Annotated in this window: 653 protein-coding genes, 3 tRNA genes, 13 pseudogenes and 1 riboswitch (1 of these 670 cut by a window edge); of the genes and pseudogenes, 349 read left to right on the plus strand and 320 right to left on the minus strand. The window is 72.7% G+C overall.

The genetic code is table 11. The features are described from left to right. From ACWCV9_RS01095 to ACWCV9_RS01105, 3 genes are all read right to left on the minus strand, one after another. On the minus strand, nucleotides 1–1428 hold the 5' portion of the coding sequence (locus tag ACWCV9_RS01095; RefSeq protein ID WP_385842667.1) for a WGR domain-containing protein. 24 nt of this gene lie to the left of the window's left edge; 1428 of the gene's 1452 nt are visible here — the first part of the coding sequence; it begins with the start codon at nucleotides 1426–1428; its stop codon lies beyond the left edge, outside the window. Nucleotides 1429–1582: 154 nt separating this feature from the next. Beyond that, a complete protein-coding gene (locus ACWCV9_RS01100) occupies nucleotides 1583–2551 on the minus strand; it encodes a threo-3-hydroxy-L-aspartate ammonia-lyase (protein WP_450783505.1) in 969 nt (322 codons plus the stop codon). Nucleotides 2552–2610: 59 nt separating this feature from the next. Further along, complete coding sequence (locus tag ACWCV9_RS01105; RefSeq protein WP_450783507.1) at nucleotides 2611–3234, minus strand: helix-turn-helix transcriptional regulator; 624 nt, start codon at nucleotides 3232–3234, stop codon at nucleotides 2611–2613. Nucleotides 3235–3413: 179 nt separating this feature from the next. Here ACWCV9_RS01105 and ACWCV9_RS01110 point away from each other — a divergent pair, with 179 nt between their 5' ends. From ACWCV9_RS01110 to ACWCV9_RS01130, 5 genes are all read left to right on the plus strand, one after another. Further along, complete coding sequence (locus tag ACWCV9_RS01110; RefSeq protein WP_450783508.1) at nucleotides 3414–4523, plus strand: epoxyqueuosine reductase; 1110 nt, start codon at nucleotides 3414–3416, stop codon at nucleotides 4521–4523. A 487-nt stretch (nucleotides 4524–5010) separates the two neighbouring features. Next, entirely contained in the window at nucleotides 5011–5808 is a 798-nt protein-coding gene (locus ACWCV9_RS01115; protein WP_450783510.1) for an SAM-dependent methyltransferase, read from the plus strand. Between the two features lie 227 nt (nucleotides 5809–6035). Next, nucleotides 6036–7466: a uracil-xanthine permease family protein gene (locus tag ACWCV9_RS01120; RefSeq protein ID WP_450783511.1), complete on the plus strand. Its 1431-nt coding sequence runs from the start codon at nucleotides 6036–6038 to the stop codon at nucleotides 7464–7466. A gap of 46 nt (nucleotides 7467–7512) precedes the next feature. Further along, nucleotides 7513–8961 (plus strand): amidohydrolase family protein, encoded by a 1449-nt coding sequence (locus ACWCV9_RS01125; protein ID WP_450783512.1) that lies wholly within the window; start codon nucleotides 7513–7515, stop codon nucleotides 8959–8961. Next, nucleotides 8958–9668, plus strand: a complete 711-nt coding sequence (locus tag ACWCV9_RS01130; protein WP_450783513.1) for a sulfite exporter TauE/SafE family protein — start codon at nucleotides 8958–8960, stop codon at nucleotides 9666–9668. Before ACWCV9_RS01125 ends, ACWCV9_RS01130 begins: the two co-directional genes overlap by 4 nt. Nucleotides 9669–9770: 102 nt before the next feature. Here ACWCV9_RS01130 and ACWCV9_RS01135 read toward each other — a convergent pair whose 3' ends face one another. Continuing rightward, nucleotides 9771–10805, minus strand: a complete 1035-nt coding sequence (locus tag ACWCV9_RS01135; protein ID WP_450783514.1) for a substrate-binding domain-containing protein — start codon at nucleotides 10803–10805, stop codon at nucleotides 9771–9773. Nucleotides 10806–10930: 125 nt separating this feature from the next. On the opposite strand from ACWCV9_RS01135, the gene ACWCV9_RS01140 reads away from it, so the two are divergent. The 7 genes from ACWCV9_RS01140 (at nucleotide 10931) to ACWCV9_RS01170 (ending at nucleotide 19010) form a co-directional block, all read left to right on the plus strand. Next, entirely contained in the window at nucleotides 10931–12409 is a 1479-nt protein-coding gene (locus ACWCV9_RS01140; protein ID WP_450783515.1) for a glutamate--cysteine ligase, read from the plus strand. 109 nt (nucleotides 12410–12518) lie between these two features. Next, the gene (locus ACWCV9_RS01145; RefSeq protein WP_450784218.1) at nucleotides 12519–13355 is read left to right on the plus strand and encodes a class I SAM-dependent methyltransferase; all 837 of its coding nucleotides are present in this window, start codon (nucleotides 12519–12521) and stop codon (nucleotides 13353–13355) included. Between the two features lie 201 nt (nucleotides 13356–13556). Continuing rightward, nucleotides 13557–14585, plus strand: a complete 1029-nt coding sequence (locus ACWCV9_RS01150; protein WP_450783516.1) for a hypothetical protein — start codon at nucleotides 13557–13559, stop codon at nucleotides 14583–14585. Nucleotides 14586–14622: 37 nt separating this feature from the next. Further along, the gene (locus tag ACWCV9_RS01155; protein WP_450783517.1) at nucleotides 14623–15336 is read left to right on the plus strand and encodes a maleylpyruvate isomerase N-terminal domain-containing protein; all 714 of its coding nucleotides are present in this window, start codon (nucleotides 14623–14625) and stop codon (nucleotides 15334–15336) included. 109 nt (nucleotides 15337–15445) lie between these two features. Then, nucleotides 15446–15727, plus strand: coding sequence for a hypothetical protein (locus tag ACWCV9_RS01160; RefSeq protein ID WP_450783518.1), 282 nt, complete (start codon nucleotides 15446–15448; stop codon nucleotides 15725–15727). 190 nt (nucleotides 15728–15917) lie between these two features. Next, complete coding sequence (locus tag ACWCV9_RS01165; RefSeq protein WP_450783519.1) at nucleotides 15918–17666, plus strand: carbohydrate binding domain-containing protein; 1749 nt, start codon at nucleotides 15918–15920, stop codon at nucleotides 17664–17666. Between the two features lie 90 nt (nucleotides 17667–17756). Then, entirely contained in the window at nucleotides 17757–19010 is a 1254-nt protein-coding gene (locus ACWCV9_RS01170; protein ID WP_450783520.1) for a hypothetical protein, read from the plus strand. Between the two features lie 5 nt (nucleotides 19011–19015). Here ACWCV9_RS01170 and ACWCV9_RS01175 read toward each other — a convergent pair whose 3' ends face one another. The 3 genes from ACWCV9_RS01175 to ACWCV9_RS01185 are packed head-to-tail and all read right to left on the minus strand — an operon-like array spanning nucleotide 19016 to nucleotide 23467. Beyond that, nucleotides 19016–19405, minus strand: coding sequence for a RidA family protein (locus ACWCV9_RS01175; RefSeq protein WP_450783521.1), 390 nt, complete (start codon nucleotides 19403–19405; stop codon nucleotides 19016–19018). Between the two features lie 57 nt (nucleotides 19406–19462). Next, entirely contained in the window at nucleotides 19463–23131 is a 3669-nt protein-coding gene (locus tag ACWCV9_RS01180; protein ID WP_450783522.1) for a hypothetical protein, read from the minus strand. Between the two features lie 3 nt (nucleotides 23132–23134). After that, nucleotides 23135–23467: a hypothetical protein gene (locus ACWCV9_RS01185; protein ID WP_385842648.1), complete on the minus strand. Its 333-nt coding sequence runs from the start codon at nucleotides 23465–23467 to the stop codon at nucleotides 23135–23137. Nucleotides 23468–23595: 128 nt separating this feature from the next. Here ACWCV9_RS01185 and ACWCV9_RS01190 point away from each other — a divergent pair, with 128 nt between their 5' ends. Continuing rightward, nucleotides 23596–24474 (plus strand): hypothetical protein, encoded by an 879-nt coding sequence (locus ACWCV9_RS01190; protein WP_450783523.1) that lies wholly within the window; start codon nucleotides 23596–23598, stop codon nucleotides 24472–24474. A 297-nt stretch (nucleotides 24475–24771) separates the two neighbouring features. Further along, entirely contained in the window at nucleotides 24772–25539 is a 768-nt protein-coding gene (locus ACWCV9_RS01195) for a GNAT family N-acetyltransferase (RefSeq protein WP_450783524.1), read from the plus strand. A gap of 16 nt (nucleotides 25540–25555) precedes the next feature. Here ACWCV9_RS01195 and ACWCV9_RS01200 read toward each other — a convergent pair whose 3' ends face one another. Next, a complete protein-coding gene (locus tag ACWCV9_RS01200) occupies nucleotides 25556–26179 on the minus strand; it encodes a DinB family protein (protein WP_450783526.1) in 624 nt (207 codons plus the stop codon). Nucleotides 26180–26462: 283 nt separating this feature from the next. Further along, nucleotides 26463–27173 (minus strand): GPR1/FUN34/YaaH family transporter, encoded by a 711-nt coding sequence (locus ACWCV9_RS01205; protein WP_450783527.1) that lies wholly within the window; start codon nucleotides 27171–27173, stop codon nucleotides 26463–26465. Between the two features lie 181 nt (nucleotides 27174–27354). Between ACWCV9_RS01205 and ACWCV9_RS01210 the strand changes: the two genes are divergently transcribed. The 6 genes from ACWCV9_RS01210 to ACWCV9_RS01235 all read left to right on the plus strand — a co-directional run bounded on the left by ACWCV9_RS01210 (nucleotide 27355) and on the right by ACWCV9_RS01235 (nucleotide 35604). Continuing rightward, nucleotides 27355–28143, plus strand: coding sequence for a polysaccharide deacetylase family protein (locus ACWCV9_RS01210; protein WP_450783528.1), 789 nt, complete (start codon nucleotides 27355–27357; stop codon nucleotides 28141–28143). A 131-nt stretch (nucleotides 28144–28274) separates the two neighbouring features. Next, nucleotides 28275–29483 carry an EfeM/EfeO family lipoprotein gene (locus ACWCV9_RS01215; RefSeq protein WP_450783529.1) on the plus strand — a complete coding sequence of 403 codons (1209 nt, stop codon included), beginning with the start codon at nucleotides 28275–28277 and terminating at the stop codon, nucleotides 29481–29483. Continuing rightward, entirely contained in the window at nucleotides 29480–30718 is a 1239-nt protein-coding gene (gene efeB, locus ACWCV9_RS01220) for an iron uptake transporter deferrochelatase/peroxidase subunit (protein WP_450783530.1), read from the plus strand. Before ACWCV9_RS01215 ends, efeB (ACWCV9_RS01220) begins: the two co-directional genes overlap by 4 nt. Before the next feature lie 176 nt (nucleotides 30719–30894). Next, nucleotides 30895–32736 carry a phospholipase C gene (locus ACWCV9_RS01225; protein ID WP_450783531.1) on the plus strand — a complete coding sequence of 614 codons (1842 nt, stop codon included), beginning with the start codon at nucleotides 30895–30897 and terminating at the stop codon, nucleotides 32734–32736. Nucleotides 32737–32856: 120 nt separating this feature from the next. After that, nucleotides 32857–33858: an aminoglycoside phosphotransferase family protein gene (locus tag ACWCV9_RS01230; protein WP_450783532.1), complete on the plus strand. Its 1002-nt coding sequence runs from the start codon at nucleotides 32857–32859 to the stop codon at nucleotides 33856–33858. 195 nt (nucleotides 33859–34053) lie between these two features. Beyond that, entirely contained in the window at nucleotides 34054–35604 is a 1551-nt protein-coding gene (locus tag ACWCV9_RS01235; RefSeq protein WP_450783534.1) for a N,N-dimethylformamidase beta subunit family domain-containing protein, read from the plus strand. 33 nt (nucleotides 35605–35637) lie between these two features. Here the strand turns inward: ACWCV9_RS01235 and ACWCV9_RS01240 are convergent, their stop codons facing one another. The 3 genes from ACWCV9_RS01240 to ACWCV9_RS01250 all read right to left on the minus strand — a co-directional run bounded on the left by ACWCV9_RS01240 (nucleotide 35638) and on the right by ACWCV9_RS01250 (nucleotide 37271). Then, nucleotides 35638–35820, minus strand: coding sequence for a hypothetical protein (locus ACWCV9_RS01240; RefSeq protein ID WP_450783535.1), 183 nt, complete (start codon nucleotides 35818–35820; stop codon nucleotides 35638–35640). Between the two features lie 114 nt (nucleotides 35821–35934). Then, a complete protein-coding gene (locus ACWCV9_RS01245; protein ID WP_450783536.1) occupies nucleotides 35935–36690 on the minus strand; it encodes an amino acid kinase family protein in 756 nt (251 codons plus the stop codon). A 35-nt stretch (nucleotides 36691–36725) separates the two neighbouring features. Beyond that, entirely contained in the window at nucleotides 36726–37271 is a 546-nt protein-coding gene (locus tag ACWCV9_RS01250; RefSeq protein ID WP_450783537.1) for a hypothetical protein, read from the minus strand. A 279-nt stretch (nucleotides 37272–37550) separates the two neighbouring features. Here ACWCV9_RS01250 and ACWCV9_RS01255 point away from each other — a divergent pair, with 279 nt between their 5' ends. Continuing rightward, a complete protein-coding gene (locus ACWCV9_RS01255; RefSeq protein ID WP_450783539.1) occupies nucleotides 37551–38141 on the plus strand; it encodes a CBS domain-containing protein in 591 nt (196 codons plus the stop codon). 51 nt (nucleotides 38142–38192) lie between these two features. Here ACWCV9_RS01255 and ACWCV9_RS01260 read toward each other — a convergent pair whose 3' ends face one another. Further along, complete coding sequence (locus ACWCV9_RS01260; RefSeq protein ID WP_450783540.1) at nucleotides 38193–38936, minus strand: helix-turn-helix domain-containing protein; 744 nt, start codon at nucleotides 38934–38936, stop codon at nucleotides 38193–38195. Nucleotides 38937–39186: 250 nt separating this feature from the next. After that, nucleotides 39187–40794, minus strand: coding sequence for a CocE/NonD family hydrolase (locus ACWCV9_RS01265; protein ID WP_450784219.1), 1608 nt, complete (start codon nucleotides 40792–40794; stop codon nucleotides 39187–39189). A 178-nt stretch (nucleotides 40795–40972) separates the two neighbouring features. On the opposite strand from ACWCV9_RS01265, the gene ACWCV9_RS01270 reads away from it, so the two are divergent. Next, entirely contained in the window at nucleotides 40973–41689 is a 717-nt protein-coding gene (locus tag ACWCV9_RS01270) for a TetR/AcrR family transcriptional regulator (RefSeq protein ID WP_450783542.1), read from the plus strand. Between the two features lie 119 nt (nucleotides 41690–41808). Here ACWCV9_RS01270 and ACWCV9_RS01275 read toward each other — a convergent pair whose 3' ends face one another. Beyond that, on the minus strand, nucleotides 41809–43545 hold the full coding sequence (locus tag ACWCV9_RS01275; RefSeq protein WP_450783543.1) for a GAF domain-containing protein: 1737 nt from the start codon (nucleotides 43543–43545) through the stop codon (nucleotides 41809–41811). 361 nt (nucleotides 43546–43906) lie between these two features. After that, a complete protein-coding gene (locus ACWCV9_RS01280) occupies nucleotides 43907–44599 on the minus strand; it encodes a response regulator (protein WP_450783544.1) in 693 nt (230 codons plus the stop codon). Between the two features lie 27 nt (nucleotides 44600–44626). Between ACWCV9_RS01280 and ACWCV9_RS01285 the strand changes: the two genes are divergently transcribed. Beyond that, nucleotides 44627–44830 (plus strand): aromatic-ring hydroxylase C-terminal domain-containing protein, encoded by a 204-nt coding sequence (locus ACWCV9_RS01285; RefSeq protein ID WP_450783545.1) that lies wholly within the window; start codon nucleotides 44627–44629, stop codon nucleotides 44828–44830. Between the two features lie 49 nt (nucleotides 44831–44879). Here the strand turns inward: ACWCV9_RS01285 and katG are convergent, their stop codons facing one another. Together katG and ACWCV9_RS01295 are read right to left on the minus strand one after the other, a co-directional pair. Then, nucleotides 44880–47105 (minus strand): catalase/peroxidase HPI, encoded by a 2226-nt coding sequence (gene katG, locus ACWCV9_RS01290; protein WP_450783546.1) that lies wholly within the window; start codon nucleotides 47103–47105, stop codon nucleotides 44880–44882. 33 nt (nucleotides 47106–47138) lie between these two features. Beyond that, nucleotides 47139–47576, minus strand: a complete 438-nt coding sequence (locus tag ACWCV9_RS01295; RefSeq protein ID WP_450783548.1) for a Fur family transcriptional regulator — start codon at nucleotides 47574–47576, stop codon at nucleotides 47139–47141. A 253-nt stretch (nucleotides 47577–47829) separates the two neighbouring features. Between ACWCV9_RS01295 and ACWCV9_RS01300 the strand changes: the two genes are divergently transcribed. Beyond that, nucleotides 47830–48690, plus strand: coding sequence for a hypothetical protein (locus ACWCV9_RS01300; RefSeq protein ID WP_450783549.1), 861 nt, complete (start codon nucleotides 47830–47832; stop codon nucleotides 48688–48690). Nucleotides 48691–48806: 116 nt separating this feature from the next. On the opposite strand, the gene ACWCV9_RS01305 is transcribed toward ACWCV9_RS01300, so the two are convergent. After that, on the minus strand, nucleotides 48807–49022 hold the full coding sequence (locus tag ACWCV9_RS01305; protein ID WP_450783551.1) for a hypothetical protein: 216 nt from the start codon (nucleotides 49020–49022) through the stop codon (nucleotides 48807–48809). Between the two features lie 420 nt (nucleotides 49023–49442). On the opposite strand from ACWCV9_RS01305, the gene ACWCV9_RS01310 reads away from it, so the two are divergent. After that, nucleotides 49443–50627: an acyltransferase family protein gene (locus tag ACWCV9_RS01310; protein ID WP_450783552.1), complete on the plus strand. Its 1185-nt coding sequence runs from the start codon at nucleotides 49443–49445 to the stop codon at nucleotides 50625–50627. Between the two features lie 121 nt (nucleotides 50628–50748). On the opposite strand, the gene ACWCV9_RS01315 is transcribed toward ACWCV9_RS01310, so the two are convergent. The 5 genes and pseudogenes from ACWCV9_RS01315 to ACWCV9_RS01335 form a co-directional block, all read right to left on the minus strand. Further along, nucleotides 50749–50991 carry a chaplin gene (locus tag ACWCV9_RS01315; RefSeq protein ID WP_450783553.1) on the minus strand — a complete coding sequence of 81 codons (243 nt, stop codon included), beginning with the start codon at nucleotides 50989–50991 and terminating at the stop codon, nucleotides 50749–50751. Nucleotides 50992–51138: 147 nt separating this feature from the next. Further along, nucleotides 51139–53418 (minus strand): catalase, encoded by a 2280-nt coding sequence (locus tag ACWCV9_RS01320; protein ID WP_450783554.1) that lies wholly within the window; start codon nucleotides 53416–53418, stop codon nucleotides 51139–51141. 409 nt (nucleotides 53419–53827) lie between these two features. Further along, nucleotides 53828–55290: pseudogene (locus tag ACWCV9_RS01325) on the minus strand (aminotransferase class I/II-fold pyridoxal phosphate-dependent enzyme). Nucleotides 55291–55421: 131 nt separating this feature from the next. Further along, nucleotides 55422–56237, minus strand: a complete 816-nt coding sequence (locus tag ACWCV9_RS01330) for an inositol monophosphatase family protein (RefSeq protein WP_450783555.1) — start codon at nucleotides 56235–56237, stop codon at nucleotides 55422–55424. Between the two features lie 40 nt (nucleotides 56238–56277). After that, nucleotides 56278–58065: an RICIN domain-containing protein gene (locus ACWCV9_RS01335; RefSeq protein ID WP_450783557.1), complete on the minus strand. Its 1788-nt coding sequence runs from the start codon at nucleotides 58063–58065 to the stop codon at nucleotides 56278–56280. Between the two features lie 312 nt (nucleotides 58066–58377). On the opposite strand from ACWCV9_RS01335, the gene ACWCV9_RS01340 reads away from it, so the two are divergent. The 7 genes from ACWCV9_RS01340 (at nucleotide 58378) to ACWCV9_RS01370 (ending at nucleotide 65117) form a co-directional block, all read left to right on the plus strand. Further along, nucleotides 58378–59385 carry a Ppx/GppA phosphatase family protein gene (locus ACWCV9_RS01340; RefSeq protein ID WP_450783558.1) on the plus strand — a complete coding sequence of 336 codons (1008 nt, stop codon included), beginning with the start codon at nucleotides 58378–58380 and terminating at the stop codon, nucleotides 59383–59385. A 94-nt stretch (nucleotides 59386–59479) separates the two neighbouring features. Further along, complete coding sequence (locus tag ACWCV9_RS01345) at nucleotides 59480–60466, plus strand: ABC transporter substrate-binding protein (protein WP_450783559.1); 987 nt, start codon at nucleotides 59480–59482, stop codon at nucleotides 60464–60466. Further along, the gene (locus ACWCV9_RS01350) at nucleotides 60463–61254 is read left to right on the plus strand and encodes an ABC transporter permease (RefSeq protein WP_450783560.1); all 792 of its coding nucleotides are present in this window, start codon (nucleotides 60463–60465) and stop codon (nucleotides 61252–61254) included. Before ACWCV9_RS01345 ends, ACWCV9_RS01350 begins: the two co-directional genes overlap by 4 nt. Nucleotides 61255–61268: 14 nt before the next feature. Beyond that, nucleotides 61269–62159 (plus strand): ABC transporter permease, encoded by an 891-nt coding sequence (locus tag ACWCV9_RS01355; protein WP_450783562.1) that lies wholly within the window; start codon nucleotides 61269–61271, stop codon nucleotides 62157–62159. Continuing rightward, nucleotides 62156–63769, plus strand: coding sequence for a benzoylformate decarboxylase (gene mdlC / locus ACWCV9_RS01360; RefSeq protein ID WP_450783564.1), 1614 nt, complete (start codon nucleotides 62156–62158; stop codon nucleotides 63767–63769). The genes ACWCV9_RS01355 and mdlC overlap by 4 nt, the downstream gene beginning before the upstream one ends. Nucleotides 63770–63773: 4 nt before the next feature. After that, nucleotides 63774–64523 carry an ABC transporter ATP-binding protein gene (locus ACWCV9_RS01365; RefSeq protein WP_450783565.1) on the plus strand — a complete coding sequence of 250 codons (750 nt, stop codon included), beginning with the start codon at nucleotides 63774–63776 and terminating at the stop codon, nucleotides 64521–64523. Between the two features lie 45 nt (nucleotides 64524–64568). Then, nucleotides 64569–65117: a hypothetical protein gene (locus ACWCV9_RS01370; protein WP_450783566.1), complete on the plus strand. Its 549-nt coding sequence runs from the start codon at nucleotides 64569–64571 to the stop codon at nucleotides 65115–65117. Between the two features lie 33 nt (nucleotides 65118–65150). Here ACWCV9_RS01370 and ACWCV9_RS01375 read toward each other — a convergent pair whose 3' ends face one another. Next, nucleotides 65151–66269 carry a GNAT family N-acetyltransferase gene (locus tag ACWCV9_RS01375; RefSeq protein ID WP_450783567.1) on the minus strand — a complete coding sequence of 373 codons (1119 nt, stop codon included), beginning with the start codon at nucleotides 66267–66269 and terminating at the stop codon, nucleotides 65151–65153. 796 nt (nucleotides 66270–67065) lie between these two features. On the opposite strand from ACWCV9_RS01375, the pseudogene ACWCV9_RS01380 reads away from it, so the two are divergent. From ACWCV9_RS01380 to ACWCV9_RS01395, 4 genes and pseudogenes are all read left to right on the plus strand, one after another. Next, a pseudogene (locus ACWCV9_RS01380) lies at nucleotides 67066–69222 on the plus strand (TIM-barrel domain-containing protein); the annotation flags it as partial. Between the two features lie 131 nt (nucleotides 69223–69353). Continuing rightward, nucleotides 69354–70574 (plus strand): carbohydrate-binding protein, encoded by a 1221-nt coding sequence (locus ACWCV9_RS01385; RefSeq protein WP_450783568.1) that lies wholly within the window; start codon nucleotides 69354–69356, stop codon nucleotides 70572–70574. A gap of 113 nt (nucleotides 70575–70687) precedes the next feature. After that, a pseudogene (locus ACWCV9_RS01390) lies at nucleotides 70688–71464 on the plus strand (polysaccharide lyase family 7 protein). A gap of 92 nt (nucleotides 71465–71556) precedes the next feature. Further along, the gene (locus tag ACWCV9_RS01395; RefSeq protein ID WP_450783570.1) at nucleotides 71557–72015 is read left to right on the plus strand and encodes a hypothetical protein; all 459 of its coding nucleotides are present in this window, start codon (nucleotides 71557–71559) and stop codon (nucleotides 72013–72015) included. Between the two features lie 78 nt (nucleotides 72016–72093). Here ACWCV9_RS01395 and ACWCV9_RS01400 read toward each other — a convergent pair whose 3' ends face one another. Then, nucleotides 72094–75468 carry a pyruvate carboxylase gene (locus ACWCV9_RS01400; protein ID WP_450783572.1) on the minus strand — a complete coding sequence of 1125 codons (3375 nt, stop codon included), beginning with the start codon at nucleotides 75466–75468 and terminating at the stop codon, nucleotides 72094–72096. 532 nt (nucleotides 75469–76000) lie between these two features. On the opposite strand from ACWCV9_RS01400, the gene ACWCV9_RS01405 reads away from it, so the two are divergent. The 8 genes from ACWCV9_RS01405 (at nucleotide 76001) to ACWCV9_RS01440 (ending at nucleotide 84731) form a co-directional block, all read left to right on the plus strand. After that, nucleotides 76001–78136, plus strand: coding sequence for an ATP-binding protein (locus ACWCV9_RS01405; protein ID WP_450783574.1), 2136 nt, complete (start codon nucleotides 76001–76003; stop codon nucleotides 78134–78136). Then, nucleotides 78133–78540 (plus strand): roadblock/LC7 domain-containing protein, encoded by a 408-nt coding sequence (locus ACWCV9_RS01410; RefSeq protein WP_385842600.1) that lies wholly within the window; start codon nucleotides 78133–78135, stop codon nucleotides 78538–78540. The genes ACWCV9_RS01405 and ACWCV9_RS01410 overlap by 4 nt, the downstream gene beginning before the upstream one ends. Further along, nucleotides 78537–78884 carry a DUF742 domain-containing protein gene (locus ACWCV9_RS01415; protein ID WP_385842599.1) on the plus strand — a complete coding sequence of 116 codons (348 nt, stop codon included), beginning with the start codon at nucleotides 78537–78539 and terminating at the stop codon, nucleotides 78882–78884. Before ACWCV9_RS01410 ends, ACWCV9_RS01415 begins: the two co-directional genes overlap by 4 nt. Further along, nucleotides 78865–79500, plus strand: a complete 636-nt coding sequence (locus tag ACWCV9_RS01420) for a GTP-binding protein (RefSeq protein WP_385842598.1) — start codon at nucleotides 78865–78867, stop codon at nucleotides 79498–79500. The genes ACWCV9_RS01415 and ACWCV9_RS01420 overlap by 20 nt, the downstream gene beginning before the upstream one ends. Further along, complete coding sequence (locus ACWCV9_RS01425) at nucleotides 79497–80708, plus strand: cytochrome P450 (RefSeq protein WP_450783577.1); 1212 nt, start codon at nucleotides 79497–79499, stop codon at nucleotides 80706–80708. The genes ACWCV9_RS01420 and ACWCV9_RS01425 overlap by 4 nt, the downstream gene beginning before the upstream one ends. Nucleotides 80709–80796: 88 nt before the next feature. Further along, a complete protein-coding gene (locus ACWCV9_RS01430) occupies nucleotides 80797–82023 on the plus strand; it encodes a cytochrome P450 family protein (RefSeq protein ID WP_450783578.1) in 1227 nt (408 codons plus the stop codon). Nucleotides 82024–82156: 133 nt separating this feature from the next. Further along, entirely contained in the window at nucleotides 82157–83146 is a 990-nt protein-coding gene (locus ACWCV9_RS01435) for an aldo/keto reductase (protein ID WP_450783579.1), read from the plus strand. A 334-nt stretch (nucleotides 83147–83480) separates the two neighbouring features. Further along, nucleotides 83481–84731 (plus strand): MFS transporter, encoded by a 1251-nt coding sequence (locus ACWCV9_RS01440; protein ID WP_450783581.1) that lies wholly within the window; start codon nucleotides 83481–83483, stop codon nucleotides 84729–84731. A gap of 383 nt (nucleotides 84732–85114) precedes the next feature. Here the strand turns inward: ACWCV9_RS01440 and ACWCV9_RS01445 are convergent, their stop codons facing one another. From ACWCV9_RS01445 to ACWCV9_RS01455, 3 genes are read right to left on the minus strand one after another with little or no spacing between them, the layout of a single operon-like run. Next, entirely contained in the window at nucleotides 85115–85846 is a 732-nt protein-coding gene (locus ACWCV9_RS01445) for a metallophosphoesterase family protein (RefSeq protein ID WP_450783583.1), read from the minus strand. Beyond that, nucleotides 85843–86121 carry a BON domain-containing protein gene (locus tag ACWCV9_RS01450; RefSeq protein ID WP_385842591.1) on the minus strand — a complete coding sequence of 93 codons (279 nt, stop codon included), beginning with the start codon at nucleotides 86119–86121 and terminating at the stop codon, nucleotides 85843–85845. The genes ACWCV9_RS01445 and ACWCV9_RS01450 overlap by 4 nt, the downstream gene beginning before the upstream one ends. Continuing rightward, nucleotides 86118–86804, minus strand: coding sequence for a hypothetical protein (locus tag ACWCV9_RS01455; RefSeq protein ID WP_450783585.1), 687 nt, complete (start codon nucleotides 86802–86804; stop codon nucleotides 86118–86120). The genes ACWCV9_RS01450 and ACWCV9_RS01455 overlap by 4 nt, the downstream gene beginning before the upstream one ends. Before the next feature lie 165 nt (nucleotides 86805–86969). Between ACWCV9_RS01455 and ACWCV9_RS01460 the strand changes: the two genes are divergently transcribed. Further along, the gene (locus ACWCV9_RS01460; protein ID WP_450783587.1) at nucleotides 86970–88082 is read left to right on the plus strand and encodes a PP2C family protein-serine/threonine phosphatase; all 1113 of its coding nucleotides are present in this window, start codon (nucleotides 86970–86972) and stop codon (nucleotides 88080–88082) included. A 334-nt stretch (nucleotides 88083–88416) separates the two neighbouring features. Beyond that, complete coding sequence (locus ACWCV9_RS01465) at nucleotides 88417–89268, plus strand: isocitrate lyase/PEP mutase family protein (RefSeq protein WP_450783589.1); 852 nt, start codon at nucleotides 88417–88419, stop codon at nucleotides 89266–89268. A 174-nt stretch (nucleotides 89269–89442) separates the two neighbouring features. Here ACWCV9_RS01465 and ACWCV9_RS01470 read toward each other — a convergent pair whose 3' ends face one another. Beyond that, entirely contained in the window at nucleotides 89443–89943 is a 501-nt protein-coding gene (locus ACWCV9_RS01470; protein WP_450783590.1) for a hypothetical protein, read from the minus strand. 100 nt (nucleotides 89944–90043) lie between these two features. After that, nucleotides 90044–90919 (minus strand): helix-turn-helix domain-containing protein, encoded by an 876-nt coding sequence (locus ACWCV9_RS01475; protein ID WP_450783592.1) that lies wholly within the window; start codon nucleotides 90917–90919, stop codon nucleotides 90044–90046. A gap of 275 nt (nucleotides 90920–91194) precedes the next feature. Here ACWCV9_RS01475 and ACWCV9_RS01480 point away from each other — a divergent pair, with 275 nt between their 5' ends. From ACWCV9_RS01480 to ACWCV9_RS01490, 3 genes are all read left to right on the plus strand, one after another. Continuing rightward, nucleotides 91195–91464, plus strand: coding sequence for a hypothetical protein (locus ACWCV9_RS01480; protein WP_450783593.1), 270 nt, complete (start codon nucleotides 91195–91197; stop codon nucleotides 91462–91464). A gap of 409 nt (nucleotides 91465–91873) precedes the next feature. Then, on the plus strand, nucleotides 91874–92530 hold the full coding sequence (locus ACWCV9_RS01485) for a GNAT family N-acetyltransferase (protein WP_450783594.1): 657 nt from the start codon (nucleotides 91874–91876) through the stop codon (nucleotides 92528–92530). Between the two features lie 120 nt (nucleotides 92531–92650). After that, the gene (locus ACWCV9_RS01490; protein WP_385842582.1) at nucleotides 92651–93451 is read left to right on the plus strand and encodes an SAM-dependent methyltransferase; all 801 of its coding nucleotides are present in this window, start codon (nucleotides 92651–92653) and stop codon (nucleotides 93449–93451) included. A 19-nt stretch (nucleotides 93452–93470) separates the two neighbouring features. Here the strand turns inward: ACWCV9_RS01490 and ACWCV9_RS01495 are convergent, their stop codons facing one another. The 5 genes from ACWCV9_RS01495 to ACWCV9_RS01515 all read right to left on the minus strand — a co-directional run bounded on the left by ACWCV9_RS01495 (nucleotide 93471) and on the right by ACWCV9_RS01515 (nucleotide 99938). Next, nucleotides 93471–94427 carry an acyl-CoA desaturase gene (locus ACWCV9_RS01495; RefSeq protein ID WP_450783596.1) on the minus strand — a complete coding sequence of 319 codons (957 nt, stop codon included), beginning with the start codon at nucleotides 94425–94427 and terminating at the stop codon, nucleotides 93471–93473. Nucleotides 94428–94451: 24 nt separating this feature from the next. Beyond that, on the minus strand, nucleotides 94452–95708 hold the full coding sequence (locus ACWCV9_RS01500; RefSeq protein WP_450783598.1) for a beta-ketoacyl-[acyl-carrier-protein] synthase family protein: 1257 nt from the start codon (nucleotides 95706–95708) through the stop codon (nucleotides 94452–94454). A 237-nt stretch (nucleotides 95709–95945) separates the two neighbouring features. Next, nucleotides 95946–96662 carry a GH12 family glycosyl hydrolase domain-containing protein gene (locus ACWCV9_RS01505; RefSeq protein WP_450783600.1) on the minus strand — a complete coding sequence of 239 codons (717 nt, stop codon included), beginning with the start codon at nucleotides 96660–96662 and terminating at the stop codon, nucleotides 95946–95948. A 135-nt stretch (nucleotides 96663–96797) separates the two neighbouring features. Further along, entirely contained in the window at nucleotides 96798–99149 is a 2352-nt protein-coding gene (locus tag ACWCV9_RS01510; RefSeq protein WP_450783602.1) for a xyloglucanase, read from the minus strand. A 330-nt stretch (nucleotides 99150–99479) separates the two neighbouring features. Next, on the minus strand, nucleotides 99480–99938 hold the full coding sequence (locus tag ACWCV9_RS01515; RefSeq protein ID WP_450783604.1) for a flavodoxin family protein: 459 nt from the start codon (nucleotides 99936–99938) through the stop codon (nucleotides 99480–99482). Nucleotides 99939–100051: 113 nt separating this feature from the next. Between ACWCV9_RS01515 and ACWCV9_RS01520 the strand changes: the two genes are divergently transcribed. Continuing rightward, nucleotides 100052–100762, plus strand: coding sequence for a lipoprotein (locus ACWCV9_RS01520; protein ID WP_450783606.1), 711 nt, complete (start codon nucleotides 100052–100054; stop codon nucleotides 100760–100762). Between the two features lie 45 nt (nucleotides 100763–100807). Here the strand turns inward: ACWCV9_RS01520 and ACWCV9_RS01525 are convergent, their stop codons facing one another. After that, the gene (locus tag ACWCV9_RS01525; RefSeq protein WP_450783608.1) at nucleotides 100808–102091 is read right to left on the minus strand and encodes a DUF1996 domain-containing protein; all 1284 of its coding nucleotides are present in this window, start codon (nucleotides 102089–102091) and stop codon (nucleotides 100808–100810) included. Between the two features lie 299 nt (nucleotides 102092–102390). Here ACWCV9_RS01525 and ACWCV9_RS01530 point away from each other — a divergent pair, with 299 nt between their 5' ends. Then, entirely contained in the window at nucleotides 102391–103899 is a 1509-nt protein-coding gene (locus ACWCV9_RS01530; protein WP_450783610.1) for an NlpC/P60 family protein, read from the plus strand. A gap of 343 nt (nucleotides 103900–104242) precedes the next feature. Then, nucleotides 104243–105607 (plus strand): FAD-dependent oxidoreductase, encoded by a 1365-nt coding sequence (locus ACWCV9_RS01535; RefSeq protein ID WP_450783612.1) that lies wholly within the window; start codon nucleotides 104243–104245, stop codon nucleotides 105605–105607. A 147-nt stretch (nucleotides 105608–105754) separates the two neighbouring features. Here the strand turns inward: ACWCV9_RS01535 and ACWCV9_RS01540 are convergent, their stop codons facing one another. From ACWCV9_RS01540 to ACWCV9_RS01550, 3 genes are all read right to left on the minus strand, one after another. After that, nucleotides 105755–110350: a hypothetical protein gene (locus tag ACWCV9_RS01540; protein ID WP_450783614.1), complete on the minus strand. Its 4596-nt coding sequence runs from the start codon at nucleotides 110348–110350 to the stop codon at nucleotides 105755–105757. Nucleotides 110351–110505: 155 nt separating this feature from the next. Then, nucleotides 110506–111510 (minus strand): hypothetical protein, encoded by a 1005-nt coding sequence (locus tag ACWCV9_RS01545; RefSeq protein WP_450783616.1) that lies wholly within the window; start codon nucleotides 111508–111510, stop codon nucleotides 110506–110508. Next, a complete protein-coding gene (locus ACWCV9_RS01550; RefSeq protein WP_385842793.1) occupies nucleotides 111507–111902 on the minus strand; it encodes a PadR family transcriptional regulator in 396 nt (131 codons plus the stop codon). The genes ACWCV9_RS01545 and ACWCV9_RS01550 overlap by 4 nt, the downstream gene beginning before the upstream one ends. Before the next feature lie 326 nt (nucleotides 111903–112228). Here ACWCV9_RS01550 and ACWCV9_RS01555 point away from each other — a divergent pair, with 326 nt between their 5' ends. Then, the gene (locus ACWCV9_RS01555) at nucleotides 112229–113392 is read left to right on the plus strand and encodes a hypothetical protein (protein ID WP_450783618.1); all 1164 of its coding nucleotides are present in this window, start codon (nucleotides 112229–112231) and stop codon (nucleotides 113390–113392) included. Between the two features lie 60 nt (nucleotides 113393–113452). Further along, nucleotides 113453–114163, plus strand: coding sequence for a 2-phosphosulfolactate phosphatase (locus ACWCV9_RS01560; protein ID WP_450783620.1), 711 nt, complete (start codon nucleotides 113453–113455; stop codon nucleotides 114161–114163). Nucleotides 114164–114204: 41 nt separating this feature from the next. Here the strand turns inward: ACWCV9_RS01560 and ACWCV9_RS01565 are convergent, their stop codons facing one another. After that, entirely contained in the window at nucleotides 114205–115338 is a 1134-nt protein-coding gene (locus ACWCV9_RS01565) for a hypothetical protein (RefSeq protein WP_450783622.1), read from the minus strand. A 248-nt stretch (nucleotides 115339–115586) separates the two neighbouring features. Between ACWCV9_RS01565 and ACWCV9_RS01570 the strand changes: the two genes are divergently transcribed. Together ACWCV9_RS01570 and ACWCV9_RS01575 are read left to right on the plus strand one after the other, a co-directional pair. Then, a complete protein-coding gene (locus ACWCV9_RS01570; RefSeq protein ID WP_450783623.1) occupies nucleotides 115587–118073 on the plus strand; it encodes a SpoIIE family protein phosphatase in 2487 nt (828 codons plus the stop codon). A gap of 83 nt (nucleotides 118074–118156) precedes the next feature. Beyond that, nucleotides 118157–120895 carry a SpoIIE family protein phosphatase gene (locus ACWCV9_RS01575; protein WP_450783624.1) on the plus strand — a complete coding sequence of 913 codons (2739 nt, stop codon included), beginning with the start codon at nucleotides 118157–118159 and terminating at the stop codon, nucleotides 120893–120895. A gap of 99 nt (nucleotides 120896–120994) precedes the next feature. On the opposite strand, the gene ACWCV9_RS01580 is transcribed toward ACWCV9_RS01575, so the two are convergent. Then, a complete protein-coding gene (locus ACWCV9_RS01580) occupies nucleotides 120995–121234 on the minus strand; it encodes a hypothetical protein (protein WP_450783625.1) in 240 nt (79 codons plus the stop codon). A 91-nt stretch (nucleotides 121235–121325) separates the two neighbouring features. After that, entirely contained in the window at nucleotides 121326–123173 is a 1848-nt protein-coding gene (locus ACWCV9_RS01585) for a glycoside hydrolase family 15 protein (RefSeq protein WP_450783626.1), read from the minus strand. Between the two features lie 195 nt (nucleotides 123174–123368). Between ACWCV9_RS01585 and ACWCV9_RS01590 the strand changes: the two genes are divergently transcribed. Beyond that, complete coding sequence (locus tag ACWCV9_RS01590; protein WP_385842563.1) at nucleotides 123369–123575, plus strand: hypothetical protein; 207 nt, start codon at nucleotides 123369–123371, stop codon at nucleotides 123573–123575. A 238-nt stretch (nucleotides 123576–123813) separates the two neighbouring features. On the opposite strand, the gene ACWCV9_RS01595 is transcribed toward ACWCV9_RS01590, so the two are convergent. The 4 genes from ACWCV9_RS01595 to efeU form a co-directional block, all read right to left on the minus strand. Beyond that, nucleotides 123814–124302 (minus strand): DUF5709 domain-containing protein, encoded by a 489-nt coding sequence (locus ACWCV9_RS01595; protein ID WP_450783627.1) that lies wholly within the window; start codon nucleotides 124300–124302, stop codon nucleotides 123814–123816. Nucleotides 124303–124379: 77 nt separating this feature from the next. Beyond that, nucleotides 124380–125498, minus strand: a complete 1119-nt coding sequence (locus tag ACWCV9_RS01600; RefSeq protein ID WP_450783628.1) for a HoxN/HupN/NixA family nickel/cobalt transporter — start codon at nucleotides 125496–125498, stop codon at nucleotides 124380–124382. Nucleotides 125499–125574: 76 nt separating this feature from the next. Continuing rightward, nucleotides 125575–126846, minus strand: a complete 1272-nt coding sequence (gene efeB, locus ACWCV9_RS01605; RefSeq protein ID WP_450783630.1) for an iron uptake transporter deferrochelatase/peroxidase subunit — start codon at nucleotides 126844–126846, stop codon at nucleotides 125575–125577. Nucleotides 126847–126905: 59 nt separating this feature from the next. Then, nucleotides 126906–128924, minus strand: a complete 2019-nt coding sequence (gene efeU / locus ACWCV9_RS01610; protein WP_450783631.1) for an iron uptake transporter permease EfeU — start codon at nucleotides 128922–128924, stop codon at nucleotides 126906–126908. Nucleotides 128925–129137: 213 nt separating this feature from the next. On the opposite strand from efeU, the gene ACWCV9_RS01615 reads away from it, so the two are divergent. Genes ACWCV9_RS01615 through ACWCV9_RS01625 form a run of 3 tightly spaced genes read left to right on the plus strand, consistent with a single transcriptional unit; the run spans nucleotide 129138 to nucleotide 131124 of the window. Beyond that, complete coding sequence (locus ACWCV9_RS01615; protein WP_450783632.1) at nucleotides 129138–129800, plus strand: DedA family protein; 663 nt, start codon at nucleotides 129138–129140, stop codon at nucleotides 129798–129800. Then, a complete protein-coding gene (locus ACWCV9_RS01620; RefSeq protein ID WP_450783633.1) occupies nucleotides 129797–130399 on the plus strand; it encodes a phosphatase PAP2 family protein in 603 nt (200 codons plus the stop codon). Before ACWCV9_RS01615 ends, ACWCV9_RS01620 begins: the two co-directional genes overlap by 4 nt. Next, nucleotides 130396–131124, plus strand: a complete 729-nt coding sequence (locus tag ACWCV9_RS01625; RefSeq protein ID WP_450783634.1) for a phosphatase PAP2 family protein — start codon at nucleotides 130396–130398, stop codon at nucleotides 131122–131124. The genes ACWCV9_RS01620 and ACWCV9_RS01625 overlap by 4 nt, the downstream gene beginning before the upstream one ends. Before the next feature lie 58 nt (nucleotides 131125–131182). On the opposite strand, the gene ACWCV9_RS01630 is transcribed toward ACWCV9_RS01625, so the two are convergent. Next, complete coding sequence (locus ACWCV9_RS01630) at nucleotides 131183–132421, minus strand: MFS transporter (protein ID WP_450783635.1); 1239 nt, start codon at nucleotides 132419–132421, stop codon at nucleotides 131183–131185. A gap of 138 nt (nucleotides 132422–132559) precedes the next feature. Here ACWCV9_RS01630 and ACWCV9_RS01635 point away from each other — a divergent pair, with 138 nt between their 5' ends. After that, complete coding sequence (locus ACWCV9_RS01635; RefSeq protein ID WP_450783637.1) at nucleotides 132560–133495, plus strand: LysR family transcriptional regulator; 936 nt, start codon at nucleotides 132560–132562, stop codon at nucleotides 133493–133495. Between the two features lie 26 nt (nucleotides 133496–133521). Here ACWCV9_RS01635 and ACWCV9_RS01640 read toward each other — a convergent pair whose 3' ends face one another. The 4 genes from ACWCV9_RS01640 to ACWCV9_RS01655 form a co-directional block, all read right to left on the minus strand. Further along, complete coding sequence (locus ACWCV9_RS01640) at nucleotides 133522–134526, minus strand: lysylphosphatidylglycerol synthase domain-containing protein (RefSeq protein WP_450783638.1); 1005 nt, start codon at nucleotides 134524–134526, stop codon at nucleotides 133522–133524. After that, complete coding sequence (locus ACWCV9_RS01645) at nucleotides 134523–134807, minus strand: hypothetical protein (RefSeq protein ID WP_450783639.1); 285 nt, start codon at nucleotides 134805–134807, stop codon at nucleotides 134523–134525. The genes ACWCV9_RS01640 and ACWCV9_RS01645 overlap by 4 nt, the downstream gene beginning before the upstream one ends. A gap of 159 nt (nucleotides 134808–134966) precedes the next feature. Then, entirely contained in the window at nucleotides 134967–137321 is a 2355-nt protein-coding gene (locus tag ACWCV9_RS01650) for a glycoside hydrolase family 65 protein (protein ID WP_450783640.1), read from the minus strand. Then, on the minus strand, nucleotides 137318–138058 hold the full coding sequence (locus ACWCV9_RS01655) for an HAD family hydrolase (protein ID WP_450783642.1): 741 nt from the start codon (nucleotides 138056–138058) through the stop codon (nucleotides 137318–137320). Before ACWCV9_RS01655 ends, ACWCV9_RS01650 begins: the two co-directional genes overlap by 4 nt. A gap of 85 nt (nucleotides 138059–138143) precedes the next feature. On the opposite strand from ACWCV9_RS01655, the gene ACWCV9_RS01660 reads away from it, so the two are divergent. Next, nucleotides 138144–138788, plus strand: a complete 645-nt coding sequence (locus ACWCV9_RS01660) for a nucleoside/nucleotide kinase family protein (protein WP_450783643.1) — start codon at nucleotides 138144–138146, stop codon at nucleotides 138786–138788. Nucleotides 138789–138800: 12 nt separating this feature from the next. Here the strand turns inward: ACWCV9_RS01660 and ACWCV9_RS01665 are convergent, their stop codons facing one another. The 5 genes from ACWCV9_RS01665 to ACWCV9_RS01685 all read right to left on the minus strand — a co-directional run bounded on the left by ACWCV9_RS01665 (nucleotide 138801) and on the right by ACWCV9_RS01685 (nucleotide 145314). Further along, nucleotides 138801–140630 carry a hypothetical protein gene (locus ACWCV9_RS01665; protein ID WP_450783644.1) on the minus strand — a complete coding sequence of 610 codons (1830 nt, stop codon included), beginning with the start codon at nucleotides 140628–140630 and terminating at the stop codon, nucleotides 138801–138803. A 6-nt stretch (nucleotides 140631–140636) separates the two neighbouring features. Further along, on the minus strand, nucleotides 140637–141512 hold the full coding sequence (locus ACWCV9_RS01670) for a carbohydrate ABC transporter permease (protein WP_450783645.1): 876 nt from the start codon (nucleotides 141510–141512) through the stop codon (nucleotides 140637–140639). Between the two features lie 19 nt (nucleotides 141513–141531). Continuing rightward, nucleotides 141532–142512: a carbohydrate ABC transporter permease gene (locus tag ACWCV9_RS01675; protein WP_450784220.1), complete on the minus strand. Its 981-nt coding sequence runs from the start codon at nucleotides 142510–142512 to the stop codon at nucleotides 141532–141534. A gap of 52 nt (nucleotides 142513–142564) precedes the next feature. Next, entirely contained in the window at nucleotides 142565–143896 is a 1332-nt protein-coding gene (locus ACWCV9_RS01680; protein ID WP_450783646.1) for an ABC transporter substrate-binding protein, read from the minus strand. A 272-nt stretch (nucleotides 143897–144168) separates the two neighbouring features. After that, nucleotides 144169–145314 carry an ROK family transcriptional regulator gene (locus ACWCV9_RS01685; RefSeq protein WP_450783647.1) on the minus strand — a complete coding sequence of 382 codons (1146 nt, stop codon included), beginning with the start codon at nucleotides 145312–145314 and terminating at the stop codon, nucleotides 144169–144171. 288 nt (nucleotides 145315–145602) lie between these two features. Here ACWCV9_RS01685 and ACWCV9_RS01690 point away from each other — a divergent pair, with 288 nt between their 5' ends. From ACWCV9_RS01690 to ACWCV9_RS01715, 6 genes are all read left to right on the plus strand, one after another. Continuing rightward, complete coding sequence (locus ACWCV9_RS01690) at nucleotides 145603–146502, plus strand: BadF/BadG/BcrA/BcrD ATPase family protein (RefSeq protein WP_450783648.1); 900 nt, start codon at nucleotides 145603–145605, stop codon at nucleotides 146500–146502. A 750-nt stretch (nucleotides 146503–147252) separates the two neighbouring features. Then, nucleotides 147253–149160, plus strand: a complete 1908-nt coding sequence (locus tag ACWCV9_RS01695; protein ID WP_450783649.1) for a phosphatase PAP2 family protein — start codon at nucleotides 147253–147255, stop codon at nucleotides 149158–149160. A gap of 95 nt (nucleotides 149161–149255) precedes the next feature. Continuing rightward, nucleotides 149256–150938: a phospholipid carrier-dependent glycosyltransferase gene (locus ACWCV9_RS01700; RefSeq protein WP_450783650.1), complete on the plus strand. Its 1683-nt coding sequence runs from the start codon at nucleotides 149256–149258 to the stop codon at nucleotides 150936–150938. A 78-nt stretch (nucleotides 150939–151016) separates the two neighbouring features. Next, on the plus strand, nucleotides 151017–151934 hold the full coding sequence (locus ACWCV9_RS01705) for a MurR/RpiR family transcriptional regulator (RefSeq protein ID WP_385842790.1): 918 nt from the start codon (nucleotides 151017–151019) through the stop codon (nucleotides 151932–151934). 444 nt (nucleotides 151935–152378) lie between these two features. Continuing rightward, nucleotides 152379–152759: a hypothetical protein gene (locus ACWCV9_RS01710; protein WP_385842535.1), complete on the plus strand. Its 381-nt coding sequence runs from the start codon at nucleotides 152379–152381 to the stop codon at nucleotides 152757–152759. Nucleotides 152760–152905: 146 nt separating this feature from the next. Continuing rightward, nucleotides 152906–155326, plus strand: a complete 2421-nt coding sequence (locus tag ACWCV9_RS01715; protein ID WP_450783651.1) for a SpoIIE family protein phosphatase — start codon at nucleotides 152906–152908, stop codon at nucleotides 155324–155326. Nucleotides 155327–155413: 87 nt separating this feature from the next. Here ACWCV9_RS01715 and ACWCV9_RS01720 read toward each other — a convergent pair whose 3' ends face one another. Together ACWCV9_RS01720 and ACWCV9_RS01725 are read right to left on the minus strand one after the other, a co-directional pair. Continuing rightward, nucleotides 155414–155887: a flavin reductase family protein gene (locus ACWCV9_RS01720; protein ID WP_450783653.1), complete on the minus strand. Its 474-nt coding sequence runs from the start codon at nucleotides 155885–155887 to the stop codon at nucleotides 155414–155416. A gap of 95 nt (nucleotides 155888–155982) precedes the next feature. Then, on the minus strand, nucleotides 155983–156807 hold the full coding sequence (locus ACWCV9_RS01725) for a hypothetical protein (RefSeq protein WP_450783654.1): 825 nt from the start codon (nucleotides 156805–156807) through the stop codon (nucleotides 155983–155985). A gap of 204 nt (nucleotides 156808–157011) precedes the next feature. Between ACWCV9_RS01725 and ACWCV9_RS01730 the strand changes: the two genes are divergently transcribed. Continuing rightward, complete coding sequence (locus ACWCV9_RS01730) at nucleotides 157012–157782, plus strand: TetR family transcriptional regulator (protein ID WP_450783655.1); 771 nt, start codon at nucleotides 157012–157014, stop codon at nucleotides 157780–157782. 192 nt (nucleotides 157783–157974) lie between these two features. Continuing rightward, the gene (locus ACWCV9_RS01735; protein ID WP_450783656.1) at nucleotides 157975–158391 is read left to right on the plus strand and encodes a Zn-ribbon domain-containing OB-fold protein; all 417 of its coding nucleotides are present in this window, start codon (nucleotides 157975–157977) and stop codon (nucleotides 158389–158391) included. 29 nt (nucleotides 158392–158420) lie between these two features. Here the strand turns inward: ACWCV9_RS01735 and ACWCV9_RS01740 are convergent, their stop codons facing one another. After that, entirely contained in the window at nucleotides 158421–158822 is a 402-nt protein-coding gene (locus ACWCV9_RS01740) for a MarR family winged helix-turn-helix transcriptional regulator (RefSeq protein WP_450783657.1), read from the minus strand. 193 nt (nucleotides 158823–159015) lie between these two features. Between ACWCV9_RS01740 and ACWCV9_RS01745 the strand changes: the two genes are divergently transcribed. Further along, nucleotides 159016–159468 (plus strand): SgcJ/EcaC family oxidoreductase, encoded by a 453-nt coding sequence (locus tag ACWCV9_RS01745; RefSeq protein WP_450783658.1) that lies wholly within the window; start codon nucleotides 159016–159018, stop codon nucleotides 159466–159468. 150 nt (nucleotides 159469–159618) lie between these two features. Next, nucleotides 159619–160890: a hypothetical protein gene (locus tag ACWCV9_RS01750; RefSeq protein WP_450783659.1), complete on the plus strand. Its 1272-nt coding sequence runs from the start codon at nucleotides 159619–159621 to the stop codon at nucleotides 160888–160890. Nucleotides 160891–161426: 536 nt separating this feature from the next. On the opposite strand, the gene ACWCV9_RS01755 is transcribed toward ACWCV9_RS01750, so the two are convergent. The 3 genes from ACWCV9_RS01755 to ACWCV9_RS01765 all read right to left on the minus strand — a co-directional run bounded on the left by ACWCV9_RS01755 (nucleotide 161427) and on the right by ACWCV9_RS01765 (nucleotide 164254). After that, complete coding sequence (locus ACWCV9_RS01755) at nucleotides 161427–162620, minus strand: PP2C family protein-serine/threonine phosphatase (RefSeq protein WP_450783660.1); 1194 nt, start codon at nucleotides 162618–162620, stop codon at nucleotides 161427–161429. Nucleotides 162621–162686: 66 nt separating this feature from the next. Further along, nucleotides 162687–163193 carry a DUF5994 family protein gene (locus ACWCV9_RS01760; protein WP_450783661.1) on the minus strand — a complete coding sequence of 169 codons (507 nt, stop codon included), beginning with the start codon at nucleotides 163191–163193 and terminating at the stop codon, nucleotides 162687–162689. A gap of 104 nt (nucleotides 163194–163297) precedes the next feature. Further along, entirely contained in the window at nucleotides 163298–164254 is a 957-nt protein-coding gene (locus tag ACWCV9_RS01765) for an STAS domain-containing protein (RefSeq protein ID WP_450783662.1), read from the minus strand. A gap of 541 nt (nucleotides 164255–164795) precedes the next feature. On the opposite strand from ACWCV9_RS01765, the gene ACWCV9_RS01770 reads away from it, so the two are divergent. After that, nucleotides 164796–167558 (plus strand): hypothetical protein, encoded by a 2763-nt coding sequence (locus tag ACWCV9_RS01770; protein ID WP_450783663.1) that lies wholly within the window; start codon nucleotides 164796–164798, stop codon nucleotides 167556–167558. A 21-nt stretch (nucleotides 167559–167579) separates the two neighbouring features. Here ACWCV9_RS01770 and ACWCV9_RS01775 read toward each other — a convergent pair whose 3' ends face one another. Next, the gene (locus tag ACWCV9_RS01775; protein ID WP_385842517.1) at nucleotides 167580–167966 is read right to left on the minus strand and encodes a PPOX class F420-dependent oxidoreductase; all 387 of its coding nucleotides are present in this window, start codon (nucleotides 167964–167966) and stop codon (nucleotides 167580–167582) included. 208 nt (nucleotides 167967–168174) lie between these two features. Here ACWCV9_RS01775 and ACWCV9_RS01780 point away from each other — a divergent pair, with 208 nt between their 5' ends. After that, entirely contained in the window at nucleotides 168175–169548 is a 1374-nt protein-coding gene (locus tag ACWCV9_RS01780; RefSeq protein WP_450783664.1) for an alpha-lytic protease prodomain-containing protein, read from the plus strand. A gap of 85 nt (nucleotides 169549–169633) precedes the next feature. On the opposite strand, the gene ACWCV9_RS01785 is transcribed toward ACWCV9_RS01780, so the two are convergent. The 3 genes from ACWCV9_RS01785 to ACWCV9_RS01795 all read right to left on the minus strand — a co-directional run bounded on the left by ACWCV9_RS01785 (nucleotide 169634) and on the right by ACWCV9_RS01795 (nucleotide 172178). After that, a complete protein-coding gene (locus ACWCV9_RS01785) occupies nucleotides 169634–169819 on the minus strand; it encodes a hypothetical protein (protein ID WP_450783665.1) in 186 nt (61 codons plus the stop codon). Between the two features lie 126 nt (nucleotides 169820–169945). Further along, nucleotides 169946–170641 carry a L,D-transpeptidase family protein gene (locus tag ACWCV9_RS01790; RefSeq protein ID WP_450783666.1) on the minus strand — a complete coding sequence of 232 codons (696 nt, stop codon included), beginning with the start codon at nucleotides 170639–170641 and terminating at the stop codon, nucleotides 169946–169948. A gap of 142 nt (nucleotides 170642–170783) precedes the next feature. Next, nucleotides 170784–172178 carry an aminotransferase-like domain-containing protein gene (locus ACWCV9_RS01795; protein ID WP_450783667.1) on the minus strand — a complete coding sequence of 465 codons (1395 nt, stop codon included), beginning with the start codon at nucleotides 172176–172178 and terminating at the stop codon, nucleotides 170784–170786. A gap of 85 nt (nucleotides 172179–172263) precedes the next feature. Here ACWCV9_RS01795 and ACWCV9_RS01800 point away from each other — a divergent pair, with 85 nt between their 5' ends. Then, the gene (locus tag ACWCV9_RS01800) at nucleotides 172264–173652 is read left to right on the plus strand and encodes a pyridoxal phosphate-dependent decarboxylase family protein (RefSeq protein WP_450783668.1); all 1389 of its coding nucleotides are present in this window, start codon (nucleotides 172264–172266) and stop codon (nucleotides 173650–173652) included. Between the two features lie 83 nt (nucleotides 173653–173735). Here the strand turns inward: ACWCV9_RS01800 and ACWCV9_RS01805 are convergent, their stop codons facing one another. Further along, nucleotides 173736–174365: an MBL fold metallo-hydrolase gene (locus tag ACWCV9_RS01805; protein ID WP_450783669.1), complete on the minus strand. Its 630-nt coding sequence runs from the start codon at nucleotides 174363–174365 to the stop codon at nucleotides 173736–173738. Continuing rightward, entirely contained in the window at nucleotides 174365–175453 is a 1089-nt protein-coding gene (locus ACWCV9_RS01810) for an S-(hydroxymethyl)mycothiol dehydrogenase (protein ID WP_450783670.1), read from the minus strand. The genes ACWCV9_RS01805 and ACWCV9_RS01810 overlap by 1 nt, the downstream gene beginning before the upstream one ends. A gap of 236 nt (nucleotides 175454–175689) precedes the next feature. Between ACWCV9_RS01810 and ACWCV9_RS01815 the strand changes: the two genes are divergently transcribed. Next, on the plus strand, nucleotides 175690–176466 hold the full coding sequence (locus ACWCV9_RS01815; protein ID WP_450783671.1) for an acyltransferase domain-containing protein: 777 nt from the start codon (nucleotides 175690–175692) through the stop codon (nucleotides 176464–176466). A gap of 43 nt (nucleotides 176467–176509) precedes the next feature. Here ACWCV9_RS01815 and ACWCV9_RS01820 read toward each other — a convergent pair whose 3' ends face one another. Further along, nucleotides 176510–176809 (minus strand): hypothetical protein, encoded by a 300-nt coding sequence (locus ACWCV9_RS01820; RefSeq protein ID WP_450783672.1) that lies wholly within the window; start codon nucleotides 176807–176809, stop codon nucleotides 176510–176512. Between the two features lie 172 nt (nucleotides 176810–176981). Here ACWCV9_RS01820 and ACWCV9_RS01825 point away from each other — a divergent pair, with 172 nt between their 5' ends. Next, a complete protein-coding gene (locus tag ACWCV9_RS01825) occupies nucleotides 176982–177353 on the plus strand; it encodes a nuclear transport factor 2 family protein (RefSeq protein ID WP_385842502.1) in 372 nt (123 codons plus the stop codon). 199 nt (nucleotides 177354–177552) lie between these two features. Continuing rightward, a riboswitch (ZMP/ZTP riboswitch) is annotated at nucleotides 177553–177636 on the plus strand. A 24-nt stretch (nucleotides 177637–177660) separates the two neighbouring features. Continuing rightward, complete coding sequence (locus tag ACWCV9_RS01830) at nucleotides 177661–178509, plus strand: bifunctional 5,10-methylenetetrahydrofolate dehydrogenase/5,10-methenyltetrahydrofolate cyclohydrolase (protein ID WP_450783673.1); 849 nt, start codon at nucleotides 177661–177663, stop codon at nucleotides 178507–178509. 16 nt (nucleotides 178510–178525) lie between these two features. On the opposite strand, the gene ACWCV9_RS01835 is transcribed toward ACWCV9_RS01830, so the two are convergent. Continuing rightward, nucleotides 178526–180463, minus strand: coding sequence for a ricin-type beta-trefoil lectin domain protein (locus ACWCV9_RS01835; protein ID WP_450783674.1), 1938 nt, complete (start codon nucleotides 180461–180463; stop codon nucleotides 178526–178528). A gap of 205 nt (nucleotides 180464–180668) precedes the next feature. Here ACWCV9_RS01835 and ACWCV9_RS01840 point away from each other — a divergent pair, with 205 nt between their 5' ends. Continuing rightward, nucleotides 180669–181901, plus strand: a complete 1233-nt coding sequence (locus ACWCV9_RS01840) for a glycosyltransferase (RefSeq protein WP_450784221.1) — start codon at nucleotides 180669–180671, stop codon at nucleotides 181899–181901. 167 nt (nucleotides 181902–182068) lie between these two features. On the opposite strand, the gene ACWCV9_RS01845 is transcribed toward ACWCV9_RS01840, so the two are convergent. Next, nucleotides 182069–183094 carry an alcohol dehydrogenase gene (locus ACWCV9_RS01845; RefSeq protein ID WP_450783675.1) on the minus strand — a complete coding sequence of 342 codons (1026 nt, stop codon included), beginning with the start codon at nucleotides 183092–183094 and terminating at the stop codon, nucleotides 182069–182071. Between the two features lie 210 nt (nucleotides 183095–183304). Here ACWCV9_RS01845 and ACWCV9_RS01850 point away from each other — a divergent pair, with 210 nt between their 5' ends. Beyond that, nucleotides 183305–184561, plus strand: a complete 1257-nt coding sequence (locus ACWCV9_RS01850) for a YncE family protein (RefSeq protein ID WP_450783676.1) — start codon at nucleotides 183305–183307, stop codon at nucleotides 184559–184561. Nucleotides 184562–184705: 144 nt separating this feature from the next. Here ACWCV9_RS01850 and ACWCV9_RS01855 read toward each other — a convergent pair whose 3' ends face one another. Then, nucleotides 184706–186559 (minus strand): cellulase family glycosylhydrolase, encoded by a 1854-nt coding sequence (locus tag ACWCV9_RS01855; RefSeq protein ID WP_450783677.1) that lies wholly within the window; start codon nucleotides 186557–186559, stop codon nucleotides 184706–184708. 153 nt (nucleotides 186560–186712) lie between these two features. Between ACWCV9_RS01855 and ACWCV9_RS01860 the strand changes: the two genes are divergently transcribed. After that, entirely contained in the window at nucleotides 186713–187819 is a 1107-nt protein-coding gene (locus tag ACWCV9_RS01860) for an XdhC family protein (protein WP_450783678.1), read from the plus strand. A gap of 32 nt (nucleotides 187820–187851) precedes the next feature. Here the strand turns inward: ACWCV9_RS01860 and ACWCV9_RS01865 are convergent, their stop codons facing one another. From ACWCV9_RS01865 to ACWCV9_RS01895, 7 genes are all read right to left on the minus strand, one after another. Further along, complete coding sequence (locus ACWCV9_RS01865; RefSeq protein ID WP_450783679.1) at nucleotides 187852–189267, minus strand: MFS transporter; 1416 nt, start codon at nucleotides 189265–189267, stop codon at nucleotides 187852–187854. A 41-nt stretch (nucleotides 189268–189308) separates the two neighbouring features. Continuing rightward, the gene (locus ACWCV9_RS01870) at nucleotides 189309–189899 is read right to left on the minus strand and encodes a GNAT family N-acetyltransferase (protein ID WP_450784222.1); all 591 of its coding nucleotides are present in this window, start codon (nucleotides 189897–189899) and stop codon (nucleotides 189309–189311) included. Nucleotides 189900–189930: 31 nt separating this feature from the next. After that, nucleotides 189931–190431 carry a metallophosphoesterase family protein gene (locus ACWCV9_RS01875; protein WP_450783680.1) on the minus strand — a complete coding sequence of 167 codons (501 nt, stop codon included), beginning with the start codon at nucleotides 190429–190431 and terminating at the stop codon, nucleotides 189931–189933. Between the two features lie 9 nt (nucleotides 190432–190440). Then, a complete protein-coding gene (locus tag ACWCV9_RS01880; RefSeq protein ID WP_450783682.1) occupies nucleotides 190441–191451 on the minus strand; it encodes an SDR family oxidoreductase in 1011 nt (336 codons plus the stop codon). Nucleotides 191452–191520: 69 nt separating this feature from the next. Beyond that, nucleotides 191521–194574 (minus strand): FAD-binding and (Fe-S)-binding domain-containing protein, encoded by a 3054-nt coding sequence (locus tag ACWCV9_RS01885; protein ID WP_450783683.1) that lies wholly within the window; start codon nucleotides 194572–194574, stop codon nucleotides 191521–191523. 148 nt (nucleotides 194575–194722) lie between these two features. Then, nucleotides 194723–194905 (minus strand): hypothetical protein, encoded by a 183-nt coding sequence (locus ACWCV9_RS01890; RefSeq protein WP_450783684.1) that lies wholly within the window; start codon nucleotides 194903–194905, stop codon nucleotides 194723–194725. Between the two features lie 142 nt (nucleotides 194906–195047). Continuing rightward, nucleotides 195048–195434, minus strand: a complete 387-nt coding sequence (locus tag ACWCV9_RS01895) for a DUF6479 family protein (protein ID WP_450783686.1) — start codon at nucleotides 195432–195434, stop codon at nucleotides 195048–195050. Nucleotides 195435–195531: 97 nt separating this feature from the next. Here ACWCV9_RS01895 and ctaD point away from each other — a divergent pair, with 97 nt between their 5' ends. Beyond that, nucleotides 195532–197214, plus strand: a complete 1683-nt coding sequence (gene ctaD / locus ACWCV9_RS01900; protein ID WP_450783687.1) for an aa3-type cytochrome oxidase subunit I — start codon at nucleotides 195532–195534, stop codon at nucleotides 197212–197214. Next, nucleotides 197211–197594, plus strand: coding sequence for an aa3-type cytochrome oxidase subunit IV (gene ctaF / locus ACWCV9_RS01905; RefSeq protein WP_450783688.1), 384 nt, complete (start codon nucleotides 197211–197213; stop codon nucleotides 197592–197594). Before ctaD ends, ctaF begins: the two co-directional genes overlap by 4 nt. Here the strand turns inward: ctaF and qcrB are convergent. The 3 genes from qcrB to ACWCV9_RS01920 all read right to left on the minus strand — a co-directional run bounded on the left by qcrB (nucleotide 197530) and on the right by ACWCV9_RS01920 (nucleotide 201925). Then, the gene (gene qcrB / locus ACWCV9_RS01910) at nucleotides 197530–199023 is read right to left on the minus strand and encodes a cytochrome bc1 complex cytochrome b subunit (RefSeq protein ID WP_450783689.1); all 1494 of its coding nucleotides are present in this window, start codon (nucleotides 199021–199023) and stop codon (nucleotides 197530–197532) included. The genes ctaF and qcrB overlap by 65 nt on opposite strands. After that, nucleotides 199020–199295, minus strand: a complete 276-nt coding sequence (locus ACWCV9_RS01915) for a hypothetical protein (protein WP_450783690.1) — start codon at nucleotides 199293–199295, stop codon at nucleotides 199020–199022. The genes qcrB and ACWCV9_RS01915 overlap by 4 nt, the downstream gene beginning before the upstream one ends. Before the next feature lie 185 nt (nucleotides 199296–199480). After that, entirely contained in the window at nucleotides 199481–201925 is a 2445-nt protein-coding gene (locus ACWCV9_RS01920) for a SpoIIE family protein phosphatase (RefSeq protein ID WP_450783692.1), read from the minus strand. Between the two features lie 321 nt (nucleotides 201926–202246). Between ACWCV9_RS01920 and ACWCV9_RS01925 the strand changes: the two genes are divergently transcribed. Then, the gene (locus tag ACWCV9_RS01925) at nucleotides 202247–204397 is read left to right on the plus strand and encodes a SpoIIE family protein phosphatase (protein ID WP_450783693.1); all 2151 of its coding nucleotides are present in this window, start codon (nucleotides 202247–202249) and stop codon (nucleotides 204395–204397) included. 116 nt (nucleotides 204398–204513) lie between these two features. Here the strand turns inward: ACWCV9_RS01925 and ACWCV9_RS01930 are convergent, their stop codons facing one another. Continuing rightward, nucleotides 204514–205893, minus strand: a complete 1380-nt coding sequence (locus tag ACWCV9_RS01930) for a S1 family peptidase (protein ID WP_450784223.1) — start codon at nucleotides 205891–205893, stop codon at nucleotides 204514–204516. Nucleotides 205894–206559: 666 nt separating this feature from the next. Here ACWCV9_RS01930 and ACWCV9_RS01935 point away from each other — a divergent pair. From ACWCV9_RS01935 to ACWCV9_RS01950, 4 genes are all read left to right on the plus strand, one after another. Beyond that, nucleotides 206560–206778: a type A2 lantipeptide gene (locus ACWCV9_RS01935; RefSeq protein WP_361695101.1), complete on the plus strand. Its 219-nt coding sequence runs from the start codon at nucleotides 206560–206562 to the stop codon at nucleotides 206776–206778. Nucleotides 206779–206880: 102 nt separating this feature from the next. Continuing rightward, nucleotides 206881–207687 carry an HlyD family efflux transporter periplasmic adaptor subunit gene (locus ACWCV9_RS01940; RefSeq protein ID WP_450783694.1) on the plus strand — a complete coding sequence of 269 codons (807 nt, stop codon included), beginning with the start codon at nucleotides 206881–206883 and terminating at the stop codon, nucleotides 207685–207687. Beyond that, the gene (locus tag ACWCV9_RS01945; RefSeq protein WP_450783696.1) at nucleotides 207684–209909 is read left to right on the plus strand and encodes an NHLP family bacteriocin export ABC transporter peptidase/permease/ATPase subunit; all 2226 of its coding nucleotides are present in this window, start codon (nucleotides 207684–207686) and stop codon (nucleotides 209907–209909) included. Before ACWCV9_RS01940 ends, ACWCV9_RS01945 begins: the two co-directional genes overlap by 4 nt. Nucleotide 209910: 1 nt before the next feature. After that, nucleotides 209911–212730, plus strand: a complete 2820-nt coding sequence (locus ACWCV9_RS01950; RefSeq protein WP_450783697.1) for an NHLP bacteriocin export ABC transporter permease/ATPase subunit — start codon at nucleotides 209911–209913, stop codon at nucleotides 212728–212730. Between the two features lie 8 nt (nucleotides 212731–212738). On the opposite strand, the gene ACWCV9_RS01955 is transcribed toward ACWCV9_RS01950, so the two are convergent. The 3 genes from ACWCV9_RS01955 to ACWCV9_RS01965 form a co-directional block, all read right to left on the minus strand. After that, the gene (locus ACWCV9_RS01955; protein ID WP_450783698.1) at nucleotides 212739–213353 is read right to left on the minus strand and encodes an FMN-binding protein; all 615 of its coding nucleotides are present in this window, start codon (nucleotides 213351–213353) and stop codon (nucleotides 212739–212741) included. A 44-nt stretch (nucleotides 213354–213397) separates the two neighbouring features. After that, entirely contained in the window at nucleotides 213398–214729 is a 1332-nt protein-coding gene (locus tag ACWCV9_RS01960) for a ferredoxin reductase family protein (protein WP_450784224.1), read from the minus strand. Nucleotides 214730–214852: 123 nt separating this feature from the next. Then, nucleotides 214853–215695, minus strand: a complete 843-nt coding sequence (locus ACWCV9_RS01965; RefSeq protein WP_450783699.1) for a ribonuclease BN — start codon at nucleotides 215693–215695, stop codon at nucleotides 214853–214855. A 200-nt stretch (nucleotides 215696–215895) separates the two neighbouring features. On the opposite strand from ACWCV9_RS01965, the gene ACWCV9_RS01970 reads away from it, so the two are divergent. Next, a complete protein-coding gene (locus tag ACWCV9_RS01970) occupies nucleotides 215896–216951 on the plus strand; it encodes an MGDG synthase family glycosyltransferase (RefSeq protein WP_450784225.1) in 1056 nt (351 codons plus the stop codon). 29 nt (nucleotides 216952–216980) lie between these two features. On the opposite strand, the gene ACWCV9_RS01975 is transcribed toward ACWCV9_RS01970, so the two are convergent. Genes ACWCV9_RS01975 through ACWCV9_RS01985 form a run of 3 tightly spaced genes read right to left on the minus strand, consistent with a single transcriptional unit; the run spans nucleotide 216981 to nucleotide 219540 of the window. After that, on the minus strand, nucleotides 216981–217715 hold the full coding sequence (locus ACWCV9_RS01975) for a polysaccharide deacetylase family protein (protein WP_450783700.1): 735 nt from the start codon (nucleotides 217713–217715) through the stop codon (nucleotides 216981–216983). Between the two features lie 22 nt (nucleotides 217716–217737). Next, the gene (locus ACWCV9_RS01980) at nucleotides 217738–218679 is read right to left on the minus strand and encodes a DMT family transporter (protein ID WP_450783701.1); all 942 of its coding nucleotides are present in this window, start codon (nucleotides 218677–218679) and stop codon (nucleotides 217738–217740) included. 6 nt (nucleotides 218680–218685) lie between these two features. Beyond that, on the minus strand, nucleotides 218686–219540 hold the full coding sequence (locus tag ACWCV9_RS01985) for an SDR family NAD(P)-dependent oxidoreductase (protein WP_450783702.1): 855 nt from the start codon (nucleotides 219538–219540) through the stop codon (nucleotides 218686–218688). A gap of 207 nt (nucleotides 219541–219747) precedes the next feature. On the opposite strand from ACWCV9_RS01985, the gene ACWCV9_RS01990 reads away from it, so the two are divergent. The 4 genes from ACWCV9_RS01990 (at nucleotide 219748) to ACWCV9_RS02005 (ending at nucleotide 221933) form a co-directional block, all read left to right on the plus strand. Then, entirely contained in the window at nucleotides 219748–219915 is a 168-nt protein-coding gene (locus ACWCV9_RS01990; protein WP_450783703.1) for a hypothetical protein, read from the plus strand. Between the two features lie 142 nt (nucleotides 219916–220057). Then, a complete protein-coding gene (locus ACWCV9_RS01995) occupies nucleotides 220058–221080 on the plus strand; it encodes an iron-containing redox enzyme family protein (RefSeq protein WP_450783705.1) in 1023 nt (340 codons plus the stop codon). A gap of 21 nt (nucleotides 221081–221101) precedes the next feature. Beyond that, a complete protein-coding gene (locus tag ACWCV9_RS02000; protein WP_450783706.1) occupies nucleotides 221102–221755 on the plus strand; it encodes a HemK2/MTQ2 family protein methyltransferase in 654 nt (217 codons plus the stop codon). Then, on the plus strand, nucleotides 221736–221933 hold the full coding sequence (locus ACWCV9_RS02005; RefSeq protein ID WP_450783707.1) for a CDGSH iron-sulfur domain-containing protein: 198 nt from the start codon (nucleotides 221736–221738) through the stop codon (nucleotides 221931–221933). The genes ACWCV9_RS02000 and ACWCV9_RS02005 overlap by 20 nt, the downstream gene beginning before the upstream one ends. A gap of 235 nt (nucleotides 221934–222168) precedes the next feature. Here the strand turns inward: ACWCV9_RS02005 and ACWCV9_RS02010 are convergent, their stop codons facing one another. Beyond that, on the minus strand, nucleotides 222169–222603 hold the full coding sequence (locus ACWCV9_RS02010; RefSeq protein WP_385847084.1) for a subtilase-type protease inhibitor: 435 nt from the start codon (nucleotides 222601–222603) through the stop codon (nucleotides 222169–222171). 387 nt (nucleotides 222604–222990) lie between these two features. Here ACWCV9_RS02010 and ACWCV9_RS02015 point away from each other — a divergent pair, with 387 nt between their 5' ends. Beyond that, nucleotides 222991–224160 (plus strand): lactate 2-monooxygenase, encoded by a 1170-nt coding sequence (locus tag ACWCV9_RS02015; RefSeq protein WP_450783708.1) that lies wholly within the window; start codon nucleotides 222991–222993, stop codon nucleotides 224158–224160. A gap of 3 nt (nucleotides 224161–224163) precedes the next feature. Here the strand turns inward: ACWCV9_RS02015 and ACWCV9_RS02020 are convergent, their stop codons facing one another. The 4 genes from ACWCV9_RS02020 to ACWCV9_RS02035 all read right to left on the minus strand — a co-directional run bounded on the left by ACWCV9_RS02020 (nucleotide 224164) and on the right by ACWCV9_RS02035 (nucleotide 230349). After that, a complete protein-coding gene (locus ACWCV9_RS02020; RefSeq protein WP_450783710.1) occupies nucleotides 224164–226119 on the minus strand; it encodes an RICIN domain-containing protein in 1956 nt (651 codons plus the stop codon). Between the two features lie 426 nt (nucleotides 226120–226545). After that, the gene (locus ACWCV9_RS02025; RefSeq protein WP_385847081.1) at nucleotides 226546–226926 is read right to left on the minus strand and encodes a toxin Doc; all 381 of its coding nucleotides are present in this window, start codon (nucleotides 226924–226926) and stop codon (nucleotides 226546–226548) included. 3 nt (nucleotides 226927–226929) lie between these two features. Beyond that, nucleotides 226930–227169 (minus strand): hypothetical protein, encoded by a 240-nt coding sequence (locus ACWCV9_RS02030; protein ID WP_450783711.1) that lies wholly within the window; start codon nucleotides 227167–227169, stop codon nucleotides 226930–226932. A gap of 84 nt (nucleotides 227170–227253) precedes the next feature. Then, nucleotides 227254–230349 (minus strand): glycoside hydrolase family 2 TIM barrel-domain containing protein, encoded by a 3096-nt coding sequence (locus ACWCV9_RS02035; protein ID WP_450783712.1) that lies wholly within the window; start codon nucleotides 230347–230349, stop codon nucleotides 227254–227256. A gap of 265 nt (nucleotides 230350–230614) precedes the next feature. On the opposite strand from ACWCV9_RS02035, the gene ACWCV9_RS02040 reads away from it, so the two are divergent. Next, nucleotides 230615–232993, plus strand: a complete 2379-nt coding sequence (locus ACWCV9_RS02040; RefSeq protein ID WP_450783713.1) for a SpoIIE family protein phosphatase — start codon at nucleotides 230615–230617, stop codon at nucleotides 232991–232993. 1 nt (nucleotide 232994) lies between these two features. Here the strand turns inward: ACWCV9_RS02040 and ACWCV9_RS02045 are convergent, their stop codons facing one another. Next, the gene (locus ACWCV9_RS02045; protein WP_450783714.1) at nucleotides 232995–233543 is read right to left on the minus strand and encodes an RNA polymerase sigma factor; all 549 of its coding nucleotides are present in this window, start codon (nucleotides 233541–233543) and stop codon (nucleotides 232995–232997) included. 47 nt (nucleotides 233544–233590) lie between these two features. Here ACWCV9_RS02045 and ACWCV9_RS02050 point away from each other — a divergent pair, with 47 nt between their 5' ends. From ACWCV9_RS02050 to ACWCV9_RS02070, 5 genes are all read left to right on the plus strand, one after another. After that, nucleotides 233591–234982 (plus strand): serine/threonine-protein kinase, encoded by a 1392-nt coding sequence (locus tag ACWCV9_RS02050; protein ID WP_450783715.1) that lies wholly within the window; start codon nucleotides 233591–233593, stop codon nucleotides 234980–234982. Nucleotides 234983–235132: 150 nt separating this feature from the next. Next, on the plus strand, nucleotides 235133–235837 hold the full coding sequence (locus ACWCV9_RS02055; protein ID WP_450783716.1) for a DUF4232 domain-containing protein: 705 nt from the start codon (nucleotides 235133–235135) through the stop codon (nucleotides 235835–235837). Between the two features lie 189 nt (nucleotides 235838–236026). Further along, nucleotides 236027–237268: a hypothetical protein gene (locus tag ACWCV9_RS02060; RefSeq protein ID WP_450783717.1), complete on the plus strand. Its 1242-nt coding sequence runs from the start codon at nucleotides 236027–236029 to the stop codon at nucleotides 237266–237268. 48 nt (nucleotides 237269–237316) lie between these two features. Further along, the gene (locus ACWCV9_RS02065; protein WP_450783718.1) at nucleotides 237317–238585 is read left to right on the plus strand and encodes an arsenic transporter; all 1269 of its coding nucleotides are present in this window, start codon (nucleotides 237317–237319) and stop codon (nucleotides 238583–238585) included. Nucleotides 238586–238616: 31 nt separating this feature from the next. After that, complete coding sequence (locus tag ACWCV9_RS02070; protein WP_450783719.1) at nucleotides 238617–239105, plus strand: universal stress protein; 489 nt, start codon at nucleotides 238617–238619, stop codon at nucleotides 239103–239105. A 152-nt stretch (nucleotides 239106–239257) separates the two neighbouring features. Here the strand turns inward: ACWCV9_RS02070 and ACWCV9_RS02075 are convergent, their stop codons facing one another. Both ACWCV9_RS02075 and ACWCV9_RS02080 read right to left on the minus strand, forming a co-directional pair. Beyond that, nucleotides 239258–240973, minus strand: coding sequence for an RICIN domain-containing protein (locus tag ACWCV9_RS02075; protein ID WP_450784226.1), 1716 nt, complete (start codon nucleotides 240971–240973; stop codon nucleotides 239258–239260). Nucleotides 240974–241385: 412 nt separating this feature from the next. Beyond that, complete coding sequence (locus ACWCV9_RS02080) at nucleotides 241386–242354, minus strand: aldo/keto reductase (RefSeq protein WP_450783720.1); 969 nt, start codon at nucleotides 242352–242354, stop codon at nucleotides 241386–241388. Between the two features lie 196 nt (nucleotides 242355–242550). Here ACWCV9_RS02080 and ACWCV9_RS02085 point away from each other — a divergent pair, with 196 nt between their 5' ends. Beyond that, entirely contained in the window at nucleotides 242551–243357 is an 807-nt protein-coding gene (locus ACWCV9_RS02085) for an endo alpha-1,4 polygalactosaminidase (RefSeq protein ID WP_450783721.1), read from the plus strand. Between the two features lie 133 nt (nucleotides 243358–243490). Further along, nucleotides 243491–244390, plus strand: a complete 900-nt coding sequence (locus tag ACWCV9_RS02090; protein WP_450783723.1) for a hypothetical protein — start codon at nucleotides 243491–243493, stop codon at nucleotides 244388–244390. Here the strand turns inward: ACWCV9_RS02090 and ACWCV9_RS02095 are convergent. The 4 genes from ACWCV9_RS02095 to ACWCV9_RS02110 form a co-directional block, all read right to left on the minus strand. Then, nucleotides 244387–244923, minus strand: coding sequence for a flavoprotein (locus ACWCV9_RS02095; protein WP_450783725.1), 537 nt, complete (start codon nucleotides 244921–244923; stop codon nucleotides 244387–244389). The genes ACWCV9_RS02090 and ACWCV9_RS02095 overlap by 4 nt on opposite strands. A gap of 30 nt (nucleotides 244924–244953) precedes the next feature. Continuing rightward, a complete protein-coding gene (locus ACWCV9_RS02100) occupies nucleotides 244954–245154 on the minus strand; it encodes a ferredoxin (protein WP_450783727.1) in 201 nt (66 codons plus the stop codon). Between the two features lie 12 nt (nucleotides 245155–245166). Further along, nucleotides 245167–246396: a cytochrome P450 gene (locus tag ACWCV9_RS02105; protein ID WP_450783729.1), complete on the minus strand. Its 1230-nt coding sequence runs from the start codon at nucleotides 246394–246396 to the stop codon at nucleotides 245167–245169. Nucleotides 246397–246675: 279 nt separating this feature from the next. Further along, the gene (locus ACWCV9_RS02110) at nucleotides 246676–247728 is read right to left on the minus strand and encodes a cation diffusion facilitator family transporter (RefSeq protein WP_450783730.1); all 1053 of its coding nucleotides are present in this window, start codon (nucleotides 247726–247728) and stop codon (nucleotides 246676–246678) included. 102 nt (nucleotides 247729–247830) lie between these two features. Here ACWCV9_RS02110 and ACWCV9_RS02115 point away from each other — a divergent pair, with 102 nt between their 5' ends. Together ACWCV9_RS02115 and ACWCV9_RS02120 are read left to right on the plus strand one after the other, a co-directional pair. Further along, entirely contained in the window at nucleotides 247831–248847 is a 1017-nt protein-coding gene (locus ACWCV9_RS02115) for a glutathione S-transferase family protein (protein ID WP_450783731.1), read from the plus strand. Nucleotides 248848–248875: 28 nt separating this feature from the next. Further along, nucleotides 248876–249178 carry a DUF4235 domain-containing protein gene (locus ACWCV9_RS02120; RefSeq protein WP_450783733.1) on the plus strand — a complete coding sequence of 101 codons (303 nt, stop codon included), beginning with the start codon at nucleotides 248876–248878 and terminating at the stop codon, nucleotides 249176–249178. 113 nt (nucleotides 249179–249291) lie between these two features. Here the strand turns inward: ACWCV9_RS02120 and ACWCV9_RS02125 are convergent, their stop codons facing one another. Next, the gene (locus ACWCV9_RS02125) at nucleotides 249292–249750 is read right to left on the minus strand and encodes a pyridoxamine 5'-phosphate oxidase family protein (RefSeq protein ID WP_450783734.1); all 459 of its coding nucleotides are present in this window, start codon (nucleotides 249748–249750) and stop codon (nucleotides 249292–249294) included. Between the two features lie 216 nt (nucleotides 249751–249966). Here ACWCV9_RS02125 and ACWCV9_RS02130 point away from each other — a divergent pair, with 216 nt between their 5' ends. After that, on the plus strand, nucleotides 249967–250347 hold the full coding sequence (locus tag ACWCV9_RS02130) for an anti-sigma factor antagonist (protein ID WP_450783735.1): 381 nt from the start codon (nucleotides 249967–249969) through the stop codon (nucleotides 250345–250347). Between the two features lie 39 nt (nucleotides 250348–250386). Here the strand turns inward: ACWCV9_RS02130 and ACWCV9_RS02135 are convergent, their stop codons facing one another. The 10 genes from ACWCV9_RS02135 to ACWCV9_RS02180 form a co-directional block, all read right to left on the minus strand. Then, nucleotides 250387–251331, minus strand: coding sequence for a ribose-phosphate diphosphokinase (locus tag ACWCV9_RS02135; protein ID WP_450783736.1), 945 nt, complete (start codon nucleotides 251329–251331; stop codon nucleotides 250387–250389). 55 nt (nucleotides 251332–251386) lie between these two features. Then, nucleotides 251387–253153, minus strand: coding sequence for a complex I subunit 5 family protein (locus tag ACWCV9_RS02140; protein ID WP_450783737.1), 1767 nt, complete (start codon nucleotides 253151–253153; stop codon nucleotides 251387–251389). Beyond that, a complete protein-coding gene (locus ACWCV9_RS02145) occupies nucleotides 253153–253500 on the minus strand; it encodes a sodium:proton antiporter (protein WP_450784227.1) in 348 nt (115 codons plus the stop codon). Before ACWCV9_RS02145 ends, ACWCV9_RS02140 begins: the two co-directional genes overlap by 1 nt. 10 nt (nucleotides 253501–253510) lie before the next feature. Beyond that, entirely contained in the window at nucleotides 253511–254248 is a 738-nt protein-coding gene (locus ACWCV9_RS02150; protein ID WP_450783739.1) for an MnhB domain-containing protein, read from the minus strand. After that, complete coding sequence (locus tag ACWCV9_RS02155) at nucleotides 254245–254505, minus strand: Na(+)/H(+) antiporter subunit B (protein WP_450783740.1); 261 nt, start codon at nucleotides 254503–254505, stop codon at nucleotides 254245–254247. The genes ACWCV9_RS02150 and ACWCV9_RS02155 overlap by 4 nt, the downstream gene beginning before the upstream one ends. 33 nt (nucleotides 254506–254538) lie before the next feature. Continuing rightward, entirely contained in the window at nucleotides 254539–254991 is a 453-nt protein-coding gene (locus tag ACWCV9_RS02160) for a monovalent cation/H+ antiporter complex subunit F (protein ID WP_450783741.1), read from the minus strand. Continuing rightward, on the minus strand, nucleotides 254988–255170 hold the full coding sequence (locus ACWCV9_RS02165) for a hypothetical protein (protein WP_450783742.1): 183 nt from the start codon (nucleotides 255168–255170) through the stop codon (nucleotides 254988–254990). Before ACWCV9_RS02165 ends, ACWCV9_RS02160 begins: the two co-directional genes overlap by 4 nt. Before the next feature lie 240 nt (nucleotides 255171–255410). Further along, nucleotides 255411–255656, minus strand: a complete 246-nt coding sequence (locus tag ACWCV9_RS02170) for a hypothetical protein (RefSeq protein WP_450783743.1) — start codon at nucleotides 255654–255656, stop codon at nucleotides 255411–255413. A 5-nt stretch (nucleotides 255657–255661) separates the two neighbouring features. Further along, on the minus strand, nucleotides 255662–256717 hold the full coding sequence (locus ACWCV9_RS02175; RefSeq protein ID WP_450783744.1) for a DNA topoisomerase IB: 1056 nt from the start codon (nucleotides 256715–256717) through the stop codon (nucleotides 255662–255664). 4 nt (nucleotides 256718–256721) lie between these two features. After that, entirely contained in the window at nucleotides 256722–257525 is an 804-nt protein-coding gene (locus tag ACWCV9_RS02180; protein ID WP_450783745.1) for an SDR family oxidoreductase, read from the minus strand. Between the two features lie 126 nt (nucleotides 257526–257651). Here ACWCV9_RS02180 and ACWCV9_RS02185 point away from each other — a divergent pair, with 126 nt between their 5' ends. Next, a complete protein-coding gene (locus ACWCV9_RS02185; protein ID WP_450783746.1) occupies nucleotides 257652–258692 on the plus strand; it encodes a PHP domain-containing protein in 1041 nt (346 codons plus the stop codon). Between the two features lie 30 nt (nucleotides 258693–258722). Next, nucleotides 258723–259379: an HAD family hydrolase gene (locus tag ACWCV9_RS02190; RefSeq protein WP_450783748.1), complete on the plus strand. Its 657-nt coding sequence runs from the start codon at nucleotides 258723–258725 to the stop codon at nucleotides 259377–259379. Nucleotides 259380–259635: 256 nt separating this feature from the next. On the opposite strand, the gene ACWCV9_RS02195 is transcribed toward ACWCV9_RS02190, so the two are convergent. After that, complete coding sequence (locus ACWCV9_RS02195; RefSeq protein ID WP_450783749.1) at nucleotides 259636–260514, minus strand: alpha/beta fold hydrolase; 879 nt, start codon at nucleotides 260512–260514, stop codon at nucleotides 259636–259638. A gap of 177 nt (nucleotides 260515–260691) precedes the next feature. Between ACWCV9_RS02195 and ACWCV9_RS02200 the strand changes: the two genes are divergently transcribed. Further along, entirely contained in the window at nucleotides 260692–261723 is a 1032-nt protein-coding gene (locus ACWCV9_RS02200; protein ID WP_450783750.1) for an SDR family oxidoreductase, read from the plus strand. 19 nt (nucleotides 261724–261742) lie between these two features. Then, nucleotides 261743–261985 carry a hypothetical protein gene (locus ACWCV9_RS02205; protein WP_450783751.1) on the plus strand — a complete coding sequence of 81 codons (243 nt, stop codon included), beginning with the start codon at nucleotides 261743–261745 and terminating at the stop codon, nucleotides 261983–261985. Between the two features lie 131 nt (nucleotides 261986–262116). Here the strand turns inward: ACWCV9_RS02205 and ACWCV9_RS02210 are convergent, their stop codons facing one another. Next, complete coding sequence (locus ACWCV9_RS02210) at nucleotides 262117–265293, minus strand: bifunctional cytochrome P450/NADPH--P450 reductase (RefSeq protein WP_450783753.1); 3177 nt, start codon at nucleotides 265291–265293, stop codon at nucleotides 262117–262119. Between the two features lie 218 nt (nucleotides 265294–265511). On the opposite strand from ACWCV9_RS02210, the gene ACWCV9_RS02215 reads away from it, so the two are divergent. From ACWCV9_RS02215 to ACWCV9_RS02225, 3 genes are all read left to right on the plus strand, one after another. Beyond that, complete coding sequence (locus tag ACWCV9_RS02215; protein WP_450783755.1) at nucleotides 265512–266156, plus strand: PAS domain-containing protein; 645 nt, start codon at nucleotides 265512–265514, stop codon at nucleotides 266154–266156. 132 nt (nucleotides 266157–266288) lie between these two features. Then, nucleotides 266289–266783, plus strand: coding sequence for an FBP domain-containing protein (locus ACWCV9_RS02220; RefSeq protein WP_385847030.1), 495 nt, complete (start codon nucleotides 266289–266291; stop codon nucleotides 266781–266783). Nucleotides 266784–266874: 91 nt separating this feature from the next. Then, nucleotides 266875–268116 (plus strand): FUSC family protein, encoded by a 1242-nt coding sequence (locus ACWCV9_RS02225; RefSeq protein ID WP_385847029.1) that lies wholly within the window; start codon nucleotides 266875–266877, stop codon nucleotides 268114–268116. Nucleotides 268117–268139: 23 nt separating this feature from the next. Here ACWCV9_RS02225 and ACWCV9_RS02230 read toward each other — a convergent pair whose 3' ends face one another. Next, nucleotides 268140–268865 carry a DUF2470 domain-containing protein gene (locus tag ACWCV9_RS02230; RefSeq protein ID WP_385847027.1) on the minus strand — a complete coding sequence of 242 codons (726 nt, stop codon included), beginning with the start codon at nucleotides 268863–268865 and terminating at the stop codon, nucleotides 268140–268142. 92 nt (nucleotides 268866–268957) lie between these two features. Further along, entirely contained in the window at nucleotides 268958–269563 is a 606-nt protein-coding gene (locus tag ACWCV9_RS02235; protein ID WP_450783756.1) for a TetR/AcrR family transcriptional regulator, read from the minus strand. 122 nt (nucleotides 269564–269685) lie between these two features. Here ACWCV9_RS02235 and ACWCV9_RS02240 point away from each other — a divergent pair, with 122 nt between their 5' ends. Continuing rightward, complete coding sequence (locus tag ACWCV9_RS02240) at nucleotides 269686–271269, plus strand: cytochrome P450 (protein ID WP_450783757.1); 1584 nt, start codon at nucleotides 269686–269688, stop codon at nucleotides 271267–271269. On the opposite strand, the gene ACWCV9_RS02245 is transcribed toward ACWCV9_RS02240, so the two are convergent. The 5 genes from ACWCV9_RS02245 to ACWCV9_RS02265 form a co-directional block, all read right to left on the minus strand. Further along, nucleotides 271231–272091, minus strand: a complete 861-nt coding sequence (locus tag ACWCV9_RS02245) for a pentapeptide repeat-containing protein (protein WP_450783759.1) — start codon at nucleotides 272089–272091, stop codon at nucleotides 271231–271233. The genes ACWCV9_RS02240 and ACWCV9_RS02245 overlap by 39 nt on opposite strands. Before the next feature lie 9 nt (nucleotides 272092–272100). Beyond that, nucleotides 272101–274677, minus strand: coding sequence for a patatin-like protein (locus ACWCV9_RS02250; RefSeq protein WP_450783760.1), 2577 nt, complete (start codon nucleotides 274675–274677; stop codon nucleotides 272101–272103). Nucleotides 274678–274834: 157 nt separating this feature from the next. Beyond that, on the minus strand, nucleotides 274835–275578 hold the full coding sequence (locus ACWCV9_RS02255; RefSeq protein WP_450783761.1) for a PIG-L deacetylase family protein: 744 nt from the start codon (nucleotides 275576–275578) through the stop codon (nucleotides 274835–274837). Nucleotides 275579–275636: 58 nt separating this feature from the next. After that, on the minus strand, nucleotides 275637–276938 hold the full coding sequence (locus tag ACWCV9_RS02260) for an alpha/beta fold hydrolase (RefSeq protein ID WP_450783762.1): 1302 nt from the start codon (nucleotides 276936–276938) through the stop codon (nucleotides 275637–275639). A gap of 205 nt (nucleotides 276939–277143) precedes the next feature. After that, nucleotides 277144–278502, minus strand: coding sequence for a BNR repeat-containing protein (locus ACWCV9_RS02265; protein WP_450783764.1), 1359 nt, complete (start codon nucleotides 278500–278502; stop codon nucleotides 277144–277146). Between the two features lie 90 nt (nucleotides 278503–278592). On the opposite strand from ACWCV9_RS02265, the pseudogene ACWCV9_RS02270 reads away from it, so the two are divergent. From ACWCV9_RS02270 to ACWCV9_RS02300, 7 genes and pseudogenes are all read left to right on the plus strand, one after another. After that, nucleotides 278593–278798: pseudogene (locus ACWCV9_RS02270) on the plus strand (rhamnulokinase); the annotation flags it as partial. 73 nt (nucleotides 278799–278871) lie between these two features. Next, the gene (locus ACWCV9_RS02275; protein WP_450783765.1) at nucleotides 278872–279627 is read left to right on the plus strand and encodes a (Fe-S)-binding protein; all 756 of its coding nucleotides are present in this window, start codon (nucleotides 278872–278874) and stop codon (nucleotides 279625–279627) included. Then, on the plus strand, nucleotides 279624–281102 hold the full coding sequence (locus ACWCV9_RS02280) for a lactate utilization protein B (RefSeq protein WP_450783766.1): 1479 nt from the start codon (nucleotides 279624–279626) through the stop codon (nucleotides 281100–281102). The genes ACWCV9_RS02275 and ACWCV9_RS02280 overlap by 4 nt, the downstream gene beginning before the upstream one ends. Then, complete coding sequence (locus ACWCV9_RS02285) at nucleotides 281099–281740, plus strand: LutC/YkgG family protein (protein WP_450783768.1); 642 nt, start codon at nucleotides 281099–281101, stop codon at nucleotides 281738–281740. Before ACWCV9_RS02280 ends, ACWCV9_RS02285 begins: the two co-directional genes overlap by 4 nt. A 127-nt stretch (nucleotides 281741–281867) precedes the next feature. Then, on the plus strand, nucleotides 281868–282725 hold the full coding sequence (locus tag ACWCV9_RS02290; RefSeq protein WP_450783769.1) for an AAA family ATPase: 858 nt from the start codon (nucleotides 281868–281870) through the stop codon (nucleotides 282723–282725). Nucleotides 282726–282778: 53 nt separating this feature from the next. Continuing rightward, nucleotides 282779–284074 carry a VWA domain-containing protein gene (locus ACWCV9_RS02295; RefSeq protein ID WP_450784228.1) on the plus strand — a complete coding sequence of 432 codons (1296 nt, stop codon included), beginning with the start codon at nucleotides 282779–282781 and terminating at the stop codon, nucleotides 284072–284074. A gap of 47 nt (nucleotides 284075–284121) precedes the next feature. Further along, nucleotides 284122–285096: a D-cysteine desulfhydrase family protein gene (locus tag ACWCV9_RS02300; protein WP_450783770.1), complete on the plus strand. Its 975-nt coding sequence runs from the start codon at nucleotides 284122–284124 to the stop codon at nucleotides 285094–285096. 31 nt (nucleotides 285097–285127) lie between these two features. On the opposite strand, the gene ACWCV9_RS02305 is transcribed toward ACWCV9_RS02300, so the two are convergent. The 3 genes from ACWCV9_RS02305 to ACWCV9_RS02315 all read right to left on the minus strand — a co-directional run bounded on the left by ACWCV9_RS02305 (nucleotide 285128) and on the right by ACWCV9_RS02315 (nucleotide 287212). Then, complete coding sequence (locus ACWCV9_RS02305; protein ID WP_450783771.1) at nucleotides 285128–285487, minus strand: cupin domain-containing protein; 360 nt, start codon at nucleotides 285485–285487, stop codon at nucleotides 285128–285130. Nucleotides 285488–285581: 94 nt separating this feature from the next. Further along, on the minus strand, nucleotides 285582–286247 hold the full coding sequence (locus ACWCV9_RS02310) for a transmembrane-type terpene cyclase (RefSeq protein WP_450783773.1): 666 nt from the start codon (nucleotides 286245–286247) through the stop codon (nucleotides 285582–285584). Between the two features lie 59 nt (nucleotides 286248–286306). Then, nucleotides 286307–287212: a LysR family transcriptional regulator gene (locus ACWCV9_RS02315; RefSeq protein WP_450783774.1), complete on the minus strand. Its 906-nt coding sequence runs from the start codon at nucleotides 287210–287212 to the stop codon at nucleotides 286307–286309. Between the two features lie 212 nt (nucleotides 287213–287424). Between ACWCV9_RS02315 and ACWCV9_RS02320 the strand changes: the two genes are divergently transcribed. The 5 genes and pseudogenes from ACWCV9_RS02320 to ACWCV9_RS02340 all read left to right on the plus strand — a co-directional run bounded on the left by ACWCV9_RS02320 (nucleotide 287425) and on the right by ACWCV9_RS02340 (nucleotide 291127). Beyond that, a complete protein-coding gene (locus ACWCV9_RS02320; RefSeq protein WP_450783775.1) occupies nucleotides 287425–288132 on the plus strand; it encodes a DUF5995 family protein in 708 nt (235 codons plus the stop codon). 127 nt (nucleotides 288133–288259) lie between these two features. Beyond that, nucleotides 288260–288751, plus strand: a pseudogene (locus ACWCV9_RS02325) (hypothetical protein); the annotation flags it as partial. A 460-nt stretch (nucleotides 288752–289211) separates the two neighbouring features. Next, a complete protein-coding gene (locus tag ACWCV9_RS02330; RefSeq protein WP_450783776.1) occupies nucleotides 289212–289337 on the plus strand; it encodes a hypothetical protein in 126 nt (41 codons plus the stop codon). A 96-nt stretch (nucleotides 289338–289433) separates the two neighbouring features. Beyond that, nucleotides 289434–290129 carry a type 1 glutamine amidotransferase domain-containing protein gene (locus tag ACWCV9_RS02335; protein WP_450783778.1) on the plus strand — a complete coding sequence of 232 codons (696 nt, stop codon included), beginning with the start codon at nucleotides 289434–289436 and terminating at the stop codon, nucleotides 290127–290129. A gap of 32 nt (nucleotides 290130–290161) precedes the next feature. After that, on the plus strand, nucleotides 290162–291127 hold the full coding sequence (locus ACWCV9_RS02340; RefSeq protein ID WP_450784229.1) for a pirin family protein: 966 nt from the start codon (nucleotides 290162–290164) through the stop codon (nucleotides 291125–291127). Nucleotides 291128–291616: 489 nt separating this feature from the next. On the opposite strand, the gene ACWCV9_RS02345 is transcribed toward ACWCV9_RS02340, so the two are convergent. Further along, entirely contained in the window at nucleotides 291617–292651 is a 1035-nt protein-coding gene (locus tag ACWCV9_RS02345) for a LuxR C-terminal-related transcriptional regulator (protein WP_450783779.1), read from the minus strand. Nucleotides 292652–293321: 670 nt separating this feature from the next. On the opposite strand from ACWCV9_RS02345, the gene ACWCV9_RS02350 reads away from it, so the two are divergent. From ACWCV9_RS02350 to ACWCV9_RS02385, 8 genes are all read left to right on the plus strand, one after another. After that, on the plus strand, nucleotides 293322–294362 hold the full coding sequence (locus tag ACWCV9_RS02350; RefSeq protein WP_450783781.1) for an NAD-dependent epimerase/dehydratase family protein: 1041 nt from the start codon (nucleotides 293322–293324) through the stop codon (nucleotides 294360–294362). Between the two features lie 101 nt (nucleotides 294363–294463). Next, nucleotides 294464–295471, plus strand: a complete 1008-nt coding sequence (locus ACWCV9_RS02355; protein ID WP_450783782.1) for a UbiA prenyltransferase family protein — start codon at nucleotides 294464–294466, stop codon at nucleotides 295469–295471. Between the two features lie 54 nt (nucleotides 295472–295525). Beyond that, on the plus strand, nucleotides 295526–296617 hold the full coding sequence (locus ACWCV9_RS02360) for a glycosyltransferase (protein ID WP_450783783.1): 1092 nt from the start codon (nucleotides 295526–295528) through the stop codon (nucleotides 296615–296617). Next, a complete protein-coding gene (locus ACWCV9_RS02365) occupies nucleotides 296614–297783 on the plus strand; it encodes an endonuclease/exonuclease/phosphatase family protein (protein ID WP_450783784.1) in 1170 nt (389 codons plus the stop codon). The genes ACWCV9_RS02360 and ACWCV9_RS02365 overlap by 4 nt, the downstream gene beginning before the upstream one ends. A 77-nt stretch (nucleotides 297784–297860) precedes the next feature. Continuing rightward, on the plus strand, nucleotides 297861–298883 hold the full coding sequence (locus tag ACWCV9_RS02370; protein ID WP_450783785.1) for a glycosyltransferase family 2 protein: 1023 nt from the start codon (nucleotides 297861–297863) through the stop codon (nucleotides 298881–298883). Continuing rightward, nucleotides 298880–299872: a hypothetical protein gene (locus ACWCV9_RS02375; protein WP_450783786.1), complete on the plus strand. Its 993-nt coding sequence runs from the start codon at nucleotides 298880–298882 to the stop codon at nucleotides 299870–299872. Before ACWCV9_RS02370 ends, ACWCV9_RS02375 begins: the two co-directional genes overlap by 4 nt. Before the next feature lie 53 nt (nucleotides 299873–299925). Beyond that, nucleotides 299926–300915 carry a UTP--glucose-1-phosphate uridylyltransferase gene (locus tag ACWCV9_RS02380; protein ID WP_450783787.1) on the plus strand — a complete coding sequence of 330 codons (990 nt, stop codon included), beginning with the start codon at nucleotides 299926–299928 and terminating at the stop codon, nucleotides 300913–300915. 146 nt (nucleotides 300916–301061) lie between these two features. Next, nucleotides 301062–302039: an aldo/keto reductase gene (locus ACWCV9_RS02385; protein WP_450783789.1), complete on the plus strand. Its 978-nt coding sequence runs from the start codon at nucleotides 301062–301064 to the stop codon at nucleotides 302037–302039. 104 nt (nucleotides 302040–302143) lie between these two features. On the opposite strand, the gene ACWCV9_RS02390 is transcribed toward ACWCV9_RS02385, so the two are convergent. Further along, nucleotides 302144–302680 (minus strand): hypothetical protein, encoded by a 537-nt coding sequence (locus ACWCV9_RS02390; protein ID WP_385848429.1) that lies wholly within the window; start codon nucleotides 302678–302680, stop codon nucleotides 302144–302146. Between the two features lie 28 nt (nucleotides 302681–302708). Beyond that, nucleotides 302709–303269 carry a hypothetical protein gene (locus ACWCV9_RS02395; RefSeq protein WP_450783791.1) on the minus strand — a complete coding sequence of 187 codons (561 nt, stop codon included), beginning with the start codon at nucleotides 303267–303269 and terminating at the stop codon, nucleotides 302709–302711. Nucleotides 303270–303524: 255 nt separating this feature from the next. On the opposite strand from ACWCV9_RS02395, the gene ACWCV9_RS02400 reads away from it, so the two are divergent. After that, nucleotides 303525–304034, plus strand: coding sequence for a MarR family winged helix-turn-helix transcriptional regulator (locus ACWCV9_RS02400; RefSeq protein ID WP_450783793.1), 510 nt, complete (start codon nucleotides 303525–303527; stop codon nucleotides 304032–304034). A 10-nt stretch (nucleotides 304035–304044) separates the two neighbouring features. Here ACWCV9_RS02400 and ACWCV9_RS02405 read toward each other — a convergent pair whose 3' ends face one another. The 7 genes from ACWCV9_RS02405 to ACWCV9_RS02435 form a co-directional block, all read right to left on the minus strand. Further along, entirely contained in the window at nucleotides 304045–305262 is a 1218-nt protein-coding gene (locus ACWCV9_RS02405; protein WP_450783794.1) for a PP2C family protein-serine/threonine phosphatase, read from the minus strand. Continuing rightward, on the minus strand, nucleotides 305240–307039 hold the full coding sequence (locus tag ACWCV9_RS02410) for a PP2C family protein-serine/threonine phosphatase (protein WP_450783795.1): 1800 nt from the start codon (nucleotides 307037–307039) through the stop codon (nucleotides 305240–305242). Before ACWCV9_RS02410 ends, ACWCV9_RS02405 begins: the two co-directional genes overlap by 23 nt. Next, a complete protein-coding gene (locus tag ACWCV9_RS02415; RefSeq protein WP_450783796.1) occupies nucleotides 307036–308082 on the minus strand; it encodes an ATP-binding SpoIIE family protein phosphatase in 1047 nt (348 codons plus the stop codon). Before ACWCV9_RS02415 ends, ACWCV9_RS02410 begins: the two co-directional genes overlap by 4 nt. Next, entirely contained in the window at nucleotides 308079–308525 is a 447-nt protein-coding gene (locus ACWCV9_RS02420) for an ATP-binding protein (RefSeq protein ID WP_385848418.1), read from the minus strand. Before ACWCV9_RS02420 ends, ACWCV9_RS02415 begins: the two co-directional genes overlap by 4 nt. Beyond that, nucleotides 308525–308932 (minus strand): STAS domain-containing protein, encoded by a 408-nt coding sequence (locus ACWCV9_RS02425; protein ID WP_450783797.1) that lies wholly within the window; start codon nucleotides 308930–308932, stop codon nucleotides 308525–308527. Before ACWCV9_RS02425 ends, ACWCV9_RS02420 begins: the two co-directional genes overlap by 1 nt. Continuing rightward, nucleotides 308929–309813, minus strand: coding sequence for an STAS domain-containing protein (locus ACWCV9_RS02430; protein WP_450783798.1), 885 nt, complete (start codon nucleotides 309811–309813; stop codon nucleotides 308929–308931). The genes ACWCV9_RS02425 and ACWCV9_RS02430 overlap by 4 nt, the downstream gene beginning before the upstream one ends. A gap of 145 nt (nucleotides 309814–309958) precedes the next feature. Beyond that, nucleotides 309959–311119, minus strand: coding sequence for a PP2C family protein-serine/threonine phosphatase (locus ACWCV9_RS02435; protein ID WP_450783800.1), 1161 nt, complete (start codon nucleotides 311117–311119; stop codon nucleotides 309959–309961). A 168-nt stretch (nucleotides 311120–311287) separates the two neighbouring features. On the opposite strand from ACWCV9_RS02435, the gene ACWCV9_RS02440 reads away from it, so the two are divergent. Next, nucleotides 311288–311773, plus strand: a complete 486-nt coding sequence (locus tag ACWCV9_RS02440) for a MarR family winged helix-turn-helix transcriptional regulator (protein WP_450783802.1) — start codon at nucleotides 311288–311290, stop codon at nucleotides 311771–311773. A 213-nt stretch (nucleotides 311774–311986) separates the two neighbouring features. Here the strand turns inward: ACWCV9_RS02440 and ACWCV9_RS02445 are convergent, their stop codons facing one another. Continuing rightward, nucleotides 311987–312400, minus strand: coding sequence for an ATP-binding protein (locus ACWCV9_RS02445; protein WP_385848410.1), 414 nt, complete (start codon nucleotides 312398–312400; stop codon nucleotides 311987–311989). Between the two features lie 199 nt (nucleotides 312401–312599). On the opposite strand from ACWCV9_RS02445, the gene ACWCV9_RS02450 reads away from it, so the two are divergent. Continuing rightward, the gene (locus ACWCV9_RS02450) at nucleotides 312600–314129 is read left to right on the plus strand and encodes a diacylglycerol kinase family protein (RefSeq protein WP_450783803.1); all 1530 of its coding nucleotides are present in this window, start codon (nucleotides 312600–312602) and stop codon (nucleotides 314127–314129) included. Nucleotides 314130–314180: 51 nt separating this feature from the next. Here ACWCV9_RS02450 and ACWCV9_RS02455 read toward each other — a convergent pair whose 3' ends face one another. The 3 genes from ACWCV9_RS02455 to ACWCV9_RS02465 all read right to left on the minus strand — a co-directional run bounded on the left by ACWCV9_RS02455 (nucleotide 314181) and on the right by ACWCV9_RS02465 (nucleotide 318309). Beyond that, nucleotides 314181–314678, minus strand: a complete 498-nt coding sequence (locus ACWCV9_RS02455) for a VanZ family protein (protein ID WP_450784230.1) — start codon at nucleotides 314676–314678, stop codon at nucleotides 314181–314183. A 247-nt stretch (nucleotides 314679–314925) separates the two neighbouring features. Then, nucleotides 314926–316698, minus strand: a complete 1773-nt coding sequence (locus ACWCV9_RS02460; RefSeq protein WP_450783805.1) for a thiamine pyrophosphate-dependent enzyme — start codon at nucleotides 316696–316698, stop codon at nucleotides 314926–314928. A gap of 27 nt (nucleotides 316699–316725) precedes the next feature. Continuing rightward, the gene (locus ACWCV9_RS02465; protein ID WP_450783807.1) at nucleotides 316726–318309 is read right to left on the minus strand and encodes an FMN-binding glutamate synthase family protein; all 1584 of its coding nucleotides are present in this window, start codon (nucleotides 318307–318309) and stop codon (nucleotides 316726–316728) included. Nucleotides 318310–318457: 148 nt separating this feature from the next. On the opposite strand from ACWCV9_RS02465, the gene ACWCV9_RS02470 reads away from it, so the two are divergent. The 4 genes from ACWCV9_RS02470 (at nucleotide 318458) to ACWCV9_RS02485 (ending at nucleotide 320336) form a co-directional block, all read left to right on the plus strand. Further along, nucleotides 318458–319021, plus strand: coding sequence for a Dps family protein (locus ACWCV9_RS02470; protein ID WP_450783809.1), 564 nt, complete (start codon nucleotides 318458–318460; stop codon nucleotides 319019–319021). Nucleotides 319022–319153: 132 nt separating this feature from the next. Then, nucleotides 319154–319300: a hypothetical protein gene (locus ACWCV9_RS02475; protein ID WP_450783810.1), complete on the plus strand. Its 147-nt coding sequence runs from the start codon at nucleotides 319154–319156 to the stop codon at nucleotides 319298–319300. Then, nucleotides 319297–319908: a PRC-barrel domain-containing protein gene (locus tag ACWCV9_RS02480; RefSeq protein WP_450783811.1), complete on the plus strand. Its 612-nt coding sequence runs from the start codon at nucleotides 319297–319299 to the stop codon at nucleotides 319906–319908. Before ACWCV9_RS02475 ends, ACWCV9_RS02480 begins: the two co-directional genes overlap by 4 nt. Beyond that, a complete protein-coding gene (locus ACWCV9_RS02485) occupies nucleotides 319905–320336 on the plus strand; it encodes a PRC-barrel domain-containing protein (protein WP_450783812.1) in 432 nt (143 codons plus the stop codon). The genes ACWCV9_RS02480 and ACWCV9_RS02485 overlap by 4 nt, the downstream gene beginning before the upstream one ends. Nucleotides 320337–320355: 19 nt before the next feature. Here the strand turns inward: ACWCV9_RS02485 and ACWCV9_RS02490 are convergent, their stop codons facing one another. The 6 genes from ACWCV9_RS02490 to ACWCV9_RS02515 form a co-directional block, all read right to left on the minus strand. After that, nucleotides 320356–321039: a response regulator gene (locus tag ACWCV9_RS02490; RefSeq protein ID WP_450783813.1), complete on the minus strand. Its 684-nt coding sequence runs from the start codon at nucleotides 321037–321039 to the stop codon at nucleotides 320356–320358. Nucleotides 321040–321118: 79 nt separating this feature from the next. Further along, nucleotides 321119–321751 (minus strand): potassium-transporting ATPase subunit C, encoded by a 633-nt coding sequence (locus ACWCV9_RS02495; RefSeq protein WP_450783814.1) that lies wholly within the window; start codon nucleotides 321749–321751, stop codon nucleotides 321119–321121. 5 nt (nucleotides 321752–321756) lie between these two features. Next, complete coding sequence (gene kdpB, locus ACWCV9_RS02500) at nucleotides 321757–323859, minus strand: potassium-transporting ATPase subunit KdpB (protein WP_450783815.1); 2103 nt, start codon at nucleotides 323857–323859, stop codon at nucleotides 321757–321759. A gap of 41 nt (nucleotides 323860–323900) precedes the next feature. Beyond that, complete coding sequence (gene kdpA / locus ACWCV9_RS02505; RefSeq protein WP_450783816.1) at nucleotides 323901–325562, minus strand: potassium-transporting ATPase subunit KdpA; 1662 nt, start codon at nucleotides 325560–325562, stop codon at nucleotides 323901–323903. A gap of 8 nt (nucleotides 325563–325570) precedes the next feature. Beyond that, nucleotides 325571–325660, minus strand: a complete 90-nt coding sequence (gene kdpF, locus ACWCV9_RS02510; RefSeq protein WP_033264828.1) for a K(+)-transporting ATPase subunit F — start codon at nucleotides 325658–325660, stop codon at nucleotides 325571–325573. 246 nt (nucleotides 325661–325906) lie between these two features. Continuing rightward, nucleotides 325907–327748 carry an APC family permease gene (locus ACWCV9_RS02515; protein WP_450783817.1) on the minus strand — a complete coding sequence of 614 codons (1842 nt, stop codon included), beginning with the start codon at nucleotides 327746–327748 and terminating at the stop codon, nucleotides 325907–325909. 304 nt (nucleotides 327749–328052) lie between these two features. On the opposite strand from ACWCV9_RS02515, the gene ACWCV9_RS02520 reads away from it, so the two are divergent. The 3 genes from ACWCV9_RS02520 to ACWCV9_RS02530 all read left to right on the plus strand — a co-directional run bounded on the left by ACWCV9_RS02520 (nucleotide 328053) and on the right by ACWCV9_RS02530 (nucleotide 331269). Continuing rightward, nucleotides 328053–328517, plus strand: a complete 465-nt coding sequence (locus ACWCV9_RS02520) for a hypothetical protein (protein WP_450783819.1) — start codon at nucleotides 328053–328055, stop codon at nucleotides 328515–328517. Between the two features lie 160 nt (nucleotides 328518–328677). Next, nucleotides 328678–330636: an amino acid transporter gene (locus ACWCV9_RS02525; RefSeq protein ID WP_450783820.1), complete on the plus strand. Its 1959-nt coding sequence runs from the start codon at nucleotides 328678–328680 to the stop codon at nucleotides 330634–330636. Between the two features lie 111 nt (nucleotides 330637–330747). Next, the gene (locus tag ACWCV9_RS02530; RefSeq protein WP_450783821.1) at nucleotides 330748–331269 is read left to right on the plus strand and encodes a hypothetical protein; all 522 of its coding nucleotides are present in this window, start codon (nucleotides 330748–330750) and stop codon (nucleotides 331267–331269) included. A 116-nt stretch (nucleotides 331270–331385) separates the two neighbouring features. Here the strand turns inward: ACWCV9_RS02530 and ACWCV9_RS02535 are convergent, their stop codons facing one another. Further along, complete coding sequence (locus ACWCV9_RS02535; protein ID WP_450783822.1) at nucleotides 331386–332282, minus strand: NAD-dependent epimerase/dehydratase family protein; 897 nt, start codon at nucleotides 332280–332282, stop codon at nucleotides 331386–331388. A gap of 154 nt (nucleotides 332283–332436) precedes the next feature. Between ACWCV9_RS02535 and ACWCV9_RS02540 the strand changes: the two genes are divergently transcribed. Further along, the gene (locus ACWCV9_RS02540) at nucleotides 332437–333399 is read left to right on the plus strand and encodes a GlxA family transcriptional regulator (RefSeq protein WP_450783823.1); all 963 of its coding nucleotides are present in this window, start codon (nucleotides 332437–332439) and stop codon (nucleotides 333397–333399) included. A 14-nt stretch (nucleotides 333400–333413) separates the two neighbouring features. On the opposite strand, the gene ACWCV9_RS02545 is transcribed toward ACWCV9_RS02540, so the two are convergent. Next, on the minus strand, nucleotides 333414–335333 hold the full coding sequence (locus ACWCV9_RS02545) for an alpha-L-fucosidase (RefSeq protein ID WP_450783824.1): 1920 nt from the start codon (nucleotides 335331–335333) through the stop codon (nucleotides 333414–333416). Between the two features lie 558 nt (nucleotides 335334–335891). Between ACWCV9_RS02545 and ACWCV9_RS02550 the strand changes: the two genes are divergently transcribed. The 4 genes from ACWCV9_RS02550 to ACWCV9_RS02565 all read left to right on the plus strand — a co-directional run bounded on the left by ACWCV9_RS02550 (nucleotide 335892) and on the right by ACWCV9_RS02565 (nucleotide 344172). Further along, on the plus strand, nucleotides 335892–336134 hold the full coding sequence (locus tag ACWCV9_RS02550; protein WP_450783825.1) for a hypothetical protein: 243 nt from the start codon (nucleotides 335892–335894) through the stop codon (nucleotides 336132–336134). Further along, complete coding sequence (locus ACWCV9_RS02555) at nucleotides 336131–337066, plus strand: anti-sigma factor RsbA family regulatory protein (RefSeq protein ID WP_450783826.1); 936 nt, start codon at nucleotides 336131–336133, stop codon at nucleotides 337064–337066. The genes ACWCV9_RS02550 and ACWCV9_RS02555 overlap by 4 nt, the downstream gene beginning before the upstream one ends. A 373-nt stretch (nucleotides 337067–337439) precedes the next feature. Further along, on the plus strand, nucleotides 337440–341726 hold the full coding sequence (locus tag ACWCV9_RS02560; protein ID WP_450783827.1) for a HAMP domain-containing protein: 4287 nt from the start codon (nucleotides 337440–337442) through the stop codon (nucleotides 341724–341726). Between the two features lie 43 nt (nucleotides 341727–341769). Continuing rightward, nucleotides 341770–344172, plus strand: a complete 2403-nt coding sequence (locus ACWCV9_RS02565; protein ID WP_450783829.1) for a SpoIIE family protein phosphatase — start codon at nucleotides 341770–341772, stop codon at nucleotides 344170–344172. Between the two features lie 84 nt (nucleotides 344173–344256). Here the strand turns inward: ACWCV9_RS02565 and ACWCV9_RS02570 are convergent, their stop codons facing one another. The 4 genes from ACWCV9_RS02570 to ACWCV9_RS02585 all read right to left on the minus strand — a co-directional run bounded on the left by ACWCV9_RS02570 (nucleotide 344257) and on the right by ACWCV9_RS02585 (nucleotide 347365). After that, nucleotides 344257–344427 (minus strand): hydrophobic protein, encoded by a 171-nt coding sequence (locus ACWCV9_RS02570; protein WP_369393172.1) that lies wholly within the window; start codon nucleotides 344425–344427, stop codon nucleotides 344257–344259. Between the two features lie 181 nt (nucleotides 344428–344608). Next, entirely contained in the window at nucleotides 344609–345445 is an 837-nt protein-coding gene (locus ACWCV9_RS02575) for an RNA polymerase sigma factor SigF (protein ID WP_450783830.1), read from the minus strand. Between the two features lie 123 nt (nucleotides 345446–345568). Then, on the minus strand, nucleotides 345569–346654 hold the full coding sequence (locus ACWCV9_RS02580; RefSeq protein WP_450783832.1) for an NAD(P)-dependent alcohol dehydrogenase: 1086 nt from the start codon (nucleotides 346652–346654) through the stop codon (nucleotides 345569–345571). Nucleotides 346655–346858: 204 nt separating this feature from the next. Beyond that, nucleotides 346859–347365, minus strand: coding sequence for a DUF6624 domain-containing protein (locus tag ACWCV9_RS02585; protein ID WP_450783833.1), 507 nt, complete (start codon nucleotides 347363–347365; stop codon nucleotides 346859–346861). Between the two features lie 427 nt (nucleotides 347366–347792). Here ACWCV9_RS02585 and ACWCV9_RS02590 point away from each other — a divergent pair, with 427 nt between their 5' ends. From ACWCV9_RS02590 to ACWCV9_RS02645, 12 genes are read left to right on the plus strand one after another with little or no spacing between them, the layout of a single operon-like run. Beyond that, nucleotides 347793–350918: an amino acid adenylation domain-containing protein gene (locus ACWCV9_RS02590; protein WP_450783834.1), complete on the plus strand. Its 3126-nt coding sequence runs from the start codon at nucleotides 347793–347795 to the stop codon at nucleotides 350916–350918. 60 nt (nucleotides 350919–350978) lie between these two features. Beyond that, on the plus strand, nucleotides 350979–351926 hold the full coding sequence (locus ACWCV9_RS02595) for a fatty acid desaturase family protein (RefSeq protein WP_450783835.1): 948 nt from the start codon (nucleotides 350979–350981) through the stop codon (nucleotides 351924–351926). Continuing rightward, the gene (locus tag ACWCV9_RS02600) at nucleotides 351923–352591 is read left to right on the plus strand and encodes a GNAT family N-acetyltransferase (RefSeq protein WP_450783836.1); all 669 of its coding nucleotides are present in this window, start codon (nucleotides 351923–351925) and stop codon (nucleotides 352589–352591) included. The genes ACWCV9_RS02595 and ACWCV9_RS02600 overlap by 4 nt, the downstream gene beginning before the upstream one ends. A gap of 16 nt (nucleotides 352592–352607) precedes the next feature. Further along, nucleotides 352608–354296: an aspartate aminotransferase family protein gene (locus ACWCV9_RS02605; RefSeq protein ID WP_450783837.1), complete on the plus strand. Its 1689-nt coding sequence runs from the start codon at nucleotides 352608–352610 to the stop codon at nucleotides 354294–354296. 23 nt (nucleotides 354297–354319) lie between these two features. Further along, entirely contained in the window at nucleotides 354320–355837 is a 1518-nt protein-coding gene (locus ACWCV9_RS02610; RefSeq protein WP_450783839.1) for an AMP-binding protein, read from the plus strand. Further along, nucleotides 355834–356811: an amidohydrolase family protein gene (locus ACWCV9_RS02615; RefSeq protein WP_385846174.1), complete on the plus strand. Its 978-nt coding sequence runs from the start codon at nucleotides 355834–355836 to the stop codon at nucleotides 356809–356811. Before ACWCV9_RS02610 ends, ACWCV9_RS02615 begins: the two co-directional genes overlap by 4 nt. Further along, nucleotides 356811–357080, plus strand: coding sequence for an acyl carrier protein (locus ACWCV9_RS02620; protein ID WP_450783840.1), 270 nt, complete (start codon nucleotides 356811–356813; stop codon nucleotides 357078–357080). The genes ACWCV9_RS02615 and ACWCV9_RS02620 overlap by 1 nt, the downstream gene beginning before the upstream one ends. A 26-nt stretch (nucleotides 357081–357106) precedes the next feature. Next, nucleotides 357107–358087 (plus strand): amidohydrolase family protein, encoded by a 981-nt coding sequence (locus tag ACWCV9_RS02625; protein WP_450783841.1) that lies wholly within the window; start codon nucleotides 357107–357109, stop codon nucleotides 358085–358087. Further along, complete coding sequence (locus ACWCV9_RS02630; RefSeq protein ID WP_450783843.1) at nucleotides 358087–358911, plus strand: shikimate dehydrogenase family protein; 825 nt, start codon at nucleotides 358087–358089, stop codon at nucleotides 358909–358911. The genes ACWCV9_RS02625 and ACWCV9_RS02630 overlap by 1 nt, the downstream gene beginning before the upstream one ends. 52 nt (nucleotides 358912–358963) lie before the next feature. Next, complete coding sequence (locus ACWCV9_RS02635; RefSeq protein ID WP_450783844.1) at nucleotides 358964–362140, plus strand: non-ribosomal peptide synthetase; 3177 nt, start codon at nucleotides 358964–358966, stop codon at nucleotides 362138–362140. Continuing rightward, nucleotides 362133–362942, plus strand: a complete 810-nt coding sequence (locus ACWCV9_RS02640) for a thioesterase domain-containing protein (protein ID WP_450783846.1) — start codon at nucleotides 362133–362135, stop codon at nucleotides 362940–362942. The genes ACWCV9_RS02635 and ACWCV9_RS02640 overlap by 8 nt, the downstream gene beginning before the upstream one ends. After that, nucleotides 362939–364390 carry an MFS transporter gene (locus ACWCV9_RS02645; protein ID WP_450783847.1) on the plus strand — a complete coding sequence of 484 codons (1452 nt, stop codon included), beginning with the start codon at nucleotides 362939–362941 and terminating at the stop codon, nucleotides 364388–364390. Before ACWCV9_RS02640 ends, ACWCV9_RS02645 begins: the two co-directional genes overlap by 4 nt. A gap of 27 nt (nucleotides 364391–364417) precedes the next feature. Here the strand turns inward: ACWCV9_RS02645 and ACWCV9_RS02650 are convergent, their stop codons facing one another. The 17 genes and pseudogenes from ACWCV9_RS02650 to ACWCV9_RS02730 all read right to left on the minus strand — a co-directional run bounded on the left by ACWCV9_RS02650 (nucleotide 364418) and on the right by ACWCV9_RS02730 (nucleotide 391686). Beyond that, on the minus strand, nucleotides 364418–365566 hold the full coding sequence (locus ACWCV9_RS02650) for an MFS transporter (RefSeq protein ID WP_450783848.1): 1149 nt from the start codon (nucleotides 365564–365566) through the stop codon (nucleotides 364418–364420). Between the two features lie 41 nt (nucleotides 365567–365607). Then, the gene (locus tag ACWCV9_RS02655) at nucleotides 365608–366624 is read right to left on the minus strand and encodes a LuxR C-terminal-related transcriptional regulator (RefSeq protein WP_450783849.1); all 1017 of its coding nucleotides are present in this window, start codon (nucleotides 366622–366624) and stop codon (nucleotides 365608–365610) included. A gap of 534 nt (nucleotides 366625–367158) precedes the next feature. Then, nucleotides 367159–369009 carry an RICIN domain-containing protein gene (locus tag ACWCV9_RS02660; protein ID WP_450783850.1) on the minus strand — a complete coding sequence of 617 codons (1851 nt, stop codon included), beginning with the start codon at nucleotides 369007–369009 and terminating at the stop codon, nucleotides 367159–367161. A gap of 72 nt (nucleotides 369010–369081) precedes the next feature. After that, nucleotides 369082–370818, minus strand: a complete 1737-nt coding sequence (locus ACWCV9_RS02665; RefSeq protein ID WP_450783852.1) for an amylo-alpha-1,6-glucosidase — start codon at nucleotides 370816–370818, stop codon at nucleotides 369082–369084. Between the two features lie 77 nt (nucleotides 370819–370895). Next, nucleotides 370896–371705 carry a carbohydrate ABC transporter permease gene (locus tag ACWCV9_RS02670; protein ID WP_450784231.1) on the minus strand — a complete coding sequence of 270 codons (810 nt, stop codon included), beginning with the start codon at nucleotides 371703–371705 and terminating at the stop codon, nucleotides 370896–370898. 11 nt (nucleotides 371706–371716) lie between these two features. Continuing rightward, nucleotides 371717–372637, minus strand: a complete 921-nt coding sequence (locus ACWCV9_RS02675; protein WP_450783854.1) for a carbohydrate ABC transporter permease — start codon at nucleotides 372635–372637, stop codon at nucleotides 371717–371719. A gap of 10 nt (nucleotides 372638–372647) precedes the next feature. Continuing rightward, nucleotides 372648–373898 carry a sugar ABC transporter substrate-binding protein gene (locus tag ACWCV9_RS02680; RefSeq protein WP_450783855.1) on the minus strand — a complete coding sequence of 417 codons (1251 nt, stop codon included), beginning with the start codon at nucleotides 373896–373898 and terminating at the stop codon, nucleotides 372648–372650. 140 nt (nucleotides 373899–374038) lie between these two features. Beyond that, nucleotides 374039–375364 (minus strand): ricin-type beta-trefoil lectin domain protein, encoded by a 1326-nt coding sequence (locus ACWCV9_RS02685; protein ID WP_450783856.1) that lies wholly within the window; start codon nucleotides 375362–375364, stop codon nucleotides 374039–374041. A 53-nt stretch (nucleotides 375365–375417) separates the two neighbouring features. Beyond that, the gene (locus tag ACWCV9_RS02690) at nucleotides 375418–377400 is read right to left on the minus strand and encodes an alpha-L-fucosidase (RefSeq protein WP_450783858.1); all 1983 of its coding nucleotides are present in this window, start codon (nucleotides 377398–377400) and stop codon (nucleotides 375418–375420) included. Between the two features lie 56 nt (nucleotides 377401–377456). After that, nucleotides 377457–379865 (minus strand): ricin-type beta-trefoil lectin domain protein, encoded by a 2409-nt coding sequence (locus ACWCV9_RS02695; protein ID WP_450783860.1) that lies wholly within the window; start codon nucleotides 379863–379865, stop codon nucleotides 377457–377459. Between the two features lie 22 nt (nucleotides 379866–379887). Then, nucleotides 379888–381357: an arabinofuranosidase catalytic domain-containing protein gene (locus tag ACWCV9_RS02700; RefSeq protein ID WP_450784232.1), complete on the minus strand. Its 1470-nt coding sequence runs from the start codon at nucleotides 381355–381357 to the stop codon at nucleotides 379888–379890. 136 nt (nucleotides 381358–381493) lie between these two features. Next, complete coding sequence (locus ACWCV9_RS02705) at nucleotides 381494–383131, minus strand: glycoside hydrolase family 27 protein (RefSeq protein WP_450783861.1); 1638 nt, start codon at nucleotides 383129–383131, stop codon at nucleotides 381494–381496. Between the two features lie 43 nt (nucleotides 383132–383174). Continuing rightward, nucleotides 383175–384596: an arabinofuranosidase catalytic domain-containing protein gene (locus ACWCV9_RS02710; protein WP_450783862.1), complete on the minus strand. Its 1422-nt coding sequence runs from the start codon at nucleotides 384594–384596 to the stop codon at nucleotides 383175–383177. A gap of 401 nt (nucleotides 384597–384997) precedes the next feature. Continuing rightward, nucleotides 384998–386464, minus strand: a pseudogene (locus ACWCV9_RS02715) (endo-1,4-beta-xylanase); the annotation flags it as partial. Nucleotides 386465–386503: 39 nt separating this feature from the next. Continuing rightward, nucleotides 386504–387643: a ricin-type beta-trefoil lectin domain protein gene (locus ACWCV9_RS02720; protein ID WP_450783864.1), complete on the minus strand. Its 1140-nt coding sequence runs from the start codon at nucleotides 387641–387643 to the stop codon at nucleotides 386504–386506. A 56-nt stretch (nucleotides 387644–387699) separates the two neighbouring features. Then, complete coding sequence (locus ACWCV9_RS02725) at nucleotides 387700–390150, minus strand: RICIN domain-containing protein (RefSeq protein ID WP_450783866.1); 2451 nt, start codon at nucleotides 390148–390150, stop codon at nucleotides 387700–387702. A gap of 93 nt (nucleotides 390151–390243) precedes the next feature. Continuing rightward, complete coding sequence (locus ACWCV9_RS02730; protein ID WP_450784233.1) at nucleotides 390244–391686, minus strand: arabinofuranosidase catalytic domain-containing protein; 1443 nt, start codon at nucleotides 391684–391686, stop codon at nucleotides 390244–390246. A gap of 504 nt (nucleotides 391687–392190) precedes the next feature. Here ACWCV9_RS02730 and ACWCV9_RS02735 point away from each other — a divergent pair. The 3 genes from ACWCV9_RS02735 to ACWCV9_RS02745 all read left to right on the plus strand — a co-directional run bounded on the left by ACWCV9_RS02735 (nucleotide 392191) and on the right by ACWCV9_RS02745 (nucleotide 396323). Beyond that, the gene (locus ACWCV9_RS02735; protein ID WP_450783868.1) at nucleotides 392191–393234 is read left to right on the plus strand and encodes a LacI family DNA-binding transcriptional regulator; all 1044 of its coding nucleotides are present in this window, start codon (nucleotides 392191–392193) and stop codon (nucleotides 393232–393234) included. A 92-nt stretch (nucleotides 393235–393326) separates the two neighbouring features. Beyond that, complete coding sequence (locus tag ACWCV9_RS02740) at nucleotides 393327–394307, plus strand: expansin EXLX1 family cellulose-binding protein (RefSeq protein WP_450783869.1); 981 nt, start codon at nucleotides 393327–393329, stop codon at nucleotides 394305–394307. 33 nt (nucleotides 394308–394340) lie between these two features. Further along, nucleotides 394341–396323, plus strand: coding sequence for a glycoside hydrolase family 31 protein (locus tag ACWCV9_RS02745; protein WP_450783870.1), 1983 nt, complete (start codon nucleotides 394341–394343; stop codon nucleotides 396321–396323). A gap of 4 nt (nucleotides 396324–396327) precedes the next feature. Here ACWCV9_RS02745 and ACWCV9_RS02750 read toward each other — a convergent pair whose 3' ends face one another. From ACWCV9_RS02750 to ACWCV9_RS02795, 10 genes are all read right to left on the minus strand, one after another. Further along, nucleotides 396328–397044: a FadR/GntR family transcriptional regulator gene (locus ACWCV9_RS02750; protein ID WP_450783871.1), complete on the minus strand. Its 717-nt coding sequence runs from the start codon at nucleotides 397042–397044 to the stop codon at nucleotides 396328–396330. Beyond that, nucleotides 397035–398045, minus strand: a complete 1011-nt coding sequence (locus ACWCV9_RS02755) for an aldo/keto reductase (protein WP_450783872.1) — start codon at nucleotides 398043–398045, stop codon at nucleotides 397035–397037. The genes ACWCV9_RS02750 and ACWCV9_RS02755 overlap by 10 nt, the downstream gene beginning before the upstream one ends. Before the next feature lie 39 nt (nucleotides 398046–398084). After that, nucleotides 398085–398846, minus strand: a complete 762-nt coding sequence (locus tag ACWCV9_RS02760; RefSeq protein ID WP_450783873.1) for an SDR family oxidoreductase — start codon at nucleotides 398844–398846, stop codon at nucleotides 398085–398087. Further along, nucleotides 398843–399886: a zinc-dependent alcohol dehydrogenase gene (locus ACWCV9_RS02765; protein WP_450783875.1), complete on the minus strand. Its 1044-nt coding sequence runs from the start codon at nucleotides 399884–399886 to the stop codon at nucleotides 398843–398845. The genes ACWCV9_RS02760 and ACWCV9_RS02765 overlap by 4 nt, the downstream gene beginning before the upstream one ends. After that, nucleotides 399883–400320, minus strand: coding sequence for an RbsD/FucU family protein (locus tag ACWCV9_RS02770; protein WP_385846210.1), 438 nt, complete (start codon nucleotides 400318–400320; stop codon nucleotides 399883–399885). Before ACWCV9_RS02770 ends, ACWCV9_RS02765 begins: the two co-directional genes overlap by 4 nt. A 21-nt stretch (nucleotides 400321–400341) precedes the next feature. After that, a complete protein-coding gene (locus ACWCV9_RS02775) occupies nucleotides 400342–401667 on the minus strand; it encodes an L-fuconate dehydratase (protein WP_450783877.1) in 1326 nt (441 codons plus the stop codon). A 93-nt stretch (nucleotides 401668–401760) separates the two neighbouring features. Further along, a complete protein-coding gene (locus tag ACWCV9_RS02780; protein WP_385846213.1) occupies nucleotides 401761–402801 on the minus strand; it encodes an ABC transporter permease in 1041 nt (346 codons plus the stop codon). Then, on the minus strand, nucleotides 402794–404323 hold the full coding sequence (locus tag ACWCV9_RS02785) for a sugar ABC transporter ATP-binding protein (RefSeq protein WP_450783878.1): 1530 nt from the start codon (nucleotides 404321–404323) through the stop codon (nucleotides 402794–402796). The genes ACWCV9_RS02780 and ACWCV9_RS02785 overlap by 8 nt, the downstream gene beginning before the upstream one ends. 49 nt (nucleotides 404324–404372) lie before the next feature. Then, nucleotides 404373–405434: a sugar ABC transporter substrate-binding protein gene (locus ACWCV9_RS02790; protein WP_450783880.1), complete on the minus strand. Its 1062-nt coding sequence runs from the start codon at nucleotides 405432–405434 to the stop codon at nucleotides 404373–404375. Nucleotides 405435–405667: 233 nt separating this feature from the next. After that, on the minus strand, nucleotides 405668–406810 hold the full coding sequence (locus ACWCV9_RS02795) for an SGNH/GDSL hydrolase family protein (RefSeq protein WP_450783882.1): 1143 nt from the start codon (nucleotides 406808–406810) through the stop codon (nucleotides 405668–405670). Nucleotides 406811–407349: 539 nt separating this feature from the next. Here ACWCV9_RS02795 and ACWCV9_RS02800 point away from each other — a divergent pair. Continuing rightward, a pseudogene (locus ACWCV9_RS02800) lies at nucleotides 407350–407595 on the plus strand (integrase core domain-containing protein); the annotation flags it as partial. On the opposite strand, the gene putP reads toward ACWCV9_RS02800, so the two are convergent. The 3 genes from putP to ACWCV9_RS02815 all read right to left on the minus strand — a co-directional run bounded on the left by putP (nucleotide 407592) and on the right by ACWCV9_RS02815 (nucleotide 413770). Beyond that, a complete protein-coding gene (gene putP, locus ACWCV9_RS02805; RefSeq protein WP_450783884.1) occupies nucleotides 407592–411173 on the minus strand; it encodes a sodium/proline symporter PutP in 3582 nt (1193 codons plus the stop codon). The pseudogene ACWCV9_RS02800 and the gene putP sit on opposite strands and share 4 nt — an antisense overlap. Nucleotides 411174–411348: 175 nt before the next feature. After that, the gene (locus ACWCV9_RS02810; protein ID WP_450783885.1) at nucleotides 411349–411993 is read right to left on the minus strand and encodes a dihydrofolate reductase family protein; all 645 of its coding nucleotides are present in this window, start codon (nucleotides 411991–411993) and stop codon (nucleotides 411349–411351) included. Nucleotides 411994–412141: 148 nt separating this feature from the next. Next, nucleotides 412142–413770 (minus strand): IclR family transcriptional regulator domain-containing protein, encoded by a 1629-nt coding sequence (locus ACWCV9_RS02815; RefSeq protein WP_450783887.1) that lies wholly within the window; start codon nucleotides 413768–413770, stop codon nucleotides 412142–412144. Between the two features lie 139 nt (nucleotides 413771–413909). Between ACWCV9_RS02815 and ACWCV9_RS02820 the strand changes: the two genes are divergently transcribed. The 7 genes from ACWCV9_RS02820 to ACWCV9_RS02850 are packed head-to-tail and all read left to right on the plus strand — an operon-like array spanning nucleotide 413910 to nucleotide 420400. Continuing rightward, the gene (locus ACWCV9_RS02820; protein WP_450783889.1) at nucleotides 413910–414665 is read left to right on the plus strand and encodes a CoA transferase subunit A; all 756 of its coding nucleotides are present in this window, start codon (nucleotides 413910–413912) and stop codon (nucleotides 414663–414665) included. Beyond that, nucleotides 414665–415369, plus strand: coding sequence for a CoA transferase subunit B (locus ACWCV9_RS02825; RefSeq protein WP_450783891.1), 705 nt, complete (start codon nucleotides 414665–414667; stop codon nucleotides 415367–415369). The genes ACWCV9_RS02820 and ACWCV9_RS02825 overlap by 1 nt, the downstream gene beginning before the upstream one ends. After that, complete coding sequence (pcaH, locus tag ACWCV9_RS02830; RefSeq protein WP_450783892.1) at nucleotides 415366–416139, plus strand: protocatechuate 3,4-dioxygenase subunit beta; 774 nt, start codon at nucleotides 415366–415368, stop codon at nucleotides 416137–416139. Before ACWCV9_RS02825 ends, pcaH begins: the two co-directional genes overlap by 4 nt. Continuing rightward, nucleotides 416136–416705, plus strand: coding sequence for a protocatechuate 3,4-dioxygenase subunit alpha (pcaG, locus tag ACWCV9_RS02835; RefSeq protein ID WP_450783894.1), 570 nt, complete (start codon nucleotides 416136–416138; stop codon nucleotides 416703–416705). The genes pcaH and pcaG overlap by 4 nt, the downstream gene beginning before the upstream one ends. After that, a complete protein-coding gene (pcaB, locus tag ACWCV9_RS02840; protein ID WP_450783895.1) occupies nucleotides 416692–418053 on the plus strand; it encodes a 3-carboxy-cis,cis-muconate cycloisomerase in 1362 nt (453 codons plus the stop codon). Before pcaG ends, pcaB begins: the two co-directional genes overlap by 14 nt. Then, nucleotides 418053–419216 (plus strand): bifunctional 3-oxoadipate enol-lactonase/4-carboxymuconolactone decarboxylase PcaDC, encoded by a 1164-nt coding sequence (gene pcaDC, locus ACWCV9_RS02845; RefSeq protein WP_450783897.1) that lies wholly within the window; start codon nucleotides 418053–418055, stop codon nucleotides 419214–419216. Before pcaB ends, pcaDC begins: the two co-directional genes overlap by 1 nt. Beyond that, nucleotides 419213–420400, plus strand: a complete 1188-nt coding sequence (locus tag ACWCV9_RS02850; RefSeq protein WP_450783899.1) for a 4-hydroxybenzoate 3-monooxygenase — start codon at nucleotides 419213–419215, stop codon at nucleotides 420398–420400. The genes pcaDC and ACWCV9_RS02850 overlap by 4 nt, the downstream gene beginning before the upstream one ends. A 33-nt stretch (nucleotides 420401–420433) precedes the next feature. On the opposite strand, the gene ACWCV9_RS02855 is transcribed toward ACWCV9_RS02850, so the two are convergent. Beyond that, complete coding sequence (locus tag ACWCV9_RS02855; RefSeq protein WP_450783900.1) at nucleotides 420434–423799, minus strand: NACHT domain-containing protein; 3366 nt, start codon at nucleotides 423797–423799, stop codon at nucleotides 420434–420436. Between the two features lie 206 nt (nucleotides 423800–424005). Here ACWCV9_RS02855 and ACWCV9_RS02860 point away from each other — a divergent pair, with 206 nt between their 5' ends. Then, nucleotides 424006–425457, plus strand: coding sequence for an amidase (locus ACWCV9_RS02860; RefSeq protein WP_450783902.1), 1452 nt, complete (start codon nucleotides 424006–424008; stop codon nucleotides 425455–425457). Between the two features lie 15 nt (nucleotides 425458–425472). On the opposite strand, the gene ACWCV9_RS02865 is transcribed toward ACWCV9_RS02860, so the two are convergent. The 3 genes from ACWCV9_RS02865 to ACWCV9_RS02875 form a co-directional block, all read right to left on the minus strand. Then, nucleotides 425473–426873 (minus strand): NAD(P)/FAD-dependent oxidoreductase, encoded by a 1401-nt coding sequence (locus ACWCV9_RS02865; RefSeq protein WP_450783904.1) that lies wholly within the window; start codon nucleotides 426871–426873, stop codon nucleotides 425473–425475. A gap of 207 nt (nucleotides 426874–427080) precedes the next feature. Beyond that, entirely contained in the window at nucleotides 427081–428019 is a 939-nt protein-coding gene (locus ACWCV9_RS02870; protein WP_450783905.1) for a sigma-70 family RNA polymerase sigma factor, read from the minus strand. A gap of 10 nt (nucleotides 428020–428029) precedes the next feature. Then, nucleotides 428030–429220 carry an NAD(P)/FAD-dependent oxidoreductase gene (locus ACWCV9_RS02875; protein ID WP_450783906.1) on the minus strand — a complete coding sequence of 397 codons (1191 nt, stop codon included), beginning with the start codon at nucleotides 429218–429220 and terminating at the stop codon, nucleotides 428030–428032. Nucleotides 429221–429447: 227 nt separating this feature from the next. Between ACWCV9_RS02875 and ACWCV9_RS02880 the strand changes: the two genes are divergently transcribed. The 5 genes from ACWCV9_RS02880 (at nucleotide 429448) to ACWCV9_RS02900 (ending at nucleotide 434590) form a co-directional block, all read left to right on the plus strand. Further along, nucleotides 429448–431460, plus strand: coding sequence for an ATP-binding cassette domain-containing protein (locus tag ACWCV9_RS02880; protein WP_450783907.1), 2013 nt, complete (start codon nucleotides 429448–429450; stop codon nucleotides 431458–431460). 169 nt (nucleotides 431461–431629) lie between these two features. Further along, a complete protein-coding gene (locus ACWCV9_RS02885; RefSeq protein WP_450783908.1) occupies nucleotides 431630–432442 on the plus strand; it encodes a hypothetical protein in 813 nt (270 codons plus the stop codon). 117 nt (nucleotides 432443–432559) lie between these two features. Further along, the gene (locus ACWCV9_RS02890) at nucleotides 432560–432736 is read left to right on the plus strand and encodes a hypothetical protein (RefSeq protein ID WP_450783909.1); all 177 of its coding nucleotides are present in this window, start codon (nucleotides 432560–432562) and stop codon (nucleotides 432734–432736) included. A gap of 240 nt (nucleotides 432737–432976) precedes the next feature. Continuing rightward, nucleotides 432977–433336, plus strand: coding sequence for a DUF488 domain-containing protein (locus tag ACWCV9_RS02895; RefSeq protein ID WP_450783910.1), 360 nt, complete (start codon nucleotides 432977–432979; stop codon nucleotides 433334–433336). A 246-nt stretch (nucleotides 433337–433582) separates the two neighbouring features. Beyond that, nucleotides 433583–434590, plus strand: coding sequence for a hypothetical protein (locus ACWCV9_RS02900; RefSeq protein WP_450783911.1), 1008 nt, complete (start codon nucleotides 433583–433585; stop codon nucleotides 434588–434590). Nucleotides 434591–434610: 20 nt separating this feature from the next. Here the strand turns inward: ACWCV9_RS02900 and ACWCV9_RS02905 are convergent, their stop codons facing one another. Both ACWCV9_RS02905 and ACWCV9_RS02910 read right to left on the minus strand, forming a co-directional pair. Beyond that, nucleotides 434611–435489 carry a GNAT family N-acetyltransferase gene (locus tag ACWCV9_RS02905; protein WP_450783912.1) on the minus strand — a complete coding sequence of 293 codons (879 nt, stop codon included), beginning with the start codon at nucleotides 435487–435489 and terminating at the stop codon, nucleotides 434611–434613. 42 nt (nucleotides 435490–435531) lie between these two features. After that, nucleotides 435532–436395, minus strand: a complete 864-nt coding sequence (locus ACWCV9_RS02910) for an esterase/lipase family protein (protein WP_450783914.1) — start codon at nucleotides 436393–436395, stop codon at nucleotides 435532–435534. A 258-nt stretch (nucleotides 436396–436653) separates the two neighbouring features. Between ACWCV9_RS02910 and ACWCV9_RS02915 the strand changes: the two genes are divergently transcribed. The 5 genes from ACWCV9_RS02915 (at nucleotide 436654) to ACWCV9_RS02935 (ending at nucleotide 440105) form a co-directional block, all read left to right on the plus strand. Further along, nucleotides 436654–436995 (plus strand): ArsR/SmtB family transcription factor, encoded by a 342-nt coding sequence (locus ACWCV9_RS02915; RefSeq protein ID WP_450783915.1) that lies wholly within the window; start codon nucleotides 436654–436656, stop codon nucleotides 436993–436995. 2 nt (nucleotides 436996–436997) lie between these two features. Further along, nucleotides 436998–438725 carry a SulP family inorganic anion transporter gene (locus tag ACWCV9_RS02920; protein ID WP_450784234.1) on the plus strand — a complete coding sequence of 576 codons (1728 nt, stop codon included), beginning with the start codon at nucleotides 436998–437000 and terminating at the stop codon, nucleotides 438723–438725. Between the two features lie 64 nt (nucleotides 438726–438789). Further along, on the plus strand, nucleotides 438790–439215 hold the full coding sequence (locus tag ACWCV9_RS02925) for an ATP-binding protein (RefSeq protein ID WP_450783917.1): 426 nt from the start codon (nucleotides 438790–438792) through the stop codon (nucleotides 439213–439215). A 58-nt stretch (nucleotides 439216–439273) separates the two neighbouring features. Further along, nucleotides 439274–439675: an anti-sigma factor antagonist gene (locus ACWCV9_RS02930; protein WP_450783918.1), complete on the plus strand. Its 402-nt coding sequence runs from the start codon at nucleotides 439274–439276 to the stop codon at nucleotides 439673–439675. A 76-nt stretch (nucleotides 439676–439751) separates the two neighbouring features. Further along, nucleotides 439752–440105, plus strand: coding sequence for a zinc ribbon domain-containing protein YjdM (locus tag ACWCV9_RS02935; RefSeq protein WP_450783919.1), 354 nt, complete (start codon nucleotides 439752–439754; stop codon nucleotides 440103–440105). Between the two features lie 19 nt (nucleotides 440106–440124). Here ACWCV9_RS02935 and ACWCV9_RS02940 read toward each other — a convergent pair whose 3' ends face one another. Together ACWCV9_RS02940 and ACWCV9_RS02945 are read right to left on the minus strand one after the other, a co-directional pair. Continuing rightward, on the minus strand, nucleotides 440125–441333 hold the full coding sequence (locus ACWCV9_RS02940; protein WP_450783921.1) for an MFS transporter: 1209 nt from the start codon (nucleotides 441331–441333) through the stop codon (nucleotides 440125–440127). Between the two features lie 31 nt (nucleotides 441334–441364). Continuing rightward, nucleotides 441365–441751 (minus strand): DUF190 domain-containing protein, encoded by a 387-nt coding sequence (locus ACWCV9_RS02945; RefSeq protein ID WP_385846023.1) that lies wholly within the window; start codon nucleotides 441749–441751, stop codon nucleotides 441365–441367. A 242-nt stretch (nucleotides 441752–441993) separates the two neighbouring features. Between ACWCV9_RS02945 and ACWCV9_RS02950 the strand changes: the two genes are divergently transcribed. Beyond that, entirely contained in the window at nucleotides 441994–442413 is a 420-nt protein-coding gene (locus ACWCV9_RS02950) for a CBS domain-containing protein (protein ID WP_450783922.1), read from the plus strand. Between the two features lie 34 nt (nucleotides 442414–442447). Here the strand turns inward: ACWCV9_RS02950 and ACWCV9_RS02955 are convergent, their stop codons facing one another. Beyond that, a complete protein-coding gene (locus tag ACWCV9_RS02955) occupies nucleotides 442448–443554 on the minus strand; it encodes a baeRF2 domain-containing protein (RefSeq protein ID WP_450783923.1) in 1107 nt (368 codons plus the stop codon). A gap of 219 nt (nucleotides 443555–443773) precedes the next feature. Here ACWCV9_RS02955 and ACWCV9_RS02960 point away from each other — a divergent pair, with 219 nt between their 5' ends. The 4 genes from ACWCV9_RS02960 to ACWCV9_RS02975 all read left to right on the plus strand — a co-directional run bounded on the left by ACWCV9_RS02960 (nucleotide 443774) and on the right by ACWCV9_RS02975 (nucleotide 447799). Further along, nucleotides 443774–445105, plus strand: a complete 1332-nt coding sequence (locus tag ACWCV9_RS02960; RefSeq protein ID WP_450783924.1) for a phosphoribosyltransferase family protein — start codon at nucleotides 443774–443776, stop codon at nucleotides 445103–445105. A gap of 181 nt (nucleotides 445106–445286) precedes the next feature. Further along, the gene (locus ACWCV9_RS02965) at nucleotides 445287–446624 is read left to right on the plus strand and encodes a jacalin-like lectin (protein ID WP_450783925.1); all 1338 of its coding nucleotides are present in this window, start codon (nucleotides 445287–445289) and stop codon (nucleotides 446622–446624) included. 95 nt (nucleotides 446625–446719) lie between these two features. Then, the gene (locus ACWCV9_RS02970; protein WP_450784235.1) at nucleotides 446720–447067 is read left to right on the plus strand and encodes a tetratricopeptide repeat protein; all 348 of its coding nucleotides are present in this window, start codon (nucleotides 446720–446722) and stop codon (nucleotides 447065–447067) included. A gap of 87 nt (nucleotides 447068–447154) precedes the next feature. Beyond that, nucleotides 447155–447799 (plus strand): peptide deformylase, encoded by a 645-nt coding sequence (locus ACWCV9_RS02975; RefSeq protein WP_450783927.1) that lies wholly within the window; start codon nucleotides 447155–447157, stop codon nucleotides 447797–447799. Nucleotides 447800–447808: 9 nt separating this feature from the next. On the opposite strand, the gene ACWCV9_RS02980 is transcribed toward ACWCV9_RS02975, so the two are convergent. Then, nucleotides 447809–449239 (minus strand): dihydrolipoyl dehydrogenase family protein, encoded by a 1431-nt coding sequence (locus ACWCV9_RS02980; RefSeq protein WP_450783928.1) that lies wholly within the window; start codon nucleotides 449237–449239, stop codon nucleotides 447809–447811. A 131-nt stretch (nucleotides 449240–449370) separates the two neighbouring features. Between ACWCV9_RS02980 and trxA the strand changes: the two genes are divergently transcribed. Continuing rightward, on the plus strand, nucleotides 449371–449745 hold the full coding sequence (trxA, locus tag ACWCV9_RS02985) for a thioredoxin (protein ID WP_450783930.1): 375 nt from the start codon (nucleotides 449371–449373) through the stop codon (nucleotides 449743–449745). A gap of 73 nt (nucleotides 449746–449818) precedes the next feature. Here trxA and ACWCV9_RS02990 read toward each other — a convergent pair whose 3' ends face one another. After that, nucleotides 449819–450820 carry a LacI family DNA-binding transcriptional regulator gene (locus tag ACWCV9_RS02990; RefSeq protein ID WP_450783932.1) on the minus strand — a complete coding sequence of 334 codons (1002 nt, stop codon included), beginning with the start codon at nucleotides 450818–450820 and terminating at the stop codon, nucleotides 449819–449821. Nucleotides 450821–450929: 109 nt separating this feature from the next. Then, nucleotides 450930–451619: a TetR/AcrR family transcriptional regulator gene (locus ACWCV9_RS02995; RefSeq protein WP_450783934.1), complete on the minus strand. Its 690-nt coding sequence runs from the start codon at nucleotides 451617–451619 to the stop codon at nucleotides 450930–450932. A 100-nt stretch (nucleotides 451620–451719) separates the two neighbouring features. Between ACWCV9_RS02995 and ACWCV9_RS03000 the strand changes: the two genes are divergently transcribed. Next, nucleotides 451720–452283 carry an NAD(P)H-dependent oxidoreductase gene (locus ACWCV9_RS03000; RefSeq protein WP_450783935.1) on the plus strand — a complete coding sequence of 188 codons (564 nt, stop codon included), beginning with the start codon at nucleotides 451720–451722 and terminating at the stop codon, nucleotides 452281–452283. A 51-nt stretch (nucleotides 452284–452334) separates the two neighbouring features. Here the strand turns inward: ACWCV9_RS03000 and ACWCV9_RS03005 are convergent, their stop codons facing one another. Further along, on the minus strand, nucleotides 452335–453312 hold the full coding sequence (locus ACWCV9_RS03005; protein WP_450783936.1) for a helix-turn-helix domain-containing protein: 978 nt from the start codon (nucleotides 453310–453312) through the stop codon (nucleotides 452335–452337). Nucleotides 453313–453368: 56 nt separating this feature from the next. Here ACWCV9_RS03005 and ACWCV9_RS03010 point away from each other — a divergent pair, with 56 nt between their 5' ends. From ACWCV9_RS03010 to ACWCV9_RS03030, 5 genes are all read left to right on the plus strand, one after another. Continuing rightward, nucleotides 453369–454604, plus strand: coding sequence for an MFS transporter (locus ACWCV9_RS03010; RefSeq protein ID WP_450783938.1), 1236 nt, complete (start codon nucleotides 453369–453371; stop codon nucleotides 454602–454604). Nucleotides 454605–454639: 35 nt separating this feature from the next. Continuing rightward, entirely contained in the window at nucleotides 454640–455635 is a 996-nt protein-coding gene (locus ACWCV9_RS03015) for an alpha/beta hydrolase (RefSeq protein WP_450783940.1), read from the plus strand. 50 nt (nucleotides 455636–455685) lie between these two features. After that, the gene (locus ACWCV9_RS03020) at nucleotides 455686–457107 is read left to right on the plus strand and encodes an amidase (RefSeq protein WP_450783942.1); all 1422 of its coding nucleotides are present in this window, start codon (nucleotides 455686–455688) and stop codon (nucleotides 457105–457107) included. 29 nt (nucleotides 457108–457136) lie between these two features. Continuing rightward, complete coding sequence (locus ACWCV9_RS03025; RefSeq protein ID WP_385846043.1) at nucleotides 457137–457355, plus strand: hypothetical protein; 219 nt, start codon at nucleotides 457137–457139, stop codon at nucleotides 457353–457355. Nucleotides 457356–457489: 134 nt separating this feature from the next. Next, the gene (locus ACWCV9_RS03030) at nucleotides 457490–458950 is read left to right on the plus strand and encodes an SPFH domain-containing protein (protein ID WP_450783943.1); all 1461 of its coding nucleotides are present in this window, start codon (nucleotides 457490–457492) and stop codon (nucleotides 458948–458950) included. 23 nt (nucleotides 458951–458973) lie between these two features. Here ACWCV9_RS03030 and ACWCV9_RS03035 read toward each other — a convergent pair whose 3' ends face one another. After that, complete coding sequence (locus ACWCV9_RS03035) at nucleotides 458974–459402, minus strand: hypothetical protein (RefSeq protein WP_450783944.1); 429 nt, start codon at nucleotides 459400–459402, stop codon at nucleotides 458974–458976. A 53-nt stretch (nucleotides 459403–459455) separates the two neighbouring features. Further along, complete coding sequence (locus ACWCV9_RS03040) at nucleotides 459456–460130, minus strand: helix-turn-helix transcriptional regulator (protein ID WP_450783945.1); 675 nt, start codon at nucleotides 460128–460130, stop codon at nucleotides 459456–459458. Nucleotides 460131–460250: 120 nt separating this feature from the next. Here ACWCV9_RS03040 and ACWCV9_RS03045 point away from each other — a divergent pair, with 120 nt between their 5' ends. The 6 genes from ACWCV9_RS03045 (at nucleotide 460251) to egtD (ending at nucleotide 465957) form a co-directional block, all read left to right on the plus strand. Beyond that, entirely contained in the window at nucleotides 460251–460679 is a 429-nt protein-coding gene (locus ACWCV9_RS03045) for a cupin domain-containing protein (protein WP_450783946.1), read from the plus strand. 54 nt (nucleotides 460680–460733) lie between these two features. Beyond that, nucleotides 460734–461180: a type II toxin-antitoxin system PemK/MazF family toxin gene (locus ACWCV9_RS03050; protein WP_450783947.1), complete on the plus strand. Its 447-nt coding sequence runs from the start codon at nucleotides 460734–460736 to the stop codon at nucleotides 461178–461180. A 343-nt stretch (nucleotides 461181–461523) separates the two neighbouring features. Next, on the plus strand, nucleotides 461524–462885 hold the full coding sequence (gene egtA / locus ACWCV9_RS03055; RefSeq protein ID WP_450783949.1) for an ergothioneine biosynthesis glutamate--cysteine ligase EgtA: 1362 nt from the start codon (nucleotides 461524–461526) through the stop codon (nucleotides 462883–462885). Beyond that, the gene (gene egtB / locus ACWCV9_RS03060; protein ID WP_450783950.1) at nucleotides 462882–464219 is read left to right on the plus strand and encodes an ergothioneine biosynthesis protein EgtB; all 1338 of its coding nucleotides are present in this window, start codon (nucleotides 462882–462884) and stop codon (nucleotides 464217–464219) included. Before egtA ends, egtB begins: the two co-directional genes overlap by 4 nt. After that, nucleotides 464219–464998 carry an ergothioneine biosynthesis protein EgtC gene (egtC, locus tag ACWCV9_RS03065; RefSeq protein ID WP_450783951.1) on the plus strand — a complete coding sequence of 260 codons (780 nt, stop codon included), beginning with the start codon at nucleotides 464219–464221 and terminating at the stop codon, nucleotides 464996–464998. Before egtB ends, egtC begins: the two co-directional genes overlap by 1 nt. After that, on the plus strand, nucleotides 464995–465957 hold the full coding sequence (gene egtD / locus ACWCV9_RS03070) for an L-histidine N(alpha)-methyltransferase (protein ID WP_450783952.1): 963 nt from the start codon (nucleotides 464995–464997) through the stop codon (nucleotides 465955–465957). Before egtC ends, egtD begins: the two co-directional genes overlap by 4 nt. Before the next feature lies 1 nt (nucleotide 465958). Here egtD and ACWCV9_RS03075 read toward each other — a convergent pair whose 3' ends face one another. Beyond that, a complete protein-coding gene (locus tag ACWCV9_RS03075) occupies nucleotides 465959–467218 on the minus strand; it encodes an extracellular solute-binding protein (protein ID WP_450783954.1) in 1260 nt (419 codons plus the stop codon). Between the two features lie 193 nt (nucleotides 467219–467411). Between ACWCV9_RS03075 and ACWCV9_RS03080 the strand changes: the two genes are divergently transcribed. Then, a complete protein-coding gene (locus ACWCV9_RS03080; RefSeq protein ID WP_450783955.1) occupies nucleotides 467412–467627 on the plus strand; it encodes a dodecin in 216 nt (71 codons plus the stop codon). A gap of 24 nt (nucleotides 467628–467651) precedes the next feature. Here the strand turns inward: ACWCV9_RS03080 and ACWCV9_RS03085 are convergent, their stop codons facing one another. After that, the gene (locus ACWCV9_RS03085; RefSeq protein ID WP_450783956.1) at nucleotides 467652–468143 is read right to left on the minus strand and encodes a phosphatase domain-containing protein; all 492 of its coding nucleotides are present in this window, start codon (nucleotides 468141–468143) and stop codon (nucleotides 467652–467654) included. A gap of 174 nt (nucleotides 468144–468317) precedes the next feature. Between ACWCV9_RS03085 and ACWCV9_RS03090 the strand changes: the two genes are divergently transcribed. From ACWCV9_RS03090 to ACWCV9_RS03120, 7 genes are all read left to right on the plus strand, one after another. After that, complete coding sequence (locus ACWCV9_RS03090) at nucleotides 468318–469325, plus strand: LLM class flavin-dependent oxidoreductase (RefSeq protein WP_450783957.1); 1008 nt, start codon at nucleotides 468318–468320, stop codon at nucleotides 469323–469325. A 70-nt stretch (nucleotides 469326–469395) separates the two neighbouring features. Next, nucleotides 469396–469587: an antitoxin gene (locus tag ACWCV9_RS03095; RefSeq protein ID WP_385846063.1), complete on the plus strand. Its 192-nt coding sequence runs from the start codon at nucleotides 469396–469398 to the stop codon at nucleotides 469585–469587. A gap of 30 nt (nucleotides 469588–469617) precedes the next feature. Beyond that, a complete protein-coding gene (locus ACWCV9_RS03100) occupies nucleotides 469618–471954 on the plus strand; it encodes an ATP-binding cassette domain-containing protein (RefSeq protein WP_450783958.1) in 2337 nt (778 codons plus the stop codon). A gap of 93 nt (nucleotides 471955–472047) precedes the next feature. Beyond that, complete coding sequence (locus ACWCV9_RS03105) at nucleotides 472048–472464, plus strand: CU044_2847 family protein (RefSeq protein WP_450783959.1); 417 nt, start codon at nucleotides 472048–472050, stop codon at nucleotides 472462–472464. A 3-nt stretch (nucleotides 472465–472467) separates the two neighbouring features. Next, nucleotides 472468–474612, plus strand: a complete 2145-nt coding sequence (locus ACWCV9_RS03110) for a VMAP-C domain-containing protein (RefSeq protein ID WP_450783961.1) — start codon at nucleotides 472468–472470, stop codon at nucleotides 474610–474612. Beyond that, nucleotides 474609–475559 (plus strand): AAA family ATPase, encoded by a 951-nt coding sequence (locus ACWCV9_RS03115; RefSeq protein ID WP_385846070.1) that lies wholly within the window; start codon nucleotides 474609–474611, stop codon nucleotides 475557–475559. Before ACWCV9_RS03110 ends, ACWCV9_RS03115 begins: the two co-directional genes overlap by 4 nt. Continuing rightward, nucleotides 475556–478879 carry an SAV_2336 N-terminal domain-related protein gene (locus ACWCV9_RS03120; protein WP_450783962.1) on the plus strand — a complete coding sequence of 1108 codons (3324 nt, stop codon included), beginning with the start codon at nucleotides 475556–475558 and terminating at the stop codon, nucleotides 478877–478879. The genes ACWCV9_RS03115 and ACWCV9_RS03120 overlap by 4 nt, the downstream gene beginning before the upstream one ends. A 15-nt stretch (nucleotides 478880–478894) precedes the next feature. Here the strand turns inward: ACWCV9_RS03120 and ACWCV9_RS03125 are convergent, their stop codons facing one another. The 5 genes from ACWCV9_RS03125 to ACWCV9_RS03145 form a co-directional block, all read right to left on the minus strand. Beyond that, a complete protein-coding gene (locus tag ACWCV9_RS03125; protein WP_450783964.1) occupies nucleotides 478895–479743 on the minus strand; it encodes a lysophospholipid acyltransferase family protein in 849 nt (282 codons plus the stop codon). Further along, on the minus strand, nucleotides 479743–480513 hold the full coding sequence (locus ACWCV9_RS03130) for a GNAT family N-acetyltransferase (RefSeq protein ID WP_450783966.1): 771 nt from the start codon (nucleotides 480511–480513) through the stop codon (nucleotides 479743–479745). Before ACWCV9_RS03130 ends, ACWCV9_RS03125 begins: the two co-directional genes overlap by 1 nt. 243 nt (nucleotides 480514–480756) lie before the next feature. After that, entirely contained in the window at nucleotides 480757–481506 is a 750-nt protein-coding gene (locus ACWCV9_RS03135; RefSeq protein WP_450783967.1) for a succinate dehydrogenase/fumarate reductase iron-sulfur subunit, read from the minus strand. Next, nucleotides 481503–483452, minus strand: coding sequence for a fumarate reductase/succinate dehydrogenase flavoprotein subunit (locus ACWCV9_RS03140; RefSeq protein WP_450783968.1), 1950 nt, complete (start codon nucleotides 483450–483452; stop codon nucleotides 481503–481505). The genes ACWCV9_RS03135 and ACWCV9_RS03140 overlap by 4 nt, the downstream gene beginning before the upstream one ends. 1 nt (nucleotide 483453) lies before the next feature. Then, the gene (locus tag ACWCV9_RS03145) at nucleotides 483454–484125 is read right to left on the minus strand and encodes a succinate dehydrogenase (RefSeq protein WP_450784236.1); all 672 of its coding nucleotides are present in this window, start codon (nucleotides 484123–484125) and stop codon (nucleotides 483454–483456) included. 120 nt (nucleotides 484126–484245) lie between these two features. Here ACWCV9_RS03145 and ACWCV9_RS03150 point away from each other — a divergent pair, with 120 nt between their 5' ends. Further along, nucleotides 484246–485130 (plus strand): LysR family transcriptional regulator, encoded by an 885-nt coding sequence (locus ACWCV9_RS03150; protein WP_385846079.1) that lies wholly within the window; start codon nucleotides 484246–484248, stop codon nucleotides 485128–485130. Between the two features lie 15 nt (nucleotides 485131–485145). Here ACWCV9_RS03150 and ACWCV9_RS03155 read toward each other — a convergent pair whose 3' ends face one another. The 4 genes from ACWCV9_RS03155 to ACWCV9_RS03170 form a co-directional block, all read right to left on the minus strand. Then, nucleotides 485146–486435: a protein kinase domain-containing protein gene (locus tag ACWCV9_RS03155; protein WP_450783969.1), complete on the minus strand. Its 1290-nt coding sequence runs from the start codon at nucleotides 486433–486435 to the stop codon at nucleotides 485146–485148. Between the two features lie 24 nt (nucleotides 486436–486459). Then, nucleotides 486460–488604 (minus strand): putative bifunctional diguanylate cyclase/phosphodiesterase, encoded by a 2145-nt coding sequence (locus ACWCV9_RS03160; protein ID WP_450783970.1) that lies wholly within the window; start codon nucleotides 488602–488604, stop codon nucleotides 486460–486462. Continuing rightward, nucleotides 488601–489413 (minus strand): SAM-dependent methyltransferase, encoded by an 813-nt coding sequence (locus ACWCV9_RS03165; protein WP_385846082.1) that lies wholly within the window; start codon nucleotides 489411–489413, stop codon nucleotides 488601–488603. The genes ACWCV9_RS03160 and ACWCV9_RS03165 overlap by 4 nt, the downstream gene beginning before the upstream one ends. 253 nt (nucleotides 489414–489666) lie before the next feature. Further along, on the minus strand, nucleotides 489667–490620 hold the full coding sequence (locus ACWCV9_RS03170; RefSeq protein ID WP_450784237.1) for an SCO0930 family lipoprotein: 954 nt from the start codon (nucleotides 490618–490620) through the stop codon (nucleotides 489667–489669). A 681-nt stretch (nucleotides 490621–491301) separates the two neighbouring features. Here ACWCV9_RS03170 and ACWCV9_RS03175 point away from each other — a divergent pair. The 3 genes from ACWCV9_RS03175 to ACWCV9_RS03185 all read left to right on the plus strand — a co-directional run bounded on the left by ACWCV9_RS03175 (nucleotide 491302) and on the right by ACWCV9_RS03185 (nucleotide 492958). Continuing rightward, nucleotides 491302–491430 (plus strand): hypothetical protein, encoded by a 129-nt coding sequence (locus tag ACWCV9_RS03175; RefSeq protein WP_450783971.1) that lies wholly within the window; start codon nucleotides 491302–491304, stop codon nucleotides 491428–491430. A 33-nt stretch (nucleotides 491431–491463) separates the two neighbouring features. Further along, nucleotides 491464–492228, plus strand: a complete 765-nt coding sequence (locus ACWCV9_RS03180; RefSeq protein ID WP_450783972.1) for a bestrophin-like domain — start codon at nucleotides 491464–491466, stop codon at nucleotides 492226–492228. A 172-nt stretch (nucleotides 492229–492400) separates the two neighbouring features. Continuing rightward, nucleotides 492401–492958: a hypothetical protein gene (locus ACWCV9_RS03185; protein ID WP_450783973.1), complete on the plus strand. Its 558-nt coding sequence runs from the start codon at nucleotides 492401–492403 to the stop codon at nucleotides 492956–492958. Nucleotides 492959–493011: 53 nt separating this feature from the next. Here ACWCV9_RS03185 and ACWCV9_RS03190 read toward each other — a convergent pair whose 3' ends face one another. After that, nucleotides 493012–493857 (minus strand): hypothetical protein, encoded by an 846-nt coding sequence (locus ACWCV9_RS03190; RefSeq protein ID WP_450783974.1) that lies wholly within the window; start codon nucleotides 493855–493857, stop codon nucleotides 493012–493014. Between the two features lie 332 nt (nucleotides 493858–494189). On the opposite strand from ACWCV9_RS03190, the gene ACWCV9_RS03195 reads away from it, so the two are divergent. Continuing rightward, nucleotides 494190–494861 carry a class F sortase gene (locus tag ACWCV9_RS03195; RefSeq protein ID WP_387055431.1) on the plus strand — a complete coding sequence of 224 codons (672 nt, stop codon included), beginning with the start codon at nucleotides 494190–494192 and terminating at the stop codon, nucleotides 494859–494861. Nucleotides 494862–494894: 33 nt separating this feature from the next. Here the strand turns inward: ACWCV9_RS03195 and ACWCV9_RS03200 are convergent, their stop codons facing one another. Beyond that, nucleotides 494895–495734, minus strand: a complete 840-nt coding sequence (locus ACWCV9_RS03200) for a polysaccharide deacetylase family protein (protein ID WP_450783976.1) — start codon at nucleotides 495732–495734, stop codon at nucleotides 494895–494897. A gap of 189 nt (nucleotides 495735–495923) precedes the next feature. Between ACWCV9_RS03200 and ACWCV9_RS03205 the strand changes: the two genes are divergently transcribed. After that, nucleotides 495924–497408 (plus strand): MFS transporter, encoded by a 1485-nt coding sequence (locus ACWCV9_RS03205; protein WP_450783977.1) that lies wholly within the window; start codon nucleotides 495924–495926, stop codon nucleotides 497406–497408. On the opposite strand, the gene lysX is transcribed toward ACWCV9_RS03205, so the two are convergent. Continuing rightward, nucleotides 497344–500625 carry a bifunctional lysylphosphatidylglycerol synthetase/lysine--tRNA ligase LysX gene (gene lysX, locus ACWCV9_RS03210; protein ID WP_450783978.1) on the minus strand — a complete coding sequence of 1094 codons (3282 nt, stop codon included), beginning with the start codon at nucleotides 500623–500625 and terminating at the stop codon, nucleotides 497344–497346. The two genes, ACWCV9_RS03205 and lysX, sit on opposite strands and share 65 nt — an antisense overlap. 89 nt (nucleotides 500626–500714) lie before the next feature. On the opposite strand from lysX, the gene ACWCV9_RS03215 reads away from it, so the two are divergent. Both ACWCV9_RS03215 and ACWCV9_RS03220 read left to right on the plus strand, forming a co-directional pair. Further along, nucleotides 500715–501170: a universal stress protein gene (locus ACWCV9_RS03215; protein WP_450783979.1), complete on the plus strand. Its 456-nt coding sequence runs from the start codon at nucleotides 500715–500717 to the stop codon at nucleotides 501168–501170. Nucleotides 501171–501858: 688 nt separating this feature from the next. After that, nucleotides 501859–503283: an amino acid permease gene (locus ACWCV9_RS03220; protein WP_450783980.1), complete on the plus strand. Its 1425-nt coding sequence runs from the start codon at nucleotides 501859–501861 to the stop codon at nucleotides 503281–503283. A gap of 22 nt (nucleotides 503284–503305) precedes the next feature. On the opposite strand, the gene ACWCV9_RS03225 is transcribed toward ACWCV9_RS03220, so the two are convergent. Beyond that, nucleotides 503306–504457 (minus strand): CapA family protein, encoded by a 1152-nt coding sequence (locus ACWCV9_RS03225; protein ID WP_450783981.1) that lies wholly within the window; start codon nucleotides 504455–504457, stop codon nucleotides 503306–503308. A 266-nt stretch (nucleotides 504458–504723) separates the two neighbouring features. Between ACWCV9_RS03225 and ACWCV9_RS03230 the strand changes: the two genes are divergently transcribed. From ACWCV9_RS03230 to ACWCV9_RS03240, 3 genes are all read left to right on the plus strand, one after another. Next, nucleotides 504724–505272 (plus strand): sigma-70 family RNA polymerase sigma factor, encoded by a 549-nt coding sequence (locus ACWCV9_RS03230; RefSeq protein ID WP_450783983.1) that lies wholly within the window; start codon nucleotides 504724–504726, stop codon nucleotides 505270–505272. A 144-nt stretch (nucleotides 505273–505416) separates the two neighbouring features. Then, on the plus strand, nucleotides 505417–505932 hold the full coding sequence (locus tag ACWCV9_RS03235; RefSeq protein ID WP_385846097.1) for a hypothetical protein: 516 nt from the start codon (nucleotides 505417–505419) through the stop codon (nucleotides 505930–505932). A 325-nt stretch (nucleotides 505933–506257) separates the two neighbouring features. Then, nucleotides 506258–506911: a zf-HC2 domain-containing protein gene (locus ACWCV9_RS03240; protein ID WP_450783984.1), complete on the plus strand. Its 654-nt coding sequence runs from the start codon at nucleotides 506258–506260 to the stop codon at nucleotides 506909–506911. A gap of 21 nt (nucleotides 506912–506932) precedes the next feature. Here ACWCV9_RS03240 and ACWCV9_RS03245 read toward each other — a convergent pair whose 3' ends face one another. Both ACWCV9_RS03245 and ACWCV9_RS03250 read right to left on the minus strand, forming a co-directional pair. Next, on the minus strand, nucleotides 506933–507796 hold the full coding sequence (locus ACWCV9_RS03245; protein ID WP_450783985.1) for an Fpg/Nei family DNA glycosylase: 864 nt from the start codon (nucleotides 507794–507796) through the stop codon (nucleotides 506933–506935). A 42-nt stretch (nucleotides 507797–507838) separates the two neighbouring features. Continuing rightward, complete coding sequence (locus tag ACWCV9_RS03250; RefSeq protein WP_450783987.1) at nucleotides 507839–509923, minus strand: SpoIIE family protein phosphatase; 2085 nt, start codon at nucleotides 509921–509923, stop codon at nucleotides 507839–507841. Between the two features lie 187 nt (nucleotides 509924–510110). Here ACWCV9_RS03250 and ACWCV9_RS03255 point away from each other — a divergent pair, with 187 nt between their 5' ends. Beyond that, nucleotides 510111–511532 (plus strand): lipase maturation factor family protein, encoded by a 1422-nt coding sequence (locus tag ACWCV9_RS03255; protein WP_450783988.1) that lies wholly within the window; start codon nucleotides 510111–510113, stop codon nucleotides 511530–511532. A gap of 11 nt (nucleotides 511533–511543) precedes the next feature. Here the strand turns inward: ACWCV9_RS03255 and ACWCV9_RS03260 are convergent, their stop codons facing one another. After that, nucleotides 511544–513376, minus strand: a complete 1833-nt coding sequence (locus ACWCV9_RS03260; protein WP_450783989.1) for a glycoside hydrolase family 15 protein — start codon at nucleotides 513374–513376, stop codon at nucleotides 511544–511546. A 352-nt stretch (nucleotides 513377–513728) separates the two neighbouring features. Between ACWCV9_RS03260 and ACWCV9_RS03265 the strand changes: the two genes are divergently transcribed. The 9 genes from ACWCV9_RS03265 (at nucleotide 513729) to ACWCV9_RS03305 (ending at nucleotide 524736) form a co-directional block, all read left to right on the plus strand. Then, entirely contained in the window at nucleotides 513729–515180 is a 1452-nt protein-coding gene (locus ACWCV9_RS03265; RefSeq protein ID WP_450783990.1) for a glycoside hydrolase family 15 protein, read from the plus strand. 76 nt (nucleotides 515181–515256) lie between these two features. After that, on the plus strand, nucleotides 515257–517158 hold the full coding sequence (locus tag ACWCV9_RS03270) for a GMC family oxidoreductase (protein WP_450783992.1): 1902 nt from the start codon (nucleotides 515257–515259) through the stop codon (nucleotides 517156–517158). Beyond that, nucleotides 517155–518267, plus strand: coding sequence for a ferritin-like domain-containing protein (locus ACWCV9_RS03275; RefSeq protein ID WP_450783993.1), 1113 nt, complete (start codon nucleotides 517155–517157; stop codon nucleotides 518265–518267). The genes ACWCV9_RS03270 and ACWCV9_RS03275 overlap by 4 nt, the downstream gene beginning before the upstream one ends. After that, nucleotides 518264–518788, plus strand: a complete 525-nt coding sequence (locus tag ACWCV9_RS03280; protein ID WP_450783995.1) for a hypothetical protein — start codon at nucleotides 518264–518266, stop codon at nucleotides 518786–518788. The genes ACWCV9_RS03275 and ACWCV9_RS03280 overlap by 4 nt, the downstream gene beginning before the upstream one ends. Next, a complete protein-coding gene (gene iolE, locus ACWCV9_RS03285) occupies nucleotides 518785–519699 on the plus strand; it encodes a myo-inosose-2 dehydratase (RefSeq protein ID WP_450783996.1) in 915 nt (304 codons plus the stop codon). The genes ACWCV9_RS03280 and iolE overlap by 4 nt, the downstream gene beginning before the upstream one ends. A 2-nt stretch (nucleotides 519700–519701) precedes the next feature. Then, complete coding sequence (locus tag ACWCV9_RS03290) at nucleotides 519702–520694, plus strand: sugar phosphate isomerase/epimerase family protein (RefSeq protein WP_450783997.1); 993 nt, start codon at nucleotides 519702–519704, stop codon at nucleotides 520692–520694. Between the two features lie 53 nt (nucleotides 520695–520747). Beyond that, nucleotides 520748–521539: an MBL fold metallo-hydrolase gene (locus tag ACWCV9_RS03295; protein ID WP_450783998.1), complete on the plus strand. Its 792-nt coding sequence runs from the start codon at nucleotides 520748–520750 to the stop codon at nucleotides 521537–521539. An 18-nt stretch (nucleotides 521540–521557) separates the two neighbouring features. Next, entirely contained in the window at nucleotides 521558–523213 is a 1656-nt protein-coding gene (locus ACWCV9_RS03300) for an alpha-keto acid decarboxylase family protein (RefSeq protein WP_450783999.1), read from the plus strand. 86 nt (nucleotides 523214–523299) lie between these two features. Next, entirely contained in the window at nucleotides 523300–524736 is a 1437-nt protein-coding gene (locus ACWCV9_RS03305; protein WP_450784000.1) for an SMI1/KNR4 family protein, read from the plus strand. 59 nt (nucleotides 524737–524795) lie between these two features. On the opposite strand, the gene ACWCV9_RS03310 is transcribed toward ACWCV9_RS03305, so the two are convergent. From ACWCV9_RS03310 to ACWCV9_RS03335, 6 genes are read right to left on the minus strand one after another with little or no spacing between them, the layout of a single operon-like run. Continuing rightward, nucleotides 524796–527816, minus strand: a complete 3021-nt coding sequence (locus ACWCV9_RS03310; protein ID WP_450784002.1) for an alpha-mannosidase — start codon at nucleotides 527814–527816, stop codon at nucleotides 524796–524798. 39 nt (nucleotides 527817–527855) lie between these two features. Then, entirely contained in the window at nucleotides 527856–529901 is a 2046-nt protein-coding gene (locus ACWCV9_RS03315; RefSeq protein ID WP_450784003.1) for an endo-beta-N-acetylglucosaminidase, read from the minus strand. Then, nucleotides 529898–531154 (minus strand): glycoside hydrolase 5 family protein, encoded by a 1257-nt coding sequence (locus tag ACWCV9_RS03320; RefSeq protein ID WP_450784005.1) that lies wholly within the window; start codon nucleotides 531152–531154, stop codon nucleotides 529898–529900. Before ACWCV9_RS03320 ends, ACWCV9_RS03315 begins: the two co-directional genes overlap by 4 nt. A 26-nt stretch (nucleotides 531155–531180) precedes the next feature. Next, nucleotides 531181–532089 (minus strand): carbohydrate ABC transporter permease, encoded by a 909-nt coding sequence (locus ACWCV9_RS03325; RefSeq protein ID WP_450784006.1) that lies wholly within the window; start codon nucleotides 532087–532089, stop codon nucleotides 531181–531183. Then, the gene (locus ACWCV9_RS03330; protein ID WP_450784007.1) at nucleotides 532086–532973 is read right to left on the minus strand and encodes a carbohydrate ABC transporter permease; all 888 of its coding nucleotides are present in this window, start codon (nucleotides 532971–532973) and stop codon (nucleotides 532086–532088) included. Before ACWCV9_RS03330 ends, ACWCV9_RS03325 begins: the two co-directional genes overlap by 4 nt. A 7-nt stretch (nucleotides 532974–532980) precedes the next feature. After that, complete coding sequence (locus ACWCV9_RS03335; protein WP_450784009.1) at nucleotides 532981–534267, minus strand: ABC transporter substrate-binding protein; 1287 nt, start codon at nucleotides 534265–534267, stop codon at nucleotides 532981–532983. Nucleotides 534268–534493: 226 nt separating this feature from the next. Here ACWCV9_RS03335 and ACWCV9_RS03340 point away from each other — a divergent pair, with 226 nt between their 5' ends. Both ACWCV9_RS03340 and ACWCV9_RS03345 read left to right on the plus strand, forming a co-directional pair. Further along, nucleotides 534494–535558 carry a LacI family DNA-binding transcriptional regulator gene (locus ACWCV9_RS03340; protein ID WP_450784238.1) on the plus strand — a complete coding sequence of 355 codons (1065 nt, stop codon included), beginning with the start codon at nucleotides 534494–534496 and terminating at the stop codon, nucleotides 535556–535558. An 87-nt stretch (nucleotides 535559–535645) separates the two neighbouring features. Next, nucleotides 535646–536992 carry an amidase gene (locus ACWCV9_RS03345; protein WP_450784010.1) on the plus strand — a complete coding sequence of 449 codons (1347 nt, stop codon included), beginning with the start codon at nucleotides 535646–535648 and terminating at the stop codon, nucleotides 536990–536992. Nucleotides 536993–537025: 33 nt separating this feature from the next. Here the strand turns inward: ACWCV9_RS03345 and ACWCV9_RS03350 are convergent, their stop codons facing one another. Next, nucleotides 537026–538120: a serine hydrolase domain-containing protein gene (locus tag ACWCV9_RS03350; RefSeq protein WP_450784011.1), complete on the minus strand. Its 1095-nt coding sequence runs from the start codon at nucleotides 538118–538120 to the stop codon at nucleotides 537026–537028. A gap of 95 nt (nucleotides 538121–538215) precedes the next feature. Here ACWCV9_RS03350 and ACWCV9_RS03355 point away from each other — a divergent pair, with 95 nt between their 5' ends. Further along, nucleotides 538216–538992: a MerR family DNA-binding transcriptional regulator gene (locus tag ACWCV9_RS03355; RefSeq protein ID WP_450784012.1), complete on the plus strand. Its 777-nt coding sequence runs from the start codon at nucleotides 538216–538218 to the stop codon at nucleotides 538990–538992. 6 nt (nucleotides 538993–538998) lie between these two features. On the opposite strand, the gene ACWCV9_RS03360 is transcribed toward ACWCV9_RS03355, so the two are convergent. The 8 genes from ACWCV9_RS03360 to ACWCV9_RS03395 form a co-directional block, all read right to left on the minus strand. Then, nucleotides 538999–539484 carry an N-acetyltransferase family protein gene (locus tag ACWCV9_RS03360; protein ID WP_450784013.1) on the minus strand — a complete coding sequence of 162 codons (486 nt, stop codon included), beginning with the start codon at nucleotides 539482–539484 and terminating at the stop codon, nucleotides 538999–539001. Between the two features lie 60 nt (nucleotides 539485–539544). Next, complete coding sequence (locus tag ACWCV9_RS03365) at nucleotides 539545–539718, minus strand: hypothetical protein (RefSeq protein ID WP_385846121.1); 174 nt, start codon at nucleotides 539716–539718, stop codon at nucleotides 539545–539547. A gap of 375 nt (nucleotides 539719–540093) precedes the next feature. Further along, nucleotides 540094–541587, minus strand: coding sequence for an SDR family NAD(P)-dependent oxidoreductase (locus ACWCV9_RS03370; RefSeq protein WP_450784014.1), 1494 nt, complete (start codon nucleotides 541585–541587; stop codon nucleotides 540094–540096). A 193-nt stretch (nucleotides 541588–541780) separates the two neighbouring features. Next, nucleotides 541781–543112 (minus strand): wax ester/triacylglycerol synthase family O-acyltransferase, encoded by a 1332-nt coding sequence (locus ACWCV9_RS03375; protein ID WP_450784015.1) that lies wholly within the window; start codon nucleotides 543110–543112, stop codon nucleotides 541781–541783. Between the two features lie 142 nt (nucleotides 543113–543254). After that, complete coding sequence (locus ACWCV9_RS03380; protein ID WP_450784017.1) at nucleotides 543255–545576, minus strand: GH92 family glycosyl hydrolase; 2322 nt, start codon at nucleotides 545574–545576, stop codon at nucleotides 543255–543257. 319 nt (nucleotides 545577–545895) lie between these two features. Further along, nucleotides 545896–547116 carry a glucose-1-phosphate adenylyltransferase gene (gene glgC, locus ACWCV9_RS03385; RefSeq protein WP_450784019.1) on the minus strand — a complete coding sequence of 407 codons (1221 nt, stop codon included), beginning with the start codon at nucleotides 547114–547116 and terminating at the stop codon, nucleotides 545896–545898. Nucleotides 547117–547166: 50 nt separating this feature from the next. Continuing rightward, a complete protein-coding gene (gene glgA, locus ACWCV9_RS03390; RefSeq protein ID WP_450784021.1) occupies nucleotides 547167–548318 on the minus strand; it encodes a glycogen synthase in 1152 nt (383 codons plus the stop codon). A gap of 40 nt (nucleotides 548319–548358) precedes the next feature. Next, on the minus strand, nucleotides 548359–549111 hold the full coding sequence (locus ACWCV9_RS03395; RefSeq protein ID WP_450784022.1) for a (2Fe-2S)-binding protein: 753 nt from the start codon (nucleotides 549109–549111) through the stop codon (nucleotides 548359–548361). A gap of 269 nt (nucleotides 549112–549380) precedes the next feature. On the opposite strand from ACWCV9_RS03395, the gene ACWCV9_RS03400 reads away from it, so the two are divergent. Further along, the gene (locus ACWCV9_RS03400) at nucleotides 549381–550517 is read left to right on the plus strand and encodes a DMT family transporter (RefSeq protein ID WP_450784024.1); all 1137 of its coding nucleotides are present in this window, start codon (nucleotides 549381–549383) and stop codon (nucleotides 550515–550517) included. Here ACWCV9_RS03400 and ACWCV9_RS03405 read toward each other — a convergent pair. Then, nucleotides 550507–551634 (minus strand): transglycosylase family protein, encoded by a 1128-nt coding sequence (locus tag ACWCV9_RS03405; RefSeq protein ID WP_450784026.1) that lies wholly within the window; start codon nucleotides 551632–551634, stop codon nucleotides 550507–550509. The genes ACWCV9_RS03400 and ACWCV9_RS03405 overlap by 11 nt on opposite strands. A gap of 272 nt (nucleotides 551635–551906) precedes the next feature. Here ACWCV9_RS03405 and gndA point away from each other — a divergent pair, with 272 nt between their 5' ends. Further along, on the plus strand, nucleotides 551907–553346 hold the full coding sequence (gene gndA / locus ACWCV9_RS03410; protein ID WP_450784028.1) for an NADP-dependent phosphogluconate dehydrogenase: 1440 nt from the start codon (nucleotides 551907–551909) through the stop codon (nucleotides 553344–553346). 1394 nt (nucleotides 553347–554740) lie between these two features. Here gndA and ACWCV9_RS03415 read toward each other — a convergent pair. Continuing rightward, the gene (locus ACWCV9_RS03415) at nucleotides 554741–555085 is read right to left on the minus strand and encodes a GNAT family N-acetyltransferase (RefSeq protein ID WP_450784030.1); all 345 of its coding nucleotides are present in this window, start codon (nucleotides 555083–555085) and stop codon (nucleotides 554741–554743) included. A gap of 34 nt (nucleotides 555086–555119) precedes the next feature. Further along, entirely contained in the window at nucleotides 555120–555539 is a 420-nt protein-coding gene (gene panD, locus ACWCV9_RS03420) for an aspartate 1-decarboxylase (protein WP_450784032.1), read from the minus strand. Between the two features lie 320 nt (nucleotides 555540–555859). Between panD and ACWCV9_RS03425 the strand changes: the two genes are divergently transcribed. From ACWCV9_RS03425 to ACWCV9_RS03440, 4 genes and pseudogenes are all read left to right on the plus strand, one after another. After that, nucleotides 555860–556903 (plus strand): PP2C family protein-serine/threonine phosphatase, encoded by a 1044-nt coding sequence (locus tag ACWCV9_RS03425; RefSeq protein ID WP_450784033.1) that lies wholly within the window; start codon nucleotides 555860–555862, stop codon nucleotides 556901–556903. Between the two features lie 182 nt (nucleotides 556904–557085). Further along, nucleotides 557086–559898 (plus strand): annotated as a pseudogene (locus tag ACWCV9_RS03430) (SpoIIE family protein phosphatase). Between the two features lie 431 nt (nucleotides 559899–560329). Then, entirely contained in the window at nucleotides 560330–561322 is a 993-nt protein-coding gene (locus ACWCV9_RS03435; protein WP_450784034.1) for a diacylglycerol/lipid kinase family protein, read from the plus strand. Between the two features lie 70 nt (nucleotides 561323–561392). After that, nucleotides 561393–561632 (plus strand): annotated as a pseudogene (locus ACWCV9_RS03440) (cation-transporting P-type ATPase); the annotation flags it as partial. A 102-nt stretch (nucleotides 561633–561734) separates the two neighbouring features. Here the strand turns inward: ACWCV9_RS03440 and ACWCV9_RS03445 are convergent. After that, the gene (locus ACWCV9_RS03445) at nucleotides 561735–562412 is read right to left on the minus strand and encodes an HdeD family acid-resistance protein (RefSeq protein ID WP_450784035.1); all 678 of its coding nucleotides are present in this window, start codon (nucleotides 562410–562412) and stop codon (nucleotides 561735–561737) included. Between the two features lie 238 nt (nucleotides 562413–562650). Between ACWCV9_RS03445 and ACWCV9_RS03450 the strand changes: the two genes are divergently transcribed. Then, entirely contained in the window at nucleotides 562651–564336 is a 1686-nt protein-coding gene (locus ACWCV9_RS03450) for a ribonuclease J (protein WP_450784036.1), read from the plus strand. A gap of 497 nt (nucleotides 564337–564833) precedes the next feature. Then, nucleotides 564834–566054 carry a metallophosphoesterase gene (locus ACWCV9_RS03455; protein ID WP_450784037.1) on the plus strand — a complete coding sequence of 407 codons (1221 nt, stop codon included), beginning with the start codon at nucleotides 564834–564836 and terminating at the stop codon, nucleotides 566052–566054. Between the two features lie 63 nt (nucleotides 566055–566117). Here the strand turns inward: ACWCV9_RS03455 and ACWCV9_RS03460 are convergent, their stop codons facing one another. From ACWCV9_RS03460 to ACWCV9_RS03475, 4 genes are read right to left on the minus strand one after another with little or no spacing between them, the layout of a single operon-like run. Further along, nucleotides 566118–567797, minus strand: coding sequence for an ABC transporter family substrate-binding protein (locus ACWCV9_RS03460; protein ID WP_450784038.1), 1680 nt, complete (start codon nucleotides 567795–567797; stop codon nucleotides 566118–566120). Between the two features lie 50 nt (nucleotides 567798–567847). Next, a complete protein-coding gene (locus ACWCV9_RS03465) occupies nucleotides 567848–569932 on the minus strand; it encodes a dipeptide ABC transporter ATP-binding protein (protein ID WP_450784039.1) in 2085 nt (694 codons plus the stop codon). Beyond that, nucleotides 569929–570819 carry an ABC transporter permease gene (locus ACWCV9_RS03470; RefSeq protein ID WP_450784239.1) on the minus strand — a complete coding sequence of 297 codons (891 nt, stop codon included), beginning with the start codon at nucleotides 570817–570819 and terminating at the stop codon, nucleotides 569929–569931. The genes ACWCV9_RS03465 and ACWCV9_RS03470 overlap by 4 nt, the downstream gene beginning before the upstream one ends. Nucleotides 570820–570859: 40 nt before the next feature. Then, nucleotides 570860–571843 (minus strand): ABC transporter permease, encoded by a 984-nt coding sequence (locus tag ACWCV9_RS03475; RefSeq protein ID WP_450784040.1) that lies wholly within the window; start codon nucleotides 571841–571843, stop codon nucleotides 570860–570862. Nucleotides 571844–572257: 414 nt separating this feature from the next. On the opposite strand from ACWCV9_RS03475, the gene ACWCV9_RS03480 reads away from it, so the two are divergent. The 6 genes from ACWCV9_RS03480 to ACWCV9_RS03505 are packed head-to-tail and all read left to right on the plus strand — an operon-like array spanning nucleotide 572258 to nucleotide 579087. Then, on the plus strand, nucleotides 572258–573049 hold the full coding sequence (locus ACWCV9_RS03480; RefSeq protein WP_450784041.1) for a GntR family transcriptional regulator: 792 nt from the start codon (nucleotides 572258–572260) through the stop codon (nucleotides 573047–573049). A gap of 36 nt (nucleotides 573050–573085) precedes the next feature. Beyond that, complete coding sequence (locus tag ACWCV9_RS03485) at nucleotides 573086–573313, plus strand: 4Fe-4S dicluster domain-containing protein (protein WP_055491243.1); 228 nt, start codon at nucleotides 573086–573088, stop codon at nucleotides 573311–573313. 15 nt (nucleotides 573314–573328) lie between these two features. Then, nucleotides 573329–574672, plus strand: coding sequence for an ABC transporter substrate-binding protein (locus ACWCV9_RS03490; protein ID WP_450784042.1), 1344 nt, complete (start codon nucleotides 573329–573331; stop codon nucleotides 574670–574672). Continuing rightward, complete coding sequence (locus ACWCV9_RS03495) at nucleotides 574669–575556, plus strand: ABC transporter permease (RefSeq protein WP_450784043.1); 888 nt, start codon at nucleotides 574669–574671, stop codon at nucleotides 575554–575556. The genes ACWCV9_RS03490 and ACWCV9_RS03495 overlap by 4 nt, the downstream gene beginning before the upstream one ends. Further along, complete coding sequence (locus ACWCV9_RS03500; protein ID WP_450784044.1) at nucleotides 575540–576328, plus strand: ABC transporter ATP-binding protein; 789 nt, start codon at nucleotides 575540–575542, stop codon at nucleotides 576326–576328. Before ACWCV9_RS03495 ends, ACWCV9_RS03500 begins: the two co-directional genes overlap by 17 nt. 11 nt (nucleotides 576329–576339) lie before the next feature. Continuing rightward, nucleotides 576340–579087, plus strand: a complete 2748-nt coding sequence (locus tag ACWCV9_RS03505; RefSeq protein ID WP_450784045.1) for a fumarate reductase/succinate dehydrogenase flavoprotein subunit — start codon at nucleotides 576340–576342, stop codon at nucleotides 579085–579087. Nucleotides 579088–579142: 55 nt separating this feature from the next. Here the strand turns inward: ACWCV9_RS03505 and ACWCV9_RS03510 are convergent, their stop codons facing one another. Continuing rightward, nucleotides 579143–579907, minus strand: coding sequence for an amino acid ABC transporter ATP-binding protein (locus ACWCV9_RS03510; protein ID WP_385846306.1), 765 nt, complete (start codon nucleotides 579905–579907; stop codon nucleotides 579143–579145). A gap of 421 nt (nucleotides 579908–580328) precedes the next feature. Here ACWCV9_RS03510 and ACWCV9_RS03515 point away from each other — a divergent pair, with 421 nt between their 5' ends. The 9 genes from ACWCV9_RS03515 to ACWCV9_RS03555 all read left to right on the plus strand — a co-directional run bounded on the left by ACWCV9_RS03515 (nucleotide 580329) and on the right by ACWCV9_RS03555 (nucleotide 590422). Continuing rightward, on the plus strand, nucleotides 580329–581366 hold the full coding sequence (locus ACWCV9_RS03515) for an ABC transporter substrate-binding protein (protein WP_450784046.1): 1038 nt from the start codon (nucleotides 580329–580331) through the stop codon (nucleotides 581364–581366). Between the two features lie 3 nt (nucleotides 581367–581369). Then, nucleotides 581370–582212 carry an ABC transporter ATP-binding protein gene (locus ACWCV9_RS03520; RefSeq protein ID WP_450784047.1) on the plus strand — a complete coding sequence of 281 codons (843 nt, stop codon included), beginning with the start codon at nucleotides 581370–581372 and terminating at the stop codon, nucleotides 582210–582212. Then, the gene (locus ACWCV9_RS03525) at nucleotides 582209–583156 is read left to right on the plus strand and encodes an ABC transporter permease (RefSeq protein WP_450784048.1); all 948 of its coding nucleotides are present in this window, start codon (nucleotides 582209–582211) and stop codon (nucleotides 583154–583156) included. The genes ACWCV9_RS03520 and ACWCV9_RS03525 overlap by 4 nt, the downstream gene beginning before the upstream one ends. 147 nt (nucleotides 583157–583303) lie before the next feature. Continuing rightward, on the plus strand, nucleotides 583304–584659 hold the full coding sequence (locus ACWCV9_RS03530; protein WP_450784049.1) for an LLM class flavin-dependent oxidoreductase: 1356 nt from the start codon (nucleotides 583304–583306) through the stop codon (nucleotides 584657–584659). Beyond that, a complete protein-coding gene (locus ACWCV9_RS03535) occupies nucleotides 584656–586278 on the plus strand; it encodes an FAD-dependent oxidoreductase (protein ID WP_450784050.1) in 1623 nt (540 codons plus the stop codon). The genes ACWCV9_RS03530 and ACWCV9_RS03535 overlap by 4 nt, the downstream gene beginning before the upstream one ends. Continuing rightward, complete coding sequence (locus tag ACWCV9_RS03540; RefSeq protein WP_450784051.1) at nucleotides 586275–586643, plus strand: 4Fe-4S dicluster domain-containing protein; 369 nt, start codon at nucleotides 586275–586277, stop codon at nucleotides 586641–586643. Before ACWCV9_RS03535 ends, ACWCV9_RS03540 begins: the two co-directional genes overlap by 4 nt. Nucleotides 586644–586695: 52 nt before the next feature. Continuing rightward, nucleotides 586696–587595: a TauD/TfdA dioxygenase family protein gene (locus tag ACWCV9_RS03545; protein ID WP_450784052.1), complete on the plus strand. Its 900-nt coding sequence runs from the start codon at nucleotides 586696–586698 to the stop codon at nucleotides 587593–587595. Between the two features lie 915 nt (nucleotides 587596–588510). Next, entirely contained in the window at nucleotides 588511–589557 is a 1047-nt protein-coding gene (locus ACWCV9_RS03550) for a hypothetical protein (RefSeq protein ID WP_450784053.1), read from the plus strand. Then, on the plus strand, nucleotides 589550–590422 hold the full coding sequence (locus ACWCV9_RS03555) for a hypothetical protein (protein ID WP_450784054.1): 873 nt from the start codon (nucleotides 589550–589552) through the stop codon (nucleotides 590420–590422). Before ACWCV9_RS03550 ends, ACWCV9_RS03555 begins: the two co-directional genes overlap by 8 nt. 47 nt (nucleotides 590423–590469) lie before the next feature. Here ACWCV9_RS03555 and ACWCV9_RS03560 read toward each other — a convergent pair whose 3' ends face one another. Further along, entirely contained in the window at nucleotides 590470–591105 is a 636-nt protein-coding gene (locus tag ACWCV9_RS03560) for a TetR/AcrR family transcriptional regulator (protein ID WP_450784055.1), read from the minus strand. A 260-nt stretch (nucleotides 591106–591365) separates the two neighbouring features. Here ACWCV9_RS03560 and ACWCV9_RS03565 point away from each other — a divergent pair, with 260 nt between their 5' ends. After that, entirely contained in the window at nucleotides 591366–593354 is a 1989-nt protein-coding gene (locus ACWCV9_RS03565; protein ID WP_450784056.1) for an acetoacetate--CoA ligase, read from the plus strand. A gap of 100 nt (nucleotides 593355–593454) precedes the next feature. Here ACWCV9_RS03565 and ACWCV9_RS03570 read toward each other — a convergent pair whose 3' ends face one another. Continuing rightward, nucleotides 593455–594807, minus strand: a complete 1353-nt coding sequence (locus ACWCV9_RS03570) for a COG1470 family protein (RefSeq protein WP_450784057.1) — start codon at nucleotides 594805–594807, stop codon at nucleotides 593455–593457. 231 nt (nucleotides 594808–595038) lie between these two features. Here ACWCV9_RS03570 and ACWCV9_RS03575 point away from each other — a divergent pair, with 231 nt between their 5' ends. From ACWCV9_RS03575 to ACWCV9_RS03675, 21 genes and pseudogenes are all read left to right on the plus strand, one after another. After that, nucleotides 595039–595731: a response regulator transcription factor gene (locus ACWCV9_RS03575; protein WP_450784058.1), complete on the plus strand. Its 693-nt coding sequence runs from the start codon at nucleotides 595039–595041 to the stop codon at nucleotides 595729–595731. 139 nt (nucleotides 595732–595870) lie between these two features. Next, a complete protein-coding gene (locus ACWCV9_RS03580; RefSeq protein WP_450784059.1) occupies nucleotides 595871–599038 on the plus strand; it encodes a hypothetical protein in 3168 nt (1055 codons plus the stop codon). Continuing rightward, complete coding sequence (locus tag ACWCV9_RS03585) at nucleotides 599035–599778, plus strand: DUF4255 domain-containing protein (protein ID WP_450784060.1); 744 nt, start codon at nucleotides 599035–599037, stop codon at nucleotides 599776–599778. The genes ACWCV9_RS03580 and ACWCV9_RS03585 overlap by 4 nt, the downstream gene beginning before the upstream one ends. After that, nucleotides 599775–601889 carry an ATP-binding protein gene (locus ACWCV9_RS03590; protein WP_450784061.1) on the plus strand — a complete coding sequence of 705 codons (2115 nt, stop codon included), beginning with the start codon at nucleotides 599775–599777 and terminating at the stop codon, nucleotides 601887–601889. Before ACWCV9_RS03585 ends, ACWCV9_RS03590 begins: the two co-directional genes overlap by 4 nt. Nucleotides 601890–602137: 248 nt before the next feature. Next, complete coding sequence (locus ACWCV9_RS03595) at nucleotides 602138–603697, plus strand: phage tail sheath family protein (protein ID WP_450784062.1); 1560 nt, start codon at nucleotides 602138–602140, stop codon at nucleotides 603695–603697. A 35-nt stretch (nucleotides 603698–603732) separates the two neighbouring features. Continuing rightward, a complete protein-coding gene (locus ACWCV9_RS03600; protein ID WP_385846288.1) occupies nucleotides 603733–604173 on the plus strand; it encodes a phage tail protein in 441 nt (146 codons plus the stop codon). Then, nucleotides 604170–604667 (plus strand): hypothetical protein, encoded by a 498-nt coding sequence (locus ACWCV9_RS03605; protein ID WP_450784063.1) that lies wholly within the window; start codon nucleotides 604170–604172, stop codon nucleotides 604665–604667. Before ACWCV9_RS03600 ends, ACWCV9_RS03605 begins: the two co-directional genes overlap by 4 nt. After that, nucleotides 604664–604822 carry a DUF6760 family protein gene (locus ACWCV9_RS03610; protein ID WP_385846286.1) on the plus strand — a complete coding sequence of 53 codons (159 nt, stop codon included), beginning with the start codon at nucleotides 604664–604666 and terminating at the stop codon, nucleotides 604820–604822. The genes ACWCV9_RS03605 and ACWCV9_RS03610 overlap by 4 nt, the downstream gene beginning before the upstream one ends. A 4-nt stretch (nucleotides 604823–604826) precedes the next feature. Then, the gene (locus tag ACWCV9_RS03615; protein ID WP_450784064.1) at nucleotides 604827–607898 is read left to right on the plus strand and encodes a hypothetical protein; all 3072 of its coding nucleotides are present in this window, start codon (nucleotides 604827–604829) and stop codon (nucleotides 607896–607898) included. A 25-nt stretch (nucleotides 607899–607923) separates the two neighbouring features. Continuing rightward, the gene (locus ACWCV9_RS03620) at nucleotides 607924–608349 is read left to right on the plus strand and encodes a phage tail protein (protein WP_385846284.1); all 426 of its coding nucleotides are present in this window, start codon (nucleotides 607924–607926) and stop codon (nucleotides 608347–608349) included. Next, the gene (locus tag ACWCV9_RS03625; protein ID WP_385846346.1) at nucleotides 608346–609068 is read left to right on the plus strand and encodes a CIS tube protein; all 723 of its coding nucleotides are present in this window, start codon (nucleotides 608346–608348) and stop codon (nucleotides 609066–609068) included. The genes ACWCV9_RS03620 and ACWCV9_RS03625 overlap by 4 nt, the downstream gene beginning before the upstream one ends. Continuing rightward, nucleotides 609065–610891, plus strand: a complete 1827-nt coding sequence (locus ACWCV9_RS03630; RefSeq protein ID WP_450784065.1) for a VgrG-related protein — start codon at nucleotides 609065–609067, stop codon at nucleotides 610889–610891. The genes ACWCV9_RS03625 and ACWCV9_RS03630 overlap by 4 nt, the downstream gene beginning before the upstream one ends. Nucleotides 610892–610958: 67 nt before the next feature. After that, nucleotides 610959–611276 carry a PAAR domain-containing protein gene (locus ACWCV9_RS03635; protein WP_450784066.1) on the plus strand — a complete coding sequence of 106 codons (318 nt, stop codon included), beginning with the start codon at nucleotides 610959–610961 and terminating at the stop codon, nucleotides 611274–611276. Further along, nucleotides 611276–611698, plus strand: a complete 423-nt coding sequence (locus tag ACWCV9_RS03640; protein ID WP_385846281.1) for a GPW/gp25 family protein — start codon at nucleotides 611276–611278, stop codon at nucleotides 611696–611698. Before ACWCV9_RS03635 ends, ACWCV9_RS03640 begins: the two co-directional genes overlap by 1 nt. Next, nucleotides 611698–613656, plus strand: a complete 1959-nt coding sequence (locus tag ACWCV9_RS03645; protein ID WP_450784067.1) for a putative baseplate assembly protein — start codon at nucleotides 611698–611700, stop codon at nucleotides 613654–613656. Before ACWCV9_RS03640 ends, ACWCV9_RS03645 begins: the two co-directional genes overlap by 1 nt. Further along, nucleotides 613653–614219, plus strand: coding sequence for a phage tail protein (locus ACWCV9_RS03650; protein ID WP_450784068.1), 567 nt, complete (start codon nucleotides 613653–613655; stop codon nucleotides 614217–614219). The genes ACWCV9_RS03645 and ACWCV9_RS03650 overlap by 4 nt, the downstream gene beginning before the upstream one ends. Beyond that, nucleotides 614161–614289, plus strand: a pseudogene (locus ACWCV9_RS03655) (DUF7577 domain-containing protein); the annotation flags it as partial. The gene ACWCV9_RS03650 and the pseudogene ACWCV9_RS03655, both read left to right, overlap by 59 nt. Before the next feature lie 708 nt (nucleotides 614290–614997). Further along, complete coding sequence (locus tag ACWCV9_RS03660; protein WP_450784240.1) at nucleotides 614998–615765, plus strand: NADase-type glycan-binding domain-containing protein; 768 nt, start codon at nucleotides 614998–615000, stop codon at nucleotides 615763–615765. Between the two features lie 56 nt (nucleotides 615766–615821). Beyond that, nucleotides 615822–616214: a hypothetical protein gene (locus ACWCV9_RS03665; protein ID WP_450784069.1), complete on the plus strand. Its 393-nt coding sequence runs from the start codon at nucleotides 615822–615824 to the stop codon at nucleotides 616212–616214. Between the two features lie 126 nt (nucleotides 616215–616340). Further along, complete coding sequence (locus tag ACWCV9_RS03670; protein WP_450784070.1) at nucleotides 616341–617432, plus strand: PLP-dependent cysteine synthase family protein; 1092 nt, start codon at nucleotides 616341–616343, stop codon at nucleotides 617430–617432. Next, on the plus strand, nucleotides 617429–618679 hold the full coding sequence (locus tag ACWCV9_RS03675; RefSeq protein ID WP_450784071.1) for an MFS transporter: 1251 nt from the start codon (nucleotides 617429–617431) through the stop codon (nucleotides 618677–618679). Before ACWCV9_RS03670 ends, ACWCV9_RS03675 begins: the two co-directional genes overlap by 4 nt. A 67-nt stretch (nucleotides 618680–618746) precedes the next feature. Here ACWCV9_RS03675 and ACWCV9_RS03680 read toward each other — a convergent pair whose 3' ends face one another. The 7 genes from ACWCV9_RS03680 to ACWCV9_RS03710 form a co-directional block, all read right to left on the minus strand. After that, nucleotides 618747–619172, minus strand: a complete 426-nt coding sequence (locus ACWCV9_RS03680) for a cold shock domain-containing protein (RefSeq protein ID WP_450784072.1) — start codon at nucleotides 619170–619172, stop codon at nucleotides 618747–618749. 124 nt (nucleotides 619173–619296) lie between these two features. Continuing rightward, the gene (locus ACWCV9_RS03685) at nucleotides 619297–620484 is read right to left on the minus strand and encodes a sensor histidine kinase (RefSeq protein ID WP_450784073.1); all 1188 of its coding nucleotides are present in this window, start codon (nucleotides 620482–620484) and stop codon (nucleotides 619297–619299) included. A 133-nt stretch (nucleotides 620485–620617) separates the two neighbouring features. Continuing rightward, nucleotides 620618–622336 carry a sodium/solute symporter gene (locus ACWCV9_RS03690; RefSeq protein ID WP_450784074.1) on the minus strand — a complete coding sequence of 573 codons (1719 nt, stop codon included), beginning with the start codon at nucleotides 622334–622336 and terminating at the stop codon, nucleotides 620618–620620. A gap of 31 nt (nucleotides 622337–622367) precedes the next feature. Further along, nucleotides 622368–622610 carry a hypothetical protein gene (locus tag ACWCV9_RS03695; protein WP_450784075.1) on the minus strand — a complete coding sequence of 81 codons (243 nt, stop codon included), beginning with the start codon at nucleotides 622608–622610 and terminating at the stop codon, nucleotides 622368–622370. 238 nt (nucleotides 622611–622848) lie between these two features. Then, complete coding sequence (locus tag ACWCV9_RS03700; protein ID WP_450784076.1) at nucleotides 622849–623682, minus strand: LytR/AlgR family response regulator transcription factor; 834 nt, start codon at nucleotides 623680–623682, stop codon at nucleotides 622849–622851. A 100-nt stretch (nucleotides 623683–623782) separates the two neighbouring features. After that, entirely contained in the window at nucleotides 623783–624490 is a 708-nt protein-coding gene (locus tag ACWCV9_RS03705) for a B3/B4 domain-containing protein (RefSeq protein ID WP_450784077.1), read from the minus strand. Continuing rightward, complete coding sequence (locus tag ACWCV9_RS03710; RefSeq protein WP_450784246.1) at nucleotides 624487–624666, minus strand: hypothetical protein; 180 nt, start codon at nucleotides 624664–624666, stop codon at nucleotides 624487–624489. Before ACWCV9_RS03710 ends, ACWCV9_RS03705 begins: the two co-directional genes overlap by 4 nt. Before the next feature lie 27 nt (nucleotides 624667–624693). On the opposite strand from ACWCV9_RS03710, the pseudogene ACWCV9_RS03715 reads away from it, so the two are divergent. Beyond that, nucleotides 624694–624801, plus strand: a pseudogene (locus tag ACWCV9_RS03715) (XRE family transcriptional regulator); the annotation flags it as partial. A gap of 61 nt (nucleotides 624802–624862) precedes the next feature. Here ACWCV9_RS03715 and ACWCV9_RS03720 read toward each other — a convergent pair. The 4 genes from ACWCV9_RS03720 to ACWCV9_RS03735 form a co-directional block, all read right to left on the minus strand. Then, nucleotides 624863–626953, minus strand: a complete 2091-nt coding sequence (locus tag ACWCV9_RS03720; protein WP_450784078.1) for a xanthine dehydrogenase family protein molybdopterin-binding subunit — start codon at nucleotides 626951–626953, stop codon at nucleotides 624863–624865. A gap of 28 nt (nucleotides 626954–626981) precedes the next feature. Beyond that, the gene (locus ACWCV9_RS03725; protein WP_450784079.1) at nucleotides 626982–627977 is read right to left on the minus strand and encodes an FAD binding domain-containing protein; all 996 of its coding nucleotides are present in this window, start codon (nucleotides 627975–627977) and stop codon (nucleotides 626982–626984) included. Then, nucleotides 627974–628522, minus strand: coding sequence for a (2Fe-2S)-binding protein (locus tag ACWCV9_RS03730; protein WP_450784080.1), 549 nt, complete (start codon nucleotides 628520–628522; stop codon nucleotides 627974–627976). The genes ACWCV9_RS03725 and ACWCV9_RS03730 overlap by 4 nt, the downstream gene beginning before the upstream one ends. A 99-nt stretch (nucleotides 628523–628621) precedes the next feature. Then, a complete protein-coding gene (locus ACWCV9_RS03735) occupies nucleotides 628622–630514 on the minus strand; it encodes an ABC transporter ATP-binding protein (RefSeq protein ID WP_450784241.1) in 1893 nt (630 codons plus the stop codon). Between the two features lie 186 nt (nucleotides 630515–630700). On the opposite strand from ACWCV9_RS03735, the gene ACWCV9_RS03740 reads away from it, so the two are divergent. Next, a complete protein-coding gene (locus ACWCV9_RS03740) occupies nucleotides 630701–631684 on the plus strand; it encodes a lysylphosphatidylglycerol synthase transmembrane domain-containing protein (RefSeq protein WP_450784081.1) in 984 nt (327 codons plus the stop codon). 491 nt (nucleotides 631685–632175) lie between these two features. Here the strand turns inward: ACWCV9_RS03740 and ACWCV9_RS03745 are convergent, their stop codons facing one another. Beyond that, a complete protein-coding gene (locus ACWCV9_RS03745) occupies nucleotides 632176–633609 on the minus strand; it encodes an FGGY family carbohydrate kinase (protein WP_450784082.1) in 1434 nt (477 codons plus the stop codon). 257 nt (nucleotides 633610–633866) lie between these two features. Between ACWCV9_RS03745 and ACWCV9_RS03750 the strand changes: the two genes are divergently transcribed. The 3 genes from ACWCV9_RS03750 to ACWCV9_RS03760 all read left to right on the plus strand — a co-directional run bounded on the left by ACWCV9_RS03750 (nucleotide 633867) and on the right by ACWCV9_RS03760 (nucleotide 637697). After that, on the plus strand, nucleotides 633867–634853 hold the full coding sequence (locus ACWCV9_RS03750; RefSeq protein ID WP_450784083.1) for a hypothetical protein: 987 nt from the start codon (nucleotides 633867–633869) through the stop codon (nucleotides 634851–634853). Between the two features lie 42 nt (nucleotides 634854–634895). Beyond that, nucleotides 634896–636428 (plus strand): amino acid permease, encoded by a 1533-nt coding sequence (locus ACWCV9_RS03755; RefSeq protein ID WP_450784084.1) that lies wholly within the window; start codon nucleotides 634896–634898, stop codon nucleotides 636426–636428. Between the two features lie 186 nt (nucleotides 636429–636614). Then, nucleotides 636615–637697, plus strand: coding sequence for a mechanosensitive ion channel family protein (locus ACWCV9_RS03760; RefSeq protein ID WP_450784085.1), 1083 nt, complete (start codon nucleotides 636615–636617; stop codon nucleotides 637695–637697). A 79-nt stretch (nucleotides 637698–637776) separates the two neighbouring features. Here ACWCV9_RS03760 and ACWCV9_RS03765 read toward each other — a convergent pair whose 3' ends face one another. The 7 genes from ACWCV9_RS03765 to ACWCV9_RS03795 form a co-directional block, all read right to left on the minus strand. Then, nucleotides 637777–638208: a DUF7144 family membrane protein gene (locus ACWCV9_RS03765; RefSeq protein WP_450784086.1), complete on the minus strand. Its 432-nt coding sequence runs from the start codon at nucleotides 638206–638208 to the stop codon at nucleotides 637777–637779. 58 nt (nucleotides 638209–638266) lie between these two features. Continuing rightward, the gene (locus ACWCV9_RS03770) at nucleotides 638267–638698 is read right to left on the minus strand and encodes an SHOCT domain-containing protein (RefSeq protein WP_450784087.1); all 432 of its coding nucleotides are present in this window, start codon (nucleotides 638696–638698) and stop codon (nucleotides 638267–638269) included. A gap of 123 nt (nucleotides 638699–638821) precedes the next feature. Then, nucleotides 638822–639466, minus strand: a complete 645-nt coding sequence (locus ACWCV9_RS03775; protein WP_450784088.1) for an HdeD family acid-resistance protein — start codon at nucleotides 639464–639466, stop codon at nucleotides 638822–638824. 136 nt (nucleotides 639467–639602) lie between these two features. Beyond that, a complete protein-coding gene (locus ACWCV9_RS03780) occupies nucleotides 639603–639800 on the minus strand; it encodes a hypothetical protein (protein ID WP_385846256.1) in 198 nt (65 codons plus the stop codon). Nucleotides 639801–639815: 15 nt separating this feature from the next. After that, nucleotides 639816–641444 (minus strand): MFS transporter, encoded by a 1629-nt coding sequence (locus ACWCV9_RS03785; protein WP_450784089.1) that lies wholly within the window; start codon nucleotides 641442–641444, stop codon nucleotides 639816–639818. A 104-nt stretch (nucleotides 641445–641548) separates the two neighbouring features. Next, nucleotides 641549–644230 carry a LuxR C-terminal-related transcriptional regulator gene (locus tag ACWCV9_RS03790; protein ID WP_450784090.1) on the minus strand — a complete coding sequence of 894 codons (2682 nt, stop codon included), beginning with the start codon at nucleotides 644228–644230 and terminating at the stop codon, nucleotides 641549–641551. A 175-nt stretch (nucleotides 644231–644405) separates the two neighbouring features. Further along, nucleotides 644406–645641: a hypothetical protein gene (locus tag ACWCV9_RS03795; RefSeq protein WP_450784091.1), complete on the minus strand. Its 1236-nt coding sequence runs from the start codon at nucleotides 645639–645641 to the stop codon at nucleotides 644406–644408. Nucleotides 645642–646105: 464 nt separating this feature from the next. Here ACWCV9_RS03795 and ACWCV9_RS03800 point away from each other — a divergent pair, with 464 nt between their 5' ends. From ACWCV9_RS03800 to ACWCV9_RS03825, 6 genes are all read left to right on the plus strand, one after another. Next, complete coding sequence (locus ACWCV9_RS03800) at nucleotides 646106–646564, plus strand: DUF6325 family protein (RefSeq protein ID WP_450784092.1); 459 nt, start codon at nucleotides 646106–646108, stop codon at nucleotides 646562–646564. 34 nt (nucleotides 646565–646598) lie between these two features. Beyond that, entirely contained in the window at nucleotides 646599–646898 is a 300-nt protein-coding gene (locus ACWCV9_RS03805) for an SHOCT domain-containing protein (protein ID WP_450784093.1), read from the plus strand. A gap of 44 nt (nucleotides 646899–646942) precedes the next feature. Beyond that, entirely contained in the window at nucleotides 646943–647302 is a 360-nt protein-coding gene (locus ACWCV9_RS03810; protein ID WP_450784094.1) for a DUF4186 domain-containing protein, read from the plus strand. A 99-nt stretch (nucleotides 647303–647401) separates the two neighbouring features. Then, on the plus strand, nucleotides 647402–649624 hold the full coding sequence (locus ACWCV9_RS03815; protein WP_450784095.1) for an NADP-dependent isocitrate dehydrogenase: 2223 nt from the start codon (nucleotides 647402–647404) through the stop codon (nucleotides 649622–649624). Between the two features lie 75 nt (nucleotides 649625–649699). Beyond that, nucleotides 649700–650545 (plus strand): N-formylglutamate amidohydrolase, encoded by an 846-nt coding sequence (locus ACWCV9_RS03820; RefSeq protein ID WP_450784096.1) that lies wholly within the window; start codon nucleotides 649700–649702, stop codon nucleotides 650543–650545. 56 nt (nucleotides 650546–650601) lie between these two features. Further along, the gene (locus tag ACWCV9_RS03825) at nucleotides 650602–651819 is read left to right on the plus strand and encodes a cytochrome P450 (RefSeq protein WP_450784097.1); all 1218 of its coding nucleotides are present in this window, start codon (nucleotides 650602–650604) and stop codon (nucleotides 651817–651819) included. A 6-nt stretch (nucleotides 651820–651825) separates the two neighbouring features. Here the strand turns inward: ACWCV9_RS03825 and ACWCV9_RS03830 are convergent, their stop codons facing one another. From ACWCV9_RS03830 to ACWCV9_RS03840, 3 genes are read right to left on the minus strand one after another with little or no spacing between them, the layout of a single operon-like run. After that, nucleotides 651826–652311 carry a hypothetical protein gene (locus ACWCV9_RS03830; protein WP_450784098.1) on the minus strand — a complete coding sequence of 162 codons (486 nt, stop codon included), beginning with the start codon at nucleotides 652309–652311 and terminating at the stop codon, nucleotides 651826–651828. Then, nucleotides 652308–652946 carry an RNA polymerase sigma factor gene (locus ACWCV9_RS03835; RefSeq protein ID WP_450784099.1) on the minus strand — a complete coding sequence of 213 codons (639 nt, stop codon included), beginning with the start codon at nucleotides 652944–652946 and terminating at the stop codon, nucleotides 652308–652310. The genes ACWCV9_RS03830 and ACWCV9_RS03835 overlap by 4 nt, the downstream gene beginning before the upstream one ends. Then, nucleotides 652943–654364 (minus strand): S8/S53 family peptidase, encoded by a 1422-nt coding sequence (locus tag ACWCV9_RS03840; protein ID WP_450784100.1) that lies wholly within the window; start codon nucleotides 654362–654364, stop codon nucleotides 652943–652945. Before ACWCV9_RS03840 ends, ACWCV9_RS03835 begins: the two co-directional genes overlap by 4 nt. Before the next feature lie 76 nt (nucleotides 654365–654440). Here ACWCV9_RS03840 and ACWCV9_RS03845 point away from each other — a divergent pair, with 76 nt between their 5' ends. Further along, a complete protein-coding gene (locus tag ACWCV9_RS03845) occupies nucleotides 654441–657053 on the plus strand; it encodes a CHAT domain-containing protein (protein WP_450784101.1) in 2613 nt (870 codons plus the stop codon). Nucleotides 657054–657161: 108 nt separating this feature from the next. On the opposite strand, the gene ACWCV9_RS03850 is transcribed toward ACWCV9_RS03845, so the two are convergent. Continuing rightward, entirely contained in the window at nucleotides 657162–658883 is a 1722-nt protein-coding gene (locus ACWCV9_RS03850) for a LuxR family transcriptional regulator AbsR2 (protein WP_450784102.1), read from the minus strand. A gap of 94 nt (nucleotides 658884–658977) precedes the next feature. Between ACWCV9_RS03850 and absR1 the strand changes: the two genes are divergently transcribed. The 8 genes from absR1 to ACWCV9_RS03890 all read left to right on the plus strand — a co-directional run bounded on the left by absR1 (nucleotide 658978) and on the right by ACWCV9_RS03890 (nucleotide 667439). Next, nucleotides 658978–660063: a beta-glucuronidase AbsR1 gene (absR1, locus tag ACWCV9_RS03855; RefSeq protein WP_450784103.1), complete on the plus strand. Its 1086-nt coding sequence runs from the start codon at nucleotides 658978–658980 to the stop codon at nucleotides 660061–660063. 219 nt (nucleotides 660064–660282) lie between these two features. Then, a complete protein-coding gene (locus tag ACWCV9_RS03860) occupies nucleotides 660283–661473 on the plus strand; it encodes an NAD(P)/FAD-dependent oxidoreductase (RefSeq protein ID WP_450784104.1) in 1191 nt (396 codons plus the stop codon). Further along, nucleotides 661470–661772: a (2Fe-2S)-binding protein gene (locus ACWCV9_RS03865; RefSeq protein ID WP_450784105.1), complete on the plus strand. Its 303-nt coding sequence runs from the start codon at nucleotides 661470–661472 to the stop codon at nucleotides 661770–661772. Before ACWCV9_RS03860 ends, ACWCV9_RS03865 begins: the two co-directional genes overlap by 4 nt. After that, nucleotides 661765–663168 carry an FAD-dependent oxidoreductase gene (locus ACWCV9_RS03870; RefSeq protein WP_450784106.1) on the plus strand — a complete coding sequence of 468 codons (1404 nt, stop codon included), beginning with the start codon at nucleotides 661765–661767 and terminating at the stop codon, nucleotides 663166–663168. The genes ACWCV9_RS03865 and ACWCV9_RS03870 overlap by 8 nt, the downstream gene beginning before the upstream one ends. 30 nt (nucleotides 663169–663198) lie before the next feature. After that, nucleotides 663199–664110 (plus strand): dihydrodipicolinate synthase family protein, encoded by a 912-nt coding sequence (locus tag ACWCV9_RS03875; RefSeq protein ID WP_450784107.1) that lies wholly within the window; start codon nucleotides 663199–663201, stop codon nucleotides 664108–664110. Between the two features lie 15 nt (nucleotides 664111–664125). Then, complete coding sequence (locus ACWCV9_RS03880) at nucleotides 664126–665127, plus strand: proline racemase family protein (protein ID WP_450784108.1); 1002 nt, start codon at nucleotides 664126–664128, stop codon at nucleotides 665125–665127. Nucleotides 665128–665139: 12 nt separating this feature from the next. Further along, nucleotides 665140–665835, plus strand: a complete 696-nt coding sequence (locus tag ACWCV9_RS03885; RefSeq protein WP_450784109.1) for a GntR family transcriptional regulator — start codon at nucleotides 665140–665142, stop codon at nucleotides 665833–665835. Between the two features lie 188 nt (nucleotides 665836–666023). Next, a complete protein-coding gene (locus ACWCV9_RS03890; RefSeq protein ID WP_450784110.1) occupies nucleotides 666024–667439 on the plus strand; it encodes an amino acid permease in 1416 nt (471 codons plus the stop codon). A 22-nt stretch (nucleotides 667440–667461) separates the two neighbouring features. On the opposite strand, the gene ACWCV9_RS03895 is transcribed toward ACWCV9_RS03890, so the two are convergent. Continuing rightward, the gene (locus ACWCV9_RS03895; RefSeq protein WP_450784111.1) at nucleotides 667462–668106 is read right to left on the minus strand and encodes a methyltransferase family protein; all 645 of its coding nucleotides are present in this window, start codon (nucleotides 668104–668106) and stop codon (nucleotides 667462–667464) included. A 479-nt stretch (nucleotides 668107–668585) separates the two neighbouring features. Here ACWCV9_RS03895 and ACWCV9_RS03900 point away from each other — a divergent pair, with 479 nt between their 5' ends. Genes ACWCV9_RS03900 through ACWCV9_RS03920 form a run of 5 tightly spaced genes read left to right on the plus strand, consistent with a single transcriptional unit; the run spans nucleotide 668586 to nucleotide 673103 of the window. Continuing rightward, nucleotides 668586–668696 carry a keywimysin-related RiPP gene (locus ACWCV9_RS03900; RefSeq protein WP_184966700.1) on the plus strand — a complete coding sequence of 37 codons (111 nt, stop codon included), beginning with the start codon at nucleotides 668586–668588 and terminating at the stop codon, nucleotides 668694–668696. Between the two features lie 34 nt (nucleotides 668697–668730). After that, nucleotides 668731–670578, plus strand: coding sequence for a lasso peptide isopeptide bond-forming cyclase (locus ACWCV9_RS03905; RefSeq protein WP_450784112.1), 1848 nt, complete (start codon nucleotides 668731–668733; stop codon nucleotides 670576–670578). Between the two features lie 37 nt (nucleotides 670579–670615). After that, a complete protein-coding gene (locus ACWCV9_RS03910; protein WP_450784113.1) occupies nucleotides 670616–670870 on the plus strand; it encodes a lasso peptide biosynthesis PqqD family chaperone in 255 nt (84 codons plus the stop codon). Further along, the gene (locus tag ACWCV9_RS03915; RefSeq protein ID WP_450784114.1) at nucleotides 670867–671292 is read left to right on the plus strand and encodes a lasso peptide biosynthesis B2 protein; all 426 of its coding nucleotides are present in this window, start codon (nucleotides 670867–670869) and stop codon (nucleotides 671290–671292) included. The genes ACWCV9_RS03910 and ACWCV9_RS03915 overlap by 4 nt, the downstream gene beginning before the upstream one ends. Beyond that, nucleotides 671289–673103: an ABC transporter ATP-binding protein gene (locus ACWCV9_RS03920; RefSeq protein WP_450784115.1), complete on the plus strand. Its 1815-nt coding sequence runs from the start codon at nucleotides 671289–671291 to the stop codon at nucleotides 673101–673103. Before ACWCV9_RS03915 ends, ACWCV9_RS03920 begins: the two co-directional genes overlap by 4 nt. 41 nt (nucleotides 673104–673144) lie before the next feature. Here ACWCV9_RS03920 and ACWCV9_RS03925 read toward each other — a convergent pair whose 3' ends face one another. Continuing rightward, complete coding sequence (locus ACWCV9_RS03925) at nucleotides 673145–674425, minus strand: DUF1266 domain-containing protein (protein WP_450784116.1); 1281 nt, start codon at nucleotides 674423–674425, stop codon at nucleotides 673145–673147. A 247-nt stretch (nucleotides 674426–674672) separates the two neighbouring features. On the opposite strand from ACWCV9_RS03925, the gene ACWCV9_RS03930 reads away from it, so the two are divergent. Continuing rightward, nucleotides 674673–675344, plus strand: a complete 672-nt coding sequence (locus ACWCV9_RS03930; RefSeq protein ID WP_450784117.1) for a hypothetical protein — start codon at nucleotides 674673–674675, stop codon at nucleotides 675342–675344. A 20-nt stretch (nucleotides 675345–675364) separates the two neighbouring features. On the opposite strand, the gene ACWCV9_RS03935 is transcribed toward ACWCV9_RS03930, so the two are convergent. The 3 genes from ACWCV9_RS03935 to ACWCV9_RS03945 form a co-directional block, all read right to left on the minus strand. Then, the gene (locus ACWCV9_RS03935; RefSeq protein ID WP_450784118.1) at nucleotides 675365–676801 is read right to left on the minus strand and encodes an MFS transporter; all 1437 of its coding nucleotides are present in this window, start codon (nucleotides 676799–676801) and stop codon (nucleotides 675365–675367) included. 256 nt (nucleotides 676802–677057) lie between these two features. Continuing rightward, nucleotides 677058–678059 (minus strand): aromatic ring-hydroxylating oxygenase subunit alpha, encoded by a 1002-nt coding sequence (locus ACWCV9_RS03940; RefSeq protein ID WP_450784119.1) that lies wholly within the window; start codon nucleotides 678057–678059, stop codon nucleotides 677058–677060. Between the two features lie 146 nt (nucleotides 678060–678205). Further along, entirely contained in the window at nucleotides 678206–680065 is a 1860-nt protein-coding gene (locus tag ACWCV9_RS03945; protein WP_450784120.1) for a BTAD domain-containing putative transcriptional regulator, read from the minus strand. 450 nt (nucleotides 680066–680515) lie between these two features. On the opposite strand from ACWCV9_RS03945, the gene ACWCV9_RS03950 reads away from it, so the two are divergent. From ACWCV9_RS03950 to ACWCV9_RS03960, 3 genes are all read left to right on the plus strand, one after another. Next, entirely contained in the window at nucleotides 680516–681922 is a 1407-nt protein-coding gene (locus tag ACWCV9_RS03950; protein ID WP_450784121.1) for a cytochrome P450, read from the plus strand. A 402-nt stretch (nucleotides 681923–682324) separates the two neighbouring features. Next, nucleotides 682325–689845: an SDR family NAD(P)-dependent oxidoreductase gene (locus tag ACWCV9_RS03955; protein WP_450784122.1), complete on the plus strand. Its 7521-nt coding sequence runs from the start codon at nucleotides 682325–682327 to the stop codon at nucleotides 689843–689845. Nucleotides 689846–690018: 173 nt separating this feature from the next. Then, the gene (locus ACWCV9_RS03960; RefSeq protein WP_450784123.1) at nucleotides 690019–690888 is read left to right on the plus strand and encodes a hypothetical protein; all 870 of its coding nucleotides are present in this window, start codon (nucleotides 690019–690021) and stop codon (nucleotides 690886–690888) included. A gap of 137 nt (nucleotides 690889–691025) precedes the next feature. Here ACWCV9_RS03960 and ACWCV9_RS03965 read toward each other — a convergent pair. Beyond that, nucleotides 691026–691099, minus strand: a tRNA-Pro gene (locus tag ACWCV9_RS03965). A gap of 103 nt (nucleotides 691100–691202) precedes the next feature. Then, on the minus strand, nucleotides 691203–691718 hold the full coding sequence (locus ACWCV9_RS03970) for a hypothetical protein (protein ID WP_450784124.1): 516 nt from the start codon (nucleotides 691716–691718) through the stop codon (nucleotides 691203–691205). Nucleotides 691719–691864: 146 nt separating this feature from the next. Between ACWCV9_RS03970 and ACWCV9_RS03975 the strand changes: the two genes are divergently transcribed. Next, nucleotides 691865–692209 carry a cupin domain-containing protein gene (locus ACWCV9_RS03975; RefSeq protein WP_450784242.1) on the plus strand — a complete coding sequence of 115 codons (345 nt, stop codon included), beginning with the start codon at nucleotides 691865–691867 and terminating at the stop codon, nucleotides 692207–692209. Here ACWCV9_RS03975 and ACWCV9_RS03980 read toward each other — a convergent pair. Continuing rightward, nucleotides 692199–693203 carry a LacI family DNA-binding transcriptional regulator gene (locus tag ACWCV9_RS03980; protein WP_450784125.1) on the minus strand — a complete coding sequence of 335 codons (1005 nt, stop codon included), beginning with the start codon at nucleotides 693201–693203 and terminating at the stop codon, nucleotides 692199–692201. The two genes, ACWCV9_RS03975 and ACWCV9_RS03980, sit on opposite strands and share 11 nt — an antisense overlap. A gap of 114 nt (nucleotides 693204–693317) precedes the next feature. Here ACWCV9_RS03980 and ACWCV9_RS03985 point away from each other — a divergent pair, with 114 nt between their 5' ends. After that, the gene (locus ACWCV9_RS03985) at nucleotides 693318–694487 is read left to right on the plus strand and encodes a Gfo/Idh/MocA family protein (protein ID WP_450784126.1); all 1170 of its coding nucleotides are present in this window, start codon (nucleotides 693318–693320) and stop codon (nucleotides 694485–694487) included. On the opposite strand, the gene ACWCV9_RS03990 is transcribed toward ACWCV9_RS03985, so the two are convergent. Then, the gene (locus tag ACWCV9_RS03990) at nucleotides 694459–695481 is read right to left on the minus strand and encodes a LacI family DNA-binding transcriptional regulator (RefSeq protein ID WP_450784127.1); all 1023 of its coding nucleotides are present in this window, start codon (nucleotides 695479–695481) and stop codon (nucleotides 694459–694461) included. The two genes, ACWCV9_RS03985 and ACWCV9_RS03990, sit on opposite strands and share 29 nt — an antisense overlap. A 161-nt stretch (nucleotides 695482–695642) precedes the next feature. Here ACWCV9_RS03990 and ACWCV9_RS03995 point away from each other — a divergent pair, with 161 nt between their 5' ends. Further along, nucleotides 695643–696647, plus strand: coding sequence for a Gfo/Idh/MocA family protein (locus ACWCV9_RS03995; protein ID WP_450784128.1), 1005 nt, complete (start codon nucleotides 695643–695645; stop codon nucleotides 696645–696647). Between the two features lie 48 nt (nucleotides 696648–696695). On the opposite strand, the gene ACWCV9_RS04000 is transcribed toward ACWCV9_RS03995, so the two are convergent. The 5 genes from ACWCV9_RS04000 to ACWCV9_RS04020 form a co-directional block, all read right to left on the minus strand. Then, the gene (locus tag ACWCV9_RS04000) at nucleotides 696696–696890 is read right to left on the minus strand and encodes a hypothetical protein (protein WP_450784129.1); all 195 of its coding nucleotides are present in this window, start codon (nucleotides 696888–696890) and stop codon (nucleotides 696696–696698) included. A gap of 148 nt (nucleotides 696891–697038) precedes the next feature. Next, the gene (locus tag ACWCV9_RS04005) at nucleotides 697039–697941 is read right to left on the minus strand and encodes a sugar phosphate isomerase/epimerase family protein (protein ID WP_450784130.1); all 903 of its coding nucleotides are present in this window, start codon (nucleotides 697939–697941) and stop codon (nucleotides 697039–697041) included. A gap of 2 nt (nucleotides 697942–697943) precedes the next feature. Beyond that, nucleotides 697944–698855 (minus strand): ATP-binding cassette domain-containing protein, encoded by a 912-nt coding sequence (locus ACWCV9_RS04010; RefSeq protein WP_450784131.1) that lies wholly within the window; start codon nucleotides 698853–698855, stop codon nucleotides 697944–697946. 3 nt (nucleotides 698856–698858) lie between these two features. Beyond that, nucleotides 698859–699935 (minus strand): ABC transporter permease, encoded by a 1077-nt coding sequence (locus ACWCV9_RS04015; protein WP_450784132.1) that lies wholly within the window; start codon nucleotides 699933–699935, stop codon nucleotides 698859–698861. Next, nucleotides 699935–700954 (minus strand): sugar ABC transporter substrate-binding protein, encoded by a 1020-nt coding sequence (locus ACWCV9_RS04020; protein ID WP_450784133.1) that lies wholly within the window; start codon nucleotides 700952–700954, stop codon nucleotides 699935–699937. Before ACWCV9_RS04020 ends, ACWCV9_RS04015 begins: the two co-directional genes overlap by 1 nt. Before the next feature lie 407 nt (nucleotides 700955–701361). On the opposite strand from ACWCV9_RS04020, the gene ACWCV9_RS04025 reads away from it, so the two are divergent. Genes ACWCV9_RS04025 through ACWCV9_RS04040 form a run of 4 tightly spaced genes read left to right on the plus strand, consistent with a single transcriptional unit; the run spans nucleotide 701362 to nucleotide 705937 of the window. After that, nucleotides 701362–702675, plus strand: a complete 1314-nt coding sequence (locus ACWCV9_RS04025; protein ID WP_450784134.1) for an ABC transporter substrate-binding protein — start codon at nucleotides 701362–701364, stop codon at nucleotides 702673–702675. An 8-nt stretch (nucleotides 702676–702683) separates the two neighbouring features. Then, nucleotides 702684–703664: a carbohydrate ABC transporter permease gene (locus ACWCV9_RS04030; RefSeq protein WP_450784135.1), complete on the plus strand. Its 981-nt coding sequence runs from the start codon at nucleotides 702684–702686 to the stop codon at nucleotides 703662–703664. After that, the gene (locus ACWCV9_RS04035) at nucleotides 703661–704545 is read left to right on the plus strand and encodes a carbohydrate ABC transporter permease (RefSeq protein WP_450784136.1); all 885 of its coding nucleotides are present in this window, start codon (nucleotides 703661–703663) and stop codon (nucleotides 704543–704545) included. The genes ACWCV9_RS04030 and ACWCV9_RS04035 overlap by 4 nt, the downstream gene beginning before the upstream one ends. A 51-nt stretch (nucleotides 704546–704596) precedes the next feature. Next, on the plus strand, nucleotides 704597–705937 hold the full coding sequence (locus ACWCV9_RS04040) for a penicillin-binding transpeptidase domain-containing protein (protein ID WP_450784137.1): 1341 nt from the start codon (nucleotides 704597–704599) through the stop codon (nucleotides 705935–705937). A 20-nt stretch (nucleotides 705938–705957) separates the two neighbouring features. On the opposite strand, the gene ACWCV9_RS04045 is transcribed toward ACWCV9_RS04040, so the two are convergent. Further along, complete coding sequence (locus ACWCV9_RS04045) at nucleotides 705958–707124, minus strand: acyl-CoA dehydrogenase family protein (RefSeq protein ID WP_450784138.1); 1167 nt, start codon at nucleotides 707122–707124, stop codon at nucleotides 705958–705960. Nucleotides 707125–707280: 156 nt separating this feature from the next. Here ACWCV9_RS04045 and ACWCV9_RS04050 point away from each other — a divergent pair, with 156 nt between their 5' ends. From ACWCV9_RS04050 to ACWCV9_RS04065, 4 genes are all read left to right on the plus strand, one after another. Beyond that, nucleotides 707281–708087 carry an alpha/beta fold hydrolase gene (locus ACWCV9_RS04050; RefSeq protein WP_450784139.1) on the plus strand — a complete coding sequence of 269 codons (807 nt, stop codon included), beginning with the start codon at nucleotides 707281–707283 and terminating at the stop codon, nucleotides 708085–708087. Nucleotides 708088–708203: 116 nt separating this feature from the next. Next, the gene (locus ACWCV9_RS04055) at nucleotides 708204–708692 is read left to right on the plus strand and encodes an FxLYD domain-containing protein (RefSeq protein WP_450784140.1); all 489 of its coding nucleotides are present in this window, start codon (nucleotides 708204–708206) and stop codon (nucleotides 708690–708692) included. After that, on the plus strand, nucleotides 708689–710041 hold the full coding sequence (locus ACWCV9_RS04060; protein WP_450784243.1) for a chloride channel protein: 1353 nt from the start codon (nucleotides 708689–708691) through the stop codon (nucleotides 710039–710041). Before ACWCV9_RS04055 ends, ACWCV9_RS04060 begins: the two co-directional genes overlap by 4 nt. Then, nucleotides 710038–710580, plus strand: coding sequence for a potassium channel family protein (locus ACWCV9_RS04065; RefSeq protein WP_450784141.1), 543 nt, complete (start codon nucleotides 710038–710040; stop codon nucleotides 710578–710580). Before ACWCV9_RS04060 ends, ACWCV9_RS04065 begins: the two co-directional genes overlap by 4 nt. A 140-nt stretch (nucleotides 710581–710720) precedes the next feature. Here the strand turns inward: ACWCV9_RS04065 and ACWCV9_RS04070 are convergent. Further along, a tRNA-Pro gene (locus ACWCV9_RS04070) sits at nucleotides 710721–710794 on the minus strand. A 116-nt stretch (nucleotides 710795–710910) separates the two neighbouring features. Between ACWCV9_RS04070 and ACWCV9_RS04075 the strand changes: the two genes are divergently transcribed. The 3 genes from ACWCV9_RS04075 to ACWCV9_RS04085 all read left to right on the plus strand — a co-directional run bounded on the left by ACWCV9_RS04075 (nucleotide 710911) and on the right by ACWCV9_RS04085 (nucleotide 714454). Continuing rightward, entirely contained in the window at nucleotides 710911–711417 is a 507-nt protein-coding gene (locus ACWCV9_RS04075) for a DUF309 domain-containing protein (RefSeq protein ID WP_450784142.1), read from the plus strand. A 98-nt stretch (nucleotides 711418–711515) separates the two neighbouring features. Next, nucleotides 711516–712289 carry a precorrin-6A synthase (deacetylating) gene (gene cobF / locus ACWCV9_RS04080; RefSeq protein ID WP_450784143.1) on the plus strand — a complete coding sequence of 258 codons (774 nt, stop codon included), beginning with the start codon at nucleotides 711516–711518 and terminating at the stop codon, nucleotides 712287–712289. A gap of 59 nt (nucleotides 712290–712348) precedes the next feature. Next, nucleotides 712349–714454, plus strand: a complete 2106-nt coding sequence (locus ACWCV9_RS04085; protein WP_450784144.1) for an MDR family MFS transporter — start codon at nucleotides 712349–712351, stop codon at nucleotides 714452–714454. Nucleotides 714455–714500: 46 nt separating this feature from the next. Here ACWCV9_RS04085 and ACWCV9_RS04090 read toward each other — a convergent pair whose 3' ends face one another. Beyond that, nucleotides 714501–715247 (minus strand): cobalt-precorrin-6A reductase, encoded by a 747-nt coding sequence (locus tag ACWCV9_RS04090; RefSeq protein WP_450784145.1) that lies wholly within the window; start codon nucleotides 715245–715247, stop codon nucleotides 714501–714503. A gap of 60 nt (nucleotides 715248–715307) precedes the next feature. Between ACWCV9_RS04090 and ACWCV9_RS04095 the strand changes: the two genes are divergently transcribed. Beyond that, nucleotides 715308–716096, plus strand: a complete 789-nt coding sequence (locus ACWCV9_RS04095; RefSeq protein ID WP_450784146.1) for an HAD-IIA family hydrolase — start codon at nucleotides 715308–715310, stop codon at nucleotides 716094–716096. On the opposite strand, the gene ACWCV9_RS04100 is transcribed toward ACWCV9_RS04095, so the two are convergent. The 3 genes from ACWCV9_RS04100 to ACWCV9_RS04110 all read right to left on the minus strand — a co-directional run bounded on the left by ACWCV9_RS04100 (nucleotide 716085) and on the right by ACWCV9_RS04110 (nucleotide 719700). Then, nucleotides 716085–716861, minus strand: coding sequence for a sulfite exporter TauE/SafE family protein (locus tag ACWCV9_RS04100; RefSeq protein WP_450784147.1), 777 nt, complete (start codon nucleotides 716859–716861; stop codon nucleotides 716085–716087). The genes ACWCV9_RS04095 and ACWCV9_RS04100 overlap by 12 nt on opposite strands. Nucleotides 716862–716918: 57 nt before the next feature. Continuing rightward, on the minus strand, nucleotides 716919–718427 hold the full coding sequence (locus tag ACWCV9_RS04105) for a long-chain-fatty-acid--CoA ligase (RefSeq protein WP_450784148.1): 1509 nt from the start codon (nucleotides 718425–718427) through the stop codon (nucleotides 716919–716921). Nucleotides 718428–718512: 85 nt separating this feature from the next. Next, nucleotides 718513–719700: a thiolase family protein gene (locus ACWCV9_RS04110; protein WP_450784149.1), complete on the minus strand. Its 1188-nt coding sequence runs from the start codon at nucleotides 719698–719700 to the stop codon at nucleotides 718513–718515. A gap of 152 nt (nucleotides 719701–719852) precedes the next feature. Here ACWCV9_RS04110 and ACWCV9_RS04115 point away from each other — a divergent pair, with 152 nt between their 5' ends. The 4 genes from ACWCV9_RS04115 (at nucleotide 719853) to ACWCV9_RS04130 (ending at nucleotide 722599) form a co-directional block, all read left to right on the plus strand. Continuing rightward, nucleotides 719853–720650 (plus strand): alpha/beta hydrolase, encoded by a 798-nt coding sequence (locus tag ACWCV9_RS04115; RefSeq protein ID WP_450784150.1) that lies wholly within the window; start codon nucleotides 719853–719855, stop codon nucleotides 720648–720650. Nucleotides 720651–720743: 93 nt separating this feature from the next. After that, nucleotides 720744–721076, plus strand: a complete 333-nt coding sequence (locus tag ACWCV9_RS04120; protein WP_385845772.1) for a DUF3140 domain-containing protein — start codon at nucleotides 720744–720746, stop codon at nucleotides 721074–721076. Nucleotides 721077–721095: 19 nt separating this feature from the next. Next, nucleotides 721096–721740 (plus strand): endonuclease, encoded by a 645-nt coding sequence (locus ACWCV9_RS04125; protein ID WP_450784151.1) that lies wholly within the window; start codon nucleotides 721096–721098, stop codon nucleotides 721738–721740. A 55-nt stretch (nucleotides 721741–721795) separates the two neighbouring features. Next, complete coding sequence (locus ACWCV9_RS04130; protein WP_450784152.1) at nucleotides 721796–722599, plus strand: SAM-dependent methyltransferase; 804 nt, start codon at nucleotides 721796–721798, stop codon at nucleotides 722597–722599. 49 nt (nucleotides 722600–722648) lie between these two features. Here ACWCV9_RS04130 and ACWCV9_RS04135 read toward each other — a convergent pair whose 3' ends face one another. Next, a complete protein-coding gene (locus ACWCV9_RS04135) occupies nucleotides 722649–723506 on the minus strand; it encodes a Cof-type HAD-IIB family hydrolase (RefSeq protein WP_450784153.1) in 858 nt (285 codons plus the stop codon). A gap of 163 nt (nucleotides 723507–723669) precedes the next feature. Between ACWCV9_RS04135 and ACWCV9_RS04140 the strand changes: the two genes are divergently transcribed. The 10 genes from ACWCV9_RS04140 to ACWCV9_RS04185 all read left to right on the plus strand — a co-directional run bounded on the left by ACWCV9_RS04140 (nucleotide 723670) and on the right by ACWCV9_RS04185 (nucleotide 733987). Beyond that, nucleotides 723670–724479 (plus strand): SAM-dependent methyltransferase, encoded by an 810-nt coding sequence (locus ACWCV9_RS04140; RefSeq protein ID WP_450784154.1) that lies wholly within the window; start codon nucleotides 723670–723672, stop codon nucleotides 724477–724479. A 39-nt stretch (nucleotides 724480–724518) separates the two neighbouring features. After that, a complete protein-coding gene (locus tag ACWCV9_RS04145; RefSeq protein WP_450784155.1) occupies nucleotides 724519–725922 on the plus strand; it encodes a glutamine synthetase in 1404 nt (467 codons plus the stop codon). A 527-nt stretch (nucleotides 725923–726449) separates the two neighbouring features. Further along, a complete protein-coding gene (locus ACWCV9_RS04150; RefSeq protein WP_450784156.1) occupies nucleotides 726450–727577 on the plus strand; it encodes an amidohydrolase family protein in 1128 nt (375 codons plus the stop codon). Between the two features lie 84 nt (nucleotides 727578–727661). Beyond that, nucleotides 727662–728189, plus strand: a complete 528-nt coding sequence (locus tag ACWCV9_RS04155; protein ID WP_385845869.1) for an NUDIX hydrolase family protein — start codon at nucleotides 727662–727664, stop codon at nucleotides 728187–728189. Between the two features lie 99 nt (nucleotides 728190–728288). Continuing rightward, the gene (locus ACWCV9_RS04160) at nucleotides 728289–729086 is read left to right on the plus strand and encodes a COG4705 family protein (RefSeq protein ID WP_450784157.1); all 798 of its coding nucleotides are present in this window, start codon (nucleotides 728289–728291) and stop codon (nucleotides 729084–729086) included. Between the two features lie 563 nt (nucleotides 729087–729649). Continuing rightward, nucleotides 729650–730081, plus strand: coding sequence for a GntR family transcriptional regulator (locus ACWCV9_RS04165; RefSeq protein ID WP_450784158.1), 432 nt, complete (start codon nucleotides 729650–729652; stop codon nucleotides 730079–730081). Between the two features lie 94 nt (nucleotides 730082–730175). Then, nucleotides 730176–730988, plus strand: coding sequence for an ATP-binding cassette domain-containing protein (locus ACWCV9_RS04170; RefSeq protein WP_450784159.1), 813 nt, complete (start codon nucleotides 730176–730178; stop codon nucleotides 730986–730988). Then, nucleotides 730985–731941 carry a transporter gene (locus tag ACWCV9_RS04175; protein ID WP_450784160.1) on the plus strand — a complete coding sequence of 319 codons (957 nt, stop codon included), beginning with the start codon at nucleotides 730985–730987 and terminating at the stop codon, nucleotides 731939–731941. The genes ACWCV9_RS04170 and ACWCV9_RS04175 overlap by 4 nt, the downstream gene beginning before the upstream one ends. Before the next feature lie 93 nt (nucleotides 731942–732034). Next, the gene (locus ACWCV9_RS04180; protein ID WP_450784161.1) at nucleotides 732035–732838 is read left to right on the plus strand and encodes a class I SAM-dependent methyltransferase; all 804 of its coding nucleotides are present in this window, start codon (nucleotides 732035–732037) and stop codon (nucleotides 732836–732838) included. Between the two features lie 18 nt (nucleotides 732839–732856). Beyond that, nucleotides 732857–733987, plus strand: a complete 1131-nt coding sequence (locus ACWCV9_RS04185) for an acyltransferase family protein (protein WP_450784162.1) — start codon at nucleotides 732857–732859, stop codon at nucleotides 733985–733987. A 59-nt stretch (nucleotides 733988–734046) separates the two neighbouring features. Here ACWCV9_RS04185 and ACWCV9_RS04190 read toward each other — a convergent pair. Beyond that, nucleotides 734047–734293 (minus strand): annotated as a pseudogene (locus ACWCV9_RS04190) (IS5/IS1182 family transposase); the annotation flags it as partial. A gap of 45 nt (nucleotides 734294–734338) precedes the next feature. Further along, a complete protein-coding gene (locus ACWCV9_RS04195) occupies nucleotides 734339–735379 on the minus strand; it encodes a LacI family DNA-binding transcriptional regulator (RefSeq protein WP_450784163.1) in 1041 nt (346 codons plus the stop codon). A gap of 214 nt (nucleotides 735380–735593) precedes the next feature. On the opposite strand from ACWCV9_RS04195, the gene ACWCV9_RS04200 reads away from it, so the two are divergent. Genes ACWCV9_RS04200 through ACWCV9_RS04220 form a run of 5 tightly spaced genes read left to right on the plus strand, consistent with a single transcriptional unit; the run spans nucleotide 735594 to nucleotide 742434 of the window. After that, nucleotides 735594–737579 carry a glycoside hydrolase family 127 protein gene (locus tag ACWCV9_RS04200; protein ID WP_450784164.1) on the plus strand — a complete coding sequence of 662 codons (1986 nt, stop codon included), beginning with the start codon at nucleotides 735594–735596 and terminating at the stop codon, nucleotides 737577–737579. A gap of 40 nt (nucleotides 737580–737619) precedes the next feature. After that, entirely contained in the window at nucleotides 737620–738867 is a 1248-nt protein-coding gene (locus ACWCV9_RS04205; protein WP_450784165.1) for a sugar ABC transporter substrate-binding protein, read from the plus strand. Between the two features lie 13 nt (nucleotides 738868–738880). Next, nucleotides 738881–739846: a carbohydrate ABC transporter permease gene (locus ACWCV9_RS04210; protein WP_450784166.1), complete on the plus strand. Its 966-nt coding sequence runs from the start codon at nucleotides 738881–738883 to the stop codon at nucleotides 739844–739846. Nucleotides 739847–739890: 44 nt separating this feature from the next. Then, complete coding sequence (locus ACWCV9_RS04215) at nucleotides 739891–740652, plus strand: carbohydrate ABC transporter permease (RefSeq protein ID WP_385845870.1); 762 nt, start codon at nucleotides 739891–739893, stop codon at nucleotides 740650–740652. A gap of 42 nt (nucleotides 740653–740694) precedes the next feature. After that, nucleotides 740695–742434, plus strand: coding sequence for an RICIN domain-containing protein (locus tag ACWCV9_RS04220; protein ID WP_450784167.1), 1740 nt, complete (start codon nucleotides 740695–740697; stop codon nucleotides 742432–742434). 120 nt (nucleotides 742435–742554) lie between these two features. Here the strand turns inward: ACWCV9_RS04220 and ACWCV9_RS04225 are convergent. Continuing rightward, nucleotides 742555–742628, minus strand: a tRNA-Pro gene (locus tag ACWCV9_RS04225). A 127-nt stretch (nucleotides 742629–742755) separates the two neighbouring features. Between ACWCV9_RS04225 and ACWCV9_RS04230 the strand changes: the two genes are divergently transcribed. Both ACWCV9_RS04230 and ACWCV9_RS04235 read left to right on the plus strand, forming a co-directional pair. Then, nucleotides 742756–743484, plus strand: coding sequence for a transketolase (locus ACWCV9_RS04230; RefSeq protein WP_450784168.1), 729 nt, complete (start codon nucleotides 742756–742758; stop codon nucleotides 743482–743484). A 51-nt stretch (nucleotides 743485–743535) separates the two neighbouring features. After that, nucleotides 743536–744456: a transketolase family protein gene (locus ACWCV9_RS04235; protein ID WP_450784169.1), complete on the plus strand. Its 921-nt coding sequence runs from the start codon at nucleotides 743536–743538 to the stop codon at nucleotides 744454–744456. A gap of 19 nt (nucleotides 744457–744475) precedes the next feature. Here ACWCV9_RS04235 and ACWCV9_RS04240 read toward each other — a convergent pair whose 3' ends face one another. The 9 genes from ACWCV9_RS04240 to ACWCV9_RS04280 form a co-directional block, all read right to left on the minus strand. Next, a complete protein-coding gene (locus ACWCV9_RS04240; protein WP_450784170.1) occupies nucleotides 744476–744835 on the minus strand; it encodes an MmcQ/YjbR family DNA-binding protein in 360 nt (119 codons plus the stop codon). A 118-nt stretch (nucleotides 744836–744953) separates the two neighbouring features. Continuing rightward, entirely contained in the window at nucleotides 744954–745856 is a 903-nt protein-coding gene (locus ACWCV9_RS04245) for a LysR family transcriptional regulator (RefSeq protein WP_450784171.1), read from the minus strand. Nucleotides 745857–745887: 31 nt separating this feature from the next. Beyond that, a complete protein-coding gene (locus tag ACWCV9_RS04250; protein WP_450784172.1) occupies nucleotides 745888–747087 on the minus strand; it encodes a glycine C-acetyltransferase in 1200 nt (399 codons plus the stop codon). Nucleotides 747088–747136: 49 nt separating this feature from the next. Beyond that, entirely contained in the window at nucleotides 747137–748165 is a 1029-nt protein-coding gene (tdh, locus tag ACWCV9_RS04255) for an L-threonine 3-dehydrogenase (RefSeq protein ID WP_450784173.1), read from the minus strand. Between the two features lie 171 nt (nucleotides 748166–748336). Further along, nucleotides 748337–748912: a GAF domain-containing protein gene (locus ACWCV9_RS04260; RefSeq protein WP_450784174.1), complete on the minus strand. Its 576-nt coding sequence runs from the start codon at nucleotides 748910–748912 to the stop codon at nucleotides 748337–748339. A gap of 76 nt (nucleotides 748913–748988) precedes the next feature. Beyond that, entirely contained in the window at nucleotides 748989–749582 is a 594-nt protein-coding gene (locus ACWCV9_RS04265) for a GTP-binding protein (protein ID WP_450784175.1), read from the minus strand. Next, nucleotides 749560–749931, minus strand: coding sequence for a DUF742 domain-containing protein (locus ACWCV9_RS04270; RefSeq protein WP_450784244.1), 372 nt, complete (start codon nucleotides 749929–749931; stop codon nucleotides 749560–749562). Before ACWCV9_RS04270 ends, ACWCV9_RS04265 begins: the two co-directional genes overlap by 23 nt. Before the next feature lie 2 nt (nucleotides 749932–749933). Further along, complete coding sequence (locus ACWCV9_RS04275; protein WP_385845801.1) at nucleotides 749934–750371, minus strand: roadblock/LC7 domain-containing protein; 438 nt, start codon at nucleotides 750369–750371, stop codon at nucleotides 749934–749936. A gap of 87 nt (nucleotides 750372–750458) precedes the next feature. Continuing rightward, on the minus strand, nucleotides 750459–752675 hold the full coding sequence (locus tag ACWCV9_RS04280; RefSeq protein WP_450784176.1) for an ATP-binding protein: 2217 nt from the start codon (nucleotides 752673–752675) through the stop codon (nucleotides 750459–750461). 401 nt (nucleotides 752676–753076) lie between these two features. Between ACWCV9_RS04280 and ACWCV9_RS04285 the strand changes: the two genes are divergently transcribed. The 3 genes from ACWCV9_RS04285 to ACWCV9_RS04295 are packed head-to-tail and all read left to right on the plus strand — an operon-like array spanning nucleotide 753077 to nucleotide 755512. Continuing rightward, a complete protein-coding gene (locus ACWCV9_RS04285) occupies nucleotides 753077–753322 on the plus strand; it encodes an ABC transporter permease (protein ID WP_450784177.1) in 246 nt (81 codons plus the stop codon). Between the two features lie 24 nt (nucleotides 753323–753346). Further along, nucleotides 753347–754105 carry a hypothetical protein gene (locus tag ACWCV9_RS04290; protein ID WP_450784178.1) on the plus strand — a complete coding sequence of 253 codons (759 nt, stop codon included), beginning with the start codon at nucleotides 753347–753349 and terminating at the stop codon, nucleotides 754103–754105. A 6-nt stretch (nucleotides 754106–754111) separates the two neighbouring features. Beyond that, nucleotides 754112–755512, plus strand: coding sequence for a hypothetical protein (locus ACWCV9_RS04295; RefSeq protein ID WP_450784179.1), 1401 nt, complete (start codon nucleotides 754112–754114; stop codon nucleotides 755510–755512). 69 nt (nucleotides 755513–755581) lie between these two features. Here ACWCV9_RS04295 and ACWCV9_RS04300 read toward each other — a convergent pair whose 3' ends face one another. Next, nucleotides 755582–756325, minus strand: a complete 744-nt coding sequence (locus tag ACWCV9_RS04300) for a TetR/AcrR family transcriptional regulator (RefSeq protein ID WP_450784180.1) — start codon at nucleotides 756323–756325, stop codon at nucleotides 755582–755584. Between the two features lie 360 nt (nucleotides 756326–756685). Here ACWCV9_RS04300 and ACWCV9_RS04305 point away from each other — a divergent pair, with 360 nt between their 5' ends. Continuing rightward, a complete protein-coding gene (locus ACWCV9_RS04305; protein WP_450784245.1) occupies nucleotides 756686–757738 on the plus strand; it encodes an enolase C-terminal domain-like protein in 1053 nt (350 codons plus the stop codon). A 40-nt stretch (nucleotides 757739–757778) separates the two neighbouring features. On the opposite strand, the gene ACWCV9_RS04310 is transcribed toward ACWCV9_RS04305, so the two are convergent. After that, entirely contained in the window at nucleotides 757779–758963 is a 1185-nt protein-coding gene (locus ACWCV9_RS04310) for an MBL fold metallo-hydrolase (protein ID WP_450784181.1), read from the minus strand. Between the two features lie 244 nt (nucleotides 758964–759207). Between ACWCV9_RS04310 and ACWCV9_RS04315 the strand changes: the two genes are divergently transcribed. Both ACWCV9_RS04315 and ACWCV9_RS04320 read left to right on the plus strand, forming a co-directional pair. Next, nucleotides 759208–760386: a Glu/Leu/Phe/Val dehydrogenase dimerization domain-containing protein gene (locus ACWCV9_RS04315; protein ID WP_450784182.1), complete on the plus strand. Its 1179-nt coding sequence runs from the start codon at nucleotides 759208–759210 to the stop codon at nucleotides 760384–760386. A 91-nt stretch (nucleotides 760387–760477) separates the two neighbouring features. Next, nucleotides 760478–761098: a TetR/AcrR family transcriptional regulator gene (locus ACWCV9_RS04320; protein WP_450784183.1), complete on the plus strand. Its 621-nt coding sequence runs from the start codon at nucleotides 760478–760480 to the stop codon at nucleotides 761096–761098. Nucleotides 761099–761233: 135 nt separating this feature from the next. Here ACWCV9_RS04320 and ACWCV9_RS04325 read toward each other — a convergent pair whose 3' ends face one another. Both ACWCV9_RS04325 and ACWCV9_RS04330 read right to left on the minus strand, forming a co-directional pair. Continuing rightward, nucleotides 761234–762019: an SGNH/GDSL hydrolase family protein gene (locus ACWCV9_RS04325; RefSeq protein WP_450784184.1), complete on the minus strand. Its 786-nt coding sequence runs from the start codon at nucleotides 762017–762019 to the stop codon at nucleotides 761234–761236. Nucleotides 762020–762180: 161 nt separating this feature from the next. Beyond that, on the minus strand, nucleotides 762181–764265 hold the full coding sequence (locus ACWCV9_RS04330; RefSeq protein WP_450784185.1) for an alpha-galactosidase: 2085 nt from the start codon (nucleotides 764263–764265) through the stop codon (nucleotides 762181–762183). 169 nt (nucleotides 764266–764434) lie between these two features. Between ACWCV9_RS04330 and ACWCV9_RS04335 the strand changes: the two genes are divergently transcribed. After that, entirely contained in the window at nucleotides 764435–765232 is a 798-nt protein-coding gene (locus ACWCV9_RS04335) for a tyrosine-protein phosphatase (protein ID WP_450784186.1), read from the plus strand. Between the two features lie 9 nt (nucleotides 765233–765241). Here the strand turns inward: ACWCV9_RS04335 and ACWCV9_RS04340 are convergent, their stop codons facing one another. The 20 genes and pseudogenes from ACWCV9_RS04340 to ACWCV9_RS04435 all read right to left on the minus strand — a co-directional run. Further along, nucleotides 765242–765364 carry a DUF6126 family protein gene (locus ACWCV9_RS04340; RefSeq protein WP_450784187.1) on the minus strand — a complete coding sequence of 41 codons (123 nt, stop codon included), beginning with the start codon at nucleotides 765362–765364 and terminating at the stop codon, nucleotides 765242–765244. Continuing rightward, the gene (locus tag ACWCV9_RS04345; RefSeq protein WP_450784188.1) at nucleotides 765361–765972 is read right to left on the minus strand and encodes a helix-turn-helix domain-containing protein; all 612 of its coding nucleotides are present in this window, start codon (nucleotides 765970–765972) and stop codon (nucleotides 765361–765363) included. The genes ACWCV9_RS04340 and ACWCV9_RS04345 overlap by 4 nt, the downstream gene beginning before the upstream one ends. A 101-nt stretch (nucleotides 765973–766073) precedes the next feature. Then, nucleotides 766074–769460: a hypothetical protein gene (locus tag ACWCV9_RS04350; RefSeq protein ID WP_450784189.1), complete on the minus strand. Its 3387-nt coding sequence runs from the start codon at nucleotides 769458–769460 to the stop codon at nucleotides 766074–766076. A gap of 139 nt (nucleotides 769461–769599) precedes the next feature. Next, nucleotides 769600–770985, minus strand: coding sequence for an aspartate aminotransferase family protein (locus ACWCV9_RS04355; RefSeq protein WP_450784190.1), 1386 nt, complete (start codon nucleotides 770983–770985; stop codon nucleotides 769600–769602). Next, nucleotides 770982–772880, minus strand: a complete 1899-nt coding sequence (dxs, locus tag ACWCV9_RS04360) for a 1-deoxy-D-xylulose-5-phosphate synthase (protein ID WP_450784191.1) — start codon at nucleotides 772878–772880, stop codon at nucleotides 770982–770984. Before dxs ends, ACWCV9_RS04355 begins: the two co-directional genes overlap by 4 nt. A 35-nt stretch (nucleotides 772881–772915) precedes the next feature. Beyond that, entirely contained in the window at nucleotides 772916–773410 is a 495-nt protein-coding gene (locus ACWCV9_RS04365; protein WP_450784192.1) for a flavodoxin-dependent (E)-4-hydroxy-3-methylbut-2-enyl-diphosphate synthase, read from the minus strand. A gap of 4 nt (nucleotides 773411–773414) precedes the next feature. Continuing rightward, entirely contained in the window at nucleotides 773415–774440 is a 1026-nt protein-coding gene (gene hpnH, locus ACWCV9_RS04370) for an adenosyl-hopene transferase HpnH (RefSeq protein ID WP_450784193.1), read from the minus strand. A gap of 5 nt (nucleotides 774441–774445) precedes the next feature. Next, nucleotides 774446–775087 (minus strand): phosphorylase family protein, encoded by a 642-nt coding sequence (locus ACWCV9_RS04375; protein WP_450784194.1) that lies wholly within the window; start codon nucleotides 775085–775087, stop codon nucleotides 774446–774448. Nucleotide 775088: 1 nt separating this feature from the next. After that, nucleotides 775089–777110: a squalene--hopene cyclase gene (shc, locus tag ACWCV9_RS04380; RefSeq protein WP_450784195.1), complete on the minus strand. Its 2022-nt coding sequence runs from the start codon at nucleotides 777108–777110 to the stop codon at nucleotides 775089–775091. Between the two features lie 120 nt (nucleotides 777111–777230). Continuing rightward, nucleotides 777231–778370, minus strand: coding sequence for a polyprenyl synthetase family protein (locus ACWCV9_RS04385; protein WP_450784196.1), 1140 nt, complete (start codon nucleotides 778368–778370; stop codon nucleotides 777231–777233). Beyond that, entirely contained in the window at nucleotides 778370–779797 is a 1428-nt protein-coding gene (hpnE, locus tag ACWCV9_RS04390; RefSeq protein WP_450784197.1) for a hydroxysqualene dehydroxylase HpnE, read from the minus strand. The genes ACWCV9_RS04385 and hpnE overlap by 1 nt, the downstream gene beginning before the upstream one ends. Beyond that, nucleotides 779794–779922, minus strand: coding sequence for a DUF6380 family protein (locus tag ACWCV9_RS04395; protein ID WP_450784198.1), 129 nt, complete (start codon nucleotides 779920–779922; stop codon nucleotides 779794–779796). Before ACWCV9_RS04395 ends, hpnE begins: the two co-directional genes overlap by 4 nt. Beyond that, nucleotides 779922–780884: a presqualene diphosphate synthase HpnD gene (gene hpnD / locus ACWCV9_RS04400; protein ID WP_450784199.1), complete on the minus strand. Its 963-nt coding sequence runs from the start codon at nucleotides 780882–780884 to the stop codon at nucleotides 779922–779924. Before hpnD ends, ACWCV9_RS04395 begins: the two co-directional genes overlap by 1 nt. Continuing rightward, nucleotides 780881–781777 (minus strand): squalene synthase HpnC, encoded by an 897-nt coding sequence (hpnC, locus tag ACWCV9_RS04405; RefSeq protein WP_450784200.1) that lies wholly within the window; start codon nucleotides 781775–781777, stop codon nucleotides 780881–780883. Before hpnC ends, hpnD begins: the two co-directional genes overlap by 4 nt. Before the next feature lie 359 nt (nucleotides 781778–782136). Further along, nucleotides 782137–782916, minus strand: coding sequence for an ABC transporter ATP-binding protein (locus ACWCV9_RS04410; protein ID WP_385845834.1), 780 nt, complete (start codon nucleotides 782914–782916; stop codon nucleotides 782137–782139). Beyond that, nucleotides 782909–783838 (minus strand): ABC transporter permease, encoded by a 930-nt coding sequence (locus ACWCV9_RS04415; protein ID WP_385845835.1) that lies wholly within the window; start codon nucleotides 783836–783838, stop codon nucleotides 782909–782911. The genes ACWCV9_RS04410 and ACWCV9_RS04415 overlap by 8 nt, the downstream gene beginning before the upstream one ends. 55 nt (nucleotides 783839–783893) lie before the next feature. Further along, on the minus strand, nucleotides 783894–784766 hold the full coding sequence (locus ACWCV9_RS04420) for a glycosyltransferase family 2 protein (RefSeq protein ID WP_450784201.1): 873 nt from the start codon (nucleotides 784764–784766) through the stop codon (nucleotides 783894–783896). A 5-nt stretch (nucleotides 784767–784771) separates the two neighbouring features. Next, nucleotides 784772–785515, minus strand: a complete 744-nt coding sequence (locus ACWCV9_RS04425) for a CDP-alcohol phosphatidyltransferase family protein (RefSeq protein ID WP_450784202.1) — start codon at nucleotides 785513–785515, stop codon at nucleotides 784772–784774. A gap of 13 nt (nucleotides 785516–785528) precedes the next feature. Further along, on the minus strand, nucleotides 785529–786590 hold the full coding sequence (locus tag ACWCV9_RS04430) for an iron-containing alcohol dehydrogenase family protein (RefSeq protein WP_450784203.1): 1062 nt from the start codon (nucleotides 786588–786590) through the stop codon (nucleotides 785529–785531). Then, nucleotides 786578–786951, minus strand: a pseudogene (locus ACWCV9_RS04435) (phosphocholine cytidylyltransferase family protein); the annotation flags it as partial. The gene ACWCV9_RS04430 and the pseudogene ACWCV9_RS04435, both read right to left, overlap by 13 nt.

A 786951-nucleotide genomic window follows, 5' to 3' on the forward strand; every position in this document is an offset into this window, starting at 1 on the left:
GCGGACGCGGTAGAAGCCGCCCGCCGCCGGGTGCAGGGCGTCCACGACGTAGCGGGCGCCAGGCTCGCGTATCGCGCGGGGGAACTGCACATGCCACGCGGTGTCGTACCCTTCGGAGACCACCCGGACCCGCACCCGTCCGGACTCCTGGACGCATTCGACGACGACCGAGCCGGCCGGGGCCCGGTCCACGGTGGCCACCGCCGCGACGGCGGTGGCCGGTGCGCGGGCCGGCAGGGCGGCGGCGAGCTTCACGTCCCGCACCACGGGCACGCTGCCCTGCTGGGCCGCGGAGACGGCCTGCTCGCTGGCGTCCACGCAGACCAGCGAGCCGTCCGTGGTCACCAGGTAGAGCCGCTCGTCGCGGTACTGCATCGACAGGGCCGAGCCGCTGCCCGTGCCGAGCTTCCACAGCCGGGTGCCGTCCCGGTCGAAGCAGTAGACGGAGGAGGCCGCGTCCCCGGCGAAGACGAACCGGCCGCCGGGCGAGGTGGCGCACGAGTACACCGGGCCGTCGCAGGCGTACGTCGCCTCGATCGCGCCGGTCGTCTTCGACAGCCGCTGGACCACGCGGGCCGCGGTGCCCGCGTACACGGCGTCGTCCTCCTGCCAGCCGAACAGCACGCCACCGCGGGTGGTCGTGTGCCACAACTCGCCGCTGCCGTCCGGCGCGTAGGCGGTGACCCCCTGGTGGTGGCCGTGGTAGACGGCCCGGTCGTCGGCGCGGACCATCCAGGCGTGCTCGCCCCGGCTGCGGCGGGCCCACTGGTGCTCGTCCTCGTGGTCGATGACGGTGAGCCGGCCCTGGCGGTCCGAGACGTCCAGCACGCCCTCGTGGATGTCCAGCCAGAAGATGTCGACGTCGGCCGTGATGTCGTAGGCGGCGAAGGGGAGTTTGGCGGAGAGGTCGTACACCTTGCCGTCGTCGCAGCCCGCGTAGATCCAGAAGTCGTCGGCGACCAGGCACTTCACACCGTCGGGCAGGCTGAAGCGGGCCAGCACGGCGCCTTCGTGGTCCAGGGTGTAGACGTCACCGGCCTGGTTGCCGACCCAGGCGCGGTCCTCGTCGACATGGATGCCGAACGCGGCGGAGCCGGTGCGGAAGCGCCACAGCACCGGCGCCACGGCACGCGCGGTCGACGGGGCCGAGCTGACCTGACGCCGGGTCACCGCGCGCGGAGCGCGGCCGCCGGGCACCGCCGGCGCGTAGCCCTTGCGGACCTTCTCCCCCACCTTCTTCGCGGCGGCGGCCCGTGCCTTCTCCGCGGTCGGGAACGTCGTGGTCTGGGTCTGTCCGGCGGCGCCGATCCTGCCGTACCGCACGGTCACCACCTGGCCGTCGACGGTGACCTCGTAGAACTTGTGGGCACCGCCGCCCTCCTGCGACAGCTCCAGATATGTCGTCGACACCGCGGACGCCGTGGACATGGCACACCCCTCCCCGAGCCGGACCGCGGCCCTCCCGCAGGTCCTCACTGCTCACACCGTAGGCGGGGCCACTGACAATCGGCCGGGCGGCGACCGGGCCGCCGGAGCATCCGCGCCGACGCCCCGTCAACACCCCCGGGACGCACCGGTTTCCTCAGTCGGCGAGCAGCTCGGCGAACCTGCCGGCGTCGATGTTGCCGCCGGAGGCGATGACGCCGACGCGGGGCGGGAGCGGGGCCAGGTGTCCGGCCAGCAGGGCGGCGAGGCCGGTGGCGCCGCTCGGTTCCAGGACGATCTTCAGGCGTTCGAAGGCGAACCGCATGGCCTCGACGATCTCCGCGTCGCTGACCAGGGTGATCGCGTCGACCAGCCGCTGGTTGAGCGGGAAGGTGAGCTCGCCGGGCGTGGGCAGGGCCTGACCGTCGGCGATGGTGCGCGGCACCGGCACGGTGACGCGTGTGCCGCTCTCCAGGGACCGCTTGGTGTCGTCGCCCGCTTCCGGCTCGACCCCGACGATCCGGATGCCCGGGTGCAGCGCCTTGGCGGTGACGGCGCTGCCCGCGATGAGTCCGCCGCCCCCTACGGGTACGACGAGCGCGCCGAGCGGGCCGGTCTCCTCGAGGAGTTCGAGGGCGGCGGTGCCCTGGCCGGCGATGACATGCGGGTGGTCGTAGGGCGGGATGAGGGTCAGCCCCCGGTCCGCGGCCAGGGCCTCGCCGAGCTGGGTGCGGTCCTGGGTGTACCGGTCGTAGGTGACGATCTCGGCGCCGTACCCCGCCGTGGCCTCCCGCTTGGCGCGCGGGGCGTCCTCGGGCATCAGGACGACGGCCGTGGTGCCGACCTCGCGGGCGGCCAGGGCGACGGCCTGGGCGTGGTTGCCGGAGGAGTAGGCGGCGATGCCCCGAGCCAGCTGCTCGGGGGTGAGCCGGGCTGCGGCGTTGTAGGCGCCGCGGAACTTGAAGGCGCCGACGCGCTGGAAGTTCTCGCACTTGACGAACACCTCCGCGCCGACGCGGGAGTTGAGGGTGCGGGAGGTGAGGACAGGGGTGCGGTGCGCGACGCCCTTGAGGCGTACGGCGGCCTCGCGGACGTCGTCGAAGGTCACGGTCGGGGTGGCGGCCATGGCGGACTCCTTGCGGTCGGCGCGTCGGGGCGGGCCGTACGGGTACGGCGGCCCGCCCGTCACTTGGCGTAGTTGTAGACGGTCGCGCGGGAGACACCGAGCAGGTCGGCGATGGTCTGTGCGGCGTCGCGCGAGTCGAACCAGCCGTCCTGGTACAGCTGCCGGACCAGCGCCTTCTTGTCCGGCCGGCTCAGTGACCGGGGGGTGGCGGCGCGCTGGGCGGACAGCTCCTCCACCGTCCGGCGCAGTTCGCGCGCGGTGCGGTTCCGCAGGGTCTCCAGGGGCCGGCCACCGGAGTCGGGGTCGGTGGCGACGAGGTTCGCCAGGGCGAGGGCCACGGGGGACAGCACGGAGACGTCGAGGTTCAGGCAGAGCGCCGCGACATAGGTGCCGTCGGCGTTCTTGATGCCGATGGAGGTGCTCTTCACGGGCCGGCCGTCGGGGAACCGGTTGGGGTAGTTCTGGACGACGCTCGGATACTCCGGGTCGGCGATCCGTGCCAGTCCCAACTCGGTTGCGGGATCGCCGACCTGACGGCCCGACAGGTTGTTCTCGATGACACGGATCGCATGCCGGGGGTCCCGCAGGTCGTGCAGCACCACCTCGCACAGCCCGGGGAACATCCGTCCCACGGCGACGGCGATCTTCTCGGCCTCCTGGATGAGGTGCTCGTCGTTGTCCACCCGCACTCCTTGGACCGAATTTCTATTTCTGGACAGGAAGACTAAGTCGGTGCACGGCCCGGCGTCCAGACCGTCCCGCCGGATTCCGCTCTTGCTCTGGCGACCACCCTCCCGGCATAGTGGGTTTGAATTTCCAACTCACCAGCTCAACTCACTGCGCCGTACGGGGAAGGGACACCATGAGCGAGCAGGACACCGAGGGCCGCGCCGGGCGGCGGAAGCTTCCCGCCGGGCTCGCCGGCCACCGTTCCGTGCAGGCCGTGCTGGCGAGCCGCGCGGACGGCGGCCGGAGCGCCCCGCCACCGGTGATCGACGCGGACTGGCTGCGCGCGCTGTGCCTGGAGGCCGGTGCCGACGACGCGGCCGCGGTGAGCCTGGACCACCCCGACCTGGCCGGGGAGCGGGAGCACGTACGCGCCGCACTGCCCGGCACCCGCTCGCTCATCTCGCTCATGGTCCGCATGAACCGCGACAACACCCGCTCGCCCGCCCGCAGCGTGGCCAACCAGGAGTTCCACCAGACCGACGAACAGGTCAACGCCGCGGCCCGCGCGGTCTCCCGGGCCCTGGAGGACGCCGGCTACCACGCGCTCAACCCCTCGGCCGGCTTCCCGCAGGAGATGGAGAACTTTCCGGGGCGCATCTGGGTGGTGGCCCACAAGACCGTGGCCGTGGCGGCGGGACTGGGCGTGATGGGCCTGCACCGCAACGTCATCCATCCCCGGTTCGGCAACTTCGTGCTGCTGGCGACGGTCCTGGTGGACGCGGAGGTGAGCGCGTACGGGCAGCCGCTGGACTACAGCCCGTGCGTGGACTGCAAGTTGTGCGTCGCCGCATGCCCGGTGGGCGCCATCGGCAAGGACGGTTCCTTCGACGCGCTCGCCTGTACGACCCACAACTACCGTGAGTTCATGAGCGGGTTCACGGACTGGGCGCAGACCGTGGCCGACAGCGAGGACGCCGCCGAGTTCCGCTCCCGCGTCACCGACCCGGAGAACGCCTCGATGTGGCAGAGCCTCGCCTTCAAGCCCAGCTACAAGTCCGGGTACTGCCTGGCGGTCTGCCCGGCCGGCGAGGACGTCCTCGGACCCTACCTGGACGACCGCAAGGCGTACCTGGACACGGTGCTGCGACCGTTGCAGGAGAAGACCGAGACCCTCTACGTCCTGCCCGGCTCGGACGCCCAGGCGTATGCGCGGCGCCGCTTCCCGCACAAGCCGGCCAAGGAGGTCAGCGGCGGCTGGCGGCCCCCGGCGAAGCGCCGGCCCGGCCCTTCCGGCCCGGAGTGACCGGGGACGGCCGGTCGACCGGGAGTGACCAGGTACCGGCCGGTCGACCGGGAGTGACCGGGTGCCGGCCGGTGGAGGGGGCGGGGAACGACCCGAGCGCGTGGATTAGCGTTCCCCGCCCCTTCCGGGTCGGCCCGCCGCCGTCTCGCCGGCGGTGCGGCGGCGGACCGGTCTGGGGGGCGGTCCTGGCGGCCGCCCTTCGTACGCCCGGTCGTACGGTCGTGCGTGTCGTGCAGAGGGAGAGAGAGGATCTTGTTCAGACCTTCCGTCGCCGCGGGCCCGCAGGCCATCCGGGACGGGCCGGACGGGTGAGCCGGCGGCGTCCGCGCCCTCGCCCGCGCACCGCCCGCGGCCGTCCGACCGGCTGCGCGTGCGGGTCCAGGTGCCGACGGGACGCGGGAACTCGGCACACCCGCGAAGAAGTTGATGTGCGAAGCTTTGGCCGACCGTTCACCGAGGCCGTGGCGGCCGCCGAGAGGAGCACAGCGTGACACAGGACGGCTTCCAGGCCGTGCACATCGACACCAGCAAGCCGCACCCGGCCCGGATCTACGACTACCTCCTGGGCGGCAAGGACAACTACCCGGTGGACCAGGCGGCGGGCGACGAGCTCGCGGCCGCCGCACCGGAGGCGCGGATCGGCGTCCGGGCGAACCGCGCGTTCCTGCACCGGGCCGTCCGGTACGTCGTCGGCAGCGGGGTCCGGCAGATCCTGGACATCGGCACCGGGCTGCCCACCTCCCCGAACGTGCACGAGGTCGCCCAGCAGACGGCGCCGGACGTCCGGGTCGCGTACGTCGACAACGACCCGATCGTGGCCGCCCACGGCAACGCGCTGCTCAGCCGGACGGGTGCGACCAGCATCGTCCTCGGCGACCTGCGCGACCCGCGGTCCGTCCTGGACCACCCCGACGTCCGCAAGGTCATCGACTTCGACCGGCCGGTCGCCCTGCTGCTGGTCGCCGTACTGCACTTCCTCACCGACGCGGACGACCCGGCCGGCGTCGTCGCCACCCTGCGGGAGGCGCTTCCCGCCGGCAGCTTCCTGGTGCTCTCGCACGCCACGGGCGACTTCGCCGACCGCACCGCGGCCCAGGCCGTCTACACCAAGGCCACCGCCTCCCTGAACCTCCGCCCCCGCGCCGGGGTCGAGCGGTTCTTCGAGGGGTTCGAGCTGGTCGAGCCGGGGCTCGCACAGGTTGCGTTCTGGCGCCCGGACGGCACCCCGCCGCCCGGTTCCGCCGAGATCGGTTTCTACGCGGGCGTGGGCCGCAAGACGTCCTGATCCGGGTCCTCGCGGGGACATCGACGGCGCCGGGTCCATGCCGACGGACCCGGCGCCTTCTGCATGCGCCCCCACGATTCCTGCACCGGAGACTCGGGCCGCACCCTTGACCAGCCCCCTGTGGGCCCCTCCATACTGACGGCCGAATCGATCGGCCAAATCGATTTGGCCGCCGTCCCGGCCGGATCGTCGAGGCCTGAGCCGAGCGAGCCGAACGGAGCCCGCGCGTGTCCAGTCCCGCACATCCTGTCGACCCCCGACCCGACGAGCCGGCAGCCCTTCCGCCCCAGCCGTCCGACGCCGGTCCCCCTGCCGTCCACCCCGTCGACGAGTCCCGGCCGCTCGGCCGGATCCTCCTCTTCGGGCTTCAGCACGTCCTCGTGATGGCGGCGACCCCGATCTCCGCCATCTTCCTGATGAGCGCCACCCTGCGGCTGGGCCCGGGGCTCACCGTCGACCTGCTCTCGGCGTCCCTGCTGCTGTCCGGGGCCGGAACGCTGATCCAGTCCCTCGGCCCGTGGAGGTTCGGGCCGCGGCTGCCCTTCGTGATGCTGCCCGGCGGTGCGCCGTTGATCCTCTTCCTGTCGATCGCGCAGCAGCACGGGCTGCGCACCGCCACCGGCGCGGTGCTGCTCACCGCCGCCTTCACCTTCCTGGTCCTGCCGCTGTTCGCACGGCTGCTGAAGTACTTTCCCCCGCTGGTCATCGGCACGATGATCGTGATCGTCGGGGTCAACCTGGTGAAGGTCGGCGGACTGCTGGTCACCGGTCCGCCCGGCAGCCCCGGCTTCGGCGATCCCGCCCGCCTCGGGCTGGCCTTCACCACCATCGCCCTGATCATCGCCTTCACCCGGCTGCTGCGCGGCACACTGCGCCAACTCGCCGTCATGCTGGGCCTGTTCGCGGGAACAGCGGTCGCCTTCGCGCTCGGCCAGGCACACCCGGACGCACCGCTCGCCGGACAGCTCGTCGGCGTCCCGCGGCCATTGCCCTTCGGCGCGCCGGTCTTCGACCTCCTCGCCGCCCTGCCGCTGATGCTGTACAGCATCGCGTCCATGGCGGAGGCGACCGGGCAGACCGTCATCAACGCCGAAGCCGTGGGCAAGGACATCGACATACGCAGGGACGTGCCGCGCACCGTGCGCGGTGACGCGCTGACCTCGCTGCTCGGCGGCTGCTTCGGGCTGCCGCTGATGGTCACCAGCGGCGAGAACATCGGCATCGTCCGGGTGACCGGCGTCCGCAGCCGGTACGTCACGGCAGCCGCCGGCCTCGTCCTCGTCCTCCTCGGCTTCCTCACCCCGGTCGCGCGGGCGATCAGCGCGATGCCGCCCGCGGTGGTCGGCGGCGCGGCGATGGTGGTCTTCGCGGTCGTCACCGTGCTGGGCGTGCAGATGCTGGGCCGGGCCCGGCTGGAGGACCACACGGCCACCGTGACCTGCGCGGTCGCCCTCGCGCTGGGCCTCCTGCCGATCCTGGTGCCCGGCGTGTACGCCGGTTTCCCGTCCGGCGTGCGGATCCTGCTGGAGAGCGGGGTCGCCGTGGGCGCGCTCGTCGCCGCCGTCCTCAACGTCGTCTTCCACCACCTCGGACGCAGGGCCGCGAAGACCCCCACTCCCCGGCCGGCCGAGACACCCGGACCGGCCCTCCATGGGTGACCCGCTCCCCCGCCCCGCCTCGACCGCACCCGACCGACGGAGAACCATGCCCGACCTGTCCCCCGGCCCGCTCCGCGACGACGCGCTGCTGCTGGTCCCCGACCTCACCCTGACCCCCGAGGGCCCCCAGGAGCGGCACGCGGTGGTGGTGCGCGACGGGGTGTTCCAGGACGTCGGCCCGGTCGAGCGGATCCTTTCCGCTCACCCCTCGCTGATGCCCGTACCGCTGCCCGGACAGCTGCTGATGCCCGGCTTCACCGACAGCCACCACCATCTGACCCAGAGCTTCGGCGGCTCGCTGGCCTTCGGTGAGCCGTCGGAGATCTTCCGCCGGGTGTGGGTGCCGCTGGAGACCGCGCTGGACGAGGAGTCGGCGTACGTCGCCGCGAAGCTCGCCGCGCTGGAGTCGCTGCGGGGCGGCTTCACGACGGTCGCCGAGGCCGGCACCCGGGCGGCGGTGGACGTCGACGTGGTGGCCTCGGCCACCCGGGACGCGGGGATCCGCTGTGTGCTGGGGCTGGTCTGCAACGACGCCTCGGACGGCACCGGCGCGGACGCCGACCCGCGGGCCGTGCTCGCCGCCGCCGAACGGCATCTGGCACGGTACGGCGGCGGACTCGTCCATCCCTCGCTCGCCGTGAGCGTGCCCGAGGCCGCGACCGCGCCCGTGCTGGCCGCCACCGCGCGGCTCGCCGCCGAGGCGGGGACGGTCGTACAGATCCATGTCAACGAACATCTCGTGGCGGTGGAGCGCTCGCTGGTCCGGCACGGACTGCGGCCGCTGGAACATCTGCACCATGTGGGCGCGCTGGGACCGCAGTTGCTGGCCGCGCACGCGACGCTGCTCACTCCCGCCGAGGTCACACTGCTCGCCGACAGCGGTACGGCGGTGAGCTACAACCCGGTCGCCAGCGCCTGGAAGGGCAACGCGGTCGCTCCCGCCACCCTGTTCGCCGAGCGGGGCATCCGGTTCGGGCTGGGCACCGACGGCACCCGCGGGGACGGCTTCCGGCTCACCGAGGCAGCCGAGTTCGCACAGCGGCTGACGTACGGCCTGACCAGCGGCGACTCGTCCTGCGGCGCGGGCTGGACCTGGCTGGAGCGGGCCACCGCGGGCGGCGCGGACGCCGTCGGCCTCGGCCGGCTCACGGGACGTGTCACGGCCGGGGCCGCCGCCGACTTCCTGCTGGTGGATGTCACCGGGCCGGAGATGCAGCCGTCCTGGGACCTGCCCTGGGAACTGGTCCGGCGCGGCAACCGGGACCAGCTGACCGCCGTGTTCGTCGCCGGGCGGCTGCGGCTGTGGCACGGCCGGCCACTGGACTGGGACGCGGCGGCACTGGTCCGACGGGCGGCGGAACTGGCCCCGCGGGTGCTGCGGCGCGCCCGGGTGACGCGGGCGCACCCCACCTCGGTGGTGGCCCGCAGCCGTACGACAGCCTCCGCGACCCCGCCGGACACCGCGCCCGAGCCGGTCGCGGGCGGTGGACGGTGACCGGGACCACGCTGGCCGTACTGGCGCCGACCGTGGCCGCGGCAGCGTTCGTCCAGGGCACGAGCGGCCTCGGATTCGCGCTGATCGTGGCGCCGGTCGCGGGACTGCTCGCGCCGGGGCTGCTGCCGGTGTTCGTCCTGACGGCGATGATCCCGCTCAACCTGTACGTCGCCTGGCGCGAGCGGCACAGCCTCGACATGCGCGGTGCCGGATGGATCACCGCGGCCCGGCTGGCGGCGACACCGGCGGGGCTGGCGCTGCTGTGGGTGATCCCGGCCGGCGCGCTCGGCCCGGCCGTCGGGGCCGCCACGGTGCTGGCGGCGCTGGTGAGCCTGGCGGCGCCCGCGTTCCAGCCGGGGCGCGGCGCGTACGCGGTCGCGGGCGTCGTCACCGGGCTGACCGAGACGGCGACCGGCGTCGGCGGCCCACCGCTCGCCCTCGTCTACCAGCACCGCCCGCCCGGCGAGCTGCGCGCCACGGTCGCCGTCTGCTTCCTGGTCGGCGAAGTGGCCTCGCTGACCCTGCTGTTGGGCACCGGGCGGGGGCACCCGGCGGACATGGGCTGGGCCGTGCTGCTCCTGCCGGCACTGGCGGCCGGCGCCTGGCTCAGCCGACTGGTGCACCGACGCGTCGACGCCCGCCGGATGCGCGCCTTCGTCCTCCTCTTCGCGCTGGTGTCCGGGGCGGCGCTGATGGCGGGAGGCTGACCCCCCTCACGGCTGCCGGGTGGCTCCGCCGGGCGACTGCTGCTCCGACGCAGAGCGTCAGCCGGCTCCAGGTTGCCTGCCGGGCACCACCCGCGCCCCCGCTCACCGTTGGGAGGAGGCCCGGGGGACGAGGCGGGGGGACGGGGCGGGGAGCGGCGGCGTTTCCACGGGCTCGGCCGGGGGGCCGGACAGCCGGGTGAGCAGCAGTTCCACCGCGTCCGCGGCGGCCCGGTCCAGCCGCAGGTCCACCGCGGTGAGCGGCGGCTCGCAGGTCCGGGCGCGCAGCCCGTCGTAGCGGGTGACGACCATGACGTCCCCGGGGATACTGCGGCCGGCCTCGCGCAGCGCCCGTACCGCCCCGACGGCGAAGGCGTCGACCAGGACGCACAGCGCGTCGATGCCGGGATGCTCGGCGAGCAGCGCGGCGCAGCGGTCGTACCCGGCCTGCTCGCCGCCGTCCTCCGGTGCCGTGGCGACGATCGGCGGCCAGCCGTGCGCGGCCGCCGCCCGTTCGAAGGCCGCGCGGGCGTCGACGGTGGAGTGCCGGGTGCTCGCGCCGACGATCAGCGCCGGGCGGCGGGCGCCCTGGGCGCGCAGGTGGTCGAGGAGCAGGTCGACCACGCGGCCGCCGTGCAGGTCGACGTGCGGGGCGTCGTCGTCGGGATCGGTGGGCCGGCCGAGGGTGACGTACGGCAGTCCGCGCTCGCGCAGCTGGGCCACGGCCGGGTCGTCCGCCTCGGGCTCGACGACGATCGCCCCGTCGATGTCCACGGTGTACAGCGCGGACCCGGACTGCACGGGCGGTATCAGCACCAGCGCGTACTCGTGCATCAGGGCCCGCTCGGCCGCCGCGGCCGCCACCTCCATGTAGAAGCCGAGCCGGGAGGGTCCGCCGGCCACCGCGAACGGCATCGAGGAGGCCAGCGCGATCGCCCGGGCCTCGCCGCGGCGCAGCCGCTGCGCGCGGAGGTTGGGCCGGTAGCCCAGCTCGGCGGCGATCCGGCGGACCCGCTCGCGGGTGCGCGGATCGACCTTGCCGATGCCGTTCAGCGCGTGGGACACCGTGGTCCGGGACACCGCGGCCGCCGCTGCGACATCGGCGATGGTGGGCCGGCGGGCGCCGCGGGAGGTGGTCATGCGGCCATCTTGCCCCATACACCGATCAACGGTCCCGGCGGCGAGGACATCCGCATGGTGCGCCTGCGGCGATGGTGCGACGCTGGGGACAGAGGTGCCCGACGAGGGAGATGCCTGGAGGGCCGATGGGACGTGACGTCCCGGCGCTCGTCTTCACCCGCGACGACCGCCGCCGGTACCGGATCAAGATGCAGGAGTGCCTCGAGGCGTTCGCGCAGATGCTGCGCGAGGCACGGTTCGAGGCGGAGCGTCCGCAGGTCGGGCTGGAGATCGAACTGAACCTGGTCGACGAGGCGGCGGAGCCCGCGATGCGCAACAGCGATGTGCTGGAGGCGATCTCCGACCCCGCCTGGTCCACCGAACTGGGCCGGTTCAACCTGGAGATCAATGTGCCGCCGCGGCGGCTGACGGCGGGCGGTCCGGACGCCTGGGAGTCCGAGATCCGTGCCGCGCTGAACCACGCCGACCTGCGCGCCGGGTCGGCCGGTGCCCGGCTCATCATGATCGGGATCCTGCCCACGCTGCGCCAGCAGCACATCGGCGAGGACACGCTGTCCGAGAACCCGCGCTACCGGCTCCTCAACGACCAGATCTTCGCGGCCCGCGGCGAGGATCTGCGCATCGAGGTGGACGGGGTGGACCGGCTGCGGACCTATGCGGACACCATCACCCCGGAGGCCGCGTGCACCAGCACCCAGTTCCATCTCCAGGTGTCCCCGGAGGAGTTCGCCGGATACTGGAACGCGGCGCAGGCCATCGCCGGGGTGCAGGTGGCGCTGGCGGCGAACGCGCCGTTCCTGTTCGGCAAGGAGCTGTGGCACGAGACCCGGATCCCGCTGTTCGAGCAGGCCACCGACACCCGCCCGGAGGAGATCAAGGTGCAGGGGGTACGGCCCCGGGTGTGGTTCGGGGAACGCTGGATCACCAGCGTCTTCGACCTGTTCGAGGAGAACCTGCGCTACTTCCCGGCCCTGCTGCCACTGTGCGACGAGCAGGATCCGGTGGAGACGCTGGACCGGGGCGACACACCGGAGCTGAGCGAACTCACCCTGCACAACGGGACCATCTACCGCTGGAACCGGCCCGTCTACGCGGTCGCCGAGGGCCGCCCGCACATCCGGGTGGAGAACCGGGTGCTGCCCGCCGGACCGACGGTCGCCGACACGCTGGCCAACGGCGCGTTCTACTACGGGCTCACCCGGGCGCTGGTGGAGGAGGACCGGCCGGTGTGGTCGCGGATGTCCTTCGCGGCCGCCGAGGACAATCTGCACGCCGCCGCCCGGCACGGCATCGACGCGCTGCTGTACTGGCCGGGGACGGGCGAGGTGCCGGTGCCCGAACTGGTCCTGCGCCGGCTGCTGCCGCTCGCGCACCGCGGTCTCGAGCACTCCGGCATGGACGCGGCGTGGCGGGAGCCGCTGCTGGGAATCATCGAGCAGCGCTGTGTGACGGCCCGCAACGGTTCCGTGTGGCAGAAGGAGATGCTGCACCGGATCGAGGACACGACCCACACCGGCCGCCATGAGGCGCTGCGGCGGATGACCCAGGTGTACATCGACTACATGCATCTCAACGCCCCGGTCCACACCTGGCCGGTGGACTGAGACGCCCGATGCGCCGGCCGGCAGGGGACCGGACCGACGGCGCCCCTCGGAGCCGGTCAACTACGCTGGCGCGGTGACTGATGAGCAGGAGCGGGTGCGGCCGTCGGGAGTGTGGGCCACGGCGGTGGGGGTGGCCCGGGTGCGGGCGCTGGAGACCGAGCGGGAGGACGCCCTGTTCCGCGACCCACTGGCAATGGCCTTCGCCACCGCCGGCGGGCTGTGGCCCTCCTCGGCGCCGCTGTCCGAGGACGAGGGCGCGCGACGCCGCCGGCTGGCCGTGTCGTTCTCCATCGTCATCAGGACGAAGTTCCTCGACGACCTGTTGCGGGAGGCCAGTGCGGCCGGGGTCCGGCAGGTCGTGCTGCTCGGTGCCGGCATGGACAGCCGGGCCTTCCGGATGGACTGGCCCGAGGGCACCCGGCTGTTCGAGGTCGACACGGCCGCGCCACTGGACTTCAAGGCTTCGGTGCTGCGCCAGGAGCGGGCCGTCGCGCGCTGCGAGCGGATCACCGTCGCGGTGGATCTGCGTGAGGACTGGCCCGCCGCGCTGGCCGCGGCAGGGCACGACCCGACGGTGCCGACCGTGTGGATCGCCGAAGGACTGCTGATCTATCTGTCCGAGGACGCGGTGGACCTGCTGCTGGCCCGGATCGGCGCGCAGTCGGCGCCGGGCAGCCGGATGGGGCTGACGTTGGGCTCGCGCGGCGTGATCGAGCGCTTCGGCGCGGACGCCGTGCCGGGATCGGCGGCGTCCCTGTGGGTCTCGGAGATGCCCGACGACCCGGTGGGCTGGCTGGCCGGCCACGGCTGGGAGGCCGACTGCCACACCCTGCGCGAGCGCGCTGCCGCCTACGGCCGCCCGGTCAGCACCCCGCCGCAGCACGAGGAGGGGCCCGGCGGACTGATCTCGGCGGTCCGCCGCCGGAGCGCCTCCCGGCTTCCCTGAACGTCGTCCCGAGGCAGGTACGGCGTCGTGCGGACGCGCAATCGGGGGCGGTCGACGTCAATCACTGCGCCCCGCGTTCACCTGGTCGGCCGGGGGCGGCCGGCTTCGCATGCGGCCGACCGTACGGCCGTGTGATCATCCGACCCGAACCGTGACTGGTGGAGCATCGTTGCCGACCGCCCTGTGGCGGAAGGACACCGTGTGAGTCTGACCGAGCGCCGGACGATCCGGCATCCTCGTCCGCCGGGCATCGACACCCTGCGGTGCACGCCCCGGCACGGGCTGGGTGCGATCCCCGACCCGCGACACCGCGCCATGATGGCGGGCCTGCTGGATTCCGGTCTCCTCGACCCTCTGGTCGCGTTCGCAGTCGAGCACGAGCCGGCGGTGGACGGGGCCGCGGCCCGCTTCCGGGCCGGTCTGCTGGCCGCCGAGTTCGAGGCCTTCGGCGTCGCTGTCCCGGCCGCGACGATCCGCACCATCACCCTGATGCGCAGCCTGATGGTGCCGGTCACCGACGAGGATCTCGCGTTCGCGCTCGACCGTGTCTGGGTGTTCGGCACCTACCTCGACGACCTGTGCAGCCGCCGGCCGGCCGAGGCCGAGGCGGTCCTCCAGGAGGCCTTGCTGCCCGAGCGGGCCCCGACCCGTCCCATCACCCGCTATCTGCGGCACCTGTTCGCGCAGATCGCACCGTTCTGCGGGCCGACGTTCCTGGCGGTCTACCGGGCCTTCCTGCACAACGCGCTCGTCGGCGTGCTGATGGAGGCGGAGTTCACACCCGAGGTGTCCGACGGCGTGGACAGTGACTTCGTCCGGGCCTACAACGGCTTCTCCCAGTTCTGGTTCGTCTCCTTGCAGTTCACTCACCCGTGCCTCGACGCCGGCACGAACCGGGCGTTCTGGTCGGCGGCACTGTGCTCCGGCGTGACGTTCCTGAACGACGTCAACGACGTGCTGTCGTGCTACAAGGAGGCGGTCGACGGAGCCGACTTCGTCACCGGCAGGCTCTACCGCACCAGTACCCGGGAGGGCATCGCGTACCAGGGCGTCGCCCGCCGCACCCTCGACAGCGGCCTGGGGGCCCGCGACCGCTTCCTCGCTCTCGCCACCGACGACCAGCGTCCGCACCTGGAGCGCTACGCGGCCGGCTACGTCTACTTCCACCTCCGCTGCCGCCGCTATCGCTGGAACGACATCTATCCGGGCCTCACACCGATCGACACCTGAGACGCCTCGGGCGTCGGCCGCGTCGTACGCTGTCCGGGTGAGCCGATCCCGGACGACGGACAGGAGCAGCATGGCCGGTGCCGACGCTTCCGCCCAGGCGCGCACGGTGCGTGCGGCGTACGAGGCGCTCTCGGCGGTGGTCGCGGAGCTGGGTGACGAGGAGTCATGGCTGCCGACGGACTGCACGGGGTGGGCGGTCCGCGATCTCGTCTTCCACTGTCTGGGCGATGCCCAGCGCGCTCTGGTGGCCCTGCACACCCCGGCGTTCGGGCCGGCGGACCGGGATGCCGTCAGCTACTGGCAGGAGTGGCGGCCGGACGGCGTCGGTGCGGCGAACGGCCGGCGCTGGGCGCGGGTGAGCGCGAGCATGTTCCTGGACTGGGGCCAGTTGCGGGGTCTGTTCCTGGAGACGCTGGCGGCGGCCGCGCGGGCCGCGGACGGCGTCGGTCCCGGCCGGCATGTCGCTACCCAGGGGCATGTGCTGACGGCCGGCGATCTGCTGATCACCCTCGCGGTGGAGGCGACCGTGCACCATCTCGACCTGACCGCCGCTCTGCCGCTGGCGCCGGGGCCGTCGCCCGAGGGGCTGGCCGCGGTGCGCGCCACCCTGGACGGGCTGCTGGGCCGGCCCGGGCTGCCGGAGTGGAGCGACCGGCACTATGCGCGGGTGGGCACCGGCCGGGCCGCGCTCACCGAGGCCGAACGCACCGCCCTCGGTGCGGCGGCGGACCGCTTTCCGCTGTTCGGCTGAGTCCTCTGCCGCCGGGTGCGCCCGGCGGCACGTCCGACCCGGGGACATGTGCGGGCGGCGTCTGCGCGGTGCGGTGCTTCCCGGCCGCCCGGATGGAAGCCTGCGCTCCATGAACAGCCCTCCGAGCATCAACTGCTATGTCGACCGGGTGACCGCGGGACCGGGCGGCGCGCTGACCGACGAGGTCGGTATCGTCACCGGCGATCTGATGGTCGCGACCGTGCTGCGGGCCGACGGCCGCAGCGCGCGTGTGGCCGTGCAGCATTCCGGCAGCGACGTCTGGTACACCCTCAGCGGCAGCCCGGCCCCGGTGCCCGCCGGGCAGCTCGCGGCCTATCACCGCGATCTGCTGGGCCGTATCCGCCGCGGCGGTGGCACCCGGGCCAGCTGAACTCCTGTAGGTCAACTCTCAAGACATGTCAGCCAGTTGACTCCCATGAACGGGCAAAAACGGGGGTCGCGCACCTTGACCCGGGTTTGGTCCAGACCAATCATGGCCTAGACCAATAGCCCCGGCCGGGCTCCGCACCGTGCGCCACCCCCGCTCGACCGCCTTGTCGTCCGCTCTCCGGGAGTACCCGATGACACGTCCGAGATCCGTTCGCGCCCTGCTCACCGGCGTGGCCACACTGGCCGCGTCCGCGGGGATCGCCCTGGGCATCGGGGGCACCGCGCACGCGGCGACCCCGCTGCCCGCGCATGTCTTCGCGCCCTACTTCGAGTCCTACAACGGCGACAGCCCCGCCGCGCTGGCCCAGTCCTCCGGGGCCAAGTACCTCACCATGGCCTTTCTCCAGGCCGACAAGAAGGGCTCGTGCACCCCGTACTGGAACGGCGACAGCGGCAAGCCCGTGGACCGCTCCGTCTTCGGCGCCGACGTCGACACCATCCGCTCGCGGGGCGGTGACATCATCCCCTCCCTCGGCGGATACGCCGCCGACAACGGGGGTACCGAGATAGCCGACAGCTGCACCAGCGTGGACTCCATCGCCGCCGCCTACGAGAAGATCATCACCACCTACGACGTCTCCCGGCTCGACATGGACGTCGAGGACAACTCGCTCACCAACACCGCCGGCATCGACCGCCGCAACCAGGCCATCAAGAAGGTTCAGGACTGGGCCGCCGCCAACGGGCGCTCGGTGCAGTTCTCGTACACCCTGCCGACCACGACGACCGGTCTCGCCGACAGCGGGCTCGCCGTGCTGCGCAGCGCGAAGAGCGCCGGCGCGAAGGTGGACGTCGTCAACATCATGACGTTCGACTACTACGACGGCGCCACGCACCACATGGCCACGGACACCCAGACGGCCGCGAGCGGGCTGCACGGCCAGCTCGCTTCCCTGTACCCGAATCTGAGCGACAGCCAGCTGTGGGGCATGATCGGGGTCACCGAGATGCCGGGCGTGGACGACTACGGTCCGGCGGAGACCTTCACCACGGCCGACGCGACGACCGTGTACGACTGGGCCGTCGCCCGGGGCATCAACACCCTGTCCTTCTGGGCGCTCCAGCGCGACAACGGCAGCTGTCCCGGCTCCCCCGCCTCCGACACCTGCTCCGGCATCGCCCAGGACACCTGGTACTTCACCCACACCTTCGCACCGTTCACGGGCGGTACGACGACCCCGCCGGCCAATGACTTCGCGGTCTCCCTCTCTCCCGCCACCGCCTCCCTCGACCCGGGCGGCTCGGCGAAGGCGACCGTGCAGACCTCGGTGACCTCGGGCAGCGCACAGAGCGTCGACCTCGCGGTGAGCGGCGCGCCGAGCGGGGTGACCGCCTCGCTCAGCCCGTCCTCGGTCACCGCCGGCGGCACCTCGACCCTGACCGTGCAGGCGGGCACCTCGGCGGCGCCGGGCACCTACACCCTGACGGTGACCGGCACGGCCGGCTCGACCCGGCACAGCGCCACCCTCTCCCTGACCGTGAACGGGTCCGGCGGCACGGCGGTCCTCGGCAACGGCGGCTTCGAGACGGGCTCGCTCGCCCCGTGGACCTGCGGAAGCGGCGCCACCGTGGTCTCCTCCCCGGTGCACGGCGGAAGCCACGCGCTGAAGACCACGCCCTCCGACAGCACGACCGGCCAGTGCGCCCAGACCCTCACCCTGAAGCCGAACACCTCCTACACGCTCAGCGGCTGGGTGCAGGGGCCGTACGCCTATCTCGGGGTCAGCGGCGGCGCGACGGCCAGCACCTGGGCGTCCTCCTCCGCCTGGACGAAGCTGACGGTGCCCTTCACGACGGGCTCCTCCGGCACGGTCACCGTGTACGTCCACGGCTGGTACGGCCAGGGCGCGGTCTACGCGGACGACCTCGCCCTGTCCTGACCGGCAGCCGGGCGGCCCCGGCGGCCCGGTCGCGCGCCACACCGGAGCCAATCCCCCGCATTCATGCGCTTATCCCATCTAATGGGGGCGATGAGTGGAATCAGCCGCCGGGGCCTGGCGCGTCTCGGCCTCGGAGCCGGTCTCGGTGTGGCCACCGCTCCGCTCGCCGGCTGCGGCGGGCGGGAGGGCGGCGAACCCGGCGCGCCGGGGCAGGGGGCGCCCCGGCTGATCGGGGACGGCTCCACGTCGTACACCGGAGGCCAGCCCCGCCAGCCGGACGCGCCCACCCCGCTCGAACCGGGCGAGACCCCGCCCCAGTTCGTGGTGTTCTCCTGGGACGGCGCCGGCGAGCTGGGCACCGGCCTGTTCCCACGGTTCCTGGAGCTGGCCCGCACCCACGGCGCACACATGACGTTCTTCCTGTCCGCTCTCTATCTGCTGCCGGAGGAACACCGGCACAGGTACCGTCCGCCGAACAACCCGCCCGGCGCCTCCGACATCGGATACCTCAGCCACGCCCACATCAAGGAGACGCTGCGGTACGTCCGCCAGGCCTGGCTCGACGGCCATGAGATCGGCACCCACTTCAACGGGCACTTCTGCGCCGGCCCGGGGTCGGTGGCCCACTGGACGCCGGCGGAGTGGCGCTCGGAGATCGAGCAGGCCCGGACCTTCGTCACCGCCTGGCGCACCCACACCGGCTGGCACTCCGAGCCGCCGCTCCCCTTCGACTACGACCGGGAGCTGGTGGGCGGCCGTACCCCCTGTCTGCTCGGGCAGGAGAACCTGCTGCCGGCCGTCCGCGCGCTGGGCTGGCGGTACGACGCCTCGTCACCGGGCGGACTGCAACGCTGGCCGCGCAAGCGGCAGGGCGTCTGGGACCTGCCGTTGCAGAGCATCCCGTTCCCCGGGCACACCTTCGAGGTGCTGTCCATGGACTACAACATGCTGGCGAACCAGTCGGGGAACTCGACCCGGGCACCGTCGTACCACTACCCGTACTGGCGGGCCCAGGCGGCGCAGTCGTATCTGGCCGGGTTCGACCGGGCCTACGAGACGAACCGGGCGCCGCTGTTCATCGGCAACCACTTCGAGCAGTGGAACGGCGGAATCTACATGGACGCGGCCGAGGAGGCGCTCCGGCAGATCGCCGGCCGTACGGACGTCCGCCTGGTGTCCTTCCGCCAGTTCGTCGACTGGCTGGACGTCCAGGACCCGCGGCTCCTCGCCCGGCTGCGCACACTCCAGGTGGGCGAGCGGCCGGACGGCGGCTGGGCCGCGTTCCTGCGCCCGGCGCGGCGCGCCCGTGGCTCCGACGGTCCCGCCGCCGCCCGGCGGAGCTGAGCCGGTCACCGCCCGGGGCGGCGGGCGTACACCTCTATCTCGATCTTCATGCGCGGGTCGGCGAGTCCGCACACCATCATGGTGGCGGCCGGGCGGACCTCGCCGAAGCAGCGGCGCAGCACCGGCCAGCAGGGCTCGAAGTCCGCGCGGTCGGGCAGCAGATAGCGCACCCGGACCACATCGGCGAAGGTGCACCCCGCCTCGGTGAGCGCCGCCCCGATGTTGGCCAGGCACTGCTCGGCCTGCTCGACCACGTCGTCGGAGATGGTCATGGTGGTGTAGTCGAAGCCGGTGGTGCCGGACACGTGCACCCAGTCGCCGTCGACCACGGCCCGGGCGTAGCCGATCTGCTCCTCGAAGGCCGAACCACTCAGGATCGCGCGTCGCTCTGTCATGCGCGGAACGCTAGGTGACCGGCCGCGATACGTCTAACCGGGGTCTGCGCGGCTCCCTCACACGGGCTCGTACGGCTCCTCGCGGAGGCCGTGAGCGGCGCGCCGGAGGTAGGGCACCGACACGAACTCCGCCAGTCCCAGCGCGACGCCGTCGACCTGCCCGTCCAGGTGCCGGGCGAACTCGGTGACCTCGGCGGGGTTCTGGCCCACCAGCCAGGTCAGCAGCAGGGTGAACACATCGCCCAGGAACTGCATGTGCTCCGGGACGCCCTCGCGGCCGCCGGCGGTGAGGACCGCCGACAGTTCGGCCATCCGCCGTTCGGTCAGCGCGAAGGGGCCCAGCTCCAGGGCCCTGGTGACCGCGTCGATCACCAGCGGCAGCACCGAGGACCACTGCTGGGGGTCCGCGGCGGAGCACAGGATCGCGCCCCACACCGCCGCCGACCACAGGGCGTCCGCGTCCTGCTGCTGCTCGGCGAGCGCGGCGAGGCCGGCGAGGATGGGCGCGGCCAGTTCCCAGGCGCCGATCCGGACGAGTCCGTCCACCGCGGCCCGGTAGTGGACCAGCGCCTCGGCGGGCCTGCCGCGCAGCCGCAGCACCTCGGCGACGTCCCAGTGGAAGCTCGCGGCCTCCCTCGGCACACCGAGCCGCTCCGCCTGCGCCAGACCCACGGTGGCGTACTCCTCGGCGGTGGCCAGGTCGCCCTTCTCCCGGTGGCAGACGCACAGCCTGCCCACGGCGGCCAGTTCGGCCTGGTCGTGATGGATGATGCGGGCCAGTTCCAGGGCGGTGGTGGCGGCGGCGATCGCCGCGTCGTGATCGCCGGCCAGCTGGTGCAGCGTCGCCTCGTCCAGCTTGAAGGCGCCCTGCTGCTCCCGGTCGGCCAGCTCCACCGCGCGGGCATAGCCCTCGCGGGCGTGGCGCATCGCCTCGTCGTAGCGGCGCAGCCGCTTGCTCAACTGGCCGAGGAGACCCGAGACCTGGAGCAGTCCGGTCTGGTCGTCCTCGCGCTGGAAGAGGTCGTACGCCTCCTGCGCGAGCCCGCGCGCCTCCTCCCAGTGGCCGCGCCGCATCTGGAGCTGCGCCATCCGCAGCAGCAGGTGCGAGCGGCTCGGGCAGGCCTCGCCGTAGTCCACGCTGCGCCGGAAGGCGGCCAGCGCCGCGGCCAGCTCGTCGCGCCGCTCGTGCCGCAGGCCGGTCAGCGTGAACCGGACGGCCCACCGCCGGTCCGCCTCCGCTGCCGGCAGGTCCAGCCGGGGCAGCAGCGCGTCGACGGACGCGACGAGCCGCTGTACGGCGTCCTCGCCGGCGCTGTCGTCGCCGACGGTCAGCGCGAGGTCGTCCAGCAGCACGTCCAGGTAGGCCGGTGTGCGGCCGTGCGGAGTGTGCTCCACGGTGCGGCGCAGAGCGGTCATCTCGCGGTGCAGCAGCGGGGTGAGCGAGCCACGGCGGCCGAGCGCGGCGCGCGCCAGGATCGCGCATTCGGCGAGCGCCGCCTCGCCCGCGGTGGCGGTACGGTCCCGCCACTGGTCCAGCCGGCCGCTCGCGGTGCCCACGTAGAGGTAGGAGCGTTCGATTCCGGCGGGCAGCCCGGTGTTCACGATGGCCTCGCTCACCGGGCTCTCCTCGGCGGTGATGCGGTGCACGACCGTGCGCCCGAAGTCTGCCGCCTGCCGGGAGGGGATGCTCCACAGCGAGCCGATGTAGCCGCGGGCGCCGACGCGGACGAACTCCCGGCCGACGCCCGTCCAGGACTGGCAGGAGTTGTTGAACACCAGGGGCCGGTGTTCCAGGGTCAGCCACTGCGGGATGCGCCAGTTCTCCAGGGCGAGCGCCTCGCCGAGCACGATCCCGTCGTCCAGGCCGTGCGTGTTGAAGAAGAGCAGCTCCACCGGCAGATCCCGGGGCAGGGTGGTCAGGGCGTCCAGCATCAGCTCGTCGGGGCCGGGCAGCAGGATGGGATGGGTGAAGTGGCCGCCCATCGAGCCCATCACGTCCTCGGTCTCCGAGGCCTGGAAGAACCCGGGGTCGAAGACGAGGCTGAAGGTTCCGGCCGAGCGCGCGATGCCCGCGCTGTAGATCTCGTTGAGGATGATCAGCGCCGGGTCGGCGGCGACGTGCCCGATGGGCTTGCGCGACCAGTCGGCCTCCTGGGTGCGGACGAACGAGTACGGCATTCCGGTGGTGAACGCGGTGAGCCGGCGGTCGCCCACCGCGCTGATCAGGCTCGGGGCCACCTGGGCGGTCACCGCCGCCTCCAGCGCCCGGTAGGGGTTGCGCAGCCCGGTGGACAGCCACCGTCGCAGCTTTCCGCCCCGATCGGCCTCTTCCGTCCCTGCGTCGAGGGCCCGCGGGGACCCGGTGATGCGGCGCTGCTGTGCGTCGACGGCCGCGCGCACCGGCGCCAGGTCCGGCGGCGGCGTGATCACCAGGCGGGCGCCGCGGTGATGGGCGTACACGGCGCCGAGCAGCGCGTTCACGTCCGCGGTGTTCTCGACGAGCGTCGCCTCGTCGGCGTCGTCCGGTACGGCCGCGGCGAACAGCGGGTCGAGCGGCGTGCCCGGCGTCGCGACCGGGCGCAGCGCTGTGCCCGTGCGCAGGGCGGTGTACAGCGCGGCGACATAGCTCGCGGGGTCGTCCTCGGGCACCTCCAGCACCTGCTCGGGCTCGCCGCCGGGTGCGCGCAGCCGCTGCCAGGCGACGGTGGTGAGGTCGGTCAGTCCGTCCCAGTGCAGGCGTACGTGCTCGGGCAGGCCAGCGAACATCCGGCCGGACGGGTCGTCGCGGTCCTTGGCGTCCTTGCCGGTGTGCGCGCTCCACACCCGGTCGGCCTCCTCCCGCAGGGCGGGATCGAGGGTGTTGAGTTCCTCGGGGGCGAAGTCGGCCAGGAACACGGCCCGTCGGACGCGCATCTCGGTCACCAGCCGGGATGCCATCTCGTTGTGCTTGAGCCAGGACCGGTACCCGCTCAGGGCCTTGGCGAGCTGCTGGTGCTCGGCGATCTCGAGGAGTGTCCGCCGTTGGAGCTCCGGGCCGCCGGCCAGCACCTCGGCCATGCCGAGTTTGCCGCCGATGCGCTGCATCGAGACGTTCTGGCTGTGGGCGAACCGCTCGTAGAGGGCGATGTAGTCGGCCTCGGACAGGGGCGGCGGCTCGACGGCGACGACGGGGGTCAGCCGGTCCCCGGGGAGGCAGGACACCACGACGGCCGCCTCCCGGATCTGGTCGGGGCGGCACACCACGACGGTGTCGCCGACGTCGAACACCGGCAGGCTGGTCAGCGTCAGCACGAGCCGGGAGCCGCCCGCCGGCAACGCCACCCGCACCTCGCCGCCGTCGACCGTGCAGGCGGCCGTGGTCTCGACGGTCAGGGTGACCCGGCCGGGCAGGGCGCAGCGCGCGCCCTGCGCGGTCGGCTCCGTGGTGGCGTCCGTCGTCAGACGCCACTCCAGCGGCGCGCTCAGCTCGAACCGCAGTTCCAGGGCGACGGCCGGGTCCGGGCCCGCCGGCTCGGTCAGTTCCAGGTGTCGGGTGCCGATGCCGAGCCGCTGTTCCCTGCGGGTGGCCGGTACCTCGGGCGTGGGCAGCGGCTCCGGCCGGACGCCCGTACCGAGCAGGCGTTCGCGCAGCGGGAGCGCGGGCTTGCGGTGCATGTCGAGCAGGGCGGCGCCGAGCAGACCGTCGTCGAAGCGGAACCTGATGCCGTGGGAGGGGCCGAGTTCCATGGTCTACAGCCCGTACACGTAGGAGTCGAGGAGCGAGTAGCGCTCGGGGGTGCGCGGCCAGGACCGCAGCTGTGCCCGGGCGCGGTCCCGGCCCTTGCGCACCATGGAGTTCACCAGCACCGGCGTCGACACCCCCACGTACAGGGCGCCCCAGTAGGTGGTCGCGGGGAGCACCAGCGCGAGCACTCCGCCGAGGCCCGCGAAGGCGAGCGACACGACCAGGTAGAACCATGACCACTGGAAGCGCGCCGGATCATTGCGGATCTCGTAGAGGCGGACGATCTCAGGCGCCAACGCGCCCACCATACCCAGCAGGAAGACGGCCACAGGACTCATCCTGCTCACCGTACCCGACGGTGACCGGCGGCACCGGCGAGCACAAGTAAGCTGATTTTCCTGTGACTTGGCGGCCGGCCCGGCGGGTTCGGGGACCCTCTGTCGTGCGATCCCCCATGATGGGCGACATGAACGAGCCCATGTCCTCCCCGCTCGCCTCCCATGTGGCGTCCTGGCACCCCGGGCCGGTCCGCGACGAGGACGCCCTGCCGCCCGGACCGGCGGCGGCCCTGTCGGCGCTGCTCGACCTGCCCGGCGGTGTGGCAGGGGCCGGCGACCCGCTGCCGCCGCTGTGGCAGTGGCTGTACTTCCTGCACTGGGTTCCGCAGCACGCCCTCGGCCCCGACGGCCATCCGCGCGAGGCCCGTTTCCTGCCGCCCCTGCCGGACCGGCGCCGCATGTTCGCCGGGGGACGCTGCGAGATCCGCGAGCCGCTGCGCCTCGGTGAGCCCACCGAGCGGATCAGCAGCCTGGCCGCGGTCACCCCCAAGCAGGGCCGCAGCGGCGAGCTGCTGTTCGTCACCGAGCGCCAGGAGTTCCGCCAGGGCGGGCGGGTCCGTCTGGTGGAGGAGCAGGACATCGTCTACCGGTCGGGGGCGGGTGCCGCGCCGCCCAGCCCTCCGGCCGCGCTCGACGGTTCGGCCGTACCGGAGGCGGAGGGGCCGTGGCGGCTGCGGCTGCGGCCGGACGAGACGCTGCTGTTCCGGTTCAGCGCGCTCACCGCCAACGCCCACCGCATCCACTACGACACGCCCTACTGCCGGGCGGTGGAGGGCTATCCCGGGCTGGTCGTGCACGGGCCGCTGCTGGCCCTGCTCATGCTGGAGCTGGTGCGCAGGCACGCGCCGGAACGCCGGGTGCGGTCGCTGTCCTACCGGCTGCACCGGCCGGCCTTCGCCGGCGAGCATCTCCTCGCCGACGGCGCCCCCTTCGAGGGGGGCGCGCGCCTGCGGGTCGCCGGCTGCCGCGAGTCCCGGCACGCCTCCGCCGAGGTGGTCTTCGCCTGAGCCCCGGGCCGGCGGGCCCCTTGCCCCGCGCGCCAACAGGTGGCAAGATCACCAGTGTTCGACTTTTTCGGAAACTCTTCTCTCGAAGGACTGAAGTCCATGGTTCCGGCGTCCCGCAGCGGCCGCCGTCAGCACTGAGGCTCCTGCTCTCCCGCAGCGTTCCTCCGTGCTCGTCACGCCCTCTCACGGCGGCCCGACGATGCGGTGCCCCTCCCGGCACCTCCACCTCGTCGTCATCTCGTCACGCATCGCGTGGGACGAGGTCGATCCATGTATCTCTCACCGTGAGGTTTCAGCGTGCGCACCGATGTGCAGAGTTTTACCGTCGCCCACCTTCTGCGCCGCCCGGCGGCCTGTGAAGTCGGCGGCTTCGTTGTGGGGTTCGACCCCTCGACGACCAGTCAGTACGTCAACTACGCTTCCCCGCTGCCCGGCGCCGAGCCGTCCGAGCGGGACGTCGCCGACCTGATCGCCGCGTTCCGTGCGCGCGGGCTCATGCCCCGGCTGGAGTTCGCCCCGGACGCCGCCCCCGCGGTGGCGCCCGCGCTCAGCCGGGCCGGTTTCGGCACGGAGGCCGTCCACGAGTACCTGGTGTGTACGCCGGAGACGCTCGTCGCGCCGGAGTCCGGCCCGGAGCCGGCGCCGCCGGTCCAGGTGGTGGCTCCGGCCACGGACGCGGACTACGCCGCGCTCGACGCGGCCCTGGCCGAGGCGTTCGGCGGCGAGTGGGCGCCCTCGCCCGAGGGCGCGGCCCGGCTGCGGCGCACCGCGGAGGGCGGCGGGGCCGTCCGGTTCGTGCGGGCTGCGGGCGGCGGCTGCGCGGGCGGTGCCCTGTGCTCGGCCATCGCCGAGGGCACCGCCGAACTCGCGGGCGTGGGCACCCTGCCCGCGTACCGGGGGCGGGGCATCGCGGGCGCGGTCACCGCGACGCTGGCCGCGACCCAGTTCTCCCGTGGCGCCCGGTCGGTGTGGCTGGAGTACTCGGGCGAGGGCTCCCGGCGGGTGTACGAACGCGTGGGCTTCCGGCCCGGCGGGACGCGGCTGTACATGTCGCTTCCGGGGTGACCGCGGGACCGGCGGCTCAGGCGGGGTGACTCGCCCGGTAGAGGTCGCGCAGCAGCGCGATCTCGGCTCCGTGGTGGAGCAGCTCCTGGTTGACCCACCACACGATGTCCAGGAACGGCTCCTCCGGGTCGCTGCCGTAGGGGTACGCGCAGTAGCCGACCGTGTCCAGCGCGGGGTCGTCCGCGCCCAGCAGTGCCCGGCGCCAGGCGGCGGCACCGGCGCGGAGGGCGGCGACGGCGTCCGCGGCGGCCCCGCTGACCGGCAGGGTGTCCCGGGTCGCCGAGCGGCTGCCGGCGGTGTGGTCCGCGCGCAGGGTCAGCATCTCGGTGAGGTGGCTCAGCCGCCAGGCGATGGTGGTGACCGGCGGTGGCCAGGGGTGCGGGTAGGCGGCGGCGTCCCGGCCCCAGGCACCGGCGCCGGCCAGCAGGGTCGCGCGGGGCCCGGGGCCGTCCGCGCGGCGTCTGACCGACCAGCACCCGGGCACCGGCTCCCAGAAGTACTCGTCGTCGGTCATCGGCCCGACCTCGGTCCCGGTACCGTCGCCGCTGTCCGAGACGGGCCCGGCCAGCCGGCTCACCAGCCGGTCGTGCGCGAAGTCGAACTGGTCCAGCAGGGGGCCGAGGCGGGGCGGTGGCGTCATGTGACCGTCTTTCGCGTGGAGGGCCGTACGGATTCCGGGCGGGCGAGCGGCACCGGCCGGCCGCGGGCCGCGTACCGGTCGGTGGCCGCGATCAGGGCGTCCGCCAGGCCGGGGGGCCGCGTTGTGGCCGGTGCCGTCGACCGGCACCGGCTCGCTGTCCGGCCAGGCGTGGTGCAGCCGCCGGACGATGGCGAGGAGGGTGCCGACGTCGGGGCTGCCCTGGACCAGGGGCACGGTAGCGGCTGCGCGCAGGGGGCGGCAGCCCGTTTTTCCCGCGCTCGGGTCACAGTTGCCGTCGGACGCCGGCCTCCCGCTCGGTGCGCTCCAGCTGGTGGCCGAGGTCCCCCTGGAGGGAGGTCCGCGCCCGGCCCCGGCGGCCCAGGGGCAGGACCGTGCGCTGCGCGGAGTCCTCCAGGAGCAGGGCGAAGCCGCCGTACAGGGCGAACGCGGCCAGGACGGTGCCGATCCAGCCGGCGGCGGACCGCAGCACTTCCGGGCCGCCGGCCTGGTACGCGCCGGTCAGGACGAAGCGGCAGGCCCCGGTCAGCAGCAGGAGACCGAACAGGGGTTTGCCGGGGAGCGACGCGGCACACAGGAGCAGCATCAGCGGGGCCACGGTGAGCAGGAACACCGCCATGGCGGGGCTGCGCTGTCCGACCGGTCCGGACAGGCTGACCAGCGCGCTGCCCGCCCAGGCGCAGGCCAGCACGGACAGCCCGCAGGCCGCGCCGCCGTCGCGGGCCAGGAACGCGAAGATCCCGGCGAGCAGTTCCAGGGGCACCACGAAGGCCAGCACCAGAAGCATCAGCGGTGTGGTCTGGTCCTGGGGCACCCACTGCAACTGGGCCGCGCTCAGCAGCACACTGCCGGTGCCGAAGGCGAAGAAGCCCAGGGGGAGGCTGCTGGCGAGCGGTCTGAGCATGATCCTCGTCAGGGCCTCGGGCCGCGGCGGCCCCGGGGTCGCGTCGTATGTGCCCGCCGGTGCTGGCGCCATCAGGATCACCTCGTGCTCATGCCCGGGGCCGTCGTTACCCCTGACGGGGTACCCCGTCGGCGGCGCTGTCCCGGAACCGCCGCGATATTGTCCGCGATCGGTAACAGAGTGAGCCGGCGCCGGGACGCCGCTCGTCCTGCCAGACGGACCAGGACTCATCGACACAGGGGGCGGAGCGGACATGGCGCGACACGGCGGGCGGGGATGGTACGGCCGGATGGTCGCGGCAGCGATCGGAGTCACGGCGGTGGCGGCCGCGACCTCGGTGTGGACCGCGCAGGCGGGGCAGCCGGGCGGTTCCGCTCCCGGGCGTGCGGCCGCCGCGCCCGACGCGTCGGTCCGGCAGAGCGCGCCGAAGCAGGCGGCCGTGTCCGAGACGATCGTGCACGCCTCCGACGGGGGCGCGCACGCGGTCAACATCACCATCGACGACGGCCCGGACCCGCTGTGGACGCCGCAGGTGCTGCGGGTGCTGCGGGACAACGGGGTGAAGGCGACGTTCTGCATGGTCGGCACCCAGGCGCAGGCGCACCCGGACCTGGTGAAGCAGGTGGTGGCGGCCGGGCACCGGCTGTGCGACCACACGGTGTCGCACGACGTGACGATGGACAAGAAGTCCGAGGCCTACCAGTCGCAGCAGATCCTGGACGCCGAGCGGCAGATCACCACGGCGTCCGGTGGCGTGGCGCCGATGTACTACCGGGCCCCGGGCGGCGCCTTCACCCCGTACAGCCGGCACCTGGCGGCCTCGCACGGGATGCGCCCGCTGGGCTGGAACGTCGACTCCAAGGACTTCGCGCGACCGGGCACGGCCGCGATCATCAACACCGTCAAGAGCGAGCTGGCCAACGGGCCGACGCTGCTCTTCCACGACGCGGGCGGCGACCGCTCCCAGACCGTCGCGGCGCTGCGCACCCTGCTGCCCTGGCTGAAGCAGCAGGGGTACGCGTTCGGTTACCCGGTGCGCTGAGCGAGGGCCGCGGCCAACGGGCCGGTGAACCCCGGGGAAATTCTCGGCCACCCGAGCCCCTGTACGGCTGTTCGGTTCTGTGCGGGCGCCTACGATGAGGCCGCTGCGTACGTCGTCCGGAAAGGCTCGCCATGCCGTCGCCCCGCCTCGGCACGCGGTCGGCCCGTCTCCGGACGGCCCCCGCTGTGTTCGTCGCCCTCGCCGTGGTGCTCGCGGTCGTGTCGCCGGCCCTCTCGCCCGGCGGGCCGCGGCACGGCCGGGCCGCCACCGGTCCGTCGGGGCACATCGTGGTGGAGGTGTCGCCGAGCCACTGCGGCCGCGGCTGGACCCGGCCCGAGTCGGGGGTGCGGACCTTCGATCTGCACAACACCTCCGACGGCGCCGCCGAGGTGTATCTGGAGAACCCGGCCGACCACACGGTGTACGGCGAGGTGGAGGGCATCGGCCCGGGTACCACCCGGCAGTTGACCGTCCGGCTCGGCAAGGGCGCGTACGCCTTCGAGTGCGTGCCGGACGACGCCGACGCCGTCACGGGCCCCACCGTGCGCATCGCCTCGGGACGGCCCGGCCCGGGCGCGGCCCCGGTCAGCCAGCACGATCTGATCCCGCCGGCGCTCGCCTACCAGAAGTGGGTCGGCGGCGGGCTCACCGAGGTGGTCCGGCTGACGACGAGGCTCCGGCAGGCCGTCGACCGGGGCGATCTCGCGGCGGCGCGGTCGGCGTGGCTGCCGGCGCATCTGGAGTACGAGCGGCTGGGAGCGGCGTACGACGCCTTCGGCGACGCGGACGGGCGGATCAACGGCACCGACGCGGGCCTGCCCGGCGGGGTGCGCGACAAGGACTTCACCGGCTTCCACCGCGTCGAGTACGGGCTGTGGCACGGCGCGTCGGCCGCGAGCCTGCGCGGCCCGGCGGCGGCGCTGGTGCAGGCGGTGACCGCCCTGCGCGACAGCTGGGCGCAGACCCGTATGGACCCGGCCCAACTGGGGCTGCGCGCACACGAGATCCTGGAGAACACCGTGCAGTTCGAGCTGACCGGCCGCACCGACTACGGCAGCGGCAGCAATCTGGCCACCGCCCGGGCCAATCTGGACGGCACCCGTGAGGTGCTGTCCCGGCTGGAGCCGGTCCTGGCCACCCGGTACGCCGGCCTGCCCGCGCTCCACAAGGAACTGGACCGGGCCCGGCACACCCTCGACGGGTTCCACGGCCCGGCGGGGTGGACCCCGCTGGACCGGCTCGGCCGCGCCCGCCGGGAGGACGTGAACGCGGTCCTCGGCGGCCTGGTGGAGCGACTGGCGTCGGTGGCGACCCTGTGCGACCCGCGGAGGACCGTGTGAACCGCGTACCCCATGACGGCCCCGCCGACGGCCTGGGCAGGCGCCGCTTCCTGCGCGGTGCCGCCCTCGCCGGCGCCGGGCTCGCGACCGGTGCCGCCGCCCCCGCCGCGCCGGAGGCCTCCGCGCCGGCCGCCACCCTGGCCCCCTTCCACGGCCCGCACCAGGCCTCCGCCCTCGCCGCCCCGCGCCGCACCTGCGTGTTCGCCGCCCTGGACGTGACCGCCGAGAGCCGCGCGGACCTCGCCGAGCTGCTGCGCACCCTCACCGAGCGGGCCCGCTTCCTGACCTCCGGCGGTACGCCGTCCCCGGTCGGCATCACCGGCCCGCCCGCCGACTCCGGCGTCCTCGGTGGGCAGGTGCCCGGCGGCCGGCTGGCCGTGACCGTGGGGGCCGGCGCTTCGCTCTTCGACGACCGGTTCGGGCTCGCGGCCCGCAGACCCCGGCGGCTGACCGCCATGCCCGCCTTCCCCGACGACGATCTGAAGGCCGAGTGGTGCCACGGCGACCTCAGCCTCCAGCTGCACGCCGACGACCCGGACACCACCCTGCACGCGCTGCGCGACATCGCCCGGCACACCCGCGGCGGCCTCCAGGTCCGCTGGCGGCTGGACGGCTTCAGCAGCCCGCCCCGGCCCTCGGGCACCCCGCGCAATCTGCTCGGGTTCAAGGACGGCACCGCCAACCCGGACCCGACCAGCGCCCGGGAGATGGACCGGCTGGTGTGGGTGGGCCGGGGCATGGGCGAGCCGGAGTGGGCGGTCGGCGGCAGTTACCAGGTGGTCCGGCTGATCCGGATGCTGGTGGAGTTCTGGGACCGGGTCTCGCTCAGTGAGCAGGAGCGCATGTTCGGCCGGGCGAAGGAGTCGGGCGCGCCGCTGGACGGCGACCACGAGCACGACACACCGAAGTACGCCGACGACCCCAAGGGTGACGTCATCCCGCTGGACGCCCATATGCGGCTGGCCAACCCGCGCACCCCGGCCACCGCGGACCAGCGGCTGCTGCGCCGCGCCTACAACTACGACCGGGGCATGGACGCCAACGGCAACCTGGACATGGGCCTGCTGTTCCTCTGTTACCAGCAGGACCTGGTCCGGCAGTTCGAGACCGTGCAGCACCGACTGGCCGGTGAGCCGCTGACGGACTACATCTCCCCGTTCGGCGGCGGCTACTTCTACGCGCTGCCCGGTGTGCGGGACGCCTCGGACTGGTACGGGCGCGCGCTGCTCGCCTGAACCTGTCCGGACAACTCCACGGCCGAACGGGTCAACACAGAGTCAAGTTTTGCCCCAGGATCCCTGACTCGGTGTTCACCCACGGGCCATCATGGCTCCGCCGGCGCGTCCTGCGGCGGGCGCAGCATCCCTGCTCGTACGACGCACAGACGTTCTGTCCGAAGGGGTAGACCACCATGGCCAGCAGAGGAAGACGAGCCGCGCTGCGGACTCTCGGCGCGCTCGCGGGAGCCGCCGCGCTCACCGCGCTCGGCGGCAACGCGCCCGGCTGGGCGGCGGTGCCCGCCGGCACGCCGGGCGGACACTCCTCGACCGCCACTCCCATCAAGCACGTTGTCGTGCTGTACGACGAGAACGTCTCCTTCGACCACTACTTCGCCACCTACCCGAAGGCCGCCAACACGGACGGCACGACGTTCAAGGCGGCGAAGAACACCCCGAAGAACATCGACACCCTCGCGCACGCCGGGCTGCTGACGAAGAACCCGAACCAGTACACGCCGAAGCGGCTGTCCCCGGCGCAGGCGATGACCTGCGACCAGAACCACTCCTACGGCCCGGAGCAGTACGCCTACAACGGCGGCAAGGCCGACCAGTTCGTGCAGAACACCGAGGTCGACAAGTGCAGCGGCGGCCTGTTCGGCGAGCCCGGCCTGGTCATGGACTACTACGACGGCAACACCGTCACCGCCCTGTGGAACTACGCCCAGCACTACGCGATGAGCGACCGTTCCTACAGCTCGGTGTACGGCCCGTCCACCCCCGGCGCGCTGAACCTGATCTCCGGCCAGACGCACGGTGTCGTCTCCATGGACCCGAAGACGGGCACCGAGAACCCGAAGCAGACCCCGACCCCGGACCCCTACACGGTCCTGTCCCCGGACGCCCACGGCGTGGGCACGCTCGTCAACGACCCCGACCCGGCCTACGACGACTGCTCCGGCAAGGACCACACCAGCAGCAACGCGCTCGCGTCCTTGCAGGGCAGGAACATCGGTGACCTGCTCAACGCCAGGAAGGTGAGCTGGGGCTGGTTCCAGGGCGGCTTCCGCCCGACCACCGCGTGGGACGGCAAGCAGGGCGACTACGCCAAGTGCGACGCCACGCACGCCAATCTGGGCGGCGCGTCCGTCACGGACTACAGCCCGCACCACAACCCGTTCGCGTACTACAAGTCGACGGCCAATCCGCACCACCTGCCGCCGAAGAGCGTCTCGGAGATCGGCCACAACGGCCAGGCCAACCACAACTACGACCTGACGGACTTCTCCGCCGCCCTGAAGGCAGGCAAGCTCCCGGCGGTCAGCTTCGTCAAGGCCGGCGCCTACCAGGACGGTCACGCGGCCTACTCCGACCCGACCGACGAGCAGCACTTCCTGATCGGGCAGATCAACGCGATCCAGAGCTCGCCGCAGTGGAAGTCGACGGCGATCGTGATCGCGTACGACGACTCCGACGGCTGGTACGACCACGCCTACGTCGCCCCGCGCAACGGTTCCACGGACACCTCGACCGGCTCCAACGGCAAGGCCATCGACAGCCCGGCCTGCCAGCACGGCCCGAAGGCGGCCGGCGGCTACGCCGACCGCTGCGGCCCCGGCACCCGGCAGCCGCTGCTGGTCATCTCGCCGTACAGCAAGGTCAACAAGGTCGACCACGCCCTGACGAACCAGGCGTCCATCACCCGGTTCATCGAGGACAACTGGCGCACCGGCCGGATCGGCGACCACTCCTTCGACGCGACCGCCGGCTCCCTGGCGGGCCTGTTCGACTTCCGGCACCCGAACAACAAGCAGGTGCTGCTGAAGGCGGACGGCTCGGTGCGCTCCGTCGGCCCGATCCACCACGTCGCCCCGGTCGCCACCGACATCACCCCCGGCCCGGCGATGCAGAACACGGCCGTCGCGACCGACTCCTCCGGCTTCCCGGTGCTGCCGGTGGGCCTCGGTGCGGGCGCCCTGCTGGCCGCGGGCGCGACGGGTACGTACCTGACGCTGCGCCGCAGGCAGCAGGCCTGAGGCTGAACCGCCCGTGCGCCCCCGGAGCCTCTCCGGGGGCGCACGTGTGTGCGGCACAGGTGCGGGGCCGGCGCCGAAATCTGCTGGCCGGGCCGGGGGCCGGGCTGCTGGGATGGCCCGATGGAACACGCGGATACGACGGCGGTGGACCGGGGCGGTTATCCGGACGCCGTGACTCCCTGGGAGCGGGAGGAGTGGCGGGCCTCGGCCCTCGGCTGGGTCCGGGACCGTCTCGCCGAGCACGGCCTGCGGGCGGACAGCGCCCGGCAGGTGCGGTTGCGGCCGTGGTCGGTGCTGGTGCGGACACCGGTCGCGGGGCGGGACGCCGTCTGGTTCAAGGCGAATCCGCCGGCCAGTGCCTTCGAGGGCCCGCTGACCGCGGCGCTGGCCCGCTGGGTGCCCGGCCAGGTGCTGGAGCCGCTGGCCGTCGACGCCGGGCGCGGCTGGTCGCTGCTGCCGGACGGGGGCGAACCGTTCCGGGCCGTGCTGGCCCGGGAGCCGGTCGGCACGGACGCGTGGGAGGAGTTGCTGCGCCAGTACGCGAGCCTCCAGCGCGCCGTCGTCCCGTACGGCCGGGCGATGGAACGGCTGGGCGTCCCCGCCGCCCGGACCACCGGTCTGCCCGGTGTCTTCGACGCGCTGCTCGCCCGGGCCACGGCCCTCTCCCCGGAACAGCGCGCCCGGCTCACGGGACTGCGGCCCCGGCTCGCCGACTGGTGTGCCGAACTCGCCTCCCTCGGCGTCGAGGACACCCTCGACCACGCCGACCTGCACGACGGCCAGCTATTCCGCCCGGCGCCGGGGCGGTTCACCTTCTTCGACTGGGGGGACGCCGCCGTCTCCCACCCGTTCCTCAGCCTGCGGGTCACCGCCGAGCGGGCCCGCGACCGCTACGGGCCGCAGGTGCTGCCCCGGCTGCGCGACGCCTACCTGGAGCCCTGGACCGGCGACGGCCGCACGCTGACCGACCTCCGGCGTGCCGCGAGCCTCGCCTGGCGACTGAGCGCCCTCGGCCGGGCCGCGTCCTGGGGCCGGATGTTCCCCACCGCGTCCGGCGCCGAGCCGGGCGCCGAACAGACCGCCCAGTGGCTCCTCCAACTCCTCGACGGGCCGCCCTTCTAGCGAGCCGGCTCGGGCAGCCGCCCGACGGGGCCCGGCGCCGGGCAGCCAGCGTGTCACCCGTACGGCGGCAGGGCCGGGAGCCCGGTGCACGGGCCTGTCCGCCGGTCCCCCGCCCCGATCCGGCCCCCCGCGCGGGTTGCGGGGAGCGCGGGCCCGTCGGGAGGCTGGAGCAGGCATCCACCCCTGGGAGGTGACGTGGCTCCGGCACCTGGAACTCCCCCGTCGGACGGTCTCGGCCGCCGCCGCTTCCTCGGCGTGTGCGCCGGGGCCGGGCTCACCACGGCCGCCTGCACGTTCACACGCACCCGCACGTACACGGCCCACGCCCAGCCGGGGCGGCTCAGGCCGGAGGCGGAGCGGGAGGCCCCGGGCAGCGCCGACTGGCGGCTCGCCGGCACCGGTCCGCCGGACGCGGTGGCCGGCTACACGGACCGGGTCAGCGTGACCCCGGGCGAGGAGTTCGCCCTGCATGTGTCGACGACCGCGGGCGCCTTCCGGGTCTCCGCGTTCCGCGTCGGCTGGTACGGCGGCCGGCAGGCGCGCCGGATCTGGACCTCGGGGCGCATACCCGGCCGCGCACAGAGCGCCCCCCTGGTGCTGCCGGCCACCCGCACCGTGCGCGCCGACTGGCCGGCCACCCTGTCGGTGGACACCGACGGCTGGCCCGAGGGCGCCTATCTGCTACGGCTGGAGACGGACACCGGACACCAGCGGTACGTGCCGCTGATCGTCCGCTCCACCGACGGCACGGGCCGTACGGTCCTGCTGCACGCCCCGGCCACCTGGCAGGCGTACAACCGCTGGGGCGGCAGCAGCCTGTACGCCGGCGCGTCGGGCGCGTACGCCACGCGGTCCCTCGCGGTCAGCTTCGACCGTCCGTACGACGGAAACGGGGCGGAGAAGTTCCTGGTGTACGAGCGGCCGCTGGTGGTGCTGGCCGAGCGGCTCGGAGTTCCGCTGGCCTACAGCACGGGCGTCGACGTGCACCGGGACCCCGCCGTGCTGCGGGGCGCGCACGCCGTCGTCTGCCTGGGGCACGACGAGTACTGGACGCCGGAACAGCGTGCCCACGTCACGGCCGCCCGGGACGCGGGCACGAACGTCGCCTTCCTCGGTGCCAACACCTGCTTCCGCCGCGTCCGGCTCGAGCCCGGCGAGCAGGCGGACGGCCGAACGGTGGTGTGCTACAAGACCTCCTACCGCGCCGACCCCTGCTACGCCTCCCGGCCCGAGCTGGTCACCACCGACTACCGGCTGCCGCCGGCGGCCGACCCCGAGTCCTCGCTCACCGGCGTGCTGTACGAGGGGTATCCGGTCGACGCGCCCTATGTGGTGCACGCGGCCGGCCACTGGCTGTACGAGGGCACCGGGGTGCGCGCCGGGGAGGGCTTCGCGCATCTCGTCGGGGTGGAGTACGACCGGGTCGTGCCGGGCATGCCGGCGCCGGGTCCGCTGGAGATCACCGCGCACTCCCCGCTGGTGTGCGCCGGCCGGGCGAGCCACAGCGACTCGGCGTACTACACCACCGCCGGCGGGGCCGGGGTCTTCGCGACCGGCACCATGCGCTGGGTGGAGGCGCTGGTGGCGGGGACCGGCGAACTCGGCCGGGACCACGGCATGGACGCCCGCACCCGCGCCTTCGTCACCCGCACCACGGAGAACCTGCTCGGCGTGTTCGCACGGGGCCCGGCGGCCCGGCACGCCCCGCCGCCGCACCCCAACACCGGGGAGCTGTACGGAAGCTGAGTCCGACAGGCGGAGTCCGTCAGGCGGAGTCCGTCAGGCCTGTGCGGCGCCCGGTCCGGTGCCGCGCATCCGGTCCCGGCGGGCCAGGTTGTACAGCCGCAGCAGGTGCTTCGCCACGGCACAGGGCACGGCGTGGGCGTGGCACTGACGGCACGTGTGCAGGTGCTGCTCGTAGGTGAGGCGCGCGTTCTCCAGCGCGTCGTCGACAGAAGACATGGATTTCTCCGGGCAGGGCGCGTCCAGGGACGGCGCGGATTTCATTGACAGGTACACCCAGAGACAAGGTGATCATGTTACTGGCGGTACTGGGAAACTCGTACAGCCCGGCACTCAGCCGACGGACAGCTCGGGGCGGACCAGGGTGCCGGACCGGCCGTGGACGATCTGGTAGGCCGCGTCGAGGCAGCCGATGGCCGCCAGTCCCGTCGTACGCTCCACGAACCGTGCCGCCGCCTCCGCCTTCGGTCCCATGGAGTCCGCCGGGTACCGGCCGTCGCGCAGCTCGGCGGGTGTGGCCTCGAGGACGGGCCGCTGGTCGCGGGTGCCGTAGCGGGTGTAGACGTGCGGGACGTCGGTGAGGATCAGCAGGAAGTCGGCCCCGATGTCCTCGGCGAGCAGGGCCGCTGCCAGGTCCTTGTCGGCCTCCGGCGCGGTCCCCTCCAGCAGGCCGCCACCGGCGGTCACCGGTATGCCGCCACCGCCCGAGCAGATCACCAGGGTGCCGCTCGCGAGGAGTTCCCGGACCGTGGCCGTCTCCAGGATGCGCTCCGGCGCGCAGGCGGGGCCGGCGGCCCGGACCAGGGTGTGGGTGACCAGCGCGGCGATCCGGCGGCCGGGCAGCGCGTCCCGCAGCGCACGGGCCAGCAGCGAGCCGATCACCCCCTGCGCCTGCGCGACGGAGAGGTCCAGTGGGAGCGGGCCGCCCGCGTCGGGGAGTTCGGGGTGGGTGAGCACGAGATCGTGCTCGTGGGCCAGCGGGGCGAGCGCGGTGGCCACCCGCAGGGCGTTGGCCCGCAGCACGTCCGGACCCGGGCACTCGGCCCTGCGGAGCAGGGCGTTGCCGCCGAGGGCGATGACGATACGCATGGGACCGTGTCCTTCGGGTGGGTGCGGCGGGGGGCTCAGGCGTGCGGGCAACGGGCGGGGTGGATGACGGGGGGAGCCACCGGCCGTAGGCGCGGGCCGGTCCGGCTGACGGACACCTCCGGGTACCTCGCGTACCAGGGCCGCAACACCGCGCCGTCAAACGCCTCCGTGGCGGGCACGGCCGGTGCGACGCCGCCGGTGCGTCGCCGGGCAGAGTCGAGGGCGCGGTACGGGATCCGCGGAATCGCCTCCGGCGCCACGCCGTCGACCGCCGCCAGACGCTCATCGGCGGCGGTCCGGCCGGCCCGTCCCAGGACGAGCGGACAGGGGGCGCGGCCCACTCCGGGCAGCGTGACCGAGCCGGTGACGCGCCCGGCCGTCCGGCCGAGCCCGAGCCAGCCCAGTATCAGCGTGTCGGCGTCGGCGGCCGCCGCGAGCAGCGCGGTGACGGGCGCGCCGGTCGGCGCGGGGCGCGCGGCGCGCACATGGCCGACCGTTTCCTGGAGCAGCTGCTCGGCCCGGTGTGCGGCCGCGAGGGCCTGCGGGGATCCGTCGACTCCCGCCGCGATGTACCGCCCCATGACTGTCCCTCCCTCGTCCGGGCCTCCACGTCGAGCCTCCTCCCGGCGCGGTGGCGCGCCCAGGGGCCGGGCGGTCCCGGTGCGGGTCTCTTCGGCCCAGCGGGAGGCACGGGAACGGCGGTGCGGGCGCAGGACCAACGGCCCCGCGGGCGGGGGCGCCCGGCCCTCGGGCGCGGGGCGGCGGGCACGGCAGGCTGGAGACGTGGGACGGAACCGTTCGAAGGAGCGACCGGATGACTGCCCGTCCGCCGGCCCCGCACCACGGAAGGAGGAGGAGCCGTGGCGTACAGCACCGTCGGCGAGGTCATGACCGACGAGGTCGTCACGGCCTTGGGCGGCACACCCGCCACACGGGTGGTCCGGTTGCTCGAACGGCACGGGATCAGCGGGGTGCCGGTCGTCGATCGCGACGACAAGGTGCTCGGAGTGGTCTCCGGCTCCGATCTGGCGCGCGACTGGGCCGTCCGGGGCGAGGCGTCCGGGCGGCGTGCCCTCGCGGCACGGGACCTGATGTCGTCGCCCGCCGTCACCGTCCATCCCGAGCAGGCCGTCCCGGACGCGGCCCGGCTGATGGAGCGGCGGGGCGTCGAGCGGCTGCCGGTGGTGGACGAGGAGGACCGGCTCATCGGTATCGTCACCCGGCGCGATCTGCTGCGGGTGTTCCTGCGCAGCGACGACGACATCCTGCGCCAGGTGACGGAAGGCATCCTCGTCAGCGAGCTGGGCCTGCCGCCGGACGCCGTCACGGTCTCCGTGCGGGACGGGGTGGTGACCCTGAGGGGCGGGAAAGGCGACGCCGAGCTGCGCGGCGCGCTGGCCCGGGCGGTGTGGCGGCTGGAGGGGGTCGTCGGCGTCGTGAACCCCGTGTAATGCCGTAGGACCGCGCGGGTGACGAGAGGCGGAGGGGCGGGGTCCGGGGGGTCACCACACGTCGATACGGCGGCCGGTGAGCGCGCTCGGCTCGATGCGCACCCAGAGATCGCGCTCGCCGCCGGCCCACGGGGTGCTGTAGGCGTGCTCGGCGAGGCGACGGGTCTCGGCCGGGTCGGTCACGGCTCGGGCGGTGCCGCGTACCAGCACGCTCCAGCCCTGACTGAGCGCGTCGTCGACCCGGTCGACCTCGAAGGCGACCTCGTGGCCCAGTCCCCGGGTGGTGACCGAGCCGGGGCTGGTGCGGAAGACGATCGCGCCGTCCACGACGCTGTAGTTGACGGGTACGACGACCGGCGCGCCCTCGGTGCTCACGGAGACGCGGCCCACGCCATGGGTCGCCAGCAGTTCCCTGCACTCCTGCTCGTCCAGTTCGCCGAGGCGGGCGTAGCGGGCGGCCTGTCCGATGCCGGCGGGCAGGCTGGTGTGTCCGCCGGCGAGGTCGGCGGGGCTGGTGCGCAGGGCGCCGGCGAGCCGCAGCAGGGTGCCGGCGTCCGGCGCTGCGGTGCTGTGTTCCTCCAGGTGGGCGACGTAGGCCTCGGCCATGCCGGCGCGGAACGCGAGCTCGTCCCGGCTGAGGCCCAGCTCGGTGCGGCGGCGCCGGATCCGGCGGCCGAGGTCGCCCGGCGGCTGCGGGGCCGCGGGGTCCAGCGGGTCCTGGTGGAGTGCGTCTTCGTGCGCCGGCTGATCTTGCGGTGGGCTCTGCTGGTGCGGGGGCGGGGTGCGTTCGGCCATGGTCGTTCACTCCTCGCCGGGTGGCCGGTGCCGCCCGGCGGCTGCGGTGGAGCGCCGCCGCCCGGGCCCGCGGGCGGGGCCGTCGGCGGGTCGCGGGCAGGGTGCGGCGCGGAACACGGTCCCACCCTCGCATGTGCGCGGGCTCGTTCTCATGGGCCGGTCCGGCCCCTCCGCGAGCCGTTCGGACCGTACGGCCGCGAGCCGGGCCGGACGGCCCGGCTCGTCGGCTGTTCCCCGGAGAGCCGGTGAATTATGTGAGACCAGAGCTGCTGGGAAGCACCAGTGTCGAGTGCGTGTGGAGCGTGATGCGCACGGGTGTGAAGGTGGTGGCGTCCACCTGCGACTCACCGGTGCCGGGATTGCGGGCGTAGCGTGGGTGGGCGCCTCCGCTGATCTGCCAGCGTATGCGGTGGCCGACGGGGAAGCGGTGGGCGGTGGAGCTCATCGGCACGACGACCTCCGACGGCGTCTGTCCGGCCGTCCGCAGCCGGCCGAACCCGTCACAGACGTTGACGGAGCGGCCTTGTGGGTCCACGTCGCACAGGCGGGTGAAGACATCGGCGTGTCCCGTGTCCGTGGAGATGCTCAGCCGTGCCGAGACGGGCCCCAGGATGTCCATGGGCTCGGTCAGTGGTGGGCCGGTGAAGGTCAGGACGTCGTCCCGGGCCTCCAGGGTGGCGTTGTCCCGGGGACCGGCGGTGCGGGAGAGCAGCGGGCCGCCCAGGGAGGGGGTGGGGTCGGCCGGGTCGTAGCGGAACGCTGCCACGGGTGCGGAGTCCGTGGGGGCCTGCTGGGTGAGATGCCCGCCGGGGACGGGGTACCACGAGGTGGCAGCCGCGGCCGGCGGCCAGTCGTCGAGGTCCCGCCAGGCGTTTTCGCCGCCGAGGTGCACACGCACCGCGGTGGGACGCAGGCCGGAGGGATCGGCGTACAGGTGGGCGCGCAGCCACGCGAGGCTCTCGGCGAACACCTCGGGCCATCCTTGCTGGAGGGCGGAAGTGTGGGTCCAGGGACCGACGAGCAGGGCGGTCTCACATCCGGCCTGGCGGAGCCGGTCGTACTGCTCGAAGGTCTGGTCGACCAGTGCGTCGTACCACCCGGTGATCAGAGCCGTGGGCACCCGCAGCCGCCGCGCCGACTCCGCCAAGGACGCGCCGTGCCAGTAGGCGTCCTTGGCGTCCGGGTGTGTCATCACGTCGTCCAGCCAGGGAAGTTCGCTGCCGAGGGCTGACACGTACGCCCCCCGCAGGGGCTGGGCGGTGATGGCGTCGCGCAGGCGGCGCTGGAGGCGCAGCGTCGCCTTGAGGAACGGTGCCATGCCCTGGTGCTGGTAGTTCAAGCCCACGCCCACGGCGAGGGCGTTCTCCAGGCGCAGCACACCGTCTGCGTGGAACAGGGCGTAGGGATCGTGCAGCCCTACCTGCACCACCATCGCCTTCAGTTCCGGCGGCGGGTCGGAAGCCAGGGCCCATTGCACATAGCCCAGGTAACTGGGGCCGACGGTCCCCAGTGTTCCGTTGAACCAGGGTTGCTCGCGCAGCCAGGACACCGTGGCCTGGCCGTCGGCGGCCTCGTTGCGCCACAGATCGAACATGCCGCCCGAACCTCCGGTGCCGCGGCAGCTCTGAAGGATCACATGGAAGCCCTGTTCGGCGAAGAGCAGGCCGTACTGGGGTGACCACGGCAGACCTCGGCCGTAGGGCGAGCGGACCAGGAGGGTGGGGAAGTCGCCCTGGGCGCGCGGGAAGTAGTGGTCAGTGATCAACGGGCTGCCGTCGGCGGCCGGCACCACCAGCCCCGGCTCCCAACCGACCTCGTGCCGTTTCTCCGGCAGACCTCGCCAGGTCGCCCTCATCATGCGGGAGGACAGCGGCGGTTTTCCGGCGGGTGGCACCCAGGCCGGCCTGGCTACGGCGTCGGGCATGCGTGATGGCATCGTTCCACTCCTCTATTTCCGTACGCTGTACGAGAATAGAGGATGCTTGGATGACCTTGGCAAGAGCCACCTCGACAACCTGGGGAAGGAGTGCGACGTCGTGTCCAGTGACGGAAAGTCCGGTGCCGGGAGCTTCGATCCCGAACAGCTCTGGCTTCGTCCCGCCGAGCCCCGCAGGGGCCGCAGGCCCTCCTTCAGCCGGGAGACGATCACCGCCGCGGCCGTCACTCTGGCGGACTCGGAAGGACTCGACGCGGTCACCATGCGCCGGGTGGCCGCCGAGGTGGGGGCGGGCGTCATGTCGCTCTACAGCTACGCCCCTGACAAGGAGACGCTGCTGGAACTGATGGTCGACCACGTCAGCGGCGAACTCACGGTCACGGACCCACCCAGCGGTGACTGGCGTGCCGATCTGAAGACCGTGGCCCGGCTACAGCGCGCCCACATGCTGCGCCACCCTTGGCTGCCCGTCGCCCTGTCCACCCGTCGCGTCCCGGGCCCCAACACGCTGGCCTTCCTGGAACACGTACTCGCCATCCTGCGGCCCACCGGGCTGGACGGTGCGGCGAAGCTGGAGGTGTTCGCCCAGATCACCGCATTCGTGGCCGGTCACGTTGCCCATGAGATCGCGCAGGCCGCAGTTTCACGATCACCGGACCGAGCCGCAGCCGAGGCCCGCTACCTGGCCGCTGTCGCCGCCGACGGCCGCCACCCGGAACTCGCCGAAGCCCTTTCCGCTCCCGGACGCCCCCTCACCCCCGACGCCACCTTCACCCGGTTCCTCAACCGTCTGATCGACGGCCTCGATACCGACTGATTCCTGCCTGCGGCACCTCATGGCGCTCCGCGGGCTGCGACGCACGCGCCTCTCGCTGTCCGGAGGGCCACCCCGGCAGCGGACCTTGTCGTAGGGCGTCGACGCGCCGCGGGCCGGTGTCAGTCCGCCGGGGAGCCCGTCACCGGCTGGAGCGGTGCATGCCACAGCAGCCGGGTCCCGCCGCCCTCGGGGGTGCTCCACTCCAGGTCGCCGCCGAGCTTGCGCGCCCGCTCGGCCATGTTGGCGAGGCCGCTGCGCCGGCCCTCGGCGGGGATGCCGACGCCGTCGTCGGTGACGGTGAGGCGGACCTCCCGGCCGTCGGTCTCCAGCACCACGTCGGCGCGGCCGGCCCGGGCGTGCCGGGCGACGTTGGTGAGGGACTCGGACAGCACCGCCAGCACATGGTCGGCGACCTCCTGGGGCACATGGGTGTCGAGCAGGCCCTCCATCCGCACGCTGGGGGTGAAGCCCAGCACGGGGGCGGTCCCCCGGGCCGTCCGGACCACGCGGGCGCGCAGCCCGGGGGCCCGGTCTCCGTCCCGGGCACGCAGGCCGAAGATCGTCGACCGGATGATCTTGATGGTCTCGTCCAGGTCGTCCACGGCCCGCAGCACCCGGTCGGACGCCTCCTGGTGCTCGATGAACCGGCCCGCGCTCTGCAAGGTCATACCGGTCGCGAACAGCCGTTGGATGGCGAGGTCGTGCAGATCGCGGGCGATGCGGTCGCGGTCCTCCAGCAGCGCGATCTGCTCGGCGTCGCGCCGGCGTTCGGCCAGTTCCATGGCGACGGCGGCCTGCGCGGCGAACGCCTGGAGCCGCCCGGTCTCCTGGTCGGAGAAGTCGAAGGTGTTGGGCTCGCGGGCCAGCAGCACCACCCCCCGGACGCTGTCGCCGAGGCCGATGGGGACGGCCACGGCGGGCCCGAGGCCGGTGAAGCGCGGACCCGCCGCGAACCGCTCGTCGTGGCCGATGTCGAGGCTGCGCACCGGCTCGCCCCGGGCGAAGGCCTCGCCGCTGAGCGAGCCTTCCCGGGGCAGTACGAGACCCCGGTGCACCTCGGCACCCTGGCCGATGGACAGCTCGACGGCGAGGGTGTCGGTGCCCTCCATGGGGATGGCGAGCGTGGCGAGGGCGGCGCCGGTGATGTCCCGGGCGCGCTCGGCGATGAGCCCGAGGACCTCGTGCTGCGCGGCGCCGGACATCAGGCTGCCGGCGATCTCGGCGTTCGCCGCCAGCCAGCGCTCGCGGACCCGGGACTCCTCGTACAGGCGGGCGTTGTCGATGGCCACGCCGGCGGCGACGGCCAGGGTGGACAGCACCGACTCGTCGTCCTCGTCGAACTGCCGGCCGCCGCGCTTCTCGGTGAGGTACAGGTTGCCGAACACCTGGTCACGGACGCGGATGGGCACCCCGAGGAAGGTGTTCATGGGCGGGTGGCCGGGCGGGAAGCCGTAGGAGGAGGCGTGATCGGACAGTTTGGCCAGGCGCAGCGGCTGGGGGTGGCGGATCAGCTCGCCGAGGATGCCATGGCCCTCCGGGTACGGGCCGATCCGGGCGATCTCCTCCTCACCGACGCCGACGGTGTGGAAGGCGGCCAGCCGTCTGCCGTCGGAGCCGATCACCCCGAGCGCCGCGTACTCGGCGTCGACCAGGGTGGCCGCGGCCTCCACGATGGAGTGCAGGGCCTGTTCCAGGTCCAGTTCGCGGCCGACGGAGAGCACCGCCTCCAGCAGGCTGTGCACCCGGTCCTGGGTGTCCCGGGCCGCGTCGAGCCGGGCTTGCAGCTCCTCCAGCAGCTCGTCCAGCCTCAGCTGCGGCAGCCGCAGCCTGGCCCCGCCCGCGTCGGAGCGTTCCACTCCCGATCCTCCAAGCCCCCCGAACCGTGTCCTCCAGCCGTCCCGCGGATCCGCCGTGGCGCCGGCCGACAGCGGGACGGGACGAGCCGACACAGGGACGATACGGGAACACGGCAGCCCACGAGGGCCGACCGGAAGACGTCTGGACACTCCGGGGGTACGGCCACTTCTCCGCCGGGGACGGCGACTTCACCTGGCTGCGAACGGCCGAGGCCGCCGGTCGGGTGGCGGTGGAGACGATGGCCGCTGCCGGCGGTGCTGCCGGTGAACTTCTGCTTGGCTGTGGACTCGGCCGTGCTGTGCGCACCTCGGCCGGCTCGGAGTTGGTGCGGGCCGTCGACGGCGCCGTGGTCGCGGAGCCTCAGCGGCGCGCGGCCCGTACACGGTCCTGGGCCTGGGTGGCGATGACCGCGGCCTGGACGCGCCGTTCCACCCCCAGCTTCGCCAGCAGCCGCGAGATGTGGTTCTTGACCGTCTTCTCGGCGAGGTAGAGACGCAGGCCGATCTGCCGGTTGGTGAGCCCCTCGCCGATCAGCGCCAGGATCTCCCGCTCCCGCTCGGTCAGGCCCGGCAGGGCGTCCGATTCCTCGTCCTCCTGCCGATCCCCGCGCAGCCGAGCCATCAGCCGGGTGGTGGCGCTCGGGTCCAGCAGCGACTGGCCACCGGCCACCGTGCGGACCGCGGAGACCAGGTCGGAGCCCCGGATCTGCTTGAGGACGTATCCGGACGCACCGGCCATCACCGAGTCCAGCAGTGCCTCCTCGTCGTCGAACGAGGTCAGCATCAGGCACGCCAGGTCCGGCATGCGCGAGCGCAGTTCCCGGCAGACGGTCACCCCGTCGCCGTCCGGCAGCCGTACGTCGAGGACAGCGACGTCGGGGCGGAGGGCGGGCACCCGGACCAGGGCCTGTTCGACGTTGGCCGCCTCGCCGACCACGGTGATGTCCGGTTCGTCGTTCAGCAGGTCGTGCACCCCGCGCCGTACCACTTCGTGGTCGTCCAGGAGGAAGACCCGGATCGGGGTGTCGGGGCCGGCCTGCTCACGGTCCGCCATCGGTCGCTCCCATGTCGTCGCGTTCGGATGTCCCAGGGATCCTCCCCGGTCGCCGGGCCCAAGGGCCAGGGCCGGATGGCCCCTCCAGCCTCCGGGGACTTCGAACTCTCGCGGCTCTCCGAACGCCCCTTCGTGCTGGTCCGCCCGGACGGGCATGTGGCCTGGCGCGGTGACGGACTCCCCCGGGACCCGGCGGAGTCCGTCGACACGGTGCGCCGCGGGCGGGTATGACGGGCCGGGGCCGCCCGGTGGGCGGCCCCGGATCTGCTGAGCGCGGGGGTCAGCGCAGGTCGAACCGGTCGAGTTCCATGACCTTGGTCCAGGCGGCGACGAAGTCGTGCACGAACTTCTCCTTCGCGTCGTCACTGGCGTAGACCTCGGCGAGCGCGCGCAGCTCGGAGTTCGAGCCGAAGACCAGGTCGGCGCGGCTGCCGGCCCACTTCAGCTCGCCGGTGACGGCGTCGCGGCCCTCGAAGGTGGTCTGGTCCTCGGAGGTCGACATCCACGTCGTACCCATGTCGAGCAGGTTGACGAAGAAGTCGTTGGTGAGGACGCCCGGGGTCGTGGTGAGGACACCGAGCTGCGAGCCCTGGTGGTTGGCGCCGAGGACGCGCAGACCGCCGACGAGCACGGTCATCTCGGGGGCGCTCAGCGTCAGCAGGTTCGCCTTGTCGACCAGCAGGTACTCGGCCGGCAGGCGGTTGCCCTTGCCGAGGTAGTTGCGGAAGCCGTCCGCGGTCGGCTCCAGGGCATCGAAGGACTCGACGTCGGTGTGCTCCTCAGCAGCGTCGACGCGGCCCGGGGTGAAGGGCACCCGCACCTCGAAGCCGCCCTCCTTCGCGGCCTTCTCGACCGCGGCCACACCGCCGAGGACGATCAGGTCGGCCAGGGAGACCTTCTTGGCGCCAATGTTGAACTGCTGCTGGATGCCCTCCAGGACACGCAGCACCTGGGCCAGCTGGTCGGGGTCGTTCGCCTCCCAGCCGCGCTGCGGGGCGAGGCGGATGCGGGCGCCGTTGGCGCCGCCGCGCTTGTCGCTGCCGCGGAAGGTGGAGGCGGACGCCCAGGCGGTGAAGACCAGCTGGGACACGGTGAGACCCGAGTCGAGCAGCTTGGTCTTCAGGGCCGCGATGTCGGCCTCGTCGATCAGCTCGCCCTCGCGCTCCGGCAGCGGGTCCTGCCACAGCAGGGTCTCCTCCGGGACCTCCGGGCCGAGGTACAGCGCCTTCGGGCCCATGTCGCGGTGGGTGAGCTTGTACCAGGCGCGGGCGAAGGCGTCCGCGAACTCCTGCGGGTTCTCCAGGAAGCGGCGGGAGATCGGCTCGTAGATCGGGTCGAAGCGGAGCGCCAGGTCGGTGGTGAGCATGCCCGGGGCGATCTTCTTCGAGGGGTCGTGGGCGTCGGGCACGGTGCCCTCGCCCGCGCCGCCCTTCGGCCGCCACTGCTTGGCACCGGCCGGGGACTCGGTCAGCTCCCACTCGTAGCCGAAGAGGATCTCGAAGAAGTTGTTGCTCCACTGGGTCGGCGTGGTGGTCCAGGTGACCTCCAGGCCGGAGCCGATGGCGTCCTTGCCCTTGCCGGTGCCGAAGGTGCTGTTCCAGCCGAGGCCCTGCTCCTCCATCCCGGCGGCCTCGGGGTCGAGACCGACGTGGTCGGCGGGGCCGGCGCCGTGGGTCTTGCCGAAGGTGTGGCCGCCGGCGATCAGGGCGACGGTCTCCTCGTCGTCCATCGCCATCCGGCGGAACGTCTCACGGATGTCGCGGGCCGCGGCCAGCGGGTCCGGGTTGCCGTTGGGGCCCTCGGGGTTGACGTAGATCAGACCCATCTGGACGGCGCCGAGCGGGTTCTCCAGCTCGCGGTCGCCGGTGTAGCGCTTGTCGTCGAGCCAGGCGGTCTCGGGACCCCAGTAGACGTCCTCCTCGGCCTCCCAGACGTCCTCGCGGCCGCCGCCGAAGCCGAAGGTGGTGAAGCCCATGGATTCCAGGGCGACGTTACCGGCGAGGATCATGAGGTCGGCCCAGGAGATCTTCTGGCCGTACTTCTTCTTCACCGGCCACAGCAGACGGCGGGCCTTGTCCAGGTTGACGTTGTCCGGCCAGCTGTTGAGGGGGGCGAAGCGCTGCTGGCCGGAACCGGCGCCGCCGCGGCCGTCGCTGATGCGGTAGGTGCCCGCGCTGTGCCAGGCCATCCGGATCATCAGCGGGCCGTAGTTGCCGAAGTCGGCCGGCCACCAGTCCTGCGACGTCGTGAGCACCTCGGCGATGTCCTGCTTCAGCGCCGCGAGGTCGAGGCTCTGGAAGGCCTCGGCGTAGTCGAATTCCTCGCCCAGCGGGTTGGTCGCCGGCGGGTTCGGGCTGAGAATCTTCAGGTTGAGCCGCTCCGGCCACCACTGGCGGTTGCCGCCGCCCTGGGTCGGGTGCAGCGCCCGCTCATGGGCGACGGGGCAACCGCCGCTCGCCCCTTCCGACTTGGCGTCTGTGACGATCGCGTCGTGGTTCTCAGTCATGGCAATCCTTCCGAACTGTGCGGAACTCGGTGCTCAGGAACTGCGGCCAGTGGAACAGTCGGGGCACAGGCCCCAGTAGACGACCTCGGCCTCGTCGATGGAGAAGCCGCGGTCGTCGGAGGCGTTCAGGCAGGGCGCGTCACCGACCGCGCAGTCGACGTCGGCGACAGCACCGCAGGACCGGCAGACGACGTGGTGGTGGTTGTCGCCCACACGCCCCTCGAACCGGGCCGGGTGCCCGGCCGGCTCGATCCGGCGGACCAGACCCGCCGCGGTGAGGGCGTGCAGCGCTTCGTAGACGGCTTGCAGGGAGATGTGGCCTACGCGGTCGCGGACCCCGGAAGCGATCGCCTCGACGCCGAGGTGGTCGCCGTCCCGGACGGTCTCCAGCAGCGCGACGCGGGCTGCCGTCACGCGCAGGCCGGCACCGCGGAGTTCCTCGGCGGTGGTCGGGGTCGGGGAGGCGGTCATGGGGCCGAACCTACCCTCATAAACACGAGTGGTTCAAGAAAACGAGAGATGCAATTCTGGCCGTGTCCCGGCGTCCGCTGTTCGCCTCGGCGTCGCCGGGCCCCGGCCCGGTGCCGCGGCATGCACGGCATCATCCGGCCGGTCCCTGGCGAGAAGGGCACGGCAAGCCGAACCGCCCCCCGAACGGGTGAACCTCGCCCGGCGCGGAACCCGGGAGCGGTCACCGCATCCCCGAAAGGCGAGAGGAGCGCCGGTGGAGCTGGACGCCGTCGCCGACGAGCTGTACGGACTGCGGCCGGAGGAGTTCGTCGCCGCCCGGGACCGCCGCGCCCGGGACGCCCGCGGCTCCGGGGACCCGGACCTCGCCCGGCGGATCGGGGCGCTGCGGCGGCCGAATCTCGCCGCCTGGGTCAGCAACCTCCTGGTCCGCGGGCAGCCGGAGGAAGTGGGAGCGCTGCTCGGCCTGGGCGAGGAGCTGCGCCGCGCCCACCGCGAACTGGACGGGCCCCGGCTGCGTACCCTCGCCCGCCGGCAGCACGAGGTGATCGCCGCCCTCGCCCGGCAGGCCGGCCGACTGGCCGCGGAGGCCGGGCATCCGGTGGGCGAGGAGGTACGGCGCGAGGTCGAGGAGACCCTGCACGCGGTGCTGGCCGACCCCGAGGCCGCCCGGGAGTGGTCCGCGGGCCGGCTGGTACGGCCGCTGCACGCCGCCCTCGGCTTCCCGGCGGCCGACGAGGCCACGCTCAGCCGCCGCCGCACCACCCCCGCGCAAGGCCCGGAGAAACGCCCCCGCGAGCAGGACCGCACGGCGTCCGCCGCACCCCGCCGCTCCGAGACCCGCGAGAAGGCCCGTGCCGCCGAGCGGGAACTGCGGGAGCGGGACAGAGAGGCCCAAGCCGCTGCCCGGGAGGCGGAGGAAGCGGCCGGCCGGCTGGCCGGGGCGACGGACCGTGTGCGGGCCCTGCGCTCCGAGCTGCGCCAGGCCGAGGAGGAACAGCAGCGAGCCCGCACGGCCGAGCAGTCCGCCCGGGACCGGACCAGGCAGGCGGACCGAGCGGCGCGGGAGGCGCGCCGCCGCGCCGAGAGGGCACGCGCGGCCGCGGGCCGTGGCTAGCCACCACCATGAGCCTCCCGTCGTCCGCCCGGAGGGGGCCCGACGGCGTCCGGCGCCCGGCCCAGGATCCCCACGGCGCGATGGCCGCCCCGTAGACCGGCCATGCTTCCGCGTCCTCACAGCGGGTAGCCAAACGGGAGGGCGAGCAGGTCGTCGGTGAGCCGGAGCCGCCGGAGGCCACCGATGTCGTCGACCTCATGGAGGCGCTCGGCCGGAGCGGCGAGCAGCAGCGCTCCGCGGGCCGCGGCCGAGCGAGGCGCGGCCGGAAGGGCCGAGGACCTGGCGTCCCTGTCGAGAGTGGAGCCGTACGAGCGGACTGAGGCGGCGGCCATACCGGGCCGGCCGGATACGGCCCCGGACCAGCCCGTCAAGGCCCTTGCGGAGCAGGCTGCCTGACGGGCATGCCGGTCACGTCGCCTGCCCCGATGCCGGACTGCTGCGTGCCGTCGCGGGCATCACGCCGTTCGACTTCATGCCGCGGACCTCGAATGCCCGCTGATAGGGTCGGAGTTCGACGGCCGGCCCGGGCGGACGGCAGAGTGCCAGGTGGCGGAGCGGGCCGGTGTCCGCCAAGGGGCAACCGTGAGTGACGGTCTCACTCGTACGGGTGCACAGGCGCGGCCGTCCGTGGCATAGGGGAGGTTTCGTCGTTCGCCAGCAGTGTGATGTTGGCCATGCAATGTGATGGACGGCGCTGAACGGGCAACGCTCCCCTTCATGCCCCACGCCAAACCCCTGCGGCAGGTGATTCGATGATCACGGCGACGACCCGGGCGCTCCGGACGCCGCCCGACCGAACCGGCGACACGACCGGGAGATCCTCCCCGTCCGCCGCCAACCCCTCCCTGCCGTCCCTGACCGGGCTGCGGTGGATGGCGGCGCTGCTGGTGTTCGGACTGCACGTGAACAACTTCGGCTACTTCGGCGGGACCGGTGGCCGCGTCATGTCCTGGGGGTTCGGCGCCGGGGCCACCGGTGTGTCGTTCTTCTTCGTGCTGTCCGGCTTCGTCCTGACCTGGTCCGCCAGACCACACGACCGGGTGCTCGCGTTCTGGCGGCGGCGCATCGCCCGCGTCTACCCGGTGCACCTGGTCACCCTGGCCGTGGCCCTGCTGATGACCTACGTCCTCGCTCACCAGCCCCGGCCGACGCCGAAGCAGGCCCTGGCCAACGCGCTGCTGCTGCACTCCTGGTGGCGGCCGTGGTGGCAGACGCTGAACCCGGTCAGCTGGTCGCTGGCCTGCGAGGCGTTCTTCTACGCCTCGTTCCCGCTGCTGATCCTGGTGCTGCGCCGGCTCGGCGCGCGTGGGGCGGTCGTGCTGGGCGGACTGTCGGTGGTGGCGGTGGTGGTGCTGGGCCGGGCGGACGCCCACCACTGGTGGAGCTACGCGCTCTACTCCTTCCCCGCGGTCCGGCTGCCCGAGTTCGTGCTCGGCGCGGTCACCGCGCGGCTGGTGCTGCTGGGCCGGTGGCGCGGGCCCGGTCTGGAGGCCTCGCTGGCGCTCGCGGTCATCGGTTACTTCTTCGTCCCGCAGGTGCCGCTCGGCTACTCCGCCACCATGTGCACCCTCGCCGGCTTCGTCCTGCTGATCCCGGCGGCCGCCCAGGCGGACCTGCACGGGCTGCCGTCCTTGTGGCGGCGCCGGTGGCTGGTGCGGCTCGGTGAGCTGTCGTTCGCCTTCTACATGATCCACCTGCTGGTGCTGCGGTGCGCCACCTCCCTGCTGGGCACCAAGCCGCACTTCGGACTGCTGGCGGGTACGACCGTCACCGCCGTCGTGTTCGCCGTGTCGCTGGGCCTGTCCTGGGTCCTGTACGAGGCGGTGGAGGTCCCGGCCCGCCGCCTTCTGCTCCGCCACCGCCGCCCGACCACGGTCCGGGACCCGCTCCCCTCCCGCCACGAAGCCCCGGCCCCAGCGCCGGCACAGGCGGACTGAGCGGGAGCTGATCGCTCCGGGGCGGGCGCTGGACCGGGGCTGCGGGCCCGGGCGGAAGCCGAGTGACGGCGTCCCGCGCAGCCGTGCGCCGGCCCCTGCTGGCGGGGCCGGCGCGCGTGCGTCAGCTGTTGGCGCAGGTGTTGGCGCTGGCCGGGTTCAACAGGCCGATCAGGTCGATGGTGTCGCCGCAGACGTTGGCGTCGACGCCGACCGGTACCTGGACGACGTCGCCGGAGACGACGCCCGGGCTGTTGTTGGCGGTGCCGGTGGTCGGGCCCGGGTCGGCCGCGAAGGCGGTCGCCGAGCCTCCCATCGCAAGGACCCCGGCAAGAGCGGCGGTTGTGAAGAAGCTGCGTATACGCATGATGTGCCTCACTGGTCGGCGATTGGACTCTTCCATCAGAACCGCGCCGTACGTCGCTCGCCTCTTCGGGTACGCCGTTCAGGGGCCGTCGGTCACCGGGTGCGCGCCGAAGTGCCGTCTGCCGTCGCGTGTTTGCGCGGGCGGCCGTCAGGCGGGGGTGGGGAAGCGTTCCCAGACCCGGTGGGCGCCGAGGAGTTGGGTGAGCTGCTGGAACACCGTGGTGGCACCGTCGCCCGCGATCACTCCGGGGGCGTCGAGCGGGATGCCGGCCGCCTCCAGTGCACTCTCGCCGCCCTTGGAGGCGCCGATCGCCTTGCCGTGCCGGTAGGCCTCCGCCAGCAGCAGTCCCACCCGGGGGTCAGGGGTGGCCCCGGAGGCCGCGGGCAGGCCGGCCTTGGCGTCGCGGGCGCCGTAGGCGTCGGTGCCGACGCCGGGTGTGCCGGCGACCAGGATGGCGTCGAACTCCACAGACCGGGCGGTGGCATAGCTGCGCTGGACGGTCACGGCGTCCGGGCCCGCGCCGAGCGTGCCGCCGGCGGGGGCGACGACGAGCGGGACCATTCCGCCGTCGAGCACCTCCTGGCGGACGGCGCGTACGCCGTCGAGGTCGCCGTCGGGGCCGGTGACGATGCCGATGATCCGGCCGTCGGTGGGCCAGCTGCGGCCGACCTGGGAGAGGGCGGGGCTGGGTGCGACGTCGGCGAGCGGCACGGTGGGCTCGGGTGCGGGCAGCCCGAGGCCGGCGGCGACGCCCGCGCACAGCTCGGGGTCGACATTGGCCAGGACCTGCAACGCCCGTTCGCGGATGGCCTGTTCGTAGCACTTGCCGAGTTCGAAGGTGTAGGCGCCGATGATGTGTTCCCGCTCCACCGGGCTCATGCTGAGCCAGAACCGGCGGGGCTGGCTGAAGTGGTCGGCGAAGGTCTCCGGTGCTTCCCGGACCTTGGCCGCCTCCGGCACCCGTACCGGCGTCTCGACATAGCCGCCGAGGTCGGCTCCGGCCGTGAACGGGCAGCCGCCGTCGAGGGAGTTGGGGCGGTAGGGGGCCACGCCCCGGTGCACGGCCGTCTGGTGCATGCCGTCGCGGAGCATGTCGTTGACGGGCGCCTGCGGCCGGTTGACCGGGAGCTGCGCGAAGTTGGGGCCGCCCAGGCGGGTGATCTGGGTGTCCAGGTACGAGAAGAGCCGCCCGGACAGCAGCGGGTCGTCGGTGATGTCGATGCCGGGGACGAGATGGCCCGGGTGGAAGGCGACCTGCTCCGTCTCGGCGAAGAAGTTGGCGGGGTTGCGGTCGAGGGTGAGCAGGCCGATCGGCTGCACGGGGGCGAGTTCCTCGGGGACGATGTTCGTCGGGTCCAGCAGGTCGATGCCCTCGAAGGTCTGGTCGGGGGTGTCGGGGAAGGTCTGGATGCCGAACTCCCACTGGGGGTACGCGCCCGCCTCGATGGCGTCGGCGAGGTCGCGGCGGTGGAAGTCGGGGTCCATGCCGTTGATCAGCTGCGCCTCCTCCCACACCAGGGAGTGCACGCCGAGCTTCGGCTTCCAGTGGAACTTCACCAGGGTCGTCCCGCCGTCGGCGGCGACCAGGCGGAAGGTGTGGATGCCGAACCCCTCCATCGTGCGGTACGAGCGCGGGATGCCCCGGTCGGACATGTTCCACAGGGTGTGGTGGGTGGCCTCGGTGTGCAGGGTGACGAAGTCCCAGAAGGTGTCGTGGGCGCTCTGCGCCTGGGGGATCTCCCGGTCGGGGTGCGGCTTGGCGGCGTGCACCACGTCCGGGAACTTGATCGCGTCCTGGATGAAGAACACCGGGATGTTGTTGCCGACCAGGTCGAAGACGCCCTCGCTGGTGTAGAACTTCGTCGCGAAGCCGCGGGTGTCGCGCACGGTGTCGGCGGAGCCGCGGGAGCCCAGCACGGTGGAGAAGCGGACGAACACCGGTGTCTCGACGTCCTCGGCGAGGAAGGCGGCCCGGGTGACGCCGGCGGCCGTTCCGTAGCTGCGGAAGACGCCGTGCGCGGCGGCGCCGCGGGCGTGCACGACACGTTCGGGGATGCGTTCATGGTCGAAGTGCGTGATCTTCTCGCGCAGGTGGTGGTCCTGCAAGAGCACCGGTCCGCGCGGGCCCGCCTTCAGCGAGTGGTCGGTGTCGTACAACCGGGTGCCCTGCGCATTGGTCAGGTACCGGCCGCTCTGGGCGGCGCGGGCCTGCTCGGCGCCGGTGGGCTGTCCGGTCGGGGAGACCGTGTCGGGGCCGCTCTGGTCGGGCTTCGGGGGCAGCGGTTCACGGGCCTCGGTGGGTTCGGCGACCGGCGGGGACTCGGTGCCGGGCTTGCCGGGGATGCCGTCGCCGGGGCCGGTGCCGTCGCCGTGCAGCGCGCCTGTCACCTTGTCCGCCGCGCGCTTCAGCGGGTTCGTCTCGCTCATCACTACCCATTCCTTCGCTGGTCATGGAGGCGGGCCCGGCATGGGCGAGAGGCTGTCCGATGCGCCGCGGCCACACCCGGGGCATACGGCCGGCACCGGGGACGGAGCAGGTCACAGGGGTGCGGCCGTCGTACCGAGGTCCCCGGGCCGGGGCGTCCGAAACCGGGAAGCGCGGACGTTTTCCCGGTCGGGGTGAAGTCGGGCCGTCTCCCATCGAATTGCCGGGAACAGCGGGCCCGCCGGACGCGCTCGTCCGGGCCCGGAGACCAGCGGCAGGGCCAAGTGCCCCCTGCGACGCGCGTGTTCGTCAGGAGGGCCGGCTTCTTGACCCGGGGCAGCCCGGTAGTCGGCCGCCCGCATACGCCACCCTAGGTGCTGCCCGGGGTGCGCGCAGTTCGGGACCGGCCGGTCAGGGGCGGGCCACCACCCGCAGGGTGTCCAGCGAGGGGTCGGCGGCCTCCGCGATCAGGAAGCCGTGCGCCACTCCGCTGCGCAGGAAGTCCAGCACCTCCTCGGTGATCACCTCGCCGGGCGCCACGACCGGCACTCCGGGCGGATAGGGGCTGATCATCTCGGCGGTGATCCGGCCCACGGCCCGGTCGGCGGGGATCTGCTCGGCGGCCCCGAAGAAGGCGTCCCGGGGCAGCAGGGCCTGTTCCAGCTCCAGTGCGCGGGGCTCCGGCAGCCGGACCTCCGGGCGGCGCTCGATGCTGTCCGCGTGCGCCACCAGGGCGCGTACGGCGTCCATGAGGACCTTCTCGGTCTCGTCGTCGTCCGAGTGGGTGATGGAGGCGTTGACCCGGCAGGTGTCGGAGCCGCCCATGTCGACGTGGCAGTGCTCGCGCAGCCACTCGGTGGCCTGCATGCCGCTGATGCCGAGGCCGCGCACATCGATGACGATCTTCAGCGGGTCGAACTCGGCGGCCAGCCCTTCCTCGATCACCTCGCCGCCCATCACCCGCAGCCCCGGCAGCTCGCGCAGCCCGGCCCTGATCCGCTCGGCGCGGTGCAGCGCGGCGTCCAGCAGTTCGTGGCCGTGTTCCGCCATCTGCCGCCGCCAGCCGTCGAGGGCGGCGTAGACCAGGCAGGAGGCGCTGGTGGTGCCGAGCAGGTCCTCGCGCTGTTTGAGCACGTCGGGCGCGATCCGGTCGCCCTGGAGATGGAAGACCGAGCTCTGCTCGATGGCGCCGCCCATCTTGTGCACGCTGGTGACCACGAGGTCGGCGCCGGCGTTCATGCCCCAGACAGGCAGATCCGGGTGGAAGGGCAGATGGGCGCCCCAGGCCTCGTCGAGGATGAGCGGCACGTCGAAGGAGTGGCAGACGTCCGCGACGCCCCGGACGTCGGCGCAGGTGCCCCAGTCGGTGGGCGTGATCAGCAGCATGCCCTTGGCGTCCGGGTGCTCGCGCAGCCGGTCGCGGACGTCGTCCGGTTCGAGCGGGTGGGCCATATGGCGCTCGGCGTCGAACTTGGGGTGCACCCAGATGGGCTCAACGCCGTTGATGATCACGCCGGCGATGACCGACTTGTGCGCGTTCCGGGAGAGCAGGAGCTTCTCCCCCGGGCCGGCGACCGAGAGCATCGCGGTCTTGACCGACAGGGAGCTGCCGCAGGTGGAGAAGAAGGCGTGCGTGGCGCCGACGGCGTCGGCCATCAGCTCCTGCGCCTGGGCCACGACGCCCTGGGACTCGCGGCGGTCGTCCAGCGCGTTGAGGGTGATACGTCCGAGCGGAACACGTCCAGGCCGAGGACGTCGGCGACCCGTGGATCGGTACCGCGCCCCTGTTTGTGGCCCGGTGGACCGAACACCACGTCTCCGCGTCGCCGGAATGCCTCCAGAGCTTCCAGTACGGGGGCGCGCGAGTGATCCATGACTGTCCTCCTGAGCCGGTCGGGACCGCACCGACCGTGTTGCACCGCTCGCGCACCCCAAACCCCGGCCCGGCCCGAAGCACCCGGCCGGAGGGCTCGTGTCCGAGCGCTGCGACGGCCCCCGCGCGGGGTCAGTCACCCAGCTCGCTCTGGTTCTTCACGAGGTCCAGCAGCGCCGCGTGGGTCTCCGCGTCGGCCGCCGCGATCAGGCCGCCGGAGCCGCTGTGCAGGGGTTCGCCGCGCAGGTCGGTCACCGTGCATCCGGCCGCCCGGCACAGCGCGACGCCGGCCTCGAAGTGCACGCTGTCGCGCAGGTCGCCGTCGGTGACATAGGCGGCCCGGCGGCCGGCGGCGACCCAGGCGACCGCGAGGGTGCTGGAGATCACCCGGGGCCGGAACCGGTCGGTGAAGCCGGGGTCGGCCAGCAGGCGGACGGCGCGGAAGCCGGGGGCGTTGGGGAACGGCGGGTCCAGGTTGACGTCGACCAGTGCGGAGGCGGCCGAGGGCGTCAGGTCGGTGTCGGTGCCGTCGTGGCGCAGCCGGGCCCGCTCGCCGTCGGTCCAGTAGACCTCGCCGCTGAACGGGTCGGCCGTGGCCGCGGCCGTGATCCGGGTGCCCTCCCGCAGGGCGACGTTCACCCCGACGAGCATGGTCCGCACGGCGTAGTTGAGGGTTCCGCACAGCGGGTCCACCAGCCAGCGCCGGGGAGCGCCGTCGGCGCCGGTGCGGCCGCTCTCCTCGCCCGTCACGGCATCACCGGGCCGGGCGGCGCGCAGCACGTCCAGGATGGCCCGCTCGGCGGCGACATCGGCCTCCGTCGCGAAGTCGCCGGCGGACTTCTCGTAGCGTGCGAGCCTGCCGCCGTACAGGTCCCGGACGACGGCGGCGGCCGCCTGGGCCGCGCGTACGGCCAGGTGGGCGTCGGTTTCCCCGTTGATGATCGACATGGCGGCAGGATAGCCGTAACCGGTGTGGGGCCTGCGGGAGTTACGGCCGGCCGGGGACGAGGGAGAGGGTCTGTTCGGCGGCGCTGCGCCCGCCGCCCACGGAGCTGCCGCCGGTGTCGGTCCAGGTGCGCAGGGGGGTGGTCTCGGCGCGCCGGGCGGAGGTGGCGGAGAGGCCGAGCACCAGGCCGCTCCAGCGGTTGACGAGACGGTAGGTGCCGGGGCCGGAGGCGATCAGGAACCACTGCTGTCCGACGGCCGGTCCGCCGGCCGGGGCCGGGGTGACCGTGGGTCTGGTGCCCCAGGCGCGGCCCGCGGTGGTGGAGTCGACGCCGAGCAGCCGGCCGGTGGCGGTGTTGGTGAGGGTGTAGGCACCGTCGCCGGTCGGGGTGAACCGCCAGGTCTCGCGGGCGGTGCCGGCGGGCCGGGCGAGCGAGGTGGTGGCGGAGCCGAGGGTGGACTGGGCGAGGACGCGGCCCGTGCCGCTCGCGATGCGGTAGCCGCGGGTGGTGTCCACGGGCGGGGCGGCGGGCGCGGAGGAGTCGACGGTGAGGTCGACGTACTCGCCGGAGGCGTCGTGGGAGCAGCCGAAGGCGCAGTAGGAGCGGAAGGTGCGGCCGACGATGGTGGCGCTGGTGCGGTTGGCGCGGTCCAGGAACCAGCGGTACCAGGAGGCGGTGGTGTAGCCGCCGGTGTCGCCGACGAGGTGCCACTTCTGGGTGGTGAGGTCGTCGGTGGCGTAGAGGTACTGCGGTGAGCCGCCGCTCTGGTCGACGGCCTGGGGAGTGCCGAGGTACAGGCCGAGATAGGCGTCGTAGGTGATGTTCATGACGAACAGCGGCGAGGTCGGGGGCATGGTGCCGGCCGCGATCTGCTCGGCGGCGGTGCCGGTGTTGGCCGGGTCGTACTCGGCGGTGACCGGGGTGTAGCCGGTGGGGTGGCCGGCGTCGACGGGGACGATATTGCTCTCCCGGCCGCCGGTGCCGGGCTGGGACCAGGCGCCGTCGTACCACTTGCGCCAGGAGCCGGGCGCCATCTTCGCGGAGATCGGGGCGCGGGCCACGTGCTCGTAGAAGGCCTTCCAGCCGCCGCTCTTGTCGATGATCCGCGAGCCGTAATAGACGTAGAAGTAGCCGGAGGCGGTGTCCACGAACAGGCGCTGGTCGCCGTCGCCGTAGGAGTACGTCTGGTTCGGGAAGGCCGTCGTGTCGCCCCGCCGGGTGCTGTACGGCGAGGTGATCACGTGGTCCTCGATGGTCCAGGTGCGGCCCCGGTCGGTGGAGACGGCGTAGTCGATGGCGTCGTAGTGCAGCCGGTCGCCGAAGGGCTGGGGGGTGAACTCGTTGTGCACCAGGCCGTACCAGTCGCCGGTGTCCGGGTCGACCCACACGCCCGACAGGTCGCAGTAGTTCTTCTGCGCGTAGCCCGATCCGCCGGGGGCGTACGTCGCCTCGCGTCCCGTCGGGCTGTTGTTGCACCGCCAGGTGGTGTCGTCGTTGCGGTCGGCGGGGTGGGCGGGGTTCACCGCCTTGCTGAGCGAGGCGTCGAAGCCGGCGGTGTCGAAGTCGGTGCCGGTGTAGAAGTCCCAGGTGCGCGGGTCCTGGGCGCCGTAGAGGGCGGCGGACTGCTGGTAGTGGAAGGTGCCGTCCCGGTCGATGTAGGGGCTCGCGGGGGTGTCCGTGGGGTGGGGGAACGGCACCGGGGTGCCCACGGTCACGCGGTAGGCGGCGTCCCCGGGGGGCGCGGCCGTCGCCGGGGACGCGGCTGTGCCGCCCAGGGCCAGGGCGACCGCCGCGGCGACGGCGCCGCCCGCTCTGCTCAAGAGTCGCACGGGTGCTCCTTGGTGCCGAGGTGTGCCTTGGTGTTGTCCGGACAGGTTGCTGAGACGATCCGGCCGGGACGGCTTCCCCGGCAATGGACTCCCGTGCTCCGCCTCTTGCACTTTCGCTCGGGCGCGGGGCCGGCAGCAGCCCCTGACGCCCGGTCATGGCGCGCGCGGTGGGGAGCCTCCGGCGCCCGGTTCAGGTCCCGCGCGCCAGTGGTCCGCCCCGCACTGCCCCAAAGCCGCCCGGAAGGGCCCGCCGTGCATCCCGGAGGCGCACGGCTGACGGGTGGGCGGCGGCGAAGTGGGTACGTCCCGGCCATGCGGGTGAGCGTGGTGGATGCGGGTTCGAACACGGTTCGTTTGGTGATCGCTGATGTGGAGGGCGGTGTTCCGCTGCCGGTGCACACCGTCAAGTGGAAGCTGCGGCTGTCCGAACACGCCGGTGCGGACGGCGCGATCGCCGACGGGGCGGTGGAGCGGCTGGTGGCGGCGGTCGCCGCGGCGGCCGCCACCGCGCGTCGGTGGGGTGCGACGGGCCCGCTCGCCTTCGCGACCGCGGTGGTCCGGGGCGCCCCGAACCGGGAGGACGTGCTGGGGCGCGTGGCGGCGGGAACCGGGGTCCGGATGTGCACCCTGCCGGGCGAGACGGAGGCCGAGCTGACGTTCCTGGCGGCGCGCCGCTGGCTGGGCTGGCACGCGGGCCCGCTGGCGCTGCTGGACATCGGCGGCGGCTCGCTGGAGGTGGCCTTCGGCCGGGGGCGGCTGCCGGACTTCGCGGCCTCGCTGCCGCTCGGCGCCGCCCGGCTGACCCGGGAGTACCTGGGCGCGCAGGATCCGCCGGGGCCGACGGAGCTGAAGGAGCTGCGCCGGCGGGTCCGGCACGATCTGCGCGACGTGGCCGCGCGGATCCGCTGGGAGGGGCCGCGCACCGTCGCGGTGAGTTCCCGTACCTTCCAGCAGCTGGCCCGGCTGTGCGGGGCCGCGCCCGGGCGGTACGGCCCGTTCGTACGGCGTGAGCTGCACCGCGGGGATCTGCGCGGGGCGGTGGGACGGCTCGCCGCGCTGCCCGCCGCGGAGCGCGCCGGGCTGCCCGGCATCTCCGCGCCGCGCGCCGCGCAGAGCCTGGCCGGGGCCGTCGTCGGGCACACCGCGTTGCAGCTCATGGGGGTGCGCCGGGCCATGGTCAGTCCGTGGGCGATCCGCGAGGGGGTGCTGCTGCGCTATATCGAGGACGGCGCCGACTGGTGGACGGACATCGCCGCATCGCCCGAGACGGCGGCACCGGCGCCCGCGGCGGCGCTGCGCATCGCCGGTCCCCGGCCGTGAACGGCGGCCCGCGGACGCGGACTCCGGCACGGAGCGATGGCGGAAACCCGCCGACATGTAGCGATCATGACAAAAGGAGGGTAGGCATGCCCGTATGGCATCCCGTAGGGCGTTCACGGCATTACGTCGATCACGATCGGGAACGAAACGGCTCGCCGTCCTCGCCGCCGCCGCGGCCCTGCTCCTCGCGGGCTGCGACAGCGGCGGGACGTCCGCGCACGACGGACGGCAGCGGCTGACGGTCGCCGCCCTGCCGCTCACCGACTCGGCGGCCCTCTATCTCGCCCGGGACCGGGGGCTGTTCGCCAAGGAGGGCCTGGACGTGCGCATCCAGCCCGTGCAGCAGAGCATCCAGGCGCTGCCCGCGCTGCTCAAGGGCCAGGTGGACGTGATCGCGAGCGCGAACTACGTCACCTACTTCCAGGCGTACGAGAAGGGCACCCTGGACCTGCGCATCCTCGCCGAGGGCGTACGGATCGCCCCGCACATGATGGACGTTCTCGTGCCCAGGGACTCGGCGCTCGGGAAACCGTCCGACCTCGCGGGCAAGAAGGTCGCCGTCGCCGTGCTGAACAACATCCAGTCCCTCACCCTGAACGCCGTCCTGGACGCCCAGGGCGCCGGCCGGCCCGTCTACCGGCAGGTCCTCTTCCCGCAGATGGGACCCGCGCTGGAGCGGGGCCAGGTGGACGCCGTGCACGCGGTCGAGCCCTTCGACACCGCGATCCAGGGCACCTCGGGCGCCCGGGTGCTGCTGGACGGCGGCTCGGGACCGGCGCGGGGCCTGCCCGCCAGCGGGTACGTCACCACCGCCACCTTCGTGACGAAGCATCCGAAGACCGCCGCCGCCTTCCGGCGGGCGATCGAAGCCGCCTCGAAGCTGGCCGCTGACGACCCGGGGGCCGTACGGGCCGAGCTGCCGAAGTACACCAAGGTCACCGCGGAGCAGGCCGGGTCGCTCCATCTGCCCGCCTACCCGGCGACCGCCGACGCCGGCCGGCTGCGCCGCCTGATCCGGCTCATGCGCGACCAGGGCATGCTGACGAAGGACATCGATCCGGCCCCGCTGCTGGTCATATGACGCGCCGCCGGGAACTGCTGCTCGGCCTGCTCGGCGCGGTGCTGGCCTTCGGCGTCTGCGAGGCGGTGTCCCGGGCCGGGCTGGTACGGCGGACCTATCTGCCGCCCGCCTCCGAAGTCCTGGTCCGGGCCGTGCAGTTGGCTGGCGACCGGTCCTTCCTCGACGGGGTCGGCGTGACCCTGCGGGCGTGGGCGCTGGGCCTGGGCCTGGCCTGCGCGGTCGCGGTACCGCTCGGGCTGCTGCTGGGCGCGGTGCCGGTCGTCGAGGCCGCCGTGCGCGCCGTCGTCGAGTTCCTGCGGCCGCTGCCGTCCGTGGCGTTGATCCCGCTGGTGTCGCTGCTGCTCGGCTCGGGCACCGGGACGGAGGTGACGCTGATCGCGTACGCCTCCGTGTGGCCGGTGCTGTTCAACACCGTCTACGGTCTCGGCGAGACCGACCCGCTCGCCAAGGACACGGTGCGCGCCTTCGGTTTCGGGCGGCTCGCGGTGCTGCTGCGGGTCGAGCTGCCCGGCACCGCACCGTTCATCGCCGCGGGGGTGCGGATCTCCGCCGCCATCGCCCTGATCCTCGCCGTCGCCACCGAGCTGCTCTCCGGCTTCGGGCAGGGTCTCGGCATCTTCATCGCACAGGCCGGGACGGACCCGGACGGCACCCGGGACGTGCTGGCCGGGGTGGTGTGGGCGGGTGCGCTGGGCCTGGTGATCGACGGCGTGCTGGTGGGCGCGGAACGGCGGCTGTTCGGATGGGCGCGGGAGTCCGGGCGGCCTGCGGAGAGGGCGGAGGCGTGAGAGACGGGGGCGGCGTGAGAGACGGGGGCGCGAAAGAGGGCCGCTTCGGGGCCGGCGTCACGGTGCCCGGCGCCCGCGCCACGCGGCGCGCCCGTGCCGGTGCCCGCCGCTCCGGCGTCCCCTTCCTGCTGCGCTGGACGGTCCTGCTGCTCGCCCTGTGCGGCTGGGAGGCCACCGCCCGGGTGCGGAGAAGCGTCTACTTCCCGCCGCCGCTGCGCATCGCCCGGCACGCCCGCGACCTCTGGTTCTCCGGGCCCGCCGGGCGGCTGTTCCTGACCCCGGCCGCCGTCGACACGATCCTGCCCAGCCTCGGCCGGATGGCGGCCGGGTTCGGGCTCGCCGCGCTCGCCGGGATCGCCCTCGGCATCGCGGTGGGCCGCTCGCGCCGGGCGTACGCGCTGTGCAACCCGGTGCTCCAGTTCGCCCGTGCGGTGCCGCCGCCCGCTCTGGTGCCGGTGTTCGTCGTCGTGTTCGACTTCGGTACGCCGATGCAGGTGGCGTCGATCGCGTTCAGCGCCGTATGGCCGGTGCTGGTCAACTCGGCGGAGGGCGCCCGGGCCACGGACCCGCTGCGGCTGGACGTGGCCCGGGTGCTGCGGCTGACCGGGCCCGAGCGGCTGTGGTTCCTGCTGCTGCCGTCCGCGCTGCCCAGGATCTTCGCCGGGCTACGGCTGAGCCTGTCGCTGAGCCTCGTCCTGATGGTGTTCTCCGAGCTGCTGCCGGGCAGCGACGACGGCATCGGGTTCACGCTCACCGACGCCCAGACCCGCTCCGACCTGCTGACCGTGCGGTCCGCGCTGCTGCTGCTCGGCGCGCTCGGGTATCTCCTCAACACCGGCCTGCTGGCGGTCGAGAGACGGCTCGTCGGCACCCGGCCGGCCGGGTCCGGAAGGGAGACGGCGTGACCACCACCACGGTGCGCGAGGCGGTCGTACAGTTCCTGCGGGACACCGGCATGACCACGGTGTTCGGCAATCCCGGCTCCACCGAGCTGCGGATGTTCCGCGACTGGCCGGAGGACTTCCGCTATGTGCTGGCCCTCCAGGAGTCCGTGGCCGTCGGCATGGCGGCCGGGTACGCGCTCGGCACCCGGCGCGCGGCCTTCGTCAGCCTGCACTCGGCGGGCGGGGTCGGGCATGCGCTCGGCGCGGTGTTCAACGCCTTCCGGGACCGGGTTCCGCTGGTGATCGTGGCCGGCCAGCAGGCGCGTTCGCTGCTCCGGCTGCGGCCGTTCCTGGGTGCCGACGAACCGGCCCTGTTCCCGCGCCCGTACGTGAAGTACGCCTGCCAGCCGGAGCGGGCCGAGGATGTGCCGGCCGTGCTCGCGGAGGCGTACCGGAGCGCGCTGGCGCACCCTCGGGGGCCGGTGTTCGTGTCCGTGCCCGAGGACGACTGGGACCGGCCCGCCGAGCCGGTCGCGCCGCGCGCGGTGCACGGCGGGTTCACGGCGGACCCGGACGCGCTCGCCGCGCTCGCCGCGCGGCTGGCCGGCTGTGCGCGCCCGGCCCTGGTGGTGGGCCCGGGCGTGGACGACGAGGACGCGCTGGAGCAGGTGCGGGCGCTGGCCGAGCGGATCCGGGCCGGGGTGTGGATCAGCCCGCTGTCCGGCCGGTCCGGGTTTCCGGAGACGCACCCGCTGTTCCAGGGCTTCCTGCCCCCGGTGGCCGGGCAGCTGGCCGCGCGCCTGGCGCCGTACGACGTCGTGGTGGCGCTCGGCGCCCCGCTCTTCACCTACCACGTGCCGGACGACGGGCCCCGGCTGGCGCCCGGCACCGAGCTGTTCCACCTGGACTGCGACCCGGAGCAGGCGGCCTGGCTGCCCGTCGGCACCAGCCTCGTCACCACCCTGCGGCCCGCCCTGGCCCGGCTGGCCGAGCTGGTGCCGAAGCGGCCGGACCGGGACCCGCCGCCGCCCCGCCCGGCGGCGCCGCCCGCGCAAGCCCCCGACGGGCACATCACGCCGGAGCTGTTCTTCGACCTGCTGCGGGCCCGCCTGCCGCGAGACCGCGTCCTCGTCGAGGAGGCCCCCAGCCACCGCGACACGCTCCATGCGCGGGTGCCGGTCGAGCGCGGCGGCGGCTTCCTCACCACCGGCAGCGGGGCGCTCGGCTGGGGCCTGCCCCTCGCTGCCGGCCGGGCGCTCGCCGACCGGCGCCGGCTGGTGTGCGTGGTGGGTGACGGCTCGGCGATGTACTCGGTGCAGGCTCTGTGGAGCGCGGCCCGGCACGCGGCCCCGGTCAGCTATGCCCTGCTGGACAACGGCGGTTACGGCGCGGTGCGGGCCCTCGGCCGGCGGATCGGCGTGGCGCCGGTCCCGGGCACGGACATCACCGGCATCGACTTCGCCGCCCTCGCCGAGTCGCTCGGCTGCCCGGCGGCCCGTGTCGCCCACCCGGGGGAGCTGCCGGCCGCGCTGGACCGCGCACTGGGCCGGGGCGACACCGCGGGCCCCTTCCTGCTGCACGTGCGGGTCACCGGCAGCACGGGCACCCTGTACGCGCCCTGGGCCGGGTGAGGGGATGCTGCGCCTGGACTCGGTGGGCAGGCACTTCGGGGACCAGCACGTCCTGGACGGGATCAGCCTGACGGTGCCCGACGGGCAGCTCCTCTGTGTCGTCGGGCCCTCGGGCTGCGGCAAGTCCACGCTGCTGCGCACCATCGCCGGGCTGCTGCCCGCCCAGGAGGGCACGGTCACGCTGGACGGGACGCCGGTGACGGGCGTCCCGGACCGGCTCGCGGTGGTCTTCCAGGAGTACGGCCGCTCGCTGCTGCCCTGGCTGACGGTCCGCGACAACGTGGCCCTGCCGCTGCGCCGCCGGGGCCTCGGCCGGGCCGCGCGCCGGGCCGAGGCGGAGGCCATGCTGGAGCGGGTCGGCCTGCCCGGCGCCGCCCGTCGACACCCGCGGGAGCTGTCCGGCGGGATGCAGCAGCGGGTGGCCATCGCCCGTGCCCTGGTCTGCCGGCCGGCGCTGCTGCTGATGGACGAGCCGTTCGGCTCCCTGGACGCGCGCACCCGGGAGGACCTGGAGGACCTGCTCCTGGAGGTGCACCGCGCCGACGGGCCGACCATCGTGTTCGTCACCCACGACATCGACGAGAGCGTCTACGTCGGCGACCGTGTCGTGGTCCTCTCCCCCGGCCCGGGCTCCCGCGTCGCACGGGACCTGCCGGTCGGCCTGCCGGCCGGGCGCGACCAGCTCACCACCCGCGGGCTGCCGGACTTCGTGCGGCTGCGCACGGAGGTGGGACGGGCGGTGCGCGGCGGCTGAGGCATCCTGGTGGCCGTACCCGAACTGATGGAGAGGTGGCCGGGCATGCGGTGGTGGGCCGGTGGGTGCGCGCTGGCGGCGGTGGTCGTGCTGGCGGGGTGCGGGACGTCGGCGGGGCCGGGCTCCGGCGCGGACTCGGGTGCGGGGGCGCCCGGGAGCCGCTCGCCGCGATCGCCGTCCGCCACCGGTTCCCCCGCCTCCCCGCGGCCCTCCGGGTCCTCGCTGCCGCCCGGCACGACCGGCACGCCGGGCCTGCGCTGTGCGACCGGGCGGGCCGTCGTCGAGGTCTCCCCCGGTGACGCGGTGCGGCGGCGGCTGTGTGTACGGCCCGGGACGGTGGTGACGCTCGAACTGCGCCCGCGGGCGGACGACGAGCGCTGGACGGGGGTGCGGAGTTCGGCGCCCGCGCTGGTCCTGGTGTCCGGCTGGGAGGTGGCCGCCGACGGCACGGCCCGGGCCTCCCTGCGCTGCGCCGGCAGCCGCGGGGGTGCCGCCCGGGTCACCGCGGCGGCCAAGGCGCCGGACCTGGCCGGCGCGGCCCGGACCGCGTTCACGCTGGACGTGGACGTGGTGCCGTACCCGCGCGAGGGCTGACGCCATTCCGGTGTCCCGCAGCGCCGAGTGCCGTCAACTCTGCTCCAGAAGGGCGGACTTGCCGCCCGGGGTCTGGTTCCGGGTGCGCAGTGCGCCCACGCTCCTCAGCAGCCGGTCGGCCGGCTCGCGCAGCCGGGGATGGGCCAGCACGGTGTTGCGCAGGCCGCGGACCGGGCGGCGCCACAGCCTCCGGGTGAGGGCCACCGGGTGCGGACGGGCCGCGAAGCCCTCGCCGACCCGCAGCTCACGCGTCTTCAGCCAGTCCTTGTACTCCTTGTCGCCGCGCCCGAGGTCCACCAGGGTCACTCCGTGCCGGGCGGCGGCCTCGGCGGTGCGCAGATGCATCATCAACCCCGGCGAATACGCGGGCAGTTCGGGGTCGTACGCGGTGAACCAGGCCGCCAGCACGGTGCCGGAGCGGGGGCCGAAGTGGGCGGCGACCGGGCGGTCGCCCGCGTAGAGCACGGACAGCACCCCGGTGAAGTGCTCCTCGCGGACGTGGAAGAGATGGTCGACCAGGCCGACGATCCAGGGGCGGGAGAACCGGTCCATGCGGCCGGTCCTGCGGTACTGGGCGGACTTCCAGCGCATGAGGGTGCGCAGCGCCCGCGGGTCGCGCTCGTCGAAGACGAACCGCACCTCGCCGACGTCCCGGCCGAGCCTGCGCTCCTTCTTCAGGGTCGTCTTGGCGAGCCCGGGATAGGCGCCGCGCAGCCACTCCGGATAGCCGCCGTCGCCGGGTTTGACGTCGATCACGGGTGAGGCGAAGGTGCCGGTGACATACGGGTCGAACGGCCGCTGCTCCTGCACGAGATGGTCGAACTCGAAGATGCTGAGCCCACAGGCCCGCAGCAGCTCCCCGGTGTCCCAGGTGACCCCGGGCCGGTGCACCAGGGCCTGGCAGTCGGACAGGCCGAGGCCGACGGCCCGTCCGGTGCCCAGCGGGCTCCGCTCGTAGGGCAGGAAGCCGACCGGTTCGCCGCCCTCGCGGAGCACGGCCACCCGCACCCCGGCCCGGTGCCGGCCGACCCCGATGGCGAACTCCGGTGCGAGGAAGGGGTTGGCGTACTCGGGCGACTCGTCCATCGCCCGGTGCCAGGCCCCGCGCAGCCCGGCCGTCAGCTCGCCGGGTCTGTGGATGGTGATCTCCACCTCAGCTCGCCCGCCCTTCCCCGGGCGCCCTGCGCGACGCGCCGTGGGCGGCGCCGGCCGGTGAGGCGTGTGGACCGTGACTGGTGGATCGCATGGCGACCCCTCCCCCCAAGACGCGCTGATGCTCAAACGTCGCGAAACAGACGCACCCTGTCAAGAGCGCCCCGGCCCGATCCGCCCGCGGTATTGACATGAACCTGCTTCAACTCCGAGTCTTCGTGCGTGAAGTTGCTTGATTGAAGCGTGTTTCGAGCGCTTCCAAGCACACCGAGCAAGAACAGTCAGTCCGCAATGACGCGAGGGGAGCTGTTCCGCCGTGCAGAGACCACGAAGACTGCGCCGGGGTGCGCCGTGGCCGGCCTGGGTGCCGCTGGGGCTGGCGACCGCCCTGGCCGGGGCGCTGCTGGCCACGCCGGCACCCGCCCGGGCCGCCGCCACCGCATCCGGCGCCGTTCTGGACCCGACCCACAGCAGCGTCGGCTGGCAGAGCCCGGTCTACGCCAAGGGCACCGGCGGCGGCCCGGAGAACTGCCCCGACGCCGCGACCGACCCCGACAACAAGGTCTGCGACCGCTTCGACCTGACCGTCTCGGTGCCGGACGGCTACTGGGACGACAACCCCGAGGGCGGCGTCCCCCTGTCGATCAGCTGGGCGCATCCCTCCGACGACTTCGACCTGTACGTGTACGACGCCCAGGGCAAGCAGGTGGCCTCCAGCGCGGGCACGGCGGACCCCGAGGCCACGGTGATCCCGCGCGCCTCGGGCACCTACCACGTGGTGGTGGTGCCGTACGACGTGCACGACGACTCCTTCACGGGCAGCGCCTATCTGCCCGCCACCACGGACGCCGGCGACCTCACGGCCTTCTCCGGCGGCGACGGCAGCTACACCGTGCGGGCCGGACAGCTGCTGGCCCGCGCCGACTTCCTGACCGGAGGCCGGCTGCGGCTCCAGGCCGACCCGTCCGGCTCGCTGAGCGACCCGGCGGGCACCGCCATCGTGCGCGACCGGCCCGCCCTCCAGCGGCACACCTCGTCCTTCGACGCGGGCGACTACTACGGCATCCGCTCACCGGGGGCCGTACTGCGCGTGTACAAGAAGCCGCTGCGGTTCGGTCTGTACAAGCCCGACAACCGCACCCGGATCTGGCAGGAGGACAAGCCGCTGCGCTGGTCCACCGGGGGGATGCGGCAGAGCCTCCAGCGGGGCGCGGACGAGCAGTTCTTCGGCGGCGGCGAGCAGAACGGCAGCTTCTCCCACCGCGGGCGGACGATGTACGTGGCCAACAGCTTCGACTGGAACGAGGGCGGCTACAACAACTCCCAGCCGTTCTACCTCTCCAGCGCGGGCTACGGCGTCTTCCGCAACACCTTCGCGCCGGGCGTATACACCTTCGGCGACCCGGTCACCACCGGCCAGCAGGAACGGCGGCTGGACGCCTACTACTTTCTCGGCGACGCCAAGCAGGTGATCGGGAAGTACACGGCACTGGTCGGCAGGCCCTTCATGCCGCCGGTCTACGGCCTGGAGCCGGGCGACTCCGACTGCTATCTGCACAACGCCAACCGGGGCGAACGGCACACCCTGGACGCGCTGAAGATCGCCGACCAGTACACCGAGAACCGGATGCCGCTGGGCTGGATGCTGGTCAACGACGGCTACGGCTGCGGGTACGAGAACCTGGAGCAGACCGCGAAGGGCCTCCAGGACCACCACACCCAGCTCGGCCTGTGGACCCAGGACGGCATCGACAAGCTCGCCGACCAGGTCAAGGCCGGCCAGCGGGTGGCCAAGCTGGACGTGGCCTGGGTGGGCAACGGCTACAAGTTCGCGCTGGATGCCTGCGACGCCGCCAAGAAGGGCATCGAGGGCAACAGCGACGCCCGCGGATTCGTCTGGCTGCCGGTGTCCTGGGCGGGGGCGCAGCGCTGCGGGGTGCTGTGGAGCGGCGACCAGAAGCTGTCCTGGGACTACATCCGCTGGCAGATCCCGACCTACGCCGGGGCGACCCTGTCGGGCATCGCCTACGACACCGGTGACGTGGGCAGCATCTACCGCCACGACGCGAAGATGTACACCCGCGACCTCCAGTGGAAGGCGTTCCTGCCGGCGATCATGACCATGGACGGCTGGGCCACCGACCTCACCACCAAGCAGCCCGCCGACCAGCAGCCCTGGCGCGACGGCGAGCCGTACACCTCCATCAACCGCAGCTACCTCCAGTTGAAGGAGCGCCTGCTGCCGTACATGTACACCCTGTCCGCCGAGGCGGCGAAGACGGGCGTGGGCGCGGTGCGTCCGCTCTGGCTGGAGTACCCGGACGACCCGGCGACGCTGGGCGCCCAGGCGCAGTACGAGTTCCTGTCCGGGCCGGACTTCCTGGTCGCCCCGGTCTACCAGGACTCCGACACCCGCGACGGCATCTACCTCCCGAAGGGCACCTGGACCGACTACTGGACCGGGCGCACCTACCGGGGCCCGGCCACCCTGAACGGCTATCACGCCCCGCTGGACACCCTGCCGTTGTTCGTGCGCGAGGGGGCGGTGGTCCCCATGTGGCCGAAGGGCACCACGAGCTGGCAGACCCGGGACCGGCACGAGCTGGACTGGGACCTGTATCCGGCGGCCCACGGCAGCAGCCACTACACCCTGTACGAGGACGACGGCGTGACCCGTGACTTCGCCGGCGGGGCTGCGGCCACGCAGCAGGTCTCGGTGCAGCGGGACACCGACGGCACGGCCGTCTCCGTCGGTGCGAGCCGGGGCGCGTACGCGGGCGAGGTGGACGCGCGCACGTACCGGTTCACGGTCCACGGCAGCGGGGCGCCCGCACGGGTGCTGCTCGACGGACGCCGGCTGCCGGACAGCACCTGGTCCTACGACCCCGCCACCCACGTCACCACCGTCAGCACACCGATGCTGCCGCTCGACCGGGGCTTCGCCCTGCGGTTGGTCGACGGGAGGTAAAGCAATCGTATGGTCTAGTCCAAAGTGAGTGTTGGTCTAGTCCAACTTATTGACGTGACCGCTTCACTCCCAGAGCCTGGGGCGACTCCCCACCCCACCCCTCTGGGAGGCACGCAATGAGACCTCTTCGGGCCTGTCTGGGCGCGGCGGCGGCCGTGACGCTCGCCGCCGCCGGCACCACCGCGTTCGTCGCGGGCAGCGCCTCGGGCGCCACCACCGCGCTGAGCAACCGCTGGTACGCCGCCGCGCCCTATCTGATGCCACTGGACAACAACCCGCCGGACCCGGCCGCCATCATGGACGCGACCGGCCTGAAGGCGTTCCAGCTGGCGTTCGTCCTGGCGCCCAACGGCGGCGGCTGCTCGCCGACCTGGGGCGGCACCGCGGCCGTCTCCTCGGACACCGCCGTGCAGTCGATGATCGGCACCATCCGGAGCAAGGGCGGTGACGTCTCGGTCTCCATCGGCGGCTACGGCGGCACGAAGCTCGGCCAGGCCTGCGCGGACGCGGCGTCGACGGCGGCGGCCTACCAGCAGGTCATCACCAAGTACGGGCTGCACGCCATCGACTTCGACCTGGAGGAGCCGGAGTACGAGAACAGCGCGGCCATCAAGAACGAGATCGGCGCCGCGAAGATCCTCCAGCAGAACAACCCCGGGCTCTACGTCTCGGTGACGACGGCGGGTACGGCGGACGGCACCGGCTGGTTCGGCAAGCAGATGCTGCTTGAGGCCAAGTCCCAGGGATTCACGCCGAACAACTTCTCCATCATGCCGTTCGACGGCGGCTTCAACGGAGGGGCGAGCCAGACCAGCGCGCTCACCAACTTCAACTCCATCCTGCGGTCCACCTTCGGCTGGGACGAGGCGACCGCCTACGCCCACGAGGGCTTCTCCGGCATGAACGGCCGCAGTGACACGGGCGAGTACTTCACCCAGGCGGACTTCCAGACCGTGCTGGACTACGCGACGAGCCACACCATGGACCGGTTCACCTTCTGGTCGCTCAACCGCGACCGCCAGTGCGACCCGGTCGACAACGGGGGCCGTACGTCCGGGACATGCTCGAGCGTCGCACAGAAGCCCTGGGAGTTCGCCACGTACTCGGTGAGGTTCGCCGGCGCCACCCCACCGAGCCCGACGCCGACACCGACCCCGACCCCCACGCCGACGCCCACCCCCACTTCCTGCAAGACGGCCTGGAGCTCCTCCGCCGTGTACACCGCCGGGAACGAGGTCTCGTACAACAAGCACAACTGGAAGGCCAAGTGGTGGACCCAGAACGAGGTGCCCGGCGCCTCCGAGTGGGGGCCCTGGCAGGACGAGGGCAGCTGCTGACCCTCTTGACGTGTCTGGTTCAGACCTTTAGGTTCACGGGTCACCGATGACCAAGGATGCGTTCGGTGTTCATATGGCTGAACGCGTCCTTGGTCCGATGAAGGGACCCCCACATGACCCGATCCCGGCTCCGCGCGGCGACGGCCACCGCGGTCCTCGCCCTCGCCCTCACCCTTCTCGGCTCCGGCGGCGCGGGCGCCGCCGGTACGCGGACCGCTCCCGGCGGCACCTTCGACCTGTCCGTCTGGGAGCTCCAGGAGCCGGTCGGCTCCCCCGGCAGCCCCACCACCATCCCGTCCTCCCGGCTCCAGGGGCCGAACGGCTACCAGGACGCCTACTTCTCCACGGACCCCCGCGACGGCGCGATGACGTTCTGGGCACCCGAGAAGGGCGTCACCACCCCGAACTCGCACTACGCCCGTTCCGAGCTGCGCGAGACGAACCGTGACGGCAGCCCCGCCGACTGGGCGCTCGGCGGTACGCACCGGATGAGCGCGACCCTGCGGGTGGTGTCGGTGACCAAGAACGTCTGCGTGGGCCAGATCCACCTCGGCACCGGCGGCTCCTCCACCAAGCCGCTGCTGGAGCTGTACTACCACGCGAACGGAGACATCGTCCTCGGCACCGAGGACTCGCCCTCCGGCGGCCAGACCACGCACCCGGTCGGCCATGTGCCGGTCGGCAGAACCTGGAGCTAGACCATCGCCGTCTCCGGCGGCACCACCATCGACCTGACCGTGAACGGCACGACGACGCACTACCCCATCGCCTCGTCCTTCCGGCAGTACAAGCAGTACTTCAAGGCCGGCGCCTACAACCAGTCCTCCTCCGACAGCACCGTCGACGGCGCCCGCGTCGCCTTCTACGGACTGACCGTCCGGCACGGCTGACACGCGGCCCGACCTGCGCGACTGGTGCAAACGGCCGTACGGTCGTAGCGTCGGGGGCACGGTCGGACACAGCACGACGGGTGGGAGCGGCCATGCGCGGATCAGTGGTGGGAACGGCGGTCACCCTCGCGGCGGGAGCCATGCTGACAGCGGCCATGACGACGGCCTCGGCCAGCGCGCCCCCGGCCACCGCGACCGCCCAGGCCGGCCCGGCACGGCCCGTCCTGGTCGACTGCCTGTGGCACCGCAATGTCCGGCCGACGGACTTCATCCTGGCCTGCGGCGACGGCAACAGCCGCCTCGTCGGACTGCACTGGACCTCGTGGAGCCGGGGTTCGGCCACCGCGACGGGCGTCAACATGGTCAACGACTGCAAGCCGTACTGCGCGGCCGGCCGCTTCCACTCCTATCCGGTGACCGTCCGGCTCGACGGCCCCAAGCCCTGGAAGAAGCATCCGAGCCTGGAGCACTACACCCGGATGAGCCTGACCTACACCGCCGACCGGCCGGAGGGCTTCCAGCCGGTCATGGTGTACCCGCTCTGGGACTGACGCCCCGGGACCATCTCGACCGCAGCTGAGCCCCGCCGTGTGCCGCGGCCGGAGTCTCCGGCCGCGGCGCACGGCGTCTCAGGCGATCTCGACCAGCAGGTCGCCGCCCTCCACCTGCTGGATGCGGTTGATGGCCAGCCGCGCCACCCGGCCCGCCTTCGGCGCGGTGATCGTGGCCTCCATCTTCATCGCCTCGATGGTGGCGATCGTGCCACCGGCCGCCACCTCGTCGCCCTCGGCGACCGCGAGGGTCACCACACCGGCGAACGGGGCCGCGACATGGCCCGGGTTGGCGCGGTCAGCCTTCTCCGTCACCGGCAGGTCGGAGGCCGCGGCGCGGTCCCGGACCTGGATGGGCCGCAGCTGTCCGTTGAGCGTGGACATCACCGTGCGCATACCGCGCTCGTCGGCCTCGCCGATCGCCTGGAGCTCGATCAGCAGCCGCACCCCGGGCTCCAGATCGACGGCGTACTCCTTGCCCGGGCGCAGACCGTAGAAGAAGTCCTTGCTGTCCAGGATGCTGGTGTCGCCGAAGGTCTGGCGGTGCGTCTCGAACTCGCGTGTCGGCGCGGGGAACAGCAGCCGGTTGAGGGCCGACCGGCGCTCCTTCGCCAGCCCCTCGCGGTCCTCGGTGGACAGCTCGGGCGCGGGCCTGGCGGCGGCCCGGCCCTGGAGGGCCTTGGTGCGGAACGGCTCGGGCCAGCCGCCGGGCGGGGTGCCCAGCTCGCCGCGGAGGAAGCCGATCACCGAGTCGGGGATGTCGAACCGGTCGGGGGTCTGCTCGAAGGCGTCCGGGGAGACCCCGGCGCCGACCAGGTGCAGGGCCAGGTCGCCGACCACCTTGGAGGAGGGGGTGACCTTGACCAGGCGGCCGAGGATGCGGTCGGCGGCCGCGTACATCGCCTCGATGTCCTCGAAGCGGTCGCCGAGGCCGAGGGCGACGGCCTGGGTGCGCAGGTTGGACAGCTGGCCGCCGGGGATCTCGTGGTGGTAGACGCGGCCGGTCGGAGAGGCCAGACCCGCCTCGAAGGGGGCGTAGATCTTCCGTACGCCCTCCCAGTACGGCTCCAGGTCGCCGACGGCCTGGAGGTCCAGCCCGGTGGGCCGCTCGGAGTGGTCGGTGGCGGCGACGAGCGCCGACAGGGACGGCTGTGAGGTGGTCCCGGCCATGGAGGCCACTGCTCCGTCGACGGCGTCGACGCCCGCCTGGATCGCGGCGAGATAGGTGGCCAGCTGACCGCCCGCCGTGTCGTGGGTGTGCAGATGCACGGGCAGGTCGAACTCGCGGCGCAGCGCCGAGACCAGCTTGGCCGCGGCCGGGGCGCGCAGCAGGCCGGCCATGTCCTTGATGGCGAGGACATGGGCGCCCGCCTCGACGATCTGCTCGGCGAGGCGCAGATAGTAGTCGAGGGTGTAGAGCCGCTCGCTGGGGTCGTTGAGGTCGGCCGTGTAGCAGAGGGCGACCTCGGCGATCGCGGTGTCCGTCTCCCGTACGGCGTCGATGGCCGGCCGCATCTGGCCGACGTCGTTGAGGGCGTCGAAGATGCGGAAGATGTCGATGCCGGTGGCGGCCGCCTCCTGCACGAAGGCGTCCGTCACCTCCGTGGGGTACGGGGTGTAGCCCACGGTGTTGCGGCCACGCAGCAGCATCTGAAGGCAGAGGTTGGGGACGGCCTCGCGCAGGGCGGCCAGCCGCTCCCACGGGTCCTCGGCGAGGAAGCGCAGCGCCACGTCGTAGGTGGCGCCGCCCCAGCACTCCAGGGACAGCAGCTGCGGCAGGGTGCGGGCGACGACCGGGGCGACGGCGAGGAGGTCCTTGGTGCGCACCCGGGTGGCGAGCAGCGACTGGTGGGCGTCGCGGAAGGTGGTGTCGGTGACGCCGAGCGTCGGCGACTCGCGCAGGTCGCGGGCGAAGCCCTCGGGGCCCAGCGCCACGAGCCGTTGCCGGGAGCCGGCCGGCGGCTCGCCCACGGGCAGCGGGGGCAGCTTGGTCAACGGGTCGGGCAGGTCGGGCCGTTCGCCGTGCGGCTTGTTGACGGTGACGTCGGCGAGATAGGTGAGCAGCTTGGTGCCGCGGTCCGCGGAGGAGCGGGCGGTGAGCAGATGGGGGCGCTGCTCGATGAAGGAGGTGGTGACCCGCCCGGCCTGGAAGTCCGGGTCGTCCAGGACGGCCTGGAGGAAGGGGATGTTGGTGGCCACACCGCGGATGCGGAACTCGGCGACCGCGCGCCGGGCCCGGCCGATGGCAGCGCGGAAGTCCCGGCCCCGGCAGGTCAGCTTGACCAGCATCGAGTCGAAGTGGGCGCTGATCTCCGTACCGGCGTGGGTGGTGCCGCCGTCCAGGCGGATGCCGGAGCCGCCGGGCGAGCGGTAGGCGCTGATCCGGCCGGTGTCCGGGCGGAAGCCGTTGGCGGGGTCCTCGGTGGTGATACGGCACTGCAGGGCGGCGCCGCGCAGGGTGATGGTCTCCTGGGCCAGGCCGAGGTCGGCGAGGGTCTCGCCGGAGGCGATCCGGAGCTGGGCCTGGACCAGGTCGACGTCCGTGACCTCCTCGGTGACGGTGTGCTCCACCTGGATGCGCGGGTTCATCTCGATGAAGACGTGGTTGCCGTCGGGGTCGAGGAGGAACTCGACGGTGCCCGCGTTGCGGTAACCGATCTCCCGGGCGAAGCGCACCGCGTCGTCGCAAATCCGCTGCCGTACCTCGGGGTCGAGGTTGGGGGCGGGGGCCAGCTCGATGACCTTCTGGTGGCGGCGCTGGAGCGAGCAGTCCCGCTCGTACAGGTGGATGACATTGCCCTCGCCGTCGGCGAGGATCTGCACCTCGATGTGGCGCGGGTCGACCACGGCCTTCTCCAGGAAGACGGTCGGGTCGCCGAAGGCGGACGCGGCCTCCCGGGAGGCGGCCTCGATGGACTCGCGCAGCTGGGCGGGGTCCTCGACGCGGCGCATGCCGCGCCCGCCGCCGCCCGCGACGGCCTTGACGAAGACCGGGAAGCCGATCTCCTCGGCGGCGCTCACCAGCTCGTCGACGTCCGTGGAGGGCGCGGAGGAGCCGAGCACCGGGACGCCGGCGGCCCGGGCGGCGGCGACCGCACGGGCCTTGTTTCCGGTCAGCTCCAGCGTGGCCGCGCTCGGACCGACGAAGGTGATGCCCGCCTCCTCGCAGGCGCGGGCGAGTTCGGGGTTCTCCGACAGAAAGCCGTAGCCGGGGTAGACGGCGTCCGCGCCGGCCCGGCGGGCGGCGGCCACGATCTCCTCGACGGAGAGGTAGGCGCGCACCGGATGTCCCGGCTCGCCGATCTCGTACGCCTCGTCGGCCTTGAGCCGGTGCAGTGAGTTGCGGTCCTCGTGCGGGAACACGGCGACGGTACGTGCGCCGAGTTCGTAGCCCGCCCGGAACGCGCGGATCGCGATCTCGCCACGGTTGGCGACCAGCACCTTGCGGAACATCCTGGATTCCCTTCAGCTGCCTGTCGGCGACGTACACGATCGTGTCTGCCACGCCCTGCCGTACCTCGCGGTCACCCTAGGGGGTACCCGCAGGGGTCGAGGTGCGACAACGGTCACATCATCAGGGTGTGCGGCGCCACAGTCGCGCGGACGGCGGAACGGTCCCCCGCCGCGACGGCCCGCCCGGCCCCGCCGGGAGCGCGGGCTGTCGCTCGGAGCAGGTCATCGCGGGGCTGCCCGGCCGGCCGGCAGCCGTCAAGATCTTTTACGGGTGGTAGAACCCGCAGGTGTACAGAGCGGAAATCCCGGACCGCGGAGGAACCGTCCCTCCCGGGGAGCCACCCCTCCCGCACCGAGGTGTTCAAGACGCCCCGTTCACGACCAACGCACGGATATGACCGTCCACTTCCTGGAACGAGCGGCGAACCTTTCTGATCCGATCGCGAACTCTCGTATAGTGACCGCCAGTTCACGCTCCCCACCTGCCCGCCCGTCAGCCACCCGCTCCTGCCGCGAGGACCACACCGGACCGATGACCGCGCCCACGCACCCCGGCGACCGCCCCTTCCTCCGTTCGTTCGTCCCCGCCTTCGCCGTGACCGGTGCACTCTCCGCGGTGGTGGTCTGCGTGGCCGTGGCGATGGCGCCGGGCCAGGTGCGCGCCCCGCTCGCCGGCGGAGCGGGCGCGGCCGCGGTGGTGCTGAGCGTGGCCGTGGCGGTGGCCGCACACGCCCTGCGGACCGCGCGCGCCACCCGGCAGCGGCTGGACGCCGCCACCCAGGACATCGGGCGCCTGCTCCAGCAGCAGGCCCGCACCGGCGAGGAGGCCCGCCAGGAGCGGCAGCGGCTCGTCGACGAACTCGCCGCCCAGCGCGCCGAGTTCACCGAGTCGTTCGCGGCCGAGCGGGCCCGGCTGGAGCAGGAGGCCACCCGGGAGCTGGACCGGCTGCGGCAGGAGAACGCCCGGCTGACGGGCGAGCTGACCCGGGCCCGGCGGGACCGGGCCGCGGCGGTCTCGGCGACCTCCAACGCGGCCGCCCGGATGCAGGCCCTGGCCACCGCCACGCTCGCCGACCTGCGGGCGATGGAGGACCGGCACACCGACGAGGACGTCCTCGCCGATCTGCTCCACCTGGACCACCGCACCGCCCAGGCCGGTCGGCTCGCCGACTCCATCGCCGTACTGACCGGAGCCCGTTCGGGCAGGCGGTGGGCGCGGCCCATCGGCATGGAGTCGATCCTGCGCGGTGCGATGGGGCGGATCGCCGGATACCGGCGGGTGCGGGTGCACTCGGCCAGCGAGACCGCCGTGGCCGGGCATGCCGCCGAGGGAGTGATGCACGCGCTCGCGGAGATCCTCGACAACGCCGCGAACTTCTCGCCGCCGACCGCCGAGGTCCATGTGTACGTGGAGGAAGTGCCGGCCGGGGTCATCGTGTCCGTGGAGGACAGCGGCCTGGTGATGGGCGAGGTGCAACTGCGCCGCGCGGAGCGGGCGGTGGCCGGTGACGTCTCCGAGCTGGGCGGTCTGACCGGCACCCGGCTCGGGCTGGCCGTGGTCGGGCGGCTGGCCCGCAAGCACGGGCTCAAGGTGTCCTTCCGGCCGTCGGCCCGCGGCGGCACCGGTGTGCTCGTGCTGATCCCGCAGGACATCCTGGCGGGCCCCGTCACGGCCGAGCAGGCGCCCACCCCGGCGCGGCCCGCGCCCGCCGAGCCCCGCCGGACTCCGGCGGCCGCCCGCACCGCCCCGGTCCACGAACCGGCCGCACCGGCCGAGGAGGGCCCGGCGGGGCTGCCCAAGCGGCGCCGGGGCCGTACCCTCGCGCAGGCCGAGAGCGCCCGGCCGGCGGCCCGCGCCGGCGAGACCCGGCCCGCGCCCGGCGCCGACGAGGGCAAGATCCGCGCCGCCCGCTTCAGCAGCTTCCGCCAGGCCGTCCGTCCCACCGCCAAGGACCGGGGCGCCGACACCACCGACACGGTCCCGCCCTCGGACCCTGACGGCCCCGACGCCGACGCACCCGCGCAACCGTCTGGCCTCCGGTCGGCCAGCGGCACCGCCGGACCCACCCCGGACGCCGCGCCGGGCGGCCCGGAGCACCGGCCGTCCGGCGACTCTGCCCGCTCCACCGCGGACGCGGCACACACCGGCCGACACGCCGAGCGCGGACCCTCCACCGGAGCCACCCGCTCAGACACACTCCCGGTGGCGAACGGCGAGGGCGCCGAACCCGGCCCGGCTTCCGGCACCGCCGACTCGGCCGCGCACCTCGGCCGGACCAGCGACACGCCCGGCTCCACCACGCACACGGGCCCGGACGACCAGCCCCTTGGCCCCCGCCCGGCCTCCGGCACCGCCGCATCCACCCCAACCACCGCACCGGACGGCCGGGACTCCCACCAGCGGCCCTCGGTCGGCTCGACCGCTCCGACCGGGGACGCGGGGCCGGCCCACCGCGGTACCGAGCGCCCGTCGGACACCGGTGTCCCCCACGGCTCCGGCGTACGCCAAGACTCCCCCGGAGACGCGGAGACCGCGGTGCCGGGCGGCGCCATCGCACCGGGCGGCATTCCGTCCGGTCCCCCCGGAACCGCGGCGGCGGACGACTCCTCCTCCCCCGCCGTCCCCTCCCACCCGCACGCGTACCCGGAAGGCGACACCACTTCATGACCGGCCCGACCACCGCCGACGACAAGCTCACCTGGCTCCTGGAGGGCCTGCTGGAGAGGACCCCGGGCGCCCGGCACGCGCTGGTGCTGTCCCGGGACGGGCTGAAGCTGTGCCGCAGCCCGGAGCTGAGCGTCGACCAGGCCGACCAGCTCGCCGCGATAGCCGCCGGCATCCAGTCGCTGTCGCACGGGGCGTCCGTCGAGTTCGGCGACGGCAGCGGCGGCGTACGCTCGGCGATGACCGAGTTCTACGGCGGCGTGCTGTTCATCGTGGAGGCCGGCGCCGGCGCCCATCTGGCCGTCGTCACCACGGAGGACGCGGACCCGGGCGTCGTCGGGCACACCATGAGCGAACTGGTGGAGCAGCTCGGCGAGCACCTGACCGCGCTGCCGCGTACGTCATGAGCCGTCCGGGCAGGGACGACGCGCCCGACCGTCTCTACACGATCACCCAGGGACGCAGCCGGACCGCCCCGGACAACCCGTTCGACCTGGTCACCCTTGTCGTCGCCGAGTCGGAGCCGGTGGCCGGGCTGCAATCGGAGCACGTGGCGATCCTGAAGCTGACCCGCTCCCCCACCTCGGTGGTGGAGATCGCCGCGGAGCTGAAGCTGCCCGTGAGCATCACCAAGGTGCTGCTGTGCGACCTGCTGGCGGCGGGCCGTGTCAGCGCCCGGCACCCGCGCAGACCGGCCATAACCGACCCCGACATCCTGGAGCAGGTGCTCGTTGGACTCCGCAATCTCTGAACTCTCCGGCGCGCGCACGCCGTTGGGTGCCTCGGCCGACAACGGTCTCAAGATCGTGGTCGTGGGCGGCTTCGGCGTCGGCAAGACCACCCTGGTCCGCTCCGTCAGCGAGATCCGCCCCCTCAACACCGAGGAGACGATGACCCAGGCGGGCGCGACGGTGGACGACATCCGGCAGGTGCGCGGCAAGTCCGCCACCACGGTCGCCTTCGACTTCGGCCGGATCAGCCTGGACGCACACAATGTGCTGTACCTGTTCGGCGCGCCCGGCCAGGAGCGGTTCTGGTTCCTGTGGGACCGGCTCTTCTCCGGCACCCTCGGCGCGGTCGTGCTGGTCGACACCCGGCGGATCGACGACTCCTGGTACGCCATCGACCGGCTGGAGCACCACGGGACCCCGTTCATCGTGGCCTGCAACGACTTCGGCGGGCCGGTGCACGCGGGCGCGGACGTCCGCGAGGCGCTCGACCTGGACCCGCAGGTACCGCTGGTCGACTGCGACGCCCGCTCCCGGGAGTCGAGCAAACAGGTCCTGATCACACTCGTCCAGCATGTGAAGCACCGGTACGCCGACCCGTCCGCGCGGGCGGGCCTGCCCCGACAGGAGTTCGTGTGACCACCCCCGACGCCGTCCCGCTCAGCGGACCCCGGTTCCAGACCGAACCCGCCCGGCTGTACCGGGAGATGCGGCGCGAGCACGGCAACGTCGTACCGGTGCTGCTCGACGCCGGCATCCCGGCCTGGCTGGTGCTGGGCTACCGGGAACTGCACCAGGTCACCGGCGACCCGGTGCTGTTCAGCCGGGACTCGGAGCTGTGGAACCAGTGGGAGAACATCCCGGCCGACTGGCCGCTGCTGCCGATGATCGGCCGCAGGCAGCCCTCGATCCTCTACACGGTCGGCGAACGGCACCGGCAGCGCGCCGCGATGATCAGCAACGCGCTGGAGGCGGTGGACCCGTTCGAACTGCGGCGGCAGGCCGAGCGGTTCGCCGACGAGCTGATCGACGCGCTGTGCACCGCGGGCGAGGCCGATCTGGTCGGGCAGTACGCGATGCTGCTGCCGGTACGGGTGCTCGCGCGGTTGTACGGCTTCCCGGACGAGGACGGCCCCGGCCTGGTGACCGCCCTCAACGACATGATCGACGGCCGGGAGCGGGCACTCGCCGGGCAGGCCCATCTCGCCGCGTCCATGGGGCAGTTGATCGCCGACCGGACGAAGGAGCCCGCCGACGACGTGGTCTCCCGGATGCTCGCCGACGACAGCGGTTTCACCGCCGAGGAGATCACCCAGGACCTGATGGTGATGATGGCGGCCGGGCACCAGCCGACCGCCGACTGGATCGGCAACTCGCTGCGGCTGATGCTCACCGACGACCGGTTCGCCGCCTCGCTGTTCGGTGGCCGGCACAGCGTCGCCGAGGCGATGAACGAGGTGCTGTGGGAGGACACGCCCACCCAGAACGTGGCCGGCCGCTGGGCCGCCCGGGACACCCACCTCGGCGGCCGCCGCATCCAGGCGGGCGACCTGCTGCTGCTCGGGCTCCAGGGCGCCAACTCCGACCCCCAGGTGCGCACCGACGCCTCCGCGCTGACCGGCGGCAACAACGCGCACTTCGCGTTCGGTCACGGCGAGCACCGCTGTCCGTTCCCCGCGCAGGAGATCGCCGAGGTGATCGCGCGGACCGGGATCGAGGTGGTCCTGGACCGGCTGCCGGACATCGACCTGGCGGGGCCCGCCGACTCCCTCACCCGCCGGCCCTCGCCGTGGCTGCGGGGGCTGACCGAGCTGCCCGTGCGGTTCACCCCCGTACCCGCCCTCTGAGCGAGCGTCACCCGCTCCTGCGATGGGTCCGGGGCCAGTCCCCGGACCGGCGCAGCACCCCGACCCCTGCCCTGGGAGGCATGGCACGATGACGACCGGTACCGAAACCCCCCGGATCGCGCTCGACCCCTTCGTCACCGACCTGGACGGCGAGAGCGCGGCGCTGCGCGCGGCCGGTCCGCTCGCCGCCGTCGAGCTGCCGGGCGGTGTCCCGGTGTGGGCCGTCACCCACCACGCGGAGGCCAAGGCGCTGCTCACCGACCCGCGTCTGGTGAAGGACATCGAGGTGTGGGGCGCCTGGCGGCGTGGCGAGATCCCCGCGGACTGGCCGCTGATCGGCCTCGTCAACCCGGGCCGCTCCATGCTCACCGTGGACGGCGCCGACCACCGCCGGCTGCGCGGCCTGGTCGCGCAGGCGCTCACCCCGCGCCGGGTGGAGCGGATGCGCGAGCGCATCGAGAAGCTCACCCAGGACCTGCTGGACGCGCTGCCCACGAGCGGCGAGACCGTCGATCTGAAGGCGGCCTTCGCCTACCCGCTGCCCATGTACGTCATCGCCGACCTGATGGGCCTGGACCCGGCCCGCCTGCCGCGGCTGAGGGTCCTGTTCGACCGGTTCTTCTCCACGCTGACCCCGGGCGACGAGGTCATGGCCACGCTCACCGAGCTGGCGCAGATCATGGCCGAGACGGTCGCGGCCAAGCGGGCCGAGCCGGGCGACGACCTGACCAGCGCGCTGGTCCTCGCCTCGGAGGACGGCGACCGCCTCACCGACGAGGAGATCGTCTCCACGCTCCAGCTGATCGTGGCGGCCGGCCACGAGACGACGATCTCGCTGATCGTCAACGCAGTCGTCAACCTCTCCACCCACCCCGAGCAGCGCGCCCTGGTGCTGTCCGGCGCGGCCGACTGGTCGGCGGTGATCGAGGAGACCCTGCGCTGGTCCACCCCGTCCTCGCATGTGCTGATCCGGTTCGCGACCGAGGACGTACCGGTCGGCGACAAGGTGCTCCCGGCCGGGGACGCGCTGATCGTGTCGTACGCCGCGATCGGCCGCGACGAGCACGCCCACGGCCCGACCGCCGGGGAGTTCGACATCACCCGGGAGAGCCGGAACCGGCACATCTCCTTCGGCCACGGCCCCCACGTCTGCCCCGGCGCCGCGCTGTCCCGCCTGGAGGCCGCGGTCGCCCTTCCCGCGCTGTACGCCCGCTTCCCCGGCCTGGACCTGGCGGTGCCGGCGAGCGAGCTGCGCCACAAGCCGGTCGTCACCCAGAACGACCTGTACGAACTCCCGGTACGGCTGGGTTCCTGACCGGCCCCGGAGCGTTGCTTGACTTCGAGAGCGCTCCAACTCGTAGCGTCGCAGACGTACGGCGCACGAGGGCATGCCCCTCGTGTGCCGTACACGACGACCGTCGAGTGTGCAGGAAAGGCTGGGACATCGCATGCAAAAGCGCAGTCTGCGGGATCTACAGGTGTCGGCCATCGGCCTCGGGTGCATGGGCATGTCCGCCTTCTACGGCGCCGCCGACCGCGAGGAAGGCATCGCGACCATCCGGCGGGCCCTCGAGCTGGGGGTCACCTTTCTCGACACCGCGCAGATGTACGGCCCGCTGACCAACGAGTCGCTGGTCGGCGAGGCGATCCGGGGGCATCGCGACGAGTATGTGATCGCCACGAAGTTCAACTACCGGATGGACGACGCGGTGCCGGGCGACATGAGCACCGTCGGCCCGCAGGACGGCTCGGCCGAGCATGTCCGCGCGTCCGTGCACGGCTCGCTGGAGCGGCTCGGCACGGACCACATCGACCTCTACTACCAGCACCGGGTCGACCCGAACGTGCCGATCGAGGAGACGGTCGGCGCGCTGGGCGAGCTGGTCGCCGAGGGCAAGGTGCGGCACATCGGGCTGAGCGAGGCGAGCGCGGAGACCATCCGGCGGGCCCACGCGGTGCATCCGGTCACCGCGGTGCAGAGCGAGTACTCGCTGTGGACGCGGGACGTGGAGGCCGAGGTGCTGCCCGCCTGCCGGGAGCTGGGCATCGGCTTCGTGCCGTACTCGCCGCTCGGCCGCGGCTTCCTCGCCGGCCGCTTCGACTCGCCGGAGCAGCTGGACAAGGACGACTGGCGGCGCGAGAACCCCCGCTTCGCCGACGCCAACCTGGCGGCGAACCTGCGGCTCGCGGCGAAGGTGAAGGAGATCGCCGCGGAGAAGGACGTCACCCCGGCCCAGCTGGCGATCGCCTGGGTGCTGGCACAGGGGGAGGATCTGGTGCCCATCCCGGGGACCAAGCGGCGGGAGTACCTGGAGCAGAACGCCGCCGCCGCGACGGTGCGGCTCAGCGAGGAAGAGCTGGCACGGATCGATGCCGAGCTGCCGGCCCCGGCGGGCGAGCGGTACGACGAGGCCGGGATGCGCACCGTGAACCGCTGAGGCCTCGCGGGCGGGGCCGGATCCTGTGAGCAAGCACACGCCCGGCCCAAATCGCCTACGGGCGGCGGCGTTTGGCGCTTGCGCAGACCCGGCGCAGGGCAGGGTGGCGACCACTGCGGGGCTTCGTCTGCCACCATGGTCGGCGCCCTGACCAAGGCGGCCCGGACGTGCAGTGCAGCCGGTTCAACGCGGCTCGCCGGTCCCTTCCCCGAGTGTCTCTGGCGAGTGCCCCGCTGTGTCCGCTGCCCCTGCCCTGCCCACGTCCGCGCCCACACCCGCGCCCCGCTCCGCATCCGCCTCGCGTTCGCCCTGGCGGTCCCTGCGCCATCGCGGCATGCGCTGGTGGTCGGCGGCGAACTTCGTCTCCAACGCCGGTACGTGGATGCAGCTCACGGTGCAGAACCTGCTGGTGCTGCACATCACCGGCTCGGCCGCGGCGACCGGGCTGTCGATGTCCGTGCAGGCGGCGCCCGCGCTGTTCGTGAGCCTGCTGGGCGGCGCGGCCGTGGACCGCTGGCCCCGGAAGCTGACGGTCACCGTCAGCCAGGCCCTGCTCGGCGCGGTGGCCTTCGTCACGGCGCTGCTGGTGGCGCTGGACCGGATCGACATGCCGGCGCTGCTGGTGCTGGCCGCCGTGACCGGTGTCATCGCCACCGTCGACGGACCGGCGTGCGCCCTGCTCGGCAACGATCTCGTGCCGGTGGAGGACGTGCCGTCCGCGATCGGCGTGGGCGCCCTCGTGCACAGCGCGGGCCGGCTCGCCGGTACGGCGCTCGCGGGCGTGACCGTCGGTTTCCTCGGCACGGGCGCCGCGTACGCCGCCAACGGGCTGTCGTTCCTGTTCGTGGCGTCGGTGGTGCCCTTCCTGCGGCCCGTCCGCGGGGGTGCCGAGCAGCCGGCGGCCGAGGCGTCGGCCGTGCCGGCACCCGCGGAGATGACGGTACGGGAGGGGCTGCGCTTCTTCGTGCGCCGGCCGCGGCTGGTGGCCCTCGCCGGGATCACGGGGCTCAGCTCGGTCTTCGGCCGCAACTACGGCCTGACCCTGGCCGTTCTCGTCACCGGGCCGCTCGCGGGTGGCGCCGGGGCGTTCGGCACGGTCTCCACGGTGCTGGCCGTCGGCGGGATCCTCGGCGCGGTCCTCGGCGCCCGGCTGCGCCGGCCGTCCGTGCGGACCGTGGGCCTGCTCGCCGCCGCGGGGGCGCTGCTCCAGGTGGTGGCGGGGCTCTCGCCGTCGCTGGCGGTGCTGCTGGTCCTGGTGCTGCCGATGGCCGTCGTGGAGTCGGTCTCGGACACCGCCGGTACGGCCGTGCTCCAGACCGATCCGCCCGCGCATCTGCGGGGCCGGGTGCTCGGGGTGTGGAGCAGCGTCGGCACGGTGTGGAGCCTCGGCGGGCCGCCGGCGCTGGGTCTGCTCATGGAGTGGGCGGGGGCCCGTGGCGCGCTGGTCGCGGGCGGTCTGGTGATCGCCGGGTCGATCGGCGCGGGGTTGCTGGTCCGGCGCCGCCGGGAGGCACTGCCGGTGGCCCCGCTGACCGCGCGGGACGGCGACCTGACCGGCCGGGAAGCGCTGGGCACGGCCGCCTGACCGGCCTCCTCGTCCTTGCCCGGCCGACCTGACCGACCTCTTCGTCCTTGCGCGGCCGACCTCACCGACCTCTCCGCCCTTGCGCGGCCGACCTCACCGATCTCTCGGCCGCGCCGCCAATCGTCAGCCCCGCCTCTCGGGCCCCGTCCACCCGGTCCGATCGGCCCCTCCACCTTGCCGGGTCGGTCTGGCCGGCCCCTCAGCCCGGCCGGGTTGGCCTGACCGGCGTGTCGGTCCTGCCCGGGCGCCCTGACCGGCGCTTCCGGCCCTCTCTGACCGGCCTCACCCACCTCTCGGCCCCGCCCCGCCGGTCCGCCCGACCTCTCGACCTCCGGTCGGCCTCATCACCCTGCCAGCCCTCCCCCGCCGACCCAACAGGCCCCTCAGCCCTCCCCCGTCGGCAGGTGGTACACGTGGAAGGCCTGGCCGATCACCGGTTGGGCGACGTTGCGGACCCGGACGCCGCCGCTCGTCATGCCGTGTTCGGTGCCGGCGTGGGCATGGCCGTGCACGGCGAGGTCGGCGCCGGCGGTGTCGATCGCCTCGGCGAGCAGATAGCTACCGAGGAAGGGGTAGATCTCCGGGGGCTCGCCGGCCAGGGTGTCCGGCACCGGGGAGAAGTGGGTCAGGGCGATCCGGACGTCGCAGCCCCACTCGTCCAGCTCCTTCAGCGCGCCGTACAGACTGTCGGCGCACCGCCGGGTGTGACGGACGAACTCCTTCATCAGCGGCTCGCCGAACTCCCCGGCGCAGCGTCCGACGAAGCCTCCGCCGAACCCCTTGGTCCCGGCGACGCCGATCGTGGCCCCGTCGGCGGCGACGGTGACGGCCTGGCCTTCCAGGACATGGGCGCCGGCGTCCCGGAGGATCGCGCTGACCTCCTCGGGCCGCTCGTCGTGGTGGTCGTGGTTGCCCAGGACGGCGACGACCGGGACACCGAGGTCCTTGATCTCCCGGGCGACGACCCGGGCCTCCTCCGTGGTGCCGTGCCGGGTCAGGTCGCCGGCGAGCAGCAGGATGTCCGCGCACTCGGGCAGCCTCTCGAAGGAGGGGCGCAGCGCGCCCTGGCTCTCGGGGCCCATGTGGATGTCGCCGACGGCCGCGACGCGGATCATGTCAGGTCCTCCCCGTGGTCGGGCGAGGAGGTGCCGGCGACCATGAGGTCGCAGTGCACCGGATGCCCCGCCAGCTCCTCGCGGGCCATGTGCAGAATCTCGTCCCGGCACTGGGTGGAGGGCACCGTGCCGGTGAGCAGTACGGCGTCGCCGCGCAGTTCCAGCCGTACGCCGAGTTCGCCGAGCGGTCCGGCGGCCAGGTGGTCGGCGAGGTGGGCGACGCGGTAGTCCAGGTTCCCGGCCTCCGGCGGGGGCGACGGGCTTGCCTCGGTCATGGCTGCCCCTCCTGGGGGTCGATGACGTTCAGCTGTTCGAGCAGGAAGAGGAAGGCGGCCGGCATGGGCTGCCCGCCACAGGCGGCCCGTACCTCGTCCCAGTCGACCTTCTCGCGGACGGCGCGGGCCACGGGCAGCACCGCCCCGAAGTCGCAGTAGTGCTCCGAGAAGGCGCTGAGCAGGCTGTGGATCAGATCGGTCGGGGACAGCACGGGCATCAGCACGGAGTCGACCGGCAGGACGTGGGCGCGGGCGAGCAGGTCCTTGCTGACCGGCTGGTGGGCCAGCGCGAAGATGATGTCGACGTTCGCACCCCGGCAGGTGGTCTTGATCAGCCAGTCCTCCGGCGGGGTGCGGATGGGCAGGCCGGCCTCGCGCAGGGTGGCGGCCACCGCCTCGGCGTCCTCGGGCAGGACGCAGAAGTCCGCGTCGTGCTGGAGGTAGCGGCTGCCGCCGTGGGCGTACACGGCCACGCTGCCGGCCAGGGCGAAGGGGTGGCCGGCCCGTTTGAGCAGCGCGCCGATCTGCTTGGCGGCCTCCAGGATGGCCTGGCTGCGGTCCTGCGGCAGCTCCGGGGTGTCCGGCGGGGGTGCGGCCGACCGGTCGGGCCCGTCCGCGGCGAGGCGGAGTTCGGTGACCTCCGGACGCCGGACCGGCGCGGACTCCTCCCCGTTGTGTGTCATGGGTTCTCCATTCACGGCACTCTGCGGCCCCGCACGGCCGGGGCCGCTCCGGGGAGGTACGGGTACCCGGCGGGCCCGCACCGACACGGCGCGCACGGGTGGCAGAGGGAGCGGCACGCGCGGGGCGAGTGGCCGGGCGCCGGGGCCGGGAGCACGCTGGAAGGCATGAGGCCCCGCGCGCTGCTGCTGTTCCCGGTGGTGCTCATCGTGGTGATCACCGCGGTGGATGTGCAGGCGCCGGTCAATGTCCATCTCGGCCCGGCTCTGGTGATCGCCCCCGCGCTGACGCTGTCGTTCGCCGGGCCGCGGACCACCGCGGCCATCGGGGGGCTCGCGCTGGCCGCGCAGATCCTGATCGGGGTCACCCATGGCGGGGTGAGCACCGAGAACCACGTGGTGCAGATCATCACGCTCGCGGTGCTGACGATCCTGCTGGTGGTCTACGGCGCGCTGCGTGAGCGCCGGCAGGCGCAGCTGGCGCAGGTCCGTACGGTCGCGGAGGCCGCTCAGCACGTGCTGATGTGGCCGCTGCCCGAGCAGATCGGCCCGCTGCGGATCGCCTCGATCTATCTGGCCGCCGAGGACGAGGCGCAGATCGGCGGTGACCTGTACGCGGCGACCCGGAGCGACAACGCCGTCCGGGTCATGATCGGCGACGTGCGGGGCAAGGGCCTGCCGGCGATCGGGGAGGCGGCGCTGCTGCTCGGCGCGTTCCGGGAGAGTGCGCACCGGCGGATCACCCTGGCGGAGCTGGCCGCCGTACTGGAGCAGAGCATCACCCGGTACGCGGCCGATCTGGACACCCCGGAGGAGATGGGCGAGCGGTTCGCCACCACGCTGCTGGTGGAGATCCCGGACCGGGATCCGGTGACCCGGATGACCAGCTGCGGTCACCCGCCGCCGCTGCTGCTGAGCCCGGGCCATGTGGTGACCGTGCCGAGTCTGCATCCGTCGCCGCCGCTCGGGGTGGAGGCGAGCGACGAGCACACGCTGGACGTGTTCTCCTTCGAGCCGGGTGACACGCTGCTGCTGTACACCGACGGGGTGGTGGAGGCGCGGGACGCCCAGGGGCGGTTCTATCCGCTCGCGGACCGGGTGGCCCGGTGGACCGAGGAGAGTCCCGAGGCGCTGATGCACCATGTGCGGCGGGATCTGCTGCTGCATGTCGGCGGCCGGCTGGACGACGACGCCGCGCTGATCGCGCTGCACCGCACCCGGGTGGAGCGGCGCCGTCATCACGGCCGCGCGAGTAATCACGGCGCCGAACCCCAGGCGTGAAAACGGGTCGACCGGCAGGGGCGGACGCGCCTTTCCGGTCATCCTGTTCCGTCCGTGTCACCGAACCCGGCGGTCACTGCCGTGCATGGAGACACTTCGGGGCGCGGAGGCGGGGCGGAGTCCGGCCATTTCCGTATCGGAAGACCCAAGAGATGGTTGTGATTCGGTAAAGCCGTTCCTTAGTCTGCCGCCGCACCGGACGACACAGGCCGGACGCTCCTTCTGCTGAAGGGCACCCGGCCTGTCCGGTGCGAAGTACACCGCGCGGCCACGGCTTTGGCGGGCAGGGCCGCAGCGGCAGACGACTCACGCAACCGATCCCACGGAGGATACCGTGACCCACCCCAACCGGCTACGCACCGCCATCGGCTCCCCCGGCACCACGCCCCTGATCGGCGTGTTCGACATGTTCTCCGCGTCGGTCGCGGCGCAGCACTACGACGGGATGTTCGTCTCCGGGTTCGGCTTCGCCGCCTCCCACTACGGCCTGCCGGACATCGGCTTCATCGCCTGGCCGGACATCGTCGGCTTCGTGCAGCGCCTGCGGCTGGCGTTCCCGCGCCAGCACCTGCTCGTGGACATCGACGACGGCTACGTCGACCCGGAGACCGCGTGTCACGTCGTACAGAGCCTGGAGGCGGCCGGCGCCTCCGGGGTCATCCTGGAGGACCAGAAGCGGCCGCGGCGGTGCGGGCACGTGGACGGCAAGCAGGTGCTGCCGCTGGAGGAGTACCTGGAGAAGCTCGACATGGTGCTGTCGGCGCGCCGGGAGCTGGTCGTGGTCGCCCGCACCGACGCGACCGAGGAGGACGAGATCCTGCGCCGGGCCAAGGCGCTGGCCGCGACCGACGCCGATGTCGTCCTCGTGGACGGGGTGCGCAGCGTCGACTGGATCCACAAGGTGCGGCGCGTCATCGGTGACAAGCCGCTGCTGTTCAACCAGATCGCCGGCGGCAAGTCGCCCCGGCTGTCGCTGGGCGAGCTGTCCGAACTCGGCGTCGACGTCGCCATCTACAGCACCCCGTGCCTGTTCGCGGCGCAGACCGCCATCGACCGGGCCCTGGTGGAGCTGAAGGAGGCGGACGGCCGGCTGCCGCGGACCGGACCGGACAGTGTCGGTGTCGCGGAGTGCCTGGCGCTGCTGGAGCGGAACATCAGCCGCCACCACGAGCACGTCCCGGCCTGACGCCCGCAGGCGGCCCCGGCTGCCGGGGCCGCCTGTGCATCCCGGCTGCCGGTGTGCCGGGGCCCGGCCGGTGAGCCCCTGCCGCGCCCCCGCTTCCCCTGGGGGCGCGGCCGAGCGGCACGGCGGGCGTGGGCCCCGCCTCGAGTGGGGCGGGGCGGGACCGCACGCCCGCGGTCAGCGGACCGGCTTGAGGTCGGTGATCTTCAGGGTCTTCAGGTCGGACTGGACGTCGATCCGGCTGACCTCGGCGTGCGGCCCGTCGCTCCAGGTCAGGGTGACCCGACTGGTGGCGTGCCCGGCTCCGGAACCGGTGTAGGCGACCTGCCACTTCACCGGCACGTTCTGGGCGAACAGCACGCCGTCGGCGTGCTCCTTGCGTTCGAAGGCGGCCACCTTGTGCTGCGCGGCGGCGGACAGGTAGAAGGCGCGCAGCGCCTTGGCGGCCGGGCCGGCGGACGTGTCATCGGTGGCCCAGACGGCGTCGATGTAGGCGCCGTAGAAGTCGGCGACGTGCTGGGTGACGTTGCGCGCGTCGCCCTGGGCGGAGTGGGCGACTGCGGCGTGGGCGGGCCGGCTCTCGGTGGTCCTCGCGAGCGCCGGTGTCACGGCGGTCAGGGCCAGGCCGGCGGTGAGGGCGGTGGCGGTGAGCAGGGTCTTGCGGCTGGGCATGGACATGCTTCTGTTCCCCCGTGATACGTCGCGACCGGGTCGCTCCCGGCCGTCGGCGGAACCTAAGACCGTATTTCCACGAGCCCGGTTGCGTCGCTTTTCGGCCTCACACCTCCTTGCGCAGCGCCTCGAGGAGGGGCTCGGTGCGGCGGGCGGGCTCGGCCTGGGCGCCCAGCCGGTCCAGCGCCTCGCGGTACACCACGACCTCGTCGGCCTTGTCCAGATAGACCGCGCCGACCAGCCCGCTGAGGTAGACGACGTCGGGCAGTTCGCGGGCGCGGAACCGGAAGAGGTGGTACGCGCCGGCGGTCAGCGCGGGATGCGGTCCGTTGGCGAACGGCATGAGCTGCAGGGTGACATGGGGCAGCCGGCCGACGTCGATGAGATGGCCGATCTGCGCCCGCATCACCTCGGGGCCGCCCACCGGCCGGCGCAGCGCGGTCTCGTCCATCACCACCCACAGCCGCGGCGGCCCTTCCCGGGCCAGCAGCCGCTGTCGGCGCAGCCGCAGTGCCAGCCGCCGTTCCGTCTCCTCCGCCGACGCGTGCGGATGACCGGCGGTCAGCAGGGCGCGGGCGTAGTCCTCGGTCTGCAACAGGCCGTGCACGAACTGGTTCTCGTACGCGCGGATCTGCAACGCCGCCTGTTCCAGGCTGAGATAGGCGGCGAACCAGTCGGCCATCACATCGCGGTACGTGTGCCACCAGCCGCGTTTGTTGGCCTCGCGCACGGACTCGAGGAAGGTGTCGATCTCCCCCTGGTCGGTGACGCCGTAGACCCGGAGCAGTTTCTCGGCGTCCGCGAGCCGTAGCCGGGCCACCTTCGCGGCCTCCATGCGGCGGATGGTGGAGTGGCTGACGCCGATGGCCGTACCCGCCTCGGCGTAGCTGAGGCCGGCTCGGTTGCGCAGTTCCTCCAGCCGGCGGCCGAGGATCATGCGCAGGACGGACGGGGCACCGCCCCAGTCGGTCTCCGCGGTCATGCCCCAACCCCCTCACCGGTGTCAGGCTCAGCCTGCCACGCGACCGCGCCCGTCGGTGATGCGATCGCGTCCTGGCTGAAGCATGCATGTGGCTATTTGCAAATTTCAACTTGCTGGTTGCGGTCTGTTGTTGGCTGGTGTCACAGTGGATGCACTGCTCCGGCCGGCCAGGAGCAGGCGAGCGGCCGGCAGAACCGACACCCCGAGTTCACCCCCACCCCGCACGGCCCGGACTGCAACCCCCGCACGCGAGGCCGGACGAAAGGCGCACAGCGATGGCTCTGCCCTCCCTCCACCGACCGTACGGACCACCCGGAGGCGAGCGCCTCGGTCGACTCCCTGGGCCCAACGGCCTCGACCGGCTCGCCTCCGGGACCCCGTGCCCCGGCCCGGCCGCCGCCCGAGTGGTGCCGGCGAAGCTGCGCGCGGATGCGGTGTTCGCCGCCTCCGAGCCGGTCACCGACGCGGTGGCGGACACGGTCGGCAGCGGCCGGGGCATGCCGTCGATACCCGGCCGGGCGGTGGCGCCGGCCGTGCGCAGCTGACCACGCCGCCCGGCGCGCCGGGCCCGCACGGCACGACCACGACCCCGTCGGAACCCCCGCCGTACCGCGGGCGGTTCCGCGGCATCACCGGCGTCTCCACCCCCCTACCGGCACAGCGCGGCATCCGCCCCGCGCCGGACCGGGACCATCCCCCCACTCCTGCGAAGGATCTCCATGCACCGCATCACCCCCGTCTCCGGATCGGCCGCCGACCCGTCCTGGACCAGCCGGCCCAAGCCCGGCTCGCAGGAGCGGGCCGGCTGACCCGCGCGCGCCGGGCTCCCCGCACGCCCCCGCAGTCCCGATCCCCGGTAGATTCACCGCCGGTGCGGGAAGTCCGTGCCCGACGGCGGTCCGTCATCCGTACGGATTCCGGGTCGCCGCGTTCACCGTTCGGCCGGGGGCATTCGTGGTGTGGTCGCTCATCCGCCGGGTGCGGTCGAGGTCCGCGCTGCCGGTCCCGGGGCGGTGCGGGCCGGGCCGGCATGTCCTGGCCACGGAACGGCTGTTGCTGTTCACGCCGCGCCACCGGCTCGACGTGGCGGCGGTGCTCGCCGCGGGCGCGGACGCCGCGGCGCAGCGCTGGCTCGGCACCCGCGCGGACCAGGTACTGCCCGACCCGGCCGGCCGGCGCTCGCTGCTCGCGTGGCGTCCCGCCGGGGACGACGGCCGCAGGCTGCCGCGGCAGCTGGCCGTGCCGTATGTCCCGGACCGCAGCGGGGCGTTGCTGCTGGTCTGCGTCCGCAGCTCCGACCTGAGCTATGCCGGAGGGCTCGAACTCGACCCGGACCGGGGCGAGATGGGCGGCTGGCTGGCGCCGGGCTGCCGTGGCCAGGGGCTGGGCGCCGAGCTGTTCGGCGCCGGCGCGGTCCTCGCCCACACCCACGCCGGACTGGCCCGGATCCGGGCCGGCGCCGAACCGGGGAACGCCGCGAGCCTGGGCGCCCTGGCCCGGGCCGGCTTCGTGCCGGACACCGGGCCGCCCCGGCACACCCTGCCCGACGGCCGGGTGGTGGACGCGGTCTGGGTACGGCACGACAGCACGGCGGTCCGCCACTGCCGCTGACCGGCAACTGCCGCCGAACACCCGGAGAAGACCGCCCCGCCGGCAAGAGCAGCCGCCTCCTCGACGACAACCAACCGCCCTCTCAGCGAGAACACCCATCCTCGACCACGGAGACCCGACGTGACAGACACCGGATTCAGCCCGGACCGGATCGACACCAGCAAGCCGCACTCCGCCCGCATGTACGACTGGTTCCTGGACGGCAAGGACCACTACCCGGTGGACACCGAGGCGGCGGAGCAGGTGCTGGCGTTCTACCCGGGCGCGAAGGACACGGCCTGGGCCAACCGCGAGTTCATGCACCGGGCCGCCCGCTTCGTCGCCCGCCAGGGCGTCGACCAGTTCCTGGACGTGGGCACCGGCATCCCCACCGAGCCGAACCTGCACCAGGTCGTCCAGTCCGTCGTGCCGGCCGCCCGGGTGGTGTACGCGGACAACGACCCGATCGTGCTGCGGCACGCCGAGGCCCTGCTCCAGGGCACCCCGGAGGGCCGTACCGCCTATGTGCACGCCGATGTCCGCGAGCCGGAGCAGATCGTGGCGTTCGCCCGGGAGCATCTGGACCTGACCCGGCCCGTGGGCCTGTCGCTGGTCGCGCTGCTGCCGTTCGTGACGGACGAGCACGACCCGTGGGGTGTCGTACGGACACTGCTGGACCCGCTGCCGTCGGGCAGCTACCTGATGCTGTCCCACGGCGGCTCGGACCTGTTCGACCCGGAGGTGTGGGAGCGGATCGACGCCGTGTACCGCTCCGGGGGCACCCCGGTGCGGTTGCGGTCGCACGCCGAGGTACTGCGGTTCTTCGACGGTCTGGAGCTGTGCGAGCCCGGTGTCGTCCCGGCCACCGACTGGCACCCGGAGCCGGACATGCGGATCCGCGTGCAGCAGCCGCTGTACGGGGGCGTGGCCCGCAAGCCCTGACCGCCGGTCCGGCGGCACTTCACCCGGGCGGCGCGGTGGGTGCGTCGGGGGCCTGGCGCCGCCCGGCCACCCGCTGCCGGTCCGGCCAGCGCACGTCGTAGGCCCAGCCGAGGCGTTCGAACCAGCGGATCAGCCGGGCGCTCGCGTCCAGCTGGCCGGTGAGCACACCGTGCCGGGCGCTGGTGGGGTCGGCGTGGTGGAGGTTGTGCCAGGACTCGCCGAAGGACATCGGCGCCAGCCACCAGACGTTGCCCGAGCGGTCCCGGCTGCGGAAGGGCCGGCCGCCGGTGACATGGCAGATGGAGTTGACCGACCAGGTCACATGGTGCACCAGGCAGATGCGGACCAGTCCGGCCCAGAAGAACGCGGTGAGCGCGCCCTGCCAGGACCGGGTCAGTACGGCCCCGAGCAGGGCCGGCAGGGCGATCGAGGCGAGGACCAGCAGCCCGAACCGCCGGGAGATCAGCATCAGCGCGCGGTCCCGGACGAGGTCGGGCGCGTACTGCCGGGGTGAGGCGTGCTCGGTCTCGAAGAGCCAGCCGACATGGGCGTAGAGCATGCCCTTGGCGAGGGCGAGGGCGTTGCGGCCGTAGCGCCAGGGCGAGTGCGGGTCGCCGTCCCGGTCGGAGAACTTGTGGTGCTTGCGGTGGTCGGCCACCCAGGTGATCAGCGGGCCCTGCACGGCGAGGCTGCCGGCGAGGGCGAGCGCGATCCTGAGCGGCCTGCGTGCCTTGAACGAGCCGTGGGTGAAGTGCCGGTGGAAGCCGACCGTGATGCCGAGCCCGCTGACCAGGTAGCAGACGACGGCGAGCACGAGGTCGACGGGGCCGAGCCCGTGCCGCCAGGCCAGCGGCACGGCGGCGAGCAGGGCGAGGAAGGGTACGGCGACGAAGACGCCGACCATCAGCTGCTCACCGGTGGGCCAGGAGCGTGTGCCGCCTGCCAGGGAGGTGGATTCCGAGGACTCCGAGGACATGGATACCTTTTTCCGGGGACGGGTCTACTGGTCGGCGGCGGTGAAGGCGAGGACGGCGTTCTGGCCGCCGAAGCCGAAGGAGTTGCTGAGGGCGGCTCGTATCCGGTGCGGGCGCGGGGCCTTGGCGACGACGTCGAGGTCCATCGCCGGGTCGGGTGTGTCCAGGTTGGCCGTGGGCGGGATCAGCTGATGGCGCAGGGTGAGCACGGTGCAGGCCGCCTCGATGGCGCCGGCACCGCCGATGGCGTGCCCGATGGCGCCCTTGACCGCGGTGACCGGTGGCGGCCGGCGGAAGACCTGGTGCAGCGCGTTGTGCTCGGCCGCGTCTCCCTGCGGGGTGGCGGTGCCGTGCGCGTTGACGTGGTCGATGTCCTCGGCGGCGAGTCCGGCGTCGGCGAGGGCGCCGCGGATGGCGTGGGCGGCGCCGTCGCCGCCGGGGTGCGGGGCGGTGAAGTGGTGGGCGTCGCAGGAGGCGCCGAACCCGGCGAGCAGGGCGGCGGGGCGTGCGCCGCGGGCGCGGGCGTCCTCGGTGCGCTCCAGGACGAGCACGGCCGCGCCCTCGCCGAGGACGAAACCGTCGCGGTCGCGGTCGAACGGCCGGGAGGCGTTCTCCGGGCTGTCCGAGCGGCGGGACAGGGCGCGCATCTGGGCGAAGCAGGCGGCGGTCATCCGCAGCCGGGCCGACTCGCTGCCGCCGGCCAGGACCAGGTCGCAGTGACCGGACAGCAGCCAGTCGCGGGCGACGCCGATCGCGCTGGTGCCGGAGGCGCAGGCGGTGCTGACGACCATGTTGGGGCCGCGGGCGCCGAGGTCGAGGGCGATCTCGGCGGCGGCCATGTTGGGGACGCTGCGCGGCAGGGCCAGCGGTGAGACGCGTTCGGGTGTGTGCTCGGCGAGCCGGTCGAACTCGGCCTGCCAGCTCTGCATGGACCCGGTGCCCACGCCTATCACCACGCCGACGCGCGTGTCGTCCCAGGTGTCCGGGGTGAGCCCGGCGTCGGCGGCGGCCTCCCGGGCGGCGAGCAGGGCGAAGGTGGTGAACCGGTCCAGCCGGCGGGCCAGCCGGTGGCCGAGTGCTCCGGTCGCGTCCAGCTCGGGCACCTGGCAGGAGAACGCCACGGGCAGCCCGGTGAGGGCGGGGTCGGCGGTGGCGGTGGAGAGCCCGGCGCACAGCCCGGCCCAGGCCGCCTCGCGGCCGACGCCCGCCGGGGTGACCAGTCCCAGTCCGGTGACGGCGACGGGGGCGCGCCGCGCGCGGCGTTGTGCTGTCACGAGCTGCATGGACCGTGATTATTCGGGCTTCCGGTGCCGGTGCCGGGCCGCGACAACTCGATCGGTCCAGACGGAGGGTGCGCTGCCACCCGGATGCGCGAATCGCGTTGACGAACGGTCAGTGCCGGTCGGCGCTGTCCGGGTGGATTCTGTGTGCAGTCCGAGCGTGTTGCGGTCGGCGATGCCGCGTGTGGTCCCCGGGCCGCCCGACTCTCCGCACGGAGAGTCGGGCGGCTGGTGGGGGCGTCAGAAGCCCACGGCTCCCCAGGAGTGAGCGGTGTAGTCACCCGGCCCGAATTCCCAGCCGGCCATGACGCTGTTGAGGTAGTGGTCGCCGGTGTAGAAACCCCTGTTCAGACCGTAGTTGAAGAACGGGGTGAGGCTGCCGGACCACCAGCCGGACCTGCTCCTGTCCAGGAAGCTGAGGGTGTGGCCGCCGTTGCTCCAGGTGTACTCGTAGATGTCCCAGCTGCGGCCGCCCAGGCTGACGTTGGTCGCGGCCGGGACCGCGTTGCCGTTCGCGTCGTAGTGGTCGGCCAGCGGCTTGGCGTTGTACCAGTTGAGCCAGATCATCAGCTCGGTCTTGGAGTTGCGGTCGGTCGGCGCGGGGTAGGGGTCGATGAAGATGTCGTACGTGGCGTCGTAGTACGAGCCGGACTTCGGGTAGGCGGACTGGCTGAACCAGGTGGTGTTGTTGGGGCTGACGTCGCGGATCTTCTTGGGGAGTGTGGTCACCGGGGACGTCCAGCCCCAGTCCTTGCCGTCGACCATGGCGACGAAGCCGGTGCCGGTGGAGGAGTTCACGCCCCAGTTGTTGTCGTCGCTGTACCACGTCGAGGCGTTGCCGCCGGTCGCGTAGTACTTGAACCAGTACGTCGAAGACGCTGCCGCTGCCGAGTTCGGCAGGTCGAAGACGAGGGCGAGAGCCGCAAGAAGCGCGGCCCAGCCGATGCGGAATTTCATCAGCCCTCCGGAATGTGTGCTGAGTGGGGGGTCACACAGGAGGGGAGAAATCGGTCGGCCTGCCGTGGGGGCAGGGCTACGTCGGTCTCCCCCTCGGGACGGCGGGTGCGGAGCGAGGCGGCCGGGCGCCGAACCTCACCGGGGATCGCCGTAGACGACTCCGCGGCCGTTGGTCCCGAAGTAGACGCGGCCGAAGACCCGGGGGTCTCCGGTCATGGTGTTGCCGGTCCAGGCGTACTGGTGGCGGTCGTCGTTGATGCGGGTCCAGGTCCGGCCCGCGTCGTCGGACCGGAAGATGCCGCGCACTCCGCGGATCTCGGAGCTGGTGTACACGGCGGGGTACGTGGCGCCGGGTGCGGCCTTGCCGAATCCGACGACGTCGCCCTCGTCCACGGCGTCGAACCTGGTGAAGGACGTTCCGGAGTCGGTCGAGCGCCACAGCCCGTACGGTGTGGGGGTGGTGGGCTTGTCGGTGCCGCCGGCCAGCCAGATGTCGCCTTCGTGGCCCGGTACCGGCTTGAACCGGACGTTCCCCGCGGTGGGCAGACCGGTCGCCGCCGTGGCCGTGAAGCTCTTGCCGCCGTCCGTGCTGACATAGAAGACGCCGGAGTCGTAGGCGTAGAACTTCGCCGGGTTCACCCGGTCGGAGCGTACGGGAGCCCCGGCCGGCAGCCCCTTCGAAGCCGTCCAGGTCGCTCCGTGGTCGTCGGACCAGCTGACCGGCGCTCCGGCCGGGGACCAGACGATCCGCCTGCCGTCGGCGCTGATGGCGACGGCCTGGTCGTCGACTCCGGGCCCGGTGACGCCGGACGGCTCACTGCGCGACGGTGTCCAGGTGCCGCCGCTGTCGGTGGAGATGGCGAAGTGCTGGGTCCAGCCGCTGGTGGGGTTGCCGACCCGCACGATGGTGTGCGGCGCCAGCTCCGCGAAGTCCAGAGCCGGGGTGCCGCCGAAGGTCGGGCTGTCGTACATCTTCGGCGGCCTGCGGAGATCCGTGTGCCGGAAGCCGCCGACATCGCCCACGCCGGAGAAGAGGTGCGCGGGGCCCACGGGCGGGCTGATCACACACGTGACGGCGGTTTCCTCCAGCCCCTGGGCCCGCACGGAGAGGTGCACCGTGCCGCCGCGGTCCCAGTCCGTCAGGTTGTCCGCGCCGTAGATCGTTGCGCCGGTTCCGTACATGAAGCGGTCGGAGTCGAAGGGGTCGATCTGGACCGACTCCATCATCCAGCCCAGCTTGGGAGCCATCTCCGGCAGCGACGGCGAGGCGTTCCAGGTCAGCCAGGGGGCGTCGGAGATGTCGATGTCGTAGCGCAGGGTGCGCTCGGAGTTCGCGCCCAGGTCCCATATGCGGGTCCAGTTCGCGCCGCCGTCGGTGGAGCGGAACAGGAGGCAGTCGGGGTACCACTTGACCTGGGTGGACACCATCAGGGTGGCCGGGTTCTGCCGGTCGATGGTCAGGCCGCTGTAACCGTACTGGTTGTCGTCGCTGGTGGAGGGGACCGGGCTGATGCGGGTCCAGGTGTCGGTGGCGGTGTCCAGCTTCCACACGTCGCCCTTGGACCCGTCGTACGGGCCGGCGGTGTTGCTGGTCGCCAGGTACAGATAGCCGCCGACGTGGTCGAAGACCGCGTGGTGCGGGATGAACCCGGTGGGCTGCCCGGGGACGCGTTCCCAGGTCGCTCCCGCGTCGGTCGACCGGTACAGGATGTTGTCCTTGTCGGCGACGGTGACGTAGAGGGTCCGGGTGGCCCTGCCCGCTCTGCCGGTGCGCCGGTCGAAGACGACCTGGAGCACGCCCAGGTTGTCGCCGTTGTAGCCGTCGGGGTCGGTGGGGTCGATGACGAAGTTGCCCGCGTTGGGGAAGCTCGTCACCTTCGCGAAGGACTTGCCGTAGTCGGTGCTGCGCCACAGCCCGTGGCCCCCGCGCACTCCCAGGTAGAGGATCCTGTTGCGGTTCGGGTCGATGACCAGCCGCTCGCCGATGCCCCGGCCGGGCATGTTGCCACCCAGCCGGAAGGGCAGGGGGGTTGTCTTCCAGGTGCGGCCGCGGTCGGTCGAGCGCAGGATCGCCGCCATGCTCGGGTCCCATTCGGGCATGGTGTAGGTGCCCGCCGCCAGGTAGACGCGGTCGGGGTCGACCTCGTCGGTGGCGATACTGATGATGCCGGTGTGTCCGTACTCGTCCCAGCCGATCCAGTCGGTGAGCGGGATCCACCGCCGGGACGCCGTGTCGAGCCGGTAGGCGCCGCCGATGTCGGTACGGGCGTACACCAGTCCGGGTTCGCGCTGGTTGAAGACGATGCCGGGGACGAAGCCGCCGCCGACTATCTCCGCGTTGCGGAAGGTGTAGGGCGTGTGTCCGACCTTCCCAGACGTACGGGTGGGCGCGGCGGAGGCAGCGGAGGGGGCGAGCACAGGGAGGGCGGCCGCGGCCGTGCCGACGGCCAGCAGTCCTCGCCGGGAGAGGCGCGGGGCAGGGTGCATGGCGGGTCCTGGCCTTTCGGGTGCGGGTCCGTAGGTGCGGCCCTTCGTTCGAATCGATGCGCTTCGACGTCCGGTGACAGTAGGACCGCGTAACCGGACACGACAACGGGCCGTTAGGTAACGTTCCGGTAACTGACGCGCTCGAATCGACTGAAGGCACGGCCTCCCATGTGGCCTTTCCGCACCTGAGCTGCACCTTTCGGGCGACGCCCCTGCCGAACAAGGGGGTTTTGAAAACTCAACGACATTGGGAGTGACCCCCGGCTCAGCACCATGCCGTGTCGAAGCGCTTCGACTGGGGAGAGCACCCGAACCCCTCCCTCAAAGTCCTCAGTCGTCGGTCATCAGACCCGCCGCCAGCGTGGCACCCAGCTCCCAGCAGGCCTCCGTGTCGGCCTTGCCGGGCTCGCCGGTGACGGTCACCGGTTCGGCCGCGCGCCGCCAGCCGAGGCCGGTGGTGACGGACTCGATGGCGCGGACGGCACCCGTGACGTCGTTGCCGCCGTGGACGTAGTAGCCGAAGGGGCGGCCCCGGGTCGCGTCCAGGCAGGGGTAGTAGATCTGGTCGAAGAAATGCTTCAGCGCGCCGGACATGTAGCCGAGGTTCGCCGGCGTGCCGAGCAGGTAGCCGTCGGCCTCGAGCACATCGGAGGCGGTGGCGGCGAGGGCTGCCCGCCGCAGCACGCGCACCCCCTCGATCTCCGGGGCCGTCGCACCGGAGACGACGGACTCGAACAGGGTCTGGCAGTTGGGCGACGGGGTGTGATGGACGATCAGCAAGGTAGGCACGTCCAGCACCCTGCCGTGCGCCCGCCGCTCGCCGCAAACCCCGCCCGTTATTGCCTCCTCGGTCGTCCGCACCCTCGGCTACAGTGTCCGGCCGGACCAAGGGGAGGAAAAAGGTGCAGGTCAAGGTGGGGATCGTACGGAGGACCGCGGTGTGCGCGGCGGCGGGGACGGCGTTGCTCGCGACGGTGTTGAGCGGCTGCGCCGACGCGGACGGCGCGGGCCACCCGGGGGCCTCGACCTCGGCGGGCGCCGCGAAGGCGACGGCGAAGGCGGCGGCGAGCGGAGGCACGATCGGCGCCGCCGGAAGCGCCTGCGAACTCCCCGTCCGCTTCGAGATCGCCCGGCACTGGAAGGCCAAGTCGGTCGACTCCAAGGCGGAGTTGTCGAAGGCGTCGAAGGGCTCGGACGGATCCGGCGGCGACCCGGGCGGGGCGCTCGCCGAAGCCCTGCTGCGGCAGGGGCCGGTCACCGCCGCCTGCGAGGTCGACGCCAAGCCGGCCGGCAACATCGGCTTCCTGCGGGTGTGGACCGGCAAGCCCGGCTCCTCCGACGCGGGCCGGGTGCTGCGGGAGTTCGTCGCCGCGGAGGAGAACGTCAGCAAGGAGAAGTACCACTCCTTCACGACCGGCGGCGGTGTCTCCGGGGTGGAGGTCGAGTACCTCTACACCAGCAAGCTCCTGGACGAGACGAAGAAGGAGAGCGCGTTCGCGGTGAGCACGCCGGACGGCCCGGTCGTCGTGCACCTCGGCGGCATGGACACCGAGGAGCACGAGGCGATGCGGCCGGCGTACGACCTGGCCAAGCAGACCCTCAAGGTCGGCTGAGGGCCGCAAACCGGCGTACCGGCGGCTCGGGCGCGTAGCCCTGCGTCAGTAGCGCAGGCGCCTGGCCCGCAGGAACATGAACAGCCCTGACAGGCCGAGCAGTGTGCCGACGGCCGCGGGCCAGAGATGGGCTGTGCTCCGGCCGGGCGCGGCCTGGCGCGGTGCGGCGGAGACGGGGGTCACGGCGTCGGTCACGGGCGCGGCACCGGCGCCGGAACCCGCCACGGGGGTGGCCGCGGCCGCGAGGGCGGCGGGGTCCGGGCGGCCGCAGACACGGCCCGTGTTGATGCAGTCGACCATCTTCCGCATCAGATCCGGGGCGAAGACGGCGATGAAGTCGCTGTGGTCGGTGACGGGCTTGTGCAGCTGGTCGGGGAAGGAATCCAGCGCGAACAGCGGCACCGTACGGCCGCCGTCCCGCAGGCTCGGCGCGCGCACGTCGTAGACGAGGCGCTGCACCAGTTGCGGGATGGCGCGGAATCCGGCCGGGCAGGAGCCGTCGGCGTCGGTGAAGGCCACATGGGTGCGGTGGTCGGCGCTGTCGGTGTTGCGGCCGTCCCAGCAGCTCTGAAAGCGGAACGTGCGGACGACGTCGCTGCCGGGCGGGCACAGCGGGTACTTGTCCGTCAGCTGCCGGTCCTCGTAACCGGTGCAGCTCCACGAGGCGTTGGCGTTGCCGGGGCCGTTGACCAGGGCCTTGGCGTCGCCGGTGATGATACGGAGGAAGCGCGGCATGGCGGTGACTCTGCCGCGCGGGCTGCCCACGAACGTGAGCGTCACCTGCTTGGGCGTGAGGATCCTGCCCGCGTTGCCCTCCGTGCCCCCGCCCGGGGCCTCGGCGTCCCGCTCCCGTGTGCCGTCCTGGAGGCGCAGCACCGGCCAGTAGTACGAGGACCTGTCCCCCTGGTCGGCACAGCTCGTGCGGGCCTTGGCCAGGTCGGCGTCGCTCGCGAAGGCGTTGTTGCCCTGGTTGCCGATGTAGTCGTGGACGTGGTGGGCCCCATCGGAGACGCCGGGGGCGACGATGAGGTTGTCGGAGTTGAACAGGCCCTCCGCGTCGACCCCGCAGTCGGAGCTGAAGCTGCCGCGCGAGGCCCCGGGCCGACGGGCCGGGTCCGGCGCGGCGGGTGGTACGGCGGTGATGTCGGCGTAGTCGGAGACGACGGGGCCGTTGCCGGCCTGGCCCGCGCCGCTGCGGCCCTCGGCGGCCACGGCGGCGACTGTGGGGACGTTCACCGCGGCGAGCGCTGTTCCGCCGAGCAGCAGGGCGAGCGCCGCGAGGGTCGTACGCCGGGGACCGGTCGGGCGTCTGCGCCGGTTGCGTGCCAAGGTGGTCCTCTGTGTCTGATCACTGCTCGTTGGCATGGAGCGCCCCCGTGTCATACGCGGCGCGGGGCCGACGTGTTCAACGGAATCGCGGATTCAGCGGATTCTCACAGGAAAACACGGGCATCGCTTCTTCCCTGTCGAACATCGCGGCGAACATCACAAATACGTATCGGACATTCCACGCCTCAACCTTCACAGGGGGTACACACGTTGGCTAGGTTGACGCGGAGGCCGCCCGGCTGACCACCGGGTGCCCGCCGTCCAACTGCCTTGCGGGGCAAGGAAGGAGCACGTCTTCCATGGCGCCGGAGAGTCCCGACGAGGTGCGGCGGCGGGTCGCTTCGCTGTACGACCAGGCCGAGAACGCGACCGGTAACTACAACGCCACCCGTGCCCTGTCGGCCCGGACGCGCTCACGGGCGGTTCCGCCGGCCGGGCGGGCGGGGCGGACCGCCGACCCCGTGCTCGACCAGGTGGCCCGGCAGTGGTTCGAGGCGGCACGTGCCCAACTCGGCCCGACCGTCCCCGCGGTGCTGCCGGCCGACCGGCTCCCGTCCCGCCCGGCCGCACCCCCGCGCGCCCTCGGCCAGTCCGGCGGGGCTCCCGGAATCGGGGAGGAGCCCCTGCGGGCCGCGCTCCCGGCGCCCGCCCTGGAGCGAGCCGCGGGCCGCCCGGTGGCCGAGCTGCCACCCGCACCGACACCGGACACGCCCGGCGTCCTGCCGGCCACCCCCCTGGCCGCCGCGCCCAGCCTCCCCCCGGCCGCCCTCGCACCGGACACGACCAGCCTCCCCCCGGCCGCCCTCGCACCGGACACGACCAGCCGTATGCCGGCCGTCAGCGCGGCCCCCGGATACCCGGCGCCGACCGGCCCGTCCGGCCCACCCCCGACGCTGCTCCAGCCCCCGCTGCCCACTGCTGCCGAGACATCGCCGTACCTCCCCGACCTCACGGCACCGCTGCCGGCCACTTCCGGCCCGGCCCCGCTGCCGGAGCCGTCCGGACTCGACTGGTCGGCCGGTCCGGGCACCGACACAGCGGAACCAACGGCAGGCTGGCCCGCCCCCGTTCTCGACACTGCCGCGCCCATGGACTGGCCCGCCACGGACTTCGGCAGCACGGCTCCGCCGGAGCGGCCGGTTCCCGGCACCGGAGCGGCCGAACCCGTCGGCCTCGGCGCGCTGGAAGGGACCTCTGCGGGGACCAGCCCGGCGACGGGCTGGGACGGCGCCATGGAGACGGCCGTCCTTCCCGTTACCGGTGCGGCCGGAGCAGCGGCGCCGGGGCCCTGGACCCTGCCCGGGGTCGCCGCGCCGCGGCGCGCCGCGCCCGCCGTGACCAAGGCGGAGAACCTGCGCAGGTTCACCGCAGCCCGCGATCTGCTCGCCCGGGCTGCCGAGCAGCCGGCTCGGACCGCAGGCGCCGGTACGCCGGCCGTGCCGGTCGTCGGCCCACGGGCCGCCAAGGCCATCGCGTTCGCCCGGGCGCAGCTCGGCAAGCCCTGTGTCTGGGGTGCGACGGGGCCGGACTCCTACGACTGCTCCAGCCTGACCCAGGCCGCATGGAAGGCCGCCGGTGTCACCTTGCCGCGCGCCGCGCACCAACAGGCGCTCGCGGGTGCCCCGATCACGCTCGACGCGATCGAACCCGGTGATCTCGTGCTGTTCTTCGACGACGACCGGCACGTGGGCCTGTACACCGGCGACGGCATGATGGTGCACGCACCGGGCCCGGGGTCGTCGATCCGTGAGGAGTCGGTCCTCGGCGCCGGGGAGACGGCGATCCACCGGATCGTCAGGCCCGCCTAGGGCCTTTCTTTCGGATCAGGTCGGCTGCGGTGGCGGTGCCTTCTCGGCCGACCCGAGCGGGGTCTGGTGCGTGCAGATGCAAGGCGGAGGAGGGAGTCGACGCGGAGCGTCGGCGAGGGACGACAACGCAGCAGATGTGCGTGCCAGGGCCCGCGACGCCGGCAAGATCCGAAAGAGAGGCCCTAGGCCCACCGGGGCCCCGGACACTCACCATAAGGCCGCACTGGACAAGTCATAAGATGCCCTTATGAGGTCATAGACCGGACCCGCGTACCAACTTAGGTCTGCCTTAGTTTAGGCTTCCCGATCGAGTCGCCTGTTCACGCTCGAAGGGAACCTGATCATGCCGCGCCCCCTGCGGGTAGCCATCGTCGGAGCCGGCCCCGCCGGGATCTACGCCGCCGACGCCCTGCTCAAGTCCGAGGTGGCCGCCGACCCCGGTGTGTCCATCGACCTCTTCGAGCGGATGCCCGCCCCGTTCGGCCTGATCCGCTACGGCGTCGCGCCCGACCACCCCCGCATCAAGGGCATCATCACCGCCCTGCACCAGGTCCTGGACAAGCCGCAGATCCGGCTGTTCGGCAACGTCGGCTACCCGACGGACATCAACCTGGACGACCTCCGCGCCTTCTACGACGCGGTGATCTTCTCCACCGGCGCCATGGCCGACCGGGCGCTGCCGATACCCGGCGTCGACCTGGAGGGCTCCTACGGCGCCGCCGACTTCGTCTCCTGGTACGACGGCCACCCGGACGTGCCGCGCACCTGGCCGCTGGAGGCCGAGAAGGTCGCCGTGCTCGGTGTCGGCAACGTCGCCCTGGACGTGGCCCGCATCCTCGCCAAGACGGCGGACGAGCTGCTGCCGACGGAGATCCCGCCGAACGTCTACGAGGGTCTGAAGGCCAACAAGGCGCGGGAGATCCATGTCTTCGGCCGCCGTGGCCCGGCGCAGGCCAAGTTCAGCCCGATGGAGCTGCGCGAGCTGGACCACTCGCCGAACATCGAGGTCATCGTCGACCCCGAGGACATCGACTACGACAAGGGCTCGATCGAGACCCGGCGCGGCAACAAGCAGGCCGACATGGTCGCCAAGACCCTGGAGAACTGGGCGATCCGCGACGCCGGCGACCGCCCGCACAAGCTGTTCCTGCACTTCTTCGAGTCCCCCGCGGAGATCCTCGGCGAGGACGGCAAGGTGGTCGGTCTGCGCACCGAGCGCACCGCCCTCGACGGCACCGGCAACGTCAAGGGCACCGGCGTCTTCAAGGACTGGGACGTCACCGCCGTCTACCGCGCGGTCGGCTACCTCTCCGAGAAGCTGCCCAAGCTCCCCTGGGACATCGAGTCCGGCACCGTCCCGGACGAGGGCGGCCGGGTGATCGAGGAGAGCGGCAGCCACCTCCAGTCCACCTATGTCACCGGCTGGATCCGGCGCGGACCGATCGGCCTGATCGGGCACACCAAGGGCGACGCCAACGAGACGGTGGCCAATCTGCTGGACGACCACGCGAACGGCCGGCTGCACACCCCCTCGGCACCCGAGCCGGAGGCCGTGGACGCCTTCCTCGCCGAGCGGAACGTCCGCTTCACCACCTGGGAGGGCTGGTACAAGCTGGACGCCGCCGAGCGCGCGCTGGGCGAGCCGCAGGGCCGCGAGCGCGTGAAGATCGTCGAGCGCGAGGACATGCTGCGGGAGAGCGGGGCGTAAGTCCTCGGCCGACGGATCGGCAGACCGCCGGATCAGCGGATCGCCGGATCCGTGCGGCTCGGGTGGGGGTCGGCGCATCAGCGCCGGCCCCCACCGGCCGTTCAGGGCCCACCAGCCTTCAGACCCCGGCAGTCAGGCCCCAGCCGTTCACGCCTCGGCAGCCCGGGCGAACAGTTCGTGCAGCGGGACCGGGGGCAGCAGGCGGGGGAAGGGGCCCCACAGCCGCTTGCCCACCGCCACCGCCAGATGGCTGGTCAGCTTCCCCCTCTCCACCGGGAGATGGGGGGCGTCCAGGACGTCCCAGGTGTCGCGGGCGAACGCCGTGCGGCCGGCTCGGGGCCGCCGGCCGGTCTCCACCGCCCCCACGGCGACCAGCTCGGCCTGTGCCGCCTTGTGCCGGGCGGCCGTCCAGCCGTTCCAGAGGCGGACGTTGCGGTCCGTGGGGCGGGCGAGCGCGTGCAGCTGGAGGTGGAGCGCGGCCGCGTCCGGGCTCACCCCGAGTCTGCCGGCCGTGCTCGCCACGAGGTCGGGGACGCTGAGCGCCGGGTTGGCCTCGTACCCGCCGACCGGGACGGGGGTCGCCATGGCGCGGGCCGCCATCCGGGCCGTCCCGTCGAGCACGGCGCGGGTCTGCTCCAGGGAGCGCCGCACCGAGCCCAGGCCGGCCCGGTCGCACAGGTCCAGGGCCCGGGCCACGCGCTCCGGGTCGGTGAGCGCGGCCGGGCGGAGGAAGACGTCGCCGGTCGGTACGGCGACGACGAACAGCCCGTCGTCCACCGCCGTGGCCACCTCGGTGACCCCGTCGTGCAACGGCCTCGGGCAGGGCAGCACCGTGCCCTCGTAGGGCCGGAACGCCGGGTCGTCCACGGCCGCCCGGGCCGCTGCGCGGTCCCCGGTCAGCCCGATCAGCGTGCCCGGGTCGGCGAGCCGCTCCCGCAGTGCCTCGTGGAGCCGCAGCGCGCCCTGGGCGACGGGGTCGCCGACCGGTCGCTCGGTCAGCGCCCAGGCGATCACGGAGAGCGCCTGGACGTGGGTGGCGGATGTGCCCCAGGACCACTCCCCCACCGCCCCGTCCGCGAGCACCGGGTGCAGGGCGAGGGCGCCGGTGCGGGTGCCGACCAGCGCGCAGCCCCGCTCCGCCACGGGCGGCCGTCCTTCCGGCAGGCTGCGCGCCCAGTCGGCGGACAGCCCGAGGTCGGTCTCCAGCGCGGCGGCCAGCCCCTCGTCCGCGTACAGCCGGGTGCCGACCAGCTCGGCCCAGACCGAGGCCATGCGCTCGGCGGCCCGGTTCATGCCCTGCGGTGTCCACAGCTCGGCCGGGTCGTCCGGTATGCCGGCGGCCAGCACCGCGCGCCGGCCGTCGACGCCCAGCTTGTACCGGAAGTCGCCGTACTCGGCGGCCACGGCCTTGTTCGCCTTGTAGGGGGCGGAGCGCAGCATCTTCTGGTGGTCGTCGTGCCGGTCGCGCTGCGGGAAGCCGCCGAGGGCGAGGGCGGCGATGGAGCGGCGTACCCCGGTGCGCCAGCAGAAGACCGCCAGGGCCTCCTCCGTCAGCGGGACCGGTCCGTTGCGCTCGGCCAGTTCCACGAAGCGGGCGAGGCGCGCGGCGTCGTCCCGGCCGATCGTGACGGTGCGCTCCTCCTCGGTCCGTGCGGGGGCGGGTTCGTCGGCCGGCTGCACGAAGCGGGAGAGTCCGCCCCGGGCGGGGCCGGCCGCCGCACGCGGCACCGCGGCCACCTCTTCCTGGGGTGCCCGGCCGGTGCGCCAGACGGTTCCCGGCGCGGCGAACGGCTGCTCGCTCCAGGTGCGCAGCAGCGCGGTCAGGGCTGCCCGCTGCTCGTCGGGGGTGGTCTCGACGGCGGCCCGCCAGGCGACCGCGTCGATGCCGTCGAGCAGTGTCTGCCACTCCGCCGGCCGGGAGGGCGGGGCCAGGCTGCGGGTCTCGTCGTCGATGTCGCCGCGCAGGAAGCGGCCGTCGGCGGCGACGGCGGTGAGGGTGCCGGGGTGCCGCTCGGGCCGGTAGGCCTCGTAGGCGCGCAGCTCGGGCAGGAGCCCGGACAGGGCGGGGACGAGGACGGTGTCGGGGATGTCGGCGGGCAGGTGCACCACCGGGCCGGCCCGCATGATGCCGACGCGCCGGGACAGGTCCTGGCGGCGCCGCAGGACGTCCGCCGCGAGCCGGGCGGCGCGCGCCACACCGTCGCGGATCCGGGGGTCGCCGACCCCGGGCAGCAGCCGGGTGACGCGGCTGCGCAGCCGGTCCTCGTCCGGGGAGTCCAGGGCGGCGTCCAGCAGGGCGCGCACGGTGGTCTCGTCGACCGTGCGCAGGGTCTTGGAGGATGCCTCGTCGCGTGGGGTGAGGAAGTGCCAGTAGGCGGGCGGGGGCATCGGCCCGGCGTGCTCGCCGAGGGTGGGCGGGTGGTCGCGGTCCCGCTCGGCCGGCGGCGCAAAGCCCTGCACCTGCCAGAGCGGTGAGTTGTCCGAGGCCGCGTGGCAGCGGACGGTCGTGTAGCCGACGGTCACGGTCTGCTCGCCGCCCGCCGGGAGGGCGAGGATCCCCCAGGGGCGCCGGCCGAGGCGGCGGCTGCGGTAGCGGGCGGTGCGGCCGTCGACGGACTCCAGCAGGAAGTCGGTGGGGGACGGGCCTCGGTAGGGGGTGCGGTTGAGGACGCGGCAGCCGACCAGCCGTCCGGACTGGCCCAGCGGGGAGTCGGGGGCGCCCTCGGGGAGCGCCGCGAGGTACTGGCCGTCCTCGAACTCCTCCATCCCGGGCGGGACTTCGCGGTCACGGTGGAACGCGGGCAGGTCGGGGCCGCCCAGCGGGGCACCGGTCACGGGGTCGTACGGCGTCCAGCGGCCGCGGGAGTGGAAGACCTCGGCGCTGTAGAAGCGGTGGCCGTCGCTCATCTGGAGTTCGTGGTCGCCGATGCCCTCGCGTCCGCCGGGACGCAGCACCCGCTCCCCGTCGAACCGGCCGGTCCCGTCCAGGGTTTCGAACTGGTAGCCGAACGCGCCGTCGGTCAGTCCGGCGTACGGCTGGAGGCCGAGGACGTGCTCCGGGATGAAGACCTCGTCCGGGCGGTCGGCCCAGAACGCCCTCTGGGAGCTGACCGAGTACCGGCCTCCGGTCCGCCAGCTGACGAGGAACGCCCCGCCGACGTAGTGGACGGCGTGCGAGGTCGCCTCGTCCGGCACCTGGTAGGTGCAGCTCGCGCGCGTGCCCGCGGGCCCGACCGCCACCGCGCGCCCGCCGTCGAAGACGGTGAGGACGGGCCAGGTGCAGGTGACGCGGAGGGTGTCGGCCCGGTCGAAGCCGGCGACGGCCGCCTCCAGGGCGGGCCAGACGAGTTCCTCGGGCAGTCCGGCGCGCAGGGCGCGGGCCAGCGGGCCGGTGAGGTCCAGGGCGGCCAGCGCCTCCTCGATGCCCTCCAGCGCGGTGGCCGTGGGCCGGTCGAGGAGCCCGGCCAGTTCCGTCACCGCCTCGTCGGCGGCGGCCAGGCCACCGCCGCGGAGCGTACCGAGCAGGCTTTCGACACGGGTGTGCACCTCGGCCGCGATGCCGGCGTTCTGCGGGAGGCGGGTGATCGCCGTACCGGTGCCGCGCAGTTCCGCGTGGACGGTGCCTTCCAGGCGGCGGCCGAAGACCGGGTCGGCGGCCAGTGCCCTGAGGTCGCGGCGGGAGCGGTCGCCCCAGAAGGTCAGCCGTACGGCGTCGCCCGGGTCGTGGACAACGATGCCTTCGGCGAGGCAGGCGTCCAGCAGGTCGGCGTCCAGGCCCGGGTAGCGGTACCGGTCCTCGTGGATCCGCACCGGGGTGCCGGCGGCTCGCAGCCGGGGCGCGAAGCGGGTGACGATCTCGAAGAGTTCGGCCGGCATGGGCTGGCGGGCCACACCGCCGTAGGGCACCTTCCGGTGGGCGTAGCTGCGCGTGTACCGGGCGAGCCAGCCCGCGAGGCCGCCCTCGGGCACCAGGTGGCCGGCCGCGGCGGCGTCCACGACGCCCCCGCGCAGCAGCAGCCGTAGCCAGCCGGCCGCGTCGGTACGGGAGTCCGGGAACAGGTCGAGCAACGCTGCCTGGACGTCCGGGCCTTGGGGGTGGTCGGCCAGCGGCGCGGTCGCGGCCTCCAGCAGCGCGTCCGGGACGGCCTTGCCCCGGGCGCCGGCGAGGACGCTCCCGAGGACGCGGGCGTCCTCGTCCGTGCCGAGCCCGGCGGCCCGCGCGGACGCCCTGATCCGGCGGGCGAGGTCGGCGGGCAGCTCTCCCGAGGAGTCCGCCCAGGCGGTGAGCACGCGCACATACTCCGCGTGTGCCTCGGCGGGCGGCAGCTGCCCGGCCAGCCAGCGCTGATGCTCGCTCAGTTCCTTGACCGGCAGGCCGCCTCGGGAGGCGCACAGCAGTGCGTTGGCCCGCCGCCAGTCCGGGTCGACGGGCAGCGCGTGTTCCTGTTCCGCCTTACGGGCCAGGCTGTAGGCCTTGGCGGCGGCGCGGCCGGGGTAGCCCAGCAGACGGTGTGCCACCGTGTCCCAGAACCAGGGCAGATGGGCGGCCGGCAGCCGGCCCGCCCGCCGCCGCAGCGTCTCCAGGCAGCGGCCCATCTTCGGATACGCCGAGCCCACGGCCGCGGCCACCTCGTCGAGCAGAGCGCCGGCGGCGGACGCGGCGCCGGGGTCGTGGGAGGTGACCCACAGGACGTAGGTCGCCGACCGGTGGGACTCCGTGGGCAGCAGGGCGTGAGTGAGCATGCGACCGATCTTGGCACGTGGGTACGACAGCCGGTCACGGGCCTGTGGACAACCGGGGAAGCCCCCGACGCGAACCCACGCACACCCCGGGAAAGGCCGGGGTCGTCCCCACCAGGGCCCGCACCATGCCCCGGCCGCCCATCCGTCACATCCGGTCAGCGGCGGGCGAGTTCGCGGCCTCCCACCACAGCCAGGACCGCCGTAAGCAGCGTGAGCGCGGCCGTCTGGCCGAGGCCGCCGCCGACGTACACGGCGGGCAGGTCGAGCCCGAGCCACGGGTACAGGGCGGTGACGCGCACGGCCAGGAGCAGCAGGCCGAGCGCGGCGAGCGCGAGGGCCACGCCCGGTCCGCCCGGTTCGGTCCGGCGGGCGCGCCACAGCAGCCAGCCGAGCGCCCCGACGACGAAGCAGTTGACGGGCGCCCAGGCCAGGTCGGCGGCAGCGGCCGGCAGCACCACCTGGGAGGCGCCCATCACCACGCACGTCGCCATGAGAACGAGCCCGGGCGAGCCCACCGGCAGCCGGGCCGGGGGCGCGTCCCGGTGGTAGGCGGCGCACAGCGCCAGGACCGGCAGCCAGGTGAAGAGCAGATAGGTGAAGGTGAACACCGGCATCGAGAGGAAGGCGACACCCAGCACCGAGCCGAGCAGCGGCCACAGCGTCGGCAGCGCGGCCACGGCGGCGCAGATCCGGGCGAGACGGCGGCGGTCGTACAGCAGGGCGAAGTAGGCGGCAGCCCAGCCCAGCGGCAGGATCCACTGCGCGGCGGCGACGGCCGCGGCGAGCGGGCCGTGGTCGGTGAACTCCGCCAGGAACATCTGCCGCTGCGCGCTGCCGTGGGTGAACGACCAGGTCAGCTGGAGGACCGGCACGACGACCGCGGAGGCCGCCTGGAGCAGCACGGCCCACAGCACGAAGACGCGGACGGACGAGCCGAGGAGGGCGTAGCCGCGCGGCGCGCCGGGGGCGCCCAGCCGGCACCGTACGGCGAGGGCCGCGATGCTCGCCATCTCGCCGAGCGTGGGCCGGCTCTGGTCCTGGGTGTCCCGGTCGAGGTCGCCCAGGTAGGTCTCGACCATCTCCTCCTCGCGCTCCCTGCGGTAGTAGGCGGGGAGCAGGCGCAGGACGGTGCGGTAGCGGGATTCCAGCAGGGTGGTCATGCGTAGCCTCCCGCGAGTCCGGGTGCCGTGGGGGGTTCGTGGCCCGCCGGGGTGCCGGGGGCGGGGCGGGCCGCGGTGCCGGTGCGGCGGCCCTCGGCGATGCGCCGCTTGGCGGCCCCGGCACCGGCCGCCATCCGTTCGGCCTCGGCGTCGAGTGCGGTGACGCCGTCGTCGGTGAGCCGGTAGTAGCGGCGCAGCCGGCCCTGCTGGACCTCTTCCCGGTCCAGCACGATCAGGCCGTCGGCGGTGAGCCGGTCCAGCACGCCGTACAGGGTGCCGACGCGCAACTGCACTTCGCCGTCGGACAGTTCCTCGACCTCGCGCAGGATGCCGTAGCCGTGCCGCGGCTGGTCGGCGAGCGCGGTGAGGACGAAGAACGCCGCCCGGGTCATGCTCTTCGCTGTCATACAGCCATGATATATCGGCCGCCGATATATATCGAGCGATGCACTCGTGCGGGTCGCGGAACGGCGTCCGCCCCTGAGCGGATGGACGGGCGGACCCCGTTCGCCGGACCATTGTGGGCGGCGTGCCGGGGCGGGACCACGGGCGTGCGGCGGTCGCCCGGGGCGTTCACCGCGCACTCCGGACGCGCGCCGCACACCCCGTGCGCGGGTCCGCCCGCGCGTGCCGCGCGGCGCGCCGCCCCCCGCCTTCGGTCCGGGCGGCCGAGCGGTGATACTGGGAGGTACACCCGCCCCCATCAGCAGATTGGCTCATGTCGAACTCCGCCACCGACCACGCCACCCTTCCGCAGACCCTCTGGGCGGCCCGGGGCCGCCACACCGGTCCCGACCCCGACGACGTCGTACGCCGCACCCTGCACCGGCACAAGGAGAGCGGGGACATCGACGACTTCGCCGAGCCGCCGGCGCCCGAGGAGGCGACCGGCCGGATCTTCGAGGCCCGATGGCGGGCCGGCGGCACGGTGACGGTCCGGGCCCGGCTCACCCTGGAACCCCGCCGGGCCAGGCCGCAGGGGCACGAGTGGCGGCTCGTCGCGGAGGCGGAGCGCCCCTGGGACGACGCTTGGCCCTCGCCCGCGACGCTGTTCTGGCCCGAGGGCGGCCCCGCCGAGGGGGCCGACGGCTCCTGGGACCATCACGCCACAGCCGTCGGCGTGCGCTTCCGCCAGGTCAACCCGCTGCCCGCGGACGACAAGGAGATGAAGCGGCGGCTGCGGGACGCGGCCCGCGAGGCCTGGTGCGTCAACCTGGTCGTGCACGAGGCGATGACCCCGGACGAGCAGGGCAGGCTGCCGCTGGCCCGGCTGCTGCCGCCCGGCCTGCGCCACCGGGTGATCGAGCACCGCGCGGCCCCGCACCAGTTCCGGGCCGTCAACTGGGCGCTGAAGGACCTCGGCGTCGAGGTGCCGCGCGGCGGCGCCGTACTGCTGCCACCGGACCCGGCACCGGACGGCTACGACGGCCGGGACCACCGCGTACGCACCGTCTTCCTGGACGGCTCCGTGCCGGAGGAACTCCTGGCGGCGCTGCGGCACTTCGTGGCCCTGCCCCGCCCCCTGCCCCAGGACGCCGCGGCCGCGCTGACGGATCTGCGCGACAACTGGACCCTGATGACCCTCCAGGAGGAGCTGGAGCGCGAACGGCGGCGGGTCGCGATGTACGCCGAGGCGCTGGAGGCGATGACGAAGTCCCGGGACCTGTACAAGGAGGCCGCCGAGCAGGCCCTGGAAGCGCTGGCCGCCTACCGGGACGTCCCGCCCGCCGCGCTGCCGCAGCAGCGGCCCGCCGTCAAGGCACCCGCCGCGCTCCAGCAGCTGACGCGCACGTTCGAGCGGCTGCGGTTCGGCGGCCGGGGGAAGGCCGAAGCCGAGGACACCGGCATCGAGGGCGGCGCTGGGCAAGACCGGCCGTCGTAGGACTTCCGCACGCCGGGAAATCGCGTGCCGGGCTGACGGTGCGGGCGGCACCATGGTGCGATGGAAACCGTGTTCACCGGCATCACCGGCGCTCCGAAGGCCCCGGCCGTGGCCGTCGTCGTCGATGTGATGCGCGCGTTCACCGTGGCGGCCTGGGCGTTCCGGCGCGGCGCCGAGCGGATCGTGTTCGCGGGCAGCCAACAGGAGGCGCTGGAGTTGAAGGCCCGTCACCCGGGGTGGCTCGCCTTCCAGGACGGGGAGCCGGTGCCGGGGTTCGACCTCGCCAACTCGCCCGCCCGGCTGCGCTCACTGGATGTACGAGGCCGCACGGTGGTGCAGAAGACCACCGCCGGGACCGCCGGTGCACTCGCGGTGGCGGACGCCGGGCTGCTGCTGTGCGCGAGTTTCGTGGTGGCCGGAGCGACCGCCGACCTGCTGCGGCGCGCCCGGCCGGAGTCGGTGACCTTCGTCGTCACCGGGGACGGCGGGCACGCGGCGGAGGATCTGGCCTGCGCCCAGTACATCGCCGAGCGCGTCCGCACGGCCGGCGCCACCGACCCGGCCCCCTATCTCGACCGGGCCCGGCGCTCCGACGCCGCCGCCCGGCTGGCCGCCTGGGTGCGACGCGGCTCGGCAGGTGTCCATCCCGAGGACGTAAGGCTGTGCCTGGAGGCGGACACCTTTCCGTTCGCCATGGCGGCCGGCCGGACCGAGGGCCACCTGGTGCTGCGGCCCGTGGCCGTCGGCGGGCCGGGTCACCCTCGGGAGTGAGTCATTCGCCGTCGGCGGGCCGGGTCACCCTGCGGGATGAGTCAGCCGCCTTCGTCGCGGCGGGAGTTGTCCCTGGCCAGCGCGGTCAGCAGGATCGCCAGCGCGGCGAGCGCGGCCGTCGCCGCCGCAGTGATGGCGAGCCAGGGCGGGGCCAGGGCCGTGGCCCACAGCCGGCTCGGGTCGGGCAGTCCGAACCGCCCCGCCAGCCCCTGGCCCGCGGCGAGCGCCGCCGTGACCCCGAACGCGCCGGTCGCGGCGACGAGCCGGGTCTGCGCCCCGCGGGCGGCCAGGGCGAGGGCCAGTAGCAGGCAGAGCGCCGAGCCGAGGGCCCCGGCGCCGAGAACGCCGTACGACGGTCCGGCCCACTGGCGCGGGACGTGCGCCACCCCGCACAGCAGGACCAGCAGCGCGGCGCCGCGGGCCCACAGGACGGTCCGGGCCGGTCGCCGGTTGCGCGCCGTCCGGCGCGTGACGGACCGCTCCTTCCTCGGCCGGGACTTCCCCGGGTGTTCCGGCTTCGGTCGCTCCGCGCGGTCGGCCGCAGCCACCGCCGGAGTGTCGGTCTCCGCCGCCGCGAGCGCGGCTTCGGGAGCCGCCGGCTCGGGCCTCGGGTGGACGCGCCCCGGCCGTTCCGCGGCCAGCCGGCCGATCAGCTCGGCGAGTTCCTCGACGGGCCGGTTGGCGGCCGCCGCCTGCACGGCGGCCTGTCCGCAGTGCGGCTCCACGGGGGCGCGGTGCAGCAACTGCATCAGCCGGGTGACGTCCTCCACCGGACGGCGTTCGGCGGCGGCGCGGATCGCCTCGTCCGCGCTGTCGGTCCCCCGGGGCGGCTTGGTCAGCAGGGTCACCAGCCGGGTGACGTCCTCCACGGGCCGGTCGACCCCGGCCGCGCGCAGCGCGTCGGCGGTGGCCCGGGTGTACTCGGGCGAGCTTTCCAGCAGCGTGATGAGCCGGACGACGTCCTCCAGCGGGCGGTCGGCGACGGCCGCGCGGACGAGAGCGTCCACGGGATCGCCGTAGGGGAGATCGTCCTCGTGGCCGGTCCCGGGGAGTATCTCCGGCAAGGGCACGGGTCGGGTCAGCAGGTGGGCGGAGGGGATGGGGACGCCTGGGGCGGCCGGTGCGGAGGCTATCAGGGAGTCGTCGGGACGGGGGGACGAAGAGCGGGTGGTCATCTCGGCTCCAGGAGAAGGGTGCGGCCGCACCTGCGCCCGCGCGTGCGATCGCGGCATGTCGCAGTCCATTACTAGGAGCGGTCCGAGACCCCCGCCACTCGGGCGCGGCACTGGTGTGAGCCGTACGGTGCCGGGCCGGGCGGCCCCGGGCGGGGGGTCCGTATGTTCGCCCAGGTGCGTTGGGCGGGGGTTCGGGCGCATTCTTGCTGTGTCGTCCACCCGGCGGCGCATGGAGCGAGGTAGAGCCGATGGCCGTGGAGCAGACGGTCCGTACGCGGGCCCGGCTGGCCGCGTTGCTGGCCGACGCCTCCACCGGTGCGCTCCGCGCCGCCGGTGGCCAGGTGGCGGGTGTGTACCTGCGCTCGCGCACGCCCGGCCTGCTGCGGCTCGCGGTGCTCGTCGGACTGCCCGGCCCGCTGTTCAAGCCGTGGTGGCGGCTCCAGGTGGACCGGCCCTTCCCGGTCGCCGACGCCTACCGGCTCGGTGTGCAGGTGGTACTGCCGAACGCCGCGGAGACGGTCCGCCGCTATCCGCAGTTCGCGGCCGGGCTGCCGTTCCCGGTCGGCTCGGTGCACATACCGGTGCCGGGCGGGCGCGAGCCGCTCGGTGTGCTCACGCTGCTGCACCCGGCGGTGGCCGAGTCCGTGGACGAGCTGCTGGACCGGGAACTGCTCGGGCGGCTGGCCGAGGGGCTCGGCGCCGAACTGCTGGCGCTCGCCGACGGGACGCCGGAGGCGGTCGTCTGGGACGGCGAACCGCTGTGCGTACGGCCCCCGGCGAGCCGCCCCCCGCAGGCCGCCGTGGCCCGGTTCACCTGGGACCCGGCGACCTCGGCGGTGCACGCGGACGACCGGCTGTGCGCCATGCTCGGACTGCCCCCCGGCACGCTCCCCGAGACGGCCACGGCACTCGCGGCGGCCCTGGCCCCGGACGACGCCCACCGCATCCTGGCGGCCCTGCGCGAGACCGCCGCCGGGCGGCCGCCGGGCACGCCGCTCAGCCTGCGCGCGCGGGACGGAGCGCCGCGGCTGCTGGACCTGTGGCGGACGGGGACGGACGGCGCCGGGCCGCAGGTCGGCGGGATCGTCCTCGACCCCGGCCGGGCCGCCGCCGCGGACGGCGCCGCCGATCCGCTGCCGCAGGGCGTGTTCAGCCTGGACCGGCTGGGCCTGATCGTGTACGCCAACCCGGCCGCCGCCCGGCTCACCGGCCGGCCGCGGGAGGAGCTGCTCGGCCGTCCGCTGTGGGAGGCGCTGCCCTGGCTGACCAGGCCGCCGTACGACGACCATCTGCGCAGTGCCCTGCTGGCTCCCGACCCGGTGCACTTCCATGCGCGACGGCCGGAGGGGGACCGGGCGGAGTCCGGGGACGGCGACTGGCTCGCCGTGTCGGTCCACCCCGGCGAGTCCACGCTGACCTGCACACTCGTCCCGGCCAGCCGGGTGGACGCGCCCGCCCCGCCGGCCCCCGATGCGGGGTTGCCGGAGGAGGGCCACTCGATGGCGCCGCTGTACCGGCCTGTCGCGCTGGCCATCGCACTGACGGACGCGGTGACGGCGCGCCAGGTGTCGACGGTGGTCACGCAGGAGCTGCTGCCCGCGTTCGGCGGCCGCCGGCTGGCCATCTACCTGCTCCAGGACCGGCATCTGTACCTGGCCTGGGAGACCGGCTTCCCCAAGGGCTTCCTCGTCCCGTTCGACGGGGTCGGCCTGGACGCGCATCTGCCCGGTGTGGAGACCCTGACCACCGGCCGGCCGCTGTTCTTCGAGTCGATGCAGCAGCTCGCGGCGGCCTATCCGGGCATCCCCCTGGACGCCGACGAGGGCGCCCGCGCCTTCCTGCCGCTGATCGCCTCGGGCCGCCCGGTCGGCTCGTGCATCCTCGGCTTCGATGGCTCTCGCCGCTTCAGCACGGAGGAGAAGACGGTCCTCACCGCGCTCGCCGGGCTGATCGCGCACGCCATGGAACGGGCCCGGCGCTACGACAGCGAGGCGGCCCTCGCCCGGGGACTTCAGCAGGCGCTGCTGCCGCGCCGGCTGTCGGCGCACCCGCTGGTGGAGACCGCGGGCCGGTATCTGCCGGGCACCCAGGGCATGGACGTGGGCGGCGACTGGTACGACGTGGTGGAGGCCGGTGACGGGCTCGCGCTGGTCATCGGCGACGTCCAGGGACACGGGGTGCAGGCGGCGGCCACCATGGGCCAGCTGCGCAGTGCGGTGCGGGCGTTCGCGCTGGGCGACCGGCCGCCGGACGAGGTGCTCAGCGGGACCAACCACCTGCTGATCGACCTGGACCCGGGCCAGTTCGCCAGCTGCTGCTATCTGCGCCTGGACCCGGCCACCGGCCGCGCCCGGGTCGCCCGGGCGGGCCATCCGCCGCCGCTGCTGCGCTCCCCCGCCGGGCCGACCCGGCTGCTGGAGGTCCCGGGCGGGGTCGTCCTCGGCGTGGACCCGCGGGCCCGCTACCCGGTGACCGAGCTGCTGCTGGAGCCGGACGCCATCCTCGCCCTGTACACGGACGGGCTGGTGGAGCGGCCGGGCGCGGACATCGACGACGGCATCACGGCGCTGCGGCTGGCGCTGAGCCGGGCCGGGGCAGCCCCCGGACGGCGGGGCCGGCGGTCCCTGACCGGGGTCGCCGACCGGCTCACCACCACCGCCCGGCACGCCCCCGACCGGCCCGACGACGTGGCGCTGTTGCTGGCCGCCCGCCGTTCGGCACCGGTGTACCGGTGACCGGGCCGGGCCGCCCCGCGGGGCGGCCGTCGCTTCCGGGGACGGTCTCGCCTGACGAGGCCGGGCAGTGTAGACATGGGCACATGGTGCGACTGCCCGGCGGGCCCGCGACCCCGCCGCCCCGACCTTCCGGGCATCCGCGCGCACCGCAGGGTCCCCGCCCCGGCCGGCAGGGCGATGACGACGGGCGGCTCGGGGTGCTGCGGGCGGCGGTGTCCGGGCGCAGCGTGGCCGGGCAGGTGTTCGTGCTCCAGGTGGTCATCGTGCTGCTGCTGGTCGTCGCGGCCGTGGTGGCGCAGGTGCTCCAGGTGCGGCGGGACACCGATATGGAGGCGGAGCACCGTTCCCTGGCCGTGGCCGAGACGTTCGCCAACGCGCCGGGCACGGCGGCCGCGCTGCGCTCGGCGCACCCGACGGCCCTGCTCCAGCCGCACGCGGAGGCGGCCCGCAAGGCGACCGGTGTGGACTTCATCGTGGTGATGAACACCGATGGCATCCGCTACACGCATCCCAAACCGGACCGCATCGGCAAGAAATTCGTCGGCACGATCGGCCCGGCGCTGGCCGGTGGCACGGTCACCGAGCACGTCAACGGCACGATAGGGCCGCTGGTGCAGGTGGTGGTGCCGGTGAAGGATCCGGCGGGCAGGGTGGTGGGCCTGGTGTCGGCGGGCATCACCACCGCCCATGTGGGCGGGGCCGCCGCCCAGCAGCTGCCGCTGCTGCTCGCGGCGGCCGCGGCGGCGCTCGCGCTGGCGACCGCGGGCACGGCGCTGGTCAGCCGACGGCTGCTGCGGCAGACCCGCGGCCTCGGCCCGTACGAGATGACCCGGATGTACGAACACCATGACGCGGTGCTGCACGCCGTCCGGGAAGGGGTGCTGATCGTCGGCGGTGACGGCCGGCTGCTGCTCGCCAACGACGAGGCGCACCGGCTGCTGGACCTGCCCGCGGACGCCGAGCGGCGGCATGTGCTGGAGCTGGGCCTGGACGATGTGACGGCCGGGCTGCTGGCCTCGGGCCGGGTCGCCACGGACGAGGTGCACCTGGTGAAGGACCGGCTGCTGGCGATCAACCAGCGGCCCACGGACCTGCGCGGCGGCCCGGCCGGGAGCGTCACCACGCTGCGCGACTCCACCGAGCTGCGGGCGCTGTCCGGCCGTGCGGAGGTGGCCCGCGAGCGGCTGAACATGCTGTACGACGCCGGGGTGGGCATCGGCACCAGCCTGGACGTGACGCGTACCGCCGAGGAGCTGGCCGAGCTGGCGGTGCCCCGGTTCGCGGACTTCGCGACGGTGGACCTGTTCGACGCCGTGCTGAACGGCGAGGAGCCCCGGCCCGGGACCGCGCTGCGCCGCGCCGCCTGCACCGGCATCCGCAAGGACGCCCCGCTGTACCCGGCCGGGGAGCGCATCCGGTTCGTCGCCACCTCGCCGCAGGCGCGCAGCCTGACCACCGGCCAGTCGGTGGTGGAGCCCCGGCTGCGCGAGGCGCCCGGCTGGCGTGCGCAGGACCTGGAACGCACCGACCTGGTCCTCGCCTACGGCATCCACTCGCTGCTGACCGTGCCGCTGCGGGCGGGCAGCCTGGTGCTGGGGGTGGCGAACTTCTGGCGCTCGGAGAAGCCGCAGCCGTTCGACGCCGAAGAGCTGGCGCTGGCCGAGGAGCTGGTGGCCCGGGCGGCGGTCTCCATCGACAACGCGCGCCGGTACACCCGCGAGCACAGCATGGCGGTGACCCTCCAGCGCAGTCTGCTGCCGCGGACGCTGCCCGACCAGGGGGCGCTGGAGATCGCCTACCGGTATCTTCCGGCGCAGTCCGGGGTGGGCGGCGACTGGTTCGACGTGCTGCCGCTGTCCGGTGCCCGGGTGGCGCTGGTCGTGGGGGACGTGGTGGGGCACGGGCTGCACGCGGCGGCGACCATGGGCCGGCTGCGCACCGCCGTGCACAACTTCTCCGCACTCGATCTGCCGCCGGACGAACTCCTCGGCCTGCTGGACGAGCTGGTCGGCCGGATCGACCAGGACGAGAACCCCGCGGGCGAGGGCGCGCTGGTCACCGGAGCGACCTGTCTGTACGCGGTCTACGACCCGGTCACCGGGCGGTGCAGCGTGGCCCGGGCCGGCCATCCGCCGCCGGCGCTGGTGCACCCCGACGGCCGGGTGGAGTACCCGGAGGTGCCCGCGGGGCCGCCGCTGGGGCTCGGCGGGCTGCCGTTCGAGACGGCGGACCTGGAGCTGGCGGAGGGCAGCCGGCTGGTGCTGTACACCGACGGGCTGGTGGAGGACCGGGACCGGGACATCGACATCGGTCTCGAGCTGTTGCGCGACGCCCTGCTGCGCACGCCGGGTGCCTCCGCGGAGGAGACCTGCCGGACGGTGCTGGACCGGCTCCCGGCCCGCCCGAGCGACGATGTCGCGCTGATCGTGGCCCGCACCCGTGTGCTGGGTGCCGACCGGGTCGCGGAGTGGCAGGTGCCGTCCGACCCGGCGGCCGTGTCCGAGGTACGCGCCTCGGTGACCCGGCAGCTGGCCGAGTGGGACCTGGACGAGCTGGCGTTCACCACGGAGCTGGTGTTGAGCGAGCTGGTCACCAACGCGATCCGCTACGGGCGCGGCCCGATCGGCGTACGGCTGCTGCGCGACCGGACGCTGATCTGCGAGGTGTCCGACGGCAGCACGACCTCGCCGCATCTGCGGTACGCGGCGAGCACGGACGAGGGCGGCCGGGGCCTGTTCCTGGTCGCCCAGCTCGCCGACCGCTGGGGCACCCGCTACACCCCGCACGGCAAGATCATCTGGGCGGAGCAGCCGCTGCCGTGACGGCGCGCGGCAGGCAGAGGGCCCGGCGGAGGTCTGCGCCCCGAGGGGCGGGCCGCCGGGCCCGTTGCGTGGTGCTCTCCGTCCGAGGCCGGGCGGAGGTCAGCCGCCGTCGAGGCGCGAGCGCAGCAGCTGCTTGCCCATCTCGGCGCCCTTGCGGCTGTCCGCCTGGGCCTTGCGGAACAGCTCCATCACCTCGTCGTCGTGGTCACGCTCGGCGTCCTGGATGTACGTCTCCAGGCGCAGGGCGTTGTCGAGGCACGCCTCGACGTACCAGATCAGGTCGTAGCTCTTGTCGCGGGTGCCGGTGACCCCGCCCGTCTCGCTGGTGCTGCTGGTCATGCGGGGGCTCCCTCCTTGTCGACTTTGTCGGCATCTGTCCTGTGCGCCCACCGGGTACCCGCCCGACCTGGGGACACACCGCCGAACCGGGTCAGCCGAGGGCGCGGTCGAGGTTGTAGGCGGCGCTGATCAGGGACAGGTGGGTGAAGGCCTGCGGGAAGTTGCCCTGCTGCTCGCCGGTACGGCCGATCTCCTCGGCGTAGAGGCCCAGGTGGTTGGCGTAGGTGAGCATCTTCTCGAAGGCCAGCCGGGCCTCGTCCAGCCGGCCGGCCCGGACCAGGGCCTCGACGTACCAGAAGGAGCAGATGGAGAAGGTGCCCTCGTCGCCGCGGAGGCCGTCGGGGCTGGCCTGCGGGTCGTAGCGGTAGACCAGGGAGTCGGAGACCAGGTCCTCGGTGAGGGCGTCCAGGGTGGCGAGCCACTTGGGGTCGGTGGGGGCGATGAACTTGGCCAGCGGCATCATCAGCAGGGAGGCGTCCAGGACGTCGCTGTCCTCGGCCTGCACGAAGGCACCCCGGCGCGCGGACCAGCCGCGGTCCATGATCCGCCGGTAGACGGTGTCGCGGGCCTGGCCCCAGCGGGGCAGGTCGGCGGGCAGTCCGCGCCGGTTGGCCAGGCGGATGGCCCGCTCGATGGCGACCCAGCACATCAGCCGCGAGTACAGGAAGTTCTTGCGTCCCCCGCGGGTCTCCCACACGCCCTCGTCGGGCTGGTCCCAGTGGTCACAGACCCAGTCGACCAGGTGGCACACGTCGTCCCACTGGTCGCTGGAGATCGGCTCGGCCCACTTGTCGTAGAGGTACACGGAGTCGATCAGGGCGCCGTAGATGTCGAGCTGGAGCTGGTCGGCGGCCGCGTTGCCGACCCGGACCGGGGCGGAGCCGAGGTGGCCCTCCAGATGCGGCAGTTCGCGTTCGGGCAGGTCGGTACGGCCGTCGATGCCGTACATGATCTGCAACGGGCCGGAGCCCTCGCCGCAGCCGGGGCTGATGTGCGTGGTCACGAACCGCATGAACGCCGCGGCCTCGCCGCTGAAGCCCAGCCGCAGCAGCGCATAGACGGCAAAGGCGGCGTCGCGTACCCACACATAGCGGTAGTCCCAGTTGCGCTCGCCGCCGAGCTGTTCGGGCAGGCTGGTGGTGGGGGCGGCGACGATGGCGCCGGTGGGGGCGTAGGTGAGCAGTTTCAGGGTGAGCGCGGAGCGGTGCACCATCTCGCGCCAGCGGCCCCGGTAGCGGGACTGGTGCAGCCAGCGCCGCCAGTAGGCGACGGTGGTGTTGAACTCGTGCTCGGCCTCGGCGCAGGCGCAGCCCCGGGTGGCGGTCTCGGCGCCGGCCTGGTCCAGGGTGAACACCGCGGACTCGCCCTCGGCGAGCTTGAAGTCGGCTCTGGCGTCCCCGGCGTCGTGCTCCAGGGCCACGGTCGAGGTGAGCGCGAGGGACAGCGCGCGGGACTCGAAGAGGACGGTGCCTGCCGTGCCGTCCAGGAGGCGCAGGGTGTGCGGGGCGGCGCCGTACTCGAAGCGGGGGGCGACCACGGCCCGGAAGGGGACGGTCCCGCGGACGCACACCACGCGCCGGATCAGCCGGTGCCGGCCCGTCCCGCCGGGGGCCTCCCCGTTGACGGGCATGAAGTCCTGCACCTCGCCGACGCCGTCCTCGGTGAAGAACCGGGTGATCAGCACATTGGTGTCGGGGAAGTAGAACTGTTTGGTGCGTGCCGGTACGGCGGCGGCCAGCTCGAAGCGGCCGCCGCGGTCGGCGTCGAGGATCGCCGCGAAGACGCTGGGCGCGTCGAAGGACGGGCAGCAGTACCAGTCGATCGTGCCGTCGGTGCCGACCAGTGCGACACTGCGCAGATCGCCGATGAGTCCGTGCTCGGCGATCGGCAGATAGCGGGGGCTGCGGGCGGTCTCTCCGGGGAACGGCATCTCGGCCATCGACGGCCTCCCGGTGCGGGTACGGGGTGATTTCCAGCTTAGGAGCGAGTGCGCCGCCGCGCCGTGGGCAGGCGCTTCGGAGCGCGCCGCGACGCTCTCCGGATGCGGGGGGCGCCGAGGCGGGCAATGGTAGAGGGTGCCCCGTTCGGAGGCACCGGCACGGATGCGGTCATCCGATCCGCTGGAGGAGGCATCATGTCGACATCCACACCCGAAGAGTCCCGTTCGATCGACGACCACTGCACCCCGGACGCCCATCTCCACTCCGCTCCCAAGGGGGGAGTCACCCCGGAGGACCTGGTGATGGCGGCCGGCAGGGACGTCACCCCGCGGAACCTCGACTGGGCGCGCCGCAAGATGGAGGCCGAGGGCCCGGCGGCCATCGAGAGGCTGCTGCCCTGAGAGCGGTCCGCGTCCCGCGGTAGGGCGGGCCGCGACAGTGCAGGTCGGGGGCCGGGTGCGGGGTGGTGGGGGCTGCTCGCGCAGTTCCCCGCGCCCCTGAGGTGGTCTGCGCCCGGCCCCGCCGGCACGGCCCCCGCGACCCGGCCACGGAAACGCAGGCCCGGGGGCCGGGTGCGGGGCGGTGGGGGCTGCTCGCGCAGTTCCCCGCGCCCCTCGGTCGGCCCGGTGCTGGGGTGGGTCAGTCGGGGAGGGAGCTGTCGTCCGGGATGATGTGGACCGCTGCTTCCTCCGCGCCTGCCGCGCCCGCGTCGATGCCGACGTCCTCGGCGATCTCCTCCTTGGTCGTGGCGGTGTGGGCGCCCTCGTCCGGGGCGACCAGGCGGCCGGCGCGGGTGTCGCCGGCTTCGGGGTCGATCGGCTCGCCCTCGCCGCCGGGCAGGTCGCCGATGTCGTCGCCGACCGGGGCGCCGGTGTCCGGGACCTCCTGGGCGAGCCGCTCGTCCAGGGTCTCTCCCGCCTGCTGCTCGGCGGCGGTGGTGCCCTGCTTGGTGACGCCGAGGGGGCGTTCGGGCGGGGAGTAGCCCTCGTCGAGGACGTCGTCGTAGGTGCGCTCGTCGAGCGCGTCCTGGAGGTCCAGGGGCCCGGCGTCCTCCTGCTCCTCGTTGGTTCCGGTGGGCTGGTAGGCGTCGTCCGCCATCGGGGTCCGCTCCTCGTGCTGGTCGCTCATGGTCGCCTCCTGCCTGTTGTTCGGCTCGTGGGCGGTCCCGGTCCGCGTACCCGCAGAGGGCGGCTTGATCCCGCCGGTCAGTCGGCGGGCTGCTCGACCAGCTCCGCCGTCCACCGCTCCTCGATACGGGCGGCCTTCCACACCAGCAGGGCCACGGCCCAGGTGGCGAAGAACAGTCCGACGATGACGAAGCCGACCGTGTTGAGGTCGAGGCCCGAGACCCAGTCCCAGAAGGGACCGTGCAGATCGAGCCGGTCGGCGAGCAGGCCGAGGAGTTCGACGGTGCCGATGAGCAGGGCGACGGCCACCGACAGGCCGGTGATGGTGAGGTTGTAGTAGACCTTGCGGACCGGCTTGGAGAACGCCCAGCCGTAGGCGAAGTTCATGAACGTGCCGTCGATGGTGTCCAGCAGCGACATGCCCGCCGCGAACAGCACGGGCAGCGTGAGGATGGCGTACCAGGGCAGTCCGGAGGCCGCGCCGGAGCCCGCGAGGACCAGCAGCGCGATCTCCGTCGCGGTGTCGAAGCCGAGGCCGAACAGCAGGCCCAGCGGGTACATCTGCCAGGGCTTGGTGATGGCGCCGGTGACCCGTCCGAGCAGGCGGTTCATGAAACCGCGGTTGTTCAGCTGGGTCTCCAGGGCGGCCTCGTCGTACGCGCCGGAGCGCATGCGCCGGAAGACCTTCCAGATGCCGGCGAGGACGACCAGGTTGATGCCGGCGATCAGGTAGAGGAAGGTGCCGGAGACGGTCGTACCGATCAGGCCGGTGACCTCGTGCAGCCGGGAGTTGTCGGCGCGGACCGGGCCGACGAGGGCTTTCATGCCGAGAGAGAGCAGCAGGGACAGGCCGAAGACGACGCTGGAGTGGCCGAGGGAGAACCAGAAGCCGACGGAGAGCGGCCGCTGTCCCCCGCCCATCAGCTTCCGGGTGGTGTTGTCGATCGCCGCGATGTGGTCGGCGTCGAAGGCGTGCCGCATGCCCAGCGTGTACGCGGTCACGCCGATGCCGACACCGAAGGTCTCGGTGCCGGCGCGCAGGTGCTGGGGCGCGACGATGCCGACCAGGGTGCCCCAGCCGATGATGTGCAGCGCCAGTACGAAGGCGGCCATGGAGCCGACCCTGATCCACTCCTGCCGGGTCATGGAGCTCTTTCGTGTCGTGCGGTACGGCCGCACCGCACGGCCATGTGCCATCCTCTCGTAACTGCAATTGATGTGCAGCAAAGGGCGCGACAGGCCTTTCCCATGAGAGGGAAAAGCCCGGCGCCGATCAGGCGGAGAACATGCCGCTGCCCAGCCAGTCCTTGGCGTCGCGCACGCCGGGCAGGGCGAAGAAGTAGCCGCCGCCCGTCGGCGAGATGTAGTCGACCAGCGGTTCGTCGATCAGCCGGGTCTGGGTGGCCTCGAACTGGCGCTTGACGTCCTGCTGGTAGCAGCAGAAGACCAGGCCCATGTCGAGGTTGCCGACGTTGTCCACGCCCCGGTCGTAGTTGTAGCCCCGGCGCAGGATGCGGCTGCTGTCGGTGTCGGCGGTGCGCGGGTTGGCGAGGCGGATGTGGGAGTCCAGCGGGATCGCGGTGCCGTGCGGGTCCTTGGCGTAGTTCGGGATGTCGGTCTCGACGGCGCCGTCGAGCGGGGCGCCGGTGTCCTTGCGGCGGCCGAACATCTTCTCCTGCTCGCTGAGCGAGACCCGGTCCCAGAACTCGACCAGCATCCGGATGATCCGGATCACCTGGTAGCTGCCGCCCTTGGTCCAGGCCGGCTCGCCCTGGCCCTCGCCGACCCAGATGAGCCGGTCGGTCTCGCGGGCGGAGTGCACGTCCGGGTTGGCGATGCCGTCCTTGAAGCCCAGCAGGTTCCGGCCGGCGCCGGTGGGGCGCGGGCCGGTCTGGAAGCCGTCGATGCGCCACTTGATCTGCATGGCGCCGCGGGTGTGGCGGGCGATGTCGCGCAGTGCGTGCAGCACGGTGTCCTGGCTCTGCGCGCAGATCTGGAGCGACAGGTCGCCATGGCACTCGGCCGGGTTCAGGTTGTCGTTGGGGAAAGTCCGCATCGGGGTGAGCCGGGCGGGCCTGGCCTTGGCGAGGCCGTAGCGGTCGTCGAAGAGGGAGGCGCCGGCACCGAGGGTGACGGTGAGGCCGTCGGAGGGGACCTCCGGGCCGAGGATGCCGTTGTCCGAGGGCGGCGCGCCGACGCCCAGGTCGGTGGGGGTGCCTCCGGAGGTGAGGAACCGGGCCCGCTCGGTGATGGTCTTGAGCAGCTCGACGAGGCCCTTGCGGTCGTCCGCGATGACGTCGAGGGAGACGAAGGTGGCGGCCGCCGGGGCGGGGGTGATGATGCCGGCCTGGTGGGCGCCGTGGAAGGGCACCCGCACGGAGCCGTCCGGACCGGTGGTCTGCGCCTGGGCGGTGCCACCGCTCTCGCCGAGCGCGAAGCCGCCGCCGGCCAGGACCGCTCCGGCGGCGCCGGCACCCAGCGCGGTCCGCACGAAGGAGCGGCGGGCGGAGCCGGCCGGGCAGGCCGGCGTCTCGGCAGTGGACATCGCGGGGTTCCCTTCGGTGTGCGGGTGGTGCTCAGTGGTCGTCGGTCGAGCGTCGGCCATCAGGCGGACTTCCGGATCTCGAGCAGGGCCGGGACCGGGGCGAGGTCTTCCAGCAGCTGGCCGGTGGCGCCGTCGATCCGCTGCCGGTCGGCGGCGGTGAGCCTGTCGACGGGGGTCCAGGAGGCTCCGTCGTGGGCGGCGTCCAGGAACTTCTGGAGCCGGGCGAGGTCCGCGTCGACCGCGGGCAGCAGCTTCGGCGCGCGGGTGGTGATCAGCGGCTTGAGCACGGTGAGCAGCTCACGGGTGCCGGCGAGGTTGGCGTCGGCGGTGGCGAGGTTGGTTCCGCTACCCTCGTCGGTGTCGCCGGTCAGCTCGAACTGGAGGGTGTTCTCCAGGATCTCGTGGGCCCGCAGCGGAAGGTCGCCCGGGTCGAAGGCCTGGCGGGGGAAGGCCTTGCGCAGCCCGTCGGCGTCGGTGGCGAGCTGCCGGGCCGGAGCGCTCAGGTCCTTGGCGGACTGGCCGTGCCACAGGCCGTACTCGATGCGCAGGAACCCGGTGAAGTCCTTGTCGTGCTCGCCGTCCGGGAGGCCGTCGGCGCGCCCGTCGATCTTCTGGTCGAAGTCCTCGAAGGTGCCGTAGGCGGCGCCGAGAGAGGCGTAGGTGCGGTGGGCGGTGAGCCAGTCGGTGCGGGCCTTGCCGAGGTGGTTGTGGTCGATGTCGTCGGCGAGGGTGCGGGTCTGGCCGACGAGGGTGTCCAGGCCCTTTTGGACGTACGCCTTGTACGCCTTCAGGGGGGCGGCGAGGTCCTGCTCGGAGACGGGGACGACGGGCTTGGCCGCGCCGCCGCCGGTGACGCTGACGGACCGGGAGGTGACGGCCTTGCCGCCGGTGGGGACGCAGCGCCAGGCGTAGGTGCCGCCGGAGACGGTGGCGACGAGGGCGCGGGTGGTGCCGGGGGCGAGGCCCTCGATCTCGCCGTAGACGGCGTTGGTCGACGGGTCGACCAGGTACACCTCGGAGGTCTTGCCTCCGGTGTTGTGCATCTGGAAGGTCTGCCGGCCGGGCTTGGGGGCGGTGAAGCCCTTGCCGCACTCGGTCTCGGAGACGGCGACCGTCTGGTCGCCGGCGGGCTTGGGCCGGGAGAGGGCGACGACGAGTCCGGCGATCACGGCGGGTACGGCGACCACGGCGACCGGGACCACCCAGACCGGCCGTCGGCGCTCGCCGGCCTGCGGCGCGGGCCGCTCGGCGGCGGGCTTCGGGGCCGTGGCCCGCACACCGCGGACGAACAGCGTCATCACGACGGCCAGGTAGCCGACGTAGCCCGCCACCTGGAGCCAGGTCATGGTGGGGGTCAGGTTGAAGACGCCCTGGACGAGGGTGCTGTACCAGGAGCCGGCGTCGACGCTGCCGGCGAGGTCGACCGCGTAGGCGGTCTTGCCGGGCAGCACCCCGCCCTCCTGGAGGTCGCGCAGGCCGTAGCCGAGGACGCCGGCGGCGATGACGATCAGGACGGCGCCGGTGGCGGTGAAGAACCTCGTCAGGTTGATCTTGAGTACGCGCCGGTACAGGCCCCAGCACAGGCCGGCGGCGAGGACCAGGCCGATGGCGGCGCCGGTCAGCGGACCGCCCGACTCACCGGCCGCCTGGGCGGTGGTCCACAGGAACAGGGCCGTCTCCAGGCCCTCACGCCCGACGGCGAGGAAGGAGGTGAGGATCAGCATCCCGGAGCCCATGGCGAGGGCGCCGGTGACCTTCTCCTTCAACTCGCCGGAGAGGCTGCGGGCCGAGCGGCGCATCCAGAACACCATCGCGGTGACGAAGGCGACGGCGATGACGCTCAGGGTGCCGCCGAAGGCCTCCTGCGCGGTCTGCGGCATGGACGCGGCGGTGAAGGTGAGGACGGCGCCGAAGCTCATCGCGACGGCGATCGCGGCCAGCACTCCGGTCCACACCTGGGGCAGCCGGGACCGCGCCTCGGCCCGCACCAGGGTTGCGACCAGGATGGAGACGATGAGTCCCGCTTCGAGCCCTTCCCTCAGTCCGATCAGGAAACTCGGAAACGCGTCGTCCCACATGCCCTGGAGCCCTCCCGCTTACTTAGTGAAGGCATGCCTTACCTTCGCGGACCATCATGACGATGACCATGTAGTCAACCGGTCATGAAGAAGCAATCGAAAGGCAAAGTCCGGGAACCATCGACCCTCCGCGTTCGTCTGGGGTTCGACAGACCGTCTACAAATGTGTAGTCACATTGGGTTGAAGCAAGTCGAAGGAAAGGGCGTGCGGCGATGGCCCCTCCCCCTCATTCGGTGTCGCAGCTCGCGGTCAACGTGCTCGACGCCCATTCGCTGCTGTCCGCCTTCGGCGTGCTCGGCGTCGGCGTGGTGCTGTTCGCCGAGACGGGACTGCTGATCGGGTTCTTCCTGCCCGGGGACTCGCTGCTGTTCACGGCGGGGCTGCTGTGCACGGGCTCCGCGGACCGCGGGGTGCATCTCTCGCTCGGGCCGCTGCTCGGCGCGGCGGCCGTCGGCGCCCTGGCCGGCTCGCAGTGCGGGTTCGTGCTCGGCCGTAAAGCGGGCGGCACCCTGCTGGCGCGCAGCCGGTCGGCCAAGCTCCAGGAAGGCGCCCGGCGCGCCGAGGAACTGCTGGGGCGGTACGGTCACGCCAAGGCGATCGTGCTGGCCCGCTTCGTGCCGGTGGTGCGGACGGTGCTGAACCCGATGGCGGGCGCGCTGGGCGTGCCGGTCCGCACGTTCACCGTCTGGCAGATCGCCGGCGGTCTGCTGTGGAGCGTCGGCCTCACCCTCGCCGGGTACGCGCTGGGCTCCTCCGTGCCGAGCGTCGACACCTACCTGCTGCCGGTGATCGCGCTGATCGTCGCGGTGTCGCTGATCCCGGTGGCCGCCGAGGTGCTGCGCTCCCGCCGGGCCGCCAAGGAGGCCCGGGGATGAATCTGGCTCTCTCGGGCGGCTCCGTCGACGGAGCCCTCTACCGGGACGTGGTGGATCTCGCCCACCGCTCCCCCGGCTGGCTGGACCACGCCATATCCGTGTGGTCGGCGTACGGTCTCGCGGCGTTCGCGGTGCTCATGGTGGTGGGCTGGTGGCGGGCCCGCCGCGAGGGCGCGGCCGCGGGTCTCACGGCCCTGACCGTGCCGGTGGCGGTCGTGGCGGCGTACGCCCTGAACAGCGGCCTGAAGCTGCTGGTGCGCGAGGACCGGCCCTGCCGCCATCTGGCATTCCGCACGCTGGAGGCGTGCCCGGCGCGGGGTGACTGGTCCTTCCCGAGCAACCACGCGACGATCGCCGTCGCCGCCGCGGCCGCCCTCTTCTTCGTCTCCCGCCGCCTCGGGATCCTGGCCTCGGTGTGCGCGCTCGCCATGGCCGCCTCCCGGGTGTGGGTGGGGGTGCACTACCCGCACGACGTCGCCGTCGGGGCGGTGGTCGGCGCGGTGCTCGGCACGCTGGTGATGCGGGTGCTGCGGCGATGGCCCGCGGACCTGGCAGGACGTCTGGCGGCGGGTCGGCTCAGGCCCCTGCTGGTGTCGTGAACCGCCGGGCGGCCCCGCGCCTCGCGCTCATCGTGGGCCTCGGCGCCTGGGCGGCGTTCGCGCTGCTCGCCGGGCTGGTGGCCGCCGGGCACGGCGCCCCGTCGGCCCTGGACCGGGCGCTGCTGTCCTGGTCCGTCGGCCACCGCCCGCCGGCGGCGGTGGCCGTGGCCCGCGTCCTGACCGCGACCGGCACGGGCGCCGTCCCCTACGCCCTGGCGGCCCTGGCCGGGCTGGTCGCCGCCCGCACCCCGCGGCAGCGGCTGCCGGCGGCCCTGCTCGGCATGGTCTGCCTCGGCGCGGGCCAGGCCGTGCGGTACGGCGTGATGGACCTCGTCGCCCGGGCCCGCCCACCGCACGCCGGCTGGCGCACCCCTGCCTCGGGGTGGTCCTTCCCGTCGGGCCACACCACCACGGCCGCGCTGGCCGCGGGGCTGCTGGTGCTCGCCCTCTGCCTGCGCGCCCCGCGGGGCCGGACCGTGCTGTGCGGGGCGGCCGTCTGCTGGGCGGCGGCGGTAGGGCTCACCCGCGTCTTCCTCGGTGTGCACTGGTTCACCGACGTGCTCGGCGGCTGGCTGTTCGCCACCGGCTGGCTGGCGGTCCTGCTCGCCGCGGTGACGCGACGGCCCCCCGGCCGTCTCCTGCCGGCACCCGGTGGAGCAACCCCGCCGACCCCACCCGACGCCGACGGCGTCGCCGGTACGGATGGGCCGGGTCGGGGTCGGTGACCCCGTCGGTCCTCGTGGTGCCGGAGCGGACGCGCGCTGCGGACCGGCTCCGGCCCGGCTACGGAACCGGCTCCGGCTGCTGCTGTTGCGCGATGCGGTCCCGCCGGGGCAGCAGCAGCGGGGTGGCGAGGATGAGCAGTCCCGCGACGGTGAGAGCGGTGCGCGGACCGGTGGCGTCGGCGAGCAGCCCGCCGAGCGCGGTGCAGACGGCGATGGACACCTGCTGGCCGATCGACCAGGCCGACAGGGTGCGGGCGACGAGCTGCTGGGGTGTGCGTTCGAGCCGGTAGGTGGCGAGCACCGGGGTGTACAGGCTCATGTGGATGATGATCGCCAGCTCGACCGCGATCACCGTGACGAGGCCGACGACGCCGGGACGGACGAAGGCCAGGCCGATCAGCCAGACCGCGCGAAGCGTGCCGACGGTCCGGAAGACCCGTTCGCGGCCGTGGCGGGCCACGACACGGCGGGCCAGCCGGGAGCCGACGAGTCCGCCGAGACAGGGGGCGGCGAAGGCGAGGCCGTACTGCCAGGGCGGGAAGTGGAGCCGGCTCAGGAGAAGCACGGCGAGCAGCGGCTCGGTGGCCATGATCAGACCGGAGACGAGCATGTTGTTCAGGTACAGCGCCCGCAGAGCGGGATCGCCCATGATGTGCCGCCAGCCGTGCAGCAACGCGCCCGCCCCGACCGGGCTCCCGCCCGTCCGCCGCGGCGCTTCCTCCCGGTCGCGGATCGCGGTGATGGCCAGCGCGGAGAGCAGGTAGCTGAGCGCGTCGGCCACCACGGTGGTGACCGGCCCGAACCGGGCGATCGCCGCCCCGCCCAGCGGTGGTCCGACCGCGATGGAGCTCCAGTTCGTGGACTCGAACCGCGCGTTGGCCACGAGCAGGTCCTCCTGCCGGACGAGGGCCTTGAGGCAGGCGCCGCTCGCCGCGTTGAACGCGATCTTGGCCGCGGCGACCACGGCCGAGATCACGAGCAGCTGGACGAAGCCGAGCCGGCCGAAGGCGTAGGCGACCGGGATGGTCGCCATGGCCGCGAACCGGGTCAGGTCCATCGCGATCATGACCGGGCGCTTGCGCCGGATCTCCACCCATGGCGCGAGCGGCACCGCGATCAGCGCGCCCATCGCCGGTCCCACCGCGGACAGCGCGGACACCTCGGCGGGGCGGGCGTGCAACACCAGTACGGCGATCAGCGGCAGCGCCCCGAACCCCAACCCGGACCCGTAGGCGCTCACCGCGTACGCCGTCCACAGCCAGCCGAACTGCCGGCCCAGCGGTCTCCTGCCCACCATCCTCGACGCGCTCCCCTTCACATCCCGCCCGAACAAACCGGCGTTGACCGTGAGAGCTAAGCGGGCGGCACAACCGCAGGTCAAACAACTGATCCGCGGAGTGTTCACAACCATCCGTTGTTGCCTAAGGTGGCCGGCGTGGACCTCGAAGCAGTGCGTACGTTCGTCGCCGTCGCGGAGTCGGGCCAGTTCCAGCGAGCCGCCGCCGATCTGTCGATCACCCAGCAGGCCGTCTCCAAGCGCATCGCCGCGCTGGAACGCAGCCTGGGCGTGCGGCTGTTCACCCGCACCGCGCGCGGCGCCGAGCTCACCATCGACGGGCAGGCCTTCCTCACCCACGCGCACGAGCTGCTGCGCGTCGCCGAACGCGCGGTCGCGTCCGTGCGCACGGGCCACCGTCCCCTGCGCGTCGACATCATCGCCTCACGCGGCGCGGCCTCGGGCCTGATGCGGGCCTTCCACCGCGCCCACCCCGAGATCGACCTCGACGTGGTGATGCTGCTCGACATCGAGACGGCCGTCTCCGCCGTCCGGACCGGCGCGATCGACGCCTCCTTCCGCGCCGTCGCCGCGCCCGGCCGCCCCTTCCCGGACGACATCGACTCCGTGCGGGTGCTCGACGAGCCGCTCGAACTCCTCACCGGCCCCGCCCACGCGCTGGCCGGCGCCCGGTCGGTGCCCCTCGCCCGGCTCGCCGGGCACCGGATCTGGATGCCGGGCATCGTCCCCGGCAGCGAGTGGGCCGCCTACTACGACGACCTCGTCGCCGAGTTCTCCCTCACCATCGAGGCGACCGGGCCCAACTTCGGCTCCGACGCGCTCCTCGACACCGTCGCCGACACCCCGGCCCTGGCCACCTTCATGGGCGGGCACACCCGCCTCGTCTGGCCCGCCGGCCATGGTCTGCGCCGCATCCCGGTGACCGACCCGATGCCCGTCTACCCGCACTCGCTCCTCTGGCACCGCGACAATCCCCACCCGGCACTGGCCACCCTCCGCGCCCACCTCGCCACCACAGCGGGGGGCCACGACGCCGCCGGAACCTGGCGGCCGGACTGGGTACGTCCGCACTGACCTGCGCCGGGTCGCCTCGGCGTCACTCACAGCGCCCCGCGCCGCACCAGCACGCCCAGCACCAGCAGGCCGGGCAGCAGGGGCAGCCACACGGTCAGCAGCCGGTAGCCCAGCACTGCGGAGGCGGCGGCCGCGGCGGGGGTTCCCGAGGCGGTCAGGGCGAAGGCGAGGGCCGCGTCCAGGGAGCCGAGGCCGCCCGGGGTGGGCAGCAGGGCGGCGGCGCTGCTGGCGGCGAGGTACAGCAGCGCCACCGCGAGCGGCGGCAGGGGCAGGGCGACGGCCCGGGTGACGGCGATGAGGACCAGCGCGTGCAGCAGCGCGAAGGCGAGGGAACCGCCCCAGAGGGCCGCCGCACGGGCCGGGTGGAGATGCAGTGCGCGCAGGTCGCCGAGGACGGCGGCGAGCGCCCTCCGGCAGCGCGACCCCACGGGCGTCACCGCCAGCACCGCCAGGACCGGGACGGCGCCCAGCGCGCCCGCGAGCACCGCCGGGGGTACGGGCGGCAGGCGCAGCAGGCCGGGGCAGGCCGGGGCCAGCAGTGCGATGAGCGCGAGGCGGACGACGGCGCCGGCGGTGGCCTTCACGGCGAGCGCACCGGCCGAGCGCCCCGCCGGCAGCCCGCAGCGCATCAGGAAGCGGAGGTTGACGGCCCCGGCGCCGAGCCCCGCGGGCAGCAGGTGGTTGGCGGCGGAGGCGGCGAACTGGGCGGCGAGCAGCCGGGGGCCGGGCAGGCGTCGTAGGACCGCTCCCTGCTGGGCGAGCGCGGCGGCCGCCCAGGTGCCCAGGGCCGCGGTCGCCCCCACCAGCAGCCAGCCGGTGTCGGCCCCGGCCAGCCGCCCGGCACCGCTCGCCAGGACGGACCAGTGCCGGTGGGTCAGGTACAGGGCGCCGAGCAGCCCGGCGAGGCAGACTCCGGCGTGCCAGCAAGCCCGGCGCCGGCCGGTACGGGCGCCGGGGGGCGTGCTGCCGTGCGGAAGCAGAGGTGTCTGCGCCTCTGCGGTCGCCTGTGTCGCGCCCGCCGGTGATGTCATGAGCCATCCTCCGGCACGACGTGGGAGAGCCGCCGGCCTGCGGACCGTACGGATGCCGGGGCACGGACGACGGCCGGGGTGGTGTCGGCGGCGTGGCCGTACGTCGCGGCGCGGAACGCCGTGGGAACGGCCCCCGCCCGGGTGAGCGTGACCGTCTCGTCCCGGCCGAGGACCGGGCCGGGACGTACGGCGGCACCGCGCAACCGCCCCCGCCCCTGGGAGACGCCCGCCGGGTATGCGCGGCGCGGACCGATGCGTGCGGCGTGCTCGCTGCCGGCCATCCTTCACCCCCCCCCGCCCGCGTAGTCGGCGAAACACCGCCAAACTACCCCGGCTCCGGGCCGTTTGCCGGGAAGCGGTCGGCCGACCGGCCGAGGGATCCGGCGGCCCCGGTCCGGTCGCCGCCCTGCGCACACGGCCGCGCGTGACGCCGGCGGTGCTCAGCCGCCGTTCGGCGCCCGGTGCGGGGGCTGCTCCGGGGCCGGACGGCGGACCGCCGGGGGTACCGCCCGCACCGCCGGTTCCCCGCAGCTCACCGTCACCGGCTCGTCATGGTGGCGAAGGGTGAGCGGCGGGCCGTCCAGCAGGGTGTACACCGTCTTGTCGGCGCCGATGTCGACCCGCAGCCGGCGGCCCCGGAACTGCACGGTGAAGGCGAGCCGGTGCAGCCGTTCGGGCAGCCGGGGCGCGAACCGGAGCCGTTCGCCGGCCCTGCGCAGCCCGCCGAACCCGGCCACCAGCGCCATCCAGGTACCGGCCAGGGACGCGATGTGCAGCCCGTCGCGGGTGTTGTGCTCCAGGTCCTGAAGGTCCATCAGCGCGGCCTCGGCCGTGTAGTCGTAGGCGAGGTCGAGATGGCCCGTCCGCGCGGCGACGACGGCCTGGCAGCAGGCGGACAGCGAGGAGTCGCGGACCGTCAGCGGCTCGTAGTAGGCGAAGTTCCGGGCGATCTGCTCCTCGTCGTACCGCTCGGCGAACCAGGCGTCGCACGTGTACATGGCCAGCACCAGGTCGGCCTGTTTCACGACCTGCTTGCGGTACAGGTCGAAGTAGGGGAAGTGGAGCAGCAGCGGGTACTGCTCGGGGCGGGTGCCGGCGAAGTCCCAGCGCTGGTAGCGGGTGAACCCGGCGTGCTGCTCGTGGACGCCGAGTTCGGTGTTGTACGGCACGTGCATGGCGCCGGCCGCGTCCCGCCAGGCGGCGCTCTCCTCCTCGTCCACGCCGAGCCGCCGTGCCTCGCGCGGGTGGCGTTCGACGGCGTCGGCGGCGGCGAGCAGGTTCTGCCGGGCCATCAGGTTGGTGTAGGTGTTGTCGTCGGCGACGGCGCTGTACTCGTCGGGGCCGGTGACGCCGTCGATGTGGAAGACGCCGTGCGCGTCGTGGTGGCCCAGCGAGCGCCACAGCCGGGCCGTCTCCACCAGCAGTTCCACGCCCGCCTCCCGCTCGAAGTCGGTGTCGCCGGTGGCCTCGACGTACCGGACGACGGCGTCGGCGATGCCGGCGTTGACGTGGAAGGCGGCGGTGCCGGCCGGCCAGTAGGCCGAGCCCTCAGCGCCGGCGATGGTCCGCCAGGGGAACGCGGCCCCGGCGAGCCCGAGTTGGGTCGCGCGCTCGCGCGCCTCGTCGAGGGTGGCGTGCCGCCAGCGCAGCGCCTCGGCCACGGCGGCCGGCGCGGTGTGGGTGAGCACCGGCAGCACGAACATCTCGGTGTCCCAGAAGGCGTGCCCGTCGTAGCCGGAGCCGGTCAGCCCCTTCGCGGGTATCGCGCGTTGTTCGGCGCGGGCCCCGGCCTGGAACACATGGAAGAGCGCGAACCGGACGGCCTGCTGGATCTCCTCGTCGCCCGCCACCTCGACGTCGGCGCGGTCCCAGAAGTCGTCCAGGCAGGCCCGCTGTTCGGCGAGCAGGCCCGGCCAGCCGTCGTGCGCGGCGGCGGCAAGCGCGGCGTCGACCTGGTCGGCCATCGCGGGCAGTGAGCGGGTGCCGGACCAACCGTGGGCGACCAGCTTCTCCAGCCGGAGCGTCTGTCCGGGCTCCAGCACGGAGGTCACGGTCAGCCGGGCCACATCGGTGCCGCTCTCGCTGCTGGTGGTGGTGCGCTCCGGGCCGCTGACAACGTGGTCGGCGGCGACGGCGACCCGCAGGCCGCTGCGCCGGGTGCGGTGCACGAGGCGCAGCCGGTGGCCGGCGGCGAAGTGGTCCTCCGGTTCCAGCGGTGACTGGAGTGCCATCGCGGCGCGCGGATCATCGGCGGTCTCGGGCAGGCTCTCGTTGGCGACCAGCTCCGACTGGATCACCACCCGGGTGCGGCGGTCGACGGCCCGCACCTCGTAGGCGATGGCGGCGACGGCCCGCTGGGTGAGCGACACCAGCCGGGTGGAGCGCACCTGGACCGTGGAGCCGGCCGGGGAGGTCCACTCGCAGGTGCGTTCCAGCACCCCGCGACGCAGGTCCAGCACCCGCTCGTGGCCGACGAGCCGGCCGTAGCGCAGGTCGAACGGCTCGTCGTCCACCAGCAGCCGAAGGATCTTGCCGTTGGTGACGTTGATGACCGTCTGGCCGGACTCGGGGTAGCCGTAGCCGGCCTCCGCGTACGGCAGCGGGTGCAGCTCGTGCACGCCGTTGAGGTAGCTGCCGGGCAGGCCGTGCGGCTCGCCCTCGTCGAGGTTGCCGCGCCAGCCGACATGGCCGTTGGAGAGCGCGAACACGGACTCGCTCTGGGCGAGGACGTCGAGGTTCAGGGTGGTCTCGCGGACGGCCCAGGGTTCGACGGCGTACGACCGGTCGGTGATCACCGTTCGCCTCCCAGCTCGGCGAGGTCCTTGACGACGACGGACGCGCCGTGCGCGGAGAGCGCCTCTGCCTGGCCGACCCGGTCGACGCCGACGACGTACCCGAAGCCGCCCGCGCGCCCGGCGTCCATCCCGGCCAGAGCGTCCTCGAAGACGGCCGCGTGTTCCGGGGCGACGCCCAGCTCCTGCGCGGCGGCGAGGAAGGTGTCGGGGTGCGGCTTGCCCGGCAGGTTCCGTTCCGCGGCGACCACCCCGTCGATCCGTACGTCGAAGTAGTGCTCGGCGTCGACCGCCCGCAGCACGTCCCGGCAGTTGGCGCTGGAGGAGACGATCGCGGTGCCCAGCCCGGCGGCACGCACGGCCGTCAGATAGCGGATGGTGCCCGGATAGGCCTGGACGCCGCCGGTGCGGATCTTCGCCAGCAGCAGCTCGTTCTTGCGGTTGCCGAGCCCGTGCACGGTGAGGGCGTCCGGCGGGTCGGCGGGGGTGCCCTCGGGCAGGTGGATGCCGCGGGAGGCGAGGAAGGCGCGCACTCCGTCGGCGCGGGGACGTCCGTCGACGTACTCGTCGTAGTCGGCGACCGGGTCGAACGGCCGCGCCCGCGGGCCCTCGTGGTCCCGCAGGAACGCGTCGAACGTCTCCTTCCAGGCGGCCGCGTGCACGACCGCCGTCTTGGTGACGACCCCGTCCAGGTCGAAGAGGCAGGCTTGAATGGTGTCGGGCAGACCGAGCTGACTCATACCGGGCACTGTTCCCCGCAGGGCGCCGTCCAGTGAGTGGCGCACGCCACATGTTCCGTGGGCAGCTGCTGGCACACTCTGCTGTGTGCCGCTGACCTTCGACGACCTCCTCGACCGCGCCCGCTCCCTCGCCGGGGGCGGTGGCCGTGCCCTGCTCGGGATCGCGGGCAGTCCGGGCGCGGGCAAGACGACGCTCGCGGAGCACCTGGTGCACGCCCTGAACGCCGACGGGCGGTGCCCTGCGGCGCATGTCCCGATGGACGGCTTCCATCTGGCGGACGCCGAACTGGACCGGCTCGGCCGCCGGGACCGCAAGGGCGCCCCGGACACCTTCGACGCGGCCGGGTACGCGGCGCTGCTGCGGCGGCTGCGCGAGGAGACCGGCGAGGTGGTGTACGCGCCGGGCTTCGAGCGGGTGCTGGAGCAGCCGCTCGCGGGTGCGATCCCGGTGCCGGCCGCCGCCCGGCTGGTGGTGACCGAGGGCAACTACCTGCTGCTGGCGGAGGGTTCGTGGGCGCGGGTGCGGCCGTGCCTGGACGAGGTGTGGTTCTGTGAGATGCCCGAGGAGGAGCGGATCCGGCGGCTGATCGCCCGGCACGAGGAGTTCGGCAAGGACCGTGCGGCGGCGGTGGCCTGGGTGCTGGGCACCGACCAGCGCAACGCCGAGCTGATCGCCACGACCCGGGAGCGGGCGGATCTGGTGGTGCCGGCCGGGGACCTCGCGTACTGAGCGGCCCGGCGGTCAGCGGCCGAGGACCAGTTCCGGTTCCCCCCGTTCGTCGCCGGCCGGGTGTCCGATCAGCGCCGTGAACGCCTCGGTGCGTACGGTCAGTCCCCGGGCTCCGGCCCTGAGGACGGGCGTGTACGGTCCGCGCTCGCCGTACCGGACGGCGAAGACGTGCAGCCCCTGGGGGGCGCCCGGTGCCGGATCGGCCTCCAGGGCGGTGGAGGAGACCAGATGGCTCCAGCCCTGGTCCGGGTCGCCGTAGCCGCGCGGGTCGGCGGCGAGCGCGAACGCCGCCTGTTCCTGGGTGAGTCCGGCGCGGGCGTCGAAGTGGTCGGGGCCGGGGCGCTCCGGGTGGGTGAGGCGCAGCCCGGCCGCGGCGGCGACCTCGCCCTCGGAGGTACGGCGTACACGGTCGCCGTCGTCGGCGGCGTACGGCATGCCGGACAGCAGGTACGGCGTCCCGTCGAGCCGTTCCACGGCGACCGTCAGCCACAGCCGGACGCCGTCGGTGACGTACAGCGAGCGGATGTGGCGCAGCACATGGTCGCGGCCGACGACCGGCTTGGTGACCAGTTTCGCGGCGAGTTCGGCGGTGCGGACGTCCCGGACCCGGACCTCGCCCATCGGGCGGCACAGCAGGAAGCCGTCCGTGACCGGGCCGAAGCCGTGCTGGCGGTGGACGGCGGCGGGCAGGTAGTAGGTGCCGCCCGCTTCGAGCAGCGCGGGGGTCATCCGGCTGTCGAAGGCGACGGAGACCGTGCCGGAGCGCAGCTGGTGGCGGGCGGGTGCGGCGGAGGGGGTGCGGTGCCAGCGGGTGGTGTCCTGGATCTGCCAGACCAGCATGAAGGCGAAGTGGCCGTCGACCGCGCCGTCGGGCCCGACCGCGTGCCGGCCCCACCGGCTGTCGCCGCGGTAGCGGCCGAGGTCGGCGCCGATGCGGGCGCCGAAGTAGCGCAGTCCGAGGACGGCTTCGAAGCCGGAGTGCTGTTCGCTGTAGCGGGGGCCGCCGACGTCGTAGCCGCCGGAGGTCAGGCGGGCGTCCAGGTAGCGGGCGAGGGTGTCGCCGTCCTCGGCGAACATCTCCGCGCCGCTGACCCGGTGGGCCTGGGCGAGGAACGACAGGGAGATGGGGCCGTAGTTGTTGTCGTAGGCGCCGCCGTGCTCGGGCGGCAGCAGGGCGCCGCGGTCGCGGACCCGGTGGGCGCGGATCTCGTCGGTGTACAGGCCGAGGGCCCGGGCCCGGACCGGTTCGGCGGCGCCGGGCGGGAGATGGCGGGCCAGCATCAGGCCGCCGACCACACAGCCGATGGCCTGGTTGCCCGCCGCCTGCGGGTTGAAGAAGGTGGCCTCGGTGAGCCAGCGCCAGTACCCGTGCGCCAGCTCCAGCAGCTCGGCGCGCTGTCCGTCGTCGAGCAGGCCGTCCGCGGCGTCCAGGACGTTCACGGCCTGGAGGAGCGCCCACACCGTGCTGGGCCAGTCGCCGATGGGATGCGCGCCCGCGTCGAGCACATAGCGCGCGTACGGCAGTCCTGTGCCGCGCCGGCGCAGATTGGGGTAGCCGGGGTTGTCCTCGGTGTACACGCGGGCGCGCAGGTGGAAGGCGAGGCTGCGGCGGACCGCGGCGGGCAGCCGGGGGTCCCTGCCGCGCTGCCAGGCGAGGGCGAGCAGGGAGGTGACGCCGAGGGAGGTGTCGCCGATGTCGTCGGTGGCGTCGGGGTGTTCCAGGCTGCCTTCGGGGGAGATCCGGGCGAGAGCCTGCTCGGTGACGTCGGCGAGGACGGCGTCGTACGCCTGCGAGGTGTCCGGCAGGTCGTGCAGCGGGCCGCGCTGGTGGGGCAGGTGCACGCGGGATCAGCCCTTCATTCCGGTGGTGGCCAGGCCTTCCACCAGCCTCTTCTGGAAGACGAGAAAGCAGATGAGCGTGGGAGCGAGGGCGAGTGCCGACATGGCGAACATCGCGCCGTAGGAGGAGCCGCTGGTCTTGTCCAGGAAGAGGGTGAGGCCGAGCGGGACGGTGAAGCGGGCGTTCTGCTGGAGGTAGACGAGCTGGCTGAGGAAGTCGTCGTAGGTCCAGATGAAGGTGAAGATGGTCGTGGTGACGAGCGCCGGCTTCATCAGCGGCAGGATGATCCTGACGTAGATCTGGAGCGGGTTGGCGCCGTCCATCATCGCCGCCTGGTCCAGCTCGCGCGGGATGGAGCGGATGAACTGCACCATCAGGAAGATGAAGAAGGCGTCCGTGGCGAGGAACTTGGGGACGATCAGCGGCAGGAAGGTGTTGATCCAGGTCAGGTTGTAGAAGATCGTGTACTGCGGGATCAGCGTGGCCTGCATGGGCAGCATGAGCGTGCCGAGCATCAGCCCGAACCAGATCCTCTTGCCGCGGAACTCGAAGCGGGCGAAGGCGTAGGCGGCCAGCGAGCAGGAGAGGACGTTGCCGATCACCGCGCCGATCGTGACGATCAGCGAGTTGGTGATGTAGAGGGAGAAGGAGTTGCCGGAGCCGCTCCAGCCCTCGGCGTAGTTCCCGGGATGCAGGTGGTGCGGGACCAGCCCGGGGTGGGTGAAGATCTCGGTGTCGGGCTTGAGGGAGCTGCTGAGCATCCACAGCAGCGGGTAGAGCATGACCAGGGCCACGCCGATGAGCAGGGTGTGCAGCAGGATGCGGCGGGGGCCGGTGAACGGGCGGAGCTTGTGCGGCGGCGCGCTCGGGGTGAGGGCGGACATGATCGGACGGACTCCTCGCTCAGTCGTCGTAGTGGACCCAGTAACGGCCGGCGACGAAGTTGACCGCCGTGAAGCCCGCGATGACCAGGAACAGCACCCAGGCCAGCGCCGAGGCGTAGCCCATCTGGAGGTCGGTGAAGCCCTTCTTGTACAGGTACAGGGAGTAGAGCATGGTCGAGTTGAGCGGTCCGCCGGTGCCGTTGCTCACCACGTAGGCGGGGGTGAAGGTCTTGAACCCGTCGATGATCTGGAGGACCACGTTGAAGAACACGATCGGGGTGAGCAGCGGCAGGGTGATCCGGAAGAAGCGGGTGAACGTTCCGGCGCCGTCGATCGCCGCGGCCTCGTAGACGTCCTTGGGCAGTTGCTTGAGTCCGGCGAGGAAGATGACCATCGGGGTGCCGAACTGCCAGACGGCGAGCAGCACGAGGGTGTAGACCGAGGTGTCGGGGCTGGAGATCCAGTCCTGGCCCTTGATGCCGAACCAGCCGAGGACGTCGTTGAACAGGCCGTCCCCGCCGAACACCTGCCGCCATACGATCGCCATGGCCACCGCGCCGCCGAGCAGCGAGGGCAGGTAGAAGGCGGCCCGGTAGACGCCGATGCCCTTCAGCGGGCGGTTGAGCAGGATCGCCACGCCGAGCGCGAGGGCGAGTTTCAGCGGCACGGAGACCAGGACGTACAGCAGGGTGGCGTGCACCGAGTCCCAGAAGACCGGGTCGTCGGTGAACATGTGGGTGTAGTTCCGGGCGCCGATCCAGCGGGCGGGTGTGAGCAGGTCGAAGTCGGTGAAGGACAGATAGAGGGAGTCCAGCATCGGGTAGACCGTCAGCCCGAACAGGCCGGCGAACCAGGGGGCCAGGAACAGGTACGGCCACCAGCCTCCGCCGCGCCGTCGTGCGGCCCGGCGGCGCATCCGTTCGCGCTCGTGCCGGTCGGCGGCGGTCGCCGCGGACGTCGGCGCCTCCTTCGCGGCCTCGTCGGTGCGGGCGGTGGTCATGCTCATCTTCTCCCTGGCCTCTCCCGGTGCCTGATGTGTGCGCGGCGGGCGGTCAGCCCGCGAGGATCGACTGCGCCTGGTCGAAGAACTCGCTCAGCTGCGCCTTGATCGTCTTCTTGCCGAAGGCGACGGCCAGGTTGGACTGGAACAGCAGGTCCCAGATCTGGTCGGCGCCCTTGGGCGGCGGGACGGGCGCGGGCAGCGCGTCGGTGGCCTTGGCCACCCGGCGGGAGAGGTAGTCGGCCATCGCCATGTTCCGCTTGTCGGTCTCGTCCAGCCCGGCGGAGATCAGCGAACGCGCCTTCTCGGTCGGCGGGATGCCGCGGTACAGCTGCATGTCCTTGATGGCGGTGGGGTCCTGGGCGAAGAAGCTCATGATCTTCACCGAGTCGGCGACCTTCTTGCTCGCCTTGGTGGCGCTCAGCAGCACGCCGCCGTTGACGAAGTTGCCCTCGCGGGCGCCGCTCCAGTCGCCCTGCGGGGTGGGCAGGAAGTCCAGCTGGGCGTCGGTGATGGCGCCGCCGGCGCCGTAGACACCGGAGTCGAAGGTGAACAGGGCCTTGCCGATGACGACCGCGTTCTTGGTGAGGTCGTTGTGCGCGGCGGAGGTGACCGCGGGCGGCGGCGAGGCGTGGTCCTTGCGCATCCCGGCCCAGAACTCCCACCACTCCTGGAGGGTGTCGGGGGTGAAGCCGATCTTCCTGCCGTCGTCGGAGAAGAAGGGCTGGCCCTTCTCCCGGGCGAAGATCTCGAAGCACTGGAGGGTGGAGCCGCCGCCGTCGTCGACGCCGTAGGTCCGGCCGCCGCTCTTCTTGTAGACCTGGACGGCGATCTTCTTGAGGTCGTTCCAGGTCCACTCGGGGTCGGGCAGCTTCAGGCCGAGCTTCTCCAGGCCGCTGCGGTTGACGGTGAGCTGGTTGACGCCGATGCCGGACGGCACGCCGTACAGCTTGCCGTCGACGGTGCCGGCGGCGAGCAGCGTCTTGGAGAATCCGGTCAGGTCCAGGGCCTTGCCGACGTAGGAGTCGAGCGGGGCGAGGATGCCCTTGCGGGCGTACTGGGCGACCAGCGCGGTGTCCATCTGGAGCAGGTCGGGGGCGCTGCCGCCGGCGACCTGGGTGTTGAACTTGTCGAAGTAGCCGTCGTAGCCCGAGTAGCGGGTCTCGATCGGGATCTTCGGGTGGTTCTTCTCGAAGGCGGCGAGGGCCTTCTTGTAGGCGGCGTGCCGCTCGTCGCTGCCCCACCAGGTCATGGTCAGCTTGCCGCTGTCGCTGCCCGCTCCGGTGCCGCCGGCGCAGGCGGTGAGCGCCGGGCCGAGGGCGCCTGCGACGGCGAGGCCGCCCGCGGTGCGGAAGAGGGTTCTGCGCGAGATCTGGTGACCCACCGGGTCCTCCCTGATGGTGCGTGACGGATCCCCGGCCGATCGGCGCGGCCCGGGTGCAGGTGCGGGGAAGGAGCGCCTCGGCGGACGCGGCCTCGCCCGGCCGCGCCGCCTGTGCGGGGTGGCGTCCCCGGCCCTCGGCCGGTACCGCGCGAGCACGCCCTCGCGTGGTGGCCGTACGCTCGCGTGCGGCCGGGACGCGCACCCGGGAGCCGGTATCCCGACCGGCCCTAGAAAGCGCTTGTCCGGACATTGGCAGAACGAGCCGGAGGCCGTCAATCCTTCCTTCGCGCCGCCTGGGTCACGGTTTGGACTCCACGGGCGACCGCGAGCCGGGCGGCGCCCACGACGGTGCCCAGTTCCCCGACCGTGCTGCTGACCACGTCGGTCGGCCAGCTCAGCCGTGCAAGTTCGGCCCGCACCCCGGGCAGCAGCAGGGGGTCCGCGCCGGTGCTGCCGCCGAGCACGATCAGTCCCGGGTCGAGTACGGCGGCCACGGCGGCGGCCAGCCGGCCCACGTCGGCGGCGTGCCGGGCGACGACGGCGCCGGCCGCTGCACTCCCCCGGCCGGCCAGCGCGAAGAGGTGCTCGGTGGTGGCCGGGCACGGGCCGTCCACGTCCCGCCATGCCTCGGCGGCCCGGCGCAGCAGCGCATCCGCCCCGATGTACTCCTCCAGCGCCTCCAGGCGCGGTGCGCGGTCCGTGTCCCAGGGGTAGGGCAGCCGGGCCAGCTCGCCGGCGGCGCCGTTGGCCCCGCGCAGCACCTGGCCGCCGATGACGATGCCCAGGCCGACGCCCACGCCGACCCGCAGATAGCCGAAGGTGTCCCGGTCCCGGGCGGCGCCCTCGTGCAGTTCGGCGAGGGCGGCGCAGTTGACGTTGTTCTCCAGGTGGACCGGCACGCCGGGGGGCAGGGCGACGGCCATGGCGTCGAAGGCGGGGCCCGCCTTGGCCGTGGCGGGGCGCATGCCGGTGCCGTCCTTCCCCGGCGTGATGACATCGCCCACGGCGACGACGACGCTGCGCAGCGGGGTGCCCGCGGGCAGCGCGGCGAGACCCTCGCGTACGGCGTCGGCGGCGTCCTCGCGGGCGCGGGTGGCCTCGGCGAGCAGCGTGCCGTCCAGGGCGCAGCCGCGCACCCGGGTGCGGGCGGGGCCGAGGTCGACGGCGAGGACGGCGCCGGCGTCCGGTCCCAGGCGGTAGACGGCCGCGGTGCGGCCGGTGCCGCTGGAGGCGGTGCCGGAGCGTCCGGCGAGCCGGGCGCTCTCCAGTTCCGCGACGGCCTGGGACACCGTCGGCTTGGACAGACCGGCCAGCGCGGCGAGTTGCGGCCGGGTCGCGGTGCCCGCCCGGGCCAGTACGGCGAAGACCGCGCCCGCGCTCTCGGTCAGGCGGGGGGCCGCCACCACGTCGTGTTCCAACGGTTCTCCCACAGATCACGGCCCGCCGCCGAGGAGTGGGGCGCCTCGGGGGCGCGGCACGGGGATGCCCGGCGTGGCGCCCGCCGGCCCTGGGCGTGCCGGTGGCGGACGCGAACGCCTCTTGACGCACTGTACTTCGTTAGTTAACTTCCTAACGAACTTTACGGTACTCGCCTGCCGTGCTCCGCCCGAGGCCCGTCCCGGGGCTTCCCGACCGCTCGTTCCCTGTTCCGCCAGGCACGGTTCGCCCGCCGTCACACGCCTTCCCGCACCGACGAAAGAGGTCCCGTGCAGGATGTGACGCCGCTCCGGGTCGGTATCGACGTGGGCGGCACCAAGACACAGCTCCGCGCCGTCGCGGGGGCCACCCTGGTCGCCGACCATGTCCGCCCGAGCAGTGGCTGGCGGCCGCACGACCCCGTGGCCGCCGCCGGCTGGCTGGCCCGGCTGGTCGCCGAGGCACTGCCCCCGGGCACCCGGCCGGCGGCCCTGGCCGTGGGCGGCCACGCCTGTGAGACGGCAGGCCAGTGCGCGCGGATCCGCGACGCGCTGCACCGCCACTTCGACGCCCCCGCACGGGTCGTGGGCGACGCCGAACTCCTCGTCCCTGCCGCCGGGTTGGACGAGGGTGTCGGTCTGGTCGCCGGCACCGGCTCGGTGGCGGTGGGCCGACGCCCCGACGGCACGGCCGTCCAGGTCGGCGGGTGGGGCGCGGTCCTGGGCGACGAGGGCGGCGCGGCCGGGCTCGTCCGGGAGGCCGCCCGCGCCTGCTGGGCGGCCCATGACCGCGGCGAGCCGCCCGACGCGCTGGCGGCGGCCCTGACCGACGCCTTCCATGTGCCCGAAGTGCCTGCGCTGGGAGCCGCGTTGGAGCACGCCACCGACCAGTCCGCCGAGTGGGGACGGCACGCCCCGGCCGTCTTCGCCGCCGCGGAGGCCGGCTCGCTCCTCGCCGCCGAGGTGATCGCCGCAGCGGCCCGCTCCCTCGCCGGACTCGTCGTCCGGCTCGCGGAGCGCGGCGCGGCGGTCGACGACGTGGTGGTCGCCGGCGGCACGATCCTGTCCCAGCCGCGGCTGTACGACGCGTTCACCGCCGCGCTCGACCAGGCGTTGCCGGGCACGCGGCCGCAGCGGCTGCGGGTGCCACCGGTCGAGGGCGCGGTGGCGCTGGCGCGTTCGCTGCCGTGAACGGGCTGCGTTCGCGGACGGCTTCGGCACGGTGGCGCCGGTGCGTTCAGCACACCTCCGAGCGGTGGCCGGTGTCATGTGTCGCACCGGCGCGTCCGGCACATCTTTTGCGCGGGAGCACCGGCACATACGCCGCCGTACGGCGGGCCGCCGCCCGCGGATGCGCCGCACAGCGAACCACCGCGCTTCCACGCGCCACACCGGCGCGTCCGGCGCATCTCCGCGCGAGGGCACCGGCACGGCCACCGCACGGAGGCGCCGCACACCGGCCGGCCCTCCGCCATGCCTCGCGGCCGAGTCCAGCACACCTCCGCAGGAGGACACCGGCACATGCGCCGCCACGGGCGAGCCGCGCCCGCGGAGGCGCCGCACAGCGAACCACCGCGCTTCCACGCGCCACACCGGCGCATACGCCGCAAAGAGGCGCCGCACACCGCTCAGCCCCGCTGTCGTGTGTCGCACCGACACGCCCAGCACATCTCCTCGCGAGGTCACCCGCACATACGCCGCCGTACAGCCGGCCGCCGCCCTCGTGGGCGTTGGCACTGTGCGGGTCAGCGCGTTCGTGTGCGTTCCGCGCCGCGCGTTCACCTGCCGCACCGCCGCCGGTCACCGCGGCCTCCCCGCGGTGACACACCCCGGTCCTACTCATGTATCCGTTCCCGCTCTTCCGCCCCCTTCTCCACGGGATCGCACAACCCGGCACATCCAGCCGGGCGTTGCCGTGGACCGCTTCCGAGAGGCACAGGCATGCCGTCTTCCACCGGTCACCGATCCTCCGTACCGAACCGGCGCCGGTTCCTCGCGACCTCGCTGGCCGCTTCGGCGGGCGTGCTCGCCGCACCGGCCGTCGCCGTGTGGCTACCGGCGGCCGACGCGAAGGCCGCGACCGCCCCGGCGGCCTTCGTGGACGACTACCGGACCAATGTCCCCGCGAACCGGACCGCCGAGACCAACGCGGTGGTCCGTGTCCTCGACGGCTTCGCCGAGGTGTGGAAGACCGGCTCCACCTGGGACTCCGGCGCCCCGCTGCGCCCGGAGGTGCTGCGCGCCAACATGCGCTACTGCGCCCGGATCACCCGCGAACGCACCGGCGAACAGGCCAAGGAGGCGTTCGTCTACGACCGCCAGCACCAGAGCTACGCGCTGATCGCGGGGCTCGGCCCGCTCGCCGGCCTGTACCGGGCGGGCGCCCGGGCGGTCACGTCGATCACGAGCGCGCCCGACGGCACCCCGGCGACCACCGTCAACGACGCCGTCCCCGCGGACGCCCCGGCGGGCTCGGCGCTCGGCGCGGGCGCGCACGACTCGGACCTCGGCAAGGTCGCCGAGCTGGTCGACACGGTCCGCGGCCCGTACGCCTCCGGCAACCCCTCCAAGTACGCCTACGCGTACCCGCGGCCGTGGCGGATGACGGAGGACAGCGAGGTCGTCGACACCGGTGCGACGGACGCGTTCGGCTTCCCGGTGTACGACTCCGAGGTGGTCGTGGCCCCGCAGCTGCTGCGTCAGCGCGGTGCCTCCCCCGCCGACGACGGCGGCTTCCCGAGCGGGCACACCAACGCCTTCCACCTGGCCGCGCTGGCGTACGCCTACGCCGTACCGGAGCGGTTCCAGGAACTGGTGACCCGCGCGTTGGAGCTGGGCCACACCCGGATCGTGGCGGGCATGCACAGCCCCGTCGACGTGATCGGCGGCCGGATCATGGCGACCGCCCTCGCCGCGGCCACGCTCGCCGACCCGGCCAACGCGGAGCTGAAGGCGGCGGCCCGCGCCCAGGCGCTCGCCTATTTCACCGCGCGGACCGGCACCACCGCCGACACCCTGTACGCCTACGCGCACCCCGCCGACGACCCGTACGCCGACCGGGACGCCAACCGGTGTGCGGTGCGGCCGAGGCTGACCTACGTCCTGGAGCGGGAGGGGCACGATGTGCCGCTGACCGTGCCGAAGGGCGCGGAGGTGCTGCTGGAGACCCGGCTGCCGTATCTCACCGCGGACCAGCGCCGCGAGGTGCTGCGGACCACGGGGCTGCCGTCCGGGTATGTGCTGCTGGACGGGTTCGAACAGTGGGGCCGGCTGGACCTGTTCGCCGCGGCGGACGGCTACGGCGCCTTCGACACGGACGTCACCGTGACGCTGGACGCGGCGGCCGGCGGCTTCTCGGCGGCCGACAGCTGGCGCAACGACATCGGCGGCCGCGGCGGCCTGACCAAGCAGGGCACCGGCACGCTCACGCTGACCGGCCGCAACCGCTACACGGGCGGCACCGTGCTGGCAGCGGGCACCCTGGTCGCCGGCTCCGCGGACGCCCTCGGCCACGGGGACGTGCGGGTCGCGGACGGCACGCTGGAGGTGCCGGGACGGCTGCGGGTGCGCGGCGCCTACGCGCAGGCGGCGGGCACGCTCGAGGTCACCCTGAGCGCCGGCGGCAAGGCCCCGCTGACGGTCCGGCACCTGGCCGTGCTGGGCGGTGCGGCCGTACTGTCGCTGCGGCTGGACACCGTACGGCCGCCGGCCGAGGGCCGCACCCTGCCGGTGCTCGCCGCGCCCCGGCTGCGCGGGCGGTTCGACCGCATCGAGGTGAACTCCGGCAGCCTGCGGGCCGTACCGGTGTACACGGCAGAGGGTCTGTCGGTACGACTCGTGAAGCGGTGACGCCCCGGACGGCGGGAGCGGTGCGACAGTAGGGCGATGGCCCGGTCCCCCGCTCGCTCCCGCCGCCGTACGCCGGTGCCACCGCGGGGCGGACGATGACGCACGCACAGCACACGCTCCTGGCCGACCGGGCTCCGGCGCAGGATCCGGTACGGCCGCTCCCCCGGGCACCCAGACGCTGGGCGGTGCCGGTGCTCGTGGCCCTGCTGCTGGCCCAGATGGCGGCCGTGATGGTGACGGCCGCGGTCCGGCAGACGCCCACCATCGACGAGCCGGTGTACGTCGCGACGGCCACCGACTACCTCCACGAACACCGGCTGCGCTACAACCCCGAGCATCCGCCGCTCGGCAAGCTGCTGATCGCGGCCGGTGTGGCGGTGGCCGACCCGCACTACGACCCGTCGTACCCCGGCACCCAGGGGGACGTGGGCCGGCACCTGCTGTACGAGTCCGGCAACGACCCCTGGCGGCTGATGCTCTGGGCACGGCTGCCGGTGATCGTGCTGACGCTGCTGTTCGGGCTGGTCGCGTTCGCATTCGCACGCGACCTGGCGGGCCCGGTGGGCGGTCTGACCGCGCTCGCGCTGTACACCTTCTCACCGGATCTGGTCGCCCACGGCTCCCTGGCCACCCTGGACGTCCCGGCGGCCGGCTTCGTGCTGACCTCCGCCTGGCTGGCCCTGCGGGCCCGGCACCGTCCGGGCCGCTGGCTGCCGCTCAGCGGGGCGGCTCTCGGGGCGGCGGTGGCCACCAAGATGAACGCCCTGCCGGCGGTGCCGGTCCTCATGCTGCTGGCGGCGGTGTCGGCCGTGGCGGCGGACCGGGAGCTTTCTCCGGCGGGCGGCCGACGGCGCCGGCTGCGGGCCGCGGCCGCCGGTGCGGGGGTCGTACTGGTGGTCGCCCTGGCCGTCGTCTGGGTGTCGTATCTCGCGGTCGATCCCCGCTTGCGGTTCTCCCCCGCCGAACCGGTCCCCGTCCTGCACGGGCTGCACGCGCTGCTGGTGGACCTGATGCCGGTGCCGCCCGCCTACCGGGCCGGGATGCGGGTGCAGTTCGGGCTGGAGAACCAGCCGTGGCAGGGCTATCTGTTCGGGCATCTGTACACCGGCCCGCTCTGGTACTACCTGCCGGCCGCGCTGCTGGTGAAGACCCCGCTCGGGCTGCTGGCGGTGGGCCTGGCCGGCGCGGTGGCGCTCGTCGCGGTACGGCGGCTGCGGCCCTCGGCGCCCTATCTGCTGCTGCCGCCGCTGGTGCTGCTCGCGGCGGCGATGACGAGCACCCGGGACTTCGGGACCCGGTACGCGCTGTTCGTGCCGATGTCCCTCGCGGTGGCGGCGGCCTGTCTGCGGGTGCCGCGCCGGCGCTGGGCCACCGGGGCGACGGCCGTCCTGGTGCTGTGCACGGCGGTGAGCTCGCTGCGGACGTTCCCGTACTACCTGCCGTACTCCAACGAGGCGTTCGGCGGCCCGGCGGCCACCCACCGGGTGCTGCACGACTCCAACGTGGACTGGGGCCAGGACCTGGGCCGGCTCGCCGACCGGCTGCGCACCCGGTACCCGGGCGAGCGGGTGTGGCTGGTCTACAAGGGCAGCGGGGTGCCGTCGTACTACGGCATCCGCGCCGAGGACCCGCGCGGGGTGCCGCCGGAGCGGGTGCACGGGCTGCTGGTGGTGTCGGACTCGGCGGTCGCCAAGGCGCGGGGCACCCTCGCCCGGCTGCTCGCGAGCAGCCGGCCGGTGGGTGACGTGGGTCATTCGATCAGCCTCTACCGCAGGTGAGCCGGGTCGCTCACCCCCCTGGTCACGACGCTCGGTGAGCTATGTTGAGTGTTCGTGGCAGACAAAGGAGACGGACCGGTGCCCTCGCCGCAGCAGGCCCGCGCACAGGCATCAGCGATCACCTCGGGCAAGACGGCGCCCGAGGCCGAGCCCGCCCCGACCTCCCGGCTGCGGGAACTCTTCGACGGCCCGCGTCTGTCGCCGGGGCAGCGGCGCATCGCCCAGTACCTGATCGAGCACATCACCGAGGCCGCGTTCCTGTCCATCACCGAGCTGGCGGACCGGGTCGGGGTCAGCCAGCCGTCCGTCACCCGCTTCGCCGCCGCCGTCGGCTTCAGCGGCTATCCGGCGCTGCGCGAGAAGCTCCAGTCGATCGCGCTGAGCAGTCTGGCCGGCGGGCCCGGCGAGGTGGACCGCGCCAACGAGCTCCAGGCGGCCGTGGACCACGAGATCCAGAACCTGGAGAACCTGCGCCGCGACTTCGCCGACCCCGACCGGGTCATCCGGGTCGGCCGGGAGCTGTCCCGGTCGACCCCGCTGACCGTCCTGGGCCTGCGGATCTCGGAGTCGCTGGCCGAGTACTTCGGGTACGCGGCCCGCCGTATCCACCCCGACGTACGGCTGGTGACCCGCGGCGGGAGCGTCGCCTACGACGCCCTGCTCCAGGCCCGTGAGGCCGGCGGCAGCTGGGTGCTGGCCTTCGCCATGCCCCGGCACTCGCAGGAGACCCTGCAAGCGGTCCGGGTCGCGCGCGACGCCGGCCTGAAGGTGGCCCTGGTGACCGATCTGGCGCTCGGCCCGCTGGCCGACGAAGCCGACATCACCTTCGCCACCGGCACCGGGGCGCGTCTGGTCTTCGACTCCTACGCCGCGCCCAACGTGCTGGCCGCCGCGCTGCTCCAGGCCATGACCGACGCCGACCCGGAGCGCACCCAGGCCCGCCTGGAGAAGTACGAACAGCTCAACGAGCAGCACCAGTTCTTCCTGCGCGACTGATCCGCCCCGATGCTTCCGGCGGCCGCCCGGCAAGCGTGAAGATCTTGCGGTCCTCCCCCTCCTGGACCGGGATCTTTCACCACAGATCGAGCATGAATGTTTTCATACGTCTTGCAAACCAGACGGTATATATAAATACTGCTCAGCGGATCGGGCCCGGCTCACCCCCGGCCGCTCCGCACCCCGCGGACCCACCGCTCGCACACCGCCCCGAGAAAGCCGACGGACCGCTCATGCGCATGCAAGCCCTCACGCAGCGCCGGTCCGCCGTGTCCGGGGTCCCCGCACGGACACCCCCAGCCGCCGTCCCCTACCCACGTCGGCGCCCGGGGTGTGCCGGGGCGCATCGCGATGCGCCCGTGGCGGCCCCGGCCATCCCCTAGGCCGGGGCCGCCCCACCCGTCGGACCACCCTCACGACGCCGCACACCGGAAGCGATTCACCATGACCCTGACCAGCACGCGCACGCGCATCAGCCCCGACTGGCCCTGCCAGGTCAAGACGCCGGGCAGCTACGACTGGGAGCGCTCGGCGGCCAAATGGCTGCGGGAGCTGATCCCCGCGCGCTACGCCAGCTACCCGGCCCTGATCCGGCACCCGGTCCTGCTCGCCCGGCATGCCCAGCTCCAGGTCCAGCAGGAGATCCGGGTGGCACGGACCGCGCTCCAGACGGCACGCGCCGAACTGCCCATGCTCGGGCTGCCCGAGTCGGTCATCGAGCACACGATCAAGCTGTACGCCGCCGAGGTTCTTCAGCTCCAGCACATCGCGCGCAGTGTCCGCGCGGTCACCGACGCCCTGGTCGGCCGGGGACATAGCCGCTGACCTGGTCTTTTGCGAGAAGGACCGGGAATCCGTCGGGCGCTGTGCGGCCGGTTTCGACGCCCTGTGATTCGATCTTCGGCGGGTGGGCACCATACGGAACCAGCGGACCGGTGATCGGAGGGCCCGAGGTGTGCGATGCTCGTCGCGTGACGAGCGAGTCCGTGCCCCCGATCGACCCAGGCACCGGCGCCGATCCGGTGGCGTTGGCCAAGGTCGTGGCCCGGCAGCGCGCGGAGCTGGAACGGCTACGGGACCGCGCTGCCGCCTCCGCGATCCTGGAGCGGGCCAAGGGTGTCCTGATGGCCCTCAACGGGTGCACACCGGACGCGGCGCACGAGGAACTCCTCCGGCGCGCCAGGAACGGCCACCGCACACTCCTCGAACAGTGCTGGCTCACCCTCGGCGCCCTGCTGCCTCCCACGGCACCCGCATCGCCACCCGCGCCCACGGCCACGGTCGGGGCCCAGCCGGTGCCGCCCACCGGCCCCTGGGATCCGCCGCCCGCCGCCAGCGCCGATCTGGTCGACGTCCTGGGCCGCCTCGGCCGGGACCTGGTCAAGGTCGACTCGCCGGACGAACTCGCCGCGTGCCTGCTGGACCACCTGGCACCGCGGGCGGGCGCCGACGCCGTACTCCTCTACGAACAGGTGGCCGGAGGCGGGCTCGAGCTGATCGGGCATGCCGGCATCGAAACGACCCTGGCGATCCAGTGGCAGCACGCGCCCGCGGGGAGCGAGATGGCCCCCTTCGACGCCCTGCGGGCCCGTGAGCCGCGCTGGCTGGAGGACCTCGCCGAGTACCGCGAGCGGTACCGGCTCATCGGGGACCCGCCCGAGCGCTGGCTCAGCCGGGCCTGGCTGCCGGTGCCCGCCGGGAACACCGCGCAGGTCGCCCTCGGGGTGCTGCGCCGGCACGGCGGGCCGTTCCAGCCGCGCGAGCGGGAGCTGCTGCGGGCCGTGGCCCGGCTGTGCGCGGGCCGGCTCCAGGCCTTCGACCCGCCGCGGGAGCGGGCCGTCACGAGCGCCTTCCCGGCCGTGCAGGCGGTGCTCGACGCGACTCCCGGCGCGGCCGTGCTGCTCACCCCGGTGCGCAGCGCCTCCGGCGAGGTGGAGGACTACCGCATCGAGGCAGCCACCCCGGAGGCGGTCGACGTGTTCGGCCGGACCGGGCGGGACCTGGTCGGCAAGCACATCCTGGAGAGCTACCCGTCGGTGGCGGGCGAGCCGCTGTGGCGCGGGTATCTCGGGGTGCTCGACACCGGAGTGCCGTTCGAGAGCGAGCCGTTCGCCTACCACGACGTGTTCGAGGGCGTGCCGGTGACCGCCACCTACTCGGTGCGCGCCGCCCGGCTCGGCGACGGTCTGCTGGTGTCCTGGGTACGGCACGACCCGGCGGTCCGGCAGGCGCAGCGCCTCGCCGACGTGCAGCGGCTCGGCAATCTGGGCTGGGCGAACTGGAACCTGGTCACCCAGGAGATCTCCTGGTCCGCGCAGGCATACACGGTGCTCGGCCGGAGCACCGCCGAGGGGCCCCTCCCCCTCGAACGGCTGCCGGATCTCGCGCTGCCGGAGGACTCCGGCCCGCTGACCCACGCGATCGCCGAACTGGCCGGCCACGGCCACCCGTTCGATGTGCCGTTCCGCATCCAGGGCGCGGCGGGCGTCCGGCATCTGCGGCTGGTCGCCGAGGCCGTCACCGAGCCGGACGGCACCCCGGTCGAGGTGCATGGCTTCGTCCAGGACCTCACCGCGCAGCGCAGCGCCGAACTCGCGCTGGTGGAGAGCGAACGGGCGATGCTGCTCCAGCGCGGTGTGCTCCAGGCCGAGCGCGCCCTGGCGGCCCGGTTGCAGCACGCGCTGCTGCCGCTGCCCAGCAAGCCGGTGCGGCGGGCCGGGCTCCGGGTCGAGGTGTCCTATCTGCCCGCGCAGTCCGGGATCCATGTCGGCGGCGACTGGTTCAGCGCCGTCGAACTGCCCGACGACTGCGCGCTGTTCGTGGTCGGCGACGTGGCGGGGCACGGCATCGGCGCCGTGGCCACCATGGCCCAGCTCAGGTTCACCGCCAAGGGAATGATCAGCACCGGCTCCTCGCTGACCGGCGCGCTGGCCCGGCTCAACCAGCTGCTGCTGCACTCCCGGGACAGCCAGACCACCGCCACCCTGGTGCTGGCCCGCTACGACCCCGAGCGGCAGGTCATGGCCTGGGCGCAGGCCGGGCATCCGCCGCCGCTGCTCGTGCGCGGCGGCGAGGTGCGCTATCTCGCCCGCCCCGCCGGCGTGCTGCTCGGCGCGACCGGGGCGCCCGTCTACGAGTCGGCGGAGCTGCGCCTGGAGCCCGGGGACCGGCTGCTGCTCTACACCGACGGTCTGGTGGAGCGCCCCGGCGAGGACCTGGACGCGGGCTTCGCCCGGCTGGCCGAGGCGGTCCGCACCCATGACCACGGCGCCGGCGGCTCCCTCGACACCGTGCTCACCTCGATGCTCGCGGACGAGCGCCGGGACGATGTGTGCGTGGTGGACATCAGGATGCCGCTGCCCGGTGCGACGGACGCGGAGGCGGACGCCTAGCCTCTGCCTGCGAGGGTGTCTTGGATATGTGCCGTGGGCCGGTCCTTCGGTATGTGCCGTGGGCCGGTCGGGGGTGTCCGTGTCCGGTCAGTCCGCCGGGTGGCCCGCGTCGATGCTGATCGCGTCGGACAGCCGCAGCAGCGGCCCGCTCCGTCCGCCGCCCCACTCCACGGGGTCGAGGACATGGCCCACATGGTCGCCGCCGTCGATGCGGTGCAGGACGGTGCCGACGAACCAGGCCGCCACATCGCCGAGGACGAGCGCCCCGCCGGGTCCTTCCCGCAGGTCCAGCCCGGCGAACTTGTCGACCTCGTCACCCGTCTCGCCGCCGAACAGCTCCGCGAGGTCCCGCTGGTCACGGGTGAGCAGATGCACGGCGAGGCAGTGGGCGGCGCGCGCGACCCGGTAGGTGCGGTTGGCCTTGGACAGCCACACGGTGAACCGGGGCGGCTGGATGGAGCACTGGGAGGCGAAGCCGACCAGGCAGCCCGCGCGCTCGCCGCCGGCCACGGCCGTCACCACGCACATGTCCGGGTCCAGCCGGCCGAAGAAGCCGTCCATGCCCGCCTCCCCTCCGCGTCCCTGTGTGTCCGTCCCAGCTCATCACATCGGACGCCGGTACGCCCGGCACTCGCCGCAATGTGAGGGGGCCGAGGTCACCGCACGAACCGGCTCACGGACGCCGTGAACGCCGCGACGAACGCCTCGCGGTCCTCCTCCGGCAGGGCGTCCAGGGACAGATACGGGTTGAGGTCCTCCAGCTCGACCAGGAGCAGACCGCCGTCGGCGGTGCGGCAGGCGTCGACACGCTGGATGCCGTGACCGAGGTCGTTCCAGTCGATGAAACGCCGGGCGAACTCCAGGTCGGCGGCGGTCGCCCGGTACGGCCTCAGCTCCCAGCGGCGCTGCGGGTCGGGGGCGTACAGGGCGTACTGGAAGTCGTCGTCCACGAAGTAGAACGACACCTCGTACGTGAAGTCGATCCAGGGCTGGATCAGCACCTCACCGGTGACGGCCGCGGCGATCCCGTCGGCGGGGACGATCCGCAGGCCGAGGGAGTCCGCGCCGAGCCGGGGCTTGACCACATAGCGCTCGACGGACGGCAGCCGGTGCAGTTCCTCGGTCCGGTCGACGGTCGGGATGACGGGGAAGCCCGCGGCGCAGAGGTCGAGCAGGTACTGCTTTCCGGCCATGTCCGCCTTGCCGGTGAGCGAGTTGTAGACGCGGGTGCCGCTGTCCAGCGCCTGGGCGCGGAAGGCGTCGTACTCCTTCTGGTAGCCGAGCACGGGACCGCTGTTGCGGACCACGACGGCGTCGTAGCCGTCCATCAGCGCGGCGGCGTCGAGCGGGTGGCACAGGGCCAGGTCGGCGTGGGTGCGGAGCCGGGAGGTGAGGAGGATGTCCTCGTCGCAGTAGCGGCGCCCGCGGGCCTGGTACGCCAGGTCGGTGACGTAGAGCAGTCGGGGGCGGGCGGCGGGCATGCGGGATCTCCTCGGGCACGGCCGGAGTCGGCGGGGCGGATGCCGCGGGGCCGGTGCCGGCGCGGTGCGGAAAGGTTACGTCGCACAACGGCGACGGCATCCGGCGGGGCCCGGACCGGCACGCAGAGTGCACTCAGTTCCCTGTCACCTCGGTCTGAGCTGCACTGAGTGTCACATTTCCGGCCCGGGTGCTACGTTCCCGCCATGAGCACCAGCAGCGCGGCGCCGGCCGCGAAGCCGCCGATGCGGGACGCCCTGGTCTCGGCGGCCTTCCGGCTTTTCATGGAACGCGGATACGAGCAGACCACGGTGGACGACATCGTGGCGCTGGCCGGGGTCGGCCGGCGGTCGTTCTTCCGCTACTTCCCCTCCAAGGAGGACGTGGTCTTCCCCGACCACGAGCGCTGTCTGGCCGACATGACCGCGTTTCTCGCCGGGAGCACGGCGGACCAGGAGCCGGTGCGGCGGGTGTGCGACGCGGCCCGGATGGTGCTGCGGATGTACGCCGAGAACCCCACCTTCTCGGTGCAGCGCTACCGCCTCACCAAGAAGGTGCCGGGCCTGCGCGCGTACGAGCTGTCGGTGGTGTGGCGGTACGAGCGCGCCCTGGCCGAGTATCTGCGCGGGCGGTTCGCCGGCACGCCCGAAGGGACGCTGCGCGCGGACGTCATCGCGGCCGCCGTCGTCGCCGCGCACAACAACGCGCTGCGGTCCTGGCTGCGCTCGGACGGCAAGGGCGATGCGGCCGCGGCGGTGGACCATGCGCTCGGCTATGTGCAGCGGACGTTCGGCCGCGCTCCGCAGGCAGCGGAGTCGTCGGAGGCCCCGAGCGGTCCGGCGCCGCTGCGGATCCTCCCGGTGCCTGAGGAGGGACCGGCAGGGCACCCCGACGACGTCGTGGTGCTGGTCGCCCGCCGGGACGCGCCGCTGTGGCGGGCGGTGCAGGAGCTGGAGACGGCGCTCGGCCGCGGCTGAGCGGGCCTCCGCCCGGCCGCCGGGCGGCGGGGTGCGATGCTTTCCGGCCAATTAGGGGTACGCAGTGCCTTTACGAGTGACACTGAGTGCCATACGCTGTCGGCGTGCACGGTGGCACAGCAACCGCGCACACGCGTGCGCGGGGCGCGCCGGGCACGCGGGATTCCGGCCGAGCGCAGGGAGTTGACCAGCGTGTACCACCACTCAGCAGACATCTCACAGTCGGCGGCCGGCTCCGCGGCGGGGGTGCTCGAACCCGCTTCCGTGGACTCCAGGGACGCCATCCTCTTCCAGCGCTGCACCTGGTGCGGCACCGCGATGTACCACCGGCTGCTGTGTCCGGTGTGCCAGGGCAGCGAACTGCGCACCGAACGCAGCGAGGGCATCGGCACGGTGCGGCACTCGACCGTGGTGCACCGCAACACCCCCGCGGCACGCAATGTGTCGCTGATCGAGATGGCCGAGGGGTTCGTCGTCCGGGGCCGGGTGATGGGCCCGCCGGTCGGGATCCACAGCGGCGACCGGGTGCGGCTGTCCACCGCGAAGGACCCGGTCCGCGGTGAGCCGGTCTTCCAGTTGCTGGACGAGCCGTACCGGGCCTGGACCTGACGGGCCCGCCCACACACACATCCTCGCTGTCAGTGGCCGCCCCTGCCCGGGGCGGCCTTTCTGCGCTTCGGGGCCATGGCCTTGCGGATCTCCTCGGTGGCCGCCCGGAACGCGGGGGCGGCGTGCTCGAAGTAGTCGAAGAGCAGCCTGCGCTGTTCCGGGGTGTAGCGGGCCAGGACCTCGGCGATATGACGGCGGGCGGGGCCGACGACCTCCTCGATGCGGGTGAGCGCATCCGGGACCGGCTCCACGATGACGCGCCTGCGGTCCCCGGGGTCCGCGGCGCGGCGCGCGTAGCCGGCCCGTTCAAGGCGGTCGATCAGGCGGGTGGTGGCACCGGTGGTGAGCCCGGTCCGCGTGGCGAGTTCGCCCGAGGTGAGACCACCTTCCAGAGCGATCAGGCTGAGCGCGTACCACTCCGACGTGTGCATTCCAGCGGCTTCCGCGCTGGCCAGGCCCTGGAGGCCTACCGCGTCCAAGTACTGACGGAAGATCAGTTGCTCGTCCCCGCCATCCACAGGGGTTGCCGTCACGGGAGTCCTCTCGTAAATTTATCTGCACGCATGCAGATACTGCACAGATTCAGAATCTGCTCTCAGTGTAGCCAAAGGGGGATCTTCCACCATGCCCGCCATCACCGATGACACCGCCGCAGTCACCTCCGTGCTGGACGAACTCGTCGCCGCCTGGGCGCGGCACGACGCCGACGCATACGGCGAGCTGTTCACCGAAGACGCCACCTACGTCACCTACGTCGGCACCTTCTACCAGGGCCGCCAGGACATCGTGGACAGTCACCGCACCCTGTTCACGACCTTCCTCAAGGGCACCGAGCTCGCGGACGAGGTGCTCTCCGTCCGGTTCCCCGGGCCGGACGTGGCCGTGGTGAACGGGCGCGGCGACACCTACAAGGGCGACCGGCCACACAAGCTCAGCAAGATCCAGACGTACACCTTGGTCCGGCAGCAGGACGGCAGGTGGCGCATCGCGGCCTTCCACAACACCAAGCGCAAGCCGCTGATGGAGGCGGTCTCCTACCGCTTCGCCCCCGGCCTGGTCCCGGCCGCCGGACGATGAAACCGGGCGTTGCGGCATCGCGCACTGCGGGCCTCCCGGAAGTTCGCCTACTCGTCACCTCCGGGCCGCCCTTGATGCCATGCCGCGCTTCCTGAGGATCCAGTTCACTGGGGCGCCGCCCCCCCTCAACCGGATCTGAAAGAGGGACGCATGTTGAGACGCACGCTGAAGCGCGGGCTCGTCACGCTCGTCGCCGTCGGTCTTGCCTCCTCCGTGGGGTCGGTGGCCACGGCGTCGGCGGCCTCCACCCCCCTGACGCTCGCCGTCTTCGGCGACTCGCCGTACGGCAGGTCGGCGTACGCCCCTGCGGGCCAGACGGCCGACACCGCCCAGTTCCAGAAGACCCCGGCGTTCATCGGCACCATCAACAGTGACCCGAGCGTCAGCGATGTCATTCACGTCGGCGACATCCACTCGGGCAAGGAGTTCTGCACCGAGGACTACGACGCCTCGATCGCGTCCGCATGGCAGACCTTCACCAAGCCGCTCGTCTACACGCCGGGCGACAACGAGTGGGCCGACTGCCACAAGGCATCGAGCCTCACCTCGCCCGGCCAGGGCGGCGGCTTCTACGACTCGGCGTCCGGTGGCATCACGTACATCGGCGCGAGCGGCCTGTCGACCGACCCGGCGGACTGCGTCAGCTACCACTGCGGCAGTCCGCTCGACAACCTCGCCAGAGTCCGGCAGGACTTCTTCGCGCAGCCTGGCCGCACCCTGGGCAGCGGGACACTGAACGTGGTGTCCCAGGCCACCGCCTACGACCCGGGCCACCCGGGCGACGCACAGTACGTCGAGAACGTGAGGTGGGCGCAGAACGACATCGTCTTCGTGACCATCAACGTGCCGGGCGGCTCGAACAACGACACCGACCCCTGGTACAAGGTCCCGACCGCACCGCAGGCGCAGACCGACGAGCGGACCGACCGGACCGCGGCCGACGTCCGCTGGCTCGACGCCGCCTTCGCCGATGCGCAGGCCGAGCACGCCAAAGCGGTGGTGATCTCGGCACAGGCCGACATGTGGGACCTCGACGGCAAGACCAAGGACCACCTGACGAACTACGAGCCGATCATCAGCGAGGTCGCGGCGAAGACGACCGCGTTCGGCCGGCCGGTGCTGATGCTCAACGGCGACTCGCACCTCTACCGCTCGGACAACCCGCTGTCGCCGACGGCGACGTGCACCGGCGAGACGGACCCGGCCACCGGCGCCGGGGTGTGCGCCCACGACCCGGGGGACAACGCGTGGAACGAGCACCCGTACTACAACGTCCCGAACTTCCACCGGATCGTCGTGCACGGCAGCACCACACCCCTGGAATGGCTGAAACTCACCGCGGACCCCAACGCCAACCACCCCGTCACCGGCACCACCTTCGGTCCCTTCAGCTGGCAACGGATGCCGCAGCCGCAGCTGTGACGCGACCTCGGACTCCTTGCTCGCGTCGAGGATGTCTCGGGGTGTGACAGCTGTCGGTCGGTGCAGCGGTGAAGGTCATTCGGCCGTACGGAGTGATGGGCGGCGTGGTACGGAGCGGGCGCCGGGCTCGGCGATGACCATGTCGGCGGTGCCGGGGGTGCCGGTGCCGAGGTCGTCGGGAACCCGGCCGTGACGCCAGTTCGGACGCTCCAGATCGACGTGGGCGGACGGGGCGGTGACGCGTAGGACGTTCTCAGGGGGCTGCGACGACGGCCCTGCTCCCGATCGCACTCGGCACTGCGGGTGGTCCCGACAGCATCGTGCTCTGGTCCGTGCTGACCGGTGCTCAGAGGGCCGGGGTCCGCCGGTGGGCCACCACTCTCGACGGCTACAACCAGGGAACCTTCGGGCCGGGACACTGCAACGGCCAGGGGGACCGGGTGGCCCTTATGACCGACTCCGACATATCACCCCCTGAGTCGGGTCGGGCTGGACGCCGCGGCCCGGGAGGGGCTCGGACAGACCCTGCGGTCCGGTCAGCCGCGCCACTCCACCAGGAGGAGCGTCGCATCGTCCGTGGTCCGGCCGCCCCGGGCCCGCTTGAGTGTGTGCGACAGGGCACGCGCCACCGCCCGGACCCCGCCGCCGGTTCTCTCCAGCCCGTTCACCCAGTCGATCAACTGCTCCTCCCCGAACTGTTCCTCGCCCGCCGCGTGCTCCTCGATCAGCCCGTCGGTGAAGCACAGGACGCGGTCTCCCCGTTCCAGCCCCAGCGCACTCACCTCCGGCTCCGCACCGCCGAGGCCCACGGGGAGAGTCGTCGGGCCGAGCAGTCGGCGCGTGACACGGTGGTCGCGGACGAGCATCGGTGCGGGGTGCCCGGCGTTGACCCATTGCAGGTGGCCCGTCGTCGTGTCCAGCCGCATCATCTGCGCGGTGACGAAGTGGTCGGCGCCGAACTGCTTCGCCACGGCGTCGTCCATGAAGGCGTAGATCTCCGTCAGGCCGGTGCTCAGGCGGCGGGCGTAGCGGTACGCGCCGATGGCCACGGTGGCCATGGTGGCCGCGCCGAGGCCGTGCCCCATCGCGTCGATCATGGCCAGATGGAGGACGTCGCCGTTGAGCGCGTAGTCGAAGCTGTCCCCCGCCACGTCGTACGCGGGCTCCAGGACGCCGGCCAGGGCGACGCGCGGCATGATCATGGCCAGGGGCGGCAGCAGCGCCCACTGGATCTCGGCGGCCACGCTCATCGGTTCACGGCGTCGGGTACGGAAGAACAGGTCGGAATATCCGTGCTTGGTCACCAGCAGGTCGGCCACCAGAGCGGAGAGCCGGCGCAGCATGCGGCGGTCGTCGTCGTCGAGCCGGTCCAGCGTCACGGCCATGACGCCCACCTGGTCGCCGCCGTCGAGCAGCGGCAGGTGGACACGTACGCCGTCGCCCTCGGGCAGCTCGACGGGCAGCGCACCGAGAAAGCAGCGGCCCGCGGCGGAATCGTCGATCACGTGTGGGTCCCCGCCCGCGAGGCCCTCACCGGGCAGGGGTACGAGCCACAACTGGCCGTAGTCCTGCAACAGGATCTGCGGACGGCGGCCCCCCAGCCGCTCCATCATGTCGGCGACCAGTGGGCCGACGAGGTGGGGCGGAAGCTCGTGCGCGCGATCGAGAACCGCCCCGAGGAGCGCTTCCCCGAAGCTCTCGGAGCGGTCCGCGCGCGGTTCGGCCGTCATCCGCTCACCCGGCGTGGTCCACGCGGACACGGGCGGAGGCGGCCGACGAAACAGGTGCTTGCCCCATCAGTCCATCATGGGCCGTTCCGCTGCTCGCCGCTCCTGGCCGAGACCTTCCTCGACACGGGCGAGGATGCGCTGAGCCGACTGCGTGTTCCAGGGATCGGCGGCGGCCGTCAGCAGCCGACCGGCCGTTCCCGTCGGCTCGTCGGGCGGGATGACCAGCAGCTCCCAGCGCCCCACGGTGCCGCACTCCAGGGTGATGGCATGCGCTTCGTCGGCGGCGTCGCTCAGGAGGACCTCGATCACGTGGTCGGGCGCCGACACCGTTCCCGGGGCCTCGGGCCACGCGGCAGTCCCCACCGTGACCCGGGTGACCGTACCGTGGCCGGGGTCCAACGAGCCCACGAGGGCGGGCAACTCCAGCTCCAGGACGTCACAGCGCGGCCACCATGCTCCGTCGAGCGGGCCGTGGCTGGACTCCGCGGTGAGGCTCAACCGCGCCAGCGGCATCCGGTACGTGTGGTCGTCATCCGGAGGCATACCTTCGGCGGCCGGTGTGAGGGAGTCCATCGTGCGATCCCGTCCCGGGCAGTGAAGGCGCTGCCCTCGTTCGTCACTCGCCGGGAACGGCGCCGCGAGATCGTGCGCCCGACATGCTCTCGGTGCCTCCCAGGCTACCCCCCGCCCGGGCCCGAGGCCGGAGGCGCCGGTACGGGCGCGTTCTCCGTCAGGAGGACCAGCACGCAGGGTGCGCCCGGACCGGGCAGCCCCACCACCTCTCCGCAGTTTCGCCAGCCCCAGGAGTCGAAGGCGGCCTGGCCGGCCCGGTCTGCCGGACCGATCAGAGCGACTCCGAGCGCGGTGTGCCGGTCGGCCAGCAGGCGCTGTTGCAGACGTCGGCCGATGTCTCGGCACTGGGCGTGATGATGCGCAACGGCCTGGGTGAGGAGCAGGAACCGGGCACAGCCGGTGAGCCGCTGGACGCTCTCCTGCAACCCCCGCTCCGAGCGGGCGCCGGGACCCACGGGATATCCGAAGGCACACCCCACCAGTACCGTCGTTTCGGCGACCAGCAACGCGAATCCGGGCCGTCGGGCGCTGATGGCAAGCCGCCCCAGGAAGTCGCCCCGCTCCCGGTCCGCGCTCGCTGACGAGCCCGCGACGGGGTCCACGACCAGGTCGGCGATGTCCTCGCTCATGTCCTCCGCCTGCCAGCGGGTCAGGCGGCGGAGGCGGATCCCGTCCTTCACGGCCGGTGCACTGACGTGGCGGCCGCCGCCCTGCTGCTCGTCGGCCTGCGGAGACGCACCCGGCAACTCACTGAGCAGGGAGGCGGAGCCGGTCACGGCGAGAAGTCGGGTGATCTGCGCGCACGGATGGTGCAGCCGCAGGAAAGCATGCACGCGATCCGCGCGCTGCGAAGCCGTCAGGAAGACGTCCAGGCCCTTGGAGTCGCACGAGCCGACGGTGGTGAGATCGACGTCGATGCCTGTCACGCCGTCGCGCAGACACTGCTCCAGCGCGGTCCGCAGCAAGGGAGCCGTGGCCGGTCCGATCACGCCGACGAGCGTGACGAGGGCCCGCTCTCCTTGGTCACGCCGATGGATGTCCAACCGCTGCACGACTGTCACGCCGCCCCTCGGCAGGGAAGGGCCACAACCGGGGAGAGTCGCGGAGTTGCTGTGATCGCGGTGGCCATGATGCCGACCCGTCTCCGCACCGTCCGCTCGGGCGGTCCGGGTTTTCGTCTCTCGCCGAGAACGGCCCGACAGGACAGTCGGAGTGCGTGACGCCCTCGATACCTTCATCGTACGTCGTCGGCAACCGGACATGCGGCGCCGGACGACTCGGACGCTGCGTAGCAGCTCAGAGGGGTTCCGGTGACGGCGTTTCCGGCCGGCGGCCCTGGTCGGTGCGCTCACCCGGGACGGTTCCGCCTTCGCGGCCGTCACGCACTCGGGCCTGACGCCGGCGCCGACGGTCGGCCCGCTGGGGGCCAGGAGTTCACCCGCGGCGGGCCGTGCCGGAGTCGCGCCGCCGGCGCCCGTCCTCCGATGTGATCGATCACCTCCCGTTCACAGGCAACCCACAGTCTCCGCACTCCGTCCTCCGGGGGCGAGGGGCTCCCGGGTCGGCCGGGACGCCCGAGACCGGGGTCATCCAGGAGGAACTGTGATCCGTGCCCGGCGTATATGGGTGGCCGCCGCCGCGTTGCTCGCGGTGGCGGGCGCATCCCCAGGGCTGGCGGCAGCAGACAGTCAGGCACCAGGAGGCAGCGGGGAGTTGACGTCGTCGGACGGCGCGGCGCTGCGGCCGGGCTGGGGGATCACCGGCGGGCGTACCGCGCCGCAGCTGGTGTGGCGGTCGGACCGGCCGGTGCCCATGGGGGACGCCCGGGTCGAATTCCGCGCGGGCGACCGCCTGTTGGGCGTGCCGCGGCCGGGCGAGGACGGGCGCACCTTCCGGCTGCCGCTCGGCGCGCGGGTGCCGGGCGGGCTGCGGGACCTGCATGTGTGGGCCGGCGGGCGGCGGTTGGACGCGCCCGTGGCGGCCGCCGGGGCCGGGCCGGCGGTGCGGCCGCCCGCGCCGCTGCCCGCGGGCGGCGTGGACCCGGGCAAGCCCGGCGCCTACCGCACCACGACCGGTGAGTACAGCCTGAAGTCGGTGCACATACCCGGCTTCGCCGCTCCGGTGGAGATGCGCGCGGTGGTGGTGGCACCGGTCGGCGCGTCCGGCAAGCGGCCGCTGGCGCTGTTCCTGCACGGCCGGCACTACACCTGCTACAAGGGCGGGCACATCACCGGCGACTGGCCCTGCGCGGCCGGCACCAAGCCGGTGCCGAGCCACCGCGGCTATCTGCGTGACCAGCGGCTGCTCGCCTCGCAGGGCTATGTGACCGTGTCGATCTCCGCCAACGGCATCAACGGCCAGGACGACGCGGCCGAGGACGGCGGCGCGGAGGCGCGCTCCGCGCTGGTGCGGATGCACCTGGCCCGCTGGGCCGACTGGTCCGACCACCCGGCGTCCGCTCCGGCGGTCGTCCGAAAGGCGCCGCGCGCCGACCTGTCCCGGGTGCTGCTCGTCGGGCACTCGCGGGGCGGCGAGGGCGTCAACCGCGCCGCGCTGGACAGCCTCTACCCGCCGCCCGCCGACCAGGACGGCTACCGCGGCCGGGTCCGCTGGACCATCCGCGGCACGGTCCTCATCGGCCCGACCGTCTTCGGCCAGAACCCGGTGGCCGACGTGCCGTCGATGACGATCCTGCCGGGCTGCGACGGTGACGTCTCCGACCTCCAGGGCGAGGTGTACGTCGACGGGACGCGCGGGGTCAGCACCGGCGGCGCGCTGCACAGCGCCGTGTACGTCATCGGCGCCGACCACAACTTCTTCAACTCGGAGTGGACGCCGGGCCGGGCCGCGGCGCCCGCCGAGGACGACTTCTCCGACGACCCGCAGCACCCCGACCCGGTGTGCGGGAAGAAGGCGGCGACCCGGCTGACCGCCGACCAGCAGCACCGGGCCGGTTCCACCTACATCGCAGCCGCCGCGCGGCTGTTCGTCGCCGGGGACGACCGGGTGCGGCCGCTGCTGGACGGCTCCGGGAAGCGGGCGCCGTCGGCGGACCCGGCGCGGGTCCTCAGCCATGCCGTGGGCGCGGGCCGGGGTGCCGGGTTCCTGCCGGACGGCGGGGTCTCGGTGCGCGGTGCCCGGCTGTGTGACGCGGTGGACCCGAGCCCGTCCAAGGCCTGTCTCGGCCAGGGCACGAAGGGTGCCTCGCCGCACTTCGCGATGTGGGAGACCGGCCGGGAGACGGGGCGGCACGCGATCGCGCTGCACTGGACGCGCGCCGGCGGCGCGGCCCGGGTGACCGCGCCGCGGCCGCTGTCGCTGTCCGGTTCCACGGCGCTGGCGCTGCGGCTGTTCGTGCCGCCGAACTCGCACGGCACCCGGCTGGACGTGTCCGTCACCGACGCCCGGGGCCGCAAGGCGACACTCGGCGAGGTCCGGGCCGACGGGCTGCCCGGCAGTGAGCGGACGGCCTCCTACTGGGCGCGCGAGTTCCGGGTGCCGCTGACCGCGGCCCGGCGCGCCGGGCTCGATCTGCGCTCCGTCACCTCCCTGGAGCTGACGCCGCGTTCGGCGTCCGGGCGGGCCTGGCTCATGGACGCGTGGGGCTGGCGGGCCGGCACCCCGGCGGTGCGCGCCGCCGAACTGCCACGCGTGGACATCGGCCGCACGACCGTGGCCGAGGGCGACTCGGGGGCCCGCACCTATCATGTGCCGGTCGAGGTGACGGGCCGGGGCAGCGGCCAGGTACGGGTGTACGTGCTGGACCCGGTCACCGGACAGGCCAAGGACCGGCTGGTCACGGTGCGTCCGGGCGGCCATGACATCGATGTGCCGATCACGGTGAAGGGCAACACGCGCTACGGCACCGATGTGTCGTACGACGTCCTGGTGAAGGCGGTGCACCATGCGGTGGTCGGTTCCTACCGGGGCGGCATCACGGTGCACGACGACGATCCCGCGCCGCGGATGACCGTGACCCCGGTGGCCGGCCGGGTGGCCGAGGGCAAGCCGCTGACGTGGCGGTTGTCCCTGTCCGAGGCGGTCGACGTGGACATGAGCGCGTTCTTCGCCGTGGCCCCCGCCTCCGCTCCGGAGCTGTCCACCAAGGACGTTCCGGCGCGCTGGCTGCGGGACAACTCCGGGGAGTCGCCCGATCCCGAGCGCCCGCTGTCCAAGGTGACCGGCCTCTATCTGTGGGTGGACATCCCGGCGGGTAAGCGCAGCGCCGACATCACCGTGCCCACCGTCACCGACCGGGTGAAGGAGCCGGCCGAGTCGGTGCGGTTCCGGCAGGTCGATCCGCAGACCGGCAAGCCGCAGCCGGGCGGCCTGGAGCTGACCGGTTCGGTGCTGGACGCGTCGTAGGACGCGCGGTCCGGGTGGCCCTCAGCCGGTGAGGGTCACCCGGATCCCGACGGTGCCGTCCAGGCCCCGCCGCAGCCGGCTGCCCAGCAGGGTGAGGCGGCCGAGGACGCCGTACTTGCGGGCGATCAGGGTCCGGTAGCGGGCGGTGGTGGCCCGGTCGGCGAGCACGGCGGTGGCCGGCGTCTGGTCACCGGTGGGGTTGCCGCGTACGTCGCAGGGGCCGACCAGGACGTCGGGGCGGCGCCGGATCCGCTTGACCTTCCAGCTGTCGGCGGCCGTCCACACTCCGAGGGTGTCCCCGTCCCGCACCACCCAGACCGGGGTGGCGACCGGGGTGCCGTTCTTGCGATAGCTGGTGACCAGCAGGTACTTGCCGGAACCGAGCCGGTCGAGCCGCGTGTCGTCCATGCCGGCAGTCTACGGAAAGCCCCCGCTGCCGCCCGTCCCGGACAGGGCGCCGCGCGGGGTGCGGGAACACGGCGGCGCGGGACGTGCGGGCCGGCCGCTGAACGCCCGGGCCTGCGGCCGCGTATGGAGGGGCGGGCCCGCGGGGAGCCGGGGCCTGGCGCCCCGGGATTCGGCGGAGCGCGTTCGGGTTCGGTTTGGGGAGCCTTGCATGCGGCACGCACGACGACGCCTCGTCCGGCGAGTGACACGGCTGGCGGCGGTCGGCGGACTTCTCCTGGGCAGCGCGATGGTCGCCCAGTCGGCCTTGGCCGGTGAGACACCGTCCGCCGCCAGACCCCTCAGTTCCGCCACGGGCGGCGCGGGTGCCGGGACCACCGGTACGGCGCTGGTGGCGCGGCTCGGTACGGCCCGTACGGCAGGCAACTGGATCGGCGCCGACGGGCGGCCGGTGGTGGCGGTCACCGACGCGGCGGCCGCCCGGACGGTACGGCAGGCCGGGGCCGAGGCGAAGCTGGTGCCGCACAGCATGGACGAGCTGAAGTCGGCGACGGCGGCGCTGCGTTCGGCGCCCCGGGTGGCGGGGACGGCGTGGGCGGTGGACTACCGGACCAACCGGGTGGTGGTGCAGGCGGACAGCACGGTGTCGGCGGCGAACTGGGCCCGGATGTCCCATGTCGCCGCGGGGATCGGTGGTTTCGTGCACATGGAGCGGACGCAGGGCAGGTTCACCACGCGGCTGAACGGCGCCCAGCCGATCCTGTCGACCGGCGGGCGCTGCTCGGCCGGGTTCAATGTCACCGACGGGCAGAGCGACTTCATCCTGACCGCCGGGCACTGCGGCCCCGCGGGCACCACCTGGTTCGCGGGCGGCCAGGGGGACCAGCAGCTGGGCAGGACGGTGAACAGCACCTTCCCCGGCAATGACTTCTCCCTGGTGCGGTACGCCTCGGGGACGGCCGGCGCGGGCGCGGACGTGGTCGCGATCGGCGGGGGCAACGGGGTGCGGATCACCGGGGCGGCCGATGCGACGGTCGGACAGCGGGTGTTCCGCAGCGGCAGCACCAGCGGCCTGCACGACGGCCAGGTGACCGCGCTGAACGCGACCGTCAACTACCCGGAGGGGACGGTCACCGGGCTCGTCCAGACGACGGTGTGCGCCGAACCGGGCGACAGCGGCGGCCCGCTGTTCTCGGACGGCGTGGCGCTCGGGGTCACCTCGGGCGGCAGCGGCGACTGCACGACGGGCGGGACGACCTTCTTCCAGCCGGTGGTTCCGGCGCTGACGGCACTCAAGGTCGAGCTGTTCGTGTCGCCGCCGGGTGCGACGCCCTCCCCCTCGCCGTCGGCCTCGAAGGGGCAGGGTGCGGTGGCGCCGAGCGCGGCCGCTCCGGGCTCCCCGGCGCCGGTCACCGGTGCGGCGGAGGGGCGGACGCTGCTGGCCCGGCTGGCCGACACCCGCACCATCGGCCCCGGTCTGCTGGTGATCGCGGGCAGTCTGGTCGCGCTGGTCGCGACCCGGTACATCCGGGCCGAGCAGGACCGCAGGGCCTATCAGCAGCAGTATTCGGCGATGTGGGGCTGAGTACGGCCCACAGAGGGTGCACGAGAAGGGCACCCGTGTGGTCACGGGTGCCCGGGAGGGTGAGCGCGGATGCTCGCCGAATCGATCAGGCGGCCCGCTGCGGTCGGGGGGCCGCGGCGGCCCACTCCATCACGAGGCGCTGGTACTCCGCGCGCTGCTCGCTCGTCAGTGTCCCGCCCGCCCGGCGCCACAGGGCCCGGATCTCCTCGTTGACCTCCGCGGCCGATCGCTCGGAGACGGCTTCAACAGTGGTGGACATGCTGTGAAGCATATGCCGATCAACGTGAAGGCGCTGTGAGTAACTGCACTCGATACGGACATTTCAGACCGTGTTGCTCATCACGTCGATGTGTCAAGCCACGAACGGGAGTTCACACCGGACCCTCACTCGTCGTCCTCAGGTGCCCGGCTTGCGGCCGTAGACGAAGACGTCGTCCCCCTTCCTCAGCAGCGACCAGTACTTCTTGGCGTCCGACCTGGTCATGTTGACGCAGCCGTGCGAACCCGGCGGGTTCCACATGCTGAGACCGACCGAGTGGAAGGCCTGGCCCCCGTCGAAGAACTGGCTGTACGGCATGGGCACGTTGTAGACGGTCGAGACGTGGTCGATGTCACGCCAGTAGATCTTCTTCAGGCCGGTGCGAGTGGTGAAGCCCTTGCGGCCGGTGCGCACGGGCACCGGGCCGTAGACGAGCTTCTTGCCGTCCTGGATCCAGCTCAGCTGGAGGGTGAGGTTCACACAGGCGATCCGGCCCTTGTTCACCGGGCACGCGCCGCCCTTGTTCGGATTCTTCCCCACGGCCTTCTGCTTGGTCATGAGGTCCATCACGCCCCAGGTCACCGGCCCGGCGTAGCCGATGGCGGGGCTGATGCCGTGCCGGTTCTGGAAGGCCCGGATCGCCGTGCAGTCGGCGGCGGACTGCTTGCCGTCGACCGGCCTCCCGAGGAACTTCTCCACCTGCTTCTGGTACGGCCCGCTCTGCGTCGTACAGCTCGCCGCCTGGGCCGGCGCGGCCGTCAGCGCGAGAGTGAGCGGCGCCACCAGCCCGGTGACGCCCAGCGCGACGACGCCTCGTCTGCGTATGTCCCCCATCACGGTCCCCTCGTCTCCCCTTTGCCCAGAGGTCTCCCCCGGGTGCTCCTTTGCGCACTTCCCACGGTCTCGCCCTACTAGACCTGCTTCGCCCCGCCGGGGTTGTGGTTCCGGCCCGCCTTTGACGAAACGGTGAACTTCATCACTGGCCGGCCGGTCCCTCCCAGCACTCCCGCAACACCCGCACCGCCCGTTCCAGGGCCTCCGGTGTCGCCGTGAACGGAAGGCGGACATGGCGGGCCAGGGTGGTGCGGTCGGCGGCGAAGTGCGGGCCCGGGGGCAGCGCGACGCCCCGGGCGGCGGCCCGGGCCACCAGCTCGGTGGCGCGCGGCCCCTCGCCCAGGTGCAGCCAGAGGGTGAGACCGCCGTCCGGCACGGTGTAGGTCCATCCGGTGCCGGCGAGCAGCCCGGCGAGATGGTCGCGCTGGGCGCGCAGCCGGGCCCGCCGGTCGGCGAGCAGCCCGGCGAGGGGGTCGCCGAGGAGTTCCACGGCGATGAGCTGTTCCAGGGGCGGTGGCGCGAGCTGGGCCTGGAGCGGGTGCTGCCGCAGTTGCCGTACGAGGTCGGCGGTGGCCCGGATCCAGCCGACGCGCAGTCCGCTCCACAGGGTCTTGCTGGCCGAGCCGAGCTGGATCACCCGCGCCCCGGCGAGATGGGGTTCGGTGCCGGGCGGTGTCCTCAGGTCCAGGTCGCGCAGGGTCTCGTCGGCGAGGACGGTCAGCCCCTCCCGCTCGGCGAGCGCGGCGATCGCCCGGCGGTGCGGCGCGGACATATGGGCGCCGGTCGGATTGTGGAAGTCGGGGACCAGATAGGCGAGCCGGGGGCGGTGCCGGCGTACGGCGGCGGTGAGGTGCCCCGTGTCCCAGCCGGCCGCGGAGACCGGCACGGGCAGCAGGCGGGCGCGGCGGGCGCGCAGCAGGGCGAGGGCGCCGGGGTAGGCGGGGTTCTCCACCACGACGGGCGCCCTGCGGTCGGTGTGCAGCTGGTCCAGGAGGAGGGTGAGGGCGGCCTGCGCGCCGGAGGTCACGAGGATCTGCTCGGGGCGGGTGGCGAGGCCGGCGCGGGTGTAGCGGTCGGCGAGCAGTTCGCGCAGCCGGGGCAGGCCCGCGGTGGCGACGCCGGAGTCGACCAGCAGGGGCGCGCTGCGGGCCGCGGCGCGGGCGAGCGCGGCGAGGTAGGCCTCGTGGGGTGCGGCGGTGACGGCGAGGGTGAGGTCGAGTCCGGCGTCGGGGGCGCCGCCCCGGTCCAGGGACCAGGGTGTGGTGCGTTCGGTGAGGCGGGCGGGCAGCCGTACGGCGCTGCCGCTGCCGTGCCGGGTGTGCAGCCAGCCGTCGTCGCGCAGCAGGGTGAGCGCGGTGACCACGGTGCCGCGGCTGACGCACAGGGTGCGGGCCAGCTCCCGCTCGGAGGGCAGCCGGGTGCCGGCCGGGAGCCGGCCGTCGATCACGGCCTCGCGTACGGCGGCGGCCAGGGCGCGGGCGAGCGGGGCGGGGCGGGCGCGCCAGTCGCCGAGCGCGGCGACGAATCCAGTGTCCACCGCGTCATTCTGGCCCAGCGCTCTGGTCCAGTTTCCCCGAAGTGGACCGGTCGCCGGGCCTGTCCCGCGGTCTACGCTGCGCCGCATGCACCGCAACCTCGCCGGCGATCTCTCCCGGCTTCCCGAACTCCTCCAGTCCGCCCGTGACTTCGCCGCCCAGGAGGCGGCGGGGCTGGCCGCCCGGCCGGTCGTGGCGGCCGGCCCGCCGCCCGCGCGCGCATCCCTCCCGGACGAGGGGGCGGGAGGCCAGGCCGCACTGGCCCGGTTCGCCGAGCGGTGGGCGCCGGGCTTCTCCGGTTCGGCGGGGCCGCGCTATCTGGGCTTCGTCACCGGGGGCGCGACCCCCGCCTCGGTCGCGGGCGACTGGCTGACCTCCGCGTTCGACCAGAACCTGTCGGGGGCCGGGGGTTCCTGGGCGGGTGAGCTGGAGCGGGAGACCGTGGCATGGCTGCGCGAGCTGTTCGGGCTGAGCGAGGCGCACAGCGGGGCGTTCGTGACGGGCGCGACCGCGTCCAACACGGTCGGGCTGGCGATCGGCCGGGAGTGGCTCGGCGAGCAGCTGGGCGTGGACGTCTCCCGGGCCGGTGCCGCCGCGCTGGGCCCGGTCGACGTCCTCTCCGGCAGCCCGCACTCCAGCGTCACCAAGGCGATGTCGGTGCTGGGCATCGGCCGGGACCGGCTGCGCCCGGTGCCGCTGCTGTCGGGCAACAGGGAGGCGGTCGACGTGGCCGCGCTGGAGGCGGCGCTCGCCGGCCTGGACGGCCGGCCGGCGATCGTGGTCGCGAACGCCGGCACGGTGAACACCGTCGACTTCGACGATCTGCGGGCGATCGCGGCGCTGAAGGAGCGGCACCGCTTCTGGCTGCACGTGGACGCGGCGTTCGGCGCCTTCGCCGCCCTGTCCCCCGAGTACGCCGCGCTGGTCGACGGGCTCGACGCGGCCGACTCGGTCTGTGTGGACCTGCACAAGTGGCTCAACGTGCCCTATGACGCGGCCGTGCAGTTCACCCGGCGCCGGGATCTCCAGGTGGCGGTGTTCCACAACGCCTCGCCGTATCTCGGCCTGCCTGTCGGCGAGCCGGACTTCCTGCATCTCACCCCGGAGAACTCCCGCCGGCTGCGGGCCCTGCCCGCCTGGTTCTCGCTGGTGGCCTACGGGCGCGCCGGACACCGGGAGATCGTGGAGCGGAACGTGTCCCTCGCCCGCCGGCTGGGCGCGGGCGTCGACGCCCTGCCGGGGCTGCGGCTGCTGGCGCCGGTGCGGCTCAACGTCGTCTGCTTCACCCTGGCCGAGGACCCGACGGAGAAGCGGGTGGCGGAGCTGGCGCGGGCGGTCGCCGCGACCGGGGAGGCGTTTCTGACACCGACGGTGTACGGCGGGGTGCCGGGGCTGCGTGCCGCGTTCAGCAACTGGCGGACCACCGAGGCCGACACCCAGCGGGTGCTGGACGCGCTGGCGGCGGCCTCGGGGTGACGGTTCAGGGATGGTGTCGGGCCTGTCCGGGGCGCGCCCCGGGCAGGCCCCGCGTCTTCGGCCGACGGCCCGACTGCGGGCCGTCAGTGGCCGCGTGCGATCCATTCCTCCAGATGGGGGGCTTCGGCGCCGATGGTGGTGGAATCGCCGTGGCCGGTGAGGACCTTGGTCTCGGGCGGCAGGGTGAGGAGCCGGCCGCGGATCGAGTCGATGATGGTCGGGAAGTGGGAGTAGGAGCGTCCGGTGGCGCCGGGGCCGCCCTGGAAGAGGGTGTCGCCGGTGAAGACGACGCCGAGTCCGGGGTCGTGCAGGCAGACCGCGCCGGGGGCGTGTCCGGGGGTGTGCAGCACCGTCAGGTCGGCGCCGGCGGCCTCGAAGACCTGGCCGTCGAGGAGATGCCGGTCGGGTTCGCGGTCGGGGTGGGTCATCCGCCACAGCGGCAGGTCGTCGGGGTGCAGCCAGATGAGCGCGCCGGTGCGGTCGGCGAGTTCCGGGGCGGCGTTGACGTGGTCGTTGTGGGCGTGGGTGCACAGGATCGCGGTGAGCCGGCGGTCGCCGACGGCGCGGGCGATGGCCTCGGCGTCATGGGCGGCGTCGATGACGACGACCTCGTGGTCGTCGCCGACGAGCCAGACGTTGTTCTCGACGTCCCAGATGCCGCCGTCGAGGGTGAACTGGCCCTTGGTGACGAGGCGTTCGACGCGGGCGGCCATCACAGCACCACCACCGAGCGCAGGACGTCGCCGTGGTGCATCCGCTCGAAGGCCTGCTCCACCTCGTCCAGCCGGATGGTCTCGGTGACGAACGCGTCGAGCGGGAGCCGGCCCTGGAGGTGCAGGTCGATCAGCATGGGGAAGTCGCGGGAGGGCAGGCAGTCGCCGTACCAGGAGGACTTCAGCGCGCCGCCGCGGCCGAAGACGTCGAGGAGGGGCAGTTCGAGCTTCATCTCGGGGGTGGGGACGCCGACCAGGACGACGGTGCCGGCCAGGTCGCGGGCGTAGAAGGCCTGCTGGTAGGTCTCGGGCCGGCCGACCGCCTCGATGACGACGTCGGCGCCGAGGCCGCCGGTCAGCTCGCGGATCGCCGCGACCGGGTCGGTCTCCTTGGAGTTGACGGTGTGGGTGGCGCCGAGGCTGCGGGCCTTGTCCAGCTTGCGGTCGTCGATGTCCACGGCGATGATCTTCGCCGCTCCGGCGAGGTGCGACCCGGCGACGGCCGCGGAGCCGACGCCCCCGCAGCCGATGACGGCGACCGAGTCGCCGCGGCCGACGTTGCCGGTGTTGATCGCGGCGCCGATGCCGGCCATCACCCCGCAGCCGAGGAGTCCGGCGACGGCCGGGGAGACGGCCGGGTCGACCTTGGTGCACTGTCCGGCGGCCACCAGGGTCTTCTCGGCGAACGCGCCGATGCCGAGGGCCGGGGAGAGTTCGCGGCCGCTGTCGGCGAGGGTCATCTTCTGCCGGGCGTTGTGGGTGTTGAAGCAGTACCAGGGGCGGCCGCGCAGACAGGCCCGGCACTGACCGCACACGGCACGCCAGTTGAGGACGACGAAGTCGCCCGGGGCGACGTCGGTGACGCCCTCGCCGACCGACTCCACGACGCCGGCGGCCTCATGGCCGAGGAGGAAGGGGAAGTCGTCCGAGATGCCGCCCTGCTTGTAGTGCAGGTCGGTGTGGCAGACACCGCAGGCCTGCACGCGTACGACGGCCTCACCGGGCCCGGGGTCCGGCACCACGATCGTCTCGATGCGCACCGGCTCGCCCTTCCCCGGTGCGATCACGCCGCGTACTTGCTGCGCCATGGGCCTGGTCCCTTCCTTCGGTGTGGCTTCGCGCTGCCGACCCTACGCGGGACCGGGGGGCGGCGGCACGGGCCACGGCGGTGATCGTGGATCTTTCCGGCCGCCGAAACACCGGGCAACGGCCACACCCTGAAAGAATTTGACCGAATAAGGCCATTCTATGATGACAATCTTTTTGCAGGGTGTGGGAATCTGCCTGGTGTGTCCCCATGGCCCGGCCGTGCCTCAATGGGGGCATGCTCCCTGACGGCCGCCCTGGACGTACCGCCTTCCTGTTCTCGGCCGGCGCCTCCCCCCGGCCCGGGGCGGGACGTGAACTGCACGCCGCCTTCCCGGAGTTCGCCACGGCCCTGGACGACATCTGCGCGCGCCTGGATCCGTATCTGGAACTCCCCCTGAAATGCGTGATGTTCGCGGCCGACGGCACCCGGACGGCGGCCCTGCTGGGCCGGGTCTCGTACAGCGGTCCGGCGGTCTTCGCGCTCCAGACGGCGCAGTACCGGCTGCTGCGCGGCTGGGGGGTCCGGCCGGACGTGGTGTTCGGCCACGCGGCCGGGCGGATGGCCGCCGCGTACGCCGCCGGGGTGTTCTCGCTGGCGGACGCCTGTCACGCGGTCGGCACCCTGGCCCGGCTGCTGGACGGCCGCCCCGGTCCGGCGCCGCACTCCGGCCGTACCGCCGGGGTCCTCGGCGCCTACAGCCGTACGCTCGCCACTCTCCGGCCCCGTCCGCCGCGGGTCCCGCTGATCTCCGACCGCACCGGCCGCCCGGTGGGCGCCGAGACGGCGGATCCGGAGTTCTGGCTGGCGGGGCCCCCGGCCCGGTGCGCGGAGGCGGCCGGCCTGCTGTACCGGGACGGGGTGCGGGTGTGGCTGGAACTGGGCGCGGAGGACGTCCTCGGCCGCGGGCTGCGCGGCTGCCTCCCCGAGGGCGGTGCGAGGTCGTCCGTTCTCGCCCTGTGCCGGGACTGGCCGGCGCTGAGCGGCGGCTGCGGGAGGGGACGACAGCACTGAGGGCCGCCCCGCTCGGGGCGGCCCTCGGGTGCGCTCCGGCGGATCAGGCCTGCACGGCCGGCAGCAGGCCGGTCACCGGGGCGACGAGGTCGGTGACCTGGTGCAGCTCGCTCAGCCGGTTCAGCTCGCTGAGCTGGTTCAGCGGCCGCACCTGCTCGGAGACCCGGGGTACCTCGGCCTTGTGCTGCGCGGGGATGTCGCTGACGGTCAGCGAGTCGAGCACGGCCATGGGGTTGATCTGCCCGGAGTCCGGAGCGGACGCCGCCTGGGCGAGCGGTGCGGCGAGGCCGGTGACCCCGGCGGCGAGACCGAGGGCGGCGACGATACGTCGTGTTGACATCATGCCCTCAGCAACGGCGGCGGGCCGCGCCCGGACACGGTCCGCGGGCCGCGCTCACCCGTGAGGCGGAGCACCGCGGCTGCGCTTGCCGGGGCCGCCGGGCCGGAGGAGTCTCATAGGTGGGGCCAGCGCGACCGGCTCCTCGCCGGGCCGCGGACGCCTGACGGAGGTCACCATGGGCACCACAACAGGATCCGCTTTCAACGCCGACACACTGCGCAAGGGCATCGAGGGCAACACCGGGAACACGCTGCTGGCGCTCTATGCGGACGATGCGAAGATCCGCATCGTCGACCGCGACCACCAGCCCAGCAACCCCACCGTCCTGCAAGGCCGGAACCAGATCGCCGAGCTGCTGAACGACGTCTACAGCCGCGACATGACGCACAAGCTGGAGCAGTGTGTCGTCCAGGGCGACCACGCCGCCTTCAGCGAGTCCTGCGAGTACGCCGACGGCACCCGTGTCATCGCCGAGTCGATGATCACGCTGCGCGACGGCAAGATCGCCGATCAGCTCCTGATCCAGGCCTGGGATGCGGAGGGCTAGGCACGCCCCCGGCCGGACGGGCTGCGGAAGGAGGACCGCGAGGGTCCAGGTCACCTCCCGGCTGACCTGGACCTTCTCGGCACGGGCGGCGGTGGGCCAGACCCGCTGGACCGCTCTGCTCCGGTCGGTGCTGCGGGCGGTGGACCGTTGCGCACGGGACCGCGAGGCCAAGGGCCGGGCGCGCCGTCGGTTACGCTGTTGCCCGGGCCGTGACTGGCGCTGAGGTGGAGCACCACCGGGGAGCGGCCCGTGACCGTGGATGCCGTGCGCCTGGGCGAGCAGATGCCGAACAGCTCAGGAGTGCCGCATGACCCAGGCCCGTCTCATGGACGGAACCGCCCTCGCCCGCCGCATCGTGGAGGACACCGCGAAGCGGGCCGCCGATCTCACCGCCCGCACCGGTACCGCGCCCTGTCTGGCGACCGTGCTGGTCGGCGCGGACCCGGCGTCCGTGACCTACGTGCGGATGAAGCAGAACCGCTGCCGCACGGCCGGTATAGAGTCCCGGCACGTGGAGCTGCCCGCCACCACGACGACCGCCGAACTCGTCGGGGCCCTGCGGGAGTTGTCGGCCGATCCGCTCGTGCACGGCATCCTTCTCCAGCACCCGGTGGGCGAACACATCGACGAGCGGGCCGCCTTCGAGGCGATCGCGCCGGAGAAGGACGTCGACGGAGTCACCTTCGCCTCCTTCGCCACGATGAGCTTCGGTCTGCCGGGCTTCGTCTCCTGCACCCCGGGCGGCATCCTGCGGCTGCTGGACGAGTACGGCGTCGACCCGGCCGGCAAGCGGGCCGTGGTGGTGGGCCGCAGCGCGATCCTCGGCAAGCCGGTGGGCATGCTGCTGCTGGCCCGGGACGCGACCGTGACGTACTGCCACTCGCGGACGGCGGATCTGTCGGCGGCGGTCCGGGAGGCGGACATCGTCGTCGCCGCGGTGGGACGGCCGCGGCTGATCCGCGGCCAGGACATCAAGCCCGGGGCGGTGGTGATCGACGCCGGATACAACCCCGGGAACGTCGGTGACGTCGACTTCGACTCGGCCGTGGAGCGGGCCTCGCTGATCACTCCGGTGCCGGGCGGCGTGGGTCCGACGACGATCGCCACGCTGCTGGAGCAGACCGTGACGGCCGCCGCCCGGCAGCTCGGAGTCTGAGGGAGCGGTCCCCGGGTCAGGTCAGGGACCACTTCTGGTTGTCCCCGCCGTTGCAGCTCCACAGCACGAGCGAGGTGCCGTCGGCAGTGCCCGCGCCATAGGCGTCCAGGCACAGTCCCGCGTGGACGTTGGTGAAGGTGCCGTCGGAGCCCCGGGTCCACTGCTGGTTGTCCTGGCCGTTGCAGTCCCAGATCACCACCTTGGTGCCGTTGGCGGTGCCGCGGTTGTAGGCGTCGAGGCACTTGTCGCCGTAGACGACGAGTTCCTTGCGGGCGGTGTACGTCCAGGCCTGGTTGGCGCCGCCGTTGCAGCCCCACAGTTCGGCCTGGGTGCCGTTGGTGAGGGTGTTGTCGTAGACGTCGGCGCAGCGGCCGGACTGCTTTCCGGTCAGCAGGGTGCCGTAGGTGCCGGGCAGCGGGCGGACGGTGAGGGTGCCGAGGGCGGGACCGCCGGTGAACACGAGGGAGTTGGCGCCGCCCTTGGTCAGGTGCACCTGCACGGAGACCGTGCCCGGCGTGGCGCCGGTGGGCGGGAAGGACACCGTCGTCGGGGTCTGGCCGTTCACCTGGAGGGTGCCGGTCACGGCCGTGGCGGCGGTGTTGGTGTAGGCGATGTCGACCACGTGCACGCCGGTGCTCGCGGCGCCCACGCCGGTGTACCGGCCTGCGGAAGCAGCGCTGTAGTCGGCGCTCGCCGCCTCCGTGCCGGTCACCTTGAGCAGCACCGAGCCGCCCGCCGGGACGCTGGTGGTGTAACTCGTGGCGTAGGAACCGGCGTTCTGCCGTGCCCACAGGTCGCGCACGGTCGCCGTGGCGCCGGTCAGGCCGAGGTCGGACCAGCGCACGGTGATGTCGTGCGCGGCGGAGGTGCGGTTGAGCAGGACGACGGCGCGGTTGCCGGTGCCGGCGAGGACCTTGCCGTAGACCTGGAGGCCGGTGGTGTCCTCGGCGACCTTGACGCCCTGGAGGCCGCGCGGGTCCTGGTCGACGGCGACGACCTCCGGGTTCTTCAGGATGTCCGCCGTCTCGCCGGACATGGTGGCGAGGTCGTTGCCGGCCAGCAGCGGGGCGCCGGAGATCGCCCACAGGGCCATGTGGGTGCGGTTCTGGGCGGCGGTGAGGCCGGGCATGCCGACCATCAGCATGTCCGGGTCGTTGTAGTACCCGGTGTGCTGGGCGGCCGGGTGCAGGGCCTGGTCGAAGTTGGACAGCATGTTCGTCTGCGACGGCGTGTTGCCGTAGTAGACGATGTCGGTGCTGGTGCGCCACATGGGGGCGAGGCCGGGGGCCCAGTTCCACGGGTTCTTCTTGCCCCAGTTGCAGACCGAGAGGGTGAGCGGGCGGCCGGTGGCGGCGGCCGCCTTGGCGACGGCGGAGCTGATCGCCTTGTACGTCGCCGCCGGGTCCAGCCCCTCGACGTCGCCGCCGCACCAGTCGACCTTGACGAAGTCGAAGCCCCACTTCGAGAACTGGAGCATGTCCTGGTCGTAGTGGCCCTCGCTGCCGGTGTTCGGGGCGGCGGGGCGGCCGGTCGGGTAGTAGTACCCGCAGCCGTTCTTGCCGGCGTCGGTGTAGATGCCGGCCTTCAGACCCTTGCTGTGGATGTAGTCGGCGATGGCGCTCATGCCGCCCGGCCACTCGGCGGTGTTGACCGTGATGGTTCCGTCGGCGGCCCGGGCGCCCTGCCACCAGCCCTCGTCGATGTTGACGTAGCGGTAGCCGGCGGCGGGGAGGCCGGACGCGACGAAGGCGTCGGTCTGCTGCTTGATGACGTTGTAGTCGATCTTGGAGGCGAAGCTGTTCCAGGAGGCCCAGCCCATGGGGGCGGTGGGCACCGGGATCTGACGGTCCGTCGCCGCCTGCGCCGGGCCCGGCTGGGCGAAGAGCAGGGCGGCCACCGCCGTCAGCGCGAGGACGAGTGCGCGCACGGCGACGGGTCGGGGTGGGCGGTACATCGGTGCCTCCGTGTGCGGGACGGACTCAACACTGACCGGGATTTCGAACGGATATCGACTCATCGAACGAACTCCGCGCCGACGGTAGGGCCGGCCGAGGGGGAAGTCAACGGCTGCGACAGGGGTGAAGTCGGCCTGTTTCGCGGGTTGTTCGGGCCGCTGCGGGAACACCGGCGCCATACTGGTGGCCGTGCGTGTTGCGATCATGACGGCGGGTTCCCGGGGTGACGTCGCCCCCTACACCGGGCTGGGGCACCGGCTCGCCCTGGCCGGCCACGAGGTCACGCTGGTCACCCACGGCCGTTTCGCGCCGCTCGTCGCGGGGTCCGGCGTGCGGTTCCACCCGCTGCCGGTGGATCCGCGAGCCGAGCTGGAGTCCCCCCAGGGGCGAGGATTGCACCGCAGCGCGAGCGGGGCCGGCAAGCTGGTCCGGATCGTGGAGATGGCGCGGCGGCTGGTCGGGCGGATGACGGACGATCTGCTGGCCGCGGCCCGGGAGAGCGACGCCCTGCTGCTGTCGGCGTCGCTCGCCCCGCTGGGGCACACCATCGCCGAGGGGCTGCGACTGCCCAGCATGGGCCTCTATCTCCAACCCCTCGCGGCCACCCGGGAGTTCGCTCCCCCGGTGCTCGGTCACGGCGACTGGGGGGCGGCGGTCAACCGGGTCGCCGGACACGGGGTGGGCCTCGCCGTGGAGCGCATCTTCGCGGCCGCCGTGCCCGAGGTGCGGGCCCGGCTGGGCCTGCCCCCGCTGCGCCCCGGTACCGCGCGCCGCACCCGGGAGCGGCGTCACTGGCCGGTGCAGCACGGTTTCAGCCCGTCGGTGGTCCCGCGGCCCCGCGACTGGCGGCCCGGACTCGAGGTCAGCGGCTACTGGTGGCCGTACGACACCCCGGACAGCCGACTACCGCAGCAGCTCGAGGAGTTCCTCGACGCCGGGCCGCCACCGGTGTTCGTCGGGCTGGGCAGTGCCACCGTGCCGGACGCCGGGCGGCTCAGCGCCCGGGTGGTCGCGGCGCTGCGGCGGGCCGGACTGCGCGGGGTGATCCAGCGCGGCTGGGCCGGGCTCGCCGCCGACGGCGACGACATGCTCTGCATCGGCGACGTACCGCACTGCCTGCTGTTCCCCCGGATGGCCGCCGTGGTCCATCACGCGGGGGCGGGCACGACGGCCGCGGGCCTGCGCGCCGGGGTGCCGGCCGTACCGGTGCCGGTGCAGTTCGACGCCGGTTTCTGGTCCGCGCGACTGGTCGCCCTCGGCGTCGCACCGCACGCCGTACCGCTGCGCGGCCTCACGGCGGACACCCTCGCCACAGCCCTGGCCCGGACCACCCGCGAACCGCGACACCGGGACCGCGCCCGAACGCTGGCCGCCCGCATCCGCGACGAGGACGGCGCCGCGGCGGTCCTGGCGGCGGTGAACCGCCTGACCGCCTGAGCCCGCCCACGACCGCCGATGCGCGCACCTCCGGCGCGGCCGACCAGGTCACCCGTCCGCGCTCGCCGGTGCCCGCACCGCCGGGGTCGCCGACCAGGTCGGCCAGGGTGGCCACCATGCTGCTGCCGGATGCTGACCCGCGCGGCGGCGGAAGGGCGGCGGGCCGGTCAGCCGGGGGTGAGGACCATGCGGAAGCGGGCGGCGCCGGAGAGCATCTTCTGGTAGGCCTCGGCCACCGCGTCCAGCGGCAGGGTCTCGGTCATCGGGCGGATCCCGTGCAGGGCGCTGAAGGCCATGGTGTCCTCGACGTCCTGCGCGGTGCCGGACGCGTGACCGCGCAGCGTCCGGCCCGCCATGATCAGCTGGACCGGGCTCACGCCCAGCGGTTCCGTGTCCGCGCCGATGACCACCAGCTGCCCGCGCGGGGCGAGCCCGTCCACGGTGGCGGAGATGGCCTCGGAGCTGCCGGCGGTGGCGAGCACGACCTCGGCGCCGCCCAGCGACTGAAGCGCCTCGGCGACCGGGGTCCCGGAGGTGCTGTCGACGTAGTGGTGGGCGCCGAGCTGCTTGGCGAAGTCGCCCTTCTCGGGGCCCCGGGCGATGGCGACGGTCTCGAAGCCCATCGCGGCCGCGTACTGCACCGCGAGATGGCCGAGGCCGCCGAGACCCAGTACGGCGACCAGGTCGCCGGGCCGGGCGGGGCTGAGCCGCAGCCCGTTGTACACGGTGACACCCGCGCAGGCCATGGGACCCGCGTCGACCGCGGACAGCGCGTCGGGGATCCGGGTCAGCGCGTCGAGGGGCGCGACCACCTGCTCGGCGAAGCCACCGTCGTAGGCCCAGCCGGGCACCTTCAGGTTCGTGCACATCACGAAGTCGCCGCGACGGCAGGACCGGCAGTGGCCGCACGCGCCGCCGAACCAGCCGACCGCCACCCGGTCGCCGGCCTGCCAGCCACGGCCCTCGGTGCCTTCGCCCAGCTCCTCGATCCGCCCGGCGATCTCGTGCCCGGGCACCACCGGAAAGGTGACGCCCGGTAGCCCGGCGTTCACGAAGAACGCGTCGCTGTGGCAGATCCCGCACGCCTCCACGCGGATCCGCGCCTCTCCCGGCCCCGGCCGGGGCATGTCCCGTTCCACCAGCTCGAACGGACCGCCCGCCGTCGCCACCTGCGCGACTCGATAGACGCTCATCTCGTGTCTCCCGGAGAAGCGGAAAAGTGGGCCCCCGGAACCAGCACACCAGCTCCGGGCCGCTCCCGCGCGCCGAACCGCACCGCAACCCCGGGAGCAGCGGTCGTGCACACGTCTTGTCGAGAGGCCCCCCTCTTCCTTACTTTTCAGTAAGTTCGCTGTGAAAGCACGTGCGTTCAGCTCCCCTCCCCGAGGAAAGAGAGAGCAGTCATGCCTGCCCCCAGAACCAGGCACCTGTGCTCCATGGCCGCCGCCCTCGTCCTGACCGTCGCCGCTCTGGCGACCGCCGCCTCCGCCGCCGCGTCGGACCCGTCCGGCGGCCTGCGCGAGGTCCTGTTCGTCGGCAACAACTGGGACGGCACCGCCGATGTCGTCGCCTCCTCCGGCGGCTTCGCGAAGATCGGCCGGATCAATGTCGTACCGGACAAGGACCAGCGGCTGGCGGAGATCAAGGCCGACCCCATCAAGTGGATCTACTACACCTCCATCCGCGACCAGGTCGGCGAGGGCCACGACCAGTACGTGGACGACATGTACTCCACGCCGGACGGCAGGTCGGTGGTCGTCTCCCGGCCCAGCTTCGCCGACGTGGTCTCCATCGACCTGGCCACCGACACCGTCAACTGGCGGTTCCCGGTGGCCGGTTACCGCGCCGACCACATGGCCGTCTCCCCCGACGGCACCCGGGTCGCGGTCTCCGCCTCCACCGCGAACAAGGTGCAGGTGCTGGACATCCGCACGGGGAAGGAACTCGGGGAGTTCGGCACCGGCGACAAGCCGCACGAGAACTTCTTCACCGACGGCGGCAGGTACATCTGGAACATGTCCATCGGCGAGGTCACCACCTCGCTGGACGCCCCCGGCTGGGACTGGACCAAGGGCGACCGCCATATCACGGTGGTGGACGCGACGACGTACAAGCAGGTCAGGACCATCGACATGCGGCAGCGCCTGGACGCGGCCGGGCTGAAGGACTTCTCCGACGCGGTACGGCCGGCCGCCTTCAGCCCCGACTGGTCGAAGCTGTACTTCCAGGTGTCGTTCTTCAACGGCTTCCTCGAGTACGACGTCGCCACCGACCGGATCACCCGGGTGAAGACGCTGCCGGAGAACCCGGCGACCAGCACGGACCGCACCACCTGGCTGCTGGACTCCCGCCACCACGGCATCTCCATGAACCCGGAGGGCACCAAGCTGTGTGTCGCCGGGACGATGGACAACTACGCCACCGTGGTGGACCGGGCCTCCTTCGACGTCGGCCCGCTGATCACCGCCTCCACACCGTACTGGGCGACGGTGAGCGGCGACGGCCGGGACTGCGTCATCTCCGAGGCCGGTGCCGACCGGATCACGGCCATCGACTTCGCCACCGGCCAGAAGGTCCTCTCCGTGCCGGTCGGCGACCATCCGCAGCGCGTCCGGCTCGGCCATGTGCCGGCCGACTGGACCGGTCCGCAGGGGAGTTGAGGACCCCTAGGGCCTTTCTTTCGACGCCGGCAAGATCCGAAAGAGAGGCCCTAGGGCCCGCTGAGCACCGTACGGCCTCCGGGACGCCCCACTCGCCCGGAGGCCGTACGGCCCGTCCACCGGCCACGGCGACCGCGCCCCGGGTCAGAAGCGCGCCGCCGCCCACGCGCCCAGTTCGGTGCGGGCCGCGGTCAGCAGCTCCGCCGAGGGCGCGGTCGCCCCGTCGGTCACCAGCGCGTAGTGCAGCGTGCCGGAGTCCCGGTCGGTGAGCAGCAGCCGGCGGCTGCCGGTGCCGCCCGGTTCCGGCGCCACGCCGACCGGGGTGCCGGCGGTGTACGCGGGCGGTGCGTACACCGTGCCCAGGTCGGAGACGACGGTGGTGGAGGCGGTCGGGAAGGACGCCGGGAGGTGCAGTTCGGTGGGCGCGGTGCCGCTGCCCGAGCGCCACACCAGCAGCCCGTACCGGCCGGAGCCCACGAGCCTCGCCACGTTCGGCAGGGTGGACGGCACCGGGTTCCAGGTGAGGGTGGTGGAGCCGTCGCGGGAACGGTCCTCGTAGGTGAAGGCCAGGGCGGTGCCGGCGGTGGCGCTCGGGTAGAGGCGGTCGAGGAACCGGGCGTCCTGGCGCAGGGTGGCGTTCCCGGAGTCGTCCAGTCGTACGGCGGAGAGGTCCTCGTCGTTCCAGGCGTCGCCGGAGGTGAGCACCTTGTCGGGGTTGCCGTTCATCGGCTCGTGGTGCCGGCCGCTGTAGAGGTCCCACTGCCACTGGGTGCCGGAGAGCACCGGCCCGGAGTGCGCCGGGTCCGACCACCAGCCCGCTCCGGAAAGGCGGGAGTCGAGCGCCTGGTACATGGCCTTGAGGACGGTGGGCGCCTTGTCGGAGACCGTGCCGGACAGCGGGTGCCCGAACTCGCTGACCAGGGCGGCGGTGCCGGCGGCCGTGGCGCGGTCGCGGATCGCGGCGAAGTCGGCGGCGTACTGGCCGTCGGCGGCCTTGCCCCACATCAGGACGCCGGAGATGGCCTTCTGGTCGTAGAAGTGGGTGTTGAGGACATAGCGCGGGCCGAGCGTGCCCGCGTCCAGCAGGCCGCCCTCCTGCTTCTGGGTGGAGATGTTGGCGTTCCAGAAGAGGTTCGGCTCGACGAACGCGGGCTTGTCCTGCCAGCCGGCGGCGTCCATCCGGGCGCGGAACCGCACGTAGAACGGCCAGAGCAGATCGCGTTCCCAGGTGCGCGAGGCCTGCCCGGAGTCGTAGGTGCCCGCGTAGGGCTCGTTGTACGGGTCGAACCCGACGACGCCCGCGAACTCGTCGTCGGTCAGATGCCCGCGCAGATACGCCATGGTGGTCTGGGCGGTGGCGAGGAAGGCGTCCTGGAGGCCGTGCGCGTTGTGCCAGAAGTCGTGCTGCGCCTGCTGCACGGCGGCGTTCTGGGTGATGTTCTGGCCCCAGAAGAGACAGATCCCGCAGGACTCCTTGGGGTAGTTCCCCGCGTCGACCGCCCACCCGGGGGCACCGTCGCCGGTGTACCAGCTGCCCGGGCCGAACAGGTGGCGGGCGTACAGGTCCTGGTGGAAGTCGGGGTAGACGCGGATGCCCGCGTCCAGGAAGGCGCGGATCTGCTCCGTGACGGCGGCCAGATAGGCGGTGTCGACCTGGCCGCGGGCGGGCTCGGCGTGCGCCCAGGAGAGCAGGAAGCGGACCGCGTTGCCGCCACCGAGGGCGCGCAGCGCGGTCGCGGACTTCCTGGCGTCGGCGACCGAGGCGAACGGCAGACCGCCGTTCTCCTCCAGTTTGGTCTCGCCGGAGACGTTGTAGCCGCGCAGGACGACCTCGCGGCCCTGGCCGTCGGTGAAGCGGCCGTTGCTCACGGTCAGTCGCGTGCCGTCGAACCAGAGGGAGTCGGCGGGGGCGGCGGTGGCGGACCCGCTGCCCGTCACCGTCAGGAATCCACAGAGGATGACCATAACAGCCAGTACACGCACCCGAATATTCGGCATGTCCACTACAGTCCGGTGCCCGCCCCGGGGCAGTCAATACGTTCTGACTCTCGAGTAAGTTGACCGGTCCCCCGCCCGCACCCGCCCGTCCGAGCGGCCGGAGGTGGTGCGCGGGACGATGGAGACCTGGCCCCCCGCGGGAAGGAGCCGAGCGTGCGTGAGATCCTGCCGACGCTGGAACGCTGGTACGCGGCCCGGCTCCCGTTCGGGCTCGCCACCGTCGTCGCGGTCAGCCGCAGCGCGCCGCGCGGACCCGGCGCCGCCATGGCGGTGGGCCCCGGCGACGAGGTCGTCGGCAGCGTGTCCGGGGGCTGTGTGGAAGGGGCGGTGTTCGAGCTGGCCCAGGAGGTCGTGGCGAGCGGCGCGGCGCGCCTGGCGACCTTCGGCTACAGCGACGAGGACGCCTTCGCGGTCGGGCTGACCTGCGGCGGCGAGATCACCGTGCTGGTACGGCCGGTGACCCCGGCCACGGACCGGGCGTTCGGCGCGGTCGCCGCGTCGGTGCGCACCGGCGAGCCGGTCACCCTGGCCACCGTGGTCGACGGTCCCGCCCCGCGCGGATCCACCCTCGCGGTGTGGCCGGACAGCGTGTACGGCACGCTCGGGACGCGCGGCCTCGATGTCGCCGTCACCGCCGACGCGCGCGGCGAGCTGGCCCTCGGCGCCTCGGTGCTGCGGCACTACGGGCCGCGCGGGGAGCGCCGCGAGGACGAGGTCACGCTCTTCCTCCAGTCCTTCGCGCCGCCGCCGCGCATGCTGGTGTTCGGTGCCATCGACTACGCGGCCGCGGTGGCGCGCATCGGCGACTTCCTCGGCTACCGGGTCACGGTGTGCGACGCCCGTGCGGTCTTCGCCACGCCGAAGCGCTTCCCGCCGGGCACGGAGGTCCTCGTGGACTGGCCGCACCGCTATCTGCGGGCCACGGTCACCGACGAGCACACGGTGATCTGTGTGCTCACCCACGATCCGAAGTTCGATGTGCCGCTGCTCCTGGAGGCGCTGCGCCGGCCGGCCGCCTATGTCGGGGCGATGGGCAGCCGCCGTACCCACGCGGAGCGCTGGGAGCGGCTGGTCGCCGCGGGACTCGGCGAGGACGAGCTGTCCCGGCTGCGCTCGCCGCTCGGACTGGACCTCGGCGCCCGTACGCCGGAGGAGGTGGCCGTGTCGGTCGCGGCGGAGATCGTCGCCCTGCGCTGGGGCGGCAGCGGGGCGCCGCTGACCGGGACCGCGGGGGCCATCCACCACCCCGCCCCGCCCTGAGCGCGAGGCGAGTGGCGCGACCGGCCCCCGGCTCAGTGCCGAACCGACCCGGGCAGCAGCCGAGCGGCCGGCACCGCGGCGACCGCGTACAGGCACGCCGACCCCAGCGCCACCGCGTGGAACCCCCACAGGAACCGCCCCTCGGCCGTCGGCGCGCCCGCCATCGCCCCGGCCACCGCGATCCCGATCGCGCCCCCGGTCTGCCGGGCGGTGTTGTTGACGGCCGACGCCAGCCCCGACCGTTCGCCGGGTACGGCGGCGATCGCGGCGGCGACCACCGCGGGCGTGAGCAGCCCGCAGCCGATCCCCCACAGCAGGAACGCGGCCAGCAGCAGCGGATAGCCGGTGCCGGCCGTGGCCCGGGTCAGCAGGGCGAGCCCGGCCGCGGCCACGAGCAGCCCGGCCACGGCCGGCAGGCGCGCGCCGATCCTGCTGGTGATCCGCCCGCCGAGCAGCGCGAACACGGCGAGCGGCAGGAACAGGGGGAGCACCGCGAGACCGGCCTGGAACGCCGACCGGTGCTGCACCGACTGAAGGAACAGGGTCAGCACGAACAACGTGCCCAGCGTGCACAGGTTCATGATCCCCGCGGTGATGTTGGCCGCGCCGAACGCCGGGCGGCGCACCAGGGCCGGGGGGATCATCGCCGTGTCGCCGCGGCGGCGCTCGGCCGCGACGAGGGCCGTCAGCGCGGCCAGGGCGACCGCCGCGGCCGCGAGCACCCGCGGTGCCGTGGCCCCCTGCCGGCCCCCCTCGATGAAGGCGTAGGTGGTGGACAGCAGGCCCAGGCCGCCGAGCACCAGGGCGGGCAGGTCGAGCGGCGGGGCCGCTTCGTCCCGGCTCTCCCGGACGACGGCGAGGGACCAGACCAGGGCGAGCAGCACGATCGGCACATTGACCAGGAAGATCGCCCGCCAGCTCAGGCCGTCGGTGAGGGCGCCCCCGAGCAGCGGGCCGGCAGGCAGGGCGAGGCTGCCGATGCCCGCCCAGACACCGATCGCGCGGGCCCGTGCGGCGGAGTCGGGGAAGGCGCGGCCGATGATCGCCAGGGAGCCGGGCAGCAGCAGGGCGGCGCCGAGGCCCTGCACCACCCGGGCGGCGACGAGGACGGGCACCCCCGCGGCGAGGCCGCAGCCCAGCGATCCGACGCCGAACACGGCGAAGCCGGCCAGCACCACCCGCCGGTGCCCGTACCGGTCCCCGGCCGTGCCGCTGGTCAGCATCAGCGAGGCCAGGGTCAGCGCGTAGCCGTCGACCACCCACTGGAGTCCGCCGACGCCGGTGCCGAGCCCGGAGCCGATGGCGGGGAGGGCGACGTTGACGATCGTCACGTCGAGCAGCACCAGGAAGTAACCGGCGCACATGACGACAAGGACCGTGTAGGGGGAGCCGGCGCGGGTCGGGGGACGCACCGCGCGCCTCAGCAGGGTTGCCGCTGTGTGAGCCATGCCCCACGGGTACCACCCGGGACGGGCCATGCCCCTGTGCGTTACCAGGGATCTCCGGCCACGCGCCCGTGCAGGTGCTGGTCGTGCCAGCCGTCGGCGTGCAGCAGGGCGCTGCGCTGGGTGCCCTCGTAGCCGAACCCGGCCTTCTCGGCCACCCGGCAGGAGGCGGGGTTGGCCGTGGAGTGGCACAGGGTGAGCCGGTGCAGGCCCAGGTCGGTGAGGGCCCAGTGGCTGAGCCGCCGGGCGGCCGCGACCGCGAGGCCGCCGCCGCGTGCCTCGGGCAGCACCCAGTAGAAGACCTCGGCGGTGCCGGCGGCCAGGTCGACGTCGTTCAGCCCGGCGAGTCCGACGGCCGCGCCGCCGGGCGGGGCGATGGCCCAGACCGCCCCGGTCTCGGCCTGCCGGCGCGCGTGGATCCGCTCGATGCGGGCCCGGGCCTCGGCGCGGCTGCTCACGGTGAAGAGGTTCCACCGGCTGATCTCCGGGTCCTGCCCGGCGGTGAGCAGGGCGTCCGCGTCGGCGTCGTCGAGGCGCCAGGGGCGCAGGCAGCGGCCGTCGGGCAACGGCAGCACGGGCTGGCTGCCGGCGGCGAGCCGGCCGGCGGGTACGACATCGGGTATGCCGGAGCTGATCGTCACCCGGTGATCATCGCACGGGGGCCGATCAGCGCGGGGGCAGCCGGTGCAGGGTGACGTCCGCGAGGGTGCCGTCGGCGACGGTGGCCGTCAGATACGTGCAGTGCGGCTGGCGGCGGCGGTCGGTCGGGGAGCCGGGGTTGAGCAGCCGCAGCCCGCCGGGGGCGGTGGAGTCCCAGGGGATGTGGCTGTGGCCGAAGACGAGGACGTCCAGGTCGGGGAAGCGGGCGGCGCAGCGGGCCTCCCGGCCCTGGGCGGCGCCGGTCTCGTGCACCACGCCGAAGCGCAGCCCGCCCAAGTCGGCTCGGGCCACCTCGGGCAGCCGGGCACGCAGTTCGGGGCCGTCGTTGTTGCCGTACACGCCGACCAGCCGACGGCTGCGGCTCTCCAGCAGGTCGAGCGTGGCGGTGTCGACCCAGTCACCGGCGTGGAACACGACGTCCGCCCGCTCAAGTTCGGCCAGCAGCTGCTCGGGGAGCCGCTTGGCGCGTTTCGGCAGGTGGGTGTCGGACATCAGCAGCAGACGCACAACGTCAGCCTAGGCGGACCGGGAGGTCAGGCGGCGGAATGTGGCGAGGGTGCCGAGGGCGGCGACGCCCGCGCCGAGGGCCGTGGCGGCGGGGTGCCGGCTCAGGGTCTGCTGCCAGGACCGGGCGTGGGCGCTGTCGTCGAAGGCGCCGTGGGCGCCCTGGTCGTCGGCGGGGTCGCGGTCGACCGGGGCGAAGAGGTTGTCCAGGCCGGAGGGCGGGATGCGGCCGGTCTGCTGGGAGTCGAAGCCGGTGCGGGCCAGATAGCGGTCGAGCAGGGCCGGGGCGAACCGGTTGGCCCAGATGGTGGCGACCGTGCTGGCGCCGACGTAGTACTGCTTGCGGCGCGGATGGTCGGCGGCGTACAGCACACCGCGCGCGGCGACCTCCGGCTGGTAGATCGGCGGCACCGGCATGGGGTGCCGGGACAGCCGGGAGCGCACCCAGTCGAACTGGGGGGTGTTGACGGCGGGCAGCTGGACCACGGTGATGTGCACCTTGCTGCCGCGGTGCAGGAGTTCGGTGCGCAGGGCGGAGGTGAAGCCGTTGATGGCGTGCTTGGCACCGCAGTAGGCCGACTGGAGCGGGATGGACCGCTCGCCGAGCGCGGAGCCGACCTGCACGATCGTGCCCCGGTCGCGGGGCAGCATACGGGCGAGGGCGGAGCGGGTGCCGTTGACGAAGCCGAGGTAGGTGACCTCGGTGACCCGCCGGAACTCCTCGGCGCTGATCTCCTCGAACGGCGCGAACACGGTGCAGAACGCGCAGTTGACCCAGACGTCGATGGGCCCGAACTCCTGCTCGGCGGCCCGGGCGACGGCCTCGGTCTGCTCGGGGTCGGCCACGTCGGCGGGGTGCACCAGGGGCCGGCCGCCGAGGGCCGCGACCTCGTCGGCCGCCGCCCGCAGCCCGCCCTCGCCGCGCGCGACCAGCACGACGTTCGCCCCGCGGCTGGCGTACAGCCGGGCGGTGGCCCGGCCGACCCCGGCGCTGGCGCCGGTGATGACGACGGTGGTGGGCATGATCGGCTGCTCCTTCCGGTTGCTGCTCACTGCTTCCTGCCTCCCGCTTCCGGCTCCCGTCGGCCGGTGTCAGCCGCGCCTGCCCAGCCGCCGGAGCGCGCGGACGGTGCCCGCTGTCAGAGCGGCGGCGGAGGCGGTCGTCGCGGCGGTGGTCGCCCAGCGGGCCGTACGGGACGGCTCGGGCGGGCGGTCGGCGAGGCGCTCGGGGTGGTCGCTGGGCAGGTTGCCGTCGAGTCCGAGGGCCAGCACCTCGGCGAGGTGCAGGGCGCGCCGGCCGGTACCGCCCTGCTCGATCTGGGTGCGGCAGCTGAAGCCGTCGGCGAGGACCAGGCTGTCCGGGGCGGCCGCCCGCACGGACGGCAGGACGCCCAGTTCCGCGACGGCCATGGACACCTCGTGGTGGCCGCGTTCGAAGCCGAAGTTGCCGGCCAGGCCGCAGCAGCCCTCGTCGAGGACGTCGGCGTCGAGGTGGGCGCGGCGCAGGAGTTCGCGGTCGGCGTCGAACTTCGTGACGGCGTGCTGGTGGCAGTGGGTCTGCACGGTGGCCTGCCGGGCGAGCTGCGGCGGCCGCCAGCCTTCGGGGGCGTGGTGGACGAGCTGTTCGGCGAAGGTGCGGACCTGTCCGGCCAGCCGCTGGACGTCCTGGTCGGCCGGGAGGAGTTCGGGGGCGTCGGCGCGGAACACCGCCGTACAGGACGGTTCCAGGCCGATGACCGGGGTGCCGGCCTCCAGGTAGGGGGCCAGGACGCCGAGGGTGCGGCGCAGCACCCGCTTGGCGGTGGGCAGTTGCCCGGTGGAGATCCAGGTCAGCCCGCAGCACACGGGCTCGGTGGGCACGGCGACCCGGAACCCGGCGTCCTCCAGCACGCGGACGGCGGACCGGGCGACGGCCGGGTGGAAGTAGGTGCTGAAGGTGTCGGGCCACAGCAGGACCGTGCGCGGGTCGGCCGGGTCGGGATCCTCGTCGCCGCGCTCCCGCCACCACTGCACGAAGGACCGCTCGGCGAAGACGGGTGCCGAGCGGGCGCCGTCCACACCGGCCAGCCGCTTGCCCACGGCGGCGAGGCCGGGCGCGTGCAGCGCGGAGTTGACCAGGGCCGGGGCGGCCCGGGACAGCCGGGCCCACACCGGGAGCCAGCCCATCGCGTAGTGCGCCATGGGCCGGACCCGGCCGGCGTAGTGCTGGGAGAGGAACTCGGCCTTCAGGGTCGCCATGTCGACCCCGGTCGGGCAGTCCGACTTGCAGCCCTTGCAGGCCAGGCACAGGTCGAGCGCGTCGCGTACGGCGGTGGAGCGCCAGCCGTCCTCGATCACGGAGTCGGCGTGGCCGCCGAGCATCTCGAACAGCAGCCGGGCCCGCCCGCGCGTGGAGTGCTCCTCCTCCCTGGTGGCCCGGTAGGAGGGGCACATCACGCCGCCGGAGTGGCCGCGGCAGTTGCCGATGCCGACGCAGCGCAGCACGGCCCGGCCGAAGGAGTGGTCGTCCTCGGGGAAGCCGAAGTGGGTCTCGGGGGTGGCGGGCCGCCAGGAGGGGCCGAGGCGCAGCTGTCCGTCGACGGGGTTGGGGTGCACGATCTTGCCGGGGTTCATCCGGTTCCCGGGGTCGAAGAGCGCCTTCAGCTCGCCGAACGCGGTGACGAGCCGTTCGCCGAACATACGGGTCAGCAGCTCGCCGCGGGACTGGCCGTCGCCGTGCTCGCCGGACAGCGAGCCGTCGTAGGAGACGACCAGGTCGGCGGCGCGTTCCAGGAAGCGGCGGAACCGGGCGACGCCGTCGGCGGTGCGCAGCCCGAAGGGGATGCGGGTGTGCACACAGCCCTGCCCGAAGTGGCCGTACAGGGACGGGTGGTCGTAGTCGAACTCGGCGAACAGGCCCTTGAGGTCGCGCAGGTAGTCGCCGAGCCGTTCGGGCGGTACGGCGGAGTCCTCCCAGCCCTCCCAGGTCTCCCGGTCGTCGGGCGGGCGGGCGGTGACGCCGAGTCCGGCCTCGCGGGCCCTGAGCATCCGCTGCTCGCGCTCGGGGTCGTCGGAGAAGGCGACGGTGCGGTCCTTCTCGTCCCGGCCGACGGCCCGCAGCAGGGCGTGCGCCTGCTCGTCCACGTCCTCCTGGCTGTCGCCGCTGTACTGCACCATCAGCCAGCTGTCGCCCTCGGGCAGCACGGCGAGGGAGGCGAGATAGGCACCCTCCTCGCGCATCAGCTGGGCCATCCGGCCGTCCAGCGCCTCCAGCTGGCTGGGCGAGCAGTGCTCCAGCAGCTGGGGTACGTCGTCGGCGGCGGCGCAGATGTCGTCGTAGCCGAGCACCAGCAGCGACTGGTACGGCGGCACGGGCACCAGGTCGAGTTCCGCGCGCAACACGGTGACCAGGGTGCCCTCGCTGCCGACGAGCGCCTTGGCCACGTCGAAGCCGTTCTCGGGCAGCAGCGAGTCGAGGTTGTAGCCGGAGACCCGGCGCGGAATCTTGGGGTAGCCGCGGCGGATGTCGGCGAGGTAGGCACCGGCGATGCGGTCGAGCCCGGCGTAGATCTCGCCGAGCCGGCCGCCGCCGGCGATGATCCGGGCCCGTTCGTCGGGCGGGGTGGGGCCGACCCAGGCGCGCTGCCCGTCGTAGGTGAGGATCTCCAGCCGCCGGACGTTGTCGACGGTCTTGCCGTACGCCTGGGCGGAGGCGCCGCAGGAGTTGTTGCCGATCATGCCGCCCAGCGCGCAGTGGCTGTGGGTGGACGGTTTGGGCCCGAACTGGAGCTTGTGCCGGGCGAGTCGCCGGTTGAGTTCGTCCAGGACGATCCCGGGCTCCACGACACAGGTGCGCCGGTCGGGGTCGACGGAGATCAGTCCGGTGCAGTACTTGCTCCAGTCGATCACCACGGCGGTGTTGGTCGTCTGTCCGGCCAGGCTGGTGCCGCCACCCCGGGACAGCACGGGGGCGTCGAAGCGGGCGCACACCGCCAGCGCCCGGGCGCCCGCCTCCACCGTGCGGGGGACGACGACGCCGAGCGGGGGCTGGCGGTAGTTGGAACCGTCCGTGGCATAGGCACCGCGGCTGCCCGCGTCGAACCGGATCTCGCCGTCCACCTCGGCCTGGAGGGCGGCCTCCAGGCCGGATGTGTCCGCAGCGGTCATCTGCGCTCCCTGTTCTCACCGTTCTCACCGATGTGCTGCCGGGCTGTGGGGTCCGGGGACCGGCGAGTACCCGGCAATTCCGCGGGCAAAGCCGAACCGACCGCCGCCAGCCGGTCACCGTGGGCGAGGACGGGCGGGTGCAGGAGGTTCAGTCCTCGCCGCGCACGATGTTGTCCTCGGCTGCCGGGCCCTGCCGTCCGGTGCCGGCGCCGGTCACGACGGCGGGCAGACAGGTGCGCACCGCCCCGTCCCGTCGGCGTCCGGTCTTCGTCCGGCCGGTCTCGGCGCGGGGGGCGGCTTTGTCACTGGTCTGCGCGGTCACGTCGGTCATCTTCCTTCTGCGTCCCCGCGCCCGGCGGAAGGCTCTCCTGTTTCCGCCGGGCCCTGTGGGGCGCGTGTGCGATGTGTTCGGCCGGGTCCCCGCGCCGGGGGGTTCCGAAACCTTGCCGGTCGGCGGTCAGGCGCGGTGCCGGTCAGGTGCGGCCGCCGCCCCCGCCGCCGAAGGACCCGCTGGACCCGGGCGACCAGCGCGCCCTGCGCTGGTCGTCGGCCCGGCGGCTGCGGATGTTGCCGAGCTGGTGGGGCGTCAGACGCTCACTCTCGTCCGCCGCCCGCGGCACCTCGTGCGGCTCCCGCATCTCGCTGACCTCGCGGACCGGCCCGGTCGGCGGCAGCACGGGCTGCTCCTCGGGCCGTGGCGGCGCCGGTTCGCGCTCGCGCACCTTGAAGCCGAGACGGAAGGCCCAGATGAGTCCGGCGGCACAGGCGACCCCGGCGGCCAGGATGAGGACGTATCCGAAGACCTGGGCACCGGCGGCTGCTTCGGACCTGACGTGGCTGGCGTACATGGCGATGTCCATGTGCCCCGGGTACCCACCCGGGCCGCGCGTACGACCGGGGGTGTGCAGGGCGTGGCGCTGCCGGGGCCGGGGCCGGCCGCGAGTAGCGTCACCAGGGATGACCGAAACGCCCGATGTGCCGGAAACCCATGAGATCGTCGTCCGCTACCTGGCCCCCGCCCCGCGGCCCGGCCGGACCCTGCTGCGCTGGCTCGCCACCACGGACCACAAGGTGATCGGCCGGCTGTACATGGTGACGTCGTTCTGCTTCTTCCTGTTCGCCGGGCTGCTGGCGCTCGGGATGCGTGCCGAACTGGCGCGGCCGGGGCTCCAGTTCCTGAGCCTGCACGGCTACGACCAGTTCTTCACGATCCACGGCACGATCATGATGCTGCTGTTCGCGACCCCGATGTTCGCCGGGTTCGCCAACGCCGTCATGCCGCTCCAGATCGGTGCGCCGGACCTGGCGCTGCCCCGGCTGAACGCGCTGTCGTACTGGATGTACCTGTTCGGGGCGCTGATGGTGGTGTCCGGTTTTCTGGTGCCGGGCGGGGCCGCCGCGTTCGGCTGGTTCGCCTACGCGCCGCTGAACAGCGCCTACTTCTCGCCCGGCGCGGGCGGCGACCTGTGGGCGATGGGCCTGGTGGTCACCGGTGTGTCGACGACCCTGACCGCGGTCAACTTCATCACCACGATCGTGGCCCTGCGCGCCCCTGGGCTGACCATGTTCCGGATGCCGATCTTCACCTGGAACGTGCTGTTCACCTCGATCCTGATCCTGCCCGCGTTCCCGGTGCTGACGGCCGCGCTGCTGGCGCTGGAGGCGGACCGGAAGTTCGGTGCGCATGTGTTCGACGCGGCGAACGGGGGCGCGCTGCTGTGGCAGCACCTGTTCTGGTTCTTCGGGCATCCGGAGGTCTACATCGTGGCGCTGCCGTTCTTCGGGATCATCTCGGAGATCGTCCCGGTGTTCTCCCGCAAGCCGCTGTTCGGCTATCTGCCGATGATCGGCGCGACCATCGCGATCACGATGCTGTCGGCGGTGGTGTGGGCGCACCACATGTTCGCCACGGGCGCGGTGCTGCTGCCGTTCTTCTCCGTGATGTCGTTCCTGATCGCGGTGCCCACCGGCATCAAGTTCTTCGCCTGGATCGGGACGATGGTGAACGGGTCGGTGTCGTTCGAGACACCGATGCTGTGGGCGATGGGCTTCCTGATGTCCTTCCTGCTCGGCGGGTTGAGCGGGGTGCTGATCGCCTCCCCGCCGCTGGACTTCCATCTCACCGACACCTACTTCATCGTGGCGCACCTGCACTATGTGCTGTTCGGCACCGTGGTGTTCGCGATGTTCGCGGGGTTTTACTTCTGGTGGCCGAAGTTCACCGGGAAAATGCTGGACGAGCGGCTCGGCAAGGTGCACTTCTGGCTGCTGTTCCCGGCGTTCCAGCTGACCTTCCTGGTGCAGCACTGGCTGGGCGAGGCGGGGATGCCGCGCCGGTACGCCGACTATCTCCCGTCGGACGGGTTCACGCTGCTCAACACCCTGTCGTCGGCGGGCGCGTTCCTGCTCGGCGTCTCCACCCTGCCGTTCCTGTACAACGTCTGGCGCACGGCGGCGAAGGGCGAGCGGGTCGGCGCCGACGACCCCTGGGGCTGGGGCCGGGGCCTGGAGTGGGCCACCTCCTGTCCGCCGCCCCGGCACAACTTCACGGCGCTGCCCCGGATCCGCTCCGAGTCGCCCGCGTTCGACCTGCACCATCCGGAGGTCGACAGTCCGGCCGGGGAGGAGCTGGCACGATGAAGGCCGAGTCGATGCTGTTCGGCGGGGTCGCGCTGTTCTTCGGCGGGTCGGCCGCGCTGTACGGGGTGTGGTCGGGCGACGAGACCGGCACCGTGGCCCTGGTCGTCGCGTGTGGGATGGCGGGGCTGGTGTCGTTCTTCTGCCTGATCCAGTTCCGGCGGCGGGGCGCCCGCGCGCAGGACCGGACGGAGGCGGAGGTCGCGGACGCCGCGGGGCCGGTGGCGTTCTTCCCGGACGAGAGTGTGTGGCCGGTCGTCACCGCGCTGGGATTCGCGGTGACGGCGACCGGCGTGGTCTACGGGCTGTGGCTGTTCCTCATCGGGCTGGGCGTTCTGGCTCGCGGGGTGTACGGGATGGTGTTCCAGTACGCGCGCCGGTGAGCGGCTTGCGCGGGGCGCCGGGCCGGAACGACTCGACGGGCTCGTGGTCGCTGTCGTAGCCGCCGGAGACGCTCTGCGTGACCTCCCCGGTGGGCACGCCCTCCTCGAGCCGCTCGCGCTCGGCCTCGGTGAGGGCCCGGCACAGCCAGCGGGTCACCGTGAAGGCCAGCAGGGGCGCCACGATCAGGGCGATGCGCAGCACCCAGGTGAGGGCGTTCACGGAGATGTGGAAGGTCTGGGCGATCACGTCGTTTCCGCCGGCCAGCAGCAGGACGACGTAGAACACCGTGCCGGCCACGCCGAGCCCGGTGCGCACGGGGCGTTCACGGGGCCGGTCGCACAGGTGCTGCTCGCGCTGCCGCTCCCCCGTCAGGCGCTGCTCCACGAACGGATAGGCGTACAGGACCGCGAAGAGCAGGCCGGGCAGCACGACGGCCGGGAGCAGCACGTTCCACATGAAGGTGTGCCCGGCGACCGTGGTCTCCCACGGCGGTACGAGGCGCAGCGCGCCCTCCAGGAAGCCGACGTACCAGTCGGGCTGGGAGCCGGTGGAGGCCTGGTCGGGGCGGTAGGGGCCGTAGACCCAGACGGGGTTGATCTGCGCCAGGCCGGCGAGCAGCACCAGGACGCCGGAGACGGTGAGGGCCAGGCCGGTGGAGGACGCCGCGAACTGCGGGACCAGGGGCTTGCCGACGGAGTTGCGGTTGGTGTGCCCGGGGCCGCGCCAGTGGGTGTGCTTGAGGTAAAACACCAGGATCAGGTGCACGGTGACCAGGCCGATCAGGATGCCGGGCAGCAGCAGGATGTGCACGGGGTAGAGCCGGGTGATGATGTCGTGGCCGGGGTACTGGCCGCCGAAGACGAAGAACGCGACGTACGTGCCGACCACCGGGAGCGAGGCCATGATCCCCTGGGCGATGCGCAGGCCGGTCCCGGAGAGCAGGTCGTCGGGGAGCGAGTAGCCGGCGAACCCCTCGGCGAGCGAGACGACGAACAGGGTGAGCCCGATGACCCAGTTCGCCTCGCGGGGCCTGCGGAAGGCGCCGGTGAAGAAGATCCGCAGCATGTGGGTGCCGATGGCGGCGACGAAGACCAGCGCGGCCCAGTGGTGGGTCTGCCGCATCAGCAGTCCGCCGCGGACGTCGAAGCTGATCCGGAGGGTGGAGTCGAAGGCCTCCGACATCCGGACCCCGCGCAGGGGCGGGTACGGGCCCGCGTAGACGACCTCGCGCATCTCCGGCTTGAAGAACAGCGTCAGCCAGACCCCGGTGACGATGAGCACCAGCAGGCTGTACAGGGCGATCTCGCCGAGCAGGAAGGACCAGTGCTCGGGAAACGCCTTGCGCAGCAGCGAGCCGCCCTCGGTGAGCGGCAGTCTGGCGTCGACGGCGTCGGCGAGCCGTTCGGCGCGGCGGGCAGCGCCCCTCACAGCTCCTCCGGGGCCGCCGCCGCCCGCTCCACCTCCTCCTCGATCTCGGCGCGCGGCCGGCCCGTCTGCTTGGCGTACTCACTCACCGCGGTCTGCACGTCCCGGGCCAGGTCCCGCCAGGCCCGCAGGGCGGTCTCGTAGGTGCCCGACTGGGCACCGGTCATCCCCCGCTCGGCGGGCGGGCCATAGGTGCTGCGCAGCTCCTCGACGGTGGCGTGTGCCGCCTCGGCCGCGCGCTGCTTCTGCACCAGTTCCTCGAAGGTGTGTGCCACACCACTCGACCCTAGGCACGCGGACCGGAATGCGCCTGTCCAACGACCCGGGAAGCACCCGTGTGGCGGCCGCAGGCCCGCGCCGACCGTCCAGAACGAGCCCGTCCGGGACGAGCCGGCAGCCCCCAAGCGGCCAGACGAAAGCACACGCCCATCCCGGACGAGCCGCCCGGCCGGAGGGCGTCTCAGGGGTCGGGGGTGAGTTCTGCCCAGACCTGTTTGCCGCCGCTGACCGGGACCGTTCCCCAGGCAGCCGAGACCGCTTCGACCAGGAGGATGCCTCGGCCACCGGTGGCTTCCCAGCCGATGTCGGTGGGCTTGACCGGGCTGCGGGGGGAGGTGTCGGCGACGGCGAGCCGCAGCCGGTGGTTGACCAGGCTGAGGTCGAGCCGGACCGGGCCGTCGGTGTGCACCAGCGCGTTGGTGACGAGTTCGGAGACGATCAGCAGGGCCGCGTCCATCGTGTCCGGCGAGACGTTCCAGGTGCGCAGGGTGCGCCGGGTGAAGCGGCGGGCGTGCCGGGCGGCCTCCGGCACCCGCCACACCGTCCAGCTCTCCCGCAGCGGGCAGACGGCCAGGCCGTCGTAGCGCATCAGCAGCAGGGCGACGTCGTCGCCGCGGTGCGCGCCCGCGAGCAGGGTGTCGGCGACCTGGCCGAGGTGGGCGGGGTCGGCGGCGGCGAGGTCGTGGGCGAGCCGGTCCATGCCGGTGTCGAGGTCGGTGTCGGGGGACTCCACCAGCCCGTCGGTGGTCAGCGCGAGCAGCGTGCCGGGGGTGAGCCGCAGCGGGGTCATCGGGAACTCGGCCCGGTCCAGCACGCCGAGCGGCGGTCCGCCCTCGGACCCCACGGTCTCGGTGCCGCCGTCCGGGTGGCGCAGCAGCGGCGGCAGGTGGCCGGCCCGCACGATCCAGGCGGTGCCCTGCTCCATGTCGACGTCGACGTAGGCGCAGGTGGCGAAGAGGTCGGTCTCCATCTCCAGCAGCAGCCGGTTGGCGTGGGCGACGACCACGTCGGGGGCGTGGCCCTCGGTGGCGTAGGCGCGCAGCGCGGTGCGCATCTGGCCCATCAGGGTGGCGGCGCCCGCGTTGTGGCCCTGGACGTCGCCGATGACGAGGGCCACGTGGTTGTCGGCGAGCGGGATCACGTCGTACCAGTCGCCGCCGACCTCCAGCCCCGCGGTGGTGGGCAGGTAGCGGGCCACGGCGACCGCGCCGGGCAGCCGGGGCAGCCGGCGCGGCAGCAGGGTGCGCTGGAGCATGCCGACGAGCTCGTGCTCGGCGTCGAAGGCGTGGGCGCGCAGCAGGGCCTGTCCGGTCAGACCGGCGCAGGCGGTGAGCAGGGCCCGTTCGTCGGCGCCGAACTCGTGCGGGTCGTCCCAGCCGATCAGGCAGGCGCCGGCCATCCGGCCGCCGGCGGGCAGCGGCAGCACGGCGAGGCCGCCGGGGCCCACCTCGGCGAGCGCGGGTTCGAGCGGGCTGCCGGCGGGCCAGATGCGGGCGCGGCCCTGGCGCAAGGCGGCGGCGAGGGTGGGCATGGCGCGCACGGGCGCGTCGGGCCACTCGGTGCGCCACTCGCTGCGCCACACCTCGGGCCAGGACTCGGGTTCGGGCGGGTCGAGGACGGTGACGACGAGCCGGTCGTTCTCGAGTTCGGCGAGCGCGATCCGGTCGGCCTGGAGCGGTCGGCGCAGGGCGGCGACGACGGCCTTGCCGACGTCCTTGACGGTGCCGGCGGTGGCGAGGGCGGCGGCCAGCCGCTGCACCCGGGCCACGTCGGTGACGTCCGACCGCAGGGTGGAGGCGTCGGCGACGGTGCCGACGAGCCGGGCGGGGCGGCCCTCCCCGGCGGGCAGCAGCCGGCCGCGCAGCCTGAGCCACCTGGGGGGCCCGGAGGCCTGGCGGACGCGGAACTCCAGTTCGCGGTCGCCGATGGTCATGTGGTCGGCCTCGACGACGGACATCAGGGCGGGCAGGTCCTCGGGCACGGTGAGGGCGAGCAGTGTCTCCACCCGGCCGTCGAAGGCGTCCCGGCCGATGCCGAACAGCCGCAGCAGAGCGTCGCCGACGTCGATCCGCCCGGTGTCCATGGACAGGCTGAAGGCGTCGGCGGTCAGCTCGCCGTTGTCGGTGACGGCCGCCGCGGCGGGTACGGCGACCGCCTGGGCGATCCGGCGCAGACAGGCCCGGTCGTCGGTGCCGAAGCCGCCGGGCTGCTCGCTCACCGCGAGCAGGCAGCCGCCGTCGCGGCCGCCGAGCGGCAGGGCGGCCACCGAGAAGTCCCGGGCGGGGGTGCGGCGCGCCTCGGGGCAGTCGGCCAGCTCCGCCGGGCCGAGCCACAGCGGCCGACCGGTGCGGTGCGCCTGGGCGGCCGGGGAGCCGCTGGTGACCGGATAGCCGTCCTTGAGCCCGTACAGGGTGCGGGGCAGCCCCGCCGACTCGGCCAGCCACAGCACCGCGGGATCGCCGCCCGGCGCGTACACCCCGGCGAACGCCGCCCCGGCGAACACCAGCGCCTGTTCCAGGACACGGCGCAGGCGGTCGGGTGCCCCGGGGTCCGCGGCGAGTGTCTCCAGGGCGATTTCGGCGCGCTCGGCTCTGGTTCCGTGTACCGCGGCGCCCTCACTGACCACGCCGCCATTACAGCGCTTATACGACCGCCGCGCAGCCCCTGTGCCGATCCCCCTGGGGCCCCGGCGGCGCTTTCGCGGCGGCGGCCCGTGGACCTCGATCGAAACCAAGGTGCGCGGGGGCGCACATGCGGTGTGCGTACGCCGCCCCGCGCTTCGCCTGCCCACGCATGGGCCGGGGCGGGCGGGGTATACGAATTGCCCCCCGAGGCCTTGTAAGCGCAGGTCGGGTGGCGTGGCGGGGCACGGACGGAGCGCTCGCCGTGCGCCGGGCGCGCCCGCGAGGGAGCCTGGAGCGCGGGGCGCCGCGCGCCGTACGAGGAGGTGGTCGGCGTGTCCGACGGGCCGGGGCCGAGACGGGCGCCCGCGGCCGGCCAACTGCCGACCGGCCGGCCGGTGCTGTCGCTCGCGCTGGTCTCCCTGCTGGAGGAGGTGCACGCGCACTCCGGCGCCGTCTATCTGCTCCGGCCGGACGAACCGGTGCTGGAGATGGCGGTGAAGGCGGGCATGCCCAGGGCCTTCACGGCACCCTGGGAGCGGGTGGGGCTGAGCGCGCCGATCCCGGTCGCGGAGGCGGTGCGCGAGCGGCGGCTGGTCTGGGTGAGCGGCGAGGAGGAGATGGCCCGCCGCTTTCCGCGGATCGCGGTGGTGCTGCCGTACCCGTTCGCGCTGGCCGCCGCGCCCGTGGCGACCGCGCGGAAGGTGTACGGCGCGCTGTTCGTGACCTGGCCCGGCGCGCATCCGCCGGAGCTGTCCGAGGGCGAGCGCAGGCATCTGACGGCGGCCTGCGAGCGGCTGGCGTTGCGGCTGGAGCGGGCCGCCGCGGAGAACCGGCCGATCACCCACGAGGCCGATGTGCTCGCGGCGCCCGTGCCGGGCATGGGGAACACGCTGGGCTCGGTGGAGGCGGCGCGGATGGTGGCCCGGCTGCCGTACGGGCTGGTGTCGCTGGATCTGCACGGCCGGATCGGCTTCGTCAACCAGGCCGCCGCCGAGCTGCTGGGCAAACCGCCGGACCACCTGCTCGGCACGCTGCCGTGGGTGTCGGTGCCCTGGCTGAACGACCCGATGTACGAGGACCGCTACCGGGCGGCGCTGATCAGTCAGCAGGTCACCTCGTTCGTGGCGCTGCGTCCGCCGGGCGAGTGGCTGTCGTTCCGGCTGTATCCGAACACGACCGGGCTGAGTGTGCGGATCAGCCGGGCCCGGGCGGTGGCCGAGATGGCGCGCGCCGCCCCGCCGACGGGGTCGGGGCCGTCCCGTCTGGTGACGATCTCGCAGGTGCTGAGTCTGGCGGGCGCGCTGACCGAGGCGGTGGGGGTGCACGACGTGATCCAGCTGGTCTGGGACGAGGTGGCCCCGGCGGTCGGCAGTCAGGCGCTGGTGATGCTCGGCACCGAGGGCGGCCGGCTGCATGTGCTGGGACACCGGGGGTACGGCGACCCGCACATCGTGGAGCGGTTCAACGGGCTGCCGCTGTCCGAGCGGACCCCGGGCACCCAGGCGCTGAACAGCGGCGTGCCCGGGTTCTTCGACTCGCGGGAGCAGCTGGAGCGGCTGTACCCGAACCGCGGCGAGACCCCGGACGGCTTCGCGGCCTGGGCCTATCTGCCGCTGATCGCGTCCGGGCGGCCGGTGGGCACCTGTGTGCTGGCCTACGCCGAACCGCATGTCTTCCCCGCCGACGAGCGTGCGGTGCTGACGTCGCTCGGCGGGCTGATCGCCCAGGCCCTGGAGCGGGCCCAGCTGTACGACGCCAAGCACCGGCTCGCCCATGGGCTGCAACAGGCGCTGCTGCCGCACACGCTGGTGCCGCCGCCGGGCATCGAGGCCGCCGCCCGCTATCTGCCGGCCATGCACGGCATGGACATCGGCGGGGACTTCTACGACCTGGTGCCGACCGGGCCGTTCTCGGCGGCGGCGATCGGGGACGTACAGGGCCACAATGTGCGGGCGGCGGCTCTGATGGGGCAGATCCGTACCGGGGTCCGCGCGTACACCACGGTCGGGCAGGCGCCGCACGAGGTGATGAGCAGCACCAACCGGCTGCTGATCGACCTCGGCGCGGAGCTGTTCGCCAGCTGTCTGTATCTGCGGCTGGACCCGGCGCGGGGCCGGGCCGTGATGGCGCGGGCGGGGCATCCGCCGCCGCTGCTGCGACGGCCCGACGGGCGGGTGCGGGTGCTGGACCTGGCCGGCGGTCCGCTGCTGGGCATCGACGCGGAAGCCGTCTATCCGACGACCGAGGTGTCCCTCGCGCCCGGTTCGGTCCTGGTCCTCTACACGGACGGGCTGGTGGAGTCTCCGGGTGCCGACATCGAGGACGCCCTGGTCGAGCTGGGCGGGCTGCTCGCGGAGGCCGGTGATCAGCCGTTGGAGAGCCTCGCGGACGAGGTGATCCGGCACAGCGCGGCGGCCCGGGAACGGGTGGACGACGTGGCGGTGCTGTTGCTGCGGGCCCACGCCGACGGCTGAGTCGCGCGGCGGTCGGCGGAGCCCGAGCCGGTGGCCCGGCCCTCCCGCCGGAGGGCCGGGCCGGGCCCTGCCGGCCGGAACCGCGCGGGGCCGGCAGGGCGTTCGGGGGACCGGGCTCAGCGGGTGCCGGTGAGGGACGAGGTCCCGTTGCCGTCCGCGGAGCCGGCGCCGGACCCGTCGCTCGCCGAGCCGCCGCCGGACTGGTCGCCGGCCGGGGCCGACGGGTCGGCGCTGCCGCCGCTCTGGGCGCCGCCGGCCGCGGAGCCGGACTGGTCGCCCGCACCCGACTGGTCGCCCGCGCCGTTGCCGTTGCCGTTGTTGCCCGCGTTGCCGTTGTTGCCGGCGTTGCCCGCGTTGCCGCCGTCCCCGAGGGTCGCGCCGGTGGCCTGGAGGGCGGCGGTGACCGGCTGGAAGAAGGTCTCGCCGCCGTTGGTGCAGTCGCCGCTGCCGCCGGAGGTGAGGCCGACCGCGCCGCCGTCCTGGGTGAACAGGGAGCCGCCGCTGTCCCCGGGCTCGGCGCAGACGTTGGTCTGGATCAGGCCGTTGACGGTGTCGACGCCGTTCGGGTCGGTCTCGCTCTGGAAGTTGACGGTGGCGTCGAGGCCGGTGACCTGGCCGTCGTGCAGCCCGGTCGTGGAGCCCATGCGGAACACGGTCTCGCCGACGGTGGCGTCGGCCGCCTGGGTGATCTGCACGGTCTGGCCGTTGCCGGTGTTGACCTCGCTCGACGTCTGGGTGTTCGGGTCGTCGTACTTGACGAGCGAGAAGTCGTTGCCGGGGAAGACCGCCTGGTCGACGGTGGCGATGGGCTGGCCGGTCTGGGAGTCGGACCACTGCTTGGCGGCGACGCCGCAGTGACCGGCCGTCAGGAAGGCGGGGCTGCCGTCGGAGGCGGTGACGTTGAAGCCGAGGGAGCAGCGGACGCCGCCCGCTTGCGTCTGGGCGAAGATGGCGTCGCCGCCGGAGACGAAGGTCTTGAAGGTGCCGCCGGACCGCTTCAGGGTCGCCATGCCGGAGCCGAGGCCCTGCACGGTGGACTGGAGCTGGTTCCACCGGGCGCCGGTGACCGTGGAGTCGGCGGTGACCAGGACCTTGTTGGTGCGCGGGTCGATGGCCCACGAGGTGCCGGGGATGGTCGCCTTGGTCTTCAGGGTCCGCGCGGCCGCCTTGAGCTGCCGGGTGCTGTGGTCCACCGTGCGGACGGCGGCGCCGGCCTGCTCGGCTCGGGCGGCGGCCTTGGCGTCGCCGCGCACGACGTTGACGACCAGCTGCTGCTTGGCGCTGTCGTAATAGGTGCCGGCGACCGCGTCGCCGAGGGTCTTCTGCAACCGGGCGGCGAGGCCCGAGGCCTGAGTCGCCTTCAGGGTCCGGGCGGTGCCGGTGGCGCCGGCGGACCCGCCCCGGTCCTGGGAGGCGTTGGCGTTGGGGAGCAGGAGGGCCGCCGCTCCGAGCGCCGCGACACCGCCCACCGCTATCGCGGCCTTGCGCTTGGGCATTCGCTTGTGACTCAAACTTCTCGACCTCCTGGGGACGGGGGTCTGCCGTTCATGGGCTCTCGCTCCATGGGCAGTTCGTGCCTGACAGTTCGTTCGTTGGCGGCGCCTGGATGGCCGTACGTACGCAGCCGACGGGCGGTGCGTTCAGTTCCGCTTCCCGGCGGCCGGACCGGCGGGGTGAATCGGCCACGTTCCGCGATCCGGGACTGACACGCACGGCTACCGATCGGTAACGGTCAGCTGTGGACACGGAGCGGAATCCCTGCTTCAGGGAATCTGCACATCGAATGCTCAACCAGGTCACCGGCCCCGCCGTATCTGCACATCCCCTTACCGCGGGTCACACCATTGGCGCGGAGTGCCGGATTCGCCGCGCGGCGGGCAAGGCCGCCGGTGCGACGATGCCGTGCGGCATGTGAAGGAGTCGCCGACAAGGTGTGGGCGGACCTGCACGGATCCGTGCGTCTCCGCGACAAACTGCCTGGTGGGCGCCCTGGTTGATTGGAAGCGGGCGCCGCCTGCGTGCTTTGATCCATCGCACCGCAGGGCTCGCCCCGGCGCCCGCTCCACGGGTGCCCGGCGCCCCCGGTTCCGCGGCCGTCCGTCTGTCCCCAGAGGGGGCCGCTCTCCCCCTTGTGAAATACCCATATGAAGGGAAGTTCCATCATGAACTCCACCCCCCAGGTCGAGACCGTCGAGATCTCGGACGCCGAGCTGGACAACGTCTCCGGCGGCCTGTCCTCCAACACCCTCAACAGCACCCTGGGCACCGTGAACGAGATCGCCCCGGGCGTGAACGGCCTGGTCAACACGGTCGTCGGCACCGTCGAGGGTGTGACCGGTCTGAACACCGCCCCGATCAACGGCCTGGTTGCCGGTCTCTGATCGCACCGCGTCGCCGATGAGTCCCGGAGCCGGTTCCCGGTTCCGGGACTCATCGATGCCCTGAAACACCAGCAACTCCCCCACAGGTGAGGGAAGTTCCCCGTGCAGTTCCGCCAACAGGCCCTCGCCAAGCTCCAGTCGCCCGAGGAGCTGGACCTTCCGGTGCGGCTCGCCCGCCCGCAGGGCTGGCTCGCGCTCGGTGTCACCGTCGCCGTCATGGCGGCCGCCTCGGTGTGGGCGGTGACCGGTTCCGTCGCCTCCACGGTGAGCGCGCAGGCCGTCCTCACCCACGCGCAGGGCAGTTACCTGTTGCAGAGTCCGGTGGCCGGCCAGGTCACGGCCGTCGAGGCCCGCCAGGGCGAACGGCTCCCGGCGAACGCGCCGGTCCTCAGGGTCCGTACCGCGCAGGGCGATTCCCTCGTCCGTACGGTCGCCGCGGGCCGGGTCACCGCGCTCGCCGCCACCATCGGGCAGATCATCCAGACCGGTACGAACGTCGCGGCGGTGGAGAAGGTCGCGCACACCTCCGATCCGCTGTACGCGACCGTGTACGTCCCCGCCGAGAACGCCGCCGCCATCCCCGCGCACGCCCCCGTCGACCTCACCGTCTCCTCGGTGCCCGCCCAGACGTACGGCGTGCTGCGCGGCCATGTGAAGTCGGTGGACCGCACCGCGCAGTCCGCCCAGTCGATCTCCTCCTTCCTCGGGGACAGCCAGCTCGGCGCGCAGTTCACCCGCACGGGCCGCCCGGTGGCCGTCCTGGTCGAGCTGGACCGGTCGGCCGGCACCAGGAGCGGCTACCGCTGGTCGACCAGCGACGGCCCGCCGTACCGGCTCGACTCCATGACCCTCGCCTCCGCCTCGATCCGGCTGGCCGACCAGCACCCCGTCGATTGGCTGCTCCCGTGAGCCCCACCGCACAGGACACCCGCGGCCGCAGACGCGCCGCCCCCGCCAAGCGGCCGGTCCCCAAGGCGCGTGCGGGCACGGTCCGTACGCCCAGCGTGCTCCAGATGGAGGCCGTCGAGTGCGGCGCCGCCTCCCTCGCGATGGTCCTCGGCCACTACGGCCGGCATGTGCCGCTGGAGGAGCTGCGCATCGCCTGCGGTGTCTCCCGCGACGGCTCGCGCGCCTCCAACCTGCTCAAGGCCGCCCGCAGTTACGGCCTGACGGCCAAGGGCATGCAGATGGACCTGGCCGCCCTCGCCGAGGTCAGGGCGCCGGCCATCCTCTTCTGGGAGTTCAACCACTACGTCGTCTACGACGGCATGGGCCGCCGACTGGGCCGCCGCGGGGTGTACATCAACGACCCCGCCAAGGGCCGCCGGTTCGTGCCCATGGAGGAGTTCGACGGCAGCTTCACCGGTGTGGTGCTGGTGCTGGAGCCCGGCGACGGCTTCACCCGGGGCGGGCGCAAGCCCGGTGTGCTCGGCGCGCTGCCCGCCCGGCTGCGCGGCACCGCGGGCACCCTGCCCGCCGCCGTGCTGGCCAGCCTGCTGCTGGTGGCGGTCGGTGCCGCCGTACCCGCGCTGAGCCGCACCTACATCGACATGTTCCTCATCGGCGGGCAGACCTCGCTGCTCGGTGTGCTGTTCACGTCGATGGCCGCCTGTGTGCTGCTCACCCTGGTGCTGACCTGGCTCCAGCAGGCCAACCTGCTGCACGGCCGGATCATCTCCTCCACCCTCTCCAGCGCCCGCTTCCTGCGCCATCTGCTGCGGCTGCCGGTGACGTTCTTCGCCCAGCGCTCCCCCGCCGACCTGGTGCAGCGCCTCCAGTCCAACGACCAGGTCGCGGAGACCCTGGCCCGCGACCTCGCCGCGGCCGGCGTGGACGCGATCGTCGTCGTGCTGTACGCGGTCCTGCTCTACACCTACGACCCGCAGCTGACGTTCGTCGGCATCGGCGTGGCCCTGCTCAACGTGGTGGCCATGCGGCTGGTCGTACGGCTGCGCGCGACCCGTACGGCGAAGCTGCGGGCGGACACGGCGCGGCTGACGAACACCTCGTACACCGGACTTCAGCTGATCGAGACGATGAAGGCGACCGGCGGCGAGGACGGCTACTTCCGCAAGTGGGCCGGGCAGCACGCCGCCACGCTGGAGGAGCAGCAGCGGCTCGGCGTGCCGAGCGCCTGGCTGGGGGTGGTGGCACCCACCTTGGCCACGTTCAACAGCGCGCTGATCCTGTGGATCGGCGGTCTGCGCGCGGTCGAGGGGCATATCTCGGTCGGTCTGCTGGTCGCCTTCCAGGCGCTGGTCACCCGGTTCACCGCACCCCTCACCCGGCTCAACGGGGTCGCGGGCCGCATCCAGGACTTCGCCGCGGACGTGGCCCGGCTGAAGGACGTGGAGAACTTCCAGGCCGACCCGCTCTACGCCCGCCCCGGCGGCGCCGACTCCACCCGCCGGCTGCACGGGCACGTCGAGCTGGAGAACGTCACCTTCGGCTACAGCCCCCTGGACAAGCCGCTGCTCAGCGGCTTCGACCTGACCGTCGGCCCCGGGCAGCAGGTGGCCCTGGTGGGCGGCTCGGGCAGCGGCAAGTCGACGGTCTCCCGCCTCATCTCCGGCCTGTACGCGCCGTGGGACGGGGTGATCCGCATCGACGGCCGCCGGCTGGAGGACATCCCGCGCGGCGCGCTCGCCGCGTCCGTCTCCTTCGTGGACCAGGACGTGTTCCTCTTCGAGGGCTCGGTCCGCGACAACGTGGCCCTGTGGGACCCGTCCGTGCCCGACGACGCCGTGGTGGAGGCGCTGAAGGACGCGGCCCTGTACGACGTGGTGATGCGCCGTCCCGGCGGCATCCGCAGCAGGGTCGAGCAGGACGGCCGCAACTTCTCCGGCGGTCAGCGCCAGCGCCTGGAGATCGCCCGGGCGCTGGTGCGCCGGCCGAGCATCCTGGTGCTGGACGAGGTGACCAGCGCGCTGGACGCGGAGACCGAGCAGGTGGTGATGGACAACCTGCGCCGCCGCGGCTGCGCCTGCGTGGTGATCGCGCACCGGCTGAGCACGGTCCGCGACAGCGACGAGATCGTGGTGCTCCAGCACGGCACGGTGGTCGAGCGCGGGCGGCACGAGGAGCTGGTGGCGCTCGGCGGCACCTACGCGGCACTGGTCAGGGAGCGGTGAGATGACGACCGTCGGCGAAGGCGACCTGGTGCTCGGTGCGCTGGGGTCCATGGGCGCACGGCTCGACTGCGCCGGCTACAACCGGCTGGACCTGGAGGGTCCGCAGGTGCTGTGGCTGGTCGCGGCCGGCGCCCTGGACCTGTACGCGGTGGACGCCGCCCAGCAGGGTCACTGGCACCACCTCGGCCGGCTGGAGGCGGGCACGCTGCTGCTCGGCCCGGTCGCCGGCCCGGAGCACACCCTGGTGGCCCGGCCGGTCCGGGACTGCGTGGTGCACCGGATCGGCCTGCGGGAGCTGTACCAGCCTGCCGACACGCACACCTGGTCGTACGACGAGTACGGCAACCCCCAGTACGTGCCGCCCACCACCAGCCCGCTGGAGTACGCCCTCGCGCTCGGCGTCGGCCGCGGTCTGTCGGTGCTCTTCCAGGCCCCGATGGCCGAGGAGCGCGGGCAGATGCCCGCGGACGACGAGGTGTTCTGGATGCAGGTGCCGCCAGGCAGCGTCCAGTACGGCTCCCTGTACGGCGCGGAGGCCGCCGCCGACCTGCTGATGGACCCGGCGCTGTGGCAGTCCCTGGTCGACCAGCAGTACCGGCTGCTGACCGCGCTGGACCGGTGGATCGAGCAGCTGGAGCGCACCCACGAGCACCGCACGGCCGCCGGCATCAAGGCCGGTGAGGCGGTCCGCGCCCAGGCCGACCAGACCCTGCTGGCCTCCATCGGCAAGCGCTCGGCGGCCCCCCGGACCACGACCGCCGACGCGGACGCCACCTATGCGGCGTGCCGGCTGGTCGCCGAGGCGGCCGGGATCACGCTCGCCGAGCCCGCGCAGAGCGGCGGCGAGAGCGAGCGGCTCGACCCGGTGGAGCGGGTGGCGCTCGCCTCCCGGGTGCGGACCCGGGCAGTACGGCTGGACGGGCGCTGGTGGCGGGAGAACGTGGGCCCGCTGGTCGGCCACCGGGCACTGTCCGGGGCGCCGGTCGCCCTGCTGTGGCGGCGCGGCGGCTATGTGGCCGTCCATCCGGGCACCGGCCGGGAGACGCCGGTCGAGAAGGCGAACGCGGAGGAGTTCGAGCCGCGCGCGGTGATGTTCTACCGGCCGCTGCCGGACCGCCGGCTCGGTCCGTTCGGCCTGCTCCGGTTCGCTCTGCGCGGCACCCGCGGCGATCTGCTGAACCTGCTGCTCGCCGGGCTGGTGACGGTGGCCATCGGCGCGCTGGTGCCGATCGCGACGGGCAAGGTGCTCGGCGAGTACGTACCGCGGGCGCAGACCGGCCTGATCGTCCAGGTGTGCCTCGCGGTGATGGTGAGCGGCGTGGTGGCGGCCGCCTTCACGCTGCTGGAGAACCTGTCCATCCTCCGGCTGGAGGGCCGTATCGAGGCGGCTTTGCAACCGGCCGTCTGGGACCGGCTGCTCAGGCTGCCCACCCGCTTCTTCACCCAGCGCTCCACCGGTGAGCTGGCCAGCGCCGCCATGGGCGTCAGCGCGATGCGCCGGCTGCTGGCGGGCGTCGGCCCGGTGGTCGCCCAGTCGGTGACGGTCGGCGCGATGAACCTCGGCCTGCTGCTCTGGTACGACGTGCCGATGGCGCTCGCCGCGCTCGGCATGCTCACCGTGATCGCGGCCGTGTTCCTGGGGCTCGGGCTGTGGCAGGTGCGCTGGCAGCGGCGGCTCGTGGTGCTCGGCAACAAGCTGAACAACCAGGCGTTCCAGACTCTGCGGGGCCTGCCCAAGCTGCGGGTCGCGGCGGCCGAGAACTACGCGTACGCGGCCTGGGCCCGGGAGTTCGCGCGCAGCCGGGAGCTCCAGCAGAAGGCCGGCCGGATCAAGAACCTCACCACGGTGCTCGGCGCGGTCTACCTCCCCGTCGTCACCCTGGTGATGTTCATGCTGCTGGCGGGCCCGGCCAAGGGCGCCATGTCCGCGGCGGACTTCCTCACCTTCAACACCTCGGTGACGATGGTGCTGACCTCGGTCACCCAGCTGACCGGTGCCTTCGTCTCCGCGGTGGCGGCGCTGCCGCTGTTCGAGGAGATCCGCCCGGTGCTGGACGCGTCCCCGGAGGTGCGCACGGCGAGCACCCGCCCGGGCCCGCTGTCCGGCGCCCTGGAGGCCCGGCGGCTGTCCTTCCGGTACGCCGACGACGGCCCGCTCGTGCTGGACGACGTGTCCTTCGCCGTCCGGCCGGGCGAGTTCGTGGCGATCGTGGGGCCGAGCGGCTGCGGCAAGTCGACGCTGCTGCGCCTGCTGATCGGCTTCGACAAGCCGGTCTCCGGCAGCGTCCTGTACGACGGCCAGGACCTGGCGGCGCTCGACCAGTCGGCGGTGCGCCGCCAGTGCGGGGTGGTCCTCCAGCACGCGCAGCCCTTCACCGGCTCGATCCTGGACGTCATCTGCGGCACCGAGCCGTACACGCCGGAGGAGGCGATGGCGGCGGCCGAGCTGGCGGGGCTCGCGGAGGACATCAAGCGGATGCCGATGGGCCTGCACACCATCGTGGCCGGGAGCGGCGCGATCTCCGGCGGCCAGCGGCAGCGCCTGATGATCGCTCAGGCGCTGATCCGGCGGCCGCGGATCCTGTTCTTCGACGAGGCGACCAGCGCCCTGGACAACGACACCCAGCGCATCGTCATCGACAGCACCCGCAAGCTGAACGCCACCCGGGTCGTCATCGCCCACCGGCTGTCGACGGTGCTGGACGCCGACCGGGTGATCGTGATGGAGGACGGCAAGGTGGTCCAGCAGGGCACCCCGGCCGAACTCCTCGCCGACACCACAGGCCGACTGCACGAGCTGGTCCGCCGCCAGCTGGCCTGAACCGCGGCTCAGATCCCGGCCTGGTCCAGGGCGCTCTGGAGGGACTGCTTGTATCCGGCGCTGGTGTAGGTGGCGCCGGAGACGCTGTCGATGTCCGCGCTCTGCGCCGTGAGCGTCTCCTGGTTCAGCCGCGGGACGGCGGTGGCGGAGATCTGCTGGCTGCGTGCCGCGTCGTCCGGGGACCGGAGGGCGGTCGCACCGGTGATCCGGCCGCCGGTGAGGGTGATCCGCACCTGCACCGGTCCGTACCGGGTCTGGGCCGTGGCGCCGGTGACGGAGCGGCTGGCGGGGGCGGCCGGGGTGGTCCTCGGGGCGGCGGGGGCGCTGCTCGTCCGGGCCGGGGCGGGCGACGGCGGCCTGCTGCGCGCGGCGGCGGACGCGGTGTGCTTCCTGCCGGGCGTCTTCGACGGCTTGGCCGACGCCGACGCCGGTACCGACGGGGAGGGCGTGACCGGCGGCCCGGAGGGGGAGGCCGAGGCCACCGCGATACCGCCGGAGGCGGGCAGGCCGGCCTGCGCCAGGGACGGGTCGGTCGTCGGTTTGAGCGCCAGCAGCAGCACGACGCCGGAGACGGTACCGACGGTGGCTAGCAGGGCGTGCCGGAATGGGTGCCTCTTTCTCACGCCGGCTCCAGCGCGTCCGGGAGATCGGATGTCACAGTGCCGCCTCAGAACTCGAAGGACTCGTGGTGGATACGGCGGTGCGGCACACCGGCCTCGCGGAGGGCGGCGTACGCCTCCTCGGCCAGCCCGGGCGGTCCGCACAGGTACACGTCGTGCCGGTCGACATCGGGCACGACATGGCGCAGCAGCCGCGCGGTGATCGGGGTGCGGCGGCCGTCCGGCCCGTTCACCACGTACCGCAGCCGCGCCCCGCGCTCGTCCGCGATCGCCTCCAGCTCGGCGCTGAGGGCCAGCTCATCGGGGGTGCGGGCCCGGTAGAGCAACGTCAGGTCCCCGGGTGCGCCGGGCAGGGTCTCGAACAGGGCGCGCAGCGGGGTGATGCCCGCGCCGCCCGCGAGGAGCAGCACCTTGCCGCGACTGCGGCGGGCGGCGGTCATCGCCCCGTACGGGCCTTCCGCCCAGACCCGGGTGCCCGGCCGCAGGCCGGCCAGCGCCGCGCTGTGCCCGCCGGCCGCCTTGACGGTGATCCGCAGCAGGTCCGGGCGGGGCGGGGCGGACAGCGAGTACGGGTTGGCGCTCCCGCGCAGCCCCCGGGCGAGGAACCGCCAGCGGAAGAACTGGCCCGCCTCGGCCCCGAGCCGGTGCAGCCGACGGCCCCGGATGAGCACCGAGACCACGCCCGGCGCCTCCGGCACGACCGACTCGACGCGCATGCGGTGCCGCAGGTTGAGCCGCACGGGGGTGAGGACGCGGTACCACAGCAGCAGGACGCCGACCGTGCCGTAGAGGGCGTACCAGGCCGCGCGGGCGGTGGCGTGGCCGGCGAACTCGTCGCCGGTGGCGAGCTGGTGCCAGAAGGCGAGGTAGACCGCGGCGTAGGTGAGCAGGTGCAGGTGGTACCAGAGCTCGTAGCGCATACGACGGCGCAGCGCACCGGCGGAGACCAGGCCGACCAGGAGCAGCAGGAGGGTGCCGACGGCCGCCTGGATCATGTCCGGGTAGCCGGTGACCACGTCGGCCGTCTGCGCCAGGACGCCGGTGTGTGCCTGGAGGGCGTAGCCGTAGAGGGTCAGTGCGACATGGGCGACGGTCAGGGTCAGCGCGTATCGGCCGGTTCTCGCGTGCCAGCGCGCCACCCGGTCGGAGCCGACCCGGCGCTCGAGGGCCGGGACGCGCGCCATCTGGCCGATCACCAGGGCGATCGTGTACCCGGCGAGCAGTCCGGTGATCCGGCCCGCGTTGACCAGCCGGTCGGCGGCGGTCGGGGCGACGGCCGGGGTGGTGCGCCACCACAGCCAGAGCACGGCGGCCGCGCCCGCCCAGGCGAGGAGCAGCAGAGGCGCGGCCGGGGAGCGCCGTGGCCGGATGCGGCGCATGGCCTGCCGCCGTCCCGCCCGGCTGTGCTGGATCGTCGTCAAGGGTGATCTTTCGGTCGCCTGCGCGTGAGTCCGGGGACCATAACCCGGCCGAATGGCCGAAAACCACCCTTGTTGCCTTCCTCACTGCCCCTGGCCCTGCCCCTGGTCCTGCTCGTCGTCCCCCTCCCCGTGCTGCTCCTCGTGGACGGGCATCCAGTGGTGCTCGGTGAACCAGCGGCCGAACAGGGCACCGCCGTAGAGGACGAAGCCGACGCCGATCAGCCAGGACTCGACCACGAGGACGGTGCCGACCGCGCCGTAGCTCAGGGCGTTGGTGACGATGAGCGGGGTGAAGACGAGATAGGAGAAGGCGCGCAGCCCGGCCAGGCCGATGATCGTGGCCACGGCGCCGGGCAGCAGCGAGCGCCAGCGGATCTGGCCGCCCAGCAGGAAGCGCTGCCCCCACCAGAAGAACAGCAGGCCGCTCGCCGTGGACAGCACGATCCGCTGCGCTCCGTGCAGCGCGTTCTTGGTCGCCACCTCCTGGTAGAGGTACGCCATCAGCACCGCCAGCCAGGTCGCCTGCCGCCAGACCCGGTGCCAGGGGCCGGGCACAACGCCCCAGATCCGCTCGTAGCCGTTCTGCACACTGCCCCCGAAGGACACCCCGAAGACGGCGAGCAGGACGCCGCCCCAGACGCTGGTGGTGCCGATGACGTTGCGCGGCGGGCTGATGACGTCGGTGAGGGCCTGTGCGGAGCGGCCCGACAGGCCCATGCCGTCGGTCAGCCAGGAGGCGAAACCGCCCTGGACCAGCGGATCGGCCGCGGCGACCACGATCAGCAGCGGGGCCAGCGTGACCAGGGCGAGGGTGGCGAAGCCCATGGCCCGGTGCATCAGCTCCAGTTCGCGGCCGTGGCGCAGCAGGGCCTCGGCCCTCAGCCACTCCCAAGCGCGGTGCAGGCCGCGCCGCCAGCGCCTCACGGCTCCTCCCGTGCTCCCGCCGCACACCCCTGGGACTCACTGTGGCACGGACCGGGCGGCCCGCCACCGAGGAGAGGGCCACATGGCCGAGTACGACACGGACCGGGCCTCGGCCGTTTCGCCCGGCCTCCGCCGGAGAATCGGATCCCGTGCGTACGTCCGCGGACAGCCCGCGCCGAATCCTGATCGTCAGCGCGAGCATGGGGGCCGGTCATGACACCGTGGCGGCGGAGCTGGCCCGCCGCGCCACGGCGTACGGCCACGAGGCGTTCGTGGTCGATGTGCTGCGGCTGCTGCCGTACGGCCTGGGAACCGCCCTGCGCCGCGGCTACCAGGCGTCGGTGCGGCATGCCCCGTGGGCGTACGCCGGCGTCTACCAGGCGTTCCTGCGCGACGGCGGGCCCAGTCCGCGCCCCGGCGGGGTCCCGTTGGCCCGGCTCGCGGGGGCGCGGCTGACGGAGCTGGTGGACCGGCGGGGCGTCGACGTGGTGGTGCCCGTCTTCCATCTGGCCGCCCAGCTGACCGGCCATCTGCGGGCGCGGGGCGGGCTGCGGGTGCCGAGCGCCGTCTTCCTGCTCGACTTCGCCGTGCACCGGCAGTGGCTGCATCCGGGCAACGACCGCTATCTGTGCCTCACGGACATGGCGGCGGCCCGGGTGCGCCGGTCCCTCGGGACACCGGCGGTGACGACGGGACCGGTCGTCGCGCCGGGCTTCCTGGCGCCGGCCCCCGGAGCGGCCCGGTGGCGCGAGCGCTTCGCCCGCCGGGCGCCGGGCCGGCCGCCGGTGCTGCTGTCGGCGGGCGCCTGGGGAGCGGCCTCCCGTCCGGCCGCGACCGCGCGGCTGCTCGCCGGGGCCGGGTATCTGCCGGTGGTGCTGTGCGGCCGCAACGAACGGCTCCTCGCCCGGCTGCGCCGGGTGCCCGGCCTGCTCGCCCTCGGCTGGGTCGACGACATGCCCGGTCTGCTGGCGGCCTCGGCCGCCCTGCTGGACAACGCCGCCGGCCAGACCGCCGTCCAGGCCCTGGCCACCGGCCTGCCGGTGATCGCCTACCGCCCGCTGCCCGGCCACGGCCTGGAGGGGGTCCGCCAGATGTCCGCCCTCGGCCTGTGCCGCTTCGCCCCGGACGCCCGCACCCTCCTGGACACCCTGCCCGCCCTCACGGCCCCACCCCGCCACCCGGTCGCCCCGCCGGCCCTCTTCCGCAGCGACCCGATGGCGACGGTGGCGGCCCTGGCGGACGGGGACGGGGGATAGCAGCCCGCCGGTGGCCGGCGGTCTCCCGGTCACGCGGTCGTGTGCTCGGCCAGCGGGCCCACCGTCAGGCCCGCCCGCCGGCAGTCGGTGACGAGGGCGGGCAGGGCGTGCAGGGCCGCCCGCCAGCAGCCGGGGGCGGAGTGCCGGTCGGAGTCGTGCAGCAGGAGCGTGCCGCCGCCGCGCAGCTGGGCCGCCGCCAGGGCGTGGACCGAGTCCGGTGTGGCGTCGGCCCGCCAGTCCTCGCCCCACGCGGACCACAGCACCGTCCGCAGTCCCGCCCGGCGGGCGGCCAGCAGTCGGCCGGTGGTGAGGATGCCGTACGGCGGGCGGTACCACTCGGGGCGCCGGCCGGTGATGTCCCGTACCGCCCGGGTGGCGCGGGCGACGGCCGCGGTCTCACGGGCGACGGCGGGGCGCCAGGGGCGGTCGTGGCTCCAGCCGTGCACCGCGATCTCGTGGCCGCGCCGTGCGGTGTCCCGGAGCAGCTCGGGGTGGCGCACCGCCTGCTCGCCCAGGACGAAGAAGGTGGCGCGCGTCCCGAGCCGGTCCAGTGCGTCGAGGAAGTACGGCGTGCTGGCGGGGTCGGGGCCGTCGTCGAAGGTCAGGGCCACATGGTGCCGGTCCCCGGCGCCGGCCAGCGCGGGGCACAGCAGCCGTCGTACGGCCGGGAGCCAGGTGGCCGCCGGGCCGATGTGAGCGCCCGCGACACCGAGCGGCAGCAGCACGGCGGCGGTACGCCGGGCCCGTCCGGAGGGACGCGACATAAGGGGGCTCCTTGAGGACCGGTCAGGATCCGGGGTGCAGGGGCAGGCGTGTCCCCGCGCGGGTCGGGGGCGGCCGGTCGGGCGGGGTGTCCCAGTCCTCGCCGACGGTGACGGCGTGCGCCAGTCCGATGCTGCCGGCGCCGATCAGCGCGACGCCGGCCACTTCCGGGACGATCCGCACCCCCAGCTGGATCGACTCGGCGAACAGCGCCCAGCCGAGCGCCACGCTGGTCAGCGCGTCGCCGAGGGTGAGGGCGGGCTGGGACGCCGCCAGCGAACCGGCCCGGAAGGCGCCCTGCAACAGCAAGAAGGCGATGAGACCGGCGCCGGCGGTCGCATACGTCGACCAGGAGGTGAACAGGGCGCCGGGCCCCTGCGCGAGCCGGCCGACGGCCTGTTTGAGCAGTGCGGCGGTGGTGGCGAAGGACACGGCTGCGGCGAGGCCGAGCAGCGCGGCCCGGGCCGGCCCCCGCGCCGGGCGAGCGAGCAGCACCAGCAGGACGACGGCGCAGGCTGCGGCGCCGCCGCCCAGCAGCCAGGAGCCCGGCCGGGCGGCGGAGCGGCCCTGGGACGGCGCGGCCGACACGAGGAAGAGGGCCAGTCCGGCGGCGAGGGCGGCGAAGGCGAGCCAGGTGCGCCGGTCGGGGCGGCGCCGGAAGACGGCACTGCCCACGAGCAGGGTGAACAGCAGCTCGGCGGCGAGCAGGGGCTGGACCAGGGACAGCCCGCCCACCGCCAGGGCCCAGCCCTGGAGCACCGAGGACAGCATGAGCAGCCCGAGACCGCCCAGCCAGTCCGGGCGTCGCAGCATCCGGCCGAGCCCGTGCGCGGCCCGCCGCGCCGCACCGGCGTGCTGCTCCGGCCCGTCGCCCTCCGTCCGGGCGGCGGCTCTGCGCTGGAGCACCGAGGCGGACGCGTTGGACAGGGCCGCGAGCAGCGCCAGCCCGACCGCGAGGGCGATCACGGCGGCTCACCCGAAGCGGGCGGCGAGCCGCCGGTAGGGCCCCGGCGCGGCGCCCCGGAGCCGGGCGGGTAGCCACAGCCAGCGGGGCACGTACACCTCGTCCCGGCCGTGGCGGACGGCGGTCCAGACCGCGTCCGCCACGCGTTCGGGCGGCACGGGCCTGGGCCACGCCCTGCGGTACGGGGCGCCCCGGCGCTGGAAGAAGGGCGTGTCGACGACTCCAGGGACGACGAGGGTGACGCCGACCCCGGTGCCGCGCAGTTCGTAGCGCAGGGCGTCGGCGAAGCCGGCCAGGGCGGCCTTGGTGGCGGAGTAGACGGCCTCTCCGCGTACGGCGACGCTGCCCGCGACGGAACCGAGCAGCACGACCCGGCCCGTGCCGGCGGCGACCATGTGCGGCAGCAGGCCGCGCACCAGGTGCACGGTGGCGAGCAGGTCGATGCCGACGAGTTCCTCGATGCGCGGGCGCGGCATGCCGGTGAAGTCCCCGGCCCAGCCGATGCCGGCGGCCGCCACCAGCAGGTCGACACGGCCGAGCAGGTCCAGGGCGGTCTCGGTCAGCCGGCGGCCGGCGTCGGCCCCGAGCAGGTCCAGCGGGGCCGCCACCCCCGAGACCTGGTCGGCCAGCTGCTCCAGGCGGGGGATGTCGCGCCCGTTCAGCACCAGCCGCCAGCCGCCCTCCGCCGCCAGCCGGCGGGCCACGGCCGCGCCGATCCCGGACGAGGCGCCGGTCACCAGGGCCGTGCCCCCGCCGCCGGCCCGCTTCCCGGCCGGTTCGGGCGCGGGGCCCGCCCACGGGACGGACGCCACGCCGGGCCGGGCACCGTGCGGCGGTCCTGCGGGTGATGCGGCGTGGGACATGGTGACGACCTCACAGCGACGGTGAGCCGGATCGGCTCGGGGGCCGAACCCTCGCGGTGTATCCAGGGCGCCACATCCTGAAACACCGCGCACGCGGAAGTCCCGGCCAGGCCGGGAACCCGGAACCCGGGCACGCTTGGGGCGGCTCCTGCGGGTGACTCGCAGAACACCAGGCGGCGCAAGCCGACGACTACGGAAGGAGACGCCATGTCCGGCGGGGAGGACCGCGAGGAGCGGCCCGAGACGGCTCTGGAGCAGGTGCTGCGTGAGGTGGAGGAGGCGGAGAAGCGCGACGATGAGGGGCGCGGCGGCGGCGAGGCCGCGGACGCGATCACCCCGAACGTCCGGGCGCAGGAGGAGTCCGAGGGCGAGTGAACGGCCGGGCGTGCCGCCGTACCGGTGCGGCGCGCCGTCCGCCTGCCCGGGCGCGCCGCCGCGCCGGGCCGGGATCCCGGAGCCGCGCGGTTTCCCGCGCGCCCCGGGGCAGGCATCGCCCCGCCGCGGGTACCCGTGCCGCGTGAACGACTACGACCACCCTCGCGGAGCCCCGCTGCCGACGCCCCGGGGACCGCTGTCCGCAGCGGTCACCGCGTATCTGCGCGGTACCGGCCCGCTCCCCCATCCGTCCGACGCCGGGGCCGCGGACCCCTACGGCGACGATCTCCAGCTCGCCCTGTACCTCTGCTACGAGCTGCACTACCGCGGCTTCGCCGGTGTCGGGCCCGCGTTCGAGTGGGACCCGGCGCTGCTGGCCGTCCGCGGTGCCCTGGAGCGCCGCTTCCTGTCCGCTCTGCGCGCCGACACCCCGGTCCACGCGAGCCCCGAGGACGCGCTCGGAGCGCTGCTGGTCGAACCGGCCGAGGGCACCGGCGTCACCCATTTCCTCTGCGGCGAGGGCGAGTTGTGGCAGATTCGCGAGTACGCGGCGCAGCGCTCCCTGTACCACCTGAAGGAGGCCGACCCGCACGCCTGGGTGCTGCCCCGGCTGTGGGGCCGGGCGAAGGCGGCGATGGCGGCGGTGGAGTACGACGAGTTCGGCGGCGGCCGGGCCGAGCGGGTCCACGCCCGGCTGTTCGCCGAGCTGATGACGGACCTGGGGCTGGACCCCTCCTACGGCCGCTATGTGGACGCGGCCGGTGCCGAACTGCTGGCCGTGGTCAATCTGATGTCCCTGTGCGGACTGCACCGCGCGCTGCGCGGCGCGCTCGTGGGGCACTTCGCCCAGGTGGAGATCACCTCCTCGCCGGGCTCCCGCCGGCTCGCCGAGGCGATGCGCCGTACCGGTGCCGGCCCGGCCGCGGAGTTCTTCTACGACGAGCACGTGGTGGCGGACGCGGTGCACGAGCAGGTCGTACGGCACGAGGTGATCGGCGGACTGCTGGAGGAGGAACCGGAGTTGGCACCGGACGTGGTCTTCGGTATCGACGCGACCGAGTACCTGGAGGACCGACTGGCCCGGCGGCTGCTGCCGGCGTGGCGGGCGGGACGGTCCTCGCTCCGGGTGCCGCTCGGGACGGCGGAGGTGTCCCATGGTTCCTGAGGACACGGGTACCCGGGCGGGGTGACAGCTGTGGTACTGCCGGGTGTGTACGCCCCGCAAGACGATACGGAGCTGCTGGCCGAGGCCCTGCACGCGGAGCACCCGGCGCCCGGCGCCCGGGTGCTCGACGTGGGGACCGGCAGCGGTGTGCTGGCCATCGAAGCCGCCCGGCGCGGTGCCGAGGTGACCGCCGTGGATGTGTCACGGCGGGCGGTGTGGACGGCGCGGCTGAACGCCCGGCTGAGCCGGCTGCCGGTGCGGATCCGGCGCGGCAATCTGTTCGGGCCGGTTCAGGGCCGTACCTACGACCTCATCCTGACGAATCCGCCGTACGTGCCGGCGCCCGGACCGGGGCGACGGCCACGCGGCCGGGCGCAGGCCTGGGACGCGGGCCCGGACGGGCGGCAGCTGCTGGACCGGATCTGCCGGGACGCGCCGGTGCTGCTGCGCCCGGGTGGCGTCCTGCTGATCGTGCACTCGGCCCTCAGCGGCCCCGAGCGCACTCTGGAACTGCTGCGGGCGCAGCAGCTGAAGGCGGCGGTGATCCGGCGGCGCTGGATCCCGCTCGGTCCGGTGCTGCGGTCCCGGGAGGACTGGCTGCGCCGGCGCGGTCTGCTCGCCCCGTCCGACGAGTTGGAAGAGCTGGTGGTCATCCGTGCCGAACGAGTCTGCTGACGCACCCCGTCGGATCACTGTGCGGCGGCGCGGGCCGCTGCTGGTCGAGGGGCCGGTGGAGGTGGAACTGGAGGACGGCACCACGGTCCGCTCGGACCGCTTCCGTGTCGCTCTGTGCACCTGCCGCCGCAGTCGCCGCTACCCATGGTGTGACACGAGCCACCGGCGCTCGACCTGAGCACCGGTTGAAACCTGTTGTTTTTCAGCCGCTCCCCGGGAGGCCCCCCACGGGCCTGCCCGGGGAGCGGCTCTGTGCCCGGAATCCGGCGGGAGGCCCCACTCCTCCCGTCGGTTCCGGTGCGAGATCGCAGGTTCCCCGTTCCAGGGGGCCGCACTCCCCAGTTGCGGTCCTGATCCGGCGTATACGGCGAAGCCGTGCGATCCCGGTCTCTAGGCGTGCGCTACCGCTCCGCTCAGAAGGCGAAGAGGCTGCCGCCGGCGACGTCCCGCATGCACGTGTTGCCGAAGGTGTGCTCGTAGGAGACGCGCTTGCCCTGCCAGATGCCCTGCACCGTGACGACGACGGGGTCGTACAACTTGGTGCACCAGATGTCGCCGCGGGCCTTCAGGGCGCTCGGGTCGCCCCCGGCGTCGCGCAGCTCGGCGCAGGCGGCGGCCGGGTCCGGGTGGGTACCGGTGGCCCCGGGGGCGCAGGAGAGCGTGACGGCGCGCTCGGGTGTGGCCGTGACCGCGTCGCTGCCGTGGCCGGTGGTGAGTACCAGGGCCGAGGGCGCGTAGAGCGACGACGGGGCGGCGCCCGGTGCAGCGACGGCGGCCCCGGTCAGGGGTCCGCAGACGGCGGCGGCCGTGAGGCCGAGGGCCGCTGCCCAGCGCGCGGTGGTTCGCATTGTGTGCATCCTTCCGCTCGAACGACAGTTGCCGGCTCCCACCCGGTCGGGCTCCGGAGCGGCGAGCGCCACTCTGCCGAGTCCGGCGTCGAAACTCACATCGACCGCATAGGTTTCAGTAACCTTTCGTGTTGTATCAGTGGCGTGAAGTCACGGAAATCGAACGCCGTGACCCTGGAACTGAGCGGCTCCCGCTCCTCCGGCATGGTCGAATGGCTGAAAAGCAGCGCTTAGTTAATCGTCCTGAAACATTCCGGCGGCGGGGCCGCCAACCCCCGTGATGACTCCTCGTGTTCACTAAGTGATCACCCGCAGCGGAGGCGTCTGCTACTCGCCGGTATCGTCTGCGCCGCACGCGTAGGCGGGGACGAGCGGCGGGAGGCACGGATGGCCAAGCACTGGGCGGACTTCCAGTACGAGATCTATCTGAACGGGATGACGGGCGCCGTGCCCCGGCTCCCCACCAACCTGACGCGGCTGGAGGAGCTGGCGGAACACCGGCTGGGGCCGGGCCCGGTGGGGTATGTGGCGGGCAGCGCGGGTGACGGCAGCACGGCCCGCGCCAACCGCGCGGCCCTGGCCCGGCGCCGGATCGTGCCGCGCATGCTGCGCGATGTGGGCGAGCGGGACCTGTCGATCGAGGTGCTGGGGCGGTCCCTGCCGGCGCCGCTCGCGCTGGCCCCCGTCGGAGTGCTGTCGATCATGCACCCGGACGCCGAGTGCGCGGCCGCGCGGGCGGCCGCCGCGCAGGGTGTGCCGTACGTCCTGTCGTCGGCGTCGAGCACACCGATGGAGCAGGTCGCGGAGGCGATGGGGGACGCCGAGCGGTGGTTCCAGCTGTACTGGGGCAAGGACCGCGAGGTGACCCGGAGCTTCCTCGCCCGGGCGGCGGCGGCCGGGTTCTCGGTGCTGGTGGTCACGCTGGACACCCCGCTGCTGTCCTGGCGGCCGCGCGATCTGGACCAGGCGTATCTGCCGTTCCTGCACGGGGTCGGCACCGCCAACTACTTCACCGACCCGGCCTTCCGTGCGGGGCTCGCCAAGCCGGTGCAGGAGGACCCCGACGCGGCGGTACGGCACTTCCTCGGCCTGTTCGGGGACCCCGGACACACCTGGCCGGACCTGGCGTTCCTGCGGGAGCACTGGGACGGCCCGATCGTCCTCAAGGGGGTGCTGCACCCGGACGACGCCCGGCTCGCGGCGGACGCCGGGATGGACGGCGTGGTCGTCTCCAACCACGGCGGCCGGCAGGTGGCCGGCTCCGTCGCGGCCGCCGACGCGCTGCCCGGGGTCGCGGACGCGGTCGGCGACCGGCTGACGGTGCTGTTCGACAGCGGGGTGCGCACCGGCGACGACGTCTTCAAGGCGCTCGCCCTCGGCGCGCGGGCGGTGCTGCTGGGCCGGCCGTACGTCTACGGGCTGGGGCTGGAGGGGCAGGCGGGTGTGGAGCATGTGATCCGGTGTCTGCTGGCGGAGCTGGACCTGACCCTCGCCCTGTCCGGCCACACCCGCCCGGGGACGGTCTCGGCGGCGGACCTCGTCACGGACCCCGCCTGACCCTCACCCCTGCCAGCGCTGCCCGGCCGACCGGTCCCGGACCTTCACCACGAGGTCGGCGCCCACCTGCCCGCCGGCGGTGGCGAGCGCGAGGGTCCGGTCCCAGCGGGGCACCAACTCGCCCTGGGCGGTGAGGTCGTAGCGTACGTCGTCGGCGCGCCGGGAGTCCGGCCCGGCGCAGGCGCCGAGGATGACCACACCGGCGTCGGCGTGCGAGTCCAGACACAGGTCCGGGCCGGCCGCGCTGCGCAGCAGCCCGTCGGTCTCGTACGTCCACTGCTGGGTGGCCGCCGCCGAGCAGCCGGCCAGCACCGCGCCCGCCCCGGCCTTCGGCGTGCCTTTGACGTCCAGGCACAGCCCTGCGGCGGCGTTGCGCAGCCGGGTGGGCCGGCCGGCGACGGGCAGGGCCGTGGAGGTGACCGGGGACCGCATGCCGGTGCCCGGGACGGCGCTGGTGGAGGCGACGGGATCGGTGCCGTCGCCGCCGTCCGGCCACACACCGACCGCCAGAACGGTCGCGAGCAGCCCGGCCGAGACGACGCCGACTCCGGTGAGCAGCGTCCGCACGGACAAGGCCGCCCCGGCCGGCGGAAGGGCCGCCCGGTCCCGCGCGGCCCACGGCCCGCCCCGTGGCCTTACGACCCCACCGAGACCCAGGCCGACCGCCCGCCGCGAGCCACCGGCCCGGCTCGCCGAACCCCGACGCCGCCGGCCACCCGCCCGACCTGGCACCCCGGCCCCGAAAGCGGCCATCGGATCCCCCGGACCACGACCACCCGGAACCCCCGACCCGGAAACCGGCAACAAGCCCCCCACACCACCCAGGACCCCGGCCCCGGAAGCCTCCGACGGCCAGCCGGGAACACCGGGCCCCGGCGCGGAATTCGGCAGCGTGCCCGGAAGCGGATCGCAGGGATCGCGGGCGTCCACCCCGCCCAGGGCACTGGATCCCGGGAGTGGGTCACCGGGATCGCGGATGTCCGCGCGCCGCCGGGTGAAGGGCGACGCGCCCGGCAGCCGGCCGCCGAGAGCGCGGGTGCGGCGCCGGACCGGGGGCAGGGTGGCGCGGGCCAGCAGGCCCGGCTTTCCGCGCCGCCCGCCGGTGGAGCGGCGGCCGGGGGCCGGACTGCGGCCGGGGCGGGAGTCCAGGTAGCGGCGGGCGCCCCAGCCGAGGACGGCCTCGGCGAGCAGCAGCCCCAAGGCGGCGTCGGCGTGGCCGAGTTGCTCGGCGGCGTGCCGGCAGTGGGCGCAGCCGGCCAGGTGTTCCTGGACGTCGGGCAGCAGGGCGCCGCCGCGCCGGATCGGGATGTCGAGCAGCCGGTTGTAGTACCGGCACTCCTGGCCGGGCGCGAGTTCCCGGTGGGCGCGCACCAGCCCGTCGCGGAATGCGTCGCGGGCCTGTGCCTGCGCGGCCGCCGCACTCTCGGGACCGATACCGAGCAACAGGGCCGGCACTGCGATCTCCTCGGCCTCGACCTCGGTGTGCCACAGCAGCGTCTGTTCCAGCCGTGGAAGGCCGTGGAAGGCGCGCCCGGAAAGCGCCCGGTTCTCAGGGGTCAGCGTCTTCGCGGCGCGCATGCCACGGCCTCCGGCGGGCTTTCCGAGTCCGGGCAGTACGGCGGTGATCCGGTCCGCGCCGGACCAGTTCACGACCGTGTCCCGGACGGCGACGAGCAGCCGGGGGCGCAGCGCCTCGGCGGGTTCGCCGAGGGCGAGCCGGTCGAGCACCTGATGGAAGGCGGTGGCGGTGACCATGTGGGCGAGGGTGCCGTAACCGGCCAGGCAGACGACCGCGTAGTCCTGGGCCGGCTGCCAGTGCCGGGCCATCAGGAGGGCGGTGCACCGGGCGGCCTCCGCGTCGGAGCCGGCGCGCAGCGGGCCGGCGAGGAACTCGTCGGATTCCCCGGGGACTTCGCCGGGTGGCGGATAGGGCGGGCGAGGGGGGTGGGGGGTGTGCACTGAACGGATTCCTTTGTGGCGTGCGGGTGCGCTGGCGCGTTTCTCCGTGTCGCGCGGGGAGGGAGGGAAATACACCGGCACCCGGCCGGTCCGACTACTCCGGCTACCTCAACTGCCTTGCGAATTAAGGCACTTGACCCGCGCACGGTCCGTGCAACCTTTGCACAACCTACTCACGGGCAACAAGGCACTCGAACAACATCGACAGCTTTGAAGGAAAGTCAGAAGAAGGTGGACGCAATCGGTCCCCTCCCGCCCTTTTCCCATTCCGCACGCCCCGTGTGAAACCCGCGCACCCACCGGCCGTTCGCGCACGGTCCCCGCACGCATCCCACGGTGGTCCACTGGATGCCGCGGCCCCGTCCGCCGCCCGGCCGGCGGCCCAGGCGGCTTCCCCCGCCGGCCGGGCGGACCGGTTCCGTGGGCTCAGATCTGCCAGGAGCGGAGCCGGTCGGCCGCGCCGTACACATCGGCCTTGCCGGACATCAGGTCCCGGGCGAGGTCGACGAGCGCGCCGTAGGGAGGGTCGATGCCGACGCCGCTCACGAACATGTACGACACGGCGGTCGCGCAGGCGAAGCGCGCGTTGGCCGCGGGCAGCGGCTTGAGCACGGCGAGGGTGTGCAGCAGGGCGGCGGCGCGCCAGGCGGGGTCGGAGTCGACGCCGAGCCGGGGCGGGTCCACCCGGTGACGGGCGACGGCGGCGACCAGGGCGGAGAAGTCGTCCACCGCCGGCTGGTCGGGCAGGACCTCCTCATGGCGCTGGAGCAGCCACGGTACGTCGATGTGGATGACTGAGGGCGGCATCACTCAGGCGGCCTCGCCCTTGGCGGGGGGCTCGTCGTCGGGGAAGGCCGCCGCGAACTCCTCGGCGTGGGCGATGAAGAAGCTGCGGAACGCCTCCGCGCCCTCTTGCAGGGCGCGGTGCCGGGCGATGTCGGCGGCGGCTGCCTCCCGCACGAGGGCCTTCATCGACGTACCCCGCTCCTTGGCGATCTGCCGCAGGTCCTCAAGTTCCCGCTCACTGAACTCCACATTGAGAGCTGGCATGCCCCTCACGGTACCGCGCGGGTACTCGACCGTAAATATGCCCAGGTCAGAGCATTCCCTACGCGGTACCTCAGGAGCGGGCTCTCAGACGTCCAGGCGGCTGATGCGCACCGCTCCGCGGGCCTCGCCGGGGTGGGCGCTGGTCAGTGTCAGCCGCACGCGCGAGCCGCGCACCGCGTCGAAGGTGATCACCGTCGGCTCGTCCGAGGCCGTGGCCCAGTCCGTCCTCGCGCCGGTCACCGGCGCATAGGCCTGGCCGTCCCACACCGCGACCGCGACCTCGGCGGGCAGGGTGTGGCCGGTGTCGACGGTGAAGGAGACGGCCACCCGGTCGACCGTGCGGGCGCGCCCGAAGTCGACCGCCACCCAGTCCCGCGCGCGGGCCCCGGTGAAGGCGGGCAGCAGGGCGGTGGCCGACTTGACGAAGGCGTTGGACCAGCCGGTGGCCGGGTCGCCGTCCAGCATGGCGGCGGGCAGGGTGTCCGGCCGGCCCGAGTAACTGGCGTCCGCGCAGGGGTAGTCCGGCGGCTTCGGGGGGTCGGGCAGGAAGACCGGCGCGGCGGTGCGGGCGGTCGCGCGGGCCGGGGTGGCGTGCACCCGGACGGTGCCGGTGTGCAGGCCGTCCACCCGCGCGGTGACCTTCAGCAGGCCCGGCGCGGTGCCGGCGCGGACGATGGCGAGGGCCTTGCCGTGGAAGGCGGTGCGGGTGCTGGCCTGGTAGCGCTCGGCGCTCTCCTCGCGGCCGTTGTCGACGCCGGCCAGTGCTCCGCCGCTCACGTCGAAGGTGATCAGGTGCTCGGCGTCGGGCACGACCACGCCGTGCGCGTCGACGATGTCGGCGGTGACGAAGACCAGCGAACGGCCGTCGGCGGGGAGGGAGGGGCGGTCGGCGGTCAGCCGTACGGCGTGCGGGGCGCCGGCCGTGCGCAGCACATCGGTGGCGACGACGGCGCCGTCCCTGCGCGCCACCGCCTTCAGCTCCCCCGGCTGGTAGGGCACCTTCCAGGTGAGATGCAGCTTGCCCGCGCTGCCGTTGGGGCTGGTGTAGCTGCCCGGGTAGGGGCCGTCGGTGAAGGTCTTGTCGTCGCCGGTGGCCTCGGTGGTCTCCAGGTACGCCCGCCCGTCGGTGGTCTGCTTGACGTCGAACTCCCGGACGCCCAGGGACCGCCCGTTGAGGAACAGCTCGACGGACGGCACATTGGCGTACGCCCAGACCTCGACGGTGTCGCCGTCCTCGTGGTTCCAGGTCATCGGCAGCAGATGGACCATGGGCTCGCTCGTCCACTGGCTCCGGAACAGGTGGTACATGTCCTTGGGGAAGCCGGCCGTGTCCACCGCGCCGAAGAAGGACGCCTTGACGGGGAAGACGTCGTACGGGGTCGGCTCGCCGATGTAGTCGATGCCGGACCACAGGAACTGGCCCGCGAACCACCTGCGGTCCCGGTCCTTCTTGTGGCCGTACTCGCCGCTCATCGTCCAGGAGGCGAGGTTGTTGTCGTAGGACGAGGTGGCGCGCCGGCCCGGGGTGTGGTTCTCGCCGGTGTTGAGGTGTTCCGGCTCCTGGTAGGCGCCCCGGGTCGAGGTCTCCGAGGAGGACTCGGACTCGAAGAGGAACAGGTGGGGGTATGCGGCGTGCAGGGCGTCGACCGACTTGGCCGTGTTGTAGTTCAGGCCGAGGCCGTCGAGCTTGGCGAGCATGCGGTCGGCGGCGGAACCGGGGGCGGGCACGCCGTGGTACTTGTTCGAGCCGATGACCACCGGCCGGGTGTCGTCGGCGGCCTTGATGGCGCCGATGATCCGGTCGGCCATGGCGAGTCCGGCGGTGGAGGTGGAGTCGGGGATCTCGTTGCCGATGGACCACAGGACGACGGCGGGCGAGTTGCGGGCGGCGAGGACCATCTCGGTGGCGTCCTTCTCGCACCACTCGTCGAAGAACCGGCCGTAGTCGTACCGGGTCTTGCCGGTGCGCCAGCAGTCGAAGGCCTCCACCATCATCACGATGCCCAGTTCCTCGCAGACCTGGATCATCTGCGGCGAGGGCGGGTTGTGCGAGGTGCGGAGGGCGTTGACCCCCATCGATTTCATGATCGTCATCTGTCGGCGCACCGCGTCGTGGCTGATCGCCGCGCCGAGGGCCCCCTGGTCGTGGTGGAGGTCGACGCCCTTGATCTTGGTGTGGTTTCCGTTGAGGGAGAAGCCTTCGTCGGGGTCGAAGCGGTAGCTGCGGATGCCGAAGGGGGTGCGGAAGGTGTCGGTGATGCGGCCCGCGACGCGCAGTTCGGTGTGCAGGGTGTAGCGGTGCCCGGGGGTGGCGAAGTCCCAGAGCCGGGGCTGTTCGACGGTCAGTTCGTGGGACTCGACGGCCTGGCCGGAGACGGTGACCGTGGTGGCGGCGTGGGCGACCGGGTGACCGTCGGGGTCGGTGATCCGGGAGACGACCTCGACGTCGGCGCCGGTGCCGGACTCGTTGCGCACCTCGGTGCGCACCCGTACCAGCGCCCGCTCGGCGGAGATCTCCGGGGTGGTGACCCAGGTGCCCCACCGGGCGACGTGCACCGGTTCGGTGATCACCAGCCGGGCCTCGCGGTAGATGCCGCTGCCGGAGTACCAGCGGCTGCTCGGCAGCTGGTTCTGGACCTTGACCGCGAGCACGTCGGGGGTGGCGCCGTCGGTGTGCACCAGGTCGGTGATGTCGAAGGCGAAGCCGGTGTAGCCGTAGGGGTGGCGCCCCAGCTCGGTGCCGTTGCAGTAGACGTACGAGTCCATGTAGACGCCGTCGAACTCCACCGAGATCCGCTTGCCGGCGCAGCCGGGCGGCAGGGTGAAGGCCAGCCGGTACCAGCCGAGGCCGCCCGGGAGGAAGCCGGTGCCACTGGTGGTGCCGTGGTCGGTGGTGGGGGTCTGCTCGATGCTCCAGTCATGGGGGACGGCGACCTCCCGCCAGCCGGAGTCGTCGTATCCGGGGTCGGCGGCGTGCGCGTAGGCGCCGGTCGGGTCGGTGACGCCGTCCGGGCTGACCAGTGCGAAGCGCCAGCCGTCGCGCAGGGGCACGGTGTGGCGCGCGGCCGCGGCGGCCGCATGCGTCTCGGGGGCGGCCGCGGCCGCCGGACTGCTCAGGAGTGCTCCGGCCGCCGGTGCCGCCGTGGCGGCGACCAGAACCGATCTGCGCGTGACCGTCATGGCGGCTCTCCCTCATAGGGCCCAGAAGTACTCACAACTGATCGAGAACAAACAGATTCTGACGGTCGCCCACACACGATCGTCAAGAGTCCGGAGCCCTGTGTTCGGTCCCCGCGCCCGGATCGGCCGGATTTCCCGCGTGACCGTGTTCGACCCACGGGCCGGCCGACCGGGGGTTGCGGTTCACGGACGTGCGCGAAGCACTACGCTGGAACTCAAGTGGTGCCACCTGTTCACTGTGAGTGTGCGCTTGGGAGCGGCGACGATGAGCCGGGTCTATCCGTTCGACGACGCGGCGACGGCCCGGGCTGTCATCGATGACGACGGAACGCTGGTGGAGTGGAACGAAGGCGCGCGACGCCTGCTCGGCCACCCCCCGGAAGCCGTCCTGGGCCGGCCCGCCGTCGGGCTGCTGGCCGGGGACGGCCGCCCGGCCCCGCCCAGCGGGCCCCGCTGGCACGGCGAGGTCGGTCTGCGCCACCGCGACGGCCGTATCGTCTCCGTCTGGCTGCTCGCCCACCGCCGGCCGCCGAGCGACGGCCGCCCGGGCGACTGGCTGGTGGTCACCCCGCTGACCGGCCGGCGCCCGCCCGCCGCCGACGACCCGCTCGCCGAGGCCGGCCTGGTCCAGTCGCCGTGCGCCATCGCGGTCTACGACGAGCGCTTGCGACTGTGCCGGATGAACGACGCGATGGCCGAGGTCATCGGCCTGCCCGAAGAGCGGGTGCGCGGGCTGCGGCTCGCGGAGATCGGCGGCAGACCGCAGAGCGACGAGCTGGAGGCGGGCCTGCTCCAGGTGCTGACCACGGGCCTGCCGCTCGATCTCCAGAGCTTCATGCGCACCGGCGGCGAGGACCGGGCGCACGCCTGGCTCGCCCGGATGGCACCGGTGCGCGACACCGGGGGGCGGGTGCGCGGGGTGTGCCTGGCCGCCCACGACGTCACCGACAACTACCGGGCGCGGCAGCGGCTCCAGCTGGTGAACGAGGCGAGCGTACGCATCGGCACCACCCTGGACGTGGGGCGCACGGCCCAGGAACTGGCCGAGGTCTGCGTGCCGGCGCTCGCCGACTTCGTCACCATCGACCTGCTGGACCCCGAGGAGTACGGCGGTGAGCCGCCGGCCCGTGTGACGGCGCCGGTGACGCTGCGCCGCGCCGCCCACCGATCGGTCCTGGAGGGGGCGCCGGAGGCGGTGCTGAAGCCCGGGCAGACCGAGGAGTACCCGGCCGGCTCCCCGCAGGCCGACTCGCTGACCGCGGGCCACACGATCATCGCCTCGGTGGCCGCGGGCGAGATGGCCTCGTGGCTGACCTGGAACAGCGCGCGCGGTGAGCGGGTGCGCACCTTCGGCATCCACTCCTCGATGTCGGTGCCCGTCCAGGCCCGCGGGCTCACCCTCGGCGTGGCGGTCTTCACCCGCCACCGTCGGCCGGACGGCTTCACCGCGGACGACATGCTGCTGGCCGAGGAGATCACCACCCGCGCCGCCGTCTGCATCGACAACGCCCGCCGCTACTCGCGCGAGCGGGAGACCGCACTCGCGCTCCAGCGCAGTCTGCTGCCCCGCTCGCTGCCGCACACGGCCGCCTTGCAGGCCGCCTCCCGGTATCTGCCGGCCGCCCGGGCCGGGGTCGGCGGCGACTGGTTCGACGTGATCCCGCTGTCCGGCATGCGGGTCGCCATGGTCGTCGGAGACGTCGTCGGGCACGGCGTCCAGGCCTCCGCCACGATGGGCCGGCTGCGCACCGCCGTACGCACCCTCGCCGACATCGACCTGGCCCCGGACGAGCTGCTCACCCACCTGGACGACCTGGTGCTGCGGCTGTCGGACGAGGCCGGCGGCGACGGCAGCCCCGGCGAGGTGGGCGCCACCTGCCTGTACGCGGTGTACGACCCGGTGTCCCGGCGCTGCACGCTGGCCCGCGCCGGGCATCCGCCGCCCCTGCTGCTGCGGCCCGGCGGCCGCCCCGAGCCGCTGGACCTGCCCGCCGGTCCCCCGCTGGGCCTGGGCGGTCTGCCGTTCGAGTCGGCCGAGCTGGAACTGCCCGAGGGCACGGTGCTCGCCCTGTACACGGACGGTCTGGTGCTGTCCCGGGAGCGGGACGGCGACACCAGCCGGGAGCTGCTGACCGCGGCCCTCGCCGGCTACGCGGACTCGCTGGACGAGATCTGCGACCGGATCCTGCACGCCCTGCTGCCGTCCGGCAGTGCCGCCGACGACGTGGCGCTGCTGCTCGCCCGCACCCAGGGGCTGCCGGCCTCCCGGGTGGCGACCTGGGACATCCCCGCGGATCCGGCGCTGGTCGCGCCGATCCGCAAACAGGTCGCGGAACAGCTGGACAGCTGGCAGCTGACCGAGGCCTCGTTCACCACGGAGCTGGTGGTCAGCGAGCTGGTGACCAACGCGATCCGGTACGGCTCCCATCCGATCCGGCTGCGGCTGATCCATGACGTGGCCACCCTGATCTGCGAGGTGTCCGACACCAGCCACACCGCGCCGCATCTGCGGCGGGCCAAGACCTTCGACGAGGGCGGCCGGGGTCTGCTGCTGGTCGCCCAGCTGACCCAGCGGTGGGGCAGCCGGCACACCGCGGAGGGCAAGACGATCTGGGCGGAGCTGGCGCTGTTCGAGGAGGAGTGACTCAGCCGGCCGCGAGCCAGGCCCGTACCTGCTTGCGGGCCTCGTGCAGCCGGGACTTCAGGGTGCCGAGCGGGATGCCGACGCGCTCGGCGACCTCGGCGTACTCCAGCTGGCAGATGTCCCGGTAGACCAGCGGCGCCACCAGGTGCGGATGCTCCCGCTCCAGCCGGTCCAGCGCTTCCAGCAGGTCCACCCGGGACCCGGCGATGACGCTGGTGGTGCGCGGGTCGACGGCGTACGACGGCTCGATGGCGGCGGGCTGCTCGGCGGCCCGCCGCTTCAGCTCGCGGTACTTCTGCCGGCAGCAGTTGGCGACCACCGTGTACAGCCAGGTGCCGAACCGGCTGCGCCCCTCGAAGGCGGCGATGTGCCGGGCCACCTGGACCAGCACGTCCTGCGCGGCCTCCTCGGCGTCCTCCCGGCAGGGCAGGAAGCGCCCGCAGCGGCGCACGACCTCGGGCCGGATCTCGCCCAGCAGCCGGTCCAGGGCCGTGCTGTCGCCCGCGGCGGCACGCCGGGCGAGGTCCTCGATCGGCGCCTGGTCCTGCACGGAAGGGTCCACCTCTCAGTCGATCTCAGGGCAGGCATGATAGTCGTATGCACCCCCTGGAGCGGATCGGCCGCCACCGCCTCGAACGGCCGCTGGGCAGCGGCGCCTTCGCCACGGTCTGGCTCGCCCACGACGAGGAGCTGCAAGCCCCGGTCGCGGTGAAGGTCCTCGCCGAGAACTGGGCGCACCGGCTCGACATCCGGGACCGCTTCCTGTCCGAGGCCCGGCTGCTGCGCCGGGCCGGCTCCAGCCGGGTGGTGCAGGTCTACGACATCGGTGAACTGCCCGACGGACGGCCGTACTTCGTGATGGAGTACGCCGCCGGCGGCACCCTCGCCGATCTGCTCACGGCCGGCCCGCTGCCGGTGCCCGACGCGCTGGTGCTGACCGCGGAGGCCGCGCGGGCGGCGGCCGCGCTGCACGAGGCCGGGATCGTGCACCGGGACATCAAGCCGACCAACGTGCTGCTGCACACCGCCCCGGACGGCTCCCGGCGGGTGCTGCTGGCCGACCTGGGGCTGGCCAAGAGTCTCGCGCAGGCCTCCGTGCTCACCCTGGCCGCGGGCTCGGCCGGTTACCGGCCGCCGGAGCAGGCGGAGCCCGGCGAGGGCATCGACGAGCGGGCCGACGTCTACAGCCTGGGCGCGGTCGGCTATGAGCTGGTGACCGGGACGGTGCCGGGTCCGCCGGGCAGGGTCGTACCGCCCCGGCGGCTGCGGCCGGACCTCGGCGAGGGCGTGGAGCGGGCGCTGCTGCGGGCGCTGGAGCCGGACCGGGCGCGGCGCTGGCCGGGCGCGCAGGCGTTCGCAAACGAGCTGGACCGGCTGGCGGCGGGCGACGGCCGGCCCGTCGGCGGGCGACGGCTGGACCGGGTGCGCGGCCGGCTCAACACGGTGACGCTGGCCCTCGCCGCGGTGCTCACCGCGGTCGCGGCCGCGGTCACCGTGACGGTGCTGAACGGCCGCGGTGGCACGGCGGAGGCGGCGCGGGTCACGGACTCCACGGGGCGGATCGTCGTCCAGGTCCCGGCCGGCTGGAGCCGCCAGCTGCGCGACGCCGGCTGGGACCCGCGGGTCCTCGGGCTGACGCCGGGGCACGAGCCGGCGCTGGTGATCGCCGACGACCTGACCCGCTGGACGGATCTGCGGGCCGCCGTGGACGGCGCGTTCGTCGGCGTCAGCGAGCACGGTGATGTCACCGCCCGGGTGAAGGCGCTCGCCCACGGCGGCTGCCGCTACACCGGCAGCCACGACTTCACCAGCGCCCAGTGGCACGGACTGGTGCGGGCCTGGAGCGGCTGCCCGGACGGCGGCTCGGTCACCGAGTCCGCACTGACCCCGGCGGACGGCTCCGCGCAGCCGCAGGTGTACGTGCAGATACGCCAGCGGGGCGACGCGAACGCCACCGACGGCGTACTTCGCTCGCTGCGGGTGGGCTGAGACGTCGACCGAAGGTCAAAGCGGGGAAAAGAACCTGGTGTGTCCCGAACTTTTCCGGCGGCGCGTGCATCGGAGTGTGGTGACGGCGCACCCGGCGCCGCAGGCACGCGGTGCATCGCGTGCCCCGACCCTCCAGGAGTGTTGAGCGACATGGTCTACACACCCCGGACCGCGCGGCACGGGGCCCTGCTCGTCGGCACGGCCCTCGCGCTGGGCCTGCTGACCGCCTGCGGCAACGGCCACCAGGTCCAGCCCAGCAAGGCGGTCACCGCCTCCGGTACGGCCGCGCCCGCGACCGGCACCCCGCAGGAACAGGAACCCGCTTCCGCGGCCGCCTCCGCATCCGCCGGACACCCGGCGACGAAGCCCGCCCCGGCCACCACCGCCCCCCGGGCGAGCACGGCCCCGGTCGGCGGGACGACCACGGCCGCGACGAGCAGCCGCTGCCACACCTCCGAACTGCGCGCCTCCGTCGGCCGCAACGACCCGGGGGCCGGCCAGGAGAACTTCCCCGTGGTGCTCACCAACGGCTCCACGCGGACCTGCACCGTGCGCGGCTACCCGGGTGCCGCGTTCGTGACCTCCGGCGGCACGCAGCTGGGCCCGGACCCCAAGCGCGAGTCGGGCTCGCCGGTCACGGTCACGCTCAAGCCGGGGCAGAGTGCCTGGGCGGGCCTGACCTTCTCCAACCCCGGGGTGAGCGGCGCGAAGACGGCCACCCCGGCCGCGCTGCTGATCACCCCGCCGGACGAGCGGGACCACCTGCGGGTGACCTGGACGGGCGGCGCGGTGCCGGTGTCCGGGAACGCCTCGTCGGTCTTCCTGTCCGTCCTCAGCCCCGGCACCGGCCCCTGACCGACCCCGCTCCACCGGCCCCGCTGTCACCCCGTGGCAGCGGGGTTCGTCATGAGCGCGCCACAACTGTCACAGAACGGCAACAGGGCCGATCGGCCGCGATCTTTCCGCCGGACCCCGTCATCGAACCCGTCGACCGCACGGCGAAGAGGCCCCACGGGGGCCTTGACGAGGAAATTCGGGGAGAACATGAGCGGGATCTCACGCAGGCGGATGCTGACGGCAGGCGCGGCGGCGGGCGCCCTGGGCGCCCTGGCCGCCTGCTCGTCCGGCACCGGTCTGTCGGTCGACGGACCGGACTCGGGCAGCGGCAAGGGCACGGCACAGGCCCGCCCGGCGAAGCCGATCGGCGACGGCTCCACCGCCGACACCGGACCCCAGCCGCACCAGCCGAAGCCCGAGCGGCTGAAGCCGGGCCAGAAGCCGCCGCAGTTCGTGGTGTTCTCCTGGGACGGCGCGGGCGAGCTGAGCAACAAGCTCTTCTCCAGGTTCCGGAAGGTGGCCGCCGACCACGGCGCCACCATGACCTTCTTCCTCAGCGGCATCTACACGCTGCCCGAGGCCAAGAAGGACCTGTACCGCCCGCCGCAGCACCCGGTCGGCGCCTCCGCGATCGGCTATCTCGCCGACCGGCACATCCACGCCACGCTCCAGCAGGTGCGGGCCGCCTGGCTGGAGGGCCACGAGATCGGCACCCACTTCAACGGGCACTTCTGCGGCGCGAACGGCGTGCGCAACTGGTCCCCGGCGGAGTGGCGCAGCGAGATCGACCAGGCGGTGGACTTCGTGACGAAGTGGAAGACCAACACCGGCTTCACCGACCTCGAACCGCTCCCCTTCGACTACCGCAAGGAGCTGATCGGCGGCCGCACCCCGTGCCTGGAGGGCCAGGCCAGTCTGCTGCCCACGGCCGCGGCGCTCGGCTGGAAGTACGACGCCAGTTCTCCCGGCGGACTCCAGATCTGGCCCCAGAAGGTGCAGGGCGGCCGGATCTGGGACTTCCCGCTGCAATCCATACCCTTCCCCGGGCACTCCTTCCAGGTGCTGTCGATGGACTACAACATGATGTTCAACCAGTCCGGCGGCAATCCGAACGGCGACCGCGGCCAGTACGACGCCTGGCGCACCCAGGCCCGCGACGCCTATGTCGCCGGCTTCCAGCGCGCCTACGACACCAACCGCGCCCCCTTCTTCATCGGCAACCACTTCGAGCGCTGGAACGGCGGCATCTACATGGACGCCGTCGAGGAGGCGATCGGGAAGATGGCCGCCCACGACGACGTGCGGTTCGTGTCCTTCAAGCAGTTGGTGGCGTGGCTGGAGGCGCAGGACCCGGCGGTGCTGCGCAAGCTGCGCACCCTGGCGCCGGGGCAGGTCCCGGTGGGTGGCTGGGCGGAGTTCCTGGGCGCGGCGGGCAGCCGCAGTTCGTAGTTCTTTCACCTTCATCTGTTTTCATGGGCGGGCACCGACTGATCGTTTGTGGAAGGACCCGCCCTGAACACCCCCCTCGCCGAGGCCCTGTCCGCGGTCCTGCTCGTGGCCGTACTCGTCTGGGCCGTGGTACGGCCCTTCGGGTGGCCGGAGGCGGTCATGGCCGTCCCCGCCGCCGGGATCGCGGTCGCCACCGGCGCGATCTCGCTGGACCACGCCCGGGCCGAGGCAGAACGGCTCGGGCCGGTGGTCGGCTTTCTCGCGGCGGTGCTGGTGCTCGCCCATTTCTGCGATGTCGAAGGGCTGTTCCAGGCCTGCGGCGCGTGGATGGCGCGGTGGGCGGCCGGGCGTCCGGTGCGGCTGCTGACGGCGGTCTTCGTGCTGGCCTCGGTCATCACCGCCGTACTCAGCCTGGACGCGACGGTCGTGCTGCTCACCCCGGTGGTCTTCGCGACGGCCGCGCGGACCGGCGTACGGCCCAAGCCGCATGTCTACGCCTGCACCCATCTGTCGAACACGGCGTCGCTGCTGCTGCCGGTGTCGAATCTGACCAACCTGCTCGCGTTCGCGGCCAGCGGGCTGAGCTTCACCCGGTTCGCGGCGCTGATGGCGCTGCCCTGGCTGGTGGCGATCGGCGCCGAGTACGTGGTGTTCCGGGGGTTCTTCGGCCGTGACCTCGCGGCGGCGGCCCCGGCGGGCCGGGACACCGGCGAGGCGCCGTCCCTGCCGCTGTTCGCGCTGGTGACCGTCGGCTGCACGCTGGCCGGTTTCGTGGTGGCGTCGGCGTTCGGGGTGGAACCGGCCTGGGTCGCGGCGGCGGGCGCGCTGGTGCTGGCCGGGCGCTCGCTGGTCCGGCGGAAGGCGACCCCGATGACCGTCGTACGGGCGGCGGCGCCGTCCTTCCTGGCGTTCGTCCTGGCGCTGGGCATCGTGGTGCGCGCGGTCGTGGACAACGGGCTCGCGGACGTGCTCGGGAATGTGCTGCCGGGCGGTACCGGGCTGCCGGCGCTGCTGGGCATCGCCGCGCTGGCCGCCGTCCTCGCGAACGTGATCAACAACCTGCCCGCGGTGCTGGTGCTGCTGCCGCTGGCCGCGCCGGCCGGGCCGGGGGCGGTGCTGGCGGTGCTGCTCGGGGTCAACATCGGCCCGAACCTGACCTACGCGGGCTCGCTGGCCACGCTGCTGTGGCGGCGGATCGTGCAGCAGCACGAGCACGATGTGGATCTCGGGGAGTTCACCCGGCTGGGGCTGCTCGCCGTGCCGTCCTCGCTGGCCGTGGCGGTGGTGGCACTGTGGGGTTCGTTGCAGGTTTTCTGAGAGACGGTCCGGAATCTGGGAGGCCGATCCGATGCGTGTGATCGCCTGGCTGGTCGAGGGCACCTGGCCCGCCTGCGTCGACGCCGTGCGCCGGCACACGCCGGACGACGCCGAGGTGGTGCTGCTGCATGTCAGCGGGCCCGATGTGCCCGGGGTGGCGCACGGCGCGTTCGCCGGGCTGCTCGGCCGGGGACGCCCGGAACGCGATCCGGGCAACCGGCTGGAGGCGCTGAGCGACACCTCGGCGGGCGAACTGCTCCGAGCGGCGGCCGAGCGGCTGGGCCGGCCCTGTGTCCGCGAGGAACACTCGGGCCGGGTGGAGCGGGAGGTGGTGGCCGCCGCCGAGGGCGCCGATCTGCTGGTGCTGGCCCGGGACGGCGACCGCTCCCGGCTCGGCCCGCACAGCCTCGGCCCGGCAGCCCGCTTCACCGTCGACCACGCGCCCTGCCCGGTCCTCCTGGTCTGGCCGGAACCCGCCCCCGACCTGTCCACGATGCCCCCGCCACCCCCACACCCCTGAGATCACCACGAGCGCCGACCCCGCTGCCGGGGCCTCGGACGCCCGTACCCGGGGCTACACCTGACGTGCGCCGTCACCCAAGCGGCCTGCCCAGGACCAGCTCACTACGCCAGTCCCGCCGCCCAGCTGACCGGAAGCCGCCTCAGACCGCGTCAGCGGCGGTGCCGCCTGCCGCCCCAGTGGCCGATGACGACCGACCGCGACGGTGACGGGGACGGGGGTGCCGTGCTCGGCGTCGGGGAGGGAACGGGGGTGGCGGACGGTGTGCCGGTCTGCGGGGCGGTGCTCGGCGCGGGGGCGGGCGTGGTGTCGCTGGCCCAGTCGACGTTCCGCATCTCCAGCCGGGGCTTGGCGGTGTCGACGGACCAGCGCTGGGCGGCGCCCGGGGCGCGGGTCTTCACGACGAGGGCGCCGGAGCCGTCGGTGGCGGCCGGGGTGAGGGCGAGTTCCTCGTTCCAGCGGGGCAGCAGGGCGCCCTGGGCGGTGAAGTCGTAGCGGATGTTCCGGGCGGCCCGGCCGGTGGCCGTACAGGGGGCCAGGCGGACCGACCAGCTGAGGTGGGAGTCCAGACACAGGTCGGGGTCGGCGGCGTTGCGCAGGAGCCCGTCCGCCTCGTACGTCCACTGCTGGCTCGGTGCCGCGGAGCAGGTGGCGAGTTCGGTCTCGGCGCCGTCGACGGCCTTCGGGCCGGACACGGCGATGCAGAGGCCGGAGGCGAGACTGCGCAGGCGGCCGTGGAAGGTGCCCCGCCCGGCGCCGTTCGTACCCGCCCAGGAGGCTCCCGGTGGGCGAGAGCCCCCGCCGGGTGGGGGCGTGGCCGTGCCGGCGGGGCCCGGTGCGGTGCCGTCCCCGGAGCCGAGCGCCGACCACAGCACCAGCGGCAGCACCACCAGGCCGCTGACGGTGACGGCGGCCAGGGCGAGAGTGCGGCGTCGGGCCCGCCGGGCGGCGCGGAGCGCGGAGCGTCCGGAGGCGGCCACCGCGCCGGGGGCCGCGACAGCGGCGGAACCGGCCGGCTCCCCGAGGTCGAGCGGGTCCGCCGGGTGGTCTGTGCGGGCGAAGGGCAGGAACGCCTCGCCGGGCGGGGGCGGGACGGCGGCCGGCGCCGGGGAAGGGGCGGTCGGCTGCTGGGCCCGGTGTGCACGGGACTCGTGGTAGGCGCGGGCGCCCCAGCCGAGCACCGCCTCGGCCAGCGCGAGTCCCAAGCCCTGCTGGAAGACGGCGAGTTGGTCGGCGGTACGGGTGCAGTGGTCGCAGCCGGCCAGATGCTCGCGCAGGTCCGGGTCGAGGTCGGCCCCGCCGCGCCGGAAGGTGACGTCGAGCAGGCGCTGGTAGCGCAGGCACTCGGCCTGCGGGGCGAGTTCGCGGTGTGCCTGGAGGCACTCGTCCCGCAACCGCTCGCGCGCTCGCCGGAGTTCGACATCGATGTCCGCCTCGTCCAGGCCCAGCAGGACGGCGGGCACGGCCGGCGGATCGCCCTCGGCCTCGATGTGCCACAGCACGGTCCGCGCGGTCTGGGGCACCCGCTGGAACGCGCGGGCCAGCAGGCGCCGGCCGGGCGGCGGCAGCAGCCGGACGGCGGGCCGCTCCCCGGCACCGGCGCCGGAGCGCAGTCCGGGGTGAAGGAGGTCCTGGCGGCCGTCCGCGTCCCATTCGGCGGCGATGCGCCGGACGGCGACGAGCACCCGGGGCCGCCAGGCCGCGGCCGGGCCGACCTGGCGCAGCGCCTCGCCGAAGAGCCGGGTGAAGGCGGCGGTGGTGAGCATGCCGGCGGCCCGCGGGCCCTCGGTGCACAGCCGGGCATAGGCGAAGGCCGCTTCCCAGTGCCGGTCGAGGAGTTCACCGACCGGATGGAGCGCGGGTGTCATACCCGACCACTTCTTCAGCTCCGCGCTGAGTTCGCCGTCCGACAGGTCTGCCTCGGGCACAGCCGCATTCCTCCAGACGTGATTCCGGAACAAGTCCATACCAATCGGTATGGGGAGGTGGTGGGGCAGCTCGAACGTCCACCTGAGGCGGCTCTTTTGAAGCGTGGGGGGTGTACGCGGAGCGGCCTGGCGCATACAGCGGGAATGTATGGTGCCTGCGCGCCGACAGCCGACACTTTCGCACAACCGCGCACCGGGGAACAAGAGATCTTCCGTTCCTCGGCATTCCCCTCAGCCTCTTTCTTATAACGGCCTCTCATTGACATATTGTCAACGAATCACATTCCTCCGATCAGGAGCCCGTGCGGTACGGATTTCGCACCGCACGGACCCCCCTGAACCGGCGGGCCGCTCAGTGGCCGCTGACGGCGCGCGGGGTGTAGGGCAGCTCCAGCTCCTCGATCTCCTTGTCCGAAAGCCGTAGTTCGACGGCGGCCACCGCGTCCTCGATGTGCTGCGGCTTGGCCGCGCCGACGATCGGCGCGGCCACCGTCTCCTGGTGCAGCAGCCAGGCGAGAGCCACCTGGGCGCGGGGCACGCCCCGGTCCTGGGCGATCCGGGTGACGGCCTCGACGATGTCGCGGTCGCTCTCCAGGTACAGGCGGCTGCCGAAGGCGTCGTTCGCGCTGCGCTCGGTGACGGTGCCCCAGTCACGGGTGAGCCGGCCGCGGGCGAGCGGGCTCCACGGCAGCACGCCGACGCCCTGGTCCGCGCAGAGCGGCAGCATCTCGCGCTCCTCCTCGCGGTAGAGGAGGTTGTAGTGGTTCTGCATGGACACGAACTTCGTCCAGCCGTGCAGCTCGGCGGTGTACTGGGCCTTGGAGAACTCCCACGCGTACATCGAACTCGCCCCGATGTAGCGGACCTTGCCCGCCTTGACCAGGTCGTGCAGCGCCTCCATGGTCTCCTCGACCGGGGTCGCGTGGTCGTAGCGGTGGATCTGGTAGAGATCGACGTAGTCCGTGCCGAGGCGGCGCAGGCTGTGGTCGATCTCGGTCATGATGGCCTTGCGGGACAGCCCGCCGCCGTTGGGGCCCGGCCGCGTGCGGCCGTGCACCTTGGTGGCCAGCACGATCTCGTCGCGCTGGGCGAAGTCCCGCAGGGCCTTTCCGACGATCTCCTCGCTGGTGCCGGCCGAGTAGACGTTGGCGGTGTCGAAGAAGTTGATGCCGGCCTCCAGCGCCTGCCGGATGAGCGGGCGGGACGCTGCCTCGTCGAGGGTCCACTCGTGGACACCGCGGTCCGGCAGTCCGTAGGTCATGCAGCCCAGACAGATCCGGGAGACGTCCAGGCCCGTCGAACCGAGCTTCACGTACTGCATCGCTGCTGCTCCTGCCTTCGCCGACGATGGTCGGGGCCGAGCCTACGACGGGGCGGGGGCGGATTTGACGGCGTGTGCGAGCGGACGCTTTCATCCTGGAACGCGTCGCGCCGCCCGGCGTGCGCAGAAGGGAGCGGTTGTGCCCCCCAGGGGTGTTTCCCGCGCCGGTGCTGCGCGCAGGGCAGCCGGTGCCGCGGTGCTGGCTCTCGCCGTCGCCGTGCCGGCGCTGGCCGGCTGCGGGTCCGGCGGCGAAGGAGGCGGTTCTCCGCGGCCCGCCGCGGTCCGGCTGCCGCCCCGGCACGCCGGGTTCGACTACCAGATCGGCGGCGCCTATCCCCCGCCGGCCGGCGTCCGGATCGTCAGCCGGGACCGGTCCGACTCCCCGGCGCCCGGCCTGTACAACATCTGCTACGTCAACGCCTTCCAGGCCCAGCCCGAGGAGCGTGCCTCCTGGCCGGCCGATCTGCTGCTGCGCGACGCGCACGGCGAGGTCGTCATCGACGAGGACTGGAACGAGCCGCTGCTCGATCTGCGCACCCCGGCCAAGCGGCAGCGGGTGGCGGCACGGGTGAACCGGTGGATCGACGGGTGCGCGCACCGGGGCTTCGACGCCGTGGAGCCGGACAACTACGACAGCTACACCCGCTCCCACCGGCTGCTCACCGCCGCGGACGCGGTGGCGTACATGACCCTGCTGTCCCGGCACGCGCACGCCGTGCACCTGGCTGTCGGGCAGAAGAACACCGCCGAGCTGGCCGGGCAACGGCGGCGGGCCGGGCTGGACTTCGCGGTGACGGAGGAGTGCGGGCAGTACGACGAGTGCGGGGTCTACGCCAAGGCCTTCGACGACCGGGTGGTGGACATCGAGTACACCGACAGCGGACTGCGGTCGGCCGTCGCCGGCTGGGGCGGCCGGCTGAGCATCGTCCGCCGCGACCGGGGAGTGTCCGTGCCGGGCAGTGCGGAATATGTCCGGAAGGCTCCGCGGGGCGGGACGGAATAGGCCACCGTCCGAGGGCGCGGTCGTGGCTGATCGCCTCCCTGCTGCATTCGGGGCGCGACGGTTGCTGCTCCCAGGTGACCGCACGGCGTGGGATGTGGCCGATCGTCGTACCGTCGGACCATCCTCTGTGCAGGTGACCGGCGGCCGGCCGGTCCCGGTCGACCGGGAGGACACGGTGTCGATCCGTTCCCTCAGCTACAGAGCCCTGGCCGGGGCGGCGCTGCTGCCGCTGGCCCTCGTCACCCCCGCCTTCGGACGGTCCGCTTCGGCGCCGGCACCGGCGCCCGAGGCACCCGGCACGCTGTGCGCGATCGCCGGTACCCTGCGCGGCGAGCACGGCCAGCAGGCCCTGGTCAGCCTGTGCGCCGGCAGTGGCACCCCGCAGCTGGCGGTGTCCGCCCCGGCGAGCTGCCGGCGCGCCGGGGTCCGGGTCCGGTACGCCTGCCTCACCGAGGGCACCTGGACGGCTTCGCGCGCCGGGAAGACCCTGGCCGGCGGGACGCTGTCCGGCGCGGGCGAGTACCCGGGGCCGGGCACGTACGACATCACCGCCACCGTGCATGTGCGCTCGGCGCCCACCGGCGTCGACCTGACCGGCACGGTCGAGGCCACCCTGTCGCTGACCGCGCCGAAGCCGAAGGCCACGCACGCCGTCACCGTCGACCGGACGGTGCTGCGCCGGAACGCCACCACCACCCTGACCTACACGGTCCGCCGGGACAGCGACGAGGGCGACGGCAGCGCCCGGTTCGGGCTCATCGGCGAGGAGGGCACCGGCGTGCGGATCGCCACGGCGGACGCGCGCTGTGTGAACCCGCTGGTCGGCCGGTATCCGGCGACGACGCGGCTGGCACACTCCCTGGACTGTGCGCTGACCGCGTTGCAGCCCGGCCATCCGGAGAAGGTGAAGGTCCGGATCACCGTGGGGGCGACCTGCTCCACGGTGGTGTCGAAGCTCGGCTACTGGATGCCTCGGGGCCAGGAGCTGTACACCGGCGCCATGCTGGCGGGCCCGAAACTGACCTGTCGTTAGGGCTGCTGCTCCAGCAGGTCCAGGGCCCGTTCCCAGCCGAAGTCGGGGCGGCTGCCGTCCGCCAGTGGTTCGCCCCGGTACGGCTCGCCGAAGCGCACGCCCATCCCCCGCAGCCGTATCAGGCTGTCCTGGTAGGCCGGGTGGGCGGCCAGCGCGTCGGCCACACACGGCAGTACGGCGATCGGGACGCCGAGGCCCGCGGCCTCGCACAGGGTGCCGAGGACGAGGGTGTCGGCGATGCCGGCGGCCCACTTGTTGACGGTGTTGAAGGTGGCGGGGGCCACCACGACGGCGTCCGGCGGCGGGAACGGGCGCGGATCGGCCGGGGACCGCCACGCCGACCGGACCGGACGGCCCGTCAGGGCCGTTACGGCCTCGGTGTCGAAGAAACCGCCCAGCGCGACCGGGGTGGCGATGACCCCGACCTCCCAGCCCCGCTCCTGCGCGGCCGTGATCAGCTTGCTCACGCCCGCGGCGATACCGGCCGCGCAGACGACGACGTACAGGAAGGGTTTCCCGGTGTGTTCGGTCATCCGGGAACCCTACCGACCGGGCCCCCGGGGTCAGTCCGCGGACTCCGTCAGCGTGATGGCGCCCACCGGGCAGGCCCGGACGGCCTCCCTGAGCAGCGGGTCGCCCGCGCCGTCCTCGCGGCCGGGGATCAGCGTGCTGTAGCCGTCGTCGTCCTGGGTGAAGACGCGGGGTGCGGTCAGCGCGCACTGGCCGGCGCCGATACAGGCGTCCTTGTTGATGTCGATATGCATGAGCAGAGCCTCTTACCAGGTCACGGGGAGTTCCAGCATCCCTTGGATCGTGTCGCCGGGTTTGAAGGGGATCTCTTCGGCGGGGGCGGCCAGGCGGAGGCCGGGCAGCCGGGTCAGCAGGGTGCCGAAGGCGATCTCCAGTTCCGCGCGGGCCAGGTTCTGGCCCAGGCACTGGTGGATGCCGAAGCCGAACCCGACGTGGTGCCGGGCGGGGCGGTGGAAGTCCAGGGTGTCGGGGTCGTCGTACTGGGCCGGGTCGCGGTTGATCACCGAGGTGGAGAAGAGCACGCCCTCGCCGGCCCGGATCGTGGTGCCGGCGATCTCGATGTCCTCCGCCGCCACGCGCAACAGCCCCTCCGTGATGGACAGCATGCGCATCAGTTCCTCGACGGCGGCGGGCAGCAGCGCCGGGTCGGCGCGCAGCTCGGCGAGCCGCTCGGGGTGTTGGAGCAGGGTGAAGGTACCGAGGGAGATCATGTTGGCGGTCGTCTCGTGGCCGGCCACCAGCAGGATGATGGCGAGGGCGACGACCTCGGCCCGGTCCAGGGTGCCGTCGCGGTACTGCTGGTGGACGAGTTCGTCGAGGATGCCGTCGCCGGGCGCGGCCTCCTTCGCCTTGGCGTCGACGAGGCCGCCGAGGTACTCCTCCAGCCGGTCGCGGGCGGCCCGGGCCTCGGCCGCGGTGGGGCCGCGCAGCAGCGTGCGGGACTGCGCCTCGAAGAACTCGTGGTCGGCGTACGGCACACCGAGCAGCCCGCAGATCACCATCGACGGGACGGGCAGCGCGAAGGCGGAGACCAGCTCGGCGGGCGGGCCCTGCGCGATCATGGTGTCCAGCAGGCCGTCCACGATCCGCTGGATCCAGGGGCGCAGGGCGTTGGCCCGTTTGACGGTGAACGACGGGATCATCATGCGGCGCTGCCGGTGGTGCTGGGGATCGTCCACGCCGAGCAGGGCCACCGCGCGCCCGCGGTTGGCGGCGAAGCGCTCCGTGGGCGCAGGGAAGCCGGGGTCGGTGCGGTCGCTGGACAGGCGGGGGTCGGCGAGCAGGGCGCGGGCGGCGGCGTGCCCGGTCACCAGCCACACCTCGCGGCCGTCGTAGAGGGTGCCGCGGGACAGGGCTCGGCCGTCGCGCAGCGGGGCGTAGCCGGTGGGCGGGTGATAGGGACATGTGCGGTCCTGGGGAAACGCGACGGGATCGGTCTCGATCGCCGGTCCGGTGATGTCCGTGAGTTCCGTCATGGAAAGACCTCGCAGAGCGAAAGTAGTGCGTCGTACCGATCTTCATTAGATGCCCCAGGCATCTATTCGGCACACGGGAAGTTCGGCCACTTCGGTGACGTCGGCGATCTGGCCGAAGAGTTGGGGGTGCGGAGGCAGGAACCGGCCAGGTCCCGCCGCCCGCCGCGGGGGCGGCGCATGTCCCGGTGCGCGGCGACCGGTTCGAGTCGGCAAGCGGGTACTTTCAGAAAAATCTGTTCCGGGCAGGTGTGAAGGCCTCCGCGGGCGGGCACCCGTGGATCAGGCCCCGCCGCGTTCCCCCGTCGCGGCGGGGCTCTCCCGTGTCCTGTCCGCCGGCCGGTCGGTCACGTCCAGGAAGATCTGGTCGGCGTCCGGGAAGGTCCGGGCCAGGGACCGCTTGATACGGTCGGCGACCTCCTCCACCCGCTCGCTGTCCAGGCCGGGCACCAGGTCGATGCGGGCCGCCACCAGCGTGGAGTCGAGCCCCAGTTTCATGGTGAACAGCGCCTCGACGCTGTCGATCTCCGGCTGCGCCCGCAGCAGCGACTCGATGCGGCCGCTCAGTTCCGGGTCGGCGGCCTCCCCGATGAGCTGGTCGCGCGCGTCCCGGCCGAGCCGGTAGGCGACGTAGACCAGCAGCACGCCGATGGCCAGCGAGGCGGACGCCTCCCAGGCGACCTGACCGGTCACCATATGCAGGGCCATCCCGACGAGGGCGAGGACGACGCCGAGCACCGCCGTGCCGTCCTCGGCGACCACCGTGCGCAGCGCCGGGTCGCGCAGGGCGCCGAGCCCGCCGTCCTGCCGGCGCGCCTGGTGCAGCGCCCGCAGCAGCGAGACGCCCTCGGCCACGAACGCCACGCCGAGCACGGTCAGGCCCGCCACATACCCGCTGAATCCCTCCTGGGTGTCCTGGCTCAGGGCCTCGAAGCCCTGGAAGAAGGAGAAGCAGCCGCCCATGACGAAGATCCCCACGGCGGCGAGCAGCGACCAGAAGAAGCGCTCCTTGCCGTAGCCGAAGGGGTGCCGCGCGTCGGCGGGGCGGCGGCTGCGGCGCAGGGCGGCCAGCAGGAAGACCTCGTTCAGGCTGTCCGCGACGGAGTGGGCGGCCTCCGACAGCAGCGCGGGCGAGCCGGAGAGGACTCCGCCGACGGCCTTGGCCACGGCGATCAGCAGATTGGCGGCGAGCGCCACGAGCACGGTGACCTTGGTGTGCCGGTCCCCCGGCACACCGGCCGGCCGGTGGTCCGTGGACGCGGTGCCGGTGCCCGGCGCGCCCGCGCCCCCGGTCGAGTGTGCGGCCCTGTCCCGGGCCGAGGGTGTCCCGCTCATCTTTCGCCGACTGCCCCCGAAGGAGCGGATCACACCGTGCGGGCGCGGGAAAACGGGGAACGCGGTGTTCCGTGGGCACAGCCCCGGCGAGGAGGAGCAGACATGGGCGGCAAGGGCAACAGCGCCTACGGCCACACGGCCTTCACCCGGTCACCGAGCCACTTCACCGACCGGATCACCGCCGACGGCCGGGACGGCTGGCCGGTGGCGGCCGGGCGGTACCGGCTGGTGGTCTCGCGGGCCTGTCCGTGGGCGAGCCGCGCGGTGATCTCCCGCAGGCTGCTGGGGCTGGAGGAGGCGCTGCCGATGGCGATCGCCGACCCGCTCCAGGACGACCGCAGCTGGCGGTTCACCCTGGACCCCGGCGGGCGGGACCCGGTACTCGGCATCCGGTATCTGAGCGAGGCCTACGACCGGCGCGAGACCGGCTACCCGGGCGGGGTGAGCGTGCCCGCGGTGGTGGACGTGCCGAGCGGGCAGCTGGTCACCAACGACTACCAGCAGCTCACCCTGGACCTGGCCACCGAGTGGACCGCCCTGCATCGCCCGGGCGCGCCCGACCTGTATCCGGCCGCGCTGCGCGAGGAGATCGACGCCGTCATGGCGGCGGTCTACCAGGACGTGAACAACGGGGTGTACCGGGCGGGGTTCGCCACGCACCAGCAGGAGTACGAGGAGGCGTGCACGGCACTGTTCCGGCGGCTGGAACTGATCGCCGAACGGCTGCGGGAGCGACGGTATCTGGTCGGTGACACCCTGACGGAAGCGGACATCCGGCTGTTCACCACGCTGGTGCGGTTCGACGCCGTCTACCACGGCCACTTCAAGTGCAACCGCTGGAAGCTGACCGAGAACGCGGTCCTGTGGGCGTACGCGCGGGACCTTTTCCAGACACCGGGCTTCGGTGACACGGTCGACTTCGACCACATCAAGCGGCACTACTACCAGGTGCACAGCGGGATCAACCCCACCGGCATCGTGCCGCTCGGTCCCGATCTGTCCGGCTGGCTGGCTCCGCACGGCCGGGAGGAGCTGGGCGGCCGGCCGTTCGGCGACGGCACCCCGCCCGGACCGGTGCCTCCGGGCGAACGGGTGGCCCCGCGCGGGCGGCCCGCATGAGCACCCCGCTCCGAGGAAGTAGTCACACATGGCCAAGAACAAGAAGAAGAAGCTGCCGGTTGTCTACCAGCCGATCGGATTCGTGCTCAGCTGGGCGAGCGGGGCGCTGGCCGGTGCCGCCTTCCGGAAGGCATGGAAGGCGATCCGGCACGAGGAGGACGCGCCGGACGCGCTGGACCCGGACCGCGGCTGGGCCGAGATCCTGCTGGCGGCCGCGGTCCAGGGCGCGATCTTCGCGGTGGTGCGCAGCGCCGTGGACCGCACGGGCGCGAAGGCCATCGCCCGCTCCACCGGCCAGTGGCCGGTGGCCGACAAGGGCGGCCGGGACTAGGGCCTTTCTTTCGGATCAGGTCGGCTGCGACGCCGGCGCCTTCTCGGACGCCGGCAAGATCCGAAAGAGAGGCCCTAGGGTCCGCGGCGCCGGCAAGATCCGAAAGAGAAGCCCTAGGCGAGCCAGCGGCCGTCGCGCATCAGCTCGCGGCCGCGTAGCTCGTTCTCCTCGCGCCAGGCCCGGACGCGCTGCGGGAGAACTCTGAAGTACAGATAGGGGACGGACAGTTGGCGCGGGTCGAAGCCGGTCTTGCCGGCGAAGACCTCGGCGTCCTCCTCGGGCAGCTCCTTTGGGGTCACCGCCCGGACGGTGCCCTCGATCAGGACCACGTCCCGCGTCGGACCGAGCCCGAGCCGGGCCCTGCCGGTGGCCACGAGGTTGCGGCCGGTGGGGCTGTCGGCGGCGGTGGCGATCAGCAGGGTGGCGCCGTCCCAGACGAACGACAGCGGTACGAGATGGGGGACGCCACCGTCGGGTCCGGCGGTGGCGACCCAGACGTCGACGTCCTGCTCCAGCCGGTGCAGGGCGTCCTTCTTGCGCTGTGCGGTGCTGCGGGCGGGCGGCGGGGTCATGGCGTACGGGCCTCCTCGTGGTGCGGATGCGCACCAGTGTGACGGCCCGTCAGGGCTGTGCACGGATACCGCCGGGGCGTGTCCGGAGCGGCGCAGCCGACGACACGCCCGAAACTCGAAGACATATGTCAAACGAACATGCTCAAATTCCTTCCACTGAGGGTAACTTGACGGTCGGGAATCGACATCCAGGGGCGGGTGGGAGGTGGTGCCGTCGTGGGCGAGCAACCCGCACCGCTCACCCGGTATCTGCGGGTGCGCGAGGAGCGCGGGCACACGGTGCTGGAGTTCCGCGGCGAGATCGACATCCTGGCGGCGACCGAGATCCTGCCCGCGCTGGACCGGGTCACCGGTCGGTCCGGCGCCCGGGTCCTGATCGATCTGCGCGGTGTCGAGTTCTTCGACTGCTCCGGGCTGCGTCTGCTGTACCGGGCGCGGAGCCGGGTGCTGGAGCAGGGCGGGCGGCTGCACCTGGTGTGCGCGCACCCGCTGACCCTGCGCGTGCTGCGGGTGACCGGCCTCGCCCGGCTGCTGCCGCCGCACCCGACGCCGGAGGCTGCCCTCGCCCAGTCCGGGGCCGCCTCCGGATCGTCCTGAGCCGCCGGTCGCGGGCGGCTCAGGACCTCGTGGTCAGGCCTACGACTCGTCGAACAGGGCGCTGACGGACTCCCCGTTGTGGATCCGCCGTACCGCCTCGGCGAGCGCCGGGGCGATGGACAGGATCCGCAGCTTGTCGGTGTGTTCGTCCGCGGGCACCGGCACGGTGTTGGTGCAGACGATCTCCAGCACGTCCGGCTGCTCGCTCAGCCGCTTGAGCGCGCCGGCCGCGAACAGCCCGTGCGTACAGGCCACCCGGATCGACCGTGGGCCCAACTCCCGCAGTTTTCCGAGCAGTTCTATGACGGTGCTGCCCTTGGCGATCTCGTCGTCCAGGACGATGACGTCCCGGCCGGCGATGTCGCCGATGACCGAGCTGATGGTGACCCGGTCGTCCGCGAACCGCTGTTTGGCTCCGGCCGCCACCTGGGCGCCGATCAGCCGGGCGAAGGCGGCCGCCTCCTTGGCGTTGCCGAGGTCCGGGGAGACGACCGTGGTGCGCGTGAGGTCGTACTGCCGGAAGTGTGCGGCGAGTTCCCGGAGCGCGTGCAGATGGTCCACCGGCACCGAGAAGAAGCCGTGCACCTGCGGGGAGTGCAGGGTCATCGCGAGGACCCTGCTCGCCCCGGCCGCCACCAGCAGGTCGGCGACCAGCCGGCCGCCGATGGAGATGCGCGGCGCGTCCTTCTTGTCGGAGCGGGCGTAGGAGTAGTGCGGCATGACGACGGTGATCCGGCCCGCGGAGGCTCCCCGGGCCGCGTCGCACATCAGCAGCAGCTCCACCAGGTGCTCCTGGACCGGCCGGACCAGTGGCTGGACCAGGAAGACGTCCCGCTCCCGGCAGTTGGCCTGAAGCTGCACCTCCAGGCAGTCGTTGGCGAACCGGCTGATCCGGGCCGGGCTGAGCGGCACCCCGAGGTGCGCGCAGACCTCCTCGGCCAGTCCGGGATGGGCGCTGCCGCTGAAGACGGCGATGTCTCGCACGATCCGCTCCTCGCATGATCGACACGGGGCTGGACCGTCATGCTACTGGGGCCGATCAGCCGCTCAGCACCCCCGGCAGGGCCAGCGCCCCCAGTGCCACGGCGCCCACCAGCAGCCACGCCACGTAGTCGCCGACATGCCCCGACTGGAGGCGCCGTACGGGTGCCGCCCAGCCGGGGGCGGCCACCCAGCCGGGGCGGGTCACGGCGAGCGTGGCGAGGCCCGCGGCCAGCGCGGCGGAGACCAGGCCCAGCAGCACCCCGTACGCCGTCCAGTGCGCCTCGGCATGGGCGCCGCCCGACCCCGCCTCGTTGACCGAGCGGGCCACCAGGGCGCCGAAGCCGGGGACCGTGCCGACGGCGAAGCAGCCGGCGAGCAGTACGGCGGGCACCGTGGTCATGGTGTCCGGGATCCGCCTCAGCAGGCCGGCGGTCTCCGGCTCCTCCTCGCACCCGCTGGTCTCGTCGTCGGAGTCCTCGGGGCGTGGTCCGAGGCCCAGGAACACCCGCGCGGCGACCCGCAGCACGGCGCCAGCGGTGATCGCGGAGGCGGCCACGTACAGCACGGTGAGCGGGTCGCCGACCGCCTCCTCGCTGACCGCCTTGCCGAGCCCGGTGCCGAACGGCGGCAGGCCGGCGAGCGCGAGGCCGCCGACGGCGAACATCACCCCGGTCGCGCGCAGCGAGCGCCCCTGGCCGTGCAGGGTGTGCTCGTCCACGGAGCCGAACCGGTCGAGCAGCACGCCCGTGCAGGCGAACAGCGCGGCCTTCGCCCCGGCGTGCCCGAGGAGGTACAGGGCGGCCCCGTCGTCGCCCTCGGGGGCGAGCACACCGAGGGCGACGAGGAACAGCCCGGTGTGGGCGATGGTGGAGTAGGCGAGCAGCCGTTTGATGTGCCGCTGGTACCAGCACATGACGGCGCCGGTGACGGCCGTGAGGGCGCCGAGCGTGACCAGGGCCCGGCTCAGGTCGGCGGGCGGGATGCCACCGGGTCCGGCGAAGACGGTGCCGTACACCCGCCAGACGCCGTAGGCGCCCAGCTCGACCATGACTCCGGAGAGCAGCATGCACACCGGGGTGGGGGCGACGGCGTGCGCGTCCGGGAGCCAGAAGTGGAAGGGCACGGCGGCCGCCTTCACCAGCAGCCCGGTCAGGACCAGCACGAAGGAGGCGAGGACCAGCGCGTCCGGGCCGCCGAGCGCCGCGGCCGCGTCGAGGCCCCGCCCGATCTTCGTCATGCCCAGTTCGCCGGTACGGGCGTACAGCAGGCCGATGCCCATCAGCATGGCGTACGCGCCGAGGGAGTTGACGACACCGAAGGTCAGGGCGCCCTGGACGGCCTTGGCCTCGTCGATGCGGAAGCCGGTGAGCGCGTAGGCCACGACGCTCATCAGCTCGAAGAAGACGAAGGCGTTGAACAGGTCGCCCGCGAGGGCGAACCCGCACATGGCGCCCTGGAAGATCAGCATCAGCGCGGGGTAGGAGCCGCTGTGGCCGGGCGGGGGTTCGTCGAAGTAGCGCCACGAGTAGGCGAGGGCCGCCAGGGTGAGCAGCGACACCAGCGCGGCCATGCCGAGCGCGGGGCCGTCCCCGAGCACCACGATGCCGACACTCTCGCCGCCGACGGGCAGCCAGCCGCCGACCCATTCGACCATCGGAGGGCTCGAGTCGAGCAGCAGGACGAGCGCCAGGGCGGCCGTGCCGCCGGACACCACCAGGGCGGTGATCTCCGCGGCGGGCCGGGGCAGCCTGCGGCCGGTGGCGACCAGCAGGGCGGCCCCCATCACCGGGAGGGCGACGAGCAGCGGGAGCAGGTGGTGCATCAGCCGCGCAGCTCCCGCAGTTCGTCGGGGTCGACCGTGCCGTGCCGCTTGGCGATCTGGAGCACCAGCGCGAGCAGCAGGGCGGTGACGGTGGCGCCGACGACGACGTCGGTGAGGCTGAGGGCCTGCACCACCGGGTCGACCACCGGCCGGGAGCCGGGCCGGATGTCGGAGAAGACGGGCGCGGTGCCGCCGTCGCGGTAGCCGACCGCCAGCAGCAGCACATAGGTGGCGGCCTGGCACACCGAGAGACAGCCGACGGCGTGGATCAGATTGCGGCTGGTGGCCAGGCCGTAACAACCGGTCAGGAAGATGTAGACGGCGGTCAGATAGGGCAGGACGTGCATCACGTCTCTCTCAACTCCCCTGCTCCTGCTCGATCTCCACGGCCTGGTCGAGGAAGTTGGCGAGCAGGACCACGACGGCGCTCGCCACCTCCATGCCGATGGCCGCGTTCAGCAGCGGGACGGTGCCGCCGGAGGCCAGTGTGTTGAAGGTGCCGTACGGCAGCAGTGTGTTGGCCAGGAACGCGGTGCCGGCCAGGACCCCGGCGAGCCCCAGCACGAGGTAGGCGGAGACGGCGAGCGCGTCGGTGGTCTCGAAGACACCGATCGGGCGGACGCGTTCCAGCGCCCGGTAGTCGGCGCCGAGGTAGAGCAGATGCAGGGCGGTCGCGGCGACGACCCCGCCCTGGAAGCCGCCGCCCGGGCTGAGCTGGCCGTGGGCGATCACGTACAGGCCGGTGACCAGGGCGATGGGCAGGACGAGGAGGGCGTAGCGGCGCACCGGGCGGGCCACTTCGGCGGGCTCGGGCGCCGCGCGGTGCTCGTCGCGGGCCTGGCGCAGCAGCACCACACAGCCGAGCACGGCGGCGAACAGGATGCTCATCTCGCCGAGGGTGTCGTAGGCGCGCTGGTCGAAGTTGACGGAGGCGATGGTGTTGGCGGTGTGCCGGGCGAGGGAGGCGTGCACCGCCCGGGTGCCGTACGGGTGCCGGCGGCCGCCGAAGCCCGGCAGGTCCAGGCAGGCGGCGGTGAGCAGGGCGGCCAGGCCCGCGCCGCCCGTGGCGAGCAGCCACAGCCGCAGCCGGTTCACCGCTCACCGTCCTCGTTCCGGCCCCGCCGCCGCACCTTGCGGACGGACAGCATGATCAGCAGCGGGGTCAGCGCGGAGCCGACGGCCAGCTGGGACAGGCCGACGTCCGGGGCCTGCTCCACGGTGAACAGCACGGCGAGGAAGACCCCGAGCAGGGACAGCACGAGCGCCTGGCGGGCGGGGTCGCGCTGGACCACGGCGGCGGTCGCGGCGACGGCCACCAGCAGCAGCGCGACGACGATCACGGCGTCGGCCATACGGCACCTCCGCCACCGGCCGGGTACGGCACGTCAGCCACCGCGCACCCCCTGGAACCCGCCCGACAGCGCGCGCGAGGCGATCACATTGCCCGCGATCAGCAGGGCGCCGATCACCAGGAGTTTCACCATCGCGCGGCCGGGCCCGGTCGGCACGCACACCGCGGCCACCGCGACCGCGCTCAGCCCGGCCGCCGTCCAGGTCAGCCCCCAGGCGCTCGGCCGCTGCCCGGCCAGGTCGTCGGAGAGCAGCCGGGCGAAGACGAGGGTGCCGACCGGGCCGAGCAGGGCCAGCAGCAGCGCGAGGTCGACGTAGGACGGGCGGGAGTACCCCTGGGAGAGGAGCAGCAGGGCCGGGCAGACGACCGAGGTGGTGAGGTTCTGGGCGACCATCCGGCGGGCCACAGGGCCGGTGGCGACGCCCCACAGGACCGCCGCTCCTCCCCCGCCCAGGACGAGGGCAGCCGCGAGGATCCAGCCGTTCACCGCCAGGTCACCGCCCGCCGGCCGGCCCGGGCCAGGGGTGCGCCCGCCGCCGCGGCGCTCGCTCCGACGATCAGCTCCAGGGAGTCGACCGTGGTGATCAGCATCAGCCACAGCAGCGCCAGCGCCGCCCACCAGGCCAGCACTTCGCCGACGGCGAGGAGGGCCGTACGCCGGGTCATCCGCCACCTCCTCGTGCCGCTGCCCTGCTGTGCGGCGATGGCGCCCGATATGCCACCGCCTGGGGCATCCAAGCACCGCGGGCCCCGGCCAGGGGCGGCGGCGCGCTGGTCGGCACCAGGAGTGCCCCGGGAGCGTGAACGCAAACCGGGCGGCGGCCCCACCGGGGAATCAGCCGTCAAAGGCGCTGCGCCGCAGCGGTGTTGGCAGGAGGTCGCCCCGGCCGGGGCCGGGGCGGTGGCTCAGTGCACGGTCCAGGTGTACTTGTCGCCTCCGACCCAGCGGACCACGTCCGGGTCGTCCAGGTCGTGGACGATGATCCCGTAGGAGGCCGCGGCCTCCAGCACATCGGTGACGGTCCTCGCCTCACCGATCACCTGACCGTCGATCTCCATGATCCGGAAGGGCGGTTCGCCGGGCTTTCCGGGACAGACCCCGTGCACCAGGATCCGCGGATGGGAGATGTGGGGGACTGCTTGTTCGGTCATGCAATTCAGCGTAGGACGGAACCCGCGCCGACGGGTCGTCCACCGGCGCCGTCCAGCAGGCCGAGCACCGCGGCCTCGACCGGCCCCTGGGTGGCCGGCCGGCCGAAGGCGCCGTGTTCGCCCAGCCGGGTGAGTGCGGGGGCGATGGTCACACCCTCCTCGAACAGCTCGAAGACGCGCGGATCGATGGAGGAGGCCCGGCACACCGCGGGCGTGTTGCCGAGGTAGTGGCTGACCTCGCGGACCGCCCGGGCGATCTGCCGGCGGCGGGCGGTCTCGGTCGCGCGGGCGCTGTCGTCGGCCACGGCCACCGCCACGGCGGCGAGGACGGTGGCGTGCCAGGTGCGGAATTCCTTGGCGGTGACATCGGTGCCGGAGAGCCGGCGCAGCGCCTCGTTGAGGTCGTCGCTGTGCAGGTCGTGCCAGGAACCGCCGTCGCGGAAGGCGAGGAAGCGGTCGCCGCCGCGCGGGCGCCGCAGCAGGGCGCGGGCGACGGTGCGCACATCGTCGTCGACGAGGGCTCGCACCGTCTGGATCCCGCCCTTGGCGGGGAAGCTGAACGTGATCTCGTCGCGGCGGCAGCTGACGTGCTCGCGGAGCATCGTCGTCAGGCCGTAGGTCTCGCTGGTGCGGGTGTGCCGGTCGCTGCCGATGCGGAAGAAGCCGAGGTCGAGCAGGCGGACCGCGCACGCGGTGACCCGGGTCCGGCTCAGCCCGCGCCCGGCCAGGCCGGCGGCCACCTCGGCGCGCAGCTCGGGCAGGGTCAGCGCGATCTGCCGTACGTGCTCGTGCTTGGCCTTCTCCTGCTCCGCCCGGAACTGCTCGTGGTACAGGTACTGACGGCGTCCCGCGGCGTCCGTGCCGACGGCCTGGAGGTGGCCGTTGGGCCACGGGCAGATCCACACCTCGCGCCAGGCGGGCGGGATGGTCAGGGCGCGGATGCGGGCCAGCTGCGCGGGGTCGGTGAGGGGGCGGCCGGCGGTGTCGAGGTAGCGGAAGCCCCGGCCGCAGCGCAGCCGGCGGTAGCCGGGGCCGTCGCAGGAGCTGGTGCGCAGCCGCACGGTCTCAGGGCCGCCGCCAGTCGTCGCCGGTCAGGTGGGAGCCGGCCTGCGGGCCCATGCGGAGCATGCCGCCGTCGACGCTCCAGGAGGCGCCGGTGACGTAGGAGGCGTCCGGGCCGGCCAGGAAGGCGATCACCGCGGCCACCTCGCGTGCGTCCCCGGGCCTGCCGAGCGGCACGCCGGGGCGGCGCTCGGTGTGGACGTCGGTGTCCTCCTGCCCGGTCATCGGGGTGGCGATCTCGCCGGGCGCGACCGCGTTCACGGTGATGCCGTGCTCGGCCAGTTCCAGCGCCATCACCTGGGTGAGCAGGCCGAGGCCGCCCTTGGCGGCGCAGTAGGGGGCGGCGCCGACCCGGGGCTGGTGCTCGTGCACGGAGGTGACGTTGACGATCCGGCCGCCGTCGCCCTGCCGGATCATCTGCCGGGCGGCCTTCTGGCCGAGCAGGAACGGGCCGGCGAGGTCGACGTCGAGGACCCGGCGCAGGTCCTCGAGGGTCAGATCGAGATAGGGGGTCATGGTGCCGGTGCCGGCGTTGTTCACCAGGACGTCGATCCGGCCCAGTTGGGCGCAGAGTTCGTCGACCGCGTCGGCGGCTTCGGGCAGCCGGGTGAGGTCCATCCGGGCGACGGCGGCACGGCGGCCGTGGCTGCGGACCTCCTCGGCGGTCCGCTCGGCGCCGTCCTTGTCCGTGTGCCAGGTGATGCCGATGTCCAGGCCCGCTTCGGCCAGACGTACGGCGGTGGCCCGGCCGATGCCGGAGTCCGAGCCGGTGATGATCGCTGCGCGGGGCTTGGGCGTGGAGGACATGGCTCATGCAGTACCCGGGGGGTGCGTGGGGAAACGGGCTCCGGCTGCGTGATCACCCAGGGTCGTGCGTGGTTGCTCGCGCGGTTCCCCGCGCCCCTGTGGGGCGCTTGGGTGACCCTGGGGGGTATGGATCCCGTTGCCGCGCTGGACCGGATCGCGTTCCTGCTGGAGCGGAAGCTCGCGCCCACCTATCGGGTACGGGCCTTCAGGACCGCTGCCCGTACGCTGGCCGCGCTGCCCGAGGGTGAGGTCGCCGAGCGGGCCGGGGAGGGGACGCTGGAGTCGTTGAAGGGGGTCGGTCCCAAGACCGCTCAGGTGGTGCGGGAAGCCCTGGCCGGGGAGGTGCCCGGCTATCTGCGCAAGCTCGAGGAGGAAGCCGGCGCCACGGTCGCGACGGGCCCCGGGTCCGGGCTGCGGGCGCTGTTGCGCGGGGACTGCCACACCCACTCGGACTGGTCCGACGGGGGCAGTCCGATCGAGGAGATGGGCCGGACGGCGGCCGCTCTCGGGCACGAGTGGACCGTGCTGACCGACCACTCGCCGCGGCTGACGGTGGCCCGCGGGCTGTCCGCGGAGCGGCTGCGGGAGCAGCTGGAGGTGGTGGCGGAGCTGAACCGGCAGTGGGCGCCGTTCCGGCTGCTCACCGGGATCGAGTGCGACATCCTGGAGGACGGCTCGCTGGACCAGGAACCGGAGCTGCTGGAGCGGCTGGACGTGGTCGTGGTGTCCGTCCACTCCAAGCTGCGGATGGACGCCCGGTCGATGACCCGCCGGATGGTGGCCGCGGTCCGCGATCCGCACGCCGATGTGCTCGGGCACTGCACCGGGCGGCTGGTCACGGGGCGCGGCCGGCCCGAGTCGGAGTTCGACGCGGAGGCGGTGTTCGCGGCCTGCGCCGAGTCCGGTACGGCCGTGGAGATCAACAGCCGTCCCGAGCGGCTGGACCCGCCCCGGCGGCTGCTGCGCGAGGCGGTCTCGGCGGGGGTGCTGTTCGCGATCGACACCGATGCGCACGCGCCCGGCCAGCTGGACTGGCAGATCCTCGGCTGCGCCCGCGCGGAGGAGTGCGGGGTGCCCGCCGAGCGGGTGGTGACGACCTGGCCGGCCCAGGAGCTGCTGGCCTGGACGCGCGAGGGGCGGCTCCCGGAGGGCGTGGCGGCGCCCTGACGTGGTACCCGGCCGCGGAAAGGAGTGCCTATGAACCGTGCCGCCGTGTTCGATGTCGACGGAACCCTGGTCGACACCAATCATCTGCATGTCGTGACCTGGTGGGAGGCGTTCCGCCAGGCGGGACACGACGTGCCCATGCACGCCGTGCACCGGGCCGTCGGGCTGGGCTCCTCCGACCTGATCGCCCATCTGCTGGGCGACGACCGCGACAAGGACGCGGACGCCGAGCTGAGCGCGGCGCACACGGCGCTGTACGGCCAGTACTTCGACCGGCTCCCGGCGCTGCCGAAGGCCGGGCAGCTGCTGCGGCGGCTGCACGGGGACGGCTGGACGGTCGTCCTCGCCACCTCGGCGAGCGGTGCCGAGCTGGGTGCACTGCGCCGGGCGATCGGGGCGGACGACGCCATCGCGGCCACCGCGAGCGCCGATGACGTGACGGAGGGCAAGCCGGCGCCCGAGCCCGTGGAGCACGCCCTGGAGCTGGCCGGGGTACCGGCCGGGCGGGCGGTGTTCGTCGGGGACACCGTGTGGGACATGCGGGCGGGCAGCCGGGCCGGGGTGCGCTGTGTGGGGCTGCTGTGCGGCGGCATCCCCCGGGCGGACCTGGAGGAGGCCGGGGCGGAGGCGGTGTACGGCGATCCCGCCGAGCTGCTGGAGCGGTTGGACGGGAGCCCGCTGGCCTGAGGGCCGGGGGCGTGGTGGAGGTCACAGGAGAGGGTGGAACACCCAGAGGTGGTTGCCCGTTGAACGAACCGTGGGTGCGGACGGGACAGTGTCCCCGGGCCTCACCTTTTGCCCACAGGGACGATCGTTCGGCTGAAGCCCTGTGGAGCGTTTCGCCGCGAGGCGACCGCCGTCCGCGCCCACGCCTGGACCGCCCCGGCCGTGATTCCCCCGTCACGGCCGGGGCTCTTTTGCTTCCGTCGCCGGTTTTCTTCCGTCACCGGCCCGCCACTGCGGCGACGGCCGGCTCGGCGGTCCGTGCGGTGCCGCTGTCGAGGAACGCCCGCAGGTCGGCCGTGAGCCGTGCGGCGTGCGTGGCGAACAGGCCGTGGCCGCCGTTCTCGTACGCCTTCAGGGTGGCGTTCGGCAGCAGCCGGGCCATGCGCTCCCCGGTGTGGGCGAGCGGGGCGTAGATGTCGTGGGTGCCGTGCACGACCAGCGCCGGAAGGTCCAGCGCGGGCAGCTCGGCGGCGATGCCCAGGGTGGCGACGACGGCCCGGATGCCGGTCGAGGCTCGCGGCGAGGCGGCCAGACAGCGGTCGACCATGTGGCGGACGTAGGCGGGCGAGACGTCGTTGCCGGGCCTGTCGACCATGAAGAAGCCGTCCGCCATGGCGGTGAACCAGGCGGCCCGGTCACGCCGGAAGATCTCCTCGTCGGCCGCCACGGCTTCCGGCGCCACGCCGTCGGGCAGGTCCGGCGCCCGGACGACGCCCGGGCTGACCCCGGCGACCAGGGCGATCCGGCCGATCCGGGCGGTGCCGTGCCGGGTCAGACAGCGGATCACCTCGCCGGTGCCGACGGAGTGACCGACGAGCGTGGCCTCGCGCAGGTCGAGGTGGTCGAGCAGGCCGTACAGGTCGTCGGCGAGGGTGTCGAGGTCGTAGCCCGACCAGACGTCGTCGGAGCGGCCGTGGCCGCGGCGGTCCAGGCCGACGCAGCGGTAGCCGGCCTCCGCGAGCGGCAGCATCTGGTACTCCCACATCTCGTGGCCCATGTAGGCGCTGGCGACGAAGACGGCCACCGGGCCGGCCGCCGGGCCGTGGTCGACGTAGTGCAGCCGGGTGCCGTCGACGGGGCTCTGGTAGTACGGCACGGGTGCCTCCTGGAGGGTCGGGACCGGGTGCGACGTCCGGCGTCGCGCTGACGTCACCGATCCTGCCGGGGTCCGCCGCCCGGGTCGATTACCTGCCAGGTCATGGCCGCGTGTGCGCGCGCCCGGCCCCGGGTACCCGGCCGTCCGCCGAAGCGTCCCCGCCGGAAGGAGCCGAAGGTGAGCAGCGCAGCGGGCAGCAGGGTCGTGGTGACGGGTGCCACCGGCAACGTGGGTACCAGCGTGGTACGGCTGCTCTCCGAGGATCCGGGGGTCAGGTCGGTGCGCGGGCTGGCCCGCAGAACACCCGAGTGGTCGCCGCCGAAGACCGAGTGGTCCGCCGTGGACGTGGCCGCCCAGCAGGCGAACCTGGCGGAGCGCTTCGAGGGCGCCGACGCCGTGGTGCACCTCGCGTGGGCCTTCCAGCCGACGCACGATCCGGCGACCACCTGGCGGACCAATGTGCTCGGCGGCATCCGGGTGTTCGAGGCGGTCGCCGCGGCCCGGGTACCGGTGCTGGTGCACGCGTCCTCGGTGGGCGCGTACTCGCCGGGTCCGAAGGACGACCCGGTGGACGAGTCCTGGCCGACGCACGGCTGGCCGGACGCCGCGTACTGCCGGGAGAAGGCCTATCTGGAGCGCACCCTGGACGTGTTCGAGCGCGACCATCCCGAGGTGCGGGTGGTGCGAATGAGGCCGGCCTTCCTGTTCAAGTGGGAGTCGGCGAGCGAGCAGCGGCGGATCTTCGGCGGGCGCTTCCTGCCGGGGCCGCTGGCCCGCCCGGAGCTGCTGCCGGTCCTGCCGGACGTCCCGGGCCTGCGGGTGCAGGCGCTGCACACCGACGACGCGGCCGAGGCCTACCGGCTCGCGCTGCACTCGGACGGCGCCCGGGGCGCCTTCAACCTGGCCGCCGACCCGCCGCTCGACGCCGCGGTCCTCGGCGAGCTGCTCGGCTCCCGCCCGGTCCGGCTGCCGCGTACGGCGGCCCGGTCGGCGATCGCCGCCGCGTGGGGGCTGCGCCTGCTGCCCGCCTCCCCGCATCTGTTCGACGCGGTGCTGCGGCTGCCACTGATGGACTGCACCCGGGCCCGCACCGAGCTGGGCTGGCAGCCGCGGTACTCCGCGACCGATGTGCTGCGGGAGTTCCTGGACGGCCTCCAGCAGGGCGGCGGGATGGAGACCGAGCCGATGCGGGGCCGGAAGGTCGGCTGAAAGACGAGGGGAGAAGGCCATGAACGCACAGCAGGAGCCGGAGCCCGGTCGCCAGGAGCCGCCGGTCCCGCGGGACATGCCGGACCAGCAGGCGGGCGGCGGGGACGACCCGTGGGACGTCGGGTCCGGGCGCCCGGCCGACGACGAGCCGGACGAGGACGAGGTGCCGGACACCGACGAGGCCGGCAGCGGCCCCCGCGGATCGGCCCGCCCGGGGACGGTCCAGCCCGGACACCCGGGACCGGACGAGCCGCCGGCCTGACGGCCATCTGCGGGACGGGACCAGCCGATCGCGTCGCCCGGCCGGGGCCCCTTCGGGGGCCCCGGCCGCATGCCGAGGGGCCTTCTCGACGGTGTCGCAGATGCCGCCTCGGTGCGCCCCTCCCCCGCGGTTCAGCCCGCCGCGTACACGTCCTCGACGTAACGCCCCTGTGCCACCAGGGTGTCGAGCCACTGTGCGGCCGCCGTCTCGTCACTGCCGGGGGTGCGCTCCCGGTACAGGGCGCGGAAAGCCTCGCGGACGCCGGGAGCCATCCGGGCGCCGTCGCCGCAGACGTACACCCGGGCGCCCTCGTTCAGCAGCTCCCAGACCTCGTCCGCCTCGGCGGCGATGCGGTGCTGGACGAAGCGGGCGCCGTGCTCCGGGGCCTCGCTGAAGGCCGGGCGCAGCCGGAGCGCGCCGGCCGTCTCGGCGCCGCGCAGCTCCTCGGCGTGCAGGAAGTCGGCGTCCGGGGCGTCGCACCCGAAGTAGAGCAGTGCGGGCGGGAGTTCGCTGCCCGTGGCGGCCGCCGCGACCCGGTCGGCGACGGCGCCGCGGAAGGGGGCGAGTCCGGTGCCGGCGGCGACCATCACGACCGGTGCCGAGCCGTCGATGCGGAAGGCCTCCCGGCAGGGCTGCACCCGGGCGTACACGGTGTCGCCGGGGCGCAGGGCGGCGAGGTGGCCGGAGCCGGTGCCCCGGTAGCGGCCCCGGCCCGAGCGGGCGGGGGCGTCGAGCACGGAGACCATGAGGTCCGCGTGGCGCGGGTCGACGGCGGGTGAGGACGAGATGGAGTAGTGGCGCGGCTTGAGCGGGGTCAGCAGGTCCAGCAGGGCCGGCCAGTCGAGGGCGCCGCGCAGCGCGGGGTGGTCCTCGGCCAGCTCCACCAGGGTGCGCGGGTCGTCGTCGGTCAGGGCGGCGAGGGCGGCGCGCTCGGGCGGGCAGGGGTTGGCCGCGGCGAGCAGCTCCCGCTGCCGTGCGGTGGGACGCTGCTGCAACTCGACGTGGTGGGTGAGGAGTTGCCGTACCGTCAGCGGGCGGTCGACCGCCAGCCCGTCGCCGCGCGGGCGGCTGGGACGGATGTCCAGGACGGCGTCGGGGTCGAGACCGAACGCGGCCAGGGCGCGGGCGACCAGCTCGGGAGCGTTGGCCGGGAGCACGGTCAGATGGTCGGCGGTGCGGTAGGTGACGCCGTCGGGCAGGGCGATGCGCAGGAACCGCTTGGTGCGCGGGTGGCCGGGCGCGGTGAGGTGGTGGGCCTCGGTGACCGTCATGGGGACGAGTCCGTGCCGCTCGGCGAGCGCGTCCAGGGGGCCGCCGGTGAGGGTGCGGACCTGGTAGGCCGCCGCGGGCTCGTCCGCCGGGGCGGTGGCGTCGGGGTCGCCGTACTCCTTGAGCAGTGCGGTGCGCAGCCGGGCCGTGAACTCCCGTACGGCGCCGGTGAGGTCGCCGGAGGCGTCGGCGGCGGCGCGCTCGGTCAGCCGGGTGGCGCCGAGTTCGGCGAGGCGGGCGTCGACGCGGGTGGGGACCTGCTGGTAGGTGGCGGCCCAGTTGCGGTCGCCGACGCCGAGGACGGCGTAGCTGACGCCGGTCAGGTCCGGGGTGCCGTCGAGCCAGGCGGCGAAGGCGGTGGCGTCGTCGGTGGGGCGGCCGTTGTAGGAGGCGGCGGTGATGACGACGGGCCGGTCGGTGGGCAGCCCGTCCGCGTAGGCGTCCAGCGCGGCGACCTCGGTGGTGCAGCCGACGGCGGCGGCCTCGTCGGCGAGCTGGGCGGCGAAGTCGCGGCAGGTGCCGTAGTTGCTGCCGTGCAGGAAGAGGGCGCTGGTGCCGGGGCGGACCCGGGCCGGGAGGGTGTCCGGGGCGGTGGTGCCCTCGGCCGGTGCCGCGGTGGTGCCGGGCAGCGGGGCGTGGGCGCGGTCGGCGGAGCTGCGCGGGGTGAGCGTGAGGGTGAAGCCCTCGGGCTTGAGGGTGAGGGTCTCCTTGACGGTGAGCCGGTAGTCGGCGTGGTCGTGCAGCCGGTAGCGGTGCACCAGCATGGCGAGCAGCATGGTGGCCTCGTGCAGCGCGAACTGCCGTCCGATGCAGGCGCGTTCGCCGGTGCCGAAGGGCTTGAAGGCGTGCACCGGGCGGGCCGCCTCGGCCTGCGGGGTGAACCGCTCGGGGTCGAACAGCTCGGGGTTGTCGCCCCAGACCGGCTGCCGGTGCAGCATCGGGGCGAGCACGGTGACGGCCTGTCCGGCGCGCATCGGGATCCGGCCGCCGAGCAGGGTGTCCTCGCGGGCGTGCCGGCTGAAGGCGGCGGCCGTCGGCCACAGCCGGAGCGCCTCGTTGAGGACCTGGCGGGTGTAGGTGAGCCGGCCGATGTCCTCGTACGTCGGCTCGGGGTCGGCGGTGTCGCCCCACAGCGCGTCGGCCTCGCGCTGCACCAGCCGGAGCGCGGCGGGGTGCTTGGCGAGGTAGTACAGGGCGAAGGACATCGCGCCGGAGGTCGTCTCGTGGCCGGCGATCAGGAAGGTGATGACCTGGTTGCGGATGTTGGCCCGGTCCAGGGGGGTGCCGTCGGCGGGGTGCGGGGCGCTGAGCATCAGCCCGAGCAGGTCCTCGGCGCCGCTCTGGTCGGTGCCGGTGCGGGCGGCGATGACATCGTCCACGACGCCTGCGAGGTAGTCGGCGTCGGCGCGGAAGGCCGCGTCGGCGGCGGAGTGGTCCTCGCCCGGGTTGCGGGCGAGCCGGGTCATGCTCCACTCCAGGCAGCGGACCATCGCCTCCACGAAGGGGTGCGGCTCGGGGCGTTCGAAGGAGCCGAAGTCGTAGTCGAACCCGGCCAGTCCGATGGTGTCGAGGGTCATCCGGGTCATGTCGTCCGGCACCTCGACGGGCCGTCCCTCGCGAGCCGCCCGGTCCCAGGACTCGATGAGCCGGCGGGCCACCGTGAGCATCACCGGGTGGTAGGTGCGCATCGAGCCGAGCGCGAAGGCGGGCATCAGGATGTCGTGCGCCTTGGCCCAGTTGGGCTCGTCGTTGTACGCGGTGAACAGGCCGTCGGCGGTGAAGGCGCGGACGTTCTCCAGCGCGGGGCCGACGTGCTTGGCGAACCGCTCCTCGTCGGCCAGGTCGGCGACCAGGTCGGTGTCGGCGACGAACATCACGTCCCGGCCGTGCAACCGGCGCACCAGGACCGGCCCGTGCTCACGCATCAGCTGCATGACCTGCTGGATCGGGGTGTGTCCCGGGCCGGTGGCGGAGATGTCGACGACGGGGATGCCGGGCAGGGTTCCGGCCGGTTCTGGATGCAGTGCTGTGGCGGACATGACGCGACAACTGCCTTTCGCGGTAACGGTGTACTCGGGGTAACGGAGTACTGCGTTCCAGGGTGGTCGACCGGATGCCCCGGCCCGGACCCGGGCACTACACGATCATGCAGTCGAAAGTCCGCGGGACGGCTTGCGCCGACGCCGCCGGGTTTGCCTCGCGCCCGCGTCCTGATCTTTGATGGGGGTGACGGCCCCGGTGCGGCGGGAGGTGCGGGGTGGAAGCGGGCCGGATCGACGCGGTGGTGTGGCGCAACCGGGCCATGGTGCTGTTCGACCGGGTGACGGTGCCGGTCGCGGTGTGCGACGTGTACGGCGTGGTGGTGCTGGCCAATCCCGCGATGGCCGCGGAGGCCGGTACGTCCCCGGGGCGGCTGCGCGGCCGGGACGTGCTGGAGCTGTTCCGCCCGCAGGAGGCCACCCAGGTGGAGCGGATCGCCGAGGCGCTGCGGATGCGGCGCCGCTCGCGCTACCAGGTGTCGGTGCGCTGGCCGGCGCCCGGCGGCGGTGAGCGGTACGGCGAGCTGACCGCGGATCCGGTGAGCGACAGCGTGCAGGAGACCCCGGCGCTGCTGGTGATGCTGCGGGTGCGCGGGGAGTCCGCGGCCCGGCCGCTGCCCCGTCCGGAACCGGTGCCGGTCACCGCCGTGGAGGGCCGGGTGCTGGCGCTGCTGGCCGGGGGCGCCACGACGGCGCGCGCCGCCCGCGACCTGGGGCTCACGGTGGACGGCGTCAACTACCACCTGCGCCGGCTGTCGGCCCGCTGGGGAGCGGCGAACCGCACCGAGCTGGTCGCCCGCGCCTACGCCCTGGGCGTCCTCATCCCGGGGGTCTGGCCCCCGGAGCCGCGGACACCGCACTAGCCGCCGGCCAAGGCTCCCCGGAAATCCATTGGCCCACCCGCGCTGTGGCTACATAGGCTAGCCATTAACCTAGGCCCCCTAGGTTCTGTTACGGCACCGCAACCACACCGCGTCCCGGAAGGACCCACCCCCATGAGACCGCTCACCGAGCAGGACATCCGCACCTCCTTCGTCAACTGCTCGAAGGGCGAGGCCAAGCGGCTCGCGGTGCCGCGGGACCTCGGGGAGCGGCCCTGGCAGGATCTGGACTTCCTCGGCTGGCGGGATCCCGGGGCGCCCGACCGGAGCTATCTGGTCACGGAACGGGACGGCCGGCCGACCGGGATCGCCCTGCGCTTCCCGGCCTCGCAGCGCAGCTTTCTGCACCGCAGCATGTGCTCCCTCTGCCTGACCACGCATCCGGGCGGCGGGGTGTCGCTGATGACCGCGCGGAAGGCGGGTGCGGCGGGCCGGGAGGGGAACTCGGTCGGCCTGTACATGTGCACCGACCTGGCCTGCTCGCTGTATGTGCGGGGCAGGAAGGTGCCGGAGTCCGGCGCCCGGTTCGAGGAGAGCCTGACCCTGGAGGAGCAGATCGCCCGGACGACGGCCAACCTCTCCGCCTTCCTCGACAAACTGTACGAGTGACACCCCGCGCCCTGTGCGCCCTGTTCCCGGACGGCCGCGCTTCGCGCACCGGCACGTTCGACCCGCCCGATGATGGGGAACAGGCCAAAGGATGCACGAGGTACGCAAGTGGACCACGGGACTGCGGCGCCTGGTGGAACGGCGCCGGGAACCGGTGGTCGTCCAGACGCTGCGGTCGGCCACGGCCGCGACGATCGCCTATGTCATCGCCCTGCGGCTGAGCCCCGAGCCGGCCCCGCTCACCGCACCCCTGACCGCCCTGCTGGTGGTCCAGGTGACGTTCTACGCCACGCTCACCAACGGCATCCGCCGGGTGAACTCGGTGGTCGCGGGCGTCCTGGTGGCCATCGCCTTCAGCGTGCTGGTGGGGCTGACCTGGTGGAGCCTCGCGCTGCTGATCGTGGCCTCACTGGCCGTCGGGCATCTGGTGCGGGTGGACGAGTACGTGGCCGAGGTGGCGATCAGCGCCATGCTCGTGCTCGGGGTGACCACCGTCGGGTTCACCGCCTGGGCACGGATCGTGGAGACGCTGATCGGCGCGGTCGTCGGCACCGCCTGCAATCTGCTGCTTCCACCCCCGGTGTGGGTGGACGAGGCGGGCCGGTCGATCGAGGACATGGCGCGCCGGGTACGGCAGCTGATGCTCCGGATGGGCGAGGAGGCGGCCGGGCAGACCCCCTGGGAGCGGGCGGCCGAGCGGCTGCACGAGGCACGCCGGCTGGACCATGACATCGTGCAGGTGGACGCGGCGCTGCGGCAGGCGGAGGACAGCCTGCGGCTCAATCCCCGGGTCAAGGAGGGGCTGCTGCACCGGGTGGTGCTGCGCACCGGGCTGGACACGCTGGAGATCTGCACGGTGGTGCTGCGGGTGCTGGCCCGCTCGTTCACCGACCTGGCCAAGGCCCGCGGCTCCGAGGAGCTGTTCCCGCAGCCGGTCGGGGCCACCGTGGCACAGCTGCTGTCCGAGATCGGCGACGCGGTGGTCAGCTTCGCCGTGCTGGTCACCAGCCATGTCAGCGAGAACGCGGAGTCGGCGGAGGCGCGCCTGACGGCCGAGCTGCACACCGCCACCGGCACCCGGGACCGGCTGGCCGAGCTGCTGCGGCAGGAGGTCGGCCGGGACTGGGCGCACTGGCAGCTGCTGGGCGCCGTACTGACGGAGACGACCCGGATGCTCGACGAGCTGGACACCGAGCACCGCACCCGCCGGCTGCTGGAGGAGCTGGACCGGGTGTCCCGGGGGCAGCGGGTGAAGCTGCCGAGGATGACCCGGATGCGCGAGCGGCTCGGGGTCCAGCAGGAGCTGTGGCGGAACCGCACCGGGTTCCAGTGAGCGGGGAGGGTCCGCCGTACGTCTCACATGTCGCCGTCCGCGTGCTGCCGCTGGAGCGCATGCGGGCAGGCGGCGGCGCCGGCCTGCGCCAGCAGGACGTGCAGCCGCTCGGTGAGCTGGGCGACGTCGTCGGCGGGGGCGTGGAAGGGCAGTCGTACGTCGCCGTGGGCGCGGGTGCGTTCGATGCGCAGGGTCAGCCCGTGCCGGTCGACGGCGAGCGGCGCCACCCGTACCGCGGCGTGCAGCGACTCCGGCCGCACCAGCCGGGTGAGCCGCTCCACGGCGTCCGGGTGGGCGTCGGCGAGGTGGGTGAGCAGCCGGGCCTCGGCCTCGGCCAGCGGGTCGGGCCGGGCGGCGGCGAACTCGTCGAGGCCGACGACCACGGCGCCGGCGGCCTGCCGCAGCACCACGCGTGTGGGCCGGAACAGCAGGGCACCCGCCTCCGCGGCGAACCAGCCGGCGAGATGGAGCCGGGCCCGGATCCGGTGGCGCACCGGCACGGGGGCCGCGTCGGCGAACTCCAGCACGGCGGCCGGCTCCTGGCGCGGGGCGCAGATCGCCGCCGTGAGCAGCGCGCTGTCGTCGGGCACCGACAGCCGCACCGCGCCGTCGTCGGTGACGGTGTGCGCGCCGACGTACTCCTCGCGCACGCCGTCCGCGGTCACCGCACACGACCATGCGGCGGCGAGCACCGACCGGGCCCGTTCCGCCGCGCCGGGTGCGGCCGTCCAGTCCTGTGTGTCACCCATCCCCAGACCTCCTTAGGTAAGCCTTGCCTAACTTATCGAAGATCGGCGCGCACGCCAACCACACCCCCGACCGGGGCGGAGAGCGTGCGGAATCAGGTGAGGACGCCCAGCAGCGCCCGGGCGCACAGGTCCCGCACCTGCTCCCGGCTCAGCTCGCCGTCGCGCAGCCACTCCAGGCAGACGGCCGTGGTGAAGGCGAGCCAGCCGCGCACGGCCAGGCGGACCTCGGGGGCGCTCTCGAAGACGGGGCCGAACTCGGGGTCGGCCGCGAGTGCGGCCAGGATCTGCTGCTCCTGGGCCGCGAGGGCCCGCTGGTAGACCCGGCGCACCGCCTGGTCGCCGGCGGCATCCGCCCGGTGGAAGGCACGGAAGCCATGGGCGTGGGCCTGGACATAGCCGAGGTAGGTGTCGAGACCGGCGGCCAGCTGCTCGCGCACGGGCACGCCGGGCACGGCGGCGGTCATGCGCAGCATGCGTTCGCTCTCGCGCTCCACCACCGCCGCGAAGAAGTCCCGCTTGTTCGGGAAGTAGTGGTACAGCAGCCCGCGCGACACCCCGGCGATCTCGGCGACCTGCTCGATCCACACCTCGTCGTACGGACTCTCCGAGAAGAGCTTCGCGCCGACCGACAGCAGCTGCGCACGGCGCTCCTCGGTGCTGAGCCGGCGCCGGGCACGCTCCCCCTGGTTCGCGGACATGGCAGCACCTTACTTGACGCCGGTTCAACAAGCGGACCACACTGGAACCGCTATTGAACCCACGTACAACACGCGGCGTGCCACCGGTTCAACGGCCCGCTGGATCAAGGGAGATCGGCGTCATGGCGGAGACGACGAACAGGACGCAGACCGCGCACACCGACCGGCCGGCGGCACTGCCGAAAGGGTTTCGCAGTGCCGAGCAGGGCTGGCCCGAGCTGCACCGCATACCGCACCCGCCGCACCGGCTGCCGCTGCTCGGCGATGTGCTCGGCGCCGACCGGCGCAGGCCGGTACAGGACTCCATGCGGTACGCGCGTGAGCTGGGCCCGATCTTCCGGCGCCGCGCCTTCGGCAAGGAGGTCGTGCTGGTGTGGGGGTCCCGGCTGGTCGCGGACCTCGCCGACGAGTCCCGGTTCGCCAAGCACGTCGGGCTCGGCGTGGCCAATCTGCGGCCGCTCGCCGGGGACGGCCTGTTCACCGCCTACAACCACGAGCCCAACTGGCAGCTGGCCCACGACGTCCTGGCGCCCGGCTTCAGCCGGGAGGCCATGGCGGGCTACCACGGGATGATGCTGGACGTCGCCGCCCGGCTGACCGACCACTGGGACCGCGAGACGGCGGCCGGGCGCACCGTGGACGTGCCCGGGGACATGACCAAGCTGACCCTGGAGACGATCGCCCGCACCGGCTTCGGGCACGACTTCGGCTCCTTCGAACGGGACCGGCCGCACCCCTTCGTGACCGCGATGGTCGGCACGCTCGGCCACGCGCAGCGGCTGAACAGCGTGCCCGCCCCGCTCGCCCCGCTGCTGCTGCGCGGCGCCGCCCGGCGCAACGCGGTGGACACGGCCCTGCTCAACCGCACGGTCGACGACCTGGTCGCCGAGCGGCGCCGGTCGGGCGGCGGCGAGGGGGACCTGCTGGACCGCATGCTGGCCACCGCCCACCCGGAGACCGGCGAGCGGCTGTCCGCGGAGAACGTCCGCAAGCAGGTCATCACGTTCCTGGTGGCGGGGCACGAGACCACCTCGGGCGCCCTCTCCTTCGCCCTGTACTACCTCGCCCGGCACCCGGAGATCGCCGCCCGGGCGCGCGCCGAGGTGGACCGCGTCTGGGGCGGCACCGCGGCGCCCGGCTACGACCAGGTCGCCAAGCTGCGCTATGTCCGGCGGGTGCTGGACGAGTCGCTGCGGCTGTGGCCGACCGCGCCCGGCTTCGCCCGCGAGGCCCGGCAGGACACGGTGCTCGCCGGGGAGCATCCGCTGCGCCGCGGCGCCTGGACGCTGGTGCTCGCCCCGATGCTGCACCGCGACCCCGAGGTGTGGGGCGAGGACGCCGAACAGTTCGACCCGGACCGCTTCGCGCCCGAGGCCGTACGGGGGCGCCCGCCGCACACCTTCAAGCCCTTCGGGACCGGCGCCCGGGCCTGCATCGGCCGCCAGTTCGCGCTGCACGAGGCGACCCTGGTCCTCGGCCTGCTGCTGCGCCGCTACGAACTGCGCGCCGACCCCGGCTACCGGCTGACGGTCACCGAGCGCCTGACCCTGATGCCGGAGGGACTGCGGCTGGGTCTGGAGCGGCGTCCGTTGCCGTCCGGCACGGCCGAGCGTCCGGTGCCGTCCGGCGCGGCGCCGCGGGAGGCGGCCGACGCCGGGTCCGGATCGTCAGCCGCCGGCTGTCCAGTGCACCGGGCGGCGCAGTGACCCCGGCAACCGGGTGCCGGCGCTGCCCCGCGCGGCGTCCAGCTGCGGCTGGGTGAGGAAGAAGGCGCCGGTGAGGTCCGCGTCGGTCAGGTCGGCGTCGCGCAGATCGGCGCCGATCATGTCCGCGTCGCGCAGATCGGCGCCGGTGAGGTCGGCGGCGATCAGATAGGCGCCGCGCAGGCTCGCCCCGCGCAGATCGGCGCCGCGCAGCCGGGCCCCGACGAGGTCCGCGCCCCGCCGGTCCTTGCCCTTGCCCTTGCCCTTGCCCTTCTTGCCGCCGGTCCCGCCGGCCCCGGCCCGGGCCAGCTCGCTGGTGCGCAGCAGCAGCACATTGACCTTCTGCCGGTGCGCGGCCACGTCCAGCGCGGCCAGTTCCTCGGGCCGCTGCCGGGTGAGCCGCTCGGTCTCCTCCAGAGCACTGCGCAGCTCGGGGTGGACGGACCGGGCGGCGGGCAGCCCCAGTGCCTCCGTCAGATACCAGAGCAGCTCGTGCAGCTGTCGAACGACGGGGAACACCTCGAACATCCGGCGGGTGTGTTCCTTGGTCCCGGTACGCCAGTCCTGCCCGCCGAAGGTGACCTGCGAGATCTTCTGCCCGGCGCCGAAGCAGTCGTAGACCGTGCAGCCGGTGAAGCCCTTCGCACGCAGGTCGGTGTGGATGCCGCAGCGGTGGTCGCCCCCGAGGTTCGGACAGGGCCGGCCCGCGGGCTTGTCGAGCGCGAAGTCGGCGGAGCGGGCGAAGGGCAGGGCGACACAGCACAGCCCGAAGCACTGCGCGCAGTCCCCGCGCAGCTCGGACGGTCCGGCTATCTGTTCTGGCATGAGCACACCCTACTGACCTGCGGCGCCGCCCCTTGGCCCGGCATGGCGCCGGAGCCGGTCCCCGAGCAGGCGGGCGCCCAGCACGGCCCCCGCCGGCCGCAGCACGGCGCGGACGCCGTCCAGCACGAGGCGCAGGCCCCGCCAGCGGCCGGCGGCCGCCCACGCCGCGTTGAGGGCCACCGTCAGGCTCTGCACCACGGTGTGGGTGAGCAGCGGGGTGCCGGCCTCCCCGGCGAAGGTCTCCTCGGAGATCCGGCACAGGCCGAGCAGCCTCGCCGCGTCGTCGGGCGTCACGGTCCGTCCGGCGCAGGCCCGCTCGAACGCCCCGGCCTCGTCGGCCGCGCCCGCCTCCCGGTCGAGTCTCGCCTGTTCGGCGACGCACGGCAGTTCCTCGGCCGCGATGAAGCGTTGCAGGGCGGACGCGACCCACAGGGAGGTGAGCGGCAAGCTGCTGTGGTGGTGGGCCCGGGCGGGGTCGTCGAGAAAGGCCAGCTCGCGGTCGACTCCGGGGCGTATGTGCTCCGGTGGTGGTCCGCCGGCGATGCGGGACAGCTCCTCGCGGACCGCGTCGCGGGCGTTCCGGCCGGCGCCCGCGGTCTCGGCCAGCCGGGACAGGCGGTCCGGGGACAGCAGGATGTGCACCAGCCATCCGGCGCCGTCCAGCCGTCCCCACATCCAGTCGTTGGCCCGCCAGGACCGCTTGTAGAAGGCGCCGAAGTGGTGCAGCTGGAGGCCGGTGAGCTTGTCGTCGGCCAGGCAGCGCGCGTCGAGCAGGGTGCGGGTGTCCGCGCTCACCTGGACGAGTTCCACCGTCTGCGGGGCGGGCAGCTCCGCGGCGGAGAAGATCCGCTGGGCCATCTCCAGCAGGAACAGACGGCGGGCGACACGCTCCGCCGACGGGGGCGCCGTCCCTTGAGGGGCCACCAGGAACGCCAGGCGGGGACCGGCGGGCCCCCGGGGGTCCAGGGTCTCCTGCGCGTCGAGCAGGACCCCGGCCAGCCCCCGCCAGGATCGCGCCCACTGTTCGGGGAGATCACCGAGATCTCTCTCCGCCTCGTCCAGCGCGCCGTCGGCCGAGCGGGGGTCCGGCCGGCCCCGCTCGTCGCGGGGCAGCTCCAGCAGGTCGGCGACGGTGGTGACGGGACGTGCGGGGGCGTGCTCGGCGGCGGCCCCGGGAACGCGCGCGATCAGGCCGTCGAGCGTGCGCCGTAGGTCGGGACCGGCCGCGGCGGAACCGTCGCGCAGGAGGGTGAGCACGGAGGACCGGGCTCCGTCGAGGGGTGCCTGGCCGAAGCGGGCCAGTACACCGAAGAGGTCCGGCGCGTCCGGCTCCGGCAGGGTTTCGGGGACCCTCGCCGCCAGCGCGGCCGCGATGCCATGGGTCAGGTCGTCCAGATCGCTGCCGTACCCCGGGGGCCGTCGGCCCGGCGGCGGCCGTCCCGGTGTGCGCCGGGCCAGGTTCCGCCCGGCGGCCGAGCGGGCGTGGTCGTCGATCCAGCCCTCGCGGTACTGGGCGTACATCGCGCTCGTGGTCGTCTCGTCGTCGGGCGGCAGCAGCCGTACGAGCCACTCCTCGCGGCGGCGCCGGGCCGTCACCCGGTCGTTGTGGTCGGTGAGCGCCTTCAGATCGCCGGAGATGGTCTGTGACAGGGCCGCGTCGAGGTCCCTGACCAGGGCCGGGCCCATCGAGGGTGGGTCATCCGGTCGTGCCGCGGGCTGCCGGAGGGGCGGGGTCCGCACGGTGGGCACCACATAGGTGAGCACCCGGCGCACCTCACCGCGTGCGGGACGGTCGAAGACGGCGTTCAGGGCGGGGCCGAGGGGCCGGTTCGCCAGGAGTCCGCCGTCCGCGCAGAACTGCGTGTGCGGGCCGGCGCCGAGATAGCGGCTCATGTCGGGGTGGCCGGCCGGTCCCGCCGTGCCGACCGGGACGAACGCGGGCTCGAAGGCCACCGGGAAGGAGGCGCTGGCGCGGGCGGCGAGGGCCAGCGCCTGCGGGATGTCCGGGCCGGCGAGGTCGGCGGGCCCGAAGGCGAACAGGCCGCGGTGATCGGTGTCCTGCACCGCGGTGCCGTAGTCGTCCCGGAAGGTGCTGCGCACCCCGTCGAGCAGTGTGGTCGTGATGAACACATGGGTGTCGCGGGGCTCGGCATGCGGCGGTGGCAGCTGCTCCAGCGCCGTGCGCAGCCCGGCCAGCAGGACCTCGTCGCCCCTGAGCAGGGACGGCGGGTGCCGCTCGGCCGGGGAGCGCAGCAGCCCGGACAGCGCCCCCTCGTCCAGCCACAGGTCACGCAGCCCGCCCATGTCGCAGCCGCGTGCGTTGGCGAGTCCCAAGCAGGCCGCGTTGATGCCGCCCGCGCTGGTTCCCGAGAGCACGTCGAGTCGGACGTCCAGGTGCAACAGGTCGAGCAGTTCCCGGTACTTCGCGCGGACGTGCCCGTCCTCGGCGGAATCGGCCCGGGCCTGGGTCAGGAGGTTGATCTCACGCGCCACGCCGCCCATCCAGACGGCGAGGCTCACACCGCCGGTGAAGATCGCCGCGAGTCTGAGTTCCGCCGGCGCGAGCTGCGTCGATGTGTCGTCCATGGCCGATGTGTCCCTGCGGATATGTCCCTGCCTCGGAGTCCTGCGGCAGAACGAATCCCGACCATCGGGTATGAACCTCAATAATAACGCTTCTCGCGCTGCGCCCCTTCTGTCACTGAAGCTTCGGCCCGTGAAGCTTCTGTCCCTGAAGCGGTCCTCAGCGGTTGAACACCTCGAAGGCCACCGCCGGCACACCGCCGAAGCGCTCGCCGGCCCTCTTGGCGTTGGCGGTCACGAATTCGCGGACGTACGTCTCGGGGTCCTGGTCGGTCAACGCCTCGATGTAGGTGCGGTGTTCGAGGAGGGAGTGCACGGCGCGCTCCAGGCCGGTGGTGGCGTCCACCGCGTGGGTGGGTGCGGCCGAGCCGGCCACGGCGACCCAGCGGACGCCGGTCCAGGGCTCGAGGCCCTCTTCGACGAGTTCGGGGAAGATCCAGCGGTTGCCGGCGTCCGCGGCGGCGTCCAGGGTGGCCCGGCCGACGGCGACATGGTCGGGGGTGTTCCAGGCGATCGTGCCCCAGGTGTCCCGGTGGTTGAGGGTGATGACCAGTTCGGGGCGGTGGCGGCGGATCGCGGCGGCGATGTCCCGGCGCAGCGCCGGCCCGTACTCGATCACGCCGTCCCGGTGGTCGAGGAACTCCACCGACTCGACGCCGACGGCGGCCGCGCTCGCCCGCTGCTCGCGTTCGCGCAGCGGTCCGCAGACGGCCGGGTCGAGGGAGTCGATGCCCGCCTCGCCACGGGTCGCGAGCAGATAGGAGACCTCGCGGCCGGCGTCGGTCCAGGCGGCGACGGCGGCCGCGCACCCGTACTCCAGGTCGTCGGGGTGCGCGACCACGGCGAGGGCGCGCTGCCAGTCGTCGGGCATGGGCTGGAGCTGGGCGTTCTGCGACTCGGTCATGGCCGCATCCTATGCCGCAACTCCGCTGCGGGTCCGTGGGGTTATCGGGGAACCGGGGTCACACCTCGTCGTGGGCCAGGACCAGCAGGCGGTCCAGCACCCGGGGCGCGCCGGTGCGCAGCCCGTCGTGCTCGTACTCGTTGGTGACCCAGGGGCGCAGACCGCGGATGGCGCGGGCGGTGCGCAGGGAGTGCTCGGTGTCGACGTACATGTCGTCGTGGTACACGGCGGCGGCGACCGGCACCTCGTTCGCAGCGAGGCGGGCCGGGTCGTACAGGGGACGCCAGTCGGAGTGTGCGGCGAGGTGTTCGGCGGTCTCGCGCAGCGGGCGCAGCGCCGGGTCGGCCTCGAACATCCAGGGGTGGACGGTCTCACCGGTGAACAGGACCGGGGCGTTCCCGGCCAGAGCCTTCGCGGCGTCGAACTGCGGGAACTCGGCGCGGACCCGCTCGGCGGACCATGCGGTGGGGCGGGCGTCCTGGCCGTAGATCGTCTCGTGGACGAGGGCGTAGAGGGGGTGGCAGGCGTACGACAGCAGGGTCTGGGCCTGCTCCTGGAAGGCGTCGGAGAGGGCGAGGCCGCCGGGCGTGCGGACGAAGGCGTCCTCCAGGAGGTAGTGCAGGCGGTGGCTGCCGTCGCTCATGCCGAGCATCAGGCCGAGGGACTGGAAGGCCTCGACCGTGAACCGGTAGCCGTTCGGGAGGGTGACCTCGTGGGCGAGCAGGTGCTCGGCGATCCGGCGGGCCCGCTCGACGTCCTGCGGGTAGCGGGCGTAGTGCGCGGCGACCTTGCGTTCCACGCGCGGGTAGGCGGCGCGGTAGACGTCGTCGGCGTGGGCGTCGAGGGAGGGCAGGCCGCCGGTGATGACGGCGGTGTCCAGGCCGTGCGGGGCGAGGGAGAGGTACGACACGGTGCAGAAGCCGCCGAAGCTCTGCCCGAGCACGGTCCACGGGGCGCCGCCGGTGACCTCGGAGCGGATGGCCTCGCAGTCGTGGACGATGGAGTCGGCGCGGAAGTGGGTGAGATAGCGGGCCTGTTCGGCGGGTCCGCCGCGCAGCGGGAGCGTCTGCCGGGTGGCGGGCGTGGAGCGGCCGGTGCCGCGCTGGTCGAGCAGCAGGACCCGGTAGTCCTTCAGGGCGCGGTCGAGCCAGGCCTGACGTCCGACGAAACGGTTCGCTCCGAAGCCGGGGCCGCCCTGGAGGTACACCAGCCAGGGCAGCTGCTGGCCGGCCTTGTCGCGCGCGACGGCCTCACGGGCGTACAGCTCGATGGTCTCGCCGCCCGGGTCGGCGTGGTCGAGGGGCACGGTGAAGTGACGGTCGGTGAGAACGACACCGGGCTGGTGGTAGCTGAGGCTCAACGGGGCTCCCGGGACGGATGAAGCGGACGCGTCCCAGTGGAGCACATGTCCGGGGGCGGGCCGGGAGCAGGCCGCTTACGCGGCTGGCGAGACCTTGTACGAGCAGGCCCGTGATCCGGCTGCGGCCGGCGGGGCGACGGGCGGCGGCGGGGCTTCACAGCACCCGCGCGCCGCCGCAATTCCGGGCACGGGCGGACAGCGGGGATCAGTCGGGCAGCGCGAAGTCGATCACATGGAGCGCCGAGGGTGTCGTACCGGAGGACTTCTCCTGGTACATGAACGACAGCACGTGGTCGTACCGCACCCGCCACTCGTCGATGACGACCTCGCCGAAGGCGTTCAGGTCGCTGCCGTCGTACAGCAGGGTCCAGTCGGTGTACCCGGAGGACCTGGACGCGGCGGCGATCCGGCCGAAGGGGAGGACCGCGTAGGCGTTGTCGTACTTGTCCAGGACCAGCTTGGTGCGCTGGCTGGAGTTCAGCGGGACCGGGATCTCCGTCTTGGTCCAGCCGCCGGAGGCGTTTTTGCGGAGGTGGAAGGCGCGTCCGTTGGCGGTGCGATCGGCCACGTAGTCGGTGGTGAACCGGCCGAAGCGGCCGGGGACGTAGCTGATGAGCGCGTGCGGGAGGCCGGTGGAGTCGGTCCACTGGCTCTCCTGGTTCATCAGCGAGTGGTCCGGGCCGAGGGGGTCCACGACGAGACCGCCGTCCGTCACCGCCACCGTGTCGGAGGTGCCGGTGGTGGCGACCGGCGCTCCGGCGTCGTTGCGCCAGGTGCGGCCCCGGTCGGTGGAGTACACATAGCCGGTGTCGTGGTTGGTGATGCCGCCGCTGCCGCACATCACGGCGGCGTTCTGCTCGCGCCAGGTGAAGAAGGCGTGCAGCCGGCCGTCGACGTCGTAGTCGATGCCGTGAAGGTACATGTTGCGGGCGGTCGAGGAGCCGTGCGCGCTGGTGTACGTGCCGGTGGAGCTGGTCCACTCCCCCAGTGCCGTCCACGTCGAACCGTCGTACTCGGCGAGGGCGTTGCGGCCGTTGCCGGAGATGCCGGCCCGGTAGCTGAGCTGGAGCCCGCCCTCGGGGGTGGAGAGGAACTGCGGGTAGGTGAACTGCGGGGTGAGGGCGAGGCCGTCCAGGGAGGTCTGGACCGCGCCGAAGGCCGACGAGGTCCAGCTGGTGGCGGAAGGGTTGTCCATCAGCCCGGCCGTCGACTTCACATAGAAGTAGCCGTCGCTGTGGGAGTCCATGGCGAGGTGCAGGCGGCCGTCGGAGCTGGAGACGCCCAGGGAGATGACGTTGTGGGAGTCGCTGGCCTTCAGGACGTGGGAGAGGGTCACGGTCGACCAACTGCTCGCGCTCAGCGCGCGGCGGCCGACCACGGCGTTGCCCGTCGAGGTGTACCAGGCGGCGTACTGGTAGCCCTTGTAGGTCAGCAGGCCGTTCTTCTGGAAGGAGTTGTTGTTGACCAGGCCGTCGTAGGAGACGAAGAAGACGGCCTGGGAGTCGAGTCGGGTGGTGCTCTTCCTGCTGACGGACGGGCCGGGGGCGGTGATGCGTCTTTTCATGAGCGGCTCCTTCGATAGCCGGAGTTCACGGCGCGACCCCAGCCATCACGGCGGGTCGGAGTGCTGGACACCCCTAGGGGTGGGCCCCAGCTTCCTGGACTCGCCGGCCCTCGCACACCGCCGGGCCGTCGAGGAGCCCTGGGCAATGTCCTGGTGCGGGCCCGGGCGCACGGGCCGGCCGGGGACCTGTCCGCCATGCGCCGCTGCTCACCCGTACCCAGCCGCTGACCCGGTACGCGCCCCGCGGTGACACCGCCGTCTGGCGGGCGGCCGAGGCACGGCTCGCCGCCCGGTGAGCGGCCGTCTGCCGCCGGGCCGGGCCCGGCGACTACCCTGCACTCGTCCGAGGACCGACTTCGAGGAGCCGCGATGCGTGTCGCTCTGTTCCTGACCTGTGTCAACGACACGCTCTATCCGGACACCGGCCGTGCCGTGGTGAAACTGCTGGACAGGCTGGGCGTCGAAGTCGACTTCCCGCTCGGCCAGACCTGCTGCGGGCAAGCGCACTACAACACCGGCTACCGGCATGAGGCGGAGCCGCTGGCCCGGCGGTTCGCCGAGGTGTTCCGGGGCTACGACGCGATCGTGACACCCTCCGGGTCGTGCGGGGCGATGGTGCGGGAGCTGTATCCGCGGCTCGGCGAGCGGGCGCGGGAGGAGGGCCGCGGGGACTCGCTGGCGCGGACCCTGGCGCCGGTGGTGCCGAAGACGTACGAGCTGACGGAGTTCCTGGTGGACGTGGTGGGGGTGACGGATGTCGGCGCGTACTACCCGCACACCGTGACCTATCACCCGACCTGCCACGGGCTGCGCAGCCTGGGCCTGGGCGACCGGCCGCGCCGGCTGCTCCAGGCGGTCAAGGGGCTTCAGCTGGTGGAACTGCCCGGCGCCGAGGAGTGCTGCGGGTTCGGCGGCACCTTCGCGGTGAAGAACGCGGAGGTGTCGGCGGCGATGGGCACGGACAAGGTGCGCAACGCCGAGTCGACGGGCGCGGAGGTGCTGTGCGCGGCCGACAACTCGTGTCTGATGCACCTGGGCGGCACCATGAGCCGGCTGCGCTCGGGACTGCGGCCGGTGCACATCGCGGAGATCCTGGCGAGCACTGAGGAGGACCCTGCCGTATGAGCGGCACGTTCGTCGGCATGCCGGCCTTCCCCGAGGCCGCGCACAGCGCCGTCCACAATTCCACCCTGCGCGGCAACCTGCGCCATGCCACGCACACCATCCGCGCCAAACGGGCCCGTGCGGTTGCCGAGTTGCCGGACTGGGACCGGCTGCGCGAGGCGGGCCGCCGGATCAAGGACCACACGCTGCGCCATCTCGACCGGTATCTGGTCCAGCTGGAGGAGGCGGTCACGGCGGCCGGCGGCGTCGTGCACTGGGCCGCCGACGCCGCCGAGGCCAACCGGATCGTCGCCGAACTGGTCAAGGAGACCGGGGAGTCGGAGGTCGTCAAGGTCAAGTCGATGGCGACGCAGGAGATCGGGCTGAACGAGGCGCTGCTCGCCGAGGGCATCCGGGCCTACGAGACCGATCTCGCCGAGCTGATCGTGCAGTTGGGCAGGGACCGACCCTCGCACATCCTGGTTCCGGCCATCCACCGCAACCGGGGTGAGATCCGTGACATCTTCACCAGCGAGATGGCCGCGTGGGGCCGCCCCGCCCCGGACGGGCTGAGCGACTCCCCCGCCGAGCTGGCCGAGGCGGCCCGGCTGCACCTGCGGGAGAAGTTCCTGCGCGCCAAGGTCGGCATCTCGGGCGCCAACTTCATGGTCGCCGAGACCGGCACGCTGGTCGTCGTCGAGTCCGAGGGCAACGGGCGGATGTGTCTGACCCTGCCGGAGACACTGATCTCGGTCGTCGGCATCGAGAAGGTGGTGCCCACCTGGCGGGATCTGGAGGTCTTCCTCCAGACGCTGCCCCGCTCCTCCACCGCCGAGCGGATGAACCCGTACACGAGCATGTGGACGGGGACCACCGACGGGGACGGGCCGCGCACCTTCCATCTCGTCCTGCTCGACAACGGCCGCACCGACACCCTCGCCGACCGGGTGGGCCGCCAGGCGCTGCGCTGCATCCGCTGCTCGGCCTGCCTCAACGTGTGCCCGGTGTACGAGCGGGCGGGCGGGCACGCCTATGGCTCGGTGTATCCCGGCCCGATCGGCGCCATCCTCAGTCCGCAGCTCAGGGGCACCGCGAGCGAGATCGACGCCTCGCTGCCGTATGCGTCCAGTCTGTGCGGCGCCTGCTACGAGGTGTGTCCGGTCGCCATCGACATCCCCGAGGTGCTGGTCCATCTGCGGGAGCGGGTGGTGGAGGGCGGCCCGGCGGTGCAGCAGGGCAACAAGGTGCTGCTCCGGCCGGCCAAGGGCCATGCGGCGGAGCGGGCGGCCATGCGGGCTGCGCGCTGGGCCCTGGCCCGCCCCGGCGCGCTGCGCACCGGTCAGCGGCTCGCCTCGCGCACCCGTCGGCTGCATCCGCGCACCCTGCCGGGGCCGGGCAGCGCGTGGACCGCCACCCGGGACCTGCCGGCCGTACCGGCGGAGCCCTTCCGGGACTGGTGGCAGCGCACCCGTGGGGGAAAGGACGGCGCCAAGTGAGCAGCAGGGAACGGATCCTGGGCCGGGTGCGGCGCGCCCTCGCCGATGTGACGCCGGACGAGCGGCCGTACGAGGAGGCCGTGCCGCGGGACTATCTGCGCGCACACGGGGAGCGTACGGCCGAGCAGACGGTGGAGCTGCTGGCGGAGAACCTGGTGGACTACCGGGCGCTCGTGCACCGCTGCACCGAGGAGGAAGTCCCGGCGCTGATTTCCCGGTTGCTGGCCGCCCGGAAGGCGCGCTCGGTGCTGGTGCCGCCGGGGTTGGCGGCGGACTGGACGGCGCGGGCGGACGTCACCCTGGTCCCGGACCGGGCCGAGAGCACGCCGCTCGACCTGGACCGGGCCGACAGTGTGGTCACGGCCTGCGCGGTGGCGATCGCCGAGACCGGCACGATCGTGCTGGACGGCGGCCCGGGGCAGGGCCGCCGCCGGATCAGCCTGGTCCCCGATCACCACATCTGCGTGGTGCGGGTGCCCGGCCAGGTGGTCTCCTCCGTTCCGCAGGCCCTCGAACGCCTCGATCCGGCGCGCCCGTTGACCTGGATCTCCGGCCCGTCCGCCACCAGCGACATCGAGCTGGACCGGGTGGAGGGCGTACACGGCCCCCGGACTCTGGAGGTGATCCTGCTCGGCTGACCAGCGCGCCCCGGGGGAGCCGGGCGTGCGCGTGCCGGTCCGGGTGGCGAATCCCCCGTGACAGCGGTGCTGAACAAGCGCTTAGATAGGGGCGGAAGCCGTGTTCCCCGCCCCCTCGGAGGCCCCGTTGTTCACATCCGTCGACGATGTCTCGGCCCGCCTCGCCGCAACGGGCTACCTCCCCTCGCCCGCCGTCGCCACCACCGTCTTCCTCGCCGCCCGGCTCGGCAAGCCGCTGCTGGTGGAGGGCCCCGCCGGAGTGGGCAAGACCGAGCTGGCCAAGGCCGTCGCCCAGGCGGCCGAGGCCCGGCTGGTGCGGCTCCAGTGCTACGAGGGCGTGGACGAGTCCCGCGCCCTGTACGAGTGGAACCACGCCAAGCAGCTGCTGCGCATCAGCGCGGGCCGCGACGAGAGCTGGGACGAGACCCGCACCGACATCTTCAGCGAGGAGTTCCTGCTCCCCCGCCCGCTGCTCACCGCCATCCGCGGCGACGAGCCGACGGTGCTGCTCATCGACGAGACCGACAAGGCCGACGTGGAGATGGAGGGCCTGCTCCTGGAGGTGCTCAGCGACTTCCAGATCACGGTCCCGGAGCTGGGCACGGTCACCGCGACCCGCCGGCCGTTCGTCGTCCTCACCTCCAACGCCGGCCGGGAGCTGTCCGAGGCGCTGCGCCGGCGCTGTCTCTTCCTGCACATCGGCTTCCCCGAGCCGGAGCTGGAGCGGCGGATCGTCCGGCTGAAGGTGCCCGGCCTCGGCGACGCGCTGACCGAGTCGGTGGTACGGGTGGCCGGGGCGCTGCGCGCGATGGACCTGCGCAAGGTGCCGTCGGTCGCCGAGACCGTCGACTGGGCGCACACCCTGCTGGCACTCGGCGCCGGCACCCTGGACGAGACCGTCGTACGGGACACCCTCGGCGTGCTCCTCAAGCACCAGGACGACATCCAGAAGGCGGCCGCCACACTCGCCCTGGACGCGCTGTGACCGCGGTCGCCGACCGGATCACCGATCTGGTCGGGGCCCTGCGCGCCCACGGGATGCGGATCGGCACCGGCGAGACCGTGGACGCGGCCCTCGCGGCCGAGGCGCTGGGGCTCGCGGACCGGGAGCGCCTGCGCGAGGGACTGGCGGCGACCCTGCTGCACGGCCCGGGACAGCGGCCCGTCTTCGACCAGGTCTTCGACCTGTACTTCCCGCGCCGGGTCGGCGGCCCGGACAGCGGGCCCGCGGACCGCGAGAAGCTGCGCGACCGGCTGGCCGAGGCCCTCGCTGACGGCGACCGGGCCCTGCTGGCCCGGTTGGCGGCGGAGGCGGTCGACGGCTTCGGCGGATACGGCAACTCACCGGGTTCGGACGGCTGGTCGGCGTACCAGACGCTGGAACGGCTGCGCCCGCAGACCCTGCTCGCCCGGGTGCGGGCGGACGCGCGGGCCCGGGACGGGGGCAGCGCCGGGTTCGCGGACCGGCTGCTGGACGACGAGCTCCGGCGCCGGATCGAGGAGTTCCGGCGGATGGTCGGGGCCGAGGCGCGGCGGCGGGTGGCCGAGCGGCGCGGCCGGGACGAGATCGCCCGGCGGGCGGTCCGGCCGACGGCCGACCGGGTGGACTTCCTCTTCGCGAGCCGTGAGCAACTGGCCGAGCTGCGCCGGACGGTGCAGCCGCTGGCCCGCAAGCTGGCCACCCGGCTCGCCGCGCGCCGCCGCCGGGCCGCCCGCGGCACCGTCGATCTGCGCCGCACCCTGCGCTCCTCGCTGTCCACGGGCGGGGTGCCGATGCGTCCGGTGCTGCGCCGACGCCGCCCGGTGCGCCCCGAACTCGTCCTGCTCTGCGATGTCTCGGGCTCGGTGTCCGGATTCTCGGACTTCACGATGCTGCTGGTGCAGGCGCTGCACGACCAGTTCAGCAAGGTCCGGGTGTTCGCCTTCGTCAACCGGCTGGACGAGGTCACCGGCCTGCTCGACCACGGCCGCGCCGACCCCGACGGGCTGAGCGCCCGGATCCTGGCCGAGGCCACCCTCACCGGCTGGCACGGCAGCAGCGACTACGGCATGGCGCTGGGCGAGTTCACCGAGCGGTACGGCGCGACGGTCTCCCCGCGCACCACGGTGTTCGTGCTCGGCGACGCCCGGACGAACATGAGCGACCCCAATCTGCCGACCGTCCGCGACCTCGCCCGGCGCGCCCGCCGCGTCTACTGGCTGAACCCCGAGCCGCAGAGCCGGTGGGGCACCGGCGACTCGGCCGCCCCCGCCTACGCCGAGCTGGTCGAGATGCACGAGTGCCGTACGGCCCGGCAGCTCGGCGCGCTGATCGCCCGGCTGCTCCCGGTGTGACCCGGGGTGGCGGCCCCGGCGCGGCCGCGGCTGCGAGGATGTCCGCCATGAGTCATGTCCCGGTGCCGCTCGGCACGTTCCCCACCCCGCTCGAACCCGCGCCCCGGCTGGCCGCCGCGCTCGGCCTCGGCCCCGACGACCTGTGGATCAAACGGGACGACCTGACCGGCCTGGGCGGCGGCGGGAACAAGATCCGCAAGCTGGAGTGGACGGCCGGCGCCGCGCTCGCCGAGGGCGCGGACACCCTGGTGACGACGGGCGCGCCGCAGAGCAACCACGCCCGGCTGACCGCCGCCGCGGGCGCCCGTCTGGGCCTGGACGTCGTCCTCGTGCTGCGGGGCTCGCCGGGCGCCTCCCGGTCCGGGAACCTCGCACTGGACGGGCTGTTCGGGGCGCGGCTGGCCTGGGCCGGCACGGTGGACCAGGCGGGGCTGGACGCGGCGGCGGCCGAGGTGTGCGCCCGGCTGCGGGCGGACGGCGCCCGGCCGGCGCTGATCCCGTTCGGCGGATCCGACACACTGGGCGCCCGCGGCTATGTGCGCTGCGGGGAGGAGCTGCGCGAGCAGCTGCCGGAGCTGCGCACCGCGGTGGTCGCGCTGGGCTCGGGCGGCACCATGGCCGGCCTGGTCGCCGCGCTGGGCGCCGGGTCGGTGCTCGGTGTGGACGTGGGCGCGCTGCCCGACCCGGCCTCGGCGGTGGCCCGGTTCGCGACGCCGCTGACCGCGAGCGAGGTCACGGCGGAGGAGCTGCGGGTACGCCGCGACCAGGTGGGCGAGGGGTACGCGACCCTGACCGGGCCGGCCGCCGAGGCGCTCCGGCTGGCCGCGCGCACCGAGGGCCTGGTGCTCGACCCGGTCTACACCGGCCGGGCCCTTGCCGGGCTGCGCGCGGCCGTCCGGGACGGCGGGATCCGGCCGGGCGAGCGCACGGTCTTCGTCCACACCGGCGGCCTGCCCGGCCTGTTCGGACACGCGGACGCCGTGGCGTTCGCGGAGCAGGGTGCGGCGGCCTTCGACGGGTGACCGCCTCTTCGGAGCCTTCCGGCTCCCGGCCTCACCGGCCCTTGGCGTACTCGTTCGCCATGGTCCCGGCGAAGTCGTACACCACGACCTGTTCGTCACCCACCACCCAGGCGTCATGGCCGGGCGGCAGCACGAACACATCGCCGGGGCCGACCTCGCCCTCGTTGCCCTCGTCCGTGCGGATGCGCATCCTTCCCTGCACCACGTAGCCGTTGTGATGGACCTGGCAGCTCTCGGTGCCCGCGATCGGGCCGACGGACTCCGACCAGCGCCAGCCGGGCTCGAAGGTGCCCACCGCGAAGTCGAGCCCGGTCAGGTGGACGGCTTCGAGGTGGCCCCGGGGGAAGTCGCGCCGTTCGTCCGGCTTGTCGACCGTCTTCACTTCCAGCATGACGGCCTCCTCCCTTTGGTTGTCCCGCCTCCATCGTCGGCCCGCCCACGGGAGGCCGCCATAGGAACCGAACGGTAGAAAACGGACAACGATGTCAGGCCGCGCGGCTGTGCTCCACGGGCACCGGCGCCACCCGTTCGGCACGGCGTACGGCGCACAGCGCGGCGAGATAGGCGACGTCGAGAAGGAAGCAGCCGACGTAGAGGTAGTACATGAGTGCGCTGTCGTAGCGGGGGTCCCCCGCGGGGTCGGTGAGCAGCGCCAGCGAGGCGCAGGCCGTGCCCAGCAGCTTGGCCAGCGCGATGCCGGCCGACTGACCGCGGGTGCCGCGGCGCGCGGCGAGCATCGCGAGGAACATGCCGGACATCGCCAGGTTGCTGCCGAACGCCGTGATGGTGCCGGCCCCTTGGTCGAACTCCTGCGAGGCGTAGTCCATGCCCACGTAGGCCAGCGCCAGCAGCACGGCGAGCGCCGGCGGGAACAGCCGGGCGGGCAGATAGGGGAATTCGGACCGTCCGAAGCGTACGACCGTGTAGCCGACGGCGAGGTCGAAGCAGAACCACACGATGTTCACGACGTGCAGCATCCCGGCCTGGGGCCGCACGAACGCGAACATGAACTCCCAGCTGATGTTGGTGGCGAAGGCCACCACCGGCATCCCGAAGGTGCGCTCCCGCACCCCGGTGCGGACCAGCAGCACATAGGCCGCCGTCCAGAAGGCTCCCGTGCCGAGCAATAACGCCGTGTGCAACGACTGCATCGCGTCCCCGTCCCTGTAGGCACCGCTCGGCCCAGCCTAGGGTCCGGACCGGGCGCGGGTCACCAGGACCGGGCCGCCCGCAGCAGGTGTGCGCGGACCCGGGCCACGTCCGGGCGGTCGGTGGCGCCGGGCCGCTGGACGAGGTAGGCGGTGTTGATCGGCGGGTCCTCCGGTTCCCGCAGGGCCACCAGCGCACCGGACGCCAGCAGGTCCTGGCAGAGATAGCGGGGCAGCACGCCGAAGCCGGCGCCCGCGGTCACCGCCGCGAGCACCCCGCGCAGGTCGGGGACGGTCACGGCGGCGGTCAGGGACAGGCGCCGGCCGAACACATGACGCCAGTAGCGGCGGGCGATCGGCAGATCCTCGGCGTAGCTGACCAGCGGGACGTCGTGCAGCGCCGACGGCCCCTCGGTGGCCGGCCGGTCCGCCAGCCGCTCGGCCCACAGGGGCGCGGCGACCAGCACGAACTCCTCGTCCACCAGCGGAACCGCGTGCAGAGTCCGGCCGCGCGGCCGGGTGGTGGCGATCACCAGGTCGTGGCGGCCGGCGCGCAGCTCCTCCAGCAGCGGATCCGTCAGTCCGGTCGCCACCCGCAGCCGTACGCCCTCGCCGACGAGCGGCGCGAGCGCGGGCAGCACGGTGGTGCACAGGAACTCGGCGGGGCCGGCCAGATGGACCGGTTCGGCCCGGACCCCGGCGGGCGGGGTGGGCCCGGCGACGGCGGCCAGTTCGTCCAGCGGAGCCGCGATCCGGGCCGCGAGTGCGTCGGCCACCGGGGTCGGCGCCGCTCCGCGCGGCCGGCGTTCGAACAGCTCCCGGCCGGTCTGCCGTTCCAGTGCGCGGATCTGCGTCGTCACCGTCGGCTGGGACAGCCCCAGCAGCCGCGCGGCGCCGGTGAAGGAGCCGGAGCGGTACACGGCGAGGAAGGTGCGCAGCAGGTTCAGATCGAGGGAGGCGGTGTCCACGCGTCCGAGTATCACCGCTGCGCAGACGCCCCGGGCGGGCGGACGGACGCATGGCCGGGCACTGCAATGGGTGGACCGGGTGATGCCGGATCGATACGGCATGGGCCGCCCGGGGGACCGTACCGAGGCGGACATGGCCCGCGGAGCGTCCCCCGGGCACTCTCGACCCGCAAGCGATCTCCCCGTCCCCCTCCCTGCCTCGAAGGAGCCAGATGACCACCCAGGCCCTGCCCACGACCATCGACGAGGTCATCGACCGCATGCAGCAGATCGACGACCGGCTCGATCCGCGCGACGGCGTGGCGTGCTTCAACCGCATGTACCTGAAGGTCACCCGCCTGGTGAAGGAGAACGTCGGCGCGGGCACGTTCAAGGACAACGCCTTCCTGGAACGCATGGACGTCATCTTCGCCGGGCTCTATCTGCGCAACGTCGACGCCGCGGCCGCCGGACGGCCGGTCAACCCCTCCTGGGCGCCGCTGTTCGAGATGCGGGCCAACCCCGTGATCTGGCCGGTCCAGTTCGCCTTCGCCGGCATGAACGCCCACATCAACCACGACCTGGCCGTGGCGGTGGTGCAGACCTGCGCCGAGCGCGGCACCACCCCGCAGACCGCGCCCGTCCACGAGGACTACGAGAAGGTCAACGACCTCCTCTCCGGCGTCGAGGCCGAGGTCCGCGCCGAGTTCGAGACCATGCTCGTCCATGTGGCGACCCAGCCCGCCGAGGCGCTCAAGCACGCGGTGGGCAGCTTCGGCATCTTCACGGCCCGGGAGACGGCCTGGACCAACGCCCAGACTCTGTGGCACGACAGGAACGTCTCCCTGATCTACGACAGCCACCTCGAGGCCGTCGCGCGCATGGTCGGCACCACGAGCCGCGCCATCCTGGTCCCGGTCGTGCCTCCGCCGGCCCTCTGACCCCGCACCACACTCCCGGACACCGGCTGAGCCGCCTCCCGTCGCCGCCCCCTGGAGGCACCGCCCCCCACGGCCCCCCCTACTGTGATCATCCGCCGCAAGAGGCCGGGCAGGAACAGGGGGACGGATGGAGACGACCGAGCCGGCACCGGGCCGGGTGCAGCAGACCGTCGCAGCGGTCAACGCGCTGACCGCGCGGTGGGCCGCGGAGACGGTGGCCGGGACGGGCCCGGAAGGGGCGCCGGAGAACAGCGGCGGCACGGTGTGCTCGGCCGCCGGAGTGTGGCCCCTGCTCGCGCTCCTCGCCGACGCCGCGGCCGGGGCCGCCCGCGCCGAGTTGGCCGCGGCGGTGGGGCTGCCCGCCGAGCACGCGGCGGACCGGGCACGGTCGTTCATCGCCGCGCTGGACGGCCTGCGTGGCGTCGACGCGGCGTTGGGCCTGTGGACCGGCCGGCGTGCGAGGGTGCGCAAGGAGTGGATCGCGACGCTTCCGCCGCACACCCACCGGAAGCTGACCGGCTGGCCCGCCGTCGACCGCAGGGCGCTCGACGCCTGGGCCGCCGAGCACACCGGCGGGCGGATCGCCCGTATGCCGGTCAGCCCGGACCGGGACACACTGCTGCTCCTGGCGAGCGCGCTCGCCCTGGAGACCCGATGGATCCGCCCCTTCCGCATCGAGGAGGCAGGCCCCGGCGAGGGCCCCTGGCGGTCCCGGCGGCTCGCCGGGCTGTCGCGCACCACCTCGCTGCTCGACCGCGTCGGCGTCGCGGACACACCCGCGGGCCATGTCACCGTCCTGCGGGTGGTCGGCGATCGCGGCATCGACGTACATCTGCTCCTCGGCGAGGAGGGCACGGCCGCGGGCCGGGTGCTCGCGGCGGGCGTGGACATCCTCGCCGGACGGCAGCCGCTCGAGCCCGGTGACCGGCTGGCGCCGGGCGCGGCCGGACCCGGTGTCACCGTGCGCAGGGAACGCGGTCTTCTCCCGCGCCCGCCGAGGCTGTCCGTCAGCACCGCCGCGTTCGACATCACCGGAGCGCGGAGCGCAGCCCGAACAGCTCCGGGCGGGCCGTCAGGTCGTGGCGCGGTATGTGAACATCCATGTGTACGCGCGCTTCCGTCGCCCCTTCGGCTTTCTCGCCGTCCACCGCGCCTCCCGGCTGGTCCTGGCGTCCGGCTGGGTCACCGACCCGCAGCAGGCATAGGGAACCCGATACCAGGCATTCGGCGTTTCATTGGTTGCCTATGGGTCACCTCGCCTACGTTCTTCTCCTGGACACCCAAGCTCCGGGAGAAGAACCATGTCGAAGATCCTTTTCGTGCTGACGGGCGCCGACCACTGGACGCTCGCCGACGGCACCTCGCACCCCACCGGCTTCTGGGCCGACGAGGCCGCGGCCCCGTACCGGGCGCTGAAGGCCGCGGGACACGAGATCGTCGTGGCCACACCGGGCGGCGTGCTGCCGCCGGTGGACCGGGCCAGCCTGGCCCCGGAGGCCAACGGCGGCCAGGAGCGGGCCGACGAGATCGCCCGCACGCTGGAGGAGATGACCGAGCTGCGCGAACCGGTGAAGCTCGCGGAGGTCGACCTGGACGACTTCGCCGCCGTGTTCTACCCCGGTGGCCACGGCCCCATGGAGGACCTCGCCGTGGACACCGACTCGGGTCGGCTGCTGGTCGCGGCGCTCGACTCGGGCAAGCCGCTGGCCGTGGTCTGCCATGGGCCGGCCGCGCTGCTCGCCGCCGTACGCGCCGACGGCACCAACGCCTTCGCCGGCTACCGGGCGACGGCCTTCACCAACGCCGAGGAGACCCAGGCCGGCTTCGCCGAGCGGGCCACCTGGCTGCTCCAGGACCGGCTGACCGAGGCCGGTGTGGACATCCGGGCCGGCCAGCCGTGGGCCCCGCACGTGGTGGCCGACCGCAACCTGATCACCGGACAGAACCCGGCCTCGGCGGGCCCGGTCGCGGAGGAACTGCTGAAGCGGCTCGGCTGAGCGGACGGGGATTTCCGGCTAAGTTGGGCGGCATGAGCAACCTTGACCGCGCGCCCGAGCCCAGTGTCTGCGGTGGCCGCGGATTCGTCGTCGCCGAACCGGTCCGCGAGCTGCTGAGCCCCCGCCGTGTGAAGCTCGGGGAGGCGACGGAGGTGCGCCGGCTGCTGCCCAACCTCGGCCGCCGCATGATCGGCGCATGGGCCTTCGTGGACCACTACGGCCCCGACGACATCGCCGACGAGCCCGGAATGCAGGTGCCGCCGCACCCGCACATCGGGCTCCAGACGGTCAGCTGGCTGCACGAGGGCGAGGTGCTGCACCGCGACTCGACGGGCAGCCTGCAAACGATCCGGCCGCGGCAGCTGGGCCTGATGACCTCGGGCCGCGCGATCAGCCACTCCGAGGAGAGCCCGCGCCCGCACGCCCGCTTTCTGCACGGAGCCCAGCTGTGGGTGGCACTGCCCGACGAACACCGGCACACCGACCCGAAGTTCGAGTACCACCCCGAGCTGCCCACGGTCACCGCGCCCGGCCTGACCGCGACGGTGATCCTGGGCGACCTCGACGGCTCGGTCTCCCCCGGTACGGCCTACACCCCGATCGTCGGCGGCGACCTCGCCCTCACCCGCGGCGCCGACGTCCGGCTCCCCCTGGAACCGGACTTCGAGTACGGCGTACTGGCCATGTCCGGCGAGGTCCACGTGGACGGCGTGCCGGTACTGCCCGGCTCCCTCCTCTACCTCGGCTGCGGACGCACCGAACTCCCGCTGCGCGCCGAGTCGAACGCCGGGATCATGCTGCTGGGCGGTGAACCGTTCGCCGAGGAGCTGATCATGTGGTGGAACTTCGTCGCCCGCTCCCAGGAGGAGATCGTCCGGGCGCGGGAGGACTGGATGAACGGCGCCCGCTTCGGCGAGGTGAAGGGTTACGACGGGGCTCCGCTGCGCGCACCGCAGCTGCCGGAAGTACCACTGAAGCCGCGCGGAAGGGTGCGTTGACCTGGGAAACTCTGATTTGCTGGTGATACGAGGGCAGCTTTGGCCGGACGAATACCGACCCAATGCTGAGTTTACTGACGAGTCATCAGCACCTGGTGAAGCGGTGTGATCGCTCCTTGGAGCGCGGCTGGGGAGAGATCATCTGCATCGCATGGTCGGCTGATGCTGCCCCCGGAGCCGATAGCCCTCGGAGCCAGTCGCCCGTCGGCGGCTACGTCCCGTGGGGCCGCCGGCCTCCGGCGCATGCCCGAGTCAGCGTTCGGCGGCGTCCCCCCACAAGTCCTTCAGCATCTCGCTGGGACACGCGGGCTGGGTGAGGGTGCCGTCGTCAGCGTGAGCTACTCCTCCCGTCTCCGACCGGCGCGCGCGCCCCGGCGCCAAGTCCCACGGTGGCCAACGACCATGCCGTTGCGCTATCGTGTCATCGGAGCGCGTCAGCATTCGTGTCGCCGTGGGAGCGCTCCCATGGTTCGGAATGCCGACCGTACCCTATTCGGGCGGCGCTTCAAGGGCTTCCGCGTCCACGAATTCACGGATCGCGAACCCTGCCTGGAAGCGCGTCTCGGAATCAAAGCGCTGCATGATCTCGGATATGTGCTTGCGGCAGGTGCGCACTGATATCGCGAGGCGCCGCGCGATCATGTCGTCACGCATACCGTCAGCCAGCATCCTGATAATCGACCGCTGCACACCCTCGACCAGAGCGCTGTTTTCCGCGTTCGACCGAAAAGGCGTTCCGTGGGTCCACATCATGTCGAACACACGGCAGAGGAAACGCACCGTCAAAGGCTGGGTGACAACGGTCGCGCCCTCCGCCGCCTCCTCGTCCGCCAGGAAGGCGACGGAGCGGTCGAAGGCGATGAAACGGGGCGGCAGGTCCGCCAGGGTGCGCACCTGCGCGCCGTGGCTCACCGCCTTCTCCACATACGCCTGGGTGGGCCGGTCCCGCCGGGCCGCGTGCTGGTAGAGCACCTTCATGCGTACGCCCCGGCCCAGCATCGCCAGGTCGCGGTCGATCGCCTCCTCCAGCAGGTGCGCCGGCCGCCCGCCGCCGGGCTGGCAGGTCAGCACCTCCTCCACGCAGGCTGAAGCGGCCTCCTCGATCAGCTCGTTGACCGTGCCGATGTCCGGGATGCGCAGCGGTCCGTCGCCGTTCCCGCCCTCCAGGGTGAGCGTCTGGAACACCGCCCGCAGACCGGCCACACCCCGACGCGCCGACCCGAGGCAGTCCAGGGCGTCCCGCAGCGAGTGCTCCACGTCGCCGGTGAGCAGCCCGAAGGCCAGCTCGACGGGCACCGCCTCCATCCGCTCGTCCGGCGGCTCGGCGGGATCGTCCGCACCGCCGACGGCACGCAGCAGATGAAGAGAACGTAAATTTTTCAGCGCTTCCTCCGCCTCCTTCACCGGAATTCCGAGTTCCTGAGCCGCGTCCCGCCCGTCAAGGCCGCCTCTCCGCCGGGCCCGCTCGTATACCTGCGCCTGGATGCGCTCCAGTTTCCCGTCCTGAGAATCAAGTGTCGACACTTTTCGCCTTCCGTGAGGGCATTTGCTGCATGCATCAAGATGCAGCCAGGATCACTGTACATTCCCTTGCATCGGAAACGATGATCTGTAGGACATCAGCCGATCAAAGGGTCTCCACAATGTGCGTTCCCTGTCGTCCGCAGAGCGAATTCTCTGCCTCACACGACACCGCCTGGGGTGGCCGACCGGGAGGTGGCTCCCGGCCCGGTGCCGGACCGGCCACCGGCCGGTAGTCCGCGCCGCCCGCGCCCGGAGCGCCCGTGCCGCGCTCCGTTCCGGCGCCGTCAGCGCCACCGGCGACTGACCAGTACACCGACCAGTGAACAGCGCGACACGGACGCGACCCGCGGACCCTCCGCCCCGGGCCCCTCGCAACGATGCGGGCGCCGCCGCCCCGGGCAGGACCCAGCCGGTCGGCGCGGGCAGACCCCCGCTGCGACGTCCTCCCTTTCCTGCGCGGCAGGCGCCAGGAGCCCCCTCCCCACGGCAACGAGGCCGTGCCTGCGCGAGGCTCCCCCGGACTGCCGCTCCCCGCCATACGACACACTCCCGCGAAGAGGTGTTGCATGTCCCGCTTGTATGGTTCCCCCATCCCGGTTCGAAGCCGACGGCGAACGCCTCGGACCGTCAGGCACCTGTCCACCGCCCGCACCGGCCGGGCCGGCGCGCGATGAGCCGCGTCGTCGTGACCGGGGCGGCCGGGATGCTCGGCACCGCCCTGGTCGACCGCTTCGTCCGGGACGGCCGTCAGGTCGTCGGCCTGGACCTGGTCCCGCCCGCCGCCGCCCACCCGGACGTGGAGTGGATCGAGGGCGACATCCGCGACCCCGCCGCCGTCGGCAAGGCGGTACGGGGAGCCGGTCTGGTCGTGCACAGCGCGACCGCGTTGCCCACGTACACCGAGCACGAGATCCGCTCCATCAACGTGGACGGCGCCCGCACCCTGCTCACCGGGTGCCGGGACGCGGACGTGCCCCGCGTCATCCACCTGTCCTCCGCCGCCGTGTACGGCGTGCCCAGGACCGTGCCGACGCCGGAGGTGCACCCGCCGAGACCCTGTGACCCGTACAGCCGCTCCAAGGCCGCGGCGGAGGAGGTCGTGGCCGAGTTCCGCGCGGCCGGCATGGTGATACCGGTGTTGCGCGCCAAGACCTTCGTCGGCCCGGGCAGGCTCGGCCTGTTCGCCATGCTCTTCGAATGGGCGCACGAGGGCCACAACTTCCCCATGCTGGGCGGTGGTGACGTGCGCTCCCAGATGCTCGACGTCGACGACCTGGTCGACGCGGTCGCCGCCGCGGCGACCCATCCGGACGACAACGCTGTCAACACGGCGTTCAACATCGCCGCCACCGAGTTCCGCACGCTGCGCCAGGACTTCCAGTCCGTGCTCGACGCGGCGGGCCACGGCAAGCGCGTGGTCGCCCTCCCCACCGCACCCGCCGTGGCCGTGCTCAAGGTGCTCAGCCGGACGGGGCTGTCCCCCGTTTACGGCAGGCTGCTGGAGAAGCTCCAGGTGGACAGTTACGTCTCGACCGAGCGCGCGGCCGAGGTGCTCGGCTTCCGTCCCCGGTACTCCAACCGCCAGGCGCTGCTGCGTACCTTCGACTGGTGGCGGCGCGAGCACGCCCGCAGCCACGGCGCCCCGACCGGGCGGACCAGCCGTGCGCCCTGGAAGCAGGGCGCCCTCTCCCTCGGCAAGGCGCTGTTCTGATGGCACCCATCCGCCGCGGGTTCCCTCCGCCGCCGCGCCCGGTGACGCCTCCTCCCTCCCGGACCACCGTTCACGACGCGCCTCCCACTGCTAGGAGAGCCATGTCCGCTGCGGATTCCGCCCCCCGCCCCTCCCCCACCGAGGGTGCCGCGCCCTCGCAGCTCGCCATCGGCCCGCCCCCGGGCGCCGTGTCCGCGCCGCCCGCGCCGCATCTACTGCCCCCCGATCCGCTGCCGTACCGGCGGGGACGGGTACGCGCTTTCGTCGCGCTCGCCCGGCCCAAGCACTGGGTGAAGAACATCTTCGTCATCGCCCTGCCGGTGCTGCTCACCGGACCGGTGACCCCGTCGGCGCTGCGTGCCGTGGGCGTCGCCGTCGCCCTGTTCATCACCGCCTCGGTGAGCGTGTACGTACTCAATGACCTGGTGGACCGCGAACGCGACCGGCTGCACCCCGTCAAGCGCCACCGGCCACTCGCTGCCGGCGAGTTGAGCGCCGGGTCCGCCTGGGTAACGCTCGGTGTGCTGGCCGCCGTGCAGGCCGCCGGGGTGTTGCTCGGCGGCGTGGACCGGTTCTGGCCAGTGCCTGTCTACGTCGCCCTCAACGTCGCCTACAGCTTCCGCCTCAAGCACCTGCCGATCGTCGACGTGTTCGCGCTCGCCGGCGGGTTCGTGCTGCGCGGCGTCGAGGGTTACCTCGCACCGGGCCTGACGCCGTCCGCCTGGCTGCTGATGTGCGTCTTCACGCTCTGCCTGGTGCTCGCCCTGGGCAAGCGCCGACGCGAACTGAGCGAGAGCGGCAGCGCGCACCGCCCGGCGCTGACCGGCTACACGACCCAACTGCTCGACTACATGGTGGTGGTCAGCGCCAGCCTGTCGGTGATGATCTACGTCGTCCATCTGTTCGTCCCGCCGTCCCACCCGGCCGCGATCGCCCTGATCCTGGTGACGGTGCCCTGCGCGGTGTTCGCGCTGTTCCGCTACCTCCAGGTCGTCCTCGTCCACGGCGGTGGCGGCGACCCGGTCCGGCTGCTGCTCGGCGACCGGGTGCTGATGGCCGTGGGACTGCTGTGGGCCGTACTGATCGTGCTCCTGCCCGGCCCGGCCTGACGTCTGCAGGCCGTCCGCCCCGCACCGACCACCGCTTCCGAGGAAGGCACCGCCATGTCCGGCACCCCGCTGGTGTCAGTGATCATCCCGAACTACAACTACAGCCGCACCCTGGGCCTGTCCATCCGCTCCGCGCTCGAGCAGGACTATCCGAACAAGGAGATCATCGTCGTCGACGACTGCAGCACCGACGACTCCCTGGCCACCGCCCGGGCGATGCCCGGCATCACCGTGCTGAGCACGCCGGCCAACGGCGGCTCCGCCGTCGCCCGCAACCTCGGCGTCGAGCACGCCTCCGGCGAGATCCTGATGTTCCTCGACTCCGACGTCGCACTCGCCCAGGGCGCGATCACCGAGGCCGTGGAGCAGCTGCTGGCCGACCCGGAGCTGGGCGCCGTCTGCGGCATGTACGAACCCGAACCGCTCATCCGCGACAGCCTGGTGGAGGAGGCCCGCTGCCTCCAGGCCTACTACTGGCGCTACGACTCCGAGGGTTCGGTCAGCTTCCTCATCTCCGCCATCTGCGCGATGCGCGCCGAGATCTTTCACGAGATCGGCGGCTTCAACCCGCAGCTGCGGCAGACCGAGGAGGTCGACTTCGGCGAGCGGCTGTCCCAACGCTACGAGATACGGCTGACCAACCGCATGCGCGGCGCGCACGACGACGACCACGAACTGTTCGCCCTGATCCGCAAGATGTTCGTGCGGGGCCGGTTGCGCGTGCCGCTGTACGCCCAGCGCAAGCGGCACGCCGAGGGGTTCGAGACCATGGCACGGTCCTGGGCCGCACTGTTCGGCCTGGCCGCCATCCTGCTGCTGTGCGCACCGCTCCTGCTGGGGCCGCTCGGCTGGCTGCTGCCTGCCGCGGCGTTCACCGGGGTCGTCCTCTGCGACCTGGGCATGTACGCCTTCGTCGCGCGGCGCAAGGGCCTGCTGTTCCTGCCCGCGTTCTTCGGCGTGCTGCTGGTCTTCAACGTCACCGTGGCCACCGCCGTCCTCTTCGGCGCGGTGCACTGGCTGATCTCCCCGGGGTTCCGCCGACTCTACGAGCGTGAGCCACGCGCCGACGCCGCCGGCCCTGCACCGGGCGTGCCGGCGCCGCGGCGCGAGGCGAAGGACGAGACCGGTGGGGTGCTCCTGCCGTGACCGAGTACCTCACCACCGGCAGCGGCCCGACCGCCACCGACCGCCTCTCAGCCGGCCCGCAGCGGCCGTCCGACACCGACTGCCCCGGGCCGTTCCGGCGTGCCGCCCGGCGGCTCGGCCGAGTGCGGTGGCTGTGGGCGGCGACCTGGCTCTGGCTGGCCGTGGCCCTGATCCACCTGGTGCTCTCGGGTCGCTGGTGGCCGATGCTCCTACCGGATCTGGCGCCGCCGCCGGTGTACGCGGCCGTACCGCTGCTGCTGGTGGCGGCCGCCCTCGCCGGCCGGCTGCGGCGGGCCGCGCCCCCGCACCGGGTCACCTGGACGATCGTGGCCGGCGCCGTCGCCGCGCTCGTCCTCAGCTGGAACTCCTGCGGGGTGCAGTGGGGCGTGCTCTTCCACGACTCCGCGTCCGGCGCCCCCGATCTGCGGGTCGTCTCCTGGAACACCCGGCTCTGGGGCAGCGGCACCGGCCGGGCGGTGTTCTACCGCACCATCCGGGAGCGGAAGGCGGACGTCTACCTCCTCCAGGAGTACATCACCTCGCACGACAACGGGGCGACGTCCGATCCCATCGACGAACTCGCCCAACTGCGGAAGTACTTCCCCGGCTACCACATCATCGTCCGCGGCGAGCTGGTCACCCTCTCCCGGCTACCCGTGGTGTCCGCGCACAGCATCGGGCCCGGCGCCGGCGTGGAGCACGGGCACTGGCCGTGGCAAACCAGGTTCGCCGAAGAGAAGGTGCTGCGCACCGACGTCCGGGTCGGCGGACACACGGTGTCCCTGTACAACGTGCACGTCCCGGTCCAGATCAACATCGGCGTCAGCCCGCTGGGCAGCCGACTGTACCGGATGATGCACGCCAACGAACGTGCGCGGAAAGCGCAGTTCGAGGGCCTGGCGGACGACCTGCGCGCCAACTCCCTGCCCACGGTGGTGGCCGGTGACTTCAACACCAGTCCGGCCATGGGGGACCTGCACACCCTGCGCGGCAGGATGCGGGACGCCGCCGACGCCGGGGGCAGCCTCTATCCGGCCTCTTGGGGCCACCTGTGGCGGCTCGACTGGGCCTTCCTCAGCGGCTCCATCGCAGCCGACCACTACCGCATCGACCCGATGGACGGGATCTCCGACCACCGGGCGCAGATCATGTCGTTCACCGTCTGACGGCCCGGCCGGACGGCTGCCCCTGTCCGGCCGCCGTCCCGCGACTCGTGGACCGCTGAACCGAAAGGCCCGGCCTCGTGCAACCCACCGTCTCGGTCGTCATCCCCAACTACAACTACGCCAAGACACTGCGGCTCTGTCTGAAGTCCGTCTTCGATCAGGAATACCCTCTGCACGAGGTGATCGTGGCCGACGACAACAGCACCGACGCCTCGCGGGAAATCGCCGCCGAGTTCCCCTGCACCGTGCTGCACCTCAACCCCAACGGCGGGGTGTCCGCCGCCCGCAACGCCGCCGTGGCGGCCAGCAGCGGCGACATCCTGTTCTTCCTCGACTCCGACGAGACCATCGCGCCGAACGCCGTCAAGGAGGCCGTGCGCCTCCTCACCGAGGACCCCGGACTCGGCTGTGTGCACGGCGTTTTCGCCCCCGAACCGCTCATCGACGACGGCCCCGTCGAGTGGTATCGCACCCTGCACGCCCACCACTGGCGCACCAAGGCACTGGGCGAGACATCCACCGTCATCTTCGTCGCCACCGCGATGCCACGACGGGTCTTCGACGAGGTCGGCGGCTTCGACACCACCCTGCGCGACGCGGAGGACGTGGAGTACAGCGACCGGCTCTCCGCCAAGTACCGCATCCTGCTGACCGACCGGATCGTCGCCCGGCACGACGAGGAGTCGAGGATGGGCCGCATGCTGCGCGAGTCCTTCCGACGCTCGCAGTTCCTGGTGCCGTTCGGCGCCGCGCACCGCCGCAAGAAGGGCGCGCTCCGGGTCAACACCACCGGCGGTGTCGCAACGGCGATGCTCACCCTGGTCACGCTGCCGCTGGTCGCCGCGGGCTCCTGGTGGACGCTGGCGCCGCTCGCCGCACTGACCGGCTTCGTCTTCTCCGATCCCGGACTGCTCGGCGTGGTGCGCCGCCACCGCGGGTCAGGTTTCCTGCCGTTCTTCCTGCTGTGCCATCTGCTCGTCAACATGACCATCGGCCTGGGGGCGCTCTGGGGCGTGGTGCGGATGGTCTTCACCGACTTCGGAACCCCGACGGCACGCCGCCGGCCGGAACCGGCCATCGTGGGCGGTGAGACCGGATGACCTCACTGTCCCGCCGCCGGGCCCTGCCGGCCGTCGTCACGACCGCGTTCGTGGTCGCCGCGGGCTACGGCATGTACCGGGCGCTGGGCGACTCCACCGACGGGGTCGCCGACTTCCTGGCCCGCGGCGACGCTCCCGCCGTGCTCGCCGGCGCCGCCGTGCTCGACCTGGCCGGGCTGACCCTCGGCATGACGGCCTGGCGCAGTCTGCTCAGCGGTCTGGGTCATCCGCTCGGCGCCGGGCCCACGATGCGGATCTACGGCGCCGCGATGCTGGGCAAGTACCTCCCCGGCCCGTTCTGGAGCGGTCTGGCCAGCGTCCACACCGGGCGGGCCAGCGGTGTGCCCGCGGCCCGCATGATCGCCGCGTACGCGCTGAACTCGGCGCTGGTGCTGCTGACCGCGGGCGTGGTGGGCATCGCCGCGGCACCGGCCGTCATGGACCACTCCGCCGTCGTGCTCGTCCTCGGGCTCGCGCTGTTCGGCGTGCTGCTGCACCGGCCCCGGCTGGTGCTGATGCTGGCCGGGGCGATCGCCCGGGTGCTGCGCAGGCCACCGCCACAGGCCCCGTTCGCGGAGCGGCTGCTGCGCCGGTCGATCCTCGTGCAGGTGGTGTCCTGGGCGGTCGGCGGGCTGCATCTGGCGCTGATCGTGGCCGTCTTGAGCGGCCCGCTGGACGCCCACACCGTACTGCTGTGCGTGGGCGGCTTCGCCCTGGCCTCCGCAGCCGGGATGCTCGTGCTGGTGGTCCCGGACGGCGCCGGGGTCCGCGAGGTCGTGCTGACCCTGGCACTCGCTCCCGTCCTGACCACCCAGCAGACCGTGACGGCCGTCGTCGTCAGCCGGCTGGCGTGCACCCTCGCCGAGGTCTCCGGTTCGCTCGCCGGACTCGCCGCCGCGGCACTGCTGGCGCGCAGCGGACCGCGTCCGGCCCCGGACGGCCCTGGGCGCACCGCGGACCTGGCGCCCTCGGCCCCCTCCGAAGTCTGAGCCGGGCACGTCTCCCCCTCCTCGCCGCCCCCTCCCCCATGAGAGAGGTACGCATGTTCGCGCATCCCCCCGTCACCAAGGCCGTCGTCCCCGCCGCCGGCCTCGGAACCCGGTTCCTGCCGATGACCAAGTCCACTCCGAAGGAGATGCTGCCGGTCGTCGACAAGCCGGCCATCCAGTACGTCGTCGAGGAGGCCGCCGCCGCGGGCCTCTCCGACGTGCTGATGATCACCGGCCGCAACAAGCACTCCCTGGAAGACCACTTCGACCACAACTTCGAACTCGAATCCGTCCTCGCGCAGCGCGGTGACCGTGACAAACTCGCCAAGGTCCGCGCCAGCAGCGAACTCGGCACCCTGCACTACGTCCGGCAGAAAGTGCCCCGCGGCCTGGGCCACGCCGTGCTCTGCGCCCGCTCCCACATCGGTGACGAGCCCTTCGCGGTCCTCCTCGGAGACGACCTCATCGACCCCCGCGATGCCCTGCTGCGCCGGATGCTCGACGTACGGCAGGCCATGGGCGGCAGCGTCATCGCCCTCATGGAGGTCGATCCCGCCCAGACGCACCTGTACGGCTGCGCCCGGATCACCGGGGCCGACGGCGGCGACGTCGTGCGCGTCACCGGCCTGGTGGAGAAGCCGCCGCCCGGCGCCCAGCCCAGCAACTACGCGGTCATCGGCCGCTATGTGCTCCAGCCGGAGGTCTTCGGTGTACTGGAGAGGCTGGGCCCCGGGCACGGTGGCGAGATCCAGCTGACGGACGCCCTGGAGACGCTGGCGGCCGGCGGCTCCGTGCACGGCGTGGTCTTCTCCGGCCGCCGCTACGACACCGGCGACCGCCATGACTACCTGCGCTCGGTGGTGCAACTGGCGTGCCATCATTCAGAGTTGGGGACGGAGTTCAGTGAGTGGCTGACCGCTTACGTCACGTCCCGGATGGTCGAGCCGGGGGCCGAGGCGCTACAGGGGGCCCTCGGGCGGCCTCGGGCGCCGCACCCGGAGCTGCCGGCCGGCCCCCTCTCCGCAACCGGCCGTGGCCAGTAACAGTCCCCGCGCGGCGTACTTCCCCGTACTGTGTTGTGCCCGTCCCACCGGCCATACCTCTCTGCCCACTGATCCGTCCGGCAGCCCATCCAAGGTTCTTCTGCGCTGCCCCGGTACCAGGGCCCTTCCACATGTCTGGAGCCAAGATGACGCAAGCGCACCGCCTCATCGGTGACACCGCCATTCCCCCCCTGGGCATGGGGTGCTGGGCCATCGGCGGTCCTTTCCGGGCCGGTGACACCCCGGCCGGCTGGGGCAAGGTCGACGACGCGGAGTCCACCCGGGCGGTGCGCCGGGCCGTGGACCTGGGGATCCGCTTCTTCGACACCTCCGACGTCTACGGCACCGGGCACAGCGAGCGCATCCTGGGCGCGGCCCTGTCCGGTCACCGCGACGATGTGCTGATCGCCACCAAGTGGGGCAACGTCTTCGACGAGGGCAGCCGCCGGATCACGGGCGAAGACCCGAGCCCGGCTCATGTCCGGCGCGCTGTCGAGGCGTCGTTGACCCGGCTCGGCACCGACCGCATCGACCTCTACCAGTGGCATCTGGGCGGCGCCTCCGCCGAGCAAGCGCAGGAGATGCAGGGCGCTCTGGAGGCGCTGGTCGCGGCGGGCAAGATCCGCCACTACGGGTGGAGCACCGACGATCCGACCCTGCCCACCGCGCTGGCCGGTCCCCATTTCGCCGCCGTCCAGCACGAGTTGAACGTGCTGAACGACGCGCCGGACATGCTGCGCCTGGTCGCCGAGCACAACTGGGCCAGCATCAACCGCAGTCCGCTGGCCATGGGGCTGCTCAGCGAGAAGTACACCAGTGGCACCCGACTCGGCCAGGACGACGTACGGGGCGACGAGGCACCGCCGTGGATGCGGTACTTCACCGACGGCGCCCCGGCCGGCGAATGGCTCAAGCGGCGTGACGCCGTGCGCGAGATCCTGACCTCGGGCGGACGCTCCTTGGTTCAGGGCGCCCTGGCATGGATCTGGGCGCGCAGTCCGCACACGGTGCCCATCCCCGGCTTCCGCACCGTCGCACAGGTCGAGGAGAACGCCGCTGCCCTCGGCCGGCCCCCGCTGACCGCCGGCGAACTGAGCGAGATCGACGCCCTGCTGGGCCGCTGAGCCGGGGCACCGGGCCAGGTCGGGGTCGGGTGCGCTGAACCGGGTCGCGGCCCGGGCCGAAGGGGGCGCCGTGGCCTGTTCTCCGGCCCGGGGGTGTCTTGGGTTCAGGTGCTGAGCAGGCGGTTGAAGAAGGAGCGGTAGCGCCGCAGCGCTCCCCGGAGCTCCTCCGTGTCCACCTGCTCGCCCTGGCTCCACTGTCCTTCCAGGTCCTTCTTGTGCTGGGCGAAGGTGGAGGCCAGGGTCTGCATGACGTCCGCGACGAGGGTGTCGGCGTCGTGCACGGCCTCGCGGGGGTCGTCCACGAACCTGTTCTGGATCGTCTGCCAGCGGTCGCGGAAGGCTCGCTCGTCGCCGTCCGTCAGAAGTTGCGGAGTCTCGTCGTCCGACGCGCCCGTGGCCTGCGGGGCCTCGTCGTCCGACGCGCCCGCCTGCGGCGCCTCGGACTCCGCGCCCTCGGCATCGGCTCCGCCGGTGACGGACGTGCCGCCCTCGCTCGGCGTGCCGGTGCTCTCACCCGGATAGACAGGGGCGCGCCCGGAGGTCTCCTCCGGCTCGGCGCCCAGGCCGGTGTCGGTCGTCTGGGCGAGGTCCTCGGTGGACAGACCGCCGGTGATGCGGTCCGCATCCTCGTTTCTCTGCATGGCGTTCCTCTGCGGGTTGTGATCGCGGTCAGGCCCGGGCGGATCCCGCCCGGCCGCCGCCGTCGGAGAGCAACTCGTCGAACAGGGCGCGGTAGTGCACCATGGCACCCCGCAACTGCTCGGTCGTCGCCTGCCTGCGGGTGGAGAGGTCCTCCACCTCGTGCGCGGCCCGGTAGTGCTCCAGCGTGGCGCCGTGCTCCACCGACAGGTCCTTCATCTGCTGCTCGAACCCCTCGGTGGGGTATCCGCGCTCGTGCATGAGGGAGGTCACCAGCCGGTCGGCGTCGTGCACCGCATCCTCCGGCCGGTCGACGAACTCCTCCTGGACGCTGGTCCACTCCCGCGTGTAGCGGTCCCGTGAGACGGGGGGCAGCGGTTTGATCTCCAGCGAGTCGTGTCGCCTCTCGCGCTCCCGGAGCTCACGCTCGGCGGCGAGCCGACTGTCGGATCCCTCGACCGTCCGTTCGTACTCCGGGCCGAAGCGCTCACGGAGGTGACGGCGTCGCATCAGCAGTGAGACCGCCACAGCGGCCAGAGCGATCACCACCACGATGGGAATGATGATCGCCAGAAGCGTTCCCGTCGACATGGGCACACGCTCCTCAGGGAGTAGTGATATGCACCCTCCATGTCCCCATTTCCACCGACTTCACCCGAGGTTTGGTTGCAAATACTTCACCACAGGAACATGTACGTCCCAGATCGCCTCGGAACATTCGCATCAGCCGGCGTCCGGACGACGTCCAGCGCCGCAGCAGGCTGCTTGCGCCTCACTTCTTCGGGTACAGCGATTGAATGAGAATTGTCCTCACAGTATGCGGATCTCACTGAAAGCGATGTGTTCGTGACCCGTCTCGACGACCCCGGCGGCGACCGTGTGGAGGGAGCGGGCGCTGGCCCGGACGCTGTCGCGCTGGAGATCGCCGATGCCGTGGAGAGTCTCACGAACCTGTGGTCGCTGACCGCGCAGGAGGCGGCCCTTCGTCTGTCCTTGCACCAGCTGCGGGCGCTGCGGACCCTTCAGACGGCACCGGGGCTGAACCTCACGACCCTGGCCGAACGGCTTGATATAGGTCTTCCCACGGCCAGTCGGCTCTGTGACCGGCTGGAGGCGGCGGGGATGCTGGAACGCGCGCTGCATCCGGAGAAGCGCCGCGAGGTGCGGCTGAGCCTCACCGCGCAGGGACGCCGGGTCCTGGAGGACGTGGCGGAACGGCGGGCCCAGGCGCTGACGGTCGCACTGACGGCCATGGAGCCGGCGGAGCGGTCGGCGCTGAGCCGCGGTATGAGGGCCTTTCTCGCCGCTCAGAGGCGAGCGCGGCCCCAGCCGGAAGAGCCGCCGGACGACCAGTGACGGAAAGGGGTCAGGTGGCTTCGGGGGTGAGCCGCGCCGCGTCGGTGTTCCTGCCCGTCCAGTCGAGGCAGACGACCGACGCGTCGGAGGTGAGGTCCTTGCTGCCGAAGTGCTCTATCAGCCCGGCGACCACCGCGCGCGCCGTCTCGTGCGGCGTGGTCTGACGTGTCGCGCTCAGGATCTGGCGCAGGGCGCGTTCCCCGAAGACGTCTCCGGTGGCCGAGCGGGTGCTGTGGACGCCGGTGCTGATGACGACCAGGCGGTCCCCTGGCTGCACCTGAAAGGTCTGCTCCTCGTACGGGGTCTCCTCGAACATCCCCAGCGGGAGCTGTGCTTCCAGCTCTATCAGATCGATGCCCGTGGCGCCCAGGCGGTACAGCTGCGGTGAGCCGGCGTCGACCGCGCGCACGGTCCCGGAGTCCAGGTCGAAGCGCAGCAGAAGCGTCGAGGCATACGCCTTGCCGCCGTACTGGGCGAATACGGCTTGGTCCGCGAGGGCGGCTTGGTCGGCGAGGCCGATGCCGGCGCGGCGGGCGTTGCGCAGGGCGCTGACGGCGAGGCCGGTGAGCAGCGAGGCCTCGATGCCCTGGCCCATGCCGTCGGTGACGGTGAGGGTGAGGTGATCGGCGCTGGTGCTCCAGTCGAAGTTGTCACCGCCGACGGCATAGGCCGGCTCCAGATGGGCGCCGATGGTGTACTCCCGGCGGGCGCAGCCGCGCCCCGGCAGAAGCTGCCACTGCATCTCGGCGGCGAGGGTGAGCCGGCGGGTTCGGCGGGCCTGAAGGTACAGGTCGGTGTCCCGGCCCGCCGTGACGACCTCGTGGCCGAGGGCCGTGGCGAACTCACCGAGTCTGAGCACCGTGGCCGGGTCCGCGGCGGTGGCGGGTACCCGGACGGTCAGGACGCCGAGCCGGTCACCGCGAACGGTGATGGGCAGGTGAACCCGCTCCGTCGTCGTGTCGGCAATGACCTCGACCACCGGCTTCTGACTGGTGAACGCGGTGCCGGCCGGACCCTCGTACGCGGAGGCCGGTTCGCCCGTGTGCGGCAGGTGCGTGACCGGTTGCAGGACCGCCAGGCCGTAGTCGGCCAGGAGCAGGGTGACGTCCCGGGCACCGAAGCGCTCGGCCAGCAACGAGGCGGCGGTGGCGACGAGCGCGTGGGGCGGGACGGCCCGCAGCAGGCTCTCCGCGGACGGGAACGGTTCAGAGGCATTCACGGCGTCCACCCTCTCCCCTTGTGGCCTCCACGCTATCGCGGCGAGGGCCCGTTCCCGAGCGCTCGGGCAGGACCTCCGGCGTGGTGGTGCGGCACAGCAGGAGACAGACGTCGTCGTCGCGTTCGGAGTCGTGGAGCAGCGGCTTGAGCAGCGACTCGGCGCAGGTTTCGAGATCTTCCAGTTCGGGCTCGTCCAAGGCGGCCAGGGTCTGGCTGAGCAACTCGATCCCAGGGTCGATTCCGTGGGCACGCCGCTCCACCAGGCCGTCGGTGTACAGGACGAGCGTCGAGCCGGGTGGCAGTTCGGCGGTGTGGTCCTCGTACTCGAAGGGCAGGGGGACCCCCAGCATGACGCCCGGTTTGGTGTCCAGGACGCGCACGCCGCCGTCGGGCACGCGGACCACGGCCGGCGGATGTCCGGCGGCGGACCACACGACGTGCGGATCACCCGGGCGGAAACGGGCGATCATGGCGGTCGCGTACAGGTTCGGCTGCTGGTGGTGGAGCATGCGGTGCAGGCGGCTGAGGATCTGAGCGGGGCTGTCGTTCTCGACGGCGTAGGCGCGCAGCGCGGTGCGCAGCTCGCCCATCATGACGGCGGCGCGCAGCCCATGTCCGGTGACGTCTCCTATGACCGTCAGCAGGCTGCCGTCGGGCTGGGGAAAGGCGTCGTACCAGTCTCCGCCGATGTTGAGTCCGCGGGTGGCGGGCAGGTAGCGAGCAGCCAGGCGCAGGCTGTCGGTGGCGGGCAGCTCGGTGAGCTGGGCGCGTTGGAGTGCCTCGGCGGTGTCCCGGTGCTGTTCGTAGCGCAGCGCGTGGTCCAGGGCGATGGCGGTACGGCGGGCCAGTTCCAGCAGCATGACGCTGGTGTCCGGGTCGAAGCGGTCGCCGTGGGGGGTGAGGGTCAGCACACCCAGCGTCCGGCGCACGGTGAGGGGGATGCTCAGCACCGACCCGGTGGGGTTCACCGCCGAGGGCGGAAGGTCGTCGATACCCGAGAGTCCTCCCGGATAGGGTGCCGCGTGCTGCGGGCGATCGGTACGGGCAGCGGCCACCGCGGCGGCCGAGTGAGTACGGTTCCTGTCCGCCTGTTCGTCGTCGAAGATCCACAGGTCGACGTGGCTCGCGTACTCGGGAACCAGCAGCTCGGGAAGACGCCGCAGGATGTCCTTGTGGTCCAGGGACGCGGTCACCGCCGCGCTCGCGTCGCCCAGGAAGGTCAGCAGGCGCCGTGCCTTCTCCGCCTCGGCCCGCGCGGCGCGTTCGGCGTCGAGGAGCTTGCGCTGGGTGAGCGCGGCGGCGTCCAGTTCGGCGTGCAGGGCCAGCACGCCCTGGTTGGTCTGATGCAGTTCCTCCCGGTGCAGGACGAGCAGCTTCTCGGTCTCGTCGAGCCGGTTCAGGACCGCGGCGGTCTCCTCGTCCGCCGCGAGGACGACCTCGGCGGGGTCGGCGTCGTCCAGGGCCGCCGGGACGGGCAACTCGTGTGAGGGGGGACCTGGGCAGGCGAGCGTGAGCCGCCATGGCGGCATCTGCTCGCGCGTCGGCGGGGTGGGTCGTACGACGGCCTGGACCTGCCCGGCGCGGCCGGGGCCGGCCTCCCGGACGGTGAGGGTGAGTTCCGCACCGCCCTGACCGAGACACTGGCGCAGCCGCGCCGTGAGCTCGGTGAGGAAGCGGGCCCGCTCGACCTCGGGCGCGCCCAGGGCGGTGGTGAGGAGCGCCGCGAAGGTCCGGGCACGGGCGGCTTCCGTGGCGGAGGTGATCTTCCGAACGTCTGGCGTGATCATGGGTGCCGGTCCGCAGGGTCGAAGGCCAGGACGGCCACACTGGTGTCGTCGCGTACGGGACTGGCGGGGCTGTTGGCATCCCGCAGGATGGTCGCAGCGACCACCGCCGGGTCGTGGGTGAGGAGACCGGGGTCGTCGGGCGGCACCCACCTGCTGGGCAGTCCGTCGCTGTGCAGGACGAGCAGACTGCCCGGCTGCCAGGACCGGCGCTGCACGGGCACGGTCGCCGGGAAGTGGGCGCCTACGATGCCGGGGTGGGAGACAAGGTGCTCCCATGAGCCGCTGGTGTACAGCCGGGCGCCGATGTTGCCGACTCCGGCGAAGGCGAGTTCCGCACTGTCCGTGTTCAGCTGGGCGACGGCGACGGCCGCGCCGCGGGTGCGCCGCAGGGCAGGGTGCAGTTGGCGCAGGACCTCGGCGGGGGGCAGGTGTGCGGCGCGGTGCAGCTCGTCGACCGCCGCGCTGGAGGCTTCCGCCGCCTTGGCGCCGTGGCCGAGGCCGTCGGCGAGCATCAGGGTCAGCCGGGGACCCGATCGGCTCCAGCACCAGGCGTCTCCCGAGTGCTCGGCCTGGGCGAGCGGGACGTTGATTCCTCCCGTCCGGAGGACCGGCCGGTTCTTCTCCCGTCCGGTGCTCTGGTCGATGCGGGCCACGGCGACGGTGCCCCGGTGGGTGCTGTACAGGTCGAAGGTGCTGGATATGCGCATGCATGTGCCCAGACCGGCACCGAGCGACGCCTTGCTGGTGGTGTAGCCGTCGCGCATGGCCGCGTCGACATCGGGGATGCCGGGGCCGTGGTCGAGGGCGGTGAGCTGCACCGCCGGGGTACGGGCGTCCCCTCGGGGGCAGTCGACCAGGTCGATCACGATCCGCCCGCCGCCGGCGTGTTTGAGCAGGTTGGTCGCCAGCTCGGTGGCGACCAGGGCGGCGACCGCGATGCGGTGCGGGTCGAGGCGGGCATGCGTGCTGGCCGCCTCGGCCGCCACCCGGACGTCCCGTACGCGGGTGGAATCGTGCACCGGGATGTCCCAGACGCGCGTCATCGCAACCCCGAGCGAGCCGCGGGCACGCCCGCTGTCCAGGCGATGACGGTGACGGTGGTGCCCCGGCCGGGACCGGTGTCGATCTCGAACTCGTCCATGAGGCGTTTGGCGCCGCTGAGGCCGAGCCCCAGGCCGCCGCCCGTGGTGTATCCGTCCGTCATGGCCAGCTCGACATCACGGATCCCGGGACCGTTGTCGACGAAGGACAGCCGCAGCCCGCGCGTCGTGCCCCGGGTGAGCGGAATGATCTGCACCTGCCCGCCACCGCCGTGGATCAGGGTGTTACGGGCCAGTTCGCTGGCCGCGGTGACCAGTTTCGTCTGCATCACCAGGCCGAAGCCGAGTTCGGCCGCGGACTGGCGTACCTGCTGACGTACCCAGGCGAGGTCCGCGTCCGAGCCGATCGGCAGGGTCGTCACCGTGTCAGGGTCGGACGTCGGCATCACGTCCCCCTCTCGCGTCCGCCCAGTGTGCTCGGCGGCTGCCTGAGCGCTTCCAGGGCTCGTTCGACATCGAGGGCGGTGGCCAGGCCGGGCAGGGTGAGGCCCAGCTCGACCAGGGTGATCGCCACGGCCGGTCGCATACCGGCCAGGACGGTCCGGACCGCCAGCAGACGGGCACTGGCCGCGATCTCGGCGAGGACACGTCCCAGGAAGGAATCGACGATCTCCACGCCGGAGATGTCGATGACCACACCGGTCGCGCCGCTGTCGGCGATGCGTTGGGTGATGTCGTGCTGGAGCTGCTCGGCCAGGCTGTCGTGCAGCTCGCCCTGGAGGGTGACCAGCAGGGTCTCCCCCAGGGCCAGGACCGGCACCGCGGCGGCGTACTCCGGGCGACGACCGGTCACGTCAGGCTCGCACGCGGGGACACTTCGATGCCCTGCTGGCCCAGGGCGTAGGCGAGGGCGTCGGCGAGCGAGGCACGGGTGAGAACGGAACCCAGATCGATGCCGAGCTGCACGATGGTCTGCGCAATGGCCGGACGGATGCCGGAGACGATGCATTCGGCGCCCATCAGCCGGGCGGCGGCGACCGTCTTCATCAGGTGCTGGGCGACGAGCGAGTCGACCGTGGGCACACCGGTGATGTCGAGGATGGCGTAGCGGGCGCGCTGACTGACGATGCCCTCCAGGAGGGCCTCCATGACCACCTGGCTGCGGGCGCTGTCCAGGGTGCCGATCAGCGGCACGGCGACGACGCCCTCCCAGAGATTGATCACCGGGGTGGCGACTTCGAGCAGTTGCTGCCGCTGCCGCGCGATCAGCTCCTCCCCCGCGCTGAGCGCCGTCTGCATCACCACCAGACGAAGGGTGCCCATCAGGGCGGTCAGCGCCAGCAGGCTCTCCGCCGCCTCCGGAGCGGACGGGTCGGCGAACTCGGCCCGCAGCAGATCGACGACCGGCGCCCGCAGCGCGGCGACCTCGTCCGCGATCTGCGCGGGGCTCGATCCCGTGCGCGTCCGGGAGCCGGACATACGCCCGAGCTGCTCGCGCACGGTCTCGAATCCCGGTGCCTCGATGTCCTCCAGCCTCCCGGCCGACGCCACTTCGGAGAGCGCGTCCACGACGGCCTTGCACGCGTCCACGGCTTCGTCGCGCGAGACGGTGAAGACCGTCCGGAAGAGCGCGGCATCGGCCCAGCGCTGAGCGATCTGCTCCCGGCGGCGCTCCAGGAAGGTCCCCAGCCGGCGCGCCGTCGACGCGACCGCCTCTTGCTCCGACACCTGCATCGTCTCCTCTGTAACACAGCGGCCGCCGGGCGGCCGTCCACAAGAGGCGATTATTGCCTCATGACAAACGTTAGCGCCGAGGGCGTGGTGCAAACTACACACGATCGACACATATCGAGAAGGAGCTTGCGCGCCCCCGGTACGGTCAGCGTCCACGCCAGTCGAGGCATACCACGAGGGCGTCGTCGTCGGGCGCGGGCCGGCCGCGGTGGCCGGTCAGCTCCCGCAGGATGGCGCGCGGCACCTCGGCGGCCGGCAGCAGTCGGGTGGCCTGGATCGCCCGGGCGAGCGCGACGTCGCCGTACGCCTCGCCCCGGGAGTCGGCCACCGCGTGCACCCCGTCGCTGACGAAGACCAGCCGGTCCCCGGGCTCGACCCGGAACTCCTGCGCGACGTAGTCGGTCTCCTCGAACATGCCCAGCGGAAGCTGGGCGTCGAAGGTGACGCGCTCGACCGCGCCGTCACGCAGCCGCAGCATCTGCGGGGAGCCGGCGTCGACCACCTTGGCGTGCCCTGTCGCGAGGTCGAAGTCGAACATCAGCATCGACAGGTAGCAGCGGCCCTGGTAGTGGGCATAGACCGCCTGGTCGGCCAGTGCGGCCTGGTCGTCGATGGCGATCCCGGCGCGCCGGGCGTTGCGCAGGGCGTTGATGGCCAGGTTGGTCAGCAGGGAGGCCTCTATGCCCTCCCCCATGCCATTGGTGACGTAGAGCATCAGGTGGTCGGCCGTGGCGGACCAGTCGAAGTTGTCACCGAAGATCGCGTACGCCGGCTCCAGCTGCGCACCCAGCTCGTACTCGGAGCGCGAGCAGGAACGGCCGGGCAGCAGCTGCCACTGCATCTCTGCGGCCAGGGTGAGCCGGTCCTTGCGCCGCGCCTGTAGATAGACGTCGGTGTCCCGCTCGGCCACGACCACCTCGTGGCCGAGCACCTCGGCGATGTCCGCGAGTTCGCCCAGGAGGCCGTGCACCCCGCCGTCGTCCGGCAGCGTCACGGACAGCACACCCAGCCGGTCCCCGCGCACGCTGACCGGGAGGTGCACGCGCACACGGCCGCCGAGGGCGGACTCGACGACCGGTTCCTGAGCCCCGAAAGCCCGTCCCACCACGCTGGTGTGCACGGACACCGCCTCCGTGGTGTGCGGCAGCGCCGACACCGGCTGGAGCACGGTCAGGCTGTAGTCGGCCATGAAGAGCTCCACGGACGCAGCCGCGTAATGCTCGATCAGCACCCGACGGACAGCGTCGAACAACTCATGGGGCGCCGCCGTGCGCAGGGCGCGCTCGGCGGTCACAAATCTGTTCACGATGGTAAACACACCAATCATTCGGCGGACACTTACCGACCCCGTTCACACGACGAGGCCGCACAATTCAGCCGCGCCAAGCCGTCCAAGCCGTCCAGGACGTCCGAAACATCTCTGGCCGCTGCGAGCGCCTAGTAGGCTGGCGGCCGTCCCAGTGCCTGCGAGAGTGTGACAGTGGCTGCTTTCCGCCCCCGCCCGGAACCCGTCGAGGTCGCCCGTGTGACCGCGACGGCCGGAGAGTTGCTGGAAGTCCTGTGGGGCCGGGCCTCGACCGCCCCGGCGTCCGCGTCCCAGATGCGGGTGCTGCTCACCCTGGAGCACCAGGACGGTATCAACCTGCGCACGCTCTGTGACACCCTCTCCTCCACGCCGCCGTCCACGAGCCGGCTGTGCGACCGACTGGTCGCGGCCGGCTTCGTCGAGCGCGTGGTCAGCCCGGCCGACCGGCGCGAAGTGCGACTGCACCTCAGCAGCCGGGGCCGCGCCTTCCTCGAAGACCTGCGCGCACGCCGGGAACAGGAGTTGCAGGCCGTGCTGGCACTCATGCCCGCGAGCAAGCGCATGGCACTGCTGGAGGGGCTGGAGGCGTTCTGCGGCGCGGCGGCGTTGCAGATACAGGACAAGGCCCAGCGCGCGGACGACCAGACTGCCTGACCACCAGGCCGCGCCACCGGAGTGTCCGCCCACCGGAACATTCCACACCCTTCCCCGTGCAGCACGACACGGCTACTTTCTTGCCCTAGGGTCATTATTGTCAAATGACAAGTGACGCCCGGGGCCCTTCTGGGATCCGGATACCCCGAGACCGCCTCAAGTCGACTGTGGGCCATGCCTCGAAATGGCGGAGTGCCTGGTCGACGGCGCGTGTCACCGGGGAACCAGGGCACAGATCGCCTTTCCGTTGGGGACCAGCACCACGGTGACCTTTCCGGCCAGACGGCGGATCATGGGCCAGCCGAAGCCGCCCCGCCGTCCGCTGAAGTCCGGAGCACGCGGACGAGGCGGCTCGGGATCCGAGTCGAGGACGGTCACCTCGACGGCGTCCGGCCGTGCGTCGAGGCTGAGCACGCAGGTCGCGCCGCGCGCGTGCCGCACCGCGTTCGTCACGAGTTCCGTCACGACGAGATCCACGTCCTGGGCGGCCCGGTCGTCGACCGGAGGAGCGAGCCGGCGCACGAACCGCCGGGCAGCCTGCCGCGCTTTCGCCGCAGCGTCGGAACGGTTGCGGAGTACCAGGCGCCGTGGAGCGCGCGTGACGTCTCCGTCATCGGGGTCGATCACTGTTCCTCCTTCGGTCAGCGCCACGGTTGTTCTCGTCCCTCATCGGCTTCCCGGGACAGGGCGAGAGATGTTCGCCCGATGAGCGGACAGTGAGGGGAGCCAGGTTTCCGCCGCCCGGAAGAGTGATCGGTGCGGGGCTGGATCCGGTCGGCATGCGGTCGGTACGGGTGTGCGGCGCTCGGCGGGGTAAAGGGGGGCCATGAGTGATCGAACCCGGCACCGCATCAGGAGCCTCCTGCGCGCCGCCGACCAGTCGCTGTTCCAGAAGGTGGCGGCGCGTGAGTGGCCCGCGGCCGAAGCGGTGCTACCGAGGATGAGCCGGAGCGCCAACCACGGTCTGCTGTGGGGCGGAGCCGCCCTCGGGATGTGGGTCTTCGGCGGGGCGCCGGGCCGCCGGGCCGCTGTCCGCGGAATGACATCACTGGCGCTGGCGTCCGCCACGGTGAACACCATCGGCAAACGCTCCGTCGGCCGGCCCAGGCCGATACTGGACGTCGTACCGGTCGTGCGGCATCTGCCTCGTCAGCCCTTCACCAGTTCCTTTCCCTCCGGACACGCCGCCTCGGCCGCAGCGTTCGTGGCGGGGGTTGCCCTTGAATCGCCCCGGTGGGGCGCCGCACTGGCTCCGCTGGCCGCATCAGTGGCCTTCTCCCGTGTCTACACCGGAGTCCACTATCCAGGCGATGTCCTGGCCGGTGCTGCCCTCGGGGTGGGCGCGGCCTATGCGGTGCGCGGCCTGGTGCCGTCCCGCTCGCAGATGCCGCCGCCGGCCAGGCCGCGGGTGGACGTGCCCGCGCTCCCCGACGGGGAGGGGCTGGTCGTCGTCGTCAACCCGTCTTCCGGGAGTCAGCCGCAACTGGCTGCCCCGGTGAGGCAGTTGAAAGCACTGCTGCCGCGCGCCGAAGTCGTGTTCTACGACGAGGAGGCCGGGCCCTTGCCCAAGGTGCTGGCGAAGGCGGCCAGGGAGGCTGCGAACCGGGGCGGTGCGCTGGGAGTGTGCGGCGGCGACGGCACCGTGAACGCGGCCGCGACGGCCGCGCTCGGGGCGGACGTGCCTCTGATGGTGCTCCCCGGCGGCACGTTCAACCACTTCGCCGCCGATCTGGGGATCGACACGGTGGCCGACGCCTGCACCGCGGTGATGCAGGGCCGTGCCGTCCGTACCGACGTCGGCCGGATCAGGCCTCTGCGCGCGGCGGACGGAGATGCCGAGCCGGTCTACTTCCTCAACACCTTCAGTATCGGCGCCTACCCGGAACTGGTACGGCTGCGCGAGCGATGGGCCCCGAGGATCGGTGGGCCGTCGGCTGCCCTCCTCGGCGTCGCCCGGATTCTGCGCCAGGTGGACCCCCTCCAGGTCGAGGTGAACGGACACCGCCGATCCCTGTGGCTGCTCTTCGCAGGAAACGGCGTGTACCGCAGCGTCGGCATCGCGCCGGTCCGGCGCCACGACCTGGCCGACGGCATGCTCGACGTACGGGTCGCCCATGCCGGCCGCTTCGCCCGCACCCGCCTTCTGGCGGCAGCATGCGTCGGCCGCCTGACGAGGACACCCTTCTACGCGGCGGCGACACCGAAGCGTCTGGTGATCTCCGGCCTGCCCGAGGAGGCCTGCATGGCCTACGACGGCGAGGTGACCGACGCCCCTCCCGCTCTCCTCATCGACAAGCTCGACGAGGCCCTGACCGTGTACCGCCCGGCAGGGGAGGATCCCCCGGCCACCCTCTAGTCGCGCCCATGGAGACGGGCCGGTGACGACCATGCCGCCGAGAGGGCTGACTCACGCCCTCTCACCGGGACGTTCCGAGACTTCGGCCGTCACTGGCCGGTGGCTTCCGGGGACGATTCGGTGCCACCAGTGGTGTCGCCGTGGGTGGACGGCTCGGCCGAGGCGGCGGCCGAGCAGCAGGTAGGCCAGCAGGGCGCCCGAGGTGTTGAGGAGTACATCGTCGATGTCGAAGGCGCGCCCGGTGATCAAGGTGCCCTGTATCAGTTCCACCAGGAGCATCACCAGCGCGGTGACGGCCGCGACGCGAAGGAGACCGCGGGCACGAGGAACCAGAACGGGCAGGAGCAGGCCGAACGGCATACCGAGCACAATGTTGCCGCCGAGTTGCTTGACGGCGTCCTGAACCCCCGGCCGGTCCAGGTACGCGCGGATCGAGCCACCCGGGCGCAGGTTGTTGTGCGTCAAGGACGCCGATGCCGCTTTCGGCTCCAGGGTCAACCTGGCCAGCACCACCGCGAAGAGAATCATCCCCACCAGGGCGACAAGCATGAGCAGGGCCCGCGCCCACGGACTGAGCAGCCTGCGTGAAGGTGGATTACTGACGGATTTCGCTTTGGCATCCGACTCGCGCGTCATTGTCCGCCGCATGACTTGTCCCAACCACTGGTCCGGCACATTCTCCGGGGAGCAAGGTGTCGTCAGCCATGTCGGCCAACGTCCGGGACGCCTCTCAGCCCGGCACGCGAATCCGTATACCCGCGTTCATGAGCCGCACTCAATGCATGCTGACGAACGCTCAGTTCCCCGTCGGCTCTCCGTGGCTGCGTATGGCTTCCTTCACCTTGGCCACCGCGAACCCCCAGCCCTGCTCGACGGTCGGCTTGGCCGGGACGGCGATCTCGTCGGGGTTGGTGAGGACGTCGAGCAGCACCGGGCCGGGGTCACGGAAGGCGCGTCGCACGGCGCTCGCGACGTCGGCCGGGTCCGTCACGCGGATGCCGGTGATGCCCATGGCCTCGGCCACGGCGGCGAAGTCGGGGTTGTCGAGCACCGTGCCGAACTCGGGCAGGCCGGCCTGCTCCTGTTCGAGTTTGACCATGCCCAGCCGGCGGTTGTCGAAGACGATCAGCTTGACGGGAAGGCGGTACGTCTTCAGCGTCATGAGGTCGCCGAGGAGCATGCTCAGACCGCCGTCGCCGCAGAAGGCCACGACCTGGCGCTCACGGTCCAGGCACTGGGCACCCAGCGCCTGGGGCATGGCGTTGGCCATCGAGCCGAGGTTGTACGAGCCGATGAGGCGTCGCTCGCCGCGCATCTCGACGAAGCGCGAGAGCCACACCGTGGCCATACCCGTGTCGGAGGTGAAGACCGCGTCATCGGCCGCGATCCGGTCGACGGCCGCGGCCAGCACCTCGGGGCGGATGTCGTGGGAGCGGTTGTCCAGCGCGGAGCGGACGCGGCCGACGAGGCCCCTGTCGTGCGAGGGGTCGGCGAGCCGGGCCTGACCGGTGCGCCATTGGTCGAAGCGTTCTCGCGCCTTTTCCAGATGCGAGCGGTCGCGTGCGCCTGCGGAGCCGGCCGACCCGGCGGGCTCGGCGGCGAGGTGGTCCAGGAGGTCACGTACGGTGGCGCCGGTGTCCCCCACCAGCCCGACGTCGACCGGCACCCGGCGTCCGATGTGGGCGGCCTCGGTGTCCACCTGGATCACGGTCCGGCCCTCGGGATACCAGTCCCGGTAGGGGAAGTCCGTTCCCAGCAGCAGGAGGGTGTCCGCATCCTGGAGGGCAGCCGCGGCGGCGGGATTGCCGATCAGCCCGGTCTGGCCGACCTGGAAGGGGTTGGTGTCGCCCTCGAATCCGGCCTTGGCCTTCAGCGTGAGCACCATCGGTGCGGCCAGGCGGTCGGCGAGGGTGAGGACGTTCTCGCGGGCGGCGCGGGCGCCCTCCCCGACGAGCAGGGTGACGCGTTCGGAGCGGTCGAGGAGTTCCGCGGCGCGGCGGACCGCGGTGTCGTCCGGCCGGCTCACCGCACGGGTCAGTGAGAACCTGGCGGGCCGGTCGGCGGTCAGTTCCCGCTCGCCCAGGTCGCCAGGCACGGTGAGAACAGCGACGCCCTTGCGCCCCAGCGCGTTGCGCACCGCCGTCTCCAGCAACTGCGGCAGTTGGTCGGGCGAGGTGACGGTCGCGCGGAAGACGGCCACGTCGCTGAAGACGGCGTCGTTGTCGACCTCCTGGAAGTAGTCGGTGCCGAGTTCGGCGAGCGGAACCTGGCCGGCGATGGCGAGGACCGGGGCATGGCTCTTGGCCGCGTCGTACAGTCCGTTGAGAAGGTGGACGGAACCGGGTCCGACGGTGCCCATGCACACGCCGAGCGTTCCGGTGAGCTGCGACTGGGCGCTCGCGGCGAAGGCCGCGGCCTCCTCGTGCCGGCAGCCCACCCATTCCAGGCCCTCGGTGGTGCGGATGGCGTCGGTCAGGGGATTGAGTGCGTCTCCCACGACGCCGAACACCTGGCGCACGCCGAGCTCGCTCAGCGCGTCCACGATGACGCGGGCAACAGTACGGGGCACGTGAGTCCTCCAGGTCGAACGGTCGGGTCATACGGTGAAGCGGTCGGGGTCGGCGGCCTTCCAGTCGGCCGCCCAGGAGGCCGGCGGCTCGGCGAGCAGCTGGCCCGGCGCGAGCCACTCGTACAGCTCCTCGTAGGAGCGCTCGGTGAAGGGGTCGACGCGCCGGCGCAGCATGTGCGGGCGCAGGTCCGCGGGGTCGGTGACGCCCATGGACGCCATGATCTGCAACGCGCCGGCCACGGTCGCTTCCTGGAAGCGCTGGACGCGCGCCGTCTTGTCTGCGACGTCGAGGGCGCGGGCGCGGCGGGGGTCCTGGGTCGTGACGCCGGTGGGGCAGGTGTTCGTATGGCACCTCTGCGCCTGGATGCACCCGACGGCGAACATCATCGCCCGCGCGGCGTTTCCGTAGTCGGCGCCCTGCACCATGCGCTTGACCAGGTCGGCGCCAGTGGCGATCTTGCCGCTCGCACCGACCTTGATCCGGTCGCGCAGGCCCGTACCCACCAGGGCGTTGTGCACGGTGAGCAGGCCCTCGGTGAGCGGGGTGCCCACATGGTCCGCGAACTCCAGCGGCGCGGCACCCGTCCCGCCCTCGGCGCCGTCCACGACGATGAAGTCGGGCGAGGTGCCTTCCTCCAGCATGGCCTTGCACACGGCCAGGAACTGGCGCCGCGAGCCCACGCACAGCTTGAATCCGGCGGGCTTGCCACCGGACAACTCGCGCATGCGGGCGATGAACCGCACGAGTTCGCGCGGGGTGGAGAACACCCGGTGATACGGCGGGGAGACGACCGTCCGCCCTTCGGGCACGTCCCGGACCCGGGCGATCTCGGCGTTCACCTTGGCTCCCGGCAGGACACCTCCGATGCCGGGCTTGGCTCCCTGCGACAGCTTCAGGGACACACACTTGACGTGATCGTGTGCGGCCTTGTCGGCGAACTCGGCCGCGTCGAAATCGCCTTTCTCGGTACGGCAGCCGAAGTACCCGGTGCCGATCTCCCATACGAGGTCGCCTCCCGGACGGAGGTGATACTCGGACAGCCCGCCCTCCCCCGTGTCCTGGGCGAATCCTCCGGCGGCGGCACCCCCGTTGAGCGCGAGAACCGCGTTGGCGGACAGTGAGCCGAAACTCATCGCCGAGACGTTCAGCAGCGCCATGTCGTACGGCCTGTCGCAGTCCGGGCCGCCGATCCGCACACGGGGCGGGTTCTCCGGCACCGGACACGGCGCCATCGACGGGACGAAGAACTCATGACCGGGCTGGTACACGTCCCGTTCGGTGCCGTACGGCTCCTCCGCGTCGGTGCCCTTGGCGCGCTCGTAGACGATGCTGCGCACGTCCCGGTCGAAGGGGCGTCCGTCGTAGTTCCGCTCGATGAAGTACTGCTGGAGCTCTGGACGGATGCGCTCCATAAGGAAGCGGACATGACCGAGGACGGGATAGTTGCGCAGCACCGAGTGCCGCCGCTGTACGAGGTCCCAGGCACCCAGAGCACCCGAGAACGTGAGCGGAAGGGCCGCGAACAACCACCAGGGCGAGATGGCGACCGCTGCGGCCACAGCCCCGAGGCCGGTCACCAGAGTCAGGAGCACGATTCCCACACGAGTCACACATCCCCGCATTGCCGGGTTGTCCCTCACCATGCGCGGCAACCGCGCACGGCACCCGTCCAGGTCGATACGGCCCATGTCTGACCTGGGCGAACCGGGGCACGCGTGGAGATGCAACCACGCACTCCGTCGAAAACCGAGGTGAGTCATGACGCAGGATCCGACCCCGAAGTACACGGTCCCCGGCATCGAGCGCGAGGCCGCCGGCCGGCTGATCGGTCTGCTCCGGCTGCGCCTGCACGCCCTCAACGATCTGCACCTGACCCTCAAGCACGTCCACTGGAACGTCGTCGGGCCGCACTTCATCGCCGTGCACGAAATGGTCGACCCGCAGGTTGACCGCGTCCGGGACATGGCCGACGACGTGGCGGAACGCATCGCCGCGCTCGGTGGCGTCGCACAGGGAACGCCGGGAGCCCTCGTCGCCGAGCGGACCTGGGACGACTACTCCATCGGAAGGGCCGACGCGATCGCCCATCTGGGTGCGCTCGACCTCGTCTACACGGGAGTGATCGAAGGGGTCCGCGCCGCGATCAAGGAAGCGGGTGACATCGATCCCGCCACGGAGGACCTGCTCATCGAGCAGCTGCGTGACCTGGAGCAGTTCCAGTGGTTCGTGCGGGCCCACCTGGAGAGCGCGGGCGGCAACCTCGCCACCGGACAGGCCCGGACGGAGGAGGAGGCCGCGGCCAAGGGAGCCGAACTGGGCTGACCGGCCCCAGCTCCCCACCCCACCGCGGGCAGGTCCCCAGGCGTGCACATCCGTACTGCGGGCAAGTGGATAGCCCAGGGACCGCCGGACAGAACGACGGCCATGGTGAAGACGGTACGAGGAGGTCGGCAAATGGTGTGGTGGAGCTGGGTTGTTCTCCTCGTCGCGGTGGTGGGCTTGCTCACCGCCGCGACGCTGGTGGTGCAGGCCAGGCGCCGAAGCGGCACGGTGATCGCGGTACGCACGGCCCACCGGCCCGGCCGGGAGGGTCCGCGGTGAACACCCTCATGCTCGCCTCGGAACTGACCGGACGGGTGGTCGTGACGCTGGGCGGCGAGGCGGTCGCCCAGATCAGGGACACCGTCTTCGACGCTCGGGCGGGCCGGATCACCGGCTTCACCCTGAGCGGGCGCGGCCTGCTGGCCGGCCCGCTCAAGAAGATCCTGCCCTTCCCGGGAGTGCACGCCGTCGGGCCGTCCGCCGTGATGATTCCGAGTGAGGCGGTCCTGGAGAAGGGCGGCATGGCCGTGGGCTCCGGCGAGGCCGGACAGGGCCGGGTCATCGGCGCGCCCGTCCTCACCGACCAGGGCACCGAGGTCGGTACCGTCCTGGATGTCGTGATCGAGGCCGGCGCCGGCGGGCGCGTGGTCGGCTTCGAGATCGGCTCCAACGAGAACCTGGACCAACGGAAGCGGAAGGCCTTCATCCCCCGCGGAGACACGCTTGCCGTCTCCGGGCGAGCGCTGGTCGTCCCCGCACACGCCCCGCACTTCGTCGCCGACGACCTGCCCAGCTTCAGCGCCCAGGTCGAAGCCTTCCATGCGCACACGGCACGGTCGTACGCGAGTGCCCCCGGCACTGGAGAAGGAGAAGGAGGCCCTTCATGATGCTGTTCACCCAGGCCCAGGGCCTTCCGGTGATCACCGCCGACGAGGCCGAACTGCTGGGGAGAGTGGAGGGCCTGACCATCGACGCGCACACCCGGAGCGTCGCCTGCCTGCGTCTGTCCGGAGCTCCGAAACACGCCACGACCATCGCCTGGAACACGATCGAGGCGGTGGGACGGGACGCCGTCATCGTGCGCTCCCGCACCGCCGCCGATCCCGGGCAGAGCAGTCTCCCCGTCCATCACGAGGCTCTCGGACGCCGGATACTGACCGAGGACGGTGTCGCGCACGGCACGGTCAAGGACATCGCCTTCGACCATGCGACCGGACGCCTGCACACCCTCTACACAGCCCTCGGTGACATCTCCGGAGACCGTCTCCTCGGCCTCGGGTCCTACGCGTTCGTCGTACGTGCCGAGCCCGCCTGAGGAATTCACTGCCTCCACGTCATCCTTCGAAGCGGTAGCCCATGCCGGGCTCGGTGATCAGATAGCGGGGGTGGGAGGGGTCCGCCTCCAGCTTCCTGCGCAGTTGCGCCATGTAGACCCGCAGATAGTTGGACTTGTTGCTCTGTGCGACCCCCCACACCTCCTGGAGCAGCTGCCGCTGTGTGATCAGCCGGCCGGGATGGGTCACCAGGATCTCCAGCAGATGCCACTCGGTCGGGGTCAGCCGTACGTCCCGCCCGTCCCGTACGGCCTTCTTGGCCAGCAGGTCCAGGGTGAAGTGCTCCGTCTCGACCAGTGGCGCCGAGCGGACCAACGGTGTGTCCTCGGTACGGCGGACCGCGGCCCGCAGCCGGGCCAGCAGTTCGTCCATGCTGAACGGCTTGGTGACGTAGTCGTCCGCGCCCGCGTCGAGGGCCGCGACCTTCTCGTCGGACGCCTGCCGGGCGGAGAGGACCAGGATCGGGACACGGGTCCAGCCGCGCAAGGCCTTGATGACGTCGACCCCGTCCATGTCGGGCAGACCGAGGTCCAGCAGCACCACATCGGGCTGGCGGGCGACGGCGAGCCGGAGCGCCGTGGCGCCGTCGGGAGCGGCGTCCACGCCGTAGTGACGTGCCTGTAGGTTGATCACGAGGGCCCGTACGAGCTGCGGGTCGTCCTCCACCACGAGCACCCGGGTCATGGGTGTGTGCCTCTCCTGTCATGCCTGCGGGAGTCGGCACCCCGGGGTGCCGACTCCCGTCGCGGATCGCGTAAGGCGGTCACTTCTTCGCCACAAGGTCCTTGAGCGCGATGTTCAGCTCCAGGACGTTCACCCGGGGCTCGCCCATGAAGCCCAGGGTCCGGCCCTCGGTGTGGTCCTCGACCAGCTTCTCCACCTGCGCGAGCGGCAGGTTGTTCCTCGCGGCGACACGGTGGACCTGGAGTTCGGCGTAGGCCGGGGAGATGTCCGGGTCAAGGCCGGAGCCGGAGGAGGTCACCGCGTCCGCGGGTACCTCCGACGGCTTGACCGTGTAGCCGGGGACGGAGTTGTCCTTGACCACCTTGGCCTTGGCGTCGTCGACCTGCTTGAGGAGCACCTTGCTGTCCGCGGACAGGTTGGTGGCACCGGAGAGGATCAGCTTGTACTGCGTGTTGACACTGTTCGTGCCGAGGCCGTTCGCCGGGCGGGGCTGGAAGTACCCGAGGCCGTAGCCCTGTTGCCCGATCAGGGACGAGCCGACGACCTTGCCGTCCGCCCTGATCTCGGAGCCGTTCGCCTTGCCGTGGAACGCCGCCTGGGCGATGCCGGTGACGACCAGCGGGTAGACGACGCCGGTCACGAGGGTCAGCACCAGCAGCGCACGCAGACCCGCGGCCAGCAACCGTGCTGTGTTCACAAAGGAGTTGTTCATGTCCTTCACCCGATCCCGGGGATCAGAGAGATGAGCAGGTCGATGAGCTTGATGCCGATGAAGGGGGCGACCAGGCCGCCGATGCCGTAGATCCCCAGATTGCGGCGGAGCATCCTGTCCGCGCTCATCGGCCGGTAGCGCACGCCCTTCAGGGACAGCGGCACCAGGGCGATGATGATCAGCGCGTTGAAGATGACGGCGGACAGGATCGCGGAGTTCGGGCTGGACAGCTGCATGATGTTCAGCTTGTCCAGGCCCGGGTAGACCGCCGCGAACAGCGCCGGGATGATCGCGAAGTACTTCGCGACGTCGTTGGCGATGGAGAACGTCGTCAACGCGCCCCGGGTGATGAGGAGTTGCTTGCCGATCTCGACGATCTCGATCAGCTTGGTGGGGTCGGAGTCGAGGTCGACCATGTTGCCGGCCTCCTTGGCGGCCGACGTGCCGGTGTTCATGGCCACGCCGACGTCCGCCTGCGCGAGTGCCGGGGCGTCGTTGGTGCCGTCACCGGTCATCGCGACCAGTTTGCCGCCGGCCTGCTCCCGCCTGATCAGGGCCATCTTGTCCTCGGGGGTGGCCTCCGCGAGGAAGTCGTCGACGCCCGCCTCCTCGGCGATCGCCTTCGCGGTCAGCGGGTTGTCGCCCGTGATCATGACCGTCCTGATGCCCATGCGGCGCAGCTCCTCGAACCGCTCCCGCATGCCCTCCTTGACGACGTCCTTCAGGTGGATGACACCCAGCACCCGGGCACCCTTGCCGTCCTGGACGGCGACCAGCAGCGGGGTGCCGCCGGCCTCGGAGATCCGGTCGGTCAGCGCCTGGGCGTCCTCGGCGACCGTGCCGCCCTGCTCCTCGACCCAGGCAATGACCGAGGCCGTGGCGCCCTTGCGGATCCTGCGGCCCTCGACGTCCACACCGGACATACGGGTCTGGGCGGTGAACTCGATCCATTCGGCGCCGGCCAGTTCGCCCTGGTGGCGCTCGCGCAGCCCGTACTTCTCCTTGGCCAGGACGACGACGGAACGGCCCTCGGGGGTCTCGTCCGAGAGGGAGGACAGCTGGGCGGCGTCGGCCACCTCCGCCTCCGTCGTCCCGCGCACCGGCACGAACTGGGCCGCCTGCCGGTTGCCGAGGGTGATCGTGCCGGTCTTGTCCAGCAGCAGGGTCGAGACATCACCGGCGGCCTCGACCGCGCGCCCGGACATGGCCAGCACATTGCGCTGCACCAGCCGGTCCATGCCCGCGATGCCGATCGCGGAGAGCAGGGCGCCGATCGTGGTCGGGATCAGACAGACCAGCAGGGCCACCAGCACGACCATGCTCAGCTCGGCGTGCGCGAAGCCGGCGAACGGCGGCAGGGTGGCCACCGCCAGCAGGAACACGATGGTCAGCGAGGCCAGCAGGATGTTGAGCGCGATCTCGTTCGGCGTCTTCTGCCGGGCCGCGCCCTCGACCAGGTTGATCATCCGGTCGATGAACGTCTCACCGGGCTTTGTCGTGATCTTGATGACGATCCGGTCGGACAGGACCCTCGTACCGCCCGTGACCGCGGACCGGTCGCCGCCGGACTCGCGGATCACCGGGGCGGACTCGCCGGTGATGGCCGACTCGTCCACCGAGGCGACGCCCTCGACGACGTCACCGTCGCCGGGGATGATGTCGCCGGCCTCGCAGACCACCAGGTCACCGATGGTCAGCGCGGTACCGGGAACCCGCTCCTCGGAGCCGTCCCGCAGCAGCCGGCGGGCCACGGTGTCCGTCTTGGCCTTGCGCAGCGTGTCCGCCTGCGCCTTGCCGCGGCCCTCGGCGACCGCCTCCGCCAGGTTGGCGAAGACCACCGTCAGCCACAGCCAGGCGCTGATCGTCCAGCCGAACCAGTCGGCCGGGTGCTGGAAGGAGAAGACGGTGGTCAGGACCGACCCGATCCACACCACGAACATCACGGGGGACTTGGCCATCACCCGCGGGTCGAGCTTGCGCAACGCGTCGGGCAGCGACGTGATCAGCGCCTTGGGATCGAACAGGCCGGAACCGACACGGCCCTCGGCCGGCTTGTGCCCGGTGGGGACGTCGCTGTGCGGCGCCCTGGTGGGAGTGGCTGTGGACATGGAGTCCTCTGGGTTCTCTGTCTTCTCTGTACGAGTGGTCATCACGCCAGCCCTTCCGCGAGCGGGCCCAGCGCGAGGGCCGGGAAGTACGTGAGACCGGTGATGATCAGGATCGCGCCCACCAACAGACCGGTGAACAGGGGCTTCTCGGTGCGCAGGGTGCCCGCGGTGACCGGGACGGGCTGCTGCCCGGCGAGCGAGCCGGCCAGCGCCAGCACGAACACCATCGGCAGGAAGCGGCCCAGCAGCATCGCGAGCCCGGTCGTGGTGTTGAACCAGTCGGTGTTGGCGTTCAGCCCGGCGAAGGCCGAACCGTTGTTGTTCGACGCCGAGGTGAAGGCGTACAGCACCTCGGAGAAGCCGTGCGCACCGGAGTTGAGCATCGAGTGCGGCGGCGTCGGCAGCGCCATCGAGGCCGCCGTGAAGACCAGCACCAGCGCCGGGGTGACCAGGATGTAGGCGGCGGCCAGCTTCATCTCACGGGCGCCGATCTTCTTGCCCAGGTACTCCGGTGTACGACCCACCATCAGACCGGCGATGAACACCGCGATGATCGCCATGATCAGCATGCCGTACAGGCCGGAGCCGGTGCCGCCGGGCGCGATCTCGCCCAGCATCATGCCGAGCATCGCGATCCCGCCGCCCAGGCCGGTGAAGGACGAGTGGAAGGAGTCCACCGCACCGGTCGAGGTGAGCGTGGTCGAGGTCGCGAAGATCGACGACGAGCCGACACCGAAGCGTGTCTCCTTGCCCTCCATCGCACCGCCGGCCGCCTGGAGCGCGGCGCCGTGGTGGGCGAACTCGGTCCACATCATCAAGGCGGTGAAGCCCAGCCAGATGGTGACCATGGTGGCGAGGATCGCGTACCCCTGCTTCACGTCGCCGACCAGCACGCCGAAGGTGCGGGTCAGCGAGAACGGGATCACCAGGATCAGGAAGATCTCGAACAGGTTGGTGAAGGGGGTCGGGTTCTCGAAGGGGTGGGCCGAGTTGGCGTTGAAGTAGCCACCGCCGTTCGTGCCCAGCTCCTTGATGGCCTCCTGCGAGGCGACCGCGCCGCCGTTCCACTGCTGGGAGCCGCCCATGAACCGGCCGACCTCGTGGATGCCGGAGAAGTTCTGGATGGCACCGCACGCCACCAGCACGACGGCCGCGATCGCGGCACCCGGCAGCAGGATGCGCAACGTGCCACGGACCAGGTCGGTCCAGAAGTTGCCCAGTTCACCGGTGCGCGAGCGCGCAAAACCGCGCACGAGCGCCACGGCGACGGCGATGCCGACGGCCGCCGAGACGAAGTTCTGCACGGCCAGACCGGCGGTCTGCACGACGTGCCCCATCGTCTGCTCGCCGTAGTACGACTGCCAGTTGGTGTTGGTCACGAACGAGACAGCCGTGTTGAACGACTGAGCTGGGTCGACCGAGGAGAAGCCCATCGAGCCGGGCAGCACGCCCTGGAGCCGCTGGAGCAGGTACAGGAAGAGAACGCTGACGGCGGAGAAGGCCAGGACCCCGCGCAGGTAGGCGGGCCAGGCCATCTCGGCGTCGGGGTCGGCACCGATGGCCCGGTAGATCCCCTTCTCCACCCGCAGGTGCTTCTTCGAGGAGTAGACCTTGGCCATGTAGGTGCCAAGGGGGATGTAGGCGAGCGCCAGCGCGCCGATGAGGGCGAGCAGCTGGAGGAAGCCTGCGACTTCTGGACTCATGTCTGGCTTCAGAACCTCTCCGGGAAGACCAGGGCGAGGACGAGGTAGCCCAGCAGGGCGACGGCCACGACCAGGCCGACGATGTTTTCGGCGGTCACAGCTTCGTCACCCCCCGGGCGACGAGAGCCACCAGCGCGAAGCCCGCGAGCACGGTGACGACGAAGGCCAGATCGGCCATCGTGAACTCCTGAAGAGGTTCGAGGGGGAACAAGGACGGTTAGAGAAAACCGCCTCCCTGACCGGATCCGGTCGCTCGTTGACGACCCTCTTACGGCCTCGCCCCTGGCCTTGACGGGACTCTTACGGCCGCCGATCGGAACCAGCCGGTGGCGGAGCGTTTCTCCTCAGAGCAGCCGGAAGCGCAGCCGGCAGATCACCGCGTCCGTCTCCCGCCGCACCGCGTGCGCGACGACCGCGCCACGCTGGTTCTGGAGCAGCCGCTGCCACAGTCGCCGCGGCTCGGTCTCCGGGATCAGCACGGTGACCCGGGTGCCGGGCTCGGCAGCGGCCACCTCACGGACGTACGCGGCGATGGGACGGCCCACGCTGTGCCGCTCGGAGGACAGCCGTACCAGGGGAACACCCGGGCCCCACGCCGCCCAGGCGCGCTCCAGCGCGTGCAGCCGGGCGCGGTCCTCGGGGTCGGGGTGGCCGACCGTGACGGCACGGACCTCGTCGCCGAGGGAGGTGGCAGCGGTCAGCGCCTCGGAGGTGAGTCGGGACAGCGAGGACACCGGCACGATCACCAGCGAACGCTCGCGGTGCGGGGGCTCGGGGACGCGGCCCAGGCCGAGTCGCTCGCCGATGCGGTCGTAGGCCCGGTGGACGGCCACGAAGACGGCGATCAGCAGCGGCAGCGCCACCACGACCAGCCAGGAGCCGTCGGTGAACTTGCTCGCCGCGACGACGACCGCCGAGACCGCGGTGAGCAGCGCGCCCAACCCGTTGAGCAGGGCCTTACCTCGCCGGCCGGGGCCCTTTTCGAGCCGCCAGTGCCGGACCATGCCCGTCTGGGCGATGGTGAAGCCGACGAAGACGCCGATGGCGAACATCGGCACCAGGGTGTTGGTGTCCCCGCCGGAGAAGACCAGCAGCACGGCGGAGACGACGGCGAGGGCCAGCACACCGTGCCGGTGCACCTGGCGGTCGGCTTTCAGGGCGAAGACGTGCGGCACGTAGTTGTCCCGGGCCAGCAGCTTCAGCAGCACCGGCAGCCCGCCGAAGGAGGTGTTGGCGGACAGGGCCAGCAGGGTCATCGTCGCGAACTGGATGACGTAGAAGGCCCAGTTGTGGCCGAGCGCGGCGTCCGCCAGCTGGGCGAGGACGGTCACGCCCTCGACCGGCTGGAGGTGGAAGCGGCCGATCAGCACCGCCAGACCGATCAGCATCAGACCGAGTGCGGCACCGAGCGCGATCTCCGCCCGCTGGGCCCGCCGGACGCGCGGGCGGCGGAAGGTGGGGACGGCGTTGGCGATCGCCTCGACTCCGGTGAGGGCGGAACACCCGGAGGCAAACGCTTTCAGCAGGAGCAGGACGCCGACACCGGTCGCGTGGTCGGCGACGGCCGGGGCGTGCCCGGCCGCCGCCGCCGTACTGACCGGCTCGGAGCGGAACAGACCGACGCCGATCAGCACGAAGACCGCACCCACGAAGACGACCGTCGGCACGATGAACGCCTTCGCCGACTCCGCGACACCCCGCAGGTTCACCACCGTGATCAGCCCGAGCACGGCCAGGCACAGCCACAGCCGGTCGCCGTACAGCCCCGGGAACGCGGACGTCAGCGCGGCCACCCCCGCCGTGACCGCCACGGCGACGTTGAGGACGTAGTCCAGGATCAGCGAGGCCGCCGCCACCAGGCCGGTCCGCGGCCCCAGATGCGTCTTCGCGACCGCGTAGGACCCACCGCCGTCCGGGAAGGCCGCGATCACCTGCCGGTACGACGCCACCAGCACCGCCAGCAGGGCGGCGACGGCCAGCGTCACCGGCAGCGTGAAGCCGAGGCCGTGCCCGCCCGCGGCGGCGAGCACCAGCACGATGGCCTCCGGCCCGTAGGCCACGGACGCCAGCGCGTCCAGTGACAGCGCGGCAAGCCCGGTGACGGCGGTGAGCCGGTGGCGCTCCCCGGTATCCGGGGGCTCCTCGCCGGCGGGAACGGCATCCGGCTCGGTGGTCAGGACGGTCATGGGTGCGGTACTCCTTCGGTGAAAACCGCGCAGCTACGTCGAGATGTGCGCGGTGCCCTCAGGTTCTGACCGTTTCCGACAGGCTTCGACGCTTCATTGCGGCTTCTTCGCGCCAATCAGCGCGATCTTGACGGGACTTTGACGGGCATGTGCCATCAGGGCCGCATAAAGACGCGTTGTCTCCGTCCGGCGCGCCTCTACCGTCACCGGTATGGGACGCCGTGAGAAGACACGCAGGTCACCGGTGCGCGTCGGCGCAGAATCGTCCGGGGCCGCAGTGCACGACCGCCGCTGGACGCGCGATGTGAGGGATGCCGTCCGGTGCGCCGGGATGCTGCTCACCCTGCTGCTGCTCATCGACTGGGGGGCAGGCCGGTTCACGCCCTGGCGGGGCCTGTTGTGGCTCGCGCTCGCTCTGCTGCTGTTCGCCGTGCTGTTTCCCGCCCGTGTCTCGGCCGGTGAGGACTGGCTGGCCGCACGGTGGCTGCTGCACGAGCGCCGGGTGCGGACCGACCTGCTGGTGTCCGTCCGCTGTCTGGAGGGAGTCGCCCAACGGCTCGTGCTGCGGGACGCGTTCGGCGTGCGCGTCGCGATCGATCCCGACGTTCTGGTGAACAACCCCGCCCTGTGGCAGCGCGTGGAGGCGGGAGCCCGGCAGGCGGCGGCCGACGGTCTGCTGCTGTGCGGGCAGACCGCGCTCGGCCACCTCTCGGCCCGCGTGGACCGTGAGACCGCGCTGGCCGTGTTCAGAGCGTCAGGGCTGGAGTGACGATCCGGGCCGGTAAGCGGCTGCGGTGGCCTTAACGCGGTCTTGATGCGTCAAGCGCACATACAGGTGGGCCCCCACGTCACTCCTTGCTTAGGCTGGTGCCGCCGTCCGCGTGATGGCCGGAACCCCACGCTGAGCCGCACATCAGGAGAGCACGTCCATGGCCACCACCGAACACCCTCCCAGTACGACCCGCCTGCGGACCTGGATGCTGGAGGGGCTGTCCGACATGGGCAAGGCGGGGGGCCACACCGGCCCGCACGCCGAGCCCGAGCCCCCGCACAAGGGCCAGCGCTGGTACCGGGTGATGTGCCTGACCGGTGTCGACTACTTCTCCACCCTCGGCTACCAGCCCGGTATCGCCGCCCTGGCGGCCGGGCTGCTCTCCCCCATAGCCACCCTCGTCCTCGTCGTCGTCACCCTGGCGGGCGCTCTCCCCGTGTACCGCAGGGTGGCCGAGGAGAGTCCCCACGGCGAGGGCTCCATCGCCATGCTGGAGCGGCTGCTGTCCTTCTGGCAGGGCAAGCTCTTCGTCCTGGCGCTGCTGGGCTTCGCCGCCACCGACTTCCTGATCACCATCACTCTTTCGGCGGCGGACGCCTCCACCCACCTCATCGAGAACCCGCACCTGACCCATGTGCTGCACGGCCAGCAGATGGTGATCACGCTGCTGCTGGTGGCTCTGCTGGGGGCGGTGTTCCTCAAGGGCTTCCTGGAGGCGATCGGCGTCGCCGTCGCCCTGGTGGTGGTCTACCTCGGTCTGAACGCCGTCGTCGTGGTCGTCGGCTTCTGGCACGTCCTGACCGCCGGGCACCTGGTCACCGACTGGACCAGCGCCCTCACCGCCCAGCACGGCAACGTCTTCGCCATGATCGGCGTCTCCCTGCTGGTCTTCCCCAAGCTCGCCCTGGGCCTGTCCGGCTTCGAGACCGGCGTCGCCGTCATGCCTCACGTCCAGGGCGACCCGGACGACACCGAGGACAAGCCGACCGGACGCATCCGTGACACCAAGAAGCTGCTCACGGCCGCCGCGCTGATCATGAGCGTCTTCCTGATCGCCACCAGCTTCATCACCACGGTGCTGATCCCGGCGAACGAGTTCAAGACGGGTGGGCAGGCCAACGGCCGCGCCCTCGCCTACCTCGCCCACGAGTACCTGGGCAACGCCTTCGGCACGGTCTACGACCTCTCCACGATCGCCATCCTGTGGTTCGCGGGCGCCTCGGCGATGGCCGGCCTGCTCAACCTCATGCCGCGCTACCTGCCCCGCTACGGCATGGCCCCGCACTGGGCCCGCGCCGTGCGCCCGATGGTGATCGTCTTCACCCTGGTCGCCTTCCTGGTGACCTGGATCTTCGACGCCGACGTCGACGCGCAGGGCGGCGCCTACGCCACCGGCGTGCTGGTCCTGATGTCCTCCGCCGCGATCGCGGTGACCATCGCCGCCCGCAGGGCCGGCCAGCGCGGCTGGACCATCGGCTTCGCCGTCGTCTCGGCCGTCCTGCTCTACGTCACCGTGGCGAACGTCGTCGAGCGCCCGGACGGTGTGAAGATCGGTGCCTGCTTCATCGTCGGCATCATCCTCATCTCCCTGGCGTCCCGGCTGGCCCGCGCCTTCGAGCTGCGCGTCACGCACGTCGAGTTGGACGACATGGCGGAACGATTCATCCGCGACATGTCCAGTCGCAAGATCCGGTTCATCGCCAACGAGCCCGGTGCGCGGGACAAGGCCGAGTACCGCGACAAGGTCGAGCAGATCCGCGCCGACAACGACATGCCCGAGCAGGAGGACTTCGTCTTCGTCGAGGTCACGGTCACCGACCCGTCCGAGTTCGAGGCCGGCCTGACGGTCCGCGGCGAGGTCCTGCACGGCCGCTACCGCGTGCTGACCGTGGAGTCCTCCTCCATCCCCAACGCCCTCGCCGCGCTCCTTCTGCACGTCCGGGACATGACGGGCTGCACCCCGCACATGTACTTCGAGTGGACCGAGGGCAACCCCTTCACCAACTTCCTGCGCTTCTTCCTCTTCGGCCAGGGCGAGGTCGCCCCGGTCACCCGCGAGGTCCTGCGCGAGGCCGAACCGGACCGGGACAGGCGCCCTCGCGTCCACACCGGCTGAGGACCGGCGCCGCCCGGGGGCGTCAGGACGGCGTCAGGATTCGCGCGTGCGGCGCCAGGATCGCGTCAGCAGCGGTCGCCGAACCCCGTACGGCCGCCTAGCGTCGGCCTCATGCGACAGAGCGGACCGCCATCAGGCACGGCCGGCGACCGCCACTGGCGTGGCAGCGCCCGGCTCGCGGTGGCCTGCGCCCTGCTGTTCTGCGCCCTGAGCCTCCTGGTCGACTGGGACGCGGGAAGCCTGACGCCGCCGCGCGCCCTGCTCTGGGTCACGCTGTCGGCCGCGGTGGGCGCCGTCCTGCTCCCCCAGCGGGTGAGCGCGGGACCCGGCTGGCTCGCGGTCCGCACCCCCTGGGGCCGGCACCTGGTCCGCACGGACGCGCTGACGACGGTACGGCAGTACGACGGCGTCTCCTCGCACCTGGTCCTGCGAGACGTCCGGGGCAACCGCCTGGAACTCGACCCCCGCATCCTCACCGCCAACCCCCTGCTCTGGCACGAACTCGACACCGGCGTCCGTCGCTCCCTGGAACGCGGCACGCTGCGCCACGGAGCCGACGTCCTGGAACGCCTGGGTCACCGCATCGACGACGAAACGGTGCAGGCGGTGCTCCGGGCCTCGGGTCTCTCCTGACCGCCCGGGCCTCGGCAGCATGACGGACGCCGTACGCCGTGAATCGACACCGGCGCCCGTAGCCGAGGGACAGAGGGCGGGACAGGGCCGGGAGCCCCGGTCCGCCCACCATGGCATCAGGCCGCCAGTGCTTCGCGGAGGCTGGAGGGCTTGAGCCCGAACGTATCGCGGACATCGCTGTCGTCGACGATGAACGGACGCTCGGACATGTAGCTCATCTCGGCGAACTCCCGCCACAGCGGGTCGGTGAAGGACAGCAGCGCCACGTCCCGTTCGGTGAGCGGCTCCAACCGCGGCTCGGGTGCTCCGTGGAGTTCGGCGAGGTGGGTCGCAGCCCGACGCAGGGTCGTGGTGATGACCGGGGCGTGCCAGGGCCGTCCCCAGGAGCGGTCGTCGCCGCTGACCGCCACCAGCGCCGCGGCGACGTCCTCGGTGTACGAAAACGAATGCGCCGCATCGGGGTTGCCATGGACGAGAGCCAGTTCACCTTCACGGACCCGGGGCGCCACCAGCAGCGTGAACGCCGAGACCGCGCCCGGGCCCAGGTACTGGCCGGCTCGCACTTCAGTGACCCGCAGCCGCCCTGCGTCGTGGGCGTCCTTGGCCTGCCGCCACAGCTCGGCCCTCACCCGGCCCTTCCGGGTGTTCGGGACCATCGGGGTGCGCTCGGTGACCGGCCCGGTGGTCCGCTGATAGCCGTAGTGGTTGCCGAGCATCACGTAGTCGGCCCCGGCCCGCTCGGTCGCGGCGAGAATCGAGGCGAACAACGGCGGCATGGTCTCCGGCCAGGTCTGGTAGGCGGTCATGGCGGCGTTGAAGACCGTGGTCGCTCCGGCCATGGCCTCGGCCAGCTCGTCCGTGCGACCCGCGTCCAGGGCGATCCGTTCGATGCCGGGGTGGTCGGGACCACTGCCGCTGCGGGTGATGAGGCGGACCCGCCTGCCGCTGTCGGCCAGTTGCCTGGCGGTCGCGACGCCGGTCGCGCCTGCCCCGATGACGACTGATCCACCCATGATCTTGTCTCCGTTCACCTTCAAAAGCGGAACGTTCCCCGAAGGGGGACCGTGGTTCGTGGTTCGCGGAGGGCCCGTCCGCACGCCCCACTCTGTCGTGCGACCGCGGGGTAGGGTGAGTGGCCTGATAGCCACGAGGTCCAAGGATCCAGCCATGCATCGTGTCGCCGTCCTGGCCGTCCCGGCGGTCAAGCCCTTCGACCTGTCCATGCCGTCGACGCTGCTGGGCGCCGCCACGCTGGGCGGACACCCCTGCTATGAGGTGACGGTGTGCACCGCTGTGCCGGGTACGGTCACCGCTTCCGGTGGTATCGATGTGGTGATCCGGCACGGGCTCGAGGCGGTAGCGGCGGCGGACACGGTGATCGTTCCCTCGACCGCCAGCCGGCACGACGCCGAGCCGGCCGCGCTGGACGCCCTGCGGCAGGCGGCCGCCGCGGGCAAGCGCGTTGCCTCGATCTGCAGCGGCGCCTTCGTCCTCGCCCAGGCCGGGCTCCTCGACGGCCGCGTCGCCACCACGCACTGGGCTCTCGCCCAGGAACTGCAACGCGCCTTCCCTGCCGTGCGCGTGGACGCCGACCGGCTGTTCGCCGAGGACGGGCAGGTCGTCACCGGAGCGGGCTCGGCCGCCGGGATCGACCTGTGTCTGCATCTGATCAACCGCGACTACGGCGCGGCCACGGCCAACGCGGCGGCTCGTGCCGCCGTCGTCACCCCGGTCCGCCACGGCGGGCAGGCGCAGTTCGTACAGACTCCGCTGCCGGCCGAGACCGACTCCTCCTTGGACGCGGCTCGCACCTGGGCGCTCCAGCACCTCGACCGGCCGATCTCTCTGCACGAGCTGGCCGGTCAGGCCAAGGTCAGTGTGCGAACCCTGACCCGCCGGTTCACCGCCGAGACCGGTGTGACCCCGTTCCAATGGCTGCTCCAGCAGCGGCTGCTGCGGGCTCGCGAGCTGCTGGAGACCACCGATCTCACCGTCGACCATGTCGCCCGCCGCAGCGGCCTCGGCTCCGGCGAGTCACTCCGCCAGCATCTGAGCCGCCAGATCGGCATGACCCCGGCCGCCTACCGGAGCGCCTTCACCCACCGCCCGCGTGTGAAGACTGGTCGGTGACCATGCCCGCGCCGTCACCCCCCGGGGTTCCCCGGGTCCGCGGAGAAGGGCCGGTCGTAGACCTCCAGTGTGCGGATGGACGCCCAGGCCCCGGCGGGCAGCCCGGTGACCGTGACGCGCACGTACCGCGCCTGGGCCCGGAACATGGCCACATGGACCTGGGCTGTGCTGGTCCCGGCCGTGTTGTCGACCAGCGTCGTCCACGTCCGGCCGTCGACGGAGCCCTCGATCCGGTAGCGGTAGTCGGTCCCGTCGCGTTCCCAGGCGATGCGGCTGCCGGTGAGCGGGCGGGACGAGCCGAGGTCCACCGTGAGCCAGTGGCCGGTGCGGCCGTCGTTCGCGCACCAGCGGGTCGAGGTGGACCCGTCGACCGCCCGTGCCGCGGTGTTGCCCTTCGAGGACTCCTCGCTGTCGGCCGTCGCGGTCCGGCCGAGGGCGATGTCGGCCGGCTGCACGGACCGGTCCAGGGTGACCCCGACGACGCTGTCCTCGGGGTGGCCGGTGCGGTCGATGCCGGTGATCGTGACCCGGGCGCCGTCGACCGAGTGGGCGAGGTCGGCACCGGAGCGCACATCGAAGACCCGCACGACCCTGGCATCGCCCACCGCAGGTGTGGTGAAGGACGTGCCGTCGTAGCCGGGCAGCAGGTGCACGTAGAAGGTGTCGTCCCGGTAGGTGAAGCCGTACTGGCCGTCGACCGGGTTCCACGGGCCGCCGCGGGTCCCGTAGACCGCCTGGCCGCAGGACGCCATGAAGGCGCCGATCCGCCGCAGCAGGCCGGCCTGCGCCTCGGACACCGTGCCGTGCCGGTCCGGGCCGACGTTGACCATCGCGGTCATGTTCCGCACCCAGCAGTTGACCAGGATGTCCATGGCGGTGTCGTACCGCATGACGGTGGCGTCGACGTTGTATCCCCAGGTGCCGTCGACGGTGAACACCTTCTCGACGAGCCGGCCGGTGCGGATCGCCCCGCTGGGGACCGAAGGGCCCTCGTCGCTGGCGTAGTCGCCCACCCAGCCGGACCGCGAGGTGGCCACAATATGGGGCTGGTGCCTGCGCACCATGCCCATCAGCCCCAGCGGCCTGCCGTCGCCGTCGGTCTCGCCGTAGGCGGCGTCCACCGGCCACTCGTTGGCGGGGTCGCGGTAGCGGCCGGGCTCCCAGAAGAAGGCGGCGTCCGCGTCACTGCCCTGCTCCGCCAGCCAGCCGCCGTCCCACCACAGGTCGTCGATGGGGCCGTAGCGGGTGACCAGCTCCTTGACCGACTGGTACACCTCGGTCTTCAGGACCCGCGCGTTCTCCTTGTGCGCCGGATCGGTGGTGTAGTGCCAGGGATTGGGCGCGCAGTTCGTGCCGTGGACGTCGAAGTAGCCGGGATAGCGCCAGTTGATCGGCGAGTAGTAGAGGCCCACCTTCAGTCCGGCCGCCCGTACGGCCGCGACGTAGTCCTTGACGAAGTCGCGGTGGAGCGGCGCCTGACCGGAGTTCCAGCTGTTGGGATGGTTCAGCGGCCACAGCGCGAAGCCGTCGTGGTGGCGGGTGGTCAGGGTCACGTACCGCGCCCCGAAGTCCTTGGCCAGTTGCGCCCAGGCCGCCGGGTCGTAGGCGTCCGCGGTGAACTGCTCGTCGGTGGCGTCCGTGAGGTACTTCCGGTAGTCCGCCGGTGTGACCGGGGCGGCGTGCATCCACCACTCGCCCTTGGCCGGTCCCGCGTACACGCCCCAGTGGACGAACATGCCCAGCTTGGCGTCCTGGAGCCACTGCATCGCGGCGTCCGGCTGCTGCTCGATGCCCAGGTCGGTCTGCGGGATCCGCAGCGGTGGCAGGGGCAGCGGCGCGTCCGTCGCGGCGTACGCGGGTGCCGCGGGGACGGAACCGGCCGCGGCGGCCGCCGTCGTGACCGCCAGGGCGGCGAGGACCGATCTGCGTGACATGGAGTGCGGCAACGGGGGTTCCTCCTGCTCCGTCGTTCCCTGCCGAGACATTGGATGAATTAAGGGGCGTGCGTGCCGTGATTGTCGAGACGTGCGGCACAGATTCCGGCCGTGGACCGGTATTTGGCCGAGGGACGCCGCTCCTTCGGAGCCGTTACATGGGATGTATACCGAGCGGTGGCCCAGCGCCACTGGGGCCAGCGGGTACCGATGGAACTCGCCCGCTCGGGGTATTCGCATCCGTGGACGGGAGGTGGCCGCGGTGTCGAGCACGCAGGCGTACCATGCCGGGTCCGGCCGTCAGCGGTACGGCCGCTGCCCATCGGCGCAACAGGGCGCCGGATTGCCGGTTCGCGTCGCACCCTGATAGATGGACAGCGGTTGTACTGAGCCGGGTACACGACCGTCGAGGGGCGATTCCGGCAGAGTGAGGGGAAGAGCGTGGATGTCCCACTCGATACGGAGGGACACTGGGCCACGCCGTCGAACGACGGTGCCTGGCTGGAAGTGCGTCCGCTGTTGGAACGCCCAGGCGTGTGTGCGAAAGGCGAGGTCGGCGTGAGTACCCGGGCGGTGTGGCAGGAGGCCCTCGGCCGGCTGTCACGACGGAGCGAGAGCTGCCTGTACGTCGAGATGTCCCAGCTGACGTTCATCGACGTGGCCGGGGTGACGGATCTGGCGTTGGCCGCGCGGTCGCTGAGCGGGGACCGTCTGTTCGTCCTCGAGCAACCACCGCCCCAGGTACCGCGGATTCTGGACCTGTTCTGGTCCGGTCTGAGCGGGATCGAGGTGGCCGCATGACCGGCACCGCCCACGGCCCCAAGGACTTCGTGCATCCGGCGCTGTTCTACAGCGGGGAGCAGCAGTATGTGGCAGGTACGGTCCCCTTCGTTCTCGACGGGCTGGGCAGGGAGGAGCCGGTGGCGGTCGCCGCACCGCCGGACCGGCTCAAGCTGATCAGGGACCAGCTCGGTGACCAGGCCCAACGGGTTCATTTCGTGGACATGACGCAGGCGGGCCGGAACCCGGGGCGGATCATCCCCGGAGTGCTGCGCCGGTTCGCCGATGCCCATACCGGTGGACGGGTCCGCATCATCGGTGAGCCGATCTGGCCCGGTCGCAGCGCGGTGGAGTATCCCGCGTGTGTGCAGCACGAGGCGCTGATCAACGAGGCGTTCACCGGGCGCGCCGTCACGATCCTGTGTCCGTACGACGTCGACGGGCTCGACCAGGAGGTGCTGGAGGACGCGTGGGCCACCCACCCGGTGGTGGTCGCTGAGGGGAGTGAGACGGCCTCGGCCGCGTACAGTCCCGAGGCGGTCGTCGCCCGGTACAACCAGGCTCTGCCCGTGCCCCCCACCGCCCGGGCGACGCTCTTCGAGGGCAGTGGCCACCTGCCGATGGCGCGTGAGTTCGCCGTGCGGCAGGGCGAGCGGCTGGGGCTGGGCGGGGCACGGTTGCAGGACCTCCAGCTGGCGGTGGCGGAGCTGACCACCAACAGCGTCGTGCACGGCGCGGGCGGCGGCACGCTGCGGATCTGGGCGGAGGACGAGCAGGTCGTCTGCGAGGTTCAGGACGCGGGCCGGCTCACCGACCCACTGGCCGGCCGGCGGCCCGCGGCGCCCGAACGGCCCGGCGGCCGGGGCCTGCTCCTCGTCAACCACGTCGCCGACCTCGTGCGTATCCACACCGGCGAGGCGGGCACCACGATCCGCTTCTACATGGGCCGCTGACCGTTGCCGCTCCGTCGGCATCGGGACAGCGGCGCTTGTATTCGAACAGCCGGCTCCGCCGTACCTCGCGGGCTTGATCCGACGCCCTCACCCCAGCCCCGCGATCCTGGCGGACATCGAGAGGGGAAACCAGATCACGTACCCCGTGATTCCGATGTCATGCATGGCTCTTCGTGGCGGATCCCTTCCCAGGTGGGCGGCGAGGGGACGCTTTGTTCGGCGGGTGCCGAGTGGGTTAGCCTGCGACGTCTTTTCTCCTCGCCCCAGGCCGTTGAGGTGAGGAAATGCAGAGCGTTTTCGGACCCACCGCGGACCGCCGCGGTGTTCGAGTCTTCAGCGCTGAGGGCTCCAGGGGAGTGGGACGAGGGTGCGCATGACCAGCGACAGGACCGAGCTCATCGGCGCCGGGCCGGGTGACGAGGAGCTCAGACAGCTCCTGGCGGGGCTGACTGCCGTACGGGACGGTGACTTCGGCACACGTCTGCCGGAGGACGCCGACGGCCTCATGGGCGATATCGCGACCGTGTTCAACGGCATGGTCGACCAGCTGTCCGTGTTCACCTCCGAGGTGACGCGCGTAGCCCGGGAAGTCGGCACCGAGGGGACCCTCGGCGGACAGGCCGAGGTGCCCGGGGTCTCCGGGACCTGGGCCGACCTGACCGACTCGGTCAACGCCATGGCCGGGAACCTGACCACCCAGGTCCGGGACATCGCCCAGGTCGCCACGGCCGTGGCCAAGGGCGACCTGTCGCAGAAGATCGACGTGCCCGCGCGCGGCGAGATCCTCCAGCTGAAGGAAACCGTCAACACGATGGTGGACCAGCTGTCCGCCTTCGCCGACGAGGTCACCCGCGTCGCCCGCGAGGTCGGCACCGAAGGACGCCTCGGCGGCCAGGCCAAGGTGCCCGGGGTCGCGGGGGTGTGGCGGGACCTCACCGACTCGGTCAACTTCATGGCGGGCAACCTGACCAATCAGGTCCGCAATGTCGCCCAGGTGACCACCGCGGTGGCGAAGGGCGACCTGTCGCAGAAGATCACCGTGGACGCCCGCGGCGAGATCCTCGAACTCAAGAACACCATCAACACGATGGTCGACCAGCTCTCCGCCTTCGCCGACGAGGTCACCCGCGTCGCCCGCGAGGTCGGCACCGAAGGACGCCTCGGCGGCCAGGCCGACGTCAAGGGCGTGAAGGGCACCTGGCGGGACCTGACCGACTCGGTCAACTTCATGGCGGGCAACCTCACCGCCCAGGTCCGCAATGTCGCCCAGGTGGCGACGGCGGTGGCCGAGGGCGACCTGTCGCAGAAGATCACCGTGGACGCCCGCGGCGAGATCCTCGAACTCAAGAACACCATCAACACGATGGTCGACCAGCTCTCCGCCTTCGCCGACGAGGTCACCCGCGTCGCACGTGAAGTCGGCACCGAAGGACGCCTCGGCGGCCAGGCCGACGTCAAGGGCGTGTCGGGCACCTGGAAGGCCCTCACCGACAACGTGAACGTGATGGCGTCGAACCTGACCGGCCAGGTGCGCTCCATCGCCCAGGTCGCCACGGCCGTCGCGCGGGGCGACCTGTCCCGCAAGATCACGGTCGCGGCCGAGGGCGAGGTCGCCGCACTGGCCGATGTGATCAACACGATGGTCGACACCCTGTCCGCGTTCGCCGACGAGGTCACCCGCGTCGCCCGCGAGGTCGGCACCGAAGGACGCCTCGGCGGCCAGGCCCATGTGCCGAACGTGGCCGGCACCTGGAAGGACCTCACCGACAACGTCAACTCCATGGCGAACAACCTGACCGGTCAGGTGCGCAACATCGCTCTGGTGACGACCGCCGTGGCCCGGGGCGACCTGTCGAAGAAGATCGACGTGGACGCCCGTGGCGAGATCCTGGAGCTGAAGACGACCATCAACACGATGGTGGACCAGCTCTCCGCGTTCGCCGACGAGGTCACCCGCGTCGCCCGCGAGGTCGGCACCGAAGGACGCCTCGGCGGCCAGGCCGAGGTGGAGGGCGTCTCGGGCACCTGGAAGCGGCTCACGGAGAACGTCAACGAGCTGGCCGGCAACCTGACCCGCCAGGTCCGGGCGATCGGCGCCGTGGCCAGCGCCGTGGCCGAGGGCGACCTGACCCGCTCGATCACGGTGGAGGCCTCCGGCGAGGTCGCCGAGCTCAAGGACAACATCAACTCCATGGTGGAGTCGCTGCGCGAGACCACCCAGGCCAACCAGGAGCAGGACTGGCTCAAGACCAACCTGGCGCGCATCTCCGGCCTCATGCAGGGCCACCGGGACCTGCCCGTGGTCGCCGAGCTGATCATGGACGAGCTGACGCCGCTGGTGTCGGCCCAGTACGGAGCCTTCTACCTCGCCGAGGACGGTGAGCACGGCCCGCAGCTGCGCCTCGTCGGCTCCTACGGCAGGCCCGACGACGACGAGCGGCCCACCCGGTTCTCCTTCGGCCACTCGCTGGTCGGCCAGGCCGCGCGCAGCCGCCGTACCATCACCGTCGACGAGCTGCCGCGCGGCTACGTGACCATCTCCTCCGGGCTCGGCCAGGCGGTGCCGACCGCGCTGATCCTGCTGCCGATCCTCTTCGAGGACCAGGTCCTCGGCGTCATCGAGCTGGCGTCGGTCACCGCCTTCACCCCCATCCACCGGGACTTCCTGGAACAGCTCCGCGAGACGCTCGGCGTCAACGTCAACACGATCGTGGCCAACGCCCGCACCGACGAGCTGCTGGAGGAGTCGCAGCGGCTGACCGCCGAGCTCCAGGCCCGTTCGGCCGAGTTGCAGTCCCAGCAGGAGGAGTTGCAGCGCTCCAACGCCGAACTGGAGGACAAGGCCTCCCTGCTGGCGGCGCAGAACCGCGACATCGAGGCGAAGAACCTCCAGATCGAGCAGGCCCGGCAGGAACTCGAGGCCCGTGCCCAGCAGTTGTCGCTGGCCTCGAAGTACAAGTCGGAGTTCCTGGCCAACATGAGCCACGAGCTGCGCACCCCGCTCAACAGCCTGCTCATCCTCGCCCAGCTGCTCGCCCAGAACCCCTCACGCAACCTCACCCCGAAGCAGGTCGAGTACGCGGGGATCATCCACTCCGCGGGCAGCGACCTGCTCCAGCTGATCAACGACATCCTGGACCTGTCGAAGGTCGAGGCGGGCAAGATGGACGTCACCCCGGAGCGGGTGCCGCTGCGCCGGCTCATCGAGTACGTCGAGGCCACCTTCCGTCCCATGACGGCCCAGAAGGGGCTGGAGTTCGCGGTCACCACCGCGGCGGGCGCCCCCGTCGACCTGCTCACCGACGACTCCCGGCTGCGGCAGGTGCTGCGCAACCTGCTGTCCAACGCGGTGAAGTTCACCGAGCAGGGCGGCGTCGAGCTGGCCATCGAGCCCGCCACGGACGACGAGGTGCCGCAGGGCGTCGTGCGCGGTGGTGCCGTCGTGGCGTTCCGGGTGCGGGACACCGGCATCGGCATCCCGGAGCAGCACCTTGAGTCGATCTTCGGGGCGTTCCAGCAGGCGGACGGCACCACGAGCCGCAAGTACGGCGGAACCGGCCTCGGACTGTCCATCACCCGGGAGATCGCGCATCTGCTCGGCGGTGCCGTGGCGGTGGACAGCGCGCCCGGCCGGGGCAGCACGTTCACGCTGTATCTGCCGGTGGCCCGGCCGGACTTCGAAGAGCTGCTCGGCGCCGGCCGGCTCGCCCCGAAGGGCCCGAGGGAACCGGCCGAGCTCCCGTCGGCCACCACCGCGGACCGCACCACCGCCGGGCCGCGGCCTGCCGTGTCCCAGCAGCCGCCGCGCCGGCTCCTGGTGGTGGAGGAGCGGTCGCGCGGGCTGCTGACCCTGGTCGCCGAGAGCGTGGTCGCGGACGTGGCCCGGCACGCCCCGGACGACGGCTCCCCGCTGCCGGCGGTGGACGTCATCACCGCCGTCGGAGCGCAGGAGGCGGCGGGCGCGCTGGCCACCGACTCCTGCCACTGCGTCGTACTGGACCTGGACATGCCCGACGGCGAGGCGAGCCGGTTCCTCCAGGCCCTCGAAGGCGACTCGGGGCTGGCGAACGTGCCGGTGCTCGTGCACAGCAGCCACCGGCCGGAGGCGGCACGGGCCGAAGCGCTGCGCTCCCACCGCGACGACGGGTCCCTGGAGTTCCTGGCCAGCCTGGACGAGCTGCGCGAACGCATCGCCCTGCACCTGGCCGCCGAGGCACCCGGGGAGGTGCTCTCCCTGGTCCGGATCGAGGACCCGCAGGACCTCGCACCCCCGGTGGACGACAGCTTCCAGGGCAGTACGGTCCTGGTCGTCGACGACGACGCACGCAACCTGTTCGCACTCAGCGGGATCCTGGAGATGTACGGCTTCCGTGTGCTGCACGCGGAGAACGGCCGCAAGGGCATCGACACGCTGCTCGCCCACCCCGAGATCGCACTCGTGCTGATGGACGTGATGATGCCGGAGATGGACGGCTACACAGCCACTGCCGAGATCCGCAAGCTGCCGCAGTACGCCGAGCTGCCGATCATCGCCGTCACCGCCAAGGCGATGCCCGGCGACCGGGAGAAGTCCCTGTCCTCCGGCGCCAGCGACTACGTCACCAAGCCCGTCGACACCCGCGACCTCATCGCCTGCGTCCGACGCTGGCTGTCCGCGTGAGCGCGCCGGTGCCACCCGCGTTCGGCCGAGGAGCATGCACATCGTGAACACGTCCGAGCAGCAAGGGGAGTCGGACGGCGTCGAGCTGCGCGCCGATCCGCCGGATCTCACGGGCGTCTCCCCCACCTCCCCCGTCGGCAGGCTGGCCGCCACGGTGGAACGGCTGCGCCACGAGGTCCGTACCGCGCATGCGGAGGCCGAGGGCCGGGCGCTGATCGAGCTGGCCAAGGGCATCCTGGTCGAGCGGCTGGGCTGCGGTCCGGCGCAGGCCGCCCGGCAGCTCGCGGAGCTGACCGAGCAGGCCAAGGTGACGCCGCTGGAGTTCGCGGTGGACGTCATCAACCAGGCCGCCCGCGACCGGGTGTCGGAGATCGCGGACGCCTTTCTGAGCACGGCCGCCGAGACGCCCGCGCGCCAGGACACCGCCCTGCGGCTGCGGGCGGCGGAGAGCGGCGCGCTGGCCGCGGACGACACTCAGGACGTCGCAGGCGCTCTGCTGGAGCATGCCCTGCGCCCGCTCGGCGCGGTCGCCGTCGCCGTGTGGAGCGCGGGCGCGGACGGCTCGCTCACCCTCGGCGGAAGCGCCGGCTTCTCCCCCGCCGAGGCCCTCCGGTGGCGTTACGTTCCTCCGGAGGTGGCGACCGTGGCGCGCCGGGGACTGACCGAGCGCACCGGTCAGTGGTTCGAGTCGCTCGCCGGCATCGGGCTGCCCACCATCGGCCGGCACATGCATCCGGCCGGCGGCCGGGTCGCGGTACCCGCCGGCACGGGGGGCCGCATCCACGGTGTCCTGGAGATCGCCTGGCCGGGGCCGCTGGAGCCGCAGCCGCCACAGATCGTCCGGCAGGTGGAAGCCCTGGCCGAGCTGTGCGCGCACACGTTGGAGACATCCATACTGCGCGAGGGCGTCGGCCAGGAACCACGGATCCTGCCGGACGCCGTCGAGCTGATGGACCTGGCCGATGGGCTCCACGACCCCGCTCTGGTGCTGGTGCCGCACCTCGACGACTCCGGGCAGCTGGTGGACTTCCGCATCCAGCACGTCAACAGCCGTTTCCTGGACCCGGCCGGCCGGCCGCGCGCGGTAGTCAGCGGAGCGCTGTTGCTGGAGGCGTTCCCCATGGCCGCCGGGAAGAGCGAGCTGTTCCAGCGGGTCGAGCGGGTCTACGCCACCGGGGAGCCGTTCCGCGGCCGCCGGATGCATCTGACCGCGCTCGTCGACCAGGTGCCGCTGTCGGTGGTCGCGGACCTCAGCATCAGCCGCCACGGCAGCAGCGTGCTGCTGATCTGGCGTATCGAGGACGAGACGGCGCGGCTGGCGAGCCTGCTCCAGCACGCCCAACGCCTGGGCCGTATCGGTGGCTTCGAGGAGAACCTGCTCACCGGTGAGATCACCTGGAACGACCAGCTGTTCCACCTCTACGGCCGGTCCCCGTCGAGCAAGCCCGTACCGCTGGAGGAGCTGCCCGCGCACGCGCACCCGGACGACGCGGTGGCCCTCGGCCGGTTCCTGCGCACGCTGCTCCACCGGCGCCGGCCGGCCTCCGCGGCCTTCCGGCTCCAGCGCCCCGACGGCGTGACCCGGCACATCCGGGTGGTCGCCGAGCCGGCCCTGGACACCGACGGCCGGCTGTCCGTCGTGCGGGGCGCCTACCAGGACATCTCCGCCCAGCACTGGACGGAGGTGGCGCTCGCCGCCACCCGGGACCAGCTCGCCCACACCGAGCAGCAGGCGACGGAACGCAACCGCCTGACCCTTCAGTTGCAGCACGCCATCATGCCTCCCGCGCAGGCGCCCCTGATGGTGCCCGGTCTGGAGATCGCGGTGCGCTACCGGCCGGCGGAGACCGAGCATCTGGTGGGCGGCGACTGGTACGACGCGGTGGTGCTGCCGTCCGGGCTGGTGCTGCTGTGCGTGGGTGACGTCGCGGGCCATGGCATCGAGGCCGCCACCAGCATGGTCGTGCTGCGCAACGCGTTGCGTGGGCTCGCCGTGACGGGTGCCGGGCCGGGTCAGCTGCTGTCCTGGCTGAACATCGTGGCGCACCACTTGACCGGAGGGGTCACCGCCACCGCAGTGTGTGCCCTGTACGACCCGGACCGGCGCGTGCTGCGCTGGGCGCGGGCGGGCCACCTCCCGCCCGTGCTGGTCCGCGGCCGGGAGGCGGCCCCGCTGCCGTTGGTCCAGGGCCTGCTGCTCGGCGCGGTGCCCGAGGCCGACTACGAGGAGGCCGAGCTGCCCGTCGCGCCGGAGGACATGCTGCTGATGTACACCGACGGGCTCATCGAGCGCCGGGACCGGTCCGTGGAGGAGTCCCTGACCCACCTGCTGACCACGGCCCGTACCGCGCCGAAGTCCCTCGACCAGCAGCTCGACCGGCTGCTGACCTACAGCAGGTCGGACACGGACGACGACACCTGCGTCGTCGGCATCCGCGTGACGTAGCCGCGACGCAGGTCACCGGCATGCCGCAGGGCCCGGCCGTCATAGCGGCCGGGCCCTGCGAACGCGCTGTCCGGGGCGGTCGGATCACCATCGGTACCAGCGGCCGCGGCCGCCGCCGGCGCTGGTGGAGCGCATGACGAAGCCGAGAAGCCACAGCACGAGGACGGCGACGGCGACCCACCAGAGAACCTTGATGGCGAATCCGGCACCGAAAAGGATCAGCGCGAGCAGAAGAACCAGCAACAGGGGAACCATATTTATCAACCTCCTGTCCCCCGTGTGCCCTGCAATGTGGCCCTCATTCCCCGAGACTGCCTTGTTTATGAAGACCCGCAAGGACGCATTCACACACTGAATTCTCCTGGCGCACCGTGCATACGGAAGGGCCCTTCCGGGTGCCGCCCGGAAGGGCCCTTCTCTCGGTGCGATGTCTCTCTCAGGTGCTCAGCAGGCCTCCGCGCAGGCGCTTCAGGAGACGCGTGATCAGGCGCGAGACGTGCATCTGTGAGACGCCGAGGCGCTCGCCGATCTGTGCCTGGGTGAGTTCCTCGACGAAGCGCCAGTGGATGATCTGGCGGTCGCGTTCGTCGAGTTCGGCGATCATCGGGGCGAGGGCGTGGAAGTCCTCGATGAGTTCGAAGGCGGCGTCCTCGTCGCCGATGAAGTCGGCGAGCACGGCCTCACCGTCCTCGCTGCCGCTGATCGCCGCCTCGAGAGAGGACGAGTTGTATCCGTTGGCCGCCAGTTGGGCCTCGACGACCTCCTCCTCGGGGAGGCTCATCAGCTCGGACAGCTCTTTGGTGGTCGGTGTCCGGCCCAGTCGGCTGCGCAGCTCCTCGTTGGCGCGCGCCAGTTGCACGCGGGCCTCCTGCAAGCGCCTGGGGACGTGGACAGCCCACGACGTGTCCCGGAAGAACCGCTTGATCTCCCCGACGATGTAGGGGACCGCGAAGGAGGTGAACTCCACCTCGCGGGACAGCTCGAACCGGTCGATGGCCTTGATCAGCCCGATCATGCCGACCTGGACGATGTCCTCCATCTCGTCCTGCCCCCGGCTGCGGAACCGTGCGGCGGCGTAGCGGACGAGAGACATGTTCATCTCGATCAGCGTGTTCCGCGCGTACTGGAACTCGGGCGTCCCCTCCTCCAGTACTGCCAGTTGGTCGAAGAACAGCTTCGACAGTTGCCGTGCGTCCTTCGGTGCGACCTTGGACGGGTCCGCCACTTCCGGAACGTCCACCGTACGATTCGCGGTCTGCACGGTGCTCGCCATCACGCGCCCCTCCCTGTCGGTCTGCCTGGCCGGTGCCGGTACGTTGTCCGGCAAGCGCGCGCCTACCCCGGTTGTCGGCCGGTATTCTCCGAACGTCCTGCGTTCCGCTCGCACTCGGTTCGCTCAGAACGTGAGGACGGGCTTGACGACGTCCGTCCGCATGCGGGCGACCGCCTCGTCGATGTCCTGGAAGGCGAACGTCGAGATGACGCGGTCGGCGGGGAAACGGCCCTGCGCGTGCCAGTCGAGCAGGAGGGGCACCAGCTCATGCGGGTTCGCGTCGCCCTCGATGCTGCCCCGTACCGTCTTGCCTCCTCTGATGAGGTCCATCACGTCGAGGCCGATGTCCCCCGCGCCGAGGCCGACGACGACCAGGGATCCCAGCGGGGCCAGGGCCAGAGCCGCGTTGCGGATCACACCCGGGACGGCGGTGGTGTCGAGGGCGTGGGCCGCACCTCCCGCGGTGATCTCCATGATCTGCTCGACGAGGTCCTCGCTCGCGCCGTCCAGGGCATGGGTGGCACCGACTTCCGTCGCCAGGGTCCGCCGCTCCTTGGAGAGGTCTACGGCGATGACGGTGCCGGCGCCCAGGGCCGCGGCGGCCATGACCGCCGCGAGTCCCACCCCGCCGACGCCGTACACCACCAGGCTGGAGCCGGGAGTGGGCCGCAGCAGGTTCACCACCGAGCCCGCGCCGGTCAGGAAGCCGCACCCCAGGGGCGCCGCGGTCACGAGGTCGGTGTCCCGCGGAACGACGACGACGTTCTCGCGCGTGGCGAGCGCGTGCCGGGCGAAGCTCGACTGGCCGAAGAACGAGGACCAGACGTCGCCGCCCCGACGGCTGAGGACCGAGCTGCCGTCCTCGCGGCGCCCGGCGTTGTTCAGGGCGGTGAACCGCTCGCAGTACGCGCGCAGTCCGGCCGCGCACCGGGCGCAGGCGCCGCAGCTGCTGTAGCTCAGGACGACGTGGTCTCCGGCGCTCACCCCGGTGACATCGGCGCCGGTCGCCTCGACCACGCCGGCGCCTTCATGGCCGTACACCGCGGGAAGGCCTGCGGGCATCCGGGCCTTTATGGCCAGGTCGGTGTGGCAGATGCCCACCGCGGTGAGGCGGACGAGGATCTCGTCGGGGCGGGGGTCGGAGATCTCGACGTCCTCGATGGTGAAACCGGTGTCGGGTCCGTGCGAGACAGCCGCTTGGGTGCGCATGTGATTCTCCGGGTGGGACGGTCAGGGCTACCGGGGGCATGAGGTTCCGGGCCGAGCCCGTCGGAGCCGATGAAGTAGGCGGCCACGTCGGGGTGTTGGGGTGGGTCGGGAAGGCCCGCACGGGCTGATCGTACATGGCCACGTACGACCCGGGGCGGCCGCGCGGCGCACGTCGGTCGGCCTGGCCCCGGCCCGCGGCCGGTGTCAGGCCAGGGGGAACGTGGCGACGTACTCGTCGAAGGGCTCGATACCGACTTCGGCGCGGAGTTCGTCCATGCGCTCCGGCTCTTCACAGGGCCACGGCACCGGCCGCCCGTCCTTCACGCCGGCGATCTGTGTGCCGTAGATCTGTTCGCGGCCCTCGTTGACCCGCGTGCGGTCGAGCAGAAAGGCCAGCTCCCGCGGGCCGGCCGAGCCTTCCGACACCGCTCGCCGGAGCAGGCGGAGAGCGCGTCGCTGAACGTCGAGCTGCCGGTCGGCGTGCTGGGCGATCAGCCACGCTGCGCGAGCGGCCTCCTCGCCGACCCTGTCCGCCGTCGGCCAGCCGTACTCGTCCATGATCTCGCCGAGTCGGTCACCGTGCCACGCGGTGAGCCGGCGCCACGCCAACTGCTCGGCGGGATCGGCACTGTTGGCATGGACCGAGGACCGGTGATCCGCCTCGGCCATGGAGATGAGTTCCTTCGCCAGCGCGGCAAGGTCGTGCGCCACTCTCTACTCCCCATCAGGTCGGTACGTCGTGCTCCGTCCCCGTCACCCTATGCGCGCATAACGGGCGTAAAGATCATTCCGCAGGACGGTGACAAGCACCTTCACGGACCGCGATAATTGATCTATCCCCGAAGCCGCAGCCGGATCGTCGCGACGATCACGGCGCCCTGCCATGGGCAGGCCGAAATGCAGGGCTGTCCGGTTCCAGTCATGTCGTGTTCAGGTCACCCAAGATCGTTGCGACACGGGGAGCCCTGCGGTGAAGATGAAGCCAGGGGGTCGGACTCACCGGACCAGAGTCGCAACGCCGCTCGCTGAGAGATTTCTGGCCGTCTCAGCCATTTGACCTGCACACCGCCCACAGGCCTCATTGCCGCGGCCCTAGGGCTCCGTCGGAATGCCCGGAATTCCTTGGAGGCCCACTGTGATGCGCCAGTCCGGCGAAAAACCGAGCCGACCCCTCACCGCAGCCCAGCTCGGGGTCTGGTTCGCCGGAGAAGCAGCAGACCCGGACGGATCCACCTTCAATGTCGGTGACTACCTCGAGATCAAGGGCCCGGTGAGCGCCGAGACGCTGACGCTCGCGCACCACCGGCTCAGCGCGGAGGTCGAGGCCTGCCGGGTGACCTTCGCCGAGGGCGAGGACGGCCCCGTGCAGATCGTCGGCGACGCACCATGCTGGCCGTTGACACGAGTCGACCTGCGGGACCGCTCCGACTCCCGCGCCGCCGCGCTCGCCTGGATGGAAGCCGACATGGGTCGGCGGACGGACCTGGTGGCCGGCCCGCTGTTCTCCGCCGCCCTGTTCCTGCTCGCCGACGACCACCTGCTCTACTACCGCCGCGGCCACCACATCGTGCTGGACGGCTGGAGCCTGGACCTCGTGGGACGCCGGCTTGCCGAGATCTACACCGAACTCGCCGGCGGCGTCCCGCAGTCCCGGTCCGCGCCGCTCGCGCCGATGGAGATCCTCCAGCAGGAGGACAGCGCCTACCGCTCCTCCACGCGCCGTGACCGCGACCGCGACTTCTGGCTCGCCCGGCTCGCCGGGGCGCCGGAGCCGCCGACGCTCTCCCCGCGGCCGTCACCCGGCCCGCGCGGGACCCAGCGCGTCAAGACCGACCTCGGCCCGGCGCGCGTGGCAGGGCTCCTCGCCACCGCCCAACGCCTCGGCGTCGCCTGGTCCGAGCTGGCCATCACCGCCACGACGGTGTACGTCGCCCGGCTCACCGACCGCACCGACGTGACCCTCGGCATGCCGATCTCGGGCCGCACCAGCAAGGCAGGCCGCACCGTGCCCGGCATGACCGCCAACATCCTTCCGCTGCGGGTGACCTGCGAGCCCACGGACAGCTGGTCGGAGCTGGCCCGGCGGGTGCGCTCCGAGATCCGGCAGATCACGCTGCACGGGCGGTACCGCGCGGAGGAGCTGCTGCGCGACCTCGGCCTGGTCGGGCGGGGCCGGCAGATCTCCGGGCCGGTGGTGAACGTGCTGGGCTTCGAGTCGGACCTCTCGTTCGGGCCCTGCACGGCCCTGCGGCGCAGCGTGCAGGGCGTGGGCGTGGACGACATCAGTGTCACCTTCCGGCAGTCGTCCGCCGACGAGGTGGAGCTGATCGTCGACGCCAATCCGCGGCTCTACACCGAGCAGGAGGCCCAGGACCACCTCAGGCGCCTGCTCGACTTCCTGGACCAGATCCTGGAGATCGGACCGGACACCCCGGTGTCCCAACCGGACCTGGTCGGCGCCAAGGAACGGGCCCTGCTGCTCGACTGGGGCACCGCGGCGGATCCCGGCGGCCCGCACCACCTGGTCCCCGACCTCTTCCACGTGCAGGCCGCCGCGACCCCCCACGCCGTCGCGATCGAGGACGGCACCACGTCCGTGACGTATGCCGAACTCGACGCGCAGACCAACCGGATCGCCCGGCTGCTGACCGCCCGCGGGGTCGGTCCCGGCGATGTGGTGGCCCTCGGACTGCCCCGCTCGATCCGGCTGGTGGCCGCCATGGCGGCGGTCCTCAAGGCGGGCGCCGCCTACCTGCCGCTCGACCCGGGCTATCCGGCACCCCGGCTGGCCTACATGGCCGCCGACGCCCGCCCGGCACTGCTGCTGGTCGACGCGAGCACCCACCAGGCGATGGAGGCGCTGGACGCGATACGGGTGAACCTGGACGACCCGAGCGTGCAGGGCCGGCTCGCCCGGCTGTCCGACGCTCCCCTCGGCCAGGCGGACCGCACCCGACCGCTCGACCCGGAGGACCCCGCGTACGTCATCTACACCTCCGGCTCGACGGGTTCGCCCAAGGGCGTGGTCGTCCCGCAGCGCGGCGCCGCGAACCTGCGCAACCTGGCCACCGAGTGCTTCGGCCTGGGAGCGGACACCCGGCTGCTCCAGTTCGTGTCACCGAGCTTCGACATGTCGGTCGCCGACGTGTGGATGACCCTGCTGACGGGCGGGACGCTGGTGGTGGCCGACAAGCCGCGCCTGCAACCCGGCCCCGAACTGGAGCGGCTGCTCACCGAGTCCGCCGTGACCCATGTGATGCTGCCGCCCTCGGTGCTCCAGGTGCTCGACCCCGCACAGGTCCCCGCATCGGTGACGTTCGTGGTGGCCGGCGAGGCCTGTACACCCCAGGTGGTGCAGGACTGGACCGGCGAGCGCATACTCATCGACGCCTACGGCCCGACCGAGGCGAGCGTCTACGCGACCGTCAGCGACGAACTCACCCTGGCGGACGCGCCGGCACCACCGATCGGCAGGCCGGTACCGGGCTTCCGGGTCTATGTGCTGGACGCGGGACGGCGCCTGGTCCCGGCCGGCGTGCCCGGTGAGCTGTACATCGCGGGCGTCGGACTGGCCCTCGGCTATCTCGGCCGCCCGGAGCTGACCGCCGACCGGTTCGTACCGGACCCCTTCGGTCCGCCCGGCAGCCGTATGTACCGTACCGGGGACCTGGTCCGCTGGACCCCGGACGGCAACCTGGTGTTCCTCAACCGCAACGACGACCAGGTCAAGGTGCGCGGCTTCCGGATCGAGCTGGGCGAGGTGGAAACGCTTCTGCTCCGGCTGCCGGGCGTCGCCCGGGCGGCCGCCATGGTCCGGGAGGACCGGCCGGGCGAGCGCCGGCTGGCCGGATACGTGGTGCCGGCGGACGGCGTCACCCTCGACCCCGCCGAGCTGCGCGCCCGCCTCGCCGAGCAGGTGCCGGGTCATCTGGTGCCGCTCGTCACCGTGGTCGACACGCTGCCGCTCACCCCGAGCGGAAAGATCGACCGCGCCGCCCTGCCCGCACCGGCGGTGGCCCGTGCCACCACCTCGGGTGCCCCGCTGACCGCCGCCGAACAGCGCGTCGCCGACCTGTTCGCCGACGTCCTGGGCGTGCCCGCGCCGGACGCCGACGCCGACTTCTTCGAGCTCGGCGGCGACTCGCTGTCCGCCGCACGCCTGCTCGGCAGGGTACGCGCCGCGTTCGGCGTCCGGCCCACCATGCGTGAACTGTTCGACGCCCCGACCGTGGCCGGCCTCGCCCGCCGGGTCTCCACCCCCTGACCTGCGCCCGCAATCGCTGACACAGGGGCCGGCAACCACGCCGTCCCCTTGGGAGAAGGCATGCTCGAAAGCACGGAACAGTACCGGGAAACACCGGAGTTACTCGCCAAGTACAAACACCTGCGCCGGGAGATAGACGGCCGGATCTTCGCGGCCAAGCTCGCCCTGGTCGCCGTCCTGCTGGCCGGCGGCATCTGGCTCACCCTGACCCCGGCCCTGTGGGCCCGGGCGCTCGGCACGGTCGTCGTCGGGCTCATGTTCGCGCACATGCTGGAACTCCAGCACGAGACCCTGCACAGCATCGCCTTCCGCGGCCGGCGCCTCAACGTCGTCGCCGGCGTGATCCTGGGCCTGCCGACGCTGGTGTCCTTCGCCGCCTACCAGGTCTCGCATCTGCGGCACCACCGCGACCTCGGCACCCCGGAGAACCAGGAGTTCTTCGACTACGGGGACCAGTACGGCAGCGAGGAGAACTCCCTCGTGCGCACGACCGGGCTGTGGCTGTACCGCCTGTCGATGATCGCCCACTACAAGCAGTTCCTGCTGACCAGCGGACGGGTCCTGACCGGCCGCGACATCGGCGAGGAGAGCCCGCTGACCCAGCGCCGCATCCGGCGCGACCACCTGATCATCCTCGGCACGCTGGCGGCGTCGGTCGCGGTGTGCGCGCTCACCCACTCCTGGGCCGTGGTCTGGGCCTGGCTGCTGCCGATGGCGCTGGTCGGGCTGCCGGCGCACGCGCTGATCGAACTGCCCGAGCACTTCCGCTGCGACACCGACACCCCGGATGTGTTCCAGAACACCCGCACCATCACCTCCAACCGCTTCATGGCGTGGCTGACCAACACCAACAACTTCCACGTCGAGCACCACCTGCTGCCCACCCTGCCCTTCCACAAGCTGTCCGAGATGCACCGGGACGTAATCCCCCAGGCCCGCTACCACCACCGCAGCTACCGGGACTTCTTCCGCTGGCTGGTCCGCGGCGAAGGGAAGGCCGAGCGATGACCGACGAGACCTCCTACGCGCTCGCGACGAGCACCGCGGACAAGGAAGCCGTGATGCGGCTGCGCGACCAGGTGTACGTCCAGGACCAGGGCCGGCTCGACGACGCGGGCGACATGGCCGGGACCTTCGACCGGTTCGACGCGTACGCCGACTACATCCTCGCCCGGGTGGACGGCGAAGCGGTCGGCTGCATCAAGGTCGTACGCGACTCGGAGCTGGGGCTGCCCTGCGAGGACGTGGCGGACCTGACCGAGTTCAAGGACGGGCACACGGTGGTGGAGCTGGGCCATCTGATGACCCGGCCCGACGTCCGGCACCGGATGCTCGGCATGGGCCTGATGCGGGCGGGTCTGCTGCACGGCATCCGGTGCGGCGCCACCCGGCTGGTCGGCGACTTCTTCGTGGACGACACCGGCGCGCTGCGCGGCTTCTACCAGTCCCTCGGCTTCGTCGCGCTGTGCGAGCCCTACCCCGACGAGCGGTTCGCCGGCGCACCGCTCAGCCTGGTCGGCGGCCTCGACTTCGCCGGCGCCGCGGAGCGGATCGCCCACAGCGACGGCAAGGAACGCCAGCTGCTGGAGTACTTCTTCGGCGACTACGCCGAGCAGCGCCGAGCCCATGCGGCACAGACGGAGGACCCGGTCCTGGCCTCCGGCTCCCACTGACGAGAAGGCAGCGGACGTGCGTACACAACGCCAGACCCTGGCCGAGACGAAAGCGGCGTACAACCACCCCACCTACGCCAAGATGGCCTTCACCATGGGCTGCGGCGTGCAGGGCCGTGGGGAGGGATGCCATGTCTACGACGAGACCGGCCGGCCCTTCCTGGCCCTGTTCGACCAGTACGGCAACCAGTCCTTCGGCTACTCGCACGAACGGCTGGTGCAGGCCCTGCGGGACCGTCTGGACACCGCCAACCTCAACAGCACGAAGATCCTCTTCGAGGAGGTGCAGATCCGTCTCTCGGAGCGCCTCGCGCGGCTCTCCGACGGGCATCTGCGCTACTCCTACCTGGCCAACGGCGGCGGCGAGAGCATCGACAACGCCCTGAAGCTGGCCCGCGCGGCCACCGGCAGGCCGTACTTCGTCACCGCCGTCGACTGCTTCCACGGCAAGACGATCGCCACCCTGAGCGCCTCCCGCCGGCCCGAGCACGAGGCGGTCTACCGGCCGCTGATGAGCGAGTTCCGTCAGGTCCCGTTCGGCGACATCGCCGCGATGGAGGCGGCCGTGGACGAGAACACCGCCGCGGTGCTGCTGGAGCCGGTGCAGGCGGAGGGCGGTGTCATCGTGCCCTCCGAGGACTATCTGCGCGAGGTGCGCCGCATCTGCACCGAGCGCGGCGCGCTGCTGATCCTGGACGAGATGCAGACGGCCTTCGGGCGCTGCGGCACCTTCTTCGCCCACCAGCAGTTCGGCGTCCTCCCCGACCTGGTGTGCATCGGCAAGGCCTTCGGCGGCGGCCTGCTGCCGATCTCGGCCGTGCTGGGCACCGCGGAGGTCTGGACCTCGCTGAAGCGCACCCCGTCCACCTTCGGCTCCAGCCTGGGCGGCAACCCGCTGTCCTGCTCGGTCGGTCTCGCGGCCGTCGAGCTCGCCTCGGAACCGGAGTTCCTGGCCCGGGTGAACGCCCGTGCGGAGCAGATCCGGCGGCGGCTGACCGAGCTTCCCGCCCGATTCCCCAAGCTGGTGCGCGCCCACCGGGGCCTCGGCATGATGCACGGCCTGGAGTTCCACGACGAGGCGCTCGGCGGCCTGGTGCTCCGGCTGCTGATCAGGCACCAGGTGACCTCGACGTACTCGCTGTACAACAACAGCGTGCTGCGGGTGCAGCCGCCGATGGTGATCGGCGAGGCCGAACTCGACCGGGGCCTGGACGTGCTGGAGGAGGTGCTCGCGGAGGTCGAGGCGTACCAGGCCGGCGGCGGCGCCACGGGCGTGGACGCCATGTCGCCGCAACGGCTCAGCGTGGAGCTGCCCTTCCCCGCACCGGCCGTGCGCGAGCTGCTCGGCCGGCGGCCCAGGTCGCTGGACCCGTTCAGCCTCCACCCCGAGCAGGAGGACTGCCCGCGGGTGGAACCGGAGTTCGCCGGCACCCTCGGCGAGGACCCCGTGATCTGGGAGGACCACTACGAGGCGGGCCCCGACGGGCCGGTCCTGAGCGCGGGCGACTGCTGGATGTGGGCCTCCCTGCGCCGCGGCTTCACCGTCGTGCCGTCGGGCGGGAACGCCTGCCGCGTCGACATCGACGTCGAGTGGGACGCCGGCACCGGGGGCTACGAGGCCCTGCTCGCCGGAGGCATCAGCTGGTTCGTCGCGACCAGGGTCGAACAGCTCGCCGACGAGATCCGAAAGCACCTGGCCGAGTGAGGCCCACCGAGAGGAAGGCACCAGTGAGCGAAGAGATGCGGTTGCAGGGTCTGCTCGACCACTACGCGGGCAACGACACGGCGACGGTGGTGGACATATCCATCAGCGGCACCCGCCGGGAGATCAGCCACGCACGGCTGGCCGAGCTGGTGCGGGAGCGGATCGACGACCTGCGGACGGCCGGGGTCAGGTCCGGCCAGCTGATCGGCATCAATGCCCGCAACAGCCTCGAATGGCTGGTCTGGGACCTGGCGACGCTGGAAGTCGGCGCGCATCTGTACGCGCTGCCCGACGGCACCCCGCCGCCCGACGACGTCGAGGCCTTCCTGGCCGAGGCCGGGCTGGTCGCGCTGGTCGCCGAGCACGACGGGCACGAGCCGCCGGCGGACGGCCCCGTGCTCGCCCCCGGCGACCGCCTCGCCGGGCGCCGGCTGCGGCTGGACGCCCCCGCCCAGGACCTGCCGAACCTGCACAGCCTGGTGTTCTCCTCGGGTACCTCCGGATCCCTGAAGGGCCTCAGGATCTCCCGCAGCGGCACCGAGTATGTGATCAACCGCTTCCTGGAGGCCTTCGGCGTCAGCGCCGAGGACCGGCATCTGATCTTCCTGCCGCTCTCCAACTACCAGCAGCGCCTGTCCGTCTACTGCTGCCTGTGGTCCGGCGCCGACGTGGCCCTGGCGCCGTTCCAACGGGTCTTCGCCGCCTTGCAGAGCGAACGGCCGACCTTCCTGATCGCACCCCCGGTGTTCTACGACTCCACGCTCCAGCTGCACCGCAAGGCGGGCAAGGGCCAGTCCCTGGACGCCTTCCTCGGCGGCCGGATCCGCTTCATGATCACCGGGATGGCGCCGATCCGCACCTCGACCCTGGACGCCTACGCGGCCGCCGGGCTGAGCCTGCTGGAGGCGTACGGCATGACCGAGTGCGGCATGATCGCCTGGAACACCGAGGAGGCCCGCCGCGCCGGCACCGTCGGCAAACTGATCGACCCGAGCGCCGTCACCTTCACCGAGGACGGGGAGCTGGTCATCACCCGGCCGGCCCCGCTCAGCCTCGGCTACTTCCAGGTGGACCCCGCGGCCGAACCGACCTTCCTGCCCGACGGATCCATCCTCACCGGTGACTTCGGCACGCTGGACGAGGACGGCTTCCTCACGCTGCGCGGCCGCCGCAAGGACGTCATCACGCTCGGCAGCGGACGCAAGGTCAACCCGGCCGAGATCGAGGCCCTGTTCGCCGGTGCCGAGGGGGTCGCGGAACTCGTCGTGGTCTCCTCCGGCACCTCCGGCCGGCTGGGCGCGGTGGTGAGCCTGGCCGGCCCGGTCACGGCCGAGACCGAGGCCGCGGCCCGCGCCGCGATCGAGAAGGTCAACGGCACCATCGAGCAGCACCGCCGGCTGGGCAGCCTGGTCTTCGTCGACCATCCGCTGCACTCCGACCCGCGGTTCCAGACCAAGAACATGAAGCTGCGCCGGGCAGCGGTCGAGGAGTACTTCGCCGAGTTGTCGGCCCGTCGCGAGAACAAGGGGGAACGCGCGTGACCAGCGCAGCCGGCCCGGAGCGGATCCGTATCATCGACGCCCACGTCAACCTGGGCAGCGACCTCGCGATCCCGCCCGAGTACATCAAGGAGCAGGCGGAGAACGCCTACCACCGGCTCTCCACGATGGGCCAGCCGGTCAAGCGCGACCGGATCTACGAGCGGGTCCACGCCCAGTACCAGGACCATGACGCCGACCGGCTGGTGAAGGAGATGGACGCCGCCGGAGTCGACGAGTCGGTGCTGATCGTCCCGGACTTCACCCATGTCGCCGACGCCAAGCTGACCCCGGTCGAGCTGGCCGAGCTGCACGCCGGCATCCTGCGCCGGCACCCCGGCCGGTTCCGGGTCCTGTGGGGTGTCGACCCGCGCGCGGGCGACGAGGGGGTGGCCCTCTTCGAGCGCTGCGTGGACGAACTGGGCTTCCAGGGGATGAAGCTGTATCCGCTGGCCGGCTACTCGCCCAGCGACCGGCGGCTGTACCCGTACTACGAGATCTGTGCGGCGCGCGGGCTGCCGGTGCTCAGCCACACCGGGCCCGGCTGGCAGGCCCTGGACTTCACCTACGGGCAGCCCCTGCTGCTGGACCAGGCCTCCCGGGACTTCCCGGGCGTCAACTTCATCATGGGGCACGGAGCGGTGACGCACGTCGAGGAGGCCATGTACCTGTGCGGCTACCGGCCGAACATGTACGTGGACGTCAGCGGCTTCGTGTCGGTACTCGACCCGGACGGCTGGCAGCACCACCTCAACCGGGTGTTCAAGCTGGGCCTGAACCACAAGATCGTGTTCGGTTCCAGCTGGCCGGCCTTCCGGCTCTCCGCGACGCTGGCCCAGGTGGTCGGCGAGTTCCGGGAAGGCTCCACGGTGTTCGCGGGCATCAAGCGTTCACAGCGAAAGATGATCATGGGGGGCACCATCGAGCGCCTCCTGACAGGAGACCGGCTGCCAGCCGGGCGGATGGGAGCACAGTGATGGCGGTCGACCTTGCGGCCCTGGAGCAGAAACTGCTCGACTGGGTCGTCGAGTGGAACGAGGGCGAGTACGAGGGCGAACTCGACCCGGACACCGACCTGTTCGCCGCGGGCGTCCTGGACTCGATGGGCTTCACCGGGCTGATCGCCTACCTGGAGGACGAGACGGACATCGAGTTCGACTACGAGCACGCGGAGGAGGCCGGCGCGTTCTCGCTCCGGGGCCTGCTGGCCTACTGCTTCCCCACGGCGGCCGCCACCGACGCCTGAGTCCGAACGAACGGAAGTGGAGAACCGTGACCAGTTCGACCGACCTGCCCGTCATCTTCGACGCGCACTGCCATGTGGCGTCCGCGGACTTCATCCCGGAACGCTTCGTGGCCGACGTCGCGGCCAACATCGAGCGACGGCACACCGCCGAGGGCATTCCGGCCCGCGCCGGACGGGCGCTGTCGGCCCTCCAGGCCCAGCACCGGGACGACATGGCGGACGAGCTGGTCCAGGAGATGGACCGTGCGGGTGTCGCCCGCACGGTCCTGCTGGTGCCGGACTTCGGACTGCTGCACCCGATGCGGCTGTCCCTCGACGAGATGGCCGCCCGCCACCACGAGATCCGGCAGCGGCACCCGGGACGCTTCTGGGTGTTCATCGGCGTCGACCCCCGGCGCGGTGAGGAGGGGCTGCGGGACTTCGAACGGCATGTGAGCGAGTACGGGTTCGAGGGCGTCAAGCTCTATCCGCCGTGCGGCTACTCGCCGTCCGACGAACGGCTCTTCCCGTACTACGAGATCTGTGCCGAGCGCGGCCTGCCGGTCTTCGTGCACACCGGCCCCACCGCGGGCAGCTTCGCCTACGAGCCGGCGCACCCGCTCCAGATCGACCGCGCGGCCCGCTCCTTCCCGGGCGTCAACTTCATCCTCGGCCACGGCGGGCTGGTGCACCTGGACGTCACCGGGTACCTCGCGTCGTACCGCCGCAACGTCTACCTGGACATCGGCGGCTTCGCGGGCACGGCCTTCCCGCACGGCTGGGAGGCACATCTGAACCATCTGTTCCGGCTGGGCATCAACCACAAGATCGTCTTCGGTACGGACTGGCCGCTGAACCGCATGACCAACGGCCTGACCCGGCTGGTGGAGAAGATCGTGCACGGGCCCACCGTCTTCGCGGGCGTCAAACGGCGTGAACAGCAGCTGATCCTCTCCGGCAACCTCACCCGGCTGCTCCCGGCCGGTGCGGTCGACACCCTGCCGGCCACGGCCCTGGCGGGTGCGTGATGCCGGCCGGCTTCCCACCGATCACCGGGCGCACCGCGCTGACCCTGCTGCTGGGCGACCCGGTCGTCCAGGCCCGCTCCCCGGAGCTGGTCAACGCGGAGCTGGAACGGCGGGGACTGGACGCCCGTCTGATGCCCCTGCGGGTGGCCGCCGACGATCTCGCCACGGTCGTCGCCGCGCTGCGCGCCACCGACACGTTCCGCGGCGCCGTGGTCACCATGCCGCACAAGCACGCCGTCGTCCCCCTGCTGACGACGGTCGGCGAGCGGGTGGCCCGCACCGCCGCCTGCAATGTGATCCGGCGCGAGGCGGACGGCTCCCTCACCGGCGACATGCTCGACGGCGAGGCCATGGTGCGAGCGATCCAGGAGGCGGGCGGCACCGTCAAGGACGCCCGCGTGCTCCTCGTGGGGGCCGGCGGGGCGGCCTCCGGGATCGCCCTCGCACTGGCCGACCACGGCGTGGCGGAGCTGGACATCACCAACCGGACCGCGGCCCGGGCCGGCGCCCTCGCCGACCGGGTCGCGGCCGCCGTGCCGGGCGTTGCCGTCACCGCGGTGACGGCACCGGGCGACGGCTACGCCCTCGTCGTCAACGCCAGCGCCGTCGGCATGCATCCCGAGGACGGCCCGCCGGTGACGCCCGGCGTGCTCACCGGGGCCGAGGTCGTCGCCGACGCGGTCATCGCGCCCCGGCCGACGGCGCTGCTCGCGGCGGCCGCCGCGGCGGGCTGCGCGACCGTCGACGGCGGCCGGATGCTGGCCGCCCAGGTCGGCCTGATGGTGGATTTCATGTTCGCGGGCGACATGACACCGTCGACCTGAGCCGGAGCGGCACCGAGACCGTGAACGAGAGCGAGAGCGAGAACAGGGGACGATGAAGACGCCGAACGACGTCGGTAATGCCCAGGTGCAGCGGCTTCCGCTCACCCACGGTCAGGAACAGCTCTGGTTCCTCGACCGGCTCCACCCCCACCAGCCCGTCTACAACGTCCCGTTGGCCCTGCGGGTGCGCGGCCCGCTGGACCCCGCCCGGCTGCGGGCCGCGGCCGACCGGGTCGTCGCACGGCACGAGGCGCTGCGGGTCTCCTTCCCGGAGAGCGACGGCGGCCCCGTCCAGCTCCTCGCCCCGCCCGCGCCCGCGCACTGGGAGGAGAAGGACGCCGGCGCCGGCGAGCTGGATCACCTGCTCGCGGCGGAGGCCGCCCGGCCCTTCTCGCTGCGTGCGGGCCCCCTGCACCGCTTCCTGCTGCTGCGGCTCGGCCCGCACGACCATGTGCTGTCCCTGGTCTTCCACCACATCGTCGTGGACGGCACCTCCCTGGGCCTCGTCGTCTCCGATCTGCTGGCCTTCTACCGTGACGGCTCCGCCGCCGAGGAGCCGGCTCCGTCCTGGAGCGCCTGGGTGCGCCGGCGCCGCGAGGAGGTCGACGAGGCCGGCGAACTCGCCGCCGGGCTCGACTTCTGGGAGAACCGGCTCGCCGCGCTGCCCGTACCCGAACTCCCCGCCGACCGGCTGCGCGGCTCCGCCCCCTCCACCAGCGGCGACCACGTCCGCCAGGTGTTGCCGCCCGCACTCGTCTCCCGGCTGCGGCAGCTCGCCCGCAGCCGCCGCGTCTCGCTGTTCGTCGTCCTCGCCGCCGCCGTCAACGTGCTGGTCAGCCGCTACACCGGCGAGGACGACATCCCGCTGGGCGTGCCGCTCGGCGAGCGGGGCGACCCGGAGGCCGAGGGCGTCGTCGGACACTTCGTCAACATGGTCGTGTTCCGGACCGACCTGTCCGACGACCCCACCTTCGGGGAACTGCTGGACCGGGTGCTCGACCAGACCATCGACCTGCACGACTTCGGCTGGGTCCCCTTCGAGCGGGTGGTGGAGCGGCTGCGCCCGGTGCGCGAGCCCGGCCGCAACCCGCTGTTCCAGGTCTCCGTCCAGCTGGTGGCCGACCCCGCCGCCCAGGCCGGACCGGGGCTGCCGGACGCGGACATCGAGATCGTCACCCCGAGGATCCCGCAGTCCAGGTTCGACCTCGCCGTCAACTTCTTCGAGGCCGGCGACCGGATCACCCTGGATCTGGAGTACTCGACCGAGCTCTTCGACGGCTGGCGGATCGAGGCGCTGGCCCGCCATCTGACGGCCGTGCTGGAGGTGGTGGCCGAGGACCCCGGGCTGCGGCGGTCCGCCGTACCGCTGCTGACCGGCGCCGAGCGGGAGGAGCTGCTGCGGGCCGGCACGGGCGACGAACTCCCGCTGCCCGCGGAGCCGTTGCATGTGCGGATCGCCAGGACGGCGGCCCTGCGCGGCGATGCCGTCGCCGCCGTGTGCGGGGACGAGCAGATCGGCTATGCCGAGCTGGACCGCCGGGCGGACCGGCTGGCGCGCCGGCTGCGCGGGGCGGGCCTGCGGGCCGGCGACGTGGTGGCCGTACTGCTGGAGAAGGACCTGGACGCCCTGGTGGCCGAGCTGGCGGTACTGAAGGCCGGGGGCGCCTTCGCGGTGCTGGACCCCGCCCAGCCGCGGGCCCGGTTGGGCCTGCTGCTGGCCGACGCCGGGGCCCGGGTGCTGATCACCCGTGACCGGCTGCGCGACGCCGCACCGCCCGACCCGGACCGCGTCACCCTGCTCGTCGACGATCCCGGCCCGGCCACTGGATCCGGCGACGGCGAGCCCGACGCCGCCGGACCGCTCCCGGAGTGGGCCACCGAGCACTCCGCCGCCTATGTGCTCTACACCTCCGGCTCGACCGGCAAGCCCAAGGGCGTGGTCGTCGAACACGCGGCGCTGACCTGCTTCGTGGAGGGCTACCGCAAGGTCTTCCCGTTCGGCCCCGAGGACCGGCTGCTGCAATTCTCCGCGCTCACCTTCGACATGGCACAGGGTGAGATCTTCACCGCCCTCACGGTCGGCGCCACGCTGGTCCTCGTCCCCGCCGACACCGCCCGCTCCCCCGGCGAGCTGGCGGCGCTGATGCGGGAGAGCGAGGTCACCTACGCCGGCCTCATGCCCGCCCTGCTCGCCCTGCTCGAACCGGAGCCGTATCCCCGGCTGCGCCATCTCATGGCCGGCGGGGACGTGCTGGCCGCCGAACTGGTCAACAAGTGGAACCTGCCGGGCCGGACCATGGTCAATATGTACGGCCCGACCGAGGCCGCCGTCGCCTGCGCCCACCACGTCTGCGCCGGGCGCACCTGGACGACCGTGCCGCCCATCGGCAGACCCCAGCACAACCGCCTGCTCTACGTCGTCGACCGCTGGGGCAACCTCGTGCCCCGCGGCGTCCCGGGCGAGCTGCTGGTCGGCGGACCCGCCGGGCTGGCCCGCGGCTACCTCGGCGCACCGGAGCTGACCGACGAGAGGTTCGTGCCGGACGTGTGGGGACCGGGCGAGCGGGTGTACCGCACCGGCGACCTGGTGAGCTGGAACGCCGAACACGCCCTGGAGTTCCACGGGCGGCGCGACCACCAGGTCAAGCTCAACGGGCTGCGGATCGAGCCCGGCGAGATCGAGTCGGCCCTGCTGCGCCATCCCGCCGTGACCACCGCGGCCGTCGTCCTGCACACCTCCGCCGACGGTGCGAAACGGCTGGTCGGCTATGTGGGCACCCCGGAGCCCGCGGCCCTGGACACAGCCCAGCTGCGCCGTCTCCTCGCCGAGGCGGTGCCCGCCTACATGATCCCCTCGGCGTGGGTGCTGCTCGGCGAACTGCCGCTCACCTCCTCGGGCAAGGTCGACCGGCGCCGGCTGCCCGAGCCAGGCCCGGAGCCGGACACCGCCCGGGCCGAGGGCGGGCAGTGGGGCAGCGAGCTGGAGAGCCGGGTGGCCGGGATCTTCTCGGAGGTGCTCGACGGCGCAGAGATACGCCCCGGCCAGGGCTTCTTCGATCTGGGCGGCACCTCCTTCCAGGCCATGCGGGTGGTCGGCCGGATCCACAAGCAGCTGGGCGCCGAGCTGAGCACCAGGACCCTGTACGCCCACCCCACGGTCGAGGACGTCACCGCGGAGGTGGCCCGGCTCCTCGGCGCCCCACGGAAGGAAGGCGCCAGTGATGTCTGACGACGCCCTGCTGCTGCCCCTCGCCGAGACCGGCGCGCTGCCGCCGCTGTACTGCGTGCACGCCGTCTCCGGTTCACCGTTCCCGTACGTCCCGCTGGGGCGGGCCCTCGGCGCCGGCCGACCCGTCTTCGCCCTCGAGGCCCCCGGCTTCGACAACGACAGCGCGCCCGTCACCGAGGTCCCGGAACTGGCGGAGCGGTACGCGGCCCTGCTGCACGCACGCCACCCGGAGGGCCAACTGGCCCTGCTCGGCTGGTCGTTCGGCGGAGTGGTGGCCCACGAGACGGCGCTCCGGCTCGGGCGGGCCGGGACGGACGTGGCCCTGCTGGTCCTCGTCGACTCCACCTGCCCGGTGCCCGCACCGGTGCCCGCCGAGCCGGAACTGCTGCGCCGGTTCGTGCACGACCTGCTGAGCGAGGCCGGGGTGCCCGCCGACACGGTCCGCGCCACGGTCGCGGCCCTGCCCGAGGAGTCCTCCCCGGAACGCTTCCTCGCCGCGGCGACCGCGGGCGACTCGCTGCTCGCCGACCTCTCCCCGGCCCTGCTGCGCCGCCGCTACGACGTCTTCCGCGCCCACGTCCACGCGCTGTACACGCACCGCGCCCGCCCCGGCCACCGGGGCCGGACCCTGTGCGTGCAGGCCGCCGAGTCACCCCCGGTGGGCCGCACCTGGGACGGCGTGCTCGACGGTGCCGAGGTCGTCACCGTGCCCGGCGACCACCACTCGATCTGGTCCGGAGCGGGCCTGGCCCGCATCGCCGCCGAGGTCACCGGCAGGCTCGCCGGGGCGGAGGTCCGATGAGTGACGTCCGCGGAACGACGAGCACCCGCACCACGCCGGACCACACCCAGCAGGGGCGGCACCGCACGGTGGCGCTGCTGGTGCTGCTGGTGGCGCCGTTCATGGCGATGCTCGACACGTTCATCGTGAACATCGCCGCGCCCTCGATCGAGAAGCAGCTGCACGCCACCTTCGCCGAGGTGCAGCTCGTCATCAGCGGTTACATCGTGGCCTTCGCGGTCGGCCTGATCACCGGCGGACGCCTGGGCGACCTGTGGGGCCGCGGCCGGATGTTCCTGTACGGCATGGCCGGCTTCGGCGCCACCTCCGTGCTGTGCGCGGTGGCGGGCTCGGCCGGCCAGCTGATCGCCGCACGGCTGCTCCAGGGTCTGAGCGCCGCGCTGATGCTCCCTCAGGTGCTGTCGCTGATCCAGGTGCTCTTCCCGCCCGCCGAGCACTCCCGGGTGCTCGGGCTCTACGGGGCGACGCTGAGCTGCGGCTCCGTCACCGGTCAGGTGCTGGGCGGGGTGCTGATCACATCGGATGTGGCCGGCCTCGGCTGGCGGTTGATCTTCCTCGTCAACATCCCGTTCTGCCTTGCCGCGGTGCTGGTCGGCGCCCGCGCCCTGCCGGGCCGGCAGGAATCCGACAAGCGCCCAGGATTCGATCCGGTGGGGGTGCTGCTGATCTCGCTGGCGGTGCCGCTGCTGCTCTGCCCGCTGGTCTTCGGCGCCCAGTACGGCTGGCCGCTGTGGGTGGGGCCGGTGCTCGCCGCCGCGCTCGCCGTGTTCGCGCTGTTCCTGCGGTGGGAGGCGCGGTTCCCCGCCGACAGCGGCTCGGCCCTGCTGCCGCTGCGGCTGTTCAGACTGCCCGGCTTCGCCAACGGCGTCCCCACCGCGCTCGCCTTCTACACCGGTAACTCCGGCTTCTACCTCGTGCTCGCCTTCCACCTCCAGAACGGCCTGCGGCTGTCCCCGCCGGCCGCGGGACTGGCGTTCGTACCGCTCGGCACGGCCTTCGCCCTGGCCTCACTGGCCGCCCGCAGGCTCGTGCCCCGGTTCGGCCGCAGGGCCCTGCTGGGCGGCACCGTGGTCATCCTGCTGGGACTGGTCTATCTGCCGCTCGGCGCCGCCATGGGCGGCGGCACGCTCGGCCGGGCGCTCTGGCTGGAGCCCGGCCTCGTCCTGTGCGGCATGGGGCAGGGTCTCGTCCTGCCGTCCCTGCTCTCTCTGGCCCTGCGGGGTGTGGACACCGCGGACGTGGGGGCGGCCTCCGGCGGCATCCTGATGACCTCCCAGTTCGCGGGCGCCCTCGGCGTGGCCGCGGTCGGCGCCGCCTACAGCTCGGCCCTCGGCGACCACTCCTACGTGCCCGCCTTCCGCGCGGGTGTCCTCGCCCTCGTCCTCATCGGTCTGCTGAGTCTGGTGCTGCTCGCCAGGCTGGAGTCCCGGACGAGAGAGCGCGTATAGGGCCTGCCCGCGTCCGTGGGGCGTCCCTCATTCGGCCGGGACCGCGGCGGCCCGGTCGCCGGCCGGACGCGGTGGCCGGCCGGGGCCTGCCAGGACCGCCAGTGCCAGGGCCGTGAGCAGCCCGCCCACGAGGAACGCACCTCGCACGCCGACGGCGGGCAGCAGCATCCCGCCCGTCGAGGCCCCCACCGCCACGCCCACGTTGAACGCGGCGGAGTTACCGGCCAGGCCCAGCTCGGTGCGGCCGGGCGCCGCGCGGAAGACCAGGTTCTGGGTCGCCATGAAGAACGGCCCCATGGACACCCCGAGCAGGACCAGCGCGCCCACGGTCACGCCCCGCCCGTGCCCTGCGGCCGCGTACAGCCCGCACAGCCCCGCCGTCTGACCGGCCACCAGCAGCACCGGCAGGGCGCGCGGGAAGCGGTCGAGGAGGGGCCCGGCCAGGACGACGGCGGCGAACCCGGCGCCGCCGTACACGGTCAGCAGCATGCTCACCGCACCGCCGGGAAACCGTGCGACGTCACTCAGGAAGGCCGTCAGATAGGTGAATCCGGTGAACACCCCGGCGGCCGACAGGGCGGTGGTGAGCAGGACGGCCGTGAAGCGCCGGGCGTCCGGCTCGCTGCCGCGCACGGCGTGCCCCCGGTCCGGAGGTGTGGTCGGCAGCAGTAGCGCGATCACGGCGAGGGAGACACAGCCTGCCCCGCCGAGCACCACGAAGGGTGTGGTCCAGCCGTATCTGCCGCCCAGCCAGGTGCCGGCCGGCACCCCGAGCACCTGGGCGAGTGAACCGCCCACGGACACCAGGCCGATGATCCGGCCCCGCCGTGCGGGCGGGAACAGACCCACGGCCACGGGTCCCGAGACCGCCCAGAACAGCGCCTGGGCGAGCGCGGTCGCCAGCCGGGCCGCCAGCAGCGCCGGGTACGAGCGACCGCACGCCACGGGTGCCCAGCTCGACAAGGCGAACACCGCCAGCAGACCGGTGAGCAGATGGCGGCGGGGCAGTGCACGGGTCATCTGGGCGACGGGCAGGGACATCACCGCCACCGTCACCCCGTACCCCGTGACGAGCAGGCCCACGGCCGGGAGGGACACCCGCAGGTCCACGGAGATGAGCCGCAGCAGGCCGATCGGCAGGTTCTCGGTGGTGTTGAAGGCGAACGCGGCCAGCATGAGGGCGGCGACGACGGCGCAGCGCCGCCAGGCGGGGAGTCCTATGCCTCGGCGTCCCGTGCCGTGCCGGTGATCCAGCCCATCCGGGCCGCGCGCACGCCCAGTTGATACCGGGTCTGGACGTTCAGCTGGGCCATGAGGGAATTGACCGTGCGGCCCACCGTGCGGACCGAGATTCCCAGTTTTCGGGAGACGCTTTCATCCTTCATCCCCTCCGACATCATTTGCAGGACGACCCGCTGCTGGGCCGTCGGCTGCTGTCCGCCGTCGGCCTCGGTTTCCGGCCCCTGGACGACGGGTTCGTTCACGGAAGCGAATGAGCCGGCATTGAGCCAGCAGAATTCGAATACCTCTCCCAGCATCCGGGTGATCTCCCGGCCGCGCAGTACGGTGACCGCAGAATTCCCCGGTTGCTGAAACCTCGGCGTAACAGCGAATAAATCATCGACTATGAGAAAGCAAAAAGGTACGTGATGAAGCAGCCGCACCTCGACCCCGGCCCTGTCGAGTGCCTTGAGGTGGGCGTACCCGTGCGGACTGCGCGCGGTGGACGCCAGATGGACGGCGCGCATCCGCACCCCCCGCTCCAGCGCCCTGCGGTCGCGCTCCCGGGCCGCCGCCAGCGCCTCCACCGAGGAGGAGACACCGGCGTGCATGCTGACGATCTCCTCCGTCGCCGACTCGGCGGCGTCCCGCAGCATCTGGTCGATCCGGCCGCGGTCGGTGACCACGTCCGCGTGGATGACCTGCATCTTCGCCGCCTGGGTGCGGGTGAACTCGGAGGCGACCACGGACATCGCCGCGTACGTCGTCTGCATCTCGCGCTGGAGACGGGTCCAGATGTCCTCGCTGCGCTGCATCAGCCGGGCGAGGGACACCTCCGGCGTGGACGTCACATGCCATGCCGGGCGGGCCTCCCCCACCGCGCCGGACGTGGCCGGCACGGGCTCCAGCAGACCCAGTTCGATCAGCCGCTGCTGTGTCTCACCGAGCCGCGCGGTCGGTATCCGGGCCAGATCGGCGGCCTCGGTCACTCCCAGGCCGGAGTTCCTCGACATGGCCCGATAGAGTTCCTGTACCCATGAGTCGAGGTCTTGTGCCGCCACCGGAGCGTCTCCCTTCCCCTGCGCATACTGTCCACCGTCCCTGCCGCTGTCTCAATAGGCCGTGCGGCCCATACGGGAGACGGCGCGTCGATCTCTACCCATGAGAACGCGGAGTCACGGCAGCTGAACATGCGTCATACAAGTATGGCTGATTCCGAACGGCTGCTCGAACCAGGGGAATTCAAGGAGGGGGACGGCTCGATTTCGGTGGCGCGCATGGCGAAAACGCGGTGCGGTGGCCGTGTTCTCCAGGGTCCTTCGGCTCATGCCGGACCGGGGACTTACGGCCAACCGCGCGCGGCCATCGGTGTCAGCTCGTGCCGGACAGGCGCCAGATCTGGTTCTTCTTCGTGGAGGTTGGCGTCGCCCGTCTGGGAGCCTAGTAGCGGTACATGAACCACTCGCGGGCCGAAGGCCGTCCGCCGTGTCACCGGTCGGACCGGGCGGGTCTCCCTTTCACGCGGGGAGCCCCCGCCCGGGGACGGGTCAGCGCATGCCCTGGAGGCGCCAGATCTGGTTCCTCTTGTTGTTCAGCGCGCTCGCCGGGTCACAGGTCCACTGGTGGATCACCGCGCCGGGGGTGGTCGAGACCCCGCTGACGTCGACGCACTTGCCGCTGTGCACCGCGACCAGCTGGTAGTCCTTGCTGTTGCCCAGCGCGGTCACCGGGTTCAGGGTGAACATCTGGTTCGTGGTGCCGCTACAGGTCCACTGGATGACGGCGGCACCGTCGGCCGTGGAGGCGCCCGAGACGTCCAGGCACTTGCCGCTGTGCTCGTCCACGATCGTGTAGGTGTTCGCCCGTCCGGCGACCGGCTTGAAGTCCAGCATCTGCTGGTAGCCGCCCTCGCAGTGGTACTGCTGGTACTGCGTGCCGTCGGCGGTGGAGAGGTTGGTGTCGTCCAGGCACTGACCACTGTGCTCGGCCACCGCGACGGTGGAGACGGTCGTGTTCGACGGCGGCAGCAGCGTGACCGTGTAGCCGTCGGCGGCGTCCGTCCACGGCACGGTCACCGAAGCGGAGTTCCCGCTCACGGTCAGGGTCTGGTCCGAGACCGTCACCGGACCCGTCACCGCGGCGCCGCCATTGTTCGGTATGCGCTGGACTATCGCGCGGACCTGGCCGTTCTCCACGACCGAGGTGGTGTCGAGACGGTTGAGGCCGACGGTGACGTTGCCCGTGTTGCCGTTGCTCCCGAGCAGGATCTTCGCGTTCCGCGCGGAGTTGTCCTTCGTCGCCACCCCGTCGGTGTTCGTACCGGGCGTGACGTTCACGATGTTTCCGGTCTGGGAGCCGTAGTACCGGTACAGGAACCACTCGCCCAGCGGCAGATACTGGCTGCCGGTCTTGGTGAGCAGGTTCGCCTCGAAGTCGTGCAGGTTGGCACCCCACGCCCAGTTGGCGCGCAGTCCGTCCGCTCCGGCGCGCTCCAGACGGGAGATGTACCAGCCGCCGCGGCCGGGGTTCTGCTCGCTGCCGGCGCCGTACTCGTTGACCTGGAAGGGCCGGCTGGTCGTCATCGACCGCGCCGCCAGCAGGGACCGGAGGGAGTTGCTGTGGGCGACCGGGTCGCCGGGGAGGTCGTGCCAGCTGTAGATGTCCGGCTCGACCTTGTTCGCCTTCACATAGTCGAGGTACGTGGTCCACCAGCCGTTGTCCACCGTGGGGTGGCCGCAGGTGCTCGCGCCGACGATGACCGCGCCCGGTATGGCGGTCCGGATCTTCTGGTAGGCGCGCTTCCACATCTCCAGGTACTGGGGCATGCCGGGATCCCAGAACCCGGGGCAGTCGGGCTCGTTCCAGATGTCCCATTCGATGTCGGTCATGCCCGCGGCCTTCACGTCGCCGAGAAGACGGTTGTAGAAGGCGTCGAAGCTGGACCAGTCGCCGTTGTCGCCGGGGAAGGTGGGTTTGGTGGTGCCGTCGGCACCCCAGAGGTCGTGCGGCAGGATGACGAAGGTGCCGCCGAGCGCCTTGGTGCGCCTGTACTGGGCGAGGGTCGAGTTCCACCGGCGGTCGTACTTGCCGGCGACCCAGCCTCCGGGGCTGTCCAGCTGGGCGCCGCCGGCCCGCTCCAGCTTCCACTTGATGTCCTTGTAGAAGTGGTCCTGGGGCAGCGAACCGTCCTCGGTCATCCCGTAGAGGGTGCCCGAGGCATGGTAGGTGGGGGCGCCCCCGGCTACGGAGAAGTCGACGGCGACGGTGGTGTCTGCGGCCTGTGACGAAGCGGTGGGCACCAGGGTCGCGGCCAGGGTGGCCAGGAGGACGGCCGCGGACGAGAGGACTCGGCGTCTGGTGCGCGCTGCGCGTCCGGTCGGTTGGGAGAGCGACTTCATTGTGCGGCTCCTAACGGGGTGGGGGGCGGACCGGGGACTGAACGGCCCCCGGGGCGCACGGAGGACGGCCGGTCAGCGGCTGTCCCGATGTGCGTGGGCTTCGGCCAGCAGGAGGTAGCTGCTGGCGGTCCAGGTGTAGGCGCGGTCGCGCAGGCCCGTTCCGGTGAGGGCGTCGAAGTTCTCGGCGAAGCCGTGGGTCTCGCACAGGGCGCGGAAGCGGGCGCTGATGTCGTCGGCCAGCCGGTGGTGGCCGGTGCGGCGCAGGCCGTCCTCGATCAGGACGGTGGCCGGGGCCCAGATCGGGCCGCGCCAGTAGCCGTCGGCGAGGTAGTGCGGTGAGGTGGTGAGCTCGGTGGCCAGGCCGTACGGCGTCAGGTGGGCCTTGATGCGGTCGGCCAGCGCGCTGCTGATCTCGTCGGGCAGGTGTTCGCCCAGCACGATGGGCATCAGGTCGAGGAGGCCGGCGCTGCTCCAGGTGTCCCCCGTGTCGACCCCGCGGGCGACGAATCGGTCGCCGGTCCAGAGCTGGTCGAGCAGTGCCCTCTGCATCTCCTCGGCCGTGCGTGTCCACCGGGCCGCCTCGTCCGGCCTGCTCAACTCTGTTGCCAAGTCGGCGAGTTCACGGAGCTGGAGGGCGAGGAAGGCGGCCAGGTCGGCGGTGACGACCACCCGCTCTGCGTCGAAGACGGTGGCGTTGTCCCAACCGCTGTCGTTGCCGTGCTGGTAGTGGGCGAGGCCGGCGCCGGGCGCGCGCCGGGCGGTGAGCCAGAAGTCGGTCCAGCGCGTCAACCGGTCGTATACGGCGGTCAGTTCCGCCTGACTGAGCGCCGTCGGAAGCCGGCGGCGCAGACGGCCGAAGGCCCAGCCGTGGATGGGCGGCTTGACGAAGTTGTGGAGTACCTCGGAGTGAGTGACCGAGTCCGGCAGGGCCCCGGCGGCGTCCTGGTGGTCGAAGGGCAGGTGGAACTGGTCCAGGGCCAGTTCCGGCGAACCGGGGGCGAGGGCGAGGGCGTTGAAGCAGTGGTCCCAGCTCCAGACCTTGTCCATCCAGTGCTTGGACATCAGCACGGCGGGCCGGGTGACCAGACCCGTCGGCGCCACGGTCGCCGACCAGAGAACGTACGCGGCCAGTTCCGCGGCCGGCGTGGCGGACGAGCGCCAGGGGGCCACCGCGTCGGCGAAGCCGGCGAAGGCCCGCCGCGCGGCGGCCACGACCTCGTCGAAGGCCGCCGAGGAGGTGTACGGCGGGCGGGCGGTGTCGAGTTCCTCGATCGCGATCTCCCAGCCCCCGTCCGCCGCGGCGGCCAGGGCGAGACCGCGGTCGGCGCTGCCCAGGGCCTGTGCTCCGACCGTCTCGGCGAGGGTGCCGGACAGCACGGTGACGCGGTAGCGGCGTCCGGTCTCGTACGACGTGAACACATGTGCGCCCGTGGCCCGGTCGTGGAAGAAGTACGTTCCGCTGAACGGGGTCAGGGTCCGGGCGGCGGCGAAGACGCCGAGGCCGAGGCCGCTCCCCCGCAGCCGTACGGTGTCCGGCGACTCGTACGCGAGGTCGACGCGCCCGCTCCCGCCGGTCCAGCCGAGCAGGCCCGGGGTCGCCTCGACACGGGTCTCGGCGCGGTCGCCCGTGCCCGGGTCCAGCGGGACCAGGCGCAGTACGGCGTGCATGCCGTTCTGGTGCGAGACGAGGTGCAGGTCCTCGGCGTACGTCTTCTCCGCCACCACCGGGGAGATGTCGAACCAGGATCCGTACATGCTGAACGGGATGTCGTGGACGGAGAAGGCCGGGCCGGGTCGGAGGGCGGTCATGTGGTGTGACTCGTTTCTGGGCAGGGGGTGTCGGCCGGCGCACGGTCCGGCCGGCACGCGGGAGTCGGGCGTGGCGGTCAGTCCTTGACGGCGCCGGCGGTCACGCCGGCGGCGACGTAGCGCTGGGCGAGGACGAGGATGACCGCGGCCGGCAGCGAAGCGACCACTGCGGTGGCCATGATGGCGTTCCACTGCTGGTTGTTGTTGCCGATGTAGTGGTAGATGCCGAGGGTGATCGGCTCGTGGGCACCGCCGTTCACGAGGGTGCTGGCGAAGACGAAGTCGGACCAGGACCACAGGAACGCGAACAGGGACACGGTGACCACGGCGTTGCGGCTGACCGGCAGGACGATGGACCAGAAGGTGCGCAGCGGCCCGGCGCCGTCGGTCGTGGCGGCCTGGAGCAGTTCGCGGGGGATGCCGGACATGAACGCGGTGAAGATGAGGACGCCGAAGGGGACGGCGAGGGTGGAGTCGGCGACGATCAGGCCCGGGACGGACTGGAGCAGGCCGAGCTGGAGGTAGATGGCGTAGAAGCCCATCGCCATGATGATGCCGGGGATCATCTGGGCGGCTAGCAGCACGAAGTTCAGGATGCCGGCTCCGCGCGGGCGCAGCTTGGCCAGGGCGTAGCCGGCCGGTGCGGACACGACGACGGTCAGTACGACGGTGCCCAGGCCGATGACGAGGCTGGTGCCCAGGTAGGGCAGTTGCTCGTCCAGGACGGTGCGGTAGCCGGCCAGGGTGCCGTGCAGCGGCAGCAGGTCCGGCGGGCTCTTGCGCATGTCCTGGTCCCGGGTGAGGGAGACGTTGAGCATCCAGTAGACCGGGAAGAGCATGGCCCCGGTCAGCAGGACGCCGATCGTGGTCCTCCCCCATGAGCGCATGCGGATTCGGCTCACGACAGCGCCTGCTTTCTCTGTACCCGGAGGTAGGCCAGCCCGAAGGCCAGGGCGACGACCACGAGCAGGTTGCCGACGGCCGCGCCGGGGCCGAAGGCGGGCAGCAGGTTGCCGTAGCCGAGCCGGTAGGACCAGGTGGCGAAGGTGGTGGACGAGTCCGCCGGGCCGCCCTTGGACATGATCCAGATGATGTCGAAGACCTTGAGCGTGTAGATCAGCCCCAGCAGCAGGGTGATCGCCGACACCGGCCGCAGCAGCGGGAAGGTGACGCGCCAGAAACGCTGCCAGGCGTTCGCCCCGTCGAGGGCGGCGGCCTCGTACAGGCTCGCCGGTATGGACTGCAAGCCGCTGTGGAGGACGACCAGGTTGAACGGGACGCCGATCCAGATGTTCGCGATGATCACCGAGGTCAGTGACCAGGACGGCGAGGTCAGCCAGTTCACCGGGGTGATGCCGAGGGCGTGCAGGGCGGCGTTGACGACGCCCGACTCGCTGTTCAGCATCCACGACCAGGTGGACGCCGAGACGATCAGCGGCAGCAGCCAGGGCACCAGGAACAGGGCGCGCAGGGTGGCGGAGAGCCGGAAGTTCTGGTTGAAGAAGACCGCGAGCGCGAGCCCGATGGCGTACTGGAAGACCAGACATACGGCGGTGAAGACCGCGGTGTGCAGCAGGGCCGGGGTGAAGGTCGGGTCAGCGAAGACCTTGCGGTAGTTCGCCAGGCCGGTGAACGGCGCGTCGCCCTGGACGAAGGAGCGGACGGTGTAGTCGCGCAGGCTGAGATCGAGGTTGCGGTAGAGCGGATAGGCGTAGAAGACGGCGAGATAGACGGCCACCGGGGCGAGGAAGCCCCACGCGGCCCACCCGTTCGGGAGATGGCGGGGCCGGTGGTCGGGCGGGTGTGTCGGCTGCTTCATCGGGCTCACGTCACCTGGCCGCGGCCTGCTGCGCACGGGTGAGCGCGTCCTGGGGCGACTCGGAGCCGCTGAGGGCGGCCTGGACGGCCTTCCACAGCTGTTCGGAGATGGTGGGGTACTTGGTGCCCAGGTCGTCGCTGGTGCGCCCCTTGGCCGTCCTGACCGCGTCGACCCACGGCTTCAGAGCGGCGTTCGCGGCCACCTGCTTGTCCTGGACCGCCTTGGTGGGTGCCACGTAGGACAGGGTGGTGTCGGTGGCATAGAGGTTGTCGGCGCTGGTCAGGCAGGACACCAGGGTGCGCGTGGTGGCGTAGCGGGCGGTGTCCTGCTGGACCGGGACGGTCACGAACTCGCCGCCGGTCGGCGCGGCGGCGCTGCCTCCGTGGGCTCCGGGGATGGGCAGGACTCCGTAGTCGAGGCCGGCCTTCTTGGCGCCCGCGAGCTGCCAGGTGCCGTTCTCGGCGAACGCGTAGTCGCCGGTGGCGAACTCCTGCCAGCTGGTGGTCTGGGTGTTGTTGAGCACCGAGTTGGGCGCGTATCCGTTCTTCAGCCAGCCCTTCCACAGGGACAGCGCCTGCACGCCCTGGGCGGAGTCGAGCGCGGTCAGCTTGGCACCCGAGCCCCAGAACCAGGGCAGGAACTGGAAGCTGCCCTCCTCGGTGCCGATCGCGGAGAAGGTGATGCCCTTCTTCCCCGCCTTCTTGACCTTCTCCAGTGCCGCCGTCAGCGACGTCCAGTCCTTCACCGAGGCGATGTCGACCCCGGCCTGGTGGAGCACTTTCTTGTTGTAGTAGAGGGCGAGGGTGTTGGCGCCGATGGGTGTGCCGTAGGTCTTGCCGCCGGACCGGCCGGCCCCGAGCAGGTTGGGGTCGGCCTTCGAGGTGTCCAGCCCGGTGTCGGCGGCCGTGGTGAGCACGCCCGCCTCGGCGAGCGTCGACACCACCGGGTTGTCGACGATCAGGACGTCCGGGGAGTTGCCCTGCTGCGCCGCCAAAAGGGTCTTGTTGCCCAGGTCGCCGGTGTCGAAGGCGGTCCGCTTGACCGTGACTCCGGCCTTGCCGCCGCACCGGTCGAGCAGCTTCGCCCAGTCCGAGGCCTTGTCGAACTGCGGGTACGGGTCCCAGACGGTGTACGTCCCGCTGTCGGCGCTCCGGGTGGCGTTGCCGCCGGAACCGGAGGAGCAGGCGGCAGCGCTCACGGCCACGGCCAGGGCGGTGACGACGGCGCCGGCCCGACGGCGCTGTGTCGAATCGGTTCGCATGAGCCGAAGGTAGGAACTCCGCGAACTCCTTGTCAACACCCCGTAATTGACCTCCTAACAAAGCGTCCGGCGCGGGGAATCCCGCGCCGGACGGGTGGCAGGTCAGCCTCCCAGGGTGTTAGTTTGTCGAATCGATTCGATCACGCCATGCGCCAGTGCTGGTTGGCACCGCCCGTGCAACTCCACAGCTGGACCTTCGTCCCGTTCGCGGTCCCCTGGCCGTTGGCGTCCAGGCAGAGCCCCGACTGCGCTGCCGTGATCGTGCCGTCGGGGTTGACGTTCCACTGCTGGTCCGGCTGACCGGTGCAGTCCCAGATCGCCGCCGGGGTCCCGCTGCCGGCGGACTGGCCGACGCCCAGGCACTTGTTGCCGTAGACGACCAGCTGCTTTCCGGCGGAGTAGGTCCACCGTTGGTTGGAGCCGCCGTTGCAGTCCCACAGCTGTGCCTGCGTGCCGTTGGCCGTCGTGGAGTTGTTGATGTCCAGGCAGCGCCCCGACTGCTGACCGACGATCTCCTGGTTGCCGGTGGGCGGCGGCGGTGTGGGGTTCGAGCCGAACTGGGTGAAGAACTGCCACACCGCTGCCGACGTCCAGGTGTGCCAGCCGTCCCCGGTGGAGCCGTCTATCGGACCGGGGTCGTGGCCCGCTCCGTCGAACGCGGCCCAGACGACGGGATATCCGGACTTGCACCCGGAGTAGGCGGTGATGATGTGGGTCAGGCTTCCGTAGGCCGGCTCGGGCGGGTTCTGCGGGGTGCAGCCGTTCGCCCGGACGAAGGTGTCGCGCAGCTCCCGTCCCGACGAGATCGGCAGCACGTTGTCCCTGATGCCGTGCAGACCCATGTAGGCGACGGGCTGAGTGCCGCCGTTGCACCCGCTGAGGTTCGCGCCGGAGTAGACCGCGACCGCGCGGAAGACCGTCGCCCGGGAGCAGGCGAGGGCGTAGGACATCGCACCGCCGTAGCTGAAGCCGGCGGCGAACACCTGGGTGGTGTCGACGCACAGACCTGCTTCGAGCTGGCTGACCATGGCGTCGACGAAGGCCACGTCCTGGCCGCCGGGGTTGGCCCAGCCGTTGCCGTTTCCCTGGGGGGCGACGAAGATCGTGCCGTTGTTCGCGTTGTCCGCCAGGCGCCGCAGGCCGTAGTAGGACCAGTTGTATCCGTCCGTGCCGCCCGAGTCGACGTCGTTGGCGGTGCCGCCCCGCCAGTGGAAGCCGAAGATCAGCCGGTAGGGGTGGTTGTTGTCGTAGCCGGCGGGGACCCGCAGGATGTAGGTGCGGGCCTGGCCGCCGCTCTGGATCGTGTGGGTGCCGCTGGTCAGCGTCGGTGCCTTGCCGCAGCCGGCGGTCGCCCCGGCGGCACTGGTGGTGGCCGTGCCGCGGGCGCTGCCGAAGGAGGTGCCCGCGGCCGACAGGACGAGGAGGAGCGCGGCCGCGACGGCCAGTAAGAGCGGATTGCGTTTCATGCGGACCTGCTTCCTTGGTCGTGGGGTGGACGGGGAGCGTCGGTCGCCGGGGGTCAGACAGCGGTGATGGTCCACTCGTTGTTGGTGCTGGAGTTCGGCGTCCACAGCACCGCCGTGGAGCCCACCGTGGTGCTGCCGCTGCCGTCGAGCGCGGTGCCCGTGCCGCGGTTGACGATCTGGTAGCGGTTGTCGCCGAGACTGCGCAGGGACCACTGCTGGTTGTTGCCGCCGTTCCACGCCGTCTGCCGGACGGGAGCGCCGTTGGCGGTGTTGCCCCAGCTGTCGGCGGCCATGCCGTTGGTGCGGTTCATGATGCGGTGGTAGCCGTTGCCGAGGTCGATCAGCTGCCATTGCAGGTTGGTGCTGCCGTCGTAGTTCCACTGCTTGAGGTTGGAGCCGGAGTCGACGTTGCCCCCGCTGTCCAGCACGAGACCGCTGGTGGCGTTGGCGATCTTCACCCAGGTCGTGGGGCCGCTCGGTGCGTTCAGGACGGGGATCTCTCCCGAGAAGGTCAGCTTGACCGTGTATGCCAGGGCGCTGAACGGCGGGTTCGACGAGGGCATGGTCAGGTGCAGGCCGGAGGCGTCCTGGGTCGGTGCGGGCAGGTCGATGTAGGTGCCGGCGGTGTTGCCGAGCAGTCGGGCGCTGGTCAGGCTGCTGAGGTTGATCTGGTTCGAGTTCAGCGTGGTGACGGTCATGGTGCCGCCCTGCCAGCCCAGCGCGGTGACATAGAGGACCTTGTTGTCCTGGCTGCGGGTGAACCGGATGTCCTGCGGTTTGCCGGCCACCGGTCCGCTGAAGGAGCCTCCGCCCATCTTGGTGGGGCCCTCGCCGTAGCTGGTCCAGGAGCGGGTGCCGTAGACCGCCTCTCCGAAGCGGCGGAGCCAGTCGCCCATGTCGAGCAGGATGGTCTGCTGCCCGGAGGGGATGGTGCCGTCGGCCATGGGGGCGATGTTCAGCAGCATGGTGCCGCCCTTGCTGACCCGGTCGATCAGCGAGTGCAGCAGCGCCTGGGTGGAGTAGTAGCCGATGCCCACCGTGTAGCACCAGCTGGAGGAGGAGATGCTGTCGTCGGTGAGCCAGTAGGGGGTGAGCAGTCCCGCCGGGCCGCCGCGCTCGAAGTCGAAGACCTCGCCCTTGTTGTCGAGGCCGTCCTTGTAGGTCGCGACGACGTCCTTGTTCCACGCGACGGCCTTGTTGTAGTAGTACGCGAGGAACTGGAGCCGGTCCGACTCCTGCACCAGGTTGAGGTCGAAGTCCTGCCAGAGCAGGTCCGGCTGGTAGCCGTCGATGACCTCGACCAGCTTGTCGTACCAGAGCTGGTTCTCGGCGGCCGTACCCTGCTGGCCGAACAGGATGCGCAGGTTCGGGTCCGACTGGTTCGGCACATGGTCGTAGAAGCCGTTGAAGTGGTAGGCGTGGTGGAGCGAGGCCATGAACTTCAGGCCCTGCCCGCGGATGGCCTGGGCGTGGAGCCCCACGAGATCGAGTTTGGGTCCGCGTCTGACCGAGTTCCACGGGTTGGCCCGGCTGTTCCACATGGAGAAGCCGTCGTGGTGCTCGGCGACCGGGCCGGCGAACCGCGCGCCCGCGGCCTTGAACAGCCGCGCCCAGGCGTCCGGGTCCCAATTGCCGCCCTGTGAGGCCAGTTTCGGGGCGAACTGCACGAAGTTGCCCGCCTTGTCGCGGGCTCCGTCGATGAAGTTGTTGTACGGCCAGACCGAGGGGTCGCCGTAGGTGGCGATGTGGTGCTGGTTCTCGGCCGAGCCGCTGATGTACATGTTGCGCGGATACCACTCGTTGCCGAACGCGGGGACGCTGAAGACGCCCCAGTGGTAGTAGATGCCGAACTTGGCGTCCTGGAACCAGGCCGGGGCGGGCGGGTGCTGGTCCACGGAGGACCAGCTCGCGGTGTAGCTCGCGGGGCCGTCGGTCGCGGCGGCCTCGGGGGCGAACCGCAGCAGGCCGAGGGCCGTGACCGCGCCGGTCGCGGCCAGCAGCCGGCGCCGGCTGATCGGGAGGGGTGAGGAGGTCATGCGGGGCCTTTCGACGTCATCGACGGGGGGCTGGGCGGTCCCGGGCGTCGCCCGGATCAGGTGTGCGTCCACTTCTGGTTGCTGCCGCCGGTGCAGGTCCACAGCTCCAGCAGGGTGCCGTTGGCCGTTCCGGCTCCGGTGGCGTCCAGGCACAGGCCGGACTGGACACCGGTGATGGTGCCGTCGGCGTTGAGCGTCCACTTCTGGTTGTCGCCGCCGGTGCAGTTCCAGATGTCGACCTTGGTGCCGGGGCTGGTGCCGCCGCCCGAGGCGTCGAGGCAGGCGCTGCCGTAGACCCGCAGCTCACCGGTGGAGGTGTTCGTCCACTGCTGGTTGCTGCCGCCGTTGCAGTCCCACAGCTCCACCTGGGTGCCGGGCGTCTGGGACTGGTTCGGCACGTCCACGCACCGGCCGGAGCCGACCCCGGTGATCGGGGCGGTCGTACCGCCGCCGGTTCCGCCGCTGCCGGGAGTGAGGGACAGGTTGTCGAACTGTGCCGTCTCGCCCTGACTGGTCGCGTAGCCGACCTGTCCGCCGGCCCAGGTGCGGTCGTTCACCGAACCGACCCGGGAGCCGTCGATCGCGGCGGTGACGGTGGTGCCGGAGAAGGTCAGGGCCAGGGTGTGCCACCGGTTGGTGCCCAGCGCCGTGGTGGTGCCGTGGGCGAGGGTGGAGACGGTGCCGTTGGTGCTGGAGTTCAGGATCGACCAGGCTCCGGTGTCGCTCACCCGGAGGTGGTAGGCGTTCAGTCCTCCGGTGGTGGTGTAGTCCTGCCCGTTGGCGCGGCCGATCAGCTCGGCGTATCCCGGCTGTTCGAGCAGCACGTCGGACGAGAAGGTGTAGTTGCTCCAGCTCACGTCGCCGAGCAGGGCGTGCGGATCGGACAGCGCGTCCCAGGTGATCGGCTTCTGCGGGCTCATCTGGCGCACGCACCTGCCGCTGCGGCCGCCGCCGCAGCCCGTCACCTCGAAGGCGCCCTGCCAGTCCATGAGGTACTTCGCCTCGGTGCCGGTGGCGTAGCCGTCGAAGGAGTCGCTGTACGGCAGGCTCATCGCGCCCGCGGCGGGCCCGGTGGCGGTGCCCTTGCCCTGACCGGTGGTGGTGGTCAGGGTGTACACGCGATGGGGCTGTACGGTCAGGCTGAAGCCGCCGCCGGACGGGGTGATGTCCGTGGTGTGCACGAGGTAGTCGGCCGGGTTGCCCGAGTCGACGTCGGTCGACCAGACGTGGACGGTGCCGGTGGACAGCCCTCCGGTGACACGGAAGTTCAGTGTCTGGGCACTGCCGGCGTCCATCGTCTCGACGACCGTGGAGTAGTCCGAGTCGTTCGTGGACTTCAGCGTGACGTAGCTGCCGTTGTTCCGGTTGCCGCCGATGTAGCCGCTGGAGGAGTCCAGGTACCGCCAGCCCGGCGCGGTGAACTGGGTGGTCTGCGCCGTCACCCAGGCGTTCTTGCCGATCGCGTAGTGCCCGGACCACGGCTGCGAGGCCAGGGCGAGCCCCATGGTGGGGTAGGGCAGGTTCGGCGTGATCGCCGCGACCACCGGCCAGTTGAGGTAGGCGGTCATCCGGCCGTCGATGTAGCCGCGGTTGATGCCGCGGGCCACGGCCGGCGCTCCCGCGTTGTAGTCGTCCGAGCCGTTCTCGCTCGCCCACAGCTGCTTGCCGGACGACGTGGCGGCCGACGGCACCGTGCAGGTGGACTGGGACGACCGGTAGCCGCAGGGGTAGTGCGTGCCGATGACGCTCACCGCCGCGGCGAACTTCGGGTCGGCGTCGACGTCGTTCGCCACGGACCAGTCCGAGTCGGCCGCGACGATCTTGACGTTGCCGTAGCCGTGGCTGTCGAGCGCGCTGCGCAGCTGCTCGTACCAGCTGACGTTGTAGCCTCTCTCGTTCCATCCGCCGAGGTAGTCGATGCTCAGCTGGTGCTGCTTGGCGCAGCCCAGCCAGGAGAGCAGGTAGTCGATCATGTCGGTGGACCAGAAGTTCCCGCCGCCGATCCATCCGGGCGCGCCCCAGGCGAGGCCGTACAGCTTGATGTTCGGATTGCGCGCCTTGGCCTGCTCCATCAGCCACCATTCGTAGCCCCGGCCACAGTTCAGGTCGGAGCGGGTGTGCTGGTGACTCGGCTCGGCGCCCGAGGTGGAGTTGGTGTCCCCGCCGATCTCGGCCTTGAGGATCTGCAAGGAGGCGCCGTAGCCGGGGCGGAAGAGGTAGTCCAGGATCTGGCCGCGCTCCGGTTCGGGATAGTCGATCAGGAGCCTGCTGTTGCCGCCCCCGCCGCTGATCGCGCCGACGCCATCGAAGATCCGGCCGCCGGACGCGCCGTCGACGGTGATGGAGGTGGCGGCCTGGGCCGGCGCGGCGGCCGTGCCCACGATGCCGCCGGCGGCGAGAACAAGGCCCGTGAGCACGGCCGTCGAGACGCGCAGGCGCCGGAACAGCCGTCTGAGTGGTGACACGGTGGAGCCTCCTTTCACAGGGTCAGTTCAGCGTCCATCGCTGGTTGGACTGGCCGTTGCAGGTCCACAGCTCCACCGGGGTGCCGTTGGCGCTGGCGGCGCCCGTCACGTCCAGGCACAGTCCGGACTGGGCGCTGGTGACGGTGCCGTCGGCGTTGAGCGTCCACTGCTGGTTGGGCTGGCCGTTGCAGGTCCAGGTGATGACCTTGGTGCCGGGGGTGGTGCCCTGCCCCGAGGCGTCCAGGCACAGGCGGCTGCCGCCGGAGGTGACGGTCAGCTCGTGGGAGGCGCTCTGGGACCAGGTCTGGTTCGCCGCGCCCGTGCAGTCGGCGATCTGTGTCTGGGTACCTGGCGTGGTAGTCCCGCCCGGCGCCTCCAGACACTTCCCCGCGCCCACCGCGTGCAGCGCGCCCGTGGTGGTGCCGCCGCCTCCGGTGCCGTAGCCGGCGGCGGTGATGCTCGCCTGGACGGCGTTCTCGGTGGCGTCGGAGGGGTAGCCCGCGGTCATCGCGCCTTCGAAGAACTCGCCGACTCCGTTGGGGCTGTTGTCGCCGCCGGTGCCGAGCAGGACGGAGCTGTCCAGCTTCATCGGCGAATAACCGTTCGGCAGGGGGCCGGAGAAGGTGGTGGTCAGGCCGCCGCTGGTGCCGTTGCCGTATTTGAGGGTGAAGTTGCTGGTGCCGTTGTTCTTCAGCCATGCGCTGACGAAGGGGTAGTGCACACCGGGGTTCTTCGGGTCCTTGTTGGAGCCCGTGTTGGTGTGGTACATCCCGTTCTCCAGGTCGGCCTCGACCCACGGGCCGCTGCCGGTGCATCCGCCGAACCAGCAGGCCGTGCCCCAGTAGATGGCGTTCATGGTGGCGTTGCCGGTGTCGGTGTGGGAGTTCTCGCCGCTGCCGTAGTCGAAGCAGCACCACTGGCTGGTGTAGTTCGACGACGTCACCATGTAGATGCCCTCGGGCTGGGCGCCGGTGGCGACGCCGCTGGCGTGGTCGAGCCGGTAGCCGACGCCGGGGGTGACCTTGACGCCGAAGACCTGGTGGCCGGCCGCGGTCACCGGCAGGGCCATGGCGTCCGCTCCGACGTCGGACCCGTTCGGGCCGGGGCCCTTCCAGTAGCCGCCCCAGGAGATCGGCAGGTCGTTGTGGTGGGCGGTCTGGTCGTAGATCTTCGTGATCGTGCACGATGTGCCGGCGCAGAAGGACACCTGGGACGCGGCGTCGGCGTAGCCGCCCGCGCCGAGCACCCCGATGTCGCGGTAGCCGTGGTCGGACGCGCGCTGGATCTGGTAGAGCGGCCCGTTGTACGACGCGAAGAGCGCCCTGGTCGTGGAGTGTGCCGTCACGCACGGCGTACCGCCCGCGGCATAGATGTCACAGGGCAGCGACGCGTCGGCCGCCAAGGCGTGCGCCGGCGCCGTTCGGACCGCGGCGGGTGTGCCGGTCCGCGGGGGTGTGGCGGATGCCGGGGTGCCCAGCGCGGCCAGGGCCATCGCCAGGGCGATCAGGAGCAGTGCGGGGAACCGCCGTCGCCGGCGGTCGCTTGCTGATCCGGGCAAGGAAGACCTCCTCCGTGGCGGTACCGCCGTTCGGCGGTACCGCGTGTGCCGGTGGCCGAGGGGGGCGGGGTCAGCCCAGCGTCCACCGCTGGCCGCTGCCGCCGTTGCAGTTCCACAGCTCGACCTGGGTTCCGTCGGCCGTGGCACCGCCCGTGACGTCCAGGCACAGACCGGACTGGACGCCGGTGACCGTGCCGTCGGAGTTGAGCGTCCACTGCTGGTTGGACTGGCCGTTGCAGGGCCAGATCTCCACCTTCGTTCCCGGGGTGGTCTGGTTGTCGTAGGCGTCCAGGCACATCTGGCCGCTGCCGGAGTAGACGGTGAGCTGGCCGCCGGCGGTGCGTGTCCAGGTTTGGTTGGCGCCGCCGTTGCAGCTCCAGATCTGCACCTGGGTACCGGCGGTCGTGGTGGAGTTCGGTACGTCCAGGCACTTGCCGGCGCCCACCGCGTGCAGCGGGCCCGTCGCGCTGGTGCCGCCGCCGCTGGTGCCGCCCGCGACCCGGTACATCACCGTGCCGTGCGCGGGGACCGAGGCGCTGATGGTGCCGGAGGTGGTCGAGGTCGCGCCCGACCACAGGTCGGTCAGGGTGTAGGAGGACGCCCCGGTCTTCCCGATCGCGGCCGCGTTGGTGCTGATGGTCGCCGTGGAGCCCGTCTCGTTGAACAGGGCCACCGACACGTCACCGTTGGCCAGCGGCTTGGCCAGTACGTCCAGACCGCCCGAGGAGGACACCATGGTCCCCTGCTTGCCGAGGGGGTCCTGGTCGACCGCGATCACCCGGGAGTTGGTCAGCGTGGACAGGGTGTCCTGGCTGGCCGAGGCGATGTTGGTGCCCGCGATGAGCGGCGCGGCCATCTCGGCCCACAGACTGAACTCGCTGCGGCTCTCGGTGGACGTCATCGACCCGTTGCCGACCTCCAGCATGTCCGGGTCGTTCCAGTGGCCGGGTCCCGCGTAGGACGCCAGTCCCACGTTGCTGTGGAAGATCGACAGCATGCTGGAGTACGTGGGGGTGATGTCCCCCGTGGTGCGCCAGCTGTTGCCCACGCCGGCGCCCCAGGTCCACACGTTCTCCTGGCCCCAGTTGCACAGGCTGAACAGGATCGGCCGGCCGGTCGCCGCCAGCGCGTCGCGCATCGCGGTGTACCGGGTCCGCGCCGACACACCGGTGTTGTTGCAGTTGTCGTACTTCAGGTAGTCCACGCCCCACGACGCGAACGACTGCGCGTCCGTGGTCTCGTGCCCCAGGCTGCCCGGGTATCCGGCGCAGGTCTCGGTGCCCCCGTCCTCGTAGATCCCGAGCTTGAGGCCCAGCGAGTGGACGTAGTCCGCGGTGCCCTTGATGCCGTCGGGGAACTTGGCCGGGTCCGGGACCAGGCGGCCGCCGGAGTCGCGGTTGTGGGTCATCCAGCAGTCGTCGATGTTGACGTACTGGTAGCCCGCCGCCTGCATGCCGTTGGTGTGCATCGCCTGGGCGGTGGACTTGATCAGTGACTCGGAGACGTTGCAGCCGTACGCGTTCCAGTCGTTGAAGCCCATCTGCGGGGTGAGCGCGAGCCCGTTGCCGAGCGCGGCGGCGGGCTGCGCCGTGCCGAGGGTGAGAAGGGGGACGCCCACCGTGAGCAGCAGGGCCGAGAAGGCGAACGCCAGGGTTCTGCGCAGGGACAACAGTGAAGGCTGCAACTGAAAGCGAGTGTGTATGGGCATGCCTCATCCACTTCTGGGGCGGGTTGGGGGGACCGACGGGGGCTCAGCGGTAGCCGGCGGCGGTGATGTCGGCCTGGACCGCGTTGTCGGTCGCGTCGGAGGGGTAGCCGGCGACGATGGCTCCCTCGTAGAAGGTGCCGGCGCTCAGGTTGGCGCCGCCGCCGGGCTTGCAGCAGTCGCCGCCGCTGCCCAGGACGATGGCCCCTTGTTTCTTCATGGGGCTGTATCCGCCCGGGAGCCTGCCGTCCCACAGGGTGGTCAGGCCGCCGGACTGCGCGTTGCCGCCCTTGAGGGCGAACCGCGACGTGCCGTCGTTCTTCAGCATCGCGGTGACGAACTTGTCGGGGAACGCACGCTGGTTGGTGTTCCAGGACTGGCTGCCGCCGGAGTACAGGCCCCATTCGAGGTCCGCCTGCACCCAGGGACCGCTGCCGGAGCAGCCGCCGAACCAGCACTCGGTGCCGAAGTTGATCGCGTCCATCGCCCCGGCGGCGTCGGCCTTCCGGTCGGTCTCGCTGTTGCCGTAGTCGAAGCAGCAGCCGCCGTTGACATGGGTGCCGCTGGTCACCATGTACGCGCCTTCGGGTGCGGCACCGGTCGGCACACCCGTCAGATGACCGTCCCGCCAGTAGCTGTTGCCGGGGTTGATGTAGAGCGAGTACGCCTTGCCGCCCCCGGCGGTCAGCGACTCGGAGGTCGCCTTCGCGGGGCTGCTCTGACTCGATCCCGGCACCTGGGCGGAGCCCTGGTACCACAGGTCGTTGCCGTGTCCCGACTGGTCGCGGACGACCGTGATCACGCAGGAGGTGCCCGCGCAGAACGCGTCCTGCGCCGCCGCGTCGGCGAATCCGCCGGGCGCCCGCACGCCGATGTCCCGTGTCGCGTTGTCCGAGGCGCGCCTGACCTGGTAGAGCGGGCCGTCGTACGACCCGTAGAGCGCACGGACCGTGCTGTGCGCGGCCACGCAGGGGGTGCCGCCCGCGGCGTAGATGTCGCATGGGCGCGACCCGCCGGCCGGGGACGTCGAGGTGGTCCACTTCTGGTTGCTGCTGCCGGTGCAGGTCCACAGGATGACCGCGGTGCCGTCGGCCGTCCCCGCCCCGCTGACGTCCAGGCAGAATCCGGACGCCACACCGGTGACGGACCCGTCGGAGTTCTGTCGCCACACCTGGGTCGGCCGCCCGTCGCACGGCCGGATGACCACCGGTGCCCCGGGGGCCGTCCGGTTGTCGTAGGCGTCCACGCACCGGGTGCCGTTCATCGTCCTCAGCTCACCGGCCGCGGTCCACTCGAACGCCTGGTTGGGCTGGTTGTTGCAGGTCCAGATCTCCAGCACGGTGCCCGGTGCGTCGGTGTTGCCCTTGACATCCAGGCACCGCCCCGACGCCGGGCTGACCAGGGGTGCCGCCGAAGCCGGCGCCGACCAGGTCGGGGCGGTCGCCAGCAGCATGGCCAGCAGGGCCATCACGCCTACGGCTGCCGCCGCGGCCAGGCGTGGGGCACGAGCCGTGGGACGGCAGGGCGGAGCGGAGGAAGGCTGCATTCTGTGTCCTCGGATCTGCGGGGGAAGGGGACGGAGAGTGCCGTGCCTGTCGGAAGGGGCTCCGAAGGGGGTGTCGAGCCCTCCCGTCAGCGGGCCCGAGGGCACGCACAAGGAACGCTCAGACATCCCATGTCACACAGTGATCCCACAGGGCACTGACGCTGTCAATAGAAGTAGCAGAGCGACCGAGAGCCCTATACATCCCATGTCTAGGGGCTTCGGGGGAGCGGTGAGGGCATGCCGACACCCGCGTCCGGACACGGTCGCCGTGCGGGACGCGGGTGTTCGTGAGCGGGACCGCGTGCTGGGCGCCGGCTACCTCACTTGAGGGTCCAGTGCTGGTTGGCGCCGCCGTTGGGGTCCCAGATCTGCACGGGGCTCCCGTTGGCGCCCTGCCCGCCCGGGACTTCCAGAGCGCGGCCGGAGGCGACGTTGGTCAGCGTGTACGAGCCGTCGCTGTTCCGGCTCGCCCGCCAGTGCTGGTTCGCGCCGCCGTTGGCGTCCCAGATCTCCAGCCGCGTGCCGTTGCCCGTCTGCCCACCCGGCTCGTCCAGTACCCGCCCGCTGCCGACATTCGTCAGGGTGTAGGAGCCGTCGCTGTTCTGGCTCGCCCGCCACTGCTGGTTCGTCGCGCCATTGGCGTCCCAGACCTGCACGGGCGTGCCGTTCGCGGTCTGCCCGGCCGGCACGTCCAGCGCGCGGCCCGCGGCGACGTCGGTCAGCGAGTACACCGCCCCCGGGACGATGCCACCGGAGTTCCCCGTACCGCCGCCGAGCGCCGACAGGACCGCGTCGTAGGCGGGCTTCTTGTTGCCGCCCGCGTCGAACAGCAGCGGGTTCTCACCGGTGCGCCAGGAGTCGCTGTCCCGGATGCCCCACACCGTGATGCCGGTGCAGCGGGCGACGTTCATGCACGCCTTGACGGTGTTCGCGTACGCCGTCGGCGACGCCTGGGCGATGTCCAGCTCGGTGATCTGGACGTCGACGCCGAGCGCGGCGAAGTTCGACAGGGTGGTCTGGAAGCTCGCGGGCGGTCCGCCGGCGCCGAAGTGGGACTGGAAGCCGACGCAGTCGATGGGTACGCCGCGCGACTTGAAGTCCTTGACCATCGCGTAGACGCCTTGCGTCTTGGCGTCGGTCCAGTTCTCGATGTTGTAGTCGTTGTAGCAGAGCTTGGCCGAGGGGTCGGCGGTCCGGGCGGTGCGGAACGCCTCCTCGATGAAGCCGTTGCCGAGGACGTTCTGGAAGACCGAGCTGCGGTGCTGGCCGCTGCCGCCGTCGGCGAACGCCTCGTTGACCACGTCCCAGGCGTAGATCTTGCCCTTGTAGTGGGTCATCTCGGTGGTGATGTGGTTGTCCATCACGCTGCGCAGGGTGTTCGGGTCAGTGATGGAGCTGACCCAGCCGGGCAGTTGGGAGTGCCAGACGAGGGTGTGGCCGCGCATCCGCTGGCCGTGCGCGGTGGCGTGGGCGACGATCTGGTCGGCCGGGCCGAAGTTGAAGGTGCCGCGGGACGGCTCGGTGGTGTCCCACTTCATCTCGTTCTCCGGGGTGATCATGTTGAATTCCCGGTCGAGAAGGGTGGAGTACGTCGAGTCGCCGAGCTTTCCGGCGGCCACGGCCGTGCCGAAGTAGCGGCCGCTGCCGGCCGCGGCCGCGCCCAGGGTGCCGGAAGCCGCATGGGCGGCGGGGGCCGTCGTCGCGGCCAGGGCCAGTACGGTGGCGGCTGTCACGCCGGTGGCCGAGGCCAGGGTGGTGCGCAGACGGAGCCCGTCCTTGAACCAGGACATGAAGGATCATTCTCCTCGTGTGTGGGGGGAAGACGCCGATCAGGAGACCGGCAGGGTGGTCCACTGCTGGTTGGCACCGCCGTTGCAGTCCCAGAGGATCAGTTGCGTACCGTCGGTGGCAGAGGCACCGGGGTCGTCGAGGCAGCGGCCGGAGGCCGGGTTGCGGTAACCGCCGTTGTAGGCCTGCCACTGCTGGTTGGTGCCGCCGTTGCAGTCCCAGATCTCGATCTTGGTGCCGTTGGCGGTGCCGCCGCCCGTGGCGTCGAGGCACTTCCCGAGCGCCCGCAGGGTTCCGTCCGAGCGCGCGGACCACGACTGCGCGTCGGCGCCGTTGCAGGACCAGATCTGCACGGCGGTCCCGTTGGCGCTGTTGCCGCCGTTGACGTCCATGCACTTCCCCGCGACCCCGGACTTCACCGGCCCGCCCACGGCGACCGGCGGCTTGAGCCAGCCCGCCGCGTCCGCGGCCTGGACTCCGGCGTTGAAGGCGTCCGCCATCTTGCCGAAGCCGTTGTCGTTGGGGTGCAAGGGGTCGGACAGGTCCGCGGTGGTCAGAGCGCTCATGTCCACCAGGCGTACATGCTTGCCGGCGGCCTGCTCGGCCTGGACGATGCCGGGCAGCGCGGCGTTGAACGCGGGGCGGGTGGCCTCCTCGGTGCTGCTGGTGGAGACGATCACGGTGCCGACGAGGACGGTCGCGTCGGGGGCGTCGGCCGTGATCCGGTCGATGAGCGCATGGAGCCGATCGGCGGCGGGCTGGGCCGCGGAGCCGCCGTTCAGATCGTTGGTACCGATCTCCAGGGTGATCACGTTGGGCCGGTACCGGGCCAGCACGGAGTCCGCGATGCCGGCTATCTCGTCGATGTGCCAGCCGGAGTGGCCTTCGTTGTCCGGGTCGGACATCGTGCCGTTGCGGCCCGACCCCACGAAGTCCAGGGCATGCCCCTCCCCCGCCAGCCGGTTCCACAGGAAGCTGCGGTAGCCGTTCCCGGAGGGGCTGCCGACGCCCCAGGTGATCGAGTCGCCCAACGGCATCAGCCGCAAGGGGGTGGGCGCGGCGGCGGCCCGTGCGGCGGAGGCCGGTGATCCGGTGCCGGTGGCGGCCGCCGCGGGCACCGCGGTGGCGGTGCCGATCGCTGCCGTCAGCGCGGCGGCCAGGAGTACCCCGTACTTCTTCATCTGTGTTCCTCACTGGGTGGGGGCAGTGGGTGGGAGCGGACGAGCGGGTGAGTCGGTCAGCGCGGCGTGAAGTCCTGGTTGCTGCCGGCCGTGTTCTTGCAGGGCCACTGGTCGAGCTGCTGGCCGGCGTTGCTGCCGCCGCCGTAGACGTCCAGGCACAGGCCGCTGTTCTGGTTCTGGAAGGAGTACGAGCCGTCGGACTGCCGTACCGGTAGCCACAGCGCGCCGGTCGCTCCGCTCGGTGCCTGCTGCACGATGTCGGGTGTCCCGGCGGCGGTGAGGCTGCCCGAAACCCCCACCACCAGCCCGGAGTTCTGCGCCTTCAGCTGCCCGTATCCGCCGGCGCCCGGCACGAACTGGAACTGCTGGTTGGCCTGCCCGTTGCAGGTCCACTGGTCGATCGCGGCGCCCGCGCTGCCGGAGTTGCCGTACACGTCCAGGCACAGACCGCCGCTGCCGATCACCAACTGGCGGGAGCCGGTGGGGAAGCCGCCACCGTCGCCCGAGGACTGGACACCCGCCTGCTGGATGACCTGCTGCGCGCCCGCCGGCCAATTGGTACCGCTGACCTGGACGTTGCCGGTCAGGACGTTGTTGTGCGGCGGGCCGGTGGCCACGTACGTGTTGCCGCCGTTGTACCAGTTGCCGGAGAACGTGCTGTCGTCGGTGTGGTTGTTCGCGTTGGCGTTGGTGAGCGCCCAGTTGCCCGCGTCCTGAACCACGTTGTCGGACACCTTCAGATAGCGGGAGCCCTCGTCCAGGTACAGCGCGGTGGTGCGGTTGTTGTCGTACATGTAGTTCTCGGAGATCACCGAGCCGGGGTTCGCGGACAGGTTGTAGATGCTGCCGCCGTCGAACATCGAGTTCTTGGTGTCGAAGATCAGGTTGTGGGAGACGGTGTTGTTCTTCAGCGTCGTGGGGGTGCTGTACACGGGCTGGTAGTTGTACGTGCCCCGGTTGACGTAGTCCTGGCTGCCGCCCGGGTCGTTGGCGCCCCATCCCCAGCCGATGTCGATGCCGTCGTAGGGCAGGTGGTCGCACTGGTTGTGGGTGATGGTGGCGTTGGTGACGTACGTGGACAGGATGGCGGCGGTCTCCTTGTAGTCGGTGCCCACCCCGCTGACCTTGTTGTTGCTGATGGTGATGTTCTGGTTGGTCATCTGCGCGTTGCCGGGGTGGTGCGCGTCCGGCTGGATCCCGCCGACCTGGATGCCGCTGCCCGCGGTGTCGGTGAACGTGTTGCCGGTGATGGTGACGCCGTTCGCGCCGAGGCCGGTGCCGGAGGCGTTGGCGACGCCGTCGTTGCCCACGCCGAGCCCGGCCTGTCCGAGCTCGGAGAACGTGTCGCCGGAGAACGTGATGCCGGTGGCGGCCGAGACCTGGACGGCCGCGGGCATCTGCGCCCAGCGGTTGCGGGTGGCCTCGAACTGTGTGCAGCCCGACGCGCAGGTGCTCAGCCAGTTGGCGGGCATCGGGTAGGCGCCGGTGATGTGCGCGCCGCTCTGCTGGTCCGCGTAGCCGTCGGGTCCGCTGGGGCCGAGCCAGGAGGTTCCGGTGAACCGGATGCCGCTGAAGGCGAGCCCGGTGGCCGGTGAGCCGTAGCTGCCGCTGATGCCGAGCAGGCTCTGCAACCGGGGCAGTTCGATGTCGAGGCTGCCGGGGTTCTGCCCCGACTGGGCCCGGTAGTACAGGTCGCCGGTGGACGAGTCGAGGTACCACTGTCCGGCCTGCTGGAGGAACGCGTAGTTGTTCTCCAGGTGCATCGTCCCGCCGGCGAACGGTGCGTTGACGGTGTCGTAGCCCCAGGAGTTGTTGTTCCACGCGGGCTGCTGCATGGTGATGGTCCTGCCGCTGATCGACTGGACCGGCGCATAGCGGTCGGTGAAGGAGTTGAGGCTCTCGACCTCCATGTGGTTCTGGTCCGAGAGGCCGGCCAGGTAGTCGAGGGAGGAGTCGGTGACGGTCAGGCCGGTCTGGGTGAAGGTGAAGGCGGAGCGGGGCACCTGGATCGCCGCTCGTGGTGCTTCCTTACCGTTCACGTACAGCTGGCGGGTGTTCACGCCGGTGCCGACGTGGGCCGACCAGATGTTCTTCGCCTGATCATGCACCTGCCAACCGGTGATCTGCTGGGCGCCGGTCACGACCGGCTGCTGCCCGGAGGCGGCCTGGTAGGTGATGGTGTGGCCGTTCTGGCCGCCGTCTCCGGAACCGAAGACAAGCGGCTTGGTCAGCCGGTAGGTGCCACCGGCCAGGTGGACGACGACGTCCGAGTCGGCCGAGAGCCGGTGCGCGGGCTGCTCCGCCTGCTCGATGGTGGCGAACGGCTGCGCGGCGGTGCCGTTGCCGCCGGGAGCCGCATCCGGCGCCACGTACAGGTCGGCGGCCGCGGCCAGGCGCTGCGCCGGTACCGCGTACGCGACCCCGGCGGTGGCCGGACTGCCGGCGAGTAGGGCGAGCAGAGCCGTGGGGGCGGCCCACAGGCCGCGGAGCGCTCTGGCTCTGGGCATGGTCATCCTCCGGTGGTGGCGCGACGGGTGGCGGGTGGCCCGTGGTCGGCGGTGTGCCCGGCCACGGGCCGGAGCCGGTCAGGTCAGCTCAGGTCAGCTGACGCTCCACTGCTGGTTGGAGCCGCCGTTGCACGGCCAGAGTTCGGCCAGGGCTCCGTCGGCCGTGGAGGCGCCGGTGACGTCGAGGCAGAGTCCGGACTGGGTGCCGGTGACGGTGCCGTCGGAGTTGAACTGCCACTGCTGGTTGGCGCCGCCGTTGCACGGCCAGGTCTCCACCTTGGTGCCGGCGGACGTCTGGTTGTCGTACGCGTCCAGGCACATCTGGCTGCTGCCGCTGTAGACCGTCAGCTGGTTGGAGGACGTGCGGGTCCAGGTCTGGTTGGCGGCGCCGCTACAGCTCCAGATCTGCACCTGCGTACCGGCCGTGGTGGACGAGTTCGGCACGTCCAGGCACTTCCCCGCGCCCACCGCGTGCAGCGCGCCGGTGCTCGTGCCGCCCGTGGCGTTGCTGTATCCGGCCGCGGTGATGTTGGCCTGGACGGCGTTCTCGGTGGCGTCCGACGGATAGCCGGAGGTCATCACGCCTTCGTAGAACGTGCCTTGTGCGCCCTTGCTGTTGTCGCCGCCGGTGCCGAGGATGATGGCGCCCTGCTTGCGCATCGGGTTGTAGCCCGCGACATTGGGGCGCACCCCGTCGTAGAACGTGGACAGGTTGCCCGACTGGGCGTTGCCGCCGCGGATCGCCCAGTGGTTGGGGCCGCCCTTGATGATGGCGGTCGTGTAGCGGTAGTTGATGGTCGGATCATTGGCGTTGTAGCGCTGGTTCACGCCGGAGAAGAGGCCGTTCTCCAGATCGGCCATGATCCACGGGCCGTTGCCCGAACCGTAGCCCCAGACCTTGATGTTGCCGAAGTAGATGGCCTCCATCGTGCCGTTGCCGTCGTCGTTGCTGTCCGTCTCGGCATTGCCGTAGTCGAAGCAGCAGCCGCCGTTGTAGTGCGTGCCGTCGAGGACCGCGTACATGCCTTCCGGGTTGTCCCCGGTCGCGATGCCGTTGGTGTGGTTGTTCCGGTAGCCCGTGCCGGGCGCCACGAAGACGCCGTAGGCCTTGTGGCCGCCGACCATGGTGGGCGCGGCGGTCGCGTTGGCGAGGTTGTCGGGGCCGCCCGCGGCCCCGCCCCCGGGCGCCTGGGTGAGGTTGTTCCCGCGGCCCGACTGGTCGTAGATGATCGTGATCAGACAGGTCGTCCCGGAGCAGAACGCGTCCTGGGCCGCGGCGTCGGCGTATCCGCCCGCGCTCAGCACACCGATGTTCCGGGTCGTGTTGTCCGAGGCACGCCGCACCTGGTACAGCGGCCCGTTGTACGCGGCGTACAGCGCTCGCGTCGTGCTGTGCGCGGCCACACAGGGCGTACCGCCCGCCGCGTAGATGTCGCACGGCCCCGAGGTGGCGGCCCCCGCCGGGCCGGCCGTGGCCGTGGCGCCGATCAGCGTCGCGGCGACGAGCGCGACCGCGGCCCCGACGCGGGCGGCCATGGTCCGCCGGGAGCGGGGCGGGTGCGACGGCTGAGGGATGTGTGCCGGATCCGGCGCGCTTTCCGGCCTGCGACGGCGTCGTACCGCCTCGAGCAACAGCTGGACGCCACCGCGGCCGGACAGCGGGTGACGTCTTCCACGTACGGTGCTCATCTGATCTCCCCACCGTGCCGACGCCACCCGGCCGGGTTGGTGCGGGTGGCGCCGACAGCTCCGGAAGCGCTTGAACGCGCGTTTCTTTACAGCGTGATTGCAGAGAGGTTTCGGGGGGAGACGGTGCTCCCGGTGTCGCAGTGCTGTCAAGGGTGTGGGAGGTCCGGGACCAAGGTTGTCGCGGAATCGATTCGACGGCTGGATTGCACCGGTCAGGGCCGGACCTTGACCCTGACTTCGTCCGGTCGTAGCCTCCTTTGTCGAAGCGCTTCCGTGGAATCGGTTCGCAGCCCCCTCGCCCACGGCGTCCAGGTACCCTGGCTCCCTGCGGGTGAGTGCGTGAGGAGCTGTATGAACATCGGGGAGATCGCTCGGCGCGCCGGCGTGTCACGCAGCACGGTGTCGTACGCACTCAGCGGCAAGCGACCGGTCTCGACCAGCACCCGCAAACGCATCCAGGACGTGATCAACGAACTGGGGTATCGCCCCAACGCGACCGCGAGGGCACTCAAGGAGGGCCGGACCCGGACGATCGGTCTGGTCATACCACCGGCCGGCAACCGGCTCACCCATATGCAACTGGACTTCGTCGCCAGCGTGGTCGACGCCGCCGCCCGGGTCGATCTCGATGTGCTGCTGTCCCCGTCCGGCGGGGGGCACGACCGTTCCTTCGAGCGGCTGGTCTCCGAGGGCCGGGTGGACGGTGTCATTCTGATGGAGATCCGCCTGGAGGACCCACGGGTGGGCCGGCTCCAGGCGGCGGGACTGCCCTTCGTCGGCATCGGGCGCACGGCCGACGACCACCGGATGTCCTGGATCGACGTCGACTACGCCGGCCTGGTCGGGCACTGTGTGCGGCATCTCGCCGATCTGGGGCACCAACGGGTGGCTCTGGTCACGCGGTCCAGGGAACTCGTCTCGGCCGGTTACGGCCCCGCGCGCAGGGCCAGTGAGGGTTTCCGGGTGGCCGTGGCGGAACGCGGTCTCGACGGCATCGAAGTGCCCTGCGAGGACGACGCCCGCTCCGGCCAGGAATGCGTCGAGGCGCTGCTGCGCGACCATCCCGGACTCACCGCGGTCACCACCATCAACGAGGCCGCGCTGCCCGGCATCGAGCGCGCGCTGGCGGACAGCGGCCTCAGTGTGCCGTACGACTTCTCCGTCACCGGTGTCGCGGCCAGGACCTGGGCCGAGGACTTCCGCCCGCCGCTCACGGCCGCCGATGTTCCGGCCCAGGAGATGGGCGAGAAGGCCGTTGCCCTGCTGGTGGAACGCATCGCCGCACCGGACACCCCGGCCCGGCACATCCTGTTGACCCCGCCCATCTCGCTGCGCTCCAGTACGGGCGCCGCACCCACCGGCCGCACGGCGCGGGTCAAGCGCGCGGCGCGCTGAACCGGGGACGTGTCAGAACTCGTCGGCAACCTTTCCGCGTCCTGCGGTCACTGAGCAGTGCACCATCGACGCGATGCTCCGAACGGACTGACATGAAGACAGAGACCATGACCGCGCGGCGGGCCGCGCGACAGCGCCGGCGCAGACGCAGGCTGATGCTGGGCACCGCCGTCGCGCTGGCCTCGGCGGGGGTGGTGGCCGCTCTGGTCCTGGCGCTGCTCCCCGACCACAGGGCCGATGCCGGGACCGCCGTCACCGCCCGGGCGATCCCGACGTCCTCGCCCGAGGCGGGCGGCCCGGCCGCGCCGGGCGCCCCGGCCCGGGCGGGAACCCCGACGGCGACGCGCACGGCTGCTCCGGTTCACCCCCCGGCGTCCCCGGCGGCATCCGCGGCGGCGAAACCCTCGGCCACGGGTACGTCGCGGCCTCCGCGCCCGACGCCCACAGCAGCACCCGCGGCCGGACGGATCCGGCCCGGCACCGCCTACCGGGGTGTCGCCACCGCCTACGAGGCCGGCGACGGAAACGGCGCCTGCCTGTTCGGCCCGAGCCCCGACCTCATGGTCGCCGCGATGAACACCACCGACTACGAGTCGTCCCGGGCGTGCGGGGCGTACGTCCTCGTCCGCGCGGCGAACGGCGCCTCCGTCACGGTGCGGATCACCAACGAGTGCCCGGCTCCCTGCGCGCCCGGCCAGATCGACCTCAGCCGGCAGGCGTTCGCCCGACTCGCCGACCTCTCCGTCGGCCGGATCCCGATCACCTGGAGGCTGGTGAGCCCCGGTGCGGTCGGCACCCTCTCGATCCGGTACAAGACGGGCTCCAGCCGCTACTGGTGCGGCATCCAGGCGATCGGCCACCGCAATCCGGTGGCCGCGCTCGAGGTCCGCACCGCGCGCGGCTGGCGGCGCCTGCCGCGTACCGGCTACGACTACTTCCTCTCGGCCGACGGCAGCGGTTGCGGCGGCGCGATCAGACTCACGGACATCTACGGTGAACGGCTCACCCTCAGCGGCATCGCGCTGCGGCCGGACGTCGTACAGCCGACCGGGGTCCAGTTCTCGCGCCACTGACCGCACCGCCGTCACGCAGCAAAGGAATCCACCTTGCCCTACAGCATCCGCGCGGGCGGTCTGGAACGGCACACCGCCGCAGAGATCCTCCGCATCGAGCCCTGGGGACCGGACGCCGTCCGGGTGCGGGCCTCGTCCGGGACCCTCGACCCCGGCGCCCCCGGCGCGCTGGAGAGCCCCCCGCCCGGCCCGCCCGCCGAGCTGTCCGTGTCGGACGACGGCCGTGCCCGCATGGTCAACGGCCGCCTGGCGGTCGAGGCGTCCGCGGAGGGCCGGCTGACGTTCCTGCATGCCGTCTCGGGCCGCGAACTCCTCGCCGAGCGGCTCCCGTACACGCCTCACACCGGCGCTCGAGTCCACGCGGCGGGCGGCCGGACGGAACAGTCCTTCCAGGCCTACGACGGCGAACGGCTGCACGGTCTGGGGCAGCATCCGCACGGGCGCCTGGACCAGAAGGGCTGTGTGATCGACCTCGTCCAGAGCAACACCGTGGCGGCCATCCCCTTCCTGCACTCCTCGCGCGGCTACGGCCTGCTGTGGAACAACCCTGCCACCGGCCGGGCCGAGCTGGGCGCGGACGCCACCCGGTGGACCGCCGACGCCGGCGGGCGCATCGACTACTGGATCACCGCCGGTGACACCCCGGCCGGGATCCTGGACTCCTACACCCGGGCCACCGGACGCCCGCCCCTGCTGCCCGAGTGGGCGTCCGGTTTCTGGCAGTCGAAGCTGCGCTACCGCACCCAGGACGAACTCCTGGCGGTGGCACGGCAGTACCGGGAGCGCGGGCTGCCGCTGTCCGTCATCGTCTGCGACTTCTTCCACTGGCCGAGGATGGGCGACTGGCGTTTCGAGGAGAGCGAGTGGCCCTCCCCCGCCGCCATGGTCGAGGAGCTGACCGGCCTCGGGGTGAGACTCGCCGTCTCGGTGTGGCCCACCGTGGAGCCCGGCAGCGACACACACGAGGAGCTGCGCGCGGCCGGACACCTCGTCCGGGACACCGACGGCGGCCTGCTCACCTTCCCGTGGCCGTCCCGGTACGGCGGGGACGCGCTGACCCGCCCGATGGCGTACTACGACGCCACCCACCCCGGGGCACGCGCCGCGCTGTGGCAGCGGCTGAACGACAACTACCGTTCGCTGGGCGTGCAGTGCTTCTGGCTGGACGCCTGCGAACCCGACCTGCCCCGGGACCTCGCCGAGCGCGCCGTCTACGCGGCCGGGCCGGCCGCCGAGGCCGCGCACCTCTACCCGCTGGAGCACACCCGTGCGGTGGCCGACGGCCTGCGCGCGGCGGGCGAGGACCGGCCGCTGTCGCTGGTCCGCTCCGCGTGGGCGGGCAGCCAGCGGCACGGCGCCCTGCTGTGGTCCGGCGACATCCCGCCCACGTTCGACTCCCTCGCGCGCCAGATCAGGGCGGGGCTCAATGTCGCGATGAGCGGGATCCCCTGGTGGAACACCGACATCGGCGGCTTCGCCGGCGGCGACCCGGACGACCCCGCCTACCGCGAGCTGCTGATCCGGTGGTTCCAGTACGGCACCTTCAGCCCCGTGATGCGGCTGCACGGGGACCGCGAGCCCCACCATCCCACCTTCTCCGCGGACATGACCGGCGGGCCGAACGAGGTCTGGTCGTACGGCCAGCGGGCGTACGGCATCCTCCGCGACCACCTGCTGATGCGGGAACGCCTGCGCCCGTACCTGAAGAGGCTGTCCGAGGACGCCCACCGCACCGGTGCCCCGCCGATGCGCCCGCTGTTCTTCGACTTCCCCGGGGACGAGCACGCCTGGGACGTGGACGACCAGTTCCTGCTCGGCCCCGATGTGCTGGTGGCGCCCGTGTACGAGGCGGGTGCCCGGGCCCGCCGGGCCTATCTGCCGTCCGGCACCCGCTGGCTCGACCCGGTCAGCGGGCGGGTGCTGGAGGGCGGTACGACGCTCGACGCCGCGGCCCCGCTGGAGCGCATCCCGGTCTTCGTGCGGGAAGGGGCCGACGTCGCGGCCTGCTTCGCGTGAACCGTCAGGGCGAGGGCGGGGCGCCGTACTGTTCGACCGAGCGCAGGTGTTCCCTCAGCCACTGCTCGGTGTTGCTCACGTGCAGCAGTGCGGCGGCCTGGCTGAGGGCGGCGTCGCGGGTGGACAGCGCGTTGAAGATCGCCTCGTGCTCGGCAAGGGTGCGGGCCGCCGCCTTGTCGTCGACCAGGCCGCGCCAGATCCGGGCGCGCAGGGTGCGGCCGGAGATTCCTTCCAGGAGGGTGAGGAGGGTCTCGTTGCCCGTGGCCGCCACGACGGCGCGGTGGAAGGCGGCGTCGTGGGCGTTGAGGCGTTCGACGTCGTCGCGGGCCGCGCGCATGGCGTCCAGGTGCTGCTTCACCTCGGCCAGCTGCTCGTCGGAGATCCGCGTGGCCGCCAGGGCCGTGGCCAGCGGTTCGAGGAGCCGCCGTACCTCCATGAGGTCCCGCAGGGCGACCGAGTCGCCCTGGAGCAGCTCCACCGCTCCCCCGAGCCCTTCCAGCAGCAGGCTCGGCTGCAGGCTGGTCACATAGGTGCCGTCGCCGCGCCGCACCTCCAGGACCCGCGCGACGGCCAGCGCCTTGACCGCTTCCCTGGCGAGGTTGCGGGACAGCCCCAGCTGGGCGGCCAGGTCCGGCTCGGGCGGGAGCTTCGAGCCCGGGGGCAGCGCGCCGGTCCGGATCAGCTCACGGATCCGCTCGATGGCCTTGTCCGTCAGCGACACCGCGCATCCCTCCCACCATGGCCCGCGAGCACGTCCGACCTGATCAGCCCCTGAGTGCGGAGGTCGGCCCAGAGGCCGTCCGGAACACGCCGGTCATGGAGTTCCACGTTGTGTCCGACCTGTTCCGCAGTGCGCATGCCGAGGGTGACGTTGATGATACTGGGGTGCGTGTACGGGAAGGCAATCGCGGCCGCGGGCAGGCTGGTGCCGTGCGCCTCGCAGACCTCGGCGATCGCCTGGGCCCGGGCGATGAGGGCCGGCGGAGCGTCCTGGTAGTCGTACTTCACGCCCTCGGCGGGCCGGTCCTGGGCGAGGATGCCGGAGTTGAACACGCCCGCCGCCACCACGCTCTTGCCGTGTTCCCGCGCGGCGGGCAGGACGTCGTCCAGCGCCGACTGGTCCAGCAGGGTGTAGCGGCCTGCCAGCATCACCACGTCGGCGGCGGTCTCGCGCAGGAAGCGGGCGAGCATGGCCGACTGGTTCATGCCGGCGCCGATCGCGCCGATCACCCCCTGGTCGCGCAGATCCGCGAGCGTGGGCATGGCCTCCTCGGCCGCCTGCCGCCAGTGGTCGTCCGGGTCGTGCAGGTAGACGATGTCCAGCCGGTCCAGGCCGGTGCGCTCCAGCGTCTCCTCGAGGGAGCGGAGCACACCGTCGCGGCTGAAGTCCCACCGCCGGCGCAGGTCGTCGCGTACGACGAAGCCCTCGGTGTCGGTGCCGCGGGGTTCCTCGTTGGGCACCAGCAGTCTGCCCACCTTGGACGAGATGACGTACTCGTCGCGCGGGCGGCCTCGCACGGCGGCGCCCAGGCGGCGTTCGGAGAGGCCGAGGCCGTAGTGCGGTGCGGTGTCGAAGTACCGTATGCCGGCCTCCCAGGCCGCGTCGACGGCGGCGGTCGCCTCGTCGTCCGGGGTGACGCGGTAGAGGTTGCCGATCACGGACGCCCCGAAGCCCAGCTCGGTGAGTGAGACGGGCGTGTGCGGGATCTTCCGGTGCTGCACGGTGTGCTCCTGGGGTGCGGGCGAGTGAGGCGCCGCCGCTCATCGGCCGAGCCATCCTCCGTCGACGGGCAGGACGACGCCGTGGACGTAGGCGGCGGCGTCGGAGGCGAGGAAGACCGTGGCGCCCGCGAGGTCGTCGGCGGCGCCCCAGCGTCCGGCGGGGATGCGGTCCAGGATCGCCTTGCTGCGGACGGGGTCGTCCTGGAGCGCCTGGGTGTTGTCGGTGGCGATGTAGCCGGGCGCGATGGCGTTGACGTTCACCCCGTGCGGCGCCCACTCGTTGGCCAGCGCCTTGGTCAGTCCGGCGATGCCGTGCTTGGCGGCGGTGTAGCCGGGGACGGTGATGCCGCCCTGGAAGCTGAGCAGCGACGCGGTGAAGATGACCTTCCCCGTTCCGCGGGCGAGCATGGCCGCGCCGACCGCCCGGGTCAGCGCGAACTGCGCGTTGAGGTTGACCTGGAGGACCAAGTCCCAGTCCGCGTCGGTGTGTTCGGTGGCCGGGGCACGGCGGATCGTGCCGGCGTTGTTGACCAGGATGTCCACCGGCCGCTCGCGCCCGGCCAGGTCCGCGCCCAGGGCGCGTACGGCCTCGGGGTCGGCGAAGTCGGTCCGGATCGCCTCGAAGGTACGGCCCGCGGCGGTGACGTCCTTCTCCACCGCGCTGCCGGACTCCTCCAGCGAGGCGCTGACGCCGATGACGTCCGCGCCGGCCTCGGCGAGCGCGCGGGCCATGGCCCGACCGATCCCGCGCCGGGCTCCGGTGACGACCGCGAGCTTCCCCGTGAGGTCGAAGGAGGTCATGCGGTGGCTCCCTCAAAAGTGTCGGTGCAGTCCACGAGGATCTTCATCACGTCTCCACCGCCCTCCAGCGCCTCGAACGCGGCCGGCGCCTGGGTGAGCGGCACGACCTTGCTGATCAGCCGCTCGGCCGGAATGGTCCCGTCGGCCACCAGGGCGACCGCCTTCTCGAAGTCGGAGCGGTCGTACAACCGCGCCCCGACGAGGGTGAGTTCGCGCCAGAAGAAGCGGTGCAGGTTCACCTCGCGGGGGCGGGGGTGGATCGCGACGAGGCAGAGGCGGCCGCGTACGCCGAGCACATCGACAGCGGTGTCCACGCCGCCCGCCGCACCGGACACCTCGAAGGCGACGTCCGCGCCCGCGTCCGCGGTCCACGCGCCGACCAGCGCCGGCACGTCGTCGGCGGCCGGGTCCCAGGTCGCCAGGCCCAGCTCCTCGGCGAGCAGCCGCCGGTGCGCGCTCAGCTCCACCACCCGCACATCGGCGCCCGCGGAGCGCGCGACCAGCGCGATGAGGACGCCGACCGGACCGCCGCCGACCACGACGACCTTCTCACCCTCGCGGACCTGGGCCCGGCCCACATCGTGCACGGCGACCGCGGTCGGTTCGACGAGGGCCGCCCGGTCGAGGGGAAGGGAGTCGGGCAGCCGTACGAGTGTCGAGGCGGGCACGGTCCAGCGCTGCTGCATCGCGCCCGGCGAGTCGATGCCGATGAAGTCCAGGTGCTGACAGATGTGCTGGTGGCCGTTGCGGCAGGCGGGACAGGTGTCGTCCCAGCGCAGCGGCATCACGGTCACCGCATCACCGGGCCGCCAGCCCTCCACGCCCGGCCCGACGCGTACGACCCGTCCGGCCATCTCGTGCCCCAGAACGGCGGGCGCGGCGACCCGGGCGTCCATGTCGCCGTGGAAGATGTGCAGGTCGGTCCCGCAGATGCCGACGTAGGCGGGGGCCAGCTCCACCTCGCCGGGACCGGGCGGCGCACTGAGTGCGGGTGCCGTGTCCAGGGTGCGGGCGGCCGTGTAGCGGACTGCGAGTGTCATCGTGGGGTCAGGGTCCCTTCCGCGCGGACGCCGATGGTCAGCAGCAGGTTGGCGTAGGTGCGGGTGTCGGCGGTGACGATCGCCAGTGCCAGGTCGGGTGACCGTGCGGCGTCGTAGAACTCGAACCGGCCGAGCGTCTGTACCGGGGCGGGCGCGAGCCGGGCGCGGTACTCGGCGATGGCCGGTGGCTCCGGTTCGCCCTCGGGCGCCACCATCACCTGTGCCGATTCCACGGGGATCGCCCGCAGCAGGACGTCGAGCACGGTGGTGACGTCCAGCAGGCCCGGACTGAGGTTGAGGTGGACGGTTCTGGCCCGCTCGCCGGTGGCCGTACCGGCGGGGTAGTGGCCGTCGGCGAGCAGGACGCGGGCGCCGTGCCCGGATCCGGCGAGGGCTTCGAGGATCCCGGGGTGCAGCAGTTCCGTCAGGAGCACCGGATTCCCTCCTTCGGGGCTTCAGACACGGGCGGTCCAGACGGGGCCCTCGGGGTAGGAGTACTCCTTGAGGGACTCGGGGTGCATCTGCGCGCTCAGCCCCGGCAGCGTCGGCGCGAGGTAGTGGCCGCCGACGACCCGCACCGGGTCGATGAAGTGTTCGTGCAGGTGGTCGACGTACTCGATGACGCGGTCCTCGGTCGTGCCGGAGACGGCGACATAGTCGAACATCGACAGGTGCTGGACCATCTCGCACAGGCCGACGCCGCCCGCGTGCGGGCAGACCGGCACGCCGAACTTCGCGGCGAGCAGCAGGATCGCGATGTTCTCGTTGACGCCGCCGACCCTCGCGGAGTCGATCTGCACGATGTCCACCGCGCCGGCCTGGAGGAGCTGTTTGAAGACGACCCGGTTGGCGACATGCTCGCCGGTGGCGACCTTGATGGGGCTGACGGCCTGGCGGACGGCCGCGTGGCCGAGGATGTCGTCCGGGAAGGTGGGCTCCTCGATCCAGTACGGGTCGTAGGGGGCGAGGGCGCGCATCCAGTCGATCGCGGCGCCGACGTCCCATCTCTGGTTGGCGTCGACGGCGATGCGGATGTCCGGGCCGACCGCCTCGCGGGCGACGCGCAGGCGTCGTACGTCGTCCTCCAGCGAGGCACCGACCTTCAGCTTGATCTGGGTGAAGCCGTCCGCGACCGCCTCCCGGGACAGGCGGGCCAGCTTCTCGTCGGAGTAGCCGAGCCAGCCGGGAGTGGTGGCGTAGGCCGGGTAGCCGCGTTCCAGCAGCCGTGCGGTCCGCTCCTCGCGTCCCGGTTCGGCGCGGCGCAGGATGTCCAGGGCCTCTTCGGGGGTGAGGGCGTCGCTGAGCCAGCGGAAGTCGACCTGGGCGACCAGGTCCGCGGGTGACATCTCGGCGAGGAACCGCCACACGGGCTTGCCGGCCCGCTTGGCGGCCAGGTCCCAGGCGGCGTTGACCACCGCGCCGGTGGCCATGTGGATGGCGCCCTTCTCCGGCCCGAGCCAGCGGAGTTGGGGGTCGTGGACGAGGGAGCGGGAGAAGGCCCCGAGGTCGGCGCAGACCTCCTCGACCGGCCGTCCCACCACGTGCGGGGCGAGGGCGGCGATGGCGGCGGCCTGGACGTCGTTGCCGCGGCCGGTGGTGAAGGCCAGCGCGTGGCCCTCCAGTCCGTCGCCGGCGTCGGTGCGCAGGACGGCGTAGGCCGCGGAGTAGTCGGGTTCGGGATTCATCGCGTCCGAGCCGTCCAGGTGCTCGGACGTCGGGAACCGCACGTCCAGCACGTCCAGAGCGGTGATGCGGGCGGATGAGGGCACGGTGGAGGACATGGCGGCAACTCCTGTGAGGACAAGGGGGAACCGGTCCCCTTGCGACGGGACGTGGACACGGCGGAGGTCGGGCGGCCGGCAGGGCCGCCCGGGTCACTCCTGGACCTTGCCGCCGGTGATGCGGGAGATGGCGAGGGCGACCAGGATGATCAGGCCGTTGAGCGCGCCGATCCACTGGGCGGGGACGCCCGCCAGCGTGAGCACGTTCTGGATCATGAACAGCAGGAGGATGCCGCAGAACGCGCCGAACATCGTGCCCTTGCCGCCGTTGAGGCTGATCCCGCCGATGACGGCAGCGGCGAAGACGGTGAAGATGTAGCCGTTGCCCTGCGCCGAGGCGACCGAGGCCAGGCGTCCGGAGAGCATCAGTCCGGCGAGGGCGGCGAGCACGCTGCCGGTGACGATGACGATCCACAGCACCCGGTCGGTGCGGATGCCGGCGGCCTTGGCGGCGTCGACGTTGCCGCCGATGGCGTACAGCGAGCGGCCGAAGCCGGTCCAGCCGAGGACCACGATCGCGACCGCGAACAGGGCCAGGCAGATCCAGATGGAGGCGGGCATGCCGAACCATTCGGCGGTGCCGATGTAGAGCATCGACGGCGGCAGCTGGAAGAAGGTCTGGCCGCCGGAGATGCCGGTGAGGATGCCGCGCAGGACGATCAGCATGCCCAGGGTGACGATGAAGCCGTTGAGGCCGAAGCGGATGATCAGCAGGGCGTTGACGACGCCGACTAGGGCGCCCACGGCGAGGGTGACGGGGACGGCCCAGGCGCCGGGGAGGAGGCCGAGTCCGTGTCCGGCGCCGGCCGGGACGACCAGCCACGCGGCCACGCCGGGCGCGAGGCCCATGGTGGACTCCAGGGACAGGTCCATCTTCTTGACGATCAGGATCATCGTCTGGGCGAGGACCAGCAGGGCCATCTCGGACATGGTCTGGAGGACGTTGATGAGGTTGTCGGCCTGGAGGAAGACCGGGTTGACGATCTGGCCGACGACCGCGATGACGACGATCGCGGGGACGAGGGCGAGGTCGCGCAGCCGGGCCAGGGGGATCCGGCCGCCGAGCAGCGCCGTGCGCCTGCGCCCGGGTGCCGCGGCCTTGGCGGCTTGGTCCGCGAGGACGGTGTCAGGCATCGAGGTCCACTCCTTCCATCGCGGCCACGAGGTCGTGGTCGTGCCAGCCGCGGGCGATCTCCGAGGTCACACGGCCCTGGAACATCACCAGGACCCGGTCGCACATGCGCAGGTCGTCGAGTTCGTCGGAGGCGACGAGCACTCCGGTGCCGGTCTTGGCGGTCTCCTCGACCTTGCCGAGGAGGAACTCCTTGGAGCGCACGTCCACGCCCGCGGTCGGGTTGATCAGCACCAGCAGCCGCGGGTCGTCGGCCAGTGCGCGGGCCATGACGACCTTCTGCTGGTTGCCTCCGGACAGGGCGGAGACGGGCAGTTCGGGACCGGGGGTCTTGATCGCGAGGTTCTCGATCAGGTCCTCGGCGAGCCGGTCCCGGCGGCCGTGGTTGAGGAACCCGTGCCGGCCGAGCCGTTTCGGGACGGACAGCGTGGCGTTGTCCGCGATCGACATGCCGGGAACGAAACCCTGGTGGTGCCGGTCCTGCGGGACGAACCCGGCGCCGGCGGCGAGCGCCGCGGGCACGCTGCCCGGCCGGGGCCGGCTCCCGGCGATGTGCACCTCGCCCGCCCGGGGCGCCCGCAGTCCTACGACGGTCTCGGCGACCTCGGTGCGGCCGCTGCCGGCCGCCCCCGCGAGGCCGACGATCTCGCCGGCCCCGACCTGGAGGCTCACGTCGTCGTATCCGTCGCCCCGCAGGCCGCGGACGGTCAGTGCGGCCGTGGCGCCGGGGTCCAGGGTGCCGGTGCGTTCGTCACGCAGGCCGGCCGGTGCCTCGCCGGTCATGGCGGCGACCAGGTCGGCGCGGGGCAGTTCGGCGACCGGCGCGGTCAGGATGTGCCGGGCGTCCCGGAACACCGTCACCATGTCGCAGATCTCGTAGATCTCCTGGAGATGGTGGCTGATGAACAGGAAGGTCACGCCCTGGCGTTGCAGGTCGCGGATGCGGTCGAAGAGCCGGTTGATGGCGGCCGCGTCGAGCTGGGCGGTCGGCTCGTCGAGGATGATGAACCGGGCACCGAAGGAGAGCGCCCGTGCGATCTCGATGAACTGCCGCTGCTCGACGCTCAGTTCACCGGCCGGGGTCTGCGGGTCGACCTCCACCGACCAGGCCGACAGCAGCTCCTGTGCGCGGCGCCGGGTGGCCTGCCAGCTGATGAGCCGGCCGGTCCCGCGGTCGTGCCGGTTCAGGAAGAGGTTCTCCGCGACGGTCAGCCCGGGGATGATCGTCGACTTCTGGTACACGCAGGCCACGCGGCGCCGCCAGGCGTCGCGGTCGCCGAGCCGGGGCGCCGGCTCGCCGCCGAAGGTCACGGTTCCCTCGTCGGGGGCCTGAAGGCCGGTGAGGACCGACACCAGGGTCGACTTGCCGGCTCCGTTGCGGCCGACGAGCGCGTGTGTCTCGCCCGGCCTGATGGTGATCCGGGCCCCGTCGAGGGCCACCGTCGGACCGAACCGTCTGACGATGCCCGTCGCCTCGACGACGGGCGGGGCTGCGGGGGTGACGTCTCGCTCCCCGTCGCTCATCTCAACCGCCTTGTTCTCGTGGTCCGTTGTGTTCCGGTTCCGGGGGAGGTCAGCCGAGGTTGTTGCCCCACAGCGACGTGGCGTCGCTCCTGACGCTGGGCACGCCGCCGTAGGTGGCGCCGTCGGCGGTGACGAGCGGGGCGGGGAGCTGGTCCTCCAGCACGCCGTCGCGGACCTTGATGACGGTGCTGTCGTGGTCGGTCTTGCCGGGCTTGAACGTCTTTCCGTCGATCGCGGCCTTCAGGTAGTACAGGGCGTACTTGGCGTACAGGTCGGCCGGCTGGGAGACGGTGGCGTCGATCTTGCCCTCGGCGATGGACTTGAGTTCCTCGGGGATGCCGTCGTTGGACACGATGAAGACGTGCTTCTTGTCCTTCGGGCCCACCGACAAGCCCTTCTGCTTGAGCACCTGGAGCGTGCCGGACAGGGCGAAGCTGGACTCCATGTAGACGCCCTTGACGTCCGGGTTGGCGGTCAGGTCGGTCTGGAGCTTCTGGGCGGCGACCGCGCCGTCCCAGTTGGTGGCCTCACCGAGCACCTTGATGCCGGGGTAGTTCTTCTTCATGCAGTCGTTGAACGCCTCGGTGCGGTCACGGCCGTTGATCGAGTCGAGGCCGCCCTCCAGCATGACGACCTTGCCGGTGCCGTTCAGCTTCGTGCCGAGGAACCGGCAGGCCTTCTCTCCGTAAGCGCGGTTGTCGGCCCGCACCACCATGAACACCTTGCCGCTGTCGGGGCGGGTGTCGATGGTGACGACGGGGATCTTCTTCGCCTCCAGCTGGGCGAGGGTGGGTGCGATGGCGGCGGTGTCCTGGGGCGCCATCGCGATGCCCTTGACGCCCTGGCTGATGAACGTCTGGGCGTTGGCGGTGAGCTTGGCGACGTCGTTCTGCGAGTTGGTGGTCTTCAGGTCCAGGCCCAGCTGTTTGCCGTACTGGGGCGTGTACTTGATGTAGGAGTTCCAGAAGTCGGTGTCGGAGCGCGGGTAGTCGACCCCGACCAGCGGCTCGCCGCCCGACGACGCGGAGGTGGAGCCATTGCCGCACGCGCTGAGCAGAGCCAGTGCGGACAGGGCGGAGACGGATGAACAGAGGGCGGTTCTGAGTCTCATCGATGCTTCCTCGCGCTCGTCCCTGGGCGGGAGCCGTTTCGCCTCGGCGACAGCGGTGTGTTGCCGTGCGGTAGAGATGGGATGTTTATAGAGGCGGCCTTCTCGCGGTGTCCAGCCTTGTGCGTCAACTTCCTCGGATTACCTGGTTTTCAGCCGCCCCTCGGTGGGGGTACTACCCTGAGAGGATCAGGGATCCATCCCATCAATCCGCTGCATGCCGGTTCCCGGTGCCGTCACCAGCCCGTCGGCAGGCCGGTGAGGAAGGAGGTGAGCCGGTCGGCGATGAGGCGGTCGTCGTGGGCCGAGTAGTGCCAGTCGCAGCCGAGGAAGTCCAGGCCCGAGTCATCGAGGAGCCAGTAGCGGACCCGGCTGTCGCCGGCGTCGTTGCGCGCCTTGACCACCTGCTGGACATAGCCGGCGTACTGACCGGCGCCCACCGCCACGATGGTCGTGCCGGCCCCGTAGCGCGACCGCAGCTTCTGCACGAAGTCGCCGTAGGCGGTGCGGTAGGCCGCCGCAAGGCTGTCGGGCGTCCACGGTTCACCGGGGTTGATGGCGGTGGAGAAGTCGTTGGTGCCCAGGTTGACCACCACGACCTGGGGGCGCCAGGTACCCGGGTTCTGCCAGACATCGCCCGGCGTGTTCAGCAGGGCACGGTCGTAGAAGGTCCGGTACGTGACGTCCGGCGAGCCTCCGTTGTAGTTGCGCACCATGCCGAGGCCCGAGTAGCCGTTGATCTGGTAGTCGGCGTTCAGTTTCCGGGCGGTGAGGGCGCCGTAGCTCACGTCGGCGTCGGTGTTCCGCTTGAGCTGGTCCGCGGTGCAGGTACGGGAGGTCGAGAGGTTGCCGTAGCCCACCGTGAGGGAGTCGCCGATGAACTCGATCTGGCGGCTGCGGGCCGCCGGCCTGCTCAGTACGGCACCTCCGGGCGCGGCGACGAAGCCTCCGAACGTGCTGGTGCTCCACGGGGTGTCGTCGCGCTTCACCAGCCGGACGGTGTGCGTGCCGTTCGCCAGGCCGTTGATCCAGTGTGTGGTGTTGCCGGGCGTGACGAGCGTGGCGACGGTGGATCCGTCGATCCGGACGTCGTAGTCGGCGGCCGAGTCGCCGAGGACGATGCCCACGCCGGTGCCGCGGACGCGGCCCTCGAAGTACACGCCGGGCCAGCTGTACCGCACCGAGCTTCCGTCGTCCTCGACCCGCCCCGCGGTGTGCACCTGCGCCAGCACTCCCGCCTTGTACCGCGCGCTCGTGTCGACGGTGGCCGCATGTGCCGTCCCGGCGGCGCCCAAGCCGGTCAGCAGTCCCACCATCAGGGTGGTCACCACGGTGAGCACACCCGTACGCCTGCCACGCCACTGCATCCTGAGTGTCATACCCGCACACGATATTGTCGAAGCGCTTCGCAAGTAACCGGGCGGCGACGCTTCGTGGTCGGAATCGGCCGGCATGAGGACAGGGCCGTTTCGCTAGGGCCTCTCTTTCGGATCTTGCCGGCGTCGCGGGCCCTGGCACGCACATCTGCTGCGTTGTCGTCCCTCGCCGACGCTCCGCGTCGACTCCCTCCTCCGCCTTGCATCTGCACGCACCAGACCCCGCTCGGGTTAGCCAAAAGGTGCCGGCGCCGCAGCCGACCTGATCCGAAAGAAAGGCCCTAGGTGTTCTGTCCTGGGAGGTTGTGGACGGGTGGGCCAGGTCTCGGCTGAGGGGTCTTGAACGGGTGAGGGCCTTCCGGTTCGGTGTGGATTGCGACGTCTACACCAACCGAAAGGCCCTCGTGGTCCACCGTAATGCACCCCTGTCCGAGACCGGCCGTCTGCGTCTGGCCCGCTGCGTGGTCGAGGACGGCTGGCCGCTGCGCCGGGCCGCCGAACGCTTCCAGGTCTCACCGACCACGGCATGGCGTGACCTCCTGGCAGCGGCCGGGATCACCCACAAGCGAACCCGGCCCTACCGGCCGCAGACGAACGGCAAGGTCGAACGCCTCAACCGCACCCTGCTGGAGGAGTGGGCCTACGCCCGCCCCTACCGCTCAGAAACCGAACGCCGCGACGCGTTCCCGCAATGGCTGCACACCTACAATCACCACCGCGGACACACCGCGCTCGCAGGCAAACCACCCGCCAGCCGCGTCCCCAACCTCACAGGGCAATACACCTAGGCGATCGGGTCGGCCTGGGTGGTCTGCTCCGTCCAGATGATCTTGCCGTGGGCGGTGTAACGGGTGCCCCATCGGTGGGCGAGCTGGGCCACGATGAGCAGGCCGCGGCCGCCCTCGTCGGTGGTCCGGGCGTGCCGCAGGCGCGGCGAGGTGCTGCTGCCGTCGGAGACCTCGCAGATCAGGCCCCGGTCCTGGATCAGACGCAGCACGACGGGTCCGCTCGCGTGGCGGATGGCGTTGGTGACCAGTTCGCTGACGATGAGTTCCGTGGTGAACGTCAGGTGCGGGATGCCCCAGTCGGTCAGCTGCCGGGTGGCGAGGCTACGGGCGTGCGCGACGGCGGCCGGATCGCTGGGCAGGTCCCAGGAGGCGACCTGCTCCGGGGCCAGCACCCGGGTCCGGGCGAGGAGCAGGGCCGCGTCGTCCATCGGAGGACCGTTCAGGAGACTGTCGATCACGCTGCGGCCGGTCTCCTCCAGGGTCGGCCGGGGGACCGCGAGGACATCACCGAGCCGAGCTATCCCGACGTCGATGTCCCGGTCGACGGACTCCACGAGGCCGTCGGTGTAGAGCGCGATGAGGCTGCCCTCGGCCAGCTCGGTCTCGGTGGCCTGGAAGGGGAGGTAGCCCAGGCCGAGGGGTGGTCCGGCGGGAATGTCCAGGATCTCCGCCTCGCCGCCGGGTCCGACGACCATCGGGGGCAGATGACCGGCTCGCGCCATGACACACCGCCCGCTGACCGGGTCGTAGACGGCGTACAGGCAGGTGGCGCCCAGGAAGGCGGCGCCCGTCGCCTCGCCCTCGGCCGCCGCCGGCGCATCGGTGTGCGCTCCCATGAGACCGATGACCAGGTCGTCCAGATGGGCCAGCAGCTCGTCCGGGGAGAGGTCGAGGTTGGCGAGCGTCCGTACGGCGACACGCAGGCGCCCCATGGTCGCGGCCGCGTTGATGCCGTGCCCGGCCACGTCTCCGACGACCAGTGCGATGCGGGCACCGGACAGCGGGATCACATCGAACCAGTCGCCGCCCACGCCACTGGGGGCGTCCGCGGGAAGGTACCAGGAGGCCGCCTCCAGGGCGGAGCCCCCGTGCAGGTCCTGCGGGAGCAGATAGCGCTGCATGGAACGGGCCGCGCTGCGTTCGCGGGTGAACCGGCGTGCGTTGTCGATGCACACCGCCGCGCGCGAGACGAGTTCCTCGGCCAGGCGTACGTCGTCCTCCTCGAAGGGCCCCAGCCGCCCGGAGCGGGCGAAGGTCGCCACGCCCAGAGTGACCCCGCGGGCGCGCACGGGGACCACCATCACCGAGCGGAGGCCGTACTGGAGGAGCGAGGCGCCCAGCGTCTCGTCCACGGTCACCCAGGGGCTGTCCTTGGCGTCCAGGACCCGTTCGACCAGGGTTCTGCTCTCCATCAGGCAGCGGGTCACGGGCGACTCGGGGGCCCGCCGGACCGCCTCCCCCACGGCCAGGGAGGACTCGGGGCAGCCCTCGCGCACCGACTGCTGGGCCGCGCGTCGGATGACAGGCTCCATGCCGACCGGCCCGGGTGCCGGCTCCTCGCCGCTCATCACCGAGTCCAGCAGATCGACGGCCACGAAGTCGGCGACGGCCGGCACCGCGTCGTCGGCGAGTTCCTGCGCGGTCCGCGACACGTCCAGGGTGCTGCCGATGCGGCTCGCGGCGTCGTTGAGCAGGGCCAGGCGTTCCTGGGCCCGCCACCGCTCGGTGATGTCGATGATCATGTACCAGACGCCCACGTTCTGGCCGTGGCGGTCCTTCATCGCGAAGAAGGAGACGGAGATCGCACGGCTCCGGTCGGGCTGCGAGAAGTTCGCCCCCCGGTATTCGTAGTCCATCACCGGAGTGCCGGTCTCCAGGACCTGGCGCATCTGCTCCTCGAAGGCCTCCGCCTCGGCCTGCGGCAGGACCTCCGCCAGCCGCCGCCCCAGCCGTCGTTTCATGGGGATCTGGTGGTCGAGCCACTCGTTCACCCAGACGTAGCGCAGGTCCGTGTCGAGCACGGCGATGCCGACCGGCGCATGGGTCAGGAAGGGCGTGAGCATCAGCTGGCTCACCCCGCCGCCCGGCATCCGCCAGAAGGCCCGTTTCGGGGGCCGGCCGACGAATCTGCCGAAGAAGAGTGCGGCGGGCGTGGCGACCAGGACGCCCGGAAGCATCTCGTAGACCCCCGACCAGGGGGGACCGAGCAGCGGACCGACCTCTTTCCACACCAGCACCGTGGCCGCACCGGACACGATCCCGGCCATGGCTCCGGCCCAGGTCATGCGCGGCCAGTAGAGCGAGAGCACGACGACCGGACCGAAGGCGGCTCCGAAGCCCGCCCAGGCGTAGCCCACGATGCCCAGCAGCCCGCCGCCTCTGAGCGCGATCAGCGAGGCCACCAGCGTCACACCGACGACGGCGGCGCGGCCCACCCACACCAGCGAGCTGTCCGAGGCGCGCCGGTTGAGGAACGCGTGGTAGAAGTCCTCGGTGAGGGCCACGGACGACACCAGGAGCTGGGAGTCGGCGGTCGAGATGATCGCGGCGAGTACGGCGATCAGCATCATCCCCGCGCCCCACGGGCTGAACAGCATGCGGCTCAGGGTGATGTACACCGTCTGCGGGTCGTGCAGCGGCGTACCGGCCTGCGCGGCGCCCAGCAGACCGACGAGCGTGGCACCGGCGAGTACGACGACGACCCAGCCGGTCTCGATACGACGGGCCACGGGAACGGCACCGGTGCTCCGGATGCCCATGAAGCGGGCCAGGATGTGCGGCTGGCCGAAGTAGCCGAGGCCCCAGGACAGCAGCGAGATGATCGCGACGGCGCCGAGCGACCCGCCGTGCGCGGACCACTTGCCGTCGCTCAGGTCGACCTTGGCGCCCATGTCCAGCAGGCCGGGGCTCTTGCCGTTGAGGGAGTCGCGCAGCGCCCCGAACCCGCCGAGCGCCGTGAGACCGACGACGGGGAGCACGAGCAGGGCCAGGAACATCAGCGTGGCCTGCACGACATGGGTCAGGCTCACGGCCAGGAAGCCGCCCAGGCCCGAGTAGACGACGATGACCAGGGCGGTCAGGGCCACTCCGAGCCGGAACCCGGCACCGAAGATGTGCCCGAACAGCACTCCGCCGGCCACCAGCCCGCTGGCGACGTAGAAGGTGAAGAACACGAGGGTGACCGCCGCGGAGACCAGCCGCAGCATCCGGGTACGGTCCTCGAACCGCTCCTCCAGGTACGCCGACAGGCTCACGGCGTTCCCGGCGCGCTCGGTGTAGGTGCGCAGCCTCGGCGCGACGATCAGCCAGTTCAGATAGGTGCACACCACCAGACCGACCGCGATCCAGCTCGCTCCCAGACCGGCCACGTACACGGCCCCGGGAAAGGCCAGGAAGAGCCAGCCGGACATGTCGCTGGCCCCTGCGGACAGCGCCGCGACGAGAGCGGGGAGGCGACGGCCGCCCAGGGCGAAGTCGGCGAAGGTGTGGGTACGCCGGTAGGCCCAGACACCGGTTCCGATCATGACGGCCACGTACACGAGGAACGTGACCACGATCTGCGCACTCAAGTCGGACATAATGCCTCGCCTGCGAGGTTCATGACCATGGACACGGCCGTCGCACACCGGACGGCCGTTTCTGGGCCTACAAGGCAAATCTACAGATTCCGACCGCCACCGGCCGACAGGGAACCCGTCCCGGCCGCGAGGAGCAGGCCTGTGTCACCCCCTGTCACGCCGCCATGGCCTCGCGTCACCTTCGCCAGAACAGATGGTGGGTCACCCCGCTCGGGCTGGGGACGACCTCCAGGTGGAACCGGTCGAGCAGCTCGTCGGGGGAATCCCAGAGCCGCAGGCCGGAACCGAGCTTCACCGGGGAGACCGCCACATGCAGGGTGTCCACGAGGCCGGCGTCGAGGAACTGCCGGATGGTGGTGACCCCGCCGCCGAGCCGGACGTCCTTGCCCTGCGCCGCTCCCCGCGCCCGTGCGAGGACCGTGGCCGGGTCCGCGTCGACGAAGTGGAAGGTGGTGTCGGAGAGGGTGAACGACGGACGCTCGTGGTGCGTCATCACGAACACCGGAGTGTGGAACGGGGGCTCCTCTCCCCACCAGCCGCGCCAGGCGTGGTTGTGCCAGGGCCCGCGCTGCGGCCCGAACTTGTTGCGGCCCATGATCTCGGCACCGATGTTGCGTGCGAAGTCCCGCGTGAAGTAGTCGTCCAGGCCCCGGCTCCCCCCGGGATCCGTGCGCATGGGCCAGCTGGCCGTGGCGCCGGCCCAGGAGAACAGCCTCTCGGCATGGTCGAGGCCGAACGGTCTCTCGAGGCTCTGGTGCTCGCCGGCAGCGACGCCGTCGCTCGAGACGTTGAAGTTCATGACCCTCAGCAGTTGCTCCATGTGTTCCTCACCAGGTCCTGTCGCGTCGTCGTGCGGCAGGGCGCCGCACACAGGGATGTCGAACGGGATCCCGCGGGATCGACAGCGGCCCGCCACTTTTTTGTCACGGCCCGGCTCCGAACGCCGTAACGGCCCGCCCGTCCGGTGCTCAGCGCACGCCCGTGCCGAGGACCGCTGCCGCGTCCGCCGTGATCTCGGCGGCCGTGGCGAGCAGAGCGGGCAGGATGGCCGTGCGCGCCTGCTCGACGGAGGTGCGTCCCGAGTGCAGGGCGACGTTGACCGCCGCGACGACCTCGCCGTCGGCGGCCCGCACGGGGACCGCGATCGAGCAGAGGCCCTGCTCCAGCTCCTGGTCGAGCACCGCGTGGCCGTCCCGGTCCACCTGCTCGAGGATGCGCGCGAGGTCGTCGCGGCCGGTGACCGTGTACGGGGTCAGGGGCTTGAGGTCGGCCGCGGACAGCCAGGCCGCGCGCTCCGCGGCCGGCAGTCCGGCCAGCAGGACCCGGCCCATCGAGGTGGCGTGGGCGGGGAAGCGGGTGCCCTCCGTGATGTCGACGCTCATGATCCGGCCGGCCGCGACCCGGCTCACGTATCGGATGTCGGGGCCGTCGAGCACCGCGAGGGAGGCCGATTCGCGTACGTCGCGTACGAGGCCGGCGAGGTGCGGGCGGGCGATGTCGCCGAGGGAGAGGCCGGAGAGCAGGGGGTAGCCGAGGTCGAGCACGGACGGCAGCAGCGTGAACCGGCCGTCGTCACAGGTGGCGTAGCCGAGCTGCTCCAGGGTGAGGAGGGACCGGCGGGCCGTGGCGCGGGCCAGCCCGGTGGCCTGCGCCACCGCGGACAGCGTCAGGCCGGCGCCGGAGCCGCTGCCGAGGGCGGTCAGTACGGCGAGCCCCCGGGCCAGCGACTGGAGGTATTCGGGGCCGAGTTCCCGCTTGGCGTCGGCGGTCGGGTCCGGATCGCCGGCGGGGGCGGCCGGGGGTGCCGTTCGTACGGCGGTGAGCGCGTCGGACATCAGGGCCGCGGTGTGCCGCAGCGGTTCCAGGGCGTGCTCGCGCAGGCCTTCGGCGGTGTGGCGGCTGGTGTGGCTGACCACGCTGAGGGCGCACAGGGTGCGGCCGTCGGGGGCGCGGACCGGGACGGCGAGGGCCACCAGACCGGGCTCGACGAGCTGGTCGTCAAGGGCCCAGCCGCGTCCGGCCGCGGCGGCCGCGAGCGCGCGCAGCTCCGCGTCGTCCAGGCGGGGGCGGTAGGGGCCGGGCAGCGCCGGGAAGTCCTCGGGCCGCCGGGAGCGGCGTGCGGCGAACCGCTCGTCGGGCCAGTCGGCGGCGAACAGGGCGCCGGGGGCGCAGCGGTCGGCGGGGAGCGCATCGCCGACCCGGAAGGAGACGGACAGCGCGCGGCGCCGGGTGTGCTGGACGACGAAGCGGACGGCGTCGCCGTCGGGCACCGCGACGGAGACGGATTCGTCCAGCTCGTCGGCGAGCCGCGCGGCGAGCGGGCCGGTGGCGGCGGGCACACCGCAGGCGCGCAGATAGGCGGTGCCGAGGGTCAACGCACGGGGGGCGAGGACGAGTTCGCGGTCCTCCTCGCGCAGGTGGCCGAGGTGGACCAGGGTGGTGGCGATGCGGTCCACGACCGACCGGGCCAGGCCGGTCTCCTTCGCCAGCGCACTGGCGGTCAGCCGCCCTTGAGGAGACCGGGCCAGCAGCCGGAGGACCGTGAGCCCCCGTTCCAACGGGCCGACCGGTGCCTCGACTGCGCCGTTCTGCGGCATTCGTCCTCCTCGCGCGCGCGGCGCACCCGTTGACAAGCCGACGGCGGCGGATGGACACTCGCGACCATCTCCATTTATGAACTTTAGTTCACTGGGCGAACACCTGCAACGTCTCACGCCGACGAACGGACGGACGTCAATGGACAAGGTGGTTCCCTCGGCCGAGGCGGCCGTCGCCGACATAGGCGACGGCGCTTCGCTGGCCGTGGGCGGATTCGGGCTCAGCGGAGTCCCGAACGTACTCATCGACGCGCTCCACCGGCAGGGCGCCGGCCGCCTGAGCGTCGTATCGAACAACTGCGGTGTGGACGGCGGAGGTCTCGGGACGCTGCTCGCCTCGGGGCGGATCGCGCGGGTCGTCGGCTCGTACGTCGGTGACAACAAGGAGTTCGCCCGCCAGTACCTCAGCGGCGAGCTGGAGCTCGAACTCACGCCTCAGGGCACGCTCGCCGAGCGGCTGCGGGCCGGTGGCGCGGGCATCCCCGCCTTCTACACCGCGGCCGGGGTGGGCACCCTGGTCGCCGAGGGCGGACTGCCCTGGCGGTACGCCGCCGACGGGAGCGTCGCCGTCGCCTCGCCGGCCAAGGAGGTGCGCGACTTCGACGGGCGCCCGTACGTCCTGGAGCACGGCATCACCACCGACTTCGCGCTGGTCCGCGCCGCCCGGGGCGACCGCCACGGAAACCTGGTGTTCGCCAAGGCGGCGCGCAACTTCAACCCGCTCGCCGCGATGGCCGGCCGGGTCGCGATCGCCGAGGTCGAACAGCTCGTCGAGCCCGGCGAGATCGATCCGGACGAGGTGCACCTGCCCGGCGTCTTCGTGCAGCGCGTCCTGGAACTGACCGCAGAGCAGGCCGCCGACAAGGGCGTGGAGAAGAGGACGGTGCGCGGCTGATGCCCTGGACACGCGACGAGATGGCGGCCCGCGCGGCCCGTGAACTGCCCGACGGCGGCTATGTCAACCTCGGCATCGGGCTGCCCACCCGGATCCCCGGCCACCTGCCCGACGGCGTCGACGTCGTCCTCCAGTCGGAGAACGGCCTCCTCGGCGTGGGCCCCTACCCGACCGAGGACGAGGTCGACCCCGACCTGATCAACGCCGGCATGGAGACCGTCACCACCGTCCCCGGCGCGGCGTTCTTCGACTCCGCGCTGTCCTTCGGCATGATCCGCGGCGGCCACATCGACGTCGCCGTGCTGGGCGCGATGCAGGTCTCCGCCCAGGGCGACCTCGCCAACTGGGCCGTCCCCGGCAAGATGATCAAGGGGATGGGCGGGGCGATGGATCTCGTGCACGGCACCCGCAGGGTCATCGTGCTGATGGAGCACACCGCCAAGGACGGCTCCGCGAAACTCGTGGACCGCTGCACCCTGCCGCTCACCGGCCGGGCTTGCGTCCACCGGATCATCACCGACCTCTGCGTCCTCGACGTCACCGAGGACGGACTGCGCCTGGTCGAGCTGGCGCCCGGGGTCACTCCCGAGGAGGTCCGCCGGCGCACCGCCACCGAGGTGCACGGCCTCGACGCCGTCCGCACCGGCGAGGACAACCGCAACGTCGGGCCAGACACTGGCCCTCGTCCTGGAGCGCTGACATGACACACCCGCACCCGCCCCGGCAGGCCCACGTCCCGGACCAGGCGACCATCGACGCCGAGATGGCCGCCGTACGCCCCAGCGGTGCCGTCCATCCCGACCGCGCCTACCCGCCGTACCGCAGCAGCGTGCAGCGCCACCCCCGGCACTCCCCCGTCACCGTCCAGGGCGATCCCGACGCCCTGGAACTCACCGGCCCCGTCTTCGGGGTCACCGACGTCACCGCCCTCGACTCCGATCTCACGCGGCAGCACGCGAACGAGCCGCAGGGCGAGCGGATCACGGTCAGCGGACGGGTCCTCGACCGTCAAGGGCGCCCGGTCCGAGGCCAGTTGGTGGAGATATGGCAGGCCAACGCCTCCGGCCGGTACGCCCATCAGCTCGACCAGCACCCGGCGCAGCTCGACCCGAACTTCACCGGCGTGGGCCGCTGCCTGACCGACGACCAGGGCCGCTACCACTTCACCACGATCAAGCCCGGCGCCTATCCATGGCGCAACCACCGCAACGCGTGGCGCCCCGCCCACATCCACTTCTCCCTCTTCGGCACCGCCTTCACCCAACGGCTGGTCACCCAGATGTACTTCCCGGGCGACCCGCTGCTCCGGTACGACCCGATCTTCCGGTCGGTCACCGACGCCGCCGCCCGCGACCGCCTCGTGGCGGCCTACGACCACGATCTGTCCCGCCCCGAGTTCTCGCTCGGCTACCGCTGGGACATCGTGCTCGACGGTCCCGCCGCCACCTGGGCCGAAGGAGACCCGCAGCCGTGACACCGCACGGAGGACTCACCGCCTCCCAGACCGTCGGGCCTTTCTACGGGTACGCGCTGCCGTTCGCCGGCGGCGGCGACATCGCACCCGCGGGAGACCCGCGGACCATCACCCTGCACGGTGTCGTACGCGACGGCGCCGGCGCGCCCGTTCCCGACGCGCTCCTGGAGTTCTGGCAGGCCGCCCCGGACGGCTCGCGCACCGGAGCGCCCGGCTCCCTGCGCCGCGACCCCGTCACCGGCGCGGTCATCGGCCGCGACGGCACCACCTTCACCGGGTTCGGACGCGTCCCGACCGACGCCGACGGCCACTACGCCGTCCGCACCCTGCCGCCGAGCCCCGACGCGCCGTACCTCAGCGTGATCGTCTTCGCGCGCGGGCTGCTGCACCACCTCCACACCCGCGCCTACCTGCCCGGGCACCCGGACGACGCGCTGCTCGCCGGGCTCCCCGAGCACCGGCGGGCCACCCTGGTCGCCGCCGAGGAGCGGGACCGGGTGCACCGCTTCGACATCAGGCTCCAGGGGGACGACACCGAGGAGACGGTCTTCCTTGAGTTCCGCTGACACCCCCGCTGACCCCACCGCCCACGACCCGTCCGACGTCGGACTGCTGTCCCCCGGCTGGGCCGGCTCGCCCGTGGCGGCGGCGACCGGCGACCGCGCCTTCCTCCAGGCCATGCTGGACGCCGAGGTGGCCCTCGCCGACGCCCTGGGCGCACCGGAGTCCGTACGGAGCGAGATCGGGGCGGCGGCGCTCGCCGACCGCTTCGACCTGCGCGCCCTCGCCGAGCGGGCGCGCGCGGGCGGCAACCCGGTGATCCCCCTCGTCGCCGACCTCCGTGCGGCGGTGAGCGACGAGGCGGCCGCCTGGGTGCACCGGGGCGCCACCAGCCAGGACATCCTGGACACCGCGCTCATGCTGGTCGCCCACCGCGCCCGAGCGCTCCTCCTCGCCGACCTCGACACCACCGCCGAGGCCCTGGCGCGGCTCGCCACGGCCCACCGGAGCACGCCCATGCCGGGCCGTACGCTCACCCAGCACGCCGTGCCGACCTCGTTCGGCCTCAAGGCGGCCGGCTGGCGCCATCTGGTCCTGGACGCCAGAGACCGCCTCGCCTCGCTCGTCCTGCCCGCGCAGCTGGGCGGGGCGGCCGGCACGCTCGCCGCTCTCGACGGCCGTGTCGACCTGCTCGCCGCCTACGCCGCCCGCACCGGCCTCGCCGAACCCCTGCTTCCCTGGCACGTGCTGCGCACGCCCGTCGCCGAGCTGGGCACGGCCCTGGCCCTGGCAGGCGGCGCGCTGGGCAAGCTCGCGGCCGACGTGCTGCTCCTCTCCCGCACCGAGACCGCTGAGGTGAGCGAGGGCACGGGCGGCGGTTCCAACGCGCTGCCGCACAAGGCCAACCCGGTCCGGGCCACCCTGATCGCCGCCGCGGCACGCCGCCTTCCGCAGCACGCCGCGGTGCTGCTGTCGTCGCTCGCGGCCGAGGACGAGCGCCCCGCCGGCGCCTGGCACGCCGAGTGGCAGACGCTCCGCGACGCGCTGCGCCTGGCGGGCGGCGCCGCCCGGGACGCGGCCGAACTCACCGCGGGACTGCGGGTCCACGAGGACGCCATGCGCGCCGACCTGGACCTGACCGAGGGCCTGATCGTCTCCGAACGACTGGTGGCGGCCCTCGCGGAGTCCGTCGGCCGGCCCCTGGCACAGCGGCTGCTCACGGACGCCGCACGCGACGCCGCGACCGGCCCGCGGCCGCTGGCGGACGTCCTGGCGGCCCTGCCCGCCATACGCGACGCGCTCGGCCCGGACCGGCTGCACGACCTGCTGGACCCCACGCGGTACCTGGGCGCCGCGCCTGAACTGACGGACCGTGCGCTGGAGCGTACGGCACACCCCCACAAGGAGAGCTGATGCCTCTTCTGCACCATGTCGTCGAGGGCCGCCCCGACGCGCCCCCACTCCTCCTCGGCCCGTCGCTGGGCACCAGCCTCCGGCTGTGGGAGGCGCAGGTGCCGGTGCTGGCCCGCGGCCGACGGGTCGTCCGGTACGACCTTCCCGGGCACGGCGGCTCCCCGGCGTCCCTGCTGCGGGAGAACTCCGTCGCCGCGCTCGGCGGCCTCGTCCTCGACCTGGCGGACGCGCTCGGCGTGGATCGGTTCGCGTACGCCGGGGTGTCCCTGGGCGGCGCGGTCGGCGCCTGGCTCGCCGTCCACCACCCCCAGCGCGTCGCGTCGCTGGCCCTGGTGTGCACCTCGGCCCGCTTCGGCGAGCCGGCCGCCTGGCGCGAGCGGGCCGCCCGCGTCCGCTCCGAGGGCGTGGCGTGGCTCGCCGACTCGGCTCCGGCCCGCTGGTTCGCGCCCGGGTTCGAGGGCACGGAAGCCACCCGGGCGCTGGTCGCCGACCAGCGGGCCGCCTCGCCCGCCGGTTACGCCGCGTGCTGCGACGCCCTGGCCTCGTACGACCTCGGTGACCGGCTCGACCGGATCACCGCCCCCACCCTGGTGATCGCCGGCCGGCAGGACACGGCCACACCGCCCGCGCATGCGCGCCGGCTCGCCGACGGCATCGCCCGGTCCACCCTCCTGGAGATCGACGGCGCCGGCCACCTGGCGCCGGCCGAGCAGCCGGCCCGGGTACTGACGGCGCTGACGGGCCACTTCGGCATCACCGCGCACGGGGACGGGACGGCCGTACGGCGCGCGGTGCTCGGTGAGCAGCACGTGGCGCGGGCCACCGCTGCCACCACCGCCTTCACCGCGCCGTTCCAGGACTTCATCACCCGCTACGCCTGGGCGGAGATCTGGACCCGGCCCGGTCTCGACCGCCGGACCCGGAGCTGCATCACCCTCACCGCCCTGGTCGCCCGCGGGCACTACGAGGAACTGGCCCTGCACATCCGCGCGGCCCGCAGGAACGGCCTCACGGTCGACGAGATCCAGGAGGTGCTGCTGCACAGCGCGGTGTACTGCGGCGTGCCCGCCGCCAACCAGGCCTTCGCCGTCGCCGACCGCGTCCTCGCCGAACTCGACGACCTCGACGACCTCGACGACCTCGACGAAGAGTGCGCCTCATGACGATCCCCTCCCACACCACGGTCGCCGTCGTCGGCGGCGGCCCGGCGGGGCTGCTGCTCGCCCGGCTGCTGCATCGCGCCGGCGTCGACTGCGTGGTCCTGGAGTCCCGGGACCGGGCCTACGTCGAGCAGCGGCAGCGCGCCGGCATCCTCGAGCAGGGCACGGTCGACGCCCTGCGCGACTGCGGTGCGGCCGAGCGGCTGGACCGCGAAGGCCTGGTGCACAACGGCGTGGAACTGCGCTGGGGGCGCCGCGGCCACCGGATCGACTTCCCGTCGCTCACCGGTGGCCGCCGGGTCTGGGTGTACGCGCAGACCGAGGTCGTCAAGGACTTGATCGCCCTCCAACTGGCGGACGGGGCACCCCTGTTGTTCGAGGCCGAGGCCAGCGCGGTGACCGGAGCGGACACCGGGCGGCCCGTCGTCCACTACATCCACGAGGGCGTCGCGCGGAGCCTGGACTGCGCGTTCGTGGTGGGCTGCGACGGGTTCCACGGTGTCGTCCGCAAGGCGATACCCAAAGGCGCACTGCGGACCTGTGAGCGGGTCTACCCGTACTCGTGGTTCGGCATCCTCGCCGACGCACCGCCGGCCTGCGACGAGCTGATCTATGCCCACTCACCGCGCGGCTTCGCCCTGCACAGCATGCGCTCGCCCTCGGTGAGCCGGCTCTACCTCCAGGTCCCGAACGGCACCGATCCCGCCGCCTGGAGCGACGAGCAGATCTGGGACGAGCTGGAGGAACGCTTCGCCGTCGACGGGCCATGGCGCCTCAACCGCGGCCCCATCACCCAGCGTGCCGTCCTGCCGCTGCGCAGCCAGGTCACGGAGCCGATGCGCTGGGGCCGCATCTTCCTGGCCGGCGACGCCGCGCACATCGTCCCCCCGACCGGCGCCAAGGGCCTCAACCTCGCCGCCTCCGACGTCGTCGTGCTCGCCCGCGCCTTCACCGACTGGGCCGCCACCGGCTCGAGGGCCGCGCTCGACGCCTACTCGGACACCTGCCTTCGGCGGGTCTGGCGGGCGGAGCACTTCTCCTGGTTCATGACGACGACGATGCACACGGCCCCGGACCAGAACCCGTTCGACACCAAGCTGCAACTCTCCCAGCTCGACCGGATCGCCACCTCCCCGCACGCGGCGGCGGAACTGGCGGAGAACTACGCGGGTCTCCCCGTGGCCTGACCCGCCCCGGGCGGCACCGGCCGTCCGGGCCGGCTACTTGGACGGCGTGCGGGTGCGCTCTGCCATCTCTTTCCAGAAGCGGCGCAGTTTGCGGCTGCTCATCCCCTGCCAGCCCGCTCTCTTGCGTCGGGGTCTTCGCCCGGACACCAGTGTCAGCTGCTGCCGGCAGAAGGGCTCACGCAGTTCACCGGCCGGCTGCTCCCCCTTCGCGGGATAGGGACACAGCTCGAACTTGCAGCCGCGCAGGCAGCATGTGCCGGGCGCGGCCTTACCCGGCATGCCGACGGTTCGGTCGGGATGGAGAGCCGTCCGATCCGACGTGAGGCAGGGTGGCAGTTCCGTCCGGTTGGTCCGCTGGAGACGCTCGTCGACCGAGACTCCGTCCCGTTCCGTGAGATTGAGCAGCAGCAGTACGTCGGCGAGGAGTTGCTGGGCCCGTGGGTGCAGCGTGCTCCAGCCCACGGACGGGGGGATCCACAGGTTGTGTTTGCGATAGACCTTCGGATCCGCGGGACTCGAGCCGATCTTCAGAGTGGCCCCCGTCTCGTCGATCCAGATGAACCGCTCCGGATGCCCGGTCTGAAGCGCCAGTGCCGCGAGGTCCCCGGCCTCGGCGACGAAGGGGTGCAGGCGCTTTCCGCCCTTCACCGTCAGTTCGTCGGCGGGCCGGTCTCCGGGAGCCTGCTCGCAGCCGGCCATGCTCAGCCAGCGCTCCACGGCCCGCAGCGACTCGGCCCCGAGCCGGCTCCCGTCGTCCGCGCTGTCGGGGTCGTCGTCGCTGTCCTGAAGCTCCCACAGGCACAGCGCGTGGATGAGCGTGAGCTGCGAGTACCAGTAGCGTGCGTGGGTGAGCATGCGTTCCGCCTGCTCGATCAGGAACTCGCGGGTCTCGTTGGAGGTCGCGGGGTGCCGCCTGCGGCGGTTCGCAGCCCCCTTGAACCCCTGAGCGAGAGCGATCTCCAGAGATATGGGAAGGTCTGCCCGTCCGGTCGCGGCGTCGGGGACCAGATGCCGCAGCCAGAGATCCATACGCTCCCTGGCCACACTCCTGCGGTCGACGCCCACGGAACCCACCACCATGGGAACCAGCCACGCCCTGGTGACGAACTGGCGCCAGATTTCGACCGCGTCGGTCGGCTTCTCCGTCTGCTGCCGGGCCGGAGGGCTCAGCTTCTTCTCGCGTTCCAGCCCCTCCGCGTATTTCTGGTCGGCCATGGCCTTTCTGTACTGCTCCCAGGGATCGTCGGTTTCGGAGTCCGAGTCCTCCCTCTTCTTCGGCCAGGGAAAGAGCTGGCGCACGGCGTCGAACGCGTTGTCCCCTCCCGCGCCCATCTCCTGGGCGATGGCAAGCCTGACGGGATAGCTGGGCTCTTTCCAGCTGATCCTCATCAGATCGCTGTAAGCCGGTTTCTCCCATGTCTGGGAATCCTCACCCTTGGCTGCCTCGTCCAGTCGGCGCGCCGCCTCGCCGAAGCGCTGCACGAGCCTCAGCTTCGCGTCGTTGAGTGTCCTCGCGTCGCCGCCCTTGAGTTCCGGCCAGCGCTCCCGAACTCTGCGCGCGATATCCGCATGAGCCGAGTCGCCGATCTTACCGGTGTCGATCTCCAGTGCCGCCGCGTACAGCTCGAACGCCTTCTCGTCCTCGCGGCCTTCGGCAGCCTTGAGGAGCAGGTCCACAGTGGACCGCTGCGGCGCCTCCCCGTTGTGCCGCGAACGCATGATCAATGCGATGAGGAGTTCACGAGCCGGGTCGGCCAGTGCCTCCTTGAGAACGGAATCGGAATTCTCCTGGACAGCGTCGAGGAAACTGGAGCCGAGATATGCCTGGAGAATACTGTGTGGAAACCTCACCTTGTGGCTGTACGCCTCCACCAGGCCAAGCTGATCCCCTTGCGCCGCAAATCGCGACAAGGTAGCTCGCCAGCACCCCTCCGAGGCGTCACGCCCCGGCAGGCCGCTGACCCGCTTTCTCAATTCGTTGACGATCGCCGGATAGCGAATCTCCGGATACCGCCACCCTCTCTTTTTGCCGCTCCAGTTGACCAGCTCGGCGAAATTGACCTCCTGCCGGTCCCGGAGCAGGCCGATACACGCCATGGCCGAGATGACCTCGACGGTTCTCACCCGTTGCTCGTGCGGGATGTCGAAGCGCTCGCGCAGATGGCCACGGACCAGGGCGTCGACCCATGACCGCAGCAGCCGCAGCCGGAGTCCCGCGCGGTCACCGCCCCGCGTGTCCATCTCCCCCCGGTCGCGGGCGCCCTCGTAGTGCTCGAGCAGTTGGCGCTGTTTGAGCTGACGGGCGACCTGCAAATACAGGGGCGACTCCGCGACGGCGGCCGTCTCCACGATCCAGTCCAGCCGCCGGCCCTCGGCACCGGAGTTCTGCTGCCCCAGGTAGGTGAGCGCGGCCTCGTCGCTGAGCGGCTCCAGATCGATCACGGCCGCCCGTGTGGCTTCGACCGCGGCATGCGGGCGTGAGGCGATCACCAGCGGAATCCCCTGCTGCTCCGCTCGTTCGATGGCGCAGCGGATCAGTCCGTCCCGCTCCGCCTGGCGATCGTCGTCGCTGAACGCCTCTTCCAGTCCGTCCGCGATGACGACAACCTTGTCGTCCATGCAGAGCTGTCGCCAGATACGTTCGGCCTGCGCTCTGGAAATCACCCCTGGGTCCACCAGGTCACAGAACCGCTTTTTGGCCATTTCGCTGAAATTCAGCTCGCTACAGTCGAGGTCGACTCTCCGCAGATGGATGGGAACGGGAAGTACTCCCTTTTTGGCCAGTACCTGCGTCAGCTGGACGAGTACCGCCGTCTTTCCGCTGCCGACGCCACCGACGAGCAGATACGGCCGACGCCAGCGACGGTTGCGAAGAGCCTGGGCCATCACCGAGCACAGCTCTTCCCGGCCGACGACCTCGTCGACTATCGTCCCCGCCGTCGGCACCAGTTTCCGCGGGGTCTTCCTGGCGGTGCGACGCACCCGATGGATCGTCTTGACATATCGCAGAGTGAGAAACGTCGCGAGACTCAGGGCAAGGGCGAGAAATGGCGTGGCGAAACTGATGACGACACCACAGGATTCAGTCTTGCGTTCACAGCGATGGTCAACAGCACCAGGTTGGTTGTTGACGATCACATAGATGGCCCACGCCAGCCAGCCCAAAAACAGAACTGCGGCACAGTAGGACAATATCCTGATATACGTCGCGGGCGTCCTCCGCAGGCGCCAACGCCGGGCGAGCGGGACCCTGCGCTTGGCTTCCCGTTTAATTCGAAACATTCTGGATCTCTGGGGCCAGTAAGTGCCCACCCGAGACCAGAACCGTTTCCCGTGCAGACGGAGCGACTCGTTCGCCGGCCGGTACTTCCCTTCAGGGCGCCGGATGATCTGACTCATCTTGGCCTTCCCTCGGTGACCCGACTGGGTTGGTGCCAGGAACCAGGCTACGCGGTCCGGGGTGACCCCGCACCTCGCCATCGATGCGGATGCGAATCCGTAAATCTTCCGTGGAGGAAAATCGCAGAGAACCCCGAAATGCGGGAAATTGCGTTGCGTGAAACGGTGTTTCGTGGCCTGCGCGAGAGGCCGGTACGGTCCGGATCATGGAGTGGACCTTTCAGACGGCCGCGGAACTCGCGGCTGCCATGCGTGCCGGTGACGTGTCCTCGGCGGAACTGACCGACCAGGCGATCGCCCGTATCGAGCGGGACGACACGGCGGTCAACGCGATCTGTGTGCCGGACTTCGACCGTGCGCGGGCCGCCGCGCGCGATGCCGACCGGGCGCGCGCCCGCGGTGAGGACCGGCCGCTGCTCGGCATCCCGGTGACGGTCAAGGAGTCGTACGACATCGCCGGACTGCCCACGACCTGGGGCATGCCCCAGCACCGGGACCACATACCGGCCGAGGACGCGGTGCAGGTGTCGCGGCTCAGGGCCGCGGGCGCGGTGGTGCTCGGCAAGACCAATGTGCCCCTGGGGCTCCAGGACATACAGAGCTTCAACGACCTCTACGGCACCACCAACAACCCGTGGGACCACTGCCGTACGGCGGGCGGGTCCTCCGGCGGATCGTCGGCGGCCCTGGCGGCGGGGTTCGGTGCGCTGTCCATCGGCTCCGACATCGGCGGCTCGTTGCGCACCCCGGCACACTTCTGCGGTGTCTACGCGCACAAGCCGACCCTGGGGCTGGCGGCGAACCGCGGCATGGTCCCGCCGCCCGGGCCGGCGCTGCCGGTCGACCAGGACCTCGCCGTCGTCGGTCCGATGGCGCGCAGTGCCCGCGACCTCACGCTGCTGCTCGACGTGATGGCCGGTCCGGACCCGCTGACGCACGGTGTGGCGTACGACCTGAGACTGCCGCCCGCGCGCCACGAGCGGCTCCGCGACTTCCGGGTCCTGGTCCTGGAGGAGCATCCGTTCATCCCGACCGGCTCCGCCGTGCGGGCGGGCGTCGACCGGGTGGCCGAGGCGCTTGCCGACGGCGGCGCCCGCGTCGAACGGCACAGTCCGCTGCTGCCCGACCTGGCCGAAGCCGCGGTGGTCTACATGCAGTTGTGGTTCTCGGGTGCCGTCGCGCGTTTTCCCGACGCGGCGTACGAGCAGCTGCGGGGCCGTGTCGCCGGGCTGAGCGCGGACGACCGGAGTCTCCATGCGGAGCGGCTGCGCGGCATGGTGTTCAGCCACCGGGACTGGGTGGCGGCGAACAGCCGTCGAGAACTCCACCGGCAGGGCTGGCGGCGGCTCTTCGCAGAGTTCGACGCCGTGGTGTGTCCCATCACGCCCACCCCCGCGTTCCCGCACGACCACCATCCCGATCCGCTGGCACGCCGGATCGACATCGACGGCGTGGCGTACCCCTACCTCGACCAGCTGGTGTGGGCCGGTGTGGCGACCATGCCCGGGCTGCCCGCCACCGCCGTACCGGCGGGCCGGTCCCCCGAGGGTCTTCCGGTGGGAGTGCAGCTGATCGGCCCGATGTTCGAGGACCGCACCCCGCTGCGACTGGCCGAACTGCTCGAGGAGAGGATCGGCGGCTTCCAGGCACCACGGTAGGGCGGCGGCGCCGTCCTATCCCCGGCGCAGGCCCAGGCGGGGTTCCAGAGTCAGGCGCAGGCCGGCGATCGCCCGGTCGGGGGTGGTGGGCCAGGGGGTCAGTCGGCTCGCGCCATGGCCTCCGAGGCCCACGCGCCGGTGGCCGGGCAGGGGGTCGCGCAGGGCGTGGAAGAGGCGGGGCACGGTGTCGTCCCGGCTGTCGTGGAGGTCTTCGACACCGGTGACGATGTTGAGGAACGACTCGTGCAGACGCAGGGGCTGCTGGTCGCGGTGGCTCAGGTGCTGGGCGCGGCGGAAGTGGGCGTCGCGGCCCTGGTGGATGTCGTAGAAGGCGCCGACGAGGATGAGGAGGCGTTCGTAGGCGTGCTGGTAGGCGCCCTGTTGGAAGGAGGTCGCCTCGGCCTCGGTGGCTTCGTCGTGCAGGGCGGCGGCGATGGCCGCGGCGGAGAGCAGGCCGCTGTACATGGCGAGATGGACGCCGGTGGACAGCAGGGGGTCGAGGAAGCAGGCCGCGTCGCCGGCGGCGAACCAGCCCGGCCCGCTGAAGCGGTCGGCGGTGTAGGAGTAGTCGCTCTCCACCCGCAGCGCGGTGGTCTGTTCGGCGTCGGCCAGCAGGCGGGCCAGGGCGGGGGCGTGGAGCAGCCGGTCGGCGTAGAGCTGCTCGGTGCCGCCGAGCGCCTGCCGGGCCCGGGTGAAGGAGCGCTTGTCGGTGACCAGGCCGACGCTGAGGGTGCCGTCGTGCAGGGGGATGGCCCAGAACCAGCCGTGGTCGGGCAGGGAGTGCAGGCGGATCGCCCCGTCCGGCGCGTCCTCGGCGGCTGCGGCACCGCGCCAGTAGGTCCAGGTGGCGACGTTGCGGAAGGCGTCGTGGAACCGGCGTGTGCGTAAGTGCCGTGCGGTCACCAGCCCGGCGCGGCCGGAGGCGTCCACCAGGTACCGGAAGGCGATGCGGCCCTGCCGGCCGGCCCGGTCGGCCCAGGTGGCGGCGCTCGCCCGGCCGTCGGAGAGGTCGACGGTGCGGACCGCGGTCTCCTCGTGGACCCGTACGCCCTGGCCGCGGGCGTGTTCCAGCAGGGCGTGGTCGAACTCCGCGCGGACGACCTGGAAGCTGTAGGGCGCGTCGGGTCCGAGGTCGTCGAAGGTCAGCTGCCACTGCTGGCCGCCCCAGTCGTAGGAGGCGCCCTGTTTGCGGACGAAGCCGCGTTCCTCGATGGCCTCCCGGGCGCCGAGCAGGTCGAGCAGGGGCAGCAGGGACGGCAGGAGGGACTCCCCGATGTGGTAGCGGGGGAAACGATCCTTTTCCAGCAGGGTGACGTCGAAGCCCTCGCGGGCGAGCAGCGCGGCCGCCGTCGCGCCGGCCGGGCCGCCGCCCACGACCAGCACGTCCGTCTCCTCCATCGGTGGTACGTCGGGCATGGCGGCCTCCCCGGCTCGGGACTGCGTGACGCCGCCAGTGAACAGCCCCGCGCCGCCCGCCGGAAGACCGCCTGCCGCCGGCAGCTGTCCGGTGCCCTCGGCCTCGTGGCCTGGGCGGGAGTTGGGCCGCTCGGCCTCCTCGCGACCACGCGATCGGTCCGCCGGCGGACCAGCAGGACCCAGGTCACCCGGCTGTGCCGGCCCCGCTCACCAGGCGCTGACGACCGGCGCGTCGGCTCCGTGCTGCCGCCAGGCCGCGTCGAGGCGCGCGAGCCGGTGTGCGGCCGCGATGCCGTGCAGGGACGCGACCCTGCCGTCGCTGACGCCGAACGCCACGGCGCCCACGACCCGGTCGCCGACCACGGCGACGACGGCCGGGGAGCCGTTGACCAGCGCGGCATGCAGCGCGACCGAGCCTCCGGCCAGCCGCCGTTTGGCCTCGGTGGGCTTGAAGCCGGCCCGCACGAAGGTGGCGACCCGCTCGCGCGTGGTGTACCGCAGCAGCCGCCTGGCCAGCCCGGCGCCGTCGGAGACCGCGGTCACGTCGTCGGTGAGCATCGCCACCAGCCGTTCGGTGCGTCCCGACGTGGCGGCGGCGAGGAACTCCTCGACGATACGGCGCGCGGACGCGGCGTCCACCTCGCCGCCGCCCCGGCGCTCGGCGGCGACCCGGCGCCGGGCCCGGTGGGCGTGCTGCTGGCTCGCGGACTCGGTGATGTCGAGGATCGCGGCGATCTCGGCGTGGGGGTAGGAGAAGGCCTCGCGCAGGACGTACACGGCCCGCTCGACCGGCGAGAGTCGCTCCATCAGCATCAGGACCGCCAGGGACACCGACTCACGCTGCTCGACGGTGTCGGCGGGGCCGAGCATCGGGTCGCCCTCGAGCAGCGGCTCGGGCAGCCAGTCCCCGGCGGCGCGCTCATGGCGCGCCTGGGCCGAACGGAGCCGGTCCAGACAGAGGTTGGTGACGACCTTGGTCAGCCACGCCTCCGGCACCTCGACCGTCGCGCGGTCGGCGGCCTGCCAGCGCAGGAACGCGTCCTGTACGGCGTCCTCGGCGTCGGCGGCCGAGCCGAGCAGACGGTAGGCGAGCGAGGCCAGCCGGCCCCGGCTGGCCTCGAACCGGTCGATGGCTGCGGTGTCCATGCGGTGCAGCCTAGGCGGCGGCCGGCACCCCGGACCGGTCGGGGGCGGTGGCCAGACGGCGCCTGCGCTTCGGCATGCCGAAGGTCGGGTGGGCGACGCTCCACCCGGATCCCTTGAGCACGCCCGACTTGAGGAACGCGGCGGTCCGGCCGCCCAGGTACCAGGACTTGGACCGGACGTCTCCGTCCACCATCTGGAAGATCGCGTCCCGCTGCCCGAGGCTGATGTGGTTGCCGTAGTACTTCAGCCCGACGGCCGGGACCTCGGCGCCCGTGAGGCGGGCGACGATCGCGGCGGTCGCCTGCATGCCGGTGTAGCCGGCCGAGGCGCAGGACATCGGCATCGGACGGCCGTTCTCGCCGATCGCGTGGGCGCAGTCGCCGGCCGCGTAGACGTCCGGGTGCGAGACCGAGCGCATGGAACGGTCGACGACGATCTGGCCGGTCTCGGCGACCTCCAGACCGGCGGCGGCCGCGAGGGAGTCCACGGCGAACCCGGCCGACCACACGGTCACGTCGGCCGGGAGCGACCTGCCGTCGGCGGCGATCGCCCGGTCCGGCTCGACGGCTTCGATGCCGGTGTGTTCGTGGACGGTGACGCCGAGCCGGTCGAAGGCCTGGCGCAGGTGCCGGCGGGCCCGCGGGGAGAGCCAGGCGCCCAACTCGCCGCGGGCGGCGAGCGCGACCGACAGGTCGGGCCGGGACTCGGCGAACTCGGTGGCGGTCTCGATGCCGGTCAGTCCCTCCCCGACGACGAGCACGGTGCCGCCCCGGCCCAGGCCGGCCAGGCGCTCGCGCAGCCGCAGCGCCGAGGAGCGGCCGGTCACGTCGTAGCCGTATTCGGCCACCCCGGGGACGCCGTGGCGGGCCACGGAGCTGCCGAGCGTCCAGAGCAGCGTGTCGTAGGCGAGTTCGCCGTCGCCGTCCTCGCCGGTCACCGCGACGGTCCTGCGCTCGGGGTCGACGCCGGTGACCCGCGCCAGGCGCAGCCGTACGCCGGTGCCCGCGAAGACGTCGGCGAGCCCCTGGAACGCGAGGTCCTGGCCGCTCGCGAGCTGGTGGAGCCGCATCCGCTCGACGAAGTCGGGCGCGGCGTTGACGACGGTGATCTCGGTGTCGGCCGGGGAGAGCCGTCGGGCCAGGCTGCCGGCGCTGAAGGCCCCGGCGTATCCGGCGCCGAGGACGACGATGCGGTGCTTCATGACGATCGCTCCTGTCTCGTTCGCGTGCCCGTTGAACGAGACGGCGGCCCCTTTCCTGACAGGGGCCCGATGTGATGCGGGTCACCGGACCGAGGGCGGTGACCGAGCCTTCGGCGGGCGCCCCGGGCAGCCGGGAGCCGGTGCGGCAGTTTGCCCGGATCCGGCCGTTACGAGCCACGGCAAGCAGTCGTTTCCTTCAGCGTTCGACGACCGGCGGGGAGGACAGAGTGAGCGAACGGACCGGGGATCAGCCTCCCGCGGCGTCGGCCGGGGTGCCGCGGCCGCGCGCCGAGGACCTGCCGTTGCCGCCCGCGACGGTCGCGGCCATCGCGCAGCACGCGGACGACGGCGAGGAGATGGTCGAGGCCTGGTGGCTGCTGCACCAGGGCGCGTCCGCCCGCGCCGGCCTGGGGCAGATCCTGGCCGAACTGCCCCGCACCGTGCGGCGGGTGGGCGGCTTCGCATGGCGGGCGAGCCGGCCGGCCACCCTCGCCCTTGCGGTACTCCAGACCGCCTCGGCCGTGATGTCCGCGTTCGGGCTCGTCGCCACGGTCGGCGTGGCCCAGCACATCCTCGCCGACGGCCCCACCCCCGAGCGGGTGCGCGCCGCCGTTCCGCAGCTGGTCCTGGTGGTCGTCGTACTGTCGGTGCGCGCCCTGCTGGAGTACGGCGTCACCGTCGCCCAGGGCCGGCTGACGCCGCTGATCCGCGCCGCGCTGGAACGGGAGTTCTACCGGCTCACCTCGCATGTGGGGCTGGAGGCCGTGGACAGCCCGACCTGGCAGGACGACTGCTACCGGGCGCGCAACCAAGGGCTGCACCACGCACGGCAGATCGTCGGGCACGTGGTCACCCTCGCCTCCGCGGCGCTGGTGCTGATCGGCACCGCGAGCGTCCTCGCCGTCCTGCATCCGCTGCTGCTGGTCCTGCTCCCGCTCTCGGTCCTGCCGGTGGGCGCGGCGGCGGTGAAGTCGGCGAAGGCCCGCTTCCACAGTTTCCGCCGGTTCAACGAGATGTCCCGGCGCACCGAGGTGTTCTCCTGGCTGATGCTGGACCGGGACACCGCCGCGGAGCTGCGCTCCCACACCGCCCAGCAGGCGCTGCTGGACGAGCACGGCCGGCTGACCGAGCAGATCACCGCGGAGGACGTCCGGCTGAACCTCGCCGAGGCCCGGCTGTCGCTGATCGGCCGCAGCGCCGGCGGGATCGGGACGGGCGTCACCTACGTGGTGCTGGGCCTGATGCTGATCCACGGCTGGCTGCCGCTCGCCGCCGGTGCGGGCGCGGTGCTGGCGTTGCAGAGCGCCCGGTCCGCCATGACCCGGGTGGTGGACGTGGCCCACCTGCTGTACGAGACGAGCCTGTGGGTGGGCGACCTGCTGGAGCACCAGGAGCGCTGCCGCGGGGTGCTGCCGCGCCGGACCGGCGTGCCGGCCCCGCGGACGGTCGCGGCGATCACCTTCGACGACGTGCACTACACGTATCCCGGCAAGGACACGCCCGCTCTCGCCGGGATCAGCCTGACCCTGCGCGCCGGGCAGACCGTCGCGTTCGTCGGCGCGAACGGCTCGGGCAAGAGCACCTGCTCCAAGCTGCTGGCCGGCCTGTACGACCCCACCGAGGGCGAGATCCGCTGGGACGGGGTGCCGCTGACCCGGTACGACGCCGAGTCCGTCCAGGCCCGGGTCGCGTCCGTCCTCCAGGATCCGACGCGGTACCCGTTCTCCGCCCTGTCCAACATCACCGTCTCCCGCGGCACCCTCACCGAGGCGGATCCGGCCAGGGCCCTGGAGGCCGCCACCGCCTCGGGCGCGGACCGGGTGATCGCGTCCCTGCCCGGCACCTGGACCGCGACCCTGTCCAAGCGGTTCCGGGGCGGCCAGGAACTCTCGGCCGGCCAGTGGGCGAAGCTGGCCGTCGGCCGGGGCGAGTACAAGGACGGCCTGGTGCTGATCCTCGACGAGCCGACCGCGAGCATGGACCCGCGCGCCGAGCACGCCGTCTACCGGACCGTGCTGCGCGGCAAGCACCGCCCGGACCGCATCACCGTCCTGATCTCCCACCGCCTCGCCTCGGTCGTGGACTGCGACGCCATCTACGTCTTCGCCGACGGCCGGATCATCGAGGCGGGGACGCACGGCGAACTCATGGCACTCGGCGGCGAGTACGCGCAGATGTTCACCCTCCAGGCGGCCGCTTACCAGGCCGGCTCGTCCGCGGCGGAGGCGGCACCGGGATGAGCGGCCGCGGAGGCCGGCGGGGCACGTGCGGCGAAATGTCTTGAACGTTCCGGAGTAGCGCGTTTGCGGGGTCCCGAGGTGTGGGAGGCCGAGACATGGCAAAGACGCCGAGGGGTTCTGCGGGAAGGGGTACGGCATGGCCGGGTCGGGCTCTGGGGGTACCGCGGGCGTGGCGAGCGGCAAGGCGCGGTTCGACGACATCTACGACCGGCCGGACCCCCGTGCCTATTTCGGACGCCTGGCCCCGCTGGAGTACGAGATCCCGCACCATGCCCAGCAGGTCTTCCGGCGGGCCGCGGCCGAACGGGCGGCGCTGGCAGACGGCCGTCCGCGCCCGCCGGCGGTGCTGGACCTCTGCTGCTCGTACGGGATCAACGCCGCGCTGCTCAACCACGACGTGACGCTGGCGGAGATGTACGAGCGGTACACCTCCCCCGACTTCGAGAAGCTGTCGACGGCCGAGCTCGCGGCCCGGGACAAGGAGTTCTACGCCGAGCGGCGCCTCCCGGACGCCGTGGCGGTGGTCGGCCTGGACGTCTCGGCGCCCGCCGTCCGGTACGCGCTCGAGGTGGGCCTGCTCGACGACGGCTTCACCGACGACCTGGAGCAGGGCTCCCCCGGGCCCGGGCTGGCACGGGCGCTCCCGGAGGTCGGCCTCATCACGCTGACCGGCGGCGGCAGCTATGTCACCGCCCGGACGTTCACCGCGCTGCTGGAGGGGGCCCGCCGACCGCTGTGGGTCAGCGCGTTCGTGCTGCGGACGGTGTCGTACCACCCGATCGTGCGCACCCTGGCCGCACACGGACTGGGCACCACGGTCGAGGCCACCCGGACCTACCCCCAGCGTCTCTTCACCGACGAGCGGGAACAGCGGTACGCGATCGCGGCGGTGCGGGCGCTGGGCGGCGACCCCGCCGGGCGGGAGGCGGACGGCCGTTTCCACTGTCTGCACTACGAGTCACGGCCGGACCTGCTGCGGTGAGACACCGGTCGGGCTGCCCAGAGTCCCCGTGGCCCAGTGGCCCGGTCACGGGGCCGAAGGGCCCCTCCCGTCGGCCCCGGGCTCGCGGGGACAGTGGGTGCATGAGCCTCCTGGGAGGTGGGCACCGTGTGGTACTGGGACGGCGGCTGGGGTGGCGGCTGGGTCTGGATGGCCTTCATGCCCCTGCTGTGGATCGCCCTGATCGGTCTCGTCGTGTGGGCGGTGGCGCGTCTGACGCACCGCCCGGGCAGCGGCCGCCCCGACGGGGGCCGGGGCTGGGAGAGCCGCGAGTAGCGGGAGAGTCCGGAGGAGATCCTGGACCGCCGCTTCGCGTCCGGTGAGATGGACGCCGACGCCTACACCGCGGCGCGCGAACACCTGGCCGCCCACCGGCCGAAGCCCCCGTGACCGCGCCGAGGGGCCGCCTGCTGCCGGCCGGGAGGCTCGCCCGATCGGGTGAGCCGCCGTTACGGCGCTGTACCGGCGGGAACCCGGTGCGGGCCGGGACGGCCGATCGCTCGGGAGGATGTCGTCATGGCCCAGCAGATCACCTGTCACCGGGTCTACGAGGAGACCTCGCCCAGGGACGGCAAGCGGATCCTCGTGGACCGTGTCTGGCCGCGCGGGATGCGCAAGGAGGACGCACACCTGGACGAGTGGCTGCGCGATGTGGCCCCGTCGACCGAGCTGCGCCGCTGGTACGGCCATGAGCCCGGCCGCTTCGCCGAGTTCCGCCGCCGCTATCTGGCCGAGCTGGAGGACTCCGGACACCGGGAGGCCGCCGAGCATCTGCGGGATCTCGCCGCCCACGACAGGGTCACGCTCCTGACCGCCACCAAGGACGTGGACCACAGCCAGGCCGCCGTACTCGCCGAATGGCTGGGCGGAGCCTGACCCTCGCCCCGCGGGCGGCCCCGGATGGCGCAGCGCGCCCGACCGGACGTACGGCACGCGGTGCCTGAGCCGTCCGGGGCACGGCAGGCCCCGGACCCGCGCTTTCGACGGCGAGCCCGGCCGGCCGCGGGTGCCCGCGCCGACTGCCGTGGCAGCGGCGGGAGATGCGGGGGTGGACGGTTGGGGGCACGGTGGGGGCTGTGCCGGACTCCGGCCGATCCCTCCCGAGCATCCGAAGGAACCTTGATGTCCGTAGCCACAGACCTGCTCGTCCCGGCGCTGCGCGAGGTCCGCGAGACCAAGGCGGCGCTTGCCGACCGCTTCAAGGCCCATCTCGCCGTCACCCCGCCCGGTGAACACCGGGACGTGCTGGAGCGCCGCCTCGGAGACGCCCGCGGCCATGTGTACCGCCTCGACGAACGCCTGGACGTGCTCCAGCCCCGCGGGCTGGTGCAGAGCGTCCTGGGCGGCGCCTGGCAGCTCACCGGGCAGGCGGCCCGGCTGCCGTTCGACATGGCGGCGTCGGTCCCGGCCGCGGTGTTCCGCGGCCGCGGACCGGCCACCGAACTGCGGCTGCTGAAGAACGCCCAGGACGAGTACGCGGTCACCGCGCTGGCCCTCGTGGTGTGCCGGGCCGCCGAGCGCATCGCCCAGGAGACCGCGGACGGCGTCACGGTGGAGCTGCTCGACGCCATCCGCCGGGACGACGAGGAGACGCTGGAGGAGCTGGCCCACGCGGTCGAGCGGCACGCCGAGGCCGCGGTGGCGGCGACCGGGACCACGGCGGGGCCGGGCGTGGCCGGAGCCGCCCTGGCGGTGCGCGAGTGGAGCAGCTGGCTACGGGAGACCGCCGAGCGCATGCCGGGCGCCGACCGGCTCCAGGGCGCCCCGCGCGGGGCCCTGATCAGCGAGGACCAGCTGCCGATCACCGACTACCGCAGGCTCAGCACCAAGACGATCGTCGACCGGCTCCCCTACCTGCCGCAGACGGACCTGGCCATGGTCGGCGCCTACGAGCGGTCCCATGCGGGCCGCCCGGCCGTCCTGAGCCGGGTCGCCGCCCTGCTCGGTCCGGTGCCGTGGCCCGGCTACGACGGCATGACCGCGGAGGAGGTCGTCAAGCGGCTGAACGACGCCGGACCCGGACACTGCCGGCGGGTGCTGGACTACGAGCGGCGCCACCAGGGCCGTACCACCGTGATCAAGGCCGCGGAGCGGGCCGTGGAGAGGACCGCCGACCGGGTGCCCGCCTGACCGGCGGTACGGCCCGCACGTCACCCGGGCGGACCGGCGGCCGGGAGCTGCCGCAGCCGGTAGGTCCACAGCCGGTCCACGAGGGTGAAGCCGAAGGAGGCGAAGAGCCGGGCCGCGGCCTCGCGCTCCGGGGTGCCGTCGATGACGAGCGCGGCCTCGCAGGCGCCCTGCTCGGCCAGCAGGGCGAGGGCCTGGCCGAGCAGCCGGCGGCCGAGTCCCCGGCCCCGGTGGGTGGGGCGGGTCTCGATCCAGTACACGGTCGCGGTGCGGCCCGGTCCGGTGCCGACCACGGCCTCCGCGACCGGCTCGGCCCCGTCGTGGACGATCAGCCGGTGTCCCGGCGGGACCTCGCAGGGCAGGACGTCGGCGACCGGCGCCACCGGCGACGGCGCGGCGGGGAGCGTGCAGTGCAGATAGGCGCCCTGGCAGCGGCCGGTGAACCCGGCCGCCAGCAGGGCGTCATGGGTGGCGGCGCGACGGGTGCGGGGCAGGCCGCCCGGCCCCAGCGGACCCGGCGGGGCGGCGACGAACGCGTCGATCCGCGGGCAGTCGGCGAGTGCGGCCCGGGCGTGGCCGAGGAGAGCGCTCAGCACGGGCGGATCCTCCCGGCCGTACGCCCAGCAGATGACGCCCGTACGGGCGTCCGTCCACGCCACGTAGGCGATGACCCCGCGGGGGCGGTGCCCGGCCTCGGCCAGGACGCCGACCCGCGGCGGGGCCGGTGCGGTCCAGCCGGCGAGGGCGGGCGGGCCGCGCCGCGCGGCGGCCAGCTGCTCCGCCGTGCACGGCCGCTGCCCGGGCAGCCGGTCCGCCGCGACCAGTGCGCACACGCCCGGCTCGTCCTCGGTGCGGTACGGGCGTACGAGCGTGCCGGGGTCGGAGCTGGGTGCAGGGGCCATGATGTCGGTCCGCGGGGCGCCGGCGTGCCGGCGGCGGTGTGCTCACCGGCTCCGTTTCAGCGTCCTCCGGTTCGGCCCCGCTGTCACGGCCCCGGTCGCGCACCGGGGCGGAGACCCGGCGGTCACCGCGGCCCCGGCCGCGGTCAGCAGCGAGCGCATCTGCTCGATGACGGGCTGGTGCAGGGGCAGGGTCAGATGGCCCACCCCGGGCACGAGGACATTGCGTGCCTCGAGGTCGGGATGGTCGATCCGGCCCCGGGCCGCGGGTACGACGGCCTCGTCCAGGTCGCTGTAGAAGGCCACGAACCGGGTGCGGCAGCCCGCGGCCGGCTCCGCGAGTTCGGCCAGGACGTCGCTGCCCGGCCGCAGCTGGCGCAGCAGTGGATGGGGCGGGGCGAGCAGGGCGGTCGCCGTCCCGGTGTGCGGCGTCGCCAGGGTGATCAGCAGGGACACATACGCGTCACCGCCGAGCCGCTGCACGTAGTAGCGCGCGATCAGGCCGCCCAGGCTGTAGCCGATCAGGACCACGGACCGGCCGGTGCTGCGGGCGTGCGCCGCCTCGACCTGGTCGCCGAGCACCCGGGCCGCCGAGCGGATGTCGGGGCTGAGCGCCTTGTAGTCGACCGGGACGAAGGGGCCCACGCCGCAGCCGTCCAGGCCGCGGTGGAGCGAGGAGACCACCCACTCGCGGTCGGCCAGACCGTGCACCAGAAGCACCGGGACGGTGCTGACGGGGTCGTCCGGTGGAGCGGTGGCGTCGGCCGCCCGGGCGGCGCGGGGGTGACCGAGCCAGCCGGTCAGTGTCCCGACGCCCTCCTCGGCGATGTCGAGCGGTAGCCGGGCCAGTCGTACCGCCGCGCGGCCGGCCTCGACACCGAGACCGAGCACCGGCGACAGGCCCGGCACGGACAGCTGCGTTTCGAAGGAAGTGCTCGTAGCGGCTCACCTCCTCGGTTACGCCCCGAGGTGCCCCCCACCATGGCACGGAAAACGTGTGTCCGCCTCTTCAGGGCCGGTCACGCCCGAATCCCGGGCCCGGCGGCACATCAATGTGCGAACCCCCACTAAACGGATATCTGAATTGAAAAATTTTGCAATTGGTTAGATGCTGTCCTCGCTGTGCATGCCCCGGCGTGGGGCGCCGTCGGGGATGAGAGGCCCAGCGTGTCCGTACCGCTGTACCAGGCCAAGGCGGAGTTCTTCCGGATGCTCGGGCACCCCGTCCGGATACGGGTGCTGGAACTTCTCCAGGAGGGGCCCAAGCCTGTGCGGGAGCTGCTCGCCGCGATCGAGGTGGAGGCGTCGAGCCTGTCCCAGCAGCTGGCGGTGTTGCGCCGCTCCGGGATCGTCACGTCCGTGCGGGACGGGCAGGCGGTCGTGTACGAGCTGGCCGGCGGCGATGTCGCCGACCTGATGAAGGCCGCGCGCCGGATCCTCACCGAGATGCTCGCCGGGCGCAACGAACTCCTGGCAGAGCTACAGGAAGCCGAAGGCGCCGCCCGATGACCATGTCCCGCGCGCGGGCCGCCCTCGGGACCCGGATCACCTCGCTGCTGCCCTCGCGCGCCGACCTCGTCCAAGTGCGCCGCTCCCCCCGGCGGGACCTGCTGGCCGGGCTCACCGTCGCGATCGTGGCGCTGCCGCTCGCGCTCGGCTTCGGTGTCTCCTCCGGCCTCGGCGCCGAGGCGGGCCTCGCGACCGCCGTGGTGGCCGGTGCGCTGGCGGCGGTCTTCGGCGGTTCGAATCTCCAGGTGTCGGGGCCGACCGGCGCCATGACGGTGGTCCTCGTGCCGATCGTCGCCCGGTACGGCCCGACCGCGGTGCTCACCGTGGGGCTGATGGCCGGGGTCCTGCTCGTCGGCCTCGCCCTGCTCAGGGCCGGGCGGTACATGCGGTACGTACCGGCGTCCGTGGTCGAGGGCTTCACCCTCGGCATCGCCGGAGTGATCGGGCTCCAGCAGGTGCCGAACGCGCTCGGGGTGCCCAGGCCGGCGGGGGACAGGGTGCTCGTCGTCACCTGGCGCGCGGTCGAGGAGTTCGTGCAGGCACCGGACTGGACGGCCGTCGGTCTCGCGGCCGGCGTGGTCGTGCTCATGCTGGCCGGCGCGCGCCTGCGGCCGGCCGTGCCGTTCTCGATCGTGGCCGTGATCACCGCCACGGTCGTGGCCCAGGCCGCCGGGCTGGACGCGAAGCCGATCGGCGAGCTGCCCGCGGGGCTGCCCGCGCCATCCCTCTCCTTCCTCCACTCCGCCTCGCCGGCCTCGCTGCTCGCGCCGGCCGTGGCGGTGGCGGCGCTGGCCGCGCTGGAGTCGCTGATGTCCGCGGCCGCCGCCGACGCGATGACGGTCGGTCAGCGGCACGACCCGGACCGGGAACTGCTCGGCCAGGGCCTGGCCAACATCGCCGCGCCGCTGTTCGGCGGGGTCCCCGCGACCGGCGCGATCGCCCGCACCGCCGTCAACGTCCGTACCGGCGCCGGCTCCCGGCTTGCCTCCCTCACCCATGCCGCCGTCCTCGCCGTGATCGTCTTCGCCGCGGCGCCGCTGGTGTCGAAGATCCCGCTCGCGGCGCTGGCGGGCGTGCTGCTGGCCACCGCGATCCGGATGGTCGAGGTCGGCTCGCTGAAGGCGATGGCCAGGGCGACGCGCTCCGACGCCGTGATCCTGGTCCTGACCGCGGCCGCGACCCTCGCCCTCGATCTCGTCTACGCCGTCATCATCGGCCTGGTCGTCGCGGGCGCCCTGGCACTGCGCGCGGTGGCCGGGCAGGCTCGCCTGGAGCAGGTGCCGCTGGACCGCGGCGACCACAGCGCCGAGGAACACGCCCTGCTGGCCGAGCACATCGTGGCGTACCGGCTCGACGGGCCGCTGTTCTTCGCCGCCGCGCACCGGTTCCTGCTGGAGCTGGCCGAGGTCGCCGACGTACGGGTGGTGATCCTGCGCATGTCCCGGGTGTCGACCGTCGACGCCACCGGAGCGCTGGTCCTGAAGGACGCCGTGGAGAAGCTGCACCGGCGCGGCATCGCCGTGCTGGCCTCCGGCATACGTCCCGAACAGCGGCAGGTCCTCGAATCGGTCGGCGCGCTCGGGCTGTTCCGGCAGCAGGGCCGGGAGTACGCCACGACCCCGGAGGCGATCCGGGGAGCGCGGACCCATCTCGAGGGTGCGGGGCTGCTCCTGCCCGCCGTGCCGGCGCAGCAGACGCCGGCCGCGGCGCACGAGGAGGCCGTCCGATGAGCACGCCGGCCCGCGCGGGCACCCGCCGGCCCGTGGCCCTGTCCGGCCCGGTGGAGGAGAGATGATGGCCGAGGCTCTGGAACCCCTGCCCCGCCGGCATGTGCTCACGCTGCCCACCGAGCCGGCCGCGGCCCGCATCAGCCGGCAGACGACCGAACAGGCCCTCGTGGAGGGGGGCATCGGGCTGCGGCACCCTGCCGTGGACCCGGCGCTGCTCATCCTGGGCGAGCCGGTCACCCACGGCGTCCGGCACGCCGTCGCGCTCTCCCCGCAGCTCACGGTGGTCTCCGCGGCCGGCCGGGACTGCCTCGCCTTCGCCGTCCACGACCGCCACCCCTACCGGCCCCCGCTGTACGGCGCGCCCGCCGCTGCCGGGACCGGTGGTCTGGCCACCGTCGCGGAACCCACCCTCGGCCTGGGCGGCACCGCGGTCGTCCGCCCGGACGCCGACGGCCGAGGCAAGAGCATCCGGATCACCCTGCCCCTGTGACCCGGCCCCGAGCCGCATCTCCCCGTACCACCCACCGCACAAGGACAATCCCCCGCGCATGACCATCGACTGGCGCTACACCATCGAGCAGAACCTCGGTGTCCTCTCCGTCGCCGGCTGTCTCGGCCCGGACGCGGTCCATCGCTTCGGCGGCGCGATCGGCTGGGTCATGGCCCGTGGCACCGGGCCGGTCGTCCTCGACCTGACCGAGCTGCGCAGCTGGTCCGCGGAGGGTCAGCTGGCCATCCGCGAGGCCGCGCGCCGCCTCGCCGGCTCCGGCCGCAGACTGGAACTGGCCGCCATCCCCGCCGACGGCTCGCTCGTCCCGGCCGGCGACTGCCCGGACATGCCCGTGCACTGCGACCTGGCCGCCGCCCGCGCCGCCCATGGCCGGGGGGTGCCGGCTGCCGGACGGCAGCCGGAGCAGCAGGAGTGGCGCACCGACGGCTGGCCCGCCTGACGCGCTCGCCCCCTTTCCTGCGTTTCCCCGTATCTCCCCGCATCCATCAGCACACCCAGTGAAAGACACGGATCCCATGAGTGAAGAACAGCTTCCGCCCTGCCCTCGGTGCTCCGGCGCGTACACGTACGAGATGGGCGCACTCCTCGTCTGCCCGGAATGCGGGCACGAGTGGTCGCCGGCCGACGCGTCCGGTGACACCGGCGGGGCCAAGGTGATCAGGGACGCGGTCGGCAATGTGCTCGCCGACGGCGACACCGTGACCGTCGTGAAGGCGCTCAAGGTCAAGGGCAGTCCGTCCGGGATCAAGGCGGGCACCAAGGTGCGCAACATCCGGCTCGTGGACGGCGTGGACGGCCACGACATCGACTGCAAGATCGACGGATTCGGGGCGATGCAGCTGAAGTCCAGCGTGGTGAAGAAGGCCTGACGGGCGCTTCCCCGGCCGCTCAGCGGCGGCTCAGCTCGGTGACGGCCAGCAGGACCAAGGCCAGTGCCTGGACGGCGACGACCACCGTGATCAGCACGGGGATCGAATAGCCGTACAGGCCGCCGGTCAGCGCGCCGCCCGTCACGCTGGCCGCGCCCACCACACCGGCGAACAGACCGTACGCGGTGGCCCGCCGGCCGCTCGGCACCAGGTCGGCGACCGTGGCACGCAGGACCGACTCCTGGATGCCCATGGCCGCGCCCCACACCAGCGATCCGGCCACCGCGACGGCGAGCGTGCCGGTGAAGCCCAGTGCGACCACGGCGGCGGTCAGCACCGGCAGCACCACCAGGACGCGGGGGCCGAACCGGTCGTACAGCCAGCCCGTGGCCAGCGCGGCGACCGCGTCCACGGCCATCGCCGCCGCGTACAGCACGGGCACCCAGGCGGTGCTCAGCAGGTGCCGTTCGACGAGGTGGTAGGAGAGCACGCCGAAGGTCGCGAACCCGGTCGTGGTGGCCGCCGTGAACGCGGCGTACGTCCAGAAGGTCCTGGGCAGCCGCTCGCCCTGCTCCTCGGGCGGGGTGGCCACGGTGGCCGTCAGCTCGCGCTCGTAGCCCTCCGGGTCCGGCACCCGGGCGCGCAGCCGGAACAGCAGGCCCAGCACCGCGACACCGGGTACGGCGAGGACGCCCAGCGCCGCTGCGTAGTCACCGCCGGTCAGCGCGAGCACACCGGACACCAGCAACGGGCCGATCAGGGCGCCGATCTGGTCCATCGCCTCGTGGACGGCGAAGCCCCGGCCCCGTCCGGTGGCGGCGGTGGCGTGCGAGAGCAGCGTGTCCTTCGCGGGCGAGCGCACGGCCTTGCCGACCCGCTCGGCGATGACCAGCACGCAGGCGGCCCACAGCGCTCCGGCCACGCCCAGGAGCGGCACGGAGACGACCGTCAGGGCGTACCCGGCGATCGCCAGGCCCCAGAAGCGGCGGGTGCGGTCCGCGAGCGGGCCGGAGACCAGCCGCAGCCCGAGCGCCGCCGCCTCCCCCGCGCCGGTGACCACCCCGACGACCAGGGCGGACGCGCCCAGCGAGGCCAGCAGCGGGCCGGTGATCGAGCGGGCGCCCTCGTACACGATGTCGGCGAGCAGGCTGACCGTGCCGAACCAGACCACGAACCGCCACGGCCCCATCCGCGCGGCCTCCCCCGCCCCGGGCCCGGACCGGTTCATGCCCCGGACGTCCCCGGCGGGCGCAGCCGGTTCACGCGTGCTTCCCCCGGCCCCCGGGCCGGCTCTTCGGCCCGGTCGTCGCCTCCCTGCCGACGTACCGGATGACCTCGCAGCCGTCGAGGACCACCAGCCCCGAGCCGACCAGCTCGTCGAGTTGCGGCAGAAAGTCCCGCACCCGCTCCTCGGTGTCCACGATCACGATCGCCACCGGCAGGTCCTCGCTGAGCGACAGCAGCCGCGAGGTGTGGATCAGGGAGGAGGCGCCGAAGCCCTCCACCCCGCGGAACACCGAGGCACCGGCCAGCCCGGCCCGGTGTGCCCGGTGCACGATCTCGCTGTAGAGCGGCTTGTGGTGCCAGACGTCGTTCTCACCGATGAAGACCGTCACGCGCAGGGCATCGCCCGTAAGCCTTGTCACCGCTGCCTCCCGGCCACCTTCGCGGACGTCGCCGTCGCCGCGAACAGTACCGCTGCGGGGGCCGGGCGGCGAGCAGGGTGCCGCCGGCCCGTGGCACGGCCGTCCGGCGGGCCCGGCAAGGCGTGCCGGGAGTGCGGGCGGCCGCCGGGGAACCCACACTGGTGCTGAGGAGTACCGGCCGGGGCGGGCCAGACTCCGCGGGCTCTCCCGGCGCGGACGAGCGACGCTCGAAGGAGACCGTCATGACCACCGCCCGGGAGATCATGCACACGGGTGCGGCCTGCGTCGCGGAGCGGGAGACGCTGGAGGCCGCCGCACGCAGGATGAAGGAGATGAACGTCGGCTCCCTTCCGATCTGCGGCCCCGACGACCGGCTGCACGGGATCGTCACCGACCGCGACATCGTGGTGAAGTGCGTCGCCAAGGGCAAGGACCCGAGGACCGTGACCGCGGGCCAGCTGGAGCAGGGCAAGCCGGTCACCATCGATGCCGGGGCCGACGCCGACCTTGTCCTCCGGGTCATGGAGGAACACAAGATCCGCAGGCTGCCGGTGACCGACAACCACCGGCTCGTCGGCATGATCAGCGAGGCGGACCTCGCCCGTCATCTGCCCGAGGGCCGGGTCGGTCACTTCGTCGAGGTGATCGCCGCCGCGCCCTGACCGGGAGCGGCGCGCACCGCGCCGGCCCGTGACGTCAGGCGGCGGCCCGCGCGGCACCGGCGTAGCGCAGCAGGACCCCCACGCCCTCGCGCAGCCGTACCCGCTGTTCGGGTACGACGACGAGTTCCGCCTTGGTCCCGACCAGGGCCCGGGTCAGGGCCGCGTCGGCCCGCTCCAGTTGCGGATCGGTGATGCCGTACAGGCGCAACTCGGTGTCGGTGAAGGCCAGTTGGCTGGGTTCCGGGCCGATCCACAGGCGCAGCGGTGACTCGGGGTGGTCGTTGAGCAGCAGGGCTCGGACGCTGCCCCGCTGGAGGGCCGACACCGCCGCCCGGAAGCCCTCCGCCGCCGCTCCATGGCGGGCCCGCTGGGCGAGGAAGGCGTCGAGCAGGGCCCGGTCGTGCGCGGCCATGCGCTCGCCGAAGAGCTGCTCGAGCCGCTGCTCCAGCAGGGCGCGGCCCGGCTCGGACGCGCCGGCGCCCTCCACGGTCGTCACCTCGCCGCGCAGTGCCGGGGGCAGCCGGCGGACCAGGATGCCCCGGGCCCAGACGTCTCCGGCGACGACCACCGCCTCGGCGCCGATGCGCCGCGCATGGCCCTCCAGCTCGCTCCCGATCACCTCGGCCGCGTTCAGCCAGTCGGTCACCGGGACTTCCTCGTGCAGCCGGTGCCCGGGCCGCACCCTGGTCAGGGGCCAGCTGCCGGCCTCCGCGTCGATCCGTACGGTGCCGGGGGCCTCCGTGGAGTGACGGCCGCTGTAGTGCACATGCACCGCGAGGTACGGGATGCCGGGCGCGTGCTGGACGGCCAACGGCATGGTGTCGGGCAGCGTTCCGAAGTACGCCGTGTCGCGGGCCGGCGGTGTGGGCAGTTCGTCCAGCAGGGCCAGCCGTCCCCGGGCGGCGAACACGGCCTGCCCGTGGGTGCCGGGGACGTCCGTGTCGCTGCCGACGGTGCCCGCCACCGCGGTGGCGGAGTCCGGGTCGGCCCCCTCGGCCAGCAGAGCGTCCCGCAGATGCCGGCGGCGCAGCTCCATGGCCGCGTCGGGATCGCCGACGGCGGTGTCGCGGGAGGTGTCCACATAGACGGACGCGAACGGACCGGGGTGCTTGTAGAGGGGTTCGAGGAACGACAGTCGCATGCTCACTCCCGGGTGAGGCGCTCCCTGTCCATGGTGCGCGTCCCGGCGCGCCGGGGCGACTCGGAAGATCACCTCGTGGCGCGGTGCGGATCGCCTCCTGGCGCGGTGCGGATCGCCTCCTGGTGCGGTGCAGATCGCCTCCTGGCGCGGTGCGCGCCTCGCTTCCGCCGGGGCCACGATGGAGGTACGGACATTTCCTGGTGGCAGGGAGGCCGGATCGTGTTCTTCACCGATCGCCGGGACGCCGGCCGCCGGCTGGCCGCCCGGCTCGAACACCTGCGGGGTTCCGATGTCGTCGTGCTGGCGCTGCCCCGCGGCGGAGTCCCGGTCGGCGCGGAGATCGCCGAGGCGCTGGACGCGCCGCTGGACGTCTGCCTGGTCCGCAAACTGGGCGTGCCGGTCCAGCCGGAGCTGGGCATGGGCGCCATCGGCGAGGGCGGCGTCCGGGTGATCAACGACGAGGTGGTACGGCATGCGCGGGTCACCCCGGACGAGCTGGCCGAGGTCGAGGCGCGCGAGCAGGAGGTGCTGGCGCGCCGCGCCCGGCGCTATCGGGGCGACCGCGCACCGGTGCCGCTCGCGGGCCGTACCGTCCTGGTCGTCGACGACGGGGTGGCCACCGGGTCGACGGCGCGGGCGGCCTGCCGGATCGCGCGCGCCCGCGGCGCAGCCCGGGTGGTGCTGGCCGTTCCGGTGGCGCCGTACGACTGGACGGCGCGGCTGGGCGCGGACGCCGACGAGCTGGTGTGCCCGCACACCCCGGCGGAGTTCTACGCGATCGGGCAGTTCTACGCCGACTTCACCCAGACCGGCGACGACGAGGTGATCGCCTGCCTGGAGGAGTCGTTCGCCCGCCGGGAAGGCACCCGCGGGGCTCCCCCGGGCCGCTCCGCGGTTCCCGGGGACCGGGAGGCGGAGGTGCGCGCGGGGCGGGCGGGCCTGCGGGGGCGGTTGACGGTGCCCGAGGGCGCGAGCGGGGTGGTGGTGTTCGCGCACGGCAGCGGCAGCGGCCGGCACAGTCCCCGCAACCGGTTCGTCGCGGACGTGCTGAACCGGGCGGGGCTGGGCACCCTGCTGTTCGACCTGCTGACCGAGGAGGAGGAGACCGACCGGGCCAACGTCTTCGACACCGGGCTGCTCGCCGTGCGGCTCATCGAAGCCACCGGCTGGCTGCGCGAGCAGCCCGAGGCGGCGGGGCTGGCCGTGGGCTACTTCGGTGCCAGCACCGGTGCCGCCGCGGCGCTCTGGGCCGCCGCCGAGCCGGAGGCGCGGATCGGCGCGGTCGTCTCCCGCGGCGGCAGGCCCGATCTCGCCGGGCCGCGGCTGTCGGCCGTGACCGCGCCCACGCTGCTGATCGTGGGGGGCCGCGACGAGCTGGTCCTCGACCTCAACCGCGAGGCCCGGGCCCGGCTGCGGTGCGAGAACCGGCTCGCGGTCGTACCCGGCGCCACCCACCTCTTCGAGGAGCCCGGAACCCTGGAGCAGGCCGCCGGCCTCGCCCGCGACTGGTTCACCGACCACATGGCGCCCCACCACGCGGCGGCCCGCTGAGCGCACCCCGGCCGGTCGGCCGGTGGCGCCCGCGGGGACGGCGGGGCGTACGGGCGGCAACGGCTCCGGTCCGGCCGGTGAACTTTTCCTCACCCTTGGCCGAACCGGCACACGAAGCGGCGTTACCGGCGGTAAGTTGCTGCCACCCGCTCCCCTTGACGCCCCCTCAGGAGGCCATCCCGTGCGCCGTCTTCTGCTCTGCCTCACGGTCGCGGCCGCCGCGTTCGGCGGATTCACCGCCCCCGCGGCCGCCCAGACAGCCCCCGACGGAACCTCCGGGACGTTCAGCGTCCTCTCCTACAACGTGGCGGGGCTGCCCGAGGGCCTCTCCAGCGCCCCCACGCCCCGGGCGCCGAGCACGACCGCGATAGGCACCCGGATCGGCGCCTACGACGTGGTCAACGTCCAGGAGGACTTCAACTACCACTCCTACCTCTACGCCTCCGACACCCACCCCTACCGCACCCCCACCAGCGGCGGAGCCGGTATCGGCAGCGGTCTCAACACCCTGTCGGACCTCCCCTACGACACCGACGACTTCGAGCGGGTGCACTGGAACTCCTGCCAGGTGGACTCCGGCGACTGCCTCACCCCCAAGGGCTTCACCTTCCTGCGCGAGCGCCTGGCGGAGGGCGTGTACATCGACTTCTACAACCTCCACACGAACGCCGGCACCAACGACGGCGACCTGGCCTCGCGCGCCGACAACCTCAGCCAGCTGACCGCGTTCATCAAGACCCACTCCGCCGGGAACGCCGTCGTGGTCATGGGCGACACCAACACCCGCTACACCCGCGCCGGCGACACCATCGCCGAGTTCGCCCGGGACAACGGCCTCACCGACGCCTGGGTCCGGCTCGAACGCGGCGGCACACTGCCCGCCAAGGGCTCCGACCCGCTGCTGTGCGACGAGAACGCGATCACGAACACCTGCGAGGTCGTCGACAAGGTCCTCTACCGCGGCAACCGGCTCGTCTCGCTCGACGCCACGGCGTACGGCAACAAGCACGCCGACTTCCTCACCGGCGACGGGCTCATGCTGTCCGACCACGACCCGATCACGGTGTCCTTCAGCTGGTCGCGCAATCCGGACTTCCAGCTCAGCGACCAGTTCGGCGGCCCGCACGGCGACTACTTCACCGACATCGCGACCGTGCCCGCCACCACCGGGCCGGCGACTCTCTCGGTGCGCAGCGGCGCGCGCGTCGACGGTGTGGGCATGACCTACGGCGACGGCACGGCCGTGACGCACGGCGGCACCGGCGGCACGGCCTCGTCGCTCACCCTGGGCAGCGGGGAGTACATCACCTCCGCCCGGCTGTGCGAGGGGCAGAAGGACGGCCACAGCCGCATCTTCTCCGCCGCCTTCACCACGAACCTGGGCCGCAGCCTCTCCGGCGGCACCACCACGTCCGACTGCGTGACCCGGACCGCCCCCTCCGGCTGGCAGATCGCCGGCTTCCACGGCCGCTCGGGCGACGAGATCGACAAGCTCGGCTTCGTCTACACCAGGCACTGAACCCGCCCGGTCGGCCCACACCGCGCAGAGTAGTGGAATATTCAACGACTCTGCTCCGTTGTGGCCGGCGAAGGAGGTCACCAGTGGAGACGCGCGTGGAGAACACGTACTACGACCACGGGACGGCGGCCGAGCGCTGGACGCGCGCGCAGCTGTTCTTCGAGGCCAGGGACTACGCCGGGGCGGCGCGGGTGCTGGCCGGGCTGGTCGAGGAGGTGCCGGAGCAGACCGCTGCGCGGCTGCTGCTGGCCCGCGCCTACTACCACTCCGCCCAACTGCGGCGTGCCGAGGCCGAGTTGCGGATCCTCGTCGAGCGCGACCCGGTGGAGCAGTACGCCCGGCTGATGCTGGGGCGCACGCTCCAGCGGCAGGCCCGGCACGAGGAGGCCGAGCAGCACCTGCGGATCGCCGGAGCGCTCGCGGGCGACTTCCCGGAGCGGTGAGCCGGGCGGTGCCCCCGTGACCGCGGGGGCACCGCGGCGGAGGCGCACCGCGGTGTCGCCGGCCCCCTGTCATGGCATCCTGACCCGATGGCAGCCACCCGTGATCACGCACCGCTCGCCGAGCGGGTCGAGGAACTCCTCGCCGCCGGCGGCCCCCTGCCCATCGTCGCCGCCGGACAGCCCGTGCTGCGGCGCGCCACCGAACCGTACGACGGCCAGCTCGGCCCCGCCCTGCTGGCCCGCTTCATCGAGGCCATGCGGCTCACCATGCACGCCGCCCCGGGCGTGGGCCTCGCCGCGCCGCAGGTCGGCGTGGAGCTGCGGATCGCGGTCCTGGAGGATCCGGCGCCGGTGCCGGAGGAGGTCGCGGCGGCCCGGGGCCGGGTGCCGCAGCCGTTCCGCGTCCTGGTCAACCCCTCCTACGAACCCGTCGGCACCGCCCGCGCCGCGTTCTTCGAGGGCTGCCTGAGCGTGCCGGGCTGGCAGGCCGTGGTGGCCCGGCACGCCGAGGTGCGGCTGCGCGGCAGCGACGAGCGGGGCCGCGCGCTGGACGAGGTGGTCGCGGGCTGGCCGGCCCGGATCGTCCAGCACGAGACGGACCACCTCGACGGCACCCTGTATCTGGACCGCGCGGAGCTGCGCTCGCTGTCCACGAACGAGGCCGTGGCGGCGCTGTGGGCACAGCCCGCGCCGAGCGCGGCCGCGGCCGCGCTCGGCTTCGAACTGCCGTGACCGGGAAGGTCAGTTGTCGCGGTACGCCTCCAGCAGGCGCAGCCACACCTCGCTGAGGGTCGGGTAGGACGGGACGGCGTGCCACAGCCGGTCGACCGGGACGCGGCCCGCGACCGCGACGGTCGCGGAGTGGATCAGCTCGCCGACGCCCGGGCCGACGAAGGTGACCCCGCGCAGGATCTCCTCCTCCAGGTCCACGACCATCCGGGCCCGGCCCTGGTAGCCGTCGCCGTAGAGCCCCGCGCCCGCGACGGAGGAGAACGCGACGTCGACGGCGCGGACCCGGTGGCCCGCCTGCTCCGCCTCGGCGAGGGAGAGGCCCACTGCGGCGGCCTCGGGGTCGGTGAAGACGACCTGGGGTACGGCGCTGCCGTCGGCGGTGGCGACGTGCGCGCCCCACGGTTCGTCCAGGAGCGGGCCGCCGGCCGCGCGGGCGGCGATGGCGGCGCCCGCGATCCGGGCCTGGTACTTGCCCTGGTGGGTGAGGAGGGCGCGATGGTTGACGTCGCCGACCGCGTACAGCCAGTCGGTGCCGGTGACCCTCAGGGTGTCGTCGACGTCCAGCCAGGAGCCCGGTTCCAGGCCGACGGTGTCCAGGCCGAGGTCGTCGGTCTGCGGGACCCGGCCGGTGGCGAAGAGGATCTCGTCGGCCTCGATCGGGTCGCCGCCGGCGGTGACCGCGACGACGGTGCCGTTCTCGCGGCGCACGGACTCCACGGTGATGCCGGTGCGGACGTCGACGCCGGCCTCGCTGAGCGACTCGGCGACCAGCTCCCCGGCGAAGGGCTCCATGCGGTTCAGCAGGCCCTTGCCGCGCACCAGCAGGGTGACCCGTGAACCGAGGGCCTGCCAGGCGGTGGCCATCTCGGTGGCGACGACTCCGCCGCCCACGACGATCAGCCTGGCCGGTGCCGCCTGGGCGCTGGTGGCCTCGCGGCTGGTCCAGGGCCGCACCTCGGCGAGACCGGGCAGGTCGGGCAGCTGGGCGCGGGTGCCGGTGCAGACGGCGACGGCATGGCGGGCGGTGAGGGTGGTCACCGTGCCGTCGGGAGCGGTCACGGTGACGGTGCGCGGGCCGGCGAGTCGCCCGTGGCCCCGGTACAGGGAGGCGCCGATGCCGTCCAGCCAGCGGACCTGGCCGTCGTCCCGCCAGTGCGAGGCGTACTCGTCTCGGCGGGCGAGAACGGCGGGCGTGTCCAGCGGGCCCTGGACCGCGGGGGCCAGGCCGGGCAGCCGGCGGGCGTCGGCCCGGGCGATGACCGGGCGGAGCAGCGCCTTGCTCGGCATGCACGCCCAGTACGAGCACTCGCCGCCGACCCGTTCGCTCTCCACGACCGCGGTGGTGAGTCCGGCCGCGCGGGTGCGGTCGGCGACGTTCTCCCCCACGGGTCCGGCTCCGAGCACCACGACGTCGTACGCGATGGATTCCGTTTCCGTCATGGGGTCAGTCTGGTGGCTGGTGTGCGCGGCGGCCACAGGGGGTACGCGCCCGGGGCGCCCCGGAATAGGCCGTCGCACGGCCGTGTTTCCGCCGTCGGCAGAGCCCCATACCAGGAAGAGGGAAGCAGGCCATGAGCAGCACCGTTGAGCTGACCAAGGAGAACTTCGACCAGACGGTCGAGGAGAACGGCTTCATCCTCATCGACTTCTGGGCAGAGTGGTGCGGGCCATGCCGACAGTTCGCGCCGGTCTACGAGAAGGCCGCCGCGGACAACCCGGACCTGGTCTTCGGCAAGGTGGACACCGAGGCCCAGCCGGAGCTGGCCGCGGCCTTCGGCATCCAGTCGATCCCGACACTGATGATCGTCCGGGACAAGGTGGCGATCTTCGCCCAGCCCGGCGCCCTCCCCGAACCCGCCCTCGCGGACGTGATCAGCCAGGCCCGCGGCCTGGACATGGACGAGGTCCGCCGAAGCATCGCGGCCCAGGAAGCCCAGGGCGAGTAACCGCTCCGCGGGGGGGGCGACGGGACTCGCTGTGGGCTGGGCCCAGACGGACTCCGGTCGTCCCCGGGCGGGGTCAGGTGGAGTCGCGGTGGATGAGGGAGGCGCCCAGGACCTTGTGGGTTTCTGGTTCGCCGCCCGGGTCGCGGACCGCGCGGTCGACCAGTTCGGCGAGGTCGCGTGCCGAGGGAAGCTCGACCTGGACCGTGCTGAGCCGGGGCCGCAGCAGCCGGCCCAGCATGAGGTCGTCGGCGCCGATGACGGCGACGTCCTCGGGGATGCGTACGCCCTCGTCCTGAAGGGCGCGCATGAGCAGCATCGCGTACTCGTCGTTGTAGGCGAACACCGCGTCCGGGCCCGACGCGGACCAGCGGGCGGCGAGTGCGGCGGCGGACCGCTCGGTGTACGCGAGCGGCAGCACGGTGACGGTCGCGTCCGTGTCGTGCAGCGCCTGGCGCACGCCCGCGAGCCGGGGCTCCGAGTACGCCTCCAGGCCGGGCTCCTCCGGCATCACGACCCCGATCCGCCGTCTGCCCCGCCGGTACAGGTGGGTGGCCGCGGTGTGGCCGACGGCGGTGTGGTCCATCAGCAGGGCGTGGGCACCGTCGACCCGGGCGGGGCCGAGGGTGACCACGGCCCGGGCGCCGGAGCGCTTGAGGACGGCGACGCCCTGCGGGCCGAGTCCGGTACCGGGCACCAGGACGGCGACCGGCCGCAGCTCCGCCCAGGCGCGGGCGGCCTCGTCGCCCTGGAGGCCGACGGTGCCGTACTGGACGACGGTGTAGTCGAGGCGGCCGAGGGCCCACTGGAGTTCGTTGAGGAACGTGCTGTAGAGGGGGCCCGCCGGGATCGCGGGGGCGGGCATGAGGACCATCCGGCTGTGCCCGGCGCGCAGGCTGCGGGCGGCCGCGTGCGGCACGTACCCCAGTTCCCGCGCGGCCTCGTGCACCCGGCGGCGGGTGGCTTCGCTGATCCGGACCGCGCTGGTGTTGTTGAGGACGTAGGACACGGTCGCGCGCGAGACGCCGGCCAGCCGGGCCACGTCGGCGCTCGTGGGCGTGTTCGGTATCTGCACCATGACAGAGCGCATCTTGGCAGAGCGCCGGACGCCCGCCGCGGGCGGGGGAACGTGGTACGGAATTGGACGAACCGGTTCTGGGTCCGGCCCGGCCGGCCCGGTGCCCGGCTCAGTGCGGCGGCCGCGTGCCGGTCACCCGGGCGACCAGGTCGAACCAGCCCTGCTCCAGCCGTTCCATGGGCATGCCGCACTGGCGGGTCAGATGGTGGATGAGGCCGGGGTCCAGCGCCGCCAGCAGGGTGTGGGCCAGCAGATCGCAGTCGCCGTCCGGCACCAGCTCGCGCAGCAGCACGGTCACATGGGTGCGCAGCGCCTGGAAGGCAGGGTGGGCGTACCGGCGGGCGGGCTCCGGCTGGGCGGCCAGCTCCAGGTCGAGCGCCTCGGCCGAGCGGTAGAGCACGGCCACGCCGAACGCCCGCAGCCGCTCCAGGGGCGGCGCGCCGGGGCCAAGCGGCGGCGGGCCGCTCAGGAAGTCGGCCTGGAGCTGCCGGGCGGAGTGGTCGAGCAGCGCCATCAGCAGACCGGTGCGGTCGCCGAAGCGGCGGAAGACCGTGCCCTTGCCGACCTGGGCGGCGGTGGCGACCGCCTCCATGGTCACCCCGGCCACTCCGTGTTCCGCGATGAGCCGGGAGGCGGCGTCCAGCAGCCTGGCCCGGTTGCGGGCCGCGTCGGCGCGCAGGCAGGGCTCGTCGGCGGCCGTGCCGATGTCGAGCAGGGCGGGCTCCTCTTGGGGCCCGAGGGGCTCACGGGGCTCCGGGCAGGGGGGCAGGAGGCTGGACATGGAGCCAGCGTAAAGCATCGGGAAGAAAACTGGACCGCGGTCCGTTTAGGGTGGTACACAGTTAACCGGACCCCGGTCCGGATTTGTGACCGCGATGTTTCAGCCTCTTGGAGTACCCATGTCCGTTCGCATCCTCGCGCTCGTCGGCAGCCTCCGCGCCGGCTCCCACAACCGCCAGCTCGCCGAGGCGGCCGCCAAGCTCGCTCCGGAGGGCGCCGAGGTCGTGCTCTTCGAGGGCCTGGCCGACGTCCCGTTCTACAACGAGGACATCGACGTCGAGGGCTCCGTTCCGGCCGCCGCCGCCGCGCTGCGCGAGGCCGCCCAGGCCGCCGACGCGTTCCTGTTCTTCTCGCCCGAGTACAACGGCACCATCCCGGCCGTTCTGAAGAACGCCATCGACTGGCTGTCCCGCCCGTACGGCGCCGGCGCCTTCGGCGGCAAGCCCGTCGCCGTGGTCGGCACCGCCTTCGGCCAGTACGGCGGCGTGTGGGCGCAGGACGACACCCGCAAGGCCGTGGGCATCGCCGGCGGCAAGGTGATCGAGGACATCAAGCTGTCCATCCCCGGCTCCATGACCCGTTTCGCCGAGACCCACCCGTCCGAGGACGCCGAGGTCGCCGCCCAGCTGACCGAGGTCGTGGCCCGGCTGCACGGCACCATCGCCGAGGCCGCGGCCGCCTGAGCCGCACCCGCACCACGAAGGGGCCGGAGTTTCTCCGGCCCCTTCGCCGTGTCACCCCGCGACGAGCCGCTCCCCGAGCGGGCTGCGGCGGTAGAGCACCCGTCTGCCGTCCCTGGCGCGGGTGAGCAGACCGGTGTCGTACAGCACCCGCAGATGCTGCGAGACGGCGCTCGGGGTCACGCCCAGCCGACGGGCCAGCTCGACGGTGGGCAGGGGCTCGGCGAGCAGCCGCAGCAGGGTCGTCCTGGGCGCGCCGAGCAGGGCGGTCAGGGGGGACGCGTCGGGCGCGGGCGGCGCTTCCCACAGGGTGGCCGTGCCCCGGCCCGGGTAGGCCAGCATCGGCGCGGCGTCGGCGCTGATCGGCGGCGCCGGCTTGTGCGCGAACACCGACGGGACCAGCCGCAGCCCCCGCCCGTCCACGGCCACCGTGTGCCGGCCGATCATCTTGTCCACCGTCAGCATTCCGTTGCGCCAGCGCAGGTGGGGGTGGAGACCGGCGAAGAGCGCGCCCGCGCCGCCGGTGGCCAGCTGTCCCGCCCGGTGGGTGATGTCGGCCTCCAGCACCAGCCGGATCCGCGGCCAGTACGGCAGCAACGCGGTCTCCCAGTAGCGGCGCAGCACCGCGCAGAGCGTGTCGAGCAGGTCCAGGACGGGCCCGTCGCCGGGTGCGGCGGCCTGCCGCAGGGGCTCGGGCAGCGGGCGTGGCGCGTGGGCGGCGCGCAGATCGTGCCGCACGGTCCGCACGGGTGTGGCCCGTACGACGGCCAGCTCCTCGTCGAACGAGGGGGCGTACGCGGCGGGCCGGGGGGTGAGGAAGTCGGGCAGCGCCAGAGTGGCGCCGACCAGCGCGGACAGCAGGGGACGGTCGGCGGGGGCGAGCGCGCCGAGCACGGTGCGGCGCCAGTCGCGGTGCAGCGGGTGCAGGGCGGGGGCGCGCAGCACCCGCAGACTCTCCATGAGCTGGCCGAGCGGGGAGATCGCGAACCGGGTGTCGGCGAGGTCGTCCACCCCGAGCAGGATGCCGATCATTCAGTCCCCGGCTACATCGTTGGGCAACGGCCGGTGTGCGACGTGGACTTGCGCCTATGACGGATCATCACACCGGGCAGCGTACCGCGCTGCCGCCGGGCGTCTCCCGGCTCGTCCCGCTGCTGGCGCTCGCCTGCGGGGTGGCCGTCGGCAACGTCTACTTCCCGCAGGCGATCGTGCCGCTCGCGGCGGCCGGCCTCGGCGTCTCTCCGGACGCGGCGGCCGGGGCGGTGACCGCCACCCAGTTCGGCTACGCGGTGGGGATCTTCCTGCTGGTGCCGCTCGGCGACCGGCTACGGCCCCGCCCGCTGCTCGTCACGCTGCTCGTCCTCACCGGTCTCGGGCTGTGCGCCGCGGCCGCCGCGCCCGCGCTGCCGCAGCTGCTCGCGGCGAGCGCGCTCACCGGGGCGAGCACCGTGATCGCCCCGCTGGCCGGACCGCTGGCGGCGGGCCTGGTGCCGGCCGAGCGGCGGGGCGTGGCCGGCGGCACGCTGCTGAGCGGGTCCCTCGCGGGCATGCTGCTGTCCCGCACGGCCGGGGGCGCCCTCGGCGAGCGGCTGGGCTGGCGGGCGCCGTACCTCCTGGCCGCCCTGCTCACCCTCGCGGTCGCCGGGCTGCTCGCCCGCGCGCTGCCGGACCGGGAACCGCCGTCCCGGCAGCGGTATCCGCGGCTGCTGGCCGAGCCGCTGCGGCTGCTGCGCGCCGAACCGGCCCTGCGCCGCTCCTGCTGCTACCAGACCGCCGTCTTCGCCGCCTTCTCCGCCGCGTGGACCGGGCTGCCGCTGCTGCTCACCGGCCCGCGGTACGGGTTCGGCGCGGCCGCCGTCGGGGTGTTCGCGCTGGTCAACGCGGTCACCATGGTCGTCACCCCGTACGCGGGCCGACGGGTCGACCGGCAGGGCCCGGACGCGGTGAACCTGGTCTGCTTCCTGCTGGTCACCGTCTCCGCCGGGCTGCTCGCCCTGGGCGGTCTCGGCGGGGCGCCCGGACTCGCGGCCCTGACCGGGGGCACCCTGCTGCTGGACATCGGCATGCAGTCCGGGATGGTCGCCAACCAGGTGCGGGTGTACGGCATTGCCGCCGGCGTCCGCAGCCGGCTCAACACCGCCTACATGACCTGCGCCTATCTGGGCGGCAGCCTGGGCTCCTGGCTGGGTACCCGGGCCTACGCCCACTTCGGCTGGACCGGCGTGTGCGGCCTGGTCGCCCTGCTGACCCTCGCGGCCCTGAGCCGGCAGCTGGCGGGGTATGCAACCGGTGCCCGGTCGTGCCGGACGGGTGTGCCGGGGTGACCGGTGCTGTCGGAGGAGCTCTGTGAGGAGATGCGATGTCCCTGGTCCCGCCGCCGTTCGACGCGGAACTGGCCGCCGTGCTGGAGCGGTCCGGGGACGCGTTGACGCCCGGCTTCACCCGGGACGACCTCGCGGCCGCCCGCCGGGCCACGGGCCCCGAGCTGCTCGCGCTGGTCGACGTCACGCTGGGCGGCGCCTTCACGGCCCGGGACCGCACGGTGCCCGGCCCGCCGGGCGCACCGGACATCTCCCTGCTGCTGTGCCGTCCCGCCGCCGGCGCGCCCGCCGCGCCGCTGCCGGTGCTCTACCACGTGCACGGCGGCGGCATGATGCTCGGCACCAACCGGGCCGGTGTCGAGGTGCCCCTGGCCTGGGCGCGGGAACTCGGTGCGGTGGTGGTGTCGGTGGAGTACCGGCTCGCCCCCGAGCACCCGCATCCGGCGCCGGTCGAGGACGTGTACGCGGGCCTGGTGTGGACCGCCGGGCACGCCCGGGAGATCGGCGGCGACCCGGACCGGATCGTCGTCGTGGGCTCCAGCGCGGGCGGCGGACTGGCCGCGGCGGCCGCCCTGCTCGCCCGGGACCGCAACGGCCCCCGCCTGCTGGGCCAGTTGCTGATGGGCCCGATGCTCGACGACCGCAACGACACCGTCTCCAGCCGGCAGATGGCGGGGCGGGGCGTCTGGGACCGCACCGCCAACGAGACCGGCTGGACGGCGCTGCTGGGCGAGAGCCGGGGCGGCCCGGACGTGTCCCCCTACGCCGCGCCGGCCCGCGCCGCCGATCTGTCCGGGCTGCCCCCGGCCTATCTGGACGTCGGCTCGGCGGAGACCTACCGGGACGAGGTGGTCGCCTACGCCTCGCGCCTGTGGCAGTGCGGCGGCGCGGCCGAACTCCACGTCTGGCCGGGCGGCTTCCACGGCTTCGACACCCTCGCCCCCGAAGCGGCCCTCTCCCGCTCGGCCCGGACGGCCCGCCGGGACTGGCTGCGCCGGCTGTTGCGGGAGCCCGTACCGCCGGGACCCCACTGACGTTACTGTTCGGTAGACAAGGTCCCGGAGTCTCCCGGAGGTGCTCCGCCATGGTGTCCGAACCCGTCGCCGGTCTCGTGGAGTCGCGCCGCGCCCTGCGCGAAGGAGCCGTGAGCTCACGGGAGTTGGTGGAGCGGACGCTCGGCCGGATCGAGCGGACCCAGGGCACTCTGAACGCGTTCCGGATCGTCCGGGCCGAGGCCGCGCTCGCCGAAGCGGACGCGGCCGACCGGGAGTTGGCCGCCGGTGGACGGCGCCCGCTGCTCGGGGTGCCGGTCGCGGTGAAGGACGACATGGACGTGGCCGGCGAGCCGACCGCCTTCGGCTGCCGGGGGGACTTCCCGCCGGCGGCCGCGGACGGCGAGGCGGTACGGCGGCTGCGCGCGGCCGGCGCGGTGATCGTCGGCAAGACGAACGCCTGCGAGCTGGGGCAGTGGCCGTTCACCGAGGGTCCGGCGTTCGGCGAGACCCGCAATCCCTGGCACCCCGGGCACACCCCGGGCGGGTCCTCCGGCGGCTCGGCCGCCGCGGTCGCCGCCGGGCTGGTCCCGGCCGCGCTCGGCTCCGACGGCGCCGGCTCGGTGCGGATCCCCGCCGCCTGGACCCATCTGATCGGCATCAAACCGCAGCGCGGCCGCATCTCCACCTGGCCGCGCGCCGAGCCCTTCCAGGGCATCACGGTCAACGGCACCCTGGCCCGTACGGTCGCCGACGCGGCCCTGCTGCTGGACGCGGCGAGCGGCAACCACGCCCGGGACCCGCACCGGCCGCCCGCCCTCACGGTGGCGGACGCGGTCGGCCAGGACCCCGGCCGGCTGCGCATCGCGCTCTCGCTGCGGCCGCCGTTCACCGCCGTACCCGCCCGGCTGGATCCGGAGATCCGCGCCCGGGTGACCGAACTCGCCGAGCTGCTGGAGCGGTTGGGGCACACGGTCGTACCGGCGGATCCGCCGTACGGGCAGATCGGGCTGACCTTCGTGCCGCGGGCCACCGCCGGTGTCGCCGAGTGGGCCCGCGAGGCACCCGACCCGGCGCTGCTCGATCCGCGCACCCGGGGCACCGCCCGGCTCGGCCGACTGCTCGGCGGGGCCCCGCTGCGGGCGGCCCGGCGGGCGGAGGCGGTGCTGCACCGGCGGATCGGCGCGTTCTTCGACACGTACGACGTGATCCTCGCCCCCACGACGGCCGCTCCCCCGCCCCGGATCGGCGCCCTGCACCGGCTGGGCGGGACGGCCACGGAGCGGGCGGTGATCGCCGCCTGCCCCTACGCCTGGCCGTGGAACGTGCTCGGCTGGCCCGGCGTCAACATCCCCGCGGGGTTCGTCGGGGACGGTCTGCCGGTCGGGGCCCAGCTGCTCGGGCCCGCGTGCAGCGAGCCGCTGCTGGTCCGGCTCGCCGCCCAGGTGGAGGCGGAGCTGCGCTGGCACACGCACCGGCCGCCGCGCCGGGACGAGGCCGCAGGGGTCCTCTGACGCCGGCGTTCCGCCCGTACGCTGGGGCCATGGACGATGTGTCGATGGTCGGGCTGCTCGGCCGGGTGACGGGCACGGTCGGGCCCGGGCTGGTCGGCGAGGTGATCGTGCGGGTGCGCGGCGGCGCGGAGCACTTCCTCGCCCACCCGGCCGACGGCACCGCCCGCCTCTCGCCCGGGACGGTGGTCACGGTGGTGGAGTACCTGCCGCCCAGGACGGTGTACGTCATCGCCGCCTACGACAGTTGAGCGGGCTGCGCCCCAGGTGAGGGCGGTGTGCGTCAAGATGGCAACAAGGATTCCCCGCCGTCTTCTCGGGGCGTCCGGGCGGGCGCACACTCCCTTCGTCCGGTGCCGGATCGGGCACCATGCAAAGGGGGCGAATGCCGATGATCGTCGGCGTCGTTGCGGGGGCGGTCGTGGTGGCCGTCCTCGTGCTGGTCGGTCTCTTCAAGCTGATGTGGCGGGTCGCCGAGCCGAACGAGGCGCTCATCATCTCCGGTTCCAAGCACCGTACGGAGGGCCTGGAGGAGGGGATGGGGTTCCGCATCGTCACCGGGCGCGGCACGCTGGTGCTGCCCGGGGTGCAGGCGGTGCGCAAGCTGTCCCTGGACCTGAACGAGACCGAGCTGCACGTGGACTGCGTCACGCACCAGGGCATTCCGCTGAAGGTGCGGGGCGTGGTCATCTTCAAGGTGGGCGACGACTTCGTGTCGATCGCCAACGCGGCCCGTCGTTTCCTGGACCAGCAGAAGCTGATGTCCGACCGGGTGCACAACGTCTTCGCCGGTCATCTGCGGTCCATCGTGGGCGGGTTGACGGTGGAGGACATGATCCGGGACCGTGAGAAGCTGACCGGGCAGACCCGGGCGGCCTGCGGTACCGAGATGGAGAAGCTCGGGCTGATCGTGGACTCGTTGCAGATCCACGAGATCGAGGACCCGACCGGCTACATCCAGAACCTGGCGATGCCGCATGCGGCGGCCGTGCAGCGGGACGCGCGGATCGCGCAGGCGGAGGCGAACCGGCTGGCCACCGAGGCCGAGCAGCAGTCGTTCGCGCGGATGGCGGAGGCCACCCGGGACAGCGAGATCCTTCAGGCCGGCTACCAGGCCGAGCGGGACAAGGCGGCGGCGAAGGCCCGGCAGGCCGGTCCGCTGGCCGAGGCCGGCGCCCGGCAGGAGGTGGTGGTGCAGGAGACCCGGGTCGCCGAGCTGGAGGCGCACCGGCGCGAGCAGCAGCTCCAGGCCGACGTCCGCAAGCCGGCGGACGCGAAGGCGTACGAGAAGCGGACGCTGGCCGAGGCCGAGCGCGATGCGCGGATCTCGGCGGCCGAGGCCAAGGCGAAGGAGACGGAGCTGGCGGCCGGCGCCGAGGCGACCCGGGTGAAGACGGCTGCGGCCGCCGAGGCCGAGGCGACCAAGACGCGGGGGGCGGCCGGCGCGGACGCCACCCGGGCCACCGGTCAGGCGGAGGCCGCGGCCGCGCAGGCGAGGGGTCTGGCGGAGGCCGAGGCGATCCGGGCCCAGGGTCTGGCGGAGGCGGAGGCCATCAAGGCACGGGCCGCCGCGCTCGCCGAGAACCAGGAGGCGGTCGTCGCCCAGCAACTCGCGGAGAAGTGGCCGGAGATCGTGCAGGCCGGCGCGTCCGCGTTCGGCAATGTGGACAACATGGTGCTGCTCAACGGCGCCGACGGCATGGGCGAGCTGTTCGCGAAGGCGCTCACCATGGGCGGCACCGGCCTCGGCCTCGCCCGGAAGCTGCTCGCCACCATGGGCGACAACGCCCCGGCGGCACAGGCCACTTCGCCCTCCCTGCCGGTACCGGTGGACGAGGAGCACTGAGCGGGGCCCCTGGAACACCCACGTCACAGGGTGTTCAGGGCCACCCCGAGTGCGATCAGGGCGGCGACCTTGGCCAGTTCCAGGGCCACGTACCAGAGGTGGCTGCGCGAGCGGGGCAGGTCCTCGCCCGCCAGCACCCGGTCGGACCTGCGGTTGAGCAGCGGTCGTACGACGGCCAGCTGGGCGAGCAGGAGGGCCGCCGCGGCGCCGGTCGCCCAGCCGACGGCGGCCGTGGCACCGCCCGCGGCGACCACGGCGGTCACGGCGACGGCGAAGACCGCCTCGACGGCGTTCAGCGCCCGGAACACCAGCCGGCCGATGCCGAGGCCGATCGGGATCGTCACGCCGGGCGCACGGAACTTCAGCGGCGCCTCCAGGAAGGAGATCGCCAGCACCATGCCGAGCCAGACGAAGGTGACCGCGCTCGCGGTGGCGGCGGACGTGGCGTTCATGCAGGGGTGCCTTTCTCCGCCGCCGGGCAGCGGGGGTGAGGGGCCGGGAGGGCTCAGGCGGCGGCCGGCCGCTCGGCCAGACGGGCCACACAGGAGTCCGGTTCGGCGAAGGGTTCCAGTCCGGTGGCGGTCAGCGGGGCGTCGAGCCGCGCCAGGGCGCCCTGGATCAGGCCGAGATGGAGCGGGCACACCAGTCGGCCGTGTTCCTCGGCCAGTTCGAGGAACGGGCAGTGGTGCAGCCGGATCCGCTCCGGTGGGCCGTCCGGCTCCGCCGCGCCCTCCGGGCGGGGTGCGAAACCCAGGTCGTCCAGGAGGGCGACCAGTCCGGCCGCCGCACGCGCGGACGTGGGCCGCTCGAACGGCGCCGGCGGGTCCACCAGGAAGCGGCCCCACTCACGGCCGGTCTCCAGCGCCTCCGCGCGCGCCTCGGCCGGATCGGCGGCCGCCCAGCGGCTGAGCAGCATCCGCGCCAGGAGGGCGTACGAGCGGGTGCCGCCGCGGGGCATGCCGGGGCGTGGCGTGTAGACGGTGCGCGGCCTGCCGGGTCCGGACGGTGCCTCGGTCCGGCGCTCGACCAGGCCCTCGGCCACCAGGGCGTCCAGATGGAAGCGGACGGTGTTGGGGTGGATGCCCATCCGCTCGGCCGTCTCCGTGACACCCAGCGGTGCGGGCGCGGCACGCAGGGTGTCCAGCACCTCGCGCCGTCGCGGACTCTCCCGTGTGGCCATGTCCGGGCACCCCGCTCTCACCTGCGCTCATTTTTCACGAATCCTACATGTATTAATGAGTAGAGTGCGGGCGGGGGTAGTCGGGCACGGGGGACCGACCAGAACGGAGAGGAACAGCAGATGAGACAGCCGTCCGCGATCGGGAGCCGGCCGGCCGGCGGCAGCGGGCCCGAGCCGGAACCGCGCCTGCTGTGCGACGCCCGGGCCCTGGCCGAGGCGCCACCGGTCCCCTCGGGGGTGCTGTGGAAGCTGGCCGAGAGCGGGCGCCAGCTCGACGCCAACGTGGTCCGGCTCGCCCCGGACACCCGGGTCGCCGCGCACGCCGAGCCCCGGCTGGACGTGCTGCTGATGGTGGTCGCCGGGGACGGCGTGCTCGGACAGGGCACGGCGGAGGAGCCGCGGCCGCTCGCCGAGGGGGCCCTGGTGTGGCTGCCGCACGGCGCGACGCGCAGCATCACCGCCGGGCCGGGCGGGCTGACGTATCTGACGGTGCACGTGCGCCGCCCCGGCATGGCCATCGGCCGGCGCGCCGACACCGCATCGGAGTAATCCGCGGGGTCCGGCGGCTCGTTGCGGCATGATCCGTACCACTAGGGTGCCGCCGTGACCACGTTTACCGATGAGAATGTCCCCGGCCGTTACGGCCCGCACGCCACCACCGAGGCCGACCCGCGCGAGGTCGGCCGGGTGCGCACCGAGTACTCCCCGGCCCACGACGGCGACCCGGACCCCGGCGAGATCGTGTGGACCTGGGTGCCCTTCGAGGAGAACGACGGGCGGGGCAAGGACCGCCCGGTGCTGGTCGTCGCCCGGGAGGCGGCGGGCACCTTCCTCGCCGTACAGCTCTCCAGCAAGCGGCACGACGGCGACCGCGAGTGGGTGGCGATCGGCAGCGGGCCCTGGGACCGGTCCGGCCGGGACTCCTGGGTGGACGTGGACCGGGTGCTGAGGCTGCACGAGAGCGGCATGCGCCGGGAGGCCTGCGCGCTGGACCGCATGCGGTTCAACCTGGTGCGGCAGCGGCTGCACGAGCGCTACGGCTGGACCTGACCGGCCGCCGCGGAGCAGCCGCGGACTTCCGCTTCCGGGGCGGTTCCGCGCAGGCCGGCGCTCACGGCGCCACCCCCGTGGACGCCGTGACCACGGCCCGCGCGGTCTCCCCCGTCGTGCTCACGCAGGCATCCTGGGCGATGCTGGTGATGCGGTGCAACGGAGTTTCCCGTCCCCGGGAACGTCCCGGGAACGGGCACGGAAACGGTGATGACCGATCCGGAACATCCGGCAGGGCACCCTTGTGCGAACCGGCGCGAGGGTCTTGGGTGGAACGAGTGCCGGCCCGGACCACCCTGGACCGGGCCGGTGACATGGTGGTGTCTCTCAGGAGGATCCCGACATGTCTGATTCCAAGAGCGACGGTGGCGACTGTACGGAGTCCCGGACAGCCGTCACCGACGCCGAGGTGGAAGCCCTGGTCAGGGGCATCTGCTTCAAGACCGGACCGCCCCGGGCGCTGGGTGTGGAACTGGAGTGGCTCGTCCACGAGCTGCGGACGCCGCAGCTTCCCGTGAGCTGTGACCGGCTCGAAGCGGCCTACGCCAGGCTGCGGGCCGTACCCCTGGGCTCGGCGCTCACCATCGAACCCGGCGGCCAGCTGGAGCTCAGCTCGCCGCCCGCCGCGTCCCTGATGGAGTGCGTGGACACCGTCTCGGCCGACCTGGACGCCGTCCGCGCCGCGCTCGCCGAGGACGGCCTCGGCATCCTCGGCATCGGCCACGACCCCTGGCACGCGCCGCGCAGGTTCCTGCGGGAACCGCGCTACGACGCCATGGAGGCCTGTCTGGACCGCACCGGTCCGGCCGGCCGGCACATGATGTGCACCTCGGCCTCGGTACAGGTGTGCGTGGACGCCGGCCACGAGGAGCCCGGCCCGCTGGGCCATGTACGGCGCTGGTGGCTGGCGCACCAGCTCGGTGCCGTGCTGGTGGCCGCGTTCGCCAACTCCCCGCTGATCGGCCGCCGGCCCACCGGCTGGCGGTCCACCCGTCAGCTGCTGTGGACGGAGATCGGCGCCGGCCGCGCGGGCGCTCCCCCGCTGGACGGCGATCCGCGGGCCGCGTGGGCCCGGCATGTGCTGGACGCGCCGGTGATGTGCGTCCGCCGGGAGAGCGGGCCGTGGGACGTGCCCGAGGGGCTCACCTTCCGCGAGTGGACCCGCTCCCGCACCCCCCGGCCGCCGACCCGGGCGGACCTGGACTACCACCTGACCACGCTGTTCCCGCCGGTCCGGCCGCGCGGCCATCTGGAGCTGCGGATGATGGACGCCCAGCCCGGCGCGGACGGCTGGATGGTGCCGCTCGCGGTGACGGCGGCGCTGTTCGACGATCCGGCGGCGGCCGAGGCCGCGTACCGGGCGGTGAAGCCGCTCGCCGAGCGGTCCCTGGGCCTGCCCGCCCCGCACAACCCGCTGTGGGTGGACGCGGCCCGGCACGCCCTCGCCGACCGGGAGCTGCGCGAGGCCGCCGACGTCTGCTTCGCGGCCGCCCTGGAGGCGCTGCCCCGGCTCGGCGCGACCGATGCCGTCCTGCACGCCGTGAGCGCCTACCGGGACCGCTATGTCGCCCGGGGCCGCTGCCCCGCCGACGACCTGCTGGACGGACTGGGCGAGGACGGACCGAGCGTTCGGGAACTGAACGACCGGGTACTGAGCGGGGGCGGCGCCCCCACCGCCTCCGGGAGGAAGGACATCCGCACATGACGGCCCCCGAGACCGACACCTCCGCCACCGGCGGCGATCCGGACCTCCTGCGAGCCCGGGCGCTCGCCTCGCTCACCGCGGCCCGGGACCGCACCACCCTGCTGACCAGCTGTGTCGAGGACCCGGACCTCACCGCCCAGCACTCCCCGCTGATGTCGCCGCTGGTGTGGGACCTCGCGCACATCGGCAACCAGGAGGAGCTGTGGCTGCTGCGGGCGGTCGGCGGCCGGGAGGCGATGCGCCCGGAGATCGACACCCTGTACGACGCCTTCGAGCACCCGCGCGCCGAGCGCCCCACGCTGCCGCTGCTGCCGCCCGAGGAGGCCCGCCGGTACGCGGCCGAGGTGCGGGACCGGGCCCTGGACGTGTTGGCGGCGGCCGACTTCCACGGCACCCGGCTGACCGCTGCCGGGTTCGCCTTCGGCATGATCGCCCAGCACGAGCAGCAGCACGACGAGACCATGCTGATCACCCATCAGCTGCGCACCGGCCCGCAGGCCCTGACCGCCCCCGATCCGGCGCCGGCCCCGCCCTTCACCGGCCCGCCCGACGTGCTCGTACCCGGCGGCCCCTTCACCATGGGCACCTCCGCCGAACCCTGGGCACTGGACAACGAACGCCCCGCGCACACCCGCGAGGTGGCGCCGTTCAGGATCGACACCACCCCGGTGACCAACGCGGCCTACCAGGCGTTCATCGCGGACGGCGGCTACGACACCGAGCGCTGGTGGGCGCCGGAGGGCTGGGCGCACATCCGGCGGCACGGGATCTCGGCGCCGCTGTTCTGGCGGCGGGACGGCGGCCAGTGGCTGCGCCGCCGGTTCGGCGTCACCGAGGTGGTGCCGCCCGACGAGCCGGTGCTGCACGTGAGCTGGTACGAGGCCGACGCGTACGCCCGCTGGGCCGGGCGCCGGCTGCCCACCGAGGCGGAGTGGGAGAAGGCCGCCCGCCACGACCCGGTCACCGGCCGCTCCCGGCGCTACCCGTGGGGTGACGCCGAGCCGGAGCCGGTCCACGCCAACCTGGGCCAGCGGCACCTCGGACCCGCCCCCGCCGGCAGCTACCCGGACGGCGCCTCGCCGCTCGGCGTACGGCAGCTGATCGGTGACGTGTGGGAGTGGACGTCCAGCGACTTCCTGCCGTACCCGGGGTTCCGGGCGTTTCCGTACCGGGAGTACTCGGAGGTGTTCTTCGGCTCCGACTACAAGGTGCTGCGCGGCGGTTCGTTCGCCGTGGACCCGGTGGCCTGCCGGGGCACGTTCCGCAACTGGGACTACCCGATCCGGCGGCAGATCTTCTCCGGCTTCCGCACCGCCTGCTCGGAGCCCTGCTGATGTGCCGTCATATCGCCTACGTCGGCCCCGAGACACCGCTCGGCACGCTGCTCGTGCAGCCCCCGCACAGTCTGCTGCGGCAGTCGTGGGCGCCGCGCCGGCAGCGCTACGGCACCGTCAACGCGGACGGCTTCGGGGTGGGCTGGTACGCCCCGGACGACCCGGTGCCGGCCCGCTACCGGCGGGCCGGGCCGATCTGGGCGGACCTGTCCTTCGCCGACCTGGCCCGGGTGGTGCGCTCCGGTGCCGTGCTGGCCGCCGTCCGCGACGCGACCCTGGCAGGATCCGACGCGGAGGCCGCGGCGGCGCCGTTCGCGGCCGGGCGGTGGCTGTTCAGTCACAACGGCGCCATCGCGGGCTGGCCGGACACGGCGGCGCCGCTGCTGTCCGCGCTGCCCCCGGCCGAGCTGCTCGCGCTCGCGGCCCGCACCGACTCGGCGTTCGTCTGGGCGCTGGTCCTGCACCGGCTGCACTCCGGCGAGGACCCGGACCGGGCGCTGGGCGAGACGGTGCGGCTGGTCGCCCGGACGGCGCCCGCCGCCCGGCTGAACCTGCTGCTGACCGACGGCGACACCATCGCCGCCACCGCCTGGGGCGACAGCCTCTGGTACCGCACGGAGCCCGGTCGCGGGACGGTCGTCGCCTCCGAGCCGTACGACGACGACCCGCTCTGGCAGGAGGTCCCCGACCGCACCGTGCTCACCGCGAACCGCGCCGGCGTGCTGCTCGCTCCGCTGGAGGATCCGGCGCCCGCAACCGAGAAGGAGCCCTGCCGTTGAGTCCCCTGCACGTCACCCGCACCCTCCCCGAGGACGCCACGGACGCCGCGCTGCGCGCCGACGTCCTGCGCGGCCTCACCGCAAACCCCAAGTCGCTGCCGCCGAAGTGGTTCTACGACGCCCGCGGCAGCAAGCTCTTCGATGAGATCACCGAGCTGCCCGAGTACTACCCGACGCGCGCCGAACGGGAGATCCTCGCGGTCCGCTCGGGCGAGATCGCCGCCGCGAGCGGTGCCCGGACCCTGGTCGAGCTGGGCTCGGGCTCCTCGGAGAAGACCCGCTATCTGATCGACGCGCTGACCGGGCTCGCCGCCTATGTCCCGGTGGACGTGAGCGAGAGCGCCCTGCGCCAGGCCGGGCAGGCGCTCGTCGAGGAGCGCCCGGGACTGGAGGTGCACGCGCTGATCGCCGACTTCACCGCCCCGCTGGCGCTGCCCACAACGCCCGGGCCCCGGCTCCTGGCCTTCCTCGGCGGCACGATCGGCAATCTGCTCCCGGCCGAACGCGCGGAGTTCCTGGCCTCGGTGCGTACGCTGCTCGCCCCGGGCGACGGGCTGCTGCTCGGCACCGACCTGGTCAAGGACGAGCGGGTGCTGGTCCGGGCGTACGACGACGCGGCCGGTGTGACGGCCGCCTTCAACAAGAACGTGCTGGCCGTCATCGACCGCGAGCTGGGCGCCGACTTCGATCCGGACGCCTTCGCGCACGTGGCCCTGTGGGACGCCGAGCGCGAATGGATCGAGATGCGGCTGCGCTCCCGTACCGCGCAGACCGTGAAGGTGCCCGCGCTCGGTCTCGCCGTGGAGTTCGCGGCGGGCGAGGAGCTGCGCACCGAGGTGTCCGCGAAGTTCCGGAAGGAGGGTGTGACCCGTGAACTCGCCGCAGTGGGCCTGGACCTGACCCACTGGTGGACGGACGAGCAGGGCCGCTTCGCGCTGTCGCTGAGCGTGGCGCGCTGAGTCAGCCGAGGTCCGGAGCGAGCGCCTCGGTGATCTTCCGGGAGGCCCTGCGGGCCTCGGTCGCCGGGTCCGCCCCGGTCAGCACCCGGGTCATGTACTGCTTGATCGGGTTGTCGGCCTCGACGTCGGCCCACTGAGGGGTGTTCGGGGTCGCCCGGCCGTGCGCCGCGCCCACGGCCATGGCGGCGACCCCCGCCTCGTCCGCGACGGAGGCGGCGAGGGCGCTCTTGTTGGGCACGTAGTTCATGGTGCGGGCCAGTTCGGTGTCCCACTTGGCGCCGGTCAGCGCGCCCACCACGGCGGTGGCCGCGAACTGGTCCTTGGTGTTCTCCGGGACGACCAGGTCGGAGCCGCCGGTGAAGACCGTGCCGGGCCGTGCGGCGGTCGGGCCGGGCACCGGGAAGAAGCCCAGCTTCCCCTTCAGCCCCGGGTTCTGCCGCACGATCGCCCGGGCGAGCCCGGGTACGGCGACGATCTGGGCGACCTTGCCGCCCGCGAACACGCCGGCCTGCGGCGGGTGTTCCTCGTCGGCGTCCACCGGCCCCGCGCCCAGCGCCTGGAGCCGCCGGTAGAAGTCCATGCCGCGCAGCGCGGCCGGGGTGTCCAGGGCGCCCTTCCACTCGTGGTCCCGCTGCCGGGCCAGGTCGCCGCCCTCGTCCCAGATGAAGCCGGACAGGGTGTACCAGTCCTGGCCGGCCAGGTAGATGCCCTGGTCGCCACCGGTGTCGAGCCGCTCGGTGTCGGCGAGCCACTCGGCACGGGTGCGCGGCGGCCGGGTGATCCGGGCCCGGGCGAAGAGGTCCTTGCGGTAGATCACGACGCGGTTGGCCGCGTACCAGGGGATGCCGTACTGCTTGTTGCCGTCCTTGCCGGGTTCGGCGAGGCCGGGCAGCCACCTGTCCATGTCCCAGTCGCGCATCGCGTCCAGCGTCAGATCGGCGAGCCGGCCGCCGTCGGCGTACAGCGGCACCTGGGTGTTGCCGACCTCGATGACGTCGGGGCCGTGCCCGGAGTGGTCCTGGAGCGCGGCGCGCACCTTCTCGACGATGCCGGTCCACTGCTGGATGCGGATGTCCAGGCGCAGGTCCTGGTGGGTGCGTTCGAAGTCGGCGGTGAAGCGTTCGAGGAAGTCCGCCGAGGCGCTGTCCTGCATCAGCCACACGGTGACGGTCTTCCGCTCGTGCCCGCCCGGCAGCAGCCCGCAGGCGCCGAGGAGGGATCCGGTGACACAGAGGAGGGCGAGCAGGCGACGACGTCTCACGAGGGGTCCTGTTCTGTCTGGCCTGGGCGGTGCGGACAGGGCGGGGTCCCGGCGTGGGGGGTCGAGCAGCCGGTGCTCGAACGGGGTGTGCTGGATTTTGGTATGGACCAATGCGGAGGTCAAGCTCCCACGGGAATACGGCCCCTGGCCTCGACGCCGTGCGGGCCGGGCCCGGATGCGGCACCGTGGAACCATGTCGAACCACACATACCGGCTGACCGAGATCGTCGGCAGCTCCCACGAGGGCGTCGACCAGGCCATTCGCAACGGCATCGACCGTGCGGGCCAGACCCTGCGCAACCTGGACTGGTTCGAGGTGACGCAGATCCGCGGCCAGCTCGACAACGGGCGCATCGAGCACTGGCAGGTGTGTATGAAGGTGGGCTTCCGCATCGAGGACGAGGACTGACCCGGCCGGACGCCGGGCCGGGTCTCAGGTACGGCCCTCGCGCTCCTGGGCCTCCTCCAGGGCTGCCGACTTCACCGCCCACCGGGCCCGTACGACGGTGAACCCGGCGCGTTCGGCGTCGTCGCAGACGAGTTCGTCGTCGTCCACCAGCATCCGGACCTCGCGGTCCCGGGCGAGCCGGCGCAGCGTCTCCAGTTTGGTGAACCGGGCCGGCCTGCGGTCGGAGTTGCTCCGCATGTGCACCCGCCCCTCGGGCAGCCCATGCTGCGCGAGCCAGTCCAGGGTGTCCCGGCGACACCGCTCGGGGCGGCCCGTCAGATAGACGATCTCGCAGGTGAGGGCGGTCTCCACGGCCAGCGCCACACCCCGCTCGAGCGGCGGGTCCTGGGGCGCGGCGGCGAAGAACCCGTCCCAGTCCTTCGGCCGCGTGGTCAGAAAACGCTGCCGGTGGGCGGTGTCCGCGAGGGTGTTGTCGAGATCGAACACGGCGATCGGCCGTCTGCTGTCATCACTCACACCCAAACCCTAACCAGCGCCCCCCACTTTCCCCCGCCCCCGGCCCCGGCCACCCCGGTACCGACGGCCACACAGTGGTCAACCACCTGTCGCGCCCCGCACACCACCATGCCACCCGCCCAGCCACCCTCCCGGCAGCGGGAATCCCCGGGACTCGTACGCGTTGAACCCTGTGTGAGCAGCGCACTGATCGACCGGACCCGGTTCTCCGTTCTCGACCGTTCCCGTACGCGCGAGGGCCGTCCGGCCGGTGAGGCGTTGCGGGACACCGTCGCGCTGGCGCGCGAGGTCGAGGCGCTCGGTTACCACCGCTTCTGGGTGTCCGAGCACCACGGTGTGCCCGGCGTCGCCGGTTCCGCGCCGACCGTGCTCGCGGCGGCGGTCGCCGGGGCCACCCGGAGGATCCGGGTCGGTACCGGCGGGGTGATGCTGCCCAACCACCGGCCCCTTGTCGTAGCCGAGCAGTTCGGGGTGCTGGAGGCGCTGTTCCCCGGCCGCATCGACATGGGGTTCGGCCGGTCCGTCGGCTTCACGGACGGGGTGCGCAGGGCGCTCGGCCGGGACCGGGGCGACGCCGAGGACTTCGCGGCACAGCTGGGCGAACTGCTGGAGTTCTTCACCGGGACCTCGCCCACCGGGGTGCACGCCCGCCCGTCCGAGGGCCTGCGCGTACCGCCGTTCGTGCTGGCGATCGGCGAGGGCGCGGCGATCGCCGCCCGCGCCGGTCTGCCCCTGGTCATCGGGGATCTGCGGGGCCGCGAGAAGCTGCTGCGCGGGATCGACCAGTACCGCTCGCTGTTCCGCCCCTCCCCCTGGGCGGCGGAGCCGTACGTCGTGGTCTCCGGCACCGTCGCGGTCGCCGGCACCGAGCAGGAGGCGCACCGGCTGCTGGTGCCGGAGGCCTGGTCGATGGCGTACGCGCGCACCCATGGCACCTTCCCGCCCCTCGCCCCCGCCGAGGAGATCGAGGCCCGCGCGATGACCGTAAAGGAGCGGGACCTGTACGAGTCCGGGCTCGCCCGGCACATCGCCGGCACCGCCGAACAGGTCGCCCGGGAGCTGGAGACGGTGCTCAAGGAGACGGGCGCCGCCGAGATCCTGGTCACCACCAGCACATACGACCGTGCCGCGCTGCTGGACTCCTACCGGCGGCTCGCCGGGCTGTTCGCGCCCGGGTCCTGAGGGCCCGAGATGCGAACCTCGCCCGGCCCGGTGACCCTGGGAGGGAACCCAAGCGACGAGGAGGGCTGCCATGTCCATGCTGGACAAGCTCAAGGGTCTGCTCAAGGGCCACGAGGACCAGGCCCGTATGGGCGTCGACAAGGCCGGTGACGCCTTCGACGCGCGGACCGGGAACAAGTACCAGTCGCAGGTCGACGACGCACAGCGGCGCATCGACGAGCAGCTGGGCCGCGACCAGGGAAACCCCCCTCCGCAGGCTTGACCGGACATGGGCGGGTAGAGTCTTGCCCCCATGCACCACCCCCATGACCCGTACGTCCGCGTCCGCGACGCCCGCGAGCACAACCTCAAGGGTGTCGACGTCGACATCCCGCGGGACGTCCTGGCCGTGTTCACCGGCGTGTCCGGCTCGGGGAAGTCGTCCCTGGCCTTCGGCACCGTCTACGCCGAGGCCCAGCGGCGCTACTTCGAGTCGGTCGCGCCGTACGCGCGCCGGCTGATCCACCAGGTCGGGGCGCCCAAGGTCGGCGAGATCACCGGGCTGCCGCCCGCGGTCTCCCTCCAGCAGCGGCGCTCCGCCCCCGGCTCCCGCTCCTCGGTCGGCACGGTCACCAACCTCTCCAACTCCCTGCGCATGCTGTTCTCGCGCGCCGGTGACTACCCGCCCGGCGCCGAGCGGCTCGATTCGGACGCGTTCTCGCCGAACACGGCGGCGGGTGCCTGCCCGGAGTGCCACGGCCTCGGCCAGGTGCACGAGACCACCGAGGAACTCCTGGTCCCCGATCCCACGCTCTCCGTCCGCGAGGGAGCCGTCGCCGCGTGGCCGGGCGCCTGGCAGGGCAAGAACCTGCGGGACATCCTGGACACGCTCGGCTACGACGTGGACCGGCCCTGGCGTGAGCTGCCCGCAGAACAGCGCGAGTGGATCCTGTTCACCGACGAGCAGCCGGTCGTCACCGTGCACCCGGTACGGGACGCCGACCGCATCCAACGGCCGTACCAGGGCACGTACATGAGCGCCCGCCGGTATGTGCTGAAGACCTTCTCGGACACCAAGTCGGCCACGCTGCGGGCGAAGGCGGAACGCTTCCTGACCAGCGCGCCCTGCCCGGCCTGCGGGGGCAGCCGGCTGCGGCCCGAGGCGCTGGCGGTGACCTTCGGCGGGCGGACCATCGCCGAGCTGGCGGCGCTGCCGCTGACCGACCTGGCCGCGGTTCTCGCCGACAGCGGCGGCACCCCAACCGCCCAGGTCCTCACCGCGGACCTGGAGTCCCGGATCGCCCCCGTGGTCGAGCTGGGTCTCGGCTATCTCAGCCTCGACCGGGCCACGCCCACCCTCTCGGCGGGCGAGCTGCAACGGCTGCGGCTCGCCACCCAGTTGCGCTCCGGGCTGTTCGGCGTGGTGTACGTGCTGGACGAGCCGTCCGCCGGACTGCACCCGGCGGACACCGAGGCGCTGCTGACGGTGCTGGACCGGCTGAAGGCGGCGGGGAACTCGGTGTTCGTGGTGGAGCACCACCTGGAGGTGGTGCGCGGCGCCGACTGGCTGGTGGACGTGGGGCCCGGGGCGGGCGAGCACGGCGGCCGGGTGCTGTACAGCGGGCCGCCGGCCGAGCTGGCGTCGGTCGAGGAGTCGGCGACGGCCGCCTTCCTCTTCGACGAGTCACCGGGCCCGGCGCGGGCGGTCCGCGAGCCGCGCGGCTGGCTGACGGTGGGACCGGTGACCCGGCACAATCTGCGGGCGGTGACCGCCGCGTTCCCGCTCGGCGCGTTCACCGCCGTCACCGGTGTCTCCGGCTCCGGCAAGTCCACGCTCATCGGCGCGCTGACGGAGGAGGCGGAGGGCGTCGACCGGCTGGTCCGGGTCGACCAGAAGCCGATCGGGCGGACCCCGCGCTCCAATCTGGCCACCTACACCGGCCTGTTCGACGTCGTACGGAAGGTGTTCGCGGCGACGCCCGCGGCCGAGGAACGCGGTTACGGCGTCGGGCGGTTCTCCTTCAACGTGGCCGGCGGGCGCTGCGAGACCTGCCAGGGCGAGGGATTCGTCAGCGTCGAGCTGCTGTTCCTGCCGAGCACCTACGCGCCCTGCCCGGACTGCGGCGGCGCCCGCTACAACCCCGAGACGCTTCAGGTGACCTACCGGGGGCGCAGCATCGCCGAGGTGCTGGACCTGACGGTGGAGGCCGCCGCGGAGTTCTTCGCGGACAGCCCGGCCGCCGCGCGCAGCCTGGGCACCCTGCTCGACGTGGGACTCGGCTATCTCCGGCTCGGCCAGCCGGCGACCGAGCTGTCCGGCGGGGAGGCGCAGCGGATCAAGCTGGCCAGCGAGTTGCAGCGGGGCCGGCGCGGTCACACCCTGTACCTGCTGGACGAGCCGACGACCGGCTTGCATCCGGCCGATGTCGAGGTGCTGATGGACCGGCTGCACGGGCTGGTCGACGCCGGGCACACGGTCGTGGTGGTCGAGCACGACATGACGGTCGTCGCGGGCGCCGACTGGGTGATCGACCTCGGTCCGGGCGGCGGCGACCGGGGCGGCCGGATCGTGGCGGCCGGCCCGCCGCAGCAGGTGGCCACCGCGCCGGACAGTGCCACGGCACCGTATCTGGCGCGGGTGCTGCCCTGAGTCCGGAGTGCGACGGGTGCCCAATGCATCAATGGGGTAACCGAGTTGAGCATCCCGCGGTCCCATCCGCCGCTCGTGACCATACTGGTGATCGTGTCCTCATCACCCGATCTCTCGCCCGATCCCGCGCCCGGTCTCGCACTCGACGACGGCACACCAGTCCGGTTCCTGCTCGCGCCCGGGGAGGGCCCGGCGGCCCTTCCCGCGGACGACGATCTGCCGGAGGGCATGGGCCGGGTGGTGCCGGTCGGCGCGGCCGGCCGCGCCGTCGCCAACTTCGCGGCCGCCGCGCTGCGCGGCGCGCTGAGCCCCATCGGCCCGCTGCTCCAGGAGGTCCACGACGCCGCCACGGCGGTGCCCGACCCGCCCACCGAGCTGAGCGTCACCTTCGGTGTGCAGGTGGGCCAGGACCTCAAGTTCGGGGTCGTCGGGGCGGCCGGACAGGCGCATCTCACCGTCACCGCCAGCTGGAAGCCGGGCCCGGGCCCCGCCCCGACGCCCGCGGGGTGACGGGTGGGGTGGTTCGCTGCCGCGGGGGACGGCTTCGACGATCCCTCCCTGCATGTCGTGTCCGTCCGGCGCGCCGATGACGGCAAATCCGCCGGGGCTGGCTTCGTCCTGGGCCCGGACACGGTGCTCACCTGTGCGCATGTCGTCAACGCGGCGCTCGGCCGGGACATGTTCGACTCCCGGGCACCCGTCGTCGACGAGGTCACGGTCGACGTCTTCTACGACAGGCATGCCCGGCAGAGCCACCTCGCCCGGGTGGCGCACTGGATCCCGCCGCGCGCCCCGGACGGCGGCGCGGTGCGCGCGGGCAGCGTCGAGTGGCGCGGTGACCTGGCGGTGCTGCGGGTGGACGCCCCGGCCGCCGGGCTGCCGCCCACGCCCCGCCAGGCCGCCCTGTCGGTCGGGCAGAAGCTGGACGCCTGGCACGGCAGCGGCAACCCCTCCACCCTGGCCCGGCTCACCGTCGCCGGTCTGCACGGCGCCCTGGCCTATGTGGACGGCGCGCCCACCGGCATGGCCGTCAGCCCCGGCTACAGCGGCGGCCCGCTGTGGTGCCGGAAGGAGCAGGCGGTGGTGGGGGTGGTCGTCGGGCACTTCCTGCCGGTGGACGCCGCCGGACGGCCGCTGCCACCCAGCTTCCAGCAGGTCATCCGGCGCAGCTGGGTACTGCCCTGGCAGGCCGTGGAGGCCGAACTGCGCCCGCTCGGCGCGCTGGACGGGCTGCGGCCGGAGCGGGTCGACCCCGACGACCACGCCTACTGGCTGCTGCTGCGGACCATCGAGGAGGCGCTGCCCTCGCCCAGCACGCGGGGCGGCTACGCGCAGCGGCTGGCCCGGCAGTGCGGGGTGGGGCACGGCAGCGACGTGGTGCCGCCCACCGCCGAGGAGTTCGCCGCGTTCCTGCTGACGCATCCGCGGGCGCTGGCCGCGCTGAGCGGGATCCTGCGCAGGACGGATCCCGGCGCCACCGACCGGCTGCTCCTCGCCGGCGCCCAGTCCCGCACGCCCCGGCTGCTGTCCCCGGCCGAGGACACGGAGCTGCGCAGGCATCTGCGCGCCCTCGACCCCGCGCTGCTGAGCCGCTTCCCCGAGGTGGTCCGGGCCGCGCTGCCGCATCTCGCCGCCCGGCCCGGCGACGGCACCGTGGAGGGGCTGCTCGACCAGCTGGAGGCGCTGTCCGGCGACGGCCGTGCGAGCGACGGGGAGCGTCGGGTCCCCGCCCTGCTGCGGGTGGTGGAGTACGTCGCCGCGCTGGCTCCGGACACCCAGCGGGCGCTGTTACGGATGTGGGCGGACGGGGTGGCCACCCGGCTCGGCATCCAGCGCTCGGCGCTCGGCGAACGGCGCTACGACGCCCAGGAGTGGGCCCGTACGGCAGCCGGCCGGGACGCCCGGGTGCGGGTCCTGGTGCAGGTGACGAAGGCCGGCCGGAACCGGCACCGGCTACGGATCTGGTGCGACGAGGGCGCCGGTCCGCGGCAGGTCTCCGCGGAGAGCACGACGTCGTACTCCGCCTCGGAGGCGGCCCGTGAGGTGCTGCGCGTCCTGGACTCGCTCACACCGCCGGCCGAGGACGAACGGCCGCCCTTGGTGGAAGTGCTGGTGGACCGCAGCGCGCTGAACCTGCCCGTGGACGAGTGGGCGGCCCGGGACCCGGCCGAACTGGTGCCCGGGGTGCTGGGGGTGGAGTTCCCGCTGGTCGTGAACTGCCCGGAACTCCTGCGCCGCAACGGCCGGTTCGTCTCCCGCTGGCGCAGCCGCTGGAGCCGCCTGGACTCCGGCAAGACGCTGGTCGTGGACGAGCCGCTGGACCGGAACACGCTCTACTCCCGGCTTGTCAACCAACTCGACACGGTGCGCGTCTCCGTGGACGTACCCCCCGGGCCGCCCCGGGACCGCATCGTGCAGACCTGTCTGGCCCTGGGCATACCTGTGGTGATGTGGGACCGCCGGGAGGACGGGGGTTCGCACAGCGTCCGGCACATGGAGCGGGTCGCCACCCGCGAACTGCCCGACGGCGTCCACCACTACCGCGCCAACGCCCAGGCCAATCCACCCGAGTTCCCCGGGCGTCCGGTCCTCGCCTGGGCCGACGCCGACCGCACCGTGCCCCGACTGCACCTGTCCGAACCCCAGGAGGGCCCATGACGTCCGGTTCCGACGCCGACTGGCGGCTGTTCCGGGGTGACGGCACCCCCCGGGCCGTCGCCCTGCCCGCGGCGCCGCCCTGGCGCCGCTTCACCCCGGAGCGCGCCCGGCGCCCCGGACTGCCGTATGTGATCGACCCGCGGCACGCCGACATCGTCAACGCGGCGCTGCATCTGCGCCGTCCGCTGCTGGTGACCGGCCCCGCGGGCACCGGCAAGTCCTCCCTGGCCCGGGCCGTCGCACACGAGCTGTGCCTGGGCGAACTGCTGCGCTGGTCCGTCACCAGCCGCTCGACCGTGCCGGACGCGCTGTACGTGTACGACGCCATCGGCCGGCTGCGCGAGACCACGCTGAGCCGGGACCGCGGCGAGAGTGAGCCGTCCATCGGCCAGTTCATCCGGCTCGGCCCGCTCGGTACGGCGCTGGTGGCGTCGGCCGCGCCGCGCTGTCTGCTCATCGACGAGATGGACAAGGGTGACGTCGACCTGCCCAACGACCTGCTCACCGTGTTCGAGGAGGGCTACTTCGAGATCAAGGAGCTGGTCCGGCTGCCGGAGGGCACCGCCGACGTGGAGGTGCAGACCTCCGACCACCGGGGCACGGTCCGGGTGCACCAGGGGCTGGTGCAGTGCGCGGAGTTCCCCGTCGTGATCATCACCAGCAACGGGGAGCGGGACTTCCCGCCCGCCTTCCTGCGCCGCTGTCTCCGGCTGGAGCTGCCCGTGCCGGACGAGGAGCGGCTGCGCACCATCGTCGCCGCGCACCTCGGCGAGGAGGCGCTGCGGGAGGCGGACGACCTCATCGACGTCTTCCTGCGCCGCCGCGCGCTCGGCGAACTCGCCACCGACCAGCTGCTCAACGCCGTGTTCCTGCGCACCGGAGGCATCGACCTGGACGCCGACGGCCTGCTGGACGCCGTACTGCACCAGCTCACCGGGGCGTTGTGACCGTGCCGGGCGGGGGTGAGCGGATCGCCGAGGTGCTGCGGGTGCTGGCCGCCTGCGGCCGTGACCTGGATGCGGAACAGGTCCTCGACGTGCTGTGGCTCGCCCGCCGGCTGCCCGCGGGCGCGGACGCGCCGCTGCTGCGGGAGCCGCCGCCCACGCCGGACCGTCCGGCCGAGGTGCCGGCCCCCGAGCCCGGCGAGACCGCCCCGCAGCCGCCCACGCCGACCCCGGACGACCCGGATCTGCCCGACCTCACCTCGCCCTCCCTGTACGGGGCGGCCGACGAGGGCACCGCCGTGGAGGTGCGGCTCGCCGCGTCCGCCCCCGAGCCCCGGCGGGCGATGCCGGTGCGGGTGCCGGAGGACAAGGCGCTCGCCGACGAGCTGGAGCTGGGCCGGGCGCTCCGCCCGTTGCGGCGCCGCCTGGACAGCCGCCACCGCACCGAGATCGACGAGGAGCGCACCGCCGCGCAGCTCGCCGAGACGGGCCTCGCCGATGTGGTGGAGCGGCCGGTGCGGGAGCGCTGGCTGAATCTGGTGCTGCTGGTGGACGACGGTCTGTCGATGCTGCTGTGGCACCGGCTGGGCGCCGAACTGCGCACCCTGCTCGAACGGCTGGGCGCCTTCGGCACCACCCGGGTCCTCGGTCTCGACTCGCGCGGGTCCCGCGCGCCCTGTCTGCGCGCCCGCCCGTTCCGGCCGGACAGCGGCGCCCTGCCGCTGAGCACGGTGAACGATCCCTCCGGCCGCACCCTGGTGCTGGTCGTCAGCGACGGCATGGGCTCCGCCTGGCGGTCCGGCGCCCTGCACCGGCTGCTGGCGCGGTGGGCGGCGCACGGACCGGTCGCCGTCGTGCAGACGCTGCCGCCGGACATGTGGGAGGCGTCCGGGATCGCCGCGGAGCGCTGGCAGGTCACCACGCGGCGGATCGGCGGCGCCAACACGGCCTGGGAGATCAGCGATCCGGTGCTGCCGGAGTTCGACGGCGTGCCGGTGCCGGTCCTGGAGCCGTCCGCCGAGTCGCTGCGCGGCTGGGCCCGACTGCTCGCCTCCCCCGGCACCACCGTGGAGCTGCCCCTGCTGACCCGCCCCGACCCGTACGGCAGCGTGACCGCCGCCCGGGGGCTGACCAGCGCCCAGCACTTCCGGGACGCGGCCACCCCGGAGGCGTACCGGCTGGCGGCGCATCTCGCGGCGGTCTCCCCGCTGTCGGTACCGGTGATGCGGCTGGTGCAGTCGGCGGTGCCCTGGCCGGCCACCACCTCGCATCTCGCGGAGGTGTTCCTGGGCGGCCTGGTCCGGCCGCACCCGGCGCCGGTGCCCGGCCCGCTGCCCGTCAAACACCGGGTGTTCGACTTCTCCGAGGAGTCCAAGGCGGTGCTCCTGGACTCGGTGCCACAGGCCGAACTGCTGCGCACCAGCCGGCGGATCGGCGCACACCTGGAGGAACTCGCGGGCAACTCCCCCGACTTCCCGGCCTGGCTGGCGCACCCGGACGGCTCCGCCCGTCTGCCCGGCACCCATCAGCCGTTCACCAGTGTGGAGCGCCGGCTGCTCGCCCGCTTCGGGATGTCGTTCGAGCGGACGCCGGGCCTGCCCGGTGCGCGGACGGAGGCCGCCGCGCCGTCCGGCGACGACTGGATGCCGCTCACCGACGCGGACCCGGTCCGGCTCGGCGGTTACACCCTGCACGACCGGCGCCGGGGCCGCCGTACCGTGCTCTACCGGGGCGTGGACCGGAACGGCGGCGAGGCGGTGCTGCGCGTTCCGCGGCCCGATCTGCCCGCGGCCAACGCCCAGTTGATCGCGGTGGAGGCGGAGGCGCTCGCCCGGTTGCAGGGGCAGTACGCGCCGGCGCTGCTCGCGACCGGGCTCTCCGACTCCCCGCCGTGGCTGGCGATGCGACCGGTCCGCGACGGTGACGCCCCCGGGGAGCCGCCGCGGCTGTCGGAGGTGTTCGCCCGCGCCCTCCAGCGCGGTACCGTGCCGTTCGACCTGGTGCGCGGGCTGCTGGTCTCGTGGCATCTGGCGAACGCGCTGGCGCTGTGTCACGCCGGCGGCCTGGTGCCCGCCGACTTCGGCATGGACAGCGTGTATGTGCTGCGCCGCACCGTGGTCCTCGCCGATCTGTCCGACTACGCCGTCGACGGCCGCTGGCTGGGCCCGGGCCCAGCGCCGACCGTCGCGGACAGCATGCGGGCGCTGGGCTCGCTGCTCCAGCTGATCAGCAGCAAGGCCGGCGTGGAGATACCCAACCTGCCGGAGGGCATGCATCTGTGGCAGGGCGACGGCTGGGAGCAGCTGCGCGTTCTCGTGCTGCGCTGTCTGGGCGACGACCCGGCGGCCCGGCCCACCGCCAGCGAGGTCGCCGACGCGCTCGCCAAGTACATCGCGCTGGCCCGGGCGCGGTTCGCGGCCGACGTGCCGGTGCCGGGCCCGCAGACCGGCACGCGGCCGCCGGACCCCGTGCCGCTCACCCCGCCGAAGCCGGCCGCGCGGGCCGAACCGCTGCTGGCCCTGCCCCGCTTCGGCACCGCGCGCAGAGAAGCGCTGGGCCGCCTGGCGCGGCTGCGCGCCCCGCTGCGGCACAGCCTGCGGGTGACGCTGATCGGCGCCGGCCACTACAGCGGCCGGGCCACCACGACGATGGCGCTCGGCTCCCTGCTGGCCGGGGTGCGGGGCGAGCCGGTGCTCGCCTTCGACGGGGCCGCCACCGAGGGCGCGCTCGCCTCCTTCCTGCCGCGCGACCGCAACCGGGCGGTGCCCCGGGACCTGGCCGCCCTGCCGCTGGAGCCGTCGTACGAGGAGATCCGGGCGCTCACCACCCGGCTGCCCTCCGGCCTGGAGGTGCTCGCGATCCGCCGGGGGCACAACGGGCCGAACTCCACGCACGCCCAGGAGTATGTGCGGTTGCTGGCCCATACGGCGCCGTACTACTCCCTGGTGCTGACCGACTGGGCGCCGGTCCGGCTGGCCCCGTCGGCGGACGTGGTCCTGGACCTCACCGACCGGCTGGTGGTGTGCTGCGGCACCACGCACTGGTTCCAGGGCGCCGTGGTGCGCACCTTCGAGGAGCTGCGGGCGGCCGGCCGGCACCGGCTGGCGGACCAGGCGATCGTCGTGGACACCCGGACGGACGGCTCCAGCCGGCGCGGGGTGCCCAGGGACGTCCACCGGCAGCTGAACATCGCGCCGGACCAGGTGGTGCGGGTGCCCTTCGACACCGCGCTCCAGTCACCGCGGTGGGAGCTGAAGGACCTGCGCACGGCCACCGTCCAGGCCTATCTGCGGCTGGCGGAGCAGGTCGTACGGCCGGTCTAGGGCCCTTCTCTCGGATCAGGTCGGCTGCGGCGCCGGCGCCTTCCGGCCGACCCGAGCGGGGTCCGGTACGGCGTGCGTCCGGTCCGGTTCGCCCACGCGGCCGGGCTGAGCGGCCCTGGCGAGGGACGCGCGGGTGGTGTGGCGGCCGGGCGGGATGGCCGGGAGGATCTCCACCTCGGCCGTCAGGTCCCGGGCGCGGGCGACCCGCCACAGGGAGGCGAACAGGGTGTCCTCGCCGACGAACGCGGCCGCGGTGCCGGGCCCGCCGCCGTCCTGCCGGTACCGCAGGCGGACCGGCTGCACGGGCACGTCCGCGTCCAGCGCCGCCTGGAAGACGGCCCGGCGGAAGGGGCCGTGGGCCCGCCCGCACCAGGTGCTGCCCTCGGGGAACGCGGTCACGGCCGCGCCTTCGCGCAGCGCGGCCGCGATCCGCCCGACCGTCCCGGGCAGGGCGCGCAGCCGGTCGCGTTCGATGAACAGCGCTCCGCCGCGCGCGGCGAGCGGGCCGGCCACGGGCCAGTGCCGGACCTCGGCCTTGGCGAGCATCCGGGCCGGGCGTACGGCGGTGAGCAGCGGGATGTCCAGCCAGGAGACGTGGTTGGCGACCAGCAGCAGCCCGCCAGCCGGGACGGCGGTGCCGGTGAAGCGGACCCGGACCCCGATGGCCCGGACGATCGCCCGGCACCACCGCCCGACCCACGCTGCGGGGATCCTCCCGCCGAGCGGCGACAGCACGATCCCGGCCAGCACCAGGGCCGCGACCGCGGTCAGCCGCAGCACGGCCCGGGGTACGGCCGCGGCGGCCCGGGCCCGTTCCACGCAGGCGCCCGGGGTGCAGGGCGCGCTGGGCAGCCAGACGCTCATCAGGCGGGCACGAGGGAGAGGAAGTGCCGCAGATAGCGCGGGTTGACCCGGCGCATCGACAGCAGCACATACAGGTCGGCGACGCCGAAGTCCGGGTCGTGCGCGGGCTCCCCGCAGACCCAGGCGCCGAGGCGGAGGTAGCCGCGCAGCAGGGCGGGCAGTTCCGTCCGGTCGGCGGGGGCCTCGGCACCCGGGTGCCACGGCAGCAGCGGCCGGACCCGGAACTCCTCGGGCGCCAGGTGCCTCTCGCGTACCCGGTGCCAGGTGGCGGTGGCGAGGGCACCGCCGTCGGCGAGCGGCACCGAGCAGCAGCCGGCCAGCCACTCATGGCCCCGGTCGGTCATATAGCGGGCGATGCCGGCCCAGATCAGGCCGATGACGGCGCCGTCGCGGTGGTCGGGGTGCACACAGGAGCGGCCGACCTCGACCAGGCCCGGGCGGATGGCGTCCAGTGCGCCCAGCTCGAACTCGCTCTCGGAGTAGAGCCGGCCGGCGACCGCGGCCCGCTCCGGCGGCAGCAGCCGGTAGGTGCCGACGACCTGCCCGGTCGCGGTGGAGCGGACGAGCAGGTGGTCGCAGTAGGCGTCGAAGGTGTCGGTGTCGTACCCCGGCTCCGGGCCGGCCACGAGGGCGCCCAGCTCACCGGCGAAGACATCGTGCCGCAGCCGCTGGGCGGCGCGCACGTCGGCCTCGTCCCGGGCGAGGGTGACGGTGTAGCCGGCGGGCGCCGCGGGCTGCGGGGGGCGGTGGAGCGTGGACAGGCCGGTCATGGCTCTCTCCTGGTCGTGGGCCGTACGGCGGCAGGGGCGGCGGGCCGGTGGCGCACGGCCCGCTGTTTCTGTTCTTCCGACGCCGGTTGGCCGGTGTGTGACCGCGACCGGGAGAGTGGATGTGGGAATGCTGAACGCCGGGATGCGACGGGTCCCGGAAAACCAGACGGGACCGGGAGGAGCACCTCTCCCGGTCCCGCCCGTTCACCTTCCCCGGCGAACGTCAGCTGCAAGCGTCCCGCGCTACCGCTTGCCGACCTTCCGGGTGGCCCGCAGCCACTCCTTGTTCATGCTGGTGATGGAGACCAGCGGGATGCCCTTGGGGCACGCGGTCGCGCACTCACCGGCCAGCGTGCACCCGCCGAAGCCCTCGGCGTCCATCTGCGCCACCATGTCCAGCACCCGCGTCTCCCGCTCGGGCGCCCCCTGCGGCAGCACGTTCAGGTGGTTGATCTTCGCGGAGGTGAACAGCATCGCCGCGCCGTTCGGGCACGCGGCCACGCAGGCCCCGCACCCGATGCACTCCGCGTGCTCGAACGCGAAGTCGGCGTCGGCCTTGGGCACCGGCGTGGCATGCGCCTCGGGCGCGGAGCCGGTCGGCGCGGTGATGTAGCCGCCGGCCTGGATGATCCGGTCGAACGCCGACCGGTCGACCACCAGGTCCTTGATCACCGGGAACGCGGCGGCCCGCCACGGCTCGATGTCGATCGTGTCGCCGTCCTTGAAGGACCGCATGTGCAGCTGGCAGGTGGTGGTGCGCTCGGGGCCGTGCGCGTCACCGTTGATCACCAGCGAACAGGCGCCGCAGATGCCCTCGCGGCAGTCGTGGTCGAAGGCGACCGGGTCCTCGCCGGACAGGATGAGCTGTTCGTTGAGGAGGTCCAGCATCTCCAGGAAGGACATGTCGGACGAGATGCCGTCCACCTCGTAAGTGGACATCGCTCCTTCGGCGTCGGCGTTCTTCTGCCGCCAGACGCGCAGGGTGAGCTTCATGCGTAGCTCCGCTGGGTGGGGTGGACGTACTCGAAGACCAGGTCTTCCTTGTGCAGGACGGGGGCGGCACCCGTGTCGGTGAACTCCCAGGCCGCCGCGTAGCCGAACTCGTCGTCCTTGCGGGCCGCCTCGCCGTCCGGGGTCTGGGACTCCTCGCGGAAGTGGCCGCCGCAGGACTCGCTGCGGTGCAGCGCGTCGAGGCACATCAGCTCGGCGAGTTCGAGGTAGTCGACGATCCGGTTGGCCTTCTCCAGCGACTGGTTGAACTCCTCGCCCGTGCCGGGGACCTTGATGCGCTGCCAGAACTCCTCGCGGATCTGCGGGATCCGCTGGAGCGCCTTGCGCAGCCCGGCGTCGGTGCGCGCCATGCCGCAGAACTCCCACATGAGTTCACCGATCTCGCGGTGGAAGGAGTCGGGGGTGCGGTCGCCGTCCACCGCGAGCAGCCGCTGGATGCGGTCCTCGGTCTCGGTCAGCACCTCCCGCACGGCGGGGTGGTCGCCGGTCACGGCCTCCTGGTGCGGGTTGCGGGCCAGGTAGTCGTTGATGGTGGCGGGCAGCACGAAGTAGCCGTCGGCGAGGCCCTGCATCAGCGCCGAGGCGCCGAGCCGGTTGGCGCCGTGGTCGGAGAAGTTGGCCTCGCCGATCGCGAACAGGCCCGGGACGGTGGTCTGGAGGTCGTAGTCGACCCACAGCCCGCCCATCGTGTAGTGCACGGCCGGGTAGATCCGCATCGGCACCCGGTACGGATCCTCGTCGGTGATCCGCTGGTACATGTCGAACAGGTTGCCGTACTTGGCCTCGACGGCCTTGCGGCCCATGCGCTTGATGGCGTCGGCGAAGTCCAGGTAGACACCCTGCCCGCCGGGGCCGACCCCGCGTCCCTCGTCGCAGACGTTCTTCGCGGCGCGGGAGGCGATGTCACGCGGCACGAGGTTGCCGAAGGACGGGTAGATGCGCTCCAGGTAGTAGTCGCGCTCGTCCTCGGGGATCTCGTTCGGCGGCCGGTTGTCGCCCTCGGCCTTGGGCACCCAGATACGGCCGTCGTTGCGCAGCGACTCGCTCATCAGGGTCAGCTTGGACTGGTGGTCGCCGGTGCGCGGGATGCAGGTCGGGTGGATCTGGGTGAAGCAGGGGTTGGCGAAGTAGGCACCGCGCCGGTGCGCCCGCCAGATGGCGGTCGCGTTGGAGTTCATGGCGTTCGTCGACAGGTAGAACACGTTGCCGTAGCCGCCGCTGGCCAGGACCACGGCGTCCGCGAAGTACGTGTCGATCTTGCCGGTGATCAGGTCCCGGGCCACGATGCCGCGCGCCCGCCCGTCCACGACGATCAGGTCCAGCATCTCGGTGCGCGCGTGCAGCTCCACATTGCCGGCCGCGATCTGCCGGGACAGCGCCTGGTAGGCGCCGAGGAGCAGCTGCTGGCCCGTCTGGCCGCGGGCGTAGAAGGTGCGGGAGACCTGGACGCCGCCGAAGGAGCGGGTGTCGAGCAGACCGCCGTACTCCCGGGCGAAGGGCACGCCCTGCGCCACGCACTGGTCGATGATCTCGACGGAGATCTGCGCGAGCCGGTGGACGTTGGACTCGCGGGCGCGGAAGTCGCCGCCCTTGACGGTGTCGTAGAACAGCCGGTGGATCGAGTCGCCGTCGTTGCGGTAGTTCTTCGCCGCGTTGATGCCGCCCTGGGCGGCGATGGAGTGGGCGCGGCGCGGGGAGTCCTGGTAGCAGAACTGGACGACGTGGTAGCCCTGTTCGGCGAGGGTCGCGCCCGCGGAGCCGCCGGCGAGTCCGGTGCCGACGACGATGATCGTGTGCTTGCGCCGGTTGGCCGGGTTGACGAGCTTGGCCTCGAAGCGGCGCTTGTCCCAGCGCTCGTGGATCGGGCCGGACGGGGCCTTGGTGTCGGTGACCGGCTCGCCCGTCGTGTAGTTCACGTATTCGGTCATGTCAGCTCACCACTCCGGTCATGACGCCCACGGGTACGGCGATGAAGCCGGCCGTGAGCAGCAACGCGAGGACGTTCGCGACGATCTTCAGGGCGCGGTCCCGGGCGCGGCTGCCGACGCCGAGGGTCTGGGCCGCGCTCCAGAAGCCGTGCCGGATGTGCAGTCCGAGCGCGAGCATCGCGACGATGTAGATGACGTTGCCGTACCAGGTGGAGAAGGTGTCCACGACGTTCTGGTACGGGTGGCCCTCCTGGAAGCCGCCGGAGTGCACGGTGCCGGTGGTGAGGTCCAGGATGTGCCAGACGACGAACAGGCCGAGGATGACCCCGCCCCAGCGCATGGTGCGGGTCGCGTAGCTCGCCCGGGGCCGTGCGTGCACGTACTTGCTGGGCCGTGCCTTGATGTCACGGCGGCTGAGCTGGTACGCGGACGTGGCGTGGGCCACCACGGCGACGACCAGGACGATCCGGATCAGCCAGAGCGTCCACTCGTAGTGCATGAAGGGTTCACCGATGGTGCGCAGCCAGTGGGCGTAGTGGTTGAACTCGCCCGCCCCGAAGTAGATCTTCAGGTTCCCGATCATGTGCGCGACCAGGTAGAGCAGCATGATCAGGCCGCTGACGGCCATCACCGTCTTCTTGCCGACGGAGGAGTCCCACAGTGTGCGCGCCATGGACGGCCGTCGGTCCGTCCGCGTTGCCAGAGCCATGGAACAGCACGCTAGGGCCGAACGGCCTTATCAGTCCAAGAGATGCACCAGCTTGTTTCCATAGGAGGAGACTATCGTGGCTGCATGCAGCTCCAGCAGCTCCAGTACTTCGTCGCCGTGGCCGAGACCCGGCACTTCACCCGGGCCGCCGAACTGACCCATGTCGCCCAGCCGTCGCTCTCCCAGCAGATCCGGGCGCTCGAGCGGGAGCTGGGCGCGGATCTGTTCCTGCGGGCCCGGGGCAACATCACGCTCACCGACGCGGGCGAGGCCCTGCTGCCGCTCGCCCGCCGCATTCTGGCCGACGCGGACACGGCCCGGCACGAGGTGCAGGAACTGGTGCAGCTGCGGCGGGGCCGGGTGCGGCTCGGGGCGACGCCCAGTCTCTGCACCGGCCTACTGCCGGATGTGCTGCGGGCCTTCCACGACCGCTACCCGGGCATCCGGCTGCTGATCGAGGAAGGCGGCTCGCACGACCTGGTACGGGAGCTGGCGCGCGGCGCGCTCGATCTCGCCCTGGTCGTCCTGCCGCTGCCGACCCCCGCCCCCGCGCTGTCGACGGTGGAGCTGCTGCGCGAGGAGCTGGTGGTGGTGTCCTCCCCCGAGGTGCCGGCGCCCGGTCGCGGCAGACGGGCGGTGAGCATCGCCGATCTGGAAACCGAGCGCCTGGTGATGTTCCGGCACGGCTACGACCTGCGCGAACTCACCGTGGCCGCGTGCCGCTCCGCCGGGTTCGAGCCGGAGTTCGCGGTGGAGGGCGGCGAGATGGACGCGGTGCTGGGCTTCGCCCGGGCGGGGCTCGGTGTGGCGGTCGTACCGCGGATGGTCGCGACGCGGTCCGGGCAGGGACTGCGGGTGACACCCCTCGCCCGCCCGGGACTGCACCGGACCATCGCGCTGGCCCACCGCAGCGATGTGGCCCCGCCCCGGGCGGCCCAGGAACTCCAGCGGATGCTCCTGGAACGCTGACCGGCGCATGCGGCCCTAGCGGTGCCTGCCCTGGTAGAGGTGGGCGTTCACGCGGACCTGGAGGAAGCGGTTGACGAGGCCGAGGCCGATGCCGACGGGGATCGCCGTGTACCAGGGCACCAGCAGCAGGCACAGCACCAGCGCGACCGAGCCGACGGCCAGGGGCACGGCGACGGAAGGGGGCGTGGCCGGCGCGGCGGTCACGGGCAGGGTGCGCGGCGCCTGGGCGGGAACGGGTGGGGTGCGCGGTGGCCGGGGCAGCGGGGCGGGGCGGGTGGGTGCGGGGATCGTCGATGCGGGCGGGGTGTCGTGCGGGGTGGGGGCCTCCAGGGTGCCGGCGGCCACCGTCGCGGCGGCCGTGGGGTCCGGGGACGCGGCGACGGCGTGGGCGCGCACATCGGCCTGGGCGCCGGCCGGCTGGGCGCTGCGCCCTCGCGGGGGTGCGGTGAGTGCCGTCAGACGGGTGCGGACCTCCGCCGCGGTCGCGGGGCGGGCGGCGGGGTCCTTGGCCAGCAGGTCGAGGATCAGCTGTTCCAGGGCGGGCGGCAGTCCGGGCCGCAGCCGCCCGGGCGGCTGGGGCGGCTCCTCGATGTGCTTGAGCAGCAGCGAGTGCCAGGCGCCGGCCTGGAAAGGGGGCCGTCCCGTGACGAGTTCGTACAGGATGCAGCCGAGCGAGTACAGGTCGGTGCGGGCGTCCACCGGGACGTCCCCGCGGGCCTGCTCCGGCGACATGTAGGCAGGCGTGCCCACGATCTGGCCGGTGACGGTGAGCGTGGTCGTCGCGCCGGGCCCCTCCAGCAGGCGGGCGATGCCGAAGTCCAGCACCTTCACCTGGCGGTCCGCCGGGTCCTCGCCCTCGTCGCCGGTGACGAGCACATTGCCCGGCTTCATGTCCCGGTGCACCACCCCGGCGGTATGGGCGGTGCCCAGCGCCCGGCACATCTGGCCGGCCCAGCGCAGCGTGTCGGCCGTCGAGGGCAGCCCCTCGCTGATCACCCCGGCCAGCGAGCGGCCCCGCACCAGCTCCATGACCAGGTACGGCACCTCCTCACCCGCGTCCCGGCGGGCCATGCCCAGTTCGTGGACGGTGACGATGTGCGGGCTGGACAGCCGGGCGGCGGCCCGGGCCTCCCGTACGAACCGGGCGGCCAGGCTCGGGTCCCGCTCGGCGGTGAGCCCGGTGAGCAGCTTGACCGCCACCTCGCGGTGCAGATGCCCGTCGTGCGCCCGCCACACCTCGCCCATGCCGCCCGCGCCGATCCGCTCCGTCAGCCGGTAGCGCCCGTCCAGCAGCCCCTGAGGCATGCCTTCCCCCCCACTCGCCCCATGTCAGCCCGTCGCGTCCACCAGTGCCAGCTGGTGCAGGCGCTCCGGTGGGCCGGGGCGAGCGTAGTACCAGCCCTGGGCCGTGTCGCAGCCCAGTATCCGCAACTGCTCGGCCTGCGCGCCGGTTTCCACTCCCTCGACGGTGACGGCGAGGTCGAGGCTGTGGGCCAGGGAGACGATCCCCTCGACGATCTTGAGGTCGACGGGGTCGGCCGGGAACTGCTGCATGCCCTGGGTGAAGGAGCGGTCCAGTTTCAGGATGCTCACCGGCAGCCGGCGCAGGTTGGCGAGGTTCGAGTAGCCGGTGCCGAAGTCGTCCAGGGCGATGTCCACGCCCATCTCGGCCAGTCGGCGCAGCGGTTTGAGCAGGTCGTCGTCGGCGCCGATCAGGGCCGACTCGGTGACCTCCAGGCACAGGGCGTCCGGGGTGACCCCCGCGCGTTCGAGGATGTCCACCGTGTCCTGGACGAGACCGGGATGGCTGAGCTGGCAGGGCGAGAGATTGACGTTGATGCGCAGCGGTCCGGCGCTGGTCTGCTCGCCGTAGCGTTCGCGCCACTCGCGGGCCTGGCGGACCGACTCCTGGAGGACCCAGCGGCCCAGCGGCACGATCAGGCCCGTGTGCTCGGCGAGCGGGATGAACCGGTCCGGGCCGAGGACGCCGTGCTGCGGATGCAGCCAGCGCACCAGGGCCTCGGCGCCGCGCACACTGCCGTCGCCGAGGTGGACGAGCGGCTGGTACTCGATGAAGAACTCGCCGCGTTCCAGCGCGGTCGGCAGGGCGGTGGTGAGGCCGTGCCGGGTGATGGCGCGGGCGTCGGCCTCGGGGTCGGCCAGCTCGAAGCGGTTGCCGCCCGCCGACTTCGCCCGGTACATGGTGATGTCCGCGCTGCGCAGGACCTCCGCCGCCGTGCGCTCGCCCGCCGGGCCCTCGACGATGCCGAGGCTGCCGCGCACCAGCAGGTCCCGGCCGTCGATGCTGATCGGGGTGACCAGCGCGTTCATGATCCGCTCGGCCAGTTCGTCCACCGAGCGCTCGGTGCCGGGGCCGGTGGTCAGGGCGACGAACTCGTCGCCGCCGAGCCGGGCCACCATCTCGCCGGGCGCGGTCGCGCAGGACTGGAGCCGGTCGGCGACCTCCACCAGCAGCCGGTCGCCGGCCGCGTGGCCGAGGCTGTCGTTGATGGTCTTGAAGCCGTCCAGGTCGAGATAGCACAGGCCGAAGCGCTGGCCCTCGCCCGCGTTGAGGACCTTCTCCAGGCGCTCGAAGAACAGGGTGCGGTTGGGCAGTCCGGTCAGGGCGTCGTGGGTGGCCTCGTAGCGCAGCCGGAGGTTGAGCAGCCGCCGCTCGGTGGTGTCCTCCATGAGGGCGAGCTGGTACTGCGGCCTGCCGTCGGCGTCCCGCAGCAGGGAGACCGTCAGGTTGGTCCACAGGACCGTGCCGTCCTGGCGGTTGAACGCCTTCTCCAGGTGGTAATGCTCGCGTTCGCCGTTGACCAGTTCGTCGTAGAGCTTCCAGGTCTGCGGGGCGTCCTCGGGGTGCGTCCAGTCCTGCACCCGGCGGCCGCGCAGCGACTGGTCGGTGAGCCCGAACATGCGCAGCAGCGCCTCGTTGACCTGGAGGACGTTGCCGTCGAGGTCGGCGATGCCGATCCCTATCGCGGCGCCCTCGAAGACCGCGCGGAAGCGGGCCTCGCTGGCGTGCAGCGCCTGGGCCACCACGCCCTGCGCCTGCAACGCGGCCTGGGCGATGGCCTCCTGCTCGGCGAGGGTACGGCGGCGCAGCGCCTGGGCGTAGCCGGCGGCCATCGCGTGCTGCAACCGCGAGGAGCGCATGCGCAGTTCCTCCTGCGGGCCGTCCTCGCCGCAGTAGAGCACCAGGTAGGCGTCGACGCAGTCCAGGGTGCGGTTCAGCGTCTCGGGGTCGGTGCAGTGCGCCTCGACCAGGGCGGCGCCGACCGCCTTGGCCCCGTCCGCGTCGAAGCTGTGCGCCAGCAGCAGCTCGCTCAGCCGGCGGGCGAGCGGGAGCAGTTGCTCCTCGAATTCCACGCGTGTGAGTGACGTCGAGGTCACCGGGTAGAGCGCCCGGCTCCAGATCGTCGTCAGCCGGCGCAGTCTGTCCTCCGGCCCGTCCGGTTCCGCGCTCACGCCGAACGCCCCACGCCGGCGAACCCGGAGAAGGCATACGGATCCTCGTCCTCCGGCGCCGAATCCGGGCGCCAGTGCGGCATCGGCACCAGTCCGGGTTCCACCATGTCGTACCCCTCGAAGAACCGCGCGATCTCCTCGCGCGAGCGCATGATCAGCGGGTTGCGAATGTCCTTGTATACGTCCACCGCGCCCTCGGCCCGATCGGCCGGTACCGGGATTCCCTCGTACGAGGCATGGGTGAGCACCAGCAGGCTGCCGGGGGCGAGCGCGTCGCGCAGCTCGGCGACCGCAGCGTAGGGGTCGTCCGCGTCTTCCACGAAGTGCAGTATGGCAACGAGCAGCAGGGCCACTGGTCGGTTCAGGTCGATCAGCCGCTGCACCTCGGGGCTGTCGAGGATCTCCTTGGGGCCCAGCAGATCGGCGGCGACCACGTCCGCGTCGGGGTTGCCCGCGAGCACGGCCCGGCTGTGCTCGACGGCCACCGGGTCGTGGTCCACGTACACGACATGGGCTCCGGGTACGGCCGCCTGCGCCACCTCGTGGACATTGCCGAAGGTGGGGATGCCGGAGCCGATGTCGAGGAACTGGGTGATGCCCTCGGCGGCCGCGAACCGCACGGCCCGGCGCATGAACGCCCGGTTGGCCTGCATGATCTTGGGCAGGCCCGGCATGAACTCCAGCGCCCTGCGGGCCGCTTCCCGGTCGACCTCGAAGTTGTGCGAACCGCCCAGGTAGTAGTCGTAGATCCGCGAGACGCTCGGCACCGAGATGTCGATGCTCCGTGGGGCCCAGGCGGGACGCTCCATGTATCTCTCCAAGGCGTGGACAACAGTCGTAGGCGATCCGGTGTTCGAGCAGAGGCTACTGATCGCCCGCGAAAGGAGCGACCTGAACCGGAAATTGACCGTCCGTTCCCGGTCACTGCCTGCGGCAAGTGCCCGGACGACCCCATTGCGTGAAGGTTCCGGAACGCAGCGGTCCGCCCCCTCCGTGCGGTGCGGAGGGGGCGGACCTTCGGCCGGGTGCCGGGCGGGCGGGTGATCGACCCGGGGAGGTGATCTACTTGCCCGGCGCGCCGACCGGCTTGCCGTCGGGCGAGACGGCGTACCAGGTGCCGCCCACGCCCTGACCGTTGATGTCGCCGGGGGTCTTGTCCCCGGAGAAGGTGTAGATGGGCCAGCAGTTGACGGTCATCTGCTTCACTCCGTCGGGACGGGTGAAGCCCATCAGGCCCTTCTTCTTGACGCCCTTGGTGTCGTCGGCGCTCACGACGCCGACGGCCGGCCACTTCTCCAGGCAGGCGCCGGTGCAGTTGGAGACGGGCTTCGGCCAGGCCTGGTCCTTCAGGAAGCGGTAGACCGTCATGCCGTTCTTGTCGACGACGATGTCACCGAGCTTGGCGTCCTTGCGGACGGACAGACCGGGCAGCTCGGACAGGGAGGCCTTCTTGCCGTCGGGTGCGAGGGCGAACCACTTGCCGCCCACGCCCTGGCCCTTCACATCACCGGCCTTGGCGTCCTTGGCGTAACGGTAGGCGGGCCAGCCGGCGATGGTGAGCTGCTTGCTGCCGTCGGCGCGGGTGACCTCGCCGAGCAGCGCCTTGTCGATGCCGGCGCCGGCAGTGGCGTCGTCGGCGGGCACCGGGGGCCAGGTGGTGGCGCAGTCCCCGGAGCAGTTGGACTTGGGCGGGTTGGCGGTGTCCTCGTCGAAGCGGTACAGGGTCATGCCGGCGCCGTCGGTCACCACCTTGCCCAGCTCGGCGTTGGCGGCCGCGGTCAGCTTGCCCGCCGGGGCGGCCGGGGCGGCCGAGCCGGAACTCTGGTTGCCGTCGGCGCCGTAGCCGTTGCCCGTGCCGGTGCCCGCGCTGCCGTAGTCGCCCGCCGCGGCCGTGGCGCCCACGTTCTGGGCGGAGGACGCGGGAGCGGAGGCGTTGTCCTGACCGCACGCCGTCGTCAGCGCCAGCACCGCCGCGGCCGCGGCCCCCAGTGAGGCGGTCCGCCAGGAGGTCTTCATCGTCAACTCCACATCATCGCCTGGATGTTGCAGCGCCTTGCCGCGCCGCCGCACGGCCATGGGTACGCGGCGAGGGGGCCGGAGCGTTCAACGGGAGACGGAATTTCTTGCCGGAACCTGTCACGCCGGTCAAACCTCAGGGCGCCCGTTGTCCCTCTTTCGGATCAATCTGGGCGCGCTCCGGCGTGCGACCGTGCTCCGCGACCCATGATCTTCGTCGTGCCTGGACCCGAAACGACCCGATACGCGCCCGCCACCCGGGTGTTGACCCTCTTGACACTGACCTGGACCCTGGTGGGCTGCCCGGTCGGCAGCGCGTCGGCCGACGCGTGTGCGTACGCCTCGACGGGACCGGACGGCACGGTGGCGGTGGCCTGGGCCGGCGGCCGGCACTGGCCGACTCCCCCGCCCTGCCCCCCGCCCACCCCGCCCCCGTGCCCGCCCACACCGACCCCCACCCCCACACCGCCCCCCACGCCCACCCCGCCCCCCACGCCGAAGCCACCGCCTCCGCCGAAGCCGAAGCCGACACCCAAGCCCCGGCCGAAGCCACCCGCCCCGGCGCCGCCCGCACCCCGGCAGACCCCCACCCCCGCCCCCACACCCACCCCGCCCCCCGCACCGAAACCACCGCCGCCGAAGCCGAAGCCCAGGCCCACCCCGCGGCCCTCGGTGACCCCGGTGAGCTACCCGGCGTACCACCCGCACCCGGTCGCCCGCTCCGCACCCGGCCACACCACGCCGGTCACCTACGTCCTGCTCATCACCGTCCCGGCGATCGTCGCCGTCGCGGCCCTGCGGCCGCGCTGACCCGCCGGCCCGCCCCACCCCCGGAGGTATCCGTTGTCGGATTGGCTTGTTCTCGTCCTCGCGATGCTGGCCGCCTGTGCCGTGGTGGTCGTCGTCACCGTCCTACGGCACAAGCGCGCCCCCGAGGACGAGGACCCCAGCGAGACCCCGGACGTCATCGAGTACATGACCATGTGGATCGGGGTCGTGTACGCCATCGTCCTGGGCCTGGCCATCGCGGGGGTGTGGGAGGCCCGCAACTCCGCCCAGGACTACGTGCAGAGCGAGGCCCAGGCGCTGCACGAGATCTCGGAGCGGGTCCGCGTCTACCCGCCGGACGTCCGCGACCGCGTCCGGGCCGACGTCGACGCCTATGTCGGCTATGTGGTGCACACCGAGTGGCCGGCGATGTCGCGCGAGGAGCAGGTCACCGACCGCGGCTCCGAACTGCTTCAGAAGGTCCGCCAGGACGTCACCGACTACCAGCCGAAGAACGACTTCGAGGCGCAGGCCTACCAGCCGGTGCTGGACCAGATGACCGCCGCCGACCAGGCGCGCAACGCCCGCGCCGACTCCACCGGGGCGACCATGCCGCCGGTGGTGTGGTGGGGGCTGCTCACCGGCGCGGTGATCACCGTCGGCATGGTGTTCGCACTCCAGATCCGGCGCACCAAGCGGGAGCTGGTGCTGGCCGGGCTGTTCTCCGCGACCATCGCCTTCATGCTGTTCCTCATCTGGGACTTCGATGCGCCGTTCAGCCGGGGCATCGCGGTGACCGCGGAACCGTTCCTCAACCTGTTTCCGTCCGTCACCGGGTAGTCCCCCGGCCGCAGCAGTGTTTTCACCCTGATGGCGTACACCCGTCCCCCGTTCGCGCTACTGCGATCGCGCGGGTGTACGGATGTTTCTAGCGTTCCGCTCATCGAGGTGCATATCTCGCGCCTGGCGGAAGAAGGTCCGCGGCTGCTCCTCGGGGACCGGAGGAAACACGATGCGCGCGATACGCCTCGCGTCGGCCGCACTGCTGGGCCTCGGCGCCCTCGCCGTGTGCGCGCCGGCGGTCCTGGCCGGCGACGACCACGATGTCACACCGTTCGGCTTCCGGATCACGCCGACCACGGTGGCCGCGGGCGAGACGGTGAGCCTGCGGTTCGACCGGGACGGCAGTGGCTGCCGGGGCACCGCCACGGTGTCCTCCGGGATCTTCGACACCGTGCGGATTCCGCCGGGGCGCTCCTCGGCAACCGCCGTGGTCGACCGGGGCGCCCGGCCAGCGACCGCGTACTCGGTCACGTTCGAGTGTGACGGGACGCGGGGCAGCACGGACCTCACCATCGGCGGCGGGCGCGACGACGGCTACCAGCGGCCCGGCCAGAGCGAGCCGGTCGACCCGGTCGATCCGGTGCAGCGCGGGGTGCGGGCCGGCACCGGCGGCAGCATCGACGGGTTCGCCCCGGGGCGGATCGCCCTGGGCGCTGCTCTGATCACCGGCTCGGCGGCCGCGGCCTACCACTTCACCCACCGCCGGTCCGCGGGGAACGGCGGCTGACCGGCCGCACCGGCTGCCGGGTGGGCGGACCGCGGCCGCACCGGGCGGACGGCTCAGAGGCCCCGCTCGCCGCGGCGGCGCAGCCAGAAGAACGCTCCGCCGATCAGCGCCGTGCCCACCAGGCCGCCGCCGATGGCCATGTCGGCCGGGGTGGCGCCGGTGGTCGTACCGCCGCCGACACCGCCGTGCACCCCGCCGATCACGGTGAAGGCCGCCGGGCGGGTCAGGCTCCGGCCGTCGCAGCGGACCGTCAGGTCGTACGGGCCGGGGCGGGCGTCCCGGTCGATGGTGGCGATCCCCCGCGCCGTGTCGTCGCGGAACGGCGACAGCGGGGCGGTGCCGAAGGCGCGGGAGAAGATGCTGCCGCCACGGCAGCCGTCCACGGTGACCGTGAGCCGCCCTCCGGCGGCGATCACGCTGGGGGTGGCCGCGATGTTGCGCGGGCCGCCGTCGTCCCGTCCGCCGCCCCAGTTGTCGTTCCGGTCGCCCCAGTTGTCGCCCCGGTTGCCGTCGCCGCGATTGCCGTCGCCGCGATTGCCGTCGCCACGGTTGTTGTCGCCGCGGTTGTTGTCACCCCGGTTGTTGTCGCCCCGCCCCCCGAAGTCGTCCCCGCGGCCCCGCCCGCCGAAGTCGTCGCCCCGGCCCCGCCCGCCGAAGTCGTCGCCCCGGCCGCGGCCCCCGAAGTCGTCCCCCCGTCCCTGGTCGCGGAAGGGGCCGGTGCCGTTGAAGTGGCCGTTGAAGGTGCCGCTGAAGTTGCTGCCGGTGTCGGGTCCGATGTTGGTGTTGTTGTTGGACGGGCCGCCCCCGTTGCCCATGCCGTCCGCGACGGCCACAGGGGCGGCGAGCCCGAGCACGGCGGCCGCGGCGACCGCGGCCGCCAGGGCACGTTGGTTTCGCATGTGATCCTCCGCGGGAGGCCGGCCGGGTCCCGTACCCGGTCGATCGGCGAGAAAGCACCTCCCGGGAAGACCCTCGGGCGCGCGGAACACGCCCGCATGTCGAGAATGGTCCGTCCTGGTGATACGCCACACCGCACGGAAAGCACACAATCGGATATTCTCGCAGGTCACGGACCGTCAGAAATTTCCTGCGAACGGCAACTCGGATGGCGCACCGGAGATGCTCCGGGCCACCCGTTCGCCGGTCGACCCGTCGCCCGTCGCGCGCGCGGGACTTAGCGTTTTCCCATGCGCGACGACGGGGCGCATGCCGCGTCGAGAGGGGATGGCGAATGTCTGCGACCGAGCTGTCCGAGCTTGCCGAAGAGGAGGAGCGGCGGAGGAAGCGCGCCCCGTGGGGCGTGATAGCGCTTGTTCTGCTGACCGGTCTGGCGCTCATTCGGAATGGTTCGGGGGAGTTCGACGTCGGGCCGCCGCAGCCGGCCTCGGCCGCGGCTCCGGACAGCCGCGGCACCGCGGACCTGCTCGGTGGCGCGCCCGCCCCGCTGCCGTTCTCCGCGGTGGACCGGGTGCGGATCCCGGCGATCCGGGTGGACGCCCCGGTGATGCCGGTCGGCCTGGACCCGGACGGCTGGGTCGGCGCCCCGCCGCCGGAGGACCCCAATCTGGCCGGCTGGTTCACCGGCGCGGTCTCCCCCGGCGAGAAGGGCACCGCCGTCGTGGTCGGCCATGTCGACAACAAGCAGGGGCCGGCGGTGTTCTACGGCCTCGGGGCGCTGAAGAAGGGAAACCGGGTCGAAATTCTGCGCCATGACGGAAAGACCGCGGTGTTCGAGGTCTATGGAATCGAGGTCTTCGAGAAGAGCCATTTCCCCGGGGACCGGGTGTACGGCTCGAAGGGCGACCCGGAACTCCGGGTCATCACCTGCGGTGGCGGCTTTTCGAAGCAGAACGGCTACGACGGGAATGTCGTGGTCTTCGCCCGCCTGGTCTCGGTCGTCTGAGCGGGCGGGCGAAGACCGGGGAGGGTCAGCACGTCATACGCGTCTGCGCGGCACGGTGAGGTGATAGCCGTTGTCGAGCAGATAGGGCAGGTACTCGCGGATCGCGCGGACGCTCTGCGAGCGGTCGCCGCCGGCGTCGTGGGAGAGCACCACGACACCGGGGGCGGCGCCGCTCTCCACCCGGTCGACGATCGTGCTCGTGCCCGGGGTCATCCAGTCGGTGGTGTCGACGGTCCAGGCCATCGGCTCCATGCCCATCTCGGCGCCCAGCTGGAAGGCGGCGCGGTTCCAGGCGCCGTAGGGGGCGCGGAACCACTGCGGGCGTTCCCCGTAGGCGTCCTCGATGATGTCGCTGGTGCTCTCCATCTCGGAGCGGATCTCGCGGCGGTTGAGGGTGGTCAGCAGCGGATGGGTCCAGGTGTGGTTGCCCACGACATGGCCCTCGTCGGCCATCCGGGCCACCAGCTCCTTGTTGTCGACGACGCACTCGCCGCACAGGAAGAACATGGCGCGGACGTCGTACCGGGCGAGGGTGTCCAGGATGTGCGGGGTGTAGTCCGGGTGGGGACCGTCGTCGAAGGTCAGCATCATGTGCCGGCCGCGCCCGGAGATGCGCAGGATGGGCTCGTTGCGCACCTTGAGCCTGCGGGGTGCGGTGTGCGGCGGGCCGTAGCCGGTGAGCGGCTGGAGCCGGAAGGCGGAGGACTTGAGGGCCTGGCGGGCCTGCGGTCCGGCGACGGGAGCGGGAGCGGAGGCGGGGGCGGTCTCCTCGCCGCCGGCCGCGAGAACGGCTCCGGCGGTTCCCGCGGCTCCCAGGGCGGCCGCACCGGCGAGGAGCATCCGGCGTCGTGTGAACAACTGATCCTTCTGCATGACTCATCAGTCGCCCGGCGAACCTCCGGCCCACCACAACGGCACCGGTGCGGCGGGGTGAAAGCACCCGGTCGGAGCAGTCCCGTGGCGGTGTGGAACCCGGTGGGGGCTTCTGATAGTCATTCAGTCCGCGGAATCGCCGGAGACTGCCGGGACGGCCGGCAACGGACAGGGGGGCGAGGAGAGTTGGTGCAGGGGGGAGCGGACGGTCCGCGGCACAGCGGTTTTGCGGTGGTGCTGCTGGGTGCGGCCCAGGTGCTGGTCGTCTTCGACACCACGGTGTTCACGATGGGTCTGCCGCGGATCATGTACCGGTCGGGGCTGGACTTCACCGGGCTGGTCTGGCTGCTGACCGTGTACAGCGTGTGCTTCGCCGCGCTGCCGGTGCTCGCGACGGCGCTCGGCCGGGCGTTCGGGCAGCGGCGGGTGCTGGTGGGAGGGCTGGCGCTGTCCAGCGCGGCCGCGGTGGTGCCGGCGGTGACGGCGGACGCCACGCTGCTGCTGGCCTCGCGGGCGGTGCAGGGGATCGCGGCGGCGGTCATCACGGCCGGCGCGCTGGCCCTGATCGACGCCACGCATCCCGCGGGGCCGGGCCGGGACCGGGCGCTGAACGTGCACTTCGCGGTGGTCGCCTGTGCCGGGCCGGCCGTGCTGCTGCCGACGCTGATGCTGCTGGATTTCTCGGAGTCCCCGGAGACGGTGTTCTGGGTGCAGGCCGCGGCCGGACTGCTGCTTCTGCTGCTGACCCCGGTCGCGCTCGGCGAGTCCGAGCCCGTGCCGGATGCCGCCGGACGGGTGGGCCGGGCGGCGCTGGCCGTCGTACCGCTGGGCTTCCTGGCGTGGTTCACGGACTGGCTGGGGAACCACAGCACGTCCGCGACCACGGTCATCGCCGTCGCGGTCGCCGGTGCGCTGGTGCCGTCGACGCTGGGCTGGTTCGGCCGGCGCGAGCAGATGCCCGAGCTGCTCGCCCGGCTGGGCCGGGAGCGGGCCGCGTTCGGCGCGTACACCGTGGTGGTGCTGCTGGGGGCCGGGCTGGCCGGTGCCATGTTCGCGGTCACGCTGGCCCTCCAGGCGATCGGCGGACTGTCGCCGATGCAGGTCGGCTGGACGATGCTGTCGGCCGTCGCCGGTCTGCTGCTGGGCTGTGTGGTGCTGCCCCGGCTGGCCGGGGCGGCCGGGGTCGGGGCGACGGTCGCCGGGGCGTGCGGTGTGGCGGCCGCCGGGTTTCTGCTGCTGACGCTGGAGGACTCGTTCGGGGCCGGCGATGTGCTGCTGCCCCTGCTGCTGGTCGGCTTCGGCTGCGGGGTGCTGGCCCTGCCGGTGGGGTTCGCGCGGTCCGGCAGCGGTGCGCTGCCGTCGGGGCTCAACGCGTCCCGGCAGCTGGGCGCCGGTCTGGGCGTGTCGCTGTTCGACGGGATCTTCACCGTGGCCCAGCAGAACATGCCCTCGACCGGGACGGTCGCGTTCAAGGACTACCGGACGTACCTCGGCGGCGCGGTCCGGGACGGCTTCGTCCTCGGGGTGGCCCTGGCGGTGACCGCCGCCGTGATCGCGCTGCTGACGCTGTCCCGGCGGTACCTGCCGGAGCCCGCCGGGGACCCCGGGGTCAGCGGCGGCGCACCAACGGGAACGGCAGGGTCTCCCGGATCGTCAGCCCCGTCAGGAACATGACGAGCCGGTCGACGCCGATGCCGAGGCCGCCGGTCGGCGGCATCGCGTACTCCAGGGCCTGGAGGAAGTCCTCGTCCAGCTCCATCGCCTCCGGGTCGCCGCCCGCGGCCAGCAGGGACTGCTCGGTGAGGCGGCGGCGCTGTTCGACGGGGTCGGTCAGCTCCGAGTAGGCGGTGCCGAGTTCGGTGCCGAAGGCGACGAGGTCCCAGCGTTCGGCGAGCCGCGGGTCGGTGCGGTGCTGCCGGGTGAGCGGGGAGACGTCGGTCGGGAAGTCCTTGTAGAAGGTGGGCAGCCGGGTGTGCTGTTCGATGAGCCGCTCGTACATCTCCAGCACGACGTCGCCGGGGGTGTCGTCCGCGGTGTACGGCACTCCGGTGCGGTCGCACAGCCGGTGCAGCCGCAGCAGTTCGGTGCCGGGGCCGATCTCCTCGCCCAGCGTCTCGGAGAGGGCGCCGTACACGGTCTTGACCTGCCAGGCGCCGGAGATGTCGTACTCCTGGCCGTCCTTGTGGGCCACCGGGGAGCCGAACGCGGCGGTGGCGGCGGCCTGGATCAGCTCCCGGGTGAGGTCGAGCATGACGTCGTAGTCGGCGTACGCCTGGTAGGCCTCGAGCATCGTGAACTCGGGGTTGTGCTTGTAGGAGACGCCCTCGTTGCGGAAGGTGCGGCCCAGTTCGAAGACCTTCTCCAGGCCTCCGACGCACAGCCGTTTCAGATACAGCTCGGGGGCGATGCGCAAATAGAGGCCGAGGTCGTAGGCGTTGCTGTGGGTGGTGAAGGGCCGGGCGTTGGCGCCGCCGTGCACCTGCTGGAGCATCGGTGTCTCGACCTCCAGGTAGCCGCGGTCGAGGAGGGTCTGACGCAGCGCCTGTACGGCGGCGGAGCGGGCGCGGAGCACGGCGCGGGCGTCCGGGCTGGTGATCAGGTCGAGATGGCGGCGGCGGACCTTGGTCTCGGGGTCGGCCAGGCCCCGGCGCTTGTCCGGCAGCGGGTGCAGGCACTTGCCGGTGAGCTGCCAGGAGGTGACGAAGACGGTGGGTTCGCCGCGGTCGCTGAGGCGGGTGCGGCCGCTTGCGGTGATGTGGTCGCCGATGTCGGTGTCGGCGGTGAACCGGTCGAGGGCGGCGGCGCCGGTCGTGTCGCGGGTGAGGGCGATCTGGTGGTCGCCGGACCAGTCGCGCAGCACGGCGAAGACGATGCCGCCGAAGTCACGCACCAGCATGACGCGTCCGGCCACGGTGACGTCCGTGTCGGGGGGCAGGCCGGCCAGGGTGTGGGTGGGGGCGGGGACGCCGACGGGGTAGGGGTCGGTGCCGGTGGCGCGCAGCCGGTCCAGGGTGCGGTGCCGGACGCGGACCTGGTCGGGCAGGCCCGCGTCCGGGGCTGCGGGCCCGGCCTGGTCCCCTCCGTCGAGGCCGAGCGCCGTCAGGGACGGCAGCCCGTGGGTGGTGGCGGGCCGCTGTCCGGTCTTCGGGTGCCCCTTTCCCCAGAGCTTGCGCAGGGACGGTACGGAGACGAAGCCCTCGGCGATCCCGGAGGCGAGGCCGATGCGGGCGAGGGCGCCAGTGTCGCCGTAGCAGAGGAACCGGGGGTACCACTCGGGGTGGTACTTGGCGTTGGAGCGGTACAGGGCCTCCAGTTGCCACCAGCGGGAGAAGAACAGCAGCAGGCGTCGCCAGAGCCTGAGGACCGGTCCGGCGCCGATGCGGGCGCCCTCCTCGAAGACGGACCGGAAGACGGCGAAGTTCAGCGAGATCCGGCGTACGCCCAGTTTGGGGGCGGCGGCGCACAGTTCGGCGACCATGAACTCCATCACCCCGTTGGGTGCGGACCGGTCACGGCGCATCAGGTCCAGGGAGATGCCGTCGCGGCCCCAGGGCACGAAGGAGAGCAGGGCGAGGAGCCGGCCGTCCTCGCCGAGGGCCTCGACGAGCAGGCAGTCGCCGTCGGCGGGGTCGCCGAGCCGGTCCAGGGCCATGGAGAAGCCGCGTTCGGTCTCGGTGTCGCGCCAGGCGTCCGCCTTGTCGACGATCTCCTCCATCTCGCGTTCGGTGAGGGTGGCGTGGCGGCGGATCCGGGTGGTGGCGCCGGTACGGCGGACCCGGTGCACGGCCTGCCGGGTGACCCGCATCTCGCGGCCGTCCAGGTCGAAGTCGGCGACGTGCACGATGGCCTCGTCGCCCAGTTGCAGGGCGCCGAGCCCGGCGCGGGCGTAGGCGCGGGCGCCGTCCTCGGAGGCGCCCATCACGGCGGGCGCCCAGGCGTAGCGGCGGGCCACGTCCAGCCAGGCGGCGATGGCGTGCGGCCAGGCCTCCGTGTCGCCGACGGGGTCGCCGCTGGCGAGGCAGACACCGGCCTCGACACGGTAGGTGACGGCGGCCTTGCCGCTGGGCGAGAAGACGACGGCCTTGTCCCGGCGGGTGGCGAAGTAGCCGAGGGAGTCGCGTGCGCCGTAGGCCCCGAGCAGGGCGCGGATGCGGGCCTCCTCGTCGTCGTGCAGGGCGGCTTCCAGGCGCTGGGAGCGGAACAGGGTGGCGGCGGCGTTGAGCAGGGCGAGCGCGCCGAGCAGGCCGAGGACGAAGGTGACCTGGCGCGGCGGCCGCCCGTCGAAGGAGCTTGCCGAGACGAGTCCGCCGCACACCCGGTCGGCCGCCCAGGCCAGGTGCTGGTCGGCCGGGAGCGTGCCGGGGAACAGCAGGACCAGGCCCCAGCCCAGCAGGATCGCCACGACGAGTCCGCCCAGCAGCACGGCGAGCGCCCGCCACACCGCACCGCGGCGGGAGGCGGCGTAGAACTCACGGCGGGCCACCACCAGCAGGAGCAGCAGCAGGGCGCACAGCACGAGGGACGGCAGTGACTGCGCGTACAGGCCGAGGGCCATGCCCAGGGCATCGCTGAGGACGAGCAGGCCGAGGTAGACGACGACCAGCCACCAGGCGACCTTCTTGCGGGCCGCGGTGGCCGCGGCCAGCAGGAACAGGAAGACGGCGTAGGCGAGGTTCGCGCTGATCGGGACCAGCAGCAGGTCGAGGGCGTGGACGACGGGGCGGAGCAGCCGGCGCAGCGGCTCGACGATCGCGAGTACGGCGCACAGCAGGCCCAGCGCGGCGAAGAGGGTCCCGAAGGCCTCCGGCACCCAGCCGAGGCGGCCGCCGGCGGCCGGGCGTATCGGGGCCGCGCCGTCCCGCCGTGCGGGGTGCTCCGCGGTGGCAGTCATGGTTCCGACTCTAGGAAGGGGCCGGGCCGCTCGCCCGTCGAGCGGGCCCGGCGGGCGGGGGGAACAGGGGGTTCCGATAGCCTCGGGCCGTGACGGAACAGCATCGGTTCGAGCGGGGCACGGACGGTCCGAAGGTGATTCTGGTCGGGGTGGACGGCTCCGACTCCTCGATGCGGGCGGCCGCCTACGCGAGCGGGCTCGCCCGGCGCCAGCACGCGCTGCTGGCAGTGGTGTACGTGCAGCCGGTACTTGCCGCCGGGACGGCGCTCGGGGTGCCGGTGGCGGACCCGGCCGAGGAGATCGCCGAGGACCTGGTCGCACAGATCCGGGCGGCCGCCGAGCGGGCCAAGGGGATGTTCGAGGTGCGCTGGGAGTTCCACACCTTCCGCGGCGACCCCTACACCGGCCTGGTGAAGGCGGCCGACGAGCTGAAGGCGGACGCGGTGGTGGTGGGCACCTCGGAACAGGCGGGACACCGGATCATCGGCTCGGTGGCGGTGCGGCTGGTAAAGGCCGGCCGCTGGCCGGTGACGGTGGTGCCGTAGGCACGGGCAGGGCGTGGCGCGGGGCGGTGAGCGGCGGGGTGCGGGGCCGGGGGCGGTGATGCCGATTCCGGTGAACCGGTGGTACCGATGCCGGGGGAACCCCCCGGGTGTGCCGAGTGGCGGGTGGGCCGTAGGGCGCCGCGGCAGCGCGTCCGCAGGTACGTGGGCTGGGAGTCGGGGGGCCGGTAGGCGGCGAGGTGCGCGGCCGGGGCCAGTGATGCCGATTCCCTGAGCCGGTGACACCGATGCCGGGAGCACTGCCCGGGCGTGCCGACTGGCGGGCGGGACGGGAGAGCCTCGCAGAAGCGCGACCGCAGCAGCGGGCGCGGGGCTGGGAGCCGGGAGGCCGGTAAGCGGCGAGGCGCGGGGGCGGTGAGTGGCGGGGTGCAGGGCCGGGGCAGTGACGCCGATTCCGGCGAGTTGGTGATACCGATGCCGGGGGCACCGCCCGGGCGTGCCGAGTGGCGGGCGGGCCGTAGGGCGCCGCGGCAGCGGGTGCAGGCGCGGGGGCTGGGAGCCGGGGGCGGTGAGGTGCGGGGTCCGTGCAGGGGGCGGTCTCTCCTGGCCCGCTCGGCAATAGGGTCGGAGGTGGTCCGGGTGTGATGTGCGTGGCGTCTTCCGTAGGGGTGCCGGGTGGGCCATCATGATCCGCCGTCAGCCGTTTGCCGTCGGGGAAGAGGTGAGGCGCATGGACCGGCTCCGCGCGGGTGAGGGGATTCTCCGCCGCAAACCCATCGAGCACATCGAGGAGACCGAGGTCGCCGAGGGCCCCCGGCTGGAGCGGTCGCTCGGGCTGTGGCAGCTGACCGCGATCGGCGTGGGCGGCATCATCGGAGCGGGCATCTTCACGCTGGCCGGCACGGTCGCCAACGGCATCGCCGGTCCCGCGGTGGTGGTGTCCTTCCTCATCGCCGGCCTGGCGAGCGCCTGCGCCGCGCTGTCGTACGCCGAGTTCGCGGGGCTGATCCCGAAGGCGGGGTCGGCGTACACCTACGGCTACGCGGTGCTCGGCGAGTTCGCGGGCTGGTTCATCGGCTGGGACCTGCTGCTGGAGTACACCGCGATCGTGGCGGTGGTGGCGATCGGCATCTCCGGCTACTTCGGCTTCCTGGTCCAGGAGATGGGCGCGAACCTGCCGCAGTGGATGCTGGGCGCGCCGGGCACCGGGAGCGGGCACCGGGTCGATCTGTTCGCGGCCGTGCTGTGCCTGCTGATCGCCTGGCTGCTGAACCTGGGCATCCGCAGCGCGGCCCGCTTCGAGACGGTGGTCGTGGTGCTGAAGGTACTGGTGGTGCTCCTGGTGATCGGGGTGGGCGTGTTCCACATCAACACCGCGAACTACCACCCGTTCTTCCCCTACGGCATCAGCGGTGCCTTCACCGGTGCGGCGACGGTGTTCTTCGCGGTGTTCGGGTACGACGCGATGTCGACGGCGGCCGAGGAGTCGAAGGACGCCCAGCGGCACATGCCCAAGGCGATCATCTACTCGCTGGCGATCTCGATGGTGCTGTACGTGGCGGCCTGCCTGGTGCTGACCGGCATGCAGAACTACAAGGACATCGACAAGAAGAGCGGCTTCTCCACGGCGTTCAAGTCGGTGGGGCTGGACCGGCTGGCGGATGTGATCGCAGTGGGCGCGATCATCGGCATCCTGACGGTCATGTTCACGTTCATGTTGGGGGTTACTCGTGTCTGGTTCTCCATGTCCCGGGACGGACTGCTCCCCCGCTGGTTCGCCAAGACGCACCCGACCCGGCATGTGCCGACCCGGGTGACCTGGATCGTCGGGGTGGCCTCGGCGGCCATCGCCGGATTCGTCCCGATCGCCGAGGCGGCCGAACTGACCAACATCGGCATCCTGCTGGCGTTCGTCGTGGTGTGCGCGGCGGTGATCGTGCTGCGCTACCGGCAGCCGGAGCTGCCGCGCACCTTCCGCACCCCGTGGATGCCGGTCGTGCCGGCGCTGGGGGTCGTCTTCTCGATCTGGCTGATCACGTTCCTCCAGTGGCAGACGTGGGTGCGGTTCGCGGTGTGGTTCGTGATCGGGTGCGCGATCTACTTCACCTACTCGTACCGGCGGTCGGTACTGGCCACCCGGCCCCCGGCGGCCTGAGCAACACCGGCGCCGGCACCGCTCACTCCCCCATGACCAGGCCGTCCTTGGCGGCCCCCCGGCTGAGCACCACCTCCCGGATGCGGTCCCGCACCCCCTCCAGGTCGGCGCCGTCGGCGATGGCCCGGTTGAGGTTCACGACCCGGCCGGCGTCGAGGTCGTACAGCTGCGGCACGAACTCGGCCTTGGCCACCCGCCAGCGGCCGCCGGGGCGCGCGGGCGGGGCGAAGGTGAAGCGGGCGAGGGTGGACTCGTTGCCGCGCGGGTCCTGGACGCCCCGGTCGTTGTACATCTCGCCGGCGATCTGGTCGCCCATGCCGTAGACCACCCAGGTGCCGTTGACCTTCTCGTAGGCCTGCGGGATGTGGGCGTGGGTGCCGAGGATCAGATCGATGTCCGGGCGGCCGCCGGTGGTGGCGGCGGTGAGCCGCCGGGCGAGGGCGAGCTGCTGACGGTCGGGGTCGTCCTGCCACTCGGTGCCCCAGTGCACGGAGAGGACGACCACGTCGGCACCGGCCCGCCGGGCGGCACGGGCGTCGGCGATCATCCGCTCCGGGTCGATCAGCCGGACCGCCCAGGGCTCGCCGGGGGGCTGCGGATTGCCGTTGGTGTCGAAGGTGTACGCCAGATGGGCGACCTTGGCCGGGCCCGCCCGGTAGACGGTGACCGAGCCGGCCTCGGTCTCGGTGCGGGCGGTGCCGGCGTGCTTCAGACCCGCCTCGTCCAGGGCGTCGAGGGTGCGCTCGATGCCGGCGGCGCCGTCGTCGAGGGAGTGGTTGGAGGCGGTGGAGCAGCCGTCGTAGCCGGTGGCGGCGAGGGCCTGGGCGATCTGCGGCGGCGACTTGAAGACCGGGTAGCCGGAGTAGTCGCCGTCGGCGCCGTAGACGGTCTCCATGTGGCACAGCGCCAGGTCGGCGCGGGAGACGACGGGTTCGACACCGGAGAGCATGGGCCGGAAGTCGTAGCCGTCGCCTTCGGCGTCGTAGGCGGCACGGTCGATGACGGAGGTGTGCGGCAGCACGTCCCCGGAGGCGACCAGGGTGAAGCCGCGGTCCGCCGCGGGGGCCGGGCGCCCCTGCCCGGCGGACTCCTGGCGCTCCTGGTTCTGGCAGGCGGCCGCGGCCGCGAGGACGGCGGTCAGGGCCAGGGCCACCTGCTTTCTGCGTCCGATCATCAGCTCACCCCGGGTCGTCGAACAGGCGTACATGTCGTACGGCATAGGTATCGATGTCGTATTTACCGACAAAGGGAGGACGGGCCTGTCAGGGTGAAGCTGACGCACCGGACAAATGACCCGGACGCACTCATCCACCTCCGCCCAGGACCGCCCGGGCCGCCCTGGACCGCTCGTCCGACCGTTCGCCGACCCGATCGACCGTCCGGCGCACGGCAGGGCCCGCTCCCTGTGCGTCGCCCGCGGGCCTGCGCTGCGATACGGCCATGACGGCCGGAACCTCACTCCACCCCGGGACGACGACCGCCGAGCACGAGCTGGCCGCGCTCCAGCGCGAGCACGGCGGCCCCCTGTTCGCACTGCTCCACCGGCTCTGCGACGGCGACCGGCAGCGCGCCGAGGACCTCGTGCAGGAGACCCTGCTGCGGGCCTGGCAGCATCCCGAGGCACTGCACGCCGCGGACTTCGACTCGGTACGGCCCTGGCTGCTGACCGTCGCCCGGCGGCTCGCGATCGACGCCCGGCGGGCCCGGGAGGCGCGCCCCCGCGAGATCGGGGACGCCGTGCCCGAGGACGCGCGGGTCACCGCCGACCACGCCGAGCGGGCCACCGCGGCGCTCGATGTGCGCAGGGCTGTGAAAACGCTCACCCCGGAACACCGTGACGTGCTCGTACTCGTGTACTTCCGCGGGGCGAGTGTGGCGGAAGCGGCGGAAACCCTCGGCATTCCACCGGGTACCGTGAAGTCCCGCGCCTACTACGGGCTGCGCGCTCTGCGCCGGGTCCTGCCCGGTTATGCGACCGACCTGCGGTGAAACCGAAGGCAGCGCAAAGCCTTCGCAAAGCGCCTTGCTGAGGCCCCCGTCGGGGCAATGGGCTGTTCTCATCCGCGTTCCGGGCGGGATGGCGGCCCGGGGGGTTCGGGCGACGCGCACGCACCGGAGGAAGGGCAGGAAGGGATGCTGCACAGAGGTCACGAGAGCACGGACGGCACCGGTGGCGGGGAACTGGCCGTCCCGATGGCCTGGTTGTACGCCGAGTACATCGCCGACGAGCTGCTGCGCACAGGGGATCTGATGCCGCCGGCGTCCTTCGAGTTCCGGGCCGGCCGGGACGCCCTGGCGCTGACCGTCTTCCTGTCCGACACCGACGGGGAGCTGTCCGGCATCCGGGTGATCTCCCAGCTGGAGAAGTGGCTGTCGCTGACCGCCTACGACCAGCCGTGGCAGGACTGGGTGCGCACCCGCATGGCCGAGCTGACCGAGCGGGCGGCCGCCGCCGGCACCGCCTCGCCCGACCTGGCGCTCGCCGACCAGGCCTGGCGCTGGCTGGAGCAGACCGAGCTGCTCGCGCCGGACCTGGACGCGGTGCCGGGCGGCGGGGCACTGACCGGCGAGGAGGAGGGACCGCAGGTATGGACGCCGGCCTGGCGGCTCGGCCTCCCCCTCGGACACCTGGCGATCCACCTCTTCTGACCCCCTGCGCCTTCCGCCCCCCGGCTCCCCACCCGCCGGTTCATCAGCCTGCCTCTTACGGCCCGCGGCCTTCCGGGGACGTCTCTCACCGCCCCGCCCTACCGGCCCGCGCCGTCCTCCCTCCTCGTGCAGCCCGCAGCATCCGGCCGGCAGGCCCGTTTCCGGGGCCGGAGAGTTTTTCGGGAAAGCGACCAATCCGCCGGGCCGGCCGCTCCGAATCCTCTGAGCGTGATTCTCGGCCTGGCTTGAGTGATTCGGCCGTCGGCTGCGTACGGATGGGAGCAAGGAGTAACCCCACCCCCACTCACCGGCACGAGGATTCGGCATGAGGTCCCTGGAAAGGCATCGCGACGTCGGCGCATACGCGCTCGGCGTGCTGGACGAGGCGGAGGCCTTCCGCTTCGAGGACCACCTCATGGAGTGCCCCCGGTGCGCGGCGCAGGTGACCGAATTCCGCCCCACCGCACGACAGTTGTCGCTCTACCGCCGGGCCACGCCGCGCTTTGTGCAGCCCCTGGCGCACCCCGGCCACCGGCTGCTGGACCGGCTGCTCGCCGAGCTGGCGCACCGGCGCCGGTCGGCGCGCCGCCGGCTGCTGTACGGCCTGGCCGCCTCGGTGGTGCTGGCCGCGGCCGGCTCGGGGATCACGGCCTTCGCCGGCCAGGGGGCCCCGGCCGCGCGGGTCAGCGCGGCGACCGATCCGCACACCGGGGTGTGGGCCGAGGTCACGGCCGCGGACGGGGACTCGGGCAGCCGGCTGCTGCTGCGGGTGAAGGACGGCACCGGACCGCACACCTGCCGGCTGGTGGCGGTGGGCCGCGACGGCTCCGAACAGGTTGTCGGCACCTGGCAGGAGTCCGGCCACGGCACCGCCGTCTTCACCGGACTCGGCTCCACCGCCCTGCACCCGGACCAGATCGCCCACTTCGACGTGCGCACCGCCGACGGCCGGCCCCTGGTGACCGTCAAGGCGCCCTGAAGCCTCTGCCGCCCCGCCCGCTCACTTCAGCAGCCGGGACAGCCGCCGGTCCGCGAGCGGCTTGCCGCCCGTCTGGCAGGTGGGGCAGTACTGGAGCGAGGAGTCGCTGAAGGAGACCTCGCGGATGGTGTCGCCGCACACCGGGCAGGGCTCGCCGGTGCGGCCGTGGACGCGCAGTCCGCTCTTCTTCTCCGCCTTCAGCCGCCCGGCGGCCGTCCCCCGCGAGCGCTCGACCGCCTCGGTGAGGGTGGTGCGCAGGGCCTCGTACAGCTGGTGGGTCTCCTCAGGGGTGAGGGAGGCGGCGAGCTTGAACGGGGACATCTTCGCCGCGTGCAGGATCTCGTCGCTGTAGGCGTTGCCGACGCCCGCGATCAGGGACTGGTCGCGCAGCGCGCCCTTCAGCTGCCGCCGCTCGTCCGTCAGCAGGGCGGCGAAGCGGGCCTCGTCGAAACCGGCGGCGAGCGGGTCCGGGCCGAGCCGGGCGATACCGGGCACCTCCTGCGGGTCGCGGACCACGTACACCGCGAGGCGCTTCTGGGTGCCGGCCTCGGTCAGATCGAAGCCCTCGCCGCCGTCCAGCGCCACGCGCAGCGCGAGCGGGCCCTTGCCGGGGCGGGGCGGGGTGTCCGGCAGCCGGTCCTTCCACTGGAGCCAGCCCGCGCGGGCCAGGTGGGTCACCAGGTGCAGCCCGCTGTCCGCGGCGATGTCCAGGAACTTGCCGTACCGGCGCACGGCCGTCACAGTGCTGCCCTCGAAGGCGCCGACCGGTGGGTCGTACGTCTTCAGGACGCTGATCGCGACCGGCAGCACCCGCACCACCCGGCGGCCGGCCAGGTGCTCGGCGAGGAAGTCCGCCAGCGCTTCCACTTCGGGCAGTTCCGGCATACGTCCAGGGTGCCATCAGGTACCGGCACCGCCAGCCGGGACTCAGCCGCCCGGGACGCGGAACTCGCACCACACCGCCTTGCCGCTGCCGCGCGCCTCCACCCCCCAGCCGTCGGCGAGCATCTCCACCAGGAACAGGCCGCGGCCGGAGACGCCGTCCTCGCCCGCCTCGCGGCGGCGCGGCAGGGCGCTGGAGGAGTCCTCCACCTCGATCCGGAGCCTGCGGTCACTGCCGGCCAGCTCCCGCAGGGTGACGATCGCCGAGCCCTCGGTGTGCATCAGCGCGTTGGTGACCAGCTCGTCGGCGACCAGCTCGATCTCGTCGGCCCGGTCACCCGCGCCCCACACGCCGACCGCGGCACGGATCATGTGCCGGGCCTGGGTGAGGGCGTCCGGGTCGCCGGGGGCCACATGCTGCTGGAGCCGTCCGCCCGGCCCGGCGGCCTCGGGCTCCTGGCGGTGCAGCAGGAGCAGGGCCACGTCGTCGTCGCCGCCGCGCTCCTCGGCCAGCTGGATCAGCCGGTCGGCCAGGGCACGCACGTCGTCCGGGCCGGCGCAGATGTGCTCCACGAGACTGCGCACACCGTCGTCCAGGTCGGTGCCGGGCTGTTCGACCAGCCCGTCGGTGCACAGCAGCAGGGTCTGTCCGGGGTCGAGTTCCAGGGTGCCGACCGGGTACTCCAGGCGCCCGAACTCGGCGGACAGGCCGAGCGGCAGGCCGCCGTCGACCTGGATGCGCCGACAGGTGCCGTCGGTGTCCCGGATGAACGGGTCGATGTGTCCGGCGCGCACCACCTGCACCACTCCGGTGGACAGGTCGGCCTCCGTGTACAGGCAGGTGGCGAAGCGGTCGGTGTCCAGTTCGTGCAGGAAGACGGAGGCGCGGGCCATCACGGTGGCCGGGGTGTGGCCCTCGGCGGCGTAGGCGCGCAGCACGATCCGCAGCTGCCCCATCACGGCGGCCGCGTGGGTGTCATGGCCCTGGACGTCGCCGATGACCGCGCCGACCCGGCCGCCGGGCAGCGGGATGAGGTCGTACCAGTCGCCGCCGATGTCCCGGCCGAGGGTGCCGCCGGCGGTGGCGGCGCGGTAGCGGACGGCGATGTCGGCGCCGGGGACGCTGGGGATGGTGCGGGGCAGCATGGCCTGCTGGAGGCCCTGGGCGAGGTCTTTCTCCTGCTCGTAGAGCATGGCCCGCTGGAGGCTCTGCGCGATGCTGCTGCCGAGCGCGACCAGCACCGCGCGCTCTTCGGCGGAGAAGCCGCGCCGGTCGTTGTAGAGCAGCCCGATTCCGCCGATCGGGCGAGCCTGGGCGATCAGCGGGAGGTAGGCGGCCGAGGTGATGTGCAGATCGGTGAGGTGCGGCCAGAGGATCGGGTAGTCCTCGGCGAACTCCTCCGGGGACTCGATGAACCGCGGTACGAGGGTGCGGACGACCTCGCTCATCGGGTACGGCTCGTCGATCCGGGTGACTTCCGTGCCGGGCACCGAGGCGTAGGCGGGGCCCTCCGCGACGAGCCGGATCCGGCCCGCCTCGACCAGCCCCATCACCAGGCTGGCCGCGCCGACGTTGCGGATGCCGTGGGTGTCCTTGAGGACCTCGATGACGTCCTGGACGGTGCGGGCGTGGGCGAGGGCCGCGGAGATGGCCTGGACGACGTTGGTCTGCTGGCGGAACGCCTCGTCCTGGGCGGTGCGCACGGTGCGGGCCACGCTGTCGGTGAGCTCCTCGGTGGCGTCGCGGACGACGCCGACGACCCGGCGCGGGCGGCCGGTGCCGTCCCGGCGGATGTAGCCCTGGGTGTGGGTCCAGCGCGTGCTGCCGTCCTGGCGGCGGATGCGGAAGTAGGCGCCGTAGTTCTCGCTGCCGTCCTTGATGGCGCGGGCCACCACCGCGTCCAGCCGGGCCAGCTCGGGCTGGGGCACGCGGGCGGCCAGCGACTCGATGCGGCCGTCGAATTCGTCCGGCCGCATATCGAACACCCGGTGAGCCTGGGCGTCCATGTGGTATTGGCCCGTGTCCAGGTCCCAGTCGAAGGTGCCCATGTGGTTGAGCTCCAGGATCGGGTCCGGATGGGCGGGCCAGTCCTCCGGGAGTGACAGGGCACTCGCTCCCCGATCAGCCATGCGCCCACCTTGCCAGGATTTGCCTGATTCTTCGACTCGGTCGACCGGTTGGGTGCGCGAGATGCCCCATCAGGCCATCTCCGCACTGTACGCCTATCATCACTGTGAGTGATTCCCTGCCATGGTGGACATCGCCCCCGTCCTGATGGCAACTCGAAGGGCAGACCATGAGGGAGACGACCGAGGCGTGGACTGGTTCACCGCACCCGACTACTGGCTGACCCGGCTGGTCTTCCAGCGGGCTCTGGCCGGCGTGTACCTGTTCGCGTTCCTGACGGCCGCACGGCAGTTCCGCGCCCTGCTCGGCGAGCGCGGCATGCTGCCGGTCCCCCGGTTCGTGGCGCGGGTGCCCTTCAAGCGGGCTCCGAGCCTGTTCCAGCTGCACTACTCCGACCGGTACTTCGCGGGGTGCGCCTGGGCGGGCTGCGCGGCCTCGGCGGCCCTGCTGGCCGGTGCGGACTCACTGCTGCCGCTGTGGGCCGGGATCCTGCTGTGGCTGGTGCCGTGGGCGCTGTATCTGTCGATCGTCAACGTGGGACAGACCTGGTACGCGTTCGGCTGGGAGTCGCTGCTGCTGGAGACGGGCTTCCTCGCCGCGTTCCTCGGCAACGGCACGGTGGCTCCGCCGATCGTCGTGCTGTTCCTGCTGCGCTGGATCCTGTTCCGCGTCGAGTTCGGCGCGGGGCTGATCAAGCTGCGCGGCGACGCGTGCTGGCGCAAGCTGACCTGCCTGGACTACCACCACGAGACGCAGCCCATGCCGGGCCCGCTGAGCTGGTTCTTCCACCATCTGCCGAAGCCGCTGCACCGGGTGGAGGTGGCCGCCAACCACGTCACCCAGTTGGCCGTCCCGGTGCTGCTGTTCACCCCGCAGCCGATCGCCTCGGGCGCCGCCGCACTGATGATCGTCACCCAGCTGTGGCTGGTCCTCTCGGGCAACTTCTCCTGGCTGAACTGGATCACCATCGTGCTCGCGCTGTCCGCGCTGCGGCTCCCGGCGACCGCGCCGCAGGTCCCCGCGGCGCCGCTGTGGTACGAGGTGCTGCTGCTCGCCGTCGCCGCGCTGCTGCTCTTCCTCAGCTACCGCCCGGCGGCGAACATGGTCTCCCGGCGCCAGGTGATGAACCGCTCCTTCGACCCGCTGCACCTGGTCAACACCTACGGCGCGTTCGGCAGCGTCAGCCGGGTCCGCTACGAGGTGGTGGTCGAGGGCACGCTGGACGAGGTGCCGCGGGAGGACTCGGACTGGCGGGAGTACGAGTTCCGCGGCAAGCCCGGCGATCCCCGGCGCTGGCCGCGCCAGTTCGCGCCGTACCATCTGCGCCTGGACTGGCTGATGTGGTTCGCGGCACTGTCCCCGGCCTATGCCGGCGACTGGTTCGGCCCCCTGGTGGAACGCCTGCTGGAGAACGACCGCGACACCCTGCGGCTGCTGCGCCGCTCCCCCTTCCCGCCGGACACCCCGCCCCGGCACATCCGCGCCCGGCTCTTCCGCTACCGGTACACCACCTGGCGGCAGCTGCGGGAGACGGGCGCCTGCTGGGAGCGGACGTATGTCCGTGAGTACCTTCCGCCAACCCGCTTGGCGGGGGCGGTACGGCAGTCGTAGGCGGGAGCGGGCTACCGCCGGTCGAGCGCCCTGTCGAGGGTGAGGGCGGCGTCGATGAGGGCGAGATGCGTGAAGGCCTGGGGGAAGTTGCCCAGTTGGCGGCCGGTCGGGTCGATCTCCTCCGAATACAGGCCCAGATGGTTGGCGTACCCCATCATCTTCTCGAACACCAGCCGTGCCATGTCCGTCCGCCCCGCACGGACGAGAGCGTCCACGTACATGAACGTGCACAGCGAGAAGGTGCCCTCCGAGCCGCGCAGTCCGTCGGGCGACGCCTCCGGGTTGTAGCGGTAGACGAGGCTGTCACAGACCAGTTCCCGGTCGATGGCGTCCAGCGTCGAGGCCCACATCGGGTCCTCGGGGCTGACGAACCCGACCGTCGCCATGCGCAGCAGTGAGGAGTCCAGCACCTCGCTGCCGTAGTGCTGGACGAAGGCCTGCCGTTCCTCGCTCCATCCCTTCGTCATGACCTGTTCGTAGACGGCGTCCCGCTCGGTCTGCCAGCGTCCGGCCGCCGACGGCCAGCCGTTCGTCTCGGCGAGCCGCAGCGCACGGTCGAACGCCACCCACGACATGACCCGGCCGTAGGTGTAGTCCTGGCTCCCGCTGCGGGTCTCCCAGATCCCCTGCTCCGCCTGGTCCCAGTGGTCGGCGAGCCAGTCCAGGTCCTCCCGTATCGACGTCCACCCCTTGTACCCGACCCGGATTCCGCGCTGCTGCGCGAAGTAGATGCTGTCCAGGGCCTCGCCGTAGATGTCCAGCTGGAGCTGTGTCGCGGCGCCGTTGCCGATCCGTACCGGCGCGGAGCCCGCATAGCCCTCCCAGTGGTGGAGGATCTGCTCCTCCAGGTCGGACGAGCCGTCGACCCTGTACATGATGTTGAGCGGGCCCGTGGTCCCGCCGGCCCGCTCCTTGACCCGGTCGGCCAGCCAGCCGATGAACGCCCGGGCCTCCTCCGTGAAGCCCAGCCCGAGCAGCGCGTAGACGGAGAAGGAGGCGTCCCGGATCCAGGTGAAGCGGTAGTCCCAGTTGCGCTCGCCGCCCAGTTTCTCCGGGAGAGCCGCCGTCGGGGCGGCCACCACGGCGCCGCTCGGGGCGAACGTCATGAGTTTCAGTGTGATCGCGGAACGGTGCACCATCTCCCGCCAGCGTCCGGTGTAGCGCGACTGCGCCAGCCAGGAGCGCCAGAACGCCGCGGTCTCGTCGAAGAGCCGTTCGTACGCGTCCAGGCGGATCTCGGCGGGTGGTCCCTCGGCGCCCGTCTCCAGGACCAGTCCGCGCTGCTGACCGGCCTGCAACGTCAGCGACAGTTGCAGATCGGCACCCTGGTCGGTGAAAACGTCGACGAGCCGCTCGTCCTCCGGTTCCCGGATCGGGTGCACGGTGAGCGCCGCGCCGTCCTCCGCGGCGAAGACCGCGCCGTGCCCGGTGATGTGCAACTCGTGCTTGCTGCGGCCGTAGTCGAACCGCGGGGCGATCTCCACCTGGAAGGTCATGCTGCCGCGCACACAGCGGATCAGACGCACCAGCCGGTGGCGGGAGGTGGCCCGCGTACCGGTCACGGGCATGAAGTCGACCACCTCGCCCGCGCCCGCCTCGGTCATGAACCGGGTGACCAGCACCGCCGTGTCGGGCAGGTACAGCTGCTTGGTCGCATGCGTACGGTGCACCGGCCGGACCGTGCAGTGCCCGCCGTTCTGCTGGTCCAGCAGCGCCCCGAAGACACTCGGCGAGTCGAACCGCGGGGAGCAGAACCAGTCGACGGCTCCCTCGGTGGTCACGAGCGCTGCGGTTTGCAGATCGCCGATGAGACCGTGGTTCTCGATCAGCGGGTAACCGTCCATCGGGGCGCCCCCCTTCGGTGTCGGCTTCACCTGGACGCACGGCACGGGAATGGACAGCGAGCACCTTCATTTCCATCAAAGCACTCGTGGGATGGCCCGCAACACGGCTGCCCGGCGGGCGCAGGGGCCGTACCCGGCACCTGCCCACGGCTCACGGCTCACGGCTCACGCGGCGATCGTGAGGGTTCCGGCGTATCGTGGGTGACGCGGCAGTGGTCTGCGCGCCAGGCTTTTGCCGGCAGCGACACCGACTCGCAGCTTGATCATCGAACCCCTCGAACCATCTACGGCCTCTTGCGCCGTCCATCTGGCTTGGCTGCGCCGGAAACCCTTCTCTGCGACGAGTTCAGACATGTCCGAGTCCCCCACGCCCGACAGGCACACCCGTACCAACCGGCCGACCCGAGCGCGGGCCAGCGTGCGGATCTCCCTCGCCCCGGGAGCGGTCGACCCCCCGGGAGCGATTGATCTGCCCTCGCTCGCGCCGATCATGTACACCTTGATGTTCCGCAACATCGCGAGTGAAGGTTTCGTATTCAGCAATCCCCGGTCGCTGTGCGACATCTCCCGCGACTCCAAGCCGGGGTGCATCATCGCGTCCCCGTCCTTCCCCATCCTGACCCCCGGCATCGACCAGGACTACGTCTACAACTGGGTGCGCGACGGGGCCATCACGGCCATGGAGGTGGCCAAGGCCGACGTGCCCATGGACCCGGAGGGGACGGTTCAGACGCTCAACGACTACGTGCAGTTCGCCGACCGCTGCCACTCCAACGCCGAGGCTCCATGGACCCCGGGTCACGCCTGCTTCGACATCACCGGCGATGTCCGCAACCCGTGGAGCGAACAGAACGACGGTCCGGCCCTCCAGACCATCACCCTCCTGGCCGCCTACGACCGGCTCGACCCCGGCACCGGCACCCAGAAGCTGGCGGTCGACCTCGTGAACTCCAACGTGGCCTACCTCCTCGACGTCTACGAACGCCCCACCATGAACCTGTGGGAGGAGCACAGCGGATACAGCTTCTTCGCCCGCTCCGCCCAGCGGCGCTGCTTCGAGGAGGTCCAGGCCTCGACCGTCGCCGGCGTCGAGAAGCCGGACGAGCTGGCGCCCGCCATCGTCCGGCTGAAGAAACTGCTCGACAGCCACTGGGACGGGAGTACGAGGACGTACATCAGCGTGCTGGCCGACCCCGGTAACGGGGCCGAGCCCTCGCCCGAGAATCCCGTCGTCAGTGGATACGACCCGAACATCGACATCGTCCAGGCGGCCCTCTACGGCGCCGTTCCCGTCGACGACACCAAGCTGCTGGCCACAGCGGCCCAGCTGCGCTCACAGTGGGAGGAAGGCGGCATCGCCTTCTACCCGATCAACAAGGCCGACAAAGAACAGTTCGGTATCGGGCCGCTGTTCGGCCGCTACCCGGGCGACGCCTACGACGGTGACACCGCGCACCCGGTCCTCGGCGGCCACCCCTGGGCCCTCTGCACGTGCAACGTCGCCGAGCTGCACTACCAGCTGGCCGCCGAGATCAAGCCGAGCGCCAAGGTCCCCGTGGACGACCTGTCCGCACCCTTCTTCGCCCAGTCCGGCATCGACAAGCAGACGGATCCGGCAGCAGCCGCCGAGAAGCTGACGGCCACGGGCGATGCCATGGTGAAGGCCGTCGTGTACCACAGCGACCATCTGGAGCTCTCCGAGCAGTTCGACGGCACCACCGGCTACGAGCGCAGTGTCCGCAACCTGACGTGGAGCTACGCCGCCTATCTGTCCGCCATGCGAGCCAGGGCCGAGGCCGTGTGACCGTGGCCGAGCGACTCGGATCCCTGCCGCCACGCCAGTCCCCGGCTGTGCCTGGCAGAGGAGGAGTGACTGCCTCATGTACGCGAAGTTCCCCCAGGGGGCGACGAAGCGCACCGACCCCGAGGCCGCGGCGAACGTCCTCTACGACGTCGTCATCGTCGGCGGCGGCATCTCCGGCTCCCTCATCGCCCTGCGGCTGAGCGAGGCCGGCAAGAGGGTGCTGATGCTCGAAGCCGGCCCGGCGGAGGACCTCACCCTGAGGGGATACGAGCGCTATCTCGACCGGTTCTACTCGGCCATCAGCAAGGACAACCAGGCCCCCTACCCGGCCGTACCGAACGCCCCGATGCCCCGGGGCACCGACGCACGGCCCATCACCCCGGGGGCGCCCGACGCCTCGTCCTACATCGTCCAGAGCGGGCCCTTCGCCACCGACACCACCTACACGCGGGTCCTCGGCGGCACCACCATGCACTGGGAGGGCAAGACGCTGCGCATGCTGCCCGAGGACTTCCGGATGCGCACGCTCTACGGCGAGGGGGCGGACTGGCCGCTCGGCTACGAGGACCTCGCCCCCTACTACAACGAGGCGGAACGCGAGATCGGGGTCTCCGCCGACGTGGCGGACCAGGCCTACCTCGGGATCGCCTTCGACGAGGGCTATGTGTACCCCATGAAGGGGCTGCCCCTGTCCTACCTGGACCGGATGGTCGCCAGGGACGTCGACGGGATGCCTGTCGAACTCGACGGAGAGCGGCGGGAGTTGCGCGTCCGGCCGTTCCCGCAGGGCCGGAACGGGATACCGAACCCGGCCTACGACGGTGGGAAGGGCTACATGCCGCGGGGGGCGGTGAGCGCGTACCAGGTCGAGGTCGGCGGGCGGTGCCAGGGCAACAACAACTGCGTGCCCCTCTGCCCGGTGCAGGCCAAGTACAACGCCGGGAAGACGCTCGCACTGGCCCTCCAGAGCGGCCGGGTCGATCTGGTGGCGCAGGCGGTGGCCTACAAGGTGCACATCGACGAGCACACGCGCCGGGTGACCGAGATCGAGTACCGCCGCTATGCGCGGCCCGACAGCCCCGGCTTCACCCCGGCGAGGGCCCGCGGTCGGCTGTACGTCCTCGCCGCCAACGCGGTGGAGAACCCCCGGCTGATGCTGGCCTCCGGCCTGCGCGGTTCGAGCGGCCTGATGGGGCGGAACTTCATGGACCACGCCTATCTGCTGGCGTGGGGTCTGCTGCCCAAGGTGGCCGGCACCTTCCGTGGCACGAACTGCACCGGCGGCATCACCGACCTGCGCGGGGGCAGCTTCCGCAGCCGCCAGGCGGCGTTCAGCATCGACATCCACAACGACGGCTGGGGCTGGGCCCGGGGCGCGCCGATGACCGATCTGATCGACCTGGTGGACTCCGCCGGCCGCTACGGCGAGTCCCTCCGCCAGGGCCTGGTGGACCGGGTGTCCCGCCAGCTTCAGCTGGCGTTCATGGTCGAGGTGCCCGCCGACCCGAGCAACCGGGTCACCGTGAGCCCCGACTTCACCGACCAGCTGGGGAACATGCGGCCCGTCCTCAGCTACGGGATCCCCGAGTACACGATGCGGGGAGTGGCGTACGCCCGGCAGCTGTCGAAACGGATCTTCGCCCGGCTCGGGGCCGAGGACCATACCGTGTACGACCCGAACTTCTGGGGCTACACCGTCCATGACGGAGTGGGGTACGAGATCCGCGGGGGCAACCATCTCGCCGGCACCCACCTGATGGGCGCCACCCCGCGGACCTCGGTGGTCGACGCGGACCAGCGGTGCTGGGACCACGAGAACCTGTACCTGGTGGGCGGGGGCAGCATGCCCACCGTGGGCACGTCGAACGTGACGCTCACCGTCGCCGCCCTGTGCCTGCGCAGCGCCCGGGCCATGCTGGCCCAGCTCGACTCCGAGACCGCACCGATCAACGCGACCTCAGGGGAGGTGGCCCGGTGACCGCGTCGACCATCGAGAACCGCGACGACCTGATCAGCTACCTGAACGCGGCGATGGCGCTGGAACACGCGACCATCCCCCCGTACCTGACCGCGTACTACTCCATACGCTCGACCACCAACTCCGACGCCGCCCACATCATCCGGGTGGCCGCGGTGGAGGAGATGCTGCACCTGACCCTCGTCGCCAACGTCCTGAACGCCATCGGCGGGAGCCCCGACCTGACCCGTCCCGGCTTCGTGCCGTCGTATCCGGCCTATCTTCCGGACGGCGAGGACGACTTCACCGTCGATCTGCGGCCGTTCTCCCGGGAGGCGGTGGAGACGTTCTGCAAGATCGAGCGGCCGGGCAAGGCCCCCAGTGCCGACGCACGGCTGCTGAGGACACCGGCCGGCGCGACTCCGCTCCTGATCTCCAGTCCCACGGCCGAGGGGCTGCGCTTCTACAGCATCGGCGAGTTCTACGAGGAGATCATCGAGGGGCTCGAAAAGGTGGCGGCCGGCGACCCCAAGCTCTTCTGCGGGGACCCGGCCCTCCAGGTGGGGCCCGAGTACTTCTACTCGGGCGGCGGGGTGATGATCGTCGTCACCGACCTCGACTCGGCCCAGCGGGCGCTGCGTTTCATCGCCGCCCAGGGCGAGGGCCTCGATTCGGGCATGTACGACGCGGACGGGGAGCTGGCCCACTACTACCGGTTCCGGCAGCTGCTCCTCGAGCGCTACTACCAGGTCGGCGACCACCCCGATGAACCCTCGGGGCCCGCGCTGAGCATCGACTGGGACGATGTGTACCGGGTGAAGGTGAGCACCCGGCTGACCGACTACCCGGCGGGATCGGAGCTGGCCCGTGTCGCCCGGGACTTCAACGCCGACTACGGGGCCTTCCTCGCCCTGCTGACCAAGGCGCTCAACGGGCAGCCGGACCTCCTGGAGGAGGCCGTCTGCGAGATGTTCCGCCTGCGGGACGGGTTCAACCGGCTGGTGCGCACACCCCTGCCGGGCAGCGGCGGCCTGCACGCCGCTCCCACCTTCGAGATTCCGGCCGCGGCCGGGCCCGATCCGCAGGGCCCGGCGGGTGCCGGCGGGACCGTCGAGGGGGTGACGCGATGACTGCGCCGTCGTTCGAGGAGTTCCTCTGCCTGTCGGTCGACCTCACCGCCTTCGAGGAGACCGATCTGCTGGGCACCGGCATGGCCCACACCTATCTGGCGAAAGTGCGGGCCGCCTGCGGCGACGAGATCGTCACCACCCTGCTGGAAGCGCACCGGGCGGCCCGGGCCGAGGCAGCGGGTGATGCCGGGGACCGTGCTCGGACCCCGCTCGACCGGGATGCGTTCGACGTGGCCCTGCGCCACCGGATCTTCAGCGACGACCGGCTCGGCCCGGTGGCCCGCAATGTGATCAAGCTCTGGTACGCCGGGATGTGGTACGCGCTGCCGCCCGAGTGGGTCGACCGCTACGGGGCCCATACCGCGGCGCGCACCTCCACGGTCACCGCCGCCTCCTATCAGGAAGGGCTGCTGTGGCGGGCCATCGGGGCCAATCCCCCCGGTGCCAAGGCACCCGGATACGGCTCCTGGGCCCAGCCGCCCCGTATCGAGGAGCGCTACCTGAAAGGGGCGACACGATGAGGGATCCGGCCGACCGCCTCAGCCCGGACACGGTGAAGCTCGGCGTCTGCTGCACCCTGTGGTGGAACGACGACTTCCCCGGCATCGACGCCGGTATCCCCTTCGGCCAGGCCGTGAGCGAGATGGCGCTCGCCGGCTTCGAGGGATGCAGTATCGGGCACAAGTACCCGACGGACGCCGCGGAGCTCAAGGCCGCTCTCGATCTGCGCGGCCTGCGGGTCTCCGAGCCCTGGACGAGCACGTACTTCACCATCAGCAGGATGCGGCGGAAGACGATCGCCGCCTTCGAGGAGACGCTGGCCCACATCAGGGCACTGGGCGGGACCGAGCTGGTCGTGGCCGAGTTCGGCGCCTCGTCGCACCTGCTTCCGGTGGACGTGTTCGCCAACCGCCCGGTCTTCACCGACGCCCAGTGGGACGACCTGACGTCGGGCCTGGACGAGCTGGGCAAGATCGCCTGCTCGGCCGGGATGAGGCTCAGCTATCACCACCACATGGGCACCGGCGTCATGACCCGGGCCGACATCGACCGGCTGATGGATTCGACCGACCCGCACCTGGTCCATCTGCTGCTCGACACCGGGCACGCGGCCTTCGCGGGCGACGACCCGCTGCTGGTGGCCCGGGCCCACGCCGACCGCATCGGCCACGTCCACCTGAAGAGCATCCGGCCCGAGGTCGTGAACCGGGTGCGCGACGAGGGCCTTTCCTTCCAGGAGGCCATCGCGCTCGGCGTCTTCACCGTGCCCGGAGACGGCGCGATCGACTTCCGGCCCATCCTCGACGTGCTGGCCGCAGCGCAGTACCAGGGGTGGCTGGTCGTGGAAGCGGAGCAGGATCCGAACAAGGCCGTTCCGCTCGAGTACGCCAAGAAGGCCCGCGCCTACCTCACCGACGTTCTGGGCTGGTGACGATGAACGCGAAACGACGAGACGTGTTCTTCAGCTTCTTCATGTTCACGGCCGACCTGCGGCCGCTGGACGCACGGTACACGCGAACCCTGATCGATCACCTGGACGCCCTGACCGCCATGGGCTACGACGGCTTCGACGTGCATATCGCCGCCCAGCCCCCGACCGTCGTGCACAAGCTCGAGGTCGACAGCTATGTCCGCCTCAGGAAGGCGTTCGACCAGGCCGGGTTCGGCGGGGTGAGGTTCACCACCAATGTGGGGACCACGCGGACCTTCGACCCGACGTCCCCGTACGAGGAGCAGCGCAGGCAGGCTCTGTCCTACCTGAAGTCACGCGTCGACATCACGAGCGTCCTGGGCGGCGACTCGATCATGTCCGGGCCGTTCCTCTACCCCTACGGGGTCTTTCCGGTCACCGACACCGATGAGCCGATCTGGAGCGACGCCCTGCAAGACTGGATGGAGCCGCGCTACGACGCGGCGCGTTCCGTCTTCGAAGAGCTGGTGGAGTACGCCACCGCGCAAGAGGTGAAGCTCGCCGTCGAACCCGTCAAGAGCTGGGAGACGCCGCCACCCAACATGGTCTCGGAAGCACTGGACTTCCTGGAGGGCCTGGAGCACCCGCAGGGCGGCGTGACGATCGACACCGCGCAGCTCGTGATGGAGAGCCAGGGTCCGTCGGTCCTCAAGGACAACGTCAGACGAGCCGTGGAACAGAAGCGGCTCTACTACGTCCATATCTCTGCCCCCGACCGGGGCGCGGTGAAGGACAGCTGGATCCCGTGGGACACCGTCCTGAACGAGATCGAGCCGGTGTATCAGGGGCCGTACCTGATCGAAGTGTTCAACGCGATCCCGCCGTTCGACCGCTCCATGCGCATGGCACGCCGGCGGTTCTGGCGACCGGGCGAGGACGACGCGGTGCCCGGCAGGGACAGCGCCTACGACGTCGCAGAGGCCGCGCTGGAGGAGCTGCGGTCGCGGATCCCATAGCCTCCGGGAGGTTTCGCATGCCGGGTCAGCTGTCAGATCCCATCGTCATGGTCGTGAAGCAGACGGACGATGTCCGTATTCACACGTTCGTCGCGTCCTTCGCGTACAGCAATATCGCGAACGCCACGCACATCATAGAGACCAAGAACCAGCTGGTTCTCGTCGACGGGCAGTTCCTCGCCCCCTATGCGAGGGCGTTCCGGGACTACGCGGACAGTCTGGGCAAGCCGATCGAGCGGCTGTACCTCTCTCACCGGCACCCCGACCACTGGTTCGGTCTGGGGACCGCGTTCACCGACATCACGGTCCACGCGCTGTCCGAAACCATGACCTTCATCCACGACCACGGGGAGGAGTCGAGAAGCGACCACTGGAAACTCGGTGACCTCGCCCCGGAGCGCATAGTGGTGCCGAAAGAAGTCGCCCGTCCCGGTGAGGAGACGATCGACGGGGTCAGGTATGTCCTCGACCGGGTGACGGATACCGAGATCGACTACCACCTCACCGTGGAACTCCCCGACCTGGGCGTGTTCTTCGCTCAGGACCTGGTCTACAGCGGCACCCATCTGTATCTGACGAAACACATGGACCACTGGATTCGGGTGCTGCAAGGAATCCTGGCGTCGGACTGCGAGTTGATCATGCCGGGCCACGGCTTGCCCGCCGACAAGAACGAGGTCGCCCGCAACATCGAGTACCTCGCCGCCGCACAACAGGCCATCGGCAACGGGCTGGTGGACGACGCCTTCAAGGACTTCCTGCTGCAACGGTATCCGGAGCGGAAGTGCCCGGGAATCTTCGACATCTACATGCCCCGGCTGTTCGGCGGCGCGAGCGACTACTGACCACGGAGGTGTTCCGCCATGAACGAGGGCTGCACTGTAGGACAATACCTGGTGGACCGCCTGCGCCAGCTCGGTCTGGAGCACCTGTTCGCCATCGCGGGCGACTACTCGATAGAGTGGCTGAACCGGTATGTCGCGCCCAACGGAATCGACATCGTCGAGGAAGTCAACGAGGTGAACGCCGGTTATGCGGCGGACGGCTATGCACGGCTGAAGGGAATCGGCGCCCTCTGCGTCACCTACTCCGCGGGGGCGCTGTGTGCCGTGAATGCTGTCGCCGGCGCCTATGTCGAGAAGGTGCCGCTGGTGCTGATCAACGGCACACCGAGCGTCAAGAAGACCATCACCTTCGAGCAGACCGGCTTCAGTGCGCATCACTTCATCAGCGGACGCCAGACGGATCTTCAGTCCTTCGAGCATCTGACGGTCGCGGCTATACGGATCGACAATCCGGACCTCGCACCGACGTTGATCGATTATGCGCTGACCCAGTGCATCAGCGAGCGGCGTCCGATCTATATCGAGCTGCTCCAGGACATGGTCGACCTGGAGTGCGAGCAGCCGAGAGGCGAGCTGAAGCCGGCCAGGATCCTGTCGGACGAGACCAGCCTGCAACAGTCGGTGGACAGGATCTGCGCACGGCTCGCAAGCGCCGAGAACCCGCTCGTCTGGCTCGGTGTGGAGATCGACCGGTTCGGCCTCCAGGACAAGGCCCTGAGTCTGATCCACCAACTCAACGTCCCGTTCGTCACGGAACTCCTGAGCAAGGCGGTCGTCTCCGAGGACGACGGGCTGTTCGTCGGCGTGCTCGACGGCCAGGCATCCTCGACGGCCGTGACGAGTCTGGCGGACCAGTCCGACTTCATCCTGGCCCTCGGCGTGTGGCTGACGGACATCAACTCGCTGGGCTGGGACCCGGACTACGACAAGACGGCGTTCGCCTCGTTCGACGCGGTCAAGTTCGGAACCTTTTTCGGCGGCCAGGTCGCGCTCGAGCACCTGGTCGACGACATCCTGGCGAGACAGATCGAACGCAAAGAGCGCAAGCTCCCGGACAAGCCGGCGCACAGCGTGCCGACCGGGGGCGATACCGACGTCATCACGTACCAGGGGTTCTACACCTACATCCAGCAGTACGTCGACACCAACACCATCGTGAGCGCCGACGCGAGCATGAACTATTTCGGGAGCCTGCTGCTCGATGTGCCCAGGCCGGGCGGGTTCGTCGTGCAGTCGTCCTACTCGTCGATCGGTTACAGCGGACCGGCTGCGACGGGGATCTGCCTGGCGAAGGGGCCCGAACAGAGGGTCATGGTCTTCTCGGGTGACGGCGGCTTCCAGATGACCGCCCAATGCCTCTCGACACAGACCCGGTTCGGGCTCGATCCGATCATCTTCGTCATCGACAACGGCGTCTACGCCGTGGAGCAGTGGCTCGCCGACGCAGGGATATTCCATTCCGACGAACCGTTCTACAAGCCCTGTCTGCTGCACCGGTGGAAGTACAGCAAGCTGGCAGAGGTCTTCGGCTGCCGGGGGTGGGAAGTGGGGACGTACGGCGAGTTGCGGGATGCCGTGACGGGTGCGCTGGAGAACACCGACGGCCCGTCCCTCATCCAGGTGCATGTGCCCGAAAAGACGATCCCCGACAATGCGAACTGGAAAGCCCATTGACAGGGTGTCAGGGCAGCGTCGTACTTGTCAGACCAACCGCGCCACCCACCCCCTCAGCTCCAGGCTGATCCGCGTACGGTCGGAGCATGGTTGATCGGATCCCTCCCCTGCTTTCCCCGCCCTCCTCCACCTCCCTCCACGACTTCGCGACCTGGGCGCCCGTGCTGCGGCTGCTGCGGGGCAGCGCTGCGGCCGAGCAGGGCGCGGCCGGTCTCCGCGTCGCGGGGAACATAGGCCGGCACGGCTGGAGTCTGCCCGTGCGGCACCGGCGGCGGCCGGGCCGGGCCGCACAGTACGAGGACATGCGCGAGGAGGTCGAGGCCGTGGAGCGGGTGCAGGGCGCGCTCGCGGAAGCCGGCATCGGTGACATCTCGTTCACGGCACAGACGGCACCGGACGGCAGGACGGTACTGCGGCTGCTCGCCCCCAGCCCGGCCGTGGAGCCCGGCATCGGCAGGCCGCATCCGGGGGCGCTCGTGCTGGTCGAGGGCGCCGTGCCCGAGCCGTGGCGCCGCGGACCCGAACCGGTGCCGGGGGCGGTGCCGGCCCCGTCCGCCGACGTACGGCTCCTGCACCGCACGCTCCGCGAGCGGCTGCCCGGCGCCGTCGGCGCGACGGAGGAGGAGATCGCGGCGGCCGAAGCACGCCTCGGCATCGCCCTGCCCGAGGAGCTGAAGGCGCTCTACCGGGTGACCCGGGCCCGCTGGGAGGACTGGGGTGACGACGACGAGGCGGCGGAACGCGAATGCAGAGCGGTCGGCTGCGAACTCTTCCCGCTGGACGACCTCTACGTCGCCGTGGCATCGTCCCGGCGCTGCCCCTGGCGGTTCGCGGCCAAGGAAGCGGTCGTCACCCCGCCGGACGCCGCCGTGCAGGGCCTGGTCGGCTCCCCCGGCTGGATCGTGTTCGGGGACAACGGCGGCGGCGACCGGCTGGCCGTCGATCTGACGCCCGGTCCGCGGGGCCACCTGGGGCAGATCATCATGATCGGCCATGAGGAGAACATCGGCGCCGAACTGATCGCCGACTCGCTGACCGACCTGGTGCTGGGCCGGCACGCCGAGCACGGCAGAGGCTCGGGAGGCACGGGCGGGCCGGAGGCGGTGGCGTACGTCAACAGCAGTGGCGTGGGCGTGCCCGGTGTCGAGGCCGCCGCACACCCCGGCCTGGAGGTCCTGTCCATCGGGGTGTGGGACGCCGAACCCCTCAGCCTGGCCCCGGTCGTCGGGCTGCCCCGGCTGCGGACCCTCACCGCCTACCCCGGCACGCTCGCCGATCCGCTGGAGATCGCCGCCCTCACCGGGCTGGAGTTCCTGGAACTCGGTCCCGCGGACTGGCGCCGCCTCCTGGACGCCGAAGCTGTGCCGCGCACCCTGTCGGCCGCCGCCGTCTCGGTGTACGGCACCGAGGATCCGCTGTCGGTCGTGGCGCTCGCCAATGAACTGCTGGCCCTGTGGGGCCGGCCCCCGATCGTCCAGACCACCCTCGAAGGAGACCTCGGCCCCCTGCCGGACGGCAGGTGATGCCGGGTGCGACGGCCTGCCTGCCCGCGTCGGCACAGGGGACGCGGGCAGGCCCCGGGTCAGCGGCGCCGCAGACGCAGCGTCATCAGTTGGAACGGCCGCAGCGCGACCGTGAGCCGGTTGCCGTCCCGGGCCGGTGGCTCGTCCTCGCCGCAGGGCCGTTCCAGCAGGTCCGTCACCGTGTGCTCCGCGATGTCGAAGCCGGCCGTGAGGGTGGCGCGGACCCGGCCGCCGTGTGCCTCGTGGAAGCGGACCACCACGTCACCGCTGCCGTCGTCGGCGAGTTTGACCGCCGTGATGACGACCGCGTCGTCGTCCACGGTGACCAGCGGGGCGACCGGGTGGGCGCCGGTGGTGGGCCGCTCGGGCAGATTGATCCGCCAGCCCTCGCGGACCGCGTCCGCGATCGAGGCGCCCGGCACCAGGGCGTGCCGGAAGCGGTGGACGCCCTGGTCGGTCTCGGGGTCGGGAAAGCGCGGGGCGCGCAGCAGCGAGACCCGGACCGTGGTGGTCGTACCGCGCTCACCGGGTCCGCGGACGGTTCGGGTCACATCGTGGCCGTACGTCGAGTCGTTGACGACGGCGACGCCCCAGCCGGGCTCGGCCAGGTGGACGAAGCGGTGGTTGCAGGCCTCGAACTTGGCGGCTTCCCAGGAGGTGTTGGTGTGGGTCGGGCGGTAGGCGTGCCCGAACTGGGTCTCGGACGCGTACCGTTCGGCGTGCAGGTCGAGCGGGAAGGCCAGCTTCAGGAACTTCTCGGTCTCGTGCCAGTCGACCTCGGTGTCGATGACCAGCCGGGGCTCGCCCGGCGGCAGTGACAGCAGCTGGGTGACCCGCGAGCCGCCGAAGGTCCGTACGATCCGCACCGACGCGCCGTCCTCGCCCGCGCCGGTCTCGTCGGCGTCCGTGAGGTCGGTGACGGTGTTGCGGTAGAAGGCGTCGACGTCCCAGGCGTCCCACATGTTCGGGAAGTCCGGGTGCAGCTGGAGCAGGTTGGCGGCGGCGCCGGGGGCGATGGTCTCGCGGCCCGCGGCCAGGTCGTAGGCCGACACGACGAGACCGCGTGCGTCGACCTCGACGCGCAGCAGTCCGTTGTCGAGGACGTGTCCGCCGCCCTCGCGTGCGGTGAGTGTCGTCCGGCCGTCCACGGCCGCCGGGGCGGCACCGCCGGCGGGGACGCCGTGCCGCGGGTGCGGAGCGGAGTTGAAGACCAGCTGCGTGGTGCCGTCCCCGGCCAGGGCGCGCTGGGCGGCGGCGATGATGCCGTTCAGTTCGGCGGCGACCCGCTCGTAGGTGGCGCGTGCCTCCCGGTGCACCCAGGCGATGGACGAGCCGGGCAGGATGTCGTGGAACTGGTGCAGCAGGACCGTCTTCCAGATGCGGTCCAGCTCCGCATAGGGGTAGCGGAAACCGGTGCGTACGGCGGCGGTCGCGGCCCAGAGTTCCGCCTCACGCAGCAGGTGTTCGGCACGCCGGTTGCCCTGCTTGGTCCGGGCCTGGCTGGTGAGGGTGGCGCGGTGCAGTTCGAGGTACAGCTCGCCGACCCAGACGGGCGGGTCGGGGTACTCGGCCTCGGCCTTCTCGAAGAAGGCGCGCGGGGTCTCCCAGACGACGGTGGCGGAGCCTTCGAGGTCGCGCAGCCGGGCGGCCTTGGCGACCATCTCCCGGGTGGTGCCGCCTCCTCCGTCGCCCCAGCCGGTGGGGGCGAGGGAGTGCCGGGCCCGGCCCTTGTCCCTGAAGTTCCGTGCCGCGTGGGCGAGTTCGCTGCCCTTCATGGAGCAGTTGTAGGTGTCGACGGGCGGGAAGTGGGTGAAGATCCGGGTGCCGTCGATGCCCTCCCACCAGAAGGTGTGGTGCGGGAAGGTGTTCGTCTGCGACCAGGAGATCTTCTGGGTCAGCAGCCACTTCGAGCCGGCCGCCCGGATGATCTGCGGGAGTCCGGCGGCGAAGCCGAAGGTGTCCGGCAGCCAGGCCTCCTCGTTCTCGATGCCGAACTCGTCGAGGAAGAACCGCTTGCCGTGCACGAACTGCCGGGCCATCGCCTCCGAGCCGGGCATGTTGGTGTCCGACTCCACCCACATCCCGCCGGCCGGCACGAACCGGCCCTCGGCCACCGCCTTCTTGACCCGCGCCCAGACCTCGGGCCGGTGCTCCTTCACCCACGCCCACTGCTGGGCCTGGGACATGGCGAAGACGAAGTCGGGCTCGTCGTCCAGCAATGCGGTCATGTTGGACGTCGTACGGGCCACCTTGCGTACCGTCTCGCGCAGCGGCCACAGCCAGGCCGAGTCGATGTGCGCATGTCCGACGGCGCTGATGCGGTGCGCGGAGGGCACGGCGGGCGCGGACAGCACCCCGGTCAGCTGCTGCCGGGCGCGGTCGGCGGTGGCGTTGACGTCCTGGAGGTCGACGGCGTCCAGGGCCCGCTCCACCGCGCGCAGGAGGTCGTGGCGGCGGGCGGAGTCCACGGGCAGCTCGGCCATCAGCTCACCGAGCACCTCCAGGTCCAGCACGAGCTGCCAGACGGTCTCGTCGAAGACGGCGAGGTCCATGCGGGTGAGGGTGTACTGCGGTTCGTGCCCGGCGGTGTCCTGGTCGCCGAGCCGGGTGGGCAGGAAGGGGTGGTAGTCGAGGATGACCGGGTTGGAGGCGGCCTCGATGTGCAGCCGGACCTCCTCGCCGCCGGCGACGGGCGCGCCGACGCGGACCCACTGGTTGCGCGGGTTGAGGCCCTTCACCGGGGTGCCGTCGGGCCGGTAGACCAGGCCCTCGCACTGGAAGCCGGGCATGTTCTCGTCGAAGCCCAGGTCGAGCAGGGCCTCGACGGTCCGGCCGGCCCACTCCGGCGGCACGGTGCCGGTCACCCGGAACCAGCTGGTGCCCCAGGGGGCGCCCCAGCGGGCGCCCACCGCGATCGGCTCGGGCTCGGCGGCGAGCCCCTGCGCCACGGGTACGGGCTCCCCGGACGCGTGCCACACCGCGACCTGGAGCGGCACGGACTCGGGGTACACGGCGGGACGGATGCGTTCGTCGAGGACACGCCGGAGGCGGGCTTCCACCAGAGTGCGGTCGTCATGCATACGGGGGTGCTCCCTGCTGGGTTCCGGTGACCGCGGTGATCACCAGGGGTGGGTGACGGTGGCGGGCGCTGACGAGGTGTACAGCTCCCCTACGGCGCGTATCTCCAACCGTGCGGTCCGCTCGCCCGGTTCGCGGCGGAGGCCGGAGAGGAAGTAGGCGTGCTGACAGGTGGCGCCGAGGAAGCGGCGGGTGCCGTCGCGGAGGAGGCGGTGCAGGGTGTAGTGGCGGACGGTGCCGGGGGCCGGGTGCCAGGCGAGCCGGAGATCGCCGCCCGTGGCCGCGGTGACGCGGGCGCCGGAGGGGGCGGCGGGGGTGGGCGGGGTGCCGGCGGCGCGGACGGCGATCCCGCCGAGCCGCCAGCGCACCGGCCCGGCGGGGGTGCCCGGGGTGGCACCGGCGGTGGCGGTGAGGCGGACGCCGAGGGCGTGGATCGTGCCGGACCACCCGGTGAGCCGCAGCGTCGACCGCTGCCAGCGGTGGACCGGCTCGGTGTTGACCGAGTTCACCGGCAGATAGGTGTACGGCGGTGTCGCCCCGGCGCCGCTCGGCTCGGCCATGGCCACGGCGAGCTCCACGTGCACACGCCCCGCGTCGGTCCGGTGGATCAGCTCGACCACCGCGTCGTCACCGATCGGCAGCCGGGTGGCGTACACATCGACCACCACGGGTTGATCCGGTTCGCCGGCGACCAGCACACTGCTGCCGCCCCGCCACGCGTCCGCGAAGTCGAAGCCGACCGTGGGCCGCGCTCCGGCCGTCCGCACCACCCACTGCCGGGACGGCAGCCGGTCCTGGAGCCCGAGATGGTTCCACGGCGTCCGCGAGGTGACGACCCCCGCCTCGTACCAGCGCAGCCCGTGGCCGGTGTTGAAGACGCTCGCGAACGGCACCGAGGTCACCGTCGACCGGTCCGCCACCGACACCGCCGGCGCCCGCCAGGGATCGTCGGGGTCCGGCCGGGCGGGATCCAGGGACCGCCCGGTCCAGAACCGGTCGTCGGCGGCGTGGAAGTCCTCGGGGGCGCGCCGGTCGGCGGGCAGGTGGTTCCGCGTCCACTCCGGCCGGTAGAAGCCGATCGAGGTGGTGTGCGGCGAGCCGGCCGGCACGATCGCGTCCCAGTCGACGGGCGTACCGGTCCCGTTCGACTCGACGTCGACCCCGGCCCACAGCTGGTACCGGCTGCGCCCCAGCCGGCCGGCCTCGGTGCCCGAGGCGGCGAGCGTGGCCGCGCTCCAGCCGAAGTCCACGAACAGGGCGTCGGCGGCCTGGAAGAAGGCTTCGTTCCGGCTGTCCAGGGCGCCCTGCCAGTCCACGGTGCCGTCCACGGTCATCGCGTCGTACCAGGTCACCCGCTGTCCCCGGGCGGCCGCGAGCGTCCTCAGCTCCTGGACGAAGCCGGTCATCGCGGTGCCGAGCGCGGTGTCCCCGCCGCCGGTCTCGGCGTTGAGGAACCAGCCGTCGAAGCCGTACGCCGCCGCGACCGCGACGAGCCGGGCCGCCAGCGGATGGCGCCCGGCGGCGTCCCGCTGCACCAGGTCCCGGGTCCACCGCAGCTGTCCGCCGTACGCCTCCGGGGGCAGGAAGACGGTGCCGAGGACGGGGACGCCGTGCCGGTGGGCCGCGTCCACGACCGGCGCGTTGGGGGCCAGGATCAGCCCCTCGCCGGCCGAGCCGCCCCAGAACACCAGCTCGTCGAGGTAGGCCCAGTGGGTCGGGGTGTAGTAGTCGGCGGTGGCCGAGCCCTGGGCGGGGTTGGCGGAGGTGGGGGCGAAGGAGACCAGGGCCTGGATGCGGGCCTGGCCGGACCGGGCCGAGCGGTTGGCCGGGGTGGGGGTGAAGCGGGGGGCGAGCGGCACGGACGCGGCGTTGCAGGGCAGGTCGGGATCGTCGGCCGGGTGCCAGCTCTTCAGGCTGCGCCAGGTGATGCCGGGGCCGGGGCTGCCGGAGGGCAGGGAGTCCGGGTACCAGTAGGAGGCGTACGGCGGGGTGGCCGCGGTGGAGCGCGGGGAAGCGGCGGCGGGCCGGGCGGGGCCGAGGGCGGCCGCGCCGGCGGCGAGCAGGACGGCGCGTCGGGTGGGGTTCACGAGCGGGTGCCTCCCGGGGGTGTGGGGCGTACCTGGTCGTGGGTGACGACCTCGGTGATGCCGCGCGCGGCGAGGTGGCCGTGGTCGCCGGCGCGGGTGTCCAGCACGGTGGTGGGGCGGGCGCCGTCGGCGACGAGGCGGAAGAAGGCGTCGTAGACCGGGCCGCCGGGGGCGCAGCGGGAGCGGTGCCGGGGGTCGGCGGGGACGACCAGGGCGGTGCCGCGTACGGCCGGGGCGGAGCGCGGGGTCCGGGCCGCGGCGGCCAGCACCCGGGCGATGTCCTTGGGGCGCCGGGCGCTGGTGAAGAGGCCGAGGGTGTGTTCGAGTTCGGGGAAGTCGGCCAGTTCACGGGCGACGTCGTGGGAGCACCACCAGGTGATGCCCCACAGGTCCGGGCAGTCCAGGGCGTTGTCGATGGTGGCCGTGGCGAAGGCGGCCGCGTGTTCGGCGGGGACGAGCGGCGCGGGTGCGCCGACCTCCTGGAGCCAGACGGGGCGGTGCGGGTCGTCGGCCCAGGCCTTGCTCAGCTCGATCAGATAGGCGGCGTGGTGTTCGGCCGGGACGGAGGTAGGGCCGTGGCGCTGGGCGGTGCCGTTGAAGACCCAGGAGTGCACCGCGGTGAGGGCGCCGCGGCGGGCGGCCTGGGCGGGGGTGAACGGCATGTCGTCCTGGTACCAGGTGGCGTCGTACTCGGCGTGCAGGTGCTGCCGGCCGGGGGCGCCCTGTTCGCAGGCGGCGAGCATGCGGGTGAGCCAGGCGTCGATCTGGTCGGCGCTCGCCCGGTCGGGGTCCGGGTGGGGGCCGGCGGAGAACTGGTTGACCTCGTTGCCCAGGGTCATGCCGAGGAAGGTGGGCCGGTCGGCGAGGGCGGCGGCGAGGGTGCGCAGATAGTCGGCCTGGCCGTCGAGCACGCGCGGGTCGGTGAACAGGTTGCGCCGGTGCCAGGTGCGGGTCCAGGCGGGCAGGAAGTCGAAGCTGCTCAGGTGCCCTTGGAGGCCGTCCACGCTGATGTCGAGGCCGCGTTCGGCGGCGGCGTCGGCGAGCGCCACCAGCTGGGCGACGGCGCGGGGCCGGATCAGGGTGCGGTTGGGCTGGAAGTAGGGCCAGAGCGGGAAGACCCGGATGTGGTCCAGGCCCAGTCGTGCGATGCCGTCGAGGTCGGCGCGCACGGAGTCGAGGTCGAAGTCGAGCCAGTGGTGGAACCATCCTTCGCTGGGCGTGTAGTTGACGCCGAAGCGTACGGCAGCAGGCATGGTGTGTCCTTGTGGCGTACGGCGGTTCAGCCCTTGACGGCGCCCTCGCCGACGCCGCGGAAGAAGTACCGCTGGAGGCAGGCGAAGAGGGCGAGGAGCGGCGCCACGGCGATGACGGTGCCGGCGGCGACGAGCCGTTCGTCGTCGGCGAAGGTGCCGTGCAGATAGTCGAGGCCGATGGTGAGGGTGAACCGGGACGGGTCGCTGAGCACGATCAGCGGCCAGAGGAAGTCGTCCCAGGCGCCCATGAAGGCGAAGATCGCCACGACGGCGAGACTGCCCTTGACGGAGGGCAGGGCGATGCGCAGGAACCGCTGCCAGACGTTCGCGCCGTCGACGTAGGCCGCCTCCTCGATCTCGTACGGCAGGTTGCGGAAGGCGCCGCGCATCAGCAGCACGTTCAGCGCGCCGATCGAGCCGGGCAGGACGACGCCGACGAGGGTGTTGTTCAGGCCGAGTTCGCGCATGGTGGTGAACTGGGCGATGAGGATGCCCTCGCCGGGCACCAGCATGGCCAGCACGAACACGAGCGCGGTCACGCGGCGGCCGCGGTAGCGCAGCCGGGCCAGGGCGTATCCGGCGAGGGCCGCGCCGACGCAGTTGGTCACGACGTTGGCCGCGGCGACCTTCAGGGAGTTGAGGGCGTAGTCCCAGACGGGGATGGTCCGGGCGACCCGGGTGTAGTTGTGCAGCGTGGGGTGGGCGGGCAGGAGGCTCGGCGGGGAGCCGTAGATGTCCTCGGTGGGGCCCTTGAGGGAGGTGGACAGCTCCCACAGGAACGGGCCGGCGGTCAGGGCGAGGACCGCGAGCAGCAGCAGGTAGCGCAGGCCCAGCTCGACCGCACCGGGCCGGCGGCCGGACCAAGCGGTGCGCCGGGCCGCCCGGGGCGCGGGGCCGGCGGGCGGCGCCTGCCGGGTCCGCTCCACGACGCTCACGGCTCCTCCCGCCGGTCGGCGCGCAGCACCAGCAGCATCAGCGCGACGGTGACGGCGAACACGACGACGGAGAGGGCGGAGGCGTAGCCGACCCGTCCGGTCAGTCCGGTGCCGGTGCGCTGGACGAGCATGACCAGGGTGGTGTCCTCGCCGGCCGGTCCGCCGCTCGGTCCGGCCATCAGGTACACCTCGGAGAAGACCTTGAACGCGGCGACCGAGGACAGCGCGGCGACCAGGACCATGGTGGGGCGTACGGCGGGCACGGTGACCGTGAGGAAGCGGCGTACCGGTCCGGCGCCGTCGACGGCGGCGGCCTCGTGCAGTTCGCGGGGCACGTCGGCGAGCGCGGCGAGGTAGATGATCATGTAGTAGCCGAGGCCCTTCCACACGGTGACGGCCATCGCGCTGAGCAGGAGCAGCCACTGGTCGCTGAGGAACCCGATCCGGCCGATGCCCACCGCCTCCAGCACCGAGTTGACCAGGCCCCGCTCGTCCAGCAGCCACACCCAGATCAGTCCGACCACCACGATGGAGGCGACGACGGGGGTGTAGAAGGCGGAGCGGAAGAAGGCGATGCCGGGGATGTTCTTCTGCACCAGCAGGGCGAGCAGCAGGGGCAGCACGACCAGCGCGGGTACGACGCCGAGGACGTACAGCGCACTGTTGCGCAGCCCGGTCCAGAACATGTCGTCGTGGAGCAGCTCACGGAAGTTGGCGAGGCCGACGAAGCGGCCGGGCAGCAGGGTGCGCCGGTCGGTGAGGGAGTTCACCAGGGTGGACAGGAACGGGTAGAGCACGAAGGCGCCGGTGACCAGCAGTCCCGGTGCGGCGAACAGCCAGGGGCTGAGCAGGCGTTGTCGTCTGATGCGGGTGGCGGCGGCCATGGCCGGGTCAGCTCTGCTGGAGCAGGCGGTCGGCGGCCCTGACAGCGTTGTCGAGGGCTTCCCGGGGGGTCTCCTTGCCCTGGAGCGCCTTGGCGACCTCGTTGCGCAGCGCGGTCTTCATCTGGTCGCTGAACAGCACCGGGGTGTAGTTGACCGCTGTCTTCAGGGACGTGGCGGCGGCGATCCGGACCCGGGTCTCGTCGGTGCCGTCCTCCTTGGTGAAGTACGGGTCGTCGAGGGAGCCGGCGGTGCTGGGGAAGATGGCGACCTTCCGGGCGAAGGACATCTGGTTGCGCGCGTCGGTGACGAAGTGGGCGAACGCGACGGCGGCCGGGATGTGCCCGCTCCGGGAGTTGACCATCACGCCCATCACGTACATGTTGACGTGCCCGGTGCTGGTGATCTGGTCGGTGATGCCGATGTGCCGGTAGAGGTCCGGCGCGTTCTTCTTGAAGTTGTCGAGGTCGAGGGCGCTGCCGGGGTTCATGGCGACGGCGCCGGTGAGGAACTTCTTTCCGGAGGACTCCGGGGTGGCGGTCAGCGCCTGCGGGTCGAGCGCCTTGGCGTCGTACAACTCCTTGTACCTGGTGAGCAGTTCGATGCCCTTGGCGTCGTTGAAGGCGAACGCGGTGCCCTGCTTGTTCATCAGCGGGACGCCGTAGCGCCCGAAGTCCTCGATGGTGGGCACGTTGGCGAGGGTGGCGACCCGGCCGCCGCTGCGGTGGGCCATCCGCAGGGCGTCGGCGAAGAGTTCGCCGTACGTCCTGGGCGGCCGGTCGGGGTCGAGCCCGGCCTGTGCGAACAGGTCCTTGTTGTAGAACAGCGGCCCGGTGTTCAGATACCAGGGGAAGGCGTAGGTGCCGCTCATGCCCGGCACCCGGTGGCCGGCCCAGGCGCCGGGCAGGTACTCGGCCCGGTACTTCGCGGCGGCCTTGTCGAGGTCGAGGGCGAGTCCGGCCCTGGCGAGCGGGGCGACCAGGTCCGGGGAGACGTTGACGACGTCGGGCAGGGTGCCGCCGGCGGCGTCCGCGCTGAGCTTGTCCGGGTAGCCCTCGGCGGGCTGGTCGATCCATTTCACATGGGTGCCGGGGTGCTGTTTCTCGAAGTCGGCGATCAGGCCGTCGAAGTACGGCGTGAAGTCGGCCCGCAGATTCCAGGTCTGGAAGGTGATGTCCCCCTGGATCTTTCCGGAGGCGTCGGGCTGTCCCCCACCGCCGCTTCCGGAGCCGCAGGCGCTCAGCGGCAGCAGGAGGGTGAGGGCAGCGGCGGCGAGGGATCTGCGGGACAGGGGCATGGCGGCACGACTCCCTTGACCAGGAGGGCAGTTGGGGGCGACGCCGACGACATTGCCCGGCGTTTTCCGGGAAAGTCAATGAGCCCGTCCTGGCTAAAGAAATTAGCGTTTCAACAGGGCAGGTCAGCGGGGCTCTGGCGGAAAGCTTGCCGCGATTCGCTAATGCGCTTTAGGGTCTTGACCCTCAAGCGCATTAGCTCGTACCGGAAGGGGGCGGGACATGGATGTGCCGGCCAGACGGTCTCCCGCGCGCCGACCGACCATGAAGGACATCGCCCGCCGGGCCGGGGTCTCCGAGAGCGCCGTCTCCTTCGCGCTGAACGGCCGTCCCGGTGTCTCCGAGGCCACCCGGGCGCGGGTCCGCCGGGTCGCGGAGCAGCTGGGCTGGCGGCCCAGCACGGCGGCCCGCGCGCTGTCCGGCGAGGGCGCCGCGACGGTCGGCCTGGTCCTCGCGCGGCCCGCGCCCACGCTGGGCGTCGACTCCTTCTTCCTGCAACTCGTCTCCGGCGTCCAGGAGGTGCTGGCCGAGCGCCACCTGGGTCTGCTGTTCCAGGTGGCGCAGAACGTGACCGAGGAGTGCGCGGTGTACCGGCGCTGGTGGGCCGAGCACCGGGTGGACGGCGTCCTCGTGGCCGACCCGCGCGCCGAGGACCCGCGCCCCACCCTCCTGGACGAGCTGGGCCTGCCCGCCGTGCTGATCGGCGGCGCGCCGGGCACGCACCACCCCGGCCTGTCCACGGTGTGGGCGGACGACGCCGGCGCGATGGCCTCCGTGGTGGACGAGCTGACGGCACTCGGGCACCGCCGGATCGTGCACATCGCCGGCCTGCCGGAGCTGGCGCACACCCAGCGCCGTATCGCCACGCTGCGCGCCCAGGCGCAGCGGCACGGCCTCACCGAGGTCCGCTCGGTCCCCACCGACTACTCCGACGCGCAGGGGGCCGCCGTGACCCGCCGGGTGCTGCGGGGGCCGGCACCGCCGACGGCGCTCATCTACGACAACGACGTGATGGCCGTGGCCGGTCTGGCCGCCGCGGCCGAACTCGGTTTCCGCGTCCCCGGGGACGTCTCCGTGGTGTCCTGGGAGGACTCGGCCCTGTGCCGTATGGTCACCCCCCGCCTCTCCGCCCTCTCCCGCGACAGCGCGGAGTTCGGCCGTACGGCGGCCCGTGAACTGCTCGCGCTGCTGGACGGCGCACCGGCCCGCGCGGTCCGCGTACCGGTGCCGCGGCTGACGGGCCGGGCCAGCACGGGGGCGGCGGCGGGCGGCGGGCCCGGCTCGTCCGGATGAGCCCGCCCGCCTCTCGACGTGGCGGCGCGGAGGCGGCACAGTTCTCCCTGCACCGTGCTTGATACCAGCGAGTAGTCGAGGAGTGCCGTGGGGAACTGGGCCGGGCGGAGCGCCATCGAGATCGCCGACGCCGTGCGCGGGAAGCGGGTCACGCCCCGGGAGGTGGTGGCCGAGCACCTCGCGCGGATCGAGCGGCTCGACGGACGGATCGAGGCGTTCCGGAAGGTCCGCGGCGCGGCGGCGCTCGCCGAGGCGGACGAGGTGGCCGCCCGTTCCGACCTCGCCGAACTGCCGCTCGCCGGTGTGCCGGTGGCGGTGAAGGACAATCTGGCCGTGCGCGGTGAGGCGTGCCGGAACGGCTCGGCCGCCACCGCGGACACACCGGCCGCCGAGGACCATGTCACGGTGGCCCGGCTGCGGGCCGCCGGTGCGGTCGTGGTGGGTCTGACGAACGTGCCCGAGCTGTGTGTCTTCGGCACCACGGAGGGGGTGTACGGCACCACGCGCAATCCGTGGGACCCCTCCCGTACGGCGGGCGGTTCCTCCGGGGGCAGCGCGGCCGCGGTGGCCGCAGGGCTGGTGCCGCTGGCGCTCGGCAACGACGGCATGGGCTCGCTGCGCATCCCGGCCGCCAACTGCGGCCTGGTGACGCTGAAGCCGGGACACGGGGTGCTGCCGGCAGGGATCGGCAACGGCGACTGGTTCGGCATGTCGGAGAACGGTCCGCTGGCCACGACGGTGGCGGATCTGCGGCTGCTGCTCGGTGTGCTGGGCGGCACGGATGTCCCGGCGGCGGACGAGCCGGCCCGTCTGACGATCGCCGTGGGGCTGCGCAGTCCGCTCGCCGGGGTGCGCGTGAGCCGCCCGTACACGACCGCGGTGCGGCAGGCGGCGGGGGTGCTGGCACGGGCCGGGCACCGAGTGCGGCGGGCCGAGCCGCCGTACCCGCTGTCGTTGGGCGTGACCTCGCTCCAGCACTGGACGGCGGGTACGGCGGTGGACGCGGCGGCGCTGGATCCGGCACGGCTGGCCCCGCGGACCCGGGTGCACGCGGCGGTGGGCCGGCAGTTCGTCCGCACGGTGCGCACCGGCGACGGCCGGGAGCGGCTGCGGAACCGGCTGCTGCCGTTCCTCACCGAACACGACGTGCTGCTCACCCCGGCGCTGGCCCGGCGTTCCCCGCAGGCGGGGCCGTGGCACCAGCGCGGCTGGCTGCGCAATGTGCTGGCCAACACGGCGTACTCGCCGTTCACCCCGCCGTGGAACCTGACGGGCTGGCCCGCGATGTCCGTCCCCTTCGGCACCCTGCCCTCGGGCGCACCGTGCGCCGTCCAGCTCGTCGGCCGCCCGGGCACGGAGGCCGCCCTGCTGGCCGTGGCGGAGGAGCTGGAGCGGCTGCACCCCTGGCGGCGGACGGCGCCGGTGGCGGGCTAGCGGCGCCGTCCCGGGCCGACCCGGGGACGCCTCCTAGGCGAACACCGCCTTGACTAGGGTCTGCTTCACCTTCTCGAACGTCCCGGCCAGGGTGGGCAGGTCCATTTCGGCGTCCCCGGAGGTCAGCGAGCCGGTCAGGGTCCTGGTGCCGTCGGGCGTGCTGTACATCAGCGCGCCCCAGCCCCAGAACCCTCCGTTGTGGTGGAGGATGGTGCCGCCGCCGTCCAGTTCCTCCACGAACACGCCCAGTCCGTACCCCATCGTGGGGTCAGGGACGCGCATTTCGGCCAGCAGCTCGGACGGGATGAGCTTGCCGCCGTTCAGTGCGGCGAAGAACGTGTGGAGGTCCCGGCTGGTCGAGATCATGTCGCCGGCGGCGGATATCCAGGAAGGGTTGAAACGGGTGGTGTCGATCACCTTCCACCGGCCGGCGTCGTCGTAGCCGTAGTAGCCGTGGGCGTGCGGCTCGGGGATCTCCTCGCGGGTCTCCGGCAGCAGGGTGCCCGTCAGCCCAAGCGGGCCCAGGATCAGCCGGTGCGTCTCCTCGGGCAGCGAGCGGCCGGTGACCTGCTCGATCAGCAGCCTGGCCAGGACGTAGTTGGTGTTGGAGTAGCTCCAGGCCGTCCCCGGGTCGAACCGCGCCGGCTTCGCCAGCGCCCCCCGCACCAGCTCTTCCGGCCGGTAGGTCGCATGCTGGAGGTCCGCCCACTCCTTGCCCCATCCGGCGACCACACCGGCCTCGACCGACCCGTCCTGGGAGAACTCGCCGGTGAAGTTGAACAGCCCGCTGGTGTGCTGGAGGAGCATCCGTACCGTGATCCGCCGGTCGAGCCCGAACTCGGGCAGGTGGTCGGCCACCGGGTCCTCCAGGCCGAGCCGGCCCTCGGCCACCAGCTTCAGGACGACGGTCGCGACGAAGGTCTTGGTGGCGCTGCCGACCCTGAAGTGCCCGTCGGTCGGCGGCTTCGCGGTCCGGCCCAGCTCGCTCACCCCGGCACTGCCGGCCCACTCTCCGAGTTCGTCGTTCACGCGCAGCTGCACGCCGGCGAAACCGGCGTCGACGATCTCCTGCATGGCCTTCCGCAGCTCGGGGCGGTCCTGCGCGGCGGCGGTGTTCTGCTCACTCATGGTGATTCCTCATCTCGCGTCGGCGGGTGCGAGAGGAGCGTGGACCCTGCCCCAAGGTCAAGGTCAAGGCGACAGATGAGCGCTAGGCTCGCGCCATGGCAGACGGGCTCACGATCGGTCAGGCGGCGGCTTTCGTCGGCATCACCGTGAAGACGGTGCGGCACTACCACCGGCTCGGCCTGGTCGCCGAGCCGGAACGGGACCATTCCGGCTACCGGCGCTACGGGTCAGCCGATCTGCTGCGCCTCGTCCAGGTCAGGGCCGTGGCGGGGGCGGGCGTGCCGCTGGCCGAGATCGGCGAGCTGCTCGACGCCGAGCCCGAGCGGTTCGCCACCGCCCTGGACGACGTCCGCCGCCGGCTCACCGCACAGATCGAGGAGCTGACCGCCCGCCGCGACACCCTGCACCGGCTGGCCCACGGCGATCGGGCCCTGCTGCCCGACCGGGCCTGCGCGGTCCTGGACCGACTCGCCGAGCTCGGCTTCAGCCCCGAATACGTCACCACCCAGCGGGAGGCCCTGGTGCTGTCGCGGGCGCTGGCTCCCGAGGTCTTCGACCTCTTCCTGGTCAACCTCGAACACCGGCTGGGCGACCCCGAGTTCGTCGAGCTGACCAAGCGCGGCTGGGAGGCGAGGTCCTGGGATCCCGACGACCCGCGGATCGAGGAGCTGGCCTCCGCGGTGGCCGCCAACCTGCTGGCGGACCGCGCGCTGCTGACGATGCCGGCCGTACGACGGCACCGGCCCGACGCGGCCTCCCGGTACGGCGTGGTCAACCACCATCGGGAGGACGAGGCACCGTCCATCGCACGGCTGAACACGCTGATCGAGGGGCATCTGCGCGCGGCGGGCATCGAGGTCCCGCGTCAGTGACGGACCCTAGTCCAGCGCGCGGTACATGATGTGCAGCCCCACCGGTCCGTGCCGGGGGTGGTCGAACGCCGCCGGGACCGTGCCGAGGACGGTGAAGCCGAGGGAGGTCCACAGGCGGACGGCGGGGTTGGTCTCCACCACGGCGTTGAAGACCATCGCGCGGTAGCCGTGCGTGCGGGCCTCGGCCAGGACGTGCTCGGCGAGGGCGCGGCCGACGCCGCGGCCGGTGTGGTCGGGGTCGACCATGAAGCCGGCGTTGGCCACGCGGGCCGCGGGCCCGCCGTAGTTGGCGGTGAGATAGGCGGAGCCGACCACGGTGCCGTCGTGGTCCTCGGCGACGTAGACGCACTTGGCGGGGGCCATCCACAGAGCGCGGGCCGCTTCCTCGGTGGTGTCGGGGTCCCAGGAGTAGGTCTCGGCGGCGGCGACGATGCGGTGCCAGAAAGGCCAGATCCGCTGCCAGTCCTCGGCCACGGCTTCTCTGATCTGCATGGGCGTGAGTCTGTCATGTCACGCCCATGCGAGCGGCCATCGTGAGGAGGCGGCCCGGGGTCAGTCGACGCTGGGCAGGATGTGGGGTTCGGCGAGGTCGTCCTCGTAGCCGGCGAGGCGGATCGGGGCCGACCGGGCCCAGACGTCGAGGCTGCCGATCTCTCCGGGCCGTCGGCCCGTGCGCTCCGTGCGTTCCTTGGGGCGCTGTTCGGGATTCGTCTTCTCCGGTGTCACCGCGCACTCCTTATGTGTCGGGTCACCCTTGGGGCATACCGGACAGCTTGCGTTCCGGCGGTCGACGCCCGCTCAGGTCTGGATACAGGGCCAGTTCGGACGCGGTGGCGCCGGTACCTCATGCGGAGCAGGCCGTTGTCGACCGGCTCGCCCCGGGACGGACGATGGGTGTGGGTGGGACCCCTGACTGCTGTCCGTCCACCTCAGGTTAACCAAATGAGCGCCCCTGCGCTCGATAGGGAGCGCAAACTTGGTGTAACTATCGCGCTAAGCCCAGCCCCTCAATACCCCTCAATATGCCGCTATTTGTAACGAAGCGCAGCACATGAGGGGTCGACTGAATCACCCGTCCGGCCTACGTGCGCGAACGTCCGGTCACCACTTGCCGGGCGCGTAGTCCTTCATGAAGACGCCGTAGAGGTCATCGCCGGCCTCGCCGCGGACGATCGGGTCGTATACGCGCGCGGCGCCGTCGACCAGGTCGAGCGGGGCGTGGAAACCCTCCTCGGCCAGCCGCAGCTTGTCGAAGTGCGGGCGCTCGTCGGTGATCCAGCCGGTGTCGACGGAGGTCATGAGGATGCCGTCGGTCCGGAACATCTCGTCGGCGCTGGTCCGCGTGACCATGTTCATGGCCGCCTTGGCGGCGTTGGTGTTGGGGTGACCGGCGCCCTTGTAACCGCGGTTGAAGACGCCCTCCATCGCCGAGACGTTGACGACGTACGAGCGCCCGCTGGACGCCTTCCGCGCGGCCTCGGCCATCGCCGGGCGCAGCTTGCTGATGAGGATGAACGGCGCGGTGTAGTTGCACAGCTGGGTCTCGAGCAGCTCGACCGGGGAGATCTGCTCGATGGTCTGCACCCAGGTGTTGCTCTCGACGACGTCGGGGAGGAGGCCGCCGGCGTCGATGGCGGTGCCGTCCAGGTGCCGGGCGACGCTGGCGTTGCCCGCGACGAGGGCGAGGTCGGCGACCTTCTGCGCCTCCAGGCCGCTGGTGCCGACGGGCAGCGCGGCGATGCCGTCGACGGCGCCGGAGTTGAAGGCGCCGATGACCTGGTGGGCGGGGAGTTCACCGGCGGGCAGCGGGGCGTTCTCGCCCTCGACCAGGGCCGCGTAGGCGGAGGGCAGCCGGCGCACGGTCTGGGTGGCGTTGTTGATCAGGATGTCGAGCGGGCCGGCCTCGGCGACCTGCTCGGACAGGGCCACGGCCTGCGCCGGGTCGCGCAGGTCGATGCCGACGACCTCCAGCCGGTGCAGCCAGTCCGCCGAGTCCTCCATCGCCTTGAACCGGCGGATGGCGTCCTTGGGGAACCGCGTGGTGATGGTGGTGTGCGCGCCGTCCCGCAGCAGCCGCAGCGCGATGTACATGCCGATCTTGGCGCGGCCGCCGGTGAGCAGGGCGCGCTTGCCAGTGAGGTCGGCGCGGGCGTCCCGCTTGGCCCGGTTCAGCCGGGCGCACTCGGGACAGAGCTGGTGGTAGAAGTAGTCGACCTCGACATAGCGGGTCTTGCAGGTGTAGCAGGAGCGCGGGCGCTGGAGTATGCCCGCGATCCGCCCCTCCTCGACCTTGGAGGAGGGCAGGATGCCCTCGGTCTCGTCGTCGATGCGCTCGGCGGAGCCGGTGGCGGTGGCCTCGGTGACCGCCTTGTCGTGCGCGGTCTTGGCGGCCCGGCGCTCCTGGCGGCGGCGCTGCTTCACCGTGCGGTAGATGTGCGAGGTGGCCCGGCGCACCGCGATCGCGTCGGGGTGGTCCACGTCGAGCCGGTCCAGCTCCTCCAGCACGCTCAGGCAGACGGCGAGCCGCTCCGGGTCGATACCGGGGCCGTAGACGACCTCGTCCATGGCCGTGGGGCCGTCTTCTGTCACCGTCATCGCGCTGCCGCTTCCCTGATCACCTGCGCAGCGCTCCGACTCGCGCCCGCTTTCGAACGCTGAATTTTACGAAGCGGTGGGCCCGGCCACCAAACCCATGATCAGGAACGGGTCTGCCGGGGCTTTCGGGGCTGGCGGGGCATCCGTGGCTGTGGGGCGGAACCGGCTCCGCCCCACCTCCCGCGGCCGTGGCTCAGGCCTGGCAGGCCACCAGCAGCGACCCCACCTCCTCCACCACCGCCCGCGCGAACACGTCCAGGTCCGGCACGGCCTGCGCGTCGGCGACCAGGCCGTAGTGGACCCGCCCCCGGTAGGTGGAGATCGCCACCGCCAGGGACTGCCCGGGCGCGAGCGGCGCCAGCGGATACACCTCGGCCAGTTCGTGGCCCCCGAGCCGGAGCCCGGTCCCCGGCAGCGGCACGCTGGTGACGAGGATGTCGAACCACAGCCGGGCGGCCTGGCCGACGAGCGGCCCGCCGAGCCGGTGGCCGAGCGCGGGGACATGGTCGGCGAGCAGGGCGACGGCACCCGCGCCCCGGTCGGGGCCCGCGTCCTTGTTCCGGACCATCGCGGCCCGCACGGCACCGAGGCGGTGGAGCGGGTCGGGTTCGTCCACCGGCAGCGGTATCAGGTAGCCGGAGAGCCGGTTGCCCTGCGGGTGCGCGGTGCGCGGGCGGCGCCGCGAGACGGGGATCAGGGCGCGGGGCGCCACCCCTTTGCTGCCGTCGCCGCGCTCGTCCAGCCAGCGGCGCAGCGCACCGGCGACGACGGCGATGAGGACGTCGTTCACGGTGCCGCCGACGGTCTTGCGCACCCGGTGCACATCGTCGATGTCGAGGACGACCCCGGCGGTGCGACGGGTGCCGCTGGGCGGGGAGGTGAGCGCGGAGGTCGGGCGCATGCCGAGGGTCGAGCGGGCCAGCGAGGCGCCGATGTCCAGGGCCCGGCCGACGTCGGACAGGGCGCCCCTGACCAGCTCGGGGACGAGTCCGGGCAGCCGGCGCACGTCGGCCAGCAGGCCGCGCGGCGGTTCGATGGCACGGGGCGGGCGCTCGGGCAGGTCGATGGGGTCCAGGACGCCGGCGGCGAGCTTGAGCGCGCGCAGCCCGTCGGCGAGCGCGTGGTGGAACTTGAACAGCACCGCGAAGGACACCCCGTCCTCGCCGGGCAGTACGTGCGCCTCCCACGGCGGCCGGCCGCGCTCCAGCGGGCGCTCCATCAGCCGGCCGGCGACCGCCTGGAAGTCGCCGGTGGGGGCGTGCAGCCGGACGTGGTGCAGCGGGTCGAAGTCCGGGTCGGGTTCCCGGGCGGCGGCGCCGAAGGCGAGCGGCTGCCAGACGTCCCGGATGCGCATGCGCAGCCCGGGGACGGCGGCCGCGCGGGCCGCGAGCAGGTCGGCCGCGTGCGCTCCCGCGGTCGGCGAGTGCGCGCCGAAGACACCGAGCGCACCGAGGTGCATCGGATGCCGGTCGGACTCCATGTTCCAGAACGCCAGGTCGAGGGGAGCGAGCAGATCGGAAGTCAAGGGCTTGCCTCACACATCGGCGACGGATGCACAGCAGTCAATCCCTGTCCGCCGATTACGGTCAAGTACGATCAAGTTACGCACAGTTAACGGCGGATTAAGTCCCGCCCCTGGAACGGGGCGGAACTCGGCAAACAGCTGGTCACCTGAGTACGGGCGGGGCCGCGTCGGGTGACGTACCCCACTCGGACGGGCGCGGGCCGACGGTGAACGCGAGGGAGCGCAGCGAGCGCAGCGCGCCGGTGGTCACATAGGTCCGTGCCTGCGGCCGTCCGTCGGCGCGCACGTCCTGGATGTAGCGGTCGGCGGCGGAGGTGCCGGGCGCCGTGACCGTCAGCCGGCCGCTCGGCCACCAGCGGCGGTCGAGGGCGAGGTCGACCCGGTCGAAGACCGGGGTGGACAGGCCCCAGGTGTCGTAGCCGGGCTGGATCGGGAACAGGCCGATGGACGACAGCACGTTCCACGCGGACATCGTGCCGAGGTCGTCGTTGCCGGTCATCCCGGTGGGACCGTCGGTGAACAGGGTCAGGGCCGCGTGCACGACATCGGTGGTCTTCCAGGGCCGGCCGGTGGCCAGGTAGGTGTACGGCGCGATGAGGTCGGGCTCGTTCATCGGGTTGTACACGGCCGCGTTGTAGTAGGCGTACGGGTCTCCGTGCACCCACACCTCGCGGGCGGTGCGCGCCGGGTCGGCGAGCAGCCGGTCGTAGGCGAAGAAGCGGTCGAGGCGCTGGTTCGCGGCGTTCCTGCCGCCGATCAGGTCGATCATGCCGGGCAGGTCCTGCGGGACGAGCCACTGGTACTGCCAGGGCGTGCCCTCGTGGAAGCCGGTACCGCGGGCCGGGTCGGCCGGGCCGGTGAAGGCGCCGGAGGCGTCGCGGGCCCGGAAGAAGCCGGTGGCCGGGTCGAAGACGTTCCGGTAGTTGCGCGACCGGGCCGCGTACCGCGCGGCGTCGCCCTCATGGCCGAGACCGCGGGCCATCTGGGCGAGCATCGCGTCGGCGAGGGCGTACTCCAGGGTGACCGAGCCGCCGTGGTGGTAGTCGGAGTCGCCCATCTTGGTGTACGGGCGGTCCTTGATGTACGGCGCGAACCCGTGCTCGATGTACTCGGCGTTGGCCTCGCGGCCGATGCCCGGGTAGTCGGCGGGCGGCACCCCGTCGGCGTTCTTCCGGAGCACGCGGTAGGCCCGCTCCTCGAACCCCTTGAGCAGGCCCGTCTGGTAGGCGGTGGTCAGGAAGGGGGTGACCGGGTCGCCGCTCATCACGTTCGTCTCGACCGGCCCGTACCCCCACTTGGGCAGCCAGCCGCCGTCCTCGTCGACCGCGAGCAGCGACCGGGCCATGTCCCTGGTCTCGCGCGGCGCGAGCAGCGCGAGCAGCTGGACCTGGGTGCGGTAGGTGTCCCACAGCGACCAGTTCTGGTAGTACGTGTAGCCGTCCGCGTGATGGGTGCGGCGGTCCCAGCCGGTGTAGCGGCCGTCGGCGTCGCTGCCGACGTTCGGCGCGAGGAACGACCGGTACAGCGAGGAGTAGAAGGTACGGCGCAGGGTGCCCGTGCCGCCCTGGACCCGCACGGCGGAGAGGCGCCGCTCCCACTGCCCGCGCGCCCGTTCGCGCACGGCGTCGAAGGAACGCCCGCCCTCGGCCCGCAGATTGGTGGCGGCGCCGCGCGCGTCGACGTACGACAGCGCGGTGGTCGCCTCGACGGTGCGGTCCCGGGTGGTGTCGAAGCGGACGTAGGCGCCGCCCGTCCCACTGCGCGCGCCCGGGGTGACGGCCGGGCCGTCCCAGGTGCCGTACGCCGTGAAGGGCCGGTTGAAGCGGGTGATGGTGTACACGGTGTACGGGCCGGTGTCCCGGCAGAAGCCGTGGCCGGTGATCTCCGTGCGCACGGTGCGGTCGTCGAGGATCTCGACCCTGCTGCCGGCCGGCTTGTGCAGTGCCTGGGCCGCGTTCAGCAGGACGTTGGCCTTGTCGGTGGCGGGGAAGGTGTAGCGCTGCACGCCGGTGCGCGCGGTCGCGGTCAGTTCGGCGCGGATGCCGGAGGCGAGACCGACGCGGTAGTAGCCGGGGCTCGCCTCCTCGTCCCGGTGCGAGAAGGCGGCCGCGTACCGGGCGGCGTCCGTCTGGGTGACCTCGCCGGTGGTGGGCAGGACGGGCAGGTCGCCGCCGATCCGGCAGCCGACGCCGGAGAGATGGACGAGGGAGAAGCCGCGGATGCGGTCCTGGGTGTAGTCGTAGCCGGTGCTGTGCCCGGTGTCCGGGGAGAGTTGGACCATGCCGAAGGGCACGGCCGCGCCCGGGAAGGTGTTGCCCTCGTTCTGGCTCCCGATGAAGGGGTTCACCAGGTCGGTGAGGTGGCCGTCGGTCCGCTCGGCGGCCCGTGCGGCGGGGGTGGCGATCAGCGCGGACGCTGCCATCACCCCGGCCAGGCACAGCCGTGTGCGCCGGGTCCCTCTCATGTCGGATGACCTCCGGAGGTTCGACATCGTTGCCTGCATCCTGAGGGCCGGGCGGCGCAAACCCGGGCAACCGACAGGAATCACACGGAACGCGTCGCCCGCACCGGGCGCGCTTGTGGCGAGACAACCTCCGTACGCACGGGAACGGAGCCCCGTGAGAAACCATCCGAACATGCCCCGGTCGCCGGCCAGTTGGGTCCGCGAGGCCATGCGGAATTCCCCGGTCCGGATGCGCAGCACGGGCGCTACGGCCTCCAGACCGTGCTCGCCTGCCTGGCCGAACCGGCGGACCGCGGGGTGGGCGGCGGCCGGCCGGGGCTCAGGGGACCCGCTGGCCCTTCCCCAGGGCGATCACCCCGCCCTTGGAGACCGTGTACAGCTCGGCGTCCCGCTCCGGGTTGACGCCGATCGTCGCGCCGGGCGGAACCTCCACGTTCTTGTCCAGGACGGCGCCCCGGACCACCGCGCCGCGGCCGATGTGCACGTTGTCGTGGAGCACCGAGCCCTGGACGACCGCGCCGGGGTCGACGCGCACCCCGGGCGAGAGCACCGAACGGGTGACCTGGCCGCGGATCAGGCAGCCCGCGCTGATGATGGACTCGCCGGCGATGCCGCCCGCGTTGAAGCGGGCCGGGGACAGCTGGCCCGAGTGGGTGTAGATGGGCCACTGGCGATTGTAGAGGTTGAACGCGGGCCGCTCGGCGATGAGGTCCATGTGCGCCTCGTAGTAGGCGTCCAGCGTGCCCACGTCCCGCCAGTAGCCCTGGTCGCGGGTGGTCTCGCCCGGCACGTGGTTGTCCTCGAAGTCGTACAGCGCGGCCTCGCCGCGGGCGGTGAGCCGGGGCAGGATCGAGCCGCCCATGTCGTGCACGGAACTCTCGTCCTCGGCGTCCCGGTGCAGCGCGTCGATCAGCGCCTTGGTGGTGAAGACGTAGTTGCCCATCGAGGCGAACACGGTTTCGGGGTCGTCGGGCAGCCCGGGCGGATCGGCCGGCTTCTCCAGGAAGCGCTCCACGGTACGGCCGTCCGGGCCCGGTGTGATCACGCCGAACGCGGAGGACTCCGCGCGCGGCACCCGGATGCCGGCGACGGTCACCCCCGCGCCGCTCTCGGCGTGCTGGGCGATCATCTGCCGCGGGTCCATGCGGTAGACGTGGTCGGCGCCGAACACGGCCACGAACTCGGGCTGTTCGTCGTGGACGAGGTTGAGGGACTGAAGGATCGCGTCGGCGCTGCCCAGGTACCAGCGTGGGCCGAGCCGCTGCTGGGCCGGGACGGGGGTGACGTAGTTGCCGAGCAGGCTGGACATCCGCCAGGTGGTGGTGATGTGCCGGTCCAGCGAGTGCGACTTGTACTGGGTCAGCACACAGATGCGCAGGATGTCGGCGTTGACGAGGTTGGACAGCACGAAGTCGACGAGCCGGTAGGTGCCGCCGAAGGTGACCGCGGGTTTGGCACGGTCGGCGGTCAGCGGCATCAGGCGCTTGCCCTCCCCGCCCGCCAGCACGATCCCGAGCACCGAAGGCTTTCCACGACGCATGGCCGCTCCCCTCACCCTGCTTGAACCATGGCTGCCCCGCGCAGACGGCGCTACGCCTGCTTGAGGACGTCCTCGTAGAGCGCCGCGGTCCGGCGGGCCACCGCGTCCCAGCCGAACTCCCCGGCCGCGCGCTCCCGTCCGGCCTCGCCCATCCGCCGGGCCGCGGCCGGATCGCCGAGCACGGCGTCGAGCGCCCCGGCGAGACGCGCGGGGAAGGCGTCGTCCAGGTCCACCAGCACGCCCGTACGGCCGTCGTCCACCACCTCGGGTATCCCGCCGACCCGGGAGGCGACGACCGGGGTGCCACAGGCCATCGCCTCCAGGTTGACGATGCCGAGCGGCTCGTACACCGAGGGACAGACGAACACGGCGGCGTGCGTGAGGAGTTGGACCACCTCGGTGCGCGGCAGCATCTGCGGGATCCAGAACACCCCCGCGCGCACCCGGCCCAGTTCGGCGAACAGCTCCCGGAACTCCCGGTCCAGCTCCGGTGTGTCGGGCGCGCCGGCGCACAGCACGACCTGGACTCCCGGGTCGATGTCCCGTACCGCGCGCAGCAGGTGGGGCACGCCCTTCTGCCGGGTGATCCGGCCGACGAACAGGACGTACGGGCGGGCGGGGTCGATGCCGTGCCGGAGCAGGGCGTCGGTGCCGGGATGGGGCCGGTAGAGGCGGGTGTCGATGCCGTTGTGCACGACGTGGACGCGGGCCGGGTCCAGGGCGGGGTAGCACTCCAGGATGTCCGCGCGCATGGCGCCGGAGACGGCGATGACCGCGTCGGCCGCCTCCAGCGCGGTCCGCTCGGCCCAGCCGGACAGCGCGTAGCCGCCGCCGAGCTGCTCGGTCTTCCAGGGGCGCAGCGGCTCCAGCGAGTGGGCGGTCGCCACGTGCGGGACGCCGTACAGCAGCTTGGCGACATGGCCGGCGAGGTTCGCGTACCAGGTGTGGGAGTGGACGAGTTCGCGGCCCTCCAGCGCGGCGGCCATGGCGAGGTCGACCGAGAAGGTGCGCAGTGCGTCGTTCGAGCCGTCGAGGGCGGCCCAGGGGCGATGGCGTACGACGCCCACGCCGCGGCCCTCGCCCCAGCAGTGCACCTCCAGGTCGACCAGGGCGGCCAGTTCCCGGGCGAGGAACTCCACATGGACACCGGCGCCGCCGTACACGTCCGGGGGGTACTCCCGGGTCAGCAGTCCCACTCGCACCCGACAACCCCCTGGTCTCGGCGGCAGGTTCCCCTCATGGTCACCCAGATGCGCCCCCCGGGGAAGAGCGCGGGGGCCGGGTGAAGCAGCAGTCGCCGCAGACCCCGCCGCCGGGCACCCGGTAGTACAGGCAGCAGCTGCCGCGGCGGAACGCCGTCCCGGTGCGGGTGCCGGTGGCGCGCAGCAGCGGATGGGAGAAGAGTTCCGCGGTGAGGACCTGGGTCCTGGCGGCGAGGTCGGTACGGCCGTGGGCGCGGGCCCAGCGGTCCAGTTCCCGGGCGGCCGCGGCGAGCGCGGAGCCCGCGTTGCCCCACAGCAGGCCCGCCGCGATCCCGTGACGGCCGGTCAGAGCCTGGGCCAGCGGCTCCAGATGGCCGTGCAGCACGGCGTCGGCGAGGCCGGCCGCGTCCCCGGGGAGCGGGCGCACCTCGGTGAGCCACAGGTCGTCGGGGGCGGAGGCGAGCAGGTCCCAGCGCAGCAGCCGCGGGTCGAGATCGGGCAGCCGGCCGTACCGGACGGCGCAGCCGAGGGCCACCGACCACAGCCGGGCGGCGAGCCCCTGCTGCCCGATGGACGCGGCGACCCGCGGCTCGGTGGTGCGCAGCCGGCCGGCGACGGTGGTGACGCGCAGCGTCAGCGGGTCGCCGTGCCCCGGCACCGGCACGCCCGCGTAGGCCTCGGCGAGGGTCGGCGGCGGACCGGGGTGTTCCCCCGCGGGGGCGGTGGTGCGCAGCACGAAGAAGCCGCCCAGCGGGCGGAGTGCGGCGAGTTCGGGATCGAGGTCGAGGTCCACGACAGGTACAGGTACCAGGCCGGGCGGTGGCCGCGGGCGCCGGGTCCGCGCTCACCCTTGCGGCCGCCGCATCTGTTGGGGCGGGTGAGCGGCACGGATCCGCACCCAAAGGATGATCACCGGGCCGGTGTACTCCATCGGCAGTAGGAGGCATTGCGTGCTCAGGTACGACGACGGGAGGGGGCGCGAGCGGGCAGAGTGTGCGCCATGGAAGCCGACCATACGCCGCGCCGGGCTCTGGGCCCACGCCCCTCGCAGAGGAGACGCCGATGAGCGCCCTCGCGTTGTCCGTGCTGCTGTCGTTCGTGTCCGCGCTCGCCTATGCGGGCGGCGCGATCGTGCAGGAGCGGGTCGCGGTGTCCTCCCCCGGCGGTGCCTGTCTGCCGCTGCGCCGGCCGGGCTGGTGGGGGGCGCTGGCGCTCAACGGCACCGGTGGCGTGCTGCATGTCGTCGCGCTGGCCTACGGCCCGCTGAGCATCGTGCAGCCGCTCGGCGCGCTGACCATCGTGCTGGCGCTGCCGCTGGCGGCGGTGTGCGTCGGGCGCCGGGCCGGGGCGACGGCCTGGCGGGGCGCGGTCATGGCCACGGTCGGCCTCGCCGGACTGCTGTCCCTGGTCGGTTCCTCCGGCGAGCACTCCCTCGGCGCGCCGCAGCGGTTGGCCGTCGCGCTGCTCACCGGCGGGGCGGTGGCGGCGCTGCTGTGCGCGGGGCTGGCCGCGCACCGGCATCCGGCGGTCCGCAGCGTGCTGCTGGCGACCGCCGCCGGCACGGCGTTCGGCAGCTCGTCGGTGTTCACCAAGACCGCCGCCGTCGACTGGGCGAGCGGGTTAGGCGGCCGCGAGCTGTTCTGCTGCGCGGTCATCGCCCTGTTCGCCATCGCTGGCGTGCTGTTGTCGCAGGCGTCGTACCGGGGTGGTGGGCTGGCCGCCCCGCTGGCCACGCTGACCGTGGCCAACCCGGTGCTGGCCGCAGCGGTGGGCATTCTGATGTTCGGCGAGTCGTTCCGGTACGGCGCCACCGGCACCCTGCTGGCACTGGGCTGCGGAGTCCTGGCGGCGGGGGGTCTGATCATGCTGACGACGGAGCGGATCGAGGCCACCGCCGAGCCCTCGGCGGAGGTGCCGGTGTCCGTGGAGGTGCCGGGGCAGCGGACGGCGCCGGGGACGACAGGGGCGCCGGCCGGGTACGGCAGGGCGGCGGACGAGCCGCAGGGGCCCGCCGTACGGGAGGAGTTGCGCGTCCCGCCCCCGGGCGAGAACGGAGACAGGGACGGGAACGGGGACGGAGGCGAGGACGGGTACGGGGTGGGCGCGGCCGACGGCGAGAAGTCGGCCGGCCGCGTATCCGGCGTGCCGTACGTCCCCGAGCCGGCGCCGCCCCGGCACCGGGCGCGGGTCAGATCCTGACGCCGTGGGCCCGGAGGTAGGCGATCGGGTCGATGTCCGAGCCGAATGCGGGCCCGGTGCGCACCTCGAAGTGCAGGTGCGGGCCCGTGACATTGCCGGTGGAGCCGGAGCGGCCGATGCGCTGGCCGCCGGTGACCCGCTGGCCGACCCGCACGGAGATGGCCGACAGATGGGCGTACTGGGTGTAGCGGCCGTCGGCGTGCCGGATCTCCACCTGGTAGCCGTAGGAGCCGCCCCAGCCTGCCGCCACCACCTGCCCGGCCTCGGCCGCCCGCACCGTGGTGCCGGTCGGCACGAGGAAGTCGACGCCGGTGTGGTAGCCCTTCGACCAGTGCGAGCCGGCCACCCGGTAGCCGGTGCCGATGGGCGCGTCGACCGGCGCGACGACGGTGTGGCCGGGGGTCCGGGGCCGGTGCGGGGTGGTCCTGTGCCCCGCGTGCTCCTTCTTCCCGGGTGATGTGGGGCCGGCCGTCGGGGTGCCGCGCAGGCTGAGCCGCTGCCCCGGCAGGATCAGGTCGGGATCGGCGCCGATGGTCGCGCGGTTGCCCGCGTAGAGGCCGCGCCAGCCGCCCCGGACGTGGTGTCCGTCGGCGATCCCGGAGAGGGTGTCGCCGGGCACGACCGTGTACATCTCGGCGCGTCCCGCGCGGGACTGGGGGGTGGTGTGCGGCTGTACGTCCTTCACTGAGCTGCTGCCGGCCGGGTGGGCCGCGACGGTCTCGGTGTGCGCGCCGCCACCGTCCCTGGTCAGTCCCGCCCGCACCGAGCACACCGGCCAGGCGCCGGGCCCCTGTCCGTCGAGGACCTTCTCGGCGACGGCGATCTGCTCGCCCCGGCCGGCGAGGTCGGCGCGCGGCGCGTACCGGGTGCCGCCGTACGCCTCCCAGGTGGACTGGGTGAACTGAAGGCCCCCGTAATAGCCGTTGCCCGTGTTGATGCCCCAGTCGCCGCTGGACTCGCACGCGGCGACCTTGTTCCAGGTAGCCGCGTCGGCGGCGTCGGCGCTGCCCGCGGCGACCAGCGGGAGGGCGAGGCCGGCGCCGCCCGCGGTGACGGTCAGTGAGGCGCGGTTGATCCTGTTCGGCTGGAACCGGCGATGCCGGCCGCGTACGGCCATGTCCGATTATCCCCTCGGCATGCGTCAGGAGGGGCCACAGCCAACCACCGCGAACAGGCCATGACAAGAGAACAATCCGGCCTCGTGCGCGGTCCAAGTGGCCGGGAACGCATCCTCTTTGACCGGCTGCCCCGAAGACTGAGGCCAGAAGCGGTGCTTCCCGTATGTGTGTGGGGCGGGTCGGATGTGCGCTCGCCGGAGCGGCACGCCAGGATGGGCGATGGCCCGTACTGACGGAGCCGTAGTCACCAAGCAGCCAGGGAGCAGGCGGTATGAGCACTTCAGCGCAGATCGGCGTCACCGGCCTCGCGGTCATGGGCCGGAATCTGGCCCGGAACTTCGCGCGCAACGGCTACACGGTCGCCGTGCACAACCGTACGGCGGCGCGGACGCGGGCGCTGGTGGAGGAGTTCGGGCACGAGGGCGAGTTCGTCGCCGCCGAGACCGCCAAGGAGTTCGTGGCGGCGCTGGAGCGGCCCCGGCGCCTGGTGATCATGGTCAAGGCGGGTGAGCCGACGGACGCGGTGATCCAGGAGTTCGCGCCGCTGCTGGAGCCCGGCGACATGATCATCGACGGGGGCAACGCGCACTTCGCGGACACCCGGCGCCGCGAGCGGGAGCTGCGCGAGCACGGCATCCACTTCGTGGGCACCGGCATCTCCGGCGGCGAGGAGGGCGCGCTGCACGGGCCGAGCATCATGCCGGGCGGTTCGAAGGAGTCGTACGACTCGCTGGGCCCGATGCTGGAGAAGATCTCCGCGAAGGCCGCGGACGGCGCGCCGTGCGTGACGCACGTCGGTCCGGACGGCGCCGGGCACTTCGTGAAGATGGTCCACAACGGCATCGAGTACGCCGACATGCAGCTGATCGGCGAGGCGTACCAGCTGCTGCGGGACGTCGCCGGCTACACCCCGGCGCAGATCGCGGACATCTTCCGCACCTGGAACACCGGCCGGCTGGACTCCTACCTGATCGAGATCACCGCCGAGGTGCTGTCCCATGTGGACGCGGCGAGCGGGAAGCCGTTCGTGGACGTGGTGGTGGACCAGGCGGAGCAGAAGGGCACCGGCCGCTGGACGGTGCAGATCGCGCTCGACCTCGGAGTGCCGGTCTCCGGTATCGCGGAGGCGGTCTTCGCCCGCTCCCTGTCCGGCCACGCGGACCTGCGGGCGGCCTCGCGCGGTCTCGCCGGCCCCAAGGCGACCCCGCTGAGCGAGGCGGAGGCGGCGGCCTTCGCGGACCGGGTGGAGCAGGCGCTGTACGCGTCCAAGATCGTGTCGTACACGCAGGGCTTCCACGAGATCGCGGCGGGCAGCGCGGAGTACGGCTGGGACATCGACCTCGGTGCGGTGTCCTCGATCTGGCGCGGCGGCTGCATCATCCGGGCGGCCTTCCTGGACCGCATCCGCGCCGCGTACGACGCCCGTGCCGACCTGCCGAGCCTGCTGTCGGACGAGACGTTCGCCCGCGAGATCGCCGAGGCGCAGGACGACTGGCGCGAGGTGCTGATCGCGGCGGTCCGCCAGGGCGTCCCCACGCCCGGCTTCGCCGCGGCCCTCGCCTACTACGACGCACTGCGGGCCGAGCGGCTGCCTGCGGCGCTGACGCAGGGCCAGCGGGACTTCTTCGGCGCGCACACCTACCGGCGTGTGGACCGCGAGGGCGCGTTCCACACGCTGTGGGGCGACGACCGGTCCGAGGTGTCGGCGTAGGGCCTCTCGTCCGTCGGCGAAGGTCTCAGCTGAGGGGCGGCCCGGGCTCGGGGTTCGGTACGGGCTCGGGCCCCGGCGGAATGGGGGACGGCGAGGGTTCCGGGGGCGCCGGAGGCGGAGTCGGCACCGGACCCGGTGCGGGGGGCGTCGGGCCGGGGCCCGGTGCGGGAGGTGTGGGCTCCGGGCCGGGACCCGGCGGGGTGGGCTGCGGGCCCGGCTCCGGCGGCGGGACCGGGGTGGGGTACGGGTCCGGCGGGGTCGGATCCGGTCCCGGGGCGGGTCCCGGTGTGGCGGGGTCGGGGTACGGCGTGGTCATCGGGTCCTCCGGGCAATCGCTGGACATCGCCTCTGGACTACTCCCCCACCTACCCGAGCCCCGCTCGCCCACTCACCCCGAGGCAGCATCGAAGGGGGCCGGGTGGGTGGGGGCAGTGGCCGGGGCGTGGGGCCGGTGGCCGGGGAAACACGGGCCTGGAGGCAGGACCGGGCCCAGCGACGGGGGATCCAGAGCGCTGGCGAAAGACAGGGCCGGGGGGCCTCGGTCGGAGACCAGGGACTGGGGGCCCGGTCGGAGACCAGGGGCCGGGGCCGAGCCGTGGGCCACAGGCCGAGGCCAAGGGCGCCGAGCACAGGCCGGGAGGCCAAGGACGAGGGAGCGGGAACCCCGGTCGGAGACCAAGGGCCGGGGGCCGAGCCATGGAGCACAGGCCGAGGCCAAGGGCCGCGAGCACAGGCCAGGAGGCCAAGGGAGGGGGCGGGAACCCCGGGCAGGGTGCCGAGGGGCACGGGCCGGAGACCAGGGGCCCGGTGGACCGAGGAGTACGTACACAACGCGGGAAACCTAGGGGCTGGGCCGAGAGCCAGAGGCCGAGGCCAGTGATCGCAGCCGGGGGCCGGGGCAAGGAGCGGCCAAGACCCCGAGCCAGCGGCCAGGCTGGTGGGCCGGGACCTCGGGCCGCGGGGACCCGGGGACGGTGGCCCGGGGACAGGGATCGCCAGCCGGAGCCACGGGCACGGCCCGAGGAGCCTGGGCCGGAGGCTGAGGGCGGCGAGCCAAGAGCCGGGGCGGGCCAGGGCCAGTGGGCCGGGACCTCGGGCCGCGGGTCAAGGAGCCGGGAGCCGGGGTAGGTGGCCCGGGGACAGGGATCGCCAGCCGGAGCCAGGGCTAGTGGGCCGGGACCTCGGGCCGCGGGTCAAGGAGCCGGGAGCCGGGAGCCGGGGACAGGGATCGCCAGCCGGAGCCAGGGGCCACGGGCCGAGGGGCCGGAGGCTGAGGGCGGCGAGCCAAGGGCCGGGGCCAGGGTCGTACACGGGTCGGAGGCCAGAGCAGCGAGTCAACGGCCGGGAGGAGGGGAGCCCGGGGTTCGGCCTTAGGGGCTTCCCTGGGTTGGCGGTCAGAATCGGTCGGGGTGGGCCCGCAGCCAGTCCTTCGCGGCTTCGCGGAGGGCAGGGTCGGCCGGCGGGGCGGTCTCGGGGTGGCGTTCGGCCCACTTGGCGACGTACGGGCACAGCGGCACCACCGGGACGCCCTCGCTCTCGGCGAGGGCGTACAGCTCGCGGGCGAGCGAACCGGCGATGCCCTGCCCCTCGTGTGCGGGCTCGACGATCGTGTGCACCGGGACCAGGGCGCGCGCGGGCGACTCCAGGACGAAGTACTCGACGCGGCCGACGACGTCACCGGCGCCGACGGCCTCCAGGCGGCCCGCCGCCCGGTCGTCGCGGATCTCGATCTCGCTCATCGGCACGCACGCTCCTGGTCCTGGGGGCTCCGTGTCAGCCGCGTACGGCCTGCGGGCTGCGCTGCTGCTCGGTGCCGGGCACCGGCTCGGACGGGTCGGCGCCGAGGGACACGATCCGGTTGTCGCCGTCCACGTGCACGACCCGCGGCTCCAGCTCCCGCGCCTCGGCGTCGGTGACCTGAGCGTAGCTGATGATGATCACCAGGTCTCCCGGATGCACGAGATGGGCGGCTGCACCGTTGATCCCGATGACACCGGACCCGCGCTCGCCCTCGATGACGTACGTCTCCAGCCGGGCGCCGTTGGTGATGTCGACGATGTGCACGAGTTCCCCGGGCAGCAGGTCGGCGGCGTCGAGGAGGTCGGCGTCGATGGTCACGGATCCCACGTAGTGCAGGTCGGCCTGGGTGACGGTGGCACGGTGGATCTTGGACTTGAACAGAGTACGCAGCACTTTGGACTCCTGAAAGACAGCTCCCTGCCTACTTTGTGCAGGTCAAGGGCGGTCTTTACTCTACACCGGCAGGCTTCTGGGTCCATGAGTGTGAGGAACATCGCTTCACTCGGACGACAGGGTTCCCTGCCTGCATTTCCGTGCGAACGCCGCAGCACTCGTTGAAGGTCCAGCGGCCGGTCGGCGCGCATGGGCGCCGACGCTCTCAGGAACGAAGCCCGTTATGCCCCATTAAGATGATTTTTGTGATCAGGACAGGACGACCCCGGCGCCACCGCCCTTCATCCGATGCCCGACGCGAGATCGTCCTGCTGTCCCCCGTGCTGCTCACCGCCCTCATCACCGGCTTGGCCTTCGCCACTCCCAGGGAGATCGCCTTCAGCCGTCTCCTGCCTGCCGCACCCGCCCTGGCCGCTGCGCTGTGGCCCGTGCTCCCGACGATCGCGCTGGGGGCCTTCTGCCTGCTGACCATGATCGGGCTGAGCCTCGTGTACTCCGATCTCGGAACGCCCTACACGGCGGCTGCGATCGTCGCGGTCACTCTGACGGCCGCATATACGAGTCATCTTCGACTCCGACGAGAGGAAACGCTCTTCCAGGTCCGGCTCGTCGCCGACGCAGCGCAGCAGGTGTTGCTGCGCCCGCTGCCGCGCCGTGTCCAAGGCCTCGATGTCGAGTCGCTGTATGTGGCGGCTCAGGAGCAGGCCCGGATCGGAGGCGACTTCTACGAGGTGGCCGACACGCCGTACGGGGTTCGGCTGCTCATCGGTGACGTACGCGGCAAAGGGCTGTCGGCCGTGGGAGCCGCCTCGGCGGTGATCAACTGCTTCAGGGAGAACGCGTACGACCAGCCCGATCTGAGGGGCGTCATCCATCGGCTGGAGACGAGCATGAGGCGCTACAGCGTGGCCATCCTCGACCCGGATCAGCCTGAGCACTTCGCCACTGCTCTGATCGCCGAGATTCCCAGTGGCGGCGGACACGTCAGAATCCTCAATTGTGGACATCCTCCGCCACTGGTGATGCACAGCGGCGAGATCCGCGTCCTTGAGCCCACCGTTCCCTCACCGCCCCTCAATCTCGCGACCCTCCTCGGGGGCGAGTACAACGTCGACACCGTCGCCTTCGCCTCCGGCGACCAGATGCTGCTCTACACCGACGGCGTGACGGAGACCCGGGACCGGGCCGGCACGTTCTTCCCGCTACCGGAGTGGATGCGGCAACTCGGCCCGGCGACGCCCCGTGAGCTGCTGGACCGGCTTCACCGAGACCTACTCCATTACAGCGGCGGAAGGCTCGATGACGACATCGCGGCCGTCGCCGTCCGCTGTAGGCGCCCCGGGACCCCAGAGCGCTCCGCGTAGGTGGCTGGAAGCCGTGTCATGGTTGCGTCTGCTCCCGGTGAGCAGGCGGGCATCTGCTCTCGACGCCCTGCTCCCGCTCAGCTCGTTCCCTCCTGCACCGACGCCCTCTGTTGCTGCGACCGGCAGCCGCGCGACGGATGCGATCAGCGTCGGCTTGCCCGCAGTGGTGTTATCAAGGGGGTATGGAGGCATTCTCCGGACGCCCTCTGGGCCCGGAACGTCATCCGCCCGTCGGACGCTCGCGCAAGGGTCGCGCTTCCCGGACGGACCTGCGCAGTGCGGCCGGTCAGGTGTTCCTCCTCCAGGTCGTCATCGTGGTCCTGCTGGTGGCGGCCGCGGTGGTGGGCATGGTGCTCCAGGCGGCGCGTGACGCTCTGCAGCAAGGACGACGGGAGTCGGTCATCGCGGCCCAGTCGTTCGCGAGTTCCCCCGGCGTGGCCGCGGCACTGAAGAGCCGGAACCCCTCAGCGGTGCTCCAACCGCGGGCCGAGGAGGCGCGCAAGCGCACAGGCGTGGATTTCGTCGTCGTCATGAGCACGAAGGGGATTCGTTACACGTACCCCTATCCGCGGGAGATCGGGAAGAAGTTCGTCGGCGACATCGCACCGGCGCTGAAGGGCCGTACCGTCGTCGAGCAGGCCGGTGGGCCGCCTCTGCCCGCGGGCCAGGGGACGGACGTGCAGGCGGTGGTCCCGGTGACCGACTCGCGCGGCACGGTGGTCGGCCTGGTCTCCGCCGGAATCACGGTCAAGAACGTGGCGGGGCTGTGGCTGCCGCAGCTGACGATCATCTTGGCCAGCGGCGTGGTCGCGCTGGCGCTGGCCATGACGGGAACGACGCTGGTGTCCCGGCGGCTGCGGCGGCAGACCTACGGCCTGACTCCGGTGGAGCTGGCACATCTGTACGAGCACCACGACGCGGTCCTGCACGCGGTGCGGGAAGGGGTGCTGATCACGGGCGCCGACGGGCGGCTGCTGTTGGCGAACGACGAGGCGACGCGGCTTCTCGGACTGCCGGCTGACTGCGGGGGCGCTCGGTTGCGGAGCTGGGACTTTCGGAGCCGGTCATGAGCCTGCTGTCGTCGCGGGAGGAGGTCACCGACGAGGTGCGGCGCGCGGGCGACCGACTGCTGGCGGTGAACAAACGGCCGACGTACCCGCAGGGCGACCGGGGAGGCAGCGTGGTGACCCTCCGGGACACCACGGAGCTGGCGGAGATCTCGGGTCGGGCCGAGGTCGCGCGGGAGCGGCTGAGGCTGCTGTACGAGGCCGGGGTGCGGATCGGGACGACGCTGGATGTGAGGCGTACGGCCCAGGAGCTGGCCGACGTGGCGGCGCCGCAGTTCGCCGACCTCGTGACCGTGGATCTGCTCGACGCGGTGCTGCGGGGGTGGGAGCCGACGGCGGAGGGCTGGCGGCATCTGCGCCGGGCGGCGATCGGGGGCGAACAGCGGATGATGCCGGTGTATCCGCTGGACGAAGTGATCGCGTTCTCGCCCGACACCCCGCAGATGCGGACGCTGCAGGAGGGGCGGGGGATGCTGGAGACGGACCTGCGCCGGTCACACGGCTGGCGGGAACAGGACCCGGAGCGCTCCCGGAAGGCCCTGGAGGGCGGACTGCGGTCGCTGGTGGCCGTGCCGCTGCGGGCGCGGAACGTACCGCTGGGCGTGGCGAACTTCTACCGGACGGCGGATTCCCCCGCGTTCGAGCCGGAGGATCTCACCTTCGCGGAGGAACTGGCCGTGCGGGCGGCGGTAGCCCTCGACAACGCCCGGAGGTTCACCCGGGAGCACGCGATGGCGGTGGCACTGCAGCGCAGTCTGCTGCCGCGTGGACAGCCGGAGCAGGACGCGCTGGAGGTGGCCTGGCGGTATCTGCCCTCGGAGGAGGGGGTGGGCGGGGACTGGTTCGACGTCATCCCGCTTCCGGGCGCGCGTGTGGCCCTGGTGATGGGTGACGTCGTCGGTCACGGGCTGCACGCGACGGCGACGATGGGTCGGCTGCGCACCGCTGTGCACAACTTCTCCACCCTGGACCTGCCCGTGGACGAGGTGCTCGGGAACCTGGACGACCTGGTCGTGCGCATGGACAACGAGAGGAACAGGGGGGATGCGGATGGCCACGAAGGGGAGGCGGTGACCGGAGCGACCTGTCTGTACGCGGTGTACGACCCGGTGGCGGGGACCTGCACCATGGCCCGTGCGGGACACCCGGAACCGGTGGTGGTGCGCCCCGACGGGACGGTCACCTGCATCGGTGTACCGGTCTCGGCACCCCTCGGTCTGGGCGGCTACCCCTTCGAGAGCGCAGAGGTGTCCCTGCCGGAGGGTTCACAACTGGTGCTGTACACCGACGGCCTGGTGGAGAACCGCGCCCACGACTTCGACGTCGGGATGGAGAGGCTGCGCCGGGCTTTGGACGGGTCCGGGAAACGCACTCCGGAGGAGACGTGTCAGGCGGTGATCGACGCGCTGAAGCCGTCACGCCCCTCCGACGACATCGCGCTGCTGACGGCACGTACCCGTATGTTCCCGCCCTCGCGCGTGGCCGAGTGGGACGTGCCGCCCGATCCGGCGTTGGTTCCCTCGGTGCGGGCGCGCTGCAGGGAGACGTTGTCGGAGTGGGGGCTGGAAGAGACCGGATTCGCCACGGAGCTGATCGTCAGCGAGTTGGTCACGAACGCGATCCGGTACGGCTCGCCGCCGATCGGCGTGCGGCTGTTGCACGGGCGCTGTCTGATCTGCGAGGTCTCGGACGGCAGCGGTACCTCGCCGCGCCTGCGGCGGGCGGCGGCCACGGACGAAGGCGGGCGGGGGCTCTTTCTGGTGGCGCAGTTCGCGCAGCGATGGGGAACGCGGTACACGGCCCGCGGCAAGGTCATCTGGACGGAGCAGCTTCTTCACGACGGCGAATCCGACGCCTCGGGCCTCGCACCGGTCGACTTCCTTCTCGACCAGTTCGACCTCGACCAGTTCGATGATCCCGGTTTGTGAGCCCACGTTGACCCCAAGCACCATGGGCAGCGGCATGTCCGGCGCAACGAACCCCTTCGGCTTGACTCCGGGGACCGGCCTCACCCCCGACGACCTCGCCGAAGCCCCGCTCATCCGGCTCGGCGCAGCGGACGGCGACCGAGAGGGCGTCAGGAGGAGCGTTACCGCCCAGGAGCACCCGGCGGGTTCGTCGGTCAGGCGGCAGGGTGGACCACGTACGTCCCAGGTGCGGATGCTCGGGCCCCGCTGCAAGCTGGTGCCGTAGGCCGCACCTGTCGAAGGAGTGTCATGGTGGCGGTGGCCGCACATGCGATCGCCGGAGCGTCGGCCCGGACGGGGCCGGCGCCGCCGGCTGCGGGTGTGATCGCGGCAGTCCTGTTGTCGCTCCTGAAGTGCGCCGGGCCGGTGCGTGCGGCTTATCGGTACGTGCCGTGACCGAGAGCGCGTGGCGACCTGCGACCGGCGCGCGACGGCCCTATCTGATCGTGAACCCGCGTTCAGGGGGAGGGAAAGCGAGCCGGTTCCGGATCGCGGAACGCGCCCGTGCGTTCGGGGCTCAGGTTTTCCTGATCGATCCTTCCCTGCCCCAGGACCTGGCGACTGTCGCGCGACGCGCCGTGGACGACGGTGCGGATCTGCTCGGGGTGGCCGGCGGAGACGGCACACAGGCACGTGTGGCCGAGGTGGCCGCAGCGAGCGGCCTGCCGTTCATGGTCATTCCGGCGGGTACCCGCAACCACTTCGCGATGGATCTCGGCCTGGACCGTAACGACCCTTCGGCCGCTCTGGAGGCCCTCAGGGACGGCGTCGAGCTGCGCGTGGATCTCGGATACGCAGGCGAGCGGGCATTCGTCAACAACGTGTCGTTCGGCGCGTATGCCGCCCTGGTCCAGGACCCGGCCTACCGGGAGGACAAGATCGGCACGATGGTACGGATCCTCCCGGATTTCCTGGCCCGCCACGAGGGTCCGGAGCTGCGGGTACGCGCAGGGCTGCTCACTGTGGACCGGCCCGATGCCGTGCTGGTGAGCAACAATCCCTACCAACTCGACGACCCGGCCGGGCTCGACAGGCGGGCGCGGCTCGACTCCGGGCTCCTGGGAGTACTGACCGCCAGGGCGGAGACGCCCACCGAAACCGCCGCCAGGCTGCGAAGCGGGCAGACGCACGGACTGACCCGGCTGGCGACACCCGATGACGTCGTCATCCACGCCGACGCCCCGGTCGTCCCCGTCGGGCTCGACGGCGAAGCCGTCACCCTGCGGACTCCCGTGCGGTGCCGGATCAGCCCCGGGACGCTGCGGGTGTGGGTGCCCCGCCATCGGCCGGGCGTCGCGCCCACCGGATGGCGGCCGGCGGGATGGGCCGTCGTCCAGCGGGCGGCCTCACTCGTCGGACGGCCTCATGGCCGTCACACCGACTGACCGGAGCACGCCGCAGGGTAGACAACAGGTCCCGGAGACAGGGCCCGGCGGCCCCGGGCGGTGGGCGCCGATGGTGACCATCGTCGGGGCGAGGCCGGTGGCCGCGGGGCGTGCCGTCTCGGTGGCCGCCCTGCCCACCGCGCAGGTGCTCCGTGATCTTCAGGTACCGGAAGGCGGCCTGACGTCGGAGGAGGCGGCAAGACGGCTGAAGCGCTGGGGCCCGAACGGCGTCCACTCCCCCCGGGCTCGGGCGTGGCTGGTGCTGTGGCATCAGCTGCGGTCCCCGCTGCTCGGCCTGCTGCTGGCCGCGGCCGTCGTGTCGTACTTCGTCGGGGAGCGCAGCGACGCCATGATGATCACGGTGATCGTCGCGCTCTCGGTCGGCCTGGGTTACGGCGCCCCCGGCGGCCGATCAGTGCTGTGGGTGCGCACGTGCGTGGAACAGAGGGCGCCGCTGGGTGGCCGTACCGTCAGCGATATGGCCGATCTCGACGCGTGTACTGATGGCGCGGACCACCTCGGTCAGGCCCAGAACTATGGCCATGACGCCCACCACCAGGGTGAGTGTGGCGATGGACGCGAACGGCATGATGATCATCACAATGCCGGCCATGGTGCCGATGATGCCGAAGGCCACGTGCCAGCCGCGCCCCGGCATGGTCCGATCCGAGGCTGCGGCCACCGTCTCCAGCGTGCCCCGCATGAGCCAGCTGAAGCCGATCCACAGGGCGAGCAGAAAGATCGACTCGAGGGTGCCCTTGAAGCAGATCAGTCCCAGCAGGATGGAGGCCGCACCGGTGACGAAGTGCAGTACGCGAAGATGCCGGGGGACGTGGGTGCCGAAGGCGGCGGCGAGTTGGAAGACACCCGTGGCAAGCAGGTAGACGCCGAAGAGCACGCCGACGACACGAAGCGTCGCACCGGGCCAGACCAGCGCGACGACGCCCAGGGCGATGGTGGCGAGGCCCATGGTGAGCAGGAGCTGCCAGCCCAGGTTCGCCAGTGCTGTCATGCCTTCGGTCAGGCCGCCCTCCTGCGGCTCGGTGCCGTATGGGGAATCGGAGCCGGAGGAATGTGAAGGAGTTGTCATCGCACCTGCCTCCTTTTCGGGGCAGCGTCGTCACATCCGTCTGTTCCCTTCCATCGTCACCCGATCAGCCTCGTGTTGCCCGCTGGAGAGGGCGGGGGCGGGGCACACGAGGTCCAGCACGAGCTGAGCGCCCTGCTGCGCCGGGACCAGGCCCCGGAGGGGCGGGTGCGTGTCGAACGCTCGTTGCATCACACAGGCAATGGATCATCCTGTCCCGCTTTCCGGGTACCGTCAGGGTATGAGTCATCCGCACCCCGAACTGAAAGCCGCCCCGCCCCTTCCCGAAGGAGGGCTGCGGGTCATCGCCCTGGGCGGCCTGGGTGAGATCGGCCGCAACATGACCGTCTTCGAGCACGCGGGCAAGCTGCTCATCGTCGACTGCGGCGTGCTGTTCCCCGAGGAGACCCAGCCCGGCGTGGACGTGATCCTGCCGGACTTCACCTCGATCCGGGACCGGCTGGACGACATCGTGGCCGTGGTCCTCACCCACGGCCACGAGGACCACATCGGCGGCGTGCCGTACCTGCTGCGCGAGCGGTCCGACATCCCCGTCGTCGGCTCCAAGCTGACGCTGGCGTTCCTGGAGGCCAAGCTCAAGGAACACGGCATCCGGCCGCGCACGGTGCGGGTGCGGGAGGGCGACCGCCGTGGCTTCGGGCCCTTCGACTGCGAGTTCGTGGCGGTCAACCACTCCATCCCCGACAGCCTCGCGGTCGCGATCCGCACCCGGGCCGGGATGGTGCTGCACACCGGCGACTTCAAGATGGACCAGTTCCCTCTCGACGACCGCATCACCGATCTGCGCGCCTTCGCCCGCCTCGGCGAGGAGGGCGTGGACCTGTTCCTCACCGACTCCACCAACGCCGAAGTACCCGGCTTCACCACCTCCGAGCGAGAGCTGAACCCAGCGATCGAGCAGGTGATGCGCACCGCGCCGCGCCGGGTCATCGTCTCCAGCTTCGCCAGCCACGTGCACCGCATCCAGCAGGTCCTGGACGCCGCCCACCAGCACGGCCGCAAGGTCGCCTTCGTCGGCCGGTCGATGGTGCGCAACATGGGCATCGCCCGGGACCTGGGGTATCTGAAGGTCCCCTCCGGTCTGGTCGTGAGCACGAAGGAGCTGGAGAAGCTCCCGGACCACAAGATCACTCTGGTGTGCACCGGCTCCCAGGGCGAACCGATGGCCGCGCTGTCACGGATGGCCAACCGCGACCACCTGATCCGCATCGGCAAGGGCGACACCGTCCTGCTCGCCAGCTCCCTCATCCCCGGCAACGAGAACGCCATCTACCGGGTGATCAACGGACTCACCCGGTGGGGCGCCCACGTGGTCCACAAGGGCAATGCCAAGGTGCACGTCTCCGGGCACGCCAGCGCCGGCGAACTCGTCTACTGCTACAACATCGTCAAACCCCGCAACGTCATGCCCGTGCACGGCGAATGGCGCCACCTGCGGGCCAACGCCGACCTCGCCATCCGTACCGGTGTCGACCCCGACCGGGTCGTCATCGCCGAGGACGGCGTCGTCGTCGACCTGGTCGACGGACGCGCATCCATCACCGGCAAGGTCCCCGCCGGCAACGTCTACGTGGACGGCATGGAAGTCGGCGGCGCCACCGAGGCGTCCCTCAAGGACCGCCTCACCCTCGCCGCCGAAGGCGTGGTCACGGTGGTGGCGATCGTCGACGCGGACACCGGCGCCCTCGCCGAGGCCCCCGACTTCCTGGCCCGCGGCTTCGTCCACGACGACGCCACCTTCGAGCCGGTCATCCCCGTCATCGAGAAGACCCTGGCCACCGCAGCCGAGGAAGGCGTCGGAGACGCCCGCCAACTCGAACAACTCATCGCCCGCGCCGTGGCGAACTGGGCGTTCCGCACCTACCGCCGCAAGCCCCTCATCATCCCCGTCATCATCGACGCCTGAGCCAGTGGGTCCGCTTCGGCCAATTGCACTCCGTGGACCGGCCCGTACAGATTCACGGACGCAGCGGGAGATCTGTCGGAGGTGCTCGGGCCGGCCGGTTCCACCTGGTCGGGCACCACACCGGCCGGTGATCGCCGTGGGGCCGGCCGCCCGCTTCAGGCGACGCGGCGTCTATCGGATGGAGGGCCACAAAGCGGTACTCCGCCACGCCGTGGAACCCCGCCTGCCGCAGATCCCCTCCGTGATGATCAGCCCGGCGCCGGCGCGCTGCACGTCCCGCAGCCGGCCGTACGCGCGGGGGAACGCGAGCGGGCCGGGGGCAAACTCCTCAAGGGCCGTATCCGGGAACAGGTGCGGTGGGGTGCCCCGCTGCGATGACGTCCCCTCGCTGACTTACCCGACCGCGCGTCCGTCATCACGGCGCGAGGACCCTGTGCGACGGACACGGACTACGCTCATGACAGCTGTCACACGGCAGCCTGGTCAGGAGGGGAAGCGTGACCGACACCAGCAGTACCCGGCCCGCCGAGGGTGAGGCGCGAGCGCAGCGGCCGAGCCGGCTGCACCGCCTGATGCGCTACCTCCCCGCGATCGCCCCCGTCCTGCTGTGGGCCGTGCCCTGCTGGGTGCTGCTGTACGGCGGCCAGCACTGGCCGCTGCCCGTCACCCTGGCCGGCACCGTCCTGTTCGTCCTCGGCCTCGTCGGTATGCCGCTCGCGATGGTGCGCGGCCACGGCCCGCGCCAGCAGGACCGGGCGGCGATCGTCGGTGACACCCTGCTGGGCGCCGGCTGGGTGCTGTTCACCTGGTCCGTTCTGCTCGGCCTCTTCCTGCGGCTCGCCCTGACCGTGGCCGGCGTCGGGGACGGTCAGGGCCGGGCCCGGATCGTCACGTGGGCCGTCCTCGGTGTGACCGCCGTCCTGCTCGCCTGGGGGTACGCCGAGGCCCGCCGCGTGCCGCGGGTGCGCCGGCTCGACGTGCAGCTCCCCCGGCTGGGTGCCGGGCTGGACGGCCTCCGTGTCGTCCTGATCACCGACACCCACTACGGCCCGCTCGACCGCGCCCGCTGGTCGGCGCGGGTGTGCGAGACGGTGAACACCCTGGAGGCCGACCTGGTCTGCCACACCGGCGACATCGCGGACGGCACGGCCGACCGCCGCCGCGCCCAGGCCGCCCCCCTCGGGACCGTGCGGGCCACTCGTGCCCGGGTCTACGTCACCGGCAACCACGAGTACTACAGCGAGGCCCAGGGCTGGGTCGACCTGATGGACGAGCTGGGCTGGGAGCCGCTGCGCAACCGCCATCTGCTGCTCGAACGCGGGGGCGACACCCTCGTGGTCGCCGGCGTGGACGACGTCACCGCCGAGTCCTCCGGCCTGGCAGGCCACCGTGCCCACCTCGCCGGAGCCCTGGACGGCGCCGATCCCGGCCTGCCTGTCCTGCTCCTGGCACACCAGCCGAAGTTCGTCGACCGGGCGGCAGCCGCCGGCGTCGACCTCCAGCTCTCCGGCCACACCCACGGCGGCCAGATCTGGCCCTTCCACCACCTGGTCCGCATCGACCAGCCCGTCCTCGCCGGCCTCAGCCGCCACGGCACCCGCACCCTCCTCTACACCAGCCGTGGCACCGGCTTCTGGGGCCCGCCGTTCCGCGTCTTCGCCCCCAGCGAGATCACCCTGCTCGTGCTCCGCTCCCCGCAGCTGCCGACCTCGCCGTAGCGGCCGGTACGGCCCTTCGACGAGCGCGGCCGGCCACCGCGGGCGCGGCCGCCCAGCGGGTGGTCACTTCTCCCAGCCGACCGTCTCCGGGAGCGGGTTGTAGAAGATGGTCGCGCCGACGTTGGCGAGGCCCTTCTTCACGCCGTAGGTCGAGGGGCCGCTGAACAGCGGGAGGAAGGCGTACTGCCGGAGTGCCTTGCGCTCGACCTGGTTGGCCGCCGCGGCCTGCTTGCCGAGGTCGGCGATCCGGCCGGTGGCCCGGATCTCCTTGTCCAGCGCGGGCGAACCCGCACCGGTGATGTTGGAGTCGCGGTCGGAGCAGTAGAAGTCGCACAGGTAGCGGGCGCCGAACGGGTCCATCGAGCGGTTGCCCGACAGGAACAGATCGAACCTGCGGTCGCTGAGGATCTTGGAGAAGTCCGCCTCGTCGGCCTTCCTGATGTCGAGGCGTACGCCCACCGGCTTCAGCATCGCCGCGAAGGCGCCGGCGGTCGCCTTGTCCAGCGGGTCGTCACCCAGGAGCGTGTAGCCGACTTCGAGCTTCTTGCCGTTCTTCACGCGCACACCGTCACTCCCGGGCTTCCAGCCCGCGGCGTCGAGTGCCTTGCGTGCCGCGTCCGGCGCGTACCTCAGCACGGCCGAGACGTTGTCCTGGTAGCCCTTCTGGAAGCTGTACAGGATGGCGGAACCGGGCAGCGGCTCCTTGTAGTCCAGGCCCTGGAACCGGATCCTGGCGATCTGCGTGCGGTCGATGCTCTCCTCGATGGCCTTCCGTACGGCCGGGTCGGCGAGCACCGGGGACTTGGTGTTGAAGTACAGCGAGTACTCGAAGGGACTTCCGCCGCTGCGGATCTCCGTGCCCTTGAGCCCCTTGATCTGCTTGAGGCTTTCCGCGTCGACCGCGGAGACGTAGTCGAGCTGCCCGTTCTTGAAGGCGTTGACCGCCGCGGTCGATTCCAGGTTGACGTAGACGCGCCGGTCGAGCTTGCCCTTCCTGCCCCACCACTTCGGATTGCGGACGAACGTGATGTCGCCCGAGTGGGTGTCCCACTTACCGACGGTGTACGGCCCCACACCCCACTCCGGGTGGGCCTTCTTGACGTAGGCGTTGTTGAAGTTCCGGACCGTTGCGGCCTTGGGATGCAGGAAGGTGGTGAACAGGCTCGACCAGGAGGGGTTCACTCCCTTGAAGGTGATCACGGCCTGCTTGGCGTTCCGGCCCTTCTCGACCGAGGTGATCTGGTCGTAGCCGTCCGTGGAGGAGGCGGCGTACGCCGGGTTGGAACCGTTGTTGGCCTGCCAAGTGGCCTTGATCGCGGTCCAGTCGATGGGGGTGCCGTCGTTGAAGACGGCCTTGGGGTTGATGGTGAGCGTGACCTTCTGGTTGCCGCCCTCCACGGAGACCTTCACATCGCTGAAGTAGTCCGGGTTGTACTGCACCTCGCCGGTCGGCGAGTAGGTGATCGCGTCGGCGTTGTACCAGGACCATACGCGGGACGCGGTCAGCGTGGAGTTGACGTTGAACGGGTTGCCCTGGTCGTCGAAGGTCCCGACCGTGGTGTACGTGCCGCCGTCCTTGATCCGGTCGTACGGCGTGGGGTTGTAGTCGGCGACGGACGACGCGGCCGAGGGGGCGTTCTTCGCGTCCGACTGCGCGGAGTTCCCCGACGAGGACTGGCACGCGGTGGCGGTGACGGAGACGGCGGCGATCAGAGCGACGGGCAGGGCCAGTCTCGTGCGCATGGTGGAAGGTTCCTTAGAGGTCGGTGAGGGACAAGGTCGCGGGCCGGTGTTCAGACGCCGTGGCAGGCGTACTGATGGCCGGGGGACCCGGCCACGGAGGTCGGCACGGGGGGCTGGGTGCGGCAGCGGTTTTGCAGTTCCTCGCCGGCGAGCCGGTACAGCGGGCAGCGGTCGACGAAGACACAGCCCGCGGGCATGCGCGCGGCGTTCGGCTGCTCCCCCGTCAGCACGACGCGCTCGCGGGTGCGTTCGCGCCCGGGGTCGGGGATCGGGATCGCCGACAGCAGCGCCCGGGTGTACGGGTGCTTCGGATCGGAGAAGATCGTCTCGGTGTCTCCGGTCTCGACGATGTGCCCCAGGTACATCACCGCGATGCGATCGGAGATGTACCGGATCACGGCCAGATCGTGGGCGACCACGAGGTAGGCGAGGCCGAGTTCGCGCTTGAGCCGCGCCAACAGGTTAATCACTCCGGCCTGCACGGAGACGTCCAGGGCGGAGAGCGGCTCGTCGAGCGCAAGCAGCTTCGGCTCCGTGGCCAGGGCACGGGCGATGCCGACGCGTTGGCGCTGGCCGCCGGAGAGTGCGGCCGGGAAGCGGTCGCCCACCGAGTCGTCCAGCCCCACCAGGGCCAGCAGTTCGTGGACCCGTGCGCGTATCGACTCGCGGTCGCGCCCGATCGCCCGCAGGGGTTCGGCCAGCGAGTGGAAGACGGGCATCCGGGGGTCCAGGGCCCCGAGGGGGTCCTGCATGACGATCTGTACGTCCTGCCGCAGCTCCCGTCGGCGCACCCCGGATGTGTCGGCGCCGATGTCGATGCCGGAGACCTCGATCCGGCCGCCTTCGGGCCGCCTGAGCCGCAGGATCTCCATCAGGGTCGTGGTCTTGCCGCTGCCGGACTCCCCGACCAGGCCGAGCGTCTCACCGGCACGCAGCTCGAAGCTGACCCGGTTGACGGCGTGCAGCGTGCCGACCCGGCGCTTGAGGAGGGCGCCCTTGGTGACCGGGAAGGTCTTGACGAGGTCCTCGACACGCAGCACCACCTCGCCGGCCCCGGCACCACCCGCGGGTGCGGGCGGGTCGACGGGCGCGGCATCGCCCGCCGGGTCCAGGGATCCGTCGGCGATCTCGGTGGCGCGAAGGCAGGCCACGTCCCCGTGCCCGGTGACATGGCGCAGCTCCGGTTCGTCGGAGCGGCAGGCGTCGAGGGCGACAACACAGCGGGGGGCGAAGGGGCAGCCGGCCGGGAGGTCGACCAGGGCGGGGGGTTCTCCGCCGATGGGCACCAGGGGTCTGCGGGAGCCGCCGTCCACGGTCGGCACGGCGGCCAGCAGCCGTGCGGTGTACGGCATGGCCGGCCGGCGGAAGAGTTCCTCGACGCCCGCGTGCTCCACGAACCGGCCTGCGTACATGACGGCGACGTCGTCCGCGTGGCCTGCGACGACCCCGAGGTCGTGCGTGATCAGGACGAGACCGGCGCCCGTCTCCCGCTGGGCCAGCCGCAGCACGTCGAGGATCTGGGCCTGCACGGTGACGTCGAGTGCGGTGGTGGGTTCGTCGGCCACGAGCACGGACGGCCGGTTGGCGATGGCCATGGCGATGACCACGCGTTGGCGCATGCCTCCGGAGAACTCGTGCGGAAAGGCGGCGGCCCGGTTGCGCGGGTCGGGGATGCCGACGAGATCGAGCAGCTGCACGGCCTGTTCCCAGGCCGCCCGCCTGGTCAGGTCCTGATGGACGCGCAGGGCGTCGGAGAGCAGCCTGCCCACCGAGAAGATCGGCGTGAGGGCGGACAGGGGGTCCTGGAAGACCATGCCGATGGAGTTGCCGCGGATCTTGGACAGGGCCCGGTCGTCGAGGCCGATGAGGTTCTGTCCGCCGAGCAGCACCTGGCCGCGCAGGTCGGCGGTGGGCGGCAGCAGGCCCATGACGCCCATCGCGGTGGCCGACTTGCCCGAGCCGGATTCGCCGACGATACAGAGGGTCCGGCCGGGGAGCAGGTCGAAGCTCACGCCGCGCACCGCTTCGACGGTGCCCGCCTCGGAGGGGAAGGAGATCCGCAGATCCCGCACGGAGAGGACGGGAGTCGCGTCGGCCGGTGGGGCCGAGGCGGGCAGTGGGGTGGCGAGGGTCATCGTCGGCCTCCTGCCGAGCCGGTCACCGAGGTGGGGTCGAGGGCGTCGCGCAAGCCGTCGCCGATGAAGGTCATCGACACGGTGAGCAGGACGACCAGACCGGCGGGGAAGGCGAAGAGCCAGGGGGCGCTCGTGACGGTGCTCGCGCCGTCCGCGAGCATCGTGCCGAGGGAGACGTCCGGGGTCTGGACGCCGAACCCGAGGAAAGAGAGGGCGGTTTCGCTGAGCACGGTCGCCACGACCCCGAGCGTCAGGTTGACGATCAGCAGGGAGCCCAGGTTGGGGATGATGTGCCGGAAGATGATCCGCAGCGGACCGACTCCCATGAACTCGGCCGCCTTCACGTAGTCCCGTTCGCGCAGTGAGGTCGAGACGGACCAGATCACCCGGGCCGTGGACATCCAGCCGAACACGGTCAGCACGACGATGAGGACGCGCCAGTCGCCGGCCAGCCGGTGGGAGACCAGCGCGAGGATGAGGAACGAGGGGACGATCAGCAGGAAGTGGATGACGGCGAGGGTCACTCGCTCGACCCGGCCCCCGAAGTAGGCGGCGCCGGAGCCGATGATCGCGGCCAGGACGATCGTCAGGACCGAAACGGTCACGGCGATCGTCAGGGAGCGCTGGAGCCCGTGCACGGCACAGGCGTAGATGTCGTTGCCACCCTGGTTGGTGCCGAACCAGTGGAGGCTGCTCGGCGGCTGGGTGAGTGCGGCGAAGTCGGTGTCGGTGTAGGCGTAGGAGGTGAACCGGCCGCCGAAGGCTGCGAACAGCACCAGCAGCGCGAAGATCGCCAGTCCGACGACGGCGAGGCGGTTGCGCAGGAAGCGGCGCAGATAGAGCCGACCGAGGCCGAGGTTCGAACGCTTCCGCGCGGTGGTGGCGATGTGCTCCGCGACCGGACGGGAAGGGGCATCGGTGCTCACGTCAGCTCACCCGCACTCTCGGGTCGAGGAAGACCGTGGCGATGTCCGCGAGGATCGCACCGATCGCGGTCAGAGCCGCGGCGAAGGCGGCCGTCGCGACCGCGCCGTGTACGTCGTTCTTGCTGATGGTCTGGATGAAGTAGCGGCCCATGCCGTTCCAGCCGAAGACCGTCTCCGTGATGACGGCACCGGTGAAGACGGCCGGGACACTGAACGCCACGGACGCAGCCGTCGGGATGAGCGCGGCCCGCAACGCGTGCCTGCGGATGGCCTGGGCGCGGGTGAGGCCGGTGGCCTGGGCGGTCCGCACGAAGTCGGCGTGGAGGGTGTCGAGCAGGAGCGATCGCTGCGTCAGGTGATAGCCGACGTAGCCGATCAGCGTGAGCGTCAGCGTCGGCAGGATCAGGTGCAGCAGGCGGTCACCGATCGTGGGGAGCAGTCCTTCGACGCCCGGCGAGTTCTCCCCCGCGACATAGAGGAAGTGCAGCCCGGCGTGCTGGTTCAGCCAGATGGCGACGAAGACCACGACGAGGGCGGCGACGGAGGTGGGGACGTTGAACACCACGATGGACACGGCCTGCGAGATGCGGTCGGCCCAGCCGTACTGCCGTGCGGCGGTGTAGACACCGAGCGCGACGCCGAGCACGACGGACAGCACGGTCGCGATGACGACCAACTCCGCGCTGATGAGCGCCCGGTAGCCCACTTCACCGTTGACGGAGACACCGGTGGGGGACTTGCCCCAGTCGAAGCGCAGGACGACCGAGGTCAGCCAGTCCCACCAGCGGTGCGCCAGGGGGACCCTGGGGTCCAGGTTGTACGGCGCGAGGGCGCGGTCGATCTGTGCCTCGCTGCGGACGGGCCGCAGTTCCTTGAAGTTCGACCGCGGGTCGAGGAACCAACTGGCCAGGAAGTAGGTGGCGTTCGTCGCGACCACGATCATCAGGAGCCAGCCGACCGCCTTGCGCATCACATAGCGGGCCACGCGCGGCACCTCCTCGCCCCACACGAGGTGTGTGCTTCCGGAGCACCGAGGAGACAGGTCGAATACATGCGCGGTGAGGCTTTCTGGGGCTGTGAAGAGGACGTGGAGATGTACACGTCAGCTTGGTCCGCGGTGTGGCGCGGCACCAGGTTTTGCCTGGCGACGCCATAAAGTCGTCATGTTGCCGTAGCACACAGTCCGGCATACGGAGCGATTCGGATGCCGTGCCAGGTGGGCGCGGCCGGTTCGCCGAACATCCCGCCCGCCCGATGTCTCACATGATGGGAGGCCGGGACGGCGGATGCTCCCACCGTCCCACTGAAAGCCCAGGTCAGCGGCAGTTCCCGCAGTCCGTCAGGTGGCGCAACAATCCAGCAACACCACCATTCCCATCGGATAGCTATGGTTCGGGCCATGCCGCCCACCGACCGCATCCGAGACCACGCCGGCCACGGCGCCGCGACCACGGTCGCCGCCCACCGCAGCCGGCGCAGGTTGCGCGCCGACCGGGCCAGGCAACTCGCCGACCTGCTCCGGCGCCAGCTCCTCAGCGACGCCTTTCCGGACGGTGCGCTCCCCCACGAGTCGACCCTCGCCACCGAGTACGGCGCCTCGCGCAACACCGTCCGCCAGGCCCTCGACCTGCTGCGCACCGAGGGCCTCGTCGAACGCCAGCCCGGTGTCGGCACCCTGGTCGTGGCCCGCAAATACCCGCATGGTCTCGACCGCCTGATGGGCCTCGCGGAGACCCTCCGCGAACACGGCCGGGTCACCAACGAGGTCCGCACCATGGGCCCCGTCCCGGCCCCCGCCCCCGTCGCCGACCGACTCCGCCTGCCCGCGGGCGCCGACGTCCTCTACATCGAGCGCCTGCGCCGCCTGAACGGCCTCCCCCTCTCCCTCGACCTCACCTACCTCCCCCTGGACATCGGCACCGCGCTGCTGACCGCGGACCTGGAGAACACCGACGTCTTCCGCCTGCTGGAGGCGGTCTGCGGGCTGCCGCTCGGCCATGCCGAGATCACCCTGGAAGCCGTCAACGCCGACGCCCACTCCGCCGCCGTGCTCGAGGCCCCGCACGGCTCGGCCGTCCTGATGCTGGAACGCCTCACGCATCTCGCCGACGGCCGGCCCGTCGACCTCGAGTTCATCCGCTTCCGCGGCGACCGCATCACGATGAGCGGCCTGCTGCACCGCTCCGTCTGACGTCCCCGAACAGCTCGACATCCACTGGAGACAGCCATGCCCTTGGCGCCCCAGCGGGCCGACGTGCCCGTGACCATCGACGAGTCGAAGTGCATCGACGGCTGCACGCTCTGCGTGGACATGTGTCCGCTGGACTCCCTCGCCATCGACGTCAGCAGCGGCAAGGCGTACATGCACGTCGACGAGTGCTGGTACTGCGGCCCGTGCGCGGCCCGCTGTCCCACCGGAGCCGTCACGGTCAACATGCCCTACCTGCTCCGCTGAGAGGCCCGAACTCCCATGAAACGCACGGCAGTCGCACTCGCCGCATCCGCTCTGCTGCTCCCCCTGTCCGGCTGCGGCGGCAGCGCCGAGGCGGGTGGCGGCTCCACGGTCACCGTCACCGTCGGATACCAGTCCAAGACCATCAACACCGTCACCGCCGGCACCCTCCTGCGCTCCCTCGGCTACTTCGAGAAGCAGCTCGACGCCCTTCATGACGGAAAGACGTACAAGGTCGACTGGCAGGACTACGCCACCGGCGCACCCATCACGGCCCAGATGACCGCCGGGAAGATCGACATCGGCTCGATGGGGGACTTTCCGCTGCTCATCAACGCGGCCCGCGGCAAGCAGCTGGGCCGGCCCACCCACCTGGTCTCGGTCACCGGCTACAACCTCAAGGGCGGCCTGAACACGGTCGTCGTCGCACCGAAGTCCACCCTCACGTCCCTGGACGGCCTGAAGGGCAGGAGGGTTTCCACGAGCGTCGGCTCGGCCGCCGACGGCACCCTGGTGCGGGCCCTGCAACGGGCCGGCATCGCGCCGGACACGGGGATCGAGAAGCTGAACCAGCAGCCCGCGGTGGGCGCGTCGGCCCTCTCGGCGGGGAGCGTGGACGCACTGTCGCAGTTCGTGGCCTGGCCGGGCCTGCTCGCCTACCAGGGCAAGGCGAAGGCCCTGTACGACGGCGCCCAGCTGAACCTGCCCACCTTCCACGGCGTCACCGCCCGCGAGGACTTCGCCCGGCAGCACCCCGCCGTGCTGGAGGCGTTCCTGAAGGCCCAGGCGGAAGCGACCGACTACCTCAACGCCCGTCCGGTGGACGCCGCCGAGAAGGTCGCGAAGGCCACCGGCCTGCCCGCCGAGGTCGTCTACCTCTACAACGGCGCCCACGGCATCGCCACGTTCGACCCCGCCGTCAAACCGCAGCTCGTCTCCGCGCTCGAGCAGGACGTGTCGGTGCTGAAGGCGGCCAAGCTGACCGGCGACATCGACGTGAAGGCCTTCGTCGACGACCGGTACGTCAGGAAGGCCCTCGGCGCCGGCTACGCCAAGCGGCTCGCGGCGGCCCCGCCCGCCGCCGGGAGCGAGGTCTGGCCCAAGGGGGCCCCGAAGACCCGGAGTTTCACGTCCCCCGCCCGGCTGCTGGCCTACGTCGCCCGGCACCAGGACGGCATCCGCGCGGCCTATGTCCCCGACGCCACGACCGGCACCCTCTGGTTCGCCGACAAGGCCGTCTGGGTGGCGGACGGCGAGCAGCTGCTGCCCTTCGTCGCCCCGGCCACCGCACAGGCCTATGTGGCCGGTCACAGCGGGGCCCGGGTGATCACCTACGCGGACGCCCTGGGGCGGGCCTCATGAGCGGGTACCCCCGGCGGACGGGACGGCTCGCGCTGCGGGCCGGCTCGCTGGCCACCGCTCTCGGCCTGTGGCAGCTGCTGACCGCACTCCATGTGGACGTGTGGGTGCGCTTCTCGCAGTTCCCGACGGTGACCGACGTCGCCCGGACCTTCGCCGACCGGCTGTCCGGCGCCGACTACTGGACCGACCTCACCGACAGCCTCACCCGGATCCTGACGGGCTTCCTCCTCGCCGCCGTCCTGGGCGTGGCCACCGGCGTGCTCGTGGCACGCTCGCGGCTCGCCGAGGACCTGCTCGGTCCGGTCCTGGAGGTGGTGCGGCCCATCCCCGCCATCGCCCTGGTCCCGGTCGCGATCCTCGCCTTCCCCTCCAACGAGCAGGGCATCGTCTTCATCACCTTCACCGCGGCCTACTTCCCCGTGCTGGTCTCCACCCGGCACGCGGTGCGCGCCCTGACCCCGGTATGGGAGGAGGCGGTACGCACCATGGGCGGCAGCCGGTGGCGGATCCTCCGCTCCGTCGTCCTGCCCGGCGCACTGCCCGGCATCTTCGGCGGCCTCTCCGTCGGCATCGGCGTGTCCTGGATCTGTGTGATCTCAGCCGAGATGATTTCCGGCCAGTACGGCGTCGGGTACCGCACCTGGCAGGACTACACGATCGTCAACTACCCGGGCGTCTTCGTCGGCATGGTCACCATCGGCCTGCTGGGCTGGCTCACCTCCACCGCCGTCGAACTGCTCGGCCGCCGCCTCACCCGCTGGCTGCCGCGCACGTCGTACGTACCCGGCACACGGCCCCGGCCCCGGCCGGCCCGGGCCCTGACCGTCACGTCCCCCACCGAACCCGCACCGGCCGAGGAGGCACGCGATGAGCACCTCGTCTGAGACCCGACCGGCCGGGGCGAGGGGCGGTCCGGCGGCCCCGCGCGGCGCCCGCCTCACCCTGCGCGGCGCCGTGCTCGGCCGGCCGGGCGCCCCCGCCGTGGCCGACGTCGACCTGGACGTCGCCGCGGGCGAGATCCTCACCGTCGTCGGCCCCTCCGGCTGCGGGAAGTCGACGCTGCTGCGCACCTGGGCCGGGCTGTTGCCCCCGCTGGACGGGGCGGTGGAACAGGACGGCCGGCCGGTGACCGCCCCGGGTGCGGACCGGGCCCTGGTCTTCCAGGAGGACGCCCTGCTGCCCTGGCGCACTCTGCGCGCCAACGTCGAACTGCCCCTCGCCATCCAGGGCCTGCCCCGCGCGGGGCGCAGGGAACAGGCCGAGATCTGGCTGGCACGGGTGGGACTCGCCGACCGGGCCCGGCAGCTGCCGCACCGCGTCTCCGGCGGTCAGCGCCAGCGCACCCAGCTGGCCCGCGCCCTCGCCGGACGCCCACGCGCCCTCCTGATGGACGAACCCTTCGGCGGCCTCGACGCCCAGACCCGCGCCGGCATGCAGGACCTGCTGGTGGAGGTGTTGCGCGGGACGGGCGCGACGGTCGCCTTCGTCACCCACGACGTCGACGAGGCCCTGTTCCTCGGCGACCGCGTGGCCGTGCTCGGGGCGGGCCGCCTCGTCGCCGTACGGGACGTACCGCGCCCGCGCGAGCGCGGCGCGCACGACGATCCGGCGCGCACCGCGCTGCGGCGCGACATCCTCACGTCACTCGGTTCTTGAAAGGCACCCTGGTGGACACCCCTCTGGAGATCCCGGCACTCACCGACGCCGAGGAGCTGACCTGCGACGTCCTCGTGATCGGGGGCGGCACGGCCGGCACCATGGCGGCGCTGACCGCCGCCGAGCACGGTGCGGACGTCCTGCTGCTGGAGAAGGCGCACGTACGTCACTCCGGCGCACTCGCGATGGGCATGGACGGCGTCAACAACGCGGTCGTCCCGGGCCGCGCCGAACCCGACGACTACGTCGCCGAGATCACCCGCGCCAACGACGGCATCGTCGACCAGACCACCGTCCGCCAGACCGCCACCCGCGGCTTCGCCATGGTGCAGCGACTGGAGTCGTACGGCGTCAAGTTCGAGAAGGACGAGCACGGCGAGTACGCGGTGCGCCAGGTCCACCGCTCCGGCTCGTACGTGCTGCCGATGCCGGAGGGCAAGGACGTCAAGAAGGTCCTGTACCGGCAGCTGCGGCGGCGGGAGATGCGCGAACGGATCCGGATCGAGAACCGCGTGATGCCGGTCCGCGTGCTCACCGCCGAGGGCCGGGCGGTGGGGGCGGCCGGCTTCCACACCCGCACGGGCGCGTTCGTGGTGGTGCGCGCAGGCGCCGTGATCCTGGCGACCGGCGCGTGCGGCCGGCTCGGCCTGCCCGCGTCCGGCTACCTGTACGGCACCTACGAGAACCCGACCAACGCAGGCGACGGCTACGCGATGGCGTACCACGCGGGCGCGGAACTGACCGGCATCGAGTGCTTCCAGATCAACCCGCTGATCAAGGACTACAACGGCCCGGCCTGCGCCTACGTCGCCAACCCGTTCGGCGGCTACCAGGTCAACCGGCACGGGGAACGCTTCGTCGACTCCGATTACTGGTCGGGCCAGATGATGGCGGAGTTCGCCGCGGAGGTGGCGTCGGACCGCGGCCCGGTGTACCTGAAGCTGAGCCACCTCCCCGAGGAGTCGATCACGGCCCTGGAGTCGATCCTGCACTCCACCGAGCGGCCCACCCGCGGCAGCTTCCACGCCGGCCGCGGCCACGACTACCGCACCCACGACGTCGAGATGCACATCTCCGAGATCGGCCTGTGCGGCGGCCACTCCGCCTCCGGCGTCCGCGTCGACGACCACGCCCGTACGACCGTCCCGCGCCTGTACGCCGCCGGCGACCTGGCCTGCGTACCGCACAACTACATGATCGGCGCGTTCGTCTTCGGCGACCTGGCGGGCGCGGACGCCGCCCAGTACAGGCCCTATCGAGGGGAAGTCCCCGCCGGGCAACTGCGCGAGGCGCACGAGCTGATCTACCGCCCGCTGCGCAACCCCGACGGCCCTCCGCAGCCCCAGGTCGAGTACAAGCTGCGCCGCTTCGTGAACGACTACGTGGCGCCGCCCAAGTCCGGCGCCCGGCTGTCCCTCGCCCTGGAGGCGTTCGAGCGGATGCGCGCCGACATCGCCGCGATGGGGGCGCGCACCCCGCACGAGCTGATGCGGTGCGCGGAGGTCACGTTCATCCGCGACTGCGCGGAGATGGCCGCCCGCGCCTCCCTGGCCCGCACGGAATCCCGCTGGGGCCTCTACCACGACCGTCTCGACCACCCCGACCGTGACGACGCGTCCTGGTTCCACCACCTCGACCTGCGCAAGTCACCGTCCGGCGCGATGGAGTTCACGGCACGCCCGGTGGCGCCCTATCCGGTGCCGGTACCCGGCTTCACCCCGGTCGGCGGCCCCTCACGGCACCTCGGCGAAGTCCACCCGGAGCAGGTGGCGACGGCGGGACCCCCGCAGGCGGCCCCGGCGACGACGCGGCCGGACCCCGCTCGCGCGGCCACGGCTGCCCGCCCCGGTACGGAGGCGGAGGCACCGGCCACGCCGCGTCTCCTGGAACTCCTCGCCCTCACGGAGGACCAACCGGAACTCGCCACACTCGGCCCCTACTTGACCGACCCCGAGCCCGCCGTCCGCCGAACGGCCATCGCCGTCCTGACGGAAACCACACCGCCGGGCACCGGAGCGGCACTGGCCGCGGCGCTCGCCGACACCGACGCCGGCGTCCGCGCCGCCGCGGCCGCCTCCCTGCGGGAACTGGCCGAGACGCTGACCCCGGAACCTGTGCTGCGGGACGGTCTCGTCACCGCCCTCTCCCAGGCCGATCCTGTCGTCCGTGCGGCCGCACTCGACATTCTGCGCGGCCTGCGCGCCGGGGACGCGGACCTGTTCGCGGCCTTCCTGTCCGACGCCGACATCGCCGTCCGCATCGCGGCCGTGCGGGCGCTGGTGTCGGTCGACGCCGTCGCGGAGGTCGCCCGCGAGGCGGCCACCGAGCCGTCCCGCGAGGTCCGCGTCACGATCGCCAAGGCCCTGGCCGGCGTGGCGCCGGGCCGGGACCCGGACGTGATCCACGCGGCCCTCGCCGGGCTGGCCGGCGATCCCGACGCCCTGGTGCGCGGCGTGGCCTACGAGGCCCTGGGCACGGCCGGCTGCCCGGCGCCGCTCGCCGTGCAGGCCGAGTCCGCGCTGTCCGACCCCGCCTGGCAGGTGCGGGCCGGCGCCGCCGCCGCGCTGTCCGCCGCGGACCCCGACGTGGCCGTCCCCGCGCTCGCCAAGGCCGTGGCCGATCCCAACGCCGACGTCCGGAAGGCCGCCGTACTGGCCCTGACCCGGCACCGCGCCGCCGAGGAAGCCCGAGCGGCCCTGGCCACGGCGACGGCGGACTCGGACGCGGACGTCAGGGCCTATGCGGCGCGGGCACTGTGACGACGGTCGTTCTGGTGCCGTCGCGGCCGCCATCGGACACCGAGGGGAGGGGCGGTCAGAGGACCTTGGAGAGGAAGGCGCGGGTGCGGTCCTGCCGCGGGGCGTCCAGCACGGCCGCGGGCGGCCCCTGCTCCACGACGACTCCGCCGTCCATGAACACCACGGTGTCGGCGACCTCGCGGGCGAAGCCGATCTCGTGAGTGACGACGATCATGGTCGTCCCGGTACGGGCGAGGTCCTTGATGACGTCGAGGACCTCGCCGACCAGTTCCGGGTCGAGCGCCGAGGTGGGCTCGTCGAAGAGCAGCACCTTCGGTTCGAGGGCGAGCGCGCGGGCGATGGCCACGCGCTGCTGCTGGCCGCCGGAGAGCTGCCGCGGGTAGGCGTCGGCCTTGTCGGCGAGGCCGACCCGCGCCAGCAGCCGACGGGCCGTGTCCGCCGCCTCTCCGCGGGGCCGGCGCAGCACGGAGACGGGGGCCTCGACGAGGTTCTCCAGCACGGTCAGATGCGGGAAGAGGTTGAAGTTCTGGAACACGAACCCGATGTGGGTGCGCTGTTTCAGTACGTCCCTCTCCCTCAGCTCGTGCAGCTTGTCACCCGCGCGGCGGTAGCCGATGAGTTCGCCGTCGATGCTGATCCAGCCACGGTCCACCTTCTCCAGGTGGTTGATGGTGCGCAGCAGGGTGGACTTTCCGGAGCCGGACGGGCCGAGGATCACGGTGACCTCGCCGGTGCGGACCTTCAGGTCGACGCCGCGGAGCACGTCCAGCGGGCCGAAGCTCTTGTGGACGCCGTGGACATCCACCATGACCTCACTCATCGGCTTCCTCCCAGGGGTTGCCATTACTTGAGCAGGACGTCTCGCGTCTCGTCAACCACGGCCCGAATACCGGACGGAAAGCCGGAGATTGTGAACGCAGTACTTCACCCACATGTCGAACGTTGAGAATATGAGACCGCCACGCAAGCGCCGTTGACTTGGCCGAATTCCGCTGCAAGTCTCTTGGCTGTGAGCACGTTCGAGAACCTCTCCGCCCTCTGTCCCGCCGGTCTCTGTACCCGCTGACAGACGCAGCTCACCCGCGCTTCATTTCACGCATCGGCCTCTCTGTCAGGCCGTGTCTGCGCAATTCCCGGGCCCCCCACAGCCATTTCCGCTGGGCTTGTGCGCTCTGTTCACCATATTCGGCAATCGCCGTACGCACTCCAGTCGCTCCATCGAACTCGAACAGGACCCATCCATGGGCACGACGGCATCGACTCGACGCCAGTTTCTCTCTCTGCTCGGCCTTTCGGCGGTGGCCGTGAGCTGTGGCACGAACGCGAGCGGAGCTTCCTCGGGGAAGGGAGGAACCACGACGCTGCGCTACCAGGGCTGGGCGGGCCAGGTCATCCTGCCGGAGCTGGCCGAGGACCTCGGCTACCTGGGCGACGTGAAGCTGAAGTGGATCGGCAACACGATCAGCGGGCCGCAGGACATCCAGTCCGCGGCCACGGGCCAGGTCGACTTCGGCGGGGCCTTCAACGGCGCGGTCGTGAAACTCGCGGCGAACGGGGCCCCCGTGAAGGCCGTCATCAGCTACTACGGCTCCGACAAGTACGCCTACAACGGCTTCTACGTGTCCGAGGACAGCCCGATCCGGTCGGCCAGGGACCTGATCGGCAAGAAGGTCGGCATGAACACCCTCGGCGCCCATGCCGAGGCGATGCTCGACATCTATCTCCAGCGCGGCGGTCTGTCCCGGGCGGAGATCGACAAGGTCGAGCCTCTGGTGGTGCCTCCGGTCAACACCGAGCAGACACTGCGCCAGAAGCAGATAGACGTGGCCGTACTCGGCGGCATCCTGCGCGACAAGGCCCTGGCAGCCGGCGGCATCCGGCCGCTGTTCACCGACTACCAGCTGCTCGGCGCGTTCAGCGCCGGCACCTATGTGATGACCGACCGCTTCCTGAAGCAGAACCCCGACACGGCCCGGGCCTTCGTCACCGGGGTCGGAAAGGCCATCGAGTGGGCCCGCTCCACTCCGCGCGGCGAGGTCGTCGCCCGGATGACGGACATCGTGAAGAAGCGCGGCCGCGAGGAGGACACCGCGCCGCTGAAGTACTGGCGCTCCTTCGGCGTCGCCGAGACGGCGGGCCGGATCACCGACAAGGAGTTCCAGCTGTGGATCGACTGGCTGGCCGAGCGCGGAGACATCAAGAAGGGCCAGGTCAAGGCGGCCGATCTCTACACCAACGAGTTCAGCGCGGCTTCTTCCTCCTCGACCAGCGGGAGCTGACCCATGCCGGAAACCATCACGCCGAAGATTGCTCTGCGGCAGGTGCGCAAGGAGTTCGCCGTCAGGGACCGGGGGCCGCATCCGACCGGGCAGGGGTCCCGGTTCACCGCCCTGGACGGCATCGACCTGGAGGTGGCGGCCGGCGAGTTCATCGTCGTGGTCGGCCCCAGCGGCTGCGGGAAGTCGACCCTGCTCGACCTCCTCGGCGGCCTCGCCCAGCCCACCGGCGGACAGATCCTGCTGGACGGCACACCGGTCACCGGGCCGGGCCTGGACCGCGGCATCGTCTTCCAGCAGTACGCGCTGCTGCCGTGGCGAACGGCGCTGGGCAACGTCGAGTTCGGTCTTGAGGCCACCGGTGTCCCGCGGCGTCAACGCGCCGCGCGCGCCCGGGAGTTCCTCGACCTGGTGGGCCTGACCGGGTTCGAGAGCCGGCATCCGCACGAGCTGTCGGGCGGGATGCGGCAGCGGGTGGCGATCGCCCGCAGTCTCGCCTACGACCCCGATGTGCTGCTGATGGACGAGCCGTTCGCCGCGCTGGACGCGCAGACCCGGGAGTCGCTCCAGGACGAACTGCTGCGGATCTGGCAGCGCACCGGCAAGACCGTCGTCTTCATCACGCACGGCATCGACGAGGCCGTCTACCTGGGACAGCGCGTCGCCGTCATGACATCGAGGCCCGGCCGTATCAAGCAGATCGTGCCGGTCGCCTTCGACGCCCGCACGGCGACGGACGACCTCCGCTCCAGTCCCGAGTTCGCCCGCTACCGGCACGAGATCTGGTCGCTGCTGCACGACGAGGTGGCCAGGGCCCAGCAGTTGGAGAAGGAGGAGGCTTCCGTATGAGCCCCACGACCGGCACGACCACCGGCACCACCGCAGTGCCGGGGACTGCGAGCACCACCGCGCCCGTCCCGCCTCCTTCCTCCGCTGCGGCGCCCACCCCCTCACGGGCCCCCGAGGCACCGGCCGTACACCGCGGCCCCTCCCCCACGGCCCGGGCGCGCCGCGCGGCGTCGCGCCTGCCGTCCCTCCTGGTGAAGGGGGCGACCAAGTCCGTGGCGATCGTGGCCCTGCTGATCCTGTGGGAGACCGCGCCACGGCTCGGCCTGGTCGACCGGACCTTTCTGCCGCCGTTCAGCGAGGTCGCCCGCGCCTGGTGGGGGCTGGCAGCCGACGGCCGGCTCGCCGACAACGCACGCGCCAGCCTGGTCCGCTCCTTCAGCGGATTCGGCATCGCCGTGGCCGTCGCGGTTCCGCTCGGCCTGCTGATCGGCTGGTACCGGCCCGTCGCCGACCTTCTCGGACCGCTGCTGGAGGTCTTCCGCAACACCGCGGCTCTCGCCCTGCTGCCGGTGTTCGTGCTGTTGCTGGGCATCGGCGAGACCTCGAAGATCTCCATCGTGGTGTACGCGTGCACCTGGCCGATCCTGCTCAACACGATCAGCGCGGTGCGCACCGTCGACCCGACCCTGCTGAAGCTGGCGAAGTCGATGGACCTGTCCGCACCGCGCCTGTTCCAGAAGGTCATCCTGCCCGCCTCGGTGCCGGTGGTCTTCACCGGCATCCGGCTGGCCGGAGCGGCGTCCATCCTGGTCCTGGTGGCCGCCGAGATGGTGGGCGCCAAGGCGGGCCTCGGCTATCTGATCAACGCCTCGCAGTACAACTTCGCGATCCCGCAGATGTACGCCGGGATCCTCACGATCGCCGCCATAGGCGTGGCCTTCAACCAGGTTCTGGTCGCCGTCGAGCGACGGCTCACGTCCTGGCGGGTGCCCGCGGGCGGCTGACCCGGCCGTCGGCCTGTCCCGCCGTCGGTCCGTCCCGCCGCCTCCCGGTCCCGTCGTACGAGCGATCCGGCTCAGGGACCGCGACGGCTCGCGCGCCCGGCGTCCGCTGTGCACCCATCGGCCCTACTCCACCGACCGAGGTACCCCATGACCGCCACCGCCCCCCGTCAGCTGCACCTCAACGCCTTCCTGATGAACGCCGGCCACCACGACGCCGCCTGGCGGCACCCCCGCACCCAGCCGGAACGCGTCACCGATCTGCGCTACTTCCAGCAGCTCGCGCAGACCGCCGAGCGCGGCCTGCTCGACTCGGTCTTCCTCGCCGACGGCCTCGCGCTGTGGGGCAAGGTCCGGCACAACGCGCTCGGCGGCTTCGAACCGCTGACCCTGCTGTCCGCCCTGGCGGCCGTCACGGAGCACGTCGGCCTGATCGCCACCGTCTCCACGACCTTCAACGAGCCCTACCATACCGCCCGCAAGTTCGCCTCCCTGGACCACATCAGCGGTGGCCGGGCGGGCTGGAACATCGTCACCTCCGGAACGGTGGACGAGGCCCGCAACTTCGGGCAGGACGAGCATCTGGAACACCGGCTGCGCTACGAGCGGGCACGGGAGTTCGTCGAGGTCGCCACCAAGCTGTGGGACAGCTGGGAGGACGGGGCGATCCTGCTCGACCGTGAGCGCGGCGTCTACGCCGACGCCGACAAGGTGCGGGCGATCAACCACCGCGGGGAGTACTTCGGCGTGCAGGGCCCCCTCAACGTGCCCCGCCCACCCCAGGGATATCCGCTGCTGGTGCAGGCGGGCTCCTCGGAGGACGGCAAGGAGTTCGCCGCCCGGTACGCCGAGGCGGTCTTCACCGCCCAGCAGACCCTCGCCGACGCCCAGTCCTTCTACAAGGACCTCAAGTCCCGGCTGGCCCGCTACGGCCGTACGGTGGACCAGTTGCTGATCCTGCCGGGCATCGCCCCCGTCATCGGCTCGACCGAGGCCGAGGCCCGGGCGCTGGAGCGGGAGCTGACCGAACTCCAGGTCCCCGAGTACGGGCTCGCCCAGCTCTCCGGGATGCTCGGCACCGACCTGACCGGGCTGCCCCTGGACGGACCGCTGCCCGACCTGCCCGAGGAACGGGACATCAACGGCAACAAGAGCCGGTTCACCCTGGTCGCCGAACTCGCCCGGCGCGACGGCCTCACCCTGCGCCAGCTCATCGCCCGTCTCGGTGCCGGGCGCGGCCACCGCGTCTTCGCCGGCACCCCCGAGCAGGTGGCCGACCAGCTCGAGGAGTGGTTCACCCAGGGCGCCGCCGACGGCTTCAACATCATGCCGCCCCATCTGCCGGGCGGCCTGGACGACTTCGTCGACCACGTGGTGCCGCTCCTCCAGCGGCGCGGCCTGTTCCGCACCGAGTACACCGGCCGCACCCTGCGCGACCACTACGGCCTGGCCCGCCCCGCCAACCGGCTGGTCGCGGCAGCCGCCGAAGAGAGGCAACCGGTATGAGCGGGCTGGACCTCACCGCCGACGTCCTGGTGGTCGGCGGCGGCCCCGCGGCCACCTGGGCCGCGCTCAAGGCGGCGCAGGACGGGGCCGACGTGGTCCTCGCCGACAAGGGCTACTGCGGCACCAGCGGCGCCACCGCCTCGGCCGGTACCGGCGTCTGGTACGTCCCGCCGGAGCCCGCCGCACGGGAGGCGGCCATGGCGAGCAGGGAGGCCCTGGGCGGACACCTGGCCGACCGACGCTGGATGGCCCGGGTCCTGGACCAGACGTACGCCGGCATGAACGAACTCGCGGCGGCCGCGCGCTACCCCTTCCCGACCGGGCCCGACGGGAAGCAGCTCAGGAACGGGTTGCAGGGGCCGGAATACATGCGCAGGATGCGGATCCGCGTCCAGCGGGCCGGGGCGCGCATCCTCGACCACAGCCCGGTCACCGAACTGCTCACCGACCCCTCCGGCGCCGTCGCCGGTGCCAGGGGCCACCGGCGGCAGGCCGGGCAGTCGTACCGGGTGCGCGCCGGGGCGGTCGTCCTGGCCACCGGCGGCTGCGCATTCCTCAGCGGCGCGCTCGGCTGCAACGTCAACACCGGCGACGGTGCCCTGTTCGCCGCCGAGGCGGGGGCAGAGCTGTCGGGGATGGAGTTCTCCAACGCGTACGGCATCGCGCCCGAGGGCACCTCCGTCACCAAGACCGCGTTCTACTCCTTCGCGACCTTCTACCGGGCGGACGGCTCCGTCCTGGAGGGCGCGGCCGCCCAGGGCGGCAGGTCCGTGATCGCGCGGACGCTGCTCAGCGAGAAGGTGTACTGCCGGCTGGACCGGGCCGACGCGGCCGCCCGGCGGGCGATGCGGCTGGCCCAGCCGAACTTCTTCCTCACCTTCGACCGGCTCGGCATCGACCCCTTCACCCAGCTCTTCGCCGTCACGCTCCTCGCCGAGGGCACCGTGCGCGGTACCGGCGGCATCCGTGTCTCCGGGGAGGACTGCTCCACCACCGTCCCCGGGCTGTACGCGGCCGGTGATGCCGCGACCCGCGAGCTGATCTGCGGCGGCTTCACCGGCGGCGGCAGCCACAACGCCGCCTGGGCCATCTCCTCCGGCACCTGGGCGGGCCGGGGCGCGGCCCGCCACGCCCGCTCCCTGGGTGTGCGCGCCGGTACCAGGCGGCTGGTGGCGGCGGGCGGAGCCGGACTCCGGCCCATCGGGGCACCCGGTCCGGCCGACGGCTTCCGGCACGTCATCGCCGCCGTCCAGGCCGAAGTGCTCCCGTACGAGAAGAACTACCTGCGCCATGGTGACCGGCTCACGGCCTCACTAAAGGTGCTCGACACCGTGTGGGAGGAGTCGCGCGCCTCCCTGTACGCCGGAGGCGGGGACGTCGTACGGGCCAGGCAGGCGGCAGCCATGACGGCGCACGCCCGCTGGATGTACACCGCCGCCCTGGCCCGCACCGAGACGCGCGGCATGGCCAAGCGGCTGGACTTCCCGGACCAGGACCCCGGGCAGCACCACCGCATCGTCACCGGTGGCCTGGACCGGGTATGGACCCGCGCCGAACCCCTGCCGTGCACGCCGGCCGCACCCCTCGCACCCGCGTCATCGCTGGAGGTGGCTTCGTGATCGAACTGGTCTCGGCGGAGCGATGCATCGCCTGCGACAAGTGCATCAAGGTCTGCCCGACCGACGTCTTCGACCGGGGCGCGGACGGCATCCCCGTACTCGCCCGTCGCGACGACTGTCAGACCTGCTTCCAGTGCGAGGCGAACTGCCCTGCCGACGCCCTCTACGTCTCGCCCCTGGCACACCCGCTGCCCGACGACTCCGCCGCCCGCGACGAGGAGTACCTGAGCCGTACCGGGCAGCTCGGCAGCTACCGCCGGCACATCGGCTGGGGACACGGCCGCACACCCGGCGCCCTGCGCGCCGTCGGTCCGCCCCTCGCACCGCCGGGCTCCACGGAAACCACCCTGCCCATCACCTCCTGATCACCGACCGGTCGATCGCATGCACCGATCGCTCTCGAAAGGACACCCGCGCATGACCACCAGCACCGGATTCGACATCCGCAGGATCGGCGGCCGGATCGGCGCCGAGATCATCGGCGTGGATCTCTCCACCGACCTCGACCCCGCCGTCGTCACCGAGATCAACTCCGCGCTCCTGGAACACAAGGCGCTCGTCTTCCGCAACCAGGACCTCGACGACGCCGGCCAGCTCCGCTTCGCCTCCCTCTTCGGCGAGCTCACCACCGCCCACCCCACCGTGCCGTCCGTCGAGGGCCGGCCGCAGATCCTGCCCGTCGACGGTGACGAAGGCATCCGCGCCAACCACTGGCACACGGACGTCACCTTCGTCCGTACGCCTCCGAAGGCGTCCACGCTGCGCAGCATCGTGGTCCCGCCCTACGGCGGCAACACCCTCATCGCCAACTCGGCCGCCGCGTACCGCGATCTGCCCGAGCCGCTGCGCGAGCTGGCCGACAAGCTGTGGGCGGTGCACACCAACGACTACGACTACGCCGCACCGAAGAGCGAGAAGGCCGCCGAACACCGCAGGCAGTTCGTCTCCCGGAAGTACCGCACCGCGCACCCCGTCGTCCGCGTCCACCCCGAGACCGGCGAGCGCGGCCTGTTCATCGGCGGCTTCGCCCAGAGCATCGTCGGCCTCGGTCCGTCCGACTCCCGCGACCTGCTGCGCATCTTCCAGTCGTACGTCACCCGCCCGGAGAACATCGTACGGGTGGCCTGGACGCCGGGGGACCTCGTCCTCTTCGACAACCGCATCACCCAGCACTACGCCCCCGACGACTACGGCGACCTCCCGCGCCTGCTGCACCGGGTGACCGTCGCGGGCGATGTCCCCGCCGGTGTCGACGGCAGGCTCAGCCACACCATCGAGGGCGACGACGCCTCCCACTACACGCCCGTGGCGGCCTGAACCTACCGGTCGCCGGGCGGGGAGACCTGTCCGGCGACCTGTGTCCGATGGCCAGTTGAGCAACTGCTACGCTGCCCGGAGGTGGCGTCGGCCCCTGTCACGGTGACCGAGAAGACACACCTCCCGGCAGCGCAAGCGCTGTCCTGGGTCCGCCTTTTGCCGCACACACGCAGTCCTGGAAGCCACCTCATGAGTGACCGCCCCCGCGAGGAGCCGCCACCGGCACCCGAAGCTCCGCGGCCGGCCGATGAGGCACCGGAACCGGCTGCACCGGTCGACGAGGCTCCGGAACCTTCCGGCGACACCGCGCCCACGCCCGCACCCTCGTCCGACGAGGCTCCGGAGCCCGGTGCGGGCGGTCAGGACCAGGGTGCCGAGGCCCCGAAGTCGCCCACGGATGCCGCAGGTTCGGACGATGAGGCCCCGGAACCGACGGCACCCACGGACGCCCCCGAACCGTCCGCGCCCGAGCCCGCGGCGGAGGCCGATCCGGAACGCACCGAAGCCGCTCAGCCGCCCGCGGACATCCTGGACCCGACCGCGGAAGCCCCGGAGCCCCCGGCCCCGAGCGACACACCGGAAGAGCCGGAGCAGCCGGAACAGGCAGCCCCGGTCGACGAGGCTCGGGATTCGGCCGACGAGGGATCGGACCCGTCCGACGAGGCCCCTGAACCCCCCATGCCTTCCGACGCTTCAGAGCCGCCGGCTGACGCTTCGGATACGGCGGATGAAGCGCCGGAACCGGCTGTGGAGGGCCCGGAGTCGGCCGACGAGGCCCCGGAACCGGCAACGGAGGGAGCGGAGTCGGTTGACGAGGCACCGCAACCGGCCATGGACGGCCCGGAGTCGGCTGACAAGGCCCCGGAACCGACCACGGACAGCCCGGAGTCGGCTGACAAGGCCCCGGAACCGGCCATGGACAGCCCGGAATCGGCCGACGAGGCACCGGAACCGGCCATGGACGGACGGGAGTCGGCTGACGAGGCACCGGAACCGACGATGGACAGCCCGGAATCGGCCGACGAGGCGCCAGATCCCACGACCGACAGCCCGGAGTCGACCGATGAAGCCCCGGAACCGACCACGGACAGCCCGGAGTCGGCCGACGAGGAGCCGCGGTCGCCCACCGACGCCGCGCGCGCGGCTGACGATGCTCCGGAGCCGACGGCACCCACGGACGCCCCCGAATCACCCGCACCCGACACCACGACAGAGGCCGAGCCGGAGGCCAAGCCGCAGGCCGAAGCGCCCGAGGTGGGTGCCGGACAGTACGACAACGCAGCGCTGCGCGACGGCCCCGGCTACCAGAAGGAGATCGACGACCAGCTCGCGGCACGCGGCCTGGACCGCTCCGAGCACGACAAGCTCCGGCTCGCACCGACCAACGAGCTGACCGAGCCGCAGGCCCGCGAGGTCGTCGGGGTCCGTGACGGGATCAAGCTCGACGATGGCCAGATGGTGACCAAGGTGGTCAAGCCCGAGGTCGCGCAGGCCTACCTGGACAACGCCACGAAGCTCGGCAGCTACGACTTCCATCCCGGCGAGTTCCGCGGATCCATCGCGCGCGGCTGCGACACCGCGGACCTGCGCACCATGGACCAACTGCGCGAAGGGCTCGCTCTCGGCGATGCCCACTGGTCCCCCGTCCCACCGGGCGCGACCGAGGCGTACCAGCTGCGCTTCCCCGCACCGCCCGACATGCGCGCCGACCCGACCCTCGGCGCCGTCGGCGACCAGGATCTGGCCGACAGCGTGGCCGGCATGGCCGGTCAGAGCCCGGGACGGGCCTGGGACGAACCGTTCCTCGGCACCGGTTACACCGGCGGGGGCATCCCCGAGTGGGAGGCCAAGCCCACCGGCTTCCCGGACCATGCGGAGATCTGGCGTCTCCACGATGACGGATCCGAAGAGGCGGTCGGCTTCTTCGACAAGAGCGAAGGGCTGTGGCATTACTATGACTGACCCTGCGGGCTCCCCCTTCCCGGTCAAGGGGGAGGTCGCCGTCTTCCGTGGCGACCTCTACCCGGCCCGTGCGGCCGCGGGTCTGTGGCCGTACGTCGAGCTGCTGCCGGAGCCCGGCCGCCCCGCACCCGCGGACCTCGCGCCGCGCGAGGGCGCCGACGGGTCGGTGGGCTACCCGGTTGCGCCGGACGACCTCGAAGCCTGGTACGCCGTGACATGGACGTTCCGCTGGCGCGGTGAGCCCTTCGAGTGCACCGCCGCGACGCCCACGACGCTCTCCGGCACCTACCTCGGTTCCGACGAGCACTTCGCCAAGGAGCACCTCAAGCGCCGGGTCGTCGGGTATCGCGGTACGTTCCCACGCCAGGAGGTCACCGAGCTGGCGGAGCACCGCGAGGATCTGCTCCAGCCGCTGCGCGACCTGGTACGGCGTCTGTCCGAGGTCGACCATTTCCGCCCCAAGGCCTACGCGGTCCACCGCGGCCGGACCTATCCGGCTGCCGCCGAGGCCGACGCCTCGGGCCTGGTCGCGCTGAGCACCGGACAGGACCGGCCCGAGGATCTCGTCGCCGATCCCCGTCACCCGGGCGGCGGGCATTTCCTGGCCGCGCCGGAGCAGTTGGAGGCCTGGTACCGCATCCACTGGACCTTCCGCTGGCAGGGCGGCCCCTTCGACGCCGTCGGAACGGTGGACGGAAAGATCAAGGGCGTCTACACGGGCGGCAGCTGGGGCTTCGCGGACAACTGGCAGCTGACCCAGGAGACGGGACCCGACGGGGTGCACACCCGGTACACGGCCACGGTGGACCTCGACGGTGTCACCGATCTCGAACAGCACCGCACCGACCTGCCTGACAGGGCATAACCGCAGCCGGCGTCCGGCCGACAGCCGACGCGCTGCCCGATCCGTCGTCAGCCGAGGTCGGGCAGCGGGCGCCGGGCGACCGCGCGGGCGTCCTGCGGCGGCACGCCCAGCATGCACAGCAGCATCTCGGCCAGGTTGGACGCGGCCTCGTCGCCGTCCAGCTCCGGCCGGGCGAACCGCAGCTCCACCAGCGCGAGCAGGGAACCGCCCAGGGCGGTCACCGCGACGGTCGGATCGGCGACGGTGAAACGGCCGGAGGCGATACCGGCCTCCAGGTCGCGCAGGGCGCGGGGAGCGAGGCCCGAGTCCGAGTAGACGTAGCCGAGGCCACGGCGGCGCAGCACCTGCATCAGTTCCCGCCGGGAGTCGGCAAGGCGCGCGCTGAGGCGGAAGCCGGCCGCGACGAGTTCCGCGGGGTCCTCGACGCCCTCCAGATGCTCGTCGAAGGCCTGGCCGAGTTCCTCGAGGGCGTCTCGCACCGCCGCGTCGAACAGCTCGGTCTTGGACTCGAAGTGGTTGTAGAAGGAGCCGAAGCCGACGTCCGCGCGCTCGGCGATCGCCTGGATGCTGGCGCTGGTGTCGCCGGTCTCGGCGAGGATCTGCCGCGCGGCGCGGACGAGCGCCTGCCGGGTCTCGGCACGGCGCCGCTCGAAGCGGTTGCGGGGCGGGGCTGACGTGGGCATACGCACAAGTCTACCCATGACTCCCATGGCACCACAGTTCTGATGAAAGGGTCAACCTGTCCCTGCCGAATTCCTCGGACGTGGAGCCTTGCTGCGCGAGGGGCGGGCGGACGCCCCGCTGCTGCGGCCGGACCGGATCGTGAGGGATGTCCGCTCCTCCGGCGGGCACGATGTCACCGCGACCGCCGACCGGGCGGCCCAGCTGCACACCGCACGGACCCCGGGCAACGCTGCCGAGAACCTGACGAGGAGACCGCACGATGACCGCACCGGCCCCCTTCTTCACCCTCGATCCGGAGACCGTCGCGGCCAGCCGCATCGCGGACTTCGCCCGTCACGCCGGAATGGACGGCACCGACTACGCCGCGCTGCACCGCTGGTCGGTGACCGACCTGGAGGGCTTCTGGAGCGCGGTGTGGGACTACTTCGGCATCGACGCGCAGACGCCGTACGAGCGGGTGCTGGCCGAGGAGACCATGCCGGGTGCCCGCTGGTTCACCGGCGCCACCCTCAACTACGCCCAGCACGCCCTGCGCGCGCATGCCGACGACGACGTCGCGGTCATCGCCCTCGACGAGACGGGCTCGGCGCACGAGGTGACCGGGGCCCGGCTGCGCTCCCAGGTCGCCTCGGTGGCCGCGACCCTGCGCGAGCTGGGCGTCGGGCGGGGCGACCGGGTCGTGGGGTACCTGCCCAACACCCCGCACGCGATCGTCGCGTTCCTGGCCGCCGTGAGTCTCGGCGCCGTCTGGTCGGTGTGCGGCCAGGACTACGCCCCCAGGGCCGCCGCCGACCGCTTCGCCCAGCTCGAACCGACCGTCCTGGTCGCCGCCGACGGCTACCTCTTCAACGGCACCACTCACGACCGCCGCGGGGCCGCGCTCGAACTCGCCCGGTCGCTCCCGACGTTGAAGGCGACGCTGCTGGTGGGCCACGTGGGCCTGCCCTGGCCCGAGGCCGACGGCCCCTCCCTCGTGGTGCCATGGGAGGAGGCCTCCACCCGGACCGAGGAACTCGTCTGCACCCCGGTGCCGTTCGACCACCCGCTGTGGGTGGTGTTCTCGTCCGGCACCACCGGCCGGCCCAAGGGCATCGTCCACGGCCACGGTGGCGTCCTGCTGGAGCACCTGAAGACCCTGGCTCTCCACTCCGACGTCGGTCCCGGCGACCGTCTGCTCTGGTACACCACCACCAACTGGATGATGTGGAACATGGTCGTCTCGGCCCTGCTGACCGGGGCCACGACGTGCACCTACGACGGCAGTCCGGCGCCCGTCGCCAGGCTCGACGTCCTGTGGGAGCTGGCCGCGTGCCACCGGGTGACGGTGTTCGGGACCAGCCCCCAGTACCTGCTGGGCATGGCCAAGGCCGGCATCGAACCGTCCCGGCACGACCTGTCGTCCATACGGGTGCTCGGCTGCACCGGCTCCGCCCTGCCGGCCTCCGCCTACCCCTGGGTGCGCGACCACGTCGGCGCACATGTCCTGCTCGCGTCGACCAGCGGCGGCACGGACGTGGTGTCCGGCTTCGTCGGCAGCGCTCCCAACACCCGTGTCTGGGCGGGCGAGTTGTCCGCGCCGCACCTGGGTGTGGCGCTGGCCGCCTACGACGCCGAGGGGCTGCCGGTGGTGGACCGGGTCGGTGAGCTGGTCGTCACCCTGCCCATGCCGTCGATGCCGCTGTACTTCTGGAACGACCCGGACGGCAGCCGCTACCGGGACGCCTACTTCGGCACCTACCCCGGTGTGTGGCGGCACGGCGACTGGATCACGGTCACGGGGCACGGCTCGGTGATCGTCCACGGCCGCTCCGACTCCACGCTGAACCGCAACGGCGTGCGGCTGGGCAGCGCCGACATCCATGACGCCGTAGAGCGCCTGCCCGAGATCGCCGAGGCCCTGGTCATCGGCGCGGAGGAGCCCGACGGCGGCTACTGGATGCCGCTGTTCGTGGTGCCGGCCGACGGAGTGGTCCTGGACGACGCGCTCCGCGAGCGGATCAGGGAGGAGATCCGCGCCGGGGCCTCGCCGCGCCATGTCCCCGACGAGATCCTCGTCGTGCCGGGGATCCCGCACACCCGCACCGGCAAGAAGCTGGAGGTCCCCGTCAAGCGGCTCCTCCAGGGCGCTCCCGCCGAGCAGGTCGTCAACCCCGCGGCGGTCGACCGCCCCGACCTCATGAACCACTTCGCCCGGCTGGGGGCCGAGCGGCGCGAGCGGCGCAGCGCCCGGTCCGTACCGGAGAGGTGACGTTCACCGGCACAATTCGCGGTACTTTTCGGACGGAATAGGAGTCGCCTCTTTCTCTTGTGTCCCACCAGGCGAACGATGTTTCGAGAAACGATACGTCTCATCGCTGGGTGTCACCGAGCACACCGCTCACGTTCAGCACCTCGTGGCACTGCTGTGCCTGCCGGCCGGTGGCCGGTGTGCCCGGCTTGGCGCAGGTGACGTTCACGGTGACGGTGGCGTTCTGGGGGATCTTGATGGGGGTGACCCAGTGGTAGTCCTGGTTGCGGAAGGTCTCCAGTGCGATCGTGGTGATCTTCCGGTCGCCGAAGCTGATGGTCATCACCCCTTCGTCGCCCTGGAAGTTGGCGGCCACCAGGTCCGTGACCCCGAAGATCTTTCCTGCGGGCACCACATAGGTGCCGGTCTTCGTCTGTCCGCCGGAGGTCTGGAGGTCGATGGTGGCCGAGCTCTGCTGGCCCCCGGCGAGACCGGCGTCGCCGCCGGTGCCGCCTCCGCTGCCGCCACCCGTGGTGCCGGTGCCGCCCGAGGGCACGGCCGCCTTGCCCTGGCCGCCCTGCTGTTCCGCCGAGCCGTTGCCCGTCCCGGTCCCCGGCGCCCCGGCGTTCTGCCGGGCGCCGGGTGTCGGCCTCGGGTGGACCACCTCGTCGGCGGCCTCCTTGGCCGTGCTGCGCACCGCCGGACGGACCAGCGTGAACCAGGCCAGCAGCAGCGCGAGCAGCGCCGCGAGCAGGGCCAGCAGCCACTTCGGGAACACCGGGATCTGGACGAACTCGGCTTCCAGGGGCGGTCGTACGACGGTCCCGGCCCGCTCCGCCTCCGCCGCGCCGGCGTCCTGGGTGCGTACCGTGAACGGCCAGGTCGCGGGCTTGCCGAACCAGACCGGCTTGCCGATGCGCACCCGCAGCCGCGTCTCCGCCGACTCACCGGGCTCCAGTGTCAGCTCGGCCGGGGTGAAGCCGAACCGCAGCTCCTCCCCCGCCTGCTCCGGGGTGAAGGACACCCGGGCCGGGGAGTTGCCCTCGTTGCGCACCGCCAGCCGGTACCGGCCGCGCAGCCAGCCGCGCCGGCGGCGCGGGGCCAGCTCGGCGCGCAGCTCGTGGAACTCCTCGACGTGCACCGTGGTCTCGGGCACCGTGACGGCCTCGGGGTGTTCGGCCGGCAGCACCCGTACGGCCAGCGGCACATCACCCGCGCGAACCTCCGGGGAACGCGGAGGGTTCAGGCGGATGGTCACCGTCTCGGAGGTGCCGGGGTAGAGCGAGACCCGCTCGGGTTCCACGGTGGCCCATGGCGCGCAGTCGCCGACCACCTCCAGCGCGTACGCCTCGACGATGTCGCTGTCGTTGCGGACGGTCAGGCTGGTGGCGGCGGTACCGCCCGGCGTCACCGTCACGGCCGGTATGTCGAGGCCGGGGGCTCCGGGGCCGGAAGAGGCAGCAGATGGCGTCACGCCACGACCGTAGGGCCGGGCGCGCGGCGCCACGAGAGACGCGAGGGCAACACCGGGGCAATCGCCGTGCCCCGTGCGGTCAAGACCGACTCGGCTGTGCGGGCAGCTGGTTGAGCCGGTACACGGCGCGCGCGCCGCCCACGGCGGAGGCTCCCCGGTGTCCATTGTTCCCGCCTCCGTCCAGGAAACGAGTAACCCATCATGTCCGGCTCCACGAAAGACATTCCGTTCATGACCACCGGCACGCCACGCACGGGCACACCTGCCCGTACGGCGTCCCCCAAAACCCCGGCCGACGGCCCGCGTCGGGTGACCGTGGCCGTCTACGCCCAGGACCCGGTCCTGCACATCGGCATCGTCCATCAGCTGCGGCAGCGCCCCGAGGTGGAGCTGGTCGGCGCGGCCGAGGCGGACCGGGCGCAGACCTCGCTCGTGGTCGTCGACGCCGTGGACGACGAGGTGATCGCCCTGCTGCAACGGTTACAGCGTGGCTCCGCCACCCGCACCGGCCTGGTCGCCGGCGCGTTCGACTCCGCGGCGCTCCAGCGGGTGCTCGAGTGCGGTGTCGCGGCGGTGCTGCGGCGCGCCGAGGCTGACCAGGACCGGCTGCTGCACCTGGTGCTCGCGCTGGCCAACGGGGAGGGAGTGCTCCCCGGTGACCTGCTCGCCACCCTGTTGGCCCAGGTCGGCAGCCTCCAGCGCGCCGGGCTCGACCCGCACGCCCTGTCCCTGTCCACGCTCACCGCGCGCGAGGCCGACATGCTGCGCCTGGTGTCGGAGGGGTTCGACACCGCCGAGATAGCGCAGAAGACCGCGTACTCCGAACGGACCGTCAAGAACGTGCTGCACGAGATCACCACGCGTCTGCAACTGCGCAACCGGGCGCACGCCGTCGGCTACGCGCTGCGCAACGGGCTGATCTGACGTCCGTCCGTCACCCGGGCGCTGCCCGAAAGCGCAGGCGCGCTTCCCTCCGGCACGGCCCCGCCGCCCTGCCGCGTACGCCAGGTGCGCGGCAGGGTGGCGGGGCGCACCCAGGTGTTCCGAGACTGCGAGGTGGACCGTGAACGGCACCGCTGACCCCGGCGGACGGCACCGGCTGCGGAGGTTCGGCGCGTCGTTGCTGCTGCTCGTCCCGCTGTGCGCGGTGACGGCGGCCTCGGGGCCGGGCCACGCCGAACCACAGCCGACGGCGGCGCCTACCGACGCGTCCGCCACCCGGATCGCCTACGCGGGCACCGCGCACCGCAGCCTCGGCCGGGTCGTCAAGACGACGTCCAGCGAGCCCCTGTTCGGGACGGGCCCGGCACACTTCGACATCCAGCCGTCGGCGCTGGGCGAGACGCTGGTGTTCGCCAGCCGCCGCGACGACAAGCGCCCGCAGATCTATCTGCGGGCCCCGGACGGGACGGTGCGCAAGCTGACCGACGGCCGGGACGCGGCGCATCCACGGCTCACGCCGGACGGCGGGGCGGTGGTGTTCGACTCGGCGGAGCCCGGCGGCCCGGACGGCAGGAAGCAGCGCGACCTCTGGCTGGTGCACACCGACGGCACCCGCCTGACCCGACTCACCGACACGCCGTACGACGAGGAGAGTCCGACCGTGTCGCCGGACGGGCGGCGGCTCGCCTACTCCGGCGACGACGATCCGGCGGCGGGGACGCAGATCTATGTCCGGCCGCTGACCGGGGGAACCCCGGCCCGGATCACCGGGACGCTCGGCGGCAAGGCGACCGAGCCCGTGTGGAACCCGGTGGGCGACGCGGCGCACCGGGACCTCGTCGCGTACACCTTCACCGCCGACCCGACGACCGGTCCACGGCTGCGGGTGACCGGCGGTGCGGCCGGGGACCAGCCGCTCCTCGCGGGGGCGCAGGCACAGTGGCGGGCCCATGGGGCTGCCTGGCTGCCCGACGGGGACGGGGTGCTGTTCCTCAGCCCGAACCGCACCTGCTCCTGCGAGGGCGACTGGGACCATGTGTTCCGGGTGCCGGCGCACTCCGCGGACACCCCTCAGCTGGTGCTCAGCGAGGACCGCGCGGTCGGCACGGCCACCTGGGTGGGCCCGTCGTCCGGCGGATACGCGGTGGTGGACCGCATCTCGGCGCTCGGCCCGCACGTGGTGACGCTCCAGGACGTACGACGGGACGGCAGCGATCCGCGCGACCTCGGGCTGACCCTGCTGAACGAGGACCCGGCCGCCGACACGAACACCGACCCGACCAAGGACCCGCTGTTCCAGCCGGCCGCCGGGTACGACCCGTGGACCGAGCGGCAGACCTACACCCCGGACGGCCGCCGCATCGTGGTCACCCGGTTCGAGGACGGGCCGGCCGGGCGGATCGAACGGATCTGGACGGTCGACGCCGACGGCACCCACCAGATGGCGATGCCGCTGGCCGGACGCGGGCCGCGGGACTGGGACACCGACCCGGCGTTCTCACCGGACGGCAGATACCTCGCCTTCACCCGGACCTCGCCGGGCGGCGTCGGTTCCGCCTCGGGCCCCGGCCGCATCCTGATCGCCGATGCCGAAACCGGGGCGATCCTCCACGAGATCGTGCCGCCGGCCGGGGAACAGACGGGCGGTGACGCACAGCCGACCTGGTCCTCCGACGGCACCACCCTCGCCTTCACCCGCAACGAGGTGATCGACGGGCGCGGCGGCAACAAGCACATCTGGACCGTGCCGGTGACCGACCTCGACCGGCAGCGGGACCTCAGCTCGGCGATCTGCCCCGGCACGTGCGCGGTCATCGACGACAGCCCGGCCTTCTCCCCGGACGGCCGTCTCATCGCCTTCAACCGGAAGAACGGCGGCGGCCTGGTCGACGAGCGCAACGGCCTGCTGCTCACCTCGGTGTCCGGCACCGACTGCCGGGTGCTGCTGCCCGAGGCCGCGCGGAACAGCGCCGACGGCTGCCATCGGGAGCTGCCGGACACCACGGTCACCGGCCCGCACCAGCCGCGCGACGCGGCCTGGAAGGCGGACGGCACCAACCTGGTCTTCACCGCCCGCGAAAAGCAGCCGGTCAACTGCCCCGAGAAGCTCTACCGGTTGAACATCAGGACCGGCCGGGTGTCCGCGATCACGACCGAGCTGCCGGGGCGGCAGAAGGAGCCGAGCGTCCAGCAGTCGGTGGACCTGGCCGTGCACGCCCCGGTCGCGGTGCCCTCGACCGGTGTCGGCACCGCCCGGGACGTCCGCGTCGACGTGGTCAACAACGGCCCGGCCGCCTCCCCCGGCACCCGGCTGACCATCGCTCCCCCGCCGGGTGTGACGGTCACCAAGGTCCGCCTTCCGGGCGGCAGTTGTGCCGCCATCACCCTCCAGTGCAACCTCGGGGTGGTGCCGCCCGGCAGGACCGTGCCGGTGACCGTGACCCTGACCGGGCACACCCCCGGCGCGCAGCCGGTGGACTGGTCCGTCACCGGCAGCGTCATCGACCCCGCGCCCGGCGACAACACCGCCCGGACCGTGGTGCCGGTGCGCCCGGTCACCCCGCCGCACCCGACCCCGTCCCCGCCCCCGTCCCCGTCTCCCAGGCCCACACCGACGCCGAAGCCCGCGCCGCCCGCGCCCGAGGCCGGACCCGGGGTGCAGGTCACCGCCCAGCCGAACCCCGGTTACGTCGGCGGCCGGGTCGTGGTGACGTACACCGTGCGCAACGGGCGCAACGCGCTCGCCACCGGGCTGCGGCTGCGGCTCGGGCTGCCCGCCGGGATACCGAACGGTGGGCCGCCGCCGGGCTGCGACACCTCGTGGAGGTGCGCGCTGCCCGACCTGGCACCGGGCGGCCGGACCGTCGTCCAGGTGGTGCTCGCCCCCGACCGGGCGCTGACCGGCCGCGTCACCGGCGTCCTCACCACCACCGGCACGGACGCCGACCGGAGCGACAACACGGCCCGTACGACGCTGCGCATCCTCCAGCCGCGGATCGTCGCCGTCCCGCCGATCGGCAAGCCCGGCTTCGTCACCTCGGTGCGCGGCAAGGACTTCCCGCCGGGGGTGCCCGTGCGGTTCACCTGGAAGCCGGGGATCACCGCGGCCGCCGTACCGACCGTGCCGAAGCCGGACGGCACGTTCATCGGCCAGCTGCTCATCCTTGCCAAGGACCAGACGGGGCCGCGCACGATCACCGCGCGGGGCCCCGGATTCTCCCCGGTGAAGACGGACTTCCTGGTGGTGACCGGGAGCGTGCAGCCGCCCGACGAGGTGACCCGCCGGTGATCCACGAGGTCGACGAGGCACTGCGCGGACTGCTCGCCGAGTCCGGGCTGGAGGCGTCCGGCGTCGAGGTCGTCCTCGACGCGCCCACCCGCGACTGGGCGGCGCGCCGGACCGCGCCCACCGTCTGTGCCTTCCTCTACGACATCCGGGAGGACACCACCCGGCGCGGCAGCGGCGCGGGGGAGGTGTACGACGCGGACGGGTATGTGGTGGCGCGGCGCACCCCGCCCCGCTGGTTCGAGCTGACCTACCTGGTCACGGCGTGGGCGAGCCGCCCGCAGGACGAACACCGGCTGCTCTCGCAGGTGCTGGCCGCGCTCGTGGCCACCGACACGCTGCCCGAGCGGCTGCTCACCGGGACGCTCGCGGACCTCGGCCTGACCGTGTCCCTGGACACCTCCGGCGCCGAACTCGACGCGCCCGCCGCCTGCGATGTGTGGTCGGCGCTCGGCGGCGAGCTGCGGGCGTCGCTCGGGGTACGGGTGCGTGCCCCGCTCGCCGCGGTACGCAGGGCGGCCGCGCCGCCGGTGACGGAGGGCCTCGTGATGCGCTCCGCCGACCGCACCGGGGAGAGCGATGCCGAGGCGGGACGCCGGTTGCGGGGCGAGGAGGCGGGCGATCCGGAGGCCGGACGTCGGCTGCGGTACCGGGACGTCAGCGACCCGGGCCGGGACGGCTTCGGCGGCCCGCGCGAGCGCCGCCCGGCCCCCGCCCGGCGCCGGAGGGGACGACAGCCGTGACGGACCTCGCCGAGGCGGGCACGGCCGTCTCCGTGGACCCGCTGTGGGCGCGGCTGCGGCTCGTGGAGGAGCGGGTGCGGCAGGCCGTCGCGGCCCGTCGCGCCGTCGATCCCGACCCCGACGATCCCTACCGGGGCCAGTACCTCTCCCCCGAGGCCGTCCAGCGGATCCTGGACCCGCCGGCCGGCCTCGGCCTGCCGGGCCACACGCCGCTGCCCGCGCCGACCGGCTCCGTGCTCGGCACGCTCGCCGCGCGGTTCGCGCTGTCGCCGCTGGACCTGGATCTGCTGCTGGTCGCGGTGGCCCCCGATCTGGACGCCCGGTTCGAGCGCCTGTACGGCTATCTCAACGACGATCTGACACGCCGCCGGCCGACGGTCGGGCTGGCGCTGGAACTGTGCGGGTGCGCCGCCGCGTCGACCGCCCGGTTCCGGCTCTCCCCCGCGGCGCCCCTGATCGCGAGCGGCCTGCTGGAGATCACCGAGCCGGACCGCCCGGTCCTGTCCCGCACCCTGACCGTCCCGGACCGGGTCACCGCCCATCTGCTGGGCGACACCCACCCGGACACCCGGCTCACGGGGGTGCTGGACGGGGAGGGTTTCCTCGAAGAGGTGGTCGACGGTGATCCGGCAGCGACCGAAGCCGGAAACCGGGAGTCGGAGGATGTGGCGCGGGCGGCCGCGGCCGTTCGGTCGGGGGCGGAGTTCGTGCATCTGCTCGATCGGGGCGGAGACCCGCAGGGCCTCGCCGTCGCGGCGCTGCGGGCGGCCGGGCTGCGGCCGCTGGTGCTCGACGCGGCGGCACTCGCCCGACGGGCCGGCGACCTGCCCGTGCTCGCCCGGGTGGCGGCGCTGGAGGCCCGGCTCACCGGGGCGGGTGTCGTCCTCGGCCCGGTGACGGCGCTGCCGCCGGAGCCGTCCCAACGGGCGGGCGCGCTGCGGGAGTTGTGCACGGCACTGCGCGGCATCCCGCTGTTCACCCACGGGGTGGACGGCTGGGACCCGGCCTGGTCCGCCGACACCCCGGTCGTCCTGCCGGTCGGCCCGCCCTCCGCCGCACAGCGGGCGGCACGCTGGCGGCACGCCCTGCACCGGGCCGGCGCCACCGTTACCGGGGACACGGAGACGCTCGCCGGGGCGGTCGCCGCGCACCGCCTCGACGGCGGGCAACTGCGCCGCGCCGCCGGGGCCGCGGTGCGCGCCGCCGCGCTGGCGGGCCGCCCGGTCACCGCCGACGACCTGCGGTCCGCCGTACGGGCGCAGAACGGGGCGGGGCTCGCCCGGCTGGCCCGCCGGGTGGAGCCCGGCGTCGGCTGGGACGACCTGGTGCTGCCCGCGCCGACCCACCGCAGGCTGCGTGAGCTGGCGGTGCGCGCCCGCCACCGCGACCAGGTGCTCGGGCAATGGCGGATGCGTCCGGGCGGCGGCCGGGGCCGCGGGGTGATCGCCCTGTTCGCGGGCGAGTCGGGCACCGGCAAGACCATGTCCGCCGAGGTGGTCGCCGCGGACCTCGGGATGGACCTGTACGTGGTCGATCTGTCCACGGTCGTCGACAAGTACGTCGGCGAGACCGAGAAGAACCTGGAGCGGATCTTCACCGAGGCCTCCGCGGTCAACGCGGTCCTGCTCTTCGACGAGGCCGACGCGATCTTCGGCAAGCGTGCGGAGGTGAAGGACGCGCACGACCGGCACGCCAACATCGAGTCGGCGTACCTGCTCCAGCGGATGGAGTCGTTCGACGGCATCGCCGTACTGACCACGAATCTCCGGGCCAACCTGGACGAGGCGTTCACCCGGCGGCTCGACGTGGTGGCGGACTTCCCGGTGCCGGACGCCGCCCAGCGGCTGGCCCTGTGGGAGCGGTGTCTCGGGCAGCGGCTGCCGCGCGCCGCCGATCTGGACCTCGGCTTCTGCGCGGACCGCTTCGAGCTGGCCGGCGGCTCCATCCGGGCCTGCGCGGTGACCGCCGCCTATCTCACGGCGGAGTCCGGACAGCCGCTCGGCATGCGGCAGTTGGTGACGGCGGTGGCCCAGGAGTACCGCAAGCTCGGCCGGCTGGTCCTGGAGAGCGAGTTCGGCCCGTGGACCCGGGATGTGCTGAGCGAGGGCTGACCACCGCCCTCCGGCCGGTCCTGCACCCGTCCACCGCCGAGTGCCGCTCGGAGCCCCCTTGCCCGGCGGCCGCGCTGCCCGGAACCGCCCTGCGCGGCGGCCGTGCTGCCCGGACGGCCCGAGCGGGCGTCCGGAAAGGCAGCGCGGTTGCCCCCGGCGAGGTACCCGCGCACCTGTCGCCGCGCCCGACCGGCCTCGGAGACTCGGCATCGACGCAGGTGACCACGCTGGACCACGAAGGAGCGAGCATGCCGACGTACCTCACCCCGGGCGTGTACGTGGAGGAGGTGCAGTCCGGTGCCCGCCCGATCGAGGGGGTCGGCACCGCCGTCGCCGCGTTCGTCGGGTTCGCCGGGACCGGGCCGTTCCACGAACCGACCCTGGTCACCACTTGGGACCAGTACGTCCAGCTGTTCGGCGGCTTCGTCGAGGGCGCCTACCTCGCGCACGCCGTGTACGGCTACTTCGCCAACGGCGGCGGCGCGGCCTACGTGGTCCGGATCGGCGGCCCCGGAGCCGGCTCCGAGGCCGCGGGAGACGGCGGCCGGCGGCCCCGGGAGGTCCGCGCGGCGGAGCCCGTCGCGCTCGGCGGCTTCCTGGTGGCGGCGCGGCCCGGCGCGTCCGGGGTGTCGGTGGAGGTCGCCGACGCGGACGGCGAGAACCCGCCCGAGGACCGGTTCAAGCTGCTGGTCCGCCAGGGCGACCAGGTGGTGGAGTCGTACGACGTCTCCACCCGCAAGAACGTCAAGGGGTACGTGGTCACCCAGCTGCGCGCCTCCCGGCTGGTCGAGGTGACCGAGCAGCAGGACGCCGCCCCGGCCCGGCCCGCGAGCCAGACGGTGGCGGTGCCCGACGCGCCGGCCGCTCCCGCGGGCCCCGCCGTCGGCGAGGTCTCCCGGACCGACCCCGCCGAGTACGTCGGCGACGCCGCCGCCCGCACCGGTTTCGCCGGGCTGGAGGCCATCGACGAGATCACCATGGTCGCGGTCCCGGACCTGATGGGCGCCTACCAGCGCGGCGACATCGACGCCGAGGGCGTGCGCACCGTCCAGCTCGCGGTCATCTCGCACTGCGAGCAGATGGGCGACCGGGTCGCGGTCCTCGACACCCCGCCCGGGCTCACCGCCCAGCAGGTGCGGACCTGGCGCAACGACGAGGCCGGCTACGACTCCCGGTACGCCACCCTCTACTACCCGTGGGTGAAGGTCTTCGACCCGGCGGCCGGCCGCACCGCGACGGTTCCGCCGAGCGGACACATCGCCGGTGTGTGGGCGCGCAGCGACGCCGAGCGCGGGGTGCACAAGGCGCCCGCCAACGAGGTGATCCGGGGCGCGGTGGACCTGGAGATCCGGCTCAGCAAGGGCGAGCAGGACCTGCTCAACCCGATCGGGGTGAACTGCGTGCGCGCCTTCCCCGGCCGCGGCATCCGGATCTGGGGCGCCCGCACCCTGTCCTCCGACCCGGCCTGGCGCTATCTGAACGTACGGCGTCTCTTCAACTACCTCGAGGAATCCATCCTGTTGGGCACCCAGTGGGTGGTCTTCGAGCCGAACGACGACCGGCTGTGGTCGAGCATCCGCCGCAACGTCACCGCGTTCCTCACCGAGGAATGGCGCCGGGGCGCGCTCTTCGGCCGCACCGCCGAGGAGGCGTTCTATGTGAAGTGCGACCGCGACAACAACCCGCAGACCTCCATCGACCAGGGCCGGGTCGTCTGCGAGATCGGCGTCTCCCCCGTCAAGCCCGCCGAGTTCGTGGTGTTCCGGCTGGCCCAGTTCTCCGACAGCACCAGCCTCATCGACGAGTGACCCGCGGGTCGGCCAAGGAAAGGTGACAGACAGTCATGGCAGAGGGCGATGCTCTTTCCACCCACGTCTTCGGCGTGCAGCTCGGCGGATACCTGGTGGAGTCCATCCAGGAGATCAGCGGGCTGACCGTCGAGGAGGAGGTCGTCGAGGTACGGCAGGTCAGCTCGGAGGGCAAGCAGATCATCCGCAAGCAGCCCGGCGCCCGCCAGGCCGGCGAGATCACGATCACCCGGGGACTCGACAAGAGCAGCGAGTTCACCAAGTGGATCAAGGAGACGCTCAACAACGGTGCCGTCGACACCGCCCGGCAGAACCTGACCATCGAGATCAAGGACAGCAAGGGGGAGACGGTCCGCCGTATCCAGCTGATGAACGGCTGGGCCTCCCGCTGGGAGGGGCCGTCCCTCAAGGCCGGTGAGTCGGCCGCGGCCACCGAGTCCGTCACGATCGTGTTCGAGGAGATCGTCGTCGAATGAGGCGCCGTACCGTCACGGCGGGCAGCCTGGAGGAGATCCTGGAGGCGACGGCGCCCGCCCCGGCCGCCGAGCAGCCGCCCACCCCGCCCGCCGCCACCCCCTCCACGACACCGCGGGAGCAGGGCCTGCGCACGGAGTTCGAGTTCGAGCTGCCGCGCGGGTACGTGGACGAGGCGGGCACCGTGCACCGGCACGGCGCGATGCGGCTGGCGACCGCCCGCGACGAGCTGCGGCCGCAGATCGATCTGCGGGTCAAGGAGAACCCGGCGTATCTGAGCGTGGTGCTGCTGAGCCAGGTGATCACCCGGCTCGGCACCATCACCGATGTGCACGCGGGGATCGTGGAGCGGATGTACGCCACCGATGTGGCGTTCCTCCAGGACTTCTACCGCCGTGTCAACAGTGAGGGGCACACCCGTGCCGCGGTGACCTGTCCGCACTGCGAGGGCGCCTTCGAGGTGGACCTCTCGGGTGGGCGCCTGGGGGAATCGTGACGTACGCGCTCCCCCGGCTCCGGGAGGAGATCGCGTACGTCGCCTACCACTTCCACTGGCAGCGCGAGGAGATCCTCGACCTCACCCACGCCGAGCGGCAGACCTGGGTGGCCGAGATCGCCCGTATCAACACCCGGATGAACGAGGGCGGTTGAGTTCATGGCATGGTGGCACGCCCTGCGCCGCCGGGCCGCGGCGGCGACGGGCACGGCGGAGCGCACCGTCCCGGCCCCCGCGTCCGATGCGGGTTCCGGTTCCGTCGTCGCGCCCGCGCCCGCGTCCGTGCCCGGGGACTGGGACGGCGGGTGGCGCAGCGCCCCGCCGCCGACGCTGACCGTCGCCCGCGCCCCGATCGGCGTCAGCGACGGCCTCGCCTTCCGCGCGGGCCTCGCCTCCTGGCAGAACCCGGCCTTCGACGCGGGCCTCGGCCACGCGCTGCTGCCCTCCGCCCCGGCCGGGCTGCTGCACGGCGTCACCCAGCGGGCCACCGCGCCCGCCGCCCGCCACCACGCCGACGGCGGTCCACTGCTGCTGCGGGCCGCCGTCCGCCCGGACACCGAGGAACCGGCCGAATCCGCCGGCCGACCGGGCGACTCCTCTCGTACGACGGCCCCCGCGCGTCGCCGTACGGCCGGCGGGGACATCAGCACGGCGCCTGCTGCACCGCAGCGCTCGGCCCCGACCGCGAACGGTCACGCGCCCGGCGCGGGAGCCGCGGCCGTCCAGCGGGCCGCAGCGGGGTCCGCCGGTCAGCTGGTCCGCCCCGCCGAGCCCGGCCGCCCGGCGGCAGGGCCCGAGCTTCCACCGGTGCGGCGGATCGCCGTGGTACCGGTCGCCCCGCGCGGGGGGACGGCGGGCCCGGCTCCGGCGGGCGGCCCGGACAGGGGCACGCTCACCGCCCAACGAGCTACGACCGTACGGCCCCGGCCTCTGGGTCCCTCACTCACGGTTGCCCGGCGGTCGACGGGACCCGTACGCCGGATCACGGCCCTGAAGCCCGAGATCCGGCGTGGGGCAGCCCCGGGCAGGGGCACGGCCAGCACCACGGACGCGGCCGCGACACCCTCGATCACCACCGAGCCGGCCCCCAAGGACACCTCTCGTGCCGACTCCCCGGAGCGACGGGTCGGCCAAGCCCCGTTGGGCACGCCCCTGCCCGAACTGCCGCCCACCGCACGCCCCTCGGCCACCGACAGAGCGACAGACCCGGCACAGCCTGCGGTGTCACCCGCGCTTCCCCTCACCGGTCAGCAGGCGCACACCCTCGGCCCCGCTTCCGGCCCGGCCTCCGCACCAGCCGGCACCCGACACCAGAGCACGCTGGGCCCGTCCCTGACCGAACTGCCGGTCACTGCGCGCCCCTCGGTCACGGGCCGACCGGCAGACCCGTCCCACAACACGGCACCACCCGCACTCCCCCTCACCGGGCGACAGCAGGAGACTCCTGACCCCGCACCGTCCGACACCCGCCACCGGGCCGGACTGGGCTCGCCCCTGCCCGAACTGCCGCCCACCGCACGCCCCGCGGCCACCGGCCGACCAACGGACCCCTCCCGCCCCACGGCACCGCCCGCACTCCCCCTCACCGGTCAGCAGGGGCCCACCCCCGGCGCCGCGCCGTCCGACACCCGACACCGGAGCGGACTGGGCACGCCCCTGACCGAACCGCCGCCCACCGCACGCCCCTCGGCCACCGGCCGACCCACAGACCCACCCCACCCCACGGCACCACCCGCACTCCCCCTCGCCGGGCGACAGCCGGAGACTCCCGGCCCCGCGCCGTCCGATGTCCGCCACCGGGCCGGATTGGGGGCGCCGCTGCCCGCGATGCCCCCCACCGCCGCTCCACCCCGCTCCCCCGGCTCCAGCGGGCGGCCGGTCACCGCGCGCTCCGGCAACGCGCCCCTGCTGGGCGCGACGGACACCGGACGCCCCGGCCTGTCCGTCAACTCCGGGGAGGGCGGCAGGCTTTCACCTGCGGCCGGCGGAACCTCAGCCGTGCTGCCGGGCGCCTCGACGGCTGACGGCACTCCGCCGGTCGTCACGGCAGGGCCCGGACCGGCGCAGCCCCCGTCCGCCCCGGCGCCCTCGACGGCCGACCGGGCGGCCCCTGGTGCGCGCGGTGCGTCACCGGCGGACCGTCCGCGCTCCGGCGGTCACGGCGCGCCGGGCCCGGTCGTCGTCGCCCGTGCGGTCTCGGGACCGGCGCGGCCGGCGGGTCCGGGCGGCGCGGGAACGCCCGGTGTCATCGGCCGGCCGCCGTACACGGTGCAGCGGCGAAGCTCGGGCGTCGCGCCGGGTGCACCCCGTGCCCTGGCGCTGCTCGCCGCGCGTCCACTGATGCTCAACACCCGCGCGCCGCAGGGCTTCGCGCCGCCTGCCACGCCCCGCGCCGCCGTGCGCCCGGTCGTGGCCGCGTCCTGGCGCCGCGAACCGGCACCGGCACCGGCACCGGCTCCCGCACCCGCCGTACCGAGGAACGCGGCATCGGGCACATCCGCGCGACCGGCCCGGGGTGTCCCCGCGCGCGCCGCCGCACCGCCGGTACAGCGAGCCGCCCCCGGCCCCGCGCCGGCACCGATGCCAGCGGCCACCTCCGTCTCCCCGACGAGCCATCCCGGACCTGTCGCCGATGCCGGGCCGGTGACGGCACTCCCGCCGTCGGGCAGCCCCACGCCCCCGGCAGCGCTGTCGTATCCCTCCCCGTCGGCGACCCCGGCTACCGACCCTCCGTCACCCGGCGGCCCCGGCCGCCCCCCGGCTCGGCGGGTCCTTCCCGTCGTACGGCCTGAGCCTCCCGTTCAGCGGGCGGTGGGCGGGGTGGATGCGGTGTCGCGGCCGCCGGTGCTGCCGTTGGCCGAGTCGCCGGCCGGGCCGCTGCACCTGCCGGACCGCCCGATGCCGTCGGCCTCACCGGCACCGCCCGTGCCCGTGGTGCGCGCCGGCCGCGCGGCGACGGCGCCGGTCGTCCAGCGGGACGGGGCCGGCAAGGCGGGTGGGGTTCCGGTGACGGCGGTGCCCGCGCGCGGGAGGCAGCGGTCGGCCTCGGCACCGCCCGCGCCCGGCAGGGCCCCGGCGTCGGCACCGGCACCGACACCGGCACCGCAGGAGGCCGGTATCGACCTGGACGACCTGGCGCGGCGGCTCCTGGAGCCGATGTCCCGGCTGCTCCGCGCCGACCTGCGGCGCGGCCGGGAACGCGCGGGCCGCCCCTACGACGGCCGCCGTTGAAGAACGAGGAACGGATGAACCACGGATGACGGACAACATCTTCGCGACGAGCGTGTTCTTCCGGCTCGCGATCGGCGGCAACGACCTGGGGGCCTTCCACACCTGCTCCGGCATGGGGGCGGAGGTGGAGATGGAGACGTACGCCGAGGGCGGCAACAACGGCTTCACCTGGCAGTTGCCCGGCCGCGTCAGCTGGTCGAACATCACGCTGACCCGGCCGGTCACCGCCGACACGGCGAAGATCGGCCGCTGGCTCGACGAGACGCTGCGGCGCGTGGAGCCGAAGGACGGGGAGATCGTGGCGCTCAGGCCGGACCTGACCCGGATCATCAGCTGGCAGGTGCTCGGCATCGTGCCGGTGCGCTGGCAGGGGCCGTCCTTCGACCCCTCGTCCTCGGAGCCGGCGGTGGAGACGCTGGAGATCGCCCACGAGGGACTGAGGCCTTCCTGATGCCGTCCCTGCGCACCAGCCGGGCCAGGGCCCAGCTGACACTGAAGGAGCCGCCGACCGCGGTCGGTGCCAAGCCCGGCGGGACGATCGCGCGGCTGAACCTCCAGTTCAACCCGACCACGCTGCAACTGCGCAAGACCACCGAGTGGCGGCGCACTCCGTCGCGGATGGCCGGGCAGTCTGCGCTGCCCGAGTTCGTGGGCAGCGGCCCGCGGGAGTTGAGCCTGGAGGTCTTCCTCGACGCGACCTCGACGCACGACAACTCGGTCGAGCAGGCGGTGGAGAAGCTGATGAAGGCGTGTGTGCCGACGCCGGCGAGTCTCGCCCGCAAGAAGCCGGCCAGCCCCTGGGTGCGGTTCGAGTGGGGCACCGCGCGGACGACGTCGTTCGACGGGGTGCTGTCGAGCCTGTCGGTGACGTACACGCTGTTCGACGTGGACGGGAGGCCGCTGCGGGCGACCTGTGCGCTGTCGGTCGAGGAGGCGAGCGTCGACCCGCCGGGGCAGAACCCGACCTCGGGGGCGCGCACGGCCCGCAGTACGCACACGGTGGTGGCCGGGGACAGCCTGGCGCTGCTGGCGTGGCGGGAGTACGGCGACGCGACTGCCTGGCGGGTCATCGCCGAGGCGAACGGGATCGACGACCCGATGGCCCTGGTGCCCGGCACCGAACTGGTAGTGCCGGCGCTGGGGGACGCGGGCGCGGAGGAGGAGCGGTGACCACACCGGAGGCGCGGGGCGGCCGGTCGTTCGCGGCGGACCCCGTCGTGGAGGCACCCGGCGAGCTGCCGCAGGTCTGGGCGGCGCAGTTGGTGAGCTGTGTGGTGGACGAGAACGTGGGTCTGCCGGACACCGCAGTGCTCACCTACCGCGACCCCGACCACGAGTTCCTGAAGTCGACCGGCATCACGCTCGGCACACCGCTGCGGGTGTCCGTGGTGACGGTCGCCGGGCAGGCGCGCGAGCGGCTGTTCAACGGCGAGGTCACGGCGGTGGAGATCGACCGGGACGGCACCGGTTCGTTCACGGTGGTGCGGGCCTACTCGGCCGCGCACCGTCTCCAGCGGGGCCGGAAGGTGGTGGCGTACCGGAACATGACGGCCGCCGCCATCGTCCGCAAGGTGGCCGCCGGGGCGGGTCTGCCCTGCGGGAAGGTGGAGGCCGCGCCGGTCACCTACCGCCAGCTGTCGCAGGCCAACGTCTCCGACTGGGACTTCTTGCAGTACCTGGCCGGGGAGAGCGGGGCGCTGGTGCGGGTCGACGACAAGGGAATGCTCCAGTTCACCCGGCCCGAGAAGGCGTCCGGCGCGCCGGCGCCGTCGACACCCGCCACCCAGAACCCGATGGTGCTGGAGTACGGGCGGAACCTGCTCGCGCTGCGGGCCGCCCTGTCGGGCGCGGACGGCGCGGGCTCGGTCGAGGTGCGGGGCTGGGACGCCACCACCAAGACCCCGCTGGTGGCGCGGCAGCCCGCCGTGCACAGCGAGACCGTGCTGCCGGGTCTGAGCCCGGCGCTGGCCGCCCGGTTCGGTGCGACGGCGAAGCTGACGGTGACGGACACCCCGTATCGCAGCCAGGCCGAGACGACCGCGGCGGCGGACGCGATCGCCGCGCAGGTCAGTTCGGGGTTCGGCGAGCTGGAGGCGGTGGCCGAGGGGAACCCGCGGCTGCGGGCGGGCCGGCCGGTCGCGCTCGGCAACGTGGGGCCGGCGTTCTCCGGGCGGTACACGGCGACGGCGGTGCGGCACAGTCTGGAGCCGCACGGCGGCTACCGGACGACGGTGTGGGTCAGCGCCAGCCCGGACCGGTCCCTCGCGGGCCTGGTGACCGGCGCGAACGCGCCCGGCCGCGGACCGCGCATGCCGGGTCTGGCGATCGGTGTGGTGACGGACGTACGGGAGCCGGGCGGCGCCCAGAGCGGCGGGGTCCGGCTCAGGTTCCCCTGGCTGGACGACACCTATGTGACCGACTGGGTGCGCACCGTGCAGTGGGGCGGCAAGGGCGGCGGGGGCGTGGTGAGCCCCGAGGTCAACGACGAGGTACTGGTGGGCTTCGAGCAGGGGCTGCTGGACAGCCCGTATGTCATCGGCGGTCTGTACAACGGCGTGGACCGGCCCTCGCCGCACGACGTGCCGCTGGTGGACGCGACCAGCGGCAGGGTCAACCGCCGTTCGGTGGTGTCGCGTTCGGGTCATCGGGTGGAGCTGCTCGACGCCAGGGCGCCGGGGCCGTCCGGGGTGCGGCTGCGCACCGGGGACGGGCGGCTGGAGGTGCTGCTGCACGACCGTGAGAACACCATCGAGCTGACGGTGTTCGCGCCCGGCGGGCGGCGGCCGCTGTCCTCGGTGCGGCTGGACGAGCGGGGCATCGCACTCGACGCGGGAACCGGAAAGGTCAGCGTCAAGGGCGGCACCGTGGAGATCGACGGCACCACGGCGGTCCGCGTCGGCGCTCCGTCCGTGCACATCACCGGCCGGACGGACGTCACGGTCGACGGCGGCCTGCTGGGGGTGCTGAAGGCGGATCTCGTCCGCATCAACTGACGTCAATTCACTTAGCGTATGGGCCCGTTGGGGGCCGTACCGTACCGTTTTCACGAGGAGCCCGGATATGCCCGCCGCAGCCCGTACCGGCGATCCCACCAGCCACGGCGGTGTGATCGCCACCCCGCCGCCCGGCGCCGCCGCGACGGTGGCGCGCGTGCTGATCGGCGGCCGTCCCGCCGCCGTCGTGGGCAGCCTGCACACCTGTGTCATGCCCCCGCACGCGGCCCTCGGACCGGCCAATGTGATCCTGCCCTCCCCGGCCGCGCTGCTGTCGGGCCAGGTCCTCATCGGCGGGCTGCCGGCCGCGCGGGCGGGCGACTCCACCGCGTGCGGCGCGACGGTGCAGATCGGCGCGCTCAACGTGCAGATCGGCGGCGTGTGATGAGCGAGCGGTTCATCGGACGCGGCTGGGCGTTCCCGCTGCGGGTCGGGCCGACCGGCGGCATCGCCATGGTGGAACGGGAACGGGAGATCGAGGAGGCGATCCGGCTGGTGCTGGGCACGGCACCCGGTGAGCGCCCGATGCGGCCCGAGTTCGGCTGTGGCATCCACGACTTCGTCTTCGCGCCCGGCGACGGCGCCACCGCGGGGCGGATCGCGCAGGCGGTGCGCGAGGCGCTGGAGCGCTGGGAGCCGCGGATCGCGGTGGACGACGTGGTGGTGGCCTTCGACGAGGTGGACGCCGGGACCCTCTACATCGATGTGCACTACACGGTGCGCTCCACCAACGACCGGCGCAACCTGGTCTTCCCCTTCTACACGATCCCCTCCGAGGAGGGGGCCGAGGAAACGGTCGCGAACTGATGGCCCTGCCCTCCCCCAACCTGGACGACCGGCGGTTCCAGCAACTCGTCGACGAGGCGAAACGGTACGTGCAGCAGCGCGCCCCGGAGTGGACCGACCACAACGTCTCCGACCCGGGCGTCACCCTGATCGAGACGTTCGCCTACCTGGTGGACCAGTTGCTGTACCGGCTGAACCGGGTGCCGGACAAGAACTACACCGCGTTCCTGGACCTGTTGGGCATCCGGCTGTTCCCGCCGGCGGCGGCCTCGGCCGAGGTCGACTTCTGGCTGTCGGCACCGCAGCCGGACACGGTGACGCTGCCCGCCGGCACCGAGGTGACCACGGCGGACGGCGAGTCGGAGGAGCCCGTGGTGTTCGCGACCACCGAGGAACTGCGCATCGTGCCCAGCGAGTTGGTCCGGCTGGTGACGGCGCCCCGCTCCGGTGAGCAGACCGACCGGACCGGCCGGCTCGCCGAGGGCCTCGATGTGCCCTGCTTCCAGGCGGCGCCCGAGCCGGGGGACGCCCTGCTGTTCGGGCTGCCCTCGGCGGTGCCGCGCTGTGTGCTGGCGGTGCGGCTGGACAGCCGGGTGGAGGGCGTCGGCGTGGACCCGCGTCAGCCGCCGCTGGTCTGGGAGGCGTGGGACGGCGGCCGCTGGCAGCGGTGCGAGACCGGTGCGGACACCACCGGCGGGCTGAACCGGCCCGGCGAGGTGACCGTCTTCGTGCCGGCCGGGCACACCGCGTCGGTGATCGGCGGGCACCGGGCGGGCTGGCTGCGCTGCCGGGTCACCGAGCCGGAGCCGGGCCAGCCGTTCTACTCGGAGTCCCCGACGGTGCGGGAGGCGTCGGTGTTCACGGTGGGCGGCACCACCTCGGTCGAGCACGCCGAGACCGTCACCGATGTCCCGCTCGGCATCTCGGAGGGGGTCCCGGGCCAGACGTTCCGGCTCGGCCGCCCCCCGGTGCTGCTGGACGGCGAGCCGCCGGTGGTGGAGGTCTCCTCCGCGGACGGCTGGCTCCCGTGGCAGGTCGTGGAGCACTTCGGCCGCTCGGAGCCCACCGACCGGCATGTCCAAGTGGACGCCACCACCGGGGAGTTCATTTTCCCACCGGCGCTGCGCGAACCCGACGGCACGCTGCGCCCGTGCGGCGCGGTGCCCGAGAAGGGCGCGCACATCCGGGTGGCCCGCTACCGCACCGGCGGCGGCCCGGCGGGCAACGTGGCCCGCGGCGCGATCTCGGTGCTGCGCAGCTCCGTGCCGTACATCGCGCGGGTCGGCAACCGGGAGGCGGCCCGCGGCGGGGTGGACGGGGAGACCGTCGCCAACGCCAAACTGCGGGCTCCGGACGCGCTGCGGATGCAGGAGCGCGCGGTCACGGCCGAGGACTACGAGACCATCAGCCGGCAGGCGGCGCCCTCGGTGCGCCGGGTGCGCTGTCTGCCCGCCGCGGACGCGGCGGGGGCGGTGCGGGTGCTCGTCGTGCCGGACGCCGTGGCCGACGACGGCGACCGGCTGCGCTTCGAGCAGCTGATCCCCTCCGACCAGGTGCTCCAGGCGATCACCGCGAGTCTGGACGAGCGGCGGCTGATCGGCACCCGGCTGGTGGTGGAGCCGCCCGCCTTCCAGGGTGTCACCGTGGTCGCCCGGCTCGCGGCGGCGCCCGGCGACACCGACCGGGTGCGCGAGGCCGCCCTCGCCGCGCTGTTCCGGCACCTCAACCCGCTGCGCGGCGGGCCGGACGGCACCGGGTGGCCGTTCGGGCGGCCGGTGCAGTACGGGGAGGTCTTCGGCGTGCTGCAACAGGCCACCGGCAACGCGCTGGTGGAGGAGATCCGGCTGTTCCCCGCCGACCCGATCACCGGGCGGCGGGGCGCGCCGGTGGACCGCATCGACGTGGGGCCGGGCACGCTGGTGTTCTCGTACCAGCACCAGGTCGTCGTACAGCCGGTCGAGCCGGAGGCCGGGGCATGAGCCGCGCCGGAGTTCCGGGCCTGCCGAGCCGGCACCCGATCGGGGCGCTGCTGCCCGCGCTGTACGCCGAGGACGACTTCGCGCAGCGGTTCACCGCGGGCCTGGACACCGTCCTCGCCCCGGTGTTCGCGACCCTCGACAACCTGCCCGCCTACCTGGACCCGCGGGTGGCACCGCTCGACTTCGTGGCCTGGCTGGCGTCGTGGGTGGGCGCCGAGGACGACCCGCACCGGCCGGCCGCGCTGCGCCGGGAGGCGGTGCTCCGGGCGGTCGAGCTGCACCGCCGGCGCGGCACCCGGCGCGGCCTGGCCGACCGGCTGTGGCTCACCCTCGGCGTGCACGCCGAGGTCACCGGTGACGGCGGGGCGGTCTGGTCCCGTACCGCGGGCGCCGAGCTGCCGCCGGAGCCGTCCGGTGAGGTGGTGGTCCGGGTCTGGCCGGGCCGGGACCCCGAGGTGGACGAGGCCCGGGTCCGCGAGGTGGTCCGGGCCCTGTGTCCGGTGCATGTCTCGTGCCGGGTGGAGGTCCTGCCCGGCCCGCCCGTCGACGACGGAGGGAGGTGACGTCGTGCGCAGCTGTCCCTCGTGCGGGGCGTCCAACGATCCCGGGGACGACTTCTGCCGCAACTGCGGCTCCTACCTGGGCTGGTCCGAAGGGCGTACCCCGCCCGCGCAGGCCCCGGCTGCGGATCCCCCCGCTCCGCAGCCGGATCCCCCGGCTCCGCAGCCGGACCGGCCGACGGGCAGCCGAGCGGCCGACGCGCGGCCGGCCGACCTGCCGTCGGATGGCTTGGCGTCGGATGACACCTCATCGACCGGTGCGCCCTCGGCTGACGCCCCGTCGCCGGACCGCCGGCCGCAGGACGGCCCGTCGGCCGATGCCCCCTCGTCGGCGTCCGCGTCGGACGGCGGGTCCGCCGGGTCCCCGACCGGCCCCGACCATTCCCCGTCCCTGCGGGACCGGCTGACGAACCGTGCCCGACGGGAGCCACAGAACGCGCGCCGCACGAGCCCGGCGCCGAACGCCGGGCCTCCGGCGGCTGGGGCAGCCCGGGATTCCGGTTCCGCTTCGGCGTCGAGCCCGGCCGTCCCTGCGGGCGGCACCGCCAGCGACCGCCCCGATACGACCCGAACGGACCGCCCGGCTGCATCAGGAACGGCGTCACCCTCGACCGGTGCCACGCCCACCGACAACCCGGCACCGAGCCGCCCCACACTCGGCCCCTCACGCACCCAACCCTCCACCCCCGCACCCCCCACACCCCCCAGCCTCGCCTTCCCCGGCCCCCGTGCTCCCGCGTCCATCGAGCAGAGCGGGCCGCACGACGGGGCGGTGTTGCCCGTGCAGCCCGCGAAGCCGGTCGCGCCGCGTCCTGTCGTACGCCCCGCCGCACCCGCACCCGAGGAGGTCACCGGGCCGCCCTGCCGGGTGTGCGGCACGCCGAACCCGCCCGACCGCCGGTTCTGCCGCCGCTGCGCCGCCCCCCTGCGCCCGACGGAAGCCGCCGCCCCGCTGCCCTGGTGGCGCACCATCTGGCCGTTGCGCCGCCGGGTGCGGGCCGGGTCCGGCCGGGCGGTACGGCTGCTGGTGATCCTCGCCGTGGTGGTGGGTCTGTGTGTGGCCGGTTTCCTGCTGCTGCCCGCCGGGCGCGCCCTGTTCGAGGACACCCGCGACAAACTCGGCAACGCCAAGGCCGTCACCCCGGCGCATGTCTCGGCGAGCGCCCAGGTGCCCGGGCATCCGGCGGCGGACACGACGGACGGTCTCAGCAACCGCTACTGGGGGGCGCCGGGAGCGGGCGCCTCGGTGACGTACACCTTCGACAAGCCGTTCCGGCTGGTCGACCTCATCATCACGAACGGCGCGGCCACGCCGCCGGAGGAGTACGCCCGCGAGGCCCGGGCGCTCCGGATGGATGCGGAGGTCACCTCGGCGGACGGCACGGTGCACCGCAGCACGCTCTCGCTCAGCGACACACCGGGGCCCCAGACCTTCCCCACCGGGGTGAGCGACGTCGTCAGGGTGCGGCTGGTGCTGCGGTCGGTCACGGGACTGACGTCCGGCCGTCATGTCGCGGTCGCGGAGGTGGAGTTCCGTCAGCGCAGCTGAAACCCGGAGACCCGATGTCGCAACTCTGTGCAATTGATCGGTTACTCTAGGCGGCCATGAGGAGTGGCCCCGCCTCGCGCACCCGCCGCGCCGTGCTGCGTGCCGGCGCGGCGGTCGTGCTGCTCCTGGCCGTCCTCGTGCATCTCGCGGTGTGCGGACACGATTCCGTGTCACCGCCCCGGGCCGGCGCGCCCGTCGCGGCCGCGGCCGCTTCCGGCGAGCCCGGTTCCGTCCCCGACCCGCACTGCTGCCACGGCGACGAGCCGACGCTCCAGACGCCCCGCGGCACCGCAGGGCCGGTGCCGGCCGGGCACGAGGCGACCGCCGTGGCCGGACCGGCGCACGTCCCCGCGGCGGCCTCGTCCAGGCCCGGCGGGACACCGGGCAGGCGGGCGGAGAGCCGGTCGACCGGGCCGTCACCGGCCCGGCTCGGGGTGTGGCGGACCTGAGCGGCCCCGGCCGTGCCCCCGACCGTCCCTCGGGACCCGCCGGGGCGCGGCCGCCGTCTCCGTTCATCTCGCCCCCCACCTCACGGCCCTCAGCCGTCCGCCGAGCGGCCGCAGGAGCAGCACGCCATGAACCACACACCCCTGCCCACCCCCACCAGGCACCCCCTGCGCACGCCGGCCGGGCTCGTCGGCGACACCCCGGTCCTGTGGATCGGAGAGCCCTTCACCGCCGCCGGCCGCGGCTTCTGGGCCAAGCTGGAGGGACACAATCCCGGCGGTATCAAGGACCGCGCCGCCCTGCACATGGTGCGCGCGGCCCGGGAGCGCGGGCAGTTGCGGCCCGGCGCCCGGATCGTGGAGTCCAGCTCGGGCACCCTCGGCCTCGGTCTGGCGCTGGCCGGAGCCACGTTCGGCCACCCGGTGACCGTGGTCACCGACCCCGGTATGGAGCCCCTGCTGACCGGGCTGCTCACGGCGTACGGCGCGGAGGTCGACGTCGTCACCGAGGCGCACCCGGTCGGCGGCTGGCAGCAGGCCCGGCGCCGGCGCGTCGGACAGCTCCTCGCCCGGCACCCCGACGCCTGGCACCCGGACCAGTACGACAACCCCGACAACGTCGCCGCGTACGCCCCGCTCGCCCGGGAACTGGCCGCCCAGCTCGACCGTGTCGACACCCTCGTCGTCTCCGTCGGCACCGGCGGCCACTCCGCCGGCGTCGCCTCGGTGCTGCGCCGCTCCTTCCCGGGGCTGCGCGTGGTCGGCGTCGACGCGACCGGCTCGACGATCTTCGGCCAGCCCGCCGCGCCCCGGCTGATGCGCGGCCTGGGCAGCAGCATCCACCCGCGCAACGTCGCCCACCGGCTCTTCGACGAGGTGCACTGGGTCGCCGCCGCCGACGCGGTGTGGGCCGCCCGGCGGCTGGCCCGCGACCACTACGCCACCGGCGGCTGGAGCGTCGGCGCCGTCGCCCTGGTCGCGCGCTGGCTGGCCCGCACCCTGCCCGCCGGGAACCGTATCGTCGCCGTCTTCCCGGACGGGCCCCAGCGGTATGTGGGAACCGTCTACGACGACGCCTACTGCCGTGCCCACCAGTTGCTGGACCGGCCGCCCGCCGACGACCCGGACGAGATCGCGCACCCCGGCGAGCGCGCCGTCACCCGCTGGACCCGCTGCACCCGGGTCACCGACCCGACGCTGCCGCAGGGGGCCGCCCGATGAGGAGCCTGTGGCGGCAGACCCGCTCCTTCCCGGCGCCGGCCCGGCTGCTGATGGTGAACCAGTTCGCCATCAACCTCGCCTTCTACATGCTGATGCCCTACCTGGCCGGGCATCTCTCGCACGGACTGGGGCTCGCCGCCTGGGCCGTGGGGCTGGTGCTGGGGGTGCGGAACTTCTCCCAGCAGGGGATGTTCCTGATCGGCGGGACCCTCGCCGACCGCCTCGGCTACAAGGCGCCCATCATGGCCGGTTGCCTGCTGCGCACCGTCGGTTTCGGCCTGCTCGGCTGGGTGGACGACCTGCCGGCGCTGCTCGCCGCCTCCGCCGCGACCGGTTTCGCGGGGGCTTTGTTCAACCCGGCCGTCCGCGCGTATCTGGCCGGGGAGGCGGGCGAGCGGCGCGTCGACGCGTTCGCCGTGTTCAACGTGTACTACCAGGCCGGCATGCTGCTCGGGCCGCTGGTCGGACTCGCCCTGCTGGCGGCCGACTTCCGGCTGGTGTGCACGACGGCCGCGGCCGTCTTCGCCGGGCTGACCCTGCTCCAGTGGCGCGCCCTGCCCGCCCGGCACGGCCGCCCGGCCGGTTCCGGCGCGGGCGGGGTGGCCGCGCAGTGGCGCGGCGTCGTCGCGAACCGGCCGTTCCTGCTCTTCGCCACCGCGATGACCGGTTCCTATGTGCTGACGTTCCAGGTGTACCTGGCGCTGCCGCTCGCCGCGGCCGACGCCCTGGGCTCCGACGGTACGGCGGTCACCAGCGGGCTCTTCGTGGTCTCGGCCGGTGTGGCGGTGGCCGGGCAACTGCGGCTGACGGGCTGGGCGAAGCGGCGGTGGCGGCCCGAGCAGGCGCTGGTGTGCGGCCTGACGGCGCTGGGGCTCGCCTTCCTGCCGCTCGTCGCCGCCCCGCCCGGTTCGTCGCTCGCGGTGCTCGTCGCCCTGGTGGCGGCGGTGGTGCTCCTCGCGGCGGGTTCCGCGGTGGTCTACCCGTTCGAGATGGAGACCGTGGTCGCGCTGTCCGGCGGCCGTCTCGTCGCCACGCACTACGGCCTGTACAACACGGTCTCCGGCCTGGGCATCACGGCGGGCAACCTGGGCGTCGGCGCCCTCTGGGACTTCGCCGTACGGCACGACGCGCTCCGGCTGACCTGGACGGCGCTGACGGCCACGGGACTGGTGTGCGCCGCCTTCGTGGCCGTACTCGCACGGCGGGGACGGCTGACGGCGCGGCAGCCGGAGCCGGCCGCCCTCTGACCCCCTGCACGGCCGGCCGCGCAGGACGCGGCCGGCCACCCGTGCGGAGCCGCGGAGCGGCCCGGGGTCAGGCGCTCAGCCAGCCCTTGCCGCGTGCCAGTTCGAGGACGCAGCCGCGGATCTGCCGGATCTGCGCGGCGGTCAGCGAGTCGACCGACTCGACCAGCGCCTCGGTCAGTTCGGTACGGAACAGGGCGGCGCTCGTGGCCTCCCCGGGCGCCTGGAAACGGGCGGCGACCGGCTCCTCGCTCAGGACGGGACGGTTGGGCAGCCGGTTCGAGGAAGGCTGGTACACCAACCGGATCTGCGAGGCCTTCGGGCCCTTGTCCCCCATCTCCAGATGGAACTCGACCTCGCTGCCCTCACGGTAGAGGTACTTCTCGTCCAGCAGGTCGTTCGCGTGCATGAACACGTCCTCGCCCGGCTCCGACGGGGCGATGAACCCGTACCCCCGGACCTCGTCGAAACGCAGCACCTTGCCGGTCATCAGCACAGCCCACACACCTCCAGCAACAACACCAGTACAGCCGAGACGGCCCGCGCGCGGACGTCTCGCGAGCGAACCTACACACCTTCGGCCGCGGATACGAGCCCGGACCTGCGCGGCCCCGGGCCGGTCAGGGCGGCGGTGCCTGGATCCCGGGGCGGAACTTGGGGACCCGGACCGTGATCTTGGTGCCGGCGCCGACGCCCGTCTCGATGACCAGGCCGTGGTCGTCGCCGTACACCTGGCGCAGCCGGCGGTCCACGTTCCGCAGGCCGATGCCGGTCGCCGGGCCGGCGGTGCCCGCCAGGACGGCGCGCAGGCGTTCCGGTTCCATGCCGACGCCGTTGTCCTCGATGACGACGCGGGCCTCGGTGCCCTCGTCCTCGGCGGCGATCGTGATGCTGCTGCGCTCGACGGACTCCTCCAGGCCGTGTTTGAGGGCGTTCTCCACCAGGGGCTGGAGACACAGGAAGGGCAGGGTCACGGGCAGTACCTCGGGCGCGATGCGCAGGGTGACCCGCAGGCGGCGGCCGAAGCGGGCGCGGGCGAGTTCCAGGTACTGCTCGATGGAGCGCAACTCCTCGGCGAGGGTGGTGAAGTCGCCGTTGCGACGGAAGGAGTAGCGGGTGAAGTCGGCGAACTCCTGGAGGAGTTCACGGGCGCGCTCGGGGTCGGTGCGGACGAAGGAGGCGATGCTCGCGAGGGAGTTGTAGATGAAGTGCGGGGAGATCTGCGCGCGCAGAGCCCGTACCTCCGCCTCGTGGGCGCTGGACCGGGCCCGGTCCAGACCGGCGAGGTCCAGCTCCACGGCGAGCCGTCCGGCGACCTCCTCGGCGGCCCGGAGGGCGGCGGCGGACTCGCTGCCGGTGAACACGGCGAGCGCGCCCGCGGTTTCGCCGTCGGCCGTGAGCGGGACCAGGGCGCCCCAGCGGACGGCGCACTCCTCGGTGGCGCAGGACAGCGTGAAGCCCCGGGGGCGAAGGCCGTGGGCGAGCTGCGCCGTGAGCTGATCGCGGTGGTGTTCGGCGGCGCCGTCCCAGGCGAGCACCGCGGATCCGTCGGTCAGTGCGAGGGCGGGCACTCCCAGCAGCGGGCGGAGCCGGCGGGCCGCCCTGCGCGCCGTCTCCTCGGTCAGACCGGCCCGCAGCGGAGCGGCGGCGAGCGCGGCGCCGTGCAGGGCGTGCGCGACGGCACGCAGCCCGTCGGCACCGGCCGTGTGCTCCGACTGCCGCCGGGCGGCAGCGTGGCCGAGCGCGGCCCCCAGCACGAACAGGGCCAGCCCCGCCAGCACCAGCCCCGCGGTGACGAGCACGGTCATCGGCGACACGCTCACCCGGAACCCCCGCACCCGCGCCGCGGGGCCGGCACGGGTGTGCCCCGCTGCGCTGCGTCGGCCGGCACCGGCAGATGCCGTGGCGGAGGGGCGGCGGTGGGCATGCGGGTGCTCCTTCTCAGGGGAGGGGCTCGGGCTGGTGCAGGCGGGCCATGGTGGCAGCGGTGCCGGGCGGAACGCGGCGCCGGGTGGCCAGGGACGTCACGATCATGGCCGTGAAGCCGACCGGGACCGACCACACCGCGGGCCAGGCCAGCAGCGTGTGCAGCCAGCCCGACCGGGCGACGCCGGCGATGGTGGCCGTCACCGCGGTGAGCGCCGAGCCGCCGCCCAGCAGGAGCCCGGCGATGGCACCCGCCGGAGTGAGGCCGCGCCACCAGATACCGAGGACGAGCAACGGGCAGAACGAGGACGCCGAGACGGCGAACGCCATCCCGACCGCGTCGGCCACGGGCAGATCGCCGACCAGCGCGCCCGCGACGGTGGGCACCGCGATCGCGGGCACGGTGGCGAGCCGGAAGTGCCGCACGTGCCGGATGCCCAGGCTGGGCAGCACGTCCTGGGCGAGCACCCCGGCCACGGACATGGTGAGCCCGGCTGCGGTGGACAGGAACGCCGCGCACGCCCCGCCGGCCACCAGCGCGCCCAGCAGATCGCCCGCGGCCCCGCCGACCAGACGCCCGGGCAGAACCAGGACGGCCGCGTCGGTGTCGCCCGTGAGGAGCAGGTCGGGGGCGTACAGGCGGCCCAGCAGGCCGTACAGCGGGACCAGCACATAGAACGCGCCCAGCAGCGCCAGCACGATCACGGTGGTGCGGCGGGCGGCGCGGCCGTCGGGGTTGGTGTAGAAGCGGACGACGACATGCGGCAGGCCCATGGTGCCGAGGAAGGTGGCGAGAATCAGCCCGTAGGTGGCGTAGAGGCTGTGCTGCGCGCGGTCCGCCGAAAGAGGGTTGCTCCAGCTGGTGGGCGCGGTGTCGTGGGGCGGGCGGTCCGGCAGGGGGACCTCGGCTCCGGCCGGGAAGCGCAGGGCGGTGCCGGTGCCGATGCGGTGGCGGCCCGCGGGCAGGGTGAGGGAACCGCCGTGCAGGGCCCGGCCGTCGACGGTTCCGGAGGCGGTCACCCGGACCGGCCGGCGCACGGTCAGGGTGAGCGGCCGGTCGACGCGCACCTCGGTGGAGCGGTGGAACAGCGGCCGTTCGTCCCAGGAGGGGGCCGGGGTCCGGTCGGCGCGCCAGGCGAGCAGCAGGAACGCTATGGGCACCAGCAGAGCGGTGAGTTTCAGCCAGTACTGGAAGGCCTGGACGAAGGTGATGCTGCGCATGCCGCCGGCGGCCACGGCCACGGTGACCACGCCCGCGACGACCAGCCCGCCGAGCCAGCCGGGCAGACCGGTGAGCAGCCGCAGGGTCAGTCCGGCGCCGCTCAGCTGGGGCAGCAGATAGAGCCAGCCGACGCCGACGACGAGCACACCGGCGACCCGGCGGACGGCCCGGGACTCCAGCCGGGCCTCGGCGAAGTCGGGCAGGGTGTAGGCGCCGGAGCGGCGCAGCGGGGCGGCGACGAAGGCGAGCAGGACCAGGAATCCGGCAGTGTAGCCGATGGGGAACCACAGCATGTCGACGCCCTGCGCGAGGACGAGCCCGGCGACGCCGAGGAAGGAGGCGGCGGACAGGTACTCGCCGCTGACCGCACAGGCGTTGAGCCGGGGCGCGACGGTGCGCGAGGCGACGTAGAAGTCGGAGGTGGTGCGGGAGATCCGCAGGCCGAGCGCGCCGACGAGAACCGTGGCGAGGACCACGGCCGTGACGCCCGCGATGCCGTACGTCTGGTTCAAGGGCGGGTCCCGGCGGGTGCGCGGCGCATGGTCAGGGGCGCTCCGCCGGGGCGGCGGAACCGGTCTCGTTGCGTTCGGCCCGGCGCACGTACCAGGCGCCGATGGCCAGCAGGGCCGGGTAGGGGGCGACGCCCAGCAGCAGCCAGACGGCGAGCGGGACCCGGGGGGAGGCGTCGGCGGCGGCCGGCAGCAGCCGCAGCAGAACCGGGAGCAGGCCGAGCAGGACGGCCAGTGCGGCCGACACGGCGATCGCCGCCCGGAGTTGACGTCTCATCAGGTCGTCCACGCCGGGCCGGGACGCGGGGGCTGCGGGGTGCGGCGCCCCCGGCACGCCGTCCGGTGGGTGCGGTGTGTGCAGTGTGTGCGGCCGTCCGGTGACCACCTCTCTGCGAGGGACGGACTCCGCACCCATCACGCTCTCCCCGACGCCGCGGTGATCACCTTGTGTGCGGCGAGTGTACGCAGAGCGCCACCGCCGGCACAGCCGCCGTACGAGAATCGCTACACGTCCGTCACCTCGACGCCGTGCCGTCCGCGCGGCGGGCCCGGCCCGCCGCGTGGCTGGCCAGCAGGTCCCGCAGTTCGCGGGCGTTGCGGCGGCTGACGGCGAGCACCCGGTCGCCGATCCGGACGGTCACGTTGCCGCCGTCCAGCCGGAGTTCCTCGATCCGGCCGAGGGCGACGAGGCGGCTGCGGTGGATCCGTACGAACCCGTGCGGGCGCCACTGCTCCTCCAGCACGGACAGCGGGACGCGCACCAGATGGCTGCCGTCACCGGTGTGCAGCCGCGCGTAGTCGCCCTGCGCCTCGACGTAGGCGATGTCCGCGATGGGCACGAACCGGGTGACGCCGCCGAGTTCGACGGGGACGTGGTCGCCGCGGCCGGGTCCGGGAGCGGGAGCGGGGCCGGTCCGGGTCAGCTCGGCGACCCGCCGTACGGCCTCGGCGAAGCGCTCCTTGCGCAGGGGCTTGAGCAGGTAGTCGACGGCCTTCAGGTCGAAGGCGCGGACGGCGAAGTCCTCGTGGGCGGTGACGAAGACGATCAGCGGCGGGTCCGCGAACCCGCCGAGCAGCGCGGCCAGTTCGAGTCCGTTGAGGCCGGGCATGTCGATGTCGAGGAAGACGACGTCGACGCGTTCGGCGCCGTCCGGGCCCGCCTCCACGGCCCGGCTCAGCCGGCGCAGCGCCTCGGTCGCCGAGGAGGCGGGCACGACACCGCCGACCCGGGGGTCCTCGCCCAGCAGATACAGCAGTTCCTCGAGCGCGGGTTCCTCGTCGTCCACCGCGAGCACCCGCAGCCGATCACCCTGCGGCTGCACCTGCCCCCACCGGCCGGTCGCGCTCATACCGGCAACTCCCTTCCCCGTCGACCGTGTGCATGGTGCCGCCCCCGGCCGCCGCCGTCGAGGCCGTCTGCGCGTGGCCGGGGGCCGCAGTGGCGCGGGGTCAGACGGTGGCGGTGGGCTGTGCCGGGCCGAGGTAGTGCACGGTACTCGTCTCGCAGTGCGGCTGGAGCAGGGTCAGGAGGTCGTCCGCCGCGGTCTTGAGCAGGTGCCCGTCGCGGGCGGCGGCGACGGTCTCCAGGACGAAGGCGACCCGGGTGGAGTCTTCGGTGACGCGGGTGCGGTGGGCGTCGCGGTGGTTCCAGTGCCGGGTGAGCACGTCGGTGGTGTCGATGTAGATGATCTCGCCCGGCTTGGGGGTCTCGACCGTGTCGGGTTCGCCGAGCGGGGTGAAGGTCTCGGTGCCGTCGGCGGGGCGGATCTCGACGGCGCCGGTGACCTGGTCCAGGTCGAAGGCGCCGGCGGGCAGACCGTGGCGGACGGAGACGGCGTTGTAGGAGTCGACGGCCGGGTTGATGCGGGGCAGGGTGCCCCTCTTGGCCAGGCGGCGGCCGAGGGCGTCGACGCTGGGGCGGATGCGGCGGGGGTTGGTGCCGAAGGAGCGGTAGGCGGTGTGCCAGGCCTCGATGCGCGGGTCGCTCTCGTCGGCGGGCTGCCAGGCGCCGGCGGCGAGCTGCTGTTCCAGCTCCTGGAGGGCGGCGGTGGTGGCGGGCCAGGACTCGTGGCCGCGCAGGCCGACGGCGGTGACGACGGCGATCAGGGTGTCGGGGAAGGCGTCCACGACGGCGGGGCTGATGCGGAAGGTGGTCACAGGGGGTCCGTTCCGGGAAGGGGCGGGCGGGGAGGGAGGGCGCAGGGCCCTGGGCGGGGCGCCGGCGCCCGGCCCGGCAGGCCGTTGGCGCTGAGGATGCCGACGTCGTGGCCGTCGGCGATCCGGGTCTGCCACTCGGCGTCGTCCAGGGCGGCGCCCCAGGGCTGGATGACCATGCGCGGGTTTCTCCCGGGTCAGGCGAGGGCGTGCAGGCTGACGGCGACGGCGACACCGCCCACACCTACCATGGCGCGGGCACCGGGCCCTGCCACCTGATCATGACGGTGCACCTGCCGCCCGGCCCGGCGTGACGCCTGGAAGGACCGAGAGCCCGGCGAGGCCGAGCGCTCCCCCGGCGTGACCTGCCGACCCTCACCCCTCGGACAGCAGCGCCGTGAGGATCCGGTCCGGGGTCAGGGGCAGGTCGCGGAACCGGATGCCGGTGGCGTGGTGCACGGCGTTGCCGAGGGCGGCGGCGGTGCCGACGATGCCGATCTCGCCGATGCCCTTGCTGCCCATGGGGTTGAGATGGGGGTCGTCCTCGTCCACCCAGTAGGCCTCGACGTCGGGCACGTCCGCGTGGGCGGGCACATGGTAGGAGGCGAGGTCGGCCTCCGGGAAGTCGCCGAACGCCCGGTCCATGGTGCTGTGTTCGGTGAGGGCCATGCCCAGACCCATGATCATGCCGCCGACGAACTGGGAGCGGGCGGTACGGGCGTTGAGGATCCGGCCGGCGGCGAAGACGCCGAGCAGCCGCCGCACCCGGATCTCGCCCGTCACCGTGTCGACGGCGACCTCGGCGAAGTGCGCGCCGAAGGCGTGCCGGGCGTAGGGAGTGTCCGCGTCGGCGATGCCGTTGGTGTCGGCGCGGGCGGTGACTCCCTCGGGCGGCGGCGGCCCGGTGAGCCGGGCCGCGAGGTCGGTGCAGGCCTGGTGCACCGCCCAGCCCCAGGACGCGGTGCCCATGGAGCCGCCGGCCAGCCACGCCGAGGGCAGGTCGCTGTTCCCGATCTCGATGCTCACCCGGTCGAGGGGCACCCCGAGGGCGTCGGCGGCGATCTGGGCGAGCACGGTCCGGGCGCCGGTTCCGATGTCGGTGGCGTTGGTGCGTACGACGAAGCTGCCGTCGGGGCGGGCCTCGGCGGTGGCGGTGGCCGGGACGGCCGAGGCCGGGTAGGTGGCCGCGGCCACCCCGGTGCCGATCAGCAGCGGGCCCTCGCGGCGGGTGCCGGGGCGCGGGTCGCGGTCGGCCCAGCCGAAGCGGCGGGCTCCCTCGCGCAGGCACTCCACCAGGTGCCGGCTGCTGAACGGCCGGCCGCTGCCGGGCTCCCGGTCCGGTTCGTTGGCGACCCGCAGCTCCACCGGGTCCATGCCGAGCGCGTCGGCGAGTTCGTCCATCGCCGACTCCAGGGCGTACATGCCGGGGGCCTCGCCGGGGGCGCGCATCCAGGACGGTGTGGGCACGTCCAGGGGGACGACCCGGTGGGCGCTGAGCAGGTTCTCGGTGGCGTACATGACGCGGGCCGGCACCGCGGCCTGCTCCACGAACTCCTTGACCCGGGAGGTGTGGGTGGTCGCCTCGTGCAGCAGGGCGGTGAGCCGGCCGGTGCGGTCCGCGCCGAGCCGCAGCCGCTGGAGGGTGGGCGCGCGGTGGCCGACGGTGACGGGCAGATAGCGGCGGGGCCAGGCGATGGTGACCGGGCGGCCGGTGCGGCGCGCCGCCAGCACGGCGAGCACGACGTCGGGGCGGGGCGTGCCCTTGGAGCCGAAGCCGCCGCCGACGTGCTCGGTGACGACGGTGATCTGCTCTTCGGGCAGCTCGAACATCGCGGCGAGGACGGAGCGGACGGTCGTACCGCCCTGGCTGGAGGTGTGGACGGTGAGCCGGTCCCCGTCCCAGTGGGCCGTGCTGGTGTGCGGCTCCATGGGGTGGTTGTGCAGCGGGGGCACCCGGTAGACGGCGTCGACCCGGACCTCGGCGGCGGCGAAGGCGGCCTCCGGGTCGCCCTGCTCGACCCGGCCGGGATAGCCGGCGTTGGCCTCCTCCGGCTCGAAGGCGTCCGGGTGATCGGGGTCCAGGACGGCGTCGTGGGGTTCGGTGGTGTAGGTGACGCGGACCGCCCGGGCGGCGGCGCGGGCCGTCTCCAGGGTGTCGGCGACGGCCAGGGCCACGCACCAGCCCCGGTGCGGCACGTCCGGCCCCCGCAGTACGGCGAGGGTGGCGTCCTCCGGCTCGGCGAGGCGGGCCGCGTCGCCGGGGGTGAGGACGGCGAGGACGCCGGGCAGCGCGAGGGCGGTGGAGGGGTCCACGGCGGTGACCCGGCCCCGGGCGACCGCGGCGGGCACCGGCCAGCCGTAGGCGCGGCCGGGCTGCGGGTACTCGGCGGCGTAGCGGGCGGTGCCGGTGACCTTCTGCCGTCCTTCCCGGCGCTCGGCGGGGGCGCCCAGGGCAGTTCCGGTCATGGATTCCTCCCGGGGTGGGCCGGCCGGCTCAGACGCCGGCGGGCGTGGGGGCGAGGCGGTTGAGGACGTCCAGGGCGAGATTGTGGGCCAGGGGCACCTTGTAGGCGTTGTCGCGCAGGGGCTGGGCGTGGTCGAGTTCCAGGTCGACGGCTCCCTCGAAGGCGGCCGGGGTGGCGGGGGCGCCGTGCAGGGCCCGTTCGGCGTGGCGGGCCTTCCAGGGCCGGTGGGCGAGGCCGCCGAAGGCGAGTCCGACGTGCTCGACGGTCCCGTCCGTCACCCGCAGCACGACGGCGACGGAGGCGAGCGCGAAGGCGTACGACGCCCGGTCCCGGGCCTTGCGGTACGCGGAGGGGGCACCGGCGGGGGCGGCCGGGAGCAGCACGCCGGTGATCAGCTCGCCGGGGCGGATCTCGGTGTCCCGCTCGGGGTGGTCGCCGGGCAGCCGGTGGAAGTCGGCCACCGGGACGGTGCGGGGGCCCTCGGTGCCGTACAGCTCGACCTGGGCGTCCAGGGCGGCGAGGGCGACGGCCAGGTCGGAGGGGTGGGTGGCGATGCAGTGCGCGGAGTGGCCGAGCACGGCGTGGTCGCGGTGGACGCCGTCCCGGGCGCCGCAGCCGCTGCCCGGCTCGCGCTTGTTGCAGGGCTTGTCCAGGTCCTGGAAGTAGGGGCAGCGGGTGCGCTGGAGCAGGTTGCCGCCGGTGGTGGCGGCGTTGCGCAGTTGCCCGGAGGCGCCGGCCAGGAGGGCCTGGGACAGCACCGGGTAGCGGTCGCGGACCCGGGGGTCGGCGGCGAGGTCGCTGTTGCGGACGGTGGCACCGACGCGCAGCGCCCCGTCGGGCAGTTCCTCGACGGTGTCCAGCGGCAGCCGGTTCACGTCGATGAGGACGGCGGGGCGTTCCACGCCGAGTTTCATCAGGTCGACCAGGTTGGTGCCGCCGGCCAGGAAGCGGGCGCCGGGGTGGGTGGCGCAGGCCTCGACGGCCTCCTGGACGGTGGCGGGCCTGAGGTATCCGAAGCCGTTCACGGGATCACGTCCTCCACCGCCTCCACGATGCGCGGATAGGCGCCGCACCGGCACAGGTTGCCGCTCATGCGCTCCCGGATCTCGGACCGGTCCAGCGGGACGGGCCGGTCGGAGGGGGCCGTGGGGTCGGTGACGTGGGAGGGGTGGCCGGCCCGGGCCTCGGCGATCATGCCCACGGCGGAGCAGAGCTGTCCCGGGGTGCAGTAGCCGCACTGGAAGGCGTCGCGGTCCAGGAAGGCCCGTTGCAGCGGGTGCGGCGCCTCGCCGTCGCCGCCGAGGCCCTCGACGGTGGTGATCTCACTGCCGTCGAGGGTGACGGCGAGCAGCAGACAGCTGTTGAGCCGGCGGCCGTCGACCAGCACGGTGCAGGCGCCGCACTGGCCGTGGTCGCAGCCCTTCTTGGACCCGGTGAGACCGAGGTCCTCGCGCAGCAGGTCCAGCAGGACGCGCCGGTGGTCGACGAGCAGGGTGTGCGGTTTCCCGTTGACCCTGAGGGTGACCTCGGAGTGCTGGGAGCGGTGGCCGGACTGGTGTTCGCTGGTCATGGCATGGATTCCCCGTCCCGTCAGGCGTGGTGCCGTACCACCGCGTATCCAGACCCGCGGTGCTCACACGTCGGGAGGGGTGATCCGGACGTCCGGGGCTCAGATCACCGCCGCCTCCCCCGCCGGCTCGGCCGGCTCGCGCTGGGCGAACTGCGTCCGGTACAGCTCGGCGTAGCGTCCGTCCGCCGCCAGCAGCTCCTCGTGCGTGCCGCGTTCCGCGATCCGGCCGGCCTCCACCACCAGGATCTGGTCGGCGGCCCGCACGGTGGACAGGCGGTGGGCGATCACCACGGCGGTGCGCCCCTCCAGGGCCTCGGTGAGGGCCTCCTGCACGGCCGCCTCGGAGGTGTTGTCCAGGTGAGCGGTGGCCTCGTCCAGGATGACCACGCGCTGCCGGGCCAGCAGCAGCCGGGCGATGGTCATGCGCTGGCGCTCTCCGCCGGAGAGCCGGTAGCCGCGCTCGCCGACGACCGTGTCCAGGCCGTCGGGCAGGGACCGTACGACCTCGGCGAGGCGAGCACGTTCCAGGGCGTCCCACAGCTCGGCGTCCGACGCGTCGGGCCGGGCCAGCAGCAGGTTGGCGCGGACGCTGTCGTGGAAGAGGTGACCGTCCTGGGTGACCATGCCGAGGGTGCCGCGCAGCGAGGCGGCGGTCAGGTCCCGGACGTCGACGCCGCCGATCCGGACGGCGCCGGAATCGACGTCGTACAGGCGCGGCAGCAGCTGGGCGATGGTGGACTTGCCGGCGCCGGAGGAGCCCACGAGGGCGACGGTCTGGCCGGGTTCGGCGCGGAAGGAGATGCCGTGCAGGACCTCGGTGCCGCCCCGGGTGTCGAGCGCGGCGACCTCCTCCAGAGAGGCCAGCGAGACCTGGTCGGCGGCGGGGTAGCCGAAGCGGACGTCGTCGAACTCGACGGCGACCGGGCCCTCGGGCGCCGGGACCGCGTCCGGCTTCTCCTCGATCAGCGGCTTCAGGTCCAGCACCTCGAAGACCCGCTCGAAGCTGACCAGGGCGCTCATCACCTCGACCCGGGCCCCGGCGAGCGCGGTCAGCGGGGCGTACAGGCGGGTCAGCAGCAGGGCGAGGGAGACGACGGCGCCCGGCTGGAGGGTGCCGTGCAGCGCGAACCAGCCGCCGAGGCCGTAGACGAGGGCCAGGGCGAGGGCGGAGACGAGGGTGAGGGAGGTGATGAAGACGGACTGGGCGGTGGCCGTGCGGACGCCGATGTCCCGGACCCGGGCGGCGCGGGCCGCGAACTCGGCCGACTCCTCCTCGGGGCGGCCGAACAGCTTGACCAGGGTGGCGCCGGGAGCGGAGAAGCGCTCGGTCATCCGGGTGCCCATGGCCGCGTTCAGCGCCGCCGCCTCCCGCTGCATCCGGGCCATCCTGCTGCCCATGCGGCGCGCGGGCAGCACGAACACCGGCAGCAGGACGAGCGCGAGCAGGGTGATCTGCCAGGACAGGGTGAGCATCACGGCGAGCGTGAGCAGCAGCGTGACCAGGTTGCTCACCACGCCGGACAGGGTGTTGGCGAAGGCGCGCTGGGCACCGATCACGTCGTTGTTGAGACGGCTGACCAGCGCTCCCGTACGAGTCCGTGTGAAGAACGCGACGGGCATGCGCTGCACATGATCGAACACAGCCGTTCTGAGGTCGAGGATGAGTCCCTCCCCGAGCGTCGCCGACAGCCGCCGGCCGAGGATGCCGAGCCCTGCCTCGGCCAGCGCGACGAGGGCGATGAGCAGGGAGAGCCGGATCACCCTGCCGGAGTCGTGCCCCGCCACGATCGCGTCGACGACGCGGCCGGCGAGCACGGGAGTGGCCACGGCGAGGAGTGCCGTCACCACCCCGAGCAGGACGAACCGGACGATGCCCGCGCGGTGCGGGCGGGCGAAGGCGGCGATGCGGCGCAGCGTGGCGCGGGCGAGGGGACGGCGGTCTGCCTGCGCGTTCATCACGCTGTGCAGCTGCGTCCAGGCGGTGGTCTCCATGCTCATGGGAGAGAACGTAGAACCTCAAGCTTCGTTGAGGTCAATGTTCCTGCCTTTTCACCCCGCCCGGCGACCGCGCCCGTGCAGGCCCCGACTCTTGCGAAGGCCCCGATGACCTCAGTCTGTAAGCCGCCGTCCCCGCTTCTGCCACCCCCCGTTGGCGCGGCCGGGCGAACCTCTGCGGATATGACCGCCGTCCCGCTCCCTCCGCTGCCGCCGCTGTCCCGGGGACGACTCCCCCGTCGCGTCCCGCTGCGCCAGGTGCTGTGCCTGCTGCCGGTCCTGCTGGTCGCCGTGGCCGCCGTACGGAACCGCTCGGTGCTCGCCGAGGGCTTCGGCCAGCTGCGTACCGCCTCCTGGCCGTGGTTGCTGGCCGCGGCCGGCGCGACCTGTCTGACCTGGGTGGCGGCTGCGTGCACCCGGCAGGGCGCGGTGGTGCAGCCGCTGCCGAAGGGGCGGCTGCTGGCCACCCAGTTCGCGGCGGCCGCCGCCAACCACCTGCTGCCGACCGGGCTCGGCGCGAGCGCGGTGAACCTGCGGTTCATGACCGTGTGCGGGGTGCCGCTCGCCCGTTCCTCGGCCGCGCTCGCCCTGTATCTGCTCGCCGAGTGCGTGGGCCGGCTGGGTCTGCTGGCCACGCTGCTGATCGCCTTCCCGGACGCGCTGCGGCTCGGCCCGCTGCTCCCGGGCGGGTCGGCGCTCCCGCTGCTGCTCGGCGCGGCCGGCCTGCTGGCGGGCGGGGCGGCCGCCCTGGCATGGGTACGGCCGCTGCGCCGGCGTGTCTCGGGGTTCGTGCGGGACGCCATCGGCGAGGCGCGCTCGGTGCACACCCGGCCGGTCCGGGCGCTGGCCCTGTGGGGCGGCTCGCTGGCCTTCCCGGCGCTCCAGGCGGCCGGTCTGGCCGCGGTCGGCCAGGCGCTGCGGCTGCCGGTGCCGCCCGCGCACATGGTGCTCGCCTATCTCGCCGCCACGGCCGCGGTGGCGCTGGTGCCCACGCCGGGCGGCCTGGGCTCGGTCGAGGCGGCGCTGATCGTGGCGCTGGTCGCGGTGGGCGGTCCGGTGGCGGTGGCCACGGCGGTGGTACTGGCCTACCGGATCATCACGGTGTGGCTCCCCCTGGTGCCGGGTGCGCTGACGCTGGGGGCACTGGTCCGGCTGAAGGTGATCTGAGGCGCAGCACGGCTCCACCGGGTGGGCGCGACCACGCCCCGCCGGACCGCTACTCCGGACGCCTCCGTCGCCCCCTGTCCCCGCCCAGCAGGTGAGAGACCGCCGCCGAGACCCCGACCGACCGCTGAAGCAGGTCCGCCTGCGTCTGCATGAGCAGCGCGGAACGGGTCAGCCCGCCGTCCACGCGGAGCACCTCCAGCAGGACGCCCAGGTCGGCATACGGCTCCGCCGGGCGGGCGCGACCAGCCCTGCCGGACCGGTACTCCGGACACCGGCCGTCCCCCTGCCCCCGGCTCAGCATGGTCCGCGCGAAGTGCCTCCGGCGGGCCGGCCAGGTCGGCTGCGGCTCCCACGGACCGGCGCTCCCGACAGCGGCCGTCACCCCCAGTCCCCGCTCCGGACACCAGCCGTTCCCCCCAGACCCCGCTCCGGACACCAGCCGTCGCCCGCCGGCCCCGCTTCCCGCGTCGCCGTTGCCCGCTATCCCCCGCTCAGCCCCCGCCCAGCAGGGAAGCGACCGCCGCCCGGAAAGCCGCCCGGCGTTCCTCCGCCGTCTCCGCCGGGATGCGCGGCTCGTACACCGCGGCCGGCTTCCACTCGGGCAGCGCCTCCTCGACGGTCAGCCCGTCGGCGGCCCCCACCCGGGCCAGGGCCGCCGCGCCCAGGGCCGTCGCGTCGGCGAGTGCCGAGACCTCCACCGGGCGCTGGAGCAGATCCGCCTGCGCCTGCATGAGCAGCGCGGAACGGGTCAGCCCGCCGTCCACGCGGAGCACCCCCAGCGGGCCGCCCAGGTCGGCCGCGGCGGCGTCCGCGAGTTCGGCGACCTGCGCGGCGATCCCCTCGCACAGGGCGCGCACCAGATGCCCGGCGGTGGTGTCGAGACCAAGGCCGGTGAGCGAGCCGCGCAGGTCGCCGCGCCACCAGGGGGCGGCGAGCCCGGCGAGGGCGGGGACGAAGGTGACGCCGCCGCTGTCGGCGACCGAGCCGCCGACCCGGTCGAGGTCGGCGGCGGAGGCGAGGACACCGAGATCGGTGAGCCAGCGGACGGCGGACGCGGCCGTGTACACCTGCCCGTCCAGGCAGTAGCCGGTGGTTCCGGCCAGCCGCCAGGCCACGCAGCCGACCAGACCGGAGGTGCTGCGCAGCGGGCACCCGCCGGTGTGGGCGAGCAGGAACGCCCCGGTGCCGTAGGTGCACTTGGCCGCCCCCGGCGCGGTGACGCGCTGGGCGAGCAGGGCGGCCTGCTGGTCGACGATCAGTCCGGTGAGCGGGATCTCCCGGCCGAACGCCGTGGTCGTACCGACCGGCTGGGCGACGTCGGTCACCTCGGGGAGGCGTTCGCCGGTCAGGCCGTACAGGTCGAGGGCGCGCGGGGACCACTCGGTGTCGTCGAGGCCGAGCAGCTGGGTGCGGCCGGCGGTGGCCGCGTCGGTGGCGAAGGCACCGGTGAGGCGGTGGACCAGCCAGGCGTCGGAGGTGGTGACGACGCCGTCGCGGGTGAGGTGACGGCGGATCCAGGCCATCTTGGGCGCGGCGAAGTACGGGTCCAGCGGGAGCCCGGTGAGGTGGTGCAACTCCTCGGCGTGTTCGACGAGTTCCTCGCACACGGTGGCGGCGCGCCGGTCCTGCCACACCAGGGCGTCGGTGAGCGGGCGGCCGGTGCCGGGGTCCCAGGCGAGGACGGTCTCGCCCTGGTTGGCCAGGCCCAGCGCGACGACGTCCTCCCCCGCCGCGGCGAGCGCCTGCCGGCCGGCGTCGAGGACCGAGGCGTACAGCTCGGCCGGGTCCACCTCGACCAGGCCTCCGGGCAGGTGGCGCGGCCGCACCTCGGCGAAGCCGGTGCCGAGCACACCGCGGTCCGGGCAGACGACGAGCGCCTTGGTGCCGGACGTGCCCTGGTCGACGGCGAGCACCGGCCCGGTCATCGCGTCCTCCCGCACTTCGCTGTGAAGATCACCGCGTCAGCCTGCCGCCGTGCCGCACCCAGCGTCAAGCGCTACTGACGAGTCATCAACTCACATGGCTGGTTAGTTGAGTTGATAACAATGGCGGGGTTCGGGCGACCCCTCTATAGTGACCGCCGACCAGGACCGGGAACATCACGAACACCGCCCAGGGGAGGGCTGTTGCCACGTCACCCCGCCGCCTCGCCCGCGCCCCCGGGCCCCGGGGCCGACGGCTGATGGCCAGGGAAGGAGCACGCCTCTCCTACGACCCCGCGGGCCCCGACCACGCCCTGCGCGCCGCGCTCCAGGAGCTGCGCACCGGCCGCTGGATGGCCATGCGCACGCTGCTCGCGGAGACCACGCGGGGCTGGGAGTGGACCCGGCGCACCCAGGTCCTCGCGACCGTCGCGGCCGGCAGCGACGTGGTGCGGGCCTGGCTCACGGAGGAACCGGACAGCGTCCACGCGGCGGTGATGCAGGCCCGGGTGGGTGTCGAGCGGGCGCTGCGGGCCCAGCGCGAACGGCACCGCCGTACCCACGAGTTGTGGATCGAGGCCTGGGACGCCGCGCAGACGGCCACCCGCATCGCACCGCGGGACCCGGTGCCCTGGATATGTCTGCTGGCGCTGGCCCAGCTCGATCCGGAGCAGCGCTGGGAGGAGCACCGGGCCGCGCCGCCCGCGCCGCTGCTGCCGCCGGGTCCGTGGGGGCTGCTGGCCGAGGCGCACGCCCGCGACCCGTACAACCGTGAGGCCCACCACCGGATGCTCCAGTTCCTGTACGCGCGCGGCGGCTCGGACCGGCTCACGGAGGCCGCCGGCTACGCCCAGTGGGCCGCCGCCGAGGCCCCGCCGGGCTCCGCGGTGCTTCTGCTGCCGCTGTACGTCCGGGTCGAGCGCTACCGCCGGGCCAGCGGGTACGACGCGGCGCTCGACCTGCACTGGGTGGCCGACGACGCGACCCGCGAGGCACGGCACGGGCTGCGCTCCTGGTTCGACCGGGCGCCGCACGCCGAGGCCTCGCCGCTGGACCTCAACCACCTCGCGCACGCCCTGTGGGGTGCGCTGCTCTTCCCGGACGCGGCCCGGGTGTTCGAGGCGATCGGCCCCTACGTCACCCCCGCGCCCTGGATGTACCGCACCCCGGACCGGGGCCGTGCCATGGAGGTCTTCATCCAGGCCCGGGACCGCTGCCGGGCGGCCGCCGACGACTCCCGTCCGTGAACTCCCCCCGACCGAAGGCACCTTGACTCCGGAGGTTTCCGCATGTCCCCCCGCACTTCCGACCCCGTGCCCGCCTCGGGGCCGCCGCCCCAGGACGAGGAGCAGCGGCTGCGCGAACTCGGCTACCAGCCTGTGCTGGCCCGCCGGATGGGCGGCTTCGGCAACTTCGCGATCAGCTTCTCGGTGATCTCGATCCTGTCCGGCTGCATGACCCTGTACGGCTTCGGCCTGAACACCGGCGGGCCCGCCGTGATGCTGTGGGGCTGGGCCGGGGTCGGCCTGTTCGTCCTGTGCGTGGGGCTCGCGCTCGCCGAGGTCACCAGCGCCTATCCGACCTCCGGCGCCCTGTACTACATGGCCGACCGACTCGGCGGGCGCCGCTGGGGCTGGTACACCGGCTGGCTGAACCTGCTCGGTCTGCTCGGCGCGATCGCCGGCATCGACTACGGCGCCGCGCTGTTCACCGGCGCCTTCGCCAACCTGCGGTGGGGCTTCACGCCGACACCGGGCCGGACCATGCTGATCTTCTGCGCCATCCTGTTGCTGCACGCCGTGCTGAACCTGTTCGGGGTCCGCCTGGTCAGCCTGCTCAACTCGGTCAGCGTGTGGTGGCATCTGGCGGGTGTCGCCCTGATCGTCGGCGCGCTCGCGATCGTCCCCGACCACCACCAGTCGCCGTCCTTCGTCTTCGGGAAGTTCGCCAACGAGACCGGCTGGCACAACCCCCTCTACGTGGCGGCGATCGGGCTGCTGCTCGCGCAGTACACCTTCTCCGGCTACGACGCCTCCGCCCATCTGTCCGAGGAGACCTCGCGCGCCTCGGTGGCCGCCGCGCGCGGCATCGTCCGGTCCATCTGGGTCTCCTGGCTCGCCGGCTTCGTCCTGCTCGCCGGGCTGACCTTCGCCATCCAGGACTACGACGCCACCCGCACCACCGCCACCGGGGTGCCGCCCGCGCAGATCCTGCTCGACGGCCTCGGCACGAACGGCGCGAGCGCGCTGCTGCTCGTCGTGATCATCGCCCAGCTGTTCTGCGGGAACGCCGAAGTCGCCGCGGCCAGCCGGATGGTGTTCGCGTTCAGCCGGGACCGCGCGCTGCCCGGCTCCCACCTGTGGCGCACGGTCAGCGGCCGCACCCAGACCCCGGTGGCCGCCGTATGGCTGTCGGTGGTCGTGGCCGGCGTCCTCGCGCTGCCGTCGCTGTACTCGTCGACCGCGTACAACGCGGTGACCGCCATCAACGTCATCGGCATCACCCCCGCCTACGCCATCCCGGTGCTGCTGCGGCTGCGCGCCGGGGACCGGTTCCGGCCGGGTCCGTGGCACCTGGGCCGCTGGAGCCGGCCGGTCGGCTGGATCGCGGTGGTCTGGGTGGCGTGTGTGACGGTGCTGTTCTGTCTGCCGCAGTCCTCGCCGGTCACGGTCGACACGATGAACTACGCGTCGCTGGCGCTCGCCGTGGTCCTGGTCCTCGCCAGCGTCTGGTGGTACGTGGCCCGCCGGTCGTACGGCACCCCCACCGCCGCCTATGGCAGCGGCCGCGACCAGGAGGAACTCGCGGAGGGCATCATCTGAGCGGCTGTCCGGCAAGCGCCGGTCCGGGTGCGAACTGGTGTGCCGGATACGGCAGGATGAGCGATCGCGCCGGTCACCGGAGTTCCCGGCCGGCGCGATCGCACATCCCGGACATCGAGCAGGTGACACCGTGACGAGACTTCACACCAGGCTCCCCGCAGCCGCTCCGCGCCTCGGAGGTGACCGGTGAACCGCGCCCTGACCCTGGACGACCTGGTCCTCGCCGGCATCGCCCTGGCGGCGGGCCTGCTGCTCGCCTTCCTCTCCCGGGCGGTGCTGCGGTGGCTCGCCAAGCACGCCAAGCGGACCCGCTGGAGCGGCGACGACGTCATCGTGGACGCGCTGCGCTCGGTCGTGCCGTGGGCGGCGATCGCGGGCGGCGCGGCGGCGGCCGCGGCCGTGCTGCCGCTCACCCGGCCCGTCCAGCACCATGTGAACCAGATCCTCGAGGTCGGGGTCATCTTCGTGGTGACGCTGTCCGCCGCCCGGGTCATCGCCGGTCTGGTGCGTACGGTCACCCAGTCCCGCTCCGGCGTGGCCGGTTCGGCGACCATCTTCGTCAACATCACCCGGGTGCTGGTCCTCGCCATCGGCTTCCTGGTGGTGCTGCAAACCCTCGGCATCTCCATAGCGCCGCTGCTGACCGCCCTCGGCGTGGGCGGTCTGGCCGTCGCCCTGGCCCTCCAGGACACGCTCGCCAACCTCTTCGCGGGCGTCCACATCCTCGCCTCCCGGACCGTCCAGCCGGGCGACTACATCCGGCTGAGCAGCGGGGAGGAGGGCTATGTGGTGGACATCAACTGGCGCCAGACGACGGTCCGCCAGCTCTCCAACAACCTCGTGGTCATCCCCAACGGCCAGCTGGCGAAGGCCAACATGACCAACTACACCCGCCCCGAGCAGCGGTTGACGGTGCTGGTCCAGGCGGGCGTGGGCTACGACGCCGATCTGGAGCACGTGGAGAAGGTCACGGCGGAGGTCGTGGCGGAGACCATGCGCGAGGTCGAGGGCGCCGTCCCGGAGCACGAGCCCGCGATCCGCTTCCACACCTTCGGCGACTCCCGCATCGGCTTCACGGTGGTCCTGGGCGTCGGCGAGTTCAGCGACCAGTACCGGATCAAACACGAGTTCATCAAGCGCCTGCACCGGCGCTTCCAGGCGGAGGGCATCTCCGTCCCGGCCCCGACCCGTTCGGTCTCCCTCCAGCAGGGAGCGGTGGTGATCCCCCAGCAGCGGTCGGGCCAGGGCGTCGGCGGCGGAGCGGCCTGAAAACGTCGGCGGCCGGCAGGCCCCTTTCGGGGCCCGCCGGCGCGGGGCGACGGTGTCCGGAGCTGCCCGGACCGGTCCGCTACGGGCTCTCGGGGAACTCGTCCTGCCTCACCACGCACAGGGCCCAGATGATGAAGCCGGACAGGGCGATCATCACCACGGACCACACCGGGTAGTACGGCAGCGAGAGGAAGTTGGCGATGATGACCAGCCCGGCGATGGTGATGCCGCCGACGCGTGCCCACAGCGAGGGCTGGAACAGGCCGAAGCTGACCACCAGAGCGATCACGCCCAGGACCAGATGGATCCAGCCCCAGCTGGTGAGGTCGAACTTGAAGACGTAGTTGGGTGTCGTGACGAAGACGTCGTCCTGCGCGATCGCCATGATGCCGCGGAACACACCGAGCATCCCGGCGACCATCAGCATGACGCCCGCGAACATCGTGAGCCCGCCCGCCCACGCCTGCTTGGCGGAGGAGGTGTGGCCGTGGGTGTGGTGCGTCGTAGCCATGTGCATGCCTCGATTCACACGGGGCGCGGTTCGGCGCCCGTGAGGGGTGGGAAACGGCCTACCGCTGCTGCGGTCCGGCACCGGTGAGGACGAGTTCCTTCGCCCTGCGGAACTCCTCGTCGGTGATGTCACCGCGGGAGCGCATGTCGGACAGCTTGCTGAGTTCGTCGGCGCTGCTGGGCCCGCCCCGGGCGGTCTCCCGGACGTAGGAGTCGAAGGCCTCCTGCCGGGTCCGCGCCTCGTTGATCTCCCGTGCACCCATGCCCTTGCCGCGGGCGATCAGGTAGACGAAGACGCCCAGGAAGGGCAGCACGATCACGAAGAGCGTCCAGCCGGCCTTGGCCCAGCCGCTCAGGTCGTCGTCGCGGAAGATGTCGACGATGATCCGGAACAGCAGGATGAACCACATGATCCACAGGAAGAACACCAACATGGTCCAGAAGGCGCTCAGCAGCGGATAGTCGTACGCGAGGTAGGTCTGTGCGCTCATGTCTCTTTCTCCGTCCGTGGCGCCGGCCCGCCGGGTTCACCAAGCCGGTCCGTGACGCTCTCAGCGTGCACACGCCGAGGACCGCGGCGCCTCACCCGGAGCGGGTGAGGCGCCGCGGTCCGGTCAGTCCATGGGCCCGGCCGCGCCCGGCAGCGCGCCGCCCCTGCGCAGCGCCGCCCGCCACATGACGGCGAACACCAGCTCTCCGACGCCCAGCAGCACGAGCCACAGACCGAGCAGCCTGGTCAGCGCCCGCGCCGACTCCATGGGCAGGACCAGCACGACGACCCCGGCGACGATGCCGAGCAGGGCGACGCCGAGCATGACCCCGCGGTGCGGCAGATCCCGGGCGGCGAGCGCCGTGTACAGCGTGAGGATGCCGGACACCAGCCAGGTGAGCCCGACGATCAGCGACAGCGCCGCGACCGTCTGCATGGGATGGCGCAGGCAGAGCACGCCGGCCAGTACGAAGAGCACGGCCACCAGCAGTCCCGGAATCCGCTCGCCGTGCTCCCGCCCGAACGCCGTCACGAACCGGAAGGCGCCCGTGAGCAGCAGATAGAGGCCGATGAGCACGGCGAGGACGTGCAGGGTCTCGTCCGGCCAGACGAGGACCAGCACGCCCGGTACGAGCGTCGCGATCGCCGACCCGAGGATCCAGGTCCACGAGCGCCCGATCGCCGTGAGCGTCCCGTCGGGATCGGTGGCCGCCTCGCCGGGCAGATACGACAGGCCGCTGCGCGGCGCCTGTCCACGCGACTCGGTCATGGCTCCTCCTCGCGTGATCCGGCCCGCCAGCGGAGCACCGGCGGGGCGGCTTGTGATCCCTCACCCGGCCAGCGTCCGTGCGCGGCCCGCGCCGCGCATCACCCGCGGCGAGTGATCCCGGCCCGGCCCCCCGCGGTCACTCGGGCAGCTGCCGCAGTTCCACGACCCGCAGCCCCAGCGACTGACAGCGGTTCAGCAGGCCGTACAGGTGCGCCTCGTCGATGACCGGACCGAACAGCACCGTCTGACCGGACATCCGCACATGCTCCAGCTCCGGGAAGGCCTGGACGAGGGTCTCCGACATATGGCCGTCGACGCGGATCTCGTAGTGCATGGGCCGTTCTCCCCCTCACTCCCGGGCACCGGCCGCGCCCGCCGAGGCGCCGCTTCTGGACTGCTTCGGCCCCCGGGCCGGCGCGCCCGGCAGATGGCCGGTGACCAGGAAGGCCGCCAGGGTGATCCCGCCGGTGGCGAGGATCGCCGCCTTCAGGCCGTCCAGCTGGGCGGAGGCGTACGAGGAGGTGACGGCGTCCACCTCGGACGGCGGCAGTCCGGCGTCCTGGGCGGCCGTGCGCACCTGGCTGGTGGGCACGAAACTGACCCCGGCCTCCAGGGCGACGCTCGTCTGGTGCTTGGCCTCGGACGACAGCTGGGGGTTGCTTTCCACCTCGGCCGTGAAGGCGTGCACGAGCGCGCCGATGAGCAGCGACCCGATGAGTGCGGTGCCCAGGGCCGAGCCCAGGTTCTGCGCCGTGAACTGGAGGCCGCCGACCTCGCTGCGCTGCTCCTCGCCCACGCTCGACTGGACGACGTTGCCCAGCTGGGAGGCGAGCAGCCCCATGCCGATGCCGAGCACCGCCATCGCCCCGGCGAACTGGGCGTTGTCGATGACCGGGTCGATCGTGGCGAGCAGCCACAGCACGGCCGCGGCCAGGGTCAGCAGCCCCAGCCGGACGACCCTGCGCGGCCCCAGGATCCGGCCGAGCCGGGCGGCGCCGAGGGAGGTGACGAGCATCGTGACGGACACCGGCACCAGCCGCAGCCCGGTCTGGAAGGCGTCGTAGCCCTGCACGACCTGGAGGTACAGGGGGATGGTGAAGAACAGGCCCAGCAGGATGAGGTTCTGGCAGAGCAGGGTGAGCAGTCCCGAGCGCAGCGGCGCCACCCGGAACAGGGACAGGTGCACCAAGGGGTCGGCCGCCGCCGCCTCCCGCCGCCGCTCCGCGTGCACGAAGAGCCACAGCACGGCCACCCCGGCGCCGACCACGAACAGGGTGGGCGCGAACCCGAAGACGGTGAAGGGCGGGTTGCGCGGCTGCACCCAGCCCCAGGTGCTGCTCTGGAGCACCCCGAGGACGCCCAGCCCGAGTCCGGCCGCCGACAGGGCCGCGCCGGGCAGGTCCAGCCGGGGCGGCGGTCCGGTCCGCGCGACCTCCTTGACCACCCGGTGGAACAGCAGCATGACGACCACGACCACGACCTCGCCCGCGAACACGAGCCGCCAGGTCAGATAGGTCGTCACCCAGCCGCCCAGCAGCGGGCCGACCGCGATTCCGGCCCCCGCCAGTCCGCCGATCACACCGTAGGCGACCGCCCGGTCCCTGCCCTGGTAGGACTCGGCGACCAGGGCAGCCATGGCGGGCAGCACCATCGCGGCGCCGAGCCCCTCGATCACCGACCAGCCCAGCGCGAGCACCCAGAGGGTCGGGGCCAGCGCGGTGAGGGCCGAGCCGATGCCGTAGACGACCAGGCCGACGGCGAAGAGGCGGCGGCGGCCGTGGATGTCGCCGAGCCTTCCTCCTATGATCATGAATGCCGCCATGACCAGGGCGTACAGCGTGATGACGCCCTGGATGGCGGTGACCTCGGTGTGGAAGTCCTCGACCAGTTGGCTGATCGAGACGTTCATCACGGAGGTGTCCAGGACCATCAGGAACTGGGCCGTCCCGAGCACCATCAGAGCGCGCCAGTGTCCCATGGTGTCCACCTCGCCGAGTCCTGCCGGCCGGCGGCCGGGAACTCGGCCGCCCCCCTCATCGCAGCGTCAGGCGTGTGGGCCGCGCCTCACCCGTCGCGGGGGAATCATCCGGCGGGAGGCCGGATCAGCCCGCGGTCGCGGGCCCGGCGCACCGCGGCGCCGCGCCCGTTCACGTCGAGCTTCCGGTAGACGCTCTTCAGGTGGGTCTTCACCGTGTTGACGGAGACGTACAGGTCGGCGGCGATCTCCTCGGTGGACATCAGCTGGGCCAGCCGGTCCACGACGTCGCGCTCGCGCCCGCTCAGCTCCTCGACGACCAGGGGCGGGGCATCCCCGGCCGCCTCCCGCCCGGCATCGGCCACGGGGCGGTCCGGGACGAGCCACCCGGCGGCCAGGCCTTGCAGGGGCGGGGTGTCCAGCAGGCGCCGGATCCGCGGTCCGGCTTCGAGGAAGGGCCGGCGCAGCCGCTCCCGGCGGGCCTCCCGCAGGGCACGGGCGAGCAGTCTGCGGGTGGTGTCGACGTCCGTCTCCTGCGCGGCTCCGGCGCGCACCAGGGCCGCCTGTACGGTCGCTCGCGGGCCGGTGCTGCCCGCCGGCATGTGGTCGAGCAGGTCGATCGCCGCCCGGTGGTTGCCGGCGGCGAACTGGGCCCAGGCCAGCTCCGCCGTGCACACGGGTTCACCGTCGCAGGCGACGTCGTCCAGCACCTTCACGGCGCTGTCCGGGCGGCCCTCGGCCAGCTGGGCCGCGGAGGCGACCAGCGCCGTCTGGGCCTCGGCCCAGGGGGAGGCCACCATGGCCGGGACCGTGAGGCCGGCGGCCGCCGCGGCCGCCTGCGGTTCGCCGCGCGCCAGCAGCAGCCGGGCCGTGACCAGAGAGCGGCCCGCGGCGGTGACGGGATCGGCCGGGCAGGCGCAGCCGTCCGCCTCGCCCAGGAGCGTCTCGGCGTGCCGGAGTTCGCCGCGGTCGACGGCGACCGCCGCGAGGACCAGCTGCCCCAGGTCCGCGCCGGAGCAGCGGGGGCGGCACAGGCCGAACTTCTCCGTCTCGCGCAGCGCCGCCTGCGCCGTGCGCTCCGCCCGGCACAGTCGGCCGTTCAGGTAGTCGATCAGCGCCAGCTGCCCCAGGGAGTCCTGCCGCGGCAGTGCGGTGGCGACACCGCTCGGGAAGCCGGCGGCCTCGGACAGGGCGGCCCGCGCGTCGTCGAAGCGCCCGGCCCACAGCCGGGCCGAGCCCAGGTGGGTCAGCAGCAGGGCCTGGAACTCGGGGTGGTTCTCCAGGAGTCGGGCGGAGACCTCGCCGCGCAGTTCCTCGGCCGTCGCCACGGCCCGCTCCGCCATGCCCGGCGAACCGGTCAGCCGGGCCGCCAGGGATTCCAGCAGCACACAGCTCATCCGGCCCGCGGCATCGGCCGGCCCCGCGGCCAGCCGGCCCTCGACCCGGCGCAGCCGGATCAGGCCGCGGTCGGCGTCGCCCACGGACAGGTCGTGCGCGGCGCGCACCAGCTCCGCCGCCGCGCTCGTCGGCTCGGGGCCCATCCGCGAGAACAGCTCGGCGAGGTCGTCCGCGCGCAGGCCGGTGAAGAGCTGGCCGATCGCCAGGTCGTCGACGAGGGCCTGGGCGGCGAAGTTCCAGTCACCCGCCGCAGCGCCGTGCGTCAGCGCGTCGGGCAGGGCGCCGGCGGCGCGCAGCCACCGCGCGGCGCGCCGGTGGAGTTCTGTTTCGAGCCCCGGCGAACGGGCCCTCAGATGGGCCCGGAGGATCTCGCCGAACAGCGGGTGCAGCCGGTACCACGAGTGCCCGAGGTCCTCCACGAACGCGTTCTGGCCGTGCAGTTCGGCCAGGGTCCGCTCGGCGCCGCCGCGCCCGGTCAGCTCCGCCACCAGGGCCGGGGAGAACCGCTCCACGACACTGACGCGCAGCAGCAGCTCCTGGGTGCGCGCCGGCTGCCGTTTCAGCACCTCGGCCAGCAGGAAGTCGGCGATCGTGCTGCGGTCCGCCTCGAAGTCCGTCAGATACGTGTCGGGGTCCGGGCTCTGCCGGGCCGCCAGGGCGCACAGCCGCAGTCCGGCGGCCCAGCCCCGGGTGCGCGCCAGCAGGGCCTGGACGGCCTGTGCGGGCAGCCGCAGTCCGTGCAGCTCCAGCAAGGCGGCGGCTTCCTCGGCAGTGAAGGCCAGCTCGGCGTCGCGGATCTCGGTCACGGTCCCGGCCGCCCGGTAGCGGTGCAGCGGAAGCAGCGGCTCGGTGCGGGTGACGAGGACCAGGCGCAGCCCCTGCCCGGCGTGGTGCAGGACGAACTCCAGCTCCTCCGCGATCCGCGCGGAGACCACCCGGTCGAACTCGTCGAGCACGAGGACGACGGGCCGCTCGCGCGCGCTCAGCTCACCGGCGAGCCGGGCCAGCAGGTTGCGGTCCACCCGGCCCGCGTCCGCCGGACAGCCGACGGCGGCCGTCAGCGGTACGCCGGCGGCGCGCAGGGACTGAAGCACATAGGCCCAGAACATTCCGCTGCCCTGGTCGCCCGCTTCGACGGTGAACCAGGCGACGGGCTGTCCGAGCCGGGCGGCCCAGTCCGCGACCAGGAGGGTCTTGCCCGCGCCCGCCGAGCCGTTGACCATCGTCAGCGGTGTTCCGAAGGCCTGGTCGAGGTGTTCGGTGAGCCGTCGGCGGAGCAGAAAGGTGGCGGGCCTGGCCGGCAGCGCGAACCGGGTCCGCAAGAACGGCTCTCCCAGCGGATCGACGTGCTCTCCGGCCGATCTCCTCGTGTGCTCCTGCCTGGTAGCCACAGGGTCACCACCCTGTCCCTCGGGCCCATGGAGAGGCTTTTGTCTGTCATTACCCAGTTTGCCGGTCCGGGCGTGGCTCGCACATGGACCGGTCGGGCCCTCCGTCCGTCCATCCGTCCCCGGACCGGGCGCAGCGGCCCCCGGTGTGCCCCGGTCCGGGGACGCCCGGCCGCCGTCAGTGCTCGCCCGCGGGCGGTTCCGGCTTGGTCCGTGCCGCCTCCAGCTGCACCCGGCCCCCGGCCGCCAGCAGCGCGAGCAGCGCCAGGATGCCGAGCAGCACCAGGACCAGCAGCAGCACCGTGAGAGCCGTCGGATGGTTCCACAGCGCGAAGACGAGCGCGATGATCAGCAGGCCGGCGAGGGCGATGGCCCGGCGGTAGGCCAGTGCCCAGGCGCCGACCCGCCCGGCGTGGATGTGGTGGCCGGCCGCCCAGCGCGCCGCGGAGTCCGCCGTGTGGTCGGAGTAGCCGCGCACGGCCACGGGCAGCCGGCCCGGTCCGACGAGATAGGCGCCGAGAGCGATGACCACCCCCAGGACGACGGCCGTACGCAGGCTGACCCGGAGGAACCTGAGGAGGGTGTCGAAGACGGCGGCGGCGGCCGCCTTGGACTGCACCTGCGGCGGCAGATGGTCGAGGTAGTAGCGGCGGGCCACGACCAGCGCGATGGCCACCACCAGGCAGGCGAAGGCGGCGCCCAGCGCGGTGCGGGCGAGGGCCCGGCGCCGGTGGCGGGCCAGGAAGACTCCGGCGACGCCCAGCAGGACGACCAGCACCGGCATCCAGTTCCCCACGACGTCGAGGAGGTGGGCGCCCTTACGGAACTTGGCGAGCTGGTCGGAGTGGAACAGCACCAGCTGCTTGTTCACCTGCGGGATCTTGGCGGCGGGCTTCAGACCGGCGTCCACCAGCTCCGTCTTGACCCGGTCGACGGCCGTGCCGACGTCCAGGGTGACGGTGCCGTCGCTGACCCCGACCGCACCGCGCCCCTCACCGGTCAACGCGTGGACGACGGCGTTGTGGGCGGCGCGGTTGGCGTTGCGCCACACCGTGGCGAAGGCGTCGCCGTGGACGACACGGGAGGCGATCTTGGTCACCGACGCGTCCACGGCGGAGTCGATCTGCGGTCCGAGCCGGCTCACCGCGTCGGCGGCCAGCGGCGGCAGTCCCTGGGACTGGAGCCAGGAGGCGATCTCCCCGGCGACCTGCTTGCCGTCCACGCGGGTGCCCACGGCCTCGGTGATCCGGTGGACCGCCGCGTCCTGGACGGCGGGTTCGGTGGCCAGCGGTGCCACCGTGGCGACGTAACGGTCGGTGTCGAGCACGATGTCGTGCACCCAGGTGGCGAGGAGCGCGACGGGGACGAGGATGCAGGTGAGCACGATGAGCACGGCGGAGGCGGTGCTCCGCACGGCGCGTCCGGCGCCGCCGCCCGCCGACCGGCCCCCGGGCGTCCCCGGCCGTCCGCCTCCGCCCCCGGCCCCGCCCCCGGAACTCGCGCCACGGTCCCGCGGCGGCCCCGGCGGTCCCCCGGCTGCGGGACCCGCCGCCTCCGCACGGTTCCGGTCCCGGTCGGGGTCCTGCGGGTTCGGGGCGGACCGGTCCCGGTCGGGCTCCTGCGGGTTCGGGGCGGGCGGCTCGGTCACGGGACCCTCCGGCGGGGCGATGGCCTGGACACCCTCCATTCCGTCAGTCCCGCCGCCGCTCCGCGCGCCGGAGTGGCCCGCACGGGCGAGTCCGTTCACCGTCCGCGCATCCCTGGTCACCGCTCCGCCCGCAGAAGTGCGGGCCCCTTCCGCGCGTGCTGGACTGGGGGAAACGGCGTTCTGACGAGTGTCGGCCGTACCGACTCCGATCCTTCTCGTGAGGAGAGGCCATGGACAGCGTCGAAGAGATGGGACCCGTCGACTACCTGGTCATCGAATTCGTCGGCAACCGCATGACGGGGGAGGCGTTCCCGCTCCTGGTCGATCTCGCCGAACGCGGCATCATCCGGATCATCGACCTCGCCTTCGTCCGCAAGGAGACCGACGGCACGACGACCGGTCTGGAGCTGCGGGACCTCGGCGACACGATCGATGTGTCGGTCTTCGAGGGGGCCTCGGCCGGCGTGCTGGACCAGAGCGACCTCGAGGAAGCCGCCAACGCCCTGGAACCCGGCAACTCGGCCGCCGTGCTGGTGTACGAGAACCTGTGGGCCGCACCGCTGGCCGCCGCGCTGAGGCGCAGTGGGGCACAGCTCGTGGCCAGCGGCCGTATCCCCGTCCAGGCCCTGCTGGCGGCCCTGGACGCCACGGAGGAGCCGGTGCCGCCCGGCGGCTCCGCGGCCGCCTGAGCACCCACGCATCGACACAGGGAGATGACCGCACATGCCCGGACTGCTTCGGGGAGTAGCGCGCACCGCCGTCGTCGCCGGAACGGCGACCGCCGTGTCCAACCGCGTCTCGCGGCGGCAGGCGGGCCGCTGGGCGCAGCAGGACTACGAGCAGCAGCAGAGCCAGGCTGCACCGCAGCAACCGCCCCCGCCCCCACCGCCGCCGGCTGCGCCCGCCGCCGACGACGACATGAGCCAGAAGATCGACCAGCTCAAGCAGCTGGGCGACATGCGAAGCCAGGGAATTCTGACCCAGGAGGAGTTCGAGCAGCAGAAGCGCCTGCTGCTGGGCTGACCCCCGAGCCGAACTCCCCGCACCCGCCCGTCCCGGAGCCAGGCTTGCTGGACCGGCGTCTGGACGCCCTCGCCCGCCAGCCGTTCCGGGCCCGGTTCCGGCTGCGTGGCCGGGACCGGGCGACCGCGGAGCTGAAGGGACCGGCGACGGTGCGCCGGCACGCGTACGACCTGATCGCCAGGCGTCTGGCACCGGCCGAGCCGCACAAGGACGGCCGGCAGACCCCCTACCGCGGCCACCCGGTCTTCGTCGCGCAGCATGCGACCGCCACCTGCTGCCGGAGCTGTCTGGAGCGCTGGCACGGCATCCCGAAGGGGCGGGAGCTGAGCCGCGCGGAGCGGGACTACGTGGTGGCCGTGATCTGCCGGTGGATCGAGCGGGAGATGACAGCCGGGCCCGGCTGATCGAAATCGGACGCCCGTGAGCGGACCCCTGTCGAGTCGGACCCGATCACGAGATATCTTGATGTCGAGCAATGTTGCAGACGTGGAGCGGAGCACCCGGTGACTGACTCGACCATCATCTACACCTACACTGACGAGGCCCCGGCCCTGGCGACGCATTCGTTCCTGCCGGTGATCCAGGCCTACGCCGCGCAGGCCGGTGTGCCCGTGGAGACCCGGGACATCTCGCTGGCCGGACGCATCATCGCCCACTTCCCGGAGTACCTGAACGAGGACCAGCGCATCCCGGACGCCCTGGCCGAGCTGGGTGACCTGGCCAAGACGCCCGCCGCGAACATCGTCAAGCTGCCGAACATCTCGGCGTCCATCCCGCAGCTGCGCGCCGCCGTCGCCGAGCTCCAGGGCAAGGGCTACGCACTGCCGGACTACCCGGACGACCCCAAGACCGACGAGGAGCGCGAGATCCGCGCCCGCTACGACAAGGTCAAGGGCTCCGCCGTCAACCCGGTCCTGCGCGAGGGCAACTCCGACCGCCGTGCCCCGGCGTCGGTGAAGAACTACGCCAAGACCCACCCGCACCGCATGGGCGCCTGGACCGGCGAGTCCAAGACGAACGTGGCGACCATGGGCGAGAACGACTTCCGCTCCACCGAGAAGTCGACCGTCATCGCCGAGGCCGGCACGCTGCGGATCGAGCTGGTCGGCGAGGACGGCACCACCACCGTGCTGCGCGAGTCCGTGCCGGTCCTGAAGGACGAGGTCGTCGACGCCTCCGTGATGCGCGTCGCCGCGCTGAACCGCTTCCTCGCCGCGCAGGTCGCGCGCGCCAAGGAGGAGGGCGTCCTGTTCTCCGTGCACCTGAAGGCCACGATGATGAAGGTCTCCGACCCGATCGTCTTCGGCCATGTGGTGCGCGCCTTCTTCCCGAAGACGTTCGCGAAGTACGGCGAGACCCTCAAGGCCGCCGGCCTCACCCCGAACGACGGCCTCGGCGGCATCCTGAAGGGCCTGGAGAACCTGCCCGAGGGCGCCGAGATCAAGGCCTCCTTCGACGCCGAGCTGGCCGAGGGCCCGGCCCTCGCGATGGTCGACTCCGACAAGGGCATCACCAACCTGCACGTCCCCTCGGACGTCATCGTCGACGCCTCCATGCCGGCGATGATCCGCACCTCCGGCCACATGTGGGGCCCGGACGGCGAGGAGCACGACACCCTCGCGGTGCTGCCGGACTCCTCCTACGCCGGTGTCTACCAGGCCGTGATCGACGACTGCCGCGCCCACGGCGCCTACGACCCGTCCACCATGGGCTCGGTGCCGAACGTCGGCCTGATGGCACAGAAGGCCGAGGAGTACGGCTCCCACGACAAGACCTTCGAGATCCCGGCCGCGGGCACGGTCCGCCTGGTCGACCAGAACGGCGACGTCGTCCTGGAGCAGCCGGTCTCCGCCGGCGACATCTTCCGCGCCTGCCAGACCAAGGACGCCCCGATCCGCGACTGGGTGAAGCTGGCCGTCACCCGCGCCCGCGCCACCGGCGACCCGGCCGTGTTCTGGCTGGACGAGGACCGCGCCCACGACGCGCAGCTGATCGCCAAGGTCCGCCAGTACCTGACGGAGCACGACACCGAGGGCCTGGACATCCGCATCCTGCCCCCCGTCGAGGCCACCAAGCTGTCGGTGGAGCGCATCCGCCGCGGCGAGAACACCATCTCGGTGACCGGCAACGTGCTGCGTGACTACCTGACCGACCTGTTCCCGATCCTGGAGCTGGGCACCAGCGCCAAGATGCTGTCGGTCGTCCCGCTGATGGCGGGCGGCGGCCTGTTCGAGACGGGTGCCGGCGGTTCCGCGCCGAAGCACGTCCAGCAGCTGGTCAAGGAGAACTACCTGCGCTGGGACTCGCTCGGTGAGTTCTTCGCGCTCGTCCCGGCCTTCGAGCAGTACGCGGCGGCCACCGGCAACACCCGTGCCAAGGTGCTGGCCGACACCCTCGACCGCGCCACGGCGACCTTCCTCAACGAGGACAAGTCCCCGACCCGTCGCGTCGGCGGCATCGACAACCGCGGCAGCCACTTCTACCTGTCCCTGTACTGGGCGCAGGAGCTGGCCCGGCAGACCGACGACGCCGACCTGGCCAAGGCGTTCGCGCCGCTCGCCGAGTCCCTCGCCGCCGACGAGCAGAAGATCGTGGACGAGCTGATCGCCGTCCAGGGCTCGCCGGCCGACATCGGCGGCTACTACCAGGTGGACAAGGCCAAGGCGGACGCGGTCATGCGCCCGTCGGCCACCTGGAACGCCGCGCTGGCGTCCCTGAGCAGCTGACGCCCGCGGCGCTCCGGCTGCCCGCCTGAGCCCGCACTCCGCCCCCGGCCGGTGTCTTTGGCCGGGGGCGGAGGCATGCCGGCACCTCGGTCCCGCACCGCCGTCCAGCAGTACGCCCCTTCGCCGCCCCCGGAGCCGCCCGTGTCCTCGTACGAACTCCTTCCCGGCGCCCCCGACTCGCCGGTCCTGCTGCACATACCGCACTCGGCACGGACGGTCCCCGCAGAGGTGCGGGCCGGGATCGTGCTGAGCGACGCGGAGCTGGAGCGGGAGCTGGACCACATCACCGACGCGCACACCGCACAGCTCGCCGAGCGGGCGGCCGGGCTGGCCGGGGTGACGCCCTGGCGGTTCGTGAACCGGCTGTCGCGGCTGGTCGTGGACCCCGAGCGGTTCCCGGACGAGCGTGAGGAGATGCTCGCGGCCGGGATGGGGGCGGTCTACACCCGCACCACGCACCGGGCGGAGCTGCGGCCCGCCGACACCGATCCGGAGCCGCTGCTCGCCCGGTACTTCCGGCCGTACGCCCGGGCCATGACCGAGGCGGTGGCGGACCGGCTGGCCGCCACCGGGCGGGCCGTCATCGTCGACGTGCACTCCTACCCCAGCCGGCCGCTCCCCTACGAGCTGCACGGCACCGGTCCGCGGCCGCCCGTCTGCCTGGGCACGGACGCCTTCCACACCCCGCCGGAACTGGTCGAGGCGGCCCGCACGGCGTTCGCCGGCTGCGGCGGCACCGGGCTGGACAGCCCGTTCGCCGGGACGTACGTACCGCTGGAGTTCTACGGCACGGACGCGCGGGTCGGCGCCCTGATGGTGGAGATCCGCCGGGACCTCTACATGACCGAGCCGGGCGGCGCGGCCGGGCCGGGGCTGGAGCGGCTCGCCGGCGCGCTGGCCGCGCTGGTGGACGCACTGTAGCCCGGGTGGAGCACGTCCGCAGGACAGTGAGCGGGGCCCGTACCAGGGTGGTGGGCATGACCGAGGAGATCACGCTGGCCGGCCAGGCCCCGCCGCCCGAACGGGTCTGGCCCGCACTCGACCTGGACGGCCCGGACTTCGACCCGGTCCTCGCCGACCTCATGCGCGAAGGTCCGCTGACCCGGATCAGGCTGCCGTTCGGCGAGGGCTGGGCATGGCTGGCGACCCGCTATCACGACGTACGGCTGATCACCAACGACCCCCGGTTCAGCCGCGCGGAGGTCACCCGCCGTCAGGTGACCCGGATGGCGCCCAACTTCGCGCCCCGGCCGGGCTCGCTGGCCTGGGTCGACCAGCCCGACCACAACCGGCTGCGCAAGCCGGTCGCGGCGGCCTTCACCGTGTCCGGGATGAAACGGCTGCGGCCGCGCGCCCAGGCGATCCTGGACGAGCTGATGGACGGCGTCGTACGCGACGGTCCCCCGGCCGACCTGGTCGAGCGGGTGCTGGAGCCGTTCCCGATCATCGTGGTCAGCGAGGTGATGGGGGTGCCGGCCGCCGACCGGGACCGGGTGCACGCATGGACCCGGGAGATCATCTGCACCACCGGGGCGGAGGCGGCCGGCGAGGCCAAGAACGGGCTGTACGGCTGGATCACCGCGACCGTGCGGGCCCGCGCGGACAGCACGGGCGAGGACGTCTACTCGCTGCTGGGCCGGGCCGTGGCGGCCGGTGAGATCCGCGAGGAGGAGGCCGTCGGGCTGGCCGGTCCGCTCCAGATCGGCGGTGAGGCGGTCACGCACAACTGCGGGCAGATGCTGTATCTGCTGCTGACCCGCCCGGAGCTGATGGAGCGGATGCGCTCGCGGCCCGGGGAACGCGGACCGGTGCTGGACGAGCTGCTGCGCTGGATCTCGCACCGCAGCTCGGTGGGGCTCGCCCGGATCGCGCTGGAGGACGTGGAGATCGCGGGCCACCGGATCGCGGCGGGCGATCCGGTCTACGTCTCCTATCTCGCCGCCAACCGCGACCCGGACGTCTTTCCCGACCCGGACCGCATCCACCCCGACCGCGAGCCCAACCCGCACCTGGCGTTCGGCAACGGCCCGCACCACTGCACCGGCGCGGTGCTGGCCCGGCTCCAGCTGGAGCTGCTGGTGGACACGGTGCTGGACCGGCTGCCCGGACTGCGGCTCGCGGTGCCGCCGCAGGAGGTGCGGTGGCGGCACCGGACGATGATCCGCGGCCCGCTGACGCTGCCGGTCACCTGGTGAGGGCGGTCAGGCCCGCAGCCACTCCGTGACGATCACCTCTCCGCCGGTCCGCAGCCTGAGGGCGAACGGGCCGACCGGCGGGGTGTCGCTGGTGAAGCGGCCGAGGGTGTCGACGGCGACCGGGCGGGCGCTCCCCGGACCGCCGAGCACCTCGACGTCGGCCGCCCGGGGCGGCAGCAGCTGCCCGATCAGCCCGTCCTCGGTGACCTCGACGTCGACGGTCACCCCGCCCGCGCGGAAGGTCAGCATCCGAGGCGCGTCCACGGCCCCCCTGACCGGCAGGGCGTCCACGAGCGAGTCGAAGGTCAGCTCGGCGACGCGGGCGTCCAGGTCGTGCAGGGCGTAGGCGTCCAGGGCGAGTTGGCACAGCTGCTCCGGGACGGGGTCGAGGACGGCGATCGCCCGGCGCAGCTCCTCCTCCAGCAGTCCGTCCTCGAACCCGCCGTCCGGTGCGTCGTGTTCGGGCATCCGGTTGTGGTCCTCGCCGCTCATGCCGCTCCCCGTGCGTCCATCCGGGCCCGCAGCCGGCGCAGACAGCGCTGGCGGAGGGGGCCGATACTGCCGACCGCGATACCGAGCGCGGCCGAGATCTCCAGGTAACTGGGCGGTGGCGAGGCCACCAGGACCCGCAGCAGCTGACGGCAGCGCTCGCCCAGTCCGTCCAGTTCCTGCCGCAGCCGGCGGATCCGCTCGGCGCGGTCCGCCGCCTCCTCCGAGTCGATCAGGGTCTGTTCCGGGGTGCGCTCCTCGCTGGCCCGGTCCAGGACCCGTGGATCGTCCGTGAGGGTCAGCCGGTTCAGGCCCTTGAGCACCTTCACGCACTCGTGCCGGGCCGTGGCGGCCAGCCAGGAGCCGGCCTTCTCGGGTTCGCGGATCCGGCCCAGGTACTGGGCGAAGCGGAACCACACGGTCTGGAAGACCTCGTGACCGTCGGCGTCGGACAGCCGGTGCGCGCGCACCACCGACCACACCAGCGGGCTCAAACCTTCCACGAGCGCTTTCCAGGCCGCGGCGTCTCCGTCGACGGCGGACCGGACCAACGCGCCGACCTCTGTTCGGTCCACGTCTCCACCCCTTGTGTACGGCACGTCATCGTACGCCGTGGAGCGGAGGGTTCCGGCGCTCATGCGGGCAGCGCGGGGGTCGCCAGCGGGACCGGGCGCCAGGTGGGCGGCCGGAGCACCGGGACGTGCGCCCCGCGCACCTCGGCCCGGTCGGCGGCCGCCAGCAGCCGGTCGCGGGCCACGCGCGGATCGCGCTCCCCGAGCGCCGTCATCTGCGCGGCGACGAGGCCCGCGGCGACCGGAGTGGCGAAGGAGGTGCCGCTCCACTGCGCCAGGCCGTCGAACATCACCTGGTCCGGCTTGGCCCCGGTGCTCTCCCGTCCCTCGCTCAACACACCGGTGTGGCGCGGGAACTGGCAGGTACAGGCGTAGTCGAAGCCGTACCGGCAGGCGTCGTAGGTGGAGTGCTGGTAGCGGTACGGCACCGGTGTGCCGAAGCCGGTGAGGGCGCTGGTGAGCCGCTCGCCGGGGGCGTAGACGCCGACCCAGGGGCCGTGGTTGCTGAAGCAGGCCGGGCCGTCGCCGTCGGAGCGCAGCGCCCCGACCGAGAGCACGCTGTCGGCGTACTCGGGCAGCGCGGCGTAGGCGGCCGGCCAGAACGGCACGTCGCTGCCGTTGTTGCCGGCGGCGGCCACCAGCAGGGTGCGCTGCTCGCGCAGTTCGCGCATGAAGGCGTCCAGGCCGAGCAGGCCGTCCGTGGTGTCCGCGGGGGTGCCCGCGGAGAGGCTGAGGATGTCGGGCCAGCCGCTCCCCTCCACCGCGTCGAAGAGCCTGCCGCCGAACTCGGACTCCAGCACGGCACCGGCGTCGTCGAGGGTGCCGCGGACGGTGAGGTCGGTGTCGGGGGCGACGGCCGCGAGCAGCCCGGCGATGAACGTGCCGTGTCCGACGTACTGGTGGAGCACGCCGTCGGTGTCGGTCTCGTGCCGCTGGAGGTCGCCCGTGGTGTGGGCCAGCAGCGGGTAGGCGCGGTGGTCGTGCACCAGCCCGGTGTCGATCACCAGGACGCGTACGGCGCGGTCCGGGTCGTAGCCGGTGGGATCTGCGGCCGGGTTGGCCCGCCCGGTGCGGGCGACGGGCACCGGTTCGTCGCCGGGGCAGGCGTTGACCGCGATGTGCACCACATGGTTGCGGCCGGCCAGCCGGCGCCCCTGGCGCTCCTCGGCCTCCCGCAGGGCGCGCAGGGCGTGCGGCACCTGGTCGTCGGCGAGGGCCGGGTCACCGACCCGGATGCGGGTGACACCGGTGCGGTCGGACTCCGGGCCGGTGCGGCGCACATGCTCGGGGGACAGGCCCCGGGCCTCGGTGAAGTGGGCGCGCACGGTGTCCTCGACGACCTGTGCCTCCTGGCCGGTGCGGGCGACGACGACACCCTTCTCGTACAGGAAGTGGGCGTCGTCGTCCGGTCCCATGGCGAGCGGGACGTCGGGCATGGAGCGCTGGATGTGTGCGAACTGCTCGTGGAATCGCTGTGGTGCCATGGTGTGTCTCCCCCTCGACGACGGTGTTCGACAGTGAGAGCCGTGGGGCCACCGTCTGATACAGCAGGCCACTACCATGCGAGACGTGACAGCGGGAAGCGCGGCGGTGACGGAGCTGCTGCCCATGGTGTTCGCCGATCCGGGCGAGGCCCGGGCACGCGCCGAACAGGTGCTGCGGGAGAATCCGCCGCCGCTGCACGCCAGCGTCGCCCACCAGGTGCTGGGCATCTGGCAGCGGGACTTCGGGGATCTCCGGGTCGCGCTCACCCATCTGCGGCGGGCCCGCGATCTGGCCGCGCGCGCCGAATCCGCCGACCGGGAGGCGGATGTCCTCGCGACACTGGGGGTCGCACTGGTGCACGCGGGGCGCACGCGACAGGGGCTCGCCTCCTTCGAGCGGGGGGTCGCCCGGGGCACCGGACACACCCGGGCCCGGGTGCTGTACCGGCGGGCCTATGTGTGGTGGGTGCTGGGACATCACCGGGAGGCGCTGGAGGACGTCCGGCGGGCGCTGCCGGTGCTGCGCCAGGTCGCCGACGACATCTGGACGGCACGGGCGCTGACCCTGCGGGCGACGGTGCATCTGGCGCTGGGCGCGGTGGACCGGGCGACCGCCGACTTCACGGCGGCGGAGCGGCTGTGGGACACCACCGGCCAGGAGCACGACAAGGCGGACGCGGTGGAGAGCCGCGGCCTGGCGGCGTTCCGGTCCGGGGACATCCCGGTGGCGCTGCGCCTGCTGGACGAGGCCGAGGAGCGGTACGCCAAGCTGGGCACGCCGACGTACAACCTGTCCATCCGGCGCTGCGAGGTGCTGATGGCGGCGGGTCTGGCGCCGGAGGCGCAGGCCGAGGCGGACGCGGCGATCGCGGTGCTGGAGCGGATCGGCGGTCAGTCCACGCGCCGGGCCGAGCTGCTGCTGGCCGCCGCGCGGGCCGCCCGGTCGGCCGGGGACGCGCAGACGGCCGTCGCCCGGGCCGCCGTCGCCGTACGGCTGTTCACGGCGCAGCGGCGGCTGTGGTGGGAGACCCATGCCCGGCTGGTGCTGATCGAGGCCCGGGTGGCGGCCGGGCGGCGATCCGGGCGGCTGGTCGGCGACGCGGCGGCGGTCGCGGAGCGGCTGGCCGCCTTCGACTCGCCGGCCGCGCCGGAGGCGTCGTTGCTCGCGGGCCGGATCGCGCTGGCGCTGGGCTGGACCGCGGACGCCGAACGGCACCTGGCGGTGGCGGCCCGCGGCCGGCGCTCGGGCCCGCCGCTCGCCCGGATGACGGGCTGGGTGGCCGAGGCGCTGCGGGCCCGGGCGGCCGGGTCCCGGCGCGGCGTGCTGGAGGCCTGCCGGCGCGGCCTCGACGTCCTCGACGACCACCGGATGACGCTCGGCGCCTCCGAGCTGCGCGCCCATGTGACCGCGAAGGGCGCCGAACTGGCCGCGCTGGCCCAAGAGGTGACCCTGGACCAGGGCGACCCGCGGCGGCTGCTGGGGTGGAGCGAACGGTGGCGGGCGACCGTGCTGTCCGCGCCGCCGACCCGGCCGCCCGCGGATCCGGCACTGCTGAGCAGCCTGACCGCCTACCGGGAGATCGCGGCCCGGGCGGAGGGCGCCCGGATGGACGGGCGGCCGGTCCCCGCGCTCGACCGTGAACAGCGGCGCCTGGAGCGGGAGATCCGCTCCCGCACCCATCACATCCGCGGTGCCGCCCCGCACGCGGGAAACCGGCTGGACGTGGCCCGGCTGCTGGACCGGCTGGGCGAGGCCACGCTGGTCGAACTCGCCGTGGTGCGGGGCCGGGTGCACATCCTGCTGTGCGGCCGGGGGCGGGTACGGCGGTTCGCCGGCGGGGCGCTGGCCGAGGCGGTGGCCGAGGCCGAGCACGTCCAGGCGGGGCTGCGACGGCTCGCCCATCCCGGCGCGGAGGCGCGGCTGCCGCTGGTGGAGGCGGGGGGCCGGCGGCTGGAGGAACTGCTGCTCGCGGGCGCCGTACCGCATCTGGGCCCCGGCCCGGTGGTGATCGTGCCGCCCGGGGCGCTGCACCGGGTGCCGTGGGCGCTGCTGCCCGCGCTGCGCGAGCGGGTGCTGAGCGTGTCGCCGTCGGCGGGCAGCTGGCTGCGCGCCCGCGAGACGTCACCCCCGCCGGCCGGCCGCCCGGTGCTGGTGCGCGGCCCGGGTCTGGCCACGGGCGGCGCCGAGGTGCCCGCGCTGGCGGACCGGTACGACACCGCGACGGTCCTGGAGGGCGAGGACGCCCAGGTCCCCCGGGTGCTGGCCGAGCTGGACGGCGCGGGTCTCGCCCATCTCGCCGCCCATGGCACGTTCCGCGCCGACAGCCCGCTGTTCTCCGCCCTGCGGATGGCCGACGGCCCGCTGATCGTCCACGACTTCGAGCGTCTGGCCCGCAGCCCGTACCGAATCATCCTCTCCAGCTGCGACACCGCCCGGCTGGCTTCGGTCGGCGCCGACGAACTCCTCGGCCTGGTCACCGCGTTGCTGCCGCTGGGCACGGCCGGGGTGGTCGCGGCCAGCGCACCGGTCAACGACGCGGCGGTGGTCCCGCTGATGCTCGCCCTGCACAAGGGCCTCGACACCGGCCTCAGCCTGGCGGAGGCTCTCCGCGACGCCCGCACGACCCTGCCGGACGACCCCCTCCACCAGGCAACGGGCTGGGCCTTCGCAGCGTTCGGAGCGGCATAGGGCCCCTGTCTGTCAGGGCTGCGCCCCCAGGGGCGCGGGGAACTGCGCGAGCCACCACAACACCCCCGCTCCCGGCATCCGGCGCCCAGCACCCACAGCACGCCCCTCCTACGCCGACTCCCCCACCGGCGTGTCCACCAACCAGGCCAGTGCCGCCCGGTCCCCCGTGCCGAGCCGGGTGTACGCGCCGTAGAGATGGTTCCCCACCGTCCGTACCGACAGCGTCAGCCGCTCGGCGATCTCCCGGTTGCTGAGCCCTTCCGCGGCCAGCCGCACGATCTGCCGCTGCCGGGCGGTGAGTTCACCGAGCACCAGCCCGTCCAGGGCCGGCGTGCGCACGCCCTGGCAGCACCGGGCGAGCGCGACCGCCCGGGTGCGCGACCGCCGCACCGCCCGGGGATCGCGGTGCATGCGTTCGGCCTGTGCGTACGCCTCCGCGGCGAACAGCGCGAACCCCCGCTCCGCCAGCCCCTCGGCGACCCGCTCCAGCTCGGCGGCGTCCCCGCGGGCCAGCGCCTCGGCGTGCCGGGCGAACACGCTGCCCGCCGGCAGCCGCCCCGCGGCCCGCTCGGGCGCGCCGAGGCGTACGGCGTCGTAGCGGGCGTACACGTCGTCACCCCGGGATTCGATCAACTGACCTTCACACAGCCGGAGTTCCATGCGGCACCCGGTGTCCTTCGGGGCCTCCCGCAGCCCCTCCCGGGCCCAGGCCGCCGCCTCCCGCAGCTCCCCGCGCAGGCGGGCGAACCGGGCGCGCACGGCGGCGTACCCGGCCGGGACCGGGCGGCCCTCCGCCACCAGCCACTCCCCCACCGGCGCCGGGACCGGACGGACGTCCAGCTGCTCCATCCGCCGTACCAGCAGCCGCCGTTCCGCCTCCAGGGCCGGGCCGTGCGCGACCGGCGCGCGGGACAGCCGGCGGGCCCGGAGCGGCCCGGTGGTGGCGCGCAGGGCCGGGCCGTGCAGGGGGTGGGCGAGGGTGACGGCGCCGTCGTCGTCGGCCTCGACCAGGCCGTCCGCCTCCAGCCGTTCCAGCACGTCCAGGTCGAGGCCGTCCAGCGGCAGCGGCAACGGCTCGGCGAAGGCGAGGCGTTCGAGGGTCTCGCGCTCGCCGGGGCCGGACCGCTCCAGGGCCGCCGCCAGATGCTCCCGCAGCGCGGGGGTGACCGGCAGCGCTCCGCGCCAGGCCCGCTCACCGGTGCCGGGGAGCGCCACCAGCCGCCCGGCCGCGCCGAGCGCGGCGACGAGGTCGCGCAGCAGGCGCAGATCGCCCCGGCAGCCGAGGTACAGGCGGCGCACGGTGAGCGGTTCCAGCGCGGCACCGGCCAGCAGCCGGGCGGTGTCCTCGCGGGGCAGCGGCGCCAGCTCCAGCCGGGGCAGCAGCTCCCCGGTCCACAGCCGGGACACCGCACTCGGTGCGGGCACGCCGTCCGTGGCGGTGACGACCAGCCGGGTACGGCCGTGCGCGGCGAGCTGGTGGACCAGCGCGGCGGAGGCCTCGTCCAGCAGATGGGCGTCGTCCACCACGAGCAGCCGTACGCCCGACAGGATCTGCACCGCGCGGTGCGGCGAGACCGGATCGGGCAGCAGGTGGGCGAACGCCGCGAAGGGCAGGTGCCGGGCCTGGGGGGTGCCGGTGACCAGAGCGTGGTCCAGGCCCCGGACCGCCTCCCTGATCAGACGGGTCTTGCCGCGGCCGGCGGGCCCGGTCACCACGATGCCGGGCCGGCCGGCGGCCGTCGCGCCGCGCACCAGCTCAAGTTCGTCGTCCCGGCCGGTGAAGGGCCAGGGCAGCTCCAGCGTCCTCGCGTCCGGTTCGTAAGTCGTCACGTCATCCGGAGTCCGCCTACTCGGATTTGATACAGGGGGACTTGAGTAGCTCCCGACTCAGGCGCCGGGCGCGGCGGCCGGGCACGCTGGCCGCATGACCCGACGCCTCTGCTCGCTACCGCGGCAGCCGGCCCCGTCCTTCGGACCGGGGCTGACGGCCGGGCGGCTGGGTGCCCTGCTCACCGGGCGGCGGATGTGGGTCAACGGCACGGTCCTGCACTACTGCTTCCTCGACGCCGACTCCGACGCCTCGGTGATCCCGGTCCCCGGGACCGGGGAGCTGCGCCGGGTGCCGTGGGCCGGCGGCAAGGAGCAGCGGGACGTGGTCCGCGAGTGCTTCGCCGAGTGGCGGGACCTCGGCATCGGCGTCACCTTCGCCGAGGTCGGCGACCGGGGCGAGGCGGAGCTGCGGATCGGCTTCCAGGCCGGCGGGGGTTCCTGGTCCGCGGTGGGCCGGGAGGCGCTGTCGGTCGGCCGGGGGGAACGCACCATGAACCTGGGCTGGGACGTGACCCCGCCCGGGGAGCGAGGGGCGGTGCTGCACCAGATCGGGCATGCGCTCGGGATGGTGCACGAGCACCAGAGTCCGTTCGCCGGGATCCACTGGGACGACGAGGCCGTGTACGCCGAGCTGGCGGGCCCGCCGAACTACTGGAGCCGGGAGACGACGTACACGAACGTGCTGCACGCGCTGGACGCCGGTGAGGCGGGTGGCGCGGTGTGGGATCCGCAGTCGGTCATGACGTTGCCGATCGGGCCGGGGCTGGTGCTGGAGCCGGAGCAGTACCGCGGGGGGCTGCGGCCGGCCGGCACACCGTCGGCGGCGGACAAGGAGTTCGTGCTTCGCTGGTATCCGCCGGTGGAGCCGGCCGGGCCCGCCCCGCTGGTGCCGTTCCGGTCGGTTCCGCTGGCCCTCGGGCCGGGTGAGCAGGCCGACTTCGTCATCGAACCGCCGGAGACCCGCGACTACACCGTGGGCACCTTCGGCGACGCGGACCGTGTGCTCGTGGTCTTCGAGGAGCGGGAGGGGGAGCCGCGCTTCCTCGCCGGCCACGACGACGGCGGCGCACCGGACAACGCCGCCGTCCGCGTCCGGCTCGTCATGGGCCGCCGCTATGTCGTCCGGGTCCGTCTCTACTCCGCGTGGGGGCCGGGGGAGACAGCCGTCATGTGCTGGTGACGGCACACGGGCGACCAGCACCACAGTCCGGCGCCGGGGGAGCGGCCGTGGACGTCACCTACGGGGGAGGTGACGTCCACGGCCGCGTCGGCGTGTCCGGGGCCTTCGCGGCGGGCGCGAGGCCGCACTGAAGACGTCCCGTCAATTAACGCCTCAAGAAGCGACGTCTCCTCGCGCGGACGTCTCCTCAAGAACAGCGGCATGTGACATAGTACTGCCGTGGCAAAGCGACTGACCTGCGATGTCGTGGTCGTCGGAGCCGGGATGGTGGGCGCGGCCTGTGCTCTGTACGCCGCGCGGGCCGGCCTCGACGTGGCGGTGGTGGACCGGGGCCCGGTGGCCGGCGGCACCACCGGCGCGGGCGAGGGCAACCTGCTCGTCTCCGACAAGGAACCCGGCCCCGAACTCCAACTCGCCCTGCTGTCCGCCCGGTTGTGGGCGGAGCTGGCCGAGGAGCTGGGGGCGGCGATCGAGTACGAGGCCAAGGGCGGTCTCGTCGTCGCCTCGTCCCCCGAGACCCTGGACGCGCTGCGGGACTTCACCGCGGGGCAACGGGCCGCCGGGGTCGCGGCCGATCCGGTCGGTCCGGACGAACTCCGCGCGCTGGAGCCCCATCTGGCCCCCGGCATGGCGGGCGGTGTGCACTATCCGCAGGACGCCCAGGTGATGCCCGCGCTGGCCGCCGCGCGGCTGCTGCGCGCATCCGGCGCCGCACTGCACACCGGGCGGACCGTGACCGGGGTGCTGCGCGCGGCGGACGGCACGGTCCGCGGCGTCCGCACCGACCGCGGCGACCTGTACGCCCCGGCGGTGGTGAACGCGGCCGGCACCTGGGGCGGCGAGCTGGCCGCGCTCGCGGGCGTCCGGCTGCCGGTGCTGCCCCGGCGCGGCTTCGTCCTGGTCACCGAGCCGCTGCCGCGGATGGTGCGGCACAAGGTGTACGCCGCGGACTATGTGGCGGACGTGGCGAGCGACTCGGCCGCGCTGCGCAGCTCGCCGGTCGTGGAGGGCACGGCCGCCGGGCCGGTGCTGATCGGCGCCACCCGGGAACGGGTCGGCTTCGACCGCTCTCTGTCGCTTCAGGCGGTACGGGCGCTGGCGGCCGGGGCGGTCGGACTCTTCCCCTTCCTGCGGCGGGTGCGGGCGCTGCGGACGTACGCGGGATTCCGGCCGTATCTGCCCGACCACCTCCCGGCGATCGGCCCGGACCCCCGAGTGCCCGGGCTGTACCACGCCTGCGGGCACGAGGGCGCGGGCATCGGACTGGCCACCGGCACCGGACAGTTGCTCGCCCGGGCCCTCACCGGCACGGCACCCGGGCTGGACCCGGCGCCGTTCCGGCCGGAGCGGTTCGACACGGACGGAAGGCGGCGCCCGGTGCGTCCGACGGACGGAGGAGAGACCCCGTGAACCCCCTGCGGTTGGCGAAGGCCCGGCCGGGCGAGCCCTGCACCCTCACCTTCGACGGGCGGCCTATCACGGCGCTGCCCGGTCAGACGGTCGCGGCGGCCCTGTGGGCGGCGGGCGTGACGTCCTGGCGCAGTACCCGGCGCACGGGCCGGCCCCGCGGGGTGTTCTGCGGGATCGGCGTGTGCTTCGACTGCCTGGTGACGGTCAACGGACGCCCCAACCAACGTGCTTGTCTGGTCCCGGCACGGCCGGGCGACGAGATCCGCAGCCAGGAGGGGACGGGCCGGGACGATGACTGAACCACCGCGCCTCGCCGTGGTCGGGGCGGGCCCGGCGGGTCTCGCCGGGGCGCTGGCGGCGGCCGCCCGCGGCGTGCACGTCACGCTCGTCGACGCCGCCGACCGGGCCGGCGGGCAGTTCTACCGGCAACCGGCCACCGCGCTCGGCGCCCGCCGTCCGCAGGCCCTGCACCACCAGTGGCGCACCTGGGAGCGGCTGCGGGACGGGCTGGAACGGCAGTGCGCGGCAGGGCGGATCACCCATCTGAGCGATCACCATGTGTGGTGTGCGGAGCTGTTGTCCGGGGCCGGATCCGTCGCTGTGCACGCGTTGCGCGGCCCGGCCCAGGAGGAGGGCGTCACCGTGCACGCCGACGCCGTCCTGCTCGCCACCGGCGGCTACGAGCGTGTGCTGCCCTTCCCGGGATGGACCCTGCCCGGGGTGGTCACCGCGGGCGGCGCCCAGGCCATGCTCAAGGGCGGCCTGGTGCTGCCCGGCCGCAGGGCCGTGGTCGCCGGCACCGGACCGCTGCTGCTGCCGGTGGCCACCGGACTGGCCGCGGCGGGCGCGCGGGTGGCGGCGCTGGTGGAGTCCGCCGATCCCGCGGCCCTGCTGCGCCGGGCACCGGCCCTGGCCGCCCAGCCCGGCAAACTCGCCGAGGGCGCCGGGTACGCGGGACGGCTGCTGCGGCACGGGGTGCGCGTGCTGCCCCGGCACACGGTGGTGGAGGCGCACGGCACCGAGCGGCTGACGGCGGTCACCGTGGCCGCCCTGGACCGCGCCGGGCGGATCCGGCCCGGCAGCGCCCGGCGCATCGCCTGTGACACCCTCGCCGTCGGCCACGGCATGCTGCCGCACACCGACCTGGCCGAGACCCTCGGCTGCACCCTGGCCGGCACGGACGTCCGGGTGGACGACGAGCAGCGCACCGATGTGCCGGGGGTCTGGGCCGCCGGGGAGACCACCGGCGTCGGCGGCGCGGCCCTCGCGCTCGCCGAGGGGCACATCGCCGGGCGCTCGATCGCGGCCCGGCTGCACGGCACCGCGCCCGACCCGCGGCGCTGGGCCGCCGCCGCCCGCGCCCGGACCCGGCTGCGCGCCTTCTTCGCGGCGCTCGACCCGGTGTACACGCCACCGGCGGGCTGGGCGGAGCAGGTCACCGACGACACCGTGGTGTGCCGCTGCGAGGAGGTCACCGCCGGCGAGGTCCGCACGGCCGTGAGCACCCTCGGCGCCGGTGACCTCCGTACCGTCAAGCTGCTCACCCGGGCCGGGATGGGCTGGTGCCAGGGCCGGGTGTGCGGGCCCGGAGTGGCCGGGCTGACCGGCTGCCCGCTCACCCCGGGGCGGCGGCCGTTCGCCCGCCCGGTACCGCTCGGCGTCCTGGCCGACCTGCCCGACCAGACCGATCAGTAATATGTCACACCCTACCCAGTGAGGGACCCTATGACGGACTCACCTGTCACCCACGCGGAGCGCCGCCCCTGGCGCGGCATCCTCGTCGCCACCGCACTCCCCCTGCGCGCCGACCTCTCCGTCGACCTCGACCGCTACGCCGAGCACTGCGCCTGGCTGGTGGCGAACGGCTGCGACGGCGTCGTACCGAACGGCTCCCTCGGCGAGTACCAGGTGCTCACCGCCGAGGAGCGCGCCCGCGTGGTGCGCACCGCCGTATCCGCGATCGGCGGTGAGCGGGTGATGCCGGGCGTCGCCGCGTACGGCTCGGCGGAGGCGCGCCGCTGGGCCGACCAGGCGGGCGAGGCCGGCTGTGCGGCGGTGATGCTGCTGCCGCCCAACGCCTACCGCGCCGACGACCGTGCCGTGCTCGCCCACTACGCGGAGGTGGCCAGGTCGGGGCTGCCGGTGGTGGCGTACAACAACCCGATCGACACCAAGGTCGACCTGGTGCCCGAACTCCTCGCCCGGCTGCACGGCGAGGGACACATCCACGCGGTGAAGGAGTTCTCCGGCGATGTCCGCCGCGCCTACCGCATCGCCGAACTCGCCCCGGAACTCGATCTGCTGATCGGCGCCGACGACGTCCTGCTGGAGCTGGCCGTGGCGGGCGCCAAGGGCTGGGTGGCCGGGTACCCCAACGCGCTCCCCCGGGCCTCGGCCGAGCTGTACCGGGCCGCGGTCTCCGGCGACCTCGGCACCGCGCTCCCCCTCTACCGGCAGCTGCACCCGCTGCTGCGCTGGGACTCCCGGGTGGAGTTCGTGCAGGCGATCAAGCTGTCCATGGATGTCGTCGGGCGGTACGGCGGGCCGGTGCGCCCGCCGCGCGTCCCCCTGCTGCCGGAGCAGCAGGCCGCGGTCCGCGCGGCCACCGAGAAAGCCGTCGCCGCAGGGCTCGTCTGACCAGGAGGCCACAGAGTGCGCAGCAGACTCGTCCTGCACGCCGTCGACTCCCACACCGAGGGCATGCCGACCCGGGTGATCACCGGCGGTATCGGCACCGTGCCCGGTGCGACGATGAACGAACGGCGGCTGTACTTCCGGGAACACCGCGATCACATCAAGCAGTTGCTGATGAACGAACCGCGCGGTCACTCCGCGATGAGCGGTGCGATCCTCCAGCCGCCGAGCCGGCCCGACTGCGACTGGGGGGTCATCTACATCGAGGTCTCCGGCTATCTGCCGATGTGCGGACACGGCACGATCGGTGTGGCCACCGTGCTGGTGGAGACCGGCATGGTGGAGGTCGTGGAACCGGTGACCACGATCCGGCTCGACACCCCGGCGGGTGTCGTGGTCGCCGAGGTGGCCGTGGAGGACGGCGCCGCACGGCATGTCACCCTGCGCAACGTCCCGTCGTTCGCCGTGGGCCTGGACCGCGAGATCACCCTGCCCGACGGCCGCACGGTCCGCTACGACCTGGCCTACGGCGGCAACTTCTACGCCATCCTGCCGCTCGACTCCTTCGGGCTGCCCTTCGACCGGGCGCGCAAGGACGACATCCTCGCGGCCGGGCTGTCCCTGATGGACGCCATCAACTCGGCGGCGGAGCCGGTGCATCCGCAGGACGCCTCCATCCGCGGCTGCCACCATGTCCACCTCTACGCCCCCGGGGCCACCGCGCGGCACTCCCGGCACGCCATGGTCATCCACCCGGGCTGGTTCGACCGCTCCCCCTGCGGCACCGGCACCAGCGCGCGGATGGCGCAGCTCCACGCGCGCGGTGAACTCCCGCTGGACACCGAGTTCGTGAACGAGTCCTTCATCGGCACCCGGTTCACCGGCCGGCTGCTCGGGACGACCGAGGTGGCCGGCGTCCCGGCGGTGCTGCCCAGCTTCACCGGCCGCGCCTGGATCACCGGCACCGCCCAGTACCTCCTGGACCCGACCGACCCGTTTCCGCAAGGGTTCGTCCTCTAGACTCACCGGGTGATGCGTGACATGGCACAACAGGGGCGGGACGCCGGGATGCCCGCGCTCCCCCGGCTGGGCGGCCGGCGGAGCAGCTACCGGGAGCGGGTCGCCGACGCGCTGCGCGCCGCGCTGATCGCGGGCGAGCTGCGGCCGGGCGAGGTCTACTCGGCGCCCTCGCTCGCCGCCCGCTTCGGTGTCTCGGCGACCCCGGTGCGCGAGGCGATGCTGGACCTGGCCAAGGAGGGGCTGGTCGACACGGTGCCCAACAAGGGCTTCCGGGTGACCGCCGTCTCCGACCAGCAGCTGGACGAGTACACCCAGATCCGCGCCCTGATCGAGATCCCCACCGTGGCCGGATTGGCCCGCACCGCGGACCGGGTCTCGCTGGAGGCGCTCCGCCCGGCGGCCCGGGAGATCGTCGCCGCGGCGGCGGCCGGCGATCTGATCGCCTATGTCGAGGCCGACACCCGCTTCCACCTGGGTCTGCTCGCCCTGGCGGGCAACGCCCATCTGGTCGAGGTCGTCGCCGATCTGCGGGGGCGCTCCCGGCTCTACGGGCTGACCGCGCTGGTCGAGGCGGGCCGGCTGCTCGCCTCGGCCGAGGAGCACCTGGAACTCCTCGACGCCCTGCTGGACCGCGACGAGCAGGCCGTGCACGCGGTCATGACCCGGCATCTCGGGCACGTCAGGAGCCTGTGGGCAGCGTCGGAGTGACGGACGGGCCACTGTGCGGCGCCGCAGGACATCTCGCGGCCCGGGACCTGCCGCACCACGTTTTTTCCCCGGTCGAGCGGGCTTCGCGGGACAAGAAGCGGCGATTTTGAGCCAGACCGGGGCATCCCCGACCATGGGCGCGTCCCGGCGATCCCGGGAACGTCAGTTCCATGAGAGGCGCAGCACCCATGCACAGCACGGGAACCGTCCCGCAGTCGGCTCCGGCCCCTACGGAGATCCCCACGGCCTCTGCCGGGGACCCCCACGGCACCCCCGCCAGCCGCCATGCCCGCCGGTTCGGGCTGCCCGTCGCCACCGCCCTGGTCATGGGCAACATCATCGGCGGCGGCATCTTCCTCCTCCCTGCCTCCATCGCCCCCTTCGGCACGGTCAGCCTGGTCGCCTTCGGCGTGCTGACCGTCGGGGCGATCGCGCTCGCCCTGGTCTTCGGCCGCCTCGCGGCCCGCGACCCGCGCACCGGCGGGCCCTACGTCTACGCCCGCGAGGCGTTCGGCGACTTCGCCGGATTCCTCGCCGCCTGGGCGTACTGGATCACCACCTGGGTGTCCAACGCCGCGCTGGCCGTGGCCGCCGTCGGCTATCTGGACGTGCTGATCCCGGTCAACCACCACCGGTGGACCGCCTGCCTGGCCGCGCTGGCCCTGCAATGGCTGCCCGCGCTCGCCAACTTCGCCGGGACCCGCTATGTGGGCGCCGTGCAGCTGGTGTCGACGGTGCTGAAGTTCGTGCCGCTGCTGCTCGTCGCCGTCGGCGGACTGTTCTTCTTCGACCCCTCCCGGCTCGGCCCGTTCAACTCCAGCGGGCACAGCGCGGTCGGCGCGGTGTCCGCCTCGGCCGCCCTGCTGCTCTTCTCCTACCTCGGGGTGGAGTCCGCCGCGGTCAGCGCGGGCGAGGTCAGCGACGCCCGCCGGAACGTGGGGCGTGCCACCGTCATCGGCACCGCCGGCGCCGCGCTGGTGTACCTGCTGGGCACGCTGTCCGTGTTCGGCACGGTCCCGCACGACCGTCTGGTGTCCTCCACCGCGCCGTTCTCCGACGCCGTGAACACCATGTTCGGCGGCGCCTGGGGCGGTACGGCCGTGGCGCTGGCCGCGCTGGTGTCCATGACCGGCTGCCTCAACGGCTGGACCCTGCTGAGCGCCCAGACGCCGTACGCCGCCGCCCGGGACGGTCTCTTCCCGGCCGCCTTCGCCCGCCGGACCCGCGGCGTGCCGATCGTCGGTGTCACCGTCACGGTGGTCCTCTCCTCCCTGCTCACCGCCTACAACTACTTCTCGGGGTCGGCGAAGGTCTTCGACGTCCTGGTCCTGGTCACCACGTTCACCGCGACCGTGCCGTACCTGCTGGCCACCGCCGCCCAGATCTTCCATCTGGTCTCGGGCCGCCCCGGCTCCGTCGACCGGGCCCGGCTGCTGCGGGACTCGGTGATCACCGCGGTGGCCGCGGCCTTCTCGATCTGGCTGATGGCCGGAGCCGGCTATGCGGCGGTGTACCAGGGCGTGCTGTTCCTGTTCGTCGGGGTGATCGTCTACGCGGTGCTGGCCGCCCGAAGGCAGCGGCGGCAGCAGCTCCAGCAGTCGTAGCCCCCGGGGGGGCGGCGCCGGGCTACCGCGCCCCGGTGCCCGCGTGGCCGGGGCCGGTCCCGGAGCCGGTGCGTATGCGGGGGATCAGGGCCGGGACCTCGGCGCGGTAGGCGTCGTAGGAGGCGCCGAACCGGCCGGCCATCAGGGCGTCCTCGACCCGGACCCGCCGCAGCAGCCAGGGGACGGCGACCGCCAGGGCGCCTGTCCACACGCCGAAGCCGAAGCCGAGCATGGCACCGGTGATCAGGCCGAGCAGCCCGGTGTAGATGGGGTTGCGGACCAGCCGGTAGGGGCCGTCGGTCCGCAGCTCGTGGTGTTCCTGGACCGTCGGCACGCTGGCCCACATGGTGCCGAGGACCCAGCGGGCCCACAGCAGCAGCGCGGTGGAGGCGACCGCGAGCAGGGTCCCGAACACCGCCAGCCCCGGCTGCCAGTACTCCAGCCGGCGCCAGAAGCCGTGGGTGTGCCCGACCAGCAGCGAGAACGCGGCGGCGCCCGCGATCAGCAGCAGTCGGCGCGGCAGCTCGCGTCCCAGGGCGTGCCACCGGTCGGGGGCACCGGACCGCCGCCGCCCACCGAAGTAGACGGCTCCGACGATCCACGCCACGACGAAGACCGCGGCGCAGACACTGATGGTCACGGCGAGTGCCGTGTGCAGAGAGGCCATGCGTCAAGACTGCTCCGCGGCCGCAGCGGATCACCAGCACCCACGGGTCGATGGAGAACCTGCCGTGCGACTCCACCCACGGGTGGAGAGGACGCGGCCGGCGAACGACGAGGACCGGCAGCCCGGGCCGGCCGGCAGTGGGGCGCACCAGGCGACACCCACCGGAACCGGGCCGTCCGGATTCGCGTCCCGGCCGCCGGAGCGCCCCCGGCGGCTCCCCCCGCCGCTCCGCCGGAACCCCGGCGCGCCGTCGGCGTCGGGCCCACCTCGAAACGTTCCGCCACGCCCCGTCCGTCACCCGCTGCCGCTCCCGAGTCGGCCCACGGCACCCGCTCGGCACTCGAACAGAGCCTCAAGGGCCCCTATTTCCTGACAATATGACTGTTCTTCTCCGTCTTGCGACGCCACCCCGAACCCCGGCTACCTGGTGAGGAGCCGCCCCTCGGCGGGCGGACCAAACCCCGTGAGGAGAGCAAGGCATGAAGAAGGCATACGAGGCGCCGACCCTTGTCCGACTGGGCTCCTTCCGCAAGGAGACCGGACTGCTCCAGCGCTCCGGCAACGACCGTCTCATCCTGAGCAAGAACTGAACCGGCAGCCGAGCGACGGTCCTGAACCGACCTCATGGCTGATCCGCACGTAACGGCGGGAACGGGCCCCGGCGCCGCGCACTTCGCGGTCTTCGCAGACCGCGCGGACGCGGCCGCCGTGGCCCGCTCCCTCGCCCGCCCCGGCACCCGCACCCTCGACCACCCCTCGGGCCGGCCCTGGCTGGTCGGCCACTGGGACGACCAGGAGATCGTCAGCGCGCGGGTCGGTCCCGCCGCCCTCGCCCTCGTCGGCTGCACATCCGCCACCGCCACCGAACTGGAGCGGGTGGCGCGTTCCCTGCGGGACCTCGCCGCCCTGGACGCGTGGGCACGCTCGCTGTCCGGCAGCTGCCACCTGGTGGCCGCCCTCGACGGCCGGATCCGGGTGCAGGGCACGGCCTCCGGCCTCCGGCTGGTCTGGCACGCCCGGCTCGCCGGAACCCGGGTGGCAGCGACCCGCGCCGACCTGCTGGCCCGCGCCCTCGGCGCCGAACCCGACCGGGAACAGCTGGCGGTACGACTGCTGTGGCCGGTCCCGCATCCCCTGTCCGACGCGCCGCTGTGGCCCGGGGTCACCCCGGTCGCCCCGCACGACGCACTGATCCTCGACCCGGACGGGACCGGTTTCCGCCACACCCGATGGTGGACCCCGCCGGAGCCCGTCGTCCCCCTGCGCACCGCCGCACCCCGGGTCCGCGAGGCCCTCACCGCGGCCGTCGGCGCCCGCACCCGGCCCGGCTCCACCGTCAGCTGCGACCTCTCCGGCGGCCTGGACTCCACCTCCGTCTGCTTCCTCGCCGACCGCTCGCCGGCCCGCGTCATCGCCTCCACCTGGCCGGGCCGCGACCCGGCCGACACCGATCTGCACTGGGCGCGGCGGGCCGCCGCCGCCCTGCCGGACGTCGAGCACGTGGTCTGGGACCCCGAGGAGTCCCCCCTCGTCTACACCGGGCTGCTCGGCATCGACGACGTACTGGACGAGCCCACCATCGGTGTCATGGACCGGGCCCGGGTCCTGCACCATCTGCCCGCACTGGCCGAGCGGGGCAGCCGGGTGCATCTCACCGGCATCGGCGGCGACCACGTGGCCTGGTGCTCCGAGGCGTACTACCACCGGCTGGCGCGCCGCCGCCCGCTGTTCGCCCTGCGGCAGCTGCGCGGCTTCCGGGCCCTGTGGCAGTGGCCGCTCGGCCCGCTGCTCGGCGCCCTGGCCGACTCCCGGCCGTACGCCACCTGGCTCGCGGACGCCGAGCACCGGCTGCGCGACCCGCTGCCCCCGACGGTGACCACCAGCCTGGGCTGGGGCATGAGCCCGCGGCTGTTCGCCTGGGTCACCCCCGAGGCCGAGCAGCTGGCCCGCACCGCGCTGCGCACGGCCGCCCGGCAGGCACAGCCCCTGCACCCGGACCGCGGACTGCACACCGACCTGGAGCAGATCCGCGACTGCACCCGCATCGTCCGGCAGTGGGACCACATGGCCGCCCGCCACGGGCTCCCCATGGCCTCACCGTTCCTGGACGACCGGGTCATCGAGACCTGCCTCGCGGTGCGTCCCGAGGAACGCGTCTCGCCCTGGCGGTACAAGCCGCTGCTGACCGAGGCCATGCACGGTGTCGTACCCGAGGAGTGCCTGCGCCGGACCACCAAGGCGGCCGCCGCCATGGACGCGGCCGACGGGCTGCGCCGCCACCGCGGCGACCTCATGGCGCTGTGGGAGGACTCGCGGCTGGCCCGGCTGGGGCTGGTCGACGCCGCCGCGCTGCGCCGCCTGGCGGAACGGCCCGCCACCCGTCAGCTGCGGGAGGCCGTCCTGTACTCGACCATCGCCGTCGAGGTGTGGCTGCGCGCGCTGGACCGTACGGGCCGCAGCGCCCTCGCATGAACCCGTGACGTGAAGCCGAACGAAAGGAAGAACCGCCATGGCACTGCGGTTCGGAGCCGACGTCTGCACCGCCAAGACCGACTACGGCACCGTCCTCCTCGACCAACGCACCGGTGAGTACTGGGAGTTGAACCCGACCGCGACCCTGGTCGTGGACACCCTCATGGCGGGCGGTGACGAGGCGGCCGCGGCCGCGGCGGTCACCGAGGCGTTCGACGTCGACGCCGACCGGGCGCGGGCCGACGTCGGCGCGCTGGTGCAGCAGCTGCGCGCAGGCGGGCTGGCCGCATGAGCACGCCCAGCGCCCTGCAACGGCCGTACGACGTTCCGCTCGGCCGGCGGCTCGCCGCCCGCCTGGTCCTCGTCCCGGCCCTGCTGCTGGCCCTGTTGCCGCCCCGCCGCATCCGCGCCGCCCTCCAGCTGCTGCGCCGGGGCGCCGGGCCCGCCACCGCGGACCAGGCACAGGACGCCCGGGACGCCCTGTGCGCGGTGAGCCTGCGCTGTGCGAGCCCCAAGGGCTGTCTGCCGCGCTCCCTCGGCGCCGCCCTGCTGTGCCGGCTGGGCGGCAGCTGGCCGACCTGGTGCACGGGGGCGAGCGTGGTCCCGCCCTTCACCGCCCACGCGTGGATCGAGGCGGAGGGCCGGCCGGTCGGCGAGGACCTGCCCGACGACTACTTCGCCCGGCTGATCTCCGTCGGCCCGGTCCCCCGATGACGGCGGGCGCCGAGCGCGGTGCCGCCACCGGCCGGTCCACGCGGGCCGCGGTCCTCGCCGTCTGGCGGCTGGCCGGCCGGCACCGCGGGGCGATCGCCGCCGCCACCGTGCTGACACTGGCGGCGTCCGCGCTCGGGCTCGCCCAGCCGCTGCTGGCCAAGCGGGTGGTGGACGCGAGCGGCGGGCGGCAGCCGCTGTGGCCGCCGCTGCTGCTGCTCGCCGCCCTGTTCGCCGCGGAGGCCGCGACCGGCGCCGTCGGCCGGTTCCTGCTGGAGCGGACGGGCGAAGGCGTCGTACGCCAGCTGCGCCACAACCTGGTGGGGCGGTTGCTGCGGCTGGAGATGCGGGAGTACGACCACCAGCGCGGCGGTGATCTGATCGCGCGGGTGACCGCCGACACCACCCTGCTGCGCGAGGTCGTCGCCCAGGCCCTGGTCGACCTGGTCACCGGGGCACTGGTCGCGGCCGGCGCGCTCGCCCTGATGGCGTGGCTCGACCCGCTGCTGCTCCTGCTGGTCGCCGCGACCGTGGCCACCGCCGCGGCCGTGGTCACCCTGCTGCTCCAGGGCATCCGCAGCGCGGCCGAGCGGATGCAGACGTCCGTGGGCGCGGTCGCCGCCGACCTCGAACGGGCCCTGGGCGCCCTGCCCATGGTCCGGGTGTACCGCGCGGAATCGCGCGAGGCGGCCCGCATCGGGGCCCGGGTCGATGACGCCTGCGCGGCGGGGGTGCGCGCCGCGCGGTTCGCCGCGGTGATGAGCAGCGCGGTGGAACTCGCCGTACAGGGCTCCTTTTTGCTGGTCCTCGTCATCGGCGGGCTGCGCGTGCACGGCAGCGGGCACTCGCTGGGCGACCTGGTCGCGTTCCTGCTGTACGCGTCCTACCTCGTGGTGCCCCTGTCGTCGGTGTTCCGCGCGGTCGGCCTGATCCAGCGGGGCATGGGCGCCCAGCAGCGGATCGAGGAGACCCTGGAGCTGCCGGTGGAGCCCACCGTGCCCGCCGCCCCGCCCTTCTCCCGGCCCCCGGCCGACGTCCCCGCCCTCGCCCTGGAGGACGTCCACTTCGCCTACCGGCCGGGCCGGCCGGTGCTGCGCGGTGTCTCCTTCACCGTGCCGCAGCGGCACCAGGTCGCCCTCGTCGGCCTCTCCGGGGCGGGCAAGAGCACGGTGTTCGCGCTGATCGCCCGGTTCTACGAACCCGACAGCGGACTGCTGCGCTTCCACGGGCACCCGGCCCCGGACCTCGGCCGCGCCGCCTGCCGGAACCAGCTCGCCCTCGTCGACCAGGGCAGCCAGGTCGTCCAGGGCACGCTGTACGACAACATCGCCTACGGCCGCCCGGACGCCACGGACGACGAGGTGCGCCGGGTGGTCCGGCTGGCCCGGCTGGAGCAGCTGACCGAGCGGCTGCCCGGCGGGCTGCACGGCGCCGTCGGCGAGCACGGGGCCACCCTCTCCGGCGGTGAACGCCAGCGCGTCGCCCTGGCCCGCGCCCTGCTCACCCGCCCGGCACTGCTGCTGCTGGACGAGCCCACCTCGCATCTCGACGCCCTCAACGAGGCCGCGCTCACGGCCGCGCTGCGGGACGTCACCGAGGAGTGCGCGGTCCTCGTCATCGCCCACCGGCTCTCCACGGTCCAGCACGCGGACCGGATCGTCGTCCTGGACGAGGGCCGCGTCACCGCCTGCGGACGCCACGAGGAGCTGCTGACCACCAGCCCGGTCTACCGCAGTCTGGCCAGAGCCCAGATGCTGCGCCCGGCACCCGTCACCGGCCCGCTGCACCGCATGCCGCATCACGAACCCCGCTGACCCCCGGGCTCAGCGGGGGCGGGCCGGAGCCGCTCGACGCGTCACTTGAAGGGAACGGTGAGCCACGGACTGTCCGGGTCGGACATCAGGAGCCGGTGCAGGTCGACCATGTCGGTGTACCACTCCCCGAACTCCTCGTCGTCGAAGTGCAGGCAGCGGCCCAGGATGTAGCCGGCGGCGAAGTCCCGCCAGGACTTGTACGACCGCGCGGAGGCCCGGCCCGCCTCGATGACGGCGGCCTCGGCCTCCTGGAGGGAGCAGTACCGGGAGCCCAGTCCCCAGCGGGCCATGCCCGAGGCCCGCCCGAAGTTCCAGGCGTCCACGGAGGTGACGAACCGGTTCTCGTCGAGGATCCCGTCGGCCCGGAAGCGCGCCTCGTAGCGGGTGATGCGCCCGACGAGGTGCTGAACCCCCTTGATCCGTGCCTCCGTCTCCGCCTCGGGGACGGCGGGCGTGGTGGTGACCCCGTCCGGAGTGAGGACGGTCTCGCCGCCCGTACGGGCCCGCAGCACCCGGGCGACCGCGTCCCGCCAGTAAGCGGTGTCGACATGGCCGCCGAAGTCGCGGGCGATCGTACGGCGCAGCCCGAGGGCGAACTCCCAGACGGGGTTCGCGCCGTCCGGGTCGAGCAGGGCGCGCTGCTGTTCCTGCCACTCCTCCCGGCTGGTGACGCCCCACCACTCCTGGAGGGTCCGGCGTTCCTGGGGATAGCCGTTGCCGTGATACGCCATCGCGTTCCAGGGGAAGCCGTACCGCACGACCAGCAGCGCGCCGCAGGCGAGCCCCTGAGCGACGGGACCCTCCAGGGGCCCGCCGAACCGGAGTGTGCGCACCCTCGCGCGGTTCAGCGGGCCCTCGGCCCTGTGCTGCGCCCAGGCGGCCGAGTGCGGCGGCGCGGAGGGCAGGAACGCCTCGCAGGGGCTGCCCGGGTTGACCACGATCACGGGCGGATCGCTGGGCTCCCACACCCGGGCGAACCAGTCGAGGCTCTGCCAGTCGAGCACCCGCTGCGGGTCCGGCACGGGCAGCATGCCCTCCGTGTACACGGGCCAGATCCGGCCGCCGGCGACCCGGGGATCGTGTCCGAAGACGGGAATGGTCCGGCTCGGCCGGGCATCCGCGCCGTCGCGCCGTATCTCGAAGTACAGCCGGCTGTCCGCGAGTGTGTCGAAATAAGCCGCCCAGTCCTCACGCGACTTGGCCTCGAAGAGGGCCTGCTCGACAGCGGTCGGCGGAGTCCAGACCTGCGGGGAGGGGGCGGGCGGAGTCGGCGGATGCGGCCTCGCGGGCCCGAACCCGGCGGATGGCGGACCGAACGACATGTTCACCCTTTTCAACTTTCGACGCGCTGAGGCGACTTGACTGGCGTGGTCATGTTAGGAGACGCACCGCCGACGGCCTCGGCGGGGTGGACGTCTGTGCACGTCACATGGTCCGTGTCCGGTGACGGCATTGTCCGGAGTCCGTGACACGAGACGTTCCGGTGATGCGGCCTGAGCTGCGGCGTTGTTACTGTCCGACCGTTGCGCGGCCGACATGGCCGCCTCTGACCAGGGGGGACGTCCCGACATGCACACGCAGCGCCTCAGACCCGCCGCCATCGCACTCACCGTCGCCGCACTGGCCGCGGCGCTCACCGGTTGCCAGGGGAACGGTTCCCCCGCGGCAGCCGAGCACTCACCGGGCACCTCCGCCACGGCGAGCCGGACGCCCGGCGGTGACAAGGCCGGGGCCACGGGAGGCACCGGCGGCCCGGGGAGCGCGGCTCCCACGTCGACCGCGACGCCGGGTGCGGGCGGTGCCGCCACGCCCGCGGCGAAGCCCGCCGCCAAGACGCCCGGCTCCGCCCCGACCACGGCACCGGCCACCGGCTGCGTGAGCAAGGCACCGGACCCGGACCATGTCGACCCCGACGAGATCGCCGTCTACCGCGTCGAGGAACTGCCCGCCGGCACCGGCAAGGTGAACCTCGTCATCCAGCACGGGGCGTGGGGATGCCCCGGCAAGGACTCCGACGGCACGCCGTTCGTCGTCACCGGCGAGGACAGCCGCTGGGCCCTCGACCAGGCCGCCTACGTCACCGCCACCAACCCCGTCGTCGCCGGCAGCAAGAACCAGCGCATCGGCGTGCAGGAGCTGGTCGACTGGATCAAGGCGCACCCGAACTCCGGACTGGTCTTCAAGTACGCGACGGGCGACGACGGCGCCATCCACTCCCTGGAACAGGTCTACACGCCGTAACCACGAGCGGGTCATGGGCCCTACCGGCTGCGGCTCGGCGCGTCGGCCGGGGCGACAGCCGGTTCGGCCTCGGGCGAGCGCCGGCGGGTGAGGACGAGGCTGGCCATCGCCGTGATCGCCATCGCGGCGATGCCGACCCACGCCGCCGTGGTGTAGGCGCTGTCGTGGGGGAAGACCTGGCCGCTGTCGGTGCCGGCGGCGAGGACCAGGCCACCGATGGCGCTGCCGAGTGAGTACCCGACGCTGCGCATGACGTAGTTGATGCTCATGGCGCTGGACGTCTCGCTCTTGGGGGTGACGGCCAGGATGACGCCGGGCGTGGCGGCCGAGAAGCTGCCCACGCCGAGGCCCAGCACACTCATCGCCAGGAACAGCTCGGCCAGGTGCGACCGGGCCGTGGCGAAGAGGACGAACCCGCCGGCGATGACGACAGCGCCGCCGGCCAGGAGCCAGGGGTCGTCGATCCGTTCGCGCATCCGAGGCGTGAGCTTGCCGGCGACGAACCCGAGCACGGAGAACGGCACGAGCACCAGCCCGGCGACGAAGGTGTCGAGCCCGAAGCCGTAGCCGGCGCTGTGCGGCGTCTGCGCGTACCGGGAGATGAGCGTGAACAGGATGTACATGCCGATCGCGCCGACGAACATGGCGGCGTTCGCTCCGGCCACCACCGGGTGCCGGAGCGCCCGCACATCGACCAGGGGCGTCTCGGCGCGCAGCTCGGAGACGGTCCAGACACAGAGCAGGAGCACGGCGACGAGCGCGAGGACCACCGCCACGGCGAGGTGATGGCTCCACAGGTTCTTCTCGCCGGCCAGGAACAGGACGAGGAACAGTCCACCCGCCAGGAGGAGCGCGCCCGTTGTGTTCACTTGGGCCGAACGGCCTTCAGGGGCTTCGGGTATGGAGCGCCAGGCGGCCAGGAAGGCGACGACGGTGACCACCAGACCGAGGCCGTAGGCGGCGCGTACCCCGCCCCACTCGGTGAGCAGCCCGGCGAGCGGATAGCCGACGCCGACCCCGATGATGGACACCACCGAGACCAGGGCGATGGTGCCCGCGCTGCGCTCCTCGGGGAGATGGTCGCGGGCCACGCCCATCATCAGCGCCGTCAGACCGAGCCCGATGCCGTGTGCGGCCCTGCCGACGAGCAGCCACGCGAACGGCAGCGGCAGCACGGTGAGCGCACTGCCGACCACGACGACCGCCAGCGTGGCGAGAATCGTGGCACGTCGGTGCGGGCCGGCGCCGAGCCGGCCGAGGATGGGCGTGGCGATCGCGCCGCTCAGCAGGGCGATGGTCAGCGTCCACTGCGCGCTGTCGAGTGAGACGTGGAACGAGGTCGCCACGCTGGTGATGAGCGGTGCGCCGAGGCTGGCGACTGCCGACACGACCAGGGCGATGAACACAAGGGACGGGACCAGCAGCCGTGCCTCGGAGCGCTCCCGGGTCGTGTTCATCGGCCGGCCCCCGTCGTGATGGGGTGGAAGCTGATCCATGCCGAGTCGCGGACCTCGGGGTCGCCGCTGGCGGCGAAGCCGGGGCGGAGCGACGACGAGCCCACGCGGGGCCGTGAGGGCATCGTCGCCTGACGGGGAGCCGGACGCGGCACGGCCGTTAATGTGGGTATGGGGATCATGCGCGGACCGTAGGTCCCGGAGCGAGCCGCCGTCAATGCGTGATCGGTCCGGCCTCGGTCTCCGTATCCGTTGGCTGTCACACCGTGTCCGGGGGGTAGAACTGGCGTACCCAGCGGCGGTAGTGGCCGATGGCGCTCTCCCCGGGGGCGAGCACGGGGTCCGGCTCGTACCGCTTGGAGTTCCAGATCCGGGCGTCCTGGCGCATCTGGTGGGCGATGGTCCGCACGAGCGCCTGTCCCGCCACCGTGGACCAGGACAGGGAGGCGGCCTTCCAGAGCCGGGAGGAATCCGCGTGCGAGGCGTCCTCCGTCACGATGACCACACGCAGGTACGTCTGCCATGGCCCGACGGGCGTCGCCGTGAGCAGGACGCCCAGCCTCAGCCCGACCTGGTCCAGCGTCACCTCGCCGGACGCCAGGCCGAGGCCGGACAGCGCCAGGCCCTGCTCCACCTTGATGGTCGCAAGGCCGACGGAGAGCGCGATGTCCGCCCGGAAGGAGATGCGCAGCAACGGCCCTTCCTCCACCGGCGGGGCCGCCTCTTGAAGGGAGACGTTGTGTACGACCCCCTGGTGCTCGTAGTCGACGAAGCTCTCCATGACCTCCTGGGGATGCGAGGCCAGCAGCGTGCTCCAGGAGGCGACGGGCGTGAACCTGTCGTCGAATATCTCCGAGGGCTCCCAGGCGGGCGGCGCGGCATCGTGGCCGTGCCACACATAGACGACCTTGCCCCGCTCGCGCACGGTGTACTGCCCCAGCGTCATCCGGGGCGGGGTTCCGCCCGGGACCTTGACGCAGGAACCCTCGACGTCGAAGGCGAAGTGGTGGAACGGGCACACGAGATGCTCGCCCTCGACCGCTCCCCCGACGCCGAGGTGGGCGCCCAGGTGGGGGCAGTGGGCATCCACGACCCGCAGGACGCCGGCCCGGGTGCGGTAGAGGACGACATCGCGGCCCATGAAGCGGCGTTTCACCACCGCGCCGGCCGGCACCTCACGAGAGAGCGCCAGGGAGAACCATCCCGACGGGTACGGCAGCGGCGCCTCGTTGGCCTCTCCCTTGACCGGGTCGGTCGCCAACGGAACGGCTCCCGGCCACACTCGCTCTCGGAGCCTGGCCAGCGTTCGGCTGTTCAAGGTCTTCCTCCAAGTCCCTTTGCCGACGGCCGCCACCCGGGCGGCGACCGCGCTCGTAGCAGTCGCTTCGGTGTCGTGCGGTCCAGCGGTCAGGCTTCTGTCTCCCTCGCCTTCTCCGCGGCGTAGATACTCATCAGGTCGTCGAAGTGGTACCGCTTGGGGGCGTACTCCCGGACGAGGTGCGCGCAGGCGAGCCCGGTGAGCGACTGCATCGCCTCCAAGGTCGGCACGTGGGCCAGTCGACCCGCCTCGGTGGCGGTGATGTCGCGTACCCGGTGTGCGCCGAGCACGCGGAACATGCGTGCCTCGGCGCTCGTCAGACGCTCGTAGGACCACGAGAAGGCCGCCCGGATGTCGCCCGAAGTGCGGCCGCCGCGCAGCACGTCGAGCCGGTTGTGCTCGCTCTCCAGTTCCTCGGCCAGGTGACGCAGCGGGACCATGGGCCGTGCGACCGCTCGCGTGGCCGCTATCACCAGCGCCAGGGGCAGCCGTGCGCAGGCCTCGGTCACGGCCGACAGGGCGGCGTTGTCGACGGTGAGGCCGTCGGCGGCCAGCCTGCTGGTGAGCAGGGTCTCCGCCTCGGCCCTGGAGGGCACGTCCAGGGTGGTCAGATGGGCGCCGTGCGAGGTCACCAGGCCGGTGAGTTTGCGGCGGCTGGTGATGACGACCATGCCCTGCGGAGCGGCCGGGATCAGGGGCTGCACCTGTGCGCTGTCATAGGCGTTGTCGATCAGGATGAGCATCTGCCGCTGTGCCAGAACGGTCCGGTACAGGTTGACATAGGCCGCCGGAGTCATCGTGTCCGGCTCCGGCAACGAGATCAGCGGAGCGAGGACGGACCGGATCGCTTGTTGAATGCTCACCGAATCGGCCGCCGGGCTGAAAGCACCCAGATCTATGTACAGTTGCCCATCGGGGAAACGGTCGGCGATTTTATGGGCGAAATGCAGGGCGAGGGCCGTCTTGCCGATTCCCGGGGCGCCGCACAGCACGGAAACCACCGGCGAGGAGCCGACCGGCGACATCTCGTTCGCCAGGTCGGCGAGTACTCCGAGTTCGGTTTCCCGACCGATGAAGTGCCGGGGTTCGGCGGGGAGTTGGTGGGGAATGCCGACCGGGGGCCGGGCGACCTCGTGGCGCTGCGGGCGCGGCTCGCGCGCGGTGTCGGCCTGGACCCGCTGCGGCGGAACAGGCAGTGAAAGGGACTGCATCGGGTCGCCCGCCAGGATGAGTTGCTGGAGGTGCTGCAACGGGCCGCCGGGGTCGATGCCGTAGTCCTCGGCGAGAAGCCGGCGCGCCCGGGTGAACGTGTCCAGCGCCTCCGCCCGCCGGCCGCACCGGTACAGGGCGAGTATGAGCTGCTCCCACCGTCGCTCGCGCAGGGGCTGCGCGGTGGTGAGTGACATCAGGAGCGGCAGCAGTTCATGGTGCTGGCCGAGGGCCAGTCGCGCGTCCACCAGCTGTTCCTGGACCGTGTGGCGGTGCTCGAGCAGTTCCGAGATGACCGGCTGCATGATCGGCGTGGCCGGGATGTCGGCCAGCGGCGGGTCGGCCCAGGTGTCCAGGGCGCGCTGGAAGAGTCGGGCGGCGTCGTCCACGTCGCCCAACAGCTGGGCTGCCCGCGCCCGCTGGGCCAGGCCCTGGAAGCAGTGCAGGTCCAGCACGTCACCCTCGCGCAGCGCGAGACCATAGCCGTCAGGGCCCGTGTGCAGCCGCTCCCTGATCGGAGCCGCCTTGCGCAGGCCGTAGAGGTTGCTGCGCAGGGCGCCACCCGGATCGCTGGGCAGGTCGGTGCCCCACAACGCCTCCGCAAGATATCCCTTATTAACGCGACGCTCGCTGTTAAGTAAAAGAATTCCCAAGGCGCTCCGCTGGCGCGGTCTTGTAATGGGCAGGGGATCGCCGTTCGCACAACGCATCGCGACGGAACCAAGGATTGCGAACTGCACGTCCCCTCCTTGCCCGAGTAGCAGCTCTCACCGACATGAAGCCATGAAGCGTCTCAGCCCTCGGACGCACGATGTTATTAAATCATTATTTTGGCGATTGCCGTCAAGCCCCGACGGCGATTTCTGCTTTGTGGCCGGGATCATATTTAGGGATACGTATGTGATCTTTGTCTGTAATTGTGACCGGAGAGTCTTGTTGCGGTGCCGCAGAGGCGATCCCGGAGTGAGTCGCGGACTGAACGATCGGCCGGGCCCACCCCTCAAAAGGCTGCGTTGACCTGCGAGATCACGCTACGATCACGTTTGCGTCACGGCCCCGTCGCGAGCGGGCTGATAGTCTGACGGCCGCGAAAGGCGCTCATTTACGTCGCATAAATAAAACACTCAAACGTTCATTATCGGCCCTTTTCAGATGGCCTGAATGTGACTTGACGCACCTGGGGGAATCGCATGCGCAACGTGATTGCAGACAAGAGGACCACCACAGATCCCAGTAACAGCGTTCCTGTGGCACCCGGCGGCCTCCCGGTCGTGGGTCACGCAGTGAAGGCACTCCGTGATCCAAGGGGATTCCTGCGTTCGCTGGTCGCGGACGGCGACATGATGCGCATCAACGTCGGCCCGCTCAAGGCGGTGTTTGTCTGTGACCCCGAGCTGATCTCGCAGGTACTCCTCAACGACCGCGTCTACGACAAGGGCGGTCTGCTGTTCGACAAGGCCAGGGAGGTGTTCGGCGACGGTCTGGTGACCTGCCCGCATTCCATGCACCGGCGCGAGCGCCGGCTGGTTCAGCCCGCGTTCCACCGCAACCGGCTTCCCGGCTACACCCAGGCCATGACCGAGGGAACAACCCTGCGGACCAGCCCGTGGCGGGATGGTCAGGTCCTGGACATGCCGTCGGAAATGCTCAGCCTGACGATGCACAACATGTTGCAGGCGATGCTCGGCGGAATGGTGTCGGCGGAGGACCTGCGTCAGACGGTCGGCGACGCCATCGAGGTGCTGCACGCGACGTACCGGCAGACCTTCATGCCGGCGGCACTGAACCAGATCCCGACCCCCGGCAACCGGCGCTATCAGCGGGCTGTCGCCGGCCTCCACAGCACCGTCTCCGACATCATCGCCAAGGCCCAGGTCAGCCCCGAGGACCACGGGGACCTGCTCTCGGCGCTCCTGACGTCCCGCGACACCGAGTGCCCGGCCGACGGCCAGAGCGAGCGTCTGAGCAGCGCCGAACTCCGCAACGAGGTCCTCACCTTCCTGGTGGCGGGCTCGGAGACCACGGCGATCGCCCTGTCCTGGGCCCTGTACCTCGTCGCCATCAACCCGGATATCCAGCAGCGCCTGTGGGACGAGACCGATCGCGTCCTGGACGGCAAGCCGGTTTCCTACGAGCACGTGCCCGACCTGAAGGTCGCGCACCAGATCATCACCGAGACGCTGCGGCTGTACCCGCCGGCCGGGATGATCTGGACCCGGATCGTCACGGCGGACACCAACCTGGGCGGCTACGACATCCCCGCCGGGACGACCATCGCGTACAGCTCCTACGCCGTCCACCGCCAGGCGCGCTACTACACCAACCCCGACGTCTTCAACCCCGACCGCTGGGACGCCGAAGCGCTGCATGCGGCACCGCGCAACAAGGCCTACCTCCCCTTCGGCGGCGGCGCACGCAAGTGCATCGGCGACCAGTTCGCCATCATCGAGGCCGTACTGGCGCTGACGGACATCGCCTCCCGCTGGCGGCTGGAAACCATTCCCGGGCAGAAGCCCCCGGCCATCACTCCCTCCATGGGACCGCGCCATCTCAAGATGCGCCTGCGTGCCAGGACCGCATCGCAGCGCACGGCATAGCGCGAACGCACGGATCCATTCGACACAGTCAGACAGGTTCTGCCGCCCGAAGTGAGGCAGATCCTGTCGCCCAGGGAGACCGGCAAGCCGATCGCCCGGCTCGCCCGTGCCCTGTATTCCATAGCGAACTAGTTCAAGTAGCCGCACTGCGGGCATGACTGCGTGCGGTGAATCGGGTTTCGCCACATCCGGATCATTTTTACTCTTCGTTGGTTACCGGCCCCCTCGGCACGGGGACCAATATGACTATCCGAGATGCCGGCAGCCGCGTAAACAACCACAGGATCCCCCTGTTCGGAAACGCGAGCGATCACCCATTCGAAAAAATCGCGAGCGGTCACGCGTGCGGAAAAAAATACGTGAAAGGCAGACGCAGTAATGGTGAGTAAAGAACGAGGCGACATGAGTAGTGCGGGGACTGCACCGGGTTCGGGCGAACCTGTGGCGGTGGTCGGCGTGGGACTCCGTCTCCCCGGGGGAATCACCACACTGGACGGGTTGTGGGAGGCCTTGTCCGGTGGCCAGGATCTTGTGACATCGGTACCCGGTGACCGGTTCAACACCGATGATTTTGTTGCAGAGGGCGGGCCGCGACCGGGGAAGTCGTACACCGACGCGGCCGGCATTGTCGGCGATGTGTGGGGCTTCGACCCGGAGTACTTCGGTATATCGCCGAAGGAAGCCGGTCAGATCGATCCGCAGCAACGGCTGCTGCTGGAGTGCGCGGTGGAGGCCTTCGACGACGGAGGCATCGATCCGCGGCTGCTGGCCGGTGCGGACGTCGGTGTCGTCATGGGGCTGACCGTTCAGGACTACTGGGGTCTGCTGACCCGACGTCCCGGCGTTCTGAACTCGTTCGCCCCCACCGGTACGGGCGCGTTCAGCGCGGCGAACCGGATGTCGTACCTGTTCGACTTCCACGGGCCGTCCCACACGGTGGACACGGCGTGTTCGTCGTCCTTGACGGCCCTGCACCTGGCGGCCGAGCTGGTCCGTTCGGGCCGTTGCGAGGCCGCGTTGGCCGGCGGCGTGAACCTGGTGCTCGGCCCGGGCGGACACGTCATGTCCAGCCAGGCGTCGATGCTCTCCCCGACGGGGCGTTGTCACTCCTTCTCCGACAACGGCGACGGCTTCGTCCGGTCGGAGGGCGCCGGCGTGGTGCTCCTGAAGCCCCTGAGCCGTGCTCTGGCCGATGGTGACCGGGTGCACGCGGTGATCAGGTCGTCGGTGGTCAATTCCGACGGACGCACCCTCGGTATGTCCATGCCCGGCGCGGACGCCCAGGCGGCGATGCTGGAGCGCGCGTACGCCGAGGCCGGTGTGCACGCCGACCAGGTGTCGTACGTGGAGGCGCACGGAACCGGAACGGCGGCGGGCGACCCGACGGAGTGCGAGGCTCTCGGGCGGGTTCTGGGACGGCGGCGCCAGGGCAAGCCGCTGCCGATCGGCTCGGTGAAGTCGAACCTGGGGCACCTCGAAGCGGCAGCCGGCATGGCCGGTCTGTTCAAGGCCATGCTGGTCCTGCGCAAGCAGCAGGTGCCCGCCACCCTGCACGCGCAGCCCCTGAACCATGCGATCGACTTCGACGGGCTGGGGCTGAACCCGGTCACGGAGATGCAGCCGCTGGACGGCGAGCCCGGCGCGCGGCGCATCGCCGGTGTCAACTCCTTCGGTATCGGCGGCGCGAACGCGCACGTGGTGCTGGAGTTCCCGGAGACCGCCGGGGACGGGGCCGCGGGTACCGAGCGGCCGGCCGCGGCCGTGCCGGTGGTGGTCACCGGCCGGACCGAGGCGGCGCTGCGGGAGTCGGCGCTGACGATGGCCTCCTACCTGGAGGGCCTGGACGATTCCGCCCTGGTGGACGTCGGGTTCACCACGGCGCTGCGGCGCGAACGCCGTGAGCTGTCCACCGCCGTGCTGGCCTCCAGCGGCGCAGCGGCCGCCCAGGCACTGCGCGAGATGGCGGAGAAGGGCGCCTCGGACGAGGCGGCTTCGGCCACCAGCACGGCCCGGGGCCGCGTCGGGTTCATCTTCAGCGGCAACGGTACCCAGTGGCCGCGGATGGGTGCGGAACTGCTGGGGCAGGACGCTGCCTTCACCGCCGAGATCCAGGCCGTCAGCCGCGAACTGGAACCGCTGCTGGGCTGGTCGGTCGAGGCGGAGATGGCGACGCCGGACAACGGCCGGTGGGCGCTGACGGAGGTGGCGCAGCCGATGCTGTTCGCCCTCCAGGCCGGCCTGATCATGTCGCTGCGCGAGCGGGGCGTGCTCCCGCACGCGGTCGCGGGCCACAGCGTCGGTGAGGTCGCGGCCGCCTACTGCGCCGGGATCCTGGACCGCACCCAGGCCTGTCGCGTGATCGCGTACCGGAGCCTCGCCCAGGCGCCCACCTTCGGCACCGGGCGGATGGCGGCGGTGGCGCTGTCGCCCGCGCAGGCCCAGCGGGTGCTCGACGAGATGGGCGCGAGCGAGCGTGTGGTGATCGCGGCCGTCAACTCCGGCAACGACGTCACCCTGGCCGGGGACAGCGACACGCTGGAGGCCATCGAGGAGCGCTGCGTTCGCGACAGCGTGTCCTTCCGGTTCCTGCGCCTGGACTACCCCTTCCACAGCCCGGCCATGGACGCCGTCCGCGGCCCGCTGCTGGAGGGCCTCGGGGAGCTCGAGACCCGCGAGGGCGAGATCCCGATGGTCTCCACCGTCACCGGCCGCGCGCTCGCGGACCACGAGATGGACACCGACTACTGGTGGCGCAACATCCGTGAACCGGTCCAGTTCGCCGCGGCGGTCGAGGCGCTCATCGGCACGGAGCACAGCTGTGACGTGCTGGTCGAGGTCGGCCCGCACCCGGCGCTCAGCGGCTACCTGCGCCGCATCGCCGTCGACGCGGGAGCCTCGGTCGAGGTGGCGCCGACGCTGACCCGGATCAACGCCGGCCCGCAGGCTCTGACCGGCACCGTGCTGCACACGGTCGCGGCCGGTGCGCAGCTGGACTGGGACCGGTTCTTCCCGCAGGGCGGCCGCGTCGTGGACGTCCCGGCCTACGCCTGGCAGCGCCAGCGCTACCAGCTGGGCGACCCCTCGTGGTGGGCCGACCACGAGATGGCGCCCGTGACGCAGCCGGCTCCGTCCAATCCGCTGCTGGGCCGGCGCCTGCTCGGGGCCGACCCGACGTGGGGCCGGGAGCAGAACGCGGCCTGGATCTCCGATCACAAGGTCGGCGACGCCGTCCTCATGCCGGGCACGGGCTTCCTCGACATGGCGCTGTCGGCGGCCCGCGAGGTGTCCGGCGGCCCCGTGGAACTGCTCGACGTCTCCCTGATCAGGTCGCTGGCCCTGCCCAGCGATCCCGGATCGGCTCCGGTCCGCACCACCACCACCGTACGTCCCGACGGAACCTTCGTCGTCGCCGGGCACACCGGCGCGGACATCGAGGCCGTCCAGCACGTGAACGGGCGGTGGCGCGGTCTGGCCGATGCCAGGCCCGCCCCGGTGGACGTGGCCGCTCTCGCCGGCCGCCTCACCGAAGCCGTGGACACGTCCGACCACTACCGGGCCTGCACCGCAGTGTCGCTCCACTACGGGCCGGCGTTCCAGGTGCTGGCAGGGCTGTCCGTCCAGGACAGCGAAGGACTCGCGAAGCTGCGTACGGATCACTTCGCCGACGCCGAGCACCAGGCCCGTGTCGTCCTCCTCGACGGCTGCCTCCAGGCGATGCTGCCGCTCTCCGCCCATGTGGTCACCGGCTCCGCGGAGCGTTACGTCCCGCACCTGCCGGTGTCGATGGGGAGCGTCCGCGTCTGGGGTCCCCTGCCCGCCACCGTCATGGCGTACCTGCGGCTGACGTCCGTCACCGAGACCGGGCTCATGGCCGACATCACCGTCTGCGACACCGACGGAACGGTCCTGCTCGACCTGAAGGACGTGTACGCGCGGCGGATCGAGAACAGCGGTTCTCCCGCGCCCGAGCTGTACACCGAGGAACTCAAGGCACGCCCGCGGATGACCGCGCTGCCCGGCACCCCCTCTCCGCTCCCCGCGCCCGCCCGCGTCATCGACGAGTGCGGCCCGGTCATCACCCGGCTCGACGACGCGTTCCGGGACCGTGGCTACGACGGCCACATGGAAAGGTCCCGGCAGCTGAGCGCGCACTACATGGCGGCTGCCGTGAGCAGCATCCTGGAGTCCGCAGTGGCGCGAGGCACCCTCCGGCTCGACGGACCGGTCGGTGGACGGGTCTTCACCCTCGAGGACCTGAAGACCGCCGGCGTCCGGGAGATCCTGTGCCCGCTGGTCGAGATGATGCTGGCGATCGGGGCCCGGCACGGGCTGCTGACCGCCCGTGCCGAGGGCGGCTGGACGCAGAGCGGGACCCCGGCGCCCGAGGAGCTTCTGCAGCAGCGGCTGAACGAGTTCCCCGAACTCATCGTGATGTGGCAGGCCGCCGCATGGGTCGGGCGCAGCCTGGCCGACGTCATCACCGGTGCGGAAGAGGGACTGGAGGTGCTGTTCGGCGAGTCCGGTCCCATCGCGGCGCAGGTGTACAACCACGACCCGGGTCTGACGTACCTGTCCGACGCCGCCGTGGCCTACCTCCAGGCCGCCCTGGCCGAGTGGCCGGCCGACCGGCCGTTGCGGATCCTGGAGATCGGCGCCGGCACCGGCGGCTTCACCGCGCGCATCCTGCCCCATCTGCCGCCCGAGCGCACGCACTACGTGTACACGGACGTCTCCGCGGCGTTCTTCCCCAAGGCCGAGGCCCGGTTCGCCGCCTTCAACTTCGTCGAGTACCAGGCCCTCGACCTGAGCGTCGACCCCACCGAGCAGGGGTTCGTCCCGGGTTCCTTCGATCTCGTCGTGGCGAGCAACGCCCTGCACACGACGACCGACATCACCCAGGGCCTGCGGCACGCCGCCACGCTCCTGGACGACAACGGTCAGCTCGTCGCCCTCGAGCTGCACACCAACTCCTATGTCGCGACGCTGTTCGGCATCCTGGACTCCTTCTGGGATTCCACCGACACCGATCTGCGGCCGGCCGGCGCGGCGCTGACCCGCGAGCAGTGGAAGACGGTGCTGGCCGAGGCAGGGTTCTCCACCAGCGGATTCCTCAGCGCCCAGCCGGAGTACGAGGGCGTTCCCGCGTCGGTCATCGCGGCGGTGCGCGCCACGGGCGCCGAAGCCGTCGGCTCGCCGCAGGACGAGGAGGCGGACGGTGCCACCGCTCCCTGCCTGCTGATCTCCGAGAGCGGGGACAGCTCCGCCGACCGTCTGGGCGGCTTCGTGGCGGCGGCCCTGACGGCCACGGGGGCACGCGAGGTGGTGCTCTCGGATCTCCAGCCGCAGTCGGACTGGGCGGCTCTGCTGCCGGCCGCGGGGCCGGTCGACATCGTCCTGGTCGCCGACGACGGCGAGCAGTCGACCGTCGAGCAGACCACCGCGCGTGCTGCTCATGCCCTCGCGCAGCTCAGTGCCCTGGCGACCGCCTGTGCGCAGGCCGACAGCGATCTTCAGCCCACTCTGTGGCTGGTCGCGGCCGCGACCGCCGACAGCCTGGACGCCCCGATGACGCACACCGGTGCGGCGCTCTGGGGTGCCACCCGCACCCTGGCCAACGAGCAGGCGCTGCTGACCGTCCACCGGATCCGTGTCGTCGGCGGAACCGCGGAGTCGGCACAGCAGGCGGCCGGCCATGTGGCGTACGAGATCACCCACCCGGATGCCGAGGACGAGTGCGTGATCACTCCTCACGGGCGCTTCGCCGTGCGGGTGCAGGCGCTGCCGGAGACCCGGCAGACCCGCGCCCACGGCGCCGACGAGCAGTTCGCGCTCGCCGTCCACGGCGAGGCCGGCACCCCGCACCGGCTGGTCTGGCAGGACCGCGGCGTCCCCGCCCCCGCGCCGGGTGAGATCACCGTCCGCGTGCAGGCCGCGGCCCTCAACGGCCGTGACGCCCTCTTCGCCACCGGGCGTCTGCTCCCGCCGCACGGCGCGCGTCCGGGCGACGTCCACCTCGGCTGCGAAGGCGCGGGCATCGTCACCGCCGTCGGCGACGACGTCACCGGCATCCGCCCGGGAGACCGGGTCGCCGGTATCACGCAGGGCGGCTGGCTGGCCTCGCACATCAACCTGCGGGCCGACCGGGTCGTCAAGCTGCCCGAGCAGGTCACCTTCGCCGCGGCGGCATCGCTTCTCATCGCCCAGCTGACCACGCACCACGTCCTGGGACACGTCGCGGGTGTGGGTCCCGGCGACACCGTGCTCGTCCTGGGCGGATCCGACGGGACCGGGCTGGCGGCGATCGACTTCGCCCAGCGCGCCGGGAGCCGCGTCATCGTCGGCGCCCCCACGCCGGCTCTGCGGGCCCTGCTGGATCTTCCGGGGGTCGACCATGTGGTGGACTCGGGTGCCGCCGGCTTCGCCGAGGAGGTCCGGAAGGTCGCCGAGGGCGGCGTGGATGTCGTGCTCAACCTCAGCTCGCTCAGTGCTGACCTGCGCGGGCGTGCGCTGGACCTGCTGGCGCCGGGCGGGCACTTCTTCGACGTCGAGCCGCAGGCCGCGCCGCTGAACATGCCGTCCCTGGACCGCGACGCCACCGTTCACGCCGTCGACGTCGTCGGCTGGTTCGAGCAGCCCTCCCCCACGGTGGACCGCTGCCTGGACGAGCTGCAAAAGGTGATCGACAGCGGCGAGTGCCGGCCGCTGCCGCACATGGTCTACTCCGCCGACAAGGTCTACGCGGCCATGGACGGCGTCCTGGCCGGTCACCTGGCCGGAAAGACCGTCATCGTCCTCGACGACGGCGTCCTTCTCGACCGCGCCCCCGAGACGCCGGTACTGGATCCCGCGGCGACCTATCTGGTCGTCGGAGGCCTCGACGGCTTCGGCGCCGAGACCGCCCGGCACCTGGTCCGCCGGGGAGCGCGTCACCTCACGCTGGTCAGCCGGCGTGGCACCGCGCGCAACGAGAACGCCGTCGCCCTGGTCAGCAGTCTGAACGACCAGGGAGTCCAGGTGGACGCCCGCGCCGTCGACGTCTCCGACCCGAGCGCCGTCGACCAGCTCTTCCGGGATCTGGACGCGAGCGGACGCCGGCTCGGCGGTGTGGTCCACGCCGCCATGGTCCTCGACGACGACGAGGTCACCGATCTGACGGTCGAGCGTTACCTGACCGTCCTGAACCCGAAGCTCACCGGAGCGCTGCTCCTCGACGCCCACACCCGCGAACGCGACGTCGACTTCTTCGCGATGTACTCGTCGTTCGCCGCGCTGCTGGGCAACAGGCGGCAGGCCTCGTACGCCGCCGCCAGCCTCACCCTGGAGAACATCGCGCGCCAGCGCAGGCGCGACGGGCTGCCCGCCTGTGTCCTCCAGCTGGGCGCCATCTCCGACGTCGGGTACGTGAACCGGACCGGAATCACCGGGGTGATGAGCGACTACGGCATCCTGCCGATGACCTCGGCGCAGGCGCTGGACCGCTTCGACACGCTGCTTCTCCACCCGGACACCGCGGTGACGGCGGTCGTCGCCGAATCCCGGGGCCGGGAGCAGGCGCTGATGGCCTTCCTGCCCACGGTGACCGCACCGCGTACGGCCACGCTGGTCCACACGCCGGACACCGGCGACGACGACAGCCTGCTGCCGCGTGTGCGGGCCGCCGCCACCGCCGAGGAAGCCCGCCCGATCCTGCTGGAGGCCCTCACTTCGTGGCTGGCCTCCGGCCTCCACACCACGCCCGAACGGGTCGACGTCAACCGCCGCATTGACCAGCTCGGCGCCGACTCGCTGACCGCCACTGAACTCATCGGCCACATCCGCCGCCACACCGGTTGCGCGATCCCGGCCTCGGAAGTCATGACCGCACCTCTCACCACCATCGCCACCACCGTCCTCAACCACCTGCGTCCCGAGACCCAGTCCTGACAGACCCGCGTTAGTCGTCCAGAAAACGGATTCGGCAGCGAGACAAGCCGGATCCGTTTTCTGGATATCCCGGGAGAGAACACATGCCGCTCACGACAGCCCTGGCCTTTCCGCCGTTCAGCAACCCCTATCCTGCGGGGATCCTGCGCACGCTGGCCCACACGAACCCGAGCGTGGCCGCCGCCCTCGAGCTCACCGACGAGAAGCTCGCGGACATAGGCCATCCACCCGTCACACCCCGGCTCACCGGCGACGTTTCCGGCCCGGCCCCGAGTGAGGAAACGGAGTACGTCCACAATCTGGTCGCGGCAACGCTCGTGCCGTACTCCGTGTACATGGCGCTGGATCTGAAGGTCCAGCCGTCCATCATTCTGGGACACGGCGCCGGCTTCAACGTCGGCAGTGTCATCACCGACCTCATGACCATGGCAGAGACGATCGACGTTCTGCTCACGGGCTTCATGGAGGCCAAGAAGCTTTCGCTGCGGGGTGGAATGCTCGCCCTCAACACCAGCCAGCAGACCGCGTGGGCGTTGTGTCGGCAGGTCTCGGAGGACGGCCTCTATGTCGGCATGATCAATGCCCCGAACCAGACGGTCGTCTGCGGCCGGGACGGCGACCTGGACCTTCTCCAGAGTCACGCGGAACGCAAGGGAGTCTCCTCCAGGCGGCTCGCCGCCCTCCTCCCCATCCACACCCCTCTGTTCAAGCCGGCAGCCCTCCAGGCGATCCAGCGGTCGGAGGAACGGACCGTGCAGCCCGTGCTGCCGCCTCTGTACTTCACCACCGAGTGCCGGCCCATCATCGAAACCGACACCGTCAGGAAGGCGTCGCTCACCATCTGGACCAAACCCGCGAACCTGATCGAATCCGTCGCGGACCTCCAGGAGAACTTCGGTGTCAACCACTTCATCGAGGTCAACACCACCCCGACGCTCGCACCGATGATCATCCAGAACGCGCTTCCGGGCACCCGGGTCGACGGCCCGCCGCCCGGCATCACCGATGCCGTGGACGTGCTCCCGTTCCTCAACGGCGCGTAGTTCCCGATCCCGCATGACGGCCCGTCAGTCCCTGGCGGGCCGTTTCCGCGTGCGGGTTCCGTTGCGCTGCCGGAGCGCCCTGCGCAAAAGGCCGCCGGCCTGGGATTTCTCCCGGCCGACGGCCTTTCCGACTCACGTCGGGACGACAGGATTTGAACCTGCGACCCCTTGACCCCCAGTCAAGTGCGCTACCAAGCTGCGCCACGTCCCGTTGCGCTCGCACGCGGGGTGTTCCGCGTGATCACGCAGGTCAACCCTACCGCACTCGCACGGGTGCCGGTGCCGGGCCCGCCGCGTCGGCCGGCCGGTGTCGGCTACTTGATCAGCGCGTTCGCCACCACCACGATCATGCCGAGCAGTGCGTCGGCCAGGCCGATGAGGACGGCGGCCGGCCAGCGCCGGGCCGACCAGCGGGCGGTGACCAGGCCGAGGGTGAAGAGCAGCACGATGTTGAGGGCGAAGGCGGGATACTCGACGCCGTTCGCGGGCCACCAGCCCCAGCCCGCGCCCGCCAGCAGGAACACGGTCGGCAGTACGGCCGTCACCAGCGGCCACTCGTCGCGCATCGCCCGCAGCGCGTCCCAGCGGCGGTGCGGGGCGCGCTCGGCGATGTAGTGGGCGTAGCCGTGGGCGAGGGCCGAGGCCAGCGCGGTGACCAGCAGCCAGACGGCGTCGTAGCGGCGGCCCGCGGCGGAGGTGCGGCCGTACTGGCTGAGCGCGGCGACCATCGAACTGGCGAGGACGGCGCCGTAGACCCCGCCGAAGAGGACGGCCTCGCGCGTGTCGTGCGTGCGAGGCGGCGCCGCGGCGGCCGGCGTGGAGTCAGCCATGCACTCCACGATCGCCCGGGCCGCGCACCATCGCCAGTTCGCATGGGCCGACGAAGTGTCCTCCGACCAGGCCCGATGCCGCACACAGTGTCGACGGCGGCGGGGGGTGCGGCCTGGTTAGGGTCCGTCCCATGAGCCACGTCCCGATCACGCGCAGCTTCGCGCTCCATGTCCCCGACGCCGATCTCCAGCCCGAGCCCCTGGACCCGGAGCAGATCGTCTCCGGCGCCCCGGAGGTCACCGGAAAGGTGGTCTGGGAGTCGGCGGACGGCAGGCAGCTCCGCGGGATCTGGCAGATCACGCCGGGCGTGGTCACCGACACGGAGGCGGACGAGGTGTTCGTCGTGGTCAGCGGGTCGGCGACGATCGAGGTCGAGGGCGGTCCCACGCTCACCGTGGGGCCGGGCGACCTGGCGGTGCTGCACGCGGGCGACCGTACGACGTGGACCGTGCACGAGACGCTGCGCAAGGTGTACGCGATCACGCTGTAGGGGAAGGGGGCTGGGCCGTCGTGCCCCGGATCTCGAGGGTCGGCGCGGCCAGCCGCACGCTGCCCTCCTGCTCCGGCCGCTCGAACCGGTCCAGCAGGCAGCGGGCGGCGCGGCGGCCGATCTCGTAGGGAGAGGTGTCGACGGTGGTCAGCCAGAGGTGCCGCAGCCGGGAGATGCTGGTGTTGTCGTAACCGGCGACCGACAGATCGCCCGGCACCCGCAGGCCCAGCTCCGCGGCCGCGGACAGGGCGCCCACGGCGGCCATGTCGTTGACGGCGAAGAGCGCCGTGGGCCGCTCGGCCCGGCTGAGCAGCCGTACCGTGCCGCGGTAGCCGCCCTCCTCGGTCAGGTCTCCGGGCTCGGTGAGCGGCTCGGCGCCGTGGGCGCGCATCGCCGTCTCGAAGCCGCGCCGGCGCAGTTCGCCGACGGCGCCGTGGCCGGCGAGGTGCGCGATCCTACGGTGGCCGAGGGCGAGGAGGTGTTCGGTGACGAGCCGGGCGCCGTGCTCGTCGTCCCCGGCGACGACGTCGACCCGGTCGGGGCGCGGCTCGCGGGCGCCCGCCACGACGACGGGCAGATGCCGGGCGAGCGTGCCGATTCCGCCCGCGTCCGGGACCGTGCCGACCACCACCAGACCGTCGACGCCCAGGTCCAGGAAGGGTTCGGCGAGGTCGTGGCCGAGTCGCCGGTTCAGCCGGGCGTCCGCGAGGAGCATGTGCAGACCGGCCGTGTGCAGCAGGGAGTTCAGGCCGTCGAGCAGCTCGACGAACCAGGGGTTGCGCAGGTCGTCCAGGAGGACGCCGACGGTCCGGGTGCGCTGCTCGCTCAGGGACCGGGCGGCCGCGTTGGGCCGGTAGCCCAGCTCGCGCACCGCCCGCAGCACCGCGTCCCGCTTCTCCGGGCGGACCGGGCCGGAGTCGCGCAGCACCAGCGAGACCAGTGACTTGGACACCCCGGCCCGCTCGGCCACATCCCGGATCGTCGGTGGTCTCATGGGATGGACCGTTCCATGCGGCGGAGACGCTGTCAATGTCCTTGACAGCGCAGCTATGTCCGCACAAAGGTGGCGTCGGCAGGAGTTGGAACGGTCCAACCACAAGGGGCTCTCATGGTGGAAGCGCTGGGTGTCGCCGTCGTCGGGTTCGGCTGGATGGGCCGGGTGCACACCCAGGCGTACGCCCGGCTGCCGCACCACTATCCGCAGCTGCCGTTGCGGCCCCGGCTGGTCACGGTCGCCGAGGAGGTGCCGGGGCGGGCCGAGGAGGCGGCCGAGCAGTTCGGGTTCGCCTCCGCCACCCGGGACTGGCGCGAGGTGGCCGCCGATCCGCGCGTCCACGCGGTCAGCGTCACGGCGCCGAACTTCCTGCACCGGGAGATCGGGGTGGCGATGGCCGAGGCCGGCAAGCACTTGTGGATCGAGAAGCCGGTGGGCCTGACCGCCGGGGACGCCCGCGCGGTGGCCGACGCGGTCGCCGGGGCGGGGGTGCAGGGCACGGTGGGCTTCAACTACCGGGGCGCACCCGCGGTGGAGGCGGCCCGGGAGCTGATCGCCTCCGGCGAGATCGGCACGGTCACCCATGCCCGCATCCGGCTGTTCAGCGACTACGCGGCCCACCCGGAGTCCGCGCTGACCTGGCGTTACGAGCGGGAGCGCGGCGGCAGCGGGGTGCTCGGCGATCTGGCCTCGCACGGCGCCGATCTGGCCCGCTTCCTGCTCGGCGACATCGCCGCGCTCACCGCGGACACCGCGATCTTCCTCCCGGAACGGGCGCGTCCGGCCGGCGCCACGGCGGGTCACGCCCTCGCCTCGGGGGGCGTGCCGGGCCCGGTCGAGAACGAGGACTATGTGAGCTGCCTGCTGCGTTTCGCCTCCGGCGCCCGCGGGGTGCTGGAGGCCTGCCGGGTCTCGGTCGGCGAGCAGAACAACTACGGCTTCGAGGTGCACGGCACCCGCGGCGCGGTCTTCTGGGACTTCCGCCGGATGAACGAGTTGGGCGTCAGTCGCGGTACGACGTATCAGGACCAGCCGGTCAGCACGGTGTACGTGGGCCCGGGCGCCGGTGAGTTCGCCGCGTTCCAGCCGGGCGCGGCCAACGCGATGGGCTACGACGACCTGAAGGTGATCGAGGCCTACCGGTTCGTCCGCTCCATCGCCGAGGGCACGCCGTACGGCGCCACGCTCGCGGACGCGGTGCGCAGCGCGGCCGTGCTGGAGGCCATGGCCCGGTCGGCGGCGCAGGGCGGCTGGGTCAGCCTGGAGGCATGTTGTACGGCGTGACCACCTGGATCGCCGACGGCAGCAGCGGTCCGGCGGGCGGCAGCGCGCCGTGGAAGCGCATCACCGCGTGGCAGGCCTCGCGCAGATCGTGCCGCAGGTCGTGGTGGAGCACGGCGGACAGCCGGTGCTCGCGCAGCAGCCGGGTGTTGTCGTGGTCGAGGTCGTGCGCGACGAACACGGCGCACTCCCGGCCGAGGTCGGCGAACGCCCGCAGGGTGGCGTTGTTGCCGCCGCCGATCGAGTACACGGCGCGGATCTCCGGGTCGCGGGCGAGGGCGGCGCGGACGAGGTCGTACTGGGTGGCGTCCAGGCCCTGCCCCTCGGCGATCTCCACCAGCGTGCGCTCGGGATGCCGGGCCCGCATCACGCTCCGGAAGCCCATCTCGCGCTCCTCCTCGTTGCGGAAGAAGCCGCTGCTGAGGCTGGTGAGGACATTGCCGGGGCGGTCTCCGAGCCACTGGCCCATCAGATAGGCGGCGGTCGCCCCGGCGGCGCGGTTGTCGCTGCCCACGTAGCCGATCCGGCCGCTCGCGGGCAGGTCGGTGACGAGGGTGACCACCGGTATCCCGGCGGCGGTGAGCCGGCCGACGGCCGCGGTGATCTCGGGGACGTCCGGCGCCTTGAGCAGGACGCCCTGCGAGCCGCGCCGGGCGATCCGGTCCAGCGTGGCGGCCTGCTCCTGCGCGGCACCGGTCTCCCGGAAGTGGAAGCGGGAGCGGACCACGGCCGGGTGCAGCGCGGGCAGTTCGGCCTCCAGGGCGGAGCGTACGGCCGTGCTGAACCGTTCCGGGGCCTGCACGACGATGTCGAGCATGAAGGTACGGCCAACCAGGCGCACCTGGGTGCGCTGGCGGTCCAGGTCGGCGATGGCCCGGTACACCTCCTGCGCGGTGCTCTCCCGGACGCCGCCCCTGCCGTTCAGCACCCGGTCCACGGTGGCCTCGCTGAGACCCGCCTGGCGTGCGATCTCCCGGATCGGGAACGGATGGCCCATGGACCGGCTCCTTGAGGGTTTTTTGATGGCGTGCTGATGGTGGTGCGAGGGGTTTGTACTGACAAGAATGACAGGGCCGCGCCGCTCCTGTGACCGACCGTTCCCGTCACCGGAAGATCCTTCCTCTCCCCGTCCCCAGCATCTGAGGAGTTGCACCACCCATGCGTATCGGAATCCTCGGCCTCGGCCGCATCGGTGCCTTCCACGCCGAGACCCTCGCCGGACTGGACGCCGTCGACTCGCTCGTGGTCGCCGATCCCTTCGCGGACGCCGCCAAGGCCGCCGCGGAGCGGTTCGGCGCGGAGGTCGCGGACTCGCCGGAGGCGCTGCTCGCGGCCGGGGTGGACGGCCTCGTCGTGGCCGCGGCCACCGACGCCCACCCCGCGCTGATCCGGGCCGGTGTCGCGGCCGGTGTCCCGGTCTTCTGCGAGAAGCCGGTGGCCCGCTCCATGGCGGAGGGCGTGGCGGTGCTGCACGCGGTGCGGGACAGCGGGGTGCCCATCCAGATCGGCTACAACCGGCGCTTCGACGTGGGCTTCGCCGCCGCGCGGGCCGCCGTACGGGCCGGGGAGCTGGGCGCGCTGCACACGGTCCGGTGCACGACCCTGGACCCGGCGCCGCCGCCGGCCGCGTACATCGCCGCGTCCGGGGGGATCTTCCGGGACTGTTCCGTGCACGACTTCGACATCATCCGCTGGGTGACGGGCCGCGAGGTCACCGAGGTGTACGCGGTGGGCGGCAACCGGGGCGCCGGTTACATCCGGGAGGCGGGCGACGCCGACACCACCGGCGCGGTGCTCACCCTGGACGACGGCACGATCGCGGTGGTCTCCAACTCCCGGCACAACGCCCGGGGTTACGACGTCCGGATGGAGCTGCACGGCTTCACGGACTCGGTCGCCGTGGGCCTGGACGACAAGCTTCCGCTGCGCTCGGTGGAGCCGGGGGCGACCTTCCCGGCCGGGACCCCGCACGACTTCTTCATGGACCGCTTCGCCGACGCCTACCGCGCCGAACTCACCGCGTTCACCGAGGTCGTGGCCGGGGGCCTGCCCTCCCCCTGCACCATCGAGGACGCCCTGGAGGCGGGCTGGATCGCGGAGGCCTGCACCCTGTCGCTGCACGAGCACCGGCCGGTGACGATCGCGGAGGTGCGCCAGGCCTGACACACACCTGCGGCGCCGGGCGGGCGTGCCCGGCGCCGCAGGTGTGTGTCAGCCGCAGTAGCGGATCAGCCACTCGTCCGGGTGGTAGGTGTTCCGTGCCGGGTCCGGCAGGGTCGCCGGCTTGGTCTCCACGGTGTCCTCCGGGCGGATCCGCTCGGGCAGGGTGCCGAAGCGGCTGCGGCGGTGTTCCGCCGCGTCGGTGGGGTCCTGGGCGGCTCCCCGGGACTCGGTGCGTTGTGTCATCTCGTCCTCCCGTCTGCGCGGGCGTCCCCCGTCGTCGTGCACAACGTCCGCGTGCCCAGGGTTGGTTCCCGGCCACCCGCGGACCGAATCCGTTGCCATCCCGCAGGAACCGGGCCCCGCGCCGGGACCCGGTTCCCGCCCCTGCCGCTCAGGCCCCGCAGGACCGCAGGAAGCGCCGGGTGCGCACGGCGATCGGCAGCGGCTTGTCCGGCTCGCACGGGTACATGTCCTGCTCGACGATCGCGAACAGATCCACGCCCAGCCGCTGCGCCGCCTCCAGCACCGGCCCCAACTCGGGTACCCCGGACGGCGGTTCGCACATCACACCGCGCTGCACGGCCGGGCCGAAGGGGACCTCGTGCGCCACCACCTCGGCGAGGATCCGCGGGTCGACCTGCTTGAGGTGCAGATAGCCGATGCGTTCGCCGTAGGTCTCGATCAGCTTGACGCTGTCGCCGCCGCAGTAGGCGTAGTGCCCGGTGTCCAGGCACAGGTTGACCAGCTCGGAGTCGGTCGAGTCCAGGAAGCGCTCGACGTGCCGCTCGGTGTCGATGTGGGTGTCGGCGTGCGGGTGCACGACGATGTCGAGGCCGTAGGTCTCCCTGACCTCGTGGCCGAGCCGCTCCATGCCCTTGGTGAGGTGCGCCCACTGCTCGGCGGTCAGCTCCGGCGGCTCCAGGATCTCGGCCGTCTTGTCGTCCCGCCAGAAGGAGGGGATGACCACCAGGTGCCGGGCGCCCATCGCCTGGGTGAGCGCGGCGACCTGGCCGACGTGGGCCCAGGTCTCCTCCCAGACGGCGGGTCCGCGGTGCAGGCCGGTGAAGACCGTGCCCGCCGAGACCTTCAGGTCGCGCCGGGCAAGCTCCTCGGTGAGCCGGGCCGGGTCGGTCGGCAGGTAACCGTAGGGGCCCAGTTCGATCCAGTCGTAGCCGGCCTCGGCGACCTCGTCGAGGAAGCGTTCCCAGGGGACCTGCCGCGGGTCGTCGGGGAACCAGACGCCCCAGGAGTCGGGGGCCGATCCGACGCGGATGCGGTCGAGGGCGTGGGACATGGTCAGGAGTTCCCTTCCGGCGAGGTCGCCACGGGCGCGGTGAGGTCGTTCTCCTCGGGCAGCTCGTCCACGTCGACGCCGCGCACCTGGGCCAGTTCGTGTTTGAGGGCGGCGAGTTCGGCGCCGCCGGCCATGTGGTTGGTCAGCTCCTCCAGGCTGACCTGGCTGCGGTCGGCGCTCAGCTCCAGGGTGCCGAGGCGCAGGACGCTGAAGTGGTCGCCGACCATGTAGGCGTGGTGGGGGTTGTGGGTGATGAAGATGACGCCGAGGCCGCGGTCGCGGGCGGCGGCGATGTACTTCAGGACCACGCCGGACTGCTTGACGCCGAGGGCGGCCGTCGGCTCGTCCAGGATGAGGACGCGGGCGCCGAAGTGGACGGCGCGGGCGATGGCCACGCACTGGCGCTGGCCGCCGGAGAGGGTGCCGATGGGCTGGTCGAGGTCGTCCAGGACGATGCCCATGTTGCGCAGTTCCTCGTCGGCGGTCCGCTTCATCCGGGCGATGTCCAGCCGGCGGACCGGCCAGGGGCCCCGGGTCAGCTCGGAGCCGAGGAAGAAGTTCCGCCAGACGGGCATCAGCGGGACGGTGGCCAGGTCCTGGTAGACGGCGGCGATGCCCTTGGCGAGCGCCTCGCGCGGGGTGCTGAAGCGCACCGGCCGGCCGTCGACGAGGAAGTCGCCCTCGGTGTGCTGGTGCAGCCCGGAAACGATCTTGATGAGGGTGGACTTGCCGGCGCCGTTGTCGCCGAGCACGCAGGTCACCCGGCCGGCGTGCACCGTCAGGTCCACGCCGTGCAGGGCGCGGATGTTGCCGTAGGACTTGCCGGCGCCGCGCAGTTCCACCAGGGGTGTCTCGCCCGTGGGCGGGGTGTCGGCGAGGACGGCGCCGTGCGTTCCGGTGTTCTTGTCGGTCATCGGTTACCTCCGGGTCGCCGTGCGCTGGACCCACAGATTGATCAGGACGGCGCCGAGCAGCATCACGCCGAGGAAGGCCTTGAACCAGTCCGGGTTCCAGCCGGCGTAGACGATGCCCTGCTGCACCATGCCGAACATGAAGGCGCCGAAGACCGTGCCGATCGCCGAGCCGGCGCCGCCGGTGAGCAGACAGCCGCCGATGACGGCCGCGGCGATGTAGATCAGCTCCTGGCCGACGCCCTCGCCGGACTGCACGGTGTTGAAGGAGAACAGGTTGTGCATGCCGATGAACCAGGCGCCGAAGCCGACCAGCATGAACAGGCTGATCTTGGTGAAGCGCACCGGGACGCCGACGGCCCGGGCGCTCTCCTTGTTGCCGCCGACCGCGAAGATCCAGTTGCCGTACCTGGTGCGCAGCAGCACCCAGGTGGCCAGCGCCGCGAAGACCAGCCACCACACCACGGTGATCTTCACCTGCACGCCCCCGACGTCGAAGGACGAGGCGAAGATCTTTCTGGCCTGGTCGAAGCCGTCCATGTCGCTGATGTCGTCGGTGGCGACATTGCCGGTGATCAGCTTGGTCACCGCGAGGTTCACGCCCTGGAGGATCAGGAAGGTACCGAGGGTGATGAGGAAGCTGGGCAGGCCGGTCTTCACCACCATCCAGCCGTTGAAGAAGCCGATCGCGAGGGAGGCGATCAGGGCGACGACCACGCCGGTCCACACATTGAGGGTCAGCTGGTAGCTGAGCATGCTGGCGGTGAGCGCCGAGGAGATCACGGCGACGCCGGAGGAGAGGTCGAACTCGCCGCCGATCATCAGCAGGGCGACGGGCAGCGCCATGATCCCGATGGTGGACGACTGGTAGAGGATCGTGGCCATCGAGCTGCCCTGGCGGACGGCGGGCGCGGCGATCAGGAAGAAGACCAGTACGGCGGCGGCGCCGAGGAAGACCCCCACCTCGGGGCGGGCCAGCAGCCGCAGCGCCGGCGAGCGCCGGGCGGTGCGGCCGTCCCGCTGCCCGGGACCGGACGCCGGCTGCCTGCCGAGGGCCGGCTCAGCCTGCTGGGACATGCTCATCACCGGGTCCCCTTCGCGGCGAACTCCGCGACCTTGTCGACATTGGACTTGTCGACGAAGGCCGGGCCGGTGAGCACCGGCTGGACCCCGCCGCCGCTGTAGTTGCCGTTGTACTTGTAGAGCCACAGCGAGTCGACCGCCAGATACCCCTGGAGGTAGGGCTGCTGGTCGACGGCGAACTCGATGGACCCGTTCTGGACGGCCTTGACCAGGTCCTTGTTGAGGTCGAAGGTGGCGATCTTGGCCTTGCTGCCCGCGTCGCCCACCGACTGCACGGCGGTCAGGGCGAACGGGGCGCCGAGGGTGACGACCGTGTCGATGGAGCTGTCCTGCTTCAGCTTTGCCGTGATGGTGGACTTCACGGACGGCATGTCGGTGCCGTTCACGTACAGGGTCTCCGTGGTGCCCTTGAACGTCTTCTGCACGCCGCCGCAGCGCTGGGTGAGGCCGACGTTGCCCTGTTCCTGGATGACACAGACGACCTTCTTGGCGCCGGTGGTGTTGAGCTTGTCGCCGAACGCCTCGCCGGCCACGCTCTCGTCCTGCCCGAAGAACTCCAGCAGCCCGAGCTGCTTCCAGTCGCTCAGCCCCGAGTTCAGCCCGACCACCGGGATACCGGCCTGGTGAGCCTTGCCGAGGACGCCCTTCATCGCGTCGGGCTTGGCCAGGGTGACCGCGATGCCGTCGACCTTCTGGTCGATCGCGTTCTGCACCAGGTTGGCCTGGTTGCCGGCGTTGGGGTCGGCGGAGTAGACCAGCTTGATGTTGTCCTTGGCGGCCGCCGCCTCCGCGCCCTTGCGGACGGTGTCCCAGAAGGTGTCACCGGGGGCCTGATGGGTGACCAGCGCCACCGTCATCCGGGGCGTGTTCGCCTTGCCCGCCGAGGCGTTCTGCGCCGCCTCCTCCGCCTTCTTGCCGCCGTGACTGCTGGCGCAGCCGGCGAGGACGAGGGCTGCCGCGGCGGCCGCGGCCAGGACCGGGGCCGGTCTGCGGGAGCGGGAGCGAGAAGAGCGGTCCATCTTTCCTGCACCTCACTGTGCGTGCGACGGGGGAGGGACGCTGTTGCGTTGGCACGGGATACAAGTCCCTGGCGGGGCCGCTGTCAATACTTTGTTAAGACATCATTTCACAAGCAGGTCCGAATGTAAGTACAAACCATCCACTCCCCGGCCTTCCGGGGAACCCGCACCGGGTCGCATGAGCCCAGTAGACCGCACCTCGCGGCGAACGGCACCGGGCGATCACGCGGACAGCACGGTTCGGGCAAGAGAGGGTCGGGTGCGTGCGGACCTATTGACGCCTGAGCGGACGTGGGGGTCTCATGACGCCCACCATGTTCGGTCGAGTTGGTTTCTGAGCACTTTCGATGATCTTTCGGAGACCGGCTCACCCCCTTGGCCGAACCTTGCATTCCTCAGGAGCCGCCATGCGCCTCTCCCCCTCCGGTCTTTCCGCCCCGGGTCCCAGCCGTCGCGCACTGCTCCGCGGAGCGGGCGGTGCCGCCCTGCTCGCCGGCGCCGGGATACCCCTGCTGTCCGCCTGCGGCAGCAGCGGTTCCGGTTCCGACCCGAAGACCGTCACCGTCGGCTCCAACGCCTCCGACGCGGTGCCGAAGAGCGCCTTCGCCCACGTCTACGCGGCCTTCACCAAGCAGTCCGGGCTCACCGTCGCGGTGAACACCAAGGACCACAACACCTTCCAGGAGCAGATCAACTCCTACCTCCAGGGCACGCCGGACGACGTGTTCAACTGGTTCGCCGGATACCGCATGCAGTTCTTCGCGGCGAAGAGGCTGGCCTCCCCGGTCGACGACGTGTGGGCGAAGATCGGGGACAACTTCCCCGACGCGATGAAGAAGCTCAGCAGGGGCGAGGACGGCACGTACTACTTCGTGCCGATGACCACGTACCCCTGGGCGGTCTTCTACCGGAGGAGCGTGTTCCAGCAGCACGGCTACACGGCCCCCACCACCTGGGACGCGTTCGTCGCGCTGTGCAAGCGGATGCGCAAGGACGGCCTGGTGCCGATCGCCTTCGGCGACAAGGACGCCTGGCCGGCGATGGGCACCTTCGACCAGCTCAACTTCCGCCTCAACGGCTACGACTTCCATGTGCAGCTGATGGCGGGCAAGGCGTCCTGGACCGACGCCAGGGTCAAGGCCGTCTTCGACCACTGGAGCGAGATCCTCCCCTACCACCAGGACGGCTTCATGGGCCGCACCTGGCAGGACGCGGCGCAGACGCTGGTGGCCAAGAAAGCCGGCATGTACCTCCTCGGCTCCTTCGTGGGGCAGCAGTTCACCGCCAAGGCCGATCTCGACGACCTCGACTTCTTCCCCTTCCCGGAGATCAACTCCGCCTACGGCCAGGACACGGTCGAGGCGCCGACCGACGGGTTCATGGTCAGCAGGTCCCCGAAGAACCACGCCGGAGTGGTGAAGCTGCTGGAGTACCTCGGCACCCCGGCCGCCGAAGAGCTGTACCTGAAGACCGACTCCAGCGTGGTCGCCGCCTCCGGCAAGGCCGACACCTCCGCGTACTCGCCGTTGCAGAAGAAGGCGTTCGACATGATCGCGGGCGCCAAGAGCCTGACCCAGTTCATGGACCGCGACTCCCGCCCCGACTTCACCTCCACGGTGATGCAGCCCGGCCTCCAGAAGTTCCTCCAGGATCCCAAGGGCGTGGACAGCCTGCTGTCCTCCATCGAACGCCAGAAGAAGACGATCTTCGCGTCGGCGTGAGCGGCCCGATGACGACCGATACGACGACGCAGGCCCCGGCGGCGGCCGCGGTGCCGCCTGCGGGTTCCGCGCCCGCGCAGCAGCGGGGCACGCAGGGGCACCGCCGCCTGCTGACCCGCCGTGACCGGCTCACGCTCGGCCTGATGGCGGGCGTGCCCACGGCCTTGCATGTGGTCCTGGTCTGGGTCACCGCCCTCGCCTCGATCCTCCTCGCCTTCACCACCTGGGACGGCATCGGCTTCGGCTCGATCAGATGGGTGGGCCTGGACAACTTCCGCCAACTCTTCACCGACAACCCCCAGTTCTGGCCGGCCGTCGAACACAACCTCGTCTGGTTCGCGGTGCTCATCCTGATCCCGACCCCGCTCGGGCTCTTCCTCGCCGTCCAGCTGGACAAGAGGATCCGGTTCAGCCGGGTCTACCAGACCGCGTTCTTCCTGCCGGTCGTCATCTCGATGGCGTGCATCGGGTTCGTCTGGCAGCTCGTCTACAACCCGGACACGGGTCTGATCAACAGCATCATCGGCGCCAACAAGCCCGGCCACTACATCGACTGGATCGGCGACCCGCACCTCAATCTCTGGGCGGTGCTCATCGCCGCGTCCTGGCGGCACACCGGGTACATGATGATCCTCTACCTGGCCGGTCTGAAGAGCGTCGACCCCTCGCTGCGGGAGGCGTCCGCGCTGGACGGCGCGAACGAGTGGCAGACCTTCCGATCCGTCATCTTCCCGACCCTGCGCCCGACCAACACGGTCGTCCTGGTCGTCACCATCATCGAGGCGCTGCGCGCCTTCGACCTCGTCTTCGTCTTCAACAAGGGCGCCCAGGGCACCGAGTTGCTGTCGATCCTGGTCACCAACAACATCATCGGCGAGTCCAGCCGCATCGGGTACGGGTCGGCCATCGCGGTCGTCCTCCTGGTGATCTCCCTCGCGGTGATCGTCCCGTATCTGATCGCCACCTTCCGGAAGGAGCGGCGCGCATGAGCACCACCGTCCCGCTCGGGCGGCGCGCCCCGGTCCGCCCCGCCCGCGTCCTGCTGCACGTCTTCCTCGCGGGCGCCGCCCTGGCCTGGCTGGCGCCGCTGCTGTGGGCGGTCTTCTCGGCGCTGCGGCCGTACAGCGAGACCAGCGCCAAGGGCTATGTCTCCTGGCCGGACAGGCTGAGCCTGGAGAACTTCACCAACGCCTTCCGGCAGTCGGACATGCTGCACTACTTCGGCAACACGCTGGTGATCGCGGTGCCGGCCGTGCTGCTGACCCTGTTCCTGTCCTCCTGCGTGGCGTTCTACGTCAGCCGCTTCGACTTCCGCCTCAACCTGGCCCTGCTGCTGGTCTTCACGGCCGGCAACCTGCTCCCGCAGCAGGTCGTCATCACCCCCCTGTACCGGCTGTACCTGCTGACGAACCTGCCGGGCATCACCGCGAGCGGCAAGCTGTACGACTCCGCGCTCGGCCTGGTCCTCATCCATGTGGCGTTCCAGTCCGGCTTCTGCGCGTTCGTGCTGAGCAACTACATGCGCTCGCTGCCGCACGAGCTGACCGAGGCCGCGCTGGTCGACGGCGCCTCGGTGTGGCGCCTGTACTGGCAGATCACTCTGCCGCTGTGCAGGCCGGCGATGGCGGCTCTGGCCACCCTGCTGTCCATCTGGATCTACAACGACTTCTTCTGGGCCCTGGTGCTGATCTCGACGGGCGAGAACATGCCGATCACCTCGGCCCTGAACAACCTCTCCGGCCAGTACTTCACCGATCCCAACCTGGTCGCCGCCGGCTCGCTGCTGACCGCGATCCCGACCCTGGTCGTGTACTTCGCACTCCAGCGCCAGTTCGTCAGCGGCCTGACCCTCGGCTCCAACAAGGGCTGAGCCGCGCCACCGGCAGGGCACCCGTCCGCGCGCGCCTCTAGGGTGTCCGGCATGCAAAAGAAGATCATCAGGGCGGTGGTGGTCCCGGGACTCCTCGCCGCGCTCGGCGCGACGCTGGCGGGGTGTTCCCAGGGCACGGCCAAGACGGCGGAGAAGCACGGGAGTTCGGGGCTGGGGAACATCCTGGTGGACGGCCGGGCCGTCACCGGGTCCCGGCCCTCGGGCATCGCGAAGGTGCCGTACCGGCGCACCTACACGGACGGCGCGCTGTACGCGCCCGTCACCGGCTACCGCTCGATGGCCTTCGGACGGGCGGGGCTCGAGGCGGTCTACGACGATGTGCTGAGCGCCGGGACCTCGCCCGGGGGTGTGTCGGGGGACGTCCTGACGACCGTCGACGGCCGCGCCCAGCGGGCGGCGTTCGACGCCCTCGGCAAGGAGAAGGGCGCCGCCGTCGCCCTCGACGTACGGACCGGGGCCGTCCTCGCCCTGGTCAGCACCCCGTCGTACGACCCGGGGGCGTTCAGCGGAAACCTGACCACCGACGTCGGTGCCTGGCACAAGGTCACCCGGGACGCCGACGACCCCCTGCTGAACCGTCCTCTGCGCGAGGCGACCGCCCCCGGTGCGACGTTCCACCTGGTGGTCGCCGCCGCCGCGCTGGAGCAGGGGCTCTACACCAGCGTGGACCAGGCCACGCACAGCCCGCTGGTGTTCGCGGTGCCGGGCACCACGGCCCGGATCGGCGGCGGCTCCCCCCGGTGCGCGAAGGCGTCCCTGCGCACCGCCCTGCGCCTCGCCTGCTCCAACGTCTTCGCCAAGCTGGCGGCGGATCTGGGCCACTCCCGCCTCCGCGCGACGGCCGAGCGGCTCGGTTTCGGCGACGACGCGCTGCGGATCCCGGTCCGGGCCACCCCCAGCGTCTATCCGGCGGATCCGCGGTCGGCCGGCCAGACGGCCCTGACCGGCAACGGCGCCGATGTCACCGTGACGGCCCTGGAGTCGGCGAGGATCTCGGCGGCGGTGGCCGACGGGGGCCGGGCGGCGGCCGCACATCTGGTCGCACGGGTGCGCCCGGGGAACGGTGGCAACACGCGACCCGGCCTGACCTCCGCAGCCGCCGGCCAGGTCCTCTCCCGGCACACCGCCGACCAGCTCCGCTCGGCCCTCGGCACCGGCAGCGGCGGCGTCACCGGGCTGACCGGCTGGACCACGCTCGCCGGTCACACCCGGTCCTGGTTCACCGGCTACGGGCAGGACGGCGACGGCCGGCTCGTCGCCGTGGCGGTCTGGACCGAGGCGGCGATACCGGGCGGGACCGCGACGGACGACGGGACGCCCGCCGGCCCCGCCGCCCGTGTCGCCGGGCGGATCCTCGCGGCCCTGTCCTGACGGCGTGCGGGCCCGGCCGGTCAGGTGTCGAGCCCTCCTCGCTTGACCAGCTGGCCGACGATGACGTTCCGCTGGATCTCGTTGGTGCCCTCGCCGACGATCATCAGGGGCGCGTCCCGGAAGTAGCGTTCCACGTCGAACTCGGTCGAGTAGCCGTAACCGCCGTGGATGCGTACGGCGTTGAGGGCGATCTGCATCGCGGTCTCGGAGGCGAACAGCTTCGCCATCCCCGCCTCCATGTCCACCCGGCGGCCGGCCTCCGCCTCCCGGGCCGCGTACAGGGTCAGCTGACGGGCGGCGGTCAGGGAGGTCGCCATGTCGGCCAGGTAGTTGCCGACCGACTGGTGCTGCCAGATCGGCTTGCCGAACGACTCCCGTGCCTGCGCGTAGGCGAGCGCGTCCTCCAGCGCCGCCCGGCCCACCCCGAGGGCGCGGGCGGCGACTTGCAGCCGCCCGGTCTCCAGGCCCTTCATCATCTGCCCGAACCCCTTGCCCGGCACCCCGCCGAGCACCGCGTCCGCCGGCGCCCGGTAGTCCTCGAAGGTCAGCTCGCAGCTCTCCACGCCCTTGTAGCCGAGCTTGGGCAGGTCGCGGGAGACGGTCAGTCCCGGTCCGTGCTCGGCCAGCAGGATGGAGATCCCCCGGTGTGCCGGGCGCGCCTCCGGGTCGGTCCGGCACAGCAGCGCGATCAGCCGGGAGCGGCGGGAGTTGGTGATCCAGGTCTTGGTCCCGTTGACCACATAGCCGTCGGCGTCCCTGCGGGCCACCGTGCGCAGCGCCTGGAGGTCCGAGCCGCCGCCCGGCTCGGTCAGGGCCATGGTGGCGCGGATCTCGCCGGTGGCCATCCTGGGCAGATACCGGCGCTTCTGCTCCTCGGTGCCGAAGTGCAGCAGCAGCTTGGCGACGACCGTGTGCCCGCCCATCGCCCCGGCCAGGCTCATCCAGCCGCGGGCCAGCTCCTCGGTGACCAGCACGTAGCAGGGCATGGAGACGGGGGTGCCGCCGTACTCCTCCGGGACGGCGAGCCCGAAGACGCCGAGCCGCTTCATCTGCTCGATCAGCGCCTCGGGATAGGTGTCGGAGTGCTCCAGCTCCCGGACGACCGGTCGGACCTCCTTGTCGACGAAGTCGCGCACCGTGCGCACGACGAACCGCTCGTCCTCGGACAGGATGTCGAGAGTGCTCATGCCGGGTGACCCCCAGTCGTGACGTGTGTGTGCCCGCTGAAGGGGACTGTGGCAGAGGAGCCGGGCGGCGCGCAGGACCTTGATCCGGGCCGGACCGGTTCGCAGGAACCCCTCGGCGTCCGGGCGGAGTTGCCCGCGGTGCCATCATGGGTGCCCATGACGGAGACCACCCGCCCCCGGCAGACCTTCGCCCGCGCCCAGGACGGCACCGCTCTGGCCTGCCAGCGGCAGGGCGACGGCCCCCCGCTGGTGCTCCTGGCCGGGCAGGCCAACAACCACCACTGGTGGGACACCGTCCGGGCGGACTTCCACGCCACGCACTCCACGATCACCCTGGACTACCGGGGCACCGGAGCCAGCGACAAGCCCCACGAGGGGTACTCCACCCGGCGGTTCGCCGACGACGTGATCGCCGTCCTCGACCATCTGGGCATCGAACGGGCCGACGTCTACGGCACCTCCATGGGCGGCCGGGTCGCCCAGTGGGTCGCCGCCGACCACCCGGACCGGGTACGGCGGCTCGTCCTCGGCTGCACCTCCCCCGGCGGCCCGCACGCCGTCGAACGGGACAGCTCGGTGCGGCGTGCCCTGGCCCGGCCCGACCCGGAGGCCGTACGGCAGACCCTGACCGACCTGATGTACTCCCCCGCCTGGCGGGCGGCCCATCCCGGCCCCTACACCACCCTCGGCGACCCCGGCATGCCGCCGCACGCCCGGCGCGGTCATCTGCTCGCCAGCAACGGCCACGACGCCTGGGACGCGCTGCCCGCCATCACCGCTCCCACCCTGGTCCTGCACGGTGACGAGGACCGCCTCACCCCGCCCGACAACCTGCCCCTGCTCGCCGCCCGCATCCCGGACGCCCGCACCCACCTCTTCCGCGGCGCCCGGCACGCCTACTTCGAGGAGCGCCGGGCCGAGGCGAGCCCGCTGGTCACCGCGTTCCTCACCGAGAGCGGGTAGCCGGCGCAGGTCTGCCGGGGTGAATCACCGGCGCATCCGGCCGTACCCCGCATGCCGGGCCGGCGCCGCGCCACTTCACTGAGGTGACGGCCGCAGTGAGCCGACCGGGAGGCGACATGGCTGGACAGATGGCGCGCGGTGTGACGGTCGCCGCGCTGGTGGCGCTCGTCGCCGCGGGGGCGGGCGGCTGCTCGGGCGGCGGCGGGGAAAAGGTGTCCGGTGCCGCGAGCAAGGCGGCTTCCCAGGCCTCCGCCCTGGCCTCCCAGGGCGCCGCGGCCCTCGCCTCCGCCACCGCCGAGGCACGGCGCAAGCTGGACTCGGTCAAGGGCGGCATCGACGCCAAGGACGATGTGAAGCTCGGCGCGGTGGGCACGGACAGCGCCGGACGCAGCACGGTCACCGTGACGGCGCACAACACCGCGGACGCGACGAAGTCCTTCGCCGTCCAGGTCGTCTTCCGCGACACCGGGGGGAACCTGCTGGACACGGTGGTCGTCACGGTGCGGGACGTGGCCGCCGGCGCCTCCGCCACCGGCACGGCACGCAGCACCCACACGCTGTCGGGCGGCGTCAAGGCCGAGGTCGGCACGGCGCTGCGGTACTGACGGCGGCCACGGTGGAGCAGCCCGACGGCACGCCCACGACGCGCCAGGCCCTGCTGAGTCCCGGATACCTGCGGCTGCTGGTGCTGTGCCTGCTGCTCGGGGTGCCCATCGCGCTCGCGTCCTTCTTCTTCGTCGCTCTCCAGCACACGGTCCAGCACCAGGTCTGGGAGGCGCTGCCGCAAGCCGTCGGATACCACCGCGCCCCCTGGTGGTGGCCCCTGCCGGCCCTGCTGCTCGCGGGGCTGATCGTCGCCCCGGTCGTCACCCGGTTTCCGGGCGGGGGCGGTCATGTGCCGGCGCGGGGGCTGGGCGGGCCCCCGCTCGGTCCGAAAGCGCTGCCCGGTGTGGCCGTGGCCGCCCTGGCCACGCTTCCGCTGGGCGTCGTCCTCGGCCCCGAGGCGCCGCTGATGGCCGTCGGCAGCGGGCTTGCGCTGCTCGCCGTACGGGCCCTGCGGCAGGCCCCCGACGCGCCGGGCACGGCGGTGCTCGCCACCGCCGGGTCCACCGCGGCCATCTCCACCATTCTGGGCGGCCCGCTGGCGGGTGCCGTCATGGTCGTCGAGGGGGCCGGGCTCGGCGGCAGCCGGCTCGTCGTACTGCTGCTGCCCTGCCTGCTCACGAGCGCTGCCGGAGCGCTGGTCTTCACCGGCTTCGGCCACTGGACGGGCCTGTCGACCGGGGCGCTGGCCCTGCCCGGGCTGCCGCCGGACACCGTCCCGGACGCGGGCGACTTCCTGTGGGGGGTTCCGCTCGCCGTGCTCATCGCCCTCCTCATCGCGGCGGCCCGGGCGCTCGGCCGGCGTACCCACCGTCTGGTCGGCGAGCACACCGTCCTGAGGACCGTGGCCTGTGCCGTGGCGGTGGGCGGGTGCCTCGCCTGCTATGCGCTGCTGACCGGCCGCTCCCCGGAGGAGGCCGCGCTGTCCGGGCAGCAGACCCTGGGCCGGCTCGCCGCTCAGCCGAGCGCCTGGCCGGTCGCCGCCCTCGTCGCCCTGGTCGCGTGCAAGGGCCTGGCCTGGGCGCTCTGTCTGGGCGCGATGCGCGGTGGCCCGATCTTCCCGGCCCTGCTCATCGGTGCGGCCGCGGCCGTCGCCTGCGCGCCGCTGCCCGGCTTCGGTACGACGCCGGCCCTCGCCCTGGGCATGGCGGCGGCGGCCGCGGCGGTCACCGGGCTGCCGCTGACCAGCGCGGTGCTGACGGTGCTGCTGCTCGGTGCCGACGCGCGCCAGCAGACGCCGCTGATCGTGATCGCGTCCGTCGTCGCCTTCGTCACCGTGCAGCTGCTGCCGGTGGTGCGGCGAGGGAGGCGTCCCCCGGGCCGGCCGGCCGAGCCGGCGGTACGGCGATGACCGGGGCGGATGCCGGGAGCGGGCGCCGGCAGCACGGCCGGCGGCCCGTGTTCACCGCCGTGCTCCTGGTGGCCGTGATGGTCACGGGCTACTTCCTGCTGCCGCTCGACGGGCTCGGTCCGGAGCGGCCCAGGCTGAGCTGGGCACTCTTCATCGTCGTGCTGGGCGCGATCGCCAGTCTGATCCTGCGGCAGATCGGCGACATCCTCCGCGACCGTCCGGACGTCCACCCCGCACTCGTCATCCCCGTCCTGATGTGCCTGGCGATCCTGGTCTTCGCCGGCACCTACTTCGTGCTCGCCCGGCACCCGGGCGAGGTGTCCGGGCTGCACACCCGTCTCGACGCCCTGTACTTCACCCTCGTCACGGTGGCCACCATCGGCTACGGCGACATCACGCCGCAGGGCCAGACCGCCCGGCTCGTGGCCATCCTCCAGATCCTGTACACGTTCGTCTTCCTCACCGCCGCGGCGGCCTCGCTGAGCAGACGGGTCCAGGCCAAGGCCGCGGCCCGCCCCGGACGCCACGAGGACCGCTGAGTCGGCGCGCGGCCGCGCTGCCGGCTCGCCGGTGCGCAGCAGCGGACCGCCCCGCACCAGGCGGTCCCGGAAACGACGAAGGGCCTCGTCCCACCGAAGTGGAACAAGGCCCTGGCCTGGGAAGAACCCCAGGCACTCTGTCGGGACGACAGGATTTGAACCTGCGACCCCTTGACCCCCAGTCAAGTGCGCTACCAAGCTGCGCCACGTCCCGATGCGCCGTCCCACGGTGTCCCGCGTGATCGCGCGAACAGAACTTTACCCCACGCTCGGGGGTGCGCCGAAGAGGGTCCGCGGGAGCGGGGCGCACGGCGGTGGAGAATCGGCCGTATGACGAACGTGAGCGGTGCGGAGGCCAGGGACCGGGACGGGGACGGGCGGGCCCGCAGCGCGCGGCCCCGGGACGGGCTGGGGCGGCCGCTGCCGTACGGCGTCCAGGGCGTGCCCCGGCAGCCCGAGGGGGTGGTGCGGGCGCCCGGGGAGACGGTCGCGGAGGCCCAGGAGCTGCTGGACGCGGGCCGGCCGTTCCACGCGCACGAGGTGTTCGAGGACGCCTGGAAGTCGGGGCCGGAGGAGGAGCGCGGGCTGTGGCGGGGGCTGGCCCAGCTGGCGGTGGGGCTCACGCACGCGGCCCGCGGGAACGCCGTCGGCGGGGCCCGGCTGCTGCGGCGCGGCGCGGGCGGGATCGAGGAGTGGGAGCGGGAGCGGGGTGAGGACCGGCCGTACGGGCTGGACCTCGCGGGGCTGGCCCGCTGGGCGCGGGAGCTGGCCGCCCGGGTGGAACGCGGGAACGCCCCGGTGGACGCGCGCGGCGAGGCGCCCCGGCTCGGTCCCTGACGTCGCCGGCGCGGCGCTCCGGCCCGGTTTCCGGGGCCGGTGGGGCCGCGTCCGGAGGCGATGGAGGCGTTGTCAGTGGCATGCGGCAGACTCGGGGCGTGCGAAAGATTCATGTCATCGGTATCGGCGCGGGCGACCCCGACCAGCTGACCCTCCAGGCGGTCAAGGCGCTGCGGAGCACGGACGTGTTCTTCCTGCTCGACAAGGGCGAGGTGAAGAGCGATCTCACCCAGCTCCGCCGGGACATACTGGACGCGCATCTGCCCGCGGGGTCGTACCGGGTGGTGGAGGCCCGGGACCCGGAGCGGGACCGCCGCGCGGGCGGGGCCGCGTACTCGCCGGCCGTCGAGGACTGGCGCAGCGCCCGCGCCGGTATCTACGAGCAGCTGATCGCCGAGGAGCTGGGCGAGGACGGCACCGGCGCCTTCCTGGTGTGGGGGGACCCCGCGCTGTACGACAGCACGCTCGGGATTCTCGAGGAGATCCTCGAGCGGGGGTCGGTGGGCTTCGAGTACGACGTCGTGCCCGGCATCAGCAGCGTCTCCGCGCTGGTCGCCCGGCACCGCACGGGGCTGAACCGGGTGGCCCGGCCGGTGCAGATCACCACCGGGCGGCGGCTCGCCGAGGGCTTCCCGGAAGGGGTGGACGACGTGGTGGTGATGCTCGACGCCCACCAGGCCTTCCGGCAGTACGCGGGGGAGGACATGGACATCTACTGGGGCGCGTACATAGGCACCCCGGACGAGATCCTCGTGTCCGGGCCGCTCGCCGAGGCCGCGCCGCGCATCGAGCGGCTGCGGGCGGAGGCGCGCGAGCGCAAGGGCTGGATCATGGACACCTATCTGCTGCGCCGGCACCCCGGCAGCTCCTGACCCCACCCGGGCGGGCCGCCCCGCATGCGTGACTGATCCACCCGTGTGATCGTGGCCTCGTGGCAGTCACCGAGGAGAACGAAGCGTCCCGGCAGACCCCGGATTCCGCACCGGCCGCCGCCGAGCCGCCGGTGCTGGACGTCCGGCGGCGCAACGTCGTCTTCCTGACGATCGTGCTCGGCATGCTGCTCGCGGCGCTCGACCAGACGATCGTGGGCACGGCCCTGCCGACGATCGTGTCCGATCTGGGCGGCGCCGCGCACATGTCGTGGGTGGTCACCTCGTATCTGCTCGCGGAGACCGTGGCGACCGTGCTGGTCGGCAAGTTCGGCGACCAGTTCGGCCGCAAGGCCGTCTTCCAGGTGTCCACGATCGTGTTCATCGCGGGTTCGTTCCTGTGCGGCCTGGCCACCGACATGCCGCTGCTGATCGCGTGGCGGGCGGTGCAGGGGATCGGCGCGGGCGGTCTGATGGTGACGTCGATGGCGCTCATCGCGGACGTCATCCCGCTGCGGGAGCGCGGCAAGTACCAGGGTGCCATCGGCGCGGTGTTCGGGGTGGCGACGGTCATCGGGCCGCTGCTGGGCGGCCTGTTCACCGACCACGCCTCCTGGCGGTGGGCGTTCTACGTCAACGTGCCCATCGCCGTGGTCGTGGTGATCGCCGCCGCGCGCACCATCCCGGTGGTGCGGTCGGCGTCCCGGCCGGTCATCGACTACCCGGGCATCGCGCTGGTCGCGGTCGGCGCGAGCGCGCTGATCCTGGCGACGAGCTGGGGCGGCACCGAGTACGCCTGGACCTCGGGGGTCGTTCTCGGGCTGTTCGCGGGCGGTGCGGCGGCGCTCGCGCTGTTCTGCTGGGTGGAGACCCGGGCCCGGGAACCGATGCTGCCCATGCGGCTGTTCGGCAACCCGGTGTTCACGGTCTGCTCGGTGCTCAGCTTCATCGTCGGCTTCGCGATGCTCGGCGCGATGACCTACCTGCCGAGCTATCTCCAGTACGTCGACGGCGACTCGGCCACGGTCTCCGGGGTGCGGACGCTGCCGATGGTCGTCGGGCTGCTGATCGCGTCGGTCTTCAGCGGCAATGTGGTCAGCAAGACCGGCAAGTACCGGCTGTTCCCGGTCGTGGGCGCGCTGGTGATGGGCGCCGGGCTGTATCTGATGTCCCTGATGGGGCCGGGCACGGGGACGGCGCTGGAGTCGCTGTACATGTTCGTGCTGGGCACCGGGATCGGCCTGTGCATGCAGGTGCTCACCATCGCCGTGCAGAACACCGTGGCCTACTCCGACCTGGGCACCGCGACCTCCGGGGTGACCTTCTTCCGTACGCTGGGCAGTTCGTTCGGCACGGCCGTGTTCGGCACCCTCTACACCAACGCGCTCGCCCCGAACCTGCGCGACGGTATCGGCGCGGCCGTGCGGGCGGGCGGCGTGGACGCGGCGACGGTGACCCGGGCGGCCACCAGTCCGACCGGCCTGCACCGGCTGCCCGCCCCGGTCGCCGCGCCGATCGTGCAGGCGTACGCGGACACCATCCAGACGGTGTTCCTGTGGACGGTGCCGGTCGCGGGACTGGGCTTCCTGGTGGCCCTGTTCCTCAAGCAGGTGCCGCTGCGGGACAGCGCGCGGATGGGTTCGACCGACATGGGCGAGGGCTTCGCCTCCCCCCACGGGCCGGACTCGCAGCGGGTGCTGGAGGCCGCCGTGGCGAAGATCATCGGCGGTACCGATCTGGAGACCGGCCGGCGGATCATCCGCGAGTCCGACACCCGGCTGGATGTCGCCGGGGCCTGGGCGGTGATGCAGGTGGAGCTGCTGAACCGGCTGGTGGGGCATGCGAGCCTCGGGCTGGTCGCGGGCCGCCGCCATCTGCCGCCGGAGGTGCTGCTGCCGGTGTTCGACCGGATGGTCGACGAGGGCTATCTGACCCGGCACGGCTCCCTGCTGAGCCACACCCCGGCGGGCCGCCGCGAGGCCGAGGTGATCAGCCATGCGTGGGGCGCCTGGCTGGCGGACCGGGTGCAGCGCGACATCGGCCACCCGGCGGCCGCCGATCTGCGCGCGGCCGTGGACACCATCGCCAAGCGGCTGCTGGTGGAGGACCTGAGCAACGGCCTCCCCGAGCGGACGGCGGCCGAACCGGAGCCGAGCGGGGCGCGCTGAGCCCCGGGTGCGCGCACGCCGGGCGGCCCTTGTGCGGCCGCGGTGGTCACCCGGGGACGAGCCCCAGCCGGGCCAGCACGCCCGCCGTGTCGGGCACCGCGGTGACGCCCGCGGGCAGCGGTGGCCGGCGTACGACGACCACGGGCAGCGCGAGTGCGCGGGCGGCCGTCAGTTTCGCGGCCGTCGCCTCGCCGCCGCTGTCCTTGGTGACCAGGACCTCGATGCGGTGGCGGCGGAGCAGATCCGTCTCCTCGGCGACCGTGAACGGGCCGCGGGCGAGGAGCACGTCGGTGGACGGCGGCAGGGGCGGCTCGGGCGGTTCCACCGAGCGGGCGACGAAGTGCAGGTCGGTCAGGTGGGCGAAGGCGGCGAGGCCGAGGCGCCCGGTGCTGAGGAACACCCGCCGGCCGAGGCCGGGAAGCGCGTCGGCGGCGCCGGCCAGGGACGGGACGTCGTACCAGCGGTCGCCGGGGCCGGGCCGCCAGCCGGGGCGGCGCAGCACGACCGCCGGTGTCCCGGTGGCCGCGGCCGCGCGGGCCGCGTTGGCCGTGATCGCCTCGGCGAAGGGGTGGGTGGCGTCGACCAGGGCGTCCACCCGGTGGGTGCGCAGCCACTCGGCCAAGCCCTCCGCGCCGCCGAAGCCGCCGGTGCGCACCTCGCCCTCGACCGCTGCGGGCCGGGTGACCCGGCCGGCCAGGGAGGTGGTGACCCGGACGCCGGGCCGGGCCGCGAGATCGGCGGCGAGCCGCCGGGCCTCGGTGGTACCGCCGAGGATCAGCACGTGCGTGGGCATGGGGGTGAGCGTACGAGGTCGTGAGGGCCCGTCCGGCGCCCGGGTCGCTACCGTCGGAGGATGGAGTCCCTCGCGTCCGTGCGTGCCGTGCTGATCGACATCGACGGTGTCCTCACCGTCTCCTGGAAGCCGCTGCCCGGTGCGGTGGCGGCCCTGCGCCGGATCCGCGCGGCGGGTCTGCCCGTGGCGCTGGTGACCAACACGACGTCCCGGACCCGGGCGTCGATCGCCGGGGCCCTGGGGGCGGCCGGGTTCGAGGTGGCGGCCGAGGACATCCTGACCGCGCCCGCCGTCACCGCCGTACACCTCGCACAGCGCTACCCGGGCGCCCGCTGTGCGCTGCTCAACAGCGGGGACATCGCGGCGGATCTCGGCGAGATCACCCTGGTCGAGGACGATCCCGAGGTGGTCGTGCTGGGCGGTGCCGGGCCGGAGTTCGACTACGCGGCGCTCAACCGGGCCTTCGGGCAGCTCCAGCGGGGTGCGCGGCTGGTCGCCATGCACCGCAACCTGTACTGGCGGACCGACGCGGGGCTCCAGCTGGACACCGGGGGGTTCCTGCTCGGGCTGGAGCGGGCGGCCCGGACGGAGGCCGAGGTCACGGGCAAGCCATCGCGGGCGTTCTTCGAGGCGGCGCTGGCCCGGCTCGGGGTGGCCGCCGGGGAGGCGCTGATGGTGGGCGACGACGTGGAGTCGGACGTGCTCGCCGCCCAGCGGGCCGGACTGACGGGGGTGCTGGTGCGGACGGGGAAGTTCCAGCAGGAGACGCTCGACGGCGCGAGCGGCGCCCCGGACCATGTCCTGGACTCCTTCGCCGACCTGCCGGGGCTGCTGGGGCTAGCGCAGTAGCAGCTGGACGCCGCCCACGACCGTCGCCGCGATCACGAGTTGTTCGAAGAGTCGCTGGTTGATCCTGTTCACAGCCCATGTGCCGAACAACGCACCGGGCACGACGAACCCGGCGAGCGCGGCGTCGAGCAGCAGCGAACGGCCGTCGATGAGGCCCAGGCCCGCGCTGAACGGCACCTTCGACACGTTCACGATGAGGAAGAAGAACGCCGACGTGCCCAGGAAGCCCAGCTTCCGGAACCCGGCGGAGAGCAGGTACAGCGACATCACGGGGCCGCCCGCGTTCGCGACCATGGTGGTGAAGCCGCCGAGCACGCCGTACGAGCGGGCCTTCAGCCGGCCCGCCCGGGTCGTCACGGCGTCCGGTGCGTCCCCCGGCCCGTCCGCCCGGCGCCGCCGCCACAGCGTGACCCCGGCCATCAGCAGCAGGATCGCACCGATCGAGGTCCGTACGATCCCGTCGTCGGCCCACAGCAGGAACAGCGTGCCGGCCACCACACCGGCCGCGACCGCCGGGAACAGCCGCCACAGCGTGGGCCAGTGGGCGTGCCGCCGGTAGGTGAGGACGGCGAGCACGTCCCCGGCGATCAGGATGGGCAGCAGCACCCCGGTGGAGGCGCGGGCGGGCAGGACCGCGGCGAAGACGGCGAGGCTGACCGTGTTGGCCCCGCTCACCGCGGTCTTGGAGAAGCCGACGAGCAGGGCCGCGCAGGCGAGCGCCGCGAACCCCCAGCCGGATATGTGCCAGAGCGTCATCGTGTCCATGTGGGGACCGATGCTATGCACACGCATCCGACCGGCGTGCCGCTACCCCGCGTACCGCTACCCGGCGTACCGCGTCCGCAGCTCCCGCTTGAGCACCTTCATGCTCGGTCCGAGCGGCAGCGCGTCGGTGAACTCCACGCGCCGCGGGTACTTGTGCTTGCCGAGGTGTTCCCTGGACCACTCGGTGATCCCCGCGGCGTCGGGGGCGGTGTCCCCGGCCGGTACGACGACCGCGCACACCTCCTCGCCGTGCAGCTCGTCGGGCAGGCCGATGACGGCGACCTGGGCGATGCCGGGGTGGCGCATCAGGACCTCCTCGACCTCCCGCGGGTAGACGTTGTAGCCGCCGCGGATGATGACGTCCTTCTTGCGGTCGACGATGCGGAGGAACCCCTCCTCGTCCTTGGTGCCCAGGTCACCGGTGCGGAACCAGCCGTCGACCAGGGCCTCGGCGGTGGCCTCCGGGCGGCCGAGGTAGCCGGAGAAGACGTTGTGGCCGCGGATGACGACCTCGCCCAGCTCGCCGGGCGGCAGCAGTTCGATGCGGCCCTCGGTCTCCGCGCGGGCGATCTCCACGTCCACGCCCCACAGCGGATGGCCGATGGTGCCGGCCTTCGTGCCGAACACCGGCTGGTTGACGGTGGCCGTGGGCGAGGTCTCCGACAGCCCGTACCCCTCGTAGATCCGCGTCCCGAAGGCGGTCTCGAACCGCTCCAGCACGGCCACCGGGAGCGAGGCCCCGCCCGAGATGCACAGGCGCAGGGCGGGCAGTTCCGCGGCGTCGGCGGCGGCCGCGGCCAGCGCCACGAACATGGTGGGCACGCCCTGGAAGGTGTTCACGCGCTCGCGCACCATCAGCTCGATCGCGCGGACCGCGTCGAAGCGGGGCAGCAGCACCAGGGTGGCGCCCGCCCGCCAGGTGGAGTTGAGCGAGACGGTCTGGCCGAAGGCGTGGAACAGCGGCAGGGCGCCGAGCGCGATGTCGTCGGCGCGGACGTCGTTGGCGTCGAAGGCGTTGACGGTCGCGTTCATCACCAGGTTGAAGTGGCTGAGCACGGCGCCCTTGGGGACGCCGGTCGTGCCGCTGGTGTAGAAGACCACGGCGGGGTCGTCGGCGGCGCGGGTGGTGTACGACGGCAGCGGCTCGGCGTCGGCCGCGAGGGCCGCGAACTCCTCGCCCAGGGTGACCACGCGGATGCCGAGGGCCTCGGCCGCGGCGCGCCCGGTGTCCGCCTGGGCGGGGTGGACGAGCAGCAGGCCGGCGCCGCTGTCCCGCAGGACGTGCTCGACCTCGCCGACCGACAGCAGCAGGTGCACGGGGACGACGACACCGCCCGCCGCGGCGATCGCGTAGTAGGCGAGGGGGAACTCCGCGGTGTTGGGGGCCATGAGGGCGACCCGGTCGCCGGGCCGGACGCCGAGGGCGGTGAGCGCACCCGCCCGGGCGAGGGCCCGCCGCCACGCCTCGGCGAAGGTCAGCCGCAGGTCCCCTTCGACGAGGGCGGTCTTGTCGGGTCGGCGCCGGGCGTTCTCGGCGAGAATGGCGGCGACGGACAGGGTTGCCATGGAGTGCTGCTCCGTTTCCTTCTGCGGCTGGTGTACCGGATTCCCTCGGCGGGACCCCCCGTTGGGCCTGCGGGGAAGAAAGGCTCTAGTGCCGTTCGACCAGCAGTGCGCTGCCCTGTCCGACGCCCACGCACATCGTCGCCAGGCCCCGGGCCGCGCCCGTGCGCCGCATGCGGTGCAGCAGGGTGGTCAGGATGCGGGCACCGGAGCAGCCGAGGGGGTGGCCGAGGGCGATGGCGCCGCCGGTCGGGTTGACCAGCTCGGGGTCGATGCCCAGCTGGTCGACGCAGGCGAGCGCCTGGGCGGCGAACGCCTCGTTGAACTCGGCCTCCTGGACGTCGCCGATCGCCCAGCCGGCCCGGGCCAGCGCCTTGCGGGTGGCGGGGACCGGGCCGATGCCCATCACGTCCGGGTGGACACCGGCGGAGGCGCCCGCGACATAGCGGCCCAGGGACTCCAGGCCCAGTTCGTTCAGGGCCTCCTCGCTGACCAGCAGCAGTCCGGCGGCGCCGTCGTTCATCGGCGAGGCGTTGCCCGCGGTGACCGTGCCACCCTGCCGGAAGACCGGCTTCAGACGGGAGAGCTTCTCCAGCGAGGTGTCCTCGCGGACGCACTCGTCCTGCTCCACCACGATCCCGTCCGGCCGCTCCACGGAGAGGAGTTCGTCGTCGAAGCGCCCGTTCTTGCGGGCAGCGGCGGCGAGTTGGTGGCTGCGCAGCGCGAACGCGTCCTGCCGGTCGCGCGAGACGCCGTACCGGGCGGCGACCTCCTCGGCGGTCTCGCCCATGGACAGCAGGCCGTGCAGCTCCTTCATGGCCGGGTTGACCAGGCGCCAGCCGAGCCGGGTGTCGTAGGTCTCGATGCGCGGCGGCAGCGCCTCGTCGGGGCGGGGCAGTACGAAGGGGGCGCGGCTCATGGACTCGGAGCCGCCGGCGATCACGATGTCCGCCTCGCCCGCGGCGATGGTCCGGGCGGCGAGGGTGACCGCCTCCAGGCCGGAGGCGCAGAGCCGGTTGACGGTGGCGCCGGGCACGGACTCGGGCAGTCCGGCGAGCAGGGCGGCCATCCGGGCGGCGTTGCGGTTGTCCTCGCCGGCCTGGTTGGCGGCGCCCCAGTAGACGTCGTCGATCCGGGCCGGGTCGAGGGCGGGCACGTCGTTCACCAGCCGGCGGATGACGGTCGCGGCCAGATCGTCGGGGCGCACGGAGGAGAGGGCTCCGCGCAGCTTGCCGATGGGGGTGCGGCGGGCGGCCGCGAAGTGAACGGGACGCACGGGTGTGACTCCTGACCGACGACGCTGTGGATCAGCTGGCTGGGTGTGTTCGGCAGCACGATTAATTAGCACTGCTAGTTTTAGACTATAGACCTCGGACCGGCCCGCTGGGAAGATCCCCCGGAACCTTCACCGAGGCACCTGGAGGAGATATGCCCCACGTCCGCGAGCATGCCCCGGACGGGATCGCCGTACGCGAGTGGCCGCACCCGGAGCCCCGCTTCCTGGCCCTCGTCGTGCACGGGTACGCCGAGCACGCGGGCCGATACGACGAACTGGCGGGCGTGCTCGGCGGGCACGGCGCGGCGGTGTACGCGCCCGACCACCAAGGGCACGGCCGGTCGGCCGGCGAGCGGGCGCTGATCGAGGACTTCGAGGACGTGGTCACCGAGGTGCACACGGTGGCCGAGTCGGCCCGGGCCGCGCACCCCGGGCTGCCGCTGGTCCTCGTCGGCCACTCGATGGGCGGCCTGATCTCGGCCCGTTACGTCCAGCGGTACGGCGCGGAGGTGAGCGCGCTGATCCTCTCGGGGCCGGTGATCGGGGCCTGGGAGCTGCCCGGGCGGCTGCTGGCCCTGCCCGAGATCCCGGACACCCCGATCAGCCCGGCCGCACTCTCCCGCGACCCCGCGGTGGGCGCCGCGTACGCCGCCGATCCGCTGGTCTGGCACGGGCCGATGAAGCGGCCGACGCTGGAGGCGTTCGCCCGCACCCTGGAGACGGTCGCCCGGGGCGGCGACGCGGGCGGCGTACCGGTGCTGTGGCTGCACGGCGACGACGACCGGCTGGTGCCGCTGCCCGGCAGCCGGATCGGCGTCGAGCGGCTGAGCGGCGGCCGGCTGACCGAGCGGATCTTCCCCGGGGCCCGGCACGAGGTGTTCAACGAGACGGTCAAGGAGGAGGTCTTCGCCGAGGTGACCGGCTTCCTGGACCAGGTCCTGCCCCGCTGACCGGGCCGGTTTTGCCCCCTTTGGCGATGGGCACCCGCCTGGGGACGAAAGACCGAAGGAAGAGCGAAAGAACCCAGAGGGAAGGGGAGACCCATGGCCGACGCCCTCGAACTCGAAGCGCTGTGGGAGGACTTCCACCGCGTGGTCAACATGACCTCGGCGGAACTCGCGGCCTGGCTCAGGGTCCAGGACGCCGACGAGCGCACCGAGCCGCTGCCCGAACGGGCGGGCTCGCCGCTCGGCCAGCATGTGCTCGCCATCCTCCAGAAGCGCCGTACCGACCTGACCGCGGACGACATCGGTGCGATGCACCAGGTCGTGGACACGGTCGCCGACCTCGTGGACATCGAGGAGGAACCCGTGGCGGAGGACACCGAGCGCCGCCACCAGCTGATGTCGCTGGGCCACGACCCGCTCAAGCCCTGAGCCCGCGCCGGGCACGGCCATGAACCGCGACGAACGGGTGCTGCACGAACTGCTGTCCCGGTACGGGCGGACCTACGCCGAGGAGGCGGACATCCGGCTGAGGGACACCCCGCAGCCGCTGTACCGGCTGCTCGTGCTGGCCCTGCTGCTCAGCGCCCGGATCCGGGCCTCGGTGGCGGTGGCCGCCGCCCGGGCCCTGCACGAGGACCACCTCGACACTCCGCGCCGCATGGCCGAGGCCGACTGGCAGCAGCGGGTCGACGCGCTCGGCCGGGGCGGCTACCGGCGCTACGACGAACGCACCGCCACCCAACTCGGCGACGGCGCCGCGCTGTTGCTGGACCGCTGGGGCGGCGACCTGCGTCGGCTGCACCGGGAGGCGCACGGCGACCCGGACGAACTGAGAGAACTGCTCCAGGAGGAGCCGGGCGTGGGCCCGGCCGGCGCCGACATCTTCCTGCGCGAGGCCCAGCGGGTCTGGCGCGAACTCGCCCCCTATCTGGACGACAAGGCCCTGTCCGGGGCGGCCCGGCTCGGCCTGCCGAAGGACCCGGACAAGCTGACCGCGCTGGCCGGGAACACCGAACCGGCCGTGCTGGCCGCCGCGTTGGTGCGGGCCGCGCTGGACAAGCGGGTGGCCGAGGAGTGCCTGCACAGCGCGTGATCGTGTCAGACTTCTCCTCGCAACTGACGTAGGTGACCGAGCCGAGGAGCAGTACGTGACGGGGACCGAGCCGGCCGCGCAGCGCATCGACACCACCCGGCCGCACCCGGCCCGGGTGTACGACTGGTACCTCGGCGGCAAGGACAACTACCCCGTCGACGAAGAGCTGGGCCGCAGCATCGCGGCCATCGACGGGGGCGCCCCGCGGGCCGCCCGCGCCAACCGGGAGTTCATGCACCGCACCACGCGCGCCCTGGCCGAGGACGGCATCCGCCAGTTCCTGGACATCGGCACCGGCATACCGACCGAGCCCAATCTGCACCAGATCGCCCAGTCGGTGGCGCCGGACGCCCGGGTCGTCTACGTCGACAACGACCCCATCGTGCTGGTGCACGCCCAGGCGCTGCTGCGCGGCACCCCGGAGGGCGTGACGGAGTACGTCCAGGCCGACGCCCGGGACCCGAGGGCGATCCTCGACCAGGCCGCCCGCGTCCTCGACCTGGACCGCCCGGTGGCCCTGTCGCTGATCGCGCTGCTGCACTTCATCGCCGACGAGGACGGCGCCCACGACCTGGTGTCCACCCTGGTCGACGCGCTGGCGCCGGGCAGCTGTCTGGTGCTGTCGACGATGACGGCCGACTTCGAGCCGGAGAACGTGCGCAAGGGCATCGCCGCCTACGCGGCGGGCGGGGTGACCCTGGTGGCCCGCTCGCAGAAGGAGGTGGCCGCCTTCTTCCGCGGACTGGAGCTGCTGGACCCCGGCGTCGTGTCGGTCGCCGACTGGCGTCCGCAGACCGCCCCGGACGGCGCCGGGCCGATCTCGCTGTACGGCGCGGTGGGCCGCAAGCCAATCCGCTGAGGCCCGCGTCCGCCGGGCCGACGGCCCCCCGCGCCGGTCCGGCCGACGTTTAGAGGCCGAGCACGCGGGCTATGGTCCGCAGCACCCCGTTGTCGTTGTTGGACGGGGCGAGGTGGCGGGCCCGGCGGACGACCTCCGGGTGGGCGTTGGCCATCGCGAAGGACCACTCGGCGGCGTCGAGCATCTCCAGGTCGTTCAGGTAGTCGCCGAACACCATGGTCTGCGCCGGGGTGATGCCCAGCGCCCGCTGGAGGCCGCGCAGGGCGGTGCCCTTGTCCGCGGTCCGGTTCATGACGTCGACCCAGTGCTCACCGGACACCACCACCCGGTGGCTGTCGGCGAACTCCGCCAGGGCGGGCGCGGTGGAGTGCTCGGCGGCCCCGAAGTCGAACACCGCGACCTTGATCATGTCGTCCTCGACCGCGGTCACGTCCTCGACGACCCGGTGCTCGACGTAGTACTTGCGCACCTCGGCCAGGAACGCCTCGTCGGTCCGCTCGACGTACGCCGAGCGCTTGCCGCACACCACGGCGCCCACGTCCACGCCGTCGGCGGCCAGCCGCCGTACCGTCCGGGCCACCCCGGCGGCGACCCCGGGCGCCAGCGGGTCGGAGCTCAGCTCCACGCCGTCGCGGACCACGTAGGTGCCGTTCTCCGCGATGAACACCATGCCCTCGGCGACCTCGGCGAACTGCCGGGCCAGCGTCGCGTACTGGCGGCCGCTGGCCGGGCTGAACAGCACGCCGCGGCGGCGCAGCTCGGCGAGCAGCGGCCACAGCCCCTCGGGCAGCCGCTTGGCGTCGTCCAGCAGGGTGCCGTCCATGTCGGTGACGACGAGCCGGATGTCGGCGGGGCCCTCGGGCAGGCCGGCGGGGTGGTCGAGGAGGGGGGCGGGCGTGGCGGGCATGTCCTGCTTCCGGTCGGGGCGGGGGTACGGCACCCCAGTGTTCCGCATGCCCGTGCGGGGTCCGGAGCCGCCCCGGACCGCCCGCGGTGCGCGGTTCCCGGGACAGCACGATCAACGAGCGGCACAATGACGGCGGGGAACCGTGCACGGAAAGGGCGGCGACGTGACCGAAAGGCGTGATCCGACGGCCGGTCCGGGCGGGCTGAACACCACCGTGGCGCACAACGCCCGGGTGTGGAACTACTGGATCGGCGGCAAGGACAACTACGAAGTCGACCAGCGGGTCGGTGAACAGGTCGCCGGGATGTTCCCGGTGATCCGGGCGGTGGCCCGCGCAGACCGCGAGTTCCTGGCGCGGGCGGTGCGCTTCCTGGCCGCCGAGCGCGGCATCCGGCAGTTCCTGGACGTGGGCACGGGCCTGCCGACCGTCGACAACACCCACGAGATCGCCCAGCGGATCGCGCCCGACGCCCGGATCGTCTACGTCGACAACGACCCGATCGTCCTCGTGCACGCGCGCTCGCTGCTGACCAGCTCCCCGGAGGGGGCCACGGACTACGTCGACGCCGATGTGCACGACCCGGAGAGCATCGTGCAGCGCGCCGCCGAGACCCTCGACCTGACCCGGCCGGTCGCGCTGATGATGCTCGGCATCCTCAACTTCGTCCTGGACACCGGCGAGGCCCGGGACATCGTGCGCCGGCTCATGGCGGCCCTGCCCTCCGGCAGCCATCTCGTCCTCACCCATCCGACGTACGACGCCGAGGTGGGCGGCGAGGGCAACGCCGCCGCGATGGAGTTCTGGAACGCGCACGCCACCCCGCCGATCACCGCCCGCAGCCACGCGGAGATCGCCTCGTTCCTGGCGGGCCTCGACCTTGTCGAGCCGGGGCTGGTGCCGTGCTCGCAGTGGCGCGCCGGGCCGGCGGCCGCCGTGGTGCCGCAGTACGGCGCGGTGGCCGTGAAACCCTGACCCGCCCCTGCACCCGGCACAGCCCGCGGAGGAGGACGTATGACCGCCCTTGCCGACCCCGTGCCCGGCGGCCGCACCGGTGATCTGCGGCGGGCCGCCGCGCTCACCGCCGAGCTGACCGCGGGGGGCGTGCACGGGATCGTACTGGCGTACGTGGACACCGCGGGCGTCGGCCGGGTGAAGACGATCCCGACGGCGCGGCTGGCGGCGGCCGTGTCCTCGGGGGTCGGGATGTCGCCGGTGTTCGACACGTTCCTCGCGCACGACTCCATCGTCGCCACGGACGTCCTCGGCTCCCCCGACGGCGATCTGCGGCTCTACCCGGACCTGGACCGGCTGACGGTGCTGGCCGGGCAGCCCGGCTGGGCGTGGGCGCCGGTGGACCGGATCACCCAGGAGGGTGCCCGGCACCCCGGCTGCACCCGGACCTTTCTGCGCCGGATCGTCGCCGGGGCGGCGGAGCGGCACGGCCTGTCCTTCCAGGCGGCGATCGAGGTGGAGTGGGCGGTCGGGCTGGGCTCGGCGCCGGCCGGGGAGTTCGTCCCGGCGGTGTCCGGACCGGCGTACGGCGCGATCCGCCAGGTGGAGCTGAGCGACTACACCGCCGACCTGCTGGCCGCGCTCGCCGCCCAGGACGTGGCCGTCGACCAGCTCCATCCGGAGTACGCGGCCGGGCAGTTCGAGATCTCGGTGGGCGCGCAGGACCCGGTGGCGGCGGCCGACCGCAGTGTGCTGGTACGGCAGACCGTCCGCGCGGTCGCGCAGCGGCACGGTCTGCGGGTGTCGTTCGCGCCCGCGGTGCTCGCGGAGGGCGTCGGCAACGGCGGCCATCTGCATCTGTCCTGCTGGCGCGCGGGCGTGAACCTGCACGCGGGCGGGGAGCGGCGGTACGGCATGACGGCCGCGGCGGAGTCCTTCGCGGCCGGCGTCCTGGCCCGTCTGCCCGCGCTGACGGCGGTCACCGCCCCCAGCCCGGCCAGCTATCTGCGGCTCAGGCCGTCCCAGTGGGCCGGGGTCTTCACGGCCTGGGGCCACGAGACCCGCGAGGCCGCTCTGCGGCTGGTCACCGGTACGGCGGGCCGCCGCGACCAGGAGGCCAACCTGGAGGTCAAGCCGGTGGACCTGGCCGCCAACCCGTATCTGGCGCTCGGCTGCGTGATCGCCGCCGGTCTCGACGGAGTGGCCGGAGCGCTGCGGCTGCCCGAGGAGATCACCGGGGACCCTGCCCGGTACGGCCCCGAGGAGGCGGCGGCCCGCGGGGTGCACCGGCTCCCCGAGTCGCTGCCGCGGGCCGTCGAGGAGTTCCGCGCCGACCCGGTGCTGCGGGCCGCGCTGGGCCCGGTCCTCGCCGACGCGATCACCGCCGTCCGGCTCGGCGAGGCGGCGTCCGTGGCAGACCTGGACGACGCCGGGGTGGCGGCGGCCTACCGCTGGGTGTACTGACGAACCGACGAAAGGACCACGGCGTGCCGACAGGATACCGGGCAGCACGAAAGCTGTCCCGGAGGACGCCGAGGAGGCATGGGCGCGGGTGGCAGGTGTTCCGCAGGGGGCGAGGGGTTTGCGGGGGCACCGGGGGGTGCCGAGGGTGCGCGCGGGGGCGGCGAGGGCATGCCGGAGGCACCGGAACCTGCCAAAGATGTCCCGCAGGGCGCGGCAGATTTGCCGGAGCGAGCCGAGGGTGTGCAGAGTGCCGAGGGGGCGCCCGGGGCCCCGGAAAAGTGCCGGGTGCCAGGAAACGCCGGAGGACGCCGGCGAGGTGCCGGGGCGTGCCAAGGGACGACCCCCGAACACCGCCGGAACACCCCCAGCAGCCGCCTTCCGGTCCGGCACGAAGAACTCGCGCCCCCCGCACACCGCAGCCACCCGAGAACACCCGGCATGCACCCGGCGACGCCCGCACAGCACCAGCCCATGCCCACAACACTCCGCCGGGTTATCCCGACGACCTGCCCGGGAAGGTGGTGTCCATGATCGCGTCCGGGCCGGTGCACGAGGTTCTCGCAGGGTTGCCGCTCGTCGACCACCACTGCCATGGCGCGGTGACCGCCGACCTCGCGCCGGCGGAGTTCGAGTCCCTGCTCACCGAGGGCGCGGCCTGGGCCGGTGTCTCGCCCTTCGACACGCCGGCCGGGGTGGCCGTACGCCGGCACTGCGCACCCCTGCTCGACCTGCCCCGGCACGCACCGCCCGAGGCCTATCTGGAGCGCCGCTCCCAGCTCGGCTGGGAGGAGGTCAACCGCCGCTTCCTCCGGGCGTCCGGAGCGGAGCTGTTCTGCGTGGACACCGGCTACGCCCCGCACCCGGTGACCTCACCCGCGGCCCTGGCGGAGGCCGCCGGTGCCGCCGCCCGCGAGGTCGTACGGCTGGAGCAGCTCGCCGAGGCGGTGGCCGCGCAAGGCGTCGAGCCGGACGCGTACGCGGGTGCGCTCCGCGCGTCCGCCGAGGCGGCCGCCCGCCGGCCGGGCGTGGTGGCGGTGAAGTCGATCGCCGCCTACCGCACCGGCTTCGCCCTGGACCCGGCGCGGCCCACCGACGCGGAGGTGACCGCGGCGGCCGCCCGCTGGCTCGCGCACGGCGGCCGGCTCACCGACCCCGTCCTGGTCCGGCACCTGCTGTGGACCGCCGTCGACCTGGGGCTGCCACTGCAACTGCACACCGGTTTCGGGGACGCGGACCTGCGGCTGCACCGCGCCGACCCCGCCCTGCTCACCGACTGGCTGCATCTGACCGGCGGCACGATCCCCGTCCTGCTGCTGCACTGCTGGCCCTACCACCGCCAAGCCGCCTATCTCACCGCCGTGTTCGAGCACGTGTACCTGGACGTCGGCCTCGCCCTGCACCACACCGGTCCGGCCCGCTGCCGGGCGGTGCTGGAGGAGGCACTGGAGATCACGCCGTTCCGCAAGCTGCTCTACAGCTCCGACGCCTACGGCGTGGCCGAATTCCACCACCTCGGCGCGCTGTGCTTCCGGCAGGGCCTCGCCGATCTGCTGCAAAGCCGGGTGGACGCCGACGAGTTGAGCCTGCCCGACGCCCTCCGCATCGCCGCCTGGACAGGGCGCGACAACGCCAGACGCCTCTACGGACTCACCTGACAGCCCCGCCCCCGACCGCATCCGAACCGGCGCGCAACCCCTGCGCGCGCCCCACCCGGAAAGTATGATCAAGCAATGTCTGACATGACCGAAACCACGCCCGGCTGGCTGACCACGGACGAGCTGGAAATGGCCAGGGCCCGGATGCCGATCCTGTACGTCGAGGCCGTGCCCGTGCGCGTGGACGACAGCGGCGAAGTCACCAGCATCGGGCTGCTGCTGCGCATCGGCCCGGACGGCACGGTCAGCCGGACCCTGGTCTCCGGTCGGGTGCTGCACCACGAACGGGTCCGTGACGCCCTGCTGCGCCATCTGGAGAAGGACCTCGGCCCGGTCGCGCTGCCCCGGGTCCCCGCCTCCCTCCAGCCCTTCACCGTCGCGGAGTACTTCCCGACGGCGGGGATCACGCCGTACCACGACCCCCGGCAGCACGCGGTGTCCCTCGCCTACATCGTGCCGGTGACGGGCGACTGCCGGCCCCGACAGGACGCGCTGGACCTCGTCTGGTTCAGCCCGCAGGAGGCGGCTTCGGCGGCCCTGCACAGCGAGATGCCGGGCGGGCACGGGGTGCTGCTGAAGCAGGCGCTCGCCCATGTGGGCCTGGTGTTCTGATCCCGGACCCAAGGCCGCGGCAACTCCTGCACCAGAGGCCCCAAAACAATGGCAAAGGGGGCTGGGGCCGGAACGGGGGGTTGTGCTTGGGTGCGGATCATGAGCACAGAGCACGTCCTCGACCACCGGCCCACAGGCCACGCACGCGCGCACATGCGCGAGAGTGCGACCAAGGTCCCGGCGGTCACCGTCTACTTCTGGATCATCAAGGTCCTCACCACCGGCATGGGCGAGACGGCCTCCGACTTCCTGGCCCATCTGCTGGGGCCGATCCCGGCGGTGGGGGTCGGCGGTCTCGCCTTCGTGGCCGCGCTCGTGCTCCAGTTCGCCGTCCGCCGGTACGTGGCCTGGATCTACTGGACGGCGATCGTCATGGTCAGCGTGTTCGGCACGATGGCCGCGGATGTGCTGCACGTCGGCCTCGGCGTCCCCTACACCCTGTCCACCCCGCTGTTCCTGATCGCCCTGGCCGCCGTCTTCGCCCTCTGGCACACCGTGGAGCGGACGCTGTCCATCCACTCCGTCCGCACTCGCCGCCGCGAGGCCTTCTACTGGGCCGCCGTCCTCGCCACGTTCGCCCTGGGCACGGCCGCGGGCGACCTCAGCGCCACCATCGGCCTCGGCTATCTCGGCTCGGTCGTGCTGTTCGCCGTGGCGATCTGCGTGCCCGCCCTGGCCCACCGCACCGGTCTGCTCGGCTCGGTGAGCGCGTTCTGGGCGGCCTACGTCATCACCCGCCCGCTCGGCGCCTCGCTGGCCGACTGGATGGCCCTGCCGGCCTCCCGGGGCGGACTGGCCTGGGGGCTCGGGCCGGTGACCCTGGCCTGGACCGTGGCGATCATCGGCTTCGTGGCCTTCCTCTCGGTGTCCCGCCGCGACACCGCCGACCTCGGCTGATCCAGCCCGCTCGGGACGGTCCGGGGGCTTCGCTCCACCTTCGCCTCACCTTCGCCTCACCTTCGCCTCACCGGCGAGCAGCCGCCCTCCCCCGGACCGAGCGACGCCTCGGGGCAGCGCCCGCCCCGCCCTCCGACATGGGCCCCGCTTCCCGCCGCCCGGCGCCGGGAAGCGGGGCCTTCTCCCTGCCGCGCGCGGTCCCGCCCCTGAGTCCCGCCGGGCTCGTCCTCCGTGAGGGCGCCAGGATTCGTAGCGGCGTTGTCAGATGCTCATGCTCGAAGGACTCGTTCCCGGCAGTGTTCACGTACGGCCGCCGCTGGGGGTGGTGCGGGCCGACGCCCGGATGCGGAAGGCGATGCTGTTCAGCGGGCCGCTGCTGGGCGAACGGTGATGCGCCGGCGCCGCGCTGCCGCCCGGATCCCGGGGAACGAGTCGGTCATGTCCGTTCCCTTCCGGAGCGCAGCAGCACTCGTCCGTCCCAGCGGGTTTGACATCGCCGCCGGACATCCACCATGCTTCCATTAATTCATTAATACAAGTGTGGTGGAGCCGAGGAAGGCGACGTGATCGACTACCGGATCGACCGTGGCAGCGGCGTACCGGCTTATGTGCAGATCGTCGAGCAGACCGAACGGGCGCTTCGGATGGGCACCTTGCAGGTCGGGGACAAGTTGCCCACGGCCAGGGAGGTGGTGGCGGCGACCGCCGTCAACCCCAACACGGTGCTTCGGGCCTACCGCGACATGGAGCAGGACGGTCTGGTCGAACTGCGCCGTGGCCTCGGGACCTTCGTGACGCGGTCGCTCGCCCGGCCCGAGGCGGAGAACGACTCTCCGCTGCGCCGGGAGGTCGCCGACTGGGTGGCTCGCGCCCGGGCCACGGGGCTGGAGCGGGCCGATGTCCTCGCCCTGGTCACAGCTGCCCTGGACGGCTACGACAACGAGCACGTCAGCACAACCCCAGGCGACTGGGAACGAAAGAAGGAGGACGCATGAGCGGGCCTGACGCGTCGGCGGCGCTGTGCGCCACGGGCCTGGGATTCCGGTACCGGAGGCGGGGTGGCTGGGCCCTGAGGATTGCAGCTTCGTCGTGCCCGGTGGCCGTATCACCGCACTCGTCGGACGCAACGGTGCCGGCAAGAGCACACTGCTGCACCTGGCCGGCGGCCTGCTGCGGCCTGCCTCCGGGCAACTGCGTGTGCTGGGCGCCGTACCCGGCACGTCGCAGGCCCGCGCCCGCGTCGCTCTCCTCACCCAGGACAAGCCGCTCTACCCGCGGTTCACCGTAGCGGACACCCTGCTGATGGGCGCGAAGCTGAACTCCTCGTGGGACCGGACGACCGCCGAGCGGATCGTCCGTGAGGGCGACATCCCGCTCCACGCCCGCGTCGGCGAGCTATCCCCTGGGCGGCGCACTCGCGTCGCGCTCGCCCTGGCGCTGGGCAAACGACCCGAATTCCTGCTGCTCGACGAGCCGTTGGCCGATCTGGACCCCGTGGCACGAGGCGAGATCATGGCGCAGCTGATGGCCGAGGCCGTGGAGCGCGGCATGAGCATCGTGCTGTCCTCGCATGTCCTGCCCGAACTCGAGGAGACCTGCGACTGGGTGCTGGTGCTGCGGGACGGCCGCGTCGAGCTGAGCGAGGACGTTGAGGCACTGCGGGGGAGCCATGCCGTGCTGACCGGGCCCGCCGGCCAGGCCGGCACCCTTGCCGGGGAGCACACCGTCGTGCGGAGCCGCACCGGCGGCAGGCAGCTGACCGCCCTGATACGGCAGCGCGGACCGCTGCGCGGCGACTGGCATGTCCAACGGCCCAGACTGGAGGACATCCTGATCGGCTACCTCCAGGCCGGTGAGCCGGGGCACCCGGCCCTTGTGGAGCGGACGGAGGCGGCGGCGTGAAGGGTTCCCTCTGGCTCGCATGGCGCCAGCAGCGCGTGTCGGCCGGCATCGGCGCGGCCGCCCTGGTCGTCGCTGCGGCGATCGCCGCGTACTACCGCTCGGGCATGCTGGACGCCCTGCACAGCGGGCTGTTCGACCACTGCGCCACCGGGCCGCTGTACTGCACACGGTCCGACACCGGCCTGCCTCTGCTGCTGGACGTCGAGCCGCTGAAGTACCTCGGGGTGCTCAACATCGCCCTGCCCGTCGTCATCGGCGTCTTCTGGGGCGCCCCGCTCCTGGGGCGGGACCGGGAACTGGGCACGCACCGCATGATCCTCGCCCAGGGCGTGAGCCGCGGTCAGTGGTTCGCCTCCCGGTTCGCCCTGGCCACGGCGACCACGATCGTCCTCTCCGGTCTGCTCGCGGGAGTGTTCGCCTGGTGGTGGCGACCGGCCGCCGACCGGAGCTACGGCCTGTTCTGGTACGACACCACGGCCCTGAGCGGCTCGGGCCCCCGCGTTGTGGCGGCCGCACTGTTCGGCCTGGCGGCCGGCACCCTGCTCGGCCTGCTGGCCCGCCGGGTGCTGGCGGCGATGGTCCTGACCTTGCTGGCGACGGGGGTCGTGACGCTCTTGCTGGAGTGGGCGCACCGGGCCCGGCTGCTGGTCCCGCCGCACACCTACGTCAGCGCCGGCAGCATCCCCAAACCGCCGATGGGCGAGAAGTGGTCGACCGGCGCTTACGGCCTGATCACCGCCGGCGGCCGCCACGACGACGTGCTGAACTGCCCCTTCCCGTCGGGCGCCCAGCTCAAGGAGTGCATGGCGGTGCACGGGTACGTCGCCCGGTTCTACGAGGCCAACCCGGCCGGCGACTACTGGACCTTCCAGTGGACCGACACCGCAGTCCTCGGCGGCCTGGCCGCTCTTCTCACGGTCGTCACCGTGCTGCTCCTACGCCGCCGCGTCTGACCGCGGCCGCCGCATCGGGACACATCGCCTTCACCCCCCTTCTCTTTCTTCATCCCTCACTGGGATCCCCTTTCGCACGGAGGTCGCTTCGCCATGCCCGCCGACGCCAAGTCGCCGAAGAAGCTGCGCACCAACCGCGCCGCCTTCACCCACAAGACCGGCTACGCCCTGCGCCATCCAGGCCGCGTCGTCCCGTACCTGCGCCGGGCCGGCCGGGACGCGTGGCTGCGCCTCAAGCACCCCGACCACGTCGGCTACTACCGCGCCGTCATGGCCTCGGACACCCGCCGCGACCCGCAAGCCGCGGTCGGCAGCCAGACCCACGACCGCTGGCTGGCTCTCGGGCAGATGCAGTTCGACTACCTCATCGAACACGGGCTGCGCCCCGACCACCGCATGCTCGACATCGGCTGCGGCAACCTGCGCGGCGGCTGGCACTTCATCAGCCACCTCGACACCGGCAACTACTACGGCATCGACATCTCGCCCGACATCCTGATGGCCGCCAAGAGGACCCTGATCGAGCGCCGTCTCCAGGACAAGCTGCCGCATCTGACCATCACCGGCGACCTCACCTTGGACTTCCTGCCCGACGACCACTTCGACGTCGTCCACGCACACAGCGTCTTCTCCCACTCGCCGCTGGAGGTCATCGACCAGTGCCTGGCGCACGTCGGCCGCGTGCTGACCGACACCGGGTTCTTCGACTTCACCTTCGACCGCACCGAGGGCACCGAACACCAGGTGCTGCGCGAGGACTTCTACTACCGCACCGAGACCCTCCTGGCCCTGGCGCGGCGGCACGGTCTGCACGCGCGGTTCATGGAGGACTGGGAGAAGCGCCCGCACGGCCAGTCGAAGATACGTGTCAGCCGCTCGCCCCTGCCCACCGTCTGAAGTGGGCGTGGTGGCGACATGTGGTTCGACAGAGACTCTCCCGGACCGCGGAGCGGGCCGGCGCGCCTGGCCGCGATGGACGGGCTCCGCCTGGTGGCAGCGGTCATGGTGGCCGCCTACCACTTCCTCGGCACACCCACCCCACATTTCTGGGGACGGACAGAACTCCGGGAGTTCGCGCCCTTTGTGCACGAGATCAGCCGCTACGGCTGGCTCGGCGTCGAGTTCTTCTTCGCCATCAGCGGCTTCGTCATCTGCATGAGCTGCTGGGGCCGGACTTTCGCACAGTTCGTCGTCTCCCGCATTGCACGGCTCTTCCCGGCCTACTGGTGCGCCGTACTCCTCGTCGTCGCTCTCGTCCTTGTCTCACGGGTGAACCACTGGCCGGCCGCCACCCGCATCGACCCTCGTACCGTGCTGGGAAACCTGACGATGGCTCCGGGACCACTGGGACTGGAACTGGTCGACGGAGTCAGCTGGACGCTCTGGGTGGAGGCCCGTTTCTACCTGCTGATGGCCGTGTTGCTCGTCTTCGGGCTGTCGCATCGGCGGGTGGTGACCTTCTGCGCAATCTGGCTCCTGGCCGGTGTCGTCGCCCTCGAACTCCAGTCTCCCCTACTCGACGAATTCGTTCTGCCTCGATACACCGGCCTCTTTGTCGCCGGGATCACCCTCCACCTCATGCAGAGGTTCGGCCAGAGCCTCCTGCTGTGGCTGCTGCTGGGTTTCGCCTGGTGTTACGAACTCACCGTGCTCGAACTCCGGGTAGCCGGTCACGCCGCCGTACCCCCCGGTGAGAGCCGGCCTTCCTGGGCGGTGTGCGCGGCCGTTCTCACGCTCTGTCTCGGGCTGCTGGCGCTGGCCGGTGTCGGAGGACCGCTGGCGAGGCTTCGATGGCGTTGGCTGGTCACCGCGGGGGGACTCACGTACCCCTTCTACCTCGTCCACCAGAGCATCGGCATTCCCTTGGCCAAAGGCTTGATCCGCGTCTTTCCGAGGCTGGGGCTGCTGCCTTCGATGGCGGTGTCCGTCGGCTGCGTGCTGGGGCTGTCCCTGCTCATCCACACAACGGTCGAGCGCCGGCTCGGACGTCTGCTGAGGCATCGCCTGACGCTCGACATGCGGTCTCAGGAACCCGCCGCAGCCTGACCAGGCGAGGGACCCCACTGTCCCCGGATGTGGAGATCAGTCAGCGGTCAGGCTCTTCGTATCATCTGTGGGGCGTCGCCCCACCGGCCCGGGTGATGACGAAGCGAGCGGACGGCGACCGCCCTCACCGGCCAGATGGATCTTCGAGGTGAAGCCGCCACGCGACCTCCCCAGGGCCTCATCCGACCGGTGCCGGGCCTGACGGCGTCGTCTGCCTGGCGCGAAGGGCGCCCGCCTACAGGCCCGGGCGGCGTATTGGTGGGCGCGGCAGACGGTGGAGTCCACGCTCACCACGGACCAGTCGCCCTTTCGGATCTTGCCGGCGTCGCGGCGCCCGAGGCCGGGCCCGCCTCACGTCGACTCCCGCACCACCAGCCGGCACGGCACCGTGCGCACCCCCGGTGTGGCCTCGCCCTCGTCGATCGCCTCCAGCAGGCGCAGGGCCGCGATCCGGCCGATCTCCGCGAGGTTCATGTCGATCGTGGTGAGCGGCGGCCGGCTCGCCAGCGCCATGGTGTCCCAGTTGTCGTAGCCGACGACCGCGATGTCGCCGGGGACGCCGACGCCCTGTTCGCGCAGCGCGTCGGTGACCCCGCGGGCGATCTGGTCGTTGCCGCAGAAGAACGCGTCCGTGTCGGGTGCCGTGCGCAGGACGGCGGCCACCGCGCGGCGGCCCCAGGCCTCGCTCCACTCGCCGAAGAGGACCCGGTCGCCGGCCGGCCCGAGACCCGCCTGCGCCAGGTGCCGCACCGCGTGGCGGGCCCGGTGCCGGGCGGCCGCGTGGTGCTCGGGGCCGGTGACATGGGCGATCCGGGTGCGGCCGGTGGACAGCAGGTGCTCCATGGCCAGCTCGGCGCCGCCCCGGTCGTCCGAGACGACGGACATGTCGCCGGGGTCCGTCGACGGTGAGAGCGCGTAGACCACCGGTACCGACTCCAGCCCGGTGATGCCGGTCAGCGGCGGGCGCGCGTCGGTGCGCCGGCCGGTGACGATGATGCCGTCGACCCGGCGGTCCATGAGGTTGCGCAGATGGTGCTGCTCCCGGATGGCGTCGCCGCGGGTGTCGCAGAGCAGGACCGAGATCTTCCCGGCGCCCAGCGCGTCCTCCGCGCCGAGCAGGACCGGAGTGCTGAAGCGGCCGATGCCGTCCGTGGTCATCAGGCCGACGGTCCAGCTGCGGCCGGTGTGCAGGCTCTGGGCGTGCTGGTTGGGCCGGAAGCCGAGGGCCGTCACCGCGTCCAGCACGCGCTGCCGGGTCTCCGGGCGCATCCGGCCGGCGCCGCTGAGCGCCTTGGAAGCCGTGCCCACGCTGACGCCCGCGAGCGCCGCGACATCGGCGAGCCTGGCCCGGCCGGCGGGGGAAGAGCCTGGAGCATCTGGGGCAGCGGGCACGAGCAAACCTTTTCCTCGACTATGGCGATCTGACCATCCTGGCAGGCGCGGCAGCCGGGTGCCAGTCCCCGGAAAAGATGAGAAAGCCCTTGCCACACCTCTTGACCCCGGGTCCCGGGTCCCCTCTACTTCTCGGGCAGGAAAACGATTGCTCAACGGCTTGCTCACTCGTTGCCCGGCCGCCGGTCGTCCCGGCCCCTTCCCCCGGAGAGTCATGCCCCGCACCAGCCCCGCCCCGTCCGCCGCCCCCGGTTCCGCCGCCTCTCCCGGTTCCGCCGGTTCCCCCGCTTCCGCCGCTTCCGCCGGACCGGTCCGCGTCGGTCCGGTCCGCCTCGGTCCGGACGCCCATGCCGCGCTGCGTCCGGCCACGGCCGCTGTCACCGCGGGCTTCTGGCACGCCCGGCGCGAGGTCAACGCCCGCACCTCCATCCCGCAGGGTCCCGGGCTGCTGGAGTCCGCGGGCAACCTGCACAACCTGCGGCTCGCGGCCGGCTCCGCCGAGGGCGAGTTCCAGGGCGCGTTCCCCTTCGTCGACACGGACGTCTACAAGTGGCTGGAAGCGGCGTCCTGGCAGCTCGCCCAGGGTCCTGACCAGGAGCTGGAGGCACAGGTCGAGGAGATCACCGCGCTGGTCGCCGCCGCCCAGCAGCCCGACGGCTACCTCAACACCTGGTTCCAGCTGGTCAAGGGCGGCGAGCGGTACCAGGACCTGCGGTGGGGACACGAGCTGTACTGCGCGGGCCACCTCATCCAGGCCGCCGTCGCCCACCACCGGGCCACCGGCCGGCCCGAACTCCTCGATGTCGCCCGCAGGTTCGCCGACCATGTCGACTCCGTCTTCGGCCCGCCCGGCAGCGGCAAGCCCGTCGACGGCATCGACGGCCACCCGGAGATCGAGACCGCGCTGGTCGAGCTGTATCGGGAGACCGGCGAGCGCCGCTATCTGGACCTGGCCGGCTACTTCGTCGACCGGCACGGCCACGGCCTGCTCGGCGGCGAGGCCTACTGCCAGGACCGGGTGCCGGTGCGCGAGGCGGCCACCGTGGAGGGTCACGCCGTACGGCAGCTGTATCTGCTGGCCGCTGCCGCCGACCTCGCCACCGAGACCGGGGAGGCCGAACTCCGCGCCGCCGCCGAGCGGTTGTGGCACGCCATGACCACCACCAAGACCCATGTCACCGGCGGCCTCGGCGCGCACCACGACGAGGAGGACTTCGGCGACCCCTATGAACTCCCCAACGAGCGCGCCTACTGCGAGACCTGCGCCGCCATCGCCTCCGTGCAGTGGAGCTGGCGCATGGCCCTGCTCACCGGCGAGACCCGCTACTCCGACCTGATCGAACGCACCCTGTTCAACGGCTTCCTGGCCGGGGTGTCGCTGGACGGCGAGCGCTGGCTGTACGTCAACCCGCTCCAGGTCCGGGACGGGCACACCGACACCGGCGGCGACCAGTCCGCCCGGCGCACCCGCTGGTTCCGCTGCGCCTGCTGCCCGCCCAATGTGATGCGGCTGCTGGCCGGCCTTGAGCACTACCTCGCCACCAGCGACGACGGCGGCCTCCAGATCCACCAGTACGTCACCGGACGCTACGCCGGCGCCGGTGTCGCCGTACGCGCCGAGACCGACTACCCGTGGCACGGGACGATCGCGCTCACCGTCGAGGAGACCCGGTCCGACGGCCCCTGGACCCTCTCGCTGCGCATCCCGCAGTGGTGCCGGAAGTTCCGGGTGCGGTGCGGGGAGGAGACGTACGACTCCGCCCTCACCGACGGCTGGCTGCGGCTGGAGCGAAACTGGGCGCCCGGCGACCGGGTCGTGCTGGAGCTGGACCTGGAACCCCGGCTGACCGCGGCCGACCCGCGCGTGGACGCCGTACGCGGCTGTGTGGCGATCGAACGCGGGCCGCTCGTGTACTGCCTGGAGCAGGTCGACCATCCGGGCGGCGGCCTGGACGCCATCGTCCTGGACCCGGCCCGCCCGCTCGCCGCCCGGCACCGCCCGGACCTGCTGGGCGGGGTCACCACGGTGACCGCGGCCGGGCGGCGGCGCAGCGTCCCGGACGCGGGCTGGTGGCCGTACACCACCGCCGGCGACCCGGCGGGGCAGGACGGCGAGCCCGTCGAGCTGACCGCCGTCCCCTACTACGCCTGGGCCAACCGCCAGGACGGCGCGATGCGCGTCTGGCTGCCCACCGCTTAAGCCCTCCCCCGCCCCTCCTCCACGACAACGAGGTCGCCCCGTGACACCCACCCGTCGTACCCTGCTCCGCGCGGTCGCCGTCGTCGGCGCGCTCGCCTCCCTCGCCGCCTGCGGCGGTGGTTCCGGCTCCTCGGGCTCCGCCTCGGGCGGGGCCGGGGGGACGTACACCTTCTGGGACCCCTACCCCCAGTTCGACGCCTCCTCGGCCTGGGGCAAGCTGGTCTCCGCGTGCGGCACCAAGGCCGGGGTGACGGTGAAGCGCACCGCGTACGACACCACCGACCTGGGCAACAAGGCGCTGCTGGCCGCCCAGCAGGGCAACGCGCCGGACGTGATGCTGGTCGACAACCCGGTCGTCTCCACGCTGGTGGAGGCGGGGATCCTCAACAAGACCAGCGATCTCGGCCTGGACACCGCGTCGTTCCAGAAGAACATCATCGGCGCGGGCACCATCGGCAACGCCTCCTACGGGGTGCCGATCGGCGCCAACACCCTCGCCCTCTACTACAACAAGAAGGTCCTGTCCGCCGCGGGCGTGGACCCCGCCTCGGTCAAGGACTGGAACTCCCTGACCGCCGCCCTGAAGAAGGTCAAGGCGGCCGGGAAGAAGGGCATCACCTTCTCCGCGATCAACACCGAGGAGGGCAGCTTCCAGTTCCTGCCCTGGTTCTGGGGCGCGGGCGGCGATCTGACCCGGCTCGACTCGGACCAGGGTGTCGCCGCCCTGTCGCTGTGGAAGCAGTGGGTGGACTCGGGATACGCCCCCAAGGACGTCCTCCAGAACACCCAGACCACCAGCTGGCAGGAGTTCGCCACCGGCGGCTACGCGTTCGGTGAGAACGGCACCTGGCAGCTCGGCAACGCGGGCAAGGCAGGGTTCCCGTACGGCGTCCTCAGCATCCCGGCGCGCAACGGCGGTCCGGCGCCGGTGCCGACGGGCGGAGAGTTCGTCACCGTGCCCGTGCAGAAGGACTCGGCGCGCTACGGCGTCAGCAAGAAGATCGTCGAGTGTCTGACCAGCGACAGCAGTCTGCTGCCCACGGACAGCACGCTGATGTACGTGGCCCCGACGGCCTCGGTCCAGGCCGCGCAGGTCAGTCAGAACCCGGCCCTGAAGCCCTGGGTGGCCGCGGTCGCCGCGGCGCGCGGCCGTACCAGCGGCGGCCTCGGCACCAGGTACCCGCAGATCTCGCAGCCGATGTGGACCGCCGTCCAGAACGCGCTGTCCGGCGGCAGCAGCCCGAAGTCGGCCCTGGACACGGCCCAGGCGAGCGCGCGGAAGAACTGAGGGACCCGGACCCATGACCATCGCCCCTGCCGAGCGGTCCCGGCGGGCGGCGGCAGCGGGGACGGGCGGGCCCGGCCCGCTGCCGGCGCGGCGCGGACAGCGGCGCCGCAGCCGGCTCACCGCCCTCGCGTTCGTCGCCCCGCTGATCGCCTATCTCGCCGCCTTCTACCTCTATCCCCTCTACCGCAATCTCGATCTGAGCCTGCGGGACTACACCGTCCGCTCCTTCGTGGCCGGCGACGCGCCCTTCTCCGGCTGGGACAACTTCCACACGGTGCTGAGCGACCCGGCGTTCGCTCCGGCGCTGCGGCACACGATGGTCTTCACCTTCGTGTCCATCGCCTTCCAGTACGCCGCCGGGCTCGCCCTCGCGGTCTTCTTCAACCGGCACTTCCGGCTCTCGGCGGTGCTGCGGGCGCTGTTCCTGGTGCCCTGGCTGCTGCCGCTGATCGTGTCGGCGTCGACCTGGTCGTGGATGTTCAACAGCGAGTCCGGCGTGGTGAACTACCTGCTGCACCTGCTCGGAGTGGCTCCCGTCGACTGGCTCACCTCGCCGCACTGGGCGCTGACCTCGGTGATCATCGCGAACATCTGGATCGGCATCCCGTTCAACCTGGTCATCCTCTACAGCGGGCTCCAGAACGTCCCGGCCGAGCTGTACGAGGCGGCGGCGCTGGACGGGGCGAGCGCCTGGCAGACCTTCCGCCGGATCACCTTCCCGCTGCTGCGGCCGGTGTCGGCGATCACCCTGCTCCTCGGTCTCGTCTACACCCTCAAGGTGTTCGACCTGATCTGGATCATGACCAAGGGGGGTCCGGGTGACTCCTCCGCCACCCTGGCCACCTGGTCGTACCAGCTCGGCTTCGGCACGCTGCTGCCGAAGTTCGGGCCGGGGGCCGCCGTCGGCAACCTGCTCATCCTCATCGCCCTCGTCTTCGGCCTGCTGTACATCCGCGTCCAGAGGAGGCAGGAAGCGTGAAGTCCTGGCGTCACACGGCCGTCGGCCTCCTGCTCACCGCGCTGATGCTGTTCCCGGTGTACTGGATGCTGAACGTGTCCCTCACCCCGCAGCAGGACATGCGCAAGAGCCCGCCCGACCTGCTGCCGCTGCACCCGACCTTCGCGGGCTACCGGGCGGTGCTGGACGACCAGTTGCCCTATCTCGGCACCAGTCTGCTCATCGGCCTCGGCACGGTCGCCCTCACCCTGCTGATCGCCGCGCCGGCCGGCTACTCGCTGGCGCGACTCCGTCCGCGCGGCGGCGGCGCGATCGGCCTGGTCCTGCTGATCGCCCAGATGATCCCCGGCATCGTCATGGCGATGGGCTTCTACGGCATCTTCCTCGATCTCGGCCTGCTGAACTCCTGGTGGGGTCTGATCGTCGCCGACTCCACCATCGCCGTGCCGTTCGGCGTCATGATCTTCACAGCGTTCATGTCGGGCATCCCCGGCGAGCTGATCGCCGCCTCCCGGATCGACGGCGCGGGCACCTTCCGCACCTTCTGGTCGATCGTGCTGCCGGTGAGCCGGAACGCGCTCGTCACGGTCTCCCTCTTCAGCTTCCTGTGGGCCTGGTCCGACTTCGTCTTCGCCACCACCCTGGACGGCGGCGGCGAGCTGCGGCCCATCACCCTCGGGATCTACAAGTACATCGGCAACAACAACCAGGAGTGGAACGCGATCATGGCGACCGCCGTGGTCGCCTCCGTTCCCGCGGCGGTCCTGCTGGTCCTCGCCCAGCGCTATGTGGCCGCGGGCGTGACCGCGGGCGCGGTCAAGGACTGACCGCCCGCATCCCTCTCATCCCCTCCGTCGAGGAGTTCCCCCATGAGCCGCACCAGACCCCTCATCCCCCTCCTGGGCGTGTGTGCGCTGGCCGCCACGGCCGCACTCGCCACCGGGGCCCCGGCCCAGGCGGCCCCCACCTCCGCCACCACCCTGGTGGTCGACGCGAACCGGACCCTCCGCCCGGTCACCCATGTCGCCGCCGGCAGCCTGTACGGCCTCGCCGACGACAGCACGCCCGCCGACGGTCTTGTCGGCGCGCTCAAGCCCAACACCTTCGTGCAGATGGCGCCGGGCGGCTCCCAGCTCCCCAACGGCGAGCCGAAGCCCGCCGGCGACGCCCTGACCGTGGCGCCGAAGGCGGCCCGCGCCGGCGCGAAGGTGGTCGTACGGATGCCGGACTGGTACCCGAACTTCCCCTACAAATGGGTGAGCTGGAGCGACTGGCTGGCGGCGGTGGACAAGCAGGTGGCGTCCGTGCAGTCCTCCGGCGCCACGAACATCGCCGCCTACGAGCTGTGGAACGAGCCCGACTGGACCTGGGACACCGCCCATGCCGGCGCGTTCGACGCGGGTTGGGCCCGCACCTACCGGGAGGTCCGCGCCAAGGACGCCAGGACCCCGGTGCAGGGCCCGAGTTACTCGTCCTGGAACCAGTCCGCGATGAGCACCTTCCTCACCGACGCCAAGGCGAGCGGCACCGTCCCGGACATCGTCTCCTGGCACGAGCTGCAGGGCAGCCAGGACATCGCCGCGCATGTCGCCGCCTACCGCGCACTGGAGTCGAGCCTCGGCATCAGCCCGCGGCCGATCGCCGTCGAGGAGTACGCCAAGCCCGACGAGGTGGGGGTCCCCGGCGCCCTGATCGGCTATGTCGCCAAGTTCGAGCGGGCCGGGGTGCACGACGCCGAGCTGGCCTTCTGGAACCACTACGGCACCCTCGGCGACACCCTCACCGACACCGGCGGCTCACCCAACGGCTCGTACTGGATGTACCGGTGGTACGGCGACATGTCGGGGAACATGCTGGTCACCACTCCCCCGGCGCAGACGGGCATCGACGGCATCGCCTCCCTGAACGGCTCGGGCAACCAGCTCGGCGTCGTCGCCGGCGGCTGCACCGGCTCCTGCGCGGTCACCGTGCGCGGCCTGTCCTCGCTGTCCGCCTTCGGCAGCACGGTCCACGTCAGGCTGGAGTACACCCCCAGCACGGGCCGTACGACCGCCTCGCCCGGCCCAATCACCGTCTCCGACGCCGACTACCCGGTGTCGAACGGCTCGGTCACGGTGCCGGTGACCATGAACGCCTCCGACGGCTACCACCTGGTCGTCACCCCGAGCGGCACCTCCACCTCGCTGGCCGGGCGCTACCAGATCACCAACCGGAACAGCGGGCTCGCCCTGGACACCCTGAACGGGGACACCGCTCAGGGCACCTCGGTGGTCCAGGCCACGGCCACCAGCGGCACCGACCAGAACTGGACGCTGGTGTCCGCCGGCTCCGGCCTGTACCGCATCGTCAACCAGAAGAGCGGGCTGCTGCTGGGCATCCGGGACATGAACACCGGCGACGGTGGCACCGCCCTGGTCTGGGGTGACAACGGCACCGCCGACCACCTCTGGCAGGTGATCCCGGCCCGCGACGGCTATTACAAGATCGCCAACTACAACAGCGGTCTACTGCTGGGCGTGGACGGGATGAGCACGTCACCGGGCGCCCAGGTCCTCCAGTGGTCCGACAACGGCACGGCCGACCACCTGTGGCGGCTGACCCCCCGCTGACCCCACCGAGCCACCCGTGTCCCTGGCCGATGTCGGCGGCCGGGGGCACGGGTGTGTGCATATGCGTGAGGGGCCCTCAGAAGAGAGCCCCTCAGCCGCGGACATGTCCGACATCATCTGTCGGGACGACAGGATTTGAACCTGCGACCCCTTGACCCCCAGTCAAGTGCGCTACCAAGCTGCGCCACGTCCCGATGCCGTCTGACCTGGGGTTTCCCCGGTCGCAACGCGCAGAGAAACAATACCGCACTCGACTCGGTGCTCGCTCCTCCCTTTCCCGCGGTTGACCTCGACTTTGGTTGAGGTTGCAGGCTGTGGGTCATGACGATCACCGCGAACGAACACCGCGCCCACGGCTTGGACGACCGCCGCTACGGCTTCGACGACCTGGCCGGGCTGATGAGCATGATGACCGGCGACGAGAAGCACGGCCCGGCGGCCACCTCCACGCTCGACGTGCTGTGGGTGCTCTACGACCGGGTGCTCCGGGTGAGTCCCGAGCGGCGGGACGATCCGGACCGCGACCGGTTTCTGCTGAGCAAGGGACACGGGCCCATGGCGTACTACGCGGTGCTGGCCGCGAAGGGGTTCCTGCCGGTGGACTGGCTGCCCGGGTTCGGGTCGTACGACTCCCCGCTCGGCCACCACCCGGACCGGGTGCTGGTGCCCGGCGCCGAGATCGGCAGCGGGTCGCTCGGCCACGGCCTGCCGATCGCCGTGGGCACCGCACTGGGGCTGCGCGCCCAGGGGCGGCACGATCCGGCCGTCTGGACGCTGATCGGCGACGCCGAACTGGACGAGGGCAGCAATCACGAGGCGATCGCGTTCGCCGGGCCGGCCGCGCTGGAGCGGCTGCACACGGTGGTGATCGACAACTCCTCGGCCAGCCATGCGCTGCCGGGCGGGATCGCCGCCCGGTTCGAGGCCGCGGGCTGGTCGGCGGTGAATGTCGACGGACGCGACCACGAGGCGCTGTACGCCGCCTTCACGGCACCGCACCCCGGGCGGCCGCACGTCGTGGTGGCCCGCGTCGAACCGAAGAACGCCTGACCTGCACTCGCTGCTCGGAAAGCCAGAAGTCAGAAAGAAGGACACCTTTCCATGGACACCATGCGTGACCGCTTCGCTCCCGTCGTCTCCCGGATGCTGGACGAGGACCCGCGTGTCGCCCTGGTCCTCGCCGAGATCGGCAAGGACGCCTTCCGCGACGCCATGGCCCGCCATCCGGACCGGGTGATCAATGTCGGCATCCGCGAGCAGCTCCTGGTCGGGGCGGCGGCCGGGCTGGCGCTCACCGGGCTGCGGCCGGTCGTGCACACCTTCGCCAGCTTTCTCGTGGAGCGGCCGTTCGAGCAGGTCAAGCTGGACCTGGGCCACCAGGACACCGGGGCGGTGCTGGTGAGCGCGGCCGCCTCCTTCGACTGGCCGGCCGGCGGCTTCACCCATATGGCCCCGGGCGACGTGGCGCTGCTGGACACCCTGGACGGCTGGACCGTGCATGTGCCCGGCCACCCCGACGAGGCCGAGACCCTGCTGCGGCACGCCGTCGCCGCGGGCGACGACAAGGTGTACGTGCGGCTGTCCTTGCAGGCCAACCAGCAGGGCCGGGCGGTCGGCGGCCAGGGGTTCATGACCGTCCGCGAGGGCCGCTCCGGTGTGGTCGTCGCCGTCGGCCCGATGCTGGACGCCGTCCTGGCGGCCACCGAGGGGCTGGACACGACCGTGCTGTACGCGACGACCGTACGGCCCTTCGACGCGGCCGGTCTGCGCCGGGCGACACAGGGCGCGGGCACCGATGTCGTCCTGGTCGAGCCGTACCTCGCGGGCACCTCTACGGCCGCGGTGAGCGAGGCGCTCGCGGACGTGCCGCACCGGGTGCTGGGCCTGGGTGTCGGCCGCCGCGAGCTGCGCCGCTACGGAACCATCGAGGAACATGTCACCGCACACGGGCTGGACGCGAGCGGCCTGCGGCAGCGGATCGGCCGGTTCCTGAGCGCGGGGCGGGTGGGCGCGGGCGTGTGAACCGGCCTTCCGGCACCGCTCATTCACCCGGCGGCAACCCCAACTCCGGGTAGGCCTCCAGGAGTCGGGGCGGAGCCGCCTGGCGCCAGGAGTCGGCGAGGATGTCCCGCAGCTCGTCCTCGTCCTCCAGCGCCGCGAGTCTCGCCCGCACCCAGGCGAACTGGGCCTCATGGGCGGCGATCCAGAACTTCTCCGGTTCGGCCAGCACCAGTTCGTCGCGCTCGTCCTTCGGACAGCGCACCGCGAGGGAGGTCTCGTCCTCGGGCAGGGTCGCGAACATCTTCCCGGCCACCCGGAATGTGGGCATGCTCCAGGCGACCTTCTCCGTGGTGTCCGGCAGGGACAGGGCGATACGGCGTACGTCTTCTGCATCCGGCATGGCACGCACCGTAGCCCCTGCCACTGACAGTCACCCCGCCGGTGGCCGCAGGCAGGGGCAGCGCCGGCTCGGTCACGGCGGGCGTGGGTCCGGCCTCGGCGCGTTCAGCGCGGCACCCTCACGCCTGCGCCGCCTCCCCCAGCGCCTCCAGCACCGGGCGGATCAGCGGATGTCCCTCCGCTCCGCGCCGTACGGCGGCGAAGACCCGGCGGGTCGGGGCCACCCCGTCGACGGGGCGTACGGCCACGTCCCTCAGGTCCATGCCGCGCAGCGCGGAACGCGGTACGAGGGCCACGCCCGCGTCGGCGGCCGCGAGGGCGACGACGGCGCGGAAGTCGTCCGAGGAGTGCTCCAGGCGGGGCTGGAATCCGGCGTTCTCGCAGGCCAGGACGACCACGTCATGGCAGGGGTTGCCGGGGTAGGGGCTGATCCAGGGATCCTTGGCCAGTTCGGCGAGGGGCACCTCGAGGGCGTCGGCGAGGCGGTGGCCGAGGGAGACGACGGCGTCGAACGGCTCGGCGTAGAGCGGGACATGGGTCAGCCGGGGGTCGTCGGCGGGCGGGGCGCCGCGGTACTCGACGGCGACCGCCACATCGACCTGCCGGTCGAGCACCATGGGCAGGCTGGCGTCGCCCTCGGCGTCCTGGACGCGGATTCCGATGCCGGGGGCGGTGAGGGCGAGCCGGGCCACGGCCGGGGCCACGACCTGCGCGATGCCGGTCGCGAAGGCCGCCACGGTGACCGTACCCGCCTCGCCCGAGCCGTAGGCGGCCAGCTCGGCCTCGGCGCGCTCCAGCTGGGCGAGGACCGCGTTGGTGTGGCTGAGCAGGATCTCACCGGCCGGGGTGAGCCGTACGCCCTTGGCGCCGCGCTCGACCAGCCGGTGGCCGGTCTCCTGCTCCAGGGCTGTCAGCTGCTGGGAGACGGCGGAGGGGGTGAGGTAGAGGGCGGCGGCTGCCGCGGTGACCGTGCGGTGGTCAGCCACCGCACGGAGGATGTGGAGCCGCCGTGCCTCGATCATGCCGTCAATTATCCCAGCAGATCCGGGCCGGTCAGGACTCCAGCTCGGCGCGGGCCGCGACGAAGGCGTCGACCGCGCGGTCGACGTCGGCCGTGGAGTGCGCGGCGGACAGCTGGACCCGGATGCGGGCCTGGCCCTGCGGGACGACCGGGTAGGAGAAGCCGATCACGTAGACGCCGCGCTCCAGCAGCAGCTCGGCCATCCGGGCCGCCTTCGCCGCGTCGCCGATCATGACGGGCGCGATGGCGTGGTCGCCGGGGAGGATGTCGAAGCCCTCCTCGGTCATCCGGCGGCGGAACAGCGCGGTGTTCTCGGCGAGCCGGGTCCGCAGGTCGTCGGCGGACTCCAGCAGGTCGAGGACCTTGAGCGAGGCCGCCGCGATCACCGGGGCGAGGGTGTTGGAGAACAGGTAGGGACGCGAGCGCTGGCGCAGCAGGGCGACGATCTCGGCGCGGGCGGCGACATAGCCGCCGGAGGCGCCGCCGAGGGCCTTGCCGAGGGTGCCGGTGATGATGTCGACGCGGTCCATGACGCCGTGCAGCTCGGGCGTGCCGCGGCCGGTGGGGCCGACGAAGCCGACGGCGTGCGAGTCGTCGACCATGACCATCGCGCCGTAGCGGTCGGCGAGGTCGCAGATCTCCTCCAGCGGCGCCACATAGCCGTCCATGGAGAAGACGCCGTCGGTGACGATCAGCTTGCGCCGGGCGCCGCCCTCGGTCGCCTCCTTCAGCTTCGCCTCCAGGTCGGCCATGTCGCGGTTGGCGTAGCGGAAGCGGCGGGCCTTCGACAGGCGGATGCCGTCGATGATGGAGGCGTGGTTGAGGGCGTCGGAGATCACCGCGTCCTCCTCGCCGAGCAGGGTCTCGAAGACACCGCCGTTGGCGTCGAAGCAGGAGGAGTAGAGGATCGTGTCCTCCTGGCCGAGGAAGGCGGAGAGCCGGCCCTCCAGCTCCTTGTGCACCTCCTGGGTGCCGCAGATGAAGCGGACGGAGGCCATGCCGTAGCCCCAGCGGTCCAGGGCCTGGTGGGCGGCGGCGACCACGGCGGGGTGGTCGGCCAGGCCCAGGTAGTTGTTGGCGCAGAAGTTCAGCACCGCGCCGGGGCGGCCGCCGGCGGTGACGTTGACGGTCGCGGACTGCGGGGTGCCGATGACCCGCTCGGGCTTGTGCAGTCCGGCGGCGCGGATCTCGTCGAGGGTGGCACGCAGGTCGTCGCGGACGGTCTCGAACATGGGGACTCCTGAAAGTGCTGACGGGGCTAGGGGTGGCGCGATCCGCGGCTTACGCGGTCCAGTCGAGGATGATCTTGCCGCCGGTGCCGCTCGCGGCGTCGGCGAAGGCCGCCTCGAAGTCGCGGTAGTCGTACCGGCCGGTGATCACGGGGGCCAGGTCGAGACCGCCCTCCAGCAGCACCGACATCGCGTACCAGGTCTCGAACATCTCACGGCCGTAGATGCCCTTGATGGTGATCATCGAGGTGACGACCCGGGCCCAGTCGACCGGGAACTCCTGCGCGGGCAGGCCGAGCATGGCGATCCGGCCGCCGTGCGTCATGTTGGCGATCATGTCCCGCATGGCCTCGGCGCGGCCGGACATCTCCAGGCCGATGTCGAAGCCCTCGCGCAGCCCCAGCTGCCGCTGCCCGTCGGCGATCGTGGTCTCGGCGACGTTCAGGGCGAGGTTGACCCCGATCTTGCGGGCCAGGGCCAGGCGCTCCTCGCTGACGTCGGTGATGACGACGTTGCGGGCGCCGGCGTGCCGGGCCACGGCGGCGGCCATCAGGCCGATCGGTCCGGCACCGGTGATCAGGACGTCCTCGCCGACCAGCGGGAAGGACAGCGCGGTGTGCACGGCGTTGCCGAACGGGTCGAAGATCGCGGCCACATCGAGGTCGACGGGCACCCGGTGGACCCACACGTTGGACGCGGGCAGGGTGACGTACTCGGCGAAGGCTCCGTCCCGGCCGACACCGAGGCCGACGGTGGCCCGGCACAGGTGCCGGCGGCCGGCCAGGCAGTTGCGGCACTTGCCGCACACCAGGTGGCCCTCGCCGCTGACCCGGTCGCCGATGCGGATGTCGCTCACGTCCCGGCCGACCTCGACGACCTGTCCGACGAACTCGTGCCCCACCACGAGCGGCGTCCGGATCGCCTGCTGCGCCCAGCCGTCCCAGGCCCGGATGTGCAGATCGGTACCGCAGATACCGGTCCGCATGACCTTGATCAGTACATCACCCGGGCCGACCACGGGGTCCGGGACGTCCGTCAGCCAGAGTCCCGGCTCGGCCTTCTGCTTGACCAGCGCCTTCACGCGTACGGCTCCTGTGGGTGAGGTCCCGGCCGCGGGCATACCGAAGAAGCCCGCACCGGGTCAGAGGGGTGGAATCACCCTGCAATCTGCCGTATGCGCGAGCCGGGGTCCATCGAGCTTTTCTTAACCGCCGCCTCAGCTTTCCTTCACGCCCGGCCATCCCCCGGCAGCTCAGCCGGGCAGGCCGTCCCCGGCACCAGGTTCCAGGCGTACGACGAGATCGGCGGCGAACGCCTTGATGGTCTCCAGCCCGGACCGCCCCCAGCTCCGGGACGCCACGTCCTGCACGCACACCGTGCCGAGCGCCATGCCGGAGCTGTCGATGAGCGGGGCGCCCAGATAGGAGCGGATGCCGTACTCGTCGACGACCGGGTTCCCCGCGAACCGGGGGTAGTCCCGGACGTCGTCCAGGACCAGCGCTCTGTGGCGGACCACCACATGGGGGCAGAAGCCATGGTCGCGCGGCAGGACCCGGCCCAGCTCGGGCCTGCTGCCGTCGTCCCGGACGACCGGGGCGGTGGCCGGGACGGACAGGCCGGCGAAGAACTGGTGGTGCTCCCCGACGAAGTTGACCATGGCGTAGGGCGCGCCGGTGAGGCGGGCGAGATGGTCGGCGAAGGCGTCGAGCGCCGGGTCGGGGCGGTCCGCCAGGCCGAGCCGGCGCAGCCGGTGGACGCGGGCGGGGGCCTGTTTGTCCTCGGGGGTGAGCAGCAGCCCCCGGACCGGCCGGGGTGGCTCGTAGCTCATGGCCGGGCTCCGTCGCTGTGGGCGTATCGCATATGGGGACTCCGTGGGTGTGGACTCCGTGGGCGGTGTGGTGGCATCACATGGGGGTGCGCTGGCTGGGCGCGGGGGTGTGGGCGAGCAGATGGCGTACGAGGGTGAGCAGGGTCTGTACGCCGGAGCTGGAGATGCGCGCGTCGCAGCGGACCACCGGGATCTCCGGGTCGAGGTCGATGGCCGCGCGCACCTCCTCGGGGTCGTAGCGGTGGCCGCCGTCGAACTCGTTGACGGCGATGATGAAGGCGAGCCCGCGCTCCTCGAAGAAGTCGACGGCGGCGAAGCAGTCCTGCAAGCGGCGGGTGTCGGCGAGGATCACCGCGCCGAGCGCGCCCTCGGACAGCTCGTCCCACATGAACCAGAACCGCTCCTGTCCGGGTGTGCCGAACAGGTACAGCACATGGTCCCGGTCGAGCGTGATCCGGCCGAAGTCCATGGCGACCGTGGTCTCCATCTTGTTCTCGACGCCCTCGAGACTGTCCGTGCCGACGCTGACCGTGGTGAGCAGCTCCTCCGTGCTGAGCGGCGCGATCTCGCTCACCGCGCCCACGAAGGTGGTTTTCCCGACCCCGAACCCGCCCGCGACAAGGATCTTGAGCGCGGTGGGGAACGGGTCAGAGCTGTCGTCGTAGTCCATCGAGCACTGCCTCCAGCAGAGACCGGTCAGTGGGAGTGTGGTGGTAGGCGGGCGGCTTGGTGGTCAGCGCCCCGCAGTCGACCAGGTCCGCGAGGATCACCTTGGTGACCACCGCGGGCAGTTTCAGCTGGGCGGCGACCTCGGCGACCGAGACGGGCGCGCGGCACAGGTCGAGTGCCTGCGCGTGTTCCGGGCCGAGGTAGCCGAGCGGGGTGACGCCGGTGGCCATCACCTGCGACATCAGGTCGAGGGCGATGCTGGGCTCGGTGCGGCCGTTGCTGACCGTGAACGGCCGCACCAGCCGCCCGGCCGCGTCGTCCAGCCACGGCCCGTCGCCGGCCGCGGCCACGCTCAAGGCCTCGTCGCCGTGGGTTCGGCGGCATGCTGCCGGGGAGCGGTGACCAGGTAGGGGCGGACGCTCTTGACCAGCATCGCCATCTCGTAGCCGAGGACGGCCGCGTCGGCCTCGCGGCCGGCCAGCACGGCGAGACAGGTGCCGGACCCGGCGGTGGTGACGAACAGCAGCGTCGCGTCCAGCTCGACGACGACCTGGCGGACGTCCCCGCCGTCGCCGAACCGGACGCCCGCGCTGCGGCCGAGCGAGTAGAGGCCGGAGGCGAGGGCCGCCATGTGGTCGGCGCTGTCGAGGTCGAGGCCGTGCACGGACTTCACCAGTCCGTCGCAGGACAGGAGCACCGCGCTGGTGGTGTGCGGCACGCGCTGTACGAGGCCGCTCAGCAGCCAGTCGAGGTCGGATGCGTGGGGGGCGGTCGGCGCATCGCTCGGCATGGTGGATCGACTCCTTGAAGGTACGAAGGTCAGCGGGAGCGCTGGGATGGGGGGTGCGGGTGCGTACGGGTGCCGTCGCGGGTGCGGTCAGCCGGCCGGGGCGCTCCCGGCGGACCGGCCGGTGTCACGGGTGCCGTCGCCGGTGGGCGCATGGGGGTGCGCCGGGGGTATGGGCGCCGGAGCGGGGTGCTCCGGACCGGAAGGGCGACGGGTCGTGTCGGGGTGGGCGAAGCCGGTCATGGGGGTGGGCTCCCTGTGGGCGGAGCCCATGTAGGGGGAAGCGGTGTGCCCGGGCCCCATGGGGGCGGACCCCATGTGCGCGGGATCCATAGTGGTGGACCCCATGTGCGCGCCCTCCATGGAGGCGGAACCGGTGTGCGCGGAACCCATGGCGCGCGGCTCGCGGTGCATCGGTTCGCGGCGGGGCAGTTCTCCGCGGACCGGCGCGGTGGGCGGGGTCGCCAGGTATCCGGACGTGTCGTACGGCGACTCGCCCGGTGCCGGTTCCATGCCACCGTGTGCCGGTTCCATGTGCTGCTGCGCCTCGGCGAGGGTGATGCCGCGCTGGAACGCGGCCATCAGCCCGGGATCGTGGCCCGGGACGGTGTCGGTGTCCTGGCGGGGTGCGGGCCCGCCACGGAGCTGGGGCACGATGTGCTCCTGGGCGCGGCGCCGCGGCAGTTGGGGCTTGCCCATGGTGCCGCGGACCGGGCCGGTGCGCGGGGTGGGCGGCAGGCCCGCGCGCGCCTCGACGATCGGCCGGTGCTGGGCGCTGACGCCGGGCACGGCCTCGGCGGGCGTGGGCCGCTCCGGACGGGCGCCGCGCACCGGAAGCGGGGCGGGGCCACCGCCACCGCGGGCGTCCTCCTCGCTCCGGCCGGTCTCCGCACCGCTTCCAGCCCCGATGCGCTGCGCGGACTCCGGCTGGGCCTGCCGGTGCCGCCCGGTGCCCGTGCCCGGCGCGGGGACCGCACCGGCCGGGGGAACGGCCGGCGCCGGCCCGGCCGCCTCCGGCCGCTGCACTGCTCCGGCGCCCGCGGCGCCGTGCTCCCGCGGAGCCTCGCCGGCGGTGGCCCCGGCTGCCGTCGGCGCGCCGGGCGCCGAGCCCAACAGCACCTGCGGCACGACGAGGACGGCCTGCACCCCGCCGTAGATGTTGGTCTGGAGACGCACGTGGATGCCGTGCCGACGGGCGAGCTGGGAGACGACGTACAGGCCGATGCGGCCGTCGGACAGCAGGCTGGCGACGTTGACCTGGTCCGGGTCGGCGAGCAGGGCGTTCATCTTGTCCTGCTCGCCGACGGGCATGCCGAGGCCGCGGTCCTCGACCTCCACGGCGAGCCCGGAGGTGACGAGGTTGGCGCGGAGCAGCACCTGGGTCTGCGGGGCGGAGAACACCGTGGCGTTCTCGATGAGTTCGGCGAGCAGATGGATGACGTCGGCGACGGCGTGCCCGCGCAGTTCGCCGTCGATCGGCGGCACCAGCTTGACCCTGGAGTACTGCTCGACCTCGGCGATGGCGGAGCGCAGCACCTCGGTCATGTTCACCGGGTTGCTCCACTGGCGCCGGGAGACGGCCCCGCCGAGCACGGCGAGGTTCTCGGCGTGCCGCCGGATGCGGGTGGCCAGGTGGTCGACGTGGAACAGGCCCTTGAGCAGGTCGGGGTCCTCGATCTCGTTCTCGAGGTCGTCGAGGATCGAGATCTCCCGGTGCACGAGGGACTGAAGCCGCCGCGCGAGGTTGACGAAGACCTCCAGCTTCTGCTCGCTGCCTGTCTGGCTGGAGAGCTGGGCGGCGCGTACGACGGCGGTGACGGCGCCGTCGTACGCGCGGGCCAGGTCGCCGGCGAGCAGCTCGAAGTCGTCGGCGTCCGCGGGCGGCCGGCGGCGCTGCGGGGGCTGGGGCGGGGTCTCCCCCTGACGCAGGGCGTCGACCAGGGCGTGCAGCTCGGCCTCGCCGCGTGCGGCGGTGCGGCGGAGCGCGGCGACGCGGTCGGCGACCGTGCGGGCGGCGCGGTCGGCGGCCACGGCGGCGATCAGAATGCCGGCGACGGTCACGGTGACGGCCCCGGAGAGCACGGCCCAGAGCATGGGGCCGGTGCGCGCGCCGGTGGAGCGGATGCTGAACAGCACGGCGGCGGTGGCGCTGAGCGCGACCGCGAGCGGTGGCAGCACGGCGAACCGCATGAGCTGGGGCCGTATGTGCGTCTCGGGCAGTGCGGGGGCGGGTCGGGCGACCGGCCGACCGTGCCGGCCGCCCTCGCGGCGGTCGGCGCGGGTGGCCGGTGCTCGGAGGTGAGACATCTGCGTCCTCGTACTGGTCCGTCGGGCTGCCATTCGGCGACTGACAGTAGTCGCCTCGGCCTCATGTGCGGTGGGCAGTTGACAAAGTCCCCCACGGATGGTCCCGCTCTGGTATGAAGCCTCGCACGGAGGACCGATAACCCCGTCAGGACAAGGCAGTTGAATCCGAAAGGGATCGAAGCGACCCGGTCGGAACCGATCAGGGGAACAGGGCTGCGATTCCGGCTTTCCGGACACTCCCCGACCCGGCCCGCCGGGATCCGGGAGCGCGAATTATTACGCAGCGCATTCGCTTTGGCCTTGACCCGGCCATCACCAGAAACGGACACTGTGTACGAGGTATATGTGCCTCGTATATATGCCCCGTACATGAAGATTCCCCCTATGAAGGGAGGCCTGTCATGGCCTTCCGTACCCGGTTCTGGCTGGAGGCCGGTCTCGGCGCCCTGTCGGGGCTGCTCCTCCTGATCACGCTCGCCTGGCCGCAGTGGATCGAGACGGTCTTCGCCGTCGACCCCGACGCGGGCGACGGAACGGCAGAGTGGCTGGTCGTCGCCGTCACGGCCCTGGTCACCGTGGTGAGCGTCCTCGGTGCGCGGATCGAGTGGCGCCGCACCCACCCGGTCACCGCGCACTCCCCGCGGTAGCGGCTGAGGTGTAAGGAGGCTGCCATGCCTGACACGCTCACCGAACTCTTCGAGAAGAGCGATCTGAGTTTCGTGGGGACGGTCACCCGCCTCGGCGAGAGCCGGGTCGCCAGCGTCCCGGCCGACGAGCGTACGGCCGTGGTCCGGGTGTCCCAGGTGCTGCACGCCAAGGACGCCTTCGCACGGCTCGCCGGCAGCGAGGTCACCGTACGGCTGCCCGACGACCGGGACCCGCCGGCCGTCGGCGAGACGGACGCGTTCTTCACCGGCAGCGCGGTGTACGGCGAGGGTCTCGTCGTACAGGAGATCGGCCGGCTGCCCGCCGACGAGGTGCAGCAGCACGTCGAACGCGCGGCGACGGCCGGCGAGCGGATGCCGCTCTCCGGTCTGGAGCGCACCCAGCAGAACAGAAAGCTGGTGTCCCACGCCGAGGAGGTGGCCGCGGTCGTGGTCGGCGTCGTGGTCGCCCTCGAACAGCTCGGCGCGGAGCACACCGCCGACGCGCCGGTGACGGAGCACGACCCCGACTGGTGGCTCGCACACATCAACGTGGCCCATGTGGTGCGCGGGGACGTGTCCGAGGGGCCGCTCGAGGTGCTGTACTCCAACAGCCGGGACATCCACTGGCACATGGCGCCGGCCCTCAAGGCTTCCCAGGAGGGGATGTTCCTCCTGCACGCCGCCGAGGGCGATCTGGCCCGGGTCGCGCCCTTCCAGATCCTCGACCCGCACGACGTCCAGCCGGTGCACCGGCTGGAAACCATGCAGGCAGCCCGGAGGTGAACGGACATGCCCACGCTCAAAGTCGTCGACATCACCCCGGCCGCGCTGAGCGGCAACCGCACTCAGGACTCTGAGCCGAGCCTCGCCGTCAACCCCGAGCGCCCCAACGAGATGGTCGCGACCGCGCTCACCCCCGACCCCATGGGCGGACCGCTCGCCCCCGTCTTCGTGTCGACCGACGGCGGGAACAGCTGGGTGATGCGGAGCATCGTCCCGGGCGGCACCCCCGACCTGGGCACCGGGGACATCTCGGTCGGCTTCGCCACCAAGGGCGGTGTCGTGTACGCGGGCATCCTGAACGGCGCGGCAGCGGTCCAGAGCATCACCCGCTTGCAGATCCTGCGCTCGCCCGACGTCTCCTCCATGGCCCCCATGGAGATCCTGGTGTCCCGGGACGAGGTGGACCAGCCGTGGGTCGTGGCCGGGAGCGTCCAGGCCGGTGACATCGCCCGCGACCGGGTCTACGTCACCAACAACGACCTGGGCCGGGGCCCGCGGTCCGCTGCCGTGGATCTGTCCGCGGACGGCCGGGCGGCCACGCCGACCACCGGGTTCCGCGAGGACACCCTCGAACAGCGCCCCACCGCGGGCCAGGACGGACCGCCGGTGCGGCTCGCCCTCCACCCCGGCGGGACGGTGTACGCCGCCTACGAGAGCTGGCAGCGGGCGAGGGACCTCGGTGGCGGCATCGTGGACGTCGTCTTCGACGTCGTCGTCACCCGGGACGACAGCGGAGGCATCGGGCCGAACGCGTTCCAGAGCCTGAAGGACGCCACCGACTCGGCCATCGGCCAGCGGGTGGCGACGGAGGTGTCCGAGCGGTTCAGCGCGCTGATGGGCCAGGAGCGGCTGGGCGGCGATCTGTCGATCGCGGTGGACCCCACGAACGCCGGCCATGTCGTGGTGGCCTGGTGCGACCGGGTGGGCCATCAGCCGGGCTGCACCCTGCATGTGCGCCATTCGACCGACCACGGGCAGACCTGGTCGGACGATCTGCGCACGGTCACCGACGCCAAGAACCCGGCGCTGGCGGTGACCTCCGACGCCGTGCTCGGGCTGGCCTACCAGCAGTTCACCCAGGGGCAGTGGGTGACCGCCCTGGAGGTGACGCACAACGCCTGGCAGACCGCGGTCCAGCCGCTGGTGCTGCACCGGGCGCGGGCGGACGTGCCGGTCGCCGAGTTCCTGCCGTACCTCGGCGACTACATGCGGCTGCTCGCCGTCGACCGGGACCTCTACGGGGTCTTCTCGGGCAACAACACACCCGACATGTCCCATTTCCCGGACGCCGACGACGTGGTGTTCCAGCGCCACGCGGACTTCGCGCACCACCAGCTGCTCGACCTGGACAACGCCACACGCGTGCCGCCGTCCATCGACCCGTTCTTCTACCACTGGGCCGCCTAGCAGCCCGCGTCCGGGGCCGGGGCCGTCCGCGTAGGGCGGGCCCGGCCCCGCCGTGTGTGCGCCGCTCCCTCAGGGGGTCCGTCCGCCGTAGAAGGTGTCCGCCGGGGGCTCGGGGAGGCGGGCGAGGAGGGCGTCCAGGCCTGCCATCATTTCCCCCTCGTCGTCGTAGTCGGCGAAGCGTGGGACGAGGGCGCGCAGCCGCGGGTACTCGGCGGCGGGCAGCCGGTGCAGGCCGAGGCGCAGCAGGACGTCCGGCTCGTCGGGGTCGTCGACGACCTGGCGCTTGTCCACCAGGAGGCAGCCGAGGTTCCAGGCCACGACGGTGCGGTAGACCCTCAGGGCGGTGGCGTCGTCGAACCCGGCGCGGGCGAGGACCGCCAGCATGTGCTCGGTGAGCTGGAGCCATGCCGTCGGGCGCCGGGCCACGGGCACGGCGAGCGGCCGGGTGGCGACCACGGGCAGGATCTCGGGATGGGCGTGCACGACGCAGGCGAACGACCGCACCACCCGGCGCAGTTCGGTGTGCCAGGGGGGCTCGGCCGGTGCGCCGCTCGCGTCGGCGCGCGGCTCCTGCGCCGTGGTGCGCAGCCGTTCGTTGACCTCCTCGAAGAAGGCCTCGACCAGGCCGTCGAGAAGGGCTTCCTTGCCGTCGACGTAGCGGTAGAGGGCCATGGGCTCCACGCCCAGGTCGGCCGCGAGGGCGCGCATGGTCAGGGCGGCGAGCCCGGCTCGGTCGACGAGGGCGACGGCCGCACCGAGCACCAGCGGCCGGCTGAGGCGCCCGCGCCGCTCGGGAAGGTCGCGCTGGGCCATGGGGTGCTCCGGATACGTCGTACACGTCCTTCGTAATTGTACGTTTTATCCGGATGAGAGCGCCTCTGCTGTCCTAGCCCGGCACGAAGCTGCCCCAGCATGGGCACGAAGGGGCCGTCCTGCCGCCGACCGGAGGGAATCGTCCGGGCGACAGAGTGATCTCTGCATGAGCCGAACGAAGCCGGGGACCCATGACGGTGCTCACCAAGCCGACTCAGCGCAGAGGCTCAGATGACTCTCCCCGACCCCCTTCGGCCCGCCCCGAGGTACGGCACCGACGGTGCGGCGCAGCTGGACGGGTGCCGTGTCGACGCGGTCGACGTGCACGCCTTCGAGGTGCCCACCGACGGCCCGGACGGCATGGAGGAGGACGGCACGCTGGAGTGGGGCTCCACCACCCTGGTCCTCGTCCGGGTGCATGCCGGCGGTCGTACCGGGCTCGGCTACACCTACGGGGACGTGTCGGTCGCCTCGTTCGTCGAGTCCCAGCTCGCGGACGTCGTCAAGGGACAGGGTGCCGGTTCGCCGCCCGCGCTCTGGCAGGTGATGGGCCGCCAGATCCGCAACGCGGGACGCCCCGGCCTCGGCGCCATGGCGGTCTCCGCGGTCGACGTGGCGCTGTGGGACCTCAAGGCGAGGCTGCTGGAGCTGCCGCTGATCCGGCTGCTGCCGGCGTTCCACGACCGGGTCCCGGTGTACGGCAGCGGCGGTTTCACGAACTACTCCCTGGACCGCCTCACCGACCAGCTCAGCGGGTGGGTGGAGCAGGGCATCCCGCGCGTCAAGATCAAGACCTCCCGGCGCCCGGACCGTGACCCGGAGCGTCTGGCCGCGGCGCGTACGGCCATCGGCGACGGGCCGGAGCTGTTCACCGACGCCAACGGGGCACTAGGCCGCAAGGAGGCCCTGTACTGGGCCCGCCGGTTCCACGAGGAGTGGGACGTGCGGTGGCTGGAGGAGCCGGTCAGCTCCGCGGACCTCACCGGTCTGCGCATGCTGCGCGAGCACGGGCCCGGCCGGCTGGAGATCGCGGCGGGCGAATACGCCTACACCACACGGGACTTCACCAACCTCGTCCAGGGCCCCGCCGTGGACTGCCTCCAGGCCGATGTCACCCGCTGCGGGGGCGTCACCGGCGTCCTGGAGACGGCCGGTCTGGCGGCGGGGCACGATCTGGACCTGTCCGCACACTGCGCGCCGGCGGTCTCGGCCCATGCGTTCTGCGGCGTACGCCGGCTGCGGCACCTGGAGTACTTCCACGACCATGTGCGCGTCGAGCGCCTGCTCTTCGACGGCGCCCTGTCACCCGACGACGGCGCCCTGTGCCCCGACACCGGCCGGCCCGGCCTCGGGCTGGAGGTCAAGTGGCCCGACGCCGAGCGCTACCGCGTGTACGGACCACGGACCGCCTGACCTTGCCCGCACAGGAGAGTCGACCTCAGGGCGTCCGCGCTCAGCCCTCGCCCACCAGGTCGAGGGCTTCGCGCGCCGCCACCGCGGTGATCTCCGGAACTGGCCAGGTCCGGTTCAGCGGCAGGGACGCGGACTGCCACCACGGGCGGGTGGGAAGGGCTCCGGACGGCTCGAAGGGCTGGCCCGGGACGGGCAGGGCGACCGGCTGCTCGACCGCGGTGGCGGCGGCCAGCGTCCACTCCCCCGGCTCGGCCCAGGCGTGCGGGGCGAGGTTGAAGGTGCCCCAGTGGATGGGCAGGAGCGCGCCGTGCGGCACACCGCCCTGGAGGTCGAGGTGGGCGCGCACGCCCTCCTCGGGGGTCATGTGGATGTCGGGCCAGAACTCGCTGTAGGCGCCGATCTGGATCATCGTGGCGTCGAACGGGCCGTGTGCGGCGCCGATGTCCTTGAAGCCGTCGAAGTAGCCGGTGTCGCCGCTGTGGAAGATCCGGTGCTCCGCGCCGGCGACGACCCAGGACGCCCACAGGGTGTGCTGGGTGTTGCGCAGGCCGCGGCCGCAGAAGTGGCGGGCCGGGGTGGCCGTGAGGGTGAGACCGCCGACCTCGGTGGACTCCCCCCAGTCCAGTTCGCGCAGCCGGTCCGGCGAGACGCCCCAGTGCTCAAGGTGGGCACCGACGCCGAGCGGTACGGCGAACAGCGTGTCGGTGCCGGCCAGCGCCTTGATGGTGGGCAGGTCCAGGTGGTCGTAGTGGTCGTGCGAGATGACGACGACGTCGACCGGGCCGAGCGCGGCCAGGGGCAGCGGCACCGGGTGCAGCCGCTTGGGGCCGGCGAAGGGGAACGGGGAGCAGCGCTCGCCCCAGACCGGGTCGAACAGGACCCGCCGGCCGTCGATCTCCGCGAGCACGCTGGAGTGGCCCATCCAGGTCAGCCGCAGTCCGGTGGCGGGCGGCTGGGCCAGCTCGGCGAAGGTGGTGGGGTGCACCGGGACGGTGCCGCGCGGGACGCGCAGCGGACGGGTGTCCTTGTCGAAGAACACCTTCGCGAGGTCCAGCGGGGAGCCCGCGGGCCGGGTGCGCGCGGGGCCGCCGGGGTTCTGGAAGACCCCGTCCTTGAAGTGGGGGGAGCGGCGGATGCGTGCCAGGCGCTCACCGCCCGGGTCCGCGCCGAAGACCTCGGGCCGCAGCCCGCGGAGCCCGGGGTTCGGGGAACGCAGTCCGGTCACGGTACCTCCCGGTGGAGTCGCTGAGGCCCTCCATTATGGTCGGCCCCTACGACAGCCCGGGCACCGGCAGGACGACGCCCCTCCCCGCCACTGCCTGCTGACCCGTAGTTCAGCGCGTTGACAGGTGCCGAACCGGCTCCGGATACTGACCCGCGATTCAGTACCACCCCGGCGCCGCCCGCACTGGGACCGACTGCCTTCCGCCGCACCCATATCCGCATCCGCATCCGTATCGAGGAGCCTCATGACCGGCCCCCTGCTGTCGCTCGTCTGGACCGACCACGTCACCGGACGGCGGGGCTTTCTGGTCGTGGACCGGGTGGTGCGCGGTGTGGCCAGCGGGGGCCTGCGGATGCGCCCGGGGTGCACGCTGGAGGAGGTGACGGGGCTCGCCCGCGGCATGACCATGAAGGAGGCCCTGCACTACGACCCCGAGGGCCGCTACGTCCCTCTCGGCGGCGCCAAGGGCGGCATCGACTGCGATCCTCGGGACCCGGGGGCGTACGGGCTGCTGGTGCGCTACCTGCGCGCGATGCGGCCGTACCTGGAGAGTGTCTGGGCCACCGGTGAGGACCTGGGACTGAGCCAGGACCTGGTGGACCGCGCGGCGGCCGAGGCGGGGCTGGTCTCCTCGGTCCAGGCGGTGTTCCCGCTGCTGGACGACGAGGCGGCGGCCCGCAGGCGCCTCGTCGACGCCTTCGCGGTCGAGGTGGACGGCATCGGCCTGGACGAGCTGGCGGGCGGCTGCGGCGTCGCCGAGTCGGTGCTCACGGCCCTGGACCGCGCGCGCGTGCCCCGCTCGGACACCCGGGTCGCCGTGCAGGGACTCGGCACGATGGGCGGCGCCACGGCGCGGTTCCTCGCGCGGGCGGGGCTGACCGTGGTGGCCGTGGCCGACATCAAGGGCACGATCGCCAACCCGGCCGGTCTCGACGTGGCGGCGCTGCTGGCCGCGCGGGACGCGTACGGCACCGTCGACCGCGGTGTGCTGCGCCCCGGCGACCTCGAACTGCCCGGTGACGCCTGGCTGTCGGCGGACGCGGAGGTACTGGTGCCCGCAGCCGTGTCGTACGCGGTCGACACCGCGAACCAGGAGCGGGTCCGCGCCCGCTGGGTCGTGGAGGCCGCCAACATGCCCGTGCTGCCGGAGGCGGAGTCGCTGCTGGCCGCGCGCGGGGTGACGGTGCTGCCCGACGTGGTGGTCAACTCGGCCACCAACGCCTGGTGGTGGTGGACGCTGTTCGGCGACATCGGCCCCGCCGCCGAGGAGGCGTTCGCACACATCCGACGGGCGATGCGCACCCTGGTCGGCCTGACGCTGGACCGCGCGGAGGCCGACGGGACGACCCCGCGCGCGGCCGCCCACGCCCTGGTCGCCGACCGGCTGCCGGTGATCGCGGAGCGGTTCGGCTGGTACCGGTGACGCACCGGCGGCCGGGCCCTCGGGCAGCGAACTGCCCGGAAGACAGCCGCCGATGATCCGAACACCTGACGCAACACACTAGGGTGACGGCGTGGCGAGAGTGCGGTTGAGCGTGGCCGAGCGGCGGGCGGAGCTGCTGCGGGCCGCCGTGGGGCAGATCGAGGAGCGGGGCGTGGCGGCGGTGCGGATCGCCGACGTGGCCGCGTCGCTCGGGGTGAGCAGCGCGCTGGTGCTGTACCACTTCTCGACCAAGGAGAAGCTGGTCGCCGCAGCCTTCGCCTTCGCCGCCGAGGACGATCTGGCGCATCTGCGCAAGCTCCTGGGGCGGCGCACCTCCGCGCTGCGCCGGCTGCGGGCCGCGGTGCGCTGGTACGCCCCCACCGGTCAGGCCAAGGGCTGGCGGCTGTGGATCGAGGGCTGGGCGGTCGCGCTGCGCGAGCCCGCCCTGCGGGAGGTCACCCGGGACCTGGACAGGCAGTGGAAGGCGGCGCTCACGGAGGTCATCGCGGAAGGTGTGGCGGCCGGCGAGTTCTGCTGCGCCGACCCGGCCGGTACGGCGCTGCGCCTCACCGCCCTGCTGGACGGCCTCGCGGTGCAGCTGACGTCGTACCCCGGCGCGCTGCCACGGACCCGGGCACAGGAATGGGCGGACGACGCCCTCGCCCGCGAACTGGGCCTGGACCGCGAGACATTGATCCGGCGAACCCGTTGACCGCGTCACCGCGCGGGACCTGCGGGTGCCGCCCCCGGGCCGCGGCCTGCACCCCGGACCTCCGGGCCCGCACCCGTTGTTCCGCCCGGCACCGCACCGCATCCGGTGCCGGGCGGAACAACGGTCGTCATGCCCTTACGCCACCGCAGCGATCCGCAGCTTGATGTCGTCCGGGGACAGGGTGCCCTTCGCCGTCACATGGTCGCCGGAGGACTCGCCCCGCAGCCGGCGGCCGATCCACGGCACCAGGTACTCACGGGCCCACTGGACGTCGTCGCGGCGGATGTCGAGGGTGCCCCGGGGCGGCAGCGGCGGCCAGGGCTGCTCCGGGTCGGCCGGGACCTCCAGACCGAGGACCTGGCCCGCGCGCAGCGCCACGCGCGTGTGCCCCTCGGGCGAGAGATGGAGCCGGTCGCTGTCCCAGGCCCTGCGGTCCTGCACGGACTTCAGGGACCACAGGTCCAGCACCGGGCAGCCGTACCGGTCGGCGATGGCGCGCACATGCCCGTTGTAGGTGGCGATCTTGCCGCGCAGATGCTTGAGCACCGGGACGCCCCGGGTGTCGAACCCGGTCGTCACCAGCACCGTGCCCGCGGCCTCGGCCAGTCGGGCCACGGCGCGTTCGAACCGCTCGGCCACCTCGTCCGGGTCGGTGCCGGGGCGGATGATGTCGTTACCGCCCGCACAGAAGGAGACGAGGTCCGGGGCGAGTTCGACGGCCTGCGGGAGCTGGTCCTCCACGATCTGGTCGAGCAGCTTCCCGCGGACCGCGAGGTTGGTGTACTGGAAGTCCCCCTCGGGCCTCCGGTCGGCGAGCAGTACCGCGAACCGGTCGGCCCAGCCTACGAAGGCCCCGTCGGGGCCGGGGTCGCCGACGCCCTCGGTGAAGCTGTCCCCCACCGCTACGTACGACCCGATCACTGATCTGTTGTCATTCTTCGAATCGTCTGCCACGACGAACCATGATTCACCGTGCGATGTGACTTACGCGACCGTAGGGAGGGGTTGACGAGCGGTGAGATGAGACACTCTTAAATCATTTGCGCGAGGGGAATAGAGCCGGTCTCACCCGTGTTGAAAACTTAGATGCGGCGCAGCCGGAGGACTGTCGCATCCAGGTCGCCCTTGAGGCCGGTAGGCAGCCCGTGGTGCAGCAGGACCGCCCCTCGGTGGACTTCGCCTGTTTCGGGGCATTCGTACGAGGCTGTCGGGTCGAGTCCGCGCAGCCGTACGGCCGGTACCGGTTCGCCGTAGCTTTGCGCCTGGAGGCAGGCCAGGACCACCGACTCGTCGCCGAGAACGTACTGGACCGCGCTCAGACCGCCGGCCGGGGGCCGCAGCCGGTACAGGTCGCCGCGCTGGACGACGGGCCGGATCTCCTTGTACAGCTCCACCCACCGGCGGGCCTCGGCCAGCTCCTCCTCGGTCCACTCGGTGAGGTCACCGCCGACCCCGAGCACCCCCGCCATGGCGCTGACGAAGCGGAAGCGCAGCGTGCTGACCCTGCCGTTGAGCTGGGTGTTCGGGCTGTCGGTGACCCAGGCGGCCATGACCCGCGCCGGATGGATCTGGCTGAAGCCGTGCTGGATGGCGAGCCGGTCCAGCGGGTCGGTGTTGTCGGAGGTCCACACCTGGTCGGAGCGGCTCAGCACACCCAGGTCGATCCGGCCGCCACCGCCCGAGCAGGACTCGAAGGCGACCCCGGGATGTGCGGCACGCAGCCGGTCCAGCAGGGCGTACAGGGCGCGGACGTGGTCCACCCACAGGCGCTGCGGATAGGGCTCGCCGGGCCAGCCGGCGTCGGTGAAGCAGCGGTTGAAGTCCCACTTCACATAGTCGATCCGGGCACTGGAGAGCAGGGTGTCGAGCTGCTTCCAGAGGTATTCCCGGACGTCCTCGCGGGCCAGGTTGAGGACGAGCTGGTTGCGCAGCTCCGTCCGCTTCCGTCCCGGTTGGTACTGCACCCAGTCCGGGTGGGCCCGGTAGAGGTCGCTGTCGGGGTTGACCATCTCCGGCTCGACCCAGATGCCGAACTGCATCCCGAGGCCGTGCACCTGCTCGGCCAGCGGTGCCAGGCCGTGCGGGAAGCGGTCGGGGTTGGGGCTCCAGTCGCCGAGCCCGGCGCGGTCGCTGGTGCGGGCGCCGAACCAGCCGTCGTCGACGACGAACAGCTCGACCCCGATCGCGGCGGCCCGGCGGGCGAGCGCGAGCTGCTGCTCCTCGGAGATGTCGAAGGTCGTCGCCTCCCAGGAGTTGAACAGCACCGGCCGGTCCCGATCGGCGTCCGGGATCACATACGCGCGCTGGTAGGCGTGCCAGGCCCGGCTCGCGCCGCCGAAGCCGCCGTCGCTCCACAGGCCGGCGAAGACCGGGGTGGTGTACGACTCCCCCGGGTGCAGGAGCAGCAGGCCCGAGTCGTCGTATCCGGCGCCCCCGGTGATCTGTACGCGCGCGTCGGGGAGTTGGGCGACCGCGATGCGCCAGGAACCGGACCAGCCGAGCGCGCAGCCGTAGACCTCGCCGCGCTCCTCGGTGGCGTCGGTGTCGAGCGCGACCCAGGGCAGGTGCTGGTGGCCGGTGTGGCCGCGGCGGCTGCCGATGACCTTCTCGCCGTAGGTGAGCGGGGCGGCGGTGAGCCGGGACTCCGCGGCCCAGCGGCCGTGCAGCTGGGACAGCCGCCAGCCCTCGCGGTCGGGCAGGGTCCAGGTCGCCGCGTCGGCGCGCAGCAGCTCCACGCGCGCGTGCCCGCCGTTCGCCACGGTCACCCAGCGTTCCACGACATCGCCGCGCATCCGGTAGTGCAGGGTGACGGCCAGCCCGTCGTCGTCGAAGCGCAGCCGCAGTTCCTCGGCCCCGTCCTCGCCCCCGGTGTCGTACGACACGCAGCGCCACTCGGTGCCGCGGCGCTGCTCGGTGCGCACGGACAGGGCGGGCCGGACGAAGCGGGGGCCGCCCTCGACGGGGTACTCCTCGCGGCCGTCGAGCGGGGACTCGAAGGGCCGGTAGCCGGGCAGTGGACGCGCCGCCAGGGCCTCGGCGTCCGCGAGGGCGATCCGCGGTCCCCAGTGGAGGTGCAGCAGTTCGTCCCGCTCGGTGAGGTGCAGGGCGTAACTGCTGGTGGGCCCCGAGAGGAGCCAGGTACGTCCGTCTTCGGCGATGTCCACCATCGAGGCCTCACAAGTGCCAACAGATCCGCTCAAGCACGAACATCATCAGCCGGGATCGCCCTGGTGACAATGCCTGTGGACAACTCATTGCCCCAGTCAAGCGATGTCGTATCGTCGACTGAGCCCCGCCGACGAGCCGCGACGGCGGGACCGACCGGGAGGAGCCCCCGTGACGCAGCAGGTCCCGTCGACCGAGCCGGAGCTGGCCGGAGTGCGCAATTTCCGTGACGTGGGCGGGCTGCCGACCACGGACGGACGGCGGGTGCGGCACGGAGTGCTGTTCCGCAGCGGGCACCTGGCGCACGCGACACCGGAGGACGCGGCCTTCCTGGCCGGCCTGGGCCTGCACACGATCTTCGACTTCCGCAACGCGGCCGACCAGAAGCTGGAGGGCCCGGACGTCGCGCTGCCCGGCGTGCGGAACGTGAACCTGCCGCTGAGCGACCCGGCGGACGGCGCCGAGTTCTGGAAGATGGTCCGCGACGGCGACCTCGCCCAGCTGCGCGCGATCCTGGACGACAGCAAGGCGGCGGGCCGGATGATCGCCTCGTACCGCACGATCGTCAGGGACCGCACCGCCGAGCACTCCCGGGTGCTGCACGCGATCGCCGAGGACAGCGTCCCGGCGCTGATGCACTGCGCGGCCGGCAAGGACCGTGCGGGCATATCCATAGCCGTCACGCTCCTCGCGGTGGGCGTGGAGCGGGACGCGATCGTCGCCGACTACCTGGAGTCCAACGCCAAGCACCGCCGCTACAAGGTCCGCCGCAGCGGCAGCGCGGACACCGCGTACACCCCCGAGGTGATGGAGCTGCTCAGCCCGCTCTTCGACGCCCGCGCCGAGTACCTGGAAGCGGCCTTCGCGAGCATCGAGGAGACCTGGGGCGGCTTCGACGACTACTTCGAGCGGGGCCTGCGGCTCACCCCGCAGACCCGGGACCGACTGCGCGACCGCCTGCTGGACTGACGAAGCCCCTCACTGCCGGCCGCCCAGGGCGAACAGCAGGTAGAGGAACGCGGCCAGCACATGGCCGAGGGCGATGTAGATGATCAGGCGGATCCACAGGGAGCGGGGAAAACTGGTCTCGTGGTCGCTCATGGCAGCTCTCCGGTAAGCGGCCCCAGGCACAGCGCGGCGGTGGGGCTCTGCAACAGGGTGTGGACGAACAGCAGCTCCACGCCGTCGGGGTCCTCGGCAGCGAGGCGGTGCGGGGTGAGCGAGTCGAAGTGGGCGCTGTCGCCCGGGCCGAGCAGGTGCGCGGTGTCACCGAGGCGCAGGCGCAGCCGGCCGGTGAGGACGTAGAGCCACTCCTCGCCGGGGTGGACGCGCACGATGTCGCCCTGCGAGCCGTAGGGCACGCGCACCCGCAGCGCCTGCATGCCCCGGCCGGGCGCCCCGGCCTGGACGTACGTCCAGCCGCCGGCCCGGGTGGGCTCCATCTCGGCGGCCCGGACGACCGCCTCCCGGTCGGCGACCCGCTCGCCGAGCAGCTCGGAGACGGTCGTACCGTAGATACGGGCCAGGGCGAGCAGCATCGGCAGCGAGGGCTGCCGCTGCCCGGTCTCCAGCCGGGACAGATGCGCCGGCGAGAGGCCGGCGGACTGCGCCGCGGCCTCCAGGGTCAGGCCGGCGCGGCGGCGCAGGATACGCAGCTGGGGGGCCACGGCGGGCAGTTCGCCGCCGGCCCCCGGCTCGGGGGCGGTCATGTCTCCATTGAGCCGGACTCTTGTCTGTGGGACAAATTTTTTGCCTCACAGGCAAAGCGCCCACTCTCCGGTGGCGCCGTTTCCCCGCCTCTCGTGCGGGGTCATTCCCGTGTCGTCACGGTCTGGTGGGCGTGGTGCCGTACATCGGGGTCGGGGTGCCTGCGCAGGCGGCGCAGCAGCGCGCGCCACTCCTCCGGCCAGCCGAGACCGGCGCCCGTACCGGTGACGACTCCGGTCGCCAGCAGGCCGGTGATCGTACCCCCGTCCCGGGCCAGCCGGTCGGCCGCCGCCAGCAGGGAACCCTCGCGCTGTGCCCGGGCGGTGTGCGCCCAGTCGGTGCGCAGCCGGCCCGCGGCGCTCCACGCGACGGCCGCTCCGGCGCCCTCCAGGGCGTCCGCCAGCTCCCGCAGACGGGCGAGGAGCGGGGCCGGCTCCACCGCCCGGTCGACCAGTCTGCGCAGCAGGTCGGCGCGCTCGGCGATCAGCAACGGCTCCGGCGCCAGCTGTGCGGTGACGGCTTCGAGGAGCTCGGGCCGCTCGGGCCGGTCGGAGGCCGGTTCGACCAGGGTCCGCAGCCGCTGGAGCGCGGGCAGGTCCCGGTCCTCCAGCGCCTCACCGCCGCCGTCGGGGGTGTGCAGCGCGGCCAGCAGCTCGGCCACCGCCCCGTGGAACACACTGCCTTCGGCCGCACCGCCCACCGGATGCGGCAGGTCGGAGGCGGCCAGGTCGCGCACCACCCAGGCCGCGTACCGCCAGTGGGTACGGCTGTCCAGGTCGCAGGCCGTCCGGGCGAGCCGGTCCGCCAGCGCGGGGGCGTGGCGGACCCAGGTGCCCACGGTCCGCAGCATGCCGTAGCCGGAGTAGGCGTCGTACGACGCGAGGCAGGCGTCGTAGGCCGCGTCGAGCAGCGTGGCGTAGCGGGCGCGGTGGCCCTCTGCCAGTTCCCAGGGGCTCACCTCCACCAGGGCCTGGCGCACCTGCGGGGCGTCGTCGTGCACGGCGTCCTCCAGCAGGGTCCAGGCCTGCGGCACGCCCAGCAGCGGCGGCAGGGCGCGCAGCGCGGCGGCCCGCACGTCCGGGTGGCTGCCGGGGGCGCGGCAGGCGTGCGACAGCAGGTCCACGGCCCGCCCCGGGGGCAGGAAGCGGGCCGCGAGCCGGACGGCCTCCTTGCGGGAGGTCACCTTCGCCGCCCGCTCTCCGGTGAGCAAGGTGTCCAGTTCCAGGGCCAGTCGGGAGGGAGCCGCGTAGCGTGCGGCGCGTCCGGCCGCGTACACCGCGACCCGCGCCCGGTCGCCGGAGGCTTGCCCCAGCAGCACCGGCAGGGCGTCCGCGGGCCGGTCGGTCCGGGCCAGCGCGGCGAGCGCGGCCTCCGCGACCGGCACGTCCGGGTCGTCCCGGTGGCGCAGCGCCAGGGCCCGGCCCAGTTCCGGCACCGGTGCGGCCGCCCGGAGCGCGGCGACCCGGTCGTCGGAGGGCAGCGAGCCGTCCGCGGCCGCCTGGCCGGCGATCCGTACCGCGGCCCGCTGCTGCCGGGGCAGCCAGCGGTGCGCCGTGCCGAGGTCCGGCAGCGGGCGGCGGGCGCCGGGGACGAGGAAGCGCCCGTACGGCGGGGTGTCGCCGAGCAGGGCGTCCAGCAGGTCCGTGCGGGTGCGGGCGAGGACGCGGCGCACCGGTGCGAGGACGGCGGCCGACGGTTCGCGCGCGATGATGCGGGCCACCCGGTCGGCGCGGGTGGCCGGTGCGGCGAGCCACAGTTCTGCCGCCGCCTCGAAGGTCGGGTCGTCGCCGCGCTCCAGGGCGGTGGCCAGCAGCTCCTGCAAGCCGGTCAGCGAGCGGGCGCGCGGCCCCAGTGCTCGGGCGAGGCCCAGGAGCAGCCGGAAGTCGGAGCGGCCCGCGGCGGCTTCCAGCCAGGGCCGCAGCGCCTCGAACACATCGTGCTCCTGGCCGCGCCGCAGCACCCGGTGCAGGGGGCCGAGGTCGGGCACGCCGACCCGGCTGGCCATCCGCTCCAGCGTGCGCAGCGCCCCGGCGCGCAGTGCGGCGTCCCCGGCGTGCTCGGCCAGCACGCGCTCGGCCAGGCTGCGCAGGGCGGTCAGGGTGGCGGCGGAGCAGTCCCGGGCGAGGAGGGCGCCCTGGGCGATCCGGTCCAGCGACTCCGCGTCGGCGGGCGCGAACAGCCGCGGATGTGCTCCGGCGAGCGCGTGCAGCGCGTCGGCGCGCACCGGGTCCTGCTCGTTGGGCAGCCGGTGCCCCATCTCGGTCAGCAGCCCGGTGACCGCCGCCCGGCCGCCGTCCCGGGCCGCGCACGCCACGAGCAGCGCCCAGGCGGTCTTCCGGTCCTCGGGGTCGGGCCGGCGGGTCGCGGCGAGCAGCTCGGCGCGTGCCTCGGCGAACGGGCCGTGGGCGAGGATGGCCAGGTCGTCCCAGAAGTCGGCCGGATCGCCGAACTCGGCAGCTGCGCGCCGTACTTCGGCCCAGCGGCGTTCCCGGGGCAGCAGGCCGAGGACGGCGAGCGTCGGGGCTGCGAGGGTCCTGCCCGTGGTGACGGTGTCGAGGAACTCCGGGCGGCGGCCGGGCGGCATCGCCTTCAGCAGCGCGGCGAAGTGGGTCTGGCGACGCAGCCAGTGGCGGCCCAGCCGCGGCAGCGACTCAGGGGCGGCCCGCACCAGCCGGCGCAGCACACCGGGCGGCGGCACGGGTGCGTGGCGCTGCTCGCGGCGATCGGCGGAGGCGAGCCAGCACACCACGCGTTCGGCGTCGGCGGTGACCAGTGCGCCGAGCGCCGGGTACAGCGCGGGCGGCAGGCCGGCCGGCCCGAACCGCTCCAGCAGGGCCAGCACCCGCTCCGGGCGGCGCGGGGCGAGCGCGGCGACCGTGGTGGCGTGCACGCGCCACCAGTCGTCCCGCTGCGCGGCGCCGGTACGGTCCTCCAGCGCGCGTTCGGCATGGTCCGCGACCGGGTCGGGGTGCCGCCGGGCGAGGCTCGTCCAGCCGTCGACGGCGTGCGCGAGCCGGGGCAGGTGCCGTGCGACGAACGGGGTGGAGCAGGCGGGCAGCAGCCGGGCCGCCTCCGCGTCGCCCCACTCCGCGCCCAGCCGTGTCACCAGCCGCTCGGCGAGCGCGGTGCGGCCGGCGGAGGCGAGCAGGCGGGCCAGGCGGCGGCGCAGCTCGGCCGGGGCGTCGTCGTACGCCGCCGCGACCGCCTCGTCCGGCACCGCCTGCACCCGGGCCGCGCGCAGGGCGTATCCGGCGACGACCGGGTCCGGGTCGGCGAGTCGTGCGGCGAGGAAGACGGTGTCCCGGCCGGCGAAGGCGGCCAGCGCCGCGAGCCGCCGCTCGTAGGGTCCGCGTGCGTCGAGGTCCGTGAGGACGGCGGTGAGGCGCCCGTCGTCCGCCAGGCGCCGGGCGGTGTGCGCCGTGCGGTTCAGCCGGTCCGGGAACGGCAGCGGTTCGAGGGCGAGGAGCAGCTGGTCCGCGGTCGTGGGCATCCGCCGATTGTGCCCTTGGACGATCCATCCACGCGATCGAATTCGGCACCGACCGCTGCCACGGGCACCGACCCCGCCCGGCGCTCGCAGCGCGAACGCCGGGCGGTCCCGCGGCGGGAGCCCACGGCGGCCTGCCGTGCTAGCGGTTGGCCACCGCCTGTTTGATCAGGGTCTTGCCGAAGTCCCACAGCAGGCCGCCGCCGCTGTGGGCGTCGTCCATGACGGCCGTGAACGCCGTCACGAACCGGTCGACGTCGGCCTCGTCGATGATCAGCGGCGGGATCAGCTTGATCACCTCCAGGTGGTCGCCGGAGACCTGGGTGAGGATCCGGTGCCGCTGGAGCAGCGGTACGACGACCATCTGGGCGAACAGGCCCTTGCGGGCCGCCTGGAGCATGGTCCAGCGGCTGCGCAGCTTCAGCGAGGCCGGCCGGCCGAACTCGATGCCGATCATCAGGCCCCGGCCGCGGACGTCGGCGAGCAGCTCGTAGGTGTCGACCAGGGCGGCGAGCCGGGACTTCAGCAGCTCGCCGGTGGCGCGCACCTGGGCGACGATCTGGTCGTTCTCCATCACCGACAGCACCGCCAGGCCGCACGCCATCGCCTGGGCGTTGGCGCCGAAGCTGGCGGAGTGGACCAGGACGCGGTCCATGGACGAGTAGACCTTCTTGAAGATCCAGTCCTTGCCGAGGGTGGCGCCGACCGGCACATAGCCGCCGGAGAGGGCCTTGGCCACACAGACCAGGTCGGGTTCGACGCCGTCCTCGTGCTGGTAGGCGTAGAAGTCGCCGGTGCGGCCCAGGCCGGTCTGCACCTCGTCGGCGATGAGCAGCGCCTTGTGCCGGTGCAGCAGGTCCTGCGCGGCGCGCAGATAGCCGGGCGGCGCCTCGTGCACGCCCTTGCCCTGGATCGGTTCCACGATCAGGGCGGCCACGTCGCCCTTCTTCAGCTCCCGTGCCAGCGCGTCGAGATCACCGAGCGGTACGGCGGTGTCGGGCAGCAGCGGCGCGAAGCCGTCCCGGAAGCCCTTCTCGCCGTTGACCGACAGCGAGCCGGTGGTCAGGCCGTGGAAGGCGTGGTCGCAGTAGAGGACGCGGGGCTTGCCGGTGGCGTACCGGGCGAACTTCAGGGCCGTCTCGACGGCCTCGGTGCCGCTGTTGCCGAAGAACACCCGGTCCAGGTGCGGGCTGCGGGCGAGCAGCCGCTCGGCGAGCAGACCGGGCAGCGGCTGGCAGTCGAAGCGGGTGAGGTCGGCGAGGTCCAGGTCCAGGACGTCGTGCAGCGCCTTGCGGACGACCGGGTGGTGGCGGCCGAGGCCCATCACCCCGAACCCGGCGAGCATGTCCAGGTAGTCGTTGCCGTCCGCGTCGAAGAAGTGGGCGCCCTCGGCCCGCTCGTAGACCTTGTCGAAGCCGATGGTGTGCAGCATCCGCGGGAGCTGCGGGTTGAGGTAGCGGCTGTGCAGCTCGTAGCGTTCGGCTCCGCGCTCGGCGAGCAGGGCGCCGAGGTCGAACTCGGTGGTCATTCACTCTCCTTGGCTGTGCCGCGCGCGTCCGCGACGGCCAGGCTCCCACTGATCCGCCCGGCGATCTCGACGGGCGTGAGGCCGATGTCGGCCAGGACCTCGCCGCGTTTGGCGTGCGGGAGGAACAGCTCCGGGATGCCGAACCGCCGTACCGGCACGTCCACGTCGGCGTCGCCGAGGGCCAGCGCCACGGCCGAGCCGACGCCCGCGGCCCGGCTGTTGTCCTCGACCACGGCGATCAGCCGGTGTCCGGCCGCGAGGGCGGGCAGCGCGGGGTCGACGGGCTTGACCCAGCGGGGGTCGACGACGGTGCAGCCGATGCCCCGGGCGGCCAGCAGCTCGGCGGTCTGGAGGCTCACCGGGGCCATGACGCCGACGGCGACCAGCAGCACCTCGGGGTTCTCGTCGCGGTGCAGGACGTCCATGCCGCCCACGCGGCCGGTGGCCGGGATCGCCGGGCCGGCCGACTCCTTCGGGAAGCGGACCACGGTGGGCGCGTCGTCCACGGCGACGGCCTCGCGGAGCTGGGCGCGCAGCTGGTCGGCGTCGCGCGGGGCGGCGATCCGCAGGCCGGGCACGACCTGGAGGACGGACATGTCCCACATGCCGTTGTGGGAGGCGCCGTCGGTGCCGGTGACGCCGGCCCGGTCCAGCACGAAGGTCACCCCGCAGCGGTGCAGGGCGACGTCCATCAGCAGCTGGTCGAAGGCGCGGTTGAGGAAGGTGGCGTAGACGGCGACGACGGGGTGCAGTCCGCCGGTGGCGAGGCCGGCCGCGGAGACGGCCGCGTGCTGCTCGGCGATGCCGACGTCCCAGACCCGGTCCGGGAAGCGCTCGGCGAACGCGCCGAGGCCGACCGGGTGCAGCATGGCCGCGGTGATGGCGACGACGTCGTCCCGCTCCTCGCCGATCCGCACCATCTCCTCGCCGAACACCGAGGTCCAGGAGGGTCCGCCCGACGGCGCGAGCGGCTCGCAGGTCAGCGGGTCCATCACGCCGACGCTGTGGAAGTGGTCCTCCTCGTGCGCGAGGGCGGGTTCGTAGCCGCGGCCCTTCTCGGTGAGGCAGTGGACCAGGACGGGGCCGTGGAAGCGTTTCGCGCGGCGCAGCGCGGACTCGACGGCCCCGATGTCGTGGCCGTCGATCGGGCCGACGTACTTCAGGCCGAGGTCCTCGAACATGCCCTGCGGGGCGAAGGCGTCCTTGAAGCCCTTCTTCGCGCCGTGCAGGGACTCGTAGACGGTGCTGCCGACGACGGGGGTGCGCAGCAGGACGTCCTTGCCCCAGGCGAGGACCTTCTCGTAACCGTCGGTGGTGCGCAGGGCGGCCAGGTGGTTGGCGAGGCCCCCGATGGTCGGCGCGTAGGAGCGCTCGTTGTCGTTGACGACGATGATGAGCGGGCGGTCCCGTGCGGCCGCGATGTTGTTCAGCGCCTCCCAGGCCATGCCGCCGGTCAGCGCGCCGTCGCCGATGACCGCGACGACATGGCCCTTCTCGCCCCGCACCTGGTTGGCCTTGGCGAGGCCGTCGGCCCAGCCGAGCGCGGTGGAGGCGTGGCTGTTCTCGATGATGTCGTGCTCGGACTCCTCGCGCGAGGGATAGCCGGACAGTCCGCCCTTGCCGCGCAGCTTGGAGAAGTCCTGACGTCCGGTCAGAAGTTTGTGCACATAACTCTGGTGACCCGTGTCCCACAGGATGCGGTCGACCGGTGACTCGAAGACCCGGTGCAGGGCGATGGAGAGTTCCACCACCCCGAGGTTGGGCCCGAGATGACCGCCGGTCCGGGTCACCGCGTGCACCAGGAAGTCGCGTATCTCTTGGGACAGTTCGCCGAGTTCCGCCTCGGACAGCGCCTTCAGGTCGCGCGGCTGCCGGATCGTCTCCAGAATCGTCACGCTCGGCCCCCTCTCGGTCCGTGCCTTGCCTGGAATCAACTCTTCTGTTCGGCCAGCTTCTGCGCCTCCTCGATGACGGTTTCCACGATCTTGGACTCGGGGACGGTCTTGATGGCCTCGCCCCGGACGAAGATCTGGCCCTTGCCGTTGCCCGAGGCAACTCCGAGGTCGGCCTCGCGGGCCTCGCCGGGGCCGTTGACCCCACAGCCCGTCACGGCCACCCGCAGGGCGACCGCCGACGTGATGGTGCCCTGGAAGGCGGGGCCGGCCTCGGTGACGCCGAGGTGGAGCGGGTAGTCGCCCTGCGCGGCGAGCTGGCGGTAGGCCTCGATCATGACGACCGGCTGCCCGACGACCCCGCGCGCAGGATCGCGGCTCAGCAGACGGGTACGGGTCGTGGTCACCGACTGCGCCGACGCCGGGGCACCGCCGCCCACCGCCACCGGCCCGACCTCAAGCTGTCGCGACCGGCGCCGCGGCGCGAGCGGCCGGGGCGGCACCCCCGGCACGCCCGGCGGAACGGCGGTCATCGCCTCACTCCTGCTTGCCGCTGGTCATCGTCTCCCGCGCGGCCCGCAGCGACTCCTTCAGGGAGCCCATGGTGGCGAGCACGGCGGTCGGTTCGTAGCCGCAGTGGGCCATGCAGTTGGCGCAGCGCGGGTCCTTGCCGCGGCCGTACTTGTCCCAGTCGGTCTCCTCCAGCAGCTGCCGGTAGGTGGGCACATAGCCGTCGCTCATCAGATAGCAGGGCTTCTGCCAGCCGAAGAGGGAGTAGCTGGGGATCGCCCAGGCGGTGCACGGGAAGTCGACCTTGCCCTCCAGGAAGTCCAGGAAGAGCGGGCTCTGGTTGAGCCGCCACCGCTTGCGGTTGCCGCCGGAGAACGCCTTCTTGAACAGTTCCCTGGTCTGCTGGACGCCGAGGAAGTGCTCCTGGTCGGGGGCCTTCTCGTAGGCGTAGGCGGGCGAGAGCATCATCTCGTCCACGCCCAGGTCGTCGTTGAGGAAGTTCAGCACCTCGACGACGGTCTGCGGGGTGTCCGTGTTGAAGAAGGTCGAGTTGGTGGTCACCCGGAAGCCGCGTCGCTTGGCCTCCTTGATGGCCTCGACCGCCTCGTCGAAGGTGCCCTCCTTGGCCACGGAGGCGTCGTGCCGCTCCCGCAGTCCGTCGATGTGCACGGCCCACGCGAAGTACGGCGAGGGCTTGAACTTGTCCATCTTCTTGCGCATCAGCAGCGCGTTGGTGCAGAGGAAGACGAACTTCTTCTTGGCCACCAACTGGCGCACGATCTCGTCGATCTGAGGATGCATCAACGGCTCGCCGCCGGCGATGGACACCATCGGCGCACCGGACTCCAGAACGGCTCCCACGGCCTGCGCCACGGGCATGCGCTGCTTGAGGACGCCGGCCGGGTGCTGGATCTTGCCGCAGCCCTCGCACTTGAGGTTGCACGCGAACAACGGCTCCAACTCCACGAGCAGGGCGAACTTGTCCCGCTTCCTGAGCTTCTGTTCGAACAGATAAGTAGCGACCTTGACGGTCTGACGCAGCGGCATGGCCATCTGGCTCACCTCCGGGGGAGCAACAAAGAACGGTGCCATTCAAAAAATGCGGGAAGAACGGAACGAAGAACGCGAAATGCAGATATTCCACCGCGTACCGTGCCGATCCGGACGAGTTCGTGTTCGGGTGCGTCCACGACGACCCGGACGGCCGCGACCGGGCGCTCACCGGCCCGTACGGCCGCGCGCAGCGTGGCCGCGGACTCCATGTCGACCGCGATCGCCCCGGTCGCGAGCAGATCGAACCGCTCGGGGCCCCGGACGACGTGGTCGGAGCCGGTGAGCGGGCCGGTGTGGACCGTGCGCCCGGGCAGGATGCGCACCAGCTCCTTGACGAGCAGTTCGGTGCCCACGCAGGGGACGGTGGCGTGCGGGTCCCGGGTCTCCTCGGCGACCACCAGGTCACCGGGGTGCATCCCGGGGGCGAGCCCGGCGCAGAAGCCGGTGGCCAGTACGGCCGCGTCGGCGAGCGCCGGGGTGGCGAGGTGCCGGGTGACGGAGCGTTCCGCCGCCCGGGGCCCCATGCCGGTACGGACGAAGCTCACCGGCCCGCCCGTCCCGGTGCGGTCGCCGGTGCGCAGGGCGAGGTGCTCGATGCCGAGCGCGCAGGCGATCAGCAGCGGGGCCGGGGCGGGCACGGCGCTCATCTCAGCTCACCTTCGCCTCGGGACGCGGTGTCCGGGCGAGCAGCTTGCGCTCGAAGGGGTCGCCGTGCAGATAGCGGCCGAGCGCGGTGAGCGGGAACACCTGCCGGTACAGGTGGTAGTTGATGGAGAAGTCCCAGGGGAAGCCGGTGCCGGTGAAGTACGGCTCGTCCCAGCTGCCGTCCTCCCGCTGGGTCTCGGCCAGCCACCGGATGCCGCGCTCGACGGCCTTGGAACCCTGCTCCCCGGCGGCGAGCAGCGCCATCAGCGCCCACGCGGTCTGCGAGGGCGTGGAAACCCCGCGACCGCTCCACTCCTTGGCGTACTTGTAGGAGCGCAGGTCCTCGCCCCAGCCGCCGTCGTCGTTCTGCACACTCTCCAGCCAGGCGACGGCCCGCCGGATCGCCGGGTGCGAGCCGGGCAGGCCGGCGGCGGTCAGCGCCGGTACGACGGACCCGGTGCCGTAGAGGTAGTTGACGCCCCAGCGGCCGAACCACGAGCCGTTCGGCTCCTGTTCGGCGAGCAGCCAGTCGATGCCCCGCCGGGTGCGCGGATCGTGCGCCAGGCCCTCGGCGGCGAGCATCTCCACGACATGCGCGGTGACGTCCGCGGACGGCGGGTCGATGACCTCGCCGAAGTCGCAGAACGGCAGCCGGTTCGGGAACGGGCTGGTGTTGTCGACGTCGAAGGCGCCCCAGCCGCCGTTCTTCGACTGCATCCCGAGGTTCCAGCGCACCCCGCGCCCGATCGCCCGGTCCACCCGCTCCGGGTCGTGGTGCCGCACCCGGCGCAGCGCGAGCGCCACCTCGGCGGTGTCGTCGATGTCCGGGTAGTTGTCGTTGTGGAACTCGAACGCCCAGCCGCCCGGCGGCAGTTGGGGACGGCGTACGGCCCAGTCGCCGGGCCGGACGATCTCCTCGCCCAGCATCCAGTCGGCCGCCTTGACCAGCGCCGGATGGTCGTTGGGCAGCCCGGCGTCGGCGAGCGCGATGGTGGCGAGGCAGGTGTCCCAGACCGGTGACTGGCAGGCCTCGATCATCCGGGCGCCGTCCTCGCGCCAGACGGCGAAACGGTCCAGCGACGCGAGGCCCTCGCGCAGCACCGGGTGTTCGAGGTCGTAGCCGAGCAGGTGCAGGGCGATGACCGAGTACACCGCCGGGGGCTGGATGCCGCCCCAGCAGCCGTCGTTCTCCTGCCGCTCCACGATCCAGCGGGCCGCGGAGCCCATCGCGGCCTTGCGGAGTCTGCGCACGGCGACCTTGCGGTAGCCGCGGACCACCTTGTCGAGCCGCTGGAAGAGCCCGTCCCAGCTCGTCACCGGGGCGGGCGGCTGCGGCGGGTTGGGCACGGCCGGGTCGGTGTGCAGCTCGTCCAGCGCGAAGGGTGCCGGGCGCACCGGGCGCTTGGCGGAGACGATGGTGAGCGGCACGATGGTCTGCCGCGCCCAGCAGCCGAAGTTGTAGATGTTCAGCGGGAACCAGGTGGGGAACCAGATCAGCTCCGGCGGCAGCTCGGGCAGGTCCTCCCACTTCCACCAGCCGAACAGGGCGAGCCAGATCCGGGTGAACACCCGGGCGGCGGCGATACCGCCGCGGTCGCGGATCCAGGCGGCCGCCCGGGCCATGTGCGGGGCGTCGGGCGCGTCCCCGGCCAGACGGAGGGCGACGTACGCCTCGATGGTGGCGGACAGGTCGCCGGGGCCGCCGTAGAAGGTGGCCCAGGTGCCGTCCTCGCGCTGCTCGCCGCGGATGAACAGCGCGGCGGCTTGTACGGTCCTGTCGTCCAGGATGCCCAGGAACTGGCGGAGCATCAGGTCCTCGGCGTCCATGGTGACGTTGGTCTCCAGGTCGCCCTTCCACCAGCCCTGGGCGTCCTGCCGGGAGAGCAGGTGGTCGGTGGCGCGCCGGGCGGCACGCGCGGCGGCTTCTTGTACCCCGGCCGCCTCGGGGGTGAGGGTGGTGTCGCTGGCCGCGGCCGCCCGGGACGGCAGAGTCGCCCCGGTGCTTCCGTCGGTCGTCGCTGTCATGGCTTCCCCTTCGTGCAGTCGTGCGAGTCGTGCTGCTGTGGGTCCGCCGTCGGCCGGTGTCCTGCGTCGTGCGTGCGACACCGGCCGGCGACTATGCGAGGCTTGTCGAGCCGATAATGATCATCTCTTTCGTACGACGACGAAGTCGGCGAGCGCCGTGAAGGCGGCCCGTACCCGGTCGGGCATGCCGACGGTGTGCAGGGCTTCGATGGCGATGGCGTGCTGACGGCGCGCTTCCTCCGCCGTCCAGTCGCGGCCGCCGGCCTCCTCGATGAGGGCGGCGCGGGCCGCGAACTCCTCCTCCGAGAAGTTCTCGAAGTCGCTGCTCTTGGCGTCGGCGGCGAGGATCTCGCCGAGCCGCTCGGAGGCGGGGCCGCCGGCCGCGAGCGCGGCCACCACCGGCAGGGACTTCTTGCGCTGGCGCAGGTCGCTCCAGGTCTGCTTGCCGGTGGACTCGGGGTCGCCCCAGATGCCGAGCAGGTCGTCGACCGCCTGGAAGGCGAGTCCGAGGTGGTAGCCGTACTTCTCCAGCGCGTCCGCGGTGGTGTCGTCCGCGCCGCCGAGCACGGCGCCGATGGAGCTGGACGCGGCGAGCAGCGCGCCGGTCTTCTGCCCCTCCATCTCCAGGCACTCCTCGACGCTGACGCGGTCGCGGTGCTCGTAGGAGATGTCCTGCGCCTGACCGTCGATCAGGGCGCGGGTGGCGGTGGTCAGCCGGCGGGTGGCGCGGCCGGCCTCGACCGTGCCCAGCTCCAGCAGCACCTCGTTGGCGAGCGCGAACAGGGCGTCGCCGACCAGGATGGCCTGGGCGGGGCCGTGCAGCTTCCATACGGTGTCGCGGTGCCGGCGCTGCTCGTCGCCGTCCATCAGGTCGTCGTGCAGCAGCGAGAAGTTGTGCACGAGCTCCACCGCCACGGCGCCGGGGATGCCCACCTCGGGCGCCTTGCCGGTGACTTCGGCGGAGAGCACCGCGAGGGCGGGGCGGACGGCCTTGCCGCCGGCGCCGTCGGCCGGGTTCCCGGCGGCGTCGATCCAGCCGAAGTGGTAGGCGGCGACGGTGTCCATGGGCGGCGCCAGGCGGTCGACGGCCGCCCGCAGAACCGGTGTGGCCAGGGCGCGGCCGCGCTCCAGCAGCGCGGTCACGTCCACCGCGGTCTCTCCTCCCGCGGGCGTCGAGGCCGGGGGCACAGTGGGCACAGTCTCTCCTCTTGTTGCGGTACCGGGGGTGCGGGGGCCCGCCGCCGGGTGCTGATCGAGCATCAGGCCGCCTCCTCGAAGGCGAAGAGACGGCTCGGGCGGGGCCGGCCCAGGGCGCCGAGCGCGGCGTCGGCCGCACTCACGCCGCTGCGGACCGCACTCTCCATGGTCGCGGGCCACCCGGTGGCGGTCCACGCTCCGGCCAGGTACAGGCCGGGGGCTTTGGTGCGGGCGCCGGGCCGCAGCCGCCCGACGCCGGTGGTGGGGGCGAACGTGGCCGTGCGCTCCCGGGTCACGAAGAAGTCCTTCACCACGGCGCCGCGCGTACCCGGCAGGAGCCGTTCCAACTCGGGCAGATAGCGCCGGCGCAGGTCGGCGACGGGCAGGTCGATGTCGTCCTGCGCGGCCGACTGGGACAGCGCCAGATACTGGCCGGTGCGCAGTCCGGAGGCGTGGGTGCGGTCGAAGACCCACTGGACCGGGGTGCCGAGGGCCGCGAAGAAGGGCCGCGTGAGCACCGTACGGTCGTACACGACATGGACGTTGAGGATCGGCGCGGTGCCGATCCGCAGCAGCCGCTCGGGGGCGTCCAGCGCACCGGGCGGCAGCAGGGCGTGGGTCTCGCGCTGGGGTACGGCGAGGACGACGGCGTCGGTTTCGAGTGTCTCGCCGGGAACCTGAACGCTCCACGTGCCGTTCTCGTTCTTAGAGACGGAGGTGACGCGTGTACGGACCTCGGTACGCACGCCCGCGGAGTCGAGCGCCTTGCGGGCCAGCCGGTCGTGCAGTTCGCCCAGCGGGACGCGGGCCCAGCCGATGTCGGCCGCGCCCGGGTCGGACAGCAGACCGGTCTTGAACACCATCGCGGCGAGCCCCAGCGAGGCGTCGCCCGCGACCGCGTTGAGGGTGGCGACCCCGACCAGGTCCCACAGGGCCTCGACGGCGCGCGCCGACTGGCCGTGCCCGGCCAGCCAGCTGCCGAAGTCCTGGGCGTCCAGGGACGGATCGGCGAGGTCGAGTCCCTTGAGCGCGAGCGCGGCCCGCCCGACCGCGGCACGCTCGGCGAGCGAGAGATGCGGATAGGTGGCCAGACTGCGCCCCAGGTGGAGGGGGACGGGCAGGGGGTCGCGCCGCAGCCGGCCGAGCCGTCTGCCCTCGGGCTTGGCGACGTCGACGACGGGCACGTCCAGGCGGTCCTGCAACGGTGCCAGCGCCGCGCCCTCGATCCGGTCGAGGAACCAGCGGTAGGCGGTGCAGCAGCGCAGGTACACGTGCTGGCCGTTGTCGACGGTCAGTTCGCCGCGCTGGAAGGAGAAGGCGAGGCCGCCCAGCCTGGGTCTGCCTTCGAGCAGGGTGACATCGATGCCCGCGTCGGCGAGCGCGAGTGCCGCGGTGATCCCGGCGAGTCCGCCGCCGACCACGACGGCGCTGCGCCCCGCCCTGTCCCGGGTGTGTGCCTGCGCCTGCGCGGACCGTGAGCCGTCGCTCATCGTGCGTCCTTCCCTGCGTGCCGACCGTGCTGGTTGAACGGTGCACGGTCAGTCGTCGCAGTCAGGGACGCCACGCCGTGGTGGAGGGTTGCCCGGCGCATGTCCCCTGGTTCGGTGCGGTCCATCAGACGCGCCTCCGGATGGTCCGCGGCGAGACATGGCGGGTCACATGGCGGGTGTCGAGACCGGACAGACCGCGCACGGCGACATACGCCTTCTCGTGTCCGGGCAGCGAGACCCGGCCGCGCAGCACCGCCTCCGGGTCGCGCTCGATGCGGTCGAGGAGCCGGCGGTAGATGCCGGCCATGGCCGCCACGCAGGCACCGCTGCGCCGGTCGAGCATGGGCAGCAGCTGGTAGCCCTCCGCGAACAGGGCGCGGGCCCGCCGGACCTCGAAGTGCACCAGGCCCGCGAAGTCCGAGCCCTCCGGCGGGGTCGGCCGGTCGAACCCGGCCGAGCAGCCGAACTTGGCGAGGTCGTCGGCGGGCAGGTAGGTACGGCCGCCCTGCGCGTCCTCGCGGACGTCCCGGAGGATGTTGGTGAGCTGGAGGGCGAGGCCGAGGGTGTCGGCGTACTCGGCCGCGCGCTCGGCGCCGCGCGCGCCCGGTTCGGTGCCGAACACGCCGAGCGAGAGGCGTCCGATGGCACCGGCGACACACCGGCAGTAGGCCTTCAGGTCGTCCCAGGTCTCGTAGGTCTCGCCGCGCACGTCCATCTGGACGCCGTCGATCAGCTCGTCCAGGCCGTCGAGCGGGATCGGGAAGGCCCGTGCGGCATGGCTGAGGGCGACGGCCACCGGATCGGTGTCGTCCTCCTCGACCGCGCCCGCGCGGACCCGGGCGAGCAGGGCCCGGGTGTCCTCGAGCCGCGTCAGCTTCACGTCGTCGGCCAGGTCGCCGTCGCCGATGTCGTCCACGCGCCGGGAGAACGCGTACAGCGCCGACATGGCGCGGCGCTTGGGCGCCGGCAGCAGCCGGATGCCGTAGGCGAAGTTGCGGGCCTGCTGACCCGTGACCGTCTCGCAGTAGCTGTAGGCGGCGAGTACCGGTGCGGACACGTGCGGCGGAGAATCCACGGCCCCGATCACCCCTCTCCTCGCAGAATCACGCCCGCCTCACGCAGCAACTGGATCGTGCCGGGCTTGGGCGGGCCGGGAAGTACGTCGTATTCGGCGGCGGCGATCGCGCGGATCGCCGCCCTTCCCCCCGCAACGAACCCTGCGAGCAGCAGCTTCAACCTGCCGTGGACGCTACCCACCAGGGGGGCGCCTTCATTCAGCAGAACGCGGGCGCGTTGCGCTTCGTATGCAACCAGGGCGCGCACCGATGCGCCCGCGGTTTTCGCGGAGAGGTCGGTTTCCTGCACATGGAAACGCTTCATGTCCTCGGCCGGCAGATAGATCCGGTCCCGGTTCAGATCCTCGGCGACGTCCTGGAGGTGCTCCACGATCTGCAACGCGGTGCAGATCGCGTCGGACAGCCGGATGCGCTCGGGGGTCGCGGTGCCGGTGACCCCGAGGACCAGGCGGCCGACGGGGTTGGCGGACAGCTCGCAGTAGGCGAGCAGGTCGTCATAGGTCTCGTACCGCGTGACCAGCTGGTCCTGGCGGTTCGCGGCGATCAGGCCGAGGAACGGCGCGGGTGTGAGACCGCGGCGGCGGACGGTCGGCTGGAGCCGGCGCAGCAGCGGGTGGCGCGGGGTGCCGTCGAAGACGCGGTGCAGGTCGGCCTCGAAGGCGTCGAGCAGGACCAGACGGTTCTCGGCTTCGGTGGCCGACACGCCGAGCAGCCGTGCGTCGGCTCCGCCGGGGGCGAGATCGCCGTCGCCGATGTCGTCGACGAGCCGGGCGAAGCCGTAGACGGCCATGAGGTCGTGGCGCCACTCCCTGGGCAGGAAGAACGGGGCCACGGGAAAGTTCTCACTCGCGGCCTTCGACAGGGTGGCGTGCTCCGGGTCCGACGCCGTTTCCGCGGCCGTCATCGCGCGCTGCCCGGGGCGGGGACGGCACATGCTGCGTTGAGCTGGGGAGTTTCCGTAGCCATTGCCGTCACATCTCCCGTTCTACACTGCCGACCCAATACACACTATTTCGGACACGCCGCCCAGCAATTCGCGGGTCGGCCCGGTGGAGGGTGTCGCGCATTATCTCCCCACTTGCCGCTTTCCGGCACCGGTACAGCTTACGTTGTACAACGCAGCTGCCTTCAGGGGGGTGTCCTGCGCATCACAACAACACACCGATTGCCCTCAAGATTCCTCGGGGCCACCGTAGTTGACGTTTCTTTTGCAGGCGCGAGGCCCCGCCGGAAGGCTTCCGACGGGGCCCCTGCCGAACCGGGTCACTTACCCGTGAACTTCTCGTACTCCTTCAGGACCTCTTCGGTCGGGCCGTCCATACGCAGTTCACCGCGTTCCAGCCAGAGCACGCGGTTGCAGGTGTCGCGGATGGACTTGTTGTTGTGGCTGACCAGAAAGACCGTGCCGGCTTCCTTGCGCAGTTCCCGGATGCGGTCCTCCGAGCGCTTCTGGAACTTCCGGTCACCGGTGGCGAGCGCCTCGTCGATCATGAGGACGTCGTGGTCCTTGGCGGCGGCGATGGAGAACCTGAGCCGGGCCGCCATACCGGAGGAGTAGGTGCGCATCGGCAGCGTGATGAAGTCGCCTTTCTCATTGATGCCCGAGAAGTCGACGATCTCCTGATAACGCTCCTTGATCTGCTCCCGGGACATCCCCATGGCGAGCCCGCCCAGGATGACGTTCCGTTCGCCGGTCAGGTCGTTCATCAGGGCCGCGTTCACGCCCAGCAGGGACGGCTGGCCGTCGGTGTAGACCTTGCCCCGCTCCGCGGGCAGCAGCCCGGCGATGGCACGCAGCAGGGTGGACTTGCCGGAGCCGTTGGAGCCGATCAGGCCGATGGCCTCGCCGCGGTAGGCGACGAAGGACACCCCGCGCACGGCGTGCACCTTGCGCACCCCGCGCTCCTCGCCCCGCCGGACGATCCGGCTGAGCGCCGCCGTGGCGCTGCCCTTGCCGGTCTTGGCGCCGTTGACCCGGTAGACGATGTGCAGGTCGTCCGCGATGACAGTGGGGCGGCGGTCCCCGGTGTGCTGCTCAGCCACGGCCGTACCTCTCCTCCGCCTTCCAGAAGTACACGAAGCCGCCCGCGAAGACGGCCACGGCCCAGAACAGCGCGATGGCCCACACATGCGGGGGCAGGTTCGAGGCGCCGTAGCCGTCGATCAGCGCGAAGCGCATCAGGTCCATGTAGACCGCGGCCGGGTTGACCTGGAGCAGCCGGACCGCGATCTCGGAGCGGCCCTCCATCATCTTGTGGATGGAGAACATCACGCCGGAGGTGTACATCCAGGTGCGCAGGATGAACGGCATCAGCTGGGCGAGGTCCGGGGTCTTGGCGCCCATGCGGGCCACGATCAGCGCGAGCCCGGTGTTGAACAGGAACTGCAACAGCAGGACCGGCACGATCAGCAGCCAGGAGGCGCTCGGGTAGCTGCCGAAGCCGATCGCCACGATGAACATCACGATCATCGAGAAGAGCAGCTGCTGGAGCTGCTGGAGCGAGAAGGAGACGGGCAGCGAGGCGCGCGGGAAGTGCAGGGCGCGCACCAGACCGAGGTTGCCGGAGATCGCGCGGACGCCCGACATGACCGAGCTCTGCGTGAAGGTGAACACGAACACGCCCGTGACCAGGAACGGGATGTACACGTCCTGGGACAGGCCGCGGCTCGCGTGCAGGATGACGCCGAAGATGAAGTAGTACACGCCGGCGTTCAGCAGCGGTGTGGCCACCTGCCAGAGCTGGCCCAGCTTGGCCTGGCTGTACTGCGCCGTCAGCTTGGCCTGGGAGAAGGCGAGGATGAAGTGGCGCCGCCCCCACAGCTGCCGGACGTACTCGACGAGCGTGGGCCTGGCGCCGCTCACGGCGAGCCCGTACTTGGCGGCGAGCTCGGCCGCCGTCAGCCCCTCGTCGGGCGACGGCGCCGCGCTCACCGCGACACCGCCGTCATGCGTTGTGTGACTCACGAGTGGAAACCAGGACTCTCTCGGTAAGAAGCTTGCTCTTCAGGTAAGAAGCTTCTCAGATCACCGGGGGCCGTCCCAGCCGGGTCAGCCGCCACACCGTGCGCCACCGCATGGGCCGGCGCGGGCCGCACGGCGTGGTCCAGCCCTCCTTGAAGCCGCCGAACCAGGCCTTCAGGGCCGGACCGGAGGGGCGGCGGAGCAGGGTGAGCAGCAGCCACACCCCGAGATAGACGGGGACGAGGAGGGCGGGCAGATTGCGGCGGGCGAGCCAGACCCGGTTGCGGGCGACCATGCGGTGGTAGACCGCGTGCCGCGAGGGCGCGGTCGTCGGGTGGTACAGCACCATGTCGGACCGGTAGTCGATCAGCCAGCCCGCGTTCAGCGCGCGCCAGGCCAGGTCGGTCTCCTCGTGGGCGTAGAAGAACTCGTCCGGCAACCCGCCGACCTCGGCGAAGACACGGGTGCGTACGGCGTTGGCGCCGCCCAGGAAGGTGGTCACCCGGGAGGAGCGCATCGGGTCGGAGGCGCGCAGCCGGGGCACGTGCCGGCGCTGGGTCTCGCCGGTCTCGGGGTCGGCGATCCGGAAGCTGATGATGCCGAGCTGCGGGTCCGCCCGGAACGCCTCCCGGCACAGCTGGGCGGTGTCATGGCGGGCGAGCAGGCCGTCGTCGTCCAGGAACAGCAATATGTCGACATCCCGGCCGGCCGGCCCGAAGGCCTCTATGCCGACGTTGCGGCCGCCGGGGATGCCCAGGTTCTCGGGCAGCTCGACGGTCCGCACGCCCTCGGGCACGTCCGGCACCGGCGAACCGTTGCCGACGACGACCACCTCGACGCGGTCGCCGTCCTGCTTGGCCACGGAGTCGAGCAGGGCCCGCAGCTCCTCCGGCCGGTTGCCCATGGTGATGATGACGGCGCCGACCTTCATGGCACTCACTTCAGCCTGCGCGAGGCGAGGATGGACACCAGGTGCAGCACGGTCTGGAGCATCGCGATGCCGGCCAGCACGGCGGTGCCGAGACGGGTGAAGAACAGGTCGCCGTGGATGTGGTCCGCGACGGCGAGGACCACGATCAGCAGCGAGGCCTCGATACCGAGGATCAGCCGGTGGAACTTGAGCGCGGCGGCGGCCCGGCGGGCCAGCGCCATCCCGGAGGAGCGCAGCTCCGCGGCGGCCTCCTGGACCGGCGGCTTGCCGGTCTGGTGCCGGGCGACGCCGACGAGGTCGGTCTCGGCCTTGATCAGGATGGCGCCGAGCGCGGCGAGGGTGCCGAGGAAGGCCCACAGCCAGTCGATCCGGCCGCCGCCCCACAGGTCGGCGGCGCGCAGACCGAGGCCGACCAGGACGGCCGCGTCGGTGAGATAGGCGCCGACCCGGTCCAGATAGACGCCGCTGAGCGAGTACTGCTTCTTCCAGCGGGCGATCTCGCCGTCCACGCAGTCCAGCAGCAGGTACAGCTGGGTGGCGACGACACCGAGGACGGCGCCCGCGATCCCCGGCACCAGCAGGGCCGGGGCCGCGAGCACACCGCAGACGGTCATCAGGTAGGTGAGCTGGTTGGGCGTGACCCTGGTGTTGACCAGGTAGCGGTCGATCCGCAGGGAGACCTCACGCATGTAGAGGCGCCCCGCCCAGTGCTCACCGCTGCGCCGGTCCTTCACCCCGGCGGGGTGCACGACCGGACGGAGTTCAGCTACCGATGGCCTTGACATAGTCGGCGTAGATGTCCTTGATCTGGTTCGTCTTGAGGTCGAGGTGTTCGATGATCGTGTAGCGCCCGGGCCGGGTCTCCGGAGCGAACTCCACGACGCGGACGAACTCGTCCACGGTGAAGCCGATCTCCTCCGGCAGCACCGGAAGCCCGTGCCGGCGCAGCACCTCGGCCATGTGGGCCGACTCCTCGTGCGCTCCGCGCAGGTACATCGCGAAGGCGGCGCCGAGTCCGCACTGCTCGCCATGGGCCGCCGCCCGCTTGGGGAACAGCAGGTCGAAGGCGTGGTTGATCTCGTGGCAGGAGCCGGAGGACGGGCGGGAGTCGCCCGACACGGACATCGCGATACCGCTGAGGACCAGCGCCTCGGCGAGCACCTGGAGGAAGTCGTTGTCCCCGATGCCGCCGGGGTGCCGCAGCACGGCCTCGCCGGCCTGCCGGGCCATGGCGGCGGCCAGACCGTCGATCTTCTCGCCGTTGACCCTGTTGGACAGCTCCCAGTCCGCGATCGCGTTGACGTTGGAGATCGCGTCGCCGATGCCCGCCCGGACGAAGCGGGCCGGGGCCTCGCGGATCACGTCCAGGTCGATGACCACGGCGATCGGGTTGGGCACGCCGTAGGAGCCGCGGCCCGCGTCGTTGTCCAGGGTCGCGACCGGTGAGCACAGGCCGTCGTGGGCGAGGTTGGTGGGGACGGCGACCAGCGGCAGGCCCACCCGGGCCGCCGCGAACTTGGCGCAGTCGATGATCTTGCCACCGCCGAGGCCGACCACCGCGTCGTAGTGGCCGGACTTCATCTCGCCGGCCAGCCGGACCGCGTCGTCCAGGGTGCCGCCGCCCACCTCGTACCAGGTGGCGCCGGGCAGCGAGGGCGAGACCCGCTCGCGCAGCCGGGCGCCGGAGCCGCCGCTGACGGCGACCGCGAGCCGCCCGGACTGGGCGATGCGTTCGTCGGCGAGGACCGCCCCCAGGTCGTCCAGGGCACCCGGGCGGATGTCCACGACGACCGGCGAGGGAATGAGCCGGGTCAGGAGCGGCATGCGATCTCCCGGCCGCGGGCGAGGTCGTCGTGGTTGTCGATCTCCACCCAGTCGACGTCGCCGATCGGCGCGACGTCGATCCGGAAGCCACGGTCGACCAGTTCCTGGTAGCCGTGCTCGTAGAACTGCTGCGGGTCGGTCTCCCAGACCGTCTTGAGCGCGTCGGCCAGCTCGGCGGCGGCGTCGCCCTCGATGAGGGTGACGCCGATGTACTCGCCGGTCGCCTCGGCCGGGTCCATCAGCTTGGTGATCTTCGTCATCCCCTTGGCGGGGTCGACGACGACCTTCATCTCCTCGTCGGCGAGGGACTTCACGGTGTCCAGCGCGAGGATGATCTTCTTGCCCTCACCGCGGGCGGCCA

Source organism: Streptomyces sp. NPDC001606 (assembly GCF_053596835.1).

Coding starts and splice junctions, on each gene's coding strand:
- ACWCV9_RS04295 (WP_450784179.1), top strand. CDS start 754,112: ATGCCCACGCTCAAAGTCGTCGACATCACCCCGGCCGCGCTGAGCGGC.
- ACWCV9_RS03845 (WP_450784101.1), top strand. CDS start 654,441: ATGCGAGACGTGACAGCGGGAAGCGCGGCGGTGACGGAGCTGCTGCCC.
- ACWCV9_RS01250 (WP_450783537.1), bottom strand. CDS start 37,271: ATGGGGCGGTACATCGCGGCGGGAGTCGACGGATCCCCGCAGGCCCTC.
- ACWCV9_RS02670 (WP_450784231.1), bottom strand. CDS start 371,705: ATGCGCTCATGGGGGAGGACCACGATCGGCGTCCTGCTGACCGGGGCC.
- ACWCV9_RS02450 (WP_450783803.1), top strand. CDS start 312,600: ATGAGTGATCGAACCCGGCACCGCATCAGGAGCCTCCTGCGCGCCGCC.
- ACWCV9_RS03270 (WP_450783992.1), top strand. CDS start 515,257: ATGTACGCGAAGTTCCCCCAGGGGGCGACGAAGCGCACCGACCCCGAG.
- ACWCV9_RS04055 (WP_450784140.1), top strand. CDS start 708,204: ATGGCTGGACAGATGGCGCGCGGTGTGACGGTCGCCGCGCTGGTGGCG.
- ACWCV9_RS01730 (WP_450783655.1), top strand. CDS start 157,012: ATGAGCACCAGCAGCGCGGCGCCGGCCGCGAAGCCGCCGATGCGGGAC.
- ACWCV9_RS02170 (WP_450783743.1), bottom strand. CDS start 255,656: ATGACCGAACAAGCAGTCCCCCACATCTCCCATCCGCGGATCCTGGTG.
- ACWCV9_RS01550 (WP_385842793.1), bottom strand. CDS start 111,902: ATGACCCGGGCGGCGTTCTTCGTCCTCACCGCGCTCGCCGACCAGCCG.
- ACWCV9_RS03800 (WP_450784092.1), top strand. CDS start 646,106: ATGGACAGCGTCGAAGAGATGGGACCCGTCGACTACCTGGTCATCGAA.
- ACWCV9_RS03485 (WP_055491243.1), top strand. CDS start 573,086: ATGCCCTTGGCGCCCCAGCGGGCCGACGTGCCCGTGACCATCGACGAG.
- ACWCV9_RS03525 (WP_450784048.1), top strand. CDS start 582,209: ATGAGCCCCACGACCGGCACGACCACCGGCACCACCGCAGTGCCGGGG.
- ACWCV9_RS03150 (WP_385846079.1), top strand. CDS start 484,246: ATGCAGCTCCAGCAGCTCCAGTACTTCGTCGCCGTGGCCGAGACCCGG.
- ACWCV9_RS01190 (WP_450783523.1), top strand. CDS start 23,596: ATGAACGAGCCCATGTCCTCCCCGCTCGCCTCCCATGTGGCGTCCTGG.
- ACWCV9_RS01810 (WP_450783670.1), bottom strand. CDS start 175,453: ATGGCGCAGCAAGTACGCGGCGTGATCGCACCGGGGAAGGGCGAGCCG.
- ACWCV9_RS04430 (WP_450784203.1), bottom strand. CDS start 786,590: ATGCCGCTCCTGACCCGGCTCATTCCCTCGCCGGTCGTCGTGGACATC.
- ACWCV9_RS02655 (WP_450783849.1), bottom strand. CDS start 366,624: ATGTCGAGGAACTCCGGCCTGGGAGTGACCGAGGCCGCCGATCTGGCC.
- ACWCV9_RS02210 (WP_450783753.1), bottom strand. CDS start 265,293: ATGTCCGCCACAGCACTGCATCCAGAACCGGCCGGAACCCTGCCCGGC.
- ACWCV9_RS04050 (WP_450784139.1), top strand. CDS start 707,281: ATGACGGAGACCACCCGCCCCCGGCAGACCTTCGCCCGCGCCCAGGAC.
- ACWCV9_RS03415 (WP_450784030.1), bottom strand. CDS start 555,085: ATGAGCGAGATCGAGATCCGCGACGACCGGGCGGCGGGCCGCCTGGAG.
- ACWCV9_RS04375 (WP_450784194.1), bottom strand. CDS start 775,087: ATGAGCGCCGTGCCCGCCCCGGCCCCGCTGCTGATCGCCTGCGCGCTC.
- kdpA (WP_450783816.1), bottom strand. CDS start 325,562: ATGAGTCCAGAAGTCGCAGGCTTCCTCCAGCTGCTCGCCCTCATCGGC.
- ACWCV9_RS03595 (WP_450784062.1), top strand. CDS start 602,138: ATGCCGACGTACCTCACCCCGGGCGTGTACGTGGAGGAGGTGCAGTCC.
- ACWCV9_RS01545 (WP_450783616.1), bottom strand. CDS start 111,510: ATGACCACCCTGCTGGAATCCCGCTACCGCACCGTCCTGCGCCTGCTC.
- ACWCV9_RS04035 (WP_450784136.1), top strand. CDS start 703,661: ATGAGCACCACCGTCCCGCTCGGGCGGCGCGCCCCGGTCCGCCCCGCC.
- ACWCV9_RS01530 (WP_450783610.1), top strand. CDS start 102,391: ATGGCGCCGGAGAGTCCCGACGAGGTGCGGCGGCGGGTCGCTTCGCTG.
- ACWCV9_RS01775 (WP_385842517.1), bottom strand. CDS start 167,966: ATGGACGACACGCGGCTCGACCGGCTCGGTTCCGGCAAGTACCTGCTG.
- ACWCV9_RS01285 (WP_450783545.1), top strand. CDS start 44,627: ATGTCCCAGGGATCCTCCCCGGTCGCCGGGCCCAAGGGCCAGGGCCGG.
- ACWCV9_RS02785 (WP_450783878.1), bottom strand. CDS start 404,323: ATGAGCGACGGGGAGCGAGACGTCACCCCCGCAGCCCCGCCCGTCGTC.
- ACWCV9_RS03985 (WP_450784126.1), top strand. CDS start 693,318: ATGGTGGAAGCGCTGGGTGTCGCCGTCGTCGGGTTCGGCTGGATGGGC.
- ACWCV9_RS01835 (WP_450783674.1), bottom strand. CDS start 180,463: ATGTACCGCCCACCCCGACCCGTCGCCGTGCGCGCACTCGTCCTCGCG.
- ACWCV9_RS03745 (WP_450784082.1), bottom strand. CDS start 633,609: ATGACCGGGCCGGTGCTCGCCGTCGACCAGGGCACGTCCGGCACCAAG.
- ACWCV9_RS03870 (WP_450784106.1), top strand. CDS start 661,765: ATGACTGAACCACCGCGCCTCGCCGTGGTCGGGGCGGGCCCGGCGGGT.
- efeB (WP_450783630.1), bottom strand. CDS start 126,846: ATGTCCACTGCCGAGACGCCGGCCTGCCCGGCCGGCTCCGCCCGCCGC.
- ACWCV9_RS01615 (WP_450783632.1), top strand. CDS start 129,138: ATGGCCCCTCCCCCTCATTCGGTGTCGCAGCTCGCGGTCAACGTGCTC.
- ACWCV9_RS03465 (WP_450784039.1), bottom strand. CDS start 569,932: ATGACCCTCGCCACCCCACTGCCCGCCTCGGCCCCACCGGCCGACGCG.
- ACWCV9_RS02590 (WP_450783834.1), top strand. CDS start 347,793: ATGCGCCAGTCCGGCGAAAAACCGAGCCGACCCCTCACCGCAGCCCAG.
- ACWCV9_RS03560 (WP_450784055.1), bottom strand. CDS start 591,105: ATGCCCACGTCAGCCCCGCCCCGCAACCGCTTCGAGCGGCGCCGTGCC.
- ACWCV9_RS04120 (WP_385845772.1), top strand. CDS start 720,744: ATGGCCGACGCCCTCGAACTCGAAGCGCTGTGGGAGGACTTCCACCGC.
- ACWCV9_RS02870 (WP_450783905.1), bottom strand. CDS start 428,019: ATGGACACCGCAGCCATCGACCGGTTCGAGGCCAGCCGGGGCCGGCTG.
- ACWCV9_RS01815 (WP_450783671.1), top strand. CDS start 175,690: ATGCTCCCTGACGGCCGCCCTGGACGTACCGCCTTCCTGTTCTCGGCC.
- ACWCV9_RS02600 (WP_450783836.1), top strand. CDS start 351,923: ATGACCGACGAGACCTCCTACGCGCTCGCGACGAGCACCGCGGACAAG.
- ACWCV9_RS02875 (WP_450783906.1), bottom strand. CDS start 429,220: ATGAAGCACCGCATCGTCGTCCTCGGCGCCGGATACGCCGGGGCCTTC.
- ACWCV9_RS03380 (WP_450784017.1), bottom strand. CDS start 545,576: ATGAGAGGGACCCGGCGCACACGGCTGTGCCTGGCCGGGGTGATGGCA.
- ACWCV9_RS02775 (WP_450783877.1), bottom strand. CDS start 401,667: ATGTCCTCCACCGTGCCCTCATCCGCCCGCATCACCGCTCTGGACGTG.
- ACWCV9_RS02765 (WP_450783875.1), bottom strand. CDS start 399,886: ATGACACTCGCAGTCCGCTACACGGCCGCCCGCACCCTGGACACGGCA.
- kdpB (WP_450783815.1), bottom strand. CDS start 323,859: ATGTCCACAGCCACTCCCACCAGGGCGCCGCACAGCGACGTCCCCACC.
- ACWCV9_RS02410 (WP_450783795.1), bottom strand. CDS start 307,039: ATGATCACGCCAGACGTTCGGAAGATCACCTCCGCCACGGAAGCCGCC.
- ACWCV9_RS01215 (WP_450783529.1), top strand. CDS start 28,275: ATGCCGTCGCCCCGCCTCGGCACGCGGTCGGCCCGTCTCCGGACGGCC.
- ACWCV9_RS01540 (WP_450783614.1), bottom strand. CDS start 110,350: ATGCTCACTCACGCCCTGCTGCCCACGGAGTCCCACCGGTCGGCGACC.
- putP (WP_450783884.1), bottom strand. CDS start 411,173: ATGTCCGACTTGAGTGCGCAGATCGTGGTCACGTTCCTCGTGTACGTG.
- ACWCV9_RS01555 (WP_450783618.1), top strand. CDS start 112,229: ATGTCGAACTCCGCCACCGACCACGCCACCCTTCCGCAGACCCTCTGG.
- ACWCV9_RS02155 (WP_450783740.1), bottom strand. CDS start 254,505: ATGGCCGACGCCGTGATCGTCGTCGCGCTGCTGCTGGTGGCCGTCGCC.
- ACWCV9_RS02955 (WP_450783923.1), bottom strand. CDS start 443,554: ATGCGACTGTCGTTCCTCGAACCCCTCTACAAGCACCCCGGTCCGTTC.
- ACWCV9_RS03990 (WP_450784127.1), bottom strand. CDS start 695,481: ATGGGCCATCCGTTCCCGATCCGGGAGATCGCACGCCAGGCGGGTCTC.
- ACWCV9_RS04090 (WP_450784145.1), bottom strand. CDS start 715,247: ATGCCCACGCACGTGCTGATCCTCGGCGGTACCACCGAGGCCCGGCGG.
- ACWCV9_RS02645 (WP_450783847.1), top strand. CDS start 362,939: ATGAGTGACGTCCGCGGAACGACGAGCACCCGCACCACGCCGGACCAC.
- ACWCV9_RS01400 (WP_450783572.1), bottom strand. CDS start 75,468: ATGTTCCGCAAGGTGCTGGTCGCCAACCGTGGCGAGATCGCGATCCGC.
- ACWCV9_RS02495 (WP_450783814.1), bottom strand. CDS start 321,751: ATGAACAACTCCTTTGTGAACACAGCACGGTTGCTGGCCGCGGGTCTG.
- ACWCV9_RS01315 (WP_450783553.1), bottom strand. CDS start 50,991: ATGCGTATACGCAGCTTCTTCACAACCGCCGCTCTTGCCGGGGTCCTT.
- ACWCV9_RS02925 (WP_450783917.1), top strand. CDS start 438,790: ATGGCCGAGGCTCTGGAACCCCTGCCCCGCCGGCATGTGCTCACGCTG.
- ACWCV9_RS03920 (WP_450784115.1), top strand. CDS start 671,289: ATGACGGCGGGCGCCGAGCGCGGTGCCGCCACCGGCCGGTCCACGCGG.
- ACWCV9_RS02555 (WP_450783826.1), top strand. CDS start 336,131: ATGACCGGCACCGCCCACGGCCCCAAGGACTTCGTGCATCCGGCGCTG.
- ACWCV9_RS03300 (WP_450783999.1), top strand. CDS start 521,558: ATGAACGAGGGCTGCACTGTAGGACAATACCTGGTGGACCGCCTGCGC.
- ACWCV9_RS01850 (WP_450783676.1), top strand. CDS start 183,305: ATGCCTGCCCCCAGAACCAGGCACCTGTGCTCCATGGCCGCCGCCCTC.
- ACWCV9_RS02355 (WP_450783782.1), top strand. CDS start 294,464: ATGTCCGCTGCGGATTCCGCCCCCCGCCCCTCCCCCACCGAGGGTGCC.
- ctaF (WP_450783688.1), top strand. CDS start 197,211: ATGAAGGCCGAGTCGATGCTGTTCGGCGGGGTCGCGCTGTTCTTCGGC.
- ACWCV9_RS01310 (WP_450783552.1), top strand. CDS start 49,443: ATGATCACGGCGACGACCCGGGCGCTCCGGACGCCGCCCGACCGAACC.
- ACWCV9_RS03450 (WP_450784036.1), top strand. CDS start 562,651: ATGAGTCATCCGCACCCCGAACTGAAAGCCGCCCCGCCCCTTCCCGAA.
- ACWCV9_RS03040 (WP_450783945.1), bottom strand. CDS start 460,130: ATGGCCACACGGGAGAGTCCGCGACGGCGCGAGGTGCTGGACACCCTG.
- ACWCV9_RS02055 (WP_450783716.1), top strand. CDS start 235,133: ATGGTCTACACACCCCGGACCGCGCGGCACGGGGCCCTGCTCGTCGGC.
- ACWCV9_RS04340 (WP_450784187.1), bottom strand. CDS start 765,364: ATGAGCGACCACGAGACCAGTTTTCCCCGCTCCCTGTGGATCCGCCTG.
- ACWCV9_RS03835 (WP_450784099.1), bottom strand. CDS start 652,946: ATGAGCGCCGGAACCCTCCGCTCCACGGCGTACGATGACGTGCCGTAC.
- ACWCV9_RS03370 (WP_450784014.1), bottom strand. CDS start 541,587: ATGACGGTGACAGAAGACGGCCCCACGGCCATGGACGAGGTCGTCTAC.
- ACWCV9_RS02390 (WP_385848429.1), bottom strand. CDS start 302,680: ATGCAGAGAAACGAGGATGCGGACCGCATCACCGGCGGTCTGTCCACC.
- ACWCV9_RS02595 (WP_450783835.1), top strand. CDS start 350,979: ATGCTCGAAAGCACGGAACAGTACCGGGAAACACCGGAGTTACTCGCC.
- ACWCV9_RS03510 (WP_385846306.1), bottom strand. CDS start 579,907: ATGAGTGAGGTCATGGTGGATGTCCACGGCGTCCACAAGAGCTTCGGC.
- ACWCV9_RS03685 (WP_450784073.1), bottom strand. CDS start 620,484: ATGACCGTGCTCGTCACCGCGGGGCTGGTGCTGGCGGGGCTGGCCCTG.
- ACWCV9_RS01675 (WP_450784220.1), bottom strand. CDS start 142,512: ATGACCACCGCCCGCACCGACGAGGCCGCGAAGGAGGCGCCGACGTCC.
- ACWCV9_RS01510 (WP_450783602.1), bottom strand. CDS start 99,149: ATGCACCCTGCCCCGCGCCTCTCCCGGCGAGGACTGCTGGCCGTCGGC.
- ACWCV9_RS03750 (WP_450784083.1), top strand. CDS start 633,867: ATGGCCAGGGAAGGAGCACGCCTCTCCTACGACCCCGCGGGCCCCGAC.
- ACWCV9_RS04365 (WP_450784192.1), bottom strand. CDS start 773,410: ATGACCGCCGTTCCGCCGGGCGTGCCGGGGGTGCCGCCCCGGCCGCTC.
- ACWCV9_RS03765 (WP_450784086.1), bottom strand. CDS start 638,208: ATGGCTACGACGCACCACACCCACGGCCACACCTCCTCCGCCAAGCAG.
- ACWCV9_RS02815 (WP_450783887.1), bottom strand. CDS start 413,770: ATGCCGCAGAACGGCGCAGTCGAGGCACCGGTCGGCCCGTTGGAACGG.
- ACWCV9_RS01370 (WP_450783566.1), top strand. CDS start 64,569: ATGCGGTGGTGGGCCGGTGGGTGCGCGCTGGCGGCGGTGGTCGTGCTG.
- ACWCV9_RS02730 (WP_450784233.1), bottom strand. CDS start 391,686: ATGGCCGCCCGCGTCGGGGCCGCGGTCGCGCTCGTCGCCGCGACGCTG.
- pcaDC (WP_450783897.1), top strand. CDS start 418,053: ATGCCTCTTCTGCACCATGTCGTCGAGGGCCGCCCCGACGCGCCCCCA.
- ACWCV9_RS04045 (WP_450784138.1), bottom strand. CDS start 707,124: ATGAGCACTCTCGACATCCTGTCCGAGGACGAGCGGTTCGTCGTGCGC.
- hpnE (WP_450784197.1), bottom strand. CDS start 779,797: ATGAGCGACGGCTCACGGTCCGCGCAGGCGCAGGCACACACCCGGGAC.
- ACWCV9_RS04065 (WP_450784141.1), top strand. CDS start 710,038: ATGACCGGGGCGGATGCCGGGAGCGGGCGCCGGCAGCACGGCCGGCGG.
- egtC (WP_450783951.1), top strand. CDS start 464,219: ATGTGCCGTCATATCGCCTACGTCGGCCCCGAGACACCGCTCGGCACG.
- ACWCV9_RS01395 (WP_450783570.1), top strand. CDS start 71,557: ATGCGCGGATCAGTGGTGGGAACGGCGGTCACCCTCGCGGCGGGAGCC.
- ACWCV9_RS04115 (WP_450784150.1), top strand. CDS start 719,853: ATGCCCCACGTCCGCGAGCATGCCCCGGACGGGATCGCCGTACGCGAG.
- ACWCV9_RS02385 (WP_450783789.1), top strand. CDS start 301,062: ATGACGCAAGCGCACCGCCTCATCGGTGACACCGCCATTCCCCCCCTG.
- ACWCV9_RS03955 (WP_450784122.1), top strand. CDS start 682,325: ATGAGTAGTGCGGGGACTGCACCGGGTTCGGGCGAACCTGTGGCGGTG.
- ACWCV9_RS02060 (WP_450783717.1), top strand. CDS start 236,027: ATGAGCGGGATCTCACGCAGGCGGATGCTGACGGCAGGCGCGGCGGCG.
- ACWCV9_RS02300 (WP_450783770.1), top strand. CDS start 284,122: ATGAGTCATGTCCCGGTGCCGCTCGGCACGTTCCCCACCCCGCTCGAA.
- ACWCV9_RS03225 (WP_450783981.1), bottom strand. CDS start 504,457: ATGATCGGACGCAGAAAGCAGGTGGCCCTGGCCCTGACCGCCGTCCTC.
- ACWCV9_RS03520 (WP_450784047.1), top strand. CDS start 581,370: ATGCCGGAAACCATCACGCCGAAGATTGCTCTGCGGCAGGTGCGCAAG.
- ACWCV9_RS02225 (WP_385847029.1), top strand. CDS start 266,875: ATGCACGAGGTACGCAAGTGGACCACGGGACTGCGGCGCCTGGTGGAA.
- ACWCV9_RS03260 (WP_450783989.1), bottom strand. CDS start 513,376: ATGGACGGTTACCCGCTGATCGAGAACCACGGTCTCATCGGCGATCTG.
- ACWCV9_RS02660 (WP_450783850.1), bottom strand. CDS start 369,009: ATGAAGTCGCTCTCCCAACCGACCGGACGCGCAGCGCGCACCAGACGC.
- ACWCV9_RS01710 (WP_385842535.1), top strand. CDS start 152,379: ATGACCCTGACCAGCACGCGCACGCGCATCAGCCCCGACTGGCCCTGC.
- ACWCV9_RS04385 (WP_450784196.1), bottom strand. CDS start 778,370: ATGCTCGATCAGCACCCGGCGGCGGGCCCCCGCACCCCCGGTACCGCA.
- ACWCV9_RS02535 (WP_450783822.1), bottom strand. CDS start 332,282: ATGGGTGGATCAGTCGTCATCGGGGCAGGCGCGACCGGCGTCGCGACC.
- ACWCV9_RS02990 (WP_450783932.1), bottom strand. CDS start 450,820: ATGGTGCAGATACCGAACACGCCCACGAGCGCCGACGTGGCCCGGCTG.
- ACWCV9_RS01600 (WP_450783628.1), bottom strand. CDS start 125,498: ATGGCACATGGCCGTGCGGTGCGGCCGTACCGCACGACACGAAAGAGC.
- ACWCV9_RS03080 (WP_450783955.1), top strand. CDS start 467,412: ATGTCGAACCACACATACCGGCTGACCGAGATCGTCGGCAGCTCCCAC.
- ACWCV9_RS03640 (WP_385846281.1), top strand. CDS start 611,276: ATGAGCGAGCGGTTCATCGGACGCGGCTGGGCGTTCCCGCTGCGGGTC.
- ACWCV9_RS02515 (WP_450783817.1), bottom strand. CDS start 327,748: ATGACCGTCCTGACCACCGAGCCGGATGCCGTTCCCGCCGGCGAGGAG.
- ACWCV9_RS01180 (WP_450783522.1), bottom strand. CDS start 23,131: ATGGAACTCGGCCCCTCCCACGGCATCAGGTTCCGCTTCGACGACGGT.
- ACWCV9_RS02675 (WP_450783854.1), bottom strand. CDS start 372,637: ATGAAGCAGCCGACACACCCGCCCGACCACCGGCCCCGCCATCTCCCG.
- ACWCV9_RS03820 (WP_450784096.1), top strand. CDS start 649,700: ATGCCGGCACCTCGGTCCCGCACCGCCGTCCAGCAGTACGCCCCTTCG.
- ACWCV9_RS01560 (WP_450783620.1), top strand. CDS start 113,453: ATGGAAACCGTGTTCACCGGCATCACCGGCGCTCCGAAGGCCCCGGCC.
- ACWCV9_RS02075 (WP_450784226.1), bottom strand. CDS start 240,973: ATGACACCCGCGCTCCATCCGGTCGGTGAACTCCTCGACCGGCACTGG.
- ACWCV9_RS01840 (WP_450784221.1), top strand. CDS start 180,669: ATGACGGCGGGTTCCCGGGGTGACGTCGCCCCCTACACCGGGCTGGGG.
- ACWCV9_RS01135 (WP_450783514.1), bottom strand. CDS start 10,805: ATGACCACCTCCCGCGGCGCCCGCCGGCCCACCATCGCCGATGTCGCA.
- ACWCV9_RS04250 (WP_450784172.1), bottom strand. CDS start 747,087: ATGTTCGAGACCGTCCGCGACGACCTGCGTGCCACCCTCGACGAGATC.
- ACWCV9_RS02305 (WP_450783771.1), bottom strand. CDS start 285,487: ATGCTGGAAGTGAAGACGGTCGACAAGCCGGACGAACGGCGCGACTTC.
- ACWCV9_RS03140 (WP_450783968.1), bottom strand. CDS start 483,452: ATGACCGAATACGTGAACTACACGACGGGCGAGCCGGTCACCGACACC.
- ACWCV9_RS04305 (WP_450784245.1), top strand. CDS start 756,686: ATGGAGGAGGACGGCACGCTGGAGTGGGGCTCCACCACCCTGGTCCTC.
- ACWCV9_RS04095 (WP_450784146.1), top strand. CDS start 715,308: ATGGAGTCCCTCGCGTCCGTGCGTGCCGTGCTGATCGACATCGACGGT.
- ACWCV9_RS03125 (WP_450783964.1), bottom strand. CDS start 479,743: ATGAGCGTCTGGCTGCCCAGCGCGCCCTGCACCCCGGGCGCCTGCGTG.
- ACWCV9_RS01630 (WP_450783635.1), bottom strand. CDS start 132,421: ATGGTGGGCAGGAGACCGCTGGGCCGGCAGTTCGGCTGGCTGTGGACG.
- ACWCV9_RS02790 (WP_450783880.1), bottom strand. CDS start 405,434: ATGAGACTCAGAACCGCCCTCTGTTCATCCGTCTCCGCCCTGTCCGCA.
- ACWCV9_RS02185 (WP_450783746.1), top strand. CDS start 257,652: ATGGATCCCGTTGCCGCGCTGGACCGGATCGCGTTCCTGCTGGAGCGG.
- ACWCV9_RS04160 (WP_450784157.1), top strand. CDS start 728,289: ATGAGCACAGAGCACGTCCTCGACCACCGGCCCACAGGCCACGCACGC.
- ACWCV9_RS03350 (WP_450784011.1), bottom strand. CDS start 538,120: ATGAGTGAGCAGAACACCGCCGCCGCGCAGGACCGCCCCGAGCTGCGG.
- ACWCV9_RS03515 (WP_450784046.1), top strand. CDS start 580,329: ATGGGCACGACGGCATCGACTCGACGCCAGTTTCTCTCTCTGCTCGGC.
- ACWCV9_RS01655 (WP_450783642.1), bottom strand. CDS start 138,058: ATGAGTCAGCTCGGTCTGCCCGACACCATTCAAGCCTGCCTCTTCGAC.
- ACWCV9_RS01570 (WP_450783623.1), top strand. CDS start 115,587: ATGGCCGTGGAGCAGACGGTCCGTACGCGGGCCCGGCTGGCCGCGTTG.
- ACWCV9_RS02070 (WP_450783719.1), top strand. CDS start 238,617: ATGCGTGTGATCGCCTGGCTGGTCGAGGGCACCTGGCCCGCCTGCGTC.
- ACWCV9_RS03950 (WP_450784121.1), top strand. CDS start 680,516: ATGCGCAACGTGATTGCAGACAAGAGGACCACCACAGATCCCAGTAAC.
- ACWCV9_RS04015 (WP_450784132.1), bottom strand. CDS start 699,935: ATGAGCATGTCCCAGCAGGCTGAGCCGGCCCTCGGCAGGCAGCCGGCG.
- ACWCV9_RS02895 (WP_450783910.1), top strand. CDS start 432,977: ATGGCCCAGCAGATCACCTGTCACCGGGTCTACGAGGAGACCTCGCCC.
- ACWCV9_RS02525 (WP_450783820.1), top strand. CDS start 328,678: ATGGCCACCACCGAACACCCTCCCAGTACGACCCGCCTGCGGACCTGG.
- ACWCV9_RS01475 (WP_450783592.1), bottom strand. CDS start 90,919: ATGACCGCGGAGACCGACTGGGGCGGTGCCCCGTCCGTCCTGCGCATG.
- ACWCV9_RS03740 (WP_450784081.1), top strand. CDS start 630,701: ATGACCGCCGTCCCGCTCCCTCCGCTGCCGCCGCTGTCCCGGGGACGA.
- ACWCV9_RS02490 (WP_450783813.1), bottom strand. CDS start 321,039: ATGACCCGGGTGCTCGTGGTGGAGGACGACCCGCAGCTCGTACGGGCC.
- ACWCV9_RS01170 (WP_450783520.1), top strand. CDS start 17,757: ATGAGTGGAATCAGCCGCCGGGGCCTGGCGCGTCTCGGCCTCGGAGCC.
- ACWCV9_RS02220 (WP_385847030.1), top strand. CDS start 266,289: ATGAGACCGCTCACCGAGCAGGACATCCGCACCTCCTTCGTCAACTGC.
- ACWCV9_RS03320 (WP_450784005.1), bottom strand. CDS start 531,154: ATGCCTGCTGCCGTACGCTTCGGCGTCAACTACACGCCCAGCGAAGGA.
- ACWCV9_RS03405 (WP_450784026.1), bottom strand. CDS start 551,634: ATGGCCGTACGCGGCCGGCATCGCCGGTTCCAGCCGAACAGGATCAAC.
- katG (WP_450783546.1), bottom strand. CDS start 47,105: ATGACTGAGAACCACGACGCGATCGTCACAGACGCCAAGTCGGAAGGG.
- ACWCV9_RS01640 (WP_450783638.1), bottom strand. CDS start 134,526: ATGACATCACCGGCGGGCGCGACACAGGCGACCGCAGAGGCGCAGACA.
- efeU (WP_450783631.1), bottom strand. CDS start 128,924: ATGTGGGACGACGCGTTTCCGAGTTTCCTGATCGGACTGAGGGAAGGG.
- ACWCV9_RS03165 (WP_385846082.1), bottom strand. CDS start 489,413: ATGGAGCGTCCCGCCTGGGCCCCACGGAGCATCGACATCTCGGTGCCG.
- ACWCV9_RS02975 (WP_450783927.1), top strand. CDS start 447,155: ATGGCAGCCACCCGTGATCACGCACCGCTCGCCGAGCGGGTCGAGGAA.
- ACWCV9_RS02570 (WP_369393172.1), bottom strand. CDS start 344,427: ATGGTTCCCCTGTTGCTGGTTCTTCTGCTCGCGCTGATCCTTTTCGGT.
- ACWCV9_RS02420 (WP_385848418.1), bottom strand. CDS start 308,525: ATGCCGACGTCCGACCCTGACACGGTGACGACCCTGCCGATCGGCTCG.
- ACWCV9_RS01825 (WP_385842502.1), top strand. CDS start 176,982: ATGGGCACCACAACAGGATCCGCTTTCAACGCCGACACACTGCGCAAG.
- ACWCV9_RS02235 (WP_450783756.1), bottom strand. CDS start 269,563: ATGTCCGCGAACCAGGGGGAGCGTGCCCGGCGCCGGCTCAGCACCGAG.
- ACWCV9_RS01670 (WP_450783645.1), bottom strand. CDS start 141,512: ATGTCCGCCCTCACCCCGAGCGCGCCGCCGCACAAGCTCCGCCCGTTC.
- ACWCV9_RS04105 (WP_450784148.1), bottom strand. CDS start 718,427: ATGGCAACCCTGTCCGTCGCCGCCATTCTCGCCGAGAACGCCCGGCGC.
- ACWCV9_RS01175 (WP_450783521.1), bottom strand. CDS start 19,405: ATGACAGAGCGACGCGCGATCCTGAGTGGTTCGGCCTTCGAGGAGCAG.
- ACWCV9_RS03095 (WP_385846063.1), top strand. CDS start 469,396: ATGTCCATGCTGGACAAGCTCAAGGGTCTGCTCAAGGGCCACGAGGAC.
- ACWCV9_RS01460 (WP_450783587.1), top strand. CDS start 86,970: ATGAGGCCCCGCGCGCTGCTGCTGTTCCCGGTGGTGCTCATCGTGGTG.
- ACWCV9_RS03155 (WP_450783969.1), bottom strand. CDS start 486,435: ATGCCTCAGGGGCTGCTGGACGGGCGCTACCGGCTGACGGAGCGGATC.
- ACWCV9_RS03185 (WP_450783973.1), top strand. CDS start 492,401: ATGCGCGCGATACGCCTCGCGTCGGCCGCACTGCTGGGCCTCGGCGCC.
- ACWCV9_RS02995 (WP_450783934.1), bottom strand. CDS start 451,619: ATGCTTTACGCTGGCTCCATGTCCAGCCTCCTGCCCCCCTGCCCGGAG.
- ACWCV9_RS02650 (WP_450783848.1), bottom strand. CDS start 365,566: ATGCTGGCCGCGTTCGCCTTCAACACCACCGAGAACCTGCCGATCGGC.
- ACWCV9_RS03195 (WP_387055431.1), top strand. CDS start 494,190: ATGTCTGCGACCGAGCTGTCCGAGCTTGCCGAAGAGGAGGAGCGGCGG.
- ACWCV9_RS02545 (WP_450783824.1), bottom strand. CDS start 335,333: ATGTCACGCAGATCGGTCCTCGCCGCCCTGGCGGTCACGACGGCGGCC.
- ACWCV9_RS02950 (WP_450783922.1), top strand. CDS start 441,994: ATGACCACCGCCCGGGAGATCATGCACACGGGTGCGGCCTGCGTCGCG.
- ACWCV9_RS01280 (WP_450783544.1), bottom strand. CDS start 44,599: ATGGCGGACCGTGAGCAGGCCGGCCCCGACACCCCGATCCGGGTCTTC.
- ACWCV9_RS03245 (WP_450783985.1), bottom strand. CDS start 507,796: ATGCCGGAACTGCCCGAAGTGGAAGCGCTGGCGGACTTCCTCGCCGAG.
- ACWCV9_RS02690 (WP_450783858.1), bottom strand. CDS start 377,400: ATGACCTCCTCACCCCTCCCGATCAGCCGGCGCCGGCTGCTGGCCGCG.
- ACWCV9_RS01445 (WP_450783583.1), bottom strand. CDS start 85,846: ATGATCCGCGTCGCGGCCGTCGGCGACATCCACATGGGCCCCGAGAGC.
- ACWCV9_RS01470 (WP_450783590.1), bottom strand. CDS start 89,943: ATGTCCATGCCCAGCCGCAAGACCCTGCTCACCGCCACCGCCCTCACC.
- ACWCV9_RS02795 (WP_450783882.1), bottom strand. CDS start 406,810: ATGACACTCAGGATGCAGTGGCGTGGCAGGCGTACGGGTGTGCTCACC.
- ACWCV9_RS01865 (WP_450783679.1), bottom strand. CDS start 189,267: ATGGCTCACACAGCGGCAACCCTGCTGAGGCGCGCGGTGCGTCCCCCG.
- ACWCV9_RS02380 (WP_450783787.1), top strand. CDS start 299,926: ATGTTCGCGCATCCCCCCGTCACCAAGGCCGTCGTCCCCGCCGCCGGC.
- ctaD (WP_450783687.1), top strand. CDS start 195,532: ATGACCGAAACGCCCGATGTGCCGGAAACCCATGAGATCGTCGTCCGC.
- ACWCV9_RS02475 (WP_450783810.1), top strand. CDS start 319,154: ATGGTGTGGTGGAGCTGGGTTGTTCTCCTCGTCGCGGTGGTGGGCTTG.
- ACWCV9_RS02360 (WP_450783783.1), top strand. CDS start 295,526: ATGTCCGGCACCCCGCTGGTGTCAGTGATCATCCCGAACTACAACTAC.
- glgC (WP_450784019.1), bottom strand. CDS start 547,116: ATGCGTCGTGGAAAGCCTTCGGTGCTCGGGATCGTGCTGGCGGGCGGG.
- ACWCV9_RS04285 (WP_450784177.1), top strand. CDS start 753,077: ATGGCCTTCCGTACCCGGTTCTGGCTGGAGGCCGGTCTCGGCGCCCTG.
- ACWCV9_RS01305 (WP_450783551.1), bottom strand. CDS start 49,022: ATGGCCGCCGCCTCAGTCCGCTCGTACGGCTCCACTCTCGACAGGGAC.
- ACWCV9_RS03775 (WP_450784088.1), bottom strand. CDS start 639,466: ATGACCGAGTCGCGTGGACAGGCGCCGCGCAGCGGCCTGTCGTATCTG.
- ACWCV9_RS01935 (WP_361695101.1), top strand. CDS start 206,560: ATGAACTCCACCCCCCAGGTCGAGACCGTCGAGATCTCGGACGCCGAG.
- ACWCV9_RS03695 (WP_450784075.1), bottom strand. CDS start 622,610: ATGAGACGTCAACTCCGGGCGGCGATCGCCGTGTCGGCCGCACTGGCC.
- ACWCV9_RS01345 (WP_450783559.1), top strand. CDS start 59,480: ATGGCATCCCGTAGGGCGTTCACGGCATTACGTCGATCACGATCGGGA.
- ACWCV9_RS02780 (WP_385846213.1), bottom strand. CDS start 402,801: ATGCCTGACACCGTCCTCGCGGACCAAGCCGCCAAGGCCGCGGCACCC.
- ACWCV9_RS03915 (WP_450784114.1), top strand. CDS start 670,867: ATGAGCACGCCCAGCGCCCTGCAACGGCCGTACGACGTTCCGCTCGGC.
- ACWCV9_RS01930 (WP_450784223.1), bottom strand. CDS start 205,893: ATGCCCAAGCGCAAGGCCGCGATAGCGGTGGGCGGTGTCGCGGCGCTC.
- ACWCV9_RS03250 (WP_450783987.1), bottom strand. CDS start 509,923: ATGGCTGATCGGGGAGCGAGTGCCCTGTCACTCCCGGAGGACTGGCCC.
- ACWCV9_RS03360 (WP_450784013.1), bottom strand. CDS start 539,484: ATGCAGATCAGAGAAGCCGTGGCCGAGGACTGGCAGCGGATCTGGCCT.
- ACWCV9_RS01620 (WP_450783633.1), top strand. CDS start 129,797: ATGAATCTGGCTCTCTCGGGCGGCTCCGTCGACGGAGCCCTCTACCGG.
- ACWCV9_RS03445 (WP_450784035.1), bottom strand. CDS start 562,412: ATGACAACTCCTTCACATTCCTCCGGCTCCGATTCCCCATACGGCACC.
- ACWCV9_RS03620 (WP_385846284.1), top strand. CDS start 607,924: ATGACGGACAACATCTTCGCGACGAGCGTGTTCTTCCGGCTCGCGATC.
- ACWCV9_RS04350 (WP_450784189.1), bottom strand. CDS start 769,460: ATGCCCACGACCGCGGACCAGCTGCTCCTCGCCCTCGAACCGCTGCCG.
- ACWCV9_RS01855 (WP_450783677.1), bottom strand. CDS start 186,559: ATGCCGAATATTCGGGTGCGTGTACTGGCTGTTATGGTCATCCTCTGT.
- ACWCV9_RS01960 (WP_450784224.1), bottom strand. CDS start 214,729: ATGCGCCGCATCCGGCCACGGCGCTCCCCGGCCGCGCCTCTGCTGCTC.
- ACWCV9_RS02010 (WP_385847084.1), bottom strand. CDS start 222,603: ATGCGAACCACCGCGCGCTGGGCAGCGGCCCTCGGCCTCACGGCCGCC.
- ACWCV9_RS03830 (WP_450784098.1), bottom strand. CDS start 652,311: ATGAGCGGCGAGGACCACAACCGGATGCCCGAACACGACGCACCGGAC.
- ACWCV9_RS04100 (WP_450784147.1), bottom strand. CDS start 716,861: ATGGACACGATGACGCTCTGGCACATATCCGGCTGGGGGTTCGCGGCG.
- ACWCV9_RS02685 (WP_450783856.1), bottom strand. CDS start 375,364: ATGAAACGCAATCCGCTCTTACTGGCCGTCGCGGCCGCGCTCCTCCTC.
- ACWCV9_RS01750 (WP_450783659.1), top strand. CDS start 159,619: ATGTTGAGACGCACGCTGAAGCGCGGGCTCGTCACGCTCGTCGCCGTC.
- ACWCV9_RS04145 (WP_450784155.1), top strand. CDS start 724,519: ATGACCGCCCTTGCCGACCCCGTGCCCGGCGGCCGCACCGGTGATCTG.
- ACWCV9_RS03905 (WP_450784112.1), top strand. CDS start 668,731: ATGGCTGATCCGCACGTAACGGCGGGAACGGGCCCCGGCGCCGCGCAC.
- ACWCV9_RS02250 (WP_450783760.1), bottom strand. CDS start 274,677: ATGGACGACACATCGACGCAGCTCGCGCCGGCGGAACTCAGACTCGCG.
- ACWCV9_RS01575 (WP_450783624.1), top strand. CDS start 118,157: ATGGTGCGACTGCCCGGCGGGCCCGCGACCCCGCCGCCCCGACCTTCC.
- ACWCV9_RS03555 (WP_450784054.1), top strand. CDS start 589,550: ATGACTGACCCTGCGGGCTCCCCCTTCCCGGTCAAGGGGGAGGTCGCC.
- ACWCV9_RS04025 (WP_450784134.1), top strand. CDS start 701,362: ATGCGCCTCTCCCCCTCCGGTCTTTCCGCCCCGGGTCCCAGCCGTCGC.
- ACWCV9_RS04010 (WP_450784131.1), bottom strand. CDS start 698,855: ATGACCGACAAGAACACCGGAACGCACGGCGCCGTCCTCGCCGACACC.
- ACWCV9_RS01140 (WP_450783515.1), top strand. CDS start 10,931: ATGGGACGTGACGTCCCGGCGCTCGTCTTCACCCGCGACGACCGCCGC.
- ACWCV9_RS01415 (WP_385842599.1), top strand. CDS start 78,537: ATGAGCCGTCCGGGCAGGGACGACGCGCCCGACCGTCTCTACACGATC.
- ACWCV9_RS04330 (WP_450784185.1), bottom strand. CDS start 764,265: ATGGTGGACATCGCCGAAGACGGACGTACCTGGCTCCTCTCGGGGCCC.
- ACWCV9_RS03930 (WP_450784117.1), top strand. CDS start 674,673: ATGCACACGCAGCGCCTCAGACCCGCCGCCATCGCACTCACCGTCGCC.
- ACWCV9_RS01430 (WP_450783578.1), top strand. CDS start 80,797: ATGACGACCGGTACCGAAACCCCCCGGATCGCGCTCGACCCCTTCGTC.
- ACWCV9_RS03500 (WP_450784044.1), top strand. CDS start 575,540: ATGAGCACCTCGTCTGAGACCCGACCGGCCGGGGCGAGGGGCGGTCCG.
- ACWCV9_RS02470 (WP_450783809.1), top strand. CDS start 318,458: ATGACGCAGGATCCGACCCCGAAGTACACGGTCCCCGGCATCGAGCGC.
- ACWCV9_RS02635 (WP_450783844.1), top strand. CDS start 358,964: ATGAAGACGCCGAACGACGTCGGTAATGCCCAGGTGCAGCGGCTTCCG.
- ACWCV9_RS03135 (WP_450783967.1), bottom strand. CDS start 481,506: ATGAAGCTCACCCTGCGCGTCTGGCGGCAGAAGAACGCCGACGCCGAA.
- ACWCV9_RS03015 (WP_450783940.1), top strand. CDS start 454,640: ATGTCCCTGGTCCCGCCGCCGTTCGACGCGGAACTGGCCGCCGTGCTG.
- ACWCV9_RS02620 (WP_450783840.1), top strand. CDS start 356,811: ATGGCGGTCGACCTTGCGGCCCTGGAGCAGAAACTGCTCGACTGGGTC.
- ACWCV9_RS03100 (WP_450783958.1), top strand. CDS start 469,618: ATGCACCACCCCCATGACCCGTACGTCCGCGTCCGCGACGCCCGCGAG.
- ACWCV9_RS04280 (WP_450784176.1), bottom strand. CDS start 752,675: ATGTCTCACCTCCGAGCACCGGCCACCCGCGCCGACCGCCGCGAGGGC.
- ACWCV9_RS01985 (WP_450783702.1), bottom strand. CDS start 219,540: ATGTCCCACGCCGCATCACCCGCAGGACCGCCGCACGGTGCCCGGCCC.
- ACWCV9_RS02820 (WP_450783889.1), top strand. CDS start 413,910: ATGGACAAGGTGGTTCCCTCGGCCGAGGCGGCCGTCGCCGACATAGGC.
- ACWCV9_RS01790 (WP_450783666.1), bottom strand. CDS start 170,641: ATGGGGGACATACGCAGACGAGGCGTCGTCGCGCTGGGCGTCACCGGG.
- ACWCV9_RS03730 (WP_450784080.1), bottom strand. CDS start 628,522: ATGACCAGCGAACACCAGTCCGGCCACCGCTCCCAGCACTCCGAGGTC.
- ACWCV9_RS02165 (WP_450783742.1), bottom strand. CDS start 255,170: ATGACCCGGCGTACGGCCCTCCTCGCCGTCGGCGAAGTGCTGGCCTGG.
- ACWCV9_RS03735 (WP_450784241.1), bottom strand. CDS start 630,514: ATGGAGACCACCGCCTGGACGCAGCTGCACAGCGTGATGAACGCGCAG.
- ACWCV9_RS04075 (WP_450784142.1), top strand. CDS start 710,911: ATGACGAACGTGAGCGGTGCGGAGGCCAGGGACCGGGACGGGGACGGG.
- ACWCV9_RS01975 (WP_450783700.1), bottom strand. CDS start 217,715: ATGTCGCGTCCCTCCGGACGGGCCCGGCGTACCGCCGCCGTGCTGCTG.
- ACWCV9_RS02630 (WP_450783843.1), top strand. CDS start 358,087: ATGCCGGCCGGCTTCCCACCGATCACCGGGCGCACCGCGCTGACCCTG.
- ACWCV9_RS03280 (WP_450783995.1), top strand. CDS start 518,264: ATGACTGCGCCGTCGTTCGAGGAGTTCCTCTGCCTGTCGGTCGACCTC.
- ACWCV9_RS02710 (WP_450783862.1), bottom strand. CDS start 384,596: ATGGCCCTGCTGGCCATGCTGCTGGCGACCGCCCCGACCTGGTCGGCG.
- lysX (WP_450783978.1), bottom strand. CDS start 500,625: ATGACTGCCACCGCGGAGCACCCCGCACGGCGGGACGGCGCGGCCCCG.
- ACWCV9_RS03875 (WP_450784107.1), top strand. CDS start 663,199: ATGACGGACTCACCTGTCACCCACGCGGAGCGCCGCCCCTGGCGCGGC.
- ACWCV9_RS03650 (WP_450784068.1), top strand. CDS start 613,653: ATGAGCCGCGCCGGAGTTCCGGGCCTGCCGAGCCGGCACCCGATCGGG.
- ACWCV9_RS02015 (WP_450783708.1), top strand. CDS start 222,991: ATGGCCAAGCACTGGGCGGACTTCCAGTACGAGATCTATCTGAACGGG.
- ACWCV9_RS02180 (WP_450783745.1), bottom strand. CDS start 257,525: ATGTCCTCCACGCCCAAGCCCCGCGCAGCGATCATCACCGGCTCGGAC.
- ACWCV9_RS02350 (WP_450783781.1), top strand. CDS start 293,322: ATGAGCCGCGTCGTCGTGACCGGGGCGGCCGGGATGCTCGGCACCGCC.
- ACWCV9_RS04030 (WP_450784135.1), top strand. CDS start 702,684: ATGACGACCGATACGACGACGCAGGCCCCGGCGGCGGCCGCGGTGCCG.
- ACWCV9_RS01455 (WP_450783585.1), bottom strand. CDS start 86,804: ATGACACACAACGGGGAGGAGTCCGCGCCGGTCCGGCGTCCGGAGGTC.
- egtB (WP_450783950.1), top strand. CDS start 462,882: ATGACGGCCCCCGAGACCGACACCTCCGCCACCGGCGGCGATCCGGAC.
- ACWCV9_RS03200 (WP_450783976.1), bottom strand. CDS start 495,734: ATGCAGAAGGATCAGTTGTTCACACGACGCCGGATGCTCCTCGCCGGT.
- ACWCV9_RS02930 (WP_450783918.1), top strand. CDS start 439,274: ATGACCATCGACTGGCGCTACACCATCGAGCAGAACCTCGGTGTCCTC.
- ACWCV9_RS04265 (WP_450784175.1), bottom strand. CDS start 749,582: ATGGACTACGACGACAGCTCTGACCCGTTCCCCACCGCGCTCAAGATC.
- ACWCV9_RS01225 (WP_450783531.1), top strand. CDS start 30,895: ATGGCCAGCAGAGGAAGACGAGCCGCGCTGCGGACTCTCGGCGCGCTC.
- ACWCV9_RS03615 (WP_450784064.1), top strand. CDS start 604,827: ATGGCATGGTGGCACGCCCTGCGCCGCCGGGCCGCGGCGGCGACGGGC.
- ACWCV9_RS03700 (WP_450784076.1), bottom strand. CDS start 623,682: ATGAGCGCGACCGGCCGGTGGGGGCAGGTGCAGCCGCAGGGTGATCGG.
- ACWCV9_RS01800 (WP_450783668.1), top strand. CDS start 172,264: ATGCACCGCAACCTCGCCGGCGATCTCTCCCGGCTTCCCGAACTCCTC.
- ACWCV9_RS02865 (WP_450783904.1), bottom strand. CDS start 426,873: ATGCCCGACGTACCACCGATGGAGGAGACGGACGTGCTGGTCGTGGGC.
- ACWCV9_RS02145 (WP_450784227.1), bottom strand. CDS start 253,500: ATGCACGTCCTGCCCTATCTGACCGCCGTCTACATCTTCCTGACCGGT.
- ACWCV9_RS02205 (WP_450783751.1), top strand. CDS start 261,743: ATGAACGCACAGCAGGAGCCGGAGCCCGGTCGCCAGGAGCCGCCGGTC.
- ACWCV9_RS02320 (WP_450783775.1), top strand. CDS start 287,425: ATGACCACCCAGGCCCTGCCCACGACCATCGACGAGGTCATCGACCGC.
- ACWCV9_RS03020 (WP_450783942.1), top strand. CDS start 455,686: ATGGTGTCCGAACCCGTCGCCGGTCTCGTGGAGTCGCGCCGCGCCCTG.
- ACWCV9_RS01725 (WP_450783654.1), bottom strand. CDS start 156,807: ATGCCCGCCGCCCGCCCCCGACTGCTCTACGTCACCGACCTGGCGTAC.
- ACWCV9_RS03720 (WP_450784078.1), bottom strand. CDS start 626,953: ATGACCGGAACTGCCCTGGGCGCCCCCGCCGAGCGCCGGGAAGGACGG.
- ACWCV9_RS02560 (WP_450783827.1), top strand. CDS start 337,440: ATGACCAGCGACAGGACCGAGCTCATCGGCGCCGGGCCGGGTGACGAG.
- ACWCV9_RS01385 (WP_450783568.1), top strand. CDS start 69,354: ATGAGACCTCTTCGGGCCTGTCTGGGCGCGGCGGCGGCCGTGACGCTC.
- ACWCV9_RS04240 (WP_450784170.1), bottom strand. CDS start 744,835: ATGCCGGATGCAGAAGACGTACGCCGTATCGCCCTGTCCCTGCCGGAC.
- ACWCV9_RS03980 (WP_450784125.1), bottom strand. CDS start 693,203: ATGAGACCACCGACGATCCGGGATGTGGCCGAGCGGGCCGGGGTGTCC.
- ACWCV9_RS02430 (WP_450783798.1), bottom strand. CDS start 309,813: ATGCAGGTGTCGGAGCAAGAGGCGGTCGCGTCGACGGCGCGCCGGCTG.
- ACWCV9_RS01535 (WP_450783612.1), top strand. CDS start 104,243: ATGCCGCGCCCCCTGCGGGTAGCCATCGTCGGAGCCGGCCCCGCCGGG.
- ACWCV9_RS01205 (WP_450783527.1), bottom strand. CDS start 27,173: ATGGCGCCAGCACCGGCGGGCACATACGACGCGACCCCGGGGCCGCCG.
- ACWCV9_RS02125 (WP_450783734.1), bottom strand. CDS start 249,750: ATGACCCCGCCGCCCGCCCGCAGCACCGCACAGCGCAAGAAGGACGCC.
- ACWCV9_RS03495 (WP_450784043.1), top strand. CDS start 574,669: ATGAGCGGGTACCCCCGGCGGACGGGACGGCTCGCGCTGCGGGCCGGC.
- ACWCV9_RS01700 (WP_450783650.1), top strand. CDS start 149,256: ATGACGCACGCACAGCACACGCTCCTGGCCGACCGGGCTCCGGCGCAG.
- ACWCV9_RS02275 (WP_450783765.1), top strand. CDS start 278,872: ATGCGTGTCGCTCTGTTCCTGACCTGTGTCAACGACACGCTCTATCCG.
- ACWCV9_RS03530 (WP_450784049.1), top strand. CDS start 583,304: ATGACCGCCACCGCCCCCCGTCAGCTGCACCTCAACGCCTTCCTGATG.
- ACWCV9_RS02105 (WP_450783729.1), bottom strand. CDS start 246,396: ATGACGGAACTCACGGACATCACCGGACCGGCGATCGAGACCGATCCC.
- ACWCV9_RS01410 (WP_385842600.1), top strand. CDS start 78,133: ATGACCGGCCCGACCACCGCCGACGACAAGCTCACCTGGCTCCTGGAG.
- ACWCV9_RS01890 (WP_450783684.1), bottom strand. CDS start 194,905: ATGACCGACGTGACCGCGCAGACCAGTGACAAAGCCGCCCCCCGCGCC.
- ACWCV9_RS03000 (WP_450783935.1), top strand. CDS start 451,720: ATGTCCGTTCGCATCCTCGCGCTCGTCGGCAGCCTCCGCGCCGGCTCC.
- ACWCV9_RS01260 (WP_450783540.1), bottom strand. CDS start 38,936: ATGGCCGAACGCACCCCGCCCCCGCACCAGCAGAGCCCACCGCAAGAT.
- ACWCV9_RS03635 (WP_450784066.1), top strand. CDS start 610,959: ATGCCCGCCGCAGCCCGTACCGGCGATCCCACCAGCCACGGCGGTGTG.
- ACWCV9_RS01340 (WP_450783558.1), top strand. CDS start 58,378: ATGCGGGTGAGCGTGGTGGATGCGGGTTCGAACACGGTTCGTTTGGTG.
- ACWCV9_RS03545 (WP_450784052.1), top strand. CDS start 586,696: ATGACCACCAGCACCGGATTCGACATCCGCAGGATCGGCGGCCGGATC.
- ACWCV9_RS02115 (WP_450783731.1), top strand. CDS start 247,831: ATGGGCGGCAAGGGCAACAGCGCCTACGGCCACACGGCCTTCACCCGG.
- ACWCV9_RS03170 (WP_450784237.1), bottom strand. CDS start 490,620: ATGAAGACCTCCTGGCGGACCGCCTCACTGGGGGCCGCGGCCGCGGCG.
- ACWCV9_RS02680 (WP_450783855.1), bottom strand. CDS start 373,898: ATGCGAACCGATTCGACACAGCGCCGTCGGGCCGGCGCCGTCGTCACC.
- shc (WP_450784195.1), bottom strand. CDS start 777,110: ATGACAGCGACGACCGACGGAAGCACCGGGGCGACTCTGCCGTCCCGG.
- ACWCV9_RS01755 (WP_450783660.1), bottom strand. CDS start 162,620: ATGACGGCCGAACCGCGCGCGGACCGCTCCGAGAGCTTCGGGGAAGCG.
- ACWCV9_RS03400 (WP_450784024.1), top strand. CDS start 549,381: ATGAGCGCCCTCGCGTTGTCCGTGCTGCTGTCGTTCGTGTCCGCGCTC.
- ACWCV9_RS03995 (WP_450784128.1), top strand. CDS start 695,643: ATGCGTATCGGAATCCTCGGCCTCGGCCGCATCGGTGCCTTCCACGCC.
- ACWCV9_RS03490 (WP_450784042.1), top strand. CDS start 573,329: ATGAAACGCACGGCAGTCGCACTCGCCGCATCCGCTCTGCTGCTCCCC.
- ACWCV9_RS02705 (WP_450783861.1), bottom strand. CDS start 383,131: ATGCCCATACACACTCGCTTTCAGTTGCAGCCTTCACTGTTGTCCCTG.
- ACWCV9_RS01160 (WP_450783518.1), top strand. CDS start 15,446: ATGAACAGCCCTCCGAGCATCAACTGCTATGTCGACCGGGTGACCGCG.
- ACWCV9_RS02850 (WP_450783899.1), top strand. CDS start 419,213: ATGACGATCCCCTCCCACACCACGGTCGCCGTCGTCGGCGGCGGCCCG.
- ACWCV9_RS01970 (WP_450784225.1), top strand. CDS start 215,896: ATGGGGGCCGGTCATGACACCGTGGCGGCGGAGCTGGCCCGCCGCGCC.
- ACWCV9_RS02140 (WP_450783737.1), bottom strand. CDS start 253,153: ATGCACCACCTGCTCCCGCTGCTCGTCGCCCTCCCGGTGATGGGGGCC.
- ACWCV9_RS02810 (WP_450783885.1), bottom strand. CDS start 411,993: ATGGAGCAACTGCTGAGGGTCATGAACTTCAACGTCTCGAGCGACGGC.
- ACWCV9_RS01760 (WP_450783661.1), bottom strand. CDS start 163,193: ATGGACTCCCTCACACCGGCCGCCGAAGGTATGCCTCCGGATGACGAC.
- ACWCV9_RS04260 (WP_450784174.1), bottom strand. CDS start 748,912: ATGAGCTACGAGCCACCCCGGCCGGTCCGGGGGCTGCTGCTCACCCCC.
- ACWCV9_RS03035 (WP_450783944.1), bottom strand. CDS start 459,402: ATGAACGCCACGTCCGCCGCCACCGCGAGCGCGGTCACCTTCGTCTGG.
- ACWCV9_RS04185 (WP_450784162.1), top strand. CDS start 732,857: ATGTGGTTCGACAGAGACTCTCCCGGACCGCGGAGCGGGCCGGCGCGC.
- ACWCV9_RS03265 (WP_450783990.1), top strand. CDS start 513,729: ATGTCCGAGTCCCCCACGCCCGACAGGCACACCCGTACCAACCGGCCG.
- ACWCV9_RS02720 (WP_450783864.1), bottom strand. CDS start 387,643: ATGAAGAAGTACGGGGTACTCCTGGCCGCCGCGCTGACGGCAGCGATC.
- ACWCV9_RS01740 (WP_450783657.1), bottom strand. CDS start 158,822: ATGCACACGTCGGAGTGGTACGCGCTCAGCCTGATCGCTCTGGAAGGT.
- ACWCV9_RS01110 (WP_450783508.1), top strand. CDS start 3,414: ATGAGCGAGCAGGACACCGAGGGCCGCGCCGGGCGGCGGAAGCTTCCC.
- ACWCV9_RS03670 (WP_450784070.1), top strand. CDS start 616,341: ATGAACCACACACCCCTGCCCACCCCCACCAGGCACCCCCTGCGCACG.
- ACWCV9_RS02860 (WP_450783902.1), top strand. CDS start 424,006: ATGGAGTGGACCTTTCAGACGGCCGCGGAACTCGCGGCTGCCATGCGT.
- ACWCV9_RS04000 (WP_450784129.1), bottom strand. CDS start 696,890: ATGACACAACGCACCGAGTCCCGGGGAGCCGCCCAGGACCCCACCGAC.
- ACWCV9_RS03600 (WP_385846288.1), top strand. CDS start 603,733: ATGGCAGAGGGCGATGCTCTTTCCACCCACGTCTTCGGCGTGCAGCTC.
- ACWCV9_RS01350 (WP_450783560.1), top strand. CDS start 60,463: ATGACGCGCCGCCGGGAACTGCTGCTCGGCCTGCTCGGCGCGGTGCTG.
- ACWCV9_RS02980 (WP_450783928.1), bottom strand. CDS start 449,239: ATGACGGAAACGGAATCCATCGCGTACGACGTCGTGGTGCTCGGAGCC.
- ACWCV9_RS03005 (WP_450783936.1), bottom strand. CDS start 453,312: ATGATCGGCATCCTGCTCGGGGTGGACGACCTCGCCGACACCCGGTTC.
- ACWCV9_RS03335 (WP_450784009.1), bottom strand. CDS start 534,267: ATGCCCCTGTCCCGCAGATCCCTCGCCGCCGCTGCCCTCACCCTCCTG.
- ACWCV9_RS02230 (WP_385847027.1), bottom strand. CDS start 268,865: ATGGGTGACACACAGGACTGGACGGCCGCACCCGGCGCGGCGGAACGG.
- ACWCV9_RS03710 (WP_450784246.1), bottom strand. CDS start 624,666: ATGGTCATCCAGCCCTGGGGCGCCGCCCTGGACGACGCCGAGTGGCAG.
- ACWCV9_RS02530 (WP_450783821.1), top strand. CDS start 330,748: ATGCGACAGAGCGGACCGCCATCAGGCACGGCCGGCGACCGCCACTGG.
- ACWCV9_RS04020 (WP_450784133.1), bottom strand. CDS start 700,954: ATGGACCGCTCTTCTCGCTCCCGCTCCCGCAGACCGGCCCCGGTCCTG.
- ACWCV9_RS03220 (WP_450783980.1), top strand. CDS start 501,859: ATGGACCGGCTCCGCGCGGGTGAGGGGATTCTCCGCCGCAAACCCATC.
- ACWCV9_RS01365 (WP_450783565.1), top strand. CDS start 63,774: ATGCTGCGCCTGGACTCGGTGGGCAGGCACTTCGGGGACCAGCACGTC.
- ACWCV9_RS02040 (WP_450783713.1), top strand. CDS start 230,615: ATGAGCCGGGTCTATCCGTTCGACGACGCGGCGACGGCCCGGGCTGTC.
- ACWCV9_RS03550 (WP_450784053.1), top strand. CDS start 588,511: ATGGACAGCCCGGAATCGGCCGACGAGGCACCGGAACCGGCCATGGAC.
- ACWCV9_RS03130 (WP_450783966.1), bottom strand. CDS start 480,513: ATGACCGGCCTGTCCACGCTCCACCGCCCCCCGCAGCCCGCGGCGCCC.
- ACWCV9_RS01720 (WP_450783653.1), bottom strand. CDS start 155,887: ATGGACGGCTTCTTCGGCCGGCTGGACCCGGACATGTGCGTGGTGACG.
- ACWCV9_RS04180 (WP_450784161.1), top strand. CDS start 732,035: ATGCCCGCCGACGCCAAGTCGCCGAAGAAGCTGCGCACCAACCGCGCC.
- ACWCV9_RS03780 (WP_385846256.1), bottom strand. CDS start 639,800: ATGCACTACGAGATCCGCGTCGACGGCCATATGTCGGAGACCCTCGTC.
- ACWCV9_RS03805 (WP_450784093.1), top strand. CDS start 646,599: ATGCCCGGACTGCTTCGGGGAGTAGCGCGCACCGCCGTCGTCGCCGGA.
- ACWCV9_RS02725 (WP_450783866.1), bottom strand. CDS start 390,150: ATGCCCAGAGCCAGAGCGCTCCGCGGCCTGTGGGCCGCCCCCACGGCT.
- ACWCV9_RS01210 (WP_450783528.1), top strand. CDS start 27,355: ATGGCGCGACACGGCGGGCGGGGATGGTACGGCCGGATGGTCGCGGCA.
- ACWCV9_RS01245 (WP_450783536.1), bottom strand. CDS start 36,690: ATGCGTATCGTCATCGCCCTCGGCGGCAACGCCCTGCTCCGCAGGGCC.
- ACWCV9_RS02900 (WP_450783911.1), top strand. CDS start 433,583: ATGTCCGTAGCCACAGACCTGCTCGTCCCGGCGCTGCGCGAGGTCCGC.
- ACWCV9_RS02640 (WP_450783846.1), top strand. CDS start 362,133: ATGTCTGACGACGCCCTGCTGCTGCCCCTCGCCGAGACCGGCGCGCTG.
- ACWCV9_RS04155 (WP_385845869.1), top strand. CDS start 727,662: ATGACCGAAACCACGCCCGGCTGGCTGACCACGGACGAGCTGGAAATG.
- hpnC (WP_450784200.1), bottom strand. CDS start 781,777: ATGACGGCCGCGGAAACGGCGTCGGACCCGGAGCACGCCACCCTGTCG.
- ACWCV9_RS03675 (WP_450784071.1), top strand. CDS start 617,429: ATGAGGAGCCTGTGGCGGCAGACCCGCTCCTTCCCGGCGCCGGCCCGG.
- ACWCV9_RS01435 (WP_450783579.1), top strand. CDS start 82,157: ATGCAAAAGCGCAGTCTGCGGGATCTACAGGTGTCGGCCATCGGCCTC.
- ACWCV9_RS02700 (WP_450784232.1), bottom strand. CDS start 381,357: ATGGCCCTGGCCGCGCTGGGCACCCCGGCATCCGCCACACCCCCGCGG.
- ACWCV9_RS03770 (WP_450784087.1), bottom strand. CDS start 638,698: ATGAGCGCACAGACCTACCTCGCGTACGACTATCCGCTGCTGAGCGCC.
- ACWCV9_RS01440 (WP_450783581.1), top strand. CDS start 83,481: ATGCGCTGGTGGTCGGCGGCGAACTTCGTCTCCAACGCCGGTACGTGG.
- ACWCV9_RS03030 (WP_450783943.1), top strand. CDS start 457,490: ATGCCGATGATCGTCGGCGTCGTTGCGGGGGCGGTCGTGGTGGCCGTC.
- ACWCV9_RS01595 (WP_450783627.1), bottom strand. CDS start 124,302: ATGAGCGACCAGCACGAGGAGCGGACCCCGATGGCGGACGACGCCTAC.
- ACWCV9_RS02855 (WP_450783900.1), bottom strand. CDS start 423,799: ATGAGTCAGATCATCCGGCGCCCTGAAGGGAAGTACCGGCCGGCGAAC.
- ACWCV9_RS02825 (WP_450783891.1), top strand. CDS start 414,665: ATGCCCTGGACACGCGACGAGATGGCGGCCCGCGCGGCCCGTGAACTG.
- ACWCV9_RS01830 (WP_450783673.1), top strand. CDS start 177,661: ATGACCCAGGCCCGTCTCATGGACGGAACCGCCCTCGCCCGCCGCATC.
- ACWCV9_RS04355 (WP_450784190.1), bottom strand. CDS start 770,985: ATGACCACCGAGTTCGACCTCGGCGCCCTGCTCGCCGAGCGCGGAGCC.
- absR1 (WP_450784103.1), top strand. CDS start 658,978: ATGACCCGACGCCTCTGCTCGCTACCGCGGCAGCCGGCCCCGTCCTTC.
- ACWCV9_RS01505 (WP_450783600.1), bottom strand. CDS start 96,662: ATGAAATTCCGCATCGGCTGGGCCGCGCTTCTTGCGGCTCTCGCCCTC.
- ACWCV9_RS03665 (WP_450784069.1), top strand. CDS start 615,822: ATGAGGAGTGGCCCCGCCTCGCGCACCCGCCGCGCCGTGCTGCGTGCC.
- ACWCV9_RS01330 (WP_450783555.1), bottom strand. CDS start 56,237: ATGTCGATCATCAACGGGGAAACCGACGCCCACCTGGCCGTACGCGCG.
- ACWCV9_RS03305 (WP_450784000.1), top strand. CDS start 523,300: ATGGTTGATCGGATCCCTCCCCTGCTTTCCCCGCCCTCCTCCACCTCC.
- ACWCV9_RS02280 (WP_450783766.1), top strand. CDS start 279,624: ATGAGCGGCACGTTCGTCGGCATGCCGGCCTTCCCCGAGGCCGCGCAC.
- ACWCV9_RS01405 (WP_450783574.1), top strand. CDS start 76,001: ATGACCGCGCCCACGCACCCCGGCGACCGCCCCTTCCTCCGTTCGTTC.
- ACWCV9_RS03025 (WP_385846043.1), top strand. CDS start 457,137: ATGGACGATGTGTCGATGGTCGGGCTGCTCGGCCGGGTGACGGGCACG.
- ACWCV9_RS02265 (WP_450783764.1), bottom strand. CDS start 278,502: ATGAAAAGACGCATCACCGCCCCCGGCCCGTCCGTCAGCAGGAAGAGC.
- ACWCV9_RS04290 (WP_450784178.1), top strand. CDS start 753,347: ATGCCTGACACGCTCACCGAACTCTTCGAGAAGAGCGATCTGAGTTTC.
- ACWCV9_RS02100 (WP_450783727.1), bottom strand. CDS start 245,154: ATGCATATCGACATCAACAAGGACGCCTGTATCGGCGCCGGCCAGTGC.
- ACWCV9_RS01695 (WP_450783649.1), top strand. CDS start 147,253: ATGCCGTCTTCCACCGGTCACCGATCCTCCGTACCGAACCGGCGCCGG.
- ACWCV9_RS03825 (WP_450784097.1), top strand. CDS start 650,602: ATGACCGAGGAGATCACGCTGGCCGGCCAGGCCCCGCCGCCCGAACGG.
- ACWCV9_RS04210 (WP_450784166.1), top strand. CDS start 738,881: ATGACCATCGCCCCTGCCGAGCGGTCCCGGCGGGCGGCGGCAGCGGGG.
- ACWCV9_RS02080 (WP_450783720.1), bottom strand. CDS start 242,354: ATGCAGTACGTGAAGCTCGGTTCGACGGGCCTGGACGTCTCCCGGATC.
- ACWCV9_RS04040 (WP_450784137.1), top strand. CDS start 704,597: ATGCAAAAGAAGATCATCAGGGCGGTGGTGGTCCCGGGACTCCTCGCC.
- ACWCV9_RS01200 (WP_450783526.1), bottom strand. CDS start 26,179: ATGACGCCACCGCCCCGCCTCGGCCCCCTGCTGGACCAGTTCGACTTC.
- ACWCV9_RS03310 (WP_450784002.1), bottom strand. CDS start 527,816: ATGCATGACGACCGCACTCTGGTGGAAGCCCGCCTCCGGCGTGTCCTC.
- ACWCV9_RS02030 (WP_450783711.1), bottom strand. CDS start 227,169: ATGCCAGCTCTCAATGTGGAGTTCAGTGAGCGGGAACTTGAGGACCTG.
- ACWCV9_RS01495 (WP_450783596.1), bottom strand. CDS start 94,427: ATGTCCTCGGAGTCCTCGGAATCCACCTCCCTGGCAGGCGGCACACGC.
- ACWCV9_RS04420 (WP_450784201.1), bottom strand. CDS start 784,766: ATGAAGGTCGGCGCCGTCATCATCACCATGGGCAACCGGCCGGAGGAG.
- ACWCV9_RS01590 (WP_385842563.1), top strand. CDS start 123,369: ATGTCGACATCCACACCCGAAGAGTCCCGTTCGATCGACGACCACTGC.
- ACWCV9_RS04230 (WP_450784168.1), top strand. CDS start 742,756: ATGACGATCACCGCGAACGAACACCGCGCCCACGGCTTGGACGACCGC.
- ACWCV9_RS01100 (WP_450783505.1), bottom strand. CDS start 2,551: ATGGCCGCCACCCCGACCGTGACCTTCGACGACGTCCGCGAGGCCGCC.
- ACWCV9_RS03925 (WP_450784116.1), bottom strand. CDS start 674,425: ATGTCGTTCGGTCCGCCATCCGCCGGGTTCGGGCCCGCGAGGCCGCAT.
- ACWCV9_RS02540 (WP_450783823.1), top strand. CDS start 332,437: ATGCATCGTGTCGCCGTCCTGGCCGTCCCGGCGGTCAAGCCCTTCGAC.
- ACWCV9_RS02340 (WP_450784229.1), top strand. CDS start 290,162: ATGAGCAACCTTGACCGCGCGCCCGAGCCCAGTGTCTGCGGTGGCCGC.
- ACWCV9_RS04300 (WP_450784180.1), bottom strand. CDS start 756,325: ATGGCCCAGCGCGACCTTCCCGAGCGGCGCGGGCGCCTCAGCCGGCCG.
- ACWCV9_RS01565 (WP_450783622.1), bottom strand. CDS start 115,338: ATGACCACCCGCTCTTCGTCCCCCCGTCCCGACGACTCCCTGATAGCC.
- ACWCV9_RS01585 (WP_450783626.1), bottom strand. CDS start 123,173: ATGGCCGAGATGCCGTTCCCCGGAGAGACCGCCCGCAGCCCCCGCTAT.
- ACWCV9_RS03755 (WP_450784084.1), top strand. CDS start 634,896: ATGTCCCCCCGCACTTCCGACCCCGTGCCCGCCTCGGGGCCGCCGCCC.
- ACWCV9_RS02580 (WP_450783832.1), bottom strand. CDS start 346,654: ATGCGCACCCAAGCGGCTGTCTCGCACGGACCCGACACCGGTTTCACC.
- ACWCV9_RS03910 (WP_450784113.1), top strand. CDS start 670,616: ATGGCACTGCGGTTCGGAGCCGACGTCTGCACCGCCAAGACCGACTAC.
- ACWCV9_RS02035 (WP_450783712.1), bottom strand. CDS start 230,349: ATGACGGTCACGCGCAGATCGGTTCTGGTCGCCGCCACGGCGGCACCG.
- ACWCV9_RS04150 (WP_450784156.1), top strand. CDS start 726,450: ATGATCGCGTCCGGGCCGGTGCACGAGGTTCTCGCAGGGTTGCCGCTC.
- ACWCV9_RS02095 (WP_450783725.1), bottom strand. CDS start 244,923: ATGACCGAACACACCGGGAAACCCTTCCTGTACGTCGTCGTCTGCGCG.
- ACWCV9_RS03565 (WP_450784056.1), top strand. CDS start 591,366: ATGACCGCACCGGCCCCCTTCTTCACCCTCGATCCGGAGACCGTCGCG.
- ACWCV9_RS02740 (WP_450783869.1), top strand. CDS start 393,327: ATGAAGACAGAGACCATGACCGCGCGGCGGGCCGCGCGACAGCGCCGG.
- ACWCV9_RS02940 (WP_450783921.1), bottom strand. CDS start 441,333: ATGAACCGGTCCGGGCCCGGGGCGGGGGAGGCCGCGCGGATGGGGCCG.
- ACWCV9_RS02455 (WP_450784230.1), bottom strand. CDS start 314,678: ATGCTTGTCGCCCTGGTGGGGATGATTCTCTTCGCGGTGGTGCTGGCC.
- pcaH (WP_450783892.1), top strand. CDS start 415,366: ATGACACACCCGCACCCGCCCCGGCAGGCCCACGTCCCGGACCAGGCG.
- ACWCV9_RS04395 (WP_450784198.1), bottom strand. CDS start 779,922: ATGGACCGCACCGAACCAGGGGACATGCGCCGGGCAACCCTCCACCAC.
- ACWCV9_RS02025 (WP_385847081.1), bottom strand. CDS start 226,926: ATGCCGCCCTCAGTCATCCACATCGACGTACCGTGGCTGCTCCAGCGC.
- ACWCV9_RS01265 (WP_450784219.1), bottom strand. CDS start 40,794: ATGATGAGGGCGACCTGGCGAGGTCTGCCGGAGAAACGGCACGAGGTC.
- ACWCV9_RS03355 (WP_450784012.1), top strand. CDS start 538,216: ATGGCAGACGGGCTCACGATCGGTCAGGCGGCGGCTTTCGTCGGCATC.
- ACWCV9_RS01950 (WP_450783697.1), top strand. CDS start 209,911: ATGACGACCGTCGGCGAAGGCGACCTGGTGCTCGGTGCGCTGGGGTCC.
- ACWCV9_RS02575 (WP_450783830.1), bottom strand. CDS start 345,445: ATGGCGAGCACCGTGCAGACCGCGAATCGTACGGTGGACGTTCCGGAA.
- ACWCV9_RS01820 (WP_450783672.1), bottom strand. CDS start 176,809: ATGATGTCAACACGACGTATCGTCGCCGCCCTCGGTCTCGCCGCCGGG.
- ACWCV9_RS03460 (WP_450784038.1), bottom strand. CDS start 567,797: ATGCGCACGAGACTGGCCCTGCCCGTCGCTCTGATCGCCGCCGTCTCC.
- ACWCV9_RS03970 (WP_450784124.1), bottom strand. CDS start 691,718: ATGGCTGACTCCACGCCGGCCGCCGCGGCGCCGCCTCGCACGCACGAC.
- ACWCV9_RS01295 (WP_450783548.1), bottom strand. CDS start 47,576: ATGACCGCCTCCCCGACCCCGACCACCGCCGAGGAACTCCGCGGTGCC.
- ACWCV9_RS04005 (WP_450784130.1), bottom strand. CDS start 697,941: ATGTCCCACGCCCTCGACCGCATCCGCGTCGGATCGGCCCCCGACTCC.
- ACWCV9_RS03840 (WP_450784100.1), bottom strand. CDS start 654,364: ATGGCACCACAGCGATTCCACGAGCAGTTCGCACACATCCAGCGCTCC.
- ACWCV9_RS03575 (WP_450784058.1), top strand. CDS start 595,039: ATGACCACCGGCACGCCACGCACGGGCACACCTGCCCGTACGGCGTCC.
- ACWCV9_RS02665 (WP_450783852.1), bottom strand. CDS start 370,818: ATGACCGCCCTCCGACCCGGCCCGGCCTTCTCCGTCCACGACATCCCG.
- ACWCV9_RS01165 (WP_450783519.1), top strand. CDS start 15,918: ATGACACGTCCGAGATCCGTTCGCGCCCTGCTCACCGGCGTGGCCACA.
- ACWCV9_RS03885 (WP_450784109.1), top strand. CDS start 665,140: ATGCGTGACATGGCACAACAGGGGCGGGACGCCGGGATGCCCGCGCTC.
- ACWCV9_RS01320 (WP_450783554.1), bottom strand. CDS start 53,418: ATGAGCGAGACGAACCCGCTGAAGCGCGCGGCGGACAAGGTGACAGGC.
- ACWCV9_RS01895 (WP_450783686.1), bottom strand. CDS start 195,434: ATGGACATCGCCATGTACGCCAGCCACGTCAGGTCCGAAGCAGCCGCC.
- ACWCV9_RS01745 (WP_450783658.1), top strand. CDS start 159,016: ATGCCCGCCATCACCGATGACACCGCCGCAGTCACCTCCGTGCTGGAC.
- ACWCV9_RS02050 (WP_450783715.1), top strand. CDS start 233,591: ATGCACCCCCTGGAGCGGATCGGCCGCCACCGCCTCGAACGGCCGCTG.
- ACWCV9_RS01240 (WP_450783535.1), bottom strand. CDS start 35,820: ATGTCTTCTGTCGACGACGCGCTGGAGAACGCGCGCCTCACCTACGAG.
- ACWCV9_RS03605 (WP_450784063.1), top strand. CDS start 604,170: ATGAGGCGCCGTACCGTCACGGCGGGCAGCCTGGAGGAGATCCTGGAG.
- ACWCV9_RS03535 (WP_450784050.1), top strand. CDS start 584,656: ATGAGCGGGCTGGACCTCACCGCCGACGTCCTGGTGGTCGGCGGCGGC.
- ACWCV9_RS02245 (WP_450783759.1), bottom strand. CDS start 272,091: ATGCCAGAACAGATAGCCGGACCGTCCGAGCTGCGCGGGGACTGCGCG.
- ACWCV9_RS01125 (WP_450783512.1), top strand. CDS start 7,513: ATGCCCGACCTGTCCCCCGGCCCGCTCCGCGACGACGCGCTGCTGCTG.
- ACWCV9_RS03895 (WP_450784111.1), bottom strand. CDS start 668,106: ATGGCCTCTCTGCACACGGCACTCGCCGTGACCATCAGTGTCTGCGCC.
- ACWCV9_RS04200 (WP_450784164.1), top strand. CDS start 735,594: ATGCCCCGCACCAGCCCCGCCCCGTCCGCCGCCCCCGGTTCCGCCGCC.
- ACWCV9_RS01450 (WP_385842591.1), bottom strand. CDS start 86,121: ATGACCGAGGCAAGCCCGTCGCCCCCGCCGGAGGCCGGGAACCTGGAC.
- ACWCV9_RS02395 (WP_450783791.1), bottom strand. CDS start 303,269: ATGTCGACGGGAACGCTTCTGGCGATCATCATTCCCATCGTGGTGGTG.
- ACWCV9_RS03145 (WP_450784236.1), bottom strand. CDS start 484,125: ATGGCGCGCACACTGTGGGACTCCTCCGTCGGCAAGAAGACGGTGATG.
- ACWCV9_RS03230 (WP_450783983.1), top strand. CDS start 504,724: ATGACGGCCGGAACCTCACTCCACCCCGGGACGACGACCGCCGAGCAC.
- ACWCV9_RS03785 (WP_450784089.1), bottom strand. CDS start 641,444: ATGGGACACTGGCGCGCTCTGATGGTGCTCGGGACGGCCCAGTTCCTG.
- ACWCV9_RS04220 (WP_450784167.1), top strand. CDS start 740,695: ATGAGCCGCACCAGACCCCTCATCCCCCTCCTGGGCGTGTGTGCGCTG.
- ACWCV9_RS02310 (WP_450783773.1), bottom strand. CDS start 286,247: ATGCAGTCGTTGCACACGGCGTTATTGCTCGGCACGGGAGCCTTCTGG.
- ACWCV9_RS03890 (WP_450784110.1), top strand. CDS start 666,024: ATGCACAGCACGGGAACCGTCCCGCAGTCGGCTCCGGCCCCTACGGAG.
- ACWCV9_RS04315 (WP_450784182.1), top strand. CDS start 759,208: ATGACCGGCCCCCTGCTGTCGCTCGTCTGGACCGACCACGTCACCGGA.
- ACWCV9_RS03290 (WP_450783997.1), top strand. CDS start 519,702: ATGAACGCGAAACGACGAGACGTGTTCTTCAGCTTCTTCATGTTCACG.
- ACWCV9_RS02295 (WP_450784228.1), top strand. CDS start 282,779: ATGCGGATCGGCACCGGCGAGACCGTGGACGCGGCCCTCGCGGCCGAG.
- ACWCV9_RS04235 (WP_450784169.1), top strand. CDS start 743,536: ATGGACACCATGCGTGACCGCTTCGCTCCCGTCGTCTCCCGGATGCTG.
- ACWCV9_RS04275 (WP_385845801.1), bottom strand. CDS start 750,371: ATGCCGAGCGATGCGCCGACCGCCCCCCACGCATCCGACCTCGACTGG.
- ACWCV9_RS03010 (WP_450783938.1), top strand. CDS start 453,369: ATGACGGATCATCACACCGGGCAGCGTACCGCGCTGCCGCCGGGCGTC.
- ACWCV9_RS02240 (WP_450783757.1), top strand. CDS start 269,686: ATGGCGGAGACGACGAACAGGACGCAGACCGCGCACACCGACCGGCCG.
- iolE (WP_450783996.1), top strand. CDS start 518,785: ATGAGGGATCCGGCCGACCGCCTCAGCCCGGACACGGTGAAGCTCGGC.
- ACWCV9_RS04245 (WP_450784171.1), bottom strand. CDS start 745,856: ATGATCGAGGCACGGCGGCTCCACATCCTCCGTGCGGTGGCTGACCAC.
- ACWCV9_RS02415 (WP_450783796.1), bottom strand. CDS start 308,082: ATGACGCGCGTCTGGGACATCCCGGTGCACGATTCCACCCGCGTACGG.
- ACWCV9_RS02120 (WP_450783733.1), top strand. CDS start 248,876: ATGGCCAAGAACAAGAAGAAGAAGCTGCCGGTTGTCTACCAGCCGATC.
- ACWCV9_RS01805 (WP_450783669.1), bottom strand. CDS start 174,365: ATGGCCGCCCGCGTCGAACGCCTCGTCACCAAGGGCCAGTTCACCCTC.
- ACWCV9_RS03645 (WP_450784067.1), top strand. CDS start 611,698: ATGGCCCTGCCCTCCCCCAACCTGGACGACCGGCGGTTCCAGCAACTC.
- ACWCV9_RS04135 (WP_450784153.1), bottom strand. CDS start 723,506: ATGCCCGCCACGCCCGCCCCCCTCCTCGACCACCCCGCCGGCCTGCCC.
- ACWCV9_RS01185 (WP_385842648.1), bottom strand. CDS start 23,467: ATGAGTCCTGTGGCCGTCTTCCTGCTGGGTATGGTGGGCGCGTTGGCG.
- ACWCV9_RS03190 (WP_450783974.1), bottom strand. CDS start 493,857: ATGCGAAACCAACGTGCCCTGGCGGCCGCGGTCGCCGCGGCCGCCGTG.
- ACWCV9_RS04215 (WP_385845870.1), top strand. CDS start 739,891: ATGCTGTTCCCGGTGTACTGGATGCTGAACGTGTCCCTCACCCCGCAG.
- ACWCV9_RS02935 (WP_450783919.1), top strand. CDS start 439,752: ATGAGTGAAGAACAGCTTCCGCCCTGCCCTCGGTGCTCCGGCGCGTAC.
- egtA (WP_450783949.1), top strand. CDS start 461,524: ATGTCTGATTCCAAGAGCGACGGTGGCGACTGTACGGAGTCCCGGACA.
- ACWCV9_RS01645 (WP_450783639.1), bottom strand. CDS start 134,807: ATGGCCGGCAGCGAGCACGCCGCACGCATCGGTCCGCGCCGCGCATAC.
- ACWCV9_RS02485 (WP_450783812.1), top strand. CDS start 319,905: ATGATGCTGTTCACCCAGGCCCAGGGCCTTCCGGTGATCACCGCCGAC.
- ACWCV9_RS01880 (WP_450783682.1), bottom strand. CDS start 191,451: ATGCCCACCACCGTCGTCATCACCGGCGCCAGCGCCGGGGTCGGCCGG.
- ACWCV9_RS04345 (WP_450784188.1), bottom strand. CDS start 765,972: ATGACCGCCCCCGAGCCGGGGGCCGGCGGCGAACTGCCCGCCGTGGCC.
- ACWCV9_RS03240 (WP_450783984.1), top strand. CDS start 506,258: ATGAGGTCCCTGGAAAGGCATCGCGACGTCGGCGCATACGCGCTCGGC.
- ACWCV9_RS03900 (WP_184966700.1), top strand. CDS start 668,586: ATGAAGAAGGCATACGAGGCGCCGACCCTTGTCCGACTGGGCTCCTTC.
- ACWCV9_RS04125 (WP_450784151.1), top strand. CDS start 721,096: ATGAACCGCGACGAACGGGTGCTGCACGAACTGCTGTCCCGGTACGGG.
- gndA (WP_450784028.1), top strand. CDS start 551,907: ATGAGCACTTCAGCGCAGATCGGCGTCACCGGCCTCGCGGTCATGGGC.
- ACWCV9_RS03115 (WP_385846070.1), top strand. CDS start 474,609: ATGACGTCCGGTTCCGACGCCGACTGGCGGCTGTTCCGGGGTGACGGC.
- ACWCV9_RS03045 (WP_450783946.1), top strand. CDS start 460,251: ATGAGACAGCCGTCCGCGATCGGGAGCCGGCCGGCCGGCGGCAGCGGG.
- trxA (WP_450783930.1), top strand. CDS start 449,371: ATGAGCAGCACCGTTGAGCTGACCAAGGAGAACTTCGACCAGACGGTC.
- ACWCV9_RS03330 (WP_450784007.1), bottom strand. CDS start 532,973: ATGGCCGCCGCCACCCGCATCAGACGACAACGCCTGCTCAGCCCCTGG.
- ACWCV9_RS01990 (WP_450783703.1), top strand. CDS start 219,748: ATGTCCGGCGGGGAGGACCGCGAGGAGCGGCCCGAGACGGCTCTGGAG.
- ACWCV9_RS02335 (WP_450783778.1), top strand. CDS start 289,434: ATGTCGAAGATCCTTTTCGTGCTGACGGGCGCCGACCACTGGACGCTC.
- ACWCV9_RS02190 (WP_450783748.1), top strand. CDS start 258,723: ATGAACCGTGCCGCCGTGTTCGATGTCGACGGAACCCTGGTCGACACC.
- ACWCV9_RS01845 (WP_450783675.1), bottom strand. CDS start 183,094: ATGAGCGTCTATCGAGTCGCGCAGGTGGCGACGGCGGGCGGTCCGTTC.
- ACWCV9_RS02920 (WP_450784234.1), top strand. CDS start 436,998: ATGTCCCGCGCGCGGGCCGCCCTCGGGACCCGGATCACCTCGCTGCTG.
- ACWCV9_RS01785 (WP_450783665.1), bottom strand. CDS start 169,819: ATGCTTCACAGCATGTCCACCACTGTTGAAGCCGTCTCCGAGCGATCG.
- ACWCV9_RS02760 (WP_450783873.1), bottom strand. CDS start 398,846: ATGACCTCCTTCGACCTCACGGGGAAGCTCGCGGTCGTCACCGGAGCC.
- ACWCV9_RS01500 (WP_450783598.1), bottom strand. CDS start 95,708: ATGCAGCTCGTGACAGCACAACGCCGCGCGCGGCGCGCCCCCGTCGCC.
- ACWCV9_RS02905 (WP_450783912.1), bottom strand. CDS start 435,489: ATGGCCCCTGCACCCAGCTCCGACCCCGGCACGCTCGTACGCCCGTAC.
- ACWCV9_RS01780 (WP_450783664.1), top strand. CDS start 168,175: ATGCGGCACGCACGACGACGCCTCGTCCGGCGAGTGACACGGCTGGCG.
- ACWCV9_RS02110 (WP_450783730.1), bottom strand. CDS start 247,728: ATGAGCGGGACACCCTCGGCCCGGGACAGGGCCGCACACTCGACCGGG.
- ACWCV9_RS01580 (WP_450783625.1), bottom strand. CDS start 121,234: ATGACCAGCAGCACCAGCGAGACGGGCGGGGTCACCGGCACCCGCGAC.
- ACWCV9_RS03235 (WP_385846097.1), top strand. CDS start 505,417: ATGCTGCACAGAGGTCACGAGAGCACGGACGGCACCGGTGGCGGGGAA.
- ACWCV9_RS02375 (WP_450783786.1), top strand. CDS start 298,880: ATGACCTCACTGTCCCGCCGCCGGGCCCTGCCGGCCGTCGTCACGACC.
- hpnH (WP_450784193.1), bottom strand. CDS start 774,440: ATGGCCATGCCGCTGCGTCAGACCGTCAAGGTCGCTACTTATCTGTTC.
- ACWCV9_RS01230 (WP_450783532.1), top strand. CDS start 32,857: ATGGAACACGCGGATACGACGGCGGTGGACCGGGGCGGTTATCCGGAC.
- ACWCV9_RS02735 (WP_450783868.1), top strand. CDS start 392,191: ATGAACATCGGGGAGATCGCTCGGCGCGCCGGCGTGTCACGCAGCACG.
- ACWCV9_RS03935 (WP_450784118.1), bottom strand. CDS start 676,801: ATGAACACGACCCGGGAGCGCTCCGAGGCACGGCTGCTGGTCCCGTCC.
- ACWCV9_RS01480 (WP_450783593.1), top strand. CDS start 91,195: ATGGCTCTGCCCTCCCTCCACCGACCGTACGGACCACCCGGAGGCGAG.
- ACWCV9_RS01885 (WP_450783683.1), bottom strand. CDS start 194,574: ATGACCGCTGCGGACACATCCGGCCTGGAGGCCGCCCTCCAGGCCGAG.
- ACWCV9_RS02255 (WP_450783761.1), bottom strand. CDS start 275,578: ATGACCGAGTCGCAGAACGCCCAGCTCCAGCCCATGCCCGACGACTGG.
- ACWCV9_RS03480 (WP_450784041.1), top strand. CDS start 572,258: ATGCCGCCCACCGACCGCATCCGAGACCACGCCGGCCACGGCGCCGCG.